The organism is Pseudomonas sp. LB3P25, from assembly GCF_054897985.1.
The window spans coordinates 5,150,298-6,073,043 of sequence record NZ_CM142711.1; the positions used below are offsets into that span (position 1 = coordinate 5,150,298).

Genomic DNA, 922,746 nt, shown 5'->3' on the forward strand with positions numbered 1-922,746 from the left:
ACTCCAGGCTTCATCGACACCCACATTCACTTGCCGCAAACCGGCATGGTCGGCGCCTACGGCGAGCAACTGCTGGACTGGCTCAACACTTACACTTTTCCGTGCGAAAGCCAGTTTGCCGACAAGGCTCACGCGGACGAAGTCGCGGACATTTTCATCAAGGAACTGCTGCGCAACGGCACCACCACCGCGCTGGTGTTCGGCAGCGTGCATCCGCAATCGGTGAACTCGTTCTTCGAAGCTGCCGAGCAGCTGGACCTGCGGATGATCGCCGGCAAGGTGATGATGGATCGCAACGCGCCGGACTACCTGACCGACACCGCCGAATCCAGCTACGTGGAAAGCAAGGCGCTGATCGAACGCTGGCACGGCAAGGGCCGCCTGCACTACGCGGTAACCCCGCGCTTTGCCCCGACCAGTACCCCGGAACAGCTGACCCTCGCCGGCCAGTTGCTCAGCGAATTCCCTGACCTGTACATGCAGACCCACATCAGCGAAAACCTGAAGGAAGTCGAGTGGGTCAAGGAGCTGTTTCCGGAGCGCAAGGGTTACCTGGACGTCTACGACCACTACAAGCTGCTCGGCGAGCGTTCGGTGTTCGCCCACGGCGTGCACCTGTGCGACGACGAGTGCGCGCGGCTGGCAGAAACCGGCTCGGCGATCGCCTTCTGCCCGACGTCGAACTTCTTCCTCGGCAGCGGTTTGTTCAACCTGCCGATGGCCGAGAAGCACAAGTTGAATGTCGGCCTCGGTACGGACGTCGGTGGCGGCACCAGTTTCTCGCTGCTGCAAACCTTGAACGAAGCCTACAAGGTCATGCAACTGCAAGGCGCGCGATTGAGCCCCTTCAAATCGCTGTACCTGGCCACCCTCGGTGGGGCGCGTGCGCTGCGTCTGGAAGACAAGATCGGCACCCTGCAACCGGGCACCGACGCGGACTTCCTGGTGCTGGACTACAACGCCACGCCGCTGCTGAGCTATCGCTTGAAGCAGGCCAACAACATTGCCGAGACGTTGTTTGTGTTGATGACGCTGGGGGATGACCGGACGGTGTTGCAGACGTATGCGGCGGGGAATCAGGTGCATCAGCGCTAGGTTTTTCCGGGCACAAAAAAATCCCCCGTAGCCGTACAGCCCGGGGGATTTTTATTGCCTGTCAGATCGCCTTCGCGAGCAGGCTCGCTCCCACAGTTGAAATGCATTTCCCTGTGGGAGCGAGCCTGCTCGCGAAAGGAGCGACTCGGACTATCAGATTTTCGCCAACGGCCGCCCTGGCTTCTTGGTCTGCAACAAATGCGAGAACACCGCATGCAAATCATCCGACGCGCTTTCTTCGTCGAGGTTGAGTTTGCTGTCGATGTGATCCATGTGATGCATCATCAGGTCCACCGCCAGCTCAGCGTTGCGCGCTTCGATGGCGTCGATCAGTTGGGTGTGCTCGTCGTAGGAACAGTGGGAGCGATTACCGCTTTCATACTGGGCAATGATCAGCGACGTCTGGGACACCAGGCTGCGCTGGAAGCTGATCAGCGGCGCATTTTTCGCCGCTTCGGCCAACTTCAAGTGGAACTCGCCCGACAGGCGGATGCCGGCACCGCGATCACCACGGGAGAAGCTGTCGCGCTCGTCGTTGACCATCTGGCGCAACTCGGCAATCTGCTCGGCAGTGGCGTGCTGCACCGCCAGTTCAGTGATCGCTCGCTCCACCAGACGCCGGGCCATGAACACCTGGCGAGCTTCTTCGACACTGGGGCTGGCAACGACAGCGCCACGGTTCGGACGCAGCAGCACGACGCCTTCATGGGCCAGGCGCGACAGCGCGCGGCGAATGATGGTGCGACTGACCCCGAAAATTTCCCCCAGCGCTTCTTCGCTCAACTTGGTGCCGGGCGCCAGACGCTGTTCGAGGATGGCCTCGAAGATATGCGCGTAGACAATATCGTCCTGGGTACCGCTGCGGCCGGCTTTGCCTGCTCGCGGTTGTTTCTTTAGGGGTTGCAACTGTTCGTTCATGGGCACTCGAGTCGGAAGAACTGCGGCGAATTGACCGTGACTGTAATACGGCACAGTGGGTCGCTGAGTATCGCGTAAAAAACACCGCGATTGTACACAATGGAGGGTGGCAACACGACTGTACGGCTGTTTGCGGCCTCGGCTGTATTGCAACGCCTGGTTACTTTTGAGTTTAGGCTTGAACGCAGAATCCTGTAGGAGCTGTCGAGTGAAACGAGGCTGCGATCTTTTGATCTTGGAAAATCAACATCAAAAGATCGCAGCCTCGTTTCACTCGACAGCTCCTACATTGGAAGACTTCACTTCGGAACATCTTCATACGTAAAAAGGAACACCGCTGTCATGACTGACGCCACGCACACGCAGCTCCGCCCTTTTGCCGATACGTCGCCTTCTGCGATCGTTGCCGGCTTCATCGCGATGATGACCGGTTACACCAGCTCGCTGGTCCTGATGTTCCAGGCCGGGCAAGCGGCGGGCCTGACCAGCGGGCAGATTTCGTCGTGGATCTGGGCGATTTCGATTGGCATGGCGGTGTGCTCGATAGGCCTGTCTTTGCGTTATCGCACCCCCATCACCATCGCCTGGTCGACCCCCGGCGCGGCGTTGCTGATTACCAGTCTGGGCGGTGTGACCTATGGCGAAGCCATTGGCGCCTACATTACCTGCGCGGTGCTGGTGACCATTTGTGGTTTGACCGGCAGCTTTGAACGACTGGTGAAAAAGATTCCGGCGTCATTGGCGGCGGCTTTGCTGGCAGGGATTCTGTTCAAGATCGGCAGCGAAATTTTCGTCGCCGCCCAGCATCGCACCGCGTTGGTACTGGGTATGTTCTTTAGTTACCTGGTGGTCAAACGCCTGTCACCGCGTTATGCCGTGCTGGCCGCGCTATTGATCGGCACGGCACTGTCGGGGTTCATGGGCCTGCTGGATTTCAGTGGTTTCCACCTGGAAGTGGCGACGCCGATCTGGACCACCCCGCACTTCTCCCTGGCCGCGACCATCAGCATTGGCATTCCGCTGTTTGTCGTGGCGATGACGTCGCAGAACATGCCGGGCATCGCCGTGTTGCGCGCCGACGGTTACACCGTGCCGGCCTCGCCGCTGATCACCACCACCGGCATCGCTTCGTTGCTGCTGGCGCCGTTCGGTTCCCACGGGATCAACCTGGCGGCCATCAGCGCGGCGATTTGCACCGGGCCGCATGCCCATGAGGATCGCAACAAGCGCTACACGGCGGCCGTCTGGTGCGGGATTTTCTACGGGATCGCCGGGGTGTTCGGCGCGACGCTGGCGGCGTTGTTTGCCGCGCTGCCGAAAGAGTTGGTGCTGTCGATTGCGGCACTGGCGCTGTTCGGCTCGATCATCAATGGCTTGAGCATTGCCATGAACGAAGTGAAGGAACGTGAGGCGGCGCTGATTACCTTTATGGTGACGGCGTCGGGGTTGACGCTGTTTTCCATCGGTTCGGCGTTCTGGGGGATTGTGGCGGGGGTGTTGACGTTGGTGATTCTGAACTGGCGTAAAAGCTAAAAGCTCGCAGCCTCGTTTCACACGACAGCTGCTACATGGGTTGCATTGCCCTGTAGCAGCTGTCGAGTGAAACGAGGCTGCGAACCTTTGATCGTCACAAAAAAAAACGGCGACCCTTGGGTCGCCGTTTTTTACAACATCAAGCTACCGGATTGATCGGCTTTTCCGGGTACCAGACGTCGATCAGCGGGCTGACAGTCGCTTCAGTCAGTTCGCTGCGGCCTTTGAGCCAGGCTTCAACAGCGGCACGCTGCTCTTCGGACACCGAGCCACGCTTTTGCAGGCAAACCAGACCGAAGTCGTCGCCGCCAACATAGCCCAGACCGTTGGCTTCCATGGCTTCTTTCAGGAACGCATCGAGGAAAGCATCAATGGCTTCATCAGCCAAATCTTCTTTGAAATCCAGGTTCAGTTCGAAACCCAGCTCTTGAAATTCATCGACGCACAGTTTTTTGCGCAGACGCTGGGAACGGTTAGTCGCCATTGGAACAATCCTCATAAGTAATAACGGGCGGCACTTTAGCAGTTTAAGGCGCCGATTGCCCGTCTCTCTGGGTTGCAAGCCCTACCGTCGGTAAAAAATAGCGGATTAGAGGACCAGGGTACGGCACAAGCCCCTACACCTTGGGGCATAATGCCGACACTTTCATGACCACTGAGGGAATTTATCTTCATGCCCTCGTCTTTTTTCCCCTCGGCTGTAGGGTTTTATTTCACATGATCAAATCTTTGCGTCCATTGTTACTGGCCGGTTTTCTACTCCCTCTGGCCTTCTCTGTTTCCGCCGCTTCGATCAACACCGCGCTGTCGCCCAACGTTGAAAAAGCCCTCAAGGCCAGCAAGATGCAAGACAACGCCCTGTCGCTGGTGATGATCCCGCTCAACGGCCCTGGCACCCCAACCATTTTCAACGCTGACGTCTCCGTCAATCCGGCCTCGACCATGAAACTGGTCACCACGTACGCGGCGCTGGAAATGCTCGGCCCGAACCACCAGTGGAAAACCGAGTTTTACACCGACGGCACCCTCAGCGGCGGCATCCTCAACGGTAACCTCTACCTCAAGGGTGGCGGCGATCCGAAGCTGAATATGGAAAAACTCTGGTTGCTGATGCGTGACCTGCGCGCCAACGGTGTGACGCAAATCACTGGCGACCTGGTGCTGGACCGCAGTTTCTTCGTACAACCGCAATTGCCGCAGTTCAACGACGATGGCAATGACGACAACAAACCGTTCTTGGTCAAACCTGATTCGCTGATGGTCAACCTCAAGGCCCTGCGCTTCGTGGCGCGTAACGACAACGGCCGGGTTCTGGTGTCGGTGGAACCGCCGATTGCCACCATTCGCATCGAAAACCAGGTCAAAGCCGTCAACTCCAAGCAATGCACTGGTGGCGTGCGTTACAACCCAGTGACCCAGGCCGATGGCAGCGTGACCGTGACGGTCGGCGGCCAGTTGGGCGAAGGGTGCAGTTCCCAGACCTACCTGTCGCTGCTCGACCACGCGACCTACACCGCGGGTGCCGTGCGAGCGATCTGGAAGGAACTGGGCGGCAGCATTCAGGGCGTGGACCGTCTGGCGCCAACGCCCAAAGATGCCAAGGTCCTGGCTCGGGCTTTCTCGCCGGACCTGGCGGAAATCATCCGCGACATCAACAAATACAGTAACAACACCATGGCCCAGCAGCTGTTCCTGAGCCTGGGTGCGCAGTTCCGCACCGAAGCCGACGGTGACGATGCCAAGGCTGCACAGCGTGTCGTGCGTCAGTGGCTGGCGAAGAAAGGCATTACCGCGCCGCACCTGGTGATGGAAAACGGTTCCGGCCTGTCCCGTGCGGAACGGGTGAGTGCGCGTGAAATGGCCGGCATGCTGCAAGCGGCCTGGAAAAGCCCGTATTCGGCCGAGTTCATCAGCTCGATGCCGATTGCCGGTACCGACGGCACCATGCGCAAACGCCTGAAGACCACTGCGATGCGCGGTGAAGCGCACATCAAGACCGGCACCCTGAATACCGTGCGGGCGATTGCCGGCTTCAGCCGCGACATCAACGGCAATACCTGGGCGGTGGTGGCGATTCTCAACGACAAGGCACCGTTTGGCGCATCGTCGGTGCTGGATCAGGTGCTGCTGGACCTGTATCGCCAGCCGAAACTGCCGGAAACGGCTTCGGTGCTCTAACCTGATCTAAAGAACACCACAGATCCAAAGTGGGAGCGAGCCTGCTCGCGAATGCGGTGTGTCATTCAGCATTAATTTCGACTGGTACTGCGCATTCGCGAGCAGGCTCGCTCCCACAGGGGTGAGCATGCAGCTCTAGGTCATCTCTCCTTCTACCCGATCCCGTCCTGCCAGTTTCGCCGCATACACCCCCGAATCCGCCCGCAGCAGCAGCGCATCCGCGCCCTCCCCGACTCGCCAACTGGCAATGCCGAAACTCGCGGTCACTGTCCCGACGCCTTCGATCGGCGAACTGCGCAACCCTTGCCACAGCTGCAGGGCCAGGACATGGGCATGCTCGCCGTTGATATCCGGGCAAAGCACCATGAACTCCTCGCCACCCAGGCGACAGAACACGTCGGTGCGCCGCAGCCGATGGCCGATGCGTTCGCACACGATCTGCAACACCCGATCGCCGACCGCGTGGCCATGCTGGTCATTGATGCGTTTGAAGTGGTCGATATCGAGCATGATCACCGACAGTTCGCCGCCACCGCGTTCGACCCGGACCATTTCCGTGGTCAGGCGCTCCTGGAAATAGCGGCGGTTGTGGATCCCGGTCAGAGAGTCGGTGATCGATAGCGCCCGCAGTTCTTCTTCCACCCGTTTCAAGTCGGAGATGTCCGAGACATAGCCGTGCCAGAGCACGCCGCCACCGGGCAATTCCTCTGGCGTCGCCTCACCACGAACCCAACGCAGGCCGCGCAGGGGCAGCTGCACGCGGTATTCCTCGCGCCAAGGGCTGAGGGTATCCGCCGACGCCCGGATCGAAGCGCGGACCCGGGTGGTGTCCTGCGGATGAATCCGCGTGAAAATCGCTTCGGCGTTGAGCAACAGCACATCCGGTTCAAGTTCGTAGATCTCGCGAATACCGTCGCTGGCGTAGATCACGCTGAAGCGCCCATCGAATTCCATCTTGAACTGGTAGATCCCGCCGGGCACATGGGCGCTGAGTTTCTTCAACAACAGGTCCCGTGCCGCCAGAGCCTCGTGGACCCGCTTGCGTTCAGTGATGTCGATACAGATCGCCAGGTGCCCGACCCACAGGCCTTGCTCGTCGAGGACCGGAGTCGCCAGCATGTTCACCGTCAAATGGCTGCCGTCGCTGCGCAGCAGCGTCCATTCCCGCGCCTCGTGACCGCCCTCCTCACCGCCCTCGACCAACATCGCCTGGCAGGTCGGAATCGGTTTGCCATAACGCGCGCTCAACTCCGCCGAGCGTGCCTGGAGCTCTCGGGGCAGGTGCAGGTTTTCCAGGGTCATGTGCCCTACCACCTCGGTGCTGGTGTAACCAAGCATTTGCTCGGCCCCGGCATTAAAGGTGCGGATAACCCCGCGCAGGTCAGTGGCGATGATCGCCACCTGGGTCGCGGCATTCAGCACGCCGCGCAACTGGCCATGGGTGCCGCGCAACTCCTGCTCACGGGCGCGCAGTTCCTGAGTCCGTTGTTCGACCATTTTCAGCGCCCGTCGACGCTGACTGACCAGCACATAAAGCAAGGCACTGAGCAACAGACTGAGCAAGCCGCCCAGCACCACCAGGGTGGTCACCGAAGAGTGATTGGCTCGCAGGAAGGCATCGCTGGGCTGAATGTCGATTTGATAGTCATGGTCGGCAAGCCGCAGCAACCGGGTCGCGGCCAACTCACTGGGCGCCGGCGTGTTGGGGGACTCATAAAGCACTTCGTGCTGATCTTCTGTGGATAAGTCGAGGATGCGCACCGAAAGGTAGTCACGACCCGCCTCCGGCAACCCGTCCGCGAGCAACTGACGCATGCTGATCACGGCCATGACATAGCCGAACGGTTTCACCCCCGCCGTAGCCGGGCTGTTGCGCAGCAACACTGGTGCGACCAGTAGCACACCGCGCGCATAGGCCGGCTCGATACTGACCAGATGCATCGGCTGCGATACCGCCATGCCGCCGTGCTGATCGGTCCGTTCAAGGGTGGAACGGCGCAAGGGTTGAGCCAACAAGTCGTAGCCCAGCGGCGAACCCAGTTTGCTTTGGGTCTGGCTATAAAGCACCGCCACGTACTCATCCCGTTCAGCCGCCAGTTGCAGTTGGCCGTCGGCATTGAGTTCACGAACAGTGAAGTCGGGTAAACCCTCGGCACGCACCTGGCGTTCAAACTCCGCTCGTTCGGCGCGGGTGATCCTCTTGGCGAACGAATACGCCTGAGTCCGGTGCAGCAGCGGTTGGGTGTAACCGTCGAACTCCTCGCGGGAGACCGAATCGGAATTGGCAAAGAACCGGCGCAGGCCATCGAGGCGCTGCTCCTGATCTTCGAAGCGTTCTTCGATACGGCTGTAACGTTCACTGGCCAGCAGTTGGAAACGTTGCCGCAATTGTTGGTGAAACAGATTCAGCGTCGACCACGCCAGCAATCCCGTGAGAATTCCGCCGACGATCAATACCAGCAGCGCGACCAGCCAGGCCGAGACATCTTCACTGATAAAACCCAGGATCTTCGGGCGCACGGCGTGCAACGACATAGACGCAACTCAAAACGCCAGGTGCGGGAAAGCCCATTGGCCATGCGTTGAGTTATAGCTATTAGCCATCAATTTGACCAGCACAGAAAGAAGCCAAGAGCCTTTAAAAATCAAGGCTCTGTGGATCCAATTCCTTCAGCTGTCAACGAGCCGTGATTTTCCATGCCCGGTGGATTTTGCCATTACGGGCGAAATCCGGATCGATGGTCTGGGCGGTGATTTCTTCTACGGCATAACGCTCGGTGAGGTTCTCCTCGAGCTGGAACTTGCGGAAGTTGTTGGAGAAGTACAACACGCCGCCCGGGGCCAGACGCGCCATGGCCAAGTCGATCAATTGCACCTGGTCACGCTGCACGTCGAAGATCCCTTCCATGCGCTTGGAGTTGGAGAACGTCGGCGGATCGATGAAGATCAGATCGTATTCGTCACGGCAGGCATCGAGCCAGGCCATCACGTCGCCCTGCTCCAGACGGTTCTTCTCGGAGAAACCGTTCAGCGACAAGTTGCGACGCGCCCAGTCCAGATAGGTTTTCGACAGGTCGACGCTGGTGGTGCTGCGTGCACCGCCCTTGGCTGCGTGAACACTGGCGGTTGCGGTGTAGCTATACAGGTTGAGGAAGCGCTTGCCGGCCGCCTCTTTCTGGATCCGCATGCGCATCGGCCGGTGATCGAGGAATAACCCGGTATCGAGGTAATCCGTGAGGTTCACCAGCAGCTTCACGCCACCTTCGTTGACCTCGACGAACTTGCCCTGTGCCGCTTGGCGTTCGTACTGCTTGGTGCCGCTCTGACGCTCGCGACGCTTGACCACCACGCGGCTCTTGTCGATGTTCAGGGCCTGCGGAATGGCGGCCAGGGCATCGAACATACGCGCCGAGGCTTTTTCCGGATCGATGGATTTCGGCGCGGCGTACTCCTGGACGTGGACCCAATCCTGATACAGGTCGATGGCCATGGAGTATTCCGGCATGTCGGCATCGTAGACGCGGTAGCAGTCGATGCCTTCACGCTTGACCCACTTACCGAGAGCCTTGAGGTTCTTTTGCAGGCGGTTGGCAAACATCTGCCCGCCTTCGCTCAAGCGCGGCTGCTCGATCACCACCGGTGCCGGTTTGATCGGGTTGCCGTTCTTGTTGTATTTCTCGTACTTGCCTGGCGCTACGTCGTTGTCTGCGACGTCGACTTCGGCCTGCTCACGCTCGACCTGACGCTGTTCCGGAGTGCGACGTTCGCCGGTGACGAACTGGTCCGGCGTGACTTTGATCAGCAGCAATTTGCACGGCAACGCGCCGTTCCAGAACGAATACTGTTTGTGGCTGCGGATGCCCATGCGCTTGCCCAGGTCCGGGGCGCCGGTGAATACCGCGGCTTCCCAGTTCAAGCAGGCCTGACGCAGACGTTCGCCGAGGTTCTGGTAGAGATAGAGCAAGCTCGCTTCATCACCCAGACGCTCGCCGTACGGTGGGTTGCAGATCACCAGGCCTTTCTGGTTCTGGTCCGGACGCGGTTCGAACGTCCCGACTTCGCCCTGGTAGATCTTGATCCACTCGCTCAGGCCGGCACGTTCGACGTTGTTGCGGCCCGGTTGAATCAGGCGCGGATCGGCTTCGTAACCGCGAATCCACAGCGGTGGCTTGGCCAGACCGGCCGCGGCACGGGCGGTGGCTTCTTCGTGAAGCTTTTTCCACAGCGCCGGCACGTGGCCGAGCCAGGCCGTGAAGCCCCACTGCTCGCGACGCAGGTTCGGCGCCATATCGGCGGCAATCATCGCCGCTTCCACCAGGAACGTACCGACACCGCACATCGGGTCAGCCAGCGCGCCACCATCGGCCGCAATACGTGGCCAACCGGAACGGATCAGGATCGCGGCCGCGAGGTTTTCCTTCAGCGGCGCCGCGCCCTGCTGCAAGCGATAGCCGCGCTGGTGCAGGCTGTGGCCGGAGAGGTCGAGGGACAGAATCGCTTCGCCACGGTCCAGGCGCAGGTGAATGCGCAGGTCCGGGTTGAGCTTGTCGATGGACGGACGGTCGCCCTGCGGTGTGCGCAGTTTGTCGACGATGGCGTCCTTGACCTTCAAGGCGCCGAAGTGGGTGTTGTCGATGCCCGAGCCGTGACCGCTGAACTCAACGGCCAGGGTGCCATCGTTGAGCATGTGGTCTTGCCACTCGATATCCAGCACACCGTGATAGAGGTCTTCGGCGTCCTTCATCGGGAAACGCTTGAGCACCAGCAGCACCCGGTTCGCCAAACGCGACCACAGGCACAGGCGATAAGCGGTTTCCATGGTGGCCATGCCGCGCACAGCCGAGGTGTGCTCACGCGCTTCTTCAAGGCCAAGCCCGACGGCTTCCTCGATGAGCAGGCCTTCAAGGCCTTTTGGGCAAGTGAGGAAGAGTTCGAAACGATCGGACATGGTAATTCCAGAGCCTTTAGCTAAGTGAACCGGCAACGCATTGCCGGTCCGGTTTTCAATCAGGCGCTTTTCTAAAAGAGCGCCCGCGTGGCACGAAGGTGTGCCGTCCCACCCCGGCAAGCTCGGGTTAAAAGAGCTTAGATGCAAAGGCAGATAAAAAAGTTGATGCAACAAAATGTCATAAGTCGACCCTTCGTCGAATAATCCCCCTGCCCAATAGGAGGAATTCTCAATAAAGGATTAACCCCATCATCCAGCGCGGGGCCGATCATACCGGGGTTTTGCCAATAAACACGGGACAACATCGTGTTACTTATGGCCCATACCACCTTAATGGTTACGTCCTTATGACAAAACGATCATTCCCTCGATGTGACGCATTGGTTAGAACTCAATACAGGTTGACGTCGCAACGGCGTCAACACCTTGGCTCGCGACGCCGGCAGCGAGCCCCAACGGCAGGATTTTTTCTGCCAGACCTCAATTGAGGTCGACGCGATAAATACAGTCAACAAGTGAGGGCAACACCCTATGAGAAGACTTAAGCGTGATCCGTTGGAAAGAGCATTTTTGCGCGGATATCAATATGGCGTTGGTGGCAAATCCCGTGAGCTTTGCCCATTTACTCTACCGTCGGTACGCCAAGCCTGGATTAACGGCTGGCGAGAAGGACGCGGCGACAACTGGGACGGTATGACCGGCACTGCGGGAATCCATAGACTCAACGAACTTCACGCCGTCGGCTAATACAGGGCACACACTCCGACACGACAATCTGATTACGTAACGACTTACCACGCACGCCCCATCCGGGCGGCGGGCTCCGGCCCAGGGGCTCCTTCGAGGAGCCCTTTTTTATGCCTGCTCTCTGGCTGAGCTCCATTCCCTGTAGCAGCTGCCGAGCCTGTGAGGCTGCGTTCGGCTGCGCAGCAGTCGTGAGATCAGACACCGCGGTCTTGCCGACACACCATGCATGCAGGGTTTACGACGGCTTCGCCACCGAACGCAGCCTCGCAGGCTCGGCAGCTGCTACAAGTCAGCGTAAGGCTGCTATGGCGTCTACAGACTCACGAATCAGCGCCGGGCCTTTATAGATGAAGCCGGAATAGAGTTGCACCAGGCTCGCACCCGCAGCGATTTTCTCAGCCGCGTGCCTGCCTTCGGTGATGCCGCCCACGGCGATGATCGGCAAGCGACCAGCCAACTCGGCCGCCAGCACCTTCACGGTGTGGGTGCTCTTGTCGCGAACCGGTGCGCCGGACAAACCGCCCGCCTCATCGCCGTGCTCCATGCCTTCGACGCCGACGCGGCTCAGGGTGGTGTTGGTGGCGATCACCGCGTCCATCCCGGTTTCGATCAGCGCTTGCGCGACCTGAGCGGTTTCTTCATCGGTCATGTCCGGCGCAATCTTGATTGCCAGTGGTACATGTTTGCCGTGGCGCAGCGCCAGTTCTGCGCGGCGAGTGGCCAGGTCGGCCAACAGTTGCTTCAGCGAATCGCCGAATTGCAGGCTGCGCAGGCCCGGGGTGTTCGGCGAGCTGACGTTAACCGTCACGTAGCTGGCGTGGGCGTAGACCTTGTCCAGGCAGATCAGGTAGTCGTCGACCGCACGCTCCACCGGGGTATCGAAGTTTTTGCCGATATTGATGCCCAGCACGCCCTTGTACTTGGCCGCCGCCACTCGGGCCAGCAGGTGATCGACGCCGAGGTTGTTGAACCCCATGCGATTGATGATCGCCTCGGCTTCCGGCAGACGGAAAATGCGTGGCTTCGGGTTGCCCGGCTGCGGACGCGGGGTGATGGTGCCGATTTCGACAAAACCAAAACCCAGTTGCGCAAAACCGTCGATGGCCGCGCCGTTCTTGTCCAGACCGGCCGCCAGACCCACCGGGTTCGGAAAGTCCAGGCCCATGACAGTCACCGGCATTTTCGCCGGCGCCTTGCACAGCAAGCCGTTGAGGCCCAAACGCCCGCCCGCGCCGATCAGGTCCAGGGACAGATCGTGGGAGGTTTCCGGGGAAAGTTTGAACAACAGCTGACGGGCCAGGGTGTACATGGGCGGGTTTGACTCTGGGCTACGAAAAGTGGCGGCGATTATAGCCGGGCATCGGGGTTGCAGGCGAGGCGCGCGACAAAATCAGCGAGCGATGGCATATGCCTTGCACCGTCACTGACATCAGCACTCATGCCAACGGCGGGATGAGTCGAAAGACAAAGGCGTCGTCACTTGGCCTTGCTCTGGCAAGCAGCCCGGTCCGGCGCTTTTTTATGGAAGGTGTTTACTGATGATTGAAGTTCCAGCCAACCCTCTGGCCTGGGTCAACGGCAGCGATGCCCCGGAAAAGACCGAAATCAACCTCGGCTTCATGGCCCTGAGCGACTGCGCCTCGGTAGTGGTCGCGGCCACGCAGGGCTTCGCCCAACCTTATGGCCTGACCCTGAACCTCAAGCGCCAGTCGTCCTGGGCCAACCTGCGGGACAAACTGGTCAGTGGCGAACTCGACGCCGCCCACAGCCTGTACGGTTTGATCTACGCCGTGCATTTGGGCATCGGCGGTGTCGCGTCCACCGACATGGCGGTGCTCATGGGCCTGAATCAGAACGGCCAAAGCATCAACCTCTCCCATGGCTTACAGACTTTAGGCGTGACCAGTCCTGAAGCACTGGACCGACACGTGCACCAAAGTCGCCCAAAACTCACCTTCGCCCAGACATTTCCTACGGGCACCCACGCCATGTGGCTGTATTACTGGCTCGCGAGTCAGGGCATCCATCCGTTGCAGGACGTCGACAGCGTGGTCGTGCCGCCGCCGCAAATGGTCGCGCACCTGCAAGCCGGGCGCATCGACGGCTTCTGCGTCGGCGAGCCATGGTCCGCCAGCGCGGTGCAGCAGAACCTGGGGTTCACGATGGCCACAACGCAGGCCATCTGGCCCGATCATCCGGAAAAAGTCCTCGGTTGCACCCGCGCCTTTGTCGAGCACTATCCCAACACCGCACGGGCGCTGGTGATGGCGATCCTCGAAGCCAGCCGTTTTATCGAACAAAGCACCGAAAATCGCCGCAGCACCGCGAAGCTGTTGAGCGCGCCCCAATACCTCGACGCACCACTCGACTGCATCGAACCGCGGTTGCTCGGTGACTACGCCGATGGCCTGGGTAATCGCTGGCAAGACCCGCACGCACTGCGCTTCCATGGTGACGGCGAAGTCAATCTGCCGTATCTGTCCGATGGCATGTGGTTCATGACCCAGTTCCGCCGTTGGGGCTTGCTGCGCGACGACCCGGACTACCTGGGCGTGGCCCGTCAGGTCCAGCAACTAGACTTGTATCGAGAGGCCGCCACCGCTGTAGGTGTGGCCGCGAGTGATCAGCAAATGCGCAGTAGCCAGTTGATCGACGGCAAGGTCTGGGATGGCCTGGACCCCGCCGGCTATGCCCGCAGTTTCAAGCTGCACGCCATTAGCGACAGCTCGCCCCTTCTCGCCAGCCGCTGACAGGAGACTGCGAATATGTTGCGTATCCTGCTGATCAACGACACCGCAAAGAAAGTCGGTCGCCTGAAGGCGGCCCTGACCGAAGCCGGGTTCGAGGTGATCGACGAGTCGGGCCTGACCATCGACCTGCCCGCGCGCGTCGAAACGGTGCGTCCGGACGTGATTTTGATCGATACCGAGTCACCGAGCCGCGATGTGATGGAACAAGTGGTGCTGGTGAGTCGCGATCAACCGCGGCCGATCGTGATGTTTACTGATGAACATGACCCCGATGTGATGCGTCAGGCGATCAAGTCCGGGGTCAGTGCCTACATCGTCGAAGGCATCCACGCACAGCGCTTGCAGCCGATTCTCGACGTGGCCATGGCGCGCTTTGAAAGCGACCAGGCCCTGCGCGCCCAACTCAACGCCCGTGACCTGCAACTGGCCGAGCGCAAGCGCATCGAGCTGGCCAAAGGGCTGCTGATGAAAATGAAGGACTGCAACGAGGAAGAGGCCTACACCCTGATGCGCCGCCAGGCCATGAGCCGGCAGCAGAAGCTGATTCAGGTGGCGGAACAGATCATCGCCATGAGTGAGTTGTTGGGCTGATTCCCCCTGTGGCGAGGGAGCTTGCTCCCGCTGGGCTGCGAAGCGGCCCCAAACAGCCAACCCGGTGAATCAGACACAACACGGCAGCAGGATTACGACTGCTTCGCAGCCGAGCGGGACGGTGCGGCGATCCGACAAGCTCCCTCGCCACAACAATCTCCATACCCACAACTGCCACCTGTTGGCACAGATCTCGCTAGGTAATCGCTACAGGTAACCAACGGCGGTTGCCCCACCTACGACAAAGACGTCGCTCACCTCATTTGCCCATTGGCGAATCCGGTGGCGGCGTTTTTTTGTTTTGGCCCCACAGACCGGGGCCGGTGGTGCGGCCGATGCGGCGCCCCACCTGCAAGCTCATGACTCCTTCTCGAGACTCCTAACAGCTGAGGTGCGCGATGAAATCAAGCTTCTGGAAATCTGGCCATACCCCGACATTGTTCGCGGCCTTCCTCTATTTCGACCTGAGTTTCATGGTCTGGTACCTGCTCGGCCCGCTGGCGGTGCAGATTGCCGCCGACCTGCACCTGACCACCCAACAGCGCGGGCTGGTGGTGGCCACGCCGATTCTGGCCGGGGCGGTATTGCGCTTTGTAATGGGCTTGCTGGCTGATCGCCTGTCGCCGAAAACCGCCGGGCTGATTGGCCAGGTGATCGTCATCTGCGCCCTGTTCGGCGCCTGGAAACTCGGCATCCACAGCTACGAGCAAGCGCTGGTGCTGGGCCTGTTCCTCGGCATGGCCGGCGCGTCCTTCGCCGTTGCCCTGCCGCTGGCCTCGCAATGGTATCCACCCCAGCACCAAGGCAAAGCCATGGGCATCGCCGGTGCCGGTAACTCGGGCACCGTACTCGCCGCACTGATCGCCCCGGTGCTGGCGGCTGCATTTGGCTGGAGCAACGTGTTCGGCTTCGCCCTGATCCCGCTGATTCTGACCCTCATCGTCTTCGCCTGGCTGGCCAAAAACGCGCCTGAGCGGCCGAAAGCCAAATCCATGTCCGACTACTTCAAGGCCTTGGGCGACCGCGACAGCTGGTGGTTCATGTTTTTCTACAGCGTGACCTTCGGCGGCTTTATCGGCCTGGCCAGCGCCCTGCCCGGCTATTTCAACGACCAATATGGCCTCAGCCCGGTGACCGCCGGTTACTACACCGCAGCCTGCGTGTTCGGTGGCAGTTTGATGCGTCCGTTGGGCGGCGCTCTGGCCGACCGTTTTGGTGGTATTCGCACCCTGCTGGCGATGTACACGGTGGCAGCGATCTGCATCGCAGCGGTGGGTTTCAATCTGCCGAGTTCCTACGCCGCACTGGCACTTTTCGTCTGCACCATGCTCGGTCTGGGTGCCGGTAATGGCGCCGTTTTCCAATTGGTACCGCAGCGCTTTCGTCGGGAGATCGGTGTAATGACTGGTTTGATCGGCATGGCCGGCGGTATCGGTGGGTTTGCACTGGCTGCGGGCATGGGCGCGATCAAGCAAAGCACCGGCAGTTATCAACTGGCCTTGTGGTTGTTCGCCAGCCTTGGTGTTCTGGCCTGGTTCGGTCTGCACGGCGTGAAGCGTCGCTGGAGAACCACCTGGGGTTCGGCCGCTGTGACCGCTGCACGGGTGTGAGGGCTGAATGAGCCTGCAACTGAGTTTTGCCGAAGCGAGCGCCATCGGCCCTCGCGAGGAGAATCAGGACGCCTTGCGCCTGGTGACTCCGGCCCCGGCGCTGGCGGCGAGCAAGGGTTACCTGTTCGCCATCGCCGATGGCGTCAGTCAGTGCGCCGATGGCGGCCTCGCCGCCCGCTCGACGTTGCAGGCCCTGGCGCTGGATTACTACGCCACGCCGGAAACCTGGGGCGTCGCGCAGGCACTGGATCGCCTGCTGCTGGCACAAAATCGCTGGTTGCAGGCCAATGGCGGTGGGCAACCATTGCTCACCACTGTCAGTGCCTTGGTCATGCGCGGTAGGCGTTTTACCTTGGCCCATGTCGGCGATTGCCGGGTTTATCGTTGGCACGCCGACACCTTGCAACGGGTCAGCGAGGATCACGTCTGGGACCAACCGGGCATGCAGCATGTGCTCAAGCGAGCGCTCGGGCTCGATCAGCATTTGGTGCTGGACTTTCTCGATGGCGAATTGCGGGTGAACGAAAGTTTCGTACTGCTCAGCGATGGCATCTGGGCCGTGCTGGGCGACACCGCGATTGCGGCGATTCTGCGCGATCAACCGGATCTGGACAGCGCTGCGCAGACCTTGGTCAACGCGGCGCACCTGGCCGGCAGCCAGGACAACGCCAGCGCCTTGCTCGTGCGGGTCGATGCCCTCGGTGAAACGAGCATCGGCGATGCGTTGATTCATTTGCAGCAATGGCCGCTGCCGCCAGCACTCAAACCGGGGCAGATGTTCGAGGGTTGGCAAGTCGAAGGGATACTCGGTCAGAGCCAGCAGTCGTTGCTCTATCGGGTACGCGATGGGCTACAACAACCCTGGCTGCTGAAAACCTTGCCCGGTGCGCTGCGCGACGATCACTTGGCCGGGCAGGCGTTGCTGTCGGAAGAATGGTTTCTCAAGCGCGTCGCCGGGCGGCATTTCCCTGAAGTCCATGCCGCCAGTCAGCGTCAGCATTTGTACTACGTGATGCGGGAGTATTCCGGATCTACGTTGGCGGAACTGAACGCAGAGGTCGGACCGCTGCCTCTGCCTCAATGGCAGGATCTGGCCGAACGCCTGCTGCGAGCCGTTGGCATGCTGCATCGACGGCAGATTCTCCATCGCGATATCAAACCGGAGAACTTGCTACTGGGGGACGACGGCGAATTACGCCTGCTGGACTTCGGTCTCGCCTACTGCCCCGGCCTGTCTGAAGATCAGCCTTCTGCCCTGCCTGGAACGCCCACCTATATCGCGCCGGAAGCCTTTCGCGGGGAAGCACCAACACCGCAACAGGATTTGTATGCCGTCGGCGTGACCTTGTATTTCCTGCTCACCGGGCATTATCCCTACGGCGAAATCGAAGCTTTCCAGCGCCCAAGGTTCGGGGTTCCTGTCAGCGCCAGTCGCTATCGACCCGACCTGCCGGAATGGATTGCGCAAAGTCTGGAGCGCGCCGTGGCGGCGGATCCGGGTCAACGCTTTGAAACGGCGGAAGAATGGTTGCTGCTGTTGGAACAGGGCGAGCGGCGCAGTTTGAGCGTGCGACCCAGACCGCTGCTGGAGCGCGAACCGTTGAAGGTCTGGCGGACCTTGGCGCTGGTGTCGTTGTTGGTGAATCTGGTGCTGCTGTTTCTGCTGTTTCATGGCTAACACCAATCCTTTGTAGCAGCTGGCGAAGCCTGCGTTCGGCTGCGAAGCAGTCGTAAACCTTTCATGCACGGTGTGCCAGGCACACCTCGTTGCCTGATATCGCGACTGCTTCGCAGCCGAACGCAGGCTTCGCCAGCTGCTACAGAGACCGCGCCAATTGCGGGCAACGTGCATTGAATCGGTGCACAAACATCCCAATCAAATACCGAGACCGCGACCAACCCCAGCAAATTCGGGCGTCTGAAGAACTTGGCACAACCACTGCATTACCTTTCTCACCATACATAAAGCCCAGCCTTCAACGATGAAGGATGCGCTGCCCGAGAGAACGGGACCAGGACAAAGGCGTCCTCGCTAGGCAACTAGCGGGACGCCTTTTTTTGTTTGCGCAAAATTTGTCGAGCAAGACCTGAAAGCCCTGATGAGGCGAGTCTGAGCTCCCCGGAGAACCTGATGAAAAAACTAAAACTGGTGATGATCGGCAACGGCATGGCCGGGGTTCGCACCCTGGAAGAGCTGCTCAAGCTGAGCAATGAGCTGTACGACATCACGGTCTTCGGCGCCGAACCCCATACCAATTACAACCGCATCCTGCTGTCACCGGTGCTGGCCGGCGAACAGACCTTCGAAGAGATCGTGCTCAACGATCTGGACTGGTACCTGGACAACAACATCAAGCTGCTGCTCAACCGAAAAGTGGTGGAGATCGACCGGGTCAAACGCCGGGTGATCGCCGAAGACGGCAGCGAGGCCGAATACGATCGCCTGCTGATCGCCACCGGTTCGACCCCTTTCATCCTGCCGATTCCCGGCAACAGCTTGCACGGCGTGATCGGCTACCGCGACATCGCCGACACCCAGGCAATGATCGACACCGCGAAAACCCACAAGCACGCCGTTGTGATCGGTGGCGGCCTGCTCGGCCTGGAAGCCGCCAACGGTCTGATGCTGCGCGGCATGCACGTCACCGTGGTGCACATCGGGGAATGGCTGCTGGAACGGCAACTGGACAAAACCAGCGGCCAGTTGCTGCAAACCGCTCTGGAAGCCCGGGGCCTGCACTTTCGTCTTTGCGAGCAAACCCAGGCGCTGCACGATGCCGGCAATGGCCGGGTCGGCTCGGTTGAGTTCAAGAACGGCGACATCATCCCCGCCGACCTGGTGGTGATGGCCGCCGGTATTCGACCCAACACCGAACTCGCGGAAAAATCCGGCATTCCCTGCAACCGCGGGATTCTGGTCAACGACACCCTCCAAACCTACGACCCACGCATCTACGCCATCGGCGAATGCGCCAGCCACCGCGGCATCGCTTACGGTCTGGTGGCGCCGCTGTTCGAACAGGCCAAGGTCTGCGCCAACCACCTCGCCCAACTGGGCTTCGCCACCTACAAGGGTTCGGTGACGTCGACCAAATTGAAAGTCACCGGCATCGACCTGTTTTCCGCCGGCGACTTCATGGGTGGCGAAGGCACCGAAACCATCACCCTCTCCGACCCTATCGGCGGGGTCTACAAAAAACTGGTGATCAAGGATGACGTGCTGGTCGGCGCCTGTCTGTACGGCGATACGGCAGACGGTGGCTGGTATTTCCGGCAGATTCGTGAGAACCACGCCATCGACGAGATCCGCGATCACCTGATGTTCGGCGAAAACGCTTTAGGCGATGTAGGACACCAGGGTCAGGACAAAGCCATGAGCATGGCCGACACCGCCGAAGTCTGCGGTTGCAACGGCGTATGCAAAGGCACCATCGTCAAGGCGATTCAGGAACACGGGCTGTTCAGCGTTGACGACGTCAAGAAACACACCAAGGCTGCCAGCTCCTGCGGCTCCTGCGCTGGCCTGGTGGAACAGATCCTGATCAACACTGTGGGCGGCGCAGCGGACGTTAAACCGAAAAGCGAAAAAGCCATCTGCGGTTGCAGCGACCTCAACCACGGGCAAATTCGCCAGGCCATCCGCGAGCAGCATCTGCTGACCATCGCCGGCACCATGAGCTATTTGAACTGGCGCACACCGAACGGCTGCGCCACGTGCCGGCCGGCGCTCAACTACTACCTGATTTCCACCTGGCCGGGCGAAGCCAAGGACGACCCGCAATCGCGCCTGATCAACGAACGTGCCCATGCCAACATTCAGAAAGACGGTACTTATTCTGTAGTCCCACGGATGTGGGGCGGTGTGACCAATCCTTCGGAGCTGCGGCGCATTGCCGACGTGGCCGACAAATACAACGTGCCGATGGTCAAGGTGACCGGCGGCCAGCGTATCGATTTGCTGGGAATCAAGAAGCAGGACCTGCCGGGCGTCTGGAAGGACCTCGACATGCCGTCCGGCCACGCCTACGGCAAATCCATCCGCACCGTGAAGACTTGCGTCGGCAGTGAGTTCTGCCGCTTTGGCACCCAGAACTCCACACAACTGGGCATCGAGCTTGAGCACGACCTGTTCAACATGTGGTCGCCGCACAAAGTGAAACTGGCCGTCTCCGGTTGCCCACGCAACTGTTCGGAAGCGGGCATCAAGGACGTCGGAATTATCGGCGTGGATTCCGGCTGGGAGATGTACATCGGCGGCAACGGCGGGATCAAAACCGAAGTCGCGGAATTCTTCGTCAAGCTCAAGACCGCCGAGGAAGTGCGCGAGTACAACGGCGCGTTCCTGCAACTCTATCGCGAAGAAGCCTTCTACCTCGAACGCACCGTGCACTACCTGCAACGGGTCGGCATGGAACACATCAAGAAAGCGGTGCTGGAAGACCCGGAGCGGCGCAAGGCGCTCAACGATCGCTTGCAATTCTCCTTGTCGTTCGAACAGGACCCGTGGAAGGAACGCCTGGAACAACCGTTGCTCAAGAAAGAATTCGACGTCATCGCAGTGAAGAATCTGGAGGTGTCGGCATGAACTGGCTGGATATCTGCGCACTGGAAGAAATCAATGCCCTGGGCTCGCGGATCATCGCCGGCCCGAAAGGCGACATCGCGATTTTTCGTACCAGCGACGATGAGGTTTTCGCACTCGATGACCGCTGCCCGCACAAGGGCGGGCCACTGTCCCAGGGTCTGATCTACGGCAAACGGGTGGCCTGCCCGCTGCATAACTGGCAGATCGACCTGGAAACCGGCGAAGCCCAGGCCCCGGACGTCGGTTGCGCTCACCACCATTGCGCACGGGTCGAGAATGGCCGGGTGTTGCTGGCCCTGCGGGAAGCGAGCTGATGAACCAGATCACCGCTTCCACCTGCTGCTACTGCGGGGTCGGCTGCGGCGTGCTGATCGAGCATGACGGCGAGCGCATTCTCGGCGTCAGCGGCGATCCGGCCCACCCGGCCAACTTCGGCAAACTGTGCAGTAAAGGCTCTACCTTGCACCTCACCGGCGACCTCGCAGCTCGGGCGTTGTATCCCGAGCTGCGCCTGGGCAAAGGCCTGGCCCGCAGCCGCACCGACTGGGACACCGCCCTCGATCACGCCGCCAGCGTTTTTGCCGAGACCATCGCCGAACACGGCCCGGACAGCGTGGCGTTCTACATCTCCGGGCAATTACTGACCGAGGATTACTACGCCTTCAACAAACTGGCGCGAGCGCTGGTGGGCACCAACAACATCGACAGTAATTCGCGCCTGTGCATGTCTTCGGCAGTGGTCGGCTATAAGCGCAGCCTGGGCGCCGACGCACCGCCGTGCAGCTACGAAGACCTGGAATTGAGCGACTGCGTGATGATCGTCGGCAGTAACATGGCCTACGCTCACCCGATACTTTTCCGTCGGCTGGAGGAAGCGAAATCCCGCCGGCCGCAGATGAAAGTCATCGTCATCGACCCGCGTCGTACCGATACCTGCGATCTGGCTGACCTGCACCTGGCGATTCTGCCAGGCACCGATGTCGCCTTGTTCCATGGGATTTTGCACCTGCTGTTGTGGGAAGACTGGGTCGACCGCGACTTCATCAAGGCCCACACCGAAGGCTTGGCCGAACTGAAAAACCTGGTGCGTGATTACACGCCGCAGATGGTCTCGCAGCTCTGTGGGATCAGTGTCGAGCAACTGCAGCAATGCGCCAAATGGGTCGGCACCTCGCCGAGCTTCCTGTCACTGTGGTGCATGGGGTTGAACCAGTCCACCGCCGGCAGCGCGAAGAACAGCGCGTTGATCAATCTGCACCTGGCCACCGGTCAAATCGGCCGCCCCGGCGCAGGACCTTTCTCGCTAACCGGTCAGCCGAATGCCATGGGTGGCCGCGAAACCGGCAGCTTGTCGAACCTGCTGCCAGGCCATCGCGAGGCTGCCAATGCCGAGCATCGTGCGGAAGTGGCGGACTATTGGGGCGTGGAACGACTCCCCGAAAACACCGGGCTTACCGCCATTGAACTGTTCGAGCAGGTGCGCAGTGGCAAGATCAAGGCGCTGTGGATCGCTTGCACCAACCCCGCCCAATCAATGCCGGATCAAACCGCCGTACGTGCGGCACTGGAAGCCTGCCCGTTCGTGGTGTTGCAGGAGGCCTTCCGCACCACCGAAACCGCCGCCTTCGCTGACCTGCTGCTGCCCGCCGCCAGTTGGGGCGAAAAGGACGGCACAGTGACCAACTCTGAACGGCGCATTTCCCACGTTCGCCGGGCGATCATCGCACCCGGTGAAGCCCGCTCTGACTGGTCGATTACCGTGGATTTCGCACAGCGCCTGGAAAAACATCTGCGTCCCGGGCAAACCAGCCTGTTTGCCTTTGAAAACCCGGCGCAGGTCTTCGACGAGTACAAGCAATTGACGCGCGGGCGTGATCTGGACCTGTCCGGCATCAGTCATGAACTGATCGACCGCCTCGGCCCGCAGCAATGGCCCTTCCCCTCTGGCGCCAGCGAAGGTACGGCGCGGCTGTACCTGGACGGGATTTTCCCGACGGCCAGTGGACGTGCGCAATTCGTGGCCGACCCGTATCGTGCCGCCAAGGAACAACGCGACGCGCGCTTCCCGCTGACCCTGATCACCGGCCGCCTGCGGGATCAATGGCACGGCATGAGCCGCACCGGCACCGCCGCACAGCTATTCGGCCATGTCAGCGAAGCAGTGTTGAGCCTGCACCCGGATGAACTGCGTCGGCATCGGCTGCAATCGGGCGACCTGGTCAGCCTGAAAAGTCGCCGTGGCGCAGTGATTGTCGCCGTCGGCAGTGACGACAGCGTGCGACCCGGTCAGGCCTTTCTGCCGATGCATTGGGGTGATCGCTTCCTCAAGGGTGGCGTAAATGCGCTCACCCAACCGGCTTTCGACCCTTTGTCGAAACAACCCGAACTCAAGCACAGCGGTGTGCGTCTAGAACCGGTGCAACTGCCGTGGAACCTGTTCGCCCTGATCGAGGGCGATGTTCAACAGAATTTTGAGACGCTACGACCGCTCTGTGAGGCGTTTTCCTACGTCAGCCTCAGCCTTGCCGGCCGTGAACGCCCCGCGCTGCTGATACGCGCTGCCAGCGCCGTCGCGCCCGATCCGCAACTGCTGCGTGATATCGATCAATGCTTGGGACTCAACGACGGCCCGGTTTTAGCCTACGACGACCCACGGCGCTCCATCGGTAAACGGGTTCGGATCGAGAATGGCCGGATCACCGCGATTCGCCTGGCCGGTGAAACCCTTGCCCAACACTGGCTGCAAAACCTGTGGCTGGAAGGTCGCGCCGACGAACAACTGAGGCGCTGGCTGCTGGCACCGCTGAGCGCCCCACCGGGCAACGCCAATATGCCGACCGTAGGCAACAAAACCCTGTGTAACTGCAAGAACGTCAGCCAAAGCGCGGTCTGCGCCGGCATTAGCCGCGGCCTGGATCTGCAGGGTTTGAAACAAGAATTGGGCTGCGGCACGCAATGCGGCTCCTGCGTCCCGGAAATCAAGCGCTTGTTGGCCGCCACTGCGCAGCCGATCGCCGTCATCTCGTGAGGAAAAACACTATGAGCGCAAAAGTCTGGCTGGTGGGTGCGGGTCCTGGCGATCCGGAATTGTTGACCCTCAAAGCCGTGCGAGCGTTGAGAGAAGCGGATGTCGTACTGATCGATGACCTGGTCAACGACGCGGTGCTGGAGCATTGCCCGCAGGCGCGGATCATTCCCGTGGGCAAACGCGGCGGCTGTCGCTCCACGCCTCAGGCGTTCATTCATCGCCTGATGCTTCGTTATGCCCGCCACGGTAAATGCGTGGTGCGGCTCAAGGGCGGCGACCCATGCATTTTTGGCCGGGGCGGCGAAGAGGCGCAGTGGCTGCGTGAACATGGGGTCGAAGTGGAACTGGTCAACGGCATCACTGCCGGACTTGCCGGCGCAACGCAATGCGATATTCCGTTGACCCTGCGGGGTGTTGCTCGCGGCGTGACACTGGTCACCGCCCACACTCAGGATGGCAGCAGCCTGAACTGGCAAGCCCTGGCCCAAGGTGGCACGACGCTGGTGGTGTATATGGGTGTAGCAAAACTGAGCGAGATTCGTGAGCAGCTGCTCGCCGGTGGAATGGCGACGGATACACCGGTGGCGATGATTGAAAACGCTTCCCTGCCACACCAACGGGAATGTCGGAGCGACCTGACAGCGATGGAAGAAGATGCCTACGACTTCCAACTGAAAAGCCCAGCCATTTTGGTGATTGGAACCGTGGCCGCCCGTGCAACGCCATCCCTGTGGGAGCATGGCTTGCCCGCGATGGCGGCCGATCGGTCAGCCTGAATCCGCCTGTTTCAACCCGTCTTCACCAAATCGCAGACAAAGAAAAGCCCGGCCTAAGCCGGGCTTTTCAGAGCTGCGAGCTAATTACTTAGCTTGAGCTTCAACCTGCGCTTCTACGCGACGGTTTACAGCGCGACCAGCTTCAGTTTTGTTGTCAGCAACTGGGCGGGATTCGCCGTAGCCAACAGACTGAACGCGGGACGATTCAACACCGTACTGGTTGGTCAGAACTTGCTTAACGGCGTTTGCACGACGCTCGGACAGTTTCTGGTTGTAAGCGTCAGGACCGACGGAGTCAGTGTGACCTTCAACAGTAGTGCTGGTGGATGGGTACTGCTTCATGAAGTCAGCGAGGTTTTTGATGTCGCCGTAGCTGTTAGGCTTGACTACCGACTTGTCGAAGTCGAACTTCACGTCCAGTTCAACACGAACAACTTCAGCAACTGCTGGGCAGCCATCAGCGTCAACAGTTACGTTGGCTGGGGTGTCCGGGCACTTGTCAACGTTGTCGCACACGCCATCGTTGTCGCTGTCGGAGCAGACTTCAGCTGGTGCTTGAACTGGAGCAGCGGCAGGCTTGGAGCCGCCACCGAAGTTCACACCGATACCGACGCTTGGAGCCCACTCGGTGTCGCCCTGGTCGATGTTGTATTGAGCTTCAACGCCGGCACGGGCGTAGAAGTTCTCGGTGAAGTACAGCTTGGCACCGCCGCCAACGTTGGCGAAGGTGGAACGGTTACGACCGCCACCGCCGTTCTGGCCAATGCTCTGGTCCGAGAAACCGGCAGAAACGTATGGACGGACCATGTCGCCTGGGTTGTTGAAGTGGTACAGAGCGTCCAGAGCGGTATCAGCGCCCTTGATGTTACGACCGTCGTCGGAACGCACGTTGTGCACTTCGTCGTAGCCCAAACGCAGTTCAACGTCGTCGGTCAGGAAGTAACCAACCGAACCACCGAACAGGTTGCCGTTGTTCTTGAAGTTACGAGCGCTGTCGAATTGTTCTTTCTTTGCGAAGCCTTCGATTTCAACTGCGCCTTGGCCTTGTGCCAGAGCGCCGAACGAAGTGGCGGCAATCAAAGAACCAATGGCCAAGCCCAAGGTGTTTTTCAGTTTCATCCGTTAAATCCCCATCTGGTGATTGTGAAGCAGTCCCGCAAACCGGGGGACAACTCGGCGGCAAGTCTATCAGAACTTGCCTACACGTAAGAGATATTTGCGCCGAACTAAGTTTCAGCAATGCCTGCAAATTTCTCACGCAATTTATCTAGAGCGCGTTTGTACCGCATTTTTGTTGCACTCAAACCCATGTGCATGATGTCTGCGATCTCCTGAAACTCCAGCTCTGCGACAAATCGTAGCACCAGAATTTCACGGTCAATCGGGTTCACATACACCAACCAGCGATCGAGTCCACCCTTTTCCTCGGGTTTCGGCGCCTTCTCTTCAGACGCTTCCTCAAGGGGGTCCAGACTCAAAGCATCCATCAAGCGACGCTTTCGCCGTTCTTTCCGATACTGCGTGATGCATTCGTTGTACGTGATGCTATATAGCCACGTCTTGAACTTCGATTTGCCCTCGAAGTTCTTCAGGCCATACAGCACCTTCAACATCACTTCCTGACAGACATCGTCTGCATCTCGATCGTTCCCAAGATACCGTGCACAGACGTTAAATAATGTTCGCTGGTAACGCCGCATCAGTTCTTCATAGGCGCGCGTTACGTGAAACAGCTCGGTATGCGAGCGCGCGACCAACTCCTCATCAGAGAGCTCGCGGGGGTCGTAGCGCGTGGACAGCGATTGAGCTTTATTCAAAACAAGTCGGGCCGACAGTCAGGTCAATGTCCGCCGCAGCCCTTACAGGGCATTTTGCGGCGGCATACATTAGCAGGGTTTGCCGGGTTAGCGGCTACTCACATGCTGCTCCAGGAGAATCCGATTGGAGAGAGAGACTAGCTCACCCTCATCGGTCAGCAATGTGGTTTTAACCGTGCCGATCTCTTCGATCTGGCCTTCGACCTCGCCAACACGCACTTGTTGCCCAACCTGATACAACTCACGCACATAGATTCCCGCAAGAATCTGACCGGCAATTTCCCGGCTTCCCAACCCCATGGCCAGCGCAACCGCCAGACCAACGGTAATCAATACGATCACAATCACGTGGTTGAGCAGGTCAGTCTTGACCTCCAACTGGCTGATTGCGACCGAAATACTGATGATAATCACCAGGCCCTGGGCAATTCGCCCCAGGCCCGCAGCGTAATCCAGCCCTACGCCCTCTGCCGCACCCCGCACCAGCCCATTGGCCAGTTGCGCGAGCAATACACCCACCAGCAGCACCAGCGCGGCGCCGAATACTTTTGGCAAATACAGCGCAAGCATGTCTAGCGTAGCCGAAACTCGCTCAAGTCCAAGGGATTCTGCGGCAGAAACCAGAAAAATCAGCAGAACGAACCAATAGACAATCTTGCCGATCAAGGTCGAGATCGGTACTTGAAGACCGGCCCGGGACAGCAATTTGGTCAGACCGGTGCCGCCCATCAGGCGATCGAGTCCCAGCTTGGCGAGCAACTTGGACAGCAAAGTATCCAAAAGTTTCGCCACGACGAAACCCAACAGCAGCACAACCAGTGCGCCGAACAGGTTCGGGATGAAATTTGCAACCTTGGTCCATAACGCAGTCATTGCAGTGACGAGGCTCTGAGTCCAGAGATCAAGTTCCATATTCAATCAGCCTTATCAGCAGTGCGAACGGTAGGTTTACGGTGGCGGGATACCGGCGAGACGTGGGCCGAGCCGTTGTTAAGGGCAATCATCAGCGCGGGCAGCCAGCGGCCCAGCAGGCTGAACAGATCACCGGCGCCGACCTGGCGGTTGGCGGTTTTCAGTACACGCCCAAGGCACGCATCGTCGTCCCGGGTGGACGGTGATGCATTGAGCATGTCACGTAAAGACTGTTCAAACGGATCGTGCATACGCACCTCTCGTGATGTCTGTGAAAGACGCGATCAAATTTGGTCGGGTCACATGGCTCACCCTCAGACCCAGCGCAAACGTCGGAATAACCACCACTGCCCCACCGCCACCGAGACCATCATCAGGCAGGCAATCAGGAAGCCATAGGGGCTTGCAGAGAACGGAATCCCGCCGACATTGATACCCAAAAGACCCGTCAGAAAACTCATCGGCAAAAAGATCCCGGTGATGATTCCGAAACGGTACATCGTGCGGTTCATGCGCACGCTCAAACGTCTATCTTCGGCCTCGAGGACCAACCCCACCCGCTCCCGGGTCAATTCCAGCTCCTCGAGATACCGGGTCAGGCTGTTGTTCAATTCGTTCCAGTAATCGCCATCGTCTTCGACGAACCAGGGCAGTTTTATCCGTGTCAGCTGACCGAAAATATCCCGTTGTGGAGCAAGGAAACGTTTCAGTGCAGCGGCCCTGCGACGGATCTGCAAAACGGCTCCGTGCTCGGGGGTATACCGTTCGTCGGCATCCAGCTTTTCTTCTTCCTCATCGACCACTTCCGAGAGGCAACTGACCAGATCCTGCACCTTGTTGGTGAGGTATTGCGCCATATAAAGGATGAGTTCTGACGCCGTTTTCGGTCCTTTGCCTTCGGTGAGCTGCACCAGCAACTCATCGGTGGCGCGCAACGGACGCAAACGCAGAGAAATAACCCGTTGGGCCGACGCGAAAATCCGCACCGAGACCATGTCTTCCGGCTCGGCGCCCGGGTTCAGGTTGACCCCACGCAAAAATAGCAGCAGTTCGCTGTCGGAAAGCTGTAAGAGACGCGGTCGGGTGTTTTCTTCGAGCAAAAGGTCACAACTGAATTCGCTCAGACCGCTGGATTTTCGTAACCAGGTCTGGGTTTGCGGGTGACTGCGATCCCAGTGCAACCACAGGCTTTCATGGGCCTGCAGCTGCAAGTCATCGAGTTCAGTCCGGGCTATCGAACGCGCACCGCCTTTACCGTCCAGCACCAGGGCATGTACCAGCCCCCACTGCGCGTTTTCTTCCTCGAACATCCTCACCCCTTTGTTGGTGCAGCGCTTTATTCAGGCATCGCAAGCGGGCTAGGCGAGATAATTACGCCGTTATTGTCCGCATAGATGTAGTGACCTGGATGGAACGTCACACCAGCAAAGGTCACGGCAACGTTGAGATCGCCGACACCGCGCCTGTCGGATTTCCTCGGGTGGCTGGCGAGGGCCTGAACGCCCAGATCGGTCTGCGCGATGATATCGACGTCGCGGATGCAACCGTAGATCACCAGCCCTTCCCAACCGTTTTTCGCGGCTTTCTCGGCCAGCATGTCACCCAGCAACGCATGACGCAGCGAACCGCCACCATCGACCACCAGCACCTTGCCATTACCCTTGAGCTCGACCTGCTCCTTGACCCGCGAGTTGTCTTCGAAGCACTTGATGGTCACGATTTCGCCGCCGAAGGAATCTCGACCGCCGAAATTGCTGAACATCGGTTCCAGCACCTGCACCAGTTCCGGATAGGCGTCGCACAGGTCAGGCGTGAGGTAATGGTTCATCGAGAAACTCCTGTAAAGAGGAAGACAGCACGAACATCACTGATAGTTCAGCAACCGAAAATGACCAGAACAGCACAATGCGTCATATCTTAGCCGCAAGCCGAACAGAGCGAAATGCCCTTGTTAGAGCATCAGGCTCAGACCGCGGAGGCCAGATCCGGCTTTTCACCCAGCAATGGCGTCTGCTGATCTGCCAACCAGCGCGCCACCAACGGCCAGACTTCAGTCTGGGCGGCTTTGCTGACGAGCATTTCCACATGACCGAAATTATCGCCAAAGCCCTGCTCGCGACCCAGGTTGATGAATTGCTTATGTTCGCAACCCACCTGATCAAACAATTTGCGACAGGCCCAGGTCGGGTCCTGATGATCGCCCACTGCGCTCACGGCCAATACCGGCAACTGAACCTCGGCCAACCCGGCCCACCAATCCTTATCGGCATCGCCGAAGCGCCCGAACAGGCCATACCAGCGCATACTTTCCAGGGCCAGGCCAATCGGCTCGTCCTCCGGGCCGCGCTTGAGCCGTGAACCGGACAGCTGGGCAAAGCGTTTAAGGATGAAACGTCCACTCCACTCCACCGGCGGAATTTTCAACGGCCAGTAGGTGCGACTGACCTGCGTACCAAAAAACGCCGCGGAAGCCACGACCGGCTCGCCGATGTACTCACCACCCAGCGCTGCCGCAAGGGTAATCCCGCCCAGCGAGTGACCGATCCAGTGCGGGATCTGGCCGCTTTGCTCACGCACGAACGCACCAATGGCCGGCAAATCGTAACGGGCGTAATCGGCGACGCGGTTCTTGCGGTAGTTCTGGTTGCGCTGAGACAGGCCATGACCGCGCATTTCCGGGATCCACACATCGAACCCCAAACGCGTCAGGTACGCACCCAGCCCCAAACCTTTGGGGGAAAACCAGAACCGTCGATTGGAAAAACTGCCGTGCAACAGAATCACCGGCACGCCACGCACGGCCGGCTCGTCGGCCATGCCGAGGCGCGTCACAGCCAGCTCGACGGTGCCGTCAGGGCTGTTGCCGGGTTTCAGACGATAGACGTCTTCGCTCAGATCGCCGCGCCGCTCGGCGCTGATCAGGGCGACAGGAAATAGGTTGCTGCTGCTTTGCATAATGCTCTTGCACAAAAAAGGGCGGCGTCCAGAGGAGCCCGCCCTACTTAATACCTAAAAGAACCGGCCAGTGTGGGAGCGAGCCTGCTCGCGATGGACGCCAGAACAACGCGTTTATCCAGCAAATACGCGTTATCGTTTACGACCATCGCGAGCAGGCTCGCTCCCACAAAGAGCGGCCCGTTCACACCATCAAGCCGGAGCTTGACCTTCAGCCAGGAAGAACCAGGTTTCCAGCACGGAATCGGGGTTCAACGAAACGCTTTCGATGCCCTGCTCCATCAGCCATTTGGCCAGATCAGGGTGGTCCGAAGGGCCCTGACCGCAAATGCCGATGTACTTGCCAGCCTTGTTGCAGGCCTGAATCGCGTTGGCCAGCAACTTCTTGACCGCCGGATTACGCTCGTCGAACAGGTGAGCGATGATCCCGGAGTCACGGTCCAGGCCCAGGGTCAGCTGGGTCAGGTCGTTGGAGCCGATGGAGAAACCGTCGAAGAACTCGAGGAATTCTTCAGCGAGGATCGCGTTAGAAGGAAGCTCGCACATCATGATGATGCGTAGACCGTTCTCGCCGCGGGCCAGGCCGTTTTCGGCCAACAGATCGATCACCTGGCTCGCTTCGCCCAGGGTACGGACGAATGGCACCATGATTTCGACATTGGTCAGGCCCATCTCGTTGCGCACGCGCTTGATGGCACGGCATTCGAGTTCGAAGCAGTCACGGAACGCTTCGCTGATGTAACGCGAGGCGCCACGGAAGCCCAGCATCGGGTTCTCTTCTTCCGGCTCGTAGAGCTTGCCGCCGATCAGGTTCGCGTATTCGTTGGACTTGAAGTCCGACAGACGCACGATGACCTTTTTCGGCGTGAACGCAGCGGCCAGGGTGCTGATGCCTTCAACCAGCTTCTCAACATAGAAACCGACCGGATCGTTGTAGCCAGCGATGCGCTTGTCGACGCTGTCCTTGATGTCCTGCGGCAGACCGTCGTAGTTCAACAGCGCTTTGGGGTGGACACCGATCATGCGGTTGATGATGAACTCCAGACGGGCCAGGCCCACACCGGCGTTCGGCAGCTGCGCGAAGTCGAAGGCGCGGTCCGGGTTGCCGACGTTCATCATGATCTTGAACGGCAGATCAGGCATGGCGTCCACGGAGTTTTTCTTGATGTCGAAGCCCAGTTCGCCTTCGAAAATGTAACCGGTGTCGCCTTCAGCGCAGGAAACGGTGACGCCCTGGCCGTCTTTCAACAACTGGGTGGCATTGCCGCAACCGACCACGGCTGGAATGCCCAGCTCGCGAGCGATGATCGCCGCGTGACAGGTACGACCGCCACGGTTGGTAACAATGGCGCTGGCGCGCTTCATGACCGGTTCCCAGTCCGGGTCAGTCATGTCGGAGACCAGAACGTCACCTGGCTGGACTTTGTCCATCTCGGACACGTCCTTGATGATCCGCACCTTGCCGGCGCCGATGCGCTGGCCGATGGCGCGACCTTCCACCAGCACGGTGCCGGTTTCTTTCAACAGGTAGCGTTCCATGACGTTGGCCGAGGTACGGCTCTTCACGGTTTCAGGACGGGCCTGAACGATGTAGAGCTTGCCGTCGTCGCCGTCTTTGGCCCATTCGATGTCCATCGGACACTTGTAGTGCTTCTCGATGATCATCGCTTGCTTGGCCAGCTCGCTGACTTCGGCGTCGCTCAGGCAGAAACGTGCGCGATCAGCCTTGTCCACGTCGATGGTCTTGACCGATTTACCAGCCGTGGCCACTTCGCCGTAGATCATCTTGATGGCTTTGCTGCCCAGGTTGCGACGCAGGATGGCCGGACGACCGGCTGCCAGCGTGCCTTTGTGGACGTAGAACTCATCCGGGTTCACCGCGCCTTGTACGACGGTTTCACCCAGGCCGTAGGCGCCGGTGATGAACACCACGTCACGGAAGCCCGATTCGGTATCGAGGGTGAACATCACGCCGGCGGTGCCGGTTTCGGAGCGGACCATGCGCTGCACGCCGGCCGACAGGGCAACCAGCTTGTGGTCGAAGCCCTGGTGGACGCGGTAGGAAATCGCGCGGTCGTTGAACAGCGAAGCGAACACCTCTTTGGCGGCGCGAATAACGTTTTCGACACCACGGATGTTCAGGAAGGTTTCCTGCTGACCGGCGAAGGAAGCGTCCGGCAGGTCTTCGGCGGTAGCGGAAGAGCGCACGGCCACGGCCATGTCAGGGTTGCCGGCCGACAGCGTGGCGAACGCGGTACGGATCTCGGCGTTGAGCTTCTCGGGGAATTCGGCTTCCATGATCCATTGACGGATCTGGGCGCCGGTCTTGGCCAGGGCATTGACATCGTCGACGTCCAGGGCGTCGAGGGCGGCGTGGATCTGATCGTTCAGGCCGCTCAGCTCGAGAAAATCACGATAAGCCTGAGCTGTCGTGGCGAAGCCACCGGGCACCGATACACCGGCACCTGCAAGGTTACTGATCATCTCGCCCAGGGATGCGTTCTTGCCCCCCACATGCTCTACATCATGGACGCCGAGCTTATCGAGGGAAACTACGTACTCTACCAAGGTGATCTCTCCACTAACTGTGTTGGAAAAGCTCAGAAGCCGGCGGCTCAAAGGAGCGTTTGCCGGCTGTATGGCCTGGACCTGGAAAATAAGTGAGAATGCGGGCCACTGGCGGCCGGCAAATCGCGCCTATCATATCCAAGATTCGTCACTAGCTTAAGGCCCAAGGTGCAAATGAAACGATCTGCTTTCTTTATCTCCGATGGCACCGGCATCACAGCCGAGACCCTCGGCCAAAGCCTCCTGGCGCAGTTCGAAAACATTACCTTCAGCAAATTCACGCGGCCCTACATCGACAACGTGGATAAAGCGCGGGCCATGGTACAACAAATCAACAAAGCCGCCGAAACCGACGGCTTTCGGCCGATCATCTTCGACACCATTGTCAATCAGGACATCCGTGAGATCCTCGCAACGTCCAATGGTTTCATGATCGACATTTTCTCGACCTTTCTGGCGCCTCTTGAACAGGAATTGACCGAGCATTCTTCCTACACTGTCGGCAAGTCCCACTCGATTGGCAGCAACTCCAATTACATGGAGCGGATCGAGGCGGTGAACTTCGCGCTCGACAACGACGACGGTGCGCGCACGCATTATTACGACAAGGCGGACCTGATCCTAGTGGGCGTGTCGCGTTGTGGTAAGACGCCGACGTGCCTGTACATGGCCATGCAATTCGGCATCCGCGCGGCCAACTACCCGCTGACCGAAGACGACATGGAGCGCCTGCAACTGCCAGGCACCCTGCGTGCCCACCAGCACAAACTGTTCGGCCTGACTATCGACCCGGACCGCCTCACCGCGATCCGCAACGAGCGCAAGCCCAACAGCCGCTATTCGAGCTACGCCCAGTGCGAATTCGAAGTGCGTGAGGTGGAGAATCTGTTCCGCCGCGAGAACATTCCGCACATCAATTCCACGCATTTTTCGGTGGAAGAGATTTCGGCGAAGATTTTGGTGGAGAAAGGCGTGGAGCGGCGGTTCAAATAGTTCTTTAGCGCCTGTCAGGCCGCCTTCGCGAGCAGGCTCGCTCCCACACCAGACCGCGTACCTTTGCCGCTACTCGGTCTAATGTGGGAGCGAGCCTGCTCGCGAAGAACGATTACTCGGCCTCAGCCAATGCCGCCGCCAACGCCTCAAACCCTTGAAGCAACAACCGTTCATCCCCCGCCGAATGACAAACACTCGCCCTGATGAACTGCGGCACCGCCCCACGCCCGACCGCAAACGCCTCGGCGGTGGCGATCAGATAATTATTATCCTTGAGCGCCTCTGCAATCTGCGAGGCCCGCCACGGCTCCCGGAATCGGTGATTGCCCATCGAAAAATGGCTGATACGGACCCTGTAGGAGCTGCCGAAGGCTGCGATCTTTTGATTTTTCTTTTAAAGACAAGATCAAAAGATCGCAGCCTTCGGCAGCTCCTACGCGGGACCGCGTTTATCCGATCAAATGATGAACAAGTCGACGAAGCGGTTGACCGGGGTGGCCTCGAGCGCAGCCTGATCCTTGCACAACGCAAAAATCTCGGCGCTGCGCTGGGCGTTGAAGCGGGTCGCCAGGTTGGCCTTGAACTTGTCTTCCAGCAGCGGAATGCCGTCGGTGCGGCGACGGCGATGGCCGATCGGGTACTCCACCAACACGTTCTCGGTGCTGGAGCCATCCTTGAAGAACACCTGTATCGCATTGGCGATGGAGCGCTTGTCGGCCTCCAGGTATTCGCGGGTGTAGCGCGGGTCTTCGACGATGACCATTTTTTCGCGCAGCACGTCGATGATCGGATGCGCCGCGTGGAAGTCGTCCTCGTACTGCTCGGCCACCAGATTGCCGAACGCCAGCGGCACGGCGGTCATGTACTGAATGCAATGGTCACGGTCCGCAGCGTTGGCCAGCGGGCCGACCTTGGAGATGATACGGATCGCCGATTCGTGGGTAGTGATGACGATTTTGTCGATTTCGTGCAGGCGATTTCTGATTTGCGGATGCAACGTCACTGCCGCTTCGCAGGCCGTTTGCGCGTGGAACTCGGCCGGGAAGCTGATTTTGAACAGCACGTTTTCCATCACGTAGCTGCCGTACGGCCGGGAGAAGCTGAACGCGCGTTTGTCTTCGGGCTTGAGCGCCAGGTCGTTGTTGGTGTGGCTGAACAGCACGTCGTAGAAGCCCCATTGTTTCGCGGTCAGTACGCCGGGGATGCCCATTTCGCCACGCATCGCGATGTCCGCAAGCCGCACGCCGCGACTGGACGCGTCGCCTGCGGCCCAGGATTTACGCGACCCGGCATTCGGCGCATGACGGTAAGTGCGCAGCGCCTGACCATCGGCGAACGCATGGGACAACGCGGACAACAACTGCTCACGATTGGCGCCCATCAGCTTGGCGGTCACAGCGGTCGAGGCGACTTTCACCAGGATGACGTGATCAAGGCCTACGCGATTGAATGAGTTTTCCAGCGCGATCACGCCCTGGATTTCGTGAGCCATGATCATGGCTTCGAGTACCACGCGAACGGTCAGCGGCGCATCGCCATTGGCGAGGCGTTTTTGCGACAAGTGGTCCGCCACCGCGAGAATGCCGCCGAGGTTATCGGACGGATGGCCCCACTCGGCCGCGAGCCAAGTGTCGTTGTAGTCGAGCCAGCGGACGATGCAACCGATGTCCCACGCCGCCTTGACCGGGTCGAGGCGATAACTGGTGCCGGGGACGCGAGCGCCAAACGGGACGACAGTGCCTTCCACCATGGGGCCGAGGTGTTTGGTGCATTCGGGGAAGCGCAGGGCCAGCAGGCCGCAGCCCAACGTGTCCATCAGGCAGTTGCGGGCGGTGTCCAACGCTTCCTTGGACTCGATTTTGTAGGTCAGGACGTAATCGGCAATGTCTTGCAGGACCCTGTCGTAGTCGGGGCGGTTGTTCAGGTCGACGTTGGCGCTCATGTTCGATTCACTCCAGTTCGGGATTGTTGAGTGGTGGTGTTCTTCCTCAGGGGCAGGTTTGGTTTTGATATTTGCAGGTCTGGGGTGCCTGCTTGATGTGTATTTGTTCAGTTGGATCCACCCCTCACCCCAACCCTCTCCCCAGTGGGGAGAGGGGGAAAGGGGGCAGATCTTCATGCTTTTCAAAGCCTGAGTTCGACTCGGAATTGCAGGTCGCAGCACATCGAATTACACCTCGGTCAGCCCCCTCTCCCCTCTGGGGAGAGGGTTGGGGTGAGGGGTGGATTTCAGATCAGAACGAATCACCCGGCACACGGACGTAACCTTCCATCAACACCCGCGCACTGCGACTCATGATCGCTTTGTTCACAGTCCATTCACCGTTGACCTGACTGGCTTCAGCACCCACGCGCAACGTGCCGGACGGATGCCCAAAGCGCACAGCATTGCGTTCGACACCGCCCGCTGCGAGGTTCACCAACGTGCCGGAAATCGCCGCTGCCGTGCCAATAGCCACCGCCGCCGTGCCCATCATCGCGTGGTGCAACTTGCCCATCGACAACGCGCGCACCAGCAGATCGACATCGCCCGCCGCAATCGCTTTACCACTCGAAGCAACGTAGTCCGCAGGCTTGGCCACAAAAGCAACCTTAGGCGTGTGCTGACGCTTGGCCGCTTCGTCCAGATCCTTGATCAGGCCCATGCGCAGCGCACCGTAAGCCCGAATGGTTTCAAACATCAGCAACGCTTTCGGATCACTGTTGATCGCGCCTTGCAGCTCAGTGCCGGTGTAACCGATGTCTTCGGCATTGACGAAAATCGTCGGAATACCGGCATTGATCATGGTCGCCTTGAAAGTCCCGACACCCGGCACTTCCAGATCGTCCACCAGATTCCCGGTAGGGAACATCGAACCACCGCCACCCTCTTCTTCCGCCGCCGGGTCCATGAATTCGACCTGCACTTCAGCCGCCGGAAAGGTCACGCCGTCGAGTTCGAAATCGCCGGTTTCCTGCACTTCACCGTTGGTGATCGGCACGTGGGCGATGATGGTCTTGCCGATGTTGGCCTGCCACACACGCACCACGGCAATGCCGTTCTGCGGGATGCGGCTGGCATCCACCAAACCATTGCTGATGGCGAACGAACCGACCGCCGCCGACAGGTTGCCGCAGTTGCCGCTCCAATCGACGAAAGGCTTGTCGATGGAGACCTGACCGAATAGATAGTCGACGTCGTGATCGGCCTTGATGCTTTTCGACAGGATCACGGTTTTGCTGGTGCTGGAGGTCGCGCCGCCCATGCCGTCGATTTGCTTGTCGTACGGGTCGGGGCTGCCAATCACCCGCAGCAACAAGGCATCGCGAGCCGGGCCGGGAGCCTGTGCCGCTTCGGGCAGGTCTTGCAGGCTGAAGAACACGCCTTTGCTGGTGCCGCCACGCATGTAGGTGGCGGGGATTTTGATTTGAGGTGCGTGAGCCATGATGTTCCTTTTAGGATCGAGCGGGACCGCATGGCCCCGCCCGAACTCATCGTGTTAAACGGCGACCGCCGACTCTTCGAGGAAGTCCTGAGCGAAACGTTGCAACACGCCGCCCGCCTCGTAGATCGACACTTCTTCGGCGGTGTCGAGGCGGCAGGTCACCGGCACTTCGACGCGTTCGCCGTTCTTGCGGTTGATCACCAGCGTCAGTTCGGCACGCGGGGTACGCTCACCGATTACGTCGTAGGTTTCGCTACCGTCGATGTTCAGCGTGTGACGGTCGGTGCCCGGTTTGAACTCCAGCGGCAACACGCCCATGCCCACCAGGTTGGTGCGGTGAATGCGCTCGAAACCTTCAGCGGCAATCGCTTCAACACCGGCCAGACGCACGCCCTTCGCCGCCCAGTCGCGGGACGAACCCTGACCGTAATCAGCGCCGGCGATGATGATCAGCGGCTGCTTGCGCTCCATGTAGGTTTCGATGGCTTCCCACATGCGCATCACTTTGCCTTCCGGCTCGACACGCGCCAGCGAACCCTGTTTGACCTTGCCGTTTTCCTGAACCATTTCATTGAACAGTTTCGGGTTGGCGAAGGTGGCGCGTTGCGCGGTCAGGTGATCACCGCGGTGGGTTGCGTAAGAGTTGAAGTCCTCTTCCGGCAGGCCCATTTTCGCCAGGTATTCGCCGGCGGCGCTGTCGAGCATGATCGCGTTCGACGGCGACAGGTGATCGGTGGTGATGTTGTCCGGCAGCACTGCCAGCGGGCGCATGCCCTTGAGCGGACGCGCCCCGGCCAGCGCGCCTTCCCAGTACGGCGGACGACGGATGTAGGTGCTCATCTCGCGCCAGTCGTACAACGGCGTCACTTTCGGACCGGTGTCTTCATGGATGGCGAACATCGGAATGTAGACTTGACGGAACTGCTCAGGTTTGACCGACGCCTTGACCACCGCGTCGATCTCTTCGTCGCTCGGCCAGATGTCTTTCAGGCGGATTTCCTTGCCCTCGGCGTCCAGGCCCAGCACATCTTTTTCGATGTCGAAACGGATGGTGCCGGCGATTGCGTAAGCGACCACCAACGGCGGTGAAGCCAGGAACGCATTCTTGGCGTACGGGTGGATCCGGCCGTCGAAGTTGCGGTTGCCGGACAGCACGGCCGTGGCGTACAGGTCGCGGTCGATGATCTCTTGCTGAATCACCGGGTCCAGCGCGCCGGACATGCCGTTGCAGGTGGTGCAGGCGAAGGCGACGATGCCGAAGCCGAGTTGCTCCAGTTCGGTGGTCAGGCCGGCCTCGTCGAGGTACAGCGCCACGGTTTTCGAACCCGGCGCCAAGGACGACTTGACCCAAGGTTTGCGGGTCAACCCGAGCTTGTTGGCATTGCGCGCCAGCAGGCCGGCGGCAATGACGTTGCGCGGGTTGCTGGTGTTGGTGCAACTGGTGATGGCCGCGATGATCACCGCGCCGTCCGGCATCTGGCCGGGCACTTCGGTCCACTGGCCGGAAATGCCTTGGGCGGCGAGGTCCGAGGTCGCAACGCGAGCGTGCGGGTTGCTCGGGCCGGCCATGTTTCGCACCACCGAGGACAGGTCGAAGCTCAACCCACGTTCGTATTGCGCATTCTTCAAGCTGTCAGCCCACAGACCTGTGGTCTTCGCATAGTTCTCGACCAATTGCACCTGCTCGTCTTCACGGCCAGTGAGTTTCAAGTAGTCGATGGTCTGCTGGTCGATGTAGAACATCGCTGCGGTGGCGCCGTATTCCGGGGCCATGTTGGAAATGGTCGCGCGGTCGCCCAGGGTCAGCGCGGAGGCGCCTTCGCCGAAGAACTCCAGCCACGCGCCGACCACTTTTTGCTGACGCAGGAACTCGGTCAGCGCCAGCACCATGTCGGTGGCGGTGATGCCCGGTTGCAGCTTGCCGGTCAATTCGACGCCGACACTTTCCGGCAGACGCATCCACGACGCGCGGCCAAGCATCACACTTTCAGCTTCCAGACCACCGACACCGATGGCGATCACGCCCAGCGCATCGACGTGCGGGGTGTGACTGTCGGTACCGACGCAGGTGTCGGGGAACGCCACGCCGTCGCGCACCTGAATCACCGGAGACATTTTCTCCAGGTTGATCTGGTGCATGATCCCGTTGCCCGGTGGAATCACATCAACGTTCTTGAAAGCCTTTTTGGTCCAGTTGATGAAGTGGAAACGGTCTTCGTTGCGACGGTCTTCGATGGCGCGGTTCTTCTCGAACGCCTCCGGATCGAAACCACCGCGCTCGACGGCCAGGGAGTGGTCGACGATCAATTGCGTCGGCACCACCGGGTTCACTTGCGCCGGATCGCCACCTTGCAGGGCGATGGCGTCACGCAGGCCGGCGAGGTCGACCAGCGCGGTCTGGCCGAGAATGTCGTGGCACACCACACGGGCCGGGAACCACGGGAAATCGAGGTCGCGTTTGCGCTCGATGAATTGCTTCAGGGATTCGGTGAGCGTGGCCGGGTCGCAGCGACGCACCAGGTTTTCCGCCAGCACGCGGGAGGTGTACGGCAGGGTGTCGTAGGCGCCGGGCTGGATAGCCTCGACAGCCGCGCGGACGTCGAAGTAATCCAGATGGCTGCCGGGCAGCGGTTTACGGAATTCAGTGTTCATCGTCAGGACTCGGTCACGGTAGTTTCATGAGGTGGGTCAGATAGCAGATTTAAGATTCACACCGCCCCACTGTGGGAGCGAGCCTGCTCGCGATAGCGGTACATCAGTCGACATCAATGTTGAATGTCAGTCCGTCATCGCGAGCAGGCTCGCTCCCACAAGGGTTTAGCGGTGTTCTCCTGCTCCGGGTCAGCCCACCATTCAGCGTTGTTCGATTGGCACGAACTTGCGCTGTTCGACGCCGACGTACTCGGCGCTCGGACGGATGATGCGGTTGTTGGCACGTTGTTCGAACACGTGCGCCGCCCAGCCGGTCAGGCGCGAGCAGACGAAAATCGGTGTGAACAACTTGGTCGGTATGCCCATGAAGTGGTACGTCGATGCATGGTAGAAGTCGGCGTTCGGGAACAGCTTCTTCTGCTCCCACATGGTCTTGTCGATGGCCTCGGAAACCGGGAACAGCACAGTGTCACCCACTTCATCGGCAAGTTTTTTCGACCAGCCCTTGATCACCTCGTTGCGCGGATCGTTGTCCTTATAGATCGCGTGGCCGAAGCCCATGATCTTGTCCTTGCGCTCGAGCATGCCGAGGGTGCCTTTGATCGCCTCTTCCGGCGAGCTGAAACGTTCGATCATTTCCATCGCCGCTTCGTTGGCGCCGCCGTGCAGCGGACCGCGCAGGGAGCCAATGGCCGCCGTGACGCAGGAATACATGTCCGACAGGGTCGAGGCGCACACCCGTGCGGTGAAGGTCGAGGCGTTGAATTCGTGTTCCGCGTAGAGGATCAGCGAAACGTTCATCACTTTGACGTGCAACTCGCTCGGCTTCTTGTCGTGCAGCAGGTGCAGGAAGTGGCCGCCGATGGATTGCTCGTCGCTGACGCAGCTGATGCGCTTGCCGTCGTGGCTGAAGCGATACCAGTAGCACATGATCGCCGGGAACGCGGCCAGCAGGCGGTCGGTCACGTCGTGTTGTTCGCTGAAGTCTTTCTCCGGCTCGATGTTGCCCAGGAACGAGCAACCGGTGCGCATCACGTCCATCGGGTGGGCGTCGGCGGGAATGCGTTCCAGCACTTCTTTCAGCGCTTGCGGCAGGTCGCGCAGCTTGCCCAGTTTGCTGATGTAAGCGGCGAGTTGTGTTTGGGTCGGCAGTTCGCCGTAAAGCAGCAGGTAGGCCACTTCTTCGAATTGTGCGTCAGCCGCCAGTTCGCGAACGTCGTAGCCGCGATAGGTCAGGCCTGCGCCCGACTGGCCCACGGTGGACAGTGCGGTTTGCCCGGCAACCTGGCCACGGAGCCCGGCGCCACTGAGTACTTTTGCTTCGGCCATTGCTGTCTCCAATCTTGAATTTGTTAGGGAATCTGCAATTTCTACACGGTTATCTTTTTTTCGTAGCAGCTGCCGAGCCTGCGAGGCTGCGTCCGCTCGTAGCAGCTGTCGAGCAGCGCGAGGCTGCGTTCGCTCGTAGCAGCTGTCGAGCAGCGCGAGGCTGCGTTCGCTCGTAGCAGCTGTCGAGCAGCGCGAGGCTGCGTTCGGCTGCGAAGCAGTCGTAAATCCTGCTTACGCGATCGCCAGGCTTGGCGAGTCCTTCGGCCTCGAACGCAGCCTCGCGCTGCTCGGCAGCTGCTACAGAAACCTCGTTACTTCTTCGCGGCGAACAACGCATCGAGCTTTTGCTCGAAGGTGTGGTAGTCGATGCGATCGTAAAGCTCCATGCGGGTCTGCATGGTGTCGATGACGTTCTGTTGCGTGCCGTCGCGGCGGATCGCTGTGTAGACGTTTTCCGCCGCCTTGTTCATGGCGCGAAAGGCCGACAGCGGGTACAGCACCAGCGACACGTCGGCAGCGGCGAGTTGCTCGGTGGTGTACAGCGGCGTCGCGCCGAATTCGGTGATGTTGGCCAGGATCGGCGCTTTCACGCGGCTGGCGAACAGCTTGTACATGTCCAGTTCGGTGATGGCTTCCGGGAAGATCATATCGGCGCCGGCTTCGATGCACGCGGCGGCGCGATCCAGCGCGGATTCCAGACCTTCCACTGCCAGGGCGTCAGTGCGGGCCATGATCACGAAGCTGTCATCGGTGCGGGCATCGACGGCGGCTTTGATGCGATCGACCATTTCCTGCAGGGACACGATCTCTTTATTAGGACGGTGACCGCAGCGCTTGGCGCCGACCTGGTCTTCGATGTGAATCGCCGCCGCGCCGAACTTGATCATCGACTTGACGGTACGCGCGACGTTGAACGCCGAGGAACCGAACCCGGTGTCCACGTCCACCAACAGCGGCAGGTCGCAGACATCAGTGATGCGACGCACGTCGGTCAGCACGTCATCCAGGCCGGTGATGCCCAGGTCCGGCACGCCGAGGGAGCCGGCAGCCACCCCGCCACCCGACAGATAAATAGCCTTGAAACCGGCGCGTTTGGCCAGCAGCGCGTGGTTGGCGTTGATCGCGCCGACGACTTGCAGCGGATGTTCGCTGGCGACCGCATCGCGGAAACGCTGGCCTGGAGTGCTCTTGTTGGAACTCATGACTCACCTCGTTCAGTGGCTGTCGGGTTAGCGCCGTCCTTGTAGTGACGGGCGATATTGCGTTTGGAGGCGCCGATGTGACGGCGCATCAACAACTCGGCCAGTTCACCGTCACGGTCGGCGATGGCGTCGAGAATTCGGTGGTGCTCGGCAAAGGCCTGACGCGGGCGATTGGGCGTGGTGGAAAACTGGATGCGGTACATGCGCACCAGTTGATAGAGCTCGCCGCAGAGCATCTGCGTCAGGGTGCGGTTGCCGCTGCCCTGGATGATTCGGTAATGGAAGTCGAAATCGCCTTCCTGCTGGTAGTAGCCGACACCGGCCTGAAACGCCGCATCGCGCTCATGGGTTTCGAGGACCCGGCGCAGTTCGTCGATTTCTTCGACGGTCATGCGCTCGGCCGCCAGACGGCAGGCCATACCTTCGAGGGATTCGCGGATTTCGTAGAGTTCCAGCAGCTCGGCATGGCTCAACGAAACCACCCGCGCCCCGACGTGCGGCACGCGAACCAGCAGGCGCTGGCCTTCCAGACGGTGGATCGCCTCACGCAGCGGCCCGCGGCTGATGCCATAGGTGCGCGCCAGTTCCGGCTCGGAGATCTTGCTGCCCGGGGCGATTTCGCCCTTGACAATGGCCGCCTGAATGCGCCGGAAGACGTTCTCGGAAAGTGTCTCTGAATCGTCTTGGGCAATGACCGGGGGATCGAGTTGATCCAGCATATTGTCGACACCTTGAAAGCTGATGCCGCAAAAACTAGCGAATACAGACCTTTTAGTCAAAGGATAAATAGGTATTGTCGACAATCGTCTAATAACCGACTGCACCTTAACGAGGCAGCCCCCTCTGTTTATAGCCGCCCCCCGGCGCTGGCGCCATAAACCCACCGTGCTAGAATGCCGGCCGCATTTGTTTGTGACATCTGCACTGCTTGTCATAAACAGCTGATAGGCATACGAGGGAGCTTGCGCAGCGATGCCAGGGCCTTGAATCGAAGACGGACCGCTGCGCACCAGGATTTATGAGACTCAAGCCCTTCCCCACCTTCCTTTATCTTCTTTGCCTGCCCGGTTTCGCCGTGGCGGGGGAAAAGACCGTGTACGGCCTCAACGAGTACGCCTCCCTGGACGGCATCGACCTGGAAGTCGCCGCCAAACTCGACACCGGGGCGAAAACCGCTTCCCTGAGCGCCCGTGACATCAAACGCTTCAAACGCAATGGCGAATCCTGGGTGCGCTTTTATCTGGCGATCGACGCTGCGCACTCGCACCCGATTGAACGGCCATTGGCCCGGGTCAGCAAGATCAAGCGCCGGGCGGGTGACTACGACCCGGAAGCAGGCAAGAAGTACACCGCCCGTCCGGTGATCGAGCTGGATATCTGCATGGGTTCGGCTTTGCGCAGTATCGAAGTGAACTTGACCGACCGCAGCGCCTTCCAATACCCGCTGTTGATCGGCTCCGAAGCACTGAAACGCTTCGATGCGCTGGTTGACCCCAGTCTTAAATACGCTGCTGGCAAACCCGCCTGCGCCACCGACGCTCATACCGCAGAGTAATTCCAATGCGCTCTCTTACCCTCCACCTGAAATTCCTGATCGCCATCCTGGTGGTGCTGGGTATTTCAGTCACGGCCTATCAGATCTTCGTGCTCGGCATCCCCGTGACCGAAGACGCCACCGACGACTTGTGGAACATCGACGCCAAAGTCGAGTTCGTCGCCAGTACCAAGGATCCGGTCAAGATCCAGATGTTCGTGCCGCCGCTGAGCCGCGATTACGTCAGCCTCAACGAGAGCTTCATTTCCAATAACTACGGCGTGGCCGTGAACCGTGTCGACGGCAACCGCAAAGTCACCTGGTCGGCACGTCGGGCCAAGGGCAATCAGACCCTTTATTACCGCCTGGTGCTGACCAAGCGCTACACCGGTGAAAAATCCAAGATCAAAGGCCCGACCTTCCGCGACAGCATCGCCGTCGAAGGCCCGGAAAAAATCGCCGCCGAAGCCTTGCTCGCGCCGATTCGCCAGCACTCGGCCGACGTTGAAACCTTCATCGGCGAAGCCATCAAGCGTGTCAACAATCTCAGCGACGACAACGTGAAACTGCTGCTGGGTGGCGATCCGTCCACCGCGAACAAAGCCAAAATCGTCGAACTGGTACTGTCCATCGCCCACGTGCCGGTGGAAAAGGTCCACACCATTCGTCTGGTGGCCGACCAACCGCAACTACCTGAACTCTGGCTGCGCAGCTTCAACGGCACCGATTGGCTGTACTTCAACCCGGAAACCGGTGAACAGGGCCTGCCGACCGACCGCCTGCTGTGGTGGACCGGCGACGAAAACCTGATCACCGTCGATGGCGGCAAGAAAGCCAACGTGACCTTCAGCCTGAACAACAGCGAAATGAACGCCATTCGCCTGGCCAAGCTGACCGACGAAAACACCGACGCCAACTTCCTCGAATACTCGCTGTACGGCCTGCCGCTGCAAACCCAGCAGACGTTCATGATCATGGTGATGATCCCGATCGGCGTGTTGGTGATTTTGATCCTGCGCAACCTGGTTGGCATTCAGACCCTCGGCACCTTTACTCCGGTGCTGATCGCCCTGGCGTTCAGGGAAACCCAGCTCGGCTTCGGTATCGTGCTGTTTACCATCATCACGGCGTTGGGCCTGTCGCTGCGTTCCTACCTTGAACACCTGAAGCTGCAAATGCTGCCGAGGCTGTCCGTGGTGCTGACCTTCGTGGTGGTGCTGATCGCGACGATCAGTCTGCTCAGCCATAAACTCGGCCTGGAACGCGGGTTGTCGGTGGCGCTGTTCCCGATGGTGATTCTGACCATGACCATCGAACGCCTGTCGATTACCTGGGAAGAACGCGGTTCCGGCCACGCCATGAAAGTGGCGATCGGTACGCTGTTCGCTGCGTCTCTGGCGCACTTGATCATGACCGTGCCAGAGCTAATTTACTTCGTGTTCACCTTCCCGGCGATCCTGCTGATTCTGGTGGGCTTCATGCTGGCCATGGGTCGCTATCGCGGCTACCGCCTGACCGAACTGGTGCGCTTCAAGGCGTTCCTGAAAAAGGCTGACGCCTGATGTTCGGCTTCTGGAAGACCTGGAAGGCCCTGGAAGCCCGGGGCATCATGGGGATCAATCGGCGTAACGCGGATTACGTGCTCAAGTACAACAAGCGCAGTCTGTACCCGATTGTCGATGACAAGATCATCACCAAGGAGCGCGCCATCACCGCCGGCATTCATGTGCCGGAACTGTATGGCGTGATCTCCACCGAGAAAGAAATCGACAACCTCGACGAGATCATCGGCGGGCGCAACGACTTCGTGATCAAACCGGCCCAGGGCGCCGGCGGTGACGGCATCATTGTGGTTGCCGACCGGTTCGAGGGGCGCTATCGCACAGTGTCCGGCAAGATCATCGACCATGAGGAACTCGAGCACCATATCTCGAGCATCCTCACCGGCCTGTATTCCCTGGGCGGGCACCGCGACCGCGCGCTGATCGAATACCGGGTGATCCCGGACCAGATTTTCAAAAGCATCAGCTATGAAGGCGTGCCGGACATCCGCATCATCGTGCTGATGGGTTACCCGGTGATGGCCATGCTGCGCTTGCCGACGCGCCAGTCCGGCGGCAAGGCCAACCTGCACCAGGGCGCCATCGGCGTCGGTGTCGACCTCGCGACCGGGCAGACGTTGCGCGGGACCTGGCTGAACAACATCATCACCAAACACCCCGACACCACCAACGCGGTGGACGGCGTGCAACTGCCCTACTGGGACGGTTTCATGAAGCTCGCCGCCGGCTGCTACGAGCTGTGCGGGCTAGGTTACATCGGTGTCGACATGGTGCTGGACCAGGAGAAAGGGCCGCTGATTCTTGAGCTCAACGCCCGGCCGGGGTTGAACATTCAGATTGCCAATGATTGTGGGCTGACGTTGCGTACCCATGCAGTTGAAGCGCGGCTGGAAGAGTTGAAGGCTCGCGGGATGACCGAGACGGTGCGCGAGCGGGTGGAATTTGTGCAGGAGATGTTTGGGCATATTCCAGCGGTTGAGGGCTGAAATCCACCCCTCACCCTAACCCTCTCCCAGAGGTAGAGGGGACTGACCGAGGTGTTCCTGGAACTACATCGACCTGAAATATCGAGCCGAACTCAGGTTTGAAAAGCTTGAAGATCGGCTCCCTTTCCCCCTCTCCCCACTGGGGCGGTCCGACGTTTCGGGAGGGCTGGGGTGAGGGGTGGATTTTGAGTCAGACTCAATGCTTCAAAACCCTGCCCCAATCTACCAATCCCCAACATCCCCTCTAGGAGCAATTCCCCGAGGGGACTACAATCGCCACCCCGCCTCGATGGCTGATCTGCCCCGCCCATGTTGACCTGTTCCGTACACCCGCTCCCCTATTGCGCCAACCCCGCCGAGTACTTCGCGGCGATTCGTCATGCCCCTGGTGCTGTGCTGCTCGACAGTGGTCGACCAACCGCCGATCGCGGTCGCTACGACTTACTCAGCGCCTGGCCGCTGGAGCAATTAGCGGTATTGCCTGACGAAAGTGGCAGCGATTTCCTGCAACGCCTTCGCGACAATCTGACACGACTCGGTGAAGCGACGGTGCCTTTTGACCTGCCCTTCGCGGGTGGCTTGATCGGTTACCTCAGCTATGACTTCGGTCGGCATCTGGAGAATCTTCCGAGCCAGGCGCAGGACGATCTGCAATTGCCCGACGCACGTTTCGGCCTGTACGACTGGGCACTGATCACCGATCACCAACTGAGTACAAGTCAGTTGGTCTTCCACCCGTCGCTGATCGACAGCGAACGTCAGCGCCTGATCGCACTATTCAGTGAGCCTACGGCTGAAGCAGTCGAGTCTTTCACGTTGAAAGCCCCGATGCAGGCCGACCTGAGCGCTGACGAGTATCGCCAAGCGCTCGAACGCATTCAGCACTACATCCAGGCCGGCGACTGTTACCAGGTCAACTTCGCCCAACGTTTCCGCGCGCAGTGCCAAGGCGATCCGTGGGCCGCCTATTGCGCGCTACGAGCAGCATGCCCGACGCCGTTTTCCGGTTTCCAGAGCCTGCCCGATGGTGGCGCGGTGCTGAGTCTGTCACCGGAGCGTTTTGTCAAAGTCAGCGAACGCCATGTGGAAACCCGCCCGATCAAAGGCACCCGCCCTCGCGGACTGACCGCTGCCGAAGATGCGGCAAACGCCGCTGAACTGCTGGCCAGCCCCAAGGACCGCGCGGAAAACCTGATGATCGTCGACCTGCTGCGCAATGACCTCGGCCGTACCTGCCGTATCGGGTCGGTGCGGGTGCCGGAGTTGTTCAGCCTGGAAAGCTACCCGAACGTGCATCACCTGGTGAGCAGCGTCACCGGAGAACTGGCGGATGACCGGGACGCGTTGGACCTGATCGCCGGCAGCTTCCCCGGCGGCTCGATTACCGGTGCGCCGAAAATTCGCGCGATGCAGATCATCGACGAGCTGGAGCCGACGCGTCGTGGGTTGTACTGCGGGTCTTTGCTGTATCTGGACGTGCGCGGCGAGATGGACAGCTCCATCGCGATTCGCAGTTTGCTGGTCAAGGATGGGCAGGTGTGTTGCTGGGGCGGTGGAGGGATCGTCGCAGACTCGGAGTGGCAGGCCGAGTATCAGGAATCGATCACCAAGGTAAAGGTGTTGCTCGATACCCTGCAAAACCTCTAAAAGCATCAAAAGCTTCGCGAGCAGGCTCGCTCCCACATGGTTAGGTGATCACTTGTGGGAGCGAGCCTGCTCGCGAAGGGGTCCGACCAGACGACTACAGGCTCAACGCCCGATTCGAAGCCTTGATGAACTCCTGCTTCAGCGCCTCAAAACTATGCACGGCCGGGAACTGCGGAAACTCGCGAATCACATTGTCCGGCGCATGGAACAGAATCCCCGCATCCGCCTCACCCAGCATCGTGGTGTCGTTGTAGGAATCCCCCGCCGCGATCACCCGGTAGTAAAGGCTCTTGAAGGCCAATACCGACTGGCGCTTGGGATCTTTCTGACGTAGCTGATAGCTCGTTACCCGCCCCGAATCGTCGGTAATCAGACGATGGCAGAGCAATGCCGGGAAGCCCAGTTGACGCATCAATGGCTGGGAGAACTCGTAGAACGTGTCCGACAGAATCACCACCTGAAAGCGTTCACGCAGCCAATTGACGAACTCGATGGCGCCATCCAGCGGCTTCAGCGTGGCGATCACTTCCTGAATGTCGGTGAGTTTCAAGCCGTGCTCGTCGAGAATCCGCAGGCGCTGTTTCATCAGCACGTCGTAGTCGGGGATGTCCCGGGTGGTAGCCCTCAGGGATTCGATCCCGGTTTTTTCGGCGAAGGCGATCCAGATTTCCGGGACCAGTACACCTTCAAGATCCAGACAGGCAATTTCCACAAGACACTCCCATTTGTATTGATTATTGAGTCGAGCGAGCAAAAGGACTGCCGAACTCTAGCGACTCAGGCTGACCGGTGCAACGCAGAGGACGCGCCAGAAGCTGCAGGATTTTGGTACCATCAGACCCATATAGAGCGCCCAGCGCCACCGACCTGTAGGAAGCCGCCCTGATGAGCCCAACGTTCGACGTCGTGGAACTCGCCACGACCTATGCCAACAAATCCGCGCAGGACATCCTGAAACTCGCGTTCGCCGAGTTTGGCGATGACCTGTGGATATCTTTCAGCGGCGCCGAAGACGTGGTGCTGGTAGACATGGCCTGGAAGCTGAACAAGAACGTCAAAGTGTTCAGCCTCGACACTGGCCGCTTGCACCCCGAGACCTACCGCTTCATCGATCAGGTGCGCGAGCACTACAAGATCGACATCGAACTGGTGTCGCCGGACTACACCAAGCTCGAACCTTTCGTGAAAGAAAAGGGCCTGTTCAGTTTCTACAAGGACGGCCATGGCGAATGCTGCGGCATCCGCAAGATCGAGCCGCTGCGTCGCAAGCTCTCGGGTGTAACAGCCTGGGCCACCGGTCAGCGTCGGGATCAGAGCCCTGGAACTCGCAGCGCCGTCGCGGTGCTGGAAATTGATACCGCGTTCTCTACCCCGGAACGCACCCTGTACAAATTCAACCCGCTGGCGCAAATGACCAGTGAAGAGATCTGGGGCTACATCCGCATGCTGGAGCTGCCGTACAACAGCCTGCACGAACGCGGGTTCATCAGCATCGGCTGCGAGCCCTGCACCCGCCCGGTGTTACCGAACCAGCACGAACGCGAAGGTCGTTGGTGGTGGGAAGAAGCGACGCAGAAAGAATGCGGGCTGCATGCGGGCAACATCATCAGCAAATCCAAGGCGTAACTTCCTGCTGTGTGAAATCCTTGTGGGAGCGAGCCTGCTCGCGAAGGCGGCGTATCAGGCTCCATCGATGTTGAATGTGGGTCCGTCTTCGCGAGCAGGCTCGCTCCCACAGGAATCAGTGTCTCATTAAAAAATTTGTACACACGAATGTCACCATATGTGCCATTTGTGTGTGCACTTTTTATTTCAGCGCCCCAAAAAGTTACACGCCCCTGCCCAGACTTTCTCAGTCGACCCTTCGTACACATCCCGCTGAAAAATAAATACCTGTTCAAACAGTCAATTTATATCGCCTTTATTTCAGATGCTTATCGAAAATAGATAACAAAAAGTAATTAGCGGCGAAATTCATAGATCGCTGACTGGCATGGATCTGGCTTAAGTGCATACATGTTTTGTATACAATTACATAAAAACATACACACACTTTATATCCGCAAGCCTGAAGCGCCCTATCCCGTACAGGCTGCAGATGCCCCGTAACCAATGATGCTGACTGCCCGCGACGAAGATTTGTCGAGCCAACGCTCATGCACAGTCATCGCGACGCCAAGCTCGGAGCCTGCCGGAATGCGTACTAGCCTCTCCAATAACAACATCGCGCGGGATCTGCCCTCCTTCCCACCCACTTCAACCCCTCACGACCAAACGTTTCAAGAACCCGTCGTGCTCAGCCCTCGTCTGCACAACAAGGACCTGGCGCCGACCAAAGCCGAAGGTCGACGCTGGGGCCGCTACAGCATCTTCGCCCTGTGGACCAACGACGTTCACAACATCGCCAATTACTCATTCGCCATCGGGCTGTATGCCCTCGGACTGGGCGGCTGGCAAATCCTGCTGTCCCTGGGGATCGGCGCGGCGTTGGTGTATTGCTTCATGAACCTTTCCGGCTACATGGGGCAAAAGACCGGCGTGCCGTTTCCTGTCATCAGCCGGATCAGTTTCGGCATTCACGGGGCGCAGATTCCTGCATTGATCCGAGCCGTTATCGCCATCGCCTGGTTCGGGATTCAGACCTACCTGGCCTCGGTGGTCTTTCGCGTACTGCTGACAGCGGTGCATCCCGGATTCGCTGACTACGACCACAACTCGATCCTGGGTCTATCGAGCCTGGGCTGGGTGTGTTTCGTGGCGATCTGGTTCGTGCAACTGGCGATTCTCGCCTACGGCATGGAAATGGTGCGGCGCTACGAGGCGTTCGCCGGGCCAGTGATTCTGCTGACCGTCGCCGCCCTCGCTGCGTGGATGTACTTTCAGGCCAACGCGACGATCGCCTGGTCGATCCGCGAACCGCTCACCGGCGGTGAGATGTGGCGCAACATCTTCGCCGGCGGTGCGTTGTGGCTGTCGATCTACGGCACGCTGATCCTCAACTTTTGCGATTTCGCCCGTTCTTCGCCGTGCCGCAAGACCATCAAGGTCGGCAATTTCTGGGGCCTGCCGGTAAATATTCTTGTGTTCGCCAGCATCACCGTCCTGCTCTGCGGCGCGCAATTTCAGATCAATGGACGAATCATTGAAAGCCCGACCGAAATCATTGCCTCGATTCCCAATACCTTCTTCCTGGTGCTCGGCTGCCTGGCCTTCCTGATCGTCACCGTGGCGGTGAACATCATGGCCAACTTCGTCGCCCCGGCCTTTGTGCTGAGCAACCTGGCGCCCAAATACCTGACGTTCCGCCGCGCCGGCCTGATCAGCGCGACCATCGCGGTGTTGATCCTGCCGTGGAACCTCTACAACAGCCCACTGGTGATCGTGTATTTCCTGTCCGGCCTCGGCGCCCTGCTCGGCCCGTTGTACGGCGTGATCATGGTCGACTACTGGCTCGTACGAAAAGGCCAGGTCAACGTGCCGCAGTTGTACAGCGAAGACCCCAACGGCGCTTATTACTACAGCCGTGGGGTCAATTTACGCGCCGTCGCGGCGTTCATTCCTGCCGCGCTGATCGCCATCGTCCTGGCGCTGGTGCCGGGCTTCGACAGCGTATCGCCCTTCTCCTGGCTGATTGGTGCCGGGATTGCCGGGATGCTCTACCTGATCATCGCCAAACGGCAGCCCCATTACGCAGACGTCAGCGGCGAAGCCATCGCCGTCGATAACGTCAGCCATTAACCCCTTGGCGGCCTGGCACTGTCGGGCCGCAGAACCACCCCGTTATAAGGACTTCCCATGCGAATTCTCGTGGTCAACGTCAACACCACCGAATCCATCACCCAGGCCATCGCACGTTCGGCTCAGTCCGTGGCCGCGCCGGGCACGGAAATCATCGGCCTGACGCCCTACTTCGGTGCTGACTCCATTGAAGGCAATTTCGAAAGTTATCTGGCAGCCATCGCGGTGATGGATCGGGTGATGGCTTACGACCAACCCTTCGATGCCGTGATTCAGGCTGGTTACGGCGAACACGGCCGCGAAGGTTTGCAGGAATTGCTCAATGTACCGGTGGTGGACATCACCGATGCGGCGGCCAGCACCGCCATGTTCCTCGGCCATGCCTACTCGGTGGTCACCACACTGGATCGCACCGTGCCGCTGATCGAGGATCGCCTCAAACTGTCCGGACTCTGGGACCGTTGCGCGTCGGTACGGGCCAGTGGCCTGGCGGTACTGGAGCTGGAAGCCGATCCCGAGCGTGCGCTGGAGGCAATTATTCGTCAGGCGGAATTGGCCGTGCTTGAAGACAAGGCCGAGGTGATTTGCCTGGGCTGCGGCGGCATGGCCGGGCTGGATGAACAAATTCGCCGGCGCACTGGCGTGCCGGTGGTGGATGGTGTGACGGCGGCAGTGACGATTGCCGAGTCGTTGGTGCGGTTGGGATTGTCGACGTCCAAAGTGCGGACCTATGCGACGCCACGGCCGAAGAAAATCATTGGCTGGTCGGGGCGGTTTGGCAGGTAGACCGCGCAATCGTTCTTCGCGAGCAGGCTCGCTTCCACAGGGATATATGTCGTTCACAAATCCAATGTGGGAGCGAGCCTGCTCGCGATGGCAACACCTCGGTCTCAAGCCTGGCTCAGAGCGCACTAAACCGCTGTCCCAACCCCTGCTCCGCAGACTGCTCAATGATGAAATCCACAAACGCCCGGGTCTTGCCGGGCAGCAGTTTGTGCTCCGCGTAATAGATCGAAATGTTGCCGTCGTCGACATACCAGTCCGACAACACTCGCTGCAAGGTCCCGGCCTCCAGATAGCCCACTGCAAACGGCATGCTCACCAGCGCAATACCCAACCCTTGAGCGGCCGTGGCACAGGCCGCCTCCGAATCACTCATGGTCATCCGCGCCTTGAGGGTCAGCGGGCTGTGTTGCTGGGAGCGACTGGTCAATTGCCAGGAACGCACACGCCCCGTCTGCGGCGACCGAATCAGAATGCCATCGTGATGTTTGAGATCATCCGGTTCGACAATCGCCTCACGCCCCGCAAGATAGTCGGCTGACGCCACCAATACCCGATGGGCCGGCGTCAGCTTGCGCGCCACCACACCCTGCGGCAGCTCGAATCCCCCGCCAATCGCCGCATCGAAACCCTGAGCGATTAGATCGACCTGACGGTTATCGAAATGCCAGTCCGGATTGATCGCGGGAAATCGCCGCAAAAACTCCCCGAGCAACGGTACGACATACAACCGCCCGAACACAGTGCCCATACTGACTTTCAATGTGCCCGCCGGTCGACCCTCGGCACTGGCCAGATTGGCCACGGCATTCTGGATCGTGTGAAGACTGGAACTCACTTCGCCGAGAAACAGATGACCCGCTTCAGTGAGCGTCAAACTGCGAGTGCTGCGCTGAAACAGCCGCACACCCAGTCGCGCCTCAAGTTTGGCGACGCTCTTGCCCACCGCCGCCGGGGTCAGACTCAGGCGGCGCGCGGCTTCGGCGAAGCTGCCGACCTCGGTACTGCGCACGAAGCATTCGATACTGCTGAAGGTTTCCATAAGCGTCACTATAAACTTTTGGTTTACACAGACTATCGCAATTACCGTCTACACAGCCTGTAATCCTGCATCGATACTAGGCTCCATCAACCGAGACATTTCGCCTCGGGACTTTGGAGATCGATATGACTACTCAGAACCTCAGCGGCAAAGTGGCTTTGATTCAAGGCGGATCCCGCGGTATTGGCGCAGCCATTGTCAAACGCCTGGCTGCTGAAGGCGCGACAGTCGCCTTCACCTACGTCAGCTCCACGGCCAAAGCCGAAGAATTGCAAAACAGCATCACCGATAACGGCGGCAAAGCCCTCGCCATCAAGGCTGACAGCGCCGACGCCGAAGCCATCCGCAACGCCGTGACCGCCACCGTAAAAGCCTTTGGTCGCCTGGACATTCTGGTCAACAACGCTGGCGTGCTGGCCGTTGCACCGCTGGAAGATTTCACACTCGAAGACTTCGACCAGACGCTCGCGATCAACGTGCGCAGCGTATTCATCGCCACCCAGGCCGCGGCCAAACACATGACCGAAGGCGGTCGCATCATCAACATCGGCAGCACCAACGCCGACCGCATGCCCTTCGCCGGTGGTGGCCCGTACGCCATGAGCAAATCGGCGCTGGTCGGCCTGACCAAAGGCCTGGCTCGCGACCTCGGCCCGCGAGGGATCACTATCAACAACGTGCAACCGGGCCCGGTCGACACTGACATGAACCCGGCCGATGGTGACTTCGCCGAAAGTCTGATCCCGTTGATGGCGGTGGGTCGTTACGGCAAAACGGAAGAAATCGCCAGTTTCGTCGCCTACCTCGTCGGTCCCGAAGCCGGCTATATCACCGGTGCCAGCCTGACCATCGACGGTGGTTTTGGCGCCTGATGAGTTAAACGCAATCCAAAGGTGGGAGCGAGCCTGCTCGCGAAGGCGGTGTGTCAGGCAACATTGATGTCGTCTGACTTACCGCTTTCGCGAGCAGGCTCGCTCCCACATTTGCCAGCGTCTTTGTGCCTGTGGCATTAAGCCCATTCAAGCGCCGGCAGGCCGAAAGCGCTCGGTCTGAACGCCGTCAGCGTACGAAGAATGCCATCGGCGTGTGCGTACTTTTCGTCAGCCATCGCCGCATCCGGGATCGCAATCGCCGTCATTCCCGCCGCTTTCGCCGCCGTGACACCGAACGGCGAATCCTCGAACACCAGGCAATCCTCGGGCGCGACACCCAGGCGCCGCGCCGCCGTGAGGAAGATGTCCGGTGCCGGTTTGGCCGCGCCGACTTCCGGATCGTCAGCCGTCACGATGAAATCGAACAGCGCGAACCAGTCGCGGTGCAAGATGGTTTTCTGGCCGAACGACTGACGCGAAGAACTGGTGCCCACCGCGATCGGAATGTTGTTGGCCTTCAAGTGCCGAACCAGCTCCTGTGCGCCAGGCATCGCCAACGCTGTAGGAAAACGCTCGCGCATCAGCGGTTCGCGGATCACCAGGAACTCTTCGGCGGTGATCGGCAGGTCCAGCGCCTCGACCACGTAACGCGCCAGATCACCCGCGCCACGGCCAATGATGTTCTGTTTGACGCTCCAGTCGAAGACCCGACCGTAACGCGCGGCAATCATGGACGTGACCTCGGTGTAAATGCCCTCGGTGTCCAGCAACAAGCCGTCCATATCAAAAATCACGGCCTTGATCGGGCCAAATTCATTCAGCGGTGCATTCATCGCATCTGATCCGTTTTCTAATGACATCCCAGAGGCGGCTCAGGTACGGCCGGGTCCGCGATCGATTAAAGGATTCAGCAGCATAGCGAGCGCGGCGGGCATAGGGCAACGGGCAATGCCTGAGCGGTACTCAAACCTGCGCCGAAGTGCTCTCTGTCATTTAGCGATTTCCCCTACACCAAACACCTACTTTCCCGACTTCTTTCCCCGCCGATCCCACGCAAAGTCTCGCGCTCTGAATTGATCCGCGCGAGGGACTGCGAATGTTCATACCTGACAACCTCCTGGCCTTGAACAACACCATCGGGCTGCTGGTGGTCGCCGCCATGGACCCTGAGCAGCCGGGTGTCGAAGCGCTGCTCGGTGATTTTCGGCTTTGCCTCAACGACTACGATGCCTGGGCTGAAAGTTTCTGGACCGGCAAGGCTTTGGATGTCGAGCAAGTGTTCAAAGTTGGCAACGAAGTCCGTCTTAGCGCGCCGAAGAATTCCACCACGCCTGTCAGTTCGACAGTCGCCGCCTGTCCGACCAGCGGTCCGTTGACCCTGGTGCATATGTTTGAGGCAGCGCGTTTCGTGCCGATCGGTAATACGCCGGTGATGCTTGAGCCGATGATTTCCGAGGGTACTTTTGGCGAGCCGGTCTACCACGAGATCGGCCCCAGCGGCGTTCTGGAAATCCCTGAGTGCGAGCGCAGCCTGCGTTATCGCATCACCTTTTTCCCCAATCTTTCCGCAGATCATGTCAAAGCTCTCTACGCCTCTTATCAAGGTGTCATCGGCGATCTGGAAGGCTGGCTGCGCAACGAGTGGGCCACCGAATTCGAACCCTCGTGGGCTGAGTTCTCCGAGGCCGGATTCGTCAAACGCTACGGGCTGCTGCAACAGGCCGATTGGCGCGGTTTCGAGAATTCGCTGAACGGTTTGTGGGATGACGTGAAGCAGATCTACGAGCTGATCACGGACCTGCAGGCCAACAGCCAAAAGCTCCTTGAGTACCTGACCGAGACCGAACTTGAAACGCTGTTGAAGGCGTCAGCCGAATCGATTGCCAGTTTGTTGTTGGTGTTGAGTGACGAGCCGTTGATGTTCATTCATCTCGCGGCGATCACCACTTGGCTGAGGATGTTGCCGCCGCAGTACATCGCCGAGGTCGTGGCGGAAATTCGTACAGGAATATTGATCGGATTGCTGTTGGCGCGCTTCACAGGTTCTACAGGACTGAAACTTGGCATAAGCGCCAGGGTGCTGAACAAGGTCAAGTCGGAGCGAGCACGGAACTGGCTGGCGGCCGCGAGTTTGCGGCTGGCCGAACTTACCGCCAAGTCCGACCTGACAGCCCACGCTGGCGTACTCAAACCCCTCGCAGTCAGCGCCCGGAATGTTCCGCTGAACCCCGCACCCGCGGTGTCACTGCAAATCAGCGCGGGTGCTGCACCGGTTGTGCGGCTAATGAACCCGGTCGCAATCGCTCGCGACAAGTCCGAGGCAATGACCCGCTTGGTTCGCCAGGAACACCGCGACGATGCTCCCGATCAGGCGAAAAACCCCAACGGTGACAGCGCCGATTGCGGACCGTTGACCTGTACCAATGGCTGTCCGGTGTCGATGGTCACGGGCGAAGAACTGCTCACGCTGACCGATGGTTCGCTGGACGGGATTTTGCCGTTCGACTTCACCCGGCTCTATCGCACCAGTGCTGTGGAAATCGATTGCGGACTGGGTTGGGGCTGGAGTCATTCGCTGGCGCATCGGTTGGACCTGGACGATGAACACGTCGTCTGGACCGACCATGAAAACCGTCGTACGACGTTTCCGTTGCCCAGTACCGAGCGTCCAGCGATACATAACAGCCTGTCGCGGGCGGCGATTTATCTCGGGGATCTGCCTGAAGAGTTGGTGCTCGCGTTGGCCGGGGAAGTGACTCGGTTTTACCACTTTCGCAATGGTCAGCTGACGGCAATCAGCGACGCCTACAACAACCGACTGCACATCACCCGCGACCGTCAGGATCGCATTCAACGCCTCGACAACGGCGCAGGTCGTTCGCTGCTGTTGCGTTATGAGCGCCGCCACATCGTCGCCGTGGAGTATCAGTTGTTTCACCCCGCTGACTCTCTGGATGACGCCTGGCGTACAGAACAAACGCTGATTTCCTACCGCTACGATGCCCGACAACGCCTGATCGAAGCGGCCAATGCCGCCAACGAAAGCGAACGGTACGACTACGACGATCAACACGTGATCCTTCAGCGGCAACTGGCCGGTGGGGCAAGTTTCTTTTGGGAGTGGGAACGGTCCGGTAAGGCGGCCCGATGCGTGCGGCACTGGGCGACCTTTTCGCAGATGGATACGCGTTATGACTGGGACGACACCGGCAGTGTTTTGGTTAAAAACGTCGACGGCAGCGAGGAAGTTTATGTCCATGACGATAAGGCGCGGCTGGTACGCCGGGTCGACCTGGATGGAGGTAAACATCTCAAGGCCTACGACGACAAGGGACGATTGGTTGCCGAGCAGGGTCCGTTAGGGGCGATTACCCAATACCGCTATGACGAGATCGGGCGGCTAATTGCCCTGATTCCACCCGAAGACGAGCCAACGTCCTACGAATATCGCAATGGTTTCCTGCATGCGCGGTATCGCGGTAAAGCGGTGTGGAAGTTTCAGCGCAATGTTCAGGGTGACGTCACGGAAGCGACCGATCCTGACGGTCATGTCACTCACTATCACTACGACGCTCAAGGACGGGTGCTGTCGATCCGTTATCCAGACAACAGTCGGCATGTCTTCGGGTGGAATGCCTTGGGGCAACTGCTCGAAGAGACCTTGCCGGACGGTGGCCAGCGGCGGTTTTCCTACGATGCGTTGGGTCGGCAGATTACCCGTCAGGACGAACACGGAGCCGTCACCCAGTACCAATGGGATGCCGTCGGCCGACTGATCCAGACGACGCTTCCTACCGGCGCCAGCCGCGCGTTCAGCTACAACGCCTACGGAAAAATCACCGCCGAACGCGATGAACTGGGCCGCGTCACCCGTTTTGAGTACGACGATGACCTGCATCTGGTCAGTCGCCGGATCAACCCTGACGGGACACAACTGCGTTATCGCTACGACAACGCGCAGCTACTGCTGACGGAAATCGAAAACGAATCCGGCGAACACTATCGACTGGACTACACACCCAACGGATTGATCCGACAGGAAACCGGCTTCGATGGCCGACGCACGGCGTATGCCTACGACCTCAACGGCCACCTGCTGGAGAAAATCGAGTTCGGCGATGACGGCTCACAGCTGTTTACGAGTTATCAACGGGATTCGGCTGGACGACTGCTAGTCAAAAACCTGCCCGATGGCGTCAACGTCGAGTATCGCTATGACAGCCTCGGCCGGTTGGTCAGCGTCGATGACAGTAACGATCACCCGCTGGAGTTTGAATACGACCAGCAGAATCGCCTGATCACTGAGCATCAGGGTTGGGGCACTTTGCGCTATGCCTACGACGCCTGCGGCCAGCTCAATCGCCTGCGCCTGCCGGACAACAGCAAGCTCGATTACCAACATGCCAAGGGCGGCGCGCTGACGGCCATCGACCTCAACGGCGCCCGGCTCATCACCCACCACTTCGCCTTCGGCCGCGAACAGCAACGCCAGCAAGGCCTGTTGCTCAGCGAATATGCCTACGACGATGAGGGTCGCCTGAAGGCTCACGCCGTCAGCCAACAGCAACAACCGCTGTATCGCCGCGACTATGCCTACAGCGCCAACGGCAATCTCGACAGCATTGCCGATAGCCGTCACGGCCAACGCAGCTACCAATACGATCCACTCGACCGCCTGATCCGCGTCCGACACTCCCGCGATCAACAACCGGAAAGCTTCGCCCACGACCCGGCGGGCAACCTGCAGATGCAGGATCGTCCAGGCCCGACCACCGTCAAAGGCAACCGCCTGCTGATGCAAGGTGACCGCCATTACGACTACGACGCCTTTGGCAACCTGATTCGCGAGCGCCGCGGCACCGCACAAAAACTGGTCACCGAGTACCGTTACGACTGCCAGCACCGACTCATCGGTGTCACCACCCCAGACGGCCGCACGGCCAGTTACCGCTACGACGCCTTCGGCCGCCGCATCGCCAAAACTTTCGACGGCAACACCACCGAATTTTTCTGGCAGGGCGACAACCTCGTCGCTGAAAGCAGCAAAGAACACCACCGCAGCTACCTCTACGAACCCGGCACTTTCCGCCCGCTCGCCATGCTCGACGGCAAAGGCCCACGCCAGGCTTGTCCGTTCTACTACCAACTCGACCACCTCGGCACGCCACAAGAACTCACCGACTACAGCGGCGAGATCATCTGGGCCGCCCGATACACAGCGTATGGCCGCCTGACTCGCCTCAACCGCGACACCCATCAGGTGCTTGATCAGCCGTTGAGGTTTCAGGGGCAGTATTTCGATGCGGAAACGGGCCTGCATTACAACCGGCATCGCTACTACAATCCGGAGATTGGACGGTATTTGACGCCGGATCCGAGTGGGTTGGCGGGTGGGTTAAACGGGTATCAGTACACGCGGAACCCGACGGGGTGGGTTGATCCGTTGGGGTTGAGTGAGTGCCCGGGTGGGGATGGGTGTAAGAAGCCTTCGTTTGGGGATGAAGATCCGGCGGGGAAAGCGAAGGTCAATGAGGGTGAGCCCCAGGTCCCAGCCCTAAAGGAAAGAAACCGGTATTTGTACCGTGGTGATTCGCGAGAGTCCTGGGAAATTTTTGAAGCCGGGTTTGAGCCTTTGGGAGACAGTATGGACCTCTACTTACACGCGCGGGACAACAGAAACCCTCCCAGTTTTTTTGTCAGCACTTCGACCTCAGAAAAGGAAGCTATAAAATTTGCAACGGGTTACGGATATGAAGACGGCTTCGTCTACGTAATAAAAAACATTCGCGGGATAGATGTGAATAAAAGACTCGGCATGATTTCGCCTCATAGGGGTGAGGTCGAAATAGCTTTGCCTGGAGGAGTAGATAGCCGAGACATTCTCGGTGTCACCCCCGTCAACGCCGATGGCAGCTATAAGGGCTACTCAACCCCTAACCCGCACAGGAAGTGATCATGAAAACAATAGAAATATCTATCAACGTCCACGGAATCACTCAGAAGGTCGCTATCGAATGCGATCGGCAAAAGCCGGCCTTAACTTTCATAATGGAAAACGGCTTAAGAAAAACATATACAGCCCATGATCTTTACGTATGTTTCGGATTGTTGCGAGCCGATTTTCCAGAGACAAAATTTTTATGCAAAGGTGCCAAACTCAACGTTTACCCCTCGCGCATGTCATCGCAAATGTCCGCGGGGATAGTGGCGTACGAACTATACATGGGCAAACCCGCCGAACTGGAAGACATCGTAAATATTTTCGACTATGAAGAAGATGACATTACACAGGATATTCAACAACAAAGGGATTTCTACAAACGATGGATTGAGTCACTTACAGAGTAAGTCCGACTTATATCTGCCTCAATAGATGTCGCCAAAAATAACGGCAAGCTCTATATCCTGGATGGGCATCACCGCGCTTCAGCAGCAAGACAGACATCAACAAGAGTGATCATTAAACTTGTGAGAGATATCGCGGGCCATAGAGGAACTTTGAATAGTATTGATGAAGTTCTAGAATCCGCGAGCAACGTTGGACATGACCGACTGGAGCATCGAAGAAGATGAACTATAGGAACGAGAGTCTTGAGCAACTCATATTCGACTTTCTTTCGATGGTCGATAAAGCCACCTCTTTGTTCGAAGAAAAATTCGGCACTCGATGCATTCTAAGGCTGTGGCGTAGCAATAAAATAGAGCGATGTGGAACCGTGGTTGGCGACGTAACATATGAGCTACATGGAGTCGGCTGTGCTGTTTATTTTCCTGATTTCTGTGTAGATTTTGACTACGGACCTGATGGCAGGACAGACGGATTTGATATTTGGAGGCTTTATACTTTTGCTTGCGAATTACCATTAAAATACAAAAAATATACTGACAAAGCCGTTTTGGAGAATGAATTCAAAGAATACATCGCCTTAGGTAAAGTTGAAAAAATATCGAATTCTACAGGCGAATTTTATTTCTTTAAGAACAACGTTAATTCTAAATAATTGACTAGATACTCTGGGTTCTGTTGAGAAGTTCGACCCCTAGCATGGGTGCTAGGGGTCAAGTGTTTCAACCACCCGAGTCATTCGTACCAGCTCCCCCCTTGCTCCCTCCCGAACTCCCGCCGCTCCCACTCATCCCAGAGCCTCCAGACCCACTCCCAGAACCACTCCCCATCGAACCGCCACCACTCATCGCCCCACTTCCCACCTCCGGGGCGGTGCTATTCCCGTTTGCATCACCACCATTCCCACCACCAATGGTCCCAGGCGGCAACGCATTCCCGTCCGCAGAGCCCGCATTCATTTCGGAGTACGGCGGCATCCCGCCCTTATCCACAGGTGCATCGTTGCCGGAGGACTGAGCAAACGCCGACATTGAGCTGGCCGACAACACGCCGATCACCGTCAGGGCCGTTAATTTTGACCTGATCATGGTGCCTCTCCTTTTTAAAGGGTACGTACCTGAATTCTGGCAGCCATCGCTTTTTAAAGGTGCCACACAATCGACGAGCGGCGCTGCGTCACAGCAAATGTTCAGCTCGGTTCGTTTGAGCCGTCATCGCCGGCGATGTCCGGGTCTTCAGGGTCAGCTTCCACATCCCCACGCTTCACTTCATCAGACGGCAATTGCTCTACAGCCGTGTCGTCATCAGGCGGACGTTGATCGCGACTCAGGGAATTGGTCGGTGAAGGCAACGGATATTCGGGGGTGTCGTCGATGTCGGAGTCTTTCGGATCAGCGTTCATAAAGCACCTCTCGAGGGGCCTGAAGAGCAGGCCCTGAAATTTCGAGGGCTGCGCCAGGCATGCGTTCGATTAGAGAGACGATCGGTCGCGTCCGTCGCACAGCAGGGTCAATCTTCGTCCTCTTCCTCTCCCTCTTCCTTGTCTTCGAACTCGATATTTCCGACGTCGCCTGCATCATCGGAATCATTGAGCGGCACCGTTGCATCATCCATCAGCGAGCCTGGGTCTTCGTTACCGGGATCGTTAATGAACGGAAGCCCGCTCGGGCCTTTTTCTTCCTTGCCTTCGGTTTTAGGAGTCATGGTATGCCTCATAACATTCGGGGGTCTATGAAGTTCGAGGCGACCTACGACCAAATGTTCCAGAGTCCTACTCCCATAAACGAAAAACCCGGCGCGGGGCCGGGTTTCTGCTGTGACTCAATGACGAATCAGTGATGTTTGTTCCTGTGCTTGTTTTTATGCTTATGATTGTGGCCGCTACCGGAGTGCGAACTGCCGCTGTCGCTGCCCAGGTTGTTGCCCACTGCCCCACCCGCCGCGCCACCCAGGCCTGCGCCAATGGTCGAACCGGTAGAACCGCCGAGACTATTGCCGATCACCGAGCCACCGGCCGACCCCAAACCACCACCAATAGCCGCTTCTGTGCGACTGCCTTTCTTCGCGCCGACCGCGCTACCTGCCGCGCCGCCTACACCTGCGCCAATCGCTGCACCCGTGCTGCCGCCCATTTGATGGCCGACCACGTTACCTAGCGCACCGCCAATACCACCGCCAACCGCAGCGGTGCCGTCACCGGCGGCCATTGCACCTTGAGCGACCAAAAGCCCCAAAACCAACGTGGACAATGTCAAACGCATGATATGAACCTCTAAATTCCGTATCGGGGGTAAGAGAACGCGTTACGGATGGCATGAGTCTAGCTTTTCCATCACGCCAGCGTTGATCGTTGGACAGCCGTAGATTCGAATAGCGCGAAGAAGAAATATTCAGATACGAAAAGCCCGGCATCAAGCCGGGCTTTTTTGAACTGATCAATCGGGATCAGTGACGCTTGTGACCTTTGGCCAGATTGCTGCCCACGCCGCCGCCCAATGCGCCGCCCAAGCCTGCGCCGATGGTGGAACCGGTCCTGCCGCCCAGGCTGTTGCCGATCACCGAACCGCCGGCCGCGCCGATACCACCACCAATGGCGGCTTTAGTACGGCTGCCTTTGCGTGCGGCAACAGCACTGCCGGCCGCGCCCGCTACACCAGCACCAATCGCTGCACCGGTGCTGCCGCCCATACTCTGGCCGACCACATTACCCAGCGCGCCACCCAAACCGCCACCGATCGCGGCAGTGCCATCACCCGCAGCCATCGCACCTTGAGCAACCAAAAGCCCCAGAACCAGAGCAGGCAGTGTTAAACGCATGACAAGAACCTCAAAAAAAGGGGTAACCGAAAGGGGCGAGATTGAATGCTTTAAAGGAGACAAAGTCCAGACACGCACGGGTACAACCTCGCAATAGGCGACGGTTGGACAGCGTTTTTAGAAAAGGTTTTATGACAGGCAAAAAAAAGCCCGCTGGGGAACGGGCCAGGTACTGCTTTCTAACGGATGAGTTGAGCCTACGTAGGTGGGTGTGAAAAGTTTGTGAAAGAAACCGCCAACAGCGGGCTGTGTATCTGTAGTCCACATCCGACCTTGTGAAAATGAAAACCCCGCTCAATAGCGGGGGCTGTCCGGTTGACGGTTACTTCCTGGAAGGCGCCGTCACCCTCTTGGGCAAGAAATTCGCCTTTTCGGTTCGGGGCACCTTGGATTTCACTTTGGCGACCTGGACCGGGTCTTCACCAAAGCCCGCCACATACTCCGCTTGACCACACTGCACGCAATTGTTGATCGGAAACTCAGACCCGTCGTCTTCGATATACGAATCAGCCATACCTTTCCCCTCTCAAAAAAGGGTCGACATCGGCAAGCCCTATTTGCCTGAAAAACATCGACCTTCGACGCGCTTGAGACTAGTCAGTCATTACTGGACTTGTAGTTCAGATTATTGCATCCCCGACGAACGGCCTCGTGACTCACTCACCTCAACTTGACCGCCGTCCCGGTCACAAACACCACTACCATCCCGCCCTTCCCGGCCGGCATGCTGATCTCATAATCAAGCCCCACCACCGCATCAGCCTGAAGTGCCCGCGCCCGTTCCTTGATCTCGTCAGTTGCCTGAATTCGAGCCTCCTTCAACGCCCGCTCCAATGTCTGAGAGCGCCCACCGAAAAAATCCCGCATCCCGGCGAACATATCGCGGATAACGTTGACACCCTGCACCGACTCGGCACTGACGATGTCCAGATAGGCGGTAATTTGCCGGCCTTCGATGGTATGGGTTGTAGTGGTGATCATTAAACTTCCTTCTTCATAGACCGGGGGATATTGACTCAAGGCAACCTGGACAGATGTTGAGCCAACGCATCAAACGCCGGCAATGTGACCGGATCATTAGCCGAGTTACTGGCGACCGGATGGGAGGCGTAGCGAACAATCACCATCTCGGCTTTCGGGTCGGCGTAGTCCTCACTGTATTTGAGGCCGGTCGTCATATCGAGGACCTGGCGCACCGTGGCGCTGCCAAACGCAGAAGCCGCCAGTTCGGGGACGTAATCGGCGACGTGCTTGTTCGCATCGATTCGCCCTTCCACCACCAACATCGCCCCTAACGTGCCGATCACGGACTTGGTCACCGACATCGCTGCGTGCTGGCCTTCAGGCTTCAGCACGCCAAAGTAACCCTCGTAGACAACTTTCCCGCGATGCATCACCACAATCCCATCGGTGTAGGTGGCCGCGAGGGATTGCTCCCAGGTCATCGGAGCCTTCGCGCCGAACGGGACGAAGCTGATCGCATCGATGTCTTTGCGCAGCGCAGATACCAATGGAACCGGCGCACCGAGCCCCCGTGAAACGTTGACCGTTGGCATCAGTTGACGGAAGTTCGAAACACTCCAGCGCATCGCCGGGAACTGAAAATAGCTGCCATCTTCGAAGCGCACGGTGCGATCTGCCGGTGGTGGCGAACCGACCATCCAGACTAGTTTTGCGGGGTCGCTGGCTTCGGCATCGGGGAAAGTCTTAGTCGTGGATGCGGTGGTGAATAAGGAGACGGTGCTCATCACCACGGCGGCGATGGAAATAATTATGCGGCGGGAAGCGGCGCGAGGGTGAGACATAGTGTCGATTCCATTCGAGGGGTTTGGGCAGTCCAACAGGTGAAACGAAGAAGCTGAAGACCGTGCTTTTCAGGGGGATTGAACAGGTCGTACCGACAAAGGAGCCAAGAGATGCAAAGTCGTCGAACAGCGTTCAAGTCCGTTGCACAGCCGTGATGCGCAGCGCTTTGTTCAGCTACGACTGCCAAGGTATTAAAGCAGCTTGACCAACACCGCTGTGACAGTGGCCACCGTACCAATCAACCCAGTCGCCACAGCCACCGGATACCAAAAAGTTTCACGGGTCATCTTCCCGGCCTCGGCGTTCAGCTTGCGCTGCTCAGCCATCAGCTTGACGATCTCCACGTGAACCTTTTCCAGCTCGGCCTGTTCCATGGTGAATTCCTGCATAACGTGCGTTCGCCCGTACAGATAATGGGCCGCGTCATGTGCCGTGCCCGTTGATTCATTTTGTACTCTAAAGGCGCAAAGCGAATACCCCTCCCGAAGCGGCTCGTGCCAGGTGCTAAAAACCTGCCAATAACATTGCCAGCCACAAAATCCAGACACCAGAAACCACAAAACCCCTGACTTCTCTCGAAATCAGGGGTTTTGGTTACATCGAATTTGGCGGTGAAGGAGAGATTCGAACTCTCGATACAATTTCTTGTATACACACTTTCCAGGCGTGCTCCTTAAGCCACTCGGACACTTCACCGTATCTCGTCAAACATGTTCTGTCTGTCGAGGCGCGCTAATGTAGTCGAAAGCTTTTCCGATGGCAAATATTTTTTTGAGAATTTTCATGCGGTTAGCGATTTAGTCGTTCCGGCGGGTTCCGTGCCATGGCAAACCCGCCAATCTCCGGCTTCGCGCCCTCCTCTATATAGAGGGCAATGCACGGCCGGCGTGGCGGGCGATGCTTGCCGGGCGGGGAAAGGGTGACCGGGTGGTCAGTCACGGCGCTTTACCTGGCCTACGGCGGTGGGTAACGTCTGCCCTACTTTATTGAAAGGAATAGCGTCATGAGTGAGTTGATTTCCTACCATCTCGAAGACGGTATCGCGACCCTGACCTTGAGCAATGGCAAGGTCAATGCCATCTCTCCGGACGTGATTGCTGCGTTTAACGCCGCGCTGGATCAGGCGGTGACTGATCGTGCGGTGGTGATCATTACCGGTACGCCCGGGATTCTGTCGGGTGGTTATGACTTGAAGGTGATGACCTCCGGCCCTAAAGAAGCCATGGCACTGGTGACCGCCGGTTCGACGCTGGCCCGTCGTCTGTTGTCGCACCCGTTCCCGGTGATCGTGGCGTGCCCTGGGCATGCGGTGGCCAAGGGAGCGTTCCTGCTGTTGTCGGTGGATTACCGCATTGGTGTCGATGGCCCGTTCAGCATTGGTCTGAACGAAGTGCAGATCGGCATGACCATGCACCACGCCGGTATTGAGCTGGCGCGTGATCGTCTGCGCAAGTCGGCGTTCCACCGTTCGGTGATCAATGGCGAGATGTTCAATCCGCAGAGCGCCGTGGATGCCGGTTTCCTCGACCTGGTGGTGTCGGCCGAAGAGCTGCAAGGCGCGGCGCTATCGGCGGCTCGTCAGTTGAAGAAGATCAACATGACCGCTCACAAGAACACCAAGCTCAAAGTGCGCAAAGCGCTGCTGGAGACGCTGGACAACGCGATCCTCCAGGATCAGGAGCATTTGGTTTAATCCCAAACGTGCCATACCGAAAAGCCCGACCGTCGTGTCGGGCTTTTTCTTACGCGCTCTATTGAAAAGCCTACAACCGCTCTAGATCGCGTCTGACCCATAAGTCGGAAACATGCGCTCAAACATCGGCCATCTCCCCCCTCTATAGCGGTAATTGCCGAAAACAGTGCACATCCGTACACTGCGCCACCTTTTGTCCCGGTGGGTCTGTAAATGCTGTTTGTGTTTCGTATGTTATTGATGGGCCTACACTTTATTCTGGCCGGTGTGCTTGGGGTGATTCTCGGTCTGTGCCGACCGTTCAACCCGGACAACAGCCGTTTGTGCGCGCGACTTTATGCATGGCCGGCGATGTGTATTTTGCGTCTGCGGGTGAAGGCCGACGTCGGACCGCTGATGGATAAACCCGACAGCTGCGTAATCATCGCCAACCACCAGTCCAACTACGATCTGTTTGTGTTCGGTAACGTGGTGCCCCGCCGCACTGTGTGTATTGGCAAGAAGAGTCTGAAGTGGGTGCCGCTGTTTGGTCAGTTGTTCTGGTTGGCGGGCAATGTGCTGATCGATCGCGGCAATGCGCAGAAAGCACGCCAGTCGATGCTGACCACTACCCACACGCTGCAGAATGAAGACACCTCGATCTGGGTCTTCCCGGAAGGCACGCGCAACCTGGGCGAAGAACTGCTGCCGTTCAAGAAAGGCGCCTTTCAAATGGCCATTGCCGCCGGGGTGCCGATTGTTCCGGTGTGTGTCAGCAGTTACGTTAAACACATGCGATTGAACCGGTGGCGCAGTGGGAAGATTCTGATTCGCTCGCTACCGGCAATTCCTACGACTGGATTGAGCCTGGATGACATGCCGCTGCTGATTGCCCAGTGCCGCGAGCAGATGCGCGAGTGCATCGCTTCGATGGATCGGCAACTGCAAGCCGCATAAAAGAAACCCGCCTTGTGCGGGTTTTCTTTTGCCTGCGAGCTTTTGCCTGCGAACTCAGCAGATTTCACTGACTCTCAAGCAGCAGACAGCGCTAAGCTGGACACTGCCTGCCACTGCCATCCACTGCCATCTTTTGCTAATAGAAAGCTGCCAATAAGAAGTGAATCACTATCATGGGTAGAGTTGTTGCTGCTGCGGTTTATAGCGCCGGTAAGAAAGTCACCAATATCACCCTCGACGAAGGCGCTGCCTGGGCGGCAAAGCCTGGCCACTTTGTCTGGATCGGCCTCGAAGAGCCGAACGCCCAGGAGCTGTTCAATCTGCAACGCCAGTTCAACCTGCACGAACTGGCCATCGAAGACGCCCTGGAAAAACACAGTCGACCGAAGCTGGAAACCTTCGGCGACGCGCTGTTCATCGTCACGTACTCGCCTATCCGGAATGAAGGAAAACTGGAGTTCATCGAGACTCATATCTTTGCCGGCAAGGGCTACATCATTACCGCACGCAACGGCCACTCGGCGTCCTACGCCCATGTCCGACAGCGTTGTGAGGCGCGTCCGCTGTTGCTGGAGCACGGGGAAGATTTCGTACTCTATGCCATCCTCGACTTCGTGATCGAAAACTACCAGCCCATGGGCGAAGCGATCCATGCAGAGATTGATGAGTTGGAAAGCAATGTCATGTGTAGTTCCCTGAACGAGCGCGACATTCAAAAACTCCACAGTCTGCGCCGCGATGTATTGCGCTTGCGCCGGTTTGCGGCGCCGATGGTGGAGATCGGTGAGGAATTGCAGAAGCTGAGTTTTCCGTTCATCGACAAGAACATGCGCCCGTACTTTCGCGATGTGCAGATCCACGTGACACGGCAGATGGAAGACCTGACGACCTTGGCGGACATTGCCAGTCAGACTATTGAGGTTGGGGTGTTGCTGGAGGCGTCACGCCAAAGCGTGGTGCAGCGCAAGTTCGCGGCGTGGGCGGCGATTCTGGCATTCCCGACAGCGGTGGCCGGGATATACGGGATGAACTTTCAGGACATGCCGGAGTTGAGTTGGCATTATGGGTATTTCGGGGTGTTGGGGGTTATTGCGGTGGGGTGCGTAAGTTTGTGGGCGAGTTTCAAGAAATCCGGGTGGTTATAACCAACACCGAGTCGTGTGTGAAATTCGCGAGCAGGCTCGCTCCCACAATGATCTCTGCAACACCGGAGATCCACTGTGGGAGCGAGCCTGCTCGCGATGCTTTTAGCTTGAAACAGATGCTGGCTTGTGCGCCACAAACCGCATCATCCACTCCGCGACGGTAGTGCCGTGATGCTCGTGTTCAAGACTCGCCATACCTTTTGAATAAATCTGCTCGCCCAGCGCTTCCTGACGAATATCCAACAACGCGCGCGAATAATCGTGAATGAATTCCGGATGCCCCTGGAAGCACAGCACCTGATCGTTGATGTGATACGCGGCAAACGGGCAGAAATCGCTGGAAGCAATGACCGTGGCGTTTTCCGGAAGCGCGGTGACCTGATCCTGGTGGCTGATCAACAAGGTCAGTTCTTCCCTCACCGGGCTCATCCACGGCGCCTTGGCGGCGAGTTTGTAGTTGTGGGTGCCGACGCCCCAGCCTTGGGTCGCACGTTCGCTCTTGCCACCCAGCAGCAGCGCCAGCAGTTGATGGCCGAAGCACACACCCAGCAGTTTGTCGCCGCGCTCGTAGCGGGTCAGCAGGTAAGCCTTGAGGGTTTCGATCCACGGGTCGGTGCCGAAGGAATCGGCCTTGCTGCCGGTGACCAGGTAGGCATCGAACGTCAGCTCATCGCCGGGATACTCGCCCTGCATCACGTTGTACACGGTGAACTCGGCAGCGATGGGTTGCTGCGAAAACAGACGCTGGAACATCTGCCCGTAACCCTGATATTGATCGACCAGTTCCGGACGCAGGATGTCGGTTTCCAGAATGCAGATGCGTAACGACATAAAAAATACCTGACACGTGATGGGAATAATGCACACCCCAGAGCCTGCCTTGAAACACGGTGGCAAGGCAAGCCCCGGAATGCGTCACCCGTCCCCTAGAACGCCTCCCCTTTAGCCGCTTTCTGCAGCAACAGCGCTGGGGGTGTGAATCGCTCACCATACTGCTCCGCCAGGTACTGCGCGCGGGCGACGAAGTCTTTCACGCCGTACTGGTTGATGAACTGCAGCGCGCCGCCGGTCCAGGCGGCGAAGCCGATACCGAAGATCGAACCGACGTTGGCGTCCGCCGTCGAGGTCAACACCCCCTCCTCCACACAGCGCACGGTTTCGATGGATTGCACGAACAGGAGCCGATCACGCACGTCCTTCGGTGAAATCTGCCCGTCAGCCTTCTCGAAACGGCTTTTCAGCTCTGGCCACAGATGCTTCTGCCCACCGGCCGGGTAATCGTAGAAACCGCCTCCTGCTGCTTTACCGGGCCGTTTGTATTCGTTTAGCAACACATCAATCACGGCGAACGCTGGGTGCTCAATCAGCGGTTTCCCTTCTGCTTGCAGGTCTTTGGCGGTTTGCTGGCGGATATGGCTCATCAGGTTGAGGGAAACTTCGTCGGAGATCGCCAAAGGTCCGACCGGCATGCCGGCCTTGCGCGCTTCGGTCTCGATCATCGGCGCGCTCACGCCTTCGCCCAGCATGGCGATGCCTTCGTTGGTGAACGTGCCGAACACCCGCGAGGTGAAGAAGCCACGGCTGTCGTTGACCACAATCGGCGTTTTCTTGATTTGCAGGACGAAATCGAACCCGCGAGCCAGGGTTTCGTCACTGGTGTGGGCGCCCTTGATGATTTCCACCAGCGGCATTTTCTCCACGGGGCTGAAAAAATGCAGACCGATGAACTTGCTCTGATCCGGCACGGCGGTCGCGAGGCCGCTGATCGGCAAGGTCGACGTGTTGGAAGCAATCACCGCGTCCGGGCCAACGACTTTTTGCGCCGCCGAAGAGACGTTGGCTTTCAGATCGCGATCTTCAAACACCGCTTCAATGATCAGATCACAACCGGCCAGGTCGGCATCGCTTTCAGTGGGGTGAATTCGTGCCAGCGTTGCATCGCGCTGATCAGCACTCAATTGGCCACGAGCAACCTTCTTGTCCAGCAGCGCCGCCGAATGAGCCTTGCCCTTCTGCGCGGCCGCAAGGTTGATGTCCTTGAGCACCACGTCGATGCCGGCCGACGCGCTGACAAAGGCGATACCGGCGCCCATCATGCCTGCGCCCAGCACACCCACCCGACGCGTCACGTAGGGCGCAAAGCCCAGGGGCCGCGAGCCGCCGGCATTGATTTCATTGAGCTGGAACCAGAACGTGCCGATCAGGTTTTTCGACACCTGGCCGGTGGTCAATTCGGTGAAGTAGCGGGTTTCGATCAAATGTGCGGTGTCGAAATCCACCTGAGCACCTTCCACCGCAGCGCAGAGGATTTTCTCTGGCGCCGGCATGCAGCCCTGGGTTTTGCTGCGCAGGATCGACGGCGCGATGGCCAGCATTTGCGCGACTTTCGGGTTCGACGGCGTACCACCGGGTATCTGGTAACCCTTCACGTCCCAGCGCTGCACAACCGAAGGATTGGCGATAATCCAGGCGCGAGCCTTGGCCAGCAGTTCATCACGATCCGCCGCCAACTCATCAATCAAACCTGCCTGCAACGCCTGCTGCGGCCGGACTTTTTTGCCTTCGAGCAGATAGGGTAAAGCTTTTTCAATACCCAGCATCCGCACCATGCGCACCACCCCGCCGCCGCCCGGCAGCAGGCCAAGGGTCACTTCCGGCAGGCCGAGTTGCACCGACGGGTTGTCCAGCGCAACCCGGTGATGGCACGCCAGGCAGATTTCCCAACCGCCGCCCAACGCGGCGCCGTTGATCGCGGCGACCACCGGTTTACCGAGGGTCTCGAGGGTGCGCAGTTGCCCTTTGAGTGTCAGCACCCTGTCATAGAAGGCTTTGGCTTCGGGTTTGCCGACCTTGATCAGTTCGTTGAGGTCGCCGCCGGCGAAAAAGGTTTTCTTGGCCGAGGTGATGATCACGCCAGCGATGGTGTCTTTGTCGGCAACGAGTCTGGCGACACACGCGGCCATGGCTTCGCGGTAGACCGCATTCATGGTGTTGGCGCTCTGGCCCGGCATGTCGATGGTCAGGACGACGATCTGGTCCTGACCTTTTTCGTAACGAATGGCTTCAGTCATGGAAGGTTTCCTTGAAGTCGGGGCTCAGAGGCGTTCGATGATGGTGGCAATGCCCATGCCGCCACCGACACACAGCGTCGCGAGGCCATAGCGCAGGCGCCGGGTTTCCAGTTCATCGAGCAGCGTGCCGAGGATCGCGCAGCCAGTGGCACCCAGCGGGTGGCCCATGGCGATGGAGCCACCGTTGACGTTGACCTTGTCCGGGTCGATCGCCATGTCCTTGATGAATTTCAGCACCACCGAGGCAAAGGCTTCGTTGACTTCGAACAGGTCGATGTCTTCGACCCGCAGCCCGGCTTTGGCCAGTGCCTTGCGGGTGGCCGGCGCGGGGCCGGTGAGCATGATGGTCGGGTCGGTGCTGGTGACGGCGGTGGCGACGATTCGCGCCCGTGGTTGCAAGCCAAGCGCCCGGCCCTTGGCCTCTGAACCGATCAGCATCAGCGCCGCGCCATCGACAATCCCGGAACTGTTACCCGCCGTGTGCACGTGGTTGATCCGCTCAACATGGCTGAAGACCCGAAGCGCGGTGGCATCAAAGCCCATTTGCCCGATCATCTCGAAGCTCGGCTTGAGCTTGCCCAAGCCTTCCATGGTCGATTCGGCGCGGATGAATTCATCGTGATCGAGCAGGATAATGCCGTTCTGGTCCTGCACCGGCACCAGCGATTTATTGAACGACCCGTCGGCCCTTGCCCGCGCAGCCTTTTGCTGGGAGTGCAGCGCATAGGCATCGACGTCTTGACGGCTGAAGCCTTCCAACGTGGCGATCAGGTCAGCGCCCACGCCTTGAGGGGCGAAATGGCTGTGAAAACTGGTTTCCGGGTCCTGCGCCCAGGCACCGCCATCGCTGCCCATCGGCACGCGGGACATGGACTCGACGCCGCCGACCACCACCAGGTCTTCGAAGCCGGAACGCACTTTCATCGCCCCAAGGTTCACCGCCTCCAGCCCCGAGGCGCAGAAGCGATTGATTTGTAAACCCGCCACGCTGACGTCCCAATCGGCCACCTGGGTCGCGGTTTTGGCGATGTCGGAACCCTGATCGCCGATGGGCGTCACGCAGCCCAGTACCACATCGTCGACCTGACTGGTGTCGAGGGAAGTGCGCCGTTGCAGCGCAGTGAGCAGCCCGGCTACCAGGTTCACCGGTTTGACGCTGTGCAAGGCGCCATTGGCTTTACCTTTGCCGCGGGGCGTGCGTAACGCGTCGAAAATAAAAGCGTGGGTCATGACGTCCTCGAACCTGGGCGGGGGAGTAAATACAGAGTCTCCACCTTAGGCCGAGCGGCCATGGATTCAATGACCGCAGCGCTCACTGACGTTGACGGTCACGCTCAGACGGACGGTAGGCAACGACCCAATTAACCGATTCAAGACACCAAGCTGTCTAGCAAACGGGCGCCCAAGAAGCTGGCAATAGGCCTCATGCCTTTTTAAGAGCAATTTATGTGAAGCCCATACGAAATGGATCTAAACCAAGCGTGACGCGGGCTCTAAGGTGAACTTGTACGAAGTTGTCGTCGGGTTTTGCCGAGGCGCTCGTCAAACAGGAAGTGCAACGCTCTGCCGTCATGGAGAAATGCAGGCAGGCATCAGGAAATAACAATAAAGGCGGTCAAGCCATGTTCAAACAATCGAAAGTACGTCAAGCCGGGCTCATTCTTTTCGCCACTACGCTGTTGTTGATTTTGCCGAACCTGACCAAGGTGATCGGTTAGTCGGTCAATAAAAAATACGGCGCCAGGTTTTATATCGCCCTCTAAAAATGTGACTGGCTCGCTACCCGGGCCAGCGTGGGTGTGCCAACCTTTGCGGCACTTCCACGACATGGACGGCGATCACTTGAAAAAGCTCATTCTGTTTGGGGCCTTGCTGCTCAGCATGCCTCTGTCTGCCGCACAGCTGAACCTTGAGCTGGGTGCGAGCAGCCGCACCTGGCAAACCGAGGAGTTGCTCAAGCATCCTCAGGTTCAGACCATCACCATTAACAACGACGTTTCCTACAAACGGGACATGAGCTATCGCGCTGTTCCGGTGGCTGCGTTGTTGACCGGCATCAAGCCTGAAGACCATTTACAGGCGGTAGCCCTGGATGGTTTTGCCGCAGAACTGTCGGCTGCGCCGTTACTCAATACCCAGGGTGCGCGTGCGTGGCTGGCGATTGAAGAACCCGCCAAGCCGTGGCCACCGCTGTCGGAAGGCAAACCTGGCGCCGGGCCGTTCTATCTGGTCTGGACCGATCCGCAGGCGGGCGATATCAGCCCCGAGCAATGGCCATTTCAAGTGGCGAGCATCAAGCGCATGGCACCGGTGGCCGAGCGCTTCCCTGCCCTGCTGCCCGATCCGGCGTTGAAGGCTGACGATCCGGTAAATAAGGGCTTTGCGCTGTTTCAGAAAAATTGCCTGGCATGTCATCGACTGAACGGCGCCGGGGATGCGCAGTTTGGGCCGGACCTGAATATTCCGTTTAACCCGACCGAGTACTTCGGCGCGGATTTCCTCAAGCGCTACATTCGTGATCCGCAGAGCTTGCGCCAGTGGCCACAGGCGAAGATGCCCGGGTTCTCGGCGACAGTGTTGCCGGACGGGGATCTGGAGAGGTTGGTGGGGTATTTGAAGCACATGGCTGGGCGCAAGATTCAGCCCTGACACTATCCCCTGTGGGAGCGAGCCTGCTCGCGAAAGCGGTGTGTCAGCTACAAATTTGCTGACTGAAAGACCGCTTTCGCGAGCAGGCTCGCTCCCACAGGGGGTTTTATGGTGTTCCTGATTATTGCTGCTGGACCGAGATGACCGGAGTCGGTGTCGGTGACACAAACACCTTCGCATGCATCTGCTCGCACCCACCGCCACGGCGCATGCCACGTACCGGGCAGGCATCCAGATAATCCAGACCCACCGCCAGTTTCAGATGACGCTCAGGCCGTGCCAATTCATTGGTCACGTCAAAGCTGTACCAGGCGTCGTCGAGCCAGGCTTCCGCCCAGGCGTGACTGGCCAGGTGTTCGCTGTTCTCGCTGTACAAATAGCCCGACACATAACGCGACGGAATGCCCAGGCTGCGAGCGCAGGCGAGAAACGCATGGGTGTGGTCCTGACAGACGCCCGAACGCCCGGCGAAGGCCTGGGCGGCGCTGGTGTCCACTTCAGTGGAGCCCGGCGTGTAGGTCATGTGCTGGTTCAGGCCATGCATCAAGTCGATCAGCGCCGTGCGATCCCGGCGTTGCTTGCATTCTTTCTCGGCGAACGCACGCAGGGCTTCGTCGGCTTCGGTCAGGCGGGTGAAGCGCAGGAACGGCAGCGCCGACTGGCTTTCATGCTCCGCCTCACGCAATTCGTCGATGTCCACCTGGCCCCGGGCGCCGATGATGATCGCCTCGTGAGGCTCGTCCAGGGTCAGCACGTGCAGGATGTTGCCGAACGGATCGAGTTGCGCGCGCACTGGGCGCGGCAGGTCGAGCTGCCAGCTGAGCACGTGCTGGCGCTCGCTGTCGTGGGGTGTCAGTCGCAGGTACTGGATGCTCGCCCGCACCTGATCTTCGTAGTGATAGGTGGTCTCGTGGCTAATGGAAAGTCTCATGCAGCCTCCAGGTAGGAACTGTGTATGGCGTTACCCAACTGGCGCACCAGAGGGATGAACTCGGTCAGCCAGGCGTGCAGGCCTTCGTCGAGAATTTCGGTGATGCCGGTATAGCGCAGGCGTGCGTCCATTTCCGCGGCCAGGCGTTGCGCAGGACGACCGTTGGCCCCCGGCAACTGGGCAAGGATCTGGTCGATTTCTTCGGTACAGGCCCGCAACGAACGCGGAACATCAGCGCGCAGCAACAGCAATTCGGCCACATGCCGGGCGCCAGGCGCATCGCGGTAGATTTCGGTGTAGGCCTCGAACGAGGACAACGCCCTTAGCAAAGCGCTCCACTGGTAATAGGCGTGCGCCGTGCCGTCGCTGACCGCCTCGGCCTGATCGCCGGCCATTTCGTAGCGGGCATCAAGCAGGCGCAGCGTGTTGTCCGCCCTTTCAATAAACGTCCCCAGACGAATGAAGCGGAACGCGTCGTTACGCATGATGGTGCCGTAGGACGCGCCGCGGAACAGGTGGGAACGTTCCTTGATCCACTCACAGAAACGGCTCATGCCGTAGCGACTCAAGCCTTGATCAGCTATCCCGCGAATTTCCAGCCAGGTGGCATTGATGTTTTCCCACATGTCGGCGGTGATTCGCCCACGCACCGCATGGGCACTGGCCCGCGCGGCGCCGAGGCAGCTGTAGATGCTCGCCGGGTTGGCCGCGTCCAGGGCGAAGAAATGCAGCAGCCGTTCGGCGTGCAATTCGCCGTGGCGCTCCAGGTAATCGTCCAGGGTCCCGGTGATCAACAACGGCATGGCGAGTTCATGCAGGCCATCACCACGGCCATCCTGTGGCATCAGCGACAGCGAATAACTGATGTCGAGCATCCGTGCGAGGTTTTCCGCCCGCTCCAGGTAACGCGACATCCAATACAAATCCGAGGCAGTTCTACTTAACATGGCAGGCTTCCTTCAATCCTCGACCACCCAGGTGTCCTTGGTTCCACCGCCCTGGGATGAATTCACCACCAGAGAGCCTTCGCGCAGGGCAACACGGGTCAAACCGCCGGGCACAACCCGGGTTTCGCGGCCAGACAATACAAACGGACGCAGGTCGATGTGGCGTGGAGCGATGCCGTTTTCGACAAAGGTCGGACAGGTCGACAGGGACAACGTCGGTTGGGCGATGTACGCATGGGGCTTGGCTTTGATCCGCGCGCGAAATGACTCGATTTCCGCCGCCGTCGCCGCCGGCCCGACCAGCATTCCGTAACCGCCGGAGCCCTGGGTTTCCTTGACCACCAGTTCCGGAAGATTGGCCAGTACGTGGGACAGTTCAGAGGGATTACGACACTGCCACGTCGGCACATTCTTCAGGATCGGCTCTTCATCCAGGTAGAAACGGATCATGTCCGTGACGAAGGGATACACCGACTTGTCGTCCGCGACCCCGGTACCGATGGCATTCGCCAGCACGACGTTGCCAGAGCGGTACGACGACAGCAGCCCTGGAACGCCGAGCATCGAGTCCGGGTTGAACGCCAGCGGATCAAGGAACGCATCGTCGAGGCGACGGTAGATCACGTCGACGGCTTTAGGCCCGTCCGTGGTGCGCATGAATACCTTGTCATCCCGCACGAACAGGTCCGCGCCTTCCACCAGCTCAACGCCCATTTCCCGCGCCAGAAACGCATGTTCAAAGAACGCGCTGTTAAAACGACCCGGCGTCAGTACCACCACGCTCGGGTTATCAATCGGGCTGGAGCTTTTCAGGGTGTCGAGCAACAGGTTGGGATAGTGGTCGATAGGGGCAATGCGCTGGGCCGCGAACAACTCGGGGAACAACCGCATCATCATCTTGCGGTCTTCCAGCATGTAGCTGACGCCGCTCGGTGTACGAAGGTTGTCTTCGAGCACGTAGTACGTGCCGTCGCCATCGCGCACCAGATCGACACCGGAGATGTGGGAATAGATATCGCGGTGCAGATCCAGCCCTTGCATCGCCAACTGGTATTGCTCGTTGGCCAGCACTTGCTCGGCCGGAATGATGCCGGCCTTGATAATGCGCTGCTCGTGATAGAGGTCGGCGAGGAACATGTTCAACGCCTTGACCCGCTGAATACAGCCGCGCTCGACAACTCGCCATTCACTGGCGGGGATGCTGCGGGGGATGGTGTCGAAGGGAATCAGGCGCTCTGTCCCTTGCTCATCACCATAGAGCGTGAAGGTAATCCCGGCGCGATGAAATAACAGATCGGCCTCGCGTCGCCGTTGTGCCAAAAGCTCGTCAGGCGTTTCGGCCAGCCAACGGGCAAACTCCCGATAATGCGGGCGGACCTGGCCGCCGGCATCGTACATCTCATCAAAATAGGTGCGGATCATGCCGTACTCCTTGTCACCCGGACATCTGGGCTTCGCAAAGCCCGTGCCATCGGCATAAACGCTTTGATATCAATCAGTTGGATAATCGCACCGCACGCACCGCACCAATCCTGTGCGGTAAATGCCCCCACCTGATCGCCCCCGCTTCATTGCGACGCAATGTTGTCGCCTATCACCAGCATAGTCAGAGTTGATTTCACTGCCCGGGAGTCGCTGCGGATAATCCGCGCATTCGCTGGAAATCTTGACGAACTTCCCTTTAGCCGCCGGTTTAGGCGGCTTTTTTTTGCGTTTTTGAAACGTTATGAATCAAAAACACGATCAATAGATCGCAGCCTCGTTTCACTCGACAGCGCCTACAGGAGAAAACGAGGCTGCGATTTTTGGCCTTTTCAAACCGCGAAAACGAAAACGGCCAACCCTGAGGTCAGCCGTTGCTGAATGTTGTCACTGTTCATAAGTTATGCGAGTCGCCCTCGTACCTCCTGCTTGACGCCCCATCCTTCGATGATGCCGCCCAAAGGCTCGACCACCGCCTCGAAATCCTGCTCAAAGTCGCCGATGCCGTCATAGGTGGCGTACATCACTTTGCTCAGTTCCAGGTACCACGCGCCGTCATCGCGCACGCTGATTTGTGCATTCAAGGATTCACCACAGTAGTGCCCTGCCGCCCTGCGCGCCCGCTCCTCGTCCGGGAAAATGGCGTAGAACTCGATGGGATGGAATCGTGAAAAGTCGAAACCGCCTTCTTTCATGCGGCGCAAGACGCTGGTGCTGATGTCTTCTTGATAGGCTGTGCTCATGAAACGTCCCCCTCAGACTGATGGATAGACTTTCCGTATTCCCGACACTCGCAACCGAATGGGGCGAGCGATGCGGCAACAACGTTGCCGGTGGGAAGCAAGCATGTAGCTGACAAGACCAGACCTTAGCGATCCGTTCGCTGATCTCGATTGCAGAGTAGCGCCAAGACAGAGCCGCTGCCAAGGTCTGGTTAGGAATGTGACAGGAGATGTTCAGATTGGCGTAATGCCGAGGATTTCAATGCTGCACTGGTTCTTCAGACTTTTGACAGTCGGATCATCGGCGCGCCCTTCCAGATCGTTGAGGTCCAGTTCGGCAGCCACAGGCAGACGCCGGGCGCGTATGAGTTTCGCGGCTTGCTCGTTGTCCGGGCATTCATCGCTCTCGAACACCTCGTCAACTTTTTCACCGTGATCATCAACGAAAGTGACTTTCCACTTTTGCATCAGGTGCCTCCTCGATAAAACCCATGGATGGGCTTACATGTATCTCGACATTCTTCCCCGGCCAATCGTTCAACCGGTCCTTCTATAAGTGAAGCATGAAAAAAGGGCCATCTGCGGTGTGTTTTCACACAACCTGAGACGGCCCTTTCTGGCTTGCTCGAAATCAGTCGTTGCTAGGTTTGTTCACAGCCTGCAGAACGTATTGCGGCAAGGCGAACGCGCCGATGTGGATTTCCGGGTTGTAGTAGCGAGTGATGATGCCGCTGCCGGCGAAGCGCTGCTGCAGGGTTTCGCGGGATAATTTGCGATAGGCGGTATTGGTCGCGCCCCAGGCGAAGGTCATGGCGCCGCCGATGTAGGTCGGCACCGCCGCCTGATAGAAGTGCCAGTCCGGGAACAGGCTACGCAGGCGCCCGGAGGTGGTTTTGACTTCTTCGATTTGCATGAACGGCGTGCCGTTCTGGGTCACCAGGATGCCGCCTTCGTTCAGGCAGCGACGGCAGGCCTGGTAGAAGTTTTCGGAGAACAACACTTCACCCGGGCCGATCGGGTCGGTGGAGTCAGAAATGATCACGTCGAATTTTTCGGTGGTGGTGGCGACGAAACGCATACCGTCGTCGATCACCAGGTTCAGGCGTGGATCGTCGAACGCACCCTTGGAGTGGTTCGGCAGGAATTCCTTGCACATGTCGACCACGGTGCCGTCGATCTCGACCATGGTGATGTGCTCGATGCTGCGGTGCTTGGCCACTTCACGCAGCATGCCGCCGTCGCCGCCACCGATGATCAGCACGCGCTTGGCGGTGCCATGCGCCAGGATCGGCACGTGGGTGAGCATCTCGTGGTAGATGAATTCGTCGGCTTCGGTGGTCTGGATCACGCCGTCCAGCGCCATGACACGGCCCATGCGCGGGTTTTCGAAAATCACCAGGTGTTGGTGTTCGGTGCGCACTTCGTGCAGCAGTTTTTCCATGCGAAAACGCTGGCCGTAGCCTTCGTAGAGGGTTTCCAGGTACTCGCTGGTTGGGGTGTTGCTCATGGGAAGTGCTCCGATGAATGCGGGTGGCAACGGACGGTTACCCGCCCATGATGGCCAATCGATCAGCTCGATTGCCCGGGAAAGGCGCGCATTCTACGTTGCGGAACATGACAGGTCGAACGTCACTTGATGGCGCGACACAATCCTGTGGGAGCTGGCTTGCCTGCGATGCAGGCACCGCGGTCTGTCAGACACACCGCAGCGACCCCATCGCGGGCAAGCCACGCTCCCACAGGTTCGGTGTTGCTTCCGGGAAACCGGTCAGATCCGCACATTGCCCCGTGGCCCGGCAATGGCCCAGATGATCAGCCCGAGGACCGGCAGCAGCAGGATCAACAGCACCCAGACGATTTTCATCCCGGTGTCGGCGCCGCTTTTCAGCACGTTGATGATTGCCCAGATGTCCAGGACAAGAATAATCAGGCCAATCAGACCGTTGAACGTAGAACCCATGGTGACGCTCCCTAAGCGTGGTATGCACTCTTAGGATAGCCGGCCATTGCGACGGTTCCGTTTTATTCCATCAAACGTGGATGGCCACTTTCAAGGCTTCCAGGGAAGGTGCGGCAGCGATACCAACCTTGGCGCACAACTCGAGCACCCGCGGCACGTCGTTGCCGTAGACCAGCACCACTTGCAGTTCGTCGTCGAGCAACTGACTGAAGTTCATCAGCGTGTAACCGCCGTTTTCCTTGTTCATGCTGCTCATTTGCACCTGAATGCGATTGAGCGCGGTCAGGGCTTCAGCCTTGGCCAGTTGCTTGGGTTTGATATTGAAATCAACCCCGGGCCCGAACGAGGCGACGATCTGGGCGAACAGGTCCATGTAGGTGTCGGCCTGGAACAGCACAGTCTCCGGCAAACTGCCGACCACCACCCACTCGCCCAGCGGAATCGGGAACGTGTCGTCGTAGTTGATATCCGGATTGGCCGTCAGAAAAGCCTCGGGATCGGCGTAGGCCTGGGCCGCCTCGTCAGCGACTTTCAGGATTTCGTCATCGCTCATGCACCCGGAGCTGATTTTGCTGATGAGTTCGATGAGTGCGGCTTTCATGGGGCGGAATCCTGTAGCGAGGGAATTTTGAAGGCGCGAAGAATAGCGCATTACGCCCCGCAATTCCTGTTCGCGAGCATGGCCGGGATTGTTGACTCACATCAAGATCCGGCGCCCTGAGTAGCGGCACAATACTGGCACCTTGCCTAAACTGTTTCCGCTATCAGAGAAGACCTCCATGGGTGCCTGGCTTAGCAATATCTCGCTGAAATACAAATTCTGGGCGGTCAACGCCGTCGCTTTCATCACGACCTTGTTGCTGGTGTTGTATGCCGTGCAACTCGAACAACAGGCCCGCAGCCATGCTTCCCAAGCGTCGGCACAAGCCCAGGCGCGTCTGCTCATTGCCTGGCCCGCCGGGCAACCGCTCCCCAAAGCCGATAACGTACTGACCTTCAGTCGCGGGCAGGCACCGTTGCTGAACGGGCAGCCGGTACTGGAACTGGCCGATACCAACGGCTGGGTCGGGATCAATGCCATGCCGCTGTTCGGCGACAACCCGTTGATGGGTGCCGAAGTGTTTACGCGCACGGATGGCAATCAGGTTGCGGTGATTGCCCATGGCCCGAGCCTGACTCAGGTCTTTGGCGAGCGTTTTCCCAACTATGCCGTGGCGGTGGCGATCCTGATGCTGGCGATGCTCGGCGCTTCGCAATTGTTGATCCGCTTCCTGCTCAGTCAGCTCAATACGCTGAAGGACGTGATGCTCCACGTCGAGAAAACCGGTGACCTGTCAGCCCGTGTCCCGTTGGCCTGCACTGACGAAGTCGGGCAGATGGCCAATGCCTTCAACGCCATGCAGGCCGGTTACCAGCGGGTGGTCAATACCGTCGCCAGCACCGCCCGGCAACTGGATGTCGGCGCGGCGCGGCTGGCGTCGAGCATGAACGAGGTGCGTCACGGCATGCTCGGCCAGCAAAGCGAAACCGATCAGGCCGCCACGGCGATCAACGAAATGACCGCCACGGTCTATCACATTGCCCAGCACGCCGGCGCCACCCGAGACCTCTCGCAAACCGCCGACACCCTGGCCGGCAGCGGGCAGGAAGTGGTCAGCCGGGTGCAGAAGTCGATTGCCGGTTTGTCCAGCGGGGTGCAGCAGACTGCCGAGATGATTCAGCGTCTGGCCGAGGACAGTCAGAAGATCAACGGCGTGGTCAGTGTGATTCACAGCATCGCCGAGCAGACCAATCTGCTGGCGCTGAACGCAGCGATTGAGGCGGCCCGGGCCGGTGAAATGGGGCGCGGTTTTGCGGTTGTTGCCGATGAAGTGCGCAACCTGGCCAAGCGTGTCCAGATCTCCACTGACGAGATCACAATCATGGTTTCGGCGTTGCAGGCCGGGACTCGGGACGCGGTGGACTTCATGCAGGAAAGCTCGTTCAAGGCCGACGATTGCGTGCAGCAGGCTCAGGAGGCCGGCGCAGCCTTGGCGGAGATCATCAGCGCGGTGGCGCAGATGCGCGAAAGCAATACGCAGATCGCAGTGGCGGCCGAGCAGCAGAGCCACGTGGCGGAAGAGATGAATCGGGCGGTGGTGAGCATTCGGGATGTGACCGAGAACACCGTGCAGCAGACCGTGGATTCAGCGACTACCAGCAATGAGCTGGCGGCGTTGGCCGGGGAATTGAGCAAGGCTATCGGTCAGCTCAAGCTGTAAGGGCCCCATCGCGAGCAGGCTCGCTCCCACAGTGGATCTCTTTTGTACCAAAAATTAATGGTCACTGAAGATCACATGTGGGAGCGAGCCGGCTCCGGGCGGCGATCCGACGAAGGCGTCAGTCCGGTCAACATCAATATTGAACATGACACCTATCACTCCGATAGCCAGCCTTGATTCGCCGACTTGTTTGGCCCGGCCTATTCTTTGTTCAAGAGCCTCAACGAACCAAGGATTACCATCATGGGCAAACGTCACCCCAACCTCCCCGCCTGGCAATGGCGAGCGTACCCGAACAATCACCAGCACCCGACCAATCTGGTGCTGCACCTGATTGCCGTGCCGCTGTTCATCGTGGCGTTTCTGCTGATTGTCTCGGGGGTGTTCAGTCTGAGTTTCGCGAATGTCGCGATTGGCGTCATCGGCCTGTTCGCCGCCCTCGGCCTGCAACGCCACGGTCACCGCCTGGAGACGCAGGCTTCCGAGCCGTTCAGTGATCGCAAAGATGCCGTGTCGCGCTTGCTGGTCGAGCAGTTTCTGACCTTCCCACGGTTCTTCCTGAGCGGCGGCTGGTGGCGCGCCTGGCGTGAGCGCCACCGTCGTCACTGATCAGGCGAAAATCGTCACCGTCTGCCGGCTCATGGCAATCAACTGACCGTCCGCACTCCACAGCTTCGCGGCGGCATGACCGTAGCCGTCAGCGGCATACTCGATTTCGACGAGGTATTTGCACCAGTCCAGCGTGCTCAGTTCAAGCAACGGTTGGACGAATTCGAGGGTCCAGGTCAGCGTGCTGCCCATCGCCGGTTTCTTCAGGTGCGGCAACAGGGCCGGTGGCCAGGCGTCGACCAGCGCCAGGATATGCGACTCGCTGACCGCCTCTTCCTTCACGTCCCCACGCAAGCGTACCCAGCCGCCCATTTCGCGGGATTTGTTGCCCGTGAACGGCAGACCGCCGACGCTCCAGCGCATCGCCACATGCCGCATGAATTCCGGGAGTACGCCTTTGATGAACGGCAGTTCCTCGCAGTCGTCCCAATGCTTCATCTCGGGTGCCGGTTCGGCGGTCACCGCCACTTCCGACGGTCGCGAGGCACCGAAGCTGCCCTGGACCAACGTCACCACCTGGCCCTTCTGCATTGCCCGGCCGAGTACCTGGCTGACCGCTTTGCCTTCGCGCAAAACATCGACTTCAAAGCTGACCGGCACTTCAGGCTCGACCGGACCGACAAAGGTGATCGCCAGCGAGCGCACCGGACGATCCGCCGGGACTTTTGCGCGCATCGCTTCGTACTGCAAGGCGGCCACCAGGCCACCGAAACTGGCACGCCCCTGAGCCCATTCGGCCGGAATAGATAGCTCCAGCGGCTGGCTGCGGACAGCGTCGAGCAGATCGGAAAAGCGCATGGAAACCTCGGAGCAGAAAAAGGATGAAGGGATCTTAACCAGCCTGCGGGGGCGGCACAGCGCTTATTCCGGCCAAAGAGGCTGACAGATAGGCCGGATAACACCGCCGCCCCTTGTAGCAGCTGCCGAAGGCTGCGTTCGGCTGCGCAGCAGTCGTAAAACCTGCCAATGCGATTTTACAGCTATCACCGAGATAACCGGATTAGCGACTGCTTCGCCCGAGCGCGGACCGAGCCGAACGCAGCCTTCGGCAGCTGCTACATAGAGCAGTATGTGGTGGTTTCAGGATTTGAAACAGGCGGCGCTGAGTTTATCGAGGACGCGGTCGGCGCGGCCTTCGGCCTTGGCCATGGTGGTTTTCCAGACTGCGACGCAGGGCTGCAAATCGGCTTCCTGTTCGGCCCTGGCCAGCCATTGCCAGCAGTCGTGCCAATCGCCCAAGGCAACTTGCGCGGACTTCAAGCGCGGCATCGCCGCTTTCGGCAGTCGATCCAGTTCGGGATAGGCTTCGATGCCATAGCGCACGCGCTTGATCAGCAGGCGTAAACGGTGGCGATCATGTGCCGGATCGTGCAGGGCTTTGTCGAGTTTTTTCCACTGCTTGGCCAACCGTTTTTCGATGCGCTGACGCAAGCCCTTGAGCAAGCCCTGACGTTGGGAGGCCCGCAGAAAACGCGGAAAGGCGTCGAGGATCATCAGCAACTGCGCCACTTCAGGACTCGCCGCCACCGCTGGATAAGCCTCGGCCATCTGCGCCATGCGCCGTTGCGCCGCCTCAGGTTGATCATGCTGGAGCAAGTACGCCGCCAGCACTTCGCGATCGCGCAACGGCGTGGTCAGGTCGCCGACCCGGGACGCCGCCGCTTCCAGCTGTTCGACCCCGGGCAATCCGCGCAATGGCCGCAACAGACTGCGCAAACGGCGAACCGTGGTGCGCAGATCGTGCAGTGCTTCAGGGTCGGTGCGCGCACTCAAGCGTGCCTGACAGGCCAGCAAACGGACTTCCAGGCCCAGGACATGAGCCACCAACCGATCAACCAAGGCAGACATCACTTGCTCCCTGAATCGAATTTCCCTCAATGCCTACATCATGCCTCAACGACCAGCGCGAGATTCACGAATATAGAAACGCGCCTTCTCGGCCTTCTTGGTGCAGCCTTCGAAGCCTTCGAATTGCTGCTGGGTCTTGGCCGCAGTCAACAGCGACAGGGCCTTGGAGTAGCTGACGGTGCCAGCGAAACCTTCGGCCTTGGCCAGATCCAGTTCATGCCACGCGGCATCAAGCCCGCTACCGCAGCTGTCACGGTAAGCAGTTTTTCCGGCGCAACCGGCGAGTGCCAGGGCAATCAAAGGCACACAGATCCAGGCTTTCATTACTCACACCTCAAAGATAGGTAAACAGTCGTGCAGTTAAGACGGTCTGGCGCGTGAAAAGTGCCTTGGTCCCGCCGCGGAAACACTAGCGCTCGCGAGAATACCCATCTGCCGCCATAGAGTGTCGAAAAAACGACGCCCTCGCCTCACGGAACGACCTTAGCGATTGAAGCGCGCCCCTCGATGGGTGCATTGTTGAACCTTGTCAGACGAGGGCGATTCATGAAAAAGCGTGTCGCACTGGTGCTGGGCTCAGGTGGGGCCCGGGGCTACGCCCATATCGGGGTCATTGAAGAGATCGAACGGCGTGGCTACGACATCGCCTGCATCGCCGGATGCTCCATGGGCGCGGTGGTCGGCGGGATCTATGCCGCCGGCAAACTCGATGATTATCGTGAGTGGATTGAAAGCCTGGACTACCTCGACGTCTTGCGTCTGGTGGACGTCAGTTTTCGTCTGGGCGCGATTCGCGGGGAGAAGGTCTTCGGGCAGATCCGCAAGATCGTCGGCGAGATCAATATCGAAGACCTGCGCATCCCCTACACGGCGGTGGCCACCGACCTGACCAACCAACAGGAAATCTGGTTTCAGGAGGGTTGCCTGCACCAGGCCATGCGCGCCTCGGCGGCGATTCCCAGCCTGTTTACCCCGGTGATGCAGGGCAACCGCATGCTGGTGGACGGCGGCATCCTTAACCCTTTACCGATCGTGCCGGTGGTGTCGAGTCATTGCGACCTGATCATCGCGGTCAACCTCAACTCCACCAACCAGCGTCACTATCAACTGCCAGTGATCCAGCGCCCGGCAGCGTTCAGGACCCGCTTCGACAGCCTGATCAACTCGCTCGGTTCTAAATTGCCCTTCCGCCGCAAACAGGCGGAACAATTGCTGCTGCTGGAAAAGGAAGCGTTGATGGCAGAAGCGGCCGAGATCAACCCCTGGGTCGAATCCGCCGAACCCGAAGCCCAGCAACCGGCTGCCGCCCCTGAACGCGACGGCGCGCCGAAGTCCGCCACCGGCTCGTTCATCATCGATAACGTCGGCCCGGCCTCTTTACTGGACCTGATCAACCAGAGTTTCGAGGTGATGCAAACCTCATTGGCGCAGTACAAGATCGCCGGTTATCCGCCGGATATTTTGATCAACGTGCCAAAGCGGGTGTGCCGGTTTTTCGAGTTCTACAAGGCACCGGAATTGATCGCGCTGGGGCGGGAGATTGCGCGCGATACCTTGGATAGGTATGAAAATGAACGGGAGTCCTGAACTTCCAGGGTGAATGTCAGGGCCCCTTCGCGAGCAGGCTCGCTCCCACATTGGAATGCATATCCCTGTGGGAGCGAGCCTGCTCGCGAAGGGGCCGGAACTTTCAACACTAGAACTAAAGACTACCCTCACTCAAAAGCCGATACCCGACCCCCGCCTCGGTGACGATGAACCGCGGCTGCGTCGGATCATCCGCCAGTTTCTGGCGCAGGTGCCCGACCACAATCCGCAGGTAGTGACTGTCTTCGGTATGAGTCGGCCCCCAAATATCCTTGAGCAGTTGCTGCTGGGTGATGACCCGCCCCGGATACCGCGCCAGTTGCGCCAGCACCGCGTATTCCTTGCGGGTCAGCGCGACTTCGGTGCCATCGAGCAACACCCGGCGATACGCCAGATCCACGGTCAACGGGCCGAACGTCAGCGCCGCGGGTTGCGCTTCTCCCGCCGGCGCCTGACGCAACAAGGCTCGAACCCGGGCCAGAAATTCCTGAATACCAAACGGTTTGGTCACGTAGTCGTTGGCCCCGTTGTCGAGCGCTTCGACTTTCTGCCCCTCACTGGCGCGCACCGAGAGCACCAGCACCGGCACCGTGGACCACTCGCGAAACTCGCGCAGCACTTGTTGGCCGTCCATGTCCGGCAGGCCGAGGTCGAGTACCAGCAGGTCCGGTTTATTCAGTGCAGCCTGGGCCAGACCTTCGGTGCCGGTGCCAGCCTCCAGCACTTTGTAGCCCTGGGAGGCGAGGCTGATGCGCAGGAATTTGCGGATCTGCGGTTCGTCGTCGATGACCAAAATGGTCGCGGTCTGGCTCATGAATTCACATCAACACAAAGAAGTGGCAAGAGAGTAGCGCAAGCGCGATCAGGCTTCACTTTCGGCTCTTAATTTTCAAAGGCCGGCTGAGCCTGCAACGGCAGGTGCAAGGTGATGCAGGTGCCCCGCCCTTCGATGCCATCGGCAACGCTGATTCGCCCGCCATGGGCACCGACCATGCCCTGACAGATCGCCAGCCCCAGACCGGTCCCCTGCCCGCCACGATCACCGCGCGCGGCGGTGTAGAACATGTCGAAAATCTTCGCCCGCTCTTCCTGCGGAATCCCCGGCCCCTCATCGCTCACCGAAAAAAACAGTTCGCTGTCATCGGCTCCGGCGCGCAATTGCAGCCGGCCGTGAGGCGGTGAAAAACGCGCGGCGTTTTCCAGCACGTTGACCAGCGCCTGTTCGATCAGCGCGGCGTGGACATAAAGCAGCGGCAATTCCGGCGGCACTTCGGTGGTCACCTGCAACGGCGCCAGCACGGCGCGCAGACGATTGAGCGAACTGCCGACGATGTCGGCCGGCGACACCCAGTCCCGCGCCAGCTTCAGCGCGCCGTGGCCGAGGCGAGTCATGTCCAACAGATTCTGAATGTAGCGATCGAGGCGCTCGGCTTCATCGCGAGTGCCTTCGAGCAGTTCGCGGCGATCCTCCAGCGGGATCGCTTCACCGAGGGCCAACAGGCTGTCGATGCTGCCGCGCATGGAGGTCAGCGGCGTGCGCAAATCGTGGGACACCGAGGCCAGCAAGGCACTGCGCAGTTGCTCGGTTTCGCCGTGCAGTCGGGCGGCTTCGAGGTCTTCGGCCAATTGCGCACGGGCCAGCGCCTGGGCCAGCGGTTGGCTCAGCGCGGTCAACAAACGCCGACGCTGACCGCTCAAGCTCTGCCCCTCTTTGGCACACACGCCGAGCAGCGCCAGCGGCCCGTCTTCCACCGACAACGGCCACCACCACCAACGTCCGAACGGCAGCGTGCCGGTGCCCGCGCCGGCCGGTTGATCGTGTTGCCAGGCCCAATCGGCGGCAGCGCGCTCGGCTTCGGAAAACTCCAGCGGGCCACCGGTTTCGACTTTCCAGCCGCCCTGCCCGTCTTGATTGAGCAGACAGAGTTGCAGATCACTCCAGCCATTGAGGTGCTGGGCCGCTGCGCTGACCACCGCCTGGCGGTCGGTGGCGGCCGTGAGTTTGCGTGACAGGTCGAGCAGTTCGGTGGTCTCTTCCTGAGTGTCGCGCAGCGCCTGCAATTGCCGCCGCTGCCGGGCCGCGAGATTACCGGTCAGCGCTGCCATCAGCAGGAAAAACAGCAAGGTCAGCACGTCTTCTTCGCGCTGGATGCTGAAGGAGAAATTCGGCGGGATGAACAGAAAGTCATAGGTCAGAAACGACAGCGCCGCACAGGCCAGCGCCGGGCCGAGGCTGCTGCGCACCGCCACCAGCAACACCGCAGCGAGGAACACCAGCGAGATATTGGGCAGCGGCAAAACACTCGCCACCGCCCAGGCCAAGGCACTGGCGAACACCGTCGCCACCAGCGCCAGCGCGTAGTCGAACCACACCAGTGACTGCGCCGAACGCTGACGCGGCTGATACTGTTCGTGATCGCTGTCGAGGACGTTGATTTCCAGCCCGCGCGCATCGCGCAGCAACCGTGACGCCAGACCGCCGCCGAACAACCGTCGACGCAAACGCTGCCGGGACTGACCGACCAACACCAGACTCGCGCGGCGTTCTGCGGCGTGCTGGATCAGGGTTTTTGCCACCTCACCGGCCCGCAACAACACCACTTCGCCACCGAGGCGTTCGGCCAATTGCTGGGCACTTTGCAGACGCAGCCGCGACTGCTCGTCGCGCACACTGCCGTTGTCCACATGCACCAGGCTCCACGGCAAATGCCGACGCTGAGCGACGCGACTGGCATGACGCACCAGACGCTCGGCCTGTGCATCGCCATCGACACCGACCAACAGGCGACCGCGCACCGCCGGCGCCGCTTGGCCGAGCTGGCGATAGCCCTGGGCCAAATCATCATCGACCTGAGCGGCGGCGGTTTGCATCGCCAGCTCGCGCAGGGCCGTGAGGTTGGTCTGGGTGAAGAAGGCATCGATCGCCGCCCTCGCCTGCTCCGGCACGTAGACCTTGCCATCGCGCAAGCGCTCCAGCAGCTCGCGCGGTGGCAAGTCGATCAGTAGCAGTTCGTAGGCTTCTTGCAGCACCCAGTCCGGCAGAGTTTCGCGGACCTGCACGCCCGTGATGCCACGCACTTTGTCGTTAAGACTTTCCAGGTGCTGGACGTTGACCGTGGTGAACACGTCGATGCCCGCGGCGAGCAGTTCCTGAATGTCTTGCCAGCGTTTGGTGTGGCGACTGCCGGGCGCGTTGCTGTGGGCCAGTTCGTCCACCAGCACCAGTTTCGGTTTGGCTGCGAGCAAGCCGTCGAGGTCCATTTCTTCGAGCATCACGCCACGGTATTCCGAACGCACCAACGGCTGCTGCGGCAAGCCGCCGAGCAGCGCTTCGGTTTCGGCGCGGCCATGGGTTTCGACCACGCCGGCAATGACTTTCACGCCTTGGCGCAGTTGGGTGTGGGCGGCCTGGAGCATGGCGTAGGTCTTGCCGACACCGGGTGCGGCGCCGAGGAAAACCTTGAGCCGGCCACGGCCGTCGCGGGGCAGGTCTGCTAACAGCGCGTCGGCGCGGCCGGAGTCACTCATGCTTGAAGTTCTCTTTTTTCAGGTATTGATGTGGTGATTATTCGGCCGTCTTCGCGAGCAGGCTCGCTCCCACATTGGAATGCACTCTCCTGTGGGAGCGAGCCTGCTCGCGAATGGCGGCGCCACCGATTTACAGGTTTTCCAGCGCGATGTTCAAGGCCAGCACATTCACCACTGGCGGCCCCACCAGCGGCTGCTCAATATGCGCATCCATCAACTGCTGAAGCGTAGACACCGGCAGATTGCGCGCCGCCGCAACACGCGCCAGTTGATAGGCAATCGCGGCCGGTGGCAAGTGTGGATCGAGGCCGCTGCCGGAGGTGGTGACCATCGCCAATGGCACCGGCCCCTGGCCAGGCACCAGCAGTTTGTTGGCATCGTCGATCACCCGAGTGGCCAGGGCCGGGTTACTCGGCGAAAGGTTGCTGGCACTGCTCGACACGGTGGCAAAGGCACCGGCCGATGGCCGTGGATGGAACCAGGCGTCGCCGACGAAATCCTGCGCAATCAGCGACGAGCCACGGACCTTGCCGTCGGCGTCGTGTATGAGGCTGCCGTTGGCCTGGTCCGGGAATGCGACCTGGGCGACACCAGTGACGACCAGTGGATAGGCGACGCCGGTGATCAGGGTCATCAGGACGAGCAGGCTCAGGGCCGGGCGTATCATTGTGGACATTTCAGAATCCTCGAAATTGGGGAGTTTAAAACTGTGGTGTGTCATGGAGATCCACCCCTCACCCCAGCCCTCTCCCCACGGGGCGAGGGGGAAAGGGGGCCGATCTTTGTGCTGTTCAAAACCTGAGTTCGACTCGGTTTTTCAGGTCGATGTAGCTCCAAGAACACCTCGATCAGTCCCCTCTACCCCCTGGGGAGAGGGTTAGGGTGAGGGGGCGATCCCAAGGTCAAACCAAATGCAGTGCAGTGAGCAGCATGTCGATCGCCTTGATCCCCACAAACGGCACCAAAATCCCGCCCAATCCATAGATCAACAGATTGCGTCGCAACAACGCCGCCGCACTCGCCGCCTGCACCCGCACACCACGCAATGCCAATGGAATCAGCACCACAATGATCAAGGCGTTGAACACAATCGCTGACAGAATCGCGCTCTGCGGACTGCTCAGGTGCATGACGTTCAGCACACCCAATTGCGGGTAAATCGAAGCGAACAGCGCCGGCAGGATCGCGAAGTATTTGGCCACGTCGTTGGCGATGGAAAACGTCGTCAACGCACCGCGGGTCACCAACAATTCCTTACCGATTTGCACCACGTCCAGCAGCTTGGTCGGATCGCTGTCGAGGTCGACCATGTTCGCCGCCTCGCGTGCCGCTTGCGTCCCGTCGTTCATCGCCATGCCCACGTCCGCCTGGGCCAGGGCCGGGGCGTCGTTGGCACCGTCGCCGCACATGGCGACCAGGCGACCGTCGTTCTGCTCGTGGCGAATGCGCGCCAGTTTTTTCTCCGGTGTGGCTTCGGCCAGCACGTCATCAACGCCCGCTTCCGCCGCAATCGCCGCAGCGGTCAGCGGGTTGTCGCCGGTCACCATGACGGTGCGGATGCCCAGTTTGCGCAGCTCGGCAAATCGCTCGCGGATGCCGGGTTTGACCACGTCCTTGAGGTGGATCGCGCCGAGCAATTTACCCTCGGCGCAGACCAGCAACGGGGTGCCGCCGCTCTGGGCGATCTTGTCGATTTCCCGGGACAGCGGCACGGCCAGGTCGGCGCGTTTCAGGCCGACGAAGGCCAGCAACGAATCCACTGCGCCTTTGCGATACACGCGGCCCTGATAGTCGACACCGGACAAACGCGTCTCGGCGCTGAACGGTACGGCGGTGAGCAACTCGGTGGCCGGCTCAGGTTGTGGCTGAGTGCCGCGCAGGTACTCGACGATGGATTTACCTTCAGCGGTGTCATCAGCCAGCGAGGCGAACAATGCACCCTCCGCGAGTTCCTTGGCAGTGACGCCAGGTGCCGGATAAACCGCGGTGCAACGACGGTTACCGAAGGTGATGGTGCCGGTCTTGTCCAGCAGCAGGACATGTACGTCCCCCGCCGCTTCCACGGCGCGACCAGATTTGGCGATCACATTCAGGCGCACCAGACGGTCCATCCCGGCGATACCGATGGCCGACAACAGACCGCCAATGGTGGTCGGAATCAGCGTGACCAATAACGCCACCAGGAACACCAGCGGCAGGCTGCCGTTGGCGAAGTGGGCGAACGGTTGCAGGGTGACGACCACCAGCAGGAAGATCAGGGTCAGGCCGATCAGCAGGATGTCGAGCGCCACTTCGTTCGGGGTTTTCTGGCGTTTGGCGCCTTCGACCAGGGCGATCATGCGATCGAGTGTCGACTCGCCCGGGTTGGCGGTGATGCGCACCAGCAGCCAGTCGGAGACCAGGCGAGTATTGCCGGTGACGGCCGAACGGTCGCCGCCGGATTCGCGAATCACCGGCGCGGATTCACCGGTAATCGCCGCTTCGTTGACCGCTGCGATACCTTCAATCACCTCGCCGTCACCGGGGATCATTTCCCCCGCTTCAACGCGCACCACATCGCCCTTGCGCAGGCTGGTGGCCGGCACCACTTGAAAGGCGCCGTTGCTGGTTTTGCGCCGGGCACTCAAACCTTCGCTACCGGCCTTGAGGCTGTCGGCGCGGGCCTTGCCGCGACCTTCGGCCAACGCTTCGGCGAAGTTGGCGAACAGCACGGTGAACCACAACCACAAGGCGATTTGCGCGGCGACAAAGGTTGGCACGCTGCTGTCGGGAATGAAGCACAGCACGGTGGTCAGGATCGCGGTCAGTTCGACCACCAGCATCACCGGCGCACGCTGCAATTGCCGTGGGTCGAGCTTGACGAAGGCTTGCACCAGCGCCGGACGCCAGAGGGCCGAGATCGCGGTTTTCGGTTGTTCCGGCGCCTTGACGGTGGCGGCTTTAGTTGCGGGCATATTCATTATCAGATCCTCAGAAGCCCAAGCTCAAATGTTCGGCAATAGGACCCAACGCCAGGGTCGGCAGAAAGGTCAGGCCACCCACCAGCAAAATGGTCACGGTCAGCAGCGTCACGAACAGCGGGCCATGGGTCGGGAAGCTGTTCTGGCCGATCGGCGCGGTTTTCTTCATCGCCAGGCTGCCGGCCAGGGCCAGTACCGGGAGGATGTAACCGAAGCGACCGATCAACATGCCCAGGCCCAGCATCAGGTTGTGGAACGCCGTGTTGGCACCGAAGCCGCCGAACGCCGAACCGTTGTTGGCACTGGCCGAGGTGTAGGCGTACAGCAACTGGCTGAAACCGTGGGCGCCAGGGTTGCTCACCGCCGCGACCGGGCCGGGCAGACTCGCGGCAATCGCGCCGAGTACCAGCACGCCGACCGGCATGACCAGCAAGGTCACCACCAGCAACTGGACTTCCTTGGCCTGGAGTTTCTTGCCGAGGTATTCCGGGGTGCGGCCGATCATCAGGCCGGCGAGGAACACCGCGATCAACACGTTCAGCAACATGCCGTAGAGCCCGGCACCGACGCCGCCGAAGATCACTTCGCCGACCATCATGTTGACCATCGCGACCATGCCGGTCAGCGGGTTGAGGCTGTCGTGCATGGCGTTGACCGAGCCGTTGGACGCCGCCGTGGTGGTCACCGACCACAGCACGGTGGCGGTGGTGCCGAAGCGCGCTTCCTTGCCTTCCTGCGGCGCGGTCTGTTCGACGGCGACGTTGTTCAGGGTCGGGTTCGGCTGGTATTCAGCCCACAGCGAGGTCGCGCCGCCGATCAGGAACAGCGCCAGCATGCAGGTGATGATCGCGCGGCTCTGACGCAGGTCTTTCACGTAGTGGCCGAAGGTGAACACCAGCGCCACCGGAATCAGAATGATCGAGCCGACTTCAAACAGGTTGCTCCACGCCGTCGGGTTCTCGAACGGGTGCGCCGAGTTGACGCCGAAGAAGCCACCTCCGTTGGTGCCCAGTTGCTTGATCGCAATCTGGCTGGCGGCCGGGCCAAGCGGGATCACCTGATCGACGCCTTGCATCGTCACCGCATTCACGTAGTGCGCGAAAGTTTGCGGCACGCCCTGCCAGACCAGATACAGCGCCAGCAACAAGCACAGCGGTAGCAGGCCGTAGAGGGTGGCGCGGGTCATGTCGACCCAGAAGTTGCCGAGGGTTTTGGTGGATTTGCGGCCGATGCCGCGACACAGGGCAACCAACACGGCGAGGCCGGTGGCGGCGCTGACGAAGTTCTGCACGGTGAGGCCGACCATCTGACTCAGGTAGCTGAGCGACGCTTCACCGCTGTAGGCCTGCCAGTTGGTGTTGGTCATGAAGCTGACGGCGGTGTTGAACGCCAGCGTCCACTCCTGACCCGGCAGGTTTTGCGGGTTCAGTGGCAAGTGGTCCTGGAACAACAGAATCGCGAACAACAGCAAAAAGCCCGCGAGGTTGAAGGCGAGCAAGGCCAGGGTGTATTTCTGCCAGCTCTGTTCAACCTGCGGATCTACGCCGGCCACCCGATAACACCCGCGCTCCACCGGTCCGAAAATCGGCGAAAGCCAGGTGCGCTGACCTTCCATCACCTTGTAGTAGAAGCGCCCCAGAAACGGTGCCGGGATCAGCACCAGAGCGAAGAAGGCGAGGATCAGCCAATAGTCATAACTGTGCATAGCCGCTCCTAGTTCCGGTCCGCGCGCAACAGCGCAACCAACAGATAAATGAACAGCCCCACTGCCAGTAGCAGTGACACCCCGTCCAGAACGCTCATGGAAGTTCTCCGTGTTACGGCGTATTGCCGCGTGTGGGGTCATTGTCGGGAGGGAGGCTGTAAAGGAGCGAGATCGAGGGTGTTGGCTGTGCATAAAGAAAGCGTAAAGAGTGGATTTACGCTAGGGTTACACGGTGACCGGACCGGCCTCTTCGCGAGCAAGTCCACCCCTCGCAAGGCTGGTTAAACCCGAGATGGTCGGGTATCTGTCCACACCTGCCTCTCGCGTCTGTGCGCACTTTGAGCAAGAATGTCGGCCATCGCCCCCTATTGCTGGAGAAACACCATGAAAGTAGTCACCACCGATCTGCCCGGTGTTCTGATAATCGAACCGAAGGTATTTGGTGATGAGCGAGGCTTCTTTTATGAGAGCTTTAATGCCAAGGCTTTTGAAGATGCGACTGGCCTAGCCACCCAATTCGTTCAGGACAATCATTCGCGCTCTCAAAAAGGCGTATTGCGTGGCCTGCATTACCAGCTAGAAAACACCCAAGGCAAATTGGTTCGTGTGACTGTAGGTGAAGTACTCGACGTAACCGTGGACATTCGCCGCAGCTCGCCGCATTTCGGCAAATGGGTCGCTGTGCGCCTGTCCGCCGAGAACCATCGCCAGCTTTGGGTTCCGGAAGGTTTCGCCCACGGTTTCGTGGTGTTGAGTGATTTCGCCGAGTTCCTCTACAAGACCACTAACTACTACAGCCCATCTGCCGAGCGCAGCATCCGTTGGGATGATCCGGACCTCGACATTGACTGGCAACTAGACGAAGCACCGCAAACGTCTGGAAAGGATCAAGCAGCGGCGTTCTTCAAAGACGCTGACGTCTTTCCCTGAGCCAGGCATCTGCGCCGTCAGGCACTAAGGCGTTGGTGTTCTGCCGTCTTCGCGAGCAGGCTCGCTCCCACACTGCATTTGTGAACAATGAAAATCCCCTGTGGGAGCGGGCTTGCTCGCGAAGGCGGCATTACGGCCAACAACGCTCCCAACTGGCGCACAAAAACCGCACATCCAGCACTGAACATCCCCGATACGACGTCTTTCTGCACTTTACGACCGCCTTCGCAACACTGGCACGCCCACTGCAAACACCCTCCCCCGAGCTTTCCAAACCGTTCAGGGAGCAACGCATGAACACACAACTCAAACCCACGCTGGGCACGCTGCACCTGTGGGGCATTGCGGTCGGGCTGGTGATTTCCGGTGAATACTTCGGCTGGAGTTACGGCTGGGGCGTGGCAGGCACACTCGGTTTTCTGGTGACGTCCTTTATGGTCGCCACCATGTACACCTGTTTCATCTTCAGTTTCACCGAGCTGACCACCGCGATTCCCCATGCCGGTGGTCCCTTTGCCTACAGCCGTCGCGCCTTTGGCGAGAAAGGCGGATTGGTCGCCGGGCTGGCGACGCTCATCGAATTCGTCTTTGCTCCGCCGGCCATTGCGCTGGCGATCGGTGCCTACCTTAACGTGCAATTTCCTGCCCTCGACCCGAAACACGCAGCGGTCGGCGCCTACATCGTGTTCATGGGCCTGAACATCCTAGGGGTGAAACTGGCGGCGACCTTCGAATTGGTGGTCTGTGTTCTCGCAGTGGCCGAACTGCTGGTATTCATGGGCGTGGTCGCTCCGGCGTTTAGTTTCAGCAACTTCGCACTGAATGGCTGGGCGGGTTCCGATGTGTTTGGCGCCCCGGCGATTGCCGGGATGTTCGCGGCGATTCCGTTCGCGATCTGGTTCTTCCTGGCCATCGAAGGCGCGGCCATGGCCGCCGAAGAAGCCAAGGATCCGAAACGCACCATTCCGAAGGCCTACATCAGCGGCATTCTGACGCTGGTTTTGCTGGCCATGGGCGTGATGTTCTTTGCTGGCGGCGTCGGTGACTGGCGCACCTTGTCGAACATCAACGATCCGCTGCCGCAAGCGATGAAAACCGTGGTCGGCGAAAGCTCTGGCTGGTTGCACATGCTGGTGTGGATCGGCCTGTTCGGCCTGGTGGCGAGTTTCCACGGAATCATCCTTGGCTACTCGCGGCAGTTCTTCGCCCTCGCCCGGGCCGGTTACCTGCCGGCATCCTTGGCCAAGTTGTCGCGCTTTCAGACGCCGCACCGGGCAATCATCGCCGGTGGCGTGATTGGCATTGCCGCGATCTACAGTGATGGTTTGATCAACCTGAGCGGCATGACGCTGACGGCGGCGATGATCACGATGGCGGTCTTCGGGGCGATCGTGATGTACATCATGAGCATGCTCAGCCTGTTCAAACTGCGCAAAACCGAACCGAATCTGGAGCGCACCTTTCGCGCGCCATGCTATCCGTTGGTGCCGTTCATTGCGCTGGTGCTGGCGGTGGTCTGTCTGGTGGCAATGGCCTGGTTCAACACGTTGATCGGGTTGATCTTCCTGGGCTTCATGGCGGTGGGTTTCGTGTACTTCATGCTGACGGCGCAGTTGCGTGCCGATGCGCCGGCGGACGCGATGCTGACCGGGCTATAAACAGGCGAAGTGTTGCTGTCATATCAGGCATAGAATGGAGTGACTGCGATGGAACCAGTGCGAAAATCCATCGCTCAAAGTTGTATGCACGATCGGTTGGCGAAACCCGCCAATCGGCCTGCCCTTAAGGAGAGCCCTATGCCCTGGTATGCCTGGTTAATTCTGGTCGTTGCAATCGGCTCGATCGTTGGTGGTTTGATGATGTTGCGTGACACCGCCAACAAGGTCGAACTGACCGAAGAGCAACGCAAACGCGTCGCTGAACGCAACGCGGAAGCGGATGCCAAGGATGCGCAGGACCGCTAAAACAAACTTCGCCAGCCAGGTCTGGCGAAAATCACCTGTAGCAGCTGGCGAAGCCTGCGTTCGGTTCGGGCCGCGTTCGGACGAAGCAGTCGTAATGTCAGCGAACGCGGTACGTCAGGTAGACCGCGTTAACAGGATTTGCGACTGCTGCGTCCGAACGCGGCCCGAACCGAACGCAGGCTTCGCCAGCTGCTACAGGTGGGTGTCGTTGCGGTTACTCCCACTCGGCCTTGGCAATGTGCAGGCCATGCAGTCCTTTATAGGCCGCTCGTTCCGGCTGGCTCCAGCCCTCAAGTAGCGAATCCTCCAACCGATAAATCCCCACCCCGAGCGGGCGACACACGCTTAGCGGATCCTGCGCATCCGGCCCCCACATGGCCAGCGACAGATCGCCGCCCGGACAGGTCGAGAGCGCACACAGCAGATCGATTTCGGCAAAGAATTCCAGGTAATCGCCCTTCTGCGCCGGACAGGCTTTCATGAAGTACATGTCATCGTGGTTCAGGCCCGTGCACTGGAAAATGTTCAGCACGTCATGCACGTCGAACTCGGTCAGCCCATGAGGCAGCACCGCGCGGGTCAGGTTCGAGTGGCAGTGATGATGGAAGTCTTCGCCGGTGAGCATTTTGTTCACATAGGGGTCGCAGCGGGTGCCGAGCAAATCGTGCAAGCGGCCGCCATGTTCGTCGATGCCGTAACCGGCCAAGCTGTCATCGGTGATGGTCACCAGCGGCCGCAAAAAAGGCAGGTTCGACCAGAGCCGGTCATGGGTGCTGACGTGAGCGCCCTGTAACTGACGGGTGCGTGCCGCCCACAAACGCTCCCGTGGATCGTTGGCATTCCAGACGTTGAAATCCCCGACTTGTGGCCCGACGGGCGTGGTCACGCGAAACACATGCCCGGCCGGCACCTTCCAGGCGCGACCGGTGCGGATCGGTACCTCGAACGCCTCAATCAGCGTACGCCCCTCCTTTGCATCGCGAATCCGCTCGTAGAAGGCTTTATCCACCTGCAAGGCCGAACCTTTGCTGACTTGATAGGCCGCCGGATAGTCTTTGTACATGGCACGAATCCTCGATCAGTGATGGGAAGATGGAGCAAGCATTTGCAACAGGAGGTGTTCGGAATCGTCGAGATACAGGCTCATGGCGTCCTCGGCCGCGCGCTTGTCGCCCTCGGCCAACAACTCATGGATCTGCCGGTCGCGCGCCAGCCAGGGCGCCTGAAAACGTGATTCATCGGGAGCGGTGCAAAACACCAGGCGCAATTGCGCGACGACGTTGGTGAAGAACTCATCGAACAGTGGACTGCGCAGCAATCCGACGATGTGTTGATGAAAGGCCAGGCTGTGGGTGCCGACGGCGCGCCAGTCTTCGCGCTCCCGGGCAAGCTCGGTGGCTTCCAGGGCTTCGAGCATCCGGTCGGATTGATAGTCGCGCAGCGGCTGGCTCGCGCTGATGGCCTGCAACTCCAGGGTGCGCCTGACGTTGAACAGATCCCGCACATCCTCGACGCCCAGCCTGCGTACCATCACGCCTTTGTTGCGCACATAACGGGTCAGACCTTCCTGCCCCAAGCGATGCAACGCTTCACGGATGGTATTGCGGGATGCGTTGTAGGCAAACACCAGATCGTTTTCCACCAAGGCCATGCCGGGCAGTAAACGGCCGCCAATGATGTCGGCGCGCAACTCAAGTGTGATGTGGTCGGCGAGGGACAGTCCGCTGTTCATACTCATTGCCTCGTGATTGTTCAACAATCGTCAGTTAATGAGTAATCACTATTCGTGCCATTTTTTACACAACGTTCTACCAAGATCGACGCATCTGCATGCTTTTTAGAAGTAGAAGTACAATCACCATCCCATTTTCATTGGTTAATATGGCGCATTGTTGCGGAGATACCCGATGCGTTACTCGCAGGACCATAAAGCCCAAACCCACCAACGCATCATCAAGGAAGCGTCAGCACGCTTTCGCCGCGATGGCATTGGCGCGACAGGTCTGCAACCGCTGATGAAAGCACTGGGCTTGACTCACGGCGGCTTCTACTCGCACTTCAAGTCCAAAGACGAACTGGTGGAAAAGGCTTTGCAAGCCGCAGGCGAGCAGGTCGATATCATTTACGCCGAGCTCTTCGCTCAGGATCGCCCGCTGGAAGCGTTCATCGACATCTATTTGTCCGAATGGCACCAGACTTCACCCGATGAAGGTTGCCCGTTGCCGACCATGTCATCGGAACTCGGCCTGCGCGGGCAGCAGAGCCCGACCACTGACGTAGTGCTCAACGCGCGGCTCAAACAAGTGCAAGGCACCCTTGAAGACGAGAAAGCCGCCGCCGACCAAAGCATCGTCATCATGTCGACGTTGGTCGGGGCGTTACTGCTGTCACGCAGTGTCGAGAATCCCGAGTTGGCTCAGCGGATTCTCGATGTGACCCGCGCCTATCTCAAACAGCCCCGGGACTAACCCTCCCAGCGCTTGAACAGCACGCTGGCATTCACCCCACCAAACCCGAAGCCATTGGACAGCGCGTATTCGATGGCCATCGGCCGTGCCTGACCGTGGACGATGTCCACACCTTTGGCAGCAGGGTCCGGGTTGTCGAAGTTGAGGGTGGCTGGCACGACCTGATCGCGAATCGCCAACAGCGTGAAGATCGCCTCGATACCGCCCGCTGCACCGAGCAAATGCCCGGTGGCCGATTTGGTCGATGTCACGGCGATTTTGTTATCCGTGCCGAACAACGCCTTGATGGCTGCCAACTCTCCCAAGTCTCCGACCGGCGTCGAGGTGGCGTGAGCATTGAGATGCTGCACCTGCGCCGGCGAAATGCCCGCCTGGGCCAACGCCAGCGACATCGCCCGTTGCGCACCGCTGCCATCCTCGGGCCCCGCCGTCAGGTGATAGGCGTCGGCGCTGGTGCCGTAACCGACCAGTTCCGCCAGCGGCTGAGCACCGCGGGCCAAGGCATGCTCCAGGGATTCAATCACCAGAAGGCCAGCGCCCTCCCCCATGACAAAGCCATCGCGGTCACTGTCGAACGGCCGCGAGGCTCGCTCCGGCGTGTCGTTGTAACCGCTGGACAAGGCACGAGCAGCGGCAAACCCGGCGAGACTGACTCGATCGATCGCCGCTTCTGCGCCACCACACACCGCAATGTCTGCCTCGCCACAACGAATCAGCCGCGCCGCATCGCCAATCGCCTGAACCCCGGCCGCGCAAGCCGTCACCGGCGCACCCAACGGGCCCTTGAAACCGTGCAGGATCGACACATGACCCGCAGCCAGATTGACCAGAAACGAAGGAATGGTGAACGGCGACAAGCGTCGCGGCCCACGGCTGTCCGTGGTGCGCACCGCGTCGGCTATTGCACCGAAACCACCCACGCCGGAACCGATAATGGTTGCAGTACGCTCCTGGGCATTGGCGTCCGCCGCTTGCCAACCGGCCTGCTCCAGCGCCTGACGCGCCGCTTCCATGGCGAACAGAATGAAGCGGTCCATCTTCTTCTGCTCTTTGGGCGCCGTCGCCCGGTCCGGGTCAAACCCCGCCTCGGGATCCTCAGCCAGCGTCGGCACTGCGCCACCGACCTTGGCCGGTAAATCGGCAACCACCTCGTCCGGCAAATTGCGCAACCCGGAACGCCCGGCCAACAGACGCGGCCAGACGGCTTCGACGCCAGAACCCAATGGCGACACCAGGCCCATGCCCGTTACAACTACTCGACGATCACTCATGCCGCAAATACCTCAAGCCGATTCATGACGCCTCACGTGTAACGCGTGGCGGCCTTACTTTTGGAAAGATTTGGCGCCAATACATGACGCGCCGCAACGAAGGCATCCCAGTCGGCCGCATCCGGCAACGAAGGAATGGTGATCAACTCACCCTGGTCCAGACCCGACAACGCCGCATCAACCATCTCCCCGGCTTCCATGACCATATCCGCCGGAATCTGGGTGGCGTCGATACCGGAGCGTTCCCAGATTTCGGTGCGTGTTACGCCTGGCAACACAGCCTGCACCTTGACCCCGGTGCCCTCCAGCTCGGCGTTCAGCGACTGAGTGAGACTTAACACATAGGCCTTGCTGGCGGTGTAAGTTGCGTTGAAGCGCTCAGGGAACAACGCCACCACTGATCCGATGTTGATGATCGTCCCCCGGCCCGCCTTGGCAAAACTGGCGGCCGCGGCCGAGGCCAACCGCGTGAGCGTTGTCACGTTCAGTTGAATCAACCGTTCCAGCTGATCCATGTCGGCATTGGCCAACAAACCATCCGCTGCAACACCGGCGTTGTTCAGTAACAGGCTGATACTCGAATCGCTGCGAAGACGCTGTTCAAGCTTCAGCACATCATCCTTTTGCGTCAGATCCGCCTTGAGCACCTCGACCTGAACGCCATGCTCGGCGCGCAATTTGGTAGCCGCCGCTTCCAGCCGCCCTTGATCACGGGCAACCAATAACAAATCAAAACCACGCGCCGCCAACCGCTCGGCGTAAATCGCACCGATACCGGAAGAAGCACCGGTGACGAGGGCTTTACCTTGAGACTGGACAGAATTCATGACTGTGCTCCTGGGAGATGCCTAAGGGAAGACAAGCGCCTGAGGCTCAGAACGCTTTGGCGGAAACCTGATTTATTATAGGCATAATCTGAGCGGCATATGATAGACGTAATTTTTCTCATGTCGACGGAAGGCGCACCGTCACAGCGTTCGCTAAAAAGCAAAAAGGCCGATCAATGACCGGCCCCTGGCGCTGACGTATAAGCTTAGTTCACCTCAAGCTTCTCGCGATTCTTATCCAGAATGGCTTTCCCGATTCCCTTCACTTCGAGCAACTCGTCCACGGACGCAAACGGCCCATTACTCTCACGATAGGCAACAATCGCCTTGGCCTTGGCCTCGCCCACACCAGACAACTCGCGCTGAAGGGTTGGCGCATCGGCCTGATTCAGATCGACCTTGCCGGACTGTGCCTTGGGAGAAACTTCCAGCACCAAGGGTGCATTACCAGCCTCGGGCTTGACCGCCGGCGCAGCAATGGCAGCAATAGAGGCGCTGGTGAGCAGGGCAAAAACCAGAGAGTAGAAATAGCCAGTACGCATAAATGACGCTCCATGACATCGATTGAGAAAGCAGCTTTTCCGAAGCTGCCTCCCAAACTTAGGCGATGTCTGGAGCCTGTCAAAAATGTGTCCGTTACAGGATGTGAAACAATCAGGGTTCGAGGCGACGTTGCTGGTAGATCCAGTCGAAGGGCCGCATGGCACGCTCGACCGTATTGCTATCAACCGGCAATCCGGGACAACTCCCGGCCGAACTTCTTCATGATCTTCCAGCCCGCGCTGATCTCTTCGCTGATCACATGCTTGCGGCAACCGCAGACACAGGTCAGTTCGTGTTCGGGCAGTTCGTGGATGACCTCGACACGCGGCAGCTCAGCCGACAATGGCTTGCGTTTGCCCGGTTTGCGCCACAGGTCAAAACCGTCGAGCAGCCAGTTCAGTTCCTGGACGCTCAGAATGATCACTTCGTCGCTGAGATCAGGCGAAGTTTTGAATCACTCGGCCTCCAGGCGCTTGAGCCAAAGGCAAAAGCCGTTGCGCTCCCAGTACAAAATCTTCACGCGGTTACGGGACTTGTTGAGGAAGACAAAAAGCACGGGATCGAACACCGCCACTTTTATGTCCAGCTCGACCAGTACAGCGAGGCCATCAATGGATTTTCTGAAGTCCACGGGTTTGGGGTAGAGATGGACTTTTTCGACTTTGGCGTCGGGTCGCATCATGAGGTGCTGGCTCCGAAAAGAAATCGGAAGCACAGCATCGAGGATCAGTTAAGTGCTTTGAATGTGGGGTTCATGGAGCGCTTACGATTCTCCGGCCTGGCGAAGAAGCCGATCCATAAACCGGGCATTATGAAACCCTGGGGGGTTTTAGGATCGTCAGGCGTCTGCGCTGTCGCGGCAGACCCTGTAGCTCTTCATAGGTGACCTGAGTGACTGTTACATCATAAATACATACACTTGCTCAAGCCCCTGAATTGAGCTTCTCACCCACAACAGGATTGAACGCCGAATCTGCATCAACACCATTCGATACAGACCTGACTTTATTTTTTGGCTTGAATTTGAGAACCCTTTTCTCTATCAAATGCCAAGAGCCGTATCCCAAAAACAGAGTAATGACCACTGTAACAATAAGGTAGGTTGAATAGGCAATGCCGGGGAATTTGAGCAAAACAAACTGCTGAACCGGAAAAGCATAGATATAAACACCGTAAGAGCAGTCACCCACTTTATTAACCAAGCTTCCCAACCAACTTCTGGAAAGTCCATATGCCAAGACGACATACGGTAACGTAAGCCATAGCAGGGACTTCGAAATCGATGAATACGGTGCCAGAAGAAGGGTTATCATCACCATGACAGTTACGCCGGAGAGACTGAACCACCGTTCGAGCCCCCACTTCGCATAACATGCCCCAATCATGAAATAGATGCCTATCAACGGAATGTTTCTTACATCAGTATCGTAAACCACCAGCAAAGGCGCATCTCGCCAGCACCAAAAAACCACAATCAGCGCAAACAATGCTGTGGTAATTGTGTATACAAGACGACCGCCATTGAATAGAAGCCCAAGCGCCACGACTACCAAATACATGAAAAACTCGATAGGCAAACTCCATAGAGAACCATTGATCACATTGGCAACTCTGGCGTGCTCCAGCACGCCCGGCAAATAGAATACCGGACCTAAAATTATATTTTTTAAATACATAATAAATGCCAGATTTGAGAAATACTGCTTGACTGTCAAAGTGGAAAAAATGGGACCAAGCAGAAACGAAGTTACCACAACAACAACGATCAGGGCTGGAAATATTCGCAGCGATCGCTTAACTAAAAAACTAATGACCGAAGGATCAAAACTCCAACTTTTTGCAATCAAATAACCACTAATGATAAAAAATATCGCAATCCCGAGCCCGCCATAGGAATCAAGACCAATAAAGATCTCCGGGGAATTACCGTAAATATCGAATGAATGAGCATATAGCACCATCAGCGCGGCAACCAACCGTAACAAGTTCAAGTTATTATCCTTGTGCAGCATGTATTTACGCCCTGATTTTAATTAAAAGTTATAAGAAATTTCTATTCTTCCAACAGCTCATTGCCCGCGTAGGGCAATAGCCCGGCGCTTCGTCAGGCCGGAGCCGATGTCTTCGCTGCAGACCTGGATCACACGTATTCCCGTGCCGTCATTGGTGACGCTGTGAGGATCATACAACGCCACTTGGTCCTCTTGCAGCTCAATCAGCCTATGCACCGTCCAACTGCGAGCTGGAGCGCGCTGCTACTCTGAAGGCGCTTGTGCTGCTGCTCTGCCAAGACGTCGTTGCGATAAAGCGTGTCGGGGAGGTCAGGAGCGTAGGAGTTCCTGAGCCTTGGACCGCTCGTCGCCTGTCGTTTCGGATCCGGCAGGTCTCGGTATTGCGAGTTTCGAGGAGCTCACACTATCGTGGTGTAGGTCGCGCCCGGCGCTGCTGAGAGACGCCGTCGTTTATTCGTATGCAATCCACGAAGTACACCTACCGCCAGATGTGCTTCCCGTTTACCGTGACATGTCCGGCGAGCAGTTCCACGGCAACAACGTCTCGTAGTCGACCACCGTGCGCATGCGGCAGTTGCTCCAGTACGTGGCGCAGCCACGTATAGGGCTCCTGGCCGTTGACCTTGGCAGTTTCGACCAAGCTGTAGATCTGCGCACTGGCGGTGGCATCGTTGGCTGTTCAGCGATACGCCCAAAGGCGCGATGGCCAGCGCTCAACTTTACAGTTTGGTCGAGACGGCTAAAGCCAGCGGACAAGAGCCCTATGCGTGGCTGCGCCACGCATTGGAGCGTCTGCCACAAGCCTCGAGCGTAGAAGACTTCGAGGCCTTGCTGCCGTGGAACTGCACGCCGCAAATTCCAAGATAGCCATAGATCCCCACCTTTAAAATGTGGGGTTCATGGAGCGCTTACGATACGTTCAGCTCTTGTACGGTCAGCACGATCGCCTCATCAGTGACGTCGGGCGAGGTTTTGAACCGTTCAGACTCTAGGCGCTTAAGCCAAAGGCAGAAGCCGTTGCGCTCCCAATAAAGGATTTTCACTAGATTACGAGGGCGATTCAGAAAGACGAAAAGCACGGGGTCAAATACCGCGACGTTAATGTCCAACTCGACCAGCGCAGTCAGGCCGTCGATGGATTTTCTCAAGTCGACCGGCTTGGGGGACAGATACACTTTTTTTGACTTTGGCATCGAGTCGCATCATGGTGGGCGGGCTCCAGAAAAAATCGGGTGCACAGCATCCGAGATCAACTACGCGCTTTGAATGTGGGGTTTGTGGAGCGGTTACGATGGTCTTGCCTTTGATGCAGCGTTCGCTTGTGAAATGAGCGACTGAAGATTGAAAGATCATCAGGCTCAAAAGTGGGCAGACTTCCACCAGGCTTGCCATGACGAAGTAATCTGAACAATCGTTGCATTGAGAAAGCAGATGGTAATATCAACGCTCTAATCTACCGGTACCGGCCCAAAGGCACGCACTTATCGGTTCGCAACCGGGAGACACTGAACGCCATTGCCATGCAATCAACGAGGCGTCCACCAAAACGCTTCGACTTCAAATGCCCGCTCAAAGTCATGGGTGAGGTGATGCAAGACGTCATTGCCATGCAGCATAATGTCGCCTACATCCATTCAATGACCGTGTTGCACTCAGTTCCTGCATTCGCCCTGTTTACCAGCGCTGAATTTTTTCCAAGGACGATAGCCATTTGACTGCCAAGAAAATAATTATAGTTCTGAGCATGCACCGCAGCGGAACCATCACACTTGCGCGTGCACTCAGCACCATGGGCGTTGAGCTTGGTGACGCCCTCCATCCGATGGGTATGGATAATACGGCCAGTTTTTGGGAAGACAGAGACGTCATTGCTGTCAATAACAAGCTGTTAAGCCGGCTAGACTCTGCCTATGGCAGGGGCCGTGTGTTGGATGTCGATCTGAATGGCGACGCCGTCATCGATGAGATTTATCAGGAAGCCAAGGCTCTCATCACCGACAAAGCGCCTGACATCCCGATGTGGGACATGAAGGATCCGCTGATGCTGCAGCTATTGCCTTTCTGGCAGAAACTGCTGAAAGAACTCGAATTCGACATAAGCTATGTCATCGCATTACACAGCCCGTTGAATGGGCTGGAGCCTATGCTGCAAGCGGTTGCTGACACTACTTCCGAGAATCGATTGATCGTGGGTTACGATAACTTGCTGAACAATCCCCGTCAGGAACTTCTTCGCATTTCATCGGCGCTTGATCTGCCAGCGCCGACCGAAGATGAGATATCGAAATACATCAATGAGTTTCTAGACCCTGGCGTGCGTCACGCTCAGCACCTCGAAAGCGAACGGCTCAACGGCCAGATTGAACCAAAAATACTTGCCGATGCCAACCTGGAAAGTATTTCTTTAAAAGCGCAGATCGAAGCGCTAATGACCGAGACTGAAGCGGCGCACCGCGCCACAATATCCAACAGTATCTTACCGCCGAAGACGATTATGAAAAATAACGAACAAGTAGTTCAAGACCAATCAGTTATCGTTAAACTTTCCGATGAAAACACCCGCCTCAAATCTGAACTGGCGGATCTAAGTTCCCAGCACAAAAAACTGGAAATAAATCTGGAAGAATGGAAATCCTCTGAAGCCCGTTTCGCGAGTTATCTCGGAAAACTGGAAGACTCTTTAGCAGAGTACGAAGTGGCGGCCGAAGCTGACTTGCAAAAGTATCGCTCTCTTGAAGAGCAGACACAACGCGAAATCGGGCTGAAACAAGAGCATATTCAAACACTGTCCAACTCGTGGGAACGCTTCTTTAACTCACGACTCTGGCGCCTGATCAGTTTACCAGACATTAAAAAAAGGCTCCCGTCGATTATTCTTCCCAATGGAGAAGCTTTTGACGAAAACTACTACCTCGAAACTTATCCCGATGTTAAAGCGACCGGCATCCCAGCAGTCGTACACTATCTGTGCCATGGTATCCAAGAAGGCCGCCTAGGTTCTTCAAAATCGATACCGCATGCCCCTCGCACCTTCTCAGACGAAAAGCCGGTTCTCGCTGGCGGACTGCTCTATGAACCGACGGAGCCCTTCAACGCCGATTTCTACCGGGCCATGTATCCAGTTCTCGCCTCGCTCGCTGATCCGGAACGACACTTTTTGGATCACGGGCAGGCCGAAGGCCTGCTTGGCCGTATTCCGTCTATCACTTTGAGTCACCCCATCGAATCGCTGCCTGTTGACAAGCCCACCATTCTGCTAATCAGTCATGAAGCTTCGAGAACTGGCGCCCCTATTCTTAGCCTGAATATCGTCCAGCAACTCACCGCGCAATTCAATGTAGTGACACTGCTGCTGGGTGGCGGTCCGCTGGTAAAGTCTTTTATCGACGCTGGAGCGATAGTTGCCGGCCCCGTAGATCTTTACCATAAAGAGACATTCGCCGATTGGGTAATAGGCAAGTTCCTCGACGCACATTCATTTCAATTTGCGATTGCGAATAGTTTGGGATCCTATATAGCACTCAAGCCCTTGGCTGATCGCTATATCCCGACAATCAGTTTAATCCACGAGTTCGCTGTATATATTCGACCGCGCACGGCCATCCAAAATGCATTGCTGTGGGCAAGTCAAACAGTTTTTTCTGCCGATATTACACTCGACAGCGCAATACAGGTACTGCCAGAACTAAGTTCGTGTCAACTTCCTGTGTTGGCGCAAGGCAAAAGCATTGTCCCTGGTGAGGCGCATGATCCGGCTCATATCGAAGCAGAGAAGGCGATGTTGCAGAAGATTATGCGCCCAGATGGACCTGAAGATGACACGATCGTTATATTAGGGGCCGGCTGGGTACAAATTCGCAAGGGTGTAGACCTGTTTATCGAGTGCGCGACCCGCGTACTCAATTCACCTATAGGTCACAAGTGCCGTTTTGTCTGGATCGGTAATAACTACAATCCAGAGCAGGATACTCAGTACTCTCTTTACCTTCAGGATCAGATCCAGCGTGCCGGAATCTCGGAGCGATTCAAGATCATTTCTGAAACAGCCGCCATTGAGCATGTCTACGCCCTGAGCGACATGATGCTGTTGACCGCCCGTTTGGACCCATTGCCCAACGTTGCCATTGACGCCATGGTACGGGGCCTGCCGGTTCTATGTTTCGACAAGACAACGGGTATTGCAGACATTCTTAAGCGCAATGGCCTCCAGGAAGAGTGCGTCGCGCCTTATCTAGACACCCATAACATAGCCGACAAAATCATTCGACTGGCCTCGTCGAAAGAAGCCCGGGATAAGGTTGGAGAACAGGCCCGAGATCTCGCTACACGCGAATTCAATATGTCCCGTTACGTCAAACAATTACTCACCCTTACAGAGGGCAATGCAGCCCTGTCCCGTCAGGAGCAAGTTGACGCAGCCACGATACAACAAGCCGGGGTTGTTGATTTAGACTACTACCCACCGGCAAGTGTGCAGCTTTCAGGGGCTACTGAAGCCATTCGTCGATACGTACGCTCGTGGACGCGCGGCGTGTTGCGACGCAAGTTATTCCCGGGCTTTGATCCCCTCGTTTACCAGGATATGAATGCCTCGGTGATCGGAGCTCAGGATCCATTGGCGCACTTTCTGAGTGCCGGCCGCCCCGAGGGACCATGGAACTGGAAGAACCTTCCGTGGAAAGATCATTCCACCACATCCACCGATAGCAAGTCGCTGATATTTATCAGCCTGCGCTCTGCCGACTCTATCGAGCAAATCGTCAAGCTTCTCGTGAAAAAGTCAGCCCAGATTGATGTCGTCATTCTTGTTCCGGACGAGCTGGCCGCCCTTACCATCAATCAATGCCTTCAGAAAGAGCAATACTCTGTACTGAGTATACTGGTGAGTGAAGATCAGCCATTACTTGCGATCCTCAAACACCTGGCGAGCGTTCCTTACCTGGATTACACAGCGATCGCGCATATCAACCTGAGCACCGACCCGATCGACATCGATTTCAGCGACCGGGAAACCTATCAGCAGTACCTGATCGAAAACATGATAGGCGGCAAGTATGATGCATTGGGGATCATCGCGGGTCGTCTGAGCGGCGATTCAGCCGATACCGCTCTGGGGCTGGTTTTCCCGGAAGACCCTAACATTCATGACGCTACCGACGACGCGGTCATCATTTCAAGCCTTTGTCAGTCTCTTGGATTCGACGCGCCCGCGTCACAACACCTTCCGTACCCGGTGAATGGATCATTCTGGGGGGCACCAACAATTTTGAGCACGTTGCTCGCTAATGCCGACGGTTGGAAGTCGACGTTAAAGAACCTGAAGCTTACCCCAGCTGAGCAGGAACGGATTCTTGCCCGTCTGTTGGTTCAAGCCTGCCGCAACGATGGCAAACACATCGCCACCACCGTGGTTCCGGGCAACACCTATTAACACAAGTGCAGGGCACCGCTAAAAACAAAGTAAATGCTCCATAAACCCACCTTCCAAGAAGCAGGGTTTATGGAGCGGCTACGCTCCGAGGAGCGGGCACTGGGAAGTGCTGAATCGCCCCGTATTTCCTTGCCCCCCCCAACTCATTGCATAATACTTTTCAAATTCTACCGATGACATCTGATTGTTGTGCGCTTACTGACAATGTCGGACGTAAGCGCTCCGTGAATTGGAACCCGTCGCGAACCTCAGTGTTGCCCTGGTCCTTGCGGCGTTCATAGCCCGCCTGAGCCGGAGTAGGGTAAGCGCTCCATGAACCCCACATTCAAAGTGCTTAGCTGATCCCGAGTGCTGTGCTCCCGATTCCCTCAGGAGCCAGCCCGCCATGATGCGACCCGATGCCAAAGTCGAAAAAGTCTATCTCTACCCCAAACCCGTGGACTTTCGAAAATCCATTGATGGCCTGGCCGCGCTGGTCGAACAATCCACGGCCACGAAATTTGGCCCCGTCCCCGTCAGCATCAGGCGTATTGCCCAACCGCTTGGCCAGCGTCCCGGTGTCGTACTTGCTCAGGTACTGGTCGCCGCCGAGTTCGCGCACATACCGGAACTGGCCCGACTCATGACCCACCTGGGCAATGAAGGCCGCCATCCGCAGGCGAGTGTTGATTTGGAACCGATCCATGGCCAGATTAAGCGTAAGTGCTCCATGAACCCCACATTCAAAGCACTCAATTGATCCCGGATGCTGTGCTCCCGATTCCCTCAGGAGCCAGCCCGCCATGATGAGACCCGACGCCAAAGTCGAAAAAGTCTATCTCTACCCCAAGCCTGTCGACTTTCGAAAATCCATTGATGGCCTGGCCGCACTAGTCGAGTTGGATATCAAAGTCGCGGTATTCGACCCCGTGCTTTTCGTTTTCCTCAACAAACCGCGCAACCGCGTGAAGATTTTGTATTGGGAGCGCAACGGCTTCTGCCTCTGGCTCAAGCGCCTCGAATCCGAGCGCTTCAAAACATCGCCCGATGCCACTGACGAGGCGATTGTTCTGACCGTGCAGGAACTGAACTGGCTACTGGATGGTTTTGATCTTTGGCGCAACCGCCCTCATCAGGTTTTGACACCGCGATTCGTGGCCTGATTCGGTATAATCCAGGGCATGATTTCCATGCCCGAAAACCTCCCCCGATGATCCTGAATTGCTCAAGCAGATGCTTGCGAAGATGCAGTCCAGAGTCGGTTTTCTCGAAGAAGAAAACGCACTGCTGCGTCAGCGCCTGTTCGGACGTAAGTCCGAGCAAACGGCTGATCCGGCAACACCGCAGTTGGCCCTGTTCAATGAGGCGGAAAGCGTCGTAGCGGCCATCGATGAAGCCGCTGAAGAGGAAGTTGTTGCGCCGCCCCCGCGGCGTGGCAAGCGCAAACCGCTGCCGGCCGATCTCCCTCGCATCGAAGTCATCCACGAACTGTCCGAGTATGAACTGACCTGTGCCTGCGGCTGCCGCAAACACGCCATCGGCGAGGAGGTCAGCGAGCAGCTTGAAATCGTGCCGATGCAAATCCGCGTGATCAAACACATTCGTAAGGTCTACGCCTGCCGTGCCTGTGAAACAGCACCGGTCACTGCGGACAAGCCCGCTCAACTGATTGAAAAAAGCATGGCCAGCCCAAGCGTGCTGGCGATGCTGCTGACCACCAAATACGTGGACGGTTTGCCGCTTCACCGTTTCGAAAAAGTACTGAGCCGCCATGGCATCGATATCCCGCGCCAGACCTTGGCCCGCTGGGTTATCCACTGCGATGAAACCCGGGTACAGGTGTTGAAAGAGCCTGATCGGGAGCCAAGCAGTCAGTCTTGGATGTGGGTGCAAACCGGTGGCCCGCCCGACAAACCGGTGATCCTTTTCGACTACTCAACCAGCCGAGCGCAGGAGGTTCCGACGCACCTGCTTGATGGCTATCGCGGTTACGTGATGACCGATGATTACGCCGGTTACAACGCGCTGGGCGCGCAGGACGGAGTTGAACGTCTAGGTTGCTGGGCGCATGCACGGCGCAAATTTGTCGAAGCGCAAAAAGTGCAACCCAAAGGCAAGACGGGCCGTGCCGACATCGCGCTGAACCTGATCAACAAGCTTTATGGCATAGAACGCAACCTAAAGGCCGACAACGACGGCGAGCGTAAAGCCGGTCGTCACGAGCACAGCCTGCCGGTGTTGGCCCAGCCAAAAAGCTGGATGGAAAAGACGCAGCCACAGGTGACAGCTCAAAACGCCCTAGGCAAAGCCATCAGCTACCTGGCGAGCAACTGGAACAAACTTGAGCGGTACGTCGAGGAAGGCTACTTGCCAATCGACAACAACCCTGCCGAAAGAGCCATCAGGCCCTTCGTGATCGGAAGAAAGAACTGGTTGTTCAGCGACACGCCCAAAGGTGCGACGGCTAGTGCCCAACTTTACAGCCTGGTCGAGACCGCCAAAGCCAATGGCCAGGAGCCCTATGCGTGGCTGCGCCACGCACTTGAGCGCCTGCCGACGGCTTTTTCGATTGAGGATTACGAAGCTTTACTGCCCTGGAACTGCTCGCCGGTATCGCGTAGTTAAACGCGCTATCCATCTTGATGGCTGGTGGGGTTTACGGTGAGCTTAAAGAATACGAGCGGAGCAACGATCATGGAATACGACGATAAACTGATTGAAGAAGCTGTGCTGGCCCTATTGGCAACCTTCAGTTTTGATAACGGCAATGCTTGGAAAGGGTTCGACTTCGAGACCATGAACCGATTGCATGAACATGGTTTCATCAGTAATCCGGTGAACAAGAACAAATCGATTTGGTTGACGGCTGAAGGGTTGGAGCGAGGTCGGCAGATAGCCGACCGGTTGTTTGGGGTAAGAACTCAAGTGGAGCATGTATCCGACTCGAATGCCTGACTTCATACCACGGCCATACGGCAGGTGGGGTTTATGGATCGCATACGATTAAGCGCAGACGCAAAAACGCCGGCTCGTTTTCCGGCGTTCGGGAGGATCCGCAGCAGCTGCTGCGCGGTGATGGGCATACTTTTCTCCGGATCGAGTAGGAGGCGGATTTACATCCGCCGTCCTCTCACACCACCGTACGTACGGATCCGTATACGGCGGTTCAAGCTATGCGGCTAAGCCGGTTTATCGTATCCAGTATCGAGACCAACCCAAGTTGATCCCATAGCTTCTTCGGCAGCGCCTGATTCATATGAGATGCTCCCGAGCTCCACCATGGGCCTCGGCCATTGAAGGCTGATTTGCAGGCGCGAGCTTCGCTAAGCCCCAGGCGCATCAAGTTACGTGCCCTCGTTGAGGGCCGCTTCCATTGACGCCAGACGACGCAGCGAAGTTTGCGCCGCACCCAGCCGTCAATTTCCTCAAGTGGCCGTTTGCTCTGACTGAGCTTGAAGTAGCCTGCCCACCCGCGCAGCACAGGGTTTATCCGTTCGATGACATTCGCCATCTTGTGGCCCCGCGCCCCGCGCAGCAGGTCTCTTAACCGGTCGTGCAAGCGACCCAGACTCATCGTCGCCACTCTCAGCCTCGGTTGCTGATGCCAGTTCATCCCATAACCCAGATAGTCGCAGACCCAAGGCCGTGCTACGTGGCTCTTTTCCCGGTTCAGCGTCAGTTTCAGGCGCTGATTCAGGAAACGCTCAACACCGGTCATCACCCGCGTGCCAGCTCGCTGACTGCGCACATAGATGTTCGCGTCGTCGGCATAACGCACGAAGCGATGGCCTCGCCGTTCCAGTTCGCGGTCGAGTTCGTTGAGCAAGATGTTCGACAGCAACGGCGAGAGCGGGCCGCCTTGCGGCGTCCCTTCCTGCCGTCGGCTGACGAGTCCGCCCGACATCGTTCCCGCTTCGAGGTAACGACGGATCAGCGTGAGCACACGCTTGTCTTCGATTTGACGCGCCACGTAGGCCATCAGGACATCGTGGTTGACCCGATCAAAGAACTTCTCGAGATCAAGTTCCACGCACCAGCGGTGACCCGCTGCCACGTGGCCGCGAGCGGTTTCGATGGCTTGGTGAGCGCTTCTACCCGGACGAAAGCCGTAGCTGTAGTCCGAGAACAGAGGATCGAAGATTGGCGTGAGCTGTTGCAGCAGTGCCTGTTGGATCAAGCGATCCACGACGCTGGGAATACCCAGTTGCCGTGTTCCGCCTTTGGGTTTGGGGATGTCAACGGCGCGTACACCCTGCGGGTGATACTCGCCGGCCAGCAACCTCACCTTGAGGGTCGGCCAATACTGTTTCACGTAGTCCGCCAAGTCGTCGACCGTCATGCCATCGGCACCTGGTGCGCCCTTGTTGCTGACCACACGTTGATACGCACGCCTAAGGTTGGCCGGCGCAAGCACCCGCTCCATCAGCGTGTCCGGCTCCGCGTTCGTCCACGTCACAGACGCCGCCGATACCTGTGCGCTGTCAGCCGTCATCCTCGGATACTGTCCGGGACTCGGAGTAACAGTCTTCTCTTGGAGAAATTTCTGCATTTCGGTATTCAACGAGACTTTGACGCCTACTGGCGGCATAACTTGTTCGGCCCTTGGTGACGGGGTTATTCGCCATTTACTACGGCCTCGGCTGACTTCTGCACGTTCATCCCGTCGCCTCTCGACGCTCGGTAGCACTGTGGCAAACGTGCAGATCTCCCAGGGTAATTCGCGCGACCTTCCTGCTTATGCCTGTCGGATCTACGTCGCAGCGTCCCGTGCAAGTATTGGGCTTTAGGGAAACACGCCCCTTTACCCCGCTGCGCCGCCTCTATCCGCTTGCTGTTCGTCAGGCCAGCATTTTGCCTCGGGCTTCCTTCAGATTCGCGGTCACCCGCGACACCCTTGCCTCTGGCTAACACTTCCCCTTGCCGGGTGTGTAGAGGACTTTCACCTCCAAGTCACCAGCGAGGCCACCACAGCCAAGCTGGTTGCGCTTGCGCGCAACGCGCCATGCCTGGCGCACGCGTAAAAAAACCCGCCGGAGCGGGTTTGTTTTAATTATTCGATCAGGTTAATGCAGTTGAATTTTGACTCTCTTTCTTGCGACTCAGCTTAGAAAACATATTCTTTAGTTGAGCTTGGGCTGGCAACTCAACAAATCGCCAGATGCCATATGACAATACAAGGATAACAGTTACAAGCAAAGGAAATATCGCTTCCTTGGGTAGAGACTCAAACATAGGGACATGCTCACCATAGAACCTGAACACAAGCTGATGAATCAGATACATGGAAAAACTTATTTCACCTAAAACCACAAACAGTCGCTGCCTTAGGATTTTGGATATCAACCCTTTGTTTATGGCAAAACACACCACTACCAAACCAAAAAACAATCCTAGGACGCAGTGCAACCAGAATTCATCGGAAGCATTATTCTGAATACCAATGAGCGAATGCGAAGCCTCAACGATACCCCGCGCCAAAAATATAACACCCGCTACGCATAAAACCTCAAGCGCGGTACACAGAGCAAACCCGAATTTCTCCCACCCCTTAATATAGTCAAACACCTTAAATAGCAGCATCCCCATGAAAAACTCTTGAATCCTGAATAGCGGACTAATATATGCCAAACCGTGCGCGGAGAACTCAGTCCATTTATCTGGAGAATAATAATTTACACCGGACAGGTCGATAATATAAGCGGACACCCCGCCCAGCAAAAGAAAAGCCACCAATTTGAAGTGCCAATTTTTATTCAGGCCTGACAATAGCAACGGAAACGCAGCATAGAAGAACATCTCTGCAGAGATGCTCCAGGAGACGCTATTAAACGAGAAATAGTACGCCGGCACAGGAACAATAGATTGGAGAAGGGATACATTGAGCAATGCTACCAGCCACACCTCATGTGCGCTAATCATCCAATCATAAGCAGGAAAAAACACCAGAACCAAGACAAACGTAAAAATATGCGGAGGCCATATTCTTGCAAATCGCGAAGTATAAAACTTATAAAGACCGATAGACTCTATTTTTCCTGAGTATACATAGCTAAGTATGAATCCTGATAAAACAAAGAAAAAACTCACTCCAGTATAAAGCGGAACCCCCTTCATGAAATCGCTTGGAAAAACTTGCCCTGCTGCGTGATGCAATACGATGGCGAACGCTGCGAAAAAACGGAGCGAAGTCAGGCTGTCGATCATGCCCTTACTGTCCATGAAAGCTAATATCCTGGCGATAACTTGTTGGGGGCCGGAATGCTACCTTATCTTCACTCGATCCGTCTCGCTAGTATCTGAGGTTCAGTCTGCCGGGGCTATCGGCCACTCAATGGTGGCCGGATAGCCTGACTGCTTGTCGATCTTGTTCAAGTCCAGCTTGTACTCGGCATAGGCCTTGAACGTGGCCACCCTGCTTGCCCGAACCGACGCTGTACAGAAGCGACACCAATGCATTGAACTGGCCCTGCGTGATTTGCACGATGACTGCCTTGGATACGGCCATCTCCCGCGAGGCAAGGTCGATTACCAATTGTTCGCTTGCCGGGCCCTGGGTCCACACAAGTCCGGGAACGACTTCTCGGCGAGTATGACCCCGGCCGATCGTCCACGGCGCACCGCGCCGGTGGCAGGGTCTGGGTACGCCGTCAGTGAGCAGATGGCGAAATACTTCAACACCGCAATACCGTTTTATGAGGTTTCAAGGTTGATGCCCCCTACTTGTTTCAGATGCAAAAACGCCGGCAACTGGGCCGGCGTTCGGGAGGATCGGCAGCAACTGCTGCGTAGCGATTGGCATGCTTTTCTCCGGGCATGAAAAAAACGCACAAGGCGGCAGTCGGAATAATTAGGGTCGGTTACGTCCATCTCGCGCATCTACCAGAACAAGCCGGTCTTGCTATCCTAGAACGGTTCCGGTGCGCTTCGAATGGAGCCTTCTCATTTGTTACACTGCGCGCCAAATCGGCATAAGAATGAGGGAGACGCATGTTGTGGGAAAAGCTGGGTATCGTATTCAAGCCAGATGCAGATATGTCGTGGGGCTCGCGCCGAAGCATGGTCCCCACTCCGTTCCTGCTTGACGACAACACCATCCGGGTCTTCGTAACGCTCTGCGATGAAGATAACGTTGGCCGACCTGGATACGTCGACGTCGACGCTAGCGATCCGAGAAAGGTGCTGCGCGTATCGCGAAGCCCAATCATGGATGTTGGCTCTCATGGGACGTTTGATGAGCACGGAGTGGTGCCGTCATGCGTCATTCGAGCGAAAGACGGCAGCCTGCTGATGTACTACTCAGGCTTCGAACGCTTTGACAGCGTCCCCTACAAGATCTTTACCGGCCTCGCGATCAGCACCGACAACGGCGAATCCTTCAGCCGATATGAGCGCACGCCGATACTGGATCGAAGCGACCAAGAAACGATGTTCCGGTGTGCTGGGTTCGTTGACGCCTCTGGTGATCGTTGCCGGATGTGGTACATCTCTGGGTCGTCATGGCAGACAGTGGCCGGCAAGCAGGTCCCGCGCTACTCGCTGCGATATGCCGAATCAGAAGACGGCGTCCATTGGCCAGCCCAAGGAACGATCAGCCTTGATCTGACCGACAAAGATGAACACGGGTTCGGCCGCCCTTGGATATCGATCGATGATGAAGGCAAATATCACCTTTTCTATTCAATACGAAGAATATCGGTAGGCGCGTACAGACTGGGATATGCAAAATCCGATGACGGCCTAAATTGGACGCGTCTGGATTCCGACATGGGCCTGGATGTAACCCCAGGCTCCTTCGATGGAAATGCCATTTCATTCACCTCGATTATCACCGTCAAAGGAAATACCTGGTGTTTCTACAACGGGAACGGATTTGGCGAGGACGGCTTCGCTGTGGCGCGACTGATTCAAGAATGACGGCGTGAGTGTTAGGTTCCCGGCGGATACGCAGGCTGCACAGGCAAGGCCTGCTCGCTCAGAATCGATCGTAGCGCCTTGCGGTATGCGGTCCAGCCGGGAGTTATAGCGACAGCGTTCTCAGCGCATCTGCTGCTGGGTGATGGTCATACTTTTCTCCAAGCGTAAAAAAGCCCGCAAAAGCGGGCTAGTGAAGTAAAGGTTTATATACAGCTATGCGAGGCGGCTCTGAATAACCGTGGCGCGCTCTTTCAAAAGCAAGAATGGGCGCTCAAGCAATCGATATGAAACATCAGCCAGTCCAATGGTTATCAGGATTCCGAGCGCGAGTCTGCTGAGAGTGGAGTCCACTCCCACCCGACGCATGATTTCATCCGAAACCCACAACCCAAATATATGGAACACGTAAATTCCATAGGAGATTTTCCCAAGATGCCGCATTGGCTTTAGCGAAAGTAGTTTTGCTGGGATATTTGACTTATCAATCGCGAATATCAGAAGGCAACACAATACGCTTATCATCGGATAACCAATAACTTCCGACATGTCTGATAGTCCTGGCGGACCAAGATGCAGGGCTATACCTATAATGAAAACGGCGCCAGCGAAGGCTGATAGTGCGAGCCAGAAGTGCTTCACTGTATTAATACCAACGCCAGTACACAGCCCCAGATAAATACCGAACAGAAACGTGTCTGCCCGTAACGGAGAAACCCAAACATATGGGTGTTCACGCCCGAGCATGACAACCGAAAGTCTTATGATCACGAAAACTATAGACGACAACACCAGTATCTTTGCCAGCCCTCGCGAATCCATCTCGCGGAAATACGCGGCGATGAAAATCGGCATTACCAAATAAGCCTGCTCCTCAAGCGCGATAGTCCATAGATGCGAAGCGAATGGGAAAGGCGAATAAAAATGTACTGAGGCGGCGAGGTTTTGTGTAAAGGTCAAGTGCGCCAAGTACCAGCCACTCAACTCCCTAACACTCAAAACATTATAGTGGAGCCCATAAAGTAGTGATGCAGTAATGAAAAACAAGTATAGCGGCCAGATTCTAAGAATTCGCCTTATGAAGAACTTCCGTATGTCGATAGTGCCTGTCGCGACGTACTCCAATTGAAGGAGACGAGACAAAAGAAAAGCACTAAGCACCAAGAACAGATCTACGCCAAACCAGCCAAGAAAGTTCTTAAAGCCCACGAAAGGCTCTTCCGTGAGAGTAGGGCCGTGGTGGACTACTACGGCTAACGCAGCAATTGCGCGCAGCCCATCTATCCACGGCAAATAGAAGGGTTTGCTGTTGACGACCATCCCTAACACCTATCAGAATTTTGGCGACTCTACCACATAGCTTGCTGTAAAAAACTCACCCCGATAGGAAGAGGAACCCCATTCATGAACTCGCTGAAAAAAACCAATCCTTTTGTGTGATGCAAGACAATGGCGAAAGCTGCGAAAAAACGGAGCGAAGTCAGGCGGTCGATCATGCCCTTACTGTCCATGAAGGCTAATATCCTGGCGATAAGATAAATTGTTGGGGCCGGAATGCTACCTTATCTTCACCTCGCTCCGTAAGGATTTACAGGCAATCGGGGTATCGCACGCAAGCGCTGTCTCGCCTGTATCCGAGACTCAGTTTGCCGGGGCTATAGGCCAGTCGATGGTGGTCGGATAGCCCGACTGGGTATCGATCTAGTTCCGCGCCAGTTGGTAAGCCGCGAAAGCCTAGAAGGTCGCGGTATCGTCCGCATCCAGCAAGCCGGCAATGTAGGCGTCTGCCATGCCAGCAGTGGCGTCGCTAGGGACAGACAAAAGCGCATCGCGCTGAGCCATGGCCGCCGCCCTAAGCTCGGCATCCGTCGGCACGGGCGGGATCGGCGCGGCGGTGGTCCAGCCAGCCACTGGCTTGCGACTGCCGCAAGCACGCCATCGGCGAAGAAACCAGCGAGCAGCTGGAAATCGTGACGATGCAGATCCGCGTGATCAAACACATCCTCAAGGTCTACGCCTGCCGTGGCTGTGAAACCGCGCCGGTCACCGCTGACAAGTCAGCGCAATTGATCGAAAAGAGCATGGCCAGCCCCAGTGTGTTGGCGATGTTGCTGACCACCAAATACGTCGATGGCCTGCCACTGCATCGCTTCGAAAAAGTACTCGGTCGTCACGGCGTCGATATTCCACGACAAACCTTGGCACGTTGGGTTATCCAGTGCGGCGAACACCTGCAACCCTTGCTCAACTTGATGCGTGATCGGCTGCTGAAAAGTCGCGTAATCCACTGCGACGAAACGCGTATCCAGGTGATGAAAGGGCCAGATTGAGAGCCGACTAGCCAATCCTGGATGTGGGTACAAACCGGCGGACTACCGAATCAGCCAGTGATCCTTTGTCATATTACTCGACCAGCCGAGCGCAAGAGGTGCCGTCGCGCCTGCCCGAAGGTTATCGCGGCTATCTGATGACCGACGATTACGCCAGCTATAACGCCTTGGGCGCGCAGGCCGGTGTCGAACGTTTAGGCTGCTGGGCCCATGCGCGACGCAAGTTTGTCGAGGCGCAAAAAGTGCAACCCAAGGGCAAAACCGGGCGTGCCGATATCGCCCTGAATCTGATCAACAAGCTGTACGGTATCGAGCGAGATTTAAAAGAAGTCGGCGATGAACATCGCCATGAAGGGCGACAGCAAAACAGCCTGTCGGTCCTGGCGCAGCTACACGCCTGGCTGGAGAAAACGCAGCCTCAGGTGACGGCACAAAACGCGCTGGTCAAAGTCTATTGGCGCATTCGCTTTACCGACGTGCCGCCGGCAGAAAACCCGAATTTCCTCTTCGAAGTCACCGATCAATGGATGACCGAAGTTCCTTCGAAACAAAAGCTGATGCCCAAGCTTGGGTGCGCATGATCGAAAGCGAAATCGACCGAGGCATTTTTGTCTCTCGCGTCGAGGCCGAACGCTTTTTGAATCGACTCGTCTGGTATCTGATAAACACTCAGGCGGTTTCCACCCAGGTGGGGCGGATGACATTTTTTCTGTGAGCCGCCTCGGATTGTTTCATCTTTTCTGGGATGATGGGCTTCCGCGATCCCGGAAGTGATGGACTCGCCCCTGAATTGGCGGGAGACAGGGATCAGCTTTTCTGAGATCCGACACAGGTTGTCGCTTTCGACATTAAAGAGATGGGCCCGAGCGTTGCGGCGTAAAGGGAATATGTTGTTCTAGAGGATTGAACATGGCGCCACCTAACCGAATTGAGCATGTTGGCTTCGATGATTTTCGACGCTTTGCACAGGATGAGTCGTTGTCTAAATATGAGCGCATCGGGTTTCCCGACTCATATCGTCAGGGTTATGAAGCAATTATCTTCGAAGATATTTGCGCAAAACTGACCAACCTGAAGAAAGCTGGCCAGCAAGTTGTCGATATCGGTCCGGGCTGTAGCGATCTGCCCAAGATGTTGATCGACCTGTGCGCCTCGAATGGCCATGCCTTGACGCTGATCGACAGCCAGGAAATGCTGGATCAGCTTGAGAGCGCCCCCTTCATCGAAAAGGTGCCAGCGATGTACCCGCAATGCCCGGATTGGGTTGCGGGAAAGGCAGGAAAGGTCGACGCGATCCTATGCTATAGCGTGCTGCACTATGTTTTGGTCGATGTAGGTTTCTTTCGATTTCTCGATGTTTCGCTTTCCTTGTTGGCATCCGGCGGACAGATGTTGATAGGCGACATACCAAATATCTCCAAGCGCAAACGCTTTTTTTCCAGCGAAACCGGTGTGAGTTTTCATAAAGACTATATGAAGACGGATGAGGCGCCTGTCGTCGAGTTCAACCAGATCGAGCACGATCAGATTGACGATGCCGTCGTGATGTCGATCATCCAGCGGGCACGGCTCCAGGGATTCGATGCCTATCTGTTACCGCAGGACCAGGCACTTCCGATGGCGAACCGGCGCGAAGATATCCTCATCATCAGACCTTGAGAGCAGGAAATGATAAAGACGAAAAAGGTTGTCATTCTGGGCGACAGTGCCTTCGCCGAGGTCGCTTATGAATGCTTTACTCGCGACTCTGAATACGAAGTCGTCGGCTTCTCTGTCAACTCTGCATTTCTTGAACGTAATGAGTTGTTTGGTCTGCCTGTCGTACCGCTTGAGGAGATTGAGCGCTTCTTCGATCCAGACCAGGTCGAGTTCTACGCGGCGCTTGTTTACTCCCAGCTTAATCGGCTGAGGACGCGGTTATACGAGGAGGCGAAGACGAAGGGGTATCGGCCAGCGAGTTACGTCAGTAGCCGGGCGTTTGTATGGCCTAATGCGGTTTTGGGCGAACACTGCTTTATCTTTGAAGATAATACGATTCAGCCATTCGTCAAAATTGGCAATAACGTCGTGCTTTGGAGCGGAAACCACATCGGCCATCATTCGGTGATCGAGGACAATTGCTTTATCGCCTCTCATGCTGTTATTTCCGGATTTTGCACGGTCGGAAAAAATACTTTCATTGGCGTTAATTCGGCGATTGCCAATAACGTCGTCATCGGCGTCGATAATTGGCTGGGTGTTGGGGTCAATATTCTCAAGAACACGGATCCTGATTGTATTTTCAAAAGCGAGCATCCGGAGCCAGCCAAAGTATCCGCACGGCGTTTTTTCAAGGCCAGAACATGAAGTGGCATAAACTGGGCGTTGTCTGGAAGCCTGATGGATCTCTCGATTGGGCCAGAACACATGCGATGGGCCCGATACCTTACCGACTCAACGATGAGTCCAGGGATGGGGTTCAATGGGTACGTCAAGATGAAGAAATGGGACTCGATGTATCGCCGACTGGCGTGGATGCGGAGGCAATCATGTATTCCGCCGTGCTATCGGTTGGGGTCAAGACGTACTGTTTCTATAACGGCAATAATTTTGGCGAGCAGGGCTTCTGCGTCGCGGAGCTGATCCCGTGACCATCGAGATCGCGCGCTATCAACCAGCACTGAGTGAAGCGTGGAATGCATTCTGCGCGAATGCGGCAAACGCCACGTTCCTGCACTCGCGCCGTTTTCTCGATTACCATGGCGACCGGTTTCTGGATGTATCGGTCGTGCTCATGCACGCCGACAGCATAGTCGGCGTTTTCCCTGCGGCGGAGTCCCCTGCAGATCGCTCCATGGTCGTCAGCCATCCGGGTATCACCTATGGCGGCATAGTCCACGGTGGCTACCTTTGCGGCACCAGGATGATCGAAGCGCTGGAGCGGTTGTGCGAGCACTACCGAAAGAGCGGATACGACCGTCTTCGATATAAGGCAGTCCCCCATATCTACCAATCTCGACCGTCGCAGGACGATCTTTATGCCTTGTTCCGGCTCGGCGCGCGCCGATCGCGCTGCGACTTGTCGTGCACAATTGATCTGGCCGATCGCGCAAAACTTTCCGAACGCCGCCGACGCGGGCTGAAAAAGGCGCTCAAATCGGTGTCAGTGGTGACGGGGACCGAGCAGGTGCGGGCATTGTGGCAGGTGCTGACCGATAATCTGGAGCGCAAGCATGGCGCGGCTCCCGTACACAGCGTGGAAGAGATGGAGCAGTTGATCACTCTTTTCCCTGGGGAGATCGAGTTGTTCTGCGCCAAGATCGATGGGCAAGTCGAGGCGGGGGTCGTGGTGTTCAAAGCGCGCACGGCATGGCATGCGCAATACATTGCGGCGAGTGAGGTGGCCTATTCGGTTTCCGCGCTGGATGCCGTGTTCGATCGCGCCACGGCCGAGGCCCTTTCAGCCGGGGTCCGGTATTTCGACTTCGGTACGAGCAACGAGTGTGAGGGCACAGTTCTCAATGAAGGCCTCTACCAGTACAAGCATGAATACGGAGGCGGAGGCGCTGTGCACGAATATTATGATATTGATCTATTAGGTGTTCAGCATGTCTGTGTCTGATTGCAAAATCATCAATTTACCCAAGATCACCGATCCGCGGGGAAACCTGACTTTCCTGGAAAGTGGACGACACGTTCCCTTCGATATCAGGCGTGTATTTTACCTGTACGATATCCCGACCGGGGAAGGCCGTGGCGCGCATGCACACAAGGAACTGCACCAGCTGTTGATCTGCCTGTCCGGCAGTTTCGACGTCACGCTTGACGACGGGGTGGAGAAGTCGACGATCCACCTCAATCGTCCGTGGCAAGGTTTGCATATCCCCCCCATGATCTGGGCGGCCGAGCTCAATTTCGATCCCGGATCTGTCTGCCTGGTCCTTGTGTCCATGGAATTCGACGAGTCCGATTATTATCGGGACTACGACGAGTTTATCGCCGCCGTCCGGTCTCGCTGAGTTTCTGCGAGACCTGGCCGCCTCGATAGCCATACCTTCAACCGCCGCGCCAGAATGGTCTCGAATGCGTGCACAGGGATACCCCGCCGATACGACGGATGTGTCGTTAGGCGGGCAGGCTTCCAGTATGTGTTCGCGCATCGCCAATTATCGTCAGGTGCTACGAATGTGCGGCCAATGCAATTCCATTCGAGAGTTAGGAGCATGATTGTGAAAGTGCCATTTCTTGATGTCCGCAACGCCTATCTCGAGCTCAAGTCCGAACTCGATCATGCAGTCGCGCGGGCTCTCGATTCTGGGTGGTATATCTTCGGGGAAGAAGTTACCCAATTCGAGAAATCGTTTGCCGACTATGCGGGCGCCCGTTTTGCGATCGGGGTCGGCAACGGGCTCGACGCCTTGCGTATAACCTTGATGGCGATGGGGGTGTCCGAAGGGGACGAAGTCATCGTGCCGTCCAATACCTATATTGCTACCTGGCTCGCCGTGACACAGTGCGGAGCACGACCCGTGCCTGTCGAGCCCGACGTCGACACCCTCAATATCGATCCACAACGCATTGAGCAGGCCATGACCGGTAAGACCAAGGTCATTCTACCCGTTCATCTGTACGGGCAGCCTGCACCAATGGGACCGATCCTCGAACTGGCCCGTCACAAGGGGGTTCAGGTCCTCGAGGATGGCGCACAGGCGCACGGCGCACGTTATCGTGGTACGCGCATCGGCGGGCACGGAGATGCCGTGGCGTGGAGCTTCTATCCCGGCAAAAATCTCGGCGCGTTCGGTGACGGGGGCGGTGTCACTACCAACGACGCCGAACTCGCAGAGCGAATTCGGACGATTGCAAACTATGGTTCTAAGGTTAAATACGTCAATGAGGTTTGTGGCCTGAACAGCCGGCTCGATCCGATCCACGCCGCGGCACTGGCCGTCAAGCTGCCGTTCCTCGACGAATGGAACGCGCGTCGCGGGGAGATTGCCGCCTATTACCGGAAGCACTTGCAAAATACCGGTGTGAGGGTGCCGACTCCGGAACCGGATTGCACGTCGTCGTGGCATCTGTTCCCCGTTTTTTCGCAGCGGCGTGATGCTTTGCATGCGAGGCTGAAGGAGGCCGGTATCGAAACGCTGATTCATTACCCGATTCCTCCTCATATGCAGCAGGCTTACCAGTTCCTTGGTTTCGAAAAGGGCGCTTTCCCCATTGCGGAGGCACTGGCCGAGACTGAGCTCAGTCTACCGATCGGGCCACACATGACCCTCGAGCAAGCAGCTTATGTTTGTGAAACCATTGCGGGTTTTCAGTAATGAGTGATTTCGATCTCGACCGCCTGCAAGAAACGGTTGTGGAATATATTTCCCAGTCGCACTACGGCGATGCGATGGAGTGCATCAAGTCATTTGCCGAGCAAGTCATCAACGATCCGGCGTCGATTGGTGTTGTGTTCGCGAGCCGCGAACTCGATGCGCTGTGCCGAATGCTAGCCGATGCCTACTATGCCGATCGCTGCCATGCGCCCGAAAGGGAACGGCAGGGCACCGTCATTCTGGCGTCCGAACTGGTCAGGGCCGGAGGGCATGTCGAACTGATCAAGGACTATCTGGCTCTCGAGCTGTTCGAGAGCCCGGTTCGCGTCGCCTTGACCGATCTGTTCAATCGTATCGATCACGCCTCGATTAACGAGTGGGAGTCTCTGCTCGGCTGCGAAGTCTTCGTTGCGACCGAAACCGGGCTCGATGGCAAACTCGATGCCCTGACCGCGCGGCTTGGCGAGTGGAATCCTTCCACCGTTTTGACCCTCGGTCACAATCAGGACATCGTGTGCATCGTGGCGGCCCACGCCCCTGGCGCCAGGAACCGCTACTACATTCACCATGGCGATCACCATCTGTCACTTGGTGTGACCTGCGAAGCGTTTCAGCATGTCGACTTGCAAAACATGTCATATGAATTGTGCAAAAACGAGATTGGAGTCGCGCAACAGCTATATTGGCCGATCAGTGCTGTCGGTACATCCCAAATCAAAACCCGATTCCTCGACCGAGGGGCCTTGACGACCTGCTCATGCGGTCGGATGTCCAAGTTCGAATCGGGATCATACGCGGTTCGCTATGAACGTGCAGTGGCCTGCATCCTTAAAGCCTCGCGTGGCTACCATGTGCATATCGGGGATTTGTCCGATGCATTTCTGCAGAAAATCCACGTGGAACTCGATGCTGAGAACGTAAGCCATGACCGGTTCACTCACATACCGTGGGTCGCTTCGCTCTCTCGGGCGCTGATCGAGAACGAGGTGGATGTATATATTCCTTCTTTCCCGCTTGGAGGCGGCAAATCATTAATCGAGGCGATGTCGGTCGGGGTGCCTGTCGTTACTCACGAATCATATCGCTCCCGTTTTCACTCCGGATCCGATCTCGCTTATCCTGACAGCTATACCTGGAGCCAATATGAAGATCTCGGTCGGATTTTCAAGCAGTGGGACCAACCGCTGCTCAAGCGGCAAGCCGCATCTGCATTGCAGCATTTTGAGCGTTACTACTCGCAAGAAGCTTTTTTGAAAGCTTTTGCCAGCGGGCTGGACAGTGCTGCTCTTGTTCCGCCATTGCATGCATATCACAGAAACCAGCTGCAGAATCACCTGGATATAAAACGCCAGAGAGTGCAAGAAATCGGTCATTTGATATCTGAAAAAAATAGAATATTCCAAGAATGGTCGTACGTTCATTCGATGTATAAAGAGCATTCTGAGACGATCGCGAGGCTACAAGCGGTGATCGAACAGCTGACACAGGAGAAGCTTGCGTTGGAAGCGTCAGTCATGACTCAACGACAGAATGTGGGTGCTCCAGGATCGTGGAGAGGAAAGATCAGAAAGATCACTGCCGTGATACTTGATAAGTAAAGTTCAGTTGCTTTGCTTCGATAGAAGCGACACATGTTATTTGCAAAATCGGCGGCATGACTTCGCTTCCTAATCTCGACCACTTAAACCCTGAACAACTGCGCGCTCTGGCGGCGCAGTTGATGCAGCGTATCGAGAATCTCGATCAGAAAGTCGAGACGATGGGTAAGCAAATCCACCATCACAAAGAAGCACTGGTCTTCAGGGCAAAAACCAGAGAGTAGAAGTAGCCTGTACGCATAAGTGACGCGCCATGACATTGATAAGGAAGAACAACTTTTCCGAAGCTGCCCCCAAATCTGGGTCATGGGACAACTTTGTCAAAAATGTGCCTGTTACAGAGCGTGTAACAATCAAGGTTCGAGGCGACGCTGCTGGTAAATCAAGTCGACGATTTCACCATCCGGGGCGTAACCACTGACAGTGTCACGCAGAAGTTGGCGAACCCGCGAATAATCATCCAGCTCAACGGCAGACAGCAACTCCATCAAGTTGCGCTTGAGCACTTCCCAAGGCAAATGATCCTCCTTGGCGCTCATGATCATCGGGTGCTGGGTAGCGGACACGTTGTCGCCGATCAGCAACTCTTCGTAAAGCTTTTCCCCGGGACGCAGTCCAGTGAACTCGATGGCAATATCGCCTTGCGGATTATTCTCCGAGCGAATGCTCAAGCCAGACAGGTGAATCATCTTCTCCGCCAGCTCGATGATCTTGACCGGCTCGCCCATGTCCAGCACAAACACATCACCACCCTGCCCCATTGAGCCGGCCTGTATTACCAGCTGTGCCGCCTCGGGAATGGTCATGAAGTAACGGGTAATCTTCGGATGGGTAACCGTCAAGGGCCCGCCCGATTTGATTTGGCTGTGAAAGCGCGGAATAACCGAGCCAGACGAGCCCAACACATTACCGAACCGCACCATGGTGAAACGGGTCTTGTTGACCCGGGACACATTGGACTTGTCCCCGAACAACACCGGCGCCAACTCACGACTGAGGGCCTGCAAGGTCAACTCGGCCAGCCGTTTGGTGCTACCCATGACATTGGTCGGGCGTACAGCCTTATCGGTCGAGATCAGCACAAAGTTTGCAACACCAGCCTCCAATGCAGCCTGAGCGGTATTGAGCGTCCCGATCACATTGTTGAGCACACCTTCGGCAATATTGTGCTCAACCATCGGCACGTGCTTATAGGCCGCCGCGTGATAAACCGTGTCCACGCTCCAGGTCTTCATTACATCCAGAAGTTTATGGGGATGGCGAATCGACCCCAGTATCGGTAACAACCGGACAGGCAACGACTCACGAGCAATACGATGCTCGAGCTCAGACAAAATACTGTAAAGATTGAATTCGCTATGATCGAACAACAACAGCGTGGTCGGTCCCAGGGAGAAAATCTGCCGACAAAGCTCGGAACCGATCGAACCGCCCGCCCCCGTAACCAAAACCGTCTTGCCCTTGACACATCGAGCCAACAAATCAGGCTGAGCCGGCACCGAATCCCGCCCCAACAGGTCAGCAATGTCGACTTCCTGAATGTTGTCCACCTTGACCCGACCACTGGCCAGATCAGTGAAATTCGGAACACTGCGCACATGGAGCGGGAAACCCTCCAGAAAATTGAGAATCTCCCTGCGCCGCGCACGGGTCGAAGACGGCAACGCCAGAAGAATTTCCTGAGCCCCGGTCATGTCGATCATCTGCTGAATATGCTTGGGCTTATAGACCCGCAACCCGGCAATCGAACGATCCGCGATAGAGGAATCGTCATCGATGAACGCCACAGGGCGCATCACGCGGCCCATGCGCAACGCTGCAACCAACTGGTTGCCTGCCACGCCTGCGCCGTAAATGGCGACCTTGGTCAAACCATCGTCTCGATTGACAAACGGTACATGCTGCGCAGCGGTGAACCAATCACCCATGAAGTATTGACGCATGCACAGACGCAGGCCGCCAATGATTACCAGGCTTAGCCACCAGTAATTGAAGATGATGGAGCGCGGCACCACGGCCTGGTGATTGCTGTACCAGTACACCACCACGGCGAGGATCAGCGAGGACAGACTGACCGCCTTGACGATAGCAATCAGCGCATCATTGCCGAAGTAGCGCATGACGGCGCGGTACATGCCAAAGCGTACGAAAAGGGGAATGGCAATAATCGAGGCACTGACGAACAGCCAGAAATGCGACTTTAGCGGATTGTACATGTCGTCGATGCCGAGGCGGACGATAAAGGCCAGCCACAAGGCGACCCACACCAAAACCACATCGGTGGCGACCTGTATCAGTCTTTTTTGCCTGCGAGGCAAACTAAGCAACACTCTGCGTATTTTATCCATTCAAGCTTTCGAGCCCGTAGCCCCCTCCTTTTGCGCGGTCATCGGTCGGCATTGTAACCTCAATGAGGACGAGATCGCCCAATACTTGCACAGGGGAGGACCCAGGAAGGAGCATTTTACTCAAAGCGCCGCTATAATTCGCCCCTCTGACCGGTCTGCCGGACAGAGAATGCGAGGACGCGAAACCCGGTCGAAAACCAGGACACGTTGCTGCTGTGGAGCTGCTCGTCGGCAACCATCAGCCAATCTCTCTGACCCCTTTCGAGCAGGTAATTTACGTGGGGCACTTACGACCAGACGCTGCGACCTGGCTCAATAATGCGTTTCTGGAATGTAGGAAATTTTCTTGGGAGTTAACCTCTGACCGTGGGATGATAGAAGATGATAGAAAAAGTGCAAATCATTCGGCAGGAACTTTATTTCTGAGCATTCGCACACCTGAATCGCTCGACACAAGCACTGTTTTCTGAACGAATAGCTCAAGTTTTTCATGGTAGCGAGCGCACCGAGCGCGCGCACGCCATACGAAATCGCTTCAGACTTTACGCCCCCTACTTGCAGCAGGGGCATTCTAGGTGGAATAGATCCCGCGATCGTAAAAAACTGGAAACTAGACGGGATGGAAAAAGTGACACTACACCCTCCTACAAGATTACAATCATCGACTGTTTTGACAACCCGGTATTTCGAATGCTAAACAACTCAATTGCCGCTGCCCTGGCAGACATAGCGACAGCTGTAAAGCGCTATTCTCTGGTAGGCATGCTCGGATGGCAGGATGTACGTCAACGGTATAGGCGCTCTGCTGTCGGACCGTTTTGGCTAACAATCAGCATGGGCGTTATGATTGGTACTATTGGCCTCGTATTCGGCCAAATATTTAACTCCCCCATGAAAGAATTTCTGCCATTTCTTGCAGCAGGTATGATTTTCTGGAGTTTTATTTCTACCTGCGTGTTGGAGGGCTGCACCAGCCTCATCGCCGCAGAAAGCATTATCAAACAACTCCCCATCCCATTATTCGTGCATATTTTACGCACGATATGGCGCAATACTTTGATCCTCGCGCACAACATCGTCATTTTCCCGCTTGTGCTGCTGGCTGTTCAGAAACCATTGGGGCTTGGAGCACTATTGAGTATCCCGGGTTTTATGCTGCTTGCTCTCAATCTGGCATGGATCAGCTTGATATTGAGCCTTTTATGCGCTCGATATCGCGACCTCCCGCAGATCATTGCGAGCGTCTTGCAAATTGCCTTTTATGTGACGCCAATCATGTGGCTTCCAAGCCTGCTACCAGGACGAGCCGGCACCTATTTACTGGATTTAAACCCCATCTATCACCTCATACAAATAGTCAGGGCCCCCTTGCTCGGACAGGATGCGAGCACTGTTAGCTGGTGCGTGGCCGGGGGCATGGCTCTGTTTGGCTGGTGCGTAGCGATCATCATCTATGGCCTCTATAAACGTCGCATTGCTTATTGGCTCTAAGAAGAAAACTATTATGGCTTCTATTGAATTTCATAACGCATGCGTTGATTTCCCTATCTATAACGCAAGTGCTCGCTCTCTGAAAAAGCGACTGATTCAAGTCGCTACAGGCGGAAAACTCAGTGCCAACGACCAAGGCCGAGTGATCGTCAGAGCACTGGAAGACCTTACTTTTTCCCTCAATGACGGAGACCGGGTTGGATTGCTCGGTCATAACGGCGCTGGCAAAAGCACATTACTCAGACTGCTGAGCGGTGTATACGCCCCCTCCGCTGGCACTGCCAGTATCAGCGGCGAAGTCGCTTCCCTCATTGATATTTCATTAGGGATAGACCCGGAGGCATCCGGCAGGGAAAACATCTTCATGCGCGGCATCCTGCTTGGGATGACAAAAAGTGATATTGCAGAAAAACTCGACGAAATTATTGAGTTTTCAGAATTGGGTGACTTCATTGACATGCCGGTACGCACGTACTCTTCCGGCATGCACTTGCGCCTGGCCTTTGCGGTATCGACGACCATCAGACCTGAAATATTGATCATGGACGAATGGCTGTCGGTAGGGGACGAAGGCTTCAAGCACAAAGCAGAAGCTCGAATGAACGAACTGGTCGAATCCACCAATATTTTGGTGATCGCCAGCCACTCCCGTGACCTGGTGCTGCACACATGCAATCGGGTTATTTGGCTGGAGCACGGCAAAATAAAAATGGACTCGGATCCCGAAACAGTTACCCGAGCTTATTTTGGCCACTAATATTTTCCTTCGCGTCTGCAACCCCTCATTAAGCTAATAAACCGGTGAACTCATAAAGAATCCACTTTATCAAGTCAAGATAAACGTAGGTTCTGTATGAAAGTAGCCGCGTAGCCATTGCAGCGTAGAAGCCAAAGAGACCAAAGCAACAAAGCAACAAAGCCTCTTGCCAGCTGCATCTCATGATGCGACCCGACGCAAAAGTCGAAAAGGTCTATCTGCATCCAAAGCCAGCCCCCTCCCCCCCCAAAAAAATCTATCGATAGCCTCGCAGCCCCAGTTGGACGGGTCATCATGGTGACGTTATTCACCCACCTGCGCTTTACGTGCTCGTCAACAAATCCGGCAACCGTGTGAAAATTTCCGCAGCGCGGAGAGAGACGACGCCACTGCAGGGCAACTCCCCCCAAAGCTATGGGCCAAGGCTAGCCAAAACAAATAAATATCCCTATCATCCCGCGCTTATAGATCAAACAATAAATATTCAAGGCCTGACATGTCAGCAAAATTGGAATCCGGAAACAATAGACTATTCCCTCTTGAAGCCTATAGAGGAATAGCTGCATTTATTGTGCTTGTTCACCATTTTTTTTTAGGGTTTTCCCCATACACAACTGGATTATTAGGGGAAGCACGAAACAAAGACAGCTTAATAGGGCAGCCATTTTTTGCTCTTTTTAACGGCACAGCGGCTGTCGGTTTTTTCTTCACCCTTTCCGGCTTTGTTTTGTGCTGGTCCTATTTTAATCATGAAAACCCACAGAAACTTCTTCTGGCATTTCTTAAAAGATTTCCGAGACTGGCTGCCATCGTAACGATTACCACTGTCGCAAGTTACTGTTTATTCAGGCTTGATTTTTATTACTTCCATGATGCCTCGAAACTTAGCTTGAGCCCATGGCTTGCAACATTTGCTCAAGGATGGACGCCAGGGTTTGAGCCAAGCTTTTGGGAAGCTCTAACGCAGGGGATGACAACTTTTTTCACAGGCGAAGCCTTTTACAATACAAACCTTTGGACTATGAAAGCCGAGTTTTTCGGCAGCATGATTGTCTTTATGCTTGCATGCTTTATTTCCGTAATACTCGGATATCGCCACCTAATTTACGCCTTTATAATTATTTCAATATCAGCGCTATTCTATAACGACCTCATATTCCCCTTTGTTGCCGGTACATTTCTTTCTGCCTATCTAGCCAAAAACAAAAAAGAAATCCCTTTCCATGTCTCCATTGCGCTAATTTTTTTTGGGCTATACATGCTCGGCTATATAATCCCGGAAAAATCATACGCATGGGCTTCAGCCATCCCAATCATTATGAAAGTACACACCCAATCCCTACTCCACACACTTGGCTCCGCCTGCATAATATTCGCAACCATGACCAATCAAAAGGTGTTTGAAAACCTGAATGGAAAACTTTTAAGAGGCATCGGAAAAATTAGTTTCCCACTGTATCTTGTCCATACTCTTGTGATCTGCTCGCTATCAAGCTACGTATATCTCAAACTTGCAAATCACGGAGTCAGCAATACATCAAGTTTAATTATCGTATTTGTTGTAACCGCCACCACTTCAATTGCACTAGCAGTACCACTCTCTCGTTTTGATGACTGGTGGGTTAAGCAGGTTAATTCAATCACACGAAAACTCTTGAAAGAAAAACAATTAGTCTATTGAGCCCTACCTATAAGACGCACCTGCCAATATCACCGATAAATCAGGTGCTGGAGCGTAAAAGGTCTTTCACGGATGAGAGGACATGCAGAAACAAGAACGCCGATTTGATTGATAATGTTCGCGGGTGCAAACATATCTAACAAATCGGCGCTCTTATACATAATATTCTGGAAGGGCTTTTCTTTCGTCACAACCCAGCCGGATGGTGACCCTCTACAGATCGATTTGACGCCTCATGCCCCCCGCCTTTGAAGCCCTCCCAAAGATCGTAACCGCCCCATAAGCTCACCTTCCAAGAAGCGAGCTTATGGAGTGTTTACATCGTTAAATCAATGTGCTTATTCCGGATTATCCAATAACCAAGCAGCAAAGCGCTCCAATCCATGATCGAAACTCACGAAAGGGACCCACCCCAAAGACTGTTTGGCGCGCTCGATATCCAGGACACTGACAGGCACGTCAAATCCGCGACCCGACAAGTACTCACGACTGGCATTTCGCCCCGCGACCCTCTCGATCGCGTCAAGAACCTCATTGAGACTATGTCCGCGCCCTGAACCGATATTGAACACATGCTCTTCACCGGATTGCGCTGACGACGCTAACAACGCTCTCACCACATCAGAGACATGAATGTAGTCGCGTACAACCGTGCCATCGCCCCAAATCTCAACCGTCTCGCCACGCAGGACTTTGCCAAGGAATACGGCAACCGCGCCTTGGCTAGCATAGGTGCGCTGCCCCTCACCAAAGGGGTTTGCAAGACGTAGAACAGTATAATCAAGGCCGTATAAGCGATGGAAAAGCGCCAAATACTTCTCGATCGCCAACTTGGCAATTCCATAGGAACAGGCCGGGTCAGTAGCATGGGTTTCTGGAATAGGTACTTGCGTAGGGTCTCCATACACCGTGCCACCGGAGGAGATAAAAATAATCTTCCTCAGGCCGGACTTCACCGCGAGGTTTAGCAGGCGGATGGTCGCAACGACATTGCTCTCCACATCGAAGACGGGATCAGCATTTGAAGACTTGGGGAGGGTAGTAGACACAAGGTGATAGCAAACATCGCAACCTTCCAATGCCTTGGCGACTTCGGCCTCACTGGTGAAGTCTCCTTCGCAAAGCTCGAAATTAGGATGACTGAAGTGGGATTCACCCAACGGCGCCACATTGGGACGATCGAAACAGCGCACAAAATGCCCCTGATCGAGCAATGCGTCTATCAAGTGGGTGCCTATGAAACCACGCCCCCCCAAAACCAGGGACCGTTTAACGGGATTAGGAGAAGTGTTCTCGGAATTATTCAACGTTGCCCTCCAGCGCTTGATATGGTTGAAACTGCCGCCTTGTGCAGCAGCAGACAAGGCGGGCTTGACCTGCCCCATCCTTGGCAACCATTGCAACGACCTACACTTTATTATTTAACGGAACACACTGTGACGGCTAATGATACGTCAAGTGAGGCGGCTTACCAAATTGCAGGAGACGCCCGTCTCGCTCTCAGTGCAGGCCTGGCAATCAGCCGGACCTGCCCTGCGAGCCCTCCCCTTAACGCTAGCTGCCCTGCTTACAGCAAGTCCGGCTACAGGTCCTGGACAGTCATGCCAGAGCCTTCGGCCTTCGCCGACTCCGCCCTGCGCTGCTGAATGTCACGCTCGAACAAACGAAGATATTGAGAGGCAACGGCATCAATTCGATATCGACTGGAAACGTCTTTCACCAAGCCGACGGCTTCCTGGTATTTCCGTTCATCTGTCGCGAACGCTGCAATCACGCGGGCCGTGCTGTCGATTGGGACTACCCAATCTTCCAACTTGATAATCTCCCCTGCAACGCCACTCTCTATCGTCAACATGTTTTTGATGTCGCCTACGTCTGTGGCAATGTATGGCTTGCCGGCAAACAGGCAATCGACAATGGTCAGAGGGAAACTCTCGGACCTGAAGGTCGATAACATGATGCCCATGTCCGCGGCAGCATAATGGCCTACGGAGTTATCACTAAAGCCAGCCAGGTAAACGAAGTCCGGCGCACCTGCTTGACAGTACTCATCGTACACCAGGCCATTACCGACCAATATAATACGGATGTCCCGACCGGAAAGTGATCGCGCAAGTTCTACCGCCTGGATAGCTTCGCCCCAGCCTTTATCGGGAATTGCCCGACTGACACAACACAATACAAAAGCATCTTCCGGTATACCCATCTGCACGCGCGAGATTGGAACGATTTCCGGCGGCTGCAACCCGTTAGGAACCTTGACGAAACGGGGAGAAGACTTGTCGTACAGTGAGATGTCCGAGAAAGGAACAAGATTCTTCTCAGCGGTGTAGACCCATGTACTGACACCTTTGTCAGCAATGCGCAACTGTTCATCAGTCACTCCATTGCCATGTTCAATCATCCCGTGCAGAGCAGCCACATGGGCGCCGAGCTCGGAAAAAACATCCGGGACATCGACCGGATACTTCTGAACGTACCACTGGTGGCTATTGAGTGCTTCAATTCCGAAATCATGAATGATCGCTTTCACTGATTCGATATTCGACGTCTCGATCACCGGCACGTCGCTTCTCAGCATTTTGCGAACACCGTCTTCGCGTTTTGGTATCCCGGCGCTAAACAAGGAAACGGAAATACCTTGGCGCTTAAACTCGTTTGCCAGTCGAATCGGAAGGATTTCGGCACCACCCGGATAGAAGCCGATCGTGGAAACCATCACGTTCGGCAGGCGATCAGCCCTGGCACGAACAATCGAATCATGGTCGTACCAGCGTAAAAACTCTTCTGCGGAGCCCCCGACATAGTGGTCATACAGCTTCTTGCTGGATGCCTCGCAAGCCTCAAGCACCGACATCGGAACATTGTAGAGGGACTGGATCGTTCTGTTCGCCACCCCGAGCTCGCGATAAAAGACCTCTTTGCGATAAGTGGTGTTGGCAGTACTTGCATAATGTCGACGGAAAAAGTTTGTACCCTCAGTGGAGTAAGCAATCTTCCCGCCGCGCAGGATGTGCAAATAGAAGACCCAGTCACCAGCAACTTTCATTGATAGCCACGACTGATCATCCAACAGCGGCATATCAACGGGACGCTTGAAAATCACGCCACTGGCATTAGGTATTGTATTTTTGATACCCAACGCCGAACGCACTTCGTTATGCGCCGTGCTTACATAGGAACCGGCCCATTTATTCGCACACTCCAGATCACTTACATAGTTAAGGAACTGGTCCGGCATAACGACTTCGTCCGTGGTTACGAACTCACACTTCGAGTACGCAAGCATGACCGCTTCATCATCAAAACAGCTAACAAGCGCCTCGAGGAAACGCTCATCACAGTAGTCATCGCTTTCAGCGACCCATACCAGGTCACCTGTGGCCGCCTTGATCCCCTTAGCCCACTGATGAAAAACGCCACCCGAATTCGTCTCATTGAACAACAAGCGCGTTATATCAGGGTACTTTTCCGCATAACCAGTTAACACCGAACGGCTATCATCAGTCGAACAGTCATCCATCAGGATGACTTCTATATTCTTGTAAGTCTGCCCATAAATACTATCCAGCCGACGATCAAGATAGCTCTCATGATTATAATTTGGAACAATTACCGAAATTTTTGGCATAACGACACTGGAATCAATATCCAGCAGAGCGCGTGTTGTTTCGTTCAACCGACCAAAACCGGTGATACTGTCTGGCTCAACGTAGAGTCCTTCCTGCCAATTGTTCCAGGCATTCACGAACAGTAGACGGCGATCCTCGGGGAGAGCCTTTCTCGCGCCCCTGATCGCCGCGTCAAGCCAACGCCCATAGTCACGAATGTGAAACCGCGAATAAACCAGAGGAGAATATTGCTTAAGCGCAGTTTCATCACGTCCTAACGAAATAGCGTGGAAAACTGGAGTAGCACGAAGATGTGCTTTCTGTGCTCGTACGATCCCTTGCGAAGCAACAAGGTTATACGGAACGGTATCTATTCCATTCTTGTTTTGCGGTGGAAATACGCCAGTTTCGCCCGGCACAGGATCAGCAGAAAGATCAAGCGCGGCGTCACACAAACCATCCAGGTCCTGCGCTAACTCGTCCGAACCCGCGAAACCAAACTGAGCAATCAAGTACACGCCGTCACACAGTTCATTCAATCGCTCACGGAGCTTGCGAATTGAATCAACTATGTCTTCGTCATATTCATTGAGCTTAACCACGATGACGGGGCGCTCATCAACCTGCACACATCGCTTATCAGCTAGAACTGCAACAACAGGCGTAATCAAGTTGTTCGACAGACCGTCCTGATGCAAATCTATTTGAATACAGAAATTAAAGTCGATTTCCGTATGGGCAAGAAAGGTATCCAGAGGCTGTGGCGACGCTTGCGCAACCGAATCTGCGCTCAGCTTGAAACAAAAGCCGAAAAAGCCATGACTCTTGGCACTGAGTGCCTGCTGGGTGAGCACACGCCCGTCCAACGAATCATACAACCCAAGCGTCTTATCAGGGCGCGATCGCTGCGGATTGCCCTTGGAAGCGAATCTGGCACTACGCAACGCCTCCCAGTCAGGCGATACATAGAACGCGAGTAACTTGATGTCGCTGTTAACTTCACCAAAACGGATGTCGTTTTCGTGATTAATGAGCGCGTCCGGTACCGCTATTCTATGCTCCGCCGCGCCAGTGACAATGTAATGCCAAAGCGGGTTAAGACCAATGTGTTGAATGTCTTTGTAAAGTGCGAGGTAGGCGCGCGTATCAAAGTCCATGGACGGATTTTTACCTTCGCGCCAGCCCTGTTCACAGTAGTGCCTGAGCGGATCTACCGAGACCTGCTGCACATCGCTGTACATTGCAAGGTAGTACTTCTCATCGAACAATCCTGACTTTTTGACGACTTCGATCTGTGCCTCGAGCACAGCCTTGAGTACCGGTATCGGTGTATATTCACCATACGGCTTGAAAACCGCATTACGCCCGACGGGACGACGCTTGACCGCCGTCATTTCGCAAATGCGAGCTGGCAATCTGACTGGACGACCTTCGAGCTGGCCACATTGAATGTAGTGAAGCAGCGGATGTACCTGAGCCTCGGCAACATCAGGGTTGGCCAACAGATAATCCGAAGGACTGAAAGCGGCGCAAGGATTGCGATTTTCTATCCAGCCCTTGAGCATGTAGTGCTTGAGTGGATCAGTGCCTTTTACACGCACATCTGCATTACTGGCAAGGTAATAATCCGGGTCAAACAACCCGCTTTCGTGAATCTCACGAAGAGTGTTTTCGTTATACAGCTCTCGACGACGTCTTAACGAGTCGAGTACTTTACTCCATGTCAGCGTCCTGACGTTATGGACGGACTCTCGCACAAACCCTGTAACTATGCGCACAGGCGAGGTTAAACGCCAGGAATGCGAAAAGAGTAACGCATTGAGTTCCTGCTGCGTCTTGAGCAAATCAGCCTTCAGACTGACACCCTCTTTTTCGTGATCAACCAAGACGGCTTTGAGGTCGACTAACTGCCTGTTGAGCACACCCACAGATTGCTCAAGACTGGCAATATGTCGGTCGCGCTTAACCAAAGAACCCATGAGCTCTTTTAACTGCGATTCGCGTTCAAACAGGGTCGGATTCAATGACGCAATCCGCTGATTCAAATCCTCGATCTGTTGAGTCAAGTCCTGGATTTGAAGGGCGCGCGCATCTATTTGTTGACGACTTTCCCGAATCAGCCTGGCCGCGTCAAACGCGAGATCCAACTGCTCTACCGAAAACGCTTCTGTAGGTTCTGGTATCTGCCTGTCATATTCGAAGACATCAAAATCTTCGGCATACAGCTCTTTAATCAAACTCGCACTTCGTTCCGTTATAAAAGCAGGAAGGAAGGGAATGACATTTTCACTTGGCGAAGGCTCTGCGAAAGGATCGGTGGCCTGCTCACCGAAGTGCTCCGATAATGCTTTATGGAGTCCAGAGGAGTTTTCAATTTTGACCAACAAGGAATAATTGATCAAATCCGGACGCAATAGCGTGGCTTGAGGCGCCCAAAAATCCTTCTCAGGTGAAGATCCGCGATTGCTTGCGAGATACTCCAGAAACGCCTCAAAAGCCGAAGCAACATCTGCTACGCTTTTTACCGGTTGCTGTAACAACTCAAACTTTGGATACAATGCGACCTGCTGTGGATCTTGCAACAGTATTTTCGACTGCCATGCAGAGAAGATACGCTTGTAAGGGTTTCGTACGGCGGCAAATCGAAAATATGTATCAGAAAGAAGGGATTCCAAAAGGTCGTCTATTTCCAGCCCGCTGACATGGGGCGCAACCTTGTGAAACTCGTGAACAATTTGATCAGAATTACTTCCCGCAGCCTCACCGACTCCACGCAAGGCCTGCGAACAACCTTCCAGTGTTGCAAACCACCACTTCAGGGACGTACTCGCAACTTTGGGGGTACTAACGTATAAAACCTTGTACTTCTCGGAACGGAAACTGTTCCACTTGAGATAGTCGAAGACTTTTTGTTTGTCCACTGATGACAAATCACTAATATTTAGCATATGCGTCAAAAAATCCTATGGGCATGCTGACTCTCAGCAACGCACTTCCAAACGAGTAAATTATCTGCACTAATACGAACACCCTGTAAGACGGCTACAACCATAGCCCTACATAAAAGGGTAACACTTGCAAATGACCACTCCCTGGTTCCAGCGACGACTATACGTCGACGACGTTAGCCCCCTTGGGCCGAGCGAACCACAAACGCGGTCACTGACCCGGAGCAAACAAGCGCGAAACCAACCAAAACTGATTTATAACATTTTTTGGTCTTAACATTCAAAATAGCTCAGAAATACCGGGTGTCTTACCTATGGCCTAGCCGCAGCGCCCAACAAAAAAGGCTCAAGCCCCTACCGCCAAGAGCGAAAAACACCTCAAACCCAGGCACGTACACAGTGGACTGAATCGTTGACGGGACACAGGACGGGGCACCGCTCGAAACCATCCTGGCCCAGACCTACGCCCCTCCCGAAACAGCCTGATTTGCTTATTTAAAGGGCTGCCCCCATCCATCTGGACAAAAATCCAGAATATTGAGGAGCAAAAAACCAATAAAGAGTCAACAAACCGTATACAAAACCAACCACTTCGACTAACGAGCCAGAGCTACATCAATAGAGAAATACAAAAAAAGAGCCACTCACACGGAATGACTCAATTCACAAAACTCAATGCCAAAAACCGCTAAAGCACGAACTCAGGTATAACTCTTACACGTTTTCACTGCGTGATTCTTGGCAATATAATAAGCTTCATGCAACTGCATATGCCGCTCCACCCGCACAGTGGGGTCCCCAGGAGTTCTAAACAAAGACGTTGTTTTTGGCACATAAGCAAACTTATTGTCATAACCATACCGCAACCAAAGGTTCCAGTCTTCGAGACTGCTCATATCGGTTTGAAATCCACCTCGTTGCAAGTAGAGATCCTTTTGAAAAAGGAGAGACTGGATCGCTATAAAGTTGTGATCCAACAGAACATCATAGTCATATTCTTGCTTGAGAATCGGAGGTACAGAATGGCTAACCTCAAAATATTGCTCTTCCACGCCACTGGCAACAGTACCGACTTCCAGCGCCAATGAGTAGGCCGCTACCGCATCAGAATTTTTCGCCAACGCACCAACAAGCACCTCGACATGATCCGCAAAAAGCAAATCATCATCATCGAGAAACATGCAATATTTTCCGGCTGCCTTTTCCAAACCATAATTACCGGTAACCGAACGACCGACCTTATCGAGGGAGTAGTAACTGACACTCATTCCCTCCGGAAATTCAAAATCAGCCACAACCGAGCTCATCGTAGAACCGCCATCCTCAACGACTATCAACTCAATATTCGGATACGTCTGATTAAGCACTGACATCATGGACTGCCTGAGAAACTCTCCTCGATTCTTGTAAGTTCGAGTTACCACAGTAACAAGAGGGTAATCGGTCAATGGCTCACCCACCTCCCAGAACGCCCCATCCCTGATCATTTCATAATCAAAGCCCCTGAAAGGGAAATAGCAGTTTTCACTCGGCCCCTTGCCCCGCATAAAATACCGAGCCTTCTTGAATATCACACCGAAGTTTCTGAACACATCGCGACGGGCGCCAGCATAGGGTTCTGGACGGAGCAAAAGCAGGCACTGCAAAATAAAGCCACCCACTCTATCGCTCAAATTCCCATAGCGTAGCCTGATATAAGCATTGGCCAGCGTGCTGCCGGTATACTGAATCGGTTTTATATGATGCTCATGCTCATAGGTATAATGATAGACGACGGCAGATGGGCAATACTTGAGTTGGTATCCATACGACCTGAAGCGATAGGAAAGCTCGACGTCTTCGCCATACATGAAGATCTCGCGCTCGTATCCACCGACTTTAACGTAAGCCGACCTTCTTACGAGTACGCAAGCATGGGACGACCAGTTGGTTTCCAACGTTACCGGATCGTAATATTTAGGATGCTCATAAGGTGCCTGCCTCAACTCCCAGGAAGCCACCTCAGCCTTGGCATCAGCCAAAGCAGCGGCCACCACTCTGGTTATAGCGTCTTTGGCAAAAACGATATCCACATTACTAACAAGAAAATACTCAGAGCTTCCTTTATGGATTGCTTTTTCATGCCCGGCACCAAACCCGACATTGTCGCCTTCCAGAATGTCGAAACCAGCCACTTCCTGACCAAGCAATGCCTGCCAACGCTGCAATGCTTCGAGGGTGCTGTCCGAAGACCCGTTATCAACAAAGAACATATTCAATTTGCTGAGCGGGTAACTCTGCGCCCTTAACGATTCAAAAAAACCATCAATCCACTTGCCACTATTGAACGTCACCACCGACACATCAATAACAGGTTGCGCCTGGGCGACCGACGAGTTCTGGAACCGTGAAAAACGACGATTCAATATAGCCTGTATAGCCTTGGTATTATTTCGCGAATAAATCACCAACATTATGTTTTCGCGCAAACGCTTGAAAAACAAATGTATACGAACACGAACCCACACAAGGAAAGGGAACTTTTGATAAAAGGGTCGAATGAGCGCTTTAGACTTAGCCAAAAAAGAGCGCAGCCCTCGAAAAAAACGCGTTACGACTTGCCAAATTTTTGAAGCAACCATACTGAATAAACCACTCATTAAATCGAATCCCCTAACCAATGCAGCTTAGCGACCTGCAAATATCACAACATCAGCGGCAGACACATCCCAAGACGCTCCACAAGAGAGGCGACCATACAAACCTGTGTTGATATGTGTTTCTGACGCTTTTTAATTACACTACTTGCTCCGACTCTCCAGCTTTGTAGGTGCATGCGATAAATAGCAGTGGAGCATAAGCCACGACCATACCAAAAAATCCGGAAATCCACCCACTTGCTACAGCGATCGATAACGGCATGAGCCATACAAAATTAATAGTGATCGATGCCAGCACTACTGTTTTATGGCTACGGTGCTTGCGAGAGGCATATTGGTAACCATGACTGCGGTGGGCTTCATATACTTTTTCACCTCGCAAAAGCCTGCGCATCAGGGTCCACGTCGCATCAACAATGAAAACGCCAAGCATGATCAACCAGCTCCAGAGCAACTCGGGCGACTTGGAGGCTGCCTGAATGGACATCCCTGCCAATACAACCCCCAAAAAACCACTGCCTGCGTCTCCCATGAAAATTTTCGCCGGCGGATAGTTCCAACAGAGAAAACCCGCGACCGCTGCCACCAGAGCCAGAGGCCCCCACGCCAGTTCGAGGTTTGCGCCAAACCAATAGACCAGCAACATTCCGAGGCAGGCACTGATCGCTTCAGCACTGGCCAAGCCGTCAATGCCATCCATGAAGTTGTAAAGATTCAGCATCCAGACCAAATACAGCACAAACAAAATATTCCCAATCCACCCTGGATCAAGGGTAGCGCCAAAGAGCGTGACGCAAGGAGAGCCTCCCAGCCAATATAACGCCCATATCGAGGCAGCAAAATGGCCTAATAGGCGCCACCTTGCAGCGATATGCCCGTGATCATCGGCAAAACCTATAAGCGCGACCAACAAGCCGCTCCCCAGCAAACCAAAGAGCGTCGCCAGGCTCATCAAATCAAGACCGCGAAGGATCAGAAGCGCCAACAGAAAGGAGACAACAATAGCTACACCTCCACCCCGAGGAGTAGGCACAGAATGAGAGCTGCGCTCGTTTGGTATATCCATCAAGCTCTTGGCCAAAGCATAACGACGTAAAACAAGCGTCAGCCCCCAGGAAACAACGAATACTGCAAGTAGCAGCCACAAAAAAGTCATTTCGTCTGCGCGTCCAGATAGTGACCTGCGGTTTGGCGCATGGCTTCGTCCATGTTGATGGGTGGCGTCCACCCCAATAATTCACGATTTTTGCTGATGTCGACCTGCAATGACCCGCAGATCCGTTGAGCAACGGATTGCTTTCTCAATGCCGCAGCCGCCACTACCAGCAACCACTCTGGCAATGGCAAGAGCCGGGCCTTCGTCCCGAGCGCATTGCCCAGGCGACGTAGCATTTGGGTTGTGGATAAGTCCTCGCCATCACTGACCAGAAAGGTCTGGTTAGCGGCGGCAGGATGATCGATGCAGGTGATTATAAGGTCCACCAGGTTTCCGATCGCCACAAGGCTACGCTGATTCCGGACCGCTCCTAACGGTAACGGAATACCTTTGTTGAGCCAGCGCAGCATACTCAGAAAATTGGCTTTAACCCCCGCCCCATAGATCAATGGCGGGCGAATAATCACCACTTCCATTCCGGTTTCACGAGCAAGTTGTCTCAGCGCTTGTTCAGCCTCGTGCTTGGACACGCCATAAGGATCCACCGGAGCCGGAGTATCGTCAGCCTTGAACGGCTTGCCTGGCAGGGTGCTTTCGCCATTGACCTTGATCGAACTGATGAAGATGAAGCGCTTGACTCCCGATTCAGCGGCGCGCTTTGCCAACCGAAGAGTGCCCTCCACATTGACCTTGCGAAACTCGGCCAAGGCATCAGAAGCGATTTCGTTCATCACATGAACTCTGGCCGCCGCGTGGACGACCGCACTTACATCCTTCAACTCAGACAAGGCTTCAGGATCATTCAGATCAAAGGGTACAACCGGGCATAAACCCTGTAACCGGGTGGGACTGCGAGCGGCTGCGATCGGAGCGAACTGTTTGTCCACCAACATCCTGAAAACCAGCGCCTCACCCACGAAACCGCCTGCCCCCGTGACCAATACCTTTGGGGCTGTCATTGAGCTTTGTTTCCTATCAACGCGGTGACCCAACAGATAAAAAAGAAGAAAATCTTGTCCCGTACCCGGCGCCTGCATTGCCAGGCACTGAAGGACAGCTTCATCAGTTCCGTACGCCGTAATTGCAGCAAGACGCCTTCAAAGGGCTTCGTCCCCTGCCCCACCAGATCTGCAATCAGACGAACCTGACCGAACCACCAACCGTCATGAATGGTTTTGTAACGAGCGATCAACGGACTCAGGCCTGTGTTGGCACCGACCTGATTACGCTCGTGCTGCCGGTAATCCATGCTGGGTAACGGGTCGATATACCAACGGTAACCATGACTGCGCGCAAAGGCGTAGCAATACCAGTCATGCAAAGTTACACCTTGCAGTTGCTGCCAGTTGGCGAGCATCGAGCCTTTCAAGGCTTCTACCAGGCTTTTTCTAAAGACATAGGTGCAGCCAGGCCCGGCTGCCTCGAACAAAAAATCCCAGGCGACCTGAGGCTGCGCCTTGTCCAGCAGCAGGGTTCTGCCGCTTGGCCAGAACGCCGTCACGTTACTGGAGTAGGCATCTACTCCTCGTGCCTGCAGCGCCTGGGTTGCTCTGTGCAGCTTGTCGGGATACCAGATGTCGTCCTGGTCGGCAAAGGCGACGAAGTCGTAGCCATCGAAGTCAACGTCCCGGATCAACCGAAAGAAGTTGCGCGATGCTCCGCCGAAGCGATTGGCATCCGGAAGCACTACAACTGCTGGATGCTCAGCCGCATAAGCTTTACACCACGCCTCGGTGCCGTCAGTGGAGGGGTCGATGCTAATGTGCAGGGTAACGTCGACCGATAACTGGCCGAGAATCGAGACCAGTTGCTCCTCAATCCACTGCATTCCGTTGTACGCAGCCAGCAAAACTGCAACCTTGGGATGTTTTACTGGCATGCTATTCCTGCTTGCACGGATTAAACGCTAGGTTTGAAAGTAAACCCTCTCGACTCAGAGGGAACCCAAATCCAGCAGTTTTTGCAGGTACTGACCATAGCCAGTCTTCTTCAGCTTATCGGCCTGAGCGCCCAACTGCTCAGCGGTAATCCAACCGTTGTTGTAGGCGATCTCCTCCAGGCAGGCCACTTTCAAGCCTTGACGCTGCTCGATCGTGTGCACGAAGTGACTGGCTTCGAGCAACGAGTCGTGAGTCCCCGTGTCCAGCCAGGCAAAACCGCGTCCGAGCATTTCTACATTGAGGGTGTTCTGCTCGAGGTAGGCGCGGTTAACGTCGGTGATTTCCAGCTCGCCCCGCTCTGATGGCTTGATGTTCTTGGCGATCTCGACAACCTGGTTGTCGTAGAAGTACAAGCCGGTGACCGCATAACTGGATTTGGGCTTCAGCGGTTTTTCTTCGATGCTCAGGGCGCGACCGGAGGCGTCGAACTCAACCACACCGAAACGCTCGGGGTCAGACACGTGATAACCGAACACCGTAGCGCCATGCTGTTGAGAGCTGGCGGAGCGCAGGTTGTCCGAGAAGTGCTGACCGTAGAAAATGTTGTCACCCAGGATCAGACAGCAAGGATCCTTGCCAATGAACTCTTCACCGATGATGAACGCTTGCGCCAGGCCGTCCGGGCTAGGCTGTTCGGCGTAAGTCAGCTTGATGCCGTACAGGCTTCCGTCACCGAGCAGTTTACGGAAGCAGGGCAAATCTTCCGGGGTAGAGATGATCAGAATTTCGCGCATACCCGCGAGCATCAACACCGATAGCGGATAGAAGATCATCGGTTTGTCGTAGATCGGCAGCATCTGCTTGGACACGCCAAGGGTCAACGGATGCAGGCGCGTACCTGAGCCGCCGGCGAGGATGATGCCTTTACGATTTGTCGTGGTCATTTATTCAGAACTTCCCTAAGCATTCGGGTTACGCCACTTTGCCAATCCGGCAAGTGTAGAGAAAAATTGTCACGCAGCTTCTGAGTATTCAATCGCGAATTCAGAGGGCGGCGCGCAGGTGTTGGATAAGCCGTCGTTTCAATCGGATTGATCGCCGTTACGGCGAGCTGCTCGCCGTTGTCTTGGGCGAAACCGATCACATGACTGGCATAGCCGTGCCAGGACACTTCGCCACTGGCCGCCAAGTGATACAAGCCCGACAGCTCGGGACGTTGCAGAACTTGCTGAATGGCCAGCGCGGTCACGTCAGCAATCAGGTCTGCACCCGTCGGGGCTCCGATCTGGTCGGCGATAACGCTCAAGGTTTCGCGATCCTTGGCCAGACGCAGCATGGTCTTGGCGAAGTTGTTGCCGCGAGCGCCATAGACCCAGCTGGTGCGAAAGATCAGATGCTTGCAGCCCGACGCGGTAATCGCCTGTTCGCCGGCCAGTTTACTCGCGCCGTAGTGATTCACCGGGGCGACTGCATCCGACTCTTGCCACGGAGTAAAGCCCTGGCCGCTGAAGACGTAGTCAGTCGAATAATGAATCAGCCAGGCACCCAGAGTCGTGGCCTCTTCGGCCATGACTTGGCTTGCCTGACCGTTCACACGGTCGGCCAGTTCGGTCTCGGACTCAGCTTTATCAACGGCCGTGTAGGCCGCAGCGTTAACGATGACGTCGGGCTTGACCTGGCGGATCGTTGCGCGCAAGGCATCGAGATCGGACAGATCTCCGCACAAGCCATCAACCGTATGACGGTCCAGGGCGATTAACTCACCCAGCGGTGCGAGGGAGCGCTGCAGCTCCCAGCCTACCTGGCCGTTTTTTCCCAGCAGAAGTATTTTCATGCCTTGTTCGAACGATCCGCGTAGTTCTGGTCGATCCACTGCTGATAGCTGCCGCTCTTAACGTGAGCTACCCATTCAGTGTTGTTGAGGTACCACTCGACCGTTTTGCGGATGCCGGTTTCAAAGGTTTCTTCCGGCGTCCAACCCAGCTCACGCTGGATTTTGCTGGCGTCGATTGCGTAACGCTGATCGTGGCCCGGGCGGTCCTGAACGTAAGTGATCAGGCTGGCATGTGGACGGTGAGCAGAATCGGGACGCAGTTCGTCGAGCAGTGCGCACAGGGTATGCACCACTTCGATGTTTTGCTTTTCATTATGGCCCCCGATGTTGTACGTCTCGCCGATAACGCCTTCGGTCACGACTTTGTACAGTGCGCGGGCGTGGTCTTCGACGTAGAGCCAGTCGCGGACTTGGTTGCCTTTGCCGTAGACCGGCAGCGGCTTGCCTTCCAGTGCATTGAGAATGATCAGTGGGATCAACTTCTCAGGGAAATGGCATGGGCCGTAGTTGTTCGAGCAGTTGGTGACCAGGGTCGGCAAGCCGTAAGTACGGCTCCAGGCACGAACCAGGTGATCGGAACTGGCCTTGCTGGCGGAGTAAGGCGAGCTTGGCTGATACGGCGTGGTTTCGGTGAAGAGGTCTTCCGGACCTTCGAGGTCTCCGTAAACTTCGTCGGTCGAAATATGGTGAAAGCGGAAGTTGGCTTTACGCGCGTCATCCAGCGCCGCCCAATAGTGGCGTGCAGCCTCCAGCAAAGTGTAAGTGCCGATGATGTTGGTCTGGATGAACTCAGACGGACCGGAGATCGAGCGGTCAACGTGGGACTCTGCGGCCAGGTGCATGATCGCATCCGGTTGGTGTTCAAGCAGGACGCGGTCGATTTGATCGCGGTCGCAGATATCGACGCGCTCGAACACGTAACGCGAGTTCTGGCTAACTTCGGCCAATGACTCAAGATTACCGGCGTAAGTCAGCTTATCGACGTTTACGACAGAGTCGTTAGTGTTGGAGATGATATGACGGATGACTGCCGAGCCGATAAACCCGGCGCCGCCGGTTACTAGAATTTTCACGCGAAACCATACCCTTGAGTTACTGACAGGGCCGCCAACCGAGCACTGTCTAATCCATGAATGCAGAAGCCATCAAGCCAGCTGAGGCCTCTGACAGAGTCAGTCTGAACCGATGTGGGAATATGCCACTATCGGACAAGCGAAGCATTTTACAGCTTAATGACGGTTTTACTAATGGATATAGACAAAGTGTGGCTAAAGTTTAGTGCGCCTTCCGCGCCATGTCGCAATCAGACAAGGCGCTTGCGTGAAACTCTGGAAGTACGCCCCAGAAACCAGCCCAGAATCGGCCCGATCACCATCCCAATTAACAGCGCAACAACCATGACCAGCGATACCGGTAGTTGCGGCCCCGCCCAACCCAGGAACAGCAGGGAAACCGATTGCTGATTCTCGAGAACGAACGCCAGGATCGCCAAAATCAGCAACAGGACGAATACGGCGAGCAGTACGCGCTTGAGGTTACGCATGAGCGGTTCCTTGAATGGCGACGACTGTCAAAGCCCTTCCTCCTCGTCCTCGTTCACACGATCGCGCAATTCTTTGCCTGGCTTGAAATGCGGCACGAACTTGCCGTCGAGGCTGACGGACTGACCAGTTTTTGGATTGCGACCTACGCGAGGCGCGCGGTAGTGCAAGGAGAAGCTGCCAAACCCACGGATCTCGATGCGATCACCGGTGGCCAGACATTGGGACATTTGTTCGAGCATGGTCTTGATGGCCAGCTCCACATCCTTGGATGAGAGCAGCCCTTGATGGGTGACAATTCGTTCGATCAACTCCGACTTCGTCATATTTTTCCCTTCTTTTTCAAGCAGCTAGATCAGCGCTTCAAAGGTTTTAGCACGCCCGGATGAATTTGAACAGCCCGAGTTTTTGACATACTCCACCAGCAATGAGATGCACTCCTCCAGCGCATCGGAACGCTGATCGTACACTCACGCACTCATCTACAGATCACCAGCATGGTGCGCGTCAGATAGCCCGCGGGATTAAAGCCAAAGGGGTACTCATCCTCGTCTTTAGCATCATCGGACCGGGCTATAACTTTATAGCCCGCCCCCATGCACTCCTTGTTCGCTCGCTTGCGACACTTCTCCCATCCCGACCCCAGCCCCGAACAATCGATCTCGATGCCACTGACCCCACGCACTGCGTGAGTCTTGGCATTAGTGGTACAGCCCGCCAATGTCAGTACTGCTATGACGACAATGAGCTTGTTCATTCACTTCCTTAGGCTGGACACGCCGCCCGACGGTCGTTCGCTTCAAGCTAAAGACTAGCTGTAAATAAGCGATTGATCCGATTAAAGAAAGAGACAACTTGCCGGGAGGTTTGGTTTCACGGCAAACAATCGCAGCGCCACGAAACCATCAAAATCACCAAATCGCAGGCACAAAAAAGGGCGACCGAAGTCGCCCTTTTTCTATGGTCTGACAGAACTTAGTTCTGTTTTTCCATTTGTGCACGCAACAGGTCGCCCAGAGTGGTAGGACCAGGAGCAGCGGTATCCGAAGCTGGCTTGTCGCGCAGGCTTTGGATGGCTTCTTTCTCTTCTTCAACGTCTTTCGACTTGATGGAGAGCTGGATTACACGGCTCTTGCGGTCAACGCTGATGATCTTGGCTTCTACTTCTTCGCCTTCTTTCAGAACGTTGCGCGCGTCTTCAACGCGGTCACGGCTGATTTCGGAGGCTTTCAGAGTCGCTTCGATATCGTCGGCCAGAGTGATGATGGCGCCTTTAGCGTCAACTTCTTTCACGATGCCTTTAACGATTGCGCCTTTGTCGTTCTCTTGAACGTACTCGGAGAACGGATCGCTTTCCAGTTGCTTGATACCCAGGGAGATACGCTCGCGCTCTGGGTCAACCGACAGGATAACGGTGTCCAGCTCGTCGCCCTTCTTGAAGCGGCGAACGGCTTCTTCGCCCACTTCGTTCCAGGAGATGTCGGACAGGTGAACCAGACCGTCGATGCCGCCGTCCAGACCAATGAAGATACCGAAATCGGTGATCGACTTGATGGTGCCGGAGATTTTATCGCCCTTGTTGAACTGGCCAGAGAAATCTTCCCATGGGTTAGATTTGCACTGCTTGATGCCGAGGGAGATACGACGACGCTCTTCGTCGATGTCCAGAACCATAACTTCCACTTCGTCGCCGACTTGTACGACTTTCGAAGGGTGGATGTTCTTGTTGGTCCAGTCCATTTCGGAAACGTGCACCAGACCTTCAACGCCTTCTTCCAGCTCAGCGAAGCAGCCGTAGTCGGTCAGGTTGGTTACACGAGCGGTAACGCGAGTGCTTTCTGGGTAACGGGCTTTGATAGCAACCCATGGATCTTCGCCCAGTTGCTTGAGGCCCAGGGAAACACGATTGCGTTCGCGATCGTACTTCAGAACCTTGACATCGATCTCGTCGCCAACGTTGACGATTTCGGAAGGATGCTTGATACGCTTCCAAGCCATGTCGGTAATGTGCAGCAGGCCATCGACGCCACCCAGATCGACGAATGCGCCGTAATCGGTGAGGTTTTTGACGATACCTTTGACTTGTTGACCTTCCTGCAGGGATTCCAGCAGAGCTTCACGCTCAGCGGAGTTCTCGGCTTCGAGGACGCTACGACGGGAAACGACAACGTTGTTGCGTTTCTGGTCGAGTTTGATGACCTTGAATTCCAGCTCTTTGCCTTCCAGGTGCGTGGTGTCGCGCACTGGACGGACGTCAACCAGAGAACCTGGCAGGAACGCACGGATGCCGTTAACGTCGACAGTGAAGCCGCCTTTAACCTTACCGTTGATAACGCCCTTGACCACTTCTTCGGCTGCGAAGGCTGCTTCCAGAACAATCCAGCATTCAGCGCGCTTGGCTTTTTCACGGGACAGCTTGGTTTCACCAAAGCCGTCTTCAACCGAGTCCAGAGCAACGTGAACTTCGTCACCGACGTTGATAGTCAGTTCGCCAGCATCGTTGTAGAACTGCTCAAGCGGGATGAGTGCTTCAGACTTCAGGCCAGCGTGAACGGTTACCCAGCGAGCTTGGTAATCGATATCAACGATAACACCGGTGATGATGGAGCCTGCCTGAAGGTTCAGGGTTTTTAGGCTTTCTTCAAAGAGTTCCGCAAAGCTTTCGCTCATTTTAATTCCTGTTGAATAAGGGCGAAGGATACGCCCATCTCCACATCCCAGACGACGTGGGTTATGTTCATTTGAAGAAACGGCGCAGGACTATGACTGGTCCCCTGAGTCGCTTCTTGGTCACCCGGCGATATCGCGAATGGCGATTTCACTCATGATGCGTTCCAGCACCTGATCGATGGATAATTCCGTGGAATCCAGCTGTATGGCGTCAGCCGCCGGTTTGAGCGGGGCTACCGCTCGCTGGGTGTCACGCTCATCGCGGACACGTATCTCATCTAGCAGACTCGACAGACTAACACCATCGACTTTGCCCTTCAACTGCAAGTATCGACGGCGCGCACGCTCCTCGGCACTGGCAGTGAGGAATATCTTCAGCGGCGCATCCGGGAAAACCACCGTGCCCATGTCGCGGCCATCGGCCACCAGACCCGGAGCCTCCTGAAACGCCCGCTGGCGCTGGAGCAGCGCATCACGCACTGCCGGCAGCGCAGCGACCTGGGAAGCCCAGGCGCCGACCTGTTCGTTACGCAGATCATCAGTGACATCGTCACCTTCAAGTATGATCCGCTGCGGATGACCTTCGGTCGCACCGACGAATTGCACGTCCAGATGAGCGGCCAGCAGTTTCAGCGACTCTTCATTGGTCAGATCCACGCCATGGTTGCGCGCGGCGAATGCCAACAGACGGTACAGCGCACCCGAATCCAGCAGGCACCAGCCCAGACGCTTGGCCAGAATCCCGGCAATAGTGCCCTTGCCCGAACCGCTAGGCCCGTCGATGGTGATGACCGGTGGCTTGATAATCACGACTGAGCCTCTTGTGCAACACGGATGCCGACCTGCGCGCACAGCGCGAGGAAGTTCGGGAACGACGTCGCGACGTTGGCGCAATCATGGATGCGGATCGGCGCAGTGGCGCGCAGCGAAGCCACGCTGAAGGCCATGGCAATCCGGTGATCGCCGTGCCCGTGCACTTCGCCGCCGCCGATCTGGCCGCCGTCGATGATGATGCCGTCCGGGGTCGGTTCGCATTTGACACCCAGCGCCAGCAAGCCATCCGCCATGACCTGAATCCGGTCCGACTCTTTAACCCGCAGCTCTTCGGCGCCACGCAGGATGGTGCGCCCTTCGGCACAGGCGGCGGCCACGAACAGCACCGGGAATTCGTCGATGGCCAGCGGAACCAGCGCTTCGGGAATCTCGATACCTTTGAGTTTAGCTGCACGTACGCGCAGATCTGCGACCGGTTCGCCGCCGACTTCACGCTGGTTTTCCAGGGTGATGTCAGCGCCCATCAGACGCAGAATATCGATCACACCGGTACGGGTCGGGTTGATGCCGACGTGCTCAAGCACCAGCTCCGAACCTTCGGCGATCGACGCGGCCACCAGGAAGAACGCCGACGACGAGATATCGCCCGGCACTTCAATGTGGGTCGCGGTCAGCTTGTGGCCGGACTCGACCGACGCGGTCGCACCGTTGACGCTGACCGGGTAGCCGAAGCCACGCAGCATGCGCTCGGTGTGGTCGCGGGTTGGAGCTGGCTCGGTGACGGTGGTTTTGCCTTCGGCGTACAAACCCGCCAGCAGCAGGCAGGATTTAACCTGGGCACTGGCCATTGGCATGGTGTAAGTCAGGCCTTTGAGCTTGTTGCCGCCGCGAATAGTCATCGGCGGACGACCTTCAGCAGCGGTCTCGATCACAGCGCCCATTTCACGCAGCGGATTGGCCACGCGATTCATCGGACGCTTGGACAACGAAGCATCGCCCGTCAGCGTGCTGTCGAAGTTCTGCGCAGCCAACAGGCCAGACAGCAGACGCATCGATGTGCCGGAGTTGCCCAGATAGATCGGGCCCGGCGCAGGCTTCAGACCATGCAGGCCGACGCCGTGAATGGTCACGCGACCGTGGTGCGGACCTTCGATCACGACGCCCATGTCGCGGAAGGCTTGCAAGGTTGCCAGGGCGTCTTCGCCCTCGAGGAAACCTTCCACTTCGGTGACGCCTTCAGCCAGGGAGCCGAGCATGATCGAACGGTGGGAAATCGATTTGTCGCCCGGTACACGAATCCGCCCAGTCAGGCGGCCACCAGGTTGTGCCAGGAAAATCAGGTCGTTGGAATTCATAGCGTCCACATAGGCCCGGCGGGCCAGGATTTTACTGAAATGCTCGCGGGCAACCCGGGCGCGAGTGAACACGCCCAACAACTGGTGCCCATCCCCTGCATCGACCGCGTCGCGCAAGGCGTCGAGGTCGCTGCGAAATGTATCGAGTGTGCGCAGGACAGCTTCGCGGTTGGCGAGGAAGATGTCGTGCCACATGACCGGGTCGCTACCCGCGATTCTTGTGAAATCACGGAAACCGCCCGCAGCGTAACGGAAGATCTCAAGGTTTTCATTGCGCTTGGCCAACGAATCGACCAAACCGAACGCCAACAAGTGCGGCAGATGGCTGGTCGCCGCCAACACTTCGTCGTGACGCTCGACCTGCATGTGCTCGACATCGGCGCCCAATTCGCACCACAAACGGTCGACCACTGCCAGCGCTGCCGGATCAGTCTGATCCAGCGGCGTCAAAATCACTTTATGGCGACGGAACAGTTCGGCATTGGAGGCTTCCACCCCGCTCTGCTCGGAACCGGCAATCGGATGCCCCGGCACGAAACGCGCCGGCATGCCACCAAACGCTTCGGTTGCCGCGCGCACCACATTGCCTTTGGCGCTGCCGACGTCAGTCAGAATCGCTTGGCCCAAGTCCATGCCAGCCAATCGGCCGAGCATTTTTTCCATGGCAAGGATCGGCACGGCCAGTTGAATCACGTCGGCGCCCTGGCAAGCAGCGGCCAGGTCTTCTTCACAGCGATCCACCACACCCAACTCAACCGCCAGTTTGCGCGACTGCGGGTCGAGATCGACCCCGACTACTTCGCGGCACAGGCCGCTTTCACGCAAACCCTTGGCAAACGAACCGCCGATCAGCCCCAGACCGACCACCACCAGGCGACCGATCATAGGCTCAGCAGATTGCAGTGCAGTGACATCAACCACGAGCCAGAACCTTGGTCAGCGCCTCAAGGAAGCGGCTGTTTTCAGCCGGCAAACCGATGGTGATGCGCAAGTGGTTCGGCATGCCGTAATTGGCCACCGGACGCACGATCACGCCTTCGCGCAGCAAGCCCTGGAAGACCGGTGCCGCAACACGACCCAGATCGACGCAGATGAAGTTGCCCTTGGACGGAATCCAGCTCAACCCCAGCTCACGGAAACCCGCTTGCAGTTGCTGCATGCCGGATTCGTTCAGGCGACGGCTTTCAGCCAGGTACTCGGTGTCTTGCAGCGCAGCACACGCTGCGGCGAGGGCCAGGCTGTTGACGTTGAATGGCTGACGCACGCGGTTCAGCACATCCGCCACCACCGCAGTGGACAAGCCATAGCCGACCCGCAACGCCGCCAGGCCATAGGCCTTGGAGAACGTGCGAGAAACCAGCAGGTTCGGGTAAGCCGCCAAGAAATCCAGGCCATCCGGCAAGTCGCTGCCTTCGGCGTATTCGATGTAGGCCTCGTCCAGCACCACCAGCACGTGTTCCGGTACGTCCTGCAGGAATTCGTCCAGCGCCTCGGCGCCAAACCAGGTCCCGGTCGGGTTGTTCGGGTTGGCGATGAACACCACGCGGGTATCGGCATCGATCGCGGCCAGCATGGCCGACAGATCATGGCCCCAGTCTTTGGCCGGGATCACTTTGGCCGTAGCGCCGACAGCTTGCGTGACGATCGGATAGACCGCAAACGCGTGCTCGCTGAACACGGCATTCAGACCCGGCGCCAGATAGGCACGAGCGACCAGCTCCAGGATGTCGTTGGAACCGTTGCCCAGCGTCACCTGATTGAGCTCGACGCGGCACTGATCGGCCAGCAGGGTCTTGAGCGCAAAACCGTTGCCGTCCGGATAACGGGTCAGCTCGGCCAGCGCTTCGTGAATCGCTGCCAGAGCCTTGGGACTGGCGCCCAATGGATTTTCGTTGCTCGCCAGTTTGACGATGCTGGCCGGATCGATGTTCAGCTCGCGCGCCAGTTCGTCCACGGGCTTGCCCGGAACGTAAGGCGAAAGTTGTTGCACGCCCGGCTGTGCCAGAGCGAGGAAGTCACCACTCATTTGCTACCGCCCTTAGAGAACTGCTTTCGGGTAGGAACCCAGCACTTTGAGTGCCACTGCTTCCTGACTGATCTTTTCCAACACACCTTTGACCAGCGGGTCGCGGTGGTGGCCGACGAAGTCGATGAAGAACACGTAGGTCCATTTACCGCTGCGCGACGGACGCGTTTCGATGCGCGTCAGGTCGATGCCGTTGTCGTGGAACGGCACCAGCAATTCGTGAAGTGCGCCGGGTTTGTTGCTCATGGAGACGATGATCGAGGTCTTGTCGTCGCCGGTCGGCGGCACCTCCTGGCTGCCGATCATCAGGAATCGCGTGGAGTTGTCCGGGCGATCCTCGATTTTCTCGGCCAGACGGGTCAGCCCGTACAAGCCTGCGGCCATGTCGCCGGCAATCGCCGCCGAGTTCCACTCACCCTTGACCCGCTTGGCCGCTTCGGCGTTGCTGGACACTGCCACGCGCTCGACATTCGGATAATGGGCGTCCAGCCACTTGCGGCACTGGGCCAGGGACTGGGCGTGGGAATAGATGCGGCTGATGCTGTCGGTCTTGGTGTTTTCACCGACCAACAAGTGGTGGTGAATTCGCAACTCGACTTCGCCACAGATCACCATGTCGTGTTCGAGGAAGCTGTCGAGGGTGTGGTTGACCGCGCCTTCGGTGGAGTTTTCCACCGGGACCACGCCAAAGTTCACCGCACCGGCCGCCACTTCACGGAACACTTCGTCGATCGCTGCCATCGGCTTGCTGATCACCGCGTGGCCGAAGTGCTTCATGGCTGCGGCTTGGGTGAAGGTGCCTTCAGGGCCGAGGTACGCCACTTTCAACGGCTGCTCGAGGGCCAGGCACGAGGACATGATTTCGCGGAACAGCCGCGCCATCTCTTCGTTGCCCAGCGGCCCCTGGTTACGCTCCATCACGCGTTTGAGCACCTGAGCTTCGCGCTCAGGACGATAGAACACCGGCACTTCGCCTTCGGCCAGCGAGGCCATCTTTACTCGCGCAACTTCTTGGGCGCAGCGTGCGCGCTCACTGATCAGCTCCAGGACTTTCTCGTCCAGGGCATCAATGCGCAGGCGCAGTGCCTTGAGTTCTTGCTCAGACATTAGCCGTGTTCCTTCTCGAACTCTGCCATGTACGAAACCAGTGCGTTGACCGCAACGATGTCGACGGCGTTATAGATGGAGGCACGCATGCCACCCACAGAACGGTGACCCTTGAGGTTCAACAGGCCACGCTCTTCGGCACCGACCAGGAATGGCTTGTCGAGACGGTCGTCAGCCAGACGGAACGGCACGTTCATCCACGAGCGATCCGACTTGTTGATCGGGTTGCTGTACAAGCCGCTGGCGTCGATGAAGTCGTACAGCGTGCGCTGTTTCACTTCGTTGAGCTTGCCGATGGCTTCAACACCACCCTGCTCTTTCAGCCACTCGAATACCAGACCCGAGAGGTACCAGGCCAGGGTTGGCGGGGTGTTGTACATCGAGCCGTTGTCGGCCGCGACCTTGTAGTTGAGCATGGTCGGGCACAGGGAACGGGCGTGACCCAGCAGGTCTTCGCGAACGATGTTCACGACCACGCCGCTCGGGCCGATGTTTTTCTGGGCACCGGCGTAGATCATGCCGAAGCGCGAAACATCGATCGGACGCGAGAGAATGTCGGAAGACATGTCGGCCACCAGCGGAACATCACCGGTTTCCGGGACCCAGTTGAATTCCAGACCGCCGATGGTTTCGTTCGGCGCGTAGTGAACGTAGGCCGCGTCGGCAGACAGGTTCCATTCGTTCTGACCGGGAATAGCGAAATAGTCGTAAGGCTTGGCGGTGGCGGCGACGTTGACGCGACCGTAGCGCGAAGCTTCTTCGATGGCTTTCTGCGACCAGATACCGGTGTCGATATAGTCGGCGGTGCCGCTTTCCGGCAACAGGTTCAGAGGAATCTGAGCAAATTGCTGGCTGGCGCCACCTTGCAGAAACAGCACTTTATAGTTCGAGGGGATATCCAGCAGATCACGCAGATCCTGCTCGGCCTTGGTGGCGATGGACACGAACTCATCACTGCGATGGCTCATTTCCATGACCGACAGGCCCTTGCCGTGCCAATCAAGGAGTTCACCCTGGGCGCGCTGCAGGACAGCTTCGGGAAGTGCCGCAGGACCGGCACAGAAGTTATAGGCTCTCTTGCTCACATCCAATCTCGCTCTGATTTGGTGGTATCACGCAATAAATCACAACATCAATCGACACTGGTCCCTGCTGAAGCAAATATTTGTGGGAGCGAGCCTGCTCGCGATTGCATCACCGCGGTGCTTCGGACGTATCGCGGCGCCTGCATCGCGAGCAGGCTCGCTCCCACAAGGGATCTCCAAAAGGTGTCGATATTTCATTATGGACAAACAACAAGGGGGCGAATCTTCATCCGCCCCCTGTCTGTCCGCTTACTCCTGTGGTTCTTCGTCAGCGGCGGCGTCGAGTTGCTGATCTTCAACAACGTCGTCGATTACGACTTCGCCGTCGAACACCGCCCCCTCTTCACCTTCCAACTCTTCACCTTCGACTTCCGACGGCTCCTGAACCCGCTCCAGACCTACCAGCGTTTCATCGCTGGCCAGTTTGATGAGGGTCACGCCCTGGGTGTTACGACCCAGACTGGAGACTTCGTCGACGCGGGTACGAACCAGTGTGCCTTGGTCGGAAATCAGCATGATTTCCTCGCCGTCGAGCACCTGGACTGCACCGACCAGTCGACCGTTACGGTCGTTGCTGACCATGGCGATAACGCCCTGACCGCCACGTTTGTACTCAGGGAACTCGGTGATCGCCGTGCGCTTGCCGAAACCACGGGCCGAAGCGGTCAGGATCTGGCTGCCTTCTTCCGGGATCAGCATGGAAATCAGCTTCTGGCCTTCCGGCAGACGCATGCCGCGGACACCGCGAGCGGTACGGCCCATGGCGCGAACGTCGGTTTCCTTGAAGCGAGTGACCTTGCCGCCGTCGGAGAACAGCATGACTTCGCGCTCGCCATCGGTAATGGCGGCAGAGATCAGTACGTCGCCTTCGTCCAGCTCCAGTGCGATCAGGCCGACGCTGCGTTGACGACTGAAGGATTCCAGCGGGGTCTTCTTCACGGTGCCTTTGGCAGTGGCCATGAAGATGAAGTGACCTTCGGTGTACTCGTCGACCGGCAACATGGTGGTGATGTATTCATCACTGTCCAGCGGCAGCAGGTTAACCAACGGACGACCACGGGCCGCGCGGGAGGCTTCCGGGATTTCGTAGGTTTTCAGCCAGTACACTTTGCCCTTGCTGGAGAACAGCAGCAGCGTGGTGTGGCTGTTGGCGACCAGTAGGTGAGCGATGTAGTCCTCATCCTTGACGCCGGTAGCCGATTTGCCTTTACCGCCACGACGCTGAGCCTGGTACGCAGCCAATGGCTGGGTCTTGGCGTAGCCACCGTGGGAAATGGTCACGACGCGCTCTTCTTCCGGGATCATGTCACCCAGGGTCAGGTCGAGACGGGCATCGAGAATCTCGGTGCGACGCACATCGCCGTATTCGGCGCGGATCACTTCCAGCTCTTCGCGGATCACTTCCATCAGGCGCGTGGCGCTGCTGAGGATGCGGATCAGCTCGCCGATCTGGTTGAGGATCTCTTGATACTCGGCCAGCAGCTTTTCGTGTTCCAGACCGGTCAGACGGTGCAGACGCAGTTCCAGAATGGCTTGCGCCTGTTCCGGCGACAGGAAGTACTTGCCTTCGCGCAGACCGTATTGCGGGTCCAGGGTCTCTGGACGGCACGAATCGGCGCCGGCACGTTCAACCATCGCGACCACGGCGGACGATTCCCACGCAGTCTTGATCAGCGCTTCCTTGGCTTCCGACGGGGTCGGCGAAGCCTTGATCAGGGCGATGACCGGGTCGATGTTCGACAGGGCAACTGCTTGACCTTCCAGAATGTGGCCACGTTCGCGGGCTTTACGCAGTTCGAACACGGTACGGCGGGTAACGACTTCGCGACGGTGACGAACGAAGGCTTCCAGCAGGTCCTTGAGGTTCAGGATCCGCGGACGGCCGTCGATCAGCGCGACGATGTTGATACCGAACACCGCTTGCAGCTGGGTCTGGGCGTAGAGGTTGTTGAGAATCACCTCAGGCACTTCGCCGCGACGCAGTTCGATCACGACGCGCATACCGTCCTTGTCGGACTCGTCGCGCAGTTCGGTGATGCCTTCGAGCTTCTTCTCTTTTACCAGCTCGGCGATCTTCTCGATCAGACGGGCCTTGTTCAGCTGGTAAGGGAGTTCGGTGATGACGATCTGCTGACGGCCACCGACCTTGTCGATGTCTTCGATCATCGAGCGGGCGCGCATGTAAATGCGGCCGCGACCGGTGCGGTAGGCTTCGATGATGCCGGCGCGACCATTGATGATCGCGGCGGTCGGGAAGTCCGGACCAGGGATGTATTGCATCAGCTCATCGATGGTCAACTCAGGGTTGTCGATGAGTGCCAGGCAACCGTCGATGACTTCACCGAGGTTGTGCGGCGGGATGTTGGTCGCCATGCCCACGGCGATACCGCTGGAGCCGTTGACTAACAGGTTGGGAATACGGGTCGGCATGACCGCCGGGATCATTTCGGTGCCGTCGTAGTTCGGCACCCAGTCCACGGTTTCTTTGTGCAGGTCAGCCAGCAGCTCGTGCGCCAGCTTGGTCATGCGCACTTCGGTGTATCGCATGGCTGCGGCGTTGTCGCCGTCCACGGAACCGAAGTTGCCCTGACCGTCTACCAGCAGGTAACGCAGCGAGAATGGCTGCGCCATCCGAACGATGGTGTCGTACACCGCGGTATCACCGTGAGGGTGATACTTACCGATCACGTCGCCGACAACACGGGCAGATTTCTTGTACGGCTTGTTGAAGTCGTTGCCCAGCTCGCTCATCGCGAACAGCACACGCCGGTGCACGGGCTTCAAGCCATCGCGCGCATCCGGCAGTGCCCGCCCGACAATTACGCTCATCGCGTAGTCGAGGTAGGACTGCTTCAGCTCGTCTTCGATATTGACCGGGAGGATTTCTTTGGCCAGTTCGCCCATGAGAAGCCTGATTCCTTTTTCTGGTGAAACTTCGTCACATCCATATGGGACGAACGAAGCTCGCCGCTGCAGGCTGAGTGCCATGCACCGACTTACGACAAATCAACGAGTTATGCCATGGATCTGCGCAGTAAAGGCAGCCACATCGGGCTACCTTGGAAACCGCCGGATGTTATCACAAGAGCCGCCACGCACCTATCCCCCTGATGCGCATGGAGCATAGTTAGTTGACCGGTGACAGGCTTAACGGGGACGAGAGAGGCTTAGAGCCCTTTTGAATGAAGAATTTCGGGGTGAATGGGGGGAGTTCGGTGACTGTTATGACCCCTTCGCGAGCAGGCTCGCTCCCACATTGGATCTGCGTCGTCCACAAATCCCCTGTGGGAGCGAGCCTGCTCGCGAAGGCTTTCTAACTGACGACAGCGATCATTAATGCAGACGCTTGCGGCACATCAACTGCGCCATTTTCGCGGTGTCCGGACGCTCGACGATGCCCTTTTCGGTAACGATCGCATCGATCAGGTCAGCCGGGGTCACGTCGAATACCGGGTTGAACGCATCGACATCCGCCCCGACCCGCTTGCCGCCGACTTCCAGCAACTCGCGACCATCGCGCTCTTCAATCGGGATTTCATCACCGCTGGCCAGGTTCATGTCGATGGTCGAACTCGGCGCCACCACCATGAAGCGCACGCCGTGGTGCATGGCGTTCACCGCCAGCTGATAGGTACCGATCTTGTTGGCCACGTCGCCATTGGCGGTGATCCGGTCAGCGCCGACGATCACCCAGGTGATGCCCTTGGTCTTCATGATGTGGGCAGCGGCGGAGTCCGCGTTGAGCGTCACGGGAATGCCTTCGTTGGCCAGTTCCCACGCGGTCAACCGCGAACCTTGCAGCCATGGACGGGTTTCGTCGGCATAGACACGCTCGACCATGCCTTCAATGAAAGCGCCACGGATGACGCCAAGCGCCGTGCCAAAGCCGCCGGTGGCCAGTGCGCCGGTGTTGCAGTGCGTCAGAATCGCCTGGGCGTTGCCCTGGTGCTTGCGGATCAGGTCCACACCCAGTTGCGCCATGGTCAGGTTGGCTTCGCGATCACTCTCGTGAATGGCGATAGCCTCCGCCTCCAGCACCGCCAGCGGATCGGCGTGATGCTTCAGACGCTCAAGCCGGTCGCGCATGCGGCCCAGGGCCCAGAACAGGTTAACCGCGGTCGGACGGGAATCGGCGAGCAGCGCGAAATCATCTTCCAGCGCCGCCTGCCAGTCACCGCCCTCGGCAAACCGCGCGCGGGCCGCCAGCACAACACCATAGGCGGCACTGATGCCAATCGCCGGCGCGCCGCGCACCACCATCGAACGAATGGCCTCGGCCACACCAGCAGCGCTGGTGTAGGCGATCCAGGTTTCCTCGAACGGCAAAATACGCTGATCCAGCAGGTAAAGGGCGCCATCACGCCAATCGATGGCCTTCACCTTTTCCGCAGCCAACAGTCGATCGCGCATCCCTCACCCCGTACTCATGAACAAAAGCCGTCGATTATAGCGATCCCCCTGCTAAGACGCTCGGGTATACTTCGCCATCCTTTACAAAAGCTCTGGAACCGACTCTCGATGCCGAACACTGCCGCTGCGCTCGACCTGTTATTGCTGCCGACCTGGCTGGTACCCGTCGAACCCGCTGGCGTTGTCCTCAAAGAGCATGCACTGGGCATCCGTGACGGGCGCATTGTCTTTATCGGCCCGCGCGCCGCAGCACTGAAGCTTAACGCAACCGAAGTTCGTGAGTTGCCGGACATGTTGCTCTGCCCTGGCTTGATCAATGCCCACGGTCATGCGGCGATGACGCTGTTCCGTGGCCTGGCCGATGATCTGCCCCTGATGACCTGGCTGGAAAACCACATTTGGCCGGCCGAAGCCAAGTGGGTCGATGAAGCTTTCGTCCGTGACGGCACTGACCTGGCGATCGCCGAGCAGATCAAAGGTGGCATCACTTGTTTCTCTGACATGTATTTCTTCCCGAAGGTTGCCAGCGAGCGCGTCCATAACAGCGGTATTCGCGCGCAAATCGCGATTCCGATCCTCGATTTCCCGATCCCGGGCGCCAGCACGGCGGATGAAGCCATTCGTCAGGGCGTCGAATTGTTTGGCGATCTCAAGCACCACGAGCGCATCAAAGTCACCTTCGGTCCCCACGCACCCTACACCGTGGGCGACGAGACTCTGGAGAAAATCCGGGTGATCGCCGAGGAACTGGACGCCTCGATCCATATGCACGTGCATGAAACTGCTTATGAAGTGCAGCAGTCCGTCGAGCAGCACGGCGAGCGCCCGTTGGCCCGGCTCGGGCGCCTGGGTTTATTGGGACCGCGCTTTCAGGCCGTCCACATGACTCAGATCAGCGATGAAGACCTAGTGTTGCTGGTAGAAAGTAACACCAATGTGATTCATTGCCCGGAGTCGAACCTGAAGCTGGCCAGCGGGTTCTGCCCGGTGGAGCGCTTGTGGCAGGCTGGCGTCAATGTGGCGGTCGGCACCGATGGCGCGGCCAGCAACAATGACCTGGACTTGCTCGGCGAAACCCGCACCGCCGCTTTACTGGCCAAAGCCGTCGCCGGCTCGGCCACTGCGCTGGACGCCCATCGCGCCCTGCGCATGGCCACACTCAACGGCGCCCGCGCGCTGGGAATTGAATCCGAAGTGGGATCGCTGGAAGTCGGCAAAGCGGCAGACATCGTCGCATTCGACCTCTCCGGCCTGGCGCAGCAACCGATCTACGACCCGGTTTCGCAGCTTATATATGCCACCGGGCGTGATTGCGTGAAACACCTTTGGGTCGCCGGCAAGCAACTGCTCGACGACCGTCGCCTGACCCGCCTGGATGAAGAACAGCTCTGCGCCACCGCCAAGGCCTGGGGCCAGCGCATCAGCGGCCATACCGAATTGTAAGCACCCCGGACCAATCACCGGGGCAACAGGATTTTTCAAGTTTTAGAGGACTTAACCATGAGCAACGTCGACTACGCCGAAATCGCCAAATTCGAAGCCCTGGCCCATCGCTGGTGGGACCGCGAAAGCGAGTTCAAACCGCTGCACGACATCAACCCGCTGCGGGTCAACTGGATTGACGAACGGGTCAACCTGGCGGGCAAGAAAGTCCTCGACGTCGGTTGCGGCGGCGGCATTCTCAGCGAAGCCATGGCCCAACGCGGTGCTACCGTCATGGGCATCGACATGGGCGAAGCGCCGCTGGCGGTCGCGCAACTGCATCAACTGGAATCCGGCGTGAGCGTCGAATACCGGCAGATCACCGCCGAAGCGCTGGCAGAAGAAATGCCCGAGCAGTTCGACGTGATCACGTGCCTGGAAATGCTCGAGCACGTGCCGGACCCATCCTCGGTGATCCGCGCCTGCTTCCGCATGGTGAAACCCGGTGGCCAGGTGTTCTTCTCCACCATCAACCGCAACCCGAAGGCGTACTTGTTCGCCATCGTCGGCGCGGAATACATCATGAAGCTGCTGCCGCGCGGCACCCACGATTTCAAGAAATTCATCCGCCCGTCAGAACTCGGCGCCTGGAGCCGCATGGCCGGCCTGACCGTCAAAGACATCATCGGCCTGACCTACAACCCGCTGACCAAGCACTACAAACTGGCCTCCGACGTGGACGTCAACTACATGATCCAGACCCTGCGCGAGGAGTAAGCCGATGCGTATCAGAGCAGTTCTTTTCGACATGGACGGCACCCTGCTCGACACCGCGCCGGACTTCATTGCGATCTGTCAGGCGATGCGCGCCGATCGCGGCTTGCCGCCGATGAACGACAAACACATTCGCGACGAGATCTCCGGCGGCGCCAAGGCGATGGTCGCCGTGACCTTCTCCATGGACCCGGAATCACCGGGTTTCGAGGAATTACGCCTGGAGTTTCTGGAGCGTTACCTCGCCGGTTGCGCGGTTCACAGCAAACTCTTTGACGGCATGGGCGAATTGCTGGCCGACATCGAGAAGGCCAACCTGATCTGGGGCGTGGTCACCAACAAGCCGCTGCGGTTCGCCGAGCCGATCATGCAACAGCTTGGCCTGGCCGAGCGCTCGGCGCTGTTGATCTGTCCGGACCATGTGAAGAACAGCAAACCGGACCCAGAACCGCTGATCCTGGCGTGCAAGATGCTCGACCTGGACCCGGCCAGCGTGCTGTTTGTGGGTGATGACCTGCGCGATATCGAATCCGGTCGCGATGCCGGCACCAAGACGGCCGCCGTGACCTATGGCTACATTCACCCGGACGATAACCCGCGACATTGGGGCGCGGATGTGGTGGTCGATCATCCGCTGGAGTTGCGCAAAGTAATCGATAGCGCCCTGTGTAGCTGCTGACCTGATGGTTTGCCGCGAACATTGTGGCGAGGGGATTTATCCCCGCTGGGTCGCGAAGCGGCCCCAAACCGGTCATTGCGGTGGGTCAGATACGCTGCATGCAATGATTTACGACTGCTGCGCAGCCGAACGGGGATAAATCCCCTCGCCACGGCAAGCTCCCTCGCCACAAGTGCGACGCCTGCCTACAGAATTGTTGTGAGGTTTCTTATGTTTGATTATTCCGCCCGCCCTGAATTGCTCAAGGACCGGGTCATCCTGGTCACCGGTGCTGGCCGTGGCATCGGTGCTGCCGCCGCAAAAGCCTTCGCTGCGCACGGCGCCACCGTGCTGTTGCTGGGCAAGACCGAAGCCAACCTGACTCAGATCTACGACGAAATCGAAGCCGCCGGCCATCCACAACCGGCCGTGATCCCGTTCAATCTGGAAACCGCCCTACCCCATCAATACGATGAACTGGCAGCGATGATCGAAACCGAATTCGGCCATCTCGACGGTTTGCTGCACAACGCGTCGATCATTGGCCCGCGTACACCGATCGAGCAGCTGTCCGGCGAAAACTTCATGCGCGTCATGCACGTCAACGTCAACGCCATGTTCATGCTCACCAGCACCCTGCTGCCGCTGCTCAAGCTGTCTCAGGACGCCTCGGTGGTATTCACGTCCAGCAGCGTCGGCCGCAAGGGTCGTGCGTATTGGGGCGCTTATGGCGTGTCCAAGTTCGCCACCGAAGGCTTGATGCAAACCCTGGCCGACGAAGTCGACACCGTGGCACCGGTGCGCTCCAACAGCATCAACCCGGGCGCCACCCGCACCAGCATGCGTGCCCAGGCGTACCCGGGTGAAAACCCGCTGAACAACCCGACGCCCGAGGAGATCATGCCGGTCTACCTCTACCTGATGGGCCCGGACAGCACTGGCATCAACGGCCAGGCGTTCAACGCTCAGTAACGCCCGCGCGTCGCTTTTGTGCCGCGACGACTTCCCGTCGCGGCACTCAAAGTGCCTCGTAACCACACCCATTACACGTCAAACAACTGTCATAGAAATCGGCGACAGATTTCAAACACAGCTCAATACTTTGATTTAGAACGCTTTTTATTCGACTGAACCGAATGGCACGACTTTCGCTCTAAATTTGCTCAGACACGCAGTGTGAAAGCAGACAGGGCGGACGCCTGAGCCGATGGTTTCTAATCGTCGGCAAAGCGGACTAAACTTGCGCCAAACGTCCTACGGGACTGATGGACCAGTATGACGCGCAGCCCAAAGCCGCTCTCACCCAGCCTGTAAGACAGCCTTACTGCTTAGGGGCGCACGCCATAATGAAATCACCATCCCAGACCAACGCAATTGACTTCGATAGCGCCAAATTGCAACGCCTGGGCTTTGGTCAGCAGCCTTCCCCTCTGGAGAGGCCCGTCAGCCTTGCGCAACTGCGCCAGCAACTGAGCCTGCAGCTGCAAACCAGTCTTGAGCCGCAACGCATTCTCGGGCTCTTCTTCCGTGAGATTCAGCGACTTGTACCGCTCGACGCCTTGACTTACGAGCACACGTCCAGCAACTTGCGCCTGGAGTTCGGCCTGCGCGGTCATCATTCGATCAGCTACAGCCTCAGCCATGAAGGCGAGCATCTGGGTGAACTGGTGTTCCGCCGCAATCAGCGGTTCAGCGAACAGGAACAAGGCAATCTAGAGTCGTTGCTGTCCGCATTGCTGTATCCGATGCGCAATACCCTGCTCTATCGCGCCGCCACCCAAAGTGCCTTGCGTGATCCGCTCACGGACACCGGCAACCGCATCGCCATGGATCAGACCCTGCAACGGGAAATCGAGATGTCGCGTCGGCACCTGCAACCCCTGTCGCTGCTGATGCTGGACATCGATCACTTCAAACACATCAACGACACCCATGGACACAGCGCCGGCGATGACGTGCTCAAGGCCGTAGCAGCCTCGATCAAAAGCCAGTTGCGCAACGTGGACATGGTCTTCCGGTTTGGTGGCGAAGAGTTCCTGATCCTGCTGTCCAACACGAGTCGTGAGGCGGCAGCCTTGGTCGGCGAACGGCTACGATTTGCGGTGCAGGCAGAGGATTATTCGGCCGACGGCCATTCGATCGAGCTGACGGTCAGCCTTGGCTGCTCGACGCTATTGCCCGGCGAGTCTGCCGACAGCCTGTTGCGGCGGGCCGACAGTGCGCTGTATGTAGCCAAACGCGAGGGACGTAACCGATTGGCAATGGCGGGCTAACATCCGCCAGAGCGGGCTCGCTGGCGCAGCGGCCCGCATCGACAGGTATTAGCGGGTAGCGCCGCGTAGCTCCCCCACCAAACCTTGCAGTCTGGCCGGTTCTGCCGCTTCAACCGCGACCGAGGGCCCTGCCACCAGCGTCACCCGTGACAACAACCGGCGAAACACGCCCTTTTGCGGATCGCGGCTGAAGAAACTCCCCCACAAGCCCTGCAATGCCAGCGGAATCACCGGCACCGGCGTCTCCTCGAGGATCCGCGTCACCCCGCCCTTGAACTCGTTGATCTCGCCATCGGCAGTCAATTTTCCCTCAGGGAAGATGCACACCAACTCGCCGTCCTTCAGATACTGAGCAATGCGCGTGAACGCTTTTTCGTAGATCTGAATGTCTTCCTGACGCCCCGCGATCGGAATGGTCCCGGCCGTGCGGAAAATGAAGTTCAGGACTGGCAAGTTGTAGATCTTGTAATACATCACAAAGCGAATCGGCCTACGCACCGCGCCGCCAATCAGCAAGGCATCGACGAAGGACACGTGATTGCACACCAGCAACGCCGCGCCTTCGTCGGGAATCAGCTGCAGATTGCGATGCTCCACGCGGTACATGGAATGGCTGAGCAGCCAGATCATGAAGCGCATGCTGAACTCGGGGACGATGCTGAAGATGTAGGCGTTGACGCCGATGTTCAGCAGCGACACCACCAGGAACAACTGCGGGATCGACAGCTTGACCAGGCTCAGCAAGACGATCGAGACAATCGCCGAGACCACCATAAACAGCGCGTTGAGAATATTGTTGGCAGCGATTACCCGCGCCCGCTCATTCTCGGGGGTACGCGACTGAATCAGCGCGTACAGCGGCACGATGTAGAAACCGCCGAACACCCCAAGCCCCAGAATGTCGATCAACACCAACCAAGCGTGGCCGAAACCCAGGATTTCGATCCAGCCATGGCCTGTTACGCTGCCCGGAATTCCACCGGAATGCCACCACAGCAGCAAACCAAATACCGTCAGACCGAACGAGCCGAACGGCACCAGACCGATCTCGACTTTGCGGCCGGACAGTTTCTCGCAGAGCATCGAACCGAGTGCGATACCCACCGAGAACACCGTAAGAATCAGCGTCACCACGGTTTCGTCGCCGTGCATCCACTCCTTGGCATAGGCCGGGATCTGCGTCAGATAAATAGCCCCGACAAACCAGAACCACGAGTTGCCGACAATCGAACGCGACACCGCAGGGGTCTGCCCCAAGCCGAGTTTCAACGTGGCCCAGGACTGGCTGAAAATGTTCCAGTTCAGGCGCATTTCCGGGGAGGCGGCCGCAGCCCGTGGAATGCTGCGACTGGCCAGATAGCCGAGCACCGCAACACCGATGATCGCCGTGGAGACGATCGGAGCGTAATGACTGGACGACATCATGATCCCGGCACCGATGGTTCCGGCGAGGATCGCCAGGAAGGTGCCCATTTCCACGAGGCCGTTGCCACCCACCAGCTCTTCGTCACGCAAGGCCTGGGGCAGGATCGAGTATTTCACCGGCCCGAACAGCGCCGAGTGAGTGCCCATGGCGAACAGCGCCACCAGCATCAGCGACAGGTGATCGAACATGAAACCGACTGCGCCGACCGCCATGATGGCGATTTCACCGAGCTTGATCAGACGGATCAACGCATCTTTGGCGAACTTCTCCCCAAACTGCCCAGCCAGCGCCGAGAACAGAAAGAACGGCAGAATGAATAGCAGCGCACACAGGTTGACCCAGATCGAGCGGTCACCCTCGATAGTCAACTTGTAGAGAATGGCGAGAATCAGCGACTGCTTGAAGATGTTGTCGTTGAACGCCCCGAGCGACTGCGTGACGAAAAACGGCAGGAAGCGCCGGGTGCGAAGCAAGGTGAACTGTGAGGGGTGACTCATCTTCCATGTGTCCCTGATGTTGGGTAGAGAGTGGCGTGGAGGCAGTTATTGGAATATCCAACGACGATCCAGGCCACACATTACCTAAAACTTGCAGGTTATTTCTTTAATCCTGCAATGCACGGCGAGACAAACAACTCACCCCGCCAGGCGCCCTGCACTGTCCGTTTGGCGACGATCAGCCACATCACCGCCAGCAACACCACCAGCACGCAACCGAAGGCACTGAAAAACGTCAGGTTCAGGGTGCTGGCCAGTTTCAACGTTGCCAGAGAATAGACGCCCAACGGGAAGGTGAAGCCCCACCAGCCGAGATTGAAAGGAATACCGACACGCAGATAACGCAGAGTGATGAGCACCGCAATCAGCATCCACCACAGACCAAAACCCCACAGGGTGATCCCGGCCACCAACCCCAGCCCTGCGGCGATTTCACCGATGCCCGGCAGACCGTTGGCAGCAAAGATCGCCGGCGCGTCGGCGCCCAGCAGCAACATGCCCAGCGCCCCGGTGCCGATCGGGCCAAGTGCCAGCCAGCTGGAGGCGGCCATGTTTTCGTGGGGCAGTTTATGCAGTGCCATGCGCAGCAATAGAATGGTCAGAATGCTGAACGCCACCGGTAGGGAAAAGGCCCAGAGCACGTAGCTGGTCACCAGTACCACCAGTTGCGAGTGGGCATCGGCCAGGTGCGGCGCCAACAGACCACCGCTGGCGGCCGCCACTTCCGCCGCCACCACCGGTAACAGCCAGACGGCAGTCATCTGGTCGATGCTGTGTTCCTGACGGGTGAACATCAGGTAGGGAATCAGCACGCCGCACGCCACAGACATCGCCACATCCAGCCACCACAGCACCTCGGCGACAGGAATCACGCCCTCGCCCCAACGCGGCAGACCGAACAACAGAAAACCATTAATGATGGTCGCCAGGCCCATGGGGATGGTGCCAAAAAACATCGAAACCGTGGAGTGGCCGAAAATCCGCCGCGCCTCATCAAAAAACAGCGCCCAACGCGCCGCGTATACCGCCGTGAACAAAACGAACAACACGATATTGAACAACCAAAGGGCTTCGGCAATCGCGTGCAAACCAGCATTTGCGCCAGGCAGCTGCGCCAGTGCCAACGCCAGCACACCGGTGCCCATGGTGGCGGCGAACCAGTTCGGCGTGAACTGGCGGATGACTTCACGCGGATGCTGCAAATGACTGAAGGGTTTGAAACCGGCCGGGGCGGTGTTAGGGCATGTCATGGTGAGCTCCTGTCCTCTGTTGAGGTGGAGCTCATGGTAGATCTGAATCGAATATCGATATAACGGGTAATATCTCTAACTGTTATCTGTTTTGCAGATATAGCATCAAACGCTGCCTTCAGTCTCGATCACCAGGATTCTCGCCGCACCTTGCGGATGGGCAACGTGTTCGGTGCCGACGTCGGCATAAAAGATGTCTCCTACACCCAACACCACTTCTTTCTCCTGACCTGCTTCGCGATAACGCATCTGCACGACGCCATCCAACACCACGAACACTTCTTGCCCATCATTGATGTGCCATTTATAGGGCTGATCGGTCCAGTGCAAACGCGTGGTGATGCCGTTCATGTTGGCGATATCCAAAGCGCCCCAGGCACGGTCAGCGGTGAAGGATTTGCTGCGGATGATTTTCATGCGTCGGTCCGTCGAAATGAATGGCGGCGCCAAGGCTAGCGGTCATCGCACATCGACGCCACAGACTTTCACGGCCCCCTGACGCATCAATGCGAACAGAGCGCCGACCGAGAGAATAATTAGCACCGCGCCGTAACCATCGGTTGTTGCCACCAGCCCAAAGGTGCGGGTCAAGTTCCCGGCCAGCAACGACGGCAAGCAGAACGCCAGATAACTGAGTACATAGTAAGCCGACATTAACCCCGCCCGCTCATGGGGCAAGGCCAACGGCACGACGCTGCGCAATGCACCGAGGAAACCGGCGCCGAAACCGCAACCGGCCACCAGCGTCCCGACAAAAAACAGCGGCAGACTGGCGCTGTGTACCGCCATCAGAATCAGCGCGACGCCGGCGGGCAGCAGACTGCCGCCCAATCGCAACACCTGGTCGGCCGGCCGATTGCGCAAGGTGTAGATCATCAACGCGCCGGTCACCGTCAACACAGCCACCGTCGCACCGCCAATCAGATTTGAGGTCGATCCGGTGGCCGTGCGAACCAGAGACGGCGCCAAAGAGGCATAAAAACCTCCGAGCGCCCACACCGCGATATTGATCGGCAGCACCAACCATAACGCGCGTCGCGCCTGGATCGGCACATGCAGGGTCGGGCGCAGTGAGGCCCAGGCTCCCGGTTGCTGACTGACGCTTTCCGGCAAGCGCCAGACGTACAGTGCCTGCATCACAAACAGTGCGAGCAACACCCAATAGGTCAACTGCAACGGCAGTGGTGCAAACTCGGCCAACAAGCCGCAGCCCATGGCACCCGACGCCATGCCCAGCAACGGCGCAACACTGTTGACCAGCGACCCTTGCTGGCGATCAGTGTCCAGCAGCGCCGCACTCAATACGGAAGTGGCCATCCCCGTAGCAAAACCTTGAAGCACTCGTGCGCTGATCAACCAGGCGACACTGTCGGCATTGATAAACAGCACCATCGCCAACATGTTCAACATCACAGCGGTAAAAATCACCGGTTTGCGCCCCAGGTGATCCGAGAGCGAACCGACCGTGAGCAATGCCGCCAGCAAGCTGATGGCGTACACGCCGAAAATCAGGGTCAGGGTCGCTGCCGAGAATTGCAGGTGCTCCTGGTACAAGTGATACAGCGGCGTCGGCGCGGTGGAAGCGGCAAGAAAACTGAGTAAGGTGATCGCCAGAAACCACAGGCTTGAACGTTTAGACGCTGAACTAGACATGGGCACACTCCACAAAAGCTAACTTTTTGCTTTTGCGGAGTGTGCGACTGGCCAGCGCTTAAAGCAAACTCTTTGTGTTAAGGTCCGATGCATGGCAATAAAAGAAGGATTACGCCCGGGCGGTCGCAGTGCACGGGTGCAAGAGTCGGTTCATTCGGCAGTCCGCGATCTCCTTGAAGAGCAGGACCGTGCGTCCGTGACCGTCCCGCAAATCGCCGCGCGCGCTGGCGTCACGCCGTCGACCATCTACCGGCGCTGGGGCGATTTGTCGGTGTTGTTGGCGGACGTCGCCCTCGCCCGCATGCGCCCCGAGGGCGAGCCGGCCAATACCGGCAGCCTGCGCGGTGACGTGCGCGCCTGGGCCGAGCAGTATCTGGACGAGATGAGTTCCGAACCCGGCCGCAATATCTTGCGCGACGTGCAATGCAGCACCACGCCAGCCCTTTGCGCGACGATCATTGGCGGGCAGTTACAGACGATTCTGGATCGTTACCCCGATCAGCCGAAGCCGAACGTTGATCGGCTGATTAACATGGTGGCGGCGCCGACGGTGTTTCGGATCCTGTTTTCAGCGGCGCCGCTGGAGGTTGAGGAATTGCATCGGTTGATCGAGATTGCTTTGAATCAGTGACGACCCCTTCGCGAGCAGGCTCGCTCCCACAATTGATCTCAGGTGTTCACAAATAATGTGTCCACTGGAGATCTAATGTGGGAGCGAGCCTGCTCGCGAAGAGGCCCGAGAGAACACTGTAAATCCAACTGATACAAAGCCTGCGACACCCCGCCGCGCCGCGACCTTGGTCGACACTGACTAACCCCTGCCATCGTGCGAGACTGTCTGTCCGGGCGCGAATCCCGGGTGTCTTTTGTCTGGAGTTCCCATGTCGCTGTCCAGCGGGCTGATCGCCGCCGTTGCCCTGGCCTATATGGCCATCATGTTCGCCATCGCCTTCTACGGCGACCGTCGCAGCACGCCGTTGCCGCCGCGAGTGCGCGCCTGGGTGTACAGCCTGTCGCTGGCCGTCTATTGCACCAGCTGGACCTTCTTTGGCGCCGTGGGCCAGGCCGCCGAACAGCTCTGGTCTTTCCTGCCGATCTACCTCGGGCCGATCCTGCTGCTGGTGTGCGCGCCGTGGGTCCTGCAAAAAATGGTGATGATCAGCAAGCAGGAGAACATCACCTCCATTGCCGACTTCATCGCTGCGCGCTATGGCAAATCCCAGTCGCTGGCGGTGGTGGTGGCGCTGATCTGCCTGGTCGGCGTGTTGCCCTACATCGCGTTGCAGCTCAAGGGCATCGTGCTTGGGGTGAACTTGCTGATCGGCGCCGGTGCCGACGCCATGGGCACGCGCGCCCAGGACACGGCGCTGATCGTGTCGCTGGTACTGGCGCTGTTCACCATCGTCTTCGGTACCCGCAACCTCGACGCCACGGAACACCACCGCGGCATGGTGCTGGCGATTGCGTTCGAATCGCTGGTCAAGTTGTTCGCGTTTCTCGCGGTCGGCGCGTTCGTGACCTACGGCCTGTACGACGGTTTCGACGACCTGTTTGACCAGGCCATGCTTGCCCCGCGCCTGGAAGAGTACTGGAAGGAAACCATCAACTGGCCGTCGATGGTGGTGCAGACCGGCGTGGCAATGATGGCAATCATCTGCCTGCCCCGGCAGTTTCACGTGACCGTGGTGGAAAACATCGACCCTCAGGATCTGCGCCTGGCCAAATGGGTGTTTCCGGCCTATCTGGCGCTGGCGGCGCTGTTCGTCGTTCCTATCGCCCTCGCCGGTCAGATGCTGCTGCCGAGTTCGGTAATCCCGGACTCGTTTGTCATCAGCCTGCCGCTGGCCCAATCCCATCCTGCCTTGGCGATGCTGGCGTTTATCGGTGGCGCCTCGGCGGCGACCGGCATGGTGATTGTCGCCAGCGTGGCGTTGTCGACCATGGTCTCCAACGACATGCTGTTGCCATGGTTGCTGCGACGCAACAACGCCGAGCGGCCGTTCGAAGTATTCCGCCAGTGGATGCTCTCGGTACGCCGAGTGAGCATTGTGGTGATTCTGCTGTTGGCCTATGTCAGTTATCGCCTGCTCGGCTCGACGGCGAGCCTGGCGACCATCGGCCAGATCGCCTTCGCCGCCGTGACCCAACTGGCCCCGGCCATGCTCGGCGCGCTGTACTGGAAACAGGCCAATCGTCGCGGTGTGTTCGCCGGTCTGGCTGCCGGGACGTTCCTGTGGTTTTACACCTTGATCCTGCCGATTGCCGCCAACAGCCTCGGCTTGTCCTTGAGCAGTTTCCCCGGTCTGGCCTGGTTGCACAGCAACTCGCTGCACCTGCCGATTACCCCGCTGACCCAAGGCGTGGTGCTGTCTCTTACGGGCAACTTCACACTGTTCGCCTGGGTGTCGGTGCTGTCACGTACGAGGGTTTCGGAACATTGGCAGGCGGGTCGCTTCATCGGTCAGGAAATCAGCGCCCGCCCCAGCGCCCGCTCGATGCTGTCGGTGCAGATCGACGATTTGTTGCAGTTGGCCGCACGCTTCGTCGGCGAAGAACGCGCCCGTCAAAGTTTTATCCGCTTCGCCTACCGCCAAGGTAAAGGTTTCAACCCGAACCAGAACGCCGACGGTGAATGGATCGCCCATACCGAACGTTTGCTGGCCGGTGTGCTGGGTGCTTCTTCGACCCGGGCGGTGGTAAAAGCCGCCATCGAAGGTAGGGAAATGCAACTCGAGGACGTCGTCCGAATCGCCGACGAAGCCTCGGAAGTGCTGCAATTCAACCGCGCGCTACTGCAAGGCGCGATCGAGAACATCACCCAGGGCATCAGCGTGGTCGACCAGTCGCTGAAACTGGTGGCCTGGAACCGGCGCTATCTGGAGCTGTTCAACTACCCGGATGGACTGATCAGGCTTGGCCGCCCGATTGCCGACATCATTCGCTACAACGCCGAACGCGGCCTGTGCGGCCCCGGCGAAGCCGAAGTGCACGTCGCCCGCCGCTTGCACTGGATGCGTCAGGGCCGCGCCCACACCTCTGAAAGACTTTTCCCCAATGGCCGTGTGATCGAGCTGATCGGCAACCCGATGCCGGGCGGCGGTTTCGTCATGAGTTTCACCGACATCACCGCGTTCCGCGAGGCTGAGCAGGCGCTGACCGAAGCCAACGAGGGCCTGGAGCGTCGGGTCACCGAGCGGACCCACGAACTGTCGCAACTCAACGTCGCCCTGACCGAAGCCAAGGGCACCGCAGAGTCGGCCAACCAGTCGAAAACCCGTTTCCTGGCGGCGGTCAGCCACGACTTGATGCAACCGTTGAACGCTGCGCGACTGTTCTCGGCCGCCCTTTCCCATCAAGACGACGGCCTCTCCGGTGAGGCGCAGAAACTGGTCCATCACTTGGACACTTCACTGCGCTCGGCCGAGGATCTGATCAGCGACCTGCTGGACATTTCCCGTCTGGAAAACGGCAAGATCAACCCTGATCCCAAGCCGTTCGTGCTCAATGAGATGTTCGATGTCCTCGGTGCCGAGTTCAAGGCGCTGGCCCGCGACCAGGGGCTGAAATTCCGTGTCAGGGGCAGTACGTTGCGCGTCGACAGCGACATCAAACTGCTGCGACGAATCCTGCAGAACTTCCTGACCAATGCCTTCCGCTACGCCAAAGGCCCGGTGCTGCTAGGGGTTCGCCGGCGCAAGGGCGAGCTGTGCCTGGAAGTCTGGGACCGTGGCCCGGGCATTCCGGTGGATAAACAGCGGGTCATTTTCGAAGAATTCAAACGCCTCGATAGCCACCAGACCCGTGCTGAGAAAGGCCTGGGGCTGGGCCTGGCGATCGCCGACGGGTTGTGTCGCGTGCTGGGTCATACCTTGCGCGTACGCTCCTGGCCGGGGCGCGGCAGCGTGTTCAGTGTCAGTGTGCCGTTGGCTCGGGCGCAATCCGCGATGCCGACCAAGGTCGTCGAACTCAATGGCAAATTGCTGAGCGGCGCGCAGGTGCTGTGCATCGATAACGAAGACAGCATCCTGATCGGCATGAACAGCTTGCTCACACGCTGGGGTTGTCAGGTCTGGACCGCGCGCAACCGCGATGAATGCGCGGCGCTGCTCAGCGATGGGATGCGACCGCAATTGGCGCTGGTGGATTACCACCTCGACCATGGCGAGACCGGGACCGAGCTGATGGCATGGCTGCGAACCCGACTGGGTGAGCCCGTGCCTGGGGTAGTGATCAGCGCCGATGGGCGACCGGAGATGGTGGCCCTGGTGCATGCGGCGGGGCTGGATTATCTGGCTAAACCGGTGAAACCGGCGGCGTTGCGGGCGCTGCTGAGTCGGCATTTGCCGTTGTAGCGCGACAGATTTGAGTCTTGTGGTGGTGCAGGCTCGCTCCCACATTGAACCGCATTCTATCTGGAAGAACTCGGACTAATGTGGGAGCGAGCCTGCTCGCGAAGCTTTTCGGCCTACTCCGGTAATTCTGCCAAGCCATCCACATCCGTCATCGCCCGCTCCAGCAAGTCTGCCGGCAAGCTCTTGCTCGCTCGTGCCCCAAGCAATTTAAGCTGCTCGCTACGGCTGACAAGATTGCCCCGGCCTTCTGTCAGCTTGTTGCGCGCAGAGCTGTAGGCTTTGTCCAATTGTTGTAGGCGATTGCCGACTTCATCCAGATCCTGAATGAACAACACGAACTTGTCGTACAGCCAACCGGCCCGCTCGGCGATTTCCCGGGCGTTCTGGCTTTGGCGCTCCTGCTTCCACAGGCTGTCGATGACGCGCAGGGTAGCCAGCAACGTGGTCGGGCTGACGATCACGATGTTGCGGTCGAAGGCCTCCTGAAACAGCGTCGGCTCAGCCTGCAATGCGGCGGAAAACGCCGCTTCGATCGGTACGAAAAGCAGGACGAAATCCAGGCTGTGCAAACCGTCGAGACGCTTGTAATCCTTGCCGGCCAGCCCTTTGACGTGAGTGCGCAGGGACAGCACATGCTGCTTGATCGCGATCTGGCCGATGGCATCGTCTTCGGCCGCGACGTATTGCTGATAGGCCGTGAGGCTGACCTTGGAGTCGACCACCACCTGCTTGTCGCCCGGCAGATAAATGATCACGTCCGGCTGGAAACGCTCACCGTCCGGGCCTTTGAGGTTGACCTGGGTCTGGTACTCGCGGCCCTTCTCCAGGCCCGCGTGTTCAAGCACCCGTTCAAGAATCAGCTCACCCCAGTTGCCTTGGGTTTTCTGGCCTTTCAAGGCGCGGGTCAGGTTGGTGGCTTCGTCGCTCAGGCGCAGGTTCAGCTGTTGCAGCCGCTCCAGTTCCTTGGCCAGGGAAAAACGTTCGCGGGCTTCAGCCTGATAGCTTTCTTCGACGCGCTTTTCGAAGGACTGGATGCGTTCTTTCAACGGATCGAGCAACTGACCGAGACGTTGCTGACTGGTTTCGGCAAAGCGCTGTTCGCGCTCGTCGAAGATTTTGCCAGCCAGCTCCGCGAACTGCGCTCGCAATTCGTCTCGCGAGCCCTGCAAGTCGTTGAGGCGCTGCTGATGGCTTTCTTGCTGCTCACGCAGCTCGGCGTTGAGCGAGGCGGCCTGGGCGTCCAGACGGCGCAACTCAGCCTCTTTGCCGGCGCGTTCCAGATTCCAGGCGTGGGCGGCATCGCGGGCGTCGTCACGTTCGATCTGCAGCAGTTCGACTTCACGGCGCACGGCGGCCAGGTCTGCCTGTTTGGCGGCGTTGGCCTGGCCCAGATCACCGATTTCATCGCGACAGGCTTCGAGTTGGGCGTTCAATCCGTCCTGGGCCAAATGGGCGGTGGCCAGACGCTCTTCCAACAGTGCAACGTCTGACTGCGTGGCGCTCGCTCGGCGCTGAAGTTGCCAGGCCAGTACCAATAACGGCAGCGCAGCGCCCGCCAGACCAAGCAATGCGCTGGTCAAGTCCATAGCCATAGCCACTCCTGCCAATGAAATAAAGCTTGAAGGTTAACCAAGGCGTCAGGTCTTGGACAGCTCAGTCTTCGATCAGACCCAGTTCCTGCTGGGCGCGCCGATCCCCTGCCCGCGCGGCCGAACGCAGAAGGTCCTGACCGATACGACGATCCCGGGCATTCCCGCATTCCCGGCACATCAGCTGACCGAGACGGCTTTGCGCGGCCACGACCCCTTCACGGGCCGGCTGCTTGAGCAAACGTCCGGCGAAGTGTTTGACGTTGGGGTTTTCGCCCAGACGCGGGCTGTCCAGCAGCCACTCGGCCACACGCATCGAAAAGCGCTTGGGCGGGGTAACGCTGGGAGGTGTGGAGGTTGCAGAGACTGATACGGAGCGAAACTTCATAAAGCACTGTGGGGCAGATCGGAAGGCGCGCCACTCTACTCTTTTTTTCTTACAGGTAAAGCCTAAAAAAACCCGGCACGCCCGTCCTAGAGCAAGCGCTCGGGACAATCCACAGAAGCTGTGGATAACTCAGTGGACAACCGCCTTTGAACTCTCGCAAAGCCCTATGGAATGGGGCTCGCAGTCAAACTGACGATTTTTTCACCAGTAAAAAAAAGCGATGTTTTTCATTGACTTAAATTTCGGTTACAGGCACCCACTGCGTTTGAAGGGAAGATGACAGCGGCGTGACAACCTGCGTGACTTATGTGCACAAGTACCTTCGAGGCAGTTATATCGATGCACTTTTACGACGCATTTTTTGCCTGACCCTGGGGATAAACCTTGGCAAACCCGTGATCCAGACTGGTCCTGGCCCGACGAACCTTGACTACCAATGGTCGGAATTTGTGCTATTACAGGGCAAGTCTGCGGGTCACGGCTTTTTCCGAGTGCCAATACGGACGTTGAATAAGGGTGTGCAGAGATTTTTTTTTGCTAACACACTTCCCTTCAGCAATTCAATCCGTTAGTATCCGCGGCGTTAGTACCAAGCTGAAAGTCAATTCTGGTCGAACAAATCCCCCCGGTCAGCCTTCCTCAAGGAAGCCTCCACCGATAAAGCGGGATCGACCACCTCGATGGTTTCCAGGTAAACCTTGCGTCAACACAGCCTTTGAATCGAAAGCAAAGGGTGTTGCGAAGCTCACTTACTCTGACCGAACCAACCTGCAAATTGATCAGGATCTTCACCCCGGGCCCAGAACCTTTGCCCTTGATGTGTTGCCTGCCCTCCTAAGTACCTACCTGCCAGCCCAAGCGCGCCAATTTATCAGCGCTTCAAACTGGCTGCTTTGTTCCAGTCGGGTTCTTCGTTCGACCAATGGTGGTCGTCGTCACTGGAACGTTTTAACTTTGCACGGTTCTTATCCGTGTCGCTTGTAGGAACACCCAATGACTATGTCTACTCAAATCCACACCCAGGATGCCATTCGCACCCTAACCAACGCTTTTGCACCAATGAACTGCCTGATCATGGCCGCTCGCAAAGGCTGCTTCAGCTTCACTCTGGTCAACGAACACGGCATCGCTCGTCACAGCGAACGTCTGTACCCCGATCAATACTCCAGCGCCGAGCCGCTGCAGGCCGTGATCGAGCGTACCCGTCAGGCACTGGTTGCCTGATACGCCAGAAAGACTGAAAACCTCAAAAGCCTCGCTTAAAAAGCGGGGCTTTTTATTGCCCGAAATTAGTCTTTTCACTGCCGCCGCCTAAGCACTAACCGATATAACGGTTATAACTCGCAGCCGGAAATATTTTAAAAACAGGCCTTTACGGCGCGAATATGACACTACACTTCAACTCAAGCGGCCTTGTTCCGCTTCCGGCGAGCCTGATTCGATTCACTGCTGCCAATGCCTTTCAGGTATCGCCGACCATTTCACGTTTCGAGGGCTTTATGGGTATCGCTGCCAGCGAACTGTGCCGTTATGTGATCCGCCCGACATTGATCTACCTCGGGCGCCATAGCGCAACTGCCGAATCCCTGCTGCTGGGCGTCGCCGCCAGCCAGTCAGCCCTTGGTACTGCCCTGCATGACCGCCGTGGACACGGCCTGTACCGAATCGCCGAACCCCGCCATCAGGCACTGTGGGACCACTACCTGGCACTCGACCCGGAACGCGCAAGCCTGGTTCGCGGCCTGGCCAGCCAACATGCTTTCCTGAGTGGTCCGCACCTCGAATTGACCGTTAACCTGCGTTACGCCACAGCCATCGCCTGGCTGCTGGTAGAAGAACAGAACACCCCGCTCCCCGAAGCAGACGACCTGCTGGGAATGGCCCGCATCTGGCGCCAGACCTTCCAGCCTCAAGGTCGCCTGAGAGACTTCACCTACGCCTGGCAAACCTGTGTATCACCGCTGAATCAGGTCGCCTGCTGATCTGCTGTTTCCACAAGATCGCGCAAATGCTGCGAATCTGGTCGGATTGTCCTACAAAACCGCTCTAAATCAAGCGATACAGCCTATGGCGCTGGGACGAAAATGTTGGTAATTTTCGCCCCGGTGATCACCAGGAGTTCTAATAATGAAAAAAGTAATGCTCAAAACCACCCTTAGCCTCGCCGTTACCTTGGCATCCACCCAGATCTTCGCAAGTGGCTTTGCCCTCAACGAACAAAGCATCAGCGGGATGGGGACAGGTTTTGCCGGGCGATCTTCATCTGCCGATGATGCAAGTACAGTTTTTGGCAACCCTGCCGGTATGGCCCGCCTCAAAGGCCAGCAAATCACTGGCGGTATCGCATCGATCGACGCCTCGACCGATATCAGCGATACCAGCGGCCGTTCAAGCGGAACCAACAAAGGCGATATGGTTCCGTTCACTACAGTACCGATGGGTTTCTATACCAATAAACTCAACGATGAATGGGCTATTGGTTTGGGTGTCTACGCTCCGTTCGGGCTGATCACCAACTACGAAAACGGCTTTCAGGGCCGCGCTTTCGGCAGCAAGAGCGAAGTCAAAGTCGTCACTCTGCAGCCAACCGTCAGCTACGCTTTCAACGATAAAGTTTCGATCGGTTTCGGCCCTACCATCAACCGGATTTCCGGCACCCTGGAATCGGACATTGCTCTCCCTATCCCCCGGACTGGTGACAACAATGTGGAGATCAAGGGCGACGATACGGCCTTGGGCTTTAACGCCGGCGTCCTGGTGCAAGCCACCGACACCACTCGCGTGGGCCTGACCTATCACTCGAAAGTGAACTACAAGCTCGACGGCCACACCGCTGTGACTACCGGCGCTGGCGTGCCACCTCAGCTGCTCAAATCCAACCGTTACGATGCCTCGCTGAAGATCGAAACACCTGAGTCCTATGACCTTTCCGTGACTCAAGATATGAATGATGCCTGGAAGCTCTATGCCGGTGCTACCTGGACTCGCTGGAGCCGCCTGAAAGACATCACGGTCAACAACGAAGGCGTAACCGCACTTAGCGGTGGTGCCCTCGCCCCACAAATCGTTGGTACCATCAAGGAAGACCAGAACTGGCATGACACCTGGGCCTACGCCGTGGGTACTTCCTACCAGCTGAACAAGCAGTGGGTACTGCGTACCGGTCTCTCCTTTGACCAGTCGCCCACCAACAACACTGATCGTTCGCCACGCATTCCTACCGGCGACCGGACCATCTTCAGTGTCGGTGCGGGCTTCAACCCAACCGACGACTGGACCATTGATGTGGCTTACTCTTACCTCAAGGAAGAATCTGTCACTGTCAACCGCGCTAACGCTTTGGGTCAGTCCTACAACGCCAAGTACGAAAACAGTGCGAACGGTTTCGGTGTTGGCGCGACCTACCGCTTCTGATGATTCACCGCGAGCCTGAACCACTCGCCACCTGAATTGAAAAAGCCCCGCGCTCTTGTACAGAGGCGGGGCTTTTTAACGGGCGTCGATCAGGGTTGCGAGGCCAGGGCTTTCTCCACCGCTTCGATGAACTCGGGGTCATCAGGCTTGGTCAGGCTGGAAAAACTGGCGATCACTTTGCCCTTGCGATCGACCACGTACTTGTAGAAGTTCCACTTCGGCGCGGTGCTCTGCTTGGCGATGATCTTGAACAAGTGGGTCGCGTCATTACCGCGGACTTTCTGCGGTTCCGTCATGGTGAACGTCACGCCGTAGTTCACGTAGCAGACCTTGGCAGTCTCTTCGTCATCCTTGGACTCTTGCTTGAAGTCATTGGACGGAACACCGATCACCTCCAGCCCCTGATCCTTGTAACGCTGATTGAGCGTCTCAAGGCTTTTGAACTGCGGGGCGAAACCACAGAAGCTCGCGGTGTTGACCACCACCAGCGGTTTGCCGGCGAAGCGCTGGCACAGGTCGATGGATTCCTTGGCGCGCAGCTTGGGCAACGAGCCTTGCAAAAGGTCCGGGCATTCGGCCGCTTGAGCCAATCCACTAAACGCTACCAGTAACGCGGGAACTGCAAGCCAGCGCATCAGCATGTCGGTGCATCCTCGAGAAATCGTCAAAAACGAAGTTACTCGCCCTCACATCCTGCTAGCAAGCACCCATGCCCAGTTGCATCAACGCCAGCCCGCCCTGATGCCAGCCCCACCACGACAGGGCCAGCAGCAAGGCGCAGACAGCGACAACAGCGATCCGCGGCCAGAGACTGTTCATATCGCACTCATCTGTGTTTGCAGACGCGCCACCGGCCGCTCACGCACCGGCCAGTTCAGGGCTGCGGCCAACAGGCTCAAGAGAATCGCTACTTGCCAGATCAAGTCATAGCTCCCGGTTCGGTCGTACACCACCCCGCCCAACCAGCCGCCGAGGAACGATCCGAGCTGGTGAAACAGGAAAACAATCCCACCGAGCATGGACAGATTTCGCACGCCGAACAAGGTCGCGACGGTGCCGTTGGTCAAGGGCACGGTCGACAGCCACAGGAAGCCCATCGCCATGCCAAACAAGTAAGCGGTGGTCGTCGTGACGGGCGCCCACAGGAACAACCCGATCACCACTGCCCGCAGCAGATACAGGCCAGTGAGCAAACGCGGCTTGGACATCCGCCCGCCGAGCCAGCCCGCCGTGTAGGTACCGAAAATATTGAACAGCCCGATCAACGCCAGCACCGTCGTACCGACGCTCGCCGGAAGATGCTGATCCACCAGATAAGCCGGCAAATGCACGCCGATGAATACCACCTGGAAGCCGCAGACAAAAAAGCCGAACGCCAGCAGCCAGAACCCCGAATGGGAACAGGCCTCGTGCAGTGCTTCGGACAGTGTTTGCTCATGGCCGAACACCGGCAGCGGTTTGTCCTTGAGCATGCTCACCAGCGGCACAATCAGCGCCACCAACAGGCCCAACACCAGCAATGCCGCGGACCAGCCGAGCCAGCCGATCAACCCCAGCGTGCCGGGCAACATGGCGAACTGGCCGAAAGAGCCAGCAGCGCTGGCGATGCCCATGCCCATGCTGCGTTTCTCTGGCGGCACCGCGCGACCGACCACGCCGAGGATCACCGAGAAGGAGGTGCCGGACAGACCGATGCCGATCAACAGGCCGGCACTCAGGGACAAGGTCACGGCGGAATCCGACAGGCCCATGAACACCAGGCCCAACGCATACAGGACACCGCCGACCAGCACCACTTTCGCGGCGCCAAAGCGGTCGGCCAGCGCGCCGGTGAAGGGTTGCGCCAGGCCCCAGATCAGGTTCTGCAAGGCAATGGCGAAGGCAAACGTTTCACGCCCCCAGCCGAACTCGGCACTCATCGGCGCGAGAAACAGCCCGAAGCCGTGTCTTACCCCCAAAGACAACGCGAGAATCAGCGCACTCCCCACCAAAACCCAACCGCAAGTACGCCACATCGATGTCATTCTTATTCTCCAGTAGCGGGTATATACCCGCTTAAGATCGGAAAAACCGGCATCACGCCAGTTCGTCCAGCAGTCGCAGCAAGGTTTCGCGTTTCTCGGCACCCAAACGGTCGATCAACCGCTGTTGCGCCGCTTCCCAGGCCGGCAAGGCCGCTTTGAGGCGTTCAACACCAGCCTCGGTGAGCATGACGATGCGGTTACGCATGTCTTCGCCCTCGACCAGCATCAGCAGGCCTTCGCCTTCCAGCACCCGCAGATTGCGCCCCAAGGTGCTGCGATCCAGCCCCATGGCCTCGGCCAACGTGGAAATACTCGGTTTATCCAGACGCTGCAGATTACACAGCAGAGAATACTGGGCAACGTTGATCCCGAAGCCGTCGAGAGCGCCGTCGTAATGCCTGCTGACGCCACGGGCGGCGCGACGCAGGTTGATGCATAAACATTGGGAGTCGAGCATGGTGCGTGTATATACCCGCGGTTAAATGAAAGCAAATTTTTGGATCATATTACCTGTAGGAGCAAGGCTTGCCCGCGATGAACGTTAACGCGGTTTCCCTGAAAGAACCGCAGCGCGGCCATCGCGAGCAAGCTTTGCTCCTACGGGACCAGGGCAACGCCCACCAGCAGCGCCATCTCAAGGATTTCCAGCAACGCCCCCGCCGTATCGCCCGTGGTGCCGCCCAATCGGCGCAGCATCACTTGCCGCAGCCAGACAAACACCAGCGCCGCCAGCACAACTGCCAACACGCCGCTAAGGCCGGCAATCAAAACACACGCCAACGCACTCACCGCCAACACCTGCTTGCCCGCCAAACGTGGCAGATGATCGGCCAGTGCTTGCCCCAAACCGCCGGCACGCACATAAGGCGTGGTCAGGAACAAGCCCAGCAGCGCGCTGCGCCCGATCAACGGAACAATGATCAGGACAACGGCGTGTTGCTGCTCGATCAATGCCAGTAACGCGGCGAATTTGAGCAGCAACACCAGCACCAGCGTTACGACCGCAATCGGCCCGCTGCGCGGGTCCTTCATGATCGTCAACGTGCGCTCTCGATCGCCGAACCCACCGAGCCACGCATCGGCGCTGTCGGCCAGGCCGTCCAGGTGCAAGGCGCCGCTGAGCAATACCCAAACCGTCAGCAGCAGCGCTGCGTGAAGCAACAACGGAGTGCCGAGTAACAGCCAGTTGAACGCCCACAAAATCCCGCCAAACAGCAGGCCGACCAGCGGATAAAACAGCAGCGACCGCCCCAACTCCTGTGGCGCCGGCATGCCCGGCAGACGAATCGGCAGGCTGCTCAAAAATTGCAGGGCGATCCAGAACGGCAACATGGTCAGATTGCTTCCTTTAACAACACGCCAGATTCGACCGACAGCGAAAACAACGCGCCATGCCCGACTTCGACGTTGAGCAACTGCTCACGAGGCAATCCCCGCGCCTGAGCCAGCAACAAGCGCATGACCCCGCCGTGACTGATCAGCAACACCCGCTCGCCGGCGTAGGCGGCATGCAAGCGCTCAACGGCCGCCAACACTCGCGTCGAAAAATCCACGACCGGCTCACCCTGAGGCGGCGTAAACGAATAAGGATCGGCCCAGAACAATCCCAATGCCTCGGCATCGGTGTCCATCAACGCCGCGGCGCTCTGCCCTTCCCAGGCGCCGAAGTGCAGCTCCTGCAGGTCTTTATCCAATTGCACCGGCAAACCCAGTTGCTCGCCGAGTTCTTCGGCGAACCGCGCACATCGCTGCAACGGCGAGCTGATCAAACGATCCCAAGGCCCCTGCTCGACCACCGCTGCGCGCATCTGCGCCCAGCCCTTTTCAGTCAGCGCATCGTCGAGGCTGCCGCGCAAACCGCCGCCGAGTTCGGTTTCGCCGTGGCGCAACAGGTCCAGGTGCAAGGTCATGCCGGACGGTCCGCCACGGCGGCCTCGGCGAAAGTCGCCATTTGCCCGTGAAGGTCACACGCCAGACGCAGCAACGGCACGGCCAACGCGGCGCCACTGCCCTCGCCCAGACGCAGGCCGAGGTCCAGCAACGGTTCGGCGTTCAGGGTTTCCAGTACATGACGATGACCCGGCTCGGCGCCGCGATGACCGAACAACAGCCACTGACGGCATTCAGGGTTCAAGCGCACCGCGACCAATGCCGCGACGCTGCAAATGAAACCGTCCACCAGCACCGCGACGCCTTCCTGGGCACACGCCAGATACGCGCCGACCAGTGCCGCGATTTCAAAACCGCCGAGGTTGAACAGGGTTTGCAGCGCATCGCCACGTTGAGCGCTGTGCAACGCCAAGGCGCGCTCGATAACCTGAGCTTTATGGCTGACACCCGCCGCATTCAAACCCGTGCCCGGCCCCGCCAGATGCACCACCGGGCAATCGAGCAAGGCACAGGCCAGCGCGCTGGCCGCAGTGGTGTTGCCGATGCCCATCTCGCCACCGATAAACAACTGCGCACCCGCCGCGATGGCGCGCTGCACGCTATCGCTGCCGGCCTGCAAAGCGAGTTCGCCCTGAGCCGAGGTCATGGCCGAACCTTCGACGAAATTCGCCGTGCCCGGGCCGATGTTCAAGTGACGCACACCCGGCAAATTCAACGACGGCGTCACCGTGCCAAGGTCGACCACTTCCAGGGATGCCCCGAGTTGCCGCGCCAACACGCTGATCGCCGCCCCACCGCTGACGAAGTTGTGCAGCATCTGCCCGGTGACTTCCTGGGGAAATGCCGACACCCCTTCAGCGACCACGCCATGGTCACCGGCAAAAATCGCGATCCACAGATGATCCAGTCTCGGCTTGACCTGCCCCTGCAGCCCGGCCAATTGCACGGCCACCGACTCAAGCCGACCGAGGGAGCCGGCCGGCTTGGTCAGCTGCTGTTGACGGGCCTCAGCCTGCTCGACCGCTTGAGCATCGATCGGTTTGCACGGGTTCAGCCACCAGGATTGAGTCATAACGCAGTTCCTTTCAAAGTCAGGGGCAGGCCGGCGACGGTCAGGACGACCCGCTGACAACGCTCGGCCAAAGCTTGATGCAGCCAACCGGCTTCATCGACATAGCGGCGAGTCAATTCGCCCAGCGGTACGACACCCATTCCGGTCTCGTTGCTGACAAAAATGATTTCACCCGGCAACGACGCCAGGCAGTCCAGCAACGCATCACGTTCGGCCGACAGACGCTCGGCATCGTCGAGCATCAGCAGGTTGGTCATCCACAACGTCAGGCAATCCACCAGCAGACAGCGTTCGGTACTGGCGGTTTCGCGCAGGACGCGGGCGAGTTCCACCGGCTCTTCGATCAACGCCCATTCGGCTGGACGACGGGCGCGGTGATGGGCCACCCGCTCGTTCATTTCACCGTCGAGGGGTTGGCTGGTGGCGATGTAGGTCACCGCCAGATCGCTGTCGGAGGCGAGTTTTTCGGCCAGGCGACTTTTGCCGGAACGGGCGCCGCCGAGGATCAGTTGCAGCATGGTTCATTCCTTAAATGTGCGGTGAGACGACTTCCGTCTTCGCGAGCAGGCTCGCTCCCACAGGTGATCGCATTCCCAATGTGGGAGCGACGGTGCGACGATTCGACCTGCTCGCGAAGAGGACATCAAATTCACCCTAAAACCCGCAGAGTTCACGCAACAGCCGGGTATCCAGATGCTTCTCCACCAGATCCGCCAGCCGCTCGATATCGCGCTCACGCAACGCGTGATAATCCACTTCTTGCACAGCCTGCAAACCTGCCCAGCGCAACAGCGCACTGCACGCCGCGGGCGATTCAAACAGCCCATGCAGATAGGTGCCGAAAATCTGCCCGTCCACGCTTTGCGCACCGTCGCAGCGACCGTCGTCCAGCTGCACCGCGGCGTTTTCCAGCGCCGGCCCGGTAGTCACGCCAGCATGAATTTCATAGCCGCTGACCGCCGCGTCTTCCAGTGCCAGACGCCCGCGCACATTGCGCAGTTGCTTCTCTTCTTCGAGCTGGGTTTCGAACGCCAACAAGCCCAGACCGGCGCTGGAGCCCGGTGCACCTTCGAGGCCCAGCGGGTCGTGTACCTGCTCGCCGAGCATTTGCAAACCACCGCAAATGCCCAGCACTTTGCCGCCATAACGCAGATGACGACTGATCGCGGTGTCCCAGCCATTGGCCCGTAGATACACGAGGTCGCTGCGCACGCTTTTTGAACCGGGGAGAATTATCAGGTCGGCCGGCGGAATTGCCTGACCGGGGCCGACGAATTGCAGATCCACCTGCGGATGCAAGCGCAGCGGATCGAAATCGGTGTGGTTGCTGATGCGCGGCAGTACCGGCACTATCACTTTCAGCACATGGTCGGCCTTGTCGGTCTGACGCTGGTCGATGCCGTCCTCGGCTTCCAGGTGCAGGTCCATCACATAAGGCAGAACGCCGATCACCGGTTTGCCGGTGCGCGCTTCCAACCAGTCGAGACCCGGTTGCAGCAAAGCGATATCGCCGCGAAACCGGTTGATGATGAAGCCTTTGACCCGCGCCTGCTCGCTGGGCGACAGCAGTGCCAGCGTGCCCACCAGATGCGCGAAAACCCCGCCGCGATTGATGTCGGCAATCAACACCACCGGGCAATCCACCGCTTCGGCAAAACCCATGTTGGCGATGTCGCCGGCACGCAGATTGATCTCGGCCGGCGAACCCGCGCCTTCGACCATGACCACCGGATACGCCGCGCTCAACCGTTCATGTGAGGCCAGCACTGCTTGCATGGCGATGGCTTTGTAGTCGTGATACGCGACCGCGTTCATTGTGGTGACCGCGCGACCATGGATGATCACTTGAGCGCCGGTGTCGCTGTTGGGTTTGAGCAGCACCGGGTTCATGTCGGTGTGCGGCTCAAGGTTGGCGGCCTGAGCCTGCACCGCTTGCGCACGACCGATCTCGCCACCGTCGGCGGTCACGGCACTGTTGAGCGCCATGTTCTGCGGCTTGAACGGCACGACGCTCACACCCTGACGCGTGACCCAGCGGCACAACGCCGTTACCAGCGTGCTTTTACCAGCGTCGGACGTAGTGCCCTGCACCATCAAAGTGGCGCCCTGCACCATCAACGTAGTCATTGGGTTTCCCTAGCGTAGGCTTCGAACGCTTGCGCGAGACGCGTCCAGTCGGCTTCATCGGCGGGCAAACCGAAACGCAGGCTGCTGTTGTCCATGAACAACCGCAGCAGAATGCCGCGTCTGGCCATGAACTCATGCAGTGCTTCGGCGCTGTCGGTGATCAGCCATTGAAACAAGGCGCAACCGCCCTGTGGTTTGAAACCGTGGTGTTCAAGCAGCAGCGCCAGACGCTCGCTGGCCTCTTCAGCGCGAACCCGTTGCCGGGCATGCCCTTCGGTATCCAGCAGACAGGCCTGCCCCAGCATCCGCGTCGGCCCGCTGACCGCCCACGGCCCCACTTGCTCGGCCAGCAACTTGAGCAACTTGCGCTCGGCCAGCACGAAACCCAGGCGCACACCGGCCAGGCCGAAAAACTTGCCGAAGGAACGCAGCACAATCAACCCGACCTGATTGGCAAAAGGTGCCAGGCTCTGCTGCGGTGTGTTGTCCATGAACGCCTCGTCCACCACCAGCCAGCCACCGCGCTGGGCCAGCCGCGAGTGCCAGTCGAGCAGACGATTGGGTGTCAGGCTCAGGCCCGTAGGATTGTTCGGGTTGACCACCACCAGCACGTCGAGGCTGTCGAGATAGAAGTCGACTTCTTGCTCCAGCACTTCACGCACGATGTAGCCATTGCGTCGCCACGCTTCGGCGTGTTCGGCGTAACACGGCGAGAGCACGCCGACCTTGCCCGCCCGGCGCAAACGCGGCAGCAACTGGATCGCCATTTGCGAGCCGGCCACCGGCAGCACCTGAGCGGCGCCGTAATAATCACAGGCCGCCTGCTCCAGACCGTCATCGGTTTCCGGCAAACGCGCCCAGGCCCGCAACGGGATCTGCGGGACCGGAAACGGCCAGGGCGCAAGGCCGCTGGACAGGTCGAGCCAATCAGCTTCGGCGATGCCGTATTCGAGCGCCGCCTTGCGTAACCGACCACCGTGTTCAAGCATAAAATTCAGCCCCCACGCAGAGGATCAGCAACCATAACCATACCCCGCGCTGGACCAATTGCCAGCCGCGGTCGATGGAGTCGGCGTCCGCCGGCATACCTTCGCCCAGTGGCGGACGCTGATGCAGTTCACCGTGATAAATCGCCGCCCCACCCAACTCGACGCCGAGCGCACCGGCACCGGCCGCCATCACCGGGCCGGCATTCGGGCTGTCCCAGGTCGGGCCTTGGCGGCGCCAGCATTTCAGCGCGAGACGGGTTTTGCCCAGCAGCGCGTAGGTCAACGCCACCAGGCGTGCGGGAATATAGTTGAGGACGTCGTCGATCTTCGCCGCCGCCCAGCCGAAACGTTCGAAGCGTTCGTTGCGATAACCCCACATCGCATCCAGCGTGTTGCTCAAACGGTAGAGCACCACACCAGGCGCGCCGGCCACAGCAAACCAGAACAGCGCAGCGAATACCGCGTCGCTGCCGTTCTCCAGCACCGATTCTGTGGCGGCGCGGGCGACTTCGGTTTTATCCAGCTCGCTGGTCTGGCGGCTGACCAGATAACTGACACGTTTGCGCGCCTCTTCCAGGTCATCACTGCGCAGCGCCTTGGCCACCGGTTCGACGTGTTCACCGAGGCTGCGCATGCCGAGGGCGCAATAGAGCACGAGAATTTCGACGATCCACCCGACATAGGGCGCCCAGGAAAACGCCGTGGCCAACAAGGTCAGCGGCAACACTGCAATCACCCAAGCAGTGACGCCATGGCTGCGCCAGCCGCGACCTTCACCATTGAAACGTTGCTCGATGCGGTCGGCAAAACGGCCGAACGCCACCAGCGGATGCCAGCGTTTGGGTTCACCCAGCAGCGCATCCAGCGCAACCGCGGCGACACTCAACAACGCCACACTCATTGACTCACTCCCCAATAATTTTCATACAGCAGCTCACTGAGCGGACGCGCCTGCGCCCAGCCTTCGAGTACCAGCATCGGCGCCGGATAAAATTCCTTGACCGGGCCGAGACAAAGTACGGCCAACGGCTTGGCTCCGGCGGGCAAACCCAGCAGGTCCGCCAGCGCTTGCGGCTCGAACAGCGAGACCCAGCCCATGCCCAATCCTTCAGCGCGGGAGGCCAGCCAGAGGTTCTGGATCGCGCAGGACAGCGAGGCCATGTCCATTTCGGGCAAGGTGCGGCGGCCGAAAATGTGGCGCTCGCGATCATCCATCAACGCAGCGACCAGCACCTCGGCGCAGTCGTTGATGCCTTCGACTTTCAGCTTCATGAATTCATCGGTGCGCTCGCCGAGGGCTTCAGCGGTGCGGATGCGTTCCTCTTCCACCAACAACTGGATCTTGCCGCGCAGGGCTCGATCACTGATGCGGATGAAGCGCCAGGGCTGCATCAGGCCGACACTCGGCGCCTGATGCGCGGCTTCGAGCAGGCGCCGCAGTAACTCGGGCTCGACCGTGCCGCCACTGAAATGACGCATGTCACGGCGTTCGCCGATGGCTCGATAAACAGCATCACGCTCGGCCTGACTGAATGCGTTGTCCGTCATGGCCTCTTCGCGAGCAGGCTCGCTCCCACAGGGTTTAGGTATTCCAATGTGGGAGCGAGCCTGCTCGCGATGGCGGCCTCAAGGTCAGGCGCAAACAATGCGGCTACAGCAGTCGGATTGGATGGAAAATAAAAGTGCACATAAGAGGCGGTCATCCGCCCTTCACGATAAACCGCCTCTGCCCCTCGCCCGCCGTTCGGGCTCAGACCACGAGCGATGGGCTCAAGCTCGGTGCTGGTCAGCGAATGGTGATAGGTGTGCCCACGCAACGACCCTTCCGGCAGTTCGACCGCCTGCAACGCCAACGCAGCCAGACGCTTTTGCATCACCGCATCCCCCGCCAGCAAGCCGACCAGTTCAGCGCGAGCCCCCTCGACATCGGTCAACGAATCGAGCAAATACAGCATGCCGCCGCACTCCGCCAACAACGGTTTGCCCGCCGCATGGTGAGCGCGGATTGCAGTCAGCATTGTGGTGTTCTCTGACAGCGCCACATGGTGCAATTCGGGATAACCGCCTGGCAGGTAGAGGCTATCTGCCTCCGGCAATTGCGTGTCACGGATCGGCGAGAAAAACAGCAACTCAGCGCCCATGGCCCGCAGCAAATCCAGGCTTGCGCCGTAGGTGAAGGCAAACGCTTCGTCACGGGCTACAGCGATACGAACGCCGGCCAACAGAGGCTCGACAGCGATCACATCAGGAGCGGCGAATTCCACCGCCGGTGGCAGCGCGACTTCGCAACTGCTGGCCAGCGCATCGGCTGCCGCATCGAGGCGCAGATCGAGATCGTTCAGCTCACTGGCCTGAACCAGACCGAGGTGTCGACTCGGCAATTCGATCCCGGTTTCCCGGGACAACGCGCCGTACCAGCGCAAGCCTTCAGTCAGGCTGCCTTCGAGCAATTGCGCGTGCCGCAACGTGCCAACACGATTGGCCAACACGCCAGCAAACGGCAAGTCCGGCTGATAACGCGCCAGCCCCAACGCCAGTGCGCCAAAGGTCTGGGCCATGGCAGTGCCGTCGATCACCCCCAGCACCGGCACACCGAAGTGTCGCGCCAGATCAGCGCTGGACGGCGTACCGTCGAACAAGCCCATGACGCCTTCGATGAGGATCAGATCGGCTTCGCCGGCCGCTTCCCACAACAGTCGACGACTTTCCTGCTCGCCGACCATCCACATGTCCAGTTGATACACCGGCGCACCGCTGGCGCGCTCGAGAATCATCGGGTCGAGAAAGTCCGGGCCGCATTTGAACACGCGCACCTTGCGCCCCTGATTGCGATGCAAACGGGCCAGTGCGGCGGTGACGGTGGTCTTGCCCTGACCGGAGGCCGGCGCGGCAATCAATACCGCCGGGCAATGACGTGGTTGACTCACAATTCGACGCCTTTTTGCGCTTTGATCCCGGCCTGGAACGCGTGCTTGATCACGCCCATTTCGGTGACGGTGTCGGCCAGTTCGATCATTTCCGGCTTGGCGCCGCGACCGGTCACCACCACGTGCTGCATCGGCGGACGGGCCTGCAAGTCGCTGAGCACTTGATCGAGATCCAGATAACCGTGCTTGAGGGCGATGTTCAATTCATCCAGCACCACCAGGCCGATCGACGGATCACGCAGCAATTCGCGGGACACCGCCCATGCGGCTTCGGCGGCGGCGATGTCACGCTGGCGATCCTGGGTTTCCCAGGTGAAGCCCTCGCCCATCACATGAAAACGCACCTGTTCCGGAAAGCGCCGAAAGAACAGTTCTTCGCCGGTGCTGCTGCGCCCTTTAATGAACTGCACCACGCCACACTGCATGCCGTGGCCCATGGACCGGGCGAGCATGCCGAAGGCCGAGCTGCTTTTGCCTTTGCCGTTGCCGGTCAGCACCAGCAGCAGGCCACATTCATTCGGGGAATTGGCGATGCGTTCGTCGATCACGGCTTTTTTGCGCAGCATGCGCGCCAGATGACGTTCGTCACGATCGGGGGTATCAGTCATGGGGGAGCTCTCCGTTGAGGCTGGATAACGGCGGGCAGGCACAAGAATAGACGGCAAGAAGCCTGGCATCGCCCACCGTGATGCCGCTGGATGGATCAGGCCGGTCTCCGGGCTCATGAGCGGCGTTGGCCTGGCTGCGCGCCTTCCCATGTTGATATCAACACAGTGGCTCAAGGCGCAGTCTTCACTCATTTACCGTTGCGGGGGCAGCGCCGGGATCGTGAGCCTTCATGAATTGAAGAGATCGCTCACCGGCTTCCCTGTTTCACTCTGTCGACCAAGGTCACAGAGCACCTGAAACAAGCCGCGAAGGTTAGAGGGTTGGGGATGGAGCGTCAATTGAAGACGGGCAGCCTGCGAGCGAATAACTGCCGTCGATCAATTATCTGACGCCAATCTTGTGCCACACTCTCAGCAGTGATATCAAAGAGCCACAACCTCACAACACAATAACAAGGGTGAGCCACATGCAAGGCATGATCATCAGCAATCCGAAGCTGGAATTCCTGCGACCGGTGCTGGAACGCTGGTTTGACTGTATCGACCGCTACAACGCCGTGCGCGGCGACAACGACACGCCTTACTGGTTCGACGAAAAAGCCAACCTGAGCCTGCTTTCCGCCGCGGCCTGGATGGCGGAAATGGTTACGCTGCAACAAACGCCAACCCGTAAACAGACCGAAGAAGGCGAACGCAATGGCCGCGCCGATCTGTTTATCGCGACCAGCGAAGAACGCGCTTACCTTCAAGCAACCCAGCGCTGGCCACGCGTCAACAGCCTGAACCTGACTCAAGCATTGCAGGACATCACCAACGACGCCAAGCGCATCAGCTACGCCAGCGACCTGAAACTCGGCTGCCTGTTCGTCGCGCCGCAAAAAGCTCAACAAAGCGCCACCCCGGAAGAACTCCAGGACATGGTCGACGACCTGCAAAAGGAACACACCTGCGCGGTAGCCTGGTACTTCCCCTATGCCTATCGCAAGTTGCGCAATGAAGCCGGCAACTATCACCCCGGCATCGCCGTGCTGTTCAAGGAAGCCCGCGGCTGACCGGTTGAACCATCGCGCACCGGCGCTTCTCTATTGATTAGGTCAATGCATTCATAGGGAAGATCAGCATGCGCAAGCCCCAGCTCGTTCTCGTCATCGTGCTCGCCGGAGGGCTTGCCGCCTGTGGTGAAACCTCCAGGCTGCAAGTCTCCGACGGCACCGGCCCGTCACCCAAGCTGCCAGAACCGAACAAGACCCTGATCCCGACGATGAACATCGCCCCGGCGATCGGCTGGCCGAACGGCGCGAAACCGATCGCCGCGACGGGGACTCAGGTGGCGGCTTTTGCCGAAGGCCTCGATCACCCGCGCTGGCTCTACGTGCTGCCTAACGGCGACGTGCTGGTCGCCGAAACCAACGCACCGCCCAAACCCGATGACGGCAAAGGCATTCGTGGCTGGGTCATGGGCAAAGTCATGGGCCGTGCCGGGGCCAAAGTACCGAGCCCGAACCGCATCACGCTGCTGCGGGACAAGGACCACGACGGGATCGCCGAAACCCGCACAGTGTTCCTGGAAAACCTCAACTCACCCTTCGGCATGACCCTGGTCGGCAATGACCTGTACGTCGCCGACACGGACCGCTTGCTGCGCTTCCACTATGAAAACGGCGAGACGGCGATCAAGTCGCAGCCGATGAAGGTGATCGACCTGCCGGGCGGTACGCTGAATCACCACTGGACCAAAAACGTCATCGCCAGCAAGGACGGCAGCAAGCTATACGTCACGGTAGGCTCCAACAGCAACGTTGCGGAAAACGGCATGGACAAGGAAGAAGGTCGAGCGGCGATCTGGGAAGTGGATCGCGCCACCGGCAACCATCGGATCTTCGCCTCGGGCCTGCGCAACCCCAACGGCATGGCCTGGGAACCTCGGAGCGGTGCCTTGTGGACGGCCGTCAACGAGCGGGATGAAATCGGCAGCGATCTGGTGCCGGACTACATCACTTCGGTCAAGGACGGCGCGTTTTATGGCTGGCCCTTCAGTTATTACGGTCAGCACATAGACATCCGCGTCGAGCCGCAAAACCCCGACCTGGTGGCCAAGGCCATTGCGCCAGACTATGCGGTCGGCCCGCATACCGCATCACTGGGCCTGACGTTTGCTGAAGGCAACAAGCTACCGGCGCAGTTCAAGGAAGGCGCATTCATCGGCCAGCATGGCTCGTGGAATCGTAAGCCGCACAGTGGCTACAAAGTGATTTTCGTACCGTTCAGCGCAGGGAAACCGATCGGGCAGCCGGTGGATGTGCTCACCGGCTTCCTCAATGACGAGGAAAAAGCCATGGGCCGTCCGGTAGGTGTGGTGATTGATCTACAGGGTGATTTGTTGGTGGCGGATGACGTGGGCAATAAGGTGTGGCGCGTTTCTGCAGCTCAATAGCCGCACACACATAACCTGTGGGAGCGACGGTGCGACGATTCGACCTGCTCGCGAAAGCGGTTGATCGGGCAACAAAGATGTTGAATGCGCCGCCCCCTTCGCGAGCAGGCTCGCTCCCACAGGGATTTAGCGCTTACGACAGAGCGTGAGCCCATCACCTAAAGGCAACAACGACAGGTCCACACGCAAGTCATCTTTCAAGGCGCGATTGAGCGTCTGGATGGCTCGGGTGTCCTCGCTCTCGGGATTGTCCTCAAGCACCCGGCCGCTCCACAGCGTGTTATCAAACACCGCCAGACCGCCGACGCGCAGCAGACGCAATGCGTGCTCCAGATAGCGTGGGTAGTTGGCTTTGTCGGCATCGATAAAGATCAGGTCGAATGGCTCTTGCTGATCCAGCTGAGCCAGGGTTTCCAGCGCGGGCGCCAGACGCAGGTCAATCCGCCCGGCAAGCCCCGCCTCCTGCCAGTAACGCCGCGCGGTGGCGTTGTAGTCGCCGGGTATGTCACAGCAGATCAGCGAACCGTCATCCGGCAATGCAGCCGCCATGCACAACGCGCTGTAACCGGTGAAGGTGCCGACTTCCAGCAGACGCTTGGCGCCGGTGAGTTTCACCAGTAGAGCAAGGAACTGGCCCTGTTCCGGCGCCACTTGCCAGCGAGCCATGGGCAGTGCCTGCGTTTCGTCACGCAAACGCTTGAGCAGCGGCGTTTCGCGCAGGGAAACGTCGAGCAGGTATTGATACAGGGAATCGTCGAGATTAAGTGTGCGGGCGGTCATGACAACCTCGCGAACTATGGGTTATGCGCCAAGTGCTCAGGTTGCAAGACGCGCTTGGCGCTCAGATAGGCTTTCTGCCAGTAAGCTTTGGACAAGTTGTCGAGCTTCACCGTGCCGCCGGTGGCCGGCGCATGGACGAAGCGACCTTCGCCGACGTAGATCCCGGCGTGACTGACCTGAGAACCGCCATTGGTGGCGAAGAAGATCAGGTCCCCGGTTTGCAGACCTTCCTTGCCCACACTGGCCGCCTGCATGCTGATCATCTCGCGCGTGGTGCGCGGCAGGGAAATGCCGGCGACGTCACGATAGACGTAACCGATCAGCCCGCTGCAATCAAAACCCGAATCCGGCGTGTTACCACCCCAGCGATACGGCGTGCCCACCAGGCCGAGCGCGCGGAACAAGACGTCTTCTGCCTCAGGGGAAAATGCTTGGGAGGAACCGAAAATAATGGGAGCGCGAACCACCGGCGCAGGTGGCGGTGTACGGCTGGCGCAGGCGCTGAGCAGCGCTGCGAAGAACATGATTGCGAGGCGGGCCGACGTCGACATATGCAGAGCATCCTGATCTGGCTGCGGCTTTTTCTGCAGGGGGGCGCAGAAAAGAAAACCGCCTGCGCAGGACGCAGGCGGTTTGCCATCAATAATAGATCAGGATTCTAGCGGCTACGCGGCAAACTTCAAGTAAGACTTTAAGTTCACCTTACAAAAAGTCCGCTTACTTGCGAGCCGTGACGATCGTCGGGGCTGCAGTTGGCGCCATCGCCAGTGCGCGCTTGGCTTCGATGAAAGTTTTGCTCCAGTAGCTGTCGCCCAGACTATCGATCCGGACACCACCGCTGCGGCGGCTACTCGAATGGATGAACTGGTTGTCACCCAGGTAGATCCCGGCGTGACTGACGCGGCCGCGACGGCCATTGGTGGCGAAAAACAACAAGTCGCCCGGCTCCAGTTTGCTGCGAGAAACCAGCGGAGCGTCGACGTTGATCATTTCGCGAGTGGAGCGTGGCAGGTTCAGGCCGGCCTCTTCACGAAACAGGTAACCGATGAAGCCGCTGCAATCAAAGCCAGCTTCGGATGTGCCGCCGAAACGGTAACGGGTACCGATCAGGGACATGCCACGTTCGAGGATGCTGTCAGCCAGAACCGGAAGCTGGTAGGACTTGCCGCCGGCGAAGTCTGCCAGTTCTTTTTCGGTGGCCGCCTCTTCCTGGAAAAGAGCTTGCTGATAAAGAGCGGAAGATTGGGCGGTAGCAGAATTTCTAACCTGCTGTTGTTGCTCTTGCTGGGACACTGGAGAGTGAGCAGCGCAACCGAACAACAGGGTAACGAGTGCGAGGGGCACGAGGGGTGCAAAGCGATTTAGCATGGGCACGACCGTGGCTGATAGTTCAAAAGATGGCGAGACTATGCCCGCTATCAACCTCATTTGCAAATTCAATCGAACTTTATGTGACTTCTCGGTTTCTCGTTTACATCTAAGCGCTTAAGCCCGTTTTAGACGTTCGCGCAGCCTGCAACCTGTAGGAAAGCGGATTTCTTGACGCCTGAAATATGCCAAAACCCACGACAGGCTTGTGTTTTACCAGCCTAAAGTTTCTTTCAGGAAGGGAATCGTCAGCTTGCGCTGAGCTTGAAGGGAGGCCTGATCGAGACGCTCAAGCAACTCGAAAAGTGCACTCATGCTGCGCGTACCGCGGGTCAAAATAAAATGCCCTACTTCATCGGTCAGGTGCAGACCGCGACGAGAGGCGCGCAGTTGCAAGGCACGCAATTTGTCTTCGTCGGAGAGCGGACGCATTTGAAAGATCAGCGCCAACGTCAGACGGGATTTGAGGTCCGCCAGCTTCACCGGCAGTTCACGCGGGGAGGTCGACGCGGCGATCAGCAGGCGTCGACCGCTGTCACGCAGACGATTGAACAGATGGAACAGCGCCTCTTCCCAATCCGCCCGACCGGCCACCGCCTGCAAATCATCCAGGCAGACCAGTTCGTACTGTTCGAGGTTGTCGAGGATGGCGATGCCGCGATCAAGCAGTTCGGCCAGCGGCAAATACACCGCTGGCTCCCCCAGTTGCTCGAAGCGCAGGCAGGCCGCCTGCAACAAGTGCGTACGCCCTACCCCGTCCTTGCCCCAGAGATAAATCAGGCTTTCGGTCCAGCCGGCGTCGGCTTCGCATAGCCGCTCGACATAGCCGAGTGCTGCGGCATTGGCGCCTGGGTAGTAATTGATAAAGGTAGCGTCATCACGCAGACGCACACCTAGGGGCAGCTGAATCGGTTTCATGCTGACTGAACAGTTCCAAAGGAACCGTTAGTGGCCTCTGTGTAAAGTTTGCGAAGTTTATACCCGTGAGGCGGGTCGCACAATGCGACAGACCACAAGCAAAATCAAAGGTTTGCGTTAACACACTGGTTTTATGACAGTTTCTTTGGCGGCGCATGTGACAGCCGCACGAGGGATTCGGGTCAACCCGGCAATGAACCAGGCTGCCCGCGATGCTTGATCAGACCCTCTTAAATCTCGGGCTCATCAACACCGCTGTACATTTCCGAATCTTTATATAAATCATGCACATGGCGCACCAGCACCATGATTACCGCCGCCACCGGCAGCGCCAGCAGCACGCCGGTAAATCCGAAGAGCTCGCCCCCCGCCAGAATCGCGAAGATCACCGCCACCGGGTGCAGACCGATCCGGTCTCCCACCAGCAATGGCGTCAGCACCATGCCTTCCAGCGCCTGCCCCACCATGAACACCGCGACGATACCGATCATGGGATACAGATCGCCACCGAACTGGAACAACCCGGCAATCAAGGCCGCACCGATACCGATGACAAACCCCATATAAGGAACGATCGCCGCCAGACCGGCAATCAAACCGATCAACAGTCCCAATTCCAGCCCCACCAGCATCAGGCCGGCCGCGTAGATCACGCCCAACGCCACCATCACCAACAACTGACCGCGCACAAACGCCCCCAGCACTTCATGGCATTCACCCGCCAGAATCACAACGCGCTCTTCGCGATCACGGGGCAGCAGGCCGCGGATCTTGGCCATCATCAAGTCCCAGTCACGCAGCAGGTAGAAACTCACCACCGGGATCAGCACCAGATTCGCCAGCCATCCAATCAGCGCCAGCCCGGAAGCCGTCGCTTGACTCAGCACCACCCCGACAATGTCAGAGGTCTGGCCCATGTGCTCGCTGATCGCAGCCTTGAGCTTGTCGAACTTCCAGAAATTATCCGAGAGTCCAAATTTCGATTGCGCCCACGGCAGCGCGGTGTGCTGCAACCAGTCGAGCATCTGCGGCGCCAGTTCATACAAGCGGAACAGCTGCTTGGCGAGCATCGGCACCAACACCAGCAGCAACGTCGTGAAGATCAAGGTGAACAGCGCAAACACTGCCACCACGCCCCAGGTGCGAGAGAGTCCGGCCTTCTCCAGCCGATCCACCAATGGATCGAACAGATAAGCCAACAGCAGCGCCACCAGAAACGGTGTCAGGATCGGATGCAACAGCCAGACAAACGCGCAGAGCAGGATTATCCCACCCAACCAGAACCAACGCCGCGTATCGGCCATGTACAACTCCCTATGCATCTATATAAAGAAGAAAACCGTTACCAACGGAATCGTAACTGCGGCACAGGTGCCGGAGTCGGCGCGACCACCGGTGCCGAACCCTCGGCCGGCTGAACCGGTGCGACTGGCGCTGGCGCTTCACCGGCCGGAACCTCCTGCAACTTCGCCAGTGACAACTGCGAGCGCAACTGATCGGCGCTGCCATTGACCCGGTAGAGAACACGGTCGCCATCGACACTTTGCAGACGTGCACCAAACGGTTCCAGCAAACGTCCAAGCGTCGCGTAGTGCTCCAGATTCATGCCCTGCACTTCAAGTAATTGTTCGCTCGAAACACCCGGCTTGACGACAAAACGAGGCGCCAGTCGCTCACTGACCGCCAGCATCACCGCATCGGCCACGGCGGCCTGATCCGCACCCTCTACGCTGCCCGCCTCCTTCTTGTCGCCCAGCCACAAATGCCATTTGGCCTGCCACTGCCCACCCTCTTCACGGGCATGCACCGCGAGCAAGGCGTCAGCGTTGTAACGCTCCGATGCCCCGCGCAGTGGCGTCGCGTCCGTACCTTCCAGATTCGGTGCCGTGGCGACGATCTGCTCACTCAGGTCTGCCAGCGGCAGGCGCAGCGGCAGACCACGGTGTTGAGCCGCTCGGCGCAGCGGTGCAGCACTGGCCTGGCCATCGCCCACCAGGCTCGAACCCTCAGTGGAATCGTTCAACCACCAGCCGAGGATCGAAGGCCGGTTCGCCCCCCACAACGACAGCCCGGCACGACGCAACGCTTGCTCGGTGGTGGCCGGGTCGAAATCGACCTTCAGCACTTCCGGCGGACCGGCGTCAAAGCCGTACTGACTGATGATCTGTTGCGGGTCTTTGCGCAGTGCCGCCAACCCCGGGCTTTGCGCAGCCTTGGGATCACCGGTCAGGCGCAACACCAACGTATCCAGCGCTTGCTGGGTCGCTTGATCGCGCACCTCTGGGGTTTGACCACTGACAGGCTGACGCACCTGATACAGATTTTTGACGGTTTCGGCATGACTCGCCAGGCTGACCAATGACATACAGCCCGCAAATAAAAATCTAGAAAAAAAACGCATGGAGGATTCCTGACGACAAGAGCGGCTGGAACAGACCGCGTGAACCGGATTGAGCAAGGCTGTGACCACGCCCCCAAGCAAAACATTCACCCGACCCCGATAGTTTTTGCACTGTCATAACGATAGACGGTTAATAGCGATACCTTATACAGCCATGAAGGAGGCGACCAACACGGGCAATGAAGGTTTTTTTAAGCGGATATGCCCCTGCCGTCGGCCTGAGGATGGCCGCTGCCCCTCAAGCCTGATAAAATCGCGCGCCTTCGCAGACCGGCAACAGCCGGGCACCCTGAAATTCGCGGATGGCAATCGCCTTCGTCAGTTTCGGTGGTCCCACTGGACTCGGTCGTTACCCCTGAATCCCCCCTAAAGGCCTGGATCATGAGCAAGCAACCCTCCCTGAGCTACAAGGACGCCGGTGTAGACATCGACGCCGGTGAAGCATTGGTCGAACGCATCAAGAGCGTCGCCAAGCGCACTGCGCGCCCGGAAGTCATGGGCGGCCTGGGCGGTTTCGGCGCCCTCTGCGAAATCCCGGCCGGCTACAAGCAGCCCGTGCTGGTTTCCGGCACCGACGGCGTCGGCACCAAGCTGCGTCTGGCGCTGAACCTGAACAAGCACGACAGCATCGGCATCGACCTGGTTGCCATGTGCGTGAACGACCTGGTGGTCTGCGGCGCCGAGCCGCTGTTCTTCCTCGACTACTATGCCACCGGCAAACTCAACGTCGAAACCGCGACCCAGGTCGTGACCGGCATTGGCGCTGGCTGTGAATTGTCCGGCTGCTCCCTGGTCGGCGGCGAAACCGCTGAAATGCCTGGCATGTACGAAGGCGAAGACTACGACCTGGCTGGCTTCTGCGTCGGCGTCGTGGAAAAATCCGAAATCATCGACGGTTCCAAAGTCGCTGCCGGCGATGCCCTGCTCGCGCTGCCGTCTTCCGGCCCGCACTCCAACGGCTACTCGCTGATCCGCAAGATCATCGAAGTGTCCGGTGCCGACATCGAAAGCATCCAGCTCGACGGCAAACCACTGACCGACCTGCTGATGGCCCCGACCCGTATCTACGTGAAGCCGCTGCTCAAGCTGATCAAGGAAACCGGCGCCGTGAAAGCCATGGCCCACATCACCGGCGGTGGCCTGTTGGACAACATCCCGCGCGTTCTGCCAAAAGGCGCACAAGCCGTGGTTGACGTCGCGAGCTGGACCCGTCCTGCCGTGTTCGACTGGCTGCAAGAGAAAGGCAACGTCGACGAAAACGAAATGCACCGCGTGCTGAACTGCGGCGTGGGCATGGTCATCTGCGTCGCTCAAGAGCACGTTGAAACCGCGCTGAACGTGCTGCGTGAAGCCGGCGAGCAGCCTTGGGTCATCGGTCAGATCTCCACCGCGGCCGAAGGCGCGGCTCAGGTTGAACTGAAGAACCTCAAGGCTCATTGATGTCCCAGACCTGTGATGTGGTGGTGCTGTTGTCCGGCACCGGCAGTAACTTGCAGGCCTTGATCGACAGCACGCGGACCGGCGACAGCCCGGCCCGCATCGCTGCGGTGATTTCCAACCGCGCCGACGCCTACGGCCTGCAACGCGCCAGGGACGCGGGTATCGACACCCGCACCCTGGATCACAAGGCTTTCGAAGGCCGCGAGGCCTTCGATGCCGCGCTGATCGAACTGATCGACGCGTTCAACCCCAAACTCGTGGTACTGGCCGGCTTTATGCGCATTCTCAGCGCTGGTTTCGTGCGCCACTACCAGGGTCGCCTGCTCAACATCCATCCTTCGCTGCTACCCAAATACAAAGGGTTACACACGCATCAGCGCGCGCTGGAAGCCGGCGACACCGAGCACGGCTGCTCCGTGCACTTCGTCACCGAGGAACTCGATGGCGGACCACTGGTCGTACAGGCAGTAATACCGGTAGAGTTGCACGATTCGCCGCAGAGTCTGGCGCAGCGAGTTCATACCCAGGAACACCTGATCTACCCGCTGGCTGTACGCTGGTTTGCCGAAGGTCGTGTATCACTCGGCGAGCAAGGTGCTTTACTGGATGGAAAGTTACTCGCGGCCAGCGGCCACTTGATTCGAACCTAGGAGATTTTATGCGTCGTGCCCTGCTCTTCGCTTGCGCTCTGCTCGCACTGCCATTTGCGCAGGCTGCAGAACTTCAACCTTTCTCCGCCAGCTACACCGCTGACTGGAAGCAGTTGCCCATGAGCGGCACCGCTGAACGAAGCCTGACCAAGCAAGCCAACGGCGCCTGGAAGCTCAGCTTCAAGGCCTCGATGATGATCGCCAGCCTGACCGAAGAAAGCACCCTGACGCTGGACAAGGACACCTTGCTACCGCAGTCCTACCACTTCGAACGTGGCGGCCTGGGTAAAGCCAAGAAAGCTGACCTGGATTTCGACTGGACCAACAAAATGGTCACCGGCACCGATCGGGGTGACCCGGTCAAGATCCCGCTCAACCGTGGCATGGTCGACAAATCCACTTATCAGCTGGCCCTGCAGCACGACGTGGCCGCTGGCAAGAAAAGCATGAGCTACCAGGTCGTCGACGACGGCGAAGTCGATACCTATGACTTCCGCGTGCTGGGCTCAGAAAAGGTCGACACCAAGGCTGGCCAGATCGATGCCATCAAGGTCGAGCGCGTGCGCGACCCGACACAAAGCAAGCGCATCACCGTCCTGTGGTTCGCCAAGGACTGGGATTACCTGTTGGTTCGTCTGCAACAGGTTGAAACCGACGGCAAGGAGTACAACATCATGCTCCTCGACGGTACGGTCAACGGCAAGGCTGTCAAAGGCAGCTGATCCGGCTCGACACAAAAATCCGGAATCCGATAAGGGTTCCGGATTTTTTTTGCCTGCTGAAATTCAGATCCGCGCCAGCGCCTGTGCCAGGTCGGCGCGCAGGTCTTCGACATCCTCGACCCCCACTGACAACCGCACCAGCGCATCGCCGATGCCGAGTTGCGCGCGGGTGCCCGCGGGGATGGTGGCGTGAGTCATGATCGCCGGGTGTTCGATCAGGCTTTCCACCCCACCCAGGCTTTCGGCCAAGGCGAAGATTCGTACGCTCTCGAGGAAACGCGTGGCACCCGCCAGGTCACTGTTCAGGTCGACGGAAATCATCCCGCCGAAACCGCGCATCTGCCGTTGCGCCAGTGCGTGCTGCGGGTGCGACGGCAGGCCCGGATAATACACGCGTGCCACCTGCGGCTGACGCTCCAGCCATTGCGCCAGGTCCAGCGCGTTGTTGCAGTGGCGTTCCATGCGCAGCGCCAGGGTCTTCACGCCGCGCAGGGTGAGGAAAGCGTCGAACGGCCCGGCGATCGCGCCTACCGAGTTCTGCAGGAAGCCCAGACGCTCCGCCAGGTCTGCGTTTTGTCCGACCACCGCAATGCCGCCGATCACGTCGGAGTGGCCGTTCAGGTACTTGGTGGTCGAGTGCAGCACGATGTCGAAGCCCAGCTCCAGCGGGCGCTGTATCCAGGGGCTGGCAAAGGTGTTGTCGGCCACACAAATGATGCCTCGCGAGCGACAGATGCGCGCGACGGCGGCGAGGTCCGTCAGGCTCAGCAAGGGATTGCTTGGCGTCTCGACCCAAACCATCTTCGTGTCGGGCTGCAGTGCCGCTTCGAATCCCGCCAGGTCAGTCAGGTCGACAAAGCTGAAGCGATGCCCGGCGCTGCGTTTGCGCACCTTGTCGAACAGCCGAAAGGTGCCGCCGTACAAATCATTGCCGGAGACGATGTGCGAGCCCGCGTCGAGCAGCTCGAGCACTGTGGAGATCGCGGCCAGCCCGGAGGCGAACGCGAAGGCCTGGGTGCCGCCTTCGAGGTCTGCCACGCAACGCTCCAGCGCAAAGCGCGTCGGGTTGTGCGAGCGCCCGTAGTCAAAGCCCTTGTGCACACCGGGGCTCTGCTGCAAATAGGTGGAGTTGGCGTAAATCGGCGGCATCAGCGCCCCGGTGGAAGGGTCGGGCGTTTGCCCGGCATGGATCACACGGGTGGCGAAGGCACGTGGCACAGCGTTTTCATCGTGTTGACTCATGTAAGGGATCTCCGTAGGTGATTGAGCATGTCGACGCGAGTAATCAAGCCGTGGAAGCCCGAAGCGTCGGCGATGATCGCCACCAGCCCACGGTCGAGCTCCGCCCGTAGCTCCGCCAGACTGGCGCCGGGAGGCAGGGTTTGCAGCTTATCGGTCATCGCGCTGGACACGCTCATGCGAAAGTGCGAAGCCTCTTCTTGCATGCCAAGCAGAATGTCGGACTCGTCGATCACGCCGACCAGCCGCTGCCCGCCCTCGAGCACCGGCAGTTGCGACACATCAGCCAGGCGCATGCGCTGGAACGCGGTGAGCAGCGTGTCGTCCGGGCCCACGCTGATCACCCGGCCATCCTCGAAACGCCGCGAGATCAGGTCGCGCAGATCGCCGTAATGTTTGTACTGCAGCAGGCCCTGATCGTTCATCCACTGATCGTTGTATACCTTCGACAGGTAGCGCGTGCCGGTGTCGCAGACGAAGCTGACGACCCGCTTCGGTTCGGTTTGCTCGCGGCAGTAGCGCAATGCTGCCGCAAACAAAGTGCCGGTCGAAGAGCCGCCGAGAATACCTTCGACGCGCAGCAGTTGGCGGGCATGATCGAAGCTTTCCTCGTCGCTGATCGAGTAGGCGTGGCGCACGCTGGACAGGTCGGCAATCGACGGAATGAAGTCCTCGCCGATGCCCTCCACCGCCCAGGAGCCGGGCGTGCTCATGGTGCCGCTGCGGCTGTATTCAGCCATCACCGAGCCGACCGGATCGGCCAGCACCATGACCAGGTCCGGTTGCACGCGGCGAAAGAAGCGGGTCAGCCCGGTCAGCGTGCCGGCCGACCCGACGCCGACGACGATGGCGTCCAGATCATGCTGAGTCTGCGCCCAGATCTCTGGCGCGGTGCTGCACTCGTGGGCCAGCGGGTTGGCCGGGTTGTTGAATTGATCGGCGAAGAAGGCGTCGGGTATTTCCTGCGCCAGCCGCGCCGCAACGTCCTGGTAGTAATCGGGATGGCCCTTGCCGACGTCGGAGCGGGTGATGTGCACCTCGGCGCCCATCGCCTTGAGGTGCAAGACCTTCTCGGTGGACATCTTGTCCGGCACCACCAACACCACTCGGTAGCCCTTGGCACGGCCGACCAGAGCCAGGCCGAGGCCGGTGTTGCCGGCGGTGGCTTCGACGATGGTGCCGCCGGGTCGCAGGCTGCCATCGCGCTCGGCGGCGTCGATCATCGCCAGGCCGATACGATCCTTGATTGAACCACCGGGGTTCTGCGATTCGAGCTTGAGGAACAGCGTGCACGGGCCGGTATCGAAACGGCTGACGCGCACCAGCGGCGTATTGCCGATCAGTTCGAGCACGGCGGGTCGGGAGTCGGTGGGCATGTCGTCACCTCGCTACGAAAATCAGCACTGGATGGACAGCAACCGGCGGCGAATCATCGCGCGCCAGTCGCAGGCAAGTATCGCTTGGACCATAGGCCGGGATGACGCCACCCGCAACCTTGCACAGCCAGCCGGTAGCATCGCCGGGACGACAAAGTCGCTCGGCGTTCAGACCGAGAAGCGCGCCACCAGGGTATTCAAATCGACCGCCAACCGAGACAGTTCCTGACTTGCAGCACTGGTTTGATTCGCCCCGGTCGACGTCTGCAATGCAAGATCGCGAATGTTCATCAGATTGCGATCCACCTCGCGCGCGACAGCCGCTTGCTCCTCTGAGGCGCTGGCGATCACCAGGTTGCGCTCATTGATCAGGGTAAACGCCGTGGCGATTTCCTCCAGCGCCTTGCCGGCGGCTTTCGCCACTTCCAGGGTCGAACGCGCCCGGGTGTTGCTCTGCTGCATCGAGCTGACCGCCGCATCGGTGCCTTGCTGGATGCCAGCGATCATCTGCTCGATTTCCTGGGTCGATTGCTGAGTCCGATGCGCCAGCGCCCGCACTTCATCGGCCACCACCGCAAACCCGCGCCCGGCACTCCCGGCCCGCGCCGCTTCGATGGCCGCGTTCAGGGCCAGCAAGTTCGTTTGCTCGGCAATCGAGCGAATCACGTCCAGGACTTTGCTGATGCCATAAACTTTCTGCGCCAGGTCCTCGACCTGGGTCGCATTGGCCGTGACATCGTCGGCCAGGGATTCGATGGACAACACTGTCTGATGCACCTGTTCGCGACCATGTTGGGCGATCCGGTCGGATTCCCGAGACGCTTCGGACGTGGCCACCGCATTGCTCGCGACCTCCTCCACCGCCGCGGTCATCTGATTCACCGCCGTGGCGGCCTGGTCGATTTCCAGGCTCTGCTGATGCAGGCCCCGGGTGGCCTCTTCGGTCACACAACTGAGTTCTTCCGAGGCCGAGGCCAATTGGCTGGATGAGTCGGAAATACGCCGCAGGGTTTCGCGCAAACTCCCCTGCATGCTCTTGAGCGCGTGCAACAGCCGCGCCGGCTCGTCCTTGCCGGTGATGCTGATATCACCGGTGAGATCGCCGCCAGCCACCCCTTCAGCCACCTTCAACGATTGGGAAAGCGGCACGACGATGCTGCGAGTCAACAGCAGCGCCAGGCCGATGGTCATCAGCGCCGTCAGGCCGATCATCACCCCGACCCAAACCCGCGAATGGCTGAACACCTGGCGCCCCGCTTCCGTCGCCAGGTTGGCGTTGTGCTTGTTCGACTCGATCAATGCCTTGAGGGTGGCGGCGATTTCATCGGCCAACGGACTCATCTCGCCATTGAGGATAGCGGCCGCCTCTTCCACCCGTCCCTGGGCCGACAGCGTCATCACCTGAGTCTGGAACTGCAGGTAGTGTTGCGCCGAGGCTTTGAAGCGGTCGAACAGCACACGCTCTTCGGGCAGTACGATCAGCGCGTCATAACGCTGCTGAGGCTCACCCAGGGTACCTTTGAGTTCGTTGAGTTTACTGACGTTTTGCATCAGCGCCTGTGGGTCCCGATTGAGCAGCAGACGCATAGTCAATGCCCGCAGCCGCAGCATGTCCTGATTCATCTCCCCGACCGCCATCACGCTGGGCAGCCAGTTGTCATCGACCTGATCGGACTGCGCGCGCATGTTCGACATTTGCAGCAAGGCGAACGCCCCCAATCCAAACACCATCAACGCCAGCAGGCCAAAACCCAGGCCCGCACGCGGCGCAATATTGAGACTTCTGATACTCATTGCTCTGGTTCCTTCCAAAAGCGCTGCATCTACCCTGCAGCGGGTTGCTTTAGAAGGTATCGGCCCTGAGAAAATTTGCGTAAGACGAAAACGTGATATCAAAACGCCTAACTACTTCGATCGTCGGGCGGTAACGATTCAGCGCACGGCAATGGTCAAGTGAAAAAGTGGAACGCGTAACAGGAGGAGTGCTCTATAACTTCAAGGTCTTTTTTGATCGAATAACTTTTCCTGTTGCCTACGAGGTTTTCCATGACTGTCACCGTCAATACCGTCTCCACCGAAGGTTTTCGTCACAGCGTACAGATCGATGACCATGAACTCTTTGCCGACGTACCGACACTCGCCGGCGGCGAAGGCTCGGCGCCCGAGCCACACGATTACTTCGACGCGGCCCTGGGTGCCTGCAAGGCCCTGACCTTGAAGATGTACGCGAAGAAGAAAGACATCCCGCTGACCGGTATCACGGTCGAAGTCAAACGTGACAACAGCGAAGAGCAGAAAGGTAAATATGCCCTGCACGTCAAACTGACCCTCAAAGGTGTGCTCACCGACGCCCAGCGCGACGAGTTGCACCGCGTGGCCGACCGTTGCCCGGTCCACAAGTTGATGACCACCACCGACGTCAGCATCGAAACGCACCTGTCTGAAGGTGCCTTCAGCCAATAGCGGCAAGGGCTGCGCAAGCGGGTTATGCTCCACGCATTACCCGCTCAGCCTGGAATGCAGCATGAACACTCCGCTCGTGATCCGCCCCCGCACCGAAGATGTCGAAGGCCAGCCGATTCTTCGCCCGCTGCCGTCAGCCAGATGCCGCAGCGTCGGGCCTTTCGTGTTTTTCGACCACATGCTCGAAACCCGTTATGAGGCGGGAAAAGGCATGAACATCCGTCAGCATCCGCACATTGGTCTGTCGACCCTCACGTACTTGTTCGAAGGAAAAATCCAGCACAAGGACAGCCTCGGCTCCGATCAAGTGGTGAACGCCGGTGATGTCAGCTGGATGACGGCGGGCAGCGCGATTGCCCACGTCGAGCGCACGCCTGAGGCGTTGAAAGACAGCGGTTTCACGATGCACGGTTTGCAGATTTGGCTGGCCTCGCCGAAAGATAAAGAGCACGGTCCCGGACACTACAGTCACCATCCGGCGGCCACGCTGCCGGTCAGCGAAAATCTGGGGGTGAAGATCCGGATGATTGCCGGGTCAGGCTTTTGCCTGGAATCACCGGTCCCGGTGCTTTCTCCGACGCTGTATGCCGAATTGAACCTGCAAACGGCGACGACACTGCTGATTCCTACCGAGCATGAAGAGCGGGCGTTGTACGTGCTGGACGGCGAGGTGCAACTGGAGGGCGAACTGATAGAACCGCATTCGCTGGTGGTGTTACCGGTCGGAGAAGAGATGACGCTGTTCGCTGAAAGCGACTGTCATGCCGTGTTGTTTGGCGGGGCGCCGCTGGACGGGCCGCGGCGGATCAACTGGAACTTCGTGGCGAGCGATCCGGCGTTGATCGATGAGGCTCGCCGGCGCTGGGCGGCCGGGGATTGGCCGACGGTGCCGGGGGAAAGCGAGCGGATTGAGTTGCCGCGGTAGGTAGCGTCAGGCTGAAAATCGACCCCTCACCCCAGCCCTCCCGAAACGTCGGACCGCCCCAATGGGGAGAGGGGGGAAAGGGAGCAGATCGGGGACTTTTCAAACCTGAGTACGACTCAATCTTTCAGGTCGAAAAATATCTAAAGCCCACCCTCGTCAGTCCCCTCTCCCTACGGGCGGTCCGACGTTTCGGGAGGGTTAGGGTGAGGGGCTTTTTGCCTTTAGCCTTTAAACACTTCATCCAGCAAGTTGTGCATCGACGTAAACGCACGCCCCGCCGTCTTCGCGTCATACATCATCATGCCCGGCACGTTGGCATGCGGATCGGTGAAGGAATGCACCGCGCCGCCGTAGCTCAGCAGTTGCCAATCCACGCCCGCCGCATTCATTTCCTCTTCAAACGCAGGCAATTGCTCTTTCGGCACCAATGGATCGGATGCGCCGTGCAGCACCAGCACCGAACCTTTGATGTTTTTGGCGTCCGCCGGATTCGGCGTATCGAGCGAGCCATGGAACGACACCGCCGCTTTCACTGGCGCGCCAGTGCGGGCCAACTCCAGCGAACAGCAACCGCCGAAGCAGAAACCGAAGGTCGCCAGTTTCGAGCTATCGACCGCCGCTTCGGCCTGGATTTGCAGCTGATCGAACGCTGCTTGCATGCGTTTGCGCAACAACGGGCGGTCATTCTTGAGCGGCATCATTGCTGCACCCGCCTCGTCGCCGTTCTGCGGACGGACCGACTGGCCGTAGAGGTCCGCGAGCAATACCACATAACCCTTGGACGCCACGGACTTGGCGATCTCTTCGGCACCGGCGCTGACGCCCATCCAGTTCGGCGCCATCAACAACCCCGGGCGCGGGCCTGTATGGTCGGCGTCGAAGGCGAGACGGCTTTCATACGACTGGCCATCAATCTGATAAGCGACGGAACGAACAGTGATTTGGCTCATGACTAACTCCCAGTAAAAGACACCAGAATAAAAAAACCCGCCGAAGCGGGTTTTTGTACATCGCAGTTAAACCGACAGTTCAACCAGCAGTTTGTTGAGACGGCGCACGTACGCAGCCGGATCTTTCAAACTGTCGCCGGCTGCCAGGGCTGCCTGATCGAAGAGAATGTGCGACAGATCGCCGAAGCGCTCGTCGCTCTGCTCGTTGTCGAGCTTCTCGATCAGCGGGTGAGCCGGGTTGAATTCGAAGATCGGCTTCGATTCCGGAACCTTCTGACCGCTGGCTTCCAGAATCTGACGCATCTGCATGCCCAGGTCCTGCTCGCCGATGGCCAGAATCGCCGGGGAATCGGTCAGACGATGGGAAACCCGCACTTCAGCCACGGAATCGCCCAGTGCAGTTTTCAGACGCTCAACCAGACCTTCTTTGGACTTGGCGACTTCTTCCGCGGCTTTCTTGTCTTCTTCCGAGTCCAGGTTGCCCAGGTCCAGGTCACCACGCGCCACGTCGACAAAGCTCTTGCCGTCGAAGTCGCTGAGGTAGCTCATCAGCCACTCGTCGATGCGGTCGGTCAGCAGCAGCACTTCGATGCCTTTCTTGCGGAAGACTTCCAGGTGCGGGCTGTTTTTGACTTGCGCGTAGGTTTCGCCGGTCAGGTAGTAGATCTTGTCCTGACCTTCTTTGGCGCGAGCCAGGTATTCGGCCAGACCCACCACTTGCTCGCCTTCATCACCGTTGGTCGATGCGAAACGCAGCAGGCCAGCAATTTTCTCTTTGTTGGCGAAGTCTTCTGCCGGGCCTTCTTTCATGACCTGGCCAAAGTTTTTCCAGAAGCTTTTGTATTGCTCAGGCTCGTTCTTCGCCAGCTTTTCCAGCATGTCGAGAACGCGCTTGGTCAGCGCCGACTTCATGGAGTCGATGATCGGGTCTTTCTGCAGGATTTCCCGCGACACGTTCAGCGACAGGTCGTTGGAATCGACCACGCCTTTGATGAAGCGCAGGTACAGCGGCAGGAACGACTCTGCCTGATCCATCACGAATACGCGCTGCACGTACAGCTTCAGGCCTTTCGGCGCTTCACGCTGGTACAGATCGAACGGAGCACGGGCCGGCACGTAGAGCAGCGAGCTGTATTCAAGCTTGCCTTCGACCTTGTTGTGGCTCCAGCTCAGCGGGTTCTCGAAGTCGTGGGCGACGTGTTTGTAGAACTCCTGGTATTCCTCGTCTTTCACTTCAGTGCGAGGGCGAGTCCACAGGGCGCTGGCGCGGTTGACGGTTTCCCATTCAACGGCCGGTTGCTCTTCGCCTTCAGCGGCGGCCACTTCTTTCGGCAACTCGATCGGCAAAGCGATGTGGTCGGAGTATTTTTTAATGATGTTGCGCAGACGCCAACCATCGGCGAACTCGTCTTCACCGGATTTCAGGTGCAGGACGATGCGAGTGCCGCGGTCGGCTTTCTCAACGGTGGCAACTTCAAATTCGCCTTCGCCCTTGGATGCCCAGTGCACGCCTTCGCTGGCAGCATCACCGGCGCGACGGCTGAACACGTCAACTTTATCGGCGACGATGAATGCAGAGTAGAAACCCACACCGAACTGACCGATCAGGTGCGAGTCTTTTTTCTGATCGCCAGAGAGATGTTTCATGAAATCGGCAGTACCGGATTTGGCGATGGTCCCCAGGTGGGTGATCGCTTCTTCGCGGCTCATGCCGATGCCGTTGTCTTCGAGGGTGACGGTTTTAGCGTCCTTGTCGAAGCTCACACGGATTTTCAGCTCGGCGCCACCTTCCAGCAGTTCAGGCTTGGACAGGGCTTCGAAACGTAATTTGTCGACAGCGTCAGAGGCGTTCGAGATCAATTCGCGAAGGAAAATTTCCTTGTTGGAATACAGCGAATGGATCATGAGGTGCAGCAGTTGCTTCACCTCGGTCTGGAAGCCCAGGGTTTCCTTTTGAGTTTCCACACTCATGGTCATCAAACTCCAATCAGATGGCTAAGCCGCGACCTTAAGGGTCGGCGGCGGGATGTCATCAAAGTTGGGGGCTCAGTTCAGGATTTCAAGGGCTCTTCAATTTTGAAATGGGCACGGGCCGTGGCAATCGGTTCGGCTTCGGTGCTTTGCCAGGCGGTAATCGCTACGTTGGCGACCCGGCGACCCTGACGGCAAACCTGACATTTGGCCCAGGTGTCGCGAAACTGCCCGGCGCGCAGGTAGTCGAGGGAAAAGTCGATGATCTTCGGCACACCCGGCGAACCGGTGAGAATCAGCAGGTGCAGCGCTGCGGACAACTCCATGAACCCGGCGATCACGCCGCCATGAATCGCCGGCAATAAAGGGTTACCAATGTTGTCCTTGTTGGCCGGCAAGCGAAACAGCAGGTCATCCCCCACCCGCGAACACTCGACGCCGATCAGTTTGGCGTAGGGAATCAGATGCATCAGCGAGACATAGTCACCCTGCTCATGCGCCTGCTGAAGCTGTTCCTTAAAGGTGTCGGTCATTTCGCACCTCCGGCGATGACGCCGCCAAAGCCTTTGGTGCCTTTGATCGCTTTACCCATGCGCATGAAGGTACCTACCACATGGGCGATGGGCTGCTCGGGATCGTCCTGGTAGGCAAAACCGCGAGCAAAGATCACATCCGTGGTCACCCGGTAGCACTGGGCAAAACCGTAAACATCTTTATGCGGCGCGGCGGCGTGCATGTAGTCGATGCGCAGGTCGAGGGTCGGGCAAACTTCGAACTCGGGTAGCACGCAGAGGGTGGACATGCCGCAGGCAGTGTCCATCAGCGAGGTCAGCGCCCCGCCATGAATCACGCCGGTTTGCGGGTTGCCAACAATTTGAGGACTGTACGGCAGGATGACCGTCAGGCCTTCGCTGCTGGCGCTGTGAACCCGCAGCCCAAGTACCTGACAATGTCGCAGTGCCGATAGAAATCGTGTAGCGCGCTCAAAAACGGGGTTTTCGGCCATTTTGATTAAACTCTTCTTAGTGTTCAGGCAACGCACTAGACGTTTTTAGTAAAAGTTCCCGTCGGAATAAACTTATATATCTGTATGAATTGAGGAACTTAACGCTGCGGGCTGCGCTCGAAAGGCCAGTAGATATATTTTCCATAAGGAGAAACACCCCATGCGTAAGACTTTAGCTATTGCCTTGATGTTGACCGCTTCCCTCGGTCTCGCAGCCTGCGATAAAAAATCCGAGGACAAAGCTCAAGATGCTAACAAACATGCCGAGCAAGCTCAGCAAGACATGAGCAAAGCTCAGGATAAAGTGAACGACGCGGCGAAAGAAAACGCCGAAGCCGCCAAAGCTCAGGCTGAATCGAACGAAGCAGCCACAAAAGAAGCACCTAAAAACTAAAACAGTTTTTAGCGTGATAAAGAAAACCCGCCAGGTGCGGGTTTTCTTTTGCCTGATTTTTTGTTTGCAATGCAGGCATTACAGCAAAATAGTTCTAAAAGTCGGACTAATCATCAACAGCAATGAACACACTAGACCGACGAACCACACCAGACTCCGTTGCCAGGCAAGATCAGTCCAATAGCACAGCAAATAAATGATTCGCGTAATCACGAAGATGATTGCCAGCAAGTCGATCAGCCACCCCGCCGTTTGCGTCGTGTGCGCCATCAACACCCCCACCGCGAACAGAATGAACGCCTCAAAACAGTTTTGATGAGCCGCCAACGCACGGGCACCAAAGCCTGTCAGTTGCGCCTGTTGCTGACGCGGCAGGTGGTTGTCGTAACCGCCGCCTTGCTCGTTCATCGCCTTGGCCACGGGAATCTTTGCCACAAAAATCAGCAAGGCACTGATAAACACACACCAGAACGGAATACTCATCAAACAGCCTCTTTAATCGCCTCGGGCAATGGCGCCTCTGTAGGTGTATAGACCATCACGTCGAGAACGTCGGAATGAAACTCCCGGCGATACAACACCAGCACGACGCCGGCACTCATCAACATGAACAACCACGGGCTGACGAACCAGGCCAGCATCGTCATGCCGAAGTAGTAAGCGCGCAGTCCGAAGTTGAACTGGTTGGCGGCCATGGAAATGACGCGGGCCGCCCGGGCAGCAAAGGCTTTGCGCTCTTGTTCGGAAACATGACGCTCACCGACCATAGGTGCCGAGCCCACCAGAATGGCCGCAAAGTTGTACTGACGCATGCACCAGCTGAACGTAAAGAACGCATAGACAAACACCAGCGCCAGGCACAGCAACTTGATCTCCGACATCCCCTGCGATGCCTGTTGCACCATCGGGATATCCGCCAACAACGACACCGCCCTTTCGGAGGCTCCGAGCACCGTGAGAATGCCGGCCAGGATAATCAGTGTGCTGGAGGCGAAGAACGAGGCGTTGCGCTCCAGGTTACCGATCACGCTGGCGTCAGCGATGCGGTTGTCGCGCAACAGCATGCGGCGCATCCAGTCTTCGCGATAAAGGTGCAGCACACTGGCCAGGCACGCGGTGTCGCGGCCCTTCCACGTCGCATAACGGGTGTAGCCGCCCCAGCAGATGACGAACCAGAGCGCGGCGAGGATGTGGATCATGTTGGCGTGGATGAACGACATGCAGGTCCTTGTGATGTAGATGCGGAGTACATAATTCCTGTGGGAGCGAGCCTGCTCGCGATGACGGATTTACATTCAACACATATGTTGACTGATCTACCGTTATCGCGAGCAGGCTCGCTCCCACATTAGGTCTTGGCACTGCTTCGACGTTAGCTCAAGGAAAAAGACACTGCACCGCCTCCAAAAAAAATGCCCCGTATCGATTGATACGGGGCATTTCCATGTGTGTTCACGGCACGCTTGTGGCGGGCCATGAAGCGGCTTAAGCCAGTGCTTCTTCGCGCTTGCCCAGCAAGCGATCGCATACCACCGCGACGACCAGGGTCATGACCGACGGCACCAGCCAGGCCAAGCCTTGCTCGCTCAGCGGCAGGTGGGACAACTGAGTCGGCATCCAGTCCGCCAGACCCGCGCCCTTGAGGGCGTCGATCAAACCGAAGATGAACGACACCAGCATCACCGGACCGACGATGCGGCCCTGCTCATGCCAAAAGTCCTTGCAGAAGCTCAGGGCGACCAGGGCAATGCACGGCGGGTAGATCGCGGTCAGCACCGGGATCGAGAATGCAATCAGCTTGGTGAGGCCCAGGTTGGACACCAGCAGGGAGAACGCGGCCAGGATGATGACCAATGTCTTGTAGGACAGCGGCAGCACACGGCTGAAGTATTCAGCGCAGGCGCATGTCAGACCAACCGCCGTCACCAGACAGGCCAAGGAGATCAGCACCGCCAGAAAACCGCTGCCCAGAGAGCCGAAGGTGTGTTGCACGTAAGCGTGCAACACCGCCGCGCCGTTGGTGGCACCCGCGGCCACTTCATGGCTGCCCGAACCGAGACGGAACAGGCTGACGTAAACCAGCGCCAGACCCACGCCGGCAATCAGCCCGGCGATGATCGCGTAACGGGTAATCAACACCGGCGACTCGACGCCACGGGAGCGGATCGCGTTGACGATGACAATACCGAATACCAACGCGCCCAGGGTATCCATGGTCAGGTAACCATTGATGAAGCCTTGGGAGAACGGTGCCGCCACGTATTCCGGGGTGGCCACGCCAACATCACCGGCAGGCAATGCAAACGCGGCGATGCCGAGCGCGGCCAGGGCGATGATCTTCAGCGGTGCGAGGAAACGTCCTACGGTATCCAGCAGCCGGCCCGGATAGAGCGAGATGAAGAACACCAGCAGGAAGTACACCGAGCTATAGAGGAACAGCGCCAGCGGGCTCTCGCCGGTCAGCGGTGCCAAGCCGACTTCGAACGACACAGTGGCGGTGCGCGGTGTCGCGAACAGCGGGCCGACAGCGAGGTAGCACGCGGCCGCCAGCAGGCCACCGGCGACTTTCCCGATCGGGCTGCTCAAGGCATCCATGGCGCCACCGACCTTGGCCAGGGCGACAACGGTGATCACCGGAAGACCGACCGCGGTGATCAGAAAGCCCAGCGCCGCCATCCAGACATGTGGACCGGACTGCAGACCGACGATAGGCGGGAAGATGATGTTGCCAGCCCCGACAAACAGGGCAAACGTCATAAAACCAAGTGCCAGGATGTCCTGGCCTTTCAACACTTTCATTAAGGAAATACCACACTACTGAATCGGAATTTAGAGAGGGATTTCCCTGAGGGGTGAGGGAAATGCTGTCAGTCCGTATAGGACTGACCCGTTTAGCGCGTAGCAACCTTGTGGGACGCGGACGCAAAAATGGCTGCTAGCCTAACGAATTTGCCCGACAAACGCACTGTTAGGGTGCGAAGTATCCGATACGCGACATTTCTGTGTCGCGTTTACGTATCTAATTTACTTGCACAGAACCCCGTGGCGAGGGGATTTATCCCCGTTGGGTCGCGAAGCGCCCCCCAAATCACATGCAGTACATCAGACTCACCGCATTGCTTGACTTGACGACTGCTACGCAGCCGAACGGGGATAAATCCCCTCACCACAACGACAAAGGCCACCCGAACAGACTGTGTGAAAACCTAGCAATCTGCGCGGAGCTCAAAGAAAATGCTCCGTATCGAAAGATACGGAGCATTTTTCGTTATGGCCTACATCCAAGGACAGTCCCGCAGCCAGACCAGCCTGTTCCCGGTCTCGCTGGAAGAGTTGATCCCCGAGGATCACCTCGTTCGTGTGATCGACACCTACGTCGCCAAGCTTGATCTTGTGCGCTTGGGTTTTGATAAAGCCTTATCAAAAGGTACCGGGCGCCCCTCTTACGATCCCGCCGATCAGCTCAAGCTGTTCCTCTATGGCTATTTCCAGCGGATTCGCTCATCGCGGCGTCTCGAAGCCGAGTGCCAGCGCAACATCGAAGTGATGTGGTTGATCAACCGGCTCAAACCCGACTTCAAGACCATTGCCGACTTTCGCAAGAACAACAAAGCTGCCTTTATCGCGACCTGTCGTGCCTTCGTCCAGTTTTGCCGCACGGTGGGTCTCATCGCCGGCGAGCTGGTGGCCATCGATGGCAGCAAGTTTCAGGCGGTTGCTTCCTCGCGGCGTCATATGAATTTGAAGCGGCTCAAGCACCAGGAGCAGAAGCTGGATAAACGCATCGCTCAGTATTTGGCCGAGTTGGATGAGGCGGATAAAAACGAAGCCAATGAGGTGGTTGATCGCAGTGCGGTCAAGACGGCTTTGGCGCAACTTGAACTCAGGCACTCCAATAACCTGACGTGCCAGGCACTGATGAAATCAATGGAGCTTGAGCAATTCAATACCCACGAAAGCGATGCCCGAATGATGCGAACGCACAAAGGGCCGCGGGTTGCGTACAACGTGCAAACCGCCGCGGACGCTGAGCATTGCCTGATTCTGCATCATGAAGTCACTCAGGACAGTGATGATCGCAAGCAACTTGAGCCGATGGCCAAGGCCGCCAAGGAACAACTGCAGCAAGATGAACTGACGGTCACTGCCGATGCGGGCTACTCGAATGGCAGGCAGTTCCAGGCTTGTGAGGATGAGAACATCACGGTTTATGTACCGCCGAATCGGTCAAGTAACTCCTGCGGTAAGGAGCAGGCGTTCTTCGATCGAACAGTGTTTACCTACGATGCAGCGCAGGATCGATATCAATGTCCTGCCGGCAAATGGCTGACACTCAAGCAGATCAGTAAGGGGGATCGCATCTATCAGGCGGCGGTTAGCGACTGCGCCAACTGTCCGCTGAAAGCGCAATGTACTGAGGCCCAGCGCCGCTATGTCACACGCCATGCTCATGAAGAGGCTTTCGAACGAATGGAGCAGCGAATGCTGGCGCATCCAGAAATGATGACCGCTCGAAGATCCATCGTTGAGCATCCGTTCGGCAACCTTAAGCAGTGGTTGTTTGGCAATGCTCGCTTCCTGCTGCGACAGCTTGAGGGTACAAGAGCCGAAATGGCCTTGGCAGTGAACGCCTACAACCTGAAACGAGCAATTAACGTGCTCGGCGCGCGCCAACTGATGGCGTTGATGGGCTGAAAAGCCTTTTTCGCCTGCTGTCTGCACAAAAGCAAACGCCCCGAACAAGTCGGGGCGTTTGCTTGGAACCACCATCAGTGCGTTTTCACACAGCCTGCGAAGGTGGCCTTTGTTGGTGAAGCGTCAGATCAGCGCGAGGCTTACTTGATCGCCCAACCGGTCAGCTCGGACAAAGCCTTGCCGATGTCTGCCAGCGAACGCACGGTTTTAACGCCTGCGTCTTCCAGGGCAGCAAACTTCTCGTCTGCAGTGCCCTTGCCGCCAGAAATGATTGCGCCAGCATGGCCCATGCGCTTGCCCGCAGGGGCAGTCACACCAGCAATGTAGGAAACAACCGGCTTGGTCACGTGTGCCTTGATGTAGGCAGCCGCTTCTTCTTCAGCCGAACCGCCGATCTCGCCGATCATCACGATCGCTTCGGTCTTCGGGTCTTCCTGGAACAGCTTCAGGATGTCGATGAAGTTCGAACCCGGGATCGGGTCACCGCCGATGCCGACGCAAGTCGACTGACCGAAACCGGCGTCAGTAGTTTGCTTCACAGCTTCGTAGGTCAGGGTGCCGGAACGGGAAACGATACCGACCTTGCCTGGCAAGTGAATGTGACCTGGCATGATGCCGATCTTGCATTCGCCTGGAGTGATCACGCCTGGGCAGTTAGGGCCGATCAGGATTACACCCAGCTCGTCGCACTTGACCTTGGCATCCAGCATGTCCAGGGTAGGAATGCCTTCAGTGATGCAAACGATCAGCTTGATGCCGCCGAATGCTGCTTCCAGGATGGAGTCTTTGCAGAAAGGAGCTGGAACGTAGATCACGCTGGCGGTGGCGCCAGTGGCAGCTACAGCATCTTTCACGGTGTTGAACACTGGCAGACCCAGGTGCTCGGTGCCGCCTTTGCCTGGAGTTACGCCGCCAACCATCTTGGTGCCGTACTCGATGGCTTGCTGGGTGTGGAAACTACCTTGCGAACCGGTAATACCCTGGCAGATAACTTTGGTGTCTTTATTGATCAGGACGCTCATTATTTGCCCTCCGCAGCTTTGACAACTTGTTGAGCAGCGTCGGTCAGGCTGGTAGCAGCGATGATGTTCAAACCGCTTTCTGCCAGTACTTTAGCGCCCAGCTCAGCGTTGTTGCCTTCAAGGCGAACAACAACCGGGATTTTCACGCCGACTTCTTTCACAGCGCCGATGATGCCTTCGGCAATCATGTCGCAACGAACGATACCGCCGAAGATGTTGACCAGTACTGCAGCGACGTTAGTGTCGGACAGGATGATCTTGAACGCTTCGGTAACGCGTTCTTTGGTAGCACCGCCGCCCACGTCGAGGAAGTTGGCTGGTTTGCCGCCATGCAGGTTGACGATGTCCATGGTACCCATGGCCAGGCCAGCACCGTTGACCATGCAACCGATGTTGCCTTCCAGCGCTACGTAGTTCAGTTCGAACTTGGCAGCGTGCGCTTCGCGCGGATCGTCTTGCGACGGATCGTGGAAAGTCTTCAGCTTAGGCTGACGGTACATGGCGTTGGCGTCGATGTTGATCTTGGCGTCGAGGCAATGCAGATCGCCGTCAGCCTTGATCACCAGCGGGTTCACTTCCAGCAGAGCCAGGTCGTGATCCTTGAACAGTTTGGCCAGACCTACGAAGATCTTGGCGAACTGAGCGACTTGCTTGCCTTCCAGACCCAACTGGAATGCCAGCTCGCGACCCTGGAATGGCTGAGCGCCAACCAGTGGATCGATAGTGGCCTTGAGGATTTTCTCAGGGGTGTCGTGAGCGATTTTCTCGATGTCCACGCCACCTTCGGTGGAAGCCATGAACACGATGCGACGGCTCGAACGGTCAACGACAGCGCCCAGGTACAGCTCTTTAGCGATATCAGTGCACGATTCAACCAGGATCTTGGTGACTGGCTGACCATTGGCATCAGTCTGGTAAGTCACCAGACGCTTGCCCAACCACTGTTGAGCGAATGCTTTGGCGTCTTCTTTGCTGCGAACCAGCTTAACGCCGCCCGCTTTACCGCGACCACCTGCGTGAACCTGGGCTTTGACAACCCATTCGGTCCCGCCGATTTTGTCGCACGCTTCTGCTGCTGCTTCCGGGGTGTCTACGGCGAAACCCTGGGATACTGGCAGGCCGTATTCAGCGAACAGCTGCTTACCCTGATACTCGTGAAGATTCATGCTTATTACCGTCTTCGTTAGGTACTGCGCATTCGGTGCTGCACTTGTTCAAGTGCCGCACCACCTGTGACTGCTGCTTGCGTAGGTGTTCCGGATAACCGGTGAGACTACGCAAGGCTGCGTCCGGCGGACATTCCGCGGTGAGTCTTGCACGCAAGGCTCACGACGGGCCTTCCGCCGTGGTTTCTTATTGTCTTGTCTTAACGCTTCTTGCGGTTGGCAATGTGAATGGCGCCGCCATTCACAGCCAAAGCTGCTTCGTGCAAGGCTTCGGACAGGGTCGGATGGGAGAAAACCATCATGCCCAGGTCTTCAGCGCTGGTGCCGAATTCCATACCGATCGCGCCCTGCTGAACCAGTTCTGCAGCGCTCGGGCCAATCACGTGGACGCCCAATACGCGGTCAGTCTTGGCATCAGCAATGACTTTCACGAAACCGCCGGTGTCGTTGGCTGCCATGGCACGGCCACTGGCTGCGAACGGGAAGGTGCCAACGTTAACTTCAACGCCTTCAGCCTTCAAGGTCTGCTCGGTTTTACCGACCCACGCGATTTCCGGGTGAGTATAAATAACAGACGGGATCAGGTCATAGTTGATTTGGGCTTTGTGGCCCTTGATGCGCTCAACCACCATGATGCCTTCTTCGGACGCCTTGTGCGCCAGCATCATGCCGCGAACCACGTCGCCGATCGCGTAAACGCCCGGAACGCTGGTCGCGCACTGGTCGTCAACGAAAACGAAGCCACGTTCGTCGATGTTCACACCGCTGTCAGCTGCCAGCAGCTCGGTGGTCACCGGACGGCGACCAACGGCAACGATCAGTTTGTCGAACGTGATGTTCTGTTCGCCATTGGCGTCGGTGTAGTTCACCACAACTTCGTTGCCGTTCACTTTGGAACCGGTGACGCGAGCGCCCAGCTTGATGTCCAGACCTTGCTTGATCAGGGTTTTGTAGGCTTCTTTGGAAACGGCGTCGTCAGCGGCTGGCAGGAACTTCTCCAGCGCTTCCAGAACAACCACTTCCGAACCCAGACGGGACCAGACAGAACCCAGTTCCAGACCGATGACGCCAGCGCCGATCACGCCCAGACGCTTAGGTACCGATTGGAATTCCAGCGCGCCAGTCGAATCGACGATCACGTTCTGGTCAACAGGAGCCGGTGGAATGTCAATCGGACGCGAGCCCGAAGCCAGAATCACGTTCTCGGCTTCGATGATTTCGACGGTGCCGTCTGGCTTGGTCAGTTCAACTTTCTTGCCGGCCAGCAGTTTGCCGTGGCCTTGCAGGGAAGTGACGCCGTTCGCCTTGAACAGGGTTGCAACGCCAGAGGTCAGGCCTTTGACGATGTTGGCTTTACGGCCAACCATTGCCGCCACGTCCATGGTCACGCCAGCGTGGTTGATACCGTGGATCGCGAAGCCTTCTTTGGCTTCCTTGTATTTCCAGGAGCTGTCCAGCAGCGCCTTGGATGGAATGCAGCCGACGTTCAGGCAAGTACCGCCGAGGGCCAGTTTGCCTTCCTTGTCGGTGTATTTCTCGATGCAGGCAGTGGTGAGGCCCAGTTGCGCTGCTTTAATGGCAGCCACGTAGCCGCCAGGGCCCGCGCCAATCACTACCACGTCGAATTTCTGAGTCATGTGTCATTCCTTCTCGAATCAAACCGGACGGCCCCTTTTGAGGACCGTCGTGGGACGAAGCTGGTCATTACAGAAGGGCCGTCCATCACTGGGCGGCCCGTGCAACGAAATCAGATATCCAGCAGCAAACGAGCCGGGTCTTCCAGCAGGTTCTTGATGGTAACCAGGAAGGTCACAGCTTCTTTGCCATCGATCAGACGGTGATCGTAGGACAGCGCCAGGTACATCATCGGACGGATAACGACCTGACCGTTGATCGCCATAGGACGCTGCAGAATGTTGTGCATGCCCAGGATGGCCGCTTGCGGCGGGTTGACGATCGGGGTCGACATCATCGAACCGAAGGTACCACCGTTAGTGATGGTGAAAGTACCGCCGGTCATCTCGTCCATCGACAGTTTGCCGTCACGAGCCTTCTTGCCGAAGGTGGCGATGCCGCCTTCGATTTCAGCCAGGCTCATCAGTTCGGCGTTACGCAGAACCGGTACAACCAGACCGCGGTCGCTGGAAACAGCCACACCAACGTCGGCGTAGCCGTGGTAAACGATGTCAGCACCGTCGATCGACGCGTTGACAGCCGGGAAGCGTTTCAGCGCTTCGGTGGCAGCCTTGACGAAGAACGACATGAAGCCCAGGCGCACGCCGTTGTGGGACTTCTCGAACAGGTCCTTGTACTTCGAACGCAGGGCCATGACTTCGGTCATGTCGACTTCGTTGAAAGTGGTCAGCATCGCCATGTTCGATTGAGCTTCAACCAGACGCTTGGCGACGGTGGCCCGCACGCGGGTCATCGGTACGCGCTTCTCGATGCGATCGCCGGCAGCGAACACTGGAGCAGCAGCGGCAGGAGCAGCAGCCTTGGCAGGCGCAGCAGCCGGAGCGGCTTTCTTGGCGGCAACAGCGGCTACCACGTCTTCCTTGGTCACACGACCGCCTTTGCCAGTACCGGCAACGGAAGCGATGTTGATACCGTTTTCTTCAGCCAGCTTGCGAGCAGCCGGTGCAGCAACAGGATCGTCTTCGCCTTCAGCCGCTGGAGCAGCAGCCTGTGCAGCGGCCGGAGCAGCGGCAGCGGCTGGAGCGGCAGCAGCGCCGCCGGCTTCGATGGAGCCCAGGACTTCGTCGGACAGAACGGTGTCGCCTTCGTTCTTGACGATAGCGCCCAGCACGCCATCAGCGGTAGCCAACACTTCCAGCACGACTTTGTCGGTTTCGATGTCGACGATCAGGTCATCGCGCTTGACGGCGTCGCCCGGCTTTTTGTGCCAGGTGGCAACGGTGCCATCGGCAACCGATTCCGGGAAAGTGGGGGCTTTGATTTCGATAGCCATTATCTGTGGGTCCTTAAATTCGGTTTCAGGTGCGCGAAGGCGTTAAACAGTAAAGGCGTCTTGCAGCAGTTTTTCTTGCTGCTCAGCGTGCATCGATGCGTAACCACAAGCAGGTGCAGCAGAAGCATCACGGCCCGCGTACTCGAGTACGAGAGACTTGTTGTGATTGCCAACGATGCGGCGCATGTGGTGTTGGCTGCAGTACCAGGCACCCTGGTTCATCGGCTCTTCCTGACACCAAACGATATGTTTGAGGTTGGTGTACGGAGCCAGGACTTCGTTCAAGTCGTCCTCAGGGAATGGGTACAGCTGCTCGATACGCACGACGGCAATGTCGTCACGACCTTCGGCACGGCGTTTTTCCAACAGGTCGTAGTAGACCTTGCCGCTACACAGAACAATGCGCTCGACCTTTTTCGGGTCTTGAACATCGATTTCCGGGATAACGGTCTGGAACGAACCTTCGGCCAGATCTTCCAGCGTCGAGATGGCCAGTTTATGACGCAGCAGCGACTTCGGCGTCAGGACTATCAATGGCTTGCGCAGCGGGCGAATCACCTGACGACGCAGCAAGTGGTAGATCTGGGCCGGCGTGGTCGGCACGGCTACCTGAATGTTGTGCTCGGCGCACAGTTGCAGGTAACGCTCCAGGCGAGCCGAAGAGTGCTCCGGACCCTGACCTTCATAACCGTGCGGCAGCAGCATGGTCAGACCGCAAAGACGGCCCCACTTGTGCTCTCCGCTGGTGATGAACTGGTCGATCACCACCTGGGCACCGTTGGCGAAGTCGCCGAACTGGGCTTCCCAGATAACCAGCGCCTCAGGCGTGGTGGTCGAGTAACCGTATTCGAACGCCAGTACGGCTTCTTCTGACAGGAACGAATCGTACAGGTCGAAACGTGGCTGGCCCTTGTACAGGTTTTGCAGCGGGATGTAGGTACCCGTGTCTTTCTGGTTGTGCAACACAGCGTGACGGTGCGAGAACGTACCGCGGCCGATGTCCTGACCGGTCATGCGAATCGGATGACCTTCGAACGCCAGGGTCGCGTACGCCATGGTTTCGGCGTAACCCCAGTTGATCGGCAGGCCGCCGACTTGCATCTTTTGACGGTCTTCGTAGATTTTCGAGACCTGGCGCTGAACCACGAAGCCTTCCGGAATTTCCAGCAGCTTGGCGGACAGTTCCTGCAAGGTTTTCAGATCGAAACGCGTGTCGTGACGCGCAGTCCAGGCGTGGCCCAGATACGGACGCCAGTCCACGAACAACTCTTTGTTCGGCTCTTTGACCAGGCTTTTTACAACATGCAGACCGTTGTCCAGCGCGTTGCGGTATTCGTCGACTTTCGCCTGAACACGCTCAACGTCCAGCACACCGCTCTGGGTCAGACGATCGGCGTACAGTTCACGGGTAGTGCGCTGTTTGGCGATCTGCTGATACATCAGAGGCTGGGTGCCGCTTGGCTCGTCGGCCTCGTTGTGGCCGCGACGACGGTAGCAAACCAAGTCGATCACCACGTCGCGCTTGTACTGCATGCGGTAGTCGATGGCCAGCTGGGTCACGAACAATACGGCTTCCGGATCATCACCATTCACATGGAGGATCGGCGCCTGGATCATCTTCGCAACGTCAGTCGCGTACTCGGTGGAACGCGAGTCCAGCGGGTTGCTGATGGTGAAACCGACCTGGTTGTTGATCACGATGTGCACGGTACCGCCGGTCTTGAAACCGCGGGTCTGCGACATCTGGAAGGTTTCCATCACCACGCCTTGACCGGCGAATGCCGCGTCACCGTGGATGGAGATCGGCAGAACCTTCTCGCCGGTAGGGTCGTTACGACGATCCTGACGGGCGCGAACCGAACCCTCGACCACTGGAGATACGATTTCCAGGTGGGACGGGTTGAACGCCATCGCCAGGTGAACTTCACCGCCGGTGGTCATCACGTTGGACGAGAAACCCTGGTGATACTTAACGTCACCGGAACCCAGCTCGACCTTCTTCTTGCCTTCAAACTCGTCGAACAGCTCGCGCGGGTTCTTGCCGAAGGTGTTGACCAGTACGTTCAGACGACCACGGTGGGCCATGCCGATGACGATTTCCTTGGTGCCGTAGGAACCGGAACGCTGGATCAGCTCGTCGAGCATCGGAATCAGGCTCTCGCCGCCTTCCAGACCGAAACGCTTGGTACCCGGGTATTTGGTACCCAGGTATTTTTCCAGGCCTTCACCGGCAGTGACACGCTCGAGCAGGTGGCTCTTGATGTCGGCGGAGTACGTCGGACGGCCGCGCACGCTTTCCAGACGCTGCTGGAACCACTGGCGCTGCTCGGAATCGGTGATATGCGTAAATTCAGCGCCGATGGTGCGGCAATATGTCTGCTGCAACGCTTCGTGAATTTCGCGTAGGCTCGCCTCCTCTTTGCCGATGAACAGGTCGCCGGCACGGAAGGTCGTATCAAGATCGGCATTGGTCAAGCCGTAATGATTGATCGACAGGTCTGCAGGTGCAGGACGCTGCCACAGCCCCAGCGGGTCAAGCTGGGCTGCCTGGTGGCCACGCATACGGTAGGCCTGGATCAATCGCAGCACTTCAACTTGCTTCTTCTCGTGCTCACTGCTCACGCTGCCGGCGGAAACCGGTTGAGCGCGGCGCTGGTTCTTTGCCAGCAAGACGAAATGATCGCGAATTGTGGAGTGCGAAACATCGGTGGCAGTGTTGCCGTCAGCTGGCAACTTCTGGAAGTAGGTGCGCCACTCTTCTGGCACAGCGTTAGGGTCGTGCAGGTAGAGCTCGTAGAGCTCTTCCACATAGGCAGCGTTACTACCGGATAGGTAGGCGCTGTTCCACATGCGCTGCATCACGCTTTCTTGCATGCTTGGTCACCCTCGGTTAGGGGAACACCACCGGCGTCGACACCGAGTACACTTGCAGAAGTCCGAATGCAGCGACTAAAACAAGCCACTTAGGATCACGCTGATAGTCCGGGTACCAGCCCGGATGCCCCTGCTTGTCTCATTTCTTCAAAATAAGAGCCGCAGCCTTATAAGCTGCTGCTCAGGTTAAAACTACGGCGCCGGTTGAAGCCTGCGCCGTAGCATCTACGGGTACAGCGGTCCTACGGGTACAGCAGCTGAATCACACGCCGCTTTGCAGCAGCATGTTACGTACGTGACCGATGGCCTTAGTCGGGTTCAGGCCTTTCGGGCAGACGTTGACGCAGTTCATGATCCCGCGGCAGCGGAATACGCTGAACGGGTCATCCAGCGAAGCCAGACGCTCGGCAGTCTTGGTGTCGCGGCTGTCTGCCAGGAAGCGATACGCTTGCAGCAGAGCAGCTGGACCCAGGAACTTGTCCGGGTTCCACCAGAAGGACGGGCAAGAGGTCGAGCAGCAAGCGCACAGGATGCACTCGTACAGACCGTCGAGCTTTTCACGCTCTTCAGGGGACTGCAGACGTTCGATGGCCGGAGCCGGCGTGTCGTTCTGCAGGTATGGCTTAACCTTTTCGTATTGCTTGTAGAAGATGCTCATATCGACGACCAGGTCACGAATAACCGGCAAACCTGGCAGAGGACGAACGATCAGCTTGTTACCTTTTACGACAGCGGACAGCGGCGTGACGCATGCCAGACCGTTTTTGCCGTTGATGTTCATGCCGTCGGAACCGCAAACACCTTCACGGCAAGAGCGACGATAGGAGAAACCTTCGTCCTGCTCTTTGATCAGGGCCAGCACGTCCAGCACCATCAGGTCTTTACCACCGGTATCGACCGTAAATTCCTGCATGAACGGCGCGGCGTCCTGATCAGGGTTGTAGCGATAAACACTGACTTGCAACATGGCGGCCACCCTTAATAAGTCCGAATCTTAGGTTCAAAAGTCGGAACAGTCTTCGGCGAGAAGTTCACAGCACGCTTGGTGACGCGCTTGTCACCCGGGAAGTACAGGGTGTGGCACAGCCAGTTTTCGTCGTCGCGATCTTCGTAGTCTTCACGGGCGTGAGCGCCGCGGGACTCTTTGCGGATTTCTGCGGCGATGGCGGTAGCTTCGGCCACTTCCAGCAGGTTCTGCAATTCCAGCGCTTCGATACGAGCGGTGTTGAACGCCTGGCTCTTATCGTTGATCTTGACGTTGGCGATACGGCCACGCAGATCAGCCAGCTGAGCAATACCCTTCTGCATGTATTCGCCGGTACGGAATACACCGAAGTAGTTCTGCATGCAGCTTTGCAGCTCTTTACGCAGGGTGGCGACGTCTTCGCCTTCGGTACGCGAGTTCAGGCCATCGAGACGTGCCAGGGCAGCGTCGATGTCGGACTGGCGAGCGCGGGTGTAGTCGACGCCTTCTTTCAGGGTCTGTTCCAGGAACAGGCCGGCTGCACGACCGAATACCACCAGGTCGAGCAACGAGTTGCCGCCCAGACGATTGGCCCCGTGAACCGATACGCAGGCCACTTCGCCTACGGCGAACAGGCCTGGGATGATCTGGTCAACGCCGTCGGCGTCCTGAGTGATTGCCTGACCGTGAATGTTGGTCGGCACGCCGCCCATCATATAGTGGCAGGTTGGAACGACCGGAATCGGCGCCACGGCTGGATCGACGTGAGCGAAGGTCTTGGACAGTTCCATGATGCCTGGCAGACGGCTGTGCAGAACTTCTTCACCGAGGTGATCGAGTTTCAGCATTACGTGGTCGCCATCGGGACCGCAACCGTTACCGGCGATGATTTCTTTAACCATCGAGCGAGCAACAACGTCACGACCAGCCAAGTCTTTGGCGTTCGGAGCATAACGCTCCATGAAACGCTCGCCGTGCTTGTTGATCAGGTAACCGCCTTCACCGCGGCAGCCTTCAGTCACCAGTACACCGGCGCCAGCGATGCCGGTCGGGTGGAACTGCCACATTTCGATGTCTTGTACCGGTACGCCAGCACGCAGAGCCATGCCGACGCCGTCACCGGTGTTGATCAGGGCATTGGTGGTGGACGAGTAGATACGACCTGCACCGCCGGTCGCCAGTACGGTGGCGTTTGCGCGGACGTAGGAAGTTTCGCCGGTTTCGATGCAGATGACGATCATGCCGACAAAGGCACCGTCTTCGTTCTTCACCAGGTCGACGCCGTAGTATTCGTTGAGGAATACGGTGCCGGCCTTGAGGTTGGCCTGGTACAGGGTGTGCAGCAGTGCGTGACCGGTACGGTCGGCAGCAGCGCACGTACGGGCAGCCTGGCCACCTTTACCGAAGTCTTTCGACTGACCGCCGAACGGACGCTGATAGATGCGGCCTTGTTCGGTACGGGAGAACGGCAAGCCCATGTGCTCGAGTTCGAAGACTGCTTCCGGGCCTACGGAACACATGTATTCGATAGCGTCCTGGTCACCGATATAGTCGGAACCCTTGACGGTATCGTACATGTGCCAGCGCCAGTCATCGTTCGGATCAGCGGACGCGATGGCGCAGGTGATGCCACCCTGGGCGGATACAGTGTGCGAACGCGTCGGGAAAACCTTGGTAACTACGGCAGTCTTGTGACCACCTTGTGCCAGCTGGAGCGCAGCGCGCATGCCGGCACCGCCGCCGCCAATAATGATGGCGTCGAACGAAAGCGTATTAACTGTAGTAGACATGAATCAGATACCCCAAAGAATCTGCACACCCCAGACGAAGTACGCGAACATCGCGACGCCGCATACTGCCTGGAAGAGGAAACGTATTGCAGTCGCGGACTTGCCGAACGCCATTGGCGTCAGGTAGTCGGTCGCGATGGTCCACATGCCGACCCAGGCGTGAGCGCCGAGGGCAACGAGGGCCAGGAGACTGAAAATACGCATCCAGTTGCTTGCGAACAGTTCATGCCATTGGGCGTAGCCGATGCCAGGATGGGCAACGACGTATCCGATCAGGAAGATGAAATAAGCCGCGAGAACGACCGCAGACACACGTTGTGCCATCCAGTCATAGAGGCCCGAACGCGACAGGTTCGTGACGTTAGTTACCATATCCAAACTCCTGCCAGAACGATTACCACCACGGAAACGGCGATAACGATTTTCGAGCCCAGTTTGCCGCCTTCAAGCGACTCGCCGATGCCCATGTCCATCATCAAGTGGCGCACACCGGCAACCAAGTGATACAGCAAGGCGGACAGGATGCCCCATGTCACTAGCTTGGCTAGCGGACTGGTCAGACACGCTTTCACCTGACCGAAGCCTTCTTCCGAGTCGAGCGACTTGTCCAATGCATAAAGCATGATGGCCAGGCTGACAAAGAGGATGATTCCGGAGATTCGGTGAAGAATGGACGTGTAAGCAGTGACTGGGAGTTTGATGGTCCTTAGGTCTAGGTTTACAGGTCGTTGGCTATTCACGGCTTTTTTTCACACTGAAGAGCCCCTAACAATCAGGGCAAAGTTGTTGGGGAGTGCACTGGTCAGGTACCCACCACCCAGGGAGTGCGACCCCCAGTAAAGCAGGCCCAAAAGCCCCTGGCGGTCGGAGGCCGAGTATAGACAGTTAGGCTACTAATGACAACGCAATCGCCTTCCCCTAATAGCTCATTGCACAAGTCGTATAAAAGGCGTAAATGGCAGTCAATTTCGAGGAAAAAGTCCGGTTAAAGCCTTCTGGAGCAAGACTTTAGGCAAATTGACATTCGAATTTATCTCACTATAGTGGTGCGGGCCCTGCGTGGGGGGTCTGTCTGATGATTTCAAGCATAAATAGGAGGCCACATGGCTGACAAAAAAGCGCAGTTGATCATCGAGGGCGCAGCCCCCGTCGAGCTGCCCATTTTAACCGGCACCGTTGGTCCCGATGTTATCGATGTTCGGGGCCTGACGGCCACGGGCCGTTTCACCTTTGACCCTGGTTTCATGTCGACAGCTTCCTGCGAGTCGAAGATCACCTATATCGACGGCGACAACGGCATTCTGCTGCACCGCGGCTACCCGATCGAACAGCTGGCTGAAAAGTCGGACTACCTGGAAACCTGCTATCTGCTGCTCAACGGCGAACTGCCGACCGCAGAACAGAAGGCCCAGTTCGTCAGCACCGTGAAGAACCACACCATGGTTCACGAGCAGCTGAAGACGTTCTTCAACGGTTTCCGTCGCGACGCCCACCCGATGGCCGTCATGTGCGGTGTAGTCGGCGCCCTCTCGGCCTTCTACCACGACTCCCTGGACATCAATAACCCGCAGCATCGCGAAATCTCCGCGATCCGTCTGGTTGCCAAGATGCCGACCCTGGCAGCGATGGTTTACAAGTACTCGATGGGCCAACCCATGATGTACCCGCGCAACGACCTGACGTACGCGGAAAACTTCCTGCACATGATGTTCAACACCCCGTGCGAGATCAAACCGATCAGCCCGGTACTCGCCAACGCCATGGACAAGATCTTCATCCTCCATGCCGACCACGAGCAGAACGCATCGACTTCCACCGTACGTCTGGCCGGTTCTTCGGGTGCCAACCCGTTCGCCTGTATCGCCGCCGGCATCGCTGCACTGTGGGGCCCTGCCCACGGCGGCGCGAACGAAGCTGTTTTGACCATGCTCGATGAAATTGGCGATGTGTCGAACATCGACAAGTACATCGCCAAGGCCAAGGACAAGAACGATCCGTTCAAACTGATGGGCTTCGGTCACCGGGTTTACAAAAACCGCGACCCACGCGCAACAGTCATGAAGCAGACCTGCGACGAAGTGCTGAAGGAACTGGGCATCACCAACGATCCGCAACTCGAACTGGCCATGCGCCTGGAAGAGATCGCCCTGACCGACCCGTACTTCATCGAACGCTCGTTGTACCCGAACGTCGACTTCTACTCGGGGATCATCCTCAAGGCGATCGGCATTCCAACCAGCATGTTCACCGTGATCTTCGCTTTGGCGCGGACCGTCGGCTGGATCTCCCACTGGAAAGAAATGCTCTCCAGCCCGTACAAGATTGGCCGTCCGCGCCAGCTGTACACCGGCTACGAGTCGCGTGACATTACCAAGCTGGAAGACCGCAAATAAGACCTGTCTTGCGATAACGTCTTAAGCTGCGCCGGAAACGGCCTCTATTCATATAGAGGCCGTTTTTGTTTGTGCTGGTTCAGCGGCCTGAAGGCCGACTGGCTCCTTTATGGTGTACATATCCATTCCTGCGGTAACGGCCACTTAGGGTTTCGCCCTTACGGCCATCCCTTTCAAGGCTTTTGACTTTGGCGGCCTTGAGCACCCTATCCGTCGACACGTGGGCATGCACTGCCTTGCCTTCAAGCCACTCCTTGGATTTAGGCACCTTCGGACCTCGTTTGCTTTTAGCGACGGTTTTTGGCGGGACTTTTCTGGCCAGCGCCAGTAAGTGCTGAGCCAGCCCTCCTGCGCGGATTGGGATGGATAAGTGCTCTGGCGGCAAGGCAATCTGCATGCCCTCATAACCACTGCGTACCTGTATCGTCAGGTGGAAAATCGATGCCTCCCAATCTTCAGGTTGGGTCTGGCGATGAGCCTGTTCAACGCTGCGCTTAAGCACCGACAAAATGTTGTAAGCCAACACAGCCGACGCAAACCCCAGCAGGGCTGCCTTAGGGTTGCCCAAGGTTTCGATTTCACTTTCCAGCACCGATTCCAGGCGCTGGAACATCCCTTCGATACTCCAGCGACGACGGTACAAGTCGGCGATTTGTTCAGCGCTGATGGTGTCGGGCAAGTTGCTCCAGAACAACAGCGTGGCGTCGCCTGATTCGGTGGGTTTTTGCAGGCGAAGTTCGACACGCCGCCACTGGCGTCCGCTTTTCACTTCGATGGTTTGCTCGCGCACGTTTCCCGTCGCGACCGCGACAGACTCCTGCCAGTCGCTTTCCTGAAACAGGCGCGGATGCTTACTTGGCTCACGAATAATGAATGAAGCCCCGGCATCTTCGCAGGCCTCCATGACCGGGAGCGTGCAATACAGTCGATCAGCCATCCACAGTTGGCCAGCACTGGCTTTTTCCAGCAACGGCAGCACGCTGACGCGCTCGCTGGCGTAAGCATCTTCGCAGGGCTGAAGGTCGACGACCTGGTCGAGATCAGGGTCGTAAACCACGACCGAAAAACCAGGCCGAGCGGCGCCTCGTTCACGGCGCAAAGCGCCCAAACGTTTTTCGCTGGAAGGCAGGTGGTTACCGTCAACGACTCGCAGTTGCCAGCCAGGCAAAATGGCAGAACAACCCAGCTCTTCAATCGTCGGAGCCAGGCGCTGTGCGCTGCCGATTACCAAGGCACGCAGCAGCGCAGGCTCTGTGCGACTGACCTTGTCATAGAGCGCCGCCAAGCTGACGGGAAGATCATTCATCTGCCGCGCTGCGGCATGCAGCGAAGGCCGCAAACCCAGTGAAACCAAGGACATCAGCTCAACGATAGTCGAAAACAAAAGCTCACGCGGGTACTGCCGTTGACGATGCTCTTCAAACACCTGATCGACCCACTCAGGCGCAATGGCCTGCTCCAACACCAATTTGGCCATGACACTGGCCGGTGCTTTTTTCTCGAACCGCGCTAAAACCTCTGCCCACATCGTCTCGTCGTCCTGACCGGTATTTTTGGGGGATTTTATCAAAGACCTTGAAAGGGATGGCCCTTACGGCGACTCACTTTTTTGACAAACGCCTCAAATAAGTAAGCAAAAAAAGGCTCGCCCCGAGCGTCCGGCACCTCGCTTAGGCTCGGCGTTCCTTCGTTCCGAAGGGGCGGGCAAAGCAAGATCAAGAGCTGCAGGCGAGCTAACGCTCGACCTGTTGAGTGGTGAGAAGCGGGTGTACACCCATCCCCTGTAGGAGCTGTCGAGTGAAACGAGGCTGCGATCTTTTGATCTTGCTGTGGCTGTGGCTTTAGATCTTGATTCTGCTTTTGATCTCTCGCCCCTTCGGCAGGCCGAGCGTAGGTGTTCATCAGGGGGTTAGGCGCGTAGCGCCGTTCGGCGAAGCCGAACACATCGAGAGGAGGTCGTCGCGAAGCAGACCGTAGGCGATGCCCCCTGATGGACACCGGAGCGAGGGAACACTGAGCTTTAGCGAAGTGCCGTACGCCGGGGCGAAGCCTTTTGGTTCCTTTTTGGCGTTTGAAAAAGGGACTCGCTGTAAAAGCGAAACCATAAGCCGCCGTTACCGCAGGAATGGATATGTACACCATCCAAAAATATGTCGCCTGAAACACAGCCTTCGCGGGCAAGCCTCGCTCCTACAGGTGCAAGGTAATCAGCACCCAACAAAAAAATGCCCCGATCTCTCGACCGGGGCATTTCTGTTTAATGCAGCTTATATATACAAGCCTGAAGCCTTAGTGAGCAACCGCCCCACTCGCCCCCAAGCCCGTCTGCGAACGAACAAACTGAGGGAAGAACAGCGCCCGCTCATTGTCAGCCGCAGTCGACTTGTCAGTGATCGAGAAGAACCAGATCCCGATAAACGCAATGGCCATGGAGAACAGCGCCGGGTACTCATACGGGAAGATAGCCTTCTCGTGATGCAGGATCTGCACCCAGATGGTTGGCCCAAGGACCATCAAACCAACGGCACTCACCAGACCCAACCAGCCACCGATCATCGCACCGCGAGTGGTCAGCTTCTTCCAGTACATGGAAAGCAGCAGCACCGGGAAGTTACAACTCGCCGCGATGGAGAACGCCAGGCCCACCATGAACGCGATGTTCTGGCTTTCGAACAGAATACCCAGACCGATCGCCAACACACCCAGACAGATGGTGGTGATTTTCGAAACACGGATTTCATCCTTGTCGTTGGCCTTGCCCTTCTTGATCACGCTGGCGTAAAGGTCGTGAGACACCGCCGTAGCACCGGCCAGCGTCAGACCGGCAACGACTGCCAGAATGGTCGCGAACGCCACCGCCGAGATAAAGCCCAGGAAAATACTGCCACCGACCGCATTAGCCAGGTGCACCGCCGCCATGTTGTTGCCGCCCAACAACGCGCCAGCCGCATCTTTAAAGGCAGGGTTAGTGCTGACCAGCAGGATCGCGCCGAAGCCGATGATGAACGTCAGAATATAGAAGTAGCCAATGAAGCCGGTTGCGTACAGCACGCTCTTGCGAGCTTCTTTCGCGTCACTCACGGTGAAGAAGCGCATCAGAATGTGCGGCAGGCCAGCGGTACCGAACATCAGTGCCAGGCCAAGGGAGAACGCCGAGACCGGATCTTTCACCAGACCACCCGGGCTCATGATCGCCTCACCTTTAGGGTGAACCTTGATCGCCTCGGAAAACAGCAGGCTGAAGTCGAAGTTGACGTGCTTCATGACCATCAGCGCCATGAACGAGGCACCGGACAGCAGCAGCACGGCCTTGATGATCTGCACCCAAGTGGTCGCCAGCATGCCGCCGAACAACACGTACAGGCACATCAGGATACCGACCAGGATCACCGCAACGTAGTAGTCGAGACCGAACAGCAGCTGAATCAGCTTGCCGGCACCGACCATTTGCGCGATCAGGTAGAACGCCACCACCACCAGCGAACCGCAAGCAGACAGCGTGCGGATCTGGGTTTGCCCAAGGCGATAGGACGCCACGTCGGCAAAGGTGTATTTACCCAGGTTACGCAGGCGCTCGGCGATCAGGAACAGAATGATCGGCCATCCCACCAGAAAGCCGATCGAGTAGATCAGGCCGTCGTAGCCGGAGGTGAACACCAGGGCGGAAATACCCAGGAAGGACGCCGCCGACATGTAGTCGCCGGCAATCGCCAGACCGTTCTGGAAGCCGGTGATCTTGCCGCCCGCCGCATAGTAATCGGCTGCCGAATTGTTGCGCTTGGAAGCCCAGTAGGTGATGCACAAGGTCAGACCGACGAACGCGACGAACATCAGGATCGCGGAAACGTTCAGCGGTTGTTTATGCACTTCGCCGGTCAGGGCTTCAGCCGCCCAGGCGCCAGGTGCAAAGGCTGCGATGCTCAATAGAGCCATTAGACGCCGGATCATTGCTGAGCCTCCTTGAGAATCGCATTGTTCAGGTCGTCGAATTCGCCATTGGCGCGTCGTACGTAGATTGCAGTCAGGATAAAGGCCGAGAGAATCAGCCCGACACCAATCGGTATCCCCCAGGTAATCGAAGACTCGGGGCTGATTTTCGCCCCCAGAATATGCGGCCCGTAAGCAATCAAAAGGATGAATCCGGAGTAAAGCCCAAGCATGATCGCCGAAAGAATCCAGGCGAACCTTTCTCGCTTACTAACCAGCTCCTTGAAGCGCGGGCTGTTTTGAATCGAGAGGTAAATGCTGTCGTTCATTGTTTTTATCCTCGCAGCACAGATGAAGTTGGAACGTTATCCACTTTATGCGGCTGCGGAACTGGTTCCAGACGACCTTAGTATTAGAACGACATGACAGAATCGCCATTTCCCAGCATGCGTTAAACAATGTGGGAGCGAGCCTGCTCGCGAAGGCGGTGTGTCAGTCAATATCTATGTCGACTGACACACCGCCTTCGCGAGCAGGCTCGCTCCCACAGGGGAAAGCAAAAGGCCCCTTGGCAAATATGCCAAGGGGCCTTGAGAAGTACTGACTAGACGCGTCAGCTCAAATCATTTGGTCCAGTCTGCAACGCGTTCCGGGTGTTTGGCCACCCAATCCTTCGCGGCGACTTCAGGTTTGGCACCATCCTGAATGGCCAACATGACTTCGCCGATTTCGTCTTTCGACGCCCACTGGAAGTTCTTCATGAACTTGGCAACTTCCGGAGCCTTGGTTGCCAGTTCTTTGCTGCCGATGTTGTTCACGGTTTCAGCCGCGCCATAAACGCCTTTCGGGTCGTCCAGGAAGCGCAGTTTCCACTTGGCGAACATCCAGTGCGGCACCCAACCGGTGACGGCAATCGATTCGTTTTTCTTCTCGGCACGGGTCAGCTCGGCAATCATGCCGGCGCCGGAACTGGCCTTGAGTTGATACCCGGTCAGATCGTAGTCCTTGATTGCCTGCTCGGACTTGATCATCACGCCCGAACCGGCGTCGATGCCGACGATGCGTTTTTTGAAGCTGTCGTCGGTTTTAAGGTCTTCAATGGATTTGGCTTTGACGTACTCCGGCACGATCAGGCCGATTCTCGCGTCCTTGAAGTTCGGACCGTAATCGACAACCTGGTCCTTGTTCTTGGTCCAGTATTCACCATGGGTCACAGGCAGCCACGCAGACATCATGGCATCGAGTTTGCCAGTGGCCACGCCCTGCCACATGATCCCGGTGGCGACTGCTTGCAGTTTCACGTCATAACCGAGTTTCTGCCTGATCACTTCAGCGGCCACGTTGGTCGTGGCAACACTGTCCGACCAGCCGTCGACATAACCGATAGTCACTTCTTTGCCTTCGGCGCTGGCTACAGTAGAGCTGATCGCCAGCACCAAAGCGGCACCTGCGCCCAAGAGTCGTCGCATCTTCATCGTTACTTCCCCGAAAGTGCTGCGCTCGACGGATGCCGAGTCGCGTCAACGTATTGTTATGGTGCACAGCGCCCCCATCACGCCCACCGCAAACTCATCCGAACATCAGCGCGATTTATCTATGAGAGCACTGATGCGTCGATAATCAACCTCACGACAATGGCGACCTTCTCTGCCAGCGACCTCAAGGCATCGAGAAACGACATCAGAACGCCATTAATCTAGACCACCGTAAGCCCGCCGGCCAATCCGCCCGAACTTTGCATGTCAAAATCATGCAGGCCACCAAGCACGCGGCAAATGAAGGTAACATGCGCGGCTTTGCTCCCAGACGGCCTGACCATGCCCGCGACATCACGTTTTCCTTTTTTCGCTTATCTATTTGCCTGCCTGCTGGGGCTTTTTGCCCTTGGTGGCTTCTGGTACGGCCTCGGCAAACCGGTGATGCTGCCGGACGTGGCCAGCGCGACGCACAAACTGCAATGCGCCTCCTACACCCCGTTCGACAAGGACCAATCGCCGTTCGATCAGCCGTTCAAGCTGCGCCCCGAGCGCATGGACGCCGACCTCGCGCTGCTGGCCAAAAGCTTCGAATGCATCCGCACCTATTCCATGACCGGCCTCGGGGCCCTGCCCGATCTGGCGCGCAAGCACGGGCTAAAACTGATGATCGGCGCCTGGGTCAACAGCAACCCGGTGGACACCGCCAAGGAAGTCGACCTGCTGATCGCCTCGGCCAACGCCAACGCGGACGTGGTGACCTCGGTGATCGTCGGCAACGAAACCCTGCTGCGCAAGGAAGTCACCGGCGAGCAGTTGGCCAAGCTGATTAATAAAGTCAAAAGCCAGGTCAAACAACCTGTCACTTACGCCGACGTCTGGGAGTTCTGGCTCAAGCACCCGGAAGTTGCCCCGGCGGTGGATTTCCTGACCATCCATTTATTGCCGTACTGGGAAGATGACCCGTCGAATATCGACGCCGCGCTGCAGCATGTAGCCGAAGTACGTCAGGTGTTCGGCAACAAGTTCGCACCCAAGGACGTGATGATTGGCGAAACCGGTTGGCCGAGCGAAGGCCGTCAGCGTGAAACCGCGCTGCCGAGCCGGGTCAATGAAGCCAGGTTCATTCGCGCTTTTGTCATCATGGCGCAGCAGCAAGGCTGGCATTACAACCTGATCGAGGCCTTCGACCAACCGTGGAAACGCGCCAGCGAAGGCGCGGTCGGGGGTTACTGGGGGCTGTTCGATGCTGATCGCCAGGACAAGGGCGTGCTCGCAGGTCCGGTGTCGAACGTGCCTTACTGGACGCAGTGGCTGGTGGTGGGTGGTTTGATCTTCCTTGGCACGTTGATCCTCGGCGGTCGTGTACGCAGCACTCGCGCAGCATTGGTTCTACCGCTGCTGGGTGCGCTGGCCGCTTGCTCGATTGGCGCCTGGGGCGACCTGGCCCGGGTCACCACGCGGTTTGCCACTGAATGGTTGTGGGTCGCTTTGCTGACGGTGTTGAACGTATTGGTGCTGGCCCATGCGGCACTGACCCTGAGCGCTCGCACTGGCTGGCGTGAACGGGCGTTCAATGCGCTGGAACGTCGGGCTGGCTGGTTGCTCGCTGTGGCCGGGTTTGCCGCTGCGGTGACGATGCTGGAACTGGTGTTCGATCCGCGTTATCGCAGCTTCCCGAGTGTCGCATTCGTCCTGCCGGCGCTGGTCTATCTGTGCCGTCCGGTGAGCGTTCCGCGTCGGGAAATTGCCCTGCTGACCTTCATCATCGGTGCTGGCATTGCGCCGCAGCTTTATCGTGAAGGGTGGCAGAATCAACAGGCCTGGGGTTGGGCGCTGGTGAGTGCGTTGATGGTTGTAGCGTTGTGGCGCAGTTTGCGGGTTCGCAAAGGCTGATCTTCAGGGCCGATGCCGGCCTCTTCGTCGGATCGCCGCCCGGAGCCGGCTCGCTCCCACATTTGATCTTCGTCGTACACAGATTTTGTGCTCACTGAAGTTCTATTGTGGGAGCGAGCCTGCTCGCGAAGACTGACTTTCAGGCGCTGCGGGAAGCCCGAACCAACCGCAATCCAGCAATCACCACCGCAAAAACAGCCAACGTCGTGTTGTACAACGCCAACGCCGGAAACCCGAACACCAGCGCCAGCACCGCCAACCACCACCCTGCCCGGCCCGGTAGCACAAAACCGATAACGGCGGCCGCCAATGCCGCGAAGCCCAATACGTTGAAGTGAATCATCAGGCCCAGGCTCGAACGAACCTGGCATTCCCACCGACTCGCTTCGTCCACACAGATGCCAACCCATTGAGCATCCTCCATAAAGCCATAACGCGCGCCATAACTGGCGGCCAGCCATAACGGCAGGAGAACGAGCAGCAGAATCACAGGTAGGCGGCGGGACATGAAGCACTCCAATAAACGAAGACGGCGGCCAGCTTAATCCCCCGCCAGCAGTAAGCAAACGCGTGTAACAGATAATTGGTCACGAAATAGCTGCAAAGTGTATCGTCCAGCTACCATTACTCCGAAATTAGGCCTGATTGGTGCCGATCCATGGCACTTTGGCGCAAACCCCGTGGTCATAGCCTGCGAACTTCATTCGGCACCTTCCTCTAAGGGATCTAGTCATGCTCCGTTCCTTGCGCTTCGCCGCCCTGTTTGGCGGCCTTATTTTGAGTGCGTCCGCACTGGCGGTGGACATCGACGCCGCCAGTTATGGCTACCCCTTGACCAACCCGTTCGAGGCGACCATTGCCACGACACCGCCGAACCTGCGTCCGGAGTTGCCGCTGGACGACGACATCGATCAGCAGACACGCAGCGTTACCTTACGCCCGGAGCGTGAGTTCGACCTGCCGGACAACTTCTGGCCGGTGAAGAAGCTCACCTATCGCATTGCCACCCAGGATAAAGCCGCACCGCTGATTTTCCTGATCTCCGGTACCGGCGCGCGCTACGACAGCAGCCTTAACGAATACCTGAAAAAGCTCTACTACAAGGCCGGCTACCATGTGGTGCAACTGTCGTCGCCTACCAGCTTCGACTTCATGAGCGCCGCCTCACGCTTCGCCACCCCGGGTATCACCGAGGACGATGCCGAAGACATGTACCGGGTAATGCAGGCCGTGCGGGCACAAAACCCGAAAGTCCCCGTCACCGATTACTACCTGACCGGCTACAGCCTGGGCGCCCTGGACGCGGCATTTGTCGCGCACCTGGACGAAACCCGCCGCAGCTTCAACTTCAAGAAAGTCTTGCTGCTCAACCCGCCGGTCAATCTCTACACCTCGATCACCAACCTGGACAAGCTTGTACAAACGGAAGTCAAGGGCATCAACAACAGCACAACATTCTACGAACTGGTGCTGAACAAACTGACCCGCTACTTCCAGCAAAAGGGCTACATCGACCTCAACGATGCCCTGCTCTACGACTTCCAGCAGTCCAGGCAGCACCTGAGCAACGAACAGATGGCCATGCTGATCGGCACCTCATTCCGCTTCTCGGCCGCCGACATTGCCTTCACCTCGGACCTGATCAACCGCCGCGGCCTCATCACCCCGCCGAAGTACCCGATTACCGAAGGCACCAGCCTCACGCCGTACCTCAAGCGTGCGCTGCAGTGCGACTTCGACTGTTACATCACCGAACAGCTCATCCCGATGTGGCGCGCCCGCACCGACGGCGGCAGCCTGCTGCAACTGATCGACCAGGTCAGTTTGTATGCGCTCAAGGATTACCTGCACGACAGCCCGAAAATCGCCGTCATGCACAACGCCGACGACGTGATTCTTGGCCCTGGCGACCTCGGCTTCCTGCGCAAGACCTTTGGCGATCGTTTGACCGTTTATCCACTGGGCGGCCATTGCGGCAACCTTAATTACCGCGTCAACAGCGACGCCATGCTGGAGTTCTTCCGTGGCTAAATACCTCCTGCTTATCGCAGCGTTACTCTGTGCAGGCGTCGCCAATGCCGATAACAGCAAAGCCAACGCACCGGTTGTCATCGACAGTGATGGCTTCAAGGAGCCGCTGAGCAAACTCAAATTCAACCCTGGGCTGGATCAGCGCGAGTTCGAACGCTCGACGCTTAGCGCGCTGGCCGTCTACGACCCGCTGGAAGAGTGGAATCGCCGCGTCTACCACTTCAACTATCGCTTCGACCAATGGGTGTTCCTGCCAGTGGTCAATGGCTATCGTTACATCACCCCGAGTTTCCTGCGCACCGGCGTCAGCAACTTCTTCAATAACCTCGGTGACGTGCCGAACCTGCTGAACAGCTTGCTGCAGTTCAAGGGGCAGCGCTCGATGGAAACCACCGCGCGCCTGCTCCTCAACACCACCGTCGGCATCGCCGGCCTGTGGGACCCGGCCACCGCCATGGGGCTGCCGCGCCAGAGCGAAGACTTCGGCCAGACGCTGGGCTTCTACGGTGTACCGGGCGGCGCCTACTTCGTGTTGCCGATCCTCGGACCTTCCAATATCCGCGACACCGGGGGCCTGGCGGTCGATTTCACCGCAGAGTCGGCGATCAACTTCCTGAACGTCTCCGAAGTCAGCGAAAACCACCCGGAAATCTGGGTTCTGCGTGGTATCGACAAGCGCTACCAGAACAGCTTCCGCTATGGCCAGCTGAACTCACCATTCGAGTACGAGAAAGTGCGCTACGTGTACACCGAGTCGCGCAAGTTGCAGATCGCCGAGTAATTCCATCGGCGACAAAAAAGGCCATCCGATGCGAATCGAATGGCCTTTTTCATGCCTATAACTTCAAACACCACAAATCAACTGTGGGAGTGAGCCTGCTCGCGAAAGCGGTGTATCAGTCGACAGGGATGGCGACTGACACTGCCTCTTCGCGAGCAGGCTCGCTCCCACATTTGGTCAGTGCCAGGCTTCAGCCTTTCAGCGCTTTCCAGATTTTGCTCACGGCCATAACAGCCATCAACACCACCGCCCCCGCCACAATCCCTGCCACCGCATTCAGCAACGTGGGCACGATAAACCCGGCACCACCCGCCCCCGCGCTGACGCTTTCAATCCAGTGATGAACCACCGGCACACCGTGGGTAAGAATCCCCCCGCCCACCAGGAACATCGCCGCCGTGCCGATCACCGACAGACTTTTCATCATGTACGGCGCGGCTCGCAGAATGGCGTCGCCGATGCTCTTGGCCATCTGTCCAGGCTTCTGGGTCAGCCACAGACCGAGGTCGTCGAGTTTGACGATGCCGGCGACCAGGCCATAGACGCCAATGGTCATGACGATGGCAATGCCCGAGAGGACGATGACTTGCTGGGTCAGCGGAGCATCTGCCACGGTGCCGAGGGTAATGGCGATGATTTCCGCCGAGAGAATGAAATCGGTGCGGATGGCGCCTTTGATCTTGTCCTGCTCGAAGGCCACCAGATCGACCGCCGGATTGGCCACAGCCTCGACCAGCTCGGCATGTTCGGCCTGGTCTTCAGCCTTGCTGTGCAGGAATTTGTGGGCGAGCTTCTCGAAACCTTCGAAACACAGGTACGCGCCACCGACCATCAACAATGGCGTGACCAGCCACGGAATGAATGCACTGATGGCCAAGGCCGACGGCACCAGGATCAGCTTGTTGAGAAACGAGCCCTTGGCCACCGCCCACACCACCGGGATTTCCCGCTCGGCACGTACGCCGCTGACCTGCTGGGCATTGAGCGCCAGATCGTCGCCGAGCACACCAGCGGTTTTCTTGGCGGCCATTTTGGTCATCAACGCCACATCGTCGAGTACCGCGGCGATGTCGTCGATCAGCACCAGCAAACTGCTTCCTGCCATGAATCAGGTTTCCTTCTTGAATGAATGCCGCGCAGCATAGCGCGGCCGGGTGCCGCACGGGGCATTCTTGAGCGCCGCGCGAGGCCGGTGCTACCATGCGCAACCGCCAGAACAGGCAAGGAACCCCCTGGTTTATGAGCACTATCCGCGAGCGCAACAAAGAACTGATCCTGCGTGCCGCCAGTGAAGAATTTGCCGACAAGGGCTTCGCTGCGACCAAAACCAGTGACATCGCAGCTAAGGCGGGATTGCCCAAGCCCAACGTCTACTACTACTTCAAATCCAAGGAAAACCTCTACCGCGAGGTCCTGGAAAGCATCATCGAACCCATTCTGCAGGCCTCGACACCGTTCAACGCCGACGGCGTGCCCAGCGATGTGCTGAGCGGCTACATCCGCTCGAAAATCCGCATCTCCCGCGACCTGCCCTTCGCCTCCAAGGTGTTCGCCAGCGAAATCATGCACGGCGCCCCGCACCTGAGTGCCGATCTGGTTGAACGGCTCAACGGCCAGGCCAAGCACAACATCGACTGCATCCAGACCTGGATCGACCGCGGCCAGATCGCCCCGATCGACCCCAATCACCTGATGTTCAGCATCTGGGCCGCGACCCAGACCTATGCCGACTTCGACTGGCAAATTTCCGCAGTGACCGGAAAGGCCAAGCTGGATGAGGCTGATTATGAAGCGGCGGCGCAAACGATTATCCGGTTGGTGCTTAAAGGGTGTGAGCCGGATCAGTAGACCGCTGCGCTCCTATCGCCAGCAGGCTGGCTCCCACAGTGGATCTCCGACATTCAGATAATCCACCTGTGGGAGCCAGCCTGCTGGCGATGGGGGCAACTCGGTTTTGGATCAAACCCAGATAGCATCCCACAGTGGATAGTCGCCAAGCCGCTCGACCAACCCGGCCCGCAACGGGTTAGCCACAACATACCGGGCAACCTTTACTAAGTCCTCTTCACGACGCAGCGCTCGACCATGAAAACCTCGCTGCCAAAGACTGGCCCTACGGCCGGCAGACAGATTCACTGCCTTGGTACTCAAAGACTTGGTCCTTTGCATCAGTCCGCCCAGCGACCCCTGCTGCAATTCGATCAACCAATGAAAATGATCCGGCATGACGACCCAGGCCAGTGAGTTTGCACAACCTTGGTCCTGCGCAGCGCGAAATTGCGAGACGACTAATCTGCCCAAGGTGAAGTCCTTGAAAACAGGTTCTCGGTCGAGTGTGTTTGTCGTTAAGAGATAGATGCGGTTCTGTTCGGTACAACGGCCGATGCGCAAGCGATTTGAGGCGGGTAGATCAGGCATTCCTTTGCCCCTTGCATGATTAATTCATGAAGAAGGCTAGATCTGATATTACCCAAGGGCGGGGTAGACATTTAGCTGGATGTGTCTGGTAGTCCGTCATCGCCAGCAGGCTGGCTCCCACAGTGGATCTCTGACATTCAGATAGTCCACCTGTGGGAGCCAGCCTGCTGGCGATAGCGGTAGATCAATCACCCATTAATCAAGCAGTCACCCCCGCATCCGCCCGCAACCCCAAAGCCTCGATCGCATTGATTGCACACTGCTCATCCACATCCGAAAGATCACCGCTGATACCCACCGCCCCCAGCACGTTCCCTTCCTGATCCCGAATCAACACGCCGCCCGGTGCCGGGACGACGCTGCCCTGCCCCAGACTGTTCAAAGCGGCGATAAACGCCGGGCGTTGTTGTGCGTCCAGCGCCAGCAGGCGTGAACCTTTGCCCAGGGCGATGGCGCCCCAGGCTTTGCCGATGGCGATCTGCGGGCGCAGCAAGCTGGCGCCGTCTTCACGTTGCAGGGTGACCAAGTGCCCACCGGCATCCAGTACGGCGATGGTCAATGGAGCCGCCGAGATTGCACGCCCTGCGGAGATGGCCTGATTGGCCAGGTTGACTGCGACTTTCAAGGTTAAAGCGCTCATGGTGCCGTCCTCATTTTGTTATAGGGAAAGCGGTTGGACTGTTTTTTGTTCAGAAGTCCGATGGAACAAATAGAACACAATGAGTTATTTTTTTGTATACAATAATTTTCGAAAAGCGCCACATGCGACGAAAAGCCACAGCAGATTGGGCTTCCGACGAATGAAACGGCCGCTTGAGAAAATGGATTGACCTGCGCCGTCCGCCGTGAATACACTCTGCGCAAAGCCACTTGTATACAATTACAAAACGTAAGAGGCACAAAACCATGAGCAAAATGAGAGCAATCGAAGCCGCCGTTCTGGTGATGCGCCGTGAAGGGGTTGATACCGCTTTTGGCATCCCGGGCGCCGCGATCAACCCGCTGTACTCCGCGTTGCAGAAGGTCGGTGGCATCGATCACGTCCTCGCTCGCCACGTTGAAGGCGCCTCGCACATGGCCGAGGGCTACACCCGCACCAAGGCCGGCAACATCGGCGTGTGCATCGGCACTTCCGGCCCCGCCGGTACCGACATGGTCACCGGGCTCTACAGCGCCTCGGCCGACTCGATCCCAATTCTTTGCATTACCGGCCAGGCACCCCGCGCCCGTATGCACAAGGAAGACTTCCAGGCTGTCGACATCACCGCGATCGTCAAACCAGTGACCAAGTGGGCAACCACCGTCATGGAACCAGGCCAGGTGCCTTACGCGTTCCAGAAAGCCTTCTACGAAATGCGCTCCGGCCGTCCAGGCCCGGTGCTGATCGACCTGCCGTTTGACGTGCAAATGGCTGAAATCGAATTCGACATCGACGCCTACGAACCACTGCCGCTGGCCAAGCCCACCGCTAACCGCGTGCAAATCGAGAAGGCGTTGGCCATGCTCGATCAGGCCGAGCGTCCGTTGCTGGTGGCCGGTGGCGGCATCATCAATGCCGACGCCAGCGAATTGCTGGTGGAGTTTGCCGAGCTCACCGGCATCCCAGTCATTCCGACCCTGATGGGCTGGGGCACCATCCCGGACGATCACCCATTGATGGTCGGCATGGTCGGTCTGCAAACCTCGCACCGCTACGGCAACGCCACGATGCTCAAGTCCGACCTGGTGTTGGGTGTCGGTAACCGTTGGGCTAACCGTCACACCGGTTCGATCGACGTTTACACCGAAGGCCGAAAATTCATTCACGTCGACATCGAACCGACCCAGATCGGCCGCGTGTTCACCCCGGACTTGGGCATTGTTTCCGACGCCGCTGCCGCGCTGACTGTGTTCAACGAAGTCGCTCGCGAATGGCAAGCCGCCGGCAAACTGAAAAACCGCAGCGCCTGGCTGCAAGACTGCCAGCAGCGCAAGTCCAGCCTGCAGCGCAAGACTCACTTCGACAACGTGCCGGTCAAGCCGCAGCGGGTTTACGAAGAGATGAACCAGGTGTTCGGCAAAGACACGTGCTACGTCAGCACCATCGGTCTGTCGCAGATTGCCGGCGCGCAGTTCCTGCACGTCTACAAACCGCGCCACTGGATCAACTGCGGTCAGGCAGGTCCTCTGGGCTGGACCATTCCGGCAGCGCTGGGCGTGGTCAAGGCTGATCCGACCCGTAAAGTTGTGGCGCTGTCGGGCGACTATGACTTCCAGTTCATGATCGAAGAATTGGCGGTGGGCGCGCAGTTCAAGCTGCCGTACATCCACGTGGTGGTGAACAACTCGTACCTGGGGCTGATTCGTCAGGCTCAGCGCGGTTTCGACATGGACTACTGCGTGCAGCTGTCCTTCGACAACCTCAATGCTCCGGAGCTCAACGGTTACGGCGTCGACCACGTCGCGGTCGCTGAAGGCCTGGGCTGCAAGGCGCTGCGTGTGTTCGAACCGGGCCAGATCCAGCCTGCCCTGCGCAAGGCTCAGGAGCTGATCGAAGAGTTCAAGGTGCCAGTCATCGTCGAGATTATTCTGGAGCGCGTGACCAACATTTCCATGGGCACCGAGATCAACGCCGTCAACGAATTCGAAGACCTGGCGCTGGTCGGTAACGATGCGCCAACCGCGATTTCGCTGCTCGATTAAGTTGACCTGATACCTGTAGCAGCTGCCGAGGCACGAGGCCGTGGCGAGGGGATTTATCCCCGTCGGGTTGCGAAGCAGCCCCAAAAAGCTCACGACTGCTGCGCAGCCGGACGGGGATAAATCCCCTCGCCACGGCCTCGTGCCTCGGCAGCTGCTACAGGCACCTATTTTTTACAGGAGACCACCATGCCGCGTTTCGCAGCCAACCTGTCCATGCTGTTCACCGAACAGGATTTTCTTGCCCGTTTTGAAGCGGCCGCCAAGGCCGGCTTCAGTGGTGTCGAATACCTGTTCCCTTACGACTTCAGCTCCGCCGAGATCAAAGCCAAGCTCGATGCCAATGGCTTGACCCAAGTGTTGTTCAACCTGCCGGCCGGTGACTGGGCCAAGGGCGAACGCGGTATCGCGTGCCTGCCGGATCGGGTCGAAGAATTCCGCGCCGGTGTCAACCTGGCGATTGCCTACGCGAAAGTATTGGGCAACACCCAGGTCAACTGCCTGGCCGGTATTCGTCCACAAGGCATCGACGATGCCACCGTGGAAAAAACCTTCGTCGCCAACCTCAAGTACGCCGCTGACAAGCTGCAAGCGGCGGGCATCAAACTGGTGATGGAAGCGATCAACACCCGCGACATCCCCGGCTTCTACCTGAACAACACGGCGCAAGCCCTGTCGATTCGTGAACAGGTCGGCAACGCCAACCTGTTCCTGCAATACGACATCTACCACATGCAAATCATGGAGGGCGACCTGGCCCGCACCATGGCTGCGCACTTGGGCGAGATCAACCACATCCAGTTGGCCGACAACCCTGGGCGCAACGAACCGGGAACCGGTGAAATCAACTACCGCTTCCTGTTCGAACACCTGGACCGCATTGGTTATCAGGGTTGGGTCGGTTGCGAATACAAGCCACTGACTACTACTGAAGCGGGTTTGGGCTGGCTGAAAACCCACAACGCGATCTGACGCAGATCCCTGTGGGAGCGAGCCTGCTCGCGATAGCGGTGTAACAGGCAACAGAGATGTCGAATGTTACGGCCTCATCGCGAGCAGGCTCGCCCCCACAAAAAAGCAGCGCTCCCCTATTTGCTTGAAGCAGCAATAAAAACAAGAGGAATTTCTCATGGCTAAAATCGGATTTATCGGCACCGGCATCATGGGCCACCCAATGGCGTTGAACCTGCAGAAAGCCGGTCACAGCCTGTTCCTGTCGGCGCACCACGACCCTGCGCCTGCCGACCTGATTGCCGGTGGTGCCGTCGCCCTGGCAAACCCGAAAGAAGTCGCGCAAGAAGCCGAATTCATCATCGTCATGGTGCCGGATACTCCGCAAGTCGATGACGTGCTGTTCCGCGCCGATGGTGTTGCGGCCGGTGTTGGCAAAGGCAAAGTCGTGATCGACATGAGCTCGATCTCGCCGACGGCCACCAAAGCCTTCGCGGTCAAAATCAACGAAAAAGGCGCGCAGTACCTCGACGCACCCGTGTCCGGCGGTGAAGTCGGCGCCAAGGCCGCGACCCTGAGCATCATGGTCGGCGGCGATGCCGATGCCTTCGAACGCGTTCTGCCGCTGTTCCAGGCGATGGGCAAGAACATCACCCTGGTGGGCGGCAACGGCGATGGTCAAACCGCCAAAGTGGCAAACCAGATCATCGTGGCGCTGAACATCCAGGCCGTGGCCGAAGCCCTGCTGTTTGCTTCGAAAAACGGTGCCGATCCCGCCAAGGTGCGCGAAGCGCTGATGGGCGGTTTCGCATCCTCGAAGATCCTCGAAGTTCACGGCGAGCGCATGATCAAAGGCACCTTCGACCCAGGCTTCCGCATCAGCCTGCACCAGAAGGACCTGAACCTGGCCCTGGCCGGCGCACGCGAGCTGGGCATCAACCTGCCGAACACCGCCAACACCCAGCAAGTGTTCAGCACCTGCGCGGCCATCGGCGGCAGCAACTGGGACCACTCGGCGCTGATCAAGGGCCTGGAACACATGGCGAATTTCTCGATTCGCGATAAATAAGCCCAGCCCCAAACCCTGTGGGAGCGAGCCTGCTCGCGAAGGCGATGTGTCAGTCAACATTCATGTTGAATGCGAAGCCGCCTTCGCGAGCAGGCTCGCTCCCACAAGGAACCGAGTCGCCCTCCAATAACAAGAAATCCGGGAGCCCGCCATGTCGGTCAATCCGCAACAATTCCTGCGCGAGCTGTTTGCCACAGCCATCGACGCGGCCCATCCGCAGCAAGTCCTCGAAGCCCATTTGCCCAAAGACCGCAACGGTCGGGTGATCGTCATTGGCGCCGGCAAAGCCGCCGCGGCCATGGCCCAAGTGGTGGAGCGTTGCTGGCAGGGTGAAGTATCAGGTTTAGTGGTGACGCGTTACGGTCACGGCACCCCGTGTGAAAAAATCGAAGTGGTCGAAGCCGCTCACCCGGTGCCCGATGCTGCCGGTCTGGCGGTCGCCAAACGCGTGTTGGATCTGGTCAGCAATCTGACCGAAGACGACCGCGTGATCTTCCTGCTCTCAGGCGGTGGCTCTGCCCTGCTCGCTTTGCCGGCGGCCGGCATCACCCTGGCCGACAAGCAGTCGATCAACAAAGCCCTGCTCAAATCCGGCACCACCATCGGCGAGATGAACTGCGTGCGCAAGCACCTCTCGGCGATCAAGGGCGGCCGTCTCGGCAAAGCCTGCTGGCCTGCCACTGTGTATACCTATGCGATTTCCGATGTACCGGGCGACCTCGCCACGGTCATCGCCTCCGGCCCCACCGTGGCCGACCCGAGCACCTCCGCCGAAGCCCTGGCGATCCTCAAGCGTTACGCTATTGAAGTCCCGGCCTCGGTGCGCAACTGGCTTCAGAGCCCGGAATCGGAGACGGTCAAACCCGGCGACCCGAGCCTGGCGCGCAGTCACTTCCAGCTGATCGCCCGCCCACAGCAGTCGCTTGAAGCCGCTGCGGTGAAAGCCCGTCAGGCCGGTTTCAGTCCGCTGATCCTCGGCGACCTGGAAGGCGAATCCCGCGAAGTGGCCAAGGTTCACGCCGGTATCGCCCGTCAGGTTGTACTGCACGGTCAGCCGCTGGCAGCGCCGTGCGTGATCCTCTCGGGCGGTGAAACCACGGTCACCGTACGCGGCAATGGCCGTGGCGGGCGCAACGCCGAATTCCTGCTGAGCCTGACCGACAGCCTCAAAGGCCTGCCCGGCGTCTACGCGCTGGCCGGTGACACCGATGGCATTGACGGCTCCGAAGATAACGCCGGCGCGATCATGACCCCGGACAGCTACGCCCGCGCCGCTGCACTCGGTCTGAGCGCCAGCGACGAGTTGGACAACAACAATGGCTACGGCTATTTCGAGGCGCTGGACGCGCTGATCGTCACCGAGCCGACCCGCACCAACGTCAACGACTTCCGCGCCATCCTGATTCTCGAGAGCACAAAAAATGACGCCTGATAAAAAGGTCAAAATCCTCGCCACCCTCGGCCCGGCCACCGACGGAATCAATAACATCCGTGAGCTGGTGCAGGCCGGGGTCAACATCTTTCGCCTGAACTTCAGCCACGGCGATCACGCCGACCATGCGCAGCGTTATCAGTGGATTCGTGAAGTCGAGCGCCAGCTGAATTATCCGCTGGGCATTCTAATGGACCTGCAAGGCCCGAAACTGCGGGTCGGCAAGTTCGCCGAGGGCAAGGTGCAACTGCATCGTGGTCAGGCACTGCGCCTGGACCTGGACCCGACGCCGGGCGATGAGCGCCGGGTCAACTTGCCTCACCCGGAAATCATCGCGGCGCTGGAGCCGGGCATGGACCTGCTGCTGGACGACGGCAAGCTGCGCCTTCGCGTGGTGACAAAGTACTCCGATGCCATCGACACCACCGTACTCAATGGCGGCGAACTCTCGGACCGCAAAGGCGTGAACGTACCTCAAGCGGTGCTGGAACTGAGCCCACTAACCGCCAAAGATCGCCGCGATTTGAGCTTCGGTCTGGAGCTGGGTGTGGACTGGGTCGCGCTGTCGTTTGTGCAGCGTCCTGAAGACATCCGCGAAGCCCGCGAACTGATCGGCGACAAAGCGTTTTTGATGGCCAAGATCGAGAAGCCATCGGCCGTGACTCAACTGCGCGAGATCGCCGAATTGAGCGACGCGATCATGGTTGCTCGCGGTGACCTGGGCGTGGAAGTGCCGGCCGAGAGCGTGCCGCAGATTCAGAAAAACATCATCACCATCTGCCGTCAGCTCGGCAAACCGGTGGTGGTGGCGACGCAGATGCTGGAGTCGATGCGCTTCTCCCCTGCCCCGACCCGTGCCGAAGTGACCGACGTCGCCAACGCCGTCGCCGAAGGTGCGGATGCGGTGATGTTGTCGGCGGAGACTGCATCCGGTGAATACCCATTGGAAGCCGTGCAGATGATGAGCAAAATCATCCGCCAGGTGGAAAACGGCCCGGACTATCAGGCGCAACTCGACGTGAGCCGGCCGAAGGCCGAGGCGACTGTTTCCGATGCGATCAGCTGCGCGATTCGTCGCATCAGCAATGTGCTGCCGGTGGCGGTGCTGGTGAATTACAGCGAGTCCGGCACGTCGAGTTTGCGTGCGGCGCGGGAACGGCCGACGGTGCCGATCCTCAACCTGACGCCGAACCTGCAGACCGCTCGCCGGTTGACGGTGGCGTGGGGCGTGCACTCGGTGGTCAATGATCGGCTGCGGCAGGTGGATGAGGTGTGCTCGACGGCGCTGGAGATTGCCCAGGCGCAGGGCATGGCCAAGCGTGGCGACACGTTATTGATCACGGCGGGTGTGCCGTTTGGGCAGCCGGGGTCGACTAATTCGTTGCGAATCGAGACGTTGATTTAGCGCCTGTACCGGCCTCTTCGTCGGAACGCCGCCCGGTGCCGGCTCGCTCCCACAGTTGATTTGTGTTGTTCACAAATCTGGCGACTGAACACAGATTCAGTGTGGGAGCGAGCCTGCTCGCGAAGCAGGCGACACGATTTAACTGAAACACCACAGACCTAAAATGCCTGCCAACCACTTCAACACCCACTGCCCCGACTGGGCGACTGCCCTGCTCAACGGATTCAGCCAGATCTTCCTCCAGCGCAACCCGCTGTGCGGTCTGCTGTGCCTGCTGGCCATTCTTTTCACCGCGCCCGCCCTGCTCGGCGGTGCACTGCTGGGCGGTGTCGCCGGGTTACTCACCGCGCAACGACGCGGCTATGCCAAGGCCGATCGACAGGCCGGACTCTTCAGTTACAACGGTGTCTTGCTCGGTTTGCTGCTGAGCCTCTACTTCCCATGGTCAGCCATGTTGCCGCCGCTGATCATCGCCGCTGGCGGCCTGAGCGCGATGCTGACCGAGCAATGGCTCAAGCGCGCCCGCGATCATCATTGCCTGCCCGCTTACACCGCACCCTTCGTCGGGATGAGTTGGTTGCTACTGTCGTTTGCCACGCCTCAATCACCCGCACCGGTGATCGAGATGAACACATTCAACCTGCTCGCCGCTTCATTGAAAGGGCTCGGTCAGGTGATGTTTCTGGGTCATCCGCTGGCCGGTGCTCTGATTGCTGCGGGCTTGCTGATCGCAGATCGCCGCGCTTTTCTCTGGACGCTGCTGGCTTCCGCCACCGGCCTCGGCTTTGCACTTCTGCATCACGAAACGTCAAACGCACTGCTGGGTTTGAGCGGCTACAACGCTGTGCTCGCGGCGCTCGCCTTCAGTCAGCAACGTCGCCAACCCTGGCTGCCGCTGCTCGGCATTGCATTGGCGGTCCTGCTCACACCGGGTTTTGCCGCACTCGGGCTGGCCACGCTGACCGCACCTTTCATCCTCGCCTGCTGGCTGATCCGTGCCGGCATTCGGGTGCTGCGCCAGGCCGCTGTCGACAGTGCGCCTTGCGCTATTGAGCGCCAAACCAAGGGTGGCGCCTGAAAGGGCTGAATCTGCATTCAGCGCAATGGGTCAGTCTCGCAAGCCAATGGCAGATCCGACCGCGAGCCCCAACTTTCATCGTATCCCTGATCGTGAGTGGCGAGGGTTTCGACGACTTCCAGGCATTTGCCCTGAAGCTGCGTGATGTAGACCTGGAGCATTTGAGGCGGCACGACCTTGTCATTCAAACCGATGAAATGACGTTGCGGGAGCGCACGCAACTTGTCGCGAAACTCTAGAGGTGTCACCGGCTTCGAGAATGGCGCGAGCTGCATCAGCTTCGCCCACTTTACAGGGTCGAGATTCCCGGCAATCGTTTGCACCTGAGTGACGTCGTTACGAGAACCCGCAAGGATCAAGGCAATCGCCGCGCCGCCCGAGTATCCGATCAGTTCAAACTGCTCCACTGCAAAGCGACTTTTCAGACGATCAAGGGCCGCGCTCATGGCCTCTATGACCAATGAATTGAAACGACCGGAAGTCCACAAATCAGTGTTGCAACCCGGCGATGTCACGAACTGACAAGGGCGCGCCAGATAGGCGCTGGGCCCCCGATCTCCAGCGGCCAATCTCGCCATCAAGGACACGCGAGGGGTCGGATCGATACTCGGTTGAGATCGTGTCGCCCACGCCCGACCATCGCCTTCGATGTAAACACGCAGATGCTTGTAGCCCCCTGGTGGCGGTAGCAAGGCCATGAGTGTGTAAGGTGAACTATCGAGCGTGCCAGGAGTAAGCGAAGAGCCTTGGCTTACCGCCTGCAAATCCACTTTACCCGCGCACCCGCTGAGCCCGAGGAGCGCGAAGCCGATGGCGGCCAGTGCTTTAAACATGGTTTTAACCTGTTGATCAGACGCAACGGTCCACCCGCGCGAACCGTTGCAATCCAGTCGATCAAAAAGCGTAGCGCGCTTCAAGGGTAAAGGTGTCGGCGTTAAAACCGGTCTTCGCTTGATAGCTGTAATGGGTCCCCAGGGTTAGAGCATCAATTTGATACTTCACCCCTATGCGACCTTCATAACTATCACGTACCGGGCGGGCTCCCGCGACAATGAAAGGCGAGCCCCCCAAGGTGAAACTGGAGGTCTGATTGATCTGGTCACCGATGAAGTCATGGTAAGCCATCACGCTCGCTTCAGGTGTAAGGGTGCCATTGAGCAGTGGCACGTCAGCGGCCATTCGCAACCCGGCACCCAGCTCGCCAATTTCGAAGCGCTGGGCATTGGAGTGCAGGGCGGCCGAAGAGCCATGCTCATTAAAACTGTCCAGCTGAATATTGGTGTAACGTGCGGCGACACGGGGTTCGACAATCAGTTGGTCAGTGAGTTTGAAGGTATAACCGCTCAAGGCGCTCAGTGCCCATGCGTCACTGTTGTAGCTGGCTTTGGCCACGCTGTCGGCGATATAACGTTTGCTGTCATTGTCATTGCGCCCGTAACTGAGGCTGCCATCGACAAACCAGTTGCGCAGATCCCAGCTGCCGTACAGCGTCAATGCGCTGCCCTGTACATCGGTTTTATTTCCGGTATCGGAAGTAACGTTAGTGTTCAGATACGAATAGGCCAGACCCACGGTGGAGTTGGCATTCAGCTTGCCATCCGCCCCGACAGCAACACCGCTGCTGTTGGCCGAATAACCGGCGACCGCATCACGACTGTCCTGATCCTGATTGCTGCTCAAACCCTGAATCCATACGCCGGTATCTGCCAGCGAATCCCCTGATGAGAGCCCCGAGCGCAGACCGGACACGCGGTTGCTGATCGCTCCATTCATCATCGCCTGACCCGACACTGCCGCATTGACCGCCCCACCGCTGACTTCCGGAGCCAGTTGCTCGCCGAGCTTTGCCAATTCCTCTTGGGAAGAGGCGTTGGCAAAGGCTCTGAAGACCGCATCATCACTGTGCAATTGTCCCAGCGGGCCATTCTTGAAGCGATTGAGAATCTCGCGAGTGCTGCTGGAAGTACCGATGCTCCCCTGCTCTTCATCCACCTGACTGTCACTTTTCAGTGTGACCAGTGCGTTGACGGTCTGAGCATCGGTTGTATAGCTGGCGACGTTCAACAACGAGGACGAACTGGTGACGCTCAACCCGTTGTTCTGCAGGCTGCTGGCCTTGACCAGTGTGTATTGAGTGCCGGCAGCGGTCGGCGTGAAATCACCTGGTTTGGCATTCAATGTCACTGTGGAGGACTGGGCGAAGGTGGCCTTGCCGTCCACCGTCAAATAAGGCGTACCGGGCGTGACGCGATCCGAAAGCAACATATCGATACCACTGTTGGCACCGACGTTCAGGTCACCGGTAATCACGACCCCCTGGTTCTGAAGGTTCAGAGATCCCGAAACGATGGAAACCGTGCTGTCGATTTTGCTACCGGTGTAATTGGCCTGACCAGCGACATTCACCCCATTGAGGTTGAGCAGATCGCCCTTGATCGCACCGCCGGTCCAGTTCAGTTGCGCCAACCCTGCGCCATCGATGGCCGCCGCATGATTGCTGCGAATTTCGCCACCTTGCTGGTTGATCTCGAACGCTGATGTCTGGTCCGCATCGACCCGGATCGCAACACCGTCCGCAGTGATATTGCCGGAGTTGATAATGCCCCGAGCGCCAGACACAGCATTCTGCGTGAAAGTGGCACCGCCGAGCTTGATGCCCGCGGCGTCTTCACCCGATGCCTGAATAGTCCCGGTGTTGAGCAAATAGTCGACTGAACCATCCAAAAACTCGATAGCCCCGGAGTCCTTGCCGACGCTCATGATCGAGCCGCTGTTCTCGATCCTCAACGCGCTGGTTTGGGTCTCGACGTGAAAAGCGGAGGCGTTCTGACCCGTGGCACGAATCGTTCCTGAGTTGAGAAGCCTGCCGGCGATGCTCACGGGATGCCCGTAATGGGAATCCAGAATCAGCCCCATGGCATCGTTACCGTGCACATCGACAACACCACTGTTGATCAGATCGCCGCCAATAGTGGTCCCATGAAGGTAGATACCCTCAGGCTCGCCATAGATATTGGCTCCCGATGCCTGGGTGATGGAGACAGTCCCGGCGTTGATGACATTGCCGGTGATAGTGGTATTACCGATCTCGATTCCCTCAGCGTTATTCACGTTGGAAAGAGAAAGCTTGCCGGCATTGATGAAGTCACCCTGGATGTTGCTGCCGCTGGAGTTGAAACCATGGAAACCGGCATCCAGTCCGATCCCGGTCACCGTCGCGCCTTGAGCGTCGAAAGTGAAGTCGCCCCGGTTAATGAGTGAGCCCGCGACAGTGTTCTGGAAGAACGTGACACCTTTATTGTCCGTGTTGCTCTGGCGGGTTCGTTGCCCGGTCAGGGTCAAGGTTTCACCAAGGGTTTGACCAGTCCAGTCCTTGAAACCCTGACTCAGGTCGTACTCGCTGGCAAATGCCTGAGCGGTCGAAGCGCTGACAACCATTGCCAGCAGGCTTTTCTTGAAAAACTTACTATCCATATCGCTTCCGTGTGGTTTTGAAACCCATCGCCTGAAATCCGGGCAGCACATCGAGACAAAGGTTCTTGTTCTGTGGGAAGTCGCTATATCGACGAGATAATCAATTTCTTAAGCCATGAACGACTAGAACCGGCTGAACATGGCGTACCCGGCGTCCCGCTTGCGCAATCCTCGTCAATCACCCAGGCTTCTCTCATTTTCGGCTTGGGCAAGACCTTATGGACAGTAACAACGACTGGCGCCATCGCCTCTACGTCATGATTTTCCAGAGCGACACGGTGGCTGGGCGGCGCTTCGACGGCATCCTGCTGTTGATCATCCTCGCCAGTATTGTGATCGTGATGCTCGACAGCATCGACGCGGTTCACCAGAACTACGCCAGCCTGCTGGCGTACATCGAGTGGGGCTTCACCGTCATCTTCGCCATCGAATACGGCCTGCGCCTGTACTGCTCGCCCAAGCCGTTGCGCTACGCGTTCAGCTTTTATGGGATGGTGGATTTGCTGGCGATCGTGCCCGGGATTCTTGCGTTGTACTACGCCGATGCGCAGTACCTGCTGATTATCCGGATCATTCGGATGCTGCGGATCTTCCGCGTACTCAAGCTCAGCCCGTACCTCAAACAAGCCAACTACCTGATGTCTGCATTGCGCGGCAGCAAGCAGAAGATCGTGGTGTTTCTGGTCAGCGTCTGCACCCTGGTGACGGTATTTGGCACCTTGATGTACGTGATCGAAGGCCCCGAGCACGGCTTTACCAGCATTCCCAAAGGCATCTATTGGGCTATCGTCACGCTGACCACCGTAGGCTTTGGCGACATCGTGCCGAAGACGCCGCTGGGTCAGGTGATTTCGTCGCTAGTGATGATCACCGGTTACTCGATCATCGCTGTGCCCACCGGGATTTTCACCGCCGAACTGGCCAACGCCATGCGTGGTGAGCAACTGCAACACGACTGCCCGGAGTGCAAGAAAAACAGCCACGAACATGGGGCAGCGTTCTGCTCCCGATGCGGGAATGCGTTGTTTAAGAAGCTGGAATAAGCAAAGTGCTTTTTAATCTTTAAAGGACTATGCGAGCCCCGTTATAGTCGCGGGCAAAACGGTGGCAACACCTCTTTTAATGACTGACAACTAACCCGTAGGAGCTGCCGAAGGCTGCGATCTTTGATCTTGAAGAATCAACATCAAAAGATCGCAGCCTTCGGCAGCTCCTACAAAAAAACAAGGACTGCGCAGTGAAAAAACTCTTTGGCGCCTCACTTCTGGCCGCTGGCCTGGCACTGACCAGCGTTGCTCAGGCCGCACCGACCCTGCTCAACGTTTCCTACGACGTGATGCGCGATTTCTACAAGGACTACAACACTGCCTTCCAGAAACACTGGCAAGCCGAGCACAACGAAAACATCACCCTGCAAATGTCCTTCGGCGGCTCCAGCAAACAGGCGCGTTCGGTCATCGATGGCCTGCCGGCTGACGTCATCACCATGAACATGGCCACCGACATCAACGCCCTGGCGGACAACGGCAAACTGGTCCCGGACAACTGGGTCACCCGCCTGCCGAACAACAGCGCGCCGTTCACCTCGGCCACCGTGTTCATCGTTCGTAAGGGCAACCCGAAAGCCCTGAAAGACTGGCCCGACCTGCTCAAGGACGGCGTGCAGGTGATCGTGCCAAACCCGAAAACTTCAGGTAACGGCCGCTACACCTACCTCTCGGCCTGGGGTTATGTGCTGAAAAACGGTGGCGACGAAAGCAAAGCCAAAGACTTCGTCGGCAAGCTGTTCAAACAAGCGCCGGTCCTCGACACCGGTGGCCGCGCAGCCACCACAACCTTCATGACCAACCAGATTGGCGACGTGCTGGTGACCTTCGAAAATGAAGCGGAAATGATTGCCCGTGAGTTTGGTCGTGACCAGTTTGAAGTGATCTACCCAAGTGTTTCCGCTGAAGCCGAGCCGCCGGTGTCGGTGGTCGATAAAACCGTCGACAAGAAAGGCACCCGCGCTGCGGCCGAGGAATACCTGAAGTACCTGTGGTCGCCGGAAGGTCAGGAAATTGCGGCGGCGAACTACCTGCGTCCGCGTGATCCGGCGGTGCTGGCCAAGTACACCGATCGTTTCCCGAAAGTGGATTTCCTGTCGGTAGAGAAGACCTTTGGTGACTGGCGGACTGTGCAAAAGACCCACTTCAATGATGGTGGGATCTTTGATCAGATTTACAGCGGTCAGTAATTTCTGAGCCGAACGAAAAAGGCGACCTGAGAAGGTCGCCTTTTTTGTGGCCGAACACAAAACTTGTGTTCGCTGAAGATCCCCTGTGGGAGTGAGCCTGCTCGCGATGACATTTATCCATTCGATAAATTTGTTGCCTGACACGCCGCTATCGCGAGCAGGCTCGCTCCCACAGGGTTTGCGCCAAGCAGTTACATCGGCGGCGTCACGCCATCCTTGCCGGCCGAGATGGATTGGGCGGTCAGCGTCCCGTCAGCACTTTGGGTCACAAACGTCACGATCTTCACGCCCACCTTCAGTAAGCTGCGATCCCCCGGCATCAGATTGACGATCGGCACATCCTCCGGCACCAGAATCTTCTGTTGCCCGCCCTTGTAGTTGACGGTCAAAACCCGGCCGTTGCTGACCACCAGATCGCCCACGCTGCCATTGGTCATGCTGCTGCCCTTGACCAGATCAAACGGCCGATGTCCATCGCCACTGCCCGCCAGTTCCGGTGGAAAGACGTGGACTTCCAGCGCCTTCAGTGTGCCGTCGTCCTGCGGAATGGCCGCCGAGCCGATGTAGCTGCCAGGTTTGATGTCTTCGATATTGGCCAGGGTAACGGCGCGGACTTTGGTGTCCTTGGTCAGATTGATGACCACGTTCTCACCACTGTTGACGTGGACTTTCAGCATGTCGGGGCTGACCCCGGTGATCTCGCCGCGAACCCCGATGCGCATGCCCGGCGCGTCAGCAGCCTGGGCGAGACCTGCCGTAAACAAGCCGATCAAGGTAACAACTGAAGCGCCGCGAATCAGGTGACGAAACATCGCATTCATGAAAGTGCCTTCCGTTTTATGGAACGTGAAGAGAGAACATAAGCACGCTATCGAACAGGATGTAAGTGAATGTATCATCGGACCTCAATGTTTTGACGCAAGGTTCCTCGATGGACATCACACACGTCCGTCACTCATTCCGCAACGGAATGATTGCTATCACTCCAAACCCTCTTCTGCCCGTTCCGATAGCCCTTTAGCCTGCGCGCATTCTCTTTTGCTCAGCGAGACCCGTTATGAACCCAGCGACCCAGGTGCCCCACGGCACCGCGACAATGACCCGAGGCATGGTGCTGCTGTTTGCCTTCTGCTGCGGCGCCATCGTTGCCAACATTTACTACGCCCAACCGATCATCGGCCTGATCGCACCCGACATCGGCCTGACCAGCACCATGGCCAGCCTGATCGTTTCACTGACCCAGATCGGTTACGCGTTGGGTCTGTTCTTCCTGGTGCCGCTGGGTGATCTGCTGGAAAACCGTCGCTTGATGATCATCACTACCGTGGTGGCGATTGCCAGCCTGTTAGGCGCCGCGTTTACCGATCAGCCAAACGTGTTTTTGCTGATCTCGCTGCTTGTGGGGTTCAGTTCGGTGTCGGTGCAGATCCTGATTCCACTGGCTGCACATTTGGCCCCGGAAGAGTCTCGTGGCCGTGTGGTCGGCGGGATCATGGGCGGTTTGCTGTTGGGGATTCTGTTGGCGCGACCGGTGTCCAGCGTGGTGGCTGACCATTTCGGCTGGCGTGCGATGTTTGTGATTGCTGCGGTATTGATGGCGGCGATCAGCATGGTGTTGGCGCTGACGATTCCCAAGCGCCAGCCTGACCACAGCGCTTCTTATGGTCAGTTGCTGGGCTCTTTGTGGACCCTGCTGCGTCAACAACCGGTTTTGCGGCAGCGCGCGTTTTACCAGGGGTGCATGTTCGCCACCTTCAGCCTGTTCTGGACCGCCGTACCGCTGGAACTGGCGCGCAATCATGGCTTGTCGCAAACCCAGATCGCGATCTTCGCCCTGGTCGGGGCCATCGGCGCCATCGCCGCCCCCATCGCCGGTCGACTGGCCGATGCCGGCCACACTCGCATTGCTTCATTGCTGGCCCTGTTGTTCGCCAGCCTGAGCTTCCTGCCGGCGTTCATCCATCCGGTTTACAGCGTTATCGGCCTCGCCGTCACCGGTGTGGTACTCGACTTCTGCGTGCAGATGAACATGGTCCTCGGCCAACGCGCGGTCTACGCCCTCGACGCCAAAAGCCGCAGCCGCCTGAATGCGCTGTACATGACCAGCATCTTCATCGGTGGCGCGTTTGGTTCCTCGGTGGCCAGTGCGGTGTATGAACATGGCGGCTGGTTGTGGATCGTGATGGTGGGTAGCGCATTTCCGCTGCTGGCGTTGTTGCGGTTTTTGAGTGTTTCGCAGAAGCGTTCGTTGGCCACGGCATGAAGCTTTAAAAGCATCGCGGGCAAGTCGGACCGCCGCACCGCTTGCTCCTACGGGACCGAGGTTGCCTGCGATTGCTGTGTGACTGACACCACTCAATGCCGAACCAACTTCTCCATCGCCGCATCTGCCAGAAACGAAGAGCGGCTTTTGACATTGTGCTCACGCACATATCGGTCAATGCGCTGAATCACATAGCCAGGCAGCGTCACGTTGACCTTCTCGGTTTTGCCCATATAGGGCGCGATGTCCAGCTCCAGCATTCCCCAGCCCATGTCGGCAAAGTCCGGATTCCCACGGTGAGCGGCAGCAGATGTAGGCATCGGAATCGACTCCCCGTCAGCCGCAATCTCCTGAAGCATGATGTGGGCAATCTCGACCGCTGCGTTATAGGCATCTTCAAACGTATCCCCGGCCGTTACGGCGCCTGGAATATCGGGGATCTGAATACCGATGGCGGTGTTCTCGTCGCCCCACTCGATACAGATTGGATATTGCATTATGGATCTCCTGCGTAACTGGCTCCCGGGCAATACAACCCGGCTCGCCTCCTGATGCTTTTGACCGTCCCGATCGGCAAATCCTTTTTCGGATGAGGGACGGGTATCGTGTACGGGTTGTATCGGTGTTTGAAGATGTGATGGCTGCCAGTAATCCGATCCAGTATCCAGCCGGCCTCCTCCAATTCCTTGATCAATAGCCTGCTCTGCACCATTTGCCTCCTTGCTCAGGCCCAAACAAAAATAACCCTAGAGTTATCTTTACTCAAGCACAAAAATCCGGATTGCGACGCTCGGTTGTTTTACAGGGTGTGATTGCGGGCCACAGCATTCCTCCCAAGAATGAATCATTTCGCTCGGCGTGATCGGTTACGCCGAGGTCAACCCGGATTACACTCAGCGTCCTGAGCCTGACGCGATGCTGGATGCGATTCGCGGCTGAACGGATCAAATGCCGCCCGACCCGCGGCATGTTCTTTCAAGGAGTGTGCAATGACCCGACGTACCGTTCTCATCACCGGCGCCAGCAAAGGAATTGGCCGCGCGGTCGCCGAGCACCTGGACCGCGCGGGTCATCGGGTGGTCGGCATTGCCCGATCACCCGATCTGAGTTTTCCCGGCATTCTGTTTCCGCTGGACCTGAGCGACAGGGCACTGACTCAGGAAGTGCTGGCGGATCTGGCCAGGACTTATGAGTTCGATGGGTTGGTGAATAACGTCGGCCTGGTGCGCCCGCAGGTGCTGGGGGAAATCGACATTGACACGTTCGACGACGTGATGCGGATCAACCTGCATTCGGCGTTGCAGGCCACTCAGGCGCTGTTGCCGAACATGCGCGCCAAGGCCTGGGGTCGGGTGGTGAACATTTCCAGCCTGACCGTGCTGGGTATCACGCAGCGCACCGCCTACGCGGCGGCCAAAGCCGCGTTGATCAGCTTCACGCGATCCTGGGCGCTGGAACTGGCGCAAACCGGCGTGACGGTAAACGCCGTAGCCCCAGGGCCGACTGAAACCGAGCTGTTTCGCGCCAACAACCCGCCGGGCAGTGAGGGTGAAGCGCGTTATCTGGCCGGCGTGCAATGGGGCGTTTGGGGCAGCCGCAGGAGATCGCGGCGGCGATTGCGTTTTTGTTGTCTGAGCAGAGCGGGTTTATCACCGGGCAAACGTTGTTTGTCGATGGCGGCGCCTCAATCGGCAAAGCTGCGTTCTAACCAACAACACCCATTCCCCGTGTGGGAGCGAGCCTGCTCGCGATGGCGGACTGTCAGTCACATTAATGTTGGATGTGCCGCCATCATCGCGAGCAGGCTCGCTCCCACATTTTGATCTTCGCAAGGACTTCGGATGGACCGCCTCGGCGCAATGGAAACCTTCGTCTACGTGGTGGAAACCGGTTCGTTTTCCGCCGCCGCCCGACGCTTGAACATCGGCCAGCCCGCCGTCTCGAAAGCCATCGCGCAATTGGAGGCGCGCCTCGCGGTCAGGCTACTGTTGCGCTCGACTCGAGGCCTGACGCCGACCGAGGCCGGCCTGGCCTTTTTCGAGCGCTCCAAGCGTGCCATCAAAGAAGCCGATGAGGCTGACAATGCTGCTCGCGGTGCCGCCAGCGGCCTGACCGGTAACCTGCGCATCTGCGCCGCCGTGACCTTCGGCCGGCTGCACATCGTTCCGCACCTGGGGCCTTTCCTCGATCAAAACCCGGACCTGAACATCGACTTGATGCTGGACGATCGCAACGTCAATCTGGTGGAAGAAGGCGTCGACATCGCCCTGCGCATGGGCGCCCTGAGCGACTCCGGCCTCACCGCCCGCAAGATCGCCGAATGCCGGCGCATGGTGCTGGGCACGCCCGCTTATTTCGAAAAACACGGCGAGCCTACCTGCCCTGCCGATCTGAGCAAACACCAAGCAGTCGTCTACACCTTGGGTGGCGGTGCCAATTGGCAGTTCCACAACGGGACAGATGATCAGTCAGTCATCATCAGCGGGCGAATCCGCGTCAACGCCGCCGAAGGCCTGCGTGCAGCCGTGCTCGCCCATCAAGGGCTGACCATGGCGTCCGAATGGATGTTTGCACCGGAACTGGCCAACGGCGAGGTCAGAGAAGTGATGAAGGATTGGACGTTGCCGAATCAGGACCTTTGGGCGGTGTTTCCCACGGGAAGAATGGCCAGTGCGAAGGCTCGGACGTTTGTGGATTATGTTCAGGGGTTGTTGGCTAAGGGGGCCTAAAATCCACTCGTTTCGTTTATTGCGATTTTCGTTTGATTCGAAAAGATCGCAGGCTTTGCCAGCTCCTACCTTTATCGCGTACACCCGCCGGTCATTGTCGTACACGATCCTGTAGGAGCTGGCGAAGCCTGCGATCTTTTCAGACGCCAAAAAGCAAAACGGCGATCCAAGGATCGCCGTTTCTGTTTACTGCCCGAATTGCCGCCCCAACCCACCCGGCACACCATGGATATCTGTCTCTTCCCATGGCCCGTTCGGGCTGATCGATCGGCTCCATCCGTTATCCCAGCGGTAGTAAGTGCGCTGGCGGTAGAAGGTGTTGGTCTGATCATCGAGAACGTACACGCCGAGCTTGGCATCCCAATGGCTGTTGCCACCTGGTGGCGGCGCGAAGCTGGCGGAGGTGCGTGGCAGCGGTTTGGCGGGCTTGGCCGGGATGCTCGGCTTGCCCGGTGTTGGTGTGGGTGACGGCGTCGGACGCGGCTGCGACGGCGGGATCGGTGGCAGCCGTTCAGGCTGCTGCGGTTGGACCACACAAGCGCTTAACCCCAAAACCATACTGAGCAGGGTGATACGAGCGATGGCGGTCATAGTGGCGTTTCCTGTCATTTGTCCGGGCTGTCGATGGTCAGTGTTTGCTGCGCAGTGGTGCTGCTGGCCAGAGGCTGGCTGCGACCGATCCATTCGCCGGCAGTTGGTTTGCCGGCGCGGGAGATGCGCGCAACCAGTTGGACTTCAGGGAAGTTCGACAGTTTCAACTGCGGCATCATTGCATCGGCGTCGCCCAGCTCGACGGTCGCCGGCAAGTCGGCCACGGTCAGGCGCTTGGCGGCTAATGGCGCAGGAGGCCCTGCGGTGGCGCGGGCGAAGATGAATACGCTGTCGCCCGGCTGGACCTTGGTTTTCAGCTCTGGCGCCAGATCCACTCGCACCTTGAGCAGTGCTGCAACCTTGGCGGTTGGCGCCTGGGCCACCTTGCCGCCACTGGCTTCGAGTTTCTCGGTGGCCCGAGTGATGCCGCCTTGCAGCGCGGCGCGGGAATTGTCGTCCGGTGGCAGTTGCACCAGCAGGCGATTCCAGTAGTCGATGGCATCCTGGTAACGCTGGCTTTCAAAGGCAGCAATTCCGAGCAAGCCAAGGCTGGTGACTTCTTTCGGATCGGCTTTCAGCGCTTCGTCGGTCAGGGCCCGAACCTTATCCGACCACTTCTTGCCATCGGCGAAGTACTGGGCCTGCGCCCATTGGCCCAACAGTTCCGGCTGACGACCGGCCAGGTTCACCGTGCGTTCGAAGATCTTCGCCGCATCGCCAGGGCGATCCTGAGCCATGTACGTGCGACCGAGGAAATACAGGCCTTCAGCCGAATCCGGTTGAGCGGCGACCGCACGCTCCAGGCGACGGGTCATCTCTTCCATCGACTGTGGCGCCTGGGAGAATTCGCGGGTCAGTTCGACCTTGTCGCTGGCGCCAAAATGCAGATACAGGCCAAGACCCAGCACCGGCACCAGAATTGCCGCCAGCAAAGGCAACGGTTTACCCAAGCGGGACAAGCGCGGCGCCTCGACGCCTTCGGTGTCGGCGAGCAATTCACGGGCGGCTTCGGCGCGACCGGTGTCCATTTGCGCGGCATCGAGAACGCCCTCTTCCTGCTGAGTCTGCAACTCAGCCACGCGCTCCTGATACAGCGCGACGTTCAGTGCCGTACGATCTTCCTCAAGCTGGGCGCGACGACCACGCAGAACGGGAATCAGCAGAAAACTCAGGGCAACCAGAAGTAGCAGACCTGCAGCGAGCCAGAAATCAATCATTCTTGGTTTTATCCAACAGGTGGTCGAGGCGCTCACGCTCCTCGGCAGAGAGCTCATCCTTGGTGTCAGCGCGTTGCACGCGACGACGGCGGACGATCACGGCGATGATCACAAAACCGCCCAGCAGCAGGCCGGCCGGACCGAACCAGAGCAAAGCAGTCTTGGCGTTCAGAGCGGGTTTGTAGCGGACGAAATCACCGTAGCGGTCGACCATGAAGTCGATGATCTGCTGGTTGTCCTTGCCCTCGCCGAGCATGCGAAAAATCTCTTTGCGCAGGTCGGCGGCAATCGGTGCGTTGGAATCGGCAATGTCCTGATTCTGGCACTTGGGGCAACGCAGTTCTTTGGTCAGCTCACGAAAACGCTCACGGTCACTTTCTTTGGCGAACTCATAGGTATCAATGGCCGCGTGCGCCACGCCGGCCAGGCTCAAACCCAATACCGCAGCGGCGATCCAACGCTTCATGGCTTGGCCTCATCAACCAGCGCCTGATACTTGGCCGCCAGTTTTTCGCGCCAGACCTGTTCGTCTATCACGCCAACAAACTTGTCGCGGATGATGCCCTTGGCGTCGATGAAGAAGGTTTCCGGAGCGCCATAAACGCCGAGGTTCAAGCCCAGGGTGCCTGCGTCGTCACGGATGTCCAGCTGGTACGGATTGTGGAATTCCACCAGCCACTTCAAGGCGTCAGCGTTAACGTCCTTGTAGTTGATGCCGTAGATCAACACGCCCTTCTCGGCCAGTTTATTCAGTACCGGGTGCTCGACCCGGCAGGAAATACACCAGGTGCCCCAGACGTTGACCAGTGCCGGTTTACCCAGAATGTCGGCCTTGGTCAGGGTCTTGTCGCCCTGCACGGCCGGCAGGGAAAACTCCGGGAATGGCTTGTTGATCAGCGCCGAGGGCAACTCGGCCGGGTCCAGGTACAGACCGCGGTAAAGGAAAACAGCCACCACCAGAAAAATCACCAGCGGCAACAGCATCAACCAACGTTTCATGCAGTGGCTCCTGTCATGCCCAGTGCTTCACGCACACGGCTTTTCACCTTGACCCGGTAACGGCGATCCAGCGCCGCCAGCAACCCGCCCAAACCGGTGAGCAGACCACCGAACCAGATCCAGCGCACGAACGGTTTGACGTGGACGCGAACGGCCCACGCGCCGTCGCCCAACGGTTCGCCGAGAGCGACGTAGAGGTCACGGGTGAAACCGGCGTCGATCCCGGCTTCGGTCATCACCGAATTCTGCACGGTGTAGAGGCGTTTTTCCGGGTGCAGCACGCTGACTTCCTTGCCGTCGCGGATCACCCGTACGGTGCCCTTGTCGGAGGTGAAGTTCGGGCCTTCGAAATGCTTGGCGCCTTCGAACACGAAGTGGTAACCGGCCAGGTCCATGGATTCGCCCGGCGCCAGACGCAAATCGCGCTCGGCACTGTTCTGGCTCGACAGCACGACGCCGAGGGCACACACGGCGATGCCGAGGTGTGCGACCTGCATGCCCCAATAGCTGCGGGTCAGGGTCGGCAGGCCTTTGATCAGGCCTTTGTGGCGAGTCTTGTCGAAGATGTCACGCACACCGGCCAGCAACACCCAGGCAGCGAGCATGAACGTCGCAATCACCGCCCAGTTGAAATCGCCGTAAGCGACGCCAGCCACCACGGCCAGCGCGGCGCTGCCGAGCAACACCGGAGTCAGCATGCTCATCAGCCATTTGACCGGCGTGTCTTTCCAGCGCACCAGCATGCCGACCGCCATCACCAGCATCAGCAACGCCATCAACGGCACGAACAGTGCGTTGAAGTACGGCGGGCCGACCGACAGCTTGGCGCCGGTCATCGCATCGAGAATCAGCGGATACAAGGTGCCGAGCAGGATCATCGAAGCGGCGACGACCAGCACGAGGTTGTTACCCAGCAGCAGGGTTTCCCGGGACCAGAGATTGAAGCCGACGTGGCTCTTCACCACGGGAGCGCGCAGGGCAAACAGCGTCAGCGAACCACCGACCACAAACAGCAGGAAGATCAGGATGAACACGCCGCGCTCTGGGTCGGACGCAAAGGCGTGCACCGAGGTCAGCACGCCGGAACGCACGAGGAAGGTCCCCAGCAAGCTCAGCGAGAAGGCAGCGATGGCCAGCAACACGGTCCAGCTCTTGAACACGCCACGTTTTTCCGTGACCGCCAACGAGTGAATCAGCGCCGTACCCACCAGCCATGGCATGAAGGAGGCGTTTTCCACCGGATCCCAGAACCACCAGCCGCCCCAGCCGAGTTCGTAGTACGCCCACCACGAACCGAGGGTGATGCCGATACCAAGGAAGGCCCAGGCGACGATGGTCCACGGACGGGACCAGCGAGCCCACGCCGCATCAAGACGACCACCCAACAGTGCAGCGATGGCGAAAGCGAACGCCACGGAGAAACCGACATAGCCCATGTACAGCATCGGCGGATGAACGATCAGGCCGATGTCTTGCAGCAGTGGGTTGAGGTCACGACCGTCCGCAGGAATTTGCGGCAGGATCCGTGCAAACGGGTTGGACGTGAGGATCAGGAACAGCAGGAAACCGGTGCTGATCATGCCCATCACCGCCAACACCCGCGCCAGCATCACTTGCGGCAATTGTCGGGAGAACACCGACACCGCGAAGGTCCAGCCGCCGAGGATCAACGCCCAGAGCAACAATGACCCTTCGTGAGCGCCCCACACCGCGCTGAACTTGTAGTACCACGGCAACGCGCTGTTGGAGTTGCTGGCCACATAGGCGACGGAGAAGTCGTCGGCCATGAAGGCGTAAGTCAGGCAACCGAACGCGAACAGCAGAAACGCGAACTGCCCCCAGGCGGCCGGTTGGGCGAGGCTCATCCACAAGCGGTCACCGCGCCAGGCACCGAACAACGGCACCACGGCCTGAACCAGCGCGAAACACAGCGCCAGAATCATGGCCAGGTGGCCGAGTTCGGGGATAAACAGCCCTGAGCCAATAAGTTCGGACGTCATCGATCAACCCTCCTTCGCGGGCGTTGGAGCAGATTGACCGCTGTCTTTCAAAGCCTTGGTCACTTCCGGCGGCATGTACTTCTCGTCGTGCTTGGCCAGCACTTCGTCGGCCACCACCACGCCGTCGGCGTTGAGCTTGCCCAGGGCAACGATGCCCTGCCCTTCGCGGAACAGGTCCGGGAGGATACCGCGGTAGCTGATGGTCACGGATTTATTAAAGTCGGTGACGATGAATTTCACGTCCAGCGAATCGCCAGAACGTTGTAGCGAACCTTTCTCGACCATGCCGCCGGCGCGGATGCGCGTGTCTTGCGGGGCTTCGCCGTTGGCGATCTGGGTCGGGGTGTAAAACAGATTGATGTTCTGCTGCAGGGCGCTCAGGGCCAGGCCGACGGCAGCGCCGACACCGACCAGGATCGCGAGAATAATGATAAGACGCTTTTTGCGCAGCGGATTCACTTGCCGTTCTCCCGGCGCAGACGACGCGCCTCTTGTTGCAGATACCGCTTGCGGGCCAGGATCGGCGCCGCCACGTTGAGGGCCAGCACCGCCAGGCAGATGCCATAGGCTGACCAGACATACAGGGCATGATGGCCCATGGCGAGGAAGTCGCCGAATGAAGCAAAACTCATCGAACGGCCTCCAGACTGTTCTGCACTTCGGCCTTGACCCAACTGGCGCGGGCTTCGCGCTTGAGCACCTCAAGGCGCATGCGCAGCAGCAACACCGCGCCGAAGAAACAGTAGAAACCCAGTACCGTCAGCAGCAGTGGCAGCCACATCTCGGCCGGCATCGCCGGTTTTTCGGTGAGGGTGAATGTCGCGCCCTGGTGCAGGGTGTTCCACCACTCCACCGAGTATTTGATGATCGGGATGTTGATCACGCCGACAATCGCCAATACCGCGCAGGCCTTGGCGGCACTGTCACGATTGCTGATCGCGTTGCCCAGCGCAATAAGACCGAAGTACAGAAACAGCAGAATAAGCATGGACGTAAGTCGTGCATCCCAGACCCACCACGAACCCCAGGTCGGTTTGCCCCAGATCGCGCCGGTGACCAGCGCCACGGCGGTCATCCAGGCGCCGATGGGGGCCGCGCATTGCAGGGCGACGTCGGCCAGCTTCATCTTCCACACCAACCCGACGATGCCGCACACGGCCAGCATCACGTAGCAGGACTGCGCCAGCATGGCGGCCGGAACGTGGATATAAATGATGCGAAAGCTGTTGCCCTGCTGGTAGTCCGGCGGCGCAAAGGCCAGGCCCCATACTACGCCAACGCCGATCAGCAGCAACGCCGCGACGCTCAGCCACGGCAGCAGTTTGCCACTGATGCCGTAAAACCATTTGGGCGAGCCGAGCTTATGAAACCAAGTCCAGTTCATTACTGTTTCCATCACGGTTGCTGCTCGTCATCACGAGCAGCCAAGGGTCTTTACTGGTTAAAAAATAACCAGACCTCATTATTCGCCGACGCTGATCTTCAGGCCAGCAGCTATTGCAAAAGGTGTCAGGGTTATCGCCAGGGCGGTCAGGCTACCAAGCCACAGGAGATAACCGGTCGCCGGCATGCCCTGCAATGCCGCCTGCAAGGCGCCACTGCCAAGAATCAACACCGGGATGTACAACGGCAGAATCAGCAGCGCCAGCAACAGGCCACCGCGCTTCAATCCCACCGTCAGGGCTGCGCCCACCGCACCGAGCAGGCTCAGCACCGGTGTACCCAGCAACAACGAAAGCAGCAACACCGGCAGACAAGCGGTTGGCAAACCCAGCATCAATGCCAGCAGTGGAGCGAGCAAAACCAGTGCCAGGCCAGAGAAGGACCAGTGTGCCAGTACCTTGGCCAAAACCAGAAGAGGCAGGGGGTGCGACGAAAGGACCCACTGTTCAAGCGATCCGTCTTCGAAATCACTGCGGAAAAGCCCGTCCAGCGAGAGCAAAACCGATAAAAGGGCCGCTACCCAGACCAGTCCCGGAGACAAGGTTTGCAACAATTGAGACTCGGGTCCGACCGCCAACGGGAACAGGGAAACGACGATCGCGAAAAATACGAGCGGATTGGCCAGTTCAGCAGGACGGCGGAACAGCAGACGGGCCTCGCGGGCGACCAACAGGCCGAAAACACTCATACGGCCCAGTTCCCCAGATCAATGTCGCGATAGCCGGCCGGCATCCGGGTCAGCGTGTGGTGAGTGGTCAAGACCACCATGCCGCCGCGTTCACAGTGTGCGGCCAGGTGTTCTTCGAGTTGCGCCACGCCTTGTTTGTCGAGCGCGGTGAACGGTTCATCGAGAATCCATAGCGGCGGGCTTTCCAGGTACAGCCGCGCCAACGCAACCCGGCGTTGCTGCCCGGCAGACAGCGTATGGCAAGGAACATCCTCGAAACCGCGCAGTCCGACGGCCGTCAGCGCTTGCCAGATCGCCTCATGGGAGGCCGGTTGATGCAGGGCGCACAGCCAGCTCAGATTCTCTTCCGGCGTCAGCAAGTCCTTGATCCCGGCAGCATGGCCGATCCACAGCAGGTTGCGCGCCAGCTCAAAGCGTTGCTCGTTCAATGGCTGGCCGTTGAGCAGCACCTGACCGGCAGTCGGCTGCATCAGACCGCAAAGCAGACGTAAAAGGCTGGTTTTGCCACTGCCGTTGGGGCCGCTGATTTGCAACATTTCGCCACTGGCCAGTCTCAATTCGAGATTTTCGAAGAGCAGCCGAAGGTCTCGCTCACAGGCGAGGGCAACGGTTTGCAGGACAGGACTGGTCAAGAGATCGCGGGCCTTTTGGGTTCAAGTCGGCAGTGGAGCGGCCGTTAAAGATATGCAGGATAAATGCATTGGCGGCCCGTTCTAAGGAGCTGGATCAAGTATTTGAAATGTTTTCAGCGCCCCGGATACAACGGGGCCGCATTATACATGCCATGCCCCAACAGGGCGTGTTGACGTTAAATGATGGTCGCGCCGCCACCCCGGAAGGCACAAGACTAGGCATGAGGAGCGAAGTTTGGTATTCCAAATGAGTAACGAATAACGACGTATTGCGCCTTCCGGGGTGGCGGCCCTTCGGGTTGGCGTTGTGAGCGTGCCATGCTGCGTTGCAAGACTTGGTAAGGAAACGACCCTTACCGGCGTCTTGCGCCTTGCCTGGCACGCTCACAACGCCAACGCGATCCATCATTTAACGTCAACACGCCCTGTTCAAGAGGGCAATTTCCTCAGGTTGTGACCGCGTATGACAGGCGAAATGAACATCCTCCCGCTACCGCAGACCACGCCCGCGACTTCGCGGCCGCTGGTGGTAAGTGGCGACCTGCTGAAGTTACTGACGCCGATGGAGGGCCTGATCACTGCGGGCCAGACCGCCAAGGCCGAAGTGCTGTCACTCAAGCAGGCGGATCAGACCTTTCAACTGTTGCTCAAGGTCACCCTCGACAGCGGCCGTCAGACCACGGTCCAGGCCACCAGCACCCAACCGTTGCCTCAGGGCACCAGCCTGGCGATCACCCAGCCGTCGGCGGGTAATCTGGCCGTCACCGTGCAACAGGCCATCGCCTCCAGCATCGCCACCCTCACCCGTATCGACACGGCGCAACTGCCAGTCGGCACGCTGCTGCAAGGCAAAGTGCTGACCTCTCAGGTGTTGCCGCAGGTGCCGGGCCAGCCGACGGTGTTTCGCTCGATGGTGAGCTTGCTCAACACCGCGCTGAGCGGCAGCACCCTGAGCATCGACAGCCCCACGCCGCTACGCATCGGCACCTTGCTGAGCGCGCTGGTTCAAGACACCCAGACGTTGAAATTCGTGCCATTGAGCAGCCGCCAGGAGCAATTGGCGGTGACCCAACAACTGGTCAGTCAACAGAGCCGCCAAGGCTCGCTGGATGGCCTGCTCAAACTCCTGCAAAACCTGCCGTCCTCGAATCAGACGTCCAGTGATCTGCGTGCCGCCGTCGACACGTTGCTCGCCGGCCTGCCCGATGTTCAACAACTCAGCACGCCAAAGGGGTTGGCCCAGGCACTGGCCAATAGCGGGCTGTTCCTTGAAGCCAAACTGCTCAGCGGTCAGAACCCGACACTGGCCCCGGACATGAAAGGCGATCTGCTCAAGCTGATCGCACAACTGACGCCAGGCCTGCCGGCCAACACCAATCTCAACGCGATCATTGCCGCCAACACTTTGGCCCAGGCCATGCCGAACTTCGTGCGCAGCGCCCTCGGCATGCTCGGTCAGATCAGCGCCAAACCGCAGCCAACCAGCTTCCCGCTGCCCGAGCGCCTGTTACAAAGCATGGACGGCGAAGGCGATCTCGAGCACTTGCTGCGTTTGGCAGCAGCGGCTGTTTCACGCCTGCAAAGCCATCAGCTGTCGAGCCTGGAACAGACTGGCGTCACTGACGACGGACGGTTGATGAGCACTTGGCAACTGGAAATCCCGATGCGCAATCTGCAGGACATCGTGCCGTTGCAGGTCAAGTTCCAGCGCGAAGAAGCGCCCGAGAAGGAACAGCAAAACGAACGCCGCGATGAGCGCGAACCCAAACAACAATTGTGGCGAGTGGACCTGGCGTTCGACATGGAGCCTTTAGGCCCGCTGCAGATTCAGGCACAACTGATCAAAGGCAGCTTGTCCAGCCAGCTGTGGGCCGAACGCCCGTACACCGCCAGCCTGATCGAAAGTCATCTGGCCGAACTGCGCCAGCGTCTGCTGGCGTCCGGCCTGAATGTCGGCGATCTCGATTGCCACCTCGGCACACCGCCACAAGGCCCTCAAACCCGTCTCGAACAACGCTGGGTCGACGAAACCGCATGAGAAACCCCAACACCCCGCGCCAGGCCATCGCCCTCAAGTACGACGGCAGCCACGCCCCGACCCTCACGGCCAAGGGCGACGAAGCACTGGCCGAAGCCATTCTGAAGATTGCCCGCGATTATGAAGTGCCCATCTACGAAAACGCCGAACTGGTGAAACTGCTGGCGCGGATGGAATTGGGGGAGAGTATTCCGGAAGAGTTGTATCGCACGATTGCCGAGATTATTGCGTTTGCGTGGAATCTGAAGGGCAAGTTTCCGACAGGACAAGATCCTGATGCGCCGATGGTCGAGAAGGACATTACCGAGCGCGGGGATGATTATTGATGTGTGTTGAATGCAAAAGATCGCAGCCTCGTTTCACTCGACAGCTCCTACAGGGCGTATGCCATCCCAATGTAGGAGCTGTCGAGTGAAACGAGGCTGCGATCTTTTGATCTTCTCAGTTCTTGTGAAGCTTACTCATCAACTCCGCCTCAGCCTGGGTCAACCCGCAGGACTGAGTCAGTTCATCGACGCTCGCGCCCATCCCGACCAATCGCGCCGCTTGGGCAAACGACAGGCTCGACGGGTCGCGCTGTTCCAGCTGAGCCAGTTTGTCCGGCAAGGGGCCAACCACCGCGCGCAGTTCGTGCAGGTCTTCACCCATGCGCACGTTGCCGCTCTGGTAGTCCTCGACGCGCTTGGCCAAGTCCTTGATGCGCTGATCACGCAGCGCATCGCCCTGGGCCTGTTGCGCGGCGATCAGTCGTTGGCCTCGTATGTACGCCAGAAACATCGCCAGCGTGCCTGCCCAGAACAGGAACAGGACAATGACCGCCACCTCAAGAATCAATCAGATGTTCTCCAGGTCCGACCATTCTTCTTCGCTCATCATCTTGTCCAGCTCGACCAGGATCAGCAGTTCGTTGTTCTTGTTGCACACGCCTTGAATGAACTTGGCGGATTCTTCGTTACCGACGTTCGGCGCGGTTTCGATTTCCGACTGACGCAGGTAAACCACTTCGGCCACGCTATCGACCATGATCCCAACGACTTGCTTGTCGGCTTCGATGATGACGATACGGGTGTTGTCGCTGATCTCGGCGTTCATCAGGCCGAAGCGCTGACGGGTGTCGATCACGGTGACCACGTTACCGCGCAGGTTGATGATGCCCAGCACGTAGCTCGGGGCACCCGGGACCGGGGCGATTTCGGTGTAACGCAGGACTTCCTGAACGCGCATCACGTTGATGCCGTAGGTTTCATTGTCCAGCTTGAAGGTTACCCATTGCAGGATCGGATCTTCGGAACCCTTTGCAGACGACGCCTTATCATTCATACCCTGACCCCTCGAAAAACCGCCCTAGCGGTGTGTGTTCTGTGCAGCGGCAGTGACTGCCGTCGCGTGCTTGTTATGTTGGTTTGTGAGTCGGCTTGGTGCCGCTCATGTGCTTTGCCCCGCCGCTGGCGATCAACTCGGCCAGTGCGGAAACGTCTAGCAATGCACACATGTGCTCAATCACCGTGCCCGCGAGCCATGGCCGCTGACCTCGATGACTTCTCCATTTGATTTCGTTCGGGTCCAGGCGCAACGAACGGCTGACCTGATGCACCGCCAGCCCCCACTCGTAGCCCTGAACCGAAATAACGTATTGCAGGCCCTGGCGGAAATCGTCGCGGTAACGGTCGGGCATGACCCAACGCGCGGTGTCCAATACTTTCAGGTTACCGGCCTGGCTTGGCAGGATCCCGAGGAACCATTCCGGCTGTCCGAACAGCGGCGTAAGCTCGTGGCCGGCCAACGAATAAATCGAGCCCAGGCACACCAGCGGCACGGCCAGGGTCAGCCCGGCGACGTCGAACAACAGGCATTCGAATGGCTCGGCAGCCCAGGACGGACGACCATCGGTTTCCACCGGTGGCGGCGTGTTACTCGGCGGCAGGTGGACTTCGACCACCGGCGGCACCAAGGCTTGCAGTAGCGGGGCGATGGTCGATACCGGCGCGAGAACCGGCGCTGGCGCTTCGAGTACGGCTACCGGTGCTTTCGCCAGGGGCGCTGCTACCGGCGCGGCAACCACGGCGGGTTTCTGCGCATCGCGAGCCTGTTCTTCGAGCACCGCCGCCTGGAACTCGTCCAGCGCAGATTCAACTTCGACCACTGCGGGTAGCGTTTCGATTTGCGGCGGTAATTCTTCGGTCGCCTCCATCAGCAAGCTGTCCAGATAGGACTGCAGCGCCAGTTGCGGACGCGAGGTGATCTTGACCGGCCGATTCATGGGAGCACCCTTGTAGGAGCTGCCGCAGGCTGCGATCTTTTGGCGATTTCAAGGACGTCACAAAGCAAGATCAAAAGATCGCAGCCTGCGGCAGCTCCTACAGGAATTGAGTTCATCTCACGCCACCTGCGGAACAAGTTGTGCGGCCAGCAAATGCTTGAGCAACGCGCGATAAGCCAGCACCCCACGGCTCTTGCCGTCGAACTGCGAAGGCGTCACGCCGGCACGGCTGGCATCACGCAAGCGAGTATCGACTGGAATGTAGCCCTGCCAGATTTCTTCCGGGTACTTGTCGCGCAACACCCGCAGCGTGCCGAGGGAGGCCTGCGTGCGGCGGTCGAACAAGGTCGGCACGATACTGAAAGGCAGCGCCTGTTTACGTGAACGGTTGATCATTGCCAGGGTATTGACCATGCGCTCCAGACCTTTGACCGCCAGGTGTTCGGTCTGTACCGGAATCACCAATTGCTGGCTCGCCGCCAAGGCATTGACCATCAGCACGCCGAGCAACGGCGGGCTGTCGATCACGGCGTAATCGAAGTCCTGCCAAAGTTGCGCCAGGCTCTTGGCAATCACCAGCCCCAAACCACTCTGACCTGGCGACTGGCGCTCAAGGGTCGCGAGTGCGGTGCTTGACGGCAACAGGGAAATACTCTCGTGGCTGGTGGGCAACAACAACTGACCGGGCAAGCCTTGCGGCACACTGCCCTTGTGCAGGAACAAGTCGTAGCTGCTGTGTTCCAGACTGTCGGGGTCGTAACCGAAGTAGCTGGTCATGGAGCCGTGGGGGTCGAGATCGACCACAACCACGCGCTTGCCCGCCTCGGCCAGTAATCCGGCTAAAGCGATAGAGGAAGTGGTTTTACCGACACCACCCTTTTGATTGGCGACTGCCCAGACTCTCATTCGGATTGTTCCTCCCGGTCGAAATGGTCGACCGAGGAAAAGCTCAACGTATTAATGCGGGTGACGGAGAATTGACGGCACTCTCTCGTCCCGGCGACTTGACCGGGGTCGGTGCAGTTTGTGTGCCAGCACGCTTCAACGCGGCATCCGGTTTCGCATTGGCCGTTCCAGTACCGGTGAGGCTGCGGCGTACATCGAGATTTCGTGACACCACCAGCACGACGCGACGGTTACGCGCCCGCCCCTCGGCAGTCGCGTTGTTGGCCACCGGCTGGAACTCGCCGTAACCCACCGACGCCAGACGACCGGGGTTCACACCCTGCATCGCCAGCATGCGCACGATACTCGCCGAACGGGCCGAGGACAGCTCCCAGTTGGTCGGGTATTGCGCGGTGCGGATCGGTTGATCGTCAGTGAAGCCTTCGACGTGAATCGGGTTGTCGAACGGCTTAAGAATCGCGGCAACCTTGTCGATGATGTTGAACGCGATGTCGCTGGGCATGGCGTCGCCGCTGCCGAACAACAGGCTGGAATTGAGTTCGATCTCGACCCACAGCTCGTTGCCGCGAATGGTCATCTGGTTGGAGCTGATCAGGTCGCCGAACGCCGCGCTGATATCGTCGGCGATGCTTTTGAGCGGATCGTTGGCGGCTTGGGCAATGCCGGCGTCGACCTGCTCGCTGTCCTTGACCAACGGCTTGGCCGGGGTGACGGTCTTCGGTCGCTCGTCACCAATCGGGATCGGCTTGAGGGCGCGGTCGGAGTCGGTAAAGACCCCGATCAGCGCTTCGGAAATGACCTTGTACTTGCCTTCGTTGATCGAAGAGATCGAGTACATCACGACGAAGAAAGCGAACAGCAACGTAATGAAGTCGGCGTACGAAACCAGCCAACGCTCATGGTTTACATGTTCTTCAGGTTGGCGACGACGTGCCATGGTCCATGTCTCCCATCAATCCATGAAGCCCTGAAGCTTCAACTCAATAGAGCGAGGGTTTTCACCTTCGGCGATCGACAGGATCCCTTCCAACAACATTTCGCGATAACGCGATTGCCGCAATGCGACGGACTTGAGTTTGGCGGCAATCGGCAGCAGCACCAGGTTGGCACTGGCCACGCCGTAGATGGTCGCGACGAAGGCCACGGCAATGCCGCTACCCAGTTGCGATGGATCGGCCAGGTTGCCCATCACATGGATCAGGCCCATCACCGCACCGATGATGCCGATGGTCGGCGCGTAGCCGCCCATGCTTTCGAAGACTTTGGCGGCTTCGATGTCGCGGCTTTCCTGGGTGTAGAAATCCACTTCCAGGATGCTGCGAATCGCTTCCGGTTCGGCGCCGTCCACCAACAGTTGCAGGCCTTTGCGCGCGTAGTTGTCAGATTCGGCGTCGGCCACCCCTTCCAGACCGAGCAAGCCTTCCTTGCGCGCGGTCAGGCTCCAGTTCACGACGCGATCGATGCCGCCTGCCAGGTCCACGCGTGGGGGGAACAGGATCCAGGCCAGAATCTGCATGGCGCGTTTGAAGGCGCTCATCGGCGCCTGCAACAGCGCCGCACCGATGGTCCCACCGAGTACGATCAACGCTGCCGGGCCGTTGGCCAGGGCACCGAGGTGACCGCCTTCAAGGTAGTTTCCGCCAATGATGGCGACAAACGCCATGATGATCCCGATAAGGCTTAAAACATCCATCAGATACAAGCCTCGACCAGATGCTTGCCAATATCGTCCAGGCCGTACACCGCATCGGCGAGTTCAGCTTTGACGATGGCCATCGGCATGCCGTAGATCACGCAGCTGGCTTCATCCTGAGCCCAGATTGCACTGCCGCCCTGCTTGAGCAGACGCGCGCCTTCACGACCGTCGGCGCCCATGCCGGTCAATACGACCGCCAGAACTTTGTCACCGTAAGACTTGGCCGCGGAACCGAAGGTGATGTCCACGCACGGCTTGTAGTTCAGACGTTCGTCACCCGGGAGGATTTTCACTGCGCCACGACCGTCGATCATCATTTGCTTGCCACCCGGCGCCAGCAACGCCAGGCCCGGACGCAGGATGTCGCCATCCTCGGCTTCCTTGACGCTGATGCGGCAGAGCTTGTCCAGACGCTCGGCGAAGGCCTTGGTAAAGGCAGCCGGCATGTGCTGGATCAATACGATGGGGGCTGGGAAGTTGGCCGGCAATTGGGTCAGAACCCGCTGCAGGGCAACCGGGCCGCCAGTGGACGTACCGATGGCGACCAGTTTGTAGGCTTTGCGTTTCGGCGCAGGCGACGACGAGGCTGGGGCATGTGCACGAGCCGGAATCGGAGCCGGTGCCGGACGCGCAGGCGCGCTGCTGCCGTAGCTGCTGACGCTGGCAGGTGCTGGCGTCGGTGCAGGCGCGGCCACCGGGGCCGGGGCGCTGTAGGTGCTTGCACGACGGTTACTGCGCGAAATACTGAGAATCTTCTCGCACAGCAGTTGCTTGACCTTCTCCGGGTTGCGGGAGATGTCTTCGAAATTCTTCGGCAGGAAATCCACCGCGCCAGCGTCCAGCGCGTCGAGGGTTACCCGAGCGCCTTCGTGGGTCAGCGAGGAGAACATCAACACCGGGGTCGGACAGCGCTGCATGATGTGCCGCACCGCCGTGATGCCATCCATCATCGGCATCTCGTAGTCCATGGTGATCACATCTGGCTTGAGGGCCAGCGCCTGATCGATTGCCTCTTTTCCGTTGGTCGCCGTGCCGACGACCTGGATATTCGGATCCGCTGAAAGAATTTCCGAGACGCGGCGGCGGAAAAACCCCGAATCGTCCACCACGAGGACTTTAACTGCCATAAACACTCCGTTAGACGGAGCGAGGCTCAGTCGCCCCGCCCCACCAGAATCAAATACGCCGTGCGGCGTAACGCTTGAGCATGCTCGGAACATCGAGAATCAGCGCAATGCGGCCGTCACCGGTGATGGTGGCGCCGGACATGCCCGGGGTTCCCTGGAGCATTTTGCCCAATGGCTTGATGACCACTTCTTCCTGGCCCACCAGTTGATCGACGACGAAGCCGATCCGCTGAGTGCCCACCGAAAGGATCACCACATGGCCTTCGCGCTGCTCTTCGTGAGCGGCAGAGCTGACCAGCCAGCGTTTGAGGTAGAACAATGGCAGCGCCTTGTCCCGCACGATCACCACTTCCTGGCCGTCCACCACGTTGGTGCGCGACAGGTCGAGGTGGAAGATCTCGTTGACGTTCACCAGCGGGAACGCAAACGCCTGGTTGCCGAGCATGACCATCAGCGTTGGCATGATCGCCAGGGTCAACGGGACCTTGATGACGATCTTCGAGCCCTTGCCCTTGGTCGAATAGATATTGATGGTGCCGTTGAGCTGGGCGATTTTGGTTTTCACCACGTCCATGCCCACGCCGCGTCCGGAGACATCGGAAATTTCGGTCTTGGTCGAGAAACCCGGCGCGAAGATCAGGTTGAAGCAATCGGACTCGCTGAGGCGATCGGCTGCATCCTTGTCCATCAAGCCTTTTTTCACGGCAATGCCGCGCAGAACATCGGCGTCCATGCCCTTGCCGTCATCGGAGATGGACAGCAGGATGTGGTCGCCTTCCTGTTCAGCGGACAGGATCACCTTGCCGCTGCGAGGCTTGCCCATTGCTTCGCGCTCGGCCGGCTCTTCAATACCGTGGTCGACCGAGTTGCGCACCAAGTGGACCAACGGGTCGGCCAGGGCCTCGACGAGGTTCTTGTCGAGGTCGGTTTCTTCGCCGACCAGTTCCAGGTTGATCTCTTTCTTGAGCTGGCGAGCCAGGTCGCGAACCAGGCGCGGGAAGCGTCCGAAGACTTTCTTGATCGGTTGCATCCGGGTCTTCATGACCGCGGTTTGCAGGTCGGCTGTGACCACGTCGAGGTTCGACACGGCCTTGGACATGGCTTCGTCGCCGCTGTTGAGGCCCAGACGTACCAAGCGGTTACGCACCAGTACCAACTCGCCGACCATGTTCATGATTTCGTCGAGACGCGCGGTATCGACCCGCACGGTGGTCTCGGCTTCGCTGGCTGGTTTTTCCGGTGGTGGCGCGGCCGGGGCGCGCGCCGGAGCCGGGGCAGCAGCGACAGGTTTCGGCGCTTCGGCTTTAGGCTCGGGCGCTTTGGCGACGGGTTTCGGTGCAACAGCCTTGGCCACTGACGCCGCAACCGAAGCGCTGGCGCCGGTAGCGGTGCCCACTTCAGTGAACTTGCCCTTGCCGTGCAATTCATCGAGCAGCGATTCGAACTCGTGATCGGAGATCAGGTCGCCGCCAGCCGCTTTAGCGGTGGGCGCAGCCGGGGCCGGAACCGCAGCAATGGCCGATTCCAACGCATCCACGGCAAAGTTGCCCTTGCCGTGCAACTGATCGAGCAGTGCTTCGAACTCGTCGTCAGTGATATCGGAGCTGTCGCCTGCCGCTTTCGGGGCAGCCGGTGCGGCTGGCGCCGGGGCTACCGCATCGACGGCGAACTGGCCCTTACCGTGCAGCTGATCGAGCAACGACTCGAACTCGGCATCGGTAATTTCGTCGCTGGTAGCGGCATTACCCGCCGGCAGCGGAGCAGCCGCCGGGGCCTCTGCCTGCGCCTTGACGGCGTTCAGCGAGTCCAGCAGTTGTTCGAATTCATTATCGGTGATGTCACCCGACTCGCTTTCAGCAGCCGGTGTTTCGACCACGTCGGCTACCGGTGCGGCTTCTTCAGTTTGCGGCTCGGCCAGACGGGCCAGCGCTGCCAGCAACTCAGGCGTGGCAGCCGTGATCGGACTGCGCTCGCGGACTTCGGTAAACATGCTGTTCACCGCATCCAGCGCTTCGAGAACCACGTCCATCAGTTCCGAGTCGACGCGACGCTCACCCTTGCGCAGGATGTCGAACACGTTCTCGGCGATGTGACAGCACTCCACCAGCTCGTTGAGTTGGAGGAAGCCGGCGCCTCCTTTTACAGTGTGAAAACCGCGAAAAATTGCATTGAGCAAGTCCGCATCATCCGGTCGGCTTTCAAGCTCGACCAGCTGTTCGGACAGTTGCTCTAGAATCTCGCCGGCCTCAACCAGGAAATCCTGAAGGATCTCTTCATCGGCGCCGAAGCTCATGTGTAGGGGTGCTCCTAGAATCCAAGGCTGGAAAGCAAATCGTCTACATCGTCCTGACCGGACACAACGTCTTCTCTTTTATCGGCATGAATCTGCGGACCTTCACCCTGAGAGAGATGTTTTTGCGGATCTTTTTCTGCCAGCATCGCTTCATGGTCATGTTCGATGCCCGCAAAGCGGTCCACCTGGCTGGCCATAAGCACGAGCTTGAGCAGGTTGCTTTCAACTTCGGTGACCAATTGGGTCACGCGCTTGATCACTTGACCGGTGAGGTCCTGGTAATCCTGAGCGAGCAGAATGTCGTTGAGGTTGCTCGACACAACCCGATTGTCTTCGCTGCTGCGTGTCAGGAAACCGTCGACTCGCCGGGCCAGTTCGCGGAACTCTTCAGCCCCGACTTCGCGACGCATGAACCGTCCCCAGTCGGTGCTCAAGGCCTGGGCTTCGTTGCTCAGGCTGTTGACCAGCGGCGTGGCGTTTTCCACCAGGTCCATGGTGCGGTTGGCAGCAGCCTCGGTCAGCTTGACCACATAACCCAGACGCTCGGTGGCATCCGTGATCTGCGAGACTTCCTCGGCTTGCGGCATGTGCGGGTCAATCTGAAAATTGACGATCGCGCTATGCAGCTCGCGGGTGAGCTTGCCCACTTCCTGATACAGGCCACGGTCACGGGTCTGATTGAGCTCATGGATCAGTTGCACAGCGTCGCCGAACCTGCCTTTTTCAAGGCTTTCGACCAGTTCGACCGCGTGTTTTTTCAGAGTCGATTCGAAATCGCCCTGTGAAGACTCGTAATGCTCCATAGCTCCCCCGTGGCGCAGTGGCTTCGCAAATCAACCGATGCGTTCGAAAATCTTCTCGATTTTTTCTTTTAACGCCTGGGCCGTGAAGGGCTTGACCACATAGCCGTTAACACCGGCCTGGGCTGCCTCGATGATCTGCTCGCGCTTGGCTTCAGCGGTCACCATCAGCACCGGCAGGTGCTTGAGCTTTTCATCGGCGCGCACGTGGCGCAGCAGATCGATACCGGTCATGCCAGGCATGTTCCAGTCTGTTACCAGAAAGTCGATGCTGCCGCTGTTGAGAACCGGAATGGCGGTAGTGCCATCGTCGGCCTCGACCGTGTTGGTGAACCCAAGGTCACGCAACAGGTTTTTAATGATCCGCCGCATCGTTGAGAAGTCATCAACGATGAGGATTTTCATGTTCTTGTCCAATTCGACCTCCAAGCAGTCTTAAACGCGCCCAGCACCTGGACGCGCCATTTCAATCAATCCGGCAAAGCACTCAATGACTGTCTGGAGCACAACAGATCGGGACCGGTACGGTTCAACACCCCACCCGCCGCGTTCGCAGTGTCCCCACACTGCCTTCAGCGCGCTCGCCACTCCCCCAAACGCCCCCGCAAACGGGCCGCGCACTGGCTGTGTAACTGGCTGACCCGAGATTCGCTGACCCCCAGGACCTCACCGATTTCCTTGAGATTCAACTCTTCGTCGTAGTACAGCGCCAACACCAGTCGCTCACGCTCCGGCAAATTGGCAATCGCGTCCGCCAGCGCCGCCTGGAAGCGTTCATCTTCCAGATCGCGTGACGGCTCCAGATGAGCACTGGCGCCATCCTCGTGCAGCCCTTCGTGTTCGCCGTCCTGCAACAGATCGTCGAAACTGAATAACCGGCTGCCCAGGGTGTCGTTCAAAATCCCGTAATAATCGTCGAGACTCAATTGGAGTTCGGCCGCAACCTCGTGATCTTTAGCGTCACGGCCGGTTTTAGCTTCAATCGAGCGAATTGCGTCGCTGACCATGCGGGTATTGCGGTGGACCGAACGTGGCGCCCAGTCCCCCTTGCGTACTTCATCGAGCATCGCGCCGCGGATTCGAATGCCCGCGTACGTCTCGAAACTCGCGCCTTTGCTGGCGTCGTATTTGGTCGACACTTCAAGCAGGCCGATCATCCCGGCCTGGATCAGGTCTTCGACCTGGACACTGGCCGGCAGACGCGCCAGCAAGTGGTAGGCAATGCGTTTAACCAGTGGCGCGTAACGCTCGATCAGCTCGTACTGCGCATCACGTGCCGACTTCTTGTAGAGGTTATAGCCACTGGCTGTCATAGCACGGGTCCTGCGGTTTGTTGCACGAGGCGCTCGACGAAAAACTCCAGGTGCCCACGCGGGTTGGCAGGCAGCGGCCAGGTATCGACCTTCTGTGCAATGGCCTTGAACGCCAGTGAGCACTTGGAACGCGGGAAGGCTTCGTAAACGGCGCGCTGCTTCTGCACAGCCTTGCGCACGCTTTCGTCGTAAGGCACTGCGCCGACGTATTGTAAGGCGACGTCAAGGAAGCGATCCGTGACCTTGGTCAACTTGGCGAACAGGTTGCGCCCTTCCTGCGGGCTCTGGGCCATGTTGGCCAGGACGCGGAAACGGTTCATGCCGTAATCGCGGTTCAGCAGTTTGATCAGTGCGTAGGCATCGGTGATCGAGGTCGGTTCGTCGCAGACCACCAGCAAGACTTCTTGCGCCGCGCGAACGAAACTGACGACCGAGTCACCAATGCCCGCGGCGGTGTCGATCACCAACACGTCGAGGTTGTCGCCGATATCGCTGAACGCCTGGATCAGGCCGGCGTGTTGAGCCGGGCTCAAATGAACCATGCTCTGTGTGCCGGACGCGGCCGGGACGATGCGGATACCGCCAGGGCCCTGCAACAACACGTCGCGCAGCTCGCAGCGGCCCTCGATCACGTCGGCCAAAGTACGTTTGGGTGTCAGTCCCAGCAGAACGTCGACGTTCGCCAGCCCCAGATCGGCGTCCAACAGCATGACGCGCCGACCGAGCTCAGCTAGAGCCAGGGACAAGTTCACTGACACGTTAGTCTTCCCGACGCCACCTTTGCCGCCGGTCACCGCGATCACCTGTACGGGATGCATGCTGCCCATGAATTTTCTTTACCTTGTCTTACTTAGACGGAGGCCACATTACTGGCTGCGCGTTCACTAACTGAACAATGCATGGCAGACCATCGATGTAGGTACAAAAACTGTTCATTAGTACCTCAGCCGACCTGCTTGGTCGGGCTGTGGTAAATATCAGCGAACATGTCAGCCATGGCTTCTTCGCTGGGTTCTTCTTGCATTTGCACGCTGACGGCGCGACTGACCAACTGATGACGACGCGGCAGATGTAAATCATCCGGAATCCGCGGGCCATCGGTCAGGTAGGCCACCGGCAACTCATGACTGATGGCCAGGCTCAACACCTCGCCCAGACTTGCCGTTTCATCCAGTTTAGTCAGGATGCAGCCAGCGAGGCCGCAGCGTTTGTAACTGTGATAAGCGGCCGTTAGAACCTGTTTCTGGCTGGTGGTTGCCAAAACCAGATAATTTTTCGATTTGATGCCACGACCGGCCAGGCTTTCAAGCTGCATGCGCAGTGCCGGATCGCTGGCCTGAAGGCCCGCGGTATCGATCAGCACCACGCGTTTGCGCAGCAAAGGCTCCAGCGCCTGCACCAGCGACTGGCCCGGATCGACATGCGTCACCGACACATTGAGAATGCGGCCCAACGTCTTGAGTTGTTCCTGAGCACCAATGCGGTAGCTGTCCATGCTCACCAGCGCGATGTTCTGCGCGCCGTACTTGAGTACGTAGCGGGCTGCGAGCTTGGCCAGGGTGGTGGTCTTGCCCATGCCGGCAGGGCCGACCATGGCAATCACGCCGCCCTCTTCCAAAGGCTCGACTTCCGGTGTGGCGATCATCCGCGCCAGGTGCGCCAGCAACATGCGCCAGGCCTGACGAGGTTCTTCAATATCGGTAATCAGCGCCAGCAAATCGCGCGACAACGGGCCGGACAGGCCGATGCGTTGCAGGCGACGCCAAAGGTTGGCCTGGGCCGGACGGCTGCCTTGCAGCTGATTCCAGGCCAGGGAGCCGAGTTGCACTTCCATCAGTTCGCGCAGGCTGTTGAGTTCGAAACGCATCGAGTCGAACGCCCGTGGATCCACGCCACCGGAGGCAGGTGCCGCGGCCGGTGCAGGACGACGGGGTTCCGCGTAGGTCGGTTCGATCAGCGGCTCGGCGGCGGTCAACGGCAGGCCGGCGAACAACTGGCGATTGGTGGACTTATCGCTCTCGCCATCGCTGCGCAGGCTCAGCTCGGCCTGAGCGGTGACGATCCGCGACTGGGTCTTGCGCAGCTCGTCTTCGAGTTCCATGTTCGGAACGCGCGGGGCCAGCGCCGACAACTTGTAATCCAGGGCAGCCGTCAGCTCGACACCACCGGCGATCCGGCGGTTGCCAATGATAGCGGCATCAGCGCCCAGCTCATCACGAACCAGTTTCATGGCCTGACGCATATCGGCGGCGAAAAAACGCTTAACTTGCATATACCACTACCTCAGCCGTTGGGCCCTACTGTCGCAACGATGGTCACTTGCTTGTTGTCAGGGATTTCCTGGTAAGCCAACACATGCAAACCCGGGACTGCCAATCGGCCGAATCGCGACAGCATCGCGCGAACCGGGCCGGCTACCAGCAGAATCACCGGTTGACCTTGCATTTCCTGACGCTGCGCCGCATCGATCAACGAGCGTTGCAGTTTCTCAGCCATGCTTGGCTCCAGCAGAACGCCCTCTTCCGAGCCTTGTCCTGCCTTCTGAAGACTATTGAGCAATATTTGTTCCAACCTTGGCTCCAGGGTGATCACTGGTAGCTCGGAGTCAGTCCCTACAATGCTTTGGACGATTGCGCGGGATACGCCGACGCGCACCGCAGCCACCAGCGCGGCAGTATCTTGACTCTTGCTGGCATTGTTGGCGATGGCCTCGGCAATGCTGCGAATGTCCCGTACTGGCACCTGTTCGGCCAACAAAGCCTGCAAAACTTTGAGCAGCTGCGACAGCGATACCACACCAGGCACCAGCTCTTCGGCCAGTTTTGGCGAGTTTTTGGCCAGCAATTGCATGAGCTGCTGCACTTCTTCGTGACCGATCAGCTCGCTCGAGTGCTTGTACAAAATCTGGTTCAAGTGGGTTGCCACGACCGTACTGGCATCGACCACGGTGTAACCGAGGGATTGTGCCTGGGCACGCTGGCTGATTTCGATCCAGACCGCCTCCAGACCGAAAGCCGGATCTTTGGCGGTAATGCCGTTGAGCGTCCCGTAGACCTGCCCCGGGTTGATCGCCAGCTCGCGCTCCGGATAAATCTCTGCTTCGGCCAGGATCACCCCCATCAGGGTCAGGCGATAGGCACTCGGCGCCAGGTCGAGGTTGTCACGGATATGCACGGTCGGCATCAGGAAGCCCAGATCCTGGGACAGCTTCTTGCGCACGCCCTTGATCCGCGCCAGCAACTGACCACCCTGGTTGCGGTCCACCAGCGGAATCAGCCGGTAGCCGACTTCCAGGCCGATCATGTCGATCGGCGTCACGTCATCCCAGCCAAGCTCCTTGGTTTCCTGAGCGCGAGCTGGCGATGGCAGCAATTCCTGTTGACGCTTGACCTCTTGCAGAGCCTGAACCTTGACCACGTTCTGCTTCTTCCAGAACAGGTACGCGCCGCCGGCCGCCAGGGCTGCCATGCTGAGAAAGGAAAAGTGCGGCATGCCCGGCACGAGGCCCATCACCGCCATCAAACCCGCCGCCACGGCCAACGCTTTGGGCGAGGCGAACATCTGGCGATTGATCTGCTTGCCCATGTCTTCCGAACCGGAAGCACGGGTCACCATGATCGCTGCTGCTGTAGATAAAAGCAGTGATGGCAATTGCGCCACCAAACCGTCACCAATCGTCAGCAATGCGTAAACCTTGCCGGCGTCGGCGAAGCTCATGTTGTGCTGGAAGATACCGACCGCCATGCCACCAATCAGGTTGATGAACAGGATCAGCAGACCGGCAATGGCGTCACCGCGAACGAATTTGCTGGCACCGTCCATGGAACCGTAGAACTCGGCTTCCTGGGCCACTTCCATCCGGCGCAGCTTGGCCTGGTTCTGGTCGATCAGTCCGGCGTTCAAGTCGGCGTCGATCGCCATTTGTTTACCGGGCATCGCATCGAGGGTGAAGCGTGCGCTCACCTCGGAAATCCGCCCGGCACCCTTGGTCACCACGACGAAGTTGATGATCATCAAAATTGCGAAGACGACGATACCGACCACGTAGTTACCGCCGATCACCACCTCACCGAAGGCCTGGATCACCTTACCGGCGGCGGCATGGCCGTCCTGACCGTGGAGCATCACCACCCGCGTGGAGGCCACGTTGAGCGCCAGTCGCAGCAATGTTGCCACCAGCAGAATGGTCGGGAACACCGCAAAATCCAGCGGCCGCAAGGCGTAGACGCACACCAGCAGCACGACGATGGACAAGGCAATGTTAAACGTGAAAAACACATCCAGCAGGAACGGCGGCACCGGCAACATCATCATTGCCAACATGACCAGCAGCAACAACGGCACGCCCAGATTGCCCCGACTTAAGTCGGCAACGTTTGTGCGGGCACTGTTGAGTAACTGAGAGCGATCCACCGGTTTTCCCCGTTCCTTTAAAGCAAACTTTTGACGCCTGAAGCAGGCGCAGAGCCGCTACTGCAAGAAGCCTTCCAACTTTTGCCGAAGTGCGAAACAGAGAGATTGATTGAGCCTTTGTAGCAGCTGCCGAGCCTGCGAGGCTGCGTCCGAGCCGGGGTCGCGCTCAACCGAAGTTCTCGCAAAGGTTTACGACTGCTGCGCAGCCGAACGCAGCCTCGCAGGCTCGGCAGCTGCTACAGGCATCAGGAGTCGCGCCGCAAGTCTGGAGGAATCGGCAAATCATCCTTGAGCGGATCCGGGCGTTTGCTCTTGCCTGCGCGGTGCTGGCGGATCTGATAAACGTAAGCGAGCACCTGAGCGACGGCAAGGTAGAGCCCGCCGGGGATTTCCTGCTCAAGCTCGGTGGAGTAGTAGATCGAACGCGCCAGCGCCGGCGACTCAAGCAGCAGCACTTCGTTGGCCATCGCGATTTCACGGATCTTCAAGGCAAGGAAGTCGCTGCCCTTGGCGATCAACATAGGCGCCCCGCCCTTGTCTGGATCGTACTTGAGCGCTACGGCGTAGTGAGTCGGGTTGGTGATGACCACATCGGCGTCGGGAATCGCCGCCATCATCCGGCGCTGGGACATGTCGCGCTGCAGCTGGCGAATCCGTTGCTTAACCTCTGGCTTCCCTTCCTGATCCTTATGCTCGTCACGCACTTCCTGCTTGGTCATCAGCAGTTTCTTGTGGCTTTCCCAAAGCTGCACCGGCACGTCCACCGCGGCGATGATGATCAGCCCGCAGGCCATCCACAAAGCGCTCCAACCCACTACTTGCAGACAATGGATGACCGCGAGCTCCAACGGCTCGTGTCCAATGCGCATCAGGTCGTCGATGTCCGACGACAACACCATCAGTGCCACCGTCAGGATGATTAAAAACTTCGCCAGCGCCTGGAGCAGCTCCACCAGCGCCTTCGTCGAAAACATCCGTTTGAGGCCGGCGGCAGGATTCATCCGACTGAACTTCGGCGCCATGGTGCCAGCCGAAAAAAGCCATCCACCCAGGGAGATAGGTCCAATCAATGCTGCCAACACCAGGGTAATCATGATCGGCTGGATCCCCAGCAAAGCGATCAGCCCTGAGTTCATCAGGTAGGTACTCATGGAGCGCTGATCGAGGATGACTTCACGCGGCAGGGAAAAATTCATCCGCATCAGATCCATCAGATCCTGCGCCAGCGCCCCGCCGAAAATCAGCAGCGCACCGGAACCGGCCAGCATGATCGCCAGCGTATTGAGCTCCTTGGAGCGCGCAATCTCGCCCTTCTCACGGGAATCAGTTTTACGCTTCTCCGTGGGGTCTTCTGTTTTGTCCTGACCGCTTTCGCTCTCAGCCATGACTCAGCGCGCCTGTGCCAGTTCGCGTAAAAACTGCAAGGCCTCGGAGGCCAGCGGTTGATACTGATTGAGAATGTCCGCAAGCCCCACCCAGAGGATGTACATCCCGAGCACCAGGGTCAGCGGGAAGCCGATGGAGAAGATGTTCAGCTGCGGCGCCGCCCGGGTCATGATGCCAAACGCAATGTTGACCACCAGCAGCGCGGTGATCGCTGGCAGCACCAGCATTAAAGCAGCCCCCAGGACCCAACCGAGTTTGCCGGCCAGTTCCCAGTAATGATTGACCATAAACCCGCTACCGACCGGCAGCGTGGTGAAGCTTTCGGTGAGGACTTCGAACACCACCAGATGGCCATTCATCGACAGGAACAACAACGTCACCAGCATGGTGAAGAACTGCCCGATCACCGCCACCGACACGCCGTTGGTGGGATCGACCATCGACGCGAAGCCCATGCCCATCTGAACGGCGACAATTTGCCCGGCGACCACGAAAGCCTGGAAGAACAACTGCAAGGAGAAACCCAGCACCGCACCGACGAGGATCTGCTCGGCAATCAGCAGCAGCCCGCTCAAGTCCAGCGCATTGACCGGCGGCATCGGCGGCAGGCCAGGAGCGATGACCACGGTAATGGCCACTGCGAAAAATAGACGGACCCGCCTGGGCACCAGGGTCGTCCCGAAAACCGGCATGACCATCAACAACGAACCGACGCGAAACAGCGGCAGCATGAACGCCGCCACCCAGGTACTGATCTGGGTATCGGTCAGCTGGAGTAGCGACATGGTTTAGCCGATGACCTGAGGAATACTGCCGTACAACTGCAGGATGTATTCCATAAAGGTCTGCACCAACCACGGACCGGCGACAATCAGCGTCACCAGCATTACCAGCAGGCGCGGCAGGAAGCTCAGGGTCTGTTCGTTGATCTGGGTCGCGGCCTGGAACATCGCCACCAACAGGCCCACGAGCAAACTCGGAATCACCAGCACGGCAACCATCATGGTGGTCAGCCACAGCGCTTCCCGGAAGATGTCTACCGCAACTTCTGGCGTCATGGCGATACACCGCCGAAGCTGCTCGCCAGCGTACCGATGATCAACGCCCAGCCATCCACCAGCACGAACAACATGATCTTGAACGGCAGGGAAATGATCAGCGGCGAGAGCATCATCATACCCATGGCCATCAGCACACTGGCCACGACCAGGTCGATGATCAGAAACGGAATGAAGATCATGAAGCCAATCTGGAACGCGGTTTTCAGCTCGGACGTTACGAACGCCGGGACTAAAATCGTCAGCGGCGCCTGATCCGGCGATGCGATATCAGTGCGTTTGGACAAGCGCATAAACAACTCCAGATCGCTGCTGCGGGTCTGGGCGAGCATGAAGTCCTTGATCGGCACCTGAGCCTTGGCCACGGCATCTTGAGCGGTGAGTTTCTCCGCCAGATACGGCTGCAAGGCATCCTGATTAACGCGGTCGAATACCGGCGCCATGATGAACAGGGTGAGGAACAGCGCCATGCCCGTGAGGATCTGGTTAGACGGTGTCTGCTGCAGGCCCAGGGCCTGACGCAGGATCGAAAAGACGATGATGATCCGGGTGAAACTGGTCATCAGCATGACGAACGCCGGAATGAAACTCAGCGCAGTCATGATCAACAGGATTTGCAGGCTGACCGAGTATTCCTGAGCGCCGTTGGCGTTGGTGCCCAGGGTGATTGCCGGGATCGATAACGGATCGGCGGCGAATGCCAGCGGCGCAGCCAGCATCAGGGCCAGCGTCAAGACGATGCGAAACGCACCCATTACTTCTTATCCTTCTGATCCTTGCCCAACAGCTCCATCAGGCGCTGGGCAAACTCGGGGGTCGCTTTTTCAGTACCGCTGGGCACTTGCACCGGCTCCTTGAGCACGTGCAACGCGGTGATGGTGCCGGGGCTCAAGCCAAGCAGAATCTGCTCGTTGCCGACCTGCACCAGCATCAACCGGTCGCGAGGGCCCAGCGCGCGGGAACCGATCAGCTCGATCACCTGCCCTTTGCCGGCCGGCCCGGCCTGTTGGACCCGACGCAGCAACCAGGCGAGGAAGAAGATCAACCCCAGCACCAGCAGCAAACCGAACACCAACTGCGTCAATTGCCCGGCCACACCGCTGCTGACTGCGGGTGCAGCGGCAGTGGCAGCAGTCGCCGCCGGCTCGGCAGCCAGAACGCTGAACGGCAAGGCCAGCGCTAACCCCAGCGCCACCCCTGGCACCCCTCCCAGAACCTTTTTCACTCAGCGCAACTTCTTGATGCGTTCGCTTGGGCTGATCACGTCGGTCAGGCGGATGCCGAACTTCTCGTTGACCACCACCACTTCACCGTGAGCGATGAGCGTGCCGTTGACCAGCACGTCCAGCGGTTCACCGGCCAGACGATCGAGCTCGATCACCGACCCCTGGTTAAGCTGCAGCAGGTTGCGGATGTTGATGTCGGTGCTGCCGACTTCCATGGAAATCGACACCGGAATGTCGAGGATCACGTCCAGGTTCGGACCGTCCAGGGTGACCGGATCGTTGTTTTTCGGCACGCTGCCGAACTCTTCCATCGGCAGACGGTTGGACGGCGAACTGGCGGCATCGGCGGCCAGCAAGGCGTCGATGTCGTCCTGCCCGGCGTCACCGGTTTCTTCCAGGGCAGCAGCCCATTCATCAGCCAGCGCCTGGTCGTCCTGGGTATTCATATTGTTAGCCATCATTTGTCCTCGGCGGGCAACTCTTCAATTAGAAGCAGTCATTTAGCAAAAAGGGTTGGAGCGCCAATCAACGGCGCTCGATCGGCTCGATAACCTGCAACGCGAGGTTGCCTTTGTGCGAGCCCATCTTGACCTTGAACGCAGGCACGCCGTTGGCGCGCATGATCATTTCTTCCGGCATCTCGACCGGGATAATGTCCCCCGGCTGCATGTGCAGAATGTCCCGCAGGCGCAACTGACGACGGGCAACCGTCGCACCGATCGGGACGTCAACGTCCAGCACGTCCTGACGCAAGGCGTTGATCCAGCGCTCGTCCTGGTCGTCGAGGTCCGACTGGAAGCCGGCATCGAGCATTTCGCGCACCGGCTCGATCATCGAGTACGGCATGGTCACGTGCAGGTCGCCACCACCGCCATCGAGTTCAATGTGGAACGTCGACACCACAATGGCTTCGCTCGGGCCGACGATGTTGGCCATGGCCGGGTTCACTTCCGAGTTGATGTACTCGAAGTTCACTTCCATGATCGCCTGCCAGGCTTCCTTCAAATCGACGAACGCTTGCTCCAGCACCATGCGCACCACACGCAGTTCAGTGGGGGTGAATTCACGCCCTTCGATCTTCGCGTGACGGCCGTCGCCACCGAAGAAGTTATCCACCAGTTTGAACACCAGTTTGGCGTCGAGGATGAACAGCGCGGTGCCGCGCAACGGCTTGATCTTGACCAGGTTGAGACTGGTCGGCACGTACAGCGAGTGCACGTATTCGCCGAACTTCATCACCTGCACGCCACCGACGGCAACGTCCGCCGAGCGGCGCAGCATGTTGAACATGCTGATGCGGGTGTATCGGGCGAAACGCTCGTTGATCATTTCCAGGGTCGGCATGCGTCCACGGACGATGCGATCCTGGCTGGTCAGGTCGTAGCTTTTGACACTGCCGGGTTCGGCAGCGGTATCGGTCTGTACCAGACCATCGTCGACGCCATGCAACAGCGCATCGATCTCATCCTGGGACAGCAGGTCCTGCACGGCCATGTCGTGTTCCTACTGCAGTACGAAATTAGTGAAAAGCAACTGTTCGATGACCACTTTGCCGAGTTCTTTCTGCGCCACTTCCTGGACGCTGGCCGTGGCTTTCTGACGCAACATTTCCTGGCCGACCGGCGACGCCAGGGTGGCGAAGTCCTGTCCGGAGAACAGCATGACCAGGTTATTGCGGATGACGGGCATGTGGACTTTGAGCGCTTCCAGATCAGCTTGATTGCGACCTTGCATGGTGATGCTCACCTGCATGTAGCGCTGACGACCGTTCTGGTTGTAGTTGGCCACGAAGGCCGGAGCCAGGGGCTCGAAAATCGCTGGCTGCTTGCCGACCGGGGCGGTTTCAGCCGCGGCGGCAGGCTTGCTCTGGGCGCTGTGCATGAAGAACCAGGTCGCCCCCACGGACAAGCCGATCGCCAGCAGCAGGGCCACCACGATCACAATGATCAGCTTGAGTTTGCCTTTGGTTGCGGGGTCTTTTACTGCTGCTTCGCTCTTCGCCATGCCAATAATCCGTCACTATTCGGGTTTTCACAGTCGCACGGCAAGGCAAGAGCAAGTGTTATGCCAGAAGTGTCGGGAGGGAGATGGGTGGAATGGCTGTCATTGAAGAACACGGCAAATCCACTGTGGGAGCGAGCCTGCTCGCGAAGGCGTCGTGTCAGTCAACATCAATGAGGCTGACACACCGCTTTCGCGAGCAGGCTCGCTCCCACAGAGTTTGGTGCCTGATTTGATCAGGCGTAGTAGTCGACTGCGCTGGAACCGATGACGCTAGTGGTGCTGGCCGCTACTTCGGCAACTGTTGGCGCAAGATTCTCATCCATGGAGTCGAGGCGACCACCGCTGGCGTTGGTGCGCCCACCCTGGCCTTGACCCTGTTGAGCCTGTTCCTGCCTCTGGCCCTGCCAGCCACGGGACTGGTCGGAAACGTTGACGTCGACCTGGCCCATGCCCTGCTGCGCAAACATGTCGCGCAAGCGATGCATTTGTCCGTCCAGCGCTTCGCGGACACTTGGATGGGCGCTCATGAACGTCACTTGGGTCTGCTGATCCGGAACCATGTTCACCCGAATGTCCAACCGCCCCAGTTCGGCCGGTTGCAACTGGATGTCGGCGGCCTTGAGATTGGCGCTGGACAAGTACATGACCCGGTTCACCACTTCTTCGGTCCAGCCACTCTGATGCATGGCGATCGGTTGGTTCACCGGCAATGCGTTGGCGGTTTTCGGCGTGGCCGCCTGGGTCAGCGCCGCCAGGCGGTTGGCGAAATCGTCGACCCGGGTATCGCTGCTCGCGGACTTCAGGTCCTTGAGGCCGTCATCGATAAGACCACTGAAGGCCTTGTCGCCACCCTGGCCGGTGCTGTCCTTGTCGGCTTGCACATCGAACATGCTCGCCATGCCTGTGGCGAAGTTCTGCGCCGAGGTTGGCTCGCCGTCGGCCTGGGCCTGGGCCGAGGTCGGTGCCGCTTTGGGCTGAGCCTGGCTGGAAGCGGAAACATGCCCGCTCTGCTCCATGGCCATGCGCACCGCGGGTAGTGCATCGAGGGGATCGGCTTCGGGATCGAAATCGCTGTCAGTGCTTGCAACGACCGGAGTCGTTGTCGCCGTCACGGCCGCTTCGACCTGCGGTTGCGGGGTGACTACAACGGGCGGCGTTGCCGGTACCGGCGTTGGCACCGCAGGTTGTACTGCCTGCATCAACGCAGGATCCAGTGTCGGATCAACGGGCGCAGCATCGGCAACCGGCGTCTGCGCAGTATCCGACCCATCATCGCTGGCGGTCTTGTCGTCGGTCGGCGCCGGTTTATCGGCGGGCAAGGATTTGCCGCTATCGGCAACCGTAGGTTCCGGGGCGGCAGAGTTGTCGTTGCTGACGTCCTTTTTGCCGGGGCTGTCCGGCGTTTTATCGCCTATTGGCTTGGCCGATCCATCACCCACTGCAGAGGGTTTATTCCGGGCTTGATTGGCATAGACCTGAGCGAAGCTGGACGCCTTGTCCCCAGGCTCAGCGGCCAGCGCCGGTGTATTGGCGGAAGCGGCTTGAGTCTTGGCCTGCGCGGCGGCCTGAAGAAGCATATTGGGGGTAACGGGCATGGAACGGTCTCCGCTGCACTGGGATCGTAGGTACAGTTGACGGAGATTATTGCAAAGGTCGCGCCAGGTTTGAGTGGCAGGCGCTAAAAGCGCCGGACGGTCTCATTGGCAGAGAGGGAACGCTGACGCTCCGCCTCATAGAGAGGTCGGACGATGGCGAATTCGCTGTCAATTTCCCCGATCAGCTTTTCGATGCCTGCGAGTTCTTTTTTCTGGACTCGCTGCTCCAGCTCATGACACAGCTCGGACAGCCGGGTAGCGCCCATATTACTGCTACTGCCCTTGAAGCTGTGTGCAGCGGCGCCTAACTGATCGGCATCGTCAACCTGCCGCAGCAGATGCAAACGCTCTTCGGAATCGGCGAGAAAGGTATCCAGTAACGTCGGATACTCATCCTCCATGACCTCTTGCAACGCGCTCAGCACGTCGCGGTCCAGGTGTGTGTCAGCCACTTGCTCACTCCTTGATCAAGAATGCGTGGATTATGCCAGAGCCTCCCAGAAAAATTCCACGCGGGCACTTCGACCATTGTCGGACCAACTCGCATTGTGCCCCAGCTGACGGATCAGACTGACGCCACGTCCCGACAGACGGACAGCATCAACGGGCCGCTCCATCACCCGAGCGACATCGAAACCCTTGCCACTGTCTTCGACCCGAACCGCCAGGCAACCGCCCTCACCCTTGGGTGTCACCTGCAAATGCACCCGCACGAAGCCGTCCTGCAATTCGTCCAGGCGCGTATTGCGCTGTTGATAATAGCGGGTAAAACCCGAGGCATCGCGCTTCAGCGCCGAATCCAGCCCCAGCACCCCATGTTCCAGGGCATTGGAATACAGTTCGGCCAGCACACTGTAGAGCGCCCCGCTCTGAGCCCGCAGACCGTGGACCTCAAGCAGCAATTGCAGAAGATACGGCAGCGGATTGAAACGTTTGAGCGTGGCGGCGCGAAATTCGAAACTCACTGACCAGTCCAGCGGACAGGACTGACCACTGTCGGAGTACACCAATGCCGGTGGGCTCAGTTGTGCGGCCTCCAGCAGACTGACCTCGACCATGCTCACGTCATCGCGGGCCTCGCCGCGAAAGTCCCGCAACGCCTGCTCGATCTCTTCGAACAACTCATCAGGCTGACGATTGGCCGCAAACACTTGCTGCAATCGCTCCACACCAAACAACTGTTCGTTGGCATCGCAGGTATCGATCACCCCGTCGGACAACAGGAAGACCCGATCCCCGACCGCCATCGGAAATACCTCGGTGCGGTCATCAAAGGATTGCGGGCTCAGCACGCCGAGCGGTAAATGCCGAGCCGTCAGCGGCGTTCGTTCACCGCTGGCGATGCTGTGCAGGTAACCGTCCGGCATCCCGCCGTTCCACACCTCCACCGAGCGTCGCTGAAAACTCAGGCACAGCAGCGTTGCACAACAGAACATGTCCACCGGCAGGATGCGCTTGAGCTTGGCATTCATCTCGCGCAGGGTTTCGGACAGGCCGTAGCCCTTGGCGGTCATGCCATAGAAGACTTCGGCCAGGGGCATGGCACCGACCGCGGCCGGCAAACCATGGCCGGTAAAATCGCCGAGCAGCACGTGCATGTCCCCGGCCGGGGTGAACGCGGCCAGCAGCAGATCGCCGTTGAACAACGCATAGGGCGATTGCAGGTAGCGGATATTGGGTGCATTCAGGCAGCCGGAGTGGGCCACCTTGTCAAACACGGCCTTGGCCACGCGCTGCTCGTTCATCAGGTAGTCGTGGTGCCTGGCGATCTGGTCACGCTGCTGCAACACCGTGGCCTGCAACCGTCGCAAGCGGTCCATCGCCTTGATCTTGGCGGCGAGGATCACCTGGTTGTAGGGCTTGGCCAGAAAGTCGTCGCCTCCGGCCTCCAGACAGCGGGCCAGCGCTTCGCTTTCGGTCAGCGAGGTGAGGAAAATGATCGGCACCAGGGTTTCCCCTGCCAATACCTTGATCTGCCGCGCCGCCTCGAAACCGTCCATCACCGGCATCATGGCGTCCATGAGCACCAGTTGCGGTCGCTGCTGGCGAAACGCTTCAACGGCTTCGGAACCGTTGGCGGCCGTCAGCACCTCATGCCCCTGACGACGGACGATGGTCGACAGCAGCATGCGATCGGCCGCGCTGTCTTCGGCGATCAGGATCGTCAGCGGTTCGAACAAAGACTGCATGGCGGTCACGCCACGTCGAAGATTTGTTCGAAGTTGGAGATGGCGAGAATCTTGCGCACATCTGCATTAGCGTGGGTCAACGTGATTTCGGCATTCTCGCCACCGGCGTGATCACGCAATAGCAACAGCATGCCGAGCGCTGAACTGTCGAGGTAGGTGGCGTCTTTCAGATTCACTTCGAAAGACTCGGGTTTTGGCTGAAGATTTTCGTAGGACTCGCGAAATTCCTGATGCTTGGCGAAATCGAATCGTCCCCTGATCGATATCGTCAGCTTTTGACCATCTTGGGATACTTCTGTAACGACTGACATTTAACGGCTTCCTTGTCATGGGTGAACGTACGTGTACAAGGTTTAGCACTTGGCGGAGGCCGGAGCAAGGCTGGAAAACTGTGGCGTCTTTAAGTATGCCTTCGCGAGCAGGCTCGCTCCCACAGGTTGACCGCATTCACCCGAAAGAACGCGGCCCCCTGTGGGAGCGAGCCTGCTCGCGAAGAACGATAACGCGGTCCAGCTGATTCAATACGAATCCTGACGCGGCAACCGCTGGGACAACTCATCCAGCAGCTTTTGCTCGCGCCGGTCTTCCAGTCGCCGCGCCTCATCCATGTAGCGCACCACCAGTTTGCGCAACCCTTCGACCCGGGCAAATGCCTGTTGCCAGGATTCCCGCGCCTTGTTCAGATTGTTTTGATGCCATACGAGGCTTTGTCGCTGCTGGTCGATGGCAGTACCCAGTTGCGCCAGGAAGCCTTGATAACCCAGCAGCCATTGGCCCGACACGCCGCTGCTGCCGCGCACGATCCATTGCTCTTGATAGTCGAGACGAAAGGCTTCAAGGTCGGCGAGTTTGCTTTCGGCCAGGCGCACCTGGCCCTGAAAGTGCCCCAGACGCTGGACCGCGGTTTTCTCGGCCTTTTCGGCCATTTCAACCACCGGTGCCAGACGCCCCGCTCGACTCTGGGCCATGGCCGGTTAGCCGCCGGCCGCTGGGGCGAAGATCGAGCCGAGGTAGGCCTCGCTTTCGCCCAGGCTGATGCTGTCGTTCAGGCCCTGACGCAGGTATTTCACCAGCTGCGGTTGCAGGGAAATCGCCAGATCGGTCTCCCGATCACCACCTGCGACGTAGGCGCCGACGCTGATCAGGTCGCGACTCTGCTGATAGCGCGACCACAGCTGCTTGAAATACTGGGCGCGCGTCATGTGCTCCGGCGAGACCACCGACGGCATGACCCGGCTAATGGACGCTTCGATATCGATGGCCGGGTAATGACCTTCCTCGGCCAGACGCCGGGACAGCACGATGTGCCCGTCGAGTACGCCTCGCGCGGCATCGGCAATCGGGTCCTGCTGGTCATCGCCTTCGGACAAAACAGTGTAGAACGCGGTGATCGAGCCGCCGCCCTTCTCGGCATTACCGGCCCGCTCCACCAGTTTTGGCAGTTTGGCGAACACCGATGGCGGATAACCCTTGGTCGCCGGCGGTTCGCCAATGGCCAGGGCAATTTCCCGCTGGGCCTGGGCGAAACGGGTCAAGGAATCCATAAGCAGCAGGACGTTCTTGCCCTTGTCGCGGAAATACTCGGCGATACGCGTGCAATACATCGCCGCGCGCAGACGCATCAGCGGCGCATCGTCCGCCGGGGACGCCACCACCACCGAACGCTTGAGCCCTTCTTCACCGAGGATGTGCTCGATGAATTCTTTAACTTCACGACCCCGCTCACCGATCAGCCCGACGACGATGATATCGGCCTCGGTGAAGCGGGTCATCATGCCCAACAGCACACTCTTGCCCACGCCAGTACCGGCGAACAGGCCCAGACGCTGACCGCGACCGACCGTCAACAAACCGTTGATGCAGCGAATGCCCACGTCCAGCTGTTCGCTGATTGGTTCGCGCTTGAGCGGGTTGATGGTCGGGCCGTCCATCGGCACCCAATCCTCGGCCTTCATCCCGCCCTTGCCGTCCAGCGCACGACCGGCGCCATCGAGCACCCGCCCGAGCATGCTCATGCCCATCGGCAGACGACCGGTATCAGCCAGAGGCACCACACGGGCACCGGGAGCGATGCCGGCAACGCTGCCGACCGGCATCAGAAACACCTTGCTGCCGGAGAAGCCCATGACTTCGGCTTCGACCTGCACCGGGTGATAACTGTCATCATTGATGACCATGCAGCGGCTGCCCATGGCGGCGCGCAAGCCCTCAGCCTCGAGGGTCAGACCGACCATGCGCAGCAAGCGGCCTTCCAGGATCGGCGCGCCTGCAAGCGTAATGGCCTCGGCGTAGCTGCCGAGGCGCTTGGCAAAGCTGGTGCGATCAAGGCGCATCGGGATCGTCCAGTTCGGGTTCAACCGGCGTGACCGCTGGCTTGTCGCTGATCGGCAGTTCCAGACTCAGATCCGGCGCGGCCGGGTGCAAGGCCTGTTCGTGCAACTGATCGAACAGCTTGTCCATGACCCGCGCAACGCGGGTTTCGACCGTGGCGTCGATACGGCTGTGTTCAGTCTCGACCCGGCAACCACCGGGCAACAACGCCTCGTCCTCGACGATGCGCCAGGTTTCTTCATGGCGCTCGCGCAGGGCTTTGACTTGTTCGAAATCTTGCGGATTGATGTACAGCCGCACATTGCCCACGCCCAGCGGCAAGAGCTTGAGAGCCTCGCGCATGACGTGTTCGATTTGCGTCGAGTCGATGGCGAGTTCGCGCTGAATCACCTGTTTGGTGATGTGCTGCACGAGGTCGACCAGGGACTTTTCGATCAGGGTGTCCTGCTCGGCGATGGGCTCGAACAGATGCCCCATCAGTTGCTCCAGAGCGGCAACCTTGGCGGCCAGCGCCACTTCGGTTTCCTGACGGACCTTGAGCGTGGTGCTGTGAAAACCTTCTTTCTCACCGGTGGCGAAGCCTTCGTTGTAGGCCTCCTGGCGAATGCTTTCGAGTTCTTCGAGGGTCAGTGGCTGGACTTCTTCCAGCGGCACTTCTTCCATTTCCGGGGGCTCGGGCTCAGGTTCTGGCTCGGGTTCCGGCACGAACGGATCGAAACTGGGCAGCGACCAGACATCGAAACCACCGACGTCCTTGCCACGGATCAGGTCGGTGTTGGACTCATCATGTTTGGACGACATAGTGACCTTAGATCATCTCTTCGCCGCCCTTCCCGCCGAGAACGATTTCTCCGGCTTCGGCCATACGGCGGGCAATGGTGAGGATTTCTTTCTGCGCCGTTTCCACGTCGCTGACGCGCACCGGGCCTTTGGCCTCGAGGTCGTCGCGCAGTAGTTCGGCCGCCCGTTTGGACATGTTCTTGAAAATCTTCTCTTTGACGCCTTCATCCGACCCCTTGAGCGCCAGTACCAGCACGTCGGAGGACACTTCGCGCAGCAGCGCCTGAATGCCGCGATCGTCGACATCGGACAAGTTGTTGAACACGAACATGAGGTCTTCGATCTGACCGGACAGGTCTTCGTCGACTTCGCGAATCGAGTCCATCAACTGACCTTCGATCGAGCTGTCGAGGAAGTTCATGATATCGGCTGCGCGCTTGATGCCACCCAGGGTGGTGCGCGAGGCATTCGAGTTGCCGGAGAACTGCTTCTCGAGAATCTGGTTGAGTTCTTTCAGGGCAGCAGGCTGCACGGTGTTCAGCGAGGAGACCCGCAGAATGATGTCCAAACGCACCTTGTGGTCGAAGTTACCCAACACTTCGCCCGCCTGGTCCGGATCGAGATACGCCACCACGATCGCCTGGATCTGAGGGTGCTCGTAACGGATCACGTCGGCGACGGCGCGCGGTTCCATCCACTTCAGGCTGTCGAGGCCACTGGTGTTGCCGCCCAGCAGGATCCGGTCGATCAGGCCGTTGGCCTTGTCTTCGCCCAGGGCCTGCGTGAGCATTTTGCGCACGTAGTCGTCGGAGCCGACGCCGAGGCTGGTCTGGTCGCCGACGATGTCGACGAACTCGCTCATCACCTGCTCGACCTGCTCGCGGTGCACGTTACCCATCTGGGCCATGGCCACACCCACACGCTGGACCTCTTTGGGCCCCATGTGGCGCAGCACCTGGGCGGCGTCGGTTGAACCCAGGGACAGCAGCAGAATCGCGGCTTTGTCGACCTTGGACAGTTTGGCGGCAACGGCTCGGTTATCACTCATCTGCGTTAATCCACTCTTTCACGACCTGGGCCACGCGACCCGGATCTTCTGCCACCAGACTCTTGATTGCATTCAACTGTGCGTCATAGCCTTCACTCGGGCTCGGCAACAGGATACTGGTCGGGCCGCCGAGACTGACGCGGTCGTTGGCCAGTTCGCCGTCCAGGCCGCCCATGCCACCCAACTCGACGTCGCTACCCAAGCCTGCAAGCTGCTTGCCTTTGCCGCCACCGGTGATGTTGTTGAGCACCGGACGCAGCACACCGAACACCAGCACCAGGATGAACAAGACACCCAGCACTTGCTTGACGATGTCCCAGAACCACGGCTGGGAGTAGAACGGAATATCGGCAATCACTTCACCGCGCTCGGCGGAGAACGGCATGTTGATCACGCTGACACTGTCGCCACGGCTGGCGTCGAAGCCGACGGCGTCCTGTACCAGGCGAGTGAAGCGCGACAATTCATCGGCGGTCCACGGCGCACGGGTGGTTTCACCGTTGGCCGCGTTGATCTTGACCTGGTCATCCACCACCACCGACACCGACAGGCGATTCAAACGGCCCTGCTGCTGTTTGGTGTGGCTGATGGAACGGTCGAGTTCGAAGTTCTTGGTGGATTGTTGACGCTTGTCCGCCGGGTACGGTGCAAGCATAGGCTGGCCGGTGGCCGGGTCCATGATTTGCTGACCGTTGGCATCCAGCAATGGCTGGCCTGGCTGTACCATGCCGGCCGACGCGGTAGCGCCACCGGTGGTTTGCGGTGCGGAGGCAGGCGACGGCGGCTGGTTGCTCAGGGCGCCAGGCACACCTTGCGGGCCATTGCTGGCGGTACGTTGTTCGTTGACCGACTGCTCGCTGCGCAACGCCGGTTGGTCCGGGTTGAACTGCTCGGAGGTCGACTCGACGGCACTGAAATCCACATCGGCCGAGACTTCGGCTTTATAGCGATCGTTGCCCAGTACCGGTTGCAGAATGTTATGCACGCGTTGGGTGAGCATGCTTTCCATGCGGCGGCTGTAATCGAATTGCTTGCCGGCCATGGTCAGTTCGGAGTTCTCCGCCTGATCCGAGAGCAGCGTGCCCTTCTGGTCGACGACGGTAATCTGGGATTTGCTGAGTTCTGGAACACTGGTGGCCACCAGGTTGATGATCGCCAGTACCTGGCCCGGCTCTAGCGAGCGACCGGAATACAGCTCCACCAAAACCGAGGCGCTCGGCTTGCGCTCATCGCGCACGAACACCGAACTTTTCGGAATCGCCAGGTGCACGCGGGCACCCTTGACGTTGTTCAGGCTGGAGATGGTGCGGGCCAGTTCGCCTTCGAGACCGCGACGATAACGGGTCGCTTCCATGAACTGGCTGGTGCCCAGGCCCTGGTCCTTGTCGAGAATTTCAAAGCCAATGTTGCCGTCGCTGGGAGTGACACCAGCGCCCGCGAGCTTGATTCGCGCACGGGACAGGTCATCGGCCTTGACCAGCAAGGCACCGGAGTTCGGTTCAACGGTATAGGGAATGTCGGCTGCGGCCAGCGTATCCATGACCTGTTTGGCGTCCATACCGGCAAGGCTGCCGTACAGAGGCCGATAGTCCGGCTGCTGGGACCACAACACCACGGCAAAGCCAATCGCCACGCTCGCTGCCAAGCCGACCAACAGGCCTACCTGACGCAACATGGTCATCTCGGAGAGGTTTTCCAGGAAGGACAACCCGAACAGCGGCGGCTTGCCGTCTATTGGAGTGGCCTTGGCCGGAACATTATCGGCGACTGCTTCTGCCATGACTCAATTCGTCCTTAAACCGGCATCTGCATGATGTCTTGGTATGCCTGAACCAGCTTGTTGCGTACTTGCGTCAACGCTTGAAAAGACACGCTGGCCTTCTGCGAGGAAATCATCACGTCCGTCAGGTCGACACCGCTCTTGCCGATCTCGAAGGCACTGGCCAACTGACTGGACGCCTGCTGGGTGTCGTTCACTTTATTGACGGCCTGACCGAGCATGTCGGAAAAGCTGCTGCCACCCATTTCAGGAACGGCGGCAGTCGATTTCGACGCAGACATGGCATCCATTTGCATGGAACGCATGTCCAGCATCAATCGATTGAATTCAATACCTTGGCTCATGGTTTCTCTCTTTGACGAGCTACGTCTTTGGCGACCCGCAATTTTTTGACACTCACTCGGCGGGTAGTGAGGTGTTAGCAACAAGGGTGCCAGCTCCGTGGCCGCTCTAAACAAAAGCCCATCCTTGGCCCTCATTCCAGTCTTTCAAGCCGTAATGCAATCTGTAGCAGCTGGCGAAGCCTGCGTTCGGCTGCGCAGCAGTCGTGAAATCAGTCAGTGCGGTGTTTCAGAAAGACCGAGTGTTCAGGTTTTACGACTGCTGCGCAGCCGAACGCAGGCTTCGCCAGCTGCTACAAAAGTCGAATCAGGTGGCGAACAAATAAGCTTCCACGTCCATTCCGGCATCACGCATTTGCGCCAGCTTGTAACGCAGGGTGCGCGGACTGATGCCCAAACGCTCGGCGGCCTCTTTGCGACGGCCGCGCTCGGAGCGCAAGGTGTCGATGATCATCTGAAATTCGCGGCGACGCAGGTCATCACCCAGCGCCCCGGCCGACGCGGATTCGACCTCCACGGTTCGCACGGACGTTGGCGCCAATGCCGGCAACGGCGCACAAGCGACCGGCCCGGCCAGACAGAAATCCTCAGGCTGTATCAAACCGCCCTGCTGCAGAATCAACGCCCGCTGAATCGCGTTATCCAGCTCACGCACATTACCCGGCCACGGATAACCAATCAGGCACGCCTGAGCCTCAGGCGACAGCCTTGCCGCGGCATGCTTCATTTTATTGACGTACTTGGCCAGAAGGCGCTCGGCCAGTGGCAGGATGTCGGCGGTACGTTCGCGCAACGGACGCCAGGCCAGCGGAAACACCGACAGGCGATAGTAGAGGTCTTCACGAAAACGCCCCGCCGCCACCTCACCGGCCAGGTCACGGTTGGTGGTTGCCACGACCCGAATGTCCAGCGTGATCGGCTTGCGTGCGCCGACTCGCTCGACTTCGCGCTCCTGCAAAACTCGCAGCAACTTGGCCTGGAGCCCTAGGGGCATTTCGGAAATTTCGTCGAGCAGGATAGTCCCGCCATCAGCCTGTTCGAACTTGCCGGCCTGCGCCGCGATGGCGCCGGTGAACGAACCTTTTTCATGACCGAATAACGTGGCTTCGAGCATGTTGTCGGGGATGGCTGCGCAGTTGATCGCAATGAACGGCTGACTGGCGCGATGGGAATGCTGATGGATGTACCGCGCCAGCACTTCCTTACCGGTCCCGGACTCGCCGGAGATCAATACTGTGGAATCACTGCGCGCTACCCGCGCGGCCAGTTCCAGCAATTGCGCACTGGCCGGCTCGAACGCTACAGGCCCCTCGCCCTCGGTCGCACCGAGACTGCCCAGCGCATGACGCGCCACCAGATCGAGTAACGCCTTGGGCTCGAACGGTTTGACCAGGTAATCCGCCGCGCCCTGACGCATCGCATCGACTGCCCGCTCCACGGCGCCGTGAGCCGTCATCAACAACACCGGTAGCTGCGGCTGACGAGTGCGCAGCAATCCAAGCAGTTGATGGCCGTCCATGCCCGGCATGTTGACGTCACTCAGCACCAGGTTGAACGCCTCGGCACCGACCGCTGCCAGCGCTTCCTCCGCCGAACCGACGGCTTTGAAATCGTGCCCGGCGAGCAACAGCGTATCGGCCAGTGCTTCGCGTAGCGCGCGGTCGTCCTCGACCAGTAAAACCTTGATTGCCATGTCCTTCACTCCGCTCCCTGAGCGCTCGGCTTTTCACCAGAAAAAAGCGGCAGGATGACCTGCGCGCAAGTGCCGCGACCCAGCCGCGAGCGCAGCTGCAATTCTCCCTGATGGGCACGGGCCACAGCCTTGACCACGGTCAGGCCAAGGCCGGTCCCGGTGGTTTTAGTGGTAAAAAACGGCTCGCCGAGTCGTGCCAGCACTTGCGTGTCGATGCCGCTGCCGCTGTCACTGACAGAGATGCGCAGGTTGTTGTCATGGGTATAGAGGTGGACCTTCAAGCGCACGACACCGGCACTGGCCTGAATGGCGTTCTCGATCAGATTCAGGATCGCCCCGACCAGCGTGTCGCGATTGCACAACAACTCGCCGGAATGACTGTCGCACTGCCAGCGAATCGGCAGGTCCTGCACATGGGTCAGTGCTGCCGCCTGCAGCGACTGCATCAACACTTTGGGCGTGACGCGATCGGTCAGCGGCAGCTCGCCGCGAGCAAACACCAACATGTCGCGAACCTGATGCTCCAACTCATGCAGACGCTCTTTCAGGCGCCCGGCAAAACGTTGCTGGGTCTCGACCGGCAACGCCTGCTCAGTCAAATGACTGGCATAGAGCAAGGCGGCGGATAAGGGTGTACGAATTTGATGGGCCAGCGAAGCGACCATTCGGCCGAGGGACGACAGACGTTCGTGGCGGGCCAGCTGATCTTGCAGATGGCGGGTTTCAGTCAGGTCGTTGAGCAACACCAACTGGCCGGGCTCGGCATCCAGCGAGCGAGTGGAGATCGACAAACGCCGACCGTCCTTGAGCGAGATTTCGTGACCGTCGTCTTCACGGGGCGCAAAGCAGCGGGCAATGACATGACGCCACAGCTCGCCTTCGAGGGGCAGACCGAGCAGTTCGCAGGCAGCGGGATTGGCCTCGCGCACGATGCCTTGCGCGTCGATGACGATGACGCCGCCGGGCAACAGATCTAGGAGGTTTTGCAGCCGGTTGGCCAGGCGTTCTTTTTCCGCCAGCTCTTGCATGCGTTGCGCGCTGACCACCGCCAGCTCGCCCTTGAGCTCGGTGACCCGGGCCTCAAGCATGCTGTAGGAGTCGGTCAATTGGCTCGACATCTGGTTGAACAGTGCAAACGCCTGCTCAAGGCCAAGCCGGCTCGCCTGCTCTACGGACGACGGTTGCCCCGAAGCGTCAGGGACAGGAGACATCTGGGCGGCTTGGGGCATCGTGCTCTCTCGCTTGGCTGACCGTCAGTTAAACGGAACGTTGCGAGGGATGTAGCAATACCCGTGCCTAAAAAAAAGCGCCTACAAATGAAGGACTTGAAAAACAGGCGTCAATCATCCGCCTGTTCATCACCGTCACGACGGCTCATGCCGTACTTGCGCATCTTTTCCACCAGTGTGGTGCGACGAATACGCAGCCGCTCTGCCGCGCGCGCCACGATGCCATTGGCATCATCCAGCGCCTGCTGAATCAGCCCTTGTTCCAGACCACCGAGGTAGTCTTTCAGGTCCAGGCCTTCCGGCGGCAGCATGGCACCGGCCGAGAAGTCCGGAGTATGACCATTGATGGCCACCCGCTCTTCAAGATCGCTGCGCAGGCTGTCGACCAGTTGCTCGTCTTCATCGTCGACGTAACGGAATTTCTTCGGCAACTCGACCACGCCGATCACCCCGTACGGATGCATGATCGCCATGCGCTCCACCAGGTTGGCGAGTTCGCGGACGTTACCCGGCCAGCCGTGACGGCACAGCGACATGATCGCCGCGGAATTGAAACGGATCGAACCACGCTTCTCGTGCTCCATGCGCGAGATCAACTCGTTCATCAGCAGTGGAATATCTTCGACACGTTCGCGCAGCGGCGCCATCTCGATCGGGAACACGTTCAGGCGGTAGTACAAGTCTTCGCGGAAGGTACCGATCTCGATCATGCTTTCGAGATTCTTGTGGGTCGCCGCGATGATCCGCACATCAACGCTCTGAGTCTTGTTGCTGCCCACGCGCTCGAAGGTGCGCTCCTGCAGAACGCGCAGCAGCTTGACCTGCATCGGCAGCGGCATGTCGCCGATTTCGTCGAGGAACAGCGTGCCGCCATTGGCCAATTCGAAACGCCCGGCACGGCTGGTGATTGCCCCGGTGAAGGCGCCCTTCTCGTGGCCAAACAGTTCGCTTTCCAGCAACTCGGCCGGGATCGCCCCGCAGTTGACCGGTACGAACGGCGCGTCACGGCGCTTGGAGTGATAGTGCAGGTTGCGCGCAACCACTTCCTTGCCGGTCCCGGACTCACCAAGGATCAGCACACTGGCGTCGGTGTCGGCGACTTGCTGCATCATCTGACGGACGTGTTGAATCGCCCGACTGGTGCCGACAAGACTGCGGAAAAGATTGGGTTCACGGTGACGACCGCGCTCGCGGGCCTGGTCGTACATCTCGCGATAGACCTGGGCACGGTGCAGGGAGTCGAGCAATTTGCTGTAGCTGGGTGGCATTTCGAGGGTCGAAAGCACTCGGCGACGCTGGTCTTCTGGCAAGTCAACGGAAGAATTATCGCCCATTAACAAAACCGGAAGGAACTCATCCCAGGTTGAGAGTGTCTTTAACAAGCCCACAAGTGCACCAGGAGCATTAACCGTCCCGATGAGGACACAGATTACTTCACGACTTGATGACAATGAGCCGACAGCCTGCTGCCAGTCATGGCTACCGCAGGGTAAATTTTCTTCGCCGAGAAAATTTAAAATCACCGCCAAGTCGCGGCGGCGGACGCTATCGTCATCAATCAGCAGAATTTTGGTTTCACGCCACATGCAATAGCAACTTCCCTAGTCAACTCAATGCCCAAAATGAGGGGCAAGCTAGACGCTTGCAGACAACTGATGCCTGTAGACGCCTGAAATCTGGAACCAGCCACTAGTTAAGTCAAAAAACCGTGCACAGTCAAATTTATGGCGCACTATGTTTGGATTAACCGGGGATTAATTAACCAAACAGATGGTAAACCTTTGCCGCGTTCTGTGCTTGGTGGATCTGCGACATCTCGTCAACTATCGCCTGTCTCTCCCCCATTGCCACCTCAAGAAGCTGCCTGTAGACCCCCAGCAACTCCTCCAGGTTATCGCGCAACGCGGCCTCGTCCAGAATTACCTCACTCAAAACGTCTTCCATGCAGGAACGGCAAGCCATGTCCAATTCACCAATGGCTTCCCAGTTGCGCTCGGCCAGTGCCCCGACCAACGCTTCGCGGGTCTGTTCGATTCGCTGCAATACAAGACTCATGGTGATCTCCTTAAAACTGCGGACCTGGCGCGGTGATGGCGTCCCAACCTTCTTTGACGGTGCGAAGCAAACCAGCGACTTCGTCGAGAATCGTTGGGTCGGTCTTGATGTTGGCTTCAGCCAGACGCTTCATCATGTAGACATAGAGGTTATCCAGCCTCCCCACTTCGTCAGCCTTGTTCTCGAGATCCAGGCCTTCACGCAAGCCGCCAATGATACCGATGGCCTTGCTGATCAATACACCTTTACCCGGAATATCCTTGCGCTCCATGGCGCCTTTTGCCTGAGCAATACGATCCAGCCCACCCTCCATCAGCATCTGCACCAAACGGTGCGGACTGGCTTCGGAGACTTGGGCTTGCGCTCCAACTTTTTGATATTGCCGAAGGGCCAACATCGGATTCATGTTTCTACCTCATCACAACTCATGGGCTCGCTTAACCAATATATCGTCTACGAGCCAAAAAACTTTAAATCAAAAGACAAAAACCCGGCGCGCTAAAACACAGCCGGGTTTTTTCTGTCACATCATCGCTACTTAGCCGCGTTGTTGTGCATCCAGGCTATTGAAGAACGAGGAGATGTTAGTCGCCGTCGCCTTCATTTGCCCGACCAACAGGTCCATGGCGTTGTACTTGGCGGTCAACGTCGCCGTCAGCGTGGTGACACGCAGATCCAGCGCCAACTGCTGGGTACTCAGGTCGCTTTTCTGCTGGTTCAGGCTGGTGGAGCGCTGATCCAGGATGCCGCCGGTCTGCGAATAAGGGCTGATCGCCGCACTCATTCGGGCCAGCAGGCCATTCTTGCTGTCGGTACCGGTAAACAGTGTTTGAATCTGACTGCCCAACGACTTGGTGGTCATCGCCGTATTGAACTTAGCGGCGTCAAAATTCAGCGTACCGGCCTTCTGGTCGGTCGTGATACCCAGTTGCGCCAGTACCGAGAGCTGCCCACCCGGACCTGGAGTGACCAGCTCCTTGCGGATATCAGCCAGGAGCGAACGAGGCAAGGAGTCACCGGTCATTGGAGCAGAGACCGTCAGTTTGCCATTGCTATCGGCGGTGGCCTGGGTCAGTGCGGTGACCGTTTTCACCAAGGTGTTATAGGCGTCGACGAAGGACTGCAACGAAGTCTGCAACCCGGTCGTGTTATTTGCCACGGTCACGGTCGAAGTACCCGCCGCCACCAGCGTCATGCTCAAACCGCTCACTGCACCATTGACGGTGTTGGTTTTGCTGGTCACTGCCAGACCATCAATCGTCAGACTCGCATCGGCAGCCAACGCGCCAATCGTACCTGCACTGCTTGGATCAGGAATGGTTTGGCCCGGGTTGTTCGGATCAGGGATGGTGCCCATGACCTGAGTGCCGTCGATGACCAGACCGGCAATACCGCTGACCTTCAGGTCCGACCCCTTGCCGGTCGTAGTCGACCCGATGACCAGGCGTGAGCCGGAGCTGTCAGTGACGATGTTGGCCGAGATGCCTTGAGCACTCAGGGTGGAGTTGATCGCGTCACGAGTGGACTGCAACGTTGCACTTGTCGGAATAGTAACGTTGTAGTCAGTGCCATTTTGACTGATGGTCAAATTACCACTCGGAATGGCACTAGTAGCACCGCCCGCAAAAGAAGCACTCGCCACTTTCGAACCGGTAGCCAGGTTGTTGACCTTGATGTTGTACGTACCGTTGACGGCCGTGTTGTCGGAGGTCGCCGTCAAGGTTGTCGCAGTCGACGAGGTTGCCGCAAAGCCCGCAAACGCAGGAGTTGTGGAGCTGTTGAGCTTGTCCATTGCGGCCTGATAAGCGGCCAGTGCACTTTTGAGCGAGCCCACACCCGATATCTTCGACGTATTGAGCGTGGCCTGGGTGGTGATCTGGTTCTGCTTGGCCGATTTGTCACTGTTGACCAGCGCTGTCACGATCGAACCGATATCCAGACCGGAACCAAGACCTGTACCCGGTGTAATTGGACTTGCCATGTGCATCTCCCTTTCTGTCTGTCGCCGGTCTTTTGACCGGATGCGCCGTCAACTCAACGTACAAACACGATTCATGCCATTTCTCAGGCTTTCGCGTCGAACAGCACGTTGCTGGCCGTATTCAAACTTTCCGCCAGTTTCAGGACTTCTTCGGAAGGGATCTGCCGCACCACCAAACCCGATTCACTGGCAATCACTTTCACAACCACTTTGCCGGAAGTCTCGTCGATAGAGAACTCCAGATTGCGTTTGACCGACTGTACGAATTTTTCGATCTCTTGCACGGCCTGCTTCAACTTGCTCGGATCTGAGCTTTTGCTTTCAGCCACAGGTTGAACGGTATCGTTATCGCTGCGAGACACAGTAGCCGGTTTATCGGCAGCCGTGCCAGGGGCGGCCGGGTAAGACAAATTCAGCTTAACGCTCATGTCCATATCCATCACCTTCTAAAGCAAAAAAGCGAGAGAGCACGACCAGCGCACCCCCCCGCCAAAACTCATTCAGAAATTACTGAAGCAGTTTCAGTACAGCGGAAGGCAGCTGGTTGGCTTGAGCCAGAACAGCGGTGGAAGCTTGTTGCAGCGTTTGTTGCTTGGTCAGCTCAGAAGTTTCTGCTGCGAAGTCGGTGTCTTGTACACGACCCATTGCAGCGGTGGCGTTCTCGTTGACGTTCTGCAGGTTGGAGATGGTGCTGGTCAGACGGTTTTGCGCAGCACCGAGGTTTGCACGGTTGGCAGTTACCAAAGCGATAGCGGCGTCGATCGCGGTGATAGCACCGTCGATAGCCGAACCGGCGGCAGCACTGGTAGCACCGGTCAGAACAACAGTACCGGAACCTACGGACAGGCTGGCGGCGTCGAACTTGCTGCTCAGGGTCAGGGTGATCTGGTTCGAAGTACCGGTGTTGGCACCTACTTGCAGAGTCATGCTGCCAGCAGAGCCGTCCAGCAGGTACTTACCGTTCAGGTTGGTGCTGTTCGCGATACGAGTCAGTTCGTCCGACATCTGGGTGAATTCAGAGTTGGTCGCGGTACGGTCAGCAGTGCCGTTGGTGCCGTTACGTGCTTGTACAGCCAGTTCACGCATACGTTGCAGAATGTTGGTGGTTTCTTGCAGAGCGCCTTCAGCGGTCTGAGCCATCGAGATACCGTCGTTGGCGTTTTTGATCGCTACGGTCTGGCCGCGAATCTGGCTGCTCATGCGGGTAGCAATCTGCAGGCCGGCAGCGTCGTCTTTTGCGCTGTTGATTTTCAGGCCGGAAGACAGGCGAGTCATGGAAGTAGACAGGGCGTCCGATGCACGGCCCAGGTTCTTCTGGACGTTCAGGGAAGTAACGTTAGTGTTTACGCCTAAAGACATGGTGAGTTCCTCGTTGGTTGGGTGCTGCGGCTTCCGGCCCTGGCAACCGCCGGGTATGGCCTAGAGAACCTTCGTAGTAGTTATCGTCGCGATTGCAGGTTGCTTGAGGGCTTTTTTGAAAAAAATTGCCATCACACTGCCACCCCTCCGAAAACAAAGGCTTGCACGAGACCCACGAGAGAAAAATGACGTCAGAGAGTTGCCGGCAACAGGGACACAAGGGGATCGCTGGCCGGCAAAATATCGCTCAGAGGTGAGCCTGGGCCGCTTCCAGCAAATCGATCAATTCATACTCCATCGAATCAGCCAGCCCCAGCCAGTTCTGTGCCTCTTGAGCCGCGAACATCGACATGAGCAAGTGCGCCCACTGCTGCTGGATCGCTGGAGGTGTTTGACTGAACAGGTTTTGCGACTTTTCAAAGACATCGACCATGGTCAGCGCCGCCTCGACATCACGCCCGAGACGAAACAGCCCGGCGCACTGACGGCAATCACTGATGCATTGTGCAAATCCACTCACTGCACGAACTCCTGATTGAACGTCGTACCGACAATCATCGCGCCTGCCCGACTGCTGTTAAAAAAGCGCACCTGCGGATGCCCGGCGATGTAGCGCTCCAACTCACACAGGTAACTGCGAAAATTCAATTGCGTGCGCACGCGCTGCCCATGCCCGTCGAGCACCCAGTGCTTGGCCTGGCTCACCCCTGGACCCAGCTCGCCATCATTCCAGCCGGCATGGGTTTTGTTCATGGGGAACGCGAAATCGGCGCCGAACAGCGTAATGCGGTCCGCGCCCATCTTCACGGCCAGGTCCACCGCTGGATGGATCACACTGCCGCCGACATACAGTTCAGCCTTGCTGATCTGTTGGCGGATAGCGGCATAGACCGGACTGGCGGAATACCCGACGTAACGGGCCCCTTGCCACGCCGCCAAGACCTGAGGGTCGCTCAGCGGCAGATAGACCAGAGGGATATCGCCCGTGTCCTCAGGCGGCAAATGCCTGAAGCTGATGCGTTGGTCGATACTGACCACCAGGTCCGGCGCGATGCCGTGCTCGCGCAGGGGGCGATAGGCGGTATCGACACTGATGAACAAGGGCCGCTGTGCCTGCGCGCGCACCGCTCGAAGCTGCTCGAAATGCTGCTCCAGGCTCGGCCCCGTGGCAATCACGTACACTTCCCGACCCAGGCATGTCGCAAACAACTGGGCGACATCGGCATCCTGGTTGACGAGTTCAACACTCTCTTCCAGCCGCTGAACAATCTCCGGGGACTGCGGGTCGAACTCGCGATTATTGAAGGCAAGGTGCACTTCGCTGATCAGCCGGTCGCGAATCTTCGCGTTGAAATCATCGGCCAGCAGCATCTCGGAGGGCAATGCAAAAAACGGCAGGTGGATGTCCGGCGAATCGCCGGCATACCTCAACTCGACCCGTGGATCACTGAGCCACTGCTGCTGATCGAGCAACTGCAGCGTCAACAGGAAAATCGCACCGTTGAGGATATGCACGTACAAACGCTGAAGATCGGTGCTTTCAAGCAGGACAACCGGCAAGTCACCCAGCCCCGTGCCATAGACATGCACCACCGGGCTGGCCGGGGGCAGGCTGGCGGCCTGCAGTCGTGCTTCACGCGTACGATCATGGCGACTGGTGAGCTGAATGCCGGCAATGCTCAGGGTCGACCCCAAACCTTCTACCAGTTCAGCCTGCTCTTCCATGCCCTCTTCGGTGATCAACCGTGCAAACAGCGCCGGCCAGCGTCGCTCTATCACCGGAGCATTGTGGTCAAAGCTGTCGCTCATATCGCCTCGCTCGCCATACAAAAAAATAGCGCTCAAGGTTACACCCTGAACGCTATTTTTTATGCCCCAACATCAGCTCAAGGACGATAAATGATCGCCGAACCCCAGGACAACCCAACGCCAAAACCGCTCAACGCAACGCGCTTCCAGCTGGAATCCAGAACGTGTTTTTCCAGCAGCAACGGAATGCTCGACGACACGGTATTACCGGTCTCGACCATGTCCTTGATGAACTTTTCCGGCTCTCCTTCGAAGCGTCGCGCTACCGCATCGACAATCGCCGCACTGCCCTGGTGAATGCAGAAGGCATCGATATCGTCAGCCGTCAGTTGCGCGTCAGCGAGCAGTTCATGCAAATGCCCCGGAACCTTGAGCAGCGCGAAGTTGAAGACCTGACGGCCGTTCATATAGAACACGCCGTCGGTGACTTTCAGGTGCGGCGCACCGGAACCGTCGGTGCCGAACTTGGCTTTGCCCAGCTGCCATGGCGCGTCTTCGCCCATCCAGGTGGCGGTGGCGGCGTCGCCGAAGAGCATGATCGTGTTGCGATCTTCCGGATCGACGATCTTCGAGTACGGATCGGCAGTCACCAGCAGGCCATTCTTCAGGCCCGCGGCCTCCATGAAACCCTTGATCGCATAAATGCCGTAAACGTAGCCAGAGCAGCCCAGGGAGATATCGAACGCGGCGACGGTGGTCGGCAGACCCAGTTTGTCCTGAACGATGGCCGCGGTGTGCGGCAGGCCTTCTTCGTCGCCGTTTTGGGTGACGACGATCAGCACGTCGATAGCTTCACGTTTCAAACCGGGATTGTTGGCGAACAGCGCGTTGACTGCTTCGACACACAGGTCCGAAGTTTCCTGCCCGGCGTCTTTGCGTGGCAGGAAGGCCGAACCGATCTTGCCCAGGATGAATTCTTCATCCTTTTCGAATTTTGCACCTTGTGCGTAATTGTCCAAGCCGGCTACAGGAACGTAGCTCGCAATGCTTTTTATGCCAATCATTACGACTTCCCAATAATAAACAGCCCAATACCACCGCTCGCAAGGAATCGAGGGGCGCCGACAAACGGAGAAAAACGCCACCCAAAAAAGGCGACAGCGGGAAGAATCAAAGGCTATCACTGGGCCAAACAGAGACCAGGCGCCACCTTCCCGATTAATACAATACAGTGAAGATGCGCGTTATGACTCGCAGGTCACGCTATTTTGCCGAATCAGGGCGATAAGGCGTTATTCGACCAATGACCAGTCCAGCGGCGTTCCACGCTTGATAGCGTGGCGCGCGCGGCGCCCCAGAAGGGTTTGCGCGTGTTTGGGGGCCAGCCCCAGCCCTGGACGAATGGCACGCAAATTAGCGGCGGTGAAGGGTTCACCGGCCGTCATGTCCTCGGTGACGTAGAGCGAACGGCGGTACACCAGCGACTTCCGCTCGGCCTCGGTCACACCGTAATGCACTTGCCCCATGGCCTGCCAGGCGCGTTCGGTTTCGATCACCAGGCTGGCGAGCTCAGCCGGTTCAAGCGAAAAACTGGCGTCCACGCCCCCAGCGGCACGGTCGAGGGTGAAGTGTTTTTCCACCACCGTCGCCCCCAGCGCGACCGCTGCCACCGACACGCCGACGCCCATGGAGTGATCGGACAGGCCCACTTCACAACCAAACAATTCGCGCAGATGAGGAATCGTCCGCACATTGCTATTGGCTGGCGTCGCCGGGTAGGTGCTGGTGCACTTGAGTAACACCAGGTCCTGGCAACCAGCCTCGCGGGCGGCACGTACGGTTTCGTCGAGTTCCGCGAGGCTGGCCATGCCCGTGGAAATGATCAATGGCTTGCCGGTAGCAGCGACCCGCCGAATCAGCGGCAGGTCGGTGTTCTCGAAACTGGCGATTTTGTACGCCGGCACGTCGAGGCTTTCCAGGAAGTCCACCGCACTGTCATCAAATGGCGTGGAGAACGCCAGCATACCCAGTTCCCTGGCACGGGCGAAAATCGGTGCATGCCACTCCCAGGGTGTATGAGCCTTCTCATACAGCGTGTACAGCGAAGTACCCGCCCACAGGCTGTCCGGGTCTTTGATGAAGAACTCGCCTTCGGACAGGTCCAGCGTCATGGTGTCGGCGGTATAGGTTTGCAGCTTCAAGGCATGCGCGCCGGCCCTGGCCGCAGCTTCGACGATCTGCAGCGCCACTTCCAGGGACTGGTTATGGTTGCCACTCATTTCGGCAATGATGAACGGCGGCGCATCAGCACCGATGCAGCGGTGGCCAATCTTGAAACTAGTCAATGCGGTGATCCTTCAATATGCGCGTGAACGCGCAAGCACTCTGAGTGAAACCGGCTTCGCGAAACACCTTCAGTGACGGCTGATTCGCCGGCAAAACCTGCGCGGTGATGGTTTGCAATTGCGGCCAATGCCGCATCACGAAAACTTCGCCTCGCGCCAGTAACGCCCTGCCCCAGCCCAGGCCGAATCGCTCCTCGAACAGGTAAATCGAGACTTCGGCTTCGAAGCCGCGCAAGTCATAACGCAGCACCCCGACCGGACCGTCATCGGCTTCGGCGATCAACAGCAAGCGCTGATCATTGCTCAAACTGCCTGTCAGCCAGTTTTGATGCGGCTGCCATTCAATCACGCTGGTTTCCAGCGACCAGCGCCGCACCGCCTCGGCATTGCGTCCTTCGAACAACAACTGTGCATCGCCTACTGTCGCCGGGCGGACCCGCAACACCGCACCGGCCAGCGCTGCCGCAACACGCTGCGCTCCCCGCCCATCGACTAATTGCCGTGAGCGTTCGGCCAGACTCTGGCGTAATCCCTGATTGCCGGCGACAAAACCGATAGCCTGACGCAACTGCTCGACACTGACCTGCTCGCGGGTGCCCAGATACACATGAGCCCCCGACGTCGCCATCACCTCGCCGTTGGCTTGCTGATTATTCGAGACCGCAATGCAGATCGTCGGCAGCCCCATGGCCGCCCTCTCCCAACTGGTCCCGCCGCCGGCACCGACGAACAGGTCGGCTTCGGTCATCAACCGATAAAAGTCGTCGACAAAACGGTGCAAGCGCCAGTTCGGATGATTCGCCGCCAGAGCCAGCATTTCCTCCCACGCCGGGTTATCGCCACCTGCAACAAAATCGACTTCAAGCTGATGAAAGTCCTCCAGCGCCAGCATCGCGTGGTGAGTCTGCATCGCGGCATCGAAGCCGCCGAAGTTCACCAGCACCCGCTTCGCCTGGCGCTTGATCTTGATCGCCGGGCAGCAGAACTCATCCCGCAGCATGGCGAAGCGTGGACCGATCAAAGTCCGGCAATCGGGTGCAAGCCGTCCGGCATACGCCTCAGGCGTACCCGACAGATTCTGATTCAGCAGCAAGTCGACGCTGTAGGTGCGCGTCGCCAGATCATCCACCGCCGCAATCCGGGGTGCCCAGCGACGAGCCGCCATCTGCCAGTGATGATCGAGGCCATAGTGGTCGGCGATGATCCAGTCGAAGGCCGGGTGGTGTTCCAGCGCTTGCCCCAGCGCGGCAATGTCTGCCTGCCACGGCAACATGGCTTCGATGGCTTGCTGCGGGTCTTCGTCGGGATAGCGATCCGGCAACGCAAAGGTTTCAAAACCTTCGGCGGCGAGGCTGTCGAGTCGATGGCCCGGCAACTGGCGACAGGCAAATGCCACGTGCCCGCCCTGCTGGCGCAACACCCTGGCCAGGGTCAGGCAACGGGCAATGTGACCGCTGCCAATGGTCGGCGAGGCGTCGGCGCGGATCAGTACTCTCATTGCAGCTCCCCACCCGCCTTCAGCGCCGCGTAAAGGTATTCGGCGCGCTTCCAGTCTTCGAGGGTATCGATGTCCTGCACCAGATAGCGCGGCAGGATCACCGGCAGGCTTTGCGGTGAATACAGCACCTCGCCCCGCAGCCAGGCACTGCTACGGCCCCAGTAGAACTGCCCGGCGTCCTGATAGGCCGGCGGCAGGTCCTGGGAGCGAGTCTCGCGAAACTGCGGGTACAACGCCGTCAAGGCACCCTGCTCATCGAGGGTCAGGGCACGCTGCACCGGAAAGCCGAAATCGCAGACCGAGAAGGCGAAGGATTTGTCTGGATGCTGCGCCAGCAGGTTTAATCCCTGCTGCAAAAACCGGGTCTGCAACAGCGGCGCCGTGGCGTAGATACAGCACGCAAAATCAAAGTCGTGGCCCTGACGGAGCAACGCTTCCAGGGCATGGGTAATGACCGCTGCCGTACCGGTGAAATCATCGGCCAATGCCGCCGGCCGCCTGAACGGCACTTGCGCACCGCAGGCGCGGGCCAGTTCGGCAATTTCATCATCGTCGGTGCTGACCACCACCTCAGCGAACAACCCTGAATCGAGGGCGGTTTGAATCGAGCGGGCAATCATCGGCACGCCGTCGAACGGCTTGAGGTTCTTGCGCGGTATGCGTTTACTGCCACCGCGAGCCGGGATGATTGCGACGTTGTTCACGAGCGTTTTTCCAGCAGGAACCACGTGATGTCGTCTACCGGGAACTGCGGGTCGCGGTGATAACCAAAACCGTAATCCAGCAGTTGCAGGTCGTCGTAACGATCAAGCATTTCACCGGCAAAATCGCGCTTGAACAACTTGCCGCTGTTACCGCGATAGGACACTTCGACCGGCGCCGGGTTGTAGTACTCGGCGATCAGGATATAACGCTGGCTCAACGCATACAGCTGGTCATACGCGGCAGCCAGCAGTTCCGGCGCCAGATGAATCAGCACGCCTTTGCTCAGGGTCAGGTCAAAGCTGCGCTCGCGGGGGAAATCGAACAGCGAACCGTGCCAGATCTGCGCGATGTCCAGCGCCTGGGCCTGGGCACAGGCACTGGCATTGATCTCCACGCCGAACAGTTCGCACTGGGGCAACAGCTGGCGCAGCGCCTGCAAGTTATTGCCGGCATTGGTGCCCAGCTCAGCCAGGCTGTCAATCCGCCCGGCACGCGTCAGAGCCTTGGCAAACAACGCCAGGTTGGCCGCCACCAGAGGTTGCCCGACATTGCGGTCGACGTACTGGTTACCGAAGTCGCCTTGCCAGAATCTTTCCTGCTCACTCAATTCACGCATCGCACATTCCCATCCGCCGCCCGTGGCGGTATTTATTCGGTCAGCCGACGCAGCTGCTCGACCACGAAATCCTGTTGTTCATCGCTGAGCAACGGAAACAGCGGCAGGCTGATGGCCTCGGCGTAGTAACGTTCGGCTTGTGGAAAGTCGCCCTCGGCGAAACCCTGGTCGCGATAGTACGGCTGCAAATGCACCGGAATATAGTGCAGGTTCACACCGACCCCGGCGGCCCGCAACCCTTCAAACATCTGTCGATGGCTGAGGTTGATGCGATCAAGCTGCAAGCGCACCACATACAGATGCCACGCCGACTCGGCTTCAGACTGAGGGCTGGGCAAGGTCAACGGTAAAGACGCCAACAACCGGTCATAACGCGCCGCCAGTTCACGCCGGCGCTCGATGAAGCCATCCAGTTTGTTCAGTTGCGACAGTCCGAGGGCGGCTTGCAGGTCGGTGATGCGGTAATTGAAGCCCAGTTCAACTTGCTGGTAATACCAGGGGCCATGACTGGCCTCGGTCATGTGCTGCGGGTCGCGAGTCATGCCGTGGCTGCGCAAGCGTTGCAGGCGCTCGGCGAGGTCCCGGCGATTGGTCAGCACCATGCCACCTTCGGCGCTGGTGATGATTTTCACCGGATGAAAGCTGAACACCGTCATCGCCGCGAAATCACCGCAGCCCACCGGTCGACCGGCATAGGACGCGCCGACCGCGTGGGAGGCGTCCTCGATGACCGTGAAAGCATAACGCTCGGCCAGCTCGGCGATCATCCGCATGTCGCAACTCTGGCCGGAGAACGCCACCGCCACCAGCACTTTGGGCAGCGTACCGTTGTCCTCCGCCGCTTCCAGCCTGGCTTTCAGGGCGTAAGCATCGAGGTTCCAGGTCAGCGGATCGATGTCGACGAAGTCCACCTCGGCACCGCAATAACGACCGCAATTGGCCGACGCCAGAAAGGTATTGGGCGTGGTCCACAAACGATCACCTGGCCCGAGCCCGGCCGCCAGGCAAGCGATGTGCAACGCCGCGGTGGCGTTACACACCGCCACCGCAAAATCGGCCTGGCAACGGTCGGCCATGGCCTGTTCGAATCGCTCGATGGTCGGCCCTTGAGTCAGCCAGTCGGACTGCAACACGGCGACCACCGCGTCGATGTCCGCCTGATCGAGACTCTGCCGACCGTAAGGAATCATGCCGACAGCTCCGCGTGCAGATCAGCAATCTGCCCGACCGTCAGGAACTGCGGGTTGGTGTCGGAGCGATATTCGAAGTCTTCGCTCACCGGTTGGCCCTGCTCGCCCAGTTTGTCCACGGCAAAATCCACGTCGACGCTGGTGAAGCGGATCGACGGTTGAATCGTGTAGTGATCGTCGAACTCCAGGGTCATGCGCGCATCGTCCAGCGGCACCATCAGCTCATGGAGTTTTTCGCCCGGACGAATGCCCACGTTCTTGTGCGGCAAGTGCTCGGCCATGCCCACCGCCAGATCGACGATGCGGATCGACGGAATCTTCGGCACGAACACTTCACCGCCATGCATGCGGGCAAAGCTGTCGAGCACAAACTGCACACCGTGATCGAGGGTGATCCAAAAGCGCGTCATGCGCTCATCGGTGATCGGCAGCTCTGTCGCGCCCTCGGCAATCAGCTTGCTGAAGAACGGCACGACCGAACCCCGGGAGCCGGCCACGTTACCGTAACGGACCACCGAAAAACGGGTGTTCTGGTCCCCGGCAATATTGTTCGCGGCGACGAACAACTTGTCCGACAGCAGCTTGGTTGCGCCGTACAGGTTGATCGGGCTGGCGGCTTTGTCGGTGGACAGCGCGACGACTTTTTTCACGCCGTTATCGATGGCCGCGGCAATGATGTTTTCCGCGCCATTGACGTTGGTGCGAATGCATTCGGTGGGGTTGTACTCAGCGGCCGGCACTTGCTTCAGGGCGGCGGCGTGCACGACGTAGTCAATGCCGCGCATGGCTTGGCGCAAACGCTCGGCGTCGCGCACATCGCCCAGGAAGTAACGCATGCACGGCGCGTTGAACGTCTGCTGCATCTCGTATTGCTTGAGCTCATCACGCGAAAACACCACCACCCGCTTGGGCTGATATTGCTCCAGCAGGCGGCGGATGAAGTTGCGACCGAACGAGCCGGTGCCGCCGGAGATGAAAATCGATTTACCGTTGAACATGCCGCGAATCCTTCTACCTGTGCACCAGACTTAAGCTAGCAACCGCGCCCAATCCACGCTGGTTGCGCTGCCAAGGGTGAAACCCTTGCCGGTCAAGGCGAGGTTCTTGTTGTACGCCAGATCATGCTCGAACGGCCCCGCCCACTTTTCACGCAAGGCCTGAAGGGCATGCGGCGCATCGGGCAAGGTGCCTGGGTGAATGACCTGTACTTGCGGCGTCCACACCACCAGATAACCCGCTTGACCGACCTTCAGGCACAGATCGACATCGGCGAAAGCATCGGTGAAGGCGCCTTCGTCCAGACCGCCAACCTCGTCGAACAACGCTTTGGGGATCATCAGGCACACGGCCGAGACGGCCGAATAGTTTTGTTCCAGCACCAGACGATTCAGGTAGCCCTTGGCATCCTTCGGCTCACCGACAAAGGCCGAACCGACACCGTCGTTCATGCCCAGAATCAGACCGGCCTGGGTAACCTTGCCGTCGCGGTCCTGCAACTTGGCACCGACCACGCCGACTTCCGGGCGCTGGGCCTGGTTGAGCAGGGATTCGAGCCAGTTCGGGTTGACCACTTCACTGTCCGCCGCCAGCAACACCAGGTATTCACCCTGGGCCTGCTGACTGGCTTCGTTGTACAAGGCCGACGCACTGAGACGCTCCTGCGCGCGCATGACACGAACCCGGTCGCCCGGCTGTCCGAGACCGTCCAGCCATTGCAGGAGGTCGGGGGACTGGCTCGCGTTATCGGCTATCAGCACTTCGTAACGGGTGTAACGGGTACGTTGCACGATGCCGGTCAGGCAACGTTGAAGCTGCGCCAGGTTGTCCTGGCTCGCCACAATGATCGTCACCAGCGGACGTTCAGTGTGACGGTAGTCGATACGGTAAGTGCCAGGTTCGTCCGAGCTGACTTGGGCCTTGTAGCCACGGGTCGCGAGGTGACGGATCAACGCCTGACGCTCGTGGGCGTTTTCCTCCAGCACCGGTGCACGGGCGATCAGCAGCGGCTCGTCCAGATGAGCCAGCCAGGCCAGGCCACCCTGTTCAATGATGCGCAGCAGCAGGTCGAATTCCAGCGCCTTGCTGAAGTCGGCCTGGTAACCGCCCGCGTCCAGCAATACATCCTTGCGAATCAGCCAGTGCCGCGCCATCAGCGCGGGCAGGCTTTGTAGCAGGTCAAGGTTAAAGCCTGGACGGAACACATCCACCAGCGCGCCATTGGCATCGCGGTGAATCTCGTCGGATGCCACCGCTCGGCATTCAGGCGCGGCGCGCAGTTCCAGTCCGGCGCGCAACAGGCCACCAGCGGTGAACTCGTCGCCTGCCTCGGTCAGCAGCAACCAGTCGCACGTCGATTGACGCGCGATCTGATTGAGCTTGTCGACATAGTTGACCGGGGTCACACGAACAAAGTGCAGCGTGTTGCGCTCTGTCGTTGCCGTCAACAATTCGCCCGTGGTGAACACCACGATCTTGAAGGCATGGTTGTGACCTTCCAGCAAACTGTCGAGGGTGACTTGCAGTTTGGCCGCGTCGTTTTCGAGGTCCAGCACCAAAATGCCAAATTGTGGACCGCCATTGTGGTCCGCCAGGAAACGCGAAGTCGCGGCGACTTCATCAGCATCCGGGGCGCGCGCCGCCAGCCACTTGAGCAGGCGACCGGAGCGCATGGCACCGAACGCCTCGTCATTGCCTTGCGTCGATACGGCGTCCAGGCGCTCGGCCCAGGCGAACATGTCCCGCGCTTCGTCGGCGTCGCCTAGCAGCTCCAACTGTTGCGCCAGACGCTTGACCACCCGACGGTTGAACGGGCTGCTGTCATACGCATGCCAGAGCCGCTCGACAACACTTTCAGTCGTGTCGTTGTTGCGAGGACGCATCATGTCTTCCTGATGCGCCCAAATACCTTCGAGCCCCTGGAGCTGAACACGGCCAGCCGGCATGCCGTGCAGCATCATCTCGAATCGGCTCAACAGATCGAAAAACGGCTGATTGTAGAAAGGCATTTCTACGTATTGCAAAAGCCCGAAGCGGCGGCTTGGCCCCTTCTGCACATCAGTCCAGCGCGATTCGAAAATCGGTTCGGCGGTCAGCGCCCGACGGTTGCGCAGGCTGTCGGCCAGAGCCTCGAAACTGTCCAGTGCCAACTGTTTGCCCTGCGCGGGATCGAGCCCCGTCTGGGCACTTGGCAACGTCGACAGTAATTGGGCGTAGGTTTCACGATCCGCCACCGATTTTGCATCGGCGAGGGTCAGGGTGCTGTAGATCTCGGTGTTGTGCTCCGACTCCAGGTAATTGACTTCGCGCACCACATAAGGGATCGGCAGAATTCGCGCCTTGGCCCTCGCCAACATGTAGTACGCATGACCGATTTCCTGCCATTCAAAAATGGTGTCTTGCGGCATGAGCGCGTACCAGTCACGCAACATCGCGGTACGGTGAACGGCATAGAACGGGGGAATGTACTGATGCATGAAGTCAATCACGCGATCCTGAGCGCGATCGGACGAATAGTCTTCACAGACCTTCTTGTCCCGACGGTAATAGCTCACGCTGTCGGCCAGCGCCAGGTACATCAGGCAGTAGCCATGGCACATGCCGTAGTCCGGGTTTGCTTCCAGGAACGAGACCGAAGCGTCGAGGGCGTCATGCACGATGAAGTCATCGTCGGCAGCGAACACCATGTAGGGCGTGGTGACTTGTTGCACGCCGTAATCGAGCTTGGCCCGAATGCCCCAATAGCCGTACTGCGGCAAATGCCGGTAGTCGATGCCAGGGTAAGCACCGTCGATGCCATCGGTAACCTGAGCCGAAGAATCCAGCACCAGAATCCTGCAAGGCAAGGCGCTGTAAAACTTCACGGCCCGGCGCGCAAATGCCGGGCGGTTGTGGGTAATCAGCACCACCGTCAACAACTCGTTCAGTGGTAATCCGCTTTCAGAAACGTACTTGCCTTGCATATTCTTTCCCCACAACCGGCGTATCGCCCGATGAACTCAACAATGATGTCGTTGCTTAACGAACCCGACGCAGATAGCCGTCCGGTGCCACGGTAATCAGCAATTTGCTGTGAATCCGGGCATCGATTTCAAAATCGCGATTCTCTTCCAGATAGGCCCATACGGCAGTTTTCGGGTTGTCACCCTTGCCCCAAGGACGATCCGGGAAGGCGTCTTCGGGCATGTCTTCGACCACGGTATCCATCACCACGCAGTAACTGCCGACCGAAACCAGCGGTGCATACAGACGCAACTCTTCAAGCACATGCTCATGGGTATGATTGGAGTCCAGAACCACCAGCACTTTCTTGCCGGCAACCCGCGCACGAACCTCGTCAATAATGGCCGTATCGATACTCGAGCCCTGGATCATGCTGATCCGTCGCGCCATCGGGTGGGCTTCAATGGCTTCGCGGTTGTGTTGACGAATATCGATGTCCACACCCAGCACTTCGCCGTGGCCGATCAGCTCCATCATCGAGGCGTAAAACACCAGGGAGCCGCCGTGGGCGATGCCCGTTTCGACAATCACATCCGGGCGCAGGTCCCAGATGATTTCCTGCATGGCGACCATGTCCTGAGGGAACTGAATGATTGGCCGGCCCATCCAGCTGAAGTTGTAGGTGTACTTGTGTTTGGCCGTGACACCGACCCAGTCCAGCGACTCGGACTGAAGTTTTTTGTCCTGCTGCAAACCTTCGATGTTCTGGCTTACTTCTTCGCGAAACTGCTCATGAGGATTCATGCAAACACTCCGTTACGGGGGTTTTGTCAGTTGAAAACCCGGCCGTCCTGATAAGGAACAGCCTGAGTCTTGATAATTCGAGCAGGATTGCCCACAACGACTGCGTAGTCGGGGACGTCCCGGGTGACCACGGCTCCGGCGCCGACTGTCGCCCAGCGACCGATGCGCAAACGTGGCAGGATGGTGGCGTTGACGCCGATGAAAGCCCCGTCACCCACTTCGACGCAGCCGGCGATAGCAACACCGGGCGCCATGAACACGGAATGCCCGATCCGGCCTTCGTGCCCGATCACGCTGCCGTAGCTAATGCTGCTGTTATCACCCAGGGACACTTCAGCCTGGATGATCACGCCTTCCTGAAGATAGTTACCGGTGCCCATTCGCGTCATGCTCAGATCGATGCCCGGGTGCAGGAAGTTGCCCAGCGTCCCCCCAGCCTCGATGATCTGTCGTGTGGTCTCGTAACGGGTCTTGGTGTCGCGGGTGATCAGGTTCACAAACTGCGTATCCGGGCCTTTCAAATCGGCCACACGCTCGACTCCACCGATCACCGGCACGCCGTAAAACAAGGTGCCGTGCTTGGCTGCATCGTTGTCGAGAAACGCAAACTCCACAGCAGGATCGGCCCGTTTGACGGAGCCGATCATGCGCACTGCTTCAGGGTTCGCCGCCCCCAACAGGTAGACGATCACAGCACATTCCTTTGCTGGCAGACCGCGCGAATGACCTCAATCACCCGCTGCTGATCGGCGTCGGTCATGTCGTGATAGCTCGGCAGATTGATGGCCCGCTCCGACAGCGAAAACGCCATCGGCGTGTGCACCGGTTTATCGGCGAACATCGGCAGTGCCGACAATGGCCAGAAAAACACCCGCGCATCGATATCGGCTGCCTGAAAGGCTTCGATCAACAGCTCCCGGGTAATCCCGGTGCTTTCATGGAACACCACCGTGGGCATCCAGTAACCATTCCTGGAGTGATGCGGCTGCGGGTTCATGGACAGCAACGGGATATCCAGCAGCCCTTGGGCATAACGATCGAAGATCGCGCGTTTACGGGCGATCAGCTCATCGACACGTTCGATCTGGGCGCAACCGATCGCGGCCTGCAGATTACTCATCTTGTACTTGAAACCGATGAAGTCCGGCCAGAATTGACGTTTGCTGCCGTTGACCCGACCGTGATTGGAGAGCGTAAGCACTCGCTCATACAGCGCCTTGTCCGAGGTCACGAAAATTCCGCCTTCTCCGGTGGTCATGGTCTTGGTGCCATGAAAGGAGAATGCGCCAAAGGCCCCCAACGAGCCGGCGGCTTTACCGCGCCATTGCGAGCCGATGGCTTCGGCGGCGTCTTCGATGACCGCAATACCGTACTCCCGGCCGATCTCAAGCAACGCGTCCAAATCACACAGATTGCCGTACAAATGCACTGCCACGATGGCCTTGGTTCGCGCAGTAATGGCTTTGCGCACCTGCTCCGGATCCAGGCACCAACTGTCCGCCAACACGTCGACGAAAACCGGGGTAGCCCCCAGGTAATCGATGGGCGCCGCCGAAGCGATCCAGTTGGTATTCGCCAGAATCACTTCATCGCCCGGACCGATGTCCAGTGCCGCCATTCCCATGTGCAAGGCGCCCGTGCAACTGGACGTCGCGATGGCATACGGCACGTCCATGTGCTGTGCGAAGGATTTTTCGAAACGTGTGATGTATTCGTAGCAGCGCTCACCCCAGCCATGCTGCACAGCATCCAGCACGTACTTGGCTTCCAGCTCACCCACACTGGGCTTGGTGTAGTGAATTCGACTCATCTGAAGCTCAACTCCGGAATGGCAACGACAAAACGTGCGCCCCAACTGCGGACAACCGCGAATTGCTGGGTGATCTCGTCCAGCAGGTTCCATGGCAGTACCAGAACGTAATCCGGCTTTTCGATTTCAATCCGCTCGGGAGAAACCACCGGAATGCGGCTGCCCGGCAAGTACTTGCCTTGCTTGTGCGGGCTGGCGTCTGCCACCCAGGCCAGCAGGTCCGATTTGACTCCGGCATAGTTGAGCAAGGTGTTGCCCTTGGCGGCGGCGCCGTAACCGACCACGCGCTTGCCATCAGCCTTGGCCTGCAACAGGAAACGCAGCAGTTCGTGTTTGATGCGTTCGGCATTAGGCGCGAGGGTCGAGTAGTACTCGGCGGTTTTTACGCCGGCGTCGAGCTCGGTCTGCAATTGCTGTTGAACCGTCGGCTGCACGTCGCGACGAACGCCATCGGCGCGCTGGACGAAGACCCGCAGCGATCCGCCATGGGTGGTCAGCTGACTGACGTCGAATACTTCCAGACCGTTGCGCTCGCACAGCGTCTGCACGGCAGTCAACGACAGGTAGGAATAGTGCTCGTGATACAGCGTGTCGAACTGCTGGCCAGCCATCAGTGTCAGCAATTGCGGAAACTCGAACGTCGCCACGCCGGTCGGCTTGAGCAAGGTCGCGAAACCGCCCAGGAAATCGTTGATGTCCGGCACGTGGGCCAACACGTTGTTGGCGGCCATCAGGTTGGCGCTCCAGCCTTCGCTGTTCAGCTGCGAAGCGGTGTCGCGACCGAAGAACAGTTCGCGGATGTCCAGGCCTTTTTCCCGCGCCGCTTGCGCGGTGCTGCGGGTCGGCTCAACGCCCAGGCAAGAAATGCCGCGCCTGGCCACGTACTGCAACAGGTAACCGTCGTTCGCAGCGATTTCCACCACGCGGCTGTCGGCCGTCAGGCCGAAACGCTCGACCATCTCGGCCACATAGCGCTCGGCGTGGGCCAGCCAGGTGCTGGAGAACGAACTGAAATACGCGTACTCGGCGTCAAACAGGCTGTCGGCGCGGGTGTAGTCCTCGGTCTGCACCAGCCAGCAGTGCTGACACACCGCCACTTTCAGCGGCACCCATTGCTCGGCGTGCTCAAGCTGATCGGCGCGCACATAGGCGTTGGAAGGCGGCGAAGTGCCGAGATCGATCAGCGGCAAGGCCAGAGAAGTCCCGCAACCACGGCAGTTCATACACGCGCTCCAGCGAAGTACTGATCGAGCAAGGGATGGCTGGAGTCCCTGGCCGACAGATTATTGACAGGTAACGGCCAGGCAATCGCCAGCCGTGGATCGTTGACACTCAAACCGCCCTCGTGCGCAGGCGTGTAGTCCGCGCTGTGCAGGTAGAGCAACTCGGCGTCGTCGGTGAGGGTCTGGAAACCGTGGGCGAACCCGGCCGGTATCAGTAAGCTGCGGCCGTCGCCGGCCCGCAGGTGTTCGGCATGCCAGTGCAGGAACGTCTCGGAGTCAGGGCGCAAGTCCACCGCCACATCCCAGATTTCACCGCGCAGGCAGGTGATCAATTTGGCTTCCGGCGCGCTGGCGTTCTGATAATGCAGACCGCGCACACTGCCGCGTTCACGGGTGCAGGAATGGTTGATCTGACGGATATTAAATGGCTGGCCGAACGCGCTCAGGCTGCCTTCGCAAAACAGCCGCGCGAAATGCCCGCGCTCATCTTCGAAGCGTTTGTGTTGCACGCTGAACAGGCCGGCCAGCGGCAACGGTTTCAACAGAAACTCGCTCACAGCGCGCCTCGGTACAGGTTCAACTGGCCCAATGTGATGGCGCGCATGTCGTCGCCGTTTTGCCACGCCAGGTGCCAATCGAGGGTCTGGGTCAGGCACTGCTGCAACGACCAGCGCGGCTGCCAGGCCAACAATTGGCGAGCACGGCTGCTGTCCAGACGCAACAGACCCGCTTCATGCAAATCACTGGGTTCGATGCGCAAGCCACTCGCTTGCGGCCAGCGGTTGGCGAGCAACTTGACCACTTCGCCAACGCTGCACATGTCCGCTTCGCTCGGGCCGAAGTTCCACGCGCCGGCAAACTCCGGGCCTTGCTCGTAGAGGCCGGCGGCCAGTTGCAGGTAACCGGCCAGCGGTTCCAGCGCGTGCTGCCACGGGCGCACGGCGTGGGGGTAGCGCAGGATCACGGGTTCGTCGGCGGACCACGCCTTCAAGACGTCGGGAATCAAACGTTCCGGAGCAAAATCACCACCGCCCAACACGTTGCCGGCGCGCGCCGTGGCCAGGGCCAGGCCGTGCTCGGCATATTTTTCGGCCGCGAAGAATGACGCCGCATAAGACTGCGCCAGCAACTCGCAACAGGCCTTGCTGCTGCTGTAAGGATCATGTCCGCCGAGGGCTTCGTTTTCACGGTAGGGCCACACCCATTCCTGATTGGCGTAGACCTTGTCGGTGGTCACCAGCACACACGCGCGAACGCCGCCGACCTGACGGATCGCTTCGAGCAGATTGAGCGTGCCCATGACGTTGCTGGAGTAAGTCCCCAGCGGATCGCGATAGCCTTCGCGCACCAGCGGTTGGGCCGCCAGGTGCAGGACGATTTCCGGTTGGGTGTCAGCGATCAATTCCAGCAAGGCGCCCAGGTCACGCAGGTCACCGCGCTGATCGTTGATGCCTTCGTGAACACGCGCCAGTTCGAACAGGCTCGGCTCGGTGGACGGATCAAGGGAAAACCCGCTGACCTTGGCACCGAGGCTTTGCAGCCACAACGTCAGCCAACTGCCTTTGAAACCGGTGTGGCCGGTCAGCAGAACCCGCTTGCCGCGCCAGAACTCCGGGCTCAGTCCCATTGTTTCCATGGGGCCTCCCCGCTCTGCCACAAATGCTCCAGATGGTTCTTGTCACGCAGGGTGTCCATCGGATGCCAGAAACCATCGTGCTGGAACGCGTTCAGTTGCCCTTCGGCAGCCAGGGTCATCAACGGCTGCGACTCCCAGACTGTTTCGTCAGCAGTGATCAGCGACAGCACTTTGGGTGACAAGACGAAGAAGCCACCGTTGATCCAGCCCCCATCGCCGCGAGGTTTTTCGGTGAAACCACGCACCAGATCGCCGTCACGCTCCAGCGCGCCGTAACGCCCGGGTGGCTGCACCGCCGTGACCGTCGCCAACTTGCCGCTGCTTAAGTGGAAATCCACCAGGGCACCGATGTTGAGGTCCGAGACGCCGTCGCCATAGGTGAAGCAGAACGCCTGTTCGCCTTCAACGTAACGGGCGGCGCGACGCAGGCGGCCACCGGTCATGGTGTCTTCGCCGGTGTCGATCAGGGTCACGCGCCACGGCTCGCTGTAGTTCTGGTGGACGTCCATGCGGTTGTTGGACATGTCGAAGGTGACGTCAGAGGTGTGCAGGAAGTAGTTGGCGAAGAAGTCCTTGATCGCATAGCCCTTGTAGCCAAGGCAAATCACGAAGTCGTGAATTCCGTGAGCGGAATATTGCTTCATGATGTGCCAGAGAATTGGCTTGCCACCGATCTCGATCATTGGCTTGGGCTTGAGGTGCGACTCTTCGCTGATACGCGTGCCCAGACCACCCGCCAGAATAACTGCCTTCATCTTTTCCCCCTTTTGTTCGTCACAGGGCCTGCCCAAGCCTGACAAGGCGTTGCGGCCATCTGGATAAATCGCATGAGGTGGCACCCATCAGCTTCTGGCTGCGTCGCACATGCTAGATTTATGGCGATTTTCAGGGGACTTGCAGGAAACGCGCCAGCTCGAACGGCGGCGCTGTGTAGCCGCTACCGTTGGGCAGCGACTACACCAGGGGGTGTGTCAATCGGCCAGCCAGCCATTTTCCCAGTACCGCACGTTATCGCCGCGCAGCATGAAATCGCGCAGTACCGCCTCGCGCAGTTCATCACCCATGCGGTAGCTCGCCTCCGGGTCCGCCAGGTGCATGCGGATGGCTTGCAGCCACTCATCGGTAGAGTTGCTGACCACTCGCGTGCAAGGCAGGTAACCGCGGTACGCCTCGGTATCGGTGCAGACTACCGGGTAGCCGCACGCGCCATACTCCAGCAGACGCAAGTTGCTCTTGCAGTCGTTGAAGATATGAAACTCCAGCGGTGCCAGCGCCAGGTCCAGGTTCAGACTGGCCAGCTTCGCCGGGTAGACGCTCAGGTCGATCACCCCGTGAAACTCATGCATGTAAGGTTTCAACTCTTCGGGACACATGCCGAAGAACACCCAATCGACCTCGTTGGCCAGTTCACGAACCACGTCGGCAATGATCGCCAGGTCACCGGAGTGGCTGGTACCACCCCCCCAGCCAACCCGTGGTTTTTTCGACGTGCGACGCTGGCTGCGCAGATCACTCCACAGATGAGTGGCGAGCATGTTCGGCACGACCCGAATGTCGTGGTGCATGGACGACAACGCATCGGCCAGCGACTGCGTCGAAACCACCACGCGATCGCACAGGCCGATGCCGCGACGGACCAGACGCTCCATCTCGACGTTGTCCGGCATATTGCGAATGTGCGCGTTCTTCTTCGGCGCCTTGATGACATAGTCATCCAGCTCGAAAATCAGACGGGCATTGGTGTAGGGCTTGAACGCGGCGATCTCGTTGATCGGTCCTTCGCTGTAGCGCCCCTGCAAAATGATGACGTCAGGTGACTCGCGCTCGATCTCGAAAATCGACGGCAAATCGTAGTAGACCCGCCCGGTTGCCCGGCCGGCCTTCTCCAGCTCGATCAGCGGCTGGATCGCCCGATAGTGCCCGACCGCCGAGGAGTTGACCGGCAGCGCCATAACCTTCGGCAACTGGCGAACGGAGAACGGGGTCCATCCTGTGCGCAAGCCTGGCTCCAAACTGTAGCTGGAGCCGCCCCACGTATTGAGCATCAAGTTGGGATTGTAGGCCGGGTCGCGAGCGACAATGGGCAGCCAACGGCGGTAGAACGTGTCCTGCTCTTGAATGCGAAGCGCAATCTCGGCCTCATCCGCCATGGCCGCGGGCGGTGTGCCAAGGGCCAGTTGGGCATACGGCGTCCAGACCACCAGGTAACCGTTTTGGCGAATCCGCAGACACAGATCCACCTCGTTGAGGGTCAAGGCAAAGTCCTGCGCCTGAAAACCACCCACGCTTTCGAACAGCGATCTTCGCACCATCAGGCAATCGGCACCGACAGCGCTCAGGTCCTGCACCACCTGCAAACGGTGCATGTAACCGGCTGCATTAAGGGGGTCGCCGAAAAACGGTGAGGTTGCCGGCCCTTGCAGCCCGAGAATCAGACCGGCATGCAGAACCCGGCCATCTGAATTGAACAGCTTGGCCCCCACGACACCGACTTCCGGACGCTGGGCATGATTGAGCAGCTCATCCAGCCAGTCCTCACGAGTGACCACCGCATACGGATCGAGCATCAGCAAATACTCACCACGGGCCTGCTGTGCAGCGAAATTGCGCGTTGCCGCGACATTACCTTGCGGCGCAAACGCCTTCACCCGCAATCGGTCACTGCCCAGCTGCGCCATGGCGCTCAACCACTCAAGCATCGGCGGCGACTCACTGCCATTGTCGATCAACAGCAACTCGTACTCGCTGTACGCCGTTTTCTCCAGGAGCGTTTCGACACAACGCTGCACGGCAGCCAACTGGTCTTTGCAGACAATGATGATCGACACCAGCGGCCGGCCCGCGTGCAGGTAATCGACACGATTGAGCAAGGTAAAACTGCCCTGGCGAATGTCATGGGCAACGCCCAATCGTTGAAGATGCGCCTCCAGCACCTGCGGGTTGAGTTTAATGACGTCCGGCAGTGCCAGCCATTGCGCCAGGCCGAGCGTCGACTCCAGCATCACCTCGGCAATATGCTCGACGACCTTGATGCCGTCCTTCTCGACCATGCGCCACAGCACATCGTGAGGCGCCAGTTCGCCGTAGTTCGAATTGAAACCACCCAGCGCCAGGAACTGCTCGCGCTGAAATGCCAGGGCGCGCCCGATGTAGGGATAACTGCGCATCAGGTCCAGGTTGAAGTCTGGCTTCAGAATCGGGTCCACCGACTCACCGTCACGCAAACTGCCTTCATCGCCATAGACACACAACGCCTCTGGCGACGCGCTGATCCTCTCGGCCAGCAGCAACAAGGCCGGCTCGACCAGACGATCACCGGCGCGCAGCACATAAAACCAGTCGACGCCGTCGAGCTGTGGCAGCAAGCCGTTGATTTGCTCATAGCCGTCATCCTGCAACGGCAGGTTGAAAACCTTGCCGTCGAGTTGCTCTGCGGTGCAGGCGCTGGACAACACCAGGATCAGCTCCGATGCATAGAGCTGCCCGGCAAGGCTGTCGAGGGTGAGATCCAGACTGGCGCGACTGGCCTGATCATCAATAATGATCGGCAGAATTTTGGGTTGCCGCGACCAGCCAGCCAACGTGTCCGGCAGGAGACTGCGCTGGGTTTCACTGAGCGCGCGACACGCCAGCCATTGCGCGTAAACCTCAGAAAAACTCTCGCTGGCGATACCGACACGATATTCCTGGCTGGCCTGGCGGGCACCCAGAGTCCGGCTCAGGGGCAGTTCTTCCCAGACGCGTGGCGCCTCGTCGCTGCGGCTCAAGGGCAGGTAACGAACCCAACCGGCCGCCGGTGCGCCTTCGCCACCGCGAACCTTGAGCATCTGCACCAACCATTGCTTTTCCTGCTCCGCCGCAACTTTCATCGACTGCTGACGGCTCAAGCGCTCCGGATACAGGCGCTCGACACTCAATACATAGTTGAGCACTGCGAGGTTGCCCCGACGCAGCAGGCAGATGTACAAGGCCAGATCGAGTGACGCAACAAAACAATGGCCGGGCTGAGTCAACGCTGGCATTAGTTCCTGTAGATCCTTGCGGCGGAACAGCGCGCCACTGAAACCACCGAGGAAGTTGACCGGAAAGCTCTCGAAAATCGCCAGCAAGTCATCGCCCTTGAAGATCCCGCAAACAGGCGACAGCGTGTTGTTCTCCAGACGTGACGGCAACGGATGATCGTCAGCATCCCAAAAGGTCCGCTGGGCCAGCACCAGATTGATGTCCGCCTGCTGGTCCAGCACTTGCGCCTGACGCTCGATACAAGCCGGCGACAACTGATCGTCATCACACAGAAATTTGATGTACTCGCCTTTGGCTTCGTCCAGGCACGCCAGCAGATTGCCGACAAAACCCAATGTCCCAGGGTTTCGTACGTAACGCACCCGCTGCGCGGCATCGCCCGTCAGCGATTCGACAACCTGGCGGATTTCATCGCCACGACTGTCGTCGCACACGATGATTTCAAGGTTGGCATATTGCTGGATAAGGGCGGTGTGCAGGGTCCCGGCAAAAAAGCGCGGATTGAAAGCGGGGATGACAAGGCTGACTAGCGAAGCTGGATTCACGGCAGAGCTCTCAAGTGGTGGCCGCCCACCCGGCCGGATGAGCGCCTCAAACCGCTGAAAAAAGACGATGGATATTCGGCGGTTTACGGCCGTGCGCTGACGCGCAAGGCCCCGTTAGATTTTGTTGAACAGACCCAGCTGAGTGATTTTGCTGAACGCCAGTTGCGAAGCCTGCAACATCGTCTGCTGCAAGGTCAAACGCGTCATCACCTCGGCCGGATCGGAATCGCGAATCGACGACTGGGTCTGTGTGTTGGCTGTGGACAGGCTCTGGTTGATCGCGGCCTGGGTATCCAGCGCCGAACCACGTCCACCCACCGAACTCAAGGCGCTGGACAACTGATCGTTGCCACTGGCCAGGTTGGCGATACCCGAAGAGACTGCGGCTAGCTGCTGCTGAATCAAGATAGGGTTGTTGTTGGTAGGCGTGTTCAATGCGCTCTTCAACTGGCTCACGGTATCCAGAATGTTCTGGGTTTCGTGAGTATTGACGGCAACACTGAACTGATCGTTGGCACTGGGTCCCGGTGGCCCGCTCAGGGTGAAACTCACACCCGATGCGGTAGCCACGCTGCCGACCATGGTCCCGCTAGACACCGGCTTGCTGCTGGCGGTCAAAGGCGCCGCGTACAGGTCAAAGGCAGTGGCGCTGGTGAACTTCAGGACTGCCGAACCAGACGGAAAGCTGGCGTGGTAACTCGCCGGGTTGCTGATGCTGGTCGAAGTGACCTGCGTCGTGGACGGGTTGCCCGGGCTGCGAGTCGCCGTGAAGGTGTCGGGCTTGGCGGCCAGGGTAAAACTGTGGCCAGGCAGCACGGCAGCGGCACTATCACCCGCTTGCAAATTGATGTTCAGATTCAGTTCGACACCCCGGAAACTGACACCCTGAGATGCGGCAGTACTCGGATCGAAAACGCCACCCTGAGTGGCTTCGGCGGTGACATCAGTACCGCCCGAGTCAGTGATTTTCAGCTGGGTGCCGCTGACGAAACTCACGGTGTACGGCTCGCCGCTGCGGAATTTGCTGTTGTAAGTAACGTTCGAAGACACTTGACCATTGGACAGTGTCACGCGGCCGTCATCCACGGCCGGGGCGGTCATGGTGACTTGGCTGCGGCTGGTATTGATCGCCTTCTGGAACACGTCCCAACCGGTGCTGTTGGTGGCCATCGACATGGTGTCGCCAACCGGCAGATCGAGGGTCACCTGGTCACCGTTGTAGCTGTAGGTGCCGTCGTTGTTGCGCGAGAACGGCACAGTATCGCCCTTGGATCCGGAGAAAATGTACGTGCCATTCTCATCCTTGGAGTTCATCAGGCTTAGCAGCTGATCTTCGATCTGGCCTAGCTCCGACGCGTTGGCCTGACGGTCGGCGTCGGTGTAATTACTGTTACCGACACCAATGGCCAATTCCCGGGCGCGCTGCAGCACGCTGTTGATGCTGGTCATCACCGACTCGGTCTGACCCAGGGTCGCCTTGATCGTGTTGGTATTGGCGTTGTACTGATCGATCATCGAAGCCTGCTGACCCAGTTGCAGCAAACGCGACGCACCGACCGGATCATCGGCAGCGGTGTTGACGCGAACCAGGCTGCTCGCCTCTTCGCTAGTCTTGACTGCGTTGGCGAAGTTCTTCTGATAGTTCGCCGCAGTGGACTCGTAAAACTGGCCGGTGGAAATGCGCATGGGCTACGACTCCTTAAAGACTGTTGATCAGTGTGCTGAAGATTTCCTGCGCAGCCTTGATGATCTGCGAAGAGGCGGTGTAGTACTGCTGATACTTGACCAGGTTGCCGGTTTCCTCATCGAGATCAACGCCCGACACCGAGTCGCGCGCGCCCTTGGCGTTCGCCAGGATGGCGGCGGTCGCGGCACTGTCGAGCTTGCCCTGGGCCGCTTTGGAGCCAACGCCCTCGACCAGTTTGCCGTAGGCGTCGCTCAGGGAAACGCCACTGTTGGTGGCGCTGGTGTCCACGGTCTGCTTGGTCTGCAAGCCGGCCAACGCCGTACCGTTACGGTTGTCCAGGGTGCCCGCCTGAGCGAGCGTGATGTTGATCGCTGCCGCCGTGCCCGGAGAGCCCGCGATGGTCATGTCGAACGCTGCGGTACGCTGCACGGCAGGCGGACCCGGGTCCATGATCGCTGCGCCGCTGGCATCGACCAGTGGGATTTTCAGACTCAGGGTATTGTTTTGGTTCGGCACGATGCTGCCGCTACTGAGCACGTTACCTTTGGCATCGAGCATCTGATAAGTCTGGGTCGAACCGCCGGAAGCACCGAACACGACTTTGACTGGCGTCGAGTTCTTCAGACCGTCCTGAATGGCCTGGGTGGTGACCGGATCGTAGATATCGAACTGTGTGGTCAGGGTCGGTTGACCGCTGGACGAGATGGTCAGCGTTCCGCTGTCGCCCGGGACGATGGCCGCACTCAATGGCGCCGCGATGGCCAGACGCTTGGAGTCGGTCATCTCGGTCTTGATGTTCGTCGCAGCGTTGCGCGTCGGGGTGATTCTGAACGTATCACCCTGGGCTGCAGTGCCCCCACTGAGCGTCATCGAGAAACCATCGATCACCGGCGGCGGTGTAGTCAGCGTGCTGAAGCTGCCCATGGCGGTGTTGTCCGGCAGGCGCTGAACGGTGTAGTCGGTGGGAGTGGTGAACGTCACCTTGTAATCATTGATGGTCAGCTTGCCCGTGTCCTCGATGCTCACATCGAAGTTGCCCGAGCCAACGCTGTTGCCGGTGGAGGCAACGCTGCGCTGAGACATTTGTGCAGCGCTGTTGACGCTGTTGAACAGGTTCGAACCGAAATCACCGTTCTTGTCGATGCCCTGGGACTGGAGGCTGTTCATCTGATCGGCGACGACCAGAGCCACACGACCCAGCTCGTTCAAGGCCGGATCCAGCACGGTGCTGCGATAACGCAGCAGGCCACCGATCTCGCCGCCGGTCATGATCGAGGTGATATCGATCGTGCTTGAACCACGATTGAGTTGCAGCGATAAACGTCCCGGATCGTCTTTGCCCGGGACCACTTCAAGCTTGTTGACCGTATTGCCCATCACCAGCGGCTGGCCGCTGCCCAGATAGATGTCGATGTTGCCATCGCGTTCGACCGTCTGCGCTCCGGTTAAGGTAGAGAGCTGGCGAACCGTTTCGTTACGGGAATCAAGCAGGTCGTTCGGCGAGCCGCCGGAACTGGAGATTTCGGAGATCTTCTGGTTCAACTGTGCGACGGTAGTGGCCAGTTTGTTGACCTGATCGGCCATGTTCGTGAGGTTGCCGTTGATGCTCGCGTTCTGCGAGTTCAACTGACTGGACATCGAGTTGAACCGGTTGCTCAAGGCCTGGGCATCGCTGAGCAGTAACTGGCGGGAAGCATCGTCACCCGGTTTGGCGTTGACGTTCTGCACCGAAGCAAAAAACTTGGTCAGGGCGCCGTTCAGGCCGGTGTCGCTGTCCGAGAGCAAGGTATCGAGTGGGGTGACCTGGCCCAGGTAGGCAGACGAATCGCTGTCGAGCGAGGTGCTGGTCTGCAATTGTGCATCGAGGTAGCTGTTGTACACCCGACGAACATCGGCCAGGGTCGTGCCGGTGCCGATGAAGACATTGCCGAACTGCTGCGAAGCCTTGGTGCCCTGCACGGTCTGCTGACGCGAATAACCCGCGGTATCGACGTTGGCGATGTTGTTACCCGTAGTCATCAACGACGATTGGCTGGATGACAGCCCCGACATCCCGATATTGAGCAAACTCATGGTTCAGACCTTATACCTTGTGCCTATAAAGGCGTGGTGGAAACGCCCGCCGCAGCGTAGTTCTGGTAACTCGTCATCTGCTTGGCTATCTGCGAAATCTTGCTCGCGTAGTCCGGGTCGGTTGCGTAACCGGCCTTTTGCAACTCGCGTACAAACTGTTCTGGGTTATCGGCCGACTTCACAACATCTTGATAGCGATTATTGGTTTGCAGCAACGTCACAAGGTCGTGGAAGCCGTCCTTGTACGAGTCATAGGAACGGAACTCAGCCGTCTCCTTGACCATCTCGCCATTCCTGAATTCGCTGGTGATTGCCCGCGCCGATTCGCCCTTCCAACTGCTGCTGGCCTTGATGCCGAACAGGTTGTGACTACTGCTGCCATCCTGGGCGCGCATGACTGATTTGCCCCAACCGGTTTCCAGGGCAGCCTGCGCCACCAGGTAACGCGGATCGACGCCAATGCGTTCGGCGGCCTCTTTGGCCATCGGCAGCATGGTGTTGACGAATTCGTCGGCGGAACTGAACGCTTTCTTCGCCGGTGCCAGCGGTATTTGCGCCATGGCACGGCCATAAATTTGCAGGCGCCCGCTGGAGGTCGTGTCCGTTTGCGAGGCCAGCCAATCGCCGTTGTACAGGGGGCCGGAACCGGTCTTGGTACTCGGCAGTACCTGGATTTTGTTCAGCGCCACCGTGGCGGTCGCCGCAGGAGTCGATGCCGACGGCACCAGCCCTGCGAGCAAGCGGTCGGCCAGTTTCGGCGGCAGCGCCAGACGTCGCTGATTGATCAGCGCCATATCATTGCGATGAGCGCCCTCGCCCGCACTGGCCGACGACTTCACCGAGCGCGAAGCCCACAACGGACGCTCGCCATTGAGGCGCGACAACGGCCCGTGGGTGGCGACCGTACCGGCGGCAATCGGCGTTTCCACGGCCGCTTTCGCGGCCGCTTGCTTGGCGGCTGACGCGGCAGCGGCCTCGCCCGGCGCCAGCGCTTTGTTCTTCGACATCTGACGCATCAACACGTCCGCCAGACCAATACCACCGCCCTCACGGGACATGGAAACGGCCAACTGCTGGTCGTACATTTCCTGGTATTGCTTGGCTGCCGGCGTGTTGAGCGGATTGTCCTGGCCCAGCGTTTCAGTGGCCGAGCGCATGGACTTGAGCATTTCACCGAGGAACAGCGACTCGAATTCCTGCGCAACCTTGCGCATGTTGCCGTCACTGTCCTTGTCGCCGACCTTGAGCTGGTTCAGGCGATTGAGGTCCGAATAGGAACCCGAGTCGCTGCTGCTGACCAGACCGCTCTTGCGCATATCCATGGTCGCCGTCCTCAGATCACGATCAGGTCGGCTTGCAACGCGCCGGCCTGCTTCAGCGCTTCGAGGATGGCCATCAAGTCACCCGGTGCCGCGCCGACCTGGTTCACCGCACGCACGATTTCGTCGAGGGTGGTGCCCGGGCCGAACTTGAACATCGGCTTGGCTTCTTGCTGGGCGTTGACCCGCGAGCGCGGCACGACGGCCGTCTGACCATTGGACAGAGGGCCGGGCTGGCTGACGATCGGGTCTTCGGTGATGGTCACGGTCAGGCTGCCGTGGGTCACGGCAGCCGGGGAAACCTTGACGTTCTGGCCGATCACGATGGTGCCGGTACGGGAGTTGATGATGACTTTCGCCACCGCCTGACCCGGGTCGACTTCAAGGTTCTCGATGATCGACAAATAGTCAACGCGCTGACTCGGATCGAGCGGCGCGCTGACACGAATCGAACCGCCGTCGATAGCCTGGGCAACGCCAGGGCCGAGCATGCTGTTGATCTTGTCGACGATGCGCTTGGCCGTGGTGAAGTCCGAACGGTTGAGGTTCAGGGTCAGGCTGTTGCCCTGGTTGAAACCGCTCGGCACCGAACGCTCAACCGACGCACCGCCCGGGATACGACCGGCCGACGGAACGTTGACGGTGATCTTCGAACCATCACGACCTTCAGCATCAAAACCGCCGACCACCAGATTGCCTTGGGCGACCGCATAGACGTTGCCGTCGATACCCTTGAGCGGCGTCAGCAGCAAAGTGCCGCCGCGCAGGCTCTTGGAGTTACCGATGGACGAGACGGTGATGTCGACTTGCTGACCGGGTTTGGCGAACGCTGGCAAATCAGCACTGATCGACACTGCCGCGACGTTCTTCAACTGTACGTTGCCCGAACCCGGCGGCACCTTGATGCCGAACTGCGAGAGCATGTTGTTGAAGGTCTGCAGGGTGAACGGCGTCTGCGTCGTCTGGTCACCGGTGCCATTAAGCCCGACCACCAGGCCGTAGCCGATCAATTGGTTGGAACGCACGCCGGAAATACTGGCGATGTCCTTCAGCCGCTCGGCTTGAGCACCAAAGGCTACGGACATCAGGCACGCAGCCACCATCAGGTGTTTAAGATTCAACGTAGCCACCTAGAAAGGGAACAGCGGGCTGAGGAAGAAACGGTCGAACCAGCCTGGCTGACTCGCATCGGCAAACGAACCGGTGCCCGAATAGGTGATGCGTGCATCGGCGATACGGGTCGACGAAACGGTGTTGTCCGTTGCGATATCGTCAGCGCGAACGAGCCCGGCAATCCGCACCAGCTCGTCACCGGTATTGAGGGTCATCCACTTCTCGCCGCGCACGGCGATGATGCCGTTGGGCAACACGTCGGCGACGGTCACGGTGATCGAACCGGTCAGGCTGTTGCCCTGCCCGGCCTTGCTGTCACCCTTGGTCGCGCGGTCGCCGCTGTAGCTGGCATCCAGACTCAGGTCGCCGCTGCCGAGCGGGTTATTCGTGCTGGGCGTACTGCCGAACAATGAGGACAGGCCAATGCTGGTCTTGCTGGTCTTGCCGACCTGGGAATTGGCGTTTTTGCTGGCCTGGGTCTTCTCGTTCAAGGTGATGGTGATGATGTCACCGACCCGGAACGCCTTGCGGTCGCTGTACAGGTTCTGTTCGAAACCGGCCTGGTAGATCGAGCCGTTATTGGCCGCAGCCGGCAGCGGCGTGCGCGGTAACACCGGGGCGTAGTAAGGGTCATTGGGCTTGGGCGTCGGACCGACGCAGCCCGAAAGCGCGGCGATCCCACTCAGTGCCAGAACAGATACATAGCGATTCATGACCCTACCTCACGGTGTTGCAGGCGACCTGATGGCCGCCTCATAGACTTGATTACAGATTCTGCGTTACGAACGAGAGCATCTGGTCGGCGGTGGAGATCACCTTGGAGTTCATCTCGTAAGCGCGCTGAGTGGTGATCATGTTGACCATCTCTTCAACGGTGCTGACGTTCGAGGTTTCCAAGGTGTTCTGCAGCGTGGTGCCGAAACCGGCCAGGCCCGGGGTGCCGACTTGCGGCGCGCCGCTGGCAGCGGTTTCCAGGAACAGGTTGTTGCCCACGGCTTGCAGGCCGGCCGGGTTGATGAAGTCGGCGGTTTGCAGGTTGCCGATCACCTGGGATGCCGGGTTACCGGCAACGGTGATGGACACGGTGCCGTCGCGACCGACCGTGAAGGTCTGGGCATCGTTCGGGATGACAATGGCCGGTTCCAGGGCGAAGCCGCTGGCGTTCACGATCTGACCGTTGGAGTCCAGGTGGAACGTACCGTCACGGGTGTAGGACGTCGTGCCGTCCGGCTGCAGAATCTGGAAGAAACCGCGACCGTCGATGGCCATGTCCAACGGCTGCTCGGTGGTTTGCAGGCTACCGGCGGTGAAGTTTTTCTGGGTGCCGACGATGCGCACACCGGTACCCAATTGCAGACCCGACGGCAGTTCACTGTCCTGGGTCGACTGGGCGCCTGGCTGGCGTTTGATCTGGTAGAGCAAGTCCTGGAACTCGGCGCGGTCACGTTTGAAACCCGTGGTCGACACGTTGGCCAGGTTGTTGGAAATGGTCGTCAGGTTGGTGTCCTGGGCGGACAGACCTGTTTTGGCAACCCATAGAGCCGGAAGCATTCGATTCTCCTCGTGCGCCTGTTTTACGGCGCGACGTTCTGATAATTAGCTGATCTGCAAGACCCGAGCCATGGCCTGGTCATCGTCTTTGGCGGTGTTCATCATCTTGATGTGCAGCTCGAACTGCTTGGCCAGCGCCAGCACCGAAGTCATTTCTTCCACGGCATTGACGTTGCTCGACTCAAGGAAACCAGACACCAGTTTGACGCCAGCATCGGCTTGCGCCGGCTTGCCGTCCTTGGTGTGGATCGAACCGTCCAGGCCTTTGGTCATGTTCTTGAAGTCAGGGTTAACCAGTTTGATGCGGTCGACTTCTGCCATCACGCGCGGACCTTCGCCCATCGCACGAATGCTGATGGTGCCGTCCTCGCCCACTTCGATTTGCTGCTCGGGCGGCACGGCAATCGGCCCACCATTACCCATCACCGGCATACCGTTGCCGGCCCGCAGCACGCCCAGGGCATCGACGTTCAGGCTGCCGGTGCGCACGTAGCTTTCGCCGCCGTCAGGGTTCTGCACGGCGATCCAGCCATTGCCTTGCACCGCGACATCGAGGTCACGACCGGTTTCCACCAATGCGCCAGGGGAGAAATCAGTGGCCGGACGTTCGGACAGGGCAAACGCACGCGCCGGAAAGCTGTCACCGAACACCGGCATCGAACGCGCCTGCTCCAGGTCTTTCTGGAAGCCGTTGGTGGAGATGTTCGCCAGGTTGTTGGCATGAGCCTTCTGCGCCAGTGCATTCTGGCTGGCGCCGGTCATTGCCACATAAAGGTACTTGTCCACGCTCTTTCCTCTGCATGCCGGACGTTTGCCGCCCACTGCTGTACTGCTGAGCCATAAGCAATTTGCAGACCAACTTTTTTCTGGCGGCGCAGGGCCCGGCAAACAAAGGACTTGAGGGGGTCAGGCGGGAAACGGGGATTGTGTCAAAGACGAAAAACCGGCGGTGTTATGCCGCTTACGGCAAGTGCCGACCTCTTCAGCTCAACACCGTCCTTGTAGCAGCTGCCGAGCCTGCGAGGCTGCGTTCGGCTGCGAAGCAGTCGTAAACCCGGTATGCACGGTTTTACTGATACACCGCGGTGGAGGTTTTACGACTGCTTCGCAGCCGAACGCAGCCTCGCAGGCTCGGCAGCTGCTACAGGGGTTTAGGCGCTGCCGGGTTCTTTGCCGACTTCATACTCACGCAGTTTGTTGGCAATGGTTGTATGCGAAACCCCCAATCGCTTGCCCAGCTGGCGACTGCTTGGATGTTCGGAATACAGGCGTTCCAATACCGCCTTCTCGAAGCGCCCGACAATCTCGTCCAATCCGCCCTCGAGCGAGAAATCGCCAAGCGGCTGACGCACGCCGTAGTCCGGCAGGCGAATATGTTCGGCCTTGACGGTCCCGCCCTCGCACAAGGAAACCGCCTGGAACAACACGTTTTCCAACTGCCGAACATTGCCCGGCCAGTGGTAATGACTGAGCCGTTCCATCGCCGCTGGCGCCAGTTTCGGCAGCGGGCAACCGATCTGCCGACTGGCCTGATCGAGGAAGTGCTCCACCAGCGGCGTCAAACCATCAAGGCATTCGCGAAGTGGCGGGATGTGCAGCGAAAGCACGTTCAAGCGGTGATACAAATCCTGGCGGAACTCACCGCGCGCGCACAATTCGGACAGGTCAACCTGAGTCGCGCAGATCACCCGCACATCCAGATAAACCTCTTCATCGCTGCCCACACGACGGAAGCAACCGTCCTGCAGGAAGCGCAGTAATTTCACCTGCAAGCGCGGGCTCATTTCCCCGACGCCATCGAGAAACAGCGTACCGCCCGCCGTCAGTTCCAGCAGCCCGAGCTTGCCTTCGGCCCGCGCCCCTTCGAAAGCGCCGGGGCCGTAGCCGAACAGCTCCGTCTCAGCCATGGATTCCGGCAGGCCGGCGCAGTTGAGCGCCATCAACGGTGACTGCCCCCGCGGACTCGCCAGGTGGCAGGCTCGCGCCAACAACTCTTTACCAGTGCCGGTTTCGCCTTCTATTAATAGCGGCGCATCCAGCGGCGCCATGCGCCTTGCTTCGCGCACCACCGCGGCCATCACCTTCGAGCTTTGGAAAATGCTGTCGAAGCCTCGCAGCTCCTGCTTGCGCACGTTATAGATGCGTTCACCGACCCGGTCGGCGCGGTGTAGCGTGAGTACCGCACCGGCCATGGCTTCGCTGTCGTCATGCTCCGATTGCAGTGGCGCGATGTCGGCGAGAAACACGTCACCCTTGACCTTCACCCGCAAGCCGTTGATCCGCGACTTGTTGGCGCGCACCAGTTCCGGCAAGTCGAAATCCTCGGCGTAACGCGACAGCGGAATCCCCGGCACCTCATCCACGCGCACCCCGAGCAACTGCGCCGCTGCGCGGTTGGCGGCAACGATCGAGCCGCCCATGTCGATCGACAACACCGGAAACTCCAGGGCGCCGAGCAACGCATTGAGCTCCATGTGCCGACGTTCGCTGGGCATCAGCCCTACGCGCTTGACGCCAAAAACCCCGGCAATCGATTCGAATTTCGGACGCAATGCCTGAAACTGAATGTTGATCAGGTTCGGGCAATGCAGGTAGATCGCATTGCCATGCTCGCCGCCGACCTCGCCGCGAGCGACGTTGATCCCGTACTCCACCAGCAAGTTGAGAATGTCGCGCAGGATGCCGATGCGGTTCTGGCAGTGGACTTTGATACGCATATAAAGGCCTGAAAAGCGGTGAATGAGTTGGATGCCTGAGGTGCAACCTGTGGGAGCGAGCCTTTGTGGCGAGGGGATTTATCCCCGTTCGGCTGCGAAGCAGTCGTAAACCATTGTATGCGGTGTACCTGACACACCGCGGTTTTCGATTTCGGGGCCGCTTCCCAGCCCAACGGGGCGGTGCGACGTTTCGCTAAATCCCCTCGCCACAAAGGCTCGCTCCCACAAAGTTTTGCAGCGTTCAAAGTCAGGTCGACTTCGCCCTCGATCGTACTTTTCTGTCAAGGGGCTCAGATAGTCGTCAAGATTATGTGACACCTGCACGCCATTTCAAACCCGGAAATCCCAATCCCTGCGCCATAGCGGCCGATCCGTAACGAATACTTTACAAAAAACGATGATTTTTCCTACACGCAGCGCGACTCACATGCTGCAACGCCGCATTTCTTGAGGTATTTCTAGGTCCATAGCAGGACATAACAAGAACGAAATCCCCTAGCAGGAGAGCAGCATGAAGCAGACGCAATACGTGGCTCGCGAGCCCGATGCGCAAGGTTTTATTGACTACCCCGCCGAAGAACACGCGGTGTGGAACACGCTGATCACTCGCCAACTGAAAGTGATCGAAGGTCGTGCGTGCCAGGAATACCTGGACGGTATCGAAAAACTCGGTCTGCCCCACGACCGCATTCCGCAACTCGGTGAGATCAACAAGGTCCTCGGTGAAACCACCGGGTGGCAGGTTGCCCGGGTACCCGCACTGATCCCCTTCCAGACCTTTTTCGAATTGCTCGCCAACAAGCAGTTCCCGGTGGCGACGTTTATTCGTACCCGCGAAGAGCTGGATTACCTGCAAGAGCCGGACATTTTCCACGAGATTTTTGGCCACTGCCCGCTGCTGACCAACCCCTGGTTCGCCGAATTCACCCACACCTACGGAAAACTTGGCCTACAGGCTTCCAAGGAAGAACGCGTGTACCTCGCGCGTCTGTACTGGATGACCATCGAGTTCGGTCTGGTCGATACGCCAGAAGGCCAGCGCATCTACGGCGGCGGCATTCTCTCCTCGCCGAAAGAAACCGTTTACTGCCTGTCGGACGAACCTGAGCATCAGGCCTTCGATCCGCTGGAATGCATGCGCACACCGTACCGCATCGACATCCTGCAACCGCTGTACTTTGTCCTGCCGAACCTCAAGCGCCTGTTCGATCTCGCCCACGAAGACATCATGGGCATGGTCAAGCAAGGCATGCGGCTGGGCCTGCACACACCAAAATTTCCGCCAAAGGCCGCGTGATCCGCGCCTTTTGGCATCAGGTGAGTCTGTTACGGACCCACGCTTTGGTTTAGCGTGGTCCCACTGGCGACCGTTTCCCCAAACACTCGATTTCAGGAACCCATCATGTCCACATTGAACCAAGCCCATTGCGAAGCCTGCCGCGCCGATGCACCACAAGTCAGCGACGAAGAGCTGCCGGTACTGATCAAGCAGATTCCTGACTGGAACATTGAAGTGCGCGACAGCGTGATGCAGCTGGAAAAAGTTTTCCTGTTCAAGAACTTCAAGCACGCACTGGCGTTCACCAACGCCGTCGGTGAAATCTCCGAGGCTGAAGGCCACCACCCAGGCCTGCTGACCGAGTGGGGCAAAGTCACCGTGACCTGGTGGAGCCACTCCATCAAAGGTCTGCATCGCAACGATTTCATCATGGCCGCGCGCACTGACGAAGTGGCCAAGGACGCCGAGGGCCGCAAATAATGCATTTCGACGCCATAGGTCGAGTACCCGGCGACCCGATTCTCGGCCTGATGGAGGCCTATGCGCAGGACCCCAACCCGCGCAAATTCGACCTCGGCGTGGGCGTCTATAAAGATGCCCAGGGCCTGACACCGATTCCCCAGTCCGTGAAGCTCGCCGAGCAACGCCTGGTGGATCGTCAGACCACCAAAACCTACATCGGCGGTCACGGCGAGCCGGCGTTTGGCAAGGCCATCAACGAGCTTGTGCTCGGTGCCGACTCCGCGTTAATCGCCGAACAACGGGCCGGTGCGACGCAAACGCCGGGCGGCACCGGCGCGCTGCGCTTGAGCGCGGACTTCATCGCCCAGTGTTTGCCGGGCCGTGGCGTGTGGCTGAGCAACCCGACCTGGCCGATCCACGAAACCATTTTCGCGGCAGCCGGGGTCAAGGTCAGTCACTACCCGTACGTCGGCAGCGATAACCGCCTCGACGTCGAAGCGATGCTTGCAGTACTCAATGAAGCGCCAAAGGGCGATGTGGTGCTGCTGCACGCCTGCTGCCACAACCCGACCGGTTTCGATTTGTCCCATGACGATTGGCGCCGGGTGCTGGAGGTAGTCCGCAATCGCGACTTGCTGCCGCTGATTGACTTTGCCTACCAGGGCTTCGGCGATGGCCTGGAACAGGACGCCTGGTCGACCCGGTTGTTCGCTGCCGCGTTACCGGAAGTGCTGATCACCAGTTCCTGCTCGAAGAACTTCGGCCTGTACCGCGACCGCACCGGCGCGCTGATTGTCTGCGCGAAAACCGCTGACAAGCTGGTGGATATCCGCAGCCAGCTGGCCAACATCGCCCGCAACCTGTGGTCGACACCGCCGGATCACGGCGCTGCTGTGGTAGCGACCATCCTCGCTGATCCAGAGCTGAAAAGCCTCTGGGCGGACGAAGTGGAAGCCATGCGTTTGCGTATCGCCCAACTGCGCAGCGGTTTGGTTGAAGCGCTTGAACCTCATGGTTTGCGCGAGCGGTTTGCGCACATCGGCGTGCAGCGCGGGATGTTTTCCTACACCGGTTTGACGCCGAATCAGGTCAAACAGCTGCGTGATCATCACAGCGTTTACATGGTCAACTCAGGCCGGGCCAACGTGGCCGGGATTGATGCAACGCGTCTGGACCTGCTGGCCGAGGCAATCGCCGAAGTTTGCAAATAACCATCAAACACTGCCAATCCCTTGTGGGAGCGAGCCTGCTCGCGAAAGCGTTTCTTCAGTCGCATTGATGTCGAATGTGCCGACGTTTTCGCGAGCAGGCTCGCTCCCACATTGTTTTTGTGTTGTTTCCTCTTCCAGACCTGTCTAGACAACCCCATCCGTCGCAACAATTGGATATAAAAGTCTATTTGTCATTTCTCCTGCTGTATCCTTCCCAGGCTTTTTTTAAAAGCGCGGATCTACCAGATCTATCAACAGACTTTGCGAGGAGCGCGATATGCACGAGATCCCTAATCTCCCCTTCCCAAGCCTGCACGAAACTGAGCAGACGCCCACGCAACAAGCCGGTGCCCAACAGCCCGAGCCGAAAGAAGCCACTGAACGCCGCAAGGCCGACAGCGAAGACTGATTCACCTGCAATGCCAGACCGTGTGGAAAGCGCTAACATGCGCTTTCCACACCGCCTGAACCCTTGAGCCCCGCACCATGACCGACGACTTCAGCCCTACTTTTGACGAAGCTCAGCAAGCCAGCGTCTTGATCGGTACCACCGAGAAGATGATCGAGATCTGGAATCGCCTGTCCCCCGAGAAACAAGCCGCGCTGCTCGCCCGTTTCGGCAGCGAAGAAAACGCCCTGGCCGCCCTGGTCACCACGCACCTGGTCGCTCCCGCCAAACCCTGATTCATCCCCATCCGGCAAATAGTTTTACTTTTTCCACGACCCGCAGCCGCTCGCGCCGCTATCATAAGCAGCCTATCTATCCTGCTTCCCCGTGGATCTTTACCCATGTCTGAAAACCAGCGCCCCCTGGCGGTCACGCTGCAAGTCGTTTCCATCGTCCTGTTCACCTTCATCGGCTATCTGAATATCGGCATTCCCCTGGCCGTGTTGCCGGGCTACGTCCACAGCGATCTGGGCTTCGGCGCGGTAATCGCCGGCCTGGTGATCAGCGTGCAATACCTGGCCACCCTGCTCAGCCGTCCGTATGCCGGGAAAATCATCGACAACAAGGGCAGCAAACTCGCCGTGATGTACGGCCTCGCCGGCTGCGGCTTGAGCGGAGTGTTCATGCTGATTTCGGCCTGGACCCAAAGCCTGCCGACCTTGAGCCTGATCAGCCTGTTGATCGGCCGCCTGGTGCTCGGCAGCGCGGAAAGCCTGGTGGGTTCCGGCTCGATCGGCTGGGGCATCGGACGGGTCGGCGCGGCGAACACCGCCAAAGTCATCTCCTGGAATGGCATCGCCAGTTACGGCGCACTGGCCGTCGGCGCACCGCTGGGCGTGCTGCTGGTTAATCAGTTGGGCTTGTGGAGCATGGGCGTGAGCATCGTGCTACTGGCCGTCCTCGGCCTGGTGCTGGCCTGGCCAAAAACCGCCGCGCCGATCGTTGTCGGTGAACGCTTGCCGTTCATGCATGTGCTGGGGCGAGTGCTGCCACATGGGTGCGGTCTGGCGCTGGGCTCGATCGGCTTCGGCACCATCGCCACCTTCATCACCCTCTATTACGCCACGCAACACTGGGACAACGCGGTGCTGTGCCTGAGCCTGTTCGGTACCAGTTTCATTGGTGCGCGGCTGCTGTTCGGCAACCTGATCAACCGCCTCGGCGGCTTTCGCGTGGCGATTGCCTGCCTGTCGGTGGAAATACTGGGGCTGTTGCTACTATGGCTGGCGCCGGATGCTCATTGGGCACTGGCCGGCGCGGCGCTGAGCGGGTTCGGTTTCTCACTGGTGTTTCCAGCGCTGGGCGTGGAAGCGGTCAACCTGGTGCCGGCCTCCAGTCGTGGCGCGGCAGTCGGGGCTTATTCGCTGTTCATCGATTTGTCGCTGGGGATAACCGGGCCGGTGGCGGGTGCGGTTGCGGCAGGCTTTGGCTTTGCCTCGATCTTCCTGTTTGCCGCCCTTGCCGCCCTGAGCGGTTTGGCACTGAGTGTTTACTTGTACCGGCAGGCGCCGAAGCACCTCAATGAAAAGTACCGCGAAGAAAGACAAGCGCGCTAGAAATCGACCTTGCCCCGTCCAGCCTTGATGCTGCCACGCTTGGTCTTGGATTCGAGCCGACGCTTCTTCGAACCGAGGGTCGGCTTGGTCGGACGACGTTTCTTTTCGACCTTGGTGGCACTGAGGATCAACTCGGTCAGCCGCTCCAGCGCATCCGCGCGATTGGCTTCCTGCGTGCGGTATTGCTGGGCCTTGATGATCAACACCCCTTCGCTGGTGATGCGACTGTCACGCAGCGCTAGCAGCCGTTCCTTGTAGAACTCGGGCAAGGACGAGGCCGGAATGTCGAAACGCAGGTGCACGGCACTGGAGACCTTGTTGACGTTCTGCCCACCGGCGCCTTGGGCGCGGATGGCGGTCAACTCGATCTCGGCATCCGGCAGATGCACGTTGTTGGAAATCACCAGCATGGAAAATGGGGTCCGCATTTGGGGTTCATCAGGATACCCGAATAGCCTGAAGGTAGATGCGGACCAATGTGGGAGCGAGCCTGCTCGCGAAAGCGATGTACCAGTCGACATCAACATCACCTGACACACCGCTTTCGCGAGCAGGCTCGCTCCCACAGGGGTTTTGCATGAACCCTGAAAACAACAAACCCGGCACATGGCCGGGTTTGTTGTTTCTGCAGGCTGCGCTTACTTCGCGTTTGCCGCGTGCAACGCGTGCTGGGCGCTGCGCTTGTTCTTGATGCCGTAGCAAACCCACATGAACGCGACCCACACCGGAATCGCATACACCGAGATCTGGATGCCCGGAATCAGCAGCATTACGCCCAGAATGAACACCACGAACGCCAGGCAGATGTAGTTCCCGTACGGGTACCACAGGGCCTTGAACAGCGGCGTCTGTTTGGTCTTGTTCATGTGCTGGCGGAACTTGAAGTGCGAGAAGCTGATCATCGCCCAGTTGATCACCAGGGTGGCAACCACCAGCGACATCAACAGTTCCAGTGCGTTTTGCGGGATCAGGTAGTTCAGCAACACGGCAATCAACGTCACCGCCGCCGAGGCCAGGATCGAACGCACCGGCACGCCGCGCTTGTCGATCTTCGACAAGGCTTTCGGCGCATCGCCCTGCTCGGCCATGCCCAGCAGCATGCGGCTGTTGCAGTAGGTGCCGCTGTTGTACACAGACAGTGCCGCGGTCAGGACCACGAAGTTGAGGATGTGCGCAGCGGTGTTACTGCCGAGCATTGAGAACACTTGCACAAACGGGCTGCCACTGTAGGAATCACCCGACGCATTCAGGGTCGCCAACAGGCTGTCCCATGGCGTCAGCGAAAGCAGGATAACCAACGCACCGATGTAGAAAATCAGGATCCGGTAGATCACCTGGTTGATGGCTTTCGGGATCACGGTTTTCGGCTTGTCCGCTTCTGCTGCGGTGAAACCGAGCATTTCCAGGCCGCCAAAGGAGAACATGATGATCGCCATGGCCATCACCAGGCCGCTGACGCCGTTCGGGAAGAAGCCGCCGTGGGACCACAGGTTGCTGACTGAGGCTTGCGGGCCGCCGTTGCCACTGACCAGCAAATAGCTGCCCAGCGCAATCATGCCGACGATGGCGACGACCTTGATGATCGCGAACCAGAACTCGGCCTCACCAAAGACTTTGACGTTGGCCAGGTTGATCAAGTTGATCAGCACGAAGAAGCCGGCGGCCGAGACCCAGGTCGGGATGTCTGGCGCCCAGTAGTGGATGTATTTGCCGACCGCGGTCAGCTCCGACATGCCCACCAGAATGTACAGAATCCAGCAGTTCCAGCCCGACAGGAAGCCGGCGAAACCGCCCCAGTATTTATGGGCGAAGTGGCTGAAGGAACCGGCGACCGGCTCTTCGACGATCATTTCACCGAGCTGGCGCATGATCATGAAAGCAATGAAGCCGCAGATGGCGTAGCCGAGGATCATCGACGGGCCGGCGGATTTCAGTACGCCGGCCGAGCCGAGGAACAGCCCGGTACCGATCGCGCCACCGAGGGCGATCAGTTGAATATGGCGATTTTTCAGGCCGCGTTTCAGCTCGCCTGAATGCGAGTTTTGTCCACTCATGAAAAGGGTCTCACGCAAGGTTTGATGATGTTCGTTAGACGTTGCTGCTCGGTTGCGATTTCAAGCAGCGCCGATCAAACCCCAGCGAAGGCAAAAGGACAGCGTTTTTACAACGGTCATGCGTCACCTGTTTGTTTTTATCTGTGACGAAATCGAACCCGACACGCTTGTGGCGCGGCGGAGTGAACAAGGCGGATAGCCTTGAGGTTTGCGCAGATGCGCAGGAGGTCACAGTTAAAACGCGGCGCATTGTACACCTGTAACCCCCTGCTGCCAGACACCGCTGGATTAGCGTGTCGTTTGCCGGGATTGCCTGTGTCCGCCTCGAGGGTCTCGAGCGGCTGCAAAAATAGAGTCAGACCTTTGCGGGTCATCGACGGGAGCGACGGAAAAATCGCCCCACGGGGAGAGATGGAGATGAGTCACGGCGTACATTGCGCCTCCTTCTTGTTATGCACCTGCACGACAGGCATGGGGCGCATCTCACCCTTCAACCGCGTCTGAAACAAGCAGGCCAGAGCCCTGCGACGCCATTGGCGGGTCTGGTTTCGGCAGGTTTTCCTTACACCCCTTCCGTATGCGTCAATCCAAGGGCTTTGCGACGTGATTTCGTCAGCATTTCTTTACATGGCGTAACGAAAATCTTCCGAATCAGATCAGAACGCAGGACGACTGCAAATTGACGATAGGAAGCTTCCTAAGGAAAAGGTCGAGTTAGTTTTTTGTTTTTTATTAACAAATTGTCTAATCAAAAACAGAATAAAAAGTTTAAACAAATCTTATTTAATTATTTTTTTGCAATTTAAAAACCTCTGAACTAGGTTTTCAGCGACTTGCCGAGACGCATCGACCGGCAAGTTGGCGGGTTATTCAATGACTGAAAAACGCGCCGCTGCACTTACCGAAAAAGTCATCTAGGAGATTCACAATGCAAGCACTTGAAAAAGACTTGGACACTGAACTGCAACTGGACGATTGGTTTGAAGCACCGACCCATGAAGCCGCCGTTGAAATGATGCAAGCCGACGCAATTGTTCCGTTCGGCACGGCGATGTGGCCTTTGTAAGATGTCCCTGCAGGCACGATCCGGCCGGTTGTGCCTGCCACTTTTTCTCGGTTTGTCAGGGAGGACTACATGGATAAGCAACGCGCCATTTCGCATTTCCTTTACTACCTCGAACATCACCCTGCCCTTGCCGGCATCAACCCGGCGAAGGTCTTGCTCGGCCATACGGCTGATTACCAGGCACTGACGGGCGCCATCGCCGAACAGACCGGTGACAGCCCACGGTTCAGTTTCAACGCGATGCGTCTGGATCTGGAACCCACGGAATTGCTGGCCCGGGCGATTGCCGACAGCGATCTGTACATTTTCTTCTACGACTCTTCCACCCTGCCCAACCCACGCCCCGACGGCCCGGAATTTGTCCGCGCGCTGCAAGGCGTCATGGCCGAGAACTGGAAGAAGTCGCTGCTGTTCAAGGATTACGGCGATTACTTCTACGACACGTTCAGTGTCACCCCGCAGCGCATTGCCGGGTTGAACAGCCACTTGATCCAGCGCATGTCCCACGCCACCACGTTAAGTTTCAAAGATGATCACGGCTCGTGGTTCGAAACACCGTTGAGCAGTATCAAGAAGTGGACCAACATCAACGGTGTCGGCAACTTCGATCTGGCGCCTGGTGAAATTGCCACGCACAGCGAAGCCATTAACGGCCGGGTCAAGTTCATGGGGACTTTTCTCAGCACGATTCCGTTTGCCCGCAAATACGGGGTGCTGGAGTCGCCGCTAGAGTTATGGATCGAGAACTCGACCATCAGCAAAATCGCCACGGAGGTACCGGGGCTGGAACATGACTTCAACAAGTACCTGGAGGCCAATCCATCCAATCGGCGGATTGAGGAGTTGGGGATCGGCACCAACGAAGGCGTGAAGACGTTATATGCGCGCAATGCCGGGTTCGAGGAGCGTCATTGTGGCCTGCACCTCGGATTGGGCGGTGGCGCGAAGGGTAGCCATCATCTGGATTTGATCTTCTCCAGCGGCGTGTTGGCGCTGGATGATGAGCCGGTGTTTGATGGGCGGTTTGTGTTCTAGCCCGGCTTGCGTGGTGATGCGGCTGACGCCTTCGCGAGCAGGCTCGCTCCCACAGTGGAACGAGTTGTTTCATGGGAATGCGATCAAATGTGGGAGCGAGCCTGCTCGCGAAAGGGCCCGCACATTCATCACATCACTTAAGCCAGACTCAAAAAAAACGCCAACCCGAAGGTTGGCGTTTTTTATGGAGCGCTTACCGATTACTCAGGCTTGCGACGACCGAAGCCCGGGCGCTGGCCCGAACCGGCTGGCGCACCGCGGCGTTTGCCCGATGGCGCGTCCTTGTCGACCAGAACGATGCCCGGGCGTTTCTTCGGCGCTGGCTTGGCCGGGCGCTTGGTGTCTGAAGGACGGTCTGCGACGGGCGTACCGCGACCGGCTGGAGCACCGCGATCGCTACGACCACCGCTTGGCGCACCGCGGCCTTCGCCACGTTCAGTGCGACCGTTCGCCGGACGCGGAGTGCGTGGACCGCGCTCGCCATCAGCACGAGGCGCCGCTGGCTTGCGGGACGGACGTTCGCCTTCGATCTGTGGCTCACGCGGTGCGCGTGGACCAGCAGCCGGAGCACCCGCCGCTGGACGCAGCGTGCGTACGCGCTCGGTCTTGCCGACCGGACGGGACGATTTACGCTGCATACGCTCAAGCTTGTCTTTGCTCTTGGCGTTCATCTGCGGCATGGCCACCGGGGTCAGGCCGACTTCAGCACTCAGAATGTCGACTTCGTACTGGCTCATTTCGCGCCAGCGACCCATCGGCAGGTCGGAGTTGAGGAACACCGGGCCGAAACGCACGCGCTTCAGACGGCTGACCACCAGCCCTTGGGATTCCCACAGACGACGGACTTCGCGGTTGCGACCTTCCATCACCACGCAGTGGTACCAGTGGTTGAAACCTTCACCACCTGGCGCCTGCTTGATGTCGGTGAACTTGGCCGGGCCGTCTTCGAGGACGACGCCGGCTTTCAGACGCTCGATCATCTCGTCATCGACTTCGCCACGGACACGTACCGCGTATTCACGGTCCATCTCATAGGAAGGGTGCATCAGGCGGTTAGCCAGCTCACCGTCGGTGGTGAACATCAGCAGACCGGTGGTGTTGATGTCCAGACGACCGATGTTGATCCAGCGACCTTCTTTCGGGCGCGGCATCTTGTCGAACACGGTCGGACGGCCTTCAGGGTCGTCACGGGTGCAGATTTCACCGTCGGGTTTGTTGTACATGATCACGCGGCGTACCGACTCGGCGGCTTCTTCGCGCTTGATCACCTTGCCATCGATGGTGATGGCGTCATGCAGGTCGACGCGCAGGCCAAGGGTGGCGTCTTTGCCATTGACCTTGATGCGGCCGTGACTGATCCAGGCTTCTACGTCACGGCGCGAGCCGACGCCGATACGGGCGAGGACTTTCTGCAGTTTTTCGCCTGCTGGGCCGATTTCCTGGTCGTCTTTCTGGTCGTTGATACTCATCTGGGCACCTCCCGGTGTGGTCTGTTCAGGCAGCTCTGAAGTGAGGGTCCTGAAGAGTTGAAAGCTGGTACTCCGGCGAAGGGATCGCCGGAGGGTCGCGAATCATACGCTCATGGGAGCGTTCGCGCATCAGAGACTAGCTGAGGAATGGCGAGTTACTTGTTTTTCCGCCGACCGGTGGCGCCGAGTTTGATCAATCGCAGCGAGGCTTCGGCGAGGACTGTGCGCTTGTCGACCTTGTCGAGTTTCTTCCAGGCCTTGATCTCGCGTTTGCTGCGGCCGCAGCCGAGGCAGATGTCGTCGGTGAACTTACAGACGCTGATGCAGGGGTTTTTGGTAGAACTCATCACCATCTCCAGGAAACACAAAACACTGTGGGAGCGAGCCTGCTCGCGAAGAGGGAGTGTCAGTCGACATCATCTTGGCTGACACGCCGCCTTCGCGAGCAGGCTCGCTCCCACAGGGGATCCCCATTGCTCAGAGAATGGGGTCAGTCGTCGAATTCGCGGCGTTCGGCCTCGATCGCTTCGGCGAGGGCTTGGGCTTCGGCTTCTTCGTCGGTCAACTCGGGGTCGGGCTTGTGTTGTTCAAGGGCGGCGACGGCGGCCAGGAGTTTCTCGCGAGCTTCGGCAACGCCAAGAACATCATCTTCCTGCTCTTCTTCGACTGTGTCTTCGGGCTCGATCTGAAGTTCAACTTCGATTTCAGGCTCAGGCTCAGGCTCAGGCTCGGGCTGATTCAGACCTTCTTCAGCCTCAGTCACAGCTTCATCGCGCAACAAATCATCGAAGTCGGTCTTGAGCCCCTCCTCCATGGTGTCCAGCTCCAGCAACAACGTGTGGAAACTGGTTTCCTCCTTCGGCTCTTCCGGCTCGGCGCTGGCGTCGGCCAACTCTTGCAACCCGGCAGGCACCGGCGCGTCGTCGAAATCGAGCACCGGATCAGGCTCAAGCTCGCGCAGCTCGGCCAGCGGCGGCAAATCGTCGAGGTTTTTCAGGTTGAAGTGATCGAGAAAAGCCTTGGTGGTGGCGAACATCGCCGGCTTACCGGGCACGTCACGGTAACCGACGATGCGGATCCACTCGCGCTCCAGCAAGGTTTTGACGATCTGACTGTTGACCGCCACGCCCCGCACGTCTTCGATCTCGCCCCGGGTGATCGGCTGGCGATAGGCGATCAGCGCAATGGTTTCGAGCATGGCACGGGAATAGCGCTGCGGTCGCTCTTCCCACAAACGTCCTACCCACGGCGAAAACTTTTCGCGGATCTGCAAGCGATACCCGGAGGCCACTTCCTTCAGCTCAAAGGCGCGGCCGTCGCAGGACTTGGCGAGAATCGTCAGGGCTTTCTTGAAGACCGGCGGCTCCGGCCGCTCGCCCTCTTCGAAGAGTTCGAACAGGCGTTCAAGCGATTGCGGTTTTCCCGAGGCCAACAGAAAGGCTTCAAGCAGTGGCGCCAGCTCGCGGGGTTCAGTCAGGTTCATGATTCAACTCGTTATTCGGCTCGGGCCCGCACGTGGATGGCTGCGAACGGCTCATTCTGCACCAGCTCGACCAAGGATTCCTTGACCAGTTCGAGAATCGCCATAAAGGTTACCACCACCCCCAGACGTCCTTCTTCAGCGGTGAACAGCTCGACAAAGGGCACGAAACCGCCGCCCTTCAGGCGCTCCAGCACATCGCTCATGCGTTCGCGCGTGGACAACGCCTCGCGGCTGACCTGGTGGCTTTCGAACATGTCACCACGGCGCAGGACCTCGGCCATGGACAACAGCAGCTCTGACAAGCGCACATCCGGCAACAGCTTGCGCGCCCGGGCCTCCGGCGCATCCAGCTTGGGCACCACCACGTCACGACCGACCCGGCTCAGACCATCAATGCCTTCAGCGGCAGCCTTGAAGCGTTCGTACTCTTGCAATCGGCGGATCAGTTCAGCGCGAGGGTCGTCTTCTTCGGCCTCGATCGTTTCGGCACGCGGCAGCAGCATCCGCGATTTGATCTCGGCCAGCATCGCGGCCATGACCAGGTACTCGGCGGCCAGTTCCAGACGCACCGATTGCATCAACTCGACATAGCCCATGTACTGCCGGGTGATTTCCGCCACCGGGATATCGAGGATGTTGATGTTCTGTTTGCGGATCAGGTACAGCAGCAGGTCCAGGGGGCCTTCGAAGGCTTCGAGAAAGACCTCAAGCGCGTCCGGCGGAATGTAGAGATCCAGCGGCATTTCCATGACCGCCTGGCCATAGACCATCGCGAAGGGCAGCTCTTGCTGGGCTCCGGCCTGACTGTCGACAACGGGTTCTACTGCAGACATCTACGCCTCGGCCATGAACGGCGTCGGGTCGCCGCAACCGACGCGGATCACTTCCGGCTCGCCGTCGGCGAGGTTGATCACGGTGGACGCCTTGATCCCGCCGAAACCGCCGTCGATGATCAGGTCGACCTGATGCTCGAGCAACTGGCGCATTTCGTACGGGTCGGTCAGCGGGTCAGTATCACCCGGCATGATCAGGGTCACGCTCATCAGCGGTTCGCCGAGTTCCTCCAGCAGCGCCAAGGCAATCGGATGGCTCGGCACGCGCAGGCCGATGGTACGTTTTTTCGGATGCAACAACAGCCTCGGGACTTCGCGGGTGGCGTTGAGAATGAAGGTGTAAGGCCCCGGCAGATGAGCTTTAAGCAGGCGGAAGGTGCCGGTATCGATCTTGGCAAACAGCCCCAGTTGCGACAGGTCGCTGCAAATCAGCGCGAAGTTGTGCTTTTCGTCCAGCTGTCTCAACCGGCGCACGCGCTCCACGGCATTCTTGTCGCCGATCTGGCAACCAATTGCGTAGGACGAGTCTGTGGGATAAATCACCACCCCGCCGCTGCGGATGATCTCGACAGCCTGTTTAATCAGGCGCGCTTGCGGGTTTTCCGGATGAATCTGGAAAAATTGACTCACATTCTCTACCTGTTCAGACGGCGGCAATAATTGGGTCATGTTTGAATCGACACCACAGTGGTGGCAGATCCTCCGGGAGCGGGCGGTACTCACCGATCTCGGACCAGCCTCCAGGGCCATGAAAATCACTGCCGGCGCTGACCAGCAGACCGAACTCGCGGGCGAGAATCGCCAGGCTGCCCACTTGCTCGGCGGGCTGATGGCCATTGACCACTTCGATAGCGTGGCCCCCTGCTTGAATATAGTCGGCAATCAGGCGGCGACGTTTGCTGCGAGTGAAATCGTAGTGCCAGGGATGCGCCAGGCTGACCCAGGCCTTTGCGGCGCGCAGGGTTTCGACGGTGTCTTCCAGGGTCGGCCAGTGTTGCTTGACGTCGCCCAGCTTGCCGGCGCCCAGCCATTTGCGGAACGCTTCGGCGCGGTCCTTGACGAAACCTTCACGCACCATCCAGTCGGCGAAATGCGGGCGGGCCGGCGCGTTGCCGCTGTCACCCAGTTCCTGCTGGATGGCCCGGGCCCCTTCGAGCGCGCCCGGCATGCCTTTCAATGCCAGTTTTCGGCTTATTTCTTCGGACCGTAGCCAGCGGCCATCGTGCAATTTAGCGATGGCCTCGACCAACGGCGCGGCATTGACATCAAATCCGTAGCCCAAAACGTGAATGGTCGCGCCGCCCCAGGTGCAGGACAATTCGACGCCGTTGACCAATTGCATCCCCAGCGCGGTAGCCGTACTGCGAGCCTCGTCGAGGCCTTCGAGGGTGTCGTGATCGGTCAGGGCCAGGACTCGCACGCCTTTCTCGAACGCACGCGCAACCAGTACTGCAGGCGCGAGAGCGCCATCGGAGGCCGTGCTATGGCAGTGCAAATCAACATTCACGGGACTTTTTTACCTCAAATCAGCTGGCGCTATCGCGCGCCCATATGTTTGTTATTATGCCGCCACATCCTGCTTCTGGCTGCCACTGTGAAACAATTCATCGATTTCATCCCGCTTCTGCTGTTTTTCATCGTCTTCAAACTCGATCCACGGGTCGTTGACATCGCCGGTCATGAGTTGACTGTAGGCGGAATTTACAGCGCCACCGCCATGCTGATCATCAGCTCGCTGGTGGTTTACGGCACGCTGTTCATCAAGCAGCGCAAGCTGGAGAAGAGCCAGTGGCTGACCCTCATCGCCTGCCTGGTCTTCGGCAGCCTGACCCTGGCGTTCCACAGCGAAACCTTCCTGAAATGGAAAGCCCCGGTGGTGAACTGGCTGTTCGCCCTGGCATTCATTGGCAGCCACTTCGTCGGTGAGCAACTGCTGATCAAACGCATCATGGGCCACGCGCTGAACCTGCCGGACCCGATCTGGACTCGACTGAACATCGCCTGGATCGGTTTTTTCCTGTTTTGCGGCGCCGCCAACCTGTTCGTCGCGTTCACGTTCCAGAGCTACTGGGTCGACTTCAAGGTCTTCGGCAGCCTGGGCATGACGTTGCTGTTCCTGGTCGGCCAGGGCATTTATTTGTCCCGCCACCTGCACGACGCCGATACCACAACGCCAAAAACCGAGGACTGACATGCTTTACGCAATCATTGCCACAGACGTCGCGAACTCCCTGGAAGCCCGCCTGGCCGCACGGCCTGCACACCTTGAGCGCCTGCAAGTGCTCAAAGGTGAAGGCCGCATTGTCTTGGCCGGCCCCAACCCGGCGGTCGACAGCAATGATCCGGGCGCTGCGGGTTTCACCGGCAGCCTGATCGTCGCCGAGTTCGATTCCCTGAGCGCCGCACAGGCCTGGGCCGATGCTGATCCGTATATCGCCGCAGGCGTCTACGCCAACGTTTCGGTCAAGCCGTTCAAGCAAGTCCTGCCGTAATATCCCTCCAGCGCGATGAACCTTATCGGTTCATCGCGCGCTCAACGCTCATTATTCTCGTTTACCGGCCGACAACCTGCCCAATACTCGTATTGGAATCAGGAGTTGCGATGCGCAAAGGTCCGTTGTGTCTGATGTTGGTGACGTTGTCGATTGTGGCCGCTGCCCACGGTGAAGAAAGCGCCGAGGGCGGTAATTCCACGCCATTGTCCCTGAGCGCCGGCAGCCAGATCACCGAGTTGCAACAGCGCTTGAAGGTAAGCGAACAGCAACGAGAAGAACTGAGCAAACAACTGCAAAATACCGATGCCGAACGCGAAAGCGCCCAACTGAGCCGGTTGCGCCAAGAGAATCAGCGCCTCAAGCTGCAACTCAAGGAAGCCCAGGCCAGCAGCCCGCTGCCGCGTCTATTGACCGATCAGCAACAGTGGTTCGTCATCGGCGCCGGAGTAGCGCTATTGGCGCTGCTCTGCGGTATCTTCGCCAGTGGTGCCACCAGAAAACGTAGGCAATGGCTAAATTGAGTGAGTCATGAGCGAGCTGTTATTAATTGATGATGACCAGGAGCTGTGTGAGCTCCTGAGCAGTTGGTTGAGCCAGGAAGGCTTCCAGGTCCGCGCCTGCCACGATGGTCAGAGCGCCCGTCGCGCACTGGCCGAAACGTCGCCGGCCGCCGTGGTACTGGATGTGATGCTGCCGGACGGCAGCGGCCTGGAATTGCTCAAGCAATTGCGCAGCGACCACCCGGATTTACCTGTGCTGATGCTTTCGGCCCGCGGCGAGCCGCTGGACCGCATCCTCGGCCTGGAACTCGGTGCCGACGATTACCTGGCCAAACCGTGCGACCCACGGGAACTGACAGCCCGCCTGCGCGCCGTGTTGCGCCGCAGTCATCCGGCAGCAGTCTCCAGTCAGCTCGAACTGGGCGACCTGTGTTTCAGCCCGGTGCGCGGCGTGGTCAGCATCGATGAACAGGAATTCACCCTCACCGTTTCCGAAAGCCGTTTGCTCGAAGCCCTGCTCAAGCAACCCGGCGAGCCGCTGGACAAACAGGAACTGGCGCAAATCGCCCTCGGCCGCAAACTGACGCTGTACGACCGCAGCCTGGACATGCACGTCAGCAACCTGCGCAAAAAGATCGGCCCGCACCCCGACGGCCGCCCACGCATCGTGGCCCTGCGCAGCCGAGGCTATTACTACAGCCTCTGAACCCTAACGCGAACTTTCGTAGCAGCTGTCGAGCCCCAGCGAGGCTGCGTTCGGCTGCGCAGCAGTCGTAAATCCTGCGCGCTCGGTTCACCTGAAAGTCCGCAGCGCCTGAATTCACGACTGCTGCGCAGCCGAACGCAGCCTCGCAGGCTCGGCAGCTGCTACACAGGTCAGTTCCTTCAGAGAGAAGTAGGCAAAGTGTTGGATTTGTCAGGTCAATCTGAGATCGTCTTTACCCAAGCTTTACGCTCTGCTGACCGCCGCTGACCTTGATCTCCGTAATCTGTACTCATCCGGAACGTACCGGGAACGAGACAAGGAGATTCACCATGCGCAAGACTCTTATCGCTCTGATGTTCGCTGCCGCCCTGCCAACCGTTGCCATGGCCATGCCTGAAGGTGCCGGCTCGATGGGTGGCCCGATGGACGGCTCACGCCATGGCGGTCAGATGCACGGCATGCACGGCAAAGGCCCGTACAGCCAGCTGGACCTGAGCCGCGAACAGCGCGAGCAGATCCGCAAAATCATGGGCGAGCAGATGCATGAGCGTCAGCAAGTGGTCGACAAGTACCTGGAAAAACTCTCGCCAGCCGACCAGAAGGCCATGAAAGATGAAATGGCAGCCAACCACAAGAAAGCTGAAGCTGACGTGCGAGCCTTGCTGAAACCGGATCAACAGAAGGAATTCGACGAGATCCAGAAAAAACAGGCTGAGCGTCGCGCCGAATGGGCCGAGTTCAAGGCCTGGAAAGCGCAACAGCCGCAAAAAGCGCAATAATGCGCTAACCCCCGGACCCGACGGCTAACACCGTTGGGTCTGATGCCACTCAGTTCAATGTGGGAGCGAGCCTGTGTGGCGAGGGGATTTAGCGAAACGTCGCACCGCCCCGTTGGGCTGCAAAGCGGCCCCGAATCGAACATTGCGGTGTTTCAGATACACCGCAAGCAATGGTTTGACGACTGCTTCGCAGCCGAACGGGGATAAATCCCCTCGCCACACAGGCTCACTCCCACATTGGATTTGTGTTTGTTTGAGGATTTTCTGTGCGCTCATTGTTCTGGCGTATCCTGGCCAGCTTCTGGCTGGCCATCTCTCTGGTTGCGGGGCTCTCCATTCTGCTCGGGCACATGCTCAATCAGGACGCGTGGATTCTCAGTCGCCACCCGGGCCTCAACACCCTGGCCGAACAGTGGACGCAAACCTACGAGTCACAGGGTGAAGACGCGGCCCAGGACATTCTGGAACAGCGCAAGCGCCAGTATCACATCGACGTTCAGGTGCTCAACGAGAGCGGCGATCCGGTGGTGCGCGGTACCTTTCCACGCCGGGCGGCGGCCTTCGAAGCGCGGCAGAACAACGACGACCGTCGCCTGCCGTGGCGTCGTCTGACCGCGGAATACACCAGCGAAAAAACCGGCGACACCTACCTGCTGATCTACCGCATTCCGCACCCGGAGCTGGACGCCTGGCACCGCGAAAGCCTGCTCTGGCCGTTGAGTGCGCTGGGTATCGCGCTGGTGGTGCTGACCTTGTTCAGTCTGTTCGTGACGTTGTCCATTACTCGCCCACTCAACCGCTTGCGCGGTGCGGTGCATGATCTGGGGCAAACCACCTACCAACAAAACAGCCTGGTAAAACTGGCCAACCGGCGCGATGAGTTTGGCGTGCTGGCCAACGACTTCAACCGCATGGGCGCGCGCCTGCAAAGTTTGATCGGCAGCCAGCGGCAGTTGCTGCGGGATGTGTCCCATGAGCTGCGTTCACCGCTAGCCCGGCTGCGCATTGCGCTGGCTCTGGCCGAGCGGGCCAACCCTGAAGAACGGGAAAAACTCTGGCCGCGCCTCACTCGGGAGTGCGACCGGCTGGAAGCGCTGATCAGCGAAATCCTGGTACTGGCGCGGGTCGATGCCGACAACGCCAGCGCCGAAGAGGTTGATCTCAATGCGCTGCTCAACACCCTGCAAAAGGACGCTCAATTAGGTTCCCCAGAGCAGAACGTGCACCTTGAGGCCGAGCCGCAGCTGAACCTTAAAGGCTGGCCGACGATGATCGAACGCGCCGTCGACAATCTGCTGCGCAATGCTCAGCGGTTCAACCCGGTAGGGCAATCGATTGAAATGCAGGCGGTGCGTCAGGGTGAGCGGATTGTGGTCAGTGTGCGTGACCACGGGCCAGGCGTAGAGGCTACGCATTTGAACCAGTTGGGTGAGCCGTTCTACCGGGCGCCGGGGCAGACGGCGGCTGGACATGGTTTGGGATTGGCGATTGCGCGCCGGGCGGCGGAGCGGCATGGCGGGAGTCTGGTGCTGGCCAATCATCCGGACGGTGGGTTCATCGCAAGCCTGGAATTGCCTCTGGTGCCTGGGGCTGTGGTGCAGCTCTGAAACCCACCCCTCACCCCAGCCCTCTCCCCATGGGGGAGAGGGGGAAAGGGAGCAGATCCAGACTGTGTGAAAACCTAGCAATCTGCGCGGAGCTCAAAGAAAATGCTCCGTATCGAAAGATACGGAGCATTTTTCGTTATGGCCTACATCCAAGGACAGTCCCGCAGCCAGACCAGCCTGTTCCCGGTCTCGCTGGAAGAGTTGATCCCCGAGGATCACCTCGTTCGTGTGATCGACACCTACGTCGCCAAGCTTGATCTTGTGCGCTTGGGTTTTGATAAAGCCTTATCAAAAGGTACCGGGCGCCCCTCTTACGATCCCGCCGATCAGCTCAAGCTGTTCCTCTATGGCTATTTCCAGCGGATTCGCTCATCGCGGCGTCTCGAAGCCGAGTGCCAGCGCAACATCGAAGTGATGTGGTTGATCAACCGGCTCAAACCCGACTTCAAGACCATTGCCGACTTTCGCAAGAACAACAAAGCTGCCTTTATCGCGACCTGTCGTGCCTTCGTCCAGTTTTGCCGCACGGTGGGTCTCATCGCCGGCGAGCTGGTGGCCATCGATGGCAGCAAGTTTCAGGCGGTTGCTTCCTCGCGGCGTCATATGAATTTGAAGCGGCTCAAGCACCAGGAGCAGAAGCTGGATAAACGCATCGCTCAGTATTTGGCCGAGTTGGATGAGGCGGATAAAAACGAAGCCAATGAGGTGGTTGATCGCAGTGCGGTCAAGACGGCTTTGGCGCAACTTGAACTCAGGCACTCCAATAACCTGACGTGCCAGGCACTGATGAAATCAATGGAGCTTGAGCAATTCAATACCCACGAAAGCGATGCCCGAATGATGCGAACGCACAAAGGGCCGCGGGTTGCGTACAACGTGCAAACCGCCGCGGACGCTGAGCATTGCCTGATTCTGCATCATGAAGTCACTCAGGACAGTGATGATCGCAAGCAACTTGAGCCGATGGCCAAGGCCGCCAAGGAACAACTGCAGCAAGATGAACTGACGGTCACTGCCGATGCGGGCTACTCGAATGGCAGGCAGTTCCAGGCTTGTGAGGATGAGAACATCACGGTTTATGTACCGCCGAATCGGTCAAGTAACTCCTGCGGTAAGGAGCAGGCGTTCTTCGATCGAACAGTGTTTACCTACGATGCAGCGCAGGATCGATATCAATGTCCTGCCGGCAAATGGCTGACACTCAAGCAGATCAGTAAGGGGGATCGCATCTATCAGGCGGCGGTTAGCGACTGCGCCAACTGTCCGCTGAAAGCGCAATGTACTGAGGCCCAGCGCCGCTATGTCACACGCCATGCTCATGAAGAGGCTTTCGAACGAATGGAGCAGCGAATGCTGGCGCATCCAGAAATGATGACCGCTCGAAGATCCATCGTTGAGCATCCGTTCGGCAACCTTAAGCAGTGGTTGTTTGGCAATGCTCGCTTCCTGCTGCGACAGCTTGAGGGTACAAGAGCCGAAATGGCCTTGGCAGTGAACGCCTACAACCTGAAACGAGCAATTAACGTGCTCGGCGCGCGCCAACTGATGGCGTTGATGGGCTGAAAAGCCTTTTTCGCCTGCTGTCTGCACAAAAGCAAACGCCCCGAACAAGTCGGGGCGTTTGCTTGGAACCACCATCAGTGCGTTTTCACACAGCCTGGATCGGAGGCGTTTCATATCCTGAGTTCAACTCGGATTTTCAGGTCGATGTAGCTCCAAGAACAACCCGGTCAGTCTCCTCTCCCTCCGGGAGAGGGTTAGGGTGAGGGCTGGATCACAATGATTCACCCCTCACTCACAAACGACCGCTCTCAGCCCTTGGAAGGCCAGACGCTGACAAATTCCGCCAGATCAACCTTCTCCGCAACACGCGGCTCTTTCTGCGGCGTACCCAGATAAAGAAACGCAATCACCTCTTCCCCTTCAGCCAGCCCCAACCCCTTGGCCACATGCGCCGAATACGCCAGTTCACCCGTGCGCCACACCGCGCCAATCCCTTGCGCATAAGCCGCCAGCAAAATCCCGTGAGCCGCACAACCCGCCGCCAGCAGTTGTTCGGACTTCGGATATTTAGCGTGATCCTGCAACCGCGCGATCACCACAACCACCAGCGGCGCACGTAGCGGACCGTTACGCGCCTTGTCCAGCGCCGCCTCGGACACCTCACTGTCCTGCAGCTTCGCTGCTTCGGCCAGCAACTCGCCCATTTGCTCGCGCGCCGCGCCTTCGACTGTCAGGAAGCGCCAAGGCTGTAAGTGGCCGTGGTCTGGCGCTCGCATCGCAGCGCCAAACAGCACTTCGCGTTGTTCTGCGGTCGGTGCCGGTTCAATCAGTCGTGGAACGGAAACACGGTTGAGCAAAGCGTCGAGAGCCTGCATCGGCCACCTCCTGAAAAAAATGTGAAGCCATTCTAGGGCCTGCCATCAATTATTGCCTGCGCGGCACAGGCAATAATTGATGGCAGGCCCTGCAACCACCGCGGGAGTGCCGGTTTACATAGCAGACCCCGCAGGTAGAATGGCGCCCTTCCCTATTTCAGCCCGAGCGGACTTCATGGCGTTGCCGACCTTACGGACTATTGGTTTCATCATCGGCATCTTCCTGATCACACTGGCCATCGCCATGGTCGTGCCCATGGCCACGCTGGTGATTTTCGACCGCACCAGCGACCTGCCGTCGTTCCTCTGGGCGAGCATGATTACCTTTCTCGCCGGCCTCGCGCTGGTCATCCCCGGTCGCCCGGAACATGTACACCTGCGTCCGCGAGACATGTACCTGCTGACCGTCAGCAGCTGGCTGGTGGTGTGCATCTTCGCCGCGCTGCCGTTCCTGCTGACTCAGCACATCAGCTACACCGACTCGTTCTTCGAAAGCATGTCCGGTATTACCGCCACCGGGTCCACCGTGCTCACGGGCCTGGACACCATGTCCCCTGGCATTCTGATGTGGCGCTCGTTGCTGCACTGGATCGGCGGCATCGGCTTTATCGGCATGGCGGTAGCGATTTTGCCACTGCTGCGCATCGGCGGCATGCGGCTGTTTCAGACCGAGTCGTCGGACCGTTCCGAAAAAGTCATGCCCCGTTCGCACATGGTGGCGCGATTGATCGTTGCGGCCTACGTCGGCATCACCATTATCGGCAGCCTGGCGTTCTGGTGGGCCGGTATGAGCCCGTTCGATGCGATCAACCACGCGATGTCGGCGATTTCCACCGGCGGTTTCTCAACGTCCGACCAGTCTCTGGCCAAGTGGACGCAACCGGCGGTGCACTGGGTGGCGATTGTCATCATGATCCTCGGCAGCCTGCCGTTCACCCTGTATGTAGCGACCTTGCGCGGTAACCGCAGGGCACTGATCAAGGATCAGCAGGTTCAAGGCTTGCTCGGCATGTTGCTGGTGACCTGGCTGGTGCTTGGCACCTGGTACTGGTGGACCACCCAGCTGCATTGGCTGGAGGCGCTGCGGCATGTGGCGCTGAACGTGACCTCGGTGGTGACGACCACCGGTTTCGCACTCGGGGACTACAGCCTGTGGGGCAACTTCTCGCTGATGCTGTTCTTCTATCTGGGTTTTGTCGGCGGGTGCTCGGGCTCGACCGCTGGCGGGATCAAGATTTTCCGCTTCCAGGTTGCTTACATCCTGCTCAAGGCCAACCTTAACCAGTTGATTCACCCGCGCGCTGTGATCAAGCAGAAGTACAACGGTCACCGCCTCGACGAAGAGATCGTGCGTTCAATTCTGACCTTTTCGTTCTTCTTCGCCATCACCATCTGCGTCATCGCGCTGCTGTTGTCGCTGCTCGGCGTGGACTGGATGACCGCCCTTACCGGCGCGGCCAGCACAGTGTCCGGCGTCGGTCCTGGACTGGGCGAAACGATTGGCCCTGCGGGCAACTTCGCCACCCTGCCGGGCGCCGCGAAGTGGATTCTCTCGTTCGGCATGCTACTGGGCCGACTCGAGATCATTACGGTGTTTGTTCTGTGTATTCCGGCGTTCTGGCGTCACTGACAAGCTTCGGTGCTTCGATCAGCCGCGCCCGGTAGTCGCCGGGTGTGGTGTCGAACCAGCGTCGGAAGGCGCGGAAGAAGTTACTCGGATCGGCGAACCCCAGCAGGTAGGCAATTTCCAGCAGGGTCATGGTTGGCTGGGCCAGGTATTGCTCGGCCAGTTCACGTCGCGTGTCGTCCAGCAACGTCTGAAAACTCGTGCCCTCCTCCTGCAAGCGTCGCTGCAAGGTGCGTTGCGACAGGTGCAGCGTCTGCGCCACGGTGTCGCGCTTGGGTTCGCCCTGGGGCAGCAAACGGCACAGCACCTGTCGCGCCTTGTGGGTCACGCGACTCTCGGAAAACCGCGCCAGGTATTCACCGGCAAACCGGTCATGCAACAGCGCCATCGCCTCGTTGGCGGTAGGCAGCGGTGCCTCCATGTCAGCGCGCTCGAAGATCAAGGCGTCAAAAGGCGCGTTGAACACCAAAGGCGCATGGAAGGCTTGTTTATAGGGTTCGAGATCGGCGGGTTGATCGCCCTGCACCAGCACCTTGCGCGGTTGCAGGGTGCGCCCGGTCAACCAGCCACACAGCGCCAGGGCACACGCCAGTGACGCTTCGGCGCTCTGCCGGGTCGGTGGCAGGTGGTCGCCGTGGACCGTCAGAATCAGCGCGTAACCTTCTTCCAACAACCGGAAACTCAGGTCGGCACTTTCGGCAATGATCCGCTGATAACGCACCAGCCGTTGAAAGCCTTCGGCCAGGGTCTGGCTGGACATCAAGGCGTAGCCCGCCACATGGAAGGAGGCCGGTCGCACCACCTTGCCCATGTTCAGGCCAATCGCCGGGTTGCCGGACAGCTCAACCGCGCGCTGCCACAGTCGTGTCATGGAATCTTGCGGGAAGCGCGCGTCCGGATCATCCAGTGCCGCGTAGTCGAGCCCCAACTGCTTGAACAGAACCCGGCAATCCAGGCCGTCCATCTCCAGTGCTTTGACAATCCCCATCGCCCAGCTTGCAGAAGTCGTTCGTTCGCTCATGGCGTCTACTTACTACTTAGTGAGCCGTCTACCGCGGCCAATTTCCGAAGGATACTAAAGTGGCGCTTATTGTCACTGGCTGATGCCAATGATCACTCTAGACTCAAATACGCTACCCGCAGAACAACTTGCAGTCAGAACAATAACCACAGAGATCGCAGTCGTGGAAAACATCAAACGTTTCAATAGCTTCGCTGAGTTCTACCCGTATTACCTCAGCGAACACAGCAACAGTACCTGCCGACGATTGCACTTTATCGGCACGACGCTGGTTATTTTCATCCTGGCCCTGACCATTGGCAAAGGCGCCTGGCTACTATTGTTGGCCCTACCGCTGGCGGGTTACAGCTTCGCCTGGGCCGGGCATTTCTTCTTCGAGAAGAACCGTCCTGCGACCTTTCAACATCCGTTTTACAGCCTGCTCGGCGATTTCGTTATGTACCGAGACATGATTCTGGGCCGCGTGCCGTTCTAGGCCCGATGGGCCACAAAAGCGTCCTGCGTAGCCAGTGCGATATTGGATCCAGGCCCTACACTCAAAAAATCCCTTTCGAAAAGAATAAGAGGATAGGCGATGAATGCCAACGCCCGTTTCACCCACATGCAGGACGGCACGCAGGAAGACTGGGCGATCATCGCCGCAGACTTCAGTGCCTATGCGAGGCAATTGCCGACACGGATTGTGGCGCACCTGAAATTACTGGAGGGCGATTTTGGCGGCTTCCCGGTGGATCGTCTGACCCATTCCCTGCAAACCGCCAGCCGTGCCTGGCGCGATGGCCGCGATGAAGAATACGTGGTCTGCGCGCTGCTTCACGACATTGGCGACACCTTGGGTTCCTACAACCACCCGGACATCGCCGCAGCGATTCTCAAGCCGTTCGTCAGCGCCGAGAACCTGTGGATGGTCGAGAAGCACGGGATTTTCCAGGGGTATTACTTCTTCCATCATCTAGGGATGGACCGGCATTTGCGCGAGCAATTCAGCGGGCATCCGCAGTATCAGGCGACCATTGAGTTTTGCGCCAAATATGATGCAGCGGCGTTTGATCCGGCGTATGACACGCTGCCGCTGAGCTTCTTTGAACCGATGATGGAACGGTTGTTTGCGCAGCCGAAGTATTCAATTTACAAGGCGGCGATGGAAGAACATTCGCCAGCCTGAAAACTGCTGGGGACTGCCGCGCAGTCCATTCGCGAGCAGGCTCGCTCCCACAGGTGACCGAGTTCTTTCAGGAAAATACGATTAAAAATGTGGGAGCGAGCCTGCTCGCGAAGAGGCCCGCCCAAACACCTTGTTCTTAAGCCGGTTCCGCGATTTTAATGGCCTTCAACTCGGCCTCCCGCGCCTGAGCATCCGCCAATCGATACAACTCGATCGACCCGTCCCAATGCTCGATCAGCGCTGTGCACGACTCCACCCAATCCCCGCAATTGAGGTAGTCCACCCCGCCGACCTTGCGAATTTCGGCATGGTGAATGTGCCCACACACGACGCCGTGCAACTCGCGCTTGACGCACTCGTGAGCGATGGCTTCTTCGAAATCGCTGATGAAGCTGACCGCGGTTTTGACCTTGTGCTTGAGGTAGGCCGACAGCGACCAGTAACCGTAGCCATAACGGGCGCGCCAATGGTTGAGCCAGCGGTTGAGGGTCAGGGTGAATTCGTAGGCCGAGTCACCGAGAAAGGCCAGCCAGCGGTGATACCGGGTGATCACGTCAAACTGATCGCCGTGGATCACTAACAGATGCCGACCATCGGCGGTCACGTGCACCGCTTCATCCACCAGTTGGATATTGCCCAGAATCAGCTTCGAATAGCGGCGCAGGAATTCGTCGTGGTTGCCGGTGACGTAGATCACCTCGGTGCCGCGCTTGCTCATGGTCAGCAACCGGCGGATCACATTCGTGTGCGCCTGAGGCCAGTACATGCCGCCGCGCAGCTTCCAGCCATCGATGATGTCGCCGACCAGGTAGATCTTGTCCGCGTGGTAGCCCTTGAGAAACTGCGACAGGTGTTCGGCCTGGCAATCCCGGGTACCCAGATGCACGTCGGAAATCCACAAGGTCCGCACACGTTGCTTACGACTGGGTTTGGCGAGCTCGGCGCTGGTCATGGGCAACCCTCTGCAAAAGTTTTTGCAACTTTGCGCCGGTCGGGTTAATTGCCCATGACAGTGGCGAGTCAGTCCTGTGACAGCGCTCGGCCGGTGTAGACTGGCCGCACCTTGACCAGGAGACCTGCGATGAGACCGATCCTCACGCTTCGCCAATACACCCGAGACCTGATCGTCCACAGCCATGACCATGCCCAACTGGTGTTCGGGCTGTCGGGCGCGCTGGATTTCGAGATCGACGGGCATGGCAGTCAGGTGGTTCAACAGAGTTTCGTGCTGGTGCCATCCGGTTTCCATCACGCCTGCGGTAGCGCCAATGGCAGCCGTTGCCTGGTGCTGGATGTGCCCAGCGACCAATGGGTTTCCCAGTCCCTTGGTGATCACGCCGAGGCCAGCCGTCGTTTGCTCGACAACGCCGGTCGCCTGCCGCTGGATGCCGGGCAAAGCCAATTAGTCAGTTGGCTGGCGGGCAGTCAGGTCAGCGATCCATTGATCGCGCAACAAGGCGCGGTGTTGTTGCTGGCCAGCCTCAACAACGCCAAACCCGAGATCGTCGGCGGTCGGCGCCTGCCTTATGCGGCGCTGAATGCGCATATCGATCAGTACGCGGCCTATCCACTTCAAGTTGCCGATCTGGCGCGCATCGCCGGTCTGTCCAGCGCTCGGTTGCATGCGCGGTTCGTTGCTGAATGCGGGCAGACGCCGATGGACTACATCCGCAGTCGACGGCTCCATATCGCTGTTGGACTGCTGCGGGATTCGCCATTGCCCATCGGCGAGGTTGCCAGTCGAGTGGGTTACAGTTCTCAGAGTGCATTTGCTGCGGCGGTGTTGCGGGAGTTTGGCGCATCGCCTGGCAAGTTGCGCCGAGAGGCTGGCGACAAAGGACGATAGTCTGGCGACAGACGTAACGGGGCATTGCACGATTAAATGTAGCAGCTGGCGAAGCCTGCGTCCGGCTGCGAAGCAGCCGTAAAACTGCATGCACGGTACATCTGAAAGGCCGCGGTGCCTGACAATACGACTGCTTCGCAGCCGGACGCAGGCTTCGCCAGCTGCTATGTATGGACTCGCCCCCACGTTCAACCCGCTTTTAAACACTGCTACCCGGTTGCATCTATGTATGAGGCCTGTTCGAGGAAGCCTTCAACGGCTTCTGGCCAACATTGGGTAAGCTCGCGGTATGCCGATTACAGTAAGGCCTCAAGGGCCAGTAGCAGCTTAGGCATCAATCCGCGACGGTCTGACCTGGGGTCAATGTTCTTAGCATGGGTTGGAGCGGCTTAACGCCCCGGTGGCAGAACTCTGTTATCAGTGACTCATCGCAGCCTCCTGGCCAGTGCCCGGCTGGCGACGATAAGTCTGGTCGTTTTGCAATAGCACCCAGAGGATGCGCAGGTTGCGGTTGGCCAAGCGCACCGCCGCCTCCTTGCGACCCAGGCGGGATATCCAACGCTGGAGACGTTGGTCGTCCGGCTGCTGTGAATCGGGTCGTAGCTGTCTTAAAACGGCATGGGCACCCTGGATCGTCAGACTGCGCAAGTAAGCATCGCCATGCTTGCTCATCTTGCCCAACCGGACCTTCTCGCCGCTGCTGTGCTGGCTGGGCACCAACCCGAAGTAGGCGGCGAACAAGCGGGCGTTGGCGAAGCGTTCAGGCTCGGTCTGCTTGGCCAACAACGCCGTGGCGATGATCGGACCAACGCCGCGCACCGTCATCAGCCGCTTCGCCGTCTCGTCCGCCTTCGCGGCTGTTTCCAGCCGACCAGTCAGCACGTTGACGCGTTCGCCCAGTTGACTCCATTCGCCCAGCAGTTCGGCGATCAGTTCGCGCAGCAAATCGGGCAACGGTTGGGTGGTATCTTCCAGTACCCGAGGCACGAGTTGGCTGATAGCTATTTCGCCCTGCGCCATGGCCACACCGTGTTCCAGCAGTAAACCGCGCATCTGATTGCCGACCGCAGTACGTCGCCGTACATATCCCTGCCGGGCCCTGTGCAGAGCCTGCATCGCCAGCGCCGCCGCACTCTTGAGCGGTACAGATGAGATCTTGCAATCGCGGCCTGCGCGCAAGATAGCCAATGCATCGTTGCGATCATTTTTCGGGCCGCTGCGATGATTGGCAACCAACTGGGCCGGCAGGATGCGCACTGGATTACCCTGCGTTTGCAGCAACCGCGCCCACGCCTGAGCGCCTGGCCCGGTTTCCACCAACACCGTCACGCTCACTGGTAGCTTATGAAGAAATACCTGAAAGGCCTCGCGTGACTTGATTCGATCCTCGAATATCACCTGACCGAGGGCATCCTCCCCGGCCACTTGAAAGACCCTTTTGGCAAGATCCACCGCAACTGTGGTGCATGCCGCCGCATCGGCTGACAAAGACTGGTTGATCGTCGTATGCTTTTTCATGGCCTCGCCCTCGCTGTCGTTGGCTTCTATAAGAATGCCACCGTGGCGCACAGACGCCTCGGCTTGGGCGAGTCCATTCAATTACAGGGGACGGCGTTGTCTCCGGCCTGGTTTTATTCGTTTTTCAAGGATTGCAATGACTCCCCGTACCGCCCTTGGCGCCCTGCATATCGGCGCACTGATGTTCGGCTTGACCGGTGTGTTCGGCAAACTGGCTGCTGCCTCCCCCGCGATTATCGTTTTTGGTCGTGCCGCGTTCGCTGTGCTGGCGTTAGCCGTTTTTGCGCGGTTCGCCAGCAATACTCGCTGGCAGAAACTCGAGGCCGAGGACTGGCGCCGACTGTTGCTCAGCGGCTTGCTGTTGGCCGGGCACTGGGTGAGTTTCTTCATCGCGGTGAAGGTCGCGGGCGTCGCGATCGCGACCCTGGGTTTCGCCAGTTTCCCGGCGTTTACCGTGATCCTTGAAGGGTTGATCTTCCGCGAGCGAATTCGCGCCAACGAAATCCTGCTGGTGGTGCTGGTCAGTATTGGGCTGGTGCTGGTCACCCCTGATTTCGATCTGGCCAGCGGCGCCACCACGGGCCTGTTGTGGGCGGTGGGCTCAGGTTTGCTGTTCTCTCTGCTATCGCTGACCAACCGCGCCAGCTCCGGGCGAATCCCGGCGGTGCAGGCTGCGCTGTGTCAGAACGTGGTGGTCGCGTTGTGCCTGTTGCCGATTGCGGCACCGCAGTTGAGCGAAGTGCGCGTCATCGACTGGCTGTGGATCGGTCTGCTCGGGGTGTTCTGCACCGGCGTCGCTCACAGTCTGTTTGTCGCCAGCCTGGCAGTGATCAAGGCGCGGACCGCCGCAGTGGTGTTCGCCCTGGAGCCGGTTTACGGCATCACCATGGCCTGGCTGCTGTTTGATGAAAACCCGACGCTGCGCATGCTGATCGGTGGCGCGTTGATCATCGTGGCGATCGTGGTCTCCAGCAGACTCTCGGGCGGCTCAAGCAAGAAAACCGTTGCAGCAGAAGCCGCCTCTCACTGAGTGTGGTCGTTGTGTCCCAGATCGCGGTCCGGATCAATTTGATCGCGGACCCGCTGCTTCAGCACTTTGGCCTCCGGGAAACCGCCATCAGCCTTGCGCTCCCAGATCTGCACGTCGTCACAGAAAATGTGAAATACCCCACCGGTGCCGGGTACCAGCGACACTTTGCCCAGGTCGTCACCGAAGGTGCTGAGCAGTTCCTGGGCCAGCCAGGCCGCACGCAACAGCCACTGGCATTGCGTGCAATACGTGATGATGATTTCCGGTTTGCGTGCAGTCATGATCGGCGAACTCCTGAGCCAGAGGGCGCCGCTATGATAGCCCGGCGAGCAGGTTCCTGGCGGTCTGCTTAAGCGGCTCGTTATCTTCCTTGAGCAACTCGTTGAGCAGTTCGATGGCGCTGTCCAGATCGCCGTCATCAATGCAGGTCTGGGCTTGTTCCAGTTTGTCGGCGCTGCTCGGCTCGGCCGGTTCCAGGTTCAGCGGTTCCAGTTCCAGCGACTGGCCGGGATCGCTGAACTCGTTGAGAAAGGTGTCATCCAGAGACTGCGAGTCAGGCTCGGCGACCCATTCAAGTTCGGGCTCGTCCAGCGTCGAGTCGTCGGGCATTTCAAATACCTCGGGCAAGACGTGCAGGTTCGAGACAAACGGCGGCTCGACCGGCGCGGAATCGCTCGATGGCTTCGCGGCGGACGGCGAGTGCTCAAAAGGGCTGATCAGGTCCCAACTCGAATCCATCGACAGGTCATCCAGGTTCAACTGGAACTCATCGTTGGGCGCTGCTTCGGGTATCGAAGCCTTGGGGGGAGTGATTGACGCTGCGACGGCCAACGGTGCCGCACTGCTCAGTTTCGGGTGTTGGGCGCGAATATTCTGAAGTTTTTGCAGATCGTATCCGGCGTCACGCAGGTTGTTTTCCTGTGCTTCATAGCCGGGTACGTCACCCTGTTTACCCAATATGTCCAACAGCTGCTCGGCCAGATCCGTGCGCTGCGGCGCCTTGATCAGCGCCTCTCGCAACAAGCCGGCCGCTTCGGAAAAACGGCCATAGGCCAGGTAGATACCTACCCCTTCAAGCACATCGCCCGCGGGCGTCTCTTCACCCGATTCAGTTGCCGGTTGCAACTCTGAAGATTGGGCAACCGGTTCTGCGGTGTGATTGAGCGCCGGTTCATGCCGTGACGGCAAAACAGGTAAAGCGTCGGGCAATGCCTGAACCTGTTGTCGTTGACGCCGAACGAACAACCCCAGCAACACCAGAGCCACCACCGCCAGCAACCCGACAATCAGCCCCCAATGGGTGGCCTCAGGCTCTTCAACAATGGCCGGTGCTGGAGCCACAACGACGGGTGCAACCGGCTCCACCGCTGCTGACTTGATTTCCGCCAATTGGGTTTGCAGTTCAGTCACCTGCTTTTTCTGACCGGCGACCTGCTCCTCCTGGGCCTGAAGCTTCGCATTCAATTCATCGATGGTTGCTTGCAGCTGCTGGTTTCGCAGCACGCTGGCGGCCAGTTGTTCGGCAACCGGATCACTTGCAGGCGTGGCGACAGGTTGATCGACGCGAGGAGCCGGGGGCTTTTTGCCCTTCGCCGCAGGTGGCTGCGCAATGGCCGGCTCAACCGTCGGGAATCCAGAGGACTGAACGTCGGTAACCGGTTCGTCAGTGACGGGAACAATCCCGGGTGAACCCGGCGGATCGATCAGGACCGTGTACTCGCGCAGCACACGCCCGTTGGGCTGATTGAGCTGCACCAGGAAATTCAGGAAAGGTTCATTGACCGGTTTGCTGGAGCTCACCCGGATCAGGCTGCGGTTGCCGCGCAGGATTGGCGTGAATTTCAGATTATTGAGAAAGAACACCCGATCGATGCCGGCGCGGCTGAACTCGTCCGCTGTCGCCAGGCTGACCGAGAGCTCACCCTCCTCCAGACCTGCAGCATCTTGCAGTGCGATGTCGGCGCGAAACGGCTGATTCAGCGCCGAATGCAGGGTGATATCACCCAAGCCTAACGCGGGAGCCAATGCCGAGTAAGTGACGGCACCACCGACCAGAAGCAGCCTGGCGCAACACCGTAAAGCCATGTGCCAACTCTCGAGCATGAGCATCCCTTAGATAACCAGAACCATCTTGTACGCGTTCGCACATCCGGTACGAACACGATATTGCCAAGTAGTTCTTTATAGTCTGCCCAACGGAGTATCTCAAAAGTCCAGGGTGCGTTTATGCCTCAAGACTTTTCCAGGTTGGCCAGAATGTGCCCGTGGACACGCATACAGACCTTCAAGTCCGCCTCATCGACGCCTTCGAACAACTCGTGGCGCAGTTGGGTGGCAATGGTTTCAATTTGTTCGATCAAGGGAAGCGCCGGGGCACAGAGGACGATTTTCTTCGCCCGGCGGTCTTCCAGCACCGATTGACGTTGCACCAGTCCCTGGCCTTCGAGGCTGTCGAGCAGTCGCGCCAGGGTCGGCCCTTCAACGCCGACGCTTTGCGCCAGTTCACGTTGGGTCGGGGCATCGTCGAAACGCGCCAGGTGCAGCAGCACCAGCCAGCGCGCCTGGGACAGACCCAGGCCAGCCAGACGGCGGTCCAGTTCAGCACGCCAGCCGCGCGACATCTGGGCCAGTTGCATGCCAAAGCGGTGTTGGTCGGTTAACGGCATAAAACACTCATGATTAGACTGAAATAGAGAAAAACTAATTATTAGTCAGCTAAGCATGACCCTTGGCTGGAGGCAAGGCTTGCTCTGTACTGAATCGTTACATCTATGTGGCAGGTCACCTAAATCTCGAATTCGGATTGCAGCGCCGCCCGAACACAGTACAAAACCCCTTCCGGCACTCTCCCGGCGAACAGGGCGGCAATCTCCGACACGGGCGGCAATTCGCCCTCGCCGTCGAGGAACGCATCCTGGATTTCACCCATCAACTCTTCGGGCAGATCCAGCGCTTGCTCCAGCGACAACTGCTGCTTGCCAATCGCTTCGGCAAGCAGGGTGTAGACGTTCTTTTCCGAGCATTGCAGCTGACCGGCGATCTGCAACGGCGTCATGCCGGCGCGGGCCAGGGTGATCAGTTCGTGGCGCAGGTCGGCCACCACTTTCGGCGCCTCGACCTGCCCGCCGAGGACTTCGAGGAAGGCTTCACCGTAACGCTCCAGCTTGCGTGCGCCAACGCCGCTGACCGTGGCCATTTCCGACAGCGAGGTCGGCTGGCTGCGGAGCATTTCCAGCAATGTCGAATCGGGGAAGATGACGTATGGCGGCACACCATGCTCTTCGGCGAGTTTGCGACGCAGGGCGCGCAGAGCTTCCCATTGTTCGCGTTCTTCGCCGCGAACCAGTTGGCTCGCTTGGCTCTTGCTGCTTTTGGCCGTGGTTTGCGGCTTGAGGTCGCGGCGCAGTTCGAGGGTCACTTCGCCCTTGAGCAGTGGTCGACAGGTGTCACTCAGACGCAGACCGCCGTAGCCTTCGAGGTCGATGTCCGCCAGACCGCGGGCAACCAGTTGTCGGAACAAGGAGCGCCATTCGCTCTCTCCCATCGCCTTGCCCACACCAAATACCGACAGATGCTGATGGCCGAAGTTGCGAACCTTTTCGTTGTCCTTGCCCAGCAACACATCGACCAAATGCCCGACACCGTAACGCTGGCCGGTGCGGTAGATCGCCGAAAGTGCCTGACGGGCCGGCTCGGTGGCGTCCCAGGTCTGCACGCCATCGACGCAGTTATCGCAATGGCCGCACGGTTCGGGCATGTCTTCGTCGAAATAAGCCAGTAGCGTCTGGCGACGGCAGCGGGTTTCTTCGCAGAGCGAGAGCATGGCGTCGAGCTTGTGCTGCTCCAGACGCTTGTGGCGCTCGTCGCCCTCGGAGTTCTGCAACATCTGCTTGAGCATCACCACGTCTTGCAGGCCGTACGCCATCCAGGCGTCTGCCGGCAGACCATCACGGCCACCGCGACCGGTTTCCTGGTAGTAAGCCTCAAGGGATTTTGGCAAGTCGAGGTGAGCGACAAAGCGCACGTTGGGCTTGTCGATGCCCATGCCGAACGCCACGGTGGCGACCATGATCAGGCCTTCCTCGTTGAGGAAGCGCTTCTGGTGGTGAGCCCGGGTATCGTTGGGCAGACCGGCGTGGTACGGCAGCGCCGGGAAGCCCTGTTCGCTGAGGAACACCGCCACTTCGTCGACTTTCTTGCGCGACAGGCAATAGACGATGCCGGCATCACTGCGCCGCTCGGCGAGGAACGCCAGCAACTGCTTGCGCGGCTGCTCCTTGGGCACGATGCGATAGAAAATGTTGGGGCGGTCGAAACTCGAGAGGAAGCGCTCGGCGTCCTGCAAATGCAGGCGATCGACGATTTCTTCCCGGGTACGCTTGTCGGCGGTCGCGGTCAGGGCGATACGCGGAACGTTGGGGAACAATTCCGCCAACTGGCCCAATTGCAGGTATTCGCGGCGGAAGTCGTGGCCCCATTGGGACACGCAGTGGGCCTCGTCGATGGCGAACAGGGAAATTTCAAGACTTTGCAGGAAAGCCAGCATCCGTGGCTGAACCAGACGCTCGGGCGCGAGGTAAAGCATTTTCACTTCACCGCGCTTGATCCGTGCGGCCAGATCGCGCTGCTGCTCGGCGCTCAGGGTGGAGTTCAATGCTGCCGCGGCGACGCCCAGCTCTTCGAGGGTGGCAACCTGGTCGTCCATCAGTGCAATCAGCGGCGACACCACCACCGCCAGGCCTTCGCGCAACAGCGCCGGCACCTGGAAGCACAAGGACTTGCCGCCACCGGTAGGCATCAGCACCAGGGCGTCGCCGCCACTGGCCACGCGCTCAATGATTGCACCCTGACGGCCACGGAAACTGTCGTAGCCGAAGATGTCCTTGAGGACGCGTTGAGCCTGTTCGAGCATAGAAACTCCAAAAATCACAAAAACATCCCTGCAAGGCTGGTTCAGAACCACGAAGGCTGCACCGACAAATCGTAAGTGCGCATTGCATGACGCTTCACATTTCAGCCGCCACGCCGGCAGGGCATCACAAAACGCGCGAGTATACCCGACCCCTCCCCTGCAAAGGGTGCCGCTGATAAGACACACGAAGGTCAATGCACTGCAGAACCTGTGGGAGCGAGTCTGCTCGCGAAAGCGGAGTGTCAGTCGACATTAATGCTGGCTGGCACACCACTTTCGCGAGCAGGCTCGCTCCCACAAGGATTGCGGTGTTCCGCAAGGCCACAATGGCGCAAATATGCCGCGCGGCTGGCCCAAGCGCTCAAGAAGGCCTAGAATTCCCGCATCTGTTTAATTCCCAAGGTAGCCCTTTAATGTCCTTCGCTGAGCAACTAACCCGCCTGCAAGTCTTCCTCGACGCCGACGAACTGCATGACGAGGCGCTGGACTACGTGGCCGCCCACGGCTACCTCACTGCGCTGTCGGTCTGTTCCGAAACCGTTCCCGACCGTGAATGGATCGACGCCCTCTTCGCCGAAGAGCCGCATTACGCCGACGACACCGAGCGTGAAGCGATTGAATCCACCCTGTTGGCCCTCAAGGCTCACATCGCACGCCAACTGGCGTCCGATGAAGAGTTCGAGTTGCCCTGCGACCTGGACCTGGGCGAAGAGCCGGATGACTCCGACCTGCGCGGCTGGTGCATCGGTTTCATGGAAGGCGTGTTCCTGCGCGAAGCGGCCTGGTTCGAAACCGCCGAAGACGAAGTCAGCGAAATGCTGCTGCCGATCATGGTCGGTTCGGGTCTGTTCGACGAACAACCCGAGTTCTCCGACATCGCGGCCGACGCCAACCTGATGGACGACATGATCGTGCAGATCCCGGAAGCCCTGACTGCGCTGTACCTGCTGTGCAACGCACCAGACGAAAAACCGGCGATCCTCAAGCCTCGTCACCACTAAGGTTTTGCCTATGGACAACCCCATAGGCAACCGCTCCCTGATGTTGCGTTACGTGCTGCTGGCCATCGGCTGGCTAAGCGTAGCGCTGGGGGTGATCGGGATTTTCCTGCCGGTGTTGCCCACCACGCCCTTCCTGCTGCTGGCGGCCGCCTGCTTCGCCCGCAGTTCGCCGCGTTTCTATCGTTGGCTGGTTGAACATCCGCGGCTTGGGCCGTGGGTTCGCGATTACCTGAGCGGCAACGGCATCCCGCTCAAGGGTAAGGTCTACGCCATCGGCCTGATGTGGGCGAGCATCCTGCTCTCCTGTTATCTGGTGCCCCTGCCGTGGGCGCGCGGATTCATGCTGACCAGCGCGGTGCTCGTCACGATTTATATCCTCAAACAAAAAACCCTGCGCAAATCCTGAAATCACCACAAACCCTGTAGCAGCTGGCGAAGCCTGCGTTCGGCTGCATAGCAGTCGTGAAATCAGGCAACGCAGTCTTTCAGTTAAATCCGGAATTCAGGATTTACGACTGCTGCGCAGCCGGACGCAGGCTTCGCCAGCTGCTACAGGTCCGCGTATCGGCCCGACAATTTGTCCTGCCTCGCTGAAAACACCGCCTAGACTTCAGTCATCTGCACCCGAGCAGCCAGACATGTCCCGTCGCCGGCGTAGCCCAGGATGGTCAACGCTCCGACTTCGGTTCGGCGGATGGCTGCTGCTGACGAGTTTTCTGCTGGCGGGGCTGGGCAGTGTCTGCGCCAACTGGGACTTTACGCAAATCCTGCAGACCGCCGAAAAGCGCTACGGCCCTCTCGGTTCCGCCCAAGGACGAATCGAGGCCTGGAATCAAATGCTGAAAAGCGAACTCAACCAGCCAGAACGCGAGCAACTGATCGCGGTCAATCGCTTCTTCAATCAACAACTGAGCTTTCAGGATGACACGCGCATCTGGCGTCAGACCGATTACTGGGCCACGCCGGAGGAATCGCTGGTCAAGGGCGCTGGCGACTGCGAAGACTACGCCCTGGCGAAATATTTCAGCCTGCGTCACCTCGGGATTCCCAGCGAAAAACTGCGCATCACCTACGTCAAAGCCCTGACCCAGAACCAGGCGCACATGGTGTTGACCTTCTACAGCAGCCCCACGGCCGAACCGCTGGTGCTGGACAACCTGATCGGCGAAATCCGCCCCGCCTCCCAACGCAAAGACCTGCTGCCGGTGTACGCCTTCAATGCCGAAGGCCTGTACTTGCCGGGAGCCAATGGTGGCGAACGCAGCAGCGACTCGAAAAAGCTGTCGCGCTGGCAAGACGTGTTGAAAAAGATGCAAGCCGAAGGGTTCGTCGTGGGCGAAGGCTAGCCGCCACAGCAAGGAGCGTTTTATGTCACTGCGTAAACAGTTGTTTCTCGCCATTTGCCTGTTCTTGCTGGTGGCGTTCAGCGGCAGTTTTTTTGTCAGCCTGGAAAGCTCTCGCGAACAGATGCTCGGCCAGTTGCGCTCCCACGCCCAGGACGCCGCCACCGCGTTGGGTTTGTCGTTGACGGCGCAAATCGATGACCCGGCGATGATCGAGTTGATGGTCAGCTCGATTTTCGACAGCGGTTATTTCAGCAGCATTCGAATCATCAACATCGAGGATGCACAGGTGCTGGTGGAGCGCAGCGCACCGGGGCAAATCGAAGGTGTTCCCGCCTGGTTTGTGAGCCTGGTCAACCTGCACCCACCCGGTGGTGAAGCGTTGATCATGCGTGGCTGGGCGCAGGAAGCACGGGTCGAAGTGTTGAGCAATCCGCAGTTCGCCCTGGCCAAACTCTGGGACAGCACCCTCGGCAGCCTGATCTGGTTGCTGGTGTGTGGCCTGCTCAGCGCGGTGTTTGGTGGCTGGTTGCTGCGCCGGCAATTTCGTCCGCTCGACAACATGGTCAAACAGGCCGAAGCCATCAGCAAACGCGAGTTCCTCAGTCTGCCGAAACTGCCGCGCACACCGGAGTTGAAACGCGTGGTATTGGCCATGAATCAGATGGTCGAGAAGCTCAAAGCGCTGTTCGCCGAAGAGGTCGCGCGCAGCGAAAAATTACGGATCGAGTCCTATCAGGACAGCCTTACAGGCTTGGCCAATCGACGTTTGCTGGATGAAGAATTGGCCGACGAGTTGCTGGTCTCCGAGCAGAGCAGCGACGGCCATTTGCTGATGCTGCGAATCAACGATCTGGTCGGTCTCAACCAACGCTTGGGCGGCCAACGCACAGATGCGCTGATCAGCACCGTCGGCGAATTGCTCAAGCGTCTGACCCAGCCACCGGAACGTCGCACCTGGCTAGCAGCGCGCAATCGTGGCGGTGAATTCAGCCTGCTCACGCCTGGCCTGGACAGCACCGACGCCGCACGCCTGGCCTGCGAAATCAGCGCCACCCTGGAAAACCTGCGCCTGACCGGCGCCAGCGACTCCATGCCGGTGGCGCACTTGGGGATCGCCGCTTACCACCCCGGTGAGCCGGCCAGTGACGTGCTGACGCGACTGGATCAGGCGTTGACCGAAGCCCAGCAACATCCCGAGCGCCCGTGGGTCCACTTGACCGACTCCAACACCGAACCGGACCCGTCCCAAGATGACTGGCAAACGTGGATCGACGACGCCCTGAACCAAGGCAAGATGCAACTGTATTTCCAACCCGTCGTGCAATGTGCCGACACCAGCCAGGTGCTGCATCACAAAGTCCTCGCGCGCCTGCTCGACCCACAGGGCGTGGCGATAGCCGCCGGGCATTTCCTGCCGTGGGTCGAGCGTCTCGGCTGGTCGGCGCGGTTCGATCTGGCCATGCTCGAAGCCACCCTCGACTACCTCGTCGTCAACCGCTGGCCCCTGGCGTTGAGCCTGTCCGGCAGCACCCTGCGCGATCCAGCGCAGTTGCAAGAAATCCTCGACATGCTCGAATCGCTGCCCGAACTCGCGCCCCTGCTGATTCTGGAAATCGACGAACGCCAATTGCCACCACAGGAAGAACTGCAACGCCTGAGCCACAGCCTGCTCAACACCGGTTACCGCATCGGCCTGCAGCATTTCGGTGGCAGCTTCAGCCAGATCGGCAACCTGACTCAATTGGGGCTGGCTTACTTGAAAATCGACGGTGCGTACATCCGTCACATTGATGAACAGAGTGATAAAGAGCTGTTCATCGAGGCGGTTTTTCGGGCAACCAACAGCATTGATTTGCCGTTGATTGCGGAGATGGTGGAGACCAAAGGGGAGCTGGAGGTGATCCGGGAGTTGGGGTTGTTTGGGGTGATGGGACGATTGATTGGGCCGCCGGAGCCGATGTAAGCATTCCGACCGTTCGTCTTAAACTGTCGATACCTGTCAGATATGACAGTAGCCGTCAGGCGATCAACTGGCCTAAATGAAGAGAAGTTCGCAGTTCCGTTGCGCCCTTTACCTTCAGATGGAGTTGATCATGCCCTCTTCCAGCCGGTTCCTGTTTATTCCCCGCGCAGAACTTCCCGCACTCATATCGCCAATGCAATTACACCCGCTGTTCATTGCGGGCATGACCTACCCAGTCGTGGATGGCGATGGCGGAATCAACATTGCCGTAGTCGAGGAACATGAAGGCGGGGTGTTATGCGTTATCGATCCTTGGTTCAATATGGCGATTGATGATCAGATAAAGGTTTTCTGGGATTCAACAACAATTTACGAGCAGAAGGTAAAGCCAGAGCAAGTCGACAATCGCCTGTTTTTTTTCCTGCCGACGACGGACATCGTGCCGGGCTCGGCCGAATGCTATTACCAATTGACCCGGGCGGGAGAAACAGCACCCGACGACCCCTCGGCCCGATTGAAGCTATTGATCAAACTGGACAAACCGGCCGGTGATGACAAAGAGCCTCATTTTCCCTGGCATTCAGCGCTGGACATGGTCGGGCTGCCCAAAGATGTCATCGACAATGGCGTCACCAAAGAGTGGGCTGCCAAGGGGGTGCCGATGACGATCAAGCGCTATCCGGGTATTGCGCTGCGCGACGTCATACAGATTAAGTGGGGCAGTGTCTTTCTTTTGCCGCATGAGCTGTCCAAGGCCGAAGTGGAGGGTACTGCCGAGATTGTCATCACGGCCCTCCCGGCCGACATACTGACCGCAGGCGACAGTGGCGCATTGAAAATCCGCTACGAGGTACATGACGAGGTCTGGAACTACTGTGAACAATGGTCGAAGGAAAACGCCATTTTAGTCGACGCAGGTTCCGCTCGCCTGGACGAGGCCATTTTCAAAGATGCCGTCGATGGGCAACTCCATCTCAAGGATCTGGATCATCAGCCTGCCACGCTGCAAATCCTCGTCAAGAGTGGCGATGTTTTCGAGCCGGGCGACACGCTCAAAATCACGGTCATCGGCACGCCGCTTCCAGGAAGTCCGTCACGGACGTTTACCGCACAAGCCACTGTTGGCGCTCCTCCTTACATCCTTGATCAGCCTGTGCCCTACGAATTCGTCAGTCTCTTCGCCCTTGGCACCCTCGATGCTTTTTATGTGCTGCATAAAAGCGACGGCAGCGACCCCCTCTCTTCCAGACGCGCCTTTGTCGATGTAATCGGTAACCCCTTGCAACTGCCGGCACCGACCGTCAATGAAGTGATCGGCGCCATTTTACCCGCCGATGCCATGATGGCATCGGTGGTGATCCGTTACCCGGCCATTGCTAACGGGGACTACATCAATCTGATCTGGGAGGGCACAAAATCAGACACCACTCCGTATGTGCATGAAGAGGAACATACCGTCAGTGACGACGAGCAAAAAAACGGCAACGTCATTGTTTATGTGTGGGGCGAACACATTCAGGCCTTGAACAACGGCAGTCTCAAGCTGTATTACCGAGTGTCCAACGATGCCACCGACCAGCATGACGTCAGCGAATCCGATTTTCTCAGGGTCGAGGTGCGGTCTCTGCGTGCGACGCTGCCGGCCCCGGAGGTCGAAGAAGCCAAGGATGGCGTGATCGATCCATCCCAGGTTTATACCCAGGCCCATGTACTTATCAAACCGGTCAATTGGGTCAAGGACGATATCCTGACCTATCACTGGATGGGTATCACCGGCTTCGGCACAACCAGGGGCAGCGTACCGATTACGACCTTTTCTATCGGCAAACCGGTGCGCTTCCGAGTAGATGCCAGATTCGTCTCCGCCAATATCGGCTACAACGTTACCGTCATCTATACCCTGCTGCATGCCGCTACCGGGAAATATAGCTACTCGTTCCCCCTGGAAGTACTGGTCGGGGAGCCGCTGGGTCGGTTGCTGCCTCCCACGGTTGTACAAGCGCCCAGCGGCACGTTGAATCCGATGGATGCGCTTGATGGTGTTGATATCGAGTGCAGTTACGCCTCTATGGATGCAACGCTCGACACACTCGGATTGAAATGGCGGGGAACGCCGGGGGCCGGCACCTCGGAAGATCTGGAGAAACCCGCCGAGGCTTCCGGCACTGTCACGTTTCACCTGCCCGCGTCCGTGGTTGGTGCCAATATCCGTCGTGAGGTATCGGTCAGCTATGCAGTGCGGCGCTATAACTTGTGGACCCCGTCCGAAGAACTCCCGCTGAACATACTGAGCTTCCAGGACCCTGATAAAGAGCTGCCAAGACCTGAAGTTCCGCTAGCGAAAAACGACGTACTGGATCTAACGGAGTTTACGGGCGACGCCAGGGTTTTGGTGAAGGCTTGGCCATTTATCGCTGCCAGGCAGCTTGTCTGGCTTAGCGTCGAGGGCCGTACCAGCTCCGGCGTCTACACCATCGATTTGCTCAAGGGCTATGAGCTCAGTGACCCGCAAGCCACCCAAGGCCTGAATGAAACGCTGCTCAGAACGGAGTTGTTGAAACTGGTCCATAGTTCGGCCGCCACCGTGAAGTGCAAGGTGATCTTCGATAGCAGCAAAGATGAGGCAACTGCGATCGACTTCCCGAGCCTGCCACTGACCATCCGCACACGCTACGACTACGTGACACCCATTATCACCAGCGTGAAAAACCCACAATACGACGACATTCCCGAAGCGGGCCTGACCTACGACAAGCGCGTGACGATCCACGGCACCGCTACACGAGGTGAAAAAGTCGAGGTTCAGATTAACGGTGTGCCAAAAGGCACGCCGCTCGTCGATGCCAGCAGTACATGGGAACTCCCCGTGGAACTGGTCGAGGGCTTGCAACGTGTCATAGCCATTGCCCAATACGATGCCGATGAGAAAAACAGCAAGCCGAGGACATTCACCATCGGCGTTGCCACCGAACCCAAAATTACTGCGCTCAACGACTCCAAAGGCCCGGTCGCCCATAACGGAACGACCTACGACACCGAAGTCACAGTGACCGTCAGCGCGGACCCGAACCAACGCGTCCAGCTTTACGATGGTGCCACGGCCATCGGTGATCCCATTACCCTCGATGGCAACGGCAACGGAACCACCAAGCTGACCAGTCTTAGCCAGAAGGCTTATTCCATTAAAGCCAGAGCGCTTTATGGTGAACAGCTGGAGTCTCCAGCGCATGTCTTTACGGCCAAGCTGCACCTTACGGTGACGCTGACCTCAGTCAGGCACTCAGGCGGAGAGCTGATCAACGGAGGCAAAACCACCGACGCCTCTGTCAGCCTGACGGGTGCGGTGACACCTTTGTATGACGTGCAGATCTATGACAACAATGGTCCCAGACATACCGTGCCGGGCGGCACAAACGGCTTCTGGACAACCACGCTGGCCATCGCCCTTGGCGGACACTCGGTATACGCCAAGGCGCTGGCCACCGGGCAGAACTCCAATACACGGAGCTTCACGAGAGAGGTTCCGTTGCCGCCTCTGAACTTCAATACCAACCCGGTTACATTGAGTGGCAGGACGTACATCCTGCCAGCCTATCCTGGGCTTTTGCCGGCGTTCGGTGCGGGCAACTCGGTGCAGTACCAAGCCTCCGGTGGTCGGCCGGGTTATACCTACACCTCCAGCAATCCGGGTGTCGCTGCAGTCGACGGAGCGGGTCTTGTCACTGTCCGTGGCCGGGGCGCAACCACTATCACCGCCAGAGATGCGGCTGGCCAGACCAAGAGTTACACCGTGACAGTGACGGGGGTAATCCACTGCGTCGGGCTAGGGAAATCAGATTGGAATCAGGCGAATGCGGCTGCCGCCGCCAATGGGGCGCGAATCCCCAGCATGGGTGAGCTGAGTGAAATATTTGCAGTCTATGGCGGACGATGGCCAATGGGTGATCACCAATACTGGTCAACCGACCCAAGTAATAACTATTGGCCATTCCAAGCCAGGAGAACTAAAAATTTGCTCCGGGGCAATGAAGGCGCTGCGCTGCTGGCAGGCCAACATATGAACGTGGTAGGTATTCGGTAGTGGGGGGACGGTGCAGCGTCGATGCAAAATGAGTATGTCGCTGCCGCTGGTCCCGGTCTTCCGATTGACTGTCTAACTAAACAAAACCCGTCCTCTCTTTTACAGAGCAGCCGGGTTTTCGTTTTGCAAAAAAAAAGCGGCCCAAGAATTACCATCCATCGGAAACAACCATCTACCTGTTATTTCTGACAGTAGCCAACCCGCCCACCCCGGGCCTTAAATCACTCCGTCGCCCATCCCCCGGCAGGAGTGCCCGTCATGCTCGTTCAAGCCCTGAAAAACCTCTACCCCCTGGCCTTGCTCGATCCGGAAATCCCCGGTGCCATCGAACTGCCGGACGGCAAAGGCATCAACCTCGCGGCCGCGCGGCTCAACTTCCCCGACAAGGGCCTGAAGGTCCGGATCCCCATCTGGGCGAACAAGAGTCTGGGCGATAAGGTTGAGCTGCTGCTCAACAACAATATGGTCGATCAACAGACCATCACCGACCCCGTCGAACTGACCGAACGCTCAACCCTGTTCATTGCCCCTAACCGGCTTCTGACGGGTCCGTGGGAACTGGCCTACCGGGTGAAGCGACTCAGTCAGCAGTGGGAACTGTTCGCGCCGCCGCTCAAGCTCCACGTCAAACTCGAAGTGCCCGGCGGCCAGGACATCGATCCGGACTACGGGCATTCCGAGCTGTACATGACCTTCTTCCCCCCGAAAATCGTCCAGGATGGTGTGGACAAGGACAGCGCCAAAGACGGCGTGGACATCATCGTCCAGGCCAAACCGGGCAGCAACAGCAGCCAGCCCTACCCCAACATTGCCGTGGACGACGTGATCACCGTGAGCTGGGGTGGCAAACGGGTGCAGTCCGATCCGGTCAGCCAGGCCCAGATCGACACCCCCTCTGCCAATCCCATCAAGATCCACGTCGACGAAGCCACCATTCTGGCAGCCAGTGACTCCGGCCCCGAAGGCCTGGCCGTTACGTTCATGATCCGCGACCGGGTGCTCAACCAGTCCGAAGACTGGTGCAAGGAAACGCGCATCGTCGTCGACACCGGCAACTCGCGACTGGATGCGCCGATCCTCGATCAGGCCGACGGGGACGTGCTCGACCTGGACAAGCTGAACGATGAACAGCTGCTGCTGCAGGTCTGGGCCGCGTCGGCCGAGTTTCAGCAGAATGACGTGATCATCATGAACCTCAGGGGCACTACCCTTGACGGCGAGACCATCGACGTCAAGGTGCGTCAGAGCGTCGAGAAAAAACCGCCGACCGTGGTCGAGGTGCTGCTGAGCAACACCGGCGCCCGTGCGCTGGCGAAATCCCAGGCCGTGTTTTCCTACGAGCTGGAGCGCGCAGGCACCGTCATCCAGCGCTCCAAGGGCCGCTTCATCACCATCGTCGGCGAACCCACTCGCCTGGCGGCGCCCATCGCGCTGGACGACCTTCAGGGCGCCATCGATCCCGACCTGCCCAGCACCCGCATCCGGATTCCGTATGATCCGCTCATCACGTCCGATAATGCGATCGAACTCAAATGGTTCGGCTCCCGGCCCGACAGCACCACCTACGACCCGGAACTGAAGTGGTTCCCTCCCAGCGAAGAGGAAGCCGATGATCCCGAGGGTTTCATCGTCACCGTCGAAGGCAGTCACCTCAAGACCCTCGAAGGCGGCACCCTGGATCTGTCGTACAACCTGCTCAGCGACGAAGATGGCACTATCGTCCGCCGGCCGTCCCTGCACGCCGCGCGGCTGAACATCGGCGAGCCGCAGTTCGAGTTGGTCAAGCCTGTCGTCCTCGGTGAGAAGGACGGTGCGCTGGAGCCCAAAGACCTGCCCAACGGCATCGGCAAACTGACCGCGCCGCGGCCCGTCGCCAACCCGAGCAAGTCCGGGGACATCGTGACCTACACCTGGGTCGGCGAGGCCAGCGGTACCAAGGAGGACTTCAAAAAACTCAATGAACTGTCCAGGGACAAGGACGTGGACTTCACCCTCAACACCGCGTTCGTTGCCGAGCACATCGAGCCGAACCGCGGGAAGAAGGTGACGGTGAGTTACCGGATATGGCGGGCCGAAACGAACACAACCAGTTATTCGAATGTGTTGGAGTTTGTCGTCGGTGAAGCGGTGGCGCTGGATCCTCCGACTATCGAGTCGGTGAAGGGTTTGCCCAGTGGTGACGAGATTGCCCACCAAACCTCTACCCGGGAGCGCACGTTCGAGTTCAGCGGCAAGGCGGCCGCAAATCGCCGGATCGAGCTCAAAGACACAGGCGCTTTCAAACATACAATCACTGTAACGCCGACGGGAGGCTGGACACAGACCCTGAATGACCAGCCGCTGGGACCTCACCGTTACACCCTGAAAGCGCTGTACGGTAATGAGCCGGAATCGGATGAATGGGCGATCACCGTCACGCCGGAGACGGGAACCACGCTGGAGTTCGTTAATGCGCCGTATGTCGTCGCGCCGGACGCGCTTCTCACCTATATCGAGTTGAAAGCGGTTGATGTGAACGGTGAGTTTGTCAAAGAGACGCCGATCCATGTGACTATTCCCGAAAACTTTAGCTATGCAGATGGCAGTACCGGCCGACGGGAATTCAAGACTGATTTGTTTGGTCAGGTTGTCATCAAGCACGTGAAAGGGCCTGACGCACCGGCAACAAGTTACACCCTCAAGGCTGAGCTTGAGGGTAAAGAGATTACTGCGAAACTGGATGTAACGGCGCGAGGAAAAATCGGGGAGTTGGATATTAGTTTCGTTTCAAACCCCATCGCGGTGAGTCCGGACGGTACTAAAATTTGCGCAAGCGAACCGGGTGCAGGCACTAAATTCATTGTCATAGATGCCCAGACCTTGCAGGTAAAAGGGAGCCATGTGAAACAGCTATATGGAGACCACTTGGCCATCGGACCCGACAGCAATCAGGTCTTTATCACTAGTGTTTCTGGACCAACCGAAGCGTTAATCATCAATTTGGCAACGGAAGAAAAAACAGTAATTCGGCTGGAGAATACCAACCGAGGGCAATGCGTTTGGAACTTGGATGGAACTAAAGTTTATTTCATGAAGAACCCCGGCCTTGAAAAGTTTGATATCTTGCTTAATCGTGAAGAGAGGGTTCATCCGGGCGCTCACTATTCAGACTCGATTCTACTTAGCCCCGACGGTAGACGTATATTCACTATCTCCTCTTGGGCTTCACGTACACGTAGTTACGACGCCGTCAGCGATACGCTCATTAAGGAGGGGTCAACAAGCGATGAAATAAAAAGTGCTGTAATCAGCCCGGATGGAAAGCATATCTATTGCAGCAACGCTTTAAGGCAAAAGATAAAAGCTCTTGAAACCACCAACTTATCCGAAACTCGCTCGATCGATAGCTTCAAACCGGGCCCTATAGTTATCAGCCCAGACGGTCAATTGCTCTATGTTGGCAGTGGGGACGCTAAAGTACGGATTCTCAAAACCGAAAACTTTCAATTGATCACGACTTTTGATGTTGCAGACAACCCGAGGAGTCTTGCCATCAGCCCTGATGGTTCCCGCCTCTATATAGCCTATGAGAACAAAACAGTTATTACGGCCATTCAGATTGAGTAATCAGAAAAGTCAGAAAAGTCAGAAAATGGAACGTATTTATTTATCTGGGGGGGAAAAGGGGACGCATTTATTTATCTCGCGTGTCCGAAAGATCGCCGCCTTCGGCAGCTCCACAGGAATCGCGTACACCTGAGCTGCCGCAGGCTGCGATCTTTTGATCTTAAACGGCGATGTTTAAAGGACATCTCAGGATACTCCTTCAGCCTACGCATCCTTGCGTCGTCGCCTACGACTGCGCCAGAATCCGCCGGCTTGTGCGCCTAGGGGCCGGGCTCTATCGTTTGCCGGTCGCTGAAAAACAGCGATCGGGTTTGGTAGCCCGGTTGACTTAGTGCATAGCACGCCTGATGCAGACCTTTTGCAGTCTGTATATTTATGGTGGCCATGCGCAGGGCGCCTTCGGACGCGCCGGTTTTCCAAGTCACCGGTCTACCAACCCGCGTATGGCCACCACCTCTTCGTTTGGTAGCGAAAGTGATGGCTCTCTTTTCTGATTTGGAGATTCATCCATGTTCAAGATCACACCCAACCCGCCAGAAACCGACGACGTTTCGCCCTACGAAACCAGCGATCCCAAAAAGCTCAACAACGCCGCCGACCGCGCCCTCGACTACTACCTCAAACCGGTCATTCCCAAAGACACCCCACGCAAACCGAGCACGATCTATTTCATTGCCCCTGAAACCGATGACGAAACCCTGCTGGTCAACGCCTGCGAATCCATGGCGTCGGCCAGTGTAATGCTGAGTAATTTCGCGGGATTGATGGAGGGAACGCATCGCAACACGTTGCTGGGGATTCAGCAGGTGGTGATGCTTGGGGAGCTGGCGGTGAATCGGATGCTGGACAGGATCGATCCGCAGTAATCGCGGCAATTAAAAGATCGCAGCCTCGTTTCACTCGACAGCTCCTACAGGGTGAACGCTATCCCCTGTAGGAACTGTCGAGTGAAACGAGGCTGCGATCTTTTGATCTTTCAACCCCAAACAAAACCGCCATTCCCTTCACAGGAATGGCGGGTTTTGTCGTTTCAGCCGTCAGCTCACACCGTATCCACCTTCAACGAATGATCATTGAGCATGCCATTGATGATCGTTGCCGTGTCATGCCCGCCCGCAACCACCCCACCCGCCCCCGGCGTGACGCCGTAATGGCTGGCCAGGTTCACACCCGCCAGGTCGATAGTCTGATTCGGCGCAGCGCCGGCCATGGCGCTGACGTCGATGCTGGTGACCAGTGACTCACCGCTGCCGGTGACTTTGAAATGCAGGTAATCATCCAGCGAAGCTGCCGTGCCGTTTTCCCCTTGCAGCAGTTGCGACAGGTCGAGTTTGTCGGTGCCCGGTGTGAAGTCGGTGACCACGTCGTGGCCGCTGTTGCCTTTGAGCCACTGGAAGGTGTCGGCGCCGCTGCCGCCAGTGAGGGTGTTGTCGCCCAGACCGCCAATCAGGAAATCATCACCGCCCCCACCGTTGAGCATGTCGTTACCCAGGCCGCCGTTGATGAGGTTGCTGTGGTTGTCGCCCGTCAGGGAATCGTTGAAGTTGGAGCCGGTGAGGTTTTCGATCGCCGTCAGGGTATCGGTCCCGGCGCCCACGGTGTTCTGCGGGGTGAGCAGGCTCAGATCGACGGTGACGCCGGCTGTGGCGTGGGCATAGCTCGCGGTGTCGACGCCGGTGCCACCGTCGAGCAGGTCGTTGCCCGCGCCGCTGAACAGCAAGTCATTGCCGGCGCCGCCGTGCATTTCGTTGTTGCCGGAACCGGCGGTGAGCACGTCGTTACCGTCTCCGGCATTGATCACGTTGTTGCCGGTGCCCGCCACCAGTACATCATCGCCCGCCGTGCCGGTGAGGGTGTGGCCGTCCTGATAGGTGATGGTCACGGCGGCGCTGTCGCTGCCGCCATGGCTGTCACTGGCGGTGTAGGTGCCGTGGGCATCTGGCGCAATGTCGTGGGCCCCGGCGTAGTTGACGGTCATGGTCAGTTGATAGTTTTCCGCCCCCTTCCCACTGTTGCCCGGACCACCGTTGTCGATGTTGGTGACGTGAATCTGGTAGGTGCCATCCGACGTTGCGGTGAGGGTTTGCCCGTCCGCGAGGGCGATCCATGCGCCGCCGTTGAGCGAATACTCCATGGTGATGTGACCGGCCGCCAGGTTGTGGTCCAGGTTGAGGGTTTCACCCTGTTTGAGGTCGACGGTGATGCGGTCCTCATCGTGGGAGTTGCTGCCGACCGACCCCAGCGCCCCGCTGACTACCAACACCGCCGTCATGGCTGCCGTATTGGCGACGAATGCATTGCGGGCGATGGTTACCGCCTGCTCATTACCGCCGATGAAACTGAAGTTTTGATTGGTGCCGGTGAAGTCCGCACCTTTGGAAATCCAACCGGTGTTGACGGTGGTCGGCGAAGCGGTCAGCGGATCGCCATTGGGGTCGGTGTCGTTGACCAGCAACAACTCGCCCGGCACCACGACGCTGCCCGACAGCACGTTGGTGATGACGTGATCATCGACCGCCACGGGTGGCGCGTTCGTCAGCGTCGAGCTGGCCAGGTCGCCGTTGTTGTCGCTGATGCAGCTGTTATTCACGTCGATGGTGACGGTGGTGGTGCTTTGGTCACCGTCGGCATCGCGCAAGGTGTAGGCGAACGTGTCGCTCGCCCCGGGGCCGCTCACGGCGTTCGGGTTGCTGTGGTACACCGCGTTGCCCGCGGCGTCCAGCGTCAGGTAACCGTAGGTGCCATTGATCTGGGTGTTGAGGCCGCCGATGACCGGGGTCGAGGTGTCTGAACCGGCGCGCACGCCAACCACGCCACCGCCGGCGGCGGGGCCATCGGCACCGACGACGTCATTCCACAGCACGTTGCCACTGACGGTCCCGCCCTCACCGACCGAGGTCGTGTCAGGTTTGGCGGTCGGCAGGTCATCGACGATGTTGATCACGATGGTGCTGGTGGTGCTGTTGCCCAGAGCATCGGTGGCTTGGTAGGTGAAGCTTTCGCTGAGGGTGTTCGCGCCATCGTCGGTGTGCGGCGTGGTGCTGGGTGCCGAGGTCAGGGTGTAGGTGTAGGTGCCGTTGGGGTTGAGCAGGATCTGGCCGAAGGTGCCGGTGGCGCTGCCGATCAGGGTGTAGGTGATCGCGCCGCTGGCGCCGCTGACCGAACCGACCAGCGTACCGCTGGCGGTTTCGCCGGTATGGCCCGGCTCGCTGCCGGTAACGGTGCCGGCCGCCAGGTCCTGGCCATCCTTGTTCAGGTCGAGGGCTTTTTCGTAGACCGTCACGTCGCTGTCGCTGACCGCTTTGATGCAGCTGTTGTTCACGTCGATGGTGATGGTGGTGGTGCTTTGGTCACCGTCGGCATCGCGCAAGGTGTAGGTGAACGTGTCGCTCGCGCCGGGGCCGTTCACGGCGTTCGGGTTGCTGTGGTACACGGCGTTGCCCGCGGCATCCAGCGTCAGGTAACCGTAGGTGCCATTGATCTGGCTGTTGAGGCCGCCGATGGCCGGGGTCGAGGTGTCTGAACCGGCGCGCACGCCAACCACGCCACCGCCTGCGGCGGGACCATCGGCACCGACGACGTCATTCCACAGCACGTTGCCACTGACGGTCCCGCCCTCACCGACCGAGGTCGTGTCAGGTTTGGCGGTCGGCACGTCATCGACGATGTTGATCACGATGGTGCTGGTGGTGCTGTTGCCCAGGGCATCGGTGGCTTGGTAGGTGAAGCTTTCGCTGAGGGTGTTCGCCCCATCGTCGGTGTGCGGCGTGGTGCTTGGCGCCGACGTCAGGGTGTAGGTGTAGCTGCCGTCGGGGTTGAGCAGGATCTGGCCGAAGGTGCCGGTGGCGCTGCCGACCAGGGTGTAGGTGATCACACCGGCCGCGCCGCTGACCGAACCGACCAGGGTACCGCTGGCGGTTTCGCCGGTATGGCCCGGCTCGCTGCCGGTGACGGTGCCGGCCGCCAGGTCCTGGCCATCCTTGTTCAGGTCGAGGGCTTTTTCGTAGACCGTCACGTCGCTGTCGCTGACCGCTTTGATGCAGCTGTTGTTCACGTCGATGGTGATGGTGGTGGTGCTTTGGTCACCGTCGGCATCGCGCAAGGTGTAGGTGAACGTGTCGCTCGCGCCGGGGCCGTTCACGGCGTTCGGGTTGCTGTGGTACACGGCGTTGCCCGCGGCATCCAGCGTCAGGTAACCGTAGGTGCCATTGATCTGGCTGTTGAGGCCGCCGATGGCCGGGGTCGAGGTGTCTGAACCGGCGCGCACGCCAACCACGCCACCGCCTGCGGCGGGACCATCGGCACCGACGACGTCATTCCACAGCACGTTGCCACTGACGGTCCCGCCCTCACCGACCGAGGTCGTGTCAGGTTTGGCGGTCGGCACGTCATCGACGATGTTGATCACGATGGTGCTGGTGGTGCTGTTGCCCAGGGCATCGGTGGCTTGGTAGGTGAAGCTTTCGCTGAGGGTGTTCGCCCCATCGTCGGTGTGCGGCGTGGTGCTTGGCGCCGACGTCAGGGTGTAGGTGTAGCTGCCGTCGGGGTTGAGCAGGATCTGGCCGAAGGTGCCGGTGGCGCTGCCGACCAGGGTGTAGGTGATCACACCGGCCGCGCCGCTGACCGAACCGACCAGGGTACCGCTGGCGGTTTCGCCGGTATGGCCCGGCTCGCTGCCGGTGACGGTGCCGGCCGCCAGGTCCTGGCCATCCTTGTTCAGGTCGAGGGCTTTTTCGTAGACCGTCACGTCGCTGTCGCTGACCGCTTTGATGCAGCTGTTGTTCACGTCGATGGTGATGGTGGTGGTGCTTTGGTCACCGTCGGCATCGCGCAAGGTGTAGGTGAACGTGTCGCTCGCGCCGGGGCCGTTCACGGCGTTCGGGTTGCTGTGGTACACGGCGTTGCCCGCGGCATCCAGCGTCAGGTAACCGTAGGTGCCATTGATCTGGCTGTTGAGGCCGCCGATGACCGGGGTCGAGGTGTCTGAACCGGCGCGCACGCCAACCACGCCACCGCCTGCGGCGGGACCATCGGCACCGACGACGTCATTCCACAGCACGTTGCCGCTGACGATGCCGCCCTCCGCTACCGAGGCCGTGTCGGCATGGGCGGTCGGCACGTCATCGACGATGTTGATCACGATGGTGCTGGTGGTGCTGTTGCCCAGGGCATCGGTGGCTTGGTAGGTGAAGCTTTCGCTGAGGGTGTTCGCCCCATCGTCGGTGTGCGGCGTGGTGTTTGGCGCCGAGGTCAGGGTGTAGGTGTAGGTGCCGTTGGGGTTGAGCAGGATTTGGCCGAAGGTGCCGGTGGCGCTGCCGACCAGGGTGTAGGTGATCACGCCGGCCGCGCCGCTGACCGAACCGACCAGGGTACCGGTGGCGGTTTCGCCGGTATGGCCCGGCTCGCTGCCGGTGACGGTGCCGGCCGCCAGGTCCTGGCCATCCTGGTTCAGGTCGAGGGCTTTTTCGTAGACGGTCACGTCGCTGTCGCTGACCGCTTGGATGCTGCTGTTGTGCACGTCGATGGTGATGGTGGCGGTGCTTTGGTCACCGTCGGCATCGCGCACGGTGTAGGTGAACACGTCGGTCGCACCGGGACCGCTCACGGCGTTCGGGTTGCTGTGGTACACGGCGTTGCCGTTAGCGTCCAGCGTCAGGTAACCGTAAGTGCCATTGATCTGGCTGTTGAGGCCGCCAACGGCTGAGGTCGAGGTGTCGGAACCGGCACGCACGCCGACCACCGCGCCCCCTGCGGCGGGGCCATCGGCGCCAGTGACATCGTTCCACAGCACGTTGCCACTGACGATGCCGCCCTCCGCGACCGAGGTCGAGTCGGAGTGGGCGGTCGGTAGGTCATCGACGATGTTGACGTTGATTTGCCCGGTCGCCGTACTGCCGTCCGTATCGGTGGCGACGACGTCGAAATTCTCGGTGATGCTGTTGGCGCCGTCACCGGTCGGATGGATTTCATTGTCGTTGAGGGTGTAGCTATAACTCACAACCCCCGTGGCCGGGTTGTAGCCGGTGACGGTCAGGGTGTTGCCCAACGGGGTGGTGATCGTCTGCGGGAAGCCGGCGGCAACGCCCCCGCTGATCACGTTGACCCCGCCAATGCTCAGGCTGTTCAGCCCGTCAGGAGCAGACACGCTGAACGTGCCGGTCTGGGTCAGTGCCCCAGGGTTGGGGGCCGAACCGTCGGCCAGGTTGGCCTCATTGAGGGTCAGTTCGCCCCCCGCCACCGACAGGCCGGTGAGGGTAACCGGATTGTTCGGCACATCAGGAACAACCGGTGCCACAGGAACAACGCCTGTCCCTCCTGAACCACCTGAACCTCCTGAGCCGCCTGAATCACCTGAATCACCTGCCCCACCAGCACCGCCAGCACCGCCAGCACCGTTGTCGCCGTTGTCCGGGTTACCCGCAAGACGTTCCAGGGGAAACTCGGGAATGCCGTTAAAACCTGCGGTTGGAAAACCAATGGTTGGATCGACCCGTCCCCCCACCTCTTCGAGCATGACGAACGTGTGGCCGCCGCCCAGTGCACCGCCGGGTGCGCCGGTGGAACCCGGTCCGGCCGCCGTGGCGTCAGCGGTCTGGGTCGGGTCGTCGCCGGCAGCGATCGCTTTTTGCAATTGCTCAACATCGGTCAGTTGCGCCTGAGTCGGCGTCACCGCTTCAGCGGTGTCGACATGGGGCGCCTGATTGGCAAGTAACTGAGAAGTCATTTGCAGGCTGCTGTCACGCCCGACGGTCAGTTCCTGGCCATTTTGCAGATGCACCGCCACCGCGCCTTCGGCCCCGGTGACCAGTTGATCGCCGGCGAACAATCGATCCCCCTCGACCAGCGCGCGTCGGGTGCCATCGCCCGCGACCGCGAACACCTGACCAATGACCTTACTGACAGTACCGATGAGCGTAGCCATGTGCACTTCCTCCGCTGCCAACCGCTGTCGGCATCCTGTTTTTGCGAAGATCGTGCTCATGGCTCCAACGGGTTGCCTGGCGCAATCGCCTGCTGGCAGCGGTTACCTGAAGTAAGCCGCTGCCCTGGCGCCGTTCTCGCCAAGCGTGTCGCTCGCGGGCGACGTGTCTGCTGCGGGATAAAACCCTATGCAATCAATGGCATCGGGATCCACTTGCGCAACAAATAGCCCTTTGAGCGATGCGTAACGGTTTTGATCCACCAAGGTGACAAAAAACCGTCACCAAAAAACCGTCCGCCTCCCTCCCCTCCAGCACTTCCCCGCCCTTTATCGATATGTGGTTTTGAACTTTCCTCAAGCCCTGTTGAGCGCCCTAACGCTCATAAATCAAGGGCTTTCGGAGTGAACAATGTGCTGGATTTTGCAGAGCGCATAAGTTTTTTTTGGCATAAGACTTATGAAAAATTCTTCTATGGTTCTCTCTAAAATGTTCTTAGCTCTGTTGTTACAAGCATGAAACAGTTTTCACTATAAATGCCGTCAAATATTTGGCGACTAATAAGCACCATTAGGAATCAGGGAGAGGCACCCATGCGCGTATTAACCCCCCTATGCAGCGCAATTCTGCTGGCGATGGCCTGCACTTCTCAGGCTCAGGCCATGTCATTGACGGAGGCCATCCAGAGCACCATCGCGACCCACCCGGAGTTGGCGTCGCGGGTAGACAGCCGGCTCTCGGCCGATGAGCAAGTGAAAGTCGCCAAGGGGGGCTTTTATCCATCAGTTGATCTGAATGCCGCCTACGGGCGCGGGTACAGCGATAACACCAACACCCGGGCATTCGGCAATCACCACACCGAAATCCTGACCTACACCCAATCGGAATTGCGCCTGCGGCAGATGCTCTTCGACGGTTTCAACACCGCCAACGAAGTCCAGCGCACCAAAGGCGTGGTCAATTCGCGGGCCTATTACGCTCAGGGCACCGCTCAGGATCTGGCCTTGCGCACCATCGAGGTCTACCTCGAAGTGCTCAAGCGCCGCGAACTGGTGACCCTGGCCACGAACAATCTGCAAGCTCACATGCGGGTCAACGATCAGATTGGTCTGCGCACCCAGCGCGGTATCGGCAGCAACGCCGACTCCGACCAGTCCGTCGCTCGCCGCGCACTGGCGCAAAACAACCTCGATACCGCTGAAGTCGATCTGGCGGATGCCGAGTCGAACTTCTACGCCGTCGTGGGGCGCCTGCCCGATGAACTCGAAGCGCCGCCCTCGACCCGCGGCGAACTGCCCGCCACCCTGCAGGAAGCCCAGCAAAGCATGGTGGAAAACAACCCGTACCTGAAATCCGCCCAAGCCGATGTGCAATCGGCCGAGAGCCAGTACGAAGTTGCCAAGTCGCCGTTCTACCCTCGTTTCGACGCCGAAGCCGCCGTGGGAGCGAACAACAACGTGCAGGGCGATGAAGGCCACGACAACGAATGGCGCGTGGGTGTGGTGATGAACTACAACCTGTTCCACGGTGGCAGTGACAAGGCTCGTCTGGCCTCCGATGCGCACCAGATCAACCAGGCAATGGACATCCGCAACAATGCCCTGCGCCAACTCAACGAGAACATTCACCTGGCCTGGAACGCCATGGTCAATGCCAAGAAACAAACCCCGACCGCCCGCGAATACGCGGATACCAGCCGACGCGTGCGCGTGGCGTATCAGGACCAGTTCGGCCTCGGTCAACGCACCCTGCTCGACCTGCTGGACAGTGAAAACGAGCTCTACAACGCCAACCGCCGCTACACCGAAGTGCGCTACACCGAGGAGTTCTCGATGTACCGCGTGCTGGCGAACATGGGTCAGTTGCTGAGCAAACAACGGGTGGTGTTGCCCGCCGATGCGATTGCCTCCACGGAAGTAAAAAACGAAGCCCGTTTGCCTGAACTGAAGTAACCCCTGTAGGAGCTGCCGCAGGCTGCGATCTTTTGATCTTGATCCTGAAAAAAACAAGATCAAAAGATCGCAGCCTGCGGCAGCTCCTACAGAGAGATGTGTAGATACCTATGCCAACGGGAGCGATCAATGTGACCAGCATGGAACCCGGCAATATCAGTGTCGATCCGCGCCTGAGCTTCGATGACCCGCTTCTGGACGGTCTGTTGATCCTCTGCAAACTTCACGGCGCGACGGTCAGTCGCGCCAGCCTGAGTGCCGGGCTTCCCCTGAACAAGCAACGTTTGAGCCTGGACCTGCTGCCTCGCGCAGCGGCCCGGGCCAGTTTGCAAGCGCGATTGCTGCGCCGTGAACTGGCGGATATTTCCGCCCTCAACCTGCCTGTGATGCTGATCCTCAACAACGGCCGTACGGCCGTTCTACGACGCTTCGGCGATGACGGGCAGTTGCTGATTTTGCCGAGCGAAGCCGACGGCGGTGAACAATGGGTCAGCCGCGATGAGCTGGCCGAGAATTACAGCGGCCAGGCCTTGTTCGCGCGGCCACGGCATGAACTCGAAGACTTGCGCTCGCCGCTGGTGCCGCGAGTTGAGGCGTGGTTTCGCGACACCTTGAAGTTGTCGAAGTGGTTGTACAGCGATGCAATTCTGGCGAGCTTTCTGATCAACCTGCTGGGGCTGATGGTGCCGCTGTTCGTGATGCAGACTTATGATCGGGTGGTGCCGAACCAGGCCACGTCGACCTTGTGGGTGTTGTCGATCGGCTTGCTGATCGGCACCGGTTTCGAACTGGTGTTGCGGGTGGTTCGCGCGCACCTGCTGGACACCGCCGGGAAGAAAACCGACGTGATCCTTTCGGCCACGCTGTTCGAACGCATCACCGGCATGGCGATGAAAGCGCGACCGGCAACCATCGGTGGTTTTGCCCAAAGCATTCACGACTTCCAGGGCCTGCGGGAATTCCTCACCGCCGTGACCCTCACCAGCCTGATCGACCTGCCCTTTGCCGTGCTGATGCTGGTGGTGATCGGCCTGCTCGGCGGCTGGCTGGTGGTGATTCCGTTGTTGGCGTTTCCGATCACGATCATCTTCGCGATGGTGATCCAGGTGCGTCTGCGCGACACCGTGCAGAAAAGTCTGAGCCTGGGCGCCGAACGCCAGGCGCTGCTGATCGAAACCCTCGGTGGTCTGGAAACCCTCAAGGCCTGCAGCGCCGAAAGTGAACGCCAGCACAAATGGGAAAGCACCCACGGCGCCCTCACCCGCCTCGACAGCCATGCGCGCAACCTCTCGGCGCTGGCCACCAACGGCACGCTGTTCATCCAGCAATTCTCCGGCATGGCGACCATCGTCGCCGGGGTTTACAGCATCATCGCTGGCAACCTCAGCGTCGGCGCGCTGGTGGCGACCTACATGCTCGGCAGCCGGGTGCTCGCACCGCTGGGACAGATTGCCGGTTTGATCACGCGCTATCAGCAAGCGCAACTGACCATGAAAAGCACCGATGCGCTGATGTCCTTGCCGCAGGAACGTGACGCCAAACAACGGCCGCTGGAACGCACGCAACTGCAAGGTGCGCTGGACGTCAGCAGTGTGACGTTCCACTACAACGGCCAGAACGCTGCGGCGTTGGCCAACATCAGCTTCAGCGTGAAACCCGGCGAGCGGATCGGCATCATCGGTCGCAGCGGCTCGGGCAAAAGTACGCTGGCGCGGCTGGTGATGGGTTTCTACGCACCGGAAGAAGGCCAACTGCTGCTCGATGGCCTGGACTTGCGGCAATTGGACGTCGCCGACCTGCGCCAGCAAATCGGTTACGTCGCCCATGACCTGCCGTTGTTGGCCGGCAGCCTGCGCGACAACCTGACCCTCGGCGCGCGCTACATCAGCGACGCACGGATGCTCGAAGTCGCCGAACTGACCGGCGTCACCGAGCTGGCGCGTCAGCATCCGCAAGGCTTCGACCGGCCGGTGGGTGAACGCGGACAACTGCTGTCCGGCGGGCAACGTCAGGCGGTGTTGCTGGCCCGCGCCTTGTTGCTGGATCCGCCGATCATGTTGCTCGACGAACCCACCAGTGCCATGGACAACAGCAGCGAAGACGTTCTGCGGCAAAAACTCCACCGCTGGGTCCAGGGCAAAACCCTGCTGCTGGTGACCCACCGTACCTCGATGCTCAGCCTGGTGGATCGGCTGGTGGTGCTGGACAACGGGCGAATCGTCGCCGACGGTCCTAAAGAAGTGGTCATCGATGCACTGCGCAAGGGCCGTGTCGGCTCTGCGGCTGTCTAGGAGCTAGCCATGGCCCGTTCATCATCCGACGTTTCAAAGGATCGCGGCTACTTCGGCAGCTTCAGCAAAAGCGCGGAAAACGAATACATGCCGGAAACCGCCGGCGCCTCGTTGCAGGACTCCCCGCGCCTGTCGCGGATCACCGTGTGGCTGGCGGCAGGGTTGCTGATCTCGGCGCTGGTCTGGGCCAAGTTCGCGGTGCTGCAGGAAGTGACCATGGGCGAAGGCAAGGCGATTCCGTCGAGCAAGGTTCAAGTGATCCAGAACCTGGAGGGCGGCATCGTCACTGAGATCTTCGTTCGCGAAGGGCAAATGGTGAACAAGGGCGACACCTTGCTGCGCCTCGATGACACTCGATTCCTGTCGAACAAGGGCGAAAGCGAGGCGGATCGTTATGCGCTGACCGCACAGGTCGAACGGCTGTCGGCCGAAGCGGAAGGCCGGCCGTTCAGCCTGTCCCCCGAAGTGATCGCCAAGGCGCCGCAAGTGGCCGAAGACGAGCGCTCGCTGTACGAGCAACGGCAACGTCGACTGGCCAGCGAACAGCGCACCTTGAGTGAGCAACTTCGGCAAAAAACCCAGGAACTGGCGGAGTTCCGCTCCAAACAGGGCCAATTCAGTTCAAGCCTGGCATTGCTGCAGCAAGAGATGAACATGTCCGCGCCGCTGGTGGGCACCGGGGCTGTTTCGCCGGTGGAAATCTTGCGACTCAAACGCAGCGCGGTGGAGATTCGCGGCTCGCTGAATGCCACGACGCTGGCGATTCCCCGTGCGGAATCGGCGATCAACGAGATCAAAAGCAAGATTGATGAGTCCGAACAATCCTTCCGCTCCGACGCGGCGAAAGAGCTGAATGAAAAACGCACCGACCTGTCGAAAATCACGGCATCGAGCATTGCTATCGATGACCGCGTAACCCGCACCACGGTGGTGTCGCCGGTTCACGGGATTATCAAAGTGCTGAAGGTCAACACCATCGGCGGCGTGGTCCAGCCGGGCAGCGACATGGTGGAAATCGTGCCCATTGAAGACAACTTGCTGATCGAAGCCAAAGTGCGGCCGCAGGACGTGGCATTTCTGCATCCGGGGCAGAAAGCGATGGTCAAGTTCAGTGCCTACGACTACACGATTTATGGAGGGTTGAGTGCGAAGCTGGAGTTGATTGGGGCAGACACGATTACGGATGACAAGGGCAACAGCTTCTATTTGATTCAGGTGCGCACGGATAAAAACCATTTGGGCGGGGATGTGAAACCGTTGCTGATTATTCCGGGGATGGTTGCCACCGTGGACATCATCACAGGGGAGAAAAGCGTGTTGGATTACCTGCTGAAACCGGTGCTCAAAGCCCGGACTGAGGCGATGCGCGAAAGATAGTTTCTGGTTAGGTTTATTGGTGATTGTTCCACCGCTTTCGCGAGCAGGCTCGCTCCCACAGTGGATCGCATTTCTTCTGGAAGAACTCGGCCGAATGTGGGAGCGAGCCTGCTCGCGAAGAGGCCCTCAAACACAACAATTATTTCGGCCCATGATTACGCTGGAAGGTCTCCTCCCCCATCGCCGCAATTTGCCCCTCGATCAGTGCCTCAAACGGCTTTAACAACGGCTCAAACGATGACGGTGCTTCCAGCGTCTGCAACGCCTGAACAATCGCCTCCACCGTCGACAACGCCCCCGGCCCCGGAGCCTTGCGCAATCGATAACGGGACACCGCGCCCTGCGCCAACGTCACCCTCGGCAACGCCGCCAGCAGCGGGTTGAGGTGCAGCAGCTTGCGCGCCTTGCGCCAGGTGCCGTCCGGGACGACCAGCAGCAATGGTTGATCAGTTGCCGTGTAAGCCTGCAACGGCTGCGCATCATCGGCAGGAAACAGCAGACGCGCCTGATAACCCGGCTGATTCAACAATGCCGGCAAATCCTCGAACACCTCGCCAACTATCAACTCGGCATTCCTCAACCCCAACGCCGCCAACCGCGCGGTGTTCAGTGCATGGTTCACTTCGCTCGGATGTTGCAGCAGCAACACCCGGGTGCAGCTGTCGAGGCTCGGAATCAGCGGGCACAGGCAATGGGTTTGCGGACGCAGGCAGCGCGGACATTGGATTCTGGACATTGCTTCTTTTTCCGTTAAGCGGCCTGATTGAGTTGCGCTTTGAGCAAATCGCGAAAGGTCTGGATCAACGGCTCGCGGCTACGGCCACGACGCACGATCATCGAGAACGGCGCCTGATAACCGAAGGTCGCCGGCAGCAGCACGCGCAAATCGCCTTTATCCGCCCAGGCCTGAGCGTAGTGCTCCGGCAGGTAACCGATGTAGGCGCCGGACAGCACTAGAATCAGCTGCGCCTCCATACTTTCCACCGTCGCCGCGCTGTGTTTGAAACCGTGGCGCGCCAGTTCCGCCTGGCTCCAGTAACCACGGCCGACCATGCGCTGCTGGGTGATGACTTGCTCGGGAATGCGCCGCTCGGTGAACAGCGGATGACGACTACTGCAATACAACCAGTGTTGCTCGCGGTACAGCGGCATGTAGACCAGACCGCTCATGCGCGTGGAGAACGCACCGATGGCCAGGTCGAGGCGGTTGTCCTGCACGCCGAGTTGCAGCTCGTAAGGGCTCATGACCGACAAATGCAAATGCACGGCCGGGTGTTCCTGGCTGTAAGCACCGATGGCTTCGGCGAAGGGTAAGGCCTTGTCGCTGACGGTGGAGTCGATGACGCCAAGGTTCAAGGTGCCGCGCAGTTCGCCTTTGAGGGCCGCAGCGTATTGCTCGAAGCCTTCGAGTTCGCCGAGCAGGCGCAGGGTTTCCTGGTGGAACAACTCGCCTTTGCTGGTCAGGCTGAAACCTCCCCGGCCGCGATGGCAGAGGACCAGGCCGAGGGCGGCTTCGAGCTGGCTCATGTAGGTGCTGATGGCCGAGGTCGAGAGATTGAGCTCTTGCTGGGCATTGGCAAACCCCTGATGGCGAACCACGCTGACGAAGATACGCAACAGTTTCAGGTCGGGTAACGCGTTGGCCATGGGGGCTCCGGACTTTAGAAATGTGTGGTCTGTTAAATCCACCCCTCACCCCAGCCCTCTCCCCACGGGGGAGAGGGGGAAAGGGAGCCGATCTCCATGGCCTTCAAATCCTGAGTTCGACTCGATATTTCAGGTCGATGTAACTTGCGAGAACAACTCGGTCAGTCCCCTCTACCCTCTGGGGAGAGAGGGAAAGGGAGCCGATCTCCATGGCTTTCAGATCCTGAGTGCGATTCGATATTTCAGGTCGATGTAACTCGCGAGAACAACTCAGTCAGTCCCCTCGCCCCCCTGGGGAGAGGGGAAAGGGAGCCGATCTCCATGGCTTTCAAATCCTGAGTTCGATTCGATATTTCAGGTCGATGTAACTCGCGAGAACAACTCGGTCAGTCCCCTCGCCCCCCTGGGGAGAGGGTTAGGGTGAGGGGTCGATCCTGAGCCGATCGCAAATCTCAATGCGGAGAAGTCTATCTCCCCCTCCGCCATTAGTTTAGAAAAATATGAACTAAGTATTTGCCCGTAGCGATTCTTCCCGGCCACTGCATTTCGCAGAATCGGCCCACAGCGGTGCCTGCGTCTCCCCGACCTGCGCAACCGACATAAATAAAACAACGACGATGAGGCCCTACCCGTGGACAAGATTCTTCACCAACCACTGGGCGGCAATGAAATGCCGCGCTTCGGCGGCATCGCCACCATGATGCGACTTCCCCATTTGCCAACCGCTGCCGGTCTGGATGCTGCCTTTGTTGGCGTCCCGCTGGACATCGGCACGTCCCTGCGCCCAGGCACCCGTTTCGGACCTCGCGAAATCCGCGCTGAATCGGTGATGATCCGCCCGTACAACATGGCCACCGGCGCTGCACCGTTCGACTCGCTGTCGGTTGCCGACATCGGTGACGTGGCGATCAACACGTTCAACCTGCTCGACGCCGTACGGATCATCGAAGAGTCCTACCACAAAATCCTCGAACATAATGTGATCCCCCTGACCCTCGGCGGCGACCACACCATCACCCTGCCAATCCTGCGTGCGATTCATAAAAAGCACGGCAAGGTCGGCCTGGTGCACATCGACGCTCACGCCGATGTGAACGATCACATGTTCGGCGAGAAAATCGCCCACGGCACCACCTTCCGTCGCGCTGTCGAAGAAGGCCTTCTGGATCCGGACCGCGTGGTGCAAATCGGTCTGCGCGCTCAGGGCTACACCGCTGACGACTTCAACTGGAGCCGTAATCAGGGTTTCCGTGTGGTTCAGGCCGAAGAGTGCTGGCACAAATCCCTGGCCCCGTTGATGGCCGAAGTTCGCGAGAAAGTCGGCGGCGGTCCGGTGTACTTGAGTTTCGACATCGACGGCATCGATCCAGCGTGGGCGCCAGGTACCGGCACCCCGGAAATCGGTGGTCTGACGACCATTCAGGCAATTGAAATCGTTCGCGGCTGCCAAGGCCTCGACCTGGTCGGCTGCGATCTGGTAGAAGTCTCGCCCGCGTATGACACCACCGGCAACACCTCGCTGCTGGCCGCCAACCTGCTGTACGAAATGCTCTGCGTACTGCCTGGCGTGGTCCACCGCTGAGGATTGGTCATGAACGAACGTGATCAGGTACTCAAGGCCGCTGCCGATCTGGTAACCGCCTTTGCCCGTAATGATCGCGAAGCCTACTTCGGTGCGTTCAGCACCGATGCCAGCTTCGTGTTCTACACCCTCGAGCAGCCCCTGCTGTCACGCGATGCCTATCAGGCGTTGTGGGACACCTGGCGCTCGGAGGATGGCTTCGAGGTGCTTTCGTGCACCTCGAGCAACGCCTTCGTCAGCCTGCAAGGTGACGTGGCGATTTTCATCCATGACGTGGCCACCGAGCTGCGCATGCAAGGGGAGCAACACTTCAGCCAGGAGCGCGAGACGATTGTTTTCAAGAAACAAGCGTCTGGCCAAGAACAACAAGGCCTATGGCTGGCCTGCCACGAACATTTGTCCGCGATGCCGGAAGGGCTGCCAACCCCTTAGCCAAACAGGTGACGCTCACACACGATGAGCGCGCCTTTATGATCGGAGCTGATCATGAATAACAACAACAAAGACCAAAGCCTTACGCACATTGAAACCTACGGGGTCGAACAGATCCCGGACAGTGAACGCACCGCAGGCCCGACGGATTTGTTCCGGATGATCTTCGGGGGTTCCAACACCTTTGCCACCGCCGTGCTCGGCAGTTTCCCGGTCCTGTTCGGCCTGTCTTTTCAGGCGGGCGTCTGGGCGATTGTGCTGGGGGTGTTGCTGGGCTCGCTTATCCTTGCGCCAATGGGCCTGTTCGGGCCTATCAATGGCACCAACAACGCCGTGTCTTCCGGTGCGCACTTCGGCGTGCACGGACGGATCGTCGGTTCGTTTCTGTCGTTGTTGACCGCCATCGCCTTCTTCTCGCTCTCGGTGTGGAGTTCGGGTGATGCGCTGATCGGTGGCGCCAAACGCTTGATCGGTCTTCCGGAAACCGACCTGACCCTGGGCCTGGCCTACGGTCTGTTCGCGATTCTGGTGCTGACAGTCTGCATCTATGGCTTCCGCTTCCTGCTGTGGGTCAACAAGATCGCGGTATGGAGTGCCAGCCTGCTGTTCCTGCTAGGCATCTTCGCCTTCGCCGGCCCTTTCGATGTGAACTACGCCGGTACCGTCAGCATGGGTCAACCGGGTTTCTGGGCGGCCTTCATCGGCGCTGCACTGGTGGCCATGAGCAACCCGATTTCCTTCGGCGCGTTCCTCGGTGACTGGTCGCGTTACATCCCGCGTGACACCTCCAAGCGCCGGATCATGGCGGCGGTGGTGATCTCGCAGATTGCAACCTTCATCCCGTTCCTGTTCGGCCTCGCCACTGCCACCATCGTAGCGATCAAGGCACCGGACTACATCGCCGCCAACAACTACGTCGGCGGTCTGTTGGCCGTCTCGCCGAGCTGGTTCTTCCTGCCGGTATGCCTGATTGCGGTGATCGGCGGCATGTCCACCGGCACCACCTCGCTCTATGGCACCGGGCTGGATATGTCCAGCGTGTTCCCACGGGTACTGTCGCGGGTCAAAGCCACGTTGCTGATCGGTGTGATGTCGATTGCCTTCATCTTCATCGGGCGCTTTGCGGCGAACCTGGTGCAGAGCGTGTCGACCTTCGCTGTGTTGATCATCACCTGCACCACCCCGTGGATGGTGATCATGATCATCGGTCTGCTGGTGCGCCGCGGCTTCTACTGCCCGGATGATCTGCAAGTGTTCACCCGCGGCGAGAAAGGTGGTCGTTACTGGTTCACGCATGGCTGGAACTGGCGTGGCCTGGGTGCCTGGATCCCGAGTGCACTGGTGGGTTTGTGCTTTGTGAACCTGCCGGGGCAGTTTGTCGGTGTACTGGGCGATCTGGCTGGCGGTATCGACATCAGCCTGCCAGTCACCCTGGGCCTGGCCTCGCTGGTGTACCTGGCGCTGCTGAGCCTGTTCCCGGAACCGGCCGCGGTGTTCGGTCCAAGCGATGCACGCAGCAAGGGCTCGAGCAACACGACAAAAAATGAACTGCGTCAGCCAGCCTGACACCGTTCTCCCTGTGGGAGCGAGCCTGCTCGCGAAGACGGCGGCACATCCAACATAGATGTGACTGAAAGACCGCTATCGCGAGCAGGCTCACTCCCACAGAGGGATGCCCCACAGAAATATTTTTGTTTCACCATAAAAAAGACAATCGGAGACACGCCATCATGGCTTTGGATTTATTCGTCGTACTCATCTACGCCGCCGCGATGCTGATACTGGGCTACTACGGCATGCGCAAGGCCAAGACCAACGAAGACTTTTTGGTCGCCGGTCGTAACCTCGGCCCGAGCCTGTACATGGGCACCATGGCCGCCACCGTTCTGGGCGGCGCGTCCACCGTCGGCACCGTACGCCTGGGCTACGTTCATGGCATCTCCGGTTTCTGGCTCTGCGCGGCCCTCGGTTGCGGGATCGTGGCGCTGAACCTGTTCCTCGCCAAACCGCTGCTGAAACTGAAGATCTACACCGTTACCCAGGTGCTGGAAAAACGCTACAACCCGATGGCCCGCTCCGCGAGCGCGGTGATCATGCTGGCGTATGCCCTGATGATCGGCGTGGTCTCCATCCTGGCCATTGGCACCGTGCTGCAAGTACTGTTCGGCCTGCCGTTCTGGCTGTCGGTATTGCTCGGCGGTGGCGTGGTGGTGATTTACTCCGCGATCGGCGGCATGTGGTCCCTGACCCTGACCGATATCGTCCAGTTCGTGATCAAGACCGTGGGCCTGATGTTCATCCTGTTGCCAATCTGCCTGTACCGCGTCGGTGGCTGGGATGAGTTGGTGTTGAAACTGCCGGCCACCGCCTTCAGCTTCACCACGATTGGCTGGGACACCATCATCACCTACTTCATGATCTACTTCTTCGGGATCCTGATCGGCCAGGACATCTGGCAGCGTGTGTTCACCGTCAAGAGCGCCAAAGTGGCCCAGGTCGCCGGTACATTCGCAGGCTTCTACTGCATCCTTTACGGACTGGCCTGCGCCCTGATCGGCATGGCCGCTCACGTACTGATCCCGGACCTGGACAACGTCAACAACGCCTTCGCCGCCATCGTCAAACTGTCCCTGCCGGACGGTATCCGTGGCCTGGTGATCGCCGCTGCCCTGGCGGCCATGATGTCCACCGCCAGCGCCGGCCTGCTCGCCGCTGCCACCACCCTGACCGAAGACCTGCTGCCGAAACTGCGTGGCGGTAAACAGTCGAGCCTGGGCATGAACCGCCTGTTCACCCTGTTGACCGGCATCGTGGTACTCGGCATCGCTCTGGTCGTGAATGATGTGATCAGCGCCCTGACCCTGGCGTACAACCTGCTGGTGGGCGGCATGCTGATCCCGCTGATCGGTGCGATTTTCTGGAAACGCGCAAACACCGCCGGCGCTATCGCCAGCATGGGCATGGGCTTCGCCACAGCGTTGGTGTTCATGTTCAAAGACGGTCTGGATGCCAACACCCCGATCTACTACAGCCTCGGTGTTGGTCTGGTGAGCTTCGTGCTGGTCAGCCTGATGTCCCCTCGCCCCGCAGTGGTGGCCAACGCCGCCTAAGCTGAACATAACAACTTGATGCTTTCTTCGACGGGTGTGGCGTCGGTTGCCACACCCGTTTTTTTTCGTCTGAAGGAAACTGCCTATGAAGATCGTCAGCCGCGATCAGTGGTTCGAGGTCAAACAACTCAGCGATGGTATTCGCTTGATTCACGAGCCTTACATCCGCCCCTTCTATCGCTGCAACCTCTGGCACATCCAGGGCCGCGACAAAGACTTGCTGCTCGACAGCGGTTCCGGGCTGGTCAGCCTGCGCGAGCAACTGCCGTGGATCACCGAACGGCCACTGGTAGCGGTGGCCAGTCATTGCCATTTCGACCACATCGCCGGGCATCACGAATTTCCTGAACGGCTGGTGCACCCGGCTGAGGCGGACATCCTCGCCGCACCGGACGGCGACAACGATTTGAGCAAAGCCTTTGTCGGCGACGACATGTTCGAGGCTCACCCCGATTGCCCGTTGTGCTACGCCGAATACCGGGTCAAAGCGGCGCCGGCCACAGGTTTGATCGAAGAAGGTGACGTGCTGGACCTGGGCAATCGCGTGTTGCAAGTGCTGCATACACCGGGGCATTCACCTGGCGGTATCAGCCTGTATGAAACCGCGACCGAGACCCTGTTCAGCGGCGACATCATCTACGACGGGCCGTTGATCGAAGACGCCTACCATTCCAACCTCGACGACTACGCCCGCAGCCTGCAGCGTTTGCGCGAGTTGCCGATCCGCACGGTGCATGGCGGGCATTTCGGGAGTTTTTCAGGGGAACATTTGCGCACGATGATTGACGAGTGGCAGCGCTTGCACGCCTGAAGCCTGCTGTACTCAGACCCAGGGACAACAACAATAACGCCCTCGAAGAACCACCATGAAAAGAGCTGCCGTTCGTGCTGCCGTACATCGTTTCATCCGCCGCCTGCTGGAGGGTCAGGATGACTTCGACGACAACGCGAGCCTGGCGCAATTGGGATTGGATAAAGAAGATATCGAAGAGCTGATCTTCCATCTGGAGGATGAGCTGGGTTTGACGGCGTTTACGGCTCAGGAAGATCAGATGCTCAAGACCGCCAGGACGGCGAATGACTTGAGTCGGTTTTTAATCGAGATTGGGCGGCATTGAGTTTGCCACTTCTTGAATTCGCGCGCGCTCCTGTAGCAGCTGCCGAGCCTGCGAGGCTGCGTTCGGTGCGGGCCGCGTTCGGACGAAGCTGTCGCAGAACCAGGGACTTCATTCTTTCAGACTCAGCGCGTCGGTCGGCTTGCGACTGCTTCGCCGCCGAACGCAGCCTCGCGGTGCTCGGCAGCTGCTACAACAACGGCTGCGTTGCGCTTACCGGCGACGCGGCTGGCGTCGGCGTTGTTCGTCGTCAGTGCGAATAGGCACAGGTTGCAGAGGCGGTTCGATCAAACCGAGTGCAACACCCAGGTCGTGCAGCCAGTTTTGGATTTTCTCTTTCATGGTGCCCCCTTCAGGGTAGTGCCGAGTGGCCAAAATTCTGTAGCCACTTCGCACTGATAATAGTCCGAAGTCCTACGCAATGCTCGCCCAAAGTCGCAATGATCTGTTACTGAATTGATCAAAATACCTGACCGATAGTTCAAGCCATCGCCCGAGCCTGACTCGGCGCCGACGGATAGACCAATTGTTGCTGCTCAAGCCACGCGTTCAAATTCGCCCCGACCATGCCTTTGCGCCACATCAGCCACGTGGTGGCACTGGCAAACGGCTCGGCCAACGGATGCACCGCCACGCTTTCGCGGCCCGGCAGGCTGGCGAGCATCGACTCCGACATCAGCGCCACGCCTGAGCCGGCGATCACACAAGCAAGCATCCCCGGATAAGACTCGATTTCCATCGCCCGGCCCATGGCCGCATGGTAATGGGCGAACCAGGCTTCCAGGCGCATCCGGTAGGAACAACCCTGGCGAAACGTGAACACCGACCGCCCTTCCACATCCAGCGCGCTGAGGATCGGCGGGTGATCGGCCTCGCTGATCAGCACCAGCCGTTCGTCGCACAATGGCACGCCGTCGAGCCCGGCCAGTTCCAGCGGACCGTCCACCAGCGCCGCATCGAGACGCCCGGTGAGCAAACCTTCAAGCAATTCGCCGCTTGGCCCGGACTGCACTTGCAGGTTCACCGCCGGGTAAGTGCGGTGATAACGCGCCAACAACCCCGGCAGATGAATCGCCGCCGTGCTGTACATCGTGCCGAGCACGAACTCTCCCGCCGGTTGCCCGCCCTGCACCGCCGCTTGAGCTTCGTCGTGCAGATTGAACAGCTTGGCGGTGTAGTCCAGCAGGACTTTTCCCGCGGGCGACAACTGCAAACGCTGACGTTCACGCACGAACAGTTCTACACCGAGTTGCTCTTCCAGTTGTTTGAGCCGGGTCGACAGGTTCGACGGCACCCGGTGCAGGCGTTCGGCAGCACGGGTGATGGAACCCTCCTGCGCTACCGCCTGGAAAATCCGCAATTGGCTGAATTCCACGCCATTCTCCAAATCAGAACAAGTTACTCACTATTATTCATTTTAAAAGAAAGTCAATCAGTCCTAGCCTGACGGTCATTGATCCTCTGTGGGAACTCAGACTATGTCGCCTCTGATTCGCTTACTCGCCAGTTTCGTCGCCCTGATGATGGCCATGGGCATCGGGCGTTTCGCCCTCACGCCTCAGTTGCCGCACCTGCTCAGCGAGGGTCAGATCGACCTGACCGCCGCCGGTCTGATTGCCGCGGCCAACTACCTCGGCTACTTCGTTGGCGCGGTGGACGCGATGTTCTCCCGCCGTCCCGATCAGGTTCGTCGGCGGCTGCTGGGTGGTTTGTGGCTCTGTGTACTGATGACCCTGGCGTCGTTCTGGGCCAACGGGTTTTGGTCCCATCTGGTGCTGCGGTTCGGCACCGGCGTGGCCAGCGCCTGGGTGCTGGTGATGATCACCGCGTTGAGCCAGCCGTTGGCCGCAGCGGCCGGTCGTCCACGACTTGGCGCCCTGGTATTTGCCGGACCGGGTCTGGGGATTTTTCTGACGGGCTTGTTGGCCTTGGGGTCGAACCTGCTGGGGCAGACTTCTGCAGCCTTGTGGCTGGTGTATGCCGGCGTCGGGCTGGCGATGCTGCTGGGGATTCTGCCGTTCCTGCCACAACCGGCCACGACCGTCGCCGCTGCCCCCAGCGTCGCTGGCTCGGGCAATCATGGCATCAGCCGTTTAGGCGTGGTCTATGGGCTGTACGGTTTGGGCTACATCATTCCGGCCACATTCCTCTCGCAAATGGCCAACGCGCAGTTCCATGGCCAATGGCAGGCCGACCTGTTCTGGCCTTGCTTTGGCCTTGCTTCGGCCATCGGGGTGGTGTTGGTGAGTCTGCGTCGACAACACCCGCAGGGCACTCGCTATTGGTTGATGGCGACGTTGTGGCTGCAAGCTGCCGGGGTCTTCGCTTGCTTGTTGGGCAGCGGCCCAGGCCTGGCCTTGGGCGTGATCCTCTGCGGCACACCGTTCCTGGCCTGCATGCAGTTGGTGATGCAACGTTCCCGGGAGCTGGCGCCCCATGCTACCCAGCGCAACGCCGGGCTGCTGACAGCGTGCTTTGCAGTGGGCCAGCTCAGCGGGCCGTTGCTGGCCGCAATGAGCAGCCACTTCAGCGGTGGTTTGCAGCCCGCGCTGGTGTTCGCCGGTTGTGGTTTGATGGTCGCCGGCGGCCTGTTATTGCGTCCGGTCAGCTCTGCCCAAGGGCTTTGCGCAAACGACGGCGCACCCACTGCTCAGCGCTGACAAACGTGATACCCAGCAGCACCAGCACCGCACCGATGACGAAGTTGAAGCTCAGCTCTTCGCCCAGCAACACCACGCCGAACGTGACGCCGAACAGCGGCGTCATGAACGAAAACACCGCCAGGTTCGCCGCCAGATAACGGCGCAACAGCCAGAACCAGGTCAGGTAACTGAAGAACGACACCACCAATCCCTGGAACAACACACTGGCCACCGCCACGGTGGTCAGGCTGATGTGGGTGACCTGACCGCTGAGGATCGCGATCAGCAACAGGCCAACGAAACCGACAATCAATTGATAGAACAGCGTCAGGGTCACCGGCGCTTCCGACAGGCGCGAAGCGCGCACCACCACCGTGGTCGCGCCCCAGGACGCGCCGGCCAGGACGCCCAGCGCATCGCCCATCAACATGCGGTGATCGAGGTTGTCCCACGACACCCCACCGGCAAAGGCGATGGCGATCCCGACGAAGGCGAGGAAAATCCCCAGCCATTGGACCGGTCTTAAACGCTCACTCGGCAACAGCCAATGAACGCCCAACGCGGTGAAGATTGGCGCGGTGTAAAGGAATACCGACATGTGCGCGGCCGTGGTCAGTTGCAGGCCTTCGGAAATGAAGAAGAACTCCAGGCCAAAGAGCGCGCCAGCCAGTAGTCCACCGCGCCACGTGTTGTCCACTTGATCCCAGCCGCCCTTCCAGCAGATCAACAGTCCTACGAGCAACGCGGAAATACCCGAGCGCCCGGCGGCCTGCATGACCGGCGCGATGTCTGGCGCCGCCCACTTGATCATCACCTGCTGAATACCCCAGATCAGGCACAACCCTATCATCACTTGCAGGGCAAACCCATCGGCACTGCGCCGGGTGGCGCTCACAGGACTTTCTCGACAAAACAGAACATGGCAGTGACTCGACAGTAAAAACAAAGCCCCGGCCTGCTCGCGGAACAAGCGGCGCCGGGGCGAAAAATCAGGCTGTCGATTATTAACCAGATGGACAGAAAAAAGAGCCTGCCAGAGACCTTTAAATCTCTGCAGGCGTCATTGCGCGTTGCGCGTGGCTCAATACACCACGGGGCTCAGTCAGCTCAGCTCAGCTCAGCTCGATGCGATCGGAATGAATAACGATCTGGCCGTTCTTGTACAACGCACCGATGGCCTTTTTGAAGTTGCCCTTGCTCACGCCAAACATACTGCTGATCACCGTCGGGTCGCTCTTGTCGCTGACCGGCAGGCTGCCATTGTTGTCGCGCAACTTGGCGAGAATCTTCGAATTCAGGCTGGTGGCGGCTTCTTCGCCGACCGGTTGCAGGCTCAGGCTGATCTTGCCGTCGGCGCGGACTTCTTTGATAAAGCCCTTCTCTTCTTTACCGGCGCGCATGAACTTGAAGATTTCGTTCTTGTGGATCAGGCCCCAGTGCTTGTTGTTGATGATCGCCTTGAAGCCCATATCGGTAGCTTCGGCAACCAGCAAATCAACTTCCTGGCCTGGGGTGTAGTTGCCCGGGGTCTTGTCTAGGTAGCGGTCCAGACGTGCCGTCGCGGTGATGCGGCGGGTGTGCTTGTCGAGGTAGACGTGCACCACCACATACTCGCCGGCGGTCATTTGGCGCTTTTCTTCGGAGTACGGCAGCAACAGATCCTTCGGCAAGCCCCAATCCAGGAAAACACCGATGCTGTTGACTTCAACGACTTTTAAACTGGCGAACTCACCGACCTGAACTTTCGGCTTTTCGGTAGTTGCGATGAGTTTGTCATCACTGTCCAGATAAATAAAAACGTTGAGCCAGTCTTCATCTTCGCTGGGAATATCTTTGGGAATATAACGATTAGGCAGGAGGATTTCGCCATCCGCGCCACCGTCCAGATATAAACCGAAGTTAGTGTGTTTAACCACTTGCAAACTGTTGTAGCGCCCGACTAAAGCCATTTCCAATACCCTCATTGCGTGGGCGGCATTCTACCCGGTTTTGCGGGCTGCGTTCGCTGGCCAGCCCGGTGGCGCAAGAAAATCCTCTGAAGGGCTTAATTTTCCTGGGTTTTACCGCACGCGCCTGGCCGCTCGTCAGGCCGATCTGGCTATGGGCGCACCAGCCTGCCAAGCAGAAAACGGTACTTTTTCACGAGTGTTCTTAGTTAAAACAGCAGCTTAGAGGCCTATTCAGAATAATAACTTGTGATTAATTCTTCATCTGCCCCGTGTATTTCGGGGGGATATTTACCAAGCAATTGTCAAGTATTTCCTGTACGATGCCTGGCCAAGTTAATTTTCTATAGGTTAATGGCCGCCATGCGTGTAAAAGCATCCAACAGCAAAGCAAAGCCAGCTCCAGCCGTTGAAACCAGCGAATCGATCAACAACCAGATTGCTGCGTTCCTCAAGTCCGGCGGCGAGATCCAGCAAATTGCCAAAGGCGTCAGCGGCCAGACGTTCGGCCCGTCCAAGCAGATCACCCTGGGCAAGAAGTAACTTCCCCAAGATCCGCCGCGTCACCTGGTCCCTAAGCGCTTTGAGCTTCGAAGCGCTTGGACTGGAACCTCCTCGCAACACCCCGCCAAACACATCAATATTTCAAAAATAGACGAACGGCCCTCGATGCCGAGCATTCGCCGGTATGCTTGCACACGTCTAGATCAAGCGTTTCAGTAGGTTTTTAGTGCCTGCACCTCGCTGTCATGGAGTGACGCATGCTCAAACCCTCCTATCTATTGCTCGGCACCCTGCTGTCGTGCTCGATCGCCAATGCGCAAACCTTTCAGCGTGAACTGGGCGACTTCGATCTCAAACTCGGCACCACCCCCAGCCGCAGCATGGCCCAAGGGCTGGTCAAACCTTCCAGCACCGGCTCGTTCCACGGTGGTCTCGACCTGAGTCACGACAGCGGTTTTTACGTGGGCCAATGGGCACCGAGCATGGGTTTAACGCCAGGGGCTAACCTTGAAGTCGACTCCTACATGGGCTTTAAACAGCCTTTCGATAATACCCTCGGGTACGAAGTCGGAATGATCCGTTACAGCTATCCGAAAGTGGACACCCTCGACAGCCAAGAGCTTTTCGGTGGCCTGACCTTTCTGGGCAGCCGTTTTGGCGCAGCGTTCAGCAACGACCCGGACAAACAGAACAGCACCGTGTTCGCCGACCTGGGTGGCAATCAGCCGTTCGGCATCGGGATCAGCATGAAATACACCACCCACCAGCTCAACACGCCGGTGTCCGTCGACGGTGGGTATGTAGGCAGTTTCACCGACTGGTCCGTGCAACTTTCCCGTCCGTTCATGGGCGTCGACCTGGACCTGATCTACAGTGACTCTAGCTTGAGTGGCAACAGCTGCTCCGCCTATTCCGGGCACAACAGCCAATGCGACGGGCTACTCACCCTCAAGGCCGAACGCGCCTTTTATTGATCGGCTGAACTGCGAGGTTCATCCTGCGTTCACATAGAGAAGCCCATTAAAAAAAGCCAGGCCTTCGCAAAGGATTCGCCCATGTCGCGCTGGTTGAAGTGTCTCGCCGTCGTTATCACCCTCAGTCTCGCCCTCGGTGCGTGCAGCCGCGTGGGCCTGGCCTATCGCAACCTCGACGTGATTATTCCGTGGACGCTCAGCGACTACCTGGACATGAACGGCGAGCAGAAAGGCTGGTTCAACGAGCGCCTCAAGGAACACCTGAGCTGGCACTGCACCACGCAACTGCCGGGCTACCTCGATTGGCTGGATCGCCTGCAGGTCATGGTCGAGACCAATCAGGTCACCGACGCTGCGCTGCAAGCCCGCGTCCAGGAAGCCAAACAGGCCATCGCCCAAACCGCCCGGGAAATCACCCCGTCGGCCATTGAGCTGTTACAGGGGCTGGATGACCAGCAAGTCGCGGAGATGAACGACGCCTTCGCCAAGGACCAGCGCAAACGCCAGGAGCAATACCTCAAGCCCTCTCTCGATCAACAGGTCAAGGCGCGCAGCCAGCGTATGGAAAAACGCCTGAATGACTGGCTCGGCCCGCTCAGCGCAACCCAGCAGCTACGCGTTGTCGCGTGGTCCAACGCCTTGGGTGACCAGAATACGCAATGGATCGCCAACCGCGCCCATTGGCAGAAACAGTTCAGTGCGGCGGTTGCGCAGCGCCAGAGTCCAGAATTCCCACAGCGCATCGAGACGCTTCTGGTGAATCGAGAGAGTTTGTGGACGTCCGCTTATCGCCAGGCCTACGCCAGCACCGAAGCCCAGGCACGGGGGCTATTTGTGGATTTGATGGCCGAAAGCACGCCAGAACAACGCCAGCGGTTGCTGAAGAAAATAGAAGGGGTGCGCAAGGACTTCAATGATTTGAAGTGCCTGAAGGCGACAAAGCAGAGCTAAGCTCTACACAAATCCAATGTGGGAGCGAGCCTGCTCGCGATTGCGGTGTATCAGTAAACAATGATGTTACTGGTGTACCGCAATCGCGAGCAGGCTCGCTCCCACAATGGGTTAGGGGCTGATCGTCAGGCAATCTGCGCCTTCGACGCCACCCCATCAAACGTCACCTCATCCAGCGCATCGTCCTGCTCATCCAACACCTGCCGCGGATGGTCATTTCCCGGGATGCTGCTGTCGATCAGGCTCAATAAACTCGAGCCCCGAGGCGTCAAAATGTAGTTTGAACCATTGCCACCTTGATCCTCAGGCCGAGGCTCAATATAGCCGCGCGCCAACAGTAACTTTTCGTACTCACCGGCCACCGCTTTCAGGTGATCCAGGTTCTCAATCGTCTCGCCCTTCGCCGCTTTTTCCGCCGCGTACTGCTCGGCGTAGGGCCGTGGTGTGAAGCTGTGGCCGGCGCTGTTCTGCACCTCGTGCAGCAAGCGTTCAATCAAATCCCAGTTATAAGTCGTCATCCTGATCAACCTCCAATACCCGCGAGTGAAATGGCCTTCATTGGTTGTGACCGGCGCGGTTCGTAGCCGTTCAGCCGAGGTTTTTGCCTGTACCGACCGGCGGCATGTCGAATTGGCCGTAGGCCAAACGACTAGGCTGTGTAAGTCACCTCCCCGCATCCCGCAGGAGAATCCCAATGAACATTCAGAATCATCCCGTCGTCTCCCGAGAAGAATGGCTCGCCGCCCGCAAGCAACACCTGGCCCACGAAAAAGCCTTCACCAAAGAACGAGACAAACTCAGCGCCGAACGCCGCGCCCTGCCCTGGGTGAAAATCGACAAGAGCTATCGCTTTCAGGGTCCGAATGGCGAACTGAAACTGGCGGACCTGTTCGGCGACCGTAGCCAGTTGGTCATCTACCACTTCATGTTTGGCAAAGGCTGGGATGAGGGTTGTTCCGGCTGCTCGTTCCTGTCCGACCACATCGACGGCGCCAACCAACACCTGGCCCATCATGACGTCGCCGTGGTAGCGGTTTCCCACGCACCGTTCGCCGAATTCCAGGCCTTCAAACGACGCATGGGCTGGAAATTCGACTGGGTGTCGTCAGAAGGTTGCGACTTCAACTACGACTTCGGCGTCTCGGCCCGAGCAGAAGACGTCACCGCCGGTAAAGCCACCTACAACTACGAAAAATCCGACGGCGCCGAAGAAGAACTCCCCGGCCTCAGCGTGTTTTATCGCAATGAAGCGGGCGAGATTTTCCACACCTATTCCACCTATGCCCGAGGTTTGGACATGTTGGTTGGGGCCTATAACTACCTCGACCTGACGCCCAAGGGCCGTAATGAAGAGGAAATCATGGAGTGGGTAAGGCTTCACGATAAGTATGACGACAAGGCCCCGGCCAGCTGCTGCCATGAGGGATAGAGCATCTGCCGAACACCCTATCCCCAAACACCGCAAATCCACTGTGGGAGCGAGCTTGCTCGCGATGACTGACAAACATTCAACACTGATATTGGCTGATACACCGCTATCGCGAGCAAGCTCGCTCCCACAGGTGTCGGCAGTGTTTAGTCATTAGCAATTTGCCAGGCGACTGTCCGACCGCATCAGGACATTTCCCCTACATCAAGTTCAGAACCGGCGCTCTGTACCGCTGGGTGGCTGATCCTTATAGTCAAACCGTCGCCCAAAAGGCGACCGGGTTTGGCGACCTGATCACAGAGAGTCCTCATCAATGACAAGAGGCTCCACCCATGGATAGATACATGCCCCTCACCGGAATCGACCTGATCCCGGCCTCCCTGCTAATCGACACCCAAGCTCCACTCGACGTCCTGCAAGCCATGGCCGATTACCGCATCCGCACCGTCACCCAAGTGCTGGAAAACATCGCCTTTCGCGCAGAAATCGGCTGCGACACGGTCGTGCTATCCGACTTCTCAAAATTGCTCGCCATCCCGTTGCGTGATGGCTGTGATTTGATGGATGTAATCGGTCGGCGGTTGCGGGCGCAGGCTGCGGAGTGAATGAAAACGGGCGACCTGTAGGTCGCCCGTTTCATGTTGTGAGCAATAGACAAATCCCTTTCACACCGCAGGTACGCTCGTCACGGGAATACGCTGCTGAGGCTGGGTGACATCGTAAACATGCTGCTCACAGCGCTCACCCACAAACTGGAACTCCACCAGATAGACCTTGCTTCGTTCTGGTGTAAAGGTGCTTTTCAGCGGACCGCAACTATAGGCCCCCCCAGCGCCCCTGCCATTCGAATATCCCGACACCTCGAAAGGCTTGTCGGCATCGGCCTGTACTTCCAACTGCGGGAAGCGTTTAACCGTGGCGCTGTTGGCCACTTCGTTGAGTTTGGCGATCCAGCCGAACACCTTGCCCTGGCCGGAATCCACCACGGTTCCAAGTACCTCCAATCGTTGGTCAGGATCTGCCGCACGCCTGACCGAAAACTCTACTGGAAATGTATAACCCGACGCTTTCATGATGACCTTGGCGTGCTGCGCATCCACTGTTACCGTGTTCTGGCGCAGCTGGATACCGTCTTTCAGCAGACTGGGGGAAGAGTCCCTGACGTTGGAATGGCAGCCTGGTAATGTGAGAATCAGGGTCAGTGTCAGTAGTGTGTTTTTTTTCACGTCTGGATGTCCTTATTAAGCGTATGTCGGGTGTAGAAAACGAAAAACGGACAGATTTATTTTCTAGCTACCATACAAGCCAAACAAATAAATCGGCGGCGGGCTCAACCGGTCGATGCAACGTACACTTTTCTTCCCCTACAAATAACCTGCGCTCTTCAACATTGCCAACAACTCAGCGTTTAGTGACTCATCACTAATTCCTCCAGTTTTCCCTGGCCCACTCCAATGCCAAACAAGCTGCATAGCCAAACTATCCACCCCGATAAACTCCTCATGAAAAATCTCACTAAGACGTATATTACCAACGGTAGGATCGGCCTCTATCAAGGCCCTAAAAATCTGGCACGGTAACTCACCATCGAGAATACCCTCAAGCATTAACCCACCATTACAAAATATCAAAATAAGGACCAAGAAAGTCGGCAACCTAAAAACAGGATAGATTTATTTTTTGGCCGCCGCATAGCCAAACAAATAAATCAGCCCTTTCTCTTCATTTTTTCCTCAAGAAGCCCACTGAGTTTTTTCAGGAAAATTTCCATTTTTCCAAAGACGAATTAGCTTCATAGCAGTTCTTTTCGACCATTCCCCATTTACATCCAGAGGACACTCTTTCAACACATGAATAGTTTCATCCTTTTTTCCCAGCCGCATTATCCCAACCTCCAAATTCCGGCCGAATGTGCACTCAACATACTCTTCAGTTTCTACAACCTTATCCATCTCTATATAAAATGCCATATCTATCCCTTTCAGCTACCTAGTGGACGAGGGTATCGGATCGGTATTTTTGTCATGAGCAAAATGGGAAAAGACCACATTTTTCCACGACATAGAAAACCGCACTCTGTACCCGTTTACTATAATAAATCGTCCACTTTTTATTTTTTCTGCGCAAAGTCTAACTAATGCGATCTGTGCAGACCAAGCCACTTACAAAACGTTTCATAAACATAGTTATAAGCTTGCTCTTCGGTGTCTAGCACTGCAAGTTGATCCGGAAGATCACGCTCCACGTAATAAACCTTCCATTTGCCACTCTCCAAAACGACACACATACAATCGCCGCGACGAATCTCCCCCAAAGAGTAGCTATTACTATTAACGCCTATTGCATAAAGACCAGATAACAATTCTTGTCTTTTCACTTTTAAAATCCTGTTAACAAAGAGACGAATTTATTTTCTGGCCCCTGCATCAAAACAAATGAATTCGCCACTTTTATCCCATTCAGACTATACCTTTTTTCCTGCTTCCATTACGCCTTCCTGAAAATAGATCAGAAGGTGCAACCTTTATTCAGGACGGGACACCAAACAAACAGATCCGCTCTTTTTCGCTCACTTACTACCCTAACAACAGGGTGCCTACTGCATCTATTGAAATCTCATCTAATTGTAGCGACAATAAATTAGCCAACGAATAGCCCATCTTTTCAAATATCTGCTCATTTGAAGAAACATCTCCAAAGGCTGCATAGCATATCTCAATCAGTCCAGGACCAACGTCCAAACCATCAGAAAAAGCGCGTTTAAAGCCTGCAACTGAAGCATTGGCGTACATGGTAGGCAAACCAACATTAATTGTTTCGAAATCACTAATTAAAGAATCCTGGCACACCTTACTAGCACAAGCCTGCCTTGTGACTTTAATACTAATCATGGAACCGCCATACGACGGAAAGTAATGCAAACCCAATAAGCCATATATTGTACGCCCCCCCTCTAGGGAGCATAATCTCAAGAACCAAGGAGCGTTCCACGGAATTATTAAATCGATCATTTGAAAAAGATAAAACACTTTCTTCAACGTCGAAAACACCGCAGAAAGCCACATGAGGCTCGTTACACCAAATCCGAAGCTCTCCTAATTGTCCAACGCAACCACTCATCATTACTGACGACTCCAAAACTTCAACCAATTTTGATTAAAAGAGCCAGGCTCAATAGCGTTGATTGCATTAATAACATCTGGATGATAAACACTATACGGAGACACCTGATACTTATTCAGGGACAAAGGGGACGGATTTATTTTCTGGAGTCCCGTCCCTATCTGGTCCTGAAACAGGTGTACACCTATTTCAGGATAAAACACCTCTCGCACCCACACTAATAAATCCGTCCCCTTTTTGCTACTGGTTAGAGCCTGCCCCGTCCACGTATACCTTTACACCCAATAAACCTCTATGCTACATGAGCCTCCTCTTGGATCCTTCTGAGAGGTTATAGACCCCCATGTAAACTCATAAGCCACCACAACTTCATTTTTTATCTGAGGCTCACCAAGCAGGCTCTTCAGTAAATCGTCATGTTTTTTCTTGAGCTCTTCGAGGTCACGCCAATTTTCATTCACCAATGCGAAACCGAACATTTTCAGACTATCTAATAAAAAAGTTAAAAGTCACATTAACCTCATGACCCAGAATAAAATGAAGCCGACTGGATCGCAGCACCCAACCATTGCCCATATCGATCTCATGATCAAATTTCACTCCCTGATCACTAACGGCAACTGCTGAGAAATCTTGCTTAATCAATATGCAATCATCAAGGTAAATGTATCCGTCTTTTAGATCTTGTAATTTTGACATAGCACTATCTCTTAGATGGAATTAAATATAACGATACTAAGACATTTTCGAAATATTGAATAAACATTTGACCGACCCCACCTACCCCGAATTGTGGGTTTGCCAAGATAGTTCCAGCACCGACTACTACATCGCTATTAACTAAGTCACACCGCTATGCCATTCGGGACAAATTTATTTAATCACCAAACCAAGCAAGCAAGCAAGCAAGCAAGCAAGCAAGCAAGCAAGCAATAAATCAATCCACCCCTCACTACTAACGCCACTTTTAACTTCATCTTTTGCAGCTTATTAGCTCTCAACCTCCAAGGTATGCCCCCCCTTGGAGAAATCAGCCTGGATATCATCAATAACCATATTGATATCATCCGCAGTCAAAATCTGATTTCTGTCAGGAGCATCCCAAAACTTCAAAGACCCCCTGTACAATACAAAACCAATTTTATCGTTACCAGGAAAGAACATCTCACCTTGAGCAGTCGCAACTCTATCTCCAATTTTCACTTGGATATACCCTCGAGAAATCTCAAGAATCATATATCTCCCCTTACGAAAACAACTTTCTCTCTCATTGTTACAGGATCAATAGCAATGATCTTATCTACGTTAGGGTTTTTTATCAACGCAGGTAACTCTGCTGTTTCCCAAACATTTCCAGGTCGCAAACTCTGTCCGATTACTGCACGCACCGTACCAGATACTCCACTTGCATACTCAGCAGAGATGTCTTGCCATGCCTTCACAACAGCCGGATTTGTTGCATCCCATGCAGGCATTTGTATACCACGTTGAGCCATCAATGCTTCGAGGGTTGTCCCTCCTTGTTGCATTGCAATCTGCTGGGCTATATCTGCACCACCAACCCCTTCCGTTCGGCCAGACCAAAAAAACGCCTCACTTGGATTAGTCGATACGCCTCTTGCAGCATCCGCAGCCGCGTTCTTCGCGGCCTCCCTCCTCGCCAGCCCCGCCAAAACAGTATCGAAAACGACCTTACCGCTTCGAAGCCCTGTCAGCGAAAGGATCGCATCATCAATAATGCTGACCGACAGCACGCCTTTGCCCGCCAATGCAGACAATCGCTCAGCGGCGTCCGCCACGCCGGAATCGTAAGTCGAGATATTCGATAACTCATTTGAATACTGACTTGTCTGGGTTGGGCCAAATTGCCTCCACTGCTCATAGACGGCACCGGGGCCATAGATCCCTGCAGCATTGAACAAGGTGGAGTCGTTGAATTGTCCCTTGGTGGCATTGAACGCGTATACCGGCGCGCCATTAGCTATGATCTGCCGACCATCGCTCCAGGTCAGCGGGATTTTCTGTGCCGATAACTGGGCGACTGCTTCATATGCAACTCCCATGTCTCGAACGAAGGCGGCAGATTCAGGATCATCACCAATGGCTTGCTTCATAAGACTTGTCAAACGCGCCAAGTCGACGGCATCCACTTCGGCGCCGCTAGCGATCAGCAGCAGATCTTCCCAACGAGCGCTCGACTCCGGTTGTCCTTGCGTCTTCTCAAGGTCCTCAGCCTTTTTCTTCAGCAGTGGAATTTCCTGCTGCTTGTGCAACTGGCGGTTAAACATGTCAACGCCGGCCGCACTGCTCACTGCAGTAATCGCACCGGATGTGCCACCAGCTGATCCCGCCATCGCCCCCAGGCCGGACGCGATCAACGTGCCCAAGGAATCCTGCTGGGCTTCCGTCAATTCGCTATTGCGTAGCGCATTAGCAATAGTTGGCATCAGGGCCGCGGAGGCCCCCGCTCCCAATGCGCCGCTTACGGCACTACCGCTCGACAATCCCATCGCTGCGCCAGCCAATGCATGCAGCATTACTCGTGCAGCCCCGCCTTCGGCCCATGCCGCTCGAGTTACGCTGTCGGTGGCGTCGTGTGATTGCTTGTTGGCGTAATCCCCAATTTTTTTGAAGGTATCGCTTGAGGTGGTGTTGGCGACGATACCGATTGCGGTAGTACCGCCAACCTCTCCCAGACCCACAGCGATCAAGCCAGCTGCAACGTCGGCCATGATTCGTTTGTCACCACCAACACCCCAACTGTTGTAATCATCAATAGCAGCCTGTCGTTCCTTCTCAGTCGTCGCTGAATTGACTTTGGCGCTGGCCGCTTGCTGCTGGGCCTCAGCTATTTTGTTGATGATGTTTTTCGCCAGCGTGACCGTGCTCTGTATAAGGTCTATGCGCTCCTGAATCGCTTTTTCATCAGGCCTATCCAGCGTCTGATTGGCGTTTGCGGTATCGCGATTCAGCCCAACCAGATCATTCGCACCCGCGGCGTTGCGCACGATGATGGTGCCTTCGCTGACGGCACTGCGGGTGCTGCTGTGGTCCGAATCGCTCAGCGACAGCGGAACGCTGCCGCCCACACTTGAGCCGGCATTGCTGCCATAGGAGGCCGAAAAGCCTGCCGACTGGGCACTGATCTCGCTGGTGTTTTTAATGTCGCTGACGATCAGACGATCAGTGCTGAGCAGGTTCTTGTCGGCAGACGCCTCACTGGCAATCACCGCACCTTGCAAGGTGGTGTTTTTACCGACGGTGATGTCGTAACCGCCCTTGCCGGCGAACAGACCGCTCTGGTCTGTTATAGCCTTGTACTCGCTGTTCATGTTGCCAGCGGCCAGGCTTCCAGACACGGCCACGGGAGAACCGTAGCAGAACGGCGGAATACAGATGCTGCCACCGAAACCGGCACTGCCCTGCTTGCTCTTCTGGGTCTCGGTGTCCTGGCGCGAGATGATGTTGAGGTTGCCGTCAATCAACGCGTTGATGCTGTCGGCCCGTACCTGCGCGCCAGCCAGGGTGGTGTCCTGCCCACTGTGCAGGGAGAGAGAGCCGGTATCCAGGGTGGTGTTGACTTGGGTAACGGAACTACCAGTCCCCATGCTCTTGGCGATGGAGGCTCCCAGATCGAGGGTGAACCCGTTCTGCTCGCCTAAGTTGAAGCTGGCGCCAATGGCGGTTTTGTTGTTGCTGTTGTTGTTGGCCCAGTTGGCGGTGTTTTGCGCGCTTTCCAGGGTGACGTTGTTTTTGGCCAGCAATACGGTGTCGGCGGCTTTCAAGCTGCTGCCAATCACATGAATATCACCCGCCGTTCCCGGCGCACCGCCATCGGCGATGATCAGCAAGCCTTTGCCAGCATTGAGCGTGCTTTGCTTGGCAGTCTGGCTGGTGTACTCGCTGGTGCTTTTGCTGTGGGTATTCGCCAGTTCGGTGCCAATCTTGATCAGGGAACCGTTACTGGCAGAGCCTTGTTTGTTGCCATAATCCGAGCCCGCGCCATCGGCGTCGCCGCCCATACCTCCCAGATCGTTGAACGCCATTGCCGCTTGAGCCAGCTTCACCGCTTTGAGTCGGGGGTCGTCCGCGTTATTGGCCACTTTTACTGAACTGCGAATCGTATTGACCGTATCAACGATCACGCCGCCAACGACTCGTCCCACCGCCAAACTGCTGCTCTTGTCGGTACTGCTCTGGCTCGCGCTTTCCATGCCGGCAGCGATGGTCACCTTGGAACCGATCAGGCTCATGTTCTTGGTGCTGACGAGGTCGCTGGCGATCACGCTCAGTTCACGGCCACTGGTGAGGCTGACGTTCCCTTCGCTGGAGCCAATGGTGCTGCCGGTCAAAGTGGTTTGCGCGGACTTACCGGTATGGTTCTGTCTGCTGACCGACAGGTGCTGGTTGCCGGTGATGTCATCGACGCCAAGGTTATTGGCCGTCAGTACGCCGCTCAGATCACGATTTTTTTCCTTATGGAATTCGTCGCGAGTGAAGGTGTTTTCTGCCGCATTGATGGTCAGGTCGCGACCAGCCTGTACGGTCAGATCCTGGGTGCTGACCAGAGATGAACCGGTGATCGTGACATCACGCTTGGCCGCCACACTCACGGTGTTACCCGAGATCACGCTTCCGACAGCAGTGGTTTGCGTCTCGGAAACCTGATCCTTGACCTTGCTCGACTTCAAGCCACCCCAACTGCTTTTACTGGAGCTGCTCTCATGGCGGGCACTGTTCGAATCAGTGACCGCAACGATCTGCACGTCATTGCCAGCCACCAGTTGCACACCGCCTTTATCGGCCGCGATTTCGCTGCCTTTTATCAGCATGTCATTGCCGGCCAACAGCGTACTGTTACCACCGGAGGTCACTGCGCTGGCGATGTTGGTGGTGCTGGCCACCTCATCGAGTCGACTCTTCTTGCCCGAGGAGCTTTTCTTGGTTTTGCTGTAGAAGCTGTAATCGCTGTCTTCTGCACTCTGGAGCGTCAGGTTATTGGCCGCAAACAAATAGGCCTCATCCCCCGCACTCACCCGGCTGGCAATCAGCTCCAGATCCTTGCCCGCGCTGAGGGTAATGTTGCCCCCCGCATTGACCGTCGTAGACACCTGACTGACATGATCCTCCTGGCTGGTAACTTTCTTACTCTTGCCGTACGAGTGCTGTTCATCCGCCGCCGAGGCCAGGGTCAAGTCGCCGATGGCGCTCATGGTCACATCGCGTTTGGCGTCGATCTGGCTGGCAATGACGGTGATATCCCGTCCGGCATTGACCTTCAGGTCCTGCCCTACATCAATGTCTGAGCCATATTGGGTAATGGTCTGATCACGATGCAGACCCCGCTCGCCGCTGACGATCTGTTCGGCTGAAGTGAGGTTGACGTCACGACCGGCAGTGATGGTGGTATCTGCACCGCTTTTCAGCACCCCGCCAACGTTGTTGATATCGCGTCCGGCGTTGAGGGTGAGCGAGTTTCCGGCTTCGATGCGGGCGGCGTTGTCAACGAAGTCGGTGCGTTCGTTGCGATAGCCGCTGCCGCTTTCGTGGGTGGTGACGGTGCGTTCGTTGATCACGTCGCCCCGGGTGGCGGTCAGCGTGACGTCACGGCCGGCGATGATGCCGCCGGCCTTGTTGACTATGTTGTTGCCGGCTTTCAGGTCGAGGCGATTGCCGGCTTCCACCAGGCCGCTATTGACCAGATCGTTGGTGGCGGTGGCCGACAGGTTGTTGGAGGCGCGCAAGGTGCCAGCGTTGTTCAGGTCCTTGCCGGCAATCAGGGTGACGTCGCTGCCCTGGATCAGGGCGCCGTTGGCGGCCAGGCGGTTGTTGGCGTTGGCCAGGTACACCACCGGCACCAGCACTTGCTCGCCGTTCACTTCGGCGTTTTCCATCCAGACAATGTCGTGGGTCAGCGCCGCGACTTGCTCTGAGGTCAGGCTGACGCCCAGCGACAGGTTGAGCGCTGTTTTGCTGGCGATGGCGTTGTTCATCAGGTATTTGAACAAGCCTTCGTCGCTGGTCTGGCCATCGATAAATCGCTGACCGGTACGAGCCACTACCGCTTGCTGGATCAGGCGTTGTTCATAAAGGCCATCGCCCAGGCGCTTGGCACTTTGGTCGGGGTCGTAGCCCAGGTTCGACAACAGGTAATCCGAACTCATGAACTGCTTGAGGTTGGTGAGTACCGGATTGGTTTCGATCAGGTATTTCTGGGGCTTGGACTGGCCGCTGCTGGCCGGCAAGCCTTGGACACGATTGACGGTAAAGGCTGTGGAACGACCCGGCAGTGCCGAGCCGGTTGAATTGGCAGTCGGTGTGCTGACGTCGATCGCGCTGGCACCGACGCCCACGTTCAACGCCTGATGATCCGCCGGGTTCAGGTCAACGCTGCTGGCCGAGGCCTGCGTGTTGCTGCCCAGTAGAATGTTCCGTGGCTGGACGCTGGGCAGCGGTTGCTCACGCTGGGTCGTGCTGACGCTGCCGCCGCCCATGGTCCAGCTTTGCGGGCCGGTGGCCACTGGAGTGCTGCTGTCTTGTCCGCTCAGGCGGAACAAACCGTTTTGCCCGTTGGGCAGGCTGAAGCCAGGCAAGGTCAGCGGGTTGACTTGCTGCTGGGCCAGGTTGGGCGGCAATTGTTGATTGACGGTGATACGCGTGGAGAACTGGCTGCCCGCAGCACCGGTGCCCGTGCGAGGACCACTGCCCACGTAGGTGTAGCCAGGGCGTACGACACTGTTATCGATGTTGTTCTGGGCGTTGATGTTGACCGCACCGGCGGCCTGGATAATGGCGGCATAGCTCTGATCGCCGGTGGCCAACTGGGTGACCTGGCGGAACTCGGGCATCTCGACTTCGGTGGTGCCGATGAAGTCGGCCATTGCCGCTTCCAGGCCGGTAAGGTGGTTGGCGTCATAACCGCTGCTGGCAAACCAGTACTGCTCCGTGAAGTCGTGAGCGGCGTTGAGCCAGGAACTGGCGTTGGTGGTGCGTTCGCTGCGGTACACCCGCACCGTTTCGGTATCGTTGGTCTCTACGCCCGTGTTGGTCAGGTTGTTCAGCGTGGCGGTGAGGTTGCCGCTGGTGGCGATGGTGCTGCTCTGGTTGAACAGGTCGCCGCCGTTGATGTTCAGATTACCGCCAGCGGTGATGCTGGACGCCGCACTGGCGGCGGTCACTTCCAGTTTTTCACGCTGGGTGATTTCCCAGGTATGAGTTTCCTTGCCACCGCCGCAGTCATTGTTGTATCCCGGCCGGTTGCACGCGCCCTCATCAATCCTGGCGGTGTAGATACCGCCATTACTGATGGTCAACAGCGCACGGATGTTTTGTATCGTGCTCGCCGCCAGGCTCATGCTGCCGTCGCTTTGAATCGACGCCGAACTGTTGACAATGCTGTCGGCCTGGGCGCCTTGCCCATTACGGTCAATCGTGAGATTGCCCAGGCTGTAGATGTTGGCGTAGCTGTTGTTCAGCGCATTGACCCGCAGGCTCATGTCGCCGCCGCTGAAGATCAGCCCGCGATCATTGACCAGCGAGCCGGTGGTCACGGTCAGCGCTTGACCGCTGCCCAGCGTCCCCAGGTTGTTGATACCACCAGCGTTCACCGTCAGGTTGGTGGCCGAGGTCAGCCGACCAGCGTTGTTCAGTTGGCCACCCACCGACACGGTGGTGTCACCACCACCGGCAATGCTGGAAGCTGCGTTGAGATTCAGTTGCGCAACGCTCAGACGGAGCGTCCCGAGGCTGCTGACCCGGCCGTTGCCCGAATACGTGCCGCCGAGGTTAAGGCCCAGGCTGCCATCACTCGCTATCAACCCTTCGTTGAACCAGTTGACACCGGTACCGACGAGGCTGGTGGAGGCGAGCAGTTGGCCGCTGGCCGTCTGGCTGAAATTGTTGACGTTGACGTTCAGGCGTCCGGCCTGGATGACGTTGCTGTTGCTCCAGCTGTCGGCGTTGAGGGTCAAGCCGCCACGGGTGACGATGGTGCCGCCGGCGCCAGTGACGTTGGCGGTGGAAATGTCGAAGGTGCCGTTGCCCACATGCAGCAAACTTCCGCCGCCGTTGAGGAAGCCGCCCACCGCCATGGTCAGGTCGGAGTTGGCGCTTTCCAGCGTGCCGTTGCGGTTATCGAACAGGCCGCCGATCTGGAAGTTGGTTTTGCCACTGGTGCCAAGTGCACGCAGTTGACCGGTCTGGTTATCGAGGCTGGCCGCCTTGATCGATAAGGTGCTGTCGCTCTCGATGATGCCCAGACGGTTGTTCAACGCGCCGCTGAGGTTGAGGTCGATCTGTTGACCGGCGATCTGGCCGTCATTGTCGCCGCTGTTGTCAAAGTTGTTGCCGGTGACGTTGACCTTGCCTTTGGCATAGAGGCCGCCGTTGCGGTTATCGAAGTTGCCGGTGGCGATGATCGCGTCGCCGCTTTGTGCAGCGATACGCCCGCCATAGTTGTCGATGCCGGCCAGAGCGGTGAGGTTCAGGCGCTCGGCCTGGGTGATGCCGCTCCGGCGGTTGTTGTTCAGGTCATAGCCGTTTTTCAGCACTCCGGTCAGGTTGGCCGTGAACGCTGCTTTCAGGCTGGCGAGTATGCCGCCGCGGTTATCGAGGTTGGTGGCATTGATGGACAGGTCACCGTCCTTGGCAACGATCCGGCCGCTCTGGTTGTCGATATCGCCGCCGATGGTGAGGTTCAAAGCTCCCTGGCTTTGCAGGGTGCCCTTGGCGTTGGCGAGGCTGGCGGCCTGAATTTTGAGGTCGCCATTCTGGCTGTAGATCTGGCCGTCGGCGCTGTTCTGCACCGTACCGCCCGTGGTGATGGTCAGTAGATCATTGGCCGCGATGGTGCCGAGATTGCGGTTGTCCAGGCCACCGGTGAGCAGGGTCATCAAGCCTTGGCTGGCAAGTTGGCCGCCCTGATTATTGATTTGCGTGGCGCGTTGCACCCGCAGCGGGCCGGCGCTGGCCAGTTTGCCGTTGGTGTTGGTCAGGGCACCGAGAAGGTCCAGGGTCACGGCACCGTTGCCTATCAGGTTACCGCCGGTGTTATCCAGTGTGGTGCCAGTGAAACTGAGGTCCTGTTTTGCGTTGACGGTGCCGCCGACGTTACCCAGGGTCATCGCCTGCATGACCAGGGTTGCGCCGCTGTCGATCAAACCGCCTTGGGCGTTGTTGAGCAGACCGCTGAGGGTCAGGGCCTGGGCGCCGCCACTGGAGAGGATGCCGCCGTTGCTGTTGTCCAGGCTTGCCGCGTTGACGCTCAGGGTTTTCTGGCTGACCAGCGCACCTTCGCCGCTGTTGAGAATGGCACCGCTGACGGTGACGGCCACATCGCTGTCGTGACTCGACAGCGTGCCTTTGTTGCGGTTGTCCAGGCTGTTACTGGTGAGGCTCAGGCCTTGCCAGCCGGAAAACAGACCACCTTGGTTGACCACTGTGTCGGCGTTGACCGTCAGCAGGTTGTTGCTGATCAGTTTGCCGGAGCTGTTATCGAGGGCACGAGCACTCAGGTCGAGGCTTTGGCTGCTGGAGATTTCGCCGTTCCGGTTGTTCAGGTCACGCAGGTGCTGGATGCTCAGCAAGCCGGCGGTGGTGATCAGGCCAGCTCTGTTGTTCAGGTCCCCGGTGGCTGCTCCGAAATCGATGGCAATGGCGCTGCCCAGCAAAGAACCGTTCTGGTTATTCAGGCCGCTGCTGTTGATCGTCAGCCCGGTGGTGGCGTTGATCAGCCCCTGGCTCTGATTATTCAATAGCCCGTCGAGGTTGAGGTCGAGATTGGCATGACTGGTCAGCGTGCCGCCGCTGTTGTCCAGGCTGACGGCTTTGACGTCGAGTGCCGCGGCGGCGATCAGGCCTTTGAGGTTGGTCAGTGCCTGATCGATGCGCAGGGTCAGATTCTGATTGCTCAGCAGTTTGCCATTGCTGTTGTCCAGGCTGCTTGCGGCGAGCGTGAAGGCCTCGGCGCTGGAGATTTCGCCGCCATCGTTGTTGATGTCGGTGAGGTTCTTGAGCATCAGCAATGGCGCGCTGATCAGGCCATTCTGGTTGTTCATCTGACCCTTGTTCAGATCCAGCACCAGGGACGTGTTGCTGAAAATTTGCCCACCTTGCTGATCAAGGCCGGTGACGCTGGCAGTCAGCACACCGACACTGGCGATGCGACCGCCGTCCTGGTTAGTCAGTTGGGTGGCCGTCAGGTCCAGGCTGGCCCCGCTGTTCAATCGACCGCTGTGGCTGTTATCCAGTGCGCCGGTGTTGACGACCACTGCGCCCTTGCCGCTGATGCTGCCGTTGTTGCGGTTATCCAGGCTGTCGCTTTTGAGTGTGATGCCAGCGTCAGTCACGATTTCGCCGCCCTGATTGAGCACGGCGCCGGTGGTGGACAACGTCAGCGGCCCGGCAGCGGAAACGCTGCCCAAGGTGTTGGTCAGGCTGGCGGCCATGACCCCGAGCGTCCCTTCAGCACTGAGCAGGCCCTGGCTGTTATTCAGGTCACCTGTGAGATCGAGCAACAGGTTTTTCTGACTCAACACAGAGCCGTCACTGTTGTCGAGATCGCGACCGGTCAGTGTCAGATCGGCCTTGCCCGAGAGCAGGCCCTTGGCGCGGTTGATCACCTGATCAACTGTCAGCGCCAGTGCGCCTTCGGCGAATACCTGGCCGCCATCGCTGTTGTCCAGACGGTTGCCCACCAGGGTCACATCTGACTTGCTCGACAATTCGCCACCGCGGTTGTCGACCGATTCGACGTTCAGTTGCAGGGCGTTGGTCGCACCGACCAGGCCGCCAAACCGGTTATCGAGGCTGATGCCCGTCAGGGTGAGCCCACCGGTTGCGATCAACTGACCGCCCTGGTTGTTCAGGGTCGCGACGCTGGCTGTGACATCGGTTTTGCCGGCGATCTGGCCACGAGTGTTGTCCAGACTATCGGCGCTGATGTGCACGTCACTGTCAGCGATGAACGTGCCGTCCCGATTGACGACCTCACCGTCCACCGTCACCCCGAGGGTGCCGCGACTGCTGATCAAGCCGCCGTTGTTATCCAGACGAGCGCTGTGCACCTCCAGGGTCTGCGCGGCAATCAGGCCCTTGAGGCTGGCGAGCAGTTGGTCGATGCGCAGCGTCAAAGCCTGATTACTGATCAACTTACCGTTGCTGTTATCCAGGTTCTGCGCGGTCAGAGTGAAGGCTTGGGCGCTGGAGATTTCACCGTTCTGGTTGTTGACGTCCTTGAGGTTTTTCAACATCAGCAACGGCGCGTTGATCAGCCCGTTCTGGTTGTTCAGTTGGCCGTGATTCAAGTCCAGGCTCAGGGCGGTTTTGCTGAACAGCTGACCGCCCTGCTGATCGAAACCGGTGACACTGGCAGTCAGGGTCTTATCGCTGGCGATTCGGCTGGCAACACCGTTGCTGACGTGGGTCGCGGTCAGATCAAGCGTATCGCCGCTGATCAATTGGCCGCCCTGAGTGTTGTCGAACGTACCGGTCGTGACCGTGGTCGCGTTTTTGCCGCTGATCAGGCCGTTCTGGCTGTTGTTCAGGTTTGCGCTTTTGAGGATCAGGCCGCTGTCGGTGGTGATCGAACCGCCCTGATTGTTCAGCGCTCCCGTTGTCGTCAGCGCCAGCGCGCCGGCGCTCGACAAGCTGCCGCGGGTGCTGTCGAGGCTGGCCGCATTGATCGTCAAAGTGCCTTCACTGCTGATCAGGCCTTCGATGTTGCTCAAGGCTTGGTCGAGGCGGATATCCAACCCAAGCTGAGTGACAAGACTGCCACCGCTGTTGTCCAGGCTCTGGCCCGCTACCGTCGTGGCGCCCTTGCCGAACAACAGCCCCTGGGTCTGGTTGATGATCTGCGCCACCTTCAGGCCCAGTTCGGTGCCGGCCAGAATCTTGCCGTTGTCACTGTTGTTCAGGCTTTGGCCTTCGATGGCCACATCAACGGCGCTGGAGATTTCGCCGCCGCGATTGTCCACCTCATCGACGTTGAGTTTCAGCGCTTTTGTCGCGCCTACCAGTCCGCCGTTGCGGTTATCGAGCCCTTTGCCATTGAGGGTCAACATCCCTTGGGCGACCAGTTCGCCACCCTGGTTGGTGAACTGCGCAACCTTGGCCGTCAGATCGGTTTTGCTGGAGATACGGCCACTGCTGTTATCGACGCTGGCGGCCTCCAGGCGCACTGGCCCCGCCGCGCTGAGCAAACCGCCGCGGTTATCCAGATGAGTGCCGTTGAAGTTGATGGCCGCCTGGCTGTTGAGCAGACCTTGCTGACGGTTATCGAGTTGTCCGACGGTCAGTTGCAGGTCTTTGCCAGCGCGTACTTTGCCGGTGCGGTTGTCCAGCGAATCGCTGCGCAGGGTCAGCCGATCCTTGCCGGTCAGGCTGCCATTGCGGTTGTCGAGGCTGCCGGTCTGAAGGTCGACCACGCCTTTGGCGCTCAGGTCGCCATTCTGGTTGTCGAACAGGCTATTGATGTGCGCGGTGAGACTGCCATCGCTGACCAGGCTGCCATCATGGCTGTTATCCAGGCTGGCGGCGCTGATGCCCACGCTCTGGCCGGAACCCAGCACACCGTTCTGGTTATTCAGGGCGCCAATCAAACCGATGTTCAGGGCAACGTCACCGGTCACTTGGCCGTCACTGTTGTCCAGCGTCGTGGCGGTGATAGTAGTGTTGCCTGCACTGGAGACTTCGCCATCGTGGTTGTTCAGGTGACCGAGATTCGCCGTGAGACTGCCATTGCTGGTGATCACCCCTTTGGTGTTGAGCACCTGCGTGGCTTTCAGCTCCAGAGCGCCGCTGCCGAGCACCCGGCCGGTGTTCCGGTTGTCCAGGGTAGTGGCAGTGATGCTGGTTTTTTGCTGCCCGCTTAAGGTGCCGCCCTGGTTATTCAACGTCTGCGCGGTATTGACCGTCAGGCTGCGGCTGGCGATAACGCTTTTGCCAGTGTTGGTGAGGTTCTGCGCACTCAGGCTCACATCGCCGTTGGCGTTGCGGCTGGTGTCGGCGTTGACCCCGGCTTCAATGATGCCGTTGTTGGTCAGTACACCGCCGGCGCTAAGGGTGATGCTGTCCCGGGCCGCGAGGGTTTGCTGGTTGGTCAGGTTGCCCTGGGTTTGTACGTTGACGGCGGTGCCGGCGTAGACCGGGCCGCTAGCATCAAAGCTGGCCGCTTTGACGTTCACCGCGCCCGCCGCAGAAGTCTGCGCAAGGCTCAGATGACCGTTGGCATCGAGCTGGATATCTCCACCACTAGCCGCCAGGTTGCCGTCGAGCTTCACCCCGACGCCGGCTTCGGTACCCACCAGTTTGATCGCCCCGGCGTACATCCCGCCCAGTGCCGACGAGTCGATGGCCAGTTGCGGTTTGGCGCTGCCATCATCGGCGCGGGCGGTGGCGCTGAGGCTGTCGGCGTTGACGTCGTTACGACCAGCAACAATCGTCAGGTTCTTCGCTTGAATCTCGGCATTGATCTTCGCGCTGCGGGTGATGATTTCGAAGCTGTCGACGTTGTTGGCATTCAACCCGGCACCTTCGATGGAGACGCTGCCCTGATCCACCTGAAAGCGGTCCAGTCGACCGTTGTCCAGCACTGGCTTGCCGGTGGTCAACGTCACGCGCGGGGTGTTGATGAAACCGCAACCGTTGCAGCTGATGCCGTAAGGGTTGGCGACGATCACGCGGGCCGACTGCCCCGCCACTTCGGTGTAACCGCGCAACTGGCTCGGGCTGCCGCCGATCACTTCGTTGAGGATGGTCTGCGCGGCGACCCGGTTGGTGAGGTTGGGGTTGCCGACGATGATGCCGCCCAGTTGTGTCGCACCAGTCTGCGCGGCGACGTTGTTGAGGATCACACCTTGGGTGCCGACGTTGTAATCGTGAAACTGGTTATGCGAAAGCCCGGTGCCATTCGGCATGGCGATATTGACGATCGGCACGCCGTTGCCCGCCTGACCCAGACTGGTGCCCGGCGTGGCCACAACGATCCCCTCGGCCTGCGCCCACATCGGTTGCCAGAACATCACATTCGCCAACAGGAACGCCAATCCGCGCTTGGGCATGCCCCAGAAATACTCGCGGGTTTTCACAGCAGCAGAAGGCTGACGGCTCAGGAAGGCGAATTGGCGGGCGTCCATGTCAAAAGTCTCGATGAGGCGAAATTAGAGAAAGAAATCCATACGGAAATAGATCGGCGCTTCGCGCTCGGTCAGGGTGTCCGGACGTTCCAGGGAATGAGCAAAGGTCACGCTGGCGGCCAGGTGCTGACCGCGAGCAAACAACTCCACCGAGTTGCTGGACATGCGCCCGTGTTGATCGCCGTTGTAGCGGTCGCCACGAATCACGCCCTGGTCGTAACCGAGGCTGGTGCCGTATTCGGCGAACACCGGGCGCATCCATTCCAGGGTCACCGGACGGCTCCAGCGCAGGTCGTTGCGCCAGTAGCCGCCGCTGTCGCCGGACAAGGATTGATCTTTGTAACCGCGGATCGACGATTGTCCGCCGAGGCTGGTGCGCTGCGGGCTGAACAGCACGTCTTCGCTACGCTGGCCAGTCATCAGGCTGCTGAAACTGAACGACTCGCCCCACAGCTTGAACGGTTGCAGGTAGCTCGCGGTGGCGGTGTATTTGCGGTAGCGCGCGTCCGGCTCACCGGGGCCAGGATGGCCATTGCCCTGGGCATCGAACGCGCCGATGCCTTGCTGCATGCCGAGGTCAATGTTGACGAACGCGCTGCCGATCCGCCGACCGTGGTTGATGCCGAATTGCGCTTCGCTGAGACGGTTGCTGCTCAGCTTGAGCTTGCTGTCTTCGATGAAGTTGTTGGTGCGCAGGTACGAGAGGCCAGTGCTGAGGGAGGTCTTGCTCAGGGCGTCGCGATGGATGACCCGCTCGGCGCGTAGCTGATGGTTTTCACTGTCGCCGGTCTGCTTGAAATTGAAACCGTTGGCCTGCGCTTGCGAGCGGTACTCGCTCTGGCTGTAGGTGTAACTGAAACTCCACCAGCCCCACGGCAGGCTGTAATTGAGCAGCGCGTTATTGGAGGTGTGCTGGTGATCGGTCATCGCATCGTGACCGCCGCGCAACATCAACTGATCGGCCAGGCCGAGCGGGCTGTCCCAATCAAACGTCGTGCCCCACTGCTGTTCGCCGGTGCTGCGCTGGCCGTCATTACTGCGGGACAACCCGGCACGCCAGGGCTTCTGCGGGGTGTTCTTGACCAGCACTTCACTGCCGCCGACGTTCTTGCCCGGGGACAATTCCATCTGCGCCTGATTCGATGGCAAGCGGTTGAGCTGATCCACCATCTGCTCGACTTCCCGCAGATTGACCAGATCACCGCTCTTGCCGGGGAAAGCCATCCCCAATTCACGATCCGACAGCTTGCTGCCCTCCGCGCCCTTCAACCCTTCGAGCCTGCCCTCGACCACCAGCACCTTCAGATGCCCGCCGGACAAATCCTGCTGCGGCAAGTAGGCGCGGCTGGTGACCAGGCCTTTTTCGATGTAGTGGTCGGTGATGACTTTGAGCAGTTCATTGAGCTGGGTCACGCCCAGGCATTGGCCGATGTACGGCTTGAGCAGACGACTTTTTTCGCTCTCGGAAAGACTGTCGGCGCCTTTGAGCTCGATGTCTTTGATCGGGAAACAACGGGTGTCAGCGGGCGCCGCCGGTGCTGCGGGTTTGACTTCCTTGCCGGGTAATTCCTTGAGTTCTTCGAGACGCCGACGCTGCTCTTCGAGCAGGCGATCCTGGCGTTCGCGGATCAGATCGGTTTCACCGGGGGTGGGGGCGGCGTGAGCAAGATTTAGCGGAGAAAGGCACAGCAAAGCCAGGCACAACCTCGCCACGAGGGCGGGTGGATACATGTTCGATCCCTCGAATGGAGACTGGTAGCACAATAGTGGCGCGATACTAGATGGCCACTATTCTGGCGTCAATAAATGATTGGATCCAGAAGGCGTAATCGACGAGCGAAAACACCTAAACCGGACGGTTCCGGCGCAACAGCGGGAAATGTCTTGAAGTGATGTCGAAAGCGTCTGGAATAGGCAGGACGTTTCCGAGGACCGTCTACAGGGGCTGATCACGAGTGAACTTTCACAACCTCGCGGCCTCAACCGATTAACCGCCCGACACGGAACCGAGGCCCACCCCAATGAAAACCCTGCTAAAACTCACCCTCGCCGCTACCCTCACCTGCGCCCTTCCCGCTTGGGCCTGCACACCCGAGGAAGCCACCGCCAAACGCGAACAATTGGCCAAGGAAGTGACCAAGCTCACCGAGCAAAATCCGGCCAAGGCCAAGGAAATCAACGATGAGTTGCAGAAGATGGATTTGGGGACGGCGAGCAAGGATCTGCCGGACAAGTGCCAGTTGATCGATCAGCGATTGAAGGAGCTGGAATCAGCGGAGAAGAAAACCGAGGGTTGATCCGGCTCAGGAATCCCAGGCATAAAAAAACCGGACATTGGTCCGGTTTTTTTATGGGAACGCAACGCTGCTTTATTCAGCAGCCGGTGCTTCCGGCTTGCGGCGCTTGAGCGGCGCCATGCCGTCCTTGCTGACCAGCGACAGGGCGTCGGTCTTCGGGCGGTTGGCGATTTTGCGTTTGGTCGGTGCCTTGGCACCGGTTTTCTTCTTGTCGCCTTTGGCGTCGACCTTTTTCTTCTTCACGCCAACGGCTTTGCCCGAGGCCTTGACCTTTTTCGGTCCGCCGTAGGTGCCTTTGACTTCCTTGATGGTGCGGCGCTCGAAGCTCTGCTTGAGGTAGCGCTCGACGCTCGACATCAGGTTCCAGTCGCCGTGGCAGATCAGCGAGATGGCCAGGCCATCGTTGCCGGCACGGCCGGTACGACCGATGCGGTGAACGTATTCGTCGCCGCTGCGCGGCATGTCGAAGTTGATCACCAGGTCCAGGCCTTCCACGTCGAGGCCGCGAGCGGCGACGTCGGTGGCAACCAGGATTTTCACGCCGCCCTGCTTCAGACGGTCAATGGCCAGCTTGCGATCCTTCTGGTCTTTGTCACCGTGCAGGACGAACGCTTTGTATTCCTGCGCCACCAGACGGCCGTAGATACGGTCGGCCATGGCCCGGGTGTTGGTGAACACGATGGCCTTCTGGTAGGTCTCGTTGGCCAGCAGCCAGTTCACGATCTGTTCTTTGTGCTGGTTGTGGTCAGCGGTGATGATCTGCTGACGGGTGGTGGCGTTCAGATCGCTGACGTTGTTGAGCTGCAGGTGCTCAGGGTTGTTCAGCACCTTCGCGACCATCTCGCGCAGGCCCGAACCGCCGGTGGTGGCGGAGAACAGCATGGTCTGCTGGCGGTTGGTGCACTCTTCCACCAGACGCTGCACGTCTTCGGCAAAGCCCATGTCGAGCATGCGGTCGGCTTCGTCGAGGACCAGTACTTCGACTTCTTTCAGGTCGAGGTTGCCGGCGTTCAGTTGCTCGATCATCCGGCCCGGCGTACCGATCAGGATGTCCGGCACCTTGCGCAGCATGGCAGCCTGGACCTTGAAATCTTCACCGCCGGTGATCAACCCGGACTTGATGAAGGTGAACTGAGCGAAACGCTCAACTTCCTTGATGGTTTGCTGGGCCAGCTCACGGGTCGGCAGCAGGATCAGGGTCTTGATGCTGACGCGGACTTTAGCCGGGCCGATCAGACGGTTGAGGATCGGCAAAACGAATGCAGCGGTTTTGCCGCTGCCGGTTTGCGCTGTCACCCGCAGGTCACGCCCTTGGAGCGCCAGCGGAATAGCCGCTGCTTGCACAGGCGTTGGCTCGACAAATTTAAGCTCGGCCACGGCTTTGAGCAGGCGTTCGTGCAGGGCGAATTGGGAAAACACGGGTGCTACCTCGAAGAAATACAAAAAAACAGCTGCATAGGGTAACGGTTTCGAGCGCCGAGGCCGAGTTTCTTTATACAAACGGCGCTAAACAGTGGTTTTTTTGTTGCGTCTTTTGTCATCAAACGTCATCCAAAGCGTCTTAAATGCTCTAATCGCCCCGTCGCGTCCTACAGAAGAACCGTTTTCGCCCATGGATATCAAACAGCTCTGGCTCAACGTCCAAGACCTTTGGGGTGCGCTTGATCAGCACCCGCTCCTGCATTCCAGCCTGGCATTGGTGGTATTGCTGGTGGTTGCGCTGGTCCTCGGACGAGTGGCGCGCTACCTCATTCTGCATGCGACCAAAATGCTCGGCCGCCAACCCGCGCTGCACTGGGTCAACGACTTGCGGCACAACAAAGTGTTTCATCGCCTGGCGCAGATAACCCCATCGCTGGTGATCCAGTTCGGCCTGTATCTGGTGCCGGAATTGGGCAAGACCAGTCTGATCTTCCTCGGTAACGTTGCGCTGGCATTCACCATTCTGTTCCTGCTGTTGGCGGTCAGTGCCCTGCTCAGCGCCCTGCTCGACATCTACGCCCGTACCGAACACGCCCGCACCCGCTCGATCAAAGGTTACGTGCAACTGACGAAAATGGTCTTGTACGTGTTGGGCGCGATCATCATCGTCGCCACGTTGATCGACCGTTCGCCGCTATTGCTCCTGTCGGGGCTGGGCGCCATGTCGGCGGTGATTCTGTTGGTTTACAAGGACACCCTGCTGTCGTTCGTCGCCAGCGTGCAGCTGACCAGCAACGACATGCTGCGGGTCGGCGACTGGATCGAGATGCCACAAGTCGGCGCCGATGGCGACGTGGTCGACATCACGTTGCACACGGTCAAGGTGCAGAACTTCGACAAGACCATCGTTTCGATTCCGACCTGGCGCCTGATGTCCGAGTCATTCAAGAACTGGCGCGGCATGCAGCAGTCCGGTGGGCGACGGATCAAGCGCAGCCTGTTCATCGACGCCAGCGGCGTGCGGTTCATCCGCGATGACGAAGAGCAGAAGCTGTCCCAGGTGCATCTGCTGACCGACTACATCAGCCGCAAGCAGGCCGAGCTCAAGGCCTGGAACAAAGCGCAGGGCAACGTTGCAGCGATGTCGGCCAACCGTCGACGGATGACCAATATCGGGACTTTCCGCGCGTATGCGCTGGCGTATTTGAAGAGCCACCCGGAAATCCAGCCAAACATGACGTGCATGGTGCGGCAAATGCAAACCACAGCGCAGGGGATTCCGCTGGAAATCTACTGTTTCACCCGCACCACCGTGTGGGCGGATTACGAGCGGATTCAGGGGGATATTTTCGATTACCTGCTGGCGGTGTTGCCGGAGTTCGGGTTGAGTCTTTATCAGCAGCCCAGTGGCGGGGACTTAAGGGCCGGGCTGCTCCCGGCGATACTGGGCGCGAGCCACATCCCTGAGCCAGAAAAACACATCATGTAACACCACAATTCCCTTGTGGGAGCGAGCCTGCTCGCGAAGGCGGAGTGTCAGGCAACAGTAATGTCGACTGATACACCGCCTTCGCGAGCAGGCTCGCTCCCACAGGGTTCAGTGGACGGTCAAAGGTTTTCGTATACCCAACCTACTGATCCACACCGCCATCAAAATCACCGATCCACCCAGAAACAACCGCCCCAGTTCTTCATGCTGATTCCAGATCAGCAGATTGATCAGCAACCCCACCGGCACATGCAGGTTGTTCATCACCGCGAGCGTCCCGCCGTTCACCAGGCACGCGCCTTTGTTCCACCAGTACAACCCCAGCGCCGTCGAGACCAGGCCGAGGAACACCAGCACCCCCCATTGCAGCGGTGCTTCGGGCAGGAAGTTCTGTTTGCCGAACAACAGAAACGCCGGCAACGCCACCGCCAATGCCCCCAGGTAGAAGTAACCAAAGCGCCGGTAATGCGGCAAATCGCTCGGATGTCGGGCCACCAGATGCTTATAGAGCACCTGCCCGGCGGCGTAAGTGAAGTTGGCCAGTTGCAACAGCAGGAAGCCCATGAAGAAATCGGGATTGATCCGGTCGTAGCGAATCACCGCCGCACCGAGTACCGCCACCAGCGCCGCAACCAGCGCCCACGGATTGAAGCGCCGGTTCAGCGCGTCTTCAATAAGAGTGACGTGCAGCGGCGTGAGGATGGTGAACAGCAACACCTCCGGCACTGTCAGCACCCGAAAGCTCAGGTACAGGCAGACGTACGTCACGCCGAACTGCAACGCGCCGATCAGCAGCATGCCGCGCATGAACGCCGGCTCAACCGAACGCCAGCGGGTCAACGGAATGAACACCAGCCCCGCCAGTACCACTCGCACCAGCACGGCAAAGTAACTGTCGACATGACCAGCCAGGTATTCGCCAATCAAGCTGAAGGAAAACGCCTGAATCAGCGTGACAAAAAGTAGATAGCCCATGCTCGCCTCGTTTTGAATGGCGGCGACGATAGCGGTTTTTGCCCGTGATCGCGAACACCACCCATACACAAAACCCTGTAGGAGCAGAGCTTGCTCGCGATGGCGGTGTGTCAGCCAACATCAATGTTGAATGTGGCACCGCCATCGCGAGCAAGCTCGGCTCCTACAGGGGTCATGTCGAGCCCGATAAATCCCGGGCGAAAAAAAGCCCGATCTCGCTAAAGCGTTCAATCGGGCTACAGCACTCAGGAGCAACAAGTGCAAAGGGAGGTTCGATGCGCGTAAAGCCTTGAAGAGGTTGCGCCAGGTCACTTGAACATCAAGGGATTATCTGGCGATTAAAGCCCTAGGCGACCTGGGAAAGCTTGGCGTTGGCCTGGCTCAGGCCTTTCTCCTGGAAGTCACCGCCCAGGTTCATGCCTTCGGCGTGAATGAACGTTACGTCGTGGATCCCGATAAACGCCATCACCTGACGCAGGTAGGGTTCCTGGTGATCCGCCGGGCTGCCGGCGTAGATCCCGCCGCGGGCGGTCAGCACGTAGGCACGCTTGCCGCTGAGCAAACCTTGCGGGCCGGTCTCGGTGTACTTGAAGGTCACGCCGGCACGCAGCACATGGTCGAGCCAGGCTTTAAGGGTGCTCGGGATGGCGAAGTTGTACATCGGCGCGGCCATGACCAGCACATCGGCGGCCAGCAGTTCGTCGGTCAACTGGTTGGAGCGTTCCAGGGAAACCTGTTCGATGTCGTTGCGCTGTTCGGCTGGCTTCATCCAGCCGCCCAGCAGGTTGATGTCCAGATGCGGCACCGGGTTGACGGCCAGGTCACGAACGGTGATCGGGTCTTTCGGGTGCGCGGCTTGCCACTGGCTGATGAAGGTCTGGGTCAGTTGACGCGAAACCGAGTCTTGCTGACGGGCGCTGCTTTCGATGATCAGAACGCGGGACATGGGATGTAGCCTCCATCTGAGAATGCTGTAAGTCGATGGAGTGAAGGTTAAACAGAGTTATATCGATGAAAAAGCGCAAATAACTGCTATAAACCATCAATAAATTCGTTTATAAGCGGAGCGTGACATGTGGGAGCGAGCTGTGGTGAGGGGATTTATCCCCGTTGGGTCGCGAAGCGGCCCTAAACCTGGGACTACGGTGTATCAGAAAAACCGCATTCACCGGTTTTGCGACTGCTTCGCAGCCGAACGGGGCGGTGCGACGTTTCGCTAAATCGCCTCACCACAGGCTCGCTCCCACAACCGCTTGATGTCATTTGGGGGTGCAGGTCAGTTTGATACGCATCTTGATGATGCTCCGGTTGAACTTGGCGGTGGCATTTTTGTGTTTACCAGCGGCCACTTCGATATTGCGGGTGCGTGGCGCTTCCGGGCCATTGTTGAAAACGACCTTACAGGTCGCATCGGTGGTGCCGTAGTTGTTCACCTGAATGGAGGCGATGTCGCTATCCGTGTCATACGCGTTGTAGTCGATGCTCAAGCCGTTCAGCTGTTTTTCAACGTCGATCGGATAGGCAAACGCCGTCAGCGGCAGCATCGCCAACAGCACACAACCCGATACCACACAACAAAGCTTTTTCATTCAGCAGTCTCCAATAAGGACTGCCAGCTTAGGACAAGAGGAGCTATTCATGAAAGCGCCCCGCGTGACCCTTGATCAATGGCGAACGTTACAGGCCGTGGTCGACCACGGCGGTTTCGCCCAGGCCGCCGAAGCGCTGCACCGCTCGCAATCATCGGTGAGCTACACCGTGGCGCGCATGCAGGACCAGCTCGGCGTGCCGCTGTTGCGCATCGACGGCCGCAAAGCGGTGCTGACCGAAGCCGGCGGCGTGCTGCTGCGCCGCTCGCGGCAACTGGTGAAACAGGCCAGTCAGTTGGAGGATCTGGCCCATCACATGGAACAAGGCTGGGAAGCAGAAGTGCGGCTGGTGGTCGATGCTGCGTACCCAAGTGCCCGCCTCGTCCGCGCCTTGACCGCGTTCATGCCGCAGAGCCGTGGCTGCCGGGTGCGTCTGCGTGAAGAGGTGTTGTCGGGCGTTGAAGAAGTACTGCTCGAAGGCGTGGCCGATCTGGCCATCAGTGGTTTCAGCATCCCCGGTTATCTGGGCGCGGAATTGAGCGACGTCGAGTTCGTCGCAGTCGCCCATCCCGAACATCCGCTGCACCGCCTCAATCGCGAACTGAATTTCCAGGACCTGGAAAGCCAGCTGCAAGTGGTCATCCGCGACTCCGGTCGCCAGCAGCCACGGGACGTTGGCTGGCTCGGCGCGGAACAGCGCTGGACCGTCGGCAGCCTGGCCACCGCGGCGACTTTTGTCAGCAGCGGCCTGGGCTTCGCCTGGTTGCCTCGGCACATGATCGAACGAGAACTCAAGGAAGGTCTGCTCAAGCTGCTACCGTTGGACCAGGGTGGCAGCCGCAACCCGAGCTTCTACCTGTACTCGAACAAGGACAAACCCTTGGGTCCGGCCACGCAGATTCTCATCGAACTGCTGCGCACTTTCGACACTGCGCCGCTGGATGCACCTTTCGCCGCCCCTGAACAAGCCTGACACGGAGTGTACGCATGGCCTATTTCGAACATGAAGGTTGCAACCTGCACTATGAGGAGTATGGCCACGGCACGCCGTTGCTGCTGGTTCACGGGCTGGGTTCCAGCACCCTGGACTGGGAACAGCAGATCCCGGCGCTGTCTGCCCATTACCGGGTTATCGTTGCGGATGTGCGTGGCCATGGCCGCTCCGACAAACCCCGCGAGCGCTACAGCATCGCCGGGTTCAGCGCCGACCTGATCGCCCTCATTGAACACTTGAACCTGGGCCCCACTCATTACGTGGGCCTGTCCATGGGCGGCATGATCGGTTTTCAACTGGCCGTGGACCAGCCGCAATTGCTCAAAAGCCTGTGCATCGTCAACAGCGCGCCCGAGGTCAAACTGCGCAGCCGCGACGATTACTGGCAGTGGTTCAAGCGCTGGAGCCTGATGCGCGTCCTCAGTCTGGGCGCCATCGGCACGGCCCTGGGCGGCAAGCTGTTCCCCAAACCCGAACAGGGTGACTTGCGACAAAAAATGGCCGAGCGCTGGGCAAAAAACGACAAACATGCTTATCTCGCCAGCTTCGATGCGATCGTTGGCTGGGGGGTTCAGGAACGACTTTCGAGGGTCGCCTGTCCAACCCTCATCGTCAGCGCCGACCGTGACTACACACCGGTCTCGCTGAAAGAGACCTATGTAAAACTGCTGCCCGATGCGCGGCTGGTGGTGATCGCCGATTCGCGCCACGCCACCCCGCTGGATCAACCCGAAATGTTCAACCAAACGCTGCTCGAGTTTCTCACCGCAGTCGACACCACCTCACTCAGGATCACTGACCCATGCTGAAAAAAATCGCCCTCGTCGCTGGCTCCGTTCTGTTTGCCGCCAACCTGATGGCCGCAACGCCCGCCAAGGCGCCGCACGTGCTGCTGGAAACCACTAACGGCCAGATCGAAATCGAACTGGACCCGGTCAAGGCACCGATCAGTACCAAGAACTTCCTTGATTACGTCAACAGCGGCTTCTACAACAACACGATTTTCCACCGCGTGATTCCGGGCTTCATGGTCCAGGGCGGCGGTTTCACTCAACAAATGCAACAGAAAGAAACCAAGGCACCGATCAAGAACGAGTCCAAAAACGGTCTGCATAACGTCCGTGGCACGCTGTCCATGGCCCGCACTTCCGACCCGGATTCGGCCACCAGCCAGTTCTTCGTCAACGTCAAAGACAACGACTTCCTCGACAGCGGTGACGGCTATGCCGTGTTCGGTAAGGTCGTCAAAGGGATGGACGTGGTAGATGTCATCGTCAACTCCCAGACCACTACCAAAAGCGGCATGAAAGATGTGCCAGCCGACCCTGTGTTCATCAAGTCGGCCAAAGTCATCGACTAAGCTACACAGGAAGTCTTGGGCGGCTGCCGGAGTGCGCCGCTCACACTGTTCAAAGGAGAGCCCGTGCGCGGGCGGAGAACTGATGCTTTATCGCCGTTTCGAGAAACTGATCGACATTTTCCGCGATGCCCCGACGGCCGCTCCGCCGGATCGGGTTCTCCCTTTTTATACCTATTACTTGAAGCAGGTCTGGCCGAGTTTCGCCGTCCTGCTGTTCGTCGGTCTGATCGGTGCGCTGATCGAAGTGGCGCTGTTCAGTTACCTGAGTCGCATCATCGACCTGACCCAAGGCACGCCTAACGTCGACTTTTTCAAGGAGCACGGCATCGAGCTGGCCTGGATGGCGGTGGTAGCCCTGATTTTTCGGCCGATTTTTGTTGGCCTGCATGACCTGCTGGTGCACCAGACCCTGAGCCCCAGCATGACCAGCCTGATCCGCTGGCAGAACCACAGTTATGTGCTCAAACAGAGCCTGAATTTTTTCCAGAACGACTTCGCCGGGCGCATCGCCCAACGCATCATGCAAACCGGCAACTCGCTGCGCGATTCCGCCGTGCAAGCGGTGGACGCGCTGTGGCATGTGCTGATCTACGCGATCAGCTCGCTGGTGCTGTTCGCAGAAGCCGACTGGCGCCTGATGATCCCGCTGCTGACCTGGATCGTCGCCTTCATCAGCGCCCTCTATTACTTCGTACCACGGGTGAAGGATCGCTCGGTAGTGGCCTCCGATGCGCGCTCCAAACTCATGGGGCGGATTGTCGATGGCTACACCAACATCACCACCCTGAAGCTGTTCGCCCACACCAACTTCGAGCAGCAATACGCTCGAGAAGCGATCAAGGAACAAACCGAAAAAGCCCAACTGGCCGGCCGGGTAGTCACCAGCATGGACGTGGTCATCACCAGCATGAACGGCTTGCTGATCGTCGGCACCACCGGCCTGGCCCTGTGGCTGTGGACGCAGTCGCTGATCACCGTAGGCGCCATTGCCCTGGCCACCGGCCTGGTGATCCGTATCGTCAACATGTCTGGCTGGATCATGTGGGTAGTCACCGGGATTTTCGAAAACATCGGCATGGTTCAGGACGGTTTGCAGACCATTTCTCAACCGGTCAGCGTCACTGATCGCGAGCAGGCCAAACCGTTGCTGGTCACCCGTGGCGAAGTGCGTTTCGAGCACGTGGATTTCCACTACGGCAAGAAGAGCGGGATCATTGGCGACCTCAACCTGACCATCAAGCCTGGAGAGAAAATCGGCCTGATCGGCCCGTCCGGTGCCGGCAAGTCGACCCTGGTCAACCTGCTGCTGCGTCTCTATGACGTGGAAGGCGGACGCATCCTCATCGACGGGCAGAACATCGCCGAAGTCGGCCAGGAAAGCCTGCGCGAACGTATCGGCATGATCACCCAGGACACTTCCCTGCTGCATCGTTCGATCCGCGACAATTTGCTGTACGGCAAACCCGACGCCACCGACGTCGAACTCTGGGAAGCGGTGCACAAGGCCCGCGCCGACGAGTTCATCCCGTTGTTGTCGGACGCCGAAGGCCGCACCGGTTTCGATGCCCACGTCGGTGAACGCGGGGTGAAACTCTCCGGCGGCCAGCGTCAGCGCATTGCGATTGCTCGCGTGCTGCTCAAGGACGCGCCGATCCTGATCATGGACGAGGCCACCTCAGCGCTGGACTCGGAGGTCGAAGCGGCGATCCAGGAAAGCCTGGAAACCCTGATGCAGGGAAAAACCGTGATCGCCATCGCCCACCGGCTCTCGACCATCGCCCGCATGGACCGGCTGGTGGTCCTGGAAAAAGGCAAGATCGCCGAAACCGGCAGCCACGCCGAACTGCTGGCTCATGGCGGGTTGTATGCGCGGTTGTGGCAGCACCAGACGGGTGGGTTTGTCGGGATCGACTAATTTTGTCGGTCGCCGAGATCCATGTAGCAGCTGGCGCAGCCTGCGTTCGGCTCGGTCCGCGCTCGGGCGAAGCAGTCGCAAAATCCTATAACGCGGTGTTTCAGGCATAACGCATCTGCTGAATTAACGACTGCTTCGCCCGAGCGCGGACCGAGCCGAGCCGAGCCGAGCCGAGCCGAGCCGAACGCAGGCTACGCCAGCTGCTACATGGACTTGTGACGTATCGATGGCTAGGCAAGGAAGGAAGCTGAAGCTCGGGGCGAGGCTCAGTCTTGCCGGTAAGGCAGCGCCGTCCTAGCTTCCTGCGCATACGCCAGCACGCCAACGCGCTCCTGCTGCAGGAAGTCTTTGACGGCGGCTTTCAGGCCGGGATGGCGCAGGTAGTGCCATGAATGAGTGATCACGGGTTCAAACCCGCGAATCAACTTGTGCTCGCCCTGGGCACCGGCATCGAAACGCTGGAAGCCGTTGGCAATCGCGTAGTCCATGCCTTGATAGAAACAGGTCTCGAAGTGCAGACGGTCGAACTCCGCCAGACACCCCCAATAACGACCGTAAAAACTGTCGCCACCCACCAGACTGAATGCCATGGCCACCGGTCGTGAGCCTTGCTTGGCCAACACCACACGAATCGATTCTGGCATGCGCTCGGCCAGCAAACTGAAAAACTCCCGTGTCAGATAGGGCGCTTGCCGACGCACTGCGTAGGTGTTGGCGTAGCAGGCATAGACAAAATCCCACTGCGCCTGATCGAGTTGCCTACCTTCAAGCCATTCAAAATCAATGCCCTGCCCCGCCACTTGTTCGCGTTCCTTGCGCATCTGCTTGCGCTTGCGCGAACTGAGGACGTCAAGGAAGTCCTGAAAATCCCGATAGCCGCGATTCTGCCAGTGGTACTGACAGCCGATTCGCTGCAACCAGCCCGGCTGCTCGGCCAAGGCCGCGTCGGTGAAAGGATCGGTGAAGTTGATGTGGGCACTGGAAAGCTCTTCGAGCTCAAGGTAGCCCGGCAGGCTTTTCAACAGTTCGAAACCGTCCTCGAGCGTGGCCGCCAGCAAACGCGGGCCGCTGACCGGGCTGAACGGCACAGCCGTCAACAGTTTGGGGTAATAGTCGATGCCGGCACGCTCACACGCATCAGCCCAGGCGTGATCGAACACGTATTCGCCGTAGGAATGCCATTTGCGGTAACTGGGCAGCGCGGCGATCAGGCGATCGCCTTCGATGTGCAACAAATGCTCGGGTTGCCAGCCCGAATGAGGACCGACGCTGCCGCTGTCTTCCAGCGCACCGAGAAAGGCGTGGCGCAGAAAGGGCTGATTCTCAGGCACCAGGGCATCCCACGTCTGCGACGCGATTTCGGACAGACTTTGCAGACGTTGCAGCGGCATCACCATCCTCACTCTTCATGGCGTGAAAGCATCGCGAGTATCGCTTATCGCTCTGCATTGCACACGAGCAATTCGACGGCAGCGCTCTAGCTCAATAGTTCTCGACGACTTTGTATCGTCATCGAGACGCCATCACATTGCCACTGCTCTGTCATAAACCATCGCGATACTGGCGCCTGTTTTTAGAGCGTCGGGTTCTAGCCCGGCCACTGTTTTCCGCCCGTAACGGTCGGTTGTGTCCTGGATGGCTCAGTCATCCCCTCTCATCTTCGGAGATTGATATGCGTCTTGCTTCCACGAAAACTGCGGCGGCCCTGTGTGGCGGGCTGTTGCTGGCCATGAGCGTTCCGGCCAGCGCCGCAGTCGACGCCAAACTGCTCGACATGCTCAAGGCAAACGGCTCGATTTCGCCTGCGCAGTACACCGAACTGCAAGCCGAGCTGGCCAGGGATCAAAAAGACCAGCAAATCGCCCGCCAGGCTCAACAAGAGACCAACGAACAGATCGCAGCGACCGCGAAGAAAACCAATGAACTGAGTACCTTCGACCAGAAACTGGCGTGGGCCGCCAAGACCCAATTCAAGGGTGACGTGCGTTTCCGTGAGGAAACGGTCCACAACGATGGCGTTCCAAACAGCAAAGACCAGGATCGTCAGCGCATTCGTGCCCGCCTGGGTGCCTACAGCGAAATCAACCCTCAAGTCGACACCGGTATTCGTATCGCCACCGGCAGCAACGACGACGCCCGCTCCACCAACCAGGACCTGAACAACTACTTCGACAAGAAGTCGATCTGGCTGGACCAGGGCTATGTCGACTACCACCCCGACGCGATCAAGAACCTGCACCTCGTCGGCGGCAAGATGCCGCAACAATGGGTGAGCATGGGCGACATCATCTGGGATAGCGACATCAACCCGGAAGGCCTGGCAGCGACTTACAAATACCCGCTGGGCGGCAGCACCGAGCTGTTCGGTAGCGCCGGTCACTACACCCTCAAGGACAACGTCGACGGCGAAGGTGTGCAGTTCAAACACGACTTGCGTCTGTACGCTGGCCAGTTGGGTGCGCGCTTCGCCATCACCGACAGCATGAAAATGACCTTGGGCGGCAGTATCTACTCGTACGACAACGACAAGAACAGCGCCTGCCCTACCAGCGGCACCGTCACCGCGCCATGCGCACTGGCCGTCAACGGCAACAGCCCGAACGAAACCTTCAAACTGTACGAAGGCTTTGGTCAGCTCGACTTCAGCAACCTGCCAGTACCGCTCTCGTTGTACGGTCAGTACGTCAACAACAAAGACGCGAGCAACGATCAGGACACTGGTTGGTTGGCCGGTGTGAAGTCCAAGATCTACGGCTTCGCAGTGGACTACAACTACCGCGATGTACAGCGTAACGCGGTGGTCGGCGCCTTCACCGACTCCGACTTTGCCAACGGTTTCACCGGTTCGCGCGGCAGCAAGTTGAAAGTGAGCTACGAGTTGGACAAGAACTTCAACCTCGGCGCGACGTACTTCATGGCTACATCTGACCAAACCAACGCTAGCCTCAACAAGAAAGACTCCGACATCAACACCCTGCAACTGGATGCCGAAGCGAAGTTCTGATTCCCCCGCTACACGACTCGGGCAAGGAAGCCCGAGGCGCTTTTACAAACTCGCGTTGTGGTATCGGTCCCCATCATCCGTCCGATACTGCAGCGCGAGTTTTTTTGTTGGCGCAAAAAAAGATCGCAGCCTGCGGCCGCTCCTACACCGACCGAATTCCAACTGCGATATCGCGTTGAAATCCAATCCCGTGCAGGAGCTGCTGCAGGCTGCGATCTTTTAAGGCGAACTCAGCGCTTGCGCAGAATCACGCTGCCAATCGAGTAACCGGCGCCGAACGAGCTGAGCACTGCCAGCGAACCGGCGGCCAGATCGTCCTGGTTCTTGTGAAACGCAATCACGGAACCGGCGGAGCTGGTGTTGGCGTAGGTGTCGAGAATCACCGGTGCTTCTTCTTCGGTGGCTTCGCGGCCCAGCAGTTTCTTGACGATCAGGTGGTTCATGCTGAGATTGGCCTGATGCAGCCAGAAGCGTTTCACGTCGCTGATGTTGAGCGTGTTCTCTTCCAGGTGCGTAGCGATCAGCTCGGCGACCATAGGGCAGACATCGCGGAACACCTTGCGGCCTTCCTGCACGAACAGTTTGTCCTTGGCACCGACGCCCTCTTCCGCCGCGCGGTTGAGGAAGCCGAAGTTGTTGCGGATGTTATTGGAGAACTTGGTCAGCAGCTTGGTGCTGACGATATCGAACTGGTACTTGGACGTTGCCAGGTCAGCACGTTCAATGATCACCGCGGTAGCGGCGTCGCCGAAGATGAAGTGGCTGTCGCGGTCGCGGAAGTTCAGGTGACCGGTGCAGACTTCCGGGTTGACCATCAGGATCGCCCGGGCCTGGCCCAGTTGAACGCTGTTGGCCGCAGCCTGAATGCCGAAGGTCGCCGAGGAGCAGGCGACGTTCATGTCGAAACCGAAACCCTGAATGCCCAAGGCTTCCTGGACCTCAATGGCGATGGCCGGATAGGCCCGCTGCAGGTTGGAGCAGGCGACAATCACGCCGTCGATGTCCGCGGCGGTTTTGCCGGCGCGCTGCAAGGCTTGCTCGGCAGCGCCGATAGCCATTTGGCAAAGCACCGACCACTCGTCATTAGAGCGTTCCGGCAGGCGTGGCGCCATGCGTTGCGGGTCGAGAATGCCGTCCTTGTCCATGACAAAACGGCTTTTGATACCAGAGGCTTTTTCGATAAACGCCGCACTGGACTCGGTCAACGCTTCTATTTCGCCACGCGCGATGGCGTCGGCATTGTCGGCGTTGAATTGCGCGACGTAAGCATTGAAAGACTGCACCAGCTCTTCGTTGGAGATGCTGTTGGCCGGGGTGTACAGGCCGGTGCCGCTGATGACGACGTTATGCATGGTCGTTTCTCTAATCCGTTCAGGCAGAAAGCATTGGCACCGACGTACCAATACACAAAGGATCTGCTCCCGTCAGGGGAAGCAAACCTGGCATCGCTTTATTCCGATCCGCCCAGGCCTGTGAAGGCTAAAAACCGCGGGGCCGGCGTTTATAGGCGCGAAGTTTGCCATAAACGTTGGGGTTTGGCGCCTTTTGCGAGAGTAACCACAAACCTGTGTGGACTTGTGCGGGCTTGTGTGGCGAGGGGATTTATCCCCGTTCGGCTGCGAAGCAGTCGTAAAACCAGCACACTCGGTGTAACTGATACATCGAGTTCGCTGGTTTTGGGGCGGCTTCGCCACCCAACGGGGATAAATCCCCTCGCCACACAAGCCCGCCCCCACAGGGTTTACGGTTCAACTTGGGTCCATTGTTTGTTCAGGCGCTTGTCGGAGATCGGCACCTTGGTCCCCAATTGCTGAGCGAACAGGGAAACCCGGTATTCCTCCAGCCACCAGCGATAGAGCTCCAGCTGCGGGTCGCGTTTACCTTCCTGGGCATGTTTGTTGGCGCGGGTTTGATATTGCGTCCACAGGCCAGACAATTCGCCGCTCCAGACCCGGTCCCTCTGCACCTGAGCGCCGATTTTCTCGAAGCGCTGCTCGACCGCTTTCAGATAACGCGGCAGCTCCTTGAGCCACTGCATCGGGGTTTCACGAACGAAGCCCGGATACACCAGATGACTGAGCTGCTGCTTGATGTCGTTCAGGGCCACGGCTTGCGCCAGATCAATCTTGCCCTTGAAGCGTTTTTGCAGGCCGTGCCAGAGCTTGAGAATCTCCAGCGTCAGCTTGGCCAAGCGCTCGGCGTGCTCGGTCCAGCCACCGCGCTTGCGCTCGGCCAACGCCGCCAGTCCGGCGCCATCACGTGGCAACGGGTCTTCACCGTCGAGAATGCAGTTGTCGAGGCTGGCCAGCAGAATGTCCTCCACCAAAGCATCGATGCGCCCCAGTTCGCGGTACATCAGCCCCAGCTCGGTCAGCCCCGGCAACTTGCTGCGCAGGAATTTCGCCGGCTCCGCCAGTTGCTGCATCAGCAAACGCTGCAAGGCGCGGCGATGCTGGAACTCGGCTTCGGCCGGCGTCGAAAAACGTCCTTCCTTGACCGTACCGCTCTCTTCGACCAGCGCCGGGTACACCGTCATCGAGAGCCCGGCGATCTTCTGTTGGGTTTTCTCGGCGACGGCGGCAAACACCTTCGGCTCCACCGGTTGCTGATTTTTCGCGGTTTGCGGCACGGCCAACGCGGCCTGACTGGCTTCGGCAAAGCGTGCGGTCAGTTCTGCCAAATCACGCCCTTCGCCAAGGAACTTGCCCTGGCCGTCGACGATTTCCAGGTTCATCCGCAAATGACTGTCGACCTGCTGCGACGCTTCGGCCCAGGCTTCATCGCTGACCCGCGCACCGGTCATGCGCAGCAGTTCACGGCCCAAGGCCTGCGGTAACGAGCCCTCGGCGAAGGTCATGCGCTGCAACGCGGCTTTGACGAAGTCAGGCACTGGCACGAAATTCTTGCGCAGCGCTTTGGGCAGGTTGCGAACCAGCGCGATGCACTTGGCCTCGATCACGCCCGGCACCAGCCATTCCAGACGCTCCGGCGGCAGCATCGGCAACAACGGCGCCGGCACACGCAGGGTCACGCCGTCACGCGGGTGGTTAGGTTCGAAGTGGTAGCTCAGCGCCAACTCCAGATCACCGATGTGCAAGGTGTCCGGGTAATGCAGGGCGGTGACTTCGCTGGCCTCGCGGGCCAGCACGTCTTCTTCGCGCATGATCAGCAGCTGCGGGTCTTTCTGGCTGTTGACCCGATACCAGCTGTCGAACGTGGCGGTCTGGTGGATCTCTGCCGGCAGTCGCGCATCGTAGAAGGCGAACAGGGTTTCTTCGTCGGCTAGAATGTCGCGACGGCGAGCCTTGGCTTCCAGTTCATCGAGCTGTTCCAGCAGTTGCGCATTGGCCGTCAGGCACTTGGCCTTGGACTGAATCTCGCCACGCACCAGGCCTTCACGAATGAAAAATTCACGGGACACCACTGGGTCGATCGGCCCGTAATGAACCGGTCGGCGTCCGACCACGATCAGCCCGAACAGCGTGATCTGCTCGAAAGCCACAACCTGGCCGCGCTTCTTCTCCCAATGGGGTTCGAAGTGATTTTTCTTGATCAGGTGCCCGGCCAAGGGCTCGATCCAGTCGGCGTCGATCTTGGCGACCATCCGCGCGTAGAGCTTGGTGGTTTCCACCAGTTCGGCGGTCATCAGCCATTGCGGACGCTTTTTACCGAGGCCTGAAGACGGGTGAATCCAGAAGCGCCGCTGACGGGCGCCGAGGTAGTCGCCGTCTTCGGTTTTCTGGCCGATCTGGCTGAGCAGCCCCGAGAGCACGGCTTTGTGCAGTTTCGGGTAATCCGCCGGCTCTTTATTGAGGCTCAACTGCATGTCGCGGCAGATCAGGCTCAGTTGACGGTGAGAGTCGCGCCATTCGCGCAGACGCAGGTAATTCAGGAAATTCTTGCGGCACCAATTGCGCAGCGGGCTGGCGGTCAGCGCCTGGCGCTGTTCTTCGAAACCACGCCACAGATTGACCAGCCCGGCGAAGTCCGAGTCCACATCTTTCCATTGCGCGTGAGCCTGATCCGCCGCTTGCTGGCGCTCCGGCGGACGCTCGCGCGGGTCCTGAATCGACATGGCGCTGGCGACGATCAGCACTTCCTGCAAGCTGCCGAGTTTCGCCGCTTCCAGCAGCATGCGGCCCATGCGCGGGTCCACCGGCAACCGCGCCAATTGGCGGCCAAGCGGTGTCAGCTGGCTATTGCGGTCGACCGCCGAGAGTTCTTGCAGCAGGTTGAAACCGTCGCTGATGGCCTTGCCATCCGGTGGCTCGATAAACGGGAAATCGGTGATCTCGCCGAGGCGCAGATGCAGCATCTGCAAAATTACCGCCGCAAGGTTGGTACGGAGGATTTCCGGGTCGGTAAATTCCGGGCGACCGATAAAATCTTCTTCGCCGTAGAGGCGGATGCAAATGCCCGGTTCGACCCGTCCACATCGACCTTTACGCTGGTTGGCGCTGGCCTGGGAAATGGCTTCGATGGGCAGGCGCTGGACCTTGGCGCGGTAGCTGTAACGGCTGATGCGCGCGGTGCCGCTGTCGATCACGTAACGAATACCCGGAACGGTCAGCGAGGTTTCCGCGACGTTGGTCGCCAATACGACGCGGCGCCCTGGATGCGATTGGAAAATCCGCTGCTGTTCAGCCGGCGACAACCGCGCGTACAACGGCAGGATTTCGGTGTGTTTGAGCTGGGCCTTGCGCAGCATGTCCGCCGCGTCGCGAATCTCACGCTCGCCGGGCAGGAACACCAGTACATCGCCGGGGCTTTTGCGCTCGCTGCGTTCGAACGCGGCGATTTCATCGAGGGTGGCGAGGATCGCCTGATCCACCGTCAAGTCATCCTCGACGCGGTTGCCCTCTTCGTCCTGTTCCAGGGTCAGCGGGCGGTACCAGGTGTCCACCGGGAAGGTGCGGCCGGAGACTTCGACAATCGGCGCATCGTCGAAGTGCTTGGAAAAGCGCTCCAGGTCGATGGTCGCCGAGGTGATGATGACTTTCAGGTCCGGACGACGCGGCAGCAGGGTTTTCAAGTAGCCGAGCAGGAAATCGATGTTGAGGCTGCGCTCGTGGGCTTCGTCGACGATGATCGTGTCGTAGCGCTCGAGGTAGCGGTCGTTCTGGGTTTCCGCCAGCAGGATGCCGTCGGTCATCAGTTTGATCAGGGTGTTGGAATCGCTCTGATCTTCGAACCGCACCTGATAGCCGACCAGCGCACCCAAGGGCGTCGCCAGTTCTTCGGCGACCCGGCTCGCCACGCTGCGGGCGGCGATTCGACGCGGCTGGGTGTGACCGATCAGGCCATGCTGACCGCGACCGATTTCCAGGCAGATTTTCGGCAACTGGGTGGTTTTACCCGAACCGGTTTCACCGGCAATGATCAGCACCTGATGCTTGAGCAGCGCTTCTTTGATTTCGTCGCGCTTGGCGGCGATCGGCAGGCTGTCGTCGTAACGAATCACCGGCAAGCTGGCACGCCGCGCCAACACCTGATCACAGGACGCCTGCATGCGCGTCACCCACTGGGCCAGCTTGGCCTCGTCAGGTTTTTTGCGCAGCTCAAGCAACTGCCGCCGCAGCCGGTGGCGGTCGGCGAGCATGGCGTGATCGAGGTTTTTCAGCAGTTTGTCGATGGAGGGCGATTCGTCAGTCATCAGGTACGCAATAAGTTGTCTGGTGGCGCAGGGGGGCGATTGTCGCAGATTTGCGGGGTGTTTGGCGTGTCAGTTGGGGCCCCACCCCCCCTCACCCTAGCCCTCTCCCAGAGGGCGAGGGGACTGACCGAGGTGTTTTATCGAGGTACATCGACCTGAAATATCGAGTCGAACTCAGAATCTGAAAAGCACGATTATCTGCTCCCTTTCCCCCTCTCCCCTCTGGGGAGAGGGGTGGTTTTCCGGTCCTACTCGTTGTCGAGGCCCTTACGTCGATATGGGAACACGTCAATCACTTTGCCGGCGCGAATGGCCTCCTGAAGGCTCTTCCAGTAATCCGCGTTGTACAACTCACCATGCAACTGATCAAACAACTTGCGCTGCCCCGCATCAGCAAACAAAAACGGCGGAAACTCTTCAGGAAACACATCCAACGGTCCGATCGAATACCACGGCTCCGACGCCATCTCGTCTTCCGGCGTACGCGGTTGCGGGATATGCCGGAAGTTGGCTTCAGTCAGGAAGCAGATCTCGTCATAGTCATAAAACACCACCCGCCCGTGACGCGTGACGCCAAAGTTCTTCAGCAGCATGTCGCCGGGAAAGATGTTCGCCGCCGCCAGTTGCTTGATTGCCAGCCCGTAATCTTCCAGCGCCTCGCGGACCTGAGCGTCGTTGGCGTTCTCCAGATACAGGTTCAACGGCGTCATCCGCCGTTCGGTCCAGCAGTGGCGGATCAGCACGGTGTCGCCTTCGACCGACACCGTGGATGCAGCCACATCGAGCAGTTCTTCAAGGCAGGCTGGCTCGAATTTGCTCAGAGGGAAACGGAAATCGGAAAATTCCTGGGTGTCGGCCATGCGCCCGACGCGGTCGACGCTCTTCACCAAACGGTACTTCTCGATCACCGTGGCGCGGTCGACGTTCTTTGACGGCGAGAAGCGGTCCTTGATGATTTTGAATACGGTGTTGAAGCCCGGCAGGGTAAACACGCTCATCACCATGCCACGCACGCCCGGGGCCATGATGAACTGGTCGTCGGTGTTGGCCAGGTGATTGATCAGCGCCCGGTAGAACTCGGATTTTCCGTGTTTGTAAAAACCGATCGAGGTGTACAGCTCGGCGATGTGCTTGCCCGGCAGGATGCGTTTGAGGAAACCGATGAACTCCGCCGGCACCGGCACGTCGACCATGAAATACGAACGGGTGAACGAGAAGATGATCGACACGTCCGCTTCATCGGTGATCAGCGCATCGATCTGAATCCCTCGACCTTCACGGTGCAGCAGCGGAATCACCAGCGGCCATTGTTCGTCCTGGGTGTAGATGCGCCCGACCAGGTACGCGCCTTTGTTGCGGTAAAGCACCGAGGAAAACAGCTCGACGCTCAATTCCGGATCCTTGCAGACCCAGTCCGGCAGGTTCTCGCGCAATTGCCCTTCGAGACGACTCAGGTCGCCCGCCAGGTTGGCGTAATCCTCGCTGAAGCGGTAGTCGGAAAAAATGCTCGCCAGCATCCCGGACAACTGGCCCTGGGGCTTGTACGTGCGGGTTTGTGCGGCGCGGGCCCGGCGCAGACTGGGTCGGGTGGTGTGGATGAACATACAGCCGTCGCTGATCAGGTCGTGGCGGAAGAGCCCGCAGAAGATCGAGTTGTACCAGGTCTCGGACAGTTCATCGTCGAAGCGCAGGTCGATCAACGTGATGTAAGCGCTCTTGACCAGCGGCCAGCAACTGACATCCAGCGTGTCGGCGTCAAACGCGATGCGCAGTCGTGCCACCGTTTCGCCGACTTTTTCTTCGTACAGATTGATCCGCGCGGCCGACGCCGATTGCGTCTCCTGCCACTTGGCCTGCTCGAAGCGAGCCCGGGCGCCGTCGGTGATTTGGCGGAAATGCTCGCGATAATCGTCAAAGCCATCGAGGACCATTCGGGCGATGTCGGCGGCTGGCCATTGCTGCGGCATAGGTAAAACCTCGGCGGCTGATGCTTATCGTGGGGCCTGAGCTTAGTGGCCCTTTGTTACGCAACGCAACCATTGCCTTGCATCCTGACTGGCGCGACACTTGCGCGCCAATCAAGGAAGGAAAGCGCTGTGAACCCCGTCGATACTCTGCGTTTGTTGTCGCTTGCCGCCATTTGGGGCGCGAGCTTTCTGTTCATGCGCATCATTGCCCCGGTGATTGGCACAATCCCCACTGCTTTTTTCCGCGTATCGATTGCCGCGGTCGGCCTGTTGCTGATCCTCGGGCTGATGCGCATCAGTTGGGATTTCAAAGGCAAACTCAAAACCGTGATGCTGCTCGGGGTGATCAACTCCGGGATTCCGGCGACCCTTTATTCGGTGGCCGCGCAAGTGCTACCGGCCGGCTATTCGGCGATTTTCAACGCCACGACGCCATTAATGGGCGTGCTGATCGGCGGTCTGTTCTTCCATGAAAAGCTCACCGCCGCCAAGCTTGGTGGGGTGTTTCTCGGGCTGTTTGGCGTGGGCATCCTGACCCGTGCCGGTCCGGTGGCGTTCGACATGCAACTGCTGATGGGCGCCCTCGCCTGCCTGCTCGCCACGACCTGCTACGGTTTCGCCGGGTTCCTGGCTCGTCGCTGGCTCGATCACGCGGGAGGTCTCGACAGTCGTCTTTCGGCGGTGGGCAGCATGCTCGGGGCGACCTTGTTTTTGTTGCCATTGTTCGGTTACAGCGTGATCAGCCAGCCACCGGCGAGCTGGGGCGGCTGGAGTGTCTGGTTGTCGTTGCTTGGGTTGGGGCTGGTATGCACCGCGCTTGCGTACATTATTTACTTCCGTCTGCTCAGCTCGGTCGGGCCGGTGAAGTCGATGACCACGACCTTCCTGATCCCGCCGTTCGGGGTGTTGTGGGGAGCGTTGTTGCTGGATGAGCCGTTGTCGATGGCGCATCTCTATGGTGGGGTGTTGATTGCGGCGGCGTTGTGGTTGGTGTTGAAGCCTTCGGTGGTGAAAGTGGCTGAGGTGGCTGCCAAGTAAAGCTTTGGTGCGGCTGATGACGCCTTCGCGGGCAAGTCGCACCGCCGCTCCCACAGTGATTGGTGTCGTACACAGATTCTGTGATCAATACCCAATCCTGTGGAAGCGGGCTTGGTCCGGGCGGCGTTCCGACGATGGCGTCGGTTCAGACGACTACAGAGCTAACTGACTGAGCTCCCCATCCACCAACCGCCGAATCCCCAGCGGATTGGCGTTCTGCAACGCCTCGGGCAGCAATGCATCCGGGTAATTCTGGAAGCACACCGGCCGCAGGAATCGATCGATCGCCAGCGTGCCAACCGATGTGCCCCGCGAATCTGAAGTGGCTGGGTACGGCCCACCATGCACCATCGCCTCACACACCTCGACGCCAGTCGGGTAGCCATTAAGCAAAATCCGCCCAACCTTTTCCTGCAGCGCCTGCGCGAGCCAGCGATATTCCAGCAACTCCTCGGCCTCGCCAATCAACGTTGCCGTCAGTTGTCCGCGCAGGCCGTGCAGCGCCGCCGTCAGCTGCGCCCGGTCTTCGACTTCGATGACGAGGGTGGTCGGCCCGAAGACTTCTTCCTGAAGCCGTTCATCGCCCTTGAGCAACAGGCTGACATCAGCCTTGAACACCTGCGGCCGAGCCTGATTACCCTGTTGCGGCTTACCCGCCAAATGCGTCAGCCCGGGGTGTTCGTGCAGCTCCCCCAGGCCTTTGCTGTAGCTGACGAGCGCGCCGGCGTTGAGCATGGTTTGCGCCGGTTGCTGGTTCATGCTGGCGCAAAACGTTTCCAGAAACGTACTGAACTGCGGCGACCGCAGGCCAATAACCAAACCCGGATTGGTGCAGAACTGACCGCAACCCAGTGTCACCGATGCGGCCAATTGCACGGCAATCTGCTCGCCACGCACCGCGAGCGCTTCGGGCAGCAGGAACACCGGGTTGATGCTCGACATCTCGGCAAACACCGGGATCGGTTGCGCACGGGTTGCGGCCATATGACTCAGAGCATTACCGCCCTTGAGCGAACCGGTGAAGCCCACGGCCTGAATCGCCGGGTGTTTGACCAGCCATTCGCCGACGCCACCGCCGTAGATCATGTTGAACACACCGGCCGGCATCTCGGTGCGCTCGGCGGCGCGGAGGATGGCGTCTGCCACCCATTCGGCCGTCGCCATGTGCCCGCTGTGGGCTTTGAACACCACCGGGCAACCGGCCGCCAGCGCCGAGGCGGTATCGCCACCGGCCGTTGAGAACGCCAAGGGAAAGTTGCTGGCGCCGAACACCGCAACCGGCCCGAGGGCGATGCGGTACTGACGCAAATCCGGACGCGGCAACGGTTGGCGATCCGGCAGGGCACGATCAATCCGCGCGCCGTAGAAATCACCGCGACGCAGAACCTTGGCGAACAAACGCATCTGGCCGCTGGTGCGCCCGCGTTCGCCTTGAATGCGTCCGGCCGGCAACGCGGTTTCGCGGCAGACGGTGGCGACGAAGTCATCGCCCAATGCATCGATTTCATCGGCGATGGCGTCGAGGAACTGCGCACGTTTTTCCGCGCTCAGGTTGCGGTAGATCGGGTATGCAGCGGCGGCGGCTTTGGCGGCGGCATCCACTTCGGCTTCCGTGGCCTGGAAGAAGGTGCCGGGCAGCGGTTCACCGGTGGTCGCGTCGAGGCTTTGCAGTTGCAACGTGCCGTTGGCGCTGCGGCGACCGCCGATGTAGCTGTGTCCGAGTAGTGTGGTCATGAGGGATTCCTTGACCGGCCAACAGCGCCGGCAATTAAAGGTTTAAAGCGCGCGTACCTGACCGATGGCCAACGGCTGGGCGCTTTCGCCTATACCGTTTTCCAGCGGCGCGCCGAACTCATCGAGGCTGATCTGGAAGCGATCGCCCGGCTGGGTTTTCACCCCGTCGGCAAACGACAGCGTGGCCGTGCCGAAGTAATGCACGTGGACATCACCGGGGCGCAAGAACTGCGCGTATTTGAAGTGGTGGAATTCAAGGTTCGCGAGGCTGTGGCACATGTTGTCTTCGCCGCTGAGAAACTCTTTTTCCCAGATTGTTTCGCCGTTTCGTTTGATGCGGCTGGTGCCCGCCAGATGTTTGGGCAATTCACCGACGCGCAGCTCCGGGCCATAGGCGCAGAAACGCAGTTTTGAATGGGCGAGGTACAGATAATTACGACGCTCCATCACATGGTCGGAGAACTCGTTACCCAAGGCGTAACCGACGCGATACGGCTGGCCGTCGTCGCCGATCACATAGAGCCCGGTCAGTTCCGGCTCTTCGCCAGCGTCTTCGGCAAACGGCGGCACCGGGAAGTCCGCGCCGGGGCGCACGACGATGCTGCCGTCACCTTTGTAGAACCATTCCGGTTGCGCACCGACCTGCCCGGCCGCTGGTTTTCCGCCCTCCAGGCCCCACTTGAACATGCGCATGGTGTCGGTTATGCCGGCTTCGACTTCGCCGTCATGATGGTGCATTTTGTCCCGCGCCGAGGCGCTGCCCAAATGAGTCAGGCCGGTGCCGCTGATCAGGCAATGCGCCGGGTCTTCGTGATCCAGGGGCGGCAGGACTTTGCCTTGCTGCAACAGTTGCGCGTAATCGGGGCCTGGCTCGGTGCCGCGCTGGGCGACTTCGTCTTGCAGGCTGCGTTGGGCGCGGATCGCCGCGAGTGCCAGTTCGCGGGTGCTGCGGGTGCCTTTCAGCACCTGAACCTGTGAGCCCTCGACGAGGCCAACCTGGCGTCCACCGGCAGTGTTTTCAAATTGAATCAGGCGCATGTCGGCCTCCAGAAAGTCGTGGTTTTGTGGTGAGGGGATTTATCCCCGTTGGACTGCGCAGCAGTCCCTATTTTGGGGTCGCTGCGCAACCCAACGGGGATAAATCCCCTCGCCACAGGGTCACTCGATGATGTTGAAGTCGCTCAGGTACTCATCGGAGATTTCCAGGCCCAGGCCCGGCTTGTCGTCGTCGAGCTGGATGTAGCCGTTGACCGGTTGTGGCTCGCCCTTGAACACGTAGTAGAAGAGCTCGTTGCCGACCTCGACGTCGAACACCGGGAAGAACTCGGCCATTGGCGAGGCGGTGGTGGACATCGTCAGGTGGTAGTTGTGCATCTGCCCGGCGTGGGGGATCACCGGCACCGACCAGGCTTCGGCCATGGCGTTGATCTTGCGCGCAGCGGTGATGCCGCCGACGCGGTTGGTGTCGTACTGGATCACGTCGACGGCGCGGCGTTCCAGCAGGTCTTTGAAGCCATAAGAAGTGAACTCATGCTCGCCGCCGGAGATCGGCATGATCCCCATTTTTTTCAGTTCGATATAGCCTTCGATGTCGTCGGCGATCACCGGTTCTTCGAGCCAGCGCGGTTCGAATTCAGCGAGTTTTGGCAACATGCGGCGGGCGTATTCCAGGGTCCAGCCCATGTAGCACTCGAGCATGATGTCGATGTCGGGGCCGGCCAGGTTACGCAGCGCCCGCACTTGTTCGATGTTCTTGCGCATGCCCGCCGGGCCGTCTTTCGGGCCGTAGCCGAAACGCATTTTCAGCGCGGTGAAGCCTTGGTTCAGATAGCCCTGGGCTTCTTCGAGGAACAGGTCGAGGTTGTCGTTGGCGTAGAGCTTGGAGGCGTAGGTCCAGATCTTTTCCTTGGTACGGCCGCCGAGCAGTTTGAACACCGGTTTGTTGACCGCTTTGCCCATGATGTCCCAAATCGCGATGTCGATTGCCGAGATCGCCGCCATGCCGATGCCTTTGCGGCCCCAGGCGTGGCTCTGGCGGTACATCTTCTGCCAGATGTATTCGTTGTCGAACGGGTCTTCGCCCATCGCGATCGGCGCCAGGTAGGTGTCGATGATTTCCTTGGCCACACGCGGCGCCAAGGCGCAGTTACCGATGCCGACAAGACCGGTGTCAGTCTCGACTTCCACCACCAGCCAACCGTGGAAACGGAACGAGCCCATGGCGTCGCCGCGTTCGAACAGGATGTCGCTGGCGTTGGTGCAGAAGTGCGCTTGAGGGGGGACGACTTTGCCTTTCCACTCGAAAACGCGGGTACGGATCGCTTTGATTTTCATGAATACAGTTCCTTGCGCTGCCGGCTTTTTGTAGTTGTTGAGTCGCTGCGCAGAGCCGTTCGGGTGGCAGGCTCCGGGCATTCGATGGAGCGACTTTAGCCAGCGCTTGGGGGCTGCGAATAATCACTTATGCGTATCCGGCGATAACCTGGGGTGATCGCATAAAGGGATTAATGGGTAGATAGAGTTATCAGCCACACACAAACAACTGTGGGAGCGAGCCTGCTCGCGAAGGCGATCGACAAACACTTTTGCAGTGCCAGTCAGACCGTATTCGCGAGCAGGCTCGCTCCCACATTAGGTATTGCGTGGTGTCAGTAGTTGTTGGTGCCCATCCGACACGCAATCTCGAACGCCTGGCGAATCGCGCCGACATTGGCCTTGCCCTGGCCTGCAATATCGAACGCCGTCCCATGCGCTGGTGTAGTAATCGGAATCGGTAACCCGCCCTGCACCGTCACTCCACGGGAGAAGCCCATCAACTTGATCGCGATCTGCCCCTGGTCGTGATACATCGTGACCACCGCGTCGAAGGCACTGGCATCGCCCTGAACCTTGAGGAAGATCGTGTCGGCCGGATACGGCCCTTCGGCCGCAATGCCCAGCGCCTGAGCCGAGCGCACGGCCGGGCCAATAATGTCCAGTTCTTCGCGACCGAACGAGCCATTGTCACCGTTGTGCGGGTTCAGTCCACACACACCAATGCGCGGTTTTTCCAGGCCATTGCGTTTAAGCGCAGTGTCGATCAATTGAATCGCTTCCACGACCCGCGTCTGACTGAGCATGCCCGGCACATCGGCCAGGGCCACATGGGACGTCACGCGCGAAGTCCAAAGGTTGTCGAGCACGTTGAATTCGCAGAACGGCCCATGAAAATCCAGCAGCTCGGCGAACCAGTGCAGCTCATCGCTGTGGGCCATGCCGGCCATGTGCAGCGAGGTCTTGTTCAGCGGCCCGAACAGCACTGCGTCGGTGGTGCCGGCCTCGGTCAGGCGCAGGGCTTTTTCCAAGGTATCGAGGCTGTAGCGACCGCCGATAACACTGGCTTCACTGCGGGGAAATTCACCGAGAGTATCGCCGCGGAAGTCGTAGAACAGCGGCGTGTCATCGACAAACGACAGCTGCTCCAGCGACTCGACGCGCCGGTAAGGAAACTCCATCCCGGCGATGCGCATGCCACGGCGCATTTCCGCCTCATCGGCAATCAGGATCACGTTGGCCTGACTGCGCACCGAAGGCTCTGCGAGCAGGCGTGCAATCAGTTCCGGGCCAATGCCCGCCGGGTCACCCAGGACCATCGCGATGGTTGTCTTGTTCATGCTTCACTCCTCAAGGGTTCAGGCCATGTCCGGTCAATGGCGCAAGGCTCGCAGCGATAAACCCGCTGCGCATTGCTGTAGAAAAGACGCTCCTGATCGGCGCTGGGCAGATCAGCAACGATGGATTTAAAACCGCTGTAGATGTCGTCGAATGAGCCGCACAGGCTGTCCACCGGAAAGTTGCTGGCGAACATCGCCCGATCAGTGCCGAACATGGCGATCACTTCACGCACGATCCAGGCGTTGTCTTTGGCGCGCCACGCTTGGCCGGCCAGGCCCAGGCCGGAGATTTTCACCTGTACATTAGGCCACTCGGCCAGCCGCGCCATCGCCAAACGCCAACCCGCCAGGCCTTCGGCACTGCGGTCATTAGGCAACCCGGCGTGGTTGAGAATCAGCGTGGTGCCGGGAAAATCCCGGGCCAGGCGTTCGGCCTCGTGCAGGTTCCACCAGGGTGTCTGCAGATCGAAATGCAGCCCCAGCCCTTCCAGTGCGGCGAAACTGCGACGCCAACATTCGTCGCTCATCAGGCTGCGAACGTGGCCAACCTGCGCTGGCGAAGTCGCTCCGCCGGGTTTGTGGCGGACGCTGCGCACGCACTTGAAACTGGCTTGCTCGGTCAGTACCGCGATGGCGTCCGGATGGTCGAGCCAGGCTTGCGCCACGACGGCATTCGGCACGCCGTATCGGGCGGCCAGCCCCTCGATGAAAAGGGTTTCGCCAATCGGGTCTTGCGGGTCCCACTCGGTCTCGACGTACACCGTTTGCACCACCTGATGCTGGCCGGCGTCAGCGAAATAATCTTCAGGAAAATAGCGACGCTTGATCGCGCTGTAATCACCGTAGCGAAACGGGATGCTGGCTTCGGGGGCCAGCCACGGATGGTCATTGATCGACGGATCCCAGAAGTGATGATGGGCGTCGATAATCGGACCGTCCCACAACTTAGTCATAACGTACCTCGTCGAGACTGATGAACAACGTCGCCAGTACAAACACCGCCGAGCACACCGCAAAGAACCCCAGCACCGGCGCAAAACCACCGGCCATTTGCAGAATCACGCCCACCAGGATCGGCACCGCGATACCGCCGGTGCTGCCGGCCATATTCATGACGCCACCGATCAACCCGACCCGCGCCGGCGCCGCCAGCAAGGCCGGGAAGCTCCAGTAGAGGCTGCCCCACATCAAGAAAAACGCGGTCATGGCCAACAACGCCACGGCCGCAAAAGGATTGCTCAGGGTCGGCAGCAACAGGAAGGCGCCGAGGGCCACCAGACCGGAAAACGCCAGCAGGCTCTTGACTGCCACGCCACGGCTGACGCCTTTGCGGATCAGCCCGTCGCAGAGGAAACCACCGGTCAACGAACCCAACGCGCCGCACACGAAGATCACGAAAGTGGCTGCGCCAATACCCTTGATATCGAAGCCTCGGGCCTGCGCCAGATAACTCGGCCCCCAGGTCAGCAGACCGAAATAGACCATCGCCCAGCTGGCGCGACCGATCAGCAAACCACTCAGGGAGCGTGCCGCGATACCCAAGCCTTTGACCGGCACACGCGCGGCTTCGGCAGCAGGCGTCGCGCGCCCGGCGTTGATCTTCTCGAGCTCTTCGGCATTCACCTGCGGGTGACTGGCCGGGTCATCACGCAGATAACGCCGCGCCAGCCAGGCCAGCACCAAGGTCGCGATGCCGGCAATCACGAAGGCCAGACGCCACGAGTCCAGCGAAGCAATCAGGTAGGCAATGATCAACCCGCCCAGCGCCACGCCCAACGGACTGCCGCTGTCCATCAGCACCGCGCCGCGACTGCGCTCACTCGGTGCCAGCCACAGGGAAATCAACTTGCCGCCAGACGGAAACAACGGTGCTTCAGCAGCACCAAGAGCAACCCTGGCAAACAACAAGGACAGGCCGCCAGTCGCGAATGCTGCCAGCACCTGGAACGTGCCCCACAACCCGGTGGACCAACTGATGACCCGGCGTGGCCCGAAGCGATCGATCATCCAGCCGCCGGGAATCTGCAACAGCGCATACGCCCAGAAGAAGCTGCTGAGGATCAGCCCTTGCAGGCTCGGCGACAGGGAAAATTCATGGGCTATGGTCGGCATTGCGATGGACAGCGAGACACGATCGATCAGGTTGATCATGGTCAACGCGAAGATAATCGCGAAGATCCGCCAGCGCACACTGCTGGCTTTGGTTGTGCCGGCCAGCGGTGTTGCCGCCGCTGGCTGGGCAACTGCGCCAGGCAGATGCAGGGAAGCACTGGAACGAACCATGTTGCGTACCTCGTTTTATTATTGTTGTGGATTGCAACTTTGCCGCTTCATGACGGAGCTGGTGAGCACTATCGAAGGCTGCGTGATAACCGTCTAATCAAAACTTGAAATAAGGCGATAGCCCCGGGTTATGGCATGCCCTGCTTTCAGGGAGCTTTCACCGCATGACGCAAACCCCGACTTTCCTCGCAAAAGGCTCTGGCGCAAAGCCTTCAGCGATAACGGCCATTTTGGCCGTCATGACCTATAACCACAGGCTATCGGTGTATGTATTGTTTTGACTAGACGCGGGGGCTGAGGCTTCACACACTCACTCCAGGCTTGCGGCTTTACCGCTCCGACAAGTCGCCCATAACAATTACAAAAAACACAAAAACGAGGCCCTTCCATGCGAAATGCATTCGTCCGTCGCACATCCCGTCTGTTTCTTGGCTGCACGCTGGTCGCCGCCGGCGCCCTCCCCGCTCTCGCTCACGCCTGGCAACCGGACAAGAACGTCGAAATCGTCGTTGCCGGCGGCCCCGGTGGCGGTACCGACCAGCTCGGTCGGCTGATTCAGTCGATTATCACCACGCACAAGTTCCTCGACGTGAATACCATCGTCCTGAACAAGGGCGGCGGCAACGGCGCCGAAGCCTTCCTCGACTTGAAAATGAACAAGGGCGATCCGGAAAAACTGGTGATCGGCACCAACAACATTTACCTGTTGCCGCTGGTGTCCAAGCTCGGCTACCAATGGCAGGAACTGACTCCCATAGCCGCGGTGGCCGAGGATGACTTCATTCTCTGGAGCTACAAGGACGCGCCGTGGAAGGATGCCAAAAGCTTATACGAAGCAGTCAAGGCGGACCCGTCGAACCTGCGCATGGGCGGCAGTCAGTCCAAGGATGTCGACCAGACGTTGACCCTGCTACTGAACCAGACCACTAACAGCAAACTGGTGTACATCCCGTTCAAAAGCGGCAGCGAAGCCGCGACCCAACTGGCCGGCAAACACATCGCCGCCAACGTCAACAACCCCAGCGAAAGCATCAGCCAATGGCGCGGCGATCAGGTCGAGCCGCTCTGTGTGTTCAGTAAAGAGCGCATGGCCTACACCGAAAAAGTCGCGGGTGATAAATCCTGGGCCGATGTGCCGACCTGCCACGAAGAAGGCCTGGGCATCGATCAGTACCGCTTCCCGCGCACCGTGTTCATGCCCGGCGAAGTCACCGCCGAACAGCGGGCGTTCTATGTCGAGCTGATGCGCAAAGTCACCGAGACCCCGGAGTTCAAGGCCTACGTCAAACAGAACGCGCTGGTGCCAACCTTCCTCGAAGGCGAGCCGCTGACCGCCTACATTGAGAAAGACACCGCCCGCGTAACCCCGGTGTTCAAAGAAGCCGGCTGGCTGAAAAACTGAGTTGTTCACGGCCGTCCGCCTGCGCACGGCCGTCACCTCTGGAGGTGCTTTCATGTCCCATTCTTCGGATTCACCGGCGCTGGTCGGCACCCGCTGGGTCGAACTCGGCCTGGCACTCTTCACCACGCTGATCGGCGCGGTGGTGATGTTCGGCAGTCTCGAGCAAGGTATCGGCTGGGGCGATTCCGGCCCCGAGCCGGGTTACTTCCCCTTTTACATCGGCCTGATGTTGAGTGCCGCGAGCGTAGCCAACGGGGTTTTGACCGTGGTGCGCTGGCACGCCCTGAGCCTTTCATTCGTCAGCCGCAGTGCGTTCAAGCAAGTGTTGTCGGTGTTCATCCCGATTGCGCTATTCGTCGGCGCCATGCCATTCACCGGCATCTACGTGGCCTCGGCCTGTTTCATCGCCTGGTTCATGTGGCGTGACAAGGTCCGCGCCAAGCCTTACGGCAAGTGGATGATCGGCAGCGTATCGCTTGGCGCGGTGCTCGCCAGCTACCTGATTTTCGCGCTGTGGTTCAAGGTCCCGCTGGATGCCGGCCCGATGGGCGACTGGATTGCCCTGGCCGGGAGAACGTTCAAATGAGCGAGTTCGATTCCCTGCTGCAAGGCATGAACCTGATCCTGACCCCGGGCCACATCGGCCTGATGGTGATCGGCGTGCTGCTGGGCATTCTGGTCGGCGTGTTGCCTGGCCTCGGCGCCCCGAATGGTGTGGCGTTGTTGCTGCCGCTGACGTTCACCATGTCGCCGGTGTCGGCGATCATTCTGCTGTCATGCATGTACTGGGGCGCGCTGTTTGGCGGCTCGATCACCTCGATTCTGTTCAACATCCCCGGCGAGCCCTCATCGGTGGCGACGACGTTCGACGGCTACCCGATGGCCCGCGAAGGCCGCGCCGCCGAAGCCCTGACCGCCGCGTTCAGCTCGGCCCTGATCGGCGCGCTGGCCGGGGTGTTGTTGCTGACGTTCCTGTCGACGCGGATTGCCGCGTTTGCCATGTCGTTCAGTTCACCGGAGTTCTTTGCGGTGTACCTGTTGGCGTTCTGCACCTTCATCGGCATGAGCAAAAACCCGCCGCTGAAAACCGTGGTCGCGATGATGATCGGTTTTGCCATGGCCGCCGTCGGCATGGACACCGTATCGGGCAACCTGCGCCTGACCTTCGACCAGCCGACGCTGATGACCGGCATCAGCTTCGAAGTGGCGGTGATCGGTCTGTTTGGCATTGGCGAAATTCTCTGCACCGTCGAGGAAGGCCTGGTGTTTCGAGGCGAGCATGCGCGCATTACACCGATGATCATCCTGCGCACCTGGGCCAAGTTGCCACGTTACTGGTGGACCATTGTGCGCAGCACGTTGGTGGGTTGCTGGATGGGCATTACGCCGGGCGGCCCTACGGCGGCATCGTTCATGAGCTACAGCCTGGCGCGGCGCTTTTCGAAGAACCGCGAGAACTTCGGCAAGGGTGAACTTGAAGGCGTGATCGCCCCGGAAACCGCCGACCACGCCGCCGGCACCAGTGCCCTGCTGCCGATGTTGACCCTGGGCATTCCCGGTTCAGCCACCGCAGCGGTGATGCTCGGCGGCTTGATGATCTGGGGCCTGCACCCCGGCCCGACGCTGTTCGTCGAGCAGCACGATTTCGTCTGGGGCCTGATCGCCAGCATGTACTTGGGCAACGTCGTCAGTCTGATCGTGGTGTTGGCCACTGTGCCGCTGTTCGCTTCGATCCTGCGGATTCCGTTCTCGATCATTGCGCCGATCATCATCATGGTCTGCGCCATCGGGGCGTACTCGGTACACAACTCGTTCTTCGATGTGGTGCTGATGCTGGGTTTCGGTGCGTTGGGTTATCTGTTCAAGAAACTCGGTTACCCGATCGCGCCGCTAGTGCTGGCCGCCGTGTTGGGGGACAAGGCGGAAGATGCGTTCCGTCAGTCGATGTTGTTTTCCGACGGTCACCTGGGGATCTTCTGGTCCAACCCGCTGGTGGGCAGCCTGACCACAGCGGCGCTATTGATGCTGTTCTGGCCGTTGATTTCCAAGGTGCTGCAAACCCTGATGAGCCTGCGCAAACCCCGCGTCGCCCAGCCAAAATCGGTGCTGTGACACAGCAATGCTGGCAACGCCTGACATTTGTTGTCAGGCTTGCCGCAGTCTTTTTTGCGAGTGCGGCCCATGACCCGAATTCCTGATGCCAATGTGATCCACAGTCGACTGCGTCTGCGCCAACTGCGGCTGATGCTGGCGTTGCAGGAATTCGGCTCGTTGCGCCGCGCCGCCGACCACATCGGCATGACTCAACCAGCAGCGACCAAAATGCTGCACGAAGCCGAGGACTTGCTCGGCGTCGAACTCTTCGAACGCCTGCCTCGGGGCATGCGCTCTACCCCGTTCGGGGAAACCGTCATCTACTACGCGCGCATGGTGTTTGCCGAACTTAGCGGCATGCGTGAAGAACTGGTCGCGCTCGAATCCGGCAACCTCGGGCGGGTTGCAGTTGGCGCGATTCCGGCGCTGGCTTCGGGGCTGTTGACCCGAACCATCGCGACCTTGAAACAAAGCCATCCACGCTTGTCGATGAGCATCCAGGTCGATACCAGCGACGTGCTGGTGCAGGCGCTTTTGCAGGATCAACTGGACATCGTATTGGGCCGGATTCCGGCCGGTGCGCGGGCCGAAGAATTGCTCTTCGACAGCCTCGGTGAAGAAGCCTTGTGCGTGATCGCCGGAGCACAAAACCCTTTGGCGCAGGAGACGCAGCTGAGCTGGGCGCAATTGCAGCACATGACCTGGGTGCTGCAACAGCATCCAAGCCCGATGCGCGCGATCATCAATCAGGTGTTCCACAACGCGCGGGTCGACATTCCCAGCAGCATCGTTGAAACCACCTCGATCATGACGTTGCTGTCATTGATCCAGCAGACCGACATGCTTGGAGTGACGCCGGTGTCGGTGGTCGAGGATTATCCCGGCCGTGATTTGCTGGCAGTTCTACCGATCAAGTTCGAAGCGCGCCTGCCGCCGTATGGGCTGATTACCCGGCGCCATCGCATTCAATCGTCAGCGATGCAGGCGTTCATGAATTCGGTGCGGGCCGAGCATGCGCTGGCCAAATAAAACAAGGCCTGGAGCTCATGCCCCAGGCCTTGTTTTGCTTCAAGCGTTTTTACGGAAAACAAACACCAGACCGACGATGATCAGCAACATGCCGAGCATGCTCAATGCCGCCAGCCGGTTGCCGAAAATCAGGTAGTCCATGACCGCCGTCACCGCCGGCACCAGGTAAAACAGACTGGTGACATTGACCAGGTTGCCCCGGGCGATCAAGCGATACAGCAGCAAGGTCGCCAGCACCGACACCACCAATCCCATCCACAACACCGGCACGATGAAACCGGTGCCTTGCTCGAAATGAAAGGGTTGGAATGGCACGAAAATCCCGCAGAGCAACAGCCCGGCCAGGTACTGCACTGGCAGCGTGCCGAGTGGATTTTCGGTGATGCGCTTCTGCATGAGCGAGCCGAACGTCATGCTCGCCAGCGCCAGCAAACCGAAGAGCATCCCGGCCATCGACATACCGGCCAGACCGATGCCTTGGTAAACCACCATGATTAAGCCGGTCAAACCCAGTGCCAGACCGAACATTCTGCTGATTGATCGCTGCCGCTCGATGATGACCACGGTAAGAATGGGCTGCACACCCATGATCGTGGCCATGACGCCGGGTGTGACTTTTAGCTCCAGGGCCAGCAGATAGAAAATCTGATAAGCCCCCAGCAACACCACGCCTGTGGCCATCGCATACACCATCGGCTTGCCGCCCTTGGGCAGCTTGAGCTTGAGCAACGGCACCAGCAGCACTAGACCGCACAGTGCGATGGCAAAACGAAACAGCAAAAAGGCAAAGGGTGATGCGTGGGCCAGGCCCCATTTGGAAAAGATCGCCCCGCTGCTCCACAACAAAACGAACAGGCTCGTGGACGCCGCCGCGAGCGCGGTGTTTTTTGAAAGGACAAACATGAATACCACCTGTAGTCAGGCAAAAAAAAGCCAACTCAGCCGAAGCTGAAATTCAGTAGTTTTTTTCAGGCGGGCAGAGGGAACAGCAGAAAAAAGCTGATCAGCCCGAAAAGCCAACGCCCGGCGGTGATACGACTGCGCACACCGGCGTGCTACTGACAGGTGGGGGGTAATGACTGATCTGCGCAGGCTGCTGATTCCCGCACGGCACGACGCCAGCGTTGACCGCTGAATCGACTACCGCGTTGATGAGGGAAGCTGGCATGGGCTGATCTTTTTTGATGGATTGGACGGTGGGTAAGAGAACCACCGAGCGCCGACTATAACCAGCGTCTGACATGGATTGCAATGACTTGGACAAAGGGCCAGTAACGACAGCGGTAGAGGCGTTGCTTACTCTGGGTGAAACGGAATCGCCCGTTCTGGGGACATGGAATGCAAGAGATCGAATGCCAAGGGAACGGACACATCTGCGGTATCAGTTGTATAGATCGAGGGCTAGAAAGCTTGCAGCCGTTAGCATTGCCAAGCTGCAAGAGGAGAAGGAACGGTTCGGCCCTACCGTCCTCGATTTATCGAAGGTGCGATTTGAACCGATCGACGTACAAGCATTGAATGCTTGTGCGTGCTGGGATGATCCGTATTTTTCATGGCATGAAGTTGTTGGATGGAAAGCGAAGGAGCCTTTGGCGCTGGATCTATCCATCTGGTTCGATGAACAACTGTGCGGACTTTGCTTCGCAAATCCAAACAAAAGTCGGCAACGACTTCGCATCGTGCGACTGGAAGGACGGCCAGGAGAGGTCCATCCTTTGAAAAAACGTATCGTCACGTTGTCCATATTGGTCATTGAGCACTACGCCACAATTATCGGGAGTAGATTCATCGAAGTTCAGGAACCTCTGAAAGGTGCGATTCCGATCTATCAACAGCATGGCTTTTATTTCGATGCTGAACGGCAACTTGTCAAAGCGGTGGAAAGCCTAGTATCGTGAAAACTGCTCAAATAATGATCAATAGCGGAGGAAAAATGGGTAAATCCAGTAAGAAATCTCCTACAAAAAAAAGCTCATCCGCACTGGTAAGAAAACAGACCGCCCTAGTGCTCACAGACAGTCAGCGGCGAATTCTACAAATACTTGCGACGGGCATCGAAGGTGAAGAACCTAACGTGCTTGCCGGACGCCGATGAACATCATGGCCAAAAAAAACCGCTCTTAAAAGGAGCGGTTTTTTACTTTGTGATCGAGATTACCCAAACAACCAATACCCCAACAACGTCAACACCACCACCGCCAACACCGGTCGCAGCACGCGGTAGGCCTTGGGATTGCGACGCTTCCACCGCTTGACCACACCACTGAACTTGTCGCTGGAGTTCTTGCTCCAGGCGTAAGCCTGGTTAATCCCGCCAACACGTTCATCATCAAGGTTCTGCGGTGCAGTCGCGCGACCGAGCAGGCCGCTGATCCAACGGTTGATGCGGGTCATCAGGCGATTGCTCAGCGGTCGTTCGATGTCGCAAAAAAGGATGACCCGAGTCTTGTCGGTTTCGTTCTTGACCCAATGCACGTAGGTTTCGTCGAACATCACGTCCTCACCGTCACGCCAGGCATAGACCTGTCCGTCAACGAAGATCCGGCAATCGTCGGAGTTCGGCGTCGACAGCCCCAGGTGATAACGCAGGGAACCGGCGAACGGATCGCGATGCGGGTTGAGGTGGCTGCCGCCTGGCAGCAACGCGAACATGGCGCCTTTGACGTTGGGAATGCTGCTGACCAAGGCCACGGTTTTCGGGCACAAGGCTTCAGCCGATGGCAGTGGTTTGTCGTACCACTTGAGGTAGAAACGCTTCCAGCCTTTTTTGAAGAACGATCCGAAACCGGCGTCGTTGTTCCTTTCGGCGGCGCGAATGTAGCCCTCGTCGAACAGGTGCATCGCTTCGTCGCGGATGACTTCCCAGTTGTCCTTGAGCACGTCCAGTTCCGGGAACTTGCTGCGGTCCAGATAGGGTTTGGACGGCACACCGGAGAACAGGTACATCAAGGCGTTATAGGGCGCAAACAAAGCTGAATGGTTGACGAACTGACGCAGGACCGGCAATCGTGCCTTGCCGCGCAAATGCACATAGAGAGTGCTGCCGAGGAACAGCAGCAACAGCGACGCTTTCGCGGCAAGGGAAAAGGTCATCAACAACTCCTTGATAGTAGACAACTCTGCGCAACGCCATTTAACCGACCTGGCAGCCGGCCATGATAAACACTACCGGCCTCGGGAAAAACCCGTGTAACTGAACATTCAGTGTTAAAGATTGCGCAATAAAGCACTTCTTAACATAAGGTTCCTGAACGAGGGCTGACCTGAATCCCCCCCCCTTACACAAGATCAAAAACAAGATCAAAAGATCGCGGCCTGCGGCAGCTCCTACTGCTGATTCTCCTGCTCGGTAAACAGATCACTGAACAGCATGCTCGACAGGTAGCGTTCACCGGAGTCCGGCAGGATCACCACGATGGTCTTGCCCTGCATTTCCGGGGTTTCCGCCAGCCGGACGGCCACGGCCATGGCGGCGCCGCAGGAAATGCCGCTCAAAATCCCTTCTTCCTGCATCAGGCGCAGGGCCATGGCCTTGGATTCTTCATCGCTGACCAACTCAACCCGATCGACCATCGACAGATCAAGATTCTTTGGCACAAAACCGGCACCAATACCCTGGATCTTGTGAGGGCTCGGCTTGATTTCTTCACCGGCCATTGCCTGGGTGATGACCGGCGACACCGCTGGCTCCACCGCCACCGAAATAATCGGTTTGCCCTGGGTATTCTTGATATACCGCGAAACCCCGGTAATGGTTCCACCCGTTCCGACGCCCGCCACCAGTACGTCGACTGCGCCGTCGGTGTCGTTCCAGATTTCCGGCCCGGTGGTTTTTTCGTGGATGGCCGGGTTGGCCGGGTTTTCGAACTGCGCCGGCATGAAGTAGGTCGATGGATCACTGGCGAGGATTTCGGCGGCCTTCTCGATCGCGCCTTTCATGCCTTTGGCCGGTTCCGTCAACACCAGTTCGGCGCCAAGAGCTTTGAGCACCTTGCGTCGTTCGATGCTCATGGACGCCGGCATGGTCAGCACCAGCCGGTAACCGCGGGCGGCGGCAACGAACGCCAGGCCGATGCCGGTATTGCCTGAAGTCGGTTCGATGATGGTCATGCCGGGCTTGAGTTTACCGCTGCTTTCAGCCTCCCAGATCATGTTCGCGCCGATCCGGCACTTGACCGAATAACCGGGGTTGCGCCCTTCGATCTTGGCAAGGATGGTGACACCGCGCGGAGCAATACGGTTGATCTGCACCAGCGGCGTATTGCCAATGGAATGGGCGTTGTCAGCATAAATACGGCTCATGGCTGGGTCCTTATACAGCGTTGAATTAGTTGTCCAAGGTATGCCTGTTGCCCTTGGTCGTCCAGTCAGTCGAACGTCCCGTAACCACAGCAGTCAATGTCTTTACATCGCCAGAGATTTGTCATCATGAAACGCAGATACAGTTGGCCTCTGTGGACCCTCGCTGGCCTCGTTGTACTGCTGATTGCCCTGCACATCGCCCTGCCCTACATGGTGCGCGACTACCTGAATGACAAGCTGGCTGACATGGGTGACTACCGTGGCCAGATCACCGATGTGGACCTGGCCCTGTGGCGTGGTGCGTACAAAATCAACGGGCTGAAAATCGTCAAGGTTGACGGCAAGGTCCCGGTGCCGTTCGTCAACGCGCCGCTGATCGACCTTTCCGTCAGTTGGCACTCGCTCTGGTACGACCACGCCGTTGTGGCCGAGGTGAAGTTCTTCAACCCCGAGGTGAACTTCGTCGATGGCGGCGCCAACAAGCAAAACTCTCAGACCGGTCAGGGCACCGACTGGCGTGCGCAGTTGAGCAAACTGGCCCCCATCACCCTGAACGAAGTGCAGATCAGCGATGGCAAGATCAGTTTCCGCAACTTCAACTCCAAGCCTCCCGTGAACATGAATGCCACTCAGGTCAATGCCAGCATTTACAACCTGACCAACGTGGTCGACACCAAAGGTAAACGCGACGCTCGCTTCGAAGGCAAAGCGCTGCTACTCGGGCACGCACCATTGGAAACCACCGTCACCTTCGACCCTTTAAGCAACTTTGAAGATTTCGACTTCCGCCTGCGGGCCAAAGACATCGAACTCAAACGCATGAACGACTTCGCCTCGGCCTATGGCAAGTTCGACTTCAATGCCGGTCACGGTGATGTGGTCATTGAAGCCGAGGCTAAAAAAGCGCAATTAACGGGTTACATCAAACCGCTGCTGAAGGACGTCGACGTGTTCAATTGGCAGCAGGACGTCGAGAACAAGGACAAAGGGATTTTCCGCTCCATTTGGGAGGCCATCGTCGGGGGCTCCGAAACGGTGCTGAAAAATCAGGGCAAGAACCAGTTTGCGACTCGCGTCGAACTGAGCGGCAATGTGCATCGCCGAGATATCAGCGCGTTCCAGGCGTTTTTGCAGATTTTACGCAATGGATTCATTCAGGCGTTCAATGCCCAATACGAACGGCCCAAGCCGGATGCGGGCTAAGGTTTTCGGGTGACGATGTAGCGACCGGTTTCTTCGGCCGCCCGCGCCGGGTTCGATTGCTGCTGCAAGAAGTCCCAGCCCAGGCAAGCCAATGCCAGCGATCGCGGTACGGCTTCACGTCCACTGCTGTAGCGCGTGATGCTGCGGGCACTGACCCCCAACGCTTCGGCCGCCTGATTGAGTGGCAGCCCGGTACGAGCGCGCCAGTCGATGAAGATCCGGGTGTTTTCGTCCGATGCATTTTGTGCGAGAGCATCCAGATAAAGGGTGTCTGCGCCGATCTGGATGTCCAGTTCGGGCCACTCAACGCTCCAGCCTTCATCGCCCAGGGTTGCTCCTTCGAAAGCGCCAACCTCCAGCAACGGCAGCAACCCCGGATAGGCGCGCAGGTCCCGACTCAAATCGAGGTTCAGTTGCTGACCGTCGATAAAGGTCAGCGTCAGGTGGTGATCCGGCAACGCCTGCACGGCCGACAACCGTGGTCGTTTCATGGGTAACATCGTTTCCAATCCTCCAGCAATTGCACCTGATGGGCCCTGACCCACGCCAGCGCTTCCTTGATAATCAGCGGCGGTGCCTTGCCGACCATCACTTCGACGGTTTCAAGGCTGAGCATGACGTCCAGCCCGCCACCGGTCAGGTGGACATGGGGCGGCGGATGATCCTTCTCGCGCAACTGAATGCGGTACGTATCGCGAAATCGGTACTTAGTAGACATGCCCGGCAAGCTATCGCCAAAATGGCGATAGCTCAATACTGGCCAGCAGCCGAGACTGAGTCAAGATGTGACGCCCCATTCAGAGACTGAATAAGCCGTCTGCGTTCACAGTCGACCGGACACCGCGTTATAGTCGGGTACTACAATTATTGCGCCCCGCCCTGTCTCGTTCAGGTCGGCGTTACCGTTCGAGGATTAGCAGATGAAGTTCGAAGGCACCCAGGCCTACGTCGCCACCGATGACCTGAAGCTGGCGGTCAACGCCGCCATCACCCTGGAGCGTCCGCTGCTGGTCAAGGGCGAGCCGGGCACGGGTAAAACCATGCTCGCCGAGCAACTGGCCGAGTCCTTTGGCGCCAAACTGATCACTTGGCACATCAAATCCACCACCAAGGCGCATCAAGGCCTGTACGAGTACGACGCGGTCAGCCGTCTGCGTGACTCGCAACTGGGCACGGAAAAAGTCCATGACGTTCGCAACTACCTGAAAAAGGGCAAGCTCTGGGAAGCCTTTGAGTCCGAAGAGCGGGTGATCCTGCTGATCGACGAAATCGACAAGGCCGACATCGAGTTCCCGAACGACTTGCTGCAAGAACTCGACAAGATGGAGTTCTACGTTTACGAGATCGACGAGACCATCAAGGCCAAGAAACGCCCGATCATCATCATTACTTCCAACAACGAGAAAGAACTGCCGGACGCCTTCCTGCGCCGCTGCTTCTTCCACTACATCGCCTTCCCGGATCGCATCACGATGCAGAGGATCGTCGACGTGCACTACCCAAACATTAAGAAGGATCTGGTCAGCGAAGCGCTGGACGTGTTCTTCGACGTGCGCAAAGTGCCGGGCCTGAAGAAGAAGCCATCGACCTCCGAACTGGTGGACTGGCTGAAGCTGCTGATGGCCGACAACATCGGCGAAGCGGTGCTGCGCGAACGCGATCCGACCAAGGCCATTCCGCCGCTGGCCGGCGCCCTGGTAAAGAACGAACAGGACGTGCAATTGCTTGAGCGTCTGGCGTTCATGAGCCGTCGCGGCACTCGCTGATCCCTCTTTTTAACAAGATAGAGGGCGATAGCCATGCTGCTTAACCTGTTCAATGAAATGCGCGCAGCCAAAGTACCGGTCTCGGTACGGGAGCTGCTGGACCTGATCAACGCGCTGAAGCAGCGCGTGACCTTCGCCGACATGGACGAGTTTTATTACCTGTCCCGGGCGATTCTGGTGAAAGACGAAAAGCATTTCGACAAGTTCGACCGGGCGTTCAGCGCCTATTTCAATGGCCTGGAAAAACTTGACGATCACCTTCAGGCATTGATCCCGGAAGACTGGTTGCGCAAGGAATTCGAGCGGTCACTGAGCGACGAAGAGCGGGCGGCGATCCAGTCCCTCGGCGGCCTGGACAAGCTGATCGAGGAGTTCAAGAAACGCCTCGAAGAACAGAAAGAACGTCATGCCGGCGGTAACAAGTGGATCGGCACGGGCGGCACCAGCCCGTTCGGCTCAGGGGGCTTCAATCCGGAAGGCATTCGGGTCGGCGATGCCGGCAAGCGCCAGGGCAAAGCGGTCAAGGTCTGGGATCAGCGCGAGTACAAGAACCTCGACGATTCGGTGGAGCTGGGCACGCGCAACATCAAGGTCGCCCTGCGCCGGTTGCGTAAATTCGCGCGCCAGGGCGCGGCGGAAGAATTGGACATTGATGGCACCATCGATCACACCGCGCGCGATGCCGGGTTGCTGAATATCCAGATGCGTCCGGAGCGGCGCAACACCATCAAGCTGTTGCTGCTGTTCGACATCGGCGGCTCGATGGACGCCCACGTGAAGATCTGCGAAGAGCTGTTCTCGGCGTGCAAGACCGAGTTCAAGCACCTGGAGTACTTCTACTTCCACAACTTCATTTATGAATCGGTGTGGAAGAACAACATGCGCCGCACCTCCGAGCGCACCTCGACCCAGGACCTGCTGCACAAGTACGGCGCGGACTACAAAGTGATCTTCATCGGTGACGCCGCCATGGCGCCGTATGAAATCACCCAGGCCGGCGGCAGCGTCGAGCACTGGAACGAAGAAGCGGGTTATGTGTGGATGCAGCGGTTCATGGAGAAGTACAAGAAGGTCATCTGGATCAACCCGTATCCGAAAGATACGTGGGGCTATACGTCTTCGACCAACATCGTGCGGGACTTGATTGATGACCAGATGTATCCGTTGACGTTGCGGGGGCTTGAAGAAGGGATGCGGTTTCTTTCCAAGTAATCTTCGCTGCCTGTCAGGGCCCCTTCGCGAGCAGGCTCGCTCCCACAGTTGATCTATGTCGTGCACAAGACCAATGTGGGAGCGAGCCTGCTCGCGAAGCTTTTAACTTTCTAAAAACCGCCGCAGGTACTCGACCTGCTCCCGATGCGCGACATCCTGCACCACCGGCCGCAATCGCACCGTTGCCCCCGGCAGACACTGCGCCAGTCGCGCCAGTGCCAACGGCGTCAAAGCCCCCAATCGCGGATAGCCACCAATGGTCTGTCGATCATTGAGCAGCACAATCGGTTGCCCATCCGGCGGCACCTGAACCGCACCCAGCGGGATGCCTTCGGAAATCATCGGTTTGCCCTGGTACTGCAACGCCGTTCCCAGCAAGCGGATGCCCATCCGGTCGGCACGGCTGTCGAGGGTCCAGACGCTGTTGAACGCGTCGAACGAACTCTGTCCACTGAACTCACCGATCTGGGCACCGAGCACCAGGTCCAGCGGTGCGTTGAGTTTGAAATCCGGCACCTGTTCGGGCGCCAACGCCCGCAGCAGGAGCAGCGAGCTCCCCGAGTAGCTCAACTGCGCATCTTTGGCCAACGCCCGGCCCATGCCATCCAGCCCGCCGAGTTCCTCACGGACCACCGTTGCGCTGCTGCCCAACACCTTTGGCGCATCAAATCCGCCCGGGGCCGCCAAATAAGCCCGAGCGCCAAGCAGCGGCTGGGTGAATCGCAATTGCTGACCTTTGTTCAGCCTGAAACTGCGCCACGGTGCCAACGCCTCGCCATCCACCTGCGCTCCCAAATCCGCCCCGGCCAACGCCAGCACACAATCCTCTTGGGCAACGACGGTGAACCCGCCAAGGGTGATTTCAATCACCGGTGCATCCAGGCCATTTCCCAACAACCAATTAGCCCACGACATCGATCGCCAATCCAGCGCTCCCCCTTGGGTCACGCCCAGATGCCGCACGCCAAAACGGCCAGCGTCCTGCAACAGGCACAGCGGTGTACTCGCTTCTATTGATAGACGGCTCATGCCTGCGCCTCCAACGGCGTGTCATCACCGCCCAGATTAATGAATTCGGCATGGCTGACGGCTTCGAAGCGCACCGTGTCGCCTGGTTGCATCAGGCTGTAGCCGTCGCGTTCGCGGTCGAACAATTTGGCCGGGGTGCGGCCGATGAGATTCCAGCCACCGGGGGACACCACCGGGTAAGCGGCCGTTTGGCGTTCGGCGATGCCGACACTGCCGGCGGCTACTTTTTTACGCGGAGTGTTCAGACGCGGCGCGGCCAGCGCTTCTTCCACCAGCCCCATGAAGGCGAAACCCGGCGCGAAACCCAAGGCGAATACCTGATATTCGCGCTCGCTGTGGCGGCGGATCACTTCATCCACTGCCAATCCGCTGCGCTGGGACAACAGGCTCAACTCCGGGCCAACGCTCAAGTCATACCAGACAGGCAACACATGACATTTGCCGCGGGTGCAGGCGTTGGGCGACAGATCGATCAAGGCCTCAGCGATCAGCTCCCGAGCCTGAGCCGGACTCAGTGCGGTCAGTTCGTAATGCACCATCAACGTCGTATAAGACGGCACCAGATCGATCAGATGCCCGGCGAATGCAGCACGCAGACTTTCACTGGCGGCGAGCATCCATGGCATGTTGGCCTCGCTGATCTCATCAAACAGACGGACCATCAAGCAATCCAGCGCCACCACTTCTACCCGCAGGTTCATGGCGCGCTCTGCTGATCAAGTGCTTCGCGAATACGCCGCACGGCGGCTACCGAGCTGGCATTGTCGCCGTGTACGCAGAGGGTGTTGGCCTGCAAGTGCAAGGCACTGCCATCGCTGGCCGTGAGGTTGCCACCGCGGGCGATGATCAGCGCCTGCTCGATGATGGTCTCGGGATCGTGATGCACCGCGCCTGGCAGTTGCCGCGAGACCAGCATGCCGGCGCTGTCGTAAGCGCGATCGGCGAAGGCTTCAAACCACAGGGTCACGCCGTATTCATCGCCCAATTGCTGGGCTGCGCTGTTGTCGCGAGTGGCCATCAACATCAGCGGTAACTCACGATCATAGGACGCCACGGCCTGAAGCACCGCGCGCAATTGCGCCGGGTTGGCCATCATGTCGTTGTACATCGCGCCGTGCGGCTTGACGTAACTCACCCGCCCGCCCTGAGCCCGGCAAATGCCGTCGAGGGCGCCGATCTGATAATGCACAATGTCCTGAAGTTCCTGGGCGGTGTAGGCCATGGAACGGCGGCCGAACCCCACAAGGTCCTGATAGGCCGGATGAGCGCCGATCTGCACCCCGTTGCTCAAGGCCAGGCTGACGGTCTTGCGCATGATGCTCGGGTCGCCGGCATGGAAACCGCAGGCGATGTTGGCGCAATCGATGAAGGGCATGACTTCGGCGTCCAGACCCATGGTCCAGTTGCCGAAACTCTCGCCGATGTCGCAATTCAATAGCAGGCGGCTCACGGTGAACACTCCTGTAGGTTTTATTCTTTTAGCTGTAGGCATTTGCCCGCAGATTAGCAGTTGCCGGGCATTAAGTTATTGGGCTTCGAGTTGCTTGCCACGGGTTTCCGGCAGGCTCAGGGCCGCAAGGATCACCACCCCGTAGGACACCGCCGCAAAAGCACCGATTCCCACACTCAATGGCACCTTCTGGCTCATCAAGCCGATCAACAGCGGGAACAACGCCGCCAGCGCCCGGCCGATGTTGTAGCAAAAGCCCTGACCCGAACCGCGAATCCGCGTTGGAAACAGCTCGGTCAAAAACGCGCCCATGCCACTGAAGATCCCCGAGGCGAAGAAGCCCAAAGGAAAGCCCAGCCAGAGCATCACGCCATTGCTCACTGGCAATTGGGTGTAGAGCAGAACAATGGTGAACGAGCCGACCGCGAACAGAATGAAGTTCTTTTTACGCCCGAGGATGTCAGTCAAATACGCGCTGATGACGTAACCGACGTAGGAACCGACGATCACCATCGCCAGATAACCACCCGTACCGAGTACGCTCAAACCCCGTTCGTTCTTCAGAAACGTCGGCAACCAGGAGGTGATCGCGTAGTAACCGCCCAAAGCACCTGTGGTCAGCACCGAAGCGCGAATCGTGGTGAACAGTATGCCGGGCGCGAATATCTCGTAGAACTTTGCCGGATTACTGGGTTCTTGCTTAGCCTTGGCTTCGCGATAGATTTCCGGGTCCTTGACCAGTCGGCGGACGAAGATCACAAAAATCGCCGGCACGATGCCAAGGATGAACAGTGCGCGCCAGGCGTCTTCCGGCGGCAGCACCGAGAACAGCAGTGCATACAAAATCGCCGTCAGTCCCCAACCCAATGCCCAGCCGGATTGCACCATGCCAACAGCCTTGCCGCGGTCCTTGGCGCGAATCACTTCACCCATCAGCACTGCGCCGGCGGTCCATTCGCCGCCGAAACCGAAGCCCATCAGCGTGCGGCTGATCAGCAGTTGTTCGTAGTTTTGGGCGAAGCCGCAGAGGAAGGTGAAAAAGGCGAACCACAGTACCGTCAGCTGCAAGGTTCGTACGCGACCGATGCGGTCGGAGAGAATCCCCGCCACCCAACCGCCGATGGCTGAGGCGATCAAGGTGCTGGTGTGAATCAGCCCGGCCTCGCCGGTGGTGATGCCCCACATCGCAATCAGGGTCGGCACCACGAAGCTGAGCATCTGGGTGTCCATGCCGTCCAGGCCATAGCCGATCTTGCAGCTCCAGAAGGTGCGGCGTTCCTGTTTGTTGATGTTGCGGTACCAGTCGAAAGGTCCCGGGCGAACCGTGGCTTTGGGGATGTCGAGCGTGTCGGGCGCACTCATGGCAAATCTCCGCGCTAATTTTTATTGGTATTGTTCTGAGCCCCGACGACGCCTATCGTGGGAACCGGATGGCCTGATTTTTGGGCGCTTTACCCTGTTACGTCCAACTAATAAAAACCCGCTCTAGACATAAGAATTCTTTATCCCCGAGCAGATCCCATGAACCTGAAGTTTCTCGAGACCTTTGTCTGGGTCGCCCGACTCAAGAGTTTTCGCCTGACGGCAGACAAGCTCTTCACCACCCAGGCGTCGATTTCCAGCCGCATTGCCGTACTCGAAGGCGAGCTCGGGGTGAAGCTGTTCCTGCGCGATTCACGTGGCGTGAGCCTGACGCCCGAAGGCTTGAAAGTGCTCGAGTACGCCGAGCAAATGATGGACACCATGCAAGCCCTCAAGCAGTCGATCGAAACCCGCTCGAGCAAGGTCGGACGGGTTCGCATCGGCGTGATGGACACGGTCATCCATACCTGGCTGAGCCCGTTGGTGGCGCAAATGATGGATCACTATCCGCTGGTGGAAATCGAGTTAGTGGCCGATACCGCGCTCAACCTCTGCGATCAGCTGCAAAAAGGCTTTCTCGATCTGATCCTGCAAACCGACCTGTTGCGTCAGGAAAGCGTGCGCAGCCTTGAGCTGGCCAGTCACCCGATGGGCTGGATTGTGGCGACTAACTCGATCTACAACCGCGAGTATTCAGGGATTGCCGATCTGGCGCGGGAACGGATCATTACCTATTCGAAAAACTCACATCCGCATCAGGAGATTCTCGCCCTGATGCAGGCCAACGGCATCATGACGCCACGGTTGAACTGCGTGAACTCGGTATCGGCGATCACCCGGTTGCTGCGGGACGGTTTCGGTATTGGCGCGCTGCCGCCGGTGCTGGTAGCCGAGGAACTGGCGCGGGGGGAATTGACCTTGCTGGCCATCGATCAACGGCCACCGAATTTGCAAGTGGTGGTGTCGTGGCGGGTTGGCGTGGAGTGGGTCGAAGAAATCGTGATGTTGTGTCAGCAAGTCGTGGAGCGCTATGCGCAGAAAGTGGGCGAGCACTACATCGTTTTGAGCAAACCTATGGCCAGAATCTGAAGGACATTTCCCAAGTTTTAAATCTGAACCACTATCATTTGCATTATTTTTTCAGGACGGTATTCTCTGCGCGCTTTCAGCTAACCAACTGTCCAGAAGGAATCGGACTTGATGCGCGCCTACACGCAAAAACAGCAGCAATTACTCGCTCACTGGAGCGAAGCCCTCGGCACTGAGGCTTTCCAGTCCCACCGCATCACCCTCGATCATTTGAGCAATGCGCTCGAGCCCGCCGCCCAGCGCTGCTTCCAACGCCTGATCCAGGCGCTGTTTCGTGAAGGTCTGATCAACCCTGACGCTTGCGAATACGACGACAATAACCATTGCTGGCTGCCACTTGGCGATGGCGCGCATCTTTGCTTCGAGCACTTGTTCGGCGGAAGAATGAACAGCTGGGACGTGCGCGGCAGCATCGTCCTGCACACCCCCGACAGACTGCCCCACAAAATCCAGCTGCCCAGCGAATTGCTCGCTCACCTCAGCACTCAGCTCAACCCGCCAGCCTCTGCGCAGGTACTGGAACGTCTGGCCCTGGAACTGGATGACAGCTTCAGCAACGACACCCTGTGCCTGGCGTTTCACCATGGATGGACCGAGCGCCTGAGAGAGCAGATCGACACCGAGTACGACGACAACCTGCTCGCTTGGCTCAAAGCCGGCACCAGCCACCAGAACCCTACGTCATTGCTCGAACAGTGGGGCACTCTCGGCCATCCGTGGCACCCGAATTACAAGACCAAACTGGGTTTGAGCGCCGCTCAGGTCATCGCTTTCTCGCCAGAATTCGAAGCGAGTTTTCCGATTGTACTGTGCGCCCTGCACCGCCAGCACGCACACGTCGAGACGCTGGCGGGTACCGCCGATTACCGGGACTGGTGGCAAGGTCACTTCCCAGAGGCCGCCGAACAATTGCAGCGCCATTTGCAGCAACGGGGTCTGGACGAAAAGGACTACCTCCCGCTCCCGTCGCACCCATGGCAAGCCCATGAAGAGCTGCCACATTCGTTCGCCAACGAGATCGCCGACAACCTGCTGATCGTCACTGACATCGTCGCTTTTACCGGTCACCCGACCATGTCCTTCCGCACAGTGCTGCCGGAGGCCAGTCGCGTTGCGCCGATGGTCAAACTGCCGGTGGCTCTGCGACTGACCAGCGTGCAGCGCACCGTGTCGCCGCGCTCGGCCCGGATGGGGCCGCGCATCAGCCAACTGATACTGAATATTCTCGCTCAGGAGCCGCAGATTCAGCGTCTGCTGAACATCGTTCCAGAACGCATCGGCGTGCACTACGCACCACTACCGGCCGATGACGAGCGCTCCCGTCATGCTGCCGTGCTGTATCGCGACAACCCGCTTACCCTTCTGCAAGAAGGCGAGTTGGCGGTGCCGGTCGGCAGTCTGTTCGCCGTCAACGAATTCGAACAACCGTTACTGCGTGATTGGGTAAGACTGGCTCAGGGCCGTGACGACAGCGAGGCCATGTTGGCGTTCTTCGACGATTACCTGTCGATTGCCGTACCGAGTCTGTTGGGCATTTACCTGATGTATGGCGTGGCGTTCGAAGCACATCAGCAAAACAGTTTCATGGTGATGGGTGCTGACGGTCAGTTGAATCGGCTGCTGTTGCGTGACTTCGGCGACGTTCGTATCGATCGCAAAACCCTGCACGCCAAGGGCCTGGATATCCAGTTGCACGATCCGAAAATGACCCTGTATGACGAGTCCGGTTTTGTCCGCGACAAACTCCTGCACACCACATTCATGTGCCACCTCGGTGAGCTGACTTTGCTCTGCGCCCGCCACTGGAATGTGCCGGAAAATATCCTTTGGGAGCGCTTGGCAACGCACGTTGCGCAGTGCTTCGAGACCTTGCGCGAGCGCGTTGAACCGGCACGTTGGGAAAGCGAGCGCCAGGCCTTGCTGGAACAGGATTGGCCCGCCAAATCGTTCATGCGCATGCGCTTGCTCGACAGTCATGCCGACATCGTCGGACGCCTGAGTAACCCGCTGCAACCAATCGCCCATGCTCGCTGACGGTCGCGCCTTGCGACTGCTGATCGTCATCCAGTTTGTCTCCATGGGCGCAATGGAAATGAGCGGCCCGTTCTGGCCTTTGCAGATCCAGCATCTGCTCGGGCCGGAGGGCGCTGGCTACACCGCGCTGTTATCGGCGATGGTCTATGCCGGTCCGATGCTGGCCGCCATGCTCCTGACTCCCATGTGGGGGCGGTTGGGGGATCGCACCGGACACAAACCGATGATTGTTCGGGCGTTGCTGGCACTCGCGCTGTGCCAAGGGTTGGCGGCCGTCACCCTCGACCCGTGGCTGCTGGTGGGTATTCGCGTGATGCAAGGCGCATTGGCCGGTTTTCTCGCTGCCGCGCAAGCCTATGCCTTGGCCTGCTGCGACAGTTCCAGACGTGGTCACACCTTGGCCCGCCTGCAATCGGCGACTGCCGTCGGCTCGTTGATCGGCCCGGTACTGGGCGGCTGGCTGATGGACGTCTCGGGGTTTGCCCTGCTCTGTTATGGCGCGACGGCGATTTGCCTGCTGTGCGCACTGGGGAGTTTTTTCCTGCCGGCCGACAAGGCTCGGGCCTCGAAGAAAAAAGCTGTTGAACCAGTGGCTCTGCCCAAAGGCTGGCTCGGTGGAATCCTGTTGGTGATCGTGTTGATTCAGGCCGCGAAGATGATGCCGCAGTCGTTCTACGCGCTGTACGTCGCGAACATTCTGCATGCTCCAAGCTGGCTGATCGGCGCCACCTATGCGGCGAGCGCCGCGACCCTGGCCATTTCCGCACCACTGTGGGGACGCCTGTTCGACCGCTGGCAGCCGGCCTACACCTTGCGCGTCATTGAAGGCGTGGCCTGGCTGTGTGCCCTGACGCTGGCGGCCACGGCATTGGCCAACGAATGGCTGGGGTTTCTCGTCAGTCGACTCGTCTGGGGCATCTGGCAAGGCGCCCTGCTGCCCGTCACCTATGCACTGATCGCCAACACCATTTCCATAACCCAGCAGGGCTTTGCGCTCGGCCTCGGCAACAGCGCGGCAAAGGCTGGTGCTCTGCTCGGTGTCGTCCTTGGCGGGATCGGCATGGGTCTGGTCGGCCTGGCTCACAGTTTCTGGCTGGTGGCGCTGACCTACGCCATAGCCGCCATCGGGATCCGCTGGGTGCGGTCGTTCAACTCCGCGCCTGACCGCTCGACCTTATCGCCACACACTTATCACAACTAAAAAAGACTACGTCATGACCCGAACCAAACTCTCTCTGCTGATTCCGTTGCTCGGGACCTTCAGCGCCCAGACCTGGGCCGAGGATACCGAGCAGCAGCCCGGTACCTTGAACATGCAAGCCACCGTTGTCTCCGCTACTCGCAGCGAAGCGAGCATTGCTTCGATTCCGGGCTCGGTCCAGGTGATCGACGAACAGCAGGTCCGTGAACAGAGCGGCGCCGGTCGCCGGGTCGCCGATATCCTCGGGCAACTGGTCCCCGGTCTCGCGCCGTCCAGTGGCGGGATGAGCAACTTCGGTCAGACCCTGCGCGGACGCAACATGCTGGTGTTGATCGACGGCGTATCGCAGAACGCCACGCGCGACAACTTCCGCCAGCTCAACAGCATCGCCCCGGCCAGCATCGAACGTATCGAAGTGATTTCCGGCGCCAGCAGCATCTACGGTGCCGGTGCTTCAGGCGGCATCATCAACATCATCACCAAGCGCAATCAGGGCCAGGAAATTGCCTACAGCAGCAAACTGGGTCTGACCAGCGGCAACAACCTCAACCGCAAAGGCTTCGCCTACGAAGCCTTCCAGAGTGCAACCGGCCGTAAGGATGCCCTGGACTGGTACGTCTCCGCCGACCTGACCCAACGTAATGATCAGTACGACGGCAACGGCAACCGCATCCCTCAGGACACCTCCCAAGGTAGCAACATGGACACCGAAACCTATGACCTGCAAGGTCGTTTCGGTTACGAACTGGATGTCGACAAAAAACTCAGCCTGTCGCTGCAGGACTACAAGGATCAACAGGACACTGGCTATACCAAAGACCCGACAAACCGGCAGCAAGCCGTGGCAGTCAAAGGGCTGAAACTCGACGACCAACCCTATACCCATAACCAGTCGGTCAACCTCAATTACACCGACAAGGACTTCTACGGTCAGGGCCTGCAACTGGAAAGCTACTGGCGTCGCGCCGATGCACTGTTCTTCCCGGACCTGTCGCGGGGCAAGGCCGGGATCTCCGACAACAACAGCGTGCAGGATGTCTACGGCCTGCGCGCGGCCATCGACACGCCGCTGCCGGCCATCGGCAGCGCCACGGGCAACCTGGTCTGGGGCGCCGACTATGATCATGAGCGCTCCCGCCAACGAGGTGATCAATACACGCTCAAGGGCCTGACCTACACCAAGACCGGCACCACCTACGAGCTGGGCCCGGACATCGAAACCACCACCAAATCGCTGTTCGGGCAGATGTCCTGGGACATCGGTGACTGGACCTTGCGTGGCGGTGTGCGCCGTGAATGGATCGAAAGCGACGTCTCCGACAGCATCGCTTATGGTCAGATCGTCCAGACCGGCATACGCGCAACGCTGCCCGGTGACACCCTCAAATACGATGCCACGCTGTATAACCTGGGGGCGGTCTACCATCTGAGTGAAAACCAGGACGTCTTCGCCAATTACAGCCAGGGGTTTTCGCTGCCGGATATCCAGCGCTTCATGCGTGACGTCAGCAGCACCTTCGACATTCAGAGCCTCAACGCCCAGGCCATCAAGGTCGACAGTTACGAGTTGGGCTGGCGCGGTAACTGGGACCAGTGGCAGGCCGACGTCACCGTGTACGAAAACACCTCGGACGTGACCCAGTTCTACGATGCCAATGATCGCGTATTGCGCCTGATCAACCAGAAAGAGCGAGTTCGCGGCATCGAAAACAGCCTGACCTACCGCGCGACCGATCACTGGTCGGTGGGTGGCACTTACGCCTGGGCCAAAGGCGAGACCGAGCAGAACGGCAAATGGATCGATCTGCCGGCTACGCGCATCTCACCCGCCAAGACCACACTGTTCGTCGGCTACACCGAAGACGACTACACCCTTCGCCTGCAAGGCATGCATTTGTCCAGTTACGACGCCGCCGCCAAGGACAATAACGGACGCGACATCGAGGGCTATACGCTGGTGGACCTGCTCGGTTCCGTGCAACTGCCGGTCGGTCGTCTTGAAGGCGGGGTGTACAACCTGACCAACCGCACCTACCAGAACCTGTTCACCCAGGCCAACGCCAGAGCGCCGTACGCCAATGCCGAAGGTCGGACGTTGAGCATGAGCTACTCGGTCGACTGGTAAAAACAGGAGCCGGCTTGCCAGCGATGCGATCTGCCGGGCATACCGTGTCGCGGCAATCGCCGACAAGCCGGCTCCAGGGTTACAGTCCGCGCACATCCCGATCTTCGATCGGCCGGCTCTGGCGCAGGCGTTTGCCGCCCAGCACCACCCAGTCGATCAGCCGGAACAGGCATTCAATGCCGAACGACAACAGCAACGCCCCGCTCATGCCCCAGATCATCGCTTCCGGCGTCAGCAGGATCTGGTAGCTGTAGCCGTTCCAGGTTTCCTTGCGAATATCCGGGTCAGCGGCCAATACCACTTGCAGGAAACGGATGTACCACGGGCCCTGCATGGCCTGGAACTGCTTATCGAGAGCCAGTTGTCGGGTCAGCAAGGTGCTCAGGCTGTCGGCATCGCTGCGAAAGATCGGGTCTTCGCTCGTACGGTAATGGGCCACCAACGCCTGAATGTCACCCTTGAAAAACTGATTCGCCGTGCCCTGAAAACCACTCAAACCGGTCTGCGCCTCAATCAGATGCGCTTCGACCCGTTTGGCGTAATCGCTGATGAACCCCGGCACCTGGACACCGATCAACAGGCCCGCCGCGAACAACACCAGCCGTAGATAACTGAGCAACATGAGGGGAAATCCTTATTCGGTCTTGCCCTGGCTGACGCATTCACCGCGTCGCCAGAGGCTCCATTGGCCCGGTTCGTAGCGGGTCCAGGTTTCGTTTTCGGTCAAGGGCTCGGTGGCGATCACCGTGACCACGTCGTTGGGCGTGGTTTCGGCCTGGAAGTCGACGATCACATCGACGTCCTTCAAGCGCGCCGGGCCGAATGGCGCGCGACGGGTGATTTGCGCCAGTTTGGTCGAGCAATAGCAGAACAACCAGTCGCCATCGCTGAGCAGGCAGTTGAACACGCCTTTGCTGCGGTATTCAGCGCAGGCGGCCACCAGGTCTGGCAGCAGTTCTTCAACGTCCACCGGTTCCGGGAACGCTGCGCGCACGCGGTTGAGCAAATCGCAGAACGCCGCTTCGCTGTCGGTATCGCCGACGGGGCGGTAAAAACGCTTGATCGGTTGAAAGTCGGCGAGCTGGCCATTGTGGGCGAAACACCAGTTGCGCCCCCACAGCTCACGCACAAACGGATGGGTATTGGACAGGCAGACCTTGCCGACGTTGGCCTGACGGATGTGCCCGATCACCACTTCGCTCTTGATCGGATAGCGTTGCACCAGGTTCGCGACTTCGGACTCACTGCTCGCCGCCGGGTCCTGAAACAGGCGCAGGCCACGGCCCTCGTAAAAGGCGATGCCCCAGCCGTCACGGTGCGGACCGGTGCGGCCGCCGCGCTGCATCAGCCCGGTGAAGCTGAACACGATATCGGTCGGCACATTGGCGCTCATGCCCAATAACTCACACATGCTCGGATTCTCGCTGAAAGGCAGGGGCAAGGTTACAGACGCGGTTCAACCCGCATACGCTGAGGATTGCTCGGCACCGGTGGACGACCGTAACGATCATCGCCCGCACCGCCGAAAGGATGATCCTCTTCAGGTTCATCGGCCCTCGCCGCGGCCTTGGCAGCGGCAGCCTGTTCCTTGCGAGCGTTGGACGCCCGTTCGATAGGGAAACGGATCGCCACGAACACCAGGTAAATGCCGAAGACGATCATGCCGTACATGAACAGGTCGGAAATCGCGCGCCAGGCGTTGTTGCCGACCTTGAACAGCAGATCGAGCGCCGTGATGGCAATGGCCGGAGCGACCTTTTCCTTCACCGGGTCGATGATGGTGGGGCTGAACAGCAACACGGCAACCAGCAGCCGTAGAGGCTCACGCAGCCAGCGCCACATCCAGCGGGTCAAGCGCATCCACACCAACAGGCAGCCCAAAGCGGCGAAGGCGTAGAGGCCCCAAGCGATCAGATAGTCGTTCTCGGTCATGGTGTCCATGGCAAGGCAGGCAAAGAGGCGCTTATAGTAACGACTTTTCGCACATCAGGCTTGCCCCAATGCCAGTGTAGGAGCCGAGCTTGCTCGCGAAGAGGCCATAACAGTCGACATCGATGTTGCCCTGCCCCTACGCCATCGCGAGCAAGCTCGGCTCCTACACTGCCGTCTGCGAAGCCCCATTTCCGTTCATCGTCCGAGAGTCCTTCATGCCCCTATCCGTCAACGTTTCCGACGCTCCCATTGCCCACAAGGCCGAAGGCGACGACCCGTATGCCTGGCTGCAGGAGCGCGACACCGACGCGGTGCTCGACTACCTGAAAGCGGAAAACCGCTACCAAGAGGCGCAAACCGCCGGTCAGGCCGGACTGCGTGAAACCCTGTTCGAAGAGATCAAGGCCCGGATTCTCGAAACCGACCTGTCCCTCCCCTCCCCTTGGGGTCCGTACCTGTATTACACGCGCACCACGGCCGGTGATGAATACGCCCGTCACTACCGCTGCCCGCGCCCTGCCGATGACAGCCTGCAGCTCGACGAAAGCCAGGAACAGCTGCTGCTGGACCCGAATGCATTGGCCAAAGGCGGTTTCTTTTCCCTGGGCGCGTTCAGTATCAGCCCGGACCACCAGCGTCTGGCCTACAGCATCGACGCCACGGGCGATGAGATTTTCACGCTGTTCGTGAAGGAATTGTCCAACGGCCGTGTCAGCGAACTGGAGTTCCAGGACTGCGACGGCAGCATGACCTGGGCCAATGACAGCCTGACGCTGTTCTTCGGCGAGCTGGACGAGACCCATCGCCCGCACAAACTGTTCCGCTATCGGCTGGACGGTACGGCGGCCGAAGAAGTGTTCCATGAGCCGGACGGTCGATTCTTCATGCATTGCTACCGCTCCAGTTCCGAGCAGCAATTGCTGCTGTCTCTGGGCAGCAAAACCACCAGCGAAGTCTGGGTACTCGACGCGTTCCAGCCGCAGCAAGCCTTTACCTGCATCGCACCGAGGGTTGAAGACCATGAGTACGACGTCGACCACGGCGCGCTCGACGGTCAATGGACCTGGTTCATTCGCACCAATCGCGACGGCATCAACTTTGCCCTGTACCACGCCGTAGATACCGGCGTGGCGCCGACCGAAGCCGACTGGCAGAACCTGATCCCGCACAGTGACACGGTGATGATCGAAGGCATGAGCCTGAATGTCGGGGTCATGACCCTGAGCCTGCGTGAAGGTGGCTTGCCGATCATCGAAGTTCATCCGCAAGACCTGCCGAGCTACCGCGTGCAATTACCGGATGCGGCCTACAGCCTTCATGTGCAAAACAGTCTGGAGTTCGTCAGTGACAGGATCCGCCTGCGCTACGAAGCGTTGAACCGTCCGGCGCAAATCCGCCAACTGGTATTGGGCAGCGGCGAGCAGAAAGTCCTCAAGGAAACGCCAGTACTCGGTCCGTTCGACGCCGATGCCTATGTCAGTCAGCGTCTGTGGGCGACCGCACCGGACGGCACGAAAGTGCCGATCAGCCTCGTCGTCAAACGCGAAGCACTCGGCAAGCCGACGCCGCTTTATCTATATGGCTATGGCGCCTACGGTGAAAGCCTCGACCCGTGGTTCTCCCACGCCCGCTTGAGTCTGCTGGATCGCGGCGTGGCGTTCGCCATCGCTCACGTGCGTGGCGGCGGAGAACTGGGCGAAGCCTGGTATCGCGCCGGCAAGCAGGAACACAAACACAACACCTTCAGCGACTTCATCGCCTGCGCCGAACACCTGATTGCCAATGGCTTCACCACACCTCAGCAATTGGCGATCAGCGGCGGCAGCGCCGGTGGTCTGCTGATCGGCGCGGTGCTCAATCAGCGGCCGGAGCTGTTCGGTGCGGCGATTGCTGAAGTGCCGTTCGTCGACGTGCTGAACACCATGCTCGACCCGGATCTACCGTTGACCGTCACCGAATACGACGAGTGGGGCAATCCTGAAGAACCGGACGTCTATGAGCGAATCAAGGCCTACGCCCCGTACGAAAACGTCACCGCACAAGCCTATCCGGCGACCCTGGTGATCGCCGGCTACAACGACAGTCGCGTGCAATACTGGGAAGCGGCCAAGTGGGTGGCGAAATTACGCGCGACCAAAACCGACACCAATCCGCTGCTACTCAAGACCGAATTGGGTGCCGGGCACGGCGGGATGAGCGGTCGTTATCAGGGATTGCGTGACGTAGCACTCGAATACGCATTTGTTTTCAAGGTTTTGGGCATCGTCTGAGGAACTTGGCCCGGCGTGTCGGTCTTAACACCAGACACCGGGCCGGCTACAACATATATGCCCTGTGGGAGCGAGCCTGCTCGCGAAAGCGGTGTGTCATTCAACATTGATATTGAATGTGCTGGCCTCTTCGCGAGCAGGCTCGCTCCCACAAGGGATCAGCAGTGAGCCCCAAGGCCCGGAACAGCAACAGACACAAGAAAAAGACCGTGACGACATGTCAGAACCGACCTTACTGAACAACGAAATCCGCGACTGGCTGATGGACTGTGGCCTGTTCGATCAACTGCTGCCGGCGGACTTCGCCGCGGCCTCGGGCTACTTCAGCATCAGCACCGTTGCTTCGGGCGAAGAGATTTTCCATGAGGGCGATGCCGGCAGCTTCATGTGCATCATCCACACCGGCCAGGTGGCGGTGCAGAAAACCAACAGCGATGGGCACCTGGTGACCATGGCAACGCTGCGCAGCGGTCGGGCGTTCGGCGAAATGGCCGTACTCGACGGCGAACGGCGCTCGGCCAGTTGCGTGGCCGCGAGCAATTGCCAGTTGCTCAATCTGGGCAAGGACTCGTTGGAAAAGATGCTCAACGATGCGCCGAAAATCGCCGCCAAAATCATCCGGGCCCTCGCCGTCTCCCTCTCCAAACGCTTGCGCATGGCCGATGGGCAACTGCTCTCACAGCAGGTTTAACCGCCGGGTGATTTGGCTTTCGACGGGTTTTGCTCCAGCCCCGGCAGTGGCTGGTCCTTGGTGGGTGGGCTGGGCATTTCCATGGGCACCAACGGCGGGCCGCCACTGCCGGGCCCGACCTTGGGCACGCTGGTCGGGGTGATTTGCGGGTACGGTGTCGGGGTCGCGGTGCCGGGCGAACCGGGCCGCGGCGCGGGACTGGTGGGGATGGTTTGCAGCTCCTGGGCCTGCACTGCAGTTATCGAGAGCGCGGCCAAGGCAATGACCGTTAGAATGGTGCGCTTCATCAATGGCTCCGTTGGCCTTGTTGTCTTTTTGCAGGCTACTCCCAACGGCGCGTGTTTGCCTTCCCCCTCTTATGCCAATTTCTCCTCAAGTGAGTCCCATGAAACGTTTCGTTCTGCTCGACACCACTCCAATTCCTGAAAATGGCGGTGCCTTGTGCCTGTTCGAATACGGCGAGGATTTTGTCATCAAGATCCAGGGCGGCGACGGCGGGCAACTGATGAACACCCGCATGCATGGCTCGGAAGATGCGTTGGCCGAGATCCCGTGCCGTAAAGTGGCTGGCCGGCCGAACTCGCGCGTGCTGATCGGCGGCCTCGGCATGGGCTTCACCCTCGCCTCGGCCCTCAAGAACCTGGGCAAGACCGCTGAAGTGGTCGTCGCAGAACTGGTGCCGGGGGTGGTGGAGTGGAACCGTGGACCGCTGGGCGAGAAAGCCGGGAACCCGCTGCTCGACCCGCGCACGGTCATTCGCATGGAAGACGTGGCCAAAGTCCTGCAGGCCGAGCCGCAAGGTTTTGACGCGATCATGCTCGACGTCGACAACGGCCCCGAAGGCCTGACCCAGAAGGCCAACAGCTGGCTCTACTCCGCTGGAGGCCTGAGCGCCTGCGCCAAGGCCCTGCGGCCCAAAGGCGTGCTGGCCGTCTGGTCCGCGAGCGCTGACCGACAATTTTCCGACAAACTGAAGAAGGCCGGCTTCAAGGCCGAGGAAGTCCAAGTCTTCGCCCACGGCAACAAAGGCACTCGCCACACCATCTGGATTGCCGAGAAGCTCAAGGGCTGAGCTAAACTGCGATTAATACCGTCATTAGTCTTTTTACAAAGGTGAACCCATGAGTTCGTCAACGCCTCCGTCCAACACGTCAAAGCTGGACCGCATCCTTGCTGACAACCAGCGCGACAAGGAAATGGGTTACCGCGACAAGGCCCTGAAAATGTACCCGCACGTGTGCGGCCGCTGCGCCCGTGAGTTTTCCGGCAAGCGCCTGAGCGAACTGACCGTGCACCACCGCGACCACAACCACGACAACAACCCGCAGGACGGCTCGAACTGGGAGCTGTTGTGCCTGTATTGCCACGACAACGAACACTCGCGGTACACCGACCAGCAGTATTTTGGTGAAGGCTCGCTGAGCTCGCCGAAAATCGCCAAGGCCACGCATAACCCGTTTGCGGCGCTGGCCGGCCTGATGAAGAAAGACGAGTAATATCTTCAGCGCCTCGACCGGCCCCTTCGCGAGCAGGCTCGCTCCCACAGGGGATCTTCTGTGAACACAACATTTGTGAACACTCAGGATCATTGTGGGAGCGAGCCTGCTCGCGAAGGCGGCTGACCAGACACCACCAATCTCCAAACCGAACACCCCTCCCCCAATCCCCGTATAATCGCCGTTTTTTACCCGAAGGCACCCGCTCGTGGCAGACAAACGGTACAGCTGCATTGGTTTGTATAACCCCAAATCACCGGAGAACGTCGGTTCGGTGATGCGCGCCGCTGGCTGTTATGGCGTGGCGTCCGTGTTCTACACCGGCAAACGTTATGAGCGCGCCGCCGACTTCGTCACCGACACCAAGCGCGTCCACTACGACATTCCGCTGATCGGCATCGACGACCTGAAAAAAATCCTGCCGCTGGGCTGCGTTCCGGTCGCTGTGGAACTGGTGGACGGCGCCCGTTCGCTGCCGGAATACACACACCCGGACCGCGCCCTGTACATCTTCGGCCCGGAAGACGGCTCGCTGGATAAAGAGATTCGCGACTGGTGCGAAGACGTCGTCTACATCCCGACCACCGGGTGCATGAACCTGGCGGCCACCGTCAACGTCGTGCTCTATGACCGTATGTCCAAGGGACTCAACACCCGCTCCGGGGCGAAATTTCGCTGATTCACCGCACATCCAATGGAACAAGCCGTCCGCCTCGGCAGTCAGCTTAAGTATCTATTCCTGAAGCAGCTATTTCCCACTGGAGACAGATCATGAGCGAACTCAAACACGTAGAACGCATCGAATCCACCCCGTTCCAGACTCACCCTGACCAGAACGTGCAGGGTTGGGAACGTATCGGTTCCCTGGTCGGCGGCGTGGTGATGGTCGGCAAGGGCCTGCGTCGCGGTGGCGTGTTCGGGTTGATTCAAGTGGCGATCGGCGGTGTGGCGCTGGCGCGTGGTATTACCGGGCACAGTTCGGCGAAAAGCCTGCTGGAGAAAAGCCGTCAGGACATGAACAACGTGCGGGCGAAGATTCAGCGGGCGGGTGAAGAATTGAACCGGTTGAAGGCAAATGCTGAAGCGGCGACCAATACCGCTACCGTAACCGGTAATGATTCTTTGACATCGCCGAAAACCGGGGTTTAACCCGAGATTTTCATTGCGGGTTAGGGCCCCTTCGCGAGCAGGCTCGCTCCCACATTGGAATGCGGTTACCTGTGGGAGCGAGCCTGCTCGCGAAGGCGGTATTACTGAAGCAACTCGGTATCGAGGACCTTCGAAGATTCACCAATGATGCTTTCCGCAAGCTGAACAAACTCCTTGGTATCCACGCTCTCCAAATGCATCGCCCCCTGCAACACATCATCCAGCGAACGTTTGTTGCGGGTCTTCAGGCGAATCTCGCGATCCAGTTCCTGCAGCAACACCACCGCTTTGGCCACCTGCGCCGGGCTGACCTGCTCAGCGCGCAAGGTCGTGACTTTCTGGCTGTCCTTGGCCAACTTCTTCTGCAAACTCTCATACCGCTCATCACTCATGCCGCCAGCGCGACGCACCAGTTCAATGGCGTAATACTCGGCAAACCCTTCGCTGATCCAGTCACTGCGCTGCTGGTCGTTGATCCGTCCGAACACCTGCGCCAATTCCCGCACCAGCGCACTGGTACCGTTTTCGCTGACCATCGGCAGACGCGTGTTCAGATAGATCGATTCGTGCGCGCCCAGACTGCCGCGCCACATCGGGTCGTTGGCACCGACGATCAGCAGTTTGACGGGATGACGGGGATACACCGCCTGCACTTGCGGCCAGACAAAGGTCAGCAGTGTCAGTACATCCATGCGGCGCATGCCCTGGCCTTGGGGCGAGGCGACGGTGACTTCGGTCTCCCCCAACCGCGTGCGACGGCTGCCGAGGTGGCCGGCAAGCATCCAGCCCGTGGGCCGGTCGAACAAGCGAGAGACGTTATCGACCCGGAACTTGTTCTTGCCGATCCGTGGCCAGGCGGTTTCAACGCTTTTCCAGCCGGTGGGCAATTCGAATTCAAGGCGTGAAACCAGCTCAATGCCGTCCTGCTGATCGAGTTTGGCCGCCGGCACCAGATCGTCGCCGCGCATCAGCGCCCAGGTCGGGGTCATGCGGGAGTCGAAGCTGCCGCTCTTGCGCCCGTGGCTGATGCGTACGCGGTAGGTCAGGCTGGCCTTGTCGGCGGCCGGACGCCAGACACCACGGGCCTGTTTGCCCGGCGTGATCTGCCATTGGCCGTCGGCCTTGAAATCGCTGTAGTGGCTGCCATCGCCCAGGTCGAAATCCAGACTGCGCACCGCCGAACCCTGAGCCAGGGTCAGTCGCACTTCGGCCTGATCGCTTTGCGGCAACAGGCGCACGTGGTAATCCAGATCAACCTTCTTCGCCGCCCACACGGGGGAACCCAGGACTAATAGTCCAAGGGTCAACGCCAGCCGCAATCCCACAGCCATACACACTCCTTGTGGCGAGCGAGCTTGCTCGCGCTGGGCTGCGTAGCAGCCCCAAATTCTTGTAATCACTGCCGATTTTGTGAGTGGGAATTAACCCGCCCGGAAAATCAGATGGTCTTCCCAATCGTCTTCGGCCACGCTGCCTTCGGCGAGCATGCGCCCGGACTGGGAAATACGCTCGTGGTGCACCGCATCGCGATCCCCGCACACCAGATGATGCCAGAGCGGCAGGTCCTTGCCTTCGCTGACCAGTCGATAGCCGCAAGTCGGCGGCAGCCATTTGAACTCATCGGCCTTGCCCGGCGTGAGCTGGATGCAGTCCGGCACGAAGTCACGACGGTTGGTGTAATCGGTGCATTGACAGGTTTTCAGGTCCAGCAATTTGCAGGCGATGCGCGTGTAGTAGACGCTGTTGTCGTCTTCATCTTCGAGCTTTTGCAGGCAGCACAGGCCGCAGCCGTCGCACAGCGATTCCCATTCCTCTTGATCGAGTTGATCGAGGGTTTTGCGTATCCAGAACGGTTCGACTTTGGCGGCCATGGCTCAAGCATCAACATCAGGTGGTGAAAAGGCCGCCAGTCTAGTGCCAAGGCCCTTGCGGGCCAAGCGTTGGCGACTGCCGGTAGAACGAGCTTGTCAGTTATTGCGCCGCCAATGTAGCTTTGCCAGTCGCAAGGAGCCGGACCTGCGTGCCATTAACGCTCAACCGCGTTGCATTCAGGTGAACGGCCCAGGCTCTCGAAAACCTTATCGCTCAGCTCAACTGTGCCCGCAGGTTTCAGACGACCCTCACTTTCAAACGTAGCAAGGAATCTCCTGATGAGTGCTAATCCACGCGTTGCCGACTATGCCATCCACCCTCAGTTCACCGACCGCTGGTCGCCCCGCGCCTTCACCGGTGAAGCGATTCCGGAAGAAACCCTGCTGAGCTTCTTCGAAGCTGCACGCTGGGCGCCATCGGCTTACAACTCGCAGCCTTGGCGGTTTCTGTACGCGCGCCGTGACACGCCGAACTGGGAGCGTTTCCTGGGTCTGCTGAATGAGTTCAACCGCGGCTGGGCGCAACACGCCTCGGCGCTGGTGATCGTGATTTCGAAAACCACCTTCGCGGTGCCTGGCGCCACCGAAGAAACCCCGGCGTTGTGGCACACCTTCGACACGGGCTCGGCTTGGGGTCATCTGGCGCTGCAAGCGAGCATCAGCGGCTGGCACACCCACGGCATGGCCGGTTTCGACCAGGACCTGACTCGCAAGGAGCTGAACATTCCAGAGGGTTATGCGCTGCACGCGGCGGTGGCGGTGGGCAAACTGGGCGACAAGGCGACGCTGGCGGATTACCTGCAAGCACGTGAAGAACCGAGCCCGCGTCGTCCGCTGAGCGAACTCGCTGCTGAAGGAGACTTCACCCTCTAAGCCATACCGCAAAAAATGTGGGAGCGAGCCTGCTCGCGAAGGGGCCGTCACACCCAACATCAATGTTGAGTGTGAGACCGCTTTCGCGAGCAGGCTCGCTCCCACAATTTGATCGGGGGTGTACTCAGTAGCCGCGATTGAAATCCACTTCCCCACGTAATGCCTCACCCGCCTGATACGCCCGCAGATTCTCGACAAACAGATTCACCATCATCGATGGCGAGGTCGGTGCCGAACTGTGGCCGGTCAGCAGCAGGCCCCACGCGGTCCAGAACGGATGTCGTTGCGGCAGCGGCTCCTGACGGCAGACGTCGATCACGGCACCGGCCAGATGCCCTTCTTTCAAGGCCTCCACCAGGTCCGCATCGACCACTGCCACGCCACGCCCGACGTTGATGAACAACCCGGTCGGCTTGAACTGCTTGAACAGCGCCGCGTCGTACAGGTCATGGGTGTTCGGCGTATTCGGCAGCAGATTGACCACGTAATCCACTTCACCGACCAGACGCGGCAGATCAGCCAGCGCCCCGACTTCGACAAACGGCGCCTGCTCGCGGGCTTCGCTGGCGATGCCATACAACTCGACGCCAAACGGCACGAGGAATTGCGCCACGGCCTGCCCGATGTCGCCGGTGCCGACGATCAACACCTTGCGCCCGGCCAGACTTTGGCCCTGGCGACTGTCCCATTTGCGCTCGACCTGGCTGACCAGCCGCGGCAGCACTTCGCGCTCGTGGCCGAGCATGTAGGTCAGCACGTATTCGGCCATGACCTGACCGAAAATTCCCACCGCTCGGGTCAGGCGATAGTGCCGAGGCAAGCCGTCGGCCAGCAGCGGCGTAATGCCCGCCCAAGTCGATTGCAGCCATTGTGGCTCGTGGCCCTGACGCAGCAAGGTCGCCAGCAGGTCCGGCTGACCGAGCCAGATCGGACAATCAGCGGCCTGGCTGGCCAGTTCAGCGGAGTCGCCGCTGGTCAGCACTTCCAGGTCGGGCGCTGCTTGACGCAGCAGCTGGGCGTACACCGGGTGGTCGTGTTCAGCAATCAGAACGCGCATGGTTCAAACCTTTCAAAAACAGTGCAGACGGCCGCCGACGGAGTATCGCTCCATCGCCCTGGCCATCGCCAAAATCGTTCCAGTGTTTCATAAAGGCTCTGAACAGAGCCTGTCTGCCGATCACATCGGGTCGTTGCGGCGCAGCAATTCTTCCGGCAAGTGTTCGATGTACTCGTCTTCAGCCGGCGGCATTTGCAAGTGGTAACCCTGTTTCTCAAGGTTTTCCAGTACCACGGTGATGTCCTCGCGCGACAGTTTGCGCTCGGGGGTCAGCACCAGGTCGAAGGCGTGATGCGGTTTGCCGAAGGCGGCCATCAGGCTTTCCGGGACGCGCTCCAGTGCATCGCTTTTGAGCACATAGAGGTACATCTCGTTTTTCTTCAGGCTTCGATAAATGGAGCAAATACGTTTCAAGGCTGTTCTCCGGCGGTGGCCAGGCTGTCGAGCAGCGCCTGGCCCATCAATTCGCGGCGCCAGCCACGCAGCGAATCAGGCAATTGGTAAGGACCATTGGGGAAGCCGCTCTTGAGCAGCGCTTCCAGGGTTTTCTTGCGCAGCATCAGCTCTGGCGCGATGTTCAGCCGTTCGGCTTCGGCCTGGCCGATCGCACGCAGCTGTTTGACCAGCGTGGCGGCGTCCACCGGCAAAGGCTCCGGCACTGCTGGCGGCCATTGATCAGGCGACACACTGCCAGAGCGTTTGATCAGATCAAGCAGAAATTCGCCGTCCTGACGCACGGTACGCGGGTGCATGTCTTCGATCTTCGCCAACGCGCCGAGGTTGTCCGGCTGAGTCCGCGCCAGCGGCCACAGGGAATGCTCACGCACGATGCGGTTGCGCGGCAGATCACGGGCGCGGGCTTCGCGCTCGCGCCAGGCGCACAGTTCACGCAACACGGCGAGTTGGGCGCGGGAGAGCTTCCAGGCCAGCTTGGCTTCGCGATAGACCTCATACGGATCAACCTCACGACGCAAGTTGGCCACCAGCTCGGCGCCGTCTTCCAGGACCCAGGCGTACTTGTCGTCAGAAAGCTTCGGACGAAGCTGTACGAAAACTTCCGCCAAGTGCAACGCATCTTCGGCGGCGTAGCTGATTTGGGTGTCCGACAGTGGGCGTTGCAGCCAGTCGGAACGGGTCTCGCCCTTGGGCAGGTCGATGCCGAGCACTTCCCGCACCAGCCGCGAATACCCCATGGAGAAACCCAGGTTCAGGTAAGCGGCGGCCAATTGAGTGTCAAACAGCGGCGCCGGCAGGCTGCCGGTCAGGCGCAGCAGGACTTCAAGGTCTTCGCTGCACGCATGGACGACTTTGACCACGGCCGGGTTTTCCAGCAATGCGGCCAGAGGCTGCCAGTTGTCGATGGTCAGTGGGTCAATCAGGTAAGCGCGTACGCCATCGCCGATCTGCAGCAGACCTGCGATCGGGTAAAAGGTGTCGACCCGCATGAATTCGGTGTCGAGGGCAACGAATGGCAGCAGCTGCCACTCGGCGCAAAACTGACCGAGGCTATCGTTGTCGCGAATCCAGTGAATATCGATGGCCACACGGCTCTCCCTTGAAGAATGGCGCGCAGTATATATCGCCCCCGGCGATTTCCGCGCCTCCACTGAACAAGAGCTTTAGCGAAAATGCCTGCCAGACGGCAAGAAATGTCTGACAAGCGGAGACTAACCGGCCTTACGCAGTACGTAGACGCGCATCCGCGCACAGCCGGGCAGGAAGTCCTGATGACTGAGCACGCGCAAACCTGCGCGCTTGAACTCGGCTTCCACGTCGGCCTTGCTGGCCAACGGTCGGGCCGGAGCGCCCTGTGCATCCGTGCGCCGACCTTTGAAATGAGCATCGACCCGAACCCCCACAATCACCGTATCGCGACTGACCCGATGGAACTCCTTAAGCATGGCCAAGCGATGCTCGGAGCAGGTGAGGTGTTGAAACAGTTGCATGCAAAAAATGCAGTCAACCGCATTCGCCGACAAGCCGATGGTAAACGCTGAACTCTGAAAGGTTTTGACCCGTTTCAGCAAGCTCTGCGGATGGTGGGTGCGGGCATGATCGAGTATGTCCTGCGACGGGTCAGCCGCGAGGATCACCCGGTTTGCATGCTCGGCCAGTACTGGCCAGAAGCGCCCGACACCGCAAGCCAAATCAAGAACCAGACCCGGTTCGCCGGCAGCCTTGAGCGCGTTGCGCACCAGTTGCTCGTCACGCCAGAACGTCAACCGCCCGGCCAGGCCACGCGGCCGCGGCTGAAGACAGACGCGGGCGTGCTCCTGATCGTAGCGCCGGGCGATCTCAAGCTCGATGGCAGATGGGGGTTGAGCGGACATGTGCAATGGCTCTCGGGGGATACTCTACCGGCCACAGGTTAGCGGCCGGTGCATGAAAAAAGGTTGAGGTACTCACTTTTTGACCAACACGCCGTCGTTCACCGCACCACGACATCCGGCAAACATATCCAGATTCTGGTTGTACACCTTGCTCTGGACCTCCAGCAAACCGAGCATCGAATGGAACAGGTTGTCCTGACTCAAGGGCTTTTCGCGACTCAGTTGCAGGCAATGGGCGTCCACCGAGAACGACTTTTGATAGCTGTCGGAAAACCAGGCCAGCATCGCGACATGCTTTTGTTGTTCCGGTGCCAGCATGTAAGGCGTGCCATGCAGAAACAAGTTGTACTCGCCCAAGGATTCGCCGTGATCCGACAGATAGAGCATCGCGGTATCGACTTTGTCCTGATTGTTACGCAACAGATCGATCAGGGTGGACAGCACGTGATCGGTATACACCAGGGTGTTGTCGTAGCCATTGACGATACTTTCGCGACTGCAATTGTTCAGGGCGTTACTTTCACAAACCGGGGTGAAGCGCTCGTACTCTTTCGGGTAGCGCTTGAAGTATTCCGGACCGTGACTGCCCATCTGGTGCAACACCAGTACCGTGTCTTTATCCAGGGTATCGATGAAGTGCTGCAAACCCTGCAGCAGGATTTCATCGCGGCATTCGCTATTGGCACACAGCACCGGGTCTTTCAGGTTACTGACGTCGTCGACGGTCACCCGATCGCAAGTGCCTTTGCAGCCCGATTGGTTATCGCGCCAGATCACGTCGAGACCCGCGCGTTTGAGTACGTCCAGCAGGCCTTCCTGGTTCTTTGCCTTGCTGGCGTTGTAATCCTTGCGGCCCATGTCGGAGAACATGCACGGCACCGACACCGCTGTTTCCGTCCCGCAGGAATGCACGTCTGTGAACGCGATCAGGCCGGCCTCTTTACTCAGTTTGGGTGTGGTGTCACGGTTATACCCCAGGATGCCGAAGTTCTCGGCGCGAGCACTTTCGCCCACCACCAGCACGGTCAGGGATTTGCGCTCATGGGTTTGCCAGGCGGGATTTCGCTGGGCATCTTCACCCAGTTTCATAAAGGGCTGCTGCGCAGACGCGACCTGCTCACGCAGAAAGCCGAAAGAGGCACCGATGTAGTTGCTTGGCACGACCATCAGGCGCAATTCATGATGATTGCGAAACAACGAAGACAGGCCCTGATAGTTAACCAGTGCAACGCCACCAATCACGGCAACTGACGCGACACTTACCAGCGCTTTACTTAATAGCTCACGGTGCCAGCGGCGGTAATTAACCGGGATCTGCCACAACAACAACGACGGCAAGACACCCAGCAGAAGGATATAAACAAGCAACTTCAACGACAGCAAGTCACGCACTTCCGTCGCATTAGTTTGCGCAAAGTTACGCAACATGCCGGTGTCAATCAGCACGCCATATTGACCCATGAAGTACGCTACGCCGGCACTGACCATAAAGATCAGCGTCAAAACAGGCTTCATTACCGGCCGGAACGCCAGCAGGGTCAGCACAATGTTGAAAGCAGCAAGGATCATCGCTCCGAATGCCACACGCATGACGATGCCTTGACCGTCAGAGCCCGTGATTTCAAACAGGTGTTGCCAGAGAACTAAATTGAATCCTGCCAATAGAAAGGTGCTGGCAATCAGTGTCACCCACTCGGGGCGCACGGCTTTAATCTTCAACATGAGATCGGCTGTTCCTGAATAAATGTGCCTTCGCCAAATGTGAAAATTTCATTGGCCGCAACATCACTAATTTTAGGCTGCCAACCATCAATTTTTTGTGAAAAAGAAGCCAACGATTAGTTGGCTCATGGTACGAGGCCAAAACGCTCAACTTATTTGAGAATGGTTCAGGTTCTGTTCAGGCTTGATTCAAATACCAACGCCAGTCCTGCTCGCCGACCTCGCCCATGAACTGTCGATACTCGGCACGTTTTACTGCCAGGTACACGCCGAGGAATTCACCGCCGAACGCGTCCCGTGCCCAACTCGAACCTTCCAGCGCCCGCAACGTGGTCAGCCAGTCAGTCGGCAACAGTTCCGTGGCCTGAGCGTAGCCATTGCCCTCCACCGGCGCACCAGGATTGAGTTGTTCGCGAATACCGCGATGGATACCGGCCAGAATCGCCGCAGCCGCCAGATACGGGTTGGCGTCGGCGCCACAGATGCGGTGTTCGATATGCCGGGAGAACGCCGGCCCGCCGGGTACGCGCAAACTTACGGTGCGGTTGTCCACGCCCCAAGTGGCCGCTAACGGCGCATAACTGTTGGTCTGAAAGCGACGGTAAGAGTTGGCGTTCGGACAGAACAGCAGCAACGAATCGAGCAAGGTGCTGAGCATCCCGCCGACTGCCTGTTTGAGCAGTGGCGTACCGTCCAGAGCTTCACTGGCGAACAGGTTGTTGCCCTCCTTGTCCGCCAGGCTGACGTGCATGTGCATGCCAGTGCCCGCCAAGTCATCAAACGGTTTCGCCATGAAGCACGCGGTCATCCCGTGCTTGTGGGCCACGCCCTTGACCAGCCGTTTGTAGCGCACCGCTTCGTCCATCGCCTGCAAGGCGTCGGTGCGGTGTTCGAGGGTGATTTCCACTTGTCCGGGCGCGTATTCGGAAATTGCCGTGCGCGCCGGAATACCCTGGAGTTTGCAGGCGCTGTAGAGATCGGCCAGAAACGGCTCGATCTGCTCCAGTTCACGCAAGCCATAGACCTGAGTCCCTCGCGGTCGTCCACCATCGACATCCCGCGCCGGTTGCGGCCGACCGTTGCTGTCGCGCTGCTGATCCAGCAGGTAGAACTCCAGCTCCGCCGCCATCACCGGGTAATAACCATCGGCCTGCAAGCCTTCGATGACTTTCGCCAGCAGATGCCGTGGATCGGCAATCGTCGCGGGCATGCCCTCCTTCGGGTGCATGCTGACCTGCACCGCCGCCGTAGGCATCAGCCGCCAGGGCATGCGCGTCAAACTGCCGCTGATCGGGTACGCCCGGCAGTCGATATCGCCAACATCCCAGACCAGGCCGGAGTTTTCCACGTCATCGCCATTAATGGTCAGGCCAAGAATGGTGCTCGGCAATGGCCGCCCGCTTTCGTACACCGCCAGCAATTCATCGCGGTGCAGCAACTTGCCCCGAGGTACACCGTTGTTGTCGAGGATGAACAACTCGAACATCTCTATATCCGGGTTCTGTTCAAGAAAGGTCAGGGCTTCTTGCTTGGAGGCGAAGGATGTTGTGGCAACACTCATGGGAATTCTCTTATTTCCGCGTCAGGCAAACGCACAGGCGCCGCCGTTTTGATCCCGGCACGCAGTGCGGGACCTGTAAGAACAATCAACGGGAAAGGCAGAAATCCGGTGGGCGCGCGTGACGGCAGTGCCACAGCGCCCAGAAGGCTAATTCGGAGGGGAGTGCGACTGGACAATCGTCCATAGAGAAAACCGCAGAGAACAGATGAGCAGCAGCGTCACACGGAGAGGTTAAGTCGTTAAATCGGGATTTGAAGAACTTTGGTTGCGATATGACTAAACATTCTATAACCATCCTAGATCCAATGTAGGAGCGAGCCTGCTCGCGAAGGCGGCGTGACAGTCGATATTTATGGTAACTGACACTCCGTCTTCGCGAGCAGGCTCGCTCCCACAGGGGATCTGTGTCTCGGCAGAGGTATTTAATTTCTAAATACTGCTCCGGACTTTCTGATTTGCGGCCTCCAGGCCTCGCGCGCCTAATCGGCTCCTTGTCATTCAAGGTCCGATCGATGGAAAACGTTCGCGCAACCTCCCGCCCCGCCCTCTGGCTGATGGTTAGCATCATCCTGGTCGCCCTGAACCTGAGGCCTTCCATGGCCGCCGTCGGTCCTTTGCTGTCGGCGATTCGCGGCGACATTGGGCTGAGTTTCAGCCTGGCCTCGCTGCTGACCATGCTGCCAGTGATGGCGATGGGGCTGGCGATGTTCTTTGGGCTGAGCATCAGCCAACGAATCGGCGAACAACGCACTGTGGTGCTCTCGCTGCTGGTCATTGGCGTGGCTACGGTGTCGCGATTAGTCCTCGATTCGGCGGCCGAACTGATCCTCAGCGCCGTGCTGGCGGGTATCGGTATCGCGCTGATCCAGGCGTTGATGCCGGCACTGATCAAATCCCGCTTCAGCGAACACGTTGCCGTGTGCACGGGGCTCTACGTCACGTCGATCATGGGCGGCGCAGCGATTGCGGCGTCGTTTGCACCGCTGGTGATGGTCCGCACCGGCAGCTGGCGCGTGGGCCTGGCGATCTGGGCCGCGCTGGCGCTGGTGGCGCTGCTGTTTTGGTGCCTGCAGCGTGAAAGAATGCCGGCGCAGCCTGCTCAGGCGCAACGCAATGGGTCCTTCTTCGGCAATTCCCGCGCCTGGTTACTCGCCATCTTCTTCGGCTTGGGTACGGCGTCCTACACCTGTGTGCTGGCCTGGCTGGCGCCGTACTACGTCGAAAAGGGTTGGAGCGAACAAAACGCCGGGTTGCTGCTGGGTTTCTTGACCGCCATGGAAGTGTTGTCCGGCCTGCTGACACCGGCCATTGCCAACCGCAGCCGTGACCGGCGCGTGGTGCTGGTAGTGTTGCTGGCGCTGATCATGGCCGGTTTCTGTGGGCTTATTCTCAGCCCGCAACGCCTGAGTCTGTTGTGGCCATGCCTGTTGGGGCTCGGCATCGGCGGACTGTTCCCGATGAGCCTGATCGTGTCCCTGGATCATCTGGACAATCCCCAGCGTGCCGGCGGCCTGACTGCGTTCGTGCAAGGCATCGGCTACCTGATCGCCGGTCTCTCGCCGCTGATTGCCGGGTTGATCCGCGATCAGCTCGGCAGCTTCAAATGGGCCTGGTGGTCACTGACCGGCGTCATGGCACTGATGATCCTGATGGTCTTGCGCTTCGATCCACGGCATTACGCCCACCACATTCGCTGACCCCGGAACCCACATCATGAAACACACCAGTTTCGTCGCCGCTCACGTCGGCATGCTGCTCTGGGCACTGTTGATCGCTGCATCGTTTTCTGCGGCAGCACAGGTCAGTCAGGTCATCGACCCGATCCTGCTGACCGGTTTGCGCCTGCTGTTCTGCGCCCTGGTATTTTTGCCGCTGCTGCTGTTCAAGGGCGATACCGCCATGACCGCCCGCGGACTGTTCGGCCATGCCGCGCTCGGCTTGCTGCTGGCGGTGTATTTCGGCTCGCTGTTCGAGGCATTGCGCTACACCTCGGCCGTCAATACCGGAACGATGTTCACCTTGGTGCCTCTGCTGACAATGCTGTTCGAAGCCGTATTGATGCCCGACAGCAACCTGAAACAGCGGGTGCTGCCGATGCTGATGGCCGCTGCCGGGGCCGTATTGCTGGTTTTGAAAGGCGCAGGCCCTGGTGAGCTGCCATCGCTGTATGCGGTGGCAGTGTATGGCGTCGGTTGCCTGGCGATGGCGCTCTACTCGCCCCTGAGTCAACGGCTCAAGGCCAGCAGTCTCAAGGGTCGCGGCCCGGTGGGCATGACCTTCTGGAACATGCTATTCGGCGCGCTGTTTCTGCTGGCATTCTGCGGGTTCAACGGCGGCTGGCGATCGGCGTCATTGCTGACCGTGGGCGATGTTGGGTGGCTGATCTACCTGGCGGTGTTCGCCACGCTGGCGACCTTCTGGCTGCTGCATCGGGCAATTGCCGTCATCGCTCCTTCCTCGGTCATCTCCTACATTTACCTGAGCACACTGTTCCTCACGTTGTTTCACTGGTTCTGGTTACGTCAGTCGCCGCTGCCGCTGGAAATCTTCGGGGCGCTGCTGGTGGGCATCGGTATGTTGGCATTGCTGATGTCCAGTCGCAGCGCGCTGCCAGCAGCCGTTCAAAGCTGACGGCCTCTGTAACTGCCCCACAACTTTCTATGAAAAATCCTACAGGGCATTCTCCTGGCACCATCGTTCCGTTAGGATCACTCGCACAAATTTGCGCACAGTCAGCGCAAGGAGCACAGCGAGACGAAACGGATGTTGAACAGTAACTTGCTTAGAAAGCTCGATATGCAGGACCTCATGGTGTTTATCGCCGTGTATGAGCAAAGCAGCGTCACCGGTGTATCCGAGGCGCTCTGCGTCAGCCAGTCCACCGTGAGTTACTGCCTGAAAAAGCTGCGCACCAGTTTCGAAGACGAGCTGTTCATCAATACCCGTGCGGGTATGCGCCCCACCTACAAAGCCAGCACCATGTACACCCACGTGCTGAAGATCCTCGAAAGCATCAACCTGTGTCACGCAGGTCTGCAGGCGTTCGACCCGACCCTGCAACCGGTCACCTTCAATATTTGCGCACCTGAATACTTCGAGCAGTTGATCCTGCCGCGTCTGTTGAAGAATTTCGATTTCGCCGACCTGCCGGTGATGGTCAACATGCACAAGTTCGAAACCGACATCCCGGCCGAAGAACTGCGCGACGGCAGCCTCGACCTGGTGATTTGTTTCGGCCCGAACTTTCATCGCAGTCACGGCGATTTCAAATCCCGGATGCTGCTGGAGGACGACCTGGTCTGCGTCTTCGATAAACGCGCCACACCGCCGGAACCGCGTTTAAGCCTGCAAGCCTTCGTCGAACGCCGACATGTGTTCCCGACACCCTGGACGTCCACCACCAACATGGTCGACGGCTGGCTGGCGCAGCAGGCGCAAAAACGCCAGATCGTCGCGCGTTCCAATAGTTACAGTGCAGCACTGAAGATGATCACCGGTACCGACTTCATCCTGACCCTGCCTCGGCGCGTCCAGCAATTGCTGGCCAACGAGGTGATCTTCAATCATTGCGAAGCGCCCAACGGCTTGCCGGGATTCACCTTGGACATGCAATGGACTCAAAGCGCCGATCAGGACAGCGCCAACACCTGGTTGCGTGAGCAAGTGGTCAAGGCCTGCGCCGAGCAGGAAATGGCCTGAAACTCAGTGGCTGATGGCGACCTTGGTGTAGGACTCTCGATCAATGTCGAGGATTTCCACGGCCATCTGGACTTCAACATCCGCTGGCCATTCACACAAGTCCTGAACCACCGCCAGCAAGCTCTCGGACAACTGCTTCTTGATCTGAGGTGAGCGACCGCTCAATAGTGCCAGTTTCACATGCACGAAGGCCCGTTCACCTAACGCCGTGCCGACCTTGAACGTCTCGACCTTCACCGCTCGGCTCTTGATGTCGTATTCGGCAGCAAACTGACCGGAAGCCACCAACGTATTATTAAGCCGGATCAACGCCACGTCAGCATTGAGCTCGGGCAGGTTGGCGGTGTATTCCATGTGCAGGTGAGGCATGACTAAGCTCCTGAAGGTGGGCAGAAAGGTCGTACATATATCACAGCACTGCCCTATTCACTCGGGCTGCGGTAACACCGCGCGTTCACTCATGAACGCCTCCAGCCTCGACCTCAACCAGCGCTCGGCGGGGTCGGTATCGACATGACTGAGCCAGACCATGGACAGATCCAGGGTCGGCGTCTTGAACGGAAACGGCTCCTTGAACAACTGGCCGGACGCGGCCATCGCTTCGGCGGCGTAATCCGGCAGGCTGGCGATCAAATCAGTCCCGGCTAGCAAGGCCGGCAACGAACTGTATTGCGGCACGGAAAGGACGACGTGGCGCGTACGACCAATCTCCGCCAGCCACTCATCGGCGTAACCACTGACATTGGCGGTGTGGGAAACCAGCACATGCGGTCGCGCGCAATATTCATCGAGCGTCAACGGTGTGTCCGATGCGTCGGCGCGCAAAATGTTGGGCAGGATGTGCCGCAACAACTTGCGCTTGGCGTTGGCCGGAAGCCCGCGAGTCTGGCTGATACCAACGGTGATATCGCCGGACGCCAACAAATCCGGAATCCGCCAGTAATCGACATGCTGCACCACGAACACCACCTTCGGGGCTTCCTGGCGCAAGGCACGCAGCAACGGCGGCAGCAGGCCAAACTCGACATCGTCCGACAGCCCGATACGAAAGCTCATAGTGCTGCTGGCAGGGTCGAAATCATGGGTCAGGCTCAACGCCACCGACAACGAATCCAGCGCCGGCGACAGGTGCAGAATGATTTCCTCGGCCCGCGCCGTCGGCTCCATACGATGCCCGACGCGTATGAACAGCGGATCGTTGAACATCGTGCGCAAGCGATTGAGCGCCGAACTGATGGTCGGCTGGCCGAGAAACAATTTCTCCGCCACCCGGGTGACGTTGCGTTCGAGCATCAGCGTTTCAAACACCACCATCAGGTTGATGTCGGCCTTGCGTAGTTCGTTACGATTCATCCACTGACCCCGCTCCCAAATCTGCTGACAGTTTAGGTAGGTGTCGCAATCGGCGTCTATGCGACTCAAGCCGTTTGCGTTTAATCCAGATTCAGGCAGCGGCTTGGTCTTACATCCTCTTCCTGATTTCTTTGTTCATCTGGCGGGAAGCGATTGCGTCTCTAAGCTGAGCAACGTTTAGGGCAAAACAGCCCTGACCACCCAACCATTTGAACTCAAAGGAGCCCATCAATGGCTAGAGATAAAGCGAAAGACGACAAACACTTCAACTGCACTCAGGACCATGAAGCCGACTACGTCGCCGGCCTTTACCCTCACGCCAAAGAAGAGGTTAAAACGCTCCTCAAATCGGCCTGCAAGGATAATACCCTGCGCAACTCTACCCACAAGGACGTCTACGACCTGATCAAACGAAAACTGGGCCACTCACAACCGTAAGACCGCCCGTTGGAACGAAGCTGCTCTGACTGAGCAGCTTCACCACACGAAGCCTAGATTTCCTTGACCGGCGTCTGATCGTGGGTCCCTTTGATCAAACTGATGGCATGCACACAATCAGACTTGTTGACGTAAGCCTCCCCGCTGGCAATCGTTTCATGGTTTCCCGCCCTCAAACGCCACCGCCATTGACCTTTGCCGGTCTGTACGATGCCACGGGTTTGCCTGTAAATCTCAAAATACATTGCTCGCTCCTTGCGATTGCTGATGACGGCAGATCAGTGATCTGCGAAACGAGAGTAGATGAGGATTTTTTGCAGCAGGGTCTTTCAATGTCAGGGGATGTTTCGCAGATACAGCCTTGATTGGCGGGACAACCAATAGATTCGGGGGGCGGTAAATAGAGTGACTGGGCTGAGTAACTTTTCCCTTGAAGAGGCATATTTTTCTTACGCTGCGGCGCTGCCTGTTCCGACGCAAATACTCAGCACACTGAAAGTAGGATCACGCAACAATGCTTGGTTTGATCGACATGTTTCGAGCCTTTGATGATCGTCCAGCAATCCATGCCATACAGGCTGCTCACTGATTTTTCTGCTGAGTCGAATCGTCAGCTGACACGGCCAAAGGCTGTTCCTCCATCAGCACGGCCTCTTCCTCAAGCGCTGTTTGAGGTTGAGCCGCTACCGTGCTGGAGACTGGGTCAGTACGGGGCAGCAAACCCCGTATAGCCCTTTCAATGAGTGAAAGGATTCCATAGGTGAAGAAGCCAAAGATCAGTCCAACCACCACAATGCTCAAAGGGTGCATTTGCGCTGCGTCGGGACTTTCCAACATGTAGCTAAAAGCCTGAACAGCAACGGCCAGGCAGGCCGCAAATGCGGCCACCAGCTTCACAAACACCCAAAGCTTTCGCCATCTGTTCATGCATTCCCCCGTCATCCGGTGATTTGCTCTGTATTGCATGATAGCTAATGACCAGGGTTACACCGAAAGCCAGAAAAAGCTGACGTGGGATCGCTGGCAGAAAGGCGAATCTCTTCAGCAGATTGCGCAACTGTTTGATCGAAATCACTCATCGATACAGCGTATCTTGGCGCAGGTAGCGGCAACGTGGCAGCAGGTGTGCGAGGCGCTATTAGATGCCTACGCCAAAACAGGTTTTCGAGGCTCATGATGAAAACCACTGACAAGTCGGGTGACACTTCGATTACTGCGCCAATCAAGAAGGCGTCAACCGGCAACGTCTGGCGCAGCATGCCTGGCGGCATCTGGGCGTTGGGCTTGGTCTCGATGCTGATGGACATCTCCTCAGAGATGATCCATGCGTTGTTGCCGCTCTATATGGTGACAGTGCTGGGTACCTCCGTTCTGGCGGTGGGTCTCATCGAAGGCATAGCCGAGGCTACGGCCTCGATCACCAAGGTATTCTCCGGAGCACTCAGTGATCGATTGGGCAAGCGCAAACTGCTCGCGGCGCTGGGGTATGGGCTGGGGGCGCTGTCCAAACCGATCTTTCCTTTGGCGGGGTCGCTGGATTGGCTGACCGGGGCTCGCTTTATCGACCGTATTGGCAAAGGTATTCGCGGCGCCCCGCGCGATGCGTTGGTGGCCGACATCACGCCGCCCGAAATACGGGGCGCCGCTTTCGGCCTGCGGCAAACTCTGGATACCGTGGGTGCATTCCTGGGACCGTTGCTGGCGATCGGATTGATGTGGCTAACCGCGAACCACTTCCAGACTGTGTTCTGGGTGGCCGTCATCCCGGCCTTCCTGGCCGTCGCGGTGCTGCTGGTGTTCGTTCATGAGCCCAAACAATTGGAAGGGACGCGCCGGGTGCGCGCGCCTTTGAGCCGGCGGGAATTGGCCCGACTGGGCGCCGGCTACTGGTGGGTGGTGGGTGTCGCTGCGGTGTTCACCCTGGCGCGTTTCAGCGAAGCCTTTCTGATTCTGCGCGGCCAAGCCGTCGGGCTGGCGCCGATGTGGGCGCCAGCAGTACTTGTGCTGATGGGGGTGGCGTATTCACTGTCAGCCTATCCCGCCGGGGCCTTGTCTGATCGTGTCAGCCGCGTGGCGGTGCTCGGCGTAGGTCTGCTTTTGCTGATTGCTGCCGACCTGACTCTGGCGTTCGCGCCGGGTATCGATGGCCTGGTCGTCGGCGTCATTCTATGGGGACTGCACATGGGGTCTACCCAAGGGATATTCGTCGCCCTGATCGCCGATTGCGCGCCGGCTGAACTGCGCGGGACGGCATTTGGCATGTTCAATCTGTTGACTGGGTTGGCCTTGCTGCTGGCCAGTGTCACCGCTGGGGCGTTGTGGGACACGGTTGGCTTCCAAGGCACTTTCTTGATGGGAGGGGGCTTTGCTGTTCTGTCTTTGCTGGGATTGTGGGTGATCCAGGCGAGAGTTCAGGTTCGATAGCAAAGCGCGATACCGCCTATGTTTCGCGAGACAGTCGTACCGCTCGCCGAGAAAACAGGCGGCAAATTTGCCCTAAACGAAATGCCAGAAACGAAAAAGCCCCTGTAATCACTGACGATTACAGGGGCTTAGTCTTATTCAATAATGGCGGAGAGATAGGGATTCGAACCCTAGGTACCGGTGAAGGTACAACGGATTTCGAATCCGTCCCATTCGGCCACTCTGGCATCTCTCCAACGGCGCGCATCATAACAACACTTTTGCCGGAAGCGAACCCCCTAGGCGAAATTTTTCCGTGCTATCAGATGCTTGCGTCGATTAAAGCGGTACGCCCAGACGATTGGCGACTTCTTCGTAGGCTTCGATGACGTCACCGAGGCCCTGACGGAAGCGGTCTTTGTCCATTTTCTTGCCGGTAGCCTTGTCCCACAGGCGGCAGCCGTCCGGACTGAATTCGTCGCCCAGGACGATGGAGCCGTCGGAGAACACGCCGAATTCCAGTTTGAAGTCGACCAGCAGCAGGCCGGCGTCGTCGAACAGCTTGCTCAGGACTTCGTTAACCTTGAGCGACAGTTCTTTCATGCGAACCAGTTGCTCGGCGGTGCCCCAACCGAATGCCACGACGTGGGATTCGTTGATGAACGGGTCGCCCTTGGCGTCGTCCTTCAGGAACAGTTCGAAGGTGTAAGGGTTGAGCTTCATGCCTTCTTCGACGCCCAGACGCTTGACCAGGCTGCCGGCGGCGTAGTTGCGCACGACGCACTCGACCGGGATCATGTCGAGCTTCTTCACCAGGCATTCATTGTCGCCCAGCAGTTTGTCGAATTGGGTCGGCACGCCGGCTGCTTCGAGTTTCTGCATGATGAAGGCGTTGAACTTGTTGTTCACCATGCCTTTGCGGTCGAGCTGCTCGATGCGCTTGCCGTCGAACGCCGAAGTGTCGTTGCGAAACAGCAGGATCAAGCGGTCAGCGTCGTCGGTCTTGAAAACCGATTTGGCTTTGCCGCGGTAGAGTTCTTCACGTTTTTCCATGATGGGCTCCGCTTGCTAAGTAGGTGGGCTAGGCGATGTGTCGCCAGTCGAGCCCTGAATCTTGATCGGCCAGTTGCAGCCAGTCCGGGTCGCACCCGAGGGTGTCGACAAAACATTGCCGGGCCAGCTGCGGCAGGTTGTTCTTGCTGCTCAGATGGGCCAGGACCAGGTGTTGCAGGCCTTGCCAGCCCAACTCGGACACCAGGAATGCCGCCTGATGGTTGTTCAAATGCCCCAGTTCACCGCCTACCCGCTGCTTGAGAAAGTAGGGGTAGTGACCGCGAGCCAGCATGTCACGGCAATGGTTGGCCTCGATCATCAACGCATCGAGGTCCCGATAGCCGTCCAGCACCTTGTTGCAATACGAGCCCAGGTCGGTCAACAGGCCGAAGCGCCGTTCACCGTCACTGAAGACGTATTGCGTCGGCTCCTGTGCATCATGGGCCACGGCAATGACGCCGATGCTCAGTGCGCCGATCTGCAGTTGCTCGCCGCCGGCCAGAAGGCCAGCCGGTTCAATTGGTTTGCGCATCCCGCGCAGGGTGCCGCGACTGAGGTAGACAGGCAGATTGTAGCGCCGAGACAGCAAACCCACGCCATGCACGTGGTCGGCATGTTCGTGGGTCACGAGTATCGCACTCAACTGCGCAGGGTTCACACCCAGGCGCAGCAGGCGTTTTTCGGTTTCCCGCAGGGAGAAACCACAATCCACCAGCACATACGTGTCAGCGCTGGCTATCAGCGTGCCGTTCCCTTGGCTACCGCTGCCGAGAACGGCAAAACGCATGTGATCAGCCCAGGTTGTCCTGAATCACGCTCAACACTTTGCGCGCCACGTCAGCCGGCGCCACGGTATTGATGTTTTTCTCGACGGTGACCTGGACGTTGTCGCCAACCTTGCTCAGGCGAACCTGATAACGCTCGGCACGGGCTTCAACTTCTTCCTTGCTCGGCGCGCTGCCGAACAGGCTGCTGAAGAAGCCAGGCTTCTCGTCTTTCTTCTCGGCTTTTTCAGACAGGTTGATGTAGTACAGGCCCAGGCTGCGGTTGATGTCTTCAACGCGCCATTCACCCTGTTCCAACGCACGACCGACGCTCGACCAGGCACGATCCAGGTCAGTGCCGACGTTCAGAACCGGGTTGCCGCTGCCGTCTTCGCTCAGGCTGACACGGCTTGGCGTATCGGTATCACGCGAAGCCAGCATGGAGACCGAACCGCCCTTCTCCGAGGTACGGCTCATGCTCGCGAGCATGTCGTCGACCAGTGCCGCGTCCAGGCCCGTGTTGACCGAACGGTTGGTGAAGGCCACGTCGGAGGTGCTACCGGCAGGACGCTCGGCGCTGACCACGTAGACTTCACTGGTGTTGCGCTGCACACCTGGCTCGATGCGGACCCGCACACGGGTTTCGCTGTCGGCGCCGACACCGGCTGCGCTCAGGCGCTTGGCCATCGCGGCGGACAGTTCGTCGGAATGCTGCCAGGTGGTGGTGAATTCGCCGGTTTGCGGACGCTGTTCGTCCAGACGGAAACCGTTGTCCTGGAAGAACTGCACGGCCACTGGCCAGACTTCGGCCGGCGGGTTCTGGGCGACGATCCAACGCGAATCACCGGTCTTTTGCAGGGAGTAGGCGCTGGCGTCAGCCGCTGCCGACAACGGCTGCGGACGGGGAACGATGTACTCGCCCTTTGCGGTGTCATCGGCCACGTTGCGCGGGATCGGCAACAGCGGATCCAGATGCTTGGCGGTGCTGACATCCGGCGGCAATTGCATGGGTGCAGTTTGTTGCGCTTCCAGGTAATCGCTACCACGGTCACGGAAATAACCTTCCGGGCCCCAGACCCATCCGCAGCCACTGGTGCTGGAGATGATCAAGGCAAGTGCGGAAAGTCCGGCCATTCGCTTCATGCGTAGTACTTCCTCAATTAAACCAGGACGCCGGACTGGCGCATGGCCTGCCGCAGCGGTTCGTGACAGGCAGCGCTGAGCCAGGTGAGCGGCAGACGGATACCGTCCGGCATCAAGCCCATTTCATGCAGTGCCCATTTCACGGGGATAGGGTTGGATTCGATAAACAGGGTTTTATTGAGTGGCATCAGCTTTTCGTGGATCGCGCGGGCCGTCACGGCGTCGCCTTTCAGAGCAGCGTTGCACAGGTCACTCATTTCACGCGGAGCAACGTTGGCGGTCACCGAGATGTTGCCCTTGCCGCCGAGCAGGATCAGCTCGACTGCGGTGGCGTCGTCACCGGAGATCACCAGGAAGTCTTTGCTCACGCCGTCGATGATGGCCTTGGCACGGGTCAGGTCGCCGGTGGCTTCCTTGATGCCAATGATGTTTTTCACGGTCGACAGGCGGATCACGGTTTCGGCCAGCATGTCGCACGCCGTACGGCCGGGCACGTTATAAAGGATCTGCGGGATGTCGACGGCTTCGGCGATTGCCTTGAAGTGCTGGTACAAGCCTTCCTGGGTCGGCTTGTTGTAATACGGAGTCACCAGCAGGCACGCATCGGCGCCGGCGGTCTTCGCATTGGTGGTCAGCTCGATGGCTTCGCGCGTCGAGTTGGCGCCGGTACCGGCGATCACCGGAATGCGCCCTGCAACCTGCTTCACCACGTAACGAATCACTTCGATGTGCTCGTTCACGTCAAGGGTGGCCGATTCACCTGTGGTGCCGACCGCCACGATGGCGTGGGTGCCGTTTTGCAGGTGAAAGTCCACCAGTTTGCTCAGGCTGTCCCAGTCGAGACGACCTTGTGCATCCATGGGTGTGACCAGTGCCACCATACTGCCCGCAATCATGCAACCGCTCCTGCCGGAAAAAGAGAGCGGTAATGGTACTGGCGCCAAGATGCTTGTACAAGCGAAGTACTGCGCTGCTGCCATTCCCCTTGGCGCTGCTTTTCGCTACCCTTCAGACTTTGATCGGTACTGATAAGCTCGTACGCCGGGTTCCAGCCTCCATTTTCGGCATCACAAGCCCCGATCCAGCGTTGCCACCCCTCGCTCTTGCCACTCTGGAGCACGTTGCAACCTTGCGGCTCGGGTTTTCTGAATTCGCATCCGCAGGCTCGCTCCCGGTAAAAAAAGCCCGTAGAAGTATCGACCGCTCATCGCTTTAGGAATGCTGCATGTCCACCCCCACAGTTCGCGAACAATTCCTTGTCATCAGTGCCCTCGGCGCCAACCCCATGGAGCTGACTAACGTCCTGTGCCGCGCCAGCCATGAAAACCGCTGCGCCGTGGTCACTTCTCGCCTGACGCGCCACGGCGAGTGCAGCGCGTTGATCCTCGAGATCTCCGGCAGCTGGGACGCCCTGGCGCGCCTCGAAGGCAGCCTGCCGAGCCTCGCCAAGAAGCACGCCTTTACGGTCAATGTGGTGCGCAGCGCGGCGCTGGAGAATCGTCCTCAAGCCCTGCCATACGTCGCTTATGTCAGCTCGGCTTACCGCTCGGACATCATTAACGAGCTGTGTCAGTTCTTCATGGACCACAATGTCGAGCTGGAAAACCTGACCTGCGACACCTATCAGGCCCCGCAAACCGGCGGCACCATGCTCAATGCCACGTTTACCGTGACCTTGCCGGCCGGTGTGCAGATCAGCTGGTTGCGCGATCAGTTCCTGGATTTCGCCGACGCGCTGAACCTGGATGCCCTGATCGAACCGTGGCGCCCACAAAACCCAATGTAAGGAAGCTTTCATGGCCGTTGCCATCGACCAACCGGTTGCCGACTTCGAAGCACCCGCCACCAGCGGGCAGACCGTTAACCTCGCGAGCCTCAAAGGCAAGCAAGTGGTGATTTACTTCTACCCGAAGGACAGCACACCAGGCTGCACCACCCAGGGTCAGGGCTTTCGCGATCAGCTTGACGCCTTTAAAGCCGCCAACACCGAAGTCTTCGGCGTGTCCCGCGACAGCCTCAAATCCCACGAAAACTTCAAGGCCAAGCAGGCGTTCACCTTCGAGCTGATCAGCGACAAGGAAGAAGCACTCTGCCAGTTGTTCGACGTGATCAAGCTGAAAAAGCTCTACGGCAAGGAATACATGGGCGTTGATCGCAGCACGTTCCTGATCGACAAGGACGGTGTGCTGCGTCAGGAATGGCGTGGTGTGAAGGTGCCGGGACATGTGGATGCTGTTCTGGCGGCGGCACAGGCGTTGAACAAGGCCTGATTTTTTAGCGTCCTTTCGGACGCTTTCGCGAGCAGGCTCGCTCCCACAGTAGGCCGGGTTGTCCGGACAGACGCGATTTAATGTGGGAGCGAGCCTGCTCGCGAAGAGGCCCTATGCCTTACTCAAGAATCACGCCGGGCAGTTAAAGCAGTGGCGCCACCACCGGTTCTTTGCGCGGCCACGCGTCCAGCACAGCCTTGAACAGGGTTGCGAGCGGAATCGCAAAGAACACGCCCCAAAAGCCCCACAGCCCGCCAAACAACAACACCGCGCAGATGATCGCCACCGGATGCAGATTGACCGCTTCCGAGAACAACAGCGGCACCAACACGTTGCCGTCCAGCGTCTGGATGATTCCGTAGACCGCCATCAAATAGATGAACTGATCGCTCCAACCCCACTGGAACAGCGCAATCAGCATGACCGGCACGGTCACCACCACAGCCCCGACATAGGGCACTACCACCGACACACCCACCAGCAACGCCAGCAGCGCCGCGTAGTTGAGCCCCAGAACAACGAAACCGATGTAGGTCACGCCACCGCAAATGAAAATCTCGATGACCTTGCCGCGAATGTAGTTGGCGATCTGCCGGTTCATCTCGTGGGCGACGCGGGTGATCAGCGCGCGCTCACGAGGCAAGTAACCCCGCACCCACTGACCGATCATCTCCCGGTCCTTGAGGAAGAAGAACACCAGGATCGGCACCAGCACCAGGTAGATCATGATGTTCACCAGCAACGGCAGACTCGACAGCGAGAACGTCAGCGCCCACTGACCGAACTTGCCGATCTCGCCCCGTGCCACTTCGATGGCTTGCAGCACCTGCTCGTCGGATACCAGATGCGGATAGCGCTCGGGCAGCAGCAATAACAGCGATTGCCACTTGGCGAGCATGCCGGGCAGTTCGTTGAACAGCGTGATCAGCTGATGCCAGAGCAACGGCACCACGACAATAATGAATACCAGCAAAACGCCCATAAACAAGGCGAAGACCAGCCCCACCGCTACCCCGCCCGGCATGCGCAGGCGTTCGAGAGTGACGACCAACCCTTGCATCAGGTACGCCAGCACCATCCCGGCCAGCACGGGTGCGAGCATGCCGCCCAGCGTTAGCACGGCGGTAAACGCCAGAAACAGCAGGACCGCCAGCACCACGGCTTCTTCATCGGAGAAGTAGCGCTGAATCCAGTCGCGTAACACCTTGAACATCAATAATCCTTAGAAACGAACGCAGCAGAATTCAGGCTTTTTTCAACCAGTAGCGGTAAACACCCGCTTCATCTTCTTCACGAAGCAGCGTATGACCGGCCAATCGGGCAAAGGTGCGAAAGTCGCGCTGCGAGCCGGCATCGGTAGCGATCACCTTGAGTACCGCGCCGCTGGTCAGTCGATTGAGTTCCAGCTTGGCCTTGAGCAACGGCAAGGGGCAATTCAGGCCGCTGGCGTCGAGTTCGGCGTCATGGGCTACAGCGTCGGTCATTGCATCACTCCGGAGTCAGGTGGTTGAGTGGCTAGAATATCTGGTCCCAAGCGTAGTGTCCGGCTACAGTAAGGTCTTTGTCGACTAAGGCTTTGTGCATGACTTTTTTGCGCCCTACCCTGCTGACGCTCGCTTGCCTGCTCGCCTCACCGGGCTTCGCCGACGACCTGCCGTCACTCGGCGACGCCAGTTCTGCCATTGTCTCGCCGCAACAGGAATACCAGTTGGGTCGCGCGTGGCTCGCGCTGTTGCGCAGCCAGGTTTCCCAGCTCAACGATCCGCAGCTCAAGGACTACGTCGAATCCAGCGTCTACCGACTGGTGGAAACCAGCCAGGTCAATGACCGGCGCCTGGAGTTCATCCTGATCAACAGCCCGCAACTCAACGCCTTCGCGGCACCGGGCGGCATTGTCGGGGTCAACGGCGGTTTATTCCTCAATGCCCAGACCGAAGGCGAGTACGCCTCGGTACTCGCTCACGAATTGGCTCACTTGTCGCAACGCCACTTCGCCCGTGGTGTCGAAGCCCAACAGCGCATGCAGGTGCCGATGATGGCCGCGCTGCTGGCCGGGATCGTGATTGCCGCATCCGGCGCCGGCGATGCCGGGATTGCAGCCATTGCGGGCACGCAGGCGGCAGCCGTTCAGGAACAACGGCGCTTCTCTCGCCAGAACGAACAGGAAGCCGACCGCATCGGCATCCTCAATCTGGAAAAGGCCGGTTACGACCCGCGCTCGATGCCGACCATGTTTGAGCGATTGGCGCGCCAATACCGCTTTGACGCCAAGCCACCAGAGTTTCTGCTGACTCACCCGGTTACAGAATCGCGGATCGCCGACACCCGCAACCGCGCCGAACAGTCCAAAGCAGGCGGTATCGAAGACACCCTGCGATATCAGCTGATTCGTGCACGGGTCCAGCTGATCTATGAAGAAACCCCAGGTCTGGGCGCCAAACGCTTTCGCGCCCAGCTTGATGAAAACCCGAAAAACGACGTCGCTCGCTATGGTCTGGCCATTGCCCAGATCAAGGGCGGCCAGCTGAATGAAGCACGGGAAAACCTCAAGTCGCTGCTGGCCAAGTCGCCGAACGAGATCATCTACAACCTGGCTCAGGTCGATCTGGACATCACCAACAATCGCCTGCCCGACGCCCAGTCCCGGGTTGACCGGATGTTGACGCAGTATCCCGGCAACTATCCGCTGAATTCGGTGCGAGTCGATCTGCTGCTCAAGCAGAACCGTGCGCCCGAAGCGGAAAAAGCGCTGGAGAGTCTGCTCAAGAGCCGTCCGGACGATCCGGACGTCTGGTACATGGTGGCCGAGACTCGCGGTCTATCAGGCAACATCATCGGCCTGCATCAGGCCCGTGCCGAGTATTTCGCCTTGGTTGGCGATTACCGTCAGGCCATTCAGCAACTGGACTTCGCCAAGCGCAAGGCAGGCACCAACTTCCCGCTGTCGTCGCGGATCGACGCACGGCAACGCGAGCTGATGGAACAGGAGCGCATGATCAAGGACATGATGGGCTGATCTGCTTCTCAAACTAAAAGACAGGCACAAAAAAACCGCCTCTTTCGAGGCGGTTTTTTATTCAGCCAACAACTGGATTATTCAGCCAGTTTGAAGGTGATGAAGCTGGCGCGATTTTGACGCAGAACCCGCATCGACACCGAGCGGTTCTTCGGCAACGCCTTGGCGATATCCGTGAACTCCTTGGTGGAACCGATTGCCTGATTATTCAGGTGAGTGATCACATCGCCCGGCTGCAAACCGATCAGGGAAGCAGGACCGTCCTGGACTTCCTTGATGACGACGCCGCCTTTGAGGTCGTAGGTTTTCTTCTGTTCATCAGTCAGCTCGGCCACGGAAACACCCAGGCGATTGCTGCTGCGCTCGGTGGTAGATTTCGGCAACGCATCCAGCTCTTTGCCTTCTTCCGGGATAGCGCCGACAGTCAGCTCGACATTCTTGCGCTTGCCTTCACGAATCACTTCCAGATCGGCTTTCGAGCCGGCCTTCAGCGCGCCCACCAAGTGTGGCAGATCGGCGGACATGACGATCGGCTGGCCGTTCATGCTCAGGATCACGTCACCTACTTGCAGGCCACCCTTGGCAGCCGGGCCGTCATCCTGGATCTGAGCCACCAGCGCACCGGCCGGTTTCTCCAGACCGAACGACTCGGCCAGGTCCTTGTTCACTTCCTGGATGACTACACCCAACCAGCCACGGCTGACTTTGCCGCCGCTTTTGAGCTGATTGGAAACGTCCATGGCTACGTCGATAGGGATCGCGAACGACACGCCCATGAAGCCGCCGGAACGGGTGTAGATCTGCGAGTTGATGCCAACCACTTCACCGGCCAGGTTGAACAGCGGGCCACCGGAGTTACCCGGGTTGATCGGCACGTCGGTCTGGATGAACGGCACATAGTTTTCGTTCGGCAGACTGCGACCGATGGCACTGACGATACCTTGAGTCACGGTATGGTCGAAACCGAATGGCGAGCCAATGGCCACGACCCATTGGCCGGCTTTCAGATCCTGGGATTTGCCCAGTTTCAGGACCGGCAGATCCTTGCCTTCGATTTTCAACAGCGCCACGTCGGAACGTGGATCGGTGCCGATCAGCTTGGCCTTCAATTCGCTGCGGTCGGCGAGACGAACGAGAATTTCGTCGGCATCGGCAATCACATGGTTGTTGGTCAGGATGTAGCCATCAGGCGAGATAATGAAGCCCGAACCCAAGGATTGGGCTTCACGCTGACGATCACCACGAGGCACACGCGGCTGTGGCATACCGTGTTCGAAGAACTCACGCAGCATCGGCGGCAAGTCATCAAGGTCAGGCATCTGCTGGCTCGACACTTTGCGGTCCGGCAGTTTCTGTGTGGTACTGATATTCACCACCGCGGGCGAGGCCTGCTCGACCAACTGCGTGAAGTCAGGCAACTCGGCCGCCTGAACAGCGACCGCCTGACCAAGCACCAGCACGGTGGCAAAAATAGAGAGATAAGACTTCAAGCGTGGTATCGACATACGGCTCCCGTTACGACGAGCATGGTTAAGCGATATGGAGCAAGGAACACCGGGAACAATACGCCGGTATTTTTGTTCCGGGAACAACAAACAAGGCCAGAGCCGAGGGGCTCTGACCTATAGAAAAATTCGAGGATATTTGCAAGTTGAAATGCTCACCAAACATTTCGATATCAGCTCACTACTTGGTTGCAGTGGCGTCGCTGCGCATGGATAGCGCAATCCGTTCAGCGGTGCCAATCGGAATCTCACCGACCACGGTCACCATCATCTCGCCTTGCGGGGTGGTCAAGCGTCGGGAAACTGCGACGGTTGGCCCCAACTGGGTGCGGGTGTCAGTAACTGTTGCGCCATTCAACGGTTCAAGGAAAACCGAGAAACGGGCCAGACCATCGTCATACATCAGACTGTTGACTTGAGTTTTGGTCTCTGGATCCTTGCGGGAGGTACTGCTGGTCAACTCGAAACCAGGCGGTAACCAGTCCGAACGCCATACTTGCGCGGCCTTGATTGCAGAAGCCTTGTCACTGTCGAGGGCAACAGTTTTGCAATCGGCGCCAGGCTGCAAGTCGCTGTCGGACGGAACATCGGCGGTATCCAGTTGCGTGAACTGGAATCGCTCCAGCAACTGCCCTCGTTCATTCAGAAGCAATGATTTGAGAGGCAGGCCGGTTTCTTTATCCAGATGCAATTCAAAACCGTAACGGTGTTGATCGCGAGGCGTCAGTGAAACGATCACTGCCGCACGCCCGGCCACACGCGACTTGCCTATGACGGCAAGGTCGTACCAATTCTTCAGCTTTTGTGGATCGAGTGGACGAGCAGCGGAGTTGGGGGAATCCCCAAGCCCTGCTATCAGAATGCCACTGACGCATTGAGTACGCCCATCAATGCGCACGACTTCCTGTGCCGAGCCGTCGAGCTGGAGTATACGCTCGCGGACCTTGCCATCCTGGACGCGGTGCCAGATGTTGTGGGTAGAAAAACTACCGTTACGCTCGTAGACGAATGTACCGTGAAAGCTTTGCTGTTGCTCGGCTTGGCCCAGACGGGTCAACCAGTCCTGGGCTTCATCAGCATGGGCTGGAACAACAAACCAGCCACCGAGCAGAAGCGTAAGTAGAGGTATGGCGCGCATGATCCTCCTTAACGGTTTTCCATACTTGCTGCACGAGCGTAAGGCAGAGCGCTCTCAGTACCTTTCAGTGCAGCCTGTTGAGCATGTTGGCGCAAGTAGCCTGGCAGACGCTGATCGTGCCAGCCTGGCTGACCTTGCAATACGCCGTTGGCCATAGGGCCAGTGGCTTCCGAACTCTCATTATAGCCTGCCAATACAGCTGGACCCTTGACCTGAGGAATAGCCAGACCCGGTTGACTGGATTGTTGAGCCAGTTCGACCCCAGCGATCTCGTCCTGGTTATACAGACGAACACCTGCCAGTACGGCGAGGGTTACCGAAGCAGCGACCGCCAGACGACCCAGGCTGCGCCATGGACCACGGGAGGCTTTTGCCGGTACAGCTTCGTCAGCCAGCGCAGCAGAGACTGCCGCAGCGATATCCAGACGTGGAAGCAGCAAATCCTTGTGCATAACTGCCCGAGCGATTTGATAACGAGCCCAGGTATCACGGGTTTCAACATCGTCAAAGGCATTCAATACCCGACGCAATTCCAATTCGTCCGCTTCGTTATCCATCACTGCGGACAGCGATTCCTGCAGGGCTTCACGACTCATGGCGTTCCTCTCTTGGCTGTCGCCGCTGTCTCAGTTTTCCTGCAACAACGGCTGCAGGGCTTTATCGATGGCTTCCCGAGCGCGGAAAATCCGGGAGCGCACGGTACCCACCGGACATTGCATGACGGCCGCAATGTCCTCGTAACTCAGACCATCGAATTCACGTAAAGTTAAGGCCGTACGTAAATCTTCTGGCAGTTGCTGAATGGTTCGATGGACGGTGCCTTCGATCTCATCCCGCAGCAATGCACGCTCTGGCGACTCGAGATCCTTGAGGCCATGATCGCCATCGTAGAACTCTGCATCCTCGGAACTGACATCGCTATCCGGCGGCCGACGGCCGCGTGAAACCAGATAGTTTTTCGCCGTGTTGATGGCGATGCGGTAAAGCCACGTATAAAACGCGCTGTCTCCGCGAAAATTTCCAAGTGCACGGTACGCCTTGATAAAGGCTTCCTGCGCCACATCCTGGGCTTCATGGGTGTCGTGCACAAAACGCACGATCAACCCGAGAATTTTGTGCTGGTATTTCAGCACTAGCAGATCGAAAGCTCGCTTGTCGCCGCGCTGAACGCGTTCGACCAGCTGCTGATCCTCTTCCTGGGTTAGCATGAACACTCCTCGATAAGCTCGGAGGAGGCTTGCATAACTAAACAACCAGACTTGCAAACATAGACTCGGGCTTTTCGCAAAAGTTCTCCCCCTCCAAGCAAGTTTCCTGCGGGCTCTGATTTGGCACGCACGAAAAGCGCAGCGCGGGTTAACCCGGCTGCGCGAATAATCTTTGTCATCGGATTCGCCGGCAAGGATCAAACCACAGATCCCGCGTTGAAGCCGACACTGTCCCTTGAATCAGGCAACGGTCTATTGATCTTGGGCCTTTGGCAAAAGTTCCAAATATTTATAGCTGCGCAAGACCGACATTGTGCAACCGCGAATAGAAAAAGACTGTTAAATCCTTGATACAGTCGTCTTGTCGCCGAACCGGCCGAAAAACCATCCGACGAAGCGTCAGGTATTTTCCGTCACAGTAGTTTCACAATGCCATGTGTGCTCGGCTATTGTGCCGCTCCCCCCCTCTATATACTAGTGGGCTGTGTGGCTGTCTTGACTCGCCGATCCAGGTGTCTTGCGCCAACCCCGACCCGGGTCGCTTTGAGCGGAATCCTGAAATGAGCCAACAGTTTCAACACGATGTTCTGGTCATTGGCAGCGGCGCTGCCGGTTTGAGTCTTGCGCTGACCTTGCCCGGTCATTTGCGCATCGCCGTACTGAGCAAAGGCGACCTCGCCAATGGCTCGACTTTCTGGGCCCAGGGTGGCGTCGCTGCCGTCCTGGATGACACCGACACCGTTGAATCACATGTCGATGACACCCTCAATGCCGGCGGCGGCCTGTGCCACGAAGACGCCGTGCGCTTTACCGTCGAGCACAGTAAAGAAGCGATTCAATGGCTGATCGACCAAGGTGTGCCCTTCACCCGCGATGAACAGTCCGGCACCGAAGATGGCGGATTCGAGTTCCATCTGACCCGCGAAGGCGGTCACAGCCATCGGCGCATCATCCATGCCGCCGATGCCACGGGCGCGGCGATTTTCAGAACCTTGCTCGACAAGGCCAGGCAACGACCGAACATCGAACTGCTGGAACAGCGGGTCGCGGTCGACCTGATCACCGAAAAGCGCCTGGGCCTTGAAGGCGATCGCTGCCTCGGCGCCTACGTCCTCAATCGCGGGACCGGCGAAGTCGACACCTACGGCGCACGTTTCGTGATCCTCGCATCCGGCGGCGCAGCAAAGGTCTATCTCTATACCAGCAACCCCGACGGCGCTTGCGGTGACGGCATTGCCATGGCCTGGCGTTCGGGCTGCCGGGTGGCGAATCTGGAGTTCAACCAGTTCCACCCCACTTGCCTGTATCACCCGCAAGCCAAGAGCTTCCTGATCACCGAAGCCCTGCGCGGCGAAGGTGCACACCTGAAGCTGCCCAACGGCGAACGTTTCATGCAACGCTTTGACCCTCGCGCCGAACTGGCCCCGCGCGACATCGTCGCCCGGGCCATCGACCATGAAATGAAGCGCCTGGGTGTCGATTGTGTCTATCTGGACATCAGCCACAAGCCGGAAGCGTTCATCAAGACTCACTTCCCGACGGTGTACGAACGCTGCCTCGAATTCGCCATCGACATCACCAAGCAACCGATTCCGGTAGTGCCAGCGGCGCACTACACCTGCGGCGGCGTGATGGTCGATCAGCAAGGTCGCACCGACGTGCCGGGGCTATATGCCATTGGCGAAACCAGTTTCACCGGCCTGCATGGTGCCAACCGCATGGCCAGCAACTCATTGCTGGAGTGTTTCGTCTACGCGCGTTCGGCGGCGGCGGACATTCTTGAGCAGCTGCCGCAGGTTTCGGTTCCGATCGCCCTGCCCGTCTGGGATGCGAGCCAGGTCACCGACTCCGATGAGGACGTGATCATTGCGCACAACTGGGACGAACTGCGCCGATTCATGTGGGACTACGTCGGCATCGTGCGCACCAACAAGCGCTTGCAACGGGCACAGCACCGCGTGCGGCTGTTGCTGGACGAAATCGACGAGTTCTACAGCAACTACAAGGTCAGTCGGGACTTGATCGAATTGCGTAACCTGGCCCAAGTGGCCGAGCTGATGATTCAGTCAGCCATGGAGCGCAAGGAAAGTCGCGGCCTGCATTACACCCTCGACTATCCGAACATGCTGCCGGTTGCCCTGGACACTATTCTGGTGCCGCCCACCTACGTCGACTGAACGTGAGTCGAACCCGCAGGCGCCGGTGCAGATCAGACGCCTGCGAGTCACGGGGCACACAAACCGCCCTGACCCGCCGTTCGCCCCGCAGACGAAAACGCAGCACAACGAGCAAAGGTAGCGCCAGGCTGTCCGGTCGTAGCTGCACCGATTGCCAACCCTCCTCCTGATTCCATAATTGCCAGCCATCGGCATTGCGACGCAAGCCGCGAAATGCCTGAGGGTGTGCCAGCAGAATCTGCCTCGGCAATGCCCAACAGCCGTGAGCCATACACAGCACAACGCCGAGCAGGCTGGCCCAGACCGGCATAGAGAGAAGGAACAGCGAACCCAGCGCGAACAGCTGGGCCAGAAGATACGCCGCCAGCAATTGCCGTGAGGCATGCCAGCGGCATTCGAACGCATTACTTGGGCTGGACACGATCCAGGATCATGCGAACCATGCGTTGAAGCTCCGGATCTTCCGATTCGGCGCGTTCCATGAACCAGCCGAACATGTCCTGATCTTCGCATTCGAGCAGCTTGCGGTAGCAATCGCGGTCGACATCATTGAGATGCGGATAGACCTCTTTCACGAACGGTACCAGCAACACGTCAAGCTCAAGCATGCCGCGGCGGCTGTGCCAGTAGAGGCGATTCAGTTCAACATCTTCGACCATGGAGCGCTCCTCAAATAGGCGGCAAGTATACAGCCCCAGGCTGAGTCGGACACTCGGCTTTGGTCGGCCACCAACGATCCTTTGGAAACTACCCATTTCGAGAGCGCCCCCTTATGATGTCCCCCAGACTCTTTACCCTGCGATGACCCATGGCCGATTCTGCTTTTTTCTGCACCCTGTCTCATGAAGGCGTTCTCGCAGTACGCGGTGCGGATGCCAGTAAATTCCTGCAAGGCCAATTGACCTGCAACCTCAATTACCTGAGTGACACCCAGGCCAGCCTCGGCGCCCGCTGCACGCAGAAGGGCCGGATGCAGTCGAGTTTCCGCATCCTGCTGGAAGGTGACGGCGTTCTGATGGCCATGGCCAGCGAACTGCTGGAACCGCAACTGGCGGACCTGAAAAAGTACGCGGTGTTTTCCAAATCCAAACTGACCGACGAAAGCGCGGCCTGGGTCCGCTTCGGCATCAACCAAGGCGATGCAGCACTGATCAGCCTCGGTCTTGAGCTGCCGGCCGACACCGACAGCGTCGCGCGCAACGACGGCTTGATCGCCATTCGCGTCTCGCCGGACCGCGCCGAACTCTGGGTCACCGCCGACCAGGCCGACCTCATCAAGGGCAAACTGTCCGCCGTATTGGCCGAAGGCGATCTGAATCAATGGCTGTTGGGCCAGATCCGCGCAGGGATCGGTCAGGTCATGCCGAGCACTCGCGAGTTGTTCATCCCGCAGATGCTCAATCTGCAAGCCGTGGGTGGCGTGAGCTTCAAGAAAGGCTGCTACACCGGCCAGGAAATCGTCGCGCGCATGCAGTACCTGGGCAAACTCAAGCGCCGCTTGTATCGCCTGACACTGGATGCCAGCGAGTTACCTGAACCCGGCACCCCCCTGTTCTCCCCAACCCACGGCAGTTCCATCGGTGAAGTGGTGCTGGCCGCCCGCGCCGAGCAAAACATTGAACTCCTGGCCGTGCTGCAAGCCGAAGCAGCGCAAGGGGGTGAAATTCATCTGGGCGCGCTCGAAGGGCCAGCCCTGCACCTGCTCGACCTGCCTTACCAACTGGATCGCGATCGCGAAATCCAGCGTTAACAGCAGCATTTATCGCAACACCTAGAGAAACGAAATGAGCGAGCTGGCGGAAAAGGTCCAACAGGATTTGGTTGAGGCCATCGATAATGATGACCTGGTTCTGCCAACGTTACCGGAAGTGGCCCTGCAGATTCGCAAGGCCGCTGAAGACCCGGAAATCAGCGTCAGCACCCTGAGCAAAGTGATCGGCCGCGATACCGCGTTGTCGGCGCGCCTGATCAAAGTGGTCAATAGTCCACTGTTGCGTGCGACCCAGGAAGTCACTGACCTGCACACGGCAATCACTCGACTGGGTGTCAATTACAGCAGCAACCTGGCCATTGGTCTGGTCATGGAACAGATCTTCCATGCCCGCTCAGAGGTGGTGGAACAGAAAATGCGCGATGTCTGGCGCAAAAGTCTGGAAATCGCCGGGATCAGCTATGCACTGTGCCGCAGGTACACCCAACTCAAGCCCGATCAGGCAGCCCTTGGCGGATTGGTGCACCAGATCGGTGTGCTGCCGATCCTGACTTACGCCGAAGATCACTATGAACTGCTGGCTGACCCGGTCAGCCTCAACCATGTGATCGATCACATTCATCCACTGCTCGGCGATAAACTGCTCAGGGTCTGGGAGTTTCCGGAAATGCTGGTACAGCTGCCGGGACTTTATCTGGACTTCAAGCGACAGTCCGAGCGGGTCGATTATGTCGATCTGGTGCAAGTGGCCAGCCTGTATTGCCACAAGGACACCGACCATCCCCTCGCCCGTATCGACGCATTCAGCGTGCCGGCGTTCAAAAAGCTGGGGATTGATCCGGAGAACGAGGCGACGTGCCGCGATCTGGAAGAGTCGCGGTCGATGTTTTACTGATTTCTGTGGCGAGGGAGCTTGCTCCCGCTGGGCTGCGAAGCGGCCCCAAAAAGGGACTGCTGCGCAGTCCAACGGGAGCAAGCTCCCTCGCCACAGGGTTGTGTTCACTCTCCAGCAATAAAACTCACCCGCACCTTCAAGCCAGCCTGCTCGCCATCGTGCAGGCTGATTTGAGCCAGGTGTGCGCGGCAGATCTCGCCGACAATCGCCAGCCCCAACCCCGAACCGGCCACCTGCTGGTTACGCCGATAAAACCGCTCGAACACCCGATCACGCTCTTCAAGAGGAATGCCCGGGCCGTCATCCTCGACCTCCAACACGGCCGGTGCCGTGACCCGAAGAATCACGTTGCCACCTGACGGCGTATGGGCCAGCGCGTTATCCACCAAATTGCTCAACAGTTCGTTCAACAGCGTTGGCTCGCCCCGCAACCACACGGGCTCGTCCGCTTCCAGCGCCAGCGCCACACCGCGTGCGTGGGCCAGCGGCGCCATGGCCATGCCGAGTTCGCGAGCCAGCTGACTGAGGTCAAGCAACTGCGCGCCGCCCTCGGCGATGGCCCGGGCACCATTTTCGACCCGTGCCAGCGAGAGCAATTGATTGGCAAGGTGGGTCAAACGATCCGTGCCTTGGGCGGCGGTTTCCAATGTACTGCGCCAGGTTTCCGGTTCGGCCGAGCGTAAGCCCAGCTCCAGTCGCGCCTTAAGCGCCGCCAGGGGAGTACGCAGCTCATGGGCGGCATCGGCGATGAACTGCGCCTGACGCTCGAACTGCCCGCGCAAGCGCTCGGTAAAGTGATTGAGCGCGCGCACCAGTGGCCACAATTCGTGCTGCACTTCCACCAACGGCAATGGCCGCAGATCGTCCGACTGACGCTCTTCCACCGCGGTGCGCAAGCGTTCCAGCGGACGCAACGCGGCGCTGACCGCAAACCACACCAACAACAACGCACCGACCGCCAGCATGCCCAGACGCAGCAACGTGTCCGCTGCCAGGCTGCGGGCCATGCTGACCCGCGCCTCATCGGTTTCCGCTACGCGGATTTCCGCCATGCCGTTCATGTTCGGCTCGCTCACGGGTTTGAGCAGGCTCACCACGCGTACGTTCTGTCCTTGGTATTTGGCGTTATAGAAACGCGCCAGTGCCGGATAATCGTCCGTTCGCGGGGTTCCCGGCGGCGGTGGCGGCAGGTTTTCGTAGCCCGAGATCAGTTTTTGATTGATGTCGTTGACCAAGTAAAAAATCCGTCCCGCACTGTCGTAGGCGAAGGTGTCGAGGGCCACGTACGGCACGTTGGCGCTCAGCGTGCCGTCGCGCTGGGAGATGCCCGCCGCGATGGTCCGCGCCGAGGCCAGCAAGGTCCGGTCATAGGCGGTGTCGGCAGCTTCGCGACCGTTCCAGTAAGCGCTCAAACCACTGGCCAACATCAACACCACCAGCAACAGCGCCAGGTTCCACAGCAACCGCCAGCGCAGGCTGCTGGGCTTATGCATCGCGGCTTTCCAGCAAGTAGCCGAGACCGCGGAAGGTCACGATGACCACCGGTTGGCCGTCAAGCTTCTTGCGCAGGCGATGGACATAGATCTCGATGGCGTCGGGGCTGGCCTCTTCGTCCAGACCGAATACCTGCGAGGCCAGTTGCTCCTTGCTCATCACCCGACCGGGACGGGCGATCAGGGCTTCGAGCACTGCCTGCTCGCGGGAGGTCAGGGTCAGCAATTCTTCACCGAGGGTGAAGCGCCGAGTGTCCAGGTCATAGGCCAGCACGCCACAGCGCTGCAGGCGTTCACCGCCGAGCACACTGCGGCGCAGCAAGGCTTTGACCCGGGCTTCGAGTTCGGTCAGTTCGAAAGGTTTGGCCAGGTAATCGTCAGCGCCGAGGTTCAGGCCGTGGACCCGATCCTTGACGTCGCTGCGGGCGGTCAACATCAACACTGGCAGGTTCTTGCCCCGCGCCCGCAGGCGCGCCAGCACTTCGAAGCCATCCATGCGCGGCAGGCCGACGTCAAGGATCGCCATGGCGTATTCCTCGCTGCTCAACGCCAGGTCCGCCGCCACACCGTCGTGCAGCACATCCACGGTCAGCCCGGTGCTCTTGAGCGCCTGGGCGACACTTTCGGCGAGCTGCAGATGGTCTTCGACGAGCAGAACACGCATGGATCTTTACCTCATTCAGGGATGGTCGACGCCATTCTTTGGCGCGGAGTTTACAGCCGCAACCGCCGCTGTGAAGCCCGAAAACCGTGAAAGTCTTCTGAAAGGTTAGCGAAAGGTTGGCCCGTTAGAGTCCAGCTACGGACAGTTTCGACTGCCCGACGTGAGTGCCCTGTCTCGCAAGTACGTTCCTTTTTTGACGAGTGGCCGTTGTCGTCAGGCAAGGCGCCGCGACGAGTCATAGCCCGCTATGGCGAGGAGCGGCAACACAGCATGACGGCAACAGACGCCGTCAAAAAGGAACAGTACTTGTGAGACAGGGTACTAGAGCACATAGCGATACGAAAAACGCCTCGAAGCGTTTTCGCCAATAAGAACAATAAACGGAGTACTTCAAGATGCTGTCCATGCAGCTTCAGGCTTGCCCGCCTGCTCGCTTTTCCCGCCTCAGCCAGACCGCCCTTGCCAGTGCCGCCGCCCTCGCCGGCTTTTCGCCGTTGAGTCAGGCTGCCTTCTTCGAAGACAGTACGGCAACCCTCGAAACCCGCAACATGTATTTCAACCGCGACTTTCGCGACGGTACCAGCGCCCAGCAATCCAAGCGGGACGAATGGGCTCAGGGGTTCATGCTCAATCTGCAATCGGGTTACACCGACGGCGCCGTGGGGTTCGGTGTCGATGCGCTGGGCATGCTGGGGGTCAAACTCGATTCGAGTCCCGACCGTACTGGCACCGGCCTGTTACCAACCCATGATGACGGCCGCGCCGCCGATGAGTACTCCAAGCTGGGCCTGACCGGCAAAGTGAAGATCTCCGCCACCGAACTTAAAATCGGCAGCCTGATTCCGGAACTGCCGATCCTCAAGCCCAACGACGGGCGCATCCTGCCGCAGACCTTTGAAGGCGGAATGCTGACCTCCAAAGAGATCAAGAACCTGACCTTCACCGGCGGGCGTCTGGAGAAAGCCAAGGACCGCGACAGCACCGACTTCGAGGACATCGCCCTCAACAACAAGAACAGCCGCTTCGCTGGTACCGCAGCCGGCAAGCATTTCGACTTTGGCGGCGTGGACTACAAGTTCACCGACAAAATCACCGGCAGCTACCACTTCGCGCAACTTGATGAAGTCTACAACCAGCACTTCCTCGGTGTTGTCGCTTCGCAACCGTTCGGCCCCGGCACTTTCGGCACCGATCTGCGCCTGGCCATCAGTGATGACCAGGGCGCGGCCCGTGGCGGCAAGATCGACAACAAATCCCTCAACGGCTTGGTGAGCTACGCCTTGAGCGGGCATAAATTCAGCGCCGGCTATCAGCACATGTCCGGCGACAGCGCGTTCCCTTATGTCGATGGCAGTGACCCGTACCTGGTCAACTTCGTTCAGATCAACGACTTTGCCGGCGCCGAAGAACACTCCTGGCAGGCACGTTACGACTTTGACTTCGCCAGGCTTGGGGTTCCCGGTCTGAGTTTCATGAGCCGTTACGTGAGCGGTGACAACATCAAGCTCAAGAACGGTGACGAAGGCAAAGAGTGGGAACGCAACACCGAAATCAAATACGTCGTACAAAGCGGCGCGCTCAAGGATGTCGCCGTGCGCCTGCGTAATGCCACTTACCGTTCCAACTACTCCGCTCGCGATGCCGATGAAGTGCGTCTGCTGGTGAGCTATAGCGTTGCCCTTTGGTAATTCAGTACACCTATAACAACAACTCCTAAGGAGACTTGAATGAACTTATCACTGCGTAAAGTTGCTCTCACCGCCAGCGCCCTGCTGTTCGCCGGCCAATTGCTCGCCGAACCAAAACGCCCGGAATGCATTGCCCCGGCCTCGCCAGGCGGCGGTTTCGACTTGACCTGCAAGCTGGCGCAAAGCGCGTTGGTGAACGAAAAACTGCTGACCAAACCGATGCGCGTGACCTACATGCCCGGCGGTGTCGGCGCGGTGGCATACAACGCGGTGGTCGCTCAGCGTCCGGCCGACGCCGGCACGCTGGTGGCGTGGTCCAGCGGTTCACTGTTGAACCTCGCCCAAGGCAAGTTTGGTCGTTTCGATGAAAATGCCGTGCGCTGGCTGGCCGCCGTTGGAACAAGCTACGGCGCCATCGCGGTGAAAAGCGATTCGCCTTACAAGAACCTGGACGATCTGGTTCAGGCACTGAAAAAAGATCCAAGCAAAGTGGTGATCGGCTCCGGCGGCACCGTCGGCAGCCAGGACTGGATGCAAACCGCGCTGATCGCCAAGGCTGCCGGGATCAACCCGCGTGACCTGCGTTACGTCGCCCTTGAAGGCGGCGGTGAAATCGCCACCGCCCTGCTCGGCGGCCACATCCAGGTCGGCAGCACCGACATCTCCGACTCCATGCCGCACATCCAGAGCGGTGACATGCGCCTGCTGGCCGTGTTCTCCGAGAAGCGTCTGGACGAGCCGGAAATGAAAGACATTCCGACCGCCAAAGAGCAAGGCTACGACATCGTCTGGCCAGTGGTTCGCGGTTTCTACCTCGGGCCAAAAGTCAGCGACGAAGACTACGCCTGGTGGAAAGACGCTTTCGACAAGCTGCTGGCTTCTGAAGAGTTCGCCAAGCTGCGCGATCAGCGTGAACTGTTCCCGTTCGCCATGACCGGCCCGGAGCTGGACACCTACGTGAAGAAGCAGGTCGCGGACTACAAAGTGCTGGCCAAAGAGTTCGGCCTGATTCAGTGATCGCCTCTGTCTAGCGGCTGCGGCCCCCGTTCTGCGGGGTCGTGGCACAGGAGTTTCCCATGCTCTTACAACGCATTTTTGCTTCGGTGCTGTTACTGGCCTGTGTTGGCCTGGCGCTGATGGCGTGGCCGTATCAAGCGTCTTTTTCCTACGAACCGGTGGGGCCGCGCGCCTTTCCACTGTTGATGCTCGGCCTGATGGGGCTGGCTTTGCTGTACATGGCGTTTCGGCCGACGCCGATCGTGCACAGCGACGACGACCCGAAACTGGACCGCGAAACCCTGATCAAAATCGGCATCTGCGTGCTGCTGTTGCTGGTGTTCGCCGGGGCCTTCGAACCCCTTGGTTTCATCGTCGCCAGCATTCTGATTGGAATCCCTATGGCACGCCTGTATGGCGGTCGCTGGCTGCCCAGTACGGTGATCATCAGCCTGATGGCTATCGGTCTTTATCTGCTGTTCGACAAGGTGATGGACGTGCCACTGCCGCTGGGCGTGCTCGACGTTCTGGAGAACTGATATGGATACTCTTGGCTATTTGGGTCAGGGCTTCGGCGTCGCGCTGAGCCCGTACAACCTGGTGACCGCGCTGTGCGGCACCCTGATTGGCACCGTCGTCGGGCTGTTGCCAGGCCTGGGCCCGATCAACGGCGTAGCATTGTTGATTCCGATCGCATTCGCCCTCGGCCTGCCACCGGAGTCGGCGCTGATTCTGCTGGCGGCGGTGTACCTGGGTTGCGAATACGGCGGCCGGATCAGTTCGATCCTGCTGAACATCCCGGGTGAAGCTTCCACCGTCATGACCACCCTCGACGGTTACCCGATGGCCCGCAAAGGCCTGGCCGGTGTAGCGCTGTCGCTGTCGGCGTGGAGCTCGTTCATCGGTGCGTTCATCGCGACGTGCGGCATGGTGCTGTTCGCCCCGCTGCTGGCGAAATGGGCGATTGCCTTCGGACCCGCGGAATACTTCGTACTGATGGTGTTTGCGATTATCTGTCTCGGCGGCATGGCCGGCGACCGACCACTAAAGACCTTTATCGCCGCGCTGATCGGTTTGTTTCTATCGACCGTCGGGATCGATGCCAACAGCGGCGTGTACCGTTTCACCGGGGATAACATCCATTTGACGGACGGCATTCAGTTCGTTGTGCTGGTGCTGGGCCTGTTCTCCATCAGTGAAATCCTTCTGCTGCTGGAAAAAACCCATCGCGGCCAGGAAGCGGTGAAAGCCACCGGGCGCATGATGTTCAACTTCAAGGAAGCCTCGGCGGTGTTCGTGGTGAACATCCGTTGCGGTTTGCTGGGCTTCATCATGGGCGTGTTGCCGGGTGCCGGCGCGACCTTGGCCAGCGCTGTGGCCTACATGACCGAGAAACGTATCGCCGGCGCCAACGGCACTTTCGGACAAGGCGACATGCGTGGCCTCGCGGCTCCGGAAACCGCTATCGGTGGCGCTGCTTGCGGTGCCCTGGTGCCCATGCTGACCCTCGGCGTTCCAGGTTCGGGCACCACGGCGGTGATGATCGGCGCACTGTCGCTGTACAACATCACCCCGGGCCCGCTGTTGTTCCAACAGCAACCGGACATCGTCTGGGGCCTGATCGCGTCGTTGTTCGTCGCCAACGTGATGCTGGTGATCCTCAACATTCCGATGATCCGCATCTTCACTCGCATCCTTGCCGTGCCGAACTGGGCGCTGGTGCCAGTGATTGCGATCATCACCGGGATCGGCGTCTACGCGGTGCATGCCACTACCTTCGACTTGTTCTTGATGATCGGCATCGGCATCTTCGGTTACATCCTGCGCAAGCTGGATTTCCCGCTGTCGCCGGTCCTGTTGGGCTTCATCCTTGGTGGCCTGATGGAGCAGAACTTGCGTCGCGCCCTGTCGATTTCCAATGGCGCGCTGGAAATCCTCTGGTCGAGCCCGATCACCTTTGGTGTCTGGGTACTGACCGCAATCATGCTGCTCATGCCGATCCTGCGAATCTGGCGCAAACGTTCGGTCGCCCGGCGCGTTATCGCCGATGTCTGATCGAACACCCTTCAAAGCCTGGTGGGGAACTCCGCTGGTCGGTCTGCTGGGCGGTTACCTGGCCAGCCAGATCGGCTGGCCGCTACCGTGGATGGTCGGTTCGTTGCTGGCGATCATCCTGGTGCGCTGCCTGACACCCTGGCAATTGGCGGAAATCCCTGGCGGCCGCAAGTGCGGCCAGTGGGTTGTCGGCATCGGTATCGGCCTGCACTTCACCCCGGTGGTGATGGAGCAGGTCCTGAGCCACTTCGGTCTGATCTTCTTCGGTGCATTGGTCACCAGCCTCTCGGCCGTGGTCGGGGTCTGGTTGATGCGGCGCACGGGTGAAGATCGCGCGACCGCGTTCTTTTCCAGCATGCCGGGCGGCTCCGGGGAGATGGTCAACCTCGGCGCGCGTAACGGCGCGGTGCTCAGTCGTGTTGCGGCGGGGCAAAGTCTGCGGGTGTTGGTGGTGGTGCTGTGTGTGCCGGCGGCGTTCAAGTATTGGCTGGGTGACGGTGCGCCGCTGTCCCATGCCACTTCCGTTGACTGGCGCTGGCTGGCGCTTCTGTTCCCGACGGGCGCCCTCGCCGCCTGGCTCTGGGAGCGTCTGCGTCAACCCAATCCGTGGCTGTTCGGGCCGTTGCTGGTGAGTGCAGCGGTGAGTATCGGTTGGGATCTGCACATCGGTTTGCCCAACGGCGGCAGCCAGATCGGCCAATGGCTGATTGGCAGCGGGCTGGGGTGTCACTTCAACCGACAGTTTTTTCGGCGTGCGCCATCGTTCATGGGCCGGACGTTGATCGGCACGGTGTTGACCATGTTGATCGCCACACTGGCGGCATTGGGGTTGAGTGCACTGACCCACCTGGATTTGCGTTCGTTGACGCTCGGCATGATGCCCGGCGGGATTGCGGAAATGAGCCTGACCGCAGAGACGTTGCAGTTGTCGGTGCCGCTGGTGACGGCGATGCAAGTGATGCGGCTGTTGTTTGTGTTGTTTTTGGCGGAGCCGTTGTTCAAGTATTGGAACAGAGTGCCCGAGCAGTAACCAATGGCTGTTTTATTTATGCTTTGATTTTTAATCCCACCCCAAGAGCGTCTTGGGGTGGGATTTTTTAAATCTCTCACTCAGTAATTTTAAATTTTCCCAAGTAAACTTCTACTCCAGGCGTCCCTGCTGTCCGAACGTAAAAATCTGAAGCGTCGATCGTATTGTTAGTGCGATCAAAGGTGAGGGTTATTTCTCCGCTTTTCGCCCATACCGCCTGACCATCGAAATCCCGATCATCCGCATAGATCGCCTGAACAATGTGTCCCAAACCAACCGAATGCTTCCCATCCTGAACGTTCTTTGGTATGTCAAAAATGACCGTGGTGAATCGGTCAGGTGTCTCAATCCTCCCACCAACCCGGTAATAATCCTTGTCGACCATGCTTTCTCTGAAAATGACGTCTGTAGTAACAAACCCTTCATCAGGTCTGCTTGTTACTACAGCGGAAAATTCTCCCGTCGCCTTAGGCAAAGCTTTAATGTCTTCAATGCTTAACTCTTTCATAATGAACTCCTGTTCTAGAATTAATAACCAGGCAAAGCTTGAACACTTCACGCTTGCTGGTTATTGATTGAACAGAAACCCCGTCGACCCGTCTACTGTCAGAAATAACAGGTATCCACGGGTATCGGATGAACGGTTATCTCACTAGTGATATTCGTCACGCAACCGGCGGCAATCGCCACTCGATCGGCGTTTCGCCATTCTGCTCAAGAAACTTATTGGTTCGGCTGAAGTGCCCGCACCCGAGGAAGCCGCGATAGGCGGACAACGGTGACGGATGCACCGACGTCAGCACCAGATGCTTGGTGGCATCGATCAGTTTCTGCTTGCTCTGGGCATGCGCGCCCCACAGCAGGAACACCAGATGTGGCTGGTGTTCGCTGACCACTTCGATAACCCGATCGGTAAAGTGTTGCCAGCCTTTGCCCGCGTGGGCGTTGGCATTGGCACGCTCCACGGTCATGGTGGTGTTGATCATCAGCACGCCTTGGTCGGCCCAGCTTTGCAGGCAACCGTGGCTCGGGATGTCGATGTTCAGGTCGCGTTTCAACTCTTTATAGATGTTCACCAGCGACGGCGGCGCCGGTACGCCCGGTTGCACCGAAAAGCACAAGCCATGGGCCTGTCCCGGACCGTGGTACGGGTCCTGGCCGAGGATGACGACTTTGACTTTATCCAGCGGCGTCGAATTGAGCGCATTGAAAATCATCGGTCCAGGCGGGTAGATTTCCTTGCCTGCCGCGCGCTCCTCTTGCAGAAAGTTGCGCAACTCTGCCATGTAGGGCTGGTCGAATTCGGCACGCAGTGCCTCCTTCCAGCTCGGTTCGAGTTTGATACGGTCGTCAGCAGTCATGGTTACATCCGGCAAAAACAATGGAGCGAACCCTAGGAAAGCCCATCACGCTTGTCAATTGATCTGACGCAGATCCGGCACTTTCCTACATAGCGATCATACTGAACGCTCAAATTCCCGATCGAGGTCACGATGAATCTGCACTTCGAAGAACTCACCGGCACCGACGGCGCACGCATCGGCATCGCCAGCCTGGATGCCGAAAAATCCCTCAATGCCCTGTCCTTGCCGATGATCAATGCCTTGCGCGATCAACTGGACGCCTGGGCCAAAGAGCCGCAAATCGTCTGCGTAGTGTTGCGTGGCAAGGGCGCCAAGGCCTTTTGCGCCGGTGGTGAAGTCCGCAGCCTGGTGGAAGCCTGTCGCACTCATCCCGGCGAAGTGCCGCCCTTGGCCGCGCATTTCTTTGCGGCGGAATATCGCCTGGACTTCAATCTGCACACCTTCCCTAAACCGCTGATCTGCTGGGGGCATGGCTATGTGCTCGGCGGCGGCATGGGGCTGTTGCAAGGGGCGAGCATCCGGATTGTCACGCCGAGCAGTCGCCTGGCGATGCCGGAGATCAGTATCGGTTTGTACCCGGATGTCGGGGCCAGTTGGTTTCTGTCGCGCCTGCCCGGCAAGCTCGGATTGTTTCTCGGTCTGACCGGTGCCCATATGAACGGTCGCGATGCGATCGATCTCGACCTGGCCGACCGTTTCCTGCTCGATGAACAGCAGGAAGAGCTGATCGAAGGCCTGCTACAGTTGAACTGGCAGGAACAGACGCCGATGCAGCTCAACAGCCTGCTCAAGGCCTTGCAGCAGGAAGCGCTCACGCAAATGCCCGAAGCCCAGTGGCTGCCACGACGCCAGCACATCGACGAACTGCTGGATGTCAGTGACGTGCGCTGCGCCTGGAAGGCCATCAGCCAGCTGCGTGACAGCACGGATCTGCTGCTCAGCCGTGCCGCGAAAACCATGAGTGAAGGCTCACCCCTGACCGCTCATCTGGTGTGGGAACAGATCGCCCGCGCCCGGCACATGTCCCTGGCTCAAGTCTTTCAGATGGAATACACCATGAGCCTCAACTGCTGCCGTCATCCTGAGTTCATCGAAGGCGTGCGCGCACGGTTGATCGACAAGGATCAAAAACCCCATTGGCACTGGCCAGACATCAATAACCTGCCGGATGCGGTGGTAGAAGCGCATTTCCACAAGGCCTGGGAAGGCCGGCATCCTCTGGCCGATCTGTAGGAATACTGAAATCCGGGCATAAAAAAAGCGGCGCTTCATGCGCCGCTTTTTTATGAGTGTTTAACGATGGCCGCCTCGGCCATCGTGATCGCCGCGACCGTTGTGATCGCCTCGTCCGCCACGATTGTCCCGCCCGCCATGTCCGCGATAGTCGTTGTCCCAACCGCCGCGGTTACGGCCATCCCAACGGTGATTCTGTTGGGCCCGATAGTCGCCTCGTTGCGACTGGTAATCGCGTGGTGCCGGTTGATAAACCCGCGGCTGGTGATAATACCGCGGTGTTGGCTGGTAATACCGCGCTGGCGGTGCGTAGTACCGGCGTGGTTGCGTGTAATAACCGCCGCCGCCTGAATAGTAAGGTCCGCCATCATAATAGGCTGGCGAGGTATAGACCTCGGAACTGTAGTAGCTGGCTCCTCCATCGGAATAAGGCACGCATGCACCAAGAGTCAATCCCAATACAGCAATCAGAAGAATTCGCAGATACATGGCGGCCTCCTGGACCGCGAGTGAGCCACACCAGCGACGCTGGCAGGCGACAGTCAATTATTCGGTGACTGTCGAAAGATCAGACATCGAATTCGAAATCTGGTGCGTTCTTGAAACACATTGAAACAAGTCGCCGATGAAAGGTTTTTCATCTTCCCCATAAAAAACGGCGCCTCCATGGACCGGACGCGCCGCAATATTCATACGCTGATTAATGGCGCCGGCGGTGGTATCCACCGCCGTAATAACGTGGCCCGTGCCCGCCGTAGTAATAGTAGCGATAGCCGCCGTAATAACGCGGGCCGTAATAGCCGCCATAGTAATAAGGCGAGTAATAACCGGGGTAGTAATAAGGGGCCGTGTACACATCAGCGGGCCCTGCGTAGTAGTAGCAGGAAGACAGCCCCACCCCAAAAATCACACTGAGCAAGATTCGACGCAACATGACGGCCTCCGGGAAGACCAGCGACAGCAGTCAGCACAGGCCGACTGACATCTGTTTTGACTGGAAAACCTGAATCGAGTGCTGCGCAACAAACACCTTCGGATCAGCGGCCAACACGTCCCATTGCGGTGCGCCCGCGCACCATCACAAGGCAACATCTCCTCCCCTTCCCTACGCGCCAATCACGCAATGCCGCAGGCCAGACGGCTCAAGCCGACTTGGCACGGCTCTCGCTTTAGCAAAGACGTGCAGGAGTCATCACAGGTTCGCGGCACCACAATTTGCAATGGCTGACTAGGGTTCCGGCTCGCTAAGGCGAGTGGCTGGTCCGAGAGTTGGCGACCTCCAGTTGAGGTTACACGGCGGGATAAAAGCCCGGGAGACAAGCCACCGTTCGCGGTGCCGCGTTGACTCCTGCCCGCCCTTGACCAACTGGAGAACCACCCATGTCCCAGCTTCGTTTACCCGCCCTGCTCGCCGCTGCATTCGCAGCCTTCGTGAGCGTCTCGTCCCAGGCCGCCCAGAAAGACCACTTCAGCGTCTGCTGGACCATCTACGCCGGCTGGATGCCCTGGGAATACGCTGGCAGCCAAGGCATCGTCGATAAATGGGCGAAGAAGTACGGCATCAAGATCGATGTCGTGCAGCTCAATGACTACGTCGAATCCATCAACCAATACACCGCCGGCCAGTTCGACGGTTGCACCATGACCAACATGGATGCACTGACCATTCCGGCGGCCGGTGGCGTCGACAGCACCGCGCTGATCGTCAGCGACTTCTCCAACGGCAACGACGGCATTGTGCTCAAAGGCGACGGCAAGAAAGTCACCGACCTCAAAGGCATGGACGTCAATCTGGTGGAGCTCTCGGTTTCCCACTACCTGCTGGCCCGGGCGCTGGATTCGGTGGACCTCACCGAGAAAGACCTGAAAGTGGTCAACACCTCCGACGCCGACATCTCGGCCGCCTTCAACACCGATCAAGTCAACGCCGTTACCACCTGGAACCCGATGCTTTCGGACATCAAGGCCAAGCCTGGGGTGACTGAAGTGTTCAACTCCAGCCAAGTCCCCGGCGAAATCATGGACATGATGGTGGTCAACTCATCGACCCTCAAAGACAACCCGGCACTGGGCAAAGCGCTGACCGGTGCCTGGTTTGAAGTGGTGGAGTTGATGAACGCGAAAAACGCCGCCAGCAAAGTCGCGCTCGAACACATGGCCAAGGCTTCCGGCACCGATCTGGCCGGTTTCCAGTCGCAACTGGACACCACCAAATTGTTTGCCACACCCAAAGAAGCCCTGGCGTTCTCCACCAGCAAGCAATTGCCGGAAACGATGCGCAAGGTGGCCGAGTTTTCGTTCCAGCATGGCTTGCTGGGTGAAGGCGCCAAGGACACCAGCGCGGTCGGCATGGCGTTCGCCAATGGCGTGACCAGCGGCGACAAGGCCAACCTCAAACTGCGCTTCGACCCGACCTACGTGCAGATGGCCGCCGACGCCAAGCTGTAATCAGGAGGACCTGGCCATGCGCCTGATCAATCGCCACCCGGATCGCCCGAGTCGCCTGTTGTTGGTGATCCTGCCGTTCGCCCTGGTGCTGCTCGCCTACTTCATGGGCTCGGCCGAGCGGCTGACGGACAACCCCAATGACAAGCTATTGCCGAGCGCGGTGCAGATGACCGACGCGGTCAAACGCCTGGCGTTCACCGCCGACAGCCGCACCGGTGAGTACGTGTTGTGGCAAGACACCGCTTCAAGCCTGCGTCGCCTGGCCATCGGCCTCGGCATCAGCGCGCTGGCCGGGCTGTGCCTGGGGATTGCCGCCGGTACGCTGCCGCTGTTCGGCGCGCCGTTGTCGCCGTTGCTGACGGTGCTGTCGATGGTGCCGCCGCTGGCGATTCTGCCGATTCTGTTCATCGTGTTCGGCTTGGGGGAGTTGTCGAAAGTGATGCTGATCGTGATCGGCATCACCCCGTGCCTGGCTCGCGATCTGGAGCAACGCGCCCGGGAGATTCCGGTCGAGTTGCTGATCAAGGCCCAGACCCTCGGCGCTTCGACCTGGACGCTGATGCTGCGGGTAGTGTTGCCGCAATTGCTCCCGCGCCTGCTGATCTCGCTGCGGCTGATGCTCGGCTCGGCATGGTTGTTCCTGATCGCCGCCGAAGCCATCGCGTCTACCGACGGACTCGGTTACCGGATTTTTCTGGTGCGCCGTTACCTGGCGATGGACGTGATTTTGCCCTACGTGGTGTGGATCACCCTGCTCGCCTGGCTGATGGATTGGGGCCTCAAGCGCCTGACCCAACGGGCGTTCCCTTGGTATGAGGGGGCCCGCGCATGAGCTTCATCACCGTGAAAAACGTCTGGCAGCAATACGCCGATCAGGTGGTGCTCGAAGGGCTGAACCTGAATGTCAACGAGGGTGAGTTCTGCACGCTGGTCGGCGCTTCCGGCTGCGGTAAATCGACCTTTCTGCGCCTGCTGCTCGGCCAGGAACGCGCCAGTCGCGGCGAGATTCTGTTGGATGGCCACGCCTTGGCCGGTGAACCGGATGCCAGCCGTGGCGTGGTGTTCCAGCGCTACTCGGTGTTCCCGCACCTGACGGTTCTGGACAACGTCGCCCTGGGCCTCGAACTGCCACGTTCGCCGCTGCTCGGACGCTTGTTCGGCAGCGCTAAAAAAGACGCACGCGAACAAGCCTCAGTGCTGCTGCACAAAGTCGGCCTCGGCCACTCGCTGGACAAGTACCCGGCGCAACTCTCCGGCGGCATGCAGCAACGACTGGCCATCGCTCAGGCGTTGATCATGAAGCCTCGGGTATTGCTGCTCGACGAACCGTTCGGCGCCCTCGATCCCGGCATCCGCAAGGATATGCACGGTTTACTGCTGGAGCTGTGGCGCGAGACGCAACTGACGGTGTTCATGGTCACCCACGACCTGTCCGAAGGCTTCAGCCTCGGCACTCGCCTGTTGGTGTTCGACAAAGTCCGCGTAGACCCGCACGCCCCCGGCGCCTATGGCGCGCGTATCACTTACGACATCCCTTTGAACAGCGACCGCCGCACTACCCGTGCCGCTGTCGACGCCTTGCCGGCTGAGCTGGCAGGCGCGCTTCGCACCGCTTAAGAGGACTTTGCACATGACTGATTCGATCCAACTGTTCCCACCCTTCGCCGAAGAAATGCTCCCCGGCGGCGGCCATCGTTCGTTCGTATTGAAACGCGGCCAACTGCTGCGCCTGACCGACCTGCGCGGCGGTGCCAACGTCAGCCTGACGCTGCTCAACGCCAATGAGAAAACCGAACGCCTGAACCTGCCCGACAGCCTCAAATGCCAACACACGGCCAAGCTCACCGCTGGTCACTGTTTGTACTCGGACATGGGCCGCGTGCTGGCCGCCATCACTGCTGACACCTGCGGCTGGAGCGACAGCCTCGGTGGTGTGCTGTGCGCTGAAGAGGTTGCGGAAAAATACGGCCAGGGCCGCTATCAGGAACTGCGCAACGGCTTTTTTCGCAACGGCACCGACAACCTGTTGGTGGAGCTGGGCAAGTGGGGGTTGGGCCTGTCCGATTTGCTGATGACGCTCAATTTGTTCAGCCGGGTGAACGTCGATGAGGCCGGGCGTTTCCACTTCGTCGAAGGCAATTCCAGGGCCGGTGACTACATCGAGTTGTATGCGCCGATGGACACGCTGGTGGTGCTCACCGCGCTGCAACATCCGATGGACCCTTCGCCTGAGTACGCACCGAAACCGCTGAAGCTTAGCTGGATGAACGCCGACGCTAGCGTCGCCGAACACTGCCGCACCTCGCGCCCGGAAAACGAGCGCGGCTTCATCAACACCGACCGTCTGTTCGCCTGAGGATCGCTGCCATGTCACTCGCAATCGCTACCGCTCAACAGCTGCCCGAAACCGCGATCTACCGCGCCACCATCCCGGCCGGCGAACCGTGGCTGATGGAGGTCAAGGCTGGCCAGACTTTGCGCATCCTCGATCTGGAAGGCAATCAGGCCGTCGACACGTTGTTCTACAGCGTTGCCAATCCCAAGGAACGCTACGACGTGCAGCGCACGTTGCGCCGACAGAACAGCGTCTACCTGAGCACCGGCAGCGTGCTCTATTCCAACCTCGGCAAACCGATGCTGACCATCGTCGCCGACACCTGCGGTCGACACGACACCCTCGGCGGTGCCTGCGCGCAAGAGAGCAACACCGTGCGTTACGCGCTGGAGAAACGCTACATGCACAGCTGCCGCGACAACTACCTGCGGGCCTGCGTCCACGACGGGCGGCTGGGCAAGGGCGACATCGGGCCGAACATCAACTTCTTCATGAACGTGCCGGTCACGGCGGATGGCGGGCTGACGTTTGAAGACGGCATCTCGGCGCCGGGCAAATACGTCGACCTGCGGGCCGAGATGGACGTGATCGTGTTGATCTCCAACTGTCCGCAACTGAATAACCCGTGCAACGCCTACAACCCCACCCCTGCGGAGCTGCTGGTATGGAACTGAAATTCGTGCGGTTGCGTCTTTGGCTGTTTGCCCTGTGCCAGGCCCGTTCCGGGCAGTGCCTAAAAAAGTAAAAACACCAAAATCCAAATGTGGGAGCGAGCTGTGGCGAGGGGATTTATCCCCGTTGGGCTGCGCAGCAGTCCCGTTTTTTAGGGGCGCTTCGCGCCCCAACGGGGATAAATCCCCTCGCCACAGCTCGCTCCCACAGGGTTCGGTGGTGGTTTTGAGTGAAGTGTTTTTGCCGTCGGGGACGACCCCGGCGCTTATCGAAAAACTGCGGGACGGCCCGCATCCCAGGTCGAGGCTGATGCGTTATCGCCTCCAGGGGTTATGCCATGTTCGAAAAAGTCCTGATTGCCAACCGTGGCGCCATTGCCTGTCGCATCCTGCGTACCCTGCGCGAGTTGCAGGTCCAGGGCGTTGCCGTTTACTCCGAAGCCGATGCCGCGAGCCTGCATATCCTGCAAGCCGATGAAGCCCACAGCCTCGGTGAAGGCGCAGCCGCCTGCACTTATCTGGCGGTCGACAAAATTCTTGCCATCGCCCAATCCAGCGGCGCTACGGCGATCCATCCGGGCTACGGTTTTCTCTCGGAAAACGCCGCGTTCGCCGAAGCCTGCGAAGCCGCCGACATCGCCTTCATCGGCCCGACGCCAGAGCAGCTGCGAGTGTTCGGTCTCAAACACACCGCGCGTGCATTGGCCAAGCAACATGGCATACCGATGCTCGAAGGCACCGAGTTGCTCGACAGCCTCGACGCAGCGCTGATTGCCGGCGAACAGGTCGGCTACCCAGTGATGCTCAAAAGCACCGCCGGCGGTGGCGGCATCGGCATGCGCGTGTGCCGCAGCGCTGGCGAATTGAGCGAATCCTTTGAAGCCGTCAAGCGCCTCGGCCAGAACAACTTCAGCGACGCCGGGGTGTTCATCGAGAAATACATCCAGCGCGCCCGCCATCTGGAAGTCCAGGTGTTCGGCGACGGCCAGGGTGAAGTGATTGCCCTCGGCGTGCGCGACTGCTCGGTGCAGCGCCGCAACCAGAAAGTCCTCGAAGAAACTCCGGCGCCGAACCTGCCCGAGGGCATGGCTGAGGAGCTGTGTGCGGCGGCGATCAAACTGGCCAAAGCGGTGAATTACCGTAGCGCCGGTACAGTGGAATTCGTCTTCGACAGCGAGGCTCAGCGTTTTTATTTTCTCGAAGTGAACACCCGTTTGCAGGTGGAGCACGGCGTCACCGAGCAGGTCTGGGGTGTGGATCTGGTGCGCTGGATGGTCGAACTGGCAGCCGGTGATTTGCCGCCGTTGAGCACGTTGAGCCAAGGCTTGAAAGCCTGCGGCCATGCGATTCAGGCACGGCTCTATGCCGAAGATCCGGGTCGCGATTTTCAGCCAAGCCCAGGCTTGCTGACCGCCGTGAACTTCCCTGCCGCCGATGGCAAACGCCTGCGCATCGACACGTGGGTCGAGGCCGGTTGCGAGATTCCCCCGTATTTCGATCCGATGATCGCCAAGGTCATCAGTTGGGCGCCGACCCGCGAAGAGGCCGCTGCCGATCTGCATCAGGCGTTGGGCGACAGCCTGCTCTACGGAGTGGAAACCAACCGCGATTATCTGCGGCAGATTCTGCTGGATGCGCCCTTCGCCAACGGTCAGCCGTGGACGCGTTGCCTGGAAGGCTTGGTGTATCAGGCCAACACGTTTGAAGTACTCAGCGCCGGCACTCAGACCAGCGTTCAGGACTATCCGGGTCGTCTTGGGTATTGGGCCGTGGGCGTGCCACCGTCGGGGCCGATGGACAGTCGCGCGTTGCGTTTGGGCAACAGTCTGCTGGCCAACGATGAAGGTGTCGCGGCGCTTGAAATCACCATGAGCGGGCCATTGCTGCGCTTCAATTGCGATGCCGTTGTGGCGGTCACAGGCGCGATGATTCCATTGGCGCTAAACGGTGAAGCCGTGCCGATGAACACTGCGCTGCGGGTTCCGGCGGGGGCGACATTGAGCCTCGGGACGATTGCCGGTGCAGGCGTCCGCAGCTATCTGTGCCTGCGCGGTGGCCTTCAAGTTCCAGATTATCTGGGTAGCAAAAGCACCTTCACCCTTGGCCAGTTTGGTGGTCACGGCGGTCGTGCGTTGCGTGCCGGCGACGTGCTGCATATCCCGGCCTTGAGCGACCGCAGCGCGGGTCAACAATTGGCTGAAGAACAGGTCACCGAGTTACCCGACCTGCGGCAGATCCGGGTGATCTACGGCCCTCACGGCGCACCAGAATACTTCACCGAAAACTACATCGGCACCTTCTTCGCCACTCAGTGGGAAGTGCATTTCAACTCCAGTCGAACCGGTGTGCGGTTGATCGGGCCGAAGCCTGAATGGGTGCGTGCCGATGGGGGTGAGGCGGGTCTGCATCCGTCGAATATTCATGACAATCCGTACGCCATTGGGGCGGTGGATTTTACCGGGGACATGCCGGTGATTCTGGGGCCGGATGGCCCGAGTCTGGGTGGGTTTGTTTGCCCGGTGACGGTGATCGAGGCGGATCTTTGGCAGCTGGGGCAGCTCAAGGCGGGGGATAAAGTGCAGTTCCTCCCAGTCGATCTCAAGACCGCCCGCAACCTCGCCTTGAAATGGAATCACTGTGGGAGCGAGCCTGCTCGCGAAGAAGTTGATGCGGTGCCTGTTCTGGCCCCTTCGCGAGCAGGCTCGCTCCCACAGGGGGTTGTGTCGCCTGTGGTGTTGGATATTGGGCAGGACGATACGCGGCTGGTCGCGAGATTGTCGGGGGACACTCATCTGCTGCTGGAAATCGGCGCTCCGGAACTTGACCTGGTCCTGCGCTTTCGCGCCCACGCATTGATGCAGGCGCTGGAAAGCCAAAACCTGCACGGCGTCATCGACCTGACACCGGGCATCCGCTCGCTGCAAGTGCACTACCAACCCGAACAACTGCCGCTGGCAGATCTGCTCGGCATCGTTGCCGGCGAATGGGACGCCGTGTGCGCCGCCAAGGACCTGCAAGTGCCTTCGCGCATCGTCCATTTGCCGTTGTCCTGGGACGACCCGGCCTGTCAGTTGGCAATCGAAAAATACATGACCACCGTGCGCAAGGACGCCCCGTGGTGCCCGAGCAATCTGGAGTTCATCCGCCGCATCAACGACCTGCCAAACCTCGACGAAGTGCAGCGCACGGTGTTCGACGCCAGCTACCTGGTGATGGGCCTGGGCGACGTCTACCTCGGTGCGCCGGTCGCCACGCCACTCGATCCGCGTCACCGTCTGGTGACAACCAAGTACAACCCGGCCCGCACCTGGACCGCAGAAAACTCGGTGGGCATCGGTGGCGCTTACATGTGCGTCTACGGCATGGAAGGCCCAGGCGGTTATCAGTTCGTCGGCCGCACCTTGCAGATGTGGAATCGCTATCGAGAGGTCGCCGCATTCGATGGCAAACCGTGGTTGCTGCGCTTCTTCGATCAGATCCGTTTCTACCCGGTCAGTGCCGATGAACTGCTGCGCATTCGACGGGATTTCCCCCTCGGACGCTTCGATCTGAACATCGAGCACGGTCAGCTGAATCTGGCGGACTACCAGGCCTTCCTGACGAAGGAAGCCGAGAGCATTGCCGCATTTCGCGATCAGCAAAAAGGCGCGTTCAACGCCGAACGCGAGCGCTGGATTGCCAGTGGTCAGGCGCATTTCGACAGCGAAGAACTGGCCGCGGAGGTGACCGAAGACGCACCGCTGGCCAGCGGTCAACAGAGCGTCGACAGCCACATCGCCGGCAACCTCTGGCAGGTTCAGGTTGAAACCGGCAGCCGGGTTGCCGCCGGTGATGTGCTGGTGATTCTGGAGTCGATGAAGATGGAAATCCCATTACTCGCGCCCGTGGCCGGGGTGGTACGCGAGATTCGTGTGCAACCGGGTTCGGCCGTGCGCGCCGGACAGCGCGTCGTGGTGCTGGAACTTGAGTGAACCCATTTTGAAAAGGATTAACGCCATGAACATCAATCTGCAACTCGACGCCCTGCGCAGCGCTTACCGCGACGGCAGCACCACACCTCGGCAACTGCTGCTGAACCTGCGCGATAAAGCCGCAGCACTGAACCCGGATTATCACCTGTTCATCCACTTGCTCAGCGTTGAAGAACTGGAACCGTACCTCGCCGCACTCGACGGTCGCGACGTCGACAGCCTGCCGCTGTTTGGTGTGCCCTTTGCGATCAAGGACAACATCGACCTGGCGGGCATTCCCACCACCGCAGCGTGCCCGGCGTTTGCCTACGTGCCCGAACGTTCGGCGACCATCGTCGAGCAATTGCTGGCGCTGGGGGCTATTCCGTTGGGCAAGACCAACCTCGACCAGTTCGCCACGGGGCTAAATGGCAGTCGCTCACCCTATGGCGCGTGCCCGAACAGCGTGTTGCCGGAGTATCCGTCGGGCGGTTCCAGTGCCGGCTCTTCACTGTCGGTGGCGCTCGGCGTGGCGAGTTTTTCCCTGGGCACTGATACAGCAGGCTCCGGGCGCGTGCCGGCGGCGCTGAATAACCTGGTAGGGCTGAAAGCCACCAAAGGGTTAATCTCCACGGCCGGTGTGATGCCGGCGTGTCGCACGCTCGATTGCGTGACCACGTTCACTGCGACTGCTCGGGAAGCCAGTCAGTTGCTCGCACTCACTGCGCACCTTGATCCTCGCGATGAATACAGCCGCAGCAACCCGTTGTGGAATGACGGCTCGGCGTTCGGCACTCCGCGTCCTTTCCGTTTCGGCGTACCTCGTGCGCAGGATCTGGAGTTTTTCGGTTGCCCTGAAGGCCCACTGTTGTTTGGTGATGCCATCGACCACCTCAAAGCGTTGGGCGGTGAAGCCGTGGAACTGGATTTGTCGCCGTTCCTTGAAGCGGCGCGTTTGCTCTATGAAGGCCCGTGGGTGGCTGAGCGCTACAGCGTGGCCGGCGAGTTGATGGAGAAAAACCCTGAAGCCGTACTGCCGGTGATTCGCGCGGTGCTGGCCAAGGCGCCGGCGGTGAGCGGTGTGCAAACGTTCCGCGCCCAGTACCGGCTGCAAGCGTTGAAAGCGCTGTGCGACAAGGCGCTGGACGGCCTCGACTGCGTGCTCACACCCACCATCGGCCGCCCCGTCACGCTGGCGGAACTGGACGCCGAACCGGTGCTGCGCAATTCGGAACTGGGCTACTACACCAATTTCATGAACCTGCTCGATTACGCCGCCGTCGCCGTGCCCAGCGGTTTCATGGGTAATGGTTTGCCTTGGGGTGTAACGCTGTTTGGCCGGGCGTTTACTGATCAGTATTTGTTGGGTGTGGCGGATGCCATGCAGCGTCAGCAAGGTTCCGCCGCGCCTGCGCCGACGGCTGTCGCACGCAATGACCGGGCGCGATTGGTGGTGTGTGGCGCGCATCTGGATGGGCTGGCGCTGAACTGGCAGCTCAAGCAGCGCGGGGCTCGACTGGTCGAGACGACGTTCAGCTCGCCGGACTATCAATTGTATGCCTTGGCCGGCGGCCCGCCGTTTCGTCCCGGGATGGTTCGCGTGAAGGACGGTGGTGTGGCGATTGCGGTGGAGGTTTGGGAACTGCCGAGCCGTGAGTTGGGTTCGTTTTTGACCGGGATTCCGGCGCCGCTGGGGTTGGGCAAGGTGCAATTGGCGGATGGGCGTTGGGAGAGCGGGTTTATTTGTGAGGCGTATGGGTTGGAGGGGGCGGTGGATATCAGTCATTTGGGGGGGTGGCGTGCTTATCTAGAGACTCGTGTCTGATCCGGAATCCGCCCTCACCCTAACCCTCTCCCGGGGGGAGAGGGGACTGACCGAGGTGTTCTTTCGAGTTACATCGACCTGAAATATCGAGTCGAACTCAGGTTTGAGAAGCATGAAGATCGACCCCCTTTCCCCCTCTCCCCTCTGGGGAGAGGGCTGGGGTGAGGGGTCGATCTGCTCAACAACACAGCTCTACATCAAGACATTCAAATCGCCAGCCATTCCCCCCACAAATGCAGCAGTTATTTCCCCGCTGTGCCATTAGAATGCCTGCCATCGGATCACTGCCAACGGAATTGTCATGCCGCTTCGCTCGCCGCTGTATTCGCAACGTTCGTTGGTCCTCACGCTGATCGCGTTGCTGGGCGCAGGCTTTCTCGCTACCTCTTTCCTCAGTTACTACGCCTCGCGAGCGTCAATCCGCGACAGCATCGTCAACACCGAACTGCCGCTGACGTCGGACACGGTCTACTCGGAAATCCAGAAAGACCTTGTCAGACCGATCCTGATTTCCTCGATGATGTCCCGCGACACCTTCATGCGTGACTGGGTGGTAAACGGCGAACAAGATCCCGAAAAAATGACCCGCTACCTCAACGAGGTCATGACCCACTACGGCGCCTACACCGCATTTTTCGTCTCCAACACCAGCCTCACCTACTACCACGCCAAGGGCGTACTCAAACAGGTCAAAACCACTGAATCCCGCGATGCGTGGTATTTCCGCGTACGAGACATGGCCGATCCCTACGAGATCAATGTCGACCCGGACCTTGCCAACAAGGACAACCAGACCTTCTTCATCAACTACAAAGTCTACGACTACAACAACCGTTTCATCGGCGCTGCCGGGGTCGGTCTGACGGTCGATGCGGTGATCAAGCTGATCGACAAGTACCAGCAGCGCTACCAGCGCAGTGTGTACTTCGTCGACAACTTCGGACGCCTGGTGCTCACCGGCGCCGAGGGCGGCCCGCAAGGCGCGAAGATCGGGCAGAGCCTCGGCGAACTCGACAGCATGAAAAGCCTCGTCAGTCAGCTGCCCAAGCCCCACAGCGGCAGCTACGAATATTCCGTTCAGGGCCAGGGACATTTCCTCAACGTACGGTTCATCCCGGAACTGAACTGGTACCTGTTTGTCGACAAGCGTGAAGACGGCGCCCTCAGTGAAATCCGCCAGTCGCTGTATCTCAACCTGCTGATCTGCCTGATCGTCACGCTGATTGTGCTGGCCCTGCTCAACCGGGTGATCAAGCGTTATCAGGGCAAAATCCAGGCCCAGGCAACTTTGGACAGCCTGACCGAATTGCCGAACCGCCGCGGTTTCGATCTGTTGGCGGCGCAAGCCATGCACGAAGCCCAGCGCGAGCCCAAACCGCTGTCCGCTTTGCTGCTGGATCTGGACCACTTCAAGGCCTTGAACGACACCTACGGTCACCTTGCCGGCGATCAGGTGCTGATCGGCTTTGCACGGGATCTGGAGAGCTGCCTGCGGCACTCCGACATTGTCTGCCGTTGGGGCGGGGAGGAATTTATCGTGTTGCTCAAGGACACTGACGGTGAGACCGGTCTGATGATCGCCGAGAAAATTCGTCAGCATGTCCAGCAACAGTGTTATGCCTACAACGATAAGGCCTTGCAGCTGACCGTAAGCATCGGCGTTACCACCCTGCAGACCGATGACACCTTGCACACGCTGCTCTCGAGGGCTGATCATGCGATGTACCGGGCCAAGCAAGCCGGCCGTAACCGCACCTGCGTGGAAATGCCTCACTCCAGTTATGCATAACCCTACATGAGTAAACCCGACCTCTGCCCGGCGTGCGGCGCCGCCAACGACTGTACCCTGGCTGACCCGCGAACCGCCGATAGGGCCTGCTGGTGCTACGGCGTCAGCATCGACCCGGCCGTGCTCGAAGCGCTGCCGGCCGGACTGCGCGACATAGCCTGTTTGTGCCCCGGCTGCGCTCAGGTCGAGGCGCAGTTGCAAGCATCCGCCCTGCCGATCACGTAAGATGCGCGGCCCTTTTCCCACCGACCTCTAGCCATGCGTGTTGACCGTTTCCTCAGCAACCTGCCGCGCTTCAACCGTAAGCAGGTACGTCTGTTGCTGGTGGAAAAGCGCGTCAGGATCGACGGAAAAATCGTCAGCGACCCTCACACCGAAGTACGCGAGTTCAGTCGTATCGAAGTCGACGATGATGTGCTGCAAGTCGGCAAACCGGTGCGCCACTTCATGCTGCACAAGCCACCCGGTTGCGTCAGTGCCACCCGCGACCCGGAGCATCCGACCGTGCTCGACCTGATCCATGAACCGGACAAGGATGAGCTGCACATCGCCGGCCGGCTGGATTTCAACACCACCGGCCTGATGCTGATCACCAACGACGGCAGCTGGTCGCGACGCCTGACCCAACCGCAGACCAAACTGCCCAAGGTTTATTACGTCGAGACCGAACGGGACATCGGCCCGGAGTATGCAGTCGCGTTCACCGAGGGGTTGTACTTCGCCTTTGAAGATCTCACCACCCAACCCGCCGAGCTGGTGCTACTCGGGGCAAAGTCGGCGCGGCTGAGCATCGTCGAAGGTCGTTATCACCAGGTGAAGCGGATGTTCGGCCATTTCGACAACAAGGTGCTGCGCCTGCACCGCGAAAGCATGGGCCCGCTGGTGCTCGACAGTGCGCTGAAACCGGGCGAGTACCGCGCATTACGCACCGAAGAGATTCAATTGATCTAAGCAGGCGACCGCTCAGCAGAAGTTGTCGAACAATTTACGAAAGATACTTGCGCGATGACGTGACCCCTGCTTGAATCAGGACGTCGGCCGAAATGTGACCGACGAGTCACAACATACTTCTAAGAAACTTTTTGCCGGTAGAGAACCCTCAGGTTCCGCATTCCCCCGGCAGACTGCCCGCCAATAATAATACCCGTCGACCGGACTGCAATGGATCGACATGGGCCCCAAAATTCCAGGCGTATGCCTACCTGTCACAAAGCTCGTGCAATCTCATTTGCGCGCATACCCGCTTGCTTGGAGTCTTATGACATGAGGCCAGAAATCGCTGTGCTGGATATACAGGGTCAGTACCGGGTTTACACGGAGTTCTATCGCGCAGACGCCGCTGAGAAGACCATTATTTTGGTCAACGGCTCGATGGCCACGACTGCGTCGTTTGCACAAACCGTGAAAAACCTTCATCCGCAGTTCAATGTGGTCTGCTACGACCAGCCCTACGCGGGCAAGTCGAAAGCCCATAACCTGCACGAGAAATTGCTGACCAAGGAAATCGAAGGGCAGATCCTCCTGGAGCTGATCGACCACTTCGCTGCCGAACACGTGCTGTCGTTTTCCTGGGGTGGCGCCGCGACCCTGGTCGCCCTGGCCCACCAGCCACGACGCATCGAAAAAGCAGTGATCAGCTCGTTCTCTCCAGAGATCAACTCGCACATGCTCGACTACCTCGAGCGCGGCATCGATTACCTCGGCAGCCGGGACGGTGACCGGGTCGGCAACCTGGTGAACAGCACCATCGGCAAACACCTGCCGACGCTGTTCAAGCGCTTCAACTATCGGCACGTCAGTTCCCTGGCCGAGCATGAATACGGGCAGATGCACTTCCACATCAGCGATCTGCTGCACAGTGATCGCCAGTGCTTTTTCAAGGCTGCGGAGAAAATCAACGTGCCAGTACTGTTCATGAACGGTGAATGGGACGAGTACACCGCTGCCGACGGCGCTCAACTGTTCGCCAACCACGTGCAACACGCTACTTTCACCACCCTGCAGGCCACCGGCCACTTTCTCGACATGGAACACAAAGGCGCTTGCCGAGATAGCCGTAACGCTTTGCTGGGCTTCTTGAAACCTTCGCAACACGAAAGCCGACCGCGTTATCACTACGTCCAGGACCAACATGCATTGGCCATCTGAAACAGCGTCATCGCGAGCAAGCCCCGCCCTACAGCACTAACGCAATTCTGTAGGAGCGAGGCTTGCCCGCGAACGACCGTCACACGGTCCATGCTTTTGTTTCACCTGTGCTAAAGCGGTCCCACACAAAGAAAAACTTCATTTCCACGCGAACATCTGGTACAAAGTCAGCCGCTCTGAGCGGGTGTCGTATAATGGCATTACTCCAGCTTCCCAAGCTGATAACGAGGGTTCGATTCCCTTCACCCGCTCCACTTCTCTCCTGACTCGTCGATTTCCCTGAAATCTACCGAGCAGGAAGCGAGATAGTCGCGTAGTCCTCCTACAAAGGGCTCCTACACGTGACGCAACGCAACAACCTCTACCGCCGTTCGAGCGGAATCTATGTCCTTCGCGTCACTGTCCCGGCTCGCTATTGCGTCCATCTGGGGGCAAAGAGAAATCCACGTATCTACTCACTCCAAAGATCTACTCAGCGTGAAAGCTGTAGCATGCCGCTTAAATGGGTGTCCGGTAATGCTTTTACAGCGCCAGCGAGGTTCGCCAATGCGAGGTTGGGTGACCTGTTCCAGAACACGGCGAACGGTCTCGGTGGGCAGCGGCAACTTGCGGTCGCGACTGGGCTTGTCAACCAATCAATCCAGTCGCTGTGACTGGAAATTCAGCAACCCAAAATCAGAAAATCCCCCTGAAGGGTCAACGCTTTGCGGGTTGTTCAGTCTATTTAACGGGCATCAAAATCAAACTCTGGAACATATCCTGCGCCGAGCAAATATGGACATTTCGAGGATACAAAATCATTACTCAATAAATCATTCGAGCTTTTATACTGGCTCGTTAAAACCCCTGTAACGCCTAAAAGAGTATGCGACAAAGATGAAATGCTAATTTTCTGATTCTCTCTTTCCTTCAACTTTGAAAGCTTGAGTGATTGCTCGCTTGAAACATTATTGGACGCCCAGATAAATGCCGAAACCGGGAGGTCATATTTATTGCCAATCCCATGACCCAATAGCCCTCGACTGTCATCCATGATGTTTTCACCATGATCCGATGAATAAAACAAGACAGATGGTTTTTGGCTTGATTTCAGCTGATCAATAATTGTACCCAATAGCCAGTCCGTATATAAAATGGCATTGTCATATTCGGCGGTAATTCTGTCTTTTGCGCTGTTTGTTGAAGGTTTGAATTTATTGAAATCATCTGGGTATCGGCGTGAATACTCGAAATGACTACCCTTGACGTGAATAAATATGGCTTGTTTTTCTGTACCGCTTTTTTGCAGGATTTTTTCATATTCTGGAATCAATGCTCCGTCATAGCTTCTCTCGAAATATTGACGGTGTTGTGCCTCTGCAGCTATTTGTGGAATTATTCCGCCAAAGCTATCGACTTCCTGTACAGACAACCAATAGGTCATGTACCCGGCTGCACGATATATACCCACCAATGATTTTGTGGACGCAATGGAATCCCAATCCGATATGGGCTCAAGGCTGAGCATTGAAGGAACGGCGACAGACGTATAGGGGGCCGTCGTACACATATGATTAAACTTGAAAATCCCCGCCTGCCTCTCGAGATTCGGGGTTGTTTCCTTGTCATAACCGTAGAGAGACCAATTTTGCGGCCGTGATGACTCACCGATCACAAAAACAATGATCTCTATATTTGATTGATCCGATATACTCGTTATTTTTACATCAGATTCCTGACGCTGTTTAATAAATTTCTTCGACTCCAAATACAAGTTTGCAGTCAGGCCGATTTGCGACAAATAACCCATTGGTGTGCTTTGATCTTTTGCAACGAGATCCAGGACTGCATACCTCCCGAAAGAATTAACTTTGACGGTTTTATAAAAATACGCCCCATACCCCACCAGCAAAGCGCTAACAGCCAGAAGAAAAATACTCTTGCTTTTATACAACTTTCGCTTATGCAGGCCTATTAATCCAACTCCATAGCAAATTGTGAAAACCACCAAAACGATACTGATGGGCTGCCAATACGTCGGTAGAAAATCGCTTGCCTCCTTGTAGTTGGTTAAGCCAATAAATACATACGCAGCCGTTAATCTCGAGTTGAAATTCAAAACCAGAAACAGATCAACAGCAGCCGCCAAATAGAACGGCAGTAGAATGACATGAAGTTTGAATTGATTGAATGAAACAAATCTGATTGCCAAAAGCCATAACACTGAAATACCCAGAGTATAAATGGCCAACAAATCAATTTTCGAGTATTGATAGTTTGTTATTAATCTAATTAACAACGGCGACAGCAAATACAACCACAACACTAAATTCGGCCATTCTGCTTTTAATACTTTTAATGAGCAATCAATAATATTGGCTGAGTTTTTCATCTTGTAATTGCTCTCGTAGGATCCAACCTGCTGCTCAAGCGTAGCTCCAATTGGCGTGCCGTGCCACGACGCTCACGGCCCTCATACTTTCTCCTGCAGTAGCAAACTTGCCGGCACACAAGGGAGCAAAGGCCACGAATACAACGGGTGACCCAAAGATTCAGCGCTGACGTTGGGCCAGCGCTCGACCTTTTTGCACTAGCGAGTTGCGACGATGAACAAGCGCGGGAACGGCAGCAGTACCGAACCATCGCTCAGCACTGGATACGCCCGCTCGATCGCTGCTTGATACTGCTTGAGGTATTGCGCCCGTTCCGTTTCATCAAGTGGATCAAGGAAAGGTCGCAAACCGCTGCCCTTGAACCACTCGACCACGCCCGATGCGCCGCCCGCGAGCGGGTGATGGTAAGTCGTGCGCCATACATCGACACGAGAACAGTGAGCGCGCAGCATCGAGTAATAACCGCTGGCATCCGCCATCTCTGTTCGCTGCCCTGCGGCGCCAGCAAGTTTACCGATCCAGGGACCATCGGCTGCGACTTCGCGCATCAAGCGGTGCGACGGTTCATTGAGGTTGTCGGGCATCTGAATGGCCAGGCTGCCACCGGGTGCCAGCTTGCTTGCCAGTGCAGGCAGCAACGTCGCGTGATCAGGAACCCACTGCAACACCGCGTTGGCGAAAATCACATCGAACGGGCCGGTATCGCTCCAGGTATCGATGTCAGCTGTGTCGAATTGCACCTGCGGCAAGCGCTTGCGGGCGGCTTCGATCATATCGGTCGAACTGTCCAGCCCACGCACCGCGGCGTTGGTGAAGCGCTCCACCAGCAACTCGGTCGAGTTACCCGGGCCACAGCCGATGTCGATGACCGAGCGCACGTCTGTGTCAGGAATGGCTGCCAGCAAGTCACGGGCAGGACGGGTGCGTTCATCTTCAAAAGCGACGTATTGTTTGGCGGACCAACTCATTGCGTTCTCCTGTCGGTGCGTTTTCTTCAAAACGGGCAAAAAGCTCCAGCCGTTAAGATACAGCGCCCATGTCGATCTGCACTCCCCTGAAGAGGTAGATGGCAATGACAGAGCGAAGTCCGGGCCAGAAAATTCAGTTCTCAATGGTCATTTCCTTATCGCCAAATCTTTTACGTTATTCGCAGCCCAGTCTTGAGCCGAAAAAACCGACCGAGATTGCGCAAGGTTTCATCGTCGCCATCAGCGATACAGATACAACGCAAACCACAACAAATGACAGCTTTATGACGCTTCTCGCCAGTAACGGAAAGAACTTCCATATTCGCGGCAGGACCGTCAGCTTGCTCGCCGAACACAGCGTGGTGTTCTACGAGATGTCTGTAGGTGATGCCGGGGTACTTTCATCGCCTGAATGGGTGGTCCATGCAAACCTGACAGTTCCCGCACCCGATCCCGAAAACCCGACCCAACCGGGCAGCCACACGGCAAATGATCATTATTGGCACTGCACGCAATTGGCTGCTGGGGTTGAGGCGTGCGAACTGAAATTCATGCTGATCAATAAAAGCTGCGAGATATTGGGGTACTTCAGTTGGGCGGTGGACGTGAAGTTGGCGGAGTGAACAGAAATCAAGAAAAACCGGCCTCAAGGGCTAATGCCAGTCAGTTAACCAATTTGTGCAACGACTCACTCTTTGTAGCAGCTGGCGAAGCCTGCGTTCGGCTGCGAAGCAGTCGTAAATGCTGAGTACGCGGCTTTCCTGATACACCGCATTGTCAGATTTCACGACTGCTTCGCAGCCGAACGCAGGCTTCGCCAGCTGCTACAGATCGCGTTACGGCTTAACTGACCGGCATTGGCCTCAAGGGCCGGTTTTTTGGTTTCTGCGTCCCCGTCAAAACCATCATGACGTGAGACTCAGTGGCGCGGATGAAGGGAATCGAACCTGAGTCCTAACCCATTGGTGGCGCAAATGACGCAGCTACGTTGATTCTGTTTAAAAGGTGAATTTTCAGCACCGCACACTCCCCCCATAGGGAAAAACCGATGTCGAGAATCACGTAGTAGCTACTCAAGCATCAATCAGCTGATCAATCAAAACCGCGTTGCTATAGATCAAGCTTCCATCACTCGCTCGATGCCCGACCAAATGGAACTGACCGCGCTCGTTGTGTATATAGACGCGCATTTGGCAGTCGGACAAAGGGTCGTATCCCTCTGGCAATTTCAACTCCAGTGTGTCCATGTCGACATCGACCATGGCTTCACGCTCATGAGTCCTCTGCAGGCGTTCTTCAGCGTCCTCCAGACCCTTATGGAGGGGGCCATCGACGTAAAAATGGATTTCACCCATCGGGGTCGACTTTTGTTGTCCGTTGACTTTGCACCAGCCTTCGATCGTCAAGGCACTCATGACGAAATCTCCGTTGTGGACGGCTGGACGCTATCGCTCTTGGCCGTCACTTGTCTGACCGCTATGCATAGGCAAGGATCTTCGCGGGCGCTTTTAGCCGATCGTTGCCTTGCGTAAACAGACTTTAATTATAGCTGGCAACCGGGCCTCGCTTGCTCGACGTGTCGTCCAGGCGAGAGGTGTTGCTGAATATTTACAGTTATATATAGCGAATAGGTTTCAAGTGATCAAGTTGATGCTGAAGTTGGAATATCCAGACAACAAGGCTTTTCAGGAAAAGCGCTTGTTCTGGCCATGAACTATACTTCCTGCGGACTTTGCCACGAAGATAGGTGGTATTTGTCTAGCCTGTTTTGGCGTCAGATTAGTATTGATTTGACGATGTTGTTCTGTGGCGATGCTTATGCATACCGATGAGTAACAGGAATAGGATGAAAGCAAAATGGCAATGGCAATTATTCTTGTACTAATCGTTATTGCATCAGTGCTGTTCCATATCTTAGCGCCTTGGCATGCGGCACCGGCAGCTTCCAACTGGGGGTCCATAGACACCACCCTATTCATCACCCTGATCATTAGTGGAATATTTTTCATCGCCGTCACGGTATTTATGGCAGTAGCCGTGATGCGTTATCGTCACAAGGAGGGTGCCAGGGCGCACTACCAGCCAGAAAGTAAAAAGTTGGAAACATGGCTGATTATCGTGACCTCGGTAGGTATTGCCGCGATGTTGGCGCCAGGTCTGGTTGTTTACAGTGATTTCATCCAGGTGCCGAAAAATGCTTATGAACTTGAAGTGGTCGCCCAGCAGTGGCAGTGGGCCTTTCGTTTTCCCGGCAGGGACGGAAAGCTGGGCAAGTCGGATATTAAGTTTGTTGACTCCACCAATCCCTTCGGCCTTGACCCCAAGGATCCTGTTGGGCAAGACGATGTGCTTATAAAAAACAATGAAGTTCGCCTTCCGCTCGATCAGCCAGTGAAAGTTTTACTACGCTCTAAAGATGTGCTGCACGATTTCTATGTACCACAAATGCGCAGCAAGATGGATATGGTGCCTGGGATGGTGTCGTACTTTTGGTTTACACCGACTAAAACCGGGAATTATGAAGTCCTTTGCGCTGAATATTGTGGCGTGGGTCATTACAACATGCGCGGCCATATGATCGTGGAAGAACAGGACGCCTTCGATCAATGGCTGAACAGCCAACCGACTTTTGCGCAGACATTAACGACAGCGGCCAAGCCCAGTCGGGACAGCGTGCTGGAAAAAGGTCGCCAGTTGGTCGAAAAGCTCGGCTGCAGTGCCTGCCATAGCCAGGATGGCAGCGCCAGTCTCGGCCCGGGATGGAAGGGGCTGTACGGCCGCACTGAACAGCTTGCCGATGGCACCAGTGTGCAGGTCGATGAGGCCCACCTGAAAGAGTCGATCCTCGATCCGAAGGCCCGATTAGTACAGGGCTACCCGCCGGTAATGGTGGCCTATACTCTCAATGACGATGAACTGGGCGCACTCGTCGCCCTGATCAAATCACTGGGTGCCGCGCAGCAAGACAATGAACCTTCTGCCAGCGAAGCGTCGGGCCCAGGTGATGACTTGGCGGCGCAGGGACAGCGGCTGGCTCAGTCGCTCGGCTGTCTGGCCTGCCACAGTGTCGATGGCAGTAAGGGCGTCGGCCCCAGCTGGCAGGGCCTGTATGGCAAGACAGAACCCCTTGCCGACGGTACGAGTATCAAGGCCGATGAGGGCTATATAAAGGATTCGGTTCTTAATCCCGGCGCCAAAATCGTCAAAGGCTACGCAGCCGTCATGCCAGCCTTTACTCCGAGTGATAAGGAGTTGAACGCACTGATCGCTTTTATCAAATCCAAAGCGAATGCCGACGCTGATGCGAGCAAGGCGGAGCCAGGGAAGTAGCCGTAAAGCAGCCAGGAATGCACCGAAACTTCGACAGGAGGATGACGTGATGGCCTATGCGGAGCAAGCCGAAACAGAAGCACTGCACGAACCCAAAAGTTTCCTGACCAAATATATCTGGAGTCAGGACCACAAGGTCATCGCCATTCAATATTCCTTGACGGCTTTATTCGTGGGCGTTATCGCCGTGGTGTTGTCCGGCTTGATGCGCATTCAGATTGGCTTCCCCGGCGCTTTGGCGTTCATGGACGCCAGTACTTACTATCAGGCGATGACCATGCACGGCATGATCATGGTCATTTACTTGCTGACGGCCTTGTTCCTGGGTGGCTTCGGCAACTATCTGATCCCGCTGATGGTGGGCGCCCGCGACATGGTCTTCCCCTATGTCAACATGCTGAGTTACTGGTTCTACCTGCTAGCGGTACTCGTGTTGCTCTCCAGTTTCTTTGTCCCTGGCGGGCCCACTGGTGCGGGCTGGACGCTCTATCCGCCACAGTCCATTTCTCAGGGGACACCGGGGGTCGAGTGGGGCATTGTCCTGATGCTCGTCTCACTGGCGATTTTCATTGTCGCAGCCACCATGGGCGGGTTGAACTATGTAACCACGGTATTGCAGGCGCGCACGCACGGCATGACATTGTTTCGCATGCCGCTCTCCGTATGGGGAATTTTCATGGCCTCGATTATGGCCTTGTTGGCTTTCCCGGCGTTGTTCGTCAGTGCGGTCATGATGCTGTTTGACAAGCTGTTGGGCACCAGCTTCTTTATGCCGGCGATGGTCTCGCTGGGGCAGCAGCTCGATCACCAGGGTGGCAGCCCAATATTATTCCAGCACCTGTTCTGGTTCTTCGGCCACCCGGAGGTCTACATCGTTGCGCTCCCGGCGTTTGGTTTGGTCTCCGACTTGATCAGCACGCATGCGCGTAAAAATATCTTCGGCTACCGAATGATGGTGTGGGCCATTATTGCGATTGGCGTACTCAGCTTTGTGGTCTGGGCACACCATATGTATGTCAGCGGAATGAACCCGTACTTTGGCTTTTTCTTCGCGACCACCACCTTGATCATCGCGGTACCGACCGCACTGAAAGTCTACAACTGGGTGCTGACCCTGTGGCGGGGCGACATCCATCTGACCGTGCCGATGCTGTTTGCCCTGGCCTTTATCGTCACCTTCCTGGTCGGCGGTCTGACCGGGTTGTTTCTCGGCAATGTGATCGTAGATATCCCGCTCTCGGACACCTATTTCGTCGTAGCCCATTTTCATATGGTCATGGGGGTCGCACCGGTACTGGTGGTGTTCGGCGGCATTTATCATTGGTTCCCGAAAGTAACCGGGCGCATGTTAAACGACACCCTGGGCAAGCTGCATTTCTGGATTACCTTTCTGGGCACCTACGCCATCTTCTTCCCCATGCACTACCTGGGTTTCCAGGGCATGCCACGCCGCTACTACGCCTATGAAAACTACGCCTTCATCCCGCAGTCGGCGCAAGATTTGAACGCCTTCATTACGGTGATCGCATTGACCGTTGGCGTTTCCCAGCTGCTGTTCCTGTTCAACCTGGCCTGGAGTGCATTTAAGGGCAAGCCCGCAGGCAGTAATCCCTGGGGCGCGGCCAGTCTGGAATGGCAAACGCCGAACACCCCGCCGATACACGGTAACTGGGGAGCGAAGCTGCCGGTCGTGCATCGCTGGGCCTATGACTACAGTGTGCCGGGGATAGAACAGGATTTCGTTCCGCAAACGGTCTCCGCCGAGGAGCTGGAGCACATGCGGCAACTGAGTGCCGGAACCAAGATAGCGGACGTTAAAACATGAACAGACTGCTATTGAGAAACGCGGACGACGCTGACCCTGGCGGCAGTTGGAGTCGCGATCCTGGGGATGCTCAGTCCACCGAGGGTGCCAATAGAGGCCAAATCGCAAGAATGGGCCTGCGCTTGTTTCTGGCCGTGGTGAGTTCGTTATTCTTTCTCTTCCTGATCGCCTTTATTGCCCGTTCACAAATGGCCGACTGGCTGCCCCTGACAGAGCCCTTGGCGCCGTTAGCCAATCTCTGGCAGTTATGGCTGAATTCGGCTTTTCTGGTACTCAGTTGCATCGCACTGCAGTGCTCGCGCATGGCCGCCCGACAGGCGCGACTGGGCGCAACGGTTATTGGCTTTGCATTGGGCGGCGTATTTGCCATTGCCTTTCTTGTGGGGCAACTCTGGGTCTGGCAGCAGTTTGTCGCCTGGGGCTACTTTGTCGCCAGCAACCCGGCCAACAGTTTCTTCTACCTGTTGACCGGCATGCATGGGCTCCACCTGCTGGGCGGGCTGATAGCCTGGGGCATAATCGTTGCTAAATTCCTGCATCGCGTGCCGTTGCCGCAACTCAGCGTCAGCGTAGAGCTCTGTACCACCTATTGGCACTACTTACTGGGTCTTTGGTTCGTGCTATTCGCTTTGCTGGCCAGCACGCCAGACACCTATGAAGCGATCGCCAGATTCTGCGGCCTGAGGTGAAAAGCCATGGCATCGCACCCACAAGCCCCAGGCGAGACCAGTTCATCCAATCCACCAGACTCACCGCCTGCACCGGGATGGCAGGGCATCGCCAGCGACTGGTCCTCGGATAGAGAGGCCTTCAAGCAGGTCCCTTGGGGCAAGGCGATGATGTGGATATTCCTGCTCAGCGATACTTTTATATTCACCTGTTTTTTAACCGGCTACATGTCGGTACGCATGACCATCACCACCGCTTGGCCGAACCCCAGTGAAGTGTTCGCATTGACGATCGGCGGTAGAGAAATCCCACTTATTCTGATCGCCATCATGACCTTTGTGCTGATCAGTAGCAGCGGCACCATGGCCATGGCCGTTAATTTCGCCTATCGCCGTGATCGCGCGAAAACCACTGCCCTGATGCTGGCGACCGCTGCCTTGGGTGTGACGTTCGTCAGCATGCAGGCATTTGAATGGAGCAAGCTCATCGCAGAAGGGGTGCGTCCCTGGGGGAACCCCATGGGGGCGGCGCAATTTGGTGCCAGCTTTTTCATGATTACCGGTTTCCACGGACTGCATGTGTCAATCGGCGCCATCTACCTCAGCATTGTGGCGCGGAAAGTATTGCGGGGAGATTATGAGCGCTCCGGAAACTATCAGAACGTCGAGATAGCCGGGCTTTACTGGCACTTCGTGGATTTGGTGTGGGTGTTTATTTTTGCTTTCTTCTATTTATGGTAGAGGAGCACAGGTGATGGCACATGCTCAGGGTCAGCAACATCCAATCAGTTTGTACCTTAAAATTTGGGGGCTGTTATTCGTCCTCAGCACGCTGTCGTACCTTGTCGACTATTTCCACTTCCATGGTTACCTTCGGTGGTCCCTGATTATCACTTTCATGTTGTTGAAGGCAGGTTTAATTGTCTCCATCTTCATGCATATGGCCTGGGAGCGGTTGGCCATGGTCTACGCCATATTGGTGCCACCTTTGTGTTTGCTGGTGCTCGTCGGACTGATGGCCACCGAGGCAGACTATGTTTTCCTCAGCCGGGTCATTTCCTTCGGCCAATAAGCAGCGTCCGGATGGCCTTCAGTCTCCAGGGGCTAACCCGATATCACTCGTTTGAACTGATGCCATTTGTGCTGCCAGGCTACTGTCCAGTGGGGGGCTGCCGTTCCCGTACCGGCGATCTCCAGCATTGGATGATGTTCGATAACCCCGTCCAATACCGACTCCTGATTCGGCTCGACATCTACGAAGAAAATATGTTTTCCCTCTGCTACCACCTGTTTAAAACTGCGAAAGTGAGTGTTTGGTACCTGGATACCAAAAAAACCGCCTTCCCAGATGCAGAAGCCAAATACAACAACGGCAAGAAAGATAAAAGGCATCCAGCCTGCGACGGATTCGGTCCAGCCCAGCCAATAGGCGCCGCCTAGAACCAGCGCCGCGAGTGGCACACCGATCACTGCACCAATTTCGCCAGAGTGGACAACATCCTGTTCCATTAACGAGTTAACCTCGTGAAGGTGATGTTGTTCAACATCGGCAACGTGTTCACTGAGCACATGAATTTGTTCGGAATTGATGCCGCTGGCTTCCAGTTCATTTTCAACGGCTTCAAGATCGTCGAGATTGTTGCTGATGTAATAGTGTCGATTCATGCCACACCTCCCATCCCGCGTTTGCTGTAGACCTCCTCTGTCCTGCAGCCTTTAACTGAGATTTGCAGTCGGTATCTGTACCCGTGGGGAACGTTGCACACTTCATGCAATCCGAAAGAAGTATAGCACCCGTTAGCATGCGGAGAAGGAGGCGTCAAGATCTGAAGGCAGCATCAGAGGCTGGGGCGCTCCGACGAATTCTGCCTTCGGCAGCTCCTCCGACCTAACGAGATACGAGCTACCGGCTTTTCATCGAATGCAGAATTTAATCAGAATTTTCATCACGCCGTTGCTGTCTGAAAATCAGGCGCATTCCTAGAAGGAACACGGCAATGAAATTCGCAAAAGTCGCTCAGAAACTTGCCCTGTGGGCGGGCAGCCCCAAGACGTTCATGGGGGCGATCATTCTGATTTTTCTGTGGGGGCTGAGTGGGCCGATTTTTCACTTCAACGACACCTGGCAGCTGATCATCAATACGTCGACCACCATCATCACGTTCCTGATGGTGTTCCTGATCCAGAACACCCAGAACCGCGACACGGACATTTTGCACTTGAAGGTCGATGAGTTGCTGCGGGTGACGAAGGATGCGCAGAACGCGATGCTGGGGCTCGAGGCGCTGGACCTCAAGCAGTTGGAAGCGCTGAGAAAGCAGTATCGGCAACTTGGTGAGGGCGAAACGATTTCCGTGGACGGGACCGTCGTCGAGGAAAAAGGCAAACCGGATTTGAATGAATGCTGATCGGGAAGTCGCGGGTGGCCCGAGGCCACCCGCGCACTCCGATGGCTAGCGACTGGCTTGCAGCGCCTTGGCCATTTGCAGATGGTTCTGCAGTTTGGGCAGTGTTTCTTCGGCGAACGCTTTGATTTCAGGCACGTCGGTGGTCTGCGCTTCCTGTTGAAGCTGCTCGATGGCTTCCTGGGTGGTTTTCACCTGACTGGCCGCGTAGGCCTGGTCGAAGCTCGCGCCGTCCTTCACGTCCGGCATCAAGGCTTTGGCTTTATCGACTACTTCTTCGCGCGGGGCCACCGGTAAATCCAGTTGCTTGGCGATTTTCGCCAGATGCTGGTTGGCGGTGGTGCGGTCGTTGATAACAACGATGGTGTAGTCCTTGACCTCTTTGGATTCGGTTTTCTGGTGCGCCAGGCGGCTGGCTTCGATATCGGCCATGCCTTTGGCCGACGCATCGTTGATGAATTCGGCGGGGGACTGGGCAAAGGCACTGCTGGCACACAGGCCCAGTAACGTAGCAAAACTGGCATTGCGTAATCGGGTGGCCATCCGGCTCATGGTCGCGCCCTCCTCGTAAAAAATTCAAACGGGAGCTTACGCTCCCGCCTCTCAATCAAAACTACCTACACCACTACTTCGACTTCTGACCACCTTTGCGGCCCATATCGGGTTTCGCAGGCTCTTTATCGACAGTCGTGGTGGTAGTTTTCCCACCTTTGCGACCGGCTTCAGACGCCTTCGTTCGATCGCTGGGGGTGTTTCCCGAGTTCGAGTTTCTTGAATTAGGCATGATTCTCTACCTCTTGGTGATGATCGCGGCGAGCAGGAGCCCGCATAGGATCAGAATTTCGATCACCGCAAAGGTTTAGAAAAGTTGAAATCGCCGCGACGAACGGTGGCAAATTTTTCAGGCCCCGAGGCACTGATGATGTTGGCGCTTGGCGGCATACATGGCCTCATCGGCATGCCTGAACAACTGCTTTTCCTCGGTGCCGTGCTCGGGATATTGAGCGACGCCGATACTCGGCTGGATGTTCACGCTGTGCCCATCCAGGCGCAGCGGTTGAGCCAGGACCTGATGGATTTTTCCCGCCACGTTGTTGGCGTCTTCCGACGCGTGGATGCTGTGCAACAACACCACAAACTCGTCACCGCCAATGCGCGCCACCGTGTCAGTTTCGCGCACGCAGCCTTTGAGCCGATTGGCGACCGCTTGCAGCAGCATGTCGCCGACCGCATGGCCGTAGGTGTCGTTGACTTGCTTGAAGCGGTCGAGGTCGACGTACAGCAGTGCCATTCGGCCGGAGTCGGCCCGGGCCAGCGTCAACGAGGCTTTGAGCCGGTCACGGAGTAACTCGCGGTTGGCCAGTTGAGTCAGTGGATCGTACTGGGCCATGCGCTGCAGACGGGCATGCAATTGCTTGCGCTCGATCGCTGTGGCGATCTGGGCGCAAACGTACTGCAGCAGTTCCTTGTCCTGCTCGGTATAGCGCTCGCCACCCGGTACGCTTTTGACGATCAGCGCGCCGATGGTGCCATTTTGCGAGTTCAATGGCACACCCAGCCAGCAAGGTGAATGCTGGCCCGCGACAAGCGCCTCAAACCCCGTCGGTGGATTGTCCTGATCCGGGGTCAGCAGAATCGGCTGACCACTGCGAATCACTTCAGTGCAGAGGCGCCCGGTGATCGTTCCCGGCTGCTCGGGTTGCAGCTCCAGGTCGTCAACGTGATAGGGGAAATTCAGCTGTGCACAATGTTCGTCATACAGCGCCACGGAAAAATTCAGCGCCGGCAGCCATTCCCCGATGATCAAATGGATGCGCTTGAACAGCGCCAGTAAATCTTCCGCCGCGTGGGCCGCTTCGGAGATCGCATACAACGCCGCTTGCCGGGATTCAGCCTGCTTGCGCTCGGTGATGTCGCGCGCCACGGCGATGCGCAATTGGTCGACCTCCGACCAGCGTGCCGACCAGAGGATGTGCGCCACTCGGCCATCCTTGCGCAGGTAGCGGTTTTCGAAATTGAGCTTGGGTTCGCCGCCCATGATCTCCCGCGCGGCGTCGAGGGTGCGCTGACGATCGGCGGGATGTACCAGATCGATCATCGGCTGGCCGATCAGCTCTTCGGGGGTATAACCGAAAATACGCTCGCAGGCCGCGCTGACAAATACGAAGCGACCTTGTCTGTCGACCGCACAAACGGCATCCAGCAAGAGATCGATGAAGCTCGCCAACGGCGCGGAATTTCTGGTTGCCATAGTGCGGTGAGCGTGTCCGGCCAATGCAGCAATAAAGAACCCTCCTTGCCCCATCAGTACAACTGACGCCTCCTTGCGATCAGCCTCACGCCTTGTTCGTCACCAGCCCCGGCAATGCATGCGCCAGGGCGTTGATGGCGAAACCGATAAACATCACCCCACACAGCCGGGTGATCAACAGCTCATGGCGCTGGTACACGGTGCGCACCTGCCGCGCACCAACAATGCCAATGAGGATAGCGTAGGCCATGAGGCCGCCAACGAAACTCAGGACAATCAGCCACGGCAGCATCGACCAGTGCAGCAATTCGGCACGGCTGGACAGCAGCGCCGTAAAAGTCGCTACCGCCACCGGGTAAGCCTTCGGATTGGTCAGGCCAAACAGAATGCCGTGCCAGAACGGCTGCCGCGCCGGGCCTTGATGGGCTTCGACACTGCTGCGACGAGCGCGAACCGCGCGCAGACCGAGCCAGAACAGGTACAGCCCGCTGAACACGCCCAACACATCGAACGCGGTGCTGCCGATTTCCCGCGCACCGACAATCGCGATCAGCGCGGTGCTGCACCAGACCACATCCCCCAGCAGATGCCCGCAGAGAAACCCCGCCCCTGCCCTCCGGCCACGCGCCGCACCGATGCCGAACACCGCCAACACACCCGGCCCCGGCGTGATGCCGTAGACAAAGCCAGAGGCGAGAACAGCCATTAGCAGCGATGGGGTCATTGGAGGTCCTGTTGAGCCGGGGTGAATGCACGCAAGTCTATCTCAGGTCCCCGAGACCCGACTGACTGATCGTCGAAGAACTTCATCCCGGCATAAGGCCGCTGTCGACAGGCCGTCAGTCGTGATGCCAGATCGCCAACATGGGCTTCGAGCTTGTGCCCGTCCGGGTCGAGGAAATAGAAGGATGCGCCTTCGCTGCGATTGTCGCGCCATTCCTGGACGTCGGCGGATCGCAGGCGTTCGACGAAGAGCGGGAAGTCTGTTGCGCTGATGCTGAAGGCGTAATGGGTGTAATCGGCGGCGGGCTTGGAGTTGCGCAGCGGATCAAGGGAAAGGCACAACCACAGGCCCGGCAGCGAGAGATAGGCGCCGGTGTCCCACGTGGTTTCAAGCTGAAGTTGCAGCAGATCGCGATAGAACGCCACGCTGCGGTTCAAGTCGGTGACGGCGAGGGTCAGGTGGTTGAGGCCTGTTAGCAATTTTATTTCCTCACGGGTAAGTTCTGAACCAACGCCATCTGGAACGTAAAAGCAGCAAGCGCTGAGTGAAGCGGATAGCGGTGATTTCGCAAGCCCCAAAGAAATGAAAGCGGTTGTAAGCAAATGGGTGACGATTATCAGCTGATGCAAAGTTTTCAAAGCCAAAATGCTCAACAGCAATGCTGTTCGCTTAAGGTGCTTCGCAGGCAGAGGCAAGTATGGCGATGTCTTGAAAATCAAAAGATCGCAGGCTGCGCCAGCTCCTACAGGGATGCGTGGTCCATGTAGGGGCTGGGGCAGCCTGCGATCCTTTAACTCTTGTTTTCAGTACTTGTCGAGCGTGCGCAGCTTCTGCGGCAGCCCCCACATCAACAGCGCCACGGCGATCAGCGCAGCGACGCCGATGACATACAGCGCTGGCGTGGTGCTGCCGGTCAGGTCTTTGATCCGCCCCACCATCACCGGGCTGACGATGCCGCCGAACTGGCCAAGGGTGTTGATCACTGCGATCCCGCCCGCAGCCCCTGCGCCAGCACCCGCCAGCAGTTTGGGCGGCAGGGTCCAGAAGCTCGGGATGGACGCGATGATCCCGGCACCGAGCAAGCCCAGCGCGACAATCAGGAAGGTCGTGTGGTTAGCGAAGATCCCCGCACAGAAGAACCCTACCGCGCCCACCGCGACTAAGCCTGCGACAAACTTGCGTCGCTCACCGGTCGAGTCGGACAACCGCCCGATCACCACCATGCTGATGGCGCCGCAGATGTAAGGGATGGCGGTCAGCAAACCGATCATTACCGGGCTCTCGGTGCCGGCGCTGCGAATCAGTTGCGGGGCCCAGAAGTTCAAGCCGTAGGACGCCACCTGAATCAGGAAGTAGATCAGCCCGAGCGTCAGGAAGCCCGGAATCCGCAGCGCGGCGAGCAACGAGCCGCCACTCTTGTGCGGTTCATGGTGCGCAATGCGGCTGGCCAGCAGGGCTTTCTCCGACGGCGTCAGCCAATGCGCGTCTTCGATGCGGTCCTTGAGCAAGGTCAGCACCAGCAAGCCAAGGCCGATGCAGGGCACGCCGCCCAGCAGGAACAGCCAATGCCAGCCGCGCATATCCATAAAACCGTCGAGGTGTTGCAACACCAGCCCGGAGAACGGTGCGCCGACCAGGCCGGCAAACGCCGACGACAGAAACAACATCGAAGTGATGCGTCCGCGATAGTGCTGCGGGAACCACAGCGTCAAGTAATACAGGACACCCGGCGCAAAACCGGCCTCCATCGCGCCAATCACAAAGCGCAGCGCGTAGAACTGCCATTCGCTATTGACGAAGACCATGGCCGCGGTGGCTAGGCCCCAGGACATCATGATCCGGGCGATCCAGCGCCGGGCGCCGACCTTGTAGAGCATCATGTTGCTCGGCACTTCGAAGATCACGTAACCGACCACGAACAACCCGGCGCCGAGGCCGTAAGCGGTGTCGCTCAGGCTCAGGTCGGTCTGCAGCTGGAACTTGGCGAAGCTGATGTTGATGCGGTCGAAAAACGCGAACAAGTAGCAAACCATGATCAACGGCATCAGGCGCCAGGCGACTTTGCTGACCAGGGCTTTTTCTTCGTCGTGGCTAACGGACGGGCTCGCGCCCGCCTCCAGTACATTAAGGCTCATGATGTGTCTCCAGGCGGACTGCCCGTGGGTGTCCGATTGTTTTTGTTGTCTGGTTGAGATGCTCGGAAAGCTTTTACTGTGGGAGTGAGCCTGCTCGCGAAGGCGGTGTATCAGTCACCGGCAATGTTGGATGTCAGACCGCTTTCGCGAGCAGGCTCGCTCCCACAGGGTTTGTTCGGTGTTATCAGGAAGGCGTCGGATGCAAATCGCAATTGCGTCCGGCCTTGGCCAGCTGACCGGGCACTTCGTGACCCAGCAGCGCGGGTAATCCTCGCGACAATTGCAGCAACAGCGGCAGATCGATGCCGGTATGAATGCCGATTTCATCGCACAGATTGACCAAATCTTCGGTGCAAATATTGCCCGAGGCGCCCGGCGCGAACGGGCAACCGCCGAGCCCGCCGAGGGCCGCGTCGAAGCGCCGGGCACCGGCCTCATAGGCGGCCAGTACGTTGCACAGACCGAGCCCGCGAGTGTTGTGGAAATGCAGGGTCAAGTCAGTGGGTGAAACTCGCTGCAAGACCCGCCGCACCAGACGATCAACCTGCCGCGGATTGGCCATGCCGGTGGTGTCGGCCAGGGTAATGCCCTGGATCCCGAGTTCCTGATAAGCCTCGACGATTTGCAGCACGCGATCCTCATCGATCTTGCCCTCAAACGGGCAGCCGAAGGTGGTGGCGATGCTGCCGTTGAGCCGCACTTTCGTGCCGTCCACGTATTGCACGATCTCGCCGAACGCGGCCAATGAGGCTTCGCAACGCATGCGCATGTTCGCCAGGTTGTGGGTCTGGCTGGCGGACATCACCAGATTCAACTCATCGGCTCTGGTCGCCAGCGCCCGTTGCGCGCCTTTCAGGTTGGGGATCAACGCGACGTAAATCACCCCCGGTTGCCGGGCGATGCCCTTGAACACCCGCTCACCATCGCGCAGCGCCGGAATCGCCTTGGGGGAAACGAACGAGCCTGCTTCGATGCGGCTGAAACCAGCCAGCGACAGCTGATCGATCAAGGCAATCTTGTCGACGGTTTCGACCCAGGTCGGCTCGATCTGCAAGCCGTCGCGGGGGGAGACTTCCTGAACGATCAGGGTCTCGGAAAAATCAGTGATCATTGCACCACCCCTTCAGCTTTCAGCCGTTCGATGTCCGAACCTGTAAGGCCCAGCCCCGCGAGAATGCCGTCGGTGTGCTGGCCCAACGTAGGTCCGGACCAGTTCACGCCACCGGGCGTCTCGGACATTTTCGGCACAATGCCGGGCATCTTCACCGTAGCGCCGCCGGGCAGGTCGGCGTTGAGTAGCATGTCCCGCGCCTGATAGTGCGGATCGGCGACGATGTCGGCGACTGAATAGATGCGCCCGGCCGGGACTTCGGCAGCTTCCAGTGCCGACAACACATCGTCGATCGGCAGGCTGCTGGTCCAGTGAGTGATCGCCGCATCGAGCACGTTGCTCTTGGCGGCACGCCCGTCGTTATGGGCAAACTCCAGCGCATCGGCCAGATCACGGCGACCGATCACGTCCATCAAGCGCTTGTAGATGGGGTCGCTGTTGCCGGCGATCACCACGTAGGCGCCATCGGCAGTCAAGTAAGTGTTGGACGGCGCGATGCCCGGCAAGGCCCCGCCGCTGCGCTCACGAACATGGCCGAGCATGTCGTATTCCGGCACCAGGCTTTCCATCACGTTGAACACACTTTCAGCCAGCGACACATCGACCACTTGCCCCCCGCCCTGCCCGGTCTTGACCCGCAGCAGCGACATCAAGGCACCGATCACCGCGTGCAGCGAAGCCAGGGAATCGCCGAGGCTGACGCCCACCCGAGCCGGGGGTGAACCGGGGGTGCCGGTGGTGTAGCGAATTCCGCCCATGGCCTCGCCGATGGCGCCGAACCCCGGGCGATCACGGTAGGGGCCGGTCTGGCCATAACCGGAAATGCGCACCAGCGTCAGGTTGGGATTGAGGGCGTGCAACACGTCCCAGCCCAAGCCGAGTTTCTCCAGAGCGCCGGGACGCAGGTTTTCGATCAACACGTCGGCGCTGGTCGCCAGTTGCTTGACCAGTTCAATGCCTTCGGGGGATTTCAGGTTCAGCGCCAGGGACTTCTTGTTTCGCGATTGCAGGTACCACCACAGCGACGTGCCTTCGTGCAGCTTGCGCCATTTGCGCAGCGGGTCGCCCTGACCCATGGCTTCGATCTTGATCACTTCGGCGCCGAACTCGGCGAGCATGCGCGCGGCGAACGGCGCGGCGATCAGCGTGCCGATCTCAATCACTTTGATTGCACTTAAGGGGGCAGTCATCGCGGGGTACCTCATGTTGTTCTTGGAATATGAGCCAAGGCTAGAGGACCACGGGGGCTGGAATCCAACCTTCAGTTGGCAACGAGCGTTCGCGAAACGCGAACGCCTTGAGGATTTACCTTGAGTCCGCCTTCGCGAGCAGGCTCGCTCCCACAAGGGACTTATGAACGCCACAGATCAACTGTGGGAGCGAGCCTGCTCGCGAAGAGGCTCGCCCATCCAATCGAGATCTATCAGACCTGCCCGCGCAACTGCTCAAACAACATCCGGCTCACCGGTGACAGCGCCGCTTCATCGCGCACGACCAGAACCAACGCGCGATCCGACCAGTCATCCGTCAACGGCACCGCGTGCAAGCCCAACGCCCGGCCAAACAGCTCATAGGCTTTTTGCGGCAGGATGCCGATGCCCATGTTGGCCTGGACCATCCGGCACATGGCGTCGAAACCCGGTACATGAATCCGTAGCCGCAGCACTTTGCCGGCCTGGCGCGCGGCTGCGTGGGTACGCATGTTGATCGAACTGGCGGAATGCAGACCGACGTAATCGCTGCCCAGCGTATCGGCGAAAGCCAGGCTGGAACGACTCGCCAACGGATGATCGGGCAACATCAACACCACCAGTTTGTCCTGTCGATAAAGCACGCTGTGCAGACCCTTGACGTCGCTGTCACTGGAGCAGATCCCCAGGTCCGCCACGCCATCCAGCACACCCTGAATCACCCCGCTGCTGGGGCGCTCTTCAAGATCGGTCTTGACCTGAGGATGACGCTCGGAAAAGTCCCGCAGGTCCTCGGGCAGAAACTGAATGATCGCCGACAAGTTGGCGAGCATCCGCACATAGCCGCGGATACCGTGGCTGTGTTCGCCCAGTTCGAGCCCCATTTTCTCGACGTTGAACAGCATCTGCCGAGCATGGTGCAACAAGGTTTCACCGGCCGGCGTCAGGGTCATGCCCTTGGCTTGGCGCACGAACAGGCTGATGCCCAGCGCTTCCTCCAACTCCATCAGCCGCTTGCTGGCCGCCGACACGGCGATGGCTTCACGCGCGGCGGCACGGGTCAGCGTGCCTTCCTCATGAACGGCGACAAACAGCTGGAGAGTGATCAGGTCGAGGCGGCGGATCAGGCTTTTTTGCAGCATGGAGGGCTCGATGACTTCTGTTCGGCTGAATCGGCAGGATAGCCCGGTTTCCACGCGACTCGGCAAAGCAATTGGCCCACAACATCACGAGGCATCGCCCTACACATAAATCTCTTGTAACACTCATCCGTATCGGAAACAGCCGATTCAAAGCCTCTGCCCCGCTCTGTAAAGTCTGGAAACACACACGAACTGCAACAAACCCATGGATCGTTTCACTCAAGGAAAGTCATCTTCACATGGACCAGACAGCACACGCGGCAAACCGCTACACCAACTACCGCAAAGTCATCGCGTTGGCCGATCACGATTGGGAGAGCGCTGAAGCCGGGAAAATTTCAGGGCTCAACGTCGAAATCAAAAGTGCCAACCGGATGCTCGATCAGCACGGGCGCGCCTTTCATCATTTCTGTACGACGTCTTACCTGGGCCTGGATCATCACCCCGACATTCTCGACGGCGCCATGAACACATTGTGGGAAACCGGCACCCTGCGCGTCGCCAATTCAAAGAATCGTTGCAAGCTGGCAATTTTGGAACAGTACGAAACCGAACTGTCCGAGTTGTTCGGCGCCAGCTGCCTGAGCACCTTGTCGTGCAGTGCGGCGAGTGCCGGGATTCTGCCCTTGCTGGCCAGCGGCGTGTTTACGGAAAACCGCCCTCCCGTGATGGTCTTTGACCGGTTGGCGCATTACTCAATGAATCACCTCAAAGCTGCCTGCGCGGATGAAACCACGGTCGTGACCTGTCCGCATAACGACATGGATTTTCTCGAGAAGCAGTGCCAGCAGTACCGCACAGTCGCGTATGTTGCCGACGGTGCCTACAGCATGGGCGGGGTCGCAGACCTCGACAGTCTTTTGTATCTCAAGGACCGCTATGGGTTGTTTCTCTATCTGGACGATTCCCACGCGCTGTCCGCCGTCGGAACAATGGGCGCCGGCCTCGTGCGCCCCAGGATGCATACCCTGGAGAATGACTGCCTGATCGTCGCCTCGCTGGCCAAGTCGTTTGGCGCCAGCGGTGGTCTGGTGATGCTGGGCAATGAACGGCAGAAGAAGCTCATTGCGCGTTACGGGGGCCCCAGTAATTGGTCGCAAAGCCTGAACAGTGCAGCCATTGGCGCGGGCAGAGCGTCCATCCAGCTTCATCGCACGCCGGAATTTGCCGCGTTGCAGGAAAAACTTCAGGTTAATATCCGGCTGTTCGACAGCCTCATACGAACCGATCAACATAACAGCAACATGGCGATTCGACTGGTCAACTGCGGCGAAGCCGTGCTGGCCAACAACATCGCCATGGAGCTGGCCAATCACGGTTACTTCACCTCGGCCGTCTTTTTCCCGGTGGTCGCACAAGGCAAGGCTGCCATTAGAATCACCCTGCGCGCCGACATGGAGCCGACGCTGATCCGCCACTTTTGTGAACTCATTACCGAGCTTTTACGCACTCGAGGCCGGGAAATCGGCTGTTGAACTAAAATCAGGGAAGATTCAATGAAAAGCAGCACCACCCTCCTCGTCACCTGCTGCACGGTTTTCCTCGCCCAATTGGGCATGAGCATTTACCTGCCGGCGCTGCCGGTCATGGCCCGGGATCTGTCCGCCGACGCCTCGCAGGTTTCCTGGGGGCTGGCGGTGTATTTGATTGGCATGGCGCTGCCAATGTTGTTCTGGGGCAGCCTGGGCCAGCGCATCGGCCGCAAACCGGTGTTGCTCGCCGCGCTGGGCATCTACGGGCTGGGCAATCTGGCCCTGCCCCTGAGCCAGACGCTTGAATCGTTCCTGGCGTTTCGGCTGATTCAGGGCATTGGCGCCAGCGGAATTTCGGTCATGGCTCGGGTACTGATCCGCGACAGTTTCCGCGGTGGTCTTCTGGCCAAGGCGTTGTCCTGGATTTCAATTTCCTTTGTGGTAGCGCTGGGTATCGGTCAATACCTGGGGTCGATCATCCAGGTGGCGCTGGGGTGGCCAGCGATTTTCTACCTGTTGGGGGGTGTGAGTCTGATGATGGGGCTGGTCGTGGCCCGGGTTACGTTCCCGATGCTGGCCGAGGAAAATACCCCGTCATCCGCCTGGCCGAGCTATTGGCGCATTTTGCGTCATCGAGCCTTTCTGTTGCCGGCCCTCACCGCCGGTCTTGGGTACGGGGTGATTGTGGCGTTCAACACCGCAGCGCCGCTGATTCTGCAAGGACCGTTCAACTGGTCGGCCGTGGAATACGGGTTGTTGGGCTGGCCGATCAGCGCGGCGTATTTTCTGGGGGCTTTGGCGGTGAATGGCTTTGTACTTCGCACCGGTCAACGCGGGTTGATGACGGCAGGTGTGGGGCTGATGCTGGCCGGCAGCGCAGTGATGTTGCTGGGGAGTATGGCGGGTACTTCAGTGGCGCTGCTGTTCTGGTTGCCCTATTGCGTTGCGGTGTTCGGCCAGTCGTTGAATTACCCGATCAGCCTGTCCCTGGCCAACGACGGTTCGCCGGTCGGCGGTGCGTATGCGATGGCGTTGAGCGGTTTCATTCATCAACTGATGGCCGCTGCCATTGGTGGGGTTGCCAGCCTGATAGCAAGCCGGCAGGCATGGCCGTTGTCGCTGTTGTGTACCTTGCTGGCGTTGGGCGCGATGCTTTGCGTCATGCTCGCGCCCGGTCGCAAGACTTCCTAAAAGGCGCCGCGGAAAATCTCCTCGATCTGGCGCTGATCCGCCACGCGGGGATTGGTCAGGCCACACGCATCTTTCAAGGCATTGGTGGCGAGGATCGGGATGTCGTTGAGCTTGGCGCCAAGCTCACGCAAACCGGCGGGGATTTCCACGTCTTTAGACAGGCTGCGGATCGCCACGATGGCCGCCTGGGCGCCCGCTTCCGGGGTGAAACCGTGAACATCGACGCCCATCGCAAGGGCGACATCGGTAAGTCGATCGGCGCAAACCAGGGCGTTAAAGCTTTGTACGTGGGGCAGCAGTACCGCGTTGCACACACCATGAGGCAAGTCGTAGAACCCGCCCAACTGGTGAGCCATGGCATGGACATAACCAAGGGATGCGTTATTGAACGCCATGCCAGCGAGGAACTGCGCGTAAGCCATGTTTTCCCGCGCAGCCATGTCACTGCCGTCGCGGACGACCAGGCGCAGGTTGTTGCTGATCAACGTGATCGCCTTCAGTGCGCAGGCATCGGTAATCGGATTGGCGGCCGTGGAAACGTAGGCTTCGATAGCGTGAGTCAACGCGTCCATGCCGGTGGCGGCCGTCAGGCCCTTGGGCATGGCGACCATCAGCGCCGGGTCGTTGACCGACAACAGCGGCGTGACGTTGCGATCGACAATGGCCATTTTTACGTGACGGGATTCGTCGGTGATGATGCAGAAACGGGTCATCTCGCTGGCAGTGCCCGCCGTGGTGTTGATAGCGATCAGCGGCAGTTGCGGATGGGTGGATTGATCGACGCCTTCGTAATCGCGAATGTGCCCACCGTTGGTCGCGCATAACGCGATGCCTTTGGCGCAGTCATGGGGCGAACCGCCGCCCAGGGACACCACGAAGTCACAGCGGGTTTCCTTCAGTAGACCCAGACCGCTCTCGACGTTGGCGATGCTCGGGTTAGGTTTGGCGCCGTCGAAAATCACCGAATCGATGTCCTGCATCGCCAGTTTCTCGGCAATCATTTTCGCTACGCCCGCCTTGGCCAGTCCGGCGTCGGTGACGATCAGCGCCTTGCGAAAACCGTACTTGCTAATGGCGTCCATGGCTTCGTCGAGGCAACCGATGCCCATGATGTTCACGGAGGGGATGAAAAACGTGCTGCTCATGAGCGAGTCTCCTGGCTGAAGCCGAATCGGCAGCGCCGATCCAGCGGGTACCCACAGGATCGACCTATCGGTCACGCAGTAACTTGATCTGGCTCAAGTCTTGGTCGTGATAAAGTCGCTGCCCATCAGACCTTTTGCTTTGAGACTTTGCCCGCAATGACCGATTTCCAGGATGTTGATGCCCAACTTGAAGACTGGAACGCCTTGCGCGCCACCGCCTCGTTCAGCGGCCTGCTGGTGGGCAACGGCGCCAGCCGCGCCGTGTGGGACGACTTCGGCTACGACTCGCTGTTCGAAAACGCCCGCACCGTCGAAGAAAAACCCCTGAGCCAGTCCGAGCTGAGCGTGTTCGACGCCATGCAGACGCGCAGCTTTGAGCAAGTGCTCAGCGCGCTGAAAACCACCAGCCGGGTCAACAAGGCCCTGGCCGTGAGTTCCGCCGCACCACGCAATCGTTACTACGCGATCAAGGAAGCGCTGATCAACACCGTGCACGCGGTGCACATCCCGTGGCGGCTGGTGGTGCCTTCGACACTGGCGACGATCAATCAGGAACTGTGCCACTACCGGACCGTCTTCACCACCAACTATGACCTGCTCAATTACTGGGCGATCCAGCACCAGCCTGATGCGATCAGCGACCTGTTCCAGGGTGCAGAGCCAAGCTTTGATCTGAGCGCCACGGCGACCGATAAAACCCGCCTTCTGTATCTGCACGGCGGTTTGCATCTGGTGCGTAATCAGGACGGCACGGCGCGCAAACTGATGTCGACCGAGGGCACGTTGCTGGGCAGTTTCGCGATCAACAACACGATCAAGACCCTCGACGACGTGCCGCTGTTCGTCAATGAAGGTCCGGCGCAGGACAAGCTCAAAACCATTCGCAGCTCGGACTATCTGTCGTTCTGCTACGACCAGTTACTCGGTCATGGCGACGGGTTGTGCCTCTTCGGTCATGCCCTGGGTGAGCAGGACAGCCACATCATCCACGCCTTGCGCCAGACGAAACCGCAGGTGGTGGCGATCTCGATTTACCCGCGCAGCAAGGCGTTCATTCAGCACCAGAAGCGGCATTACGCGAAGGTGTTTGAGGGCACGGGTGTGGCGTTGCGGTTTTTTGATTCCAAGACCCATGCGTTGGGCAGCCCAAAGCTCACAGTTCCAGTCGAGGTTTAGCGGCGACGCGGCTGACGCCATCGTCGGAACGCCGCCCGGAGCAAGCTCGCTCCCACATTGGATCTGCGGTGTACACAAATCCCTGTGGGAGCGAGCTTGCTCGCGGGCCGGCTTGCGCGCCACCGGGCTGGAAGTGGGCGATCCACGGTTGCCGGTGTTTCCACTCGGCGAGGCGGGTTGCAGTCAGCTGCAAGACTTGTTGACCGCATTGCGCTGATCTCAAAACACACACAAAACCAATGTGGGAGCGAGCCTGCTCGCGATGGCGTTATCACATTCAAAAAAGATGCTGAATGTGATGGCCTCATCGCGAGCAGGCTCGCTCCCACAGGGGATTTGCATTCAAGCTTCAAACGGTGTGTTCAAAGCACCGGCAAGGTCTTGTCCTTGATCACCGTGGTCGGCCCGTTGGCCTTTACGCTGGCGATGCCTTTCTCCAGCGCGGCAGCGGAGGCGTAAGCTTCGCTGCTGCCGATGATCTCGTGGTTACCGGCCTTGAGGTTGAAGTAAGGATGGCCATCCTTGGTGGTTTTCTTCTCGTAGCGTTCATCCAGCGGGCTATTGCTCTGAACCGACACGATGCCTTTGTCGGCAGCGCCGCGAGTGGTGTACAGCTCGCTGGTCAGAATGATTTCCGCGTTAGCGGCCTTCAGTACAAACTTGAACTGACCATTGCTGCTTTTGCTCACTTCATACCATCCAGACATGCTCTTTCTCCTTGGCAATTGAGAGGTTTCGCGCTTCAGAGTAAAGACCACGTCGGGATTTCTGTCGCCTGTACCGGCGCCTTCGCGAGCAGGCTCGCTCCCACAGTGGATTTGTGTACATCACTCCATTGTGGGAGCGAGCCTGCTCGCGAAGGGGCCCACCAGCTCATCGCAAAACCACCCTACTTCACCACCGCGCGCACCACCGATAACTCCGGCATCTGCACCCGTCGCTGACTCAGGTACCGCGTACAGCTGACCCGCAAAAACGAGGCGAAATTCACCACCTCGCCGCGGTAGTCCATCACCTCTTCATACAGCTTGGCGATCAACTGGTTGGTGGTCATGCCGTCGACCTCGGCGATTTCGCTGAGGATGTCCCAGAACTGATTCTCCAGTCGCAGGGTGGTGACCACCCCGCAGATGCGCAGCGAGCGGGAGCGCGATTCGTAGAGAATCGGATCGGCTTTGACGTAGAGCTCGCACATGGAAAGGTCCCTCGTTACAGCGTGATTTTGGTGCCCAGCAGCCCGAGGAAACCGGCGAGCCAGCTCGGGTGCGCCGGCCAGGCTGGCGCAGTGGCCAGATTGCCCTGAACGTGACCTTCCGTCACCGGGATATCGATGAACGTACCGCCGGCCAGGCGCACTTCCGGGGCACAGGCCGGGTAAGCGCTGCACTCGCGACCTTCGAGAATCCCCGCTGCCGCCAGCAATTGTGCACCGTGACACACAGCGGCGATCGGTTTGCCGGCCTTGTCGAACGCTCGCACCAGTTCCAGGACTTTTTCGTTCAGGCGCAGGTACTCCGGCGCACGACCGCCCGGTACCAGCAGGGCGTCGTAGTCCTCGGACTTGACCTTGGCGAAGTCGAAGTTCAGGGCAAACAGGTGACCGGGTTTTTCGCTGTAGGTCTGGTCGCCTTCGAAGTCATGGATGGCCGTGCGCACGGTCTGACCGGCGGTTTTGTCCGGGCACACCGCGTGCACCGTGTGGCCGACCATCAGCAGCGCCTGAAACGGCACCATCACTTCGTAGTCTTCGACGTAATCGCCGACCAGCATCAGAATTTTTTTAGCCGCCATGGGGAGGACTCCTCTGGGAAATACGTGGGCCTGCAGGAGTATTCAAGGTAGTCCTTATCTGCGGGGTCGGGTAATAACCAGCTACTACGGCGTTATCGTTCTTCGCGAGCAGGCTCGCTCCCACATGGGAACGCATTCCTCCTGTGGGAGCGAGCCTGCTCGCGAAGGCGTCACCAAACTGTACGCCTATCTTTGTGCCTAGCTGTAACAGCGGCATACCCAGCGTTTATGGCTAGATGAAGGTCTTCCCGCCACCCTAGATTCTGGTTGCCATCATGTCCTCGCGCGAAAACACCGGCATGGCCCTCGGCCTGCTCGGCGTTGTGATCTTCAGCCTCACCCTGCCCTTCACACGAATCGTCGTGCAGGAACTCCATCCGCTGCTCAACGGCCTGGGCCGTGCGCTGTTCGCGGCGGTTCCGGCGGCGTTGCTGTTGCTGTGGCGCCGGGAGAAGTGGCCGACCTGGAAACAGGTCAAAGGCCTGACCCTGGTGATTGCCGGGGTGATCCTCGGCTTCCCGGTGTTGTCGGCCTGGGCCATGCAAACCTTGCCGGCGTCTCACGGTGCGCTGGTCAACGGCCTGCAACCGCTTTGCGTTGCGCTGTACGCCGCGTGGTTGTCCCACGAACGACCGTCGAAAGCCTTCTGGGCCTGCGCCGCGCTGGGCAGTACGCTGGTGTTGGGTTATGCGCTGATCAGCGGGGCCGGCAGCATTCAGGCCGGTGATTTGCTAATGCTCGGGGCGATTGCCGTGGGCGGCTTGGGATACGCCGAGGGTGGCCGATTAGCCAAGGAAATGGGCGGTTGGCAGGTGATCTGCTGGGCGTTGGTGTTGTCGACGCCGTTGCTGATCGGGCCGGTGGTGTACCTGGCGCTGCAACATCAGGGCGAGATTTCAGCCAAGACCTGGTGGGCCTTCGGTTACGTCTCGCTGTTCTCGCAGTTCATCGGTTTCTTTGCCTGGTATGCCGGGCTGGCGATGGGCGGTATTGCCCGGGTCAGTCAGATCCAGCTGTTGCAGATCTTCTTCACCATCGCCTTTTCGGCGCTGTTCTTCGGCGAACACATCGAGCCGATCACTTGGCTGTTTGCCGCCGGGGTGATCGTGACCGTGATGTTGGGACGCAAGACCGCGGTCAAGCCCCATGTGGGAGCGGGCTTGCTCGCGAAGGGGCCGTAACATTCAACATCCAGGTTGACTGACACACCGCCTTCGCGAGCAAGCCCGCTCCCACAGGGGTCAGAGGTAGCCGTCAGCCCGCAGCAGGGTTTCGAGGCAATGTTCGCTGATGTGGTAGAAGTCCTTCAGTTCCTGAATCCTCACCAACAGCTGGGCTGGATCAACCGGCTCGGCACGTTTGACCGCCAGGATCATCTTGTTCTTGTTGGTGTGGTCCAGTGAGATGAACTCGAACACCTTGGTCTCATAACCGCAGGCCTCCAGGAACAACGCGCGCAAACTGTCGGTGACCATTTCTGCCTGCTGGCCCAAATGCAGACCGTATTGCAGCATCGGCTTGAGCAGCGCCGGGCTCTGGATTTGCAGGCGGATCTGCTTGTGGCAGCATGGCGAGCACATGATGATCGAGGCGCCGGAGCGGATGCCGGTGTGAATCGCGTAGTCGGTGGCGATGTCGCAGGCATGCAGCGCGATCATCACGTCCAGCTCGCTCGGCGCCACGCTGCGCACATCACCGCACTTGAACACCAGCCCCGGATGCTCGAGCTTTGCGGCCGCGGCGTTGCACAGGTTGACCATTTCTTCGCGCAACTCGACGCCGGTCACCACGCCTTCGGCCTTCAAGGTGTTGCGCAGGTAGTCGTGGATCGCGAACGTCAGGTAACCCTTGCCCGAGCCGAAATCCGCCACCTGAACCGGCTTGTCCAGCGCCAGTGGCGAGGTGGTCAGCGCGTGGCTGAAGACCTCGATGAACTTGTTGATCTGCTTCCACTTGCGCGACATCGCCGGGATCAGCTCATGTTGCTTGTTGGTCACGCCGAGGTCGGCGAGGAACGGCCGGCTCAGGTCGAGAAAGCGGTTTTTCTCGCGGTTATGCTCAGCGGATGGCACTTCACGCAATTGCTGAGGTTTGCTCTTGAACAGTGAAGACTTGCCCTTTTTGCTGTATTCCAGCTGGGCTTCATCCGTCAGCGACAGCAAATGCGCATTTTTGAACGATGCCGGCAAAAGTGCGGCGATGGTCGCTACGCCCTCGGCAATCGGCAAATTCTTGGTGATGTCGCGGGTTTTGTAGCGGTAGACGAAGGACAGGCAGGGCTGATCCTTGACCGTCAGCTGCTTGATGATCAGCCGCTGCAAGTCCATTTCAGTGCCGACGTACTTGGCCAGCACCAGTTTGATGAAGGCGTTGTCGTCGAGACTGGTTTGCAGCAGGTCGACGAACTGGGCGTGGTGATCCGGCACGAGGCTGGCGGGAGTGGCGGTGACAGACATGGGAAAAGCGGCCTCGGGCGGTGCGGATCGGGGAATGGCGGGTATTTTAGGGGGGATGGGGGTTGGGGACACGCAGTTATTTACCGAACGGTTTGAAAACCACCCCTCACCCCAGCCCTCTCCCCATGGGGGAGAAGGGGAAAGGGAGCCGATCGGGGGCTTTTAATAACCTGAGTTCGACTCAAAATTTTCAGGTCGCAGTATCTCGAACATCCAACTCGGCAGGCTCCCTCTACCCCCTGGGGAGAGGGGGAAAGAGAGCCGATCGGGGGCTTTTCATAACCTGAGTTCGACTCAAAATTTTCAGGTCGCAGTATCTCGAACATCCAACTCGGTAGGCTCCCTCTACCCCCTGGGGAGAGGGCTGGGGTGAGGGGTGGATCTCAAGTCGAACAAGAATCCAGAAGCCTACCCCAACACCACCAACCGATTCGGCAACTCATTCCTCACATGCGTCACCGGCACATGCACCTTGAGCAACTCGCCACACGCCTCTACACACGTCACAAACCCCTGCAACGTCTGCCCCTGCTTCACCTGCTCAGTAAACGCCGCCACAATCCCATCCCAGTTCTTGTTGTCCAACCGTTTGGAAATCCCTTCATCCACCAGGATTTCCACATAGCGCTCGGCTTCGCAGACAAATATCAGCATGCCGGTGCTGCCCACCGTGTGGTGCAGGTTTTGCTCCAGAAACTGCCGGCGCGCCAGGTTCGAGGCGCGCCAATGACGCACCGAGCGCGGAATCAGGTGCGTGGTGACTTTCGGAATCCGGAACACCAGGCACAGCACGATGAACGTGATCCATTGCACCAGCAACAAACTGTGCAGCGTCAGCCAGCCCGTGAGGTAATGCACGATACCCGGCACCACCAGCGCCAGCAGGCTGGCCCAGAGCAGCGGGATGTACGCATAGTCGTCAGCCCGGGCCGCGAGCACGGTCACCAGTTCGGCGTCCGTATCGCGCTCGACCCGGGCAATCGCCTCGGCAACTTTGCGTTGTTCGTGTTCAGTGAGTAATGCCATGTTTATGAATGCCCGCTCGCTATTGTTTTGACCTGCAGTTTTATTACCAGCCGCCCGAGGAACCGCCGCCCCCGAAACTGCCCCCGCCGCCGCTGAAGCCCCCGCCTCCACCGCCGCCACCAAAACCTCCACCGCCGAAACCGCCGCTCGAACCGCCTCGGCCGCCACCACCGCTGGGCAAGATCCCGAGCATCTGGCAGACAAACATCGTCAGGATGAACAGCATCACCAGAAACACGAAGATCCCCGGATGCCGCGAAACGAAGTCGCCTTCCTGATTGCCGCCGGAGTCATACACCGTGGACGGCTCATCCAGCGGATTGCCGCCCAATACCACGAGCATCGCCGCGACCCCGTCGCTGATGCCCTTGCTGAAGTTGCCGGTCTTGAACGCCGGGGTGATCACCTGATTGATGATCACCGAACTCTGTGCATCGGTCAGCCGATCTTCCAGGCCATAGCCGACTTCAATCCGCAACTTGCGATCGTCACGCGCAACGATCAGCAGCGCGCCAGTGTTCTTGTCCTTCTGGCCGATGCCCCAGTAGCGCCCCAGTTGATAACCGAAGTCCGCAATGTCGGTGCCCTGTAAATCCGGCAACGTAACCACCACCAGCTGCTCGCCGGTGGCTTTTTCATGGGCCTGAAGCTGTTGCGTCAACTGCTCACGCACCGCAGGTTCGATCATCTGGGCGTTATCGACCACCCGCCCGGTCAGTTCCGGAAACTTCAACGCAGCCTGGGCCGTCAGGGCAAACACCCAGAGCAACAGCATCAGGCCAACTTTCAACACACGCATTGGCAACCTCATCCGTGGTGATGCTTCAAACCCGTCCCGGCGCTTACTGGAACTTCACTTGAGGCGCTTTTTCCGCATCGGGGCTGGTGGCCTCGAAGGTTTCGCGGATCGGCAAATCGCTGTACATCACGGTGTGCCACAGGCGACCGGGGAAGGTACGGATTTCCGTGTTGTATTTCTGCACCGCGAGGATGAAGTCCCGACGCGCCACGGCAATGCGGTTCTCGGTGCCTTCAAGTTGCGATTGCAGGGCCAGGAAATTCTGGTTGGCCTTGAGGTCCGGGTAACGCTCGGACACCACCATCAAACGGCTCAAGGCGCCGGTCAGTTGATCCTGGGCCTGCTGGAACTGTTTGAGTTTTTCCGGGTTATCCAGGGTCTTGGCATCGACCTGGATCGAAGTGGCCTTGGCCCGGGCTTCAATCACGGCGGTCAGGGTTTCTTCTTCGTGCTTGGCGTAGCCCTTGACGGTTTCCACCAGGTTGGGAATCAGGTCGGCGCGGCGCTGGTACTGATTCTGAACCTGGCCCCAGGCAGCCTTGGCTTGTTCGTCGAGGGTCGGGATCGTGTTGATGCCGCAGCCGGCCAGCAGCGTGGTCAGCAACATCAAGGCTGCAACCTGCAGGCTCGACCGATAATGGTGTCGTACATTCATCTGGTTGACGCTCCCTTGCACATTCCGTTGAAAAACAACCTACGAACTTTGAACCCGGCTCTTGGGACATAATCTGCCGCCACCACTGGATTGCATCGAGCCAATGGGCTAAAAGATGCCCCAGCGCAAAAAACACGCAGAAGTGTGCTGCATTTACCTGAACAACAATAGTCGCTCCCTAAATTTTGGCTGACCGGCGCGTATTCACTGCCGTTTAGGCTTTTGAGAAAACTATTCATGAAGAAGCTGTGTTTGCTGGGCCTGTTCGTCAGCCTGGCCAGTCATAACGTATTGGCCGCCACGACGCCCGCACCTCTGGAAAACAAGGACGCGTTCATCAGTAACCTGATGAAGCAAATGACCCTCGATGAAAAAATCGGCCAGTTGCGCCTGATCAGCATCGGCCCGGAAATGCCTCGGGAGCTGATCCGCAAGGAAATCGCAGCCGGCAATATCGGTGGCACGTTCAACTCGATCACTCGCCCGGAAAACCGTCCGATGCAGGACGCGGCCATGCGCAGCCGGTTGAAGATCCCGATGTTCTTCGCCTATGACGTGATCCACGGCCACCGCACCATTTTCCCGATCCCGATAGCCCTGGCTTCGAGCTGGGACATGGACGCCATCGGCCTGTCCGGGCGCATCGCCGCCAAGGAAGCCGCGGCGGACAGCCTCGACATCACCTTCGCACCGATGGTCGACATCTCCCGCGACCCGCGCTGGGGCCGGACTTCCGAAGGCTTCGGTGAAGACACGTATTTGGTGTCGCGCATCGCCGGCGTGATGGTCAAAGCCTTCCAGGGCACAGGCGCGAACGCAGCCGACAGCATCATGGCCAGCGTGAAGCACTTTGCCCTGTACGGCGCGGTCGAGGGCGGTCGCGACTACAACGTCGTCGACATGAGCCCGGTCAAGATGTTCCAGGACTACCTGCCACCGTACCGTGCGGCTATCGACGCCGGTGCTGGCGGGGTGATGGTCGCGCTGAACTCGATCAACGGCGTGCCGGCCACCGCGAACACTTGGCTGATGAACGACCTGTTGCGCAAGCAATGGGGCTTCAAGGGCCTGGCCGTCAGCGACCACGGGGCGATTTTCGAGCTGATCAAACACGGCGTCGCCCGTGACGGTCGCGAAGCCGCGAAGCTGGCGATCAAGGCCGGCATCGACATGAGCATGAACGACACCCTGTATGGCAAAGAACTGCCGGGGCTGTTGAAGGCGGGTGAGATCCAGCAAAGCGACATCGATAACGCGGTGCGTGAAGTGCTCGCCGCCAAGTACGACATGGGCCTGTTCAAGGACCCGTACCTGCGGATCGGCAAGGCTGAGGATGATCCGGCCGACACGTACGCCGAAAGCCGTCTGCACCGCGCCGAGGCCCGTGATGTTGCGCGCCGCAGCATGGTGTTGCTGAAGAACCAGGGCGAAACCCTGCCGTTGAAAAAGACTGCAAAAATTGCCCTGGTCGGCCCGCTGGCCAAGGCACCGATCGACATGATGGGCAGCTGGGCCGCCGCCGGTAAACCCGCGCAATCGGTGACGCTGCTCGACGGCATGACCAACGCACTGGGCGCGCAATCGACGCTGATCTACGCCCGTGGCGCGAACATCACCAGCGACAAGAAAGTGCTCGATTACCTGAACTTCCTCAACTTCGACGCACCGGAAGTGGTGGACGATCCGCGTTCGGCCCAAGTGCTGATCGACGAAGCGGTGAAAGCCGCCAAGGATGCTGATGTGGTGGTGGCAGCGGTGGGTGAGTCCCGTGGCATGTCCCACGAATCGTCGAGCCGCACCGACCTGAACATCCCGGCCAACCAGCGCGATTTGATCAAAGCCCTGAAGGCCACCGGCAAACCGCTGGTGCTGGTGTTGATGAACGGCCGTCCGCTGTCGATTCTCGAAGAGAAGGATCAGGCTGACGCGATTCTGGAAACCTGGTTCACCGGCACCGAAGGCGGCAACGCCATCGCCGACGTGCTGTTCGGCGACTACAACCCGTCGGGCAAGTTGCCGATCACCTTCCCGCGCTCAGTGGGTCAGATTCCGACTTACTACAACCACCTGAGCATTGGCCGGCCGTTCACGCCGGGCAAACCGGGCAACTACACCTCACAGTATTTCGATGACACCACCGGGCCACTGTTCCCGTTCGGTTTCGGCCTGAGCTACACCGATTTCAGCCTGAGTGACATGGCGCTGTCGTCGACCACGCTGAACAAAACCGGCAAGCTCGACGCCAGCGTCATGGTGAAAAACACCGGCAAGCGCGACGGCGAAACCGTGGTGCAGTTGTACATCCAGGACGTGACTGGCTCGATGATCCGTCCGCTCAAGGAACTGAAGAACTTCCAGAAAATCATGCTCAAGGCCGGCGAACAGAAAGTCGTGCACTTCACCATCACCGAGGATGACCTGAAGTTCTTCAATGCACAGCTCAAGTACGCGGCAGAACCGGGCAAGTTCAACGTGGAGATCGGCCTGGATTCACAGGACGTGACGCAGCAGAGTTTCGAATTGCTGTAATCGTCCAAACACTGCAAAAACCTGTGGGAGCGAGCCTGCTCGCGAAAGCATTTTGTCATTCAACATTGATGTTGTATGACACTCCGCCTTCGCGAGCAGGCTCGCTCCCACAGTGGTTCTGGGGTGTTGCGAAAGTTGGGTTAACCCCTACGATCCAGCAGATTCACCACCAGTCGATCCACCCATCCCCATACCCGTTGCTTCACCCGCCGCCACAGCGGTCGGCGTTTCCATGCCTCCAGGCTGACTTCCTGGCTCTGCGCAAAGTCCGTCTCGAAACTCGCCGCCACCGCCCGCGTCAACCCAGGGTCCAGCGCCTCAAGGTTGGCTTCCAGGTTGAAGCGCAAATTCCAGTGATCGAAATTGCACGAGCCGATGCTCACCCAGTCGTCGATCAGGACCATTTTCAAGTGCAGGAAACACGGCTGGTATTCAAAGATCTTGACGCCGGCCCTGAGCAGTCGCGGGTAGTAGCGATGCCCGGCGTAGCGCACCGACGGATGATCGGTGCGCGGCCCGGTCAGCAGCAGACGCACATCGACACCCCGGCCAGCAGCCCGGCGCAATGAACGACGGACTTTCCAGGTCGGCAGGAAATACGGCGTCGCCAGCCAGATCCGCCGCTGGCCGCTGTTCAACGCGCGCGTCAACGATTGCAGGATGTCCCGGTGCTGGCGGGCGTCGGCATAGGCGACCCGGCCCATGCCCTCGCCCATGGACGGCACGCGTGGCAGACGCGGCAAGCCGAAATGCGAAGCGGGTTTCCAGGCGCGCCGATGGCGGTTGGCGATCCATTGGCGGTCGAACAGCAACTGCCAGTCGATGACCAAGGGACCGGTGATTTCCACCATCACTTCATGCCATTCGCTGGTGTCTTCGCCCGGCGTCCAGAACTCATCGGTCACCCCGGTGCCGCCCACCACGGCCATGCTCTGATCGACCAGCAACAGCTTGCGGTGATCGCGGTAGAAGTTGCCGACCCAGCGCCGCCAGCTCAGGCGATTGTAGAAACGCAGCTCCACACCCGCCGCCATCAATCGCTGGCGCAAGGTCAGGGTGAACGCGAGGCTGCCGTAATCATCGAATAGACAGCGCACACGCACACCACGTTCGGCCGCCTGGACCAACGCCTGAACCATCGCCTCGGCGCAAGCACCCGCCTCCACCAGGTACAGCTCCAGCTCGACCTGCTCTTCGGCGCGGGCAATCGCGACCAACATCCGTGGAAAAAACTGCGGACCGTCGATCAACAGTTCAAAACGGTTGCCTTCACGCCAGGGGAAAATCGCGCCGGCCATGTCAGCGCGCCGTGAAAATCAGTACCGCACCCACCGGCACCGACAGACTGATGGCCGACAAACCGGCGACCTTGCGCAAACTTTCCAGGCCGGGAGCCAGGTCGAAATCCGCGGCATTGATGATCAGCGGTTCGAGGGTCACCACCTGGAAGCGCCGGTCATCGAGACGGGTCGCCAGCAGTTCGGCGTTGTATTCGTGTTGTTTGCCATGAAGGTTGACGGTCAGCGGCAGGCGCAATTCAAGTTGCGCGCCGGGCGCCAGGTCGTTGATCGGCCGCAGATCAATCTGTGCAGTGATCAGTGCTTCGGGAAAGGTCTGGATCTCGAACAGCTCCTTGCGCATGCGTTCATCGCGCAACGGAATGCCACTGTTGACCGACTCCAGCTCGACTTCGACCTCGGCCAGGCCTTTGGGATCGACCTTGCCGTGCAGCACCAGAAAGCGTTGCACTTCGGAAATGTTGGCGTTTTTGGTGCTGATGAACGACAGGCGCGAGGATTCGCCATCCAGATACCAATCGGCATGGGCCGACAGGGCGGCACCGGCCAGCAGCAGGAAAGCGAGGGTTTTGCAGAGGAAGCGGTTGAACATAGAGACTCGTGGGGCAGATAAACCTGCACGAACCTTAACCGCCCGTGGATCAATTGCAAACCTGTGGAGCAGCTGGCGAAGCCTGCGTTCGGTTCGGGCCGCGTTCGGACGCAGCAGTCGCCAAATCCTGCCAACAGGGACAACCTGAAACAACGCGGTGCCTGATTTCACGACGGCTTCGCCGCCGAACGCAGGCTTCGCCAGCTGCTACAGGTCTCGGGACACGTCACGCCAACGCGTGCTGCACATCGCCGATGGTCGCGGCCAAACTGCTCAGGTGCAGGCTCAACACCCGCTCTACCGGCGCCTGATCCATCGGCCAGTGCAGCGCCATGCTGCCGACCAGTCGACCGTCGGCATGGAGCGGCAAGGCCACCGCCCGAATCAGAAACGGCAGGCGCACCGGGTATTCCCAGTAACCTTCGGTGCGCTGGCCGAACCCCTGATGCAACGCCTGTTCGCTGGCGCTGAACAGGCTCTCATCGGTCAGCCGTTCACGACCGGCCAGTCGCTCCACTTCTTGGGTGTCCAGTTCGCCCAGGCATGCCCGGCCCATGGCCGAATGAAACAGGCTGGCATGCTGGCCGACGATCTGGCAGTTGTTCGGGTAGCGCTTGCGCAGCACCGTGGGGACCGCGCTTTCCATGACTTCCACCCGCTCGCCGTCGAAACTCGACAGGTCCGCCACCAGCCCGGTGCGCTCGCTCAACTCCAGCAACAGCGGCGCGGCGCTTTCCACCAGTCGCCGTTTGAAACGCTGCTGACTGTCGCCGAACAGACGCTTGGCGCACAGCCGATAACGCCGGTCGCTCAAGCCGCGATAAATCCAGCCCTGCTCCTGCAAGGTCAGCAACATGCGCGACACCGTGGCCTGGGGCAGGGTCGTCAGGTAGTGCAACTCCTCCAGCCCCAATGCCTGATGTTCGCCCAGCAGTTCGACGATGGCCAGGGCCCGTTCGACGGAACGTACGCTGCCGGTTTCTGCCTCGCTGTCCATGGTTTCGATCTCCCTAAGCCCTGATGGAATAGCCCGGATGGGTGATCGCTTTATGCAGCAAGATGCGGGCCTGCTCGGTGAATTCAGGCGTCTTGCAGACAACCCGGCGGCCGGCGCTTGACCCATTGCGTCAGTTGCTCATGGGCGTAAGCCAGTTGCAGCACCGCCCGATCGGCCTGGGCCGGGCCGATGATTTGCAGGCCCATCGGCAACCCGGCCGAGTTGAAACCCACCGGCACATTCATGCTTGGCAAACCGGCCAGGGTCGGCCCGATCACCACCTCCATCCAGCGGTGATAGGTGTCCATGCTCTGCCCGCCGACGACGCGCGGCCACAGGGTTTGTGCATCAAAAGGGAACACTTGCGCGGTGGGCAACAGCAGAAAATCGTAACGTTCGAACAACTCGCTCAAGGCCCGATACCAATCGCTGCGACTGACCGACGCCTGGTAGACATCCGCCGCCGTCAGGCGCAGGCCACCCTCGATTTCCCATTGAGCTTCGGGTTTGAGCAGGTCGCGTTTGTGTGGGTCGGCATACAACGCGCCGAGGCTGCCCTGCACCAGCCAGTGCCGGTGCACCAGCCAGGTTTGCCACAGGCGTTCCATGGAAAAGTCCGGTTGGCAGGCCTGGACCCGGCAACCCAGTGCCTCGAAATCCTCGAGGGCCGATTCGCACAGGCTCAACACGCCGTCATCCATCGGCAGATAGCCGTTGTAGTCCCCCAGCCAACCCAGCCTCACATCACTGAAGTCCTGCACCAGCGTGTCGCCAAAAATATCCGGACTTTGCGTGAGCGACAGCGGCACGCGCGGGTCATAACCGGCCTGAGTACCGAGCAAGCGGGCGACATCGGTCACGCTACGGCCCATCGGCCCTTCGGTGGCCAGTTGCTGAACGAACACCTCCGGCACCGGGCCGTGGGGCACGCGGCCTTGTGACGGACGAAAGCCAAATACATTGTTGAACGCCGCCGGGTTGCGCAGCGAGCCCATCATGTCGCTGCCGTCTGCCACCGGCAGCATGCGTAACGCCAGCGCCACCGCCGCCCCGCCGCTGCTGCCGCCGGCGGTCAACGTCAGGTCGTAGGCGTTGGTGGTGGTGCCGAACACGCTGTTGTAAGTCTGCGAGCCGAGGCCGAATTCCGGGACGTTGGTCTTGCCGATGATGATCGCGCCACAGTCGCGGACCCGCGCCACGCTGATGGCGTCGTGTTGCGGGACCTGCTCGGCGAACAGCGGCGAGCCCAGGGTGGTGCGCAAACCGGCGGTGGCCGCCAGGTCTTTGATGGCTTGCGGCATGCCGTGCATCCAGCCACGGGACTGGCCCTGGTCCAACTGCCGGTCGCAGGCGTCGGCCTCTGCCAGCAACGCCTCGGCCGGGCGCAGCGACACCAGCGCGTTGACCTGTGGGTTGAAGCGCTCGATCTGCACCAGGTAGGCCTGCATCACTTCACGGCAGGAAACCCGACGGGCGTGAATCGCTCGGGACAACGCATCGGCGTCCATTTCAACAATCGGATTGATGCTCAAGGCTTCACCTCAAGATTAAGTGCTTCGGATTTTTTAGCGCGTGGCGCTTCGTGCATGCAGTAAGTGCCCAACAGCGTCAGCACGCAAGCGAACAGGACATAGAAGGCCGGCGCCACGGGTGTCGCCAGCGCCTTGCTGAGCCAGGCAAGAATGTGCTGATGTCGGGTCATGACGATTGTCCTCGGGCCGGGTGTATTCCCGTTCTTTTTGTTCGCAGTGATTTCGCGACACTTCAAGGCAGGTCGCGCTCACCGCCAGATAACCGCGAGTAAGACGCGAGGACAATCGAATGTGGTTCCACCACGTGGAACCTGAGGGTGTGTTGCAACTTCCGGATTCATGCAAATCCCTATGGCGAGGGGCTTTTGTGGCGAGGGAGCTTGCTCCCGCTGGTGGGCGAAGCACTCCCAAAAACGGCAAATGGATTTCTTCAGGTAGAACTCATTCGCAGGGTTTACGACTGCTGCGCAGCCGAGCGGGAGCAAGCTCCCTCGCCACAAGAGCCTCTTCAATACAAACAAAACTTCGGGCATTCAAGGTTGCAGGCGGCAGCCTTGGCGTTCGCCGATCCATTGCGCGCTGTTGCTGCGGCCCATGCCGCTGACCGTCACGCGCTTGCTGGCGGCGTCATCGGTAAAGCCACTGGTCGGCAGCCACTGTTTCACATAGCTGTGGCAATACTCGGTTGGGTTGTTCATCACGTAACGGCACGAACAATACTCCTTGGCGGTGTAGGCACTGATGATGTCCGGGAATGCCCACAGCGCCACGCGCTCCTGCCAGATCCAGCCGAGCAAGGCGATCAGCAGGATCAACAACAGCGTGCTGAACGGTCGGCGTCGAACAAAACTGCGACGCTTCATGGCTGCCTCTTCGCGGCAAATGCCTTGAGCGCGAGGTTGAGCAAATCGTTGTGCCGGTAGCTGCCGTCGCGGTCATCGCCGTAGCGCACGATCACCAGGTTTTCGCCGGGAATCACGTACATCGCCTGACCCCAATGGCCCAGCGCCGCGAAGGTATCGTCGGGGGCAGCGGGCCAGGGTTTTACCGCGCCATCCGCTGCCCGATTGAGCCACCAATGGCCGCCGGGCACGGCGTCGTCCTGATTGGCTTGATAGTGGGCGAACGGTTCGCGGCTGAAAGTGACCCAGTCCCTGGGCAGCAATTGCCGCTCGCCCCAACGGCCGTCGCGGGCCATCAACAGCCCGACTCGAGCCAGATCCCTGGCGGTGAGGTAGGCATAGGATGAAGCAACGAACGCCCCCGTGCCGTCGGTTTCCCAGACGGCGTGACGAATCCCCAAAGGCTCGAACAATGCCGTCCATGGATAGTCCGGATACCGGCTCGGGCCGACGATGGTTTTCAGCGCAGCGGACAACAGATTGCTGTCGCCACTGGAGTAACGGAATGCCTGACCGGGCTTGGCGTATTCAGCGTGATCGGTAGTGAATGCAGCCATGTCCGGGTGGCCGCGGGTGTAGAGCATCGCGACCACCGAGGATTTCAACGGCGCGTATTCATAGTCTTCCTGCCAGTCCAGGCCCGAGGCCCAGTGCAGCAGATCGGCCATGGTCATCGTCGGGTGCTTTTCCAGCGGTGGATAAAACTTCAGCACTGGATCCGTGAGCTTGAACAGGCCTTCGCCATAGGCCACGCCGAGGACCGTAGCCATCAGGCTTTTGCTGATGGACCAGGTCAGGTGCGGGGTGTCGGCGGTGGTCGGGCCGGCGTAGCGTTCGTAGATCAACTGGCCGTCGCGGATCACCAGCAAGGCATCGGTGCGGATACCTTTTCGGGTGGCCTCATCACGGGATGGAAAGGCGTAAGTCTCCAGGGCTTGAAGCGCCGGCCCGGTGACTGTCGGACCGCTCGACCATTGCTCGGCAGGCCAGTGTTCGGCGTGGGCCGTGAGGCTGAGCAGCAGCCCGAAAACCAGGGACAAGCCTTTGAACATGGTGGGTGCTCGGAGGGGTGGAGCTGCTGAGCCTAGTCGCGGTTGATGACAGTTCCGGGATTTGTGTCATTAATGCGGCCGCCTTCGCGAGCAGGCTCGCTCCCACATTTGAAATGCATTCCCCCTGTGGGAGCGAGCCTGCTCGCGATGAGGCCAGTCAGCCCACTGAAGATCCCGCGAGTGCCTTGGCCAACCGCTTGCCCCGCGCACCCGCCGCCAAATCCATCACCGCCTGATCGCGCTGCCACATCGCCGCCCAATGCTGCGGGCCATCGGCCAGTGCCTGAGCCACCTCAGCCTTGAGCCCATCGAACTGCGCAAACAAACCACCGAGCAACACGTGCCCGGACGGGTTATTCGGCGCCTGCCGGCTGACTTCCGCACACCCGGCCAGCAGCGCCAGCAAACGCAGTTGCAAGGCTTGCGGCCAGTCGCTGTCCTGACCGATGCCGTACAGCCAGGCGGTCATGGCGCTCAGAACGTAGATGTCTTCAAGGGTGCGGAACGGTTTGATGTAAGCATCCCAGCCATCCCCCGCCAACAATTCGCACTGAGCGTTATCGAGAAACAGCCGACCATGGCTGATGTCTGGCATCAACGGGATCGCCGGTAGTTTCTCCAGACGCACACCCGGTTCATCGGGATAGACCACCGCCAGACTCAGGCGCGGTTTTTCGTCGGGGGCTTCACTGCGAGCAGCAATCAGCAGCCAATCGGCGGCATCGCCTGCGGTGACAAAATCCTTGCGCCCGCTCAGACGCAAATCGTGCAGACGGGTCTGCATGTCCGCCACCCGCAGGCTGCGCTGTTCGGTCGCGCACAAGGCGCCGAGGCTCAGCGGCGCGCTCGGCCAGAGCATGCGCAACGCCGCCTGATAGCCCACCAGAAACGCCAGCCCCGGCGTCGACATCAAACGCCCGCCGGCCACCGCCAGTTCGAACGGCGTGACATTGCCCAACTGGTGCAACAAGGTCGCGAACCCCTCGCCCAGGTCCGGGTTGGCGGGCAGACGATCGCGGCGGTGCAGCAGGTTTTGCCAGGGCATAAGAGGCTCCTCGTGGGCTGTCATATAAGCATCACCAAAGCTTCATGGCGATGACACCGGGGCTACATAGCCTGACTTTGCACAACACGGCTGCATAAAGAAAGTCGATCGGCTGCAACCCACGACGGGTGAACGGCCCGTACGGAGATTCGCAATGACTCAGATCGCCCGCATCAGCGACACCGGCAATGAACGCCGCCTGCAAGCCGAACGCCTGGTGGGCGCCGAGGCCTTGCAGGAAGCCCAGGCCTTGCGCTTCAACGTGTTCAGCGGCGAATTCAACGCCAAGCTGAAAGGCGCGGAGCTGGGTCTGGACATGGATGACTATGATGTTCATTGCGCCCACATCGGCGTGCGTGACTTGAACACCGGGCGACTGGTGGCGACTACCCGTTTGCTCGACCACACGGCCGCCAGCAGCCTGGGCAAGTTCTACAGTGAAGAAGAATTCAGCCTGCATGGCCTGGTCCATCTCAAAGGCCCGATTCTGGAAATCGGCCGCACGTGCGTCGACCCGGCCTACCGCAACGGCGGCACCATCGCCGTACTCTGGGGCGAACTGGCCGAAGTGCTGAACCAGGGCGGCTATAGCTACTTAATGGGTTGCGCGAGCATCCCGATGCAGGACGGCGGCATTCAGGCCCACGCGATCATGCAGCGCCTGCGCGAACGCTACCTGTGCACTGAACACCTGCGGGCGGAACCGAAAAAGCCGCTGCCGAGCCTCGACATCCCGTCCAACGTCATCGCCGAAATGCCACCGCTACTCAAGGCCTACATGCGTCTTGGCGCGAAGATCTGCGGCGAGCCGTGCTGGGACGAAGACTTTCAGGTCGCCGACGTGTTCATCCTGCTCAAGCGCGACGAACTCTGCCCGCGTTATGCCAAACACTTCAAGGCGGCCGTGTGATGAGTCGGTTACGGGTGTACGCGCGGATTGCGCGAGTGTTGGTGGTGGTGGCGCTGGGGTTGAGCATGGCCGGTGTGTTCGGGTTGTTCGAACGCCTGGGGATTGCTCATTCGATGGTCCGTCGCCAACGCTGGTCGCGATTTTTCATGGCACGTTTGAGCAATGCCCTGCCCTTTCGCGTGACCATGCACGGTGAATTGCCGAAGGCGCCGATGCTCTGGGTCAGCAACCATGTGTCCTGGACTGACATTCCGCTGCTGGGCATGCTCACGCCGCTGTCGTTCCTGTCCAAGGCCGAAGTGCGCACCTGGCCGGTGGCGGGCTGGCTGGCAGCCAAGGCCGGCAGCTTGTTCATTCGTCGAGGGTCGGGCGACAGCCAGTTGATTCGCAAACAGATGACCCGTCATCTGGAGCAGGAACATCCGCTGCTGATGTTCCCGGAAGGCACCACCACGGATGGCCGCTCGTTGCGTACTTTTCATGGTCGCCTGCTGTCTGCAGCGATCGACTCCGACGTGAAGTTGCAGCCGGTGGCGATTCGTTATCTGCGCGACGGAGAGCTCGATTCGCTGGCTCCATTCATTGGCGATGATGATTTGCTCTCGCACTTGATGCGCTTGTTTGCCCATGATCGGGGTGAGGTGGAGATTCATTTGCTCAAGCCGATCGCTTGTGAAGGTCGGGAGCGTGCGGCGCTGGCGTTCGAGGCGCAGCAGGCAGTGCAGAAGGCGTTGTTTGGGGCGATTCCAGAGAAACAGCGGGAGCCTATGCGCCCCGCAATCGCTGCCTGAACACATATTCCCTGTAGGAGTGAGCCTGCTCGCGATAGCGGTATATCTATCGACATAGGTGTTGGATGATAAACCGCTATCGCGAGCAGGCTCACTCCTACAGGGGGTCTATGTTGTTGGGTAATTTTGGGCGAAGTCCTGAAGCTGCGGATAAAACAACCGAAAGTCATCGCTCAACGGTTCATACAACACCCGCAATTCCTGCATCGCTGCGGCCAGCTCCTCCGGCCGCGTCAGCCTCCGTGAAATCCCTCGCAGCACCTGCTCCAGCACAGCGAACTCCCGGTAAGAACCCAACCAATCATTCGCGACCATGTGCGGCGCGATCCTCGCCAACCGTTCCGGCAATTGCGGCTCCGTAGACAGCACCCGGTATACATCCGAGGTGAATTGATCCAGTGGTTGATCCGAGTACAGCGTCCAGTCCCGGGCCAGGCAATGGTCGAAAAACACATCGAGCACAATCCCGGCGTAACGCCGGCGGGTCATGGAAAACCGTGACAACGAAACGTCCACCAACGGATGGCGGTCGGTAAAGACATCGATGCTGCGATGCAGCTGGATAGCCGCTTCGATCTCTGGATCGAACTGCCCTTGCAGCCGCCCTTTGACGAAATCGCCATACAGACTGCCGAGCAATTGACCGGGGCGCTGGCCACCGAGGTGCAGATGTGCGAGATAGTTCATGGGCGCAGCTTAGCACTGCGGCTTTGTATCGTTACACCCAATATATCGTTATAACTCGATATAACGAATTACTCGGTCATCAGACCAAAATCATATTGGTATATCGCGAAGTAACGATTTAAAGTTCGCCTCATCGCGATATAGCGTTTTACTCATCACGAGCCCACACCATGACTATCAATCTCGACGAAATAATAAAAGCCCTGGCACACCCAGTACGGCGAGAAATCCTGCACTGGCTCAAAGACCCGACCGTCGAATTCCCCGACCAGTCCCACAGCAACGAGCACGGCGTCTGCGCCGGGCAGATCGATCAACGTTGCGGTTTGTCGCAGTCCACGGTGTCTGCACACCTGGCAACCCTGCAACGCGCCGGCCTGATCAGCAGCCGCAAAGTCGGCCAGTGGCACTTTTTCAAACGCAATGAGGAAACCATTCAGGAGTTCCTCAGCACCTTCAGCAAAGAGCTCTGACCCTTAGGGGGCGTTCTCAATTAGTTTCCACACCGCGCCGGGTCTGCTGTTGTGCAGGGCAAGGCGCGAGAAGCGTGGTTTGGTCGTTCCAAATAAGCTTCGAGCAACACAGCCCTGCACAACAGCAGGCCCGGCCCTTCGGGTTGAGCCTTAAAGCGGGCCATGCTGCGTTGCAGGCCTTGGAAAGGGAACAACCATTCCCAGCGGCCTGCGCCTTGCCTGGCCCGCTTTAAGGAACAACGCGGCGGGGAAACTAATTGAGAACGCCCCCTAACGTCAGTACGCCGATAAGGAATCAACAATGCCCCTCTCGCTACTCATTCTGGCCTTGAGCGCTTTCGCCATCGGCACCACCGAGTTCGTCATCATGGGCTTGCTGCCCGATGTGGCGGCCGACCTCGGTGTGTCGATTCCCGGCGCCGGCTGGCTGGTGACCGGTTACGCCCTGGGCGTGGCCATCGGTGCGCCGTTCATGGCACTGGCCACCTCTCGATTGCCGCGCAAGGCCGCGCTGGTAGCGTTGATGGGGATTTTCATCGTCGGCAACCTGCTCTGTGCAATGGCGACCGACTACAACGTGCTGATGTTTGCCCGTGTGGTTACCGCCCTCTGCCACGGTGCGTTCTTCGGCATCGGCTCGGTGGTGGCGGCGGGTCTGGTTCCGGCGAACAAACGTGCTTCGGCCGTGGCCCTGATGTTCACCGGCCTGACCCTGGCCAACGTCCTCGGCGTTCCACTGGGCACCGCGCTCGGTCAGGAAGCTGGCTGGCGTTCGACCTTCTGGGCGGTGACCGTGATTGGTGTAATCGCGTTGATCGGCCTGATCCGCTTCCTGCCGGCCAAGCGTGATGAAGAGAAACTCGACATGCGCGCCGAACTGCGCGCCCTCAAAGGCGCCGGGATCTGGTTGTCCCTGAGCATGACCGCGTTGTTCGCGGCTTCCGTATTCACCCTGTTCACCTATGTCGCCCCGCTGCTCGGCGATGTCACCGGCGTCTCGCCCAAAGGCGTGACCTGGACCCTGATGCTCATCGGACTGGGCCTGACGGTCGGCAACATCATCGGCGGCAAGCTGGCTGACAAAGGCATGGCCGCAACGTTGATCGGCGTCTTTATCTCGATGGCCGTGATCTCGACCGTACTGACCTGGACCAGCGTCGCGCTGATTCCGACCGAAATCACCTTGTTCCTCTGGGCCACCGCGTGCTTTGCCGCCGTGCCCGCCCTGCAAGTGAACGTCGTGACCTACGGCAAAGCCGCACCGAACCTGGTGTCGACCCTGAACATCGGCGCTTTCAATATCGGCAACGCACTGGGTGCCTGGGTCGGTGGCAGCGTCATCGCCCACGGTTTCGGCTTGACCAGCGTTCCTCTCGCGGCAGCAGCCCTGGCGGTACTCGCCCTGCTGGTGACCCTGATTACTTTCCGTCAGAGCGGCAATCCCGAACTGGCCCCTGCTACCAACTGATCTCTACAAGAGAGCTATTTCATGACGACTATTTTCGATCCGATCAAACTGGGCGACCTTGAGTTGGCCAACCGCATCATCATGGCGCCGCTGACCCGCTGCCGCGCCGACGAAGGCCGCGTGCCAAACGCGCTGATGGCCGAGTACTACGTACAACGCGCCTCGGCCGGCCTGATCCTCAGCGAGGCCACTTCGGTCACGCCGATGGGCGTCGGCTACCCAGACACCCCGGGTATCTGGTCCAACGATCAGGTGCGTGGCTGGGCCAATGTGACCAAAGCGATCCACGGCGCGGGCGGCAAGATTTTCCTGCAACTGTGGCACGTCGGCCGGGTTTCCCATGAGTCGTACCTGAACGGCGAAGTGCCGGTGGCCCCGAGCGCCATCCAGCCAAAGGGTCACGTCAGCCTGGTGCGTCCGCTGTCCGACTATCCAACCCCACGCGCCCTGGAAACCGCTGAAATCGCAGACATCGTTGAGGCTTACCGCGTAGGCGCCGAAAACGCCAAGGCCGCCGGTTTCGATGGCGTGGAAATCCACGGCGCCAACGGTTACCTGCTCGATCAGTTCCTGCAAAGCAGCACCAATCAGCGCACCGACCACTACGGCGGCTCCCTGGAAAACCGTGCGCGCCTGTTGCTGGAAGTGACCGACGCCGCGATCGAAATCTGGGGCGCCGGCCGCGTCGGTGTGCACCTGTCACCCCGCGCCGATTCCCATGACATGGGTGACGACAACCTGTCCGAGACCTTCACCTACGTTGCTCGCGAACTGGGCAAACGTGGCATCGCGTTCATCTGCTCACGCGAGCAAGAAGCCGGCGACAGCCTCGGCCCACAATTGAAAGAAGCCTTCGGCGGCCCGTACATCATCAACGAACGCTTCACCAAGGACAGCGCCAACGCCTGGCTGACCAGCGGCAAGGCCGATGCGGTCGCCTTCGGTGTGCCGTTCATTGCCAACCCGGACCTGCCGGCACGTTTGAAGGCCGATGCGCCGTTGAATGAAGCGCGTCCGGAACTGTTCTACTCCCAAGGCCCGGTCGGCTACATCGACTACCCGACGTTGTAAGCCCGTAGGAGCAAAGCTTGCTCGCGATTCAGACAGAGCGGTCTGCCTGACTGACCGTGTTAGCGTTCATCGCGGGCAAGCCATGCTCCTACGAACAACAAAAAGCCCCGACTCGAAAGAGCCGGGGCTTTTTTTTTTGCGCCGGGTTACTCACAAAATCCCTACAAATCAGGTAGCTCACTACCTATCAACCTGGCGAGCGTGCGTATATAAAAGCACCCCATTACGTATTTTTTTTCATTTGCGCAGGCTGGGGCTCAAGCGCAGCATGTCCAACCCTGTATCGACCCAACGCTCGGCGTCGATGTGCAGCTGAAAACTGTCGGGTGCCAAGAGCCACTGATACAGGATGCCATCGATATAAGCATGAATGCTGATGGCCGCTCGCGCAGTGTCGAGGTTTTCCGGCAACTGCCCTCGATTCACCGCATTACTCAGGGCCAGGGCGATCCGCTCATTGCAATCAAGACTGACCTCTCGGCGCTGCTGGCGCAGGTCGCACATTTCATCGGTGAATTCGCACTTATGAAACAGAATCTCATTGATGCGTCGGGTTTTCGGGTCCAGGGCAACTTGATGAAACAAATGAATCAGCAGCTTGCGCATGCAGCCCAAGGGGTCGGGTTCATCTTCGCTTTCACTGGCCTTGGCCATTTCATCCAGCGGTTCTTGCAACGTATCAAGCATGGCCTGCACCAGATCCGCCTTGTTGCTGAAATGCCAGTAGATGGCCCCGCGCGTGACCCCGGCCAGGGTAGCGATATCCGCCAGTGTCGTGCGTGCCACGCCCCGCTCAAAAAAGGCTTTTTCAGCCGCTTCGAGTATCTGGCTACGGGTTTCTTGAGCTTCCTCTTTGGTACGACGGACCATGGCAGTACAACCTCAATCAGGATGCTTCAGCGATGTCTGAACATCCGCTGAATAAAAGTGGTTCGAGCGCTCTTGGGCGTCGTCCCAGGCCTACAATTCGGATCTTTGAACAGCTTTCGTAACGGTGTGGATACACAGTCAAGGTGTTTACAAACAACCATGAACGTAAGTATATTACTTAGCAAGCTACTTATCCACTCAGCGCACATTTTTTACCTTTCCACATTTCGAGTGCGCAATTTGCGCGCCTGACCCGAGGATTTTCATGCAATTCAAGCCAGCTGTTACCGCTCTGGTCACTGCCCTCGCCTTGGCATCGCTGCTCAGCGGATGCAAAAAGGAAGAGGCGGCACCTGCCGCACCACCCCCTCAGGTCGGCGTCGTTACTCTGCAATCTCAAGCCTTCACCCTGACCTCCGAGCTTCCGGGCCGTACCAGCGCGTACCGCATCGCCGAAGTTCGCCCTCAGGTGAACGGCATCATTCTCAAGCGCCTGTTCAAGGAAGGCGGCGACGTCAAGGCCGGCCAGCAGCTGTATCAGATTGATCCAGCGGTTTATGAAGCCACCCTGAAAAGCGCCGAAGCCAACCTGCAGCAGACCAAATCGATTTCGGATCGCTACAAGCAACTGGTCAACGAGCAGGCTGTGAGCCGTCAGGAATACGACACGGCCCTGGCCAACCGGTTGCAATCGGAAGCCGCCCTGCAAAGCGCCCAGATCAATGTGCGCTACACCAAGGTTTACGCACCACTCTCCGGCCGCATCGGCCGCTCGACCGTGACTGAAGGCGCGCTGGTCACCAGCGGCCAGGCCGACGCGATGGCGGTGATCCAGCAACTGGACCCGATCTATGTCGACGTGACCCAGTCCTCCGTAGAGCTGCTGGAACTGCGCCGCGAACTGGAAAGCGGTCGTCTGCAAAAATCTGGCGACAACGCGGCTGCGGTCAAGCTGACCCTCGAAGACGGCAGCCAGTACAAACAGGAAGGCAAGCTCGAGTTCTCGGAAGTCTCGGTAGATCAGACCACCGGTTCCGTGACCTTGCGTGCGGTATTCCCGAACCCTGACCACACCCTGCTGCCCGGCATGTTTGTACATGCTCAACTGCAGGCCGGTGTGAACAGCGCGGCGATCCTCGCCCCTCAACAAGGCGTGACCCGTGACCTCAAAGGCACCCCGACCGCGCTGGTCGTCGGTGCGGACAACAAGGTCGAGCTGCGTCAACTCAAGGCCAGCCGCACTGTCGGTAGTCAGTGGCTGATCGAAGACGGTCTGAAGGCCGGCGATCGACTGATCACCGAAGGGCTGCAATTCGTCAAACCTGGCATTGAAGTAAAAGCCAGTGAAGCGACTAACGTTGGCGCAAAGAACCCGGCCCCCGCAAAAGTAGCTGACAAGGCTTCCAGCGGCAAAGGGGAGTAAACCATGTCCAGATTTTTTATCGACCGTCCGATTTTCGCCTGGGTAATTGCCCTGGTGATCATGCTAGTCGGGGCACTATCGATCCTCAAACTGCCGATCAACCAATACCCGAGCATTGCGCCTCCGGCCATTGCAATCCAGGTGACTTACCCAGGCGCGTCCGCACAAACCGTGCAGGACACCGTGGTGCAAGTGATCGAGCAACAGCTCAACGGTATCGATAATTTGCGTTATGTGTCCTCGGAAAGTAACTCCGACGGCAGCATGACCATTACCGCGACCTTCGAGCAGGGCACCAACTCCGATACCGCGCAGGTTCAGGTCCAGAACAAACTGAACCTGGCTACCCCGCTGCTACCGCAAGAAGTGCAGCAACAGGGGATCCGCGTGACCAAGGCAGTGAAAAACTTCCTGATGGTGATCGGCGTGGTGTCGCGCGACGGCAGCATGACCAAGGACGACCTGTCCAACTACATCGTGTCGAACATGCAGGACCCGATCTCTCGGACCGCTGGTGTCGGTGACTTCCAGGTCTTCGGTTCGCAGTACGCCATGCGGGTCTGGCTCGACCCGGCCAAGTTGAACAACTTCAGCCTGACCCCGGTGGACGTCAAGGCTGCCATCGCCGCACAGAACATCCAGGTGTCCTCTGGCCAACTGGGCGGCCTGCCGGCTGCACCCGGCCAGCAATTGAACGCCACGATTATCGGCAAAACCCGCCTGCAGACCGCCGAGCAGTTCAACAAGATCCTGCTCAAGGTCAACAAGGACGGATCGCAAGTGCGCCTGTCCGACGTCGCCGACGTTGGCCTGGGTGGCGAGAACTACAGCATCAACGCCCAGTTCAATGGCGCACCGGCTTCCGGTCTGGCAGTGAAACTGGCCAACGGTGCCAACGCCCTCGACACTGCAAAAGCCCTGCGCAAGACCATCGAAACCCTCAAGCCGTTCTTCCCGGAAGGGATGGAAGTGGTGTTCCCGTACGACACCACGCCGGTGGTGACCGAGTCGATCAAGGGTGTGGTTGAAACCCTGGTCGAAGCGATCGTACTGGTGTTCCTGGTGATGTTCCTGTTCCTGCAAAACTTCCGCGCCACAGTCATCACCACGATGACCGTGCCTGTGGTACTGCTGGGTACCTTCGGGATCCTCGCGGCGTTCGGTTTCAGCATCAACACCCTGACCATGTTCGGTATGGTGCTGGCCATCGGTTTGCTGGTGGACGACGCCATCGTCGTGGTGGAAAACGTCGAACGGGTCATGAGCGAAGAAGGCCTGTCACCCAAGGAGGCCACCAAGAAATCCATGGGGCAGATCCAGGGTGCACTGGTCGGTATTGCCCTGGTGCTGTCGGCGGTACTGCTGCCGATGGCGTTCTTCAGCGGTTCCACCGGTGTGATCTACAAGCAGTTCTCGATCACCATCGTCTCGGCCATGGCCCTGTCGGTCATGGTTGCGCTGATCTTCACCCCGGCGCTCTGCGCGACCATGCTCAAGGCGATTCCGAAAGGTGAGCACGGCACGCCGAAACGCGGCTTCTTCGGCTGGTTCAACCGCAGCTTCGACCGTGGCGTCAAAAGCTACGAGCGTGGCGTGGGCAACATGCTCTCGAACAAGGCCCCGTACCTGCTGGCCTATATCATCATCCTGGTCGGCATGATCTGGCTGTTCACCCGCATTCCAACGGCGTTCCTTCCGGAAGAAGACCAGGGCGTACTGTTTGCTCAGGTGCAGACCCCGGCCGGTTCCAGTGCCCAACGGACCCAGGTGGTGATCGACCAGATGCGCTCCTACCTGCTGGATAAAGAGTCCAGCGCCGTGGCCTCGGTGTTTACCGTCAACGGATTCAACTTCGCCGGTCGCGGTCAAAGCTCCGGTCTGGCCTTCATCATGCTCAAGCCGTGGCATGAACGGGATGCGGAAAACAGCGTGTTCAAACTCGCCGCCCGCGCCCAGCAGCACTTCTTCACCTTCCGCGACGCCATGGTGTTTGCCTTCGCACCACCGGCGGTCCTGGAATTGGGTAACGCCACCGGTTTCGACGTGTTCCTGCAGGACCGCGCCGGTATCGGTCACGCCAAGTTGATGGAGGCACGTAACCAGTTCCTCGGTATGGCCGCGCAGAGCAAAGTGCTCTATCAGGTGCGCCCGAACGGTCTGAACGACGAACCGCAATACCAACTGGAAATCGATGACGAGAAGGCCAGTGCCCTGGGCATCACCCTCACTGACATCAACAACACCCTGTCGATTGCCCTGGGCAGTAGCTACGTCAACGACTTCATCGACCGCGGTCGGGTGAAGAAGGTTTACGTGCAAGGCCAGCCGGGTGCGCGCATGAGTCCTGAAGACGTGAAGAAATGGTATGTGCGCAACAGCGCCGGCACCATGGTTCCGTTCTCGGCGTTCGCCAAGGGTGAGTGGATTTACGGTGCACCGAAGCTGTCGCGTTACAACGGCGTCGAAGCGATGGAAATCCTCGGTGCCCCGGCACCCGGTTATTCCACCGGTGAAGCCATGCTCGAAGTCGAAGCCCTGGCCAAGAAACTGCCGGCCGGTGTCGGTATTTCCTGGACGGGTCTGTCGTACGAGGAACGGTTGTCCGGTTCGCAAGCGCCAGCGCTGTACGCCCTGTCGCTGCTGATGGTGTTCCTGTGTCTGGCGGCGCTGTACGAAAGCTGGTCGATCCCGATCGCGGTGATGTTGGTGGTGCCGCTGGGGATCATCGGTGCGCTGATGGCGACCAGCCTGCGCGGCCTGTCCAACGACGTGTATTTCCAGGTGGGCCTGTTGACGACTATCGGTCTGGCGGCGAAAAACGCCATTTTGATTGTCGAATTTGCCAAGGAACTGCATGAACAAGGGCGTAGCCTGCGCGATGCCGCGATCGAAGCCTGCCGGATGCGTTTGCGACCGATCATCATGACATCGCTCGCCTTCGTCCTCGGTGTGGTACCACTGGCAATTTCCACGGGTGCGGGTTCGGGTAGCCAGCATGCGATCGGTACCGGGGTGATTGGCGGTATGCTCACGGCCACGATCCTGGCGATCTTCTGGGTCCCGCTGTTTTTCGTCACCGTGTCGGCCATGGGGCAGCGCAAAACCGCTGACCAGGACGACGCTCTTGAACCTTCTAAAGAGGCTGGCTTATGAGCAAGTCGCTACTGTCCCTGGCTGTTGCCGCCTTCGTGCTCGGCGGCTGCTCGCTGATACCCGATTATCAGCAGCCTGAAGCACCGGTGGCGGGCCAGTACCCGCAAGGTCCGGCGTATTCGTCGGCCCAGGCGCCTGCGCAGGCTGCCGCCGAACAGGGCTGGAAGCAGTTTTTCCATGACCCGGCGCTGCAACAGCTGATCCAGGTCGCCCTGGAAAACAACCGTGATCTGCGTGTCGCGGCGTTGAACATCGACGCCTTCGCGGCTCAATACCGCATCCAGCGTGCCGATCTGTTCCCGGCCGTGTCGGCCAATGGCACCGGCAGCCGTCAGCGGGTCCCGGCTCGGGCCTCGCAGACCGGTGAAACGGACATCACCAGTTCCTACTCGGCCACGGTCGGCATCAGCGCTTATGAACTCGACCTGTTCGGTCGGGTTCGCAGCCTGAGCGAAGAAGCGCTGCAGAAGTACTTCGCCACTGAAGAAGCGCGCCGCACCACCCAGATCAGCCTGGTGGCCAGCGTGGCCAATGCCTACCTGACCTGGCAGGCCGACAAGGAGCTGCTGAAACTGACCCAGGAGACCCTGGGTGCGTTCGAGGAGAGCTACAAGCTCACCGCCCGCAGCAACGAAGTGGGTGTGGCCTCGGCGCTGGACCTGGCCCAGTCACGTACCTCGGTGGAAAACGCCCGCGCACAAAAGGCCAGGTACACCCGTCAGGTTGCCCAGGATGAAAACAGCCTGGTGCTGCTGCTCGGCACCGGCGTCCCGGCCAACCTGCAAGCCGCCAAGCCATTGGCTGACGACCTGCTGAGCGACGTGCCGGCCGGTCTGCCATCGGACTTGCTGCAACGCCGCCCGGACATCCTCCAGGCCGAATACAACCTGAAAGCCGCCAACGCCAACATCGGCGCGGCACGGGCTGCGTTCTTCCCGAGCATCAGCCTGACGGCCAATGCCGGGACCCTGAGCCCGGACCTGTCCGGCCTGTTCAAGGGCGGTTCGGGCACCTGGTTGTTCCAGCCGCAGATCAACCTGCCGATCTTCAACGCCGGCAGTCTGCGCGCCAGCCTGGATTATTCAAAAATCCAGAAAGACATCGGCGTGGCGAACTACGAGAAATCCATTCAAACGGCCTTCCAGGAAGTCGCCGACGGCCTGGCTGCCCGCCAGACCTACACCGATCAGTTGCAGGCCCAGCGTGATTTCGTCACCGCGAACCAGGACTACTACCGTCTGGCCGAGCGTCGTTATCGCATTGGTGTCGACAGCAACCTGACCTTCCTCGATGCCCAGCGTCAGCTGTTCAGTGCCCAACAGGTACTGATCACCGACCGTCTGGCGCAACTGGTCAGTGCCGTCAATTTGTATAAAGCACTGGGCGGTGGCTGGAACGAGCAGACGGCGAAGAACGAGCCGTTGAAAGAAGAAGCGCCGAAGCTGAAGTTGTTCTGATAGCGCTGTAAAACAAGAAGCCCACCTTTTGGTGGGCTTCTTGTTGGTCACAGATAAAGCGGTGGTGTCTGGACTGGCCTCTTCGCGAGCAGGCTCGCTCCCACTGAGAACGACCGGTGTACATGTCATTGGGCCAGACACCATCCCTTGTGGGAGCGAGCCTGCTCGCGAAGAGGCCGGCCCAGACAATACAAACCCTTGCCCAATCTTGCGTTCGATAATCGCCCAAAACCCGCTTTCCCCGATTGAACCATCTGGTACATCCCCCGCACCATTCGTCGCACAAGACCAATAACAACAGGTTCGACACCATGCCCCCGCGCCCTGCCCTGTCCGGCTGATCCCGTTAGTTTTTGTCCTGATTTCAAATTTTTGTCTGCCCCCCCAAGTTGCGGCAGCACCTCGTTTCACACCTAAAAATTAGAGAGACCCGAGCACATGACACCTTCCAATACTCAATACTTGTTCTCCAGCCTCATCGCCGTTGCACTGGCCAGTACGGCTCTGCCCGCCATGGCCGAGGAGTCAGGCTTTGTCGAAGGTTCCAAGGTCAACCTGAACCTGCGCAACTTCTACATCAACCGCAATTTCACCAACCCGACCAAAGCTCAGGGCAAGGCAGAAGAGTGGACGCAAAGCTTCATCCTCGACGCCAAATCCGGGTTCACTCAGGGCACCGTCGGGTTCGGCATGGATGTGCTGGGGCTGTACTCGGTGAAACTCGACGGCGGTAAAGGCACGGGCGGTACGCAGTTGCTGCCGCTGGATCACGACGGTCGCCCGGCAGACAACTTCGGGCGCACCAACGTGGCGTTCAAGGCCAAGCTGTCGCAGACCGAAGTGAAGGTGGGCGAATGGATGCCGGTGCTGCCGATCCTGCGTTCGGACGACGGTCGTTCACTGCCACAAACCTTCCGTGGCGGCCAGATCACCTCGAAGGAAATCAACGGCCTGATGCTCTACGGCGGCCAGTTCCGCGCCAACAGCCCGCGCGACGACAGCAGCATGAACGACATGTCGATGACCGGCAAACCAGCGTTCACCTCGGACCGCTTCAACTTTCAGGGCGGCGAATACGTCTTCAACGAGAAGCGCACCCAGATCGGTGTGTGGAACGCCGAACTCAAGGACATTTACAGCCAGCAGTACGTGAATCTGATCCACAGCCAACCCATCGGCGACTGGACCCTGGGCGCCAACCTTGGTTTCTTCTATGGCAAGGATGACGGCAGCGCCCGGGCCGGCGAGCTGGACAACAAGACCTGGTCGGGCCTGTTCTCGGCCAAATACGGCGGCAACACCTTCTATGTCGGCCTGCAAAAACTCACCGGCGACAACGCCTGGATGCGGGTCAACGGCACCAGCGGCGGCACCTTGGCCAACGACAGCTATAACTCAAGCTATGACAACGCTCAGGAAAAATCCTGGCAGGTACGTCATGACTACAACTTCGTCGCCCTCGGAATTCCCGGCCTGACCCTGATGAACCGCTACATCAGCGGCGACAACGTCCACACCGGCACCATCACCGACGGCAAGGAATGGGGCCGCGAAAGCGAACTGGGCTACACCGTGCAGAGCGGCGCGCTCAAAGACCTCAACGTCAAATGGCGCAACTCGACCATTCGCCGCGACTTCAGCAACAACGAGTTCGATGAGAACCGGTTGATCGTCAGCTATCCGATCAGCTTGCTTTAAACATCAGATCAAATGTGGGAGCGAGCCTGCTCGCGAAGGCGGCGGCACATCCAGCACAGGTGTGCCTGACAGACCGCTTTCGCGAGCAGGCTCGCTCCCACACTGGATCTGCGTCGCCCGTCAGGCTGGCTGGCGCTTTGCCGACCTTCAATACAGTGAAAAAACCTGACAGGACTCAGGCGATATTCAGCCCTCCCCACTTCCGTTATCTGTTGATGTAGGTCCGCAAGACCACGAACAGCAACTGCCGCGTTTGCTCAAGCGCCTCAATCCGGATGGATGCCTGGCAGCGCACATGCCCGACTGACGGGATGCGCTGTGCTATCAACTGATGCTCGACACCCTTGAAGAGGCAGGCCCCGGTGGCAAACCACTCGGCACCCCGCAGTTGCGCGAGGCCATGGCGGTGCGGCCGCTGTTGTCTTTGGAAAGTTACTACCGGTTGCTCTCACCGATCACCCAGACACTGGATATCTGGGAGACTGAGCAGCTCCAGGTTGTCGACGGCAAGTCGCCGATTTATGACTGGGTCAAAGTCACGGCGCTGCGGCCGGTGATGCAGGGACTGAAGGATGATGAACAGGCGCGGTTCATCTACCACTACCTGATGCGCGTGCATGCGTATTACCCGCCGGAGAGCGACGGGCACACGTTGTTTCCATTCAAGCGGATCTTCATTGTCACCACGGTTTAAACCTGTGGGAGCGAGCCTGCTCGCGAAGGCGTGTTCTCAGCCAACACGTGTATCAAGGCTGCTACCGCTTTCGCGAGCAGGCTCGCTCCCACAGGTATTCATCACTCCCGCGATTCAACCCCCAACTCATCCCACACCGACTCCGCCAGGTGAAAGGTCGCATTCGCCGCCGGAATACCGCAGTAGATCGCGCTCTGCATGATCACCTCCTTGATCTCGCCGCGGGTCACGCCGTTGTTGGCGGCGGCGCGCAGGTGCAGTTTGAGTTCTTCATTGCGGTTCATGCCGATCAGCATGGCGATCGTGATCAGGCTGCGGGTATGGCGTGGCAGCCCCGGACGGGTCCAGATGTCGCCCCAGGCATGGCGGGTGATCATTTCCTGAAACTCCGAGTTGAACTCGGTCAGCGCGTTCAGGCTACGGTCGACATGGGCGTCGCCGAGTACTGCACGGCGGACTTTCAGGCCCTCGTCGTAGCGTTGTTTCTCGTCCACAAAAAAATCCTCAATGACCTGACAAAAACGCCAACACCCGATCGCTAAACGCAGCACCGGCCTGAACGTTGGACAGGTGCGCAGCATAGAACTCGGCGTACTCGGCGCCCTGCACATGTTCCTGAATGAAGTGCCCGCCGGACGGCGGCGTGACTGCGTCTTCGGTGCCGGCGATGACCAGCAGCGGAACCTTGATCGAGGACAGCTGATCGCGGAAATCGGCATCGCGCACGGCGGCACAGTTCGCGGCATAACCTTCAGGCGAGGTGGCCGCAAGCATGTCAGTAATCTTCTTCGCGGCAGCAGGATTGCCTTGAGCAAAATCCGCGGTGAACCAGCGCGCAATCGACGCATCACGCAAGGCGACCATGGCGGCCGGACCGTCACGCAGCACGGTTTCGATCCGCGGGTTCCACACCGACGGATCGCCGATTTTCGCTGCGGTGTTGCACACCACCAGTGTGTTCAGGCGATCACCAGCGTTGATCCCCAGCCACTGGCCAATCAGCCCGCCCATGGACAGACCGCAGAAATGCGCGCGTTCGATGTGCAAGGCATCCAGCAGCGCCAGCACGTCATGGCCCAGTTGCTCGATGCTGTACGGCCCCGGCGTGACCAGCGATTTGCCATGGCCACGGGTGTCGAAACGCAGCACGCGGAAATGCTCGGTGAACGCCGCAATCTGCGCGTCCCACATGTGCAGGTCGGTGCCCAGCGAGTTGGACAACACCAGTACCGGCGCATTGGCCGGTCCATCGAGTTGCGGCCCTTGAATTTGGTAGTGCAGTTCGCCCTCGGCGAGTTGTACGAATGCCACAGCAGTCTCCTTCAGGCAGTCAACGCAGAATGTTCAGCCGCCGCTCGCTCGACCCAGGTATGGGCCTGGCCGAGGTAATGGGCGGGGTCCAGCAGATGATCGAGTTCAGCAGGCGAGAGTTCGGCAGTCACTTGTGGCTCGTCGCCGAGCACCACTCGTAAATGACGTTGTTCAGTCACTGCGCGCTTACAGCATTGCTCCAGCAAATGGTGCGCAGTGTCGCGCCCCACTCGTTGAGCGAGGACGATGCTCACCGCTTCGGCGAGCACCAGGCCTTGGGTCAGATCGAGGTTGCGGGCCATGCGCTCGGCGTCCACTTCCAGTCCATCCGCCACCAGCAACGCTTGCTTCAGACTGCCGGACACCAGGCAGCAAATCTCCGGCAGGGTTTCCCACTCGGCATGCCACAGGCCGAGGCTGCGCTCGTGTTCTTGAGGCATGGCGCTGAACAGGGTCGAGAGCAAACCGGGTACGCGAGTCGCAGCACTGATCAGCACCGCCGCGCCCACCGGATTGCGTTTGTGCGGCATGGTCGAAGAACCGCCCTTGCCCGGCGCAGAAGGTTCGAACACTTCAGCGGCTTCGGTCTGCATCAGCAGGCTGATGTCACGGCCCAGTTTGCCGAGGCTGCCGGCGATCAATCCCAGTACCGAGCCGAACTCCACCAAGCGATCTCGCTGGGTGTGCCAAGGTTGATCCGGCAGTGTCAGTTTCAATTCTTCAGCCAGCGCTTGGGCAATTGGCATCGCCTGCTCGCCGAGGGCCGCGAGGGTTCCGGAGGCGCCGCCGAATTGCAGCACCAACAGTCGCGGTTTGAGTTCGCGCAGACGCTGACGGCTGCGAGTGACAGCGCCCAACCAACCGGCGATTTTCATGCCGAGGGTGACGGGTGTCGCGTGCTGCAACCAGGTCCGGCCGGCCAGCGGCGTGGCGACGTAACGCAAGGCTTGGGTCGAGAGGGTTTCGCCCAGTTGCGCCAGATCGCTTTCAATCAGCTCCAGCGCGCCACGCAGTTGCAACACCAGACCGGTGTCCATCACGTCCTGGCTGGTCGCGCCCAGATGCACATAGCGCTCGGCTTCGGCGTTGTTGGCCGCGATCTGTTTACCCAGCGCCTTGACCAACGGAATCGCCGAATTGCCCGCCGTGGCAATCGCCTCGCCGAGGGCGGCGAAGTCGTAATGCCCGGCCTGACAGGCCGCTTCAATCGGCGCGACAGCCGTCTGCGGAATCAGCCCGACCCGCGCCTCGGCCCGGGCCAGTGCCGCTTCGAAATCAAGCATCGCTTGAACCCGACCCTGATCGCAGAACACCTCACGCATGTCGCGGGCAGTGAAATAGGCATCGAACAATTGATTGCCCGGTCGCTCGTTCATAAACAGTCCCTGGAGGCGTGGGCCGGTCAGGCCCACGGGTAAAGATCAAAGGTCGTTTTCCAAATACTTCGCCTGTTTCGGCAAGCGCAGGCTGAACAGGAACGCCACCGCCATCATCACCGTCACGTACCAGTAGAAGGAGTTTTCCATGCCCCCGGCTTTGAGGCTCAGGGCCACGTATTCCGCCGAACCGCCGAAGATTGCATTCGCCACCGCATACGCCAGGCCGACGCCCAAGGCGCGCACCTCCGGCGGGAACATTTCGGCTTTTACCAGGCCGCTGATGGAAGTGTAAAAACTGACGATCGCCAGCGCCACGGTAATCAGCACGAAGGCCAGGAACGGACTGCTGACGCTTTTCAGGCTCAACAGAATCGGCACAGTGAACAGCGTACCGAGGGCGCCGAACCAGAGCATCGAATTACGTCGGCCGATCTTGTCCGCGAGCATGCCGAACAGCGGCTGCATGCACATATAAAGGAAAAGCGCGCCGGTCATGATGTAGCTGGCGGTCTTGGCCTGCATGCCGGCGGTGTTCACCAGGTACTTCTGCATGTACGTGGTGAACGTATAGAAAATCAGCGAGCCACCGGCGGTGTAACCGAGCACGGTGATGAACGCCGCTTTGTGGTCGCGAAACAGCGCACGGATGCTGCCGGCGTCCTTGTTTTCGCGCATTTCCTTGCTGGTGGTTTCCTTGAGCGAACGACGCAGGAACAGCGAAATCAACGCCGCCATCGCACCAACGACAAACGGGATCCGCCAGCCATAGGCGCGCAAATCGTCCTCAGTGAGGAACTGTTGCAGAATCACCACCAGCAACACCGCCAGCAACTGCCCGCCGATCAGCGTCACGTACTGGAACGAGGCGAAGAAACCGCGCTGGCCCTTGAGGGCCACTTCGCTCATGTAGGTCGCGGTGGTGCCGTACTCACCGCCCACCGACAGGCCCTGGATCAAGCGGGCGAACAACAACATGATCGGCGCCCAGACGCCGATGCTGTTGTAGGTCGGCAGGCAGGCGATGAGCAACGAACCGAAACACATCATCAGAATCGAAATCATCATCGAATTCTTGCGCCCGTGCTTGTCCGCCACCCGGCCGAAGATCCAGCCGCCGATGGGCCGCATCAGGAACCCGGCGGCGAACACACCCGCGGTATTGACCAGTTGCACAGTCGGGTTATCTGAAGGGAAAAAGGCTGGGGCAAAATAGATCGCGGAAAAAGCGTAGACGTAGAAGTCGAACCATTCGACGAGGTTGCCGGACGAGGCGCCAACAATCGCGAAGATCCGTTTACTGCGCTCTTCGCCGGTGTAGTGCGCTGTAGTAGCGGTGTTAGTTGTCATTGTTTTTCACTCAATGGGGACAGTGAGAGTCTAGACACACTTCGCAACAGCCCCGTTCCACAGATGCATAACACACAGATCCCCCCGTGGGAGCGAGCCTGCTCGCGATTGCGGTGTGTCATTCAGCATTGACGGCACTGATACACCGCTTTCGCGAGCAGGCTCGCTCCCACAGGGACTGCGGTGTTCTCAATAATCGAAGAACACTGTCTCGGCATCGGTGCCTTGCAAGATCACATTCCACTGGTACACACCGGACGCATCCTTCTTCGCCAGCAAGGTATTGCGACGTTCAGCCGGCACACATTCCAGCAGCGGATCTGCCACGTTGGCCGGTTCGCCATCAAAGTAAATCCGCGTCAGCAAGTGTTTCACCAGCCCACGAGCAAACACCAGCACCACCAGATGGGGCGCCTGAGTCGTGCCTATCAAGCCTTCCACCGTGCCCGGTTTGATCGTGGTGAAGCGGAAGCGCCCTTCTGCATCCACCGGCACCCGGCCAAACCCTTCGAAGTTCGGGTCCAGGGGTTTGTCCTGATCGTCTTCGGGGTGGTCATACTTGCCGGCGGCGTTGGCTTGCCAGACTTCCAGCATTGCGTCGTTGACGACGTCGCCGTTGCCATCGATGACTTGCCCGGTGATCGCCACGCGCTCGCCCAGGGTGTGTTCGACCGTCAGGTCTTCGCGGTTCAGCCAGGTCAAACCGATGTGGTAATACGGCCCGACGGTGTGGGATGTGGTCGCGTTCAGCGTCATCTTATTTCTCCATCGGCGTGGCTTCGCGGCCGCGCAAGACGATGTCCCAACGATAACCGAGGGCATAGGAAGGGATGGTTTTTTCCAGATCAAAAGTGGCGATCAAACGCTCTTTGGCGCTGGTGTCCGGTACGCAGTTGTAGATCGGGTCATAGGCCAGCAGCGGATCGCCGGGGAAATACATCTGAGTGACCAGGCGCGTCAGAATGCTCGGCCCGAACAGTGAGAAATGGATGTGCGCCGGGCGCCACGCGTTGTGGTGGTTGCCCCACGGATAGGCGCCGGGCTTGATGGTCTGGAACTGGTACCCACCATCGGCGTCGGTCACGGTGCGGCCAGTGCCGGTGAAATTCGGGTCCAGCGGCGCATCGTGCAGGTCACGGTCATGGTTGTAGCGACCGGCGGCGTTGGCTTGCCAGATCTCCACCAGAATGCCCGGCACCGGCAAACCGTCTTCATCCAGCACGCGGCCGTGAATGATGATGCGTTCGCCCAGTGGCTCGCCCTTGTGCTGGGCGGTCAGGTCGTTGTCCTTCTCGTGCACACGCTCGGCGCCGATGGTCGGACCGGTAATTTCAGACAGCGAATGGGGCAAAAACACCAACGGCTTGGACGGCGAGCGGCGGTTGGTGGATTGATAGGCCGGGTGCAGGTATTCCGGCTGGGTGCCCTCTTGCGGGCGGCGGTAACCAGGCTTGTCAGTCATGAAGCATTCCTCAGTTCTTATTCATCAACGCTGCGCGTCAGACCCGTTCGATCGCCAAGGCCAGACCCTGGCCCACGCCGACGCACATGGTCGCCAGACCTTTCTTGCCACCGGTCTTTTCCAGCTGATGCAGCGCGGTCAGTACCAGACGGGCGCCGCTCATGCCCAACGGATGGCCCAAGGCAATGGCGCCACCGTTCGGGTTGACCTGGGCCGCGTCGTCCGCCAGCCCCAGTTCACGCAGCACCGCTAACCCCTGGCTGGCGAACGCTTCGTTGAGTTCGATCACGTCGAAATCGCTGACGGCCAGGCCGAGGCGCTCGGTCAATTTGCGCACCGCCGGAACCGGGCCGATGCCCATGACCCGTGGTGCGACACCGGCACTGGACATGCCCAGCACCTTGGCGCGGGCGGTCAGGCCGTGTTTCTTCACTGCTTCGGCCGACGCCAGGATCAACGCCGCCGCACCGTCGTTCACACCCGAGGAGTTGCCGGCGGTGACGGTCTTGTCCGGACCATTGACCGGTTTGAGTTTGGCCAGAACTTCCAGCGAGGTGTCGCCGCGCGGATGCTCATCCTGGCTGACGACACTTTCACCCTTCTTGTGGGTAATCCGCACTTCGACGATTTCTTCAGCGAAAAATCCTGCGGCTTGTGCGGCTGCTGTGCGCTGCTGACTGCGCAGTGCGAAAGCGTCCTGATCGATCCGGGAAATTTCGAAATCGTCAGCCACGTTATCGCCGGTCTGCGGCATCGCATCCACACCGTACTGGGCTTTCATCAACGGGTTGATGAAGCGCCAGCCGATGGTGGTGTCTTCCAGCTTCATGTTGCGCGAGAACGCCGCATCAGCTTTGCCCATCACGAACGGTGCGCGGGACATCGACTCGACGCCGCCGGCAATTGCCAGCTCCATCTCGCCACTGGCGATCGCCCGGAAAGCGGTGCCGATGGCATCCATACCCGAGGCGCAGAGGCGATTGAGGGTCACGCCCGGAATGGTTTCCGGCAGGCCCGCCAGCAACAACGCCATGCGCGCCACGTTGCGGTTGTCTTCGCCGGCCTGGTTGGCGCAACCGAGGAACACCTCGTCCACCGCGTTCCAGTCCACCGACGGGTTGCGCGCCATCAGCGCCTTGATCGGCACGGCGGCCAGGTCGTCGGCGCGAACCGCCGACAGGCCACCGCCGAAACGGCCGATGGGGGTGCGAATCGCATCGCAGATATAAACGTCACGCATCAGGCTTCTCCGGGGGCTTGGCCGTGGGCCGCGGCAGTGCGGGCTTCCAGATCACGCAGTGCCTTAAGCTCGACTTCGGTCGGCTCGGCGGTGTTTTCAACCGTCTCGGCAAAACGAATCGCCCAACCGGTCGCCGCGATGACTTGCTCGCGGGTCACGCCTGGGTGCAGCGCGGTGACCACGAATTCATGGGTGCCGGCTTCCGGCTCCATGATGCACAGGTCGGTAATGATGCCGACCGGACCGGCGCCCGGCAGGCCGAGGCGCTTGCGCGAATCACCGCCCTCGCCATGGCCGACCGAGGTAATGAAGTCGAGTTTGTCGACAAAGGAACGCGCCGACTGCTTGAGGATGATCAGCACGCTTTTGGCCGAGCCAGCGATCTCCGGCGCACCGCCGGCACCCGGCAGACGGACTTTCGGCTGATGGTAGTCGCCCACCACGGTGGTGTTGATATTGCCGAAGCGGTCGACTTGCGCGGCGCCGAGGAAACCGACGTCGATGCGCCCGCCCTGCAACCAGTAGCGAAAAATCTCACCGGTCGGCACGACGGTGTCGGCGGTTTCCGCCAGTTCACCGTCACCGATCGACAGCGGCAGTACGCTCGGTTTGGCACCGATTGGACCCGATTCGTAGATCAGGACCACATCCGGCGAGGAGGTCAGACGCGCCAGGTTGGCGGCTTTCGACGGCAGGCCGATGCCGACGAAGCACACCGAACCGTTTTTCAGGCGGCGGGCAGCGGCGACGGTCATCATTTCATTGGTGGTGTAAGTCATTACTTGGCCTCCGAAGCAGCGGCCAGTTTGGCCTGGAACTCGCTGAAGTCAGCGCAGCCGTGGATGTACTCGTTGATCCACGCGGTGAAGGTTTCACGGTCGCGGGCAATCGGGTCCCAGGCCTGGTAGAAACGGTTATCACGCTCGTTGTAGCCGTGAGCGTAGGACGGATGTGCGCCGCCGGGAACGTGGCAGACCGCGCTCAACGCCCACGTCGGCAGGACACAAGAGTTCATCGGTGCATTGAGGTCGTCGACGATTTCTTCGACGGTGACGATGCAGCGTTTGGCCGCCAACGCCGCTTCTTTCTGCACGCCGAGTATGCCCCACAGCAACACGTTGCCTTTGCGGTCGGCTTTCTGCGCGTGAATCACGGTGATGTCCGGGCGCACCGAAGGCACGGCCGCCAATACTTCGCCGGTGAATGGGCAGGTGACGGTTTTGATCAGCGGGTTGACCTTCGGCAGGTCGGAGCCGGCGTAGGCACGCAGCACCGCGAACGGTAGGCCGGAAGCGCCAGCGACGTAGGCATTGGCCAGGTCGGCGTGGCTGTGCTCTTCGATTTCCAGCGCGTGCGGCCATTGCTTTTCGACGGCGTCACGCAGGCGATGCAGCGAACCGACACCCGGGTTGCCGCCCCAGGAGAAAATCAGCTTGCGAGCACAACCGGCGCCGATCAACTGGTCGTAGATCAGGTCAGGCGTCATTCGCACCAGGGTCAGGTCTTTCTTGCCCTGACGAATGATTTCGTGACCCGCCGCCGTAGGGATCAGGTGAGTGAAGCCTTCGAGCGCGACCGTATCGCCGTCGTTAACGAATTGCTTCACCGCGTCGTGCAGCGAAAGGATTTCAGCCATGGGGCAGGCTCCCGTTTTGTTATGAACCGACAGTGGAAGAAAAAGGCGCGATGCGCAGCGCCGGAATGACTGAAGAGTAAGCCCCTGAAAAACGCCAAACAATCCGATAATCGACTAAGTGTTCGGTTATCGAACATATTGTTGTCTGGCTACCGATCCTTAAAAGCTTCGTCGGAACGCCGCCCGGAGCCGGCTCGCTCCCACAGGGGAACGCGATCAACTGTGGGAGCGAGCCTGCTCGCGAAGAGGCCATCAAAACCACTTAAGGTTCCGGATCAGGCCGTCAGGTCGCATCCGCATGGCTGACCATGCCCTTGATCACCACCGCCGTGGTCGCCAATGCTGCTGGAATCACCAGCGCTGTCAGTACCTGCTCGAAGTTCCAGCCCAGGCCCAGTAACGTTGCCCCCATCCACGCACCAAGGATCGCGCCAAAGCGGCCAATCCCAAGCATCCACGACACCCCGGTCGCCCGCCCCTGCGTCGGATAAAACCGCGCCGCCAGTGAAGGCATCGCCGATTGCGCGCCGTTGACGCACATCCCGGCCACCAGCACCAACGTTGCCAAGAGCGTGATGTTGCCCAGGCTCTGCCCTACCGCGTAGGCAAACACCCCGGCAAGTAGATAGAAAACGCCGATAACCTTGTGCGGATTGAACCGGTCCATCGCCCAGCCCACGCCCACCGCGCTCAATACCCCACCAAACTGGAACAACGCGCCAATGAACGCCGCCTGCTCCATACTCGCGCCACTGTCACGCATCAGCGTCGGCAACCAACTGGTCAGCAGATAAACGATCACCAGCCCCATGAAGTAGGTCAGCCACAGCAGCAAAGTGCCGGTGCTGTAGGTGCCGGAGAAGATCACCGCAAATACGTTGCGGGCCTTCACCGTTTTCTGTTCCGGCACGCTGAAGCTGGAAGCCTGAGCGACGACGGTTGGATCGATGGGCGCCAGGGTCTTGCGCACTTTGTCAGTGCCGCGATTGCGGACGACGAGGTAGCGCGCCGATTCCGGCAGCCAGAACAGCAATACGACGGCGAGGATCAGCGGCAAAATCCCGCCGATCATCAGCAGACTGTGCCAGCCAAACGCCGGGATCAGCTTGGCCGAGATAAACCCGCCACCGGCCATGCCGAGGTTGAAGCCGCAGAACATACTGGTCACCAGCAGGGATTTCTTGCGCTCCGGGGTGTATTCGGACAGTAGCGTCGTGGCGTTCGGCATGCCGGCGCCAAGGCCCAGGCCGGTGAGGAAACGCAGCATCAGCAGTTGATCGACGTTGGTGCTGTAAGCCGAAGCCAGACTGAACGCGCCGAACAACAGCACCGCGCCCACCAGTACGACTTTTCGCCCGAAGCGGTCAGCCAATGGGCCAGAACCCAGTGCGCCGAAGACCATGCCGATCAACGCCGCGCTCATCACCGGGCCGAGACTGGCGCGGTCGATGCCCCAATCCTGTGACAGGGCGGGCGCGATGAAGCCCATGGCCGCCGTGTCGAGGCCATCGAGGAAAACAATCAGGAAACACAGGATCACCACTCGCCATTGGTAGCGCGAAATGGGTTGAGCATTGATGAAGGACTGCACGTCGAGGCAGTTTCCTACAGCAGACTGGGGCTGGTTCATTATTTTTATTCCACGCAAGAACGCAGTCGGACAGGAGCCAGCCAAGGCTGGCGCTGCCGCGACATTAGTGATCTTGGGGAAAGAGCGTCAATTCGATAAACGCGACTCTGTGCGTTTATCGAACAGCTTAGGCGAATGGCTTACGCAAAGAGTTGCGCGCTGAGGTCACGGCTCGCGCTCAAAAGACCAGGCAGGAAACGTTGTTCCAGCTCGTTGCGGCTGACTCGGCCGGCGTGGGTACTGACGTTTAGCGCCGCGACCACCTGGCCGGAAGCGTCGTACACCGGAACGGCAATCGAGCGCAGGCCCTGCTCCAGTTCCTGATCGACGATGCACCAACCTTGCTGCCGCACCTCTTGCAGGCATTCGAGTAACGCCTCGGGGGTGTGCAGGGTTCGGCTGGTCTTGGCTTGCAACTCTGCATGGTCGAGGTACTCGCGCAGTGATGTATCGTCCAGCGCCGCGAGAAGAATCCGGCCCATCGAGGTGCAATAGGCGGGCAGACGACCACCCACCGACAGGTCGACGGAAATCAGTCGCTGGGTGGTGGCCGAACGAGCGATGTACAAAATGTCATCGCCTTCCAGCGTGGCCATGTTGCAGGCTTCATGAAGTTGTTCGCTCATGCGGTCCAGGTAGGGCTGGGCGGAAACCGCCAGCGGCGTCGAGGACACATAGGCATGGCCAAGTGTTAGTACTTTAGGCAGCAGCGAATACGTGCGGCCGTCGGTGGTGGCGTAGCCGAGTTTGATCAGCGTGTGCAGGCAACGTCGCACAGCGGCGCGGGGAATTTCCGTGCGGTGACTGATCTGGGCGATGGTGAGGTGACGTTTACGCTCCTGGAACGCTTGCACCACGGCCAGGCCACGGGCCAGGGAGGTCATGAAATCCGGGTCGCCGGTCAGTGCCTGGATCCGCTTGGCGGGCGAGGCAACGATCGGCGGCGCCACTGAAGCGAAGGAATTGCGCATTTGATCGTTCATATAAGGTCCTTTTCCACACGGATCAGCGGCTATTACAAGCGGCAGCCGGTCCCTCACACAAGCCCGAGCAGCCAAGACCGTGCGATTATCGAACCATCGACCGATAATCGCAATGGACTCCCACCAGGATCAGCGGTCAGCAGACTATTGAACGGGCTGCACCTCTTTTTACACTGGCTCCGACGCAGACTAGAAGGGTCGATGTAACTGTCCTAACTTGTTCGATTGAATGGCGCCAGAAAGACATCACTGTAACGTCGTGCCGCCGAACGACCTAGTTAGCCGTATAAAGTTGCGAGTAACAAAACAATCACACATCAAGACCCACTTTTAACTCTTTGGCGATAGTGTTCTTTGAATCGACCGCTATAATGCAACTCAGTGGTGACCGGTTTTTAATTGCCGATTCCGCCACCCGGTAGCGCGATGTTCCATCGCCGCTATCCGCAGCAAGCGCCTGACACTCATTTCATATGCTTCACCAAGGCGTTCGCTGAAACAGGAAACTGATGCTACGTCAGCTGTTTATCTCTGGTGCCGTGGCCGCCTGCAACATGGAAGTAATTGATCGCATGCCGTAAAAAATGAAGCCTTTGCGGGCCTTGTCCTTTCGGCGAGCGTGGTCAAATACATTTGATGCGCGCGTTTCACCAGAATTCATCTCAACTCAATCAGGTAGCACTGTGACGAAAGACGAACTGCGCGCGGAACTTGAGCGCCAGGAACAACGTTACAAGGAAGTTTACGGCGGGGAAGTCACCACCTACGCCGCTCAGCCCGAACCGGAACGCAAGCCCTGGCGTAAACGCGCCACCGTTCAGGATCAGGCTTTCACTCAGGAATTGCAGAAAATGGAAAAGGAACTCAAAGCCGAAGAGCCATAATCGCCTCGGCCTGAATCCTTTTATGGGTCTGCGTCTGCACCCGTTAAAAGCGGGATGTATCGATGATGCCTTTCGCGCCCGCTACCAGCGGGCAGCGGCCACCTCACCCACCGGATGAGGCAAATGGCTCATGTCTGGCCCTCTTTTCAGATATTTCACACAAGCGTCCAAACCTCTTGCCCTATGAGAGGAACCCTTGTGGCTGCGGCCTTTTCATAGAAATTCAATGACTTGCAAAACCCAGCAAAAACCTGGGGCTTAGGCTACCGCTGCAAACTAATTCGTTGAAGAATGTAACCGATGAGCACCTAGTGCATCGATTAGCAGTCTTTTCTGGCATAATCGCGCCCCCTTACGACCGGGTCAGAAAACCTTCATGATCGATTTATTCAGCGGACTAGATGCTTGGGTGCTTGTGAGCCTCTTGCTCGCCCTGGCCTTTGTCCTCGCCTTCGAGTTCATCAACGGCTTTCATGACACCGCTAACGCGGTGGCCACTGTTATCTACACCAAAGCCATGCCGCCTCATCTGGCGGTGTTCTTTTCCGGTGTGTTCAACTTTCTCGGCGTGCTGCTGGGCGGTGTCGGCGTGGCGTATGCCATCGTCCACCTGCTGCCGGTAGAGCTGCTCATCAATGTGAACACCGGTCACGGGCTGGCCATGGTGTTCTCGCTGCTCGCCGCCGCCATCACCTGGAACCTGGGCACCTGGTACTTCGGTATTCCGGCTTCCAGCTCCCATACGTTGATCGGGTCGATCCTCGGTGTCGGCCTTGCCAACGCTTTGATCAACGATATTCCGTTGGCTGATGGCGTGAACTGGCAGAAAGCAATTGATATCGGTGCGTCCCTGGTGTTCTCGCCAATGGCCGGTTTCATCGTTGCCGCTCTGGTCCTGATCGGACTGAAATGGTGGCGCCCATTGTCGAAGATGCACAAGACGCCGGACCAGCGCCGCAAGCTCGACGACAAGAAGCACCCACCGTTCTGGAACCGTCTGGTATTGGTGATCTCGGCCATGGCCGTGAGCTTCGTGCACGGTTCCAACGATGGCCAGAAAGGTATCGGCCTGATCATGCTGGTGTTGATCGGTATCGTACCGGCGCAGTTCGTACTCGACCTGAGCAGCACGACTTACCAGATCGAGCGGACCCGCGATGCGACCCTGCACCTGAGTCAGTTTTATAAGCGCAATGCCGAAACGCTGGGTGACTACCTGGCCCTGGGCAAAAGCGTGGAAGGCGATCTGCCGGAGAAATTCCGTTGCAACCCGCAACAGACCGAACCGACCATCACCGCTCTACTCGGCACCCTTAAAGGTGTAGCCGACTACCACTCGCTGCCGTCGGAAAGCCGCATCGAAGTGCGTCGTTATCTGCTCTGCCTGGACGACACAGCGAAGAAAGTCGGCAAGCTGCCTGGCCTCGACGCCCGTGAAAAGGCTGACCTGGACAAGCTGCGCAAAGACCTGACCACCACCACCGAATATGCCCCGTTCTGGGTGATTCTGGCGGTCGCTCTGGCACTCGGCCTGGGCACCATGGTCGGCTGGAAACGCGTGGTTCTAACCATCGGCGAGAAGATCGGCAAGCAAGGCATGACCTACGCTCAAGGCATGTCTGCACAGATCACCACCGCGTGCATGATCGGCCTGGCCAACGTCTTCAGCCTGCCGGTGTCCACCACCCACGTCCTGTCCTCGGGCGTGGCCGGCACCATGGTCGCCAATAAAAGCGGCCTCCAGGGAGGCACCGTCAAAACCATCCTGCTGGCCTGGGTTCTGACCCTGCCAGCCACAGTGGCCCTGTCGGCCGGCCTGTTCTGGCTGGCGTCGAAGGCACTGGGCAGTTGATGTATCGCTGCTAAAAAAGGCGCGTTCCGTGAGGTTCGCGCCTTTTTTATGGCCGAGTACTCATGCCGAACCGGTTCCTTGTAGGAGCTGTCGAGTGAAACGAGACTGCGATCTTTTGATCTTGCTTTTCAGTCGCCCAGAAAAATAAAGATCAAAAGATCGCAGCCTCGTTTCACTCGACAGCTCCTACAAGTGGGGCTTTATTGTCAGTCGGGTTATCGTGGGCAAAAAAAAAGGGCAACCGAAGTTGCCCAAAATGCCTTGCGTGCTCATTGCTTCCAGAAAGACCTACGGTTTGCGCTTATGCGAATCCTTCCAGATAAAAAATCCAAAACCTGCAAAAAACAGAACCATGAGGCCGACTGTCAGCACTCCGGCGATCACCACGTTGTCTAAAAACATGACTGGCCTCCTGCACTTGCCCTGTTGCGATGGGGCTAAGTTAACCAATCAGGCAGGAGAAAAAATTGACCGGGATCAATGTCGCCCGAGACTGGGCGTAAAGGAGGGGAAATAACTGACCTGCATCAACCGATGCAGGGTGTTTCAACGCTTTTTCGGTTTGTTCTTCGGCTTCTTCTTCGCTTTACCCAACGGCATGGCGTGCTCGAACGCCTGGCGTACTTCGTTCAGGCGCTTTTCATTAAGGTCATGAACCCGCTTGGCGCGTTCGGCGTTGAGGTCGATCAGTTTGTCGTCTTGGCTCATGGTGTTCAGTGCATCGCTTGTAATGAAGTTCAGCTGCCGCATCTGCAGGCAAGGATGTGTCAATAATGCGGTCTGATGACAGCGCTGACCAGTCATGACCTCAAATCTGGATATCGACCCACAAACCCTGCCGCGGCAGATCTTCCATCAATGGCGCCACCGGCACGGTATTGTCGGCGTTGAGCTCGTCACCGGGAATCGCCAGGTGTTCTTCAGGATCTTCATCGGCTTCACGGCGGCGCCGTTGCTGTTCCTGCTTGCGGCGCTGTTCCTCGCGCAGCTGAAACGCCGCCTCTTCCGGATCGCGCTGTTGCAAATCAATGGTGCTTTCGCTGGAGCTTTCCTGCACCGGCACCACGGGCGGAATATCCGGGCGCTGGCGAATCGGATCCTGCTGTGAGGTAATCGGCACGGCACTCAAGGGGAGCATCGGTGGCAGCATAATTATTAGTCTCCTGTCAGCAGGCTGTCGGCTGCGGGGATGGCGACTTGAGCCATCGGTCGCAAACTGTGACCCGTTTGGCACTGTAGGAGCTGCCGCAGGCTGCGATCTTTATCGGACAACATAGAACTCAAGCGTTCCCCAAGATCAAAAGATCGCAGCCTTCGGCAGTTCCTACGCCGTAAACCTTTTGGTCTGGAGGCCTGATTCCGTTAAGATAGCCCGCTTTTTCAAGGTGGGAGTCAGGCAGCATGGCGCAGCAGTATCAACCGGGGCAACGCTGGATCAGTGACAGCGAAGCCGAGCTGGGTTTAGGCACCGTTCTGGCACAGGACGGCCGCTTGTTGACCGTGCTCTACCCGGCCACTGGCGACACTCGCCAGTACGCGCTACGGAATGCGCCCCTCACCCGCGTGCGGTTTTCGCCGGGTGACTCGATCACTCACTTCGAAGGCTGGAAACTGACCGTACAAGAAGTCGACGACGTCGACGGCCTGCTGGTTTACCACGGCCTCAACGGGCATAACGAAGTGGTTACCCTGCCGGAAACCCAACTGTCGAACTTCATTCAGTTCCGTCTGGCCAGCGATCGTTTGTTCGCCGGGCAGATCGACCCGCTGGCCTGGTTCTCCCTGCGTTACCACACCCTGGAACACACCAGCCGCCAATTGCAGTCCTCGCTTTGGGGCCTCGGTGGCGTGCGTGCGCAACCGATCGCGCACCAGCTGCACATCGCCCGTGAAGTCGCCGACCGCATTGCGCCGCGGGTTCTGCTGGCGGACGAAGTAGGTCTGGGTAAAACCATCGAAGCCGGTCTGGTGATCCATCGCCAACTGCTCTCGGGCCGCGCCAACCGCGTGCTGATCCTGGTTCCGGAGAACCTTCAGCACCAGTGGCTGGTCGAGATGCGCCGCCGCTTCAACCTGCAAGTCGCGCTGTTCGACGAAGAACGCTTCATCGAAAGCGATGCCGCCAACCCGTTCGAAGACACCCAGCTTGCACTGGTTGCACTCGAGTGGCTGGTGGAAGACGAGAAGGCCCAGGACGCGCTGTTCGCCGCCGGTTGGGACCTGATGGTCGTCGACGAAGCGCACCACCTTGTGTGGCATGAAGACAACGCCAGCCCGCAATACTCGCTGGTTGAACAACTGGCCGAAGTCATTCCCGGCGTCCTGCTGCTGACCGCGACCCCGGAACAATTGGGCCAGGACAGCCACTTTGCGCGTCTGCGCCTGCTCGACCCGAACCGTTTCCATGACCTGCACGCCTTCCGTGCCGAGAGCGAAAACTATCGCCCGGTAGCCGAAGCCGTCCAGGAGCTGCTGGACAAAGGGCGCCTGTCGCCTGAAGCCCACAAGACCATTCACGGTTTCCTTGGCAACGAAGGCGAAGCCTTGCTGACCGCGGTCAATGATGGCGACATCGAAGCCAGCGCCCGTCTGGTCCGCGAACTGCTCGACCGCCACGGCACCGGCCGCGTGCTGTTCCGCAACACCCGCGCCGCCGTGCAGGGTTTCCCGGAGCGCAAGCTGCATCCGTACCCGCTGCCATGCCCGGATGAATACCTCGAACTGCCATTGGGCGATCACGCCGAGCTGTACCCGGAAGTCAGCTTCCAGGCCCAACCGGACGCCAATGAAGAAGAGCGCTGGTGGAAATTCGACCCGCGTGTCGAGTGGCTGATCGATCAGCTGAAGATGCTCAAGCGCACCAAAGTGCTGGTGATCTGCGCCCACGCCGAAACCGCCATGGACCTGGAAGACGCCCTGCGCGTGCGTTCCGGCATCCCGGCCACGGTGTTCCACGAAGGCATGAACATCCTTGAGCGTGACCGCGCCGCCGCTTACTTCGCCGACGAAGAATTTGGCGCGCAAGTGCTGATCTGCTCGGAAATCGGCAGTGAAGGTCGTAACTTCCAGTTCTCGCACCACCTGGTGCTGTTCGATCTGCCCTCGCACCCGGACCTGCTGGAGCAGCGTATCGGTCGTCTGGACCGGATCGGCCAGAAGCACATCATCGAACTGCACGTGCCGTACCTGGAAACCAGCCCGCAAGAGCGCCTGTTCCAGTGGTACCACGAAGCGCTGAACGCGTTCCTCAACACTTGCCCAACCGGCAACGCCTTGCAGCATCAGTTCGGCCCGCGCCTGCTCCCGCTGCTGGAAAACGCCGATGACGGCGAGTGGCAAGCACTGATCGACGAAGCCCGCGCCGAGCGCGAACGTCTGGAAGCCGAGCTGCACACCGGCCGCGACCGTTTGCTGGAACTCAATTCCGGCGGCGCTGGCGAAGGTGATGCGCTGGTCGAGGACATCCTCGAGCAAGACGATCAGTTCGCCCTGCCGATCTATATGGAAACCCTGTTCGACGCGTTCGGCATCGACAGCGAAGACCACTCGGAAAACGCGTTGATCCTCAAGCCGAGCGAAAAAATGCTCGACGCCAGCTTCCCGCTGGGCGACGACGAAGGCGTGACCATCACTTACGACCGCAACCAGGCGCTGTCTCGCGAAGACATGCAGTTCATTACCTGGGAACACCCGATGGTTCAGGGCGGTATGGACCTGGTCTTGTCCGGTTCCATGGGCAACACCGCCGTGGCGCTGATCAAGAACAAGGCGCTGAAACCTGGCACCGTGTTGCTGGAACTGCTTTACGTCAGTGAAGTGGTTGCCCCGCGCTCGCTGCAACTGGGCCGTTACCTGCCACCGGCCGCCCTGCGCTGCCTGCTTGATGCCAACGGTAATGACCTGTCGGCTCGGGTGTCGTTCGAAACCCTTAACGATCAGCTGGAAAGCGTGCCCCGCGCCAGCGCCAACAAGTTCATCCAGGCCCAGCGCGATCAGCTGACGCCGCGGATCAACGCCGGCGAAGAGAAGATCTTCCCGCGTCACGCCGAGCGCGTGGCTGAGGCGCAACGTCGTCTGGCCGCCGACACCGACGAAGAACTGGCGCGCCTGACCGCCTTGCAAGCGGTCAACCCGACGGTGCGCGACAGCGAACTGGTTGCCCTGCGCAAACAACGCGAGCAAGGCCTGGCCATGCTCGATAAGGCTGCGTTGCGACTGGAAGCGATTCGGGTGTTGGTGGCGGGTTAACCCCCCAGCTCCACCGCTGAAACAAAAGGCCCGCAGCGATGCGGGCCTTTTTTTGTCTGCTTGATTGTTAAGGTGTTGCTGATGGCCTCATCGCGAGCAGGCTCGCTCCCACAGGGGAACTGATGTGGCCACACTATTTATGAACACCATTAATCAACTGTGGGAGCGAGCCTGCTCGCGATGGCGATCATGCAGTCACCGCAGAACCCACAGGCTCAACCACCGCCACCAACCCGTCCTTCATCCGCTTGGTATCGCGCACAAAACACCGTGAAGCCAGGAACAGAAACACCATGGTGAAAAACAGCGCCACCGGGATCAAGTACATCGCGTCATGCAACCCGACAGCCTTGAACGCCTCGGTCATCTGTTCAGCACCCGCCGAGAGCATCGCCGTATGCGCAAAGTGATCGGACAGCCCACCCACCACCACCGGCCCCAAACCGCCACCCAGCAAATACAACCCGGCAAAGAACAGCGCCATGGCCGTGGCCCGCAAGCGCGGCTCGACGACGTCCTGTATGGCGGTGTAAACGCAGGTGTAGAAGTTGTAGGCAAACAACCAGCCCACACTGAACACCGCCACAAATACTCCGATCTCGATCCGCCCGGAATGCAGCGCCCAAGCGGTGCACAAGGTCGAGATGATCAAGCTGAACGCCGCAAACAGCAGGCGACCATTGGCCACCCGCTGGTGAATCTTGTCCGCGACCCAACCGCCCAGTGTCAGGCCGAACAACCCGGTCACGCCGACGATCACCCCGGTCGCCACCGCCGCTTCCTGTAACGGCATCAGGAAATAGCGCTGCAGCATCGGCACCAGAAACGAGTTGCAGGCATACGTGGCGAAGTTGAAGCACAGCCCCGCCATCACCAGCCACAGGAAAGTCGGCACCGCCAACACCCGACGGATCGGCCGGTCTACGCGCTCCTGCGAGACTTGCACACTCTCCGCGGCACCGCGTTTGGGTTCTTTGATGAAAAACATGAAGATCGCCAGGATCAGCCCCGGCACTGCCGCGATAAAGAACGGCGCGCGCCAACTGTCGAAAGCCTTGACCATCGCGCCGATGGTGAAGAACGCCAGCAGCAGGCCCAACGGCAGCCCCAGCATGAAGATACCCATCGCCCGCGCTCGGCGGTGGGCCGGGAACAGATCGCCGATCAGCGAGTTGGCGGCCGGCGCGTAACTGGCTTCACCGATGCCGATGCCCATGCGCACGATCAGGAAACTCCAGAAACTCCCCACCAGGCCGTTCACCGCTGTCAACCCGCTCCACGCCGCCAGGCCCCAGCCCATCAATTTGCTGCGTGAACCGGTATCGGCCATCCGTCCCAGAGGCAGGCCCGCGATCGCGTAGACGATCGTGAAGGCGGTACCGATGATCCCCAACTGAAAGTCGCTGAGGTGCCATTCCATGCGGATCGGTTCGATGATGATGGCCGGAATGGTGCGGTCGAAGAAGTTGAACAGGTTGGCCAGGAACAGCAGGAACAGAATGCGCCAGGCATTCGCCGCTTGGGTCGAGTTCTGCATGGGTCCGTCTCTTTTATTGTTATTGGGGCTTCACTGCCAGCGCATCCGAGCCCGGAACCTGCAATCTAGTCAGGCCCGCCGGAGCTGTCTGTCATTATTCGTAAAGGTGATAGCGCCCCATGTAATGAGGTACCGCCCATGCAACATTTTATTTCTAAACATTCAGCGGCTCATTCCAAAATCATTAGAATCAATATGCCACTACCGCTTGCACTCTGTGCATGACACCTATACTCCAACGCATTCACCAGGTTCATGGTGTCGGCCAGAATGATAGATGCGGGGCGTACAATGGAGTGGCCTGCTTTATATTTCACTACCCAACTACCAGAGACCGGGCAGGTCATACTCAATTGCGCTCATAACCCCTTTCTGGTGTTACTGGCCTATGTGGTCGCCTGTGTGGCCGGCTTTGCCACGCTGGACATAACCGAACGGGTTGGCCATGCAGAAAAATCAGCGTCCCAACGTCTCTGGTGCTGGGTCGGTGCCGGGTGTCTGGCGGGCGGTATCTGGGCCATGCACTTCATCAGCATGCTGGCGTTCCAGGCGCCGATCGAAATCCATTACCAGCTGCCCATCACTCTGATCTCACTGTTGTTCGCGCTGACGGCCTCGTGGCTGGCGATGCATACCCTCAGCCATCCTCATCTGAATTTCTGGCAATACTTGCGGGCCGCCGTGTGGATAGGCCTAGGCATCGCGACCATGCACTACGTGGGCATGGCCGCCATGCGTTCGGAGGCGACGGCCTATTACCAACCCGTCCTGTTTACCCTCTCCATCGTGATCGCGATTGGCGCAAGCCTGGCCGCATTGTTGATTTCCAGTCACCTGCGCGAAGGCAGCGGTGTGTTTCATCAACTGCTCAAATACACCGCCAGCCTGGTGCTCGGGGCCGGTATCGTCAGCATGCACTTCACCGGCATGGCGGCGCTCAGTCTGGTGCTGCCCGACAACAGCCTCCAGCCGCTGCCCGGTGATAACAACCACCTGCAATTGGGGCTGACGGTGGCGGTGATGACATTGCTGATCATTGGCAGCAGCATCAGCGCAGCACTGGCCGACAAGAAGTTGCAAATCAAGGAGTGCGACTTGCAGCGGGTCAACGCCCTGCTCAGTCAACTGGACCAGGCGAGGATGTCGTTACAACAGGTGGCGCACTACGACCCCCTGACCAACCTGATCAACCGTCGTGGCTTCAACCAGATTTTTGCCGAGAAACTCATCGAGAAAACCAACGAAGGCGGAATGCTGGCGGTGCTGTTCCTGGACATCGACCATTTCAAGCGGATCAACGACAGCCTCGGCCATGATGCCGGCGACGAATTGCTCAAAGTCCTGGCCAACCACATAAAGTGTTCGGTACGCAGCCACGAAGATGTGGTTGCGCGCTTCGGAGGCGACGAGTTTTGCATCCTCATCGGCCTGCATGATCGTGATGAAGCGCGACACATGGCCCAGCGCATCATGGCGAAAATGAAGGAGCCCATCGAGCTGTCCGGGCGGCGCATGGTCATGACCACCAGTATCGGCATCAGCTTGTTTCCGGAAGATGGCAAGACCTGTGAAGAGTTGCTGAAAAACGCTGACCTGGCGCTGTATCAGTCCAAGGACAGCGGGCGCAATGGCCTGAATTTCTTCAGCGAAGACCTGAAAACCCGCGCGACGCTGGAACTGCAACTGGAAGAAGAACTGCGCCACGCCCTGCGCGAAAACACCGGACTGATGCTCTATTACCAACCGATCTACGACCTGAAAAACGCTCAGGTCAGCAAACTTGAAGCGCTGGTCCGCTGGCAACATCCGGTTCACGGACTGCTGGCACCGGACCGGTTCATTGCCATCGCCGAGGCCAACGGCCTGATCGCCGAACTGGACAACTGGGTCCTGCGCAAAGCCTGTGAGGATCTGGGCGAGTTGTCGCGTCAGGGTTGCGAAGAACTCCACATCGCCGTGAACTGCTCACCCCTGAACCTGGCGCGAGAAGAACTGGCCGATGAAATCGAACACGCGCTGCGGATCTCCGGCGTGGCGCCGTGGCGGCTGGAACTGGAAGTGACCGAAAATGCGCTGATGGGCAACATCGCCGATACGCTGGTGTTGCTGCGCCAGATTCGTGCCCTCGGCGTGTCGCTGTCGATTGATGACTTCGGCACCGGTTACTCATCACTGGCCTATCTCAAGCGGTTGCCACTCAACACACTAAAGATCGACCGCTCGTTCATCCAGGACATTCCCAAGGCCACCCAGGACATGGAGATCGTCCAGGCCATTATTGTTATGGCGCACACCCTGCATTTGCAGGTGGTCACCGAAGGTGTCGAAACCTTCGAGCAATACGAATTTCTAGAGCGCAACGGTTGCGACTTTGTTCAGGGTTACCTGCTCAGCCGTCCGGTGCCGCTGGAGGAATTACGCCCGGTGCTGAACGAAATCAACCAGCGCAGACACTCCTCCATCGTCAGTTCTCTGAGTCTGGTTCGCGGTACAACTGCACTAACGTCGACGGATCTTTTTCCAGAAAACCCTGGCCTCCATGCAGGCGCATCAGTTGTGCAGCCAATCCGCTGATCGGTGTGGCCGAACCCTGTTCGCGGGAGAATTTCACCGCGCTATCGAGATCTTTGAGCAACGTCCGGACGTGCCACTTCACGGGTTCGAAACGGCTGTCGGCCATTTGCGGGGCAAGGATCTGCAACGGCTTTGAATCGGCGAAACCACCGGCCAGCGCCTCGGCGATCAGACGGGCGTCGACCCCGGACCGCTCGGCCAACGCCACCACTTCGGCGATGACCAGCGCGTTGCAGGCGACGATCATCTGATTACAAGCCTTGGTCACCTGCCCGGCCCCGATTGCGCCCATGTGGGTCACGCGCTGGCCGAGGTTGAGCAGAACAGATCGGACTCGCTCGAGGTCCTGCGCTTCACCACCCACCATGATCGCCAGGCTGCCGGCCTCGGCACCGACCACTCCGCCGGACACCGGTGCATCCAGCCAGCTCATGCCGGTTTGGTTGACCAGCGCTGTCGCCATTTCCCGCGTCGCGGTCGGTTCCAGGCTGGAAAAATCCACCAGCAATTGACCGCTTTTCGCAGCTTGCGCAATCCCTGCCGCGCCAAACACCACCTCACGAACCACCGACGTATCCGCCAGGCACAACATCACCACGTCGGCGTGCTGGCACAGCTCAGCCGGCGTGGCGACCTGTCGTGCACCGGCCTCGACCAGCGGCGCGCACTTGACTGGATTGCGGTTCCACACAGTCAGCGGATAGCCCGCTGCCAGCAGGCGCCGGCACATCGGCAAGCCCATCAGGCCGACCCCGGCAAACCCGAGCGAAGGTAACGATGCCATCATCTGGCCTCCTTTTGATTAAAGATCGGTGAATATTGGCCGATTCATCATGACTTAGGAAAGGATTCCCCCGAGTGATGCTCAGGCCAAGACCCTGACGCTTGGGCCAAATACGCGCTGAAAAAAGACGCGAGATCCCATCCGTGATGGTTCGACGACATCGTGTCGCTCAACCAACCAGCCCAGGTACATGGCGCACAATGACTTCTAAAAACAATCCGGCCACTGCGATATCCGATCTGACGTTGAGCCCCGCGGCGAACAGCCCTGCACCGTCGAAGCCATTGACGCCATCGCGCCCGTTATCGACTCAGCAATACCTGTACTTCACCGAAACCAATACCGACCGCATCCTCGATAATCTCGACGGCCTGCGCGACATGGTGTTCCCGCGCCCACCGCATCTGGAAGGCGACAGCGAACAGCACAACGATCAGGAATTTCCGTCGGTGTGCCTGATCGGCCTGGGCCGCTGCGGTTCGAACATCGCGCTGGACGTCGCGGAGCTGGTGTACAACGCCCGCAAGTTCTACCTCAACGAATTCAATAACGAAGATCGCCTGTCGCCGGACAAGCGCTTCGCCGAAAAGGGCTACAGCCCGGCACAGTGGATTCGCAACAACTTGCGCCTGGGGCCGAACAAGGCCACCAAACCGGTGTTCCTGGTAGAACCGCTGGTCATGCTCGGCGACCTGGACAAAGACATCGCCGGCCGCATCCGTTTCTCGCGCAAGGGCGAAAAAAGCGGTTTTCTGCGCGACTACAGCAAAATGAAAATCATGGACTTGTCGGAAGTCCACGCCGGAGGCGCCGGTAACGCGCCGATTCTCGGCCAATACCTGGCCAAGATCATCCTGAACAAAGACACCCAGCGTTTCTCCAGCCCTGACTGGAAGATGATTCACTCGTACCTGATCGACAGCTGCGGGATCAAGGCCAACCAGTCGCGCCTGTACTTCTCGATCTTCAGTGCCGGCGGCGGTACCGGTTCGGGCATGGCCTCGGAATTCGGCCTGGCCCAGCAGCACTCGTACATGAACAAGACGTTCGATACCAAACCGATGGACGAGCACGACGGCAAGAGCGGTCATTCCTTCGTCTTCGAGCCGATCTTCACCAGCGGCATCTGCGTGTTGCCGAACATTTCCGATCACCGCAGCGAAATGTCCGAGGCGCTGCACATCAACGCTGGTCGTCTGCTGTGTAAATACCTGTCGGAAGAGTGGGACTTCTCTTACAACTTCGCCAACGAAGACAGCAGCGAAGCCAGTGTCATGGGCCGTATCCGCCCATGGAACGCCATGATGCTGATCTCCAACGACATCATGCGTTACGCCGAAGAAAGCGATGACGGCAATATCCAGAACATCGACGTCAACGCGATGGAAAAGCACGCTAACCAATACATCTCACAGCAGATCTTCAACATTCTGACGGCGCAAGCGGTCACCACCGACTACGACCAAAACTATTTCCGTCGTGCTGGCATCGACATTGGCGAAACCATTCGCCTCGACGCCAACGACCTGTTCATGAGTCTGGCCGGCCCCGTAGCGATTGCCTACGCCGAGTCCGTGGTGCCGGAAACCCCGCCGCCGAGCAGCGACAAGTTCAAAGTGTTCGAGAAAGAGCCGCAGCGCCTGAACATCGACGACCTGTTCTTCCGCTCCATCGACTTGCCGCACTTCAACAAAGTGACCCAGGCAATCGAAGGCATCAGCCTGTTGCCGATCGAATCCAAGCGCTATCGCGCCTCGCTGGAACAGTACAAGAATTCGGGGTACGACGCGGCCGCATTGCACGACCTGCACTTCTTCAAGAACTGCTCGTCGGTGGTCTCGATTGTTTCGTTGCCCAAAGACTACAAGCTGTCCTACATGGACTTGAACCGGTTGAAGACTCACCTCAACAGCCTGTTCCCGAACACCACGCTCAAGCGTTATGCGCTGGTTATCGGCGCTTCGGCCAACCTGTCGCTGACCACCCTGATCGCCAAGAGCCCGTGCCTGTCGGACGACTTCCTGACGCTGATCGTGGCCTTTATCAAGCGTTGCTTTGCCAAAAACCCGTACCGCTTTGACGAGACCCTGGATAACTCGATCCTGGACTTCATCATTAATGAAGAGTTCGACGAAGACCGGATCGACGAGCTGCTGAATGAATTCGAGAACCCGGCGAAGATCCTAGACACCAACTGGTACGCGATCAAACCGATGTACGAGAAGAAGTACCGCGAGCTGATCAACGACAAAGACAAGTTCGTCTCGATCAATGACATTCGTCTGTCCCGGGATTGCGTGAAGAAGTCGATCAAGTACTTGCGCGAGATCTACCGTCATCGCATTGGCAAGACCAAGGTTATTTCGCTGAATAACCATACTGGCAAGAGCTTCTAAGACCGGCGCGAGACCGCGTCGCGGCCAATTCGCGAGCAGGCTCGCTCCCACAGGGGACCACATTCTTCCTGAAAGGATGCGATCCCATTGTGGGAGTGAGCCTGCTCGCGATGGCGGCCTCAGACTCACTACAAATCCCAACATTCAGAAACAATTAAGCAACCCGAAGGCTGCTCATTAAACTGTTCCCGTTACGTTTACGTCACCCTCGCCAGACCCTTCTGTGGCCTTTCTCTACGGCAACATGCCATCACGCTACTCGGCTACACACTTTTGCCCGGCAAAGCCACGCACCAATTAAGTGCGCCTATTCAGCTCGTCGCCCTTTCCTGGATCAGAATCCACGGCGAAACGACCACTGCCCACAGCTCTGGATCGCGTTCGAAAAGATCCAGCGCCCGCGTTTCAGACAGCTTGGCGACCTTGTCGGCGGCCAGCCAGGCAGCCACTTTCTCGCCTTCATCGGTCGCCACTGCCTGCGCTGCAGCAATCAAATCCAGACCGGGGTCGACCCACAATAGGGCACCCTTGGCGAAGAACGGCTCCAGCTCCTTCCAGGTAATAGATGCGGTTTCACCAAGCAGCTTGGCATAGAGGGTGCTAGGTTCTTGAGTCATGGGTCCTGTCCGGAAAATAAATTGACGCAATCATAACGTCGGTGGTCTGGCAGAAAAACCCGGATGCAATTGAGTCACTGATTGAAAAGTGCAGGAAAGCCAAGGATTGCTGTTAATTCAGCCTGAACCCCCGCCGCCATTCTGTCTTTTTCTTTCAAAAAAGCGACACCCTCTGATTTTGCCCCCTGGCGCCAGCTTCCCAGGCTAACAATTGGCGCTCTACACTGTACCGGTACAGTTGCCGGGGGCATTTTCCGGAGGATATCGAAGATATCTGACCCGGTTCTGCTGCTACGGCGCCAGGACTATAAAAACTACAACAGTAAGAGTGGAGCACTATGACTAAGGCTACTAAGCAGATTTCCAAACTGTTTGCCGCTATGGTTCTGGCCGGGGTTGCCAGCCATTCGTTCGCAGCTGACACCATCAAGATCGGCATCGCCGGCCCTAAAACCGGTCCTGTAGCTCAATACGGCGACATGCAGTTCAGTGGCGCCAAAATGGCCATCGAACAGATCAACGCCAAAGGCGGCGTAGACGGCAAGAAACTCGAAGCCGTTGAATACGATGACGCCTGTGATCCAAAACAAGCGGTAGCGGTCGCGAACAAAGTCGTCAACGACGGCGTCAAGTTCGTGGTCGGTCACCTGTGCTCCAGCTCCACCCAACCGGCTTCGGACATCTACGAAGACGAAGGCGTGATCATGATCACCCCGGCTGCCACCAGCCCGGACATCACCAATCGCGGTTACAAAATGATCTTCCGTACTATCGGTCTGGACAGCGCCCAAGGCCCTGCCGCCGGTAACTACATTGCCGACTTCGTAAAGCCGAAGATCGTTGCTGTTCTGCACGACAAACAGCAATACGGTGAAGGCATCGCCACCGCCGTGAAGAAAACCCTGGAAGGTAAAAACGTCAAGGTTGCCGTGTTCGAAGGCATCAACGCCGGCGACAAAGACTTCTCTTCGATGATCTCCAAGCTCAAGCAAGCCAACGTCGACTTCGTCTACTACGGCGGCTACCACCCGGAGCTGGGTCTGATCCTGCGTCAAGCACAGGAAAAAGGCCTGAAAGCCAAGTTCATGGGTCCGGAAGGCGTGGGTAACGACTCCATTTCGCAGATTGCCAAAGACGCTTCCGAAGGTCTGCTGGTAACCCTGCCGAAATCCTTCGACCAGGATCCGGCCAACATCGCCCTGGCTGATGCGTTCAAAGCCAAGAAAGAAGACCCAAGCGGTCCGTTCGTGTTCCCGGCCTACTCGGCTGTGACCGTGATTGCCGACGGCATCAAGGCTGCCAAGAGCGAAGACGCTGCCAAAGTGGCTGAAGCTATCCACGCCGGCACGTTCAAAACCCCGACTGGCGACCTGAGCTTCGACGCCAAGGGCGACCTGAAAGACTTCAAATTTGTGGTTTACGAGTGGCACTTCGGCAAACCTAAAACTGAAGCCAAGCCTCAGTAAGGCGTTGCCTGACTGACTGCCAATAAAGCCCACGGCGTGCCGTGGGCTTTGTTTTACGAACGTATTGGGCCGCGCTGGCGTGATCCGCCAGTCTCCCCACCTGAAAATCTCAAAACCGTCATCAGCGGTTCGCTGGCAAACCTCGCGTTCGAAGTGGATGCAGATCCACGGGGCTCGAGCGGGAAAATGACTCCACCAGTGAAATGCGTATCAGGTTTTTAGGAGCGCTGTAATGCCTGACATCTATCACTTCTTCCAACAGCTGGTTAATGGTCTGACCATTGGCAGCACGTATGCCCTGATCGCCATCGGCTATACGATGGTTTACGGCATCATTGGAATGATCAACTTCGCCCACGGCGAGGTGTACATGATTGGTTCCTACGTGGCGTTCATCGCCATTGCGGGCCTGTCCATGATGGGACTCGACAGTGTTCCACTGTTGATGACCGCCGCTTTTCTCGCGACCATTGTCGTGACCAGTGCCTACGGTTACAGCATCGAACGGATCGCCTACCGCCCATTGCGCGGCAGCAACCGTCTGATCCCGCTGATTTCCGCCATCGGCATGTCGATCTTCCTGCAGAACACGGTTCTGCTGGCGCAAGACTCCAAGGACAAATCCATCTCCAACCTGATCCCTGGCAACTTCGCCATAGGGCCAGGTGGCGCACAAGAAGTGCTGATTTCCTACATGCAAATCGTGGTGTTCGTGGTGACCTTTGTCGCCATGCTCGGCCTGACGCTGTTCATCTCCCGCTCTCGCCTGGGTCGCGCCTGCCGTGCCTGTGCCGAAGACATCAAGATGGCCAACCTCCTGGGTATCAACACCAACAACATCATCGCCCTGACCTTCGTCATCGGTGCCGCACTGGCGGCCATCGCGGCTGTGTTGCTGAGCATGCAATACGGCGTGATCAACCCGAACGCCGGCTTCCTGGTCGGTCTCAAGGCCTTCACCGCAGCGGTACTGGGCGGCATCGGCAGCATCCCCGGCGCCATGCTCGGCGGGATCGTGCTTGGGGTGGCGGAAGCCTTTGGTGCCGATATCTTCGGCGACCAGTACAAGGACGTTGTGGCGTTCGGCTTATTGGTTCTGGTGTTGTTGTTCCGGCCAACCGGCCTGTTGGGCCGTCCGGAGGTTGAAAAAGTATGACTAGGAATCTTAAACAGGCGTTATTCAGCGCCTTGCTGGTGTGGGCCGTTGCCTACCCGGTACTCGGTCTGAAACTGACCATTGTCGGCATCAACCTCGAAGTCCATGGCACCAGCACTGCAACGCTGATCACCATCGCCGTGTGCTCGGTGTTGATGTTCCTGCGGGTGCTGTTCGACCATCAGATCAGTGCAGCCTGGAAATCCTCGCCCAACCTGCCGGTGATGCCGGCCAAGGCCAGTACGTTCCTGACCCTGCCGAGCACTCAGCGCTGGATCATCATCGCGTTGATCATCGGTTCTCTGGTCTGGCCGTTCTTCGGCTCCCGCGGTGCGGTGGATATCGCCACCCTGGTGCTGATCTACGTGATGCTCGGCCTCGGCCTGAACATCGTGGTCGGTCTGGCCGGCCTGCTCGACCTCGGTTACGTCGGCTTCTATGCCGTCGGCGCCTACAGCTATGCGCTGCTGTCGCACTACTACGGTCTGAGCTTCTGGATCTGCCTGCCAATCGCCGGGATGATGTCGGCCACCTTCGGCTTCCTGCTCGGCTTCCCGGTACTGCGTCTGCGCGGTGACTATCTGGCGATCGTGACGCTGGGCTTCGGTGAAATCATCCGTCTGTTCCTGCGTAACCTGACCGGCCTCACGGGCGGTCCGAATGGCATCAGCAACATTCCCAAGCCCACGCTTTTCGGGCTGAGCTTCGATAAAACTGCCGCAGAAGGTCTGCAGACCTTCCACGAGTACTTCGGCCTGGAATACAACTCGATCAACAAGGTGATCTTCCTTTACCTGATCGCGGTGTTGTTGTCGTTGTTCGCGCTGTTCGTCATCAACCGCTTGCTGCGTATGCCGCTGGGCCGTGCCTGGGAAGCGCTGCGTGAAGACGAAATCGCCTGCCGTGCGTTGGGTCTTAATCCTACAGTCATCAAGCTCTCAGCCTTTACTCTAGGTGCGTGCTTCGCCGGTTTCGCCGGCAGCTTCTTCGCCGCGCGTCAGGGCCTGGTGACACCGGAGTCGTTCACCTTCATCGAGTCGGCGACCATCCTCGCCATCGTCGTGCTGGGTGGCATGGGCTCGCAACTGGGCGTCGTGCTCGCTGCCACGGTGATGATCCTGTTGCCGGAAATGATGCGAGAGTTCAGTGAATACCGCATGTTGATGTTCGGCGCCTTGATGGTGCTGATGATGATCTGGCGTCCTCAAGGTCTGCTGCCTATGCAACGCCCCCACATGGAGCTGCGCAAATGAGCCGCGAGATCCTTAAAGTCGAAAATCTGAGCATGCGCTTCGGCGGCTTGCTGGCGGTCAACGGCGTAGCCCTGAGCGTGAAAGAAAAACAGGTGGTGGCACTGATCGGCCCCAACGGCGCCGGCAAGACCACCGTGTTCAACTGCCTGACCGGTTTCTACCAGCCGAGTGGCGGCAGCATCCTGCTGGACGGCGAGCCGATCGAAGGCTTGCCCGGCCACAAGATTGCCCTCAAAGGCGTGGTGCGCACCTTTCAGAACGTGCGTTTGTTCAAGGACATGACGGCGGTCGAGAACCTCTTGATCGCCCAGCACCGTCACCTGAACACTAACTTCCTGGCCGGTCTGTTCAAGACCCCTGCGTTCCGCAAAAGCGAGCGCGAGGCCATGGAGTTCGCCGAGTTCTGGCTGGACAAGGTCAACCTCAAGGCGTTCGCCAACCGTCCGGCCGGCACCCTGGCCTACGGTCAGCAACGTCGTCTGGAAATCGCTCGCTGCATGATGACCCGTCCGCGGATCCTCATGCTCGACGAACCGGCCGCCGGCCTGAACCCGAAGGAAACCGAAGACCTGAAGGCGCTGATCAGCATGTTGCGTGAAGAGCACAATGTCACCGTGCTGCTGATCGAACACGACATGAAACTGGTCATGAGCATTTCCGACCACATCGTCGTGATCAACCAGGGCACGCCTCTGGCCAACGGCACGCCGGAACAGATCCGCGACAATCCTGAAGTGATCAAAGCCTACCTGGGGGAAGCGTAAATGCTGCAGTTCGAAAACGTTTCCACCTTCTACGGCAAGATCCAGGCCCTGCACAGCGTCAACGTCGAAGTCCGCCAGGGCGAGATCGTGACCCTGATCGGCGCCAACGGTGCCGGCAAGTCGACCCTGCTGATGACGCTCTGCGGTTCGCCGCAAGCCCACAGCGGCAGCATCCGCTACATGGGTGAGGAATTGGTCGGTCAGAGTTCCTCGCAGATCATGCGCAAGAGCATCGCAGTCGTGCCGGAAGGTCGTCGGGTGTTTGCCCGACTGACCGTGGAAGAAAACCTCGCCATGGGCGGATTCTTCACCGACAAGGGCGATTATCAGGAACAGATGGACAAGGTTCTCGGACTTTTCCCACGCCTGAAAGAGCGTTTCGCCCAACGCGGCGGCACCATGTCCGGCGGCGAACAGCAAATGCTCGCCATCGGCCGTGCGCTGATGAGCAAACCCAAGCTGTTGCTGCTCGACGAACCTTCGTTGGGCCTGGCACCGATCATCATTCAGCAGATCTTCGACATCATCGAACAGCTGCGCAAGGACGGTGTGACGGTGTTTTTGGTGGAGCAGAACGCCAACCAGGCGCTGAAAATTGCTGACCGTGCGTACGTTCTGGAGAACGGCCGGGTGGTGATGACAGGCACGGGTGAAGCGCTGTTGACTGATCCGAAAGTGCGTGAAGCGTACTTGGGTGGTTGAGTCTTTGCGGTAAACAAAAAACGGCCTTCGGGCCGTTTTTTTATGCCTGACTCAAACCCCAAAACAACGAAAATCCAATGTGGGAGCGAGCCTGCTCGCGAATGCAATTTCGCATTCAATAGAAATGTTGTCTGCCCTACCGCTTTCGCGAGCAGGCTCGCTCCCACAGGGATCTATGTGGTGTGCTGGAGCCGATCCAGCGCTTCACCGCTGCGCTTGAACCAGCCAATCAGGTAATCCGCCAACACCTGGGTGCGCTTCGGCAAACCGCCCTGATACGGATGCACCAGGTACATCGGCATGCGGCGTGTCTGATAGTTACGCAGGAGCCAGCGCAAACGTCCGTCAGCCAATTCCGCTTGCAGCAAGTAGGACGGCAACCGCGCAATGCCGGCACCGGCCAGTGCCGCTTTCTTCAGCAGGCTGTAGTGGTTGCTGGCGAACGGCCCCGACACGCGAACCCGCAGCAACTCGTGTTGCTGGTGATAGAGCCACTCTTCGCGGCCGCTGTAATGACTGTTGAGCAGACAGCGGTGTTCAGCGAGTGCTTGAGGCGTCAACGGTTCGCCGTATTGCTCAAGGTAAGCCGGGCTGGCGCAGGTCATTTCGTGCCAGGCTAATAGCGGTCGGGCCACCAGGCGCTCGTCATTGCCCACCTCGGAGCGAACCGCCAGATCAAACCCGTCGCGGGACAAATCACGATAGCTGTTGCTCAGGTCCAGCTCGATCTGCACCTCGGGGTACTTGCCGGAAAACTCCAGCAACAAGCCATCGAAGAAGGTTTCCCCCAGCGATACCGGAACCGTCATACGCACCGGCCCGGCCATGTCATCCTTCAACCGCGCCAATGCCTGACGCGCTCTCTCGACCTGGACCACAAGCGCTTGGGCTTGCGGCAACAGCGCCGCACCCGCGGCCGTCAGGCTCAAGCGGCGGGTGGTGCGTTGCAGCAGGACCACGGAAAACCGCGCTTCCAGCAGGCTGATGCGCTTCGATAACTGCCCCTTGCCGCAGCCCAATTGCTGTGCCGCCAGGGTAAAACTCCCCGCTTCGATCAACACCGCGAACGCCGCCAGATCATCCATCTCGCTCATGGATTGTTTCCATTAGAAAACCAAAGGTTGCCTATTAGCGCGCTTATCAATGGAAAAAACCACTCTAGACTTCAACCTCGTTTAACCACTTCGAGGAACAGCACGATGAAAATTCTTTTGATAGGCGCAGGCGGCACCATCGGTTCGGCGGTCGACAAGGAGCTGTCCGAGCGTCACGAGATCATCCGCATCGGTCGCAACAGCGGTGACTTTCATGTGGATATCAGCGACAGCGCCTCGATTCGCCAGCTGTTCGAACAGACCGGCAAGTTTGATGCACTGGTCTGCGCTGCCGGCAACGTGACCTTCGCGCCCCTCGGCGAAATGACCGAAGAAAGCTTCGCGCTGGGCCTTAAAGACAAGCTGATGGGCCAGGTCAACCTGCTGCTGATCGGCCGCGAGTACGCCAACGACGGCGCCTCGTTCACCTTCACCACTGGCGTACTCAGCCACGACCCGATTCGCAGCGGCGCCTCGGCTGCGCTGGTCAATGGTGCTCTGGACAGTTTCGTCCGCGCCGCCGCGATCGAACTGCCTCGTGGTCTGCGGGTGAACTCGGTGAGCCCGAACGTACTGGTCGAAGCCATGGGCAAATACGCGCCATATTTCCGTGGTTACAAACCGGTTCCGGCAGCGGATGTGGCTCAGGCCTACGCCAAAAGTGTGGAAGGCCTGCAAACAGGTCAGACCTTTCATGTAGGTTGAGCCCGACGCAATCCGTAGGAGCACGGCTTGCCGGCGATGGCGTCCTTGAGATCGCCATCGCGAGCAAGCTTGGCTCCTACGCTTTCACGTAGGCTGAGCCCGACGCAATCCGTAGGAGCACGGCTTGCCGGCGATGGCGTCCTTGAGATCGCCATCGCAAGCAAGCTTGGCTCCTACGCTTTCACGTAGGTTGAGCCCGACGCAATCCGTAGGAGCACGGCTTGCCGGCGATGGCGTTCTTGAGATCGCCATCGCGAGCAAGCTTTGCTGCAGGGTGATCGACAACAGGACATCAAAAGTCGGCGGGGTTGTGATGAACGGTCAGGCTGAGTAACGTGGCGGCACTTGTCTGGAGACTCAAAGATGCGTGTTGCCCGTTCCTTAGTCCTTGTTGCCCTGCTTCCGCTGTTCGCCGCTTGCCAGTTGCTCGATGGCTCGCATGAAAGTGCCTCCCACGTGGGCCAGACCCGCATGCAGGGCCAGTTGACGGCGGCCGACGGCAAGCTGTTGTTCCAGCCGTGCAATGAGCAGCGCAGTTATGTGGTCAACGACACCGGCGGCACCAGCGTCCTGCAAGAGGCCGCGACCCTGGCCGATGCCCGGGGCAAGCTGTTCGCCGACGTGCGCGGGCGAATCGTCGACAGCCGCCTCGATCTGGAACAGCTGTACCGCGTCGAGCGCTCGGGCACCGCGTGCGACGATCCGAATTTCAAACTGCTGATTCTGCGCGCTGCCGGCCATGGGCCGGAATGGAACGTGAAAGTCAGCGGCAAAGGCATGGTCATCGACCGCGCCGGTCAGCCGCCATTGGCCTTGCCCTACGTTGAAGAGCAACTGGGCGATGGCCGTTTCAACCTCAGCACCGAAGCCAATAACCAGCACATCGAACTGTGGGTTGCACCGCAACGTTGCGTCGACAGCACCACCGGCAGCGTCCAGCACATGAGTGCCGAACTGCGCGTCGACGGCCAGGTTCAGCGTGGGTGCGGGTATTTCGGCGGATCGCGTAACGACTGATCGTTTTAGCCTTACGGGAATCATTCTTTGAGGCTTATAATCGCGGGCTTCAAACGCCTTGGCGCAGTTGTGCGCCCCGCGAACCGGATCCTGTCATGTTACGAATCACCGAACTCAAGCTGCCGATCGACCATCCCGAAGAAGACCTGCGCCCTGCCATCGTGCAGCGCCTGGGCATCACCAGTGATGACCTGCTCGATTTCACCTTGTTCAAGCGCAGCTACGATGCGCGCAAAAAATCCTCCGAACTGTGCTTCATCTACACCATCGACCTCAACGTTCGCGATGAGGCGGCGGTGCTGCACACGTTCGCCGATGACCGTAACGTCAACGTGGCGCCGGATGTCAGCTACAAAGCGGTCGGCCATGCGCCGGCTGATCTTGAGCAACGTCCTGTCGTCGTGGGCTTCGGTCCGTGCGGGATTTTCGCCGGGCTGCTGCTGGCGCAAATGGGCTTCAAGCCGATCATCCTCGAGCGCGGCACCGAAGTGCGTCAGCGCACCAAGGACACTTGGGGTCTGTGGCGTAAAAGCGTGCTTAACCCGGAATCCAACGTGCAATTCGGTGAAGGTGGCGCGGGGACGTTCTCTGACGGCAAGCTTTACAGCCAGATCAAGGACCCGAAATTCATCGGTCGCAAAGTCCTGCACGAGTTCGTCAAGGCGGGTGCGCCGGAAGAAATCCTCTACGTCAGCAAACCGCACATCGGTACGTTCCGTCTGACCGGCGTTGTGGAAAACATGCGTGAGCAGATTCGCGCGTTGGGTGGCGAAGTGCGCTTCCAGCAGCGGGTGACCGACGTGTTGATCGAGGACGGCCAACTGGTCGGCGTCGAGCTCAACGGTGGCGAGCAGATCCATTCGAAACACGTAATCCTGGCCCTCGGCCACAGCGCCCGCGACACCTTCCGCATGCTCCACGGCCGTGGCGTGTTCATGGAAGCCAAGCCGTTCTCGGTGGGTTTTCGCATCGAACACCCGCAATCACTGATCGACCGCGCACGCCTGGGCAAGTACGCCGGCCACCCGAAACTCGGGGCTGCCGACTACAAACTGGTGCACCACGCCAGCAACGGACGTTCGGTCTACAGCTTCTGCATGTGCCCGGGTGGCACGGTGGTGGCGGCGACGTCCGAGCCCGGCCGCGTGGTCACCAATGGCATGAGCCAGTACTCGCGTAACGAACGCAACGCCAACTCCGGGATCGTCGTCGGGATCACCCCGGAAGTCGATTATCCGGGCGGCCCGCTGGCGGGGATCGAGTTGCAGGAACGCCTGGAATCCCACGCCTTTGTGCTGGGCGGCAGCAACTATGAAGCGCCGGCGCAACTGGTCGGCGACTTCATTGCCGGCAAGCCGTCCACCGAGCTGGGCAGCGTAGAACCTTCCTACAAACCGGGGGTTGCCTTGGGTGATTTGGCGCTGGCCCTGCCGGCGTTCGCCATCGAAGCCATTCGCGAAGCCTTGCCGGCGTTCGAGAAGCAGATTCGCGGTTACTCGCTGCACGACGCCGTGTTGACCGGGATCGAGACACGTACGTCATCGCCGCTGCGGATTACCCGTGACGAGTCGATGCAGAGCCTGAACGTGAAAGGCTTGTTCCCGGCGGGTGAAGGCGCGGGTTATGCAGGCGGGATTCTGTCGGCGGGTGTCGATGGGATTCGGATTGCAGAAGCGGTTGCCCGCGACATCCTCGGCCTAGAGGCCTGATACGCATTCTTTGCCACAGCACAAAACCTGTGGGAGCGAGCCTGCTCGCGATGACGGATCAACAGTCAGCAGAGATGTTGACTGATCTACCGCTATCGCGAGCAGGCTCACTCCCACATTGGTTCTTCAGTGTTTGAACAATCTCAGATGTTTGCGCGTAGAACGGTGGCCGGCAGCGGCTCACCGCGCTCGACACTCCCCGCCACGGCATCCATCAAACCACTCAACTCATACCCTTGGGTCTTGAGCCAAGCCTGATCGTAATAGGTGGTGGCATAGCGCTCGCCGCCATCACACAGAATCGCCACGATTGACCCCGACTCCCCCGCCGCCGCCATCTGCTGGGCCGCCATCAAGGCGCCGATCAGGTTGGTCCCGCTCGACCCGCCGACCCGACGTCCCAAACGCTGTGCCAGGTAATGCATGGCCGCCAGAGACAACGCGTCCGGTACTTTGACCATCGCATCGATCACTTTGGGCAGGAACGACGCCTCCACCCGAGGCCGGCCAATGCCTTCAATCCGCGAACCGCAATCCAGGCGCAGACTGGCGTCGCCGGTCTGGTAGTAATCGAAGAACACCGAGCGCTCGGCATCGGCGCAGAGAACGCGGGTGCAATGTTGGCGGTAACGCACGTAACGGCCCAGCGTCGCGGTGGTGCCGCCGGTGCCGGGGCTGGAAATCAGCCAGCTCGGCTCGGGGTGCAGCTCGAAGCGCATTTGCTGGAAGATCGACTCGGCAATGTTGTTGTTCGCCCGCCAGTCGGTAGCGCGCTCGGCATAGGTGAACTGGTCGATGAAATGCCCATCGTGTTCGCGAGCCAGACGCTCGGATTCGGCGTAGATCTGCGTCGGATCGTCGACCAAGTGACTCTTGCCGCCGTAGAAAGCGATCTGCGCGATCTTCTCCTTGGAGGTGGTTGCCGGCATCACCGCAATGAACGGCAAGCCCAGCAAACTGGCGAAGTACGCTTCGGAAATCGCCGTCGAACCGCTGGACGCTTCAATCACCGGCGCACCGGGTTTGAGCCAGCCGTTACACAGCGCATACAGAAACAACGAGCGCGCCAATCGGTGCTTCAGGCTGCCGGTGGGATGACTGGACTCATCCTTGAAATACAACTCGATGCCCGGAAAACCTGGCAGCGGCAAGGGGATCAGGTGAGTGTCGGCGCTGCGCTGGAAGTCGGCTTCGATGATCCGGATGGCTTCGCGGGCCCACTGTCGGTTGTCGCTCATGATGGTTTTCTCGTTGAGTCGGCCTTGTTGCAAGGCTCAGCTAACAAGCTTAGGAAAAAACCTACATCACGCACAGGTACAGCTGAGGTTCAATACGCCCGGCAACTGCTAGGCTCAGGTCCCTGCCGGCCGTTCGCGTTGTAACGGCATATAACAAAAAAGAATATAACTTTTGTTTTAACAACTAACGGTACGGGTTAGGGTGTGCCACCTTTTGAATTCATCGATGGAGAGCAACCTTGCCTCTGCGTAGCACTTTCACGCGTTTCTTCCAGTTGGAAGCTGCCAGCGGACTGTTATTGATCGCCGCTGCTGCCCTGGCTTTGATCATCAACAACTCTTCGCTGTCGTGGCTTTACAGCAGCTTTCTGGACACTCCGGTAGTGGCGCAGGTCGGCGCGTTGCAAATCGCCAAACCGGCGCTGCTGTGGATCAACGACGGCCTGATGGCCCTGTTCTTCCTGCTGATCGGCCTGGAAGTGAAGCGCGAAGTCCTCGACGGCCAACTGTCGAAACCGTCGCAAATCGTCCTGCCCGGCGCGGCGGCGATTGGCGGCATGGTGGTGCCAGCGCTGATCTACTGGTTTTTGAACCGCGATGACCCGGCAGCCCTGGGTGGCTGGGCCATCCCGATGGCCACCGACATCGCCTTCGCCCTCGGCGTACTGGCCCTGCTGGGTAAGCGGGTGCCGGTATCGCTGAAGCTTTTCCTGATGACTTTGGCGATCATTGACGACCTCGGCGCAATCATCGTCATTGCGATCTTCTACTCGGGTACGCTTTCGACCCTTTCGCTGGCTCTGGCCGCGACGTGCATCGTGGCACTGATCGCGATGAACCGGCTCGGCGTGGTCAAGCTCGGGCCGTACATGATCATCGGTTTGATCCTCTGGGTCTGTGTGCTCAAGAGCGGCGTCCACGCGACACTGGCCGGTGTGACCCTGGCCTTCTGCATTCCCCTGCGCACAAAAAACGCCGAACCGTCGCCGCTGCTGACCCTCGAACACGCCCTGCATCCATGGGTGGCCTACGGCATCCTGCCGCTGTTCGCCTTCGCCAACGCCGGCCTGTCCCTGAGCGGCGTGACCGTCGAAAGCTTCACCCACCACGTGCCGATGGGCATCGCGGTCGGCCTGCTGCTGGGCAAGACCCTCGGCGTCTTCGGCCTGACCTGGCTGGCCGTGAAAATCGGCATCGCCGCCCTGCCCCAAGGCGCCAATTGGGGCCAAGTGCTGGGCGTGGCAATCCTCTGCGGCATCGGCTTCACCATGAGCCTGTTTGTCGGCTCCCTGGCGTTTGAGCCGGGAGTCAGTGAATACGCCGGGATGGATCGGATGGGGATTTTGACCGGGTCGATATTGGCGGCGTTGATTGGTTATGCGGTGACGGCGGCAGCGAGTCGCAAGAACACTGCGTTGCCATCCTGATAATCAGAGACAACTCTTAGAGTCATTCAAGACTCGTCCTACAGCCACAATCAGCCTCGTTCGTTAACGTCGCACAGCCCCTTTTTTGGGGGCTGTCGACGTACGAACGCAAGGAAGATCAGTGGCTGGCAATAAGGACATTCCCCGGGTTCAGAACCCACCGTCAGGCGACGGGCATCACGTCACTCACCGCTTCATGACGGCCACCGAACTGGCCGCGCGGGAGGCCAGACAAAACGCTTACGACGCCATGCTTGCGAGGCAAGACGCCTTCGAACGGAGTCGTGAGGTTGTCGCGAAAAAGCAGGAATCAATTCGCGCCGGCTGCGTTTTTGCCAAGTCCTGCAAGCTTCCCGACGCCATCATCGATTACTCGAATCCTTCGGGGATGGTGCCTACCGACAGCCTCAAGGACTACGGAGAAGTCGCCTGGCTCGGTGCTCGCGAGGTAGACGATGCCGGTCTGCTGAATCTTGAAACGATCAGTGGCAGTACCGTCTCGCTCGGTATCGGTCGAATTGCTCTTCGCGCCCCGACTTCCGCCGTTCCCACCGCAGCACTCGGCGCTGCAGGAACCGCCATATTGGCCGGCCTGGTCGCGTTTTTCTGGACACCGAGCCTGGGCGACAGCGCGCTCTACACCGAAGATCAGTTGCGCGCCCTGAAACAGGCTCGAACTCGTGTTCGGCTAAGAGTCGAGCAACAGGCTGACGGCAGTCTCAAGGGATACGGTTTCTACACCGGCAGGAACCGCGATTGGGAAATGGTTGATGTCGTGCAGTTCAGCTTGCGCGGCAGCCAGCAGGTGGCGGATCTAGGGGATGGTGTTGAGCTGATCTGGACACCGGCTGTGGATGGTTCCGACATCCTTGGTATTCCAGCGCTGGAAGCAGCTCCGCAAGCGCCGCATATTTGGGTTTATCCGCCGACAGAAAGGCCAAGAAAAAGAATCCCATCGTAGGAGGCGGAGGACTTAGAGAGCGCTGGATTGATGCAAAGGGCAAAACCATCTACGAGTGGGACTCTATGCATGGGGAGCTGGAAGCTTATCGCGCAAGTAATGGGAGTCACTTGGGAGCATTTGACCCCATAACAGGTGAGCAACGTGACGATGCTCAATCTAAACGCAACATCCCCAAAAAATACTTGTGAGACGACGATGGGACTGAAACTAAGGTTGGAATGGTATGACAAGCATACTGAAATTTGTGAGGGGGAAGAGTCCTCCAAAGATTTAGGTGACGATGAGTCAATACTTGATGCTCTCGGCATCCCCGTCGAAAACAATATTAACAATGGAGGCTTTGATGTTGGCAGCCATTGGGTTGCCATTATTCAACCCTACTTTCGCCACCTAATTGACCTGGCCGCCTACGATCACCAACTATCTTTCGATTACCGCGAGAACTGGTAACCCCGCCGAGACCCTCGACTTACCGCTGACCGGATGGTCAGCCAATTTCGTTAACGTCGCGCGGCCCCTTTTCGAGGGCTGCGAAGCCAGGTAGAAGGACCTCAAAATGACTGAAGATAAAAAACGTGCGCTATCTATCCATCACCGGCTTTTACCCTGATGAAAAACAAGACAATTCATTGCAGTTCCAACTGATCATCAAAGACTATGAGATGAACCAGGCATTGGCTCAATTGACCGAGTCAAAAAAACTGGAAGAAATAGAGCCTGGAGAGCTAGAGCTGACAGGTACTCAAATCCTACAGGTTGCAGAACTATTAGAAATCGACTTCCCCGAGGGGCTGGAATATTTTATAGGCCCCCGCGCCGCACCGTGACAATCCTTAACAAACAAAACCCCGACCAGTCACCTGATAGGGGTTTTCTTTTACCCGTATTCCCGCTTAGTGCGAAACGCGGCTAGTCCCATCAACAGTAGCAATCCGCACCCGCTCGCCAACACGGAACACTTCGTTTTCCTGAACCTGTTGCACGTAGGCGCGCATGCTGCCGTCGTCTTCGCGAACGGTGATTTCGACGCCTTGGGCGCGGGTCAGGCCCTCTTCAGTGGCCGAGCCGATCAGGCCGCCAGCGACGGCGCCGATAACCGCAGCAACGATGCTGCCGCGACCGCCACCGACAGCGCTGCCGCCAACACCGCCCACCGCCGCACCGGCAAGGCCGCCGATCGGGGTTTTGGTGCCTTCGATTTTGACCGGTCGCAGGGACTCGATAGTGCCCATGCGAACGGTCTGAACGCGACGCGCTTCGTCACGGGAGTAGGAGTCACCGGTCAGGCTCGATTGGCAGCCGGTGAGCAACATCGCCATCGTGGAAAAGGAAGCAACCAGCAGAACAGACTTACGCATAGCATCAACTCCAAAGGACAGGTATTCATTAAACTCCGCAGCTTGACGCCTGTCACGACATTGCCCGGATAAAATTGGTTTGATTCAGGCCCGGTACAGACGCCTCCACGAACTCACCACACAGTAGCGGCAAATTCCGGAATCTGCGCCGCTGACCCAAGGATTGTCATGGATTACTTCATCATTGTCGCCACTACCGTCGCCGGTTTGTATTTCCATTGGTGGCTATACGTGCGGATCAAACAATGGATGGACCGCGATCTGGCGTTGGCACTGGCGGGTAAAGACGAGCAGAAAAAGGCGTTCATGCTCCAGCAACTGGCGAACGCTCAAGCGCAGAAGATCAAGCGCCGAGACCTGCCCCAGTGGCTTGAAGCCGCTGCGGCAGGCTATCTCGATCGGTAGACGGCTTAAGGTGCCAGACGCTCAAGAATCCAGTCGGCGCCCTGCAAACGATAGTTGAGGCGATCGTGCAGGCGGCTCGGACGGCCTTGCCAAAACTCGATGCGCTCCGGTAACAAACGGTAACCACCCCAGTGCTCAGGGCAATGAGGTTGCGTGTCGCTGAAGCGTTGCTCGGTGTTCTTGAGCAGCGCTTCCAGTTCGGCGCGATCGGCGATTACCCGGCTCTGGGGCGAAGCCCAGGCACCGAGACGACTGCCCAGTGGGCGAACCTGGAAGTAGGCGTCGGACTCTTCAGGCGCAACTTTCACCACCCGCCCTTCGATGCGCACTTGGCGCTCAAGGGCCGGCCAGAAAAAGGTCATGGCCGCGAACGGGTTCGCGGCCAGATGCTGGCCCTTGGCGCTGTCGTAGTTGGTGAAGAAGGTGAAGCCCTGCTCGTCCAGCCCCTTGAGCAGCAGAATGCGGCAATGCGGCCGACCGTCCTGATCGACGGTGGCCAGGGTCATGGCGTTGGCTTCCACCGGCACCTGCTCGGTTTTGACCGCGTCGGCGAACCACTGATGGAACAGCGCGAACGGCTCGGTCGGGGCTTGCGCCTCGGTCAGGCCATCACGGGTGTAGTCGCGACGCATATCAGCCAGGCCCTGGGTCATGGCGCATTCCTTTTGGTTAACGAATCACTTTTTTACAGTATCGGCGGCGTCGGCGACTTTCTTCGGGTCGGCAGCGGCTTTGGCCGGAGCAGTCTTTTTCGCCGGCGTCGCAGTTTTAGCCGGTGCCTTCTTGGCGGCGGCTTTCTTGGCCGGGGCTTTTTTCGCAGCAGGCACATCGGCCTTCTTCGCGGCTGGCGCAGGGGTAACCGGTTTGACCACTGGCTTGACGTCCTGGGCAGCGACCAACTTCACTGGCGCCGGGGCCGGCATGTTGTACTTGCTCAGCAACGCGACCATGGTGTTTTGCGGGGTCACCAGCAGTTCCACGCGACGGTTCAAGGCACGCCCTTCATTACTGTCGTTGGCAGCACGCGGGGCTTCGCCACCCATACCGCGCAGCATCAGACGATCACGCTGCAAACCGCTGAGGCGGAAAATCGCTGCCACGGCCTGGGCACGCTCCTGGCTCAGTTTCACGTTGGCCGGTGCGGCACCCGATGTATCACTGTGGCCGAGAATCAGCACGGCAGTTTTCGGATCAACTTCAAGGATTTTCGCGACGCGAGTGAACGGACCGAGTGTCACCGGCAGCAGCATGGCCGGACGGTCAGGGTTGAACGAGCCTTCTACCGGCGCGGTAACCACCAATACGTTATCACGGCGTTCGAGTTGCAGATTGCTGCCCTTGATCGCTTCGCGCAGGCGCGGTTCGTAGTCGTCGAGCCAGGCTTGAGTGACTTTAGGGTCAGGCATCGGCACAGCTTTGGCGGTGCTTTGTTCTTTGCCGCCGAACGGCCAGTACCACTTTCCACCTGCATCGGCTTCAGCCTTGGCCACTTCGACCGGTTTGGCTTCAGGCTTGGCTTCAGCTTTTACCTCTGGCTTCTTGTCGAGAACTTCATCGGAACCGAATGGCCAGTACCAAGGGTTGGAGCTTTCAGTCTTGGCCACCGGAGCGGTTGCCGCAGGCTTCAGAGGTGCCGGGGCCGGAGCCGGGTTTTTAGCCGCGACTTTGTCGGAGGAACCGAACGGCCACCAGCTGCTGCCATCGGAGTCATTTTGTGGAGTTTGTGCGCAACCGGTGATAGCGAAGCACAGGGCCAAAGCGAGAGTTTTATTGAATGACATTGGATATCCACAAAATAAGTAATGAAAAATCAGGCCGGATTGACCCGGATAAACAGACGCTTGGAAAGCATAAAGGCCTTGGGGTTCCGGCCCTGGAACCCCTGAGCGCGTTTTACAGACAAGTGGCCAGTGCCCGCACAAGCTTTTGCGCGCGCGGATCCATCAAGACGTACGGCCCTAGGGTATTTGTCACAAAGCCGAAGGCCACATCGTGCTCCGGGTCAGCAAAACCGGTGGAACCGCCGGCACCCGGATGGCCGAACGCCCGAGGGCCGAGGCCGTAGGTGGCGTTGGGGACGTCCGGTTGATCGAGCATGCAACCCAGGCCGAAACGGGTCCGGGTCAGTAAAGTCTTGTCCTCGCCGAGGCTGTGCTCGCGCGTCAGTTCCTCGAGCATTTCGCTTTCCAGCAAGCTGCCGTCGAGCAGACCGGCATAGAACCCGGCCAGACTGCGGGCATTGCCGTGGCCATTGGCGGCCGGCTGCTGCATGCGTCGCCACTCGGGTTTGTTGGTGCTGGTCATGATCGACGGCGGATTAGTGAACGCCCTCGTAGTCATGGCATTCGGCTCGCGCATGGTCACCTGCAGCAAGCGCTGGGCGGCGGCATCGCCGACATTGCCCTTGCCACGAGCGATGTGCGCCACGCGATGGAACTCTTGGTCCGCCAGGCCGACGTGGAAATCCAGGCCCAAAGGCTTCGCGACCCGGGCCACGATGGACTCACCCGGCCCACGACCGTCGGCACGACGCAACAACTCACCGACCAGCCAGCCGTAGGTGATAGCCGCATAACCGTGACCAACCCCCGGCGTCCACCACGGTTCTTCGGCGGCCAGGGCGTCAACCATGGTTTGCCAGTCATAAAGGGCTTCAGGTGCCAGCAACTCGCGCAACGCCGGCAGACCGGCCTGATGGCAGAGCAATTGACGCAAGGTCACGGACTCTTTGCCGGCGGCGGCGAACTCGGGCCAGTAGCGGGCAACCGGGGCATCCAGTTGCAGTTTGCCTTCAGACACCAGTTGCAGGGCGGTCACGGCGGTAAAGGTCTTGGTGCAGGAAAACAGGTTGGCGATGGTATCGCTGTGCCAGGCTTCGGTGCCGTCCTTGTCAGCGCTGCCGGCCCAAAGGTCGACCACGGTTTCACCGCCGATCTGGATGCACAACGCTGCGCCACGTTCCTGAGGATCATCGAACAGCGCCGCGAAAGCTTCACGCACCGCTTCGAACTTCAGCTCGTAAAAACCCTGAATCTGCACCCGCAACTCCCTGAATAAACACTCTATAAGTGGCCCGCATTGTTCCAGCCCTAGAGGGTTTTGGGAACTATGGCGGGCTGGGCGGTCGGTTGCCCATGGATTGGATCAGAATTTTATGGTGCCTTGGCGGGCTCCATCGCGAGCAGGCTCACTCCCACAGGGTTCACGCTGGACCATTGTGGGAGCGAGCCTGCTCGCGAAGAACGATAACGCGGTCTAACAGGACTCAGTGGCCATTGCCGGAATGCCCACCCGCATGGCCAGCGCCCTGCCCCGGGCCTTTGCCGGCGTCGCCTTTGCGGCCGCCCTCGGCGGAATGGCTGGCTTTATCCGCCTCTGCCCTGGCCTTCTCGGCTTCTTTACCGAGCTGATCGACGGTCTGCAAATTGCTCTTGCGTACGCTGTCGACGAAACCCTGGAACGGCAGATCGGTAATGCCCACCAGACCAAAGTGACCGTTCTCGCCATCCAGCAGACGACCGGTAACCGGTTGGTCAAGGTATTGGAACCAGTGCACGCCGACGATCGACGGTTCACTCATCGCCTGTTTGAGGAAATTGGCGTAAGCCGGGCCACGGTCTTCTTCCTTGGCCAATTGCGTCACGCCACCCCAGAACGGGCCACGATCGGCCGAGCCGAAGTTGAACTCGGTGATCAGCACCGGTTTGTCCAGGCTGCGCAACTTGGCGAAGTCATATCCGCCCTGCGGTTGCAGGGTGTACATGTTGAAGCTCAGCACGTCGCAATACTGGGCGCAGGACTCAACGGCTTCAGGAGTGCTGATGGCAAACCGGCCGCCCAGCAACAGCTGATTCGGCGCATGCCACTTGAGTGAGTCGGAGAGGGTCTTGAAGTACGTGTCGGCGAAAACCTTCTGGAAGTATTTGAAGTCGGCTTCGATTTCCGGGTGTTCGGCGCTTGGCAGCGGCGGCACGAAGCCTGGGTCTTCCATCAATTCCCAGGCCGGCAAATCAATGCCCCAGGCTTTGGAAAGGCCCGCCTGATTACGGTATTTGTCCCGCAATTGCTTGAGGAATGCGCGCTTGGCCGGCACGTCGGTGGTCATTTTCAAGGTGCCGTAGGCCAAGGCGTAACGGGCTTTCGGGTCGTCGCCAGGGCCGGCCCACGCCAGTTCGTTATCGGCGAAATAACCGATCAGCCATGGATCGTCGCGATGGTCGCGCGCGGCGATAGCCACGGCACGCTCCGTGGCCATGGCGAAACGTGGGTCGAACGGGTCGGGCATGCCGCCCCACCAGTCGGTGCCGGTGCTGATGCTGGCGTAATCGCCGACGATCGACAGCGGCAAGGTATACGGCACGCGGTCAGCGTTGGCCAGCGCCGGGGCGCTCCAGTTGCCGATAGTGTTGAAGCCCCAGGCTTGCAGGCGATCAAGGGTGTGGCTGGCCCAGCGCTGTTCATCAACAACGTTTTTGCAGGGTTCTGCAGGTGTTTGCTCAGCTGCTTTCGCGGCGGTCGCTTCGACTGCGCCGGTCTTGGCGGCTTCGGCGACACCGGCTTCAGCCGTCGTAGGCGCAATAGGTTGCTCAGCGGCCTTCTCGGCCGTTGCCTCAACGGCGTCGGCCTTGGCGGCCTCGGCGACACCCGCCTTGGATTCGCTGCCCAGGACGCAAGGTGCGCCATACAGACGCTGCAAGTTGGCACCATAGAAATCGTACCAGCGACCGGCATTGTAGCCTCGGCCCTGATCTACGCCGTTGCCGCCACGGTTGTCGCCTTCGCCATAATGGCTGGCCAGCGGCTCGTCGGGTTTGGGCAGGGACTCGAACATCCACTCGCGACCGGCGACGTAGGTCTGGTCGACGTCCGGGGTGACGGTGTTGACCCCGAGCGAATAGAACGGATGCCCTTCCGGCGTCACCAGGTACCAGCGACCGTCGCGCTTCTCAGTGCGGAAAAAGCCGCTGGCCTTGAATGCCGGGCCTTTGTTCCAGCCTCCGAACTTGTCCAGGGACGACTTCTCGCGCTCGGCCAGCCAGGTTTTCAGTTGCTGATGTTCCTTGGCGGCGGCGCTTTTCAGTTGCTCGTCGCTGCTGACTTTCTCTGGCCATTTGGCCCGGGTCGACTGGCCGTAAGCGTCTACAAGGCCGCCAAAAGCCGCTTGGCTGAGCGCATCGCCGTCCTGCACGCCAAAGCGTTCCAGCAGGATGCTCTGGGCGACTTTCGGCTGATCCATCGACAAGGTCACCGACACCACCTGGCTACGCTCCAGCTCACCGGCGCTGCTGGCCAGCAATACGCGCTGCCCCTCAAACGTCATCGGCATCGGCGGGCCGGCTTTCAGGCCAAGGCTCAATGGCGTAAATGGCTGCAACGGCACCCATAAAGTTTGCGCAGGGCCGGCCGGCAAGTCGACGCGGCTAACCAGCGTCTTGCCGTCGTTGCTCTGGATTTTCACGTACAGGGTCACAGCCCAGTCCATTGCGCTTTGAATCCGCAAACTCATGAATCCCGACTGCGACCAGTCCCAGGCGCCGGTTTGCGGGGTTAGACGCAAGGTCGGCTGGGCGACCGGGTTGAACGTCACCCGACGCAGTACTTCGCCTTCAGCCGTTTGCTCGGCGTTGGATTGCGGCAGGCTGGCGTCCTGAGTCGCCACCTGGACCACATCGGCGGGGCGCACAAAGTTGAACAGCGTCTGTTGGCCGGCAGGGGCCGCCAGCAAAGGGGCTGCGAACATCAGAGCGAAAACGGCAGGTAACGAACGGCGAATCATGAGAACGAAATTCTCCCTAACGACCCAGATGGGCCAGTGGAAAAGCGATGGTAGAGAGATAGACAACGCAGTGGGCAAAATTGCCCACTGGTGTATCAGGAAATTTCACGACGGAAGGGTGGTAACGCATTGAGGATTGCCTTGCCGTAACGCTGGGTCACAAGACGTCGATCGAGCAAGGTGATGGTGCCGCGGTCTTCTTCGGTGCGCAGCAAGCGACCGCAGGCCTGGACCAGCTTCAGCGAAGCGTCCGGCACCGAGATTTCCATGAACGGATTACCGCCTCGAGCCTCGATCCACTCGGCCAGGGCGGCTTCGACCGGATCATCGGGCACCGAGAATGGAATCTTCGCGATCACCACGTGCTCGCAGTAAGCGCCGGGCAAGTCGACCCCTTCGGCGAAACTTGCCAGGCCGAACAACACGCTGGAATCGCCGCCATCGACCCGCGCCTTGTGCTTGTTCAGGGTTTCCTGTTTCGACAGGTTGCCTTGAATGAACACTTGCTTGCGCCAGTCGCGGTCGAGGCCGTCGAACACGTCCTGCATCTGTTTGCGCGAGGAAAACAGCACCAGCGTGCCGCGCGAACCTTCTACCAAGGCTGGCAAGTCGCGAATGATCGCCGCGGTGTGGGCCGGCGCATCACGCGGATCGGCCTTCAGGTCCGGCACTCGCAGCACGCCAGCGTCGGCATGATGAAACGGGCTCGGGACCACCGCGGTCACGGCTTTTTTCGGCAAACCGGCGCGCATACGGAAGCGGTCGAAGGTGCCGAGCGCGGTCAGGGTCGCGGAGGTCACCAACGCCCCGTAAGCCACGTTCCACAAATTACGACGGAGCATTTCCGCCGCGAGGATCGGGCTGGCGTTGACCTCGATGTCGAACAGCGAACCGCTTTCGGCCAGGGTCAGCCAGCGGGCCATCGGCGGGTTGTCTTCCGGGTCTTCGACGGTGAACGCAGTCCACAACTCCCAGTTGCCCGAAGAGCGGGACAACAGGCTGCCGAACAGCGGATACCACTCTTCGGCCTGGTTACTGGCGATGCCGATGTTGACCTCGCCGTCCATGCCTTCCTTGAGCAGTTCGGTGAGGCGGGTGAACAGGTCGGTGAGACGGGCAAAGCCCTTCTTCAGCTCGATGCCCATTTCGCGCATGTGCTCGGGAATAACCCCGCCGACGAAACGATGACGCGGCCGCTCGCGACCTTCGACGTCTTCGCCGGGTTTGAAATCGGCGACCTGCTCGCAGGCGGTGAACATGAATTGCTGCTGGGTTTTGATCTCCCGTGCCAGTTCCGGCACCTGTTCGATCAACTTGCCCAGATCGCCCGGCAGCGGATGCTGGGCCAGCAATTTGGTGAGGTTCTTGGCGGTGGTTTCCAGCCAGTCGGCGGTGGAACGCAGACGCGTGTAATGGGCAAAATGGCCGATGGCCTTGTCCGGCAGGTGGTGGCCTTCGTCGAACACGTAGATGGTGTCACGCGGGTCCGGCAGCACGGCGCCGCCGCCCAGCGCCAGGTCGGCCAGGACCATGTCGTGGTTGGTGACGATCACGTCGACCTTGCCCATGCCTTCGCGGGCCTTATAAAAGGCGCACTGGCCGAAGTTCGGGCAATGGCGGTTGGTGCATTGGCTGTGATCGGTGGTCAGGCGCGCCCAGTCGGCGTCTTCCAGTGCGGTGGACCAACTGTCGCGGTCGCCGTCCCACTTATTGCCGGCGAGTTTCTCGATCATGCTGGTGAACAGCTTCTGACTGGCCTCGTCGACCTCGATCTTGAAACCCTCCTCTTCAAACAGCTGAGCGGTGGCGGTTTGCGCGTGACCTTCCTGGAGCAACATGTCGAGCTTGGACAGGCACATGTAGCGCCCGCGCCCCTTGGCCAGGGCGAAACTGAAGTTCAGCCCGCTGTTGCGCATCAGGTCGGGCAAATCCTTGTAGACGATCTGCTCTTGCAGGGCCACCGTGGCCGTGGCGATCACCAGGCGTTTGCCGGCGGCCTTGGCCGTGGGGATGGCGGCCAGGCTGTAGGCCACGGTTTTACCGGTACCGGTGCCGGCTTCCACCGCGACAATCGCGGGGTCGCCACTGCGCCGGCCTTCGTCGTCGGTGTCGATGTCACCGAGGACCTTGGCAATTTCGGCGATCATCAGGCGTTGGCCGTAGCGCGGCTTGAGGCTCTTGGCTTCGAGAAAACGCGAGTAGGCGCCCTGGATCGTGGTTTTGAGTTCGGTGCTGATCATGGATTGTCGGGCGCAAAAAACGCTGGATAAATTTTCAGTGGTTCGGATCGGCCGCTATCATACCCCGCTAATTAATCCCGCGCAGAACGGAGTACCCCAATGACACCCTTTAGCCTTGTTTATACCCTGCATGTACTGTCAGCCCTGGTGTGGGTTGGCGGCATGTTTTTCGCGTGGATGGTCTTGCGCCCCGCGGCGATGAAGGCTTTGGAAGGCCCTGCCCGTTTGAAGCTGTGGGTAGAAGTGTTTCAGGGTTTTTTCCGCTGGGTCTGGGTCGCGGTGGTGCTTTTGGCAATCAGCGGTGTGGGCATGATGCATCTGCAGTACAGCGGCTTCGAAACGGCACCGCGGTATGTACAGGTGATGATGGGGTTGTACGTGGTGATGACGGCGCTGTTTATCCGGATTCAGGCGTTGTTGTTGCCAGCGTTGCGCACGGCGGTGGCGGCGCAGGATTGGCCGACCGGGGCTGCAACGCTTGGGAAAATTCGACAGTTGGTGGGGATTAATCTGATGGTCGGGTTGGTGCTGGTGGCGATTGCTGCGGTGAGGCCGATGTTTTAAAGCTTCGCAGACTTTGTGGTGAGGGGAATTTGTGGCGAGGGGATTTATCCCCGTTGGGCTGCGAAGCGGCCCCAATTCAGACTCAGAGTTGCCTGATTTTGCGACTGCTTCGCAGCCGAACGGGGATAAATCCCCTCGCCACAGACCCCTTCACCACAGGGGTTCTCGGTCGGTCCTACAACCGCTGAACAGTCACCGAACCCGCCGCACCCACAGGCCCCGGCTGGCCATCAGCACCTGGACGACCATTCTTGCCGCCATCAGCCTTGTAAACGAAACAGCCCTTGGCCTTGCCGCCCGCGCCCGGTTTACCGCCAGGCCCCGCAACACCGCCGGCACCGCCCGCCACCTGAACCTTGATCTGTTGCGCCGGGTAATCACGCGGCACTTCCAACCGAACCAGCGCCCCCGGCGCGCCCGGCTGACCGTCGCTGCCATCACTGCCATCGGCACCGCGACCGGCCTGGCCCCAGGTACAACCCGGTGCCTGACCGTTGGCCCCATCGAGACCGACGAAACCCGGTGCGCCCGCGCCACCGCGAGCGTCCACCAACAATAGCGGCGCACTCAGTGTCTTGATCTGCACGTTCAGGTTACGCCCGGAGCGGGCGGCCTTGAGGTAAGTCCCCGGCGCGCCGCGAGACGTGATCTGGCTGCCTTCGGACAACTGCGCACGACTGACCTTCAGCTCAAGCGGCTGTTCGCTGGGCACGATGGCGATCCGCGCTTCACGACCCAGATGCAATTCGCCGACGGTGACCTCGGTCACATTCGAGGGAATCAACAACGTGCCGTAGTCGGCCACTTCCAGGCGTTCCAGTTGCAAGGTGCTGGCGGTGTTGGGCAAGCGCATCAAGGAGTTGGTTTCGACGCTCACCACCTGAGCGCAGGCCAATGGGCTGATGAGGGCGGCGAGCAGACAGAGTTTACGCATGGGAAGCCTTCGGTACGGTGGGAGCCGGGATGGTTTGCAGGTGGAAAACGCCGAAAAAGAGGACCTTCAGGCGATCACGCCAAGGGTGAGCGCGACCTCTGAGGCTGCGGTAGCAGAACACCGCCTCCAGAAGATGGATCAGCGCCAACAGGCTTGCGACCAGATCGACCAATAGATGCAGAGGATTGACGAACGGCATGAGCTGGTTGACCAGCACCACCAGCCAGAACAGCAGGGTCAACAACTTCCCCAGCCCCCAAAACACGTTCATACGCTCCCCCGTTTAGAATTATTCTTTGCGCGCACAGTACCGGCTTCCACGCGGGATAAGCCAGAGGGCAACGGAAAATTCTTCGTGAAGGCCGCCGAATGGCCGCCGGACCGATCTCAATTGTCGTCCGACGGCTCTATCACGGGGCTCAGCGATTGATGTACAACTCCACCCGACGGTTTTTCGCCCGTCCTTCTTCCGTTTCGTTATCGGCCACCGGCTGACTTTCGCCCTTGCCCTCGCTGGTGAGCTTGTTCGGCGCCAGACCCTGACTCAACAGGTAGGCCGCCACGCTACTGGCGCGACGTTCCGAGAGTGCCTGGTTATAGGCGTCCGTGCCTTCGCTGTCGGTATGACCGATCACCTTGATGCTCACCACATCGGCGCTTTGCAGTTTGGGCATCAACGAATCCAGCTGACTCTTCGCGGCAGGGGTCAGGTCGGCTTGATTGTAGGCAAACAGTACGTCGCCAGCGTCGTTCAGGGTGATGACCTCCGATTGCGCAGGTTCAGGATTCACGCTGGCCGGGTACTGCGGCAATGGGCAACCATGATGTTCGACGGGGGTATTGGCCGGGGTATCAGGGCAGCGATCACGTCGATCGAAGACACCATCGTCGTCTTCGTCGCCATCCTGGGCGTAACAGATCAAGCCACCGGTCAATATACCAAGCGCCGCTCCACCGGCCGCCCAACCGCTACTTTGGAGAGCGCCCAGACCGCCTCCGACCAGGCCGCCGATAACGCTGCAGATTGGCCAGGTTCGTTGATTGAGGGGGGCGGTGCCATCGCTGTGAGTAGCGCAACCGGTCAACAGGCTGCCAAGCAGCACAACCGGCAAGACGGTCCGTGTGAGAACGCTCATGGTGAAAGCTCCTGTGTTACCGGCCAATGCCGGTTACACAGGAGTAAAGACCCGCATCCGCGACTGCACAAGCCGCGGAGTACGAGGGGTTTAGCGGTTGATTTTGATTTCCGTGCGACGGTTCATCGAGCGGCCGTCAGCGGTTTTGTTATCGGCAACCGGCTGGCTTTCACCGGCACCGGTAACAGACACGAATTCGCTGCGGGGCACACCTTGGGAAATCAGGTATTCAACCACCGAGTGCGCACGACGATCCGACAGTTTCTGGTTATAGGTATCGCTGCCAACACTGTCGGTGTGACCGGTTACAGTCAGTTGGGCATTAGGCGCTTCCCCTTTCAAGCGAGTGGCGATTTTATCGAGTACCAATTTGTCGGCCGGGGTCAGTGTGGCCTTGTCAAACTGGAAGTGAACATCGCGAATGACGATGACTTCTTCTTTAACCACGGCCGCTTCTTCGACCACTGGCGCAGGCACCGGTGGAGGGCAACCGTCGGCATCGACCCGCACGCCTCTAGGTGTTCCCGGGCACTTGTCGCGGCTATCCGGCACGCCATCGCCGTCTTCGTCGCCATCACCGTGAACCCAGCAATAGGCCGCAGCCGTGCCGCCGACGAGCAGCGCGCCATACCCCGCCCATGCCGAGCTCTCGGTCGCGCCGAGACCTGCACCCACGACACCACCGACCGCCGCACAGGTCGGCCAGTCGGTTTTCTGCAAACCTGCGCAACCAGTCAACACACTGGTTAGCAGAACCAAGGGTAATGCTGTGCGAACTATGCTCATCTAGTTTTCTCCTGAGGGGATCGGCTTAGAACCGATTCAGGTAGTAAAGACCCGAGTTTTAATCTCCGCCAGCAATAGGCCATTGCTGTTTTCTTCCGTGTTCACGGTAGATCGGCGCTTTTGCGACAAACCACCTCTAGGCCCGGCCCTTTGAGCAGGCTAGTCTTGGCAGCTCTGATTGAGGATCTTCGATGATTGCAGGTATTTCTTCGCGCACGCCCCAGCAGGCGTTGGCCGCTTTGCTTGATCGTTATGCCCCCGCGCGCCTGTTGCTGATTGGCGCCAGCGAGTTTCCCGCGCTTGAGGCCTTCAAGCTCGCCCACCCGGATACTTTTGTGGCCCATGCGGCACCTGGACCGTTGCCTGCCGAACTGGCGGCGCGCCGGTTTGACCTGGCGCTGGTGGTCGATTGCCTCGAACATTTGCCCAAACGCGATGGCCTGAACCTGCTGGGCGGGATCCGTAACCTCAACGCCAGTCGCATCGCGGTACTGGCGGACTTGTCGGCCAGCGGCTGGCAGGAGACCGACTTTTTCTCCCTGGCCCTGCAAGCCAGCGAACGCTTCCAGCGCGACGACCAAGTGCTGACGCTGTTCACCTATGATCTGCTTGACTACAAACAAGTACCCGACTGGCTCAACTCACGGTTCTGGGCCAATCCGGAAAACTTCGGGAAATATTGGTGGTAACGAAATGAGTACATCCATTTGCCCCTGCGGCAGCGGCACCCTGCTGGATGCCTGCTGCGGTCATTACCATGCCGGCCATCCGGCGCCGTGTGCCGAAGCCTTGATGCGTTCGCGCTACAGCGCGTACGTACTGGGGCTGATCGATTATCTGGTGGCGACCACTCTGCCCGCACAACAGGCAGGCCTGGATCGACAGTCCATCAGCGACTGGAGCGCCCAAAGCACCTGGCTGGGCCTTGAAGTGGAAAGCTCCGAGGTCTTCGGCGGTCAGCCGGAACATGCCTTCGTGACCTTCACCGCGCGCTGGCACGACGGCAGCGGCGAACACAGCCACCGCGAGCGCTCGTCGTTCGTGCAGAACGCCGGCCACTGGTACTTCATCGACCCCACCGTACAACTCAAGGCCGGGCGCAATGATGCGTGCCCTTGCGCGAGCGGGCAGAAATTCAAGAAGTGTTGTGCGGGGTATTTCAGCGGTTGAAGTGAGTGACCTGTAGCAGCTGGCGAAGCCTGCGTTCGGCTGCGAAGCTGTCGTGAAGTCAGGCAGCGCGGTGTTTCAGGTAGACCGAGTCGGCAGGTTTACGACTGCTTCGCAGCCGAACGCAGCCTTCGGCAGCTGCTACAAGGGAAGGATCACTCCATGCTCAGTCAGCGGCGCGTTTTTCAAACCCTCACCCTGCTCCTGTTTCTGGGGCTCGGCGGCTGTGTGTCCTGGTTCGGCGACGATGAACCGGAACCTCAAGTGCATCTGGTCAAGGTCGAAGTCGTCCAGGCCAAACTGATGCAGCAAAAATTCCTGCTGCACTTTCGCGTCGACAACCCCAACGACAGCGATCTGACGGTGCGAGGCATCGAGTACCGCATTCACTTGGGCGACATGCTGCTGACCGAAGGTGAGCACGAACACTGGTTCACGGTCGGTCCCAAGCGCAGTGCCTACTTTAAAGTGCCGATCCGCACCAACCTGTGGCCCAAGGTGCGGGATCTGGTGAAACTGCTGAAAAAACCCGAGCAGCCCATTCCCTATCGTCTGGAAGGTGAACTGGAAACCGGTTTATTCATCGCGCACTACGTGCACCTGGCGCGCAATGGCGTGATAATCCCCGCCGATTTAATTCCGGAGCAAAACCGATGACCCAGCAACCCCATGTCCATGGCCCTGACTGCAACCACGATCATGACCATCACGACCACCATGATCACGACCATGGCCATGTCCACGGCCCGAACTGCGGCCACGCCCACCAGGAACCGGTGCGCAACGCCCTGAAAGACGTCGGCCGCAACGACCCTTGCCCTTGCGGCAACGGCAAAAAATTCAAGAAGTGCCACGGCGCTTGATGCTTCGGGCGAAGAACTTCTTCGCCTGTTGAATCGCCTTCGCGAGCAGGCTCGCTCCCACATTGGACCGGTGAGGCCCTGTGGGAGCGAGCCTGCTCGCGAAGACGGACGGTTAGTCACCATCAATTCAGGATCTGCACGGTGCTGACGACCGTCGCATACTCGCCCTGCAAATTCCCCAACGACATCGCATGCACTTCTTCGGCTGAATGGGCGTTGCCAAAATAATCAGCCTTGTCGAAGGTAAAACACGCATCCTCCACGACCCACGCATCAAACCCTAGATTCCCGGCCGTTCGCGCCGTGGATTCCACCGAGTTGTTGGTCGCTACGCCAACGATGACCAACTGATCGATCCCCGCCTCTCGCAAACTTTTCTCAAGCCCCGTCGCACAAAACGCATCCGGCACCTGCTTTTTTACAAGCTGTTCACCGGTCTGTGGCTGAAACCGCTCCTGAAATTCCACCCCCGATTGCTCCGGCCAGAACACCGATTCCGGCGACCGGGACAAGTGCTGCACATGAATGATCGGTCGCCCGGTTCGGCGCCAATGCCCTAGCAAATCGAGCATTCGCTGCTCGGCCTGAGAATTATTTCGGCGACCGAGTTTGGGATGCAGGATGCCTTTTTGTTGATCGATGATGATCAGTACCGCGTTTGTTTTGAGCTCCATGCCGGTTTTTCTCATGCGGGGTCATTGAATTTCACGCACTTCAGCATCACCTCTTCCTACAGGCAAGCTATCGAACGCAAACAGGACGACTGATGCCGGCGTTTGCTGTCCCCAAGTAACGACGTCTCTTGATTTGGAGTACTCCATGATTGACCTGTATTACTGGACCACCCCCAACGGCCACAAAATCTCGATTTTCCTGGAAGAAGCCGGCCTGCCCTACAACGTGCACCCGATCAACATCAGCCAGAACGACCAGTTCAAACCCGAATTTCTGAAAATTTCCCCGAACAACAAAATTCCGGCCATCGTCGATCCCGAACCGGCCGATGGCGGTGAGCCGATGGCACTGTTCGAGTCCGGGGCGATTCTGTTGTACCTGGCAGAGAAAACCGGCAAGTTCCTGCCCAAAGACCTGCGCGGCCGCCAACAAGCGCTGCAATGGTTGTTCTGGCAAATGGGCGGCTTGGGGCCAATGGCGGGGCAGAATCATCACTTCAGCCAGTTCGCGCCGGAGAAAATCCCCTACGCGATCAAGCGCTACATCGACGAGACCGCCCGCCTCTATGGCGTGCTCGACAAGCAGCTGGCCGATAAAGACTTCGTCGCTGGCAGCGAATACAGCATTGCCGACATGGCGATCTACCCGTGGATCGTTTCCCACAAGTGGCAGAGCCAGAATCTGGAAGACTTCCCCAACGTGCTGCGCTGGTTCAACCACATCCAGAGTCGTCCGGCGACGGTGAAGGCATATGCCCTCGCGGCCAAGGTCAATCCGCCTAAATCCTGATAGAAGATCAAAAGATCGCAGCCTCGTTTCACTCGACAGCGCCTACAGGGAATGCAAAACCGTGTAGGAGCTGTCGAGTGAAACGAGGCTGCGATCTTTTTGTGTTCCACAGACAAATCCTGAAATAACCTGATACCCCGCTTGCGCGGCCACCTCCTGCTCACTAACGTAGCGCCTTTATTGCGCCTCTACCCCCGCAGGAGCTTTGCCATGGCCTCGCCAGCCCTTACACATTTTCTTCCCCGGTTCGGCGTTGCCGCTGCAGTGGCCGGTGTTTTGAGCCTGACCGGTTGTCAGACCTGGAACACCCAGGACACCCTCCCGCCGACCACCGGTGTGCAGCCGCTCAAGGGCCTGGCGCAGAACGTTTCGGTACGCCGCAATGCCATGGGCATGCCGTTGATCGAAAGCAACACCTTCCACGACGCGCTGTTCACCCTCGGTTACGTGCACGCCAGCGACCGCATCACGCAGATGGTCACCCTGCGCCTGTTGGCTCAGGGCCGTTTGTCGGAGATGTCCGGTTCGGACCTGCTGGACGCTGACCGCTACATGCGGGCCGTCAATCTGAAGAAAAGCGCCGGCGAGCTATACAAAGCGTCTTCTCCGCGCCTCAAACGCTTCTTCGAAGTCTATGCCCGTGGTGTCAACGCCTACCTGTTCCGCTACCGCGACAAGTTGCCGGCGGACCTCGCGGCCACCGGCTACAAGCCTGAATACTGGAAGCCGGAAGACTCGGCGCTGATTTTCTGCCTGCTGAACTTCAGCCAATCGGCGAACCTGCCGGAAGAAATTGCCTCGTTGATGCTGGCCCAAACCGTCAGCACCGACAAACTCCCGTGGCTGACACCGTCCGCTCCCGATGAAAAGCTGCCGCTGGCCGAAGCTGAAAAACTTCAGGGCATCAAGCTCAACGGGCAAATCCCGGGCCTGGCCGAGATCAGCAAAGCCACGAGCCAACTGTCCGATCTGAATTTGCTGGGCGCCACCTCGTCGAACAACTGGGCGATCGGCCCGCAACGCAGCCGCAGCGGCAAAAGCCTGCTGGCCAGCGACAACCATGGACCACTGGGCGTGCCGTCGTTGTTCAGTTACGTGCAGATTCGCGCGCCGAAGTACCAGGCCTCTGGTGTGACGATTGCCGGATTGCCCATGGTGCTCGGCGGTTTCAACGGCAAAGTGGCGTGGAGCATGACCACCGTCATGGGCGACAACCAAGACCTGTTCCTGGAAAAAATCAAACGTCAGGGCAATGGTCTTTCCTACGAGGTGAGCGGCAAATGGCAGCCGGCAATCGTGCGTAACGAAACCTACTTCGTCAAAGGCCAGCGGCCGATTCGCGAGGTGGTGTACGAAACCCGCCATGGCCCGCTGCTCAACAGTGCCCAAGGCACGACGCTGGCTAACGGTTTTGGCCTGGCCTTGCAGACGCCGAACTTCACCGATGACAAAACTCTGGATGCGTTTTTCGACCTGTCCCGCGCCCAGACCGTCGAGAAAGCCTCGGACGCCAGCCGTGAAATCCGCGCCATCGCGCTGAACCTGGTATTTGCCGACGCCAGCAACATCGGCTGGCAAGTCACCGGTCGCTTCCCGAACCGTCGCGAAGGCGAAGGCCTGCTGCCGTCGCCGGGCTGGGAAGGTCGTTATGACTGGGATGGTTACGCCGACCCGATGCTCCATCCCTATGACCAGGATCCGGCCCAAGGCTGGCTCGGCACCGCCAACCAGCGCGTCATTCCCCATGGCTACGGCATGCAGTTGTCCAACTCATGGTCGGCGCCGGAGCGTGGCGAACGCCTGGCCGAACTGGCAGGCGTGGGCAAACACGACACGCGCAGCCTGATCACCATGCAATACGACCAGACCACCACTTTCGCTGCCAAGCTGAAGAAAATGTTCGAAGCACCGGGCATGTCCCAGCCGCTCAAGCAGGCCATCGAAGCGTTGCCTGAGGCGGATCGCAGCAAGGCTCGCGAGGCGTATACCCGCCTGATGGCCTTCGACGGCAAACTCAGCCCGACGTCCGCTGATGCGGCGATATATGAGCTGTTCCTGCAGCAAAGTACCCAACACATCTTCCTCGACGAACTGGGCCCGGAAAGCAGCCCGGCGTGGAAAGCCTTTATCGCCAACGGCAAGTTGTCCTACGCGGCCCAGGCTGATCACCTGCTGGGGCGTGAGGACAGTCCGTTCTGGGATGACGCTCGCACACCGCAGAAAGAAGATAAACCGGCGATCCTCGCTCGCAGCCTGGCAGCGGCGATCAGCGCGGGCGACAGTCAATTGGGCGGCGATCACAAAGCCTGGCAGTGGGGCAAACTGCACCGCTACGAATGGAAAAACGCCAGCGGCCAAACTGTGCGCGGTCCGCTTGCGGCCGGTGGCGACCACACCACGCTGAATACCGCAGCGTTCGCTTGGGGGCAGGATTTCAACACTACGCTGGCACCGGCCATGCGCTTTATCGTCGACTTCGGCCAGGCCGAACCGCTGATGGGGCAGAACGGTACGGGGCAATCCGGTAATCCGGCGAGTCCGAACTACCTCGACAGCATTGATCCTTGGCTGAAGGGGCAATACATGAGTCTGCCGATGCAGCCGCAGAACTTTGACAAGGTGTATGGGAAGACGCGGTTGACGCTGACGCCTGGCAAATAATTTAGTGTCATTTAGATCCACCCCTCACCCTAACCCTCTCCCCAGGGGGTAGAGGGGACTGACCGAGTAGTTTTTTAGAGCTACATCGACCTGAAAAATCGAGTCGAACTCAGGTTCTGGAAACGATACAAATCGGCCCCCTTTCCCCTTTCCCCTTTCCCCTTTCCCCTTTCCCCTTTCCCCTTTCCCCTCTCCCCTCTCCCCTCTGGGGCGGTCCGACGTTTCGGGAGGGCTGGGGTGAGGGGTGGATTTTCAACTCGCCGCAAATATTCCCCCCTGCGAAAAAACAATAGAACTTCCAGCCCCACTCAAACCTCATAGCTAACAAGTCCCTCCATGTTGGTAACAATATGGATCTTGTTATCGCTCGTCCTGAAGGTTTGTACTGCCCGGCCGGGGATTTCTACATCGACCCGTGGCGGCCGGTTGAGCGCTCAGTCATCACCCACGCTCATGGCGACCATGCCCGCACCGGCAATCAGCATTACCTGGCCGCCGCTCCCGGCGAAGGGATTTTGCGTGCTCGATTGGGCCAGGACATCAACCTGCAAACCCTGCCCTACGGTCAACCCCTGCCCCATCATGGCGTCACCTTGAGTTTTCACCCCGCCGGGCATGTCCTCGGCTCGGCTCAGGTGCGTCTGGAATACGGCGGCGAAGTCTGGGTCGCCTCGGGCGACTACAAGATCGAGCCCGACGGCACCTGCGCGCCGTTCGAACCCGTGCGCTGCGATACCTTCATCACTGAATCGACCTTCGGTCTGCCGATTTATCGCTGGCCACCCCAGGCGCACGTCTTTGCCGAGATCAATCAGTGGTGGCAAACCAACGCCGCCGCCGACAAAACCAGCGTGTTGTTCTGCTATGCCTTCGGCAAGGCGCAGCGAATTCTTCACGGCATCGATGCCAGCCTCGGCCCCATTTTGGTGCATGGCGCCGTGGAACCGCTCAATCAGGTTTATCGCGAAGGTGGTGTTTATTTACCGCCCACGATCTATGCCGGCGAGGTAAAAAAGAGCGACCCCATGATGCGCAAGGCGTTGGTCCTGGCCCCGCCTTCGGCTGGCGGCAGCACCTGGATGCGTCGCTTCGGTGAGTACAGCGATGGTTTCGCCAGCGGCTGGATGCGTTTGCGTGGCACACGGCGGCGACGTGGCGTGGACCGTGGCTTCGTACTGTCTGACCACGCCGATTGGCCCGGCCTGCTCTGGGCCATCGAACAGACCGGTGCTGAGCGGGTGATGGTTACCCACGGTTCGGTCGGGGTACTGGTGCGCCATCTGCGCGAACAGGGTCTCGATGCCATGAGTTTCAGCACCGAGTACGGCGACGATGAGGAAGAAAACGCAGCCGTCGAACCCGAGAGCGCCGAGGTGCTGCCATGAAGGCGTTCGCCGAGCTGTATGCCGAACTCGATGCCACGACGTCGAGCAACGCCAAACTGGCGGCGATGCAACACTACTTCGCCGAGGCCGCGCCGGAAGATGCCGCATGGGCTGTTTACTTTTTGTCCGGCGGGCGGCCTCGGCAACTGGTGCCGGTGCGCATCCTGCGAGAGCTGGCGGTGGAGATCTCCGGCCTCTCGCCGTGGCTGTTCGAAGAGAGTTATCAGGCGGTTGGTGATCTGGCGGAAACCATTTCGCTGGTGCTGCCCGAAGCGCTTCACAGCTCTACCGATGGGCTGGCAGTGTGTATTGAAGACAAACTGCTGCCGCTGCGCGGTGAAACCCCGCAAGTCCTCGCCGAGCGACTGCCTGCCCTGTGGTCGCAACTGGACCGCCAGAGTCTGATGCTCTGCATCAAACTGATCACCGGCAGTTTTCGTGTTGGCGTCTCCAAGTTGCTGGTCACCCGCGCCTTGGCGGCCATGGCCGGGCTCGACAGCAAACGCGTCGCCCAGCGACTGGTGGGTTACACCGACCTGTCCAACCGCCCGAGCGCGTCCAGTTACTTGAAGCTGATTGCCACTGAATCGTCTGACGAACATGCCCAACGGGGCGGTCAGCCCTACCCGTTTTTCCTGGCCCACGCGCTATCACAACCCGTTGAACAATTCGAAGCCCTGCTCGGCCCGGCCAGCGATTGGCAAGTGGAATGGAAGTGGGACGGCATCCGCGCGCAGGTGGTCAAACGCGACGGGCGACTTTGGATCTGGTCGCGAGGTGAAGAGCTGGTCACCGAGCGCTTCCCCGAACTCGATAGCCTGGTTCACTGCTTGCCCGAGGGTACGGTGATCGACGGTGAAATCGTCGCCTGGAAAACCGAACAACCCACTACCGAGGACGCCTTCAACCCTCATTCCCCGGCTTCACCCGCCGTAAAGCCTTTCTCGCTGCTGCAACAACGGATCGGCCGTAAAACCCTGGACAAAAAAATCCTCGAAGAAGTGCCGGTGGTGGTCCTCGCCTACGACCTGCTGGAATGGCAGGGCGAAGACTGGCGCAACCAGCCTCAGGCCAAGCGTCGCACTCAACTGGAGCACGTCGTCGCCCGCGGCAACAACCCGGTGTTACTTCTCTCACCCATGCTCACCGGCGAAGACTGGTTCGACCTCGCCCGACAACGGCAAGCCTCCCGCAGGCTCGGTGTCGAAGGCATGATGCTCAAGGCCCGGGATGCGCTGTATGGCGTCGGGCGGACCAAGGACATGGGCGTCTGGTGGAAATGGAAAGTTGACCCGTTCAGCGTCGACGCGGTGCTGATTTATGCGCAACGCGGCCATGGTCGCCGCGCCAGCCTCTACAGCGATTACACCTTCGCCGTGTGGGACGGGCCGCCTGACGCGAGCGAACGCGCACTGGTGCCGTTCGCCAAGGCCTATTCAGGGCTGACCGATGAAGAAATGCGCCAGGTCGACAGCATCGTGCGCAAGACCACCGTAGAGAAATTCGGACCGGTGAGCAGTGTGACGCCCAGCCTGGTGTTTGAACTGGGATTTGAGGGCATCGCCCTGTCCAAGCGACACAAGAGCGGGATTGCGGTGCGGTTTCCGAGGATGCTGCGCTGGCGGCAGGATAAAACCGTCGAAGAAGCGGACAACCTGGGATCGCTGCAGGATTTGTTGGGTTGATCCAATTCCCTTGTGGGAGCGAGCTGTGTGGCGAGGGGATTTATCCCCGTTGGGCTGCGAAGCGGCCCCGAAATCGAAAACCGCAGTATGTCAGGTACACCATACATGATGGTTTTACGACTGCTTCGCAGCCGGACGGGGATAAATCCCCTCGCCACACAGGCTCGCTCCCACAGTGATTTGTGCGATTGCGAACCAAGTTGGTGCAGCTATTTTCCGACGCCCGTTTTCGTGCACAAATCCCTCCTTGCCATTTCTTGAATCACCTTTTAAAACACTTGTTCGGGACTCTGGTTCGGAAATTGCTACTTTCATAGGGTCTTACGCTTTCCAGTAACAATAATTCTGCGCCATAAGCGCTCATATTGGTTTTTAGGGATTGAATAATGAAAAAAGCATTGCTGACCCTTTCTGCACTGGCGTTGTGCATGGCTGCAGGCTCCGCGCTGGCCAAGGAATACAAGGAATTGCGTTTTGGCGTTGACCCTTCGTACGCCCCGTTTGAGTCGAAAGCGGCTGACGGTAGCCTGGTAGGCTTCGACATCGATCTGGGTAACGCGATCTGCGCCGAGTTGAAGGTCAAGTGCAAATGGGTCGAAAGCGATTTCGACGGCATGATTCCGGGCCTCAAGGCCAATAAATTCGACGGTGTAATCTCTTCGATGACCGTCACCCCGGCCCGCGAAAAAGTCATCGACTTCTCCAGCGAGCTGTTCTCCGGTCCAACCGCTTACGTATTCAAGAAAGGTTCTGGCCTGACCGAAGACGTCGCTTCGCTGAAGGGCAAAACCGTCGGCTACGAGCAAGGCACCATCCAGGAAGCCTATGCCAAAGCCGTTCTGGACAAGGCTGGTGTGAAGACCCAGGCCTATCAGAACCAGGATCAGGTGTATTCCGACCTGACTTCCGGTCGCCTCGACGCAGCGATCCAGGACATGCTGCAAGCCGAACTGGGCTTTTTGAAATCGCCAAATGGCGCCGGTTACGAAATCAGCAAGCCAGTGGACAGCGAATTGCTGCCAGCCAAAACGGCTGTCGGTATCTCGAAAGGTAACAAAGACCTCAAGGCACTTTTGGATAAAGGTATCAAAGCGTTACACGACGATGGCACCTACGCCACCATTCAGAAGAAACACTTTGGCGATCTGAATCTGTACAGCGGCAAATAATGCCCGGCGCCCATCTCGCGATGGGCGCTTTTTTTATCCGATCAGGTTGCTGATTTATGTTCGAAAACCTACTACAAAACCTGGGGCTCTCAGCCTTCAGCCTCCAGGGCTTCGGTCCGTTGCTGATGGAAGGCACCTGGATGACCATCAAATTATCGGTGCTGTCGCTGTTGGTGGCCGTTTTGCTCGGCTTGCTCGGCGCCAGTGCCAAACTGTCAAAAGTCAAACTGGTGCGGGTTCCGGCCCAGCTCTACACCACGCTGATTCGCGGCGTGCCGGACCTGGTGCTGATGCTGTTGATCTTCTACAGCCTGCAAACCTGGTTGACGTCGTTTACCGACTTCATGGAATGGGAATACATCGAGATCAACCCATTCAGTGCCGGGGTCATCACCCTGGGTTTTATTTATGGCGCGTATTTCACCGAAACCTTCCGTGGCGCGATTCTCGCGGTCCCACGGGGCCAGGTCGAAGCGGCTACCGCGTATGGCCTCAAGCGCGGCCAGCGTTTCTGGATCGTGGTGTTCCCACAGATGATGCGTTTTGCCCTGCCGGGTATCGGTAACAACTGGATGGTGATGCTCAAAGCCACCGCACTGGTCTCGATCATCGGCTTGGCCGACCTGGTCAAGGCTGCGCAGGATGCCGGCAAAAGCACCTATCAGCTGTTCTACTTCCTGGTGCTTGCAGCGCTGATTTACCTGCTGATCACCAGCGCCTCCAACTTCGTCCTGCGCTGGCTCGAACGCCGCTACGCTGCCGGTTCCCGGGAGGCCGTACGATGATCGAACTCTTGCAGGAATACTGGAAAGCTTTCCTTTATACCGACGGCTACAACATCACCGGCCTGGCCATGACCATGTGGCTGCTCAGTGCGTCGATCTTCATTGGGTTTCTGGTGTCGATTCCGCTGTCTATCGCCCGGGTCTCGCCGCACTTCTACATCCGCTGGCCAGTGCAGTTCTACACCTACCTGTTCCGCGGTACGCCCCTCTATATTCAGCTGCTGATCTGCTACACCGGGATTTACAGTCTGGCCGCCGTGCGCGCCCAACCGGTGCTCGACAGCTTCTTTCGCGATGCGATGAACTGCACGATCCTGGCCTTCGCCCTGAACACCTGCGCCTACACCACGGAGATTTTCGCCGGGGCGATTCGCAGCATGGCTCATGGTGAAGTCGAAGCAGCCAAGGCTTACGGTCTGACAGGCTGGAAGCTCTATGCCTACGTGATCATGCCTTCGGCCCTGCGTCGTTCGTTGCCTTATTACAGCAACGAAGTGATTTTGATGCTGCACTCAACCACCGTGGCATTCACCGCAACCATCCCGGACATCTTGAAAGTCGCGCGGGACGCCAACTCGGCGACCTTCCTGACGTTCCAGTCGTTCGGCATCGCTGCGCTGATCTACCTGACCGTTACCTTTGCGCTGGTCGGCCTGTTCCGCCTCGCCGAACGCCGATGGCTGGCCTTCCTCGGGCCGACCCACTAGGACCCGCTTTAGGGATAAAGAGACATGCGCCACCAGATTCATGACCTGCTGGCCCCGCTGCCGGGGACCGCTCGACAGATTCACAGTTTTCACTTCGGCCCATCATCGGCCAAAGGCAAGATCTACATTCAGTCATCACTGCATGCCGACGAGATGCCGGGCATGCTGGTTGCCTGGCACCTCAAGCAGCGTCTGGCGGAGCTCGAAGCCGCCGGCCGTCTGCGCAGCGAAATCGTGCTAGTGCCGGTAGCCAACCCGGTCGGCCTGGAACAAGTGCTGATGGATGTGCCGCTGGGCCGTTACGACCTCGAAAGCGGGCAGAATTTCAACCGCTGGTTCGTCGATCTGAGCGAAGCCGTCGGCAACGAGATCGAAGGCCTGCTCGGCGACGATCCGCAGTTCAACCTTGAACTGATTCGCAGCACCCTGCGCAATGCCCTCGCTCAGCAGGCGGCCAGCACGCAACTGCAATCCCAGCGCCTCACCCTGCAACGGCTGGCCTGCGATGCGGACATGGTGCTGGACCTGCATTGCGATTTCGAAGCGGTCGCCCACCTTTACACCACGCCTGAGGCGTGGCCGCAGGTCGAGCCGCTGGCGCGGTACATCGGTGCCGGAGCCAGCCTGCTGGCCACCGATTCCGGCGGTCAGTCGTTCGATGAATGCTTCACCCTGCTCTGGTGGCAGTTGAAGGAGCGCTTCGGCGAACACTTCGACATTCCGCTGGGCAGTTTTTCGGTCACCGTTGAATTGCGCGGTCAGGGCGACGTCAATCACCCGTTGGCCAGCCTCGATTGCCAGGCGGTGATCGATTACCTGATTCACTTCGGCGCCATTGCTGGCGAACCCGCCTCGCTGCCTGAGCTGCCCTACCCGGCCACGCCGCTGGCCGGCGTTGAACCGGTGGCAACACCGGTCGGCGGGCTGCTGGTGTTCACCGCGCTACCAGGGGAATACGTCGAAGCCGGGCAACTGATCGCTGAAATCATCGACCCGATCTTTGACCGCGTCACCCCCGTTCATTGCTCCGTCGCCGGGTTGTTGTACGCCCGCTCGCTACGACGCATGGCCACTGCCGGCATGGTGATCGCCCACGTCGCGGGCACCGAAGCCTATCGCAGCGGTTACCTACTTTCGCCTTGAGGATGCATGCCCCATGTACAAACTGACCATTGAAGGCCTGCATAAAAGCTATGGCGATCATCAAGTACTCAAAGGCGTTTCGCTCAAGGCCAACACCGGCGACGTCATCAGCCTGATCGGCGCTAGCGGCTCGGGCAAAAGTACCTTCCTGCGTTGCATCAACTTTCTCGAACAGCCCAACGACGGCGCCATGAGCCTGGACGGCCAGAACATCCGCATGATCAAGGATCGCCACGGCATGCACGTGGCCGACGCCGATGAACTGCAAAAGATCCGCACGCGCCTGGCCATGGTGTTCCAGCACTTCAACCTGTGGAGCCACATGACGGTGCTGGAAAACATCACCATGGCCCCGCGCCGGGTGCTGGGTTGCAGCAAAGAGGAAGCCGAAGACCGCGCGCGGCGTTATCTCGACAAGGTCGGGCTGGCCGCTCGTGTGGCGGATCAGTACCCGGCGTTTCTGTCCGGCGGCCAGCAGCAACGGGTCGCCATTGCTCGCGCGTTGGCCATGGAACCGGAAGTCATGCTGTTCGACGAACCGACCTCGGCACTTGACCCGGAGCTGGTCGGTGAAGTGCTCAGAGTGATCCAGGGCCTGGCCGAAGAAGGTCGGACCATGATCATGGTGACGCACGAAATGAGCTTCGCCCGCAAAGTATCGAGCCAGGTGTTGTTCCTGCACCAAGGATTGGTGGAGGAAGAAGGTGCACCGGACGACGTGCTGGGCAATCCGAAGAGTGAGCGGTTGAAGCAGTTCCTGAGCGGTAACCTCAAGTAACCCCTCCACCCGTAGGAGCAAAGCTTGCTCGCGATGAAGGCGACTCGGTCCATTAACGACCGCGTTATCGTTCATCGCGAGCAAGCTTTGTTCCTACACGCGTTTTGGTATCAGGCAACGGGCGCGGGAGGCGGCTCATCCGGCAGCGTAGGCTCACCGGGCTCGGTAGGTTGTTCGTTGGGGGTATCGGGATCAGGCTGACCGGGAATGCCCCCTGCCATGCTGATGGGTGGATGTGCCAACAAGGACCAGGCCAAAACGCCAACCTGATTGGGCTCAAGCCTTGCCAGTTCGGCACTTATTCGCGGATCGATCTTCATAGGGCACTCCTGAGCGATGGCCCCGTCCGCGTTGCGCGAACCGGGCAGTACACCCAATAGAGTGTCTACCCGCTCAAGAATTCCAAAGACTTGCCAGACGAACGGATCAGGTGCGTGGCAAGGTGACGCCGCGCTGACCCTGATACTTGCCGCCACGGTCCTTGTAGGACACTTCGCACTCTTCGTCGGATTCGAAGAACAGCATCTGAGCCACGCCTTCGTTGGCGTAGATTTTTGCCGGCAATGTCGTGGTGTTGGAGAATTCCAGGGTCACGTGGCCTTCCCACTCGGGCTCAAGCGGCGTCACGTTGACGATGATGCCGCAACGGGCGTAGGTGCTTTTACCCAGGCAGATCGTCAGCACATTGCGCGGAATACGGAAGAATTCCACGGTGCGTGCCAGGGCAAAGGAGTTCGGCGGGATGATGCAGACATCGCTCTTGACGTCGACGAAGCTCTTCTCGTCGAAGTTCTTTGGATCAACGGTCGCCGAATTGATGTTGGTGAACACTTTGAATTCATCGGCGCAGCGTACGTCGTAGCCATAGCTCGACACGCCATAGGAAATCACTCGGTCGGCGCCTTCGCCGCGCATCTGGCGCTCTACGAAGGGCTCGATCATGCCGTGCTCTTGCGCCATGCGGCGAATCCACTTGTCCGATTTGATGCTCATGGCGGGTGTCCTGAATAGCGAGGTGGAAAAAATCTGTCCGGCATCTTACCGGGCGCGCGCTTCGGGTTCAAAGTCCGGGGCACAAATCTTGCCGATCCCCCGTAATTTCCGGGCCTTGCGGGTAAACCGGCGGACCGTCAGTCATGAAAACAGAGAAACCTTCGCAGGAAACATTGGCACGTTCCGGAAAAAGGGTTAAGGTGGCGCCACTGTGCTGCTTGTGTCACTGAGAATCTCTACACGATATGTTGAATTTCGATCCAACCATCTACAAGAATTTTTCCTGCTCTTTGCACTCAGTCTCGGCCAGGGTTCTTCCTGCGTCGCAGTTATCTTTGTTCAAGGAGTTACACCATGTCTAATCGCCAAACTGGTACCGTTAAGTGGTTCAACGATGAAAAAGGCTTCGGCTTCATCACTCCACAATCCGGTGACGACCTGTTCGTTCACTTCAAAGCTATCCAATCCGACGGCTTCAAAAGCCTGAAAGAAGGCCAACAGGTTTCTTTCATCGCTACCCGCGGTCAGAAAGGCATGCAAGCTGAAGAAGTTCAAGTTATCTAACTTGTACTTGCTTTAGTAAAAAGCCCCGCCCTCAAAAGCGGGGCTTTTTTGTGCCTGTCTGCTTTGCAGGCAAAAAAAATCGCAGCCCCAGGCTGCGATTTTTTGCGTCTTACCAGGCTACGCCGAACCCTGCGGTATATCGGGTCTTGCTCAGGTCAGCCTCATCGTTGCCGGTAATGATGTCTTTCTCTGCCTTCAGGTTCAGCGACGCCCAATCCGTCACCTTGTACCGCAGCCCGACCTCGGCATCGAGGTTGTAGTCGGCCACGCCCGACAGTGGCTTGCCTACTTCGCCGTTGGTGAAGAACTCCACCTTCTTGCCAATCAGGTAACGGTTGTAGTCCCACTTCATGGCGACGGAGTAGAAGTTTTCCTTGCCGCCATCGCTGAATTCGTAATCGGTGCGGTTGATCAGCGAGCCCAGGGAGAATGCACCCAACTCGTCATCCCAGAACTGATAACCAGGGCCGGTACCGACGGTGCGCTGACGGGCAAGGTCCTCGACCTTGTCGCGCTTGTAGAGCAAGCGACCCTGCCAGAACCATTTGTCAGTCAAAAAACGATCAAGGGAGTACTCGCCGCCCCAGTTGTCCGTGGTGACCACGTCATCCTGGAATTCGCGGTTGTACTCGCCTTCAGCGGTGTGCCGCCATCTGCCATGACGCGCACTGGTCTTGAAGCCGACGTCATAGTCATCAGTGTCTTTTTCCGCCCGCTGGTAATCCAGCGCCATGTCGACATTCCCCTTCCACACCAAATCTTCAACCACCGGCTTGGGCTTTAGAATCTGTTGGATACTGGCCAGTTCGACGGTCTTGGGAGCGTCGCCGTTGGCCAGGGTGACCTTGCCGTCTTCTGCCGCATGCAGCGCCTTGGCCTTTTCGCCGGTGTAAGCATCCTGCTTGACCAGCAACTGCTGATCGCTTTCCAGGGTTTTAACCTGCTTCCAGTCGATCGGGACAGCACCGGCGTACTCGGTCTGGATCAACAGCTTGCCGCCATCGAAAACGGTGATCTTGCCGCTCAGCTTGTCACCGTTCTTCAACCAGACGGTATCGGCGAGCAAGGGCGTGGAAGCACTGACGACAGCGAGGCACAGCAGGGTTCTGGACAACATAAGCAAATACAGGCTCAAGTTTGCGAAAAAAAGTCGGCATTATCCATACGAATAAGGCCCGAACAAGGACTGACCCGACTATTTCTATTCAGTTCATTTCTCAATGGGTGATCCAGGATTTACTCTACAGACGGTAAGGCGAACTTTTTCAGGAACTGCCGACGTGACCGACTCAACCACTGAAACCGATAGTCCGGCGCAAATCCGACGCACGGCGCTGTACCTGACACTGGCGCAAGTCCCAGAGGGAAAAGTCGTGAGCTACGGCCAACTTGCCGAGCTGGCGGGACTGGGTCGCGCTGCCCGCTTCGTCGGACGGACATTGAGCCAACTGCCGGGCGACAGCAAATTACCCTGGCACCGCGTGCTCGCCGCCGGCGGGCGTATCAGCCTGCCCGTGGGCAGCCCGTCGGGGGATGAACAACGCGCGCGTTTGCGCATGGAGGGCATCAGTATCCTGAACAATCGTGTTGATATTCAGCGCCATGGCTGGCGCCCGGTAGAGCACAGCGGTTAGAGTGCGCGCTTTGTTTCCGTATTTCTTGAGGCAGACTCCAGCCCATGCCCCGTAAAACCTGGCGCGCCGCGCTCGCCGCCTATGCCAGCCCCTCGACGCTTGTACTGTTGCTGCTTGGTTTCGCCGCCGGCCTGCCCTACATGCTGGTGTTTTCGACACTTTCGGTCTGGCTGCGCGAAGCCGGTGTGGCTCGCGAAACCATCGGCTATGCAAGCCTGATCGGCCTGGCCTACGCCTTTAAATGGGTCTGGTCACCGCTGCTCGATCAATGGCGCCTGCCATTTCTCGGCAAGCTCGGTCGACGACGTTCCTGGCTGGTGCTTTCCCAGGCACTGGTCATCCTCGGCCTGATCGGGATGGGTTTCTGCGACCCGCAAAAGCATTTGTCCTGGTTGATCGCTATTGCCGTGGTCGTTGCTTTCGCCTCGGCGACGCAAGACATCGCCGTCGACGCCTATCGCCTGGAAATCGCTGAAGACAGTCGTCAGGCCGCGCTCGCCGCCAGCTACATGTCGGGTTATCGGATCGCCGCGCTCCTGGCCACCGCCGGCGCCCTGTTCTTCGCCGAAGGCTTCGGCTCCACCGGTTTCAACTATAAGCATTCGGCATGGGCTGGCACCTACATCCTGTTCGGCGCCTTGATGGTTCCGGCACTGCTGACCTCCTTTTTCATGCGCGAACCGCCGGTGCCGCTGCGCACGCAGCTTCAGGCCGGGCGCTACAGCTTTGTGCATCAACTGACATCGGTGTTTGTGCTAATCGTGCTGCTGGTTTCCGTGCCGGCCATGTTCACCCAGCTGTACAACACCGATTTCGCCAGCGTGCTTTTCCAAGGCGTGAGCCTGCTCGACCTGCTGCTCGAAGACCGCGCGTTCCTGCGGGCAATCCTCTACACCACGCTCACAGCCCTGTGCCTGTCAGCCATTGGACGCCGTGGCCTGGCGCCGGTGCTGACGCCGATCAACGACTTCATTCTGCGCTACCGCTGGCAAGCGTTCCTGCTGCTTGGCCTGATTGCCACCTATCGGATGTCCGATACGGTCATGGGCGTGATGGCCAACGTGTTCTATATCGACCAAGGCTTCACCAAGGATCAGATTGCCAGTGTCAGCAAGATCTTTGGCCTGATCATGACCCTGGTCGGTGCCGGCATGGGCGGCCTGCTGATCGTGCGCTTCGGCATCTTGCCGATTCTGCTCATCGGCGGCATTGCATCAGCCGGCACCAACCTGCTGTTCCTGATGCTCGCCGACATGGGCGCCAACCTGAACATGCTGATCCTCACCATTTCCCTGGATAACTTCAGTTCGGGCCTGGCGACCTCGGCGTTTGTCGCCTACCTGTCGAGCCTGACCAACTTGAAGTTCTCCGCGACCCAGTACGCCCTGCTCAGCTCGATCATGCTCTTGCTGCCACGCCTGATCGGCGGCTACTCGGGGGTCATGGTGGAGAAATTCGGTTATCACAATTTCTTCCTGATCACCGCCCTGCTGGGCGTTCCGACCCTGCTGTTGATCGCCTTGCACTGGTTCCAGGAGAGCCGTCGCGAAGGTCCGACGCCAACGCCGACACCAGAACCGGTTCCGACCCAGGTCGCGGAAGAATCGTAGGTTCCCAAGCAGGAAGCAGCGCAGAGGGCGCGAGGATTCTCGCCCTCGCGCCACACCTCCGACCGCACGCCTGTACGTCAGCAGATCTCGCCCGTACAATGCTCCGTCATTTCTCGTCATCAGTAACCGACAACGGCCAACCATGCGCACCAGTCAATTTTTGCTCGCCACACAGAAAGAAACGCCTTCCGACGCGGTCGTGATCAGCCATCAACTGATGCTGCGCGCCGGCATGATCCGCAAACTCGCCTCGGGCCTGTACACCTGGCTGCCGATGGGCTTGCGAGTGATGCGCAAGGTCGAAGCCGTCGTTCGTGAAGAAATGAACGCCGCGGGCTCTCTCGAAGTGTTGATGCCGAGTACCCAACCGGCTGAGCTGTGGCAGGAATCCGGTCGCTGGGAAGAATACGGCCCTGAACTGTTGCGCTTCAAGGATCGCCACGGTCGCGACTTCTGCGCCGGCCCGACTCACGAAGAAGTCATCACTGACCTGATGCGCAACGAGTTGAGCAGCTACAAACAGCTGCCGATCAACCTGTACCAGATCCAGACCAAATTCCGTGACGAAATCCGTCCACGCTTCGGTTTGATGCGCGGTCGCGAATTCATCATGAAGGACGCCTACTCCTTCCACGCCGACCAGCCATCGCTGCAAGTCACCTACGACCGCATGCATCAGGCGTATTGCAACGTGTTCACCCGTCTGGGCCTGAAATTCCGCCCGGTTGAAGCCGACAACGGCTCGATCGGTGGTGCCGGCTCCCACGAATTCCACGTACTGGCCGAATCCGGCGAAGACGATATCGTCTTCAGCAACGGTTCCGACTACGCCGCGAACATCGAGAAAGCCGAAGCCGTGCCACGCGAGACCTCCCGCGCCGCACCTGCCGAAGAGCTGCGCCTGGTCGACACGCCGAACGCCAAGACCATCGCGCAACTGGTCGAAGGCTTCAACCTGCCGATTGAAAAGACCATCAAGACCCTCGTGGTTCACGCTGAAGAGAAAGGCAAGCTGATTGCCCTGATCATCCGTGGCGACCACGAGCTGAACGAAATCAAGGCCGGCAATCAGCCTGGCGTGGCCAGCCCGCTGGTCATGGCGTCCGAAGCCGAACTGCGCGATGCCATTGGTGCCGGCGCCGGCTCCCTCGGCCCGTTGAACCTGCCACTGCCAATCATCATCGACCGTTCCGTCGAATTGATGAGCGACTTCGGCATCGGCGCCAACATCGACGACAAACACTATTTCGGCGTGAACTGGGAGCGTGATCTGCCAGTTCCGACCGTTGCCGACCTGCGCAACGTGGTCGCCGGCGACCCGAGCCCGGATGGCAAGGGCACCTTGGAAATCAAGCGTGGCATCGAAGTCGGGCACATCTTCCAGCTGGGCAACAAGTACAGCAAAGCGATGAAGTGCGAAGTACTGGGCGAGAATGGCAAGCCAGTCACCCTGGAAATGGGTTGCTACGGCATCGGCGTTTCCCGCGTGGTGGCGGCGGCCATCGAGCAGAACAACGACGCCAACGGGATCATCTGGAGTGACACGCTGGCCCCGTTCCAGATCGCTCTGGTACCGCTGCGCTACGAAACCGAACAGGTTCGCGAAGCCACCGACAAGCTGTATGCAGAATTGACTGCCGCCGGCTTCGAAGTACTGCTGGACGACCGCGACAAGAAAACCAGCCCGGGCATCAAGTTCGCGGACATGGAGCTGATCGGCATTCCTCACCGGATCGTGGTCAGTGACCGCGGCCTTGCCGAAGGCAATCTGGAATACAAGAGCCGCACCGAGCCCGAAGCGCAAGCGCTGCCGGTCGCTGACGTGCTGTCCTTCCTTCAGTCCCGTATCCGCCGCTGACACCAGATAGAGAAGTCATGTTCAAGCGAAACACCTTAGGCCTCGGTGGTGCCGCTCTGTGCGGCACCCTGCTGGTCAGCGGCTGTGCCAATCACATGTCACAACGCAGCGAGCACGAGGAACGTGTCGAGCGCAAATTGCTCGATCACAGCCTGCAGATCGATGTCGGCGAGCCGAAGGTGCTTGAGCTGCCGCAACGTCGGGTGAAGATCCACGAGCAGAAGACGTTCGAAGTCACCGAGTTCGAAGTTACGCGTCACTACGACCGCTACACGCCTTACCAACCCTGGCGGGAGGTTTACGAGATTCCGCTGGGCGCCGTGGCCGTGGTGGCCGGCGTCGGTGCGAACGTGGTCAACCTGTTCGCTCTTGGCAATCTGCCGGACAGCGTGACCAAGGATTGGCTGAGCTACGGTTTCGCCGGGCTCAACCCGTTCATGAACACGCAGTCTCATGGTCGCGCGCAGCAGAACCTGGCGGGAATCGACGAGGTCCAGCTCGACAAGCGCACCGAGTACTCGAGCCTGCCATGGAGCGAGCGCCCGGTTGAGGTCAAGGCCGGCAAGGAAACGTTCGAGCTGAGCACCGATAAAAACGGTGTATTGCGCGTGAACCTGCTGGACAGCCCGTTCGCCGAACATGACATCAATCATTTGAGCCGGCTGCTGATTAGTGTCCAGGATGCTCAGGACGATGTTCACACCGATTCGTCTCTGGCGGTCAGTAGCTCCTTGCGTGGCAAATTGCTCGAAGCTCACGGGCTGATTTACGACGACCTCGAAGACGACGAAGTGAGCCAGTGGGTACACCGAGTCAAACGCCTGTCGGAACTGGGTCTGGAAGAAGAAGCCAGCGAGCTGGAACAAAGCCTGATCGAACTGACACGCAACGATCCCGAGTTGCAGACCGAATTCCTCAAGTCATTGACCAAGGATGCCGGGCGACTGGTAGCGGATCCGGGACCGAATTAAGGCCTGAAGGCATCGCGAGCAGGCTCGCTCCCACAGGGGATTTGAGGTGCTCACAAATTATGTGTTCACAGCAGATCCAATGTGGGAGCGAGCCTGCTCGCGATGAGGCCCTTACATTCACTGCAAATCTACCGCTCAAACAACTCCATCTGCTCAAACCCACCCCGCAAATCCTCCAGCCGCATCCCAATCCCCAACAACCGCACCGGTTTCCCGCCGCGATTAAACGCCTGGGTCAGCAACAACTGATAGCTCCCCAAATCCCGCCCTGCCCCGGCCTGCTCCAGAGTGGTCTGGGTGAAGTCATGGAATTTCACTTTGACGAACGGCTTGCCCGGTCGATAGCTGCTGTCGATACGCGCCATGCGGCCGGCCAGTGTTTCCAGCAACTCGGGTAATTTATCGAGGCAGCCCACCAGATCCGGCAGGTCGACGTCGTAGGTATTTTCGACACTGATCGACTGTCGACGACTGTCGTTGTGCACCAATCGGTCATCGATCCCACGGGCCAGGCTCCAGAGTCGCTCGCCGAAACTGCCGAATTCGCGCACAAGCGCCAACTTGTCCCATTCGCGCAGATGAGAACAATCGACGATGCCAAGCCTGCCTAATTTGTCTGCGGTCACTTTGCCAACGCCGTGCAGCTTGCTCACCGGCAAACCACTGACAAAATCCTCGACCTGATCCGGCGTAATGACGAACAAGCCATTGGGCTTCCTCCAGTCGCTGGCGATCTTGGCCAGAAACTTGTTCGGCGCAACGCCAGCCGAAACGGTGATGTGCAGTTGATTAGAGACGCGACGGCGAATGTCTTGGGCAATCCGCGTGGCACTACCACCGAAATGCGCACTGTCCGATACGTCGAGGTAGGCCTCATCCAGGGAAAGCGGCTCGATCAAGTCGGTGTAATCGCGAAAGATCGTGTGAATTTCCTTGGAGGCTTCTCTATAGGCCTCCATGCGCGGCTTGACGATGGTCAGGTCCGGGCACAGTTTCAAGGCATGTCCGGAAGACATGGCCGAGCGTACCCCATACGCCCGCGCTTCATAATTGCAGGTAGCAATGACACCACGTCGATCCGCAGAACCACCCACAGCCAGAGGTTTACCGGCCAGGCGCGGGTCGTCACGCATCTCGATGGCGGCGTAGAAGCAGTCACAATCGACGTGGATGATTTTTCGCTGCGTCATATAAAAGCGGTGTTCATGGTGAAGAAATGGCGTATTGGCGAGTCAGATCGGCAGTATCTCACTGACACCTGTATATAGCACCAGTACTCCGAATGTTCTTTTACACTCGTAGGAAAAGTGCCAGATGAATTTATTTTCTCAATCGAAAAGCCTCACCCGATAGAGCTGAAAGCCTTGCCACACCAGCCTTTCAGCCAATCACCCAGCCCTCTTTTCAAGCTAAGCGATTGAACAAGAAGAGGTTTTCTCAGGAATGAAGGTTGACAGCCCGCCGATCCTCTGTAGAATGCCGACACACAGACGCGGGATGGAGCAGTCTGGTAGCTCGTCGGGCTCATAACCCGAAGGTCGTCGGTTCAAATCCGGCTCCCGCAACCAAACATCAAAAAAGGCTACTCGAAAGAGTGGCCTTTTTTGTGCGCGTCTCTTTTGTAAAAATACGCACAGCAACAAGCGGGTTACGTCTGACGGCACGGAAATGAGAAATCGTTCTGATTCCGAAACTTAAGTCTCCCCCACGACCGCTCACCACTCATTTACGCTTATTTGACCCTATTCAGGATTAACGGTTGACACTCCGGCGTTCGCCTGTAGAATGCCGCCACACAGACGCGGGATGGAGCAGTCTGGTAGCTCGTCGGGCTCATAACCCGAAGGTCGTCGGTTCAAATCCGGCTCCCGCAACCAAACATCAAAAAAGGCTACTCGAAAGAGTGGCCTTTTTTGTATCTGTTGAAAAAGTCCTTTCGCAACAATGATCTGCCACCGTGTAGCGAGCCGTTCGGGATCACCGATGCTCTGAGCCCAGACTATGCTGAACCTCAGACAGAACCCTCTACGACTGATGACGTACCATCGCCGATACCCGGTGAGAGGCGTTAATATTTGTGATTATTTTTTTCTACAGGGATTGGTAACTTGGCTGGATACCCCCATCCTGTCGCGCACAATCCAAGAGGTGATTGATGCGCGCCAACTCGTCTGATCCACAAGACACCGTCACAGCGACACAACCGATCAAGGTCGAGCGTCTGCGCTTGCTTGATCTAATCAGCAAATACCGCCAGCCCATCGGCCTGGCAGTCACTTTGCTGTTGTTCGCTATCGCGCTGATTGCCTGTCGCCACCTGCTGAGCGAACTCGATCTGTACGCTCTGCACGACTCGATTCTCGACGTTCCGAAACCGGCATTATTGGGCGCGCTGGGCGCGACCGTGGTCGGCTTCATCATCCTGCTGGGCTACGAATGGTCAGCCAGCCGCTACGCGGGCGTGAACCTGGCGCCGCGAATCCTGGCCCTGGGCGGGTTCACCGCATTCGCCATCGGCAATGCCATCGGCCTTTCGATGCTGTCGGGGGGCTCGGTTCGCTACCGTTTATATGCACGTCATGGTCTGGGCGCTTCTGAAGTCGCTCACATGACGCTGTTCGCCAGCCTCTCGCTCGGCTGCGCCCTGCCCCCTCTGGCCGCCCTCGCCACCCTCAGCAACCTGCCTGGCGCCTCTGCCGCCCTGGGTTTGTCCGAGGCATTGCTAGGGGCAATCGCCGCGGCCGTTTTGCTGCTCTTCAGCGTACTGGCCATCGGCATTTACCGCCGCCGCCTGCCAGAACAACCTTACCCGGACAACCTGCTCGTCAAGGTCGGACGCCGCACCTTGCGCCTGCCGGGACGTCGCCTGACGTTTCTGCAACTGATCATCACGGCCCTGGACGTAGTCGCCGCGGCTACCGTGCTCTATCTGCTGCTGCCTGAAGCACCGCCCTTCGGCGCCTTCCTGCTGGTGTACCTGTTAGCCCTGGCTGCGGGTGTACTCAGCCATGTTCCCGGCGGGGTCGGGGTGTTCGAAGCGATTCTGCTGGCCGCCTTCTCCGACACTCTCGGCGCCGCGCCACTCGCTGCCGCCCTGCTGCTCTATCGCCTGATCTACGTGGTGCTGCCGTTGCTGGTGGCCTGTGTATTCCTGCTGATCAATGAAGGTCAGCGCCTGTTTCAATCGCGTCAGTCCTTAAGGGTAGCGTCCGGCCTGGCCGCGCCGATTCTGGCGGTGCTGGTCTTTCTGTCCGGCGTAGTGCTGTTGTTCTCCGGTGCCACCCCGGAAATCGACACACGCCTGGAACACATCGGCTTTCTGATCCCGCATCGACTGGTCGACGCCTCGCACTTCGGTGCCAGCCTGATCGGTGTGCTTTGCTTACTGCTGGCTCAAGGGCTGCGCCGCCGACTGTCGGCCGCCTGGATGCTGACCACCATCTTGTTGCTGGTCGCTGCCCTGCTCTCTCTGCTCAAGGGTTTCGACTGGGAAGAAGCCTGCCTGCTGACCCTGACTGCGAGCCTGCTGGGGGTTTTCCGCACCTCGTTCTATCGCCCGAGCCGTCTGACCGAGGTGCCGTTCTCGCCGCTGTATCTGGTGGCCAGCCTGTGCGTACTCGGTGCGTCGATCTGGCTGCTGCTGTTCGCCTATCAGGACGTCCCGTACAGCCATCAGCTCTGGTGGCAGTTCACCCTCGACGCCGATGCCCCGCGCGGCTTGCGCTCGCTGCTCGGCGCCGCGGTGTTGCTGGTGGTGGTGTCCCTGACCTGGCTGCTGCGCACCGCACGCCCGGTAATCCATCTGCCAACACCCGATGAACTGGGACGCGCGGTAAAGATCCTCATGGCCTCCGCACAACCGGATGGCGGCCTCGCCCTGACCGGTGACAAGGCGCTGCTGTTTCACCCCAACGACGAGGCGTTCCTGATGTACGCACGCCGTGGTCGCAGCCTGGTGGCCTTGTATGACCCGATCGGCCCGACCCAGCAACGGGCGGAAATGATCTGGCAGTTCCGCGACCTTTGCGACATCCACCACGCCCGTCCTGTGTTCTATCAAGTGCGCGCCGAGAACCTGCCGTACTACATGGACATCGGCCTGACCGCGATCAAGCTCGGCGAAGAAGCCCGGGTCGATCTGCTGCGCTTTGATCTCGAGGCCAAAGGCAAAGAGATGAAAGACCTGCGCTACACCTGGAACCGCGGCACTCGCGATGGCCTGTCGCTGGAGATCTTTGATCCAGGGCAAGCACCGATGGAAGAACTCAAGGTAATTTCCGATGCCTGGCTGACCGGCAAGAACGTGCGCGAGAAAGGCTTCTCCCTCGGTCGTTTCAGCGATGATTACCTCAAACATTTCCGCGTCGCGGTGATTCGTTTCGAAGGGCGTCCAGTGGCATTCGCCAACCTGCTTGAGACTTATGGTCATGAACTGGCCAGCCTCGACCTGATGCGCGCGCACCCGGATGCCCCCAAGCTGACCATGGAGTTCATGATGGTCGGCCTGATTCAACATTATAAAAATCATGGATACGCGCGCTTCAGCCTGGGCATGGTGCCGTTGTCGGGATTGCAACCCCGTCGTGGTGCACCACTGACCCAGCGTCTGGGCTCGATGGTTTTCCGCCGTGGTGAGCAGCTCTACAACTTTCAAGGCTTGCGCCGTTTCAAAGACAAATTCCAGCCTGACTGGGAACCCCGTTATATGGCCGTGCCCGCCGGACTCGATCCGCTGGTTGCCCTGGCCGACACTGCTGCCCTGATTGCGGGTGGCTTGACTGGATTGGTGAAACGCTGATGATTCAACGCTCCTTGCGGTACGTACTGGCCACACTGGTAGTGCTGGCCCTGATTCTCGGTGGCGGTTACTGGTACCTGAAACGCCCGGCACCCGAACCGACCCTCGAACAGCTGACGCCGGCCGATGGCGCCGCGATGACCCGTGTCATCCCCGGCAACACGCCACGCGCGCAGGTGCTGGTGGCGGTCAATGAAGACCAGAAGCTCAGCAACAAACAGTTGATGACCCTGAGCCGCGCCGGCTCGGCGCAGATTGTTCAGGTGATCCTGCCCAAAGACTGCCTGCTGCAAAGTCGCGCCCTGCAATCGGCCCTGAGAGAACTCAAAGGCCCGGCAACCCTGGTCAGCGGCATCGGCCCTGGCGCCGTGCTGGCGTGGCGCTGGTTGTCAGAGCAGAAGAGTGACAAGGCCCAGGCCGTTTCGGTGGACCTGGCCCTGGAAAAACCCGGCTGCACTCACCTGCTGCCGAAAAGCGCCGCTCACGGTCACTGGCTGGTGGCGTGGAACGACAACCCGGATGACACCAGCGCCGGCTTCGTGCGCGACCAACCCAACGCCGAAACCAGCATCAGTGACTACGACATCAACCTGCCGCAAGTGCTGAACAACGAGCTGCGCAAGATCCTCGTTGGCGGCGATAAAGCTTCTGGCGGTCTGCAGATTCCGGTAGTCGAAGTGCCCGCCGGCCAAGCCAAGGACACCGTGACCCTGTTCCTGTCCGGTGACGGCGGCTGGCGCGACCTTGACCGCGACGTCGCGGGCGAGATGGCCAAAATCGGCTACCCGGTGGTCGGCATCGACACCTTGCGTTACTACTGGCAGCACAAGAGCCCCGAGCAAAGCGCCCTGGACCTGGCCGAACTGATGCAGCACTACCGGCAGAAATGGGGCACCAAGCGCTTCATCCTGACCGGTTATTCGTTCGGCGCCGACGTCCTGCCGGCGATCTACAACCGCCTGGAGCCATCGGAACAGCAACGGGTGGACGCGATCATCCTGCTGGCCTTCGCCCGCACCGGCAGCTTCGAAATCGAAGTCGAAGGCTGGCTCGGCAACGCCGGCAAAGAAGCCGCCACCGGCCCGGAAATGGCCAAGCTGCCGCCGGAGAAAGTGGTGTGCATCTACGGTGAAGAAGAAGTCGACGAGAGCGGCTGCACCGACAAGACCGCGGTGGGTGAAGCGATGAAACTGCCTGGTGGTCATCACTTCGACGAGAACTATCCGGCTCTGGCCCAGCGGTTGGTGGATATCATCGAGAAACGGCAAGCCAAGGGCGAGACGGCTCAGGAGTGATCTGAGGCCCGCCCAAAAAAAAGCCCTCGCTACCTCACGGTAGCGGGGGCTTTTTCATTCCAGCCAACACTGCGGACCCTTGTGGGAGCGAGCCTGCTCGCGAAGGTGTCGTGTCAGTGGATATCTGCATCGGCTGATACACCGCCTTCGCGAGCAGGCTCGCTCCCACAGGGAATGTTCGTCACGCTGAAGATCCAGATCCTCTCGCAATGTTTAGTTTCGTTTACTTAAGGTGTCGCAATATCGGATGACGCCCGCCGGCCTTGTAGGCAAACTCCTAATCTTGCGTTTGGGCACTTTGCCGCCTTGTTGCGCTTTTCTTCGACGGGATAGTCTCCGGACGTCGCTGACCCTTCAGCGATCGGGCTTGGAAACCCGTCGAAATTATTCGCAACAGCGTACCCATCACGATTGCAAAGGCTTTTTAGCTTGCGCTCTTGAGTTATGGCGGCTGTGCGCGGGACGTCTTCGGGCGTGCCGGTTTCCTAATTTCCCGGTTTTCCAACCTGCGCACAGCTGTCACCCATTCGCTTGGAAACGAATGTGACAGCCTCCTCAAATTAGGAATTACATATGACCAAAATAGATTCGACCGCACTTTCAGAACTAAAAACCATAGGCTTCACCCCGCTCATCTACTGCTCGGATCAGGCGTTGTTCAACGTCCGCGCCGGTGTCCCCATTGTCGAAGCATTGGCACAAGCTTCCGATCTGCTGTTCCTCGCCAAATCATTTTCCGAGGATGCCGCCTACGCAAAAGACACCGACCGCCACGCCTGGGCCGCGCACTATCTGACGGCAATGAGTAAGGCTGTGATTGATGATGTGGTGAAGGTGCTGACCCCGCGACCGGCTCGAACAAAGACCGAATCTGAAGAAGAGCTGCCCGAAAGCAAGTAACACCGCAAATCCCTTGTGGGAGCGAGCCTGCTCGCGAAGAGGATCTGTCAGCCAGCGCAGATGTTGAATGTAATGGCCTCTTCGCGAGCAGGCTCGCTCCCACAAGGGAATGGGCAGTGGATTCAAGTCATCGGACACAAAAAAGCCCCCGCTGCCTTTATGGCAACGGGGGCTTTTGGATGTCGCGAGCTTACATCTCCACCTGAGTCCCCAGTTCAATCACCCGGTTCAGCGGCAGATTGAAGAAGCGCAAATTGCCGTTGGCGTTTTGCAACATGAAGGCGAACAACCCCTCGCGCCAGCGCGCCATGCCTTCGAGTTTGGAGGCGATAACCGTCTCGCGGCTGAGGAAGTACGTGGTGCGCATCGGGCTGAAGTCCAGGTCTTCGAGATGACACAGCTTCAGCGCTTGCGGCACGTCCGGCTCGTCGACGAAGCCAAAATGCAGGATCACCCGGAAGAACCCCTCGCCGTAGGAATCCACCTCGAAACGCCGTGATGCCGGCACCCGCGGGATGTCTTCGTACACCACCGTCAGCAGCACCACTTGCTCGTGCAGCACCTGGTTATGCAGCAAGTTGTGCAACAGCGCGTGGGGCACGGCGTCCGGGCGCGCGGTCAGAAATACGGCGGTGCCCTGAACGCGATGCGGCGGTTGCACGGCGATGCTGCTGATGAAGATCGGCAGCGGCAATCCACCTTCGTCGAGACGGTCAACCAGCAGTTGCTTGCCGCGCTTCCAGGTGGTCATCAGCACAAACAGCACGATACCGGCGATCACCGGGAACGCCCCGCCCTGAATGATTTTCGGCACGTTGGCAGCAAAGTACAGACCGTCCACCAGCAGGAAACCGAGCAACAGCGGAACCGCGAGGATCGGAGGCCATTTCCACAGCAGCAATATCACCGCCGACACCAGAATGGTGGTCATCAGCATGGTGCCAGTCACCGCCACACCATAGGCCGAGGCCAGCGCACCGGAGGATTCGAAACCCAACACCAGAAGAATCACGCCGACCATCAGCGCCCAGTTCACCGCGCCGATGTAGATCTGGCCTTGTTCGGCGCTGGAGGTGTGCCGAATGTGCATGCGCGGAATGTAACCGAGCTGGATCGCCTGACGGGTCAGGGAGAACGCACCGGAAATCACCGCTTGGGAGGCAATCACCGTGGCCATGGTCGACAATCCTACCAATGGAATCAGCGCCCAGCTCGGTGCCAACAGGTAGAACGGGTTACGAGCGGCTTCCGGATCGCCGAGCAGCAGCGCCCCTTGGCCGAAGTAATTCAGCACCAGCGCCGGCAGCACAAGGATGAACCACGCACGGGCAATCGGCTTGCGACCGAAGTGGCCCATGTCGGCGTACAGCGCTTCGGCACCGGTCAATGCCAGCACCACCGCGCCGAGAATCGCCACGCCCATGCCCGGGTGCACGATGAAGAAGCGCACGCCCCACACCGGGTTCATCGCTTTCAACACTTCCGGATGCTGCATGATGCCGTAGACACCCAGCGCCCCCAGCACCACAAACCAAGTGACCATGATTGGCCCGAACAGGATGCCGATACGCGCGGTACCGTGACTCTGAATCAGGAACAGCGCCACCAGCACGATCAGCGACAGTGGCACCACCCAATGGTCGATACCCTCGAAAGCCAGTCCCAGGCCTTCAATCGCCGAGAGCACAGAGATCGCCGGAGTGATCATGCTGTCGCCATAGAACAGCGCCGCACCGATCAGCCCGCAGACCACCAGCAGCGCCCTCAACTTGGGATACCCCGACGCCGCCCGCCGGGCCAGTGCGGTCAGGGCCATGATCCCGCCTTCGCCCTGGTTATCGGCGCGCAGGACGAACATCATGTACTTGATCGACACAACCCAGATCAGCGACCAGAAGATCAGCGCCAGAATTCCCAGCACCCCGTCATGGTCGACGGGCACGCCATAGCCACCGGAAAACACTTCTTTGAGGGTGTACAGCGGGCTTGTGCCGATATCGCCATAAACCACACCGACCGCCGCGACCAGCATGCCGATCGGCTTTGCCGCCGAATGCTCGGCGCCTGCCGCCTGACTACTTGCCTGACCCATCCACCACTCCTACTACTCAGACCCGGACTTCTTATAAGAAGCACTATGCTTTGCCGTGCAGCATGCGCTGTTTTACTTAACGTTACAGACGTTTTGTTGACTGTAAAAAATCGGTAAAGCGTAACGGCGCGAAGCATAGCGCAGCACTCGTCGTATTTCCCTGCATAAAGCTGGTCAAGTGCGCCTCTCATCGCTAGAATTGCGCACTTTTTGACCAGAGGCGTACTAAAGCGTCCTGTCCGTCGCCTTGCCGTCTTCGGCTGGAGGCGTCACAAATACCGAGGTTAGACATGTCCACCACTCCTGCGCCGGCCAATCCAAAGGTTGGCTTCGTATCCCTGGGTTGCCCCAAAGCACTGGTCGACTCCGAGCGCATCCTTACCCAGCTGCGCATGGAAGGCTATGACGTTGTGTCCACTTATGAGGACGCTGACGTCGTGGTGGTCAACACCTGCGGCTTCATCGACTCGGCCAAGGCTGAGTCTCTGGAAGTGATCGGCGAAGCCATCAAGGAAAACGGCAAGGTTATCGTGACCGGCTGCATGGGCGTCGAAGAAGGCAACATTCGCAAGGTGCACCCAAGCGTGCTGGCCGTGACCGGCCCGCAGCAGTACGAGCAAGTGGTCAACGCCGTGCACGACGCCGTGCCACCGCGTCAGGATCACAACCCGTTGATCGACCTGGTGCCGCCGCAAGGCATCAAGCTGACCCCGCGCCACTACGCCTACCTGAAGATTTCCGAAGGCTGCAACCACAGTTGCAGCTTCTGCATCATCCCGTCGATGCGCGGCAAGCTGGTCAGCCGCCCGGTCGGTGACGTGCTCGACGAAGCTCAGCGCCTGGTCAAGGCCGGCGTCAAAGAGCTGTTGGTGATTTCGCAAGACACCAGCGCCTACGGCGTTGACGTGAAATACCGCACCGGTTTCTGGAACGGCGCGCCGGTGAAAACCCGCATGACCGAACTCTGCGAAGCCCTGAGCACCCTCGGCGTCTGGGTTCGCTTGCACTACGTTTACCCATACCCGCACGTCGACGAGCTGATTCCGCTGATGGCCGCCGGCAAGATCCTGCCGTACCTCGACATCCCGTTCCAGCACGCCAGCCCGAAAGTCCTGAAAGCGATGAAACGCCCGGCCTTCGAAGACAAGACCCTGGCCCGCATCAAGAACTGGCGCGAAATCTGCCCGGACCTGATCATCCGTTCGACCTTCATCGTTGGCTTCCCTGGCGAAACCGAAGAAGACTTCCAGTACCTGCTGAACTGGCTGACCGAAGCACAACTGGACCGCGTCGGCTGCTTCCAGTACTCGCCAGTCGAAGGCGCACCGGCCAACCTGCTGGACGCGGCCATCGTGCCGGACGACGTCAAGCAAGACCGCTGGGATCGCTTCATGGCGCACCAGCAAGCCATCAGTTCGGCTCGTCTGCAAATGCGTGTCGGCCGTGAAATCGAAGTGTTGGTGGATGAAGTCGACGAGCAAGGCGCAGTCGGCCGCTGCTTCTTCGATGCCCCGGAAATCGACGGCAACGTGTTCATCGACAACGGCAGCAACCTGAAACCAGGCGATAAAGTCTGGTGCAAAGTGACCGACGCCGACGAATACGACCTGTGGGCTGAACAGATCTAAACGCAAAAAATACGAAAAGCCCCGCTCTCTTGACGAGATGCGGGGCTTTTTTACGTCTATCGTTTTGTGGGAGAAAGGATTCGCACCATCCACTGCAAAAGGGGCAGCCGACCATGCGCCAACATTCGGTCATCCATACGCCGAAACAGAGCGACTACGAAGAACTTACTCAGGTCTGGGAAGCCTCGGTGCGCGCCACCCATAATTTTCTGCCGGACAGCTACATCGAACTGCTGAAGAACCTGGTGCTGACGCGCTACCTCGATGCGGTGATGCTGATCTGCACCAAAGACCCGCGCCAGCGCATCACCGGGTTCGCCGGCGTCGCGGCGGGCAAGATCGAAATGCTCTTCATCGACCCGGCCCACCGAGGTCAAGGCCTGGGCAAGCAGTTGCTGCGCTATGCCATGGAACACCTGAACGCCGATGAACTGGACGTCAACGAGCAGAACCCGCAGGCGCTGGGGTTCTACTTCAAGCAGGGCTTTGAGGTGATCGGCCGCTCCGAGCATGACGGTATGGGCCAGCCTTATCCGTTACTACACATGCGTTTGCGTCAAAACCAGCAACATTCGCGGCATGGCTGACACAACGCAGGACAAATGTGGGAGCAAGCCTGCTCGCGAAGGGGCCGTCAGTTTCACATCAATGTTGACTGATAAACCGCTTTCGCGAGCAGGCTCGCTCACACAAAAAGCTTTACTGCGCAAATGGAGCCGGGATTAACCGGCGCCACGCAGGTACAATGCCCACCCCTTTTTTGTTACGGCCCTGTCATGACTGACCCGATTCGTCTCTCCAAACGCCTCATCGAACTCGTCGGCTGTTCCCGTCGGGAGGCTGAGCTGTTCATCGAGGGCGGCTGGGTCACCGTGGACGGCGAAGTCATCGACGAGCCGCAGTTCAAGGTCGACACGCAAAAAGTCGAGCTCGATCCAGAAGCCAAGGCCACGGCACCGGAGCCAGTGACCATCCTGCTGAACGTGCCCGTGGGCATGGATGCGGAAACGGCCATGGCAACGATCAGCGCCGAGACCTTGAGCGAAGAACACCGTTTCAGCAAACGTCCGCTCAAGGGCCACTTCCTGCGCCTGACCGCCAGCACCGACCTGCAGGCCAACGCCAGCGGTCTGCTGGTGTTCACCCAGGACTGGAAGATCCTGCGCAAACTCACTGCCGACTCCGCCAAGATCGAGCAGGAGTATGTGGTCGAAGTTGAAGGCGACATGGTGGCTCACGGTCTTAATCGCCTGAACCACGGACTGACCTACAAGGGCAAGGAACTGCCGCCGGTCAAAGCCAGCTGGCAGAACGAAAACCGCCTGCGTTTTGCGATGAAGAACCCACAACCGGGCGTCATCGCCCTGTTCTGCCAGGCCGTCGGCCTGAAGGTCGTCGCCATCCGCCGCATCCGCATTGGCGGCGTGTCCATCGGCAAAGTGCCGTTGGGGCAATGGCGCTACCTGTCCGGCAAAGAGAAGTTCTAAGACTTTTCACGCCGCCATACATTTTGGCGCCGCTGTTTATGCGGCGCCCACTGCTGAATATCAGGATTGCACACCATGATTCATAACGACGTACTGCGCAGCGTGCGCTACATGCTCGACATCAGCGACAAGAAAGTCATCGAGATCATCAAGCTCGGCGGCATGGACGTGACCCTGGAAGACCTGGTGACGTACCTCGACAAGAAAGAGGAAGACGAGGAAGGCTTCGTACGCTGCCCGGATGAAGTCATTGCGCATTTCCTCGATGGCCTGGTGATCTTCAAGCGCGGCAAGGACGAAAGCCGTCCGCCGCAGCCGATCGAAGTGCCGGTGACCAACAACATCATCCTGAAAAAACTGCGTGTAGCCTTCGAACTGAAAGAAGACGACATGCACGCGATCCTCAAGGCCTCCGAGTTCCCGGTGTCCAAGCCTGAGCTGAGCGCGCTGTTCCGCAAGTTCGGCCACACCAACTACCGCCCGTGCGGCGACCAGTTGCTGCGCAACTTCCTCAAGGGCCTGACCCTGCGCGTTCGCCCGCAGTAAATCGCCCACCCTGTAGGAGCACAGCTTTCTGGCGATGGCGATCTTCAAAACGCCATCGCCAGCAAGCTGTGCTCCTACACGGGCGGCGGCAGTTCAAGGCTGTATAGACCTTCATTCCTCGCAAAAATAGTGGCTCCGCTTCTGGCGGCTGACGACTAGGGTGTATTGACCCTCAGCTCTCAGGATTCGCCATGCACTCGTATTTTTCCCTGCAAGGCCGCACCGCTCTGGTGACCGGCGGCACCCGTGGTATCGGCAAAATGATCGCCAAGGCCTATGTCGAGGCCGGCGCCACTGTGTACGTCTGCGCCCGGGATGCCGAAGCCTGTCAGCAAACAGCTGATGAGCTGAGCGCGCTTGGTCGCTGCCATGCCGTGGTGGCCAATCTCGCCACTGAAGAAGGTGTGCTTGAGTTGGCCACACAACTGGGAGAACAAATTACCCAGTTGGATATTCTGGTGAACAACGCCGGCACCACGTGGGGCGCGCCGCTGGAGAGCTACCCGGTCAAGGGCTGGGAAAAGGTCATGCAGCTCAACGTGACCTCGGTGTTCAACTGCATTCAGCAGTTTTTGCCGCTGCTACGCAAGGCCGGTTCGCCAGCGAATCCGGCGCGGATCATTAACATCGGTTCAGTGGCCGGGATTTCGTCCTTCGGCGAACAGGCTTATGCCTACGGGCCGAGTAAGGCTGCCCTGCATCAACTGTCGCGGATTCTGGCGCGGGAACTGGTGAGCCAGCACATCAACGTCAACGTCATCGCACCGGGGCGTTTTCCGAGCAAGATGACTCAGCACATCGGCAATGATGAGCAGGCGCTGGCCGACGATACGGCGTTGATTCCAATGAAACGCTGGGGCCGGGAGGAAGAGATGGCGGCGCTGGCGATCAGCCTGGCGAGTACGGCTGGGGCTTATATGACCGGGAATATTATTCCTTTGGATGGTGGGTTTAGCCTCTGAGATAGGCGGTGCGGCCTTCGCGAGCAGGCTCGCTCCCACAGGGATTTTCTGTACTCACAAAATCTGTGACCGACCGAGATCTACTGTGGGAGCGAGCCTGCTCGCGAAGGCGTCCTCACAGCCGCCCCGATGCAGTGGTCGATCGGGTTATCATGCCCGCCCAAATTCCTGCTTCGACCCCAGACCATGACCTACAGCGTTTCCCCCATCGGCTTCGTACGCTCCTGCTTCAAGGAGAAGTTCGCCATCCCGCGCCAGCCACAACTGGCCCCGGCCGCTCGCGGCGTGCTGGAACTGGTGGCACCGTTCGATCAGGGCGATGCGGTGCAAGGGCTGGAACAGGTCAGCCATGTCTGGCTGCTGTTCCTGTTTCACCAGGCACTGGAAGAAAAGCCACGACTGAAAGTCCGCCCTCCTCGTCTCGGCGGTAACAAATCCATGGGCGTGTTCGCCACCCGCGCGACGCATCGACCCAATGGCATCGGCCAATCCGTGGTGAAGCTGGACAAGGTTGAAGCCAATCGACTGTGGATATCAGGCATCGACCTGCTGGACGGCACGCCGATTCTCGATATCAAACCCTATGTGCCTTACGCCGACATCATCGATACCGCCTCCAACAGCATCGCTAGCGCTGCACCGCAGCTGATTCCCGTGCAGTGGACGGATTCAGCGCTGCAACAGGCTCACGGCCATGCTCAGCGCCTTGAAGAGCCGTTGGTGGAGTTGATCGAGCAATGCCTGGCACAAGACCCACGTCCGGCGTACCAGATTCCTACACCCGAACGGGAATACGGCGCACAGTTCTGGGATCTGGATGTGCGGTGGCATTACCCCGAGACGGGTGTAATCCGAGTCCTTGAAGTCATCCCCGCCTCCAACCTGTAGGAGCTGTCGAGTGAAACGAGGCTGCGATCCTTTGATGTTGCTTTTAAAAAACAAGATCAAAAGATCGCAGCCTCGTTTCACTCGACAGCTCCTACAAGGTTTGCATCGGGCATAAAAAAGCCCCCATTGCCTGCACAGGCAATGGGGGCTTTTCAGTGATGCAGTGTACTTACTTCTCGACGAACGCACGCTCGATCAGGTAATCACCCGGCTCGCGCATCCGCGGCGATACTTTCAGGCCGAAGCTGTTCAACACTTCGCTGGTCTCGTCGAGCATGCTCGGGCTGCCGCACAGCATGGCGCGGTCGTCCTGCGGGTTGATCGGTGGCAGACCGATGTCGCTGAACAGCTTGCCGCTGCGCATCAGGTCGGTCAGGCGACCTTCGTTCTCGAACGGCTCACGGGTCACAGTCGGGTAGTAGATCAACTTGTCACGCAGGGCCTCGCCGAAGAACTCGTTCTGCGGCAAGTGCTCGGTGATGAACTCGCGGTAAGCGACTTCGTTGACGTAACGTACGCCGTGGCACAGGATCACTTTTTCGAAACGCTCGTAGGTTTCCGGGTCCTGGATGACGCTCATGAACGGCGCCAGACCGGTACCGGTGCTGAGCAGGTACAAATGTTTGCCAGGCTTCAAGTCATCCAGCACCAGCGTGCCGGTAGGCTTCTTGCTGATGATGATCTCGTCGCCTTCCTTCAGATGCTGCAGCTGGGAAGTCAGCGGGCCATCAGGCACCTTGATGCTGAAGAACTCGAGATGCTCTTCCCAGTTCGGGCTGGCAATCGAGTAAGCGCGCATGAGCGGCCGGCCGTTGGGCTGTTGCAGGCCGATCATCACGAACTGACCGTTCTCGAAGCGCAGGCCCGGATCGCGGGTGCACTTGAAGCTGAACAGAGTGTCGTTCCAGTGATGAACACTGAGGACACGCTCGTGGTTCATGTTGCTCATGTACGTGGGACTCCTGGAGATTTTGTCTGCGCGTGCTCTGCGCCTGCTCTGCAAAAAATGAGCTGCTGTGCGCAATTGCATCGCATTCTAATGGCAGCGACAATATCTGTTAACTGGATTATTAAGATAAGGGTTATCGGTTATATCGATATGCGATTTACTCTCCGTCAACTTCAAGTATTTGTCGCCGTCGCCCAGCAGGAAAGCGTGTCCCGTGCCGCGGGTCTGCTCAACCTCTCGCAGTCGGCGGCAAGCACCTCGATCACCGAGCTAGAGCGTCAGTGCAGTTGTCAGCTGTTCGACCGCGCCGGCAAACGGCTGAGCCTCAACGCCCTCGGCAAACAGCTGTTGCCGCAAGCGGTGGCGCTGCTCGATCAGGCCAAAGAAATCGAAGACTTGCTCAATGGCAAATCGGGATTCGGCTCTCTGGCGGTCGGCGCGACCCTGACCATCGGCAATTACCTGGCCACCTTGCTGATCGGCAGCTTCATGCAGCGCCATCCGGAAAGCCAGGTGAAGCTGCACGTGCAGAACACTGCCAACATTGTGCAGCAAGTCGCGCACTATGAAATTGATCTGGGTCTAATCGAAGGCGACTGCAGTCATCCGGACATCGAAGTGCAGAGCTGGGTCGAGGATGAGCTGGTGGTGTTCTGCGCGCCCCAGCATCCACTGGCCAAGCGCGGCGCGGCGACCATGGAAGAGCTGACCCACGAGGCCTGGATTCTGCGCGAACAGGGTTCTGGCACGCGACTGACCTTTGACCAGGCCATGCGTCACCATCGCAGCTCGCTGAATATCCGACTGGAACTGGAACACACCGAAGCGATCAAGCGTGCGGTGGAGTCCGGGTTGGGGATTGGCTGTATTTCGCGTCTGGCGCTGCGCGACGCGTTCCGCCGCGGCAGCCTGGTGCCGGTGGAAACGCCAGATCTGGACCTGGCGCGGCAGTTTTATTTCATCTGGCACAAACAGAAATATCAGACGTCGGCGATGCGAGAATTCCTCGACCTGTGCCGCGCTTTCACCGCCGGGGTTCAGCGCAGCGACGAGATTGTTCTGCCGACTATCGCTTAAAGCAGAATCACCGCCCATACCAGCGCGATCATGCTCAACGCCACGAACTGCGCAGCGCTGCCCATGTCCTTGGCGTTCTTGGACAGCGGGTGCAATTCAAGGGAAATACGGTCGATGGCCGCTTCCACTGCCGAATTGAGCAGTTCGACGATCAACGCCAGCAGGCAGACTGCAATCAGCAACGCCTGCTCGACACGGCTGACATTCAGGAAGAACGACAGCGGGATCAATATGACGTTGAGCAACACCAGTTGCCGAAAGGCCGCTTCGCCGGTGAAGGCTGCGCGCAGACCGTCCAGCGAATAACCGGAGGCGTTGAGGATGCGTTTTAGGCCGGTTTGGCCTTTGAAAGGTGACATAACGTAGGCAACTGACCAAAAAGAAAGTGGGAAAGCTAGATTAATCAAAGTCAAAAAAGCGTGAACATGACGCGCCTTAGTGGCTCGAAATTGACTCAAGTTGTTGCAAGAGCAAAGCCGCCTGGGTCCGGGTCCGCACATTCAGCTTGCGAAAAATCGCCGTCACGTGGGCCTTGATTGTCGCTTCGGAAACACTCAGCTCGTAGGCAATCTGCTTATTCAGCAAGCCTTCACAGACCATGGTCAGTACACGAAACTGCTGCGGCGTCAGGCTCGCAAGACCTTCGCTGGCAGCCTTGGCTTCGGCGGAAACGCTGACCGCCTCGAACGCCTGAGGCGGCCAGAACACATCACCATCGAGTACTGCACGTACGGCTTTCTGGATGACGGTCAAATCACTGGACTTGGGAATGAAGCCGCTGGCGCCGAACTCACGGGACTTCACCATGATCGAGGCTTCTTCCTGGGCCGATACCATGACCACCGGAATCTGCGGATACTGACCGCGCAGCAACACCAGCCCTGAAAAACCGTAGGCCCCCGGCATGTTCAGGTCCAGCAGCACCAGATCCCAGTCGGACTTCTCGTCCAGACGGGTTTCCAGCTCGGCAATGCTTGCCACTTCCACCAGACGGACTTCCGGGCCCAGGCCCAGAGTCAACGCTTGATGCAGGGCGCTACGAAAAAGAGGGTGGTCATCGGCAATCAGGATTTCGTATGTGGCCATTTTTCAAATGATCCTGTTTTTCAAACAACTCGAGGTACAGCCACGGAGCTGTACCAACAGGGCACGTTCAACGCCAATCACGTGGCTATCCACGTAAAGAATACGGCGTATCAAACTTGGCCGCGCCCTAATCGGCGCCAAGCATGCCCAGCGAAGCCGGGGTGGTCAAGGTGCATGGCCAGTACAGTTCTTTGCAGTATGGGCGACAATCAACGCGTGACAGGGGCGCCGATTTATACAAAAGGCATCAGCTCGGCGTGTGCCGGTGTTGAAACATTCATTTCAAGCTGATGTTTGGCATCAAGGTAATGTTGGCTGAACACGTCGAAATAAGCGTCCAGTGCCGCCGCAGCCTCGGTATCACCCGCCAGATCGAGACACAACGCCGCCACTTCGGCTGTGCATAAATGCTCACTGCGGGTCGACCGGCGCAACCGGTACCGCGACAGCTTCTCGGGCAACAGGCTAAGGATTGGCAGCCGATCAAAGTAGGGGCTTTTGCGGAAAATCTTCCGGGCTTCTGTCCAGGTGGCATCCAGCAGAATGAACAGCGGACGCTTCGAACTATCGGCATCGACGCTGTTTGTGACACGCTCGGGTTCGACGTACTCACCCGGAAACACCAGATAGGGCTGCCATTGCGGGTCGGCCAGCAGCGCCAGCAATTGCTCATCAACCTCCGTACGCGACCAGATGAATGCATGGTTGTCGCGTACCACATCGGCGATCAGCCAACCGGTGTTGCTCGGCTTGAACACTTCCTTGTTGGTCATGATCAGGCACACGCCAGAACGGGCCTCGACCTGCGGGCGCCAGGCGCACAGGCAGTGGCTCTCGATCACGCGGCAGGCTCGGCAACGCGGCGCCCTCCAGCCTCGGGCCTGAATCGGCTTGATGCCCTCTTCCTCTCGCTCATCGCGCAAGCGGGCTACTGCGTTTGCAGCAAAGCATGGGGTTGCAGGGTTCATCGCAGGCAACGCCGGCAGGGGGAAAAAATCGACACGAAAAACACTCGGCAGGGCAGAAAGTGGCGGCAGTTTATCAGAGCACCCGGCGCAAGCCTGTACCGTCCAGGCCTCGTCCCCTATAATTCGCCGCCACTGAACGCACAGTCATGTGATGGGTCGAACCACCAGTCACTGAACCAGGAGAGTTTCATGCTGCGCCTTATCGTTCCCACCGCTGCCATTTTGCTGGCGTCGTCCTTCAGCGCTCAGGCCGCTTCCTTGAGTGAGCAGAATCTCAACAGAGAGCTGCGAAACGTCGCTACACAAAGCAGTGTTGGCACTCCACGGGCGATCAACGAAGACATTCTTGATCAGGGCTACACCGTCGAAGGCAACACGCTGATCAACCATCTAAGCGTACAAAGCAGCCACGCCAACAAGATGCGTGCCGACCCGAAAGCCGTGTATTTCCAGCTTGGCGCCTCTGTATGCAACAACCCATCGTTCCGCAAACTGATGGCCAAGGGCGCGGTCATGCGTTACGACTTCACTGAGGTGAAGACCAACCGCTCAGTCGGCTCCGCCAGCTATCAGGAGTCGGACTGCCCGAAAGCGGCTCCGGCCAAGAAGAAGTAATCATCGGGAAGTGGCGCGCCGCTGTTCATCCTCGGCGCGCAGTTCTGCCAACAACGCCTGCAAATAACGTGAACGTCGGTCGGCCCCCTCCAGACGCCGGCAGCACTCTTCTTCGAGACTCAAATGATTGGTCTCGGCTGATGATTTCAGTAATCGATACAGTTGCGTATCGATCTCCAGAATGACTCTGGTCATAGCATCCCGCCTCCCTGCACTTCGCCCTTGTTTGAGCGATAAAATCCTTGAACCGCTTGTACCGTGCGTCCTGCCTTTGACGCAACAAAGTTGTCGTGGCATGCCTGTCATTTAGTAAATCAGACTGTCAGACACTCGGCTTACGTTCAGACGAGCGGTGAAAGCACCTTGCAAATCGCCAATAAGCGGTTGCCAGGAAAGACTTTGCGGCGCAATGATCAAGTCAGCGAAAATCTCCGCGAGGGTCTAGATTCATAGTGTTCACGTTTACTTTTCAGGGCAGGAAAGGGGCTGCCCATTGCGCGTCTTATTGTGCGAATGTTTCCTTCATCCAAGGGAAAAACAGAGCCTGTATGGAAGGAGAAGTTGATGCCTTACCAACCGAATGACCTCCTGAGCCGTCATTTTGAAGAAAGCGGCCACGACCTCATCAGCAAGGTCGAAGAGCAACTCAACCTGGTTTCACCCAACAGCCCGAACATCCCGATTTACCGCGACATGATCCTGACCGTGCTGCGCATGGCCCAGGAAGATCACAACCGCTGGAATGCCAAGATTACCCTTCAAGCCCTGCGTGAACTGGAGCACGCCTTCCGGGTACTCGAGCAGTTCAGGGGGCGCCGCAAAGTCACCGTTTTTGGCTCGGCCCGAACACCGATAGAACATCCTTTATACGGCCTGGCCCGGGAACTTGGCGCCGCGCTGGCGCGCTCCGACCTGATGGTCATCACCGGTGCCGGTGGTGGCATCATGGCGGCGGCCCACGAAGGTGCTGGCCTGGCACACAGCCTGGGATTCAATATCACCCTGCCCTTCGAGCAGCATGCCAATCCCACCGTGAATGGCACCACCAATCTGCTGCCCTTCCACTTCTTCTTTACCCGCAAGCTGTTCTTCGTCAAGGAAGCCGATGCGCTGGTCCTGTGCCCTGGCGGTTTCGGTACCCTGGATGAAGCGCTGGAAGTGCTGACACTGATCCAGACCGGTAAAAGCCCGCTGGTGCCCGTGATACTGCTGGACGCTCCCGGCGGCACGTTCTGGCAAGGCGCGTTGGACTTCATTCACCATCAACTGGAGGAAAATCGCTACATCCTGCCGACCGATATGAAACTCGTGAGTCTGGTCTACTGCGCGGAAGAAGCTGTGGAGCAGATCAACCAGTTCTACAGCAACTTCCACTCCAGCCGCTGGCTCAAGCATCAATTCGTGATCCGCATGAATCACAAGCTCAGCGACCACGCGCTCGAACACATGCAGGAGGCATTTGCCGACCTGTGTCTGAGCGATCATTTCCATCAACATACTTACAGCGGAGAGGAACACGACGAACCGCAGTTCAGCCACCTGGCGCGACTCGCTTTCACCTTCAACGCCCGTGATCATGGACGTCTGCGGGAACTGGTGGACTACATCAACCTGCCGGAAAACTGGGCGCAGTCCAAACCCCAGGCGCAACAGCGCACGCGGGAACCATCCAAGGTTTCGTAGGCAAAAAAAACGGCCCGCTATCGAAATAGCGAGCCGTTTCAGTCAATCGTCCATCCCTCGGCCGCTGAACAAGCGGCCGATCATTTCCATGGAATATCCCCGATAACTCAGGAACCTGCCCTGTTTGGCACGTTCCCGGGCATCTATTGGTAAATGCCCGGAAAACTTTCGCCGCCAGGTGTCTTCCAGTTGTTCCTGCCAGTTGATACCGCTCTCACGCAAAGCAAGTTCGATGTCGGTACGTTGCAGGCCGCGCTGGCTCAATTCTTCGCGAATACGCAAAGGGCCATAACCGGAACGGGCACGGTAGGAAACAAAGCTTTCGAGGTAGCGGGATTCGGACAGCAGGCCTTCTTCCGTCAAACGGTCGAGTGCCGTGTCGATCATTTCAGGGAGGGCGCCGCGTTGACGCAGTTTACGCGTCAACTCGACTCGACCGTGCTCGCGTCGCGCGAGCAGGTCCATTGCGGTTCGCCGCACCGCGACGAGTGTATCGAGTACGGCGGTCATCGGATCAATCAGATATCAGCGTCAGCCAGGTCATCAGCAGTCTCTTTGACTGGCGATGCTTTAACGTCCGGTGCTGGAGTCAGCAACTTGTCGCGCAGCTGCTTCTCGAGCTTGGCGGCGATTTCCGGATTGTCTGCCAGGAACTTGGCCGAGTTGGCCTTGCCCTGACCGATCTTGGTGCCTTCATAGGCATACCAGGCGCCGGACTTCTCAACAAAACCGTGCAGCACGCCCAGGTCGATCATCTCGCCATTGAGGTAGATGCCTTTGCCATAAAGAATCTGGAACTCGGCCTGACGGAACGGCGAAGCCACCTTGTTCTTCACAACCTTGACGCGGGTTTCGCTACCGACAACTTCATCACCTTCTTTCACCGCGCCGGTACGGCGGATGTCCAGACGAACCGAAGCGTAGAACTTCAGCGCGTTACCACCGGTGGTGGTTTCCGGGCTGCCGAACATCACACCGATTTTCATACGGATCTGGTTGATGAAGATAACCAGGCAGTTGGCGTTCTTGATGTTACCGGTGATTTTACGCAGCGCCTGGGACATCAGACGGGCTTGCAGGCCCACGTGCATGTCACCCATTTCGCCTTCGATTTCTGCCTTTGGAACCAGAGCCGCCACGGAGTCGACGATGATCACGTCAACGGCGTTGGAACGCACCAGCATGTCGGTGATTTCCAGGGCTTGCTCGCCGGTGTCCGGCTGCGAAACCAGCAGGTCGTCGACGTTGACGCCCAGTTTGCCGGCGTATTCAGGGTCGAGGGCGTGCTCGGCATCGACGAATGCGCAGGTCGCGCCGGCTTTTTGAGCCTGGGCGATCACCGACAGTGTCAGCGTGGTTTTACCGGAGGATTCAGGACCGTAGATTTCAACGATACGGCCTTTTGGCAGACCGCCAATGCCGAGCGCGATATCCAGACCCAGAGAGCCAGTGGAGATAGCCGGGATCGCCTGACGGTCCTGATCGCCCATACGCATTACGGCACCCTTGCCGAATTGACGTTCGATCTGACCCAGGGCCGCAGCCAAGGCTTTCTTCTTGTTGTCGTCCATTAAAGTCCTCACGTAATCAATAAGGCCTGACGGCCAACACCTGTATAAGTAGCCAGTATTATTCCACAGCGTTTCAGGATCGCCTACCCCTGATTTGAGATTTCTCCAGTGGCATGGCGCAGCAGCCCCTCTAGCGCGGCCTTAACCGTTTGTCGGCGGACCTCGTCACGGTTGCCGGGAAAGTACTGCACCTCGCTGAACACCTGTTCACCAACGCCCCAGGCCAGCCACACGGTGCCTACCGGCTTGCTCGGCGAACCGCCATCCGGTCCCGCCACACCGCTGACCGCCACGGCAAAACGCGCCCGGCTTTTCTCCTGCGCGCCTCGGGCCATGGCCTCGACCACCTCGCGACTGACCGCTCCCACCGTCGAAAACAACTCGACCGGGACATTCAATTGCTCGGTTTTCTGGCGATTGGAATAGGTGACATAACCAGCCTCGAACCACGCCGAACTCCCCGGAATCCGGGTGATCGCCTCGCTGATCCCGCCGCCGGTACAGGACTCGGCGGCGGTGACGTGAGCATTGAGAACCTGCAAGCGCCTGCCAAGTTCAGCGGCCAGTTGGGTGATTTCTTTCACGGTCATCTCCTGAGCAAGCGGAATGAGAACTACCGTACACGAGCGGATAGCGCTTGCAAGGCGCAGGATCGATCAAAATGTTAGCGAGCGAGGGCTCTGATATAAGCCTGACAGGCCTGCAAGGCAATCAGTCCGCGGTCGCCGGCGTCGGTGATGGCGATAATTCGCTGAGCATGCGCCGGGTCAAGTCGGGCTCGCGCCACTCCATGATCCACGCTGCCGGCTCCGGAGGCGGTTGGCATTGCGTAGACAGAGGCGGTGTCATGGGCGTTGAGGAGGACTGACAGGCGCACATCAGCAGTGGCAAGACGATCGCGCAGGCGCGACCTTGATCACGTTGGGCATCGCTAAGCGCTCGATAATGGGTTTGCTCACTGGCCGACAGCCGCTGCTCCAGTGCTAGACGCTTGTCCTGCTTGGCCTGTTGCTGCCTCGGCGTGCAGCGTGGCCTGTTCCGCCAGTTGCCGGCCATACCGCCAATCCTGAAAGTGCCAGGTCAGCGCCGCCGAGCCGCCGGCCAACACAGCCAGAAACACAACAACGCCAATGATGCGGTAAGGCACCGGGATCAAACCGAAGGCTGGCATAACACCGCCCCCGCCCGCGCCCAGAGTTGCAAGCGATCCTGCAAACCGTTCAGGCCGCCGTTGATGCGACGGGTGATGCTGTTGAACTGGTCGCGGTCGGCCAGTTCGTTGAAGCCATTTTGCTCCCAGAACCACGCGGCCGATTCGGCGGCCCATTGGGGTTGTTCCAGCAATTCAGGCAAAAACAGTAAACGATCATCACCGAAGAGTCCGAGACTGCACTGACGGTAATTGTCGCGGCCAGTGATCTGAATCAGGCCTCGGCCACGGTACTTTTGACCGTCGCCGTCAGGCTCTGGCGTATTGCCAAGGCGGACAGCCAGCGCGCCAGTGTCGTACTTGCTCAAGTATTGAGCGCTCCCCAACTCGCGCACGTATTGCAACTGCCCCGATTCGTGACCGACTTGCGCGAGGAAGGCGGCGATACGTTTTGGGGTGTTGATGTTGCGGTGAGACATGGCTGTGTTCAGGGCGGAAATGAAAACGCCCGCTTGGGAGCGAGCGCTGGGCATAACAATCTGTAGTTGTTGCTGCGTAACTGTCATATAGCCCCCAGGCCCTGACGAGTGTCTGGTTCGTGTCAAAGATATCCAGCCAGCCAAAGTGGCGCACTGGGTCGATGCTCGCTGAAAGGAAAGAACGACTCTTGCGGCCAATCCCGAAGTGCACGGCGATAGGCGTGCAATTCGGCGTATTGATCGGTGGTCAATGTTGTACCGCCGCCGTCCTCCAGTTCGTCCCTGTCGCGGGCGACCATACTGTCAGTGGCCGATAACCGACTATCACTAGTTCACGCTCCACCCCGCCTGTACCTGATCGGAAAAATTCCGGGCTTTCAGGCGGCAGCCCTGTTTGGTACCGGTCCCCCGACCAGGATGACCATCGCCCCGTCGCCGCCCACATGGGTGGCCACGAGCGAAGAAAAAGCCGTCGGGAACGAGATCGGGAAGGTGATATAGACATCGCCATTGGCATCCGTGGTGCCGACGCCCCATTGTTCAATGCTGCCACTGGGATACTTCTGGTAACCGACGTTGCCATAGACGCCGGAGAAGGACGAAGCGTACTTGTCTCGAACTGTGGCGCGGTCACAAACAGCTTGTTACTGCGCAACGCCGTCAACAGTTGATCGTTACTCGCCTCTGACGGTTTGATACCGGCAGCCTCGATGACTTTCAACAACTCCAGAGTGACACCGTTGCCGCAGCTGGCAGGGATCAAAGAACCCGGAGTCCCCGTGATCGAGTTTTCATCGACAAACTTGCCGTCCACCAAACCGGCGCTGGGGACACTATTGGGATAGTCCACGGTATATCCTTCCGTTGGTATTTTGCAGGCAGCCGTGTGCTGGCAACACAAGACTGCACTTCCAGTTATCAATAAGTTTCAGGGTTTATACGGTTACGACACTGACAGGTGAAGCCGGCCAGTCAATGATCAGCGGGAAGTCCGGTTGCTGTTCAATGTTCATCAACTTGAGCGTATAGCGTTTCCACTCTTGCAGAGTGGCCAGTTGAACATTGGTGGCCTCACCTAGTTCATAAGCGTATTGCAGCGGCGCGACGCGAATAACAATCTCACGCAGACGATTGTCTCGCTCGGCGTCGGCTTGAGCGGTTTTGCCTGTTCGTTCGGCAGCCAAGTCCAGCACCCAGTCATCATTCAGCCAAACATAATATTCGCCGGGACGAGGCTTGACGGTCAGATAGTCAGGCAACGGGCCCAACTCGTACCAGAATTCAAGGCCACCTGTGTCTTTGCGATACACCGGGCGGTTGCGCAAATCGATCAGTTGCGAAGCGGCACCGTTACGCCAAACCCAGACATAGCCCGTTTCGGCGGCCAGCAATGCTTCCGGCAACTCTATGGCATTGCCTGGCAGGACAACGCCCATACCGGGGATCTCCGGCAACTCCACCGGACCGACGATTTCCTGCGTTGTTTCATAAACATAGTAATAAACCATAAACACCTCTATTGAAAAATCTTGAGCATCCATTAAAAAACGCAGACCAACGTTAATTTCAGATGAGTTTTATTCTGCCTGGGTAGGCGACATTTCGTGGACGCGTTTCTATACCGCCGGTAACTTCGGTAAAACCAAGACTGCTCGGACCTTGATTGAATAGAGCATCGGGAGCGACTGACCCGGCACCTGAGGGAACACCCAACATGTCGCTTTTTAGTTCATGTCTGTGTGACTTCAATATATCAACTTGCCAACTACCAGCCATTCGACCTAGGTCAACACTGCGACCTTCGTCAACAACCCTCGGGGTACTGGCTTGCAGCGTTTCGAGGTCGATGCCAGCAGCCACGCGATTGCCGAGGGTTGGGCAGTGATCACGCAGTTGGGTAATTAGGGGGGGTGATCTTCATGGTGTTTTCACCGGGCAATAAAAAACCCGCTTGTTGGCGGGCTTGAGTGAAAGGTACTGGCCTTGGGAAACCCGCGTCCTTGCGGGTCGGATGCCGGTCGGCACCGCTGCTCGCCATTCCATTGGGCTTTGTGTTCAGTGGTCCTGGCGGGTATCTCGCGGCGGTACTTCGCAAACGCCAATCCGCTTGGCCGCCCAACGTTCATAAAGGCCAATGGCAACATCTGCCCCGGCCATCGCCGTCAGGCAACCGAACGCGCAAGCCGTCCAGATCGACACGCCGGCGGCATACAGCAGCATGATTGCCGAGACCCCGCAGACCATGCAGGCCCCGGACCGCAAGGCCAGACGCCGCAGCAATGACCAGCCACGGGCGCCCTCCTTGTCGGCACGCCACATTTCGCCGGACACCCCGCCCACCAGGGCGAGGACGATGACGAGCCAGATCGGCATGTCCAGCAACGCTTGTTGCTCGTTTGTCATGTCACGCCTCCGGGGGGTGATTGATGAGTGATGGGTGTGTCTTTTAAAACGGTGTCTCTTGAGGTGCCTGACGATAGGTAGGCATTCCAAAAAGCCCGGTGTTGGCCGGGCTTTTCAGTAATGCGGTCCCATCTCTGGGTTTGACTGTCCTGGCGAATTACCAGGGCGCTACTGGCCAGTTGATCGTGGACGGATAGCCGGGTTGATTTTTTACTTCGCTGACGGCAACAACGTATTGCTTGTAAGCAAGCAATACCGCTTCATCTGCAGGAGTGGCGAGGCCGAGATCTACCTTGTATTGCAAGGGGTTGAACATCAGCCAACGAGCAGCCTCATCAAACTGCTTCTGCATGCGAGCAGAGGTAAGAATGAAATACTCCTCATGAGTCGGCTCAGTGAAGACCCATCCCCTATCAAAAAAATACTGAGCCTTCCATCCCTCTTGAGCTGTTGTGTCACCTGTTACATCAAGCCATGAACCAGACACTCCGCCTGGCTGGGTAGTGGGCATGGCTTCCTCAGTGTCCAACACCTGAATGACTATTGAATAGGCAGTTTTATAGGCTGTTTCTATGAGTACATAACGGTTCATTCTGTTGTCCTAGTGATTGACTCTCAACGCACGCTGATTTTCAGTTCTGCCCACCTGCCAGCGCGTTGATAACGTCAGGTAGGTACTCGAAAAAACCCGGCACTCGCCGGGCTTTTCAGTAATGCGGTCCTTCGCCTTCCTTTAATCCTGTGTCAAAAAGGAAGCTGACTTTTCGGCGCTACTGGCGCGGTACGAGTCCATTCAAATTGTTTTTCCGACCGCGGTCCCTGCCCGCCGGATAACTACTTGTGGTGCTTTACGCTGCACACCCGGGTCAGTTGCCAACCCTCTGAACCGTTGAGGCCGGTTCATCGCTGCCTTTGTGGTGGAACTAAAGAGCTTCGTTTCGAGCTGCTTTGTTGAGCGGCTTGAGACAAATAATATGCATTGATGCATATACAGTCAATGCATAAACGCATTTATTTATGTATTTAAAATGCGTTAGCGCATGAAAGTCCCACAGGCAAAGGCGCTGACGGCTTTTCGGCAGGCGAAAAAAAACCCGCTCGGTGGCGGGTTTTATCTGATAGCGGTGAGGTTAACGGGCGTACATGCCCCACCAGAAGACGTGACCGAGGATGACAATCTGCTCTTCCTGGATTTCCTGGAAGGTGTAGTCCTCGTCCGGATGTTCATCGCGATTGAAGCTGCGCAGGCGTATCCCGGTAGGCAGGCGATAAAGCTGTTTCACCCGCAGTTGGCCGTTATGGTTGATGGCATAAAGGTCGCCATCCACGATATCGCCGATCCCGCACTTGCCGGCATTAACGCCGACGGTGGCGCCGTCGCGCAGTACCGGCAACATACTGTTGCCGCGCACCGTCACGCATTTGGCCTGGTCGAACTGAACGCCGTTGTGGCGCAAACTCCGCTTGCCGAAGCGCAGGCTAGAGCGTTCGCTCTCCTCAATGACGAATCTTCCTGATCCAGCAGCCAATTCAACCTCGCGAAGAAAGGGGACCGATACCTCGTCATCATCGACGGGCGTATCGTCGTCCCACAGACTTATGTCCTTGAGTTCCGAATGCAATTGATCACGCCCGGTGCTGGCTGCCGGCGCGACATCCGCACGGCCCCGCAACTGGTCGGTGCTCACGGCGAAGTACTCGGCGATCTTCGAGATGTGTTTATCCGAGGGATCGACGATCTTCCCGCTGAGAATCCGCGAGAGAGTGGATTGAGGCACGCCGGTGCGACGGTGAAGCTCCGTGGGGGAGATCCCGTGCCGATCGAGCAGCGCTCTTAAGACGGTAGAAACATTGCGTTTTTGCATAACGCGCATAGTGCTTGTTCTTTTCGCGGAAGACAAATGCCAAATTGCATAAATTTCGCATATGTCGTGCATAGACAGAAGAAATGTACCGCGGGGCTTTCATGCCTGCGTCGGGTGGACCGCCCATGTTAACCTTGCGCCCATCGCGGAAAAGCCGGGCCGATGCCCCTCCTTTGCCCTACACCTTTCAACGAATTTGCCTGATTATCCGATGAATAAAGCGCTCTCTGATTTGTCCTCCCACACGCCAATGATGCAGCAGTACTGGCGCCTGAAAAACCAGCACCCAGACCAGCTGATGTTCTATCGCATGGGCGATTTCTACGAGATCTTCTATGAAGACGCGAAGAAGGCCGCCAAATTGCTGGACATCACCCTGACCGCCCGTGGGCAGTCGGCAGGTCAGGCGATTCCGATGTGTGGGATTCCTTACCATGCCGCGGAAGGCTACCTGGCGAAACTGGTCAAGCTCGGCGAGTCGGTGGTGATCTGTGAGCAGGTCGGCGACCCGGCTACCAGCAAAGGGCCGGTGGATCGTCAGGTGGTGCGGATCATCACGCCCGGTACGGTCAGCGATGAAGCGCTGCTGGATGAGCGTCGAGATAACCTGATCGCGGCGGTGCTGGGTGACGAGCGTCTGTTTGGCCTGGCGGTGCTGGACATCACCAGCGGCAACTTCACCGTGCTGGAGATCAAAGGCTGGGAAAACCTGCTGGCGGAACTGGAGCGGGTCAATCCGGTGGAGTTGATGATCCCGGACGACTGGCCGAAAGATCTGCCGGCGGAGAAACGTCGTGGGGTTCGTCGCCGTGCGCCGTGGGATTTCGAGCGTGACTCGGCACTGAAAAGTCTTTGCCAGCAGTTTTCTACCCAGGACTTGAAAGGTTTCGGTTGCGAAAACCTGACCCTGGCCATCGGTGCCGCCGGTTGCCTGCTCAGTTACGCCAAGGAAACCCAGCGCACCGCCCTGCCCCATTTGCGCAGTCTGCGTCATGAACGCCTGGACGACACCGTGGTGCTGGACGGCGCGAGCCGTCGCAACCTGGAACTGGACACCAACCTGGCCGGCGGTCGCGACAACACCCTGCAATCGGTGGTCGATCGGTGCCAGACCGCCATGGGCAGCCGTCTGCTGACCCGCTGGCTGAACCGTCCGCTGCGGGATCTGACCGTATTGCTGGCGCGCCAGACCTCGATCACCTGCCTTCTCGACGGTTACCGCTTCGAGAAACTGCAACCGCAGCTCAAGGAAATCGGCGACATCGAGCGGATCCTGGCGCGGATCGGCCTGCGCAATGCCCGTCCTCGTGACCTGGCTCGCCTACGCGATGCGCTCGGTGCCTTGCCTGAGTTGCAAGTGGCGATGACTGAGCTGGAAGCTCCGCACATCATTCAACTGGCGAAGACCACCAGCACCTACCCGGAACTGGCGGCACTGCTGGAAAAAGCCATCATCGACAACCCACCGGCCGTCATTCGTGACGGTGGTGTATTGAAAACCGGTTACGACGCCGAGTTGGACGATTTGCAATCGCTCAGCGAGAACGCCGGGCAATTCTTGATCGACCTCGAAGCCCGTGAGAAGGCCCGCACCGGTCTGTCTCATCTGAAGGTCGGTTACAACCGCATTCATGGCTACTTCATCGAGTTGCCAAGCAAGCAGGCTGAGTCGGCGCCGGCAGACTATATCCGTCGCCAGACGTTGAAAGGTGCCGAGCGCTTCATTACCCCGGAACTGAAAGCGTTCGAAGACAAAGCCCTGTCGGCAAAGAGCCGCGCCCTGGCTCGCGAGAAGATGCTCTACGAAGCACTGCTCGAAGATTTGATCGCCCAGTTGCCACCGTTGCAGGACACCGCCGCGGCACTGGCCGAGCTGGACGTGCTGAGCAACCTTGCCGAACGTGCGCTGAATCTCGATCTGAATTGCCCGCGCTTCGTCAGTGAGCCGTGCATGCGCATCAGCCAGGGTCGTCACCCGGTGGTCGAGCAAGTACTGACCACGCCGTTCGTGGCCAACGACCTGAGCCTCGACGACAACACCCGCATGCTGGTGATCACCGGTCCGAACATGGGCGGTAAATCCACCTACATGCGCCAGACCGCTCTGATCGTGCTGCTGGCACACATCGGCAGCTTCGTGCCGGCGGCCAGTTGCGAGCTGTCTCTGGTGGACCGGATCTTTACCCGGATCGGTTCCAGCGATGACCTGGCCGGCGGGCGTTCGACCTTCATGGTCGAAATGAGCGAAACCGCGAACATTCTGCACAACGCCACCGAGCGCAGCCTGGTGCTGATGGACGAAGTCGGTCGCGGCACCAGCACCTTCGACGGTCTGTCCCTGGCCTGGGCTGCGGCCGAACGCCTGGCGCACCTGCGAGCTTACACGCTGTTCGCTACCCACTACTTCGAGCTGACCGTACTGCCGGAAGCCCAACCGCTGGTGGCGAACGTGCACCTTAACGCCACTGAGCACAACGAACGCATCGTGTTCCTGCACCACGTGCTACCAGGGCCTGCCAGCCAGAGCTACGGCCTTGCGGTTGCACAGTTGGCCGGTGTGCCGAGCGAAGTGATCGTGCGCGCGCGCGAACACCTGGGCCGGTTGGAAGCGACCGCCCTGCCTCATGAAGTTCCCAAGACTGCCAAAGGCAAACCGGTGGCGCCGCAGCAGAGCGACATGTTCGCCAGCCTGCCGCACCCGGTGCTGGATGATCTGGCCAAACTTGATCTGGACGACATGACTCCGCGTCGGGCGCTCGAAATGCTCTATACACTAAAGACACGGATCTAACGCACTTGCCTGCAAGCTGTTAGAATCTCGCGCGGTTTGGGATGCTGCTGGCTTATAGCCTGACCAGCAGACTATCGCTCCCAAACCTGGCGACCCCAACGTGAAGGGGCTCCGCTGCCGCCGCCTGAGGAGAAAATTAGAAATGACCTTCGTCGTCACCGACAACTGCATCAAGTGCAAGTACACCGACTGCGTAGAAGTCTGTCCGGTGGACTGCTTTTACGAAGGCCCGAACTTCCTGGTGATTCACCCGGATGAGTGCATCGACTGCGCACTGTGCGAACCAGAATGCCCTGCCGTGGCCATCTTCTCCGAAGATGAAGTCCCGGAAGACATGCAGGAGTTTATTCAGCTGAACGTTGAGCTGGCGGAAATCTGGCCCAACATCACCGAGAAGAAAGAATCGTTGCCCGATGCCGAAGAGTGGGATGGCGTCAAAGGCAAGATCAAAGACCTCGAACGCTGATTACCCCCGCGCTCTCGAAAAGGCCCCTTGCGGGCCTTTTTGCTTTTCTGCAGGCAAAAAAAAGGGGCGGTTTGACCCGCCCACATTTTTTCCCTATTCCCTGTGTTCCTTTTCATCGTCCTGATGAATCGCTTCCTGCGATGTCCTTCCCCCTCATCCTTGAAGGGTGTGTCTGTCCGTCGACACAGTTCAGATACTAGAGAGTTCCCTACCGAGAGCAATCGCCCCCGATAGCTGAAACTGCCTGTCATAAGCTGTTAATATAAAAAAATATCCATATAAATCAATTAGTTAATCTTATCTCACGTAGGAATATGTACGACTGCTACCCATAGAGTTAGCGAACACTTACGAAAGAGTAAGCAAACTCTTACAACGAGAGACTACAAACCAGAGGACTTACGGCGGGAACTTCCTGCCTGTCTCCCAGCCAATAAAAAACCCCGAACCAGTCGGGGCCTTTAATGCCAGCCAGCAAATCGCTTATTGAAACAGCGACTCACTCGACAGACCATTCTTCTCGAGAATCTCCCGAAGACGCTTCAGGCCTTCAACCTGAATCTGTCTGACCCGCTCCCGGGTCAGGCCAATCTCCAGGCCTACATCTTCAAGCGTGCTGCTCTCGTGACCGCGCAGACCGAAGCGGCGTATCACCACTTCACGTTGCTTGTCGGTCAGCTCCGAGAGCCATTGATCGATGCTCTGGGACAGGTCGTCATCCTGCAACAGTTCACATGGATCGGTTGGACGGTCATCGGTAAGGGTGTCCAGCAGGGTTTTATCCGAATCCGGACCCAGCGAGACGTCGACCGAAGAAACCCGCTCGTTCAGGCCGAGCATGCGCTTGACCTCGCCCACTGGTTTTTCCAGCAGGTTGGCGATTTCTTCGGGTGAGGGTTCGTGATCGAGTTTTTGCGTCAGCTCCCGTGCAGCCCGCAGGTACACGTTGAGCTCTTTGACCACATGAATCGGCAACCGGATGGTCCGGGTCTGATTCATGATCGCGCGTTCGATGGTTTGACGAATCCACCAGGTCGCGTAGGTCGAAAAGCGGAAGCCGCGTTCGGGGTCGAACTTCTCTACCGCCCGGATAAGCCCGAGGTTGCCCTCTTCGATCAGGTCCAGCAGCGACAGGCCACGATTGACGTAACGCCGGGCGATTTTCACCACCAGCCGCAGGTTACTTTCAATCATGCGTTTGCGCCCGGCCGGATCTCCACTTTGCGACAAGCGCGCAAAATGAACTTCTTCTTCGGGGGACAGCAGAGGGGAGAAACCAATCTCATTGAGGTACAGCTGCGTGGCATCGAGCGCACGCGTGTAGTCAATGTACTTGTGTTGCTTTAACGAGGCGGAGTGTTTGGATTTGGCACGAACGGAAGGTGGAGCAGCCCCTTCATCATTCGACATCGAATCCGTACCGATGCCGGTCTCCATCAGGAGAACCTCATCGTCGATGTCAAACTCCGGCACTTCTTTACTGAGAGCCATTGTTATAGTCCTTTGGTGAGTTCGACCTCAGGCTCAAGCGGCGCCTTTATCCTTGGCAACGCTGGAGCCTGTTCCCTCTACGCGACGGAACAGGCTGGAAAGCGATCAACGACGCGGCAGGAATTGCAGCGGATCTACTGGTTTACCTTGTCGGCGAATCTCAAAATGCAGCTTCACCCGGTCTGTACCCGTTGACCCCATTTCGGCAATTGTCTGTCCGACCTTGACTTGCTGCCCCTCCCGAACCAACAGCCTGCGGTTATGTCCGTAGGCACTGACGTAGGTATCGCTGTGTTTGATGATGACTAATTCGCCGTAGCCCCTTAAGCCACTCCCGGCGTACACCACCGTCCCATCAGACGCAGCTAAAACAGGCTGTCCCAAATCCCCGGCGATATCAATTCCTTTATTCAAACTGCCGTTTGAAGAGAATTTTCCAATCAGAATGCCATTAGATGGCCATCCCCAGCCGGTCGGGGCCGGACCGGCAGGAGGCATCGGAGCAGGGGTCGGCTTGCTGGCGACGGACGGTGCAACCACTGCTGTGCTCGTGGTTGCGCCATTCGCCTGGCGCCGGATAACCGTGGTTTTCAGCGACGAAGAAGGCGTTGAATCGGTGGAACTGGCCACCGGCGTCGGCGTTGATCCGGTGCGACCGTCAAAGCGAATCGTCTGACCCGGATGGATCGTGTAAGGCGTAGGAATGTTGTTGCGTGCCGCGAGGGCCTTGTAGTCCCAGCCGTAGCGAAAGGCGATGGAGAACAAGGTGTCTTTAGGTCGGACGACGTATTGACCCGTGGTCACAGCCGGACGCTGGGCGACAGCGTTGTTGCCATCGACGACGCTCACATCGCTCGATTTGTTGCTGGAGCAACCGACCAGCAAGGTGCTCAAGACAAGGCCAGTCACCAGGCGCTGAAAGCTCGTTTTACCCATTCGCTGCGCAATGACTGTGAGACTCACCCGCCGCTCCCTTTGTGGTGGCTGAAAATGTGGATTGCCGTGGTCCGGCATGAAATGTCGCAAGTATAACGGGCCGTGCAGGCTTTACCTTTAATGAAGCGAAATGGCTTCGCGCACACGTTTGCTGCCTGACGATGAATCCCGTTTAACTGATCGATGCCGCTGTAAGACAGGAGCAATCGAAGAGAATTCAGCGCGCTCAAACAAATGCTCAGGCAAGTGGCCCATTGAGTAACGGGACGAAGCGAACAGCCCCCAGAACACGCCTGGAAAAGCCCTGCTCTTCCCGGATGATCAGCATCAATTGTTGAACCTCACCCGACCCGACCGGGATCACCAGCCGCCCTCCCGGCGCCAATTGATCGAGCAGCGCCTGAGGTACATCGGTCGCCACCGCGGTCACGATAATGCCGTTGTACGGCGCCAGCGCCGGCCAGCCTTCCCAACCATCGCCCCAGCGGAACACCACGTTGCGCAGGTTCAGTTCCACCAGGCGTTCCTTGGCCCGATCCTGCAGAACCTTGATGCGCTCGACGGAAAAAACCCGTTCAACCAGTTGCGACAGCACCGCCGTCTGGTAGCCCGAGCCGGTGCCGATTTCCATCACCTTGTCGAGCGGACCTGCCTCCAGCAGCAACTCGCTCATGCGAGCCACCATATAAGGCTGCGAGATGGTCTGGTTATTCCCGATCGGCAGCGCCGTGTCTTCGTAGGCACGGTGAGCCAGCGCCTCGTCGACGAACAGGTGACGCGGTGTACGGCGAATGACTTCCAGCACCTTGGCGTTGGAAATCCCCTCTTCATACAGGCGCTGAATAAGGCGTTCACGGGTCCGTTGAGAGGTCATCCCGATGCCGCGACGCAGAATATCGTCTTGTTCACGAGCCATTAGTTCAGCCCCTCCAGCCAGCCATCGAGACTTCTGAAGGCATCATTAAAGGTGCGATCCAGTTGCAGTGGGGTGATTGAAACATAGCCTTGCATCACCGCATGAAAATCGGTGCCCGGGCCGCCGTCTTCGGCATCCCCCGCCGCCGCGATCCAATAACCGGATTTACCGCGCGGATCGACCACCTTCATCGGCGCTGCAGCACGTGCGCGATGTCCGAGGCGGGTCAGCTGAATACCGCGGATATGGTCCAACGGCAAATTGGGAATGTTCACGTTCAGTACCGTACGCGGTGGCAGTTCAAGGTCCGCGTGAGCTTCTATCAGTTTGCGCGCAAAGTACGCGGCGGTGGGAAGGTTCTCCACTTGCCGTGAGACCAACGAAAAGGCAAACGAAGGAAGCGCCAGGAAACGTCCCTCAAGGGCCGCCGCCACGGTGCCGGAATACAACACGTCATCACCCAGGTTGGCGCCCAGGTTGATACCCGAAACCACCATGTCCGGCTCGCGCTCCAGCAGGCCATTGAGGCCCAGGTGCACGCAATCGGTCGGTGTGCCATTGAGGCTGATAAAGCCGTTGGCCAGGGTTTGCGGGTGTAACGGACGGTCGAGCGTCAGCGAGCTGCTGGCGCCGCTTTTGTCTTGGTCCGGGGCGATAACCACGCATTCGGTGTAATCCGCCAGCGCAGCATAAAGCGCGGCGAGACCGGGTGCGGTTACCCCATCGTCGTTAGAAATCAGAATACGCATGGGCTGTCCGTCTGCCCCACCGGCACCAGATCAACGAGCTCGCGCACCAATACGGTGGCGAAGCATCCGGCCGGGAGGACGAATTCCAGTTGCAGAATGTCAGGCTCGGGATAATGCCACGTCAACCCACCAATGGGCAGCCGCAGGATGCGACGTTCGTGGCTCATACCGGCGTTAATCAACCAATCACGCAAGTCCGCTTCGCGAGTGGCGATTGCCTGCTCCAATTCATGGACAACGCCAGTGGCCGGCGAGTCACCTTCGCCCCACTGCGGACCGGTCGGGTGCAGATCGAGAATCGCCAGACGCGGGTCGCTGCACTCGGCTTCACCGGCTGGAAAAAAGCTGCGACTGTCAGTGAAGGCCAGCAGATCGCCAACCTGAGCACGCTGCCAGCTGCCATCGGCGACACGGGCCGCCAACACCTGATTAAACAGAAAACTGCGCGCCGTAGAGAGCAGACGCGAACGCACGTTGCGCTGCTCCGGCAAGGCTTTTCGAGCAGCCCACGCACGGGCATCGACCACGTTACCGCCGTCAAACCCAAAACGCTGGGCGCCGAAATAATTGGGAATACCTTGCTTGGCGATCAGTTGCAGACGCTCGTCGATCGCCGCTTTGTCGCCAGCGAATTGCGTCAGTCGCAACGTGAAGCCATTGGCCGAGTGAGCGCCGCGTTGCAGTTTGCGTTTGTGCCGGCCGGTCTTGAGGATTTTCAGCGTATCGTTTTGAGCCGCCGACAGATCAGGATCGGCCTTGCCCGGCAGTTGCACGCTGAACCACTGGCGAGTCAGCGCCTGACGATCCTTGAGGCCTGCGTAACTGACGGTGCGCAATGGCACGCCCGCCGCCTTGGCGATCCGCCGTGCCGCTTCTTCGGTATTCAGACCGCGCTTTTCCACCCAGATCCACAAGTGTTCGCCGTCGCCACTGAGGGGAATATTGAGGACTTCATCGACCTGAAAATCTTCCGCTGTGGCTTTCAATACTGCGGTGCCGAGGGCTTGGCCATAGGCCCGCGGGCCGAGCAATTGCAGTTCGTTCATGCGCGCAGCAACAAGGCAACGGAGTGCACGGCAATGCCTTCTTCGCGACCGACAAAGCCGAGCTTTTCGGTGGTGGTAGCTTTCACGTTCACTTGATCCAACTCAACTTGAAGATCCGCGGCAATCAGCGCGCGCATCGATTCGATATGCGGGGCCATTTTCGGCGCCTGGGCGACGATGGTGTTATCGACGTTGCCGACTTTCCAGCCCTTGGCGTGGATCAGTGCGACGACGTGACGCAACAGCACGCGGCTGTCGGCGCCCTTGAATGTCGGGTCGGTGTCCGGGAAGTGCTTGCCGATATCACCCAGCGCCGCGGCGCCGAGCAAGGCATCGCTCAAGGCGTGCAGCAGGACGTCACCGTCGGAATGAGCGAGCAGCCCGAAGCCGTGTGCAATCCGCACGCCGCCCAGAGTAATGAAATCGCCTTCAGCGAAACGGTGCACATCATAGCCGTGGCCAATACGCATAAAAAAACGCCCCGATTTTTGTCAGGGCGTGATTCTACCTGCATTAGACGCCTAGGGCGCGTCCATGATGTTGCAAGTGGTCGTCGATGAAACTGGCGATGAAGAAATAGCTGTGGTCGTAGCCCGGTTGCAAGCGCAACGTCAGCGGATGACCGGCCAGTTTGGCGGCCTGTTGCAAGGCTTCAGGCTTGAGCTGGGTGGCCAGGAAATCGTCGCGATCACCTTGGTCAACCAGCAGCGGCAGCTTCTCGTTCGCCTCGGCAATCAGGACACAGGCATCCCACTCGCGCCATTTCGATCGGTCTTCCCCCAAATAGCGGGAAAAGGCTTTCTGCCCCCAAGGACAGTCCATCGGATTGTTGATCGGCGAGAACGCCGACACCGACTGATAACGCCCCGGATTACGCAACGCGCAGACCAGCGCGCCGTGGCCGCCCATGGAGTGACCGCTGATGCCACGTTTGTCCGACGCCGGGAAATGAGCTTCGACCAATGCGGGCAATTCCTGCACGACATAGTCATGCATCCGATAGTGCCGCGACCAGGGTTCCTGCGTGGCATTCAGATAAAACCCGGCGCCGAGACCAAAGTCCCAGGCGCCATCCGGATCACCCGGCACATCAGGACCGCGAGGGCTGGTGTCCGGTGCAACGATAATCAGCCCCAGCTCGGCGGCCATGCGCATGGCGCCGGCCTTTTGCATGAAGTTTTCGTCGGTGCAGGTCAGGCCGGACAACCAGTACAGCACCGGCAGTTTGCCGCCCTGCTCCGCTTGCGGCGGCAGGTACACGGCAAACACCATGTCGCAGCCCAGCACATCGGAGCGGTGCCGATAGCGTTTGTGCCAGCCGCCGAAGCTTTTCTGGCAGGAGATATTTTCCAGGCTCATGACCGACCTCAGAAATGGATGACGGAACGGATGCTCTTGCCTTCATGCATCAGGTCGAACGCCTTGTTGATGTCTTCCAGGCCCATGGTGTGGGTGATGAAAGTATCCAGCGGAATTTCGCCGGTTTCGGCCATTTCGACATAGCTCGGCAATTCGGTACGGCCACGCACACCGCCAAACGCCGACCCGCGCCAGACGCGACCGGTGACCAATTGGAATGGACGGGTGGAGATTTCCTGTCCGGCACCGGCCACACCGATGATGACCGACTCGCCCCAACCCTTGTGGCAGCACTCAAGGGCTGCACGCATCAATTGGACGTTGCCGATGCATTCGAAGGAAAAGTCGACGCCGCCGTCGGTCATGTCGACGATGACTTCCTGGATCGGACGATCGAAATCTTTCGGGTTCACACAATCGGTTGCACCCAACTGCTTGGCGATCTCGAACTTGGCCGGGTTGATGTCGATGGCAATGATCCGCGCAGCCTTGGCTTTGACGGCGCCGATCACTGCCGACAGACCGATGCCGCCGAGGCCGAAAATGGCGACGGTATCACCTGGCTTCACCTTGGCGGTATTGAGGACTGCACCGATGCCGGTGGTGACACCGCAGCCCAGCAGGCAGACTTTTTCCAGTGGCGCTTCTTTTGGAATTTTGGCGACGGAGATTTCCGGCAGCACGGTGTACTCGGAGAACGTCGACGTCCCCATGTAGTGAAAAATTGGTTGGCCCTTGTAGGAAAAGCGCGAAGTGCCATCCGGCATCAGGCCTTTACCCTGAGTCGCGCGAATCGCCTGACACAGGTTGGTTTTGCCCGACAGACAGAATTTGCACTGGCGGCATTCCGGGGTGTACAGCGGGATCACATGATCGCCGACTGCGACGGAGGTCACGCCCTCACCGATCGCCTCAACCACCGCGCCACCTTCGTGACCGAGAATCGACGGGAAGATGCCTTCCGGGTCGGCACCGGACAAGGTGTAGGCATCAGTGTGGCAAACACCGGAAGCCACGACGCGCAGCAGGACTTCACCGGCTTTCGGCATGGCGACATCGACTTCAACGATCTCGAGGGGTTTCTTGGCCTCGAAGGCAACGGCAGCGCGCGACTTGATCATGTGGATTCTCCAGTGAATAAAAACGAGACAAAGAGTGTAATACAACGCTCTACGGTGAATAATCTGGACAAAAGCAAAACATTATTGCCATACAGGGATAATCCTTGATGTCCGAAAACCGCTGGGAAGGTATCGACGAGTTCGTCGCCGTGGCCGAGTGCAGCCAGTTCACGGCTGCCGCGGAACGCCTCGGGGTTTCGTCCTCCCACATCAGTCGACAAATAGTACGCCTCGAAGAGCGACTTCAGACGCGGTTGCTTTATCGCAGCACCCGCCGGGTCACGCTGACCGAGGCCGGGCAAACCTTTTTGCAACATTGCCAGCGTTTGCAGGATGGTCGCGAAGAAGCCTTGCGCGCGGTAGGCGACCTGACCAGCGAGCCCAAAGGCATGCTGCGCATGACCTGCGCCGTGGCGTATGGCGAACGATTCATCGTGCCGTTGGTGACCCGTTTCATGGGGCTCTATCCGCAACTGCGAATCGACATCGAACTGAGCAATCGTCAACTCGACCTCGTGCACGAAGGCCTGGACCTGGCGATTCGCCTCGGTCGTCTGCAGGACTCGCGACTGGTGGCGACACGTCTGGCGCCACGGCGGATGTATTTGTGCGCGTCGCCGTCCTACCTGGAACGGTATGGGCGCCCGCATAGCTTGTCGGAACTGAGCCGCCATAACTGCCTCATCGGCAGCTCGGACATCTGGCAACTGGAACAGAACGGGCGGGAATTTTCGCAGCGAGTACAGGGAAACTGGCGCTGCAACAGTGGGCAAGCGGTGCTGGATGCGGCGTTACAAGGGGTGGGGTTGTGTCAGTTGCCAGACTACTACGTCCTGGAACACCTGAAGAACGGTGAGTTGATTTCGCTGCTGGAAGCCCACCAACCGCCGAATACCGCCGTGTGGGCACTTTATCCACAGCAGCGGCATTTGTCGCCGAAGGTGCGCAAATTGGTGGATTACTTGAAGGAAGGATTGGCCGAACGGCCGGAGTATCGAACTTAGATCTGCTGGCAGTTTTCAGTGACAGATGCGTCGCCTGATTGACCGCTTTCGCGAGCAGGCTCGCTCCCACAGTGGATCTTTGGCAAACGCTGAAAAGGTGTGCAACAAAAAACAAATGTGGGAGCGAGCCTGCTCGCGATCGCGGCTGAACAGCCACCGAGCAATTCAGCGGCGGTTAGCCCAACGCTGGCGCAACCACTCAAGGTCTTCGGGGCGAGTTACTTTGAGGTTGTCGGACCGGCCTTCGATCAGGCGCGGCGCCAGACCTGACCACTCCATGGCAGAAGCCTCGTCAGTGATGACCGCGTCGGCCACCAGACTGTCGGCCAACGCCCGATGCAACGCGCCAAGGCGAAACATCTGCGGCGTATAGGCTTGCCAGATCACACTGCGATCCACGGTTTCGACCACACGACCGTGCTTGTCGACCCGCTTGAGGGTATCGCGTGCAGGAACCGCCAGCAATCCACCGACAGGATCATCTGCGAGTTCACTCAGCAACTTATCCAGATCATCACGGCTCAGATTTGGCCGCGCGGCATCGTGAACCAGCACCCAATCCTCATCGTCAGCGCCTTGCGCATGCAAATGCAGCAACGCATTGAGTACCGACCCGGAACGCTCGGAGCCACCTTCAACCCGCTGAATTCGCGGATCACACGCACACTTCAGGTTTGACCAATAAGGATCATCAACAGCAAGACTGACCACCAGCCCCTTCAGGGAAGGATGATCAAGGAAACAGCCAAGGCTGTGTTCGAGAATAGTGCGCCCGCCCAGTTGCAAGTATTGCTTGGGACGGTCCGCGGCCATACGGGCACCGACGCCCGCGGCAGGAATTACAGCCCAGAAGGCCGGTAACGAGGGGTTCATTGAGCCAACTGGTAAAGGGTTTCACCGTCCTTGACCATACCCAACTCATGGCGAGCCCGCTCTTCAACGGTCTCCATGCCCTTTTTCAACTCACTGACTTCCGCGTCCATCACCCGATTGCGCTCAAGCAGCCCCTCGTTCTCAGCGCGTTGATCTGCGATCTGCTGAGTCAGTTCGGCCACTTGCGCCAGACTGCCATTACCCACCCACAGGCGGTATTGCAGGCCAGCCAGCAGCAGGAGCAAGACGAGGAACAACCAATTGGGACTGCGCATCGAATATCAGGTATCCAGTGAAAAAAGACAGCCATGCCAAAACTTTGAAGCTTCTGATAGCACGAAGCCTGGAAGAACCAGGCTTGTGCTTATAAGGCATCAGATTAGTGGCAAATCCATCGCTGTAGCGATTTTTCCGACACAATCCGGTGTCTTTTTACCCGTTAACGATTAACCGCGGAATTCGCTGCGACCGTTGTACTTGGCTTTGCCATTCAACTGCTCTTCGATACGCAGCAGTTGGTTGTACTTGGAAACACGGTCCGAACGGCACAGGGAGCCGGTCTTGATCTGGCCAGCCGCGGTGCCCACAGCCAGGTCGGCAATGGTCGAATCTTCGGTTTCGCCGGAGCGGTGCGAGATCACAGCGGTGTAACCAGCGGCCTTGGCCATCTGGATAGCTTCCAGGGTTTCGGTCAGGGTGCCGATCTGATTGAACTTGATCAGGATCGAGTTGGCGATCTTTTTATCGATGCCTTCTTTCAGGATCTTGGTGTTGGTCACAAACAGGTCGTCGCCAACCAGTTGAGTCTTCTCGCCGATCTTGTCGGTGAGGATTTTCCAGCCAGCCCAGTCGGACTCGTCCAGACCGTCTTCGATCGAGATGATCGGGTAACGCTCGGTCAGGCCTTTCAGGTAGTCGGCGAAACCTTCAGCGGTGAACACCTGGCCTTCGCCGGACAGGTTGTATTTACCGTCTTCGTAGAATTCGCTGGCCGCGCAGTCCAGCGCCAGGGTCACGTCAGTACCCAGTTTGTAACCGGCGTTGGCCACGGCTTCGGAGATCACTTTCAAAGCGTCTTCGTTAGAGGCCAGGTTCGGTGCGAAACCACCTTCGTCGCCCACTGCAGTGCTCAGGCCACGGGCCTTCAGAACGGCTTTAAGGTGATGAAAAATCTCGGTACCCATGCGCAGACCTTCCGAGAAAGACTTGGCGCCTACTGGCTGAACCATGAATTCCTGGATGTCGACGTTGTTATCGGCGTGCTCGCCACCGTTGATGATGTTCATCATCGGAACCGGCATCGAGTAAACACCCGGGGTGCCGTTCAGGTTGGCGATGTGAGCGTACAGCGGCAGGTCCTGGTCCTGTGCGGCGGCCTTGGCGGCTGCCAGGGAAACAGCGAGGATTGCGTTGGCGCCCAGGGAACCTTTGTTTTCAGTACCGTCGAGCTTGATCATCGCGTGATCCAGCGCTTTCTGGTCGCTTGGGTCTGCACCTTTCAACAGGTCGCGGATCGGACCGTTGATGTTGGCGACGGCTTTGAGTACGCCCTTGCCCAGGTAACGGCTCTTGTCGCCATCACGCAGCTCGAGCGCTTCACGCGAGCCAGTGGAAGCACCGGACGGCGCGCAAGCACTGCCGATGATGCCGTTATCGAGAAGCACGTCCGCTTCCACGGTGGGGTTGCCACGGGAGTCGAGAACTTCACGACCTTTGATGTCGACGATTTTTGCCATTGTTGTAAACACTCCAAAGTTGACGAAAACGCTGTAGGAGCACGGCTTGCCGGCGATGGGGCCCTCAAGGACGCCATCGCTGGCAAGCCATGCTCCTACAAGAGCAGTGCGGCCAGCGGGCCTGAGCATTAATTCGTGCGGTACTTTACCGGAGAAATGAGGATTACGCGGTTTCTACCGTCGGAAAACTCTTCACCAGTTCGTCCAAAGCTTTGAGCTGGGCCAGGAATGGCTCCAGTTTGTCCAGACGCAAGGCGCAAGGGCCGTCGCATTTGGCGTTGTCCGGGTCCGGGTGGGCCTCAAGGAACAGGCCGGCCAAAGACTGGCTCATACCGGCTTTCGCCAGATCGAGGACCTGAGCGCGACGACCGCCGGCGGAATCGGAGCGACCGCCGGGCATTTGCAGCGCGTGGGTCACGTCGAAGAACACCGGGTATTCGAACTGTTTCATGATGCCGAAGCCGAGCATGTCGACGACCAGGTTGTTGTAGCCGAAGCTCGACCCGCGTTCGCAGAGGATCAACTGATCGTTACCCGCTTCCACGCATTTGCTCAGGATGTGTTTCATTTCCTGAGGCGCGAGGAACTGGGCTTTTTTGATGTTGATCACCGCACCGGTCTTGGCCATCGCGACCACCAGGTCGGTCTGGCGCGACAGGAAGGCCGGCAGCTGGATGATGTCGCAGACTTCAGCGACGACCGCGGCCTGATCAGGCTCGTGGACGTCGGTGATGATCGGCACGCCGAAAGCTTGCTTGATGTCCTGGAAAATCCGCATGCCCTCTTCCAGGCCGGGGCCACGGTAAGAGGTCACGGAGGAACGGTTGGCCTTGTCGAAGCTGGCCTTGAACACGTAAGGGATACCGAGTTTCTCGGTGACCTTTACGTATTCTTCGCAGACCTGCATCGCCATGTCGCGGCTTTCCAGCACGTTCATGCCACCGAAAAGCACCATTGGCTTGTCGTTGGCAATCTCGATTTCGCCTACGCGGATGATCTTCTGGGCCATCGGATTTACGCCTTCTTCTGGTGTTGAACCAAAGCTGCTTTAACGAAACCGCTGAACAACGGGTGACCGTCACGTGGTGTCGAGGTGAACTCAGGGTGGAACTGGCAAGCGACGAACCATGGATGATCCGGGGCTTCAATCACTTCTACCAGGGCGCCATCACCGGAACGACCGGTGATTTTCAGACCGGCTTCCATGATTTGCGGCAGCAGGTTGTTGTTCACTTCGTAGCGGTGACGGTGACGCTCGACGATCACGTCCTTGGCGTAGCAATCGTGCACCAGGGAACCCGGTTCCAGCAGGCAATCCTGAGCGCCAAGGCGCATGGTGCCGCCCAGATCGGACGCTTCGGTACGGGTTTCGACAGCGCCGGTGGCATCTTCCCACTCGGTGATCAGACCCACGACCGGATGGCCGCTGGCACGATCGAACTCGGTGGAGTTGGCGTCTTTCCAGCCCAGCACGTTACGAGCGAACTCGATCACGGCCACTTGCATGCCCAGGCAGATGCCGAGGTATGGAACCTTGTTTTCGCGAGCGTATTGAACGGCAGTGATCTTGCCTTCCACGCCACGCAGACCGAAGCCGCCAGGTACCAGAATCGCGTCGACACCTTCCAGCAGCGCAGTGCCCTGGTTTTCGATGTCTTCGGAGTCGATATAGCGCAGGTTGACCTTGGTGCGGTTGCTGATGCCGGCGTGACTCATCGCTTCGATCAGCGACTTGTAGGCGTCCAGCAGTTCCATGTACTTGCCGACCATGGCGATGGTGACTTCATGCTCAGGGTTGAGCTTGGCGTCGACCACGGCTTCCCACTCGGACAGATCGGCACCGCCACATTGCAGGCCGAAACGCTCGACAACGAAATCATCCAGGCCCTGGGAATGCAGAATGCCCGGGATCTTGTAGATGGTGTCGGCGTCTTCCAGCGCAATCACCGCACGTTCTTCAACGTTGGTGAACTGAGCGATCTTGCGACGCGAGGAGATGTCGATCGGGTGATCGGAACGGCAAACCAGCACGTCAGGCTGCAGGCCGATGGAACGCAGTTCCTTGACCGAGTGCTGGGTTGGTTTGGTTTTGGTTTCGCCAGCAGTGGCGATGTACGGCACCAGCGTCAGGTGCATCAGCATCGCGCGCTTGGCGCCGACTTCGAAACGCAATTGACGGATCGCTTCGAGGAACGGCTGGGATTCGATGTCACCCACGGTGCCACCGATCTCGACCATGGCCACGTCGGCATCGCCGGCGCCCTTGATGATCCGGCGCTTGATTTCGTCGGTGATGTGCGGGATCACCTGAATGGTGGCGCCCAGGTAATCACCACGGCGCTCTTTGCGCAGGACGTGTTCGTAGACACGGCCGGTGGTGAAGTTGTTGTTCTGGGTCATGGTCGTGCGGATGAACCGCTCGTAGTGGCCCAGGTCCAGGTCGGTCTCGGCGCCGTCGTGGGTGACGAACACTTCACCGTGCTGGAACGGGCTCATGGTGCCCGGGTCAACGTTGATGTACGGGTCCAGCTTCAGCATGGTGACCTTAAGTCCCCGCGCCTCCAGGATGGCCGCCAATGAAGCCGATGCGATGCCTTTCCCCAATGAAGAAACAACACCGCCCGTGACGAATATGTAGCGCGTCATGAAAAACCCTAGAAGTCTGCGTTAAAGCGGTCCGAGCCGCCGGGGAAAGCGAAGGAAGGCCGAAGCCCCCGATCACCTGCATTAATCACAGTGCACCTTTCAAAAAAACCGCCGCGTTGGGACAGACCGGAAGATGAAACACCGGTACGTTGCTCGCTACACATTTTTTGGAATCGCCCAGCAAAGACTGCTTGGTAATCGGCAACTCCTGCAATTCAGGCGAATCCACAGAAGTTGTATCAAGAAGGGAGCGTAGTCTACCGGAAAGCCCCTTTCAGCTCAAACCTTGATCTTCGTGCGGTGGCTGCCAATGCAAATTCCAACGGTCCTTTGCACTGCCATCCAAGCCCCGCAGGTTGGCCACCGCCAGCAATTGCTCGCCTCGGTAGAGCAGCGGCAATCTGCCACGGGCGAAACCCGGCACGCCGCTTTCGTTGAGCAATCGCTTCAGATCGCGATGGCCGCGACCGGGCAGATTCATCACTTCACCGCCCTCACGATAGCGGATATGCAGCAGGCCATCGGGGATTTGGCCGGTGAGTGTGAGCACACCGTTGTCCGGCAACACCAGCGATAGCGAGGGATCAGGCCAATTCCCGATGGCGGGCGACGTACGCAACCAACTGCCGGACAACCACCAGATACGCCCACCCGCCCGATGCAGTTCGCCCTCCGCCAGCCGCCAGATCGGGCGGGCATCGCCGCTGGCATCACGCAAATTCTCCCAACCCGACCAATGGTCACTGTCCGGCAGGCGCGTCAGCGGTTCGAGCCAATGACTTAACGCATTACACTGGCGAGCAGCAGACAGTTTTTCCAATGCCGCCAGTTCCAGGGACGGCAATCCCAGCCAATCAAACTCATTGGCAGTGCTGGCGTCAGCCAGGTCGATTTGCGCAAGCTCATCGAGCAATCCCTGCGCCTCACTCAGATGTGCAGCGCTGCGGGCCATGGTCGCCAGCGCTTGCGGCCAGCGCTCGGTCAGCACAGGGACAACCTGATGCCGCAGGTAATTACGCGAAAACTGTCGGTTCAGGTTCGAAGGGTCTTCGATCCAGCTCAGCCGATGCTCCGCCGCATAGGCTTCAAGTTCAGCTCGCGTGACATCGAGCAATGGCCGCAGCAGCAGCCCTTTACCAAGCGGGCGCTGGCGTGGCATCCCCGACAACCCCCTCACCCCTGCCCCACGCAATAGCCGAAACAACAACGTTTCCGCCTGATCGTCACGGTGCTGGGCGGTCATCAACACTTCATTGGCCTGAGTCGCCTCGATGAACGCGGCATATCGCGCATCCCGGGCTGCACGCTCCAGACTCGCGCCGGGTTGAACCTGTACGCGAACAACTTGCAGCGGCACACCCAGCGTATCGCAGACCGACTGACAATGATCCGGCCACGCATCAGCCACAGCCTGAAGGCCGTGATGTACATGAATGGCGCTTAGCGCCGGCAGGGATTCGGTTTTTGCGAGGTGCACGAGAAGGTGCAGCAGAACGGTGGAATCGAGACCACCGGAGAAAGCGATGCGCCAGGCCGGGGCGTTGCGCCACGGAGCAAGCCTCAAAAGAAGCTTGGCGGGTAAATCACTCTTCGAAGGAATCATAGGCATCAGTCGCCTCACTTAAACCCAATGTGGGAGCGAGCCTGCTCGCGAAGGCTGCTTAACATTCAACACATTTGTCGACTGTTATACCGCTTTCGCGAGCAGGCTCGCTCCCACATGTGTATAGCGAGGTCAGATCAGAGACCGTAGCTCATCAGACGCTCGTAACGGCGAGCCAACAGCGCTTCGTTATCGAACTTCTTCAACATCGCCAGCTGCGAGCTCAGCTCGGCACGGATCGATGCAGCCGCAGCGGCCGGATTACGGTGCGCGCCACCCAAAGGCTCGCTGATCACTTTATCCACAATACCCAGGCCTTTGAGGCGCTCGGCAGTGATGCCCATGGCTTCAGCAGCGTCCGGCGCTTTTTCGGCGGTCTTCCACAGAATCGAGGCGCAACCTTCCGGCGAAATCACCGCGTAAGTCGAGTACTGCAGCATGTTCAGTTGATCGCAAACACCGATCGCCAGCGCACCACCGGAACCACCTTCACCGATCACGGTGGCGATGATTGGGGTTTTCAGGCGTGCCATGACGCGCAGGTTCCAGGCAATCGCTTCGCTCTGGTTGCGCTCTTCAGCGTCGATACCAGGGTAGGCGCCCGGAGTGTCGATGAAGGTCAGGATCGGCATTTTGAAACGTTCGGCCATTTCCATCAGGCGGCAAGCCTTGCGGTAGCCTTCTGGACGCGGCATGCCAAAGTTGCGACGAACTTTCTCGCGCACTTCGCGGCCTTTCTGGTGACCGATGATCATCACCGGCTGGTCGTCCAGACGGGCAACACCGCCGACGATCGCAGCGTCGTCGGAGAAGTGACGGTCGCCGTGCAATTCGTCGAACTCGGTGAAGATGTGTTCGATGTAGTCCAGGGTATACGGACGTTTCGGGTGACGCGCGAGACGTGCGATCTGCCAGCTGGTCAGCTTGCCGAAGATGTCTTCGGTCAGCGTGCTGCTTTTGTCCTGCAGGCGGGAGATCTCATCGCCGATATTCAGCGAATTGTCATTACCGACCAAGCGCAACTCTTCGATCTTGGCTTGCAGGTCGGCGATCGGCTGTTCGAAATCTAGAAAATTCGGGTTCATAGGCGTCCGTCTTGGGTCGACATCCAAGAGAGCTTGGGCCGGCCGGTTGTCTATTCGCGCCCTACCTTAAGGGAGAGGCGCGTTCAGGTCGAGATTAAAAATTGGGTCGAGATCAGAGCTGCTCCCTTTTGTAAGAGCGGCACCTGACCGTCAACGGTATTGGAGGAAGACGTTGTCTCGCCCGAACTGGTCACGCAGGGCTTGAATCAAGGCATCCGCCGGGTCGATCCGCCAGGTCTCACCAAACTGCAACAAGGCCTTCGCATCGGGACTGGTGTATTCCATGGTGATCGGGCACGCACCGCGGTGACGCTTGAAAAGCTCACCGAGCCAGCGTAGCTGATCGCCTTTCAAATCCTGGGTGTGCAGCTTCAGGCGCAAGCTTTCGGCCAGGTTGGTGCGCGCATCTTCCATGCTCATCACCCGCTTGACCCGCAAGCGCAAGCCACCGGAGAAGTCGTCGTTACTGACTTCGCCTTCGACCACCACCATCGCGTCGGTTTGCAACAGCGACTGCGCGGAATGGAATGCCTCGGCAAACAGCGACGCTTCAATCCGGCCCGAGCGGTCGTCAAGGGTGATGAACCCCATCTTGTCGCCCTTTTTGTTCTTCATGACCCGCAAGGCGATGATCATGCCGGCGACGGTCTGGGTATCCCGCGCCGGTTTCAAATCGATGATGCGCTGGCGGGCGAAGCGACGGATCTCGCCTTCGTATTCGTCGATCGGGTGACCGGTCAGGTACAGCCCCAGGGTGTCTTTCTCCCCTTTCAGGCGCTCCTTGAGAGTCAGCTCCTTGGCCTTGCGGTGATTGGCATAGACGTCGGCGTCTTCTTCGACGAACAGGCCGCCAAACAGGTCGACGTGACCGCTGTCTTTGGTCCGCGCGGTTTGTTCGGCCGCCTTGATCGCCCCTTCCATGGCGTTCAGCAAGACCGCGCGGTTGCGGTCGATATTGGCCTGATAGGCTTTCTGCTCGTCATGAAAGTAAGGACCCAGACGATCCAGCGCACCGCTGCGGATCAATCCATCCAGGGTGCGCTTGTTGATACGCTTGAGATCGACACGGGCGCAGAAGTCGAACAGATCCTTGAACGGACCGGCCTGACGCGCCTCGGTGATGGCTTCCACTGGACCTTCGCCCACACCTTTGATCGCGCCGAGGCCATAGATAATCCGGCCTTCGTCATTCACCGTGAACTTGAACTCCGAAGTATTCACATCCGGCGCGTCGAGACGCAGCTTCATGGTGCGAATTTCTTCGATCAAGGTCACAACCTTGTCGGTGTTGTGCATATCCGCCGACAGTACCGCCGCCATGAAAGGCGCTGGGTAGTGTGTTTTCAGCCACGCCGTTTGGTAGGACACCAGACCGTAGGCGGCGGAGTGGGATTTGTTAAAGCCGTAACCGGCGAATTTCTCTACCAGGTCGAAAATGTTACCGGCCAGATCGGCGTCGATATTGTTGGTGGCGCAACCTTCAATGAAACCGCCGCGCTGCTTGGCCATTTCTTCGGGCTTTTTCTTACCCATGGCGCGACGCAGCATGTCCGCACCGCCGAGGGTGTAGCCGGCCATGACCTGGGCAATCTGCATCACCTGTTCCTGATACAGGATGATGCCGTAAGTCGGCGCCAATACGGGTTTGAGGCCTTCGTACTGGTAGTCCGAGTGCGGGTACGCCAGTTCGGCGCGACCGTGCTTACGGTTGATAAAGTCGTCCACCATGCCCGATTGCAGCGGGCCCGGACGGAACAGGGCCACCAGTGCGATCAAGTCTTCCAGGCAGTCGGGCTTGAGCTTTTTGATCAGCTCCTTCATACCGCGGGATTCAAGTTGGAATACCGCGGTGGTTTCGGCTTTTTGCAGCAACTGGTAAGTCGGCTTGTCATCCAGCGGGATGAACGCGATATCCAGCGGCGGCTCATCGACCTTGGCGCGGTCGCGGTTGATGGTTTTCAGCGCCCAGTCGATGACCGTCAGGGTCCGCAGACCGAGGAAGTCGAACTTCACCAGACCCGCCGCTTCAACGTCATCCTTGTCGAACTGGGTTACCAGGCCATCACCGGCTTCGTCGCAATAGATCGGCGAAAAGTCAGTCAGCTTGGTCGGCGCAATAACGACACCACCGGCGTGCTTACCGACGTTACGCACAACGCCTTCAAGCTTGCGGGCCATTTCCCAGATTTCCGCGGCCTCTTCATCGACCTTGATGAAGTCACGCAGGATTTCTTCCTGTTCGTAGGCCTTTTCCAGGGTCATGCCGACTTCGAACGGAATCATCTTCGACAGACGATCCGCCAGTCCGTAGGACTTGCCCTGCACCCGTGCCACGTCACGGACCACAGCTTTTGCCGCCATGGAACCGAAGGTGATGATCTGGCTTACGGCGTTGCGGCCGTATTTTTCGGCCACGTATTCGATGACCCGGTCACGACCATCCATGCAAAAGTCGACGTCGAAGTCGGGCATCGACACCCGTTCCGGGTTAAGGAAACGTTCGAACAGCAGGTCATATTCCAGTGGATCGAGGTCGGTGATCTTCTGCACATAGGCCACCAGCGACCCGGCACCCGACCCACGACCAGGACCTACCGGCACGCCGTTGCTCTTGGCCCACTGGATAAAGTCCATAACGATCAGGAAGTAACCGGGGAAGCCCATCTGGATAATGATATCCAGCTCGAAATTCAACCGGTCCACATAGACCTGACGCTTGGCTTCGTAGTCTTCGGTGGTGTCCTTGGGCAACAGAACGCTAAGCCGTTCTTCCAGACCATCGAAGGACACTTTGCGGAAGTATTCATCGATGGTCATGCCATCGGGAATCGGGAAGTTGGGCAGGAAGTGCTTGCCCAGCTTCACTTCGATGTTGCAGCGCTTGGCGATCTCGACGGTGTTTTCCAGCGCCTCGGGCAAGTCACTGAACAGCTCGGCCATTTCCTCGGCGCTTTTGAGGTATTGCTGATCGCTGTAATTCTTCGAACGCCGCGGATCGTCGAGGGCACGGCCCTCACCGATGCAAACACGGGTTTCGTGAGCGGCAAAGTCTTCCTGCTTGATAAAGCGCACGTCGTTGGTTGCCACCAGTGGCGCACCGATTTTCTCGGCCAGGGCCACGGCGCCGTGCAATTGTTCTTCATCGTAGGGGCGGTTGGTGCGCTGGATTTCCAGATAGAAACGGTCCGCAAACACCGCCATCCATTCGCGGGCCAGGGTTTCGGCTTCGGCCGGGTTGCCGCCGAGCATCGCCAGGCCGATCTCGCCTTCTTTCGCCGCCGACAGCATGATCAAGCCTTCGCTGGCTTCGGCCACCCACTCGCGCTCGATGATGACCGAGCCATTGCGCTGGCCGTCGATGAAGCCGCGGGAGATCAGTTCGGTGAGGTTGCGATAACCCACGGCGTTCATCGCCAGCAAGCTGATCCGGCTCAACGGGCTATCCGGGTCCTTGTTCGACAGCCACAGGTCGGCACCGCAGATCGGCTTGATCCCGGCGCCCATGGCGGCTTTATAGAATTTGACCAGGGAACACATATTGTTCTGGTCGGTGACCGCTACGGCAGGCATGTTCATGCCGACCAGGGTCTTGACCAGCGGTTTGATCCGCACCAGACCGTCGACCAGGGAATACTCAGTGTGCAGGCGTAGATGAACGAATGAAGCCGGCATAGTGATCCTGTCTGTAAACGTGAAGACAACAAGGCCCGGAAATCCGGCGTTTAAAGCTACTGCGCTTTAAACCGCCGGATTGTACCGGGCCTTGGCAAAAACATCAGCCTGCCGACTAGTTCTCGATCAGGTTTTCCCGCGCCTCGTACGCCAGACGTACCGGGGCGAACGAGCGGCGGTGAATCGGCGTTGGCCCCAAGCGGGCCAGCGCTTCCAGATGAACGGGCGTCGGGTAGCCTTTGTGGCCGCCGATACCGTAACCCGGGTAAATCAGTTCGAATGCTGCCATCTCACGATCTCGGCTGACCTTGGCCAGAATCGACGCTGCGGCGATGGCCGGTACCTTGCCGTCGCCCTGCACCACTGCTTCGGCGCGCATCGACAGCTTCGGGCAACGATTGCCATCGATCATCGCCAGTTTCGGCGTGATGTGCAGGCCTTCGACGGCGCGCTGCATGGCCAGCATGGTGGCGTGGAGAATGTTCAGCTCGTCGATTTCTTCGACTTCGGCGCGAGCAATGCACCAGCTCAGGGCCTTTTCGCAGATCTCGTCGTAGAGCTTTTCGCGGCGGGCTTCGGTGAGCTTCTTCGAATCATTCAGGCCCAGGATCGGACGGTTCGGATCGAGGATCACCGCGGCTGTCACCACCGCACCGCAGAGCGGGCCGCGACCGACTTCGTCGACGCCTGCGACCAGGTCTTCAACTTCGGCGACCAAGGTGAAGTCCAGGCCCATCTGAATGCTTGCTTTGCTCATTGTGTTTTGCCGATCAGGTTCAGTACCGCGTCCGCCGCCTGATTGGAGGCGTCCAGACGCAAGGTACGGTGAATTTCATCGAAGCCGCGGGTCTGTTCTTCACCGCCTTCGATCAGTGGCGACAGCGTCTGGGCCAAGGCCTCAACCGTCGCATCGTCCTGCAGCAACTCGGGCACCAACAAGCGCTGGGCCAGCAGGTTCGGCAAGGAGATGTAGGGACTTTTCACCATGCGCTTGAGAATCCAGAACGTCAGTGGTGCCAGGCGATAAGCGACGACCATCGGCCGCTTGTACAGCAGCGCCTCAAGGGTCGCCGTCCCTGAAGCAATCAACACCGCGTCGCAAGCCGCCAGGGCCAGATGGGAGTTGCCATCGAGCAGGGTCAGCGGCAGATCGCGACCGGCCAGCAACTCCTCGAGCTGCTGGCGACGCTGGGGGCTGGCGCAAGGCATGACAAACCGTACACCGGGGCGCAAGGCCCGCAGGCGCTGGGCCGTATCGAGGAACAACGCACCGAGACGACCGACTTCGCCACCACGGCTGCCCGGCATCAGTGCAACCAGAGGCCCGTCGGGCAAGCCGAGTTCAGCCCGCGCGGCGGCCCGATCAGCTTCAAGCGGGATCGCATCAGCCAGGGAGTGTCCGACAAACCGGACCGGCACGCCCTTCTCTTCGTAGAATTTGGCTTCGAACGGGAACAGCGTCAGCATCAGGTCGCAACCTTCGCGAATCTTCAGTACCCGCTTCTGCCGCCACGCCCAAACCGACGGGCTAACGTAATGTACGGTCTTGATCCCGGCCTGACGCAGCTTGAGTTCGATATTGAGGGTGAAGTCCGGGGCATCGATACCAATGAATACATCCGGTTTCTCGGCGATCAGATCGGCGATCAACTTCTTGCGGCGAGCCATCAGCTCACGCAATCGGCCGAGCACTTCCACCAGGCCCATGACCGAAAGACGCTCCATCGGGAAATACGAGGTCAGGCCTTCGGCCTGCATCAGCGGACCGCCAACACCAATGAACTCGACGGCCGGATGCTGAGCCTTGAGTGCGCGCATGAGACCCGCGCCCAGAATGTCACCGGAAGCCTCACCCGCCACCAGCGCAATACGCAGATTAGCCATGATTAACGAGTGATGCCGCGGGTCGAAGACTGGATGGAATCACGGAACACCGCGACCTCCGGAAACTGGGCCGACGGTTCGGCCAGCTCGGCGAGCGCCTGTTCGACCGTCAGTCCCTGGCGGTAAACCACCTTGTAGGCACGACGAAGCGCGTGGATCGCATCTTCGCTAAAACCGCGACGGCGCATGCCTTCGAAGTTCATGCTGCGGGCTTCGGCCGGGTTGCCGAACACCGTGACGTACGCCGGGACGTCTTTGCCGATGGCGGTGCCCATACCGGAAAAGCTGTGGGCGCCGATATGGCAATACTGGTGAACCAGGGTAAAACCGGACAGGATCGCCCAGTCTTCAACGTGTACATGCCCAGCCAACGCGGTGTTGTTGACCAGGATGCAATGGTTGCCGATGACACTGTCGTGGCCGATGTGGGCATAGGCCATGATCAAGTTGTGATCACCCAGGGTCGTTTCAGAACGGTCTTGAATGGTCCCGCGGTGAATCGTCACGCCTTCACGGATGACGTTGTGGTCACCGATGACCAGCCGGGTTTCTTCACCCTTGTACTTCAGATCGGGCGTGTCCTCACCTACCGAAGAAAACTGGTAGATGCGGTTGTGCTTTCCGATTCGGGTCGGGCCCTTGAGAATCACATGCGGCCCGATCACTGTCCCCTCGCCGATTTCCACACCTGCACCGATGATCGACCAAGGGCCGACCTCGACGCCGTCGGCCAGGATAGCCGTCGGATCGATGATTGCGCGAGGGTCAATCAAACTCATAGTTTGCGTTCCGCGCAGATGATTTCAGCAGAGCAGACTGGCTTGCCATCGACCGAAGCCTGGCACTCGAACTTCCAGATCTGACGCTTGCAGCTCAGAAACTTGGCTTCCAGGATCAGTTGATCGCCCGGCAACACCGGTTGGCGGAAGCGCAGCTTGTCGGAGCCAACAAAGTAATAAAGGGTGCCGTCGGCCGGTTTCACGTCGAGCATTTTGAAACCAAGGATCCCGGCAGCCTGAGCCATCGCTTCGATGATCAATACGCCCGGCATGATTGGATGCGCAGGGAAGTGACCATTGAAGAAGGGTTCGTTGATGCTGACATTCTTGTAGGCGCGAATGCGCTTGCCTTCCACATCCAGTTCCACGACTCGGTCCACCAGCAGGAACGGGTAACGGTGGGGCAGGTATTCGCGAATCTCGTTGATGTCCATCATTTCGGGGGGAAGCCTATGTAAAGATTGGGAGGCGCGACTGACGCGCACCCCTCTAGCAAATCAAGGAGGCAGTCTAGCGGCTGTGCACACTTGATATGGAAATGGTATCAGCCATCTGATGAAGCATTACCGTCAGGGGTCACTTCCCCTACACGCTTTTCCAGCTGTCGCAAACGCCGTGCGATGTCATCGAGCTGACGGATGCGTGCCGCGCTTTTGCGCCATTCGGCAGCCGGTTGCATGGCTGTACCGGATGAATAGGAGCCCTTTTCGGTAATCGAGTGGGTCACCATGGTCATCCCGGTGATGAAAACGTTGTCGCAAATTTCGATATGCCCCACCAGCCCTACGCCACCGGCGAGCATGCAATGCTTGCCGATTTTGGTGCTGCCGGAGATCCCCACACAGGCGGCCATGGCGGTGTGATCACCGACCTGGACGTTGTGGGCGATCTGAATCTGGTTGTCGAGCTTCACACCGTTACCCAGAACGGTATCGGCCAGTGCACCGCGATCGATAGCGGTATTCACGCCAATCTCCACATCGTCACCGACCAGCACACCACCGATCTGGGCGATTTTCTGCCAAACACCTTTCTCGTTGGCAAAACCGAAACCTTCACCACCGAGTACGGCACCCGATTGAATCACCACCCGCTTACCGATGCGAACATCGTGGTACAGCGTGACTCGCGGGGCCAGCCAGCCGCCCTCGCCAATTTCGCACCGGGCACCGATGAAGCAGTGCGCGCCAACGGTCACACCTGCAGCAATACGCGCTGCACTTTCGATCACCGCAAATGCACCAATGCTCGCTTGCGGATCGACCACTGCGTCCGCTGCCACAACCGCTGTCGGATGAATACCGGCAGCCGCCTTTGGCTTGGGATCGAACAGATGGGAAACCCGCGCGTAGGCCAGATAGGGATCAGGCACCACCAGCGAATCACCTGCAAAACCTTCAGCGTCAGCGGCTTTCAGCAACAGGGCTGCGGCCCGACTGTCAGGCAGGTATTTACGGTATTGAGGATTTGCCAGAAAGCTCAACTGAGCTGGGCCAGCCTCTTGCAAAGTGGCTAGCCCAGTAATTTCTTTCTCCGGGTCGCCACGTAGCGTGGCGCCGAGGAACTCGGCCAACTGGCCGAGCTTTATAGTCGCTGTCATGGATTACTTCAGCTGATTCATGCGCTCGATAACCTGGCGAGTGATGTCGTACTGCGGTTTGACATCAATCACTGCGCCACGCTCGAAGACCAGGTCAAAAGCACCTTTCTTGATGACTTCTTCCACAGCGCTGTCCAGTTTCGGCTTGAGCTGCTTCAGCATTTCACGGTCGGCAACGGCTTTGGCTTCGTTCAGTTCCTTGGACTGGAACTGGAAGTCACGGGCCTTTTGCTTGAACTCGAGTTCCAGGCGTTCACGCTCGCCTTGCTGCATCTTGTCGCCGCCAGCCATCAGACGGTCCTGGATACCTTTGGCACTGCTTTCCAGAGTCTTGAGCTTGGTCAGCTGTGGGCCGAACTTCTTCTCGGCATCAACGGCGTACTTCTTGGCCGCGTCGGATTCCAGCAGAGCCATCTGATAGTTCAGAACGGCGATTTTCATGTCGGCAAAAGCCGGACCTGCTACCAGTAAGGTCGCCAGGAGAACCAATTGAGTCAACTTACGCACGATGCACTCCTACAAAATCCATTGTCGTTATCTTGGGTCAGGCGCTTAGAACGTCTGGCCGAGGGAGAATTGGAACACTTGAGTCTCAGCGTCATTCGGTTTCTTGACCGGCATGGCCAACGCGAAGCTCAGAGGACCCAGTGCGGTAACCCAGGTCACGCCGACACCGACAGAGCTGGCCATGTTACTCAAGCTGATGTCGTTGCACTCTGTTTGAGCGGTTGAACCGACATTTGCGTTCGTGGTCTTTTCGCACTTGGAGTCGAATACGTTACCCACATCCCAGAATACCGAAGTGCGCAGCGAACGCTGATCCTTGACGAATGGCAGCGGGAACAACACCTCGACACCACCCTGGATCAGAACGTTACCACCAAACGGCAGCGGGTCCTGGTCCGGGTCAGCGAGCGTACCGGTGTTACCCGTCACAGCCGCACCGCGACTTGGGGTACTGCGAGGACCGAGGGTGCTGTCCTTGAAGCCACGAACCGAGTTGAAACCACCAGCATAGTAGTTTTCATAGAACGGCAAGCCATCGGTAGAACCATAACCATCGCCATAGCCCAGCTCGGTGTGCAGGCGCATGGTGTAGTTTTCAGACAATGGTTGGAACAACTGGCCACGGTAATCAAGCTTGAAGAACGACAGGTCGCTGCCAGGCGTGGTGGTTTCCAGTGTCAGGCTTTGGGAATGACCACGGGTCGCCAATACGCCTTTGTTCAGTGTGGACTCGGACCAGCCGGCCGAGGCCTTGAAGTTCAGGTAGCTGTCGCCTTCCCGGTTAACAAAGTCGAAGATCTCGTCAACGGTGTATTGACCGGTCTTGATCTTGTCTTGCTGCGCAGTCAGGCCGAAGGTCAGACGCGACGTCTCGCTGATCGGGTAACCGACGCTCACACCTGCACCCAGGCTGTCTACGGCATAGCTGGCTACGTCGACGTCGAGGTCTTTGTAGTCAGTGGTGCGATAGAACGCGTTGTAACCCAGGCTCACGCCATCAGCAGTCCAGTACGGGTCGACATAACCGAAGTTATAGCGGCTCTGGTATTGACTGCGGGTCAAACCGATGCTGACTTTGTTACCCGTACCCAGGAAGTTGTTCTGGGTGATCGAACCACCGAGGATCAGACCGGCACTCTGGGCGAAACCGACGCTGGCGGTAATCGAACCGGAGGCCTGCTCTTCAACGCTGTAGTTCACGTCTACCTGGTCGTCGACCCCCGGCACGGCCGGCGTTTCAACGTTGACTTCCTTGAAGAAGCCCAGACGCTCAAGACGAGTCTTGGATTGGTCGATCAGGTAAGTCGAAGCCCAGCCACCTTCCATTTGACGCATTTCACGGCGCAGCACTTCGTCTTCGGACTTGGTGTTGCCACGGAAGTTGATGCGGTTCACGTAAGCACGCTTGCCCGGATCGACGGCGAACGTGATGTCGACGGTGTGGTCTTCATCGTGAGGTTGAGGCACGCCGTTGACGTTGGCGAAGGTGTAACCCTCGTTACCCAGACGACGGGTGATCAGTTCGGACGTGGTGGTCATCAGCTTGCGAGAGAACACCTGGCCTTTCTGAACCAGCAGCAGGGACTTGACCTGGTCTTCAGGGACTTTCAGGTCACCGCTCAGTTTGACGTCACGGACGGTGTACTTCTCGCCTTCATTGACGTTGACGGTGATATAGACGTGTTTCTTGTCCGGGGTGATGGACACCTGGGTCGAAGCGATATCCATGTTGATATAGCCACGGTCCAGGTAGTAAGAGCGCAGACGCTCCAGGTCACCGGAAAGTTTTTCACGAGCGTACTTGTCATCGTTCTTGAAGAACGACAGCCAGTTGGTGGTCTTGAGTTCAAACAGGTCGATCAGGTCTTCATCAGGGAAGACGGTGTTACCCACCACGTTGATGTGCTGGATAGCAGCAACGGTGCCTTCGTTGATATTGACCTTCAACGCAACGCGGTTACGCGGCTGCGGCACCACTTCAGTGTCGACGGTAGCCGAATAGCGGCCCTGAGCAACGTATTGGCGCTGCAGCTCGTTACGCACACCTTCGAGAGTGGCGCGCTGGAAGATCTCGCCTTCGGCCAGACCGGATTGTTTCAGGCCTTTCATCAGGTCTTCAGTGGAGATCGCCTTGTTACCCTCGATCTCGATACTGGCGACTGACGGGCGCTCGACTACCGTGATGACCAGGACGTTGCCATCTCTGCCCAGCTGGATATCTTGAAAGAAACCGGTTTTGAACAACGCACGAGTGGATTCCACCAGGCGACGATCATCCGCCTGTTCACCGACGTTCAACGGCAAAGCACCAAAGACGCTACCCGCGGAGACCCGCTGTAGGCCATTGACGCGAATATCAGAGATAGTGAAGGACTCGGCGTGAACTTCGGCGATCATCAATACGGTGAGAACCGCAGTTAGCAGCAGACGTTTCATGAAGTCCTTTCTTATTCCAACTGGCAATAAACAAACTGCCGCAAAATGCGGCAGATTCGCAATTCAGCGAAGCGTTACAGTCGACCTAGATCATTGACCAGAGCAAGCAACATCACCCCGATCACCAAACTGATGCCGATCTGTATCCCCCAACCCTGCACCCGATCCGACAAGGGGCGACCACGCGCCCACTCGATCAGATAAAACAACAAATGCCCCCCATCCAGTACAGGAATGGGCAACAAATTCAGAACCCCCAAGCTAATACTCAGATAAGCAAGGAAATTCAGGAAATCAGCGACACCCGACTGGGCAGAAGCGCCCGCCACTTTAGCAATGGTTATCGGTCCACTCAAGTTTTTTACCGAGAGCTCACCGAACAACATTTTCTTGAGCGAATCGAGGGTCAGTACGCTCATGGTCCAGGTACGTCGAGCGCCCTCCCCAATCGCTGCCACAGGACCATAACTCACTTCGCGAATCATCTCTGGCGGCCAATCAACCGCTTTCACCCCAGCGCCCAGATAACCACTGGGTGCCTTCTTCTCGCCGCGAGCGGCCAGCGTCACAGGGACGTCGATTTGAGCACCATCACGCTCGACGCGCAGCATGATTTTGGTATCAGGGTGCATACGGACTGTGTCCACCACCTGCTGCCAGTCATCAAGCGACTTACCGTCCAGAGCCAACAGTCGATCACCCGTCTTCAGACCAGCAGCCTGTGCCGGGCCTTTCGGGTCAAGTTCGGCCAGGACCGGTGGCAGCGCCGGACGCCAAGGGCGTATACCCAGCGAACGAATCGGGTCCGGCTCATCGGCACCCTTGAGCCATTTATCCAGCACCAGTTCACGGGGCGAATCCGCAGTGGAACCCTGATCACGGACCAGCAACTGCAGGGAACCGCTCTCCCCAAGACGACGGACCAGCTGCAAGTTCACCGCGGCCCAGCCGGAAGTAGGCTCGCCATCGATGGCGATGATTTCCTGACCGGCGCTCAAATCAGCCTTGGCGGCGATACTGCCGGATTCGACTGCACCGATGATCGGGCGCACTTGCTCGCTGCCGAGCATGGCGAGCACCCAGAAAAAAATCATCGCCAATAAAAAGTTGGCAATCGGGCCAGCAGCAACGATAGCGATGCGTTGACGGACGGATTTACGATTAAAGGTTTGATCGAGCTGATCGGCAGGCACTTCGCCTTCGCGCTCATCGAGCATTTTCACGTAACCGCCCAGCGGGATCGCGGCGACGACGAACTCAGTGCCTTTCTTGTCGTGCCAGCGCAGCAACGGCATACCGAAGCCCACGGAGAAACGCAGCACTTTGACCCCACAGCGACGTGCGACCCAAAAATGGCCGAATTCGTGGAAGGTAACCAGCACACCCAAAGCCACCAGGGTGCCGACAATCATATAGAGCGCGCTCATCTACTTTCTCCGCAATCCTATCCAGTGCTGCATGGGCCAACGTATTGCAGCACTTACCGCCCGTGACGACTCAACCATTGCCCGGCCAGTACTCGCGCTTTCGCGTCGGCCGTGAACACTGCCTCGAGATCGTCTACCGCAACCACAGGCTCGAGATTCAACACTTCTTCGATGATACTCGCGATTTCCGGGTAGCGAACCCGCCCGTCGAGAAAGGCCGCGACCGCCACTTCATTCGAGGCATTAAGCATGGCCGGCGCGCTATTGCCAGATTCGGCTGCCTGACGCGCAAGGCGCAGACAAGGGAATCGCTCTTCATCAGGCGCCTGAAAGTCCAGCCGCGCGATTGCAAACAGATCCAGCGGTGCAACACCCGAGTCGATTCGCTCCGGCCAGGCCAGCGCGTTAGCGATTGGCGTACGCATGTCAGGGTTACCTAACTGCGCCAATACCGAACCGTCGATGTAATCGACCAGCGAATGAATCACGCTTTGAGGATGAATCACCACTTCGACCTGGGACGGCTTGGCATCAAACAGCCAGCAGGCTTCGATTAACTCCAGCCCCTTGTTCATCATGCTGGCCGAATCCACCGAAATCTTGCGCCCCATGGACCAGTTCGGGTGGGCACACGCTTGTTCAGGGGAAACATGCACCAGTTCAGCCATAGGTGTCTGTCGGAACGGACCGCCAGAGGCTGTGAGTAAAATCCGACGCACCCCGACCGCACCCAGCCCACGCGCGAAATCCTGTGGCATGCACTGGAAAATCGCGTTGTGCTCGCTGTCGATCGGCAGTAACACCGAACCACTCTTGCGCACCGCCTGCATGAACAACGCACCGGACATCACCAGTGCTTCTTTGTTGGCCAGGAGGATTTTCTTGCCGGCTTCGACCGCAGCCAGTGTCGGTCGCAAGCCCGCAGCACCCACGATGGCCGCCATGACCGCATCGACCTCAGGATCGGAAGCAACCTGACACAGGCCCTCCTCACCCACCAGCACGCGAGTCGGCAGACCTGCAGCGCGCAAGTCGTCCTGCAAGCCTCGGGCAGCACCCGACTCAGGCACCACGGCGAACCGAGGCGTATGACGAACACACAGCGCCAACAGCTCGCTCAGACGGGTGAAACCGCTCAAGGCGAAAACCTGATAGCGCTCGGGATGGCGAGCGATGACGTCAAGCGTGCTCAGACCAATCGAACCGGTCGCCCCCAGGACGGTAATTTTCTGTGGGCGACTCACGGTGCCGCCATCCACAGCAGCACCGCAAATACCGGAATCGCTGCAGTCAGGCTGTCGATGCGGTCCAGCACGCCGCCGTGACCCGGCAGCAGATTACTGCTGTCCTTGATCCCGGACTGACGCTTGAACATGCTCTCGGTGAGATCACCCACCACCGAGATGAACACGATGATGGCTGCGCCAATCAGACCTTTGAACAGCTGCGCCACCGTCCAGTCTCGAACCAGACCGACAATGACAGTAATGACCAGACTCACCGCGAGGCCGCCGTAGACGCCCTCCCAGCTTTTACCGGGACTAACCTGTGGCGCCAGCTTGCGCTTGCCGAAGGCTCGGCCTGAAAAGTAAGCACCGATATCAGCGCCCCAGACCAGCACCATCACCGCCATGATCAACCAGTTACCCAAAGACTCCTGTTTGATCTGAATCAGACCTTGCCAGGCTGGCAGCAGGATCAGCAGACCGATCACCAGCTTGCAGGCAGCGCTGGACCAAAGATCGCTGGACTGCGGATAAGTCAGCACCAAATAGGTTGCAACGCCCCACCAAAGCACCGAAGCGCCCAATACCCAAGGCGCGAGGCCGGGCAGGATATGCATGACAAACAGCATCAACGCGACCACAGCCGCATAGGCAACGCGAATCGACTGTTCAGTGAAGCCCGCCAGGCGAGCCCACTCCCATGCACCGAGGGTCACGACCAGCCCGATGAACAGCGCAAAACCGGTGCCCTCGAGCAGAAAAAACCCGCACAGGGCAATCGGCAGCAGGATCAGCGCAGTGATGATTCGTTGTTTAAGCATTAAACCCGGGCTCCAGCCTCGACCTGCTCGCTCGTTTTACCGAAGCGGCGTTGCCGAGAAGCAAAATCGGCCAACGCAGTACGCATGGCATCGTGTTTGAAGTCCGGCCAGAACAGGTCGGAGAAGTACAACTCGGCGTAAGCCAGTTGCCACAGCAGGAAGTTACTGATGCGGTGCTCGCCACCGGTACGGATACACAAGTCCGGCAACGGCAAATCGCCGGTAGCCAGACAGGTTTGCAACAGCTCCGGGGTAATGTCTTCCGGGCGCAGGTGCCCAGCCTGAACTTCCCGCGCCAGACGCTGTGCGGCCTGCGCGATATCCCACTGTCCGCCATAGTTGGCTGCGATCTGCAGAACGAAGCGATTGGCGCCCGCCGTCATTGCCTCAGCTTCACGCATGGCAGCCTGAAGCTCTGGATGGAAGCGCGAACGGTCGCCGATGATGCGCAAACTGATGTTGTTTTCGTTCAGGCGCCTGGCCTCGCGACGCAATGCCTTGAAGAACAGATCCATCAAGGCGCTGACCTCGTCGGCCGGGCGCTGCCAGTTCTCGCTGGAGAAGGCGAACAGGGTCAATACTTCGACCCCGGCCTCGGCGCACACCTCGATCACCGCACGAACCGCATCCACGCCCGCTTTATGACCGGCGACACCCGGCATAAAGCGCTTTTTCGCCCAGCGATTATTACCATCCATGATGATCGCGACATGGCGCGGCACCGCGGACGGCGCAGTCTGCTTGGTCTTATCCATTAAAACGCGACCCTTATACGGCCATCAGGTCTTTTTCTTTCTGCGCCAAATTCGCGTCGATTTCAGCCACGAACTTTTTGGTCAAATCATCGATCTCGCCAGTAGCGCGGCGCTCTTCGTCTTCGCTGATTTCTTTTTCCTTGACCAGATCCTTGAGCTGGCTGTTCGCATCACGACGGATGTTGCGCACAGCAACACGGGCATCTTCAGCCACATCGCGAGCCTGCTTGGTGAAGCCCTTGCGGGTTTCTTCGGTCAGGGCCGGCATAGAGATCAGCAGCAATTCACCCAGGTTGGTCGGGTTGAGGTTCAGACCCGCGCTACCGATGGCTTTGTCGACGGCACCCAGCATGTTGCGCTCAAAGGCAACGACTTGCAGGGTACGGGCGTCTTTGACGGTGATGTTCGCCACCTGCTTGATCGGAGTGTCGGAACCGTAATACGGCACCATCACACCTTCAAGAATGCTTGGGTGCGCCTGGCCCGTACGAATACGGCCGAAGTTGTGCGCCAGCGACTCTACAGATTTTTTCATGCGCTCTTGAGCGTCTTTCTTGATTTCGTTGATCATTGTTGGCCTTCCTCGATCAGGGTCCCTTCAGCGCCGCCATGCACGATGTTCAGCAGGGCGCCGGGCTTGTTCATGTTAAATACGCGCAATGGCATCTTGTGGTCGCGGCACAGGCAAATAGCGGTCAGATCCATTACACCCAGCTTGCGATCCAGCACTTCATCGTAAGTCAGATGATCGAACTTCTCGGCATGCGGGTCTTTGAATGGGTCAGCGGTGTAGACGCCATCGACCTTGGTCGCCTTGAGCACGACATCGGCATCGATTTCGATTGCACGCAGGCATGCAGCCGAATCCGTGGTGAAGAACGGATTGCCAGTACCGGCCGCGAAAATCACGACTTCCTTGGCGTTCAAGTGGCGCATGGCTTTGCGGCGATCATAGTGATCGGTCACGCCAACCATGGAAATGGCCGACATCACGATGGCCGAGATATTGGCACGTTCCAGCGCGTCGCGCATGGCCAAGGCGTTCATCACAGTGGCCAGCATGCCCATGTGGTCGCCAGTCACCCGATCCATGCCGGCCGCGCTCAGCGCTGCACCACGGAACAGGTTACCGCCGCCGATCACCAGACCGACCTGAACACCGATGCCGACCAGTTGGCCGACTTCCAGCGCCATGCGGTCCAGAACTTTCGGATCGATCCCGAACTCTTCCGAGCCCATCAGGGCCTCGCCGCTAAGCTTGAGTAGAATGCGTTTATAGCGAGCCTGATAACCACTGCCCTGCTGAGCCATTGCGAATCTCTCCTGCGGCGTATTTTAAAAATTCTTTGCGAGCTGTTTACAGCTGGCGTTCACTCTAGCTTGGCGCTGCTTCAGCGCCATCGGAACATGGCTTTGTAAGCCAGTTCCAAAGGAAACCAATTAAAAATTGGTGCCCCATCTGAAAAGAGGCTGCGCGCGTGAGCGGGCAGCCTCTTCAGGGCGACAGTTAAAAAACCGTCTTATTGCTTGGCGGCAGCCAGCTGGGCAGCAACTTCTTCAGCGAAGTTGTCGACCGGCTTCTCGATGCCTTCGCCTACTTTGAAGTAGGTGAAAGAAACGATCTCTGCACCGGCTTTCTTGGCCAGTTCGCCGACCTTGATTTCAGGATTCTTGACGAACGCCTGTTCAACCAGGCTCGCTTCAGCCAGGAACTTGCTGATACGGCCTTTGACCATGTTTTCAACGATGTTTTCTGGCTTGCCGGCGATCTTGTCAGCGTTGAGGGTCAGGAACACACCTTTCTCGCGCTCGACCGCTTCAGCGGAAACTTCCGATGGCAGCAGGAATTCAGGGTTGGTGGCCGCTACGTGCATAGCGATGTCTTTGGCCAGCTCAACGTTGCCGCCCTTGAGAACAACCGCAACACCGATCTTGTTGCCGTGCAGGTAACCACCAACAACATCACCTTCAACGCGAGCCAGGCGACGGATGTTGACGTTTTCGCCAACCTTGCCGACCAGAACCAGGCGATCGGCTTCTTGAGCTTCGATCAGCGGAGCAACATCAGTCAGCTTGTCAGCGAATGCTTTTTCAACGCTGGAAGCAACAAATGCCTTGAAGTCGTCCTGCAGAGCCAGGAAGTCGGTCTGCGAGTTCACTTCCAGCAGAACGGCGGATTTACCGTCTTCCTTAAGAGCGATAGCGCCTTCAGCGGCAACGTTGCCAGCTTTCTTGGCAGCTTTGATGGCGCCGGAAGCACGCATGTCATCAATGGCTTTCTCGATGTCGCCGCCAGCCTTGGTCAAGGCCTTTTTGCAGTCCATCATGCCTTCGCCAGTACGCTCACGCAGTTCTTTGACCAACGCTGCAGTAATCTCTGCCATTTCAAAATTCCTCTTGGATAGGTTTTCAACCATTCCACCCGATCGAACGGGCGATCAATTCTTCCCGAACCACCCTTGCTGGCTGCTGCAGGTTACAAAGGCTGTAACTGCGCTGCCGACAAACGGTTTTCGAGGTGGCAAAAAGGGGGCCAAGCCCCCTTTTTGCTTACTGAGTCAACGCCAAGGCGTCAATTACTCAGCTGCTGCTACCGGAGCTTCTTCAACGAACTGCTCGGTGCCGCCAGCAACGTGGTTGCGACCGCGGATGACAGCGTCAGCCATCGAACCCATGTACAGCTGGATAGCGCGGATTGCGTCATCGTTGCCTGGGATGATGTAGTCAACGCCTTCCGGGCTGCTGTTGGTATCGACTACGCCGATAACCGGAATGCCCAGCTTGTTGGCTTCGGTGATCGCGATACGCTCGTGATCAACGTCGATAACGAACAGAGCGTCTGGCAGACCGCCCATGTCCTTGATACCACCCAGGGAACGATCGAGCTTCTCAAGATCGCGAGTGCGCATCAGCGCTTCTTTCTTGGTCAGCTTGGCGAAAGTACCGTCTTCGGCTTGCACTTCAAGGTCACGCAGACGCTTGATGGAAGCACGGATGGTTTTGAAGTTGGTCAGCATACCGCCCAACCAGCGGTGATCGACGTACGGCGAGCCGCAACGTGCTGCTTCTTCAGCAACGATCTTGCCAGCGGAACGCTTGGTGCCGACGAACAGAATCTTGTTTTTGCCCTGGGCCAGACGCTCTACGAAAGTCAGAGCCTCGTTGAACATTGGCAGGGTTTTTTCAAGGTTGATGATGTGGATCTTGTTACGCGCGCCGAAAATGTATTTACCCATTTTCGGGTTCCAGTAACGGGTCTGGTGACCGAAGTGCACACCGGCCTTCAGCATATCGCGCATGTTGACTTGGGACATGATAGTTCCTTAATAAGTCGGGTTTGGCCTCCACGTATCCCAATGACCAACCAGCAGCATCAGCTGAAGGCACCCAGGTCATCGTGTCGACACGTGTGTGGATTTAGGCTTTTCAGGGGATCCCCGGAAAGCGGCGCATTTTATATCACAAGGCTGAAAAAAACGGAACCCGGATTGTTAAATCCTGGCGCGCGCTTTGGTTGCGCCCCTTGGAATCCTCCAAGAATGCGCCATTCTATAGGGAGAAGCGATGCACAGAGGCTCAGATTTGCGCTGCTCGTCTGTTAGAATCACGTTTTTAAGGGCCGCGACGATCGATCGCGCAACGCCCATTCCGTTTTAGAAAGCGCCATCGAGCGCAGAGAGAGCCTGTATGACCGTCACCCTCAAAACCCCAGAGGACATCGCAAAAATGCGCATCGCCGGCAAACTGGCCGCCGATGTGCTGGAAATGATTGCCGAACATGTCAAGCCGGGCATTACCACTGAAGAACTGGACCGCATCTGCCACGACTATATCGTCAATGAGCAGAAAGCCATCCCTGCCCCGCTCAACTACAAGGGCTTCCCGAAGTCGATCTGCACCTCGATCAACCACGTGGTCTGCCACGGCATTCCGAACGAGAAGCCATTGAAGGATGGCGATACGCTGAACATCGACGTCACCGTCATCAAGGACGGCTACCACGGCGACACCAGCCGCATGTTCCACGTCGGCACCGTGCCGGTCTGGGCCGAGCGCCTGTCGCAAATCACCCAGGAATGCATGTACAAGGCCATCGAAATCGTCAAACCCGGCTGCCGCTTGGGCGACATCGGTGAAGTCATTCAGAAGCACGCAGAGAAAAACGGTTTCTCGGTGGTTCGCGAGTTCTGCGGTCACGGCATCGGCAAGGTGTTCCACGAAGAGCCGCAGATCCTGCACTACGGCCGCGCCGGCACCGGCATGGAACTGAAAGCCGGCATGACGTTCACCATCGAGCCGATGATCAACCAGGGCAAGGCCGACACCAAGGTATTGGGCGACGGCTGGACCGCGATTACCAAGGACCGCAAGCTGTCGGCACAGTGGGAACACACCCTGCTGGTGACCGAAACCGGTTACGAGATCTTCACCCTGCGCGCCGACGACACCATCCCGCGCGTTTCGGCCTGATCCGAGCGCGCAGCTCCTCAGCCTTATAGACAGGAAAGCCAATCGATGCCGCAGGTGGATCCCGAACTCTTCGACCGAGGCCAGTTCCAGGCTGAACTGGCCCTGAAGGCCAGCCCGATCGCGGCCTTCAAGAAGGCGATTCGCCAGGCCCGCGAGGTGCTCGACGAGCGCTTTCGCAGCGGCCGCGACATTCGCCGGTTGATCGAGGATCGCGCCTGGTTCGTCGATAACATCCTGCAAAAGGCCTGGGAGCAGTTCAACTGGAGCGAAGATGCCGACATCGCGCTTGTCGCGGTCGGCGGCTACGGTCGCGGCGAGCTGCACCCGTATTCCGACATCGACTTGCTGATCCTGCTGGACAGCGCCGATCACGAAGTTTTCCGCGACTCCATCGAGCGTTTTCTGACGCTGCTGTGGGACATCGGCCTGGAAGTCGGTCAGAGCGTGCGCTCGGTGGACGAATGCGCCGTTGAGGCCCGCGCCGACCTGACGGTCGTCACCAACCTGATGGAAAGCCGCACCATCTGCGGCCCCGAACGCCTGCGCCAACGGATGCTCGACGTCACCAGCACCGCGCACATGTGGCCGAGCAAGGACTTCTTCCTGGCCAAACGCGCCGAGCAGAAGGCCCGTCACCACAAGTACAACGACACCGAATACAACCTGGAACCCAACGTCAAAGGTTCACCCGGCGGCCTACGGGATATTCAGACAATTCTGTGGGTGGCCCGTCGTGAATACGGCACCCTGAACCTGCGGGCCCTGGCCGGCGAAGGTTTCCTGGTAGAGAGCGAAAACGCCCTGCTGGCCTCCTCCCAGGAGTTTTTGTGGAAGGTTCGTTACGCCCTGCACATGCTCGCCGGTCGCTCCGAAGACCGCTTGCTGTTTGATCACCAGCGCACCATTGCCGGGCTGCTGGGTTTCAAAGGCGATGACGCCAAGCAAGCCATCGAAAACTTCATGCAGCAGTATTACCGCGTGGTCATGAGCATTGCTCAGCTCAGCGACCTGATCATCCAGCACTTCGAGGAAGTCATCCTCGCGCCGGAAGATGAAGCCCCGCCGCAGCCGATCAACTCGCGGTTCCAGCTGCACGACGGCTACATCGAAGCGCGCAACGACAACGTGTTCCGCCGCACACCATTCGCCATGCTCGAGATCTTCGTGCTGATGGCGCAGCAGCCGGAAATCAAGGGCGTGCGCGCCGACACCATTCGTCTGCTGCGCGAGCACCGTCACTTGATCGACGACGACTTCCGCAACGATATTCGCAACACCAGCCTGTTCATCGAACTGTTCAAGTGCAAGATCGGCATCCACCGCAACCTGCGACGGATGAATCGTTACGGCATCCTCGGCCGCTACTTGCCGGAGTTCGGCTTTATTGTCGGGCAGATGCAGCACGATCTGTTTCACATCTATACGGTCGATGCTCACACCCTGAACCTGATCAAACATCTGCGTAAGTTGCAGTACACCCAGGTGTCGGAAAAATTCCCGCTGGCCAGCAAGCTCATGGGCAAACTGCCCAAACCGGAGCTGATCTACCTGGCCGGCCTGTACCACGACATCGGTAAGGGCCGGCATGGTGATCACTCGGAAATCGGTGCAGTGGATGCCGAAGCCTTTTGCCAGCGCCACCAGTTGCCGGTGTGGGACAGCCGCCTGATCGTCTGGCTGGTGCAGAACCATTTGGTGATGTCGACCACCGCCCAGCGCAAGGACTTGTCCGACCCGCAAGTCATCCACGATTTCGCGCAGATCGTCGGCGACGAAACTCACCTCGATTATCTGTACGTGTTGACCGTCGCCGACATCAACGCCACCAACCCGACGCTGTGGAATTCCTGGCGCGCCAGCCTGCTGCGCCAGCTCTATACCGAGACCAAGCGTGCCTTGCGCCGTGGCCTGGAAAACCCGGTCGACCGCGAAGAGCAGATTCGCCAGACCCAGAGCGCAGCACTGGACATTCTGGTGCGCGGCGGCACCGATCCGGACGACGTCGAGCAGCTGTGGGCGCAATTGGGTGATGACTACTTCCTGCGCCACACCGCCGGCGACGTGGCCTGGCACAGTGACGCGATCCTCCAGCAGCCGGCCGACGGCGGGCCGCTGGTGCTGATCAAGGAAACCACTCAGCGCGAGTTCGAAGGCGGCACGCAGATTTTCATTTACGCACCGGATCAGCACGACTTCTTCGCCGTGACCGTAGCCGCAATGGACCAACTTAACCTGAACATTCACGACGCCCGGGTCATCACCTCCAGCAGCCAGTTCACCCTTGACACCTACATCGTGCTCGACACCGACGGCGACTCGATCGGCGATAACCCGGCACGGGTCAAACAGATCCGCGAGGGCCTGACCGAAGCTCTGCGCAACCCGGACAATTACCCGACCATCATTCAGCGCCGGGTACCGCGCCAGCTCAAGCATTTCGCGTTTGCACCACAGGTGACGATCCACAACGACGCCCAGCGTCCGGTGACCGTGCTGGAACTCAGCGCTCCGGATCGCCCGGGCCTGCTCGCACGCATAGGCACGATCTTCCTGGAGTTCGACTTGTCGCTACAGAACGCCAAGATTGCGACCCTCGGCGAGCGCGTAGAAGACGTGTTCTTCATCACCGACGCGAACAACCAGCCGTTGTCCGACCCATTGCTGTGCAGCCGCTTGCAGGATGCAATCGTCGAACAGCTGACCGTCAACCAGGAATCAGAAATCAAACTGTCGCGCTTGAGTATCTGAATTAACAAATATCCCCTGTGGGAGCGAGCCATGTGGCGAGGGGATTTATCCCCGTTCGGCTGCGAAGCAGTCGTAAACGCGCTTTAACTTTGAAATGCCGGGGCCGCTCCGCAGCCCAACGGGGATAAATCCCCTCGCCACACTGGCTCGCTCCCACATTAAAAGAGGCCCCTCATGAACAACGCTTTGAACCAGTTGCAGCCCTACCCGTTCGAGAAGCTCCGCGCCCTGCTCGGCAGCGTCACGCCAAACCCGGACAAGCGTGCCATCGCGCTGTCCATCGGCGAGCCCAAACACCGTTCGCCAAGCTTCGTCGCCGAAGCCCTGGCAAGCAATCTGGATCAGATGGCCGTGTACCCGACCACCCTCGGCATCCCGGCCCTGCGTGAAGCCATCGCCGCGTGGTGCGAACGTCGTTTCAGCGTTCCGAACGGCTGGCTCGACCCGGCGCGTAATGTGCTGCCGGTCAACGGTACCCGCGAAGCGCTGTTCGCCTTCACCCAGACCGTGGTCAACCGTGGCGACGATGCGCTGGTGGTCAGCCCGAACCCGTTCTATCAGATCTACGAGGGTGCGGCGTTCCTGGCCGGGGCCAAGCCGCATTACCTGCCATGCCTGGATGAAAACGGCTTCAACCCGGATTTCGACGCTGTTTCACCGGACATCTGGAAACGCTGCCAGATCCTGTTCCTGTGCTCGCCAGGCAACCCGACCGGCGCCTTGATCCCGGTTGAAACCCTGAAGAAGCTGATCGCCCTGGCCGACGAATACGACTTCGTGATCGCCGCCGACGAGTGCTACAGCGAACTGTACTTCGACGAACAAACCCCGCCGGCTGGCTTGCTCAGCGCCTGCGTGGAACTGGGCCGCAAGGACTTCAAGCGTTGTGTGGTGTTCCACAGTCTGTCCAAGCGCTCCAACCTGCCGGGCCTGCGCTCGGGTTTTGTGGCCGGTGATGCGGACATTCTCAAAGGCTTCCTGCTGTATCGCACTTATCACGGTTGCGCGATGCCGGTTCAGACTCAACTGGCCAGCGTTGCCGCGTGGAATGACGAAGTGCATGTGCGTGCCAACCGTGCGCTGTATCGCGAGAAATACGATGCGGTGCTGGAAATCCTCAGCCCGGTGATGGACGTGCAGCGCCCGGATGGCGGTTTCTACCTGTGGCCGAACGTGCAAGGCGACGACGCGGCATTCTGCCGTGATCTGTTTGCCGAGGAACACGTGACAGTGGTGCCGGGTTCCTACCTCTCCCGTGAGGTGGATGGCGTCAACCCCGGCGCCGGTCGTGTGCGGATGGCACTCGTTGCGCCGCTGGCGGAGTGCGTGGAGGCGGCAGAGCGGATTCGCGCCTTCATTACCCGCCACAAGTAACCCTGAAGGCCCGTGTCAGGCAATCTGGCGCGGGCATCGTATATATCAAGTTACAACTCCTATAACTGTATACCGCACCCGCCTGCAGACCGGACTTTAGTCTCATGCAGCGCACCTCGCTGTGCCTGAACTTAAATCCTTACACTGAACTTCACGGATGAAGCCAACGATGAACGAACTTCAACACTGCAGGCTTATGCAGTGGCCAGACGACCAGGCGGCCTACGTGGCTGCTGTTAATGAAAATCCTGCCAATGCTGGTTCCAGCAGCGGCACTCGCCGCAAACGCTCATTGGTTAACTACTCAAAACTGTGGGTTAACGGCCGCACTTTGAAAATCGCGTTCATGGACGCTCCAGATTCGGGCCATAAACAGAAAATCATCGATGCAGCCAGTCAATGGTTGCCGTATATCAATCTCAAGTTTGAGTTCGTCGATGATCTGCAGGGCGAGATTCGGATTGCCACCAGGAACAATGACAACAGCTCAATGCTGGGCACCGACGCGTTGTTGATTCATCCCGACTGGCCGACCATGAACCTGGGGGTTAAACCCGAGCATGAAGATTTCAGGGTGATCGTAACTCACGAATTTGGGCACGCATTGGGTGCAATGCACGAACATCAACACCCCGAAGCCAAGATCCCCTGGGATAAACCGAAAGTGTATGAGTTCTATCAGAACCGGAAAATGAATCCACTGACCAAAGAGCAAGTCGATAGAAACATCTTTTCGCCCTTCAATACGATCGAGGCGATTTATACGCCTTACGACAGAAAGTCCATCATGCACTATCCCGTGGCGAATACACTGACACTGGGTAATTGGGAAATCCCTATCAACCGAAAGATCAGTAAAAAAGACAAGCGCCTTATGAAACTTCTGTACCCGAAGCGGTGATACGTCATTAACAAAAGATAACCACCCAAAGAGCTCTTTATGTTCCGCATTGCGCAATGCAATGCGAAACCCTCAATTCTAAAAACATACCGAAACACGTCCTGAGTCATTTCGCCTTTGCCGCGCAAGCATCGCAGCAGAATCGACAAGCGCCAGATGCCCTGCGCGTTTTCCAAGACAATCGACAGCATTGAAGTGCCATATTAGCCGCTTAAACTGCGGGCAGGCCGCTACACCAATGCCGCATGCAGGCACGGACAGCCTGATTACCCTGTGGGAGCGAGCCTGCTCGCGAATGCGATGTAACATCCACCCTAAATGTTGGCTGACCCACCGCCTTCGCGAGCAGGCTCGCTCCGACAGGTTTTACGCGTTAACTGATTGGCCATGGCATAATCCGTCACCTTTTATTTCCAGCACCTGCAAAGGGGGCAATTCCTTGACCGTTTCAAGTAAAACGTTGCACCTTTTCGGCATCAAAGCCTGCGACACCATGAAAAAGGCGCGCACCTGGCTCGATGAACACGCTGTCCGCTATGACTTTCATGATTACAAGACGGTCGGAATCGACCGTAAACACCTGACCCAATGGTGCGACGAGCACGGCTGGCAAGTGGTGTTGAACCGTGCAGGCACGACCTTTCGCAAGCTCGACGACGAACGCAAAGCCGATCTCGACCAGCCGAAAGCCATCGAACTGATGCTCGCACAACCCTCGATGATCAAGCGCCCGGTGCTTGATCTCGGTGACCGAACCCTGATTGGCTTCAAGCCAGATATCTACGCGGCAGCGCTCAAGTAAGGCAGCCCGTTCCAATTTGTTAGAGGTATCAACATGTCTACTACCCTGTTCAGCCTGGCCTTTGGTGTCGGCACTCAAAACCGCCAAGGCGCATGGCTGGAAGTGTTTTACGCGCAGCCACTGCTCAACCCGTCGGCCGAACTGGTCGCTGCCATCGCACCTGTTCTGGGCTACACCGAAGGCAATCAGGCCATCGCCTTCACCACCGCTCAGGCGTCGCAACTGGCTGAAGCCCTGAAAAGCGTTGACGCTGCCCAGGCTGCCTTGCTGACCCGTCTGGCCGAGAGCCACAAACCGCTGGTCGCGACTATTCTGGCCGAAGACGCTCAACTGACGTCCACCCCTGAGGCTTACCTCAAGCTGCACCTGCTGTCCCATCGTCTGGTCAAGCCGCACGGCCTGAACCTGGCCGGTGTGTTCCCGCTGCTGCCGAACGTGGCATGGACCAGCCAGGGCGCAATCGACCTGGCCGAACTGGCCGAGCATCAACTGGAAGCCCGTCTGCGCGGCGAGCTGCTGGAAGTATTCTCGGTGGACAAATTCCCGAAAATGACCGACTACGTGGTTCCGGCCGGCGTGCGTATCGCTGACGCGGCACGTATTCGTCTGGGCGCCTACGTGGGCGAAGGTACCACCGTGATGCACGAAGGTTTCGTCAACTTCAACGCCGGCACCGAAGGCCCGGGCATGATCGAAGGCCGCGTTTCCGCTGGCGTATTCGTCGGCAAGGGTTCGGACCTGGGCGGCGGTTGCTCGACCATGGGCACCCTGTCGGGCGGCGGCAACATCGTGATCAAGGTCGGCGAAGGCTGCCTGATCGGCGCGAACGCCGGTATCGGCATTCCGTTGGGCGACCGCAACACCGTTGAGTCGGGCCTGTACGTGACCGCTGGTACCAAAGTGGCGCTGCTGGACGAGCACAACAAGCTGGTCAAAGTGGTCAAGGCCCGTGAACTGGCCGGTCAACCTGACCTGCTGTTCCGTCGCAATTCGGAGACCGGTGCTGTGGAATGCAAAACCCACAAATCGGCTATCGAACTGAACGAAGCGCTGCACGCTCACAACTAAGCAGAGCGTCAAACGATCAACCTGTGTAGGAGCAGAGCTTGCTCGCGATGGGGCCTTTGAGGCCGCCAAAAGCATCGCGAGCAAGCTTTGCTCCTACAAGGTCAGGCGTACACCCCGCCCATGTTCACCAGGGCCGAACAACATGATGATTCCCTCTCCCTGGCGCGCCGATTTTCCGGCCATCGCCGCATTGCAACGGCAAGACCAGACGTATCTGGACAACGCCGCCACCACGCAAAAACCTCAAGCCCTGTTGGATGCCCTGGCGCATTACTACGCCAACGGTGCGGCCAACGTGCATCGGGCGCAACACTTGCCCGGCGCCCACGCCACCCAGGCGTTCGAGGCCAGCCGCAGCAAAGTCGCCCATTGGCTCAATGCCGGCGATTGCGGGCAGATCATCTTTACCCATGGCGCAACGTCTGCGCTCAACCTCCTGGCTTATGGCCTGGAACATCTTTTCAATCCGGGCGATGAAATTGTCATCAGCGCTCTGGAGCATCACGCCAACCTGTTGCCATGGCAGCAACTGGCCCACCGTCGCGACCTGAAACTGGTGATCCTGCCACTGGACGCTGACGGCTTGATTGACCTTGATGCCGCCGCGCAGTTGATCGGTCCGCGAACCCGCTTGCTGGCAGTTAGTCAGCTGTCCAATGTACTCGGCGCCTGGCAGCCGTTGCCCGCACTCTTGGCGATGGCCAAAGCACATAACGCGCTGACCGTGGTCGATGGCGCCCAAGGCGTGGTTCATGGTCGGCCCGACGTGCAGGCGCTGGGCTGCGACTTCTATGTGTTTTCCAGTCACAAGCTCTATGGCCCCGATGGGCTGGGCGTGCTGTTCGCACGCAACGAAGCGCTTGAGCAACTGCGCCATTGGCAATTCGGCGGCGAAATGGTGCTGGATGCGGATTACCACAGCGCTCGCTTTCGCCCGGCGCCGCTGGGTTTCGAGGCGGGTACACCGCCGATTGCCAGTGTGATTGGTCTGGGGGCGACACTGGATTATCTGGCAGGGCTTGATCAGGACGCGGTGTCTGCCCATGAAGCGGCGCTGCATGACTATTTGCTCAAAGGCCTTGAAGCGCGCAACGGCATTCGGTTGTTGGGCAAACCGCAACTGGCGCTGGCCAGTTTTGTCATCGAGGGTGTGCATAACTCTGATTTGGCGCATTTGCTGACCGAGCAGGGGATCGCGGTGCGCGCCGGTCATCACTGCGCCATGCCGTTGCTCAAGCGTTTTGAGCTGGCCGGGGCGATTCGGGTGTCGTTGGCGCTGTACAACGATTCCGAAGACCTGGAGCGGTTCTTTGAAGCGCTGGATCAGGCGCTGGAGCTGTTGCGATGAGTTTGCCCGCCGATGCCGTCACCGCGCTGGAGACTTTTCAGAAGGCTGCCGGCTGGGAACAGCGGGCGCGGCTGTTGATGCAGTGGGGCGAGCGTCTGCCAGCGTTGAGCGATGTGGATAAAATCGACGCCAACCGCGTGCATGGCTGTGAAAGCCAGGTGTGGTTGGTGGGTGAATTGCGCGATGGTCACTGGCAGTTTGCCGCGAGCAGCGATGCGCGGTTGATTCGCGGGCTGGTGGCGTTGCTGCTGGCGCGGGTTAACGGGTTGTCGGCGGTCGAGTTGCAGCAGGTGGATTTGCCGGATTGGTTTAATCAGCTTGGGCTGAACCGTCAGCTTTCTCCGTCGCGCAGTAATGGCCTCAATGCCGTATTACAGCGAATGAATGAGTTGGCCGGGTAATCGCCTTCGCGAGCAGGCTCGCTCCCACATTGGAATGCGTTCCCCTGTGGGAGCGAGCCTGCTCGCGAAGGGGACATCCGCCGCCCTCTAAACCTCAGGCTTGATGCGATCCGCAGGGCGACGCACACCCGCCACAATCTTATCCACAGCCTTGGTCGCCGCGACCATGCCAAACGTCGCCGTCACCATCATCACTGCCCCAAATCCACCCGCGCAGTCGAGCTTCACGCCATCACCGACAAAACTCTTCTGCAAGCAAATGCTGCCATCCGGCTTCGGGTAGCGCAGTTGCTCGGTGGAAAACACGCACGGCACGCTGTAATGGCGGGTGACGGTACGGGAGAAGTTGTAATCCCGGCGCAACGTGGAGCGCACTTTCGAGGCCAACGGATCATTGAAGGTCCGGTTCAAATCGCAAACCTGAATCAACGTCGGATCAATCTGCCCACCCGCGCCACCGGTGGTGATGATCTGAATCTTGCGGCGCTTGCACCAGGCAATCAGCGCCGCCTTGGCATTCACGCTGTCGATGCAATCAATGACGCAATCGATGTTCGGTGTGATGTATTCGGCCATGGTCTCGCGAGTGACGAAATCCGCCACAGCGTGCACCGTGCAGTCCGGGTTGATCCCGCGCAGGCGCTCGGCCATCACGTCAACCTTGGGTTTGCCGACGGTGCTGTCCAGCGCGTGCAACTGACGGTTGGCGTTGCTGACGCAGACGTCATCCAGGTCAAACAGCGAAATCTCGCCCACGCCACAACGGGCGATGGCTTCCGCCGCCCAGGAACCGACGCCACCGACGCCGACGATCGCCACGTGGGCCGCGCGTAAACGCTCCAGACCGTCGATGCCATACAAACGGGCGATGCCTGCAAACCGCGGATCTTCTGTACTCATGACCATTACCCCAAAAACCGGCGCGCATTATAGGGCCGTCAGCGGCCAAGAGCATCTTTGGGCTATGAACGGGCGTCTTGACCTCTTTAATCAGCCTACACAGAACCAAGATTTAACCTACAAGGTCCAACGAAAGAACTTAAACCGAGTTGGATTGCCCAACGTCCGGCATTTCCCTGTCCGCTGTACGGTCAGTGAACGCCCGGTGTAGGATGCGCGCCCCCTGCCCCTTTAGCAGCCAGCCGCAGACCGTTCCTTCGTTCCACAGCCTCCGGAACCTGAATAAGCTATGTCATCGCGTAAATTTGGACTCAACCTGGTCGTGGTGCTCGCCATCGCAGCCTTGTTTACCGGCTTCTGGGCGCTGATCAATCGCCCGGTCACCGCCCCCAACTGGCCTGAACAGATCTCCGGCTTTTCGTACTCGCCGTTCCAGCAAGGGCAGTACCCGCAAAAAGAGCAATACCCGACCGACGATGAAATGCGTCGCGATCTGGAGATCATGACCAAGCTGACGGACAACATCCGCACTTACTCGGTCGATGGCAGCCTGGGGGATATTCCCAAGCTCGCCGAAGAATTCGGTTTGCGCGTGACGTTGGGTATCTGGATCAGCCCGGATCTTGCGCGCAACGAGCGTGAAATCCTGCGCGCCATTGACCTGGCCAATACCTCCCGCAGCGTGGTTCGCGTCGTGGTCGGTAACGAGGCGATCTTCCGTAAGGAAATTACCGCCGCCGAACTGAGCGTGATCCTTGATCGCGTCCGCGCGGCAGTGAAAGTACCGGTGACGACCTCCGAGCAATGGCACGTCTGGGAAGAAAACCCGAGCCTGGCCAAGCACGTCGACTTGATCGCCGCCCACGTCCTGCCGTATTGGGAACATGTTCCGATGGAGCAGTCCGGGCAGTTCGTACTCGACCGGGCCCGTGACCTGAAAAAGATGTTCCCGAAAAAACCGCTGCTGCTGTCGGAAGTCGGCTGGCCGAGCAACGGCCGTATGCGCGGTGGCGCCGACGCGTCGCCGGCAGACCAGGCGATTTATCTGCGGACCTTGGTCAACAAGCTCAATCGCCAGGGCTTCAACTATTTCGTGATCGAAGCCTTCGACCAACCGTGGAAGGCCAGTGACGAAGGTTCCGTGGGCGCTTACTGGGGCGTTTTCAACGCCGCGCGCCAGCAGAAATTCAACTTTGAAGGCCCGGTCGTCGCGATCCCACAATGGCGCGTGCTGGCCATCGGTTCGGTGGTGTTGGCTCTGCTGTCCCTGACCCTGCTCATGATCGACGGCTCGGCCTTGCGTCAGCGCGGCCGCACCTTCCTGACCTTCATCGCGTTCCTCTGTGGTTCTGTGCTGGTGTGGATCGGTTACGACTACAGCCAGCAATACAGCACCTGGTTCAGCCTGACGGTGGGCTTCTTGCTCGCGCTCGGTGCACTCGGGGTATTTATCGTGCTGCTGACCGAGGCGCATGAACTGGCCGAAGCGGTCTGGACTCACAAGCGTCGGCGTGAATTTCTGCCGGTGGTCGGCGATTCGGACTACCGACCGAAAGTCTCGATTCACGTGCCTTGCTACAACGAGCCGCCGGAGATGGTCAAACAGACCCTCAACGCCCTGGCCAACCTCGACTATCCGGACTTCGAAGTCCTGATCATCGACAACAACACCAAGGACCCGGCGGTCTGGGAACCGGTGCGCGATTATTGCGAAACCCTCGGCCCGCGCTTCAAGTTCTTCCACGTTGCACCGTTGGCCGGTTTCAAGGGCGGCGCGTTGAATTACCTGATTCCGCACACCGCCAAGGATGCCGAAGTGATTGCGGTGATCGACTCGGACTACTGCGTCGACCCGAACTGGCTCAAGCACATGGTGCCGCACTTCGCCGACCCGAAAATCGCCGTGGTGCAGTCGCCGCAGGATTATCGCGATCAGAACGAAAGCACCTTCAAGAAGCTCTGCTACGCGGAATACAAAGGTTTCTTCCACATCGGCATGGTCACCCGTAACGACCGTGACGCGATCATCCAGCATGGCACCATGACCATGACCCGACGCTCGGTGCTCGAGGAACTGGGTTGGGCTGACTGGTGCATCTGTGAAGACGCCGAGTTGGGTCTGCGTGTATTCGAAAAAGGCTTGTCAGCGGCGTATTACCACACCAGCTACGGCAAAGGCCTGATGCCCGATACCTTTATCGACTTCAAGAAACAGCGTTTCCGCTGGGCCTATGGCGCGATTCAGATCATCAAGCGTCACACCGCCAGCCTGTTGCGCGGCAAGGACACCGAGCTGACCCGTGGCCAGCGTTACCACTTCCTCGCGGGCTGGTTGCCGTGGGTCGCGGATGGCATGAACATCTTCTTCACCGTCGGCGCCTTGTTGTGGTCGGCGGCGATGATCATCGTGCCGCAGCGGGTCGATCCACCGTTGCTGATTTTCGCGATCCCGCCATTGGCGCTGTTCGTGTTCAAGGTGGGCAAAATCATCTTCCTCTACCGCCGTGCGGTCGGGGTCAACCTGAAGGATGCGTTCTGCGCGGCATTGGCAGGGTTGGCGTTGTCGCACACCATCGCCAAAGCGGTGCTGTACGGCTTCTTCACCAGCAGCATTCCGTTTTTCCGCACGCCGAAAAACGCCGATAACCATGGCTTCTGGGTGGCGATTTCGGAAGCTCGCGAAGAAATGTTCATCATGCTGCTGTTGTGGAGCGCGGCACTGGGGATTTTCCTGGTGAACGGCCTGCCGAGCAACGACATGCGCTTCTGGGTGACGATGTTGCTCGTGCAATCATTGCCATACCTGGCGGCCCTGATCATGGCGTTCTTGTCTTCGCTGCCGAAACCGGCGGTCGAGGGCGAGACGGCTCCGGCGGTCTAAATCGTTCCAGATGCACTAAACGGCGGCCAATGGCCGCCGTTTTGCTTTAAGATAACCGCCATTTTGCAGGCCTTGGCGGAGTACGGTTTGCCAACCGAACCCGATACCTGTGGGAGCGAGCCTGCTCGCGAATGCACTGTCACAATCAAAGTTTATGTTGACTGACACACCGCATTCGCGAGCAGGCTCGCTCCCACATTAGCCCTTGCCCATATTCAAGTTTTCCGGAGTCTTACATGACGGCCCACGCCGACCTTTCGCCGACCCTTCAACTCGCCATCGACCTGATCCGCCGTCCGTCCGTGACGCCGGTCGACGCCGATTGCCAGAAGCAGATGATGCAGCGCCTGGGCGATGCTGGTTTCAAGCTGGAACCGATGCGCATCGAAGATGTGGATAACTTCTGGGCGACCCACGGTAAACACGACGGTCCGGTGCTGTGCTTCGCCGGCCACACCGACGTGGTGCCGACTGGCCCGGTGACCGCCTGGCAGATCGACCCGTTCAACGCAGTAATCGACGAACACGGCATGCTCTGTGGCCGTGGCGCAGCAGACATGAAAGGCAGCCTCGCTTCCATGACCGTGGCGGCCGAGCGCTTCGTCGCCGACTACCCGGATCACAAGGGCAAGGTCGCTTTCCTGATCACCAGCGACGAAGAAGGCCCGGCGCACCACGGCACCAAAGCAGTGATCGAACGGCTTGCCGCCCGTAAGGAGCGTCTGGACTGGTGCATCGTCGGCGAACCGTCGAGCACCACTCTGGTGGGCGACGTGGTCAAGAACGGCCGTCGCGGCTCCCTGGGCGCCAAGCTGACCGTGCGCGGCGTGCAAGGTCACGTGGCCTATCCGCACCTGGCGAAAAACCCGATTCACCTTGCTGCCCCGGCCCTGGCCGAACTGGCCGCCGAGCACTGGGACCACGGCAACGATTTCTTCCCGCCGACCAGTTTCCAGATCTCCAACGTGAACTCCGGCACCGGCGCGACCAACGTGATCCCAGGTGATCTGGTGGCGGTGTTTAACTTCCGCTTCTCTACCGAATCCACTGTGGAAGGCCTGCAAAAGCGCGTCGCCGATATTCTCGACAAGCATGGCCTGGACTGGCACATCGACTGGGCGCTGTCCGGTCTGCCGTTCCTCACCGAACCGGGCGCGTTGCTGGATGCCGTCGCGTCGAGCATCAAGGACATCACCGGTCGTGAAACCAAGGCGTCCACCAGCGGTGGCACCTCCGATGGTCGCTTCATCGCGACCATGGGTACGCAGGTTGTTGAACTGGGCCCGGTCAACGCGACGATCCACCAGGTCAACGAACGTGTGCTGGCTGCCGACCTCGATGTGCTGACCGAAATCTACTACCAGACCCTGATCAAGTTGCTCGCCTGATGCTGGCCTGCCCGATCTGTAGCGAACCGCTGAACGCGGTGGACAACGGCGTGGCCTGCCCCGCCGGGCATCGCTTCGACCGCGCTCGTCAGGGTTACCTGAACCTGTTGCCGGTGCAGCACAAGAACAGTCGCGACCCAGGGGATAACCTGGCGATGGTCGAGGCCCGTCGCGATTTCTTGAACGCCGGCCATTACGCGCCGGTGGCCAAGCGCCTGGCGGAATTGGCAGCGCAATACGCCCCCCAGCGCTGGCTCGACATCGGTTGTGGCGAAGGTTACTACACCGCGCAAATCGCCGAGGCCTTGCCGAACGCTGACGGTTACGCGCTGGACATCTCCCGGGAAGCGGTCAAACGCGCCTGCAAACGTAACCCGCAGCTGACCTGGTTGATCGCCAGCATGGCACGGGTTCCGCTGGCCTCTGGCAGCTGCCAGTTTCTCGCCAGCGTCTTCAGCCCGCTGGATTGGGAGGAAGCCAAGCGCCTACTCAGCCCCGGTGGTGGCTTGATGAAAGTCGGGCCGACCAGCGGCCATCTGATGGAATTACGCGAGCGTCTGTACGACGAAGTGCGTGAATACACCGACGACAAGCATTTGGCTTTGGTGCCGGAAGGCATGGCGTTGCAACACAGCGAAACCCTGGAGTTCAAACTGACGCTGGAAAAGGGTCAGGACCGTGCGAACCTGTTGGCCATGACGCCCCACGGTTGGCGCGCCAGCGCCGAACGCCGGGCGGCGGTCATCGAACAGGTCGAGCCGTTCGAGGTCACCGTTTCGATGCGCTACGATTACTTTGTTCTTCAATAACTCTTTAATTTTTTGGTCTTCGGCAGTTGCCGTAGGCCGGCTAAATCCGCGAATGGATTTTTCAGACCCGCAGTGAGGACATCCATGCGCCAACCCGATATCGAGATTTACCTGAAAGACGCCGACGTCGACTACAAGGCCGTCGCGGCCTGGCTCGGCGCGGCATTGGGCCCGTGCACCGATTGGGTCCAGAAAGGCCAGACCTACAAATGCAAGGCCGGCAACGTGCCGGTGACCTGGTTGCCGAAAGCCGTGGGCAAATGGAACAGCCTGTTCCTGGACAGCGACCAGACCCCGTGGGAAGACGACATCGCCTGCGCCCGCGCCGCGTTTGCCGCGCTGAACGTCGAAGTGCGCTGCGCGCCGGGTAGCTGGGTCGAGGAAGAAGGTGAAGAGACCGCAGATCGCTGGATGCGTATCAGCGCGGATGGTGAAGAAGAAATCACCTGGAAAACCGCGTAAACGCAAATCAAATGTGGGAGCGAGCCTGCTCGCGAATGCGGTATGTCATTCAACGTCGATGCTGACTGATAAACCGCATTCGCGAGCAGGCTCGCTCCCACAGTGGTTTTGTGTGATCTGAGGAGTGGGCTTACAGCCCCACCACATCCTCAGCCTGCAAGCCTTTCTCGCCGGTCACCACGCCGTATTCCACCTGCTGACCTTCAGCCAGGGAACGATGCCCCTCGCCGCGAATCGCGCGGTAGTGCACGAAAACGTCCACCCCGTCCTCGCGCTGAATGAAGCCGTAGCCCTTGGCGTCGTTGAACCACTTCACATTGCCGGTTTCGCGCGTTGCCATGAATCGGTACCCCCTTCTTTTTATTGTTGAGCGGCCGAGTATATGACAGGCGCCAAAACTCTCAACTCAACTTTACTTAGCCGCTTTTTTGCCGATTTTCGGCGAATACGGCACACTATCGGCCGCCCGAGCAATTGCTTGGTTTTATCCACTCACGCAGAAGCCGTATGACCCGTTCCCCGTTCCGCCGTCTTGTGTTTGGCACCCTGCGCCGACTGTTGTACCTCTGGGTTCGCTCGGAGACGATCAATCAGTCGTCGTTCACCCTCAACCTCGACCGCAGCCGTCCGGTGTTCTACGTCCTGCAAAACCCTTCGCTGACCGACCTCGCCGTGGTCGATACCGAGTGCAGCAAGGCGGGCCTGCCGCGCCCGGTGTTGCCGGTATCGGTAGGTACGTTGGTGGAGCCCGCCGCGTTCTTTTACCTGACGCCAGAGCCCGATTGGCTCGGCCGCCAGGACAAACGCGGTGCACCGCCGACCTTGACTCGTCTGGTCAGCGCGTTGAGCCAGAACGCCGCCGAAGACGCGCAGATCATTCCGGTCAGCGTGTTCTGGGGTCAGTCGCCAGACAGCGAATCGAGCCCGTGGAAACTGCTCTTCGCCGACAGCTGGGCGGTCACCGGGCGCCTGCGTCGGTTGTTGAGCATCATCGTTCTAGGGCGCAAAACCCGCGTGCAGTTCTCGGCACCGATTCACCTGCGTGAGCTGATCGACCACAACAAAGGCCACGAGCGCACCGTGCGCATGGCCCAGCGAATTCTGCGGGTGCATTTCCGTAACCTGAAAGCGGCGGTGATCGGTCCGGACATTTCCCACCGTCGCAACCTGGTCAAAGGCCTGCTGAATCAGCCGCTGGTCAAGCAAGCGATCCTCGACGAAGCCGAGCGCGAGAACATCTCCCCGGAGAAAGCCAAGGCCCTGGCCCTGCGCTACGGCAACGAAATCGCCTCGGACTACACCTACACCGCGATCCGCTTCCTCGAAGTGGTGCTCAGCTGGTTCTGGAACAAGATCTACGACGGGATCAAGGTCAACCACATCGAAGGCGTGCAGAAGGTCGCTCAGGGTCACGAAGTGATCTACGTTCCGTGCCATCGCAGCCACATCGACTACCTGCTGCTGTCCTACTTGCTGTTTCGCAACGGCCTGACCCCGCCGCACATCGCCGCCGGGATCAACCTCAACATGCCAGTGATCGGCAGCCTGCTGCGCCGTGGCGGTGCGTTTTTCATGCGTCGCACCTTCAAGGGCAACCCGCTCTACACCTCGGTGTTCAACGAATACCTGCACACTCTGTTCACCAAAGGCTTCCCGGTGGAGTACTTCGTCGAGGGTGGCCGTTCGCGCACCGGGCGCATGCTGCAACCGAAAACCGGGATGCTCGCCATCACCCTGCGCAGCTTTTTGCGTTCGTCGCGGATGCCGATCGTTTTCATCCCGGTCTACATCGGCTACGAGCGTGTGCTGGAAGGCCGGACTTACCTCGGCGAATTGCGTGGAGCGAGCAAAAAGAAAGAATCAATCTTCGACATTTTCAAAGTCATCGGCGCCCTCAAGCAGCGCTTCGGCCAAGTGGCGGTGAACTTCGGCGAGCCGATCAAACTGGCGGAGTTCCTCGACAGCGAACAGCCGGACTGGCGTAAACAGGAACTCGGCCCGCAGTTCAAACCGGCCTGGCTCAACGAAACCACCCACCGCCTCGGCGAGAAAGTCGCGCAGCATCTGAACGAAGCGGCGGCGATCAACCCGGTCAACCTTGTGGCCCTGGCGCTGCTGTCCACCAGCCGTCTTGCGCTGGATGATCGCGCTATGGCGCGGGTGCTCGATCTGTATCTGGCGCTGTTGCGCAAGGTCCCGTATTCGCCGCACACCACGCTGCCGGAAGGTGACGGCCGGGCGCTGATCGAGCATGTGAAGGACATGGATCTTCTGTCCGAGCAGAGCGATGCCTTAGGCAAGATTCTGTATCTGGACGAGCAAAACGCCGTCCTGATGACCTACTACCGCAACAACGTTTTGCACATATTCGCCTTGCCGGCGTTACTGGCGAGCTTCTTCCAGAGCGCCTCGCGCATGAGCCGCGAACAGATCCTGCGCTACACCTGCGCGCTGTATCCGTACCTGCAATCGGAGCTGTTCATTCGCTGGTCGCTGGAGGAACTGGATGCGGTGATCGACCAATGGCTTGAAGCGTTCGTCGAGCAAGGTCTGCTGCGTTTTGAGAATGATGTCTACCTGCGCCCGGCGCCGAGCTCGCGGCATTTCGTGCTACTGACGCTGCTGTCGAAAAGCATCGCCCAGACCCTGCAGCGCTTCTACATGACGGTCTCGCTACTGCTCAACAGCGGCCAGAACAGCATCAGCGCCGAAGAGCTGGAAGACCTGTGCACGGTCATGGCCCAGCGCCTGTCGATCCTCCATGGCCTCAACGCCCCTGAGTTCTTCGACAAGAGCCTGTTCCGCCATTTCATCCAGACGATGCTCGATCTGGACGTGCTCAAGCGCGACGAGGCCGGCAAGCTGAGCTACCACGAACTGCTCGGCGAACTGGCCGAAGGCGCGGCCAAGCGGGTGCTGCCGGCGGAGATTCGCTTGTCGATCCGTCAGGTGGCGTTGCATCGTAGTGAAGATGCGGCGGATCAGGTCGCCACACAGCCCGAGGCCTGATGAAATCCCTGTGGGAGCGAGCCTGCTCGCGAATGCGGTTTAACATTCAACATTTCAGTTGTCTGGCACACCGCTTTCGCGAGCAGGCTCACTCCCACATTAATTGGAGATCTCCGATGAAAAAACTCTCTTTATTGGCGATGACCACCCTGCTGGGCGCCTGTCAGTCGATGCAACCTGCCGCGAAAACCAGCCTCGATGGCGAAGTCTTCTACCTGCAACGAATCGCCCTGCCACCGAGCGCCACTTTTAGCGTCAGCCTGCAGGACGTGTCCCTCGCCGACGCGCCCGCCGTTTTCCTCGACGAACAGAAAGGCCCGGTCAAAGGCCTGGTGCCGCTACCGTTTCATCTGAGTTACGATCCGGCCCAGGTCAAACCCGGCCATCGCTATTCCGTCAGCGCGCGCATCGAAGTCGACGGCAAACTGATATTCATCTCCACCGAACACAACGCCGTGCAGCTTGATGGCAGCGACCCGCAGCCACTGAAAGTCCGCGTCGACGCCGCCCGCTAATTCTCTATTTTGAACAAGGAAGCTGCCATGTTCCGTCCTACCCTTCGCTTCGCCGGCCTGTGCGCAGGCTTGATGATCTCCGCCAGCGCCCTGGCGCTGTCAGTCAGTGACCTGTCGCAAAAAGACGCCACCGGCGGCCTCAAAGATGCCCTGACTCAAGGCGCGCAACTGGCCGTAAAACAACTGGGCACGCCGGGCGGCTTCAGCAACAACCCGGATGTGAAAATCGAATTGCCGGGCAAACTGGGCAAAGTCGCCAGCAAGATGAAGCAGTTCGGCATGGGCGACCAGGTTGATCAGCTGGAAACCAGCATGAACAAAGCGGCGGAAACCGCGGTGACCCAGGCTCAGCCGATCCTGGTGGATGCGGTGAAGAAGATGAGCGTGGAAGATGCCAAGGGCATTCTCAGCGGTGGCAAGGACTCGGCCACTCAGTACCTGAGCAAATCCAGCCGCGAACAGATCCGCGCGAAGTTCCTGCCGATCGTCAAGCAAGCCACCGACCAGGTGGGCCTGGCCAAGCAATACAACTCGTTCGCCGGGCAAGCCGCGAGGCTGGGTGTAGTGGATGCGAAGAGCGCCAACATCGAAAGCTACGTGACCGAGCAGGCGTTGAACGGTCTGTTCGAGATGATTGGTAAACAGGAAGAAGCCATTCGCCAGAATCCTGCGGCGGCAGCGACGAGTTTGGCGAAGAAGGTGTTTGGCACCCTCTGATTTCTTCCCGTAGGAGCAAAGCTTGCTCGCGATGGCCATAACACGGTCTGAATGATGGACCGCGTTGAGGCCATCGCGAGCAAGCTTTGCTCCTACGGGATTGTGCTTTGAGCCCGCAGAAAGAACACCCACTCGCGCCCCATCTTTCGCTTCTCAAACACCTCCAATTCGACCAGCCCATTCAACGTGGCCGACGCGGTGTTGTAAGAGCAGTCCAGATTCTCCTTCACATTGACCGCCGTAAACTCCTTGGCCATCCCGCTCTTGGCCACTTGGAATACGGCTCGCTGCTTCTCGGTCAATCGGTCAAAAAAGCCGGACTCCAGCAACCAGCGATCAAAGCTTTCGGCATACGCCAGACTTTTCCGATAAGCCTCGGTGAAACCACTGACAGCCCGCAGGATGACCGAACACTGGAAATCGATGAAATAAGTCAGGTCGAGGTCATCAGCCTCAGTGTTCAGATAAGACCGTCCGTATTTCACCGGCGCACTGCGCAGCAAAATGCTGATAGCGATGTAGCGAAAGGCAGAGAAGTCATTCTTGAACATGAACCAATAAAACAGCGCCCGCGCGACCCGGCCGTTGCCATCGCGGAACGGATGCTCATAACCCAACGCAAAATGCAGCCCGATGCCTTTGATCAGTGGATGAAGGTAATCCACTTGATCGGGATCGTTGTGGGGCTGATTGATCCACGTCGACAGCACCCGCAATCGTGACACCAGCCCTGCTGCGGGCGGCGGTGTATGTACGGTGTTGCCCTCGCCGTCCTGCACCACCACATCATCGTTGTCCCTGAACGCCCCCGGCGAATATTGCGCGTCATCAATACCCTCGACACCCACCCGGTGCATGGCTGAAATCAGTTCGACACTCAGGGCGTCATAACGCTTTTCCCAGGCGAAATTCATCATCTTGTAGTTGCCGATCACCATTCGCTCATCCGGCGTGCGCGGCAGGCGATTACGCTTGAGCATGTCCTTGGCCACCCGCGTGGTGGTCGCCGCGCCTTCGAGCTGGCTACTGCTGATGGCTTCGTCTTCGATCAAATCATTCAACAGATAACTGAAATGCGCGTGTTCTCCGATCTGACTGGTCATGTACTCCAGCGCGGCCGTTGTCGCTTGTCGATCGACGGCAGAAATAGCCTTCTGCGCCAACGGCGTGAGCACGAAGTTGCCCATTGAAGCGGCTCACCCAGTGGCAAAAGACTTGAGTACTGCGCAGTCCGGGCTTTCTTCACCAGCGCCCAGCACAGATTCGAATCCAGCCCCGGCGCCCAGCGGTAGCGCAACTCATCGAAAGGCAGATAACGCCCTAGATCGTCCAGCGGCTTGAGCAAGGCGAGGTAGTCCGAGAGGCGTTCCTTGTGGGGCGACTTCCCCAACAGGTCGAATACCGGGTCGGTCCTTCCCCTCAAAATGGGTGGCTTTTTCATTATTACTGTCTCAAAAACTCGTAAAACTGAGTCTTGAGTACAGCACTCAGACCTCTCTGACTCAATATCAGAAGGTTCTGAAACGACTGTAGGAGCAAAGCTTGCTCGCGATGGCTGCACCTCGGTCGGCCATTTGAACCGAGGCGCCAGTATCGCGAGCAAGCTTTGCTCCTACAGAGGTTAGGCTGGGTCCTTTTTGATCCTGAACCACGCCGCATACAGCGCCGGCAAAAACAGCAACGTCAGCGCCGTCGCCACAATCAGCCCGCCCATGATCGCCACCGCCATCGGCCCGAAAAACACGCTACGCGACAGCGGAATCATCGCCAGCACCGCCGCGAGTGCAGTCAACACAATCGGTCGGAATCGCCGCACCGTGGCTTCAATAATCGCCTGCCAAGGCTTGAGCCCCGCGGCGATGTCCTGCTCGATCTGGTCCACCAGAATCACCGAGTTACGCATGATCATCCCGGACAGCGCGATGGTCCCGAGCATCGCGACGAAACCGAATGGCTGACGGAACACCATCAGGAACAAGGTCACACCGATCAAACCCAAAGGCGCCGTCAGAAACACCATCACCGTGCGTGAGAAACTGCGCAGTTGCAGCATCAGTAATGTCAGCACCACCACGATGAACAGCGGCACACCGGCCTTCACCGAATTCTGCCCGCGAGCCGAGTCTTCCACCGTGCCGCCGACCTCCAGCAAATACCCGTCCGGCAGTTCGGCGCGAATCGGATCGAGGGTTGGCATGATCTGCTGCACCAGCGTCGCCGGTTGCTCCTTGCCGTAAATGTCGGCGCGTACCGTCACGTTCGGCAAGCGGTTACGGTGCCAGATAATGCCTTCTTCGAAGCCGTACTCCAGGGTCGCGATTTGCGACAGCGCCACGCTGCGACCGTTATCAGTCGGCACCGCCAGGCTTGGCAGCAATGACAGTTCGGTGCGTTCGTGCAACGTGCCGCGCAACAAAATCTCGATCAATTCGTTGTCTTCACGGTACTGGCTGACGCTGGAACCGGTCAGAGAGCTTTGCAGGAACTTCGACAGGTTCGCGGTGCTCACGCCAAGCGCTCGGGCGCGGTCCTGATCGACGTTCAGATAAACAACTTTGCTCGGCTCTTCCCAGTCCAGATGAACGTTGACCACATGCGGGTTCTCGCGAACCTTGGCGGCAACTTTACGGGCCAGCGCGCGGACTTCCTCGATGTGCTCACCGGTGACCCGGAACTGCATCGGATAGCCAACCGGTGGCCCGTTCTCCAGACGTGTCACCCGCGCGCGCAGGGCCGGGAATTGTTCCTTGAGGGCTTCGATCAGCCAGGTGCGCAGTGTTTCGCGCTCCTCGATGGTTTTGGCCAGGACGACAAACTGCGCGAAGCTCGCTGCAGGAAGTTGTTGATCCAGCGGCAGGTAAAAACGTGGCGAACCGGTGCCCACGTAAGCGACATAGTTGTCGATACCGGCGTGATCCTTCAGCAATGCTTCGAGGCGTTTGACCTCATCGCGGGTGTTGCTCAATGAGGCACCTTCCGCCAGTTTCAGATCGACCATCAATTCCAGACGACCCGATGCCGGGAAGAACTGTTGCGGCACGAAGCGAAACAGGATGACAGAACCGATAAACAACACGACCGTCAGGACAATGACCGTCTTGCGCCGCCGTACGCACCACTCCACCAAGCGTCTGACGCGCTGATAGAACGGCGTGCCGTAAGGATCGGGCTGGCCGCCGCCGGTGCCATGTTTGGCTGCATGAATCTTCGCCAGATCCGGCAGGAGTTTTTCCCCCAGATAAGGCACAAACACAACAGCAGCCACCCACGAGGCCAGCAACGCGATGGTCACCACCTGGAAGATCGAACGGGTGTATTCGCCTGTACCCGATTGCGCAGTGGCAATCGGCAGGAAGCCGGCAGCGGTGATCAGCGTACCGGTGAGCATCGGGAATGCGGTGCTGGTCCAGGCGTAACTGGCCGCCTTGATCCGGTCGAAGCCTTGCTCCATTTTGATCGCCATCATTTCCACGGCGATGATCGCGTCGTCCACCAACAAACCCAGCGCCAGTACCAACGCCCCGAGGGAAATCTTGTGCAGGCCGATTCCCAGGTAATACATGCAGGCGAATGTCATCGCCAATACCAAAGGAATCGCCAGCGCGACCACCATGCCGGTGCGCACGCCGAGGGAGAAGAAGCTCACCAGCAGGACGATTGCCAGTGCTTCCACCAGCACCTGAACAAACTCACCGACACTGCTTTTCACGGCGGCGGGCTGGTCGGAGACCTTGCGCAGCTGCATACCGGCAGGGAGATTTTTCTGGATCCGGTCGAACTCGATTTCCAACGCCTTGCCCAGCACCAGAATGTCGCCACCGTCCTTCATGGCCACGGCCAGACCGATGGCGTTTTCCGCCATGAAGCGCATGCTCGGCGCTGGCGGATCGTTGAACCCCCGACGCACATCCGCCACATCGGCGATGCGGAACGTACGATCACCGACGCGGATAGGGAAGTTCTTGATCTCTTCGACCGTCTGAAAATTCCCCGAGACGCGTAGCTGCAATCGCTCACTGCTGGTTTCAAAGAATCCGGCGGTGGACACCGCGTTCTGCTCTTCAAGGGCCTGCTGCACCGTCGACAAAGGTAGGCCGAGGGTGGCGAGTTTGACGTTGGAGAGTTCGATCCAGATCTTCTCGTCCTGTAACCCGAGCAGATCAACCTTGCCCACATCCTTGACCCGTTGCAGCTGAATCTGCACGCGGTCGGCGTAGTCCTTGAGCACCGCGTAATCAAAACCTTCGCCAGTCAGCGCGTAGATATTGCCAAACGTTGTGCCGAACTCATCGTTGAAGAATGGCCCCTGGATGCCCGGTGGCAGGGTCTGACGAATGTCGCTGATCTTCTTGCGAACCTGGTACCAGAGGTCCGGGATTTCCACCGAGTGCATGGAATCACGGGCGACGAACGTCACTTGGGATTCGCCCGGACGGGAGAACGAAACGATGCGTTCGTACTCGCCGGTTTCCATCAGTTTCTTTTCAATACGCTCGGTGACCTGGCGCGATACCTCCTGCGCCGTGGCCCCCGGCCAGTTGGTACGAATCACCATGGCCTTGAAGGTGAACGGCGGGTCTTCACTTTGGCCGAGCTTGGTGTAAGACAGTGCGCCGACAATGGCCAGCAAGAGCATCAGGAACAGTACGATCTGGCGATTACGCAGCGCCCATTCGGAAAGATTGAAACCCATCGGGGATTACTCCTTGTCCGCCAGATTGACCACGCGGTTGGAGCGATCCACCGGGCGCACTTGCTGCCCTTCAAGAAGCACATGGACGCCAGCGGCCACCACCCAGTCGCTGGCATTCAGGCCTTCGAGCACCGGTACGGTTTTCTCGCCGAAGGCACCGACCCGGACCGGGGTTTTCTTCAAGGTGTTGTTGGTAGTGACAACCCAGACGTAGGTCGCGCCGTTTTCCGCGGTCAGCGCGGAAAGCGGCACCGACAGCGGCACCACATCGGAGGTCTGAACGAACACCCGGGCGCTCTGGCCGAGTTCGGCGGGGACCTTGCCGGCAGTGAACGCGATGCGGGCGGCAAAGGTACGCGATTTTGGATCGGCGGCAGGCGACAGCTCACGGATGCGCCCGGCGAAACGTTGGTCGGGTTGGGTCCAGAGTTCTACCGAGACTGGCTGACCAACCTTGAAGCGGCCAAAGCTCTGCTCCGGCAAGCTGATCGATACTTCGCGTTCGCCATCGGTGGCGAGGGTGAATACGGTTTGCCCCGCCGCCACCACTTGCCCGACTTCAACCGCGCGTTTAGCCACCACCCCATCCTGAGGCGCACGCAGCACGGCGTAACTGGCCTGATTGGTCGAAACGTTGAATTCGGCTTTGATTTGCTTGAGGCGTGCTTCACCGGATCGGTAAAGGTTTTCGGAATTATCGTACTGCGAACGGCTGACCATCTGACGGTCCATCAGGGTCTTGTAACGATCACGTTCGGCGCGCACCAGGTTCAGGTTGGCCTCGGCAGCGGCGACCTGGGCACGGGTGGCTTCCAGTTGCAGGCGTACGTCTTGAGGATCGAGTTCCGCCAGAGGTTGATCGGCCTTGACACGCTGCCCCTCTTCGACCAGTCGTCGACTGACTTTACCGCCAATGCGAAACGCCAGGTCCGGCTCATACCGTGCGCGCACTTCACCGGGAAAACTTTCCATCGCCTGAGCCGAAGGCTCTGGCTGCACGACCATGGCCGGGCGAACGGTGACTTGGGGCGCCTCTTCGTGGCCACACGCAGACAATAAAAACGCCAGACTGACTGGCAACGCGAGGGGCAAGGCATAGCGGAACATGGTGAAGGACCTTTCGCTAATGGTGCTCGGAATAATTATACTGAGCAGTATGTTATTAATAGCAAACTCACCAGTCCAGTAATAAAAGCGCATATGCCTAACAATCTTTCAGCACCCAACGGCCCAGGCCGTCCCAAGGATTTGGCCAAGCGCCGAGCGATCCTCGACGCGGCGAAAATTCTGTTTCTGAGCAAGGGTTATGCGAATACCAGCATGGACGCCGTGGCGGCCGTGGCCGGTGTGTCGAAGCTGACGGTCTACAGCCATTTCAACGACAAGGAGACGCTGTTCTCCGCCGCCGTGATGGCCAAGTGCGAAGAGCAATTGCCGACGCTGTTTTTCGAATTGCCGGATGGCGTCGCGGTGGAAGCCGTGTTGCTGAACATCGCGCGCGGTTTTCATCAACTGATCAACAGTGACGAATCGGTGAACCTGCACCGGCTGATGATGACCCTGGGCAGCCAGGACCCGAAACTCTCGCTGATTTTCTTCGAGGCCGGGCCTGAGCGCATGTTGCAGGGCATGGAGCGGTTGCTGACCAAGGTTGATCAGAGCGGCGCGTTGAGCATCGACAAACCGCGCAATGCGGCCGAGCATTTCTTCTGCCTGCTCAAGGGTGCGGGAAATTTCAGGCTGCTTTATGGCTGTGGCGAGCCGTTGACCGGGGATGCGGCCGAGAGCCATGTGCAGGAAGTGGTGGGGTTGTTTATGCGGGCGTATCGGCCAGAGACAGCCTGATAGATTTGGGTTGTCTGGTCTGGCCCCTTCGCGAGCAGGCTCGCTCCCACAGGGGATTTATTGTGGTCACACATTTGGTGTACACCACAGAACCACTGTGGGAGCGAGCCTGCTCGCGAAGGGCGCGCCTCGGTATCAGGGTTTCAGCGCTTTCTTCGGATAAATGTCATAACGGCTGGATTTACCGTCCAGCGCATGACTCGGCTTCGGCCCTTCGATACACGGCGCCTTGCGCGGGCGCTTGACCACCACCCGGTGGCTGGCCAACGCCAACGCGGCTTCGAGCAGTGCAGGCGCATCCGGATCATCGCCCACCAGCGGCCTGAACAGGCGCATTTCCTTCTTCACCAAGGCAGTTTTCTCACGATGGGGAAACATCGGGTCGAGGTAGATCACCTGCGGCGGCTCGCCTTCCCAATTACGCATCACCTCAATCGAATTGCCCTTGAGCAAGTGCATCCGCGCCACGATCGGCGCCACGTCAAAGTCTTCCGCGCCGCGCGCCAGGCCATCTTCAAGCAAAGCGCCAATCAGCGGCTGGCGCTCGATCAGGCTCATCTCGCAGCCCAGGCTCGCCAGCACGAATGCATCTTTGCCCAGCCCCGCCGTGGCATCCAGCACGCGCGGACGTACGCCTTGGGCAACCCCGACCGCCTTGGCGATCATCTGACCGCTACCACCGCCGTACAAACGGCGATGGGCCGCACCACCCTCGACGAAGTCCACCCGTACCGGCCCCGGCGCATCCGCCCCAAGCTGTTGCAGCTGCAAACCCTGCTCGCCGACCTGCAAGGCAAACTCACCGTCATCCACCTGCATCGGCAAACCCAGGCGCTCGGCCCATTGTTCGGCCTGTGGCTGAAAAGTCGCGGCCAGGGCCTCGACATGGATGCGGCAGGCCGCGGGTTGCTCAATCATGGGAAAAGGTGCTCAAAAAATTAATGATCGGCAAAAAACGTCCGATAACAAAACTATCGAGCATTTTGCCAGAGCTGAGCGTCGACCGAGAGAAATGTCAGACATTCGAAGCACATCCGTAGGCTATATATCGCGTCATGGCGATTATGGTCTGCGAAATTCCCAAGCACTGAGCGGCGTCAGTCACCTGTGGCAGGATTTTTTTGCCCAGGCCCTGGCCGATCAGTCGGGCGATGTCGTACCGGCTTCTCTCAACTTCCCACCGGTCGATCTCGACAGCCCGGTCGAACCCACCGTTGGCAGCGAACTGCTGGCGCACATCATTTCCCAGCGCGAATGCGATGTGACGGACACCGTGGTTCGCCCGCCCGAGCCGCTGTTTCTGCCGATTGCCGAGTTCGACATGGACCTGGCCGACAAACCTTTCCCACCGTTCCCGGCACAAGAAATCGTCGCTCAACAGAAGCAACAGGACTTCGAAAGCAGTTGGGTCCGCCCGATCGTGCTCACCGCAGGTCAGCCTGTGCCGCAAGCAGGTCCGGCGCCGCAACCGCGTCCGCTGCACCTGCCGATCGCCGAATTCGAACTCGATCTGCTGGACAAGCCATTCCCGCCGTTCTCGCCCGAAGAGCGGGTGGAGCAACAAAAACAACTCGATTTCGATAACGGCTGGGCTCGCCCGATCGTCCTGCAGAACCTGCGCATCGCCGCCTGACTTTCAATAACAGGCCTTCAGCGACACACCCACCACGGCCCGACATCCACATGAAAGTGATCGCGATGGGCGGCGTTGTAATCCGGGCTCAATACCACACTGAACAGGTCGCAGGCGCCATCGCGGACCTGACGTAAAAACTGTGCGTCCTGATTATCCTTCGGCCAATCCTTGAGCACGTTGATGGAGCGGCCATCGGCCAAGCGAAAACCGGCGATGTCCAGCGCATCGGCGCTGGCATGCCGGCTGCGTCTGCCGTTTTCGCGGCTGTAGACGTTGCGACAGGCAAAGCTGCCGAGATGGTCGACACGCGCTACCGCTTGACCGTAGACCGCTTGCGCCGCGGGTTGCAGGGCGTGGTGTTCGAACAGGGCGAACGACACCGCCAGGCGGCAACTGGCGAGGAAACTGCTGCTCAGGGCCACCTCACCGCCTTGCACACGCAAGGTGTTGATCAATGGGCACGTCGCGTCGGGGCTATCGGCCTGATGGGTCACGCGCAATCCGGAGCTGCTCAGGGCTTGATCGCACAACTGCGGATCATCGCTCAGGCGCATGAGTTTGTAGCGGGTCAGAAAATTGGGCGCGGCCTTCACGTCCAGCGGCGCCCATGGATTCCACTGGGATGGTAGAGAGGTCCAGCCGCGCCAGACACTCACGGCCGCCGTGCCAATGATTAACAGCATCAACAGCAGCCACCACCGAAAACGCATCGTCAGCCTTTGAACAATTGATTGGCCTGGGTGTACGGCATGGATCGCGACGTGAACCCGAACGTGCCCGACGTCTTGATCTCTTCGGCAGCGCGGAAGAACTCGCCATATGCCGCCAGCGCCAGGGCCGAACCGACGCTAATCCGCTTGACGCCCATTTCGCTCAACTGCTCGACCGTCAGTTTGAGCCCACCGGACATCAATACGTTGACGGGTTTGGGCGCCACGGCGCGGACCACCGCCAATACATCTTCAGCACTGCGCAGACCCGGCGCATAAAGTACGTCGGCACCCGCCTCGGCAAACGCCTGCAAGCGGCGAATGGTATCGGCGAGATCAGGGTTGCCGTGCAGAAAGTTCTCCGCACGAGCGGTCAACACAAAGGGAAACGGCAAGCTGCGAGCGGCTGCCACGGCAGCCTCGATGCGCGCGACGGCATGCTCGAAGCAGTAAATCGGCGCTTCTTCACGGCCCGTGGCATCTTCGATAGAGCCGCCGACCGCACCGGCCTCTGCCGCACGCAAAATACTCCGTGCGCATTCGGCTGGATCGTCAGCGAAGCCGTTTTCCAGATCGACGGCGACGGGCAGATCAGTTGCCGCAACAATCGCCCGAACGTTTGCCAGGGTGTCGTCCAGCGTCAACGCGCCATCGGGGCGGGCGTTGGAGAAGGCGTAACCGGCACTGGTGGTTGCCAGCGCTTCGAAACCAAGGCTGGCGAGCATTTTCGCCGAGCCGGCGTCCCAAGGGTTGGGAATGACAAAAGCCCCCGCGCGTTCGTGCAGTGCTTTGAACGCTTGGGCTCGAAGGGTTTGCGCATCCATTGGCAGGCTCCTGAAAAGGGCAAGGAATCCGCTTCAGAGCAGGCCAAGTTGCTCGGCAGCGGGCTCTCTGTATAGCTCAGGCAGCGGCGGCAGGCCAGGCAAACGCAGCATCAGTTTTGCGTGAAAGCGTTGCGCCAGTTTGGCGGCCAGCAGGTTGTCGGCAGTGTGCATGAAGATATAGGGCGTACGGCCCTCTTCGATCCACACGGCGATTTTCTCGACCCACGGCAGAAGGAACGGGTCGTTGGCCTCAAGTTGCGGATGGCCGATGAAGCGTACCTGCGGACATTGCGTGAAGGCGGCCGGACGGGGCGGTACCCTGGGCTTTTTCGATTGGGCGTGAAGTACAGAAGGATCGGTCGATGTGCAGCTGAACAGCGCGCGGGGATCGAGGCAGATACGCTCGACACCGCGATCCAGTAGCAAGCGATTGAGCATTCTCTCGGCATCGCCCTTGGCGAAGAACTCGTCATGCCGCACTTCAACCGCCAGAGGCCGGTCTACTGCATCAATAAAACCGGCAAGTTCCGACAGCCGCTGCGGCGTAAAGCTTTTGGACAGTTGCAGCCACAGCGGTGAAACCCGTTCGCCGAGGGGGCTGAGCAATTGCAGGAAGGTTTCGGCAGCGGTCAATTGTTCGCGCAGGTCACCGCTGTGGCTGATGTCACCGGGGAACTTGGCAGTGAAGCGAAAGTGTTCGGGCATGGTCTCGGCCCAACGCTGCACGGTGGTCGCAGCCGGGCTCGCGTAGAAGGTCGTATTGCCTTCCACGGCGTTGAACACTTGGGAATAGAGATTCAGAAACTCAGCGGGTTTGGCGTCCGGTGGATAAAGATAATCGCGCCAGGCGTTTTCACTCCAGGACGGACAGCCCAGGTAGTAAGGCAGCCGCATCAGATGTACAGGTCGAGGCCCAGCACATCCGAATCCCAATCGACAAAACCGGCGGTACTCAGGTAGCTGGCCAGAGCCTTCGCGACACTGCTGCTCATGGCACGGTGATAAAGCATGTCTTGTTGACGGGCGGGGAGATTGCTCAAGCGTTGCGCAGAGGCTTTGGCGGCGCGGGCGGCCATTTGCTCTTCGGATGGAATTTCCAGCTCGCCGTCGATATCGACGTAGTCGTCATCCGCCACAGGGCCTTTGCGAGCCTTGCGTTTGATGGGGTAGGACTGAGAGGGAACGCCGTCTATACGCATGAGTACATGTCCGGTATCAATGATGGCAGTTTAGTGGCGCATAGCCCGCTTCGCAAACCGCCGAGTGATAACTAGAACACAGAAAATGGAAAAGGTTTAAAAGCTGGGGGTATAAAACGACGATTGGCAATATCCGATAGATTGCCTTCGCGAGCAGGCTCGCTCCCACAAGGGTTAGCGCAAAACCTGTGGGAGCGAGCCTGCTCGCGAAAGGACCCACTCGGCTTCGGAATCAACGCGCTTTAGGGGTCGCCACCTTATCGCGCAAATAAACCGGCTGAGCCTCATCAGCCACGATCGCCTCACCACGCGCCCAGGCAAAACGCGCCAGGGTCAACAGGTCTTCAGCGTGAGGCAGCATCCCCGCATCCTGCCCGGTCAGGCTGACGGCGATACGCTCGGCATAACCCCAGCCAGTGCCGGCGCCAAACCACTCACCGCTGGCGTCAGCCGGCAACGCTGCCACTTCCGGCGGCAGCACCGCTTCGTTGCCGACCAGCCGCATCTCCCCTGCCGTTTCGCGGTAGCAACCCCAATACACTTCATCCATCCGCGCATCGATGGCGGCCGCGACCTGGCTCACGCCGTGTTCGCGATAGGCCCGCTGCGCCAACACGGCCAGGTTCGACACTGGCAACACCGGGCGATCCAGCGCAAACGCCAGTCCCTGCACCACGCCGATGGCGATCCGCACGCCGGTGAACGCACCCGGACCACGGCCGAAAGCGATGGCATCGACCGCTTGCAGGTTGGTCCCGGCATCCGCCAGCAGTTGCTGAATCATCGGCAGCAGCTTTTGCGCATGCAGGCGCGGGATCACCTCGTAATGGCTCGTGACTTTACCGTCATGCAGCAAGGCAACGGAGCAAGCTTCAGTCGCGGTGTCCAGGGCCAGCAAGGTGCTCATCGATGTTTCCGTAAGAGAGGTCAGAAAAAGTGCGCCAGTATAAACAACTACGGCCCGCAAGCGGGCCGTAGAAGATGAAGCGATTCAGACTTTTCAGTTAAGCGCTTCAAGCACCTTGCCGGTAATCGCTTCAACCGAGCCAACACCTTCGATGTGGCTGTACTTCGGTTTGCCTTGAGCGGTGGACAGCTCCTGGTAAAACTTCACCAGTGGCTCGGTCTGCGCGTGGTAGACCGACAGACGATGACGCACGGTTTCTTCGGTATCGTCTTTGCGCTGCACTAGCTCATCACCGGTGATGTCGTCCTTACCGGCAATTTTCGGCGGGTTGTAGACGATGTGGTACACGCGGCCGCTGGCTTCGTGAACACGGCGACCGGCGATACGCTGGACGATGTCTTCGTCCTTGACGTCGATTTCGACCACGTGATCCAGCTCCACGCCGGCTTTCACCAGGGCTTCAGCCTGAGGAATGGTGCGCGGGAAACCGTCGAACAGGAAACCGTTGGCGCAATCGGCCTGGCTGATGCGTTCCTTGACCAGGTTAATGATCAGGTCATCGGAAACCAGACCACCGCTGTCCATGACGCTCTTGGCGATCAGGCCCAGCTCGGTGCCAGCCTTGACCGCGGCACGCAGCATGTCGCCGGTGGAGATTTGCGGGATACCGAATTTTTCGGTGATGAACTTAGCCTGAGTACCTTTACCGGCCCCGGGAGCTCCCAGCAGAATGACGCGCATCGATGTGCTCCTCAATTTTTTATATAGATAACGTCAGATTCGCCTCGTGGGGCCAATCTCAAAAAAAGGGTCGTGACCGCCCAAACGGTCAAAGGCTGATCAAGATACACAGCAGGCCCGGAGCACACAAGCCGCCGAAAGTCGGAGAAACCCGCGCTTGATGTGGCCTTTCGTCGGGGTACCCCTAGTCGCAACCCCATCACTAACTGTCGCCTGCCAGCACTTTTCAGCCCCTCGCCCACAGGCACTCGATGCTCGCGCCGAGTGCCCTTCCCCCACGAAGAAAACCTTAGCCGGTATTACGCAAACCGGCGGCAATCCCTGCCACAGACACCAGCAGCGCCTGTTCTACCGGGCTGCCCTGCGCCACTTCCTGTTGTCGCGAACGCGCCAACAACTCAGCCTGCAATAGATGAAGAGGGTCGAGGTAAGTGTTGCGCAAGCGGATGAATTCAAGCGTGGCAGGGCTATGTGCCAGTAGCTGCGACTGACCAGTCAACCCAAGGACCACCGAGCAGGCCTGCGACAATAGGTCGCGTAAATGCGCACCCAAAGGGAGCAGATCCGGCTCGACCAAGCGCTCATCGTAAGACCGGGCGATATCCGCATCGGCCTTGGCCAACACCATTTCCAGCATATCGATGCGCGTGCGGAAGAACGGCCACTGCTCACGCATCTGCCCCAGCAGCTCGCCTTCGCCGCGCTCCAGCGCCTTGCTCAGCGCCGCTTCCCAGCCGAGCCACGCCGGCAGCATCAGACGCGTCTGGGTCCAGCCGAAGATCCACGGGATCGCCCGCAGGCTTTCAATCCCACCGGCGCGGCGCTTGGCCGGGCGACTGCCCAGCGGCAAGCGCCCCAGTTCCTGCTCCGGGGTGGACTGGCGGAAATACTCGACGAACTGTGGATTTTCCCGCACCACGGCGCGATAAGCGCTGACACCGTCAGCGGCCAATTCGTCCATCAGATTGCGCCAGGCTGGCTCCGGTGGAGGCGGCGGCAACAAAGTCGCTTCCAGCACCGCCGCCAGGTACAGATTGAGGTTCTGCTCGGCGATGTCCGGCAGGCCGAATTTGAAACGAATCATTTCCCCCTGTTCGGTGGTGCGGAAACGCCCCGCCACCGAACCCGGCGGCTGCGACAGAATCGCCGCGTGTGCCGGACCGCCGCCGCGCCCCACAGTGCCACCGCGACCGTGGAACAACAGCAGTTCCACTTGCTGCTCGCGGCAGATGTCGACCAAGCGCTCCTGCGCCCGATACTGCGCCCAGGCCGCTGCCGTGGTGCCGGCGTCCTTGGCCGAGTCGGAGTAGCCAATCATCACTTCCTGCGGCCCTTGCAGGCGCGCGCGATAACCGGGCAACAGCAACAGTTTTTCAATCACCGGACCAGCGTTGTCGAGGTCGGCAAGGGTTTCGAACAGCGGCACCACGCGCATCGGCCGCAACACGCCAGACTCTTTGAGCAGCAGTTGCACGGCCAGCACGTCGGAAGCGGCGCCGGCCATGGAGATCACATAAGAACCGAGCGATGCGCCTGGTGCGGCAGCGATTTCCCGGCAGGTCGCCAGCACTTCAGCGGTGTCGGCGGACGGCTTGAAGTACGCCGGCAGCAACGGCCGGCGGTTGTTCAGTTCGCGCATCAGGAAGACGATGCGCTCTTCCTCGCTCCAGTCCTCATAGCGCCCCAGGCCCAGGTAATCGGTGATCTCGGTCATGGCTGCGGTATGTCGCGTCGAGTCCTGACGCACATCGAGCCGCACCAGGAACAGCCCGAACGTCACCGCCCGGCGCAGGCAATCGAGCAGCGGCCCATCAGCGATCACGCCCATGCCGCACTCATGCAGCGAGTGGTAGCACAGCTCCAGCGGATCGAGCAGCTCGCGGTTGTTTTGCAACACATCGGCGGGTGCCGGCGTGGTCGTCGTCAAGGAGGCGTGAGCCCAGTTACGCGTCGCTCGCAGGCGCTCACGCAGCTGTTTAAGCACCGCACGGTAAGGTTCGGCGCTGTCCCCGGCCTTGGCCCTCAAGTCGTCGCTGGCCTGCTGCATCGACAACTCGGCCGCCAGGCGATCGACATCGCGCAGGTACAAGTCCGCGGCCATCCACCGCGCCAGCAGCAAGACTTCACGGGTTACGGCAGCGGTCACATTGGGGTTGCCGTCCCGGTCACCGCCCATCCACGAGGCAAAGCGAATCGGTGCGGCCTCCAGTGGGAGGTGCAGGCCAGTGGCGTCATGCAGGGCTTTATCGGCCTTGCGCAAATAGTTGGGGATCGCCTGCCACAGCGAATGTTCGATCACCGCGAAGCCCCACTTGGCTTCATCCACCGGCGTCGGGCGGGTGCGGCGGATTTCTTCGGTGTGCCAGGCTTCGGCGATCAGGCGCTGCAACTTCGTGTGGATCTGCTCGCGTTCGGCAGTGGTCAGGTCGCGATGGTCCTGGGCAGCCAGTTGCGCGGCAATCGCATCGTATTTCTGGATCAGCGTGCGGCGCGCCACTTCGGTCGGGTGCGCGGTGAGGACCAACTCAATCTCCAGCCGCCCCAGTTGCCGGGCCAGGGATTCAGCGCCATGACCTTCAGCACTCAGTCGGGCGAGCAGTTCCGGCAGTACCCGCGCTTCGAACGGCTCAGGCTGTGACTCTTCGCGACGGTGAATCAGCTGATATTGCTCGGCGATATTGGCCAGGTTGAGAAACTGGTTGAACGCCCGCGCCACCGGCAGCAACTCTGCTTCGCTCAATTGGTTGAGGCTGGCGCTCAGTTCAGCGTCCATTGAACCGCGACGGTCGGCCTTGGCGCCCTTGCGGATCTGCTCGATCTTGTCGAGAAAGCCGTCCCCATACTGTTCACGAATGGTGTTGCCCAACAGCTCACCCAACAGGTGAACATCCTCGCGCAAGCGTGCATCGATATCGGTCATCAGCAGTTCTCCAGCGAAAATCCGGGTGACTTGGTGTCCATGCTCTTGAGTTAGAGAGTGCCGCTGTAAAGCGGTTCTTACAAGCGGACGACGACGGGAATGATGTTCGCCTGAGAAAGTTTTGGGATTGGGGATTGGGGATTGGGGATTGGGGATTGGGGATTGGGGTTGGTGGGTACATATCCGTTTCTGCGGTAACGGCGGCTAGCGGTTTCGCTTTTACAGCGAGTCACTTGGAAGAGCCCCAAGTAACCAAGGGCTCTTGCCCCGCCATTCGGTGCCTCGCCTAGGCTCGGCATGCCCTCACTCCGGCATTGCTCCGGGGGCCCGCCGCCATCGGCCATCCATGGCCGGGGGCGGCTACCGCGGCATCCTTGCCGCGGTGCCCCCTACGCAATACCTGCGTTCGGCCTCTGGGAAAGGGGCAACAGATCAAAATCAAAAGCCACAGCCACAGCCACAGCCACAGCAACAGCAACAGCAACAGCAACAGCAACAGCAACAGCAACAGCAAAAGATCGCAGCCTCGTTTCACTCGACAGCTCCTACAGGGGGAGCGGTGTACGCACGCTCCTCACCACTCAACAGGCCGAGCGTTAGCTCGCCTGCAGCTTTTGATCTTGATGCACCGTCGCCTCGAGAGGCCGAGTGGAGGTTCTGCGCAGTGGGCAACCCGGCATGGATGCCGGGTTAGCCGCCCCCGGCCATGGATGGCCGATGGCGACGGGCCCACGGAGCAGGACCGGAGCGAGGGCATGCCGAGCCTAGGCGAGGCACCGAACGAAAGTGGCAAAAGCGCTTTGGTTACTTTCGCGCTTTTCGAAAGTGACTCGCTGTAAAAGCGAAACCGCCAGCGGCCATCACCGAAGAAACGGATATACACCCAATCCCCCCAGCGGCATTAGACGACGAAGGGACTTTAAACCTTGTGCGTTAAAGCTAGTCTGAAGAGTAAGCCGTACAACGGCTGTCGCCGGCCATTGCCGGACACTGACACTGCCTGCCACGAGCAGGTGCGCAATGAGGTCACTATGAAAATCCGCGAGCTTGCCCATCACTGGGAAGAAAACGCCAAGGGTCGCCTGACCGACACCGGATACTCGATTCATCTGGATGTGGAGGCCGCCGCACGGTTGGCGGCCATTATCGAGATGTACCCCAAACGGCAGCCCGAAGAACTGCTCGGCGAGCTGATCGGCGCCGCCCTGGAAGAGCTCGAAAAGAGCTTCCCGTATGTGAAGGGCTCGACCGTCGTGGCCACCGACGAAGAAGGTGATCCGCTGTACGAAGACGTCGGTCCGACTCCGCGTTTTCTCGCATTGTCCCGTCGTCATTTGCACGATTTGTCGGCCGTTGACGACAAACAGAAACACTGATTACCGCACTTCTTTCCCCCTCCAAAAATGCGTATTCCTGGCTCCCTACAGGGCCGGGAATACTGCTGCTTGCAGTAAGAATTCCCGGTTTAGAGCCCTGTCCGCCCGGTCAAAGTTTTTTCAGGCAATGGGCCATATTCTCTGAACTTTCGAAAAACGCCTCGGGTCACACCCATTAACCACGCCTGGGATGGCCGTTTCAAAACACCCCGGAAATTGAAGGTTGCGGCTCCATACCCAGGATGGATTTTTTAGTTTTTCAGGAGTTATTCCAATGGAGTTGAAGACCATGAAAACCCGAACTGCCAAATCCTCGTTCCCCCCTCTGCGTAGCCTGAAACTGGCAGCACTGGCCATCGGCAGCAGCCTCGTTCTGGCCGGTTGTGCCGGCAACCCGCCAAGCGAGCAATTCGCCGTGACGGAATCGGCGGTCAACAGCGCCGTCAGTGCCGGCGGTACCGAATTCGCAGCAGTGGAAATGAAGTCCGCCCAGGACAAGCTCAAACAAGCCGAAATCGCCATGCACGATAAAAAGTATGACGACGCCAAGATCCTGGCCGAACAGGCCGAGTGGGACGCTCGAGTGGCTGAACGCAAAGCCCAGGCGATGAAAGCCGAACAGGCTGTAAAGGACTCTCAGAAAGGGGTTCAGGAACTGCGTCAGGAAAGCCAGCGCACCGTGCAGTAACCGGCGCGGTACGACGTACTTCTTACTCGACTAAAAGGACGAAACCACCATGCGTAAACAATTGATGCTCCCTGCCCTGCTGGCCGCAAGCGTTGCACTGGCCGCCTGCTCCACGCCACCCAACGCGAACCTGGAACAGGCCCGTACCAACTACTCCGGCCTGCAAACCAACCCGCAAGCCAGCAAAGTCGCAGCACTGGAAACCAAAGAAGCCAGCGATTACCTGGACAAGGCCGACAAGGCTTACCAGGACAAAGAAGACCAGGCCAAGGTCGACCAACTGGCTTACCTGACCAATCAACGTGTTGAAGTGGCGAAGCAGACCATCGCCCTGCGCAACGCTGAAGCCAATCTGAAAAATGCTTCCGCGCAACGTGCCCAGGCTCGTCTGGATGCCCGCGACGCGCAGATCAAGCAATTGCAGGACAGCCTGAACGCCAAGCAGACCGATCGCGGAACCTTGGTGACGTTCGGTGATGTGTTGTTTGCCACTAACAAGGCCGAACTGAAGTCCAGCGGTCTGGTGAACATCAACAAACTGGCGCAGTTCCTTCAGGAAAACCCGGACCGTAAAGTGATTATCGAAGGCTATACCGACAGCACGGGTGCCGAGAACTACAACCAGTCGCTGTCCGAGCGTCGCGCGACGTCGGTGCAGGTGGCTCTGATCAAGATGGGTGTCGATCCAGCACGCATCGTGGCCCAAGGTTATGGCAAGGAATACCCGGTGGCCGAGAACAGCAGCGTCTCGGGCCGTGCAATGAACCGTCGGGTGGAAGTGACCATTTCCAACGACAACCAGCCGGTGATCCCGCGTTCGGCGGTCAGCTCGAACTGAGTTGAACCTGCTGTAACGCAAAAGCCCCGCCTGATCTGATCAGGCGGGGCTTTTTATGTTCGGCGATCACTCACCCCTGTGGGAGCGCCCTGTGGCGAGGGGATTTATCCCCGTTGGGCTGCGAAGCGGCCCCGGCATTTCAAAGTTAAACCGCGTTTACGACTGCTTCGCAGCCGAACGGGGATAAATCCCCTCGCCACAGGGCTCGCTCCCACAGTGGATCGTTGGTAAGCGCGGGATCGGGTTACTGCTCAAGCTTCTGCGGGGTTTCTTCGCCCATGCAGCGCACGGCTTTTTTCTTGTTGTTGACCAATACGCCGCTCAGGCCTTTCTGTTCGGTGTCGAACATCACCAGCACGCCATCGATGCACTGCGCGACTTGCGGGGCCGGCTCCAGGGAGACTTTGTAGTCTTCGCCCGGCACAGTCTTGAGCATGGTGAAGTCACTGAGCAGCAGCGCATCTTCGGGTTTGGCGAAGTGCAGGTAGCCGTAGAACCACAGGGCTCCGACAGTGCCGAGGATGCTGCAGATACCGGTGATGATCAGCGGGATGGCGTTACGTTCTTCACTCATTGCGGACTCTCTGGTGGTTCATCTTCAGAATTTTTCGGCGCCGGGTAATTCGGGACTTCACCCAGTCGGCGCAAACCGTTGAAATGCTGCGGGTCGTCGAGAAAACGCAGCATGACTTTGCGCCAGACCGGGTCGGCGAACGTCTGCACATGACCGCCACGGGTCAGTTGCAGCACCCGCGGCGGCGGCGCAGCTTGATACAGACGGATGCCGTTGGAAAGGGGCACGATCGGATCGTCGATGCTGTGGTAGATCAGTTTCGGTACGTCGCCCAGCTGCGCCATGGAATGGATCGCGCTGTCGCCGTCCGGCACCAGCCAGGACAGCGGCACCTGAAACAGCCAGGTCATCCAGGACTGGCTCAGGGCAAATTGACCGATACTGCGGTAGCTGGCGGGCACGCCGTCGAGGACGAAGGCCTTGAGTTGTTTTTGACGTTCAGGGTGCTGAACCAGATAGTGCACGGCCATCGAACCACCGAGGCTTTGGCCCAGGAGGATCAGCGGCTTGCCCTTGACCTCCGGCGCCTGATCGAGCCATTTGAACGCGGCGTCGATGTCCTGATAGATCTCCGGCAGCGTCGGCTCACCCTCGGACAGACCGTAGCCGCGATAGTCCAGCAGCAGCACTTGATACCCTTCTTTGGGCAACCACCAGCTCCCCCCAAGATGCATGGGCAGATTGCCGCCGTTACCGTGCAGATGCAGCACCGTGCCTTTGACCTCGACACCTTGTTTGGCCGGCAACCACCAGCCGTGCAGTTTGAGGCCATCGGCGGTGGTCAGGGTGACGTCGCGGTATTCAAGATGTGCTTTTTCAGGGGTGAATAACTGGCCGGGCTCGGGGTAGAACAGCAGGGAACTGCAACCGCTCAAGGTCAGGAGAAGGCAGAAGAAACCGAGGATTCTCATCCGATGAAACCTCGTGAAAGTAATGGCTGGAATACGCATCAATTGTGGGAGCGAGCCTGCTCGCGAAAGCGGTGTGTCAGCCAACAGGAGTGCTGAATGTTAAACCGCATTCGCGAGCAGGCTCGCTCCCACAATGAATCTCACTGGACCTAAAGGATATTGGAGTAATCCGCTTCGATCCGATCCAGGCTCAAGTGATTGAGGAAGTTGGAGAAGCACATCCACGCCGACAGCGCGTTCAGGTCACGGAACTGATCCGGCAAATACTTCGGTGGCACCACCAGCCCTTCATCCACCAACTGGCGCAAGGTCCGCATGTCTTCCAGCGTGGTCTTGCCGCAGAACAGCAGCGGTATCTGCTCAAGCTTGCCTTTACGCACGGCCAACTGAATGTAGTTGTAAACCATGATAAAGCCCTTGAGGTAGGACAAGTCTTTGGTAAATGGCAGACCTGTCGGCACCGAGCCACGGAAAACCCGACTGGCGTTGCCGTAGCTTTCCGCCATTTCAAAACCTTGCTCGCGGAAGAATTCAAAGATCTGCAGGAAGTCCGCGCCCTCTTCCACCATGTGAATGGCGCGGGTGCGGTTGGTCAGTTTGCGCAGGCGACTCGGGTACGAGGCGAAAGTGATGATTTCCATCAGGATCGCCAGGCCTTCCTGAGTGACCGTCGACGACGGCGGGCCTTTGGAGAGGAAGGTGCAGATCGGCTGGTTCAGACCATTGAGCGTGGTCCCCACATGCACCAGCCCTTCGTGGACTTCCAGGGCGCGCACGTCACGGTCGTTGAACATCGCGTCGGCGCGGATCTTGATGTAGTCGGCACCGGCCGCCGCATCGGCGACGATCCCGTCGGACTCGAACACCCGAATGGTTTCTTCGGCCTCGCCAAACACCTTGTTCAACCGGTGTTGCAGCAGGCTGACGGCTTCTTTGGCGGTGAGGATTTTCGGTTCGTCCTTCAGATCGCCACGGCCATCGATATTGTTCAGGTAATCGGAGAGCATCAGGCCCAGGTCGGAAAGGGTCGGATCGCCGGCGTGGAACGCGTCGGAAGCAGCACCGTAAAGTTCCTGTGAAATCAGCCCGAAATCCTCGGTGCCGCGCGCTTCGAGCATGCGCACCACCATGCGGTATTCCTTGCACATGCGGCGCATGATCTGGCCAACCGGGTTGAACTGTCCGAGCTGACGGGTGATGTCGCGCTCGATGTTCTGGAATTCCAGCTTCACCTTGCTGGAGTCGAACGCCAGCGGCCGGTTCAGGTAGTAATCGCGGTCCACCGCTGGCATTTCCTTGCCCTTGGCCTTGAGGAAACCCTTGCGGATGTTGTCGTCCCACTTCACCGCATCGAGGACGCGAATCGGCGTCTGCGCCAGCACAATGCGATCGGACAAAATGCGTATCGACTGCTGGTAATCGTCCACCCGAAACTCCTGTAGAAAAACCGTTACATGCTGGGTTTATTTGGTTTTGGCCAGGCGCTGATAGCGCACCGCTTCGACGAACACATCGGAATTGGCCGGGTCGTCGAGGTAGGCGAAGACCTGGTCCAGGCTGTTGTTGATCAACACGCCGTCGCCGTCGTCGGTCTGAAAGCCTTCGCCGTTGAGGACTTTTTGGCTCAGGGCCTGGTTGATCTGCTCGAGGTCGAGGTTGTAGACCACCAGTTCATGTTTATCGGTCAGTTCAAAACCGAAGAGAGTGAAGTGCCCACCGAACTGCGCCGGCACCTTCGCCGACAGGTACCAGCGACTGCCATGGCGGGTCACCGTGAAGGGATAGGCTTCACGCTCCTTGGGTTTAGCCTTGAAGTAGCTGACCGCCTGATAGTGATTGTCGCCCAGGCGTGTCAGTTCCAGATTCAGCGGTTCGCCCCAGGCATTGGTGCTGGTCCATTTGCCGAGCAACCCTTTAGGCACGGGCTCGCTCGAGGGCAACGGCTCCTTGAAGGTCACCAGACAGCCACTGAGCAGCAGGAACGACAAGGCGATCACAACGACACGCCAGGCTTTCATTCAACACTCCCTATGAACACACGCGGACCTCAAGTGAACACCGCCCCCTGTGGGAGCGAGCCTGCTCGCGATGGCGGAGTGTCAGGCAACAGAGATGTTGAATGTCAGACCGTATTCGCGAGCAGGCTCGCTCCCACAGGGGTTCAACGTATACTCCTGAGGGTTACACCGACGCCAAGACCAAATGCATGTAGCGGGTCAAGATGCCGAGCATTTCGGCTTCGGCGACAGGCTCGGCGTTGTTGAGCAGGCCCTGATATTCCATCCGTCCGATAATCGCCGTCAACACTTTGGCATCCTGTTGTGGCTCGCGGGAACCCAACACCTCAAAAAAATGGCAGGTGCCTTGCAGAAGAATTTGCTGATGCGAGCGCACCAACATCGCCAGGCGCGGGTTCAACAGGGCCTCCTGACGGAACGCCTGCTCGGCCATCAAGTGTTCGCGACGGTTGTGCAATTGGCGCTGCACATAATCGGCGGTCAGGCGTGCGATATCGTCAGCCAGCTGTGAACGGGACTCGGGGCTGCCATCGCCATAAGCCACCATTTCGCGCAGCAGGCCTTCGTTGTTGGCCCACAGCTTGGCCATGAACGCCGCGCTGCGTTCCACGTATTGGGCAAAGGTATCGGTGAGCAGGTCATCGATGTCCTTGAAATAGTAAGTGGTGGCCGACAGCGGCACACCGGCCTCGGCGGCCACCGCGCGGTGACGCACGGCCCGCACGCCATCGCGCACGACAATGCGCATCGCCGCATCGAGAATGTCCTGTCGACGCTGCTCACTGCCCTGTCGGCTGGCCTTGCGGCCCTGGTACTGAACACTTTCAGCGACCGCAGTGGCGACGTCCGCTGCACCCTCTTGAGCAATTGCACGGTTCACGACAGGTATTCCTCTCTTACTTCAAAAGTAACCAATTGATACGTTTGTACCAGACAGGCAATAAAAAGCCGCCTGTTTTAGGCGGCTTTTTTATTGAAACACTTACGCTTGCGGCCGCATGTGCGGGAACAGGATCACGTCGCGGATCGACGGGGAGTTGGTCAGCAGCATCACCAGACGGTCGATGCCGATACCTTCACCGGCGGTTGGCGGCATGCCGTACTCCAGCGCGCGAACGAAGTCGGCGTCGTAGTGCATGGCTTCGTCGTCACCGGCATCCTTGTCGGCCACCTGAGCCATGAAGCGCTCGGCCTGGTCTTCCGCGTCGTTCAACTCGGAGTAGGCGTTGGCGATTTCGCGGCCACCGATGAATAGTTCGAAACGGTCGGTGACGTTCGGGTTGTCGTCGTTACGACGGGCCAGCGGCGACACTTCGAACGGGTATTGAGTGATGAAGTGCGGCTGCTCCAGCTTATGCTCTACCAGCTCTTCGAAAATCATCACCTGCAATTTGCCCAGACCTTCGAAGCCCAGCACCTTGGCGCCGGCCTTCTTGGCGATGGCGCGGGCCTTGTCGATGTCGGTCAGGTCGTCAGCGGTCAGCTCAGGGTTGTACTTGAGGATCGAGTCGAACACCGACAGACGCACGAACGGTTCGCCGAAGTGGAACACTTTGTCGCCGTAAGGCACGTCGGTGCTGCCCAGAACCAGCTGAGCCAGCTCGCGGAACAGTTCTTCGGTCAGGTCCATGTTGTCTTCGTAGTCGGCGTAAGCCTGGTAGAACTCCAACATGGTGAATTCAGGGTTGTGACGAGTCGAAACGCCTTCGTTACGGAAGTTGCGGTTGATCTCGAACACCTTTTCAAAACCACCGACCACCAGACGCTTGAGGTACAGCTCCGGCGCGATGCGCAGGTACATGTCCATGTCCAGGGCGTTGTGGTGTGTTTCGAACGGCTTGGCCGCTGCACCGCCTGGAATGGTTTGCAGCATCGGTGTTTCGACTTCCAGGAAGTCTCGTTTCATCAGGAAGCTGCGGATGTGCGCGATGACTTGCGAACGAACGCGGAAAGTCTGGCGCACGTCTTCGTTGACGATCAGGTCAACGTAACGCTGACGATAACGGGATTCGGTGTCGGTCAGGCCGTGGTGCTTGTCCGGCAGCGGGCGCAGGGATTTGGTCAGCAGGCGTACGCTGGTCATTTCGACGTACAGGTCGCCCTTGCCGGAACGCGCCAGGGTGCCTTCGGCGGCAATGATGTCGCCCAGGTCCCAGGTTTTCACCGCGGCCAGGGTTTCTTCGGACAGGGTTTTACGGTTGACGTAAACCTGGATGCGCCCGGACATGTCCTGGATCACCATGAACGAGCCACGGTTGAGCATGAGACGACCGGCAACCTTGACCGGGATTGCAGCCTCTGCCAGCTCTTCCTTGGTCTTGTCCGCGTACTGTTTCTGCAAGTCTTCGCAGTAGTTGTCGCGGCGGAAGTCGTTCGGGAAGGCATTGCCCTTGGCGCGCTCGGCAGCCAGCTTTTCCTTGCGCAGGGCGATCAGGGAGTTTTCTTCCTGTTGCAGGGCTTGCGGGTCGAGTTCTAGGTCGCTCATGTCTTTAAAAATTCCATCACAGGTTCGTTGCCCCTGCCTGACGGCAGGGTTCGCGGGCAAGCCTCGCTCCTACAGGGGCATGACACCCCTGTAGCGCGTGCCTTAGAGCCCTTGTTTCAAGCTCGCCACCAGGTATTCGTCGATGTCGCCGTCGAGCACCTTGTCGCAGTCACTGCGTTCGACGTTAGTACGCAAATCCTTGATTCGCGACTGGTCGAGCACGTAAGAGCGGATCTGGTGACCCCAGCCGATGTCCGACTTGGTGTCTTCCAGAGCCTGGGAGGCGGCGTTGCGTTTCTGCACTTCCTGCTCGTACAAGCGCGCCCGCAACATTTTCATCGCGGTGTCTTTGTTGGCGTGCTGGGAGCGTTCGTTCTGGCAGCTGACCACGGTGTTGGTCGGTACGTGCGTAATACGGACGGCCGAGTCGGTGGTGTTTACGTGCTGACCACCGGCACCGGAGGAGCGGTAGGTGTCGATGCGCAGGTCCGACGGGTTGATGTCGATTTCGATGTTGTCATCGATTTCCGGCGACACGAACACGGCCGAGAACGAGGTGTGACGGCGATTACCGGAGTCGTACGGGCTCTTGCGCACCAGACGGTGCACACCGATTTCGGTACGTAACCAGCCAAAGGCGTATTCACCCTTGATATGGATTGTGGCGCCCTTGATACCGGCGACTTCACCGGCCGACAGTTCCATGATGGTCGCGTCGAAACCGCGTTTGTCAGCCCAGCGCAGGTACATGCGCAGCAGGATGTTGGCCCAGTCCTGAGCCTCGGTACCGCCGGAGCCGGCCTGAATATCCAGGTAGGCGTTGTTGGCGTCCATCTCACCGCTGAACATGCGACGGAATTCGAGTTTTTCCAGGGACTCGCGCAGACGCTCGACTTCGGCAGCGACGTCATCGACGGCGGCCTGGTCTTCTTCTTCGGCGGACATCAGCAGCAGGTCTTTGGCGTCGGCCAGGCCTGTGTGCATTTCGTCGAGGGTTTCGACGATCTGAGCCAGCAGGGACCGCTCGCGGCCCAGTTCCTGAGCGTACGTCGGGTTGTTCCAGACATTCGGATCTTCAAGCTCGCGATTGACTTCAGTCAGACGCTCATGCTTTTGATCGTAGTCAAAGATACCCCCGAATAGTTTCGGAGCGCTCGGACAGGTCCTTGATACTGTTAAGGATCGGGTTGATTTCCATGGCGGGCAGCACTCGTTGGCGAACTTTTGAAAGCCGGCGAGTATAACGTAATCAGGCTGTCACGGCAGCCCGCCTGGCGGCTTTAGCGGCGAATGGATTTCGCTAAACGGCGAACACTTGTAGCAGCTGCCGAGCCCGCGAGGCTGCGTTCGGCTGCGAAGCAGTCGTAAAACCGGACAACGCAGTCATTCAGACAAACCGCGTGTACAGGGTTGGCGAGGACTTCGTCCTCGAACGCAGCCTCGCAGGCTCGGCAGCTGCTACAACAATGCATCGTGTTTCGGCGGGTTACTCAATCCCAACCTGATTACGCCCATTGTTCTTCGCCAGATACAGCCCCTTGTCCGCCGCCGAGATCAATTGACGGCAATCGCCGCCCGGTTGCGGGGTCATGGTCGACAGGCCGATGCTGATGGTCAGGCTTGAACCTTCGGCCGGAAAAACGTGCGGGATCTTCAGCGCCGCCACGGTCTGGCGGAGTTTTTCCGCCACCAGTCGCGCGCCGCCCGGCGAAGTATTGGGCAGCACCAGGACGAATTCTTCGCCGCCATAACGGGCCGGCAGGTCCGAAGGCCGGGCGCTGGCGTCACGAATCGCCGTGGCCACTTTGCGCAAGGCTTCATCGCCTTCAAGGTGGCCGAAGCTGTCGTTGTAGGACTTGAAGTAGTCGACATCGATCATCAGCAGCGACAGTTGACTCTGGTCACGCAGCGAACGGCGCCACTCAAGCTCCAGGTATTCGTCGAAATGCCGGCGGTTCGACAGCCCGGTCAGGCCGTCGGAGTTCATCAAGCGTTGCAGCACCAGGTTGGTGTCGAGCAACTGCTGCTGGCTGACCCGCAACGCGCGGTAAGCGGCGTCACGCTGCAGCAACGTCATGTAGGAACGCGAGTGATAGCGGATACGCGCCACCAGTTCGATGTTGTCCGGCAACTTGACCAGGTAATCATTGGCCCCGGCCGCAAACGCCGCGCTCTTGATGAGCGGGTCTTCCTTGGTCGACAGGACAATGATCGGGATGTCCCTGGTCGCCGGATGGTTGCGGTACTCGCGCACCAGCGTCAAACCGTCGAGACCGGGCATCACCAGGTCCTGGAGGATCACCGTCGGCTTGATACGGATCGCCTGGGCGATGGCCTGGTGCGGGTCGGCGCAGAAGTGGAAGTCGATGTTGTCTTCGTTCGACAACCCGCGGCGCACCGCCTCGCCGATCATCGCCTGATCGTCCACCAACAACACCATCGCGGCGTTTTCGTCGGTTTTGAAGTCGTCGAGCTGTAAATCATTCATGGGCAGTCACCTGAGTACTACTTGGGCCAGATTGCTGTGAAAAGCCTTCATTTGGGGAAAATCTCCAGCAATCGTGGCGCTATCTTTTCCAGTGGGCGAATTTCCACCGCCGCGTCGATGGCCGCTGCCGCCTTCGGCATTCCGTACACCGCACTGCTGTTCTGATCCTGAGCGATGGTCAGGTAGCCCTGTTGGCGCATGAGTTTAAGCCCCTGTGCGCCATCGCGTCCCATGCCGGTGAGCAAAACCCCCACGGCATCGCCGTTCCAGTAATTGGCCACGCTCTCGAAGAACACATCGATCGAGGGCCGGTAGATCTCGTTGACCGGTTCGGCGGTGTAGGCCAGCGTACCGTTTTTCAACAAGCGAATATGGTGATTGGTACCCGCCAGCAACACCGTGCCGGCCTGCGGAGGCTCGCCTTCCTGGGCCAGGCGCACGTTCAGGCCGCTGGCGCTGCTGAGCCATTCGGCCATGCCGGCGGCGAACACCTGGTCAACATGCTGCACCAGCACGATGGCGGCCGAAAAATCTCGCGGCAACCCCTTGAGTAATACTTCCAGCGCGGCCGGCCCACCGGCGGATGAGCCAATGGCGATCAGGCGCTGGCGCGAAGCCGAACTGCGCAGCGGGCTCGGTGCCGATCGCTCCCGATTGCTCTTGTCACCAATCAACCAGCCAATGTTCAGAATCTTGCGCAGCAAGGGCGCCGCTGCCTCTTGAGCATTGCCGGCACCGATGGCCGGCGTATCGACCACATCCAGCGCTCCGTGGCCCATGGCCTCGAACACCCGATGCACGTTCTGCTGGCGGTCGACCGTGACGATAACGATCGCACACGGCGTATCGGCCATGATCCGCCGGGTTGCCTCCACGCCATCCATCACCGGCATGATCAGGTCCATCAGGATCAGATCCGGCGTGTATTCAGCGCAACGCTGCACCGCCTCGGCCCCATTACTGGCGACCCAGACCACCTCGTGCGCCGGATCGAACGCCAGGGCGCGGCGCAGGGCCTCCACCGCCATGGGCATGTCGTTGACGATTGCGATTTTCATGCACGCGCTCCTCCAATGAGCTCAACCACCGCGTCAAGCAGGGCGTCGTCATGAAAACTGGCTTTGGCTAGATAATAGTCCGCTCCAGCGTCCAGTCCACGACGACGGTCCTCTTCACGATCCTTGTAAGACACCACCATAACTGGAAGGGATTGCAGGCGATTGTCCCGGCGCAATAAAGACACCAGTTCGATGCCATCCATGCGCGGCATATCAATGTCGGTGATCAGCAGATCGAAATCCTCCGAACGCAAGGCGTTCCAGCCGTCCATACCGTCCACCGCCACCGCCACGTCGTAGCCGCGATTGAGTAACAACTTGCGTTGCAGCTCACGCACAGTCAGCGAATCGTCGACCACCAGAATCCGTTTTCGAGCGGCTTCAACCGCTTGGTTGCCCTGACGGGCAATGCGCTCAAGACGCCCGGTATTGAGCAGTTTGTCCACCGAACGCAGCATGTCTTCGACGTCGACGATCAACACCACCGAACCGTCGTCGAGCAGGGCCCCGGCGGAAATGTCCTGCACCTTGCCCAGACGCTCGTCCAGCGGCAAAACGACCAACGTCCGCTCGCCGATAAAGCGCTCGACCGCCACGCCGTAAATCGCCTCGCGCTCGCGAATCACCACCACATTGAGCGTTTGCTGACTGTTCTGGCTCGCCGGACGCTGCAATAGTTGACTGGCCGCGACCAGCCCGACATGCCGGCCTTCGTGCCAGAAGTGCTGGCGGCCTTCGACCTGAACGATGTCCGCCGGCTCCAGATCGCACATCCGTTCGATGTGGGCCAGCGGGAAGGCATACGCCTCGTCACCGACTTCCACCACCAGACTGCGCACCACCGACAGGGTCAGCGGCACTTCGAGATGGAAGCGACTGCCCTCGCCCGCCGCCTGCTCCAGCACGACCGCGCCGCGCAACTGGCGAACCATGTGTTGAACCGCATCCAGACCGACGCCGCGCCCGGAGACTTCGGTGACCGTGTCGCGCAGGCTGAAACCCGGCAGGAACAGGAACGTCAGCAGTTCCTCTTCACTCAACTGCGCGGCGGTTTCGGCGGGGGACAATTGGCGTTCGATGATGCTGCGGCGGACCTTTTCCAGATCGACGCCATTGCCGTCATCGCTCAGCTCCAGCACCAACAGACCGGCCTGATGGGACGCGCGCAACCGGATCAGGCCTTCAGCGGGTTTTCCCGCCAATAGCCGTTGCTCCGGGGATTCGATGCCGTGATCCACGGCATTGCGCAGCAGGTGAGTCAGCGGCGCTTCAAGCTTCTCCAGCACGTCACGATCGACCTGGGTTTTCTCGCCCTCGATCTCCAGTCGCACCTGTTTGCCAAGGTTGCGGCCGAGGTCGCGGACCATGCGCTCTTGCCCGGTCAACACATCGGCAAATGGCCGCATGCGGCAGGCCAGCGCGGTGTCGTACAACACTTGCGCCCGTTGACTGGCCTGCCAGGCGAACTCATCCAGTTCGGCGTTCTTTTCCACCAGCAATTGCTGAGACTCAGCCAGTAGCCGACGAGCGTCATCAAGGGCTTCTTGTGCTTCCAGACTCAAGGCATGTTCCTTGAGGTGGACATTGAGGTTTTCCAGTGCCCGCAGGCCGTTGTTCTGCATGCGCTTGAGACGTTGCAGGCTGGCCAGGTGCGGTTTGAGCCGCAGGGTTTCCACCAGGGATTTGCTCGACAGATCGAGCAGGCTGTTCAAGCGTTCGGCCGTGACGCGTAATACGCGCTCGCCATTTTCGGTGGTGCGTTTAGTCTTGGGCGATGGCTCGGCGGGCGCTGCCGGGGGGGCTTCGGTGGCGGCCGGCATGGGCGGCTCAACCTTGGGCGTCGGCGGTTCCAGCTGAAGTTCTGCCATCGGCGGCGCGGTGGGGGCGGCCGCCATGTGTTCAAGCAGCCGTCCCATCAAGACGACGTAAGCTTCGATATCCGCAGGCGCCGGAGCGTTGCCCGGCGTCGCAATTCGCATCAACAGATCGGTGCCTTGCAACAGTGCATCAATGTATTCGGGCCGCAGGTACAGGCGCCCTTCCTGGGCGCTGACCAGGTAATCTTCCATCACATGGGCGACGCTGACCCCGGCATCGACCCCGACAATCCGCGCCGCGCCCTTGAGCGAGTGGGCCGCGCGCATGCACGATTCGAGGTAATCGGCCTGGGTCGGATCGCGCTCGAGCGCCAGCAGGCCGGCGCTTAGCACCAAGGTCTGGGCCTCGGCTTCCAGACTGAACAGTTCCAGCAAAGAGGCGTCGCGCATTTGCTCGGGGGTCATGTGAGGCTCCGGGTCACGGCGAACAACAGCTGTTCTTCATCCAGCCAACGCAGGCTGCGACCTTTGAATTGCAACACGCCACGGGTGTATTTGGCGCTGGCCTGCGTGCCGGAGCGGGACGCCGCCTCGAGGATGCGTTCGTCGATGGCGTGAATCCCGTCCACTTCATCCACCGGCACCACCACCGGCCCACCGTGGGCGGCGATGATCAGCATCCGCGGCATGACCCGCGCACCGGACGCCACGCTGCTGGCGCCGTCGAGCCCCAGCAGCTCCACCAGCGACAGGCACGCCACCAACGCGCCGCGCACATTCGCCACACCGAGCAAGGCCCGGGAGCGTTGGTGCGGCAAGGAATGAATCGCTTGCAGCGGCGCCACCTCCACCAGACTGCGAGTGGCCAGGCCCAGCCATTCTTCACCGAGGCGAAACATCAACAGCGAGCGGGTTTTTACGTCGCTCTCGACCGCCGTGGAGACTTGCCCGCGGTCTTCCTGCTGCAGCGCGTAGCGGTCAAGCAAGCGCGTCGCGGCGGCTGAATACACCGCGCAATTGCGGCAGTGAATGTGATCGCTCAGCAGCGGGCAGGACTTGTCGCCGTGGATACCGATGCGGTTCCAGCAGTCGTCGATGGCCTGGGCATCTTCATGGGTGAGGCTAAAGGTGTCGGCGGCGTTCATCGTTTACGCTCACTGTCAGCGGCGCGCTCGCTGCGGGCGGCGCGGTCCTGCAATCGTCTGGCTCCCGCCGTGTCGCCCAAGGATTGCAGCAACGCCGCCAGGTGCATCAACGCGTCGGGATGTTGCGGTTCGAGGTACAAGGCCTTGCGATAAAAACCCTGAGCCTCCAGGACTCTGCCGGCGACATCGCTGAGCAAGCCCAGCCAGTAAAAGACCTGGGCCACGGGCTCGTGACTGCGCAAATAGCTATCGCACGCGGCGCGGGCCTCGGCGCTTTTGCCTTCGTTGGCCAGCGCGGCGATGTTCGCCAGCAGGGCGGCGGCGTCCGGGTTGGCGACTTTTGTCACGACCGGTAGCGGCGCCACCGTTGCGAAGGGCCGGCTGCGAACGGGCGGCGGGGTCACGCTGCGCACCGGTTGGCGCACGGGCAGAGGCGTCGGAACGAACGTCGCAACGGGCGCAGGCTCTGGTGCGCTTTGACGACTGAACGCAAAGGATTGCGGAATGCCGATCGAACGCATGCCGAAACGGCCGAGCAAACTGCCCTCGGCCGGGCCGATAAACAGCACGCCCTCCACATGGGTCAGGCGCTTGAGCACTTCGAACACTTGCTGCTGGGTCGGTAGATCGAAATAGATCAGCAGGTTGCGGCAAAACACAAAGTCATAAGGCGGCTCGTTGGCCAGTAACGTCGGATCCAGCATATTGCCGACCTGCAAACGCACTTGTTCAAGCACTCGCCCGCTGAGGCGATAGCCCTCATCTTCGACGGTGAAATGCCGGTCGCGAAAGTCGATGTCCTGGCCACGGAACGAATTCTTGCCGTACAGCGCACGCCGGGCTTTTTCCACCGACAACGGGCTGACGTCCATGCCTTCGACCTTGAACTGGTGCGGCTGTAACCCGGCATCGAGCAATGCCATGGCGATGGAATACGGTTCTTCACCGGTGGAACACGGCAGGCTGAGAATCCGCAGCGCGCGCATATTGTTGATGTCGGCCAAGCGTTTGGCGGCCAGTTTCGCCAGGGTGGCGAAGGATTCCGGGTAACGGAAAAACCAGGTCTCGGGGACAATCACCGCTTCGATCAGCGCCTGCTGCTCGTCTCGGGAACCCTGCAAGGTGTGCCAGTACTCATCGGCCGTCAGCGCCTTGGACGCCGTGCTGCGTTGACGCACCGCACGCTCGATGATCGCCGAGCCCACCGACGTCACGTCGAGACCGATGCGCTCTTTGAGGAAGTCGAAAAACCGCTGATCGCTGCTCATGGCCGCTCCTCAAACAGCGCCAGGTCCCGCGGCGGCGACGGAAACAGCAGCGCGCGAACCTGATCATCGAGTAAGTCGGCGACCCGCACCCATTGCAGCAAACCCTGGGCATCTTCGCGCACCGGCCCGAGGTACGGCGCCTGGCGATTGTCCAGGCCATAGGGCTGAAAATCCGCCGGGTTGCAGCGCAAGGTATCGGTGGCCTGTTCCAGAGTCAGCCCGAGCAATTGCGCCTCAGCGGTTTCATCCGGGCGGTAATTGACCAGGACCAGGCGCGTGCTGGTGCGGGCCTGGGCCGGTTGGCCAAACGTCAGCGCACTGAGGTCGATCACCGGCACCACCGCGCCGCGGTAGGCGAACACCCCGGCGACCCAGTCCGGCGCGCGGGGAATCGGCTTCAACGGCAGACGCGGCAGCACTTCCGCCACCTCGATGGCCTGCAAGGCATAGCGCTCGTTGCCGATGCGGAACACTAGAAACAATGATTGCAGCGCCGGCTTCACAGCGATGCGTTTGGCCGTGGGTTCACTCATCAGACTTTGAATCGCGAGACGCCGCCCCGCAGCCCCACGGCCACCTGGCTCAGTTCGTCGATGGCGAAACTGGCCTGGCGCAGGGACTCGACGGTCTGGCTGCTGGCATCGCCCAACTGCACCAGCGCGTGGTTGATCTGTTCGGCCCCCGTGGCCTGAGCCTGCATGCCTTCGTTGACCATCAACACCCGCGGCGCCAGCGCCTGAACCTGATGGATGATCTGCGACAGCTGCTCGCCGACCTGCTGCACCTCGGACATGCCGCGGCGTACTTCTTCGGAGAACTTGTCCATGCCCATGACCCCGGCCGACACCGCCGACTGGATCTCGCGCACCATCTGCTCGATGTCGTACGTGGCAACGGCGGTCTGGTCCGCCAGACGCCGCACTTCGGTGGCGACCACGGCAAAGCCGCGGCCGTATTCACCGGCCTTTTCGGCCTCGATGGCGGCGTTGAGGGATAACAGATTGGTCTGGTCGGCGACCTTGACGATGGTCACCACCACCTGGTTGATGTTGCCGGCCTTCTCATTGAGGATCGCCAGTTTGGCGTTGACCAGATCGGCCGCGCCCATCACCGAGTGCATGGTCTCTTCCATCCGCGCCAGCCCTTGCTGCCCGGACCCGGCGAGCACCGAGGCCTGATCGGCGGCGGTGGAGACTTCAGTCATGGTGCGCACCAGATCTCGCGAAGTGGCCGCAATCTCACGGGACGTCGCGCCAATTTCGGTGGTGGTGGCGGCGGTTTCGGTAGCGGTCGCTTGTTGTTGCTTGGAGGTCGCGGCGATCTCGGTCACCGAGGTGGTGACCTGCACCGACGAGCGCTGGGCCTGGGACACCAGGGACGTCAGCTCGGCCATCATGTCGTTGAAGCCGGTTTCCACGGCGCCGAATTCGTCCTTGCGCGCAAGGTTCAGGCGGTTGCTGAGATCACCGGTGCGCATGACGTCGAGAATTTCGACGATACGGTTCATCGGCGCCATGATCGCGCGCATCAGCAGCAGGCCGCAGAGGCCGGCGGCCAGGACCGCGACCAGCAGGGAAATGCCCATGATGGTTTTCGCGGTGTCCACGGCGTCATCGATGTTCGCGATCTCCTTGTCGGCCAGCGTTTTATTTTCGCGGATGATGTCATTGAGCTTCACTCGACCCGCGGTCCAGGCCGGGGTCAGTTGCTCGTGAAACATCTTGATGGCTTCGGCTTCCTGGTTGCGCTTATGCAAATCGACCACGGCAGCCAGGACCTGGTTGTAATTCTCATGGAGTTTTTCAAAAACGGCGTACTCGACCTTGTCTTCATCCGTGGTGACCGTGCCTTGGTAGTTCCTCATCTGCTCTTGCAGACGCACCTCGAAGTTCTTGAAGCTTTCGGCCTCTTCCGCGCTGAAGCCCTGCCCCGCCTTGGAGCCCAGCATTTCCTGGGTCCGAACATAAGTATCGACCCAGGCGCTGCGAACCATCGAGCTGTAATACAACCCAGGAAGCGCGTCTTCACGAACGCTGGCTTCACTGGTTTCGATGTTCAACAGCCGCGAATACGAGACGACGACCATCAGCAACATGATGGCGATAATCACCGCAAAGCTCGCCAAGATGCGTTGGCGCAACGTCCAGTTCTTCACAGTCAGTCCTCGGGTGCGGTTGAAATGTTGCGGAGTATAGCTGAGGGCTGTGTTTCATTTATAAGACTGTTGCCAGGGGTGAATCGGAAGAAACGGGTCGTGGAATGACAATAAAATCTGTGGCGCTGCTGAAAATGCCATCGCGAGCAGGCTCGCTCCCACACTCGACCGAGTTGTCCAAACGGACACGATCTATGTGGGAGCGAGCCTGCTCGCGAAGAACGATGACGCGGTTTAACTGACTGAACACCTACTCCGGTGGATCGAGGTTACCCAGAGCCCTCTCGGAACGCGCTTTTTTTAAACCACGCTTAGATAGAAGCCTGACGCACCTGTTTCTCCAGCTCAGCCTTCAACCCCGGCTCAAGCTTCAGCTGACGCGCCAGCTCATCCAGGTAGGACTTCTCCATGAAGCTCTCTTCATCCACCAACATCACACTGGCGATGTACATCTCCGCAGCCATTTCCGGCGTGCTGGCGGCACGGGCAACGTCAGCCGGGTCCAGCGGTTTGTTGAGTTCGGCGTGTAGCCAGTGCTGCAATTCCTGATCGTTATCGAGCTTGGTGAATTCACCTTCGATCAGCGCACGTTCGCGCTCATCGACATGGCCATCAGCTTTAGCGGCGGCCACTAACGCTTTGAGAATCGCCTGGCTGTGCTGCTCGACTTGCTCCGCCGGCAAACGATCAAGCGTTTGCGGTTCGGTCTTCGGCGCAGTGCCCTGCTGGGCCTGCCAGTTGCCATACGCCTTGTAGGCAATCACGCCCAACGCGGCGAGGCCGCCGTAAGTCAGGACCTTACCGCCGACACTGCGCCCTTTCTTGCTGCCCAGCAGCAAACCCATGGCACCCGCTGCCAACGCCCCGCCGCCTGCGCCCGAAAGCAAACTGCCGAGGCCGCCCGAGCCACCGCTGCCGCCGAGCAATCCGCCCAAGCCACCGCCAGAGGTCTTGTTTTGTGAGCCACCGGTCTTGTTCTGCAACATGTCCTGACCGGACTTGAGTAGCTGATCGAGCAATCCACGCGTGTTCATTTTGCCGCCTCCGAAAAAGGGGTTAACCGGATCAATAAGGCCACCAGCCTAGATCGAAAGTGCCCGGCATCCGGGGGCGAGAGTGCTTCGAGATGTTGCGTAGCGCTGTTCAGCTGACCAAGGCCCTTCAGATAAATCGATATACACTCAAGCAAATCTATAAAAACCGCCCACCGGGTACTTTCCCATGATGACCTTGCGTCAGATCCGTCATTTCATTGCCGTGGCCGAGACCGGCTCAATCTCCGCCGCGGCACAAACCGCGTTCATTTCTCAGTCCACCTTGACCCTGGCCATCCAGCAACTGGAGCAGGAAATCGGCGTCGGCCTGTTCAACCGTCACGCCAAGGGCATGACGCTGACCCACCAGGGCCACCAATTCCTGCGCCAGGCGCACCTGATTCTGGCGACGGTGGACAACGCCAAACGCAGCCTGCAACAGAGCACCGATCAAGTCGCCGGGCAGTTGATCATCGGCGTGACCAGCTTGGTGGCCGGTTATTACCTCGCAGATTTGCTCACCCGTTTTCAGCGTGCCTATCCCAATGTCGAGATCCGCGTGATGGAAGACGAGCGGCCATACATCGAGCATTTGCTGGTCAGCGGCGAGATCGATGTCGGCGTGCTGATTCTCTCCAACCTCGAAGACCGCCACGCCTTGCAGACCGAAGTGCTAACCCACTCGCCCCATCGGTTATGGCTGCCGGCGCAGCATCCGCTGCTGGAACACGACAGCATCAACCTCGCCGACGTGGCCCGTGAGCCGTTGATTCAGCTGAACGTCGATGAAATGGACCGCAACGCCCAACGCATGTGGACAGCGGCCTCCCTACAACCACGCATCACCTTAAGAACGGCCTCGACCGAAGCTGTGCGAAGCCTCGTTGCCGCAGGTTTGGGCGTGTCGATCCAGCCAGACATGACTTACCGCCCGTGGTCACTGGAGGGCGACATCATCGAAGCGCGCCCGATTGCCGACCTTAGCCAAACCCTCGACGTCGGCCTGGCCTGGCGTCGCGGCACGGCCCGCCCGGCGTTGGTGGACCCGTTCCTGACCGTCGCCCGCGAGCAACCCCACGGCGGGCGCAAGCCATCTATTTAATCGAACGCCACCTTCAGTATTTAGAATTTGTCGACCTCGGGTGCGGCGCCTAGTCTTGGTACATCTATAAGACGGCCGCGCCCCAGTCACAGGGAGCAACATGGCCACACAAGAAAAGAGAACCCGAAAAATGGCTGGCGCGCAGACCCCGTTGTTCACCGCGTTGTTGATCGATGGCGAATTGGTCGCGGGCCAGGGCTTTGTTGAACCGATCCTCAACCCGGCCACCGGTGAAGTGCTGACCCACATCGCCGAAGCCAGCACCGAGCAAGTCGAAGCCGCCATTCTCGCCGCTCACCGCGCCTTTGCCAGTTGGTCGCGGACCACGCCACAACAACGCTCGAACCTGCTGCTGGACATCGCCAACGCCATCGAAAAACAAGCCGACCTCCTCGCCCGTCTCGAATCCTTGAACTGTGGCAAGCCGTTGCACCTGGCCCGTCAGGATGACTTGAGCGCCACGGTCGATGTGTTCCGTTTTTTCGCCGGCGCCGTGCGCTGCCAGACCGGCCAGCTCAGCGGCGAATACCTGCCGGGTTACACCAGCATGGTCCGCCGCGATCCGATTGGCGTGGTGGCGTCGATTGCGCCGTGGAACTACCCGATCATGATGGCCGCGTGGAAAATCGCCCCGGCCCTGGCCGCCGGCAACACGCTGGTGTTCAAACCGTCCGAACACACGCCGCTGTCGATTCTGGCCCTGGCGCCAGCGCTAGCCGAGATCCTGCCGCGCGGTGTGATCAACATCATTTGCGGTGGCGGTGAAGGCGTCGGTAGCCATTTGGTCAGTCATCCTAAAGTGCGGATGGTTTCGTTGACCGGCGATATCGTCACCGGGCAAAAAATCCTTCAGGCCGCAGCGAAAACGCTGAAGCGCACTCACCTCGAACTTGGCGGCAAAGCGCCGGTGATTGTCTGCAACGATGCGGATATTCAGGCGGTCGTCGATGGCGTGCGTACTTACGGCTATTACAACGCCGGCCAGGATTGCACCGCCGCCTGCCGAATTTATGCACAAGCCGGGATTCATGATCGCTTGGTGGCCGAACTCGGTGCCGCGGTCAGCAGCCTGCGCTTTGCCGGCAAGCGCGACGCCGACAACGAGATCGGCCCGCTGATCAGCACCCGCCAACGCGACCGCGTGGCCAGTTTCGTCGAGCGCGCCCTTGGCCAGCCGCATATTGAGCGGGTGACCGGCGCGGCGGTGCATTCCGGTGCCGGCTTCTATTACCAGCCAACGTTGCTGGCCGGTTGCAAGCAGAGCGATGAAATCGTCCAGCGCGAAGTGTTCGGGCCAGTGGTCACCGTGACCCGTTTCGATCAGCTCGAACAAGCCGTGGACTGGGCCAACGACTCGGAATACGGCCTCGCTTCGTCGGTCTGGACCCAGAACCTGGACAAGGCGATGCAGGTCGCGGCGCGCTTGCAGTACGGCTGCACCTGGATCAACAGCCATTTCATGCTGGTCAGCGAAATGCCCCACGGTGGCCTGAAGCGTTCGGGCTACGGCAAAGACTTGTCCAGCGATTCGCTTCAGGACTACAGCGTGGTGCGGCACATCATGGCCCGCCACGGACAGCATTTGTAAAAGCGCACTACGCTAACAATTAGCCGTAAAGGCATTGGCTTCACCACGTTCAAAACTGCCCCGACCATAATTAAAGAAGAGGGAAACCCCATGTTCGTGCACAAGACCACACTGCTCAGTGCAATCACCACAGCGCTGCTGGCCAGTGCCAGTATCCAGGCCGCCGAACCGCTGAAAACCGTCGGTGCCGGCGAAGGTCAACTGGATATTGTGGCCTGGCCTGGCTACATCGAACGTGGCGAAAGCGACAAGGCCTACGACTGGGTGACCGGTTTCGAGAAGGAAACCGGCTGCAAGGTCAATGTGAAAACCGCCGCCACTTCCGATGAAATGGTCAGCCTGATGGCCAAGGGTGGTTACGACCTGGTGACCGCGTCCGGCGACGCCTCCCTGCGACTGATCGTCGGCAAGCGTGTGCAGCCGATCAACACGGCGTTGATCCCGAACTGGAAGAACATTGACCCTCGTCTCAAGGATGGCCAGTGGTACGTCGTCAATAAACAAACCTATGGCACCCCGTACCAATGGGGCCCGAACGTGTTGATGTACAACACCAATATCTTCAAAACAGCCCCGGACAGCTGGAGTGTGGTGTTCGAAGAGCAAACCCTGCCGGACGGCAAGTCCAACAAGGGCCGGGTCCAGGCCTATGACGGCCCGATCTATATCGCCGATGCGGCGCTTTATCTCAAATCGAAACAGCCGGAACTGGGCATCAAAGACCCGTACCAGCTCAACGAAGCGCAATACAAAGCCGCGCTGGATCTACTTCGTAAGCAACAGCCCTTGATCCACCGCTACTGGCATGACGCAACGGTCCAGATGAGTGACGTCAAAAACGAAGGCGTCGCGGCGTCCAGCACTTGGGGCTACATGGTCAACGGGCTGGTGGCGGACAAGCAGCCGGTTGCCTCGGTCATTCCAAAAGAAGGTGCAACGGGTTGGGCCGACACCACCATGCTCCACGCGGAAGCCAAGCACCCCAATTGCGCTTACAAGTGGATGGACTGGTCGCTGCAACCGAAAGTCCAGGGTGACCTGGCGGCATGGTTCGGTTCGCTGCCGTCGGTTCCGGCAGGGTGCAAAGAGAGCGAATTGCTAGGCGCCGAGGGTTGCAAAACCAACGGTTACGATCAATTCGACAACCTGGCCTTCTGGAAAACCCCACAGGCCGAAGGCGGCAAGTTCGTGCCTTACAGCCGCTGGACCCAAGATTACATCGCGATTATGGGCGGCAGATAACGCTCAGGAACAACTCGATCGGCTCCCTTTCCCCCTCTCCCCCGTGGGGAGAGGGCTGGGGTGAGGGGTGGCCTTTGACTCCGCCTCGATTCTTGGGAATGGCCGACACAGCGACCCTCACCCCCCGCCCTCTCCCGGAGGGAGAGGGAGCTAAAAGCCGACCGAGTACGCCGCAACGATTCAGATTTTTCAGAAGTCCAGGCAGGGCCGCTGTGAGAACCCTCGCCTTTTTGGAGCACCGTACCATGACGCTTGCAGTCCAGTTCACCAACGTTTCCCGTCAGTTCGGCGAAGTGAAGGCCGTTGACCGGGTTTCCATCGATATCCAGGACGGCGAGTTCTTTTCCATGCTGGGCCCTTCCGGTTCGGGCAAAACCACCTGTCTGCGCCTGATCGCCGGTTTCGAACAACCGAGCGCTGGCTCTATCCGTATTCACGGCTTCGAGGCCGCCGGGCTGCCGCCGTATCAGCGTGACGTGAACACCGTGTTCCAGGATTACGCACTGTTCCCGCACATGAACGTACTCGACAACGTCGCCTACGGTTTGAAGGTCAAAGGCGTCGGCAAGTCCGAACGCCAGAAACGTGCCGAAGAAGCTCTCGACATGGTCGCCCTCGGCGGCTACGGCGAGCGTAAACCGGTGCAACTGTCCGGTGGCCAGCGCCAGCGTGTGGCCCTGGCCCGCGCCCTGGTCAATCGCCCGCGCGTGCTGCTGCTCGATGAACCGTTGGGCGCTCTCGATTTAAAACTGCGCGAGCAAATGCAGGGCGAGCTGAAGAAGCTGCAACGCCAGCTCGGCATCACCTTCATCTTCGTCACCCACGACCAGACCGAAGCGCTGTCGATGTCGGATCGTGTGGCGGTGTTCAACAAGGGGCGCATCGAGCAGGTCGACACCCCGCGCAACCTGTACATGAAACCGGCTACAACCTTTGTGGCGGAATTCGTCGGCACCTCCAACGTGATTCGCGGCGATCTGGCGAAACAATTGAGCGGCAATCCACAGCCGTTTTCGATTCGCCCGGAACACGTGCGTTTCGCCGAAGGGCCGCTGGCCAGCCATGAAATCGAAGTCAGCGGCTTGCTCCATGACATTCAGTACCAGGGCAGCGCCACCCGCTATGAAGTGAAACTGGAAAACGGCCAGACCCTGAACATCAGCCAGGCCAACGTGCAGTGGCTGGACGTCAGCGCGCAACATCAGACCGGGCAACGCATCAGCGCGCGCTGGGCGCGGGAAGCGATGATCCCGCTGCACGACAACGTTGTCGGCGGGGTGTGAGATGAACAGCGTGGCTATCCCTCAAACCCCGGCCGGCGGCTCGCCGTTGCGCAGGTTTTCCAACCTGCTGTATCGCCGGCCGAACCTGTACCTGTCGATGCTGCTGGTACCGCCGCTGCTGTGGTTCGGCGCGATCTACCTCGGTTCACTGCTGGTTCTGCTGTGGCAAGGCTTCTACACCTTCGATGACTTCACCATGGCGGTCACGCCCGAGCTGACCCTGGCGAACTTCGCAGCGCTGTTCCAGCCGTCGAACTTCGACATCATCCTGCGCACTTTGAGCATGGCCGTCGTCGTGTCGATCGCCAGCGCCGTGGTCGCGTTCCCGATTGCCTACTACATGGCGCGCTACACCACCGGCAAAACCAAGGCGTTTTTCTACATCGCGGTGATGATGCCGATGTGGGCCAGTTACATCGTCAAGGCGTATGCCTGGACCTTGCTGCTGGCCAAGGGCGGCGTGGCGCAGTGGTTCGTCCAGCACTTGGGACTGGAGCCGGTTTTGCAGTTCATTCTGGGCATTCCGGGCGTCGGCGGCAGCACCTTGTCGACCTCGCACCTGGGCCGTTTCATGGTGTTCGTCTACATCTGGCTGCCGTTCATGATCCTGCCGATTCAGGCCTCGCTGGAACGTCTGCCACCCTCGTTGCTGCAAGCCTCGGCCGACCTCGGCGCCAAGCCACGCCAGACCTTCATGCAAGTGACGCTTCCGCTGTCGATTCCGGGCATCGCGGCCGGTTCGATCTTCACCTTTTCGCTGACCCTGGGTGACTTCATCGTGCCGCAACTGGTGGGCCCGCCGGGCTACTTCATCGGCAGCATGGTGTACGCCCAGCAAGGCGCGATCGGCAACATGCCGATGGCCGCGGCCTTCACGTTGGTGCCGATTGTGTTGATCGCCATTTACCTGACTATCGTGAAACGACTGGGGGCCTTCGATGCGCTCTGATGCAAAAAAACAAAGGCCAGAAACGCACGGGGAAAAAGCCTCACTCGGCCTGCGCATCGCAGCCTGGGGCGGGTTGGTGTTTCTGCACTTCCCGATCCTGATCATCTTCCTGTACGCCTTCAACACCGAAGACGCGGCGTTCAGTTTTCCGCCCAAGGGCTTCACCCTGAAGTGGATCGGCGTGGCGTTCTCGCGTCCCGACGTGCTGGAAGCGATCAAGCTGTCGCTGCAAATCGCCTCCGTCGCGACGTTGATTGCATTGGTCCTCGGCACCCTTGCGTCGGCGGCCTTGTACCGGCGGGATTTCTTCGGCAAGCAAGGTATCTCGCTGATGCTGATCCTGCCGATTGCCTTGCCGGGGATCATCACCGGCATCGCGTTGCTGGCGACGTTCAAGACGCTGGGGATCGAACCGGGGATGTTCACCATCATCGTCGGTCACGCGACCTTCTGCGTGGTGATTGTCTACAACAACGTCATCGCCCGGTTGCGCCGCACTTCGCACAGTTTGATCGAGGCTTCGATGGACCTCGGCGCCGACGGCTGGCAGACCTTCCGTTACATCGTCCTGCCGAACCTCGGCTCGGCGTTGCTGGCCGGCGGCATGTTGGCGTTTGCCCTGTCGTTCGACGAAATCATCGTCACCACCTTCACCGCCGGCCATGAACGCACCCTGCCGCTGTGGCTGCTCAACCAGCTCAGCCGCCCACGGGACGTGCCGGTGACCAACGTCGTCGCGATGCTGGTGATGATGGTGACCATGCTGCCGATCCTCGGCGCCTATTACCTGACCCGTGGTGGCGAAAGCGTTGCGGGCAGTGGTGGGAAATAACCGAATAACTGTAGGAACCGAATCCATTGTGGGAGTGAGCCTGCTCGCGATGAGGACATCACATTCAACATTGATGTCGACTGATACACCGCTTTCGCCGGCAAGCCGGTCTCGCTCCCACAGTTTGATCGGGTTCCGACAGAAAAATAAAAGCTGCAATGAGGACAAAGCCATGCAAACCAAACTCTTGATCAACGGCCAACTGATTGACGGCGAAGGCCCCGCCCAACCGGTGTTCAACCCGGCCCTCGGTCGTGTGTTGGTGGAAATCAACGAAGCCAGTGAAGCCCAGGTCGATTCCGCTGTGCGTGCCGCCGACAGTGCCTTCGAAGGCTGGTCGCAAACCACACCGAAAGAACGCTCGCTGCTGCTGCTCAAACTCGCCGACGCTATCGAAGCTCATGGCGAAGAACTGGCCAAACTGGAATCAGACAACTGCGGCAAGCCTTACAGCGCTGCGCTGAACGACGAGATCCCGGCGATCGCCGACGTGTTCCGGTTCTTCGCCGGTGCCAGCCGTTGCATGAGCGGCTCGGCGGGCGGTGAATACCTGCACGGCCACACCTCGATGATCCGTCGCGACCCGGTCGGCGTGATCGCCTCCATCGCACCGTGGAACTACCCGTTGATGATGGTTGCCTGGAAAATCGCCCCGGCCCTCGCGGCGGGTAATACCGTGGTGCTCAAGCCGTCGGAACAAACCCCGCTGACCGCACTGCGCCTGGCGCAACTGGCGTCGGAGATATTCCCGGCCGGCGTACTTAACCTGGTGTTCGGTCGTGGTCCTACGGTTGGCAGTCCATTGGTCACACATCCCAAAGTGCGCATGGTCTCGCTGACCGGTTCGATTGCCACTGGTTCGAACATCATTTCCAGCACCGCCGACAGCGTCAAACGCATGCACATGGAACTGGGCGGCAAAGCCCCGGTGATCATCTTCGACGACGCCGACATTGATGCTGCGGTGGAAGGCATTCGCACCTTCGGCTTCTACAACGCCGGCCAGGACTGCACCGCCGCCTGCCGCATCTACGCGCAGGCAGGCATCTACGACAAATTCGTCGAGAAGCTCGGCGAAGCGGTCAGCAGCATCAAGTACGGTTTGCAGGATGATCCGTCGACCGAATTGGGTCCGCTGATCACTGCGCAACATCGCGACCGCGTGGCCGGGTTTGTCGAACGTGCTGTGGCGCAGCCGCATATCCGATTGATCACCGGCGGCAAGGCTGTTGAAGGCAATGGCTTCTTCTTCGAACCGACTGTGTTGGCCGACGCGCAACAGGACGATGAAATCGTCCGACGTGAAGTGTTCGGGCCGGTGGTGTCGGTGACCAGGTTCACCGATGAAGCACAGGTGCTGGGCTGGGCCAACGATTCGGTCTACGGCCTGGCGTCGTCGGTCTGGACCTCGGACGTCGGTCGTGCGCATCGGTTGTCTGCACGCTTGCAGTACGGCTGCACCTGGGTGAATACGCACTTCATGCTGGTCAGCGAAATGCCTCACGGCGGTCAGAAACTGTCTGGTTATGGCAAGGACATGTCCATGTACGGGCTGGAGGACTACACCGTCGTTCGGCATGTGATGTTCAAGCATTAAAAGCTTCGCGAGCAGGCTCGCTCCCACATTTGTAAGGCATTCCCCTGTGGGAGCGAGCCTGCTCGCGAAGGTGTCACCCCGATCTCAAGGATGATCTCGGCAACACGCACCACCAGGTTCCACACCAAAGCAAACAAAACAATAACCACCGATCCGGGCAGCGCCGTCATGGCCCTGTCACGGTTTCGGACATCCGAAATCTGCCGATTTTCCGGAGCTAACACACCATGAGTGCATCACCCGAACTCTCCGCAGTCGTTGCCGACAGCGACGCCGAGCAACTACGCAAGCTGGGTTACACCTCGAACTTCAATCGCAGCATGAGCCTGTGGGAAAACTTCGCCCTGGGCTTCACTTATCTCTCGCCGGTCGTAGGGGTTTATACCCTGTTCGGCCTGTGTCTCGCCGCGGGTGGGCCACCGATGTTCTGGGCTTATTTGCTGGTCGGATGCGGCCAGTTGTTGGTGTGTCTGATCTTCGGTGAAGTGGTCTCGCAGTTCCCGATTTCCGGCGGTGTGTACCCGTGGGCTCGTCGCTTGGTGGGCAAGCGCTGGGCGTGGATGGTCGGCTGGATCTACTCCATCGCCCTGTGCGTCACCATCGCCGCTGTTGCGGTGGGCGCCGGTCCGTACCTGGCCGCCATGATGGGCTTTGAACCGAGCAACAACACCAACATCGTCATCGCACTGTTCCTGACGTTGTTCGCCACCCTGGTCAACCTCAGCGGCACCAAGGTGCTGGCACGGATCGCCATGTTCGGCTTCCTGTGCGAACTGGTCGGTGCGGTGATCGTCGGCGTTTACCTGCTGATCTTCGAGCGTCATCAATCGATCAGTGTGTTGTTCAACACCTTCGATATCAGCGTCGACGGCTCGTATCTGCCGGCCTTCCTCACCGCCTCGCTGGCGGGGATGTTCCTGTACTACGGCTTCGAGGCCTGCGGCGATGTGGCCGAAGAAACCCCGAACCCGAGCAAACAGATCCCGGTGGCCATGCGCATGACCATCTACATCGGCGGCATCGCGGCGATGTTCGCCTGCCTGGCGCTGATCCTCGCCGTGCCGGACATGCAAGCGGTGATCAATGGCACCGACAAGGACCCGGTCACCACCATCCTCAACAACGCCTTCGGCTCGGTCGGTTCGAAAGTGGTGATGGGCGTGGTGATGATTTCCTTCATCTCCTGCGTCATCAGCTTGCAAGCGGCGGCGAGTCGTCTGCTGTATTCCTACGCTCGGGATGAAATGGTCATCGGCAGCTCACTGCTGAAGAAGATTTCCCCTACGACTCAGGTTCCGGTTGCGGCGCTGTTCGTGTCCGGCGTCCTGCCGGCACTGATCATTGTGCTGGGCTTCTTCCTGCAGGATGCAGTGGCAACCATCGTCAGCTTCGCGGCCATCGGCATCTACCTGGCGTTCCAGATGATCGTGCTCGCGGCACTCTATGCACGCATGAAAGGCTGGAAACCGAGCGGCAAATTCACCCTCGGCGCCTGGGGCTGGGCCGTGAACATCGGCGCGCTGGTCTACGGCGTCGGCGCGATCATCAACATGGCCTGGCCGCGCACGCCGGATGCGGCGTGGTACATCAACTACGCGATGGTGTTGAGTACTGCGATCGTGATTGGGTTGGGGCTGGTTTATATGTGGCTTGCCAAGCCATATGACCATGGGACTGCACCTGCGGGGGATGCTTGGAAGGTTAGTCGGTAAGGTTTTTTGCTCTCCCGGCACGGCTAGTGGTGCCGGCACTGAAATATCCCCTTTCTCACACTCCTAGAGAAAGGGGAGTTAATGACAGCTATTGACTGAAGAGAAAACCATCAAAGCAATAGTTCTGCTTGATCGTGCTTCAGCAAAGATATGCGATCGAAAAGCTTGATTTTTTCATCTGCCTTTTGTTTAGCGTAATCCGACATAAAAGCAACAAGTTCCTCAAGCTGACTCACATTCCCTACCACCTTAAAAGCTTTTTCTTTATTAACGAAAACGAGCGACTTTTTCTTTCGAGACAACAGCTCAATTACGTTACTCAGTGTTCCAGTACTTTTTGCATCCCATATCATCAAGCCGTAATCCGCGGCCTCGGCCATGACAACATCCTTCGCCGTAAAAAAAGCTCGCGACCCTTTGGAGTGTTTGGTTTCCACTGTTCTAGCCGGCCATTCTCCAAGATTGTTTCGCGGGACCACGCCACTGCAATAAATAGTAGTTTTAGATCGAGCCAAGCTCAACAGATACTCTTGAATAGAAGTATCGGCTCCACCTGCGTCGCCAACCACGACATCAAACTCTGAATCAACGATATTATTGATACGCTCTTTAACCTTCGGATCAAGGTGCTTGATATTAATAGAGCCCGCAATGAATACAGTTGTCATCTATCTCATTTCCAAGTTAATGCCGCGACGTAGATTTTTCCAACTTTTGGATATTTACGTAAAGCAGCACAGGCGGCATCCATTGACGCCCCACTGTCAAACAAATCATCAACGACCAAAACATTCCAACAGCCTGTATTGGTAATTTCATCATTCACACTGAAGCTAGCTCCAATAGCAGCAACCTTTTCAGCCTTAGAATGCAAATCTTTAAGTGATTGCCCCGTAGCGGCCTTTCGGAGTAAATCCGAGAATACAGGCTTTCCTATTATTCGTCCTAACTCCATGGCAACCTCAGTAACTGGTTGTCGTGCACGTACATTCGAAGCCGGCATAGGAACTACGAACCCTACTTGAGTAAGCTTAGGTAAAACATTCGTAGCTACAGCTTGAGCAAGAGGGCCCACCTGACTCCAATCCTTCTGGTATTTGAGCTGGTAGGTTGCCTGTCCTACCTCGGTACGGTGGTTATCGAAGCGTGGTTTTCCGTGCTCATCTTCCCCTAGAAAGGTACTACTTATCATGTGCTTGTCCAGCACCCATCCCAGGTCCCAAGGACCGTTTATCTGTTTGAGGGATACTTTCAAGGCATTCTCCATTTTTAAACCCTGTCCATAAGCACCGAAATTTCCTTGGCGCTTTTTGACCATAGGCAATGAAAAACAGAGATTCCAGTCAAACGCCGCGTGGCGCTGACCTTCATGCAAAAACAGGAAATTCCTACAGACCGAACTTTCCGGCAAAAGCACCTATTCCTACAACTCGCGGCGCCACAGTAGACTTGGCGCCGCGAGCGCCTGAACGATAGGCTTTACCTCGTCGCTGCCAAATCAGCGACCCGGGGTCGAAGCCGGAACACAATCAATATGGCGCAACCGCGCTCCTCTGAGTGGCGGCTCCCTTTTCAACTTGGAGTCGAAAAAATGTTTGAACACACGCTAAATCCGTCTGAAACCCATCCTCATTTCACCCCTACCGTCTTCACCCGCCACAACCGCTTCCTCCACGCCTTCATGCAGGACAACCAAGCCTGGTTCTGCGTCCAGGATCTCGGTCGTTTGATGGGCCGCCCGATGGACCAACGCCTTACCCTGAAACTTGATCCCGATCAGCGTCGATATGTCTGGTTGCTCAAGAACGGCAAAACGGTCGAATCGCTGATGGTCAGCGAATCAGGGATGTATGCCCTTCTGGTGCACCATTTCGTCCCGGAAAACCGAAACCTGCGCCAGTGGCTGAGCAACGAGGTCATGCCAATGCTGCGTGATGCGAAGGCCGCTCCTGTGGATAACATTCCAAGCCTGAGTTCGTTGCAGTGGGCCGGGATCTCGGTGCCGCTGCTGCATTGGCAGCATCAAGCGTGGATCAAGTGGCGGGACATGCCTGATCTGATGCAGGCACAACGTCCGTTCACGATCGTGGGCACTTGCAGTTGAAGGTAGAGTGAAAAAATGAAAAAGGGGCAGACTTCACAGTCCGCCCCTTTGGTTTGAATACACCCGTTCAATCTCCCGCAAGGGCAATCCGCAGCCATGAGCAAACCGCGCATCACCATCCAAAGCGTCACTGAAGTGATTCCAAGTGATAGCGCCTTTTCAGAAAGGTATCTGCAACAAACCATCGAGCAAAAAAAAATCGCGGCTCGCCGCCAAGCAATCCACGAAGGCATCATCGACGCCGATTCTGGCAAGCTGACCTGCCTGGCCACCGTAAAAGCCAAATGGCTTTCACGGTAACCACCCCCACTCAAAACCGCGAAACACTCCTCATCGCGTCCACCAGATACCGCATCGCAATCTGGTCGCTTTCCGACAGCTCCCGATAGCGCTCTAACAACTTCATTTCGTCCGAACTGACCCGACGCCTTCGGCGCACAGTGGTCAAGCAGGGAAAGATTCCCAGCAACTGGGTGATGCCTTGTACTTTCGTCATGGACGATGTCCTTCTATAAGTCCGAGAAAACTGCAAAAACCGCATCGCCCTTTCCTTTTCATTCGCCGCCGGCCTGAAGGGCAGAAACCGGTCATGACCACAGAATAGAAACTATCCGGGCGCTGAAAAGCGATTTTTAGAGTAATTAGTCAAAAAAAGCAGAAATGCCCTATAAATCAGAAAGTACTGTCAGAAAACTAACCGACATTTCTTGTTTCATTGCCGCGCTGTCGCTATGCCATCAATCATTTTTTCTCCGCAACCGAACGGTTTAAGCTATTTGTTATCTGTTTAATGTCCGTTGCGTTTGGCCGAAGGCATGTCCGAACCTTTATTTTTGATCCAGCACGTGCCAGGAACGGCGCGGGATTGTTCACGACAGGTTGAACTTATGCACCGCAGGAATTTGCTCAAAGCATCCATGGCCATCGCTGCCTACACCGGATTATCAGCCACCGGCCTGCTGGCTGCGCGGGCCTGGGCCGGCACCGGCACCGGCACCGGCACGGCGGATGGCGAGGCTCAGGCGTTCGACTTCGAAGCGCTGAAGATCCAGGCCAAGCAGCTCGCCGGCAATCGCTATCAGGACACCAAGCAGGTGTTGCCGCCGACCTTGGCGACCATGACGCCGCAAAATTTCAACGCGATCCGGTACGACGGCAACCATTCGCTGTGGAATGACCTCAACGGTCAGCTGGATGTGCAATTTTTCCACGTCGGCATGGGTTTCAAGCAACCGGTGCGCATGTACAGCGTCGACCCCAAGACGCGTCAGGCGCGAGAGGTGCATTTCCGCCCGTCCCTGTTCAACTATGAAAAAACCACGGTCGACACCAAGCAGCTCACGGGCGATCTGGGGTTTTCCGGGTTCAAGCTGTTCAAGGCCCCGGAGCTGGACCAGCACGACGTGCTGTCCTTCCTCGGCGCCAGCTATTTCCGTGCGGTAGATGCCTCGGGCCAGTACGGCCTGTCGGCTCGCGGTCTGGCGATTGATACCTACGCCAAGAAGCGTGAAGAATTCCCGGACTTCACCAAGTTCTGGTTCGAAACCCCGGACAAGGACAGCACTCGCTTCGTGGTCTACGCCCTGCTGGACTCGCCGAGCGCTACCGGTGCCTACCGTTTCGACATTGACTGTCAGGCCAGCCAGGTCGTCATGGGCATCGATGCCCACATCAATGCGCGCACCGCCATCGAACAACTGGGCATCGCGCCGATGACCAGCATGTTCAGCTGCGGCAACCATGAACGGCGCATGTGCGACACGATTCACCCGCAAATCCACGACTCTGATCGCCTGGCCATGTGGCGCGGCAACGGTGAGTGGATCTGCCGCCCGCTGAATAACCCGGCCACCCTGCAATTCAATGCCTTCGCCGACACCGACCCGAAAGGTTTCGGCCTGGTGCAGACCGATCATGAGTTCGACAGCTATCAAGACACCGTCGACTGGTACAGCAAGCGTCCGAGCCTGTGGGTAGAACCTACGACCGCGTGGGGCGAAGGCTCTATTGATCTGATGGAAATTCCTACAACTGGCGAAACCCTCGATAACATCGTCGCGTTCTGGACCCCGAAAAAACCGGTCGCGGCTGGCGACTCCCTGAACTACGGCTACAAGCTGTACTGGAGCGCACTGCCGCCGGTCGGCACGCCGTTGGCGCGGGTCAACGCGACTCGTTCGGGCATGGGCGGTTTCATCGAAGGTTGGGCGCCTGGCGAGCATTACCCGGAAGTCTGGGCTCGACGGTTTGCCGTAGACTTCACGGGTGGCGGCCTGGACCGCCTGCCGGAAGGTGCGGCGATCGAGCCGGTGGTTACTTGCTCGAATGGGCAGGTGAAGGATTTCAACGTGCTGGTCCTGGATGACATCAAGGGTTACCGAATTACCTTTGACTGGTACCCGACCAATGACAGCGTGGCTCCGGTTGAGCTGCGACTGTTCATTCGCACCAATGACCGGACGTTGAGTGAGACCTGGTTGTACCAGTATTTCCCACCTGCACCGGATAAGCGTAAGTACACCTGAGGGTAATTGGGTGTCTTGGCTGGCGTCATCGCGAGCAGGCTCGCTCCCACAGGTGATCTTTGTCGGACACAAAATTGGTGTCTCATGGAGATCCAATGTGGGAGCGAGCCTGCTCGCGATGACGCCAGGCCAGACAATAAAATCCCGGCCCAGAAACGTAAAAGCCCCGATCAACTCGACCGGGGCTTTTTGGTTTTACAGCGTCAATCAGTCGCGCAAATCCGACTCATGAATAGGCTGTTCACGATGAGTGGCCCGCTGATACTGCGCCGGCCAGATGGCCTTGCGTCCACCCAGGTCATCATCGGCATGCAGCGGCCAGTACGGATCACGCAACAGTTCCCGCGCGAGGAAGATGATGTCTGCCTGGCAGGTCCGCAGAATGTGCTCGGCCTGTGCCGGCTCGGTGATCATTCCTACCGTGCCGGTGGCAATACCTGACTCTTTGCGCACACGTTCAGCGAAGCGGGTTTGATAACCGGGACCTGTAGGAATCTCGGCGTTGGCCGCTGTACCACCCGACGAGACGTCAATCAGGTCTACGCCCAACGCTTGGAGGCGTCGCGCCAGCTCCACGGTTTCATCCGGGTTCCAGCCATCTTCCACCCAATCGGTGGCCGACACCCGCACGAACAGCGGTAGCTCTTCAGGCCACACCGCACGCACCGCTTCGGTGACTTGCAGCACCAGCCGGATTCGATTCTCGAACGAACCACCATATTGATCGCGCCGCTGATTGCTCAGGGGCGAAAGAAACTGATGCAACAGGTAACCGTGGGCTGCGTGTATTTCCACCACTTTGAAACCGGCGGTCAGTGCTCGCTGGGCCGAAGCGACAAAGGCCTGAATGACCTCAGCGATCTCACCATCATCGAGCTGCTTGGGGTGGGTGTGCTGTGGGTCGAAAGCAATCGGCGAAGGGCCCACCGGGATCCAGCCACCGTCTTCGGGTTTGACGCTGCCATGTTTACCGATCCACGGCCGATGGGTGCTGGCCTTACGCCCGGCGTGAGCCAACTGAATGCCGGCCACAGCGCCTTGTGCCGCAATGAAGCGCGTGATGCGTTGCAACGGTTCGATCTGTTCATCGTTCCACAGGCCGAGGTCCTCGGCGGTGATGCGTCCGTCGGCGGTCACCGCCGTGGCTTCGGTAAACACCAGGCCGGCACCGCCGACAGCGCGGCTGCCGAGGTGGACCAGGTGCCAGTCATTGGCCAGTCCATCGACGCTGGAGTACTGGCACATCGGCGACACCGCAATGCGGTTGAGCAGGGTCAATTGGCGGAGGGTATAGGGTTCAAGCAGCAGACTCATGGGGCACCTCTCGAATCAGTGGGCAGGCTCCAGGGTTCTGTTTGAAAAGTCGACGAGTGACAGGAAAAAGGTGCAGCACCCGCCCCCGCGGGCAAAAAATTCGACAAGACGTCACAAGGATTATCAAGCAGTGCTTAGAGCCTAGTCGACATCGGGGGATGAGGGAGGGTTCCGGGGGATATTTGGCGTGAGGGAGATCGCCTTCGCGAGCAGGCTCGCTCCCACATGGGGTCTGCGCTGTTCACAAAACCAATGTGGGAGCGAGCCTGCTCGCGAAGGGGTCAACGCGGTTCGATATGGGCAATCATCAGCTGCACGGTCTCATTACCGCGAAACTCGTTGAGGTCGAGTTTGTAGGCCAATTCCACCCACTTGATGGTCGGATTCGGCCAGATGTCGCGGTCGATTCCGAAGGCAATGCCATCCAGCTTCACCGAACCACATTCACTCTTCAGCACCACTTTGAGGTGCCGCTCGCCGACCACCCGCTGCTCGACCAACTGGAACACGCCATGAAACAGCGGCTCCGGGAAGTGCTGCCCCCAAGGACCGGCATGGCGCAGGGCACGGGCCAGTTCCAGGTGGAATTCCTCAACCGCCAACGTGCCGTCCGACAGCAGGCGACCGGTCAGGTCTTCTTCGCGCAATTGCCTACGCACTTCCGCATCAAAGGCTTCGGCGAACAACGGAAAATTCGCTTCCGGCAGCGTCAGGCCGGCGGCCATCGCATGGCCGCCGTATTTGCTGATCAGGTTCGGATGCTGCGCCGCCACCACGCTCAACGCGTCGCGAATATGGAAACCCTGAACCGAACGCCCCGAGCCCTTGAGCAAGCCATCGCCGGCATCGGCAAAGGCAATGGTCGGACGGAAATAGCGTTCTTTCATACGCGACGCGAGGATTCCGATGACACCCTGGTGCCACTCGGGATCGAACAGGCACAAGCCGAACGGCATCGACTCGACCGGCAAATCCTTCAGTTGAGCCAGCGCTTCACGCTGCATGCCCTGCTCGATGGATTTTCGGTCCTGGTTCATGCCGTCGAGTTGAACCGCCATTTCACGCGCCAGACCGGCGTCTTCAGTGAGCAGGCATTCGATGCCCAGGCTCATGTCATCCAGTCGCCCAGCCGCGTTCAGGCGTGGACCAACAATGAAACCCAAATCCGTGGAAGTGATGCGCGAATGGTCACGCTTGGCGACTTCGAGGATTGCTTTGATGCCTGGCCGAGCGCGCCCGGCGCGGATCCGTTCCAGCCCCTGGTGCACCAGAATCCGGTTGTTGGCATCCAGCGGTACCACGTCGGCGACGCTGCCCAGAGCCACAAGGTCCAGCAACTCGCCGATGTTCGGCTGCGGCTTGGTCTCGTACCAACCGAGGCTGCGCAAGCGCGCGCGCAAAGCCATTAACACGTAGAAAATCACCCCGACGCCGGCCAGCGCCTTGCTCGGAAACTCGCAACCTGGCTGGTTCGGATTGACGATGGCATCGGCCAACGGCAACTCGTCACCGGGTAAGTGGTGATCGGTAACCAGGACTTTCAACCCTGCTTTTTTCGCCGCCGCCACGCCTTCGACGCTGGAAATACCGTTATCCACGGTGATCAGCAGTTGAGGTTCGCGGGTCAGCGCCACTTCGACGATTTCCGGCGTCAGGCCGTAGCCGTACTCAAATCGGTTCGGCACCAAATAGTCGACGTGCGCCGCGCCCAGCAGGCGCAAGCCCAACATGCCTACGGTACTGGCTGTCGCGCCATCGGCGTCGAAGTCACCGACGATCAGAATCCGCTGACGCTGCTCCAGCGCCGTCACCAACAAATCTACGGCCGCATCGATACCTTTGAGCTGCTGGTACGGAATCAGCCGCGCCAGGCTCTTGTCCAGTTCAGCCTCGGACAGCACGCCCCGCGCCGCGTACAGACGGGTCAGCAGCGGCGGCAGATCACCGAGGAATGGCAGGGTGTCGGGCAACAGGCGAGGTTCGATGCGCATGGGGTGACAGGTGCTTCTCTTGAATACGTAGGATAAAACCGGATAACGCGGAACAGCAGCGAATAATCAGCCGCGTTCGCCGCTCAGCCACTGCAACTGAACTTCATGCTGACCACGGTCGTCGGTGACGAAAATCGTCCCTTCACTGATCATCACGTCCCACTTGATAACGCGTGGCATGTCTTTGGCCAGGGTTTCCAGCACTTCCTGCGGAACAGCCGCGATGTGCACGTTTTTCAGGTTTTTGATCGCGGGGATCACTTTGGTCTCCCAGACACGCAGGCTGCCGTAGGCCAGCAGGCTGGTGCGCTCGGTGCGACGCGAGCACCAGGTCAGGCGATCGGCGTCTGGCTGGCCGACTTCGATCCAGTGCAGAACACGGTCGTCCAGGCTCTTTTCCCACAGGGCAGGTTCGTCCACGTCTGACAGACCGCGACCGAACGACAGCTGCTCGTTGTACCAGAAGGCGTAGGCCAGTAGCCGCACGGTCATGCGCTCTTCGGTTTCCGAAGGGTGACGGGCGATGGTCTGCTTCACGCTCTCGTACACGCTGCGGTCGAGGTCGGTAAGGTTCAGTTCAAACTTGTAGGTCGTGGACGGCTGGGCCATGAACGGGCTTCTTGATACGGGGAAAGGCGGCAAGTCTACCCGATGCGGTAGGCAATCCACGAATCGAAGGCGATCAACCTTGGTCGTCTGACGTTCGGCTATGTTAAAACGCTGTATTCGCTCAGCCTTTGTCCTACAGGATCCAGCATGCCGCTCTCCGGAAAACCGCTCTCAGGTCTGAAAGTCATTGAATTGGGTACGCTGATCGCCGGGCCGTTTGCCTCGCGCATTTGCGGCGAGTTCGGTGCCGAGGTGATCAAAATCGAGTCTCCCGATGGCGGCGATCCGTTGCGCAAATGGCGCAAGTTGTATGAAGGCACTTCGCTGTGGTGGTTCGTCCAGGCGCGCAACAAAAAGTCCCTGACCCTGAACCTCAAACACCCCGACGGCCTGGCGATCCTGAAACAGTTGCTCAGCGAAGCGGACATTCTGATCGAGAATTTTCGCCCAGGCGTGTTGGAAAAACTCGGTCTGGGCTGGGAAGTCTTGCACGCTCTGAACCCGAAACTGGTGATGGTGCGTCTCTCGGGCTTCGGCCAGACCGGCCCGATGAAAGATCAGCCAGGCTTTGGCGCCGTCGGTGAATCCATGGGCGGCTTGCGCTATATCACCGGGTTCGAAGACCGGCCACCGGTGCGCACCGGGATTTCCATCGGTGACTCGATTGCCGCGCTCTGGGGCGTGATCGGCGCATTGATGGCCCTGCGTCATCGCGAGGTTAACGGTGGCCTCGGGCAAGTGGTGGATGTGGCGCTGTATGAAGCGATCTTCGCCATGATGGAAAGCATGGTCCCCGAGTTCGACGTGTTCGGCTTCATCCGCGAGCGCACGGGCAACATCATGCCGGGCATCACGCCCTCCTCGATCCACACCAGCGCCGACGGCAAACATGTGCAGATCGGCGCCAATGGCGACGCGATCTTCAAACGCTTCATGCTGATCATTGGCCGCGAGGATTTGGCCAACGACCCTGAGTTGGCGAGCAACGACGGACGCGATAGCCGTCGAGACGAGATTTATGGGGTGATTGATCGCTGGGTCAACTCGCTGCCGCTGGACGCCATCATCGAACAGTTGAATCAGGCCGACGTACCGGCCAGCCGAATCTTCAGCGCTGAAGACATGTTCAGTGATCCACAGTACCTGGCCCGGGAAATGTTCCTGAAGGCCAAGTTGCCGGACGGCAAAGATTTCAAGATGCCGGGAATCGTGCCGAAACTCTCTGAGACACCCGGCACTTCGGAATGGGTCGGGCCGCAGTTGGGCGAACACAATGCGCAGGTACTCAACGATCTTGGTTACGACAAGGAACAGATCGCAAAGCTGCGTGAAGACGGGGCCATCTAAGCTGGAACGCCTGCTTTCATCAGCACTCGATCACGCCCACGGCTGGCGGGCTTTGGCGACGCTCATTTTATTGTCGTGCCTTGGCTCTCCCGTCTCGGCGCAACCCAAAGAGACGCTAATCTGGCTGCTGCGCGATTTGCCGCCGACGATGATTCTCGAAGGTCCGAAAAAAGGACAGGGAATCATCGATCAAATGCTGCCGCTGTTGATCGCCGGCATGCCGCAATACCAACACTCCCTGATGCGGGTCAACCGGGCCCGCGGCATGCAAATGCTCCACGAAGAATCGTTTACGTGCGATCCCTCGCTGGTCTGGACCAAGGAGCGGGAACAGTGGATTACCTTCTCCATTCCGGCCTTCCGTGCCGTCAGCAATGGCCTGGTCGTCCGGCAGGAAGATCGAGCGGTGCTGGAACCGTTTCTGGTCGACGGTGAAGTCGATCTGGCGGCAATGCTGGCCAGTGGTCGAAAGAAGGTCGGTGTGGTGGCAGAGCGCAGTTATGGCCAATTCCTCGACACGCTGCTGAAACAGGCACAGCCCGACGCGCTGACACGTCACTACGGCAACGACGCCCTCGGCAGTCTGTTACAGATGCAGCGCCTGGGTCGTTTGCAGGTGGTTTTGGGTTACTGGCCGGAAATTCGCTATAAGGCCAATCAGGCACAGATCGCCGACGACCAGCTGGAGTTCTATCCGGTCAAGGGCACGGGTAAATACCTGTCCGGGCACATCGGCTGCTCCAATACAGCTCAAGGCCGAAAGGCGATTAATGAGATCAACCAGCTGTTACGGACCATGCCGCATGATCGACTGGATCAGCAGTACGCTGACTGGCTGGATCCGCAAAGGCGCAGCGACTACCTGAAAGAAACCAAGGCGTTTTTCGAGCATCAGGCCGAGCAATGACAAATCGCAGGCAAAAAGAAACCCCGAGAAGTGGGGAGACGACTCGGGGTTAAACGTGGCCTACATAAAGACCAGTGGCAGCAAGCTACAAGCACCGGAGCACAATGCTTGATCCTGCTGTTACATGGTCTGACTGACCTAAGCGCAGGAAGGTTCCCACAAAAAACAATTCAATTTCGGTTGGCCAGGATCTTGTCCTGGGCAGCATTGCGCAACGCCGCTATGACGCAGGGCTCCAGCCGACCTTCGGCGATCAGCACGTCGCGATGCAAACCGTCGACCACATCGGTCAGTAGACGTTTGCTGGCCAACTGGGCCTGGTTGAACGACCGTTCGACCACGATAGCGCCGGTCGCATTCTTCAGTGTCACCAGGCATTCGTCATAGGTCCCCGACGGGGTCAACGTAACCTGATACGGGCTCAGAGCCTCACCGAGCAATAGACTGATACTTTCCATCTCGATCACCACTCAATAGTCCGAAAACAAAGTGCCTGGGGCGTACCTACAGTAAATGACCACTGGCTCGAGAAGAAAGTTCTGGATACCGACTGCTGGTGAACCTGCGCCTCTGGTCAATAGAGCATGCACGGTCAAGATGACAGAGAAAAAACAGCCGCGTCACGCCTGCTTCTTACGCTTGCCGATATCGGTCCATCCACCCAGCAGGCCCCGCAATTGTCCGTCGGCACTGTAAAAAGGTACCGTCCACTGATAGACATGCCTGACACCGTTGTTGAACATCAATTGACGCTCACTGAAGCAGGTCTTGCGCGTACCGAGCTGGGCCATGAACTCTGCATGCAGCAGTTCGGCAGTCTCTTTGGGCAAGACGTCCAGCTCTATCAGCAGTCGTCCTTGAACCTGGTCAAAACGGGTCGACAAGTTCTCTTCATAACTTTTGTTGCACATGATCAAACGCCCTTCCAGATCACGAACAAACATCGGATCGGGCATGGCGTCCATCAACGCATGCTGGAAGGCAAGCTGATCACTCAAGCTTTTCTCGGCATCCAGGCGCTGCTGGATCAATACCGTGAGCCGTCGGTTCCAGAGCAGGGACATCAGGCCGAACAGACTGACGATAAACATTCCCCAACAGCCCCACTCGGCGAGTCGGTGCCAGGCGCCGGGCACCTTGACGGGGGCAATCCCATTGAGCCATTTCAGGCGAATGGCGCGCAATTCAGCAGGATCAAACGCCTCAAGCGCCTTGTTGAGGATGCTCGACAACTGCGGCTGACCTTTGCGTACGGCCAGGTGGTCCGCCTCCCATTTGCCCTCCACCGTATACCCGACCTTGAGCTGCCCGGACGGATAGAGTTGTGCTCCTGTTTCGTTTTCGATGGTGGCATAGGCCTCACCGCTTTCGACCAACGCCCGGGCCTCCGCGTAGGTTTTAACCGAACGCAGGTCGATGTCCGGGTTGTCGCGGCGAATCGTGGCTTCCAGTGCATGCCGGGTCGGCAACACCAGAACCCTTCCCGACAGCTGCTCCAGGGATTGCACCACTGGCGCCCCGGCCCGCCCGACGAACACCCAGCCAGCGCCACCGAACGCATGACTGAAATCCAGAAACGTCTTGCGTTCGTCATTCATCGCCAGCGTCGTGCTCATGTCCGCGGCACCGCTTTCCAGCCGTCCAAGCATCTGATCGGTAGAAAACGACTCTTCATGAACAAACTGCAATCCCGTCATGGCGCTGATGCGGTTGAGCAGATCATTGTTCAAGCCGCTCCAGTGGCCGTGCTCATCCTTGAACAGATACAGCGGATATTGCACCGATGCGACGATGACTTTCGAATGCTCGGCAATCCATTTCAACTCCTGAGCATCCAGCTCGATCATTGGGCCAGCAACCGATCCTTTGGAATCGGTCGCCGCCAATTGCGACGCGCTCCCCCATTGAGCAAAGCCCAGGGTGCCGACTAAAAAAAACATCCAGCACGTGGCTGGTTTTAACCCTCTGAAAAACAGCATTGCCACTTCCTTCGTAATCAACTCGCCCGTCCTTCGTAGGCGAAAACCCGACAAGTGTGGCACGCAGAAATGAGAAAGCCCGTCAGGAGACGGGCTTCAAAATGTGACAGTTTTAATTGGTTACAGAGGCTTGCCGCGATTGCCATGCTGACTGACAAAGGCCTGGACGGCTTTCAGGTCATTTGGCAGCACGGTGCAGCGCTCATCTCGCTCAAACAAATCAGAAAGATGTGCAGGTAGTTCGAGCGCTTTTCCTACGCCAGCTTTTTCCACGGCGTCCGGGAATTTGACCGGATGGGCGGTGCCCAGGATCACCATCGGGATATCCAGGCTGCGACGGCACTCGCGCGCCGCCTTCACGCCGATAGCAGTGTGCGGATCCAGAAGTTCGCCGGTTTGCTCAAACACTTCGGCAATGGTTTCGCACGTTTGCGCGTCATCCACGGCCAGGGAATCGAACAACTTGCGGGCCTCGGTCCAGCGTTCCTGTTCGACGCTGAAACCGCCACCATGCTTGAAGGTGTCCATCAAGCCGGCAATCGCTGCGCCATTGCGACCGTGCAGGTCGAACAGCAGACGCTCGAAGTTCGACGACACCATGATGTCCATGGATGGCGACAGCGTGGCGTGCAAGGTGTCCTTGACGTACTGATTGCCACTCATGAAGCGGTGCAGGATGTCGTTGCGGTTGGTGGCGACGATCAACTGGTTGATCGGCAGGCCCATGTTGCGTGCCAGGTAACCGGCGAAAATGTCGCCGAAGTTGCCGGTCGGCACCGAGAACGATACCGAACGTGCCGGGCCGCCCAGCTGCAGGGCTGCGTGGAAGTAGTAAACGATCTGGGCCATGATTCGCGCCCAGTTGATCGAGTTCACGGCAACCAGACGCGTGCCTTTGAGGAAGCTCTGGTCGGCGAAGCTGGCCTTGACCATTTCCTGGCAGTCATCGAAGTTGCCTTCGATGGCGATGTTGTGGATGTTCTCGCCGAAAATGGTGGTCATCTGGCGCCGCTGCACTTCGGACACACGGTTGTGCGGGTGCAGGATGAAGATGTCGACGTTTTCGCAGTGCTTGCAGCCTTCGATGGCGGCCGAACCGGTGTCGCCGGAGGTAGCGCCGACAATCACCACGCGCTCACCGCGTTTTTCCAGCACGTAGTCGAGCAGACGACCGAGCAGTTGCAGGGCGAAGTCTTTGAACGCCAGGGTCGGGCCGTGGAACAGCTCCAGCACCCACTCGTTGCCGTTCAGCTGACGCAGTGGTGCCACGGCGTTGTGGGAAAACACGCCATACGTTTCTTCAAGAATCTTTTTGAAATCGGCATCGGGAATGCTGCCGGTAACGAACGGGCGCATCACCCGGAAGGCCAGCTCGTGATACGGCAGGCCGGCCCAGGAAGCGATTTCTTCCTGGGTGAAACGTGGCAGGTTTTCCGGGACGTACAGACCGCCGTCGGTGGCGAGACCGGCCAGCAGGACATCTTCGAAATTCAGGGCCGGTGCCTGGCCGCGGGTACTGATATAACGCATGACTGGCTCCAATAGACAGTGTTCGCAAACCCGGGCCCGCACGCGGGCCCGGTGAACGATAACGGCTTAGTTCAGGTGCTCGACGCGGATCCGTACGACCGGACCGACCACGCCAGCCAAGGCTTCGAGGGCGGCGATCGCGTCGTTCATGTGCTGTTCCAGCACACGGTGGGTCAGCAGGATCATCGGCACCAGACCGTCATGCTCTTCGACTTCTTTCTGCATGATCGATTCGATGTTGATGCCGCGCTCCGACAGGATGCTCGCGACCTGGGCCAATACGCCCGGATGGTCTTTCGCCTGAATGCGCAGGTAGTAGGCGCTTTCGCAGGCTTCGATCGGCAGGATCGGATGGGCCGACAACGAATCCGGCTGGAAGGCCAGGTGCGGTACGCGGTTTTCCGGGTCGGACGTCATGGCACGCACCACGTCCACCAGGTCGGCGATCACCGACGAAGCGGTCGGTTCCATGCCGGCGCCAGCGCCGTAGAACAGGGTCGAACCGGCGGCATCACCGTTGACCATCACCGCGTTCATCACGCCATTGACGTTGGCGATCAGGCGATCGGCCGGAATCAGCGTCGGGTGCACGCGCAACTCGATACCAGCCGCGGTGCTGCGTGCCACGCCCAGGTGCTTGATGCGATAGCCCAGCGCTTCGGCGTAATTCACGTCAGCAGTGGTCAGCTTGGTGATGCCTTCGGTGTAGGCCTTGTCGAATTGCAGCGGAATGCCGAACGCGATAGACGCCAGGATCGTCAGCTTGTGGGCCGCGTCGATGCCTTCAACGTCGAAGGTCGGATCGGCTTCGGCGTAACCCAGGGCTTGCGCCTCGGCGAGTACGTCTTCGAAGGTGCGACCCTTCTCACGCATTTCGGTGAGGATGAAGTTGCCGGTGCCGTTGATGATCCCGGCGACCCAGTTGATGCGGTTGGCCGACAGGCCTTCGCGGATCGCCTTGATCACTGGAATGCCACCGGCCACGGCCGCTTCGAACGCCACAATCACGCCCTTCTCGCGGGCCTTGGCGAAAATTTCGTTACCGTGAACGGCGATCAGGGCCTTGTTCGCGGTGACCACATGTTTTCCGTTCTCGATCGCTTTGAGTACCAGCTCGCGGGCAACGGTGTAGCCGCCCATCAGCTCTATGACGATGTCGATCTCAGGGTTCGTGGCCACTTCGAAGACATCGTTGGTAATCGCAATACCGGTCGTCTGGAACTGAGGCTTTGGCGTGCGCATGGCAATTTGTGCCACTTCGATTCCACGCCCGGCACGACGAGCAATTTCCTCGGCGTTGCGCTGAAGTACGTTGAAGGTACCGCCACCGACGGTCCCTAACCCACAGATGCCTACTTTGACCGGTTTCACTGTGAACTCCCCATAAAACGGCCGACTCAAGGCCGGCCGTGAAAACAACCGCATGCTCGCGGTTCTCTATTAATGGCCCGGCGAATACTGCCGCCGAACCATGATCGTCAATGGCTGACCGTGACGATGCGAATTTACTTCGCGCCCAGCGCCAGTTTGGCGACTTGTGGCGCAGGCTGGTAGCCCGGAATGACTTGGCCGTCGGCCAAAACGATGGCCGGTGTACCGTTCACGCCGATCGACTGACCGAGGGCGAACTGCTTGGAAACCGGGTTATCGCACTTGGCGGCCTTGATTTCCTTGCCGTCGACCATCTTGTCCATGGCGGCTTTCTTGTCTTTCGAGCACCAGACCGCTTGCAGCTGTTCGTCACCCGGCGAGCCCAGGCCCTGGCGCGGGAACGCGACGTAACGCACTTCGATGCCGCGCTTGTTCAGCTCAGGCACTTCGGCGTGCAGCTTGTGGCAGTACGGGCAGGTGGTGTCAGTGAATACGGTGATGTGCGATTTGGTTTCGCCAATGGCCGGGTACACGACGGTTTCAGCCACTGGAATTTCGTTGACCAGTTTGGAAACGCCCAGGCGTTCGGTCTTCTCGGTCAGGTTGACCGGCTTGCCGTCCTTGAGCTGGAACATGTAACCCTGAACGACGTACTGGCCGTCAGCGCTGGCGTAAAGCACACGGCTGCCCTTGAGTTTGACTTCGTACAGACCTGGCAGCGGGCTGGCGGTGATGGTTTCTACCGGCACCTCGAGCTGGAGGTTTTCCAGGCTTTTACGAATGGCTTTGTCGGCCGCGTCATCGGCGACGGCAAAGGTGCTGACCAACGCAATGGCTGCGGCGGCGAAAATCTGGGTCAGACGCATGAGAACTCCTGAAGGCGGACAAATGGGACGATCAGAACGCCCGTGCCGAAACACCGGGTCATAAACGCCCATCGTGCAAACCGGCAAAGCCTACCACATAAGGCCCCTGTGGCCGAATGCGGGTGACGCAATACCAGAAGCCACTGAACCTGTGTAGCAGCTGGCGAAGCCTGCGTTCGGCTGCGAAGCAGTCGTGAAATCAGGCACTGCGGTGTTTCAGTTAAACCGCGAGCTCAGGATTTACGACTGCTGCGCAGCCGAACGCAGGCTTCGCCAGCTGCTACAAGGGTTGTGTTCAGCCGCGCGGATGGTGTTTGGCGTGCAGGTCCTGCAAGCGTGCGCGGGCGACATGGGTGTAGATCTGCGTGGTCGACAGATCGCTGTGGCCGAGCAGCATTTGCACTACCCGCAGGTCGGCGCCGTGGTTGAGCAAATGCGTGGCGAAGGCATGGCGCAGGGTATGCGGCGACAGCGACTTGCCGATCCCGGCAACCTTGGCCTGGTGCTTGATGCGGTGCCAGAAGGTCTGCCGAGTCATCTGCTCGCCGCGCTGGCTGGGGAACATGACATCGCTGGGACGCCCGCCGAGCAGCTCCTCACGGCCGTCACGCATGTAGCGTTCGACCCAGACAATCGCCTCCTCGCCCATCGGCACCAGCCGCTCCTTGCTGCCCTTGCCCATCACTCGCAGCACGCCTTGGCGCAGATTGACCTGCTCCAGCGTCAGGCTGATCAGTTCCGTCACACGCAAGCCGCAGGCATAAAGCACTTCGAGCATGGCGCGGTCGCGTTGGCCGATGGCTTCGCTCAGGTCCGGTGCGGCCAGCAGTGCTTCCACATCCGCTTCCGACAGGGATTTGGGCAATGGCCTACCTAGCTGCGGCATGTCGACACGCAAGGTCGGATCGACGGCGATCAGTTTTTCCCGCAGCAAATAGCGATAGAAGCCACGCACACCGGAGAGAAATCTGGCGGTGGAACGGGGTTTGTAGTTTTGCTCCAGACGCCAGGCCAAGTGATCGAGGATCAATTCGCGGCCGGCGTTGATCAACTCCAGCCCTTTCTCCTGCAGCCAGCCGTTGAACAGGGCCAGGTCGCTGCGATAGGCATCACGGGTGTTATCGGAAAGACCTTTTTCCAGCCACAGGGCGTCGAGAAACTGGTCTATCAGTGGATGATCGATGGCGGACATAAAGGCTCAGGTAGCGGGAATCTGACGGTAAGTCTTTCATAGCCTGCTGAGGCTTTATAGAGCCTGATGTAAACGCGGTGCTTGTTAGATCGATTCGCGGGCAAGTCGGATCGCCGCACCGCACGCTCCCACAGGTAAATTGCAGGCAACAAAAAAGCAGCCCGCAGGCTGCTTTTTTCTGCATCGGAAGCTGGACTTAAGCCAGTTTTTCCTTGATGCGAGCTGCTTTACCGGACAGGTCACGCAGGTAGTACAGCTTGGCTTTACGTACGTCACCGCGACGTTTAACGGCCATGCTGTCGATTTGCGGGCTGTAGGTCTGGAAAGTACGCTCTACGCCAACACCGTTGGAGATTTTACGAACGGTGAAAGCACTGTTTACGCCGCGGTTACGCTTGGCGATAACAACACCTTCGAACGCTTGCAGACGCGAACGGTCGCCTTCCTTCACTTTCACCTGAACGACAACAGTGTCGCCCGGGGCAAAGGTAGGGATCTCTTTGGTCATCTGCTCTGCTTCGAGTGCAAGGATGATTTTGTTAGTCATGCTGTGCTCCTAAGGTAAATCGTCGGATCTACCATCGATACGTTGTTAACTATCGTCCCGCTCGCGGATGTATTCCTCGAGCAGCTTCTTCTCTTCTCCAGAAAGCGAGCGGCTTTCCAGAAGATCGGCGCGTCGTTCAAAGGTCCTACCAAGGGACTGCTGTAAACGCCAACGCCGGATATGCGCGTGATTGCCACTTAGCAACACGTCGGGAACACGCTGATCCGCATACACCTCCGGTCGGGTGTAGTGCGGGCAATCCAGCAAACCATCCGTAAAGGAATCTTCCTCGGCGGAGTCCGCATGCCCTAAAGCTCCAGGCAGCAGTCGTGTAACCGCATCGATCAGGACCATCGCCGGCAGCTCGCCGCCAGACAGTACATAGTCGCCAATCGACCACTCTTCATCGACATGAGCATCAATAAAACGCTCGTCAATGCCTTCATAGCGGCCGGCAATCAGGATCAATGCATCCAGATTCGCCAACTCGCGTACCGCCGACTGAGTCAGTTGACGGCCTTGGGGGGACAGGTAAATTACCTTCGCCGCCTCCCCGGCTGCTGCCTTGGCCTGAACCAACGCATCTTCCAGGGGCTTGATCTTCATCACCATGCCCGGGCCACCGCCAAATGGGCGATCGTCCACAGTGTGATGTCGATCTGTCGTGTAGTCTCGCGGATTCCAACAGGTGAGCTGCAAGAGCCCCTGTTTCACCGCACGACTGGTGATGCCGTACTCGCTGATGGCGGAGAACATCTCGGGAAACAAACTGATCACTTCTACGCGCAAGTTAGCCACGCTTAGAAGTCCGCATCCCATTCCACCTTCATCTCGCCTGCGGCAAGGTCGACGGCCAACACGCATTGCTCCGTATAGGGCAACAGGCGTTCGCGATCATCCAGGCTGCCAGCGCAAGGCTTGACCACCATTACATCATTGGCGCCGGTTTCCAGAAGATGATCGATTTTCCCGAGCAATTGCCCGAGTTGATCAATGACCTTCAGACCTTCCAGCTGGTACCAGTAGTACTCGCCGTCGGTCAATTCAGGGAACAGGTTGCGCGGCACGCAGATCTCATAACCGGCCAGAAGACGCGCTTCTTCACGATCATCAAGACCCTTGAGCTTTGCGACCAGGAACTTATCGTTCCCACGTCCGCTGACCAGCTCGACCTGTTTCACATTACCTTCGCGCTTGAGCGTCCAGGTTTTGTACTGCAACAGGTTTTCAGTCGGATCAGTAAAGGAATACACCTTCACTTCGCCGCGAACGCCATGAACCGAATAAATTTTGCCGATAACGATCAAATCATCAGCAACAGCTGGCGTCGCGTTCATATTGCTCAGGCCGCAGCCTTAGCCGCGTCCTTCAACAACTGAGCAACGCGCTCAGAAGGTTGTGCACCAACGCTCAGCCAGTAGGCTACGCGCTCTTGGTTCACGGACAGACGAACTTCTTGACCACGAGCAACAGGGTTGAAGAAACCAACCTGTTCCTTGTGCGAACCGTCGCGCGGGTTGCGGCTGTCGGTTACGGTCAAGTGGTAAAACGGGCGCTTTTTGGAGCCGCCAAGGGCAAGACGGATTGTTAGCATGTGAACATCGTTCCTGTAGTCGGTGCTGCAAATCTAAAGGCACAGCGGGCATAGGTGCCCGAAAGGCCGCATATTCTAAGGAATATCCGGACTTTTGCAAATGACTTTTTCCGGCGGTCTTTCGGCCGCCATCAAGATTTGCTATAGAGCCGTCGTTGAAAACGGCCAGTCAGCTCCCGCCAAGTGCGGGTTTGCTGGAGATCCCACTTCCGTGTGGGCTGCGCAAGAGCAAGCCCTTGCGCGAATTCTTTGTGTCCTGTCTCGCCAATACGCTCATATTTTGGCGAGTGACTATTGCCCTCTGGCAAGGCGCCGCGACGAGTCATAGCTAGCTATGGCGAGGAGCGGCAACGCAGCATGAGGGCAATAGGCGCCGCCAAAATTGAGCAGTATTGGCGTGACAGGACACTATATTCTCGGCATGCCGCCGCCGGGCAACATACCGCCCATGCCGCGCATCATTTTGGCCATTCCGCCTTTCGCGGAGAACTTCTTCATCATCTTCTGCATCTGCTTGTGCTGCTTGATCAAGCGACCGATGTCCTGCACCTGAGTGCCGGAACCCATGGCTATCCGGCGTTTGCGCGAACCGCTGATCAGCTCAGGGTCGCGGCGCTCGGCCGGGGTCATGGAGTTGATGATGGCTTCCATCTGCTTGAATTGTTTCTCTGCCGCGCCTTGGGCGTTGCCCATCTGCGCCAGGTTCATACCACCGATGTTCGGCAGTTTGTCCATGAGGCCGCCGAGGCCGCCCATGTTTTTCATCTGTTGCAGCTGATCGCGGAAGTCTTCGAGGTCGAAGCCCTTACCCTTTTTCAGCTTCTTGGCCAGTTTGTCGGCCTTGTCCTTGTCGAGGGTCTGCTCGGCTTGCTCGATCAGGCTGAGCACGTCGCCCATACCGAGGATGCGCGAAGCAATACGCTCCGGGTGGAACGGTTCGAGCGCTTCGCTCTTCTCGCCCATACCGATGAACTTGATCGGCTTGCCGGTGATGGCGCGAACCGACAGCGCAGCACCGCCACGGGCGTCGCCGTCGACCTTGGTCAGGATCACACCGGTCAGCGGCAGAGCATCGCCGAAGGCCTTGGCCGTGTTGGCGGCGTCTTGACCGGTCATGGCGTCGACCACGAACAGCGTTTCGACCGGGTTGATCGCGGCGTGCAGCGCCTTGATCTCACCCATCATCTCTTCATCAATGTGCAGGCGACCGGCGGTATCGACGATGACGACATCAATGAATTTCAGTTTTGCTTCTTTAATAGCCGCTTGCGCGATGTCGACCGGCTTCTGGCTCAGGTCGGACGGGAAGAAGGTTACGCCGACTTCACCTGCGAGCATTTCCAGCTGTTTGATCGCCGCTGGACGGTAAACGTCCGCGGACACGACCATGACCGATTTCTTCTTGCGCTCTTTGAGGAAGCGCGCGAGCTTGCCGGCGGTGGTGGTTTTACCCGCACCCTGCAAACCGGCCATCAGCACGACGGCCGGAGGAACGGCGCTCAGGTTCAAGTCTTCGTTGGCCGCGCCCATCAGGCTTTCGAGTTCGGCCTGGACGATCTTCACGAAGGCCTGGCCCGGCGTCAGGCTGCGCGACACCTCAGTGCCGACGGCGCGTTCCTTTACCGAATTGACGAAGTCCTTGACGACCGGCAAGGCGACGTCAGCTTCGAGCAACGCCATGCGCACTTCGCGCAGGGTGTCTTTGATGTTGTCTTCGGTCAGCTTGGCCTTGCCGGTGACATGGCGCAGCGTCTGCGAGAGACGGTCGGTTAAGTTTTCAAACATTGCGCGATCCTTTCAGGCCCTGTGTAGACCGGGATAATGGCGGCCCAGACCGGAATAAACGTGTGCTCGGCGAGCCTGCGGCGTGGGCAGGTCGCGGATTATAGCGAAGACTGCGCCTGGCGGACACCTCGTCGTCAGGTTGCATGGTCTTTCGTGCTGCGGGGGTTCTATGCCAAACTCAGCGCCTTTCGGGCTTGCCTAACAGGATTTATGCTCCCCTTGTCACCCAGCTTGCTAACTACCCTCGCCGCCGCCTGCTTATATGCCGCTGCGACCCTCTATCAGGGCACTCGTCTGGCCACTGGCGCCAAGGCGAACAAGCGCCTGCTGGTCACGTTCGGCGTGCTTGCCGTGCTGGCTCACAGCGCCAGCCTGTTCACCCACCTGCTGACACCGATTGGCCTGGGTCTGGACTTTTTCAGCGCTGCCAGCCTGATTGCTGCCGCGGTCATTGCCCTGACCCTGCTGGCCTGCTCGCGAATCCCGGTGGAGAACCTGCTTATATTGCTGTTCCCGCTCGGCGCCGCCACCGTGCTGCTCGCACAGTTCGCTCCCGCCGGCACCGTGCAGATCATCGACGAAGAACCGGGCATCCTCGCCCACATCCTGCTGTCGATCCTCGCCTACGGCATGTTCACCATTGCGGTGTTCCAGGCGTTGCTGCTGCTGGTTCAAGACCATCAGCTCAAGCACAAGCACCCGTCGGGCCTGATCAAGAACTTCCCGCCGCTGCAAACCATGGAAAGCCTGCTGTTCGGTTTCCTCTGGGCCGGCTGGACCCTGCTGTCGCTGTCGCTGATCTCCGGCTGGCTGTTCGTCGACAACCTGTTCGCCCAGCACCTGGTGCACAAAACCTTGCTGGCCTGCCTGGCCTGGATCGTATTCAGCGTGCTGCTTTGGGGCCGTAACCGCCTCGGCTGGCGCGGACACAAGGCCATTCGCTGGACCCTCGCCGGTTTCTGCCTGCTGATGCTGGCCTATTTCGGCAGTAAGCTGGTTCGTGAATACATCCTGCATATCTGACGGGCGGCATTAATGGACGACTTGCCCATAGGGCCGATGCTCGCGGTAATGGCCCTGCTGATTTTATGGTCGGGGCTGTTTACCGCCATTGAAACTGCGCAACAGCACTTGCTCGCCCAGCGGACCGCTTCGCGTTCGAGCGACAAGCCGGTGGCAAAGCTGAGCTTTTCGCTCAATAGCCTGATCCTCTGCAACACCCTGTGCCGCGCACTGGTCGTGGTCATCAGCACCTTGCTGGCGATTTTCACCTGGGCGGAAAACGGTCCATGGGTAGCCTGCCTGGGGGCTGGCGCCGTGCTTCTGGTGTTCGCCGACTACCTGCCGCGCACCCTCGCCGTCCGTTATCCGGACACCGTCCTGGCCCTGGGCAACACCTTGCTGGGCGCGCCACTGAAAATCATCTATCCCGCCGCCTGGTTGCTCAATGGCATAAGTCAGTTGCTGATGCGACCGTTCGCCCGCAAAGTCAACGTGGTACAGCAGAGCGAAGACGAGGCCCCGATCGATCGCAACGACGATCACGAACACGCCGTCTGCCGCCCTCACCCGCTGTCAGGCATCCATGCGCTGGACAACATCACGGTCAACGACATTCTGGTGCCGCGCAGTGACGTCGACGGGGTCAACCTGGACGACCCGATTGAAGAAATCATCGAGCAACTGCGCAACAACAAGCGCACACGCCTGCCGGTGTTCCACAGCGACATCAATCAGGTCGAAGCGGTGCTCAACACCCGACAGATCCGTCACTTGCTGCACGATTCCAGCCTGACCCTGGACGCGCTCCTGGCGGCCAGCCACGACCCTTATTTCGTGCCGGAAAGCACCCCGTTGCAACTGCAATTGCTGAATTTCCATAAACAGCAGCGGCGCTTGGGGATGGTGGTCGACGAGTACGGCGAAGTGCTCGGTATCGTGACCCTGGAAGACATTCTCGAAGAGATCGTCGGTGAGTTCGAAAGCCAGCACAGCCTGGATAACCCACACATCCATCCCCAGGCGGATGGCCGCCTGGTGATCGAAGGTGCGGCGTCGATACGCGAACTGAACAAGAGCCTGGGCTGGCACTTGCCGAGCGACGGTCCGAAAACCCTCAACGGGCTGGTGACCGAAGCACTGGAGACGATTCCGGAAAGTGCTGTATGCCTGAAGATCGGGCGCTATCGGCTGGAGATTCTGGAGACCGAGGATAATCGCGTTACCCGGGTGTTGATCTGGCATACCAGTTCGACGCCTGCGATTGCCTCTATCCGTTAGATAGTTAAAAGATCGCAGCCTCGCTTCGCTCGACAGCTCCTACAGTTTGGAAAGCGTTCCCTTGTAGGAGCTGTCGAGCGAAGCGAGGCTGCGATCTTTTTCAATATCTATGCCCTTGTTCGATCGATAGCCGCCTTCCTATAATCGAGCCGCTTACCCAAGCCCCGCCGCACCACGTGCTTACCCCGCACGCAGCAGGTCCGGCCAGACCATCTGCAATATCCGCACTACACCGACGACTGTTCCTACCTTGAACAGCGGCCGCGCCTCACTCCCACATCCCTGGGTGTTCGACCATAATAATTCGCTCCACTGGGGCACATGACTGTCAGGGATAACCGCATGACGACCAGCACGACTTATAACGACACCGCGCCTGCGCAACCGACGAACTCCGCCACCCGCGTGGCGACCGCGAGCTTCATCGGCACCGCCATCGAGTTCTACGACTTCTACGTCTATGCCACTGCCGCTGCGCTGGTGATCGGTCCGGTGTTCTTTCCGCAGACCTCCGGCACGGCCCAGATGCTGTCGGCGTTCCTCACCTTCGGCATCGCCTTCCTGGCTCGACCACTGGGATCGGCGCTTTTCGGCCACTTCGGTGACCGCATCGGGCGCAAATCGACACTGGTTGCCTCGCTGCTGCTGATGGGCGTATGCACCACGCTGATCGGCGTGCTACCGGGTTACGACAGCATTGGAGCCTGGGCGCCGATCCTGCTCTGCGTACTGCGCTTCGGCCAAGGCCTGGGGCTCGGCGGCGAATGGGGCGGTGCGGCGTTGCTGGCCACCGAGAATGCGCCCAAGGGCAAACGCGCCTGGTTCGGCATGTTCCCGCAGCTCGGTCCCTCGATCGGCTTCCTCGCGGCCAACGGCCTGTTTCTTACGCTGGCCATGACCCTGAACGACGAGCAGTTCCGTTCGTGGGGCTGGCGAATTCCGTTTCTGCTCAGTGCCGCGCTGGTGATGGTCGGTCTGTACGTGCGCCTCAAACTTCACGAAACGCCAGTATTTGCCAACGCAATGGCTCGCCAGGAGCGGGTGAAGATCCCGCTGGTCGAGCTGTTCAGCCAATACTGGGCGCCGATGTTGCTGGGCGCCGGGTCGATGGTGGTGTGCTACGCGTTGTTCTATATCTCGACGGTGTTTTCGCTGAGCTATGGCGTGTCGACACTGGGTTACAGCCGCGAAATCTTCCTCGGACTGCTGTGCTTCGCCGTATTGTTCATGGCCGCTGCCACCCCGCTGTCCGCCTGGGCCAGTGATCGATACGGGCGCAAACCGGTGCTAATCATCGGCGGTGTGCTGGCGATTCTGTCCGGCTTCTTGATGGAGCCGCTGTTGACCCAAGGTTCGACCTGGGGCGTGGCGCTGTTCCTGTGCATCGAGCTGTTTCTGATGGGCGTGACGTTTGCGCCGATGGGCGCGCTGCTGCCGGAGCTGTTTCCCACTCACGTGCGTTATACCGGTGCGTCGGCGGCCTACAACCTGGGCGGCATTGTCGGGGCCTCGGCGGCACCGTTCTTCGCACAGAAGCTGGTGGCGATGGGGGGTTTGAGTTATGTCGGCGGGTATGTGTCTGGGGCGGCGGTGCTGAGCTTGATTGCGGTGCTGTGCCTGAAGGAAACGCGCAATAACGATCTGAATCGGGTTGCCTGATAGGGCGCCTTCGCGAGCAGGCTCGCTCCCACAGGGACCGCGTTCCGTCAGAAAGAACGCAGTTCAATGTGGGAGCGAGCCTGCTCGCGAATGCCGCGACGCGCTTACAACTCTACAACAACAGCCTGAGAAGCACGGGTTGCCTTGGCACGAGCCGCTTCAATCGACTCATCACGCGCCAACGCCACACCCATCCGACGCTGACCATTCACTTCAGGCTTGCCGAACAGACGCAATGCCGTGTCCGGCTCGCTCAACGCAGCACCGAGATTGGCGAACGCCGTCTGAGTCGACTGTCCTTCCACCAGAATGACTGCTGAAGCCGATGGGCCGAACTGACGGATCAGTGGAATTGGCAGGCCCAGAATCGCCCGTGCGTGCAGCGCGAACTGCGACAGGTCCTGGGAAATCAACGTCACCAGACCGGTGTCATGTGGACGCGGCGAGACTTCGCTGAACCAGACTTGATCACCTTTGATGAACAGCTCAACACCAAACAGACCACGGCCACCCAAGGCTTCAGTGACGGCTTTGGCAACGCGCTCGGATTCAGCCAGGGCAATCGGGCTCATCGCTTGTGGCTGCCAGGATTCCTGATAGTCGCCCTTCTCCTGACGGTGACCGACTGGCGCGCAGAACGTAGTGCCGCCAACGTGACGCACGGTCAACAGGGTGATTTCGTAGTCGAAGTCGATAAAGCCTTCGATGATCACGCGGCCTTTACCGGCACGGCCGCCTTCTTGAGCGTAATCCCAGGCTTTCTGCACGTCATCGACGCTACGCAGCAGGCTCTGACCTTTACCCGAGGAGCTCATGACTGGCTTGACCACGCACGGGAAGCCCAGGTCCTGAACGGCCTTGCTGTAATCCTCGAAGGTGTCGGCGAAGTGGTACGGCGAGGTCGGCAGGTCCAACTCTTCAGCGGCCAGGCGACGGATACCTTCGCGGTTCATGGTCAACTGCGCGGCGCGAGCGCTCGGGATCACGGTGAAGCCTTCGGCTTCCAGCTCCACAAGGGTCGTGGTGGCAATGGCTTCGATTTCCGGCACGATGAAATGCGGCTTTTCGGCTTCGATCACCGCACGCAGGGCGGCGCCGTCGAGCATGTTGATAACATGGCTGCGATGGGCGACTTGCATGGCCGGTGCATTGGCGTAGCGATCCACGGCAATCACTTCAACGCCCAGACGTTGCAGCTCGATCACCACTTCTTTGCCCAACTCACCACAGCCACACAGCAGTACGCGGGTCGCGGTTGGCGACAATGGAGTTCCGATACGGGTCATCTCAGGTCCTCAAGAAGCGGATCATCGAGGGTCGCGGCGAAAGTAGCCTGTGTGGCCAGTTCTGTTAGTCAATTTCGGCGCAGGAAGCCCATATCCTGCGTTGCCGCTCCTCGCCATAGCAAGCTATGACTCGTCACATCGCCTTGGCTATGGACTTCCTGCATCCGAACTTGAACTAACGAACTGGCCGTACAGGCTACAAGCGCGCTTCCCATGGGGAGAAAGCGCGGCATTTTACATGAACCGGCGGGTTTGGCTTCAGCTGACGACGGCCTGTTTGCGCAAGCGCCAGGCCATGATCAACCACACGGCCGTCACGCCGGCGAACTTCGAGCCCATGGCGGTGAGGATCACGCCCGGAGTGAACGCATCGATCATGCCGAAGAAGATGAAGGTATCGAGGGGAATACTCAGGGCCGAACTTATCCACAGGCGGTCGTGCAAGGGACGCTTGGTGATGCTGAACACCAACCAATCGATGCATTCGGACACCGCGAACGCCGTGGCGCTGGCCAGCGCGATGGAGGGATCGGACGTCACGTAGGACAACACCAGCGCTGCCAGCATCGCCGCGATCGCGCCATGGCCGAAACGGGTTTGCACCATGTCGCGCAAAACGAACACCAAACCACCCCAGGCCGACCAGATGATGTCCAGGTGCGGAGCGGTGGAAAAGGCGTAGTTGATCAACACGACGCTGCTGATGTAAGCGATCAGGAAGAGCATGGGGCGGCGGGATCCCTGTCAATTTGGCGCACAGGGTACTTCAGACATACACAAGCACCAAACCCGAACGCGAATCCTGTAGCAGCTGCCGAAGGCTGCGTTCGGCTGCGCAGCAGTCGCAAAATCAGGCAATGCAGTCATTCAGGCACACCACGGACTCAGGATTTACGACTGCTTCGCAGCCGAACGCAGCCTTCGGCAGCTGCTACAGGTTAGGCGTTTTGCCGATCATCCAGAGCAAACCGCTGGACTTGACCCGCTCATGGCACAACCCCAACACCTTGCGGCGCTCTTCGTTATCCATCCGGCTCCAGCGGGTGATCTCTTCCACCGTGCGCTGACACCCGATGCAAATATCATCGTCGTCCAACGCGCAGATATTCACGCATGGCGAAGGAACCGGTCGTTCGGTGGCGCTCATTCTTCCTGCTCAACCAGATCACGGGCATAACGTTGCGAGTTATGCACATAGTGAGCAGCGCTGGCCTCCAGCATTTTTTTCTGCGGCTCGGTCAGCTCGCGCACCACTTTGCCGGGGGAGCCCATGACCAGCGAACCGTCTGGAATCTCCTTGCCCTCACCGATCAGTGAGTTGGCGCCGATGATGCAGTTCTTGCCGATTTTCGCGCCGTTGAGGATCACCGCGTTAATCCCGATCAAGCTGTAATCGCCCACCGTGCAGCCATGAAGCATGGCGTTATGGCCGATGGTCACGCCGGTGCCGATCGTCAGCGGGTAACCCATGTCGGTGTGCATCACCGTGCCGTCCTGGACGTTACTGTTCTTGCCGATCAGGATCAGTTCGTTGTCGCCACGCAGCACAGCGTTGAACCAGACGTTAGCGCCCTCTTCCAATTTGACCTTACCCACCAGCACGGCATTGGGTGCGACCCAGCTCTGCGGATGGGTTTCGACGCGGGCGTCGCCCAGGCGATATTTCATCTTATTGTCCTCAAGGCCAGGCAGGCTCACTTGTAAAAAGCGGGGTTCACACCCTACGAGCGATGGCTTCAGGTGTTGATAAAAGTTTTGGGCGGTTGATGCAGACTGATTTTGGCGTCATAGAGCAAGTTGATCAACTCGACGATCATAATCGCCGTCAGGCCCCAGATTTTGTATTCGCCATAGCGATAGCTCGGCACGTACCAACTGCGGCCCTGGTAATCGATGCGATGGGTGTGTTCACGCGGATCCTTGCGGAAGAACTCCAGGGGCACGCTGAACACCGCAGCGATTTCGGCGTCGTTGGCCAGGTATTCGACAAAATCCGGAATCACACCGACATAGGGTGTGACCTTGATGCCGTGCAGGGAAATCAGCGGGCTCAGCGGGCCGATCACTTCGACCAGACCAGGCGGCAGGCCGATTTCTTCTTCGGCTTCGCGCAAGGCGGTAAAAATAAGGTCCGGGTCTTCAGGGTCGCGCCGCCCGCCGGGAAAGGCGACTTCTCCGCCATGGGTCGAGAGCCCGCTGGCGCGCAGGGTCAGAACCAGTTCCGGTTCGTCACTGCGAGTGATGGGCACCAGTACCGCGGCTTCAGGGAAACGTTTGTCGGTTTCCAGTGTGCGTGGGGTGTGGTTGCTTACTCGATGCAGTAGCTCGTCCAGCATGAGACTTCTCGATTTATTCGCTACCTCGCATCATGCACCAATCGAACCGACCGCCCAAGCCCATAACCATTGCATGTCGCTAAACGACAACTTGCCGACAGACACCGTCGCACGCCAAGATAGGCGCAGCATTCAGGAACCCAAGCATGAAATTTTGCAGTCAGTGCGGCAACCCGGTGACCCAGCGCATTCCCGAGGGCGATTCGCGCCTGCGTTTTGTCTGTGACAGCTGTCAGGCGATTCACTACCAGAACCCCAATATCGTCGCCGGTTGCGTGGCGACCTGGGGCTCCAAGGTCTTGCTGTGCCGACGCGCCATCGAGCCTCGGCTCGGTTATTGGACCCTGCCCGCCGGCTTTATGGAAAACGGTGAAACCATCGAGCAGGCGGCCATTCGCGAGACAGCCGAAGAAGCCTGCGCGCGGGTGCGCAACCTGAGCATCTATACGTTGATCGACGTGCCGCACATCAGTCAGGTGCATGTGTTCTTTCGCGCCGAGCTGGTGGACCTGGACTTTGCCGCAGGCCCCGAGAGCCTGGAAGTGCAGCTTTTCGAAGAAGCCGACATCCCTTGGTCCGAGCTGGCTTTCCGCACGGTGGGCCGTACCTTAGAATGCTTCTTCGCTGACCGGCGGACCGAGGTCTACCCCGTGCGGTCCGAGTCGATCCCGCCGCTTGCCCAGCTTGCCATTACTTGATTTAAATTCGGAACCTCCGCAAGCCGCTAAAAAATCGCAGCCTGCGGCAGCTCCTACAAAAACACCTATAACTATTAAATAGTCGCGACACCTCTAGGGATATCGTTTCAATGCGCTGGTTGCTTGCCGTGTTTTGCTTGACGTTCGTCGCTGTCTCCCAGGCTTCCGTTGCGGAAACCCTGGACGGCAAAGTCATCGAAAAAATCCTGGTGCTCAAATCTGCCCACCAATTGCAATTGATCAATGACGGCAAGCCGCTCAAGACCTATCGCATCTCATTGGGAAAAAGACCCCTCGGCCCGAAACTCATGGAAGGCGACAAACGAACGCCTGAAGGTTTCTATTGGCTGGACTGGCGCAAGGTCAGCGATAAATTCAACCTGGCGATGCACATTTCCTATCCGAACATCAGTGATTCCGCGCGCTCCCGGCGTGAAGGCGTCGAACCCGGCGGCATGATCATGATCCACGGCACCCCGGACACTGAAGACACCCCCGAAGACCTGTTCCATACGCTGGACTGGACCGACGGCTGCATTGCCATGCGCAACATGGACATGCGAGAGGTGTGGGGTTTGGTGTCGGACGGCACGATGATCGAAATCCGCCCGTAATCCCCCTCTATGATCGTTCCCACGCTCTGCGTGGGAATGCCTCAACGGACGCTCCGCGTTCGGTTTTGGAGGGGACGCGGAGCGTCCTGGGCTGCATTCCTTTGCGGCGCGTGGGAACGATCAAATTAGCTACCGTTGGTCGCTCATCAAAAAATAAAATCAAAAGATCGCAGCCTTCGGCAGCTCCTACAGGGTAGATACCATTCCCTTCGGTAGGAGCTGCCGCAGGCTGCGATCTTTGCTTTCAAAACCCCTACCTCTAATACCACTTAAAACCAACCATGCTTCCAACCATCCAGCAGGGCAAGATTTTCCGCGCCTTGAGCAAAGTGGTCTCATTGACATGGTATTTAAGTGGTATTAGGTTTCATCCCACCACCGGGCGACAACACTCCAATATCCGCATCGGACCAAACCTACATGAATGACCTCCAGGCCCTACGCCCTGACGACACCCAGCCCACGCCGTTGTACCTGCAACTGGCGCGCAACCTGGAAGCCGCGATCCATGCCGGCCAGTGGAAAGCCGAACAGGCGATGCCGTCGGAGCGCAACCTCAGCGAAATGCTGGGCATCTCCCGCGTCACCGCCCGCAAGGCGCTGGAAGTTCTGTTCGAGCAAGGCCTGATCCGCCGCAACCAAGGTTCCGGCACATTCATCACTCCCCGCCTGGAACAACCGCTGTCGCGCCTCTCGGGCTTCAGCGAGATGCTGCGCCTGAAAGGCTTTGTCCCCGGCTCGCAATGGCTGGAACGGGAAATCACTTCGCCGACCCACGAAGAACTGATCCGCCTCAGCCTCTCGCCGAACGACAAGGTCGCGCGGCTCAAACGTCTGCGTAAAGCCGACGACACGGTGATGGCGATCGAGATGAGCACCCTGCCCGCCTCGATCATTCCCAAGCCACAAGCGGTGGGCGACTCCCTCTACGAATACCTCGATGGCATCGGCAAGCCGATCGTCCGCGCCCTGCAGCACATTCAGGCGATCAACGCCTCGGACGAATTCGCCGCCCTGGTGGGCATCGCGCCCGGCACCGCCATGCTGCTGATGACCCGGGTCGGCTACCTGGAAGACAACACGCCGATCGAAGTCACCGACACCTATTGCCGCAACGACTACTACGACTTTGTCGCAGAGCTTCGTAGATAAATAGCTTCGCCGCTAATCGAGCAACCGAGAACCGATCATGTCCGAAGACAACATCCTCACCGCCCGCGGCTGGGTTCGCGGTCGGCTGATTCACGAACACGGCAAGGTCGTGTCGATCGACGGCCAACCGTGCAATCCAGCCGACAACGATCTGCCTTACCTGCTGCCGGGTTTCATCGACCTGCACGTTCACGGTGGCGGCGGCAAAGACATCATGGAAGGTGCGCCAGCCTTCGAGACCATCACCAAAACCCATATTCGTTTCGGCACGACGTCGATGCTGGCGACCACCATGACCGCGCCGCCTGCAGAAATTTCCAGCGTGCTTAAAGCCGCCGGCGAATATTGTTTACAGCGCCCGAAAGGCAGCGCCCGAGTCCTCGGCGTGCACCTGGAAGGCCCGTACATCAACCCCGGCAAACTCGGCGCCCAACCGAATTTCGCCCACACCGCGTTGATGGCCGAAGTCGAAGAATACCTGGCACTGGCGCCAATCCGGGTGATCACCATCGCCCCGGAAATCGCCGGCCACGACGCCTTGATCCGTGACCTCAGCGCTCGCGGCGTGCGCATGCAAATCGGCCACACGCTCGGCAGTTACGAGGAAGGCGTGGCCGCGCTTGAAGCCGGTGCCAGCAGTTTCACCCACCTCTACAACGCCATGAGCCCGCTGCATCACCGAGAGCCGGGCATCGTCGGCGCGGCGCTGGCTCACGCCAAATACGCCGAGTTGATTCCGGATTTGCTGCACGTGCACCCCGGCGCGATCCGTGTGGCCCTGCGCTCCATCCCATGCCTGTATTGCGTCACCGATTCCACTGCCGCTGCTGGCATGCCCGACGGTGAGTACAAGCTTGGCAGCCACACCGTGACCAAATGCCTGGGTGGTGTGCGCTTGCCCGACGGCACGCTGGCCGGCAGCACCCTGACCATGGATCAGGCCCTGCGCAATCTGGTGAAGATCGGTTTGCCAATCGACGAGGCCTCACAACGCCTTTCGCAATTCCCCGCCGACTACCTCGGCCTCAACGAACGCGGGCGCCTGCAACCCGGCAGCTGGGCCGACTGCGTGCGGCTCGATCGCTCACTCACACTGACCGCCGTCATGGTCGAAGGAGAAGACATTGACTTCAAAAATGCTTGAAGAGGCGCTGTCCTCGTTCGAGGCCGTGCAAGCCCAATTGCAGCTACTCGACCCGCAGATGATCGAGATCGCCGGGCGCCTGCGTCGTCAGCCGCCGCAAGTGGTGATGACGGTCGCTCGCGGTAGCTCCGATCATGCCGCCAGTTATTTTGCCTACCTGACCATGCAGCAATTGGGCTTCCCGGTGGCGTCGTTGCCGATGTCGGTGGTGACCATGCTGCAAGCGCCGTTGAAGGTCAGCGGCCAAGTGGCGTTCGCCTTCTCGCAGTCCGGGCAAAGTCCCGATCTGGTGAACAGCATGCGTCTGCTGCGCAAGCGCGGGGCCCTGAGCATCTCGATGGTCAACGCCGAGAGTTCGCCGCTGGAAGCCGCGTGTGAGTTCAGCCTGCCGCTGTGTGCCGGCACCGAAAACAGCGTCGCGGCGACCAAGAGTTTTATCGCCACCCTCAGCGCCAGCGCCCGTCTGATCGCCCACTGGAAAGAGGATGCCCAATTGCTGGAGGCCGGCCTCGCACTGCCGGAAGGTTTGCGCGAGGCGGCGAAACAGGACTGGAGCCTGGCCATCGACGCCCTGCGTGATCGCCAGTGTTTGATGGTGATCGGCCGTGGCGCCGGTTTCGCCATCGCCCAGGAAGCCGCGTTGAAATTCAAGGAAACCTCGGCGATCCAGGCCGAAGCCTTCAGCAGCGCCGAGGTCCGTCACGGCCCGATGGCATTGATTGATGAAAATTATCCACTGCTGATCTTCGCCCCTCGCGGCGCCCAGCAAGCCGGTTTGCTGAGCCTCGCCGCCGATATGCGCCAGCGCGGTGCCCGCGTATTGCTGGCCGCACCGGATGACATTGCCGAACGCGACCTCACCCTGACCCGCGCCGAGCACCCGGCGCTCGATCCGATTCTGGCGATCCAGAGTTTCTACGTCATGGCCGCCGGTTTGGCCGTCGCCCGAGGCATGGACCCGGACCAGCCGCGTCATTTGAGCAAAGTGACCCGCACGCACTAAGCCGAATGACAAGTGATTAGCCCTGTAGGAGCTGTCGAGTGAAACGAGGCTGCGATCTTTTCAACGCAGGATCAAAAGATCGCAGCTTCGTTTCACTCGACAGCTCCTACAGGGGGGCGAGTTGATCCGAACCGTAGTTTTTCCTGATGAGACCGAGCCATGCACAACAATAATAAAGAGCTGACCCTCAGTGCCCCGCTCAGCGGCCCGGTGCTGACGCTCGCCAAAGTCCCCGACCCGGTGTTCGCCAGCGGCGCCATGGGTGACGGGATCGCCATCGATCCGCTGAATGACACCCTCCACGCCCCGTGCGCCGGCGTCGTGGTGCATGTCGCCCGCACCGGCCACGCCGTGACCTTGCGTGCCGACAACGGTGCAGAATTGCTGCTGCACCTGGGCCTCGACACGGTCGAGTTGCAGGGCGAAGGCTTCTCGATGCTGGTCAAGGAAGGTGCTCGGGTCAGCAATGGCCAGCCGCTGTTGCGCTATGACCTGGACAAGGTCGCGCAACAGTGCAAAAGCCTGGTCAGCTTGATGATCCTGACCAACAGCCAGGACTTTCAGGCGCGGCCAATCACGCTGAAGTCGGTAAAAGTTGGCGAGCCATTGCTGCACATCATTCGTCGGCACGCGTCGGGGGCGCAGGCTGAAGCGGAGCTATCCGGGGAAGAGATTTACGGCCACATTCGCATCGCCCATCGTGGCGGTCTGCATGCTCGTCCGGCAGCGCTGATTCGTCAGACGGCGCAAGGTTTCAAGAGCAAATCGCAGCTGCATTTCGCTGGCAAATCGGCGACCTGCGACAGCTTGATCGGACTGATGGGTTTGGCCGTCGGCGAGCAGAACGAGGTTCAGGTCAGCTGCCAGGGCCCGGATGCCGAAGCGGCGTTGCAAGCATTGCTGATCGCGTTATCCACAGCGCTGGCCGAAGACAGCCACGCCGCCGCGCCGACACCGCTTGCCCGACGCACTCGAGCTGCCGAAGCGGGCGTGCTGCACGGTGTTTGTGCAGCTCCCGGTTTGGTTGCCGGACCGTTGTTTCGCTTGAACGCGATCAGCCTGCCTGTGGACGCCGGCAGCCATGATCCCGAGCAACAACTGCGAGCCCTCGACACCGCGCTGACCGTTGTGCGCAGCGAAATCGACCACACGCTGGCCCAAGCCAGGAAACATAAAAACACCGACGAAGAAGCGATCTTCGCCGCGCACCTCGCCCTGCTCGAAGACCCGGCGCTGCTGGACGCAGCGAACACCTCCATCGACCAAGGCATGGCCGCGCCCCACGCCTGGAGCCAATCGATCGACGTGCAGTGCGAGGTTCTCCAGCAACTCGGCAGCCCGCTGTTGGCCGAACGCGCCAACGATCTGCGCGACCTCAAACAACGCGTGCTGCGTGCCCTGCTCGGCGAAACCTGGCACTACGACGTGCCGGCCGGCGCCATTGTCGCCGCGCATGAATTGACGCCTTCCGACTTGCAGCAACTCAGTCAGCAAGGTGTCGCCGGGTTGTGCATGGCCGAGGGCGGCGCGACTTCCCACGTGGCGATTCTCGCTCGCGGCAAAGGCTTGCCGTGCATGGTTGCACTGGGTTCTACGCTGCTGGATCAGCCGCAAGGCCAAGCGGTCGTGCTGGATGCCGATGACGGTCGCCTCGAACTGATGCCAAATGCCGAACGTTTGGCCGAAGTGCACCAGGCGCAACTCAATCGTCAACAGCGCCGCGCCGAACAACAGGCTCAGGCCCACACCCCGGCGCTGACGCTCGACGGTTTGCAGATTGAGGTCGCCGCTAATGTGGCGTCTAGTGCTGAAGCGGCCGAGGCGTTGGCCAATGGTGCAGACGGCGTCGGTTTGCTGCGTACCGAGTTTCTCTTCGTCGATCGCAACACCGCGCCGGACGAACAGGAACAACGCACCGCCTATCAAGCCGTGCTCGACGCCATGGGCGACAAGTCGGTGATCATCCGCACCATCGACGTCGGCGGCGACAAGCAACTCGACTATCTGCCGCTGCCGGCTGAGGCCAATCCAGTGCTTGGCCTGCGCGGTATTCGCCTGGCTCAGGTCCGCCCGGAAATCCTCGATCAGCAACTGCGCGCGCTGCTGCACGTCAATCCACTTTCGCGCTGCCGGATCCTGTTGCCGATGGTGACCGAAGTCGATGAGTTGCTGCACATCCGCCAGCGTCTCGACGCGTTGTGCACTGAACTCGGTGTGAGTGAGCGCCCCGAGCTGGGCGTGATGATCGAAGTCCCGGCCGCCGCGTTGCTGGCCGAGCAGCTTGCAGAGCATGCGGACTTCCTGTCCATCGGCACCAACGATTTGTCGCAATACACCCTGGCCATGGACCGCGACCACGCCGGCCTCGCTTCGCGGGTCGACGCGATGCACCCGGCGCTGCTGCGGCTGATCGCCCAGACCTGCGCCGGTGCTGCGGTGCATAACCGTTGGGTCGGTCTCTGCGGCGCGCTCGCCTCCGATCCGCTGGCCACGCCGGTATTGATCGGCCTGGGAGTCAGCGAGTTGTCGGTCAGCCCGGTGCAGATCGGTGAAATCAAGGACCGCGTCCGTCACCACGACGCCGCCGAATGCCGACGCATCAGCCAGGACTTGCTCAAGTTGAGCAGCGCCGCTGCTGTGCGTCACGCCTGTCACCAGCAATGGCCTCTGAGCTGAAAACAACAAAAATCCAGGGAGATCCGCCATGTACCAATACTTTATCGAAGGCCTGCAGCGCCTCGGCCGCGCGCTGATGCTGCCGATCGCGATCCTGCCGATTGCCGGCCTGTTGCTGCGTCTGGGCGACACCGACCTGCTGAACATCGCGATCATCCACGACGCCGGCCAGGTGATCTTCGCCAACCTGGCAATGATCTTCGCCATCGGCATCGCGGTCGGCTTCGCCAAGGACAACAATGGCACCGCCGGGTTGGCCGGGGTCATTGGCTACCTGGTGATGATCTCCACCCTCAAGGTGCTCGACGCGAGCATCAACATGGGCATGCTCGCCGGGATCATCAGTGGCTTGATGGCGGGCGCGCTGTACAACCGTTTCAAGGACATCAAGCTCCCGGAGTACCTGGCGTTCTTCGGCGGCCGGCGCTTCGTGCCGATCGTCACCGGGTTCGCCGCCGTCGGCCTGGGCGTCATCTTTGGCTTGATCTGGCCGCCGATCCAGCAAGGCATCAACAGCTTCGGCGCATTGATGATGGAGAGCGGCAGCTTCGGTGCCTTCGTCTTCGGCGTGTTCAACCGCCTGCTGATCGTCACCGGCCTGCACCACATCCTCAACAACATGGCGTGGTTCGTCTTTGGCAACTTCACCGACCCGACCACGGGCACCATCGTCACCGGTGACCTGTCGCGCTACTTCGCCGGAGATCCCATGGGCGGCCAGTTCATGACCGGCATGTTCCCGATGATGATCTTTGGTCTGCCCGCCGCGTGCCTGGCGATGTACCGCAACGCCCTGCCGGAACGCCGCAAGGTCATGGGCGGGATTTTTCTGTCCATGGCGCTCACCTCGTTCCTGACCGGCGTCACCGAACCCGTCGAATTCGCCTTCATGTTCCTCGCGCCACTGCTCTTTTTGCTGCACGCGCTGCTAACGGGTTTGTCGATGGCCGTCACCAACCTATTGAATATCCACCTCGGGTTTACCTTCTCCGGTGGCTTTATCGACATGATCCTCGGCTGGGGTAAATCCACCAATGGCTGGCTGGTCATCCCGGTGGGACTGGCGTATGCGGTGATCTACTACGGGGTGTTTGATTTCTGCATTCGCCGCTTCAACCTCAAGACGCCGGGGCGTGAAGACATTCCAGCGGGCGACAAAGTCGTCGTCGCCGATAACGAACGGGCCGGCGCTTACATCAAGGCGCTGGGCGGTACACAGAATTTGATCACAGTGGGCGCGTGTACAACGCGGCTGCGGCTGGACATGGTGGATCGCAACAAAGTGTCCGACGTTGATTTGAAAGCGCTGGGTGCAATGGCGGTTGTGCGTCCAGGTAAAGGCGGGAGTTTGCAGGTGGTGGTCGGGCCGATGGCCGACAGCATTGCTGATGAGATTCGGTTGGCGATGTCGGCGTTGGGTCGCGCGGTTATCGCCTCCCCCGCTGCCGTTGTCGACCTACCTGAAATTGCCGTTGTGGCGAATACAGAAGCCCAGCAATGGCTGAAGGCACTGGGCGGCGGCGACAATGTGTTGCAATTGGATTGCATCGCCATGACCCGGATTCGGTTGCAACTGGCGGATGGCAGGGCGTTGTCGGAGGGGCAGTTGAAAGCGCTTGGTTGCATGGGTGTCAGTCAATTGGATGGTGGGGTTTGGCATTTGCTGATTGGCGATAAAGCAGCGAGTTTGAGTTGTGCGCTGGAAGCTTTGGTTAATCGCAGTGAGGTGAGTGCCAGGGTTTAGATTTTTGGCGCCTGAGAGTCGGCTTTCGCGAGCAAGCCCGCTCCCACAGTAGATCGGCGGCGTTCGTAATTCTTATGACCGACCCGGTCAAAATGTGGGAGCGGGCTTGCTCGCGAAGAGGCCTTCACGAACACCACAAATTTCAAAGCCCGCTGGCCGTCACAGGTCCAGCGGGCTTTTTTCATTGTGCTACCCCTGCGGGTCCAGATGATCTAGCACACGATTCACCGACAACTCCGCCAGAGAAATCATCTGCTGAATCCCCAATGCCAGATTGCACGTCGGCCCAGTGAGGTCGAACGCCAACTGGTGGCAGCTGTGCGCGGGTCTGCAAGACCGAGTCGTTAGGCAACCTCGGCAGACCCGAAGATCTCCCGCACACAGCCACCATAAATCGATGACCATTGATTTAAGCGCCACGATTATAGGTGCGCTTAAAGGTGCCTAACAAACTATCGGCGGGCTTGCAGTCCCGATCGCTGAATTGGCAGCGACAGCCAAAGGTTAGAGAGCCCACTTCCGACGGACAACCTGAAAGACTTGTGGGAAGGTTCTGATGTTTTGCCTGACGAATAAACGCAATCACTTATCCAAGCGGACAGCAAAAACCCGACCTAGGCCGGGTTTTTATAATGCAGCTTAAGCTCAGGAAAACGTTGCGCGCTGCTCAGCCTCGTAGTGCCGAGTCTGGAAAGGCATGAGGGATTGAGCCTTCAGACCAAGCCCCTCACTTAACCCCCAAGTAACGGCGAGGTCATCACGGCGATGGCGAAGCGGAACGGCTGATTGCGGTGTTACTACTGCTCTGGAAGCCGAGTGTTCAAAAAGCTCAAGGGCGTTGAGAGTCTCCGACACGCAGCTATCAGACACGCACGAAAAACGAGTGAGTCGCTCGAGCAAGTAGCCTGCACGACGAAGCTCGACCTCGTCAGTGTGGCGACTAAGAAAAACTGAAACTTCACTCTCAAGATTCAATTTCGAGTACCAAACAGCTTTGGCCACGCTCACAAGCACCGCGTCATCTGCTTGATTTAGAGGACGTTTGACCAGTGTGTCCAAGACGGATGAGAGGACGTGGCCGCTAGAGTGCTTCGTCATCTGTATTCTCCAAGTAGTCTTGCAAAATATGGGTAAGAACGGATGTTGGAGGTTAGATAGGCCACTTCCGACCGACAACCTGAAAGACTTGTGGGACGGTTCTGATGCTTTAACCGATCAATAAACATCGTTGCCTGTGAGGTCGCCATCGCGAGCAGGCTCGCTCCCACAGTGGGTCGGCGTACATATGGGGGAGATTGGTCGGCTGTCAGGCCGCCTTCGCGAGTAAGCATCGCTCCTACAAGTGGTGCGGCGTATGTCGAGAAATTGGTCGGCTTTCCGGCCGCCAAGATCAAAAGATCGCAGCCTTCGGCAGCTCCTACGAGGGTCAAATCCCGGACAATAAAAAACCCGCTGAAATCACTTCAGCGGGTTTCTCATTTCAGCGGACCGGAAAATCAAAAATCTTCTAGCCGCCATACCTCGTAAGCCGGCGTCTCATAGGGATGGCTCTCTTTCAGAGCCACCATCACCGCCCGAATCAACTCGTCACTGACCACAAGCTCAACCTTCCATTCCTCAACCTGCTCGACCTGCCCCGCTTCCCCAATGAACGGCTGACTGCCATCCAATGGACGAAACTGGCCGAGGCCGAGCACTTGCCAGGCGCAATGGTCGTATGCGCCGATCCGTCCGCCACCGGCGGCGAATACGGCACTTTTGACCTGTTCCACATGACTGGCCGGAACAAAAAAGGAAAGCTTGTACATAGCGCTCAGTTAACCCGCTCTTAGTTTACCCAGACCCGAGCATTACGGAACATACGCATCCAAGGTGCGTCTTCGTTCCAGTCTTCCGAACGCCACGAGTTTTGCACCGCGCGGAACACACGCTCCGGGTGAGGCATCATGATCGTTACGCGACCGTCACGGCTGGTCAAACCGGTGATCCCGCGCGGCGAGCCGTTCGGGTTGGCCGGGTAGTTTTCGGTGACCTTGCCGTGGTTGTCGACAAAACGCATCGCCACACAACCCGACAGATCGGCTTCCAGCAACGCTTCTTCGCTGGCGAACTCGGCATGACCTTCACCGTGAGCAATGGCGATCGGCATACGCGAACCGGCCATGCCTTGCAGGAAGATCGAGTTCGATTCCTGAACCTGAACCATCGCCACGCGCGCTTCGAACTGCTCGGAACGGTTACGCACGAAGTGTGGCCAGAACTCGCTGCCCGGGATCAGCTCGTGCAGGTTGGACATCATCTGGCAACCGTTGCACACGCCGAGGGTGAAGCTGTCGTTACGTTCGAAGAAACCCTGGAACGCATCGCGAGCACGGCTGTTGAACAGCGCGGACTTGGCCCAGCCTTCGCCGGCACCCAGTACGTCGCCGTAGGAGAAACCGCCGCAAGCGACCAGACCTTTGAACTCGTTCAGGTCGACACGGCCGGCCAGAATGTCGCTCATGTGCACGTCGATCGCGTTGAAACCGGCGCGGTCGAACGCGGCCGCCATTTCCACCTGACCGTTGACGCCCTGCTCACGCAGCACGGCAACTTGTGGGCGGATGCCTTTCTTGATGTAAGGCGCGGCGACGTCCTGGTTGACGTCGTAGCTGAGCTTGACGCTCAGGCCCGGGTTGTCTTCTTGCAGCAGCACGTCGAACTCTTGTTCGGCGCAGTCGGCGTTATCACGCAGACGCTGGATCTGGTAGCTGGTTTCAGCCCACTGACGTTGCAGCAGACGACGCTGACCTTCGAATACGGTTTCGCCGTTGAAGGTGATGTTGATCTGGCCGTTGTTCATCGGCTGACCGATCACCGACACGCACTCGCCCAAGCCAGCAGCGCTGAACTGCGCGAGGATGTCCGGTGTCGCGTCCTGGCGAACCTGGATCACGGCGCCCAGTTCTTCGTTGAACAGGATCGCGGCGATGTCGGCAGAAGTTTCTGCCAGACCGTCGAGGTTCAGGCTCAGACCGCAGTGACCGGCGAACGCCATTTCCACCACGCTGGTCAGCAGACCACCGTCGGAACGGTCGTGGTAAGCCAGCAGGTGACCGTCGGCGTTGAGGCCCTGGATCACCGCGAAGAAGGCTTTGAGGTCTTCGGAATCGTCAACGTCCGGCGCTTGCGAGCCGAGCTTGCCGTGAACCTGGGCGAGGATCGAGGCGCCCATGCGGTTCTGGCCACGGCCCAGATCGATCAGGATCAGGTCAGTGGTGCCCTTGTCCATGCGCAGTTCCGGCGTCAGGGTCTGACGGATGTCAGCCACAGGCGCGAAACCGGTCACGATCAGGGACATCGGCGAGGTGACGGTCTTGTCGACGCCTTCGTCGTTCCAGCGCGTGGCCATGGACATGGAGTCCTTGCCCACCGGAATGGTGATGCCCAGCTCAGGGCACAGTTCCATGCCGACCGCTTTCACGGTGTCGTACAGACGCGCGTCTTCACCCGGGTGACCGGCAGCGGACATCCAGTTGGCCGACAGTTTGATGTCGGAGATTTTGTTGATGCGCGAAGCGGCGATGTTGGTCAGGGTTTCGCCGATGGCCATACGGCCCGACGCCGGAGCGTCCAGCAGTGCCAGCGGAGTACGCTCGCCCATGGCCATGGCTTCACCGGTGTACACGTCGAAGCTGGTGGCGGTGACGGCAACGTCGGCCACCGGAACCTGCCACGGGCCGACCATCTGATCACGGGCCACGAGGCCGGTGATGGTGCGGTCGCCGATGGTGATCAGGAAGCTTTTGCTGGCCACGGCCGGGTGATGCAGAACGCGCTCGACGCAGTCTGCAATCTCCAGCGTGCTTGGATCGAAATCGTCGCCCAACTCGTTTTCGCGAACGGCCGAACGGTGCATGCGCGGGGCTTTGCCCAGCAGCACTTCCAGTGGCATGTCCACCGGGCTGTTGCCGAAGTGACTGTCGGTGACCGTCAGTTGCGGCTCGGCAGTGGCTTCGCCGACCACGGCGAACGGGCAACGCTCACGTTCGCAGATCGCCTGGAAGCGTTCGAAGTCCGCCGGGCCAACGGCCAGAACGTAGCGTTCCTGGGATTCGTTACTCCAGATTTCGTGCGGGGCCATGCCCGGCTCGTCGTTTGGAATGTTGCGCAGTTCGAAGCGACCGCCACGGTTGCCATCGTTGACCAGTTCCGGGAAGGCGTTGGACAGACCGCCCGCGCCGACGTCGTGGATAAAGCTGATCGGGTTGTGCTCACCCAACTGCCAGCAACGGTCGATGACTTCCTGGCAGCGACGTTCCATTTCCGGGTTTTCGCGCTGTACGGAAGCGAAGTCCAGGTCGGCCGAGCTGGTGCCGGTGGCCATGGAGGAAGCCGCGCCGCCGCCCAGACCGATCAACATCGCCGGGCCGCCGAGCACGATCAGCTTGGAGCCAACGGTGATCTCGCCTTTCTGTACGTGTTCGGCACGGATGTTACCCATGCCGCCAGCCAGCATGATCGGCTTGTGGTAACCGCGAACTTCGTCGCCACGCGGGGTGGTGATCGACTGTTCGAAGGTACGGAAGTAACCGGTCAGGGCCGGACGACCGAATTCGTTGTTGAACGCGGCACCACCCAGTGGGCCTTCGATCATGATGTCCAGCGCGGTAACGATGCGCTCAGGCTTGCCGTACGGCACTTCCCACGGCTGTTCGAAGCCCGGGATTTGCAGGTTGGACACGGTGAAGCCAGTCAGGCCAGCCTTTGGCTTGGCACCGCGACCGGTCGCGCCTTCGTCGCGGATCTCGCCGCCGGAACCGGTGGACGCGCCCGGGAACGGGGCAATCGCGGTCGGGTGGTTGTGCGTTTCGACTTTCATCAGGATGTGCACCGGTTCCTGCACCGCACCGTACTGGCGGGTTTCAGGGTCCGGGAAGAAACGGCCGGCGACGTTGCCGACGATCACCGAAGCGTTGTCCTTATAAGCCGACAGAACGCCTTCGCTGTGCATCACGTAGGTGTTCTTGATCATGCCGAACAGGCTTTTTTCCTGACTCTGACCGTCGATGTCCCAACTGGCGTTGAAGATCTTGTGACGGCAGTGCTCGGAGTTCGCCTGGGCGAACATCATCAGTTCGATGTCGTGCGGGTTGCGCTTCAAGCCGACGAAAGCGTTGACCAGGTAGTCGATTTCGTCTTCGGCCAGGGCCAGGCCCAGCTCGGTATTGGCTTTTTCCAGCGCGGCGCGGCCGCCACCCAAGACGTCGATCGCGGTCAGCGGCTTCGGTTCGGCGTGGCTGAACAAACCAGCGGCTTGTTCAAGGTTGCCGAGGACGATTTGGGTCATGCGGTCGTGCAGTGCGTCCGAGATCAACTGAGCCTCGGTGTCGCTGAACTGGCCGGCGACGTAGAACGCGATGCCGCGCTCCAGGCGCTGGATTTTGCTCAGGCCGCAGTTGCGAGCGATGTCGCTGGCTTTACTGGACCATGGCGAGATGGTGCCGAACCGCGGCAAGACCAGGAACAGACGACCGGTCGGCTCTTGTACCGGGACACTTGGGCCGTACTTCAGAAGGCGCGCGAGCACCTGCTGTTCGTCGCCGGTCAGGACGCCGGTAACTTCGGCGAAGTGAGCGAATTCAGCATACAAGCCGCTGACAGCCGGGACCTTCTGGCTCAGTTGCTCAAGGAGTTTGCTGTGGCGAAAGGCAGAAAGGGCAGGAGCGCCGCGCAGGATCAACATCTTCGGGACAGCCTCGGGAAGGGGTGTGCTTTGAGGCCGTGCATTCTAGCCTAAACAGACCGCGACATCACCCGAAACGGTACGGGCGGCTGCACCCGGGCGTCGGGCCGGGTGTTCGGACATCAAACAGGTGCGCGCCGAGCGTTATTTTTTCTGTCACAAAATGCTGCCCAGGCCCATTCCTGCGGGCTCCGGAGCGGTTTTAAGTTGCCTAGCAGACAAGCCCTTCGCTGTCGAGATATGGCGCTCGTGGTCCTTTGCGTATACTGCGCAAATGTTTTCCCCAACGGCTTTGCGTCCGCGGTACGCCAAATGGCTGATCGCAACCGGACTCTTCCTGATGCTCAGTGGCTGTGTTGATAAACCCAACACGCTGGAGCGCGTAAAGGAGGATGGCGTGCTGCGGGTGGTTACCCGTAACAGCCCCGCCACCTACTTTCAGGATCGCAACGGTGAAACCGGCTTCGAATACGAGCTGGTGAAGCGCTTCGCCGACGATCTGGGGGTGGAACTCAAAATCGAAACCGCCGACAACCTCGACGACCTGTTTGATCAGGTGGGCAAACCCAACGGCCCGGTGCTGGCTGCTGCCGGCCTGGTCAGCAGCGAGAAACGCAAACAGCAGGTGCGGTTTTCCCACTCCTATCTCGAAGTCACCCCGCAGATCATCTATCGCAACGGCCAATCGCGGCCGACCGACGCGAAGGATCTGGTGGGCAAGAAGATCATGGTGCTCAAGGGCAGCACCCACGCCGAGCAATTGGCGGAGCTGAAAAAGAAAAATCCCGGCATTGAATACGAAGAGTCCGACGCGGTTGAAGTCGTCGATCTGCTGCGCATGGTGGATGAGGGTCAGATTGATCTGACGTTGGTCGACTCCAACGAAGTGGCGATGAACCAGGTCTACTTCACCAACATTCGGGTCGCCTTTGACTTGGGTGACGCCAGCAACCAGAGCTGGGCCGTGGCGGCCGGCGATGACAATAGCCTGCTCAACGAGATCAACGCTTACCTCGACAAGGTGAAGAAGAACGGCACCCTGCAACGGCTGAAAGACCGTTATTACGGGCACGTCGATGTACTCGGCTACATGGGCGCCACCACCTTCGCGCAACACTTGCAGCAACGGCTGCCCAAGTACGAGCAACACTTCAAGGCCTACGCCAAGAAAGAGCAGGTCGACTGGCGCCTGCTGGCGGCGATCGGTTATCAGGAATCCCTCTGGCAACCGGCCGTCACCTCGAAGACCGGCGTGCGCGGCCTGATGATGCTGACCCAGAACACTGCGCAGGCCATGGGTGTGTCCAATCGACTGGACCCCAAACAAAGCATCATGGGCGGCGCCAAGTACCTGGCCTACATGAAGGATCAGCTGGATGAGTCGATCCAGGAGCCGGATCGCACATGGTTTGCACTGGCGGCCTACAACGTTGGCAGCGGTCATCTGGATGACGCGCGCAAACTGGCGGCCAAGGAAGGACTGAACCCGGACAAGTGGCTGGACGTGAAAAAGATCCTGCCGCGCCTGTCCGAGAAGAAGTGGTTCAGCAAAACCCGTTACGGCTACGCCCGTGGCGGCGAACCCGTTCACTTCGTGGCGAACATCCGCCGCTACTACGACATCCTGACGTGGGTGACGCAGCCGCAGCTGGAAGGCAATCAGGTCGCCGAGGGCAACCTGCATGTGCCGGGGGTCGACAAGACCAAGCCGAATCTGGAAACCCCACCGCTTTAGTCCAGGCAACCGAAATCAAATGTGGGAGCGAGCCTGCTCGCGAATGCGGTGTGTCAGTCGACATAAATTTTGACTGATACACCGCATTCGCGAGCAGGCTCGCTCCCACAATGTTTTGTGTTTGGTTTTTAGGCTTTTGCGGCGGCCAGGATCAGCGCCTTCATCTCCGACACCGCCGACTTGAACCCGACAAACAACGCATGAGCCACCAGCGCATGGCCGATGTTCAGTTCGTTGATGCCCTTGATCGCCGCGACCGCTTCGACATTGTGATAGTGCAGACCGTGGCCAGCGTTGACGATCAAACCTTGAGCCAGACCAAACGCCACACCATCCGCCACACGCTTGAGCTCTTCAGCCACTTCGGTCGGCGTCTCGGCATCGGCGTAACGACCGGTATGCAGCTCGATGGCGGGTGCTCCGACACGACGGGACGCTTCGATCTGCCGCTCGTCAGCATCAATGAACAGCGACACTTCACAGCCGATCTTTGACAGGCGATCCACCGCTGCTTTAATCCGTGCTTCCTGACCCGCCACGTCCAGACCACCCTCGGTCGTCAGCTCCTGACGGGTTTCCGGCACCAGGCAAATGTGCGCCGGACGAATGCGCTCGGCGAACGCCATCATCTCTTCGGTGACGCCCATTTCGAAGTTCATGCGGGTTTGCAGCACATCCTTGAGCAGCAACACGTCGCGTTCCTGAATGTGCCGACGGTCTTCGCGCAGGTGCACGGTGATGCCGTCAGCGCCCGCCTCTTCCGCGTCCAGTGCTGCCTTGACCGGATCCGGATAGCGCGTGCCCCGGGCCTGACGCAGGGTGGCAACGTGGTCGATGTTCACGCCAAGAAGAATGCGATTGCTGGTGGTCACGGAAGCGCTCCTGAAGAAGGGAAAGTTCGGTGCACAGCATACGGGGTGATCAGGGCTTGCGAAACAACTCGCGACTGACCAAGGGACGACCGCCCAGATGAACAGCCAGTGCCTGGCGCATCAAGCGTTTGGCCGCGGACAGAGCGCCGGGCGCGGTCCAGTCGGCGTCAGCCATGGCCAACAGCTCCGTGCCATTGAACAGACCGGGTTGCAGCAGGTAGACCCGTTCGAGCCCCGCATCCACTTGCAAACGGTAGAGACCGTCCAGCGCAATGGGATCGCCATGAATGTCGGTGGTCAGGGCGAAGCCGTAACCCAAATCGTCAAGCAGTCGCCATTCAAAGGAACGCAGCAACGGTTCCAGCGGACGACCTTCAGCAAGCGCAAGCAGGGTCGCGGCGTAGTGGCCAAACACAGCGGGATGCGGGTCTTCAGACGGCAGCAGCCGAATCAACAGTTCATTGAGGTAAAGACCACTGAACAGCGCTTCACCAATGAGCCAAGTTGAAACACCGGCGCTTTCCATGCGACCGACATTTTTCAGCTCACCACGGCCACGGAACTCGACTTCCAGCGGCACGAATGGCCGCGCCAGCGTTCCGGCCTTGCCCCGAGCACTGCGCAACACCGCCCGCAACCGACCTTGCGGCGTGAGGAAATCCACCAAAGCGCTGTTTTCGCGGTAGGCGCGGGAGTGGAGCACGTAGGCGGGTTGGCCGACAGGAGGGGTTTGCGACATGGAAGTCAGAGCTCTCAATGAACGAGCACAGCTTTATAAACTACCCAAAACCAATGTGGGAGCGAGCCTGCTCGCGAAAGCGGTGTGACAGTCAACATCAATGCTGAATGTTACATCCTCTTCGCGAGCAGGCTCGCTCCCACAGGGTTTCTCTGGTGTATCAGAAACCGAGACTTACAGGTCGCCGTAACCCAGCGAACGCAAGGCGCGTTCGTCATCGGACCAGCCGCCTTTCACCTTGACCCAAAGGTTGAGCATGATCTTGGAGTCGAACAGCAATTCCATGTCCTTGCGCGCCTCGGTGCCGATGCGCTTAATGCGCTCGCCCTTGTCGCCAATGATGATTTTCTTCTGGCCGTCGCGCTCGACGAGGATCAAGGCATGGATGTGCAGGGTTTTGCCCTGCTGCTTGAACTCTTCGATTTCGACGGTGATCTGGTACGGCAGCTCGGCGCCCAGCTGACGCATGATTTTCTCGCGCACCAGTTCAGCGGCGAGGAAGCGGCTGCTGCGGTCGGTGATCTGGTCTTCCGGGAAGAAGTGATCGTTTTCCGGCAGGTGCTCGGCGATCACTCGCTCCAGTACGTCGAGGTTGTGCCCGTGCTGGGCCGAGATCGGCATGATCTGCGCGTTCGGCAGCTGCTCCTGCAACCAGGTCAGGTGCGGCATCAGCTCGGCTTTGTCTTCGATGCGATCGGTCTTGTTCAGCGCCACAATCAGCGGGCCGGTCACGTATTGAACGCGCTCGAGCACCATCTGGTCTTCGTCGGTCCACTTGGTGCGGTCAACCACGAAGATCACCACGTCGACGTCTTTCAACGCCGCCGAAGCGGTCTTGTTCATGTAGCGGTTCAGGGCTTTCTCGCCACCTTTGTGCATGCCGGGGGTGTCGACGTAGATCGCCTGCACGGTGCCTTCGGTCTTGATGCCAAGCATGTTGTGGCGAGTGGTCTGAGGCTTGCGCGAGGTGATCGCCAGCTTCTGACCGAGGATGTGGTTCAGCAGCGTGGACTTGCCCACGTTGGGACGGCCGACGATGGCGACATAGCCACAGCGAGTTGCAGTTGAATCAGTCATGGCCATTCTCCACGCCCAGGGCAATCAGTGCTGCAGCGGCCGCTACCTGTTCGGCAATACGACGGCTCACACCCTGACCTCGGCTTTTTTCATTCAGTAAGGTGATTTCACATTCGACGAAGAACGTCCGGCAATGCGGCTCACCCTGGATATCCACCACTTCGTAACGCGGCAGTTCACAACCACGCGACTGCAGGAACTCTTGCAGGCGGGTTTTTGGATCTTTGTTGGTGTCGACCAGTGTCAGGCCTTCGAACTCCCCGGCCAGCCAGGCCAGTACGCGCTCGCGTGCCATATCCATGCCGGCGTCCAGGTAGATCGCACCAATCAGCGCTTCAAGGGCATCGGCCAGAATCGACTCGCGACGGAAACCGCCGCTTTTCAATTCACCGGAACCCAGGCGCAGGTATTCGCCAAGATCGAAACCGCGAGCCAGTACGGCCAGGGTCTCACCTTTCACCAGGCGTGCGCGCAATCGCGACAACTGGCCTTCGCGGGCCAGCGGGAAGCGATCGAACAGCGCCTCGCCAGCGACGAAGTTAAGGATGGCATCACCGAGGAATTCCAGGCGCTCGTTGTTACGCCCGGCAAAACTGCGGTGAGTCAGGGCCAGGACCATCAGCTCCTGATCCTTGAAGGTGTAGCCGAGCTGACGCTCGAGACGGCTTAAGGAGACGCTCACGGTTTACCCACGCTGAGTTCGTGGTTGGATTCCACCGCCATCGCCGTGATACGACGCAGGCTTGGGACAATTAACGCTGTGTTCAAAAATAACGTCCTGAATATCGTTGGCTTCATGCTTCCGGCCCCGAATGTGTCGGTTCCAGAAATGCATTCGGCGCTGTGTTCAACAGCGCCGTGTGTGATTACTTGATCAGGCCAACCCGCGAGAAATTCGGCAGGTGACTGAGTTTAGGTTCCGGCCAGCTCATCCAGACTGCGAAGGCCTTGCCGACGATATTCTTGTCGGGAACCATGCCCAGCAGATCCTTGGGAATGCTCGGATCATCCCAGTAGCGACTGTCATTCGAGTTGTCGCGGTTGTCGCCCATCATGAAAAAGTGCCCGGCAGGCACGGTCCACGAATGGTCTGGCGTTGCGCGGTAACGGCTCATTTCCTTGCGGATCAGGTGCTCGGCGACGCCGAGTTTTTCCTTATAGAGCTCAGCGCTGCCCAACGTGCCCGGCTCGGAGCCAACCAGTTGTTCGGCAATCGACTCACCGTTGACGAACAGACGCTTGTCGGCGGTGTAACGAATCTGGTCACCCGGCAGGCCCACCACACGTTTAATGTAGTTGACGTTCGGATCGCTCGGGTAGCGGAACACCATCACATCGCCGCGCTGCGGATCACCGACTTCGATGACTTTCTTTTCGATCACCGGCAAGCGGATCCCGTAAGAAAACTTGTTCACCAGAATGAAGTCGCCAACGTCCAGGGTCGGTTTCATCGAGCCGGAAGGGATCTGGAACGGTTCCACCAGGAACGAACGCAGTACCAGCACGATGAACAACACCGGGAAGAACGACTTGCCGTATTCAACCAGCAGCGGCTCTTTGTTCAGTTTCTCGACCACCACCCCATCAGGCTGGCTGACGCTGCCCTGATAGGAGGCAATGGCGGCACGCCGACGCGGCGCCAGGAAAAGCAGATCGAGCAACGCCAACAGGCCGCAAACGAACACGGCGATGACCAGCAACAGCGGGAAATTTAGTGACATAGGACCTAACTATCCAACCTGAGCACTGCAAGGAAGGCTTCTTGTGGAATTTCCACGTTACCGACTTGCTTCATGCGTTTCTTACCGGCCTTTTGCTTTTCCAACAGCTTGCGCTTACGGCTAACGTCACCGCCGTAGCATTTGGCCAATACGTTCTTTCTGAGCGCCTTGACAGAGGTCCGCGCAATAATCTGCCCGCCAATGGCGGCCTGGATCGCGACGTCGAACATCTGACGTGGAATCAGTTCTTTCATCTTCTCGGTCAACTGGCGACCTTTGTAGTGCGCATTGTCACGGTGCACGATCAGCGCCAGGGCGTCGACTTTGTCACCGTTGATCAACACGTCCAGTTTCACCAGATTAGCCGATTGATAACGATCGAAATGGTAATCCAGCGAAGCATAGCCACGGCTGGTGGATTTCAGACGGTCGAAGAAGTCCAGGACCACTTCGTTCATCGGCAAATCGTAGGTCACTTGAACCTGAGTACCGAGGAACAGCATGTCGTGCTGTACGCCACGCTTCTCGATACACAGGGTAATGACGTTGCCCAAGTGCTCTTGCGGCACAAGAATATTGGCCCGCACGATCGGTTCGCGCATGTCTTCAATCGAGGACAGGTCTGGAAGCTTCGACGGGTTATCGACGTAAATCGTCTCACCGGTTTTCAGCAACAGCTCGAAAATAACCGTCGGCGCCGTGGTGATCAGGTCCAGGTCGTACTCGCGCTCCAGGCGCTCCTGGATGATTTCCATGTGCAGCATGCCGAGGAACCCGCAACGGAAACCGAAGCCCAGGGCGTCGGAACTTTCCGGGGTGTATTGCAGGGACGAGTCGTTGAGCGTGAGCTTTTGCAGGGCTTCACGGAAATCTTCGAAGTCGTCGGAGCTGACCGGGAACAGACCGGCGTAAACCTGCGGCTGAATGCGTTTGAAACCTGGCAACACGTCGACGTCCGGCGTGGAGCTCAAGGTCAGGGTGTCACCCACCGGTGCACCGTGAATGTCCTTGATGCCGGCGATGATGAAGCCCACTTCGCCGGCCTTCAGGTCAACAGTGGCGGTGTGTTTCGGGTTGAAGACACCGACGCTGTCCACGAGGTGGATCTTGCCGGTGGACTTGACGAGGATCTTGTCGCCCTTCTTCACACAGCCGTGGCGCACGCGTACCAGGGAAACAACGCCCAGGTAGTTGTCGAACCAGGAGTCGATGATCAACGCTTGCAGCGGATCTTCGATGTTGCCGGTCGGCGCAGGAATGGTCTTGACCAGACGTTCGAGCACTTCGTCGACGCCCAGACCGGTCTTGGCACTGCACTCGACCGCATCAGTGGCATCGATGCCGATGATTTTTTCGATTTCTTCTTTGACGCGGTCCGGATCGGCCTGTGGCAGGTCGATCTTGTTCAGGACCGGCATGACTTCCAGGCCCTGCTCAATCGCGGTGTAGCAGTTGGCAACCGACTGTGCTTCAACGCCCTGACCGGCATCGACCACCAGCAACGCACCTTCACAAGCCGCCAGCGACCGGCTGACTTCATAGGTGAAGTCGACGTGGCCCGGGGTGTCAATGAAGTTCAGCTGGTACTTGATGCCGTCTTTGGCCGTGTAATACAGGGTGACGCTGTGGGCCTTGATGGTGATCCCGCGTTCACGTTCCAGGTCCATGGAGTCCAGCACCTGGGCCTCCATTTCGCGCTCGGCAAGGCCGCCACACATCTGGATGAAGCGATCGGCCAGCGTCGACTTGCCATGGTCAATGTGGGCGATGATGGAGAAATTGCGGATATGACTCAAATCACTCACGGATCAACACTCAAAAAGGCTGCAGGCATAGCCCGCCGAAAAATAGCCGGGAATTGTACCTGATCCACGGCGCAAGCGTCACGTTCGCAGGTCAGACGGCGGATACAAAAACGCCCCGGTCTTGCGACAGGGGCGTTTTGAGTCACCTGCAAGGTCAGGAGAAACCCTTGATCAACCGGCCCGGCGCAACAACCAGACCCCGGCCAAGGCACAAACAGCCGCCGGAACCAGTACCGCAAACAGCGGCGAAAAACCGAAGACCAGGCTCGAAGGACCGAGCAAATCCTGAACGATACGGAAGGTGAAGCCTACAAGCACGCCGGTGAACACTCGCTGACCGAGGGTCACCGACCGCAATGGACCGAAGATGAAGGAAATCGCCATCAGCACCAGAGCGGCGGTGACCAGCGGCTGCAACACCTTGACCCAAAATGCCAGCCAGTAACGCCCATTGTTCAAACCCTGGTCAGCCAGGTAGTGGATGTAGCCCCACAGACCGCTGATCGACAGCGTTTCGGGCGACATGACCACCGTATTCAACAGCTGCGGACTCAAGGCGACATCCCAGCGCTCGTCCGGGGTGGTGACCACTTCAGTGCTCTTTTCATGGAACAGCGTGGTGGTGACGTCGCTCAATTGCCAGTGATCCTGATCGAACTTCGCCCGCTTGGCGAAGCTGGAAGACAGCATATGACGCTCATTGTCGAAACGATAACGGGTGACGCCGTACAGCAGACCGTCGGGTTGCACCGAGTTGACGTGAATGAACTCATCACCCTGGCGATGCCACAAGCCATGCTTGGCGCTCTGCGCGTCGCCGCCACCCTGAGCCAGGGAGCGATTGGCCTGAGCGGTGACTTCGGTGGCCGGCGCGACATATTCGCCGATCACCACACCCACCGCCATCAGGATCAGCATTGGCTTCATGACCGCCCAGACGATTCGCCCGATTGACACGCCCGCAGCGCGCATGATGGTCAGCTCGCTGTGGCTGGCCAGGCTGCCGAGGCCGATCAGGCAACCGATCAGTGCCGCCATCGGCAACATGTCGTACAACCGACGTGGCGCGGTCAGCAAGACGTAGCTCAACACGTCCATCAAGGTGTAGGTATCGCTGACCTCACTCATCTCATCGATGAACGCAAACAGCGTCGCCAGCCCCAGAATAATCCCCAGTACCGCGAGGATCGCCACGAACACGCTGCTACCAATGTAGCGATCCAGCTTAACCACGAGCCACCTCCAGCGCGCTGCGGCGACTCGCCATTTTCAATTGCATGGTCTCCCAATAGAGCAAGCCCAGGCCAATCGCCAGGAAGATCGCGTGAACCCACCACAACCCCAGAACAGGCGGAATCTTGCCCTTTTCAAGGGCGCCACGAGCGGCAATCAGAATGCTCAGGTAAGCCATATAAAGAAGAATCGCCGGCAGCAGCTTGAGGAAACGGCCCTGACGCGGATTGACCCGCGACAGCGGCACCGCCATCAGGGTCACGATGAAGACCAGCAATGGCAGGGATAGACGCCATTGCAGTTCGGTGCGGGAGCGAATGTCATCGCTGGCGATCAGGGAACTGGTGGTCATCGCGTCACGGTCGGTCACTTCATCGCTGACGTCCGGCTTGGGCAGCAATACGCCGTACTCGTCGTACTTGATCGCCCGGTAGTCGGCCTGGCCCGGATTGCCGTCATAGCGATAGCCGTTGTCGAGAATCAGGTAACGGTTACCGTCGGGGCGAATTTCCTGACGGCCCTTCTCGGCCACCAGCACGGAAATCCCGCGATCCTTGTTATCGGAATTGACGTTCTTCTGCGAAATGAACACGCCGCCAAGGTTGATGCGGTCGTCCGACAGCGTTTCGGTGTAGGTCACCCGCGTTCCGTCACGCAGGGCCTGGAAGCGACCCGGCTCCAGGGTGTCGAACTCGGTCAGGGCATCCTGCTTGTTCAGCAGCAACTGGAACTGATTGGCGCCTTGTGGCGCCAGGCTCAGGCTCAGCCACGCCACCACCAGTGCGACCAGGGTGGCTGGGAAAAGGGTCATGGCAAACAGACGCTGCTGGCTCATGCCGGTGGCAGACAGCACGGTCATTTCACTTTCGAGGTACAGGCGGCCGTAGGACAGCAGGATGCCGAGAAACAGGCCCAGAGGCAAAATCAACTGCAGGAAACCCGGCAGACGAAAGCCCATGATCAGGAATAGTGAGCCCGGATCCAGGAGGCCAGAGGCCGCCTGGGCGAGGTATTTGATGAAACGACCGCTCATGATGATGACCAGCAACACAGCGCTGACGGCGCTCAAGGTCAACAGGACTTCGCGGGATAGATAACGGAAGACGATCAAACCAGACACTCCAGGGTTGTCAGGCTAAGGCGGCCAAACAAGCAAACGCATCAGCCGGCTCGAAGGGCAGAGCCGCCGAAAAAGATGCGCATTATCCTGTGATTGAGCGCGCCTGTCACTGCGCACGCTCAAGCAGGCGGTTAAAGCGTTGAAGATCGTACAACCGAGGGTTGTCAGGCGCCGGTAGCGAGGTTCAAACTGCGGCCTTTGTCGCAGGCCGTGACCTGCGTCTTTCTATTTATAAGCAAGCTCGAACGCATGCCGTCGAACACTTGCGTGTTGACCATTAATTCAGGGACCCGGACATGGAACTGGTTGTAAAAAGCGTTAGCCCAGAAACGTTGAAAACCGCCACTCTGGTAGTCGCCGTCGGCGAAGGCCGCAAGCTCGGCGCCATCGCCAAACAACTCGACGAACTGAGCGGTGGCGCCATCAGCGCTGTGCTCAAGCGCGGCGACCTGGCCGGCAAAGTCGGCCAGAGTCTGTTGCTGCACAGCCTGCCGAACCTCAAGGCCGAGCGCGTGTTGCTGGTGGGCGTGGGCAAAGACGAAGAGCTGGGCGACCGCCCGTTCCGTAAAATCATTGCCGGCATCCTCAACACCCTTAAAGGCCTGGGCGGCAGCGATGCGGTGCTGGCCCTGGACGAAGTCGTGGTCAAGGGCCGCGACAGCTACGGCAAGACCCGCCTGCTGGCCGAAACCCTGGTGGACGGTGAATACACCTTCGACCAGTTCAAGAGCCAGAAAGCCGAGCCTCGCACCCTGAAGAAAGTCACTCTGGTGACCATCAAGGCTGCCCAGGCTGAAGTCGAGCGCGCCGTGGCCCACGCCACTGCCATCGCCAACGGCATGGCGTTCACCCGCGACCTGGGTAACCTGCCGCCGAACATCTGCCACCCGACGTTCCTCGGTGAGCAGGCGAAGAACCTCGGCAAGGAGTTCAAAAGCCTGAAAGTCGAAGTCCTTGATGAGAAGAAGATCAAGGACCTGGGCATGGGCTCGTTCTACGCCGTCGGCCAGGGCAGCGCCCAGCCACCGCGCCTGATCGTCATGCAATACAACGGCGACAAGAAATCCGAGAAGCCGTATGCACTGGTCGGCAAAGGCATCACCTTTGACACGGGCGGCATCAGCCTGAAACCGGGCGCCGGCATGGATGAAATGAAGTACGACATGGGCGGCGCTGCCAGCGTATTCGGCACCCTGCGTGCCGTGCTCGAGCTGAAACTGCCGATCAACCTGGTGTGCATCCTGGCCTGCGCCGAGAACATGCCAAGCGGCAATGCTTCGCGTCCTGGCGACATCGTCACCACCATGAGCGGCCAGACCGTGGAAATCCTCAACACCGACGCCGAAGGCCGTCTGGTGCTGTGCGACGCCCTGACCTACTCCGAGCGCTTCAAGCCGCAAGCGGTGATCGACATCGCCACCCTGACCGGCGCTTGCGTCGTCGCGCTGGGTTCCCACACGTCGGGCCTGCTGGGCAACAACGACGAGTTGATCGGCCAACTACTGAGCGCCGGCCAATCGGCTGACGATCGCGCCTGGCAACTGCCGCTGTTCGATGAGTATCAAGAGCAGCTGGACAGCCCGTTCGCCGACATCGCCAACATCGGCGGCCCAAAAGCCGGCACCATCACCGCGGCCTGCTTCCTGTCGCGCTTCACCAAGGACCTCAACTGGGCGCACCTGGACATCGCCGGCACGGCCTGGACCAGCGGCGGCAAGGACAAGGGCGCCACTGGCCGTCCGGTTCCATTGCTGACCCAATACCTGCTGGACCGCGCCAAAGCCTGAAACCGATGACCCTGGGCGGCGTCACTTCCGGGTGACGCCGCCCTTGGCTCAGGAACCGCAATGACCAAAGTCGACTTCTATATCCTGCCCAGCGCCGATCCTTCAGCGCGGCTGGACTTTGCCTGCAAGCTCACCGAAAAAGCCTGGCGCATGGGCCACCGCATCTATCTGCATTGCAGCGATGCTGCCCAGCGTGACGATCTCGATGCGCGTTTGTGGGCCTTCAAGGGCGAAAGCTTCGTGCCCCACGGCCCAGCTGAAAATGAGCCCGACGGTTTGATTGTGTTGGGCCTTGGCGAGGACTGCGGTCCGCATCAGGATCTGCTGGTCAATCTCGACCTGAAAGTTCCGGTATTCGCCAAACAGTTCGCCCGTGTGGCGGAAGTGGTGGTGGAAGATCCGACGATTCGTACGGCTGCGCGGGAGAGTTTCCGTTTCTACCGCGAACAGGGCTATCCTCTGCAAGATCACCGTTTACAGCGACTCTGAGCATTCCGATGGACACTCCGAAACCGCAACAAAAGTCCGCGCACCTGCTGGACGACCTCGAGTCGATCCGCCAACTGCTCGGCGATGACAACCTGCAACCGCCCTTGCTTACCGATACGGTCGAGGAAGGTGACCAGGAACAGATTCCGATGCTGTTCGATACAGTCGGCGCCAGCCCGCCAACCCTCGAACCGGCGCCACCCGCCCCCGCTGCCCCTGCCGCCCAACCGGCGCCCACCGCCAGCAAGGGGCCCGACGACCTGCTGCACCTGGATGGCGAACTGCGCGCCGCCGCGCAATTGATCATGCAAGACGTGATCGACGACTTCGCCCCGCACATCGAAACCGAAATCAAACGCCGCCTCAGCGCGCGGATGGAACGGTTGTTGAGTCAGTACGAATAAAACACCAATCCCCTGTGGGAGCGAGCTCTGTGGTGAGGGGATTTATCCCCGTTCGGCTGCGCAGCAGTCGTCCCTGTAAATGCGTATTCCGAATGAAATGCTGGGGGCTGCTTCGCAGCCCAACGGGGATAAATCCCCTCGCCACAGTCTGCACCTGCTCGCCCTCCGCCCCATGCCCCGCTATACTTGCCGGCTTTTCCTGAATAAATGCCAATAGGGTCCCGCCGCGCATGGATAAGACCTACCAGCCGCACGCCATTGAAACTTCCTGGTACAACACCTGGGAGTCAGAGAATTACTTCGCCCCGCAAGGCGCGGGCGAGTCCTACACCATCATGATCCCGCCGCCGAACGTCACCGGCAGCCTGCACATGGGTCACGGCTTCAACAACGCGATCATGGACGCCCTGATCCGTTTCCGCCGCATGCAGGGTCGTAACACCCTGTGGCAGCCGGGTACCGACCACGCCGGTATCGCCACGCAAATGCTGGTGGAGCGTCAACTCGAAGCTCAGGGCCAGAGTCGTCACGACCTGGGTCGCGAAAAATTCCTCGAGAAAGTCTGGGAATGGAAGGATCAGTCCGGCGGCAACATCAGCCGTCAGATCCGCCGCCTCGGCTCGTCCGTGGACTGGGGCCGCGAGCGTTTCACCATGGACGACGGCCTCTCGGAAGCCGTTAAAGAAGCCTTTGTGCGCCTGCACGAAGACGGCCTGATCTACCGCGGCAAGCGCCTGGTCAACTGGGACACCAAGCTGCACACGGCGATTTCCGACCTCGAAGTGGAAAACCACGACGAGAAAGGTTTCCTGTGGAACCTGAAGTACCCGCTGGCCGACGGCGCCAAGACCGCTGAAGGCCAAAATTACCTGATCGTCGCGACCACTCGTCCGGAAACCATGCTCGGCGACGCCGCCGTAGCCGTTAACCCGAACGATGAACGCTACAAAGCCCTGATCGGCAAATTTGTCGAGCTGCCGCTGGTCGGCCGCCGCATCCCGATCATCGCCGACGATTACTGCGATCCTGAATTCGGCACCGGCTGCGTGAAAATCACCCCGGCCCACGATTTCAACGACTACGAAGTCGGCAAGCGCCACAACCTGCCGCTGCTGAACATCTTCGACAAGAATGCCCATGTTCTGCCCGCAGCCCAGGTGTTCAACCTGGACGGCACGCTGAACAGCGAAGTCGACGGCAAGCTTCCAGCCGAATACGCAGGTCTGGACCGTTTCGAAGCGCGCAAGCAAATCGTTGCTGCGTTCGATGCTGCCGACCTCTTGGTCAGCGTCAACGACCACGCCCTGAAAGTGCCGAAAGGCGACCGTTCCGGGACCATCATCGAGCCGTGGCTGACCGACCAGTGGTACGTGTCGACCAAGCCATTGGCTGAGCCAGCCATCGCTGCTGTTGAAGACGGCCGCATCGCGTTCGTGCCGAAACAGTACGAAAACATGTACTTCTCGTGGATGCGCGACATCCAGGACTGGTGCATCAGCCGTCAGCTGTGGTGGGGCCACCGGATTCCGGCCTGGTACGACGAGTCGGGCAAGGTCTACGTCGGTCGCGACGAAGCCGAAGTACGCGCCAAGAACAACCTCGGCCCGGACGTTGCGCTGCAACAGGACAACGATGTTCTCGACACCTGGTTCAGTTCGGGCCTGTGGACCTTCTCCACGCTCGGCTGGCCTGAGCAGACCGAATTCCTGAAGAAATTCCACTCCACCGACGTGTTGGTGACCGGTTTCGACATCATTTTCTTCTGGGTTGCCCGGATGATCATGCTCACCATGCACTTGGTGAAGAACGAAGACGGCACGCCGCAGGTTCCGTTCAAGACCGTTTATGTCCATGGCCTGGTGCGTGATGGCCAGGGTCAGAAGATGTCCAAGTCCAAGGGCAACGTCCTGGACCCGCTGGACATCATCGACGGCATCGAGCTCGAAGACCTGGTGCAGAAACGCACCTCGGGCATGATGCAGCCGAAACTGGCGAAGAAGATCGAGAAGCAGACCCGCGACGAGTTCGCCGACGGCATCGCCAGCTATGGCACCGACGCCCTGCGCTTCACCTTCTGCTCGCTGGCGTCCACCGGTCGCGACATCAAGTTCGACATGGGCCGCGTCGAGGGCTATCGCAACTTCTGCAACAAGATCTGGAACGCCGCTCGCTACGTGCTGGACAAGGGCGAAGACTGCGGTCAGAACGGCGAGGCTTACGAGCTGTCGCTGGCGGATCGCTGGATCATTTCGCAGCTGCAACGCACCGAAGCCGAAGTGACCCGTCAGCTCGACCAGTTCCGTTTCGACCTGGCCGCACAAGCCTTGTACGAGTTCATCTGGAACCAGTATTGCGACTGGTACCTGGAACTCTCCAAGCCTGTGCTGTGGGACGAAAACGCACCGGTCGAACGTCAGCGCGGCACCCGCCGCACCCTGGTTCGGGTATTGGAAGTCGCGCTGCGTCTGGCGCATCCGTTCATGCCGTTCATCACCGAAGAAATCTGGCAGCGCATCGCGCCGCTGGCCGGTATCGAAGGCAAGACGATCATGTTGCAACCGTGGCCAGTGGCCAATGAAGAGCGCATCGATCCGGCCGCCGAAAACGATATCGAATGGCTCAAAGGCCTGATGCTCGGCACGCGTAACATCCGTGGCGAAATGAACATCGGTCCCGGCAAGCCGCTGAACCTGTTCCTGAAAAACGTCAGCGCCGAAGATCAGCGTCGCCTCACCGAAAACGAAGCCCTGCTGAAGAAGCTGGCTCGCCTCGAATCGATCACCGTGTTGGCTGCCGGCGAAGAAGCACCGCTGTCCGCCACCGCACTGGTCGGCGAGATGGAAGTGCTGGTGCCAATGGCTGGCCTGATCGACAAAGACGCCGAACTGGCACGTCTGGACAAGGAAATCCTGCGTCTGCAGGGCGAAGTCCAGCGGGTTGGCGGCAAGCTGTCCAACGCCGGTTTCGTCGACAAGGCCCCGGCCGAAGTCATCGAGAAGGAACGCGCCAAACTGGCTGAAGCTGAACAGGCTTTGGGCAAGTTGGCCGAGCAGCATGCGCGGATTGCCAGCCTGTAACGGCACATCGCAATGAAGAAGGGAGGCCCTAAACGGCCTCCCTTTTTTGTGCCCGTCACATTCACCCAAACACCACAAATCCCCTGTGGGAGCGAGCCTGCTCGCGAAAGCGGTTTGTCAGTCGCCATCAATATTGACTGATGCGGCCCCTTCGCGAGCAGGCTCGCTCCCACAGGGGGATTGTGGTGTTCCGTCACAATTGCGTTCACAACGCCCGGATGTGGGACAATACCCGCCACTTTTAGCCATACCCGAATCGACCACGCCCATGAACGCCCCCCGAACACCAAGACCTGCGCGCAAAAAGCCTGATTCCGCGACGACCCCGGCCAAAGCCGTGGAACCCCGCGAGAAGGCCAGCCTGCATCCGCGCAACCGCCATCAGGGTCGTTACGACTTCCCGGCGCTGATCAAAACCACGCCGGAACTGGCGAAGTTCGTGATCATCAATCCGTATGGCAAGGAAAGTATCGACTTCGCCAACCCGGACGCGGTGCGGGTGTTCAACCGGGCGCTGCTCAAGTCGTTCTACGGCGTCGCCCATTGGGACATCCCGGCTGATTACCTCTGCCCTCCGGTTCCGGGGCGTGCCGATTACGTGCACTTCCTGGCCGACCTGCTGGCCAGCGTCAACGACGGCGAGATCCCTCGCGGCGCGCCGGTCAAGGTGCTCGACATCGGCATGGGCGCCAACTGCGTCTATCCGTTGATCGGCTACAGCGACTACCGCTGGCACTTCCTCGGCTCGGAAATCGATCCGACGGCCGTGGCCGCCGCCAAAGCCATCGTGCAGTCCAACGGGCTGAACAAAGCCATCCAGTTGCGCCAGCAAAGCAATCCCAAGCACATTCTGCTGGGCCTGCTCGAACCCGGCGAACGCTTTGACCTGACCATGTGCAACCCGCCGTTCCACGCCTCGATGGACGAAGCGACCAAGGGCAGCGAGCGTAAATGGCGCGCGCTGGGCCGTGCCGATCCAAAACGCAAACTGCCGGTGCTGAACTTTGGCGGTCAATCGGCAGAACTGTGGTGTGAAGGTGGCGAAGCACGGTTTGTGACGCAGCTGATCGCCGAGAGCGCGCATTTCCAACACAAAGTGCTTTGGTTCAGCACCCTGGTCTCGAAAGCCTCCAACCTGCCGGCGATCCAGACGGCGCTGAAAAAGGCCGGCGTACTGGAAAGCCAGGTTGTGGAAATGTCTCAGGGGCAGAAGCAAAGCCGCTTCGTCGCCTGGACCTTCCAGACCAAATCCGAACAGCAGGTATGGCGCGAGCGTTGGGCGCGTAAAAGCTGAGTAACTGACCGACGCAGATCAACTGTGGGAGTGAGCCTGCTCGCGATGGCGGTGCATCAGTCGACATCATCGTTAACTGACACGCAGCCATCGCGAGCAGGCTCGCTCCCACATTGGGTTGGTGGGTCAATCGCTGAATCGCAGACACAAAAAAGCCGTGCCCGGATCACTCCGGGGCACGGCTTTTTTTACTGCGTCTTACTTGTTAACAGCGTCGGTCAGGCCTTTGGCCACAACCAGCTTGATAACTTTCTTGGCAGCGATTTCGATGGCAGCGCCAGTCGAAGGGTTGCGGCCGGTACGGGCAGGACGCTCAGTCACTTTCAGTTTGCCGATACCTGGCAGAGTGATTTCGCCGCCGTTTTCCAGCTGATCGGCAACGATTTGGCCCAGTTGGTCCAGAGCGTTACGCGCGGTGGTTTTTGGCGCGTCGATAGCTTCAGCGATGTCGGCGATCAGTTGGTCTTTAGTAAGAGCCATGTAGTGTTCCTTCCCTATCAAATTCATATGGATTGCAGAGTGCAGTGTCAGCCATCGAGCCCGATCTTCTGGATCTGGCACCCTCGGCCAATAACCACGGGATCGGGGTTATAGATACCGAAATCAGGGTTTGGTTCGACCTGACAAATGCTGAATGCACGCTTAACGCAGTGACTTCGCGTAAGACCGGGCAAAACTAGCACAGAGACGGGGAAATATCCGCCTCTAGCTACCCATTTGGTCAGCTTTATTGCTCTAAAACTGTAAAAAACAGCATAAGCGCCATCGGACACCTGCGAATTGCCCTTCGTGCCGCGCCAAAACCAGTGGTTGCGGTACACTTGGCACTTTTTGGGGGAGCACGCCCTCCTCTCTTCAATCAGCCGAGAAGCCCATGCCGATCCGCCATTGCATCGTCCACCTGATCGACAAAAAACCCGACGGCACGCCCGCAGTTCTCCACGCTCGCGATTCCGAATTGGCCGAGTCGAGCGCCATCGAGTACATGCTTGCCGACCTCAATGAGAGCTACAACGCCAAACAAGGCAAGGCCTGGGGTTTCTTCCATGCCGAGTCCGGGGCGCACCCGTTCAGCGGCTGGCTGAAGGAATACCTCGACGACGGCAAGGATTTCACCGCGTTCAGCCGTGTGGCGGTGGAACATCTGCAAAAGCTGATGGAAGAGTCGAACCTCTCTGTGGGCGGCCACGTGCTGTTTGCGCATTATCAGCAAGGCATGACCGACTACCTGGCGATCGCGCTGCTGCACCACAGTGAAGGCGTTGCAGTGACCGATCAGCTGGACGTGACCCCGTCCCGGCACCTGGACCTGGGCCAACTGCACCTGGCGGCACGGATCAACGTGTCCGAGTGGCAGAACAACAAGCAGTCCAAGCAGTACATTTCGTTCATCAAAGGCAAGAACGGCAAAAAGGTTTCGGAGTATTTCCGCGACTTCATCGGTTGCCAGGAAGGCGTCGATGGCCCCGGCGAAACCCGCACCCTGCTCAAAGCCTTCAGTGACTTCGTCGAAAGCGAAGACCTGCCGGAAGAGTCCGCCCGCGAGAAGACCAAGACCCTGGTGGATTACGCCAGCAGCCAGGCAAAATTGGGTGAACCCATGGGCCTGGAAGAACTCTCGGAGCTGATCGACGAAGAGCGCCCGAAAGCCTTCTACGACCACATCCGCAACAAGGACTACGGCCTGTCGCCGGAGATTCCGGCAGATAAACGTACCCTCAACCAGTTCCGCCGCTTCACCGGTCGCGCCGAAGGCTTGTCCATCAGCTTCGAAGCGCACCTGCTGGGCTCGAAGATCGAATACGACGAAGAAGCCGGCACGCTGATCATCAAAGGTCTGCCGACTCAACTCACCGACCAGCTCAAGCGACGTAACTGATGCTCGGCGGCGCACTGAAGAAATTCCTGCTGATCCTGCTGGTGGTCGTGGTCTACCAGAACTGGGGCAAGATCGAGCGGGTGTTCCATCCGGCACAGGTGGTGTCGGAGCAGACTCAGGCCAAGGCCAACGTTGTGCTCTACACCACCGAATGGTGTGGCTACTGCAAACTGACCCGGCGCTTTCTCGATCAGAAGGGCATTCCGTACAAGGAGTTCGATATCGAGAAGGATGCCGAGGCGCGCAAGGCCTACGAGGCGCTGGGTGGACGCGGGATACCGCTGATCGAGGTGAATGGCACATTGATTCGCGGGTATGACCCGGACAGCATTCTCGCCGCACTGAAATAACCCGTTGGCTCACTCAATCCCTGTGGCGAGGGAGCTTGCTCCCGCTGGACTGCGTAGCAGGCCCAAACTCTTCGCAATGAATGCCGATTTTGTGAGTGCTGCGCACTCAAGCGGGAGCAAGCTCCCTCGCCACAAGTCCAAGCCAGTCCAACTACCTGTGATGCCAGGTTACTGCGCTTCGATGCGGAACCCGAATCGCGGAAAGTGCACATGCACCACGCCGCCCCGCTCGTCTTCACGACGCAGAATCAATTCTTCACTGCCCGCAAACAACAACTCACCCGCCACCGGGTCAACGCCGTAATCGATGGCGGCAATGACCACCTGCTGGCCAACCTCAAAACCATTCGGCTCGTCGAATTGCTCATCCGGCAATGCGGCCGGTGTGGCATTGCGCGCAACCTCCAGCGCCTCCTCGGAGGTCATCTCGCTGAATGCGCCATGACCGAAGCCCAACACACGCCCCAGCCACGCCGAAACCGCCGGATAAGCATCGACCAACGGTGAAGTGACAGGCGTGGCTTTGAGGAACCACAACGGATGGGCCAGGGCAAAGTCGGCAATCGACGGCTCGCCGAACAGGAAGTCGCCCTGTTCGCGCTGAAGCTGTTGCTCCAGACGCGCCATGATGGTCGGCCACTGATGCCGGGCTTGTTCAGCTGACAACCGTGTGGCGCTGCCACCGCTGAACAACTCCGCGCGATCGGCAATGAACGCCTTGATCGCTTCCGGCGGCAAATTGCCGAAGCGCACAGCGATCGATTCCGGTTGAAACACCAGGCTGACCGCGTGCTGGAACACCACCGAATCCGCCCATGCGGCGAACGTGGCGGCGATCATTTCCTGACCTTCAGGGAAGAACGCCGGCAAGGCTTTTTCCTGTTCCAGACGACGGGCGATCAGCGACGTGTCGCAATAGATATCCGCGCCGATCTGTAATACCGGCGTCTTGCGGTATCCGCCGGTCAGCGCGGTCAGATCGGGTTTTGGCATCACCGGCGAGATCTTCACCGAGCGCCAGGACAGCCCCTTGAAGCCCAGCAGCAAGCGGGCCTTTTCAGCAAAAGGGGACGTCGGGTAATGATGCAAAATCAACTCGGACATGCTCGGCTCCGCCGCACGAATAGGGAATCCGCAGCTTAGCGCGCATTCCATGTGCAGCCCACCGATCTGCCTGATGGGAACTTATCAGTCAGATTGATAAGCCCGCGGCAGCACTCGCCACCAGACATTCCTTGGCACTTTTCTTGAGTTTTTTGATCAGCCGTTCCTGACGCAGCGCTTCGCTTTTATCGCGGCAGGCTTCGGTGTAGACCAATGCCACGGCAGGGCTGGAGAGAAAAAAGCGCGCGCCCTTGCCACTTTGGTGGGTGGCGAAGCGGCGCACGGGATCATCGCTGATCCCGCAGTAGAGCGAACCATTGGCCGCGCGAACGAGGTAGACGAACCAGGGCTTGCTGACGGGCAGCGATGGTTCGGCGGCAATGACGGAAGATTCGCTGGCGGTGTTCACGTGACGATCAAGGCTTGAAAGGAAACAAGCCGCGATCTTATCAGCGACTGGCCTGGAATGCCTTCAGCCCCTTCAAGGCTTGAGCGCGCACGGCGTTTCTCACCGCCGGCGTCCAGCCCAACAACAGCCCCTTGAAACCCAGCGCCTGGCGAGACCAGGCCCACAGATCGAAGCTGTCGTGATGCTCGCAAATCTTGCCGTCGCGAAAAACAAAACGCGCCTGAATGTCGTTGACCACGGTGTTGCCGGTCTGGCTGAACAGGTACGTCGCCACCCAATCGGCGCCGCCCGTGCGCTCATCGCTGCGCACGTTATCGAACGTCAGGGAAAAATCCTTGGCCCGGGTGGTGAGCATGCGCCACATGTCGCCGGCATCGCGGCCGCGCAGTTCGCCGAACGCCGGATCACTGAACACCACGTCGTCGGTATAGCAGGCACTCATGGCCTCGGCATCCAGCCGCTGGAAGGCTTGGTAGAACTGGGTGATCAATGCGCTGTGGGCATCACTCATGGGCAGGCTCCCTCTGGACGTGCAAATAAATGCGCAAAGTGGTGTCGAAAGATTGCCTGCACGATAGTCAACTAAGGCGCGGAACACTATCGGCATTCGCGGGACGAATACCGACAGTGCGCGGGTGTCAGACCTTTTCGCTTTCGACCTGGACGTACAGCGAACGTCCGGCGCCGAGGCCGGCGATGATCGCCCCAAGGCCGATGATGCCGAATATCCAGCCCAAGGCGTTCCAACCGCCGGTCCAGTCATGCACGATACCGACCGCGAACGGGCCCATGGACGCCAGGGTGTAACCGAAGCCCTGGGCCATGCTCGACAGGTTCGCCGCGACATGGGAGTCCCGCGAGCGCAGCACGATCAGGGTCAACGCCAGACTGAACGTACCGCCCTGCCCGAGACCCAGCAGGATCGCCCAGCCCCACAAGCCTTCGATCGGTGCGTAGAGACAACCGAACAAGCCGCCAAGGGTCAGCAGCATGACAATGACGATCGCCAGACGCTGATCCTTGCCACGCGTCGCCAGCCATGGCGCCGCCAGTGAACTCGCCAACTGAACGATGACCGAGCCTGACAGCACCAGACCCGCCTGGGTCGGCGTCAGGCCGCGGCCGATCAGGATCGACGGCAACCAGCCGAACACGATGTAGGCCAGAGAAGATTGCAGGCCCATGTAAAGCGTCACTTGCCAGGCGAGTGGATCACGCAACAGACCGCGAACCCGATACGCGACGTTGTGCGCGCCGTGTTTCTGACCGATTTGTGGCAACCAGAAAATCGCCGCGACCAATGCCGGAACCACCCAGAAGCCGAGACCCAACGCCCAGCTCTTGTCGAAATGCTCGCTCAACGGCACGGTCGCGCCCGCAGCCATCGCCGCCCCCAGGCACAGGGCCATGGTGTAGACGCCGGTCATGGTCCCCGCGTGTTTCGCAAAGTCGCGTTTAACAATACCTGGCAGCAATACGCCAATCACGCCGATGCTCGCGCCGGCCAGTACGCTCCCGGCAAACAGGCCGATCTCACCGAACGAACTGCGCAGGATGATCCCGCCGGCCAACATCAAGAGAATGCCCAGCACCACTCGCTCGGCGCCGAAACGTCGTGCCAGCACGGGCGCCAGCGGTGCAAACAAGCCGAGGCACAGCACCGGTAACGTCGTCAGCAAACCGGCCTGAGCTGCCGACAAACCGAGGGTTTTCGAAACCTCGCTGAGCATCGGCGCCATGCTCGACAGCGCCGGACGCAGGTTCAGCGCCACCAGAATCAGGCCCAGCAACAACAGCCACGGCCGCCGCAGGATCGGGTGACTTTGCTGGACCTGTTCGTCATCCGCCTCGGCGTCGATCAGCAGCTCTTCGAGTTCTGCCGTGCGTTTGGCCTGGGGGATGCTGCTTTCGTTGACCTGCTGGCTGGACATGGGGGTCTCGGTTTCAAGGTTCATTGATCAACTGCCTCGACAGGGCTTTGGCCCGTTCCGGGTCGCGTTGTTCGACGGCATCAAGCAGTTCGATATGAAGGTCGAACACCTCCTGGCGTCGGGGGCTGATGTTCAGTGTCTCGCGCAGTTGCGCGCCGATGACGCTGGAAAAATAGCGATACAACTCGCTGAGGGTCGGGTTGTGTGCGGCGTCCACCAGACGACGGTGAAACACCAGATCGCAGGCGATGTAGGTGTCGAGATCACCGTGATAGTGGCTGCCGCTGACGCCCAATGCTTCGCGCAACGCCACCAGGTCTTCGTCGGTACGCCGCAGTGCGGCCAGGCCGATGGCCTCGACTTCCAGAATGTGCCGAGTCTCCCGGGCTTGTTCGTGGGAGCAGCGGGACAAGGCTTTCATGGTGTCGAGCGGATCGACCACCGCCCGCAGGTAACTGCCATCGCCCTGACGGATTTCGATCAACCCGGAAAACGCCAGTACGCGCATGGCTTCACGCACGGTGTTGCGGCTGATGCCTAGCTCGGCGGAAAGCTCGGGTTCGGTGGGCAAGCGCTGGCCAACAGACCAGACACCTTCGTTGATGCGCAGGCGCAATTGGTCCAGGGCCTGGTCGACCAGGGACCGTTTAACTAGCGGAGAAATGTCTGACATAGGATTCGCCTTTTCATCCAATCATAGGATGAATTTTCTGACATGTTAGTCAGCTATGCGTAGGACGGCAACCGCCTACGTTAAAAGGGCGGGAGAAGGAGCGGAATTTTTGATTAGTCAAAATTACCCTTTAAGGGTAATTTCTGGGACAGGGTTAGCGGCTTCTTATGGAAAAGAACACACCTTACTACGACCTGACGGTAGTCAAGTCGTAGGTCGTCAGATTAGGGACAAAGGCATTTACCGGTGCAGCACGGGAAGGCGGCCGACGAATGGATTTAAGCCTTTCCCAAATGCTGCAAATCGTCTGCGCGCTGGAAAACAGAATGTTGTACAAATCGATGACGACCTTTGCCGATCACCGGATCTGGCAGGACGTTTATCACATGAAGACTCACGGTCTGGAGATTTACATCAAAGTGACTTACCGCCCCGGTGGTGGGCCTCCGGTAATCTCCTTCAAGGAGAAAGACGCATGAATGGAAAGCAATGTTTCAGCTGCGGTACTCATGATGGGTTGCAGCATTTCGAAGGGCGTAGCTTCACTATCGATTTCAAAAAGATGACACGTCAGATAGGCGACATTTCAGGCTACGAGTGTCGGGTCTGCGGTGAAGTCGAATTCGATGACGGCAGCGCCGAGCGATACTCAGTGGCTAGTGATCAACTGCTGATCGATTGCCGTCAACTCATGGCTGCCGAGATGAAGCGTATCCGTCGCAAGCTGAAACTCTCGCAGAAAGAAGCAGTGAAATTACTTTCCGGCGGCGGCCACAATGCTTTTTCCCGCTACGAGCGCGCCGAGCTGGCACCGCCTCAGCCGCTATTTATGCTGATGCGCTTGCTGGATCGGCACCCACACCTGCTGGGTGAAGTGCAAGCACTTTGCGAAGGTGCAGATTTGCGCCGTTTACTGGCGAGCCTCGATCAGGAGCGCCAAGCCGCGCTTGCTTCCTGACTCACAAAACCCAGACAAAAATAAACCCGGAACACTGTCCGGGTTTATTTCATTGCCAAGGGCCAATCAATGCAGGATCTGGCTCAGGAACAGCTTGGTACGTTCATTCTGCGGGTTATCGAAGAAGTCGTTCGGCGCGGCTTGTTCGACGATTTCGCCCTTATCCATGAAGATCACGCGGTTGGCCACGGTGCGGGCGAAGCCCATTTCGTGGGTCACGCAGAGCATGGTCATGCCGTCTTCGGCCAGGCCGATCATGGTATCCAGCACCTCTTTCACCATCTCTGGGTCGAGTGCCGAGGTCGGTTCGTCGAACAGCATGATTTTCGGTTTCATGCACAGCGCACGGGCAATCGCCACACGTTGTTGCTGACCGCCGGACAGTTGCCCCGGAAATTTATGCGCCTGCTCCGGAATGCGGACGCGTTCCAGGTAATGCATGGCGATTTCTTCGGCCTTGCGCTTGGGCATCTTGCGCACCCACATCGGTGCCAGCGTGCAGTTCTGCAGGATGGTCAGGTGCGGGAACAGGTTGAAGTGCTGAAATACCATGCCGACTTCACGGCGGATCGCTTCGATCTGCTTGAGGTCGTTGGTCAACTCCACGCCATCGACCACGATGCGACCCTGCTGGTGCTCTTCCAGACGGTTGAGGCAACGAATGGTGGTGGATTTGCCGGAACCCGACGGGCCGCACAGGACGATACGCTCACCCTGCTTGACGTTCAGGTTGATGTCTTTCAACACGTGGAACTGGCCGTACCACTTGTTCACGCCCTGCATCTGAATAATGCCTTCAGGGCTCACAGGCTGTTTGATCGCTTCACTCATAAACTACGCTCCTAACGCTTGTGGCCAGTGTCCAGCTTACGTTCCAAATGCATGGAGTAGCGGGACATACCAAAACAGAAAATCCAGAACACCAGGGCCGCGAACACATAGCCTTCGGTGGCCATGCCCAACCATTTCGGGTCGGCGGCGGCTTGTTTGACGCTGTTGAGCAAGTCGAACAGGCCGATGATGATCACCAGGCTCGTGTCCTTGAACAGCGCAATGAAGGTATTGACGATACCGGGGATCACCAGCTTCAGGGCTTGCGGCAGAATCACCAGGCCCATGCTGCGCCAGTAACCGAGGCCCATCGCTGCAGCCGCTTCGTACTGACCTTTGGGAATCGCTTGCAGACCGCCTCGCACCACTTCGGCGACGTAGGCCGACTGGAACAGGATCACACCGATCAGTGCCCGCAACAGTTTGTCGAAGTTCATGCCTTCAGGCAGGAACAACGGCAGCATCACCGAGGACATGAACAGCACCGTGATCAACGGCACGCCGCGCCAGAATTCGATGAAGGTCACGCAGACCACCCGAATCGCCGGCATGTTCGAACGACGGCCCAGCGCCAGAACAATCCCCAGCGGCAACGCACCGGCAATACCGACGGTGGCGATCACCAGGGTCAGCATCAAGCCACCCCATTGGCTGGTCGCCACGGTGCTCAGACCGAAGAGTCCGCCATGCAGCAGGAAGTAGGCAATGATCGGGTACAGCACCAGGAAGCTCAGCCCGTATACCGCTTTACGGTGAAAGCGCGAGATAAACAACGGTGCCACGCCGATAACCGCCAGCCACACGGTCAGGTCCACGCGCCAGCGCAGGTCTGTCGGGTAGTAGCCGTACATGAACTGGCCGAAGCGCTGTTGGATGAACACCCAGCAGGCGCCCTCCTTCGTGCAGTCGGCGCGCGTGGTGCCGACCCAGTTGGCATCGAGGATCGCCCAATGCAGGATCGGCGGCACCACCAGGTAGATCAGGTAGAACGCGAACAGGGTCAGCAGGGTGTTGAGCCAGCTGGAGAACATGTTCGCGCGCATCCACGCCACGACACCGATGCTGCGGCTCGGGGGTGGCATGTCAGGTTTGAAAGTATGAGTCGTCATGCGCTTTTCCTTACCGCTCGATCAGCGCAATGCGCTTGTTGTACCAGTTCATCAGCAGGGAAATGCTGATACTGATCGCCAGGTACACGCTCATGGTGATGGCAATCACCTCGATCGCCTGCCCGGTCTGGTTCAGCACCGTACCGGCAAACAACGACACCATTTCCGGATAACCGATACCGGCCGCCAGCGAGGAGTTCTTCGCCAGGTTCAGGTATTGGCTGGTCAGCGGTGGAATGATCACGCGCAGGGCTTGCGGGATGATCACCTTGCGCAGGGTCGGACCGTTGCGCAGCCCCAACGAGTGGGCCGCTTCGGTCTGGCCGTGGCTGACCGACTTGATGCCCGAACGCACGATCTCGGCGATAAACGCCGCGGTGTACACCGTCAGGGCCAGGGTCAGCGCCAGCAGTTCCGGGATCAGCACCCAGCCACCGACGAAGTTGAAGCCTTGCAGCTTCGGCATTTCCCAGTGCAGCGGCGCGCCGAAGATCAATGCGCACAGCGCAGGGATCGCAAAGAACAGCGCCAGACCGACCCAGAATTTGTGGAACGGTACACCGGTCGCTTCGAAGCGTTTGGTCGCCCAGCGGCTCATCAGCACGATGGCGACAATGGCCACGACGATGCTGACCACAAACGGCCAGAAACCGTCCGCCGTCATCGCGGCAGGCATGTTCAGGCCACGGCTGCTGACAAAGAAGGTGTCGCCGAAGTTATGGCTGTTGCGTGGCCCCGGCATGGTCAGGAACACCGCGAAGTACCAGAACAGGATTTGCAGCAGCGGCGGAATGTTACGGAAAACCTCGACATACACCGTCGCCAGCTTGGCAATGATCCAGTTCTTCGACAGCCGTGACACACCGACGATGAACCCGAGGATGGTCGCCAGGATCACGCCGATGAAGGTCACCAGCAGCGTGTTGAGCAGGCCGATGACAAACACCCGGGCATAGCTGTCCGATTCGGTGTAGTCGATCAGGTGTTGAGCGATGCCGAAACCGGCACTGCGCTCCAGAAAGCTGAAGCCGGAGGTAATGCCCCGGTGTTGAAGGTTGGTCTGTGTGTTGTCGAACAGATACCAGCCCATCGAGACCACCGCCACAATGGTGATGATCTGAAATAGCCACGCACGCACTTTTGGGTCGCTGAGGCTGAGCCTCTGCTTTGGTGCGCCGATTGAATTTTGCATGAAGTGCCCCGCAAATAATGGAACAGAACATCACCCGGCGGTTGGCCCACCGGGTGATAGAACCATCAGCGCACTGGTGGTGCGTATTGAATGCCGCCGTTGTTCCACAGAGCGTTCAGCCCGCGGTCGATGGCCAGTGGAGTGCCTTTGCCGAGGTTTTTCTCGAACACTTCACCGTAGTTACCTACTTGCTTGACGATCTGGACGACCCAGTCTTTCTTCACTTTCAGGTCTTTGCCGTATTCACCATCAGTGCCCAGCAGACGAGCGACGTCCGGGTTCTTGGTGGCTTTAGCTTCAGCTTCAACGTTTTTCTGGGTGATACCCATTTCTTCAGCGTTGAGCATCGCGAACAGGGTCCACTTGACGATGCTGAACCATTCTTCGTCGCCTTTACGCACGACCGGGCCCAGAGGCTCCTTGGAGATGGTTTCCGGCAGAACGACGTAGTCGGTCGGGGTCGCCAGCTTGCTGCGTTGTGCGTAGAGCTGGGATTTGTCGGAGGTCAGCACGTCGCAACGACCGGATTCCAGCGACTTGGCGCTTTCATCGGAGGTGTCGAAGGTGATCGGGGTGTATTTCAGACCGTTGCCGCGGAAGTAGTCGGAAACGTTCAGCTCGGTCGTGGTACCGGCTTGAATGCAGATGGTGGCGCCGTCGAGCTCTTTAGCGCTCTTCACGCCCAGCTTGTTGTTCACCAGGAAGCCGATGCCGTCGTAGTACGTCACGCCGGCAAACACCAGGCCCATGCCCGAATCGCGGGAGCTGGTCCAGGTGGTGTTACGCGACAGCACGTCGATTTCGCCGGACTGCAGCGCGGTGAAGCGCTCTTTGGCGTTCAACTGGCTGAATTTGACCTTGGTCGCGTCGCCGAAAACGGCAGCGGCCACAGCGCGGCAGACGTCAGCATCGATGCCGATGATCTTGCCAGTCGAGTCTGGAACCGAGAAGCCCGGCAGACCGTCACTGACGCCGCACTGTACGAAACCTTTCTTCTGCACTGCATCCAGGGTTGCACCCGCCTGAGCGAACCCACTGACACCGAGTACTGCGGCTGCAGTCACGATCGCCAGGGTGGATTTCAACATCTTCATTCAAACCTCCAGTTTTGCTCTTGTTGTGTCGGAGCTGAGTCCAGTCGCACCCTTATGAGGCGTTGTTGACCCGTGTTGGCTTTTTTTGGGGTCAACCGACGTAAGACCTGCGCTATGAGTCTAGTAGGAGAAAATCCACATCATGGACAACTCACTTCTCACCAATCGGCCGAACGGGCGGTAGCCCTTTCACGTTCGCGAAGCCCGTAGCGGCCACTGGCGAACATCCATCACCGGATTCTTTGCTATCCCACTGCCAGCAGTACACTGATAGTGTTACCGCAAGGCGCGAGATGGGTTGCACCGCTTCCCCATAGCAAAGCCCGTACCAGACCGCTCGCAGAAGCGATTCAGCGACAGGTCAATAGCAAAACTTGTAGCCTTGCGACATCTTCTTAACTGATCAACCAGGCGTGCACTCGGGTCTCGCACCCAATGAGAGCGTCTGCACAAAATTGGAGCAACCATGACCGAGCCCTTGATTCTTCAACCCGTCAAGCCCGCAGACGCCTGCGTTATCTGGCTGCACGGCCTGGGCGCCGATCGCTACGACTTCCTGCCGGTGGCCGAAGCCTTGCAGGAAACCCTGCTGACCACCCGCTTCGTTCTCCCGCAGGCACCGACCTGCGCCGTCACCATCAATGGTGGTTACGAGATGCCGAGTTGGTACGACATATTGGCCATGAGCCCGGCGCGCGCGATCAACCGAGAACAGCTGGAAGAGTCGGCGCAGCGAATCATTAATTTGATCGAAGTGGAGCGCGCCATCGGAATAGACGCCTCGCGGATATTTTTGGCAGGTTTTTCCCAAGGTGGCGCGGTGGCGTTACACGCCGCTTTTCTGAAATGGCAGGGACCTTTGGGTGGCGTACTTGCCCTCTCCACTTATGCACCGACCTTCAGCGATGAACTGGAGCTTTCCGCCAGCCAACAGCGTATTCCCGTGCTGTCTTTACACGGCCAGTACGATGACGTCGTTCAAAACTCCATGGGCCGCACCGCTTACGAGTATTTAAAGCAGCATGGTGTCACCGTGACATGGCAGGAATACCCAATGGGCCACGAAGTGTTACCCGAGGAGATTCGCGACATCGGTGTCTGGCTCGCCGAGCGCTTGCGTTAACTGTTTATGCGAAAAGCAGCCCATTGATCCATCCCACTACGCCGCGCCCGATTCTTGCATTACACTGGCCGGCGTATATTCCTTAACCAATTGATGAGATGACCGTGCTCAAAGCACTCAAGAAAATGTTCGGTAAAAGCGAGACTGAGCAGCTCGCGCCAGTCTCCAGCGCTCCGTCTCACCATCCCAGCCACCGCACCGACGGTAATCAGTCTGGCCGGACCGCAGCCGTAGCGGTACCGAAGCACGAGCCGATGACCACACCGGCCGTCCTACCCGTTGAGGCTCCGGCCTCTGAAGAACCGCGCAGCGAAGCTACAAAACCTGTCAGACCGCGTCGCGAACCAAAACCCAAAGCGCCGGTTATTCCCTGGAAACTCGAAGACTTCGCCGTCGAACCCCAGGAAGGCAAAACCCGTTTCCACGATTTCAAACTCGCCCCCGAACTGATGCACGCCATCCAGGACCTGGGCTTCCCGTATTGCACGCCGATTCAGGCGCAAGTGCTTGGCTTCACCCTCGCAGGCAAAGACGCCATCGGTCGCGCCCAGACCGGCACCGGCAAAACCGCTGCGTTCCTGATTTCGATCATCACCCAGTTGCTGGAAACCCCGCCGCCGAAAGAGCGCTACATGGGCGAGCCACGGGCGCTGATCATTGCTCCGACCCGCGAACTAGTGGTGCAGATCGCCAAGGACGCGGCCGACCTGACCAAATACACCGGCCTCAACGTCATGACGTTTGTCGGCGGCATGGACTTCGACAAGCAGCTCAAGCACCTCGAAGCCCGTCATTGCGACATCCTCGTGGCCACCCCAGGGCGTCTGCTGGACTTCAACCAGCGCGGCGACGTGCACCTGGACATGGTCGAAGTCATGGTGCTGGACGAAGCCGACCGGATGCTCGACATGGGTTTCATCCCACAGGTGCGTCAGATCATTCGCCAGACGCCGCCGAAGAACGAGCGTCAGACGCTGCTGTTCTCCGCGACCTTCACCGAAGACGTGATGAACCTCGCCAAGCAATGGACCACCGACCCGTCAATCGTCGAGATCGAGTCGCAGAACGTGGCCAGTGAAAACGTCGAGCAACACATCTACGCCGTGGCCGGTGCCGACAAATACAAACTGCTCTACAACCTGGTCAACGACAACGGTTGGGAGCGGGTGATGGTGTTTGCCAACCGCAAGGATGAAGTGCGGCGCATCGAAGAGCGTCTGGTGCGTGACGGCGTCAACGCCGCGCAACTGTCCGGCGACGTGCCGCAGCACAAGCGCATCAAGACCCTGGAAGGTTTCCGCGAAGGCAAGATCCGCGTCCTGGTCGCCACCGATGTCGCCGGTCGCGGCATTCACATCGACGGCATCAGCCACGTGATCAACTTCACCCTGCCGGAAGTCCCGGACGACTACGTGCACCGCATCGGTCGTACCGGTCGTGCCGGTGCCGATGGCGTGTCCATCAGTTTTGCCGGTGAAGACGACTCCTACCAGCTACCGTCCATCGAGGCGCTGCTGGGTCGCAAGATCAGCTGCGAAACGCCACCGACGCATCTGCTGCGGGCGGTTGAGCGCAAGCGCCCGTAACGCGGGTCGCACTAAAAGAGGCGCAGCCGGAAACGGACTGCGCTTTTTTTTCGCCCGGACATTGATCGAGACAACTAAAAGTCCATAATAGACAAATTAGTTTACTTCCAGCTCCCGGAGCCGACCATGTCCAGTACGCCTTACGTGATCACCCAACCTCAGGCCAGCGAGTTGCTGGCACAGGTCGACGTGCCGCAGATCCTGCGCAAGCTGTTCCGCGACCTGGCCGCCGGGCAAGCCGTACAACCGGCACAGCAACTGGTGGAGTTCCCGCAGGGCGCTGGCGACTTCATCAACTACCTGGGCGTGCTGGCTGAAGACGGCGTGTACGGGGTCAAGACCTCGCCGTACATCGTTCGTGAACAAGGCCCGTTGGTGACGGCCTGGACGCTGTTGATGTCGATGCAGACCGGCCAGCCGCTGTTGCTCTGTGATGCCGGTGAACTGACCACGGCACGCACCGCTGCAACAACCGCAGTGGCGGTCGACGCCCTCGCCCCGCTGAAGGCCCGACGTCTGGCGATCATCGGCAGCGGCAAAGTCGCCCAGGCGCACTTGCACTACGTCAAAGGTCTGCGCGACTGGCAGAGCATCAACCTCTACTCACCGAGCCTGAGCGACAAACATCCCGAAGTATTGGCGCAGCTCAAAAGCCTCGATCCACGCCTGACCATCGTCGACAGTCGTGAAGCGGCCGTGCAAGACGCCGATGTGATCATGCTCTGCACCTCGTCCGCAGGCCCGGTGATCGACCCTTCAAGCTTGAGCAAACCGGCGCTGATCACTTCCATCAGCACCAACGCGCCGCGTGCCCATGAAGTGCCGCCGCAGAGCCTCAATGACATGCAAGTGTTCTGCGATTATCGTCTGACCACCCCAGGCTCGGCCGGCGAGATGCTGATTGCCGGTGAACAACATGAATGGGACAAGCGCTTGATCATCGGCGACCTGCCCGATCTGCTCAGCGAAAAAGTCCAGCGCCCCGACTACGACCGTCATGTGTTCTTCCGCTCCATCGGTCTAGGCCTGGAAGACATCGCACTGGCCAATGCCCTTTACCGCCTACAGCACTAACACCACGCCCCTGTGTAGGAGCTGACGAGTGAAACGAGGCTGCGATCTTTTGATCTTGCCTTTAAAAGCAAAGTCAAAAGATCGCAGCCTCGTTTCACTCGTCAGCTCCTACAGTCCTGCAAGGGATCTCTACACATTCGGCATTTACGCCCCATCAGGAGACGTTCATGAGCCAGGCAGATTTCATCATCATCGGCGGCGGGATTGCCGGCGCTTCCACCGGTTTCTGGCTGTCGCAGCATGCCCGAGTGATCGTGCTCGAACGCGAATCCCATCCGGCCTACCACTCCACCGGACGTTCGGCCGCATTGTTCACCGCCGCTTACGGCACACCGCAGGTTCGGGCGTTGACCCAGGCCAGCCGTGATTTCTTCGACGCGCCCCCATCCGGTTTCTGCGAACACCCGCTGCTGACCCCGCGTGGCGAGATGACCGTGGACTTCACCGGCGACCCGGCCGAACTGAATAATCAATACCTGAGCGCCAAAGCCACGGTGCCGGAGATGCAGCTGCTCAGCGCCGACCAGGCCTGCGTGCGCCTGCCGATCCTGCGCCGGGAAAAAGTCCATGGTGCGATTTACGACCCGACCGCCAGCGACATCGACACCGATGCCTTGCACCAGGGTTACCTGCGCGGTATCCGACGCAACAAAGGTGAAGTTCATACCGACAGCGAAGTCATGAGCCTGACCCGTGACGCCGAAGGTGTATGGCAAGTCCAAACCAACGGTCAAACCTTCAGCGCCCCGATCATCATCAACGCGGCAGGCGCCTGGGCCGACAAAATCGGCGAGTTCGCCGGAGCCAGACCACTGGGCCTGCAACCCAAGCGCCGTGCGGCGTTCATCTTCGCCGGCCCCGAGGGCGTGGACATCCACCATTGGCCCATGCTGGTCAGCCTCGATGAATCCTTCTACATGAAGCCCGACGCCGGAATGTTCCTCGGCTCGCCAGCCAACGCCGACCCGGTGGAACCGCACGACGTGCAGCCTGAAGAGCTGGACATCGCGATGGGCATCTACCAGATCGAAGAAGCCACGACCCTGACCATCCGCCGTCCAACCCGCACCTGGGCCGGCTTGCGCAGTTTCGTGAGCGACGGAGATTTGCTGTCCGGTTTCGATCCGCAGGTGCCGGGGTTATTCTGGGTGGCGGCACAAGGCGGTTATGGCATCCAGACCTCGCCGGCCATGGGCCAGGCCAGCGCTGCACTGGTGCGCGGTGAAGCCTTGCCCGAGCAACTGACTCGCTTCGGTCTGAACACCCAGATGCTCTCCCCCGCGCGGCTGGGCTGACGTTCAGACTCAGGTGACGTGTCGACACGATTGCGGCAAACTTCCAGCGCCCCTTTTGACGGGGCGCTGATGCTGCCTGGAGCTCCACTTTATGAACGCCCAAGAACAAGAACCGGTCCGCGATGACGCTGCATTGAAGAGTTCGCCGCTGGATAACTTCCGCGCGATCGCCGATGCCATCGCCACGTTGTTCTTTCCGCACGCCGAGGTGGTGCTGCACGATCTGCGCACTCAGAAGGTCGACTACATCGCCAACAACCTGTCCAAACGGGAAATCGGTGACGACTCGGCGCTGGAGGACATGCTCAGCGAAGAGATCAGCGAACGAAACATCGGGCCGTACGAAAAGCTCAATTGGGATGGACAGAAGATTCGCAGCCTGAGCAGCGTGCTACGCGACAGCGAAGGTCATCCGCTGGCGGTGCTGTGCATTAATTTGAATATTTCGTTGTTCGAAAATGCCAAGGCCGCGCTGGATCTGTTCCTGTCGCCGAGCAAGTTGATTCCGCAGCCCGATTCACTGTTTCGCGATGACTGGCAGGAGCGCATCAACACCTTCCTCCACGCCTGGCTGCGCGAACGTCAGCTGAGCCTGAACCTGCTGACCCGTGACCATAAACGCGAACTGGTGCTGGCACTGCACGCCGAGGGTGCCTTCAAAGGCAAAAGCGCCTCCAACTATGTGGCGAACGTGCTGAACATGGGGCGGGCAACGGTGTACAAACATTTGAAGGAATTGAAGGGCTGAGGGAGCGACACGCACTTGTAGGAGCACCGCTTGCCGGCGATGGCGTCCTAAAGATCGACACCCATCTGTAGGAGCACGGCTTGCCGGCGATGGCGTCCTTGAGATCGCCATCGCCGGCAAGCCGTGCTCCTACAGGATCAGCGGTTACTCCAGCACGGACGCCGGCCCGAAGAATTCGTAACGGCTTTGCTTCTCCGGCACACCCAGCGCTTTGAGGTGACGCTTGACCGCCGCCATGAAGCCTTTAGGCCCGAGGAAGTAAGCGTCCAGATCGCGCTGCTGCGGCAACCACTCGCCCAGTTGCTCCTGGCTCAACAAGCCAACCTTGTGCGCCGCCGGGCTCACGCCATCGTCTTCGTCGTAGCAATAGAAGCGCTTGAGTTGCGGATGACGCTCGGCCAAGCCATCGATCCAGTCGCGGAAAGCATGAACGCTGCCGTTACGCGCGCAGTGGATAAAGTGCACCGGCCGTTCGGTCGCCAGCGCCGCTTCGAGCATCGCCAGCGTCGGAGTAATGCCGACGCCGCCGCTGATCAGCACCAACGGTTTGTCGCTTTCGGTCAGAGTGAATTCACCCGATGGCGGGAACAGTTGGATACTGGAGCCCACATGCAATTGATCGTGCAAATGGTTGGAGGCGCGACCACCGGTTTCACGTTTGACGCTGATCCGGTACTGGCCCTTGTTGGCCAAGGCCGACAGCGAATAGTTACGACGAATTTCTTCGCCATCGAGGATCAGTTTCATACCGATGTACTGGCCGGGTTCTGCCGCCAGAATCGGACCTTTGTCGGCCGGCTCGAAGTAGAACGAGATGATTTCCGCGCTTTCCTCGACCTTGGCCACCACGATGAATTCCCGCGCCCCGCGCCAGCCGCCCGGTGCCTGTTCCTTCTGGTCGTAGATGCTGGTTTCGGCGCCGATCAGGATGTCGGCCAGTTGACCGTAAGCAGCCCCCCAGGCGGCCATCACTTCAGGTGTGGCGATCTCGTCGCCCAGCACTTCGGAGATGGCTCGCAGCAGGCAGGCGCCGACAATCGGGTAATGTTCCGGGAGGATTTGCAGGGCCACGTGCTTGTTGATGATCTTGGCCACCAGGTCGCCCAACTGGTCGAGCTGGTCGATGTGCCGCGCATACATCAAGACACCGTTCGCCAGGGCACGCGGTTGATCACCGCTGGCCTGGTGAGCCTGGTTGAACAGCGGGCGGACTTCCGGGTACTCGGACAGCATCATGCGGTAGAAATGAGTGATCAACGCTTCGCCACCGCTTTCCAGCAAGGGCACGGTAGATTTGACGATTGCACGGTCTTGAACGCTAAGCATAAGGCGACTCCTGAACTACTTGGATTGCTAACTGACTGCCTTGTACTTATCAGTTTCCGTGCCAGAAAATAAAACCTTATAAATCAATTAGTTAAATTATATATAGTCACATCGACACATCCTGACTTATAGTCATACCGACTACATGGAGTCACTATGACTGCAAAATCCCTGCTGACCGCCCTGCTGCCACTGGTCTCCGACCTGTCCCGCGAACTCCCCGAAGGCGAGCGCTATCGGCGCCTGCTCGAATCCATGCGTGCCCTGCTCCCCTGCGATGCCGCCGCCCTGTTGCGCCTCGACGGCGAATGGCTGGTGCCGCTGGCCGTCGACGGGTTGAGCACCGACACCCTCGGCCGACGCTTCAAAGTCAGCGAACACCCGCGTTTCGAAGCGCTGCTCAGCAGCCACGGCCCGACCCGTTTCGCCGCCGACAGCGACTTGCCCGACCCTTACGACGGACTGGTCGATGGCCTCGATGATCATCTGGAAGTCCACGACTGCATGGGTTGCCCGCTGTTTATCGACGAGCGTCCGTGGGGCTTGCTGACCCTCGACGCACTCGATCCGGAGCGCTTCGAACCGATCGAGCTGGACGCTCTGGAAGCCTTCGCCAGCCTCGCCGCCGCCACCGTCAACGCCGCCGAGCGCATCGAACGCCTGGCCAATCGTGTCGAAGACGAACATCAGCGTGCCGAGGTTTACCGACAAGCCAGCGGTCAGCAGAACCGCGAGATGATTGGCCAGAGCAAGGCCCACAAACGGCTGGTGGAAGAAATCAATCTGGTGGGTGGCAGCGATCTTACCGTGCTGATCACCGGCGAAACCGGGGTCGGCAAGGAACTGGTCGCCCAAGCCATCCACGCCGCATCGCCCCGGGCCGACAAGCCGATCATCAGCCTCAACTGTGCCGCGCTGCCGGACACGCTGGTGGAGAGCGAATTGTTCGGCCACGTCCGCGGCGCCTTCACCGGCGCAATGAACGATCGGCGCGGCAAGTTTGAACTGGCCAATGGCGGCACGCTGTTTCTCGATGAAGTCGGTGAGCTGTCCCTGACCGTCCAGGCCAAATTGCTGCGGGTGCTGCAAAGCGGTCAGCTGCAGCGATTGGGGTCGGATAAAGAGCATCTGGTCGACGTACGACTGATCGCCGCGACCAACCGTGACCTGGCCGAGGAGGTGCGCAGCGGCCGCTACCGTGCCGACTTCTATCACCGCCTGAGCGTTTATCCGCTGCTGGTGCCAGCACTGCGTGATCGTGGGCGGGATGTGCTGCTGCTCAGCGGCTATTTTCTGGAGCAAAACCGCTCTCGCATGGGCCTCAACAGCCTGCGCCTGAATAGCGATGCGCAGGCTGCATTGCTGGCGTATGCATGGCCGGGCAATGTGCGGGAGCTGGAGCACTTGATTGGCCGCAGTGCCTTGAAGGCGCTGGGTAATTGCAAAGAGCGGCCGAAGATTCTCAGCTTGAGTGCGACGGATCTGGATTTGCCTAGTGGCAGTGTTGAGCTTGCAACCGAGCCAGCCCCTGTCAGCCCTGCCGCTTTGGTCTCGGGAGACTTGCGGGCGGCGACCGAGGATTATCAGCGTCGACTGATCAACGCCTGTCTGGAACGGCACCATAACAATTGGGCGAGTGCGGCACGTGAGCTAGGCTTGGATCGGGCGAATCTTGGAAGAATGGCCAAGCGCCTGGGAATGAAGTGAAGGCCCCATCGCGAGCAAGCTCGCTCCCACAGGGACTGTCGTTGCCTTTGTGGGAGCGAGCCTGCTCGCGATGGCGTCCTACCGTTCGCCCAAAATGCTAAAGCCTGCCCACAACAAGTCGATAACCCGGCATCGATAGCTGTTGGCGATCTTCGCGATCGCCCATCACCTTTTTCCACAGAAGGTTTTTATGTCTTCAAACAAAGCCCGCGCAGATTCACTTTCGCTTCTGCTGTTTACCTTGCGCAGCGGCAAGCTGATGGCGATCAACCTGCTGAAAGTCAGTGAAATCATTCCCTGCCCGCCGCTGACCAAGCTGCCGGAGTCGCATCCCCACGTCAAAGGCATCGCCACCCTGCGCGGTGCCTCGTTGTCGGTGATCGACCTCAGCCGTGCCATCGGCGAACGGCCGCTGGAAGACCCGAACGGTGGCTGCCTGATCGTCACCGATGTCAGCCGCTCCAAGCAGGGTTTGCACGTTCAAGCGGTGAGCAAGATAGTCCACTGCCTGACCACCGACATCCGTCCGCCGCCCTTTGGCTCTGGCGGTGTGCGTTCGTACATCACTGGCGTGACCTCGGTCGACGGCACGTTGGTACAGGTGCTGGACATTGAAAAAGTCATCCATGGCATCGCCCCGGCGCAGATCGAAACGGCCCCGACCGAACTGAGCATGGAAGACGCCGAAGTACTCGGCAACGCGCGGATTCTGGTGGTCGATGACAGCCAGGTGGCGTTGCAGCAATCAGTGCACACCCTGCGCAACCTCGGCCTGCAATGCCACACGGCCCGCAGCGCCAAGGAAGCCATCGACTGCCTGCTGGACCTGCAAGGCACGGCCCAGCAGATCAACCTGATCGTCTCGGACATCGAGATGTCGGAGATGGACGGTTACGCATTTACTCGAACCCTGCGCGAAACCCCGGATTTCTCGCACCTCTATGTGCTGCTGCACACCTCTTTGGACAGCGCGATGAACAGCGAAAAAGCCCGTCTTGCCGGCGCGAACGCGGTGTTGACCAAGTTCTCCTCGCCAGAACTGACCAAGTGCCTGATCGAAGCGGCCAAGGCTGTCGCTGAACAAGGTCATTGAGTCTTGAGCAAGGACTTCTGCTTTCTGATGCGGCGCAACCTCGCTGAAGGTGTGCCCGCGATCACTTGGCCTCAGGGAATCGTCCTCAGTGAATACCGCCCCGAACTGGCAGAAGCCGTTCATCGTTTGATGGAACTGGGTTATCAGCAAGGTGGCGGTCGCGTGCCGGCACTGGATGTCTGGCAACAGCGTTTTGAAACCGATCCTGAATACGATCCGACCCTGTGCTTCATTGCCCTGGATGCCGAAGGTATCGTTGGCGTAGCGCAATGCTGGACCAGCGCCTATATCAAAAACCTGGTGGTGCATCCACGAGCTCAAGGCCGGGGTTTGGGTCGTGCATTGTTACTGCATGCTTTCAAAGTGTTTCAGCAACGGCGCGAAGGTTTTGTGGATTTGAAGGTGCTGGAAGACAACCTTCGAGCGCAGCGGCTGTATGAAAGCGCCGGGATGCGCGTGGTCCGCCGGGAACCTGTTCCAGCCTGATACACCGCCTTCGCGAGCAGGCTCGCTCCCACAATGGATCTTCGTCTTACACAAAATCTGTGTCCTATGCAGAGCAAATGTGGGAGCGAGCCTGCTCGCGAAGGGGCCGACACATTCAACCTGAAACCATCAGGCATACTCTAACCTTGGCCAAAACACCCCCAGGATGCCCGACCTCATGAAAGCAGCAAGCCTGACCCTCCTCTGCCTCACCGCCCTCGCCACCCAGGCCCACGCTTCCAGCCCCGACGCCTGGGCCGCGTACGACAAAGCCGTACTCGCCAGTTGCACCAAGGCCAGCGGCTTGAAAGATGCCAAACCCATCGGCAATGCAGCGCAGTTCGATGACCGGGCTGGCTACACCGCACTTTTGCTGCAAGGCCAATACCCGCAAAAACACATGAAAGGCCAGCAAGGCACCGAGCTGTGCCTTTACAACAAAAAAAGCAAAACCGCTTACGTCACCGAATGGGACTCCATCCGTCCAACCGCCAAGGCGCAGTGACTGGCGCATAACTTGCTTCGATAGCGGCCTTTGCGGCGACATTCTGTCGTCGTTTCATGCCCTTTTATGCGACTGACCGTTCAATGAATACGACGTTTTCCTGCGTAGGTTGTGGCAAATGCTGCAATGATCACCACGTGCCCCTGACCCTGACCGAAGCCCGAATGTGGGCAGCCGATGGCGGTCAGGTGATCGTGCTAGTGGAAGGTTTCCTGAGCAATGGCCTGGGTCTGCCCACGCAGCAACGCGAACACGCCGAACGCCGTTCGGTGGTGGTTCGCAGCGGTGCATCCGAGGCGTACATAGCCGTCACCTTTGCCGCCTACAACGTCGGTCCTTGCCGGAATCTTGACGAAGACAACCTCTGCCGCATCTATGAACGCCGGCCGCTGGTGTGCCGCATCTACCCGATGGAAATCAATCCGCACATTCCCCTGAACACTGCAGTAAAGGAATGTCCGCCCGAGTCGTGGGAAAAGGGACCGGATCTGATTGTGGGTGGTGAATTGGTGGATCAGGAACTGATCGGATTAATCCAGCGCTCCCGTCAGGCGGATCGCGATGAGATTCAGACCAAGGATGCGATTTGCGCGTTGTTGGGGATTCGGACTACTGCGTTGAAGGGTGATGGGTTTACCGCTTATCTGCCGGACATGACGGCGTTTGCGAGGGTCATCGATCAGATTGCGGCACAGCCAGTGGTCGAGTCAGGCACTGACTGGTTGTTTCATGTGTCGGGTGAGGACATTGCCGGGCAAGTGCTGGCGGCCGGAGCACAGGTGGCGACTGAAGCGCCGTTGAACTATGCGTTTATCTCATTGCGGGCGGCTTGATCCTAGGGATGCGCTGCCTGTTATGGCCCCTTCGCGAGCAGGCTCGCTCCCACAATGGATCTCTGTCGTACACAAAATCTGTGTCCTGTTGAGATCAACTGTGGGAGCAGCCTGCTCGCGAAGGCGATAGATCAGGCACTACAGAGTTTAAAACTCAGCGTTTCCCCATCGAGCGACGAGTGCCGGGAGGCGCCGCCCCCGGCGTCTTGGTATGTCCATTCTTGGCGCCATTCTTGTACCAAGGCTGGCTGGCGTTCTTCGCTGCGGCCAGGTCGCCCGGCTTGAACGGGAACTTGAACGCCGGGATCGCGGCTTTGGTTTCGCTGTCTGCGCTGGAGTCGACGCTGTCTGGCAGGTCTGCCAGGTCGTCGCTCAAAGCGTCGGCAACCGGCGGTTGTGTCGGGGAATTCATGAAAGCTCCGGGTGATGCATAGAGTCGGGCCCGGTCAGCGAGCCGCGAAAGGCGGCAGTATACCTGTGTCGGGAGTCGCAAGCTTCAAGCAGCAAGCGAGTCCGTCGGGTTTTGTGTTGACAGACCTGACGCCTTCGCGGGCAAGCCTCGCTCCTACAAAAGCAGAGCGGCGCACACCCGCTGCCCTTCACCACTCAACAGGCCGAGCGTTAGCTCGCCTGCAGCTCTTGATCTTGATCCACCCGCCCCTTCGGGAGACTGAGTGGAGGTGTTCATCCGGGGAGTGGCGCGAAGCGCCGTTCGACGCAGTCGAACACGCTGCATGTAGGTCGTCGCGAAGCAGACCGGAGGGCAGTGTCCCCGGATGGATACCGGAACGAAGGAACGCCGAGCCTAAGCGAGGGGCCGGACGCTCGGGGCGAAGACCTTTGCTTCCTTTGGGGCGTTTGCCAAAGGGAGTCGCTGTAAGAGCGAAACCATAAGTGGCCGTAACCGCAGGAATGGATATGTACACCTGACAGAGACTGGTCGGCTGTCAGGCCGCCATCGCAGCGATGCGGCGATCCGACAAGCCAGCTCCCACATTGAGTCGGTGTACATCAGAAGGAGATGGGGCGTCTACTAGGCCGCCTTCGCGAGCAGGCTCGCTCCCACAGTTGAACCGGGTACATCTGGGGGAGACTGGTCGGCTGTCAGGCCGCCAAGGTCAAAAGATCGCAGCCTTCCACGCCCAAACTGACAGCGCCGTCAGTTAGCCGTCACCTTCCTGACGGGCGAACAGGTTTATAAAGGAAGGTATATATCTGAAAAAACTCCGACCACCCAGCCCCGGCGCCCCACTCGCATGCGAATTCAGAAAAAACCCGCCCTGCTCGCAGCCCTTCTGATCATTCTGGCAGCGCTGGGCCTGTGGTACGCCATCAAGCCCGCTACCACTAAACTGACCGCGCCCTCTGCGATCCCCGTTCGGGTAGTGAACGTCGTCGAAAAAGACGTCCCCCGCTACGTCAGCGGCATCGGCTCGGTGCTGTCGCTGCACAGCGTGGTAGTGCGTCCGCAAATCGACGGCATCCTCACCAAAATCCTGGTCAAGGAAGGCCAACTGGTGAACAAAGGCGACCTGCTCGCCACCATCGATGACCGCTCGATCCGCGCCAGCCTCGACCAGGCACGGGCGCAATTGGGCGAAAGTCAGGCGCAATTGCAAGTCGCGCTGGTCAACCTCAAGCGCTACAAGCTGCTGAGCGTGGACGACGGTGTTTCCAAGCAGACTTATGACCAGCAACAGGCGTTGGTCAACCAACTCAAAGCCACCGCCCAAGGTAACCAGGCCTCGATCGACGCTGCTCAGGTGCAGCTTTCCTACACACAGATTCGCTCCCCGGTTACCGGTCGCGTCGGTATTCGCACGGTGGACGAAGGCAACTTCCTGCGCATGACCGACGCTCAAGGCCTGTTCACGGTGACCCAGATCGACCCGATCGCCGTGGAGTTCTCCCTGCCACAGCAAATGCTACCGACCCTGCAGGGTCTGATCGGCGACCCACAACGCGCACAAGTGAAAGCCTACATCGGCGCCGACACTGACGGCGAAACCGGCAATCTGCTCGGCGAAGGTCATTTGACCCTGATCGACAACCAGATCAACGCCAACACCGGGACCATTCGCGCCAAAGCTGAATTCGACAACCCCGGGCAAAAACTCTGGCCGGGCCTGCTGGTGACGGTAAAGATTCAGACAGCCCTCGACAAAGATGCGCTGGTTGTACCGCCCACTGTCGTACAACGCGGGCTCGATCAACATTTCGTCTACCGGGTCAACGGCGACAAGGTCGAGACCGTACAAGTGCAGATGGTCTACCAAGGCAGCGGCCAGGACATCATCAAAGGCGTGAAGCCTGGCGACATATTGGTCAGCGACGGACAGTCGCGGCTCAAACCGGGCTCGACCGTCCAGGTACTGACTGACCCGTCGCAAGTGGTCCAATCGGAGCCGAAACCATGAAGGGCCATGGCTCGATCTCTGCCTGGTGCATCGATCATCCGGTTGCGACGATTCTGCTGACCTTTGCGCTGGTGCTGCTCGGTGTCATCGCCTTCCCGCGCCTGCCCATCGCGCCGTTGCCGGAAGCCGAATTTCCGACCATTCAGGTGGCCGCGCAATTGCCCGGTGCCAGCCCGGAGACCATGGCGTCGTCGGTGGCCACGCCGCTTGAAGTGCAATTCAGCGCCATCCCCGGCGTAACCCAGATGACTTCGAGCAGCGCCCTTGGCTCGACCAACCTGACCCTGCAATTCACCCTCGACAAAAGCATCGACACCGCCGCTCAGGAAGTCCAGGCCGCGATCAACACCGCCGCCGGCAAACTGCCGAAAGACATGCCGACCTTGCCGACCTGGAGGAAGGTCAACCCGGCCGACAGCCCGGTGCTGATCCTCAGTGTCAACTCGACACAAATGCCCGGCACCGAACTCAGTGACCTGGTGGAAACCTTGCTCTCCCGGCAGATCAGTCAGATCGACGGCGTAGGCCAAATCAACATTACCGGTCAGCAACGTCCGGCGATTCGTGTTCAAGCCTCGGCGGACAAGCTCGCGGCCATCGGCCTGACCCTGGCGGACATCCGTCTGGCGATCCAGCAAACCAGCCTCAACCTGGCCAAAGGAGCGTTGTACGGGGAGTCGAGCATCTCGACCCTGTCGACCAACGACCAGTTGTTCCACCCTGAGGAATACAGCCAACTCATTGTTTCCTACAAGGACGGTGCCCCGGTTCATCTCAAGGATGTGGCCAAAGTCGTCAACGGTTCGGAAGATGCCTACGTGCAAGCCTGGGCCGGTGATAAGCCTGGGGTGAACCTGGTGATTTCCCGGCAACCGGGCGCCAACATCGTCGAAACCGTGGATCGCATTCAGGCCGCCCTGCCCGGCCTCGAAGCCATGCTCCCGGCCTCGGTGCAGGTCAAGGTGCTGGTCGACCGCACCCAGACCATCCGCGCCTCCCTGCACGAAGTGGAAGTCACCCTGCTGATCGCAATCATGCTGGTGGTGGCGGTGATGGCACTGTTCCTTCGCCAATGGTCGGCGACGATGATCGTATCCGCGGTACTCGGTGTGTCCCTGACCGCCAGTTTCGCCCTGATGTACATCATGGGTTTCAGCCTGAACAACCTGACGCTGGTGGCGATCGTGGTGGCCGTGGGGTTTGTGGTCGACGATGCGATTGTGGTGGTGGAAAACATTCACCGACATCTGGAGGCTGGCGACGGCATGCGCGAGGCAGCGATCAAAGGCGCCGGCGAGATCGGTTTTACCGTGGTTTCCATCAGTTTCTCGCTGGTAGCGGCGTTTATTCCGTTGCTGTTCATGGGCGGGGTAGTCGGGCGACTGTTCAAGGAGTTCGCGTTGACGGCCACCTCGACCATCATGATTTCGGTCGTGGTGTCCCTGACCTTGGCGCCGACGCTTGCCGCGCTGTTCATGCGCGCGCCGGTGCATCACGCCCACAGCAAACCTACGTTTGGCGAACGCTTGCTGGCAGGCTATGAAAAACTTCTGCGCCGCGCCCTCGCCCACCAGAAGCTGATGATCGGCGTGTTCGGCCTGTCCCTCGGTCTGGCCATCGCCGGTTACATCTTCATCCCTAAAGGTTTCTTCCCGGTGCAGGACACCGGTTTTGTCCTTGGCACCACCGAAGCCGCCGCCGATATTTCCTACGGCGACATGGTGAAAAAACACCTGGCGATGGCCGAAATCGTCGCCGCGGATCCGGCGGTCGCGGCGTTTTCCCACTCGGTCGGCGTTTCCGGCAGCAACCAGACCATCGCCAACGGTCGCTTCTGGATCTCCCTGAAAAAACGCGGCGACCGCGACGTCTCCGCCAGTCAGTTCATTGACCGGATTCGTCCGCAACTGATGAAAGTCCCGGGCATCGTGCTGTACCTGCGCGCCGGGCAGGACATCAACCTCAGTTCCGGCCCGAGCCGCGCACAGTACCAATACGTGCTCAAGAGCAACGACGGTGCAGTCCTCAGCACCTGGACCCAGCGCCTCACGGAAAAACTGCGCAGTAACCCGGCGTTCCGTGACATTTCCAACGACCTGCAACTGGGCGGCAGCATCACCCACATCAGCATCGACCGCAGCGCCGCCGCGCGTTTCGGCCTGACCGCCAGCGATGTCGATGAAGCGCTCTACGACGCCTTCGGCCAGCGGCAGATCAACGAATTCCAGACTCAGATCAACCAGTACAACGTGATTCTGGAACTGGACACCAAGCAGCGCGGCAAGGCCGAAAGCCTCAACTATTTCTACCTGCGCTCGCCCCTGAGCGGGGAAATGGTGCCGCTGTCGGCCTTGGCGAAATTCGACGCGCCAACGGTCGGCCCGCTGTCCATCGCCCATGACGGCATGTTCCCGGCTGCTAACTTGTCGTTCAACCTCGCGCCCGGTGTGGCGTTGGGCGATGCGGTGATCATGCTCAACCAGGCCAAGGCCGAAATCGGCATGCCGGCCGCCATGAGCGGCAACTTCCAGGGCGCGGCCCAGGCGTTCCAGAGTTCGCTGGCCAGTCAGCCATGGCTGATCCTGGCGGCGCTGGTGGCGGTGTACATCATTCTCGGCGTGCTTTACGAGAGCTTCGTGCATCCGCTGACCATCATCTCGACGCTGCCGTCGGCGGGGCTCGGTGCGGTGATCATGTTGTGGATTTGCGGGCAGGACTTTTCGATCATGGCGCTGATCGGGCTGGTGTTGCTGATCGGCATTGTGAAGAAGAACGGCATCCTGATGATCGACTTCGCCCTCGAAGCCCAACGCAAAGGTGGCTTGCCACCGGAAGAGGCGATCTACCAGGCCTGTATCACCCGATTCCGGCCGATCATCATGACCACCCTCGCCGCCCTGCTCGGCGCACTGCCATTAATGCTCGGTTACGGCACCGGCGCCGAACTGCGCCAACCCTTGGGGATCGCGGTCGTCGGCGGCTTGCTGGTGAGCCAGGCGCTGACGCTGTTCACCACTCCGGTCATATACTTGTGGCTGGAACGGCTATTCCATAAGCCCAAACCCGCACCGATGCCGGTGCTGGCGACCACAGACTGAGGCGGGGTCATGCGCGTTCTGATTATCGAAGACGAGGAAAAAACCGCGGATTATCTGCACCGCGGTCTGACGGAACAGGGTTACACCGTGGACCTGGCGCGGGACGGCGTTGAAGGCCTGCACCTGGCGCTGGAAAGCGACTACGCGGTGATCGTCCTCGACGTCATGCTGCCGGGCCTCGACGGCTTCGGCGTACTGCGCGCGTTGCGTGCGCGCAAGCAAACCCCGGTGATCATGCTCACCGCCCGCGAACGTGTGGAAGATCGCATCAAAGGCCTGCGCGACGGTGCCGACGATTACCTTGGCAAACCGTTTTCCTTTCTCGAACTGGTGGCGCGTCTGCAAGCGCTGACCCGTCGCAGCGGCGGTCACGAACCGGTGCAGGTGAGCATCGCCGACCTGTGGATAGATTTGATCAGCCGCAAAGCCACCCGCGCCGGCACGCGCCTGGACCTGACCGCCAAGGAGTTCTCGCTATTGAGCGTGCTGGCCCGCCGTCAGGGTGAAATTCTGTCGAAAACCGCCATCGCCGAAATGGTCTGGGACATCAATTTCGACAGCGATGCCAACGTCGTCGAAGTCGCGATCAAACGCCTGCGGGCCAAGCTCGACGGGCCATTCGACGAGAAACTGCTGCACACGATTCGTGGCATGGGTTATGTGCTGGAGAGCCGCGGTGTCCAGTAACTCGATTGCGCTGCGCCTGAGCGGAATGTTCACGCTGGTGGCGCTTTTGGTATTTCTGTTGATCGGCTGGGCGCTGTATCAGCAGGTCGACAAGGGCTTGGGCCTGTTGCCCGAGGCCGAGCTGGACGCGCGTTACAGCGTGCTTGAGTCCACGGTCGGGCGTTACGGCACACCCGAGCATTGGGTGAAGATCAACAACAAGCTCAAGCTGCTCGGCGAAGAAGACAAGCGCATCAGCTTCTGGATCATCAGCGGTGATCCGCACTACGAATACGGCGACCTGACGCCGCAGATCCGCGCCTTTGCCGAAGGCCCGCTGGGCATGCGCGACTTGAAACTGCCGGATCAACCTTATCCGCTGAAAGTGCTGGTCAGTCAGTTCCCGGCCAAGGATCAACGTCCGCCGTTGCGCTTCATGATCGGCATCGACACCGAGACGTTTTTGCAGACCCAGCACCATTTGCTGACTGCCCTGATCAGCCTGGCGATCATCGGCGTGTTGCTGGCGTCAGCCCTCGGTTATTGGGTGGCGCGGATCGGCCTGAAGCCGTTGATCAAATTGTCGCAGGAAGCCCAGCGACTGGCCCCACCGCTGTTGTCCGGTCGCCTGCAATTGTCGCCGCTACCGCCGGAACTGAATCAGTTCGTCAATTCATTTAACTCGACACTGGAGCGGGTCGAACAGGCTTACTCTCGACTGGAATCGTTCAACGCTGACGTCGCCCATGAACTGCGCTCGCCGCTGACCAACCTGATCGGCCAGACCCAGGTGGCGCTGACTCGCGGGCGATCCGCCGAACACTATTTTGAAGTGCTGCAATCGAACCTTGAAGAGCTCGAGCGACTGCGCTCGATCATCAATGACATGCTGTTTCTCGCCAGCGCGGATCAGGGCAGCAAAGCCACCAAACTGACGTCCACCTCGTTGGCCGATGAAGTGGCGACGACGTTGGAGTATCTGGATTTCATCCTTGAAGACGCGCAGGTTCAGGTGCAGGTCAGTGGTGATGCCCAGGTGCGAATCGAGATTGCTCATCTGCGTCGGGCGTTGATTAATCTGCTAAGCAATGCGGTGCAACACACCGAGCCTGGACAGGTGATTGAGGTGCGGATCGAGGCTGAGGAGCATCAGGTCAGCATCGGGGTTGCGAACCCTGGGTCGCCGATTGCCAGCGAGCATTTGCCGCGGTTGTTTGAGCGTTTTTATCGGGTCGATGCGTCGCGCAGCAACAGTGGCAACAACCATGGGTTGGGGTTGGCGATCGTCAAGGCGATTGCACTGATGCACGGTGGGGATGTGTTTGTGCGCAGTGATCATGGGATGAATACGTTCGGGATTCACCTCCCTGTCTGACCCCAATACGACGCCAGGACTGCACCCGGTCCTGTAGCAGCTGGCGAAGCCTGCGTCCGGCTGCGATGCAGTCGTGAGATCAGACGCTGCGGTCTGTCAGGTATACCGCGTGTGCAGGATTTACGACTGCTTCGCAGCCGGACGCAGGCTTCGCCAGCTGCTACATGTACGCCGTCGCCCTGCCTACTGTTGCCTTAAGCGCAACAGTCCTTTCATGAATCCGCTCTTTTTCCCCTCTCCAATCCCCCTTATCTTTGCCGCACCAAACAGCACTTGCCAAGCAAGAAGGTTTTAAAGATGTCCAACACTATGGGTATTGCCAGCGCTTTCGTTTTGTCCTCTTTGTTTCTGTCTCCGTTCGCCATCGCTGAAGAGTCGCAGACGTTCGTCGCGCAAAATTCCGCACGCGCTGCTGCGTTCGAACAGTATCAGAGCGAAATGACGGCCAAAGCTCAGGAAGCTGCGAAAACCCCTCAAGCGTCGACCACTCAGACCCAGCCAACGGTTGAGAAAGACAGCTGATTGCCCAGTATCACTCTGTTTCCCTCGACACTTTTCATCGGCTCTTCCCTTTGAAAAGTTGTCTTCAAAGCCGCTGCTATCAGCGGCTTTTTTTCGTGGTGGCTTTAACAGCTTTAGTTCGTCTCCCCTAACAATAAACATCCTGAGTCTCAAAACAATGAGGCTCTTAGTTGACCCGAGGAGCTTTACCGCTAGTGCGTTCCCCTCTCAGATTCAGCCCGTTAATCATTGCAATCGCTGCAACGGTGACGCCTGCAGCTCACGCCGCAGACGACTCAAACGCCGAAGGTTTCGTTGAAGGCTCGAGCCTCAACCTCAACGCCCGTAACTACTATATGAACCGCAACCGCCTGCAGCAGGCGGACGACAACATTGAATGGGGTCAGGGTTTCTTTGGCATCTTCGAATCAGGCTACACCCAAGGCATCGTCGGTTTCGGCGTTGATGCTCACGCCATGCTCGGGCTCAAGCTCGACGGCGGCGGCGGTACCGATGGGTCGAGCATCCTGCCGATCGGCGATGGCAACGGCAAAGCGCCGGGCTCGTTCTCGACGGCGGGCGGGACTCTGAAAATGCGTGCCTTCGATACCGAACTGAAGGCCGGTGACTTGTTCCTCGCCAACCCGGTGATCGCCGGCGGGGAAACCCGCATGCTGCCCCAGACCTTTCGCGGCGTCAGCCTGACCAATCACAGTTTCGACGGCTGGATGATTGAAGGTGGCCAGGCGAGTTTCACCAAGCCTTACAACCAGAGCGGCCACACCCGAATCGGCACGTCCTACGGCAACCTGGCCGACGGTGACGAAAGTAAGCACCTGAATTGGGCCGGCGTGGCCTGGAGCGGCCTGCCGGGGTTGACCAGCAGCCTCTATGCTTCCGAACTCAAGGACATCTGGAACCAGTATTACTACGATCTGGATTACACCTACGCCTTGAACGACCTGGTCAGCCTCAACCCGGGGCTGCATGCCTATCACACGCAAGACACCGGCGATGCGCTGCTGGGCCACATCGACAACAACACGTACAGCCTGCATTTCACCGTCGGTATGGGCAATCACAGCGTTACCGCGGCCTATCAGCGGGTCAACGGCAACACGCCGTTCGACTACATCAGTCAGGGAGACAGCGTCTACCTCGACAATTCCCAGCAGTATTCGGACTTCAACGGTCCGAACGAACGCTCATGGAAACTCAAGTACGCCTACGACTTTGTCGGGCTCGGCCTGCCCGGTCTGACCTCGGCGGTCTCTTACTCCCAAGGTGAACTGGACCTGACCAAGGTCGATCCGGACAGCCCCGGTTATGCCTCGTGGTACAGCGCTGACGGCAAAAACGCCAGGCACTGGGAACGCGACATTGATCTCAAGTATGTGGTTCAGGGCGGCAAGGCCAAAAACCTGGCGCTGCGCCTGCAATGGGCGACCAACCGTGGAGGCAACGGCTACGGCGCGCTGGATCAGGACACCGATGAATACCGGGTGATCGTCGACTACCCGCTCAATGTCTTCTAAGCTTCAATAAGTAAAAGGCCAGCACGTTTTGCTGGCCTTTTCTTTATCCGGGATTTATACAGCCGCTCTGAACGCAAACGGTTTCTGGGATTCTGCCCGAGTCTTGCAAAACACTTTCATAACGCCTCATTAGCAGAAGTCAGAACCATGAGTGTGAGCAGTGCACCATCTCACCATCCGATCCGGTCGACGCGGTCGGAGCGGCTTCTGGTTCTCAGCAGTTTGTTGCTGGTGATTGCGATATTGAGCATCGTGGCGTTCCTGCTCATTCGCGAACGCGCCAATGCTGAACAGTCTGCCACTCGCGCAGCAACCAACATCGTGCAACTGATCGACGCCGACGTGCTGCGCAACGTCGAACTTTATGACCTGTCCTTGCTCGGTTTGATCGCTGCCTCGCAGCGTGAAGACCTCAAGAGCGTTTCCCCTGCCATCCGCCATCTGGCCTTGTTTGACCGCGCCACTGCCGCGCCGTACAAGGGCGACATTTTGTTGCTGGACAACAAGGGCGACGCGATCGCCGACTCGGCCTCGGTAGAGCCTAGAAAGGGCAATTTTGCTGACCGCGAATACTTTCAGTCGCACGTGACCAATCGCGACCCGAGCATGTTCATCAGCCGTCCCTTCCGGTCCAGACAGCCTGAACATGAATGGCGAATCAGCTTCAGTCGCCGGGTCAGCGGCTCACAGGGTGAATTTCTTGGCGTGGCCGAAGCCGCCATGCGCTTGAGTTATTTCGATCAGTTGTTCAACAGCTTGAGCATCGGTCGTGACAGCTCGGTCAACCTGATCAGCTCGGACGGTATTCTTCTGGCCCAAGAGCCGCATCTGGCCGAAGAGCTGATTGGCAAGGACTTCAGCAACCGTCCCAACTTCCAGCGGATCGTCAAAGAAGGCGACGGCAGTTTCACCGGTGTTTCAAGCCGCTATAAGGACAAACGCCTGTACACGTTCTCCAAGGTGGGCAACTTGCCATTGATTGTCATCGTTGCACTCTCCAGTGATGAAGTGTTTGCGTCATGGAAGCGCACAGCGGTGGTGGTCAGCCTTGCGACCCTTGCGCTGTGCATCAGCTTGCTCTGGCTGACCTGGTTGCTCAGCCGAGAACTGCGCCTGCGCCACAACGCCGAGCAGGAGCTGGCGCAACTGGCGGCCACCGATGCCTTGACCGGCCTGGCCAACCGTCGAACGCTGGATCAGGCCCTGCGTCATGAGTGGTTCCGCGCCCAACGCTCCGGCCAGCCGTTGTCGGTGTTGATGATTGATGCGGACCACTTCAAGGCATTCAACGATCGTCATGGGCATCAGGCTGGCGATGATGCCTTACGCTCGGTGGCCGAGGTGATCTCCGCCAATGTGAGGCGCCCAGCGGATCTGGTCGCCCGTTACGGCGGCGAAGAGTTTTCGGTGATTCTCGCGGAGACCGACAGCCAGGGTGCGCAACAGATTGCCGAACACATCCGTGCGACAGTGGAGCAATTACCGCGGGTGGCAGCTGCCGAGTCGCCGATTACTGTCAGTATCGGTATCAGTACCTGGACCACATCCGCCGAGATCAGTCTGGAACAGCTCCTGTTCGCAGCGGACAAGGCGCTGTATCAGGCCAAGGAAAGCGGGCGTAATCGGGTTGTCGCTTCTGTCTGATGTTTTTGTGCTGGTACGGCCGGCCCCTTCGCGAGCAGGCTCGCTCCCACAGGGGGAAAACTCGGTCTATTGTGGGAGCGAGCCTGCTCCGGGCGGCGTTCCGACGAAGGCGTCAGGACAGACACCACACCACTTTCCCGCGGTCATAAAAAAAGGCCACCCGAAGGCAGCCTTTAAAAACTAGAGAGGTTTTTTACTTACACGGCCGCAACGGGACGCATGTAAGAGATCGGTGCAGTGCTGGCGTCTTCGAAAGTCACGACTTCCCAAGCATCTGTCTGCTCAATCAACTTGCGCAGCAGCTGGTTGTTCAATGCATGTCCGGACTTGAAGCCCTTGAACTCACCAATCAGGCTATTGCCCAGCAGGTAGAGGTCACCAATTGCGTCGAGGATCTTGTGTTTCACGAATTCGTCTTCATAGCGAAGACCGTCTTCGTTCAGTACACCATCCGCGTCGACCACAATAGCGTTTTCAACGCTGCCGCCGAGTGCGAGGTTGTGCTTGCGCAGGTACTCGATATCACTCATGAAACCAAAGGTACGGGCGCGGCTGACTTCTTTTACAAACGAAGTGCTGGAAAAATCCACGCTTGCACTTTGTATGCGGTCACGGAAAACCGGGTGATCGAAATCGATCTCGAAACTCACTTTGAAACCTTCGAAAGGGACGAAAGTGGCGCGCTTGTCGCCGTCTTCCACTGTCACTTCCCGCAGGATCCGGATGAACTTCTTGGCGGCGTCCTGTTCTTCCAGGCCAGCCGATTGAATCAGAAATACGAAGGGTCCAGCGCTACCATCCATGATCGGAACTTCGGACGCGGAGAGCTCGACGTAGGCGTTATCGATGCCCAGGCCAGCCATGGCCGAGAGCAAGTGCTCCACCGTATCCACTTTGGTGTCACCACTGACCAATGTGGTCGACATCGTGGTTTCACCAACGTTTTCCGCGCGGGCAGGAATCTGCACCACAGGGTCGAGATCGGCACGAACAAACACAATGCCGGTGTCGATAGGTGCGGGCTTGAGGGTCAGGTATACCTTCTCCCCGGAGTGCAGGCCTACACCTGTAGCACGGATAATATTTTTCAGTGTGCGTTGTTTAATCATGGCTTGGGCCGCTTCAGCGCAAATTGCGAACTGGTATCAACAAAGGCTGGCGATGATAGCAGACCAGACCTTTGCTGAACACCAATCACCTTCATAGCCCTGATACATTCCATTAATCAGCCTGACGACGCAGGAAAGCCGGGATGTCCAGGTAGTCCAGATCATCTTGCGGATTCATCTTCGCGGCAGTCGCAGCACCGGCCTGAGCCTGGTTGCGCATGACGGTCGGACGGTCCAGGTCACGGTAGTTTACCGCAGGTGCTTCCTGACGAGCAGGAGCTTGTTGCTGCGGCTGGGAAGCCATGGAGGTGTGAACGGTGTTGTCGATGACCTTCACAGGCTTCTCGATTTTTGCGCCCAGACCCGTGGCAACCACGGTCACATGCAGCTCGTCACGCATGTCCGGATCGATAACGGTACCGACCTTGACCATCGCGTGCTCGGAAGCGAAAGCTTCGATGATGCTACCCACATCGGAGTACTCACCCAGGGACAGGTCAGGACCGGCGGTGATATTCACCAGGATGCCGCGTGCACCTTGCAGGTTCACGTCTTCCAGCAGTGGGTTGCGAATGGCCGCTTCGGTGGCCTCACGTGCACGGTTCGGACCGCTGGCGCAGCCAGTGCCCATCATCGCCATGCCCATTTCGCTCATCACGGTACGCACGTCGGCAAAGTCGACGTTGATCATGCCCGGACGTTTGATGATGTCGGAGATACCGCGAACGGCACCGGCCAGTACATCGTCGGCCTTGGCGAAAGCGGACAGCAGGCTTGCGTCCTTGCCAAGGATGGTCAGCAGCTTCTCGTTGGGAATGGTGATCAACGAGTCGACGCTTTCAGACAGCAGACGGATGCCTTCGTCAGCGATCTGCATGCGCTTGCGGCCTTCGAACGGGAACGGACGAGTCACCACCGCAACGGTGAGAATCCCCATTTCCTTGGCCACTTCAGCAATGATCGGCGCAGCACCGGTACCGGTACCACCGCCCATGCCAGTGGTGATGAACACCATATTGGTGCCCT

Annotated in this window: 812 protein-coding genes, 5 tRNA genes, 27 pseudogenes and 2 riboswitches (2 of these 846 running past the window's edge); of the genes and pseudogenes, 338 read left to right on the forward strand and 506 right to left on the reverse strand. The window is 58.8% G+C overall.

Features of this window, described 5'->3' with window-relative positions; all coding sequences use genetic code 11:
* Window positions 1-1,095: the 3' portion of a guanine deaminase gene (gene guaD / locus ACYZTW_RS23705; protein ID WP_462002040.1), read on the forward strand. 210 nt of this gene lie to the left of the window's left edge; 1,095 of the gene's 1,305 nt are visible here — the last part of the coding sequence; its start codon lies beyond the left edge, outside the window; its stop codon occupies window positions 1,093-1,095.
* A gap of 153 nt (window positions 1,096-1,248) precedes the next feature.
* Here guaD and ACYZTW_RS23710 read toward each other — a convergent pair whose 3' ends face one another.
* The gene (locus tag ACYZTW_RS23710; RefSeq protein WP_462002041.1) at window positions 1,249-2,013 is read right to left on the reverse strand and encodes a GntR family transcriptional regulator; all 765 of its coding nucleotides are present in this window, start codon (window positions 2,011-2,013) and stop codon (window positions 1,249-1,251) included.
* Window positions 2,014-2,355: 342 nt separating this feature from the next.
* Here ACYZTW_RS23710 and ACYZTW_RS23715 point away from each other — a divergent pair, with 342 nt between their 5' ends.
* Complete coding sequence (locus ACYZTW_RS23715; RefSeq protein ID WP_462002042.1) at window positions 2,356-3,546, forward strand: benzoate/H(+) symporter BenE family transporter; 1,191 nt, start codon at window positions 2,356-2,358, stop codon at window positions 3,544-3,546.
* 139 nt (window positions 3,547-3,685) lie between these two features.
* On the opposite strand, the gene ACYZTW_RS23720 is transcribed toward ACYZTW_RS23715, so the two are convergent.
* Window positions 3,686-4,030, reverse strand: a complete 345-nt coding sequence (locus ACYZTW_RS23720) for a YggL family protein (protein ID WP_007896965.1) — start codon at window positions 4,028-4,030, stop codon at window positions 3,686-3,688.
* Window positions 4,031-4,263: 233 nt separating this feature from the next.
* On the opposite strand from ACYZTW_RS23720, the gene dacB reads away from it, so the two are divergent.
* The gene (dacB, locus tag ACYZTW_RS23725) at window positions 4,264-5,724 is read left to right on the forward strand and encodes a D-alanyl-D-alanine carboxypeptidase/D-alanyl-D-alanine endopeptidase (protein ID WP_462002043.1); all 1,461 of its coding nucleotides are present in this window, start codon (window positions 4,264-4,266) and stop codon (window positions 5,722-5,724) included.
* Between the two features lie 135 nt (window positions 5,725-5,859).
* On the opposite strand, the gene ACYZTW_RS23730 is transcribed toward dacB, so the two are convergent.
* Window positions 5,860-8,259, reverse strand: coding sequence for a sensor domain-containing diguanylate cyclase (locus ACYZTW_RS23730; RefSeq protein WP_462002044.1), 2,400 nt, complete (start codon window positions 8,257-8,259; stop codon window positions 5,860-5,862).
* Between the two features lie 142 nt (window positions 8,260-8,401).
* Window positions 8,402-10,672 (reverse strand): bifunctional 23S rRNA (guanine(2069)-N(7))-methyltransferase RlmK/23S rRNA (guanine(2445)-N(2))-methyltransferase RlmL, encoded by a 2,271-nt coding sequence (rlmKL, locus tag ACYZTW_RS23735; RefSeq protein ID WP_462002045.1) that lies wholly within the window; start codon window positions 10,670-10,672, stop codon window positions 8,402-8,404.
* Between the two features lie 531 nt (window positions 10,673-11,203).
* On the opposite strand from rlmKL, the gene rmf reads away from it, so the two are divergent.
* Window positions 11,204-11,419 (forward strand): ribosome modulation factor, encoded by a 216-nt coding sequence (gene rmf / locus ACYZTW_RS23740; RefSeq protein ID WP_003223300.1) that lies wholly within the window; start codon window positions 11,204-11,206, stop codon window positions 11,417-11,419.
* A gap of 289 nt (window positions 11,420-11,708) precedes the next feature.
* On the opposite strand, the gene ACYZTW_RS23745 is transcribed toward rmf, so the two are convergent.
* Window positions 11,709-12,728, reverse strand: coding sequence for a quinone-dependent dihydroorotate dehydrogenase (locus tag ACYZTW_RS23745; protein ID WP_462002046.1), 1,020 nt, complete (start codon window positions 12,726-12,728; stop codon window positions 11,709-11,711).
* A 229-nt stretch (window positions 12,729-12,957) separates the two neighbouring features.
* Here ACYZTW_RS23745 and ACYZTW_RS23750 point away from each other — a divergent pair, with 229 nt between their 5' ends.
* The 8 genes from ACYZTW_RS23750 (at window position 12,958) to cobA (ending at window position 24,759) form a co-directional block, all read left to right on the forward strand.
* Window positions 12,958-14,169 carry a CmpA/NrtA family ABC transporter substrate-binding protein gene (locus tag ACYZTW_RS23750; RefSeq protein WP_462002047.1) on the forward strand — a complete coding sequence of 404 codons (1,212 nt, stop codon included), beginning with the start codon at window positions 12,958-12,960 and terminating at the stop codon, window positions 14,167-14,169.
* Between the two features lie 15 nt (window positions 14,170-14,184).
* Window positions 14,185-14,760 (forward strand): ANTAR domain-containing response regulator, encoded by a 576-nt coding sequence (locus ACYZTW_RS23755; protein WP_462002048.1) that lies wholly within the window; start codon window positions 14,185-14,187, stop codon window positions 14,758-14,760.
* Between the two features lie 398 nt (window positions 14,761-15,158).
* Window positions 15,159-16,370 carry a nitrate/nitrite transporter gene (locus tag ACYZTW_RS23760; RefSeq protein WP_462002049.1) on the forward strand — a complete coding sequence of 404 codons (1,212 nt, stop codon included), beginning with the start codon at window positions 15,159-15,161 and terminating at the stop codon, window positions 16,368-16,370.
* A 7-nt stretch (window positions 16,371-16,377) separates the two neighbouring features.
* On the forward strand, window positions 16,378-18,048 hold the full coding sequence (locus ACYZTW_RS23765; protein ID WP_462002050.1) for a protein kinase domain-containing protein: 1,671 nt from the start codon (window positions 16,378-16,380) through the stop codon (window positions 18,046-18,048).
* Between the two features lie 453 nt (window positions 18,049-18,501).
* The gene (nirB, locus tag ACYZTW_RS23770) at window positions 18,502-20,955 is read left to right on the forward strand and encodes a nitrite reductase large subunit NirB (protein WP_462002051.1); all 2,454 of its coding nucleotides are present in this window, start codon (window positions 18,502-18,504) and stop codon (window positions 20,953-20,955) included.
* Window positions 20,952-21,269, forward strand: a complete 318-nt coding sequence (nirD, locus tag ACYZTW_RS23775; protein WP_462002052.1) for a nitrite reductase small subunit NirD — start codon at window positions 20,952-20,954, stop codon at window positions 21,267-21,269. The genes nirB and nirD overlap by 4 nt, the downstream gene beginning before the upstream one ends.
* Window positions 21,269-23,983 (forward strand): nitrate reductase, encoded by a 2,715-nt coding sequence (locus ACYZTW_RS23780; RefSeq protein ID WP_462002053.1) that lies wholly within the window; start codon window positions 21,269-21,271, stop codon window positions 23,981-23,983. The genes nirD and ACYZTW_RS23780 overlap by 1 nt, the downstream gene beginning before the upstream one ends.
* Before the next feature lie 11 nt (window positions 23,984-23,994).
* Window positions 23,995-24,759: a uroporphyrinogen-III C-methyltransferase gene (cobA, locus tag ACYZTW_RS23785; RefSeq protein WP_462002054.1), complete on the forward strand. Its 765-nt coding sequence runs from the start codon at window positions 23,995-23,997 to the stop codon at window positions 24,757-24,759.
* 84 nt (window positions 24,760-24,843) lie between these two features.
* Here cobA and ACYZTW_RS23790 read toward each other — a convergent pair whose 3' ends face one another.
* The 8 genes from ACYZTW_RS23790 to ppsA all read right to left on the reverse strand — a co-directional run bounded on the left by ACYZTW_RS23790 (window position 24,844) and on the right by ppsA (window position 33,011).
* On the reverse strand, window positions 24,844-25,878 hold the full coding sequence (locus tag ACYZTW_RS23790; protein ID WP_462002055.1) for an OmpA family protein: 1,035 nt from the start codon (window positions 25,876-25,878) through the stop codon (window positions 24,844-24,846).
* A gap of 107 nt (window positions 25,879-25,985) precedes the next feature.
* Window positions 25,986-26,576 (reverse strand): RNA polymerase sigma factor SigX, encoded by a 591-nt coding sequence (gene sigX, locus ACYZTW_RS23795; protein ID WP_017337463.1) that lies wholly within the window; start codon window positions 26,574-26,576, stop codon window positions 25,986-25,988.
* An 87-nt stretch (window positions 26,577-26,663) separates the two neighbouring features.
* On the reverse strand, window positions 26,664-27,488 hold the full coding sequence (locus ACYZTW_RS23800) for a mechanosensitive ion channel family protein (RefSeq protein ID WP_008027407.1): 825 nt from the start codon (window positions 27,486-27,488) through the stop codon (window positions 26,664-26,666).
* 2 nt (window positions 27,489-27,490) lie between these two features.
* Window positions 27,491-27,739: a hypothetical protein gene (locus tag ACYZTW_RS23805; RefSeq protein ID WP_007944521.1), complete on the reverse strand. Its 249-nt coding sequence runs from the start codon at window positions 27,737-27,739 to the stop codon at window positions 27,491-27,493.
* A 63-nt stretch (window positions 27,740-27,802) separates the two neighbouring features.
* Complete coding sequence (locus ACYZTW_RS23810; protein WP_462002056.1) at window positions 27,803-28,798, reverse strand: zinc transporter ZntB; 996 nt, start codon at window positions 28,796-28,798, stop codon at window positions 27,803-27,805.
* Between the two features lie 26 nt (window positions 28,799-28,824).
* Window positions 28,825-29,316 carry a ribonuclease E activity regulator RraA gene (gene rraA, locus ACYZTW_RS23815; RefSeq protein ID WP_462002057.1) on the reverse strand — a complete coding sequence of 164 codons (492 nt, stop codon included), beginning with the start codon at window positions 29,314-29,316 and terminating at the stop codon, window positions 28,825-28,827.
* A 137-nt stretch (window positions 29,317-29,453) separates the two neighbouring features.
* A complete protein-coding gene (locus tag ACYZTW_RS23820; protein WP_462002058.1) occupies window positions 29,454-30,443 on the reverse strand; it encodes an alpha/beta fold hydrolase in 990 nt (329 codons plus the stop codon).
* 192 nt (window positions 30,444-30,635) lie between these two features.
* Window positions 30,636-33,011, reverse strand: a complete 2,376-nt coding sequence (gene ppsA, locus ACYZTW_RS23825) for a phosphoenolpyruvate synthase (protein ID WP_462002059.1) — start codon at window positions 33,009-33,011, stop codon at window positions 30,636-30,638.
* Window positions 33,012-33,185: 174 nt separating this feature from the next.
* Between ppsA and ppsR the strand changes: the two genes are divergently transcribed.
* Window positions 33,186-34,004 carry a posphoenolpyruvate synthetase regulatory kinase/phosphorylase PpsR gene (gene ppsR, locus ACYZTW_RS23830; protein WP_046053150.1) on the forward strand — a complete coding sequence of 273 codons (819 nt, stop codon included), beginning with the start codon at window positions 33,186-33,188 and terminating at the stop codon, window positions 34,002-34,004.
* A 112-nt stretch (window positions 34,005-34,116) separates the two neighbouring features.
* Here ppsR and ACYZTW_RS23835 read toward each other — a convergent pair.
* The 7 genes and pseudogenes from ACYZTW_RS23835 to ACYZTW_RS23865 form a co-directional block, all read right to left on the reverse strand.
* Window positions 34,117-34,371: pseudogene (locus ACYZTW_RS23835) on the reverse strand (PLP-dependent aminotransferase family protein); the annotation flags it as partial.
* A 90-nt stretch (window positions 34,372-34,461) separates the two neighbouring features.
* Window positions 34,462-35,946, reverse strand: coding sequence for a 2-methylcitrate dehydratase (gene prpD, locus ACYZTW_RS23840; RefSeq protein ID WP_462002060.1), 1,485 nt, complete (start codon window positions 35,944-35,946; stop codon window positions 34,462-34,464).
* Between the two features lie 292 nt (window positions 35,947-36,238).
* A complete protein-coding gene (gene prpF / locus ACYZTW_RS23845; protein WP_462002061.1) occupies window positions 36,239-37,429 on the reverse strand; it encodes a 2-methylaconitate cis-trans isomerase PrpF in 1,191 nt (396 codons plus the stop codon).
* 54 nt (window positions 37,430-37,483) lie between these two features.
* A complete protein-coding gene (gene acnD / locus ACYZTW_RS23850; RefSeq protein ID WP_462002062.1) occupies window positions 37,484-40,081 on the reverse strand; it encodes a Fe/S-dependent 2-methylisocitrate dehydratase AcnD in 2,598 nt (865 codons plus the stop codon).
* A gap of 201 nt (window positions 40,082-40,282) precedes the next feature.
* On the reverse strand, window positions 40,283-41,410 hold the full coding sequence (prpC, locus tag ACYZTW_RS23855) for a bifunctional 2-methylcitrate synthase/citrate synthase (RefSeq protein ID WP_462002063.1): 1,128 nt from the start codon (window positions 41,408-41,410) through the stop codon (window positions 40,283-40,285).
* 311 nt (window positions 41,411-41,721) lie between these two features.
* On the reverse strand, window positions 41,722-42,612 hold the full coding sequence (gene prpB, locus ACYZTW_RS23860) for a methylisocitrate lyase (protein WP_008146328.1): 891 nt from the start codon (window positions 42,610-42,612) through the stop codon (window positions 41,722-41,724).
* Window positions 42,609-43,328 (reverse strand): GntR family transcriptional regulator, encoded by a 720-nt coding sequence (locus tag ACYZTW_RS23865; protein WP_462005832.1) that lies wholly within the window; start codon window positions 43,326-43,328, stop codon window positions 42,609-42,611. The genes prpB and ACYZTW_RS23865 overlap by 4 nt, the downstream gene beginning before the upstream one ends.
* A 302-nt stretch (window positions 43,329-43,630) precedes the next feature.
* Here ACYZTW_RS23865 and rloA point away from each other — a divergent pair, with 302 nt between their 5' ends.
* The 4 genes from rloA (at window position 43,631) to pabB (ending at window position 48,341) form a co-directional block, all read left to right on the forward strand.
* On the forward strand, window positions 43,631-44,167 hold the full coding sequence (gene rloA, locus ACYZTW_RS23870; RefSeq protein WP_462002064.1) for a retropepsin-like aspartic peptidase RloA: 537 nt from the start codon (window positions 43,631-43,633) through the stop codon (window positions 44,165-44,167).
* Between the two features lie 5 nt (window positions 44,168-44,172).
* Window positions 44,173-45,708, forward strand: coding sequence for an osmotic stress tolerance membrane protein RloB (gene rloB / locus ACYZTW_RS23875; RefSeq protein WP_462002065.1), 1,536 nt, complete (start codon window positions 44,173-44,175; stop codon window positions 45,706-45,708).
* Complete coding sequence (locus tag ACYZTW_RS23880) at window positions 45,708-46,694, forward strand: alpha-L-glutamate ligase-like protein (protein ID WP_462002066.1); 987 nt, start codon at window positions 45,708-45,710, stop codon at window positions 46,692-46,694. Before rloB ends, ACYZTW_RS23880 begins: the two co-directional genes overlap by 1 nt.
* Window positions 46,695-47,003: 309 nt before the next feature.
* Entirely contained in the window at window positions 47,004-48,341 is a 1,338-nt protein-coding gene (gene pabB, locus ACYZTW_RS23885; RefSeq protein WP_462002067.1) for an aminodeoxychorismate synthase component I, read from the forward strand.
* Between the two features lie 94 nt (window positions 48,342-48,435).
* Here pabB and thrH read toward each other — a convergent pair whose 3' ends face one another.
* A complete protein-coding gene (gene thrH, locus ACYZTW_RS23890) occupies window positions 48,436-49,053 on the reverse strand; it encodes a bifunctional phosphoserine phosphatase/homoserine phosphotransferase ThrH (RefSeq protein ID WP_462002068.1) in 618 nt (205 codons plus the stop codon).
* A gap of 173 nt (window positions 49,054-49,226) precedes the next feature.
* Here thrH and ACYZTW_RS23895 point away from each other — a divergent pair, with 173 nt between their 5' ends.
* The 3 genes from ACYZTW_RS23895 to ACYZTW_RS23905 all read left to right on the forward strand — a co-directional run bounded on the left by ACYZTW_RS23895 (window position 49,227) and on the right by ACYZTW_RS23905 (window position 52,865).
* A complete protein-coding gene (locus ACYZTW_RS23895; RefSeq protein WP_008027340.1) occupies window positions 49,227-49,967 on the forward strand; it encodes a phosphoadenylyl-sulfate reductase in 741 nt (246 codons plus the stop codon).
* Window positions 49,968-50,537: 570 nt separating this feature from the next.
* Window positions 50,538-52,079 carry an NCS1 family nucleobase:cation symporter-1 gene (locus ACYZTW_RS23900; protein ID WP_462002069.1) on the forward strand — a complete coding sequence of 514 codons (1,542 nt, stop codon included), beginning with the start codon at window positions 50,538-50,540 and terminating at the stop codon, window positions 52,077-52,079.
* Window positions 52,080-52,136: 57 nt separating this feature from the next.
* Window positions 52,137-52,865, forward strand: coding sequence for an aspartate/glutamate racemase family protein (locus tag ACYZTW_RS23905; protein WP_462002070.1), 729 nt, complete (start codon window positions 52,137-52,139; stop codon window positions 52,863-52,865).
* A 115-nt stretch (window positions 52,866-52,980) separates the two neighbouring features.
* On the opposite strand, the gene ACYZTW_RS23910 is transcribed toward ACYZTW_RS23905, so the two are convergent.
* Entirely contained in the window at window positions 52,981-53,904 is a 924-nt protein-coding gene (locus tag ACYZTW_RS23910; protein ID WP_462002071.1) for a LysR family transcriptional regulator, read from the reverse strand.
* A gap of 125 nt (window positions 53,905-54,029) precedes the next feature.
* Here ACYZTW_RS23910 and ACYZTW_RS23915 point away from each other — a divergent pair, with 125 nt between their 5' ends.
* On the forward strand, window positions 54,030-54,776 hold the full coding sequence (locus ACYZTW_RS23915; protein ID WP_462002072.1) for a 3-oxoacyl-ACP reductase family protein: 747 nt from the start codon (window positions 54,030-54,032) through the stop codon (window positions 54,774-54,776).
* A 137-nt stretch (window positions 54,777-54,913) separates the two neighbouring features.
* Here ACYZTW_RS23915 and ACYZTW_RS23920 read toward each other — a convergent pair whose 3' ends face one another.
* The gene (locus ACYZTW_RS23920) at window positions 54,914-55,609 is read right to left on the reverse strand and encodes an HAD-IA family hydrolase (RefSeq protein ID WP_462002073.1); all 696 of its coding nucleotides are present in this window, start codon (window positions 55,607-55,609) and stop codon (window positions 54,914-54,916) included.
* 263 nt (window positions 55,610-55,872) lie between these two features.
* Here ACYZTW_RS23920 and ACYZTW_RS23925 point away from each other — a divergent pair, with 263 nt between their 5' ends.
* From ACYZTW_RS23925 to ACYZTW_RS23935, 3 genes are all read left to right on the forward strand, one after another.
* Window positions 55,873-60,729, forward strand: a complete 4,857-nt coding sequence (locus tag ACYZTW_RS23925) for an RHS repeat-associated core domain-containing protein (protein ID WP_462002074.1) — start codon at window positions 55,873-55,875, stop codon at window positions 60,727-60,729.
* A gap of 2 nt (window positions 60,730-60,731) precedes the next feature.
* The gene (locus ACYZTW_RS23930) at window positions 60,732-61,124 is read left to right on the forward strand and encodes a hypothetical protein (protein WP_462002075.1); all 393 of its coding nucleotides are present in this window, start codon (window positions 60,732-60,734) and stop codon (window positions 61,122-61,124) included.
* Window positions 61,125-61,345: 221 nt separating this feature from the next.
* Window positions 61,346-61,777: a DUF6896 domain-containing protein gene (locus ACYZTW_RS23935; RefSeq protein ID WP_462002076.1), complete on the forward strand. Its 432-nt coding sequence runs from the start codon at window positions 61,346-61,348 to the stop codon at window positions 61,775-61,777.
* A gap of 534 nt (window positions 61,778-62,311) precedes the next feature.
* Here ACYZTW_RS23935 and ACYZTW_RS23940 read toward each other — a convergent pair.
* The 9 genes and pseudogenes from ACYZTW_RS23940 to ACYZTW_RS23980 form a co-directional block, all read right to left on the reverse strand.
* Window positions 62,312-62,524 (reverse strand): hypothetical protein, encoded by a 213-nt coding sequence (locus tag ACYZTW_RS23940; protein ID WP_462002077.1) that lies wholly within the window; start codon window positions 62,522-62,524, stop codon window positions 62,312-62,314.
* Between the two features lie 107 nt (window positions 62,525-62,631).
* Window positions 62,632-62,826: a hypothetical protein gene (locus ACYZTW_RS23945; RefSeq protein ID WP_462002078.1), complete on the reverse strand. Its 195-nt coding sequence runs from the start codon at window positions 62,824-62,826 to the stop codon at window positions 62,632-62,634.
* 128 nt (window positions 62,827-62,954) lie between these two features.
* Window positions 62,955-63,383, reverse strand: a complete 429-nt coding sequence (locus tag ACYZTW_RS23950) for a glycine zipper domain-containing protein (RefSeq protein ID WP_462002079.1) — start codon at window positions 63,381-63,383, stop codon at window positions 62,955-62,957.
* Window positions 63,384-63,567: 184 nt separating this feature from the next.
* Entirely contained in the window at window positions 63,568-63,939 is a 372-nt protein-coding gene (locus ACYZTW_RS23955) for a bacteriocin (protein ID WP_149631588.1), read from the reverse strand.
* Between the two features lie 322 nt (window positions 63,940-64,261).
* The gene (locus ACYZTW_RS23960) at window positions 64,262-64,453 is read right to left on the reverse strand and encodes a hypothetical protein (protein ID WP_462002080.1); all 192 of its coding nucleotides are present in this window, start codon (window positions 64,451-64,453) and stop codon (window positions 64,262-64,264) included.
* A 146-nt stretch (window positions 64,454-64,599) separates the two neighbouring features.
* Complete coding sequence (locus tag ACYZTW_RS23965) at window positions 64,600-64,920, reverse strand: YbjQ family protein (protein WP_007940782.1); 321 nt, start codon at window positions 64,918-64,920, stop codon at window positions 64,600-64,602.
* A gap of 113 nt (window positions 64,921-65,033) precedes the next feature.
* A pseudogene (locus ACYZTW_RS23970) lies at window positions 65,034-65,687 on the reverse strand (serine hydrolase); the annotation flags it as partial.
* Between the two features lie 249 nt (window positions 65,688-65,936).
* Window positions 65,937-66,119 (reverse strand): hypothetical protein, encoded by a 183-nt coding sequence (locus ACYZTW_RS23975; protein WP_462002081.1) that lies wholly within the window; start codon window positions 66,117-66,119, stop codon window positions 65,937-65,939.
* Between the two features lie 232 nt (window positions 66,120-66,351).
* Window positions 66,352-66,441: transfer RNA gene (locus ACYZTW_RS23980), tRNA-Ser, on the reverse strand.
* A 307-nt stretch (window positions 66,442-66,748) separates the two neighbouring features.
* Here ACYZTW_RS23980 and ACYZTW_RS23985 point away from each other — a divergent pair.
* The 3 genes from ACYZTW_RS23985 (at window position 66,749) to ACYZTW_RS23995 (ending at window position 69,519) form a co-directional block, all read left to right on the forward strand.
* A complete protein-coding gene (locus ACYZTW_RS23985) occupies window positions 66,749-67,438 on the forward strand; it encodes a crotonase/enoyl-CoA hydratase family protein (RefSeq protein ID WP_462002082.1) in 690 nt (229 codons plus the stop codon).
* 213 nt (window positions 67,439-67,651) lie between these two features.
* Window positions 67,652-68,374 carry a 1-acylglycerol-3-phosphate O-acyltransferase gene (locus ACYZTW_RS23990; protein ID WP_462002083.1) on the forward strand — a complete coding sequence of 241 codons (723 nt, stop codon included), beginning with the start codon at window positions 67,652-67,654 and terminating at the stop codon, window positions 68,372-68,374.
* Window positions 68,375-68,547: 173 nt separating this feature from the next.
* Window positions 68,548-69,519: a magnesium and cobalt transport protein CorA gene (locus tag ACYZTW_RS23995; protein WP_462002084.1), complete on the forward strand. Its 972-nt coding sequence runs from the start codon at window positions 68,548-68,550 to the stop codon at window positions 69,517-69,519.
* Window positions 69,520-69,621: 102 nt separating this feature from the next.
* Here ACYZTW_RS23995 and ACYZTW_RS24000 read toward each other — a convergent pair whose 3' ends face one another.
* The 3 genes from ACYZTW_RS24000 to ACYZTW_RS24010 form a co-directional block, all read right to left on the reverse strand.
* On the reverse strand, window positions 69,622-70,350 hold the full coding sequence (locus ACYZTW_RS24000) for an amidotransferase (RefSeq protein ID WP_462002085.1): 729 nt from the start codon (window positions 70,348-70,350) through the stop codon (window positions 69,622-69,624).
* Window positions 70,351-70,445: 95 nt separating this feature from the next.
* Entirely contained in the window at window positions 70,446-72,590 is a 2,145-nt protein-coding gene (locus ACYZTW_RS24005; protein ID WP_462002086.1) for a 3-hydroxyacyl-CoA dehydrogenase NAD-binding domain-containing protein, read from the reverse strand.
* A 24-nt stretch (window positions 72,591-72,614) separates the two neighbouring features.
* Window positions 72,615-73,820, reverse strand: coding sequence for an acetyl-CoA C-acetyltransferase (locus ACYZTW_RS24010; protein WP_462002087.1), 1,206 nt, complete (start codon window positions 73,818-73,820; stop codon window positions 72,615-72,617).
* 597 nt (window positions 73,821-74,417) lie between these two features.
* Here ACYZTW_RS24010 and ACYZTW_RS24015 point away from each other — a divergent pair.
* Entirely contained in the window at window positions 74,418-75,239 is an 822-nt protein-coding gene (locus ACYZTW_RS24015) for a c-type cytochrome (RefSeq protein ID WP_462005833.1), read from the forward strand.
* Window positions 75,240-75,360: 121 nt separating this feature from the next.
* Here the strand turns inward: ACYZTW_RS24015 and ACYZTW_RS24020 are convergent, their stop codons facing one another.
* The 8 genes from ACYZTW_RS24020 to ACYZTW_RS24055 all read right to left on the reverse strand — a co-directional run bounded on the left by ACYZTW_RS24020 (window position 75,361) and on the right by ACYZTW_RS24055 (window position 81,882).
* Window positions 75,361-76,170 carry a transglutaminase family protein gene (locus ACYZTW_RS24020; protein ID WP_150655240.1) on the reverse strand — a complete coding sequence of 270 codons (810 nt, stop codon included), beginning with the start codon at window positions 76,168-76,170 and terminating at the stop codon, window positions 75,361-75,363.
* Window positions 76,167-77,117 (reverse strand): alpha-E domain-containing protein, encoded by a 951-nt coding sequence (locus ACYZTW_RS24025; RefSeq protein WP_008148807.1) that lies wholly within the window; start codon window positions 77,115-77,117, stop codon window positions 76,167-76,169. Before ACYZTW_RS24025 ends, ACYZTW_RS24020 begins: the two co-directional genes overlap by 4 nt.
* Before the next feature lie 12 nt (window positions 77,118-77,129).
* Window positions 77,130-78,539, reverse strand: coding sequence for a circularly permuted type 2 ATP-grasp protein (locus tag ACYZTW_RS24030; protein ID WP_074874854.1), 1,410 nt, complete (start codon window positions 78,537-78,539; stop codon window positions 77,130-77,132).
* 461 nt (window positions 78,540-79,000) lie between these two features.
* Entirely contained in the window at window positions 79,001-79,342 is a 342-nt protein-coding gene (locus ACYZTW_RS24035; protein WP_008148805.1) for a ribonuclease E inhibitor RraB, read from the reverse strand.
* 213 nt (window positions 79,343-79,555) lie between these two features.
* A complete protein-coding gene (locus ACYZTW_RS24040; RefSeq protein WP_462002088.1) occupies window positions 79,556-79,789 on the reverse strand; it encodes a hypothetical protein in 234 nt (77 codons plus the stop codon).
* Between the two features lie 163 nt (window positions 79,790-79,952).
* A complete protein-coding gene (speE, locus tag ACYZTW_RS24045; protein ID WP_462002089.1) occupies window positions 79,953-80,828 on the reverse strand; it encodes a polyamine aminopropyltransferase in 876 nt (291 codons plus the stop codon).
* A 261-nt stretch (window positions 80,829-81,089) separates the two neighbouring features.
* On the reverse strand, window positions 81,090-81,281 hold the full coding sequence (locus tag ACYZTW_RS24050) for a PLDc N-terminal domain-containing protein (RefSeq protein ID WP_438660699.1): 192 nt from the start codon (window positions 81,279-81,281) through the stop codon (window positions 81,090-81,092).
* Between the two features lie 70 nt (window positions 81,282-81,351).
* Window positions 81,352-81,882 carry a hypothetical protein gene (locus ACYZTW_RS24055; RefSeq protein ID WP_462002090.1) on the reverse strand — a complete coding sequence of 177 codons (531 nt, stop codon included), beginning with the start codon at window positions 81,880-81,882 and terminating at the stop codon, window positions 81,352-81,354.
* Between the two features lie 178 nt (window positions 81,883-82,060).
* On the opposite strand from ACYZTW_RS24055, the gene ACYZTW_RS24060 reads away from it, so the two are divergent.
* A complete protein-coding gene (locus tag ACYZTW_RS24060; RefSeq protein WP_462002091.1) occupies window positions 82,061-83,542 on the forward strand; it encodes a methyl-accepting chemotaxis protein in 1,482 nt (493 codons plus the stop codon).
* Between the two features lie 243 nt (window positions 83,543-83,785).
* Window positions 83,786-84,151, forward strand: coding sequence for a terminase (locus ACYZTW_RS24065; protein WP_462002092.1), 366 nt, complete (start codon window positions 83,786-83,788; stop codon window positions 84,149-84,151).
* Here the strand turns inward: ACYZTW_RS24065 and ACYZTW_RS24070 are convergent, their stop codons facing one another.
* The 3 genes from ACYZTW_RS24070 to ACYZTW_RS24080 form a co-directional block, all read right to left on the reverse strand.
* Complete coding sequence (locus tag ACYZTW_RS24070) at window positions 84,152-84,949, reverse strand: acyl-CoA thioesterase (protein WP_462002093.1); 798 nt, start codon at window positions 84,947-84,949, stop codon at window positions 84,152-84,154.
* A gap of 282 nt (window positions 84,950-85,231) precedes the next feature.
* Window positions 85,232-85,999: a CHAD domain-containing protein gene (locus ACYZTW_RS24075; protein WP_462002094.1), complete on the reverse strand. Its 768-nt coding sequence runs from the start codon at window positions 85,997-85,999 to the stop codon at window positions 85,232-85,234.
* A 45-nt stretch (window positions 86,000-86,044) separates the two neighbouring features.
* The gene (locus ACYZTW_RS24080) at window positions 86,045-86,323 is read right to left on the reverse strand and encodes a hypothetical protein (RefSeq protein WP_010461623.1); all 279 of its coding nucleotides are present in this window, start codon (window positions 86,321-86,323) and stop codon (window positions 86,045-86,047) included.
* 222 nt (window positions 86,324-86,545) lie between these two features.
* On the opposite strand from ACYZTW_RS24080, the gene ACYZTW_RS24085 reads away from it, so the two are divergent.
* A complete protein-coding gene (locus ACYZTW_RS24085) occupies window positions 86,546-87,586 on the forward strand; it encodes a patatin-like phospholipase family protein (RefSeq protein WP_462002095.1) in 1,041 nt (346 codons plus the stop codon).
* Between the two features lie 115 nt (window positions 87,587-87,701).
* Here ACYZTW_RS24085 and ACYZTW_RS24090 read toward each other — a convergent pair whose 3' ends face one another.
* From ACYZTW_RS24090 to kdpF, 6 genes are all read right to left on the reverse strand, one after another.
* Complete coding sequence (locus ACYZTW_RS24090; protein ID WP_462002096.1) at window positions 87,702-88,400, reverse strand: response regulator; 699 nt, start codon at window positions 88,398-88,400, stop codon at window positions 87,702-87,704.
* A 68-nt stretch (window positions 88,401-88,468) separates the two neighbouring features.
* A complete protein-coding gene (locus ACYZTW_RS24095) occupies window positions 88,469-91,114 on the reverse strand; it encodes an ATP-binding protein (RefSeq protein WP_462002097.1) in 2,646 nt (881 codons plus the stop codon).
* Window positions 91,115-91,244: 130 nt separating this feature from the next.
* Window positions 91,245-91,790 (reverse strand): potassium-transporting ATPase subunit KdpC, encoded by a 546-nt coding sequence (kdpC, locus tag ACYZTW_RS24100; RefSeq protein WP_462002098.1) that lies wholly within the window; start codon window positions 91,788-91,790, stop codon window positions 91,245-91,247.
* Between the two features lie 226 nt (window positions 91,791-92,016).
* Window positions 92,017-94,074: a potassium-transporting ATPase subunit KdpB gene (gene kdpB / locus ACYZTW_RS24105; RefSeq protein WP_462002099.1), complete on the reverse strand. Its 2,058-nt coding sequence runs from the start codon at window positions 94,072-94,074 to the stop codon at window positions 92,017-92,019.
* 10 nt (window positions 94,075-94,084) lie between these two features.
* On the reverse strand, window positions 94,085-95,779 hold the full coding sequence (kdpA, locus tag ACYZTW_RS24110; protein WP_462002100.1) for a potassium-transporting ATPase subunit KdpA: 1,695 nt from the start codon (window positions 95,777-95,779) through the stop codon (window positions 94,085-94,087).
* Window positions 95,780-95,787: 8 nt separating this feature from the next.
* Window positions 95,788-95,877, reverse strand: coding sequence for a K(+)-transporting ATPase subunit F (kdpF, locus tag ACYZTW_RS24115; protein WP_007899818.1), 90 nt, complete (start codon window positions 95,875-95,877; stop codon window positions 95,788-95,790).
* A gap of 286 nt (window positions 95,878-96,163) precedes the next feature.
* On the opposite strand from kdpF, the gene rfbC reads away from it, so the two are divergent.
* The 3 genes from rfbC (at window position 96,164) to ACYZTW_RS24130 (ending at window position 98,673) form a co-directional block, all read left to right on the forward strand.
* Window positions 96,164-96,709: a dTDP-4-dehydrorhamnose 3,5-epimerase gene (gene rfbC / locus ACYZTW_RS24120; RefSeq protein WP_462002101.1), complete on the forward strand. Its 546-nt coding sequence runs from the start codon at window positions 96,164-96,166 to the stop codon at window positions 96,707-96,709.
* Window positions 96,710-97,002: 293 nt separating this feature from the next.
* The gene (eat, locus tag ACYZTW_RS24125) at window positions 97,003-98,367 is read left to right on the forward strand and encodes an ethanolamine permease (protein WP_462002102.1); all 1,365 of its coding nucleotides are present in this window, start codon (window positions 97,003-97,005) and stop codon (window positions 98,365-98,367) included.
* 138 nt (window positions 98,368-98,505) lie between these two features.
* Complete coding sequence (locus ACYZTW_RS24130; RefSeq protein ID WP_010461642.1) at window positions 98,506-98,673, forward strand: DUF2897 family protein; 168 nt, start codon at window positions 98,506-98,508, stop codon at window positions 98,671-98,673.
* 214 nt (window positions 98,674-98,887) lie between these two features.
* On the opposite strand, the gene ACYZTW_RS24135 is transcribed toward ACYZTW_RS24130, so the two are convergent.
* Together ACYZTW_RS24135 and ACYZTW_RS24140 are read right to left on the reverse strand one after the other, a co-directional pair.
* Entirely contained in the window at window positions 98,888-99,736 is an 849-nt protein-coding gene (locus tag ACYZTW_RS24135; RefSeq protein WP_462002103.1) for an urea carboxylase-associated family protein, read from the reverse strand.
* A gap of 15 nt (window positions 99,737-99,751) precedes the next feature.
* Entirely contained in the window at window positions 99,752-100,405 is a 654-nt protein-coding gene (locus ACYZTW_RS24140; protein ID WP_462002104.1) for a GntR family transcriptional regulator, read from the reverse strand.
* A 175-nt stretch (window positions 100,406-100,580) separates the two neighbouring features.
* On the opposite strand from ACYZTW_RS24140, the gene ACYZTW_RS24145 reads away from it, so the two are divergent.
* Entirely contained in the window at window positions 100,581-101,141 is a 561-nt protein-coding gene (locus ACYZTW_RS24145) for a TetR/AcrR family transcriptional regulator (RefSeq protein WP_462002105.1), read from the forward strand.
* Here the strand turns inward: ACYZTW_RS24145 and fabF are convergent.
* From fabF to ACYZTW_RS24180, 7 genes and pseudogenes are all read right to left on the reverse strand, one after another.
* On the reverse strand, window positions 101,138-102,412 hold the full coding sequence (fabF, locus tag ACYZTW_RS24150) for a beta-ketoacyl-ACP synthase II (protein ID WP_462002106.1): 1,275 nt from the start codon (window positions 102,410-102,412) through the stop codon (window positions 101,138-101,140). The two genes, ACYZTW_RS24145 and fabF, sit on opposite strands and share 4 nt — an antisense overlap.
* A gap of 32 nt (window positions 102,413-102,444) precedes the next feature.
* Complete coding sequence (locus tag ACYZTW_RS24155) at window positions 102,445-103,239, reverse strand: SDR family NAD(P)-dependent oxidoreductase (protein WP_462002107.1); 795 nt, start codon at window positions 103,237-103,239, stop codon at window positions 102,445-102,447.
* 206 nt (window positions 103,240-103,445) lie between these two features.
* Window positions 103,446-103,781, reverse strand: a complete 336-nt coding sequence (locus ACYZTW_RS24160) for a ComEA family DNA-binding protein (protein WP_462002108.1) — start codon at window positions 103,779-103,781, stop codon at window positions 103,446-103,448.
* A gap of 182 nt (window positions 103,782-103,963) precedes the next feature.
* Window positions 103,964-104,206, reverse strand: coding sequence for a hypothetical protein (locus ACYZTW_RS24165; protein WP_462005883.1), 243 nt, complete (start codon window positions 104,204-104,206; stop codon window positions 103,964-103,966).
* A gap of 30 nt (window positions 104,207-104,236) precedes the next feature.
* Window positions 104,237-104,464 (reverse strand): IS66 family insertion sequence element accessory protein TnpB, encoded by a 228-nt coding sequence (tnpB, locus tag ACYZTW_RS24170; protein WP_462002109.1) that lies wholly within the window; start codon window positions 104,462-104,464, stop codon window positions 104,237-104,239.
* A 241-nt stretch (window positions 104,465-104,705) separates the two neighbouring features.
* Window positions 104,706-105,794 (reverse strand): acyltransferase family protein, encoded by a 1,089-nt coding sequence (locus tag ACYZTW_RS24175; protein WP_462002110.1) that lies wholly within the window; start codon window positions 105,792-105,794, stop codon window positions 104,706-104,708.
* A gap of 501 nt (window positions 105,795-106,295) precedes the next feature.
* Window positions 106,296-106,473, reverse strand: a pseudogene (locus ACYZTW_RS24180) (transposase domain-containing protein); the annotation flags it as partial.
* Here ACYZTW_RS24180 and ACYZTW_RS24185 point away from each other — a divergent pair.
* Window positions 106,467-106,661, forward strand: a pseudogene (locus tag ACYZTW_RS24185) (transposase domain-containing protein); the annotation flags it as partial. The pseudogenes ACYZTW_RS24180 and ACYZTW_RS24185 overlap by 7 nt on opposite strands.
* A gap of 41 nt (window positions 106,662-106,702) precedes the next feature.
* Here the strand turns inward: ACYZTW_RS24185 and tnpB (ACYZTW_RS24190) are convergent.
* Window positions 106,703-106,987 carry an IS66 family insertion sequence element accessory protein TnpB gene (gene tnpB, locus ACYZTW_RS24190; RefSeq protein ID WP_462002111.1) on the reverse strand — a complete coding sequence of 95 codons (285 nt, stop codon included), beginning with the start codon at window positions 106,985-106,987 and terminating at the stop codon, window positions 106,703-106,705.
* A 243-nt stretch (window positions 106,988-107,230) separates the two neighbouring features.
* Between tnpB (ACYZTW_RS24190) and ACYZTW_RS24195 the strand changes: the two are divergent.
* The 3 genes and pseudogenes from ACYZTW_RS24195 to ACYZTW_RS24205 all read left to right on the forward strand — a co-directional run.
* A pseudogene (locus ACYZTW_RS24195) lies at window positions 107,231-107,413 on the forward strand (IS30 family transposase); the annotation flags it as partial.
* Between the two features lie 92 nt (window positions 107,414-107,505).
* Window positions 107,506-111,225 carry a glycosyltransferase gene (locus ACYZTW_RS24200; protein WP_462002112.1) on the forward strand — a complete coding sequence of 1,240 codons (3,720 nt, stop codon included), beginning with the start codon at window positions 107,506-107,508 and terminating at the stop codon, window positions 111,223-111,225.
* A gap of 388 nt (window positions 111,226-111,613) precedes the next feature.
* Window positions 111,614-111,682, forward strand: a pseudogene (locus ACYZTW_RS24205) (IS66 family insertion sequence element accessory protein TnpB); the annotation flags it as partial.
* Window positions 111,683-111,685: 3 nt separating this feature from the next.
* Here the strand turns inward: ACYZTW_RS24205 and ACYZTW_RS24210 are convergent.
* A pseudogene (locus ACYZTW_RS24210) lies at window positions 111,686-111,922 on the reverse strand (glycoside hydrolase family 19 protein); the annotation flags it as partial.
* 85 nt (window positions 111,923-112,007) lie between these two features.
* On the opposite strand from ACYZTW_RS24210, the gene tnpB (ACYZTW_RS24215) reads away from it, so the two are divergent.
* The 3 genes and pseudogenes from tnpB (ACYZTW_RS24215) to ACYZTW_RS24225 all read left to right on the forward strand — a co-directional run bounded on the left by tnpB (ACYZTW_RS24215) (window position 112,008) and on the right by ACYZTW_RS24225 (window position 114,159).
* Window positions 112,008-112,367: an IS66 family insertion sequence element accessory protein TnpB gene (gene tnpB / locus ACYZTW_RS24215; protein WP_004883347.1), complete on the forward strand. Its 360-nt coding sequence runs from the start codon at window positions 112,008-112,010 to the stop codon at window positions 112,365-112,367.
* An 18-nt stretch (window positions 112,368-112,385) separates the two neighbouring features.
* Window positions 112,386-113,829, forward strand: a pseudogene (gene tnpC, locus ACYZTW_RS24220) (IS66 family transposase).
* 69 nt (window positions 113,830-113,898) lie between these two features.
* A complete protein-coding gene (locus ACYZTW_RS24225; RefSeq protein ID WP_462002113.1) occupies window positions 113,899-114,159 on the forward strand; it encodes a DUF6429 family protein in 261 nt (86 codons plus the stop codon).
* Window positions 114,160-114,203: 44 nt separating this feature from the next.
* On the opposite strand, the pseudogene ACYZTW_RS24230 reads toward ACYZTW_RS24225, so the two are convergent.
* The 5 genes and pseudogenes from ACYZTW_RS24230 to ACYZTW_RS24250 form a co-directional block, all read right to left on the reverse strand.
* Window positions 114,204-114,287 (reverse strand): annotated as a pseudogene (locus ACYZTW_RS24230) (glycoside hydrolase family 19 protein); the annotation flags it as partial.
* Window positions 114,288-114,370: 83 nt separating this feature from the next.
* Window positions 114,371-115,792, reverse strand: coding sequence for a group II intron reverse transcriptase/maturase (ltrA, locus tag ACYZTW_RS24235; RefSeq protein ID WP_462001834.1), 1,422 nt, complete (start codon window positions 115,790-115,792; stop codon window positions 114,371-114,373).
* A 470-nt stretch (window positions 115,793-116,262) separates the two neighbouring features.
* Entirely contained in the window at window positions 116,263-117,408 is a 1,146-nt protein-coding gene (locus ACYZTW_RS24240) for an acyltransferase family protein (protein ID WP_462002114.1), read from the reverse strand.
* A gap of 223 nt (window positions 117,409-117,631) precedes the next feature.
* A pseudogene (locus tag ACYZTW_RS24245) lies at window positions 117,632-117,898 on the reverse strand (glycoside hydrolase family protein); the annotation flags it as partial.
* Window positions 117,899-117,916: 18 nt separating this feature from the next.
* Window positions 117,917-118,003, reverse strand: a pseudogene (locus tag ACYZTW_RS24250) (glycoside hydrolase family 19 protein); the annotation flags it as partial.
* Between the two features lie 188 nt (window positions 118,004-118,191).
* Between ACYZTW_RS24250 and ACYZTW_RS24255 the strand changes: the two are divergent.
* Window positions 118,192-119,118, forward strand: coding sequence for a hypothetical protein (locus tag ACYZTW_RS24255; RefSeq protein ID WP_462002115.1), 927 nt, complete (start codon window positions 118,192-118,194; stop codon window positions 119,116-119,118).
* A gap of 213 nt (window positions 119,119-119,331) precedes the next feature.
* Here the strand turns inward: ACYZTW_RS24255 and ACYZTW_RS24260 are convergent, their stop codons facing one another.
* Window positions 119,332-120,435 (reverse strand): acyltransferase family protein, encoded by a 1,104-nt coding sequence (locus tag ACYZTW_RS24260; RefSeq protein ID WP_462002116.1) that lies wholly within the window; start codon window positions 120,433-120,435, stop codon window positions 119,332-119,334.
* Window positions 120,436-120,849: 414 nt separating this feature from the next.
* A complete protein-coding gene (locus ACYZTW_RS24265; protein ID WP_462002117.1) occupies window positions 120,850-121,026 on the reverse strand; it encodes a hypothetical protein in 177 nt (58 codons plus the stop codon).
* Between the two features lie 2 nt (window positions 121,027-121,028).
* Between ACYZTW_RS24265 and tnpC (ACYZTW_RS24270) the strand changes: the two are divergent.
* The 9 genes and pseudogenes from tnpC (ACYZTW_RS24270) to ACYZTW_RS24310 form a co-directional block, all read left to right on the forward strand.
* Window positions 121,029-122,026 (forward strand): annotated as a pseudogene (gene tnpC / locus ACYZTW_RS24270) (IS66 family transposase); the annotation flags it as partial.
* Window positions 122,027-122,354: 328 nt separating this feature from the next.
* Window positions 122,355-123,104, forward strand: a complete 750-nt coding sequence (locus ACYZTW_RS24275; RefSeq protein WP_462002118.1) for a methyltransferase domain-containing protein — start codon at window positions 122,355-122,357, stop codon at window positions 123,102-123,104.
* A gap of 9 nt (window positions 123,105-123,113) precedes the next feature.
* The gene (locus ACYZTW_RS24280) at window positions 123,114-123,791 is read left to right on the forward strand and encodes an acetyltransferase (protein WP_462002119.1); all 678 of its coding nucleotides are present in this window, start codon (window positions 123,114-123,116) and stop codon (window positions 123,789-123,791) included.
* Window positions 123,788-124,075 (forward strand): hypothetical protein, encoded by a 288-nt coding sequence (locus ACYZTW_RS24285; protein ID WP_462002120.1) that lies wholly within the window; start codon window positions 123,788-123,790, stop codon window positions 124,073-124,075. Before ACYZTW_RS24280 ends, ACYZTW_RS24285 begins: the two co-directional genes overlap by 4 nt.
* Complete coding sequence (locus tag ACYZTW_RS24290; RefSeq protein WP_462002121.1) at window positions 124,072-125,046, forward strand: GNAT family N-acetyltransferase; 975 nt, start codon at window positions 124,072-124,074, stop codon at window positions 125,044-125,046. Before ACYZTW_RS24285 ends, ACYZTW_RS24290 begins: the two co-directional genes overlap by 4 nt.
* Window positions 125,033-125,443: a sugar 3,4-ketoisomerase gene (locus ACYZTW_RS24295; protein ID WP_462002122.1), complete on the forward strand. Its 411-nt coding sequence runs from the start codon at window positions 125,033-125,035 to the stop codon at window positions 125,441-125,443. Before ACYZTW_RS24290 ends, ACYZTW_RS24295 begins: the two co-directional genes overlap by 14 nt.
* A gap of 204 nt (window positions 125,444-125,647) precedes the next feature.
* Window positions 125,648-126,751: a DegT/DnrJ/EryC1/StrS family aminotransferase gene (locus ACYZTW_RS24300; RefSeq protein WP_462002123.1), complete on the forward strand. Its 1,104-nt coding sequence runs from the start codon at window positions 125,648-125,650 to the stop codon at window positions 126,749-126,751.
* A complete protein-coding gene (locus ACYZTW_RS24305) occupies window positions 126,751-128,349 on the forward strand; it encodes a glycosyltransferase family 4 protein (protein WP_462002124.1) in 1,599 nt (532 codons plus the stop codon). Before ACYZTW_RS24300 ends, ACYZTW_RS24305 begins: the two co-directional genes overlap by 1 nt.
* Window positions 128,350-128,405: 56 nt before the next feature.
* Entirely contained in the window at window positions 128,406-128,573 is a 168-nt protein-coding gene (locus ACYZTW_RS24310; protein WP_462005884.1) for a hypothetical protein, read from the forward strand.
* Window positions 128,574-128,702: 129 nt separating this feature from the next.
* Here the strand turns inward: ACYZTW_RS24310 and ACYZTW_RS24315 are convergent, their stop codons facing one another.
* Entirely contained in the window at window positions 128,703-130,697 is a 1,995-nt protein-coding gene (locus ACYZTW_RS24315) for a polysaccharide biosynthesis protein (protein WP_462002125.1), read from the reverse strand.
* 690 nt (window positions 130,698-131,387) lie between these two features.
* Between ACYZTW_RS24315 and ACYZTW_RS24320 the strand changes: the two genes are divergently transcribed.
* The 3 genes from ACYZTW_RS24320 (at window position 131,388) to ACYZTW_RS24330 (ending at window position 134,626) form a co-directional block, all read left to right on the forward strand.
* Entirely contained in the window at window positions 131,388-132,188 is an 801-nt protein-coding gene (locus ACYZTW_RS24320; protein ID WP_462002126.1) for an ABC transporter permease, read from the forward strand.
* 13 nt (window positions 132,189-132,201) lie between these two features.
* A complete protein-coding gene (locus ACYZTW_RS24325) occupies window positions 132,202-132,945 on the forward strand; it encodes an ABC transporter ATP-binding protein (protein ID WP_415765104.1) in 744 nt (247 codons plus the stop codon).
* Between the two features lie 496 nt (window positions 132,946-133,441).
* The gene (locus tag ACYZTW_RS24330) at window positions 133,442-134,626 is read left to right on the forward strand and encodes an acyltransferase family protein (RefSeq protein ID WP_462002127.1); all 1,185 of its coding nucleotides are present in this window, start codon (window positions 133,442-133,444) and stop codon (window positions 134,624-134,626) included.
* Between the two features lie 338 nt (window positions 134,627-134,964).
* Here ACYZTW_RS24330 and ACYZTW_RS24335 read toward each other — a convergent pair whose 3' ends face one another.
* From ACYZTW_RS24335 to mtnA, 20 genes are all read right to left on the reverse strand, one after another.
* Window positions 134,965-136,011, reverse strand: coding sequence for an NAD-dependent epimerase/dehydratase family protein (locus ACYZTW_RS24335; protein WP_462002128.1), 1,047 nt, complete (start codon window positions 136,009-136,011; stop codon window positions 134,965-134,967).
* A 197-nt stretch (window positions 136,012-136,208) separates the two neighbouring features.
* The gene (locus tag ACYZTW_RS24340) at window positions 136,209-141,158 is read right to left on the reverse strand and encodes a glycosyltransferase (protein WP_462002129.1); all 4,950 of its coding nucleotides are present in this window, start codon (window positions 141,156-141,158) and stop codon (window positions 136,209-136,211) included.
* Window positions 141,159-141,886: 728 nt separating this feature from the next.
* On the reverse strand, window positions 141,887-143,824 hold the full coding sequence (locus tag ACYZTW_RS24345) for a glycosyltransferase family 2 protein (protein ID WP_462002130.1): 1,938 nt from the start codon (window positions 143,822-143,824) through the stop codon (window positions 141,887-141,889).
* Window positions 143,825-143,960: 136 nt separating this feature from the next.
* Window positions 143,961-144,980 carry an MraY family glycosyltransferase gene (locus ACYZTW_RS24350; RefSeq protein ID WP_462002131.1) on the reverse strand — a complete coding sequence of 340 codons (1,020 nt, stop codon included), beginning with the start codon at window positions 144,978-144,980 and terminating at the stop codon, window positions 143,961-143,963.
* Window positions 144,977-145,939: a UDP-glucose 4-epimerase family protein gene (locus tag ACYZTW_RS24355; RefSeq protein WP_462002132.1), complete on the reverse strand. Its 963-nt coding sequence runs from the start codon at window positions 145,937-145,939 to the stop codon at window positions 144,977-144,979. The genes ACYZTW_RS24350 and ACYZTW_RS24355 overlap by 4 nt, the downstream gene beginning before the upstream one ends.
* Complete coding sequence (locus ACYZTW_RS24360) at window positions 145,936-146,859, reverse strand: glycosyltransferase (protein ID WP_462002133.1); 924 nt, start codon at window positions 146,857-146,859, stop codon at window positions 145,936-145,938. The genes ACYZTW_RS24355 and ACYZTW_RS24360 overlap by 4 nt, the downstream gene beginning before the upstream one ends.
* Window positions 146,860-146,913: 54 nt before the next feature.
* Window positions 146,914-147,804 carry a glucose-1-phosphate thymidylyltransferase RfbA gene (gene rfbA / locus ACYZTW_RS24365; protein ID WP_462002134.1) on the reverse strand — a complete coding sequence of 297 codons (891 nt, stop codon included), beginning with the start codon at window positions 147,802-147,804 and terminating at the stop codon, window positions 146,914-146,916.
* Window positions 147,801-148,694 carry a dTDP-4-dehydrorhamnose reductase gene (gene rfbD, locus ACYZTW_RS24370; protein WP_462002135.1) on the reverse strand — a complete coding sequence of 298 codons (894 nt, stop codon included), beginning with the start codon at window positions 148,692-148,694 and terminating at the stop codon, window positions 147,801-147,803. Before rfbD ends, rfbA begins: the two co-directional genes overlap by 4 nt.
* Window positions 148,691-149,767 (reverse strand): dTDP-glucose 4,6-dehydratase, encoded by a 1,077-nt coding sequence (gene rfbB / locus ACYZTW_RS24375; RefSeq protein ID WP_462002136.1) that lies wholly within the window; start codon window positions 149,765-149,767, stop codon window positions 148,691-148,693. The genes rfbD and rfbB overlap by 4 nt, the downstream gene beginning before the upstream one ends.
* Before the next feature lie 230 nt (window positions 149,768-149,997).
* On the reverse strand, window positions 149,998-150,237 hold the full coding sequence (locus ACYZTW_RS24380; RefSeq protein WP_056744083.1) for a LapA family protein: 240 nt from the start codon (window positions 150,235-150,237) through the stop codon (window positions 149,998-150,000).
* Window positions 150,238-150,264: 27 nt separating this feature from the next.
* Window positions 150,265-150,561, reverse strand: a complete 297-nt coding sequence (gene ihfB / locus ACYZTW_RS24385; RefSeq protein ID WP_003369729.1) for an integration host factor subunit beta — start codon at window positions 150,559-150,561, stop codon at window positions 150,265-150,267.
* A gap of 152 nt (window positions 150,562-150,713) precedes the next feature.
* Window positions 150,714-150,992 carry a hypothetical protein gene (locus tag ACYZTW_RS24390; protein ID WP_462002137.1) on the reverse strand — a complete coding sequence of 93 codons (279 nt, stop codon included), beginning with the start codon at window positions 150,990-150,992 and terminating at the stop codon, window positions 150,714-150,716.
* 218 nt (window positions 150,993-151,210) lie between these two features.
* The gene (rpsA, locus tag ACYZTW_RS24395; protein ID WP_140681797.1) at window positions 151,211-152,905 is read right to left on the reverse strand and encodes a 30S ribosomal protein S1; all 1,695 of its coding nucleotides are present in this window, start codon (window positions 152,903-152,905) and stop codon (window positions 151,211-151,213) included.
* Window positions 152,906-153,025: 120 nt separating this feature from the next.
* Window positions 153,026-153,715, reverse strand: coding sequence for a (d)CMP kinase (cmk, locus tag ACYZTW_RS24400; protein WP_008148720.1), 690 nt, complete (start codon window positions 153,713-153,715; stop codon window positions 153,026-153,028).
* Entirely contained in the window at window positions 153,712-155,919 is a 2,208-nt protein-coding gene (locus ACYZTW_RS24405) for a bifunctional prephenate dehydrogenase/3-phosphoshikimate 1-carboxyvinyltransferase (RefSeq protein WP_462005834.1), read from the reverse strand. The genes cmk and ACYZTW_RS24405 overlap by 4 nt, the downstream gene beginning before the upstream one ends.
* Before the next feature lie 28 nt (window positions 155,920-155,947).
* Window positions 155,948-157,060, reverse strand: coding sequence for a histidinol-phosphate transaminase (hisC, locus tag ACYZTW_RS24410; protein ID WP_462002138.1), 1,113 nt, complete (start codon window positions 157,058-157,060; stop codon window positions 155,948-155,950).
* 12 nt (window positions 157,061-157,072) lie between these two features.
* Window positions 157,073-158,167 carry a prephenate dehydratase gene (pheA, locus tag ACYZTW_RS24415; protein WP_007899727.1) on the reverse strand — a complete coding sequence of 365 codons (1,095 nt, stop codon included), beginning with the start codon at window positions 158,165-158,167 and terminating at the stop codon, window positions 157,073-157,075.
* The gene (gene serC, locus ACYZTW_RS24420; RefSeq protein WP_462002139.1) at window positions 158,167-159,252 is read right to left on the reverse strand and encodes a 3-phosphoserine/phosphohydroxythreonine transaminase; all 1,086 of its coding nucleotides are present in this window, start codon (window positions 159,250-159,252) and stop codon (window positions 158,167-158,169) included. Before serC ends, pheA begins: the two co-directional genes overlap by 1 nt.
* A 249-nt stretch (window positions 159,253-159,501) precedes the next feature.
* Window positions 159,502-162,156, reverse strand: a complete 2,655-nt coding sequence (gene gyrA / locus ACYZTW_RS24425) for a DNA gyrase subunit A (RefSeq protein WP_403107353.1) — start codon at window positions 162,154-162,156, stop codon at window positions 159,502-159,504.
* 429 nt (window positions 162,157-162,585) lie between these two features.
* The gene (gene mtnA, locus ACYZTW_RS24430) at window positions 162,586-163,662 is read right to left on the reverse strand and encodes an S-methyl-5-thioribose-1-phosphate isomerase (RefSeq protein WP_462002140.1); all 1,077 of its coding nucleotides are present in this window, start codon (window positions 163,660-163,662) and stop codon (window positions 162,586-162,588) included.
* Window positions 163,663-163,770: 108 nt separating this feature from the next.
* On the opposite strand from mtnA, the gene ACYZTW_RS24435 reads away from it, so the two are divergent.
* The 5 genes from ACYZTW_RS24435 to ACYZTW_RS24455 all read left to right on the forward strand — a co-directional run bounded on the left by ACYZTW_RS24435 (window position 163,771) and on the right by ACYZTW_RS24455 (window position 168,789).
* Window positions 163,771-165,105: a TRZ/ATZ family hydrolase gene (locus ACYZTW_RS24435; RefSeq protein WP_462002141.1), complete on the forward strand. Its 1,335-nt coding sequence runs from the start codon at window positions 163,771-163,773 to the stop codon at window positions 165,103-165,105.
* Between the two features lie 57 nt (window positions 165,106-165,162).
* The gene (gene ubiG, locus ACYZTW_RS24440) at window positions 165,163-165,861 is read left to right on the forward strand and encodes a bifunctional 2-polyprenyl-6-hydroxyphenol methylase/3-demethylubiquinol 3-O-methyltransferase UbiG (protein WP_462002142.1); all 699 of its coding nucleotides are present in this window, start codon (window positions 165,163-165,165) and stop codon (window positions 165,859-165,861) included.
* 4 nt (window positions 165,862-165,865) lie between these two features.
* On the forward strand, window positions 165,866-166,537 hold the full coding sequence (gene mupP / locus ACYZTW_RS24445; RefSeq protein ID WP_462002143.1) for an N-acetylmuramic acid 6-phosphate phosphatase MupP: 672 nt from the start codon (window positions 165,866-165,868) through the stop codon (window positions 166,535-166,537).
* Between the two features lie 210 nt (window positions 166,538-166,747).
* Complete coding sequence (locus ACYZTW_RS24450) at window positions 166,748-167,488, forward strand: YciK family oxidoreductase (RefSeq protein WP_462002144.1); 741 nt, start codon at window positions 166,748-166,750, stop codon at window positions 167,486-167,488.
* 374 nt (window positions 167,489-167,862) lie between these two features.
* Complete coding sequence (locus tag ACYZTW_RS24455; RefSeq protein WP_462002145.1) at window positions 167,863-168,789, forward strand: GGDEF domain-containing protein; 927 nt, start codon at window positions 167,863-167,865, stop codon at window positions 168,787-168,789.
* A gap of 48 nt (window positions 168,790-168,837) precedes the next feature.
* Here the strand turns inward: ACYZTW_RS24455 and ACYZTW_RS24460 are convergent, their stop codons facing one another.
* The 4 genes from ACYZTW_RS24460 to ACYZTW_RS24475 all read right to left on the reverse strand — a co-directional run bounded on the left by ACYZTW_RS24460 (window position 168,838) and on the right by ACYZTW_RS24475 (window position 173,615).
* On the reverse strand, window positions 168,838-170,712 hold the full coding sequence (locus ACYZTW_RS24460) for an MFS transporter (protein ID WP_462002146.1): 1,875 nt from the start codon (window positions 170,710-170,712) through the stop codon (window positions 168,838-168,840).
* Between the two features lie 98 nt (window positions 170,713-170,810).
* On the reverse strand, window positions 170,811-171,962 hold the full coding sequence (locus ACYZTW_RS24465) for a TDT family transporter (protein WP_462002147.1): 1,152 nt from the start codon (window positions 171,960-171,962) through the stop codon (window positions 170,811-170,813).
* A gap of 105 nt (window positions 171,963-172,067) precedes the next feature.
* Window positions 172,068-172,379, reverse strand: a complete 312-nt coding sequence (locus ACYZTW_RS24470) for a cupin domain-containing protein (protein ID WP_462002148.1) — start codon at window positions 172,377-172,379, stop codon at window positions 172,068-172,070.
* 42 nt (window positions 172,380-172,421) lie between these two features.
* A complete protein-coding gene (locus ACYZTW_RS24475; protein WP_462002149.1) occupies window positions 172,422-173,615 on the reverse strand; it encodes an MFS transporter in 1,194 nt (397 codons plus the stop codon).
* Between the two features lie 91 nt (window positions 173,616-173,706).
* On the opposite strand from ACYZTW_RS24475, the gene ACYZTW_RS24480 reads away from it, so the two are divergent.
* Together ACYZTW_RS24480 and ACYZTW_RS24485 are read left to right on the forward strand one after the other, a co-directional pair.
* Window positions 173,707-174,246, forward strand: coding sequence for a TetR/AcrR family transcriptional regulator (locus ACYZTW_RS24480; RefSeq protein WP_462002150.1), 540 nt, complete (start codon window positions 173,707-173,709; stop codon window positions 174,244-174,246).
* A 250-nt stretch (window positions 174,247-174,496) separates the two neighbouring features.
* A complete protein-coding gene (locus ACYZTW_RS24485; RefSeq protein ID WP_462002151.1) occupies window positions 174,497-177,967 on the forward strand; it encodes a hybrid sensor histidine kinase/response regulator in 3,471 nt (1,156 codons plus the stop codon).
* A gap of 113 nt (window positions 177,968-178,080) precedes the next feature.
* Here ACYZTW_RS24485 and ACYZTW_RS24490 read toward each other — a convergent pair whose 3' ends face one another.
* Together ACYZTW_RS24490 and ACYZTW_RS24495 are read right to left on the reverse strand one after the other, a co-directional pair.
* Window positions 178,081-179,445, reverse strand: a complete 1,365-nt coding sequence (locus ACYZTW_RS24490; RefSeq protein ID WP_165353327.1) for a DNA recombination protein RmuC — start codon at window positions 179,443-179,445, stop codon at window positions 178,081-178,083.
* A gap of 175 nt (window positions 179,446-179,620) precedes the next feature.
* Window positions 179,621-179,944, reverse strand: a complete 324-nt coding sequence (locus tag ACYZTW_RS24495; protein ID WP_080931979.1) for an SEL1-like repeat protein — start codon at window positions 179,942-179,944, stop codon at window positions 179,621-179,623.
* A gap of 999 nt (window positions 179,945-180,943) precedes the next feature.
* Between ACYZTW_RS24495 and ACYZTW_RS24500 the strand changes: the two genes are divergently transcribed.
* The 3 genes from ACYZTW_RS24500 (at window position 180,944) to ACYZTW_RS24510 (ending at window position 183,358) form a co-directional block, all read left to right on the forward strand.
* On the forward strand, window positions 180,944-181,168 hold the full coding sequence (locus ACYZTW_RS24500) for a hypothetical protein (RefSeq protein ID WP_007898912.1): 225 nt from the start codon (window positions 180,944-180,946) through the stop codon (window positions 181,166-181,168).
* Window positions 181,169-181,443: 275 nt separating this feature from the next.
* On the forward strand, window positions 181,444-181,926 hold the full coding sequence (locus tag ACYZTW_RS24505) for a hypothetical protein (protein WP_462002152.1): 483 nt from the start codon (window positions 181,444-181,446) through the stop codon (window positions 181,924-181,926).
* A 145-nt stretch (window positions 181,927-182,071) separates the two neighbouring features.
* Window positions 182,072-183,358 carry an OmpP1/FadL family transporter gene (locus ACYZTW_RS24510; protein WP_462002153.1) on the forward strand — a complete coding sequence of 429 codons (1,287 nt, stop codon included), beginning with the start codon at window positions 182,072-182,074 and terminating at the stop codon, window positions 183,356-183,358.
* 89 nt (window positions 183,359-183,447) lie between these two features.
* Here the strand turns inward: ACYZTW_RS24510 and ACYZTW_RS24515 are convergent, their stop codons facing one another.
* The 14 genes from ACYZTW_RS24515 to cobO all read right to left on the reverse strand — a co-directional run bounded on the left by ACYZTW_RS24515 (window position 183,448) and on the right by cobO (window position 194,995).
* Entirely contained in the window at window positions 183,448-183,999 is a 552-nt protein-coding gene (locus ACYZTW_RS24515; protein WP_462002154.1) for a glutathione peroxidase, read from the reverse strand.
* Between the two features lie 55 nt (window positions 184,000-184,054).
* Window positions 184,055-184,177 carry a hypothetical protein gene (locus tag ACYZTW_RS24520; RefSeq protein ID WP_008148682.1) on the reverse strand — a complete coding sequence of 41 codons (123 nt, stop codon included), beginning with the start codon at window positions 184,175-184,177 and terminating at the stop codon, window positions 184,055-184,057.
* Window positions 184,174-185,382 (reverse strand): MFS transporter, encoded by a 1,209-nt coding sequence (locus ACYZTW_RS24525; protein WP_462002155.1) that lies wholly within the window; start codon window positions 185,380-185,382, stop codon window positions 184,174-184,176. The genes ACYZTW_RS24520 and ACYZTW_RS24525 overlap by 4 nt, the downstream gene beginning before the upstream one ends.
* A 52-nt stretch (window positions 185,383-185,434) precedes the next feature.
* Entirely contained in the window at window positions 185,435-185,839 is a 405-nt protein-coding gene (locus ACYZTW_RS24530) for a MarR family winged helix-turn-helix transcriptional regulator (protein WP_033055842.1), read from the reverse strand.
* A 140-nt stretch (window positions 185,840-185,979) separates the two neighbouring features.
* Window positions 185,980-186,714 carry an adenosylcobinamide-GDP ribazoletransferase gene (locus ACYZTW_RS24535; protein ID WP_462002156.1) on the reverse strand — a complete coding sequence of 245 codons (735 nt, stop codon included), beginning with the start codon at window positions 186,712-186,714 and terminating at the stop codon, window positions 185,980-185,982.
* Window positions 186,715-186,716: 2 nt separating this feature from the next.
* The gene (cobC, locus tag ACYZTW_RS24540; RefSeq protein WP_462002157.1) at window positions 186,717-187,292 is read right to left on the reverse strand and encodes an alpha-ribazole phosphatase family protein; all 576 of its coding nucleotides are present in this window, start codon (window positions 187,290-187,292) and stop codon (window positions 186,717-186,719) included.
* Window positions 187,289-188,344: a nicotinate-nucleotide--dimethylbenzimidazole phosphoribosyltransferase gene (gene cobT, locus ACYZTW_RS24545; protein ID WP_462002158.1), complete on the reverse strand. Its 1,056-nt coding sequence runs from the start codon at window positions 188,342-188,344 to the stop codon at window positions 187,289-187,291. The genes cobC and cobT overlap by 4 nt, the downstream gene beginning before the upstream one ends.
* Window positions 188,341-188,862 carry a bifunctional adenosylcobinamide kinase/adenosylcobinamide-phosphate guanylyltransferase gene (gene cobU, locus ACYZTW_RS24550; protein WP_462002159.1) on the reverse strand — a complete coding sequence of 174 codons (522 nt, stop codon included), beginning with the start codon at window positions 188,860-188,862 and terminating at the stop codon, window positions 188,341-188,343. The genes cobT and cobU overlap by 4 nt, the downstream gene beginning before the upstream one ends.
* Before the next feature lie 136 nt (window positions 188,863-188,998).
* Complete coding sequence (locus tag ACYZTW_RS24555; RefSeq protein WP_462005835.1) at window positions 188,999-190,459, reverse strand: cobyric acid synthase; 1,461 nt, start codon at window positions 190,457-190,459, stop codon at window positions 188,999-189,001.
* Between the two features lie 8 nt (window positions 190,460-190,467).
* Window positions 190,468-191,460 (reverse strand): threonine-phosphate decarboxylase CobD, encoded by a 993-nt coding sequence (gene cobD, locus ACYZTW_RS24560; RefSeq protein WP_462002160.1) that lies wholly within the window; start codon window positions 191,458-191,460, stop codon window positions 190,468-190,470.
* Window positions 191,453-192,361 carry an adenosylcobinamide-phosphate synthase CbiB gene (cbiB, locus tag ACYZTW_RS24565; protein ID WP_462002161.1) on the reverse strand — a complete coding sequence of 303 codons (909 nt, stop codon included), beginning with the start codon at window positions 192,359-192,361 and terminating at the stop codon, window positions 191,453-191,455. Before cbiB ends, cobD begins: the two co-directional genes overlap by 8 nt.
* Window positions 192,358-193,008, reverse strand: a complete 651-nt coding sequence (gene bluB / locus ACYZTW_RS24570; protein ID WP_462002162.1) for a 5,6-dimethylbenzimidazole synthase — start codon at window positions 193,006-193,008, stop codon at window positions 192,358-192,360. The genes cbiB and bluB overlap by 4 nt, the downstream gene beginning before the upstream one ends.
* The gene (locus ACYZTW_RS24575) at window positions 193,005-194,387 is read right to left on the reverse strand and encodes a cobyrinate a,c-diamide synthase (RefSeq protein WP_462002163.1); all 1,383 of its coding nucleotides are present in this window, start codon (window positions 194,385-194,387) and stop codon (window positions 193,005-193,007) included. Before ACYZTW_RS24575 ends, bluB begins: the two co-directional genes overlap by 4 nt.
* On the reverse strand, window positions 194,384-194,995 hold the full coding sequence (gene cobO / locus ACYZTW_RS24580) for a cob(I)yrinic acid a,c-diamide adenosyltransferase (protein WP_046048017.1): 612 nt from the start codon (window positions 194,993-194,995) through the stop codon (window positions 194,384-194,386). Before cobO ends, ACYZTW_RS24575 begins: the two co-directional genes overlap by 4 nt.
* Before the next feature lie 81 nt (window positions 194,996-195,076).
* Window positions 195,077-195,308, reverse strand: a riboswitch (cobalamin riboswitch).
* Window positions 195,309-195,462: 154 nt separating this feature from the next.
* Between cobO and ACYZTW_RS24585 the strand changes: the two genes are divergently transcribed.
* Complete coding sequence (locus ACYZTW_RS24585; protein WP_462002164.1) at window positions 195,463-196,047, forward strand: hypothetical protein; 585 nt, start codon at window positions 195,463-195,465, stop codon at window positions 196,045-196,047.
* A 68-nt stretch (window positions 196,048-196,115) separates the two neighbouring features.
* Window positions 196,116-197,429, forward strand: coding sequence for a PQQ-dependent sugar dehydrogenase (locus ACYZTW_RS24590; RefSeq protein WP_462002165.1), 1,314 nt, complete (start codon window positions 196,116-196,118; stop codon window positions 197,427-197,429).
* Between the two features lie 126 nt (window positions 197,430-197,555).
* On the opposite strand, the gene ACYZTW_RS24595 is transcribed toward ACYZTW_RS24590, so the two are convergent.
* The 6 genes from ACYZTW_RS24595 to ACYZTW_RS24620 all read right to left on the reverse strand — a co-directional run bounded on the left by ACYZTW_RS24595 (window position 197,556) and on the right by ACYZTW_RS24620 (window position 202,896).
* A complete protein-coding gene (locus ACYZTW_RS24595) occupies window positions 197,556-198,209 on the reverse strand; it encodes an O-methyltransferase (protein WP_462002166.1) in 654 nt (217 codons plus the stop codon).
* Between the two features lie 14 nt (window positions 198,210-198,223).
* A complete protein-coding gene (locus tag ACYZTW_RS24600) occupies window positions 198,224-198,760 on the reverse strand; it encodes a C40 family peptidase (RefSeq protein ID WP_462002167.1) in 537 nt (178 codons plus the stop codon).
* Between the two features lie 166 nt (window positions 198,761-198,926).
* Window positions 198,927-199,577, reverse strand: a complete 651-nt coding sequence (locus ACYZTW_RS24605; RefSeq protein WP_462002168.1) for a C40 family peptidase — start codon at window positions 199,575-199,577, stop codon at window positions 198,927-198,929.
* A gap of 213 nt (window positions 199,578-199,790) precedes the next feature.
* Complete coding sequence (gene hda / locus ACYZTW_RS24610; RefSeq protein WP_008148645.1) at window positions 199,791-200,495, reverse strand: DnaA regulatory inactivator Hda; 705 nt, start codon at window positions 200,493-200,495, stop codon at window positions 199,791-199,793.
* 230 nt (window positions 200,496-200,725) lie between these two features.
* Window positions 200,726-201,799, reverse strand: coding sequence for an AI-2E family transporter (locus ACYZTW_RS24615; protein ID WP_462002169.1), 1,074 nt, complete (start codon window positions 201,797-201,799; stop codon window positions 200,726-200,728).
* 38 nt (window positions 201,800-201,837) lie between these two features.
* Window positions 201,838-202,896, reverse strand: coding sequence for a DUF2066 domain-containing protein (locus ACYZTW_RS24620; RefSeq protein ID WP_462002170.1), 1,059 nt, complete (start codon window positions 202,894-202,896; stop codon window positions 201,838-201,840).
* Between the two features lie 381 nt (window positions 202,897-203,277).
* Here ACYZTW_RS24620 and purM point away from each other — a divergent pair, with 381 nt between their 5' ends.
* Genes purM through ACYZTW_RS24635 form a run of 3 tightly spaced genes read left to right on the forward strand, consistent with a single transcriptional unit; the run spans window position 203,278 to window position 205,708 of the window.
* Window positions 203,278-204,336 carry a phosphoribosylformylglycinamidine cyclo-ligase gene (gene purM, locus ACYZTW_RS24625; protein WP_462002171.1) on the forward strand — a complete coding sequence of 353 codons (1,059 nt, stop codon included), beginning with the start codon at window positions 203,278-203,280 and terminating at the stop codon, window positions 204,334-204,336.
* Window positions 204,336-204,986: a phosphoribosylglycinamide formyltransferase gene (gene purN, locus ACYZTW_RS24630; protein ID WP_129445131.1), complete on the forward strand. Its 651-nt coding sequence runs from the start codon at window positions 204,336-204,338 to the stop codon at window positions 204,984-204,986. Before purM ends, purN begins: the two co-directional genes overlap by 1 nt.
* Before the next feature lie 8 nt (window positions 204,987-204,994).
* A complete protein-coding gene (locus ACYZTW_RS24635) occupies window positions 204,995-205,708 on the forward strand; it encodes a DUF3108 domain-containing protein (protein ID WP_056744016.1) in 714 nt (237 codons plus the stop codon).
* A 63-nt stretch (window positions 205,709-205,771) separates the two neighbouring features.
* Here ACYZTW_RS24635 and ACYZTW_RS24640 read toward each other — a convergent pair whose 3' ends face one another.
* From ACYZTW_RS24640 to ACYZTW_RS24650, 3 genes are all read right to left on the reverse strand, one after another.
* Window positions 205,772-206,950 carry a cystathionine gamma-synthase gene (locus tag ACYZTW_RS24640; RefSeq protein WP_462002172.1) on the reverse strand — a complete coding sequence of 393 codons (1,179 nt, stop codon included), beginning with the start codon at window positions 206,948-206,950 and terminating at the stop codon, window positions 205,772-205,774.
* Window positions 206,947-208,323 (reverse strand): pyridoxal-phosphate dependent enzyme, encoded by a 1,377-nt coding sequence (locus ACYZTW_RS24645; RefSeq protein WP_462002173.1) that lies wholly within the window; start codon window positions 208,321-208,323, stop codon window positions 206,947-206,949. The genes ACYZTW_RS24640 and ACYZTW_RS24645 overlap by 4 nt, the downstream gene beginning before the upstream one ends.
* A 168-nt stretch (window positions 208,324-208,491) precedes the next feature.
* Window positions 208,492-210,117 (reverse strand): methyl-accepting chemotaxis protein, encoded by a 1,626-nt coding sequence (locus ACYZTW_RS24650; RefSeq protein ID WP_462002174.1) that lies wholly within the window; start codon window positions 210,115-210,117, stop codon window positions 208,492-208,494.
* Window positions 210,118-210,369: 252 nt separating this feature from the next.
* On the opposite strand from ACYZTW_RS24650, the gene ACYZTW_RS24655 reads away from it, so the two are divergent.
* Window positions 210,370-210,786: an OsmC family protein gene (locus ACYZTW_RS24655; protein WP_283183621.1), complete on the forward strand. Its 417-nt coding sequence runs from the start codon at window positions 210,370-210,372 to the stop codon at window positions 210,784-210,786.
* Between the two features lie 61 nt (window positions 210,787-210,847).
* The gene (locus tag ACYZTW_RS24660) at window positions 210,848-211,711 is read left to right on the forward strand and encodes a pirin family protein (RefSeq protein WP_462002175.1); all 864 of its coding nucleotides are present in this window, start codon (window positions 210,848-210,850) and stop codon (window positions 211,709-211,711) included.
* Window positions 211,712-211,932: 221 nt separating this feature from the next.
* On the opposite strand, the gene ACYZTW_RS24665 is transcribed toward ACYZTW_RS24660, so the two are convergent.
* The 4 genes from ACYZTW_RS24665 to ACYZTW_RS24680 all read right to left on the reverse strand — a co-directional run bounded on the left by ACYZTW_RS24665 (window position 211,933) and on the right by ACYZTW_RS24680 (window position 215,638).
* Window positions 211,933-212,661, reverse strand: a complete 729-nt coding sequence (locus ACYZTW_RS24665; RefSeq protein WP_462002176.1) for a dienelactone hydrolase family protein — start codon at window positions 212,659-212,661, stop codon at window positions 211,933-211,935.
* Between the two features lie 66 nt (window positions 212,662-212,727).
* Window positions 212,728-214,632 (reverse strand): molecular chaperone HtpG, encoded by a 1,905-nt coding sequence (gene htpG, locus ACYZTW_RS24670; protein ID WP_462002177.1) that lies wholly within the window; start codon window positions 214,630-214,632, stop codon window positions 212,728-212,730.
* Window positions 214,633-214,712: 80 nt separating this feature from the next.
* Complete coding sequence (locus ACYZTW_RS24675; protein ID WP_462002178.1) at window positions 214,713-215,165, reverse strand: PaaI family thioesterase; 453 nt, start codon at window positions 215,163-215,165, stop codon at window positions 214,713-214,715.
* Window positions 215,162-215,638 (reverse strand): PaaI family thioesterase, encoded by a 477-nt coding sequence (locus tag ACYZTW_RS24680; RefSeq protein WP_462002179.1) that lies wholly within the window; start codon window positions 215,636-215,638, stop codon window positions 215,162-215,164. Before ACYZTW_RS24680 ends, ACYZTW_RS24675 begins: the two co-directional genes overlap by 4 nt.
* A 160-nt stretch (window positions 215,639-215,798) precedes the next feature.
* Here ACYZTW_RS24680 and ACYZTW_RS24685 point away from each other — a divergent pair, with 160 nt between their 5' ends.
* A complete protein-coding gene (locus tag ACYZTW_RS24685) occupies window positions 215,799-216,032 on the forward strand; it encodes a hypothetical protein (protein WP_123364604.1) in 234 nt (77 codons plus the stop codon).
* Window positions 216,033-216,110: 78 nt separating this feature from the next.
* Here the strand turns inward: ACYZTW_RS24685 and ACYZTW_RS24690 are convergent, their stop codons facing one another.
* The 3 genes from ACYZTW_RS24690 to brnQ form a co-directional block, all read right to left on the reverse strand.
* Complete coding sequence (locus ACYZTW_RS24690) at window positions 216,111-216,515, reverse strand: MAPEG family protein (protein WP_462002180.1); 405 nt, start codon at window positions 216,513-216,515, stop codon at window positions 216,111-216,113.
* Window positions 216,515-217,252 (reverse strand): DUF599 domain-containing protein, encoded by a 738-nt coding sequence (locus tag ACYZTW_RS24695; RefSeq protein WP_462002181.1) that lies wholly within the window; start codon window positions 217,250-217,252, stop codon window positions 216,515-216,517. Before ACYZTW_RS24695 ends, ACYZTW_RS24690 begins: the two co-directional genes overlap by 1 nt.
* A 265-nt stretch (window positions 217,253-217,517) precedes the next feature.
* Complete coding sequence (brnQ, locus tag ACYZTW_RS24700) at window positions 217,518-218,831, reverse strand: branched-chain amino acid transport system II carrier protein (protein WP_462002182.1); 1,314 nt, start codon at window positions 218,829-218,831, stop codon at window positions 217,518-217,520.
* Between the two features lie 471 nt (window positions 218,832-219,302).
* On the opposite strand from brnQ, the gene ACYZTW_RS24705 reads away from it, so the two are divergent.
* A complete protein-coding gene (locus tag ACYZTW_RS24705; protein WP_462001183.1) occupies window positions 219,303-220,727 on the forward strand; it encodes an IS1182 family transposase in 1,425 nt (474 codons plus the stop codon).
* Window positions 220,728-220,867: 140 nt separating this feature from the next.
* On the opposite strand, the gene sucD is transcribed toward ACYZTW_RS24705, so the two are convergent.
* The 9 genes from sucD to sdhC all read right to left on the reverse strand — a co-directional run bounded on the left by sucD (window position 220,868) and on the right by sdhC (window position 232,251).
* A complete protein-coding gene (sucD, locus tag ACYZTW_RS24710) occupies window positions 220,868-221,749 on the reverse strand; it encodes a succinate--CoA ligase subunit alpha (RefSeq protein WP_095078740.1) in 882 nt (293 codons plus the stop codon).
* A complete protein-coding gene (gene sucC, locus ACYZTW_RS24715) occupies window positions 221,749-222,915 on the reverse strand; it encodes an ADP-forming succinate--CoA ligase subunit beta (protein ID WP_008148602.1) in 1,167 nt (388 codons plus the stop codon). Before sucC ends, sucD begins: the two co-directional genes overlap by 1 nt.
* Window positions 222,916-223,115: 200 nt before the next feature.
* Complete coding sequence (gene lpdA / locus ACYZTW_RS24720; protein WP_462002183.1) at window positions 223,116-224,552, reverse strand: dihydrolipoyl dehydrogenase; 1,437 nt, start codon at window positions 224,550-224,552, stop codon at window positions 223,116-223,118.
* Between the two features lie 110 nt (window positions 224,553-224,662).
* On the reverse strand, window positions 224,663-225,883 hold the full coding sequence (gene odhB / locus ACYZTW_RS24725; protein ID WP_010456848.1) for a 2-oxoglutarate dehydrogenase complex dihydrolipoyllysine-residue succinyltransferase: 1,221 nt from the start codon (window positions 225,881-225,883) through the stop codon (window positions 224,663-224,665).
* A 42-nt stretch (window positions 225,884-225,925) separates the two neighbouring features.
* Window positions 225,926-228,757 (reverse strand): 2-oxoglutarate dehydrogenase E1 component, encoded by a 2,832-nt coding sequence (locus tag ACYZTW_RS24730; RefSeq protein ID WP_462002184.1) that lies wholly within the window; start codon window positions 228,755-228,757, stop codon window positions 225,926-225,928.
* Window positions 228,758-229,019: 262 nt separating this feature from the next.
* Window positions 229,020-229,724, reverse strand: a complete 705-nt coding sequence (locus ACYZTW_RS24735) for a succinate dehydrogenase iron-sulfur subunit (protein ID WP_111450757.1) — start codon at window positions 229,722-229,724, stop codon at window positions 229,020-229,022.
* Between the two features lie 11 nt (window positions 229,725-229,735).
* Window positions 229,736-231,511 carry a succinate dehydrogenase flavoprotein subunit gene (sdhA, locus tag ACYZTW_RS24740; protein WP_129442284.1) on the reverse strand — a complete coding sequence of 592 codons (1,776 nt, stop codon included), beginning with the start codon at window positions 231,509-231,511 and terminating at the stop codon, window positions 229,736-229,738.
* Between the two features lie 3 nt (window positions 231,512-231,514).
* Window positions 231,515-231,883 carry a succinate dehydrogenase, hydrophobic membrane anchor protein gene (gene sdhD, locus ACYZTW_RS24745; protein ID WP_027922414.1) on the reverse strand — a complete coding sequence of 123 codons (369 nt, stop codon included), beginning with the start codon at window positions 231,881-231,883 and terminating at the stop codon, window positions 231,515-231,517.
* Window positions 231,877-232,251, reverse strand: coding sequence for a succinate dehydrogenase, cytochrome b556 subunit (gene sdhC, locus ACYZTW_RS24750; RefSeq protein WP_033053500.1), 375 nt, complete (start codon window positions 232,249-232,251; stop codon window positions 231,877-231,879). Before sdhC ends, sdhD begins: the two co-directional genes overlap by 7 nt.
* A 363-nt stretch (window positions 232,252-232,614) precedes the next feature.
* Here sdhC and gltA point away from each other — a divergent pair, with 363 nt between their 5' ends.
* Entirely contained in the window at window positions 232,615-233,904 is a 1,290-nt protein-coding gene (gltA, locus tag ACYZTW_RS24755) for a citrate synthase (protein WP_008148584.1), read from the forward strand.
* A 181-nt stretch (window positions 233,905-234,085) separates the two neighbouring features.
* Here gltA and ACYZTW_RS24760 read toward each other — a convergent pair.
* The 4 genes and pseudogenes from ACYZTW_RS24760 to ACYZTW_RS24775 all read right to left on the reverse strand — a co-directional run.
* Window positions 234,086-235,381, reverse strand: a pseudogene (locus ACYZTW_RS24760) (IS4 family transposase); the annotation flags it as partial.
* A gap of 812 nt (window positions 235,382-236,193) precedes the next feature.
* Window positions 236,194-237,852 carry a cation acetate symporter gene (locus ACYZTW_RS24765; protein WP_462002185.1) on the reverse strand — a complete coding sequence of 553 codons (1,659 nt, stop codon included), beginning with the start codon at window positions 237,850-237,852 and terminating at the stop codon, window positions 236,194-236,196.
* Window positions 237,849-238,160: a DUF485 domain-containing protein gene (locus ACYZTW_RS24770; protein WP_017337238.1), complete on the reverse strand. Its 312-nt coding sequence runs from the start codon at window positions 238,158-238,160 to the stop codon at window positions 237,849-237,851. The genes ACYZTW_RS24765 and ACYZTW_RS24770 overlap by 4 nt, the downstream gene beginning before the upstream one ends.
* A 294-nt stretch (window positions 238,161-238,454) precedes the next feature.
* Complete coding sequence (locus tag ACYZTW_RS24775) at window positions 238,455-239,306, reverse strand: glycine betaine ABC transporter substrate-binding protein (protein ID WP_149629125.1); 852 nt, start codon at window positions 239,304-239,306, stop codon at window positions 238,455-238,457.
* 300 nt (window positions 239,307-239,606) lie between these two features.
* Here ACYZTW_RS24775 and ACYZTW_RS24780 point away from each other — a divergent pair, with 300 nt between their 5' ends.
* A complete protein-coding gene (locus tag ACYZTW_RS24780; RefSeq protein ID WP_462002186.1) occupies window positions 239,607-241,202 on the forward strand; it encodes a glycoside hydrolase family 17 protein in 1,596 nt (531 codons plus the stop codon).
* A 139-nt stretch (window positions 241,203-241,341) separates the two neighbouring features.
* Here ACYZTW_RS24780 and ACYZTW_RS24785 read toward each other — a convergent pair whose 3' ends face one another.
* Window positions 241,342-241,710, reverse strand: coding sequence for a hypothetical protein (locus ACYZTW_RS24785; protein WP_095127736.1), 369 nt, complete (start codon window positions 241,708-241,710; stop codon window positions 241,342-241,344).
* 224 nt (window positions 241,711-241,934) lie between these two features.
* Here ACYZTW_RS24785 and ACYZTW_RS24790 point away from each other — a divergent pair, with 224 nt between their 5' ends.
* Together ACYZTW_RS24790 and ACYZTW_RS24795 are read left to right on the forward strand one after the other, a co-directional pair.
* The gene (locus ACYZTW_RS24790; protein ID WP_462002187.1) at window positions 241,935-243,233 is read left to right on the forward strand and encodes a serine/threonine protein kinase; all 1,299 of its coding nucleotides are present in this window, start codon (window positions 241,935-241,937) and stop codon (window positions 243,231-243,233) included.
* Entirely contained in the window at window positions 243,226-244,014 is a 789-nt protein-coding gene (locus tag ACYZTW_RS24795; RefSeq protein WP_462002188.1) for an MlaA family lipoprotein, read from the forward strand. The genes ACYZTW_RS24790 and ACYZTW_RS24795 overlap by 8 nt, the downstream gene beginning before the upstream one ends.
* Window positions 244,015-244,204: 190 nt before the next feature.
* On the opposite strand, the gene ACYZTW_RS24800 is transcribed toward ACYZTW_RS24795, so the two are convergent.
* Window positions 244,205-245,119, reverse strand: coding sequence for a DUF808 domain-containing protein (locus ACYZTW_RS24800; RefSeq protein WP_462002189.1), 915 nt, complete (start codon window positions 245,117-245,119; stop codon window positions 244,205-244,207).
* Window positions 245,120-245,253: 134 nt separating this feature from the next.
* On the opposite strand from ACYZTW_RS24800, the gene ACYZTW_RS24805 reads away from it, so the two are divergent.
* A complete protein-coding gene (locus ACYZTW_RS24805; RefSeq protein ID WP_462002190.1) occupies window positions 245,254-245,862 on the forward strand; it encodes a TetR/AcrR family transcriptional regulator in 609 nt (202 codons plus the stop codon).
* A 111-nt stretch (window positions 245,863-245,973) separates the two neighbouring features.
* On the opposite strand, the gene ACYZTW_RS24810 is transcribed toward ACYZTW_RS24805, so the two are convergent.
* A complete protein-coding gene (locus ACYZTW_RS24810) occupies window positions 245,974-246,432 on the reverse strand; it encodes an REP-associated tyrosine transposase (protein WP_462002191.1) in 459 nt (152 codons plus the stop codon).
* Window positions 246,433-246,631: 199 nt separating this feature from the next.
* Complete coding sequence (locus tag ACYZTW_RS24815) at window positions 246,632-247,072, reverse strand: GlcG/HbpS family heme-binding protein (RefSeq protein WP_149629130.1); 441 nt, start codon at window positions 247,070-247,072, stop codon at window positions 246,632-246,634.
* Between the two features lie 266 nt (window positions 247,073-247,338).
* Between ACYZTW_RS24815 and gcl the strand changes: the two genes are divergently transcribed.
* The 6 genes from gcl (at window position 247,339) to ACYZTW_RS24845 (ending at window position 255,046) form a co-directional block, all read left to right on the forward strand.
* Window positions 247,339-249,114 carry a glyoxylate carboligase gene (gene gcl / locus ACYZTW_RS24820; RefSeq protein ID WP_462002192.1) on the forward strand — a complete coding sequence of 592 codons (1,776 nt, stop codon included), beginning with the start codon at window positions 247,339-247,341 and terminating at the stop codon, window positions 249,112-249,114.
* 186 nt (window positions 249,115-249,300) lie between these two features.
* Window positions 249,301-250,083, forward strand: a complete 783-nt coding sequence (gene hyi / locus ACYZTW_RS24825; protein ID WP_462002193.1) for a hydroxypyruvate isomerase — start codon at window positions 249,301-249,303, stop codon at window positions 250,081-250,083.
* Window positions 250,084-250,240: 157 nt separating this feature from the next.
* Window positions 250,241-251,131: a 2-hydroxy-3-oxopropionate reductase gene (locus tag ACYZTW_RS24830; protein ID WP_462002194.1), complete on the forward strand. Its 891-nt coding sequence runs from the start codon at window positions 250,241-250,243 to the stop codon at window positions 251,129-251,131.
* A 151-nt stretch (window positions 251,132-251,282) separates the two neighbouring features.
* A complete protein-coding gene (locus tag ACYZTW_RS24835; RefSeq protein ID WP_462002195.1) occupies window positions 251,283-252,563 on the forward strand; it encodes a glycerate kinase type-2 family protein in 1,281 nt (426 codons plus the stop codon).
* Window positions 252,553-253,968: a pyruvate kinase gene (pyk, locus tag ACYZTW_RS24840; protein ID WP_462002196.1), complete on the forward strand. Its 1,416-nt coding sequence runs from the start codon at window positions 252,553-252,555 to the stop codon at window positions 253,966-253,968. Before ACYZTW_RS24835 ends, pyk begins: the two co-directional genes overlap by 11 nt.
* A gap of 163 nt (window positions 253,969-254,131) precedes the next feature.
* Window positions 254,132-255,046 (forward strand): urea transporter, encoded by a 915-nt coding sequence (locus ACYZTW_RS24845; RefSeq protein WP_462002197.1) that lies wholly within the window; start codon window positions 254,132-254,134, stop codon window positions 255,044-255,046.
* A gap of 17 nt (window positions 255,047-255,063) precedes the next feature.
* On the opposite strand, the gene ACYZTW_RS24850 is transcribed toward ACYZTW_RS24845, so the two are convergent.
* Together ACYZTW_RS24850 and ACYZTW_RS24855 are read right to left on the reverse strand one after the other, a co-directional pair.
* On the reverse strand, window positions 255,064-255,879 hold the full coding sequence (locus ACYZTW_RS24850) for an alpha/beta hydrolase (protein ID WP_462002198.1): 816 nt from the start codon (window positions 255,877-255,879) through the stop codon (window positions 255,064-255,066).
* Window positions 255,880-255,940: 61 nt separating this feature from the next.
* Complete coding sequence (locus ACYZTW_RS24855; protein ID WP_462002199.1) at window positions 255,941-258,520, reverse strand: autotransporter family protein; 2,580 nt, start codon at window positions 258,518-258,520, stop codon at window positions 255,941-255,943.
* A 218-nt stretch (window positions 258,521-258,738) separates the two neighbouring features.
* Between ACYZTW_RS24855 and ACYZTW_RS24860 the strand changes: the two genes are divergently transcribed.
* Window positions 258,739-259,563 carry an ion transporter gene (locus tag ACYZTW_RS24860; protein ID WP_462002200.1) on the forward strand — a complete coding sequence of 275 codons (825 nt, stop codon included), beginning with the start codon at window positions 258,739-258,741 and terminating at the stop codon, window positions 259,561-259,563.
* Window positions 259,564-259,757: 194 nt separating this feature from the next.
* On the forward strand, window positions 259,758-260,756 hold the full coding sequence (locus ACYZTW_RS24865; RefSeq protein ID WP_309676598.1) for a sulfate ABC transporter substrate-binding protein: 999 nt from the start codon (window positions 259,758-259,760) through the stop codon (window positions 260,754-260,756).
* Window positions 260,757-260,947: 191 nt separating this feature from the next.
* Here ACYZTW_RS24865 and ACYZTW_RS24870 read toward each other — a convergent pair whose 3' ends face one another.
* Entirely contained in the window at window positions 260,948-261,577 is a 630-nt protein-coding gene (locus ACYZTW_RS24870) for a hypothetical protein (protein WP_462002201.1), read from the reverse strand.
* A 236-nt stretch (window positions 261,578-261,813) separates the two neighbouring features.
* Between ACYZTW_RS24870 and ACYZTW_RS24875 the strand changes: the two genes are divergently transcribed.
* Entirely contained in the window at window positions 261,814-263,019 is a 1,206-nt protein-coding gene (locus ACYZTW_RS24875) for an MFS transporter (RefSeq protein ID WP_462002202.1), read from the forward strand.
* A gap of 92 nt (window positions 263,020-263,111) precedes the next feature.
* On the opposite strand, the gene ACYZTW_RS24880 is transcribed toward ACYZTW_RS24875, so the two are convergent.
* Window positions 263,112-263,516 (reverse strand): type II toxin-antitoxin system HicB family antitoxin, encoded by a 405-nt coding sequence (locus ACYZTW_RS24880; protein ID WP_056742059.1) that lies wholly within the window; start codon window positions 263,514-263,516, stop codon window positions 263,112-263,114.
* Entirely contained in the window at window positions 263,516-263,728 is a 213-nt protein-coding gene (locus ACYZTW_RS24885; protein WP_046046350.1) for a type II toxin-antitoxin system HicA family toxin, read from the reverse strand. Before ACYZTW_RS24885 ends, ACYZTW_RS24880 begins: the two co-directional genes overlap by 1 nt.
* A 280-nt stretch (window positions 263,729-264,008) precedes the next feature.
* On the opposite strand from ACYZTW_RS24885, the pseudogene ACYZTW_RS24890 reads away from it, so the two are divergent.
* Both ACYZTW_RS24890 and ACYZTW_RS24895 read left to right on the forward strand, forming a co-directional pair.
* Window positions 264,009-264,727: pseudogene (locus ACYZTW_RS24890) on the forward strand (SDR family oxidoreductase).
* Window positions 264,728-264,860: 133 nt separating this feature from the next.
* Window positions 264,861-265,748, forward strand: coding sequence for a LysR family transcriptional regulator (locus ACYZTW_RS24895; protein WP_462002203.1), 888 nt, complete (start codon window positions 264,861-264,863; stop codon window positions 265,746-265,748).
* 186 nt (window positions 265,749-265,934) lie between these two features.
* Here the strand turns inward: ACYZTW_RS24895 and ACYZTW_RS24900 are convergent, their stop codons facing one another.
* From ACYZTW_RS24900 to ccmA, 10 genes are all read right to left on the reverse strand, one after another.
* On the reverse strand, window positions 265,935-266,339 hold the full coding sequence (locus ACYZTW_RS24900; protein WP_129442235.1) for a hypothetical protein: 405 nt from the start codon (window positions 266,337-266,339) through the stop codon (window positions 265,935-265,937).
* Window positions 266,340-266,353: 14 nt separating this feature from the next.
* On the reverse strand, window positions 266,354-267,556 hold the full coding sequence (gene ccmI / locus ACYZTW_RS24905) for a c-type cytochrome biogenesis protein CcmI (protein ID WP_462002204.1): 1,203 nt from the start codon (window positions 267,554-267,556) through the stop codon (window positions 266,354-266,356).
* On the reverse strand, window positions 267,549-268,022 hold the full coding sequence (locus ACYZTW_RS24910) for a cytochrome c-type biogenesis protein (RefSeq protein ID WP_462002205.1): 474 nt from the start codon (window positions 268,020-268,022) through the stop codon (window positions 267,549-267,551). Before ACYZTW_RS24910 ends, ccmI begins: the two co-directional genes overlap by 8 nt.
* On the reverse strand, window positions 268,019-268,555 hold the full coding sequence (locus ACYZTW_RS24915; RefSeq protein ID WP_462002206.1) for a DsbE family thiol:disulfide interchange protein: 537 nt from the start codon (window positions 268,553-268,555) through the stop codon (window positions 268,019-268,021). Before ACYZTW_RS24915 ends, ACYZTW_RS24910 begins: the two co-directional genes overlap by 4 nt.
* A complete protein-coding gene (locus ACYZTW_RS24920; RefSeq protein WP_462002207.1) occupies window positions 268,552-270,555 on the reverse strand; it encodes a heme lyase CcmF/NrfE family subunit in 2,004 nt (667 codons plus the stop codon). The genes ACYZTW_RS24915 and ACYZTW_RS24920 overlap by 4 nt, the downstream gene beginning before the upstream one ends.
* A gap of 3 nt (window positions 270,556-270,558) precedes the next feature.
* On the reverse strand, window positions 270,559-271,014 hold the full coding sequence (ccmE, locus tag ACYZTW_RS24925; protein WP_008026817.1) for a cytochrome c maturation protein CcmE: 456 nt from the start codon (window positions 271,012-271,014) through the stop codon (window positions 270,559-270,561).
* A complete protein-coding gene (ccmD, locus tag ACYZTW_RS24930) occupies window positions 271,011-271,187 on the reverse strand; it encodes a heme exporter protein CcmD (protein ID WP_008145547.1) in 177 nt (58 codons plus the stop codon). Before ccmD ends, ccmE begins: the two co-directional genes overlap by 4 nt.
* Complete coding sequence (locus ACYZTW_RS24935; protein ID WP_460153768.1) at window positions 271,184-271,939, reverse strand: heme ABC transporter permease; 756 nt, start codon at window positions 271,937-271,939, stop codon at window positions 271,184-271,186. The genes ccmD and ACYZTW_RS24935 overlap by 4 nt, the downstream gene beginning before the upstream one ends.
* A gap of 78 nt (window positions 271,940-272,017) precedes the next feature.
* Entirely contained in the window at window positions 272,018-272,686 is a 669-nt protein-coding gene (gene ccmB, locus ACYZTW_RS24940; RefSeq protein WP_008155797.1) for a heme exporter protein CcmB, read from the reverse strand.
* Window positions 272,683-273,318 (reverse strand): cytochrome c biogenesis heme-transporting ATPase CcmA, encoded by a 636-nt coding sequence (gene ccmA, locus ACYZTW_RS24945; RefSeq protein ID WP_007894233.1) that lies wholly within the window; start codon window positions 273,316-273,318, stop codon window positions 272,683-272,685. The genes ccmB and ccmA overlap by 4 nt, the downstream gene beginning before the upstream one ends.
* Window positions 273,319-273,781: 463 nt before the next feature.
* Between ccmA and fliK the strand changes: the two genes are divergently transcribed.
* Together fliK and ACYZTW_RS24955 are read left to right on the forward strand one after the other, a co-directional pair.
* Window positions 273,782-275,356 (forward strand): flagellar hook-length control protein FliK, encoded by a 1,575-nt coding sequence (gene fliK / locus ACYZTW_RS24950; protein WP_462002208.1) that lies wholly within the window; start codon window positions 273,782-273,784, stop codon window positions 275,354-275,356.
* On the forward strand, window positions 275,353-275,682 hold the full coding sequence (locus tag ACYZTW_RS24955) for an EscU/YscU/HrcU family type III secretion system export apparatus switch protein (RefSeq protein ID WP_462002209.1): 330 nt from the start codon (window positions 275,353-275,355) through the stop codon (window positions 275,680-275,682). The genes fliK and ACYZTW_RS24955 overlap by 4 nt, the downstream gene beginning before the upstream one ends.
* A gap of 115 nt (window positions 275,683-275,797) precedes the next feature.
* Here the strand turns inward: ACYZTW_RS24955 and ACYZTW_RS24960 are convergent, their stop codons facing one another.
* The 66 genes from ACYZTW_RS24960 to ACYZTW_RS25285 all read right to left on the reverse strand — a co-directional run bounded on the left by ACYZTW_RS24960 (window position 275,798) and on the right by ACYZTW_RS25285 (window position 346,762).
* A complete protein-coding gene (locus ACYZTW_RS24960) occupies window positions 275,798-276,190 on the reverse strand; it encodes a DUF2802 domain-containing protein (RefSeq protein WP_462002210.1) in 393 nt (130 codons plus the stop codon).
* Window positions 276,191-276,676: a chemotaxis protein CheW gene (locus ACYZTW_RS24965; protein WP_131061597.1), complete on the reverse strand. Its 486-nt coding sequence runs from the start codon at window positions 276,674-276,676 to the stop codon at window positions 276,191-276,193.
* 73 nt (window positions 276,677-276,749) lie between these two features.
* Window positions 276,750-277,616: a CheW domain-containing protein gene (locus tag ACYZTW_RS24970; protein WP_462002211.1), complete on the reverse strand. Its 867-nt coding sequence runs from the start codon at window positions 277,614-277,616 to the stop codon at window positions 276,750-276,752.
* A 117-nt stretch (window positions 277,617-277,733) separates the two neighbouring features.
* Window positions 277,734-278,522, reverse strand: a complete 789-nt coding sequence (locus ACYZTW_RS24975) for a ParA family protein (RefSeq protein ID WP_046046365.1) — start codon at window positions 278,520-278,522, stop codon at window positions 277,734-277,736.
* Window positions 278,523-278,565: 43 nt separating this feature from the next.
* The gene (motD, locus tag ACYZTW_RS24980; protein WP_462002212.1) at window positions 278,566-279,459 is read right to left on the reverse strand and encodes a flagellar motor protein MotD; all 894 of its coding nucleotides are present in this window, start codon (window positions 279,457-279,459) and stop codon (window positions 278,566-278,568) included.
* Window positions 279,460-279,474: 15 nt separating this feature from the next.
* Window positions 279,475-280,215: a flagellar motor protein gene (locus ACYZTW_RS24985; RefSeq protein ID WP_462002213.1), complete on the reverse strand. Its 741-nt coding sequence runs from the start codon at window positions 280,213-280,215 to the stop codon at window positions 279,475-279,477.
* Entirely contained in the window at window positions 280,215-281,345 is a 1,131-nt protein-coding gene (locus tag ACYZTW_RS24990) for a protein-glutamate methylesterase/protein-glutamine glutaminase (RefSeq protein WP_462002214.1), read from the reverse strand. The genes ACYZTW_RS24985 and ACYZTW_RS24990 overlap by 1 nt, the downstream gene beginning before the upstream one ends.
* Window positions 281,346-281,394: 49 nt before the next feature.
* Window positions 281,395-283,638, reverse strand: a complete 2,244-nt coding sequence (locus ACYZTW_RS24995) for a chemotaxis protein CheA (RefSeq protein WP_462002215.1) — start codon at window positions 283,636-283,638, stop codon at window positions 281,395-281,397.
* Between the two features lie 14 nt (window positions 283,639-283,652).
* Window positions 283,653-284,441 (reverse strand): protein phosphatase CheZ, encoded by a 789-nt coding sequence (locus ACYZTW_RS25000; RefSeq protein ID WP_462002216.1) that lies wholly within the window; start codon window positions 284,439-284,441, stop codon window positions 283,653-283,655.
* 30 nt (window positions 284,442-284,471) lie between these two features.
* A complete protein-coding gene (locus tag ACYZTW_RS25005) occupies window positions 284,472-284,843 on the reverse strand; it encodes a chemotaxis response regulator CheY (RefSeq protein WP_003183998.1) in 372 nt (123 codons plus the stop codon).
* A gap of 167 nt (window positions 284,844-285,010) precedes the next feature.
* The gene (gene fliA / locus ACYZTW_RS25010) at window positions 285,011-285,751 is read right to left on the reverse strand and encodes an RNA polymerase sigma factor FliA (protein ID WP_007894214.1); all 741 of its coding nucleotides are present in this window, start codon (window positions 285,749-285,751) and stop codon (window positions 285,011-285,013) included.
* Window positions 285,748-286,578 (reverse strand): flagellar synthesis regulator FleN, encoded by an 831-nt coding sequence (gene fleN, locus ACYZTW_RS25015; RefSeq protein ID WP_008001746.1) that lies wholly within the window; start codon window positions 286,576-286,578, stop codon window positions 285,748-285,750. Before fleN ends, fliA begins: the two co-directional genes overlap by 4 nt.
* A 116-nt stretch (window positions 286,579-286,694) precedes the next feature.
* Entirely contained in the window at window positions 286,695-288,023 is a 1,329-nt protein-coding gene (flhF, locus tag ACYZTW_RS25020; RefSeq protein WP_462002217.1) for a flagellar biosynthesis protein FlhF, read from the reverse strand.
* Window positions 288,024-288,034: 11 nt separating this feature from the next.
* On the reverse strand, window positions 288,035-290,164 hold the full coding sequence (gene flhA, locus ACYZTW_RS25025) for a flagellar biosynthesis protein FlhA (RefSeq protein ID WP_462002218.1): 2,130 nt from the start codon (window positions 290,162-290,164) through the stop codon (window positions 288,035-288,037).
* A gap of 245 nt (window positions 290,165-290,409) precedes the next feature.
* Window positions 290,410-291,549 (reverse strand): flagellar biosynthesis protein FlhB, encoded by a 1,140-nt coding sequence (flhB, locus tag ACYZTW_RS25030; protein WP_462002219.1) that lies wholly within the window; start codon window positions 291,547-291,549, stop codon window positions 290,410-290,412.
* Between the two features lie 3 nt (window positions 291,550-291,552).
* The gene (fliR, locus tag ACYZTW_RS25035; RefSeq protein WP_056742077.1) at window positions 291,553-292,335 is read right to left on the reverse strand and encodes a flagellar biosynthetic protein FliR; all 783 of its coding nucleotides are present in this window, start codon (window positions 292,333-292,335) and stop codon (window positions 291,553-291,555) included.
* 3 nt (window positions 292,336-292,338) lie between these two features.
* Complete coding sequence (gene fliQ / locus ACYZTW_RS25040) at window positions 292,339-292,608, reverse strand: flagellar biosynthesis protein FliQ (RefSeq protein WP_007948918.1); 270 nt, start codon at window positions 292,606-292,608, stop codon at window positions 292,339-292,341.
* Window positions 292,605-293,363, reverse strand: coding sequence for a flagellar type III secretion system pore protein FliP (fliP, locus tag ACYZTW_RS25045; protein WP_462002220.1), 759 nt, complete (start codon window positions 293,361-293,363; stop codon window positions 292,605-292,607). The genes fliQ and fliP overlap by 4 nt, the downstream gene beginning before the upstream one ends.
* The gene (gene fliO / locus ACYZTW_RS25050) at window positions 293,363-293,833 is read right to left on the reverse strand and encodes a flagellar biosynthetic protein FliO (protein WP_462002221.1); all 471 of its coding nucleotides are present in this window, start codon (window positions 293,831-293,833) and stop codon (window positions 293,363-293,365) included. The genes fliP and fliO overlap by 1 nt, the downstream gene beginning before the upstream one ends.
* Window positions 293,834-294,292, reverse strand: a complete 459-nt coding sequence (gene fliN / locus ACYZTW_RS25055) for a flagellar motor switch protein FliN (protein ID WP_462005836.1) — start codon at window positions 294,290-294,292, stop codon at window positions 293,834-293,836.
* 67 nt (window positions 294,293-294,359) lie between these two features.
* Window positions 294,360-295,328 carry a flagellar motor switch protein FliM gene (fliM, locus tag ACYZTW_RS25060; RefSeq protein WP_149629158.1) on the reverse strand — a complete coding sequence of 323 codons (969 nt, stop codon included), beginning with the start codon at window positions 295,326-295,328 and terminating at the stop codon, window positions 294,360-294,362.
* A gap of 9 nt (window positions 295,329-295,337) precedes the next feature.
* Window positions 295,338-295,838 carry a flagellar basal body-associated protein FliL gene (gene fliL, locus ACYZTW_RS25065; protein WP_462002222.1) on the reverse strand — a complete coding sequence of 167 codons (501 nt, stop codon included), beginning with the start codon at window positions 295,836-295,838 and terminating at the stop codon, window positions 295,338-295,340.
* A 233-nt stretch (window positions 295,839-296,071) separates the two neighbouring features.
* Entirely contained in the window at window positions 296,072-297,433 is a 1,362-nt protein-coding gene (locus tag ACYZTW_RS25070; RefSeq protein ID WP_462002223.1) for a flagellar hook-length control protein FliK, read from the reverse strand.
* Between the two features lie 83 nt (window positions 297,434-297,516).
* The gene (locus ACYZTW_RS25075) at window positions 297,517-297,885 is read right to left on the reverse strand and encodes an Hpt domain-containing protein (protein WP_462002224.1); all 369 of its coding nucleotides are present in this window, start codon (window positions 297,883-297,885) and stop codon (window positions 297,517-297,519) included.
* 30 nt (window positions 297,886-297,915) lie between these two features.
* The gene (locus tag ACYZTW_RS25080; RefSeq protein ID WP_462002225.1) at window positions 297,916-299,622 is read right to left on the reverse strand and encodes an ATP-binding SpoIIE family protein phosphatase; all 1,707 of its coding nucleotides are present in this window, start codon (window positions 299,620-299,622) and stop codon (window positions 297,916-297,918) included.
* 5 nt (window positions 299,623-299,627) lie between these two features.
* The gene (locus ACYZTW_RS25085; protein ID WP_462002226.1) at window positions 299,628-299,933 is read right to left on the reverse strand and encodes an STAS domain-containing protein; all 306 of its coding nucleotides are present in this window, start codon (window positions 299,931-299,933) and stop codon (window positions 299,628-299,630) included.
* Window positions 299,934-300,140: 207 nt separating this feature from the next.
* The gene (gene fliJ / locus ACYZTW_RS25090) at window positions 300,141-300,590 is read right to left on the reverse strand and encodes a flagellar export protein FliJ (RefSeq protein WP_462002227.1); all 450 of its coding nucleotides are present in this window, start codon (window positions 300,588-300,590) and stop codon (window positions 300,141-300,143) included.
* A 6-nt stretch (window positions 300,591-300,596) separates the two neighbouring features.
* On the reverse strand, window positions 300,597-301,955 hold the full coding sequence (gene fliI, locus ACYZTW_RS25095) for a flagellar protein export ATPase FliI (protein ID WP_462002228.1): 1,359 nt from the start codon (window positions 301,953-301,955) through the stop codon (window positions 300,597-300,599).
* Window positions 301,945-302,754 carry a flagellar assembly protein FliH gene (fliH, locus tag ACYZTW_RS25100; protein WP_462002229.1) on the reverse strand — a complete coding sequence of 270 codons (810 nt, stop codon included), beginning with the start codon at window positions 302,752-302,754 and terminating at the stop codon, window positions 301,945-301,947. The genes fliI and fliH overlap by 11 nt, the downstream gene beginning before the upstream one ends.
* A gap of 7 nt (window positions 302,755-302,761) precedes the next feature.
* On the reverse strand, window positions 302,762-303,781 hold the full coding sequence (fliG, locus tag ACYZTW_RS25105) for a flagellar motor switch protein FliG (RefSeq protein ID WP_007948903.1): 1,020 nt from the start codon (window positions 303,779-303,781) through the stop codon (window positions 302,762-302,764).
* A complete protein-coding gene (fliF, locus tag ACYZTW_RS25110; RefSeq protein WP_462002230.1) occupies window positions 303,774-305,561 on the reverse strand; it encodes a flagellar basal-body MS-ring/collar protein FliF in 1,788 nt (595 codons plus the stop codon). The genes fliG and fliF overlap by 8 nt, the downstream gene beginning before the upstream one ends.
* 14 nt (window positions 305,562-305,575) lie before the next feature.
* Complete coding sequence (fliE, locus tag ACYZTW_RS25115) at window positions 305,576-305,905, reverse strand: flagellar hook-basal body complex protein FliE (RefSeq protein ID WP_008151056.1); 330 nt, start codon at window positions 305,903-305,905, stop codon at window positions 305,576-305,578.
* A 304-nt stretch (window positions 305,906-306,209) separates the two neighbouring features.
* A complete protein-coding gene (gene fleR / locus ACYZTW_RS25120; RefSeq protein WP_462002231.1) occupies window positions 306,210-307,595 on the reverse strand; it encodes a sigma-54-dependent response regulator transcription factor FleR in 1,386 nt (461 codons plus the stop codon).
* A gap of 5 nt (window positions 307,596-307,600) precedes the next feature.
* Window positions 307,601-308,806: a sensor histidine kinase gene (locus tag ACYZTW_RS25125; protein ID WP_462005837.1), complete on the reverse strand. Its 1,206-nt coding sequence runs from the start codon at window positions 308,804-308,806 to the stop codon at window positions 307,601-307,603.
* 128 nt (window positions 308,807-308,934) lie between these two features.
* A complete protein-coding gene (locus ACYZTW_RS25130) occupies window positions 308,935-310,410 on the reverse strand; it encodes a sigma-54 dependent transcriptional regulator (RefSeq protein ID WP_461997422.1) in 1,476 nt (491 codons plus the stop codon).
* 172 nt (window positions 310,411-310,582) lie between these two features.
* Window positions 310,583-310,879 (reverse strand): flagellar protein FliT, encoded by a 297-nt coding sequence (locus tag ACYZTW_RS25135; RefSeq protein WP_462002232.1) that lies wholly within the window; start codon window positions 310,877-310,879, stop codon window positions 310,583-310,585.
* A gap of 10 nt (window positions 310,880-310,889) precedes the next feature.
* The gene (fliS, locus tag ACYZTW_RS25140) at window positions 310,890-311,285 is read right to left on the reverse strand and encodes a flagellar export chaperone FliS (RefSeq protein ID WP_462002233.1); all 396 of its coding nucleotides are present in this window, start codon (window positions 311,283-311,285) and stop codon (window positions 310,890-310,892) included.
* Window positions 311,286-311,417: 132 nt separating this feature from the next.
* Window positions 311,418-312,860, reverse strand: a complete 1,443-nt coding sequence (gene fliD, locus ACYZTW_RS25145) for a flagellar filament capping protein FliD (RefSeq protein WP_462002234.1) — start codon at window positions 312,858-312,860, stop codon at window positions 311,418-311,420.
* Between the two features lie 83 nt (window positions 312,861-312,943).
* Complete coding sequence (locus ACYZTW_RS25150) at window positions 312,944-313,294, reverse strand: flagellar protein FlaG (RefSeq protein ID WP_462002235.1); 351 nt, start codon at window positions 313,292-313,294, stop codon at window positions 312,944-312,946.
* A 73-nt stretch (window positions 313,295-313,367) separates the two neighbouring features.
* Entirely contained in the window at window positions 313,368-314,219 is an 852-nt protein-coding gene (locus ACYZTW_RS25155) for a flagellin domain-containing protein (RefSeq protein ID WP_462002236.1), read from the reverse strand.
* 247 nt (window positions 314,220-314,466) lie between these two features.
* Window positions 314,467-314,739, reverse strand: coding sequence for a hypothetical protein (locus ACYZTW_RS25160; protein WP_462002237.1), 273 nt, complete (start codon window positions 314,737-314,739; stop codon window positions 314,467-314,469).
* The gene (locus ACYZTW_RS25165) at window positions 314,736-316,028 is read right to left on the reverse strand and encodes a motility associated factor glycosyltransferase family protein (protein WP_462002238.1); all 1,293 of its coding nucleotides are present in this window, start codon (window positions 316,026-316,028) and stop codon (window positions 314,736-314,738) included. The genes ACYZTW_RS25160 and ACYZTW_RS25165 overlap by 4 nt, the downstream gene beginning before the upstream one ends.
* A 77-nt stretch (window positions 316,029-316,105) precedes the next feature.
* Window positions 316,106-317,032 carry a ketoacyl-ACP synthase III gene (locus ACYZTW_RS25170; RefSeq protein WP_462002239.1) on the reverse strand — a complete coding sequence of 309 codons (927 nt, stop codon included), beginning with the start codon at window positions 317,030-317,032 and terminating at the stop codon, window positions 316,106-316,108.
* 228 nt (window positions 317,033-317,260) lie between these two features.
* Window positions 317,261-318,313 (reverse strand): pseudaminic acid synthase, encoded by a 1,053-nt coding sequence (gene pseI, locus ACYZTW_RS25175; RefSeq protein ID WP_462002240.1) that lies wholly within the window; start codon window positions 318,311-318,313, stop codon window positions 317,261-317,263.
* Window positions 318,306-319,811 (reverse strand): UDP-2,4-diacetamido-2,4,6-trideoxy-beta-L-altropyranose hydrolase, encoded by a 1,506-nt coding sequence (gene pseG / locus ACYZTW_RS25180; protein WP_462002241.1) that lies wholly within the window; start codon window positions 319,809-319,811, stop codon window positions 318,306-318,308. Before pseG ends, pseI begins: the two co-directional genes overlap by 8 nt.
* Complete coding sequence (gene pseF / locus ACYZTW_RS25185) at window positions 319,808-320,515, reverse strand: pseudaminic acid cytidylyltransferase (protein WP_462002242.1); 708 nt, start codon at window positions 320,513-320,515, stop codon at window positions 319,808-319,810. The genes pseG and pseF overlap by 4 nt, the downstream gene beginning before the upstream one ends.
* Complete coding sequence (locus tag ACYZTW_RS25190) at window positions 320,512-321,132, reverse strand: pseudaminic acid biosynthesis-associated methylase (RefSeq protein WP_462002243.1); 621 nt, start codon at window positions 321,130-321,132, stop codon at window positions 320,512-320,514. Before ACYZTW_RS25190 ends, pseF begins: the two co-directional genes overlap by 4 nt.
* 32 nt (window positions 321,133-321,164) lie before the next feature.
* On the reverse strand, window positions 321,165-322,322 hold the full coding sequence (gene pseC / locus ACYZTW_RS25195; protein WP_462002244.1) for a UDP-4-amino-4,6-dideoxy-N-acetyl-beta-L-altrosamine transaminase: 1,158 nt from the start codon (window positions 322,320-322,322) through the stop codon (window positions 321,165-321,167).
* Window positions 322,319-323,320, reverse strand: a complete 1,002-nt coding sequence (gene pseB / locus ACYZTW_RS25200) for a UDP-N-acetylglucosamine 4,6-dehydratase (inverting) (protein ID WP_462002245.1) — start codon at window positions 323,318-323,320, stop codon at window positions 322,319-322,321. Before pseB ends, pseC begins: the two co-directional genes overlap by 4 nt.
* A 30-nt stretch (window positions 323,321-323,350) precedes the next feature.
* The gene (locus tag ACYZTW_RS25205; RefSeq protein ID WP_462002246.1) at window positions 323,351-326,281 is read right to left on the reverse strand and encodes a TIGR00180 family glycosyltransferase; all 2,931 of its coding nucleotides are present in this window, start codon (window positions 326,279-326,281) and stop codon (window positions 323,351-323,353) included.
* A 55-nt stretch (window positions 326,282-326,336) separates the two neighbouring features.
* Entirely contained in the window at window positions 326,337-327,065 is a 729-nt protein-coding gene (locus tag ACYZTW_RS25210) for a cephalosporin hydroxylase family protein (RefSeq protein ID WP_462002247.1), read from the reverse strand.
* Window positions 327,066-327,091: 26 nt separating this feature from the next.
* Window positions 327,092-327,757, reverse strand: a complete 666-nt coding sequence (locus ACYZTW_RS25215; protein ID WP_103402453.1) for an acetyltransferase — start codon at window positions 327,755-327,757, stop codon at window positions 327,092-327,094.
* The gene (locus ACYZTW_RS25220; protein ID WP_462002248.1) at window positions 327,754-328,875 is read right to left on the reverse strand and encodes a DegT/DnrJ/EryC1/StrS family aminotransferase; all 1,122 of its coding nucleotides are present in this window, start codon (window positions 328,873-328,875) and stop codon (window positions 327,754-327,756) included. Before ACYZTW_RS25220 ends, ACYZTW_RS25215 begins: the two co-directional genes overlap by 4 nt.
* The gene (locus ACYZTW_RS25225) at window positions 328,872-330,098 is read right to left on the reverse strand and encodes a methyltransferase domain-containing protein (protein ID WP_462002249.1); all 1,227 of its coding nucleotides are present in this window, start codon (window positions 330,096-330,098) and stop codon (window positions 328,872-328,874) included. The genes ACYZTW_RS25220 and ACYZTW_RS25225 overlap by 4 nt, the downstream gene beginning before the upstream one ends.
* A complete protein-coding gene (locus tag ACYZTW_RS25230; protein WP_462002250.1) occupies window positions 330,095-330,655 on the reverse strand; it encodes a dTDP-4-dehydrorhamnose 3,5-epimerase family protein in 561 nt (186 codons plus the stop codon). The genes ACYZTW_RS25225 and ACYZTW_RS25230 overlap by 4 nt, the downstream gene beginning before the upstream one ends.
* Window positions 330,652-331,734, reverse strand: coding sequence for a CDP-glucose 4,6-dehydratase (gene rfbG, locus ACYZTW_RS25235; RefSeq protein ID WP_462002251.1), 1,083 nt, complete (start codon window positions 331,732-331,734; stop codon window positions 330,652-330,654). The genes ACYZTW_RS25230 and rfbG overlap by 4 nt, the downstream gene beginning before the upstream one ends.
* Window positions 331,716-332,489: a glucose-1-phosphate cytidylyltransferase gene (rfbF, locus tag ACYZTW_RS25240; RefSeq protein ID WP_462002252.1), complete on the reverse strand. Its 774-nt coding sequence runs from the start codon at window positions 332,487-332,489 to the stop codon at window positions 331,716-331,718. The genes rfbG and rfbF overlap by 19 nt, the downstream gene beginning before the upstream one ends.
* 216 nt (window positions 332,490-332,705) lie before the next feature.
* A complete protein-coding gene (locus ACYZTW_RS25245; RefSeq protein ID WP_462002253.1) occupies window positions 332,706-336,302 on the reverse strand; it encodes a glycosyltransferase in 3,597 nt (1,198 codons plus the stop codon).
* A 114-nt stretch (window positions 336,303-336,416) separates the two neighbouring features.
* Complete coding sequence (locus tag ACYZTW_RS25250) at window positions 336,417-337,988, reverse strand: flagellar hook-associated protein 3 (protein WP_462002254.1); 1,572 nt, start codon at window positions 337,986-337,988, stop codon at window positions 336,417-336,419.
* Between the two features lie 13 nt (window positions 337,989-338,001).
* Window positions 338,002-340,062, reverse strand: coding sequence for a flagellar hook-associated protein FlgK (gene flgK / locus ACYZTW_RS25255; protein ID WP_462002255.1), 2,061 nt, complete (start codon window positions 340,060-340,062; stop codon window positions 338,002-338,004).
* Between the two features lie 23 nt (window positions 340,063-340,085).
* Window positions 340,086-341,384, reverse strand: a complete 1,299-nt coding sequence (gene flgJ / locus ACYZTW_RS25260; protein WP_462002256.1) for a flagellar assembly peptidoglycan hydrolase FlgJ — start codon at window positions 341,382-341,384, stop codon at window positions 340,086-340,088.
* Window positions 341,385-341,395: 11 nt separating this feature from the next.
* Window positions 341,396-342,484: a flagellar basal body P-ring protein FlgI gene (locus ACYZTW_RS25265; protein ID WP_462005838.1), complete on the reverse strand. Its 1,089-nt coding sequence runs from the start codon at window positions 342,482-342,484 to the stop codon at window positions 341,396-341,398.
* Between the two features lie 27 nt (window positions 342,485-342,511).
* Window positions 342,512-343,207 carry a flagellar basal body L-ring protein FlgH gene (gene flgH / locus ACYZTW_RS25270; protein WP_462002257.1) on the reverse strand — a complete coding sequence of 232 codons (696 nt, stop codon included), beginning with the start codon at window positions 343,205-343,207 and terminating at the stop codon, window positions 342,512-342,514.
* 52 nt (window positions 343,208-343,259) lie between these two features.
* Window positions 343,260-344,045 carry a flagellar basal-body rod protein FlgG gene (flgG, locus tag ACYZTW_RS25275; protein WP_056742138.1) on the reverse strand — a complete coding sequence of 262 codons (786 nt, stop codon included), beginning with the start codon at window positions 344,043-344,045 and terminating at the stop codon, window positions 343,260-343,262.
* Between the two features lie 45 nt (window positions 344,046-344,090).
* On the reverse strand, window positions 344,091-344,831 hold the full coding sequence (locus ACYZTW_RS25280) for a flagellar basal body rod protein FlgF (RefSeq protein WP_415765206.1): 741 nt from the start codon (window positions 344,829-344,831) through the stop codon (window positions 344,091-344,093).
* Between the two features lie 365 nt (window positions 344,832-345,196).
* Window positions 345,197-346,762 (reverse strand): sigma-54-dependent transcriptional regulator, encoded by a 1,566-nt coding sequence (locus ACYZTW_RS25285; RefSeq protein WP_282479852.1) that lies wholly within the window; start codon window positions 346,760-346,762, stop codon window positions 345,197-345,199.
* Between the two features lie 511 nt (window positions 346,763-347,273).
* Here ACYZTW_RS25285 and phhA point away from each other — a divergent pair.
* The 6 genes from phhA to ACYZTW_RS25315 all read left to right on the forward strand — a co-directional run bounded on the left by phhA (window position 347,274) and on the right by ACYZTW_RS25315 (window position 351,718).
* Window positions 347,274-348,059: a phenylalanine 4-monooxygenase gene (phhA, locus tag ACYZTW_RS25290; protein ID WP_462002258.1), complete on the forward strand. Its 786-nt coding sequence runs from the start codon at window positions 347,274-347,276 to the stop codon at window positions 348,057-348,059.
* Window positions 348,060-348,164: 105 nt separating this feature from the next.
* A complete protein-coding gene (locus ACYZTW_RS25295; protein WP_008030478.1) occupies window positions 348,165-348,521 on the forward strand; it encodes a 4a-hydroxytetrahydrobiopterin dehydratase in 357 nt (118 codons plus the stop codon).
* Window positions 348,521-349,714, forward strand: coding sequence for an amino acid aminotransferase (locus tag ACYZTW_RS25300; protein ID WP_462002259.1), 1,194 nt, complete (start codon window positions 348,521-348,523; stop codon window positions 349,712-349,714). The genes ACYZTW_RS25295 and ACYZTW_RS25300 overlap by 1 nt, the downstream gene beginning before the upstream one ends.
* A gap of 277 nt (window positions 349,715-349,991) precedes the next feature.
* Window positions 349,992-350,123, forward strand: a complete 132-nt coding sequence (locus ACYZTW_RS25305) for a hypothetical protein (RefSeq protein ID WP_008156098.1) — start codon at window positions 349,992-349,994, stop codon at window positions 350,121-350,123.
* 77 nt (window positions 350,124-350,200) lie between these two features.
* Window positions 350,201-350,398 (forward strand): hypothetical protein, encoded by a 198-nt coding sequence (locus ACYZTW_RS25310; protein ID WP_462002260.1) that lies wholly within the window; start codon window positions 350,201-350,203, stop codon window positions 350,396-350,398.
* 105 nt (window positions 350,399-350,503) lie between these two features.
* Entirely contained in the window at window positions 350,504-351,718 is a 1,215-nt protein-coding gene (locus ACYZTW_RS25315; RefSeq protein ID WP_462002261.1) for an MFS transporter, read from the forward strand.
* On the opposite strand, the gene arfB is transcribed toward ACYZTW_RS25315, so the two are convergent.
* Complete coding sequence (gene arfB, locus ACYZTW_RS25320) at window positions 351,715-352,128, reverse strand: alternative ribosome rescue aminoacyl-tRNA hydrolase ArfB (protein WP_008010994.1); 414 nt, start codon at window positions 352,126-352,128, stop codon at window positions 351,715-351,717. The two genes, ACYZTW_RS25315 and arfB, sit on opposite strands and share 4 nt — an antisense overlap.
* Before the next feature lie 228 nt (window positions 352,129-352,356).
* On the reverse strand, window positions 352,357-353,772 hold the full coding sequence (locus tag ACYZTW_RS25325) for an amino acid permease (RefSeq protein WP_462002262.1): 1,416 nt from the start codon (window positions 353,770-353,772) through the stop codon (window positions 352,357-352,359).
* Between the two features lie 928 nt (window positions 353,773-354,700).
* Here ACYZTW_RS25325 and ACYZTW_RS25330 point away from each other — a divergent pair.
* Window positions 354,701-354,838 carry a hypothetical protein gene (locus tag ACYZTW_RS25330; protein ID WP_462002263.1) on the forward strand — a complete coding sequence of 46 codons (138 nt, stop codon included), beginning with the start codon at window positions 354,701-354,703 and terminating at the stop codon, window positions 354,836-354,838.
* 69 nt (window positions 354,839-354,907) lie between these two features.
* A complete protein-coding gene (locus ACYZTW_RS25335) occupies window positions 354,908-355,873 on the forward strand; it encodes a M29 family metallopeptidase (protein WP_462002264.1) in 966 nt (321 codons plus the stop codon).
* Between the two features lie 200 nt (window positions 355,874-356,073).
* Here the strand turns inward: ACYZTW_RS25335 and rluB are convergent, their stop codons facing one another.
* From rluB to ACYZTW_RS25365, 6 genes are all read right to left on the reverse strand, one after another.
* Window positions 356,074-357,342 carry a 23S rRNA pseudouridine(2605) synthase RluB gene (gene rluB / locus ACYZTW_RS25340; protein WP_462002265.1) on the reverse strand — a complete coding sequence of 423 codons (1,269 nt, stop codon included), beginning with the start codon at window positions 357,340-357,342 and terminating at the stop codon, window positions 356,074-356,076.
* Window positions 357,343-357,497: 155 nt separating this feature from the next.
* A complete protein-coding gene (locus ACYZTW_RS25345; protein WP_462002266.1) occupies window positions 357,498-357,689 on the reverse strand; it encodes a DUF1289 domain-containing protein in 192 nt (63 codons plus the stop codon).
* Between the two features lie 143 nt (window positions 357,690-357,832).
* Window positions 357,833-358,825, reverse strand: a complete 993-nt coding sequence (gene scpB / locus ACYZTW_RS25350; RefSeq protein WP_462002267.1) for an SMC-Scp complex subunit ScpB — start codon at window positions 358,823-358,825, stop codon at window positions 357,833-357,835.
* 11 nt (window positions 358,826-358,836) lie between these two features.
* Window positions 358,837-359,658: a segregation and condensation protein A gene (locus tag ACYZTW_RS25355; RefSeq protein ID WP_462002268.1), complete on the reverse strand. Its 822-nt coding sequence runs from the start codon at window positions 359,656-359,658 to the stop codon at window positions 358,837-358,839.
* Entirely contained in the window at window positions 359,659-360,288 is a 630-nt protein-coding gene (locus tag ACYZTW_RS25360) for an L-threonylcarbamoyladenylate synthase (RefSeq protein WP_090473963.1), read from the reverse strand.
* Between the two features lie 13 nt (window positions 360,289-360,301).
* On the reverse strand, window positions 360,302-361,165 hold the full coding sequence (locus ACYZTW_RS25365) for a PHP domain-containing protein (RefSeq protein WP_046046431.1): 864 nt from the start codon (window positions 361,163-361,165) through the stop codon (window positions 360,302-360,304).
* Window positions 361,166-361,252: 87 nt separating this feature from the next.
* On the opposite strand from ACYZTW_RS25365, the gene ACYZTW_RS25370 reads away from it, so the two are divergent.
* From ACYZTW_RS25370 to ACYZTW_RS25400, 7 genes are all read left to right on the forward strand, one after another.
* Window positions 361,253-361,849 (forward strand): septation protein A, encoded by a 597-nt coding sequence (locus ACYZTW_RS25370; RefSeq protein WP_462002269.1) that lies wholly within the window; start codon window positions 361,253-361,255, stop codon window positions 361,847-361,849.
* A 1-nt stretch (window position 361,850) separates the two neighbouring features.
* Entirely contained in the window at window positions 361,851-362,150 is a 300-nt protein-coding gene (locus ACYZTW_RS25375; RefSeq protein ID WP_059407602.1) for a YciI family protein, read from the forward strand.
* Between the two features lie 110 nt (window positions 362,151-362,260).
* Window positions 362,261-362,674 (forward strand): translation initiation factor 2, encoded by a 414-nt coding sequence (locus ACYZTW_RS25380; protein ID WP_462002270.1) that lies wholly within the window; start codon window positions 362,261-362,263, stop codon window positions 362,672-362,674.
* Between the two features lie 7 nt (window positions 362,675-362,681).
* Window positions 362,682-363,359 (forward strand): response regulator transcription factor, encoded by a 678-nt coding sequence (locus ACYZTW_RS25385; RefSeq protein ID WP_027922300.1) that lies wholly within the window; start codon window positions 362,682-362,684, stop codon window positions 363,357-363,359.
* A gap of 329 nt (window positions 363,360-363,688) precedes the next feature.
* Entirely contained in the window at window positions 363,689-364,138 is a 450-nt protein-coding gene (locus ACYZTW_RS25390) for an LTXXQ domain protein (RefSeq protein ID WP_462002271.1), read from the forward strand.
* Between the two features lie 266 nt (window positions 364,139-364,404).
* Window positions 364,405-365,745, forward strand: coding sequence for a sensor histidine kinase (locus ACYZTW_RS25395; protein ID WP_462002272.1), 1,341 nt, complete (start codon window positions 364,405-364,407; stop codon window positions 365,743-365,745).
* A gap of 138 nt (window positions 365,746-365,883) precedes the next feature.
* A complete protein-coding gene (locus ACYZTW_RS25400; protein WP_462001183.1) occupies window positions 365,884-367,308 on the forward strand; it encodes an IS1182 family transposase in 1,425 nt (474 codons plus the stop codon).
* A gap of 248 nt (window positions 367,309-367,556) precedes the next feature.
* Here ACYZTW_RS25400 and ACYZTW_RS25405 read toward each other — a convergent pair whose 3' ends face one another.
* Window positions 367,557-368,123 (reverse strand): NAD(P)H nitroreductase, encoded by a 567-nt coding sequence (locus ACYZTW_RS25405; RefSeq protein WP_462002273.1) that lies wholly within the window; start codon window positions 368,121-368,123, stop codon window positions 367,557-367,559.
* A gap of 175 nt (window positions 368,124-368,298) precedes the next feature.
* Here ACYZTW_RS25405 and ACYZTW_RS25410 point away from each other — a divergent pair, with 175 nt between their 5' ends.
* Complete coding sequence (locus ACYZTW_RS25410) at window positions 368,299-369,753, forward strand: TrkH family potassium uptake protein (protein ID WP_462002274.1); 1,455 nt, start codon at window positions 368,299-368,301, stop codon at window positions 369,751-369,753.
* On the opposite strand, the gene ACYZTW_RS25415 is transcribed toward ACYZTW_RS25410, so the two are convergent.
* Window positions 369,710-370,771, reverse strand: coding sequence for an AraC family transcriptional regulator (locus ACYZTW_RS25415; RefSeq protein WP_462002275.1), 1,062 nt, complete (start codon window positions 370,769-370,771; stop codon window positions 369,710-369,712). The genes ACYZTW_RS25410 and ACYZTW_RS25415 overlap by 44 nt on opposite strands.
* A gap of 163 nt (window positions 370,772-370,934) precedes the next feature.
* On the opposite strand from ACYZTW_RS25415, the gene ACYZTW_RS25420 reads away from it, so the two are divergent.
* Window positions 370,935-371,246: an Mpo1-like protein gene (locus tag ACYZTW_RS25420; RefSeq protein ID WP_462002276.1), complete on the forward strand. Its 312-nt coding sequence runs from the start codon at window positions 370,935-370,937 to the stop codon at window positions 371,244-371,246.
* Window positions 371,247-371,345: 99 nt separating this feature from the next.
* A complete protein-coding gene (locus tag ACYZTW_RS25425) occupies window positions 371,346-371,936 on the forward strand; it encodes an HD domain-containing protein (protein ID WP_462002277.1) in 591 nt (196 codons plus the stop codon).
* Between the two features lie 136 nt (window positions 371,937-372,072).
* On the opposite strand, the gene ACYZTW_RS25430 is transcribed toward ACYZTW_RS25425, so the two are convergent.
* Window positions 372,073-372,888: a UDP-2,3-diacylglucosamine diphosphatase gene (locus tag ACYZTW_RS25430; protein ID WP_008156147.1), complete on the reverse strand. Its 816-nt coding sequence runs from the start codon at window positions 372,886-372,888 to the stop codon at window positions 372,073-372,075.
* Window positions 372,889-373,017: 129 nt separating this feature from the next.
* Here ACYZTW_RS25430 and ACYZTW_RS25435 point away from each other — a divergent pair, with 129 nt between their 5' ends.
* A complete protein-coding gene (locus ACYZTW_RS25435) occupies window positions 373,018-373,782 on the forward strand; it encodes a helix-turn-helix transcriptional regulator (protein ID WP_462002278.1) in 765 nt (254 codons plus the stop codon).
* A 417-nt stretch (window positions 373,783-374,199) separates the two neighbouring features.
* Here the strand turns inward: ACYZTW_RS25435 and ACYZTW_RS25440 are convergent, their stop codons facing one another.
* Window positions 374,200-375,300, reverse strand: a complete 1,101-nt coding sequence (locus ACYZTW_RS25440; protein WP_462005284.1) for an IS110 family RNA-guided transposase — start codon at window positions 375,298-375,300, stop codon at window positions 374,200-374,202.
* 136 nt (window positions 375,301-375,436) lie between these two features.
* Here ACYZTW_RS25440 and ACYZTW_RS25445 point away from each other — a divergent pair, with 136 nt between their 5' ends.
* Entirely contained in the window at window positions 375,437-376,330 is an 894-nt protein-coding gene (locus ACYZTW_RS25445; RefSeq protein WP_462002279.1) for a DMT family transporter, read from the forward strand.
* On the opposite strand, the gene ACYZTW_RS25450 is transcribed toward ACYZTW_RS25445, so the two are convergent.
* The 4 genes from ACYZTW_RS25450 to recQ all read right to left on the reverse strand — a co-directional run bounded on the left by ACYZTW_RS25450 (window position 376,324) and on the right by recQ (window position 381,242).
* Entirely contained in the window at window positions 376,324-376,611 is a 288-nt protein-coding gene (locus ACYZTW_RS25450; protein ID WP_462002280.1) for an Rdx family protein, read from the reverse strand. The two genes, ACYZTW_RS25445 and ACYZTW_RS25450, sit on opposite strands and share 7 nt — an antisense overlap.
* Window positions 376,612-376,642: 31 nt before the next feature.
* Window positions 376,643-378,433 carry a FimV/HubP family polar landmark protein gene (locus tag ACYZTW_RS25455; RefSeq protein WP_462002281.1) on the reverse strand — a complete coding sequence of 597 codons (1,791 nt, stop codon included), beginning with the start codon at window positions 378,431-378,433 and terminating at the stop codon, window positions 376,643-376,645.
* A 128-nt stretch (window positions 378,434-378,561) separates the two neighbouring features.
* The gene (locus ACYZTW_RS25460; protein ID WP_462002282.1) at window positions 378,562-378,996 is read right to left on the reverse strand and encodes a MarR family transcriptional regulator; all 435 of its coding nucleotides are present in this window, start codon (window positions 378,994-378,996) and stop codon (window positions 378,562-378,564) included.
* Window positions 378,997-379,115: 119 nt separating this feature from the next.
* Window positions 379,116-381,242, reverse strand: a complete 2,127-nt coding sequence (gene recQ / locus ACYZTW_RS25465; RefSeq protein ID WP_008156159.1) for a DNA helicase RecQ — start codon at window positions 381,240-381,242, stop codon at window positions 379,116-379,118.
* A gap of 413 nt (window positions 381,243-381,655) precedes the next feature.
* Between recQ and ACYZTW_RS25470 the strand changes: the two genes are divergently transcribed.
* The 7 genes from ACYZTW_RS25470 (at window position 381,656) to ACYZTW_RS25500 (ending at window position 394,105) form a co-directional block, all read left to right on the forward strand.
* Window positions 381,656-382,243: a UPF0149 family protein gene (locus ACYZTW_RS25470; RefSeq protein ID WP_462002283.1), complete on the forward strand. Its 588-nt coding sequence runs from the start codon at window positions 381,656-381,658 to the stop codon at window positions 382,241-382,243.
* Between the two features lie 10 nt (window positions 382,244-382,253).
* The gene (locus tag ACYZTW_RS25475; protein WP_462002284.1) at window positions 382,254-382,649 is read left to right on the forward strand and encodes a YbaN family protein; all 396 of its coding nucleotides are present in this window, start codon (window positions 382,254-382,256) and stop codon (window positions 382,647-382,649) included.
* Between the two features lie 232 nt (window positions 382,650-382,881).
* Window positions 382,882-383,589, forward strand: a complete 708-nt coding sequence (lapG, locus tag ACYZTW_RS25480; RefSeq protein ID WP_462002285.1) for a cysteine protease LapG — start codon at window positions 382,882-382,884, stop codon at window positions 383,587-383,589.
* Window positions 383,590-383,611: 22 nt separating this feature from the next.
* Window positions 383,612-385,552, forward strand: a complete 1,941-nt coding sequence (gene lapD, locus ACYZTW_RS25485) for a cyclic di-GMP receptor LapD (RefSeq protein WP_462002286.1) — start codon at window positions 383,612-383,614, stop codon at window positions 385,550-385,552.
* A 130-nt stretch (window positions 385,553-385,682) separates the two neighbouring features.
* Window positions 385,683-389,633 (forward strand): Ig-like domain-containing protein, encoded by a 3,951-nt coding sequence (locus ACYZTW_RS25490; RefSeq protein ID WP_462002287.1) that lies wholly within the window; start codon window positions 385,683-385,685, stop codon window positions 389,631-389,633.
* A 258-nt stretch (window positions 389,634-389,891) separates the two neighbouring features.
* Window positions 389,892-393,239, forward strand: coding sequence for a WD40 repeat domain-containing protein (locus ACYZTW_RS25495; protein ID WP_462002288.1), 3,348 nt, complete (start codon window positions 389,892-389,894; stop codon window positions 393,237-393,239).
* A 509-nt stretch (window positions 393,240-393,748) separates the two neighbouring features.
* Entirely contained in the window at window positions 393,749-394,105 is a 357-nt protein-coding gene (locus ACYZTW_RS25500) for a DUF6124 family protein (protein WP_462002289.1), read from the forward strand.
* A 176-nt stretch (window positions 394,106-394,281) separates the two neighbouring features.
* On the opposite strand, the gene ACYZTW_RS25505 is transcribed toward ACYZTW_RS25500, so the two are convergent.
* Complete coding sequence (locus ACYZTW_RS25505) at window positions 394,282-400,161, reverse strand: retention module-containing protein (RefSeq protein ID WP_462002290.1); 5,880 nt, start codon at window positions 400,159-400,161, stop codon at window positions 394,282-394,284.
* 591 nt (window positions 400,162-400,752) lie between these two features.
* Here ACYZTW_RS25505 and ACYZTW_RS25510 point away from each other — a divergent pair.
* From ACYZTW_RS25510 to ACYZTW_RS25520, 3 genes are all read left to right on the forward strand, one after another.
* The gene (locus tag ACYZTW_RS25510; RefSeq protein ID WP_462002291.1) at window positions 400,753-402,111 is read left to right on the forward strand and encodes a TolC family outer membrane protein; all 1,359 of its coding nucleotides are present in this window, start codon (window positions 400,753-400,755) and stop codon (window positions 402,109-402,111) included.
* Window positions 402,112-402,242: 131 nt separating this feature from the next.
* Window positions 402,243-404,402 (forward strand): type I secretion system permease/ATPase, encoded by a 2,160-nt coding sequence (locus tag ACYZTW_RS25515; protein WP_462002292.1) that lies wholly within the window; start codon window positions 402,243-402,245, stop codon window positions 404,400-404,402.
* Window positions 404,403-404,411: 9 nt separating this feature from the next.
* Window positions 404,412-405,779, forward strand: a complete 1,368-nt coding sequence (locus ACYZTW_RS25520) for an HlyD family type I secretion periplasmic adaptor subunit (protein ID WP_462002293.1) — start codon at window positions 404,412-404,414, stop codon at window positions 405,777-405,779.
* Between the two features lie 139 nt (window positions 405,780-405,918).
* Here the strand turns inward: ACYZTW_RS25520 and ACYZTW_RS25525 are convergent, their stop codons facing one another.
* Window positions 405,919-406,515: a tRNA-uridine aminocarboxypropyltransferase gene (locus ACYZTW_RS25525; protein WP_462002294.1), complete on the reverse strand. Its 597-nt coding sequence runs from the start codon at window positions 406,513-406,515 to the stop codon at window positions 405,919-405,921.
* Window positions 406,516-406,529: 14 nt separating this feature from the next.
* Entirely contained in the window at window positions 406,530-407,426 is an 897-nt protein-coding gene (locus ACYZTW_RS25530; protein ID WP_008153227.1) for a LysR family transcriptional regulator, read from the reverse strand.
* A gap of 631 nt (window positions 407,427-408,057) precedes the next feature.
* On the opposite strand from ACYZTW_RS25530, the gene speB reads away from it, so the two are divergent.
* From speB to ACYZTW_RS25560, 6 genes are all read left to right on the forward strand, one after another.
* Entirely contained in the window at window positions 408,058-409,008 is a 951-nt protein-coding gene (gene speB / locus ACYZTW_RS25535) for an agmatinase (RefSeq protein ID WP_283190208.1), read from the forward strand.
* 9 nt (window positions 409,009-409,017) lie between these two features.
* Window positions 409,018-409,440, forward strand: coding sequence for a YybH family protein (locus ACYZTW_RS25540; protein WP_462002295.1), 423 nt, complete (start codon window positions 409,018-409,020; stop codon window positions 409,438-409,440).
* Between the two features lie 54 nt (window positions 409,441-409,494).
* The gene (locus ACYZTW_RS25545) at window positions 409,495-411,006 is read left to right on the forward strand and encodes a purine-cytosine permease family protein (RefSeq protein ID WP_462002296.1); all 1,512 of its coding nucleotides are present in this window, start codon (window positions 409,495-409,497) and stop codon (window positions 411,004-411,006) included.
* A 164-nt stretch (window positions 411,007-411,170) separates the two neighbouring features.
* Window positions 411,171-412,550, forward strand: a complete 1,380-nt coding sequence (locus ACYZTW_RS25550; protein WP_462002297.1) for a sodium:solute symporter family protein — start codon at window positions 411,171-411,173, stop codon at window positions 412,548-412,550.
* A gap of 85 nt (window positions 412,551-412,635) precedes the next feature.
* A complete protein-coding gene (locus ACYZTW_RS25555) occupies window positions 412,636-413,361 on the forward strand; it encodes an MBL fold metallo-hydrolase (RefSeq protein ID WP_462002298.1) in 726 nt (241 codons plus the stop codon).
* Between the two features lie 55 nt (window positions 413,362-413,416).
* Complete coding sequence (locus tag ACYZTW_RS25560) at window positions 413,417-413,668, forward strand: acyl carrier protein (RefSeq protein WP_462002299.1); 252 nt, start codon at window positions 413,417-413,419, stop codon at window positions 413,666-413,668.
* A 210-nt stretch (window positions 413,669-413,878) separates the two neighbouring features.
* On the opposite strand, the gene ACYZTW_RS25565 is transcribed toward ACYZTW_RS25560, so the two are convergent.
* A complete protein-coding gene (locus ACYZTW_RS25565; protein WP_003184145.1) occupies window positions 413,879-414,007 on the reverse strand; it encodes a PA1414 family protein in 129 nt (42 codons plus the stop codon).
* Window positions 414,008-414,146: 139 nt separating this feature from the next.
* Window positions 414,147-415,040, reverse strand: a complete 894-nt coding sequence (ptrR, locus tag ACYZTW_RS25570) for a putrescine utilization regulator PtrR (protein ID WP_462002300.1) — start codon at window positions 415,038-415,040, stop codon at window positions 414,147-414,149.
* Between the two features lie 103 nt (window positions 415,041-415,143).
* Here ptrR and ACYZTW_RS25575 point away from each other — a divergent pair, with 103 nt between their 5' ends.
* Window positions 415,144-416,325 (forward strand): MFS transporter, encoded by a 1,182-nt coding sequence (locus ACYZTW_RS25575; protein ID WP_462002301.1) that lies wholly within the window; start codon window positions 415,144-415,146, stop codon window positions 416,323-416,325.
* Here ACYZTW_RS25575 and ACYZTW_RS25580 read toward each other — a convergent pair.
* Both ACYZTW_RS25580 and ACYZTW_RS25585 read right to left on the reverse strand, forming a co-directional pair.
* Window positions 416,270-417,202 carry a DMT family transporter gene (locus ACYZTW_RS25580; protein WP_462002302.1) on the reverse strand — a complete coding sequence of 311 codons (933 nt, stop codon included), beginning with the start codon at window positions 417,200-417,202 and terminating at the stop codon, window positions 416,270-416,272. The genes ACYZTW_RS25575 and ACYZTW_RS25580 overlap by 56 nt on opposite strands.
* Window positions 417,203-417,419: 217 nt before the next feature.
* Window positions 417,420-418,256 carry a CvfB family protein gene (locus ACYZTW_RS25585; RefSeq protein WP_462002303.1) on the reverse strand — a complete coding sequence of 279 codons (837 nt, stop codon included), beginning with the start codon at window positions 418,254-418,256 and terminating at the stop codon, window positions 417,420-417,422.
* A 351-nt stretch (window positions 418,257-418,607) separates the two neighbouring features.
* On the opposite strand from ACYZTW_RS25585, the gene ACYZTW_RS25590 reads away from it, so the two are divergent.
* The 3 genes from ACYZTW_RS25590 to ACYZTW_RS25600 all read left to right on the forward strand — a co-directional run bounded on the left by ACYZTW_RS25590 (window position 418,608) and on the right by ACYZTW_RS25600 (window position 420,682).
* Window positions 418,608-418,796: a hypothetical protein gene (locus ACYZTW_RS25590; protein WP_017337097.1), complete on the forward strand. Its 189-nt coding sequence runs from the start codon at window positions 418,608-418,610 to the stop codon at window positions 418,794-418,796.
* Window positions 418,797-419,014: 218 nt separating this feature from the next.
* Window positions 419,015-419,731 carry a TorF family putative porin gene (locus ACYZTW_RS25595; protein WP_462002304.1) on the forward strand — a complete coding sequence of 239 codons (717 nt, stop codon included), beginning with the start codon at window positions 419,015-419,017 and terminating at the stop codon, window positions 419,729-419,731.
* A gap of 81 nt (window positions 419,732-419,812) precedes the next feature.
* Window positions 419,813-420,682 carry a DUF6279 family lipoprotein gene (locus tag ACYZTW_RS25600; RefSeq protein WP_462002305.1) on the forward strand — a complete coding sequence of 290 codons (870 nt, stop codon included), beginning with the start codon at window positions 419,813-419,815 and terminating at the stop codon, window positions 420,680-420,682.
* Window positions 420,683-420,807: 125 nt separating this feature from the next.
* On the opposite strand, the gene ACYZTW_RS25605 is transcribed toward ACYZTW_RS25600, so the two are convergent.
* The gene (locus ACYZTW_RS25605) at window positions 420,808-421,200 is read right to left on the reverse strand and encodes a transcriptional regulator (protein ID WP_462002306.1); all 393 of its coding nucleotides are present in this window, start codon (window positions 421,198-421,200) and stop codon (window positions 420,808-420,810) included.
* Window positions 421,201-421,376: 176 nt separating this feature from the next.
* On the opposite strand from ACYZTW_RS25605, the gene ACYZTW_RS25610 reads away from it, so the two are divergent.
* Together ACYZTW_RS25610 and ACYZTW_RS25615 are read left to right on the forward strand one after the other, a co-directional pair.
* Entirely contained in the window at window positions 421,377-422,111 is a 735-nt protein-coding gene (locus tag ACYZTW_RS25610) for a DUF899 domain-containing protein (RefSeq protein ID WP_462002307.1), read from the forward strand.
* A gap of 332 nt (window positions 422,112-422,443) precedes the next feature.
* A complete protein-coding gene (locus ACYZTW_RS25615; RefSeq protein WP_008076699.1) occupies window positions 422,444-422,716 on the forward strand; it encodes a hypothetical protein in 273 nt (90 codons plus the stop codon).
* Window positions 422,717-422,776: 60 nt separating this feature from the next.
* Here ACYZTW_RS25615 and ACYZTW_RS25620 read toward each other — a convergent pair whose 3' ends face one another.
* The 7 genes from ACYZTW_RS25620 to ACYZTW_RS25650 all read right to left on the reverse strand — a co-directional run bounded on the left by ACYZTW_RS25620 (window position 422,777) and on the right by ACYZTW_RS25650 (window position 441,100).
* On the reverse strand, window positions 422,777-423,337 hold the full coding sequence (locus ACYZTW_RS25620; RefSeq protein ID WP_462002308.1) for a hypothetical protein: 561 nt from the start codon (window positions 423,335-423,337) through the stop codon (window positions 422,777-422,779).
* A gap of 507 nt (window positions 423,338-423,844) precedes the next feature.
* Window positions 423,845-424,081, reverse strand: coding sequence for a hypothetical protein (locus tag ACYZTW_RS25625; protein WP_462002309.1), 237 nt, complete (start codon window positions 424,079-424,081; stop codon window positions 423,845-423,847).
* 164 nt (window positions 424,082-424,245) lie between these two features.
* On the reverse strand, window positions 424,246-424,488 hold the full coding sequence (locus ACYZTW_RS25630; RefSeq protein ID WP_462002310.1) for a hypothetical protein: 243 nt from the start codon (window positions 424,486-424,488) through the stop codon (window positions 424,246-424,248).
* 199 nt (window positions 424,489-424,687) lie between these two features.
* Window positions 424,688-425,002, reverse strand: coding sequence for a hypothetical protein (locus ACYZTW_RS25635; protein WP_462002311.1), 315 nt, complete (start codon window positions 425,000-425,002; stop codon window positions 424,688-424,690).
* Between the two features lie 1,222 nt (window positions 425,003-426,224).
* Window positions 426,225-426,470, reverse strand: a complete 246-nt coding sequence (locus tag ACYZTW_RS25640; RefSeq protein WP_462002312.1) for an Imm74 family immunity protein — start codon at window positions 426,468-426,470, stop codon at window positions 426,225-426,227.
* Window positions 426,467-439,369, reverse strand: a complete 12,903-nt coding sequence (locus tag ACYZTW_RS25645) for a two-partner secretion domain-containing protein (protein ID WP_462002313.1) — start codon at window positions 439,367-439,369, stop codon at window positions 426,467-426,469. Before ACYZTW_RS25645 ends, ACYZTW_RS25640 begins: the two co-directional genes overlap by 4 nt.
* A gap of 24 nt (window positions 439,370-439,393) precedes the next feature.
* Window positions 439,394-441,100, reverse strand: a complete 1,707-nt coding sequence (locus ACYZTW_RS25650; RefSeq protein ID WP_462002314.1) for a ShlB/FhaC/HecB family hemolysin secretion/activation protein — start codon at window positions 441,098-441,100, stop codon at window positions 439,394-439,396.
* A gap of 290 nt (window positions 441,101-441,390) precedes the next feature.
* On the opposite strand from ACYZTW_RS25650, the gene ACYZTW_RS25655 reads away from it, so the two are divergent.
* Window positions 441,391-441,666, forward strand: coding sequence for a hypothetical protein (locus tag ACYZTW_RS25655; RefSeq protein ID WP_462002315.1), 276 nt, complete (start codon window positions 441,391-441,393; stop codon window positions 441,664-441,666).
* Between the two features lie 72 nt (window positions 441,667-441,738).
* On the opposite strand, the gene ACYZTW_RS25660 is transcribed toward ACYZTW_RS25655, so the two are convergent.
* Window positions 441,739-443,085, reverse strand: a complete 1,347-nt coding sequence (locus ACYZTW_RS25660; protein ID WP_008153197.1) for a DEAD/DEAH box helicase — start codon at window positions 443,083-443,085, stop codon at window positions 441,739-441,741.
* Between the two features lie 193 nt (window positions 443,086-443,278).
* On the opposite strand from ACYZTW_RS25660, the gene ACYZTW_RS25665 reads away from it, so the two are divergent.
* Window positions 443,279-444,577, forward strand: coding sequence for a mechanosensitive ion channel family protein (locus tag ACYZTW_RS25665; RefSeq protein WP_462002316.1), 1,299 nt, complete (start codon window positions 443,279-443,281; stop codon window positions 444,575-444,577).
* A gap of 108 nt (window positions 444,578-444,685) precedes the next feature.
* On the opposite strand, the gene ACYZTW_RS25670 is transcribed toward ACYZTW_RS25665, so the two are convergent.
* The 3 genes from ACYZTW_RS25670 to ACYZTW_RS25680 form a co-directional block, all read right to left on the reverse strand.
* A complete protein-coding gene (locus ACYZTW_RS25670; RefSeq protein ID WP_462002317.1) occupies window positions 444,686-445,552 on the reverse strand; it encodes a carboxylate/amino acid/amine transporter in 867 nt (288 codons plus the stop codon).
* A 346-nt stretch (window positions 445,553-445,898) separates the two neighbouring features.
* The gene (locus ACYZTW_RS25675) at window positions 445,899-446,498 is read right to left on the reverse strand and encodes an FMN-dependent NADH-azoreductase (RefSeq protein ID WP_462002318.1); all 600 of its coding nucleotides are present in this window, start codon (window positions 446,496-446,498) and stop codon (window positions 445,899-445,901) included.
* Between the two features lie 313 nt (window positions 446,499-446,811).
* Window positions 446,812-447,141 carry a 3-phosphoglycerate kinase gene (locus ACYZTW_RS25680; RefSeq protein ID WP_462002319.1) on the reverse strand — a complete coding sequence of 110 codons (330 nt, stop codon included), beginning with the start codon at window positions 447,139-447,141 and terminating at the stop codon, window positions 446,812-446,814.
* Between the two features lie 49 nt (window positions 447,142-447,190).
* Between ACYZTW_RS25680 and ACYZTW_RS25685 the strand changes: the two genes are divergently transcribed.
* The 4 genes and pseudogenes from ACYZTW_RS25685 (at window position 447,191) to ACYZTW_RS25700 (ending at window position 451,410) form a co-directional block, all read left to right on the forward strand.
* Window positions 447,191-448,114 (forward strand): LysR family transcriptional regulator, encoded by a 924-nt coding sequence (locus ACYZTW_RS25685; RefSeq protein WP_033056127.1) that lies wholly within the window; start codon window positions 447,191-447,193, stop codon window positions 448,112-448,114.
* A 14-nt stretch (window positions 448,115-448,128) separates the two neighbouring features.
* Window positions 448,129-448,934: pseudogene (locus tag ACYZTW_RS25690) on the forward strand (alpha/beta fold hydrolase).
* 3 nt (window positions 448,935-448,937) lie between these two features.
* Window positions 448,938-449,495: a peptidylprolyl isomerase gene (locus ACYZTW_RS25695; RefSeq protein ID WP_462002320.1), complete on the forward strand. Its 558-nt coding sequence runs from the start codon at window positions 448,938-448,940 to the stop codon at window positions 449,493-449,495.
* Between the two features lie 82 nt (window positions 449,496-449,577).
* Complete coding sequence (locus ACYZTW_RS25700; protein WP_462002321.1) at window positions 449,578-451,410, forward strand: ABC transporter ATP-binding protein; 1,833 nt, start codon at window positions 449,578-449,580, stop codon at window positions 451,408-451,410.
* A 266-nt stretch (window positions 451,411-451,676) separates the two neighbouring features.
* Here ACYZTW_RS25700 and ACYZTW_RS25705 read toward each other — a convergent pair whose 3' ends face one another.
* Window positions 451,677-452,801 carry a GNAT family N-acetyltransferase gene (locus ACYZTW_RS25705; RefSeq protein WP_462002322.1) on the reverse strand — a complete coding sequence of 375 codons (1,125 nt, stop codon included), beginning with the start codon at window positions 452,799-452,801 and terminating at the stop codon, window positions 451,677-451,679.
* A 281-nt stretch (window positions 452,802-453,082) separates the two neighbouring features.
* On the opposite strand from ACYZTW_RS25705, the gene ACYZTW_RS25710 reads away from it, so the two are divergent.
* Entirely contained in the window at window positions 453,083-454,414 is a 1,332-nt protein-coding gene (locus ACYZTW_RS25710; RefSeq protein WP_462002323.1) for a putative porin, read from the forward strand.
* Between the two features lie 230 nt (window positions 454,415-454,644).
* Here the strand turns inward: ACYZTW_RS25710 and ACYZTW_RS25715 are convergent, their stop codons facing one another.
* The 3 genes from ACYZTW_RS25715 to aceK form a co-directional block, all read right to left on the reverse strand.
* Window positions 454,645-455,766 (reverse strand): beta-ketoacyl-ACP synthase III, encoded by a 1,122-nt coding sequence (locus ACYZTW_RS25715; protein ID WP_462002324.1) that lies wholly within the window; start codon window positions 455,764-455,766, stop codon window positions 454,645-454,647.
* A 389-nt stretch (window positions 455,767-456,155) separates the two neighbouring features.
* On the reverse strand, window positions 456,156-460,067 hold the full coding sequence (gene hrpA, locus ACYZTW_RS25720) for an ATP-dependent RNA helicase HrpA (RefSeq protein ID WP_462002325.1): 3,912 nt from the start codon (window positions 460,065-460,067) through the stop codon (window positions 456,156-456,158).
* Between the two features lie 248 nt (window positions 460,068-460,315).
* Window positions 460,316-462,034, reverse strand: coding sequence for a bifunctional isocitrate dehydrogenase kinase/phosphatase (gene aceK, locus ACYZTW_RS25725; RefSeq protein ID WP_462002326.1), 1,719 nt, complete (start codon window positions 462,032-462,034; stop codon window positions 460,316-460,318).
* A gap of 129 nt (window positions 462,035-462,163) precedes the next feature.
* Here aceK and ACYZTW_RS25730 point away from each other — a divergent pair, with 129 nt between their 5' ends.
* The gene (locus tag ACYZTW_RS25730; RefSeq protein ID WP_462002327.1) at window positions 462,164-463,072 is read left to right on the forward strand and encodes a DMT family transporter; all 909 of its coding nucleotides are present in this window, start codon (window positions 462,164-462,166) and stop codon (window positions 463,070-463,072) included.
* 153 nt (window positions 463,073-463,225) lie between these two features.
* Here the strand turns inward: ACYZTW_RS25730 and ACYZTW_RS25735 are convergent, their stop codons facing one another.
* The 6 genes from ACYZTW_RS25735 to ACYZTW_RS25760 form a co-directional block, all read right to left on the reverse strand.
* Window positions 463,226-464,806, reverse strand: coding sequence for an aldehyde dehydrogenase (NADP(+)) (locus ACYZTW_RS25735; protein WP_462002328.1), 1,581 nt, complete (start codon window positions 464,804-464,806; stop codon window positions 463,226-463,228).
* Between the two features lie 42 nt (window positions 464,807-464,848).
* Window positions 464,849-465,844, reverse strand: a complete 996-nt coding sequence (araD1, locus tag ACYZTW_RS25740) for an AraD1 family protein (protein WP_462002329.1) — start codon at window positions 465,842-465,844, stop codon at window positions 464,849-464,851.
* A 120-nt stretch (window positions 465,845-465,964) separates the two neighbouring features.
* A complete protein-coding gene (locus tag ACYZTW_RS25745) occupies window positions 465,965-467,140 on the reverse strand; it encodes an L-rhamnonate dehydratase (protein WP_462002330.1) in 1,176 nt (391 codons plus the stop codon).
* A gap of 314 nt (window positions 467,141-467,454) precedes the next feature.
* Window positions 467,455-468,459: a 4-hydroxythreonine-4-phosphate dehydrogenase PdxA gene (locus ACYZTW_RS25750; protein WP_462002331.1), complete on the reverse strand. Its 1,005-nt coding sequence runs from the start codon at window positions 468,457-468,459 to the stop codon at window positions 467,455-467,457.
* A complete protein-coding gene (locus tag ACYZTW_RS25755; RefSeq protein ID WP_462002332.1) occupies window positions 468,456-469,412 on the reverse strand; it encodes an amidohydrolase family protein in 957 nt (318 codons plus the stop codon). The genes ACYZTW_RS25750 and ACYZTW_RS25755 overlap by 4 nt, the downstream gene beginning before the upstream one ends.
* A complete protein-coding gene (locus ACYZTW_RS25760) occupies window positions 469,405-470,742 on the reverse strand; it encodes an MFS transporter (protein WP_462002333.1) in 1,338 nt (445 codons plus the stop codon). Before ACYZTW_RS25760 ends, ACYZTW_RS25755 begins: the two co-directional genes overlap by 8 nt.
* 388 nt (window positions 470,743-471,130) lie before the next feature.
* On the opposite strand from ACYZTW_RS25760, the gene ACYZTW_RS25765 reads away from it, so the two are divergent.
* The 4 genes from ACYZTW_RS25765 (at window position 471,131) to ACYZTW_RS25780 (ending at window position 475,267) form a co-directional block, all read left to right on the forward strand.
* Complete coding sequence (locus ACYZTW_RS25765; protein WP_462002334.1) at window positions 471,131-472,144, forward strand: Bug family tripartite tricarboxylate transporter substrate binding protein; 1,014 nt, start codon at window positions 471,131-471,133, stop codon at window positions 472,142-472,144.
* A gap of 52 nt (window positions 472,145-472,196) precedes the next feature.
* Complete coding sequence (locus ACYZTW_RS25770; protein ID WP_462002335.1) at window positions 472,197-472,730, forward strand: tripartite tricarboxylate transporter TctB family protein; 534 nt, start codon at window positions 472,197-472,199, stop codon at window positions 472,728-472,730.
* A complete protein-coding gene (locus tag ACYZTW_RS25775) occupies window positions 472,727-474,256 on the forward strand; it encodes a tripartite tricarboxylate transporter permease (protein ID WP_462002336.1) in 1,530 nt (509 codons plus the stop codon). The genes ACYZTW_RS25770 and ACYZTW_RS25775 overlap by 4 nt, the downstream gene beginning before the upstream one ends.
* Window positions 474,257-474,325: 69 nt before the next feature.
* A complete protein-coding gene (locus ACYZTW_RS25780; protein WP_462002337.1) occupies window positions 474,326-475,267 on the forward strand; it encodes a LysR family transcriptional regulator in 942 nt (313 codons plus the stop codon).
* A gap of 39 nt (window positions 475,268-475,306) precedes the next feature.
* On the opposite strand, the gene ACYZTW_RS25785 is transcribed toward ACYZTW_RS25780, so the two are convergent.
* Both ACYZTW_RS25785 and ACYZTW_RS25790 read right to left on the reverse strand, forming a co-directional pair.
* The gene (locus ACYZTW_RS25785) at window positions 475,307-476,170 is read right to left on the reverse strand and encodes a DMT family transporter (RefSeq protein ID WP_462002338.1); all 864 of its coding nucleotides are present in this window, start codon (window positions 476,168-476,170) and stop codon (window positions 475,307-475,309) included.
* 100 nt (window positions 476,171-476,270) lie between these two features.
* A complete protein-coding gene (locus ACYZTW_RS25790) occupies window positions 476,271-476,435 on the reverse strand; it encodes a hypothetical protein (protein ID WP_165353262.1) in 165 nt (54 codons plus the stop codon).
* Between the two features lie 88 nt (window positions 476,436-476,523).
* On the opposite strand from ACYZTW_RS25790, the gene ACYZTW_RS25795 reads away from it, so the two are divergent.
* Window positions 476,524-477,165, forward strand: coding sequence for a hypothetical protein (locus tag ACYZTW_RS25795; RefSeq protein ID WP_462002339.1), 642 nt, complete (start codon window positions 476,524-476,526; stop codon window positions 477,163-477,165).
* A gap of 256 nt (window positions 477,166-477,421) precedes the next feature.
* Here ACYZTW_RS25795 and ACYZTW_RS25800 read toward each other — a convergent pair whose 3' ends face one another.
* Together ACYZTW_RS25800 and cysK are read right to left on the reverse strand one after the other, a co-directional pair.
* The gene (locus tag ACYZTW_RS25800; protein ID WP_462002340.1) at window positions 477,422-478,360 is read right to left on the reverse strand and encodes an aspartyl/asparaginyl beta-hydroxylase domain-containing protein; all 939 of its coding nucleotides are present in this window, start codon (window positions 478,358-478,360) and stop codon (window positions 477,422-477,424) included.
* Between the two features lie 234 nt (window positions 478,361-478,594).
* Complete coding sequence (gene cysK, locus ACYZTW_RS25805) at window positions 478,595-479,569, reverse strand: cysteine synthase A (RefSeq protein WP_462002341.1); 975 nt, start codon at window positions 479,567-479,569, stop codon at window positions 478,595-478,597.
* A 126-nt stretch (window positions 479,570-479,695) separates the two neighbouring features.
* Between cysK and ACYZTW_RS25810 the strand changes: the two genes are divergently transcribed.
* The gene (locus ACYZTW_RS25810) at window positions 479,696-480,772 is read left to right on the forward strand and encodes a DUF748 domain-containing protein (protein ID WP_462002342.1); all 1,077 of its coding nucleotides are present in this window, start codon (window positions 479,696-479,698) and stop codon (window positions 480,770-480,772) included.
* Here ACYZTW_RS25810 and ACYZTW_RS25815 read toward each other — a convergent pair.
* Together ACYZTW_RS25815 and ACYZTW_RS25820 are read right to left on the reverse strand one after the other, a co-directional pair.
* Window positions 480,769-481,272 carry a DUF2442 domain-containing protein gene (locus tag ACYZTW_RS25815; RefSeq protein WP_462002343.1) on the reverse strand — a complete coding sequence of 168 codons (504 nt, stop codon included), beginning with the start codon at window positions 481,270-481,272 and terminating at the stop codon, window positions 480,769-480,771. The two genes, ACYZTW_RS25810 and ACYZTW_RS25815, sit on opposite strands and share 4 nt — an antisense overlap.
* Window positions 481,260-481,490, reverse strand: a complete 231-nt coding sequence (locus ACYZTW_RS25820; RefSeq protein WP_076030093.1) for a DUF4160 domain-containing protein — start codon at window positions 481,488-481,490, stop codon at window positions 481,260-481,262. The genes ACYZTW_RS25815 and ACYZTW_RS25820 overlap by 13 nt, the downstream gene beginning before the upstream one ends.
* 202 nt (window positions 481,491-481,692) lie before the next feature.
* On the opposite strand from ACYZTW_RS25820, the gene ACYZTW_RS25825 reads away from it, so the two are divergent.
* Window positions 481,693-482,538, forward strand: coding sequence for an AAA family ATPase (locus ACYZTW_RS25825; protein ID WP_008067574.1), 846 nt, complete (start codon window positions 481,693-481,695; stop codon window positions 482,536-482,538).
* 33 nt (window positions 482,539-482,571) lie between these two features.
* A complete protein-coding gene (locus tag ACYZTW_RS25830) occupies window positions 482,572-483,750 on the forward strand; it encodes a vWA domain-containing protein (protein ID WP_462002344.1) in 1,179 nt (392 codons plus the stop codon).
* Window positions 483,751-483,852: 102 nt separating this feature from the next.
* Here the strand turns inward: ACYZTW_RS25830 and ACYZTW_RS25835 are convergent, their stop codons facing one another.
* The 4 genes from ACYZTW_RS25835 to ACYZTW_RS25850 form a co-directional block, all read right to left on the reverse strand.
* Window positions 483,853-484,779, reverse strand: coding sequence for a 5-oxoprolinase subunit C family protein (locus tag ACYZTW_RS25835; RefSeq protein ID WP_462002345.1), 927 nt, complete (start codon window positions 484,777-484,779; stop codon window positions 483,853-483,855).
* Window positions 484,776-485,480: a 5-oxoprolinase subunit B family protein gene (locus ACYZTW_RS25840; RefSeq protein WP_462002346.1), complete on the reverse strand. Its 705-nt coding sequence runs from the start codon at window positions 485,478-485,480 to the stop codon at window positions 484,776-484,778. The genes ACYZTW_RS25835 and ACYZTW_RS25840 overlap by 4 nt, the downstream gene beginning before the upstream one ends.
* Window positions 485,477-486,229, reverse strand: coding sequence for a 5-oxoprolinase subunit PxpA (locus ACYZTW_RS25845; RefSeq protein ID WP_462002347.1), 753 nt, complete (start codon window positions 486,227-486,229; stop codon window positions 485,477-485,479). Before ACYZTW_RS25845 ends, ACYZTW_RS25840 begins: the two co-directional genes overlap by 4 nt.
* 75 nt (window positions 486,230-486,304) lie before the next feature.
* Window positions 486,305-487,591 carry an MFS transporter gene (locus tag ACYZTW_RS25850; protein WP_129442000.1) on the reverse strand — a complete coding sequence of 429 codons (1,287 nt, stop codon included), beginning with the start codon at window positions 487,589-487,591 and terminating at the stop codon, window positions 486,305-486,307.
* Between the two features lie 159 nt (window positions 487,592-487,750).
* Here ACYZTW_RS25850 and ACYZTW_RS25855 point away from each other — a divergent pair, with 159 nt between their 5' ends.
* The 4 genes from ACYZTW_RS25855 to ACYZTW_RS25870 all read left to right on the forward strand — a co-directional run bounded on the left by ACYZTW_RS25855 (window position 487,751) and on the right by ACYZTW_RS25870 (window position 494,040).
* Window positions 487,751-488,680: a LysR family transcriptional regulator gene (locus ACYZTW_RS25855; protein WP_462002348.1), complete on the forward strand. Its 930-nt coding sequence runs from the start codon at window positions 487,751-487,753 to the stop codon at window positions 488,678-488,680.
* 111 nt (window positions 488,681-488,791) lie between these two features.
* The gene (locus ACYZTW_RS25860) at window positions 488,792-490,714 is read left to right on the forward strand and encodes an IucA/IucC family protein (RefSeq protein WP_462002349.1); all 1,923 of its coding nucleotides are present in this window, start codon (window positions 488,792-488,794) and stop codon (window positions 490,712-490,714) included.
* The gene (locus tag ACYZTW_RS25865) at window positions 490,704-491,915 is read left to right on the forward strand and encodes an MFS transporter (RefSeq protein WP_462002350.1); all 1,212 of its coding nucleotides are present in this window, start codon (window positions 490,704-490,706) and stop codon (window positions 491,913-491,915) included. The genes ACYZTW_RS25860 and ACYZTW_RS25865 overlap by 11 nt, the downstream gene beginning before the upstream one ends.
* A gap of 13 nt (window positions 491,916-491,928) precedes the next feature.
* Window positions 491,929-494,040 carry a TonB-dependent receptor gene (locus ACYZTW_RS25870; protein ID WP_462002351.1) on the forward strand — a complete coding sequence of 704 codons (2,112 nt, stop codon included), beginning with the start codon at window positions 491,929-491,931 and terminating at the stop codon, window positions 494,038-494,040.
* Window positions 494,041-494,119: 79 nt separating this feature from the next.
* Here the strand turns inward: ACYZTW_RS25870 and ACYZTW_RS25875 are convergent, their stop codons facing one another.
* Genes ACYZTW_RS25875 through ACYZTW_RS25885 form a run of 3 tightly spaced genes read right to left on the reverse strand, consistent with a single transcriptional unit; the run spans window position 494,120 to window position 495,981 of the window.
* Complete coding sequence (locus ACYZTW_RS25875) at window positions 494,120-494,662, reverse strand: DUF2937 family protein (RefSeq protein WP_462002352.1); 543 nt, start codon at window positions 494,660-494,662, stop codon at window positions 494,120-494,122.
* A gap of 12 nt (window positions 494,663-494,674) precedes the next feature.
* Window positions 494,675-495,451: a class II glutamine amidotransferase gene (locus ACYZTW_RS25880; RefSeq protein ID WP_462002353.1), complete on the reverse strand. Its 777-nt coding sequence runs from the start codon at window positions 495,449-495,451 to the stop codon at window positions 494,675-494,677.
* A gap of 32 nt (window positions 495,452-495,483) precedes the next feature.
* On the reverse strand, window positions 495,484-495,981 hold the full coding sequence (locus tag ACYZTW_RS25885) for an MFS transporter (RefSeq protein WP_462002354.1): 498 nt from the start codon (window positions 495,979-495,981) through the stop codon (window positions 495,484-495,486).
* Window positions 495,982-496,187: 206 nt separating this feature from the next.
* Between ACYZTW_RS25885 and ACYZTW_RS25890 the strand changes: the two genes are divergently transcribed.
* A complete protein-coding gene (locus ACYZTW_RS25890) occupies window positions 496,188-498,242 on the forward strand; it encodes a S9 family peptidase (protein ID WP_462002355.1) in 2,055 nt (684 codons plus the stop codon).
* 217 nt (window positions 498,243-498,459) lie between these two features.
* Window positions 498,460-498,933 carry a cyclic nucleotide-binding domain-containing protein gene (locus tag ACYZTW_RS25895; protein WP_462002356.1) on the forward strand — a complete coding sequence of 158 codons (474 nt, stop codon included), beginning with the start codon at window positions 498,460-498,462 and terminating at the stop codon, window positions 498,931-498,933.
* Here the strand turns inward: ACYZTW_RS25895 and ACYZTW_RS25900 are convergent.
* A complete protein-coding gene (locus ACYZTW_RS25900) occupies window positions 498,930-499,220 on the reverse strand; it encodes a hypothetical protein (protein WP_462002357.1) in 291 nt (96 codons plus the stop codon). The two genes, ACYZTW_RS25895 and ACYZTW_RS25900, sit on opposite strands and share 4 nt — an antisense overlap.
* A 98-nt stretch (window positions 499,221-499,318) precedes the next feature.
* Here ACYZTW_RS25900 and ACYZTW_RS25905 point away from each other — a divergent pair, with 98 nt between their 5' ends.
* From ACYZTW_RS25905 to ACYZTW_RS25920, 4 genes are all read left to right on the forward strand, one after another.
* A complete protein-coding gene (locus ACYZTW_RS25905; protein WP_462002358.1) occupies window positions 499,319-500,005 on the forward strand; it encodes a spermidine synthase in 687 nt (228 codons plus the stop codon).
* Window positions 500,006-500,054: 49 nt separating this feature from the next.
* Complete coding sequence (locus tag ACYZTW_RS25910; RefSeq protein ID WP_462002359.1) at window positions 500,055-500,429, forward strand: YajD family HNH nuclease; 375 nt, start codon at window positions 500,055-500,057, stop codon at window positions 500,427-500,429.
* A gap of 208 nt (window positions 500,430-500,637) precedes the next feature.
* Entirely contained in the window at window positions 500,638-501,108 is a 471-nt protein-coding gene (locus ACYZTW_RS25915; protein WP_007944014.1) for an RNA methyltransferase, read from the forward strand.
* Window positions 501,109-501,200: 92 nt separating this feature from the next.
* Window positions 501,201-501,578, forward strand: a complete 378-nt coding sequence (locus ACYZTW_RS25920) for a DUF2892 domain-containing protein (protein ID WP_462002360.1) — start codon at window positions 501,201-501,203, stop codon at window positions 501,576-501,578.
* A 101-nt stretch (window positions 501,579-501,679) separates the two neighbouring features.
* Here the strand turns inward: ACYZTW_RS25920 and ACYZTW_RS25925 are convergent, their stop codons facing one another.
* Together ACYZTW_RS25925 and ACYZTW_RS25930 are read right to left on the reverse strand one after the other, a co-directional pair.
* The gene (locus ACYZTW_RS25925; RefSeq protein ID WP_462002361.1) at window positions 501,680-502,909 is read right to left on the reverse strand and encodes a hypothetical protein; all 1,230 of its coding nucleotides are present in this window, start codon (window positions 502,907-502,909) and stop codon (window positions 501,680-501,682) included.
* Between the two features lie 90 nt (window positions 502,910-502,999).
* Window positions 503,000-503,449: a YcgN family cysteine cluster protein gene (locus ACYZTW_RS25930; protein ID WP_462002362.1), complete on the reverse strand. Its 450-nt coding sequence runs from the start codon at window positions 503,447-503,449 to the stop codon at window positions 503,000-503,002.
* Window positions 503,450-503,728: 279 nt separating this feature from the next.
* Between ACYZTW_RS25930 and ACYZTW_RS25935 the strand changes: the two genes are divergently transcribed.
* Window positions 503,729-504,322, forward strand: a complete 594-nt coding sequence (locus tag ACYZTW_RS25935) for a nitroreductase family protein (RefSeq protein WP_462002363.1) — start codon at window positions 503,729-503,731, stop codon at window positions 504,320-504,322.
* 124 nt (window positions 504,323-504,446) lie between these two features.
* Here the strand turns inward: ACYZTW_RS25935 and ACYZTW_RS25940 are convergent, their stop codons facing one another.
* The 6 genes from ACYZTW_RS25940 to ACYZTW_RS25965 all read right to left on the reverse strand — a co-directional run bounded on the left by ACYZTW_RS25940 (window position 504,447) and on the right by ACYZTW_RS25965 (window position 510,992).
* Window positions 504,447-505,379 carry a D-2-hydroxyacid dehydrogenase gene (locus ACYZTW_RS25940; protein WP_462002364.1) on the reverse strand — a complete coding sequence of 311 codons (933 nt, stop codon included), beginning with the start codon at window positions 505,377-505,379 and terminating at the stop codon, window positions 504,447-504,449.
* 120 nt (window positions 505,380-505,499) lie between these two features.
* Window positions 505,500-505,793 carry a YcgL domain-containing protein gene (locus tag ACYZTW_RS25945; RefSeq protein WP_007898694.1) on the reverse strand — a complete coding sequence of 98 codons (294 nt, stop codon included), beginning with the start codon at window positions 505,791-505,793 and terminating at the stop codon, window positions 505,500-505,502.
* Window positions 505,790-506,923, reverse strand: coding sequence for a ribonuclease D (rnd, locus tag ACYZTW_RS25950; RefSeq protein ID WP_462002365.1), 1,134 nt, complete (start codon window positions 506,921-506,923; stop codon window positions 505,790-505,792). Before rnd ends, ACYZTW_RS25945 begins: the two co-directional genes overlap by 4 nt.
* 123 nt (window positions 506,924-507,046) lie before the next feature.
* The gene (locus ACYZTW_RS25955) at window positions 507,047-507,709 is read right to left on the reverse strand and encodes a class I SAM-dependent methyltransferase (RefSeq protein WP_462002366.1); all 663 of its coding nucleotides are present in this window, start codon (window positions 507,707-507,709) and stop codon (window positions 507,047-507,049) included.
* A 72-nt stretch (window positions 507,710-507,781) separates the two neighbouring features.
* Window positions 507,782-509,431, reverse strand: coding sequence for a phosphoethanolamine transferase (locus ACYZTW_RS25960; RefSeq protein ID WP_462002367.1), 1,650 nt, complete (start codon window positions 509,429-509,431; stop codon window positions 507,782-507,784).
* Between the two features lie 178 nt (window positions 509,432-509,609).
* Window positions 509,610-510,992 (reverse strand): glutamine synthetase family protein, encoded by a 1,383-nt coding sequence (locus ACYZTW_RS25965; protein WP_462002368.1) that lies wholly within the window; start codon window positions 510,990-510,992, stop codon window positions 509,610-509,612.
* Between the two features lie 512 nt (window positions 510,993-511,504).
* Between ACYZTW_RS25965 and ACYZTW_RS25970 the strand changes: the two genes are divergently transcribed.
* The 3 genes from ACYZTW_RS25970 to ACYZTW_RS25980 all read left to right on the forward strand — a co-directional run bounded on the left by ACYZTW_RS25970 (window position 511,505) and on the right by ACYZTW_RS25980 (window position 514,691).
* Complete coding sequence (locus ACYZTW_RS25970) at window positions 511,505-512,689, forward strand: cyanate transporter (RefSeq protein WP_462002369.1); 1,185 nt, start codon at window positions 511,505-511,507, stop codon at window positions 512,687-512,689.
* 16 nt (window positions 512,690-512,705) lie between these two features.
* Entirely contained in the window at window positions 512,706-513,623 is a 918-nt protein-coding gene (locus ACYZTW_RS25975) for a DMT family transporter (RefSeq protein WP_462002370.1), read from the forward strand.
* Between the two features lie 132 nt (window positions 513,624-513,755).
* Window positions 513,756-514,691, forward strand: a complete 936-nt coding sequence (locus ACYZTW_RS25980; protein WP_462002371.1) for a LysR family transcriptional regulator — start codon at window positions 513,756-513,758, stop codon at window positions 514,689-514,691.
* Between the two features lie 3 nt (window positions 514,692-514,694).
* Here the strand turns inward: ACYZTW_RS25980 and ACYZTW_RS25985 are convergent, their stop codons facing one another.
* Window positions 514,695-515,060, reverse strand: coding sequence for a 5-carboxymethyl-2-hydroxymuconate Delta-isomerase (locus tag ACYZTW_RS25985; protein WP_462002372.1), 366 nt, complete (start codon window positions 515,058-515,060; stop codon window positions 514,695-514,697).
* A 57-nt stretch (window positions 515,061-515,117) separates the two neighbouring features.
* Window positions 515,118-516,044, reverse strand: a complete 927-nt coding sequence (locus ACYZTW_RS25990) for a LysR substrate-binding domain-containing protein (RefSeq protein WP_462002373.1) — start codon at window positions 516,042-516,044, stop codon at window positions 515,118-515,120.
* A 231-nt stretch (window positions 516,045-516,275) separates the two neighbouring features.
* Here ACYZTW_RS25990 and ACYZTW_RS25995 point away from each other — a divergent pair, with 231 nt between their 5' ends.
* On the forward strand, window positions 516,276-516,482 hold the full coding sequence (locus ACYZTW_RS25995) for a hypothetical protein (RefSeq protein WP_462002374.1): 207 nt from the start codon (window positions 516,276-516,278) through the stop codon (window positions 516,480-516,482).
* Between the two features lie 53 nt (window positions 516,483-516,535).
* Here the strand turns inward: ACYZTW_RS25995 and ACYZTW_RS26000 are convergent, their stop codons facing one another.
* The gene (locus ACYZTW_RS26000; protein WP_129441952.1) at window positions 516,536-516,727 is read right to left on the reverse strand and encodes a YegP family protein; all 192 of its coding nucleotides are present in this window, start codon (window positions 516,725-516,727) and stop codon (window positions 516,536-516,538) included.
* A 337-nt stretch (window positions 516,728-517,064) separates the two neighbouring features.
* Window positions 517,065-517,409 (reverse strand): hypothetical protein, encoded by a 345-nt coding sequence (locus tag ACYZTW_RS26005; RefSeq protein ID WP_462002375.1) that lies wholly within the window; start codon window positions 517,407-517,409, stop codon window positions 517,065-517,067.
* A 37-nt stretch (window positions 517,410-517,446) separates the two neighbouring features.
* Here ACYZTW_RS26005 and ACYZTW_RS26010 point away from each other — a divergent pair.
* Window positions 517,447-517,584, forward strand: a pseudogene (locus ACYZTW_RS26010) (helix-turn-helix domain-containing protein); the annotation flags it as partial.
* A gap of 74 nt (window positions 517,585-517,658) precedes the next feature.
* The gene (locus ACYZTW_RS26015) at window positions 517,659-518,906 is read left to right on the forward strand and encodes an MFS transporter (protein WP_462005839.1); all 1,248 of its coding nucleotides are present in this window, start codon (window positions 517,659-517,661) and stop codon (window positions 518,904-518,906) included.
* 145 nt (window positions 518,907-519,051) lie between these two features.
* Here the strand turns inward: ACYZTW_RS26015 and ACYZTW_RS26020 are convergent.
* The 5 genes from ACYZTW_RS26020 to dapA form a co-directional block, all read right to left on the reverse strand.
* Window positions 519,052-519,141, reverse strand: a tRNA-Ser gene (locus ACYZTW_RS26020).
* Between the two features lie 83 nt (window positions 519,142-519,224).
* Window positions 519,225-519,938, reverse strand: coding sequence for a phosphoribosylaminoimidazolesuccinocarboxamide synthase (purC, locus tag ACYZTW_RS26025; protein WP_008034929.1), 714 nt, complete (start codon window positions 519,936-519,938; stop codon window positions 519,225-519,227).
* 28 nt (window positions 519,939-519,966) lie between these two features.
* Window positions 519,967-520,725, reverse strand: coding sequence for an MBL fold metallo-hydrolase (locus ACYZTW_RS26030; RefSeq protein WP_008034928.1), 759 nt, complete (start codon window positions 520,723-520,725; stop codon window positions 519,967-519,969).
* A gap of 4 nt (window positions 520,726-520,729) precedes the next feature.
* A complete protein-coding gene (bamC, locus tag ACYZTW_RS26035) occupies window positions 520,730-521,845 on the reverse strand; it encodes an outer membrane protein assembly factor BamC (RefSeq protein WP_462002376.1) in 1,116 nt (371 codons plus the stop codon).
* A gap of 17 nt (window positions 521,846-521,862) precedes the next feature.
* Window positions 521,863-522,741 (reverse strand): 4-hydroxy-tetrahydrodipicolinate synthase, encoded by an 879-nt coding sequence (gene dapA, locus ACYZTW_RS26040; protein WP_109628404.1) that lies wholly within the window; start codon window positions 522,739-522,741, stop codon window positions 521,863-521,865.
* 329 nt (window positions 522,742-523,070) lie between these two features.
* Between dapA and ACYZTW_RS26045 the strand changes: the two genes are divergently transcribed.
* Together ACYZTW_RS26045 and ACYZTW_RS26050 are read left to right on the forward strand one after the other, a co-directional pair.
* Window positions 523,071-523,631, forward strand: a complete 561-nt coding sequence (locus tag ACYZTW_RS26045) for a glycine cleavage system transcriptional repressor (RefSeq protein ID WP_008034925.1) — start codon at window positions 523,071-523,073, stop codon at window positions 523,629-523,631.
* Between the two features lie 10 nt (window positions 523,632-523,641).
* Window positions 523,642-524,115: a peroxiredoxin gene (locus tag ACYZTW_RS26050; RefSeq protein WP_046046123.1), complete on the forward strand. Its 474-nt coding sequence runs from the start codon at window positions 523,642-523,644 to the stop codon at window positions 524,113-524,115.
* A gap of 142 nt (window positions 524,116-524,257) precedes the next feature.
* Here ACYZTW_RS26050 and ACYZTW_RS26055 read toward each other — a convergent pair whose 3' ends face one another.
* The gene (locus ACYZTW_RS26055; RefSeq protein ID WP_010462259.1) at window positions 524,258-525,328 is read right to left on the reverse strand and encodes an AI-2E family transporter; all 1,071 of its coding nucleotides are present in this window, start codon (window positions 525,326-525,328) and stop codon (window positions 524,258-524,260) included.
* Window positions 525,329-525,359: 31 nt separating this feature from the next.
* Entirely contained in the window at window positions 525,360-525,599 is a 240-nt protein-coding gene (locus tag ACYZTW_RS26060) for a sulfurtransferase TusA family protein (RefSeq protein ID WP_462002377.1), read from the reverse strand.
* A gap of 98 nt (window positions 525,600-525,697) precedes the next feature.
* Here ACYZTW_RS26060 and ACYZTW_RS26065 point away from each other — a divergent pair, with 98 nt between their 5' ends.
* Window positions 525,698-527,131: a M48 family metalloprotease gene (locus ACYZTW_RS26065; RefSeq protein ID WP_462002378.1), complete on the forward strand. Its 1,434-nt coding sequence runs from the start codon at window positions 525,698-525,700 to the stop codon at window positions 527,129-527,131.
* Window positions 527,132-527,208: 77 nt separating this feature from the next.
* On the opposite strand, the gene ACYZTW_RS26070 is transcribed toward ACYZTW_RS26065, so the two are convergent.
* The 4 genes from ACYZTW_RS26070 to rpoE all read right to left on the reverse strand — a co-directional run bounded on the left by ACYZTW_RS26070 (window position 527,209) and on the right by rpoE (window position 530,982).
* Window positions 527,209-528,636 carry a DegQ family serine endoprotease gene (locus tag ACYZTW_RS26070; RefSeq protein WP_462002379.1) on the reverse strand — a complete coding sequence of 476 codons (1,428 nt, stop codon included), beginning with the start codon at window positions 528,634-528,636 and terminating at the stop codon, window positions 527,209-527,211.
* A gap of 181 nt (window positions 528,637-528,817) precedes the next feature.
* Window positions 528,818-529,774, reverse strand: a complete 957-nt coding sequence (locus ACYZTW_RS26075; protein ID WP_462002380.1) for a MucB/RseB C-terminal domain-containing protein — start codon at window positions 529,772-529,774, stop codon at window positions 528,818-528,820.
* An 8-nt stretch (window positions 529,775-529,782) separates the two neighbouring features.
* Window positions 529,783-530,370 (reverse strand): sigma-E factor negative regulatory protein, encoded by a 588-nt coding sequence (locus tag ACYZTW_RS26080; RefSeq protein WP_462002381.1) that lies wholly within the window; start codon window positions 530,368-530,370, stop codon window positions 529,783-529,785.
* Window positions 530,371-530,400: 30 nt separating this feature from the next.
* Window positions 530,401-530,982, reverse strand: a complete 582-nt coding sequence (gene rpoE, locus ACYZTW_RS26085; protein WP_007944079.1) for an RNA polymerase sigma factor RpoE — start codon at window positions 530,980-530,982, stop codon at window positions 530,401-530,403.
* A gap of 560 nt (window positions 530,983-531,542) precedes the next feature.
* Here rpoE and nadB point away from each other — a divergent pair.
* Window positions 531,543-533,159 carry an L-aspartate oxidase gene (gene nadB / locus ACYZTW_RS26090; protein WP_462002382.1) on the forward strand — a complete coding sequence of 539 codons (1,617 nt, stop codon included), beginning with the start codon at window positions 531,543-531,545 and terminating at the stop codon, window positions 533,157-533,159.
* On the opposite strand, the gene ACYZTW_RS26095 is transcribed toward nadB, so the two are convergent.
* A complete protein-coding gene (locus ACYZTW_RS26095; protein ID WP_462002383.1) occupies window positions 533,128-533,580 on the reverse strand; it encodes a protein YgfX in 453 nt (150 codons plus the stop codon). The two genes, nadB and ACYZTW_RS26095, sit on opposite strands and share 32 nt — an antisense overlap.
* The gene (locus ACYZTW_RS26100) at window positions 533,564-533,818 is read right to left on the reverse strand and encodes an FAD assembly factor SdhE (RefSeq protein WP_007944081.1); all 255 of its coding nucleotides are present in this window, start codon (window positions 533,816-533,818) and stop codon (window positions 533,564-533,566) included. The genes ACYZTW_RS26095 and ACYZTW_RS26100 overlap by 17 nt, the downstream gene beginning before the upstream one ends.
* Window positions 533,819-533,967: 149 nt before the next feature.
* Between ACYZTW_RS26100 and ygfZ the strand changes: the two genes are divergently transcribed.
* Both ygfZ and ACYZTW_RS26110 read left to right on the forward strand, forming a co-directional pair.
* Window positions 533,968-534,909, forward strand: coding sequence for a CAF17-like 4Fe-4S cluster assembly/insertion protein YgfZ (gene ygfZ / locus ACYZTW_RS26105; RefSeq protein ID WP_462002384.1), 942 nt, complete (start codon window positions 533,968-533,970; stop codon window positions 534,907-534,909).
* A gap of 34 nt (window positions 534,910-534,943) precedes the next feature.
* Complete coding sequence (locus tag ACYZTW_RS26110) at window positions 534,944-535,765, forward strand: HDOD domain-containing protein (protein WP_462002385.1); 822 nt, start codon at window positions 534,944-534,946, stop codon at window positions 535,763-535,765.
* Window positions 535,766-535,869: 104 nt separating this feature from the next.
* Here ACYZTW_RS26110 and ACYZTW_RS26115 read toward each other — a convergent pair whose 3' ends face one another.
* Both ACYZTW_RS26115 and ACYZTW_RS26120 read right to left on the reverse strand, forming a co-directional pair.
* Window positions 535,870-537,258 carry a sensor histidine kinase gene (locus ACYZTW_RS26115; protein WP_462002386.1) on the reverse strand — a complete coding sequence of 463 codons (1,389 nt, stop codon included), beginning with the start codon at window positions 537,256-537,258 and terminating at the stop codon, window positions 535,870-535,872.
* Window positions 537,251-537,922, reverse strand: a complete 672-nt coding sequence (locus ACYZTW_RS26120; protein WP_008153060.1) for a response regulator — start codon at window positions 537,920-537,922, stop codon at window positions 537,251-537,253. The genes ACYZTW_RS26115 and ACYZTW_RS26120 overlap by 8 nt, the downstream gene beginning before the upstream one ends.
* 395 nt (window positions 537,923-538,317) lie before the next feature.
* On the opposite strand from ACYZTW_RS26120, the gene ACYZTW_RS26125 reads away from it, so the two are divergent.
* The 5 genes from ACYZTW_RS26125 to ACYZTW_RS26145 are packed head-to-tail and all read left to right on the forward strand — an operon-like array spanning window position 538,318 to window position 543,691.
* On the forward strand, window positions 538,318-539,610 hold the full coding sequence (locus tag ACYZTW_RS26125; protein WP_462002387.1) for an OprD family porin: 1,293 nt from the start codon (window positions 538,318-538,320) through the stop codon (window positions 539,608-539,610).
* Between the two features lie 39 nt (window positions 539,611-539,649).
* Window positions 539,650-540,627 carry a Bug family tripartite tricarboxylate transporter substrate binding protein gene (locus ACYZTW_RS26130; protein WP_462002388.1) on the forward strand — a complete coding sequence of 326 codons (978 nt, stop codon included), beginning with the start codon at window positions 539,650-539,652 and terminating at the stop codon, window positions 540,625-540,627.
* A 59-nt stretch (window positions 540,628-540,686) separates the two neighbouring features.
* Window positions 540,687-541,145: a tripartite tricarboxylate transporter TctB family protein gene (locus ACYZTW_RS26135; protein ID WP_462002389.1), complete on the forward strand. Its 459-nt coding sequence runs from the start codon at window positions 540,687-540,689 to the stop codon at window positions 541,143-541,145.
* A 1-nt stretch (window position 541,146) separates the two neighbouring features.
* Complete coding sequence (locus ACYZTW_RS26140; RefSeq protein WP_462002390.1) at window positions 541,147-542,661, forward strand: tripartite tricarboxylate transporter permease; 1,515 nt, start codon at window positions 541,147-541,149, stop codon at window positions 542,659-542,661.
* Window positions 542,654-543,691 (forward strand): AbrB family transcriptional regulator, encoded by a 1,038-nt coding sequence (locus ACYZTW_RS26145; RefSeq protein WP_462002391.1) that lies wholly within the window; start codon window positions 542,654-542,656, stop codon window positions 543,689-543,691. Before ACYZTW_RS26140 ends, ACYZTW_RS26145 begins: the two co-directional genes overlap by 8 nt.
* A 76-nt stretch (window positions 543,692-543,767) precedes the next feature.
* On the opposite strand, the gene ACYZTW_RS26150 is transcribed toward ACYZTW_RS26145, so the two are convergent.
* Both ACYZTW_RS26150 and ung read right to left on the reverse strand, forming a co-directional pair.
* Window positions 543,768-544,199, reverse strand: coding sequence for a hypothetical protein (locus ACYZTW_RS26150; RefSeq protein WP_462002392.1), 432 nt, complete (start codon window positions 544,197-544,199; stop codon window positions 543,768-543,770).
* 157 nt (window positions 544,200-544,356) lie between these two features.
* The gene (gene ung, locus ACYZTW_RS26155; RefSeq protein ID WP_462002393.1) at window positions 544,357-545,052 is read right to left on the reverse strand and encodes a uracil-DNA glycosylase; all 696 of its coding nucleotides are present in this window, start codon (window positions 545,050-545,052) and stop codon (window positions 544,357-544,359) included.
* A 132-nt stretch (window positions 545,053-545,184) separates the two neighbouring features.
* Here ung and ACYZTW_RS26160 point away from each other — a divergent pair, with 132 nt between their 5' ends.
* Window positions 545,185-546,288 carry an enoyl-CoA hydratase/isomerase family protein gene (locus ACYZTW_RS26160; RefSeq protein ID WP_462002394.1) on the forward strand — a complete coding sequence of 368 codons (1,104 nt, stop codon included), beginning with the start codon at window positions 545,185-545,187 and terminating at the stop codon, window positions 546,286-546,288.
* A gap of 60 nt (window positions 546,289-546,348) precedes the next feature.
* On the opposite strand, the gene ACYZTW_RS26165 is transcribed toward ACYZTW_RS26160, so the two are convergent.
* Window positions 546,349-546,777, reverse strand: a complete 429-nt coding sequence (locus ACYZTW_RS26165; RefSeq protein ID WP_462002395.1) for a hypothetical protein — start codon at window positions 546,775-546,777, stop codon at window positions 546,349-546,351.
* Window positions 546,778-546,988: 211 nt separating this feature from the next.
* The gene (locus ACYZTW_RS26170) at window positions 546,989-547,222 is read right to left on the reverse strand and encodes a hypothetical protein (protein WP_462002396.1); all 234 of its coding nucleotides are present in this window, start codon (window positions 547,220-547,222) and stop codon (window positions 546,989-546,991) included.
* Window positions 547,223-547,505: 283 nt separating this feature from the next.
* Window positions 547,506-547,606, forward strand: a riboswitch (guanidine-I (ykkC/yxkD leader).
* A gap of 62 nt (window positions 547,607-547,668) precedes the next feature.
* Here ACYZTW_RS26170 and ACYZTW_RS26175 point away from each other — a divergent pair.
* The 12 genes from ACYZTW_RS26175 (at window position 547,669) to ACYZTW_RS26230 (ending at window position 561,708) form a co-directional block, all read left to right on the forward strand.
* A complete protein-coding gene (locus tag ACYZTW_RS26175) occupies window positions 547,669-548,736 on the forward strand; it encodes a putative urea ABC transporter substrate-binding protein (protein ID WP_462002397.1) in 1,068 nt (355 codons plus the stop codon).
* A 16-nt stretch (window positions 548,737-548,752) separates the two neighbouring features.
* Window positions 548,753-549,568 carry an ABC transporter permease gene (locus ACYZTW_RS26180; protein ID WP_462002398.1) on the forward strand — a complete coding sequence of 272 codons (816 nt, stop codon included), beginning with the start codon at window positions 548,753-548,755 and terminating at the stop codon, window positions 549,566-549,568.
* Window positions 549,565-550,353, forward strand: coding sequence for an ABC transporter ATP-binding protein (locus ACYZTW_RS26185; protein ID WP_462002399.1), 789 nt, complete (start codon window positions 549,565-549,567; stop codon window positions 550,351-550,353). Before ACYZTW_RS26180 ends, ACYZTW_RS26185 begins: the two co-directional genes overlap by 4 nt.
* Before the next feature lie 13 nt (window positions 550,354-550,366).
* Window positions 550,367-551,092, forward strand: a complete 726-nt coding sequence (locus ACYZTW_RS26190; protein ID WP_462002400.1) for an urea amidolyase associated protein UAAP1 — start codon at window positions 550,367-550,369, stop codon at window positions 551,090-551,092.
* A gap of 11 nt (window positions 551,093-551,103) precedes the next feature.
* Window positions 551,104-551,745, forward strand: coding sequence for an urea amidolyase associated protein UAAP2 (locus ACYZTW_RS26195; RefSeq protein ID WP_076030050.1), 642 nt, complete (start codon window positions 551,104-551,106; stop codon window positions 551,743-551,745).
* 335 nt (window positions 551,746-552,080) lie between these two features.
* Window positions 552,081-555,713, forward strand: a complete 3,633-nt coding sequence (gene uca / locus ACYZTW_RS26200; RefSeq protein ID WP_462002401.1) for an urea carboxylase — start codon at window positions 552,081-552,083, stop codon at window positions 555,711-555,713.
* Between the two features lie 25 nt (window positions 555,714-555,738).
* Entirely contained in the window at window positions 555,739-557,517 is a 1,779-nt protein-coding gene (atzF, locus tag ACYZTW_RS26205; protein ID WP_462002402.1) for an allophanate hydrolase, read from the forward strand.
* Between the two features lie 301 nt (window positions 557,518-557,818).
* The gene (locus tag ACYZTW_RS26210; protein ID WP_462002403.1) at window positions 557,819-559,306 is read left to right on the forward strand and encodes a sensor domain-containing diguanylate cyclase; all 1,488 of its coding nucleotides are present in this window, start codon (window positions 557,819-557,821) and stop codon (window positions 559,304-559,306) included.
* A 6-nt stretch (window positions 559,307-559,312) separates the two neighbouring features.
* Window positions 559,313-559,531 carry a cysteine-rich CWC family protein gene (locus tag ACYZTW_RS26215; protein WP_462002404.1) on the forward strand — a complete coding sequence of 73 codons (219 nt, stop codon included), beginning with the start codon at window positions 559,313-559,315 and terminating at the stop codon, window positions 559,529-559,531.
* A gap of 33 nt (window positions 559,532-559,564) precedes the next feature.
* On the forward strand, window positions 559,565-560,257 hold the full coding sequence (locus ACYZTW_RS26220; RefSeq protein ID WP_462002405.1) for a pseudouridine synthase: 693 nt from the start codon (window positions 559,565-559,567) through the stop codon (window positions 560,255-560,257).
* A 312-nt stretch (window positions 560,258-560,569) separates the two neighbouring features.
* Window positions 560,570-561,454 carry an alpha/beta fold hydrolase gene (locus ACYZTW_RS26225; protein WP_462002406.1) on the forward strand — a complete coding sequence of 295 codons (885 nt, stop codon included), beginning with the start codon at window positions 560,570-560,572 and terminating at the stop codon, window positions 561,452-561,454.
* Between the two features lie 180 nt (window positions 561,455-561,634).
* A tRNA-Gly gene (locus ACYZTW_RS26230) sits at window positions 561,635-561,708 on the forward strand.
* Between the two features lie 261 nt (window positions 561,709-561,969).
* Here the strand turns inward: ACYZTW_RS26230 and ACYZTW_RS26235 are convergent.
* From ACYZTW_RS26235 to tam, 3 genes and pseudogenes are all read right to left on the reverse strand, one after another.
* Window positions 561,970-562,113: pseudogene (locus tag ACYZTW_RS26235) on the reverse strand (IS630 family transposase); the annotation flags it as partial.
* A gap of 65 nt (window positions 562,114-562,178) precedes the next feature.
* Window positions 562,179-563,825, reverse strand: coding sequence for a phosphoethanolamine transferase (locus tag ACYZTW_RS26240; protein WP_462002407.1), 1,647 nt, complete (start codon window positions 563,823-563,825; stop codon window positions 562,179-562,181).
* 198 nt (window positions 563,826-564,023) lie between these two features.
* Window positions 564,024-564,794: a trans-aconitate 2-methyltransferase gene (gene tam / locus ACYZTW_RS26245; RefSeq protein WP_462002408.1), complete on the reverse strand. Its 771-nt coding sequence runs from the start codon at window positions 564,792-564,794 to the stop codon at window positions 564,024-564,026.
* Window positions 564,795-564,898: 104 nt separating this feature from the next.
* Between tam and ACYZTW_RS26250 the strand changes: the two genes are divergently transcribed.
* Complete coding sequence (locus tag ACYZTW_RS26250) at window positions 564,899-565,417, forward strand: AidA/PixA family protein (RefSeq protein ID WP_462005840.1); 519 nt, start codon at window positions 564,899-564,901, stop codon at window positions 565,415-565,417.
* 450 nt (window positions 565,418-565,867) lie between these two features.
* Here the strand turns inward: ACYZTW_RS26250 and ACYZTW_RS26255 are convergent, their stop codons facing one another.
* A complete protein-coding gene (locus tag ACYZTW_RS26255) occupies window positions 565,868-566,209 on the reverse strand; it encodes a hypothetical protein (protein WP_462002409.1) in 342 nt (113 codons plus the stop codon).
* Between the two features lie 442 nt (window positions 566,210-566,651).
* On the opposite strand from ACYZTW_RS26255, the gene ACYZTW_RS26260 reads away from it, so the two are divergent.
* The 5 genes from ACYZTW_RS26260 to ACYZTW_RS26280 are packed head-to-tail and all read left to right on the forward strand — an operon-like array spanning window position 566,652 to window position 571,689.
* Window positions 566,652-568,124 (forward strand): c-type cytochrome, encoded by a 1,473-nt coding sequence (locus ACYZTW_RS26260; RefSeq protein ID WP_462002410.1) that lies wholly within the window; start codon window positions 566,652-566,654, stop codon window positions 568,122-568,124.
* Between the two features lie 49 nt (window positions 568,125-568,173).
* Complete coding sequence (gene ctaD / locus ACYZTW_RS26265) at window positions 568,174-569,949, forward strand: cytochrome c oxidase subunit I (RefSeq protein ID WP_462005841.1); 1,776 nt, start codon at window positions 568,174-568,176, stop codon at window positions 569,947-569,949.
* Window positions 569,946-570,638: a cytochrome c oxidase subunit 3 gene (locus ACYZTW_RS26270; RefSeq protein WP_462002411.1), complete on the forward strand. Its 693-nt coding sequence runs from the start codon at window positions 569,946-569,948 to the stop codon at window positions 570,636-570,638. The genes ctaD and ACYZTW_RS26270 overlap by 4 nt, the downstream gene beginning before the upstream one ends.
* A gap of 6 nt (window positions 570,639-570,644) precedes the next feature.
* Entirely contained in the window at window positions 570,645-571,358 is a 714-nt protein-coding gene (locus ACYZTW_RS26275) for a heme-copper oxidase subunit III family protein (protein ID WP_462002412.1), read from the forward strand.
* Window positions 571,359-571,371: 13 nt separating this feature from the next.
* Window positions 571,372-571,689, forward strand: coding sequence for a cytochrome C oxidase subunit IV family protein (locus ACYZTW_RS26280; RefSeq protein ID WP_008074510.1), 318 nt, complete (start codon window positions 571,372-571,374; stop codon window positions 571,687-571,689).
* 32 nt (window positions 571,690-571,721) lie between these two features.
* Here the strand turns inward: ACYZTW_RS26280 and ACYZTW_RS26285 are convergent, their stop codons facing one another.
* On the reverse strand, window positions 571,722-572,282 hold the full coding sequence (locus tag ACYZTW_RS26285) for a magnesium transporter (protein ID WP_462002413.1): 561 nt from the start codon (window positions 572,280-572,282) through the stop codon (window positions 571,722-571,724).
* Window positions 572,283-572,614: 332 nt separating this feature from the next.
* On the opposite strand from ACYZTW_RS26285, the gene ACYZTW_RS26290 reads away from it, so the two are divergent.
* Window positions 572,615-573,025, forward strand: coding sequence for a low affinity iron permease family protein (locus ACYZTW_RS26290; RefSeq protein WP_462002414.1), 411 nt, complete (start codon window positions 572,615-572,617; stop codon window positions 573,023-573,025).
* A 45-nt stretch (window positions 573,026-573,070) separates the two neighbouring features.
* On the opposite strand, the gene ACYZTW_RS26295 is transcribed toward ACYZTW_RS26290, so the two are convergent.
* The 9 genes from ACYZTW_RS26295 to ACYZTW_RS26335 form a co-directional block, all read right to left on the reverse strand.
* Window positions 573,071-573,574 (reverse strand): DUF4142 domain-containing protein, encoded by a 504-nt coding sequence (locus tag ACYZTW_RS26295; RefSeq protein ID WP_462002415.1) that lies wholly within the window; start codon window positions 573,572-573,574, stop codon window positions 573,071-573,073.
* A gap of 73 nt (window positions 573,575-573,647) precedes the next feature.
* Window positions 573,648-573,806 (reverse strand): stress protein, encoded by a 159-nt coding sequence (locus ACYZTW_RS26300; RefSeq protein WP_462002416.1) that lies wholly within the window; start codon window positions 573,804-573,806, stop codon window positions 573,648-573,650.
* Between the two features lie 117 nt (window positions 573,807-573,923).
* Complete coding sequence (locus tag ACYZTW_RS26305) at window positions 573,924-575,273, reverse strand: sensor domain-containing protein (RefSeq protein WP_462002417.1); 1,350 nt, start codon at window positions 575,271-575,273, stop codon at window positions 573,924-573,926.
* 85 nt (window positions 575,274-575,358) lie between these two features.
* Window positions 575,359-575,997 carry a LysE family translocator gene (locus ACYZTW_RS26310; RefSeq protein ID WP_462002418.1) on the reverse strand — a complete coding sequence of 213 codons (639 nt, stop codon included), beginning with the start codon at window positions 575,995-575,997 and terminating at the stop codon, window positions 575,359-575,361.
* Window positions 575,994-576,476 carry a fosfomycin resistance glutathione transferase gene (fos, locus tag ACYZTW_RS26315; RefSeq protein ID WP_462002419.1) on the reverse strand — a complete coding sequence of 161 codons (483 nt, stop codon included), beginning with the start codon at window positions 576,474-576,476 and terminating at the stop codon, window positions 575,994-575,996. Before fos ends, ACYZTW_RS26310 begins: the two co-directional genes overlap by 4 nt.
* A 324-nt stretch (window positions 576,477-576,800) precedes the next feature.
* On the reverse strand, window positions 576,801-578,132 hold the full coding sequence (locus tag ACYZTW_RS26320; RefSeq protein WP_462002420.1) for an MFS transporter: 1,332 nt from the start codon (window positions 578,130-578,132) through the stop codon (window positions 576,801-576,803).
* Window positions 578,133-578,316: 184 nt separating this feature from the next.
* Window positions 578,317-579,243 carry a hydroxymethylglutaryl-CoA lyase gene (locus tag ACYZTW_RS26325; protein ID WP_462002421.1) on the reverse strand — a complete coding sequence of 309 codons (927 nt, stop codon included), beginning with the start codon at window positions 579,241-579,243 and terminating at the stop codon, window positions 578,317-578,319.
* Complete coding sequence (locus ACYZTW_RS26330; RefSeq protein WP_462002422.1) at window positions 579,240-580,433, reverse strand: CaiB/BaiF CoA transferase family protein; 1,194 nt, start codon at window positions 580,431-580,433, stop codon at window positions 579,240-579,242. Before ACYZTW_RS26330 ends, ACYZTW_RS26325 begins: the two co-directional genes overlap by 4 nt.
* 233 nt (window positions 580,434-580,666) lie before the next feature.
* Window positions 580,667-581,575 carry a LysR family transcriptional regulator gene (locus ACYZTW_RS26335; protein ID WP_462002423.1) on the reverse strand — a complete coding sequence of 303 codons (909 nt, stop codon included), beginning with the start codon at window positions 581,573-581,575 and terminating at the stop codon, window positions 580,667-580,669.
* 239 nt (window positions 581,576-581,814) lie between these two features.
* Here ACYZTW_RS26335 and ACYZTW_RS26340 point away from each other — a divergent pair, with 239 nt between their 5' ends.
* Window positions 581,815-583,050, forward strand: a complete 1,236-nt coding sequence (locus tag ACYZTW_RS26340) for an aminotransferase class I/II-fold pyridoxal phosphate-dependent enzyme (protein ID WP_462002424.1) — start codon at window positions 581,815-581,817, stop codon at window positions 583,048-583,050.
* A 21-nt stretch (window positions 583,051-583,071) separates the two neighbouring features.
* Window positions 583,072-584,238: an MFS transporter gene (locus ACYZTW_RS26345; protein WP_462002425.1), complete on the forward strand. Its 1,167-nt coding sequence runs from the start codon at window positions 583,072-583,074 to the stop codon at window positions 584,236-584,238.
* On the opposite strand, the gene yiaY is transcribed toward ACYZTW_RS26345, so the two are convergent.
* A complete protein-coding gene (gene yiaY / locus ACYZTW_RS26350; RefSeq protein WP_462002426.1) occupies window positions 584,235-585,383 on the reverse strand; it encodes an L-threonine dehydrogenase in 1,149 nt (382 codons plus the stop codon). The two genes, ACYZTW_RS26345 and yiaY, sit on opposite strands and share 4 nt — an antisense overlap.
* A gap of 156 nt (window positions 585,384-585,539) precedes the next feature.
* On the opposite strand from yiaY, the gene ACYZTW_RS26355 reads away from it, so the two are divergent.
* Entirely contained in the window at window positions 585,540-586,559 is a 1,020-nt protein-coding gene (locus tag ACYZTW_RS26355; protein WP_462002427.1) for a DUF4917 family protein, read from the forward strand.
* Between the two features lie 94 nt (window positions 586,560-586,653).
* Window positions 586,654-586,776 (forward strand): annotated as a pseudogene (locus ACYZTW_RS26360) (dihydrodipicolinate synthase family protein); the annotation flags it as partial.
* A 145-nt stretch (window positions 586,777-586,921) separates the two neighbouring features.
* Here the strand turns inward: ACYZTW_RS26360 and ACYZTW_RS26365 are convergent.
* The 3 genes from ACYZTW_RS26365 to ACYZTW_RS26375 form a co-directional block, all read right to left on the reverse strand.
* Window positions 586,922-587,266: a YegP family protein gene (locus tag ACYZTW_RS26365; RefSeq protein ID WP_462002428.1), complete on the reverse strand. Its 345-nt coding sequence runs from the start codon at window positions 587,264-587,266 to the stop codon at window positions 586,922-586,924.
* A gap of 182 nt (window positions 587,267-587,448) precedes the next feature.
* Window positions 587,449-587,754, reverse strand: coding sequence for a ribbon-helix-helix domain-containing protein (locus ACYZTW_RS26370; protein WP_462002429.1), 306 nt, complete (start codon window positions 587,752-587,754; stop codon window positions 587,449-587,451).
* Between the two features lie 14 nt (window positions 587,755-587,768).
* Entirely contained in the window at window positions 587,769-588,350 is a 582-nt protein-coding gene (locus ACYZTW_RS26375; protein WP_008152949.1) for a DJ-1/PfpI family protein, read from the reverse strand.
* A 275-nt stretch (window positions 588,351-588,625) separates the two neighbouring features.
* On the opposite strand from ACYZTW_RS26375, the gene ACYZTW_RS26380 reads away from it, so the two are divergent.
* Entirely contained in the window at window positions 588,626-589,531 is a 906-nt protein-coding gene (locus ACYZTW_RS26380; protein WP_462002430.1) for a DMT family transporter, read from the forward strand.
* Window positions 589,532-589,591: 60 nt separating this feature from the next.
* On the opposite strand, the gene ACYZTW_RS26385 is transcribed toward ACYZTW_RS26380, so the two are convergent.
* The 4 genes from ACYZTW_RS26385 to ACYZTW_RS26400 all read right to left on the reverse strand — a co-directional run bounded on the left by ACYZTW_RS26385 (window position 589,592) and on the right by ACYZTW_RS26400 (window position 593,286).
* Window positions 589,592-590,806: a class I SAM-dependent methyltransferase gene (locus tag ACYZTW_RS26385; protein WP_462002431.1), complete on the reverse strand. Its 1,215-nt coding sequence runs from the start codon at window positions 590,804-590,806 to the stop codon at window positions 589,592-589,594.
* A gap of 408 nt (window positions 590,807-591,214) precedes the next feature.
* Entirely contained in the window at window positions 591,215-591,832 is a 618-nt protein-coding gene (locus tag ACYZTW_RS26390) for a TPM domain-containing protein (protein ID WP_462002432.1), read from the reverse strand.
* 43 nt (window positions 591,833-591,875) lie between these two features.
* On the reverse strand, window positions 591,876-592,631 hold the full coding sequence (locus ACYZTW_RS26395; protein WP_462002433.1) for a TPM domain-containing protein: 756 nt from the start codon (window positions 592,629-592,631) through the stop codon (window positions 591,876-591,878).
* A 43-nt stretch (window positions 592,632-592,674) separates the two neighbouring features.
* Window positions 592,675-593,286, reverse strand: coding sequence for a LemA family protein (locus ACYZTW_RS26400; protein WP_129441859.1), 612 nt, complete (start codon window positions 593,284-593,286; stop codon window positions 592,675-592,677).
* A 237-nt stretch (window positions 593,287-593,523) separates the two neighbouring features.
* On the opposite strand from ACYZTW_RS26400, the gene bglX reads away from it, so the two are divergent.
* Entirely contained in the window at window positions 593,524-595,815 is a 2,292-nt protein-coding gene (gene bglX / locus ACYZTW_RS26405) for a beta-glucosidase BglX (protein ID WP_462002434.1), read from the forward strand.
* Window positions 595,816-595,955: 140 nt separating this feature from the next.
* On the opposite strand, the gene ACYZTW_RS26410 is transcribed toward bglX, so the two are convergent.
* The 8 genes and pseudogenes from ACYZTW_RS26410 to ACYZTW_RS26445 all read right to left on the reverse strand — a co-directional run bounded on the left by ACYZTW_RS26410 (window position 595,956) and on the right by ACYZTW_RS26445 (window position 603,233).
* Window positions 595,956-597,113 (reverse strand): phospholipase D-like domain-containing protein, encoded by a 1,158-nt coding sequence (locus tag ACYZTW_RS26410; protein ID WP_462002435.1) that lies wholly within the window; start codon window positions 597,111-597,113, stop codon window positions 595,956-595,958.
* Between the two features lies 1 nt (window position 597,114).
* Complete coding sequence (locus ACYZTW_RS26415; protein WP_462002436.1) at window positions 597,115-597,705, reverse strand: YceI family protein; 591 nt, start codon at window positions 597,703-597,705, stop codon at window positions 597,115-597,117.
* Window positions 597,706-597,931: 226 nt separating this feature from the next.
* Entirely contained in the window at window positions 597,932-598,702 is a 771-nt protein-coding gene (locus tag ACYZTW_RS26420) for an IclR family transcriptional regulator (RefSeq protein ID WP_462002437.1), read from the reverse strand.
* Between the two features lie 83 nt (window positions 598,703-598,785).
* The gene (locus ACYZTW_RS26425; protein WP_462002438.1) at window positions 598,786-600,234 is read right to left on the reverse strand and encodes an amidase; all 1,449 of its coding nucleotides are present in this window, start codon (window positions 600,232-600,234) and stop codon (window positions 598,786-598,788) included.
* Window positions 600,231-600,386 (reverse strand): annotated as a pseudogene (locus tag ACYZTW_RS26430) (MFS transporter); the annotation flags it as partial. The gene ACYZTW_RS26425 and the pseudogene ACYZTW_RS26430, both read right to left, overlap by 4 nt.
* A 381-nt stretch (window positions 600,387-600,767) precedes the next feature.
* Window positions 600,768-601,097, reverse strand: a complete 330-nt coding sequence (locus tag ACYZTW_RS26435) for an amidase (protein ID WP_462002439.1) — start codon at window positions 601,095-601,097, stop codon at window positions 600,768-600,770.
* The gene (locus ACYZTW_RS26440) at window positions 601,094-602,188 is read right to left on the reverse strand and encodes a serine hydrolase domain-containing protein (protein ID WP_462002440.1); all 1,095 of its coding nucleotides are present in this window, start codon (window positions 602,186-602,188) and stop codon (window positions 601,094-601,096) included. Before ACYZTW_RS26440 ends, ACYZTW_RS26435 begins: the two co-directional genes overlap by 4 nt.
* Window positions 602,189-602,345: 157 nt before the next feature.
* Complete coding sequence (locus ACYZTW_RS26445; protein ID WP_462002441.1) at window positions 602,346-603,233, reverse strand: acyl-CoA dehydrogenase middle domain-containing protein; 888 nt, start codon at window positions 603,231-603,233, stop codon at window positions 602,346-602,348.
* Window positions 603,234-603,387: 154 nt separating this feature from the next.
* Here ACYZTW_RS26445 and olsB point away from each other — a divergent pair, with 154 nt between their 5' ends.
* Entirely contained in the window at window positions 603,388-604,143 is a 756-nt protein-coding gene (gene olsB, locus ACYZTW_RS26450; protein ID WP_008152922.1) for an L-ornithine N(alpha)-acyltransferase, read from the forward strand.
* On the forward strand, window positions 604,143-604,934 hold the full coding sequence (locus tag ACYZTW_RS26455) for a lysophospholipid acyltransferase family protein (RefSeq protein ID WP_462002442.1): 792 nt from the start codon (window positions 604,143-604,145) through the stop codon (window positions 604,932-604,934). Before olsB ends, ACYZTW_RS26455 begins: the two co-directional genes overlap by 1 nt.
* Window positions 604,935-605,042: 108 nt before the next feature.
* On the opposite strand, the gene ACYZTW_RS26460 is transcribed toward ACYZTW_RS26455, so the two are convergent.
* Window positions 605,043-605,621 carry an acyl carrier protein phosphodiesterase gene (locus tag ACYZTW_RS26460; protein WP_462002443.1) on the reverse strand — a complete coding sequence of 193 codons (579 nt, stop codon included), beginning with the start codon at window positions 605,619-605,621 and terminating at the stop codon, window positions 605,043-605,045.
* A 170-nt stretch (window positions 605,622-605,791) separates the two neighbouring features.
* Between ACYZTW_RS26460 and ACYZTW_RS26465 the strand changes: the two genes are divergently transcribed.
* The 3 genes from ACYZTW_RS26465 (at window position 605,792) to ACYZTW_RS26475 (ending at window position 608,633) form a co-directional block, all read left to right on the forward strand.
* Complete coding sequence (locus ACYZTW_RS26465; RefSeq protein ID WP_033060920.1) at window positions 605,792-606,094, forward strand: ArsR/SmtB family transcription factor; 303 nt, start codon at window positions 605,792-605,794, stop codon at window positions 606,092-606,094.
* A 301-nt stretch (window positions 606,095-606,395) separates the two neighbouring features.
* The gene (locus ACYZTW_RS26470; RefSeq protein ID WP_008152916.1) at window positions 606,396-607,562 is read left to right on the forward strand and encodes an MFS transporter; all 1,167 of its coding nucleotides are present in this window, start codon (window positions 606,396-606,398) and stop codon (window positions 607,560-607,562) included.
* 21 nt (window positions 607,563-607,583) lie between these two features.
* Window positions 607,584-608,633 carry an alkene reductase gene (locus ACYZTW_RS26475; RefSeq protein WP_462002444.1) on the forward strand — a complete coding sequence of 350 codons (1,050 nt, stop codon included), beginning with the start codon at window positions 607,584-607,586 and terminating at the stop codon, window positions 608,631-608,633.
* 237 nt (window positions 608,634-608,870) lie between these two features.
* Here the strand turns inward: ACYZTW_RS26475 and emhR are convergent, their stop codons facing one another.
* Window positions 608,871-609,503, reverse strand: coding sequence for an efflux system transcriptional repressor EmhR (gene emhR / locus ACYZTW_RS26480; RefSeq protein WP_462002445.1), 633 nt, complete (start codon window positions 609,501-609,503; stop codon window positions 608,871-608,873).
* Window positions 609,504-609,768: 265 nt separating this feature from the next.
* On the opposite strand from emhR, the gene emhA reads away from it, so the two are divergent.
* The 5 genes and pseudogenes from emhA to ACYZTW_RS26505 form a co-directional block, all read left to right on the forward strand.
* The gene (gene emhA / locus ACYZTW_RS26485) at window positions 609,769-610,926 is read left to right on the forward strand and encodes an efflux RND transporter periplasmic adaptor subunit EmhA (protein WP_462002446.1); all 1,158 of its coding nucleotides are present in this window, start codon (window positions 609,769-609,771) and stop codon (window positions 610,924-610,926) included.
* Window positions 610,927-610,929: 3 nt separating this feature from the next.
* On the forward strand, window positions 610,930-614,079 hold the full coding sequence (gene emhB / locus ACYZTW_RS26490) for an efflux RND transporter permease subunit EmhB (RefSeq protein ID WP_462002447.1): 3,150 nt from the start codon (window positions 610,930-610,932) through the stop codon (window positions 614,077-614,079).
* Complete coding sequence (emhC, locus tag ACYZTW_RS26495; protein ID WP_462002448.1) at window positions 614,076-615,536, forward strand: efflux RND transporter outer membrane subunit EmhC; 1,461 nt, start codon at window positions 614,076-614,078, stop codon at window positions 615,534-615,536. Before emhB ends, emhC begins: the two co-directional genes overlap by 4 nt.
* Before the next feature lie 438 nt (window positions 615,537-615,974).
* On the forward strand, window positions 615,975-617,234 hold the full coding sequence (locus tag ACYZTW_RS26500; RefSeq protein ID WP_462002449.1) for an OprD family porin: 1,260 nt from the start codon (window positions 615,975-615,977) through the stop codon (window positions 617,232-617,234).
* A gap of 229 nt (window positions 617,235-617,463) precedes the next feature.
* Window positions 617,464-617,928, forward strand: a pseudogene (locus tag ACYZTW_RS26505) (trans-aconitate methyltransferase); the annotation flags it as partial.
* Between the two features lie 101 nt (window positions 617,929-618,029).
* On the opposite strand, the gene pcaC reads toward ACYZTW_RS26505, so the two are convergent.
* From pcaC to pcaR, 11 genes are all read right to left on the reverse strand, one after another.
* Window positions 618,030-618,422, reverse strand: a complete 393-nt coding sequence (gene pcaC, locus ACYZTW_RS26510) for a 4-carboxymuconolactone decarboxylase (protein WP_008147336.1) — start codon at window positions 618,420-618,422, stop codon at window positions 618,030-618,032.
* A 10-nt stretch (window positions 618,423-618,432) separates the two neighbouring features.
* Window positions 618,433-619,239, reverse strand: a complete 807-nt coding sequence (pcaD, locus tag ACYZTW_RS26515; RefSeq protein WP_462002450.1) for a 3-oxoadipate enol-lactonase — start codon at window positions 619,237-619,239, stop codon at window positions 618,433-618,435.
* 11 nt (window positions 619,240-619,250) lie between these two features.
* Window positions 619,251-620,615, reverse strand: coding sequence for a 3-carboxy-cis,cis-muconate cycloisomerase (locus ACYZTW_RS26520; RefSeq protein WP_462002451.1), 1,365 nt, complete (start codon window positions 620,613-620,615; stop codon window positions 619,251-619,253).
* A 45-nt stretch (window positions 620,616-620,660) separates the two neighbouring features.
* Window positions 620,661-621,965: an MFS family transporter gene (locus ACYZTW_RS26525; RefSeq protein ID WP_462002452.1), complete on the reverse strand. Its 1,305-nt coding sequence runs from the start codon at window positions 621,963-621,965 to the stop codon at window positions 620,661-620,663.
* 189 nt (window positions 621,966-622,154) lie between these two features.
* Window positions 622,155-622,721, reverse strand: a complete 567-nt coding sequence (pcaG, locus tag ACYZTW_RS26530) for a protocatechuate 3,4-dioxygenase subunit alpha (protein ID WP_462002453.1) — start codon at window positions 622,719-622,721, stop codon at window positions 622,155-622,157.
* Between the two features lies 1 nt (window position 622,722).
* Entirely contained in the window at window positions 622,723-623,427 is a 705-nt protein-coding gene (gene pcaH / locus ACYZTW_RS26535) for a protocatechuate 3,4-dioxygenase subunit beta (protein WP_462002454.1), read from the reverse strand.
* A 37-nt stretch (window positions 623,428-623,464) separates the two neighbouring features.
* Window positions 623,465-624,670, reverse strand: a complete 1,206-nt coding sequence (gene pcaF / locus ACYZTW_RS26540) for a 3-oxoadipyl-CoA thiolase (RefSeq protein WP_462005842.1) — start codon at window positions 624,668-624,670, stop codon at window positions 623,465-623,467.
* Window positions 624,667-625,446 (reverse strand): CoA-transferase subunit beta, encoded by a 780-nt coding sequence (locus tag ACYZTW_RS26545; protein ID WP_462002455.1) that lies wholly within the window; start codon window positions 625,444-625,446, stop codon window positions 624,667-624,669. Before ACYZTW_RS26545 ends, pcaF begins: the two co-directional genes overlap by 4 nt.
* Window positions 625,446-626,303, reverse strand: coding sequence for a CoA transferase subunit A (locus tag ACYZTW_RS26550; protein ID WP_007947285.1), 858 nt, complete (start codon window positions 626,301-626,303; stop codon window positions 625,446-625,448). Before ACYZTW_RS26550 ends, ACYZTW_RS26545 begins: the two co-directional genes overlap by 1 nt.
* A gap of 283 nt (window positions 626,304-626,586) precedes the next feature.
* The gene (locus tag ACYZTW_RS26555; protein ID WP_462002456.1) at window positions 626,587-627,933 is read right to left on the reverse strand and encodes an aromatic acid/H+ symport family MFS transporter; all 1,347 of its coding nucleotides are present in this window, start codon (window positions 627,931-627,933) and stop codon (window positions 626,587-626,589) included.
* A gap of 140 nt (window positions 627,934-628,073) precedes the next feature.
* Entirely contained in the window at window positions 628,074-628,916 is an 843-nt protein-coding gene (gene pcaR, locus ACYZTW_RS26560; protein ID WP_008147316.1) for a pca regulon transcriptional regulator PcaR, read from the reverse strand.
* 683 nt (window positions 628,917-629,599) lie between these two features.
* Here pcaR and ACYZTW_RS26565 point away from each other — a divergent pair.
* Together ACYZTW_RS26565 and ACYZTW_RS26570 are read left to right on the forward strand one after the other, a co-directional pair.
* Window positions 629,600-629,800 carry a hypothetical protein gene (locus ACYZTW_RS26565; RefSeq protein WP_007935837.1) on the forward strand — a complete coding sequence of 67 codons (201 nt, stop codon included), beginning with the start codon at window positions 629,600-629,602 and terminating at the stop codon, window positions 629,798-629,800.
* 376 nt (window positions 629,801-630,176) lie between these two features.
* Window positions 630,177-631,652, forward strand: coding sequence for an inorganic phosphate transporter (locus ACYZTW_RS26570; RefSeq protein ID WP_462002457.1), 1,476 nt, complete (start codon window positions 630,177-630,179; stop codon window positions 631,650-631,652).
* A gap of 288 nt (window positions 631,653-631,940) precedes the next feature.
* On the opposite strand, the gene ccoM is transcribed toward ACYZTW_RS26570, so the two are convergent.
* The 3 genes from ccoM to ACYZTW_RS26585 all read right to left on the reverse strand — a co-directional run bounded on the left by ccoM (window position 631,941) and on the right by ACYZTW_RS26585 (window position 632,802).
* Entirely contained in the window at window positions 631,941-632,054 is a 114-nt protein-coding gene (ccoM, locus tag ACYZTW_RS26575) for a cytochrome c oxidase subunit CcoM (protein ID WP_318183103.1), read from the reverse strand.
* 144 nt (window positions 632,055-632,198) lie between these two features.
* A complete protein-coding gene (locus ACYZTW_RS26580; protein ID WP_095128014.1) occupies window positions 632,199-632,360 on the reverse strand; it encodes a hypothetical protein in 162 nt (53 codons plus the stop codon).
* Window positions 632,361-632,460: 100 nt separating this feature from the next.
* Complete coding sequence (locus ACYZTW_RS26585) at window positions 632,461-632,802, reverse strand: aspartate-semialdehyde dehydrogenase (protein WP_462002458.1); 342 nt, start codon at window positions 632,800-632,802, stop codon at window positions 632,461-632,463.
* A 251-nt stretch (window positions 632,803-633,053) separates the two neighbouring features.
* Between ACYZTW_RS26585 and rapA the strand changes: the two genes are divergently transcribed.
* The gene (gene rapA, locus ACYZTW_RS26590) at window positions 633,054-635,900 is read left to right on the forward strand and encodes an RNA polymerase-associated protein RapA (RefSeq protein ID WP_462002459.1); all 2,847 of its coding nucleotides are present in this window, start codon (window positions 633,054-633,056) and stop codon (window positions 635,898-635,900) included.
* 187 nt (window positions 635,901-636,087) lie between these two features.
* Here rapA and ACYZTW_RS26595 read toward each other — a convergent pair whose 3' ends face one another.
* Entirely contained in the window at window positions 636,088-637,437 is a 1,350-nt protein-coding gene (locus ACYZTW_RS26595) for a spinster family MFS transporter (protein WP_462002460.1), read from the reverse strand.
* 291 nt (window positions 637,438-637,728) lie between these two features.
* Here ACYZTW_RS26595 and ACYZTW_RS26600 point away from each other — a divergent pair, with 291 nt between their 5' ends.
* Window positions 637,729-640,011: a putative bifunctional diguanylate cyclase/phosphodiesterase gene (locus tag ACYZTW_RS26600; RefSeq protein WP_462002461.1), complete on the forward strand. Its 2,283-nt coding sequence runs from the start codon at window positions 637,729-637,731 to the stop codon at window positions 640,009-640,011.
* On the opposite strand, the gene ACYZTW_RS26605 is transcribed toward ACYZTW_RS26600, so the two are convergent.
* The gene (locus tag ACYZTW_RS26605) at window positions 639,902-640,798 is read right to left on the reverse strand and encodes an NAD(P)-dependent oxidoreductase (protein ID WP_462002462.1); all 897 of its coding nucleotides are present in this window, start codon (window positions 640,796-640,798) and stop codon (window positions 639,902-639,904) included. The two genes, ACYZTW_RS26600 and ACYZTW_RS26605, sit on opposite strands and share 110 nt — an antisense overlap.
* Window positions 640,799-640,995: 197 nt before the next feature.
* Between ACYZTW_RS26605 and ACYZTW_RS26610 the strand changes: the two genes are divergently transcribed.
* Entirely contained in the window at window positions 640,996-643,191 is a 2,196-nt protein-coding gene (locus tag ACYZTW_RS26610; protein WP_462002463.1) for a hypothetical protein, read from the forward strand.
* A gap of 311 nt (window positions 643,192-643,502) precedes the next feature.
* On the opposite strand, the gene ACYZTW_RS26615 is transcribed toward ACYZTW_RS26610, so the two are convergent.
* Window positions 643,503-643,808 carry a DUF2288 domain-containing protein gene (locus ACYZTW_RS26615; protein ID WP_129441798.1) on the reverse strand — a complete coding sequence of 102 codons (306 nt, stop codon included), beginning with the start codon at window positions 643,806-643,808 and terminating at the stop codon, window positions 643,503-643,505.
* Window positions 643,809-644,146: 338 nt separating this feature from the next.
* On the opposite strand from ACYZTW_RS26615, the gene ACYZTW_RS26620 reads away from it, so the two are divergent.
* From ACYZTW_RS26620 to ACYZTW_RS26640, 5 genes are all read left to right on the forward strand, one after another.
* Window positions 644,147-645,274 (forward strand): branched-chain amino acid ABC transporter substrate-binding protein, encoded by a 1,128-nt coding sequence (locus ACYZTW_RS26620; protein ID WP_046046219.1) that lies wholly within the window; start codon window positions 644,147-644,149, stop codon window positions 645,272-645,274.
* A gap of 232 nt (window positions 645,275-645,506) precedes the next feature.
* Window positions 645,507-646,430, forward strand: a complete 924-nt coding sequence (livH, locus tag ACYZTW_RS26625; RefSeq protein WP_462002464.1) for a high-affinity branched-chain amino acid ABC transporter permease LivH — start codon at window positions 645,507-645,509, stop codon at window positions 646,428-646,430.
* A complete protein-coding gene (locus ACYZTW_RS26630; RefSeq protein WP_462002465.1) occupies window positions 646,427-647,683 on the forward strand; it encodes a high-affinity branched-chain amino acid ABC transporter permease LivM in 1,257 nt (418 codons plus the stop codon). The genes livH and ACYZTW_RS26630 overlap by 4 nt, the downstream gene beginning before the upstream one ends.
* The gene (gene livG, locus ACYZTW_RS26635) at window positions 647,680-648,447 is read left to right on the forward strand and encodes a high-affinity branched-chain amino acid ABC transporter ATP-binding protein LivG (protein WP_462002466.1); all 768 of its coding nucleotides are present in this window, start codon (window positions 647,680-647,682) and stop codon (window positions 648,445-648,447) included. Before ACYZTW_RS26630 ends, livG begins: the two co-directional genes overlap by 4 nt.
* Window positions 648,448-649,149: an ABC transporter ATP-binding protein gene (locus tag ACYZTW_RS26640; RefSeq protein WP_008147292.1), complete on the forward strand. Its 702-nt coding sequence runs from the start codon at window positions 648,448-648,450 to the stop codon at window positions 649,147-649,149.
* Between the two features lie 173 nt (window positions 649,150-649,322).
* On the opposite strand, the gene ACYZTW_RS26645 is transcribed toward ACYZTW_RS26640, so the two are convergent.
* Window positions 649,323-650,243 carry a LysR family transcriptional regulator gene (locus ACYZTW_RS26645; protein ID WP_462002467.1) on the reverse strand — a complete coding sequence of 307 codons (921 nt, stop codon included), beginning with the start codon at window positions 650,241-650,243 and terminating at the stop codon, window positions 649,323-649,325.
* Window positions 650,244-650,348: 105 nt separating this feature from the next.
* Here ACYZTW_RS26645 and ACYZTW_RS26650 point away from each other — a divergent pair, with 105 nt between their 5' ends.
* The 3 genes from ACYZTW_RS26650 to ACYZTW_RS26660 all read left to right on the forward strand — a co-directional run bounded on the left by ACYZTW_RS26650 (window position 650,349) and on the right by ACYZTW_RS26660 (window position 653,674).
* Window positions 650,349-650,948, forward strand: a complete 600-nt coding sequence (locus tag ACYZTW_RS26650) for a short chain dehydrogenase (protein WP_462002468.1) — start codon at window positions 650,349-650,351, stop codon at window positions 650,946-650,948.
* A gap of 363 nt (window positions 650,949-651,311) precedes the next feature.
* Entirely contained in the window at window positions 651,312-651,965 is a 654-nt protein-coding gene (locus ACYZTW_RS26655) for a COG3650 family protein (RefSeq protein WP_462002469.1), read from the forward strand.
* Between the two features lie 95 nt (window positions 651,966-652,060).
* Window positions 652,061-653,674 carry an NAD(P)/FAD-dependent oxidoreductase gene (locus ACYZTW_RS26660; RefSeq protein ID WP_462002470.1) on the forward strand — a complete coding sequence of 538 codons (1,614 nt, stop codon included), beginning with the start codon at window positions 652,061-652,063 and terminating at the stop codon, window positions 653,672-653,674.
* 143 nt (window positions 653,675-653,817) lie between these two features.
* Here the strand turns inward: ACYZTW_RS26660 and ACYZTW_RS26665 are convergent, their stop codons facing one another.
* Complete coding sequence (locus ACYZTW_RS26665) at window positions 653,818-654,915, reverse strand: PLP-dependent cysteine synthase family protein (protein WP_462005843.1); 1,098 nt, start codon at window positions 654,913-654,915, stop codon at window positions 653,818-653,820.
* A gap of 236 nt (window positions 654,916-655,151) precedes the next feature.
* On the opposite strand from ACYZTW_RS26665, the gene nhaA reads away from it, so the two are divergent.
* The 4 genes and pseudogenes from nhaA to ACYZTW_RS26685 all read left to right on the forward strand — a co-directional run bounded on the left by nhaA (window position 655,152) and on the right by ACYZTW_RS26685 (window position 658,130).
* Window positions 655,152-656,339 (forward strand): Na+/H+ antiporter NhaA, encoded by a 1,188-nt coding sequence (gene nhaA, locus ACYZTW_RS26670; protein WP_462002471.1) that lies wholly within the window; start codon window positions 655,152-655,154, stop codon window positions 656,337-656,339.
* Between the two features lie 121 nt (window positions 656,340-656,460).
* Window positions 656,461-657,491: pseudogene (locus tag ACYZTW_RS26675) on the forward strand (colicin E3/pyocin S6 family cytotoxin).
* Window positions 657,451-657,753 carry a colicin E3-like toxin immunity protein gene (locus ACYZTW_RS26680; RefSeq protein WP_462005844.1) on the forward strand — a complete coding sequence of 101 codons (303 nt, stop codon included), beginning with the start codon at window positions 657,451-657,453 and terminating at the stop codon, window positions 657,751-657,753. The pseudogene ACYZTW_RS26675 and the gene ACYZTW_RS26680 overlap by 41 nt, the downstream one beginning before the upstream one ends.
* Before the next feature lie 125 nt (window positions 657,754-657,878).
* Window positions 657,879-658,130, forward strand: a complete 252-nt coding sequence (locus ACYZTW_RS26685) for a pyocin S6 family toxin immunity protein (protein ID WP_462002472.1) — start codon at window positions 657,879-657,881, stop codon at window positions 658,128-658,130.
* A gap of 66 nt (window positions 658,131-658,196) precedes the next feature.
* On the opposite strand, the gene ACYZTW_RS26690 is transcribed toward ACYZTW_RS26685, so the two are convergent.
* Entirely contained in the window at window positions 658,197-658,661 is a 465-nt protein-coding gene (locus ACYZTW_RS26690; protein WP_046056377.1) for an outer membrane lipoprotein, read from the reverse strand.
* 168 nt (window positions 658,662-658,829) lie between these two features.
* On the opposite strand from ACYZTW_RS26690, the gene ACYZTW_RS26695 reads away from it, so the two are divergent.
* On the forward strand, window positions 658,830-659,066 hold the full coding sequence (locus ACYZTW_RS26695; RefSeq protein WP_462002473.1) for a hypothetical protein: 237 nt from the start codon (window positions 658,830-658,832) through the stop codon (window positions 659,064-659,066).
* A 5-nt stretch (window positions 659,067-659,071) separates the two neighbouring features.
* Here the strand turns inward: ACYZTW_RS26695 and pdxH are convergent, their stop codons facing one another.
* The 5 genes from pdxH to dinG all read right to left on the reverse strand — a co-directional run bounded on the left by pdxH (window position 659,072) and on the right by dinG (window position 667,082).
* Complete coding sequence (pdxH, locus tag ACYZTW_RS26700) at window positions 659,072-659,719, reverse strand: pyridoxamine 5'-phosphate oxidase (protein WP_462002474.1); 648 nt, start codon at window positions 659,717-659,719, stop codon at window positions 659,072-659,074.
* 24 nt (window positions 659,720-659,743) lie between these two features.
* Window positions 659,744-660,847, reverse strand: coding sequence for an OmpA family protein (locus tag ACYZTW_RS26705; RefSeq protein WP_462002475.1), 1,104 nt, complete (start codon window positions 660,845-660,847; stop codon window positions 659,744-659,746).
* A 112-nt stretch (window positions 660,848-660,959) separates the two neighbouring features.
* Window positions 660,960-662,105: a serine hydrolase domain-containing protein gene (locus ACYZTW_RS26710; RefSeq protein ID WP_462002476.1), complete on the reverse strand. Its 1,146-nt coding sequence runs from the start codon at window positions 662,103-662,105 to the stop codon at window positions 660,960-660,962.
* 226 nt (window positions 662,106-662,331) lie between these two features.
* Complete coding sequence (locus ACYZTW_RS26715) at window positions 662,332-664,842, reverse strand: beta-galactosidase (RefSeq protein ID WP_462002477.1); 2,511 nt, start codon at window positions 664,840-664,842, stop codon at window positions 662,332-662,334.
* A 95-nt stretch (window positions 664,843-664,937) separates the two neighbouring features.
* Window positions 664,938-667,082 (reverse strand): ATP-dependent DNA helicase DinG, encoded by a 2,145-nt coding sequence (gene dinG / locus ACYZTW_RS26720; protein WP_154979014.1) that lies wholly within the window; start codon window positions 667,080-667,082, stop codon window positions 664,938-664,940.
* A gap of 99 nt (window positions 667,083-667,181) precedes the next feature.
* Here dinG and ACYZTW_RS26725 point away from each other — a divergent pair, with 99 nt between their 5' ends.
* Window positions 667,182-667,646, forward strand: a complete 465-nt coding sequence (locus ACYZTW_RS26725) for a CopD family protein (RefSeq protein ID WP_462002478.1) — start codon at window positions 667,182-667,184, stop codon at window positions 667,644-667,646.
* Between the two features lie 175 nt (window positions 667,647-667,821).
* Here ACYZTW_RS26725 and ACYZTW_RS26730 read toward each other — a convergent pair whose 3' ends face one another.
* The 4 genes from ACYZTW_RS26730 to ACYZTW_RS26745 all read right to left on the reverse strand — a co-directional run bounded on the left by ACYZTW_RS26730 (window position 667,822) and on the right by ACYZTW_RS26745 (window position 670,502).
* Window positions 667,822-668,580 carry a collagen-like triple helix repeat-containing protein gene (locus ACYZTW_RS26730; protein WP_462002479.1) on the reverse strand — a complete coding sequence of 253 codons (759 nt, stop codon included), beginning with the start codon at window positions 668,578-668,580 and terminating at the stop codon, window positions 667,822-667,824.
* Window positions 668,573-668,851, reverse strand: coding sequence for a DUF1145 domain-containing protein (locus ACYZTW_RS26735; RefSeq protein WP_462002480.1), 279 nt, complete (start codon window positions 668,849-668,851; stop codon window positions 668,573-668,575). Before ACYZTW_RS26735 ends, ACYZTW_RS26730 begins: the two co-directional genes overlap by 8 nt.
* Window positions 668,852-668,999: 148 nt before the next feature.
* Window positions 669,000-669,716 carry an OmpA family protein gene (locus ACYZTW_RS26740; protein ID WP_462002481.1) on the reverse strand — a complete coding sequence of 239 codons (717 nt, stop codon included), beginning with the start codon at window positions 669,714-669,716 and terminating at the stop codon, window positions 669,000-669,002.
* A 90-nt stretch (window positions 669,717-669,806) separates the two neighbouring features.
* A complete protein-coding gene (locus ACYZTW_RS26745; RefSeq protein WP_129441754.1) occupies window positions 669,807-670,502 on the reverse strand; it encodes an OmpA family protein in 696 nt (231 codons plus the stop codon).
* Between the two features lie 191 nt (window positions 670,503-670,693).
* Between ACYZTW_RS26745 and ACYZTW_RS26750 the strand changes: the two genes are divergently transcribed.
* The 4 genes from ACYZTW_RS26750 to ACYZTW_RS26765 all read left to right on the forward strand — a co-directional run bounded on the left by ACYZTW_RS26750 (window position 670,694) and on the right by ACYZTW_RS26765 (window position 672,532).
* Window positions 670,694-671,191 carry a DUF6231 family protein gene (locus ACYZTW_RS26750; RefSeq protein WP_462002482.1) on the forward strand — a complete coding sequence of 166 codons (498 nt, stop codon included), beginning with the start codon at window positions 670,694-670,696 and terminating at the stop codon, window positions 671,189-671,191.
* Window positions 671,192-671,195: 4 nt separating this feature from the next.
* Entirely contained in the window at window positions 671,196-671,672 is a 477-nt protein-coding gene (locus ACYZTW_RS26755; protein WP_462002483.1) for a YchJ family protein, read from the forward strand.
* Between the two features lie 159 nt (window positions 671,673-671,831).
* Complete coding sequence (locus ACYZTW_RS26760) at window positions 671,832-672,326, forward strand: LEA/WHy family protein (RefSeq protein ID WP_462002484.1); 495 nt, start codon at window positions 671,832-671,834, stop codon at window positions 672,324-672,326.
* On the forward strand, window positions 672,323-672,532 hold the full coding sequence (locus tag ACYZTW_RS26765; protein ID WP_007906737.1) for an SEC-C metal-binding domain-containing protein: 210 nt from the start codon (window positions 672,323-672,325) through the stop codon (window positions 672,530-672,532). Before ACYZTW_RS26760 ends, ACYZTW_RS26765 begins: the two co-directional genes overlap by 4 nt.
* Window positions 672,533-672,654: 122 nt before the next feature.
* On the opposite strand, the gene ACYZTW_RS26770 is transcribed toward ACYZTW_RS26765, so the two are convergent.
* Complete coding sequence (locus ACYZTW_RS26770) at window positions 672,655-673,206, reverse strand: cysteine hydrolase family protein (protein ID WP_462002485.1); 552 nt, start codon at window positions 673,204-673,206, stop codon at window positions 672,655-672,657.
* Window positions 673,207-673,351: 145 nt separating this feature from the next.
* Here ACYZTW_RS26770 and ACYZTW_RS26775 point away from each other — a divergent pair, with 145 nt between their 5' ends.
* The 9 genes from ACYZTW_RS26775 (at window position 673,352) to ACYZTW_RS26815 (ending at window position 684,309) form a co-directional block, all read left to right on the forward strand.
* Window positions 673,352-673,996 (forward strand): glutathione S-transferase N-terminal domain-containing protein, encoded by a 645-nt coding sequence (locus ACYZTW_RS26775; protein ID WP_462002486.1) that lies wholly within the window; start codon window positions 673,352-673,354, stop codon window positions 673,994-673,996.
* 210 nt (window positions 673,997-674,206) lie between these two features.
* Window positions 674,207-676,657 carry a penicillin acylase family protein gene (locus tag ACYZTW_RS26780; protein WP_462002487.1) on the forward strand — a complete coding sequence of 817 codons (2,451 nt, stop codon included), beginning with the start codon at window positions 674,207-674,209 and terminating at the stop codon, window positions 676,655-676,657.
* A 350-nt stretch (window positions 676,658-677,007) separates the two neighbouring features.
* The gene (locus ACYZTW_RS26785) at window positions 677,008-678,042 is read left to right on the forward strand and encodes a ligase-associated DNA damage response exonuclease (RefSeq protein WP_462002488.1); all 1,035 of its coding nucleotides are present in this window, start codon (window positions 677,008-677,010) and stop codon (window positions 678,040-678,042) included.
* Window positions 678,039-679,727 (forward strand): ATP-dependent DNA ligase, encoded by a 1,689-nt coding sequence (locus ACYZTW_RS26790; protein ID WP_462002489.1) that lies wholly within the window; start codon window positions 678,039-678,041, stop codon window positions 679,725-679,727. The genes ACYZTW_RS26785 and ACYZTW_RS26790 overlap by 4 nt, the downstream gene beginning before the upstream one ends.
* Window positions 679,728-680,113: 386 nt before the next feature.
* Window positions 680,114-680,896 (forward strand): transporter substrate-binding domain-containing protein, encoded by a 783-nt coding sequence (locus ACYZTW_RS26795; RefSeq protein ID WP_008153925.1) that lies wholly within the window; start codon window positions 680,114-680,116, stop codon window positions 680,894-680,896.
* A 56-nt stretch (window positions 680,897-680,952) separates the two neighbouring features.
* The gene (locus ACYZTW_RS26800; protein WP_008153927.1) at window positions 680,953-681,681 is read left to right on the forward strand and encodes an ABC transporter permease; all 729 of its coding nucleotides are present in this window, start codon (window positions 680,953-680,955) and stop codon (window positions 681,679-681,681) included.
* On the forward strand, window positions 681,678-682,388 hold the full coding sequence (locus tag ACYZTW_RS26805; protein WP_462002490.1) for an ABC transporter permease: 711 nt from the start codon (window positions 681,678-681,680) through the stop codon (window positions 682,386-682,388). The genes ACYZTW_RS26800 and ACYZTW_RS26805 overlap by 4 nt, the downstream gene beginning before the upstream one ends.
* 24 nt (window positions 682,389-682,412) lie before the next feature.
* The gene (locus ACYZTW_RS26810) at window positions 682,413-683,531 is read left to right on the forward strand and encodes a succinylglutamate desuccinylase/aspartoacylase family protein (protein WP_462002491.1); all 1,119 of its coding nucleotides are present in this window, start codon (window positions 682,413-682,415) and stop codon (window positions 683,529-683,531) included.
* Window positions 683,532-683,544: 13 nt separating this feature from the next.
* Window positions 683,545-684,309, forward strand: coding sequence for an ABC transporter ATP-binding protein (locus tag ACYZTW_RS26815; RefSeq protein ID WP_462002492.1), 765 nt, complete (start codon window positions 683,545-683,547; stop codon window positions 684,307-684,309).
* A 110-nt stretch (window positions 684,310-684,419) separates the two neighbouring features.
* Here the strand turns inward: ACYZTW_RS26815 and ACYZTW_RS26820 are convergent, their stop codons facing one another.
* Together ACYZTW_RS26820 and dcd are read right to left on the reverse strand one after the other, a co-directional pair.
* Entirely contained in the window at window positions 684,420-684,629 is a 210-nt protein-coding gene (locus ACYZTW_RS26820) for a hypothetical protein (protein ID WP_017336784.1), read from the reverse strand.
* 106 nt (window positions 684,630-684,735) lie between these two features.
* Window positions 684,736-685,302 carry a dCTP deaminase gene (dcd, locus tag ACYZTW_RS26825; protein WP_074874089.1) on the reverse strand — a complete coding sequence of 189 codons (567 nt, stop codon included), beginning with the start codon at window positions 685,300-685,302 and terminating at the stop codon, window positions 684,736-684,738.
* A 354-nt stretch (window positions 685,303-685,656) separates the two neighbouring features.
* On the opposite strand from dcd, the gene ACYZTW_RS26830 reads away from it, so the two are divergent.
* Window positions 685,657-685,866: a cold-shock protein gene (locus ACYZTW_RS26830; RefSeq protein WP_002554837.1), complete on the forward strand. Its 210-nt coding sequence runs from the start codon at window positions 685,657-685,659 to the stop codon at window positions 685,864-685,866.
* Between the two features lie 109 nt (window positions 685,867-685,975).
* Here ACYZTW_RS26830 and ACYZTW_RS26835 read toward each other — a convergent pair whose 3' ends face one another.
* Window positions 685,976-686,983 (reverse strand): DUF481 domain-containing protein, encoded by a 1,008-nt coding sequence (locus ACYZTW_RS26835; RefSeq protein WP_462002493.1) that lies wholly within the window; start codon window positions 686,981-686,983, stop codon window positions 685,976-685,978.
* Window positions 686,984-687,146: 163 nt separating this feature from the next.
* On the opposite strand from ACYZTW_RS26835, the gene ACYZTW_RS26840 reads away from it, so the two are divergent.
* The 4 genes from ACYZTW_RS26840 (at window position 687,147) to ACYZTW_RS26855 (ending at window position 691,939) form a co-directional block, all read left to right on the forward strand.
* Window positions 687,147-687,500, forward strand: coding sequence for an MGMT family protein (locus tag ACYZTW_RS26840; RefSeq protein WP_462002494.1), 354 nt, complete (start codon window positions 687,147-687,149; stop codon window positions 687,498-687,500).
* A 44-nt stretch (window positions 687,501-687,544) separates the two neighbouring features.
* On the forward strand, window positions 687,545-689,110 hold the full coding sequence (locus tag ACYZTW_RS26845; RefSeq protein ID WP_462002495.1) for an AmpG family muropeptide MFS transporter: 1,566 nt from the start codon (window positions 687,545-687,547) through the stop codon (window positions 689,108-689,110).
* Window positions 689,111-689,252: 142 nt separating this feature from the next.
* On the forward strand, window positions 689,253-690,968 hold the full coding sequence (locus tag ACYZTW_RS26850; protein ID WP_403142562.1) for a proline--tRNA ligase: 1,716 nt from the start codon (window positions 689,253-689,255) through the stop codon (window positions 690,966-690,968).
* A gap of 17 nt (window positions 690,969-690,985) precedes the next feature.
* Window positions 690,986-691,939, forward strand: coding sequence for a hypothetical protein (locus tag ACYZTW_RS26855; protein WP_462002496.1), 954 nt, complete (start codon window positions 690,986-690,988; stop codon window positions 691,937-691,939).
* 128 nt (window positions 691,940-692,067) lie between these two features.
* On the opposite strand, the gene dinB is transcribed toward ACYZTW_RS26855, so the two are convergent.
* Window positions 692,068-693,129 (reverse strand): DNA polymerase IV, encoded by a 1,062-nt coding sequence (dinB, locus tag ACYZTW_RS26860; protein ID WP_462002497.1) that lies wholly within the window; start codon window positions 693,127-693,129, stop codon window positions 692,068-692,070.
* Between the two features lie 301 nt (window positions 693,130-693,430).
* On the opposite strand from dinB, the gene ACYZTW_RS26865 reads away from it, so the two are divergent.
* The 5 genes from ACYZTW_RS26865 to ACYZTW_RS26885 all read left to right on the forward strand — a co-directional run bounded on the left by ACYZTW_RS26865 (window position 693,431) and on the right by ACYZTW_RS26885 (window position 698,932).
* Window positions 693,431-693,507: transfer RNA gene (locus ACYZTW_RS26865), tRNA-Met, on the forward strand.
* Window positions 693,508-693,739: 232 nt separating this feature from the next.
* Window positions 693,740-693,816 (forward strand) — tRNA-Met (locus ACYZTW_RS26870).
* Window positions 693,817-694,094: 278 nt separating this feature from the next.
* Entirely contained in the window at window positions 694,095-696,737 is a 2,643-nt protein-coding gene (gene mprF / locus ACYZTW_RS26875; RefSeq protein WP_462002498.1) for a bifunctional lysylphosphatidylglycerol flippase/synthetase MprF, read from the forward strand.
* Complete coding sequence (locus ACYZTW_RS26880; protein ID WP_462002499.1) at window positions 696,737-698,032, forward strand: virulence factor family protein; 1,296 nt, start codon at window positions 696,737-696,739, stop codon at window positions 698,030-698,032. The genes mprF and ACYZTW_RS26880 overlap by 1 nt, the downstream gene beginning before the upstream one ends.
* Window positions 698,033-698,605: 573 nt before the next feature.
* Entirely contained in the window at window positions 698,606-698,932 is a 327-nt protein-coding gene (locus ACYZTW_RS26885; RefSeq protein ID WP_462002500.1) for a DUF3077 domain-containing protein, read from the forward strand.
* 190 nt (window positions 698,933-699,122) lie between these two features.
* Here ACYZTW_RS26885 and ACYZTW_RS26890 read toward each other — a convergent pair whose 3' ends face one another.
* On the reverse strand, window positions 699,123-701,024 hold the full coding sequence (locus ACYZTW_RS26890; protein WP_462002501.1) for a potassium transporter Kup: 1,902 nt from the start codon (window positions 701,022-701,024) through the stop codon (window positions 699,123-699,125).
* 290 nt (window positions 701,025-701,314) lie between these two features.
* On the opposite strand from ACYZTW_RS26890, the gene rimO reads away from it, so the two are divergent.
* From rimO to tsaA, 6 genes are all read left to right on the forward strand, one after another.
* Entirely contained in the window at window positions 701,315-702,652 is a 1,338-nt protein-coding gene (gene rimO, locus ACYZTW_RS26895) for a 30S ribosomal protein S12 methylthiotransferase RimO (protein ID WP_010462684.1), read from the forward strand.
* Window positions 702,653-702,765: 113 nt separating this feature from the next.
* Window positions 702,766-703,239, forward strand: a complete 474-nt coding sequence (locus ACYZTW_RS26900) for a GNAT family N-acetyltransferase (protein ID WP_462002502.1) — start codon at window positions 702,766-702,768, stop codon at window positions 703,237-703,239.
* A 189-nt stretch (window positions 703,240-703,428) separates the two neighbouring features.
* The gene (locus tag ACYZTW_RS26905; RefSeq protein WP_010462687.1) at window positions 703,429-704,139 is read left to right on the forward strand and encodes an rRNA pseudouridine synthase; all 711 of its coding nucleotides are present in this window, start codon (window positions 703,429-703,431) and stop codon (window positions 704,137-704,139) included.
* Between the two features lie 75 nt (window positions 704,140-704,214).
* Complete coding sequence (locus ACYZTW_RS26910) at window positions 704,215-704,685, forward strand: YehS family protein (RefSeq protein ID WP_150654848.1); 471 nt, start codon at window positions 704,215-704,217, stop codon at window positions 704,683-704,685.
* Between the two features lie 191 nt (window positions 704,686-704,876).
* Window positions 704,877-705,647: an SDR family oxidoreductase gene (locus ACYZTW_RS26915; RefSeq protein ID WP_462002503.1), complete on the forward strand. Its 771-nt coding sequence runs from the start codon at window positions 704,877-704,879 to the stop codon at window positions 705,645-705,647.
* Between the two features lie 186 nt (window positions 705,648-705,833).
* Window positions 705,834-706,535: a tRNA (N6-threonylcarbamoyladenosine(37)-N6)-methyltransferase TrmO gene (gene tsaA, locus ACYZTW_RS26920; RefSeq protein ID WP_462002504.1), complete on the forward strand. Its 702-nt coding sequence runs from the start codon at window positions 705,834-705,836 to the stop codon at window positions 706,533-706,535.
* Between the two features lie 169 nt (window positions 706,536-706,704).
* Here tsaA and fpr read toward each other — a convergent pair whose 3' ends face one another.
* Window positions 706,705-707,484, reverse strand: a complete 780-nt coding sequence (gene fpr / locus ACYZTW_RS26925) for a ferredoxin-NADP reductase (RefSeq protein WP_003443014.1) — start codon at window positions 707,482-707,484, stop codon at window positions 706,705-706,707.
* 150 nt (window positions 707,485-707,634) lie between these two features.
* Here fpr and ACYZTW_RS26930 point away from each other — a divergent pair, with 150 nt between their 5' ends.
* Entirely contained in the window at window positions 707,635-708,561 is a 927-nt protein-coding gene (locus tag ACYZTW_RS26930) for a LysR family transcriptional regulator (RefSeq protein WP_462002505.1), read from the forward strand.
* On the opposite strand, the gene ACYZTW_RS26935 is transcribed toward ACYZTW_RS26930, so the two are convergent.
* The 3 genes from ACYZTW_RS26935 to ACYZTW_RS26945 all read right to left on the reverse strand — a co-directional run bounded on the left by ACYZTW_RS26935 (window position 708,558) and on the right by ACYZTW_RS26945 (window position 710,615).
* On the reverse strand, window positions 708,558-708,920 hold the full coding sequence (locus tag ACYZTW_RS26935) for a diacylglycerol kinase (RefSeq protein ID WP_008010143.1): 363 nt from the start codon (window positions 708,918-708,920) through the stop codon (window positions 708,558-708,560). The genes ACYZTW_RS26930 and ACYZTW_RS26935 overlap by 4 nt on opposite strands.
* A gap of 76 nt (window positions 708,921-708,996) precedes the next feature.
* Window positions 708,997-709,647: a response regulator transcription factor ErdR gene (gene erdR / locus ACYZTW_RS26940; protein WP_462002506.1), complete on the reverse strand. Its 651-nt coding sequence runs from the start codon at window positions 709,645-709,647 to the stop codon at window positions 708,997-708,999.
* Window positions 709,648-709,880: 233 nt separating this feature from the next.
* On the reverse strand, window positions 709,881-710,615 hold the full coding sequence (locus ACYZTW_RS26945; RefSeq protein WP_462002507.1) for a tRNA-uridine aminocarboxypropyltransferase: 735 nt from the start codon (window positions 710,613-710,615) through the stop codon (window positions 709,881-709,883).
* A gap of 189 nt (window positions 710,616-710,804) precedes the next feature.
* Here ACYZTW_RS26945 and ACYZTW_RS26950 point away from each other — a divergent pair, with 189 nt between their 5' ends.
* Window positions 710,805-711,230 (forward strand): PA3611 family quorum-sensing-regulated virulence factor, encoded by a 426-nt coding sequence (locus ACYZTW_RS26950; protein ID WP_008153984.1) that lies wholly within the window; start codon window positions 710,805-710,807, stop codon window positions 711,228-711,230.
* Here ACYZTW_RS26950 and ACYZTW_RS26955 read toward each other — a convergent pair whose 3' ends face one another.
* Window positions 711,231-711,425, reverse strand: coding sequence for a hypothetical protein (locus tag ACYZTW_RS26955; RefSeq protein ID WP_123365876.1), 195 nt, complete (start codon window positions 711,423-711,425; stop codon window positions 711,231-711,233). It abuts the gene before it with no gap.
* Window positions 711,426-711,794: 369 nt separating this feature from the next.
* Between ACYZTW_RS26955 and ACYZTW_RS26960 the strand changes: the two genes are divergently transcribed.
* On the forward strand, window positions 711,795-712,913 hold the full coding sequence (locus ACYZTW_RS26960) for an LOG family protein (protein ID WP_462002508.1): 1,119 nt from the start codon (window positions 711,795-711,797) through the stop codon (window positions 712,911-712,913).
* A 42-nt stretch (window positions 712,914-712,955) separates the two neighbouring features.
* Here ACYZTW_RS26960 and recX read toward each other — a convergent pair whose 3' ends face one another.
* The 12 genes and pseudogenes from recX to ACYZTW_RS27020 form a co-directional block, all read right to left on the reverse strand.
* Window positions 712,956-713,423, reverse strand: a complete 468-nt coding sequence (gene recX / locus ACYZTW_RS26965; RefSeq protein WP_223484115.1) for a recombination regulator RecX — start codon at window positions 713,421-713,423, stop codon at window positions 712,956-712,958.
* 8 nt (window positions 713,424-713,431) lie between these two features.
* Entirely contained in the window at window positions 713,432-714,484 is a 1,053-nt protein-coding gene (recA, locus tag ACYZTW_RS26970) for a recombinase RecA (RefSeq protein ID WP_007907270.1), read from the reverse strand.
* Window positions 714,485-714,567: 83 nt separating this feature from the next.
* Window positions 714,568-715,068 (reverse strand): CinA family protein, encoded by a 501-nt coding sequence (locus tag ACYZTW_RS26975; RefSeq protein ID WP_462002509.1) that lies wholly within the window; start codon window positions 715,066-715,068, stop codon window positions 714,568-714,570.
* A gap of 80 nt (window positions 715,069-715,148) precedes the next feature.
* A pseudogene (locus ACYZTW_RS26980) lies at window positions 715,149-715,655 on the reverse strand (lysis system i-spanin subunit Rz).
* Window positions 715,637-716,200, reverse strand: a complete 564-nt coding sequence (locus ACYZTW_RS26985) for a glycoside hydrolase family 19 protein (protein ID WP_462002510.1) — start codon at window positions 716,198-716,200, stop codon at window positions 715,637-715,639. The pseudogene ACYZTW_RS26980 and the gene ACYZTW_RS26985 overlap by 19 nt, the downstream one beginning before the upstream one ends.
* 35 nt (window positions 716,201-716,235) lie before the next feature.
* Window positions 716,236-716,427 (reverse strand): annotated as a pseudogene (locus tag ACYZTW_RS26990) (phage tail assembly chaperone); the annotation flags it as partial.
* A 63-nt stretch (window positions 716,428-716,490) separates the two neighbouring features.
* Entirely contained in the window at window positions 716,491-716,658 is a 168-nt protein-coding gene (locus tag ACYZTW_RS26995) for a gp53-like domain-containing protein (RefSeq protein WP_462005845.1), read from the reverse strand.
* 68 nt (window positions 716,659-716,726) lie between these two features.
* Window positions 716,727-716,963: pseudogene (locus ACYZTW_RS27000) on the reverse strand (gp53-like domain-containing protein); the annotation flags it as partial.
* A gap of 85 nt (window positions 716,964-717,048) precedes the next feature.
* Entirely contained in the window at window positions 717,049-717,654 is a 606-nt protein-coding gene (locus tag ACYZTW_RS27005; RefSeq protein WP_462002511.1) for a tail fiber assembly protein, read from the reverse strand.
* Between the two features lie 514 nt (window positions 717,655-718,168).
* Window positions 718,169-718,516 (reverse strand): phage holin family protein, encoded by a 348-nt coding sequence (locus tag ACYZTW_RS27010; RefSeq protein ID WP_056739181.1) that lies wholly within the window; start codon window positions 718,514-718,516, stop codon window positions 718,169-718,171.
* A gap of 157 nt (window positions 718,517-718,673) precedes the next feature.
* Window positions 718,674-719,108, reverse strand: a complete 435-nt coding sequence (locus ACYZTW_RS27015) for a tail fiber assembly protein (protein ID WP_462002512.1) — start codon at window positions 719,106-719,108, stop codon at window positions 718,674-718,676.
* Window positions 719,109-719,646: 538 nt separating this feature from the next.
* Window positions 719,647-720,381 (reverse strand): XRE family transcriptional regulator, encoded by a 735-nt coding sequence (locus tag ACYZTW_RS27020; protein ID WP_462005846.1) that lies wholly within the window; start codon window positions 720,379-720,381, stop codon window positions 719,647-719,649.
* A 211-nt stretch (window positions 720,382-720,592) separates the two neighbouring features.
* Between ACYZTW_RS27020 and mutS the strand changes: the two genes are divergently transcribed.
* Entirely contained in the window at window positions 720,593-723,172 is a 2,580-nt protein-coding gene (mutS, locus tag ACYZTW_RS27025) for a DNA mismatch repair protein MutS (RefSeq protein ID WP_462002513.1), read from the forward strand.
* A gap of 142 nt (window positions 723,173-723,314) precedes the next feature.
* On the forward strand, window positions 723,315-723,638 hold the full coding sequence (fdxA, locus tag ACYZTW_RS27030; protein WP_003222178.1) for a ferredoxin FdxA: 324 nt from the start codon (window positions 723,315-723,317) through the stop codon (window positions 723,636-723,638).
* A 483-nt stretch (window positions 723,639-724,121) separates the two neighbouring features.
* Here the strand turns inward: fdxA and rpoS are convergent, their stop codons facing one another.
* The 8 genes from rpoS to ACYZTW_RS27070 form a co-directional block, all read right to left on the reverse strand.
* The gene (gene rpoS / locus ACYZTW_RS27035) at window positions 724,122-725,129 is read right to left on the reverse strand and encodes an RNA polymerase sigma factor RpoS (RefSeq protein ID WP_008154012.1); all 1,008 of its coding nucleotides are present in this window, start codon (window positions 725,127-725,129) and stop codon (window positions 724,122-724,124) included.
* Window positions 725,130-725,234: 105 nt separating this feature from the next.
* Window positions 725,235-726,092, reverse strand: coding sequence for a peptidoglycan DD-metalloendopeptidase family protein (locus ACYZTW_RS27040; RefSeq protein ID WP_462002514.1), 858 nt, complete (start codon window positions 726,090-726,092; stop codon window positions 725,235-725,237).
* Between the two features lie 211 nt (window positions 726,093-726,303).
* Window positions 726,304-726,939, reverse strand: a complete 636-nt coding sequence (locus tag ACYZTW_RS27045; RefSeq protein ID WP_173860469.1) for a protein-L-isoaspartate(D-aspartate) O-methyltransferase — start codon at window positions 726,937-726,939, stop codon at window positions 726,304-726,306.
* A gap of 41 nt (window positions 726,940-726,980) precedes the next feature.
* Window positions 726,981-727,730, reverse strand: a complete 750-nt coding sequence (gene surE / locus ACYZTW_RS27050) for a 5'/3'-nucleotidase SurE (RefSeq protein WP_462002515.1) — start codon at window positions 727,728-727,730, stop codon at window positions 726,981-726,983.
* Window positions 727,718-728,776 (reverse strand): tRNA pseudouridine(13) synthase TruD, encoded by a 1,059-nt coding sequence (gene truD, locus ACYZTW_RS27055; RefSeq protein ID WP_462002516.1) that lies wholly within the window; start codon window positions 728,774-728,776, stop codon window positions 727,718-727,720. The genes surE and truD overlap by 13 nt, the downstream gene beginning before the upstream one ends.
* Window positions 728,773-729,246 carry a 2-C-methyl-D-erythritol 2,4-cyclodiphosphate synthase gene (gene ispF, locus ACYZTW_RS27060; protein ID WP_010462780.1) on the reverse strand — a complete coding sequence of 158 codons (474 nt, stop codon included), beginning with the start codon at window positions 729,244-729,246 and terminating at the stop codon, window positions 728,773-728,775. The genes truD and ispF overlap by 4 nt, the downstream gene beginning before the upstream one ends.
* Before the next feature lie 43 nt (window positions 729,247-729,289).
* A complete protein-coding gene (gene fghA, locus ACYZTW_RS27065) occupies window positions 729,290-730,135 on the reverse strand; it encodes an S-formylglutathione hydrolase (RefSeq protein ID WP_033059910.1) in 846 nt (281 codons plus the stop codon).
* Window positions 730,136-730,143: 8 nt separating this feature from the next.
* Window positions 730,144-731,256 carry an S-(hydroxymethyl)glutathione dehydrogenase/class III alcohol dehydrogenase gene (locus tag ACYZTW_RS27070; RefSeq protein WP_033059912.1) on the reverse strand — a complete coding sequence of 371 codons (1,113 nt, stop codon included), beginning with the start codon at window positions 731,254-731,256 and terminating at the stop codon, window positions 730,144-730,146.
* A 107-nt stretch (window positions 731,257-731,363) separates the two neighbouring features.
* Between ACYZTW_RS27070 and ACYZTW_RS27075 the strand changes: the two genes are divergently transcribed.
* On the forward strand, window positions 731,364-732,260 hold the full coding sequence (locus ACYZTW_RS27075; RefSeq protein WP_095128086.1) for a LysR family transcriptional regulator: 897 nt from the start codon (window positions 731,364-731,366) through the stop codon (window positions 732,258-732,260).
* Window positions 732,261-732,425: 165 nt separating this feature from the next.
* Here ACYZTW_RS27075 and ispD read toward each other — a convergent pair whose 3' ends face one another.
* From ispD to rpsB, 23 genes are all read right to left on the reverse strand, one after another.
* Complete coding sequence (gene ispD, locus ACYZTW_RS27080; RefSeq protein ID WP_462002517.1) at window positions 732,426-733,133, reverse strand: 2-C-methyl-D-erythritol 4-phosphate cytidylyltransferase; 708 nt, start codon at window positions 733,131-733,133, stop codon at window positions 732,426-732,428.
* A complete protein-coding gene (gene ftsB, locus ACYZTW_RS27085) occupies window positions 733,130-733,408 on the reverse strand; it encodes a cell division protein FtsB (RefSeq protein ID WP_462002518.1) in 279 nt (92 codons plus the stop codon). The genes ispD and ftsB overlap by 4 nt, the downstream gene beginning before the upstream one ends.
* A gap of 171 nt (window positions 733,409-733,579) precedes the next feature.
* A complete protein-coding gene (gene eno, locus ACYZTW_RS27090) occupies window positions 733,580-734,869 on the reverse strand; it encodes a phosphopyruvate hydratase (RefSeq protein ID WP_008154033.1) in 1,290 nt (429 codons plus the stop codon).
* A gap of 163 nt (window positions 734,870-735,032) precedes the next feature.
* Window positions 735,033-735,878, reverse strand: coding sequence for a 3-deoxy-8-phosphooctulonate synthase (gene kdsA, locus ACYZTW_RS27095; protein ID WP_462002519.1), 846 nt, complete (start codon window positions 735,876-735,878; stop codon window positions 735,033-735,035).
* A gap of 5 nt (window positions 735,879-735,883) precedes the next feature.
* Entirely contained in the window at window positions 735,884-737,515 is a 1,632-nt protein-coding gene (locus ACYZTW_RS27100) for a CTP synthase (RefSeq protein WP_129441639.1), read from the reverse strand.
* Window positions 737,516-737,789: 274 nt separating this feature from the next.
* Window positions 737,790-739,118 (reverse strand): tRNA lysidine(34) synthetase TilS, encoded by a 1,329-nt coding sequence (gene tilS, locus ACYZTW_RS27105; protein ID WP_462005847.1) that lies wholly within the window; start codon window positions 739,116-739,118, stop codon window positions 737,790-737,792.
* A gap of 137 nt (window positions 739,119-739,255) precedes the next feature.
* Window positions 739,256-740,203, reverse strand: a complete 948-nt coding sequence (locus ACYZTW_RS27110; RefSeq protein WP_462002520.1) for an acetyl-CoA carboxylase carboxyltransferase subunit alpha — start codon at window positions 740,201-740,203, stop codon at window positions 739,256-739,258.
* A gap of 150 nt (window positions 740,204-740,353) precedes the next feature.
* Window positions 740,354-743,875: a DNA polymerase III subunit alpha gene (dnaE, locus tag ACYZTW_RS27115; protein WP_462002521.1), complete on the reverse strand. Its 3,522-nt coding sequence runs from the start codon at window positions 743,873-743,875 to the stop codon at window positions 740,354-740,356.
* A 115-nt stretch (window positions 743,876-743,990) separates the two neighbouring features.
* Window positions 743,991-744,617: a ribonuclease HII gene (gene rnhB, locus ACYZTW_RS27120; RefSeq protein ID WP_462000635.1), complete on the reverse strand. Its 627-nt coding sequence runs from the start codon at window positions 744,615-744,617 to the stop codon at window positions 743,991-743,993.
* Window positions 744,618-744,628: 11 nt separating this feature from the next.
* Window positions 744,629-745,759, reverse strand: a complete 1,131-nt coding sequence (lpxB, locus tag ACYZTW_RS27125) for a lipid-A-disaccharide synthase (RefSeq protein WP_462002522.1) — start codon at window positions 745,757-745,759, stop codon at window positions 744,629-744,631.
* 2 nt (window positions 745,760-745,761) lie between these two features.
* The gene (gene lpxA, locus ACYZTW_RS27130) at window positions 745,762-746,538 is read right to left on the reverse strand and encodes an acyl-ACP--UDP-N-acetylglucosamine O-acyltransferase (RefSeq protein WP_262165811.1); all 777 of its coding nucleotides are present in this window, start codon (window positions 746,536-746,538) and stop codon (window positions 745,762-745,764) included.
* The gene (gene fabZ, locus ACYZTW_RS27135; RefSeq protein WP_128607522.1) at window positions 746,535-746,975 is read right to left on the reverse strand and encodes a 3-hydroxyacyl-ACP dehydratase FabZ; all 441 of its coding nucleotides are present in this window, start codon (window positions 746,973-746,975) and stop codon (window positions 746,535-746,537) included. Before fabZ ends, lpxA begins: the two co-directional genes overlap by 4 nt.
* A 107-nt stretch (window positions 746,976-747,082) precedes the next feature.
* Window positions 747,083-748,138, reverse strand: a complete 1,056-nt coding sequence (gene lpxD, locus ACYZTW_RS27140; protein ID WP_462002523.1) for a UDP-3-O-(3-hydroxymyristoyl)glucosamine N-acyltransferase — start codon at window positions 748,136-748,138, stop codon at window positions 747,083-747,085.
* Window positions 748,139-748,141: 3 nt separating this feature from the next.
* A complete protein-coding gene (locus ACYZTW_RS27145; protein ID WP_007949341.1) occupies window positions 748,142-748,645 on the reverse strand; it encodes an OmpH family outer membrane protein in 504 nt (167 codons plus the stop codon).
* A 45-nt stretch (window positions 748,646-748,690) separates the two neighbouring features.
* Window positions 748,691-751,081 carry an outer membrane protein assembly factor BamA gene (gene bamA, locus ACYZTW_RS27150; RefSeq protein ID WP_462002524.1) on the reverse strand — a complete coding sequence of 797 codons (2,391 nt, stop codon included), beginning with the start codon at window positions 751,079-751,081 and terminating at the stop codon, window positions 748,691-748,693.
* Between the two features lie 74 nt (window positions 751,082-751,155).
* Complete coding sequence (gene rseP / locus ACYZTW_RS27155; protein ID WP_462002525.1) at window positions 751,156-752,508, reverse strand: sigma E protease regulator RseP; 1,353 nt, start codon at window positions 752,506-752,508, stop codon at window positions 751,156-751,158.
* Between the two features lie 53 nt (window positions 752,509-752,561).
* On the reverse strand, window positions 752,562-753,752 hold the full coding sequence (gene ispC / locus ACYZTW_RS27160) for a 1-deoxy-D-xylulose-5-phosphate reductoisomerase (RefSeq protein ID WP_462002526.1): 1,191 nt from the start codon (window positions 753,750-753,752) through the stop codon (window positions 752,562-752,564).
* The gene (locus ACYZTW_RS27165; RefSeq protein ID WP_462002527.1) at window positions 753,749-754,555 is read right to left on the reverse strand and encodes a phosphatidate cytidylyltransferase; all 807 of its coding nucleotides are present in this window, start codon (window positions 754,553-754,555) and stop codon (window positions 753,749-753,751) included. Before ACYZTW_RS27165 ends, ispC begins: the two co-directional genes overlap by 4 nt.
* Window positions 754,555-755,310 carry a polyprenyl diphosphate synthase gene (uppS, locus tag ACYZTW_RS27170; RefSeq protein ID WP_462002528.1) on the reverse strand — a complete coding sequence of 252 codons (756 nt, stop codon included), beginning with the start codon at window positions 755,308-755,310 and terminating at the stop codon, window positions 754,555-754,557. Before uppS ends, ACYZTW_RS27165 begins: the two co-directional genes overlap by 1 nt.
* Window positions 755,311-755,323: 13 nt before the next feature.
* Window positions 755,324-755,881, reverse strand: coding sequence for a ribosome recycling factor (gene frr, locus ACYZTW_RS27175; protein WP_462002529.1), 558 nt, complete (start codon window positions 755,879-755,881; stop codon window positions 755,324-755,326).
* The gene (gene pyrH, locus ACYZTW_RS27180) at window positions 755,878-756,621 is read right to left on the reverse strand and encodes a UMP kinase (RefSeq protein ID WP_003172271.1); all 744 of its coding nucleotides are present in this window, start codon (window positions 756,619-756,621) and stop codon (window positions 755,878-755,880) included. The genes frr and pyrH overlap by 4 nt, the downstream gene beginning before the upstream one ends.
* 209 nt (window positions 756,622-756,830) lie before the next feature.
* Window positions 756,831-757,694 (reverse strand): translation elongation factor Ts, encoded by an 864-nt coding sequence (gene tsf / locus ACYZTW_RS27185; protein WP_063342635.1) that lies wholly within the window; start codon window positions 757,692-757,694, stop codon window positions 756,831-756,833.
* A gap of 192 nt (window positions 757,695-757,886) precedes the next feature.
* The gene (gene rpsB / locus ACYZTW_RS27190) at window positions 757,887-758,624 is read right to left on the reverse strand and encodes a 30S ribosomal protein S2 (RefSeq protein ID WP_003219330.1); all 738 of its coding nucleotides are present in this window, start codon (window positions 758,622-758,624) and stop codon (window positions 757,887-757,889) included.
* Between the two features lie 373 nt (window positions 758,625-758,997).
* Between rpsB and map the strand changes: the two genes are divergently transcribed.
* From map to ACYZTW_RS27230, 8 genes are all read left to right on the forward strand, one after another.
* Window positions 758,998-759,780, forward strand: coding sequence for a type I methionyl aminopeptidase (gene map, locus ACYZTW_RS27195; protein WP_123365851.1), 783 nt, complete (start codon window positions 758,998-759,000; stop codon window positions 759,778-759,780).
* Between the two features lie 45 nt (window positions 759,781-759,825).
* The gene (locus ACYZTW_RS27200) at window positions 759,826-762,528 is read left to right on the forward strand and encodes a [protein-PII] uridylyltransferase (RefSeq protein ID WP_462002530.1); all 2,703 of its coding nucleotides are present in this window, start codon (window positions 759,826-759,828) and stop codon (window positions 762,526-762,528) included.
* Window positions 762,529-762,702: 174 nt separating this feature from the next.
* Window positions 762,703-763,902 (forward strand): succinyldiaminopimelate transaminase, encoded by a 1,200-nt coding sequence (gene dapC / locus ACYZTW_RS27205; RefSeq protein WP_462002531.1) that lies wholly within the window; start codon window positions 762,703-762,705, stop codon window positions 763,900-763,902.
* A 169-nt stretch (window positions 763,903-764,071) separates the two neighbouring features.
* Window positions 764,072-764,803, forward strand: coding sequence for a M12 family metallopeptidase (locus tag ACYZTW_RS27210; protein WP_462002532.1), 732 nt, complete (start codon window positions 764,072-764,074; stop codon window positions 764,801-764,803).
* 439 nt (window positions 764,804-765,242) lie between these two features.
* Window positions 765,243-765,605: an ArsC family reductase gene (locus tag ACYZTW_RS27215; protein ID WP_462002533.1), complete on the forward strand. Its 363-nt coding sequence runs from the start codon at window positions 765,243-765,245 to the stop codon at window positions 765,603-765,605.
* Window positions 765,606-765,638: 33 nt separating this feature from the next.
* Window positions 765,639-766,673, forward strand: coding sequence for a 2,3,4,5-tetrahydropyridine-2,6-dicarboxylate N-succinyltransferase (gene dapD / locus ACYZTW_RS27220; protein ID WP_462002534.1), 1,035 nt, complete (start codon window positions 765,639-765,641; stop codon window positions 766,671-766,673).
* A 142-nt stretch (window positions 766,674-766,815) separates the two neighbouring features.
* Window positions 766,816-768,021 (forward strand): aminotransferase class V-fold PLP-dependent enzyme, encoded by a 1,206-nt coding sequence (locus ACYZTW_RS27225; RefSeq protein ID WP_462002535.1) that lies wholly within the window; start codon window positions 766,816-766,818, stop codon window positions 768,019-768,021.
* A complete protein-coding gene (locus ACYZTW_RS27230) occupies window positions 768,018-768,422 on the forward strand; it encodes a SufE family protein (protein WP_462002536.1) in 405 nt (134 codons plus the stop codon). The genes ACYZTW_RS27225 and ACYZTW_RS27230 overlap by 4 nt, the downstream gene beginning before the upstream one ends.
* Before the next feature lie 87 nt (window positions 768,423-768,509).
* Here the strand turns inward: ACYZTW_RS27230 and tcdA are convergent, their stop codons facing one another.
* A complete protein-coding gene (gene tcdA / locus ACYZTW_RS27235) occupies window positions 768,510-769,322 on the reverse strand; it encodes a tRNA cyclic N6-threonylcarbamoyladenosine(37) synthase TcdA (protein WP_446738922.1) in 813 nt (270 codons plus the stop codon).
* Window positions 769,323-769,611: 289 nt separating this feature from the next.
* Here tcdA and ACYZTW_RS27240 point away from each other — a divergent pair, with 289 nt between their 5' ends.
* The 4 genes from ACYZTW_RS27240 (at window position 769,612) to ACYZTW_RS27255 (ending at window position 774,862) form a co-directional block, all read left to right on the forward strand.
* A complete protein-coding gene (locus ACYZTW_RS27240) occupies window positions 769,612-772,203 on the forward strand; it encodes a glycosyltransferase (RefSeq protein ID WP_462002537.1) in 2,592 nt (863 codons plus the stop codon).
* Between the two features lie 236 nt (window positions 772,204-772,439).
* The gene (gene dapE / locus ACYZTW_RS27245; RefSeq protein WP_462002538.1) at window positions 772,440-773,591 is read left to right on the forward strand and encodes a succinyl-diaminopimelate desuccinylase; all 1,152 of its coding nucleotides are present in this window, start codon (window positions 772,440-772,442) and stop codon (window positions 773,589-773,591) included.
* Complete coding sequence (locus ACYZTW_RS27250) at window positions 773,591-774,400, forward strand: putative RNA methyltransferase (RefSeq protein WP_218536281.1); 810 nt, start codon at window positions 773,591-773,593, stop codon at window positions 774,398-774,400. Before dapE ends, ACYZTW_RS27250 begins: the two co-directional genes overlap by 1 nt.
* Before the next feature lie 84 nt (window positions 774,401-774,484).
* Complete coding sequence (locus ACYZTW_RS27255; protein WP_462002539.1) at window positions 774,485-774,862, forward strand: hypothetical protein; 378 nt, start codon at window positions 774,485-774,487, stop codon at window positions 774,860-774,862.
* Between the two features lie 130 nt (window positions 774,863-774,992).
* Here ACYZTW_RS27255 and ACYZTW_RS27260 read toward each other — a convergent pair whose 3' ends face one another.
* Complete coding sequence (locus tag ACYZTW_RS27260) at window positions 774,993-775,202, reverse strand: cold-shock protein (protein ID WP_008146705.1); 210 nt, start codon at window positions 775,200-775,202, stop codon at window positions 774,993-774,995.
* A gap of 167 nt (window positions 775,203-775,369) precedes the next feature.
* Here ACYZTW_RS27260 and plsB point away from each other — a divergent pair, with 167 nt between their 5' ends.
* The 3 genes from plsB (at window position 775,370) to ACYZTW_RS27275 (ending at window position 779,103) form a co-directional block, all read left to right on the forward strand.
* Window positions 775,370-777,871 carry a glycerol-3-phosphate 1-O-acyltransferase PlsB gene (gene plsB, locus ACYZTW_RS27265; RefSeq protein WP_462002540.1) on the forward strand — a complete coding sequence of 834 codons (2,502 nt, stop codon included), beginning with the start codon at window positions 775,370-775,372 and terminating at the stop codon, window positions 777,869-777,871.
* A 116-nt stretch (window positions 777,872-777,987) separates the two neighbouring features.
* The gene (locus ACYZTW_RS27270; RefSeq protein WP_462002541.1) at window positions 777,988-778,386 is read left to right on the forward strand and encodes a YbaY family lipoprotein; all 399 of its coding nucleotides are present in this window, start codon (window positions 777,988-777,990) and stop codon (window positions 778,384-778,386) included.
* Between the two features lie 27 nt (window positions 778,387-778,413).
* Window positions 778,414-779,103, forward strand: coding sequence for a DUF4197 domain-containing protein (locus ACYZTW_RS27275; protein WP_462002542.1), 690 nt, complete (start codon window positions 778,414-778,416; stop codon window positions 779,101-779,103).
* 92 nt (window positions 779,104-779,195) lie between these two features.
* On the opposite strand, the pseudogene ACYZTW_RS27280 reads toward ACYZTW_RS27275, so the two are convergent.
* The 3 genes and pseudogenes from ACYZTW_RS27280 to ACYZTW_RS27290 all read right to left on the reverse strand — a co-directional run bounded on the left by ACYZTW_RS27280 (window position 779,196) and on the right by ACYZTW_RS27290 (window position 784,903).
* Window positions 779,196-780,544 (reverse strand): annotated as a pseudogene (locus ACYZTW_RS27280) (Fic family protein).
* A gap of 180 nt (window positions 780,545-780,724) precedes the next feature.
* Entirely contained in the window at window positions 780,725-783,796 is a 3,072-nt protein-coding gene (locus ACYZTW_RS27285; RefSeq protein WP_462002543.1) for an efflux RND transporter permease subunit, read from the reverse strand.
* A gap of 6 nt (window positions 783,797-783,802) precedes the next feature.
* Complete coding sequence (locus ACYZTW_RS27290) at window positions 783,803-784,903, reverse strand: efflux RND transporter periplasmic adaptor subunit (protein WP_462002544.1); 1,101 nt, start codon at window positions 784,901-784,903, stop codon at window positions 783,803-783,805.
* 93 nt (window positions 784,904-784,996) lie between these two features.
* Between ACYZTW_RS27290 and ACYZTW_RS27295 the strand changes: the two genes are divergently transcribed.
* Entirely contained in the window at window positions 784,997-785,641 is a 645-nt protein-coding gene (locus ACYZTW_RS27295; RefSeq protein ID WP_462002545.1) for a TetR/AcrR family transcriptional regulator, read from the forward strand.
* Between the two features lie 135 nt (window positions 785,642-785,776).
* Here ACYZTW_RS27295 and ACYZTW_RS27300 read toward each other — a convergent pair whose 3' ends face one another.
* The gene (locus tag ACYZTW_RS27300) at window positions 785,777-786,559 is read right to left on the reverse strand and encodes a class I SAM-dependent methyltransferase (protein WP_462002546.1); all 783 of its coding nucleotides are present in this window, start codon (window positions 786,557-786,559) and stop codon (window positions 785,777-785,779) included.
* Window positions 786,560-786,653: 94 nt separating this feature from the next.
* On the opposite strand from ACYZTW_RS27300, the gene ACYZTW_RS27305 reads away from it, so the two are divergent.
* Complete coding sequence (locus ACYZTW_RS27305; RefSeq protein WP_462002547.1) at window positions 786,654-787,274, forward strand: energy transducer TonB; 621 nt, start codon at window positions 786,654-786,656, stop codon at window positions 787,272-787,274.
* A gap of 17 nt (window positions 787,275-787,291) precedes the next feature.
* Here the strand turns inward: ACYZTW_RS27305 and ACYZTW_RS27310 are convergent, their stop codons facing one another.
* The 7 genes from ACYZTW_RS27310 to ppc form a co-directional block, all read right to left on the reverse strand.
* A complete protein-coding gene (locus ACYZTW_RS27310) occupies window positions 787,292-787,987 on the reverse strand; it encodes an extensin-like domain-containing protein (RefSeq protein ID WP_462002548.1) in 696 nt (231 codons plus the stop codon).
* Between the two features lie 2 nt (window positions 787,988-787,989).
* The gene (locus tag ACYZTW_RS27315; protein ID WP_462002549.1) at window positions 787,990-788,811 is read right to left on the reverse strand and encodes an isocitrate lyase/PEP mutase family protein; all 822 of its coding nucleotides are present in this window, start codon (window positions 788,809-788,811) and stop codon (window positions 787,990-787,992) included.
* A 33-nt stretch (window positions 788,812-788,844) separates the two neighbouring features.
* The gene (locus ACYZTW_RS27320; protein ID WP_462002550.1) at window positions 788,845-789,705 is read right to left on the reverse strand and encodes a DUF72 domain-containing protein; all 861 of its coding nucleotides are present in this window, start codon (window positions 789,703-789,705) and stop codon (window positions 788,845-788,847) included.
* On the reverse strand, window positions 789,705-790,010 hold the full coding sequence (locus ACYZTW_RS27325) for a hypothetical protein (protein WP_462002551.1): 306 nt from the start codon (window positions 790,008-790,010) through the stop codon (window positions 789,705-789,707). The genes ACYZTW_RS27320 and ACYZTW_RS27325 overlap by 1 nt, the downstream gene beginning before the upstream one ends.
* Window positions 790,011-790,242: 232 nt before the next feature.
* Window positions 790,243-790,917: a tRNA (adenosine(37)-N6)-threonylcarbamoyltransferase complex dimerization subunit type 1 TsaB gene (gene tsaB / locus ACYZTW_RS27330; RefSeq protein ID WP_462002552.1), complete on the reverse strand. Its 675-nt coding sequence runs from the start codon at window positions 790,915-790,917 to the stop codon at window positions 790,243-790,245.
* 93 nt (window positions 790,918-791,010) lie between these two features.
* Window positions 791,011-791,658: an adenylate kinase gene (gene adk, locus ACYZTW_RS27335; protein ID WP_054047246.1), complete on the reverse strand. Its 648-nt coding sequence runs from the start codon at window positions 791,656-791,658 to the stop codon at window positions 791,011-791,013.
* Between the two features lie 289 nt (window positions 791,659-791,947).
* The gene (ppc, locus tag ACYZTW_RS27340; protein WP_462002553.1) at window positions 791,948-794,578 is read right to left on the reverse strand and encodes a phosphoenolpyruvate carboxylase; all 2,631 of its coding nucleotides are present in this window, start codon (window positions 794,576-794,578) and stop codon (window positions 791,948-791,950) included.
* A gap of 1,031 nt (window positions 794,579-795,609) precedes the next feature.
* Between ppc and ACYZTW_RS27345 the strand changes: the two genes are divergently transcribed.
* The 3 genes from ACYZTW_RS27345 to ACYZTW_RS27355 all read left to right on the forward strand — a co-directional run bounded on the left by ACYZTW_RS27345 (window position 795,610) and on the right by ACYZTW_RS27355 (window position 797,480).
* Window positions 795,610-795,954, forward strand: coding sequence for a hypothetical protein (locus ACYZTW_RS27345; RefSeq protein WP_046048158.1), 345 nt, complete (start codon window positions 795,610-795,612; stop codon window positions 795,952-795,954).
* Between the two features lie 274 nt (window positions 795,955-796,228).
* Entirely contained in the window at window positions 796,229-796,642 is a 414-nt protein-coding gene (locus tag ACYZTW_RS27350; protein WP_462002554.1) for a DUF4398 domain-containing protein, read from the forward strand.
* Window positions 796,643-796,691: 49 nt separating this feature from the next.
* A complete protein-coding gene (locus ACYZTW_RS27355) occupies window positions 796,692-797,480 on the forward strand; it encodes an OmpA family protein (protein ID WP_462002555.1) in 789 nt (262 codons plus the stop codon).
* Window positions 797,481-797,724: 244 nt separating this feature from the next.
* On the opposite strand, the gene ACYZTW_RS27360 is transcribed toward ACYZTW_RS27355, so the two are convergent.
* The 15 genes from ACYZTW_RS27360 to ACYZTW_RS27430 all read right to left on the reverse strand — a co-directional run bounded on the left by ACYZTW_RS27360 (window position 797,725) and on the right by ACYZTW_RS27430 (window position 814,433).
* The gene (locus ACYZTW_RS27360; RefSeq protein ID WP_462002556.1) at window positions 797,725-798,054 is read right to left on the reverse strand and encodes a hypothetical protein; all 330 of its coding nucleotides are present in this window, start codon (window positions 798,052-798,054) and stop codon (window positions 797,725-797,727) included.
* On the reverse strand, window positions 798,051-798,965 hold the full coding sequence (locus tag ACYZTW_RS27365) for an alpha/beta hydrolase (protein WP_462002557.1): 915 nt from the start codon (window positions 798,963-798,965) through the stop codon (window positions 798,051-798,053). The genes ACYZTW_RS27360 and ACYZTW_RS27365 overlap by 4 nt, the downstream gene beginning before the upstream one ends.
* A gap of 149 nt (window positions 798,966-799,114) precedes the next feature.
* Window positions 799,115-800,392 (reverse strand): flavohemoglobin expression-modulating QEGLA motif protein, encoded by a 1,278-nt coding sequence (locus ACYZTW_RS27370; protein WP_462002558.1) that lies wholly within the window; start codon window positions 800,390-800,392, stop codon window positions 799,115-799,117.
* A gap of 36 nt (window positions 800,393-800,428) precedes the next feature.
* Window positions 800,429-800,983: a hypothetical protein gene (locus ACYZTW_RS27375; protein WP_462002559.1), complete on the reverse strand. Its 555-nt coding sequence runs from the start codon at window positions 800,981-800,983 to the stop codon at window positions 800,429-800,431.
* Window positions 800,984-801,146: 163 nt separating this feature from the next.
* Window positions 801,147-801,851 (reverse strand): TetR/AcrR family transcriptional regulator, encoded by a 705-nt coding sequence (locus tag ACYZTW_RS27380; protein ID WP_462005848.1) that lies wholly within the window; start codon window positions 801,849-801,851, stop codon window positions 801,147-801,149.
* A 114-nt stretch (window positions 801,852-801,965) separates the two neighbouring features.
* On the reverse strand, window positions 801,966-803,468 hold the full coding sequence (gene lysS, locus ACYZTW_RS27385; RefSeq protein WP_283183170.1) for a lysine--tRNA ligase: 1,503 nt from the start codon (window positions 803,466-803,468) through the stop codon (window positions 801,966-801,968).
* A 102-nt stretch (window positions 803,469-803,570) separates the two neighbouring features.
* A protein-coding gene (gene prfB, locus ACYZTW_RS27390) for a peptide chain release factor 2 (protein ID WP_140677704.1) occupies window positions 803,571-804,666 on the reverse strand; the annotation gives its coding sequence in 2 pieces (ribosomal slippage) (window positions 803,571-804,593 and window positions 804,595-804,666; 1,095 coding nt in all).
* A gap of 288 nt (window positions 804,667-804,954) precedes the next feature.
* A complete protein-coding gene (locus ACYZTW_RS27395; protein ID WP_462002560.1) occupies window positions 804,955-805,956 on the reverse strand; it encodes a diguanylate cyclase domain-containing protein in 1,002 nt (333 codons plus the stop codon).
* Window positions 805,957-806,003: 47 nt separating this feature from the next.
* On the reverse strand, window positions 806,004-807,014 hold the full coding sequence (gene cheB, locus ACYZTW_RS27400) for a chemotaxis-specific protein-glutamate methyltransferase CheB (RefSeq protein ID WP_462002561.1): 1,011 nt from the start codon (window positions 807,012-807,014) through the stop codon (window positions 806,004-806,006).
* Entirely contained in the window at window positions 807,011-809,296 is a 2,286-nt protein-coding gene (locus ACYZTW_RS27405) for a response regulator (RefSeq protein WP_462002562.1), read from the reverse strand. The genes cheB and ACYZTW_RS27405 overlap by 4 nt, the downstream gene beginning before the upstream one ends.
* Entirely contained in the window at window positions 809,293-809,976 is a 684-nt protein-coding gene (locus tag ACYZTW_RS27410) for a chemotaxis protein CheW (RefSeq protein ID WP_462002563.1), read from the reverse strand. The genes ACYZTW_RS27405 and ACYZTW_RS27410 overlap by 4 nt, the downstream gene beginning before the upstream one ends.
* Window positions 809,973-811,244, reverse strand: a complete 1,272-nt coding sequence (locus ACYZTW_RS27415) for a CheR family methyltransferase (RefSeq protein WP_462002564.1) — start codon at window positions 811,242-811,244, stop codon at window positions 809,973-809,975. The genes ACYZTW_RS27410 and ACYZTW_RS27415 overlap by 4 nt, the downstream gene beginning before the upstream one ends.
* Window positions 811,241-811,777 carry a chemotaxis protein CheW gene (locus tag ACYZTW_RS27420; protein ID WP_462002565.1) on the reverse strand — a complete coding sequence of 179 codons (537 nt, stop codon included), beginning with the start codon at window positions 811,775-811,777 and terminating at the stop codon, window positions 811,241-811,243. The genes ACYZTW_RS27415 and ACYZTW_RS27420 overlap by 4 nt, the downstream gene beginning before the upstream one ends.
* Window positions 811,777-813,399, reverse strand: coding sequence for a methyl-accepting chemotaxis protein (locus ACYZTW_RS27425; RefSeq protein ID WP_462002566.1), 1,623 nt, complete (start codon window positions 813,397-813,399; stop codon window positions 811,777-811,779). The genes ACYZTW_RS27420 and ACYZTW_RS27425 overlap by 1 nt, the downstream gene beginning before the upstream one ends.
* A 311-nt stretch (window positions 813,400-813,710) precedes the next feature.
* On the reverse strand, window positions 813,711-814,433 hold the full coding sequence (locus ACYZTW_RS27430) for a tellurite resistance TerB family protein (protein ID WP_462002567.1): 723 nt from the start codon (window positions 814,431-814,433) through the stop codon (window positions 813,711-813,713).
* A gap of 187 nt (window positions 814,434-814,620) precedes the next feature.
* Here ACYZTW_RS27430 and ACYZTW_RS27435 point away from each other — a divergent pair, with 187 nt between their 5' ends.
* The 8 genes from ACYZTW_RS27435 to ACYZTW_RS27470 all read left to right on the forward strand — a co-directional run bounded on the left by ACYZTW_RS27435 (window position 814,621) and on the right by ACYZTW_RS27470 (window position 824,738).
* A complete protein-coding gene (locus tag ACYZTW_RS27435; protein ID WP_008151654.1) occupies window positions 814,621-815,535 on the forward strand; it encodes a LysR family transcriptional regulator in 915 nt (304 codons plus the stop codon).
* A 100-nt stretch (window positions 815,536-815,635) separates the two neighbouring features.
* On the forward strand, window positions 815,636-817,123 hold the full coding sequence (locus ACYZTW_RS27440) for a gamma-aminobutyraldehyde dehydrogenase (RefSeq protein ID WP_462002568.1): 1,488 nt from the start codon (window positions 815,636-815,638) through the stop codon (window positions 817,121-817,123).
* Window positions 817,124-817,213: 90 nt separating this feature from the next.
* A complete protein-coding gene (gene ydcS, locus ACYZTW_RS27445) occupies window positions 817,214-818,365 on the forward strand; it encodes a putative ABC transporter substrate-binding protein YdcS (RefSeq protein WP_462002569.1) in 1,152 nt (383 codons plus the stop codon).
* 245 nt (window positions 818,366-818,610) lie between these two features.
* On the forward strand, window positions 818,611-819,648 hold the full coding sequence (locus tag ACYZTW_RS27450; protein WP_462002570.1) for an ABC transporter ATP-binding protein: 1,038 nt from the start codon (window positions 818,611-818,613) through the stop codon (window positions 819,646-819,648).
* Between the two features lies 1 nt (window position 819,649).
* Complete coding sequence (locus ACYZTW_RS27455) at window positions 819,650-820,597, forward strand: ABC transporter permease (protein WP_462002571.1); 948 nt, start codon at window positions 819,650-819,652, stop codon at window positions 820,595-820,597.
* Window positions 820,587-821,429, forward strand: a complete 843-nt coding sequence (locus ACYZTW_RS27460) for an ABC transporter permease (protein ID WP_046048179.1) — start codon at window positions 820,587-820,589, stop codon at window positions 821,427-821,429. The genes ACYZTW_RS27455 and ACYZTW_RS27460 overlap by 11 nt, the downstream gene beginning before the upstream one ends.
* Window positions 821,430-821,601: 172 nt before the next feature.
* Entirely contained in the window at window positions 821,602-823,026 is a 1,425-nt protein-coding gene (locus tag ACYZTW_RS27465; protein WP_462002572.1) for a gamma-aminobutyraldehyde dehydrogenase, read from the forward strand.
* A gap of 227 nt (window positions 823,027-823,253) precedes the next feature.
* A complete protein-coding gene (locus tag ACYZTW_RS27470) occupies window positions 823,254-824,738 on the forward strand; it encodes an APC family permease (RefSeq protein WP_462002573.1) in 1,485 nt (494 codons plus the stop codon).
* 110 nt (window positions 824,739-824,848) lie between these two features.
* On the opposite strand, the gene ACYZTW_RS27475 is transcribed toward ACYZTW_RS27470, so the two are convergent.
* Together ACYZTW_RS27475 and ACYZTW_RS27480 are read right to left on the reverse strand one after the other, a co-directional pair.
* Complete coding sequence (locus tag ACYZTW_RS27475) at window positions 824,849-825,406, reverse strand: hypothetical protein (RefSeq protein ID WP_462002574.1); 558 nt, start codon at window positions 825,404-825,406, stop codon at window positions 824,849-824,851.
* A 5-nt stretch (window positions 825,407-825,411) separates the two neighbouring features.
* The gene (locus ACYZTW_RS27480) at window positions 825,412-826,113 is read right to left on the reverse strand and encodes a ComF family protein (RefSeq protein ID WP_462002575.1); all 702 of its coding nucleotides are present in this window, start codon (window positions 826,111-826,113) and stop codon (window positions 825,412-825,414) included.
* A gap of 216 nt (window positions 826,114-826,329) precedes the next feature.
* Between ACYZTW_RS27480 and ACYZTW_RS27485 the strand changes: the two genes are divergently transcribed.
* Window positions 826,330-826,842 carry a BRO-N domain-containing protein gene (locus ACYZTW_RS27485; RefSeq protein WP_462002576.1) on the forward strand — a complete coding sequence of 171 codons (513 nt, stop codon included), beginning with the start codon at window positions 826,330-826,332 and terminating at the stop codon, window positions 826,840-826,842.
* Window positions 826,843-826,938: 96 nt separating this feature from the next.
* A complete protein-coding gene (locus ACYZTW_RS27490; protein ID WP_462002577.1) occupies window positions 826,939-827,142 on the forward strand; it encodes a hypothetical protein in 204 nt (67 codons plus the stop codon).
* Between the two features lie 10 nt (window positions 827,143-827,152).
* Here ACYZTW_RS27490 and ACYZTW_RS27495 read toward each other — a convergent pair whose 3' ends face one another.
* Window positions 827,153-827,338, reverse strand: a complete 186-nt coding sequence (locus tag ACYZTW_RS27495; protein WP_462002578.1) for a hypothetical protein — start codon at window positions 827,336-827,338, stop codon at window positions 827,153-827,155.
* Window positions 827,339-827,729: 391 nt separating this feature from the next.
* Here ACYZTW_RS27495 and ACYZTW_RS27500 point away from each other — a divergent pair, with 391 nt between their 5' ends.
* Window positions 827,730-829,367: a glucan biosynthesis protein D gene (locus tag ACYZTW_RS27500; protein WP_462002579.1), complete on the forward strand. Its 1,638-nt coding sequence runs from the start codon at window positions 827,730-827,732 to the stop codon at window positions 829,365-829,367.
* Window positions 829,368-829,574: 207 nt separating this feature from the next.
* Here ACYZTW_RS27500 and ACYZTW_RS27505 read toward each other — a convergent pair whose 3' ends face one another.
* The 3 genes from ACYZTW_RS27505 to ACYZTW_RS27515 all read right to left on the reverse strand — a co-directional run bounded on the left by ACYZTW_RS27505 (window position 829,575) and on the right by ACYZTW_RS27515 (window position 833,281).
* Window positions 829,575-830,681: an NADH:flavin oxidoreductase/NADH oxidase gene (locus ACYZTW_RS27505; RefSeq protein ID WP_462002580.1), complete on the reverse strand. Its 1,107-nt coding sequence runs from the start codon at window positions 830,679-830,681 to the stop codon at window positions 829,575-829,577.
* Window positions 830,682-830,962: 281 nt separating this feature from the next.
* On the reverse strand, window positions 830,963-832,672 hold the full coding sequence (gene recJ, locus ACYZTW_RS27510; protein ID WP_462002581.1) for a single-stranded-DNA-specific exonuclease RecJ: 1,710 nt from the start codon (window positions 832,670-832,672) through the stop codon (window positions 830,963-830,965).
* A gap of 66 nt (window positions 832,673-832,738) precedes the next feature.
* On the reverse strand, window positions 832,739-833,281 hold the full coding sequence (locus ACYZTW_RS27515; protein WP_007897614.1) for a YaeQ family protein: 543 nt from the start codon (window positions 833,279-833,281) through the stop codon (window positions 832,739-832,741).
* Between the two features lie 147 nt (window positions 833,282-833,428).
* Here ACYZTW_RS27515 and ACYZTW_RS27520 point away from each other — a divergent pair, with 147 nt between their 5' ends.
* Both ACYZTW_RS27520 and ACYZTW_RS27525 read left to right on the forward strand, forming a co-directional pair.
* Window positions 833,429-834,628: a CaiB/BaiF CoA transferase family protein gene (locus ACYZTW_RS27520; protein ID WP_462002582.1), complete on the forward strand. Its 1,200-nt coding sequence runs from the start codon at window positions 833,429-833,431 to the stop codon at window positions 834,626-834,628.
* On the forward strand, window positions 834,609-835,535 hold the full coding sequence (locus ACYZTW_RS27525; RefSeq protein WP_462002583.1) for a TIGR02285 family protein: 927 nt from the start codon (window positions 834,609-834,611) through the stop codon (window positions 835,533-835,535). The genes ACYZTW_RS27520 and ACYZTW_RS27525 overlap by 20 nt, the downstream gene beginning before the upstream one ends.
* A 170-nt stretch (window positions 835,536-835,705) precedes the next feature.
* On the opposite strand, the gene ACYZTW_RS27530 is transcribed toward ACYZTW_RS27525, so the two are convergent.
* The 11 genes from ACYZTW_RS27530 to ffh form a co-directional block, all read right to left on the reverse strand.
* Window positions 835,706-835,993, reverse strand: coding sequence for a DUF3509 domain-containing protein (locus tag ACYZTW_RS27530; protein ID WP_462002584.1), 288 nt, complete (start codon window positions 835,991-835,993; stop codon window positions 835,706-835,708).
* Between the two features lie 162 nt (window positions 835,994-836,155).
* The gene (locus ACYZTW_RS27535; RefSeq protein ID WP_462002585.1) at window positions 836,156-837,514 is read right to left on the reverse strand and encodes a transporter substrate-binding domain-containing protein; all 1,359 of its coding nucleotides are present in this window, start codon (window positions 837,512-837,514) and stop codon (window positions 836,156-836,158) included.
* Between the two features lie 120 nt (window positions 837,515-837,634).
* A complete protein-coding gene (thrC, locus tag ACYZTW_RS27540; RefSeq protein WP_462002586.1) occupies window positions 837,635-839,044 on the reverse strand; it encodes a threonine synthase in 1,410 nt (469 codons plus the stop codon).
* A 66-nt stretch (window positions 839,045-839,110) separates the two neighbouring features.
* Complete coding sequence (locus ACYZTW_RS27545) at window positions 839,111-840,415, reverse strand: homoserine dehydrogenase (RefSeq protein ID WP_092281511.1); 1,305 nt, start codon at window positions 840,413-840,415, stop codon at window positions 839,111-839,113.
* A 134-nt stretch (window positions 840,416-840,549) separates the two neighbouring features.
* Window positions 840,550-841,281, reverse strand: a complete 732-nt coding sequence (dsbC, locus tag ACYZTW_RS27550) for a bifunctional protein-disulfide isomerase/oxidoreductase DsbC (protein ID WP_415759260.1) — start codon at window positions 841,279-841,281, stop codon at window positions 840,550-840,552.
* 295 nt (window positions 841,282-841,576) lie between these two features.
* Window positions 841,577-842,473 (reverse strand): site-specific tyrosine recombinase XerD, encoded by an 897-nt coding sequence (gene xerD / locus ACYZTW_RS27555; RefSeq protein ID WP_462002587.1) that lies wholly within the window; start codon window positions 842,471-842,473, stop codon window positions 841,577-841,579.
* Between the two features lie 196 nt (window positions 842,474-842,669).
* Complete coding sequence (rplS, locus tag ACYZTW_RS27560) at window positions 842,670-843,020, reverse strand: 50S ribosomal protein L19 (RefSeq protein WP_063322826.1); 351 nt, start codon at window positions 843,018-843,020, stop codon at window positions 842,670-842,672.
* 45 nt (window positions 843,021-843,065) lie between these two features.
* Window positions 843,066-843,839, reverse strand: coding sequence for a tRNA (guanosine(37)-N1)-methyltransferase TrmD (gene trmD / locus ACYZTW_RS27565; RefSeq protein WP_173860472.1), 774 nt, complete (start codon window positions 843,837-843,839; stop codon window positions 843,066-843,068).
* Window positions 843,821-844,357, reverse strand: coding sequence for a ribosome maturation factor RimM (gene rimM, locus ACYZTW_RS27570; RefSeq protein ID WP_008014731.1), 537 nt, complete (start codon window positions 844,355-844,357; stop codon window positions 843,821-843,823). The genes trmD and rimM overlap by 19 nt, the downstream gene beginning before the upstream one ends.
* A 5-nt stretch (window positions 844,358-844,362) precedes the next feature.
* Window positions 844,363-844,614, reverse strand: a complete 252-nt coding sequence (gene rpsP / locus ACYZTW_RS27575; RefSeq protein WP_007944872.1) for a 30S ribosomal protein S16 — start codon at window positions 844,612-844,614, stop codon at window positions 844,363-844,365.
* 408 nt (window positions 844,615-845,022) lie between these two features.
* Window positions 845,023-846,399, reverse strand: coding sequence for a signal recognition particle protein (ffh, locus tag ACYZTW_RS27580; RefSeq protein WP_462002588.1), 1,377 nt, complete (start codon window positions 846,397-846,399; stop codon window positions 845,023-845,025).
* A 210-nt stretch (window positions 846,400-846,609) separates the two neighbouring features.
* Between ffh and ACYZTW_RS27585 the strand changes: the two genes are divergently transcribed.
* The 3 genes from ACYZTW_RS27585 to ACYZTW_RS27595 all read left to right on the forward strand — a co-directional run bounded on the left by ACYZTW_RS27585 (window position 846,610) and on the right by ACYZTW_RS27595 (window position 850,338).
* Window positions 846,610-847,422 carry a cytochrome C assembly family protein gene (locus tag ACYZTW_RS27585; protein WP_462002589.1) on the forward strand — a complete coding sequence of 271 codons (813 nt, stop codon included), beginning with the start codon at window positions 846,610-846,612 and terminating at the stop codon, window positions 847,420-847,422.
* Between the two features lie 12 nt (window positions 847,423-847,434).
* Window positions 847,435-848,679, forward strand: coding sequence for an HlyC/CorC family transporter (locus ACYZTW_RS27590; protein WP_462002590.1), 1,245 nt, complete (start codon window positions 847,435-847,437; stop codon window positions 848,677-848,679).
* 342 nt (window positions 848,680-849,021) lie between these two features.
* Window positions 849,022-850,338, forward strand: coding sequence for an MFS transporter (locus ACYZTW_RS27595; RefSeq protein WP_462002591.1), 1,317 nt, complete (start codon window positions 849,022-849,024; stop codon window positions 850,336-850,338).
* Window positions 850,339-850,442: 104 nt separating this feature from the next.
* On the opposite strand, the gene purT is transcribed toward ACYZTW_RS27595, so the two are convergent.
* The 5 genes from purT to ACYZTW_RS27620 form a co-directional block, all read right to left on the reverse strand.
* Window positions 850,443-851,624: a formate-dependent phosphoribosylglycinamide formyltransferase gene (gene purT / locus ACYZTW_RS27600; protein WP_462002592.1), complete on the reverse strand. Its 1,182-nt coding sequence runs from the start codon at window positions 851,622-851,624 to the stop codon at window positions 850,443-850,445.
* 258 nt (window positions 851,625-851,882) lie between these two features.
* Window positions 851,883-852,350 (reverse strand): VUT family protein, encoded by a 468-nt coding sequence (locus ACYZTW_RS27605; protein ID WP_310263625.1) that lies wholly within the window; start codon window positions 852,348-852,350, stop codon window positions 851,883-851,885.
* Window positions 852,351-852,555: 205 nt separating this feature from the next.
* Window positions 852,556-852,771 carry a DUF1289 domain-containing protein gene (locus ACYZTW_RS27610; RefSeq protein WP_462002593.1) on the reverse strand — a complete coding sequence of 72 codons (216 nt, stop codon included), beginning with the start codon at window positions 852,769-852,771 and terminating at the stop codon, window positions 852,556-852,558.
* A complete protein-coding gene (locus ACYZTW_RS27615; RefSeq protein WP_007954617.1) occupies window positions 852,768-853,292 on the reverse strand; it encodes a gamma carbonic anhydrase family protein in 525 nt (174 codons plus the stop codon). Before ACYZTW_RS27615 ends, ACYZTW_RS27610 begins: the two co-directional genes overlap by 4 nt.
* A gap of 68 nt (window positions 853,293-853,360) precedes the next feature.
* Window positions 853,361-853,960 (reverse strand): CoA pyrophosphatase, encoded by a 600-nt coding sequence (locus ACYZTW_RS27620; RefSeq protein WP_429511951.1) that lies wholly within the window; start codon window positions 853,958-853,960, stop codon window positions 853,361-853,363.
* A 146-nt stretch (window positions 853,961-854,106) separates the two neighbouring features.
* Here ACYZTW_RS27620 and ACYZTW_RS27625 point away from each other — a divergent pair, with 146 nt between their 5' ends.
* From ACYZTW_RS27625 to nagE, 7 genes are all read left to right on the forward strand, one after another.
* Entirely contained in the window at window positions 854,107-854,658 is a 552-nt protein-coding gene (locus ACYZTW_RS27625; protein ID WP_462002594.1) for an NUDIX hydrolase, read from the forward strand.
* Between the two features lie 110 nt (window positions 854,659-854,768).
* The gene (locus tag ACYZTW_RS27630; RefSeq protein ID WP_462002595.1) at window positions 854,769-855,272 is read left to right on the forward strand and encodes a L,D-transpeptidase family protein; all 504 of its coding nucleotides are present in this window, start codon (window positions 854,769-854,771) and stop codon (window positions 855,270-855,272) included.
* Between the two features lie 420 nt (window positions 855,273-855,692).
* On the forward strand, window positions 855,693-856,424 hold the full coding sequence (locus ACYZTW_RS27635; RefSeq protein WP_462002596.1) for a GntR family transcriptional regulator: 732 nt from the start codon (window positions 855,693-855,695) through the stop codon (window positions 856,422-856,424).
* Between the two features lie 37 nt (window positions 856,425-856,461).
* A complete protein-coding gene (nagA, locus tag ACYZTW_RS27640) occupies window positions 856,462-857,568 on the forward strand; it encodes an N-acetylglucosamine-6-phosphate deacetylase (RefSeq protein ID WP_462002597.1) in 1,107 nt (368 codons plus the stop codon).
* Entirely contained in the window at window positions 857,549-858,571 is a 1,023-nt protein-coding gene (locus ACYZTW_RS27645) for an SIS domain-containing protein (RefSeq protein WP_462002598.1), read from the forward strand. Before nagA ends, ACYZTW_RS27645 begins: the two co-directional genes overlap by 20 nt.
* 159 nt (window positions 858,572-858,730) lie before the next feature.
* Window positions 858,731-861,247 carry a phosphoenolpyruvate--protein phosphotransferase gene (gene ptsP / locus ACYZTW_RS27650; protein WP_462002599.1) on the forward strand — a complete coding sequence of 839 codons (2,517 nt, stop codon included), beginning with the start codon at window positions 858,731-858,733 and terminating at the stop codon, window positions 861,245-861,247.
* Window positions 861,248-861,275: 28 nt separating this feature from the next.
* Window positions 861,276-862,991, forward strand: coding sequence for an N-acetylglucosamine-specific PTS transporter subunit IIBC (nagE, locus tag ACYZTW_RS27655; RefSeq protein ID WP_462002600.1), 1,716 nt, complete (start codon window positions 861,276-861,278; stop codon window positions 862,989-862,991).
* Between the two features lie 189 nt (window positions 862,992-863,180).
* Here nagE and ACYZTW_RS27660 read toward each other — a convergent pair.
* The 4 genes and pseudogenes from ACYZTW_RS27660 to purL form a co-directional block, all read right to left on the reverse strand.
* Window positions 863,181-863,300: pseudogene (locus ACYZTW_RS27660) on the reverse strand (DUF6124 family protein); the annotation flags it as partial.
* 336 nt (window positions 863,301-863,636) lie between these two features.
* Window positions 863,637-864,089, reverse strand: coding sequence for a hypothetical protein (locus ACYZTW_RS27665; RefSeq protein ID WP_462002601.1), 453 nt, complete (start codon window positions 864,087-864,089; stop codon window positions 863,637-863,639).
* A gap of 398 nt (window positions 864,090-864,487) precedes the next feature.
* Window positions 864,488-864,799 carry an NGG1p interacting factor NIF3 gene (locus tag ACYZTW_RS27670; RefSeq protein ID WP_462002602.1) on the reverse strand — a complete coding sequence of 104 codons (312 nt, stop codon included), beginning with the start codon at window positions 864,797-864,799 and terminating at the stop codon, window positions 864,488-864,490.
* Window positions 864,800-864,819: 20 nt separating this feature from the next.
* Window positions 864,820-868,716: a phosphoribosylformylglycinamidine synthase gene (purL, locus tag ACYZTW_RS27675; RefSeq protein WP_462002603.1), complete on the reverse strand. Its 3,897-nt coding sequence runs from the start codon at window positions 868,714-868,716 to the stop codon at window positions 864,820-864,822.
* A gap of 274 nt (window positions 868,717-868,990) precedes the next feature.
* Between purL and mltF the strand changes: the two genes are divergently transcribed.
* Complete coding sequence (mltF, locus tag ACYZTW_RS27680) at window positions 868,991-870,451, forward strand: membrane-bound lytic murein transglycosylase MltF (protein ID WP_462002604.1); 1,461 nt, start codon at window positions 868,991-868,993, stop codon at window positions 870,449-870,451.
* Between the two features lie 128 nt (window positions 870,452-870,579).
* On the opposite strand, the gene pdxJ is transcribed toward mltF, so the two are convergent.
* From pdxJ to lptF, 8 genes are all read right to left on the reverse strand, one after another.
* Window positions 870,580-871,323 (reverse strand): pyridoxine 5'-phosphate synthase, encoded by a 744-nt coding sequence (gene pdxJ, locus ACYZTW_RS27685; RefSeq protein ID WP_076029866.1) that lies wholly within the window; start codon window positions 871,321-871,323, stop codon window positions 870,580-870,582.
* 49 nt (window positions 871,324-871,372) lie between these two features.
* Entirely contained in the window at window positions 871,373-872,062 is a 690-nt protein-coding gene (gene recO / locus ACYZTW_RS27690; RefSeq protein WP_462002605.1) for a DNA repair protein RecO, read from the reverse strand.
* A gap of 174 nt (window positions 872,063-872,236) precedes the next feature.
* Entirely contained in the window at window positions 872,237-873,139 is a 903-nt protein-coding gene (gene era / locus ACYZTW_RS27695) for a GTPase Era (RefSeq protein WP_462002606.1), read from the reverse strand.
* Window positions 873,132-873,821, reverse strand: a complete 690-nt coding sequence (rnc, locus tag ACYZTW_RS27700) for a ribonuclease III (RefSeq protein ID WP_033053426.1) — start codon at window positions 873,819-873,821, stop codon at window positions 873,132-873,134. The genes era and rnc overlap by 8 nt, the downstream gene beginning before the upstream one ends.
* 184 nt (window positions 873,822-874,005) lie before the next feature.
* Window positions 874,006-874,860: a signal peptidase I gene (lepB, locus tag ACYZTW_RS27705; protein ID WP_462002607.1), complete on the reverse strand. Its 855-nt coding sequence runs from the start codon at window positions 874,858-874,860 to the stop codon at window positions 874,006-874,008.
* A 5-nt stretch (window positions 874,861-874,865) separates the two neighbouring features.
* The gene (gene lepA / locus ACYZTW_RS27710) at window positions 874,866-876,665 is read right to left on the reverse strand and encodes a translation elongation factor 4 (RefSeq protein WP_462002608.1); all 1,800 of its coding nucleotides are present in this window, start codon (window positions 876,663-876,665) and stop codon (window positions 874,866-874,868) included.
* 171 nt (window positions 876,666-876,836) lie between these two features.
* Window positions 876,837-877,898, reverse strand: coding sequence for an LPS export ABC transporter permease LptG (lptG, locus tag ACYZTW_RS27715; protein WP_462002609.1), 1,062 nt, complete (start codon window positions 877,896-877,898; stop codon window positions 876,837-876,839).
* The gene (gene lptF, locus ACYZTW_RS27720; RefSeq protein ID WP_462002610.1) at window positions 877,891-879,009 is read right to left on the reverse strand and encodes an LPS export ABC transporter permease LptF; all 1,119 of its coding nucleotides are present in this window, start codon (window positions 879,007-879,009) and stop codon (window positions 877,891-877,893) included. The genes lptG and lptF overlap by 8 nt, the downstream gene beginning before the upstream one ends.
* Window positions 879,010-879,314: 305 nt before the next feature.
* Between lptF and ACYZTW_RS27725 the strand changes: the two genes are divergently transcribed.
* The 5 genes from ACYZTW_RS27725 to rlmF all read left to right on the forward strand — a co-directional run bounded on the left by ACYZTW_RS27725 (window position 879,315) and on the right by rlmF (window position 886,069).
* Window positions 879,315-880,805, forward strand: a complete 1,491-nt coding sequence (locus tag ACYZTW_RS27725; protein WP_462002611.1) for a leucyl aminopeptidase — start codon at window positions 879,315-879,317, stop codon at window positions 880,803-880,805.
* A gap of 60 nt (window positions 880,806-880,865) precedes the next feature.
* Window positions 880,866-881,294 (forward strand): DNA polymerase III subunit chi, encoded by a 429-nt coding sequence (locus ACYZTW_RS27730; RefSeq protein WP_462002612.1) that lies wholly within the window; start codon window positions 880,866-880,868, stop codon window positions 881,292-881,294.
* 8 nt (window positions 881,295-881,302) lie between these two features.
* The gene (locus ACYZTW_RS27735; protein ID WP_462002613.1) at window positions 881,303-881,698 is read left to right on the forward strand and encodes a DNA polymerase III subunit chi; all 396 of its coding nucleotides are present in this window, start codon (window positions 881,303-881,305) and stop codon (window positions 881,696-881,698) included.
* Window positions 881,699-881,928: 230 nt separating this feature from the next.
* Window positions 881,929-884,775, forward strand: coding sequence for a valine--tRNA ligase (locus ACYZTW_RS27740; RefSeq protein WP_462002614.1), 2,847 nt, complete (start codon window positions 881,929-881,931; stop codon window positions 884,773-884,775).
* Between the two features lie 268 nt (window positions 884,776-885,043).
* On the forward strand, window positions 885,044-886,069 hold the full coding sequence (gene rlmF / locus ACYZTW_RS27745; protein WP_462002615.1) for a 23S rRNA (adenine(1618)-N(6))-methyltransferase RlmF: 1,026 nt from the start codon (window positions 885,044-885,046) through the stop codon (window positions 886,067-886,069).
* Between the two features lie 198 nt (window positions 886,070-886,267).
* Here the strand turns inward: rlmF and ACYZTW_RS27750 are convergent, their stop codons facing one another.
* On the reverse strand, window positions 886,268-886,549 hold the full coding sequence (locus ACYZTW_RS27750) for an HU family DNA-binding protein (protein WP_007905514.1): 282 nt from the start codon (window positions 886,547-886,549) through the stop codon (window positions 886,268-886,270).
* A 394-nt stretch (window positions 886,550-886,943) separates the two neighbouring features.
* Here ACYZTW_RS27750 and yejK point away from each other — a divergent pair, with 394 nt between their 5' ends.
* Entirely contained in the window at window positions 886,944-887,948 is a 1,005-nt protein-coding gene (yejK, locus tag ACYZTW_RS27755) for a nucleoid-associated protein YejK (protein WP_462002616.1), read from the forward strand.
* Entirely contained in the window at window positions 887,948-888,298 is a 351-nt protein-coding gene (locus tag ACYZTW_RS27760; RefSeq protein ID WP_462002617.1) for a glutaredoxin family protein, read from the forward strand. The genes yejK and ACYZTW_RS27760 overlap by 1 nt, the downstream gene beginning before the upstream one ends.
* A gap of 168 nt (window positions 888,299-888,466) precedes the next feature.
* On the opposite strand, the gene ACYZTW_RS27765 is transcribed toward ACYZTW_RS27760, so the two are convergent.
* The 5 genes from ACYZTW_RS27765 to ACYZTW_RS27785 form a co-directional block, all read right to left on the reverse strand.
* Entirely contained in the window at window positions 888,467-889,402 is a 936-nt protein-coding gene (locus tag ACYZTW_RS27765; protein ID WP_462002618.1) for a glutathione S-transferase family protein, read from the reverse strand.
* Window positions 889,403-889,490: 88 nt separating this feature from the next.
* Entirely contained in the window at window positions 889,491-889,811 is a 321-nt protein-coding gene (locus ACYZTW_RS27770; RefSeq protein WP_140677796.1) for a GIY-YIG nuclease family protein, read from the reverse strand.
* A gap of 40 nt (window positions 889,812-889,851) precedes the next feature.
* Window positions 889,852-890,322, reverse strand: coding sequence for a nuclear transport factor 2 family protein (locus ACYZTW_RS27775; protein ID WP_462002619.1), 471 nt, complete (start codon window positions 890,320-890,322; stop codon window positions 889,852-889,854).
* A gap of 127 nt (window positions 890,323-890,449) precedes the next feature.
* Entirely contained in the window at window positions 890,450-891,766 is a 1,317-nt protein-coding gene (locus ACYZTW_RS27780; protein WP_462002620.1) for a CynX/NimT family MFS transporter, read from the reverse strand.
* A complete protein-coding gene (locus tag ACYZTW_RS27785) occupies window positions 891,756-892,415 on the reverse strand; it encodes a FadR/GntR family transcriptional regulator (RefSeq protein WP_462002621.1) in 660 nt (219 codons plus the stop codon). The genes ACYZTW_RS27780 and ACYZTW_RS27785 overlap by 11 nt, the downstream gene beginning before the upstream one ends.
* Window positions 892,416-892,582: 167 nt before the next feature.
* On the opposite strand from ACYZTW_RS27785, the pseudogene ACYZTW_RS27790 reads away from it, so the two are divergent.
* Window positions 892,583-892,894: pseudogene (locus tag ACYZTW_RS27790) on the forward strand (type II toxin-antitoxin system MqsR family toxin).
* Window positions 892,891-893,373, forward strand: a complete 483-nt coding sequence (locus ACYZTW_RS27795) for a type II toxin-antitoxin system MqsA family antitoxin (protein ID WP_462002622.1) — start codon at window positions 892,891-892,893, stop codon at window positions 893,371-893,373. Before ACYZTW_RS27790 ends, ACYZTW_RS27795 begins: the two are co-directional and overlap by 4 nt.
* 66 nt (window positions 893,374-893,439) lie before the next feature.
* Here the strand turns inward: ACYZTW_RS27795 and ACYZTW_RS27800 are convergent, their stop codons facing one another.
* The 4 genes from ACYZTW_RS27800 to ACYZTW_RS27815 form a co-directional block, all read right to left on the reverse strand.
* The gene (locus ACYZTW_RS27800) at window positions 893,440-894,204 is read right to left on the reverse strand and encodes an amino acid ABC transporter ATP-binding protein (protein WP_010444394.1); all 765 of its coding nucleotides are present in this window, start codon (window positions 894,202-894,204) and stop codon (window positions 893,440-893,442) included.
* A gap of 11 nt (window positions 894,205-894,215) precedes the next feature.
* Window positions 894,216-895,313: an amino acid ABC transporter permease gene (locus tag ACYZTW_RS27805; RefSeq protein ID WP_462002623.1), complete on the reverse strand. Its 1,098-nt coding sequence runs from the start codon at window positions 895,311-895,313 to the stop codon at window positions 894,216-894,218.
* A 10-nt stretch (window positions 895,314-895,323) separates the two neighbouring features.
* Window positions 895,324-896,505 (reverse strand): amino acid ABC transporter permease, encoded by a 1,182-nt coding sequence (locus ACYZTW_RS27810; RefSeq protein ID WP_462002624.1) that lies wholly within the window; start codon window positions 896,503-896,505, stop codon window positions 895,324-895,326.
* A gap of 65 nt (window positions 896,506-896,570) precedes the next feature.
* The gene (locus tag ACYZTW_RS27815) at window positions 896,571-897,599 is read right to left on the reverse strand and encodes an amino acid ABC transporter substrate-binding protein (RefSeq protein ID WP_033056430.1); all 1,029 of its coding nucleotides are present in this window, start codon (window positions 897,597-897,599) and stop codon (window positions 896,571-896,573) included.
* A 466-nt stretch (window positions 897,600-898,065) separates the two neighbouring features.
* Between ACYZTW_RS27815 and ACYZTW_RS27820 the strand changes: the two genes are divergently transcribed.
* From ACYZTW_RS27820 to ACYZTW_RS27840, 5 genes are all read left to right on the forward strand, one after another.
* On the forward strand, window positions 898,066-898,722 hold the full coding sequence (locus ACYZTW_RS27820; protein WP_462002625.1) for an alpha/beta hydrolase: 657 nt from the start codon (window positions 898,066-898,068) through the stop codon (window positions 898,720-898,722).
* 98 nt (window positions 898,723-898,820) lie between these two features.
* A complete protein-coding gene (gene rhlB / locus ACYZTW_RS27825) occupies window positions 898,821-900,308 on the forward strand; it encodes an ATP-dependent RNA helicase RhlB (RefSeq protein WP_462002626.1) in 1,488 nt (495 codons plus the stop codon).
* 126 nt (window positions 900,309-900,434) lie between these two features.
* Window positions 900,435-901,382 carry an ornithine cyclodeaminase family protein gene (locus ACYZTW_RS27830; protein ID WP_462002627.1) on the forward strand — a complete coding sequence of 316 codons (948 nt, stop codon included), beginning with the start codon at window positions 900,435-900,437 and terminating at the stop codon, window positions 901,380-901,382.
* Between the two features lie 167 nt (window positions 901,383-901,549).
* On the forward strand, window positions 901,550-902,677 hold the full coding sequence (locus ACYZTW_RS27835) for an NAD(P)/FAD-dependent oxidoreductase (RefSeq protein ID WP_462002628.1): 1,128 nt from the start codon (window positions 901,550-901,552) through the stop codon (window positions 902,675-902,677).
* A gap of 91 nt (window positions 902,678-902,768) precedes the next feature.
* Complete coding sequence (locus ACYZTW_RS27840; RefSeq protein ID WP_462002629.1) at window positions 902,769-903,425, forward strand: helix-turn-helix transcriptional regulator; 657 nt, start codon at window positions 902,769-902,771, stop codon at window positions 903,423-903,425.
* Between the two features lie 144 nt (window positions 903,426-903,569).
* Here ACYZTW_RS27840 and hmpA read toward each other — a convergent pair whose 3' ends face one another.
* A complete protein-coding gene (gene hmpA, locus ACYZTW_RS27845) occupies window positions 903,570-904,751 on the reverse strand; it encodes an NO-inducible flavohemoprotein (protein ID WP_462002630.1) in 1,182 nt (393 codons plus the stop codon).
* A 156-nt stretch (window positions 904,752-904,907) separates the two neighbouring features.
* On the opposite strand from hmpA, the gene norR reads away from it, so the two are divergent.
* The 5 genes from norR to ACYZTW_RS27870 all read left to right on the forward strand — a co-directional run bounded on the left by norR (window position 904,908) and on the right by ACYZTW_RS27870 (window position 909,375).
* Window positions 904,908-906,458, forward strand: coding sequence for a nitric oxide reductase transcriptional regulator NorR (gene norR / locus ACYZTW_RS27850; protein WP_462002631.1), 1,551 nt, complete (start codon window positions 904,908-904,910; stop codon window positions 906,456-906,458).
* Between the two features lie 190 nt (window positions 906,459-906,648).
* Window positions 906,649-907,551 carry a chemotaxis protein CheV gene (locus ACYZTW_RS27855; protein WP_008147551.1) on the forward strand — a complete coding sequence of 301 codons (903 nt, stop codon included), beginning with the start codon at window positions 906,649-906,651 and terminating at the stop codon, window positions 907,549-907,551.
* Between the two features lie 27 nt (window positions 907,552-907,578).
* Window positions 907,579-908,037 (forward strand): GNAT family N-acetyltransferase, encoded by a 459-nt coding sequence (locus ACYZTW_RS27860; protein ID WP_462002632.1) that lies wholly within the window; start codon window positions 907,579-907,581, stop codon window positions 908,035-908,037.
* A 178-nt stretch (window positions 908,038-908,215) separates the two neighbouring features.
* Window positions 908,216-908,542, forward strand: coding sequence for a hypothetical protein (locus tag ACYZTW_RS27865; RefSeq protein WP_462002633.1), 327 nt, complete (start codon window positions 908,216-908,218; stop codon window positions 908,540-908,542).
* An 83-nt stretch (window positions 908,543-908,625) separates the two neighbouring features.
* Window positions 908,626-909,375, forward strand: a complete 750-nt coding sequence (locus ACYZTW_RS27870) for a YkgJ family cysteine cluster protein (RefSeq protein ID WP_462002634.1) — start codon at window positions 908,626-908,628, stop codon at window positions 909,373-909,375.
* 154 nt (window positions 909,376-909,529) lie between these two features.
* Here the strand turns inward: ACYZTW_RS27870 and ACYZTW_RS27875 are convergent, their stop codons facing one another.
* Window positions 909,530-909,787, reverse strand: a complete 258-nt coding sequence (locus ACYZTW_RS27875; protein ID WP_462002635.1) for a hypothetical protein — start codon at window positions 909,785-909,787, stop codon at window positions 909,530-909,532.
* An 844-nt stretch (window positions 909,788-910,631) separates the two neighbouring features.
* Between ACYZTW_RS27875 and ACYZTW_RS27880 the strand changes: the two genes are divergently transcribed.
* From ACYZTW_RS27880 to ACYZTW_RS27910, 7 genes are all read left to right on the forward strand, one after another.
* Window positions 910,632-911,792: an efflux RND transporter periplasmic adaptor subunit gene (locus tag ACYZTW_RS27880; protein WP_462002636.1), complete on the forward strand. Its 1,161-nt coding sequence runs from the start codon at window positions 910,632-910,634 to the stop codon at window positions 911,790-911,792.
* Window positions 911,789-914,890 (forward strand): multidrug efflux RND transporter permease subunit, encoded by a 3,102-nt coding sequence (locus ACYZTW_RS27885; RefSeq protein WP_462002637.1) that lies wholly within the window; start codon window positions 911,789-911,791, stop codon window positions 914,888-914,890. The genes ACYZTW_RS27880 and ACYZTW_RS27885 overlap by 4 nt, the downstream gene beginning before the upstream one ends.
* Window positions 914,891-914,899: 9 nt before the next feature.
* Complete coding sequence (locus ACYZTW_RS27890) at window positions 914,900-915,577, forward strand: heavy metal response regulator transcription factor (RefSeq protein WP_007916978.1); 678 nt, start codon at window positions 914,900-914,902, stop codon at window positions 915,575-915,577.
* A complete protein-coding gene (locus ACYZTW_RS27895; RefSeq protein WP_462002638.1) occupies window positions 915,567-916,931 on the forward strand; it encodes a heavy metal sensor histidine kinase in 1,365 nt (454 codons plus the stop codon). The genes ACYZTW_RS27890 and ACYZTW_RS27895 overlap by 11 nt, the downstream gene beginning before the upstream one ends.
* A 297-nt stretch (window positions 916,932-917,228) precedes the next feature.
* Window positions 917,229-917,453 (forward strand): hypothetical protein, encoded by a 225-nt coding sequence (locus ACYZTW_RS27900; protein WP_462002639.1) that lies wholly within the window; start codon window positions 917,229-917,231, stop codon window positions 917,451-917,453.
* Between the two features lie 194 nt (window positions 917,454-917,647).
* Entirely contained in the window at window positions 917,648-918,967 is a 1,320-nt protein-coding gene (locus ACYZTW_RS27905; RefSeq protein ID WP_462002640.1) for an OprD family porin, read from the forward strand.
* Window positions 918,968-919,114: 147 nt separating this feature from the next.
* Window positions 919,115-920,611 (forward strand): GGDEF domain-containing protein, encoded by a 1,497-nt coding sequence (locus ACYZTW_RS27910; RefSeq protein WP_462002641.1) that lies wholly within the window; start codon window positions 919,115-919,117, stop codon window positions 920,609-920,611.
* Window positions 920,612-920,808: 197 nt separating this feature from the next.
* On the opposite strand, the gene lpxC is transcribed toward ACYZTW_RS27910, so the two are convergent.
* Both lpxC and ftsZ read right to left on the reverse strand, forming a co-directional pair.
* On the reverse strand, window positions 920,809-921,720 hold the full coding sequence (gene lpxC / locus ACYZTW_RS27915; RefSeq protein WP_462002642.1) for a UDP-3-O-acyl-N-acetylglucosamine deacetylase: 912 nt from the start codon (window positions 921,718-921,720) through the stop codon (window positions 920,809-920,811).
* A gap of 112 nt (window positions 921,721-921,832) precedes the next feature.
* Window positions 921,833-922,746, reverse strand: the 3' portion of a protein-coding gene (ftsZ, locus tag ACYZTW_RS27920; RefSeq protein WP_047532942.1) for a cell division protein FtsZ. The gene runs 280 nt beyond the window's last position; only the last 914 of its 1,194 coding nucleotides appear in the window; its start codon lies beyond the right edge, outside the window; it ends in the stop codon at window positions 921,833-921,835.

Excerpts from the sequence above, each read along its gene's own strand:
- ACYZTW_RS23710 (WP_462002041.1), bottom strand. The coding sequence starts at position 2,013 with ATGAACGAACAGTTGCAACCCCTAAAGAAACAACCGCGAGCAGGCAAA.
- ACYZTW_RS23715 (WP_462002042.1), top strand. The coding sequence starts at position 2,356 with ATGACTGACGCCACGCACACGCAGCTCCGCCCTTTTGCCGATACGTCG.
- ACYZTW_RS23720 (WP_007896965.1), bottom strand. The coding sequence starts at position 4,030 with ATGGCGACTAACCGTTCCCAGCGTCTGCGCAAAAAACTGTGCGTCGAT.
- dacB (WP_462002043.1), top strand. The coding sequence starts at position 4,264 with ATGATCAAATCTTTGCGTCCATTGTTACTGGCCGGTTTTCTACTCCCT.
- ACYZTW_RS23730 (WP_462002044.1), bottom strand. The coding sequence starts at position 8,259 with ATGTCGTTGCACGCCGTGCGCCCGAAGATCCTGGGTTTTATCAGTGAA.
- rlmKL (WP_462002045.1), bottom strand. The coding sequence starts at position 10,672 with ATGTCCGATCGTTTCGAACTCTTCCTCACTTGCCCAAAAGGCCTTGAA.
- rmf (WP_003223300.1), top strand. The coding sequence starts at position 11,204 with ATGAGAAGACTTAAGCGTGATCCGTTGGAAAGAGCATTTTTGCGCGGA.
- ACYZTW_RS23745 (WP_462002046.1), bottom strand. The coding sequence starts at position 12,728 with ATGTACACCCTGGCCCGTCAGCTGTTGTTCAAACTTTCCCCGGAAACC.
- ACYZTW_RS23750 (WP_462002047.1), top strand. The coding sequence starts at position 12,958 with ATGATTGAAGTTCCAGCCAACCCTCTGGCCTGGGTCAACGGCAGCGAT.
- ACYZTW_RS23755 (WP_462002048.1), top strand. The coding sequence starts at position 14,185 with ATGTTGCGTATCCTGCTGATCAACGACACCGCAAAGAAAGTCGGTCGC.
- ACYZTW_RS23760 (WP_462002049.1), top strand. The coding sequence starts at position 15,159 with ATGAAATCAAGCTTCTGGAAATCTGGCCATACCCCGACATTGTTCGCG.
- ACYZTW_RS23765 (WP_462002050.1), top strand. The coding sequence starts at position 16,378 with ATGAGCCTGCAACTGAGTTTTGCCGAAGCGAGCGCCATCGGCCCTCGC.
- nirB (WP_462002051.1), top strand. The coding sequence starts at position 18,502 with ATGAAAAAACTAAAACTGGTGATGATCGGCAACGGCATGGCCGGGGTT.
- nirD (WP_462002052.1), top strand. The coding sequence starts at position 20,952 with ATGAACTGGCTGGATATCTGCGCACTGGAAGAAATCAATGCCCTGGGC.
- ACYZTW_RS23780 (WP_462002053.1), top strand. The coding sequence starts at position 21,269 with ATGAACCAGATCACCGCTTCCACCTGCTGCTACTGCGGGGTCGGCTGC.
- cobA (WP_462002054.1), top strand. The coding sequence starts at position 23,995 with ATGAGCGCAAAAGTCTGGCTGGTGGGTGCGGGTCCTGGCGATCCGGAA.
- ACYZTW_RS23790 (WP_462002055.1), bottom strand. The coding sequence starts at position 25,878 with ATGAAACTGAAAAACACCTTGGGCTTGGCCATTGGTTCTTTGATTGCC.
- ACYZTW_RS23800 (WP_008027407.1), bottom strand. The coding sequence starts at position 27,488 with ATGGAACTTGATCTCTGGACTCAGAGCCTCGTCACTGCAATGACTGCG.
- ACYZTW_RS23805 (WP_007944521.1), bottom strand. The coding sequence starts at position 27,739 with ATGCACGATCCGTTTGAACAGTCTTTACGTGACATGCTCAATGCATCA.
- ACYZTW_RS23810 (WP_462002056.1), bottom strand. The coding sequence starts at position 28,798 with ATGTTCGAGGAAGAAAACGCGCAGTGGGGGCTGGTACATGCCCTGGTG.
- rraA (WP_462002057.1), bottom strand. The coding sequence starts at position 29,316 with ATGAACCATTACCTCACGCCTGACCTGTGCGACGCCTATCCGGAACTG.
- ACYZTW_RS23820 (WP_462002058.1), bottom strand. The coding sequence starts at position 30,443 with ATGCAAAGCAGCAGCAACCTATTTCCTGTCGCCCTGATCAGCGCCGAG.
- ppsR (WP_046053150.1), top strand. The coding sequence starts at position 33,186 with ATGAAACGATCTGCTTTCTTTATCTCCGATGGCACCGGCATCACAGCC.
- prpD (WP_462002060.1), bottom strand. The coding sequence starts at position 35,946 with ATGAGCGCCAACGTCGACCTGAACAACCGCCCCGACTACGACAGGGTC.
- prpF (WP_462002061.1), bottom strand. The coding sequence starts at position 37,429 with ATGGCTCACGCACCTCAAATCAAAATCCCCGCCACCTACATGCGTGGC.
- acnD (WP_462002062.1), bottom strand. The coding sequence starts at position 40,081 with ATGAACACTGAATTCCGTAAACCGCTGCCCGGCAGCCATCTGGATTAC.
- prpC (WP_462002063.1), bottom strand. The coding sequence starts at position 41,410 with ATGGCCGAAGCAAAAGTACTCAGTGGCGCCGGGCTCCGTGGCCAGGTT.
- prpB (WP_008146328.1), bottom strand. The coding sequence starts at position 42,612 with ATGAGTTCCAACAAGAGCACTCCAGGCCAGCGTTTCCGCGATGCGGTC.
- rloA (WP_462002064.1), top strand. The coding sequence starts at position 43,631 with ATGAGACTCAAGCCCTTCCCCACCTTCCTTTATCTTCTTTGCCTGCCC.
- rloB (WP_462002065.1), top strand. The coding sequence starts at position 44,173 with ATGCGCTCTCTTACCCTCCACCTGAAATTCCTGATCGCCATCCTGGTG.
- ACYZTW_RS23880 (WP_462002066.1), top strand. The coding sequence starts at position 45,708 with ATGTTCGGCTTCTGGAAGACCTGGAAGGCCCTGGAAGCCCGGGGCATC.
- pabB (WP_462002067.1), top strand. The coding sequence starts at position 47,004 with ATGTTGACCTGTTCCGTACACCCGCTCCCCTATTGCGCCAACCCCGCC.
- ACYZTW_RS23895 (WP_008027340.1), top strand. The coding sequence starts at position 49,227 with ATGAGCCCAACGTTCGACGTCGTGGAACTCGCCACGACCTATGCCAAC.
- ACYZTW_RS23900 (WP_462002069.1), top strand. The coding sequence starts at position 50,538 with ATGCGTACTAGCCTCTCCAATAACAACATCGCGCGGGATCTGCCCTCC.
- ACYZTW_RS23905 (WP_462002070.1), top strand. The coding sequence starts at position 52,137 with ATGCGAATTCTCGTGGTCAACGTCAACACCACCGAATCCATCACCCAG.
- ACYZTW_RS23910 (WP_462002071.1), bottom strand. The coding sequence starts at position 53,904 with ATGGAAACCTTCAGCAGTATCGAATGCTTCGTGCGCAGTACCGAGGTC.
- ACYZTW_RS23915 (WP_462002072.1), top strand. The coding sequence starts at position 54,030 with ATGACTACTCAGAACCTCAGCGGCAAAGTGGCTTTGATTCAAGGCGGA.
- ACYZTW_RS23920 (WP_462002073.1), bottom strand. The coding sequence starts at position 55,609 with ATGAATGCACCGCTGAATGAATTTGGCCCGATCAAGGCCGTGATTTTT.
- ACYZTW_RS23925 (WP_462002074.1), top strand. The coding sequence starts at position 55,873 with ATGTTCATACCTGACAACCTCCTGGCCTTGAACAACACCATCGGGCTG.
- ACYZTW_RS23930 (WP_462002075.1), top strand. The coding sequence starts at position 60,732 with ATGAAAACAATAGAAATATCTATCAACGTCCACGGAATCACTCAGAAG.
- ACYZTW_RS23935 (WP_462002076.1), top strand. The coding sequence starts at position 61,346 with ATGAACTATAGGAACGAGAGTCTTGAGCAACTCATATTCGACTTTCTT.
- ACYZTW_RS23940 (WP_462002077.1), bottom strand. The coding sequence starts at position 62,524 with ATGAACGCTGATCCGAAAGACTCCGACATCGACGACACCCCCGAATAT.
- ACYZTW_RS23945 (WP_462002078.1), bottom strand. The coding sequence starts at position 62,826 with ATGACTCCTAAAACCGAAGGCAAGGAAGAAAAAGGCCCGAGCGGGCTT.
- ACYZTW_RS23950 (WP_462002079.1), bottom strand. The coding sequence starts at position 63,383 with ATGCGTTTGACATTGTCCACGTTGGTTTTGGGGCTTTTGGTCGCTCAA.
- ACYZTW_RS23955 (WP_149631588.1), bottom strand. The coding sequence starts at position 63,939 with ATGCGTTTAACACTGCCTGCTCTGGTTCTGGGGCTTTTGGTTGCTCAA.
- ACYZTW_RS23960 (WP_462002080.1), bottom strand. The coding sequence starts at position 64,453 with ATGGCTGATTCGTATATCGAAGACGACGGGTCTGAGTTTCCGATCAAC.
- ACYZTW_RS23965 (WP_007940782.1), bottom strand. The coding sequence starts at position 64,920 with ATGATCACCACTACAACCCATACCATCGAAGGCCGGCAAATTACCGCC.
- ACYZTW_RS23975 (WP_462002081.1), bottom strand. The coding sequence starts at position 66,119 with ATGGAACAGGCCGAGCTGGAAAAGGTTCACGTGGAGATCGTCAAGCTG.
- ACYZTW_RS23985 (WP_462002082.1), top strand. The coding sequence starts at position 66,749 with ATGAGTGAGTTGATTTCCTACCATCTCGAAGACGGTATCGCGACCCTG.
- ACYZTW_RS23990 (WP_462002083.1), top strand. The coding sequence starts at position 67,652 with ATGCTGTTTGTGTTTCGTATGTTATTGATGGGCCTACACTTTATTCTG.
- ACYZTW_RS23995 (WP_462002084.1), top strand. The coding sequence starts at position 68,548 with ATGGGTAGAGTTGTTGCTGCTGCGGTTTATAGCGCCGGTAAGAAAGTC.
- ACYZTW_RS24000 (WP_462002085.1), bottom strand. The coding sequence starts at position 70,350 with ATGTCGTTACGCATCTGCATTCTGGAAACCGACATCCTGCGTCCGGAA.
- ACYZTW_RS24005 (WP_462002086.1), bottom strand. The coding sequence starts at position 72,590 with ATGACTGAAGCCATTCGTTACGAAAAAGGTCAGGACCAGATCGTCGTC.
- ACYZTW_RS24010 (WP_462002087.1), bottom strand. The coding sequence starts at position 73,820 with ATGACCCACGCTTTTATTTTCGACGCGTTACGCACGCCCCGCGGCAAA.
- ACYZTW_RS24015 (WP_462005833.1), top strand. The coding sequence starts at position 74,418 with ATGGACGGCGATCACTTGAAAAAGCTCATTCTGTTTGGGGCCTTGCTG.
- ACYZTW_RS24020 (WP_150655240.1), bottom strand. The coding sequence starts at position 76,170 with ATGAGACTTTCCATTAGCCACGAGACCACCTATCACTACGAAGATCAG.
- ACYZTW_RS24025 (WP_008148807.1), bottom strand. The coding sequence starts at position 77,117 with ATGTTAAGTAGAACTGCCTCGGATTTGTATTGGATGTCGCGTTACCTG.
- ACYZTW_RS24030 (WP_074874854.1), bottom strand. The coding sequence starts at position 78,539 with ATGATCCGCACCTATTTTGATGAGATGTACGATGCCGGCGGCCAGGTC.
- ACYZTW_RS24035 (WP_008148805.1), bottom strand. The coding sequence starts at position 79,342 with ATGAGCACAGCCTATCAAGAAGACATCAGCACCAGCGTCTTGCGCCGC.
- ACYZTW_RS24040 (WP_462002088.1), bottom strand. The coding sequence starts at position 79,789 with ATGCAAAAGTGGAAAGTCACTTTCGTTGATGATCACGGTGAAAAAGTT.
- speE (WP_462002089.1), bottom strand. The coding sequence starts at position 80,828 with ATGAGCAACACCCCAACCAGCGAGTACCTGGAAACCCTCTACGAAGGC.
- ACYZTW_RS24050 (WP_438660699.1), bottom strand. The coding sequence starts at position 81,281 with ATGGGTTCTACGTTCAACGGTCTGATTGGCCTGATTATTCTTGTCCTG.
- ACYZTW_RS24055 (WP_462002090.1), bottom strand. The coding sequence starts at position 81,882 with ATGAAAGCCGCACTCATCGAACTCATCAGCAAAATCAGCTCCGGGTGC.
- ACYZTW_RS24060 (WP_462002091.1), top strand. The coding sequence starts at position 82,061 with ATGGGTGCCTGGCTTAGCAATATCTCGCTGAAATACAAATTCTGGGCG.
- ACYZTW_RS24065 (WP_462002092.1), top strand. The coding sequence starts at position 83,786 with ATGGGCAAACGTCACCCCAACCTCCCCGCCTGGCAATGGCGAGCGTAC.
- ACYZTW_RS24070 (WP_462002093.1), bottom strand. The coding sequence starts at position 84,949 with ATGCGCTTTTCCGATCTGCTCGACGCTGTCCGCAGCCAGCCGCTGGAG.
- ACYZTW_RS24075 (WP_462002094.1), bottom strand. The coding sequence starts at position 85,999 with ATGTCTGCCTTGGTTGATCGGTTGGTGGCTCATGTCCTGGGCCTGGAA.
- ACYZTW_RS24080 (WP_010461623.1), bottom strand. The coding sequence starts at position 86,323 with ATGAAAGCCTGGATCTGTGTGCCTTTGATTGCCCTGGCACTCGCCGGT.
- ACYZTW_RS24085 (WP_462002095.1), top strand. The coding sequence starts at position 86,546 with ATGAAAAAGCGTGTCGCACTGGTGCTGGGCTCAGGTGGGGCCCGGGGC.
- ACYZTW_RS24090 (WP_462002096.1), bottom strand. The coding sequence starts at position 88,400 with ATGAGCCAGACCGCGACCATTTTGGTCATCGACGACGAACCGCAGATC.
- ACYZTW_RS24095 (WP_462002097.1), bottom strand. The coding sequence starts at position 91,114 with ATGAGTGACTCCGGCCGCGCCGACGCGCTGTTAGCAGACCTGCCCCGC.
- kdpC (WP_462002098.1), bottom strand. The coding sequence starts at position 91,790 with ATGTCCACAATGATACGCCCGGCCCTGAGCCTGCTCGTCCTGATGACC.
- kdpB (WP_462002099.1), bottom strand. The coding sequence starts at position 94,074 with ATGAATATGCCCGCAACTAAAGCCGCCACCGTCAAGGCGCCGGAACAA.
- kdpA (WP_462002100.1), bottom strand. The coding sequence starts at position 95,779 with ATGCACAGTTATGACTATTGGCTGATCCTCGCCTTCTTCGCTCTGGTG.
- kdpF (WP_007899818.1), bottom strand. The coding sequence starts at position 95,877 with ATGAGCGTTCTGGACGGGGTGTCACTGCTACTGGCAGTGGGGCTGTTC.
- rfbC (WP_462002101.1), top strand. The coding sequence starts at position 96,164 with ATGAAAGTAGTCACCACCGATCTGCCCGGTGTTCTGATAATCGAACCG.
- eat (WP_462002102.1), top strand. The coding sequence starts at position 97,003 with ATGAACACACAACTCAAACCCACGCTGGGCACGCTGCACCTGTGGGGC.
- ACYZTW_RS24130 (WP_010461642.1), top strand. The coding sequence starts at position 98,506 with ATGCCCTGGTATGCCTGGTTAATTCTGGTCGTTGCAATCGGCTCGATC.
- ACYZTW_RS24135 (WP_462002103.1), bottom strand. The coding sequence starts at position 99,736 with ATGTACAAAGACTATCCGGCGGCCTATCAAGTCAGCAAAGGTTCGGCC.
- ACYZTW_RS24140 (WP_462002104.1), bottom strand. The coding sequence starts at position 100,405 with ATGAACAGCGGACTGTCCCTCGCCGACCACATCACACTTGAGTTGCGC.
- ACYZTW_RS24145 (WP_462002105.1), top strand. The coding sequence starts at position 100,581 with ATGCGTTACTCGCAGGACCATAAAGCCCAAACCCACCAACGCATCATC.
- fabF (WP_462002106.1), bottom strand. The coding sequence starts at position 102,412 with ATGAGTGATCGTCGAGTAGTTGTAACGGGCATGGGCCTGGTGTCGCCA.
- ACYZTW_RS24155 (WP_462002107.1), bottom strand. The coding sequence starts at position 103,239 with ATGAATTCTGTCCAGTCTCAAGGTAAAGCCCTCGTCACCGGTGCTTCT.
- ACYZTW_RS24160 (WP_462002108.1), bottom strand. The coding sequence starts at position 103,781 with ATGCGTACTGGCTATTTCTACTCTCTGGTTTTTGCCCTGCTCACCAGC.
- tnpB (WP_462002109.1), bottom strand. The coding sequence starts at position 104,464 with ATGATGCGACCCGACGCCAAAGTCGAAAAAGTCCATCTCTACCCCAAA.
- ACYZTW_RS24175 (WP_462002110.1), bottom strand. The coding sequence starts at position 105,794 with ATGCTGCACAAGGATAATAACTTGAACTTGTTACGGTTGGTTGCCGCG.
- tnpB (WP_462002111.1), bottom strand. The coding sequence starts at position 106,987 with ATGCCAAAGTCAAAAAAAGTGTATCTGTCCCCCAAGCCGGTCGACTTG.
- tnpB (WP_004883347.1), top strand. The coding sequence starts at position 112,008 with ATGATGAGACCCGACGCCAAAGTCGAAAAAGTCTATCTCTACCCCAAG.
- ACYZTW_RS24225 (WP_462002113.1), top strand. The coding sequence starts at position 113,899 with ATGGAATACGACGATAAACTGATTGAAGAAGCTGTGCTGGCCCTATTG.
- ltrA (WP_462001834.1), bottom strand. The coding sequence starts at position 115,792 with ATGCCGCCAGTAGGCGTCAAAGTCTCGTTGAATACCGAAATGCAGAAA.
- ACYZTW_RS24240 (WP_462002114.1), bottom strand. The coding sequence starts at position 117,408 with ATGATCGACAGCCTGACTTCGCTCCGTTTTTTCGCAGCGTTCGCCATC.
- ACYZTW_RS24255 (WP_462002115.1), top strand. The coding sequence starts at position 118,192 with ATGTTGTGGGAAAAGCTGGGTATCGTATTCAAGCCAGATGCAGATATG.
- ACYZTW_RS24260 (WP_462002116.1), bottom strand. The coding sequence starts at position 120,435 with ATGGTCGTCAACAGCAAACCCTTCTATTTGCCGTGGATAGATGGGCTG.
- ACYZTW_RS24275 (WP_462002118.1), top strand. The coding sequence starts at position 122,355 with ATGGCGCCACCTAACCGAATTGAGCATGTTGGCTTCGATGATTTTCGA.
- ACYZTW_RS24280 (WP_462002119.1), top strand. The coding sequence starts at position 123,114 with ATGATAAAGACGAAAAAGGTTGTCATTCTGGGCGACAGTGCCTTCGCC.
- ACYZTW_RS24285 (WP_462002120.1), top strand. The coding sequence starts at position 123,788 with ATGAAGTGGCATAAACTGGGCGTTGTCTGGAAGCCTGATGGATCTCTC.
- ACYZTW_RS24295 (WP_462002122.1), top strand. The coding sequence starts at position 125,033 with ATGTCTGTGTCTGATTGCAAAATCATCAATTTACCCAAGATCACCGAT.
- ACYZTW_RS24300 (WP_462002123.1), top strand. The coding sequence starts at position 125,648 with ATGATTGTGAAAGTGCCATTTCTTGATGTCCGCAACGCCTATCTCGAG.
- ACYZTW_RS24305 (WP_462002124.1), top strand. The coding sequence starts at position 126,751 with ATGAGTGATTTCGATCTCGACCGCCTGCAAGAAACGGTTGTGGAATAT.
- ACYZTW_RS24310 (WP_462005884.1), top strand. The coding sequence starts at position 128,406 with ATGACTTCGCTTCCTAATCTCGACCACTTAAACCCTGAACAACTGCGC.
- ACYZTW_RS24315 (WP_462002125.1), bottom strand. The coding sequence starts at position 130,697 with ATGGATAAAATACGCAGAGTGTTGCTTAGTTTGCCTCGCAGGCAAAAA.
- ACYZTW_RS24320 (WP_462002126.1), top strand. The coding sequence starts at position 131,388 with ATGCTAAACAACTCAATTGCCGCTGCCCTGGCAGACATAGCGACAGCT.
- ACYZTW_RS24325 (WP_415765104.1), top strand. The coding sequence starts at position 132,202 with ATGGCTTCTATTGAATTTCATAACGCATGCGTTGATTTCCCTATCTAT.
- ACYZTW_RS24330 (WP_462002127.1), top strand. The coding sequence starts at position 133,442 with ATGTCAGCAAAATTGGAATCCGGAAACAATAGACTATTCCCTCTTGAA.
- ACYZTW_RS24335 (WP_462002128.1), bottom strand. The coding sequence starts at position 136,011 with ATGGGGCAGGTCAAGCCCGCCTTGTCTGCTGCTGCACAAGGCGGCAGT.
- ACYZTW_RS24345 (WP_462002130.1), bottom strand. The coding sequence starts at position 143,824 with ATGAGTGGTTTATTCAGTATGGTTGCTTCAAAAATTTGGCAAGTCGTA.
- ACYZTW_RS24350 (WP_462002131.1), bottom strand. The coding sequence starts at position 144,980 with ATGACTTTTTTGTGGCTGCTACTTGCAGTATTCGTTGTTTCCTGGGGG.
- ACYZTW_RS24355 (WP_462002132.1), bottom strand. The coding sequence starts at position 145,939 with ATGACAGCCCCAAAGGTATTGGTCACGGGGGCAGGCGGTTTCGTGGGT.
- ACYZTW_RS24360 (WP_462002133.1), bottom strand. The coding sequence starts at position 146,859 with ATGCCAGTAAAACATCCCAAGGTTGCAGTTTTGCTGGCTGCGTACAAC.
- rfbA (WP_462002134.1), bottom strand. The coding sequence starts at position 147,804 with ATGACCACGACAAATCGTAAAGGCATCATCCTCGCCGGCGGCTCAGGT.
- rfbD (WP_462002135.1), bottom strand. The coding sequence starts at position 148,694 with ATGAAAATACTTCTGCTGGGAAAAAACGGCCAGGTAGGCTGGGAGCTG.
- ACYZTW_RS24380 (WP_056744083.1), bottom strand. The coding sequence starts at position 150,237 with ATGCGTAACCTCAAGCGCGTACTGCTCGCCGTATTCGTCCTGTTGCTG.
- ihfB (WP_003369729.1), bottom strand. The coding sequence starts at position 150,561 with ATGACGAAGTCGGAGTTGATCGAACGAATTGTCACCCATCAAGGGCTG.
- ACYZTW_RS24390 (WP_462002137.1), bottom strand. The coding sequence starts at position 150,992 with ATGAACAAGCTCATTGTCGTCATAGCAGTACTGACATTGGCGGGCTGT.
- rpsA (WP_140681797.1), bottom strand. The coding sequence starts at position 152,905 with ATGAGCGAAAGCTTTGCGGAACTCTTTGAAGAAAGCCTAAAAACCCTG.
- ACYZTW_RS24405 (WP_462005834.1), bottom strand. The coding sequence starts at position 155,919 with ATGATCGGTCGCCTGGTGGTGGTCGGTCTGGGGCTGATCGGCGGTTCG.
- hisC (WP_462002138.1), bottom strand. The coding sequence starts at position 157,060 with ATGAGTGGTGACTTCCTCGCTCTGGCACAGCCGGGCGTGCAACAACTT.
- pheA (WP_007899727.1), bottom strand. The coding sequence starts at position 158,167 with ATGTCTGAGCAAGAACTCAAGGCACTGCGCCTGCGCATTGATGCCCTG.
- gyrA (WP_403107353.1), bottom strand. The coding sequence starts at position 162,156 with ATGGGCGAACTGGCCAAAGAAATCCTCCCGGTCAATATCGAAGACGAG.
- mtnA (WP_462002140.1), bottom strand. The coding sequence starts at position 163,662 with ATGCGCGATCGACTGTTGGCTGCGGAAAAGGTGAAGGCCATCGATTGG.
- ACYZTW_RS24435 (WP_462002141.1), top strand. The coding sequence starts at position 163,771 with ATGCCGAACACTGCCGCTGCGCTCGACCTGTTATTGCTGCCGACCTGG.
- ubiG (WP_462002142.1), top strand. The coding sequence starts at position 165,163 with ATGAGCAACGTCGACTACGCCGAAATCGCCAAATTCGAAGCCCTGGCC.
- mupP (WP_462002143.1), top strand. The coding sequence starts at position 165,866 with ATGCGTATCAGAGCAGTTCTTTTCGACATGGACGGCACCCTGCTCGAC.
- ACYZTW_RS24450 (WP_462002144.1), top strand. The coding sequence starts at position 166,748 with ATGTTTGATTATTCCGCCCGCCCTGAATTGCTCAAGGACCGGGTCATC.
- ACYZTW_RS24455 (WP_462002145.1), top strand. The coding sequence starts at position 167,863 with ATGAAATCACCATCCCAGACCAACGCAATTGACTTCGATAGCGCCAAA.
- ACYZTW_RS24460 (WP_462002146.1), bottom strand. The coding sequence starts at position 170,712 with ATGAGTCACCCCTCACAGTTCACCTTGCTTCGCACCCGGCGCTTCCTG.
- ACYZTW_RS24465 (WP_462002147.1), bottom strand. The coding sequence starts at position 171,962 with ATGACATGCCCTAACACCGCCCCGGCCGGTTTCAAACCCTTCAGTCAT.
- ACYZTW_RS24470 (WP_462002148.1), bottom strand. The coding sequence starts at position 172,379 with ATGAAAATCATCCGCAGCAAATCCTTCACCGCTGACCGTGCCTGGGGC.
- ACYZTW_RS24475 (WP_462002149.1), bottom strand. The coding sequence starts at position 173,615 with ATGTCTAGTTCAGCGTCTAAACGTTCAAGCCTGTGGTTTCTGGCGATC.
- ACYZTW_RS24480 (WP_462002150.1), top strand. The coding sequence starts at position 173,707 with ATGGCAATAAAAGAAGGATTACGCCCGGGCGGTCGCAGTGCACGGGTG.
- ACYZTW_RS24485 (WP_462002151.1), top strand. The coding sequence starts at position 174,497 with ATGTCGCTGTCCAGCGGGCTGATCGCCGCCGTTGCCCTGGCCTATATG.
- ACYZTW_RS24495 (WP_080931979.1), bottom strand. The coding sequence starts at position 179,944 with ATGAAGTTTCGCTCCGTATCAGTCTCTGCAACCTCCACACCTCCCAGC.
- ACYZTW_RS24500 (WP_007898912.1), top strand. The coding sequence starts at position 180,944 with ATGTCTACTCAAATCCACACCCAGGATGCCATTCGCACCCTAACCAAC.
- ACYZTW_RS24505 (WP_462002152.1), top strand. The coding sequence starts at position 181,444 with ATGGGTATCGCTGCCAGCGAACTGTGCCGTTATGTGATCCGCCCGACA.
- ACYZTW_RS24510 (WP_462002153.1), top strand. The coding sequence starts at position 182,072 with ATGAAAAAAGTAATGCTCAAAACCACCCTTAGCCTCGCCGTTACCTTG.
- ACYZTW_RS24515 (WP_462002154.1), bottom strand. The coding sequence starts at position 183,999 with ATGCTGATGCGCTGGCTTGCAGTTCCCGCGTTACTGGTAGCGTTTAGT.
- ACYZTW_RS24520 (WP_008148682.1), bottom strand. The coding sequence starts at position 184,177 with ATGAACAGTCTCTGGCCGCGGATCGCTGTTGTCGCTGTCTGCGCCTTG.
- ACYZTW_RS24525 (WP_462002155.1), bottom strand. The coding sequence starts at position 185,382 with ATGACATCGATGTGGCGTACTTGCGGTTGGGTTTTGGTGGGGAGTGCG.
- ACYZTW_RS24530 (WP_033055842.1), bottom strand. The coding sequence starts at position 185,839 with ATGCTCGACTCCCAATGTTTATGCATCAACCTGCGTCGCGCCGCCCGT.
- ACYZTW_RS24535 (WP_462002156.1), bottom strand. The coding sequence starts at position 186,714 with ATGTTGCCGTTCTGGATCGCCCTGCAATTTTTGAGCAGCCTGCCGATT.
- cobC (WP_462002157.1), bottom strand. The coding sequence starts at position 187,292 with ATGACCTTGCACCTGGACCTGTTGCGCCACGGCGAAACCGAACTCGGC.
- cobT (WP_462002158.1), bottom strand. The coding sequence starts at position 188,344 with ATGACTCAATCCTGGTGGCTGAACCCGTGCAAACCGATCGATGCTCAA.
- cobU (WP_462002159.1), bottom strand. The coding sequence starts at position 188,862 with ATGCTGCAACTGATCCTCGGCGGCGCCCGTTCCGGCAAAAGTCGCCTG.
- ACYZTW_RS24555 (WP_462005835.1), bottom strand. The coding sequence starts at position 190,459 with ATGGTGCAGGGCGCCACTTTGATGGTGCAGGGCACTACGTCCGACGCT.
- cobD (WP_462002160.1), bottom strand. The coding sequence starts at position 191,460 with ATGCTTGAACACGGTGGTCGGTTACGCAAGGCGGCGCTCGAATACGGC.
- cbiB (WP_462002161.1), bottom strand. The coding sequence starts at position 192,361 with ATGAGTGTGGCGTTGTTGAGTGTCGCCGCGGTTGCGCTGGATGCGCTG.
- bluB (WP_462002162.1), bottom strand. The coding sequence starts at position 193,008 with ATGACGGACAACGCATTCAGTCAGGCCGAGCGTGATGCTGTTTATCGA.
- cobO (WP_046048017.1), bottom strand. The coding sequence starts at position 194,995 with ATGACTGATACCCCCGATCGTGACGAACGTCATCTGGCGCGCATGCTG.
- ACYZTW_RS24585 (WP_462002164.1), top strand. The coding sequence starts at position 195,463 with ATGCAAGGCATGATCATCAGCAATCCGAAGCTGGAATTCCTGCGACCG.
- ACYZTW_RS24590 (WP_462002165.1), top strand. The coding sequence starts at position 196,116 with ATGCGCAAGCCCCAGCTCGTTCTCGTCATCGTGCTCGCCGGAGGGCTT.
- ACYZTW_RS24595 (WP_462002166.1), bottom strand. The coding sequence starts at position 198,209 with ATGACCGCCCGCACACTTAATCTCGACGATTCCCTGTATCAATACCTG.
- ACYZTW_RS24600 (WP_462002167.1), bottom strand. The coding sequence starts at position 198,760 with ATGTCGACGTCGGCCCGCCTCGCAATCATGTTCTTCGCAGCGCTGCTC.
- ACYZTW_RS24605 (WP_462002168.1), bottom strand. The coding sequence starts at position 199,577 with ATGCTAAATCGCTTTGCACCCCTCGTGCCCCTCGCACTCGTTACCCTG.
- hda (WP_008148645.1), bottom strand. The coding sequence starts at position 200,495 with ATGAAACCGATTCAGCTGCCCCTAGGTGTGCGTCTGCGTGATGACGCT.
- ACYZTW_RS24615 (WP_462002169.1), bottom strand. The coding sequence starts at position 201,799 with ATGGCCGATACGCGGCGTTGGTTCTGGTTGGGTGGGATAATCCTGCTC.
- ACYZTW_RS24620 (WP_462002170.1), bottom strand. The coding sequence starts at position 202,896 with ATGCGTTTTTTTTCTAGATTTTTATTTGCGGGCTGTATGTCATTGGTC.
- purM (WP_462002171.1), top strand. The coding sequence starts at position 203,278 with ATGAGCAAGCAACCCTCCCTGAGCTACAAGGACGCCGGTGTAGACATC.
- purN (WP_129445131.1), top strand. The coding sequence starts at position 204,336 with ATGTCCCAGACCTGTGATGTGGTGGTGCTGTTGTCCGGCACCGGCAGT.
- ACYZTW_RS24635 (WP_056744016.1), top strand. The coding sequence starts at position 204,995 with ATGCGTCGTGCCCTGCTCTTCGCTTGCGCTCTGCTCGCACTGCCATTT.
- ACYZTW_RS24640 (WP_462002172.1), bottom strand. The coding sequence starts at position 206,950 with ATGAGTCAACACGATGAAAACGCTGTGCCACGTGCCTTCGCCACCCGT.
- ACYZTW_RS24645 (WP_462002173.1), bottom strand. The coding sequence starts at position 208,323 with ATGCCCACCGACTCCCGACCCGCCGTGCTCGAACTGATCGGCAATACG.
- ACYZTW_RS24650 (WP_462002174.1), bottom strand. The coding sequence starts at position 210,117 with ATGAGTATCAGAAGTCTCAATATTGCGCCGCGTGCGGGCCTGGGTTTT.
- ACYZTW_RS24655 (WP_283183621.1), top strand. The coding sequence starts at position 210,370 with ATGACTGTCACCGTCAATACCGTCTCCACCGAAGGTTTTCGTCACAGC.
- ACYZTW_RS24660 (WP_462002175.1), top strand. The coding sequence starts at position 210,848 with ATGAACACTCCGCTCGTGATCCGCCCCCGCACCGAAGATGTCGAAGGC.
- ACYZTW_RS24665 (WP_462002176.1), bottom strand. The coding sequence starts at position 212,661 with ATGAGCCAAATCACTGTTCGTTCCGTCGCTTATCAGATTGATGGCCAG.
- htpG (WP_462002177.1), bottom strand. The coding sequence starts at position 214,632 with ATGAGTGTGGAAACTCAAAAGGAAACCCTGGGCTTCCAGACCGAGGTG.
- ACYZTW_RS24675 (WP_462002178.1), bottom strand. The coding sequence starts at position 215,165 with ATGACCGACACCTTTAAGGAACAGCTTCAGCAGGCGCATGAGCAGGGT.
- ACYZTW_RS24680 (WP_462002179.1), bottom strand. The coding sequence starts at position 215,638 with ATGGCCGAAAACCCCGTTTTTGAGCGCGCTACACGATTTCTATCGGCA.
- ACYZTW_RS24685 (WP_123364604.1), top strand. The coding sequence starts at position 215,799 with ATGCGTAAGACTTTAGCTATTGCCTTGATGTTGACCGCTTCCCTCGGT.
- ACYZTW_RS24690 (WP_462002180.1), bottom strand. The coding sequence starts at position 216,515 with ATGAGTATTCCGTTCTGGTGTGTGTTTATCAGTGCCTTGCTGATTTTT.
- ACYZTW_RS24695 (WP_462002181.1), bottom strand. The coding sequence starts at position 217,252 with ATGTCGTTCATCCACGCCAACATGATCCACATCCTCGCCGCGCTCTGG.
- brnQ (WP_462002182.1), bottom strand. The coding sequence starts at position 218,831 with ATGAAAGTGTTGAAAGGCCAGGACATCCTGGCACTTGGTTTTATGACG.
- ACYZTW_RS24705 (WP_462001183.1), top strand. The coding sequence starts at position 219,303 with ATGGCCTACATCCAAGGACAGTCCCGCAGCCAGACCAGCCTGTTCCCG.
- sucD (WP_095078740.1), bottom strand. The coding sequence starts at position 221,749 with ATGAGCGTCCTGATCAATAAAGACACCAAAGTTATCTGCCAGGGTATT.
- sucC (WP_008148602.1), bottom strand. The coding sequence starts at position 222,915 with ATGAATCTTCACGAGTATCAGGGTAAGCAGCTGTTCGCTGAATACGGC.
- lpdA (WP_462002183.1), bottom strand. The coding sequence starts at position 224,552 with ATGACTCAGAAATTCGACGTGGTAGTGATTGGCGCGGGCCCTGGCGGC.
- odhB (WP_010456848.1), bottom strand. The coding sequence starts at position 225,883 with ATGGCTATCGAAATCAAAGCCCCCACTTTCCCGGAATCGGTTGCCGAT.
- ACYZTW_RS24730 (WP_462002184.1), bottom strand. The coding sequence starts at position 228,757 with ATGCAAGAAAGCGTGATGCAGCGCATGTGGAACAGCGCCTACCTATCC.
- ACYZTW_RS24735 (WP_111450757.1), bottom strand. The coding sequence starts at position 229,724 with ATGTTGCAAGTCAGTGTTTATCGCTACAACCCTGATCAGGACGCCGCG.
- sdhA (WP_129442284.1), bottom strand. The coding sequence starts at position 231,511 with ATGTCTACTACAGTTAATACGCTTTCGTTCGACGCCATCATTATTGGC.
- sdhD (WP_027922414.1), bottom strand. The coding sequence starts at position 231,883 with ATGGTAACTAACGTCACGAACCTGTCGCGTTCGGGCCTCTATGACTGG.
- gltA (WP_008148584.1), top strand. The coding sequence starts at position 232,615 with ATGGCTGACAAAAAAGCGCAGTTGATCATCGAGGGCGCAGCCCCCGTC.
- ACYZTW_RS24765 (WP_462002185.1), bottom strand. The coding sequence starts at position 237,852 with ATGATCCGGCGTCTAATGGCTCTATTGAGCATCGCAGCCTTTGCACCT.
- ACYZTW_RS24770 (WP_017337238.1), bottom strand. The coding sequence starts at position 238,160 with ATGAACGACAGCATTTACCTCTCGATTCAAAACAGCCCGCGCTTCAAG.
- ACYZTW_RS24775 (WP_149629125.1), bottom strand. The coding sequence starts at position 239,306 with ATGAAGATGCGACGACTCTTGGGCGCAGGTGCCGCTTTGGTGCTGGCG.
- ACYZTW_RS24780 (WP_462002186.1), top strand. The coding sequence starts at position 239,607 with ATGAAGGTAACATGCGCGGCTTTGCTCCCAGACGGCCTGACCATGCCC.
- ACYZTW_RS24785 (WP_095127736.1), bottom strand. The coding sequence starts at position 241,710 with ATGTCCCGCCGCCTACCTGTGATTCTGCTGCTCGTTCTCCTGCCGTTA.
- ACYZTW_RS24790 (WP_462002187.1), top strand. The coding sequence starts at position 241,935 with ATGCTCCGTTCCTTGCGCTTCGCCGCCCTGTTTGGCGGCCTTATTTTG.
- ACYZTW_RS24800 (WP_462002189.1), bottom strand. The coding sequence starts at position 245,119 with ATGGCAGGAAGCAGTTTGCTGGTGCTGATCGACGACATCGCCGCGGTA.
- ACYZTW_RS24805 (WP_462002190.1), top strand. The coding sequence starts at position 245,254 with ATGAGCACTATCCGCGAGCGCAACAAAGAACTGATCCTGCGTGCCGCC.
- ACYZTW_RS24810 (WP_462002191.1), bottom strand. The coding sequence starts at position 246,432 with ATGCCTGATCTACCCGCCTCAAATCGCTTGCGCATCGGCCGTTGTACC.
- ACYZTW_RS24815 (WP_149629130.1), bottom strand. The coding sequence starts at position 247,072 with ATGAGCGCTTTAACCTTGAAAGTCGCAGTCAACCTGGCCAATCAGGCC.
- gcl (WP_462002192.1), top strand. The coding sequence starts at position 247,339 with ATGAGCAAAATGAGAGCAATCGAAGCCGCCGTTCTGGTGATGCGCCGT.
- hyi (WP_462002193.1), top strand. The coding sequence starts at position 249,301 with ATGCCGCGTTTCGCAGCCAACCTGTCCATGCTGTTCACCGAACAGGAT.
- ACYZTW_RS24830 (WP_462002194.1), top strand. The coding sequence starts at position 250,241 with ATGGCTAAAATCGGATTTATCGGCACCGGCATCATGGGCCACCCAATG.
- ACYZTW_RS24835 (WP_462002195.1), top strand. The coding sequence starts at position 251,283 with ATGTCGGTCAATCCGCAACAATTCCTGCGCGAGCTGTTTGCCACAGCC.
- pyk (WP_462002196.1), top strand. The coding sequence starts at position 252,553 with ATGACGCCTGATAAAAAGGTCAAAATCCTCGCCACCCTCGGCCCGGCC.
- ACYZTW_RS24845 (WP_462002197.1), top strand. The coding sequence starts at position 254,132 with ATGCCTGCCAACCACTTCAACACCCACTGCCCCGACTGGGCGACTGCC.
- ACYZTW_RS24850 (WP_462002198.1), bottom strand. The coding sequence starts at position 255,879 with ATGTTTAAAGCACTGGCCGCCATCGGCTTCGCGCTCCTCGGGCTCAGC.
- ACYZTW_RS24855 (WP_462002199.1), bottom strand. The coding sequence starts at position 258,520 with ATGGATAGTAAGTTTTTCAAGAAAAGCCTGCTGGCAATGGTTGTCAGC.
- ACYZTW_RS24860 (WP_462002200.1), top strand. The coding sequence starts at position 258,739 with ATGGACAGTAACAACGACTGGCGCCATCGCCTCTACGTCATGATTTTC.
- ACYZTW_RS24870 (WP_462002201.1), bottom strand. The coding sequence starts at position 261,577 with ATGAATGCGATGTTTCGTCACCTGATTCGCGGCGCTTCAGTTGTTACC.
- ACYZTW_RS24875 (WP_462002202.1), top strand. The coding sequence starts at position 261,814 with ATGAACCCAGCGACCCAGGTGCCCCACGGCACCGCGACAATGACCCGA.
- ACYZTW_RS24880 (WP_056742059.1), bottom strand. The coding sequence starts at position 263,516 with ATGCAATATCCAATCTGTATCGAGTGGGGCGACGAGAACACCGCCATC.
- ACYZTW_RS24895 (WP_462002203.1), top strand. The coding sequence starts at position 264,861 with ATGGACCGCCTCGGCGCAATGGAAACCTTCGTCTACGTGGTGGAAACC.
- ACYZTW_RS24900 (WP_129442235.1), bottom strand. The coding sequence starts at position 266,339 with ATGACCGCCATCGCTCGTATCACCCTGCTCAGTATGGTTTTGGGGTTA.
- ccmI (WP_462002204.1), bottom strand. The coding sequence starts at position 267,556 with ATGATTGATTTCTGGCTCGCTGCAGGTCTGCTACTTCTGGTTGCCCTG.
- ACYZTW_RS24910 (WP_462002205.1), bottom strand. The coding sequence starts at position 268,022 with ATGAAGCGTTGGATCGCCGCTGCGGTATTGGGTTTGAGCCTGGCCGGC.
- ACYZTW_RS24915 (WP_462002206.1), bottom strand. The coding sequence starts at position 268,555 with ATGAAACGTTGGTTGATGCTGTTGCCGCTGGTGATTTTTCTGGTGGTG.
- ACYZTW_RS24920 (WP_462002207.1), bottom strand. The coding sequence starts at position 270,555 with ATGACGTCCGAACTTATTGGCTCAGGGCTGTTTATCCCCGAACTCGGC.
- ccmD (WP_008145547.1), bottom strand. The coding sequence starts at position 271,187 with ATGAGTTTTGCTTCATTCGGCGACTTCCTCGCCATGGGCCATCATGCC.
- ACYZTW_RS24935 (WP_460153768.1), bottom strand. The coding sequence starts at position 271,939 with ATGAACTGGACTTGGTTTCATAAGCTCGGCTCGCCCAAATGGTTTTAC.
- ccmB (WP_008155797.1), bottom strand. The coding sequence starts at position 272,686 with ATGAGTGTTTTCGGCCTGTTGGTCGCCCGCGAGGCCCGTCTGCTGTTC.
- fliK (WP_462002208.1), top strand. The coding sequence starts at position 273,782 with ATGACAGGCGAAATGAACATCCTCCCGCTACCGCAGACCACGCCCGCG.
- ACYZTW_RS24955 (WP_462002209.1), top strand. The coding sequence starts at position 275,353 with ATGAGAAACCCCAACACCCCGCGCCAGGCCATCGCCCTCAAGTACGAC.
- ACYZTW_RS24965 (WP_131061597.1), bottom strand. The coding sequence starts at position 276,676 with ATGAATGATAAGGCGTCGTCTGCAAAGGGTTCCGAAGATCCGATCCTG.
- ACYZTW_RS24970 (WP_462002211.1), bottom strand. The coding sequence starts at position 277,616 with ATGAATCGGCCGGTCAAGATCACCTCGCGTCCGCAACTGGCGCTGCAG.
- ACYZTW_RS24975 (WP_046046365.1), bottom strand. The coding sequence starts at position 278,522 with ATGAGAGTCTGGGCAGTCGCCAATCAAAAGGGTGGTGTCGGTAAAACC.
- motD (WP_462002212.1), bottom strand. The coding sequence starts at position 279,459 with ATGGCACGTCGTCGCCAACCTGAAGAACATGTAAACCATGAGCGTTGG.
- ACYZTW_RS24985 (WP_462002213.1), bottom strand. The coding sequence starts at position 280,215 with ATGGATGTTTTAAGCCTTATCGGGATCATCATGGCGTTTGTCGCCATC.
- ACYZTW_RS24990 (WP_462002214.1), bottom strand. The coding sequence starts at position 281,345 with ATGGCAGTTAAAGTCCTCGTGGTGGACGATTCGGGGTTTTTCCGCCGC.
- ACYZTW_RS24995 (WP_462002215.1), bottom strand. The coding sequence starts at position 283,638 with ATGAGCTTCGGCGCCGATGAAGAGATCCTTCAGGATTTCCTGGTTGAG.
- ACYZTW_RS25000 (WP_462002216.1), bottom strand. The coding sequence starts at position 284,441 with ATGGAGCATTACGAGTCTTCACAGGGCGATTTCGAATCGACTCTGAAA.
- ACYZTW_RS25005 (WP_003183998.1), bottom strand. The coding sequence starts at position 284,843 with ATGAAAATCCTCATCGTTGATGACTTCTCAACGATGCGGCGGATCATT.
- fliA (WP_007894214.1), bottom strand. The coding sequence starts at position 285,751 with ATGACAGCCAGTGGCTATAACCTCTACAAGAAGTCGGCACGTGATGCG.
- fleN (WP_008001746.1), bottom strand. The coding sequence starts at position 286,578 with ATGGGCAGCATGCATCCCGTACAGGTGATCGCGGTGACCGGCGGCAAA.
- flhF (WP_462002217.1), bottom strand. The coding sequence starts at position 288,023 with ATGCAAGTTAAGCGTTTTTTCGCCGCCGATATGCGTCAGGCCATGAAA.
- flhB (WP_462002219.1), bottom strand. The coding sequence starts at position 291,549 with ATGGCTGAGAGCGAAAGCGGTCAGGACAAAACAGAAGACCCCACGGAG.
- fliR (WP_056742077.1), bottom strand. The coding sequence starts at position 292,335 with ATGTCGCTACTCCAGCTGACCGATACCCAGATCAGTACCTGGGTGGCG.
- fliQ (WP_007948918.1), bottom strand. The coding sequence starts at position 292,608 with ATGACGCCAGAAGTTGCGGTAGACATCTTCCGGGAAGCGCTGTGGCTG.
- fliP (WP_462002220.1), bottom strand. The coding sequence starts at position 293,363 with ATGGGTGCGTTTCGCATCGTCTTGACGCTGGCCCTGATGCTGGCTGCG.
- fliN (WP_462005836.1), bottom strand. The coding sequence starts at position 294,292 with ATGGCTAACAATATGAATACCCAGGACGACCAGGCGCTGGCTGATGAA.
- fliM (WP_149629158.1), bottom strand. The coding sequence starts at position 295,328 with ATGGCCGTGCAGGACCTGCTGTCCCAGGATGAGATCGATGCGCTGTTG.
- fliL (WP_462002222.1), bottom strand. The coding sequence starts at position 295,838 with ATGGCGAAGAGCGAAGCAGCAGTAAAAGACCCCGCAACCAAAGGCAAA.
- ACYZTW_RS25070 (WP_462002223.1), bottom strand. The coding sequence starts at position 297,433 with ATGCCCGTTACCCCCAATATGCTTCTTCAGGCCGCCGCGCAGGCCAAG.
- ACYZTW_RS25080 (WP_462002225.1), bottom strand. The coding sequence starts at position 299,622 with ATGCAGTCTTTGTTCGAACCGCTGACGATCCTGATCGCCGAAGACAGC.
- ACYZTW_RS25085 (WP_462002226.1), bottom strand. The coding sequence starts at position 299,933 with ATGTCAGTCGTTACAGAAGTATCCCAAGATGGTCAAAAGCTGACGATA.
- fliJ (WP_462002227.1), bottom strand. The coding sequence starts at position 300,590 with ATGGCCCAGAGTCGAGCGGGGCGTCTGGCACCGGTGGTTGAAATGGCC.
- fliI (WP_462002228.1), bottom strand. The coding sequence starts at position 301,955 with ATGCGCCTTGATCGCACCAGCTTTGCCAAGCGCCTCGGCAGCTACGCC.
- fliH (WP_462002229.1), bottom strand. The coding sequence starts at position 302,754 with ATGTCGTCCAAACATGATGAGTCCAACACCGACCTGATCCGTGGCAAG.
- fliG (WP_007948903.1), bottom strand. The coding sequence starts at position 303,781 with ATGAGTGATAACCGAGCCGTTGCCGCCAAACTGTCCAAGGTCGACAAA.
- fliF (WP_462002230.1), bottom strand. The coding sequence starts at position 305,561 with ATGGCAGAAGCAGTCGCCGATAATGTTCCGGCCAAGGCCACTCCAATA.
- fliE (WP_008151056.1), bottom strand. The coding sequence starts at position 305,905 with ATGAGCCAAGGTATTGAATTCAATCGATTGATGCTGGACATGCGTTCC.
- fleR (WP_462002231.1), bottom strand. The coding sequence starts at position 307,595 with ATGGCAATCAAGGTTTTACTGGTCGAGGACGACCGCGCGCTACGCGAA.
- ACYZTW_RS25125 (WP_462005837.1), bottom strand. The coding sequence starts at position 308,806 with ATGTCTCCTGTCCCTGACGCTTCGGGGCAACCGTCGTCCGTAGAGCAG.
- ACYZTW_RS25130 (WP_461997422.1), bottom strand. The coding sequence starts at position 310,410 with ATGTGGCGTGAAACCAAAATTCTGCTGATTGATGACGATAGCGTCCGC.
- ACYZTW_RS25135 (WP_462002232.1), bottom strand. The coding sequence starts at position 310,879 with ATGAGTCTTGTATTGCAGCGAATCGAACAGACCCGCGAAGCGTTGGTC.
- fliS (WP_462002233.1), bottom strand. The coding sequence starts at position 311,285 with ATGAATCCGATGTTGGCCCTTCGGCAATATCAAAAAGTTGGAGCGCAA.
- fliD (WP_462002234.1), bottom strand. The coding sequence starts at position 312,860 with ATGGCAAGTCCAATTACACCGGGTACAGGTCTTGGTTCCGGTCTGGAT.
- ACYZTW_RS25150 (WP_462002235.1), bottom strand. The coding sequence starts at position 313,294 with ATGGACATGAGCGTTAAGCTGAATTTGTCTTACCCGGCCGCCCCTGGC.
- ACYZTW_RS25155 (WP_462002236.1), bottom strand. The coding sequence starts at position 314,219 with ATGTCTTTAGGCGTAAACACTAACGTTACTTCCCTGAACGTCCAGAAG.
- ACYZTW_RS25165 (WP_462002238.1), bottom strand. The coding sequence starts at position 316,028 with ATGAGCGACAGCTTTGACCACAATGCTCCGGTGATAGAGCGACGCTGG.
- ACYZTW_RS25170 (WP_462002239.1), bottom strand. The coding sequence starts at position 317,032 with ATGATTGGCATAAAAAGCATTGCGAGCTACGTTCCTGTAGCCGGCTTG.
- pseG (WP_462002241.1), bottom strand. The coding sequence starts at position 319,811 with ATGAGAGTACTGATCCGCGCCGACGCCTCGCCGACCATTGGCAGCGGT.
- ACYZTW_RS25190 (WP_462002243.1), bottom strand. The coding sequence starts at position 321,132 with ATGCGTGAATTGAGTGAGCAGGAAAGATTCTGGCAAGGCGACTTCGGT.
- pseC (WP_462002244.1), bottom strand. The coding sequence starts at position 322,322 with ATGATTCCTTACGGTCGGCAGAGTCTCGATCAGGCGGACATCGACGCG.
- pseB (WP_462002245.1), bottom strand. The coding sequence starts at position 323,320 with ATGTTCAACGGTAAATCGATTTTCATCTCCGGCGGCACCGGCTCGTTC.
- ACYZTW_RS25205 (WP_462002246.1), bottom strand. The coding sequence starts at position 326,281 with ATGCAAGGCAAGTACGTTTCTGAAAGCGGATTACCACTGAACGAGTTG.
- ACYZTW_RS25210 (WP_462002247.1), bottom strand. The coding sequence starts at position 327,065 with ATGAATCCTCATGAGCAGTTTCGCGAAGAAGTAAGCCAGAACATCGAA.
- ACYZTW_RS25220 (WP_462002248.1), bottom strand. The coding sequence starts at position 328,875 with ATGAGTCGAATTCACTACACCAAGCCCAGTGTGGGTGAGCTGGAAGCC.
- ACYZTW_RS25225 (WP_462002249.1), bottom strand. The coding sequence starts at position 330,098 with ATGAACTGCCGTGGTTGCGGGACTTCTCTGGCCTTGCCGCTGATCGAT.
- rfbG (WP_462002251.1), bottom strand. The coding sequence starts at position 331,734 with ATGGAAACAATGGGACTGAGCCCGGAGTTCTGGCGCGGCAAGCGGGTT.
- rfbF (WP_462002252.1), bottom strand. The coding sequence starts at position 332,489 with ATGAAGGCAGTTATTCTGGCGGGTGGTCTGGGCACGCGTATCAGCGAA.
- ACYZTW_RS25250 (WP_462002254.1), bottom strand. The coding sequence starts at position 337,988 with ATGCGCATTTCCACCGGCCAGTTTTACGAGTCCACTGCGGCGAACTAT.
- flgK (WP_462002255.1), bottom strand. The coding sequence starts at position 340,062 with ATGAGTTTGCTCAATATCGGGATGTCGGGGCTGTCATCCAGCCAATCG.
- flgJ (WP_462002256.1), bottom strand. The coding sequence starts at position 341,384 with ATGGATATGCGCAAGAGCGGTCTGGTCAGCAGCAGCGACTCGGGTTCC.
- ACYZTW_RS25265 (WP_462005838.1), bottom strand. The coding sequence starts at position 342,484 with ATGGTGGCTGCGTGCCTGATGTCCGTAGCCTTTGGTGCTCAAGCCGAG.
- flgH (WP_462002257.1), bottom strand. The coding sequence starts at position 343,207 with ATGAATCGCTATGTATCTGTTCTGGCACTGAGTGGGATCGCCGCGCTT.
- flgG (WP_056742138.1), bottom strand. The coding sequence starts at position 344,045 with ATGCTTCCGGCTCTATGGGTTGCCAAAACAGGTCTGTCCGCCCAGGAC.
- ACYZTW_RS25285 (WP_282479852.1), bottom strand. The coding sequence starts at position 346,762 with ATGCGTATCAAAGTCCACTGCCAGAACCGCATCGGCATCCTGCGCGAC.
- phhA (WP_462002258.1), top strand. The coding sequence starts at position 347,274 with ATGAAGCAGACGCAATACGTGGCTCGCGAGCCCGATGCGCAAGGTTTT.
- ACYZTW_RS25295 (WP_008030478.1), top strand. The coding sequence starts at position 348,165 with ATGTCCACATTGAACCAAGCCCATTGCGAAGCCTGCCGCGCCGATGCA.
- ACYZTW_RS25300 (WP_462002259.1), top strand. The coding sequence starts at position 348,521 with ATGCATTTCGACGCCATAGGTCGAGTACCCGGCGACCCGATTCTCGGC.
- ACYZTW_RS25305 (WP_008156098.1), top strand. The coding sequence starts at position 349,992 with ATGCACGAGATCCCTAATCTCCCCTTCCCAAGCCTGCACGAAACTGAG.
- ACYZTW_RS25310 (WP_462002260.1), top strand. The coding sequence starts at position 350,201 with ATGACCGACGACTTCAGCCCTACTTTTGACGAAGCTCAGCAAGCCAGC.
- ACYZTW_RS25315 (WP_462002261.1), top strand. The coding sequence starts at position 350,504 with ATGTCTGAAAACCAGCGCCCCCTGGCGGTCACGCTGCAAGTCGTTTCC.
- arfB (WP_008010994.1), bottom strand. The coding sequence starts at position 352,128 with ATGCTGGTGATTTCCAACAACGTGCATCTGCCGGATGCCGAGATCGAG.
- ACYZTW_RS25325 (WP_462002262.1), bottom strand. The coding sequence starts at position 353,772 with ATGAGTGGACAAAACTCGCATTCAGGCGAGCTGAAACGCGGCCTGAAA.
- ACYZTW_RS25330 (WP_462002263.1), top strand. The coding sequence starts at position 354,701 with ATGCAAGCACTTGAAAAAGACTTGGACACTGAACTGCAACTGGACGAT.
- ACYZTW_RS25335 (WP_462002264.1), top strand. The coding sequence starts at position 354,908 with ATGGATAAGCAACGCGCCATTTCGCATTTCCTTTACTACCTCGAACAT.
- rluB (WP_462002265.1), bottom strand. The coding sequence starts at position 357,342 with ATGAGTATCAACGACCAGAAAGACGACCAGGAAATCGGCCCAGCAGGC.
- ACYZTW_RS25345 (WP_462002266.1), bottom strand. The coding sequence starts at position 357,689 with ATGAGTTCTACCAAAAACCCCTGCATCAGCGTCTGTAAGTTCACCGAC.
- scpB (WP_462002267.1), bottom strand. The coding sequence starts at position 358,825 with ATGAACCTGACTGAACCCCGCGAGCTGGCGCCACTGCTTGAAGCCTTT.
- ACYZTW_RS25355 (WP_462002268.1), bottom strand. The coding sequence starts at position 359,658 with ATGTCTGCAGTAGAACCCGTTGTCGACAGTCAGGCCGGAGCCCAGCAA.
- ACYZTW_RS25375 (WP_059407602.1), top strand. The coding sequence starts at position 361,851 with ATGCTTTACGCAATCATTGCCACAGACGTCGCGAACTCCCTGGAAGCC.
- ACYZTW_RS25380 (WP_462002270.1), top strand. The coding sequence starts at position 362,261 with ATGCGCAAAGGTCCGTTGTGTCTGATGTTGGTGACGTTGTCGATTGTG.
- ACYZTW_RS25385 (WP_027922300.1), top strand. The coding sequence starts at position 362,682 with ATGAGCGAGCTGTTATTAATTGATGATGACCAGGAGCTGTGTGAGCTC.
- ACYZTW_RS25390 (WP_462002271.1), top strand. The coding sequence starts at position 363,689 with ATGCGCAAGACTCTTATCGCTCTGATGTTCGCTGCCGCCCTGCCAACC.
- ACYZTW_RS25400 (WP_462001183.1), top strand. The coding sequence starts at position 365,884 with ATGGCCTACATCCAAGGACAGTCCCGCAGCCAGACCAGCCTGTTCCCG.
- ACYZTW_RS25405 (WP_462002273.1), bottom strand. The coding sequence starts at position 368,123 with ATGCAGGCTCTCGACGCTTTGCTCAACCGTGTTTCCGTTCCACGACTG.
- ACYZTW_RS25410 (WP_462002274.1), top strand. The coding sequence starts at position 368,299 with ATGGCGTTGCCGACCTTACGGACTATTGGTTTCATCATCGGCATCTTC.
- ACYZTW_RS25415 (WP_462002275.1), bottom strand. The coding sequence starts at position 370,771 with ATGAGCGAACGAACGACTTCTGCAAGCTGGGCGATGGGGATTGTCAAA.
- ACYZTW_RS25425 (WP_462002277.1), top strand. The coding sequence starts at position 371,346 with ATGAATGCCAACGCCCGTTTCACCCACATGCAGGACGGCACGCAGGAA.
- ACYZTW_RS25430 (WP_008156147.1), bottom strand. The coding sequence starts at position 372,888 with ATGACCAGCGCCGAGCTCGCCAAACCCAGTCGTAAGCAACGTGTGCGG.
- ACYZTW_RS25435 (WP_462002278.1), top strand. The coding sequence starts at position 373,018 with ATGAGACCGATCCTCACGCTTCGCCAATACACCCGAGACCTGATCGTC.
- ACYZTW_RS25440 (WP_462005284.1), bottom strand. The coding sequence starts at position 375,300 with ATGAAAAAGCATACGACGATCAACCAGTCTTTGTCAGCCGATGCGGCG.
- ACYZTW_RS25445 (WP_462002279.1), top strand. The coding sequence starts at position 375,437 with ATGACTCCCCGTACCGCCCTTGGCGCCCTGCATATCGGCGCACTGATG.
- ACYZTW_RS25450 (WP_462002280.1), bottom strand. The coding sequence starts at position 376,611 with ATGACTGCACGCAAACCGGAAATCATCATCACGTATTGCACGCAATGC.
- ACYZTW_RS25455 (WP_462002281.1), bottom strand. The coding sequence starts at position 378,433 with ATGCTCGAGAGTTGGCACATGGCTTTACGGTGTTGCGCCAGGCTGCTT.
- ACYZTW_RS25460 (WP_462002282.1), bottom strand. The coding sequence starts at position 378,996 with ATGCCGTTAACCGACCAACACCGCTTTGGCATGCAACTGGCCCAGATG.
- recQ (WP_008156159.1), bottom strand. The coding sequence starts at position 381,242 with ATGCTCGAACAGGCTCAACGCGTCCTCAAGGACATCTTCGGCTACGAC.
- ACYZTW_RS25470 (WP_462002283.1), top strand. The coding sequence starts at position 381,656 with ATGTCCTTCGCTGAGCAACTAACCCGCCTGCAAGTCTTCCTCGACGCC.
- ACYZTW_RS25475 (WP_462002284.1), top strand. The coding sequence starts at position 382,254 with ATGGACAACCCCATAGGCAACCGCTCCCTGATGTTGCGTTACGTGCTG.
- lapG (WP_462002285.1), top strand. The coding sequence starts at position 382,882 with ATGTCCCGTCGCCGGCGTAGCCCAGGATGGTCAACGCTCCGACTTCGG.
- lapD (WP_462002286.1), top strand. The coding sequence starts at position 383,612 with ATGTCACTGCGTAAACAGTTGTTTCTCGCCATTTGCCTGTTCTTGCTG.
- ACYZTW_RS25490 (WP_462002287.1), top strand. The coding sequence starts at position 385,683 with ATGCCCTCTTCCAGCCGGTTCCTGTTTATTCCCCGCGCAGAACTTCCC.
- ACYZTW_RS25495 (WP_462002288.1), top strand. The coding sequence starts at position 389,892 with ATGCTCGTTCAAGCCCTGAAAAACCTCTACCCCCTGGCCTTGCTCGAT.
- ACYZTW_RS25500 (WP_462002289.1), top strand. The coding sequence starts at position 393,749 with ATGTTCAAGATCACACCCAACCCGCCAGAAACCGACGACGTTTCGCCC.
- ACYZTW_RS25505 (WP_462002290.1), bottom strand. The coding sequence starts at position 400,161 with ATGGCTACGCTCATCGGTACTGTCAGTAAGGTCATTGGTCAGGTGTTC.
- ACYZTW_RS25510 (WP_462002291.1), top strand. The coding sequence starts at position 400,753 with ATGCGCGTATTAACCCCCCTATGCAGCGCAATTCTGCTGGCGATGGCC.
- ACYZTW_RS25520 (WP_462002293.1), top strand. The coding sequence starts at position 404,412 with ATGGCCCGTTCATCATCCGACGTTTCAAAGGATCGCGGCTACTTCGGC.
- ACYZTW_RS25525 (WP_462002294.1), bottom strand. The coding sequence starts at position 406,515 with ATGTCCAGAATCCAATGTCCGCGCTGCCTGCGTCCGCAAACCCATTGC.
- ACYZTW_RS25530 (WP_008153227.1), bottom strand. The coding sequence starts at position 407,426 with ATGGCCAACGCGTTACCCGACCTGAAACTGTTGCGTATCTTCGTCAGC.
- ACYZTW_RS25540 (WP_462002295.1), top strand. The coding sequence starts at position 409,018 with ATGAACGAACGTGATCAGGTACTCAAGGCCGCTGCCGATCTGGTAACC.
- ACYZTW_RS25545 (WP_462002296.1), top strand. The coding sequence starts at position 409,495 with ATGAATAACAACAACAAAGACCAAAGCCTTACGCACATTGAAACCTAC.
- ACYZTW_RS25550 (WP_462002297.1), top strand. The coding sequence starts at position 411,171 with ATGGCTTTGGATTTATTCGTCGTACTCATCTACGCCGCCGCGATGCTG.
- ACYZTW_RS25555 (WP_462002298.1), top strand. The coding sequence starts at position 412,636 with ATGAAGATCGTCAGCCGCGATCAGTGGTTCGAGGTCAAACAACTCAGC.
- ACYZTW_RS25560 (WP_462002299.1), top strand. The coding sequence starts at position 413,417 with ATGAAAAGAGCTGCCGTTCGTGCTGCCGTACATCGTTTCATCCGCCGC.
- ACYZTW_RS25565 (WP_003184145.1), bottom strand. The coding sequence starts at position 414,007 with ATGAAAGAGAAAATCCAAAACTGGCTGCACGACCTGGGTGTTGCACTC.
- ACYZTW_RS25575 (WP_462002301.1), top strand. The coding sequence starts at position 415,144 with ATGTCGCCTCTGATTCGCTTACTCGCCAGTTTCGTCGCCCTGATGATG.
- ACYZTW_RS25585 (WP_462002303.1), bottom strand. The coding sequence starts at position 418,256 with ATGGCTTTAGTCGGGCGCTACAACAGTTTGCAAGTGGTTAAACACACT.
- ACYZTW_RS25590 (WP_017337097.1), top strand. The coding sequence starts at position 418,608 with ATGGCCGCCATGCGTGTAAAAGCATCCAACAGCAAAGCAAAGCCAGCT.
- ACYZTW_RS25595 (WP_462002304.1), top strand. The coding sequence starts at position 419,015 with ATGCTCAAACCCTCCTATCTATTGCTCGGCACCCTGCTGTCGTGCTCG.
- ACYZTW_RS25600 (WP_462002305.1), top strand. The coding sequence starts at position 419,813 with ATGTCGCGCTGGTTGAAGTGTCTCGCCGTCGTTATCACCCTCAGTCTC.
- ACYZTW_RS25605 (WP_462002306.1), bottom strand. The coding sequence starts at position 421,200 with ATGACGACTTATAACTGGGATTTGATTGAACGCTTGCTGCACGAGGTG.
- ACYZTW_RS25610 (WP_462002307.1), top strand. The coding sequence starts at position 421,377 with ATGAACATTCAGAATCATCCCGTCGTCTCCCGAGAAGAATGGCTCGCC.
- ACYZTW_RS25615 (WP_008076699.1), top strand. The coding sequence starts at position 422,444 with ATGGATAGATACATGCCCCTCACCGGAATCGACCTGATCCCGGCCTCC.
- ACYZTW_RS25625 (WP_462002309.1), bottom strand. The coding sequence starts at position 424,081 with ATGGCATTTTATATAGAGATGGATAAGGTTGTAGAAACTGAAGAGTAT.
- ACYZTW_RS25635 (WP_462002311.1), bottom strand. The coding sequence starts at position 425,002 with ATGATTAGTATTAAAGTCACAAGGCAGGCTTGTGCTAGTAAGGTGTGC.
- ACYZTW_RS25640 (WP_462002312.1), bottom strand. The coding sequence starts at position 426,470 with ATGATTCTTGAGATTTCTCGAGGGTATATCCAAGTGAAAATTGGAGAT.
- ACYZTW_RS25645 (WP_462002313.1), bottom strand. The coding sequence starts at position 439,369 with ATGGACGCCCGCCAATTCGCCTTCCTGAGCCGTCAGCCTTCTGCTGCT.
- ACYZTW_RS25650 (WP_462002314.1), bottom strand. The coding sequence starts at position 441,100 with ATGTATCCACCCGCCCTCGTGGCGAGGTTGTGCCTGGCTTTGCTGTGC.
- ACYZTW_RS25655 (WP_462002315.1), top strand. The coding sequence starts at position 441,391 with ATGAAAACCCTGCTAAAACTCACCCTCGCCGCTACCCTCACCTGCGCC.
- ACYZTW_RS25665 (WP_462002316.1), top strand. The coding sequence starts at position 443,279 with ATGGATATCAAACAGCTCTGGCTCAACGTCCAAGACCTTTGGGGTGCG.
- ACYZTW_RS25670 (WP_462002317.1), bottom strand. The coding sequence starts at position 445,552 with ATGGGCTATCTACTTTTTGTCACGCTGATTCAGGCGTTTTCCTTCAGC.
- ACYZTW_RS25675 (WP_462002318.1), bottom strand. The coding sequence starts at position 446,498 with ATGTCCCGCGTTCTGATCATCGAAAGCAGCGCCCGTCAGCAAGACTCG.
- ACYZTW_RS25680 (WP_462002319.1), bottom strand. The coding sequence starts at position 447,141 with ATGAAAAAGCTTTGTTGTGTGGTATCGGGTTGTGTGCTGTTGGCGATG.
- ACYZTW_RS25685 (WP_033056127.1), top strand. The coding sequence starts at position 447,191 with ATGAAAGCGCCCCGCGTGACCCTTGATCAATGGCGAACGTTACAGGCC.
- ACYZTW_RS25695 (WP_462002320.1), top strand. The coding sequence starts at position 448,938 with ATGCTGAAAAAAATCGCCCTCGTCGCTGGCTCCGTTCTGTTTGCCGCC.
- ACYZTW_RS25700 (WP_462002321.1), top strand. The coding sequence starts at position 449,578 with ATGCTTTATCGCCGTTTCGAGAAACTGATCGACATTTTCCGCGATGCC.
- ACYZTW_RS25705 (WP_462002322.1), bottom strand. The coding sequence starts at position 452,801 with ATGCCGCTGCAACGTCTGCAAAGTCTGTCCGAAATCGCGTCGCAGACG.
- ACYZTW_RS25710 (WP_462002323.1), top strand. The coding sequence starts at position 453,083 with ATGCGTCTTGCTTCCACGAAAACTGCGGCGGCCCTGTGTGGCGGGCTG.
- ACYZTW_RS25715 (WP_462002324.1), bottom strand. The coding sequence starts at position 455,766 with ATGCATAACGTCGTCATCAGCGGCACCGGCCTGTACACCCCGGCCAAC.
- hrpA (WP_462002325.1), bottom strand. The coding sequence starts at position 460,067 with ATGACTGACGAATCGCCCTCCATCGACAAACTGCTGAAAAACCTCGAT.
- aceK (WP_462002326.1), bottom strand. The coding sequence starts at position 462,034 with ATGCCGCAGCAATGGCCAGCCGCCGACATCGCCCGAATGGTCCTCGAT.
- ACYZTW_RS25735 (WP_462002328.1), bottom strand. The coding sequence starts at position 464,806 with ATGACCACACTACTCGGACACAGCTACATCGGCGGTCGCCGCAGCGCC.
- araD1 (WP_462002329.1), bottom strand. The coding sequence starts at position 465,844 with ATGCGCCTGATTCAATTTGAAAACACTGCCGGTGGACGCCAGGTTGGC.
- ACYZTW_RS25745 (WP_462002330.1), bottom strand. The coding sequence starts at position 467,140 with ATGAAAATCAAAGCGATCCGTACCCGCGTTTTCGAGTGGAAAGGCAAA.
- ACYZTW_RS25750 (WP_462002331.1), bottom strand. The coding sequence starts at position 468,459 with ATGAACAAGACAACCATCGCGATGGTCCTGGGTGACCCGGCGGGCATT.
- ACYZTW_RS25755 (WP_462002332.1), bottom strand. The coding sequence starts at position 469,412 with ATGACTAAGTTGTGGGACGGTCCGATTATCGACGCCCATCATCACTTC.
- ACYZTW_RS25760 (WP_462002333.1), bottom strand. The coding sequence starts at position 470,742 with ATGGTTCGTTCCAGTGCTTCCCTGCATCTGCCTGGCGCAGTTGCCCAG.
- ACYZTW_RS25765 (WP_462002334.1), top strand. The coding sequence starts at position 471,131 with ATGCGAAATGCATTCGTCCGTCGCACATCCCGTCTGTTTCTTGGCTGC.
- ACYZTW_RS25770 (WP_462002335.1), top strand. The coding sequence starts at position 472,197 with ATGTCCCATTCTTCGGATTCACCGGCGCTGGTCGGCACCCGCTGGGTC.
- ACYZTW_RS25775 (WP_462002336.1), top strand. The coding sequence starts at position 472,727 with ATGAGCGAGTTCGATTCCCTGCTGCAAGGCATGAACCTGATCCTGACC.
- ACYZTW_RS25780 (WP_462002337.1), top strand. The coding sequence starts at position 474,326 with ATGACCCGAATTCCTGATGCCAATGTGATCCACAGTCGACTGCGTCTG.
- ACYZTW_RS25785 (WP_462002338.1), bottom strand. The coding sequence starts at position 476,170 with ATGTTTGTCCTTTCAAAAAACACCGCGCTCGCGGCGGCGTCCACGAGC.
- ACYZTW_RS25790 (WP_165353262.1), bottom strand. The coding sequence starts at position 476,435 with ATGCCAGCTTCCCTCATCAACGCGGTAGTCGATTCAGCGGTCAACGCT.
- ACYZTW_RS25800 (WP_462002340.1), bottom strand. The coding sequence starts at position 478,360 with ATGACCTTTTCCCTTGCCGCGAAAGCGTCGCTGTTGCTGCTGTTCCTC.
- cysK (WP_462002341.1), bottom strand. The coding sequence starts at position 479,569 with ATGAGCCGTATTTATGCTGACAACGCCCATTCCATTGGCAATACGCCG.
- ACYZTW_RS25810 (WP_462002342.1), top strand. The coding sequence starts at position 479,696 with ATGAAACGCAGATACAGTTGGCCTCTGTGGACCCTCGCTGGCCTCGTT.
- ACYZTW_RS25815 (WP_462002343.1), bottom strand. The coding sequence starts at position 481,272 with ATGTTACCCATGAAACGACCACGGTTGTCGGCCGTGCAGGCGTTGCCG.
- ACYZTW_RS25820 (WP_076030093.1), bottom strand. The coding sequence starts at position 481,490 with ATGTCTACTAAGTACCGATTTCGCGATACGTACCGCATTCAGTTGCGC.
- ACYZTW_RS25825 (WP_008067574.1), top strand. The coding sequence starts at position 481,693 with ATGAAGTTCGAAGGCACCCAGGCCTACGTCGCCACCGATGACCTGAAG.
- ACYZTW_RS25830 (WP_462002344.1), top strand. The coding sequence starts at position 482,572 with ATGCTGCTTAACCTGTTCAATGAAATGCGCGCAGCCAAAGTACCGGTC.
- ACYZTW_RS25835 (WP_462002345.1), bottom strand. The coding sequence starts at position 484,779 with ATGAGCCGTCTATCAATAGAAGCGAGTACACCGCTGTGCCTGTTGCAG.
- ACYZTW_RS25840 (WP_462002346.1), bottom strand. The coding sequence starts at position 485,480 with ATGAACCTGCGGGTAGAAGTGGTGGCGCTGGATTGCTTGATGGTCCGT.
- ACYZTW_RS25850 (WP_129442000.1), bottom strand. The coding sequence starts at position 487,591 with ATGAGTGCGCCCGACACGCTCGACATCCCCAAAGCCACGGTTCGCCCG.
- ACYZTW_RS25855 (WP_462002348.1), top strand. The coding sequence starts at position 487,751 with ATGAACCTGAAGTTTCTCGAGACCTTTGTCTGGGTCGCCCGACTCAAG.
- ACYZTW_RS25860 (WP_462002349.1), top strand. The coding sequence starts at position 488,792 with ATGCGCGCCTACACGCAAAAACAGCAGCAATTACTCGCTCACTGGAGC.
- ACYZTW_RS25865 (WP_462002350.1), top strand. The coding sequence starts at position 490,704 with ATGCTCGCTGACGGTCGCGCCTTGCGACTGCTGATCGTCATCCAGTTT.
- ACYZTW_RS25870 (WP_462002351.1), top strand. The coding sequence starts at position 491,929 with ATGACCCGAACCAAACTCTCTCTGCTGATTCCGTTGCTCGGGACCTTC.
- ACYZTW_RS25875 (WP_462002352.1), bottom strand. The coding sequence starts at position 494,662 with ATGTTGCTCAGTTATCTACGGCTGGTGTTGTTCGCGGCGGGCCTGTTG.
- ACYZTW_RS25880 (WP_462002353.1), bottom strand. The coding sequence starts at position 495,451 with ATGTGTGAGTTATTGGGCATGAGCGCCAATGTGCCGACCGATATCGTG.
- ACYZTW_RS25885 (WP_462002354.1), bottom strand. The coding sequence starts at position 495,981 with ATGGACACCATGACCGAGAACGACTATCTGATCGCTTGGGGCCTCTAC.
- ACYZTW_RS25890 (WP_462002355.1), top strand. The coding sequence starts at position 496,188 with ATGCCCCTATCCGTCAACGTTTCCGACGCTCCCATTGCCCACAAGGCC.
- ACYZTW_RS25895 (WP_462002356.1), top strand. The coding sequence starts at position 498,460 with ATGTCAGAACCGACCTTACTGAACAACGAAATCCGCGACTGGCTGATG.
- ACYZTW_RS25900 (WP_462002357.1), bottom strand. The coding sequence starts at position 499,220 with ATGAAGCGCACCATTCTAACGGTCATTGCCTTGGCCGCGCTCTCGATA.
- ACYZTW_RS25905 (WP_462002358.1), top strand. The coding sequence starts at position 499,319 with ATGAAACGTTTCGTTCTGCTCGACACCACTCCAATTCCTGAAAATGGC.
- ACYZTW_RS25910 (WP_462002359.1), top strand. The coding sequence starts at position 500,055 with ATGAGTTCGTCAACGCCTCCGTCCAACACGTCAAAGCTGGACCGCATC.
- ACYZTW_RS25920 (WP_462002360.1), top strand. The coding sequence starts at position 501,201 with ATGAGCGAACTCAAACACGTAGAACGCATCGAATCCACCCCGTTCCAG.
- ACYZTW_RS25925 (WP_462002361.1), bottom strand. The coding sequence starts at position 502,909 with ATGGCTGTGGGATTGCGGCTGGCGTTGACCCTTGGACTATTAGTCCTG.
- ACYZTW_RS25930 (WP_462002362.1), bottom strand. The coding sequence starts at position 503,449 with ATGGCCGCCAAAGTCGAACCGTTCTGGATACGCAAAACCCTCGATCAA.
- ACYZTW_RS25935 (WP_462002363.1), top strand. The coding sequence starts at position 503,729 with ATGAGTGCTAATCCACGCGTTGCCGACTATGCCATCCACCCTCAGTTC.
- ACYZTW_RS25940 (WP_462002364.1), bottom strand. The coding sequence starts at position 505,379 with ATGCGCGTTCTGATTGCTGAACACGACCACCCGGTGTACGCCCAGCTG.
- ACYZTW_RS25955 (WP_462002366.1), bottom strand. The coding sequence starts at position 507,709 with ATGTCCGCTCAACCCCCATCTGCCATCGAGCTTGAGATCGCCCGGCGC.
- ACYZTW_RS25960 (WP_462002367.1), bottom strand. The coding sequence starts at position 509,431 with ATGTTGAAGATTAAAGCCGTGCGCCCCGAGTGGGTGACACTGATTGCC.
- ACYZTW_RS25965 (WP_462002368.1), bottom strand. The coding sequence starts at position 510,992 with ATGAGTGTTGCCACAACATCCTTCGCCTCCAAGCAAGAAGCCCTGACC.
- ACYZTW_RS25970 (WP_462002369.1), top strand. The coding sequence starts at position 511,505 with ATGGAAAACGTTCGCGCAACCTCCCGCCCCGCCCTCTGGCTGATGGTT.
- ACYZTW_RS25975 (WP_462002370.1), top strand. The coding sequence starts at position 512,706 with ATGAAACACACCAGTTTCGTCGCCGCTCACGTCGGCATGCTGCTCTGG.
- ACYZTW_RS25980 (WP_462002371.1), top strand. The coding sequence starts at position 513,756 with ATGTTGAACAGTAACTTGCTTAGAAAGCTCGATATGCAGGACCTCATG.
- ACYZTW_RS25985 (WP_462002372.1), bottom strand. The coding sequence starts at position 515,060 with ATGCCTCACCTGCACATGGAATACACCGCCAACCTGCCCGAGCTCAAT.
- ACYZTW_RS25990 (WP_462002373.1), bottom strand. The coding sequence starts at position 516,044 with ATGAATCGTAACGAACTACGCAAGGCCGACATCAACCTGATGGTGGTG.
- ACYZTW_RS25995 (WP_462002374.1), top strand. The coding sequence starts at position 516,276 with ATGGCTAGAGATAAAGCGAAAGACGACAAACACTTCAACTGCACTCAG.
- ACYZTW_RS26000 (WP_129441952.1), bottom strand. The coding sequence starts at position 516,727 with ATGTATTTTGAGATTTACAGGCAAACCCGTGGCATCGTACAGACCGGC.
- ACYZTW_RS26005 (WP_462002375.1), bottom strand. The coding sequence starts at position 517,409 with ATGAACAGATGGCGAAAGCTTTGGGTGTTTGTGAAGCTGGTGGCCGCA.
- ACYZTW_RS26015 (WP_462005839.1), top strand. The coding sequence starts at position 517,659 with ATGAAAACCACTGACAAGTCGGGTGACACTTCGATTACTGCGCCAATC.
- purC (WP_008034929.1), bottom strand. The coding sequence starts at position 519,938 with ATGGAAAAACGTGAAGAACTCTACCGCGGCAAAGCCAAATCGGTTTTC.
- ACYZTW_RS26030 (WP_008034928.1), bottom strand. The coding sequence starts at position 520,725 with ATGCGTTTTGCCGTTCTCGGCAGCGGTAGCCAAGGGAACGGCACGCTG.
- bamC (WP_462002376.1), bottom strand. The coding sequence starts at position 521,845 with ATGAAGCGAATGGCCGGACTTTCCGCACTTGCCTTGATCATCTCCAGC.
- dapA (WP_109628404.1), bottom strand. The coding sequence starts at position 522,741 with ATGATTGCGGGCAGTATGGTGGCACTGGTCACACCCATGGATGCACAA.
- ACYZTW_RS26045 (WP_008034925.1), top strand. The coding sequence starts at position 523,071 with ATGTCCACCCCCACAGTTCGCGAACAATTCCTTGTCATCAGTGCCCTC.
- ACYZTW_RS26050 (WP_046046123.1), top strand. The coding sequence starts at position 523,642 with ATGGCCGTTGCCATCGACCAACCGGTTGCCGACTTCGAAGCACCCGCC.
- ACYZTW_RS26055 (WP_010462259.1), bottom strand. The coding sequence starts at position 525,328 with ATGTTCAAGGTGTTACGCGACTGGATTCAGCGCTACTTCTCCGATGAA.
- ACYZTW_RS26060 (WP_462002377.1), bottom strand. The coding sequence starts at position 525,599 with ATGACCGACGCTGTAGCCCATGACGCCGAACTCGACGCCAGCGGCCTG.
- ACYZTW_RS26065 (WP_462002378.1), top strand. The coding sequence starts at position 525,698 with ATGACTTTTTTGCGCCCTACCCTGCTGACGCTCGCTTGCCTGCTCGCC.
- ACYZTW_RS26070 (WP_462002379.1), bottom strand. The coding sequence starts at position 528,636 with ATGTCGATACCACGCTTGAAGTCTTATCTCTCTATTTTTGCCACCGTG.
- ACYZTW_RS26075 (WP_462002380.1), bottom strand. The coding sequence starts at position 529,774 with ATGCGCGCCATACCTCTACTTACGCTTCTGCTCGGTGGCTGGTTTGTT.
- ACYZTW_RS26080 (WP_462002381.1), bottom strand. The coding sequence starts at position 530,370 with ATGAGTCGTGAAGCCCTGCAGGAATCGCTGTCCGCAGTGATGGATAAC.
- rpoE (WP_007944079.1), bottom strand. The coding sequence starts at position 530,982 with ATGCTAACCCAGGAAGAGGATCAGCAGCTGGTCGAACGCGTTCAGCGC.
- nadB (WP_462002382.1), top strand. The coding sequence starts at position 531,543 with ATGAGCCAACAGTTTCAACACGATGTTCTGGTCATTGGCAGCGGCGCT.
- ACYZTW_RS26100 (WP_007944081.1), bottom strand. The coding sequence starts at position 533,818 with ATGGTCGAAGATGTTGAACTGAATCGCCTCTACTGGCACAGCCGCCGC.
- ygfZ (WP_462002384.1), top strand. The coding sequence starts at position 533,968 with ATGGCCGATTCTGCTTTTTTCTGCACCCTGTCTCATGAAGGCGTTCTC.
- ACYZTW_RS26110 (WP_462002385.1), top strand. The coding sequence starts at position 534,944 with ATGAGCGAGCTGGCGGAAAAGGTCCAACAGGATTTGGTTGAGGCCATC.
- ACYZTW_RS26115 (WP_462002386.1), bottom strand. The coding sequence starts at position 537,258 with ATGCATAAGCCCAGCAGCCTGCGCTGGCGGTTGCTGTGGAACCTGGCG.
- ACYZTW_RS26120 (WP_008153060.1), bottom strand. The coding sequence starts at position 537,922 with ATGCGTGTTCTGCTCGTCGAAGACCATCTGCAGCTCGCCGAAAGTGTC.
- ACYZTW_RS26125 (WP_462002387.1), top strand. The coding sequence starts at position 538,318 with ATGCTGTCCATGCAGCTTCAGGCTTGCCCGCCTGCTCGCTTTTCCCGC.
- ACYZTW_RS26130 (WP_462002388.1), top strand. The coding sequence starts at position 539,650 with ATGAACTTATCACTGCGTAAAGTTGCTCTCACCGCCAGCGCCCTGCTG.
- ACYZTW_RS26135 (WP_462002389.1), top strand. The coding sequence starts at position 540,687 with ATGCTCTTACAACGCATTTTTGCTTCGGTGCTGTTACTGGCCTGTGTT.
- ACYZTW_RS26140 (WP_462002390.1), top strand. The coding sequence starts at position 541,147 with ATGGATACTCTTGGCTATTTGGGTCAGGGCTTCGGCGTCGCGCTGAGC.
- ACYZTW_RS26145 (WP_462002391.1), top strand. The coding sequence starts at position 542,654 with ATGTCTGATCGAACACCCTTCAAAGCCTGGTGGGGAACTCCGCTGGTC.
- ACYZTW_RS26150 (WP_462002392.1), bottom strand. The coding sequence starts at position 544,199 with ATGAAAGAGTTAAGCATTGAAGACATTAAAGCTTTGCCTAAGGCGACG.
- ung (WP_462002393.1), bottom strand. The coding sequence starts at position 545,052 with ATGACTGCTGACGACCGTATCAAACTCGAACCGAGCTGGAAGGAGGCA.
- ACYZTW_RS26160 (WP_462002394.1), top strand. The coding sequence starts at position 545,185 with ATGAATCTGCACTTCGAAGAACTCACCGGCACCGACGGCGCACGCATC.
- ACYZTW_RS26165 (WP_462002395.1), bottom strand. The coding sequence starts at position 546,777 with ATGTATCTGCGAATTCTTCTGATTGCTGTATTGGGATTGACTCTTGGT.
- ACYZTW_RS26170 (WP_462002396.1), bottom strand. The coding sequence starts at position 547,222 with ATGTTGCGTCGAATCTTGCTCAGTGTGATTTTTGGGGTGGGGCTGTCT.
- ACYZTW_RS26175 (WP_462002397.1), top strand. The coding sequence starts at position 547,669 with ATGTCCCAGCTTCGTTTACCCGCCCTGCTCGCCGCTGCATTCGCAGCC.
- ACYZTW_RS26180 (WP_462002398.1), top strand. The coding sequence starts at position 548,753 with ATGCGCCTGATCAATCGCCACCCGGATCGCCCGAGTCGCCTGTTGTTG.
- ACYZTW_RS26185 (WP_462002399.1), top strand. The coding sequence starts at position 549,565 with ATGAGCTTCATCACCGTGAAAAACGTCTGGCAGCAATACGCCGATCAG.
- ACYZTW_RS26190 (WP_462002400.1), top strand. The coding sequence starts at position 550,367 with ATGACTGATTCGATCCAACTGTTCCCACCCTTCGCCGAAGAAATGCTC.
- ACYZTW_RS26195 (WP_076030050.1), top strand. The coding sequence starts at position 551,104 with ATGTCACTCGCAATCGCTACCGCTCAACAGCTGCCCGAAACCGCGATC.
- uca (WP_462002401.1), top strand. The coding sequence starts at position 552,081 with ATGTTCGAAAAAGTCCTGATTGCCAACCGTGGCGCCATTGCCTGTCGC.
- atzF (WP_462002402.1), top strand. The coding sequence starts at position 555,739 with ATGAACATCAATCTGCAACTCGACGCCCTGCGCAGCGCTTACCGCGAC.
- ACYZTW_RS26210 (WP_462002403.1), top strand. The coding sequence starts at position 557,819 with ATGCCGCTTCGCTCGCCGCTGTATTCGCAACGTTCGTTGGTCCTCACG.
- ACYZTW_RS26215 (WP_462002404.1), top strand. The coding sequence starts at position 559,313 with ATGAGTAAACCCGACCTCTGCCCGGCGTGCGGCGCCGCCAACGACTGT.
- ACYZTW_RS26220 (WP_462002405.1), top strand. The coding sequence starts at position 559,565 with ATGCGTGTTGACCGTTTCCTCAGCAACCTGCCGCGCTTCAACCGTAAG.
- ACYZTW_RS26225 (WP_462002406.1), top strand. The coding sequence starts at position 560,570 with ATGAGGCCAGAAATCGCTGTGCTGGATATACAGGGTCAGTACCGGGTT.
- ACYZTW_RS26240 (WP_462002407.1), bottom strand. The coding sequence starts at position 563,825 with ATGAAAAACTCAGCCAATATTATTGATTGCTCATTAAAAGTATTAAAA.
- tam (WP_462002408.1), bottom strand. The coding sequence starts at position 564,794 with ATGAGTTGGTCCGCCAAACAATACGTCGCTTTTGAAGATGAACGCACC.
- ACYZTW_RS26250 (WP_462005840.1), top strand. The coding sequence starts at position 564,899 with ATGACAGAGCGAAGTCCGGGCCAGAAAATTCAGTTCTCAATGGTCATT.
- ACYZTW_RS26255 (WP_462002409.1), bottom strand. The coding sequence starts at position 566,209 with ATGAGTGCCTTGACGATCGAAGGCTGGTGCAAAGTCAACGGACAACAA.
- ACYZTW_RS26260 (WP_462002410.1), top strand. The coding sequence starts at position 566,652 with ATGGCAATGGCAATTATTCTTGTACTAATCGTTATTGCATCAGTGCTG.
- ctaD (WP_462005841.1), top strand. The coding sequence starts at position 568,174 with ATGGCCTATGCGGAGCAAGCCGAAACAGAAGCACTGCACGAACCCAAA.
- ACYZTW_RS26270 (WP_462002411.1), top strand. The coding sequence starts at position 569,946 with ATGAACAGACTGCTATTGAGAAACGCGGACGACGCTGACCCTGGCGGC.
- ACYZTW_RS26275 (WP_462002412.1), top strand. The coding sequence starts at position 570,645 with ATGGCATCGCACCCACAAGCCCCAGGCGAGACCAGTTCATCCAATCCA.
- ACYZTW_RS26280 (WP_008074510.1), top strand. The coding sequence starts at position 571,372 with ATGGCACATGCTCAGGGTCAGCAACATCCAATCAGTTTGTACCTTAAA.
- ACYZTW_RS26285 (WP_462002413.1), bottom strand. The coding sequence starts at position 572,282 with ATGAATCGACACTATTACATCAGCAACAATCTCGACGATCTTGAAGCC.
- ACYZTW_RS26290 (WP_462002414.1), top strand. The coding sequence starts at position 572,615 with ATGAAATTCGCAAAAGTCGCTCAGAAACTTGCCCTGTGGGCGGGCAGC.
- ACYZTW_RS26295 (WP_462002415.1), bottom strand. The coding sequence starts at position 573,574 with ATGAGCCGGATGGCCACCCGATTACGCAATGCCAGTTTTGCTACGTTA.
- ACYZTW_RS26300 (WP_462002416.1), bottom strand. The coding sequence starts at position 573,806 with ATGCCTAATTCAAGAAACTCGAACTCGGGAAACACCCCCAGCGATCGA.
- ACYZTW_RS26305 (WP_462002417.1), bottom strand. The coding sequence starts at position 575,273 with ATGGCAACCAGAAATTCCGCGCCGTTGGCGAGCTTCATCGATCTCTTG.
- ACYZTW_RS26310 (WP_462002418.1), bottom strand. The coding sequence starts at position 575,997 with ATGACCCCATCGCTGCTAATGGCTGTTCTCGCCTCTGGCTTTGTCTAC.
- ACYZTW_RS26320 (WP_462002420.1), bottom strand. The coding sequence starts at position 578,132 with ATGAGCCTTAATGTACTGGAGGCGGGCGCGAGCCCGTCCGTTAGCCAC.
- ACYZTW_RS26325 (WP_462002421.1), bottom strand. The coding sequence starts at position 579,243 with ATGATCACTGATTTTTCCGAGACCCTGATCGTTCAGGAAGTCTCCCCC.
- ACYZTW_RS26330 (WP_462002422.1), bottom strand. The coding sequence starts at position 580,433 with ATGACTGCCCCCTTAAGTGCAATCAAAGTGATTGAGATCGGCACGCTG.
- ACYZTW_RS26335 (WP_462002423.1), bottom strand. The coding sequence starts at position 581,575 with ATGCTGCAAAAAAGCCTGATCCGCCGCCTCGACCTGATCACTCTCCAG.
- ACYZTW_RS26340 (WP_462002424.1), top strand. The coding sequence starts at position 581,815 with ATGGACCAGACAGCACACGCGGCAAACCGCTACACCAACTACCGCAAA.
- ACYZTW_RS26345 (WP_462002425.1), top strand. The coding sequence starts at position 583,072 with ATGAAAAGCAGCACCACCCTCCTCGTCACCTGCTGCACGGTTTTCCTC.
- yiaY (WP_462002426.1), bottom strand. The coding sequence starts at position 585,383 with ATGAGCAGCACGTTTTTCATCCCCTCCGTGAACATCATGGGCATCGGT.
- ACYZTW_RS26355 (WP_462002427.1), top strand. The coding sequence starts at position 585,540 with ATGACCGATTTCCAGGATGTTGATGCCCAACTTGAAGACTGGAACGCC.
- ACYZTW_RS26365 (WP_462002428.1), bottom strand. The coding sequence starts at position 587,266 with ATGTCTGGATGGTATGAAGTGAGCAAAAGCAGCAATGGTCAGTTCAAG.
- ACYZTW_RS26370 (WP_462002429.1), bottom strand. The coding sequence starts at position 587,754 with ATGTGCGAGCTCTACGTCAAAGCCGATCCGATTCTCTACGAATCGCGC.
- ACYZTW_RS26375 (WP_008152949.1), bottom strand. The coding sequence starts at position 588,350 with ATGGCGGCTAAAAAAATTCTGATGCTGGTCGGCGATTACGTCGAAGAC.
- ACYZTW_RS26380 (WP_462002430.1), top strand. The coding sequence starts at position 588,626 with ATGTCCTCGCGCGAAAACACCGGCATGGCCCTCGGCCTGCTCGGCGTT.
- ACYZTW_RS26385 (WP_462002431.1), bottom strand. The coding sequence starts at position 590,806 with ATGTCTGTCACCGCCACTCCCGCCAGCCTCGTGCCGGATCACCACGCC.
- ACYZTW_RS26390 (WP_462002432.1), bottom strand. The coding sequence starts at position 591,832 with ATGGCATTACTCACTGAACACGAACAACGCAAAGTTGCCGAGGCGATT.
- ACYZTW_RS26395 (WP_462002433.1), bottom strand. The coding sequence starts at position 592,631 with ATGCGTGTGTTGAAAGTTGGCCTGATGCTGTTGCTCTGGGTGTTTGCC.
- ACYZTW_RS26400 (WP_129441859.1), bottom strand. The coding sequence starts at position 593,286 with ATGAATGTACGACACCATTATCGGTCGAGCCTGCAGGTTGCAGCCTTG.
- bglX (WP_462002434.1), top strand. The coding sequence starts at position 593,524 with ATGAAGAAGCTGTGTTTGCTGGGCCTGTTCGTCAGCCTGGCCAGTCAT.
- ACYZTW_RS26410 (WP_462002435.1), bottom strand. The coding sequence starts at position 597,113 with ATGGCCGGCGCGATTTTCCCCTGGCGTGAAGGCAACCGTTTTGAACTG.
- ACYZTW_RS26415 (WP_462002436.1), bottom strand. The coding sequence starts at position 597,705 with ATGTTCAACCGCTTCCTCTGCAAAACCCTCGCTTTCCTGCTGCTGGCC.
- ACYZTW_RS26420 (WP_462002437.1), bottom strand. The coding sequence starts at position 598,702 with ATGGACAGCGAGGCAGAAACCGGCAGCGTACGTTCCGTCGAACGGGCC.
- ACYZTW_RS26435 (WP_462002439.1), bottom strand. The coding sequence starts at position 601,097 with ATGAAGCGTCGCAGTTTTGTTCGACGCCGACCGTTCAGCACGCTGTTG.
- ACYZTW_RS26440 (WP_462002440.1), bottom strand. The coding sequence starts at position 602,188 with ATGTTCAAAGGCTTGTCCCTGGTTTTCGGGCTGCTGCTCAGCCTCACG.
- ACYZTW_RS26445 (WP_462002441.1), bottom strand. The coding sequence starts at position 603,233 with ATGCCCTGGCAAAACCTGCTGCACCGCCGCGATCGTCTGCCCGCCAAC.
- olsB (WP_008152922.1), top strand. The coding sequence starts at position 603,388 with ATGACTCAGATCGCCCGCATCAGCGACACCGGCAATGAACGCCGCCTG.
- ACYZTW_RS26455 (WP_462002442.1), top strand. The coding sequence starts at position 604,143 with ATGAGTCGGTTACGGGTGTACGCGCGGATTGCGCGAGTGTTGGTGGTG.
- ACYZTW_RS26460 (WP_462002443.1), bottom strand. The coding sequence starts at position 605,621 with ATGAACTATCTCGCACATCTGCACCTCGGTGGCCAGCGCCCCGGTCAA.
- ACYZTW_RS26465 (WP_033060920.1), top strand. The coding sequence starts at position 605,792 with ATGACTATCAATCTCGACGAAATAATAAAAGCCCTGGCACACCCAGTA.
- ACYZTW_RS26470 (WP_008152916.1), top strand. The coding sequence starts at position 606,396 with ATGCCCCTCTCGCTACTCATTCTGGCCTTGAGCGCTTTCGCCATCGGC.
- ACYZTW_RS26475 (WP_462002444.1), top strand. The coding sequence starts at position 607,584 with ATGACGACTATTTTCGATCCGATCAAACTGGGCGACCTTGAGTTGGCC.
- emhR (WP_462002445.1), bottom strand. The coding sequence starts at position 609,503 with ATGGTCCGTCGTACCAAAGAGGAAGCTCAAGAAACCCGTAGCCAGATA.
- emhA (WP_462002446.1), top strand. The coding sequence starts at position 609,769 with ATGCAATTCAAGCCAGCTGTTACCGCTCTGGTCACTGCCCTCGCCTTG.
- emhB (WP_462002447.1), top strand. The coding sequence starts at position 610,930 with ATGTCCAGATTTTTTATCGACCGTCCGATTTTCGCCTGGGTAATTGCC.
- emhC (WP_462002448.1), top strand. The coding sequence starts at position 614,076 with ATGAGCAAGTCGCTACTGTCCCTGGCTGTTGCCGCCTTCGTGCTCGGC.
- ACYZTW_RS26500 (WP_462002449.1), top strand. The coding sequence starts at position 615,975 with ATGACACCTTCCAATACTCAATACTTGTTCTCCAGCCTCATCGCCGTT.
- ACYZTW_RS26520 (WP_462002451.1), bottom strand. The coding sequence starts at position 620,615 with ATGAACGAGCGACCGGGCAATCAATTGTTCGATGCCTATTTCACTGCC.
- ACYZTW_RS26525 (WP_462002452.1), bottom strand. The coding sequence starts at position 621,965 with ATGACAACTAACACCGCTACTACAGCGCACTACACCGGCGAAGAGCGC.
- pcaG (WP_462002453.1), bottom strand. The coding sequence starts at position 622,721 with ATGACGCTGAACGCGACCACATCCCACACCGTCGGGCCGTATTACCAC.
- pcaH (WP_462002454.1), bottom strand. The coding sequence starts at position 623,427 with ATGACTGACAAGCCTGGTTACCGCCGCCCGCAAGAGGGCACCCAGCCG.
- ACYZTW_RS26545 (WP_462002455.1), bottom strand. The coding sequence starts at position 625,446 with ATGACTTACACCACCAATGAAATGATGACCGTCGCCGCTGCCCGCCGC.
- ACYZTW_RS26550 (WP_007947285.1), bottom strand. The coding sequence starts at position 626,303 with ATGGCTGAAATCCTTTCGCTGCACGACGCGGTGAAGCAATTCGTTAAC.
- ACYZTW_RS26555 (WP_462002456.1), bottom strand. The coding sequence starts at position 627,933 with ATGAACCAGCCCCAGTCTGCTGTAGGAAACTGCCTCGACGTGCAGTCC.
- pcaR (WP_008147316.1), bottom strand. The coding sequence starts at position 628,916 with ATGAACGATCAAATGCGCAATTCCTTCGCTTCAGTGGCGCCGCCGATC.
- ACYZTW_RS26570 (WP_462002457.1), top strand. The coding sequence starts at position 630,177 with ATGATCGATTTATTCAGCGGACTAGATGCTTGGGTGCTTGTGAGCCTC.
- ccoM (WP_318183103.1), bottom strand. The coding sequence starts at position 632,054 with ATGTTTTTAGACAACGTGGTGATCGCCGGAGTGCTGACAGTCGGCCTC.
- ACYZTW_RS26580 (WP_095128014.1), bottom strand. The coding sequence starts at position 632,360 with ATGAGCCAAGACGACAAACTGATCGACCTCAACGCCGAACGCGCCAAG.
- ACYZTW_RS26585 (WP_462002458.1), bottom strand. The coding sequence starts at position 632,802 with ATGCTGCCACCGATGCTCCCCTTGAGTGCCGTGCCGATTACCTCACAG.
- rapA (WP_462002459.1), top strand. The coding sequence starts at position 633,054 with ATGGCGCAGCAGTATCAACCGGGGCAACGCTGGATCAGTGACAGCGAA.
- ACYZTW_RS26595 (WP_462002460.1), bottom strand. The coding sequence starts at position 637,437 with ATGCAGAACTCGACCCAAGCGGCGAATGCCTGGCGCATTCTGTTCCTG.
- ACYZTW_RS26600 (WP_462002461.1), top strand. The coding sequence starts at position 637,729 with ATGGAGTGGCCTGCTTTATATTTCACTACCCAACTACCAGAGACCGGG.
- ACYZTW_RS26605 (WP_462002462.1), bottom strand. The coding sequence starts at position 640,798 with ATGATGGCATCGTTACCTTCGCTCGGGTTTGCCGGGGTCGGCCTGATG.
- ACYZTW_RS26610 (WP_462002463.1), top strand. The coding sequence starts at position 640,996 with ATGACTTCTAAAAACAATCCGGCCACTGCGATATCCGATCTGACGTTG.
- ACYZTW_RS26615 (WP_129441798.1), bottom strand. The coding sequence starts at position 643,808 with ATGACTCAAGAACCTAGCACCCTCTATGCCAAGCTGCTTGGTGAAACC.
- ACYZTW_RS26620 (WP_046046219.1), top strand. The coding sequence starts at position 644,147 with ATGACTAAGGCTACTAAGCAGATTTCCAAACTGTTTGCCGCTATGGTT.
- livH (WP_462002464.1), top strand. The coding sequence starts at position 645,507 with ATGCCTGACATCTATCACTTCTTCCAACAGCTGGTTAATGGTCTGACC.
- ACYZTW_RS26630 (WP_462002465.1), top strand. The coding sequence starts at position 646,427 with ATGACTAGGAATCTTAAACAGGCGTTATTCAGCGCCTTGCTGGTGTGG.
- livG (WP_462002466.1), top strand. The coding sequence starts at position 647,680 with ATGAGCCGCGAGATCCTTAAAGTCGAAAATCTGAGCATGCGCTTCGGC.
- ACYZTW_RS26640 (WP_008147292.1), top strand. The coding sequence starts at position 648,448 with ATGCTGCAGTTCGAAAACGTTTCCACCTTCTACGGCAAGATCCAGGCC.
- ACYZTW_RS26645 (WP_462002467.1), bottom strand. The coding sequence starts at position 650,243 with ATGAGCGAGATGGATGATCTGGCGGCGTTCGCGGTGTTGATCGAAGCG.
- ACYZTW_RS26650 (WP_462002468.1), top strand. The coding sequence starts at position 650,349 with ATGAAAATTCTTTTGATAGGCGCAGGCGGCACCATCGGTTCGGCGGTC.
- ACYZTW_RS26655 (WP_462002469.1), top strand. The coding sequence starts at position 651,312 with ATGCGTGTTGCCCGTTCCTTAGTCCTTGTTGCCCTGCTTCCGCTGTTC.
- ACYZTW_RS26660 (WP_462002470.1), top strand. The coding sequence starts at position 652,061 with ATGTTACGAATCACCGAACTCAAGCTGCCGATCGACCATCCCGAAGAA.
- ACYZTW_RS26680 (WP_462005844.1), top strand. The coding sequence starts at position 657,451 with ATGCTCAATCTAAACGCAACATCCCCAAAAAATACTTGTGAGACGACG.
- ACYZTW_RS26690 (WP_046056377.1), bottom strand. The coding sequence starts at position 658,661 with ATGCGTAAGTCTGTTCTGCTGGTTGCTTCCTTTTCCACGATGGCGATG.
- ACYZTW_RS26695 (WP_462002473.1), top strand. The coding sequence starts at position 658,830 with ATGGATTACTTCATCATTGTCGCCACTACCGTCGCCGGTTTGTATTTC.
- pdxH (WP_462002474.1), bottom strand. The coding sequence starts at position 659,719 with ATGACCCAGGGCCTGGCTGATATGCGTCGCGACTACACCCGTGATGGC.
- ACYZTW_RS26705 (WP_462002475.1), bottom strand. The coding sequence starts at position 660,847 with ATGTCATTCAATAAAACTCTCGCTTTGGCCCTGTGCTTCGCTATCACC.
- ACYZTW_RS26715 (WP_462002477.1), bottom strand. The coding sequence starts at position 664,842 with ATGATTCGCCGTTCGTTACCTGCCGTTTTCGCTCTGATGTTCGCAGCC.
- dinG (WP_154979014.1), bottom strand. The coding sequence starts at position 667,082 with ATGATCAGCACCGAACTCAAAACCACGATCCAGGGCGCCTACTCGCGT.
- ACYZTW_RS26725 (WP_462002478.1), top strand. The coding sequence starts at position 667,182 with ATGACACCCTTTAGCCTTGTTTATACCCTGCATGTACTGTCAGCCCTG.
- ACYZTW_RS26730 (WP_462002479.1), bottom strand. The coding sequence starts at position 668,580 with ATGCGTAAACTCTGTCTGCTCGCCGCCCTCATCAGCCCATTGGCCTGC.
- ACYZTW_RS26735 (WP_462002480.1), bottom strand. The coding sequence starts at position 668,851 with ATGAACGTGTTTTGGGGGCTGGGGAAGTTGTTGACCCTGCTGTTCTGG.
- ACYZTW_RS26740 (WP_462002481.1), bottom strand. The coding sequence starts at position 669,716 with ATGAGCGTTCTCACACGGACCGTCTTGCCGGTTGTGCTGCTTGGCAGC.
- ACYZTW_RS26745 (WP_129441754.1), bottom strand. The coding sequence starts at position 670,502 with ATGAGCATAGTTCGCACAGCATTACCCTTGGTTCTGCTAACCAGTGTG.
- ACYZTW_RS26750 (WP_462002482.1), top strand. The coding sequence starts at position 670,694 with ATGATTGCAGGTATTTCTTCGCGCACGCCCCAGCAGGCGTTGGCCGCT.
- ACYZTW_RS26755 (WP_462002483.1), top strand. The coding sequence starts at position 671,196 with ATGAGTACATCCATTTGCCCCTGCGGCAGCGGCACCCTGCTGGATGCC.
- ACYZTW_RS26760 (WP_462002484.1), top strand. The coding sequence starts at position 671,832 with ATGCTCAGTCAGCGGCGCGTTTTTCAAACCCTCACCCTGCTCCTGTTT.
- ACYZTW_RS26765 (WP_007906737.1), top strand. The coding sequence starts at position 672,323 with ATGACCCAGCAACCCCATGTCCATGGCCCTGACTGCAACCACGATCAT.
- ACYZTW_RS26770 (WP_462002485.1), bottom strand. The coding sequence starts at position 673,206 with ATGGAGCTCAAAACAAACGCGGTACTGATCATCATCGATCAACAAAAA.
- ACYZTW_RS26775 (WP_462002486.1), top strand. The coding sequence starts at position 673,352 with ATGATTGACCTGTATTACTGGACCACCCCCAACGGCCACAAAATCTCG.
- ACYZTW_RS26780 (WP_462002487.1), top strand. The coding sequence starts at position 674,207 with ATGGCCTCGCCAGCCCTTACACATTTTCTTCCCCGGTTCGGCGTTGCC.
- ACYZTW_RS26785 (WP_462002488.1), top strand. The coding sequence starts at position 677,008 with ATGGATCTTGTTATCGCTCGTCCTGAAGGTTTGTACTGCCCGGCCGGG.
- ACYZTW_RS26790 (WP_462002489.1), top strand. The coding sequence starts at position 678,039 with ATGAAGGCGTTCGCCGAGCTGTATGCCGAACTCGATGCCACGACGTCG.
- ACYZTW_RS26795 (WP_008153925.1), top strand. The coding sequence starts at position 680,114 with ATGAAAAAAGCATTGCTGACCCTTTCTGCACTGGCGTTGTGCATGGCT.
- ACYZTW_RS26800 (WP_008153927.1), top strand. The coding sequence starts at position 680,953 with ATGTTCGAAAACCTACTACAAAACCTGGGGCTCTCAGCCTTCAGCCTC.
- ACYZTW_RS26805 (WP_462002490.1), top strand. The coding sequence starts at position 681,678 with ATGATCGAACTCTTGCAGGAATACTGGAAAGCTTTCCTTTATACCGAC.
- ACYZTW_RS26810 (WP_462002491.1), top strand. The coding sequence starts at position 682,413 with ATGCGCCACCAGATTCATGACCTGCTGGCCCCGCTGCCGGGGACCGCT.
- ACYZTW_RS26815 (WP_462002492.1), top strand. The coding sequence starts at position 683,545 with ATGTACAAACTGACCATTGAAGGCCTGCATAAAAGCTATGGCGATCAT.
- ACYZTW_RS26820 (WP_017336784.1), bottom strand. The coding sequence starts at position 684,629 with ATGAAGATCGATCCGCGAATAAGTGCCGAACTGGCAAGGCTTGAGCCC.
- dcd (WP_074874089.1), bottom strand. The coding sequence starts at position 685,302 with ATGAGCATCAAATCGGACAAGTGGATTCGCCGCATGGCGCAAGAGCAC.
- ACYZTW_RS26830 (WP_002554837.1), top strand. The coding sequence starts at position 685,657 with ATGTCTAATCGCCAAACTGGTACCGTTAAGTGGTTCAACGATGAAAAA.
- ACYZTW_RS26835 (WP_462002493.1), bottom strand. The coding sequence starts at position 686,983 with ATGTTGTCCAGAACCCTGCTGTGCCTCGCTGTCGTCAGTGCTTCCACG.
- ACYZTW_RS26845 (WP_462002495.1), top strand. The coding sequence starts at position 687,545 with ATGCCCCGTAAAACCTGGCGCGCCGCGCTCGCCGCCTATGCCAGCCCC.
- ACYZTW_RS26850 (WP_403142562.1), top strand. The coding sequence starts at position 689,253 with ATGCGCACCAGTCAATTTTTGCTCGCCACACAGAAAGAAACGCCTTCC.
- ACYZTW_RS26855 (WP_462002496.1), top strand. The coding sequence starts at position 690,986 with ATGTTCAAGCGAAACACCTTAGGCCTCGGTGGTGCCGCTCTGTGCGGC.
- dinB (WP_462002497.1), bottom strand. The coding sequence starts at position 693,129 with ATGACGCAGCGAAAAATCATCCACGTCGATTGTGACTGCTTCTACGCC.
- mprF (WP_462002498.1), top strand. The coding sequence starts at position 694,095 with ATGCGCGCCAACTCGTCTGATCCACAAGACACCGTCACAGCGACACAA.
- ACYZTW_RS26880 (WP_462002499.1), top strand. The coding sequence starts at position 696,737 with ATGATTCAACGCTCCTTGCGGTACGTACTGGCCACACTGGTAGTGCTG.
- ACYZTW_RS26885 (WP_462002500.1), top strand. The coding sequence starts at position 698,606 with ATGACCAAAATAGATTCGACCGCACTTTCAGAACTAAAAACCATAGGC.
- ACYZTW_RS26890 (WP_462002501.1), bottom strand. The coding sequence starts at position 701,024 with ATGGGTCAGGCAAGTAGTCAGGCGGCAGGCGCCGAGCATTCGGCGGCA.
- rimO (WP_010462684.1), top strand. The coding sequence starts at position 701,315 with ATGTCCACCACTCCTGCGCCGGCCAATCCAAAGGTTGGCTTCGTATCC.
- ACYZTW_RS26900 (WP_462002502.1), top strand. The coding sequence starts at position 702,766 with ATGCGCCAACATTCGGTCATCCATACGCCGAAACAGAGCGACTACGAA.
- ACYZTW_RS26905 (WP_010462687.1), top strand. The coding sequence starts at position 703,429 with ATGACTGACCCGATTCGTCTCTCCAAACGCCTCATCGAACTCGTCGGC.
- ACYZTW_RS26910 (WP_150654848.1), top strand. The coding sequence starts at position 704,215 with ATGATTCATAACGACGTACTGCGCAGCGTGCGCTACATGCTCGACATC.
- ACYZTW_RS26915 (WP_462002503.1), top strand. The coding sequence starts at position 704,877 with ATGCACTCGTATTTTTCCCTGCAAGGCCGCACCGCTCTGGTGACCGGC.
- tsaA (WP_462002504.1), top strand. The coding sequence starts at position 705,834 with ATGACCTACAGCGTTTCCCCCATCGGCTTCGTACGCTCCTGCTTCAAG.
- fpr (WP_003443014.1), bottom strand. The coding sequence starts at position 707,484 with ATGAGCAACATGAACCACGAGCGTGTCCTCAGTGTTCATCACTGGAAC.
- ACYZTW_RS26930 (WP_462002505.1), top strand. The coding sequence starts at position 707,635 with ATGCGATTTACTCTCCGTCAACTTCAAGTATTTGTCGCCGTCGCCCAG.
- ACYZTW_RS26935 (WP_008010143.1), bottom strand. The coding sequence starts at position 708,920 with ATGTCACCTTTCAAAGGCCAAACCGGCCTAAAACGCATCCTCAACGCC.
- erdR (WP_462002506.1), bottom strand. The coding sequence starts at position 709,647 with ATGGCCACATACGAAATCCTGATTGCCGATGACCACCCTCTTTTTCGT.
- ACYZTW_RS26945 (WP_462002507.1), bottom strand. The coding sequence starts at position 710,615 with ATGAACCCTGCAACCCCATGCTTTGCTGCAAACGCAGTAGCCCGCTTG.
- ACYZTW_RS26950 (WP_008153984.1), top strand. The coding sequence starts at position 710,805 with ATGCTGCGCCTTATCGTTCCCACCGCTGCCATTTTGCTGGCGTCGTCC.
- ACYZTW_RS26955 (WP_123365876.1), bottom strand. The coding sequence starts at position 711,425 with ATGACCAGAGTCATTCTGGAGATCGATACGCAACTGTATCGATTACTG.
- ACYZTW_RS26960 (WP_462002508.1), top strand. The coding sequence starts at position 711,795 with ATGCCTTACCAACCGAATGACCTCCTGAGCCGTCATTTTGAAGAAAGC.
- recX (WP_223484115.1), bottom strand. The coding sequence starts at position 713,423 with ATGACCGCCGTACTCGATACACTCGTCGCGGTGCGGCGAACCGCAATG.
- recA (WP_007907270.1), bottom strand. The coding sequence starts at position 714,484 with ATGGACGACAACAAGAAGAAAGCCTTGGCTGCGGCCCTGGGTCAGATC.
- ACYZTW_RS26985 (WP_462002510.1), bottom strand. The coding sequence starts at position 716,200 with ATGACAGTTACGCAGCAACAACTACAGATTGTTATGCCCAGCGCTCGC.
- ACYZTW_RS27005 (WP_462002511.1), bottom strand. The coding sequence starts at position 717,654 with ATGGATGCTCAAGATTTTTCAATAGAGGTGTTTATGGTTTATTACTAT.
- ACYZTW_RS27010 (WP_056739181.1), bottom strand. The coding sequence starts at position 718,516 with ATGACAAACGAGCAACAAGCGTTGCTGGACATGCCGATCTGGCTCGTC.
- ACYZTW_RS27015 (WP_462002512.1), bottom strand. The coding sequence starts at position 719,108 with ATGAACCGTTATGTACTCATAGAAACAGCCTATAAAACTGCCTATTCA.
- ACYZTW_RS27020 (WP_462005846.1), bottom strand. The coding sequence starts at position 720,381 with ATGCAAAAACGCAATGTTTCTACCGTCTTAAGAGCGCTGCTCGATCGG.
- mutS (WP_462002513.1), top strand. The coding sequence starts at position 720,593 with ATGAATAAAGCGCTCTCTGATTTGTCCTCCCACACGCCAATGATGCAG.
- fdxA (WP_003222178.1), top strand. The coding sequence starts at position 723,315 with ATGACCTTCGTCGTCACCGACAACTGCATCAAGTGCAAGTACACCGAC.
- rpoS (WP_008154012.1), bottom strand. The coding sequence starts at position 725,129 with ATGGCTCTCAGTAAAGAAGTGCCGGAGTTTGACATCGACGATGAGGTT.
- ACYZTW_RS27045 (WP_173860469.1), bottom strand. The coding sequence starts at position 726,939 with ATGACCTCTCAACGGACCCGTGAACGCCTTATTCAGCGCCTGTATGAA.
- surE (WP_462002515.1), bottom strand. The coding sequence starts at position 727,730 with ATGCGTATTCTGATTTCTAACGACGATGGGGTAACCGCACCCGGTCTC.
- truD (WP_462002516.1), bottom strand. The coding sequence starts at position 728,776 with ATGAACGAACTGCAATTGCTCGGCCCGCGGGCCTATGGCCAAGCCCTC.
- ispF (WP_010462780.1), bottom strand. The coding sequence starts at position 729,246 with ATGCGTATTGGCCACGGCTATGATGTGCACCGTTTCGCTGAAGGCGAT.
- fghA (WP_033059910.1), bottom strand. The coding sequence starts at position 730,135 with ATGAGCCTGGAAAATATCTCCTGCCAGAAAAGCTTCGGCGGCTGGCAC.
- ACYZTW_RS27070 (WP_033059912.1), bottom strand. The coding sequence starts at position 731,256 with ATGATCAAGTCGCGCGCTGCCGTTGCCTTCGAGGCCAAGAAACCCCTC.
- ACYZTW_RS27075 (WP_095128086.1), top strand. The coding sequence starts at position 731,364 with ATGTCCGAAAACCGCTGGGAAGGTATCGACGAGTTCGTCGCCGTGGCC.
- ispD (WP_462002517.1), bottom strand. The coding sequence starts at position 733,133 with ATGAACCCCTCGTTACCGGCCTTCTGGGCTGTAATTCCTGCCGCGGGC.
- ftsB (WP_462002518.1), bottom strand. The coding sequence starts at position 733,408 with ATGCGCAGTCCCAATTGGTTGTTCCTCGTCTTGCTCCTGCTGCTGGCT.
- eno (WP_008154033.1), bottom strand. The coding sequence starts at position 734,869 with ATGGCAAAAATCGTCGACATCAAAGGTCGTGAAGTTCTCGACTCCCGT.
- kdsA (WP_462002519.1), bottom strand. The coding sequence starts at position 735,878 with ATGGCCCAGAAGATCATCCGCGTAGGCGAAATCGAGATTGCCAACGAC.
- ACYZTW_RS27100 (WP_129441639.1), bottom strand. The coding sequence starts at position 737,515 with ATGACGCGCTACATATTCGTCACGGGCGGTGTTGTTTCTTCATTGGGG.
- tilS (WP_462005847.1), bottom strand. The coding sequence starts at position 739,118 with ATGATTCCTTCGAAGAGTGATTTACCCGCCAAGCTTCTTTTGAGGCTT.
- ACYZTW_RS27110 (WP_462002520.1), bottom strand. The coding sequence starts at position 740,203 with ATGAACCCGAATTTTCTAGATTTCGAACAGCCGATCGCCGACCTGCAA.
- dnaE (WP_462002521.1), bottom strand. The coding sequence starts at position 743,875 with ATGCCGGCTTCATTCGTTCATCTACGCCTGCACACTGAGTATTCCCTG.
- lpxB (WP_462002522.1), bottom strand. The coding sequence starts at position 745,759 with ATGGCTAATCTGCGTATTGCGCTGGTGGCGGGTGAGGCTTCCGGTGAC.
- lpxA (WP_262165811.1), bottom strand. The coding sequence starts at position 746,538 with ATGAGTTTGATTGACCCTCGCGCAATCATCGATCCGACGGCTATCCTG.
- fabZ (WP_128607522.1), bottom strand. The coding sequence starts at position 746,975 with ATGATGGACATCAACGAGATTCGCGAATACCTGCCCCACCGTTACCCG.
- lpxD (WP_462002523.1), bottom strand. The coding sequence starts at position 748,138 with ATGACAGCGACTATAAAGCTCGGCCAGTTGGCCGAGTTCCTCGGCGCC.
- bamA (WP_462002524.1), bottom strand. The coding sequence starts at position 751,081 with ATGAAACGTCTGCTGCTAACTGCGGTTCTCACCGTATTGATGATCGCC.
- rseP (WP_462002525.1), bottom strand. The coding sequence starts at position 752,508 with ATGAGCGCGCTCTATATGATTGTCGGCACCCTGGTGGCTTTGGGTGTG.
- ACYZTW_RS27165 (WP_462002527.1), bottom strand. The coding sequence starts at position 754,555 with ATGCTTAAACAACGAATCATCACTGCGCTGATCCTGCTGCCGATTGCC.
- uppS (WP_462002528.1), bottom strand. The coding sequence starts at position 755,310 with ATGGATAAGACCAAGCAGACTGCGCCGTCCGCGGTGCCGCGCCATGTC.
- frr (WP_462002529.1), bottom strand. The coding sequence starts at position 755,881 with ATGATCAACGAAATCAAGAAAGACGCTCAAGAGCGCATGAAAAAATCT.
- pyrH (WP_003172271.1), bottom strand. The coding sequence starts at position 756,621 with ATGGCTCAGCAGGGCAGTGGTTATCAGGCTCGCTATAAACGCATTCTA.
- tsf (WP_063342635.1), bottom strand. The coding sequence starts at position 757,694 with ATGGCAGAGATTACTGCAGCGTTGGTCAAAGAACTGCGTGAGCGTACT.
- rpsB (WP_003219330.1), bottom strand. The coding sequence starts at position 758,624 with ATGTCCCAAGTCAACATGCGCGATATGCTGAAGGCCGGTGTGCACTTC.
- map (WP_123365851.1), top strand. The coding sequence starts at position 758,998 with ATGACCGTCACCCTCAAAACCCCAGAGGACATCGCAAAAATGCGCATC.
- ACYZTW_RS27200 (WP_462002530.1), top strand. The coding sequence starts at position 759,826 with ATGCCGCAGGTGGATCCCGAACTCTTCGACCGAGGCCAGTTCCAGGCT.
- dapC (WP_462002531.1), top strand. The coding sequence starts at position 762,703 with ATGAACAACGCTTTGAACCAGTTGCAGCCCTACCCGTTCGAGAAGCTC.
- ACYZTW_RS27210 (WP_462002532.1), top strand. The coding sequence starts at position 764,072 with ATGAACGAACTTCAACACTGCAGGCTTATGCAGTGGCCAGACGACCAG.
- dapD (WP_462002534.1), top strand. The coding sequence starts at position 765,639 with ATGTCTACTACCCTGTTCAGCCTGGCCTTTGGTGTCGGCACTCAAAAC.
- ACYZTW_RS27225 (WP_462002535.1), top strand. The coding sequence starts at position 766,816 with ATGATGATTCCCTCTCCCTGGCGCGCCGATTTTCCGGCCATCGCCGCA.
- ACYZTW_RS27230 (WP_462002536.1), top strand. The coding sequence starts at position 768,018 with ATGAGTTTGCCCGCCGATGCCGTCACCGCGCTGGAGACTTTTCAGAAG.
- tcdA (WP_446738922.1), bottom strand. The coding sequence starts at position 769,322 with ATGAGTACAGAAGATCCGCGGTTTGCAGGCATCGCCCGTTTGTATGGC.
- ACYZTW_RS27240 (WP_462002537.1), top strand. The coding sequence starts at position 769,612 with ATGTCATCGCGTAAATTTGGACTCAACCTGGTCGTGGTGCTCGCCATC.
- dapE (WP_462002538.1), top strand. The coding sequence starts at position 772,440 with ATGACGGCCCACGCCGACCTTTCGCCGACCCTTCAACTCGCCATCGAC.
- ACYZTW_RS27250 (WP_218536281.1), top strand. The coding sequence starts at position 773,591 with ATGCTGGCCTGCCCGATCTGTAGCGAACCGCTGAACGCGGTGGACAAC.
- ACYZTW_RS27255 (WP_462002539.1), top strand. The coding sequence starts at position 774,485 with ATGCGCCAACCCGATATCGAGATTTACCTGAAAGACGCCGACGTCGAC.
- ACYZTW_RS27260 (WP_008146705.1), bottom strand. The coding sequence starts at position 775,202 with ATGGCAACGCGCGAAACCGGCAATGTGAAGTGGTTCAACGACGCCAAG.
- plsB (WP_462002540.1), top strand. The coding sequence starts at position 775,370 with ATGACCCGTTCCCCGTTCCGCCGTCTTGTGTTTGGCACCCTGCGCCGA.
- ACYZTW_RS27270 (WP_462002541.1), top strand. The coding sequence starts at position 777,988 with ATGAAAAAACTCTCTTTATTGGCGATGACCACCCTGCTGGGCGCCTGT.
- ACYZTW_RS27275 (WP_462002542.1), top strand. The coding sequence starts at position 778,414 with ATGTTCCGTCCTACCCTTCGCTTCGCCGGCCTGTGCGCAGGCTTGATG.
- ACYZTW_RS27285 (WP_462002543.1), bottom strand. The coding sequence starts at position 783,796 with ATGGGTTTCAATCTTTCCGAATGGGCGCTGCGTAATCGCCAGATCGTA.
- ACYZTW_RS27290 (WP_462002544.1), bottom strand. The coding sequence starts at position 784,903 with ATGTTCCGCTATGCCTTGCCCCTCGCGTTGCCAGTCAGTCTGGCGTTT.
- ACYZTW_RS27295 (WP_462002545.1), top strand. The coding sequence starts at position 784,997 with ATGCCTAACAATCTTTCAGCACCCAACGGCCCAGGCCGTCCCAAGGAT.
- ACYZTW_RS27300 (WP_462002546.1), bottom strand. The coding sequence starts at position 786,559 with ATGATTGAGCAACCCGCGGCCTGCCGCATCCATGTCGAGGCCCTGGCC.
- ACYZTW_RS27305 (WP_462002547.1), top strand. The coding sequence starts at position 786,654 with ATGTCAGACATTCGAAGCACATCCGTAGGCTATATATCGCGTCATGGC.
- ACYZTW_RS27310 (WP_462002548.1), bottom strand. The coding sequence starts at position 787,987 with ATGCGTTTTCGGTGGTGGCTGCTGTTGATGCTGTTAATCATTGGCACG.
- ACYZTW_RS27315 (WP_462002549.1), bottom strand. The coding sequence starts at position 788,811 with ATGGATGCGCAAACCCTTCGAGCCCAAGCGTTCAAAGCACTGCACGAA.
- ACYZTW_RS27320 (WP_462002550.1), bottom strand. The coding sequence starts at position 789,705 with ATGCGGCTGCCTTACTACCTGGGCTGTCCGTCCTGGAGTGAAAACGCC.
- ACYZTW_RS27325 (WP_462002551.1), bottom strand. The coding sequence starts at position 790,010 with ATGCGTATAGACGGCGTTCCCTCTCAGTCCTACCCCATCAAACGCAAG.
- tsaB (WP_462002552.1), bottom strand. The coding sequence starts at position 790,917 with ATGAGCACCTTGCTGGCCCTGGACACCGCGACTGAAGCTTGCTCCGTT.
- adk (WP_054047246.1), bottom strand. The coding sequence starts at position 791,658 with ATGCGCGTCATTCTGCTGGGAGCTCCCGGGGCCGGTAAAGGTACTCAG.
- ppc (WP_462002553.1), bottom strand. The coding sequence starts at position 794,578 with ATGACCGATATCGATGCACGCTTGCGCGAGGATGTTCACCTGTTGGGT.
- ACYZTW_RS27345 (WP_046048158.1), top strand. The coding sequence starts at position 795,610 with ATGAAAATCCGCGAGCTTGCCCATCACTGGGAAGAAAACGCCAAGGGT.
- ACYZTW_RS27350 (WP_462002554.1), top strand. The coding sequence starts at position 796,229 with ATGGAGTTGAAGACCATGAAAACCCGAACTGCCAAATCCTCGTTCCCC.
- ACYZTW_RS27355 (WP_462002555.1), top strand. The coding sequence starts at position 796,692 with ATGCGTAAACAATTGATGCTCCCTGCCCTGCTGGCCGCAAGCGTTGCA.
- ACYZTW_RS27360 (WP_462002556.1), bottom strand. The coding sequence starts at position 798,054 with ATGAGTGAAGAACGTAACGCCATCCCGCTGATCATCACCGGTATCTGC.
- ACYZTW_RS27365 (WP_462002557.1), bottom strand. The coding sequence starts at position 798,965 with ATGAGAATCCTCGGTTTCTTCTGCCTTCTCCTGACCTTGAGCGGTTGC.
- ACYZTW_RS27375 (WP_462002559.1), bottom strand. The coding sequence starts at position 800,983 with ATGAAAGCCTGGCGTGTCGTTGTGATCGCCTTGTCGTTCCTGCTGCTC.
- lysS (WP_283183170.1), bottom strand. The coding sequence starts at position 803,468 with ATGAGCGACCTAGAACTCGACCCGCAAGCCCTGCAACAGGAAGAAAAC.
- ACYZTW_RS27395 (WP_462002560.1), bottom strand. The coding sequence starts at position 805,956 with ATGAATGATTTACAGCTCGACGACTTCAAAACCGACGAAAACGCCGCG.
- cheB (WP_462002561.1), bottom strand. The coding sequence starts at position 807,014 with ATGAAAATCGCAATCGTCAACGACATGCCCATGGCGGTGGAGGCCCTG.
- ACYZTW_RS27405 (WP_462002562.1), bottom strand. The coding sequence starts at position 809,296 with ATGACCCCCGAGCAAATGCGCGACGCCTCTTTGCTGGAACTGTTCAGT.
- ACYZTW_RS27410 (WP_462002563.1), bottom strand. The coding sequence starts at position 809,976 with ATGAACGCCGCCGACACCTTTAGCCTCACCCATGAAGATGCCCAGGCC.
- ACYZTW_RS27415 (WP_462002564.1), bottom strand. The coding sequence starts at position 811,244 with ATGAGCAGCGATCAGCGGTTTTTCGACTTCCTCAAAGAGCGCATCGGT.
- ACYZTW_RS27420 (WP_462002565.1), bottom strand. The coding sequence starts at position 811,777 with ATGAGTGAACCCACGGCCAAACGCATCGCTGTGAAGCCGGCGCTGCAA.
- ACYZTW_RS27430 (WP_462002567.1), bottom strand. The coding sequence starts at position 814,433 with ATGAACACGCGTGGATTGCTCGATCAGCTACTCAAGTCCGGTCAGGAC.
- ACYZTW_RS27435 (WP_008151654.1), top strand. The coding sequence starts at position 814,621 with ATGATGACCTTGCGTCAGATCCGTCATTTCATTGCCGTGGCCGAGACC.
- ACYZTW_RS27440 (WP_462002568.1), top strand. The coding sequence starts at position 815,636 with ATGGCCACACAAGAAAAGAGAACCCGAAAAATGGCTGGCGCGCAGACC.
- ydcS (WP_462002569.1), top strand. The coding sequence starts at position 817,214 with ATGTTCGTGCACAAGACCACACTGCTCAGTGCAATCACCACAGCGCTG.
- ACYZTW_RS27450 (WP_462002570.1), top strand. The coding sequence starts at position 818,611 with ATGACGCTTGCAGTCCAGTTCACCAACGTTTCCCGTCAGTTCGGCGAA.
- ACYZTW_RS27455 (WP_462002571.1), top strand. The coding sequence starts at position 819,650 with ATGAACAGCGTGGCTATCCCTCAAACCCCGGCCGGCGGCTCGCCGTTG.
- ACYZTW_RS27460 (WP_046048179.1), top strand. The coding sequence starts at position 820,587 with ATGCGCTCTGATGCAAAAAAACAAAGGCCAGAAACGCACGGGGAAAAA.
- ACYZTW_RS27465 (WP_462002572.1), top strand. The coding sequence starts at position 821,602 with ATGCAAACCAAACTCTTGATCAACGGCCAACTGATTGACGGCGAAGGC.
- ACYZTW_RS27470 (WP_462002573.1), top strand. The coding sequence starts at position 823,254 with ATGAGTGCATCACCCGAACTCTCCGCAGTCGTTGCCGACAGCGACGCC.
- ACYZTW_RS27475 (WP_462002574.1), bottom strand. The coding sequence starts at position 825,406 with ATGACAACTGTATTCATTGCGGGCTCTATTAATATCAAGCACCTTGAT.
- ACYZTW_RS27485 (WP_462002576.1), top strand. The coding sequence starts at position 826,330 with ATGTTTGAACACACGCTAAATCCGTCTGAAACCCATCCTCATTTCACC.
- ACYZTW_RS27490 (WP_462002577.1), top strand. The coding sequence starts at position 826,939 with ATGAGCAAACCGCGCATCACCATCCAAAGCGTCACTGAAGTGATTCCA.
- ACYZTW_RS27495 (WP_462002578.1), bottom strand. The coding sequence starts at position 827,338 with ATGACGAAAGTACAAGGCATCACCCAGTTGCTGGGAATCTTTCCCTGC.
- ACYZTW_RS27500 (WP_462002579.1), top strand. The coding sequence starts at position 827,730 with ATGCACCGCAGGAATTTGCTCAAAGCATCCATGGCCATCGCTGCCTAC.
- ACYZTW_RS27505 (WP_462002580.1), bottom strand. The coding sequence starts at position 830,681 with ATGAGTCTGCTGCTTGAACCCTATACCCTCCGCCAATTGACCCTGCTC.
- recJ (WP_462002581.1), bottom strand. The coding sequence starts at position 832,672 with ATGCGCATCGAACCTCGCCTGTTGCCCGACACCCTGCCATTCCTCGGT.
- ACYZTW_RS27515 (WP_007897614.1), bottom strand. The coding sequence starts at position 833,281 with ATGGCCCAGCCGTCCACGACCTACAAGTTTGAACTGAACCTTACCGAC.
- ACYZTW_RS27520 (WP_462002582.1), top strand. The coding sequence starts at position 833,429 with ATGCCGCTCTCCGGAAAACCGCTCTCAGGTCTGAAAGTCATTGAATTG.
- ACYZTW_RS27530 (WP_462002584.1), bottom strand. The coding sequence starts at position 835,993 with ATGGAAAGTATCAGTCTATTGCTCGGTGAGGCTCTGAGCCCGTATCAG.
- ACYZTW_RS27535 (WP_462002585.1), bottom strand. The coding sequence starts at position 837,514 with ATGCTGTTTTTCAGAGGGTTAAAACCAGCCACGTGCTGGATGTTTTTT.
- thrC (WP_462002586.1), bottom strand. The coding sequence starts at position 839,044 with ATGCGTTATATCAGTACCCGCGGCCAGGCACCGGCCCTGAATTTCGAA.
- dsbC (WP_415759260.1), bottom strand. The coding sequence starts at position 841,281 with ATGCGTCTGACCCAGATTTTCGCCGCCGCAGCCATTGCGTTGGTCAGC.
- xerD (WP_462002587.1), bottom strand. The coding sequence starts at position 842,473 with ATGTCCGCCATCGATCATCCACTGATAGACCAGTTTCTCGACGCCCTG.
- rplS (WP_063322826.1), bottom strand. The coding sequence starts at position 843,020 with ATGACTAACAAAATCATCCTTGCACTCGAAGCAGAGCAGATGACCAAA.
- trmD (WP_173860472.1), bottom strand. The coding sequence starts at position 843,839 with ATGGGATGCGGACTTCTAAGCGTGGCTAACTTGCGCGTAGAAGTGATC.
- rimM (WP_008014731.1), bottom strand. The coding sequence starts at position 844,357 with ATGAACGCGACGCCAGCTGTTGCTGATGATTTGATCGTTATCGGCAAA.
- rpsP (WP_007944872.1), bottom strand. The coding sequence starts at position 844,614 with ATGCTAACAATCCGTCTTGCCCTTGGCGGCTCCAAAAAGCGCCCGTTT.
- ffh (WP_462002588.1), bottom strand. The coding sequence starts at position 846,399 with ATGTTTGAAAACTTAACCGACCGTCTCTCGCAGACGCTGCGCCATGTC.
- ACYZTW_RS27585 (WP_462002589.1), top strand. The coding sequence starts at position 846,610 with ATGCTCCCCTTGTCACCCAGCTTGCTAACTACCCTCGCCGCCGCCTGC.
- ACYZTW_RS27590 (WP_462002590.1), top strand. The coding sequence starts at position 847,435 with ATGGACGACTTGCCCATAGGGCCGATGCTCGCGGTAATGGCCCTGCTG.
- ACYZTW_RS27595 (WP_462002591.1), top strand. The coding sequence starts at position 849,022 with ATGACGACCAGCACGACTTATAACGACACCGCGCCTGCGCAACCGACG.
- purT (WP_462002592.1), bottom strand. The coding sequence starts at position 851,624 with ATGACCCGTATCGGAACTCCATTGTCGCCAACCGCGACCCGCGTACTG.
- ACYZTW_RS27605 (WP_310263625.1), bottom strand. The coding sequence starts at position 852,350 with ATGCTCTTCCTGATCGCTTACATCAGCAGCGTCGTGTTGATCAACTAC.
- ACYZTW_RS27610 (WP_462002593.1), bottom strand. The coding sequence starts at position 852,771 with ATGAGCGCCACCGAACGACCGGTTCCTTCGCCATGCGTGAATATCTGC.
- ACYZTW_RS27615 (WP_007954617.1), bottom strand. The coding sequence starts at position 853,292 with ATGAAATATCGCCTGGGCGACGCCCGCGTCGAAACCCATCCGCAGAGC.
- ACYZTW_RS27620 (WP_429511951.1), bottom strand. The coding sequence starts at position 853,960 with ATGCTGGACGAGCTACTGCATCGAGTAAGCAACCACACCCCACGCACA.
- ACYZTW_RS27625 (WP_462002594.1), top strand. The coding sequence starts at position 854,107 with ATGAAATTTTGCAGTCAGTGCGGCAACCCGGTGACCCAGCGCATTCCC.
- ACYZTW_RS27630 (WP_462002595.1), top strand. The coding sequence starts at position 854,769 with ATGCGCTGGTTGCTTGCCGTGTTTTGCTTGACGTTCGTCGCTGTCTCC.
- ACYZTW_RS27635 (WP_462002596.1), top strand. The coding sequence starts at position 855,693 with ATGAATGACCTCCAGGCCCTACGCCCTGACGACACCCAGCCCACGCCG.
- nagA (WP_462002597.1), top strand. The coding sequence starts at position 856,462 with ATGTCCGAAGACAACATCCTCACCGCCCGCGGCTGGGTTCGCGGTCGG.
- ptsP (WP_462002599.1), top strand. The coding sequence starts at position 858,731 with ATGCACAACAATAATAAAGAGCTGACCCTCAGTGCCCCGCTCAGCGGC.
- nagE (WP_462002600.1), top strand. The coding sequence starts at position 861,276 with ATGTACCAATACTTTATCGAAGGCCTGCAGCGCCTCGGCCGCGCGCTG.
- ACYZTW_RS27665 (WP_462002601.1), bottom strand. The coding sequence starts at position 864,089 with ATGACGAAGCACTCTAGCGGCCACGTCCTCTCATCCGTCTTGGACACA.
- ACYZTW_RS27670 (WP_462002602.1), bottom strand. The coding sequence starts at position 864,799 with ATGTACAAGCTTTCCTTTTTTGTTCCGGCCAGTCATGTGGAACAGGTC.
- purL (WP_462002603.1), bottom strand. The coding sequence starts at position 868,716 with ATGTTGATCCTGCGCGGCGCTCCTGCCCTTTCTGCCTTTCGCCACAGC.
- mltF (WP_462002604.1), top strand. The coding sequence starts at position 868,991 with ATGTTTTCCCCAACGGCTTTGCGTCCGCGGTACGCCAAATGGCTGATC.
- recO (WP_462002605.1), bottom strand. The coding sequence starts at position 872,062 with ATGTCGCAAACCCCTCCTGTCGGCCAACCCGCCTACGTGCTCCACTCC.
- era (WP_462002606.1), bottom strand. The coding sequence starts at position 873,139 with ATGACTGATTCAACTGCAACTCGCTGTGGCTATGTCGCCATCGTCGGC.
- lepB (WP_462002607.1), bottom strand. The coding sequence starts at position 874,860 with ATGTCACTAAATTTCCCGCTGTTGCTGGTCATCGCCGTGTTCGTTTGC.
- ACYZTW_RS27725 (WP_462002611.1), top strand. The coding sequence starts at position 879,315 with ATGGAACTGGTTGTAAAAAGCGTTAGCCCAGAAACGTTGAAAACCGCC.
- ACYZTW_RS27730 (WP_462002612.1), top strand. The coding sequence starts at position 880,866 with ATGACCAAAGTCGACTTCTATATCCTGCCCAGCGCCGATCCTTCAGCG.
- ACYZTW_RS27735 (WP_462002613.1), top strand. The coding sequence starts at position 881,303 with ATGGACACTCCGAAACCGCAACAAAAGTCCGCGCACCTGCTGGACGAC.
- ACYZTW_RS27740 (WP_462002614.1), top strand. The coding sequence starts at position 881,929 with ATGGATAAGACCTACCAGCCGCACGCCATTGAAACTTCCTGGTACAAC.
- rlmF (WP_462002615.1), top strand. The coding sequence starts at position 885,044 with ATGAACGCCCCCCGAACACCAAGACCTGCGCGCAAAAAGCCTGATTCC.
- ACYZTW_RS27750 (WP_007905514.1), bottom strand. The coding sequence starts at position 886,549 with ATGGCTCTTACTAAAGACCAACTGATCGCCGACATCGCTGAAGCTATC.
- yejK (WP_462002616.1), top strand. The coding sequence starts at position 886,944 with ATGCCGATCCGCCATTGCATCGTCCACCTGATCGACAAAAAACCCGAC.
- ACYZTW_RS27760 (WP_462002617.1), top strand. The coding sequence starts at position 887,948 with ATGCTCGGCGGCGCACTGAAGAAATTCCTGCTGATCCTGCTGGTGGTC.
- ACYZTW_RS27765 (WP_462002618.1), bottom strand. The coding sequence starts at position 889,402 with ATGTCCGAGTTGATTTTGCATCATTACCCGACGTCCCCTTTTGCTGAA.
- ACYZTW_RS27775 (WP_462002619.1), bottom strand. The coding sequence starts at position 890,322 with ATGAGTGATGCCCACAGCGCATTGATCACCCAGTTCTACCAAGCCTTC.
- ACYZTW_RS27780 (WP_462002620.1), bottom strand. The coding sequence starts at position 891,766 with ATGAACCTTGAAACCGAGACCCCCATGTCCAGCCAGCAGGTCAACGAA.
- ACYZTW_RS27785 (WP_462002621.1), bottom strand. The coding sequence starts at position 892,415 with ATGTCAGACATTTCTCCGCTAGTTAAACGGTCCCTGGTCGACCAGGCC.
- ACYZTW_RS27795 (WP_462002622.1), top strand. The coding sequence starts at position 892,891 with ATGAATGGAAAGCAATGTTTCAGCTGCGGTACTCATGATGGGTTGCAG.
- ACYZTW_RS27800 (WP_010444394.1), bottom strand. The coding sequence starts at position 894,204 with ATGAGTGAAGCGATCAAACAGCCTGTGAGCCCTGAAGGCATTATTCAG.
- ACYZTW_RS27805 (WP_462002623.1), bottom strand. The coding sequence starts at position 895,313 with ATGACGACTCATACTTTCAAACCTGACATGCCACCCCCGAGCCGCAGC.
- ACYZTW_RS27810 (WP_462002624.1), bottom strand. The coding sequence starts at position 896,505 with ATGCAAAATTCAATCGGCGCACCAAAGCAGAGGCTCAGCCTCAGCGAC.
- ACYZTW_RS27815 (WP_033056430.1), bottom strand. The coding sequence starts at position 897,599 with ATGAAGATGTTGAAATCCACCCTGGCGATCGTGACTGCAGCCGCAGTA.
- ACYZTW_RS27820 (WP_462002625.1), top strand. The coding sequence starts at position 898,066 with ATGACCGAGCCCTTGATTCTTCAACCCGTCAAGCCCGCAGACGCCTGC.
- rhlB (WP_462002626.1), top strand. The coding sequence starts at position 898,821 with ATGACCGTGCTCAAAGCACTCAAGAAAATGTTCGGTAAAAGCGAGACT.
- ACYZTW_RS27830 (WP_462002627.1), top strand. The coding sequence starts at position 900,435 with ATGTCCAGTACGCCTTACGTGATCACCCAACCTCAGGCCAGCGAGTTG.
- ACYZTW_RS27835 (WP_462002628.1), top strand. The coding sequence starts at position 901,550 with ATGAGCCAGGCAGATTTCATCATCATCGGCGGCGGGATTGCCGGCGCT.
- ACYZTW_RS27840 (WP_462002629.1), top strand. The coding sequence starts at position 902,769 with ATGAACGCCCAAGAACAAGAACCGGTCCGCGATGACGCTGCATTGAAG.
- hmpA (WP_462002630.1), bottom strand. The coding sequence starts at position 904,751 with ATGCTTAGCGTTCAAGACCGTGCAATCGTCAAATCTACCGTGCCCTTG.
- norR (WP_462002631.1), top strand. The coding sequence starts at position 904,908 with ATGACTGCAAAATCCCTGCTGACCGCCCTGCTGCCACTGGTCTCCGAC.
- ACYZTW_RS27855 (WP_008147551.1), top strand. The coding sequence starts at position 906,649 with ATGTCTTCAAACAAAGCCCGCGCAGATTCACTTTCGCTTCTGCTGTTT.
- ACYZTW_RS27860 (WP_462002632.1), top strand. The coding sequence starts at position 907,579 with ATGCGGCGCAACCTCGCTGAAGGTGTGCCCGCGATCACTTGGCCTCAG.
- ACYZTW_RS27865 (WP_462002633.1), top strand. The coding sequence starts at position 908,216 with ATGAAAGCAGCAAGCCTGACCCTCCTCTGCCTCACCGCCCTCGCCACC.
- ACYZTW_RS27870 (WP_462002634.1), top strand. The coding sequence starts at position 908,626 with ATGAATACGACGTTTTCCTGCGTAGGTTGTGGCAAATGCTGCAATGAT.
- ACYZTW_RS27875 (WP_462002635.1), bottom strand. The coding sequence starts at position 909,787 with ATGAATTCCCCGACACAACCGCCGGTTGCCGACGCTTTGAGCGACGAC.
- ACYZTW_RS27880 (WP_462002636.1), top strand. The coding sequence starts at position 910,632 with ATGCGAATTCAGAAAAAACCCGCCCTGCTCGCAGCCCTTCTGATCATT.
- ACYZTW_RS27885 (WP_462002637.1), top strand. The coding sequence starts at position 911,789 with ATGAAGGGCCATGGCTCGATCTCTGCCTGGTGCATCGATCATCCGGTT.
- ACYZTW_RS27890 (WP_007916978.1), top strand. The coding sequence starts at position 914,900 with ATGCGCGTTCTGATTATCGAAGACGAGGAAAAAACCGCGGATTATCTG.
- ACYZTW_RS27900 (WP_462002639.1), top strand. The coding sequence starts at position 917,229 with ATGTCCAACACTATGGGTATTGCCAGCGCTTTCGTTTTGTCCTCTTTG.
- ACYZTW_RS27910 (WP_462002641.1), top strand. The coding sequence starts at position 919,115 with ATGAGTGTGAGCAGTGCACCATCTCACCATCCGATCCGGTCGACGCGG.
- lpxC (WP_462002642.1), bottom strand. The coding sequence starts at position 921,720 with ATGATTAAACAACGCACACTGAAAAATATTATCCGTGCTACAGGTGTA.